At 71.6% G+C, this 902313-nt stretch carries 780 protein-coding genes, 8 tRNA genes, 6 rRNA genes, 36 pseudogenes and 4 riboswitches (1 of these 834 running past the window's edge); of the genes and pseudogenes, 341 read left to right on the top strand and 489 right to left on the bottom strand.

Annotation, left to right across the window (positions count from 1 at the left end):
- The 3 genes from AC0VY3_RS15100 to AC0VY3_RS15090 all read left to right on the top strand — a co-directional run.
- A protein-coding gene (locus tag AC0VY3_RS15100) for an ABC transporter permease (RefSeq protein WP_103508369.1) crosses the window boundary here: on the top strand, window positions 1–540 show its 3' portion. Its footprint begins 132 nt before the window's first position; 540 of the gene's 672 nt are visible here — the last part of the coding sequence; its start codon lies beyond the left edge, outside the window; it ends in the stop codon at window positions 538–540.
- 40 nt (window positions 541–580) lie between these two features.
- Window positions 581–1516, top strand: coding sequence for an ABC transporter substrate-binding protein (locus AC0VY3_RS15095; RefSeq protein WP_475551683.1), 936 nt, complete (start codon window positions 581–583; stop codon window positions 1514–1516).
- Window positions 1517–1742: 226 nt separating this feature from the next.
- Entirely contained in the window at window positions 1743–1937 is a 195-nt protein-coding gene (locus AC0VY3_RS15090; RefSeq protein ID WP_475551682.1) for a hypothetical protein, read from the top strand.
- On the opposite strand, the gene AC0VY3_RS15085 is transcribed toward AC0VY3_RS15090, so the two are convergent.
- The 7 genes from AC0VY3_RS15085 to AC0VY3_RS15055 form a co-directional block, all read right to left on the bottom strand.
- Window positions 1910–2473 carry a hypothetical protein gene (locus tag AC0VY3_RS15085; protein ID WP_475549784.1) on the bottom strand — a complete coding sequence of 188 codons (564 nt, stop codon included), beginning with the start codon at window positions 2471–2473 and terminating at the stop codon, window positions 1910–1912. The two genes, AC0VY3_RS15090 and AC0VY3_RS15085, sit on opposite strands and share 28 nt — an antisense overlap.
- Window positions 2470–3852, bottom strand: coding sequence for a hypothetical protein (locus AC0VY3_RS15080; protein WP_475549783.1), 1383 nt, complete (start codon window positions 3850–3852; stop codon window positions 2470–2472). The genes AC0VY3_RS15085 and AC0VY3_RS15080 overlap by 4 nt, the downstream gene beginning before the upstream one ends.
- A complete protein-coding gene (locus AC0VY3_RS15075; RefSeq protein ID WP_475549782.1) occupies window positions 3849–4658 on the bottom strand; it encodes an ABC transporter ATP-binding protein in 810 nt (269 codons plus the stop codon). Before AC0VY3_RS15075 ends, AC0VY3_RS15080 begins: the two co-directional genes overlap by 4 nt.
- Window positions 4659–4701: 43 nt before the next feature.
- The gene (locus AC0VY3_RS15070) at window positions 4702–5502 is read right to left on the bottom strand and encodes a zf-HC2 domain-containing protein (protein WP_475549781.1); all 801 of its coding nucleotides are present in this window, start codon (window positions 5500–5502) and stop codon (window positions 4702–4704) included.
- A complete protein-coding gene (locus AC0VY3_RS15065) occupies window positions 5499–6059 on the bottom strand; it encodes an RNA polymerase sigma factor (RefSeq protein WP_103507373.1) in 561 nt (186 codons plus the stop codon). The genes AC0VY3_RS15070 and AC0VY3_RS15065 overlap by 4 nt, the downstream gene beginning before the upstream one ends.
- 121 nt (window positions 6060–6180) lie before the next feature.
- Window positions 6181–6879, bottom strand: coding sequence for a hypothetical protein (locus AC0VY3_RS15060; RefSeq protein ID WP_258047035.1), 699 nt, complete (start codon window positions 6877–6879; stop codon window positions 6181–6183).
- 35 nt (window positions 6880–6914) lie between these two features.
- Window positions 6915–8915, bottom strand: coding sequence for a pre-toxin TG domain-containing protein (locus tag AC0VY3_RS15055; RefSeq protein ID WP_258047036.1), 2001 nt, complete (start codon window positions 8913–8915; stop codon window positions 6915–6917).
- A gap of 507 nt (window positions 8916–9422) precedes the next feature.
- On the opposite strand from AC0VY3_RS15055, the gene AC0VY3_RS15050 reads away from it, so the two are divergent.
- From AC0VY3_RS15050 to AC0VY3_RS15040, 3 genes are all read left to right on the top strand, one after another.
- The gene (locus tag AC0VY3_RS15050; protein WP_103507365.1) at window positions 9423–10268 is read left to right on the top strand and encodes an MIP/aquaporin family protein; all 846 of its coding nucleotides are present in this window, start codon (window positions 9423–9425) and stop codon (window positions 10266–10268) included.
- A 27-nt stretch (window positions 10269–10295) separates the two neighbouring features.
- On the top strand, window positions 10296–11813 hold the full coding sequence (glpK, locus tag AC0VY3_RS15045; protein ID WP_103507366.1) for a glycerol kinase GlpK: 1518 nt from the start codon (window positions 10296–10298) through the stop codon (window positions 11811–11813).
- A 112-nt stretch (window positions 11814–11925) separates the two neighbouring features.
- Complete coding sequence (locus tag AC0VY3_RS15040; protein ID WP_103507367.1) at window positions 11926–12453, top strand: GNAT family N-acetyltransferase; 528 nt, start codon at window positions 11926–11928, stop codon at window positions 12451–12453.
- Window positions 12454–12535: 82 nt separating this feature from the next.
- On the opposite strand, the gene AC0VY3_RS15035 is transcribed toward AC0VY3_RS15040, so the two are convergent.
- The 3 genes from AC0VY3_RS15035 to AC0VY3_RS15025 form a co-directional block, all read right to left on the bottom strand.
- Window positions 12536–13570, bottom strand: coding sequence for a FecCD family ABC transporter permease (locus tag AC0VY3_RS15035; RefSeq protein ID WP_103507368.1), 1035 nt, complete (start codon window positions 13568–13570; stop codon window positions 12536–12538).
- Window positions 13567–14625: an iron chelate uptake ABC transporter family permease subunit gene (locus AC0VY3_RS15030; protein WP_103507369.1), complete on the bottom strand. Its 1059-nt coding sequence runs from the start codon at window positions 14623–14625 to the stop codon at window positions 13567–13569. Before AC0VY3_RS15030 ends, AC0VY3_RS15035 begins: the two co-directional genes overlap by 4 nt.
- 103 nt (window positions 14626–14728) lie before the next feature.
- A complete protein-coding gene (locus tag AC0VY3_RS15025) occupies window positions 14729–15475 on the bottom strand; it encodes a helix-turn-helix domain-containing protein (protein WP_103507370.1) in 747 nt (248 codons plus the stop codon).
- A 137-nt stretch (window positions 15476–15612) separates the two neighbouring features.
- Here AC0VY3_RS15025 and AC0VY3_RS15020 point away from each other — a divergent pair, with 137 nt between their 5' ends.
- Window positions 15613–16599, top strand: a complete 987-nt coding sequence (locus AC0VY3_RS15020) for an ABC transporter substrate-binding protein (RefSeq protein WP_475549780.1) — start codon at window positions 15613–15615, stop codon at window positions 16597–16599.
- Window positions 16599–18368 (top strand): siderophore-interacting protein, encoded by a 1770-nt coding sequence (locus tag AC0VY3_RS15015; RefSeq protein WP_475549779.1) that lies wholly within the window; start codon window positions 16599–16601, stop codon window positions 18366–18368. Before AC0VY3_RS15020 ends, AC0VY3_RS15015 begins: the two co-directional genes overlap by 1 nt.
- Before the next feature lie 45 nt (window positions 18369–18413).
- Here the strand turns inward: AC0VY3_RS15015 and AC0VY3_RS15010 are convergent, their stop codons facing one another.
- Window positions 18414–20666: a serine/threonine-protein kinase gene (locus tag AC0VY3_RS15010; RefSeq protein WP_475549778.1), complete on the bottom strand. Its 2253-nt coding sequence runs from the start codon at window positions 20664–20666 to the stop codon at window positions 18414–18416.
- Between the two features lie 253 nt (window positions 20667–20919).
- On the opposite strand from AC0VY3_RS15010, the gene AC0VY3_RS15005 reads away from it, so the two are divergent.
- The gene (locus AC0VY3_RS15005; RefSeq protein ID WP_475549777.1) at window positions 20920–22071 is read left to right on the top strand and encodes a BTAD domain-containing putative transcriptional regulator; all 1152 of its coding nucleotides are present in this window, start codon (window positions 20920–20922) and stop codon (window positions 22069–22071) included.
- A gap of 1 nt (window position 22072) precedes the next feature.
- Here AC0VY3_RS15005 and AC0VY3_RS15000 read toward each other — a convergent pair whose 3' ends face one another.
- Window positions 22073–23170 carry an alpha/beta hydrolase gene (locus AC0VY3_RS15000; protein ID WP_475549776.1) on the bottom strand — a complete coding sequence of 366 codons (1098 nt, stop codon included), beginning with the start codon at window positions 23168–23170 and terminating at the stop codon, window positions 22073–22075.
- 30 nt (window positions 23171–23200) lie between these two features.
- Window positions 23201–25657, bottom strand: coding sequence for a penicillin acylase family protein (locus AC0VY3_RS14995; RefSeq protein WP_475549775.1), 2457 nt, complete (start codon window positions 25655–25657; stop codon window positions 23201–23203).
- A 271-nt stretch (window positions 25658–25928) separates the two neighbouring features.
- Between AC0VY3_RS14995 and AC0VY3_RS14990 the strand changes: the two genes are divergently transcribed.
- Both AC0VY3_RS14990 and AC0VY3_RS14985 read left to right on the top strand, forming a co-directional pair.
- Complete coding sequence (locus AC0VY3_RS14990; RefSeq protein ID WP_475549774.1) at window positions 25929–26738, top strand: FHA domain-containing protein; 810 nt, start codon at window positions 25929–25931, stop codon at window positions 26736–26738.
- Complete coding sequence (locus tag AC0VY3_RS14985) at window positions 26735–28156, top strand: serine/threonine-protein kinase (protein ID WP_475549773.1); 1422 nt, start codon at window positions 26735–26737, stop codon at window positions 28154–28156. The genes AC0VY3_RS14990 and AC0VY3_RS14985 overlap by 4 nt, the downstream gene beginning before the upstream one ends.
- A 21-nt stretch (window positions 28157–28177) precedes the next feature.
- On the opposite strand, the gene AC0VY3_RS14980 is transcribed toward AC0VY3_RS14985, so the two are convergent.
- A complete protein-coding gene (locus AC0VY3_RS14980; RefSeq protein WP_103511277.1) occupies window positions 28178–29140 on the bottom strand; it encodes an oxygenase MpaB family protein in 963 nt (320 codons plus the stop codon).
- Between the two features lie 124 nt (window positions 29141–29264).
- On the opposite strand from AC0VY3_RS14980, the gene AC0VY3_RS14975 reads away from it, so the two are divergent.
- From AC0VY3_RS14975 to AC0VY3_RS14965, 3 genes are all read left to right on the top strand, one after another.
- Window positions 29265–29867, top strand: a complete 603-nt coding sequence (locus AC0VY3_RS14975; protein WP_103511276.1) for a TetR/AcrR family transcriptional regulator — start codon at window positions 29265–29267, stop codon at window positions 29865–29867.
- Window positions 29868–29987: 120 nt separating this feature from the next.
- Complete coding sequence (locus tag AC0VY3_RS14970; RefSeq protein ID WP_103511275.1) at window positions 29988–31334, top strand: OFA family MFS transporter; 1347 nt, start codon at window positions 29988–29990, stop codon at window positions 31332–31334.
- Complete coding sequence (locus AC0VY3_RS14965) at window positions 31303–31455, top strand: MFS transporter small subunit (protein ID WP_181011014.1); 153 nt, start codon at window positions 31303–31305, stop codon at window positions 31453–31455. Before AC0VY3_RS14970 ends, AC0VY3_RS14965 begins: the two co-directional genes overlap by 32 nt.
- 61 nt (window positions 31456–31516) lie before the next feature.
- On the opposite strand, the gene AC0VY3_RS14960 is transcribed toward AC0VY3_RS14965, so the two are convergent.
- The 4 genes from AC0VY3_RS14960 to chvE form a co-directional block, all read right to left on the bottom strand.
- Window positions 31517–33478, bottom strand: coding sequence for an acyl-CoA dehydrogenase family protein (locus AC0VY3_RS14960; RefSeq protein WP_103511274.1), 1962 nt, complete (start codon window positions 33476–33478; stop codon window positions 31517–31519).
- A gap of 121 nt (window positions 33479–33599) precedes the next feature.
- Complete coding sequence (gene mmsB / locus AC0VY3_RS14955; protein ID WP_103511273.1) at window positions 33600–34838, bottom strand: multiple monosaccharide ABC transporter permease; 1239 nt, start codon at window positions 34836–34838, stop codon at window positions 33600–33602.
- Complete coding sequence (mmsA, locus tag AC0VY3_RS14950; protein ID WP_219821364.1) at window positions 34828–36399, bottom strand: multiple monosaccharide ABC transporter ATP-binding protein; 1572 nt, start codon at window positions 36397–36399, stop codon at window positions 34828–34830. The genes mmsB and mmsA overlap by 11 nt, the downstream gene beginning before the upstream one ends.
- 65 nt (window positions 36400–36464) lie before the next feature.
- On the bottom strand, window positions 36465–37574 hold the full coding sequence (gene chvE / locus AC0VY3_RS14945) for a multiple monosaccharide ABC transporter substrate-binding protein (RefSeq protein ID WP_103511271.1): 1110 nt from the start codon (window positions 37572–37574) through the stop codon (window positions 36465–36467).
- A gap of 244 nt (window positions 37575–37818) precedes the next feature.
- On the opposite strand from chvE, the gene AC0VY3_RS14940 reads away from it, so the two are divergent.
- From AC0VY3_RS14940 to AC0VY3_RS14905, 8 genes are all read left to right on the top strand, one after another.
- Window positions 37819–38865: a LacI family DNA-binding transcriptional regulator gene (locus AC0VY3_RS14940; protein WP_475549772.1), complete on the top strand. Its 1047-nt coding sequence runs from the start codon at window positions 37819–37821 to the stop codon at window positions 38863–38865.
- Window positions 38866–39004: 139 nt separating this feature from the next.
- Window positions 39005–40717, top strand: coding sequence for a ribulokinase (gene araB, locus AC0VY3_RS14935; protein ID WP_475549771.1), 1713 nt, complete (start codon window positions 39005–39007; stop codon window positions 40715–40717).
- Between the two features lie 55 nt (window positions 40718–40772).
- The gene (gene araA, locus AC0VY3_RS14930; protein WP_103511268.1) at window positions 40773–42287 is read left to right on the top strand and encodes an L-arabinose isomerase; all 1515 of its coding nucleotides are present in this window, start codon (window positions 40773–40775) and stop codon (window positions 42285–42287) included.
- A 50-nt stretch (window positions 42288–42337) separates the two neighbouring features.
- Window positions 42338–43051, top strand: coding sequence for an L-ribulose-5-phosphate 4-epimerase AraD (araD, locus tag AC0VY3_RS14925; RefSeq protein ID WP_103511267.1), 714 nt, complete (start codon window positions 42338–42340; stop codon window positions 43049–43051).
- Between the two features lie 221 nt (window positions 43052–43272).
- Complete coding sequence (locus tag AC0VY3_RS14920; protein ID WP_103511266.1) at window positions 43273–44025, top strand: (5-formylfuran-3-yl)methyl phosphate synthase; 753 nt, start codon at window positions 43273–43275, stop codon at window positions 44023–44025.
- A gap of 8 nt (window positions 44026–44033) precedes the next feature.
- Window positions 44034–45443: an aldehyde dehydrogenase family protein gene (locus tag AC0VY3_RS14915; RefSeq protein ID WP_475549770.1), complete on the top strand. Its 1410-nt coding sequence runs from the start codon at window positions 44034–44036 to the stop codon at window positions 45441–45443.
- Window positions 45440–46540, top strand: coding sequence for an NAD(P)-dependent alcohol dehydrogenase (locus tag AC0VY3_RS14910; protein ID WP_103511264.1), 1101 nt, complete (start codon window positions 45440–45442; stop codon window positions 46538–46540). Before AC0VY3_RS14915 ends, AC0VY3_RS14910 begins: the two co-directional genes overlap by 4 nt.
- A gap of 25 nt (window positions 46541–46565) precedes the next feature.
- A complete protein-coding gene (locus tag AC0VY3_RS14905) occupies window positions 46566–47474 on the top strand; it encodes a class I SAM-dependent methyltransferase (protein ID WP_103511263.1) in 909 nt (302 codons plus the stop codon).
- Window positions 47475–47510: 36 nt separating this feature from the next.
- Here the strand turns inward: AC0VY3_RS14905 and AC0VY3_RS14900 are convergent, their stop codons facing one another.
- From AC0VY3_RS14900 to AC0VY3_RS14860, 9 genes are all read right to left on the bottom strand, one after another.
- Window positions 47511–48185, bottom strand: coding sequence for a HEAT repeat domain-containing protein (locus AC0VY3_RS14900; protein ID WP_475549769.1), 675 nt, complete (start codon window positions 48183–48185; stop codon window positions 47511–47513).
- A gap of 61 nt (window positions 48186–48246) precedes the next feature.
- On the bottom strand, window positions 48247–48681 hold the full coding sequence (locus AC0VY3_RS14895) for an ester cyclase (protein ID WP_475549768.1): 435 nt from the start codon (window positions 48679–48681) through the stop codon (window positions 48247–48249).
- A 45-nt stretch (window positions 48682–48726) separates the two neighbouring features.
- Window positions 48727–49356, bottom strand: coding sequence for a TetR/AcrR family transcriptional regulator (locus AC0VY3_RS14890; protein ID WP_475549767.1), 630 nt, complete (start codon window positions 49354–49356; stop codon window positions 48727–48729).
- Entirely contained in the window at window positions 49340–50854 is a 1515-nt protein-coding gene (locus tag AC0VY3_RS14885; protein ID WP_475549766.1) for an MFS transporter, read from the bottom strand. The genes AC0VY3_RS14890 and AC0VY3_RS14885 overlap by 17 nt, the downstream gene beginning before the upstream one ends.
- 341 nt (window positions 50855–51195) lie before the next feature.
- Window positions 51196–51396 carry a chorismate-binding protein gene (locus tag AC0VY3_RS14880; protein ID WP_103511258.1) on the bottom strand — a complete coding sequence of 67 codons (201 nt, stop codon included), beginning with the start codon at window positions 51394–51396 and terminating at the stop codon, window positions 51196–51198.
- A gap of 54 nt (window positions 51397–51450) precedes the next feature.
- On the bottom strand, window positions 51451–51972 hold the full coding sequence (locus AC0VY3_RS14875) for a hypothetical protein (RefSeq protein WP_103511257.1): 522 nt from the start codon (window positions 51970–51972) through the stop codon (window positions 51451–51453).
- Between the two features lie 56 nt (window positions 51973–52028).
- Window positions 52029–52838 carry a hypothetical protein gene (locus AC0VY3_RS14870; protein WP_103511256.1) on the bottom strand — a complete coding sequence of 270 codons (810 nt, stop codon included), beginning with the start codon at window positions 52836–52838 and terminating at the stop codon, window positions 52029–52031.
- Window positions 52835–53452: an ABC transporter ATP-binding protein gene (locus tag AC0VY3_RS14865; RefSeq protein ID WP_103511255.1), complete on the bottom strand. Its 618-nt coding sequence runs from the start codon at window positions 53450–53452 to the stop codon at window positions 52835–52837. The genes AC0VY3_RS14870 and AC0VY3_RS14865 overlap by 4 nt, the downstream gene beginning before the upstream one ends.
- 95 nt (window positions 53453–53547) lie before the next feature.
- Window positions 53548–54918 (bottom strand): condensation domain-containing protein, encoded by a 1371-nt coding sequence (locus AC0VY3_RS14860; RefSeq protein ID WP_475549765.1) that lies wholly within the window; start codon window positions 54916–54918, stop codon window positions 53548–53550.
- Window positions 54919–55753: 835 nt separating this feature from the next.
- Between AC0VY3_RS14860 and AC0VY3_RS14855 the strand changes: the two genes are divergently transcribed.
- From AC0VY3_RS14855 to AC0VY3_RS14840, 4 genes are all read left to right on the top strand, one after another.
- Entirely contained in the window at window positions 55754–56920 is a 1167-nt protein-coding gene (locus AC0VY3_RS14855) for an SDR family oxidoreductase (protein ID WP_103511254.1), read from the top strand.
- 41 nt (window positions 56921–56961) lie between these two features.
- The gene (locus tag AC0VY3_RS14850) at window positions 56962–58545 is read left to right on the top strand and encodes a PfaD family polyunsaturated fatty acid/polyketide biosynthesis protein (RefSeq protein ID WP_475549764.1); all 1584 of its coding nucleotides are present in this window, start codon (window positions 56962–56964) and stop codon (window positions 58543–58545) included.
- Window positions 58546–58601: 56 nt separating this feature from the next.
- Entirely contained in the window at window positions 58602–64607 is a 6006-nt protein-coding gene (locus AC0VY3_RS14845) for an SDR family oxidoreductase (RefSeq protein ID WP_475549763.1), read from the top strand.
- A gap of 68 nt (window positions 64608–64675) precedes the next feature.
- The gene (locus AC0VY3_RS14840) at window positions 64676–71293 is read left to right on the top strand and encodes a beta-ketoacyl synthase N-terminal-like domain-containing protein (protein WP_475549762.1); all 6618 of its coding nucleotides are present in this window, start codon (window positions 64676–64678) and stop codon (window positions 71291–71293) included.
- A gap of 22 nt (window positions 71294–71315) precedes the next feature.
- On the opposite strand, the gene AC0VY3_RS14835 is transcribed toward AC0VY3_RS14840, so the two are convergent.
- A complete protein-coding gene (locus AC0VY3_RS14835; protein WP_103511500.1) occupies window positions 71316–71735 on the bottom strand; it encodes a hypothetical protein in 420 nt (139 codons plus the stop codon).
- 107 nt (window positions 71736–71842) lie between these two features.
- Window positions 71843–72253, bottom strand: coding sequence for a Fur family transcriptional regulator (locus AC0VY3_RS14830; RefSeq protein ID WP_103511501.1), 411 nt, complete (start codon window positions 72251–72253; stop codon window positions 71843–71845).
- Between the two features lie 385 nt (window positions 72254–72638).
- Here AC0VY3_RS14830 and katG point away from each other — a divergent pair, with 385 nt between their 5' ends.
- The 4 genes and pseudogenes from katG to AC0VY3_RS14810 all read left to right on the top strand — a co-directional run.
- The gene (katG, locus tag AC0VY3_RS14825) at window positions 72639–74894 is read left to right on the top strand and encodes a catalase/peroxidase HPI (RefSeq protein ID WP_475549761.1); all 2256 of its coding nucleotides are present in this window, start codon (window positions 72639–72641) and stop codon (window positions 74892–74894) included.
- A gap of 125 nt (window positions 74895–75019) precedes the next feature.
- The gene (locus AC0VY3_RS14820) at window positions 75020–75313 is read left to right on the top strand and encodes a hypothetical protein (protein ID WP_475549760.1); all 294 of its coding nucleotides are present in this window, start codon (window positions 75020–75022) and stop codon (window positions 75311–75313) included.
- 104 nt (window positions 75314–75417) lie between these two features.
- On the top strand, window positions 75418–76578 hold the full coding sequence (locus AC0VY3_RS14815) for a winged helix-turn-helix domain-containing protein (protein WP_475549759.1): 1161 nt from the start codon (window positions 75418–75420) through the stop codon (window positions 76576–76578).
- A gap of 86 nt (window positions 76579–76664) precedes the next feature.
- A pseudogene (locus AC0VY3_RS14810) lies at window positions 76665–76775 on the top strand (mannose-binding protein); the annotation flags it as partial.
- A 48-nt stretch (window positions 76776–76823) separates the two neighbouring features.
- On the opposite strand, the gene AC0VY3_RS14805 reads toward AC0VY3_RS14810, so the two are convergent.
- Together AC0VY3_RS14805 and AC0VY3_RS14800 are read right to left on the bottom strand one after the other, a co-directional pair.
- A complete protein-coding gene (locus tag AC0VY3_RS14805) occupies window positions 76824–77243 on the bottom strand; it encodes an FKBP-type peptidyl-prolyl cis-trans isomerase (protein ID WP_475549758.1) in 420 nt (139 codons plus the stop codon).
- A gap of 74 nt (window positions 77244–77317) precedes the next feature.
- The gene (locus AC0VY3_RS14800) at window positions 77318–77758 is read right to left on the bottom strand and encodes an ATP-binding cassette domain-containing protein (RefSeq protein WP_475549757.1); all 441 of its coding nucleotides are present in this window, start codon (window positions 77756–77758) and stop codon (window positions 77318–77320) included.
- Window positions 77759–78369: 611 nt separating this feature from the next.
- On the opposite strand from AC0VY3_RS14800, the gene AC0VY3_RS14795 reads away from it, so the two are divergent.
- From AC0VY3_RS14795 to AC0VY3_RS14785, 3 genes and pseudogenes are all read left to right on the top strand, one after another.
- The gene (locus tag AC0VY3_RS14795) at window positions 78370–80217 is read left to right on the top strand and encodes a DUF6924 domain-containing protein (RefSeq protein ID WP_475549756.1); all 1848 of its coding nucleotides are present in this window, start codon (window positions 78370–78372) and stop codon (window positions 80215–80217) included.
- A 957-nt stretch (window positions 80218–81174) separates the two neighbouring features.
- Window positions 81175–81771: pseudogene (locus tag AC0VY3_RS14790) on the top strand (FUSC family protein); the annotation flags it as partial.
- A 1048-nt stretch (window positions 81772–82819) separates the two neighbouring features.
- The gene (locus AC0VY3_RS14785; RefSeq protein ID WP_475549755.1) at window positions 82820–83311 is read left to right on the top strand and encodes an RNA polymerase sigma factor; all 492 of its coding nucleotides are present in this window, start codon (window positions 82820–82822) and stop codon (window positions 83309–83311) included.
- 7 nt (window positions 83312–83318) lie between these two features.
- Here AC0VY3_RS14785 and AC0VY3_RS14780 read toward each other — a convergent pair whose 3' ends face one another.
- Window positions 83319–84569: a glycosyltransferase gene (locus AC0VY3_RS14780; protein ID WP_475549754.1), complete on the bottom strand. Its 1251-nt coding sequence runs from the start codon at window positions 84567–84569 to the stop codon at window positions 83319–83321.
- A gap of 140 nt (window positions 84570–84709) precedes the next feature.
- Here AC0VY3_RS14780 and AC0VY3_RS14775 point away from each other — a divergent pair, with 140 nt between their 5' ends.
- Window positions 84710–86932 (top strand): glycosyltransferase family 4 protein, encoded by a 2223-nt coding sequence (locus AC0VY3_RS14775; protein ID WP_475551681.1) that lies wholly within the window; start codon window positions 84710–84712, stop codon window positions 86930–86932.
- Between the two features lie 173 nt (window positions 86933–87105).
- Here AC0VY3_RS14775 and AC0VY3_RS14770 read toward each other — a convergent pair whose 3' ends face one another.
- The gene (locus AC0VY3_RS14770) at window positions 87106–87699 is read right to left on the bottom strand and encodes a lipocalin family protein (RefSeq protein ID WP_103511510.1); all 594 of its coding nucleotides are present in this window, start codon (window positions 87697–87699) and stop codon (window positions 87106–87108) included.
- A gap of 557 nt (window positions 87700–88256) precedes the next feature.
- Here AC0VY3_RS14770 and AC0VY3_RS14765 point away from each other — a divergent pair.
- The 4 genes from AC0VY3_RS14765 (at window position 88257) to AC0VY3_RS14750 (ending at window position 93135) form a co-directional block, all read left to right on the top strand.
- Complete coding sequence (locus AC0VY3_RS14765; RefSeq protein ID WP_475551680.1) at window positions 88257–89336, top strand: polyprenyl synthetase family protein; 1080 nt, start codon at window positions 88257–88259, stop codon at window positions 89334–89336.
- Between the two features lie 59 nt (window positions 89337–89395).
- Window positions 89396–90958, top strand: a complete 1563-nt coding sequence (locus AC0VY3_RS14760) for a phytoene desaturase (RefSeq protein WP_475549753.1) — start codon at window positions 89396–89398, stop codon at window positions 90956–90958.
- Window positions 90955–92007 (top strand): phytoene/squalene synthase family protein, encoded by a 1053-nt coding sequence (locus AC0VY3_RS14755; RefSeq protein WP_103511512.1) that lies wholly within the window; start codon window positions 90955–90957, stop codon window positions 92005–92007. Before AC0VY3_RS14760 ends, AC0VY3_RS14755 begins: the two co-directional genes overlap by 4 nt.
- Before the next feature lie 81 nt (window positions 92008–92088).
- Window positions 92089–93135, top strand: coding sequence for a Rieske (2Fe-2S) protein (locus AC0VY3_RS14750; protein ID WP_103511513.1), 1047 nt, complete (start codon window positions 92089–92091; stop codon window positions 93133–93135).
- 105 nt (window positions 93136–93240) lie between these two features.
- Here AC0VY3_RS14750 and AC0VY3_RS14745 read toward each other — a convergent pair whose 3' ends face one another.
- Together AC0VY3_RS14745 and AC0VY3_RS14740 are read right to left on the bottom strand one after the other, a co-directional pair.
- Entirely contained in the window at window positions 93241–94806 is a 1566-nt protein-coding gene (locus AC0VY3_RS14745; protein ID WP_475549752.1) for an FAD-dependent oxidoreductase, read from the bottom strand.
- A gap of 135 nt (window positions 94807–94941) precedes the next feature.
- Complete coding sequence (locus AC0VY3_RS14740) at window positions 94942–96174, bottom strand: lycopene cyclase family protein (RefSeq protein ID WP_103511515.1); 1233 nt, start codon at window positions 96172–96174, stop codon at window positions 94942–94944.
- Window positions 96175–96512: 338 nt separating this feature from the next.
- Here AC0VY3_RS14740 and AC0VY3_RS14735 point away from each other — a divergent pair, with 338 nt between their 5' ends.
- Window positions 96513–97097, top strand: coding sequence for a DUF4383 domain-containing protein (locus tag AC0VY3_RS14735; protein WP_103511516.1), 585 nt, complete (start codon window positions 96513–96515; stop codon window positions 97095–97097).
- Window positions 97098–97165: 68 nt separating this feature from the next.
- On the opposite strand, the gene AC0VY3_RS14730 is transcribed toward AC0VY3_RS14735, so the two are convergent.
- The 6 genes from AC0VY3_RS14730 to AC0VY3_RS14705 all read right to left on the bottom strand — a co-directional run bounded on the left by AC0VY3_RS14730 (window position 97166) and on the right by AC0VY3_RS14705 (window position 102221).
- Window positions 97166–97948, bottom strand: coding sequence for an anti-sigma factor (locus tag AC0VY3_RS14730; protein WP_475549751.1), 783 nt, complete (start codon window positions 97946–97948; stop codon window positions 97166–97168).
- Complete coding sequence (locus tag AC0VY3_RS14725) at window positions 97935–98492, bottom strand: sigma-70 family RNA polymerase sigma factor (protein WP_258047334.1); 558 nt, start codon at window positions 98490–98492, stop codon at window positions 97935–97937. Before AC0VY3_RS14725 ends, AC0VY3_RS14730 begins: the two co-directional genes overlap by 14 nt.
- A gap of 47 nt (window positions 98493–98539) precedes the next feature.
- Window positions 98540–99223, bottom strand: a complete 684-nt coding sequence (locus AC0VY3_RS14720) for a class F sortase (RefSeq protein ID WP_258047335.1) — start codon at window positions 99221–99223, stop codon at window positions 98540–98542.
- A gap of 94 nt (window positions 99224–99317) precedes the next feature.
- Window positions 99318–100154: a DUF4397 domain-containing protein gene (locus tag AC0VY3_RS14715; protein WP_475549750.1), complete on the bottom strand. Its 837-nt coding sequence runs from the start codon at window positions 100152–100154 to the stop codon at window positions 99318–99320.
- 608 nt (window positions 100155–100762) lie between these two features.
- The gene (locus AC0VY3_RS14710; RefSeq protein ID WP_146065930.1) at window positions 100763–101431 is read right to left on the bottom strand and encodes a cation-translocating P-type ATPase C-terminal domain-containing protein; all 669 of its coding nucleotides are present in this window, start codon (window positions 101429–101431) and stop codon (window positions 100763–100765) included.
- Window positions 101340–102221, bottom strand: a complete 882-nt coding sequence (locus AC0VY3_RS14705; protein WP_475551679.1) for a universal stress protein — start codon at window positions 102219–102221, stop codon at window positions 101340–101342. Before AC0VY3_RS14705 ends, AC0VY3_RS14710 begins: the two co-directional genes overlap by 92 nt.
- 559 nt (window positions 102222–102780) lie before the next feature.
- On the opposite strand from AC0VY3_RS14705, the pseudogene AC0VY3_RS14700 reads away from it, so the two are divergent.
- A pseudogene (locus tag AC0VY3_RS14700) lies at window positions 102781–103231 on the top strand (transposase); the annotation flags it as partial.
- Between the two features lie 17 nt (window positions 103232–103248).
- Here the strand turns inward: AC0VY3_RS14700 and AC0VY3_RS14695 are convergent.
- From AC0VY3_RS14695 to AC0VY3_RS14650, 10 genes and pseudogenes are all read right to left on the bottom strand, one after another.
- Window positions 103249–103506, bottom strand: coding sequence for a hypothetical protein (locus AC0VY3_RS14695; RefSeq protein ID WP_258047337.1), 258 nt, complete (start codon window positions 103504–103506; stop codon window positions 103249–103251).
- A gap of 764 nt (window positions 103507–104270) precedes the next feature.
- Window positions 104271–105134, bottom strand: a complete 864-nt coding sequence (locus tag AC0VY3_RS14690; RefSeq protein ID WP_475549749.1) for a universal stress protein — start codon at window positions 105132–105134, stop codon at window positions 104271–104273.
- A gap of 5 nt (window positions 105135–105139) precedes the next feature.
- A complete protein-coding gene (locus tag AC0VY3_RS14685; RefSeq protein ID WP_103511524.1) occupies window positions 105140–106162 on the bottom strand; it encodes a zinc-dependent alcohol dehydrogenase in 1023 nt (340 codons plus the stop codon).
- 32 nt (window positions 106163–106194) lie between these two features.
- The gene (locus AC0VY3_RS14680) at window positions 106195–107094 is read right to left on the bottom strand and encodes a universal stress protein (protein ID WP_103511525.1); all 900 of its coding nucleotides are present in this window, start codon (window positions 107092–107094) and stop codon (window positions 106195–106197) included.
- A gap of 330 nt (window positions 107095–107424) precedes the next feature.
- On the bottom strand, window positions 107425–108300 hold the full coding sequence (locus AC0VY3_RS14675) for a universal stress protein (RefSeq protein ID WP_475549748.1): 876 nt from the start codon (window positions 108298–108300) through the stop codon (window positions 107425–107427).
- A 282-nt stretch (window positions 108301–108582) separates the two neighbouring features.
- Window positions 108583–108780, bottom strand: a pseudogene (locus tag AC0VY3_RS14670) (universal stress protein); the annotation flags it as partial.
- A 484-nt stretch (window positions 108781–109264) separates the two neighbouring features.
- A complete protein-coding gene (locus AC0VY3_RS14665) occupies window positions 109265–111022 on the bottom strand; it encodes a sensor histidine kinase (protein WP_475551678.1) in 1758 nt (585 codons plus the stop codon).
- A gap of 131 nt (window positions 111023–111153) precedes the next feature.
- On the bottom strand, window positions 111154–111849 hold the full coding sequence (locus AC0VY3_RS14660) for a response regulator (RefSeq protein ID WP_103511527.1): 696 nt from the start codon (window positions 111847–111849) through the stop codon (window positions 111154–111156).
- 92 nt (window positions 111850–111941) lie between these two features.
- Window positions 111942–112145, bottom strand: a pseudogene (locus AC0VY3_RS14655) (pyruvate formate-lyase-activating protein); the annotation flags it as partial.
- A gap of 779 nt (window positions 112146–112924) precedes the next feature.
- The gene (locus tag AC0VY3_RS14650; protein WP_103511528.1) at window positions 112925–113347 is read right to left on the bottom strand and encodes a pyridoxamine 5'-phosphate oxidase family protein; all 423 of its coding nucleotides are present in this window, start codon (window positions 113345–113347) and stop codon (window positions 112925–112927) included.
- Window positions 113348–113705: 358 nt separating this feature from the next.
- Here AC0VY3_RS14650 and AC0VY3_RS14645 point away from each other — a divergent pair.
- Window positions 113706–114019: pseudogene (locus AC0VY3_RS14645) on the top strand (MFS transporter); the annotation flags it as partial.
- A gap of 513 nt (window positions 114020–114532) precedes the next feature.
- Window positions 114533–115219, top strand: coding sequence for a response regulator (locus AC0VY3_RS14640; RefSeq protein ID WP_278191893.1), 687 nt, complete (start codon window positions 114533–114535; stop codon window positions 115217–115219).
- A gap of 6 nt (window positions 115220–115225) precedes the next feature.
- Here the strand turns inward: AC0VY3_RS14640 and AC0VY3_RS14635 are convergent, their stop codons facing one another.
- Genes AC0VY3_RS14635 through AC0VY3_RS14625 form a run of 3 tightly spaced genes read right to left on the bottom strand, consistent with a single transcriptional unit; the run spans window position 115226 to window position 120538 of the window.
- Complete coding sequence (locus tag AC0VY3_RS14635) at window positions 115226–116962, bottom strand: sensor histidine kinase (RefSeq protein WP_475549747.1); 1737 nt, start codon at window positions 116960–116962, stop codon at window positions 115226–115228.
- 59 nt (window positions 116963–117021) lie between these two features.
- Window positions 117022–119625, bottom strand: coding sequence for a cation-translocating P-type ATPase (locus AC0VY3_RS14630; RefSeq protein WP_475551677.1), 2604 nt, complete (start codon window positions 119623–119625; stop codon window positions 117022–117024).
- Window positions 119626–119680: 55 nt separating this feature from the next.
- Window positions 119681–120538: a universal stress protein gene (locus AC0VY3_RS14625; RefSeq protein WP_475549746.1), complete on the bottom strand. Its 858-nt coding sequence runs from the start codon at window positions 120536–120538 to the stop codon at window positions 119681–119683.
- A gap of 307 nt (window positions 120539–120845) precedes the next feature.
- Between AC0VY3_RS14625 and AC0VY3_RS14620 the strand changes: the two genes are divergently transcribed.
- Together AC0VY3_RS14620 and AC0VY3_RS14615 are read left to right on the top strand one after the other, a co-directional pair.
- Window positions 120846–121466 (top strand): CBS domain-containing protein, encoded by a 621-nt coding sequence (locus AC0VY3_RS14620; protein ID WP_475551676.1) that lies wholly within the window; start codon window positions 120846–120848, stop codon window positions 121464–121466.
- Window positions 121467–121537: 71 nt separating this feature from the next.
- Window positions 121538–122530, top strand: coding sequence for an Acg family FMN-binding oxidoreductase (locus AC0VY3_RS14615; protein WP_103511534.1), 993 nt, complete (start codon window positions 121538–121540; stop codon window positions 122528–122530).
- 38 nt (window positions 122531–122568) lie between these two features.
- On the opposite strand, the gene AC0VY3_RS14610 is transcribed toward AC0VY3_RS14615, so the two are convergent.
- From AC0VY3_RS14610 to AC0VY3_RS14600, 3 genes are read right to left on the bottom strand one after another with little or no spacing between them, the layout of a single operon-like run.
- The gene (locus tag AC0VY3_RS14610; RefSeq protein ID WP_475549745.1) at window positions 122569–124980 is read right to left on the bottom strand and encodes a glycoside hydrolase family 65 protein; all 2412 of its coding nucleotides are present in this window, start codon (window positions 124978–124980) and stop codon (window positions 122569–122571) included.
- Window positions 124977–125810, bottom strand: a complete 834-nt coding sequence (locus AC0VY3_RS14605) for an HAD family hydrolase (protein ID WP_103511536.1) — start codon at window positions 125808–125810, stop codon at window positions 124977–124979. The genes AC0VY3_RS14610 and AC0VY3_RS14605 overlap by 4 nt, the downstream gene beginning before the upstream one ends.
- Window positions 125797–126840: a zinc-dependent alcohol dehydrogenase family protein gene (locus AC0VY3_RS14600; protein ID WP_103511537.1), complete on the bottom strand. Its 1044-nt coding sequence runs from the start codon at window positions 126838–126840 to the stop codon at window positions 125797–125799. Before AC0VY3_RS14600 ends, AC0VY3_RS14605 begins: the two co-directional genes overlap by 14 nt.
- A gap of 252 nt (window positions 126841–127092) precedes the next feature.
- On the opposite strand from AC0VY3_RS14600, the gene AC0VY3_RS14595 reads away from it, so the two are divergent.
- Genes AC0VY3_RS14595 through AC0VY3_RS14585 form a run of 3 tightly spaced genes read left to right on the top strand, consistent with a single transcriptional unit; the run spans window position 127093 to window position 130589 of the window.
- Window positions 127093–128442, top strand: a complete 1350-nt coding sequence (locus tag AC0VY3_RS14595; RefSeq protein WP_258047339.1) for an MBL fold metallo-hydrolase RNA specificity domain-containing protein — start codon at window positions 127093–127095, stop codon at window positions 128440–128442.
- A 60-nt stretch (window positions 128443–128502) separates the two neighbouring features.
- Entirely contained in the window at window positions 128503–129153 is a 651-nt protein-coding gene (locus tag AC0VY3_RS14590) for a CBS domain-containing protein (protein ID WP_103511539.1), read from the top strand.
- A gap of 53 nt (window positions 129154–129206) precedes the next feature.
- Window positions 129207–130589 (top strand): nicotinate phosphoribosyltransferase, encoded by a 1383-nt coding sequence (locus AC0VY3_RS14585; protein WP_475549744.1) that lies wholly within the window; start codon window positions 129207–129209, stop codon window positions 130587–130589.
- On the opposite strand, the gene AC0VY3_RS14580 is transcribed toward AC0VY3_RS14585, so the two are convergent.
- The 5 genes and pseudogenes from AC0VY3_RS14580 to AC0VY3_RS14560 all read right to left on the bottom strand — a co-directional run.
- Window positions 130529–133267, bottom strand: coding sequence for a cation-translocating P-type ATPase (locus tag AC0VY3_RS14580; RefSeq protein ID WP_475549743.1), 2739 nt, complete (start codon window positions 133265–133267; stop codon window positions 130529–130531). The two genes, AC0VY3_RS14585 and AC0VY3_RS14580, sit on opposite strands and share 61 nt — an antisense overlap.
- A gap of 155 nt (window positions 133268–133422) precedes the next feature.
- The gene (locus tag AC0VY3_RS14575) at window positions 133423–133926 is read right to left on the bottom strand and encodes a flavodoxin domain-containing protein (protein ID WP_475551675.1); all 504 of its coding nucleotides are present in this window, start codon (window positions 133924–133926) and stop codon (window positions 133423–133425) included.
- Window positions 133927–133931: 5 nt separating this feature from the next.
- The gene (gene ppsA / locus AC0VY3_RS14570) at window positions 133932–136337 is read right to left on the bottom strand and encodes a phosphoenolpyruvate synthase (protein WP_475549742.1); all 2406 of its coding nucleotides are present in this window, start codon (window positions 136335–136337) and stop codon (window positions 133932–133934) included.
- Window positions 136338–136431: 94 nt separating this feature from the next.
- The gene (locus AC0VY3_RS14565; protein WP_475549741.1) at window positions 136432–136749 is read right to left on the bottom strand and encodes a universal stress protein; all 318 of its coding nucleotides are present in this window, start codon (window positions 136747–136749) and stop codon (window positions 136432–136434) included.
- A 190-nt stretch (window positions 136750–136939) separates the two neighbouring features.
- Window positions 136940–137068 (bottom strand): annotated as a pseudogene (locus AC0VY3_RS14560) (universal stress protein); the annotation flags it as partial.
- Here AC0VY3_RS14560 and AC0VY3_RS14555 point away from each other — a divergent pair.
- Window positions 137006–138193, top strand: a complete 1188-nt coding sequence (locus AC0VY3_RS14555) for a universal stress protein (protein ID WP_475551674.1) — start codon at window positions 137006–137008, stop codon at window positions 138191–138193. The pseudogene AC0VY3_RS14560 and the gene AC0VY3_RS14555 sit on opposite strands and share 63 nt — an antisense overlap.
- Window positions 138194–138636: 443 nt before the next feature.
- Here AC0VY3_RS14555 and AC0VY3_RS14550 read toward each other — a convergent pair whose 3' ends face one another.
- From AC0VY3_RS14550 to AC0VY3_RS14540, 3 genes and pseudogenes are all read right to left on the bottom strand, one after another.
- Entirely contained in the window at window positions 138637–139545 is a 909-nt protein-coding gene (locus tag AC0VY3_RS14550) for a universal stress protein (RefSeq protein WP_475549740.1), read from the bottom strand.
- A 357-nt stretch (window positions 139546–139902) separates the two neighbouring features.
- A pseudogene (locus AC0VY3_RS14545) lies at window positions 139903–140031 on the bottom strand (sulfite exporter TauE/SafE family protein); the annotation flags it as partial.
- A 52-nt stretch (window positions 140032–140083) separates the two neighbouring features.
- A pseudogene (locus AC0VY3_RS14540) lies at window positions 140084–141169 on the bottom strand (rhodanese-like domain-containing protein); the annotation flags it as partial.
- Between the two features lie 154 nt (window positions 141170–141323).
- Between AC0VY3_RS14540 and AC0VY3_RS14535 the strand changes: the two are divergent.
- Together AC0VY3_RS14535 and AC0VY3_RS14530 are read left to right on the top strand one after the other, a co-directional pair.
- A complete protein-coding gene (locus AC0VY3_RS14535; RefSeq protein ID WP_103511544.1) occupies window positions 141324–141722 on the top strand; it encodes a DUF302 domain-containing protein in 399 nt (132 codons plus the stop codon).
- A 1566-nt stretch (window positions 141723–143288) separates the two neighbouring features.
- Window positions 143289–144419, top strand: coding sequence for an NAD(P)-binding domain-containing protein (locus AC0VY3_RS14530; RefSeq protein WP_475549739.1), 1131 nt, complete (start codon window positions 143289–143291; stop codon window positions 144417–144419).
- A 67-nt stretch (window positions 144420–144486) separates the two neighbouring features.
- Here AC0VY3_RS14530 and mltG (AC0VY3_RS14525) read toward each other — a convergent pair whose 3' ends face one another.
- Window positions 144487–145350: an endolytic transglycosylase MltG gene (gene mltG, locus AC0VY3_RS14525; protein ID WP_475549738.1), complete on the bottom strand. Its 864-nt coding sequence runs from the start codon at window positions 145348–145350 to the stop codon at window positions 144487–144489.
- A 181-nt stretch (window positions 145351–145531) separates the two neighbouring features.
- Here mltG (AC0VY3_RS14525) and AC0VY3_RS14520 point away from each other — a divergent pair, with 181 nt between their 5' ends.
- The gene (locus AC0VY3_RS14520; RefSeq protein WP_181011038.1) at window positions 145532–145669 is read left to right on the top strand and encodes a hypothetical protein; all 138 of its coding nucleotides are present in this window, start codon (window positions 145532–145534) and stop codon (window positions 145667–145669) included.
- An 85-nt stretch (window positions 145670–145754) separates the two neighbouring features.
- On the opposite strand, the gene AC0VY3_RS14515 is transcribed toward AC0VY3_RS14520, so the two are convergent.
- Together AC0VY3_RS14515 and AC0VY3_RS14510 are read right to left on the bottom strand one after the other, a co-directional pair.
- Window positions 145755–146366 (bottom strand): hypothetical protein, encoded by a 612-nt coding sequence (locus AC0VY3_RS14515; protein ID WP_475549737.1) that lies wholly within the window; start codon window positions 146364–146366, stop codon window positions 145755–145757.
- Window positions 146367–146447: 81 nt separating this feature from the next.
- On the bottom strand, window positions 146448–148265 hold the full coding sequence (locus AC0VY3_RS14510; RefSeq protein ID WP_475549736.1) for an ABC transporter ATP-binding protein: 1818 nt from the start codon (window positions 148263–148265) through the stop codon (window positions 146448–146450).
- Window positions 148266–148378: 113 nt separating this feature from the next.
- Here AC0VY3_RS14510 and AC0VY3_RS14505 point away from each other — a divergent pair, with 113 nt between their 5' ends.
- The 5 genes from AC0VY3_RS14505 to AC0VY3_RS14485 all read left to right on the top strand — a co-directional run bounded on the left by AC0VY3_RS14505 (window position 148379) and on the right by AC0VY3_RS14485 (window position 157460).
- On the top strand, window positions 148379–148906 hold the full coding sequence (locus tag AC0VY3_RS14505; RefSeq protein WP_475549735.1) for a MarR family winged helix-turn-helix transcriptional regulator: 528 nt from the start codon (window positions 148379–148381) through the stop codon (window positions 148904–148906).
- Window positions 148907–148939: 33 nt separating this feature from the next.
- Window positions 148940–151891 (top strand): FAD-binding and (Fe-S)-binding domain-containing protein, encoded by a 2952-nt coding sequence (locus AC0VY3_RS14500; protein WP_475549734.1) that lies wholly within the window; start codon window positions 148940–148942, stop codon window positions 151889–151891.
- A 310-nt stretch (window positions 151892–152201) separates the two neighbouring features.
- Window positions 152202–153677, top strand: a complete 1476-nt coding sequence (locus tag AC0VY3_RS14495) for a Gfo/Idh/MocA family protein (RefSeq protein WP_475549733.1) — start codon at window positions 152202–152204, stop codon at window positions 153675–153677.
- Window positions 153678–153834: 157 nt separating this feature from the next.
- Window positions 153835–155682: an ABC transporter transmembrane domain-containing protein gene (locus AC0VY3_RS14490; protein ID WP_475549732.1), complete on the top strand. Its 1848-nt coding sequence runs from the start codon at window positions 153835–153837 to the stop codon at window positions 155680–155682.
- Window positions 155679–157460 carry an ABC transporter ATP-binding protein gene (locus tag AC0VY3_RS14485; protein WP_103511552.1) on the top strand — a complete coding sequence of 594 codons (1782 nt, stop codon included), beginning with the start codon at window positions 155679–155681 and terminating at the stop codon, window positions 157458–157460. Before AC0VY3_RS14490 ends, AC0VY3_RS14485 begins: the two co-directional genes overlap by 4 nt.
- A 21-nt stretch (window positions 157461–157481) precedes the next feature.
- On the opposite strand, the gene AC0VY3_RS14480 is transcribed toward AC0VY3_RS14485, so the two are convergent.
- A complete protein-coding gene (locus AC0VY3_RS14480; RefSeq protein ID WP_475549731.1) occupies window positions 157482–159044 on the bottom strand; it encodes a fused MFS/spermidine synthase in 1563 nt (520 codons plus the stop codon).
- Window positions 159045–159206: 162 nt separating this feature from the next.
- Here AC0VY3_RS14480 and AC0VY3_RS14475 point away from each other — a divergent pair.
- Window positions 159207–160225, top strand: a pseudogene (locus AC0VY3_RS14475) (phosphotransferase).
- Between the two features lie 126 nt (window positions 160226–160351).
- A complete protein-coding gene (locus tag AC0VY3_RS14470; protein ID WP_475549730.1) occupies window positions 160352–161713 on the top strand; it encodes an NAD(P)/FAD-dependent oxidoreductase in 1362 nt (453 codons plus the stop codon).
- A gap of 58 nt (window positions 161714–161771) precedes the next feature.
- Here the strand turns inward: AC0VY3_RS14470 and AC0VY3_RS14465 are convergent, their stop codons facing one another.
- Window positions 161772–163307: an ATP-dependent DNA ligase gene (locus AC0VY3_RS14465; protein WP_475549729.1), complete on the bottom strand. Its 1536-nt coding sequence runs from the start codon at window positions 163305–163307 to the stop codon at window positions 161772–161774.
- Window positions 163308–163486: 179 nt separating this feature from the next.
- Window positions 163487–164278 (bottom strand): metal-dependent hydrolase, encoded by a 792-nt coding sequence (locus AC0VY3_RS14460; protein WP_103511557.1) that lies wholly within the window; start codon window positions 164276–164278, stop codon window positions 163487–163489.
- A 138-nt stretch (window positions 164279–164416) separates the two neighbouring features.
- Here AC0VY3_RS14460 and AC0VY3_RS14455 point away from each other — a divergent pair, with 138 nt between their 5' ends.
- Both AC0VY3_RS14455 and AC0VY3_RS14450 read left to right on the top strand, forming a co-directional pair.
- Window positions 164417–166930 (top strand): DEAD/DEAH box helicase, encoded by a 2514-nt coding sequence (locus tag AC0VY3_RS14455; RefSeq protein WP_242740215.1) that lies wholly within the window; start codon window positions 164417–164419, stop codon window positions 166928–166930.
- Between the two features lie 34 nt (window positions 166931–166964).
- Window positions 166965–167837 (top strand): acyl-CoA thioesterase, encoded by an 873-nt coding sequence (locus AC0VY3_RS14450; RefSeq protein ID WP_475549728.1) that lies wholly within the window; start codon window positions 166965–166967, stop codon window positions 167835–167837.
- A gap of 12 nt (window positions 167838–167849) precedes the next feature.
- On the opposite strand, the gene AC0VY3_RS14445 is transcribed toward AC0VY3_RS14450, so the two are convergent.
- Window positions 167850–168098 (bottom strand): DUF6011 domain-containing protein, encoded by a 249-nt coding sequence (locus AC0VY3_RS14445; protein WP_103511577.1) that lies wholly within the window; start codon window positions 168096–168098, stop codon window positions 167850–167852.
- A gap of 174 nt (window positions 168099–168272) precedes the next feature.
- Here AC0VY3_RS14445 and AC0VY3_RS14440 point away from each other — a divergent pair, with 174 nt between their 5' ends.
- From AC0VY3_RS14440 to AC0VY3_RS14415, 6 genes are all read left to right on the top strand, one after another.
- Window positions 168273–169238 carry a DUF389 domain-containing protein gene (locus AC0VY3_RS14440; RefSeq protein ID WP_103511559.1) on the top strand — a complete coding sequence of 322 codons (966 nt, stop codon included), beginning with the start codon at window positions 168273–168275 and terminating at the stop codon, window positions 169236–169238.
- A gap of 43 nt (window positions 169239–169281) precedes the next feature.
- The gene (locus tag AC0VY3_RS14435; RefSeq protein WP_475549727.1) at window positions 169282–170736 is read left to right on the top strand and encodes a DUF2252 domain-containing protein; all 1455 of its coding nucleotides are present in this window, start codon (window positions 169282–169284) and stop codon (window positions 170734–170736) included.
- Between the two features lie 127 nt (window positions 170737–170863).
- The gene (locus AC0VY3_RS14430) at window positions 170864–172201 is read left to right on the top strand and encodes a chloride channel protein (RefSeq protein WP_103511561.1); all 1338 of its coding nucleotides are present in this window, start codon (window positions 170864–170866) and stop codon (window positions 172199–172201) included.
- 55 nt (window positions 172202–172256) lie between these two features.
- Window positions 172257–172781: a GNAT family N-acetyltransferase gene (locus tag AC0VY3_RS14425; protein WP_103511562.1), complete on the top strand. Its 525-nt coding sequence runs from the start codon at window positions 172257–172259 to the stop codon at window positions 172779–172781.
- A gap of 50 nt (window positions 172782–172831) precedes the next feature.
- Window positions 172832–173320: a glutathione peroxidase gene (locus AC0VY3_RS14420; RefSeq protein WP_103511578.1), complete on the top strand. Its 489-nt coding sequence runs from the start codon at window positions 172832–172834 to the stop codon at window positions 173318–173320.
- Between the two features lie 108 nt (window positions 173321–173428).
- A complete protein-coding gene (locus AC0VY3_RS14415) occupies window positions 173429–173764 on the top strand; it encodes a hypothetical protein (RefSeq protein ID WP_475549726.1) in 336 nt (111 codons plus the stop codon).
- A gap of 55 nt (window positions 173765–173819) precedes the next feature.
- On the opposite strand, the gene AC0VY3_RS14410 is transcribed toward AC0VY3_RS14415, so the two are convergent.
- Window positions 173820–175046: an acyl-CoA dehydrogenase family protein gene (locus tag AC0VY3_RS14410; protein WP_103511563.1), complete on the bottom strand. Its 1227-nt coding sequence runs from the start codon at window positions 175044–175046 to the stop codon at window positions 173820–173822.
- A 185-nt stretch (window positions 175047–175231) separates the two neighbouring features.
- Between AC0VY3_RS14410 and AC0VY3_RS14405 the strand changes: the two genes are divergently transcribed.
- On the top strand, window positions 175232–175900 hold the full coding sequence (locus tag AC0VY3_RS14405) for a TetR/AcrR family transcriptional regulator (protein WP_242740228.1): 669 nt from the start codon (window positions 175232–175234) through the stop codon (window positions 175898–175900).
- Window positions 175901–175921: 21 nt separating this feature from the next.
- Here AC0VY3_RS14405 and def read toward each other — a convergent pair whose 3' ends face one another.
- A complete protein-coding gene (gene def / locus AC0VY3_RS14400) occupies window positions 175922–176467 on the bottom strand; it encodes a peptide deformylase (RefSeq protein ID WP_103511565.1) in 546 nt (181 codons plus the stop codon).
- Window positions 176468–176581: 114 nt separating this feature from the next.
- Here def and AC0VY3_RS14395 point away from each other — a divergent pair, with 114 nt between their 5' ends.
- The 7 genes from AC0VY3_RS14395 to AC0VY3_RS14365 all read left to right on the top strand — a co-directional run bounded on the left by AC0VY3_RS14395 (window position 176582) and on the right by AC0VY3_RS14365 (window position 183135).
- Window positions 176582–177820: a MurT ligase domain-containing protein gene (locus AC0VY3_RS14395; RefSeq protein ID WP_030081346.1), complete on the top strand. Its 1239-nt coding sequence runs from the start codon at window positions 176582–176584 to the stop codon at window positions 177818–177820.
- Between the two features lie 34 nt (window positions 177821–177854).
- On the top strand, window positions 177855–178583 hold the full coding sequence (locus tag AC0VY3_RS14390; RefSeq protein WP_103511566.1) for a type 1 glutamine amidotransferase: 729 nt from the start codon (window positions 177855–177857) through the stop codon (window positions 178581–178583).
- 174 nt (window positions 178584–178757) lie between these two features.
- The gene (locus tag AC0VY3_RS14385) at window positions 178758–179783 is read left to right on the top strand and encodes a 6-phosphofructokinase (RefSeq protein WP_030081342.1); all 1026 of its coding nucleotides are present in this window, start codon (window positions 178758–178760) and stop codon (window positions 179781–179783) included.
- 111 nt (window positions 179784–179894) lie between these two features.
- Window positions 179895–180845 carry a cytochrome c oxidase assembly protein gene (locus AC0VY3_RS14380; RefSeq protein WP_103511567.1) on the top strand — a complete coding sequence of 317 codons (951 nt, stop codon included), beginning with the start codon at window positions 179895–179897 and terminating at the stop codon, window positions 180843–180845.
- A gap of 66 nt (window positions 180846–180911) precedes the next feature.
- Window positions 180912–181070, top strand: a complete 159-nt coding sequence (locus tag AC0VY3_RS14375) for a hypothetical protein (protein WP_032785887.1) — start codon at window positions 180912–180914, stop codon at window positions 181068–181070.
- Between the two features lie 231 nt (window positions 181071–181301).
- The gene (locus AC0VY3_RS14370; RefSeq protein WP_103511568.1) at window positions 181302–182018 is read left to right on the top strand and encodes a lysophospholipid acyltransferase family protein; all 717 of its coding nucleotides are present in this window, start codon (window positions 181302–181304) and stop codon (window positions 182016–182018) included.
- An 85-nt stretch (window positions 182019–182103) separates the two neighbouring features.
- Complete coding sequence (locus AC0VY3_RS14365; protein ID WP_475551673.1) at window positions 182104–183135, top strand: NAD-dependent epimerase/dehydratase family protein; 1032 nt, start codon at window positions 182104–182106, stop codon at window positions 183133–183135.
- A gap of 31 nt (window positions 183136–183166) precedes the next feature.
- On the opposite strand, the pseudogene AC0VY3_RS14360 reads toward AC0VY3_RS14365, so the two are convergent.
- Window positions 183167–183457 (bottom strand): annotated as a pseudogene (locus AC0VY3_RS14360) (alpha/beta hydrolase); the annotation flags it as partial.
- A gap of 99 nt (window positions 183458–183556) precedes the next feature.
- Between AC0VY3_RS14360 and AC0VY3_RS14355 the strand changes: the two are divergent.
- Window positions 183557–184168: a hypothetical protein gene (locus AC0VY3_RS14355; RefSeq protein ID WP_258047343.1), complete on the top strand. Its 612-nt coding sequence runs from the start codon at window positions 183557–183559 to the stop codon at window positions 184166–184168.
- A gap of 727 nt (window positions 184169–184895) precedes the next feature.
- A complete protein-coding gene (locus AC0VY3_RS14350; protein ID WP_258047345.1) occupies window positions 184896–185309 on the top strand; it encodes a DUF5959 family protein in 414 nt (137 codons plus the stop codon).
- Between the two features lie 116 nt (window positions 185310–185425).
- Here the strand turns inward: AC0VY3_RS14350 and AC0VY3_RS14345 are convergent, their stop codons facing one another.
- From AC0VY3_RS14345 to AC0VY3_RS14310, 8 genes and pseudogenes are all read right to left on the bottom strand, one after another.
- Window positions 185426–186199 carry an urease accessory protein UreD gene (locus AC0VY3_RS14345; RefSeq protein ID WP_103511570.1) on the bottom strand — a complete coding sequence of 258 codons (774 nt, stop codon included), beginning with the start codon at window positions 186197–186199 and terminating at the stop codon, window positions 185426–185428.
- A complete protein-coding gene (gene ureG, locus AC0VY3_RS14340) occupies window positions 186196–186873 on the bottom strand; it encodes an urease accessory protein UreG (protein WP_103511571.1) in 678 nt (225 codons plus the stop codon). The genes AC0VY3_RS14345 and ureG overlap by 4 nt, the downstream gene beginning before the upstream one ends.
- A gap of 60 nt (window positions 186874–186933) precedes the next feature.
- The gene (locus tag AC0VY3_RS14335; protein WP_218526880.1) at window positions 186934–187596 is read right to left on the bottom strand and encodes an urease accessory protein UreF; all 663 of its coding nucleotides are present in this window, start codon (window positions 187594–187596) and stop codon (window positions 186934–186936) included.
- A gap of 15 nt (window positions 187597–187611) precedes the next feature.
- The gene (locus tag AC0VY3_RS14330) at window positions 187612–189333 is read right to left on the bottom strand and encodes an urease subunit alpha (RefSeq protein WP_242740241.1); all 1722 of its coding nucleotides are present in this window, start codon (window positions 189331–189333) and stop codon (window positions 187612–187614) included.
- The gene (locus tag AC0VY3_RS14325) at window positions 189326–189637 is read right to left on the bottom strand and encodes an urease subunit beta (RefSeq protein ID WP_044369300.1); all 312 of its coding nucleotides are present in this window, start codon (window positions 189635–189637) and stop codon (window positions 189326–189328) included. The genes AC0VY3_RS14330 and AC0VY3_RS14325 overlap by 8 nt, the downstream gene beginning before the upstream one ends.
- A 14-nt stretch (window positions 189638–189651) precedes the next feature.
- Window positions 189652–189954, bottom strand: a complete 303-nt coding sequence (locus tag AC0VY3_RS14320) for an urease subunit gamma (protein WP_030081323.1) — start codon at window positions 189952–189954, stop codon at window positions 189652–189654.
- Window positions 189955–190091: 137 nt separating this feature from the next.
- Window positions 190092–190568 (bottom strand): annotated as a pseudogene (locus AC0VY3_RS14315) (TetR family transcriptional regulator C-terminal domain-containing protein); the annotation flags it as partial.
- A 162-nt stretch (window positions 190569–190730) separates the two neighbouring features.
- A pseudogene (locus AC0VY3_RS14310) lies at window positions 190731–190829 on the bottom strand (TetR family transcriptional regulator); the annotation flags it as partial.
- A gap of 23 nt (window positions 190830–190852) precedes the next feature.
- Between AC0VY3_RS14310 and AC0VY3_RS14305 the strand changes: the two are divergent.
- Window positions 190853–191293 (top strand): annotated as a pseudogene (locus tag AC0VY3_RS14305) (ABC transporter permease); the annotation flags it as partial.
- A gap of 89 nt (window positions 191294–191382) precedes the next feature.
- Here AC0VY3_RS14305 and AC0VY3_RS14300 read toward each other — a convergent pair.
- Window positions 191383–191667 (bottom strand): type II toxin-antitoxin system Phd/YefM family antitoxin, encoded by a 285-nt coding sequence (locus tag AC0VY3_RS14300; protein ID WP_030081320.1) that lies wholly within the window; start codon window positions 191665–191667, stop codon window positions 191383–191385.
- A gap of 104 nt (window positions 191668–191771) precedes the next feature.
- Here AC0VY3_RS14300 and AC0VY3_RS14295 point away from each other — a divergent pair, with 104 nt between their 5' ends.
- From AC0VY3_RS14295 to AC0VY3_RS14285, 3 genes are all read left to right on the top strand, one after another.
- Window positions 191772–192368 (top strand): ATP-dependent Clp protease proteolytic subunit, encoded by a 597-nt coding sequence (locus AC0VY3_RS14295; RefSeq protein ID WP_475549725.1) that lies wholly within the window; start codon window positions 191772–191774, stop codon window positions 192366–192368.
- A 37-nt stretch (window positions 192369–192405) separates the two neighbouring features.
- The gene (locus AC0VY3_RS14290; RefSeq protein ID WP_103509202.1) at window positions 192406–192720 is read left to right on the top strand and encodes a hypothetical protein; all 315 of its coding nucleotides are present in this window, start codon (window positions 192406–192408) and stop codon (window positions 192718–192720) included.
- Window positions 192721–193100: 380 nt separating this feature from the next.
- Window positions 193101–193265: riboswitch (cyclic di-AMP (ydaO/yuaA leader) on the top strand.
- Between the two features lie 3 nt (window positions 193266–193268).
- Entirely contained in the window at window positions 193269–193739 is a 471-nt protein-coding gene (locus AC0VY3_RS14285) for a C40 family peptidase (RefSeq protein WP_030081314.1), read from the top strand.
- A gap of 60 nt (window positions 193740–193799) precedes the next feature.
- On the opposite strand, the gene AC0VY3_RS14280 is transcribed toward AC0VY3_RS14285, so the two are convergent.
- Window positions 193800–194447: a LysE family translocator gene (locus AC0VY3_RS14280; protein ID WP_103509201.1), complete on the bottom strand. Its 648-nt coding sequence runs from the start codon at window positions 194445–194447 to the stop codon at window positions 193800–193802.
- Between the two features lie 74 nt (window positions 194448–194521).
- Here AC0VY3_RS14280 and AC0VY3_RS14275 point away from each other — a divergent pair, with 74 nt between their 5' ends.
- A complete protein-coding gene (locus AC0VY3_RS14275; protein ID WP_242740249.1) occupies window positions 194522–195463 on the top strand; it encodes a LysR family transcriptional regulator in 942 nt (313 codons plus the stop codon).
- 61 nt (window positions 195464–195524) lie between these two features.
- On the opposite strand, the gene AC0VY3_RS14270 is transcribed toward AC0VY3_RS14275, so the two are convergent.
- Complete coding sequence (locus AC0VY3_RS14270; RefSeq protein ID WP_103513119.1) at window positions 195525–195956, bottom strand: ATP-binding protein; 432 nt, start codon at window positions 195954–195956, stop codon at window positions 195525–195527.
- A gap of 236 nt (window positions 195957–196192) precedes the next feature.
- Here AC0VY3_RS14270 and AC0VY3_RS14265 point away from each other — a divergent pair, with 236 nt between their 5' ends.
- Together AC0VY3_RS14265 and AC0VY3_RS14260 are read left to right on the top strand one after the other, a co-directional pair.
- Window positions 196193–197059: a helix-turn-helix domain-containing protein gene (locus tag AC0VY3_RS14265; RefSeq protein WP_475549724.1), complete on the top strand. Its 867-nt coding sequence runs from the start codon at window positions 196193–196195 to the stop codon at window positions 197057–197059.
- Window positions 197060–197072: 13 nt separating this feature from the next.
- Entirely contained in the window at window positions 197073–197342 is a 270-nt protein-coding gene (locus AC0VY3_RS14260; RefSeq protein ID WP_103513121.1) for a DUF397 domain-containing protein, read from the top strand.
- On the opposite strand, the gene AC0VY3_RS14255 is transcribed toward AC0VY3_RS14260, so the two are convergent.
- Window positions 197335–198495: an 8-amino-7-oxononanoate synthase gene (locus tag AC0VY3_RS14255; protein WP_475549723.1), complete on the bottom strand. Its 1161-nt coding sequence runs from the start codon at window positions 198493–198495 to the stop codon at window positions 197335–197337. The genes AC0VY3_RS14260 and AC0VY3_RS14255 overlap by 8 nt on opposite strands.
- Before the next feature lie 148 nt (window positions 198496–198643).
- Between AC0VY3_RS14255 and bioB the strand changes: the two genes are divergently transcribed.
- The 4 genes from bioB (at window position 198644) to AC0VY3_RS14235 (ending at window position 202767) form a co-directional block, all read left to right on the top strand.
- Entirely contained in the window at window positions 198644–199927 is a 1284-nt protein-coding gene (bioB, locus tag AC0VY3_RS14250) for a biotin synthase BioB (RefSeq protein ID WP_103513123.1), read from the top strand.
- On the top strand, window positions 199920–201266 hold the full coding sequence (locus tag AC0VY3_RS14245) for an adenosylmethionine--8-amino-7-oxononanoate transaminase (protein ID WP_103513124.1): 1347 nt from the start codon (window positions 199920–199922) through the stop codon (window positions 201264–201266). Before bioB ends, AC0VY3_RS14245 begins: the two co-directional genes overlap by 8 nt.
- A 6-nt stretch (window positions 201267–201272) precedes the next feature.
- Entirely contained in the window at window positions 201273–201965 is a 693-nt protein-coding gene (gene bioD / locus AC0VY3_RS14240; RefSeq protein ID WP_475549722.1) for a dethiobiotin synthase, read from the top strand.
- A gap of 124 nt (window positions 201966–202089) precedes the next feature.
- Complete coding sequence (locus AC0VY3_RS14235) at window positions 202090–202767, top strand: class I SAM-dependent methyltransferase (protein WP_103513126.1); 678 nt, start codon at window positions 202090–202092, stop codon at window positions 202765–202767.
- Window positions 202768–202792: 25 nt separating this feature from the next.
- Here AC0VY3_RS14235 and AC0VY3_RS14230 read toward each other — a convergent pair whose 3' ends face one another.
- Together AC0VY3_RS14230 and AC0VY3_RS14225 are read right to left on the bottom strand one after the other, a co-directional pair.
- Window positions 202793–203164 carry a hypothetical protein gene (locus AC0VY3_RS14230; RefSeq protein ID WP_018957883.1) on the bottom strand — a complete coding sequence of 124 codons (372 nt, stop codon included), beginning with the start codon at window positions 203162–203164 and terminating at the stop codon, window positions 202793–202795.
- Entirely contained in the window at window positions 203161–203388 is a 228-nt protein-coding gene (locus tag AC0VY3_RS14225) for an antitoxin (RefSeq protein WP_103513127.1), read from the bottom strand. Before AC0VY3_RS14225 ends, AC0VY3_RS14230 begins: the two co-directional genes overlap by 4 nt.
- Window positions 203389–203483: 95 nt before the next feature.
- Here AC0VY3_RS14225 and AC0VY3_RS14220 point away from each other — a divergent pair, with 95 nt between their 5' ends.
- The 6 genes from AC0VY3_RS14220 to mug all read left to right on the top strand — a co-directional run bounded on the left by AC0VY3_RS14220 (window position 203484) and on the right by mug (window position 209506).
- Entirely contained in the window at window positions 203484–203927 is a 444-nt protein-coding gene (locus AC0VY3_RS14220) for a GNAT family N-acetyltransferase (RefSeq protein WP_475549721.1), read from the top strand.
- A 103-nt stretch (window positions 203928–204030) separates the two neighbouring features.
- On the top strand, window positions 204031–205371 hold the full coding sequence (locus tag AC0VY3_RS14215; protein WP_475549720.1) for a hemolysin family protein: 1341 nt from the start codon (window positions 204031–204033) through the stop codon (window positions 205369–205371).
- Window positions 205368–206387 (top strand): hemolysin family protein, encoded by a 1020-nt coding sequence (locus AC0VY3_RS14210; RefSeq protein WP_103513130.1) that lies wholly within the window; start codon window positions 205368–205370, stop codon window positions 206385–206387. Before AC0VY3_RS14215 ends, AC0VY3_RS14210 begins: the two co-directional genes overlap by 4 nt.
- A 59-nt stretch (window positions 206388–206446) precedes the next feature.
- Window positions 206447–207316 (top strand): SGNH/GDSL hydrolase family protein, encoded by an 870-nt coding sequence (locus tag AC0VY3_RS14205; protein WP_103513131.1) that lies wholly within the window; start codon window positions 206447–206449, stop codon window positions 207314–207316.
- A gap of 143 nt (window positions 207317–207459) precedes the next feature.
- Window positions 207460–208902 carry an adenylosuccinate lyase gene (gene purB, locus AC0VY3_RS14200; RefSeq protein WP_181011148.1) on the top strand — a complete coding sequence of 481 codons (1443 nt, stop codon included), beginning with the start codon at window positions 207460–207462 and terminating at the stop codon, window positions 208900–208902.
- 19 nt (window positions 208903–208921) lie between these two features.
- Window positions 208922–209506 (top strand): G/U mismatch-specific DNA glycosylase, encoded by a 585-nt coding sequence (gene mug / locus AC0VY3_RS14195; RefSeq protein ID WP_103513133.1) that lies wholly within the window; start codon window positions 208922–208924, stop codon window positions 209504–209506.
- A gap of 69 nt (window positions 209507–209575) precedes the next feature.
- Here the strand turns inward: mug and AC0VY3_RS14190 are convergent, their stop codons facing one another.
- Window positions 209576–210313, bottom strand: coding sequence for an ABC transporter permease (locus AC0VY3_RS14190; RefSeq protein ID WP_475549719.1), 738 nt, complete (start codon window positions 210311–210313; stop codon window positions 209576–209578).
- A 2-nt stretch (window positions 210314–210315) separates the two neighbouring features.
- Complete coding sequence (locus AC0VY3_RS14185; protein WP_475549718.1) at window positions 210316–211248, bottom strand: ABC transporter ATP-binding protein; 933 nt, start codon at window positions 211246–211248, stop codon at window positions 210316–210318.
- A gap of 108 nt (window positions 211249–211356) precedes the next feature.
- Here AC0VY3_RS14185 and AC0VY3_RS14180 point away from each other — a divergent pair, with 108 nt between their 5' ends.
- From AC0VY3_RS14180 to AC0VY3_RS14170, 3 genes are all read left to right on the top strand, one after another.
- The gene (locus AC0VY3_RS14180; protein ID WP_475549717.1) at window positions 211357–212550 is read left to right on the top strand and encodes a sensor histidine kinase; all 1194 of its coding nucleotides are present in this window, start codon (window positions 211357–211359) and stop codon (window positions 212548–212550) included.
- A complete protein-coding gene (locus AC0VY3_RS14175) occupies window positions 212522–213172 on the top strand; it encodes a response regulator transcription factor (protein WP_475549716.1) in 651 nt (216 codons plus the stop codon). Before AC0VY3_RS14180 ends, AC0VY3_RS14175 begins: the two co-directional genes overlap by 29 nt.
- A 100-nt stretch (window positions 213173–213272) precedes the next feature.
- Complete coding sequence (locus AC0VY3_RS14170) at window positions 213273–214430, top strand: ROK family transcriptional regulator (protein WP_103513137.1); 1158 nt, start codon at window positions 213273–213275, stop codon at window positions 214428–214430.
- Between the two features lie 109 nt (window positions 214431–214539).
- Here AC0VY3_RS14170 and AC0VY3_RS14165 read toward each other — a convergent pair whose 3' ends face one another.
- Together AC0VY3_RS14165 and sigJ are read right to left on the bottom strand one after the other, a co-directional pair.
- The gene (locus AC0VY3_RS14165) at window positions 214540–215310 is read right to left on the bottom strand and encodes a GntR family transcriptional regulator (RefSeq protein WP_086777065.1); all 771 of its coding nucleotides are present in this window, start codon (window positions 215308–215310) and stop codon (window positions 214540–214542) included.
- Window positions 215311–215586: 276 nt separating this feature from the next.
- Complete coding sequence (gene sigJ, locus AC0VY3_RS14160) at window positions 215587–216471, bottom strand: RNA polymerase sigma factor SigJ (protein WP_103513138.1); 885 nt, start codon at window positions 216469–216471, stop codon at window positions 215587–215589.
- Window positions 216472–216590: 119 nt separating this feature from the next.
- Here sigJ and AC0VY3_RS14155 point away from each other — a divergent pair, with 119 nt between their 5' ends.
- Window positions 216591–217421 carry an alpha/beta fold hydrolase gene (locus tag AC0VY3_RS14155; protein WP_103513139.1) on the top strand — a complete coding sequence of 277 codons (831 nt, stop codon included), beginning with the start codon at window positions 216591–216593 and terminating at the stop codon, window positions 217419–217421.
- A 522-nt stretch (window positions 217422–217943) separates the two neighbouring features.
- Here the strand turns inward: AC0VY3_RS14155 and AC0VY3_RS14150 are convergent.
- Window positions 217944–218357, bottom strand: a pseudogene (locus AC0VY3_RS14150) (EamA family transporter); the annotation flags it as partial.
- Window positions 218358–218404: 47 nt separating this feature from the next.
- Here AC0VY3_RS14150 and pdxR point away from each other — a divergent pair.
- From pdxR to AC0VY3_RS14125, 5 genes are all read left to right on the top strand, one after another.
- Complete coding sequence (gene pdxR, locus AC0VY3_RS14145) at window positions 218405–219901, top strand: MocR-like pyridoxine biosynthesis transcription factor PdxR (protein WP_475549715.1); 1497 nt, start codon at window positions 218405–218407, stop codon at window positions 219899–219901.
- Between the two features lie 163 nt (window positions 219902–220064).
- Entirely contained in the window at window positions 220065–221663 is a 1599-nt protein-coding gene (locus tag AC0VY3_RS14140) for an alkaline phosphatase D family protein (RefSeq protein WP_475549714.1), read from the top strand.
- Window positions 221664–221733: 70 nt separating this feature from the next.
- Window positions 221734–223113, top strand: coding sequence for an SWIM zinc finger family protein (locus tag AC0VY3_RS14135; RefSeq protein ID WP_475549713.1), 1380 nt, complete (start codon window positions 221734–221736; stop codon window positions 223111–223113).
- The gene (locus tag AC0VY3_RS14130; protein WP_475549712.1) at window positions 223110–225965 is read left to right on the top strand and encodes a DUF7825 domain-containing protein; all 2856 of its coding nucleotides are present in this window, start codon (window positions 223110–223112) and stop codon (window positions 225963–225965) included. Before AC0VY3_RS14135 ends, AC0VY3_RS14130 begins: the two co-directional genes overlap by 4 nt.
- A gap of 101 nt (window positions 225966–226066) precedes the next feature.
- Window positions 226067–227461 carry an N-acetyltransferase family protein gene (locus AC0VY3_RS14125; protein ID WP_475551672.1) on the top strand — a complete coding sequence of 465 codons (1395 nt, stop codon included), beginning with the start codon at window positions 226067–226069 and terminating at the stop codon, window positions 227459–227461.
- Here the strand turns inward: AC0VY3_RS14125 and AC0VY3_RS14120 are convergent.
- Window positions 227394–228608 carry a trans-sulfuration enzyme family protein gene (locus AC0VY3_RS14120; protein ID WP_475549711.1) on the bottom strand — a complete coding sequence of 405 codons (1215 nt, stop codon included), beginning with the start codon at window positions 228606–228608 and terminating at the stop codon, window positions 227394–227396. The two genes, AC0VY3_RS14125 and AC0VY3_RS14120, sit on opposite strands and share 68 nt — an antisense overlap.
- Window positions 228609–228667: 59 nt before the next feature.
- Between AC0VY3_RS14120 and AC0VY3_RS14115 the strand changes: the two genes are divergently transcribed.
- The 3 genes from AC0VY3_RS14115 (at window position 228668) to AC0VY3_RS14105 (ending at window position 231904) form a co-directional block, all read left to right on the top strand.
- A complete protein-coding gene (locus tag AC0VY3_RS14115) occupies window positions 228668–229150 on the top strand; it encodes an Lrp/AsnC family transcriptional regulator (RefSeq protein WP_103513146.1) in 483 nt (160 codons plus the stop codon).
- 114 nt (window positions 229151–229264) lie between these two features.
- Complete coding sequence (locus tag AC0VY3_RS14110; RefSeq protein WP_103513147.1) at window positions 229265–230953, top strand: DUF885 domain-containing protein; 1689 nt, start codon at window positions 229265–229267, stop codon at window positions 230951–230953.
- A 24-nt stretch (window positions 230954–230977) separates the two neighbouring features.
- A complete protein-coding gene (locus AC0VY3_RS14105; RefSeq protein ID WP_103513148.1) occupies window positions 230978–231904 on the top strand; it encodes an ATP-grasp domain-containing protein in 927 nt (308 codons plus the stop codon).
- Window positions 231905–231987: 83 nt separating this feature from the next.
- Here AC0VY3_RS14105 and AC0VY3_RS14100 read toward each other — a convergent pair whose 3' ends face one another.
- Window positions 231988–232482 carry a rhodanese-like domain-containing protein gene (locus tag AC0VY3_RS14100; protein WP_103513149.1) on the bottom strand — a complete coding sequence of 165 codons (495 nt, stop codon included), beginning with the start codon at window positions 232480–232482 and terminating at the stop codon, window positions 231988–231990.
- Window positions 232483–232569: 87 nt separating this feature from the next.
- On the opposite strand from AC0VY3_RS14100, the gene AC0VY3_RS14095 reads away from it, so the two are divergent.
- A complete protein-coding gene (locus AC0VY3_RS14095; protein ID WP_103513150.1) occupies window positions 232570–233016 on the top strand; it encodes an Lrp/AsnC family transcriptional regulator in 447 nt (148 codons plus the stop codon).
- A 22-nt stretch (window positions 233017–233038) separates the two neighbouring features.
- Here AC0VY3_RS14095 and AC0VY3_RS14090 read toward each other — a convergent pair whose 3' ends face one another.
- The 3 genes from AC0VY3_RS14090 to AC0VY3_RS14080 form a co-directional block, all read right to left on the bottom strand.
- Window positions 233039–236077: an AAA family ATPase gene (locus AC0VY3_RS14090; protein WP_475549710.1), complete on the bottom strand. Its 3039-nt coding sequence runs from the start codon at window positions 236075–236077 to the stop codon at window positions 233039–233041.
- Window positions 236074–237243 carry an exonuclease SbcCD subunit D gene (locus AC0VY3_RS14085; protein ID WP_475549709.1) on the bottom strand — a complete coding sequence of 390 codons (1170 nt, stop codon included), beginning with the start codon at window positions 237241–237243 and terminating at the stop codon, window positions 236074–236076. Before AC0VY3_RS14085 ends, AC0VY3_RS14090 begins: the two co-directional genes overlap by 4 nt.
- Before the next feature lie 188 nt (window positions 237244–237431).
- Window positions 237432–238058, bottom strand: coding sequence for a YigZ family protein (locus AC0VY3_RS14080; protein ID WP_103512844.1), 627 nt, complete (start codon window positions 238056–238058; stop codon window positions 237432–237434).
- A 91-nt stretch (window positions 238059–238149) separates the two neighbouring features.
- Between AC0VY3_RS14080 and AC0VY3_RS14075 the strand changes: the two genes are divergently transcribed.
- Together AC0VY3_RS14075 and AC0VY3_RS14070 are read left to right on the top strand one after the other, a co-directional pair.
- Window positions 238150–238602 carry a CoA-binding protein gene (locus tag AC0VY3_RS14075; protein WP_242740304.1) on the top strand — a complete coding sequence of 151 codons (453 nt, stop codon included), beginning with the start codon at window positions 238150–238152 and terminating at the stop codon, window positions 238600–238602.
- Window positions 238603–238783: 181 nt separating this feature from the next.
- The gene (locus AC0VY3_RS14070; protein WP_475551671.1) at window positions 238784–239584 is read left to right on the top strand and encodes an AAC(3) family N-acetyltransferase; all 801 of its coding nucleotides are present in this window, start codon (window positions 238784–238786) and stop codon (window positions 239582–239584) included.
- 18 nt (window positions 239585–239602) lie between these two features.
- Here AC0VY3_RS14070 and AC0VY3_RS14065 read toward each other — a convergent pair whose 3' ends face one another.
- From AC0VY3_RS14065 to AC0VY3_RS14055, 3 genes are all read right to left on the bottom strand, one after another.
- Window positions 239603–240157, bottom strand: coding sequence for a YbaK/EbsC family protein (locus tag AC0VY3_RS14065; RefSeq protein WP_475549708.1), 555 nt, complete (start codon window positions 240155–240157; stop codon window positions 239603–239605).
- Between the two features lie 44 nt (window positions 240158–240201).
- Complete coding sequence (locus AC0VY3_RS14060) at window positions 240202–240774, bottom strand: helix-turn-helix domain-containing protein (RefSeq protein WP_103512847.1); 573 nt, start codon at window positions 240772–240774, stop codon at window positions 240202–240204.
- Window positions 240775–240969: 195 nt separating this feature from the next.
- Window positions 240970–241719, bottom strand: coding sequence for an acyltransferase (locus tag AC0VY3_RS14055; protein WP_103512848.1), 750 nt, complete (start codon window positions 241717–241719; stop codon window positions 240970–240972).
- A gap of 133 nt (window positions 241720–241852) precedes the next feature.
- On the opposite strand from AC0VY3_RS14055, the gene AC0VY3_RS14050 reads away from it, so the two are divergent.
- Window positions 241853–242383: a gamma carbonic anhydrase family protein gene (locus tag AC0VY3_RS14050; RefSeq protein ID WP_475549707.1), complete on the top strand. Its 531-nt coding sequence runs from the start codon at window positions 241853–241855 to the stop codon at window positions 242381–242383.
- Window positions 242384–242555: 172 nt separating this feature from the next.
- On the opposite strand, the gene AC0VY3_RS14045 is transcribed toward AC0VY3_RS14050, so the two are convergent.
- Complete coding sequence (locus tag AC0VY3_RS14045; RefSeq protein ID WP_475551670.1) at window positions 242556–242993, bottom strand: DUF4442 domain-containing protein; 438 nt, start codon at window positions 242991–242993, stop codon at window positions 242556–242558.
- A gap of 121 nt (window positions 242994–243114) precedes the next feature.
- On the opposite strand from AC0VY3_RS14045, the gene AC0VY3_RS14040 reads away from it, so the two are divergent.
- Window positions 243115–244212: a DUF8017 domain-containing protein gene (locus AC0VY3_RS14040; RefSeq protein ID WP_475549706.1), complete on the top strand. Its 1098-nt coding sequence runs from the start codon at window positions 243115–243117 to the stop codon at window positions 244210–244212.
- A 70-nt stretch (window positions 244213–244282) separates the two neighbouring features.
- Here AC0VY3_RS14040 and AC0VY3_RS14035 read toward each other — a convergent pair whose 3' ends face one another.
- The 4 genes from AC0VY3_RS14035 to AC0VY3_RS14020 all read right to left on the bottom strand — a co-directional run bounded on the left by AC0VY3_RS14035 (window position 244283) and on the right by AC0VY3_RS14020 (window position 247439).
- Window positions 244283–245128 carry a spermidine synthase gene (locus AC0VY3_RS14035; RefSeq protein WP_103512852.1) on the bottom strand — a complete coding sequence of 282 codons (846 nt, stop codon included), beginning with the start codon at window positions 245126–245128 and terminating at the stop codon, window positions 244283–244285.
- A 70-nt stretch (window positions 245129–245198) separates the two neighbouring features.
- Window positions 245199–246374: an elongation factor Tu gene (gene tuf, locus AC0VY3_RS14030; protein WP_103512853.1), complete on the bottom strand. Its 1176-nt coding sequence runs from the start codon at window positions 246372–246374 to the stop codon at window positions 245199–245201.
- A 101-nt stretch (window positions 246375–246475) separates the two neighbouring features.
- Window positions 246476–246625 (bottom strand): hypothetical protein, encoded by a 150-nt coding sequence (locus AC0VY3_RS14025; RefSeq protein ID WP_218526851.1) that lies wholly within the window; start codon window positions 246623–246625, stop codon window positions 246476–246478.
- 100 nt (window positions 246626–246725) lie between these two features.
- A complete protein-coding gene (locus tag AC0VY3_RS14020; RefSeq protein WP_103512854.1) occupies window positions 246726–247439 on the bottom strand; it encodes a DNA alkylation repair protein in 714 nt (237 codons plus the stop codon).
- Window positions 247440–247488: 49 nt separating this feature from the next.
- Between AC0VY3_RS14020 and AC0VY3_RS14015 the strand changes: the two genes are divergently transcribed.
- Window positions 247489–248208, top strand: coding sequence for a TVP38/TMEM64 family protein (locus tag AC0VY3_RS14015; protein WP_475549705.1), 720 nt, complete (start codon window positions 247489–247491; stop codon window positions 248206–248208).
- Between the two features lie 169 nt (window positions 248209–248377).
- Window positions 248378–249250, top strand: coding sequence for an undecaprenyl-diphosphate phosphatase (locus AC0VY3_RS14010; protein WP_475549704.1), 873 nt, complete (start codon window positions 248378–248380; stop codon window positions 249248–249250).
- A gap of 118 nt (window positions 249251–249368) precedes the next feature.
- Here the strand turns inward: AC0VY3_RS14010 and AC0VY3_RS14005 are convergent, their stop codons facing one another.
- Together AC0VY3_RS14005 and AC0VY3_RS14000 are read right to left on the bottom strand one after the other, a co-directional pair.
- Window positions 249369–249935 carry an AAA family ATPase gene (locus AC0VY3_RS14005; RefSeq protein WP_103512977.1) on the bottom strand — a complete coding sequence of 189 codons (567 nt, stop codon included), beginning with the start codon at window positions 249933–249935 and terminating at the stop codon, window positions 249369–249371.
- A gap of 24 nt (window positions 249936–249959) precedes the next feature.
- Window positions 249960–254384, bottom strand: a complete 4425-nt coding sequence (locus tag AC0VY3_RS14000; RefSeq protein ID WP_475549703.1) for a molybdopterin-dependent oxidoreductase — start codon at window positions 254382–254384, stop codon at window positions 249960–249962.
- 429 nt (window positions 254385–254813) lie between these two features.
- Between AC0VY3_RS14000 and AC0VY3_RS13995 the strand changes: the two genes are divergently transcribed.
- From AC0VY3_RS13995 to AC0VY3_RS13980, 4 genes are read left to right on the top strand one after another with little or no spacing between them, the layout of a single operon-like run.
- Entirely contained in the window at window positions 254814–255554 is a 741-nt protein-coding gene (locus AC0VY3_RS13995; RefSeq protein WP_475549702.1) for a class I SAM-dependent methyltransferase, read from the top strand.
- The gene (locus AC0VY3_RS13990; RefSeq protein WP_475549701.1) at window positions 255551–256732 is read left to right on the top strand and encodes a pyridoxal-phosphate dependent enzyme; all 1182 of its coding nucleotides are present in this window, start codon (window positions 255551–255553) and stop codon (window positions 256730–256732) included. Before AC0VY3_RS13995 ends, AC0VY3_RS13990 begins: the two co-directional genes overlap by 4 nt.
- The gene (locus AC0VY3_RS13985) at window positions 256729–257952 is read left to right on the top strand and encodes an ATP-grasp domain-containing protein (RefSeq protein ID WP_103512981.1); all 1224 of its coding nucleotides are present in this window, start codon (window positions 256729–256731) and stop codon (window positions 257950–257952) included. The genes AC0VY3_RS13990 and AC0VY3_RS13985 overlap by 4 nt, the downstream gene beginning before the upstream one ends.
- 10 nt (window positions 257953–257962) lie before the next feature.
- Complete coding sequence (locus tag AC0VY3_RS13980; protein WP_103512982.1) at window positions 257963–259213, top strand: MFS transporter; 1251 nt, start codon at window positions 257963–257965, stop codon at window positions 259211–259213.
- Window positions 259214–259252: 39 nt separating this feature from the next.
- Here AC0VY3_RS13980 and AC0VY3_RS13975 read toward each other — a convergent pair whose 3' ends face one another.
- Both AC0VY3_RS13975 and AC0VY3_RS13970 read right to left on the bottom strand, forming a co-directional pair.
- The gene (locus AC0VY3_RS13975) at window positions 259253–259885 is read right to left on the bottom strand and encodes a sigma-70 family RNA polymerase sigma factor (RefSeq protein ID WP_475549700.1); all 633 of its coding nucleotides are present in this window, start codon (window positions 259883–259885) and stop codon (window positions 259253–259255) included.
- A 402-nt stretch (window positions 259886–260287) separates the two neighbouring features.
- Entirely contained in the window at window positions 260288–260962 is a 675-nt protein-coding gene (locus AC0VY3_RS13970; RefSeq protein WP_475549699.1) for a hypothetical protein, read from the bottom strand.
- A gap of 248 nt (window positions 260963–261210) precedes the next feature.
- Here AC0VY3_RS13970 and AC0VY3_RS13965 point away from each other — a divergent pair, with 248 nt between their 5' ends.
- From AC0VY3_RS13965 to lnt, 4 genes are all read left to right on the top strand, one after another.
- The gene (locus tag AC0VY3_RS13965) at window positions 261211–262233 is read left to right on the top strand and encodes a ferric reductase-like transmembrane domain-containing protein (RefSeq protein ID WP_475549698.1); all 1023 of its coding nucleotides are present in this window, start codon (window positions 261211–261213) and stop codon (window positions 262231–262233) included.
- Between the two features lie 114 nt (window positions 262234–262347).
- The gene (locus AC0VY3_RS13960; protein ID WP_103512149.1) at window positions 262348–263217 is read left to right on the top strand and encodes a universal stress protein; all 870 of its coding nucleotides are present in this window, start codon (window positions 262348–262350) and stop codon (window positions 263215–263217) included.
- 94 nt (window positions 263218–263311) lie between these two features.
- Window positions 263312–263824 carry a nuclear transport factor 2 family protein gene (locus AC0VY3_RS13955; RefSeq protein WP_475549697.1) on the top strand — a complete coding sequence of 171 codons (513 nt, stop codon included), beginning with the start codon at window positions 263312–263314 and terminating at the stop codon, window positions 263822–263824.
- A 228-nt stretch (window positions 263825–264052) separates the two neighbouring features.
- The gene (gene lnt / locus AC0VY3_RS13950; RefSeq protein ID WP_475549696.1) at window positions 264053–265825 is read left to right on the top strand and encodes an apolipoprotein N-acyltransferase; all 1773 of its coding nucleotides are present in this window, start codon (window positions 264053–264055) and stop codon (window positions 265823–265825) included.
- Here the strand turns inward: lnt and AC0VY3_RS13945 are convergent.
- Window positions 265749–266654 carry a Gfo/Idh/MocA family protein gene (locus AC0VY3_RS13945; RefSeq protein WP_103512152.1) on the bottom strand — a complete coding sequence of 302 codons (906 nt, stop codon included), beginning with the start codon at window positions 266652–266654 and terminating at the stop codon, window positions 265749–265751. The two genes, lnt and AC0VY3_RS13945, sit on opposite strands and share 77 nt — an antisense overlap.
- Before the next feature lie 137 nt (window positions 266655–266791).
- On the opposite strand from AC0VY3_RS13945, the gene AC0VY3_RS13940 reads away from it, so the two are divergent.
- A complete protein-coding gene (locus AC0VY3_RS13940) occupies window positions 266792–267331 on the top strand; it encodes a DinB family protein (RefSeq protein ID WP_475551669.1) in 540 nt (179 codons plus the stop codon).
- A gap of 141 nt (window positions 267332–267472) precedes the next feature.
- Entirely contained in the window at window positions 267473–267946 is a 474-nt protein-coding gene (locus AC0VY3_RS13935) for a hypothetical protein (protein WP_103512154.1), read from the top strand.
- A 57-nt stretch (window positions 267947–268003) separates the two neighbouring features.
- On the opposite strand, the gene AC0VY3_RS13930 is transcribed toward AC0VY3_RS13935, so the two are convergent.
- The 7 genes from AC0VY3_RS13930 to AC0VY3_RS13900 all read right to left on the bottom strand — a co-directional run bounded on the left by AC0VY3_RS13930 (window position 268004) and on the right by AC0VY3_RS13900 (window position 274157).
- Window positions 268004–268534, bottom strand: coding sequence for a hypothetical protein (locus tag AC0VY3_RS13930; protein ID WP_103512179.1), 531 nt, complete (start codon window positions 268532–268534; stop codon window positions 268004–268006).
- An 80-nt stretch (window positions 268535–268614) separates the two neighbouring features.
- Window positions 268615–269358, bottom strand: coding sequence for a uracil-DNA glycosylase (locus AC0VY3_RS13925; protein ID WP_475549695.1), 744 nt, complete (start codon window positions 269356–269358; stop codon window positions 268615–268617).
- A gap of 85 nt (window positions 269359–269443) precedes the next feature.
- Entirely contained in the window at window positions 269444–271024 is a 1581-nt protein-coding gene (locus AC0VY3_RS13920) for an ABC transporter substrate-binding protein (protein WP_475549694.1), read from the bottom strand.
- Window positions 271025–271142: 118 nt separating this feature from the next.
- On the bottom strand, window positions 271143–271898 hold the full coding sequence (locus tag AC0VY3_RS13915; RefSeq protein ID WP_065489216.1) for an SDR family oxidoreductase: 756 nt from the start codon (window positions 271896–271898) through the stop codon (window positions 271143–271145).
- Between the two features lie 20 nt (window positions 271899–271918).
- Entirely contained in the window at window positions 271919–272680 is a 762-nt protein-coding gene (gene fabG / locus AC0VY3_RS13910; protein ID WP_006122981.1) for a 3-oxoacyl-ACP reductase FabG, read from the bottom strand.
- 218 nt (window positions 272681–272898) lie between these two features.
- Window positions 272899–273282, bottom strand: coding sequence for a DUF3037 domain-containing protein (locus AC0VY3_RS13905; protein ID WP_103512156.1), 384 nt, complete (start codon window positions 273280–273282; stop codon window positions 272899–272901).
- Window positions 273279–274157: a HipA family kinase gene (locus tag AC0VY3_RS13900; RefSeq protein WP_181011082.1), complete on the bottom strand. Its 879-nt coding sequence runs from the start codon at window positions 274155–274157 to the stop codon at window positions 273279–273281. Before AC0VY3_RS13900 ends, AC0VY3_RS13905 begins: the two co-directional genes overlap by 4 nt.
- A 248-nt stretch (window positions 274158–274405) precedes the next feature.
- Between AC0VY3_RS13900 and AC0VY3_RS13895 the strand changes: the two are divergent.
- Both AC0VY3_RS13895 and AC0VY3_RS13890 read left to right on the top strand, forming a co-directional pair.
- Window positions 274406–275258, top strand: a pseudogene (locus AC0VY3_RS13895) (transcriptional regulator); the annotation flags it as partial.
- Between the two features lie 85 nt (window positions 275259–275343).
- Window positions 275344–275796, top strand: coding sequence for a Rieske (2Fe-2S) protein (locus tag AC0VY3_RS13890; protein ID WP_103512157.1), 453 nt, complete (start codon window positions 275344–275346; stop codon window positions 275794–275796).
- 9 nt (window positions 275797–275805) lie between these two features.
- Here AC0VY3_RS13890 and AC0VY3_RS13885 read toward each other — a convergent pair whose 3' ends face one another.
- Window positions 275806–276471, bottom strand: a complete 666-nt coding sequence (locus tag AC0VY3_RS13885; protein WP_475549693.1) for a cysteine hydrolase family protein — start codon at window positions 276469–276471, stop codon at window positions 275806–275808.
- Window positions 276472–276625: 154 nt separating this feature from the next.
- Between AC0VY3_RS13885 and AC0VY3_RS13880 the strand changes: the two genes are divergently transcribed.
- Complete coding sequence (locus tag AC0VY3_RS13880; RefSeq protein ID WP_475549692.1) at window positions 276626–277096, top strand: pyridoxamine 5'-phosphate oxidase family protein; 471 nt, start codon at window positions 276626–276628, stop codon at window positions 277094–277096.
- Here the strand turns inward: AC0VY3_RS13880 and AC0VY3_RS13875 are convergent.
- Window positions 277089–278006 (bottom strand): LysR family transcriptional regulator, encoded by a 918-nt coding sequence (locus AC0VY3_RS13875; protein WP_475549691.1) that lies wholly within the window; start codon window positions 278004–278006, stop codon window positions 277089–277091. The two genes, AC0VY3_RS13880 and AC0VY3_RS13875, sit on opposite strands and share 8 nt — an antisense overlap.
- A 74-nt stretch (window positions 278007–278080) precedes the next feature.
- Between AC0VY3_RS13875 and AC0VY3_RS13870 the strand changes: the two genes are divergently transcribed.
- Window positions 278081–279196, top strand: a complete 1116-nt coding sequence (locus tag AC0VY3_RS13870; RefSeq protein WP_475549690.1) for a DMT family transporter — start codon at window positions 278081–278083, stop codon at window positions 279194–279196.
- On the opposite strand, the gene AC0VY3_RS13865 is transcribed toward AC0VY3_RS13870, so the two are convergent.
- Window positions 279183–280514, bottom strand: coding sequence for an aminotransferase class I/II-fold pyridoxal phosphate-dependent enzyme (locus AC0VY3_RS13865; protein WP_475549689.1), 1332 nt, complete (start codon window positions 280512–280514; stop codon window positions 279183–279185). The two genes, AC0VY3_RS13870 and AC0VY3_RS13865, sit on opposite strands and share 14 nt — an antisense overlap.
- 35 nt (window positions 280515–280549) lie before the next feature.
- Here AC0VY3_RS13865 and AC0VY3_RS13860 point away from each other — a divergent pair, with 35 nt between their 5' ends.
- Window positions 280550–281245, top strand: a complete 696-nt coding sequence (locus tag AC0VY3_RS13860; RefSeq protein ID WP_475549688.1) for a pyridoxamine 5'-phosphate oxidase family protein — start codon at window positions 280550–280552, stop codon at window positions 281243–281245.
- A gap of 49 nt (window positions 281246–281294) precedes the next feature.
- On the opposite strand, the gene AC0VY3_RS13855 is transcribed toward AC0VY3_RS13860, so the two are convergent.
- The 3 genes from AC0VY3_RS13855 to AC0VY3_RS13845 all read right to left on the bottom strand — a co-directional run bounded on the left by AC0VY3_RS13855 (window position 281295) and on the right by AC0VY3_RS13845 (window position 284176).
- Window positions 281295–282260 (bottom strand): DMT family transporter, encoded by a 966-nt coding sequence (locus tag AC0VY3_RS13855; protein WP_103512163.1) that lies wholly within the window; start codon window positions 282258–282260, stop codon window positions 281295–281297.
- A gap of 159 nt (window positions 282261–282419) precedes the next feature.
- Window positions 282420–283445, bottom strand: coding sequence for an EamA family transporter (locus AC0VY3_RS13850; protein WP_475549687.1), 1026 nt, complete (start codon window positions 283443–283445; stop codon window positions 282420–282422).
- Between the two features lie 188 nt (window positions 283446–283633).
- Complete coding sequence (locus AC0VY3_RS13845; RefSeq protein ID WP_475549686.1) at window positions 283634–284176, bottom strand: peptidase; 543 nt, start codon at window positions 284174–284176, stop codon at window positions 283634–283636.
- Window positions 284177–284430: 254 nt separating this feature from the next.
- On the opposite strand from AC0VY3_RS13845, the gene AC0VY3_RS13840 reads away from it, so the two are divergent.
- Window positions 284431–284625: a hypothetical protein gene (locus AC0VY3_RS13840; protein ID WP_103512166.1), complete on the top strand. Its 195-nt coding sequence runs from the start codon at window positions 284431–284433 to the stop codon at window positions 284623–284625.
- A 79-nt stretch (window positions 284626–284704) separates the two neighbouring features.
- Complete coding sequence (locus tag AC0VY3_RS13835; protein ID WP_475549685.1) at window positions 284705–285136, top strand: type II toxin-antitoxin system Rv0910 family toxin; 432 nt, start codon at window positions 284705–284707, stop codon at window positions 285134–285136.
- A gap of 108 nt (window positions 285137–285244) precedes the next feature.
- On the opposite strand, the gene AC0VY3_RS13830 is transcribed toward AC0VY3_RS13835, so the two are convergent.
- Both AC0VY3_RS13830 and AC0VY3_RS13825 read right to left on the bottom strand, forming a co-directional pair.
- Window positions 285245–285853 (bottom strand): PadR family transcriptional regulator, encoded by a 609-nt coding sequence (locus tag AC0VY3_RS13830; protein WP_475549684.1) that lies wholly within the window; start codon window positions 285851–285853, stop codon window positions 285245–285247.
- A 133-nt stretch (window positions 285854–285986) separates the two neighbouring features.
- Window positions 285987–286172 carry a LuxR C-terminal-related transcriptional regulator gene (locus AC0VY3_RS13825; RefSeq protein WP_475551668.1) on the bottom strand — a complete coding sequence of 62 codons (186 nt, stop codon included), beginning with the start codon at window positions 286170–286172 and terminating at the stop codon, window positions 285987–285989.
- 187 nt (window positions 286173–286359) lie between these two features.
- On the opposite strand from AC0VY3_RS13825, the gene AC0VY3_RS13820 reads away from it, so the two are divergent.
- A complete protein-coding gene (locus AC0VY3_RS13820) occupies window positions 286360–287025 on the top strand; it encodes a hypothetical protein (protein ID WP_475549683.1) in 666 nt (221 codons plus the stop codon).
- Between the two features lie 78 nt (window positions 287026–287103).
- Here the strand turns inward: AC0VY3_RS13820 and AC0VY3_RS13815 are convergent, their stop codons facing one another.
- Complete coding sequence (locus AC0VY3_RS13815; protein ID WP_475549682.1) at window positions 287104–288102, bottom strand: helix-turn-helix transcriptional regulator; 999 nt, start codon at window positions 288100–288102, stop codon at window positions 287104–287106.
- Between the two features lie 135 nt (window positions 288103–288237).
- Between AC0VY3_RS13815 and AC0VY3_RS13810 the strand changes: the two genes are divergently transcribed.
- From AC0VY3_RS13810 to AC0VY3_RS13800, 3 genes are all read left to right on the top strand, one after another.
- The gene (locus tag AC0VY3_RS13810; protein ID WP_103512183.1) at window positions 288238–288633 is read left to right on the top strand and encodes a RidA family protein; all 396 of its coding nucleotides are present in this window, start codon (window positions 288238–288240) and stop codon (window positions 288631–288633) included.
- Window positions 288634–288915: 282 nt separating this feature from the next.
- Window positions 288916–290202: an MFS transporter gene (locus tag AC0VY3_RS13805; protein WP_475549681.1), complete on the top strand. Its 1287-nt coding sequence runs from the start codon at window positions 288916–288918 to the stop codon at window positions 290200–290202.
- Between the two features lie 433 nt (window positions 290203–290635).
- Complete coding sequence (locus AC0VY3_RS13800) at window positions 290636–291457, top strand: PhzF family phenazine biosynthesis protein (RefSeq protein WP_475549680.1); 822 nt, start codon at window positions 290636–290638, stop codon at window positions 291455–291457.
- A gap of 74 nt (window positions 291458–291531) precedes the next feature.
- Here AC0VY3_RS13800 and AC0VY3_RS13795 read toward each other — a convergent pair whose 3' ends face one another.
- Complete coding sequence (locus AC0VY3_RS13795; protein WP_475551667.1) at window positions 291532–292332, bottom strand: CPBP family intramembrane glutamic endopeptidase; 801 nt, start codon at window positions 292330–292332, stop codon at window positions 291532–291534.
- 163 nt (window positions 292333–292495) lie between these two features.
- Between AC0VY3_RS13795 and AC0VY3_RS13790 the strand changes: the two genes are divergently transcribed.
- Complete coding sequence (locus AC0VY3_RS13790; protein ID WP_475549679.1) at window positions 292496–294289, top strand: substrate-binding and VWA domain-containing protein; 1794 nt, start codon at window positions 292496–292498, stop codon at window positions 294287–294289.
- Between the two features lie 41 nt (window positions 294290–294330).
- Here the strand turns inward: AC0VY3_RS13790 and AC0VY3_RS13785 are convergent, their stop codons facing one another.
- The gene (locus tag AC0VY3_RS13785; protein WP_103512173.1) at window positions 294331–295836 is read right to left on the bottom strand and encodes a glutamate-cysteine ligase family protein; all 1506 of its coding nucleotides are present in this window, start codon (window positions 295834–295836) and stop codon (window positions 294331–294333) included.
- A 484-nt stretch (window positions 295837–296320) separates the two neighbouring features.
- Between AC0VY3_RS13785 and AC0VY3_RS13780 the strand changes: the two genes are divergently transcribed.
- Both AC0VY3_RS13780 and AC0VY3_RS13775 read left to right on the top strand, forming a co-directional pair.
- Window positions 296321–296905 carry a hypothetical protein gene (locus AC0VY3_RS13780; RefSeq protein ID WP_475549678.1) on the top strand — a complete coding sequence of 195 codons (585 nt, stop codon included), beginning with the start codon at window positions 296321–296323 and terminating at the stop codon, window positions 296903–296905.
- A gap of 322 nt (window positions 296906–297227) precedes the next feature.
- Window positions 297228–297434: a DUF5999 family protein gene (locus AC0VY3_RS13775; protein WP_007452228.1), complete on the top strand. Its 207-nt coding sequence runs from the start codon at window positions 297228–297230 to the stop codon at window positions 297432–297434.
- Window positions 297435–297554: 120 nt separating this feature from the next.
- Here the strand turns inward: AC0VY3_RS13775 and gcvP are convergent, their stop codons facing one another.
- Window positions 297555–300440: an aminomethyl-transferring glycine dehydrogenase gene (gene gcvP, locus AC0VY3_RS13770; RefSeq protein WP_475549677.1), complete on the bottom strand. Its 2886-nt coding sequence runs from the start codon at window positions 300438–300440 to the stop codon at window positions 297555–297557.
- 194 nt (window positions 300441–300634) lie between these two features.
- Window positions 300635–300732, bottom strand: a riboswitch (glycine riboswitch).
- Window positions 300733–300864: 132 nt separating this feature from the next.
- Here gcvP and AC0VY3_RS13765 point away from each other — a divergent pair.
- On the top strand, window positions 300865–301245 hold the full coding sequence (locus AC0VY3_RS13765; RefSeq protein ID WP_086778760.1) for a PRC-barrel domain-containing protein: 381 nt from the start codon (window positions 300865–300867) through the stop codon (window positions 301243–301245).
- On the opposite strand, the gene AC0VY3_RS13760 is transcribed toward AC0VY3_RS13765, so the two are convergent.
- From AC0VY3_RS13760 to AC0VY3_RS13700, 13 genes are all read right to left on the bottom strand, one after another.
- Window positions 301158–302624: a DNA polymerase IV gene (locus tag AC0VY3_RS13760; RefSeq protein WP_475549676.1), complete on the bottom strand. Its 1467-nt coding sequence runs from the start codon at window positions 302622–302624 to the stop codon at window positions 301158–301160. The genes AC0VY3_RS13765 and AC0VY3_RS13760 overlap by 88 nt on opposite strands.
- A gap of 107 nt (window positions 302625–302731) precedes the next feature.
- Complete coding sequence (locus tag AC0VY3_RS13755) at window positions 302732–303358, bottom strand: MerR family transcriptional regulator (RefSeq protein ID WP_030081121.1); 627 nt, start codon at window positions 303356–303358, stop codon at window positions 302732–302734.
- 168 nt (window positions 303359–303526) lie between these two features.
- Window positions 303527–304000, bottom strand: coding sequence for a bifunctional nuclease family protein (locus AC0VY3_RS13750; RefSeq protein ID WP_006123076.1), 474 nt, complete (start codon window positions 303998–304000; stop codon window positions 303527–303529).
- Window positions 304001–304053: 53 nt separating this feature from the next.
- Entirely contained in the window at window positions 304054–304797 is a 744-nt protein-coding gene (ftsR, locus tag AC0VY3_RS13745) for a transcriptional regulator FtsR (RefSeq protein WP_475549675.1), read from the bottom strand.
- Between the two features lie 41 nt (window positions 304798–304838).
- On the bottom strand, window positions 304839–305618 hold the full coding sequence (locus AC0VY3_RS13740; protein ID WP_078611144.1) for an FHA domain-containing protein: 780 nt from the start codon (window positions 305616–305618) through the stop codon (window positions 304839–304841).
- A gap of 190 nt (window positions 305619–305808) precedes the next feature.
- A complete protein-coding gene (locus tag AC0VY3_RS13735) occupies window positions 305809–306621 on the bottom strand; it encodes a DUF881 domain-containing protein (RefSeq protein ID WP_103512177.1) in 813 nt (270 codons plus the stop codon).
- Window positions 306622–306626: 5 nt separating this feature from the next.
- On the bottom strand, window positions 306627–306959 hold the full coding sequence (locus tag AC0VY3_RS13730; protein ID WP_003970459.1) for a small basic family protein: 333 nt from the start codon (window positions 306957–306959) through the stop codon (window positions 306627–306629).
- Entirely contained in the window at window positions 306956–307870 is a 915-nt protein-coding gene (locus AC0VY3_RS13725; protein ID WP_030623760.1) for a DUF881 domain-containing protein, read from the bottom strand. Before AC0VY3_RS13725 ends, AC0VY3_RS13730 begins: the two co-directional genes overlap by 4 nt.
- Window positions 307871–307973: 103 nt before the next feature.
- Window positions 307974–310469: a mannose-1-phosphate guanyltransferase gene (locus AC0VY3_RS13720; RefSeq protein ID WP_103512178.1), complete on the bottom strand. Its 2496-nt coding sequence runs from the start codon at window positions 310467–310469 to the stop codon at window positions 307974–307976.
- A 112-nt stretch (window positions 310470–310581) separates the two neighbouring features.
- Complete coding sequence (gene clsA, locus AC0VY3_RS13715) at window positions 310582–311190, bottom strand: cardiolipin synthase ClsA (protein WP_030081108.1); 609 nt, start codon at window positions 311188–311190, stop codon at window positions 310582–310584.
- A 165-nt stretch (window positions 311191–311355) separates the two neighbouring features.
- Window positions 311356–311472 (bottom strand): 5S ribosomal RNA (rrf, locus tag AC0VY3_RS13710).
- A 78-nt stretch (window positions 311473–311550) separates the two neighbouring features.
- Window positions 311551–314675, bottom strand: a 23S ribosomal RNA gene (locus AC0VY3_RS13705).
- Between the two features lie 302 nt (window positions 314676–314977).
- A 16S ribosomal RNA gene (locus AC0VY3_RS13700) occupies window positions 314978–316503 on the bottom strand.
- Together the 16S, 23S and 5S rRNA genes form the textbook arrangement of a ribosomal RNA operon.
- 689 nt (window positions 316504–317192) lie before the next feature.
- On the opposite strand from AC0VY3_RS13700, the gene AC0VY3_RS13695 reads away from it, so the two are divergent.
- Both AC0VY3_RS13695 and ptsP read left to right on the top strand, forming a co-directional pair.
- Window positions 317193–317642 (top strand): PTS sugar transporter subunit IIA, encoded by a 450-nt coding sequence (locus tag AC0VY3_RS13695; RefSeq protein ID WP_103511197.1) that lies wholly within the window; start codon window positions 317193–317195, stop codon window positions 317640–317642.
- Between the two features lie 76 nt (window positions 317643–317718).
- Entirely contained in the window at window positions 317719–319389 is a 1671-nt protein-coding gene (gene ptsP, locus AC0VY3_RS13690) for a phosphoenolpyruvate--protein phosphotransferase (protein ID WP_103511196.1), read from the top strand.
- 84 nt (window positions 319390–319473) lie between these two features.
- Here ptsP and AC0VY3_RS13685 read toward each other — a convergent pair whose 3' ends face one another.
- Together AC0VY3_RS13685 and AC0VY3_RS13680 are read right to left on the bottom strand one after the other, a co-directional pair.
- Window positions 319474–320421 (bottom strand): hypothetical protein, encoded by a 948-nt coding sequence (locus AC0VY3_RS13685; protein WP_242737208.1) that lies wholly within the window; start codon window positions 320419–320421, stop codon window positions 319474–319476.
- Window positions 320422–320484: 63 nt separating this feature from the next.
- Window positions 320485–322467 carry an acetoacetate--CoA ligase gene (locus AC0VY3_RS13680; RefSeq protein WP_103511194.1) on the bottom strand — a complete coding sequence of 661 codons (1983 nt, stop codon included), beginning with the start codon at window positions 322465–322467 and terminating at the stop codon, window positions 320485–320487.
- 219 nt (window positions 322468–322686) lie between these two features.
- On the opposite strand from AC0VY3_RS13680, the gene AC0VY3_RS13675 reads away from it, so the two are divergent.
- On the top strand, window positions 322687–325050 hold the full coding sequence (locus AC0VY3_RS13675; protein ID WP_475549674.1) for a glycoside hydrolase family 31 protein: 2364 nt from the start codon (window positions 322687–322689) through the stop codon (window positions 325048–325050).
- Between the two features lie 86 nt (window positions 325051–325136).
- On the opposite strand, the gene AC0VY3_RS13670 is transcribed toward AC0VY3_RS13675, so the two are convergent.
- Window positions 325137–325700 (bottom strand): NUDIX domain-containing protein, encoded by a 564-nt coding sequence (locus AC0VY3_RS13670; protein ID WP_103511192.1) that lies wholly within the window; start codon window positions 325698–325700, stop codon window positions 325137–325139.
- A gap of 67 nt (window positions 325701–325767) precedes the next feature.
- Here AC0VY3_RS13670 and AC0VY3_RS13665 point away from each other — a divergent pair, with 67 nt between their 5' ends.
- The 4 genes from AC0VY3_RS13665 (at window position 325768) to AC0VY3_RS13650 (ending at window position 328809) form a co-directional block, all read left to right on the top strand.
- On the top strand, window positions 325768–326574 hold the full coding sequence (locus AC0VY3_RS13665) for a M15 family metallopeptidase (RefSeq protein ID WP_475549673.1): 807 nt from the start codon (window positions 325768–325770) through the stop codon (window positions 326572–326574).
- 130 nt (window positions 326575–326704) lie between these two features.
- A complete protein-coding gene (locus AC0VY3_RS13660) occupies window positions 326705–327070 on the top strand; it encodes an Mpo1-like protein (RefSeq protein ID WP_103511190.1) in 366 nt (121 codons plus the stop codon).
- An 84-nt stretch (window positions 327071–327154) separates the two neighbouring features.
- Window positions 327155–327622 carry a Zn-ribbon domain-containing OB-fold protein gene (locus AC0VY3_RS13655; protein WP_258047311.1) on the top strand — a complete coding sequence of 156 codons (468 nt, stop codon included), beginning with the start codon at window positions 327155–327157 and terminating at the stop codon, window positions 327620–327622.
- On the top strand, window positions 327619–328809 hold the full coding sequence (locus AC0VY3_RS13650; protein ID WP_103511189.1) for a lipid-transfer protein: 1191 nt from the start codon (window positions 327619–327621) through the stop codon (window positions 328807–328809). Before AC0VY3_RS13655 ends, AC0VY3_RS13650 begins: the two co-directional genes overlap by 4 nt.
- 168 nt (window positions 328810–328977) lie before the next feature.
- On the opposite strand, the gene AC0VY3_RS13645 is transcribed toward AC0VY3_RS13650, so the two are convergent.
- Genes AC0VY3_RS13645 through AC0VY3_RS13630 form a run of 4 tightly spaced genes read right to left on the bottom strand, consistent with a single transcriptional unit; the run spans window position 328978 to window position 333548 of the window.
- Window positions 328978–329601 carry a GTP-binding protein gene (locus AC0VY3_RS13645; RefSeq protein ID WP_103511188.1) on the bottom strand — a complete coding sequence of 208 codons (624 nt, stop codon included), beginning with the start codon at window positions 329599–329601 and terminating at the stop codon, window positions 328978–328980.
- Entirely contained in the window at window positions 329582–330019 is a 438-nt protein-coding gene (locus AC0VY3_RS13640; protein ID WP_103511198.1) for a DUF742 domain-containing protein, read from the bottom strand. The genes AC0VY3_RS13645 and AC0VY3_RS13640 overlap by 20 nt, the downstream gene beginning before the upstream one ends.
- A gap of 11 nt (window positions 330020–330030) precedes the next feature.
- Window positions 330031–330474: a roadblock/LC7 domain-containing protein gene (locus tag AC0VY3_RS13635; RefSeq protein ID WP_103511187.1), complete on the bottom strand. Its 444-nt coding sequence runs from the start codon at window positions 330472–330474 to the stop codon at window positions 330031–330033.
- On the bottom strand, window positions 330471–333548 hold the full coding sequence (locus AC0VY3_RS13630) for a sensor histidine kinase (protein WP_475549672.1): 3078 nt from the start codon (window positions 333546–333548) through the stop codon (window positions 330471–330473). Before AC0VY3_RS13630 ends, AC0VY3_RS13635 begins: the two co-directional genes overlap by 4 nt.
- A gap of 561 nt (window positions 333549–334109) precedes the next feature.
- On the opposite strand from AC0VY3_RS13630, the gene AC0VY3_RS13625 reads away from it, so the two are divergent.
- The gene (locus AC0VY3_RS13625; protein WP_030080267.1) at window positions 334110–334463 is read left to right on the top strand and encodes a hypothetical protein; all 354 of its coding nucleotides are present in this window, start codon (window positions 334110–334112) and stop codon (window positions 334461–334463) included.
- Between the two features lie 62 nt (window positions 334464–334525).
- Here the strand turns inward: AC0VY3_RS13625 and AC0VY3_RS13620 are convergent, their stop codons facing one another.
- From AC0VY3_RS13620 to AC0VY3_RS13590, 7 genes are all read right to left on the bottom strand, one after another.
- Complete coding sequence (locus tag AC0VY3_RS13620) at window positions 334526–339304, bottom strand: coiled-coil domain-containing protein (protein WP_242737192.1); 4779 nt, start codon at window positions 339302–339304, stop codon at window positions 334526–334528.
- A 78-nt stretch (window positions 339305–339382) separates the two neighbouring features.
- The gene (locus AC0VY3_RS13615) at window positions 339383–340354 is read right to left on the bottom strand and encodes a hypothetical protein (protein ID WP_103510341.1); all 972 of its coding nucleotides are present in this window, start codon (window positions 340352–340354) and stop codon (window positions 339383–339385) included.
- 55 nt (window positions 340355–340409) lie between these two features.
- Complete coding sequence (locus tag AC0VY3_RS13610) at window positions 340410–341939, bottom strand: hypothetical protein (protein ID WP_103510340.1); 1530 nt, start codon at window positions 341937–341939, stop codon at window positions 340410–340412.
- Window positions 341940–341983: 44 nt separating this feature from the next.
- Window positions 341984–345670 (bottom strand): hydantoinase B/oxoprolinase family protein, encoded by a 3687-nt coding sequence (locus tag AC0VY3_RS13605; RefSeq protein WP_475549671.1) that lies wholly within the window; start codon window positions 345668–345670, stop codon window positions 341984–341986.
- Window positions 345671–345758: 88 nt separating this feature from the next.
- A complete protein-coding gene (locus tag AC0VY3_RS13600) occupies window positions 345759–346331 on the bottom strand; it encodes a DUF4240 domain-containing protein (RefSeq protein WP_103510338.1) in 573 nt (190 codons plus the stop codon).
- A 55-nt stretch (window positions 346332–346386) separates the two neighbouring features.
- Window positions 346387–347805 (bottom strand): hypothetical protein, encoded by a 1419-nt coding sequence (locus AC0VY3_RS13595; protein ID WP_103510337.1) that lies wholly within the window; start codon window positions 347803–347805, stop codon window positions 346387–346389.
- 289 nt (window positions 347806–348094) lie between these two features.
- Window positions 348095–348487, bottom strand: coding sequence for an ankyrin repeat domain-containing protein (locus AC0VY3_RS13590; protein ID WP_103510335.1), 393 nt, complete (start codon window positions 348485–348487; stop codon window positions 348095–348097).
- A 327-nt stretch (window positions 348488–348814) separates the two neighbouring features.
- Here AC0VY3_RS13590 and AC0VY3_RS13585 point away from each other — a divergent pair, with 327 nt between their 5' ends.
- Both AC0VY3_RS13585 and AC0VY3_RS13580 read left to right on the top strand, forming a co-directional pair.
- The gene (locus AC0VY3_RS13585; protein WP_006123109.1) at window positions 348815–349009 is read left to right on the top strand and encodes a hypothetical protein; all 195 of its coding nucleotides are present in this window, start codon (window positions 348815–348817) and stop codon (window positions 349007–349009) included.
- Window positions 349010–349046: 37 nt separating this feature from the next.
- On the top strand, window positions 349047–350732 hold the full coding sequence (locus AC0VY3_RS13580; protein WP_103510334.1) for a hypothetical protein: 1686 nt from the start codon (window positions 349047–349049) through the stop codon (window positions 350730–350732).
- Window positions 350733–350842: 110 nt separating this feature from the next.
- Here the strand turns inward: AC0VY3_RS13580 and AC0VY3_RS13575 are convergent, their stop codons facing one another.
- Window positions 350843–352342 carry an SCO1417 family PLP biosynthesis transcription factor gene (locus AC0VY3_RS13575; RefSeq protein ID WP_103510333.1) on the bottom strand — a complete coding sequence of 500 codons (1500 nt, stop codon included), beginning with the start codon at window positions 352340–352342 and terminating at the stop codon, window positions 350843–350845.
- Between the two features lie 102 nt (window positions 352343–352444).
- On the opposite strand from AC0VY3_RS13575, the gene yczE reads away from it, so the two are divergent.
- From yczE to AC0VY3_RS13555, 4 genes are all read left to right on the top strand, one after another.
- A complete protein-coding gene (gene yczE, locus AC0VY3_RS13570; protein ID WP_103510332.1) occupies window positions 352445–353158 on the top strand; it encodes a membrane protein YczE in 714 nt (237 codons plus the stop codon).
- The gene (locus AC0VY3_RS13565) at window positions 353155–353916 is read left to right on the top strand and encodes a glycerophosphodiester phosphodiesterase family protein (protein WP_103510331.1); all 762 of its coding nucleotides are present in this window, start codon (window positions 353155–353157) and stop codon (window positions 353914–353916) included. Before yczE ends, AC0VY3_RS13565 begins: the two co-directional genes overlap by 4 nt.
- 46 nt (window positions 353917–353962) lie before the next feature.
- Window positions 353963–355336, top strand: a complete 1374-nt coding sequence (locus AC0VY3_RS13560) for an MFS transporter (protein ID WP_103510330.1) — start codon at window positions 353963–353965, stop codon at window positions 355334–355336.
- Between the two features lie 265 nt (window positions 355337–355601).
- Window positions 355602–355976, top strand: a complete 375-nt coding sequence (locus tag AC0VY3_RS13555) for an RNA polymerase-binding protein RbpA (protein WP_003959706.1) — start codon at window positions 355602–355604, stop codon at window positions 355974–355976.
- 133 nt (window positions 355977–356109) lie between these two features.
- Here AC0VY3_RS13555 and fxsA read toward each other — a convergent pair whose 3' ends face one another.
- The 4 genes from fxsA to AC0VY3_RS13535 form a co-directional block, all read right to left on the bottom strand.
- Window positions 356110–356718: an FxsA family membrane protein gene (gene fxsA / locus AC0VY3_RS13550; RefSeq protein WP_103510329.1), complete on the bottom strand. Its 609-nt coding sequence runs from the start codon at window positions 356716–356718 to the stop codon at window positions 356110–356112.
- Window positions 356719–356802: 84 nt separating this feature from the next.
- The gene (locus tag AC0VY3_RS13545; RefSeq protein ID WP_103510328.1) at window positions 356803–357570 is read right to left on the bottom strand and encodes a polyprenol monophosphomannose synthase; all 768 of its coding nucleotides are present in this window, start codon (window positions 357568–357570) and stop codon (window positions 356803–356805) included.
- Window positions 357571–358054: 484 nt separating this feature from the next.
- On the bottom strand, window positions 358055–359701 hold the full coding sequence (locus AC0VY3_RS13540) for an amidohydrolase (RefSeq protein WP_103510327.1): 1647 nt from the start codon (window positions 359699–359701) through the stop codon (window positions 358055–358057).
- A 134-nt stretch (window positions 359702–359835) separates the two neighbouring features.
- Window positions 359836–360276: an Lrp/AsnC family transcriptional regulator gene (locus AC0VY3_RS13535; protein WP_103510326.1), complete on the bottom strand. Its 441-nt coding sequence runs from the start codon at window positions 360274–360276 to the stop codon at window positions 359836–359838.
- Window positions 360277–360478: 202 nt separating this feature from the next.
- Here AC0VY3_RS13535 and AC0VY3_RS13530 point away from each other — a divergent pair, with 202 nt between their 5' ends.
- Window positions 360479–360868: a hypothetical protein gene (locus AC0VY3_RS13530; protein ID WP_103510325.1), complete on the top strand. Its 390-nt coding sequence runs from the start codon at window positions 360479–360481 to the stop codon at window positions 360866–360868.
- 427 nt (window positions 360869–361295) lie between these two features.
- Here AC0VY3_RS13530 and AC0VY3_RS13525 read toward each other — a convergent pair whose 3' ends face one another.
- Window positions 361296–362468 (bottom strand): acyl-CoA dehydrogenase family protein, encoded by a 1173-nt coding sequence (locus AC0VY3_RS13525; protein WP_103510323.1) that lies wholly within the window; start codon window positions 362466–362468, stop codon window positions 361296–361298.
- A 384-nt stretch (window positions 362469–362852) separates the two neighbouring features.
- On the opposite strand from AC0VY3_RS13525, the gene AC0VY3_RS13520 reads away from it, so the two are divergent.
- Entirely contained in the window at window positions 362853–364115 is a 1263-nt protein-coding gene (locus AC0VY3_RS13520; protein ID WP_242737166.1) for a glycoside hydrolase family 18 protein, read from the top strand.
- A 122-nt stretch (window positions 364116–364237) separates the two neighbouring features.
- Window positions 364238–365446 (top strand): annotated as a pseudogene (locus tag AC0VY3_RS13515) (IS701 family transposase).
- Window positions 365447–365657: 211 nt separating this feature from the next.
- Here AC0VY3_RS13515 and AC0VY3_RS13510 read toward each other — a convergent pair.
- Window positions 365658–365810 (bottom strand): SCO1431 family membrane protein, encoded by a 153-nt coding sequence (locus AC0VY3_RS13510; RefSeq protein ID WP_103510322.1) that lies wholly within the window; start codon window positions 365808–365810, stop codon window positions 365658–365660.
- Window positions 365811–366290: 480 nt separating this feature from the next.
- Between AC0VY3_RS13510 and AC0VY3_RS13505 the strand changes: the two genes are divergently transcribed.
- Both AC0VY3_RS13505 and AC0VY3_RS13500 read left to right on the top strand, forming a co-directional pair.
- Window positions 366291–366782 (top strand): hypothetical protein, encoded by a 492-nt coding sequence (locus tag AC0VY3_RS13505; protein WP_103510345.1) that lies wholly within the window; start codon window positions 366291–366293, stop codon window positions 366780–366782.
- 109 nt (window positions 366783–366891) lie between these two features.
- Window positions 366892–368343, top strand: coding sequence for a PepSY-associated TM helix domain-containing protein (locus tag AC0VY3_RS13500; RefSeq protein WP_103510321.1), 1452 nt, complete (start codon window positions 366892–366894; stop codon window positions 368341–368343).
- A 123-nt stretch (window positions 368344–368466) separates the two neighbouring features.
- On the opposite strand, the pseudogene AC0VY3_RS13495 reads toward AC0VY3_RS13500, so the two are convergent.
- From AC0VY3_RS13495 to AC0VY3_RS13480, 4 genes and pseudogenes are all read right to left on the bottom strand, one after another.
- Window positions 368467–368553 (bottom strand): annotated as a pseudogene (locus AC0VY3_RS13495) (potassium-transporting ATPase subunit C); the annotation flags it as partial.
- Window positions 368554–368889: pseudogene (locus AC0VY3_RS13490) on the bottom strand (potassium-transporting ATPase subunit KdpA); the annotation flags it as partial.
- An 8-nt stretch (window positions 368890–368897) separates the two neighbouring features.
- Window positions 368898–368984 (bottom strand): annotated as a pseudogene (kdpF, locus tag AC0VY3_RS13485) (K(+)-transporting ATPase subunit F); the annotation flags it as partial.
- A gap of 417 nt (window positions 368985–369401) precedes the next feature.
- Window positions 369402–370781, bottom strand: coding sequence for a peptidase C39 family protein (locus AC0VY3_RS13480; RefSeq protein WP_103510343.1), 1380 nt, complete (start codon window positions 370779–370781; stop codon window positions 369402–369404).
- 197 nt (window positions 370782–370978) lie between these two features.
- On the opposite strand from AC0VY3_RS13480, the gene AC0VY3_RS13475 reads away from it, so the two are divergent.
- The gene (locus AC0VY3_RS13475; protein ID WP_103510320.1) at window positions 370979–371608 is read left to right on the top strand and encodes a uridine kinase family protein; all 630 of its coding nucleotides are present in this window, start codon (window positions 370979–370981) and stop codon (window positions 371606–371608) included.
- 359 nt (window positions 371609–371967) lie between these two features.
- Complete coding sequence (locus AC0VY3_RS13470; protein ID WP_475549670.1) at window positions 371968–373872, top strand: AAA family ATPase; 1905 nt, start codon at window positions 371968–371970, stop codon at window positions 373870–373872.
- Between the two features lie 41 nt (window positions 373873–373913).
- Here the strand turns inward: AC0VY3_RS13470 and AC0VY3_RS13465 are convergent, their stop codons facing one another.
- The 10 genes from AC0VY3_RS13465 to ribD all read right to left on the bottom strand — a co-directional run bounded on the left by AC0VY3_RS13465 (window position 373914) and on the right by ribD (window position 382467).
- The gene (locus tag AC0VY3_RS13465) at window positions 373914–375020 is read right to left on the bottom strand and encodes a hemolysin family protein (protein WP_103510319.1); all 1107 of its coding nucleotides are present in this window, start codon (window positions 375018–375020) and stop codon (window positions 373914–373916) included.
- Complete coding sequence (locus tag AC0VY3_RS13460; RefSeq protein WP_242737159.1) at window positions 375017–376375, bottom strand: hemolysin family protein; 1359 nt, start codon at window positions 376373–376375, stop codon at window positions 375017–375019. Before AC0VY3_RS13460 ends, AC0VY3_RS13465 begins: the two co-directional genes overlap by 4 nt.
- Window positions 376376–376568: 193 nt before the next feature.
- On the bottom strand, window positions 376569–377039 hold the full coding sequence (locus AC0VY3_RS13455) for a PH domain-containing protein (RefSeq protein ID WP_242737158.1): 471 nt from the start codon (window positions 377037–377039) through the stop codon (window positions 376569–376571).
- 37 nt (window positions 377040–377076) lie between these two features.
- Window positions 377077–377925 carry an ATP phosphoribosyltransferase gene (gene hisG, locus AC0VY3_RS13450; RefSeq protein WP_103510316.1) on the bottom strand — a complete coding sequence of 283 codons (849 nt, stop codon included), beginning with the start codon at window positions 377923–377925 and terminating at the stop codon, window positions 377077–377079.
- Window positions 377926–377991: 66 nt separating this feature from the next.
- The gene (locus AC0VY3_RS13445; protein ID WP_475549669.1) at window positions 377992–378264 is read right to left on the bottom strand and encodes a phosphoribosyl-ATP diphosphatase; all 273 of its coding nucleotides are present in this window, start codon (window positions 378262–378264) and stop codon (window positions 377992–377994) included.
- 35 nt (window positions 378265–378299) lie between these two features.
- Window positions 378300–378785, bottom strand: coding sequence for a 6,7-dimethyl-8-ribityllumazine synthase (gene ribH / locus AC0VY3_RS13440; protein WP_007453188.1), 486 nt, complete (start codon window positions 378783–378785; stop codon window positions 378300–378302).
- A gap of 39 nt (window positions 378786–378824) precedes the next feature.
- Window positions 378825–380120 (bottom strand): bifunctional 3,4-dihydroxy-2-butanone-4-phosphate synthase/GTP cyclohydrolase II, encoded by a 1296-nt coding sequence (locus tag AC0VY3_RS13435; RefSeq protein ID WP_103510315.1) that lies wholly within the window; start codon window positions 380118–380120, stop codon window positions 378825–378827.
- Complete coding sequence (locus tag AC0VY3_RS13430) at window positions 380117–380761, bottom strand: nicotinamide mononucleotide transporter family protein (RefSeq protein WP_103510314.1); 645 nt, start codon at window positions 380759–380761, stop codon at window positions 380117–380119. Before AC0VY3_RS13430 ends, AC0VY3_RS13435 begins: the two co-directional genes overlap by 4 nt.
- Window positions 380758–381366, bottom strand: coding sequence for a riboflavin synthase (locus AC0VY3_RS13425; protein WP_103510313.1), 609 nt, complete (start codon window positions 381364–381366; stop codon window positions 380758–380760). The genes AC0VY3_RS13430 and AC0VY3_RS13425 overlap by 4 nt, the downstream gene beginning before the upstream one ends.
- A complete protein-coding gene (gene ribD / locus AC0VY3_RS13420; RefSeq protein WP_475549668.1) occupies window positions 381367–382467 on the bottom strand; it encodes a bifunctional diaminohydroxyphosphoribosylaminopyrimidine deaminase/5-amino-6-(5-phosphoribosylamino)uracil reductase RibD in 1101 nt (366 codons plus the stop codon). It abuts the gene before it with no gap.
- A 174-nt stretch (window positions 382468–382641) separates the two neighbouring features.
- A riboswitch (FMN riboswitch) is annotated at window positions 382642–382772 on the bottom strand.
- 311 nt (window positions 382773–383083) lie between these two features.
- On the opposite strand from ribD, the gene AC0VY3_RS13415 reads away from it, so the two are divergent.
- Window positions 383084–385435, top strand: coding sequence for a chitinase C-terminal domain-containing protein (locus tag AC0VY3_RS13415; RefSeq protein WP_475549667.1), 2352 nt, complete (start codon window positions 383084–383086; stop codon window positions 385433–385435).
- An 82-nt stretch (window positions 385436–385517) separates the two neighbouring features.
- Window positions 385518–386264 (top strand): annotated as a pseudogene (locus AC0VY3_RS13410) (SDR family oxidoreductase).
- Between the two features lie 16 nt (window positions 386265–386280).
- On the opposite strand, the gene AC0VY3_RS13405 reads toward AC0VY3_RS13410, so the two are convergent.
- Window positions 386281–387471, bottom strand: coding sequence for an ROK family protein (locus AC0VY3_RS13405; RefSeq protein WP_475549666.1), 1191 nt, complete (start codon window positions 387469–387471; stop codon window positions 386281–386283).
- Between the two features lie 160 nt (window positions 387472–387631).
- Between AC0VY3_RS13405 and AC0VY3_RS13400 the strand changes: the two genes are divergently transcribed.
- Window positions 387632–388861: an MFS transporter gene (locus AC0VY3_RS13400; RefSeq protein WP_242737145.1), complete on the top strand. Its 1230-nt coding sequence runs from the start codon at window positions 387632–387634 to the stop codon at window positions 388859–388861.
- A 218-nt stretch (window positions 388862–389079) separates the two neighbouring features.
- Entirely contained in the window at window positions 389080–390471 is a 1392-nt protein-coding gene (locus AC0VY3_RS13395) for a uracil-xanthine permease family protein (protein WP_103510307.1), read from the top strand.
- 22 nt (window positions 390472–390493) lie between these two features.
- Here AC0VY3_RS13395 and AC0VY3_RS13390 read toward each other — a convergent pair whose 3' ends face one another.
- Complete coding sequence (locus tag AC0VY3_RS13390) at window positions 390494–391705, bottom strand: glycoside hydrolase family 6 protein (RefSeq protein WP_475549665.1); 1212 nt, start codon at window positions 391703–391705, stop codon at window positions 390494–390496.
- A gap of 96 nt (window positions 391706–391801) precedes the next feature.
- Between AC0VY3_RS13390 and AC0VY3_RS13385 the strand changes: the two genes are divergently transcribed.
- Entirely contained in the window at window positions 391802–392512 is a 711-nt protein-coding gene (locus AC0VY3_RS13385) for a DUF5995 family protein (protein ID WP_475549664.1), read from the top strand.
- A gap of 34 nt (window positions 392513–392546) precedes the next feature.
- Here the strand turns inward: AC0VY3_RS13385 and AC0VY3_RS13380 are convergent, their stop codons facing one another.
- From AC0VY3_RS13380 to AC0VY3_RS13360, 5 genes are all read right to left on the bottom strand, one after another.
- The gene (locus tag AC0VY3_RS13380; protein WP_103507181.1) at window positions 392547–394241 is read right to left on the bottom strand and encodes a flavin monoamine oxidase family protein; all 1695 of its coding nucleotides are present in this window, start codon (window positions 394239–394241) and stop codon (window positions 392547–392549) included.
- A gap of 57 nt (window positions 394242–394298) precedes the next feature.
- Entirely contained in the window at window positions 394299–395096 is a 798-nt protein-coding gene (locus AC0VY3_RS13375; RefSeq protein WP_103507180.1) for a carbon-nitrogen hydrolase family protein, read from the bottom strand.
- A gap of 219 nt (window positions 395097–395315) precedes the next feature.
- Window positions 395316–395774: an Lrp/AsnC family transcriptional regulator gene (locus AC0VY3_RS13370; RefSeq protein ID WP_103507179.1), complete on the bottom strand. Its 459-nt coding sequence runs from the start codon at window positions 395772–395774 to the stop codon at window positions 395316–395318.
- Between the two features lie 115 nt (window positions 395775–395889).
- A complete protein-coding gene (locus AC0VY3_RS13365; RefSeq protein WP_103507178.1) occupies window positions 395890–397347 on the bottom strand; it encodes an aldehyde dehydrogenase family protein in 1458 nt (485 codons plus the stop codon).
- Between the two features lie 164 nt (window positions 397348–397511).
- Window positions 397512–398978 carry a GuaB1 family IMP dehydrogenase-related protein gene (locus AC0VY3_RS13360; protein ID WP_103507177.1) on the bottom strand — a complete coding sequence of 489 codons (1467 nt, stop codon included), beginning with the start codon at window positions 398976–398978 and terminating at the stop codon, window positions 397512–397514.
- Window positions 398979–399288: 310 nt separating this feature from the next.
- Between AC0VY3_RS13360 and AC0VY3_RS13355 the strand changes: the two genes are divergently transcribed.
- A complete protein-coding gene (locus tag AC0VY3_RS13355; protein WP_103507176.1) occupies window positions 399289–400365 on the top strand; it encodes a terpene synthase family protein in 1077 nt (358 codons plus the stop codon).
- Between the two features lie 67 nt (window positions 400366–400432).
- Here AC0VY3_RS13355 and AC0VY3_RS13350 read toward each other — a convergent pair whose 3' ends face one another.
- From AC0VY3_RS13350 to fmt, 4 genes are all read right to left on the bottom strand, one after another.
- Window positions 400433–401428: a sugar-binding transcriptional regulator gene (locus AC0VY3_RS13350; protein ID WP_103507175.1), complete on the bottom strand. Its 996-nt coding sequence runs from the start codon at window positions 401426–401428 to the stop codon at window positions 400433–400435.
- Between the two features lie 133 nt (window positions 401429–401561).
- Window positions 401562–402245 (bottom strand): ribulose-phosphate 3-epimerase, encoded by a 684-nt coding sequence (gene rpe / locus AC0VY3_RS13345; RefSeq protein ID WP_103507174.1) that lies wholly within the window; start codon window positions 402243–402245, stop codon window positions 401562–401564.
- 148 nt (window positions 402246–402393) lie between these two features.
- Window positions 402394–403827 carry an RsmB/NOP family class I SAM-dependent RNA methyltransferase gene (locus AC0VY3_RS13340; RefSeq protein WP_475549663.1) on the bottom strand — a complete coding sequence of 478 codons (1434 nt, stop codon included), beginning with the start codon at window positions 403825–403827 and terminating at the stop codon, window positions 402394–402396.
- A gap of 118 nt (window positions 403828–403945) precedes the next feature.
- Window positions 403946–404878: a methionyl-tRNA formyltransferase gene (gene fmt, locus AC0VY3_RS13335; protein ID WP_103507450.1), complete on the bottom strand. Its 933-nt coding sequence runs from the start codon at window positions 404876–404878 to the stop codon at window positions 403946–403948.
- 268 nt (window positions 404879–405146) lie between these two features.
- On the opposite strand from fmt, the gene AC0VY3_RS13330 reads away from it, so the two are divergent.
- Window positions 405147–405713: a hypothetical protein gene (locus AC0VY3_RS13330; protein ID WP_103507451.1), complete on the top strand. Its 567-nt coding sequence runs from the start codon at window positions 405147–405149 to the stop codon at window positions 405711–405713.
- Between the two features lie 155 nt (window positions 405714–405868).
- Here the strand turns inward: AC0VY3_RS13330 and AC0VY3_RS13325 are convergent, their stop codons facing one another.
- From AC0VY3_RS13325 to pyrR, 14 genes are all read right to left on the bottom strand, one after another.
- On the bottom strand, window positions 405869–408013 hold the full coding sequence (locus AC0VY3_RS13325) for a primosomal protein N' (protein WP_475549662.1): 2145 nt from the start codon (window positions 408011–408013) through the stop codon (window positions 405869–405871).
- Window positions 408014–408153: 140 nt separating this feature from the next.
- Window positions 408154–409362 carry a methionine adenosyltransferase gene (gene metK / locus AC0VY3_RS13320; RefSeq protein ID WP_475549661.1) on the bottom strand — a complete coding sequence of 403 codons (1209 nt, stop codon included), beginning with the start codon at window positions 409360–409362 and terminating at the stop codon, window positions 408154–408156.
- 232 nt (window positions 409363–409594) lie between these two features.
- Window positions 409595–410806, bottom strand: coding sequence for a bifunctional phosphopantothenoylcysteine decarboxylase/phosphopantothenate--cysteine ligase CoaBC (coaBC, locus tag AC0VY3_RS13315; protein ID WP_475549660.1), 1212 nt, complete (start codon window positions 410804–410806; stop codon window positions 409595–409597).
- Between the two features lie 151 nt (window positions 410807–410957).
- The gene (gene rpoZ / locus AC0VY3_RS13310; RefSeq protein WP_003970369.1) at window positions 410958–411230 is read right to left on the bottom strand and encodes a DNA-directed RNA polymerase subunit omega; all 273 of its coding nucleotides are present in this window, start codon (window positions 411228–411230) and stop codon (window positions 410958–410960) included.
- Between the two features lie 61 nt (window positions 411231–411291).
- Window positions 411292–411885 (bottom strand): guanylate kinase, encoded by a 594-nt coding sequence (gene gmk / locus AC0VY3_RS13305; protein ID WP_103508894.1) that lies wholly within the window; start codon window positions 411883–411885, stop codon window positions 411292–411294.
- A gap of 38 nt (window positions 411886–411923) precedes the next feature.
- Window positions 411924–412247 carry an integration host factor gene (locus AC0VY3_RS13300; RefSeq protein ID WP_003970367.1) on the bottom strand — a complete coding sequence of 108 codons (324 nt, stop codon included), beginning with the start codon at window positions 412245–412247 and terminating at the stop codon, window positions 411924–411926.
- Window positions 412248–412493: 246 nt separating this feature from the next.
- Window positions 412494–413333 (bottom strand): orotidine-5'-phosphate decarboxylase, encoded by an 840-nt coding sequence (gene pyrF / locus AC0VY3_RS13295; RefSeq protein WP_030085989.1) that lies wholly within the window; start codon window positions 413331–413333, stop codon window positions 412494–412496.
- A complete protein-coding gene (locus tag AC0VY3_RS13290) occupies window positions 413330–414442 on the bottom strand; it encodes a quinone-dependent dihydroorotate dehydrogenase (RefSeq protein WP_103508895.1) in 1113 nt (370 codons plus the stop codon). The genes pyrF and AC0VY3_RS13290 overlap by 4 nt, the downstream gene beginning before the upstream one ends.
- A gap of 95 nt (window positions 414443–414537) precedes the next feature.
- Window positions 414538–417846, bottom strand: a complete 3309-nt coding sequence (gene carB / locus AC0VY3_RS13285; protein ID WP_475549659.1) for a carbamoyl-phosphate synthase large subunit — start codon at window positions 417844–417846, stop codon at window positions 414538–414540.
- Window positions 417839–418978, bottom strand: a complete 1140-nt coding sequence (gene carA, locus AC0VY3_RS13280) for a glutamine-hydrolyzing carbamoyl-phosphate synthase small subunit (RefSeq protein ID WP_242737116.1) — start codon at window positions 418976–418978, stop codon at window positions 417839–417841. Before carA ends, carB begins: the two co-directional genes overlap by 8 nt.
- Window positions 418975–419556, bottom strand: a complete 582-nt coding sequence (locus AC0VY3_RS13275) for a PH-like domain-containing protein (RefSeq protein ID WP_475549658.1) — start codon at window positions 419554–419556, stop codon at window positions 418975–418977. The genes carA and AC0VY3_RS13275 overlap by 4 nt, the downstream gene beginning before the upstream one ends.
- Window positions 419553–420839, bottom strand: coding sequence for a dihydroorotase (locus AC0VY3_RS13270; RefSeq protein ID WP_242737112.1), 1287 nt, complete (start codon window positions 420837–420839; stop codon window positions 419553–419555). The genes AC0VY3_RS13275 and AC0VY3_RS13270 overlap by 4 nt, the downstream gene beginning before the upstream one ends.
- Before the next feature lie 2 nt (window positions 420840–420841).
- Window positions 420842–421828 (bottom strand): aspartate carbamoyltransferase catalytic subunit, encoded by a 987-nt coding sequence (locus AC0VY3_RS13265; RefSeq protein WP_006123178.1) that lies wholly within the window; start codon window positions 421826–421828, stop codon window positions 420842–420844.
- Window positions 421829–421922: 94 nt separating this feature from the next.
- The gene (gene pyrR / locus AC0VY3_RS13260) at window positions 421923–422507 is read right to left on the bottom strand and encodes a bifunctional pyr operon transcriptional regulator/uracil phosphoribosyltransferase PyrR (RefSeq protein WP_030085979.1); all 585 of its coding nucleotides are present in this window, start codon (window positions 422505–422507) and stop codon (window positions 421923–421925) included.
- 222 nt (window positions 422508–422729) lie between these two features.
- Here pyrR and bldD point away from each other — a divergent pair, with 222 nt between their 5' ends.
- Window positions 422730–423230 (top strand): transcriptional regulator BldD, encoded by a 501-nt coding sequence (gene bldD / locus AC0VY3_RS13255; protein ID WP_014157378.1) that lies wholly within the window; start codon window positions 422730–422732, stop codon window positions 423228–423230.
- Between the two features lie 164 nt (window positions 423231–423394).
- Here the strand turns inward: bldD and nusB are convergent, their stop codons facing one another.
- The 13 genes from nusB to AC0VY3_RS13190 form a co-directional block, all read right to left on the bottom strand.
- Window positions 423395–423826 carry a transcription antitermination factor NusB gene (gene nusB / locus AC0VY3_RS13250; protein WP_010057335.1) on the bottom strand — a complete coding sequence of 144 codons (432 nt, stop codon included), beginning with the start codon at window positions 423824–423826 and terminating at the stop codon, window positions 423395–423397.
- A gap of 2 nt (window positions 423827–423828) precedes the next feature.
- The gene (gene efp / locus AC0VY3_RS13245; RefSeq protein WP_018515205.1) at window positions 423829–424395 is read right to left on the bottom strand and encodes an elongation factor P; all 567 of its coding nucleotides are present in this window, start codon (window positions 424393–424395) and stop codon (window positions 423829–423831) included.
- Between the two features lie 50 nt (window positions 424396–424445).
- Window positions 424446–425552, bottom strand: coding sequence for a M24 family metallopeptidase (locus AC0VY3_RS13240; RefSeq protein ID WP_030085972.1), 1107 nt, complete (start codon window positions 425550–425552; stop codon window positions 424446–424448).
- A gap of 149 nt (window positions 425553–425701) precedes the next feature.
- Complete coding sequence (locus AC0VY3_RS13235; protein ID WP_475549657.1) at window positions 425702–426640, bottom strand: AAA family ATPase; 939 nt, start codon at window positions 426638–426640, stop codon at window positions 425702–425704.
- Between the two features lie 222 nt (window positions 426641–426862).
- Window positions 426863–427303 (bottom strand): type II 3-dehydroquinate dehydratase, encoded by a 441-nt coding sequence (aroQ, locus tag AC0VY3_RS13230; protein WP_003970353.1) that lies wholly within the window; start codon window positions 427301–427303, stop codon window positions 426863–426865.
- A complete protein-coding gene (gene aroB / locus AC0VY3_RS13225) occupies window positions 427300–428937 on the bottom strand; it encodes a 3-dehydroquinate synthase (protein WP_475549656.1) in 1638 nt (545 codons plus the stop codon). Before aroB ends, aroQ begins: the two co-directional genes overlap by 4 nt.
- Window positions 428934–430118, bottom strand: coding sequence for a chorismate synthase (gene aroC / locus AC0VY3_RS13220; protein ID WP_475549655.1), 1185 nt, complete (start codon window positions 430116–430118; stop codon window positions 428934–428936). The genes aroB and aroC overlap by 4 nt, the downstream gene beginning before the upstream one ends.
- A gap of 144 nt (window positions 430119–430262) precedes the next feature.
- The gene (locus tag AC0VY3_RS13215) at window positions 430263–431090 is read right to left on the bottom strand and encodes a shikimate dehydrogenase (RefSeq protein ID WP_475549654.1); all 828 of its coding nucleotides are present in this window, start codon (window positions 431088–431090) and stop codon (window positions 430263–430265) included.
- Window positions 431087–432865 carry an endolytic transglycosylase MltG gene (mltG, locus tag AC0VY3_RS13210; RefSeq protein WP_475549653.1) on the bottom strand — a complete coding sequence of 593 codons (1779 nt, stop codon included), beginning with the start codon at window positions 432863–432865 and terminating at the stop codon, window positions 431087–431089. The genes AC0VY3_RS13215 and mltG (AC0VY3_RS13210) overlap by 4 nt, the downstream gene beginning before the upstream one ends.
- Before the next feature lie 100 nt (window positions 432866–432965).
- On the bottom strand, window positions 432966–433439 hold the full coding sequence (ruvX, locus tag AC0VY3_RS13205; protein ID WP_181011087.1) for a Holliday junction resolvase RuvX: 474 nt from the start codon (window positions 433437–433439) through the stop codon (window positions 432966–432968).
- An 8-nt stretch (window positions 433440–433447) separates the two neighbouring features.
- Window positions 433448–436117, bottom strand: coding sequence for an alanine--tRNA ligase (gene alaS, locus AC0VY3_RS13200; RefSeq protein ID WP_475549652.1), 2670 nt, complete (start codon window positions 436115–436117; stop codon window positions 433448–433450).
- Window positions 436117–436455 (bottom strand): DUF6167 family protein, encoded by a 339-nt coding sequence (locus AC0VY3_RS13195; protein WP_137232302.1) that lies wholly within the window; start codon window positions 436453–436455, stop codon window positions 436117–436119. Before AC0VY3_RS13195 ends, alaS begins: the two co-directional genes overlap by 1 nt.
- A gap of 7 nt (window positions 436456–436462) precedes the next feature.
- Entirely contained in the window at window positions 436463–436918 is a 456-nt protein-coding gene (locus AC0VY3_RS13190) for a DUF948 domain-containing protein (protein ID WP_103512203.1), read from the bottom strand.
- Window positions 436919–437093: 175 nt separating this feature from the next.
- Here AC0VY3_RS13190 and AC0VY3_RS13185 point away from each other — a divergent pair, with 175 nt between their 5' ends.
- Complete coding sequence (locus AC0VY3_RS13185) at window positions 437094–439298, top strand: ATP-binding protein (RefSeq protein ID WP_103512193.1); 2205 nt, start codon at window positions 437094–437096, stop codon at window positions 439296–439298.
- Window positions 439299–439315: 17 nt separating this feature from the next.
- Here the strand turns inward: AC0VY3_RS13185 and rpsD are convergent, their stop codons facing one another.
- Window positions 439316–439930 (bottom strand): 30S ribosomal protein S4, encoded by a 615-nt coding sequence (gene rpsD, locus AC0VY3_RS13180; RefSeq protein ID WP_018960518.1) that lies wholly within the window; start codon window positions 439928–439930, stop codon window positions 439316–439318.
- 191 nt (window positions 439931–440121) lie between these two features.
- Here rpsD and AC0VY3_RS13175 point away from each other — a divergent pair, with 191 nt between their 5' ends.
- Window positions 440122–440823: a DUF2470 domain-containing protein gene (locus tag AC0VY3_RS13175; RefSeq protein ID WP_475549651.1), complete on the top strand. Its 702-nt coding sequence runs from the start codon at window positions 440122–440124 to the stop codon at window positions 440821–440823.
- A gap of 19 nt (window positions 440824–440842) precedes the next feature.
- Here the strand turns inward: AC0VY3_RS13175 and AC0VY3_RS13170 are convergent, their stop codons facing one another.
- Window positions 440843–442210, bottom strand: coding sequence for a replication-associated recombination protein A (locus AC0VY3_RS13170; RefSeq protein ID WP_103512195.1), 1368 nt, complete (start codon window positions 442208–442210; stop codon window positions 440843–440845).
- Between the two features lie 72 nt (window positions 442211–442282).
- Window positions 442283–442921 carry a vitamin K epoxide reductase family protein gene (locus AC0VY3_RS13165; protein WP_103512196.1) on the bottom strand — a complete coding sequence of 213 codons (639 nt, stop codon included), beginning with the start codon at window positions 442919–442921 and terminating at the stop codon, window positions 442283–442285.
- 136 nt (window positions 442922–443057) lie between these two features.
- On the opposite strand from AC0VY3_RS13165, the gene AC0VY3_RS13160 reads away from it, so the two are divergent.
- The 4 genes and pseudogenes from AC0VY3_RS13160 (at window position 443058) to AC0VY3_RS13145 (ending at window position 446050) form a co-directional block, all read left to right on the top strand.
- Window positions 443058–443915: an ABC transporter ATP-binding protein gene (locus AC0VY3_RS13160; protein ID WP_475549650.1), complete on the top strand. Its 858-nt coding sequence runs from the start codon at window positions 443058–443060 to the stop codon at window positions 443913–443915.
- Window positions 443916–444060: 145 nt separating this feature from the next.
- Window positions 444061–444195 (top strand): annotated as a pseudogene (locus AC0VY3_RS13155) (ABC transporter permease); the annotation flags it as partial.
- Window positions 444153–445430, top strand: a complete 1278-nt coding sequence (locus tag AC0VY3_RS13150) for a sensor histidine kinase (protein ID WP_475549649.1) — start codon at window positions 444153–444155, stop codon at window positions 445428–445430. The pseudogene AC0VY3_RS13155 and the gene AC0VY3_RS13150, both read left to right, overlap by 43 nt.
- Window positions 445430–446050, top strand: a complete 621-nt coding sequence (locus AC0VY3_RS13145; RefSeq protein WP_103512199.1) for a response regulator — start codon at window positions 445430–445432, stop codon at window positions 446048–446050. The genes AC0VY3_RS13150 and AC0VY3_RS13145 overlap by 1 nt, the downstream gene beginning before the upstream one ends.
- Before the next feature lie 63 nt (window positions 446051–446113).
- Here the strand turns inward: AC0VY3_RS13145 and hisS are convergent, their stop codons facing one another.
- Both hisS and AC0VY3_RS13135 read right to left on the bottom strand, forming a co-directional pair.
- Window positions 446114–447376 carry a histidine--tRNA ligase gene (hisS, locus tag AC0VY3_RS13140; RefSeq protein ID WP_103512200.1) on the bottom strand — a complete coding sequence of 421 codons (1263 nt, stop codon included), beginning with the start codon at window positions 447374–447376 and terminating at the stop codon, window positions 446114–446116.
- A gap of 17 nt (window positions 447377–447393) precedes the next feature.
- On the bottom strand, window positions 447394–448083 hold the full coding sequence (locus tag AC0VY3_RS13135) for an MBL fold metallo-hydrolase (RefSeq protein ID WP_030712572.1): 690 nt from the start codon (window positions 448081–448083) through the stop codon (window positions 447394–447396).
- 149 nt (window positions 448084–448232) lie between these two features.
- Between AC0VY3_RS13135 and AC0VY3_RS13130 the strand changes: the two genes are divergently transcribed.
- Together AC0VY3_RS13130 and AC0VY3_RS13125 are read left to right on the top strand one after the other, a co-directional pair.
- A complete protein-coding gene (locus AC0VY3_RS13130) occupies window positions 448233–449024 on the top strand; it encodes a peptidylprolyl isomerase (protein ID WP_103512201.1) in 792 nt (263 codons plus the stop codon).
- Between the two features lie 226 nt (window positions 449025–449250).
- Complete coding sequence (locus AC0VY3_RS13125) at window positions 449251–450480, top strand: DUF349 domain-containing protein (RefSeq protein WP_103512202.1); 1230 nt, start codon at window positions 449251–449253, stop codon at window positions 450478–450480.
- A gap of 68 nt (window positions 450481–450548) precedes the next feature.
- Here the strand turns inward: AC0VY3_RS13125 and AC0VY3_RS13120 are convergent, their stop codons facing one another.
- From AC0VY3_RS13120 to pgsA, 16 genes are all read right to left on the bottom strand, one after another.
- Window positions 450549–453230 (bottom strand): RelA/SpoT family protein, encoded by a 2682-nt coding sequence (locus AC0VY3_RS13120; RefSeq protein WP_475549648.1) that lies wholly within the window; start codon window positions 453228–453230, stop codon window positions 450549–450551.
- Window positions 453231–453432: 202 nt separating this feature from the next.
- Complete coding sequence (locus AC0VY3_RS13115) at window positions 453433–453879, bottom strand: hypothetical protein (protein WP_103509844.1); 447 nt, start codon at window positions 453877–453879, stop codon at window positions 453433–453435.
- A 305-nt stretch (window positions 453880–454184) separates the two neighbouring features.
- Window positions 454185–454736: an adenine phosphoribosyltransferase gene (locus tag AC0VY3_RS13110; protein ID WP_475549647.1), complete on the bottom strand. Its 552-nt coding sequence runs from the start codon at window positions 454734–454736 to the stop codon at window positions 454185–454187.
- Window positions 454736–455836 carry a protein translocase subunit SecF gene (gene secF, locus AC0VY3_RS13105; RefSeq protein WP_103509842.1) on the bottom strand — a complete coding sequence of 367 codons (1101 nt, stop codon included), beginning with the start codon at window positions 455834–455836 and terminating at the stop codon, window positions 454736–454738. Before secF ends, AC0VY3_RS13110 begins: the two co-directional genes overlap by 1 nt.
- A 1-nt stretch (window position 455837) precedes the next feature.
- Entirely contained in the window at window positions 455838–457598 is a 1761-nt protein-coding gene (secD, locus tag AC0VY3_RS13100; protein WP_475549646.1) for a protein translocase subunit SecD, read from the bottom strand.
- A 150-nt stretch (window positions 457599–457748) separates the two neighbouring features.
- Window positions 457749–458255, bottom strand: a complete 507-nt coding sequence (yajC, locus tag AC0VY3_RS13095) for a preprotein translocase subunit YajC (protein ID WP_218526753.1) — start codon at window positions 458253–458255, stop codon at window positions 457749–457751.
- Window positions 458256–458421: 166 nt separating this feature from the next.
- Window positions 458422–459510, bottom strand: a complete 1089-nt coding sequence (gene ruvB, locus AC0VY3_RS13090) for a Holliday junction branch migration DNA helicase RuvB (protein WP_103509839.1) — start codon at window positions 459508–459510, stop codon at window positions 458422–458424.
- A 29-nt stretch (window positions 459511–459539) separates the two neighbouring features.
- Entirely contained in the window at window positions 459540–460166 is a 627-nt protein-coding gene (gene ruvA / locus AC0VY3_RS13085) for a Holliday junction branch migration protein RuvA (RefSeq protein WP_103509838.1), read from the bottom strand.
- The gene (gene ruvC / locus AC0VY3_RS13080) at window positions 460163–460759 is read right to left on the bottom strand and encodes a crossover junction endodeoxyribonuclease RuvC (protein WP_103509837.1); all 597 of its coding nucleotides are present in this window, start codon (window positions 460757–460759) and stop codon (window positions 460163–460165) included. Before ruvC ends, ruvA begins: the two co-directional genes overlap by 4 nt.
- A gap of 155 nt (window positions 460760–460914) precedes the next feature.
- Window positions 460915–461667: a YebC/PmpR family DNA-binding transcriptional regulator gene (locus AC0VY3_RS13075; protein ID WP_103509836.1), complete on the bottom strand. Its 753-nt coding sequence runs from the start codon at window positions 461665–461667 to the stop codon at window positions 460915–460917.
- Between the two features lie 61 nt (window positions 461668–461728).
- Window positions 461729–462322: a pyridoxal 5'-phosphate synthase glutaminase subunit PdxT gene (pdxT, locus tag AC0VY3_RS13070; protein ID WP_103509835.1), complete on the bottom strand. Its 594-nt coding sequence runs from the start codon at window positions 462320–462322 to the stop codon at window positions 461729–461731.
- A 6-nt stretch (window positions 462323–462328) separates the two neighbouring features.
- Window positions 462329–463249 carry a pyridoxal 5'-phosphate synthase lyase subunit PdxS gene (gene pdxS, locus AC0VY3_RS13065; protein ID WP_003970325.1) on the bottom strand — a complete coding sequence of 307 codons (921 nt, stop codon included), beginning with the start codon at window positions 463247–463249 and terminating at the stop codon, window positions 462329–462331.
- Between the two features lie 135 nt (window positions 463250–463384).
- Complete coding sequence (locus AC0VY3_RS13060; protein ID WP_103509834.1) at window positions 463385–463933, bottom strand: hypothetical protein; 549 nt, start codon at window positions 463931–463933, stop codon at window positions 463385–463387.
- Window positions 463934–464009: 76 nt separating this feature from the next.
- Entirely contained in the window at window positions 464010–465170 is a 1161-nt protein-coding gene (locus AC0VY3_RS13055; RefSeq protein ID WP_103509833.1) for a glycosyltransferase family 4 protein, read from the bottom strand.
- On the bottom strand, window positions 465167–466090 hold the full coding sequence (locus AC0VY3_RS13050; RefSeq protein ID WP_103509832.1) for a phosphatidylinositol mannoside acyltransferase: 924 nt from the start codon (window positions 466088–466090) through the stop codon (window positions 465167–465169). The genes AC0VY3_RS13055 and AC0VY3_RS13050 overlap by 4 nt, the downstream gene beginning before the upstream one ends.
- Window positions 466087–466782, bottom strand: coding sequence for a phosphatidylinositol phosphate synthase (gene pgsA / locus AC0VY3_RS13045; protein ID WP_098027267.1), 696 nt, complete (start codon window positions 466780–466782; stop codon window positions 466087–466089). The genes AC0VY3_RS13050 and pgsA overlap by 4 nt, the downstream gene beginning before the upstream one ends.
- 297 nt (window positions 466783–467079) lie before the next feature.
- On the opposite strand from pgsA, the gene AC0VY3_RS13040 reads away from it, so the two are divergent.
- Both AC0VY3_RS13040 and AC0VY3_RS13035 read left to right on the top strand, forming a co-directional pair.
- Window positions 467080–469305, top strand: a complete 2226-nt coding sequence (locus tag AC0VY3_RS13040; protein ID WP_475549645.1) for an elongation factor G-like protein EF-G2 — start codon at window positions 467080–467082, stop codon at window positions 469303–469305.
- Window positions 469306–469458: 153 nt separating this feature from the next.
- Window positions 469459–471129, top strand: coding sequence for a hypothetical protein (locus AC0VY3_RS13035; protein WP_103509830.1), 1671 nt, complete (start codon window positions 469459–469461; stop codon window positions 471127–471129).
- 56 nt (window positions 471130–471185) lie between these two features.
- On the opposite strand, the gene AC0VY3_RS13030 is transcribed toward AC0VY3_RS13035, so the two are convergent.
- The gene (locus AC0VY3_RS13030) at window positions 471186–471749 is read right to left on the bottom strand and encodes an HIT family protein (RefSeq protein ID WP_103509829.1); all 564 of its coding nucleotides are present in this window, start codon (window positions 471747–471749) and stop codon (window positions 471186–471188) included.
- 66 nt (window positions 471750–471815) lie between these two features.
- On the opposite strand from AC0VY3_RS13030, the gene AC0VY3_RS13025 reads away from it, so the two are divergent.
- Window positions 471816–472493: a potassium channel family protein gene (locus AC0VY3_RS13025; protein WP_103509828.1), complete on the top strand. Its 678-nt coding sequence runs from the start codon at window positions 471816–471818 to the stop codon at window positions 472491–472493.
- A gap of 29 nt (window positions 472494–472522) precedes the next feature.
- Here the strand turns inward: AC0VY3_RS13025 and thrS are convergent, their stop codons facing one another.
- From thrS to AC0VY3_RS13010, 3 genes are all read right to left on the bottom strand, one after another.
- Window positions 472523–474499 (bottom strand): threonine--tRNA ligase, encoded by a 1977-nt coding sequence (thrS, locus tag AC0VY3_RS13020; RefSeq protein WP_103509827.1) that lies wholly within the window; start codon window positions 474497–474499, stop codon window positions 472523–472525.
- A gap of 99 nt (window positions 474500–474598) precedes the next feature.
- Window positions 474599–475846: a hypothetical protein gene (locus tag AC0VY3_RS13015; RefSeq protein ID WP_475549644.1), complete on the bottom strand. Its 1248-nt coding sequence runs from the start codon at window positions 475844–475846 to the stop codon at window positions 474599–474601.
- Window positions 475846–476442, bottom strand: a complete 597-nt coding sequence (locus AC0VY3_RS13010) for a DUF4365 domain-containing protein (protein ID WP_181010963.1) — start codon at window positions 476440–476442, stop codon at window positions 475846–475848. Before AC0VY3_RS13010 ends, AC0VY3_RS13015 begins: the two co-directional genes overlap by 1 nt.
- A gap of 226 nt (window positions 476443–476668) precedes the next feature.
- Here AC0VY3_RS13010 and AC0VY3_RS13005 point away from each other — a divergent pair, with 226 nt between their 5' ends.
- On the top strand, window positions 476669–477394 hold the full coding sequence (locus AC0VY3_RS13005; RefSeq protein ID WP_242737060.1) for a 3'-5' exonuclease: 726 nt from the start codon (window positions 476669–476671) through the stop codon (window positions 477392–477394).
- 64 nt (window positions 477395–477458) lie between these two features.
- Here AC0VY3_RS13005 and AC0VY3_RS13000 read toward each other — a convergent pair.
- Window positions 477459–477530: transfer RNA gene (locus AC0VY3_RS13000), tRNA-Val, on the bottom strand.
- A 139-nt stretch (window positions 477531–477669) separates the two neighbouring features.
- On the opposite strand from AC0VY3_RS13000, the pseudogene AC0VY3_RS12995 reads away from it, so the two are divergent.
- Window positions 477670–480320, top strand: a pseudogene (locus AC0VY3_RS12995) (SCO7613 C-terminal domain-containing membrane protein).
- A 109-nt stretch (window positions 480321–480429) separates the two neighbouring features.
- Here AC0VY3_RS12995 and AC0VY3_RS12990 read toward each other — a convergent pair.
- A tRNA-Val gene (locus AC0VY3_RS12990) sits at window positions 480430–480501 on the bottom strand.
- Between the two features lie 54 nt (window positions 480502–480555).
- Complete coding sequence (locus AC0VY3_RS12985; RefSeq protein WP_475549643.1) at window positions 480556–481011, bottom strand: TIGR02611 family protein; 456 nt, start codon at window positions 481009–481011, stop codon at window positions 480556–480558.
- 190 nt (window positions 481012–481201) lie between these two features.
- On the opposite strand from AC0VY3_RS12985, the gene AC0VY3_RS12980 reads away from it, so the two are divergent.
- Both AC0VY3_RS12980 and AC0VY3_RS12975 read left to right on the top strand, forming a co-directional pair.
- The gene (locus AC0VY3_RS12980; RefSeq protein WP_003959770.1) at window positions 481202–481615 is read left to right on the top strand and encodes an SsgA family sporulation/cell division regulator; all 414 of its coding nucleotides are present in this window, start codon (window positions 481202–481204) and stop codon (window positions 481613–481615) included.
- Between the two features lie 271 nt (window positions 481616–481886).
- Entirely contained in the window at window positions 481887–482471 is a 585-nt protein-coding gene (locus AC0VY3_RS12975) for a CGNR zinc finger domain-containing protein (protein WP_242737996.1), read from the top strand.
- A 33-nt stretch (window positions 482472–482504) separates the two neighbouring features.
- Here the strand turns inward: AC0VY3_RS12975 and AC0VY3_RS12970 are convergent, their stop codons facing one another.
- On the bottom strand, window positions 482505–482660 hold the full coding sequence (locus AC0VY3_RS12970) for a hypothetical protein (protein WP_170994538.1): 156 nt from the start codon (window positions 482658–482660) through the stop codon (window positions 482505–482507).
- Window positions 482661–482829: 169 nt separating this feature from the next.
- Window positions 482830–483309 (bottom strand): hypothetical protein, encoded by a 480-nt coding sequence (locus AC0VY3_RS12965; protein WP_242737994.1) that lies wholly within the window; start codon window positions 483307–483309, stop codon window positions 482830–482832.
- 167 nt (window positions 483310–483476) lie between these two features.
- On the opposite strand from AC0VY3_RS12965, the gene AC0VY3_RS12960 reads away from it, so the two are divergent.
- Entirely contained in the window at window positions 483477–483992 is a 516-nt protein-coding gene (locus AC0VY3_RS12960) for a DsbA family protein (protein WP_475549642.1), read from the top strand.
- 57 nt (window positions 483993–484049) lie between these two features.
- Here AC0VY3_RS12960 and AC0VY3_RS12955 read toward each other — a convergent pair whose 3' ends face one another.
- The 3 genes from AC0VY3_RS12955 to AC0VY3_RS12945 all read right to left on the bottom strand — a co-directional run bounded on the left by AC0VY3_RS12955 (window position 484050) and on the right by AC0VY3_RS12945 (window position 486839).
- Complete coding sequence (locus AC0VY3_RS12955) at window positions 484050–484886, bottom strand: GNAT family N-acetyltransferase (protein WP_242737992.1); 837 nt, start codon at window positions 484884–484886, stop codon at window positions 484050–484052.
- A gap of 94 nt (window positions 484887–484980) precedes the next feature.
- Window positions 484981–485802 (bottom strand): aminotransferase class IV, encoded by an 822-nt coding sequence (locus AC0VY3_RS12950; RefSeq protein ID WP_475551666.1) that lies wholly within the window; start codon window positions 485800–485802, stop codon window positions 484981–484983.
- On the bottom strand, window positions 485802–486839 hold the full coding sequence (locus tag AC0VY3_RS12945; RefSeq protein WP_475551665.1) for a chorismate-binding protein: 1038 nt from the start codon (window positions 486837–486839) through the stop codon (window positions 485802–485804). Before AC0VY3_RS12945 ends, AC0VY3_RS12950 begins: the two co-directional genes overlap by 1 nt.
- 175 nt (window positions 486840–487014) lie before the next feature.
- Here AC0VY3_RS12945 and AC0VY3_RS12940 point away from each other — a divergent pair.
- The 5 genes from AC0VY3_RS12940 (at window position 487015) to AC0VY3_RS12920 (ending at window position 487478) form a co-directional block, all read left to right on the top strand.
- Window positions 487015–487087 (top strand) — tRNA-Gly (locus AC0VY3_RS12940).
- A 38-nt stretch (window positions 487088–487125) separates the two neighbouring features.
- Window positions 487126–487199 (top strand) — tRNA-Cys (locus AC0VY3_RS12935).
- Window position 487200: 1 nt separating this feature from the next.
- Window positions 487201–487272 (top strand) — tRNA-Val (locus AC0VY3_RS12930).
- 36 nt (window positions 487273–487308) lie between these two features.
- A tRNA-Val gene (locus AC0VY3_RS12925) sits at window positions 487309–487380 on the top strand.
- 23 nt (window positions 487381–487403) lie between these two features.
- Window positions 487404–487478: transfer RNA gene (locus AC0VY3_RS12920), tRNA-Val, on the top strand.
- Between the two features lie 145 nt (window positions 487479–487623).
- Here AC0VY3_RS12920 and AC0VY3_RS12915 read toward each other — a convergent pair.
- The 4 genes from AC0VY3_RS12915 to AC0VY3_RS12900 all read right to left on the bottom strand — a co-directional run bounded on the left by AC0VY3_RS12915 (window position 487624) and on the right by AC0VY3_RS12900 (window position 490097).
- Window positions 487624–487941: a TFIIB-type zinc ribbon-containing protein gene (locus tag AC0VY3_RS12915; protein ID WP_030085879.1), complete on the bottom strand. Its 318-nt coding sequence runs from the start codon at window positions 487939–487941 to the stop codon at window positions 487624–487626.
- A 65-nt stretch (window positions 487942–488006) separates the two neighbouring features.
- Complete coding sequence (locus tag AC0VY3_RS12910; protein WP_475549641.1) at window positions 488007–489014, bottom strand: phosphotransferase family protein; 1008 nt, start codon at window positions 489012–489014, stop codon at window positions 488007–488009.
- 443 nt (window positions 489015–489457) lie between these two features.
- Entirely contained in the window at window positions 489458–489664 is a 207-nt protein-coding gene (locus tag AC0VY3_RS12905; RefSeq protein ID WP_103507020.1) for a hypothetical protein, read from the bottom strand.
- Between the two features lie 307 nt (window positions 489665–489971).
- Window positions 489972–490097, bottom strand: a complete 126-nt coding sequence (locus AC0VY3_RS12900; protein WP_475549640.1) for a hypothetical protein — start codon at window positions 490095–490097, stop codon at window positions 489972–489974.
- Between the two features lie 206 nt (window positions 490098–490303).
- On the opposite strand from AC0VY3_RS12900, the gene AC0VY3_RS12895 reads away from it, so the two are divergent.
- Complete coding sequence (locus AC0VY3_RS12895) at window positions 490304–491710, top strand: serine/threonine-protein kinase (RefSeq protein ID WP_475549639.1); 1407 nt, start codon at window positions 490304–490306, stop codon at window positions 491708–491710.
- 102 nt (window positions 491711–491812) lie between these two features.
- On the opposite strand, the gene AC0VY3_RS12890 is transcribed toward AC0VY3_RS12895, so the two are convergent.
- The 8 genes from AC0VY3_RS12890 to AC0VY3_RS12855 form a co-directional block, all read right to left on the bottom strand.
- Window positions 491813–492631 (bottom strand): TrmH family RNA methyltransferase, encoded by an 819-nt coding sequence (locus AC0VY3_RS12890; protein WP_086780114.1) that lies wholly within the window; start codon window positions 492629–492631, stop codon window positions 491813–491815.
- A gap of 78 nt (window positions 492632–492709) precedes the next feature.
- Window positions 492710–494029, bottom strand: coding sequence for a uroporphyrinogen-III C-methyltransferase (gene cobA, locus AC0VY3_RS12885; protein WP_103507018.1), 1320 nt, complete (start codon window positions 494027–494029; stop codon window positions 492710–492712).
- A gap of 339 nt (window positions 494030–494368) precedes the next feature.
- The gene (cobT, locus tag AC0VY3_RS12880; RefSeq protein WP_475549638.1) at window positions 494369–498025 is read right to left on the bottom strand and encodes a nicotinate-nucleotide--dimethylbenzimidazole phosphoribosyltransferase; all 3657 of its coding nucleotides are present in this window, start codon (window positions 498023–498025) and stop codon (window positions 494369–494371) included.
- Window positions 498026–498358: 333 nt separating this feature from the next.
- Window positions 498359–499597, bottom strand: a complete 1239-nt coding sequence (gene cbiE, locus AC0VY3_RS12875) for a precorrin-6y C5,15-methyltransferase (decarboxylating) subunit CbiE (protein ID WP_103507457.1) — start codon at window positions 499595–499597, stop codon at window positions 498359–498361.
- A 125-nt stretch (window positions 499598–499722) separates the two neighbouring features.
- A complete protein-coding gene (locus tag AC0VY3_RS12870; protein WP_475549637.1) occupies window positions 499723–500409 on the bottom strand; it encodes a GNAT family N-acetyltransferase in 687 nt (228 codons plus the stop codon).
- A gap of 101 nt (window positions 500410–500510) precedes the next feature.
- A complete protein-coding gene (locus tag AC0VY3_RS12865) occupies window positions 500511–501377 on the bottom strand; it encodes a MetQ/NlpA family ABC transporter substrate-binding protein (protein WP_103507459.1) in 867 nt (288 codons plus the stop codon).
- Between the two features lie 104 nt (window positions 501378–501481).
- The gene (locus tag AC0VY3_RS12860) at window positions 501482–502153 is read right to left on the bottom strand and encodes a methionine ABC transporter permease (protein WP_030088464.1); all 672 of its coding nucleotides are present in this window, start codon (window positions 502151–502153) and stop codon (window positions 501482–501484) included.
- A complete protein-coding gene (locus tag AC0VY3_RS12855) occupies window positions 502150–503256 on the bottom strand; it encodes a methionine ABC transporter ATP-binding protein (RefSeq protein WP_103507460.1) in 1107 nt (368 codons plus the stop codon). The genes AC0VY3_RS12860 and AC0VY3_RS12855 overlap by 4 nt, the downstream gene beginning before the upstream one ends.
- Window positions 503257–503922: 666 nt before the next feature.
- On the opposite strand from AC0VY3_RS12855, the gene AC0VY3_RS12850 reads away from it, so the two are divergent.
- Both AC0VY3_RS12850 and AC0VY3_RS12845 read left to right on the top strand, forming a co-directional pair.
- Window positions 503923–504282: a hypothetical protein gene (locus AC0VY3_RS12850; protein ID WP_103507461.1), complete on the top strand. Its 360-nt coding sequence runs from the start codon at window positions 503923–503925 to the stop codon at window positions 504280–504282.
- Between the two features lies 1 nt (window position 504283).
- A complete protein-coding gene (locus AC0VY3_RS12845; RefSeq protein ID WP_103507462.1) occupies window positions 504284–504724 on the top strand; it encodes a hypothetical protein in 441 nt (146 codons plus the stop codon).
- A gap of 37 nt (window positions 504725–504761) precedes the next feature.
- Here the strand turns inward: AC0VY3_RS12845 and AC0VY3_RS12840 are convergent, their stop codons facing one another.
- The 3 genes from AC0VY3_RS12840 to AC0VY3_RS12830 form a co-directional block, all read right to left on the bottom strand.
- A complete protein-coding gene (locus AC0VY3_RS12840; RefSeq protein WP_103507463.1) occupies window positions 504762–505265 on the bottom strand; it encodes a GNAT family N-acetyltransferase in 504 nt (167 codons plus the stop codon).
- Window positions 505266–505311: 46 nt separating this feature from the next.
- Complete coding sequence (locus AC0VY3_RS12835) at window positions 505312–505857, bottom strand: sigma-70 family RNA polymerase sigma factor (RefSeq protein ID WP_103507464.1); 546 nt, start codon at window positions 505855–505857, stop codon at window positions 505312–505314.
- 128 nt (window positions 505858–505985) lie between these two features.
- Entirely contained in the window at window positions 505986–507143 is a 1158-nt protein-coding gene (locus AC0VY3_RS12830) for a glycerophosphodiester phosphodiesterase (protein WP_475549636.1), read from the bottom strand.
- 262 nt (window positions 507144–507405) lie between these two features.
- On the opposite strand from AC0VY3_RS12830, the gene AC0VY3_RS12825 reads away from it, so the two are divergent.
- Complete coding sequence (locus tag AC0VY3_RS12825) at window positions 507406–508077, top strand: lysophospholipid acyltransferase family protein (protein ID WP_073806017.1); 672 nt, start codon at window positions 507406–507408, stop codon at window positions 508075–508077.
- 78 nt (window positions 508078–508155) lie between these two features.
- On the opposite strand, the gene AC0VY3_RS12820 is transcribed toward AC0VY3_RS12825, so the two are convergent.
- Window positions 508156–509700, bottom strand: coding sequence for an MFS transporter (locus AC0VY3_RS12820; RefSeq protein WP_103507466.1), 1545 nt, complete (start codon window positions 509698–509700; stop codon window positions 508156–508158).
- Complete coding sequence (locus AC0VY3_RS12815; protein ID WP_242737412.1) at window positions 509697–510248, bottom strand: TetR/AcrR family transcriptional regulator; 552 nt, start codon at window positions 510246–510248, stop codon at window positions 509697–509699. Before AC0VY3_RS12815 ends, AC0VY3_RS12820 begins: the two co-directional genes overlap by 4 nt.
- Window positions 510249–510488: 240 nt before the next feature.
- Here AC0VY3_RS12815 and rox point away from each other — a divergent pair, with 240 nt between their 5' ends.
- Both rox and helR read left to right on the top strand, forming a co-directional pair.
- A complete protein-coding gene (gene rox / locus AC0VY3_RS12810) occupies window positions 510489–511937 on the top strand; it encodes a rifampin monooxygenase (protein ID WP_475549635.1) in 1449 nt (482 codons plus the stop codon).
- Window positions 511938–512018: 81 nt separating this feature from the next.
- Window positions 512019–514187 carry an RNA polymerase recycling motor ATPase HelR gene (helR, locus tag AC0VY3_RS12805; RefSeq protein WP_103507472.1) on the top strand — a complete coding sequence of 723 codons (2169 nt, stop codon included), beginning with the start codon at window positions 512019–512021 and terminating at the stop codon, window positions 514185–514187.
- A 31-nt stretch (window positions 514188–514218) separates the two neighbouring features.
- Here the strand turns inward: helR and AC0VY3_RS12800 are convergent, their stop codons facing one another.
- The 3 genes from AC0VY3_RS12800 to AC0VY3_RS12790 all read right to left on the bottom strand — a co-directional run bounded on the left by AC0VY3_RS12800 (window position 514219) and on the right by AC0VY3_RS12790 (window position 518034).
- The gene (locus tag AC0VY3_RS12800; RefSeq protein ID WP_103507468.1) at window positions 514219–515190 is read right to left on the bottom strand and encodes an aldo/keto reductase; all 972 of its coding nucleotides are present in this window, start codon (window positions 515188–515190) and stop codon (window positions 514219–514221) included.
- Window positions 515191–515300: 110 nt separating this feature from the next.
- Window positions 515301–516728 carry an argininosuccinate lyase gene (gene argH, locus AC0VY3_RS12795; protein ID WP_103507469.1) on the bottom strand — a complete coding sequence of 476 codons (1428 nt, stop codon included), beginning with the start codon at window positions 516726–516728 and terminating at the stop codon, window positions 515301–515303.
- A 112-nt stretch (window positions 516729–516840) separates the two neighbouring features.
- Entirely contained in the window at window positions 516841–518034 is a 1194-nt protein-coding gene (locus tag AC0VY3_RS12790) for an argininosuccinate synthase (protein ID WP_475549634.1), read from the bottom strand.
- A gap of 151 nt (window positions 518035–518185) precedes the next feature.
- Between AC0VY3_RS12790 and AC0VY3_RS12785 the strand changes: the two genes are divergently transcribed.
- A complete protein-coding gene (locus tag AC0VY3_RS12785) occupies window positions 518186–519553 on the top strand; it encodes a hypothetical protein (RefSeq protein WP_475549633.1) in 1368 nt (455 codons plus the stop codon).
- Between the two features lie 81 nt (window positions 519554–519634).
- Window positions 519635–520345 carry a L,D-transpeptidase family protein gene (locus tag AC0VY3_RS12780; protein ID WP_475549632.1) on the top strand — a complete coding sequence of 237 codons (711 nt, stop codon included), beginning with the start codon at window positions 519635–519637 and terminating at the stop codon, window positions 520343–520345.
- A 10-nt stretch (window positions 520346–520355) separates the two neighbouring features.
- Here the strand turns inward: AC0VY3_RS12780 and AC0VY3_RS12775 are convergent, their stop codons facing one another.
- From AC0VY3_RS12775 to argC, 5 genes are read right to left on the bottom strand one after another with little or no spacing between them, the layout of a single operon-like run.
- Window positions 520356–520892: an arginine repressor gene (locus tag AC0VY3_RS12775; RefSeq protein WP_019764598.1), complete on the bottom strand. Its 537-nt coding sequence runs from the start codon at window positions 520890–520892 to the stop codon at window positions 520356–520358.
- 25 nt (window positions 520893–520917) lie between these two features.
- A complete protein-coding gene (locus tag AC0VY3_RS12770) occupies window positions 520918–522123 on the bottom strand; it encodes an acetylornithine transaminase (protein ID WP_103511140.1) in 1206 nt (401 codons plus the stop codon).
- On the bottom strand, window positions 522120–523049 hold the full coding sequence (gene argB / locus AC0VY3_RS12765) for an acetylglutamate kinase (RefSeq protein ID WP_103511141.1): 930 nt from the start codon (window positions 523047–523049) through the stop codon (window positions 522120–522122). The genes AC0VY3_RS12770 and argB overlap by 4 nt, the downstream gene beginning before the upstream one ends.
- Window positions 523046–524200: a bifunctional glutamate N-acetyltransferase/amino-acid acetyltransferase ArgJ gene (gene argJ, locus AC0VY3_RS12760; RefSeq protein WP_103511142.1), complete on the bottom strand. Its 1155-nt coding sequence runs from the start codon at window positions 524198–524200 to the stop codon at window positions 523046–523048. The genes argB and argJ overlap by 4 nt, the downstream gene beginning before the upstream one ends.
- Window positions 524197–525225 (bottom strand): N-acetyl-gamma-glutamyl-phosphate reductase, encoded by a 1029-nt coding sequence (gene argC, locus AC0VY3_RS12755; RefSeq protein WP_103511143.1) that lies wholly within the window; start codon window positions 525223–525225, stop codon window positions 524197–524199. The genes argJ and argC overlap by 4 nt, the downstream gene beginning before the upstream one ends.
- Window positions 525226–525389: 164 nt before the next feature.
- Here argC and AC0VY3_RS12750 point away from each other — a divergent pair, with 164 nt between their 5' ends.
- Window positions 525390–525812 carry a VOC family protein gene (locus AC0VY3_RS12750; RefSeq protein ID WP_475549631.1) on the top strand — a complete coding sequence of 141 codons (423 nt, stop codon included), beginning with the start codon at window positions 525390–525392 and terminating at the stop codon, window positions 525810–525812.
- 64 nt (window positions 525813–525876) lie between these two features.
- On the opposite strand, the gene AC0VY3_RS12745 is transcribed toward AC0VY3_RS12750, so the two are convergent.
- Complete coding sequence (locus AC0VY3_RS12745) at window positions 525877–527379, bottom strand: SulP family inorganic anion transporter (RefSeq protein ID WP_475549630.1); 1503 nt, start codon at window positions 527377–527379, stop codon at window positions 525877–525879.
- Between the two features lie 398 nt (window positions 527380–527777).
- Here AC0VY3_RS12745 and AC0VY3_RS12740 point away from each other — a divergent pair, with 398 nt between their 5' ends.
- The gene (locus AC0VY3_RS12740) at window positions 527778–528215 is read left to right on the top strand and encodes a MerR family transcriptional regulator (protein ID WP_181010988.1); all 438 of its coding nucleotides are present in this window, start codon (window positions 527778–527780) and stop codon (window positions 528213–528215) included.
- 186 nt (window positions 528216–528401) lie between these two features.
- On the opposite strand, the gene AC0VY3_RS12735 is transcribed toward AC0VY3_RS12740, so the two are convergent.
- A complete protein-coding gene (locus AC0VY3_RS12735; RefSeq protein WP_475549629.1) occupies window positions 528402–529829 on the bottom strand; it encodes a phytoene desaturase family protein in 1428 nt (475 codons plus the stop codon).
- 154 nt (window positions 529830–529983) lie between these two features.
- Here AC0VY3_RS12735 and AC0VY3_RS12730 point away from each other — a divergent pair, with 154 nt between their 5' ends.
- Window positions 529984–530649 (top strand): ArsR/SmtB family transcription factor, encoded by a 666-nt coding sequence (locus AC0VY3_RS12730; RefSeq protein ID WP_103513114.1) that lies wholly within the window; start codon window positions 529984–529986, stop codon window positions 530647–530649.
- A complete protein-coding gene (locus AC0VY3_RS12725) occupies window positions 530646–531995 on the top strand; it encodes an MFS transporter (RefSeq protein ID WP_103513113.1) in 1350 nt (449 codons plus the stop codon). Before AC0VY3_RS12730 ends, AC0VY3_RS12725 begins: the two co-directional genes overlap by 4 nt.
- Window positions 531996–532033: 38 nt before the next feature.
- Here the strand turns inward: AC0VY3_RS12725 and AC0VY3_RS12720 are convergent, their stop codons facing one another.
- A complete protein-coding gene (locus AC0VY3_RS12720) occupies window positions 532034–532363 on the bottom strand; it encodes a deoxyxylulose-5-phosphate synthase (RefSeq protein WP_103513112.1) in 330 nt (109 codons plus the stop codon).
- 187 nt (window positions 532364–532550) lie between these two features.
- Between AC0VY3_RS12720 and AC0VY3_RS12715 the strand changes: the two genes are divergently transcribed.
- The 3 genes and pseudogenes from AC0VY3_RS12715 (at window position 532551) to AC0VY3_RS12705 (ending at window position 535139) form a co-directional block, all read left to right on the top strand.
- Window positions 532551–533159, top strand: a complete 609-nt coding sequence (locus tag AC0VY3_RS12715; RefSeq protein WP_475549628.1) for a GOLPH3/VPS74 family protein — start codon at window positions 532551–532553, stop codon at window positions 533157–533159.
- 75 nt (window positions 533160–533234) lie between these two features.
- Window positions 533235–533969, top strand: a pseudogene (locus tag AC0VY3_RS12710) (HEAT repeat domain-containing protein); the annotation flags it as partial.
- A gap of 171 nt (window positions 533970–534140) precedes the next feature.
- Window positions 534141–535139, top strand: a complete 999-nt coding sequence (locus AC0VY3_RS12705; RefSeq protein WP_475549627.1) for a MerR family transcriptional regulator — start codon at window positions 534141–534143, stop codon at window positions 535137–535139.
- On the opposite strand, the gene AC0VY3_RS12700 is transcribed toward AC0VY3_RS12705, so the two are convergent.
- Both AC0VY3_RS12700 and AC0VY3_RS12695 read right to left on the bottom strand, forming a co-directional pair.
- Complete coding sequence (locus AC0VY3_RS12700; RefSeq protein WP_475549626.1) at window positions 535050–536522, bottom strand: hypothetical protein; 1473 nt, start codon at window positions 536520–536522, stop codon at window positions 535050–535052. The genes AC0VY3_RS12705 and AC0VY3_RS12700 overlap by 90 nt on opposite strands.
- 86 nt (window positions 536523–536608) lie before the next feature.
- Window positions 536609–537412, bottom strand: a complete 804-nt coding sequence (locus tag AC0VY3_RS12695) for a LysR family substrate-binding domain-containing protein (protein WP_475549625.1) — start codon at window positions 537410–537412, stop codon at window positions 536609–536611.
- Between the two features lie 58 nt (window positions 537413–537470).
- On the opposite strand from AC0VY3_RS12695, the gene AC0VY3_RS12690 reads away from it, so the two are divergent.
- Window positions 537471–537869: a DUF5997 family protein gene (locus AC0VY3_RS12690; RefSeq protein ID WP_103513108.1), complete on the top strand. Its 399-nt coding sequence runs from the start codon at window positions 537471–537473 to the stop codon at window positions 537867–537869.
- 469 nt (window positions 537870–538338) lie between these two features.
- On the opposite strand, the gene AC0VY3_RS12685 is transcribed toward AC0VY3_RS12690, so the two are convergent.
- From AC0VY3_RS12685 to AC0VY3_RS12670, 4 genes are all read right to left on the bottom strand, one after another.
- Complete coding sequence (locus AC0VY3_RS12685) at window positions 538339–538836, bottom strand: peptidylprolyl isomerase (RefSeq protein ID WP_475549624.1); 498 nt, start codon at window positions 538834–538836, stop codon at window positions 538339–538341.
- A 74-nt stretch (window positions 538837–538910) separates the two neighbouring features.
- Window positions 538911–540080: a serine hydrolase domain-containing protein gene (locus tag AC0VY3_RS12680; RefSeq protein WP_475549623.1), complete on the bottom strand. Its 1170-nt coding sequence runs from the start codon at window positions 540078–540080 to the stop codon at window positions 538911–538913.
- Between the two features lie 136 nt (window positions 540081–540216).
- On the bottom strand, window positions 540217–540792 hold the full coding sequence (locus tag AC0VY3_RS12675; protein WP_030088384.1) for a histidine phosphatase family protein: 576 nt from the start codon (window positions 540790–540792) through the stop codon (window positions 540217–540219).
- Between the two features lie 61 nt (window positions 540793–540853).
- Window positions 540854–542308: an aminotransferase-like domain-containing protein gene (locus AC0VY3_RS12670; protein ID WP_475549622.1), complete on the bottom strand. Its 1455-nt coding sequence runs from the start codon at window positions 542306–542308 to the stop codon at window positions 540854–540856.
- On the opposite strand from AC0VY3_RS12670, the gene AC0VY3_RS12665 reads away from it, so the two are divergent.
- Window positions 542307–543362 (top strand): DMT family transporter, encoded by a 1056-nt coding sequence (locus AC0VY3_RS12665; RefSeq protein WP_258047051.1) that lies wholly within the window; start codon window positions 542307–542309, stop codon window positions 543360–543362. The genes AC0VY3_RS12670 and AC0VY3_RS12665 overlap by 2 nt on opposite strands.
- A gap of 47 nt (window positions 543363–543409) precedes the next feature.
- Window positions 543410–543619 carry a DUF1918 domain-containing protein gene (locus tag AC0VY3_RS12660; RefSeq protein ID WP_103507610.1) on the top strand — a complete coding sequence of 70 codons (210 nt, stop codon included), beginning with the start codon at window positions 543410–543412 and terminating at the stop codon, window positions 543617–543619.
- Between the two features lie 61 nt (window positions 543620–543680).
- Here AC0VY3_RS12660 and AC0VY3_RS12655 read toward each other — a convergent pair whose 3' ends face one another.
- Window positions 543681–545015: a glycoside hydrolase family 10-like protein gene (locus tag AC0VY3_RS12655; protein WP_475549621.1), complete on the bottom strand. Its 1335-nt coding sequence runs from the start codon at window positions 545013–545015 to the stop codon at window positions 543681–543683.
- Between the two features lie 199 nt (window positions 545016–545214).
- On the opposite strand from AC0VY3_RS12655, the gene AC0VY3_RS12650 reads away from it, so the two are divergent.
- On the top strand, window positions 545215–546072 hold the full coding sequence (locus tag AC0VY3_RS12650) for a 3-hydroxybutyryl-CoA dehydrogenase (RefSeq protein WP_032775571.1): 858 nt from the start codon (window positions 545215–545217) through the stop codon (window positions 546070–546072).
- 480 nt (window positions 546073–546552) lie between these two features.
- Here the strand turns inward: AC0VY3_RS12650 and AC0VY3_RS12645 are convergent, their stop codons facing one another.
- Together AC0VY3_RS12645 and AC0VY3_RS12640 are read right to left on the bottom strand one after the other, a co-directional pair.
- Window positions 546553–547035 (bottom strand): hypothetical protein, encoded by a 483-nt coding sequence (locus tag AC0VY3_RS12645; RefSeq protein WP_103507608.1) that lies wholly within the window; start codon window positions 547033–547035, stop codon window positions 546553–546555.
- Entirely contained in the window at window positions 547023–547160 is a 138-nt protein-coding gene (locus AC0VY3_RS12640; protein ID WP_181010734.1) for a hypothetical protein, read from the bottom strand. The genes AC0VY3_RS12645 and AC0VY3_RS12640 overlap by 13 nt, the downstream gene beginning before the upstream one ends.
- A gap of 64 nt (window positions 547161–547224) precedes the next feature.
- Between AC0VY3_RS12640 and AC0VY3_RS12635 the strand changes: the two genes are divergently transcribed.
- Window positions 547225–547440 (top strand): hypothetical protein, encoded by a 216-nt coding sequence (locus AC0VY3_RS12635; RefSeq protein ID WP_103507607.1) that lies wholly within the window; start codon window positions 547225–547227, stop codon window positions 547438–547440.
- Here the strand turns inward: AC0VY3_RS12635 and AC0VY3_RS12630 are convergent.
- The 4 genes from AC0VY3_RS12630 to AC0VY3_RS12615 all read right to left on the bottom strand — a co-directional run bounded on the left by AC0VY3_RS12630 (window position 547425) and on the right by AC0VY3_RS12615 (window position 550723).
- Window positions 547425–548066: an SDR family oxidoreductase gene (locus AC0VY3_RS12630; RefSeq protein WP_258047050.1), complete on the bottom strand. Its 642-nt coding sequence runs from the start codon at window positions 548064–548066 to the stop codon at window positions 547425–547427. The two genes, AC0VY3_RS12635 and AC0VY3_RS12630, sit on opposite strands and share 16 nt — an antisense overlap.
- A 376-nt stretch (window positions 548067–548442) precedes the next feature.
- Window positions 548443–548586: a hypothetical protein gene (locus AC0VY3_RS12625; RefSeq protein ID WP_181010733.1), complete on the bottom strand. Its 144-nt coding sequence runs from the start codon at window positions 548584–548586 to the stop codon at window positions 548443–548445.
- 353 nt (window positions 548587–548939) lie between these two features.
- On the bottom strand, window positions 548940–549707 hold the full coding sequence (locus AC0VY3_RS12620) for an ABC transporter permease subunit (protein WP_475549620.1): 768 nt from the start codon (window positions 549705–549707) through the stop codon (window positions 548940–548942).
- Between the two features lie 80 nt (window positions 549708–549787).
- Entirely contained in the window at window positions 549788–550723 is a 936-nt protein-coding gene (locus tag AC0VY3_RS12615) for an ABC transporter ATP-binding protein (protein ID WP_475549619.1), read from the bottom strand.
- Between the two features lie 95 nt (window positions 550724–550818).
- Here AC0VY3_RS12615 and AC0VY3_RS12610 point away from each other — a divergent pair, with 95 nt between their 5' ends.
- From AC0VY3_RS12610 to AC0VY3_RS12575, 8 genes are all read left to right on the top strand, one after another.
- Complete coding sequence (locus tag AC0VY3_RS12610) at window positions 550819–551298, top strand: GbsR/MarR family transcriptional regulator (protein ID WP_103507605.1); 480 nt, start codon at window positions 550819–550821, stop codon at window positions 551296–551298.
- 1625 nt (window positions 551299–552923) lie between these two features.
- On the top strand, window positions 552924–553061 hold the full coding sequence (locus tag AC0VY3_RS12605; protein WP_242737359.1) for a hypothetical protein: 138 nt from the start codon (window positions 552924–552926) through the stop codon (window positions 553059–553061).
- Window positions 553058–553147 (top strand): K(+)-transporting ATPase subunit F, encoded by a 90-nt coding sequence (gene kdpF, locus AC0VY3_RS12600; RefSeq protein ID WP_018845955.1) that lies wholly within the window; start codon window positions 553058–553060, stop codon window positions 553145–553147. Before AC0VY3_RS12605 ends, kdpF (AC0VY3_RS12600) begins: the two co-directional genes overlap by 4 nt.
- A gap of 8 nt (window positions 553148–553155) precedes the next feature.
- Window positions 553156–554820 (top strand): potassium-transporting ATPase subunit KdpA, encoded by a 1665-nt coding sequence (gene kdpA, locus AC0VY3_RS12595; protein WP_475549618.1) that lies wholly within the window; start codon window positions 553156–553158, stop codon window positions 554818–554820.
- The gene (gene kdpB, locus AC0VY3_RS12590; RefSeq protein WP_475549617.1) at window positions 554817–556955 is read left to right on the top strand and encodes a potassium-transporting ATPase subunit KdpB; all 2139 of its coding nucleotides are present in this window, start codon (window positions 554817–554819) and stop codon (window positions 556953–556955) included. Before kdpA ends, kdpB (AC0VY3_RS12590) begins: the two co-directional genes overlap by 4 nt.
- A 6-nt stretch (window positions 556956–556961) precedes the next feature.
- Window positions 556962–557597, top strand: coding sequence for a potassium-transporting ATPase subunit KdpC (gene kdpC / locus AC0VY3_RS12585; RefSeq protein WP_242737353.1), 636 nt, complete (start codon window positions 556962–556964; stop codon window positions 557595–557597).
- Window positions 557598–557714: 117 nt separating this feature from the next.
- A complete protein-coding gene (locus AC0VY3_RS12580) occupies window positions 557715–558419 on the top strand; it encodes a response regulator (RefSeq protein ID WP_475549616.1) in 705 nt (234 codons plus the stop codon).
- Window positions 558420–558499: 80 nt separating this feature from the next.
- The gene (locus AC0VY3_RS12575; protein ID WP_475549615.1) at window positions 558500–561046 is read left to right on the top strand and encodes an ATP-binding protein; all 2547 of its coding nucleotides are present in this window, start codon (window positions 558500–558502) and stop codon (window positions 561044–561046) included.
- A 34-nt stretch (window positions 561047–561080) separates the two neighbouring features.
- Here AC0VY3_RS12575 and AC0VY3_RS12570 read toward each other — a convergent pair whose 3' ends face one another.
- The 3 genes from AC0VY3_RS12570 to AC0VY3_RS12560 all read right to left on the bottom strand — a co-directional run bounded on the left by AC0VY3_RS12570 (window position 561081) and on the right by AC0VY3_RS12560 (window position 563393).
- Complete coding sequence (locus tag AC0VY3_RS12570; protein ID WP_475549614.1) at window positions 561081–561800, bottom strand: potassium channel family protein; 720 nt, start codon at window positions 561798–561800, stop codon at window positions 561081–561083.
- A complete protein-coding gene (locus AC0VY3_RS12565; RefSeq protein WP_475549613.1) occupies window positions 561793–562710 on the bottom strand; it encodes a potassium transporter TrkG in 918 nt (305 codons plus the stop codon). The genes AC0VY3_RS12570 and AC0VY3_RS12565 overlap by 8 nt, the downstream gene beginning before the upstream one ends.
- Window positions 562711–563303: 593 nt before the next feature.
- Window positions 563304–563393, bottom strand: a complete 90-nt coding sequence (locus tag AC0VY3_RS12560; RefSeq protein WP_103507597.1) for a potassium-transporting ATPase subunit F — start codon at window positions 563391–563393, stop codon at window positions 563304–563306.
- A gap of 482 nt (window positions 563394–563875) precedes the next feature.
- Between AC0VY3_RS12560 and kdpB (AC0VY3_RS12555) the strand changes: the two genes are divergently transcribed.
- From kdpB (AC0VY3_RS12555) to AC0VY3_RS12505, 11 genes and pseudogenes are all read left to right on the top strand, one after another.
- The gene (gene kdpB, locus AC0VY3_RS12555; RefSeq protein ID WP_103507596.1) at window positions 563876–566029 is read left to right on the top strand and encodes a potassium-transporting ATPase subunit KdpB; all 2154 of its coding nucleotides are present in this window, start codon (window positions 563876–563878) and stop codon (window positions 566027–566029) included.
- Window positions 566030–566329: 300 nt separating this feature from the next.
- The gene (locus AC0VY3_RS12550) at window positions 566330–567136 is read left to right on the top strand and encodes an SDR family NAD(P)-dependent oxidoreductase (protein WP_103507595.1); all 807 of its coding nucleotides are present in this window, start codon (window positions 566330–566332) and stop codon (window positions 567134–567136) included.
- A 14-nt stretch (window positions 567137–567150) separates the two neighbouring features.
- Entirely contained in the window at window positions 567151–567228 is a 78-nt protein-coding gene (locus tag AC0VY3_RS12545) for a 50S ribosomal protein bL37 (RefSeq protein ID WP_475551664.1), read from the top strand.
- Between the two features lie 52 nt (window positions 567229–567280).
- Window positions 567281–568069, top strand: a complete 789-nt coding sequence (locus tag AC0VY3_RS12540) for a GNAT family N-acetyltransferase (RefSeq protein ID WP_475549612.1) — start codon at window positions 567281–567283, stop codon at window positions 568067–568069.
- A gap of 53 nt (window positions 568070–568122) precedes the next feature.
- The gene (locus AC0VY3_RS12535) at window positions 568123–568620 is read left to right on the top strand and encodes a hypothetical protein (protein ID WP_475549611.1); all 498 of its coding nucleotides are present in this window, start codon (window positions 568123–568125) and stop codon (window positions 568618–568620) included.
- 548 nt (window positions 568621–569168) lie between these two features.
- Window positions 569169–569495 carry a PadR family transcriptional regulator gene (locus tag AC0VY3_RS12530; RefSeq protein ID WP_103507592.1) on the top strand — a complete coding sequence of 109 codons (327 nt, stop codon included), beginning with the start codon at window positions 569169–569171 and terminating at the stop codon, window positions 569493–569495.
- Window positions 569492–569848, top strand: coding sequence for a DUF1048 domain-containing protein (locus AC0VY3_RS12525; RefSeq protein WP_475549610.1), 357 nt, complete (start codon window positions 569492–569494; stop codon window positions 569846–569848). The genes AC0VY3_RS12530 and AC0VY3_RS12525 overlap by 4 nt, the downstream gene beginning before the upstream one ends.
- A 1-nt stretch (window position 569849) precedes the next feature.
- Window positions 569850–570176, top strand: coding sequence for a DUF1048 domain-containing protein (locus AC0VY3_RS12520; protein ID WP_103507590.1), 327 nt, complete (start codon window positions 569850–569852; stop codon window positions 570174–570176).
- 310 nt (window positions 570177–570486) lie between these two features.
- On the top strand, window positions 570487–571488 hold the full coding sequence (locus tag AC0VY3_RS12515; protein ID WP_475549609.1) for an ATP-binding cassette domain-containing protein: 1002 nt from the start codon (window positions 570487–570489) through the stop codon (window positions 571486–571488).
- Window positions 571485–572276 (top strand): ABC transporter permease, encoded by a 792-nt coding sequence (locus tag AC0VY3_RS12510; protein WP_103507588.1) that lies wholly within the window; start codon window positions 571485–571487, stop codon window positions 572274–572276. The genes AC0VY3_RS12515 and AC0VY3_RS12510 overlap by 4 nt, the downstream gene beginning before the upstream one ends.
- Before the next feature lie 1316 nt (window positions 572277–573592).
- A pseudogene (locus AC0VY3_RS12505) lies at window positions 573593–573715 on the top strand (3-hydroxyacyl-CoA dehydrogenase family protein); the annotation flags it as partial.
- A 132-nt stretch (window positions 573716–573847) separates the two neighbouring features.
- Here the strand turns inward: AC0VY3_RS12505 and AC0VY3_RS12500 are convergent.
- From AC0VY3_RS12500 to infC, 9 genes are all read right to left on the bottom strand, one after another.
- Window positions 573848–574378, bottom strand: coding sequence for an NUDIX domain-containing protein (locus AC0VY3_RS12500; RefSeq protein WP_030088348.1), 531 nt, complete (start codon window positions 574376–574378; stop codon window positions 573848–573850).
- An 86-nt stretch (window positions 574379–574464) separates the two neighbouring features.
- Complete coding sequence (locus AC0VY3_RS12495; RefSeq protein WP_103507586.1) at window positions 574465–575814, bottom strand: NsdA family TPR-like regulatory protein; 1350 nt, start codon at window positions 575812–575814, stop codon at window positions 574465–574467.
- 422 nt (window positions 575815–576236) lie between these two features.
- Window positions 576237–578750, bottom strand: a complete 2514-nt coding sequence (gene pheT, locus AC0VY3_RS12490; RefSeq protein WP_475549608.1) for a phenylalanine--tRNA ligase subunit beta — start codon at window positions 578748–578750, stop codon at window positions 576237–576239.
- On the bottom strand, window positions 578750–579889 hold the full coding sequence (gene pheS, locus AC0VY3_RS12485) for a phenylalanine--tRNA ligase subunit alpha (RefSeq protein ID WP_030632315.1): 1140 nt from the start codon (window positions 579887–579889) through the stop codon (window positions 578750–578752). Before pheS ends, pheT begins: the two co-directional genes overlap by 1 nt.
- 116 nt (window positions 579890–580005) lie before the next feature.
- Complete coding sequence (locus tag AC0VY3_RS12480) at window positions 580006–581142, bottom strand: sensor histidine kinase (protein WP_103507584.1); 1137 nt, start codon at window positions 581140–581142, stop codon at window positions 580006–580008.
- Between the two features lie 172 nt (window positions 581143–581314).
- Window positions 581315–582160, bottom strand: coding sequence for a TrmH family RNA methyltransferase (locus AC0VY3_RS12475; protein ID WP_103507583.1), 846 nt, complete (start codon window positions 582158–582160; stop codon window positions 581315–581317).
- A 117-nt stretch (window positions 582161–582277) separates the two neighbouring features.
- Window positions 582278–582661, bottom strand: coding sequence for a 50S ribosomal protein L20 (rplT, locus tag AC0VY3_RS12470; protein WP_003970214.1), 384 nt, complete (start codon window positions 582659–582661; stop codon window positions 582278–582280).
- Window positions 582662–582768: 107 nt separating this feature from the next.
- Window positions 582769–582963: a 50S ribosomal protein L35 gene (rpmI, locus tag AC0VY3_RS12465; protein ID WP_003970213.1), complete on the bottom strand. Its 195-nt coding sequence runs from the start codon at window positions 582961–582963 to the stop codon at window positions 582769–582771.
- Between the two features lie 121 nt (window positions 582964–583084).
- Window positions 583085–583801 carry a translation initiation factor IF-3 gene (gene infC, locus AC0VY3_RS12460; RefSeq protein WP_103507614.1) on the bottom strand — a complete coding sequence of 239 codons (717 nt, stop codon included), beginning with the start codon at window positions 583799–583801 and terminating at the stop codon, window positions 583085–583087.
- A 347-nt stretch (window positions 583802–584148) separates the two neighbouring features.
- Between infC and AC0VY3_RS12455 the strand changes: the two genes are divergently transcribed.
- On the top strand, window positions 584149–584511 hold the full coding sequence (locus tag AC0VY3_RS12455; RefSeq protein WP_103507582.1) for a DUF1844 domain-containing protein: 363 nt from the start codon (window positions 584149–584151) through the stop codon (window positions 584509–584511).
- A gap of 85 nt (window positions 584512–584596) precedes the next feature.
- On the opposite strand, the gene AC0VY3_RS12450 is transcribed toward AC0VY3_RS12455, so the two are convergent.
- The 3 genes from AC0VY3_RS12450 to AC0VY3_RS12440 all read right to left on the bottom strand — a co-directional run bounded on the left by AC0VY3_RS12450 (window position 584597) and on the right by AC0VY3_RS12440 (window position 586824).
- Window positions 584597–585319, bottom strand: a complete 723-nt coding sequence (locus AC0VY3_RS12450; RefSeq protein WP_242737324.1) for an MIP family channel protein — start codon at window positions 585317–585319, stop codon at window positions 584597–584599.
- Window positions 585320–585450: 131 nt separating this feature from the next.
- The gene (locus tag AC0VY3_RS12445) at window positions 585451–586179 is read right to left on the bottom strand and encodes an SseB family protein (RefSeq protein ID WP_475549607.1); all 729 of its coding nucleotides are present in this window, start codon (window positions 586177–586179) and stop codon (window positions 585451–585453) included.
- A gap of 69 nt (window positions 586180–586248) precedes the next feature.
- Window positions 586249–586824 (bottom strand): TetR/AcrR family transcriptional regulator, encoded by a 576-nt coding sequence (locus AC0VY3_RS12440; RefSeq protein WP_103507613.1) that lies wholly within the window; start codon window positions 586822–586824, stop codon window positions 586249–586251.
- 126 nt (window positions 586825–586950) lie between these two features.
- Between AC0VY3_RS12440 and AC0VY3_RS12435 the strand changes: the two genes are divergently transcribed.
- A complete protein-coding gene (locus tag AC0VY3_RS12435; RefSeq protein WP_475549606.1) occupies window positions 586951–587895 on the top strand; it encodes a DMT family transporter in 945 nt (314 codons plus the stop codon).
- Between the two features lie 19 nt (window positions 587896–587914).
- Here AC0VY3_RS12435 and mycP read toward each other — a convergent pair whose 3' ends face one another.
- The gene (gene mycP / locus AC0VY3_RS12430) at window positions 587915–589105 is read right to left on the bottom strand and encodes a type VII secretion-associated serine protease mycosin (RefSeq protein ID WP_242737318.1); all 1191 of its coding nucleotides are present in this window, start codon (window positions 589103–589105) and stop codon (window positions 587915–587917) included.
- Complete coding sequence (locus AC0VY3_RS12425) at window positions 589102–590022, bottom strand: hypothetical protein (RefSeq protein ID WP_475549605.1); 921 nt, start codon at window positions 590020–590022, stop codon at window positions 589102–589104. Before AC0VY3_RS12425 ends, mycP begins: the two co-directional genes overlap by 4 nt.
- An 873-nt stretch (window positions 590023–590895) precedes the next feature.
- Here AC0VY3_RS12425 and AC0VY3_RS12420 point away from each other — a divergent pair.
- A complete protein-coding gene (locus AC0VY3_RS12420) occupies window positions 590896–592098 on the top strand; it encodes an amino acid deaminase/aldolase (RefSeq protein WP_103508014.1) in 1203 nt (400 codons plus the stop codon).
- A 28-nt stretch (window positions 592099–592126) separates the two neighbouring features.
- Here the strand turns inward: AC0VY3_RS12420 and AC0VY3_RS12415 are convergent.
- The 3 genes and pseudogenes from AC0VY3_RS12415 to AC0VY3_RS12405 all read right to left on the bottom strand — a co-directional run.
- A pseudogene (locus AC0VY3_RS12415) lies at window positions 592127–592264 on the bottom strand (DUF2510 domain-containing protein); the annotation flags it as partial.
- Between the two features lie 33 nt (window positions 592265–592297).
- Window positions 592298–592360, bottom strand: a pseudogene (locus AC0VY3_RS12410) (hypothetical protein); the annotation flags it as partial.
- Between the two features lie 58 nt (window positions 592361–592418).
- Window positions 592419–593354 (bottom strand): LysR family transcriptional regulator, encoded by a 936-nt coding sequence (locus tag AC0VY3_RS12405; RefSeq protein WP_103508015.1) that lies wholly within the window; start codon window positions 593352–593354, stop codon window positions 592419–592421.
- Between the two features lie 70 nt (window positions 593355–593424).
- On the opposite strand from AC0VY3_RS12405, the gene AC0VY3_RS12400 reads away from it, so the two are divergent.
- On the top strand, window positions 593425–594612 hold the full coding sequence (locus AC0VY3_RS12400; protein ID WP_475549604.1) for a TDT family transporter: 1188 nt from the start codon (window positions 593425–593427) through the stop codon (window positions 594610–594612).
- On the opposite strand, the gene AC0VY3_RS12395 is transcribed toward AC0VY3_RS12400, so the two are convergent.
- The 4 genes from AC0VY3_RS12395 to AC0VY3_RS12380 form a co-directional block, all read right to left on the bottom strand.
- Window positions 594551–595261, bottom strand: coding sequence for a helical backbone metal receptor (locus AC0VY3_RS12395; protein WP_103508017.1), 711 nt, complete (start codon window positions 595259–595261; stop codon window positions 594551–594553). The genes AC0VY3_RS12400 and AC0VY3_RS12395 overlap by 62 nt on opposite strands.
- Window positions 595262–595287: 26 nt before the next feature.
- On the bottom strand, window positions 595288–595833 hold the full coding sequence (locus AC0VY3_RS12390) for a helix-turn-helix domain-containing protein (protein ID WP_103508018.1): 546 nt from the start codon (window positions 595831–595833) through the stop codon (window positions 595288–595290).
- 164 nt (window positions 595834–595997) lie between these two features.
- On the bottom strand, window positions 595998–598622 hold the full coding sequence (locus AC0VY3_RS12385; protein ID WP_103508019.1) for an ABC transporter permease/substrate binding protein: 2625 nt from the start codon (window positions 598620–598622) through the stop codon (window positions 595998–596000).
- A complete protein-coding gene (locus tag AC0VY3_RS12380; protein WP_103508020.1) occupies window positions 598615–599751 on the bottom strand; it encodes a quaternary amine ABC transporter ATP-binding protein in 1137 nt (378 codons plus the stop codon). The genes AC0VY3_RS12385 and AC0VY3_RS12380 overlap by 8 nt, the downstream gene beginning before the upstream one ends.
- Before the next feature lie 260 nt (window positions 599752–600011).
- On the opposite strand from AC0VY3_RS12380, the gene AC0VY3_RS12375 reads away from it, so the two are divergent.
- Both AC0VY3_RS12375 and AC0VY3_RS12370 read left to right on the top strand, forming a co-directional pair.
- The gene (locus AC0VY3_RS12375; protein ID WP_475551663.1) at window positions 600012–600920 is read left to right on the top strand and encodes a 5'-3' exonuclease; all 909 of its coding nucleotides are present in this window, start codon (window positions 600012–600014) and stop codon (window positions 600918–600920) included.
- 106 nt (window positions 600921–601026) lie between these two features.
- A complete protein-coding gene (locus AC0VY3_RS12370; protein ID WP_103508022.1) occupies window positions 601027–601878 on the top strand; it encodes a siderophore-interacting protein in 852 nt (283 codons plus the stop codon).
- Window positions 601879–601986: 108 nt separating this feature from the next.
- On the opposite strand, the gene AC0VY3_RS12365 is transcribed toward AC0VY3_RS12370, so the two are convergent.
- Window positions 601987–602688, bottom strand: coding sequence for a MerR family transcriptional regulator (locus tag AC0VY3_RS12365; RefSeq protein WP_475549603.1), 702 nt, complete (start codon window positions 602686–602688; stop codon window positions 601987–601989).
- A 216-nt stretch (window positions 602689–602904) separates the two neighbouring features.
- Between AC0VY3_RS12365 and AC0VY3_RS12360 the strand changes: the two genes are divergently transcribed.
- From AC0VY3_RS12360 to AC0VY3_RS12340, 5 genes are all read left to right on the top strand, one after another.
- Window positions 602905–603822 carry a hypothetical protein gene (locus AC0VY3_RS12360; protein ID WP_181010770.1) on the top strand — a complete coding sequence of 306 codons (918 nt, stop codon included), beginning with the start codon at window positions 602905–602907 and terminating at the stop codon, window positions 603820–603822.
- Window positions 603819–604256, top strand: coding sequence for an ABA4-like family protein (locus tag AC0VY3_RS12355; RefSeq protein ID WP_103508024.1), 438 nt, complete (start codon window positions 603819–603821; stop codon window positions 604254–604256). The genes AC0VY3_RS12360 and AC0VY3_RS12355 overlap by 4 nt, the downstream gene beginning before the upstream one ends.
- Before the next feature lie 114 nt (window positions 604257–604370).
- Entirely contained in the window at window positions 604371–604955 is a 585-nt protein-coding gene (locus AC0VY3_RS12350; protein WP_103508025.1) for a sigma-70 family RNA polymerase sigma factor, read from the top strand.
- Window positions 604952–605704 (top strand): anti-sigma factor, encoded by a 753-nt coding sequence (locus AC0VY3_RS12345; protein ID WP_103508026.1) that lies wholly within the window; start codon window positions 604952–604954, stop codon window positions 605702–605704. Before AC0VY3_RS12350 ends, AC0VY3_RS12345 begins: the two co-directional genes overlap by 4 nt.
- A gap of 41 nt (window positions 605705–605745) precedes the next feature.
- On the top strand, window positions 605746–607116 hold the full coding sequence (locus AC0VY3_RS12340; protein WP_475549602.1) for a cryptochrome/photolyase family protein: 1371 nt from the start codon (window positions 605746–605748) through the stop codon (window positions 607114–607116).
- 64 nt (window positions 607117–607180) lie between these two features.
- Here AC0VY3_RS12340 and AC0VY3_RS12335 read toward each other — a convergent pair whose 3' ends face one another.
- The 5 genes from AC0VY3_RS12335 to AC0VY3_RS12315 are packed head-to-tail and all read right to left on the bottom strand — an operon-like array spanning window position 607181 to window position 612588.
- The gene (locus AC0VY3_RS12335) at window positions 607181–607984 is read right to left on the bottom strand and encodes a DUF1295 domain-containing protein (protein ID WP_103508028.1); all 804 of its coding nucleotides are present in this window, start codon (window positions 607982–607984) and stop codon (window positions 607181–607183) included.
- Entirely contained in the window at window positions 607981–609333 is a 1353-nt protein-coding gene (locus AC0VY3_RS12330) for a class I SAM-dependent methyltransferase (protein WP_475549601.1), read from the bottom strand. Before AC0VY3_RS12330 ends, AC0VY3_RS12335 begins: the two co-directional genes overlap by 4 nt.
- The gene (locus AC0VY3_RS12325) at window positions 609330–610595 is read right to left on the bottom strand and encodes an SAM-dependent methyltransferase (RefSeq protein WP_103506965.1); all 1266 of its coding nucleotides are present in this window, start codon (window positions 610593–610595) and stop codon (window positions 609330–609332) included. Before AC0VY3_RS12325 ends, AC0VY3_RS12330 begins: the two co-directional genes overlap by 4 nt.
- Window positions 610592–611317: a DUF1365 domain-containing protein gene (locus tag AC0VY3_RS12320; RefSeq protein WP_242737282.1), complete on the bottom strand. Its 726-nt coding sequence runs from the start codon at window positions 611315–611317 to the stop codon at window positions 610592–610594. The genes AC0VY3_RS12325 and AC0VY3_RS12320 overlap by 4 nt, the downstream gene beginning before the upstream one ends.
- Window positions 611314–612588: an NAD(P)/FAD-dependent oxidoreductase gene (locus tag AC0VY3_RS12315; RefSeq protein WP_242737280.1), complete on the bottom strand. Its 1275-nt coding sequence runs from the start codon at window positions 612586–612588 to the stop codon at window positions 611314–611316. The genes AC0VY3_RS12320 and AC0VY3_RS12315 overlap by 4 nt, the downstream gene beginning before the upstream one ends.
- A 343-nt stretch (window positions 612589–612931) precedes the next feature.
- Between AC0VY3_RS12315 and AC0VY3_RS12310 the strand changes: the two genes are divergently transcribed.
- From AC0VY3_RS12310 to AC0VY3_RS12300, 3 genes and pseudogenes are all read left to right on the top strand, one after another.
- The gene (locus tag AC0VY3_RS12310; RefSeq protein WP_475549600.1) at window positions 612932–613579 is read left to right on the top strand and encodes a fasciclin domain-containing protein; all 648 of its coding nucleotides are present in this window, start codon (window positions 612932–612934) and stop codon (window positions 613577–613579) included.
- A 117-nt stretch (window positions 613580–613696) separates the two neighbouring features.
- Window positions 613697–614233: pseudogene (locus tag AC0VY3_RS12305) on the top strand (ADP-ribosylglycohydrolase family protein); the annotation flags it as partial.
- Window positions 614234–614390: 157 nt separating this feature from the next.
- Entirely contained in the window at window positions 614391–614828 is a 438-nt protein-coding gene (locus tag AC0VY3_RS12300) for an SPW repeat protein (protein WP_103506969.1), read from the top strand.
- 325 nt (window positions 614829–615153) lie between these two features.
- Here AC0VY3_RS12300 and AC0VY3_RS12295 read toward each other — a convergent pair whose 3' ends face one another.
- From AC0VY3_RS12295 to AC0VY3_RS12240, 12 genes are all read right to left on the bottom strand, one after another.
- Window positions 615154–617994: a DEAD/DEAH box helicase gene (locus tag AC0VY3_RS12295; RefSeq protein WP_103506970.1), complete on the bottom strand. Its 2841-nt coding sequence runs from the start codon at window positions 617992–617994 to the stop codon at window positions 615154–615156.
- A 96-nt stretch (window positions 617995–618090) separates the two neighbouring features.
- A complete protein-coding gene (locus tag AC0VY3_RS12290; protein ID WP_103506971.1) occupies window positions 618091–618984 on the bottom strand; it encodes a diacylglycerol kinase in 894 nt (297 codons plus the stop codon).
- 18 nt (window positions 618985–619002) lie between these two features.
- Complete coding sequence (gene tatC, locus AC0VY3_RS12285) at window positions 619003–619968, bottom strand: twin-arginine translocase subunit TatC (RefSeq protein ID WP_103506972.1); 966 nt, start codon at window positions 619966–619968, stop codon at window positions 619003–619005.
- 49 nt (window positions 619969–620017) lie between these two features.
- On the bottom strand, window positions 620018–620314 hold the full coding sequence (gene tatA / locus AC0VY3_RS12280; RefSeq protein WP_030088270.1) for a Sec-independent protein translocase subunit TatA: 297 nt from the start codon (window positions 620312–620314) through the stop codon (window positions 620018–620020).
- Between the two features lie 218 nt (window positions 620315–620532).
- Entirely contained in the window at window positions 620533–620730 is a 198-nt protein-coding gene (locus tag AC0VY3_RS12275; protein ID WP_030088268.1) for an SUI1 family translation initiation factor, read from the bottom strand.
- A gap of 65 nt (window positions 620731–620795) precedes the next feature.
- Window positions 620796–621140 carry a hypothetical protein gene (locus AC0VY3_RS12270; protein WP_181010688.1) on the bottom strand — a complete coding sequence of 115 codons (345 nt, stop codon included), beginning with the start codon at window positions 621138–621140 and terminating at the stop codon, window positions 620796–620798.
- A gap of 22 nt (window positions 621141–621162) precedes the next feature.
- Window positions 621163–622119 carry a helix-turn-helix transcriptional regulator gene (locus AC0VY3_RS12265; protein WP_030583605.1) on the bottom strand — a complete coding sequence of 319 codons (957 nt, stop codon included), beginning with the start codon at window positions 622117–622119 and terminating at the stop codon, window positions 621163–621165.
- A 13-nt stretch (window positions 622120–622132) separates the two neighbouring features.
- The gene (locus AC0VY3_RS12260) at window positions 622133–623086 is read right to left on the bottom strand and encodes a helix-turn-helix transcriptional regulator (RefSeq protein WP_103506973.1); all 954 of its coding nucleotides are present in this window, start codon (window positions 623084–623086) and stop codon (window positions 622133–622135) included.
- Window positions 623087–623249: 163 nt separating this feature from the next.
- Window positions 623250–623621 carry an FKBP-type peptidyl-prolyl cis-trans isomerase gene (locus AC0VY3_RS12255; protein ID WP_103506974.1) on the bottom strand — a complete coding sequence of 124 codons (372 nt, stop codon included), beginning with the start codon at window positions 623619–623621 and terminating at the stop codon, window positions 623250–623252.
- 64 nt (window positions 623622–623685) lie between these two features.
- Window positions 623686–624669 carry an FKBP-type peptidyl-prolyl cis-trans isomerase gene (locus tag AC0VY3_RS12250; protein ID WP_475549599.1) on the bottom strand — a complete coding sequence of 328 codons (984 nt, stop codon included), beginning with the start codon at window positions 624667–624669 and terminating at the stop codon, window positions 623686–623688.
- A gap of 178 nt (window positions 624670–624847) precedes the next feature.
- Window positions 624848–626209, bottom strand: a complete 1362-nt coding sequence (pafA, locus tag AC0VY3_RS12245; protein ID WP_475549598.1) for a Pup--protein ligase — start codon at window positions 626207–626209, stop codon at window positions 624848–624850.
- Between the two features lie 9 nt (window positions 626210–626218).
- A complete protein-coding gene (locus tag AC0VY3_RS12240; protein WP_475549597.1) occupies window positions 626219–627478 on the bottom strand; it encodes an MFS transporter in 1260 nt (419 codons plus the stop codon).
- A gap of 135 nt (window positions 627479–627613) precedes the next feature.
- Between AC0VY3_RS12240 and AC0VY3_RS12235 the strand changes: the two genes are divergently transcribed.
- Window positions 627614–628648: a LacI family DNA-binding transcriptional regulator gene (locus tag AC0VY3_RS12235; RefSeq protein ID WP_103506977.1), complete on the top strand. Its 1035-nt coding sequence runs from the start codon at window positions 627614–627616 to the stop codon at window positions 628646–628648.
- A 42-nt stretch (window positions 628649–628690) separates the two neighbouring features.
- Here AC0VY3_RS12235 and prcA read toward each other — a convergent pair whose 3' ends face one another.
- The 6 genes and pseudogenes from prcA to arc form a co-directional block, all read right to left on the bottom strand.
- On the bottom strand, window positions 628691–629497 hold the full coding sequence (prcA, locus tag AC0VY3_RS12230) for a proteasome subunit alpha (RefSeq protein ID WP_103506978.1): 807 nt from the start codon (window positions 629495–629497) through the stop codon (window positions 628691–628693).
- A 58-nt stretch (window positions 629498–629555) separates the two neighbouring features.
- The gene (gene prcB / locus AC0VY3_RS12225) at window positions 629556–630401 is read right to left on the bottom strand and encodes a proteasome subunit beta (RefSeq protein WP_103506979.1); all 846 of its coding nucleotides are present in this window, start codon (window positions 630399–630401) and stop codon (window positions 629556–629558) included.
- Window positions 630353–630545, bottom strand: a pseudogene (locus AC0VY3_RS12220) (endonuclease domain-containing protein); the annotation flags it as partial. The pseudogene AC0VY3_RS12220 and the gene prcB, both read right to left, overlap by 49 nt.
- 122 nt (window positions 630546–630667) lie before the next feature.
- A complete protein-coding gene (locus tag AC0VY3_RS12215) occupies window positions 630668–630886 on the bottom strand; it encodes a ubiquitin-like protein Pup (protein WP_003970166.1) in 219 nt (72 codons plus the stop codon).
- A 129-nt stretch (window positions 630887–631015) separates the two neighbouring features.
- On the bottom strand, window positions 631016–632527 hold the full coding sequence (dop, locus tag AC0VY3_RS12210) for a depupylase/deamidase Dop (protein WP_103506980.1): 1512 nt from the start codon (window positions 632525–632527) through the stop codon (window positions 631016–631018).
- 235 nt (window positions 632528–632762) lie between these two features.
- Complete coding sequence (gene arc / locus AC0VY3_RS12205; protein ID WP_030632382.1) at window positions 632763–634529, bottom strand: proteasome ATPase; 1767 nt, start codon at window positions 634527–634529, stop codon at window positions 632763–632765.
- 241 nt (window positions 634530–634770) lie between these two features.
- Here arc and AC0VY3_RS12200 point away from each other — a divergent pair, with 241 nt between their 5' ends.
- Window positions 634771–635082, top strand: coding sequence for a ferredoxin (locus tag AC0VY3_RS12200; protein ID WP_103506981.1), 312 nt, complete (start codon window positions 634771–634773; stop codon window positions 635080–635082).
- Between the two features lie 51 nt (window positions 635083–635133).
- Here AC0VY3_RS12200 and AC0VY3_RS12195 read toward each other — a convergent pair whose 3' ends face one another.
- The 3 genes from AC0VY3_RS12195 to AC0VY3_RS12185 form a co-directional block, all read right to left on the bottom strand.
- A complete protein-coding gene (locus tag AC0VY3_RS12195; protein ID WP_475549596.1) occupies window positions 635134–635715 on the bottom strand; it encodes a hypothetical protein in 582 nt (193 codons plus the stop codon).
- 199 nt (window positions 635716–635914) lie between these two features.
- Entirely contained in the window at window positions 635915–636832 is a 918-nt protein-coding gene (locus AC0VY3_RS12190) for a tRNA (adenine-N1)-methyltransferase (RefSeq protein ID WP_003970161.1), read from the bottom strand.
- A gap of 72 nt (window positions 636833–636904) precedes the next feature.
- Window positions 636905–638155, bottom strand: coding sequence for a site-2 protease family protein (locus tag AC0VY3_RS12185; protein WP_103506983.1), 1251 nt, complete (start codon window positions 638153–638155; stop codon window positions 636905–636907).
- 177 nt (window positions 638156–638332) lie between these two features.
- Here AC0VY3_RS12185 and AC0VY3_RS12180 point away from each other — a divergent pair, with 177 nt between their 5' ends.
- Both AC0VY3_RS12180 and AC0VY3_RS12175 read left to right on the top strand, forming a co-directional pair.
- Window positions 638333–639178 carry a RecB family exonuclease gene (locus tag AC0VY3_RS12180; protein WP_475549595.1) on the top strand — a complete coding sequence of 282 codons (846 nt, stop codon included), beginning with the start codon at window positions 638333–638335 and terminating at the stop codon, window positions 639176–639178.
- Between the two features lie 9 nt (window positions 639179–639187).
- The gene (locus AC0VY3_RS12175) at window positions 639188–639859 is read left to right on the top strand and encodes a response regulator (protein WP_003970158.1); all 672 of its coding nucleotides are present in this window, start codon (window positions 639188–639190) and stop codon (window positions 639857–639859) included.
- 120 nt (window positions 639860–639979) lie between these two features.
- Here AC0VY3_RS12175 and AC0VY3_RS12170 read toward each other — a convergent pair whose 3' ends face one another.
- The 3 genes from AC0VY3_RS12170 to metH all read right to left on the bottom strand — a co-directional run bounded on the left by AC0VY3_RS12170 (window position 639980) and on the right by metH (window position 646268).
- Window positions 639980–641578 carry an ABC transporter substrate-binding protein gene (locus AC0VY3_RS12170; RefSeq protein WP_103506985.1) on the bottom strand — a complete coding sequence of 533 codons (1599 nt, stop codon included), beginning with the start codon at window positions 641576–641578 and terminating at the stop codon, window positions 639980–639982.
- Between the two features lie 323 nt (window positions 641579–641901).
- A complete protein-coding gene (locus AC0VY3_RS12165; RefSeq protein ID WP_475549594.1) occupies window positions 641902–642612 on the bottom strand; it encodes an HAD family hydrolase in 711 nt (236 codons plus the stop codon).
- A gap of 143 nt (window positions 642613–642755) precedes the next feature.
- Entirely contained in the window at window positions 642756–646268 is a 3513-nt protein-coding gene (gene metH, locus AC0VY3_RS12160) for a methionine synthase (RefSeq protein WP_475549593.1), read from the bottom strand.
- Window positions 646269–646508: 240 nt separating this feature from the next.
- On the opposite strand from metH, the gene AC0VY3_RS12155 reads away from it, so the two are divergent.
- From AC0VY3_RS12155 to AC0VY3_RS12130, 6 genes and pseudogenes are all read left to right on the top strand, one after another.
- Entirely contained in the window at window positions 646509–647273 is a 765-nt protein-coding gene (locus AC0VY3_RS12155; RefSeq protein ID WP_103507000.1) for an IclR family transcriptional regulator, read from the top strand.
- Window positions 647274–647638: 365 nt separating this feature from the next.
- Window positions 647639–648430 (top strand): MIP/aquaporin family protein, encoded by a 792-nt coding sequence (locus AC0VY3_RS12150; protein ID WP_103506988.1) that lies wholly within the window; start codon window positions 647639–647641, stop codon window positions 648428–648430.
- A gap of 39 nt (window positions 648431–648469) precedes the next feature.
- On the top strand, window positions 648470–650014 hold the full coding sequence (gene glpK / locus AC0VY3_RS12145) for a glycerol kinase GlpK (protein WP_103506989.1): 1545 nt from the start codon (window positions 648470–648472) through the stop codon (window positions 650012–650014).
- A gap of 14 nt (window positions 650015–650028) precedes the next feature.
- Window positions 650029–651639 (top strand): glycerol-3-phosphate dehydrogenase/oxidase, encoded by a 1611-nt coding sequence (locus AC0VY3_RS12140; protein ID WP_475549592.1) that lies wholly within the window; start codon window positions 650029–650031, stop codon window positions 651637–651639.
- 220 nt (window positions 651640–651859) lie between these two features.
- Window positions 651860–652033, top strand: a pseudogene (locus AC0VY3_RS12135) (LLM class flavin-dependent oxidoreductase); the annotation flags it as partial.
- Between the two features lie 170 nt (window positions 652034–652203).
- Window positions 652204–653256: a PAC2 family protein gene (locus tag AC0VY3_RS12130; RefSeq protein WP_103506991.1), complete on the top strand. Its 1053-nt coding sequence runs from the start codon at window positions 652204–652206 to the stop codon at window positions 653254–653256.
- A gap of 93 nt (window positions 653257–653349) precedes the next feature.
- Here the strand turns inward: AC0VY3_RS12130 and AC0VY3_RS12125 are convergent, their stop codons facing one another.
- From AC0VY3_RS12125 to AC0VY3_RS12105, 5 genes are all read right to left on the bottom strand, one after another.
- Window positions 653350–656415 carry an NPCBM/NEW2 domain-containing protein gene (locus AC0VY3_RS12125; protein ID WP_475549591.1) on the bottom strand — a complete coding sequence of 1022 codons (3066 nt, stop codon included), beginning with the start codon at window positions 656413–656415 and terminating at the stop codon, window positions 653350–653352.
- A gap of 114 nt (window positions 656416–656529) precedes the next feature.
- Window positions 656530–657759 carry a cysteine--1-D-myo-inosityl 2-amino-2-deoxy-alpha-D-glucopyranoside ligase gene (mshC, locus tag AC0VY3_RS12120; RefSeq protein WP_103506993.1) on the bottom strand — a complete coding sequence of 410 codons (1230 nt, stop codon included), beginning with the start codon at window positions 657757–657759 and terminating at the stop codon, window positions 656530–656532.
- Window positions 657760–657880: 121 nt separating this feature from the next.
- Window positions 657881–658720: an SCO1664 family protein gene (locus AC0VY3_RS12115; RefSeq protein WP_475549590.1), complete on the bottom strand. Its 840-nt coding sequence runs from the start codon at window positions 658718–658720 to the stop codon at window positions 657881–657883.
- Entirely contained in the window at window positions 658684–659274 is a 591-nt protein-coding gene (locus AC0VY3_RS12110; RefSeq protein ID WP_030085580.1) for a DUF3090 domain-containing protein, read from the bottom strand. Before AC0VY3_RS12110 ends, AC0VY3_RS12115 begins: the two co-directional genes overlap by 37 nt.
- A 70-nt stretch (window positions 659275–659344) precedes the next feature.
- Window positions 659345–660067, bottom strand: a complete 723-nt coding sequence (locus AC0VY3_RS12105) for a histidine phosphatase family protein (RefSeq protein WP_103506995.1) — start codon at window positions 660065–660067, stop codon at window positions 659345–659347.
- Between the two features lie 48 nt (window positions 660068–660115).
- On the opposite strand from AC0VY3_RS12105, the gene corA reads away from it, so the two are divergent.
- Window positions 660116–661111, top strand: coding sequence for a magnesium/cobalt transporter CorA (corA, locus tag AC0VY3_RS12100; RefSeq protein ID WP_475549589.1), 996 nt, complete (start codon window positions 660116–660118; stop codon window positions 661109–661111).
- Between the two features lie 28 nt (window positions 661112–661139).
- On the opposite strand, the gene AC0VY3_RS12095 is transcribed toward corA, so the two are convergent.
- Entirely contained in the window at window positions 661140–661928 is a 789-nt protein-coding gene (locus tag AC0VY3_RS12095) for a ferritin-like domain-containing protein (protein ID WP_475549588.1), read from the bottom strand.
- A gap of 255 nt (window positions 661929–662183) precedes the next feature.
- Entirely contained in the window at window positions 662184–663233 is a 1050-nt protein-coding gene (locus tag AC0VY3_RS12090) for an LLM class F420-dependent oxidoreductase (RefSeq protein ID WP_030631168.1), read from the bottom strand.
- Between the two features lie 138 nt (window positions 663234–663371).
- Between AC0VY3_RS12090 and AC0VY3_RS12085 the strand changes: the two genes are divergently transcribed.
- Window positions 663372–664355: an aldo/keto reductase gene (locus tag AC0VY3_RS12085; RefSeq protein ID WP_475549587.1), complete on the top strand. Its 984-nt coding sequence runs from the start codon at window positions 663372–663374 to the stop codon at window positions 664353–664355.
- Window positions 664352–666757 (top strand): helix-hairpin-helix domain-containing protein, encoded by a 2406-nt coding sequence (locus tag AC0VY3_RS12080; protein WP_475549586.1) that lies wholly within the window; start codon window positions 664352–664354, stop codon window positions 666755–666757. Before AC0VY3_RS12085 ends, AC0VY3_RS12080 begins: the two co-directional genes overlap by 4 nt.
- Window positions 666758–666861: 104 nt before the next feature.
- Here AC0VY3_RS12080 and AC0VY3_RS12075 read toward each other — a convergent pair whose 3' ends face one another.
- Window positions 666862–667527 (bottom strand): hypothetical protein, encoded by a 666-nt coding sequence (locus AC0VY3_RS12075; protein ID WP_103511769.1) that lies wholly within the window; start codon window positions 667525–667527, stop codon window positions 666862–666864.
- A gap of 47 nt (window positions 667528–667574) precedes the next feature.
- On the opposite strand from AC0VY3_RS12075, the gene AC0VY3_RS12070 reads away from it, so the two are divergent.
- Window positions 667575–667763 carry a DUF5703 family protein gene (locus AC0VY3_RS12070; protein WP_003970138.1) on the top strand — a complete coding sequence of 63 codons (189 nt, stop codon included), beginning with the start codon at window positions 667575–667577 and terminating at the stop codon, window positions 667761–667763.
- Window positions 667764–667834: 71 nt separating this feature from the next.
- Here AC0VY3_RS12070 and AC0VY3_RS12065 read toward each other — a convergent pair whose 3' ends face one another.
- The 3 genes from AC0VY3_RS12065 to AC0VY3_RS12055 all read right to left on the bottom strand — a co-directional run bounded on the left by AC0VY3_RS12065 (window position 667835) and on the right by AC0VY3_RS12055 (window position 670518).
- On the bottom strand, window positions 667835–668659 hold the full coding sequence (locus AC0VY3_RS12065) for a chaplin (protein WP_475549585.1): 825 nt from the start codon (window positions 668657–668659) through the stop codon (window positions 667835–667837).
- 140 nt (window positions 668660–668799) lie between these two features.
- Window positions 668800–669033: a chaplin ChpH gene (gene chpH / locus AC0VY3_RS12060; protein ID WP_006123411.1), complete on the bottom strand. Its 234-nt coding sequence runs from the start codon at window positions 669031–669033 to the stop codon at window positions 668800–668802.
- 153 nt (window positions 669034–669186) lie between these two features.
- A complete protein-coding gene (locus AC0VY3_RS12055; protein ID WP_103511767.1) occupies window positions 669187–670518 on the bottom strand; it encodes a M20/M25/M40 family metallo-hydrolase in 1332 nt (443 codons plus the stop codon).
- Window positions 670519–670700: 182 nt separating this feature from the next.
- On the opposite strand from AC0VY3_RS12055, the gene AC0VY3_RS12050 reads away from it, so the two are divergent.
- Both AC0VY3_RS12050 and AC0VY3_RS12045 read left to right on the top strand, forming a co-directional pair.
- Window positions 670701–670788, top strand: a tRNA-Leu gene (locus tag AC0VY3_RS12050).
- A gap of 62 nt (window positions 670789–670850) precedes the next feature.
- Window positions 670851–671789, top strand: coding sequence for a pseudouridine synthase (locus tag AC0VY3_RS12045; protein WP_475549584.1), 939 nt, complete (start codon window positions 670851–670853; stop codon window positions 671787–671789).
- Window positions 671790–671801: 12 nt separating this feature from the next.
- Here AC0VY3_RS12045 and AC0VY3_RS12040 read toward each other — a convergent pair whose 3' ends face one another.
- The 3 genes from AC0VY3_RS12040 to AC0VY3_RS12030 form a co-directional block, all read right to left on the bottom strand.
- Window positions 671802–672431, bottom strand: a complete 630-nt coding sequence (locus AC0VY3_RS12040; RefSeq protein WP_242737238.1) for an MBL fold metallo-hydrolase — start codon at window positions 672429–672431, stop codon at window positions 671802–671804.
- Complete coding sequence (locus AC0VY3_RS12035; protein ID WP_103511764.1) at window positions 672431–673516, bottom strand: S-(hydroxymethyl)mycothiol dehydrogenase; 1086 nt, start codon at window positions 673514–673516, stop codon at window positions 672431–672433. The genes AC0VY3_RS12040 and AC0VY3_RS12035 overlap by 1 nt, the downstream gene beginning before the upstream one ends.
- A gap of 70 nt (window positions 673517–673586) precedes the next feature.
- The gene (locus AC0VY3_RS12030) at window positions 673587–674288 is read right to left on the bottom strand and encodes a FadR/GntR family transcriptional regulator (RefSeq protein ID WP_103511763.1); all 702 of its coding nucleotides are present in this window, start codon (window positions 674286–674288) and stop codon (window positions 673587–673589) included.
- A 149-nt stretch (window positions 674289–674437) separates the two neighbouring features.
- Between AC0VY3_RS12030 and AC0VY3_RS12025 the strand changes: the two genes are divergently transcribed.
- Both AC0VY3_RS12025 and AC0VY3_RS12020 read left to right on the top strand, forming a co-directional pair.
- A complete protein-coding gene (locus AC0VY3_RS12025; protein ID WP_103511776.1) occupies window positions 674438–674947 on the top strand; it encodes a gluconokinase in 510 nt (169 codons plus the stop codon).
- Window positions 674948–674958: 11 nt separating this feature from the next.
- Window positions 674959–676356 (top strand): GntP family permease, encoded by a 1398-nt coding sequence (locus tag AC0VY3_RS12020; protein WP_103511762.1) that lies wholly within the window; start codon window positions 674959–674961, stop codon window positions 676354–676356.
- Window positions 676357–676464: 108 nt separating this feature from the next.
- On the opposite strand, the gene AC0VY3_RS12015 is transcribed toward AC0VY3_RS12020, so the two are convergent.
- Window positions 676465–678036, bottom strand: a complete 1572-nt coding sequence (locus AC0VY3_RS12015; protein WP_103511761.1) for an APC family permease — start codon at window positions 678034–678036, stop codon at window positions 676465–676467.
- A gap of 63 nt (window positions 678037–678099) precedes the next feature.
- Window positions 678100–679071, bottom strand: a complete 972-nt coding sequence (locus tag AC0VY3_RS12010) for a hypothetical protein (protein ID WP_475549583.1) — start codon at window positions 679069–679071, stop codon at window positions 678100–678102.
- A 214-nt stretch (window positions 679072–679285) separates the two neighbouring features.
- On the opposite strand from AC0VY3_RS12010, the gene AC0VY3_RS12005 reads away from it, so the two are divergent.
- Window positions 679286–679711, top strand: a complete 426-nt coding sequence (locus tag AC0VY3_RS12005) for an ASCH domain-containing protein (protein ID WP_103511759.1) — start codon at window positions 679286–679288, stop codon at window positions 679709–679711.
- 220 nt (window positions 679712–679931) lie between these two features.
- On the opposite strand, the gene AC0VY3_RS12000 is transcribed toward AC0VY3_RS12005, so the two are convergent.
- On the bottom strand, window positions 679932–681587 hold the full coding sequence (locus AC0VY3_RS12000) for an FAD-binding dehydrogenase (protein WP_103511758.1): 1656 nt from the start codon (window positions 681585–681587) through the stop codon (window positions 679932–679934).
- A 119-nt stretch (window positions 681588–681706) separates the two neighbouring features.
- On the opposite strand from AC0VY3_RS12000, the gene AC0VY3_RS11995 reads away from it, so the two are divergent.
- The 3 genes from AC0VY3_RS11995 to AC0VY3_RS11985 are packed head-to-tail and all read left to right on the top strand — an operon-like array spanning window position 681707 to window position 682956.
- Window positions 681707–682216 carry an NUDIX domain-containing protein gene (locus tag AC0VY3_RS11995; protein WP_242737229.1) on the top strand — a complete coding sequence of 170 codons (510 nt, stop codon included), beginning with the start codon at window positions 681707–681709 and terminating at the stop codon, window positions 682214–682216.
- A gap of 36 nt (window positions 682217–682252) precedes the next feature.
- Window positions 682253–682648 carry a YidH family protein gene (locus AC0VY3_RS11990; RefSeq protein ID WP_103511756.1) on the top strand — a complete coding sequence of 132 codons (396 nt, stop codon included), beginning with the start codon at window positions 682253–682255 and terminating at the stop codon, window positions 682646–682648.
- Window positions 682645–682956: a DUF202 domain-containing protein gene (locus AC0VY3_RS11985; RefSeq protein WP_103511755.1), complete on the top strand. Its 312-nt coding sequence runs from the start codon at window positions 682645–682647 to the stop codon at window positions 682954–682956. The genes AC0VY3_RS11990 and AC0VY3_RS11985 overlap by 4 nt, the downstream gene beginning before the upstream one ends.
- 44 nt (window positions 682957–683000) lie before the next feature.
- Here the strand turns inward: AC0VY3_RS11985 and AC0VY3_RS11980 are convergent, their stop codons facing one another.
- A complete protein-coding gene (locus AC0VY3_RS11980; RefSeq protein ID WP_103511754.1) occupies window positions 683001–683936 on the bottom strand; it encodes an NADP-dependent oxidoreductase in 936 nt (311 codons plus the stop codon).
- 241 nt (window positions 683937–684177) lie between these two features.
- A complete protein-coding gene (locus tag AC0VY3_RS11975; protein ID WP_475549582.1) occupies window positions 684178–685467 on the bottom strand; it encodes an enolase C-terminal domain-like protein in 1290 nt (429 codons plus the stop codon).
- 160 nt (window positions 685468–685627) lie between these two features.
- Between AC0VY3_RS11975 and AC0VY3_RS11970 the strand changes: the two genes are divergently transcribed.
- Window positions 685628–686650, top strand: coding sequence for a phosphotransferase family protein (locus AC0VY3_RS11970; protein ID WP_475549581.1), 1023 nt, complete (start codon window positions 685628–685630; stop codon window positions 686648–686650).
- Between the two features lie 6 nt (window positions 686651–686656).
- Window positions 686657–687871, top strand: a complete 1215-nt coding sequence (locus AC0VY3_RS11965; RefSeq protein WP_475549580.1) for an acyl-CoA dehydrogenase family protein — start codon at window positions 686657–686659, stop codon at window positions 687869–687871.
- Window positions 687872–687939: 68 nt separating this feature from the next.
- Here the strand turns inward: AC0VY3_RS11965 and AC0VY3_RS11960 are convergent, their stop codons facing one another.
- The 4 genes from AC0VY3_RS11960 to AC0VY3_RS11945 all read right to left on the bottom strand — a co-directional run bounded on the left by AC0VY3_RS11960 (window position 687940) and on the right by AC0VY3_RS11945 (window position 692930).
- Window positions 687940–689277 (bottom strand): M28 family metallopeptidase, encoded by a 1338-nt coding sequence (locus tag AC0VY3_RS11960; RefSeq protein ID WP_475549579.1) that lies wholly within the window; start codon window positions 689275–689277, stop codon window positions 687940–687942.
- 440 nt (window positions 689278–689717) lie between these two features.
- Window positions 689718–690311, bottom strand: coding sequence for a TetR/AcrR family transcriptional regulator (locus AC0VY3_RS11955; protein ID WP_103511748.1), 594 nt, complete (start codon window positions 690309–690311; stop codon window positions 689718–689720).
- 49 nt (window positions 690312–690360) lie between these two features.
- A complete protein-coding gene (locus AC0VY3_RS11950; protein WP_258047356.1) occupies window positions 690361–692163 on the bottom strand; it encodes an AMP-binding protein in 1803 nt (600 codons plus the stop codon).
- Window positions 692160–692930: an SDR family oxidoreductase gene (locus tag AC0VY3_RS11945; protein ID WP_475549578.1), complete on the bottom strand. Its 771-nt coding sequence runs from the start codon at window positions 692928–692930 to the stop codon at window positions 692160–692162. Before AC0VY3_RS11945 ends, AC0VY3_RS11950 begins: the two co-directional genes overlap by 4 nt.
- 223 nt (window positions 692931–693153) lie before the next feature.
- Here AC0VY3_RS11945 and AC0VY3_RS11940 point away from each other — a divergent pair, with 223 nt between their 5' ends.
- Window positions 693154–694434: an exo-beta-N-acetylmuramidase NamZ family protein gene (locus AC0VY3_RS11940; protein ID WP_475549577.1), complete on the top strand. Its 1281-nt coding sequence runs from the start codon at window positions 693154–693156 to the stop codon at window positions 694432–694434.
- Window positions 694435–694564: 130 nt separating this feature from the next.
- Here the strand turns inward: AC0VY3_RS11940 and AC0VY3_RS11935 are convergent, their stop codons facing one another.
- Together AC0VY3_RS11935 and AC0VY3_RS11930 are read right to left on the bottom strand one after the other, a co-directional pair.
- Entirely contained in the window at window positions 694565–695686 is a 1122-nt protein-coding gene (locus tag AC0VY3_RS11935) for a sensor histidine kinase (RefSeq protein WP_103511745.1), read from the bottom strand.
- On the bottom strand, window positions 695683–696318 hold the full coding sequence (locus AC0VY3_RS11930) for a response regulator (protein ID WP_258047357.1): 636 nt from the start codon (window positions 696316–696318) through the stop codon (window positions 695683–695685). The genes AC0VY3_RS11935 and AC0VY3_RS11930 overlap by 4 nt, the downstream gene beginning before the upstream one ends.
- Before the next feature lie 375 nt (window positions 696319–696693).
- On the opposite strand from AC0VY3_RS11930, the gene AC0VY3_RS11925 reads away from it, so the two are divergent.
- Both AC0VY3_RS11925 and AC0VY3_RS11920 read left to right on the top strand, forming a co-directional pair.
- A complete protein-coding gene (locus AC0VY3_RS11925) occupies window positions 696694–697089 on the top strand; it encodes a hypothetical protein (RefSeq protein WP_258047355.1) in 396 nt (131 codons plus the stop codon).
- Between the two features lie 358 nt (window positions 697090–697447).
- Entirely contained in the window at window positions 697448–698698 is a 1251-nt protein-coding gene (locus AC0VY3_RS11920; protein WP_475549576.1) for a DUF418 domain-containing protein, read from the top strand.
- A 623-nt stretch (window positions 698699–699321) separates the two neighbouring features.
- Here the strand turns inward: AC0VY3_RS11920 and AC0VY3_RS11915 are convergent.
- The 3 genes and pseudogenes from AC0VY3_RS11915 to AC0VY3_RS11905 all read right to left on the bottom strand — a co-directional run bounded on the left by AC0VY3_RS11915 (window position 699322) and on the right by AC0VY3_RS11905 (window position 702751).
- On the bottom strand, window positions 699322–701124 hold the full coding sequence (locus AC0VY3_RS11915) for an ABC transporter ATP-binding protein (RefSeq protein ID WP_475549575.1): 1803 nt from the start codon (window positions 701122–701124) through the stop codon (window positions 699322–699324).
- A gap of 367 nt (window positions 701125–701491) precedes the next feature.
- Window positions 701492–701938 (bottom strand): annotated as a pseudogene (locus AC0VY3_RS11910) (transposase family protein); the annotation flags it as partial.
- 327 nt (window positions 701939–702265) lie between these two features.
- Window positions 702266–702751, bottom strand: coding sequence for a GNAT family N-acetyltransferase (locus AC0VY3_RS11905; RefSeq protein WP_475549574.1), 486 nt, complete (start codon window positions 702749–702751; stop codon window positions 702266–702268).
- 234 nt (window positions 702752–702985) lie between these two features.
- Here AC0VY3_RS11905 and AC0VY3_RS11900 point away from each other — a divergent pair, with 234 nt between their 5' ends.
- The gene (locus AC0VY3_RS11900) at window positions 702986–703600 is read left to right on the top strand and encodes a hypothetical protein (RefSeq protein ID WP_103511742.1); all 615 of its coding nucleotides are present in this window, start codon (window positions 702986–702988) and stop codon (window positions 703598–703600) included.
- A 76-nt stretch (window positions 703601–703676) separates the two neighbouring features.
- On the opposite strand, the gene soxR is transcribed toward AC0VY3_RS11900, so the two are convergent.
- The gene (gene soxR / locus AC0VY3_RS11895) at window positions 703677–704144 is read right to left on the bottom strand and encodes a redox-sensitive transcriptional activator SoxR (RefSeq protein ID WP_103511741.1); all 468 of its coding nucleotides are present in this window, start codon (window positions 704142–704144) and stop codon (window positions 703677–703679) included.
- Window positions 704145–704256: 112 nt separating this feature from the next.
- Between soxR and AC0VY3_RS11890 the strand changes: the two genes are divergently transcribed.
- Window positions 704257–704718 (top strand): MaoC family dehydratase, encoded by a 462-nt coding sequence (locus AC0VY3_RS11890; RefSeq protein WP_103511740.1) that lies wholly within the window; start codon window positions 704257–704259, stop codon window positions 704716–704718.
- Window positions 704719–704752: 34 nt separating this feature from the next.
- Here AC0VY3_RS11890 and AC0VY3_RS11885 read toward each other — a convergent pair whose 3' ends face one another.
- From AC0VY3_RS11885 to AC0VY3_RS11875, 3 genes are all read right to left on the bottom strand, one after another.
- On the bottom strand, window positions 704753–705382 hold the full coding sequence (locus AC0VY3_RS11885; protein WP_103511739.1) for a TetR/AcrR family transcriptional regulator: 630 nt from the start codon (window positions 705380–705382) through the stop codon (window positions 704753–704755).
- Between the two features lie 88 nt (window positions 705383–705470).
- Entirely contained in the window at window positions 705471–705761 is a 291-nt protein-coding gene (locus AC0VY3_RS11880) for a YiaA/YiaB family inner membrane protein (protein WP_007448725.1), read from the bottom strand.
- A gap of 119 nt (window positions 705762–705880) precedes the next feature.
- The gene (locus AC0VY3_RS11875; protein WP_475549573.1) at window positions 705881–707032 is read right to left on the bottom strand and encodes an acyl-CoA dehydrogenase family protein; all 1152 of its coding nucleotides are present in this window, start codon (window positions 707030–707032) and stop codon (window positions 705881–705883) included.
- Window positions 707033–707124: 92 nt separating this feature from the next.
- Here AC0VY3_RS11875 and AC0VY3_RS11870 point away from each other — a divergent pair, with 92 nt between their 5' ends.
- From AC0VY3_RS11870 to AC0VY3_RS11855, 4 genes and pseudogenes are all read left to right on the top strand, one after another.
- Window positions 707125–707814, top strand: a complete 690-nt coding sequence (locus tag AC0VY3_RS11870; protein ID WP_103511737.1) for a TetR/AcrR family transcriptional regulator — start codon at window positions 707125–707127, stop codon at window positions 707812–707814.
- A 480-nt stretch (window positions 707815–708294) separates the two neighbouring features.
- Window positions 708295–709275, top strand: coding sequence for a DMT family transporter (locus tag AC0VY3_RS11865; protein ID WP_103511736.1), 981 nt, complete (start codon window positions 708295–708297; stop codon window positions 709273–709275).
- Window positions 709244–710260 (top strand): polyphosphate kinase 2, encoded by a 1017-nt coding sequence (gene ppk2, locus AC0VY3_RS11860; RefSeq protein ID WP_475549572.1) that lies wholly within the window; start codon window positions 709244–709246, stop codon window positions 710258–710260. Before AC0VY3_RS11865 ends, ppk2 begins: the two co-directional genes overlap by 32 nt.
- 38 nt (window positions 710261–710298) lie before the next feature.
- Window positions 710299–710403, top strand: a pseudogene (locus AC0VY3_RS11855) (IS5/IS1182 family transposase); the annotation flags it as partial.
- Here AC0VY3_RS11855 and AC0VY3_RS11850 read toward each other — a convergent pair.
- From AC0VY3_RS11850 to AC0VY3_RS11835, 4 genes are all read right to left on the bottom strand, one after another.
- Entirely contained in the window at window positions 710403–711203 is an 801-nt protein-coding gene (locus tag AC0VY3_RS11850) for an alpha/beta fold hydrolase (RefSeq protein ID WP_103511772.1), read from the bottom strand. The pseudogene AC0VY3_RS11855 and the gene AC0VY3_RS11850 sit on opposite strands and share 1 nt — an antisense overlap.
- Window positions 711204–711477: 274 nt before the next feature.
- Window positions 711478–711687: a transposase gene (locus AC0VY3_RS11845; protein ID WP_308462586.1), complete on the bottom strand. Its 210-nt coding sequence runs from the start codon at window positions 711685–711687 to the stop codon at window positions 711478–711480.
- A gap of 3 nt (window positions 711688–711690) precedes the next feature.
- On the bottom strand, window positions 711691–712770 hold the full coding sequence (locus AC0VY3_RS11840; RefSeq protein WP_103511734.1) for a Zn-dependent alcohol dehydrogenase: 1080 nt from the start codon (window positions 712768–712770) through the stop codon (window positions 711691–711693).
- Window positions 712771–712804: 34 nt separating this feature from the next.
- Complete coding sequence (locus AC0VY3_RS11835; RefSeq protein ID WP_103511733.1) at window positions 712805–714199, bottom strand: aldehyde dehydrogenase family protein; 1395 nt, start codon at window positions 714197–714199, stop codon at window positions 712805–712807.
- A gap of 255 nt (window positions 714200–714454) precedes the next feature.
- Between AC0VY3_RS11835 and AC0VY3_RS11830 the strand changes: the two are divergent.
- Window positions 714455–714960 (top strand): annotated as a pseudogene (locus tag AC0VY3_RS11830) (DinB family protein).
- Between the two features lie 183 nt (window positions 714961–715143).
- Here AC0VY3_RS11830 and AC0VY3_RS11825 read toward each other — a convergent pair.
- From AC0VY3_RS11825 to AC0VY3_RS11805, 5 genes are all read right to left on the bottom strand, one after another.
- Complete coding sequence (locus AC0VY3_RS11825) at window positions 715144–716508, bottom strand: ABC transporter ATP-binding protein (protein WP_475549571.1); 1365 nt, start codon at window positions 716506–716508, stop codon at window positions 715144–715146.
- A 116-nt stretch (window positions 716509–716624) separates the two neighbouring features.
- Window positions 716625–717980, bottom strand: a complete 1356-nt coding sequence (locus AC0VY3_RS11820) for an MFS transporter (RefSeq protein ID WP_242736131.1) — start codon at window positions 717978–717980, stop codon at window positions 716625–716627.
- On the bottom strand, window positions 717980–719437 hold the full coding sequence (locus tag AC0VY3_RS11815) for a CitMHS family transporter (protein WP_103511729.1): 1458 nt from the start codon (window positions 719435–719437) through the stop codon (window positions 717980–717982). The genes AC0VY3_RS11820 and AC0VY3_RS11815 overlap by 1 nt, the downstream gene beginning before the upstream one ends.
- 139 nt (window positions 719438–719576) lie before the next feature.
- Entirely contained in the window at window positions 719577–721760 is a 2184-nt protein-coding gene (locus AC0VY3_RS11810; RefSeq protein ID WP_103511728.1) for a molybdopterin oxidoreductase family protein, read from the bottom strand.
- 165 nt (window positions 721761–721925) lie between these two features.
- Window positions 721926–722552, bottom strand: a complete 627-nt coding sequence (locus AC0VY3_RS11805) for a TetR/AcrR family transcriptional regulator (protein ID WP_103511771.1) — start codon at window positions 722550–722552, stop codon at window positions 721926–721928.
- A gap of 193 nt (window positions 722553–722745) precedes the next feature.
- On the opposite strand from AC0VY3_RS11805, the gene hmgA reads away from it, so the two are divergent.
- The 4 genes from hmgA to AC0VY3_RS11785 all read left to right on the top strand — a co-directional run bounded on the left by hmgA (window position 722746) and on the right by AC0VY3_RS11785 (window position 727561).
- The gene (gene hmgA / locus AC0VY3_RS11800; RefSeq protein WP_103511727.1) at window positions 722746–724065 is read left to right on the top strand and encodes a homogentisate 1,2-dioxygenase; all 1320 of its coding nucleotides are present in this window, start codon (window positions 722746–722748) and stop codon (window positions 724063–724065) included.
- A gap of 37 nt (window positions 724066–724102) precedes the next feature.
- Window positions 724103–724909 carry a GntR family transcriptional regulator gene (locus AC0VY3_RS11795; protein ID WP_181011055.1) on the top strand — a complete coding sequence of 269 codons (807 nt, stop codon included), beginning with the start codon at window positions 724103–724105 and terminating at the stop codon, window positions 724907–724909.
- Between the two features lie 83 nt (window positions 724910–724992).
- Window positions 724993–726285 carry a type ISP restriction/modification enzyme gene (locus tag AC0VY3_RS11790; RefSeq protein WP_475549570.1) on the top strand — a complete coding sequence of 431 codons (1293 nt, stop codon included), beginning with the start codon at window positions 724993–724995 and terminating at the stop codon, window positions 726283–726285.
- A gap of 79 nt (window positions 726286–726364) precedes the next feature.
- Window positions 726365–727561 (top strand): CaiB/BaiF CoA transferase family protein, encoded by a 1197-nt coding sequence (locus AC0VY3_RS11785; RefSeq protein WP_475549569.1) that lies wholly within the window; start codon window positions 726365–726367, stop codon window positions 727559–727561.
- A gap of 55 nt (window positions 727562–727616) precedes the next feature.
- Here AC0VY3_RS11785 and AC0VY3_RS11780 read toward each other — a convergent pair whose 3' ends face one another.
- Entirely contained in the window at window positions 727617–727880 is a 264-nt protein-coding gene (locus AC0VY3_RS11780; protein WP_003970092.1) for a hypothetical protein, read from the bottom strand.
- Between the two features lie 271 nt (window positions 727881–728151).
- Window positions 728152–728955: an SGNH/GDSL hydrolase family protein gene (locus tag AC0VY3_RS11775; RefSeq protein ID WP_475549568.1), complete on the bottom strand. Its 804-nt coding sequence runs from the start codon at window positions 728953–728955 to the stop codon at window positions 728152–728154.
- 246 nt (window positions 728956–729201) lie between these two features.
- Between AC0VY3_RS11775 and AC0VY3_RS11770 the strand changes: the two genes are divergently transcribed.
- Entirely contained in the window at window positions 729202–730296 is a 1095-nt protein-coding gene (locus AC0VY3_RS11770; protein WP_242736109.1) for a DUF5925 domain-containing protein, read from the top strand.
- Between the two features lie 73 nt (window positions 730297–730369).
- Here the strand turns inward: AC0VY3_RS11770 and AC0VY3_RS11765 are convergent, their stop codons facing one another.
- A complete protein-coding gene (locus tag AC0VY3_RS11765; protein WP_098024561.1) occupies window positions 730370–730744 on the bottom strand; it encodes a GntR family transcriptional regulator in 375 nt (124 codons plus the stop codon).
- A gap of 71 nt (window positions 730745–730815) precedes the next feature.
- On the opposite strand from AC0VY3_RS11765, the gene AC0VY3_RS11760 reads away from it, so the two are divergent.
- Together AC0VY3_RS11760 and AC0VY3_RS11755 are read left to right on the top strand one after the other, a co-directional pair.
- A complete protein-coding gene (locus tag AC0VY3_RS11760) occupies window positions 730816–731736 on the top strand; it encodes a GNAT family N-acetyltransferase (protein WP_103512782.1) in 921 nt (306 codons plus the stop codon).
- Window positions 731717–732229, top strand: a complete 513-nt coding sequence (locus AC0VY3_RS11755; RefSeq protein ID WP_103512783.1) for a ribonuclease FAU-1 family protein — start codon at window positions 731717–731719, stop codon at window positions 732227–732229. The genes AC0VY3_RS11760 and AC0VY3_RS11755 overlap by 20 nt, the downstream gene beginning before the upstream one ends.
- Before the next feature lie 100 nt (window positions 732230–732329).
- Here AC0VY3_RS11755 and AC0VY3_RS11750 read toward each other — a convergent pair whose 3' ends face one another.
- The 5 genes from AC0VY3_RS11750 to AC0VY3_RS11730 form a co-directional block, all read right to left on the bottom strand.
- Window positions 732330–732713: a hypothetical protein gene (locus AC0VY3_RS11750; RefSeq protein ID WP_146065978.1), complete on the bottom strand. Its 384-nt coding sequence runs from the start codon at window positions 732711–732713 to the stop codon at window positions 732330–732332.
- Between the two features lie 91 nt (window positions 732714–732804).
- Complete coding sequence (locus AC0VY3_RS11745; RefSeq protein ID WP_475549567.1) at window positions 732805–734298, bottom strand: methyltransferase domain-containing protein; 1494 nt, start codon at window positions 734296–734298, stop codon at window positions 732805–732807.
- 13 nt (window positions 734299–734311) lie between these two features.
- Window positions 734312–735841, bottom strand: a complete 1530-nt coding sequence (locus AC0VY3_RS11740) for a tripartite tricarboxylate transporter permease (protein WP_103512785.1) — start codon at window positions 735839–735841, stop codon at window positions 734312–734314.
- Window positions 735842–735844: 3 nt separating this feature from the next.
- Complete coding sequence (locus AC0VY3_RS11735; RefSeq protein WP_475549566.1) at window positions 735845–736384, bottom strand: tripartite tricarboxylate transporter TctB family protein; 540 nt, start codon at window positions 736382–736384, stop codon at window positions 735845–735847.
- Window positions 736381–737364 carry a Bug family tripartite tricarboxylate transporter substrate binding protein gene (locus tag AC0VY3_RS11730; RefSeq protein WP_030085731.1) on the bottom strand — a complete coding sequence of 328 codons (984 nt, stop codon included), beginning with the start codon at window positions 737362–737364 and terminating at the stop codon, window positions 736381–736383. The genes AC0VY3_RS11735 and AC0VY3_RS11730 overlap by 4 nt, the downstream gene beginning before the upstream one ends.
- A gap of 115 nt (window positions 737365–737479) precedes the next feature.
- Between AC0VY3_RS11730 and AC0VY3_RS11725 the strand changes: the two genes are divergently transcribed.
- Window positions 737480–738166, top strand: coding sequence for a response regulator (locus tag AC0VY3_RS11725; RefSeq protein WP_030085733.1), 687 nt, complete (start codon window positions 737480–737482; stop codon window positions 738164–738166).
- Between the two features lie 40 nt (window positions 738167–738206).
- On the opposite strand, the gene AC0VY3_RS11720 is transcribed toward AC0VY3_RS11725, so the two are convergent.
- Window positions 738207–738719 carry a hypothetical protein gene (locus AC0VY3_RS11720; RefSeq protein WP_475549565.1) on the bottom strand — a complete coding sequence of 171 codons (513 nt, stop codon included), beginning with the start codon at window positions 738717–738719 and terminating at the stop codon, window positions 738207–738209.
- 214 nt (window positions 738720–738933) lie between these two features.
- Here AC0VY3_RS11720 and AC0VY3_RS11715 point away from each other — a divergent pair, with 214 nt between their 5' ends.
- Window positions 738934–739992, top strand: a complete 1059-nt coding sequence (locus AC0VY3_RS11715) for a lytic polysaccharide monooxygenase auxiliary activity family 9 protein (RefSeq protein WP_103512790.1) — start codon at window positions 738934–738936, stop codon at window positions 739990–739992.
- Window positions 739993–740122: 130 nt separating this feature from the next.
- Here the strand turns inward: AC0VY3_RS11715 and AC0VY3_RS11710 are convergent, their stop codons facing one another.
- Complete coding sequence (locus AC0VY3_RS11710; protein ID WP_103512791.1) at window positions 740123–741013, bottom strand: esterase/lipase family protein; 891 nt, start codon at window positions 741011–741013, stop codon at window positions 740123–740125.
- A gap of 222 nt (window positions 741014–741235) precedes the next feature.
- Here AC0VY3_RS11710 and AC0VY3_RS11705 point away from each other — a divergent pair, with 222 nt between their 5' ends.
- Window positions 741236–742300: an ABC-2 transporter permease gene (locus AC0VY3_RS11705; protein WP_103512792.1), complete on the top strand. Its 1065-nt coding sequence runs from the start codon at window positions 741236–741238 to the stop codon at window positions 742298–742300.
- A 235-nt stretch (window positions 742301–742535) separates the two neighbouring features.
- Window positions 742536–743033: a phospholipase gene (locus AC0VY3_RS11700; protein ID WP_475549564.1), complete on the top strand. Its 498-nt coding sequence runs from the start codon at window positions 742536–742538 to the stop codon at window positions 743031–743033.
- 85 nt (window positions 743034–743118) lie between these two features.
- Here the strand turns inward: AC0VY3_RS11700 and AC0VY3_RS11695 are convergent, their stop codons facing one another.
- Window positions 743119–744204, bottom strand: a complete 1086-nt coding sequence (locus AC0VY3_RS11695) for a S1 family peptidase (protein ID WP_103512794.1) — start codon at window positions 744202–744204, stop codon at window positions 743119–743121.
- 418 nt (window positions 744205–744622) lie between these two features.
- Between AC0VY3_RS11695 and AC0VY3_RS11690 the strand changes: the two genes are divergently transcribed.
- Window positions 744623–745534, top strand: a complete 912-nt coding sequence (locus AC0VY3_RS11690; RefSeq protein WP_475549563.1) for an alpha/beta fold hydrolase — start codon at window positions 744623–744625, stop codon at window positions 745532–745534.
- A 41-nt stretch (window positions 745535–745575) separates the two neighbouring features.
- Here the strand turns inward: AC0VY3_RS11690 and fxsT are convergent, their stop codons facing one another.
- From fxsT to AC0VY3_RS11665, 5 genes are all read right to left on the bottom strand, one after another.
- The gene (gene fxsT / locus AC0VY3_RS11685; RefSeq protein WP_103512796.1) at window positions 745576–749511 is read right to left on the bottom strand and encodes an FxSxx-COOH system tetratricopeptide repeat protein; all 3936 of its coding nucleotides are present in this window, start codon (window positions 749509–749511) and stop codon (window positions 745576–745578) included.
- The gene (gene fsxC / locus AC0VY3_RS11680; protein WP_181011122.1) at window positions 749508–750848 is read right to left on the bottom strand and encodes an FxsC protein; all 1341 of its coding nucleotides are present in this window, start codon (window positions 750846–750848) and stop codon (window positions 749508–749510) included. Before fsxC ends, fxsT begins: the two co-directional genes overlap by 4 nt.
- Window positions 750849–750922: 74 nt before the next feature.
- Complete coding sequence (fxsBH, locus tag AC0VY3_RS11675; protein WP_475549562.1) at window positions 750923–753283, bottom strand: radical SAM/SPASM protein FxsBH, inactivated beta-hydroxylase extension form; 2361 nt, start codon at window positions 753281–753283, stop codon at window positions 750923–750925.
- 30 nt (window positions 753284–753313) lie between these two features.
- Window positions 753314–753478 (bottom strand): FXSXX-COOH protein, encoded by a 165-nt coding sequence (locus AC0VY3_RS11670; protein ID WP_103512799.1) that lies wholly within the window; start codon window positions 753476–753478, stop codon window positions 753314–753316.
- A gap of 366 nt (window positions 753479–753844) precedes the next feature.
- Complete coding sequence (locus AC0VY3_RS11665) at window positions 753845–754516, bottom strand: hypothetical protein (RefSeq protein ID WP_475549561.1); 672 nt, start codon at window positions 754514–754516, stop codon at window positions 753845–753847.
- 327 nt (window positions 754517–754843) lie between these two features.
- Here AC0VY3_RS11665 and AC0VY3_RS11660 point away from each other — a divergent pair, with 327 nt between their 5' ends.
- Window positions 754844–755770 carry a DUF4231 domain-containing protein gene (locus tag AC0VY3_RS11660; RefSeq protein WP_475549560.1) on the top strand — a complete coding sequence of 309 codons (927 nt, stop codon included), beginning with the start codon at window positions 754844–754846 and terminating at the stop codon, window positions 755768–755770.
- Window positions 755771–755788: 18 nt separating this feature from the next.
- On the opposite strand, the gene AC0VY3_RS11655 is transcribed toward AC0VY3_RS11660, so the two are convergent.
- From AC0VY3_RS11655 to AC0VY3_RS11635, 5 genes and pseudogenes are all read right to left on the bottom strand, one after another.
- Entirely contained in the window at window positions 755789–756268 is a 480-nt protein-coding gene (locus AC0VY3_RS11655; protein ID WP_475549559.1) for a hypothetical protein, read from the bottom strand.
- A 188-nt stretch (window positions 756269–756456) separates the two neighbouring features.
- Complete coding sequence (locus AC0VY3_RS11650) at window positions 756457–757356, bottom strand: S1 family peptidase (protein WP_103512802.1); 900 nt, start codon at window positions 757354–757356, stop codon at window positions 756457–756459.
- Window positions 757357–757586: 230 nt separating this feature from the next.
- Window positions 757587–758408 carry a DUF1684 domain-containing protein gene (locus AC0VY3_RS11645; protein WP_475549558.1) on the bottom strand — a complete coding sequence of 274 codons (822 nt, stop codon included), beginning with the start codon at window positions 758406–758408 and terminating at the stop codon, window positions 757587–757589.
- Window positions 758409–758412: 4 nt separating this feature from the next.
- Window positions 758413–759202, bottom strand: a pseudogene (locus tag AC0VY3_RS11640) (LLM class flavin-dependent oxidoreductase).
- Window positions 759203–759275: 73 nt separating this feature from the next.
- Window positions 759276–760499, bottom strand: coding sequence for a DUF5685 family protein (locus AC0VY3_RS11635; protein ID WP_475549557.1), 1224 nt, complete (start codon window positions 760497–760499; stop codon window positions 759276–759278).
- A 310-nt stretch (window positions 760500–760809) separates the two neighbouring features.
- Here AC0VY3_RS11635 and AC0VY3_RS11630 point away from each other — a divergent pair, with 310 nt between their 5' ends.
- A complete protein-coding gene (locus AC0VY3_RS11630) occupies window positions 760810–761253 on the top strand; it encodes a cell division protein SepF (protein WP_103508194.1) in 444 nt (147 codons plus the stop codon).
- Between the two features lie 67 nt (window positions 761254–761320).
- Here AC0VY3_RS11630 and AC0VY3_RS11625 read toward each other — a convergent pair whose 3' ends face one another.
- Both AC0VY3_RS11625 and AC0VY3_RS11620 read right to left on the bottom strand, forming a co-directional pair.
- Window positions 761321–762541: an acyl-CoA dehydrogenase family protein gene (locus AC0VY3_RS11625; protein WP_103508195.1), complete on the bottom strand. Its 1221-nt coding sequence runs from the start codon at window positions 762539–762541 to the stop codon at window positions 761321–761323.
- Window positions 762542–762643: 102 nt separating this feature from the next.
- Window positions 762644–764389 (bottom strand): MFS transporter, encoded by a 1746-nt coding sequence (locus AC0VY3_RS11620; RefSeq protein ID WP_475549556.1) that lies wholly within the window; start codon window positions 764387–764389, stop codon window positions 762644–762646.
- A gap of 495 nt (window positions 764390–764884) precedes the next feature.
- Between AC0VY3_RS11620 and AC0VY3_RS11615 the strand changes: the two genes are divergently transcribed.
- Complete coding sequence (locus AC0VY3_RS11615; RefSeq protein WP_103512738.1) at window positions 764885–765901, top strand: phosphatase PAP2 family protein; 1017 nt, start codon at window positions 764885–764887, stop codon at window positions 765899–765901.
- A 115-nt stretch (window positions 765902–766016) separates the two neighbouring features.
- Here the strand turns inward: AC0VY3_RS11615 and AC0VY3_RS11610 are convergent, their stop codons facing one another.
- The 3 genes from AC0VY3_RS11610 to AC0VY3_RS11600 form a co-directional block, all read right to left on the bottom strand.
- Window positions 766017–766232, bottom strand: a complete 216-nt coding sequence (locus AC0VY3_RS11610; RefSeq protein WP_103512739.1) for an I78 family peptidase inhibitor — start codon at window positions 766230–766232, stop codon at window positions 766017–766019.
- A gap of 346 nt (window positions 766233–766578) precedes the next feature.
- The gene (locus tag AC0VY3_RS11605; protein ID WP_475549555.1) at window positions 766579–767544 is read right to left on the bottom strand and encodes a helix-turn-helix transcriptional regulator; all 966 of its coding nucleotides are present in this window, start codon (window positions 767542–767544) and stop codon (window positions 766579–766581) included.
- A gap of 119 nt (window positions 767545–767663) precedes the next feature.
- Window positions 767664–768947, bottom strand: a complete 1284-nt coding sequence (locus tag AC0VY3_RS11600) for a glycosyltransferase family 4 protein (protein ID WP_475549554.1) — start codon at window positions 768945–768947, stop codon at window positions 767664–767666.
- 518 nt (window positions 768948–769465) lie between these two features.
- Between AC0VY3_RS11600 and AC0VY3_RS11595 the strand changes: the two genes are divergently transcribed.
- Window positions 769466–770248 carry a hypothetical protein gene (locus AC0VY3_RS11595; protein WP_030085794.1) on the top strand — a complete coding sequence of 261 codons (783 nt, stop codon included), beginning with the start codon at window positions 769466–769468 and terminating at the stop codon, window positions 770246–770248.
- A 137-nt stretch (window positions 770249–770385) separates the two neighbouring features.
- Window positions 770386–770745, top strand: a complete 360-nt coding sequence (locus AC0VY3_RS11590) for a hypothetical protein (protein WP_103512742.1) — start codon at window positions 770386–770388, stop codon at window positions 770743–770745.
- Between the two features lie 97 nt (window positions 770746–770842).
- Here the strand turns inward: AC0VY3_RS11590 and der are convergent, their stop codons facing one another.
- The 7 genes from der to AC0VY3_RS11555 form a co-directional block, all read right to left on the bottom strand.
- The gene (gene der / locus AC0VY3_RS11585) at window positions 770843–772312 is read right to left on the bottom strand and encodes a ribosome biogenesis GTPase Der (protein WP_030631001.1); all 1470 of its coding nucleotides are present in this window, start codon (window positions 772310–772312) and stop codon (window positions 770843–770845) included.
- Window positions 772313–772388: 76 nt separating this feature from the next.
- Window positions 772389–773045: a lysophospholipid acyltransferase family protein gene (locus AC0VY3_RS11580; RefSeq protein ID WP_242736034.1), complete on the bottom strand. Its 657-nt coding sequence runs from the start codon at window positions 773043–773045 to the stop codon at window positions 772389–772391.
- Window positions 773042–773740 carry a (d)CMP kinase gene (cmk, locus tag AC0VY3_RS11575; RefSeq protein ID WP_475549553.1) on the bottom strand — a complete coding sequence of 233 codons (699 nt, stop codon included), beginning with the start codon at window positions 773738–773740 and terminating at the stop codon, window positions 773042–773044. Before cmk ends, AC0VY3_RS11580 begins: the two co-directional genes overlap by 4 nt.
- Window positions 773741–773908: 168 nt before the next feature.
- The gene (locus AC0VY3_RS11570; protein ID WP_475549552.1) at window positions 773909–774994 is read right to left on the bottom strand and encodes a prephenate dehydrogenase; all 1086 of its coding nucleotides are present in this window, start codon (window positions 774992–774994) and stop codon (window positions 773909–773911) included.
- Entirely contained in the window at window positions 774991–775353 is a 363-nt protein-coding gene (gene aroH / locus AC0VY3_RS11565) for a chorismate mutase (protein ID WP_103512746.1), read from the bottom strand. Before aroH ends, AC0VY3_RS11570 begins: the two co-directional genes overlap by 4 nt.
- A 101-nt stretch (window positions 775354–775454) precedes the next feature.
- The gene (locus AC0VY3_RS11560) at window positions 775455–776057 is read right to left on the bottom strand and encodes a TetR/AcrR family transcriptional regulator (protein WP_473171373.1); all 603 of its coding nucleotides are present in this window, start codon (window positions 776055–776057) and stop codon (window positions 775455–775457) included.
- Window positions 776058–776062: 5 nt separating this feature from the next.
- On the bottom strand, window positions 776063–776425 hold the full coding sequence (locus AC0VY3_RS11555) for a DUF1304 domain-containing protein (RefSeq protein ID WP_103512748.1): 363 nt from the start codon (window positions 776423–776425) through the stop codon (window positions 776063–776065).
- Window positions 776426–776630: 205 nt separating this feature from the next.
- Here AC0VY3_RS11555 and AC0VY3_RS11550 point away from each other — a divergent pair, with 205 nt between their 5' ends.
- Window positions 776631–777080 (top strand): Rieske (2Fe-2S) protein, encoded by a 450-nt coding sequence (locus tag AC0VY3_RS11550; RefSeq protein ID WP_103512749.1) that lies wholly within the window; start codon window positions 776631–776633, stop codon window positions 777078–777080.
- 54 nt (window positions 777081–777134) lie between these two features.
- Window positions 777135–777869, top strand: a complete 735-nt coding sequence (locus AC0VY3_RS11545) for a nucleotidyltransferase domain-containing protein (RefSeq protein WP_475549551.1) — start codon at window positions 777135–777137, stop codon at window positions 777867–777869.
- Here AC0VY3_RS11545 and AC0VY3_RS11540 read toward each other — a convergent pair.
- The 14 genes from AC0VY3_RS11540 to AC0VY3_RS11475 all read right to left on the bottom strand — a co-directional run bounded on the left by AC0VY3_RS11540 (window position 777866) and on the right by AC0VY3_RS11475 (window position 793619).
- Window positions 777866–778663, bottom strand: coding sequence for a nucleotidyltransferase domain-containing protein (locus AC0VY3_RS11540; protein WP_475549550.1), 798 nt, complete (start codon window positions 778661–778663; stop codon window positions 777866–777868). The two genes, AC0VY3_RS11545 and AC0VY3_RS11540, sit on opposite strands and share 4 nt — an antisense overlap.
- 3 nt (window positions 778664–778666) lie before the next feature.
- Window positions 778667–779692, bottom strand: coding sequence for an ADP-ribosylglycohydrolase family protein (locus tag AC0VY3_RS11535; RefSeq protein ID WP_475549549.1), 1026 nt, complete (start codon window positions 779690–779692; stop codon window positions 778667–778669).
- Window positions 779689–780453, bottom strand: a complete 765-nt coding sequence (locus AC0VY3_RS11530; protein WP_475549548.1) for an NUDIX hydrolase — start codon at window positions 780451–780453, stop codon at window positions 779689–779691. The genes AC0VY3_RS11535 and AC0VY3_RS11530 overlap by 4 nt, the downstream gene beginning before the upstream one ends.
- Complete coding sequence (locus AC0VY3_RS11525) at window positions 780450–781529, bottom strand: AAA family ATPase (protein ID WP_475549547.1); 1080 nt, start codon at window positions 781527–781529, stop codon at window positions 780450–780452. Before AC0VY3_RS11525 ends, AC0VY3_RS11530 begins: the two co-directional genes overlap by 4 nt.
- Window positions 781526–782182: a nicotinamide riboside transporter PnuC gene (gene pnuC / locus AC0VY3_RS11520; RefSeq protein WP_475549546.1), complete on the bottom strand. Its 657-nt coding sequence runs from the start codon at window positions 782180–782182 to the stop codon at window positions 781526–781528. Before pnuC ends, AC0VY3_RS11525 begins: the two co-directional genes overlap by 4 nt.
- A 124-nt stretch (window positions 782183–782306) precedes the next feature.
- The gene (locus tag AC0VY3_RS11515) at window positions 782307–783623 is read right to left on the bottom strand and encodes a pseudouridine synthase (RefSeq protein ID WP_475549545.1); all 1317 of its coding nucleotides are present in this window, start codon (window positions 783621–783623) and stop codon (window positions 782307–782309) included.
- Window positions 783623–784294: an SMC-Scp complex subunit ScpB gene (scpB, locus tag AC0VY3_RS11510; RefSeq protein WP_103506896.1), complete on the bottom strand. Its 672-nt coding sequence runs from the start codon at window positions 784292–784294 to the stop codon at window positions 783623–783625. Before scpB ends, AC0VY3_RS11515 begins: the two co-directional genes overlap by 1 nt.
- On the bottom strand, window positions 784291–785337 hold the full coding sequence (locus AC0VY3_RS11505) for a segregation and condensation protein A (RefSeq protein WP_103506897.1): 1047 nt from the start codon (window positions 785335–785337) through the stop codon (window positions 784291–784293). The genes scpB and AC0VY3_RS11505 overlap by 4 nt, the downstream gene beginning before the upstream one ends.
- A 279-nt stretch (window positions 785338–785616) precedes the next feature.
- Entirely contained in the window at window positions 785617–786180 is a 564-nt protein-coding gene (locus AC0VY3_RS11500; RefSeq protein ID WP_475551662.1) for a hypothetical protein, read from the bottom strand.
- Window positions 786177–787295 carry a ParA family protein gene (locus tag AC0VY3_RS11495; protein WP_003970030.1) on the bottom strand — a complete coding sequence of 373 codons (1119 nt, stop codon included), beginning with the start codon at window positions 787293–787295 and terminating at the stop codon, window positions 786177–786179. The genes AC0VY3_RS11500 and AC0VY3_RS11495 overlap by 4 nt, the downstream gene beginning before the upstream one ends.
- 368 nt (window positions 787296–787663) lie before the next feature.
- The gene (ald, locus tag AC0VY3_RS11490; protein ID WP_475551661.1) at window positions 787664–788779 is read right to left on the bottom strand and encodes an alanine dehydrogenase; all 1116 of its coding nucleotides are present in this window, start codon (window positions 788777–788779) and stop codon (window positions 787664–787666) included.
- A gap of 143 nt (window positions 788780–788922) precedes the next feature.
- Entirely contained in the window at window positions 788923–791052 is a 2130-nt protein-coding gene (locus AC0VY3_RS11485; protein WP_475549544.1) for a tetratricopeptide repeat protein, read from the bottom strand.
- Window positions 791053–791251: 199 nt separating this feature from the next.
- On the bottom strand, window positions 791252–791878 hold the full coding sequence (locus tag AC0VY3_RS11480) for an NUDIX domain-containing protein (RefSeq protein ID WP_475549543.1): 627 nt from the start codon (window positions 791876–791878) through the stop codon (window positions 791252–791254).
- Between the two features lie 85 nt (window positions 791879–791963).
- A complete protein-coding gene (locus AC0VY3_RS11475) occupies window positions 791964–793619 on the bottom strand; it encodes a CTP synthase (RefSeq protein WP_030085836.1) in 1656 nt (551 codons plus the stop codon).
- A gap of 444 nt (window positions 793620–794063) precedes the next feature.
- Here AC0VY3_RS11475 and AC0VY3_RS11470 point away from each other — a divergent pair, with 444 nt between their 5' ends.
- A complete protein-coding gene (locus tag AC0VY3_RS11470; RefSeq protein WP_103509813.1) occupies window positions 794064–795866 on the top strand; it encodes a glycoside hydrolase family 15 protein in 1803 nt (600 codons plus the stop codon).
- A gap of 28 nt (window positions 795867–795894) precedes the next feature.
- Here AC0VY3_RS11470 and AC0VY3_RS11465 read toward each other — a convergent pair whose 3' ends face one another.
- Window positions 795895–796704, bottom strand: coding sequence for an aminotransferase class IV family protein (locus tag AC0VY3_RS11465; protein WP_103509814.1), 810 nt, complete (start codon window positions 796702–796704; stop codon window positions 795895–795897).
- A gap of 58 nt (window positions 796705–796762) precedes the next feature.
- Here AC0VY3_RS11465 and AC0VY3_RS11460 point away from each other — a divergent pair, with 58 nt between their 5' ends.
- Complete coding sequence (locus AC0VY3_RS11460) at window positions 796763–797107, top strand: MerR family transcriptional regulator (RefSeq protein ID WP_103509815.1); 345 nt, start codon at window positions 796763–796765, stop codon at window positions 797105–797107.
- Window positions 797108–797383: 276 nt separating this feature from the next.
- Window positions 797384–799009: a PucR family transcriptional regulator gene (locus AC0VY3_RS11455; RefSeq protein ID WP_475549542.1), complete on the top strand. Its 1626-nt coding sequence runs from the start codon at window positions 797384–797386 to the stop codon at window positions 799007–799009.
- 21 nt (window positions 799010–799030) lie between these two features.
- Here AC0VY3_RS11455 and AC0VY3_RS11450 read toward each other — a convergent pair whose 3' ends face one another.
- The 5 genes from AC0VY3_RS11450 to AC0VY3_RS11430 all read right to left on the bottom strand — a co-directional run bounded on the left by AC0VY3_RS11450 (window position 799031) and on the right by AC0VY3_RS11430 (window position 804351).
- On the bottom strand, window positions 799031–800137 hold the full coding sequence (locus AC0VY3_RS11450; protein WP_475549541.1) for a glycosyltransferase family 4 protein: 1107 nt from the start codon (window positions 800135–800137) through the stop codon (window positions 799031–799033).
- Window positions 800138–800428: 291 nt separating this feature from the next.
- Entirely contained in the window at window positions 800429–802174 is a 1746-nt protein-coding gene (gene recN / locus AC0VY3_RS11445) for a DNA repair protein RecN (RefSeq protein ID WP_103512677.1), read from the bottom strand.
- A 95-nt stretch (window positions 802175–802269) separates the two neighbouring features.
- The gene (locus AC0VY3_RS11440; RefSeq protein ID WP_103512678.1) at window positions 802270–803175 is read right to left on the bottom strand and encodes an NAD kinase; all 906 of its coding nucleotides are present in this window, start codon (window positions 803173–803175) and stop codon (window positions 802270–802272) included.
- A gap of 8 nt (window positions 803176–803183) precedes the next feature.
- The gene (locus tag AC0VY3_RS11435) at window positions 803184–803999 is read right to left on the bottom strand and encodes a TlyA family RNA methyltransferase (RefSeq protein WP_103512679.1); all 816 of its coding nucleotides are present in this window, start codon (window positions 803997–803999) and stop codon (window positions 803184–803186) included.
- Between the two features lie 7 nt (window positions 804000–804006).
- On the bottom strand, window positions 804007–804351 hold the full coding sequence (locus tag AC0VY3_RS11430; protein WP_103512680.1) for a hypothetical protein: 345 nt from the start codon (window positions 804349–804351) through the stop codon (window positions 804007–804009).
- 42 nt (window positions 804352–804393) lie between these two features.
- Here AC0VY3_RS11430 and AC0VY3_RS11425 point away from each other — a divergent pair, with 42 nt between their 5' ends.
- Window positions 804394–804741, top strand: a complete 348-nt coding sequence (locus tag AC0VY3_RS11425; protein WP_103512681.1) for an SCP2 sterol-binding domain-containing protein — start codon at window positions 804394–804396, stop codon at window positions 804739–804741.
- Between the two features lie 83 nt (window positions 804742–804824).
- On the opposite strand, the gene AC0VY3_RS11420 is transcribed toward AC0VY3_RS11425, so the two are convergent.
- Together AC0VY3_RS11420 and AC0VY3_RS11415 are read right to left on the bottom strand one after the other, a co-directional pair.
- Window positions 804825–805625, bottom strand: coding sequence for an ABC transporter ATP-binding protein (locus tag AC0VY3_RS11420; protein ID WP_103512685.1), 801 nt, complete (start codon window positions 805623–805625; stop codon window positions 804825–804827).
- A 185-nt stretch (window positions 805626–805810) separates the two neighbouring features.
- Window positions 805811–806842, bottom strand: coding sequence for an HAD-IIA family hydrolase (locus tag AC0VY3_RS11415; protein WP_103512682.1), 1032 nt, complete (start codon window positions 806840–806842; stop codon window positions 805811–805813).
- A 72-nt stretch (window positions 806843–806914) separates the two neighbouring features.
- On the opposite strand from AC0VY3_RS11415, the gene AC0VY3_RS11410 reads away from it, so the two are divergent.
- Window positions 806915–808195, top strand: a complete 1281-nt coding sequence (locus tag AC0VY3_RS11410; protein ID WP_475549540.1) for a DUF1015 domain-containing protein — start codon at window positions 806915–806917, stop codon at window positions 808193–808195.
- A 76-nt stretch (window positions 808196–808271) separates the two neighbouring features.
- Here AC0VY3_RS11410 and AC0VY3_RS11405 read toward each other — a convergent pair whose 3' ends face one another.
- The 6 genes and pseudogenes from AC0VY3_RS11405 to AC0VY3_RS11380 form a co-directional block, all read right to left on the bottom strand.
- Window positions 808272–809009 carry a tetratricopeptide repeat protein gene (locus AC0VY3_RS11405; RefSeq protein WP_181011114.1) on the bottom strand — a complete coding sequence of 246 codons (738 nt, stop codon included), beginning with the start codon at window positions 809007–809009 and terminating at the stop codon, window positions 808272–808274.
- 396 nt (window positions 809010–809405) lie between these two features.
- Window positions 809406–810287 (bottom strand): annotated as a pseudogene (locus tag AC0VY3_RS11400) (hypothetical protein); the annotation flags it as partial.
- Between the two features lie 169 nt (window positions 810288–810456).
- Window positions 810457–810573: ribosomal RNA gene (rrf, locus tag AC0VY3_RS11395) — 5S ribosomal RNA — on the bottom strand.
- Between the two features lie 111 nt (window positions 810574–810684).
- Window positions 810685–813809, bottom strand: a 23S ribosomal RNA gene (locus tag AC0VY3_RS11390).
- Between the two features lie 307 nt (window positions 813810–814116).
- Window positions 814117–815642 (bottom strand): 16S ribosomal RNA (locus AC0VY3_RS11385).
- A 670-nt stretch (window positions 815643–816312) separates the two neighbouring features.
- On the bottom strand, window positions 816313–816966 hold the full coding sequence (locus AC0VY3_RS11380; RefSeq protein WP_475549539.1) for a DNA-3-methyladenine glycosylase: 654 nt from the start codon (window positions 816964–816966) through the stop codon (window positions 816313–816315).
- 87 nt (window positions 816967–817053) lie between these two features.
- On the opposite strand from AC0VY3_RS11380, the gene AC0VY3_RS11375 reads away from it, so the two are divergent.
- The 3 genes from AC0VY3_RS11375 to AC0VY3_RS11365 all read left to right on the top strand — a co-directional run bounded on the left by AC0VY3_RS11375 (window position 817054) and on the right by AC0VY3_RS11365 (window position 819085).
- Window positions 817054–817836: a sporulation protein gene (locus AC0VY3_RS11375; protein WP_137233925.1), complete on the top strand. Its 783-nt coding sequence runs from the start codon at window positions 817054–817056 to the stop codon at window positions 817834–817836.
- A 64-nt stretch (window positions 817837–817900) separates the two neighbouring features.
- On the top strand, window positions 817901–818437 hold the full coding sequence (locus AC0VY3_RS11370) for a YbhB/YbcL family Raf kinase inhibitor-like protein (RefSeq protein ID WP_475549538.1): 537 nt from the start codon (window positions 817901–817903) through the stop codon (window positions 818435–818437).
- A 138-nt stretch (window positions 818438–818575) separates the two neighbouring features.
- Window positions 818576–819085: an HNH endonuclease gene (locus AC0VY3_RS11365; RefSeq protein ID WP_069756287.1), complete on the top strand. Its 510-nt coding sequence runs from the start codon at window positions 818576–818578 to the stop codon at window positions 819083–819085.
- 108 nt (window positions 819086–819193) lie between these two features.
- Here the strand turns inward: AC0VY3_RS11365 and AC0VY3_RS11360 are convergent, their stop codons facing one another.
- The 4 genes from AC0VY3_RS11360 to AC0VY3_RS11345 form a co-directional block, all read right to left on the bottom strand.
- Entirely contained in the window at window positions 819194–819961 is a 768-nt protein-coding gene (locus tag AC0VY3_RS11360; RefSeq protein ID WP_103511034.1) for a sulfite exporter TauE/SafE family protein, read from the bottom strand.
- An 84-nt stretch (window positions 819962–820045) separates the two neighbouring features.
- Complete coding sequence (locus AC0VY3_RS11355) at window positions 820046–821029, bottom strand: SPFH domain-containing protein (protein ID WP_103511033.1); 984 nt, start codon at window positions 821027–821029, stop codon at window positions 820046–820048.
- A gap of 165 nt (window positions 821030–821194) precedes the next feature.
- Window positions 821195–821623 carry an NfeD family protein gene (locus AC0VY3_RS11350; RefSeq protein ID WP_103511032.1) on the bottom strand — a complete coding sequence of 143 codons (429 nt, stop codon included), beginning with the start codon at window positions 821621–821623 and terminating at the stop codon, window positions 821195–821197.
- A 105-nt stretch (window positions 821624–821728) separates the two neighbouring features.
- On the bottom strand, window positions 821729–822526 hold the full coding sequence (locus tag AC0VY3_RS11345) for an ABC transporter ATP-binding protein (RefSeq protein ID WP_103511031.1): 798 nt from the start codon (window positions 822524–822526) through the stop codon (window positions 821729–821731).
- A 132-nt stretch (window positions 822527–822658) separates the two neighbouring features.
- Here AC0VY3_RS11345 and AC0VY3_RS11340 point away from each other — a divergent pair, with 132 nt between their 5' ends.
- Window positions 822659–823450: a hypothetical protein gene (locus AC0VY3_RS11340; protein WP_103511030.1), complete on the top strand. Its 792-nt coding sequence runs from the start codon at window positions 822659–822661 to the stop codon at window positions 823448–823450.
- Between the two features lie 230 nt (window positions 823451–823680).
- Here AC0VY3_RS11340 and AC0VY3_RS11335 read toward each other — a convergent pair whose 3' ends face one another.
- From AC0VY3_RS11335 to AC0VY3_RS11325, 3 genes are all read right to left on the bottom strand, one after another.
- Window positions 823681–823932, bottom strand: coding sequence for a chaplin (locus AC0VY3_RS11335; protein WP_030627315.1), 252 nt, complete (start codon window positions 823930–823932; stop codon window positions 823681–823683).
- Window positions 823933–824075: 143 nt separating this feature from the next.
- On the bottom strand, window positions 824076–824720 hold the full coding sequence (locus AC0VY3_RS11330; protein ID WP_103511029.1) for a response regulator: 645 nt from the start codon (window positions 824718–824720) through the stop codon (window positions 824076–824078).
- Window positions 824713–825858: a GAF domain-containing sensor histidine kinase gene (locus AC0VY3_RS11325; protein WP_103511028.1), complete on the bottom strand. Its 1146-nt coding sequence runs from the start codon at window positions 825856–825858 to the stop codon at window positions 824713–824715. The genes AC0VY3_RS11330 and AC0VY3_RS11325 overlap by 8 nt, the downstream gene beginning before the upstream one ends.
- Before the next feature lie 262 nt (window positions 825859–826120).
- Here AC0VY3_RS11325 and AC0VY3_RS11320 point away from each other — a divergent pair.
- Together AC0VY3_RS11320 and AC0VY3_RS11315 are read left to right on the top strand one after the other, a co-directional pair.
- Window positions 826121–826261 (top strand): annotated as a pseudogene (locus AC0VY3_RS11320) (S-adenosylmethionine:tRNA ribosyltransferase-isomerase); the annotation flags it as partial.
- Between the two features lie 272 nt (window positions 826262–826533).
- Window positions 826534–827310: a transglycosylase SLT domain-containing protein gene (locus AC0VY3_RS11315; RefSeq protein WP_103511027.1), complete on the top strand. Its 777-nt coding sequence runs from the start codon at window positions 826534–826536 to the stop codon at window positions 827308–827310.
- Window positions 827311–827419: 109 nt separating this feature from the next.
- Here the strand turns inward: AC0VY3_RS11315 and AC0VY3_RS11310 are convergent, their stop codons facing one another.
- Window positions 827420–830026 carry an ABC transporter ATP-binding protein/permease gene (locus AC0VY3_RS11310; protein ID WP_242740676.1) on the bottom strand — a complete coding sequence of 869 codons (2607 nt, stop codon included), beginning with the start codon at window positions 830024–830026 and terminating at the stop codon, window positions 827420–827422.
- 368 nt (window positions 830027–830394) lie between these two features.
- On the opposite strand from AC0VY3_RS11310, the gene serB reads away from it, so the two are divergent.
- Window positions 830395–831690 (top strand): phosphoserine phosphatase SerB, encoded by a 1296-nt coding sequence (serB, locus tag AC0VY3_RS11305; RefSeq protein WP_137233913.1) that lies wholly within the window; start codon window positions 830395–830397, stop codon window positions 831688–831690.
- Window positions 831691–831797: 107 nt separating this feature from the next.
- On the opposite strand, the gene AC0VY3_RS11300 is transcribed toward serB, so the two are convergent.
- The 4 genes from AC0VY3_RS11300 to AC0VY3_RS11285 all read right to left on the bottom strand — a co-directional run bounded on the left by AC0VY3_RS11300 (window position 831798) and on the right by AC0VY3_RS11285 (window position 834205).
- Window positions 831798–832316, bottom strand: a complete 519-nt coding sequence (locus AC0VY3_RS11300; RefSeq protein ID WP_103511024.1) for a SixA phosphatase family protein — start codon at window positions 832314–832316, stop codon at window positions 831798–831800.
- 92 nt (window positions 832317–832408) lie between these two features.
- Window positions 832409–832615: a hypothetical protein gene (locus AC0VY3_RS11295; RefSeq protein ID WP_103511023.1), complete on the bottom strand. Its 207-nt coding sequence runs from the start codon at window positions 832613–832615 to the stop codon at window positions 832409–832411.
- A gap of 157 nt (window positions 832616–832772) precedes the next feature.
- Entirely contained in the window at window positions 832773–832889 is a 117-nt protein-coding gene (locus tag AC0VY3_RS11290; RefSeq protein ID WP_007446146.1) for an SGM_5486 family transporter-associated protein, read from the bottom strand.
- Between the two features lie 17 nt (window positions 832890–832906).
- A complete protein-coding gene (locus AC0VY3_RS11285; RefSeq protein WP_475549537.1) occupies window positions 832907–834205 on the bottom strand; it encodes a CynX/NimT family MFS transporter in 1299 nt (432 codons plus the stop codon).
- A 126-nt stretch (window positions 834206–834331) separates the two neighbouring features.
- Between AC0VY3_RS11285 and AC0VY3_RS11280 the strand changes: the two genes are divergently transcribed.
- Window positions 834332–835006, top strand: a complete 675-nt coding sequence (locus tag AC0VY3_RS11280) for a FadR/GntR family transcriptional regulator (RefSeq protein WP_030088579.1) — start codon at window positions 834332–834334, stop codon at window positions 835004–835006.
- Window positions 835007–835025: 19 nt separating this feature from the next.
- Here AC0VY3_RS11280 and AC0VY3_RS11275 read toward each other — a convergent pair whose 3' ends face one another.
- From AC0VY3_RS11275 to fabG (AC0VY3_RS11265), 3 genes are all read right to left on the bottom strand, one after another.
- Entirely contained in the window at window positions 835026–835397 is a 372-nt protein-coding gene (locus AC0VY3_RS11275) for a hypothetical protein (RefSeq protein WP_242740674.1), read from the bottom strand.
- A gap of 184 nt (window positions 835398–835581) precedes the next feature.
- Window positions 835582–836349, bottom strand: coding sequence for an enoyl-ACP reductase FabI (gene fabI, locus AC0VY3_RS11270; protein WP_103511020.1), 768 nt, complete (start codon window positions 836347–836349; stop codon window positions 835582–835584).
- A 5-nt stretch (window positions 836350–836354) separates the two neighbouring features.
- On the bottom strand, window positions 836355–837074 hold the full coding sequence (gene fabG / locus AC0VY3_RS11265) for a 3-oxoacyl-[acyl-carrier-protein] reductase (protein WP_475549536.1): 720 nt from the start codon (window positions 837072–837074) through the stop codon (window positions 836355–836357).
- Window positions 837075–837290: 216 nt separating this feature from the next.
- Between fabG (AC0VY3_RS11265) and AC0VY3_RS11260 the strand changes: the two genes are divergently transcribed.
- The 3 genes from AC0VY3_RS11260 to tyrS are packed head-to-tail and all read left to right on the top strand — an operon-like array spanning window position 837291 to window position 841529.
- Window positions 837291–838814: a TldD/PmbA family protein gene (locus AC0VY3_RS11260; RefSeq protein ID WP_475549535.1), complete on the top strand. Its 1524-nt coding sequence runs from the start codon at window positions 837291–837293 to the stop codon at window positions 838812–838814.
- A complete protein-coding gene (locus tag AC0VY3_RS11255) occupies window positions 838811–840205 on the top strand; it encodes a metallopeptidase TldD-related protein (protein WP_475549534.1) in 1395 nt (464 codons plus the stop codon). Before AC0VY3_RS11260 ends, AC0VY3_RS11255 begins: the two co-directional genes overlap by 4 nt.
- A 52-nt stretch (window positions 840206–840257) precedes the next feature.
- On the top strand, window positions 840258–841529 hold the full coding sequence (gene tyrS / locus AC0VY3_RS11250; RefSeq protein ID WP_242740672.1) for a tyrosine--tRNA ligase: 1272 nt from the start codon (window positions 840258–840260) through the stop codon (window positions 841527–841529).
- 147 nt (window positions 841530–841676) lie between these two features.
- Here the strand turns inward: tyrS and AC0VY3_RS11245 are convergent, their stop codons facing one another.
- Both AC0VY3_RS11245 and AC0VY3_RS11240 read right to left on the bottom strand, forming a co-directional pair.
- Complete coding sequence (locus AC0VY3_RS11245; RefSeq protein ID WP_475549533.1) at window positions 841677–842042, bottom strand: cupin domain-containing protein; 366 nt, start codon at window positions 842040–842042, stop codon at window positions 841677–841679.
- Window positions 842043–842263: 221 nt separating this feature from the next.
- The gene (locus AC0VY3_RS11240; RefSeq protein ID WP_030088592.1) at window positions 842264–842542 is read right to left on the bottom strand and encodes a GlsB/YeaQ/YmgE family stress response membrane protein; all 279 of its coding nucleotides are present in this window, start codon (window positions 842540–842542) and stop codon (window positions 842264–842266) included.
- Between the two features lie 200 nt (window positions 842543–842742).
- Between AC0VY3_RS11240 and AC0VY3_RS11235 the strand changes: the two genes are divergently transcribed.
- Window positions 842743–843120: a DUF3099 domain-containing protein gene (locus AC0VY3_RS11235; RefSeq protein WP_475549532.1), complete on the top strand. Its 378-nt coding sequence runs from the start codon at window positions 842743–842745 to the stop codon at window positions 843118–843120.
- A gap of 221 nt (window positions 843121–843341) precedes the next feature.
- On the top strand, window positions 843342–843599 hold the full coding sequence (locus tag AC0VY3_RS11230) for a hypothetical protein (RefSeq protein ID WP_103511013.1): 258 nt from the start codon (window positions 843342–843344) through the stop codon (window positions 843597–843599).
- A gap of 3 nt (window positions 843600–843602) precedes the next feature.
- Here the strand turns inward: AC0VY3_RS11230 and moaA are convergent, their stop codons facing one another.
- The 3 genes from moaA to AC0VY3_RS11215 all read right to left on the bottom strand — a co-directional run bounded on the left by moaA (window position 843603) and on the right by AC0VY3_RS11215 (window position 846793).
- Window positions 843603–844592, bottom strand: a complete 990-nt coding sequence (gene moaA, locus AC0VY3_RS11225; RefSeq protein WP_219821359.1) for a GTP 3',8-cyclase MoaA — start codon at window positions 844590–844592, stop codon at window positions 843603–843605.
- 195 nt (window positions 844593–844787) lie between these two features.
- Window positions 844788–846431, bottom strand: a complete 1644-nt coding sequence (locus AC0VY3_RS11220) for a solute symporter family protein (RefSeq protein WP_103511011.1) — start codon at window positions 846429–846431, stop codon at window positions 844788–844790.
- Entirely contained in the window at window positions 846428–846793 is a 366-nt protein-coding gene (locus AC0VY3_RS11215; RefSeq protein WP_103511010.1) for a DUF485 domain-containing protein, read from the bottom strand. Before AC0VY3_RS11215 ends, AC0VY3_RS11220 begins: the two co-directional genes overlap by 4 nt.
- A gap of 333 nt (window positions 846794–847126) precedes the next feature.
- Between AC0VY3_RS11215 and AC0VY3_RS11210 the strand changes: the two genes are divergently transcribed.
- Entirely contained in the window at window positions 847127–848665 is a 1539-nt protein-coding gene (locus tag AC0VY3_RS11210; protein ID WP_475549531.1) for a S8 family peptidase, read from the top strand.
- An 80-nt stretch (window positions 848666–848745) separates the two neighbouring features.
- Here the strand turns inward: AC0VY3_RS11210 and AC0VY3_RS11205 are convergent, their stop codons facing one another.
- From AC0VY3_RS11205 to AC0VY3_RS11195, 3 genes are read right to left on the bottom strand one after another with little or no spacing between them, the layout of a single operon-like run.
- The gene (locus AC0VY3_RS11205) at window positions 848746–849804 is read right to left on the bottom strand and encodes a zinc-dependent alcohol dehydrogenase family protein (RefSeq protein ID WP_475549530.1); all 1059 of its coding nucleotides are present in this window, start codon (window positions 849802–849804) and stop codon (window positions 848746–848748) included.
- Between the two features lie 22 nt (window positions 849805–849826).
- Entirely contained in the window at window positions 849827–850537 is a 711-nt protein-coding gene (locus tag AC0VY3_RS11200) for a lysoplasmalogenase (RefSeq protein ID WP_103511007.1), read from the bottom strand.
- Entirely contained in the window at window positions 850534–851475 is a 942-nt protein-coding gene (locus tag AC0VY3_RS11195) for a sterol desaturase family protein (protein WP_475549529.1), read from the bottom strand. The genes AC0VY3_RS11200 and AC0VY3_RS11195 overlap by 4 nt, the downstream gene beginning before the upstream one ends.
- 149 nt (window positions 851476–851624) lie before the next feature.
- Between AC0VY3_RS11195 and AC0VY3_RS11190 the strand changes: the two genes are divergently transcribed.
- From AC0VY3_RS11190 to AC0VY3_RS11165, 6 genes are all read left to right on the top strand, one after another.
- Window positions 851625–854774: an NACHT domain-containing protein gene (locus AC0VY3_RS11190; RefSeq protein ID WP_475549528.1), complete on the top strand. Its 3150-nt coding sequence runs from the start codon at window positions 851625–851627 to the stop codon at window positions 854772–854774.
- A 62-nt stretch (window positions 854775–854836) separates the two neighbouring features.
- On the top strand, window positions 854837–855844 hold the full coding sequence (locus AC0VY3_RS11185) for a DEDDh family exonuclease (protein WP_103511005.1): 1008 nt from the start codon (window positions 854837–854839) through the stop codon (window positions 855842–855844).
- A 64-nt stretch (window positions 855845–855908) separates the two neighbouring features.
- Entirely contained in the window at window positions 855909–856142 is a 234-nt protein-coding gene (locus tag AC0VY3_RS11180; protein WP_007459448.1) for a hypothetical protein, read from the top strand.
- A 78-nt stretch (window positions 856143–856220) separates the two neighbouring features.
- Window positions 856221–857024 carry an SURF1 family cytochrome oxidase biogenesis protein gene (locus AC0VY3_RS11175; protein WP_475549527.1) on the top strand — a complete coding sequence of 268 codons (804 nt, stop codon included), beginning with the start codon at window positions 856221–856223 and terminating at the stop codon, window positions 857022–857024.
- Between the two features lie 58 nt (window positions 857025–857082).
- The gene (locus tag AC0VY3_RS11170; RefSeq protein ID WP_103511003.1) at window positions 857083–858876 is read left to right on the top strand and encodes a glycoside hydrolase family 15 protein; all 1794 of its coding nucleotides are present in this window, start codon (window positions 857083–857085) and stop codon (window positions 858874–858876) included.
- 4 nt (window positions 858877–858880) lie between these two features.
- Entirely contained in the window at window positions 858881–859636 is a 756-nt protein-coding gene (locus AC0VY3_RS11165; RefSeq protein WP_103511002.1) for an SDR family oxidoreductase, read from the top strand.
- A 32-nt stretch (window positions 859637–859668) separates the two neighbouring features.
- Here AC0VY3_RS11165 and amaP read toward each other — a convergent pair whose 3' ends face one another.
- Genes amaP through AC0VY3_RS11140 form a run of 5 tightly spaced genes read right to left on the bottom strand, consistent with a single transcriptional unit; the run spans window position 859669 to window position 861994 of the window.
- Complete coding sequence (amaP, locus tag AC0VY3_RS11160; RefSeq protein ID WP_103511001.1) at window positions 859669–860247, bottom strand: alkaline shock response membrane anchor protein AmaP; 579 nt, start codon at window positions 860245–860247, stop codon at window positions 859669–859671.
- Window positions 860248–860252: 5 nt separating this feature from the next.
- Window positions 860253–860936, bottom strand: coding sequence for a DUF6286 domain-containing protein (locus AC0VY3_RS11155; protein ID WP_475549526.1), 684 nt, complete (start codon window positions 860934–860936; stop codon window positions 860253–860255).
- Window positions 860933–861286 carry an Asp23/Gls24 family envelope stress response protein gene (locus AC0VY3_RS11150; protein WP_103510999.1) on the bottom strand — a complete coding sequence of 118 codons (354 nt, stop codon included), beginning with the start codon at window positions 861284–861286 and terminating at the stop codon, window positions 860933–860935. The genes AC0VY3_RS11155 and AC0VY3_RS11150 overlap by 4 nt, the downstream gene beginning before the upstream one ends.
- On the bottom strand, window positions 861283–861474 hold the full coding sequence (locus AC0VY3_RS11145; protein ID WP_006123598.1) for a hypothetical protein: 192 nt from the start codon (window positions 861472–861474) through the stop codon (window positions 861283–861285). Before AC0VY3_RS11145 ends, AC0VY3_RS11150 begins: the two co-directional genes overlap by 4 nt.
- A gap of 43 nt (window positions 861475–861517) precedes the next feature.
- Entirely contained in the window at window positions 861518–861994 is a 477-nt protein-coding gene (locus AC0VY3_RS11140; RefSeq protein WP_103510998.1) for an Asp23/Gls24 family envelope stress response protein, read from the bottom strand.
- A 93-nt stretch (window positions 861995–862087) separates the two neighbouring features.
- Between AC0VY3_RS11140 and AC0VY3_RS11135 the strand changes: the two genes are divergently transcribed.
- Window positions 862088–862819, top strand: a complete 732-nt coding sequence (locus AC0VY3_RS11135) for a hypothetical protein (RefSeq protein WP_475549525.1) — start codon at window positions 862088–862090, stop codon at window positions 862817–862819.
- Here the strand turns inward: AC0VY3_RS11135 and AC0VY3_RS11130 are convergent.
- The 3 genes from AC0VY3_RS11130 to AC0VY3_RS11120 form a co-directional block, all read right to left on the bottom strand.
- Window positions 862809–863600, bottom strand: a complete 792-nt coding sequence (locus tag AC0VY3_RS11130) for an enoyl-CoA hydratase/isomerase family protein (RefSeq protein WP_103507765.1) — start codon at window positions 863598–863600, stop codon at window positions 862809–862811. The genes AC0VY3_RS11135 and AC0VY3_RS11130 overlap by 11 nt on opposite strands.
- Before the next feature lie 156 nt (window positions 863601–863756).
- Window positions 863757–863978, bottom strand: coding sequence for a helix-turn-helix domain-containing protein (locus tag AC0VY3_RS11125; RefSeq protein WP_006123601.1), 222 nt, complete (start codon window positions 863976–863978; stop codon window positions 863757–863759).
- Window positions 863979–864298: 320 nt separating this feature from the next.
- Entirely contained in the window at window positions 864299–865897 is a 1599-nt protein-coding gene (locus AC0VY3_RS11120) for an ABC-F family ATP-binding cassette domain-containing protein (protein WP_030088642.1), read from the bottom strand.
- Window positions 865898–866101: 204 nt separating this feature from the next.
- On the opposite strand from AC0VY3_RS11120, the gene ypfJ reads away from it, so the two are divergent.
- Together ypfJ and AC0VY3_RS11110 are read left to right on the top strand one after the other, a co-directional pair.
- A complete protein-coding gene (gene ypfJ / locus AC0VY3_RS11115) occupies window positions 866102–866992 on the top strand; it encodes a KPN_02809 family neutral zinc metallopeptidase (RefSeq protein WP_475549524.1) in 891 nt (296 codons plus the stop codon).
- 145 nt (window positions 866993–867137) lie between these two features.
- Window positions 867138–867548: a VOC family protein gene (locus AC0VY3_RS11110; protein ID WP_030088646.1), complete on the top strand. Its 411-nt coding sequence runs from the start codon at window positions 867138–867140 to the stop codon at window positions 867546–867548.
- A gap of 22 nt (window positions 867549–867570) precedes the next feature.
- On the opposite strand, the gene AC0VY3_RS11105 is transcribed toward AC0VY3_RS11110, so the two are convergent.
- The 3 genes from AC0VY3_RS11105 to AC0VY3_RS11095 form a co-directional block, all read right to left on the bottom strand.
- On the bottom strand, window positions 867571–868908 hold the full coding sequence (locus AC0VY3_RS11105; RefSeq protein ID WP_475551660.1) for a hypothetical protein: 1338 nt from the start codon (window positions 868906–868908) through the stop codon (window positions 867571–867573).
- A gap of 184 nt (window positions 868909–869092) precedes the next feature.
- The gene (locus AC0VY3_RS11100) at window positions 869093–870220 is read right to left on the bottom strand and encodes an alpha/beta hydrolase (protein ID WP_475549523.1); all 1128 of its coding nucleotides are present in this window, start codon (window positions 870218–870220) and stop codon (window positions 869093–869095) included.
- 66 nt (window positions 870221–870286) lie between these two features.
- Window positions 870287–870946 carry a class II aldolase/adducin family protein gene (locus AC0VY3_RS11095; RefSeq protein WP_103507761.1) on the bottom strand — a complete coding sequence of 220 codons (660 nt, stop codon included), beginning with the start codon at window positions 870944–870946 and terminating at the stop codon, window positions 870287–870289.
- Window positions 870947–871223: 277 nt separating this feature from the next.
- Here AC0VY3_RS11095 and AC0VY3_RS11090 point away from each other — a divergent pair, with 277 nt between their 5' ends.
- The 7 genes from AC0VY3_RS11090 to AC0VY3_RS11060 all read left to right on the top strand — a co-directional run bounded on the left by AC0VY3_RS11090 (window position 871224) and on the right by AC0VY3_RS11060 (window position 879876).
- Entirely contained in the window at window positions 871224–872489 is a 1266-nt protein-coding gene (locus AC0VY3_RS11090; protein ID WP_103507760.1) for an inorganic phosphate transporter, read from the top strand.
- Between the two features lie 12 nt (window positions 872490–872501).
- Window positions 872502–872732, top strand: a complete 231-nt coding sequence (locus AC0VY3_RS11085) for a hypothetical protein (protein ID WP_103507759.1) — start codon at window positions 872502–872504, stop codon at window positions 872730–872732.
- Between the two features lie 162 nt (window positions 872733–872894).
- A riboswitch (cobalamin riboswitch) is annotated at window positions 872895–873026 on the top strand.
- A 137-nt stretch (window positions 873027–873163) separates the two neighbouring features.
- The gene (locus tag AC0VY3_RS11080; RefSeq protein ID WP_475549522.1) at window positions 873164–874159 is read left to right on the top strand and encodes a cobalamin biosynthesis protein; all 996 of its coding nucleotides are present in this window, start codon (window positions 873164–873166) and stop codon (window positions 874157–874159) included.
- Window positions 874156–875862, top strand: a complete 1707-nt coding sequence (locus AC0VY3_RS11075) for a cobyric acid synthase (RefSeq protein WP_103510668.1) — start codon at window positions 874156–874158, stop codon at window positions 875860–875862. The genes AC0VY3_RS11080 and AC0VY3_RS11075 overlap by 4 nt, the downstream gene beginning before the upstream one ends.
- Window positions 875859–877907 (top strand): putative cobaltochelatase, encoded by a 2049-nt coding sequence (locus AC0VY3_RS11070; protein WP_475549521.1) that lies wholly within the window; start codon window positions 875859–875861, stop codon window positions 877905–877907. The genes AC0VY3_RS11075 and AC0VY3_RS11070 overlap by 4 nt, the downstream gene beginning before the upstream one ends.
- Window positions 877907–878506, top strand: coding sequence for a cob(I)yrinic acid a,c-diamide adenosyltransferase (gene cobO, locus AC0VY3_RS11065; protein ID WP_032756693.1), 600 nt, complete (start codon window positions 877907–877909; stop codon window positions 878504–878506). Before AC0VY3_RS11070 ends, cobO begins: the two co-directional genes overlap by 1 nt.
- Window positions 878500–879876, top strand: coding sequence for a cobyrinate a,c-diamide synthase (locus AC0VY3_RS11060; protein ID WP_475549520.1), 1377 nt, complete (start codon window positions 878500–878502; stop codon window positions 879874–879876). The genes cobO and AC0VY3_RS11060 overlap by 7 nt, the downstream gene beginning before the upstream one ends.
- Before the next feature lie 47 nt (window positions 879877–879923).
- On the opposite strand, the gene AC0VY3_RS11055 is transcribed toward AC0VY3_RS11060, so the two are convergent.
- Window positions 879924–880646 (bottom strand): ZIP family metal transporter, encoded by a 723-nt coding sequence (locus AC0VY3_RS11055; protein WP_103510671.1) that lies wholly within the window; start codon window positions 880644–880646, stop codon window positions 879924–879926.
- A gap of 190 nt (window positions 880647–880836) precedes the next feature.
- Between AC0VY3_RS11055 and cobC the strand changes: the two genes are divergently transcribed.
- Window positions 880837–882438 (top strand): Rv2231c family pyridoxal phosphate-dependent protein CobC, encoded by a 1602-nt coding sequence (gene cobC, locus AC0VY3_RS11050; RefSeq protein WP_103510672.1) that lies wholly within the window; start codon window positions 880837–880839, stop codon window positions 882436–882438.
- Window positions 882439–882503: 65 nt separating this feature from the next.
- Here cobC and AC0VY3_RS11045 read toward each other — a convergent pair whose 3' ends face one another.
- Entirely contained in the window at window positions 882504–883514 is a 1011-nt protein-coding gene (locus AC0VY3_RS11045) for an SCO1860 family LAETG-anchored protein (protein ID WP_103510673.1), read from the bottom strand.
- A 322-nt stretch (window positions 883515–883836) separates the two neighbouring features.
- Window positions 883837–884937: an amidohydrolase family protein gene (locus tag AC0VY3_RS11040; RefSeq protein WP_103510674.1), complete on the bottom strand. Its 1101-nt coding sequence runs from the start codon at window positions 884935–884937 to the stop codon at window positions 883837–883839.
- 88 nt (window positions 884938–885025) lie between these two features.
- On the opposite strand from AC0VY3_RS11040, the gene AC0VY3_RS11035 reads away from it, so the two are divergent.
- The 6 genes from AC0VY3_RS11035 (at window position 885026) to AC0VY3_RS11010 (ending at window position 890950) form a co-directional block, all read left to right on the top strand.
- Window positions 885026–886132, top strand: a complete 1107-nt coding sequence (locus tag AC0VY3_RS11035; protein WP_475549519.1) for a pyridoxal-phosphate-dependent aminotransferase family protein — start codon at window positions 885026–885028, stop codon at window positions 886130–886132.
- Window positions 886133–886440: 308 nt separating this feature from the next.
- On the top strand, window positions 886441–886971 hold the full coding sequence (ectA, locus tag AC0VY3_RS11030) for a diaminobutyrate acetyltransferase (protein WP_103510676.1): 531 nt from the start codon (window positions 886441–886443) through the stop codon (window positions 886969–886971).
- 196 nt (window positions 886972–887167) lie between these two features.
- On the top strand, window positions 887168–888430 hold the full coding sequence (ectB, locus tag AC0VY3_RS11025; protein ID WP_103510677.1) for a diaminobutyrate--2-oxoglutarate transaminase: 1263 nt from the start codon (window positions 887168–887170) through the stop codon (window positions 888428–888430).
- Window positions 888431–888519: 89 nt separating this feature from the next.
- Window positions 888520–888918: an ectoine synthase gene (locus tag AC0VY3_RS11020; protein WP_006123624.1), complete on the top strand. Its 399-nt coding sequence runs from the start codon at window positions 888520–888522 to the stop codon at window positions 888916–888918.
- Window positions 888919–888921: 3 nt separating this feature from the next.
- Entirely contained in the window at window positions 888922–889815 is an 894-nt protein-coding gene (gene thpD, locus AC0VY3_RS11015) for an ectoine hydroxylase (RefSeq protein ID WP_103510678.1), read from the top strand.
- A 100-nt stretch (window positions 889816–889915) separates the two neighbouring features.
- Window positions 889916–890950, top strand: coding sequence for a VOC family protein (locus tag AC0VY3_RS11010; protein WP_475549518.1), 1035 nt, complete (start codon window positions 889916–889918; stop codon window positions 890948–890950).
- Here AC0VY3_RS11010 and AC0VY3_RS11005 read toward each other — a convergent pair.
- A complete protein-coding gene (locus AC0VY3_RS11005; protein WP_103510680.1) occupies window positions 890926–891996 on the bottom strand; it encodes an alkene reductase in 1071 nt (356 codons plus the stop codon). The two genes, AC0VY3_RS11010 and AC0VY3_RS11005, sit on opposite strands and share 25 nt — an antisense overlap.
- A gap of 195 nt (window positions 891997–892191) precedes the next feature.
- Between AC0VY3_RS11005 and AC0VY3_RS11000 the strand changes: the two genes are divergently transcribed.
- Window positions 892192–892698, top strand: coding sequence for a MarR family winged helix-turn-helix transcriptional regulator (locus AC0VY3_RS11000; protein ID WP_103510681.1), 507 nt, complete (start codon window positions 892192–892194; stop codon window positions 892696–892698).
- Window positions 892699–892727: 29 nt separating this feature from the next.
- Here the strand turns inward: AC0VY3_RS11000 and AC0VY3_RS10995 are convergent, their stop codons facing one another.
- The 4 genes from AC0VY3_RS10995 to AC0VY3_RS10980 form a co-directional block, all read right to left on the bottom strand.
- Window positions 892728–893786: an aminotransferase class V-fold PLP-dependent enzyme gene (locus AC0VY3_RS10995; RefSeq protein ID WP_103510682.1), complete on the bottom strand. Its 1059-nt coding sequence runs from the start codon at window positions 893784–893786 to the stop codon at window positions 892728–892730.
- 103 nt (window positions 893787–893889) lie between these two features.
- Window positions 893890–894606, bottom strand: a complete 717-nt coding sequence (locus tag AC0VY3_RS10990; protein ID WP_103510683.1) for a DsbA family oxidoreductase — start codon at window positions 894604–894606, stop codon at window positions 893890–893892.
- 130 nt (window positions 894607–894736) lie between these two features.
- Complete coding sequence (locus AC0VY3_RS10985) at window positions 894737–894958, bottom strand: hypothetical protein (protein ID WP_475549517.1); 222 nt, start codon at window positions 894956–894958, stop codon at window positions 894737–894739.
- A gap of 78 nt (window positions 894959–895036) precedes the next feature.
- Entirely contained in the window at window positions 895037–896557 is a 1521-nt protein-coding gene (locus AC0VY3_RS10980; protein ID WP_103510685.1) for an aldehyde dehydrogenase (NADP(+)), read from the bottom strand.
- Window positions 896558–896759: 202 nt separating this feature from the next.
- On the opposite strand from AC0VY3_RS10980, the gene AC0VY3_RS10975 reads away from it, so the two are divergent.
- From AC0VY3_RS10975 to AC0VY3_RS10955, 5 genes are all read left to right on the top strand, one after another.
- Complete coding sequence (locus tag AC0VY3_RS10975; RefSeq protein WP_030088694.1) at window positions 896760–897530, top strand: IclR family transcriptional regulator; 771 nt, start codon at window positions 896760–896762, stop codon at window positions 897528–897530.
- A gap of 101 nt (window positions 897531–897631) precedes the next feature.
- A complete protein-coding gene (locus tag AC0VY3_RS10970) occupies window positions 897632–898747 on the top strand; it encodes a hypothetical protein (protein WP_374935508.1) in 1116 nt (371 codons plus the stop codon).
- Window positions 898744–900051 (top strand): sensor histidine kinase, encoded by a 1308-nt coding sequence (locus AC0VY3_RS10965; protein WP_475549516.1) that lies wholly within the window; start codon window positions 898744–898746, stop codon window positions 900049–900051. Before AC0VY3_RS10970 ends, AC0VY3_RS10965 begins: the two co-directional genes overlap by 4 nt.
- Window positions 900051–900749, top strand: a complete 699-nt coding sequence (locus AC0VY3_RS10960) for a response regulator (protein ID WP_475549515.1) — start codon at window positions 900051–900053, stop codon at window positions 900747–900749. Before AC0VY3_RS10965 ends, AC0VY3_RS10960 begins: the two co-directional genes overlap by 1 nt.
- Before the next feature lie 90 nt (window positions 900750–900839).
- Window positions 900840–902291, top strand: a complete 1452-nt coding sequence (locus AC0VY3_RS10955; protein ID WP_103510688.1) for a peptidoglycan D,D-transpeptidase FtsI family protein — start codon at window positions 900840–900842, stop codon at window positions 902289–902291.
- The last annotated feature ends 22 nt before the right edge of the window (window positions 902292–902313 follow it).

The following is a 902313-nucleotide window of genomic DNA, read 5'->3' as shown; positions in this document are numbered from 1 at the left end:
ATCGCCCTGCCGGTCGGTCTGCTCATCGGTCACACCGGACGCGGCGCGTTCATCGCCATCAACCTGTCGAGCTTCGGGCGGGCGCTGCCCACGGTCGGTCTGGTGGTCCTCGTCTTCCTCGCCAGCGGTCTTTCGATGTGGCCGGTCTACATCGCCCTGGTGGCGCTGGCGGTCCCGTCCATCGTCACCAACACCTACGCCGGAATGACGGCGGTCGACCCCGAGGTGCGGGACGCGGCACGCGGCCAGGGCATGCGCCGGCACCAGGTCCTCCTCCAGGTCGAACTGCCCCTCGCGCTGCCCCTGATCATGACCGGGCTCCGGCTCGCGCTCATCCAGGTCGTCGCGACGGCGACCATCGCCGCGTACGTCTCCTTCGGCGGGCTCGGCCGGTACGTCTTCGACGGGCTGGCCCAGCGCGACCTCGTGCAGGTGCTCGGAGGCGCCGTGCTCGTGGCGGTCGTCGCCGTCGTCCTCGATCTCGCGCTCTCCGCGCTCCAGCGCGTCCTCTTCCGCCACCGCCCCGCCCCGCAGTCCTAGGAGCCAGCCCCTCATGACCCGCATGAATCGCATGAACAGCATGAACCGCAGGGCTCTACTCGGCGGCCTCTTCGCCGCCGCCACCGTCCCCGCGCTCGCCTCGTGCCGCAGCGGCATCACCTCCCTCGACGGGGAGGGGGCCGGTGGCGGGGGCGGCGGCTCCAGCGAGGACGGCGTCACGATCGGCACCGCCAACTTCACCGAGAACCAAGTCCTCGGGTACCTCTACGCCGCCGCCCTCGAAGCGGCCGGGGTGAAGACCAGGGTCCGCCCCAACCTGGGTACCCGCGAGATCCTCATCCCCGCGCTCAAGGGCGGTGACATCGATCTGCTGCCCGAGTACCAGGGCGCGCTGCTGCACTACCTCGACGCCGGGGCCACCGCCACGGAGGAGGGCACGATGCAGAACGCCCTCGCCATGATGCTGCCGCGCGGCCTGCAGATCCTCCCGTACGGCGAGGCGGAGAACGCCGACGCGTTCGCCGTGACCAAGGAGACCGCCGACGAGTACGGGCTGAAATCCCTGGCCGACCTGGCGAAGCACAACGGCAAGCTCGTCATCGGCGCGGCGCCCGAGGTCAAGAAGCGCACGGTGGGCTCGGTGGGTCTCAAGGAGGTCTACGGCGTGGAGTTCAAGGAGTTCAAGTCCCTCGACTCCTCGGGCCCGTTGGTCAAGGGAGCCCTCAAGAAGGGCGATGTGGACGTGGCGAACCTCTTCACCACCGACACCGACATCGCCGCCGAGGGCTGGGTCGTCCTCACCGACCCCAAGAACCTCATCCCCGGCCAGCACGTCGTGCCGCTCATCGCCGACCGCAAGGCCGACTCGACGGTCCGCAAGGCGCTCGCCCGCCTCGGGTCCGTCCTGACGACCGAGGACCTCACCGAGCTCAACCGCCTGGTGGACAAGGACCGCAAGGACCCCGAGGACGTCGCGAACGACTGGGCGGCCAAGCACGGCATCAAGAAGAAGTAGCCGCGCCGGGCCGGGAGCAGCAGATCCGGGCCGGGCCGGGCCGGGAGCAGCAGATCCGGGCGGCAGCACCGGGCCGCGGCACCACCACACCGAGGGGCCAGGAGCCGGGTCACGGCGGCTGAAGACCTGGTGGAGCGCCGCTCCGTCGACGTCGTCCCGGACGACGAACGGCACGGGACGGCGTTCAGTGCACCCCGCACAGGGCCCGAAGCTCGGGCTGCCCCAGATGACCCAGTCCCGGGCCCAGTTCGGGGTGAAGGGCGCGGACGTCTCCTGGATCGTGGGCCTCGTGGGCCCGGCGGCCCGGTACCGGCTGCTGGACCGCCGGGACCCGGAGCATCCCGGAGAAGACGCTCCGCACTCTCGCTTCTCCGCACGAGAACTGACGGCTCATCACGCCCTGGGGCCGGTCGTGGCGTAGGCGGTGACTCCTCCGACCAGCAGTGCGGCGGCGGTCCAGGCGGCGGGCCCCGAGCCGGCCGGGGCCTGCAGCCAGCCCGCGACGCCGCCCGGATCCGGTGGCGCGAAGAGCGTCATGGCCGGCCAGCCGACGACCGGCGTCCAGGCGTACGACGCGCCGAACAGGACGGCCCCGAGTGCGGCCAGTCCGGTCAGTCCGGCGGCGTCCCGGAGCAGGAACGCCGCCGTCACCGGCTCCCGCCCCGCCGACTGCGCCGCCAGGAGTACGAGGGTGACGGTCGCGGCGATCAGCAGGAGGTGGGCCGCCCGGAGCGGAGCCCAGCGGATCGCCGCGGTCCGGTCCAGGGCGGCGTCCTGGCCGCCGAGCCCGGGGGCCGCCCCGGCCACGGCGGCGGCCACGGCCAGGACGGTCAGCCGGGGGTCGGCGGCGCCGTCGCCCGCCGCGGCCGCCCCGAGCAGGGCCGCCGACGCGAGGAGCGCTCCCGTGGCGGCCGGGGCGCGCCGCGACCGCGCGTACAGCAGGAGCCCGTTCGTCACCGCGCTCCCCCGGCCAGTTCCTCGGCCCAGGTGAACTCGCAGCGAAGAGCGGCCTCGCGCACCTCGGCGGCCCGGTTCCGTTGCTGGTGCGGGGACAGCGCCGAGAACTCCTTCCACGTCTTGCGCAGGGAGGCGCGGTGGGCGCCGCGGTCGTACACATCGGCCTCGATCGGCCGGAACGTACCGAGCGCCCAGCTCGCCAGCACGCTCTGCACCACGAGCACCTCGTCGCCGCCGAACTCCCGTGAGCTGAGTGCCCGGCAGCTCGGCGCGAGGCCCTCGCCGACGAGCCGGCGCAGCAGTTGGTCGCCCTCGGCCCCGCCGATCTGCGGGTCCTCGAAGTTCACGAGCACCGATCCGGCGACGAGTCCGCGGTCCGCGCCGACGGCCCGGAGCGCGGTCTCCTCGCGTACCCGGTGCGGTGCCACGTCGCCGAGCACGGTGTCCAGGACGTCCAGTGCCCGGGCGGCGGTCGGGGCCAGCGCTTCCAGTCGCGGGCGCTGCAACTCCGTTACGCACACCCGGCCTTCGCAGACCTGCGCCGCGGCCGCCGGGTCGACGCGGTAGCTGCCGCGCGCGTCGCCGGGCAGCACCAGCAGCGCCAGGGCGGCTCCGGCGAGGACGGGCACGACGGACAGCAGCCTGCCGCGCGTGTTCCGGGCGCCGAGCAGGGCGAAGCCGGTGGCCAGCAGGCCGAGGAACCACAGGCTCTGGCCCAGGTGCACCGATCCGGTGATGGTCAGCAGCGCCTGACGCGGTTCGGCGACGGCCGGTGAGAGCTGCGAGAACAGATGCGATCCGATCCGGGCGGTGGGCAGTTCGCTGTCGCCCTGCTGCATCAGCAGCACGTTCGCCGCGAGGAACAGGACCGCCAGGGCGGGCGGGGTCAGCGGTGACGGCAGGGCTCGTGCCACCCCCATGCCGAACACCGCGGCGGCCACCAGGGCGAGCAGCGCGACCGCCGAGATCGGCAGCCAGCCCAGGTGGGTGTACGAGGTCGGGCCGAGCGCCACCAGGACGCCGCCGCACACCAGCAGGGCGCCGAAGCCGGCCACCAGCGCCAGGGCGATCGCGGTGGCCGGTGTCGCGGCGCGCTGCCAGCCGGGCCTCGGTGTGGTGGCCAGCAGTTCCGGCATCCGGGAGCGGTGGTCGCGCAGGCCGTACAGAGCTCCGATTCCGGCGGCCACGGGCCACAGATAGGCGAGCAGCACCCGGGTCCACAGGGCCAGCGAGGTCCATTGGCCGGTCCATCGGGCCGTGCCGCGCCACCAGTTGCCGTCGATGGCGAACAGGAACAGGAAGCCGGCGACGAGCACGGTGAGGCCGGACCAGAGCGCGGCGGAGCGCAGGAGTTCGGTGCGCAGGACGCGGAGGTTCACCAGCTGCCCTTTCCCTGGTCCGAGCCGGACAGCAGGGCGGAGTAGCCGCGTTCCAGCGGGCTGTCGCCGGGCTGGTCGGCGGTTCCGGCGGCGCCCAGCGCCTCCGGGGTGCCCTGGAAAACGAGGCGGCCGCGGTCGAAGAGCACCACATCGGTGCAGGCCGCGGCGACGTCCTCGACCAGATGGGTGGAGACCAGCACACAGCTCTCCCGGCCGAGTTCCTGGAGCAGGGCGCGGAACTGGAGGCGCTGCGCAGGGTCGAGGCCGACGGTCGGTTCGTCGAGCAGCAGCACCGAGGGGTCGTTGACGATGGCCTGGGCGATGCCGACGCGGCGCACCATGCCTCCGGAGAGCGCCTTCATCCGGCTCTCGGCCCGGTCCGCCAGGCCGACCCGTTCCACGGCGCGCTGCACGGCGCCGGGGATGTCGCGGGCGGGCATCTCCTTCAGCCAGGCCATGTAGGTGACGAACTCGCGGACGGTGAACCGCTTGTAGTAGCCGAACTCCTGGGGCAGGTAGCCGATGCGGCGGCGCAGCTCACGGTGGTGGGCGCGGTCGCGGACGGAGTGGCCGAACAGTTCGAGGTCTCCCCCGGTGGGCCGCAGGACGGTGGCGAGCGTCCGGATCAGGGTGGTCTTGCCGGCGCCGTTGGGCCCGAGCAGACCGTGGGTCCCGGCTCCCAGCGAGAGGTCGAGGCCGTCGACGGCGCGATGGCGGCGGCCCACCTCGACGGTGAGGCCGGTGGTGTGGATCTCGTGGACGTAGGTGCGTGGCGCGGTGTCGAGCGCGCCGGTCGGAACGGTCATCGGTTGCTCCTCGCGGGGGGCGTCGCAGGCTTTCGGGGTGTCATCACAGGCTCTTGGGGGTGGTGTAGGACCGGCGGCGGGCCAGGACGACGCCGACGGCGGCGGCGAGTGCCAGGGCCCAGAGGGGAAGGTGTTCGGGCCGGAGGAGGAAGAGGCGGCCCAGGGCGGCGGCCGGGGCGAGGACCGCCACGGTCCACAGCGCGCCCAGGGCGACGGTGGCGCGGCCGACGCCGATGACGCCGCCCAGCGCCAGGGCCGTCGCGGTGAGGGCGAGGGAGGGCAGCAGCCACTGCGCGAGGGCGACGCCGGTCAGGAGCCCGGCGACCAGGTGCACCGGCAGGACGACGGCGAGCACGGTCGCCGTGCGCCGCAGCAGCAGGGACAGTCCGGCGCGCGGGGTGACGGCGGTCAGTTCGAACGCCGGGTCCAGGCCGTGTGACCAGGCCGCGGCGACTCCGGCGAGCGGCAGGACCGGCGCCAGCAGCAGGACGGGCGGCGCCCCGCGCGTCCAGCCGGCGGTACGGTCCAGCAGCACCGCGACGACGCTCACGCCGATGACCATGGCCAGCCAGGGGCCCATCACCGGGGTGGCCCAGGCCGTGGGGCGGCGACGGCGGCGCGGGGCGGGCGTCGAACGGTCCAGGGCCGGTTCCAGTCCGCTGCGGACGGCGGTCAGCAGGGCGGTGACGGCGGGCACCTCGGCCGCCGCCCCGGCCAGCCTGCCGCGGCAGGGGGCGCAATGTTCCATATGGGCCTCCACGGCCCACAGTTCGTCGGCGGGCAGTTCGGTGTCGCCGTGCGCGTAGCTTCCGACCAGCCGGTCGGACGGATGCTCGACGCTCATGCCAATGCCCTTCTCATCGCGATACGGGCCCGGCGGGCCCGGGTCTTGACGGTGCCTTCGGGAAGATCGAGCAGAACGGAGGCCTCGCGGACCGACAGTCCGTCGAGCACCAGGGCCTGGAGGACCTGGCGCAGTTCCGGGGCGAGGGTCCGCAGGGCGTTCCCGACCTCCCCGCCGACGTCGGCGGCCAGCGCCTCGTCCTCGGCGGCCGGGGCGGTGGCGTGCTCGGCGGCGGCGGCCGGTGGTGCGGCGTGGTGGGCGCGGCGGCGGAAGGCGTCGACCAGGCGGCGGGCCGCGATCGTCCAGAGCCACCCGGCGGCGCTCCCGCCGACCGCACTGCCGGCGAACGCGCCGGCGGCACGCCACACGGCGAGATAGGTCTCCTGCATGACCTCGGCGACGATCTGCTCGTCGGCGCAGCGGCGGCGCAGCCGTACCGCCAGCCAGGGCGAGGTCAGCCGGTACAGCTCGTCGAAGGCGCCGCGGTCTCCGTCGGCGACCAGGCGGAGGAGGTGTTCCTCGGCCGGTTCCGGGGGCCGCTTCTTACGTAGTCTCACACCGGCCAGACGCGGGACGGGGCGCGCGGGTTCTCACCGGGGAGTGGTCTGCGTCACAGTCCGGGGAGTGGTGGTCCACGGCCACGGCGGCCCCGGGTCGATACCGGAGCCGCCGTGTCACTCACTCCACCAGGTGGTGGAGCCGGTCCACCACGTGCGGTCCGTATCCGAACCGCTCGCCGACCCGCTCCAGCCGGCCGTACAGATCGCCGGAGATACGGGCCCCGAACGCCTCGAAGCCGTGCAGCAGGAAACGGAACGCGATCTCGCTGCACACCTCCTCCGCGCAGCGCTTCAGCGCGCCGCGCGCTTGCGACAGGGTGACGCCGACCGCGCCCTGCGTCGGGTCCAGCCGGTCGATCAGCTCCGTGACCTCGTCGGCCAGCAGCCGGTGCTCGTACGTCGGCGGGGGAACACCCGCGTCGGTCTCCGGCCCGCCGGTTCCCGGGGCGCAGGGCGCGATGCCGACAGGCTCCGCTCCGGGGCCCCCGTGGTGCGGCTCGGCCGCCCCGGCCGCAGGTGCGAGCGTCCGTTCCAGCCAGTCACGCTCCTGGCCACCGATCTCCGGGCTGCCGTCGAGAGCGTTGCTGTCGGTCAGTCTCCACAAGGCATTCAGCTCCGCGCCGGTGAGGGAGGACCCCACCAGCCGCCGGACGTCGTCGCCCAGGAGGAGGCGGCGCTTCTCGCTGTCTGCTCCGCCGGGCCCGAACCACTGGGTGATGTGGTCCCACTGGTCTGCCGCGAAGAGCACCCAGTCACCGTGGAACGAGCCGCCCAGGCCGGTGAGTCCGAAGTCGAAGCACAGGTCGTCGCTGCTCATGGTCCGGTCGTGCACGCATACTCCTGTCACCGGGCTCAGACCGGGTAGGCCGTGGAGACGTAGTAGCCACCCGGCTTGTGACCGGGCGCGCGCTGCAGGAGGACCACAAAGCCGTTGCCCGCCTCGCTGTGCTGCCCGGTGTGGGTCATGACGTCACCGAGAGAGTTCTTCGCTCCGAACGTACCCTTGAGTTCGAGCGGCTGCCGGGCACCTTCCCTGAGCCACTTGTCTATGCGCGCCTTGTTTCCGGCGACGGCGTAGTCCACCACCTGCTGGGCGGTCTGCCGGTCGGTCCAGCGGCTGTTGGGCGTGGGCCGGCCCCTCTTCCGCGTCTTCTCGATCGCGAGTTCCTTCATCCGTTCGAGATCGACGTCGACATGCTCGTCCAGGGTGTGCGCCAGACCGGGGAACCGGCCGGCGTCCTTGACGAGGTCGGTGCAGTTGTGGACCAGAGCGCTGCTGTCGCCGACACCGACGTAGTAACTGTCGATGCCGCTGACGTCGAGGTCGTAGGTGATCTGCTCCCGGACGAAGCTGTCCGTCGCCGATAGGGTCGTCTCGCGGCCCGTGGCATCGAGCAGGCGGTTGCCCGGCTTCAGTTCATCAGCCCGCAGCCACCCGCGGAGGTCGGCCGCCCAGTAGAGGTGGTGACCGGTGGAGGTCACCGTTCCGGCGTCGGTGGTGAGACGGGTGAACTCCGTGTCGGATGCGGTGACGACCCTCGACAGGACAGGACGGGCCCTGGTGAAGGGTATGTCGGCCGGGGCGCCTTCCGGGGCCGTCGCCAGCACTTCGTCACCCGGTCGGATGTCCTCGATGCGCTTGCGCGTCCCGTCGGCCATGACCACGGCCGTGCCCCGCGGGAAGCTGTTGCAGGTAACGGCGTCGACGCCCTTGCGGGCGTCACGGATGTCGTTCGCGTCCAGCGCCTTCTTGCCCACCTTGACCCAGCGCATGACAACCAGTGCGCCGAGAGCTCTGTCGAAGCCGCTCAGCTGTTCGCCGGTCATCATGTCCTTTCCGGTGATCGCTTCCACGACGCCCTTGCCGTCGCCGATGCCGGGCAGCAGATCGAGCACCAGCGACATGCGACGCTCCTGTTCGGCGGTGCTGAGGCCGGAGGTTCCGGAGCTCCAGGTGTCGCCGATGTGGGAGAAGTCGAATTCGACACCAGGGAGCCCGCGCAGCTTGGCGGCGGCCTTCTTGATACCGGGAATGTGCTTGTTGACGTCCTTCACGGCCTTGTTGGAATCGGCAAGGCCCTGATTGAGCTTGTCCATTCCGCGGTTGGCCTGAGCGATGCCCCGGTTCATCCGGCCAAGGCCGCTGTTGATCTCGTCGACGGCACCGTTCATGTCGTCGAGGGCGCCGCCCATCGTGGCCAGGCCCGCGTTGATCCTGTCGAGATCCTTGCCGATTCCCTCCAGACCGGTCCTGACGCCGTTCGCCGCCTTCTGGAATCCGGGGTCGCCGACCAGCTGGGCCAGGGTGAGCGTCAGATTCACCATGAGCAGCACGAATTCGACCAGGACCAGAACGGTGCCGATGGTCTCGATGACGTCGGTGAACATCTTGTCGATGTCCTTCTTCGCACCGTTCAGCGCCGCGCGTAGCTGCGCCTCGGCCTGGGCCCGGGTGGCGGGATCGGCGATCTTCGACGGGTCCTGCTTGAGGATGCCCTTGAGTTCGGCGAACCCGGCGGCCCCTTTCTCCAGGTTGCCGAAGTGCTGGACGGTGTCCTTGTGCCCTTCGTGCATGCCGTAGGCGAAGAGTCCGACGCCGACGCCGGCCTTGACGGCCTTCTCGCCGAACTCCCGGTAGCAGGCAGGCTTTTCGAGAAGCGGCCGGTCGGTGCAGCCGGAGTACCTGGCCGCCGCCCGGACCATCTCCGCCAGCTTCTCGGCGCGGCTGTCCGCCGCTTCCTTCGCAGCGGCCTTCGTTTGGATGCCTTGTACGGCTGACGCCGTGTCGTCTCCCATGCCGAGCGAGACGAAGACCGTGAGTACGGTCAGAAACGTGATCAGTCTGAGTGTCAACCGGTGGTACATGTGCGCCCTACGTGAGGGGACTCCACCGCGACGAGTGGTCGACTCGCCCGGCGCGATCCCGCATTCCCCCTGATGGACGAACCATCAGATTACCGAACGGTAGCTTAAGTGATACGGGAAATGGGTGGCGCCCTCGTGGTGGCGCCCCTTCACGGGGAGCACCTACGGCTCACCGAACCGCTACGACGCGTCCCCGGGGTTTCGCAGCGGACGCCGAGCGCAGCCACGAGCCCTACGACGCGCGTGGGGACCGACCACGCGCGTCTCGGCGACGGCTGCGGGTCTCGGCAGCTTCAGGACGGCCCGGCAGCACCTCGACGGACAGACGACGCCACCCTTCCCTTCCCACCCGATCAGCCGAGCGTCGTCGCCGTCGGCACCAGCCCACTCGCCGCATCCATACGCACCGATATGCCCCTTTCGATAAAACGCCTTAGCCTGCTGACACTGCTCGGATAGTCGACAGCCGGCACCGTCGGCGGAGGGCGAGCTTCCATGGCTGAGCTACGCAAGAAATACGGATTGATCGGCGAACTGTCCGCCGAGTTCGCGGGCACGATGATCCTCATCCTCTTCGGATGCGGTGTCGTCGCCCAGGTGGTGGCGGGCGGTGCCCTGACCGATCCGCCCGGCGGGCTCGGGGACCACGACAGCATCGCCTGGGCGTGGGGGCTGGGCGTCACGCTCGGCGTCTATGTGGCGGCGCGGCTGAGCGGGGCGCATATCAACCCCGCGGTGACCCTAGCGCTGGCCGCGTTCAAGGGGTTCCCGTGGAGCAAGGTGGCTCCTTACGCGCTGGCGCAGACGGCCGGTGCGTTCGTGGCCGCGCTCCTCGTGCGCTGGAACTACAGCGAGGCTCTGGCGAAGGCCGACCCCGGGCACACCATCAAGACGCAAGGCGTGTTCTCCACGCTGCCGGCCAACGGCAACCCGGCTCTGCCGGTCCACGAGTGGGGCGCGTTCCGTGACCAGATCATCGGCACCGCCATCCTGCTGCTGCTGGTCATGGCCATCACGGACATGCTCAACACCCCGCCCGGCGCGAACCTGGGCCCGTTCATCATCGGCCTGGTCGTGGTCGCGATCGGTATGGCCTGGGGCACCAACGCGGGGTACGCGATCAACCCGGCCCGTGACTTCGGCCCCCGGCTGGCGAGCTTCCTCACCGGTTACGGCGGGGCATGGCGGGACCAGTACGGGAATCTGTACTTCTGGGTGCCCATCATCGGACCGCTGATCGGCGGTCTGCTGGGGGCGGGCTTCTACAAGGCCTTCGTCGGACGCTTCCTGCCGTCCGCCGAGCCCGAACCGCCGGGACGCATCCCGGCGCCCAAGGACTGACGACACCGGCCGGAGAGGCGGCACATCATGGCGGACTTCATCGGCGCGGTGGACCAGGGGACCACCAGCACCCGATTCATGATCTTCGATCACGGCGGCAACGAGGTCGCCAAGCACCAGCTGGAGCACGAGCAGATCCTGCCGCGCTCCGGCTGGGTGGAGCACGATCCCGTGGAGATCTGGGAACGCACCAACTCGGTGATGCAGAACGCCCTGCGGCACGGCGGCCTCTCGCCGACCGACCTGGTGGCCATCGGGATCACCAACCAGCGCGAGACCACGGTGGTCTGGGACCCGCGCAACGGGCGGCCCTACTACAACGCGATCGTGTGGCAGGACACCCGTACCGACGGCATCGCGGCGAACCTGGAGCGCTCGGGGCAGGGCGAGGTGATCCGCCGCAAGGCCGGGCTGCCGCCGGCGACGTACTTCTCCGGCGGCAAGATCCAGTGGATCCTGGAGAACGTCGACGGCGTACGGGAAGCGGCGGAGGCCGGTCACGCGATCTTCGGCAACACGGACGCCTGGGTCCTGTGGAACCTGACCGGTGGCCCGAACGGCGGTATCCACGCCACCGACGTCACCAACGCGAGCCGCACCATGCTGATGAACCTGGAGACCCTCGACTGGGACGAGGAACTCCTGGGCTTCTTCGGCATCCCCCGCGCGATGCTGCCGAAGATCAACCCCTCCTCGGACGCGGAGGCCTACGGGTCCACCCGCACCTCCCGGCCGCTGAGCGCCGCCATTCCGATCGGCGGTGTCCTCGGCGACCAGCAGGCGGCCACCGTCGGCCAGGTCTGCTTCGAGCCCGGCGAGGCCAAGAACACCTACGGAACCGGCAACTTCCTGGTGCTCAACACCGGTTCCGAGCTGGTCCGCTCGCAGCACGGCCTCCTCACCACGGTGGCCTACCAGTTCGGCGACAGCCCGGTGGTCTACGCGCTGGAGGGCTCCATCGCCGTCACCGGATCCGCGGTGCAGTGGCTGCGCGACCAGATGAAGATCATCAAGTCGGCGCCGGAGAGCGAGGAGCTGGCACGGAGCGTCGAGGACAACGGCGGTATGTACTTCGTCCCCGCGTTCTCCGGCCTGTTCGCGCCGTACTGGCGGTCCGACGCCCGCGGCGCGATCGTCGGCCTGGCCCGGTACAACGACAACGCCCATCTGGCGCGGGCCACGCTGGAGGCCATCTGCTACCAGAGCCGCGATGTGGTCGAGGCCATGGAGCAGGACTCCGGGGTCCATCTCGATGTGCTCAAGGTCGACGGCGGTGTCACCGCCAACGACCTCTGCATGCAGATCCAGTCCGACATCCTCGGCGTCGAGGTCAGCCGGCCCGTGGTCGCCGAGACGACCGCCCTCGGCGCCGCCTACGCGGCGGGGCTCGCCACCGGCTTCTGGCAGAACACCGATGAACTGCGCACCCAGTGGCACGAGTCGAAGCGCTGGTCGCCCCAGTGGTCCGAGAAGCAGCGCGCGGACGGCTACGCGGGCTGGAAGCGGGCGGTGGAGCGCACCCTGGACTGGGTGAAGGTCCCCTGATCCGGGCTTCGCTCCCCCGGTCCTCGCGCCCCCGCCTCCGCCGACATGCGGAGGCGGGGGCGTCCTCGCATAGGTTGGCCGTCCCATCCGACGCACCGCGACGAGGACCGCCATGCCCAGCAGCACCAGGATCCGCCTGATAGAGCCCGCCGACGCCGCCCCGATCGCCGCGCACCGGGTACGGGACGTCGAGGCCTTCCGGCGGTGGGAACCGGCGCAGCCGGCCGACTACTTCACCCCGGAGGGCCAGGCCGAGCGGATCGAGGGCCTGTTGGCCGGTCACCGGGCGGGCACGGTCTGGCCGGGTGTGGTGCTCGCCGACGACCGGGTGATCGGCCAGGTGACCGTCGGCGGCATCCTGCCGCAGCCGCATCTGCGCCGCGGTTCGGTCGGCTACTGGATCGCCTCCGTCGCACAGAACCAGGGACACGCCGGGAACGCCGTCGGGCTGGTGCTCCGGGTGATGGCGGACGAGCTCGGCCTGCACCGCGCCGAGGCCTCCACCAACCTGGAGAACCTGCCCTCCCAACGGGTGCTGCGCCGCAACGGGTTCACCCCGTACGGCGTCGCGCACTCCGCGATCCTTCTCGACGGGGCCTGGCGGGACGGGCTGCTGTGGGAGCGGATCCTCGGCGACTGAGCCGGTCCGCCGGGTTCACGTACTCCCCCAGCTGTCCAGGTGTATTGATCACGAGCGTTGTCAACGGTGGTGATCAATACACCTAGAACCCCCGGCGGGACTCGCGTACCAGCAGCACCAGCAGATACGCCCCGCCGACGCACACGGTGACCGCGCCGGTCGGCAGCACCACGCCCGGAATCGCGTGCTGCGCCGCGATGTCCGCGCCGAGCAGCAGGAGCGCCCCGACGAGCGCCGAACCGGCGAGGTCCACGGAGGTTCCGCGCCCGGTGAGGCGGCGGGCGATCTGCGGTGCCGCCAGGGCGACGAAGACGATCGGGCCCGCGGCGGCGGTCACCGCGGCGGTCGCGGCCACACCGACCACGACCAGCAGCAGCTTCGTGCGCTCGACGTGTACGCCCAGCATCGCCGCCGTGTCGTCGCCCAGTTCGAGCCAGCGCATCCGGCGCTGTGCCAACGGGGCCACCAGGGCGACCGCGGCGATCAGGCCGGAGGACATCAGCACGGCGGACCAGCCGATGGCGCTCAGCGAACCGGCGCCCCACACCGCGGCCCTCAACGCGGTGTCCACATCGGCCTTCACCGAGAACCAGGTGTTGACCGAGGACAGCAGGGCGCCGACCGCGATGCCCACGATGATGAGCCGGAAGCCCCGCACCCCCCGCCGGAACGCCAGCAGATACACGGCGAAGGCGGTGACGAGCCCGCCGGCGAGCGCGCCCGCCGCGAGCGCCGAGTAACTGCTCGCGCCCGCGAGGAGAGTGAGGACGACACCGGTGTAGGAGCCGGTGGTGAAGCCGATGACGTCGGGGCTGCCGAGCGGGTTGCGGGTCAGGGACTGGAAGATCGCGCCGCCCATGGCGAGCGAAGCCCCGAACAGGACGGCGGCCACGATGCGCGGCGCCCGCCACTCCAGGACCACGGTGCGGACGCTGTTCCTGGCGGTGCCGGACAGGACCGCGCCCAGGTCGCCGAGGCTCAGCGGGTAGCTGCCGAGCGTGAAGGCCCACAGCGCCAGTGCGATCAGCGCGACCGACAACAGCCCGCACACCAGGACCGAGCGGCGCGTCGCCCTGAGGCTCAGGGACCCCGCCCTGAGGACGAATGTCCCGCTCACAGCTCCCTCACCCGGCTTCCGCGCACCAGCATGATCAGTACGGGCGCGCCGATGAGCGGCATCATCACACCGACCTGCAGTTCGGAGGGGATCACGATCAGCCGGCCGAGGACATCGGCGATCAGCACGACCACCGGGGCGAGGACGGCGGAGTAGACGAGGATCCAGCGCCAGTCGGGCCCGGTGATCCAGCGCACGGCGTGCGGCACCATGAGACCGACGAACATCAGCGGCCCCGCCGCGGCCGTCGCCGCACCGCACAGCAGGGCCACCCCGATCGCCACACCGCACCGGACCGCGCCGACCCGCAGTCCCACGGCCCGCCCCGCGTCGTCGCCGAGGGCGATGGCGTTGAGCGGGCGGGCGCAGAGGGCGGCGGCCAGCAGCCCGGCCAGGACGAAGGGCAGGATGTCGCCGGCGGTGCCCGTCGGGCGGTCGGTGATGGTGCCCGCTCCCCAGAACCGCATCCGGTCGAAGGTCTCCGTGTCGATCAGGGCGAGGGTCTGGGAGATGCCGACCAGGACCGCCGTGAAGGCGACCCCGACGAGGGTGAGGCGCAGCGGTGTGGGCCCGCCCCGGCCGCCGCTCGCGGCGAGGTGGACGAACGCCGCCCCGACGACGGCGCCGACGAGGGCGAAGGGCAGGTACTGCTCGATGCGGGTGACGCCGAAGACGGCGACGCCCAGGGTGACGGCGAAGCCGGCGCCCGCGTTGACGCCGAGGACTCCCGGGTCGGCGAGCGGATTACGGGTGAGCGCCTGCATGAGCGCTCCCGCCACGCCCAGGGACATGCCGACGACGATGCCGAGCAGCGTACGGTCCACGCGGGCGCCGCTGACCGTGGCGTGCGATGCGGAGCCGTCGGGGGCGGTCAGCGCCTGCCACACCACGTCCAGCGGGAGCAGCGCCGAGCCGATCGCCACGCTGAGCAGCACCGCCACGAGGAGCGCGCCGAGGGCGACGCCCAGGCCGACGAGCCGGCGGGTGCGGCGACGCGCCGACCGCGGCGGTGCGGTCGGTGGTGGCGCGGCCGTCTTCGCGAGCGCCTGTGCCATCTGTCTGTTCTCCCTGAGCAACCCGCCACCCGGACAGGCCGAAGTGCCGTGCGTGATCGACGTCCATGTACTGCTGGGCCCCCGTCGGCCGGGCCTTCCCGGTTCAGTGGCCGCCGAGCGCCTCCGCCGCGTCCGTGGTGAGCGCGCTCACCGGCACCCCGGACTCACGGCTCAGCGCGCGCAGCAGCCCGGCCCGGGTGGCGTAGCCCGCCGCCCTGGCCGCCGCCGTCAGCTCACCTCCGCCACGGAGGTGTTCGACGGCGGCGTTCATCCTGGCCCGGTTGCGCCACCGTGTGAAGGGCAGTCCGGTCTCGTCGAAGAAGACGCGCTGCACCTGGCGAGCGCTCATCCGGTGCCGTTCGGCGAGGCTCTCCAGGGTGGCGGAGGGGGTGCGCAGGGCCTCTCGGGCGAGGGCGCGCACCGCTGGATGGACGGGCAGGACGACCGGGAAGTACTGCCGGGAGATGCCTCTCAGGACGCGTCCGAGCGCCTGCCGGAACGGTTCGACCTGCTCCGGCGTGGTCGGTGCCGCGCCGAGTGCGGTGGTCATGACCTCGGTGAGCGCGGGCACCGCCCCGAGCGGCTGAACCCGGCGTCGTGGCTGGTCAGCGGGGTCGAGGAAGGGGCCGAGCGCCATGCCGCCCGGCTCGATCCGCAGCGCGTGCGGCACCCGGGGAGCGAGCCAGACGGCCTCGTGCCGCCCGAGCCGCCACTCCTGGCCGTCGGCGGTCAGGCGGGCGTTGCCCGTCACCACGTAGACGAGATGGGGTTCGTCGTGCTGGTGCGTGTCGTGACCCAGAAAGCGGATGGCGTTCTCGGCGACCACCGTGCCGAGGGATGTCGTCGGCAAGCGTGCCTCCCGTTGTGCGATACGTCGTGTCCGTCACCGACGATGTCGTACTCGGATCGACGCAGCGGAATCAGCGAGGTTAGCCTCACCTTACCAACAGCTCGAACGTTCGAGCCTACCCAGCCACATGAGGTCCCATGTTTGCTCCTGTCCGTCTTCTCGCCGTCGCGGCCGTCGCCGCGCTGGCCCTCACCGGCTGCTCGGCCTCCGACCCGTCGGGCGACGGGGACAAGGCGTCCGCCGCGAAGACCCGTACCGTCACGACCGACTACGGCAAGGTGAAGGTGCCGACCGAGCCCAAGCGGGTGGTCGTGCTGAACCACGCGCTGGCCGGTTATCTGTACGACCTCGATGTGCCGGTACAGGCCACGATTCCCGAGGACGCCGACGGCAGGGGTGAGTTCTCCCCGTACTGGGAGAAGGAGGCGAAGGAGGACGGCACGACGTTCCTGCCGTGGAGCGTCGACGGCTTCGATCTGGAGGCGATCCTCTCCCTCGATCCCGACCTCATCGTCGGCGGCGGCATCGGCTTCCCGCTGTTCCAGGCGGAGAAGGTGTACGACGACCTCTCCGACATCGCTCCCACCGTGCTCGTCGGCAAGAAGCTCGGCGACTGGCGGGCCCAGTTCTCCTTCCTCGCGGACGACGTGTTCGGCAAGCCCGACGTCTACAAGAAGCACGTGGCCGCCTACGACAAGCGGATCGCCCAGGTGAAGAGCGCGATCAAGCCGCCGGCCGGGCCGGTGTCCTTCCTCACGCTCACCGGCGACGGCACCGCCTTCGGTCTGGTGGAGAGCGTGGGCCTGCCCACCGAGCTGAAGAAGGTCGGCATCGAGCCGGCGCCGATCTTCGCCGACGGCGGCTTCAAGGTGTACGGGCAGGGCGGTGACATGTTCGAGCTGTCGACCGAGAAGGTGGGTCAGACCATCACCCAGCCGTCCGTGTTCGTCATGGGCTTCAACGCCGACACCACCGACGTCGCCACCCTGAAGAAGAACCCGGTCTACGGCGCGCTGCCCGCCTTCAAGGCGAACCAGGCCTACGACCTCCCGCACTGGGTGCTGCGCGGCGACTACGACGAGTCGATGGCGCTGCTCGACATCATCGAGAAGAAGTTCTCCTGATGGCGGCCCGGCGCGCCTACACCACGCACCCCCTCGTGCTGCGCCGGGTCACCGTGCGCCGCGTCGAGGAGGTGACCCCCCGGATGCGGCGGGTCGTCCTCGGCGGCGAGGACCTCGCGGCGTTCACCCGCGACGGGATCGACCACCCCGGCTTCGCCGCGCCCGGGTTCGACGACCACATCAAGCTGATCCTGGCCGCCGACGGGAACGTCCGCGCGGCGCTCCCGGCGCAGTTGCCGCACGGCATCGAGTGGACGCCGGCCGAACACCGGGTGACCCGCGACTACACGCCCCGGCGGGTCGACCTCCGTACGGGAGAGCTCCACCTCGACTTCGTGGTGCACGGCGAAGGGCTCGCGGAGGCCTGGTCGGCGTCGGCGCGGGAGGGCGACGAGCTGTGGTTCGTCGGGCCCAAGTCATCGCTCCGGCTGCCGGAACGGCTGGACTGGATCCTCCTCATCGGGGACGAGACGGCACTGCCCGCGATCGGCCGCTTCCTCGACGAACGCCCGCTCGACGCCACGGCGCATGTCCTGGTGACCGTCTCGGACGACTCGGCACGCCAGGAACTGGCGCTGCGCGACGGCGACACGGTGACCTGGGTCCGCGCGGAGCCGGGCGACGCGGTGGCCCTGGAGACCGCGGTCCGCGCGCTGCCGGTGCCGGCGGGTGAGGGCTATGCCTGGGCGGCGGCGGAGAGCCGGGCGCTGCTTCCGGTACGCCGGTATCTCCAGCGGGAGCGGAAGCTCGCCAAGGACCGGGTGAACATCACGGGTTACTGGCACCGCGAGGAGGCCACCGCACCGGAAGCGGAGAGCACCGCAGAGGCGGGCGAGGCCGCACAGGGCCCCGCCGAGATCCCGTCGCCGCTGCCCTGGCTGGTCGCCCGCGCCGCGTTGCAGCTGGGCGTCGTCGACGCGGTGGCGGACGCGCCGGGGCTTTCCGCCGGGGCGCTCGCGAACCGCCTGGGCGTGCCCGGGCCGGGCATCGACGTCCTGCTTCCGCTGCTTGCCACGTACGGCGTGGTGGCCGGCGGCGACGAGGGGCTGCGGCTCGGTCCGGCGGGCGAGGAACTCCTGGAGGACCACGAGCGCGAGGAGTACACCGGCCACGAGGCCGAACTGCTGCTCGCCCTCGCCCACCTCGCCCCCGCCCTCCGGAGCGGCACATCGTCCTGGCGGCTCGCCTCGGGCGCCACCCTGCACGAGACGGTGACGCACGACGCGGAGCGTTACGGCGAACTGGTCGAGGAATGCGAGCAGTTGGTCTTCCTGCTGAACGGTCTGACGGCCGACTCCCTGTGGGCGGACGTCGAAAGCTGCCTCCTGACCGGTCCTGGCAGCGCCTCGGTGGTCGCCGCCCTCGACGACGCCGGACGGCGGCCGAGGCTGCGGATCGCGGAGGAGGCCACACCGGCCGGGGTCCTGCGCGGGCACATCACGGCGCCGGACCGGATCGACTGGACGGCCGGTCCCGCCGATGTCGCCGTCGCCGCGAAGGCGCTCGCCCACCGCACCGACGAGGAGGCCGTACAGCTCCTCACGCGGCTGGCCGGCTGGACCCGGACGGCGGTCCTCGTCGAGGCCTCCCGCCCCGACGGGCTGAGCCCGCACGCGGCCGAGGCGGGCCTGCACGCCTACACCGCGACCGGCAGCCCGCTGCGCGACTCCGCCGCCGTCGCCGCCCTCGCGAGGCGGTCGGGCTGGGACGTCGGGCGGACCGTCGCGCTCGGCTGGGGCACGGAGGCCACGGTCCTGCGCCGGGCCTGAGCTCCGCCCCCACGGGGAGGGGGCGGTAGTACGGGGCCGCCGGGGTCAGTCCGACCTCGGCGGCCTCTGCGCGTCGAAGGCGAAGAGGGTGTTCTTGGCGGCGGCCACGAACACCGCTCGCCCCGCGACGGTCACCCGGGGGCTCGCGTCCTGTTCGCCCGTCAGACCGTCGGCCTGCGGATCCGTGCTCCACAGCGGGGCGCCGTCCTCCCGCGACAGCGCGACCACCCGGCCGGTGGCCGAGCTGAAGTACACCGCGTCGCCTCCCGTCGCCGGGCCCGACGCCCCCTCCACACCGGTCTGCCGCGACCACTTGCGCTCTCCGGTCGCGGAGTCGAGCGCCGTCACCCGGCCGGTCTGTCCACTCACGTAGACGGTGCCGTCCGCCATGCCTGCCGTGCCCGCGTACACCTGGCCGAACCGGGAGTACGTGACCTTCCGCGTAGCCGGGTCGACCCGCGCCACTCCGTCGTACCCGGCCTGCGCCACGCCCTCGTAGCGCTTCGAGAGGAGGACGAGCCTGCCGTCGGCGGCGCCCACCGGCACGACGGGGCCGTCGACCGCGACGGGTTCGCCGAGCGCACCGGAGGCGAGGTCGAGCGTGGCCAGGGTGGGACGGCTCACCTGTACGGCGTCCACCTCCGCGTCCGTCGCGCACATGGCGAGCAGCCGGGGGCCCGCCGGGACGGGGGCGCACTGGGTGCCGCCGGGGAACGGCGTCGTCCAGGTGATCTCGCCGCTGTGGGCGTCCCGCGCCTCGAAGCGGGAGTTGGAGGCGTCGACCGTCACCACGGCGGAGCCGGTCACGACGGCGTCCATGGACCGGCCCGTGACGGCCGTCGACTGGGCGCCGGACGGCACGGACCACAGCTCCCGGCCGCTGTCCGCGTCGAGGGCCACCACCTCGCTGCGCGGGTCCTGCGGGGCGTCCTGGGCGGCGAAGCGGTAGCCGAGGACGGTGTCGTCGGTGGCGCCCACCAGGTGCATGCCCTGGACGGGTACGCCCGGGCTCTTCGCCGCCCACACCCGCGATCCGTCGCGGGCGTCGATCCGGGTCGCGACCACACCGCCGCCCCCGCAGAACAGCGCGTCGTCCCGCGCGACGCACCGCAGTTCGTCGGGGATGTCCTCGCGGCCGCCCGGCACGGTCCTGTGCCATGGCGCGAAGCCCTTCGGGAGCGCGCCGGCCGGCGCGGCCGCGGTGCTGCGGCGCGTGTCCCCGTCGCCGGGGTCCGCCCCGCCGCCGGACGCCCCGAATCCGCCCGTCGTCAGAGCGGCCACTCCCCCGCCGATCGCGGCCACCGCGACCGCCGCCGCGAGCACCGGCCGCCAACGGCGGCGCAGCCGGCCGCCGATCGCGGTGCCGGTGCTTCCCGTGCCGGAACCGGCCGGGGCGGCGGGCGCCGGGTCGGCCCCGGTCGCGAGGTGGTGCTGCGTGACCATGTCGCGGGTACGCCCGGCGACCGGCCCGCCGGGGTCGGCCCCGCCGAGGTCGGTCGGCAGGTCCCGCAGCAGCACGAGGAGTTCGTCCACCGAGGGGCGGCCCTCGGGCTCCTTGTCCAGGCAGGGCTCGACGACCGCGCGCAGGGCCGTCGGCACGGAGCCCAGCGACGGCTCCTCGTGCACCACCTGGTAGGCCGTTATGTAGGGGCTGTCGGCGTCGAAGGGCCCGTGCCCGGTCGCCGCGTACACCAAGAGCGTCCCGAGCGAGAAGACGTCGGACTGCGGCCCCACGCCGCGCGGCGCCTGCAGCTGTTCGGGCGACATGAAGGGCGGGGTGCCGATGACCCGCCCGGTCATCGTGAGTGTCTGCTGGTCCACGGCGCGCGAGATGCCGAAGTCGATGACGCGCGGGCCCTCGGGCGAGAGCACGACGTTGGAGGGCTTCAGATCGCGGTGGACGACCCCCACCCGGTGGATGTCGCGCAGCGCCTCCGCCAGCCCGATGGCGAGGCGTCTGAGCTCCGCGCCGTTCAGCGGGCCCTGTTCGGTGATGCGCTGGGCGAGCGTGGGCCCTTCGATGTAGGTCGTCGCCATCCACGGCTGATCGGCCTCGGGGGCGGCGTCGACCACGGCGGCGGTGAACGCTCCGCTGACCCGCCGCGCGGCCGCCACCTCCTGCCGGAAGCGGATGCGGAACTCGTCGTCCCCGGCGAACTGCTGGTGGATCAGCTTGATCGCGACGGGCCGCCCCGAACTCGTACGGGCCAGGAAGACCGTGCCCATGCCACCCGAACCGAGCCGGTCCTCCAGCGGATAGCCGCCGATCTCGGCTGGGTCACCTCCGCGCAGCGACACTCTTCCCGACCTCCGTCCCCCGTGCGTCCCCACCACGGGCCTGCTCATCCGTCCTGCACACAAACTAGCCGCAGGGCGGTGCGGCCGAGCGCAGCGGGTACCCGCGCCGGGTGCCGCCGGGCCGCGGATCCGCGTCGGACGCGTGCTCCCGGATGTCACTCCGGATCGTCCCGGATGCCGGGCCCGGCGCCTCCCCGTCTACCGTGTCGACGGCGCCCGCCAGACCGACCCGCCCGGAGCCCGGGGAGCAGCGATGCCGACGACCGTCACCAGCGACGACCGCCCCACCGCCACGGCGTTGCGGCAGCAGGAACGCGAGGTGCTGTCCGCGGTCGGCTGCGGACTCGGGGACGAGGAGATCGCCGCCGCGCTCGCCGTTCCCGAGGACACGGTGGCCGAGCATCTCGCGCGGATCCTGGCGAAGCTGGGGCTGCGCGACCGGGCCGCCGCCATCGTCCACGCCTTCGACTGCGGTCTGGTCGCCCCCGGGCACGGCCCGCGGGCACGGCCGGCGCGAGGCGCCTCCGGCACCGTGGCCGTGCCGGTGGCGGAAGCGACACCGACGTTACGGGTCTCCCTGCTGGGGCCGTTGCGGGCCTGGCGGGACGGGCGTCTTCTCAACCTGGGGCATCAGCGCCAGCAGACCGTTCTGGCGGTCCTGGCGCTGGGCCTGGGGCGGCCCCTCACCCGGCGGGAACTCCTCGACGATGTCTGGGGGCTGGAGCAGCCGGCCGCGAACGTGGTGCCCGTGTACGTCTACCGGCTGCGCAAGGCCCTGGGCGACGGGGGCGGTCAGGCCTCGGTCATCGAGCACGGCCCCCGGGGCTACCGGCTGGCCCCCGGCGCCGTCGATGTGGACGTGGCACGGGTGGAGGAGCTGGTCGCCGGCATCGGGGAGGCCGAGCGGGCGGACGATCCGGCGGAGGCGGTCCGGCTCTGTTCCCGGGTGCTGGAGCTGTTCCGCGGGGAGCCCCTGGCGGGGCTGCCGGGGCCGCTCGCGGAGCTGGAGCGGCTGCGGCTCACCGAGCGCAGGATCGCCGTGGTGCGGCGGAAGGCCCGGTGGCAGCTGCGTCTGGGCCGGGACGCCGAGGCGATCGCCGAGTTGTTCGCGCTGTCGGCGGAGCACCCCCTGAACGAGCCGTCGGCCGCGATGCTGATGCGGGCGCTGCAGCGGTACGGGCGCCAGGCCGAGGCCCTGGCGGTGTTCGAGCGCGCCCGCCGCAGCCTCTCCGACGACCTCGGGGTCGCCCCGAGCAGGGTGCTGCGGCGGGCGCATCAGATGATTCTGCGCGGTGACGAGGCCGGACCGGACCTCGGGGGTGTCTTGCCGATCAGGGCCGGGTCAGCGACGCCTGGCACGGCCCGACCGACCCTGATCGACAAGACACCCCTCGGCCCCGCCTGATCTACGCGGCGGCGAACTCGCTTTCCAGCCGGGGGATCAGGTCCTGGAGGTCCTGCTCCCAGCAGTGGCCGTTGTGGCCGCCGTTGCACTGGCCGCCCCACCCGGCCCCGTCGCCGTAGTTGACGTAGTAGTAGGACATGCCCAGGGCGTCCATGGCGGCCTTGACGTTCTTGGCCGCGCCCGCCACCCAGAACTCGGGATCGGTGATCTCGCCTCTCCCGTCGCCGGTGTAGATGGAGACCCGCACTCCGGCGTCGGCCAGCCTGTCCATGTGCTGCGAGGGGTCGACCTCGTTGAACCGCCGGTCGGCGTTGAACACCGGGTAGGGCGAGCCGAAGGCCGCGTCGCTGTCCACGGCGGGTCTGTACGGGGAGTGGTTCGGGTCGCAACTCCCTGACGCCAGGGCGCAGATGACGCCCTGCCCGTCGATGAGGGAGGCCACGACGGCCAGCCGCAGACCCATGGACTTGACCGAGAGGTCGATGTCGCCGGACAGGGAGGCGGTGTGGCTGAAGAGGTCGGGGCGGACCTGGGCGTAGTGGAAGGCGCCGAAGCCGCCCATGGAGACGCCGGCGACGGCCCTGGCCTTCTTGGTGGCGATGGTCCGCAGGTTCGCGTCGATGAACGGGATGACCTGGTCCAGGTGGAAGTTCTGCCAGTTCTGCGCTCCCGCCGCGGTCTTCTGGTTGAGCCAGTTGGCGTACCAGCCCCGGGCGCCTCCGTCCGGGATGACGGTGATCATCTCGTCCGACCGGTAGAGCGCCGGGTAGTTCTGCTGGACCGGGTCGTCGGGCGAGCCGTGCAGGAAGTACAGGACCGGGTAGCGGCGGTCCGGGGCGTCGTAGTAGCCACCGGGAAGAATGATCTTGATGTGCTGCTCGCCCGCGACCTCGGGCGTGGTCACGGTGAGGTAGAAGTCGGTGGCGCTTCCGACCGGCGCGCCGACCTGGGTCAGGCCGAAGCCGTCGGGCAGCGACGGCGGCGTGCCGGGGTCGGCGGCGCGTACCGCCCCCGCGGGTGCGACCACGGCCACCGCCGCGACGGCCCAGGCCACCGCGAGCCGCCACCAGAGTGCTGTTCTTCGTACGGTACTCGTCACTGCGTTCCCCTCGTGAGGCTGTCGGAAGGCTCAGTTCAGAACGGTGGTGCGCAGGCGCGGTGAGGCCGCGATCTGTTCCTCGGTGAACCGCTCGGTCACCCACCCGCCGGCCGAGAACAACTTGGTCTGGTCGGCGTGGTGCGGCGAGTTCGGGTTGGCCGACTGGGAGTAGGCCATGACGGAGAGCGCCTGCGGCGGGCCGGTGGCGGTGAAGCGCACCTGCTGGATGAAGCTGGAGCCGAAGACGATGTCCGGTGCGCCGTCGACCTGGCCGGGGGTGATCACGTTCAGCACGCCGAGCTGGCCGAGCGAGCCGTGGATCGGGATCTGTTCGCCGCCCCGGGTGACCTTCTGGATGTCCGACAGCGGGGCGTTCAGCGCGATGTTCGCCTTGCGCAGCGCGAGGACGGCCCGGCCAAAGGCGTCACGTACGGCGGAGCTTCCGGAGTCCAGCGAATTGGGCGTGTGCACCGGGTCCTTGGGGTCGAAGGGGACCCGCCACGGCAGTTTCTCCACCCCTTGTCCGTTGAGCAGGAAGGCCCAGTAGTTGGCGAAGAGCCAGGAACCCCGGCTGTCCGTCGTGTAGTCGTGGCTCTTCCAGGAGGCCAGGACCGGGCAGGCCTCTCGCACGTCGACCAGGTTGCCATCGACCAGGATGTGCCCGAAGAGCACGTTCTGACACATCGTCACCGTGGCGTCGAGGGCCAGGTCGGCGGCTCTGCTGTTGTCGGCGAACAGCAACTGCCCCATGGTTTCGGGGGTGAAGCCCTTGCCGGGGAGGCCGTCGGTGCCGGCGATCCGCTTCTGCGCGGTCAGGATGAGTTCCTGGGTGCGCAGCGACCGGGGCGCGGCGGTGTCGCCCATCACCCGGGGGAAGGCGAGCGGTTGCGCGGGGTTGGCCAGCCAGGGGCTGTCGTTGGCGTTGCCCACGAAGTCGGTGCGGATCAGGCGCGGTTGCTTGTGCGGGTCCAGCAGTCCCGGCGCGGCCGCGTTCGGGTCGTCGGGCCAGTCGCAGGCGCTGCGTTTGCCGTCGAGGATGGAGATCGGCGGCACGTTCGGCAGCCGGAGCGACTGGTCGAACAGCAGTCGGCCGGTGGCGGTGAGGCAGGACTCCGCGTGCTGGTCGGTGATGTTCGGGGTGGCCTGGATGTCCGCGTACAACGCGTTGCCCGTGCGGTCGGAGGCGACGGTGTTGAAGAAGGGAACGCCCTGGGTGGTCTCCAGGATGTTCACGACGTCGTGGACGTCCTCGGCCTGGTCGAGGAGGAACCAGCTGTTCAGCGCCCGCAGGTTGTGCAGGTTCACATCGCGTACGGCGTGCGCGCTGACCACCCAGGGCAGCGGGATGCCCTGCATCGATGTGGTGACGGGGCCGTAGCGGGTGGACCACAGCGTCCTGCCGACCTTGGCGAGCGAGCCGTCCGGCCGCAGCACGTCGACCTCGACCCGCTGCGAGGTCATCCGCTCCCAGGCGCCGTCCACCAGATAGCTGGTGGGGTCGAGCGGATCCACCTGTACGTCGAACAGTCCGAACGGGGCCACCGTGGCGACGGTATGGCTCCAGGCCACGTTCTCGTTGTAGCCGATGTTCACCGCGGGGAAGCCCAGCAGGCTGGCCCCGGAGACATTGACCTTGCCCGGGATCGTCAGCTGGCTCTGCCACATCCGGTTCTTGCCCTGCCACGGGAAGTGCGGGTTGGCCAGCAGCATGCCGGTGCCCCCGGACACGCCCTGCGAGCCGACCGCCAGGGCGTTGCTGCCCATGCCCTGTTCGCGGCTCGCCGCCATCGCGTCACGGATCTTCGCGGCGGTCTCCTCGGGCGAGGAGGCTCGTGGCGCGGGCTTGCCGGACGTGGCCTTCGGCTGGGCGGCGGCCGAGGCTCCCGGAGGCGCCGCGTTCACCTGGCCGTCCAGGAGCGCGTCGGCGCTGCCCATGATGATCTCGGCGTGCGCGTGCCGGTAGACGTCCATCTCCGTGATCGGCCGGACCCAGTCCGCGCCGCGGCAGGCCGGGTCGGAGATGCCGTCCACGCCGGTCTCGGCCAGATATCTGTTGTACCCCTGGACATAGCCGCGGATGGCTTCCCGGACCTCGGGTTCGGGCCCGTCGGGGGCGGGCTTGTCGAGGAGCCGTTCCACCACCCGGTCGTCCTTGAGCCGCTGGAAGTACAGATCGCTGTTGAGGTTGCTGGTGGTGTTCTGGTTCTGTCCGGGGCTCGCCCTGCCGTCGGGGCCCAGATGACGGGACCGCCGGGCGTCGACCATCAGATAGGTGTCGGCCAGGGTGCAGATGTTGTCCTCGGCCGCCGCGTATCCGTAACCCGTTCCCAGCCCCTCCCAGTCCGAGGCGATGATGTGCGGAATGCCGTATTCGGTGTAGCGGATCGTCGGCCTGTCCGGCCCCGCTTCGGCGGCCGCCGCCCCCGCGGTCGTCGAACCGGTGGCCGCCAGTGTGCTCATCACCGCCACCGCGGCGACGATCGCCACCGGCAGCCTCGTTCGGTGTCTCCTTCGTGCCATCGCTGTCCCTCCCCTGTCGTACGGGCCGTCGCCCGAACGCGGTCAAGCTAAGGAGCGGCGATGAAATCCCGCTGAAATCCGAACGGTGACTTAGCCCACTGAACCCCGTCCAGAACGGGGCATCCATGGCGTCGGGCAGCGGGTTTCGGCTATGTGGCCGAAGAGCACCGATGAACTCCCCCGCCGGATGAGTATCGTTCCGCTCGTCCGACAAGCGACAAACAGGACGGGGGGCGCAGTGAGCGGTGTAGTCGTTCATCTGCCGCAGGGAAACGGTGGCGCGGTCGGCGGCGGACCGCACGGGGACACGATGACCTTACGGCTGGGCCCCGGCGAGGCGGCCCGCTTCGGGCGGGGCTCCACGGCCCTGCCCGTGGAACTGCGCCTCGACGATCCGGCGATCTCCCGGCTCGCCGGGGAGATCCGGGTCACCGACGACCACTGGCAGTTGACGAACCACAGCACGACCCACAGCTATCTCGTGGAGAACCCGGAGGGCGCGGGGGAATACCTGCGGGTGCCGCCCCGACGGGTGGGGGCGCCGATCCCGTTCGAGTTCGCGCGCGTCGTGCTGCCGACACGTGGTGACGTCACGACCTCCTTCCAGGTGTTCGCGCCCGACCACCTCTATCTGGACCCGGACGCGATGGGCGGCTCCTGGGGGAACAGCACGGTCACCGCGTACTCCCTGAACGAGACGGCCACCTACTTCCTCGTACTGGTCGCGCTCTGCGAACCGCGGCTGCGCGACCAGTCGAGGGTGGCGGTCCCCACCACGCCGCACATCGTCGAGCGGCTCGGTGGGCATCTGCCCGGGGGCGAGCTGACCGCACGGGCGGTCAGCTCGCACATCGACTACCTCGCCGAGCAGAAGCTGCGCATCGGCGGCCCGGACACCCCCGAGCAGGGCAAGGGCGACCGCCGCAACGGCAAACGGGAGGAGATCGTGGCCCTGGCACTGCGGTTCGGGCTCGTGCGGGAGGAGCATCTCGCGCTGCTGCCGCCCCTGACCGGGGCCGGCGGGCGGGAGCGGCAGGCCGCACGGTGAGCGCGCCGCACGGCGTGCGGGACATCGCGGACGGCGACGGCACGGAGCTGCTTCCGCCCGGATACCGGGTCGGGGACTGGGTGGTCACCCGGCCGATCGGCTCCGGGGGCTGGTCCACGGTGTACGCGGCCCGGCCGGCCGAGGGGCGGACCGGCGGGGCCACCGTGCCCCGGGGGCACACCGACGTGGCGCTCAAGATCATGCCGACCGCCGGGCTCGCGCCGCGCCAGGCACAGCGGATCGTGGAGTCCGCCCGCCGCGAGGTCGAACTCGGGCGCGGGGCCGGGCATCCCCGGCTGATCGGCGTCCTGGAGTCCTTCGTTCTCACCACAGCCGACCGCCCCGCGCTGGAGGGCGCGATCGTGCTGGTCATGGAGCGGGCCGTCGGCAGTCTGCGGGAACTGATCGACGCGGGGGTGCCGGAGACCGATCGCGGCCGGCTGATCGCGGGCATCTGCGAGGGGCTCGCCCATCTCCACCGGTCGGGCTGGGTCCACGCGGACCTCAAGCCGGAGAACGTCCTGCTCGGCAGGGACCGGTCGGTGAAGCTCTCGGACTTCGGCCTGGCCACCGAGCTCACCGGCACCCACGGCCATGTGCCTCCGCTGGGCACCCTGGACTACTTCCCGCCCGAGCGCTGGCGGGCGCCGCTGGGCGAACTCGGCGTACGGGTCCGGCCGTCGGCGGACGTCTGGGCGCTGGGCATCGTCATCCACGAGGTGTTCGCGTCGGGCGCGTCGCCGTTCCCCGGGGCCACGCCCATGGCGCGTGGCGCCGCGGTCCAGGAGTACGGCCAGGGGCGGGCGCCGCTGCGCATGGACCAGGCCGTCCCACCGTTCTGGCGGGCGCTGGCGGCCGACTGTCTCGCCCCGACCCACGAGGCCCGCGCGCCGCACTGCGCGGAGCGTCTGCTCGCCCGGATCGCCGCCCACCGGGCGGGAGCCGGGGCGGGTGCGGGGCGGCGGGGCTCCCGGGCCCGCGCTGCCGTCCTGGCGACCGCGCTGTGCGGGATCGCCGGCGCGACCCTGTACTCGGACTCGGTACGAGCGGCCTCTTCCGCACCGCCAGGCCGCGCGGGCGCCACGCCGCCCGGCGCGATCCAGGTGTACAACGCGGAGCGGGACTGCCGGGGACGGGCCGACCGGGATCCGCGATGCAGCCTGGGTCTGGCGATCGACCCCGTACAGCCCTACACCGCGGAGAACGTCGTGCCGACCAGGGTGTGGCACGGGGACGTCCTCATCGCCGACTGCCGGGTGCTCGACGGGGAGACCATCATCGACGAGGAGGACCACCGCTCCACCCACTGGTTCCGCGTCCGCCTGCCGCCCGGCTCCGAACCCCCGACCGCCTGGCTCCCCGCCGTACGCGCCGAGGAACGCCCCGCGCTGCCGGAGTGCTTCTCCGACAGGCCCTAGGCGCGGCCGGACAGACCTGCTTCAACCCGGGCGGTCGGTCTTCGGTACGTAGTGCCGGGGCAGCCCGCGCCGCTCCTCGGGCGGGAGGTTCCGGGCCGGTGTCTCCACCGGGCCGGGAAGCGCCCGGCCCCGCTCGCGGTCCCAGCCCGCACGGGCGCGCGGGTGGTAGCGGTGCCGTTCGGGGACGCGTTGCCAGGTGTGGTGCACCACCAGGCCCAGTGCGCGCAGCAGCCGTTCGTCGTGGGGCGTCCAGCGGAGGCCGAGGCGTTCCCGCACGGCCGGCGGATACATGCCGACCGTGATCCACAGCGTCAGCCGGACGAGCGGGATGCGGGCGAGGGCCCACAGCGGCGACGGCAGCAGCCGCAGGAGGGGCGGTTTGGCGATCCGGCGCATGTTCAGGACGTCCCGGGTCGGCCGGTTGTCCTCCAGGACGTCGGCGCACATGTGGTCCCAGTACCGCTGGAACTCCTCCCAGGTGCGGGGCACGGGTTTCATCGAGAGGCCGTACAGCGCGTACCAGCGGACGTGTTCGTCGAAGAGCGTGTGCCGCTGCTCGTCGGTGAGGCCGCCGCCGAAGCGCTCGGCCACCTGAACCGTCAGCATGAAGAACGTGGCGTGCGCCCAGTAGAACGTGCCCGGGTTGAGGGCGTGGTACGGGCGGCCGTGCTCGTCGACCCCGCTGATCGAGGCGTGGTAGCCACGCACCTCGCGGGCGGTCCGGGCGGCGAGCGGGCCGTCGTAGACGACTCCGCCGATCGGGTACAGCGAGCGGAAGAGGCGCTCCCAGCGCTCCTCGAAGAAGCGCGAGTGCTCGGCGACGCCCGCGCCCAGCTCGGGGTGCATGTTCTGCATCGATCCGGCCCAGGGCGCGAGGAGGAGACCTCGCCAGTCGCCGAACCACCGCCAGGTGAGGGAGTCGGGGCCGAGGGGTTCGGGGGTTGCCGGGCCGGCCGGGCGCGGTCCTTGGTCTGACGCTGTCACGTTTACCTCCGCTGGGGTTTTCCGTTGCGAGGCCGTCGAGAGCAATCTGATGACACCTGTCCTCAGGTTAGAATGTGCGGACACCTGTCGTCAATTGCGTGAACAGAACACGGGGGAACCGGAGTTGGCGGAACGGAGCTGGGGCGGGACCAAGCTCGCCGATCGTCGCGCCGCCCGTCGGCAGACCCTCCTGGACGTCGCCGAGCGACTGGCCGGCGAGGAGGGGTGCGCGGCCGTCACGGTCCGGTCCGTGTGCCGGGAGGCCCGCCTGACGGACCGCTACTTCTACGAGAGCTTCACCGGCCGCGACGATCTGCTCCTCGCCGCCTTCGAGCGGGTCGCCGACGAGGCCAGAAGCGCGCTGGAGGAGGCCGTGGCACTCAGCGATCCGCAGCTCGAAGTCCGGGCCCGGGCCGCCGTCGCCGCCTTCGTCACCCTGGTCCTGGACGCGCCGCACAAGGGCCGTCTGCTGCTCCTGGAGCCCTTCGCCGACCCGGCCCTCGGGGCCCACAGCCACCGTCTCATGCCGGTCTTCACCGACCTCGTCGGCGGCCAGCTCGCCGGTACGGGCGACGACATCGACCGCCGCATGGCCGCACACGCCCTGGTCGGCGGCCTGGCGAACCTCTTCGCCGGATGGCTGCACGGCACGCTCGACGTACCGCGCGAGCGGCTGGAGTCGCACTGCGTGGCACTGGTGCTCGCGGCGACCGCCCCCGGGGAATAGCCCGGCGGCCGGTGCGGGGGTCACGCCACCTGACGCGTCGCCATCACGCGAAGCGAACAAGGTGAAAGTTTAACCAACAGTCTTCTCAACCGGATTCCCCCTCACTACGGTGAGGGACCCATGAGTCCCCCCATCGCCCCCGTGGGCTGGAGTCGCTGGCTGGTCCCGCCCGCCGCCCTCTCGATCCACCTCTCCATCGGCCAGGCCTACGCCTGGTCCGTGTTCAAACCACCGCTGGAGGAAGCGCTCGGCCTCAGCGGCACGCAGAGCGCCCTGCCCTTCCAGCTCGGCATCGTCATGCTCGGCCTCTCCGCGGCCTTCGGCGGCACGCTCGTGGAGCGCCGAGGACCGCGCTGGGCGATGACGGTCGCCCTCGTCTGCTTCTCCTCCGGCTTCCTGATCTCCGCACTCGGCGCCGCGACCGGGCAGTTCTGGCTGATCGTCCTCGGATACGGCTTCGTCGGCGGCATCGGGCTCGGCATCGGCTACATCTCGCCGGTGTCGACGCTCATCAAGTGGTTCCCCGACCGCCCCGGCATGGCCACCGGCATCGCCATCATGGGCTTCGGCGGCGGCGCTCTGATCGCCTCGCCCTGGTCGGCGCAGATGCTGGAGTCCTTCGGCAGCGACACCTCGGGCATCGCGCTGGCCTTCCTCGTCCACGGACTGTCCTACGCCGTCTTCATGCTGCTGGGCGTCCTGCTGGTACGGGTGCCACGGCCGCGGGCCGAGCAGCGGGAGGCCGGTGCCACCACGGCGTCCGACGGGCCCCGGGTGTCGGCGCGGCAGGCGCTGCGCACCCCGCAGTTCTGGCTGTTGTGGGTCGTGCTCTGCATGAACGTCACCGCGGGCATCGGCATCCTGGAGAAGGCCGCGCCGATGATCGCGGACTTCTTCGCGGACACCTCCACGCCGGTGTCGGCGACGGCCGCCGCCGGGTTCGTGGCCCTGCTGTCCGCGGCCAACATGGCGGGCCGGATCGGCTGGTCCTCCACCTCCGACCTGATCGGTCGCAAGAACATCTACCGCCTCTACCTCGGTGCGGGCACGCTCATGTACGCGCTCATCGCCCTGGTGGGAAGCTCCTCCAAGCCGCTGTTCGTGCTGTGCGCGCTGGTGATCCTCTCCTTCTACGGCGGCGGCTTCGCGACGATTCCCGCCTATCTCAAGGATCTCTTCGGCACCTATCAGGTCGGCGCGATCCACGGCCGTCTGCTCACCGCCTGGTCCACCGCCGGTGTGCTGGGGCCGCTGATCGTGAACTGGATCGCCGACCGGCAGGAGGAGGCCGGGAAGGACGGCGCGGAGCTGTACGGGACCTCGCTCTTCATCATGATGGGCCTGCTCATCGTCGGCTTCGTGGCCAATGAGCTGGTCCGCCCGGTTCACCCGTCCCACCACCTCGACGCCGTGACGGCGCAGAAGGGAGCGCCCGATGTCCGACGACAGCAGTCAGAGCCCGCCTGACGCCGCCGCGGTGAAGGACCGGCGGCCGCTGATCGCCTTCACCTGGCTGTGGGTGGGTGTGCCGCTCGCCTACGGGCTGTACGAGCTGATCCGCAAGGCCACCCAGCTCTTCACCGGCTGACCCGATGCGGGCTCCGGGCCCGGTCCGCCGGGCCCGGAGCCCGGGACGGGTACCGCCGGGCTCAGCCCACCAGGTCCGGGGCGCGCAGCAGTTCGGACGGGATGCCCCAGGCGTCGACGAGACCGCCCGCGAGGGGCCGGACCTTGCGGCAGAGGTCGTTCACCTCACGGGTGATCGCCTTGGAACGCTGGACGGTCAGCCGGCCGTGTTCCATGAACCACGCCCGGTCCGCCTCGATCGTCGACAGCGCGAACAGGTCGCACAGCAGGCCCAGCGCGACCTTGTTGCCGCCCTCGGGCAGCGTACGCAGCTTCTCGACGAAGGCCTCCAGCACCAGCCGCTCCACATGGGCGCGGGCCACGGCGATGACATGGTCCTGCACCTGGGAGAAGACGACGCCGGGATCGCGCTTCTGGTCGATCCCGCGCTTGAGCCTGCGGGCCACCCCGGCGAGCAGATGCTCCTCGCGGTAGCGGACCATGGCGAGCTGGTACTCCGAGTCGAGCAGACCGGCCTCCTGGTCCCACTCGTCGCCGCCGGGCAGCAGATCGCGTACGCGCTCCAGCAGTTTGTGGGCCGACGTCTTCTCGATGACCGTCTCGACGGCGAGGTTGGTGACGTAGCGGACCATGCCGAGCTGGTCCAGGTCCTCGAACTCACTGGCGTAGTCGGTGAGCAGGCCCTTGGCGACGAGCTGGAGCAGGACGTGGTTGTCGCCCTCGAAGGTGGTGAAGATGTCGCTGTCGGCCTTGAGGGCGGCGAACCGGTTGACGGCGAGATAGCCGGCGCCGCCGCAGGCCTCCCGGCACTCCTGGATCACCCGGGTGGCGTGCCAGGTGCCGAGCGCCTTGGTTCCGGCGGCCCGTGACTCCAGCCGGCGCCGTTCCTGCGGGTCGTCCTCGATGCCGGAGAAGACGTCGTGCAGCTGTGTACGGACGACGTCCTGCGCGAAGTGCAGCGCGTAGGTACGGGCGATGAGCGGCAGCAGCCGGCGCTGGTGCAGACCATAGTCGAGGAGGAGCTGCTCCTCGTCCCGTGAGCTCGCCGCGAACTGCCGGCGCCGCAGCGCGTACTTGGTGGCGACCGCAAGGGCGACCTTGGCGGCGTTGACCCCGGCGCCGCCGACGCTGACCCGGCCCTGCACCAGGGTGCCGAGCATGGTGAAGAACCGGCGGTCGGGGTTGTCGATCGGGCTCGTGTAGACGCCTTCCGGGGTGACGTCGGCGAACCGGTTGAGCAGCGCCTCGCGGGGCACCCGGACACCGTCGAACCGGATGCGCCCGTTGTCCACACCGTTGAGGCCCATCTTGCGGCCGTCGTCCTCGATGTCGACGCCGGGCGCCACCTCGCCGTCGGCCCGGATCGGCACGACGAACGCGTGCACGCCCTCGGACGTCCCACCCACCTCCAACTGGGCGAAGACGACCGCCAGTTCTCCGTGGCGGGCGGCGTTGCCGATGTAGTCCTTGCGCGCCTGCTCGCCCTCGGTGGTGATGACGAACTCCCGCGTGGCGGCGTCGTACCTGGCGACCGTGCCGAGTGCCTGCACGTTGGAGCCGTGTCCGGTCTCGGTCATCGCGAAGCAGCCCATCAGCTTTCCGGTGACCAGGTCCGGCAGATGGGCGTCGTGGTGACGTTCGGTGCCCAGGTGCAGAATCGCGCCGCCGAAGAGCCCGAACTGCACGCCGACCTTCACCAGCACCGACAGATCGCCGAAGGCGAGCGTCTCGAACGCGGCGATCGAGGCCCCGACGTCGCCGCCGCCGCCGTACCGCTTCGGGAAGCCCATGCCGGTCTGGCCCGTCGCCGCCATCGCGACCACGAGGTCGCGCACCCGTTCGCGGAAGGCGTCGATGCCGAGCTCGTCGGCCTCGTCGAGCACCGAGGCATGCGTCACCAGGTTGGCCCGGACCAGGTCGCGCACCTCGGCGTACTCGCCGTCGAGCACCTCGGTCAGCGCCCGGACGTCGAGCTCCGGCTGCACGTATCCGCCGGAAGCGGTAGCTGTTTTGTCAGTGGTCATACCACTTCGCTACCCCGTCCGGGGACGATCACCTCGCACCTCCGCACGGATTTCGCCGGACCGGGGCACGTACCGGCGCGGAAGGCCTCGGTCCACCGGCCGGCCAGGGCGACATCGGGCCTCAGGAACCGGCCCTGCGTTTGTTCCAGACGTCGAATCCGACCGCGGCGAGGAGCGCCAGGCCCTTGATCACCTGCTGCCAGTCGGTGCCTATGCCGACCAGGTTCATACCGTTGTTGAGGACCCCGAGGACCAGGCCGCCGATGACGGCGCCCAGCACCGTCCCGACACCGCCGCTCATCGACGCCCCTCCGATGAAGGCGGCGGCGATGGCCTCCAGCTCGAAGTTGATGCCCGCCTTGGGCGAGGCCGCGTTGAACCGGGCAGCGAACACCAGTCCCGCCAGGGCCGCCAGCATTCCCATGTTCAGGAAGACCGCGAAGGTCACCTTGCGGTCCTTGACGCCCGACAGCTTGGCCGCGGGCAGGTTGCCGCCGATGGCGTAGACGTGCCGTCCCACCACCACGTTGCGCATCACGTAGCCGAAGCAGACCAGCAGGACGGCCAGGACGATCAGGACGACGGGCGCGCCCTTGTAGCTGGCGAGCAGGAGCGTGGCGACCGTGATGGCGGCGGTCAGGGCGACGAGCTTCAGCACGAACAGGTTCTTCGGCAGGGGTGCCAGGTCGAACTCCCGCTGCCGGGCGCGGTTGCGGATCTCCTGGTTGACCACCAGGGCGATCACTCCGAGCCCGAGCAGCAGGGTCAGGTTGTGGTAGTTGGTGACGGGCCCCACCTCGGGCAGGAAGCCGTTCGCCACCTTCTGCAGGCCTTCGGGGAAGGGACCGAGGGTCTGCCCCGCCAGGAAGATCTCGGTCAGGCCCCGGAAGAGCAGCATGCCGGCCAGGGTGACGATGAACGACGGTATGCCGACGTACGCGATGAAGAAGCCCTGGACCGCCCCCGCGGCCGCGCCGATGAGGAGGGTCACCACCACGGCGAGAGGCCAGGAGAGATGGTGTTCCACCATCAGCACCGCCGCGACCGCGCCGACCAGAGCTGTCAGCGATCCCACGGAGAGGTCGATGTGACCGGAGATGATGACGATCATCATGCCGATGGCGAGGATGAGGATGTAGCTGTTCTGCAGGACGAGATTGGAGACGTTGCGCGGCAGGAGCAGGTCGCCGCCCGTCCAGATCTGGAAGAGCAGCACGATGAGCCCCAGCGCGAACAGCATCCCGTACTGCCTGCTGTTGCGCCGGACGCTGTCCACCAGCAGACGCGCCACCGCCGGGGTGGCCCCGCGTGGCCCGGGGTCCGCGGCGGCCGGAGGGGTGGGACTGAGGTCAGTGCTCATCGGAGAGTCCTTCGTGGGGTGCGGGGTGCCGGGGCGCGGGGACGGCGGGGTCGTGCGTCATGTACCGCATCAGCAGCTCCTGGTCGGCTTCGGACCGGGAGCTCTCACCGGTGATCCGGCCTGCCGCCATCGTGTAGACCCGGTCGCACATGCCCAGGAGTTCGGGCAGCTCGGACGAGATCAGCAGGACCGCCTTGCCTTCGGCGGCGAGCCGGTCGATCACCGTGTAGATCTCGTACTTGGCGCCGACGTCGACGCCTCTGGTGGGTTCGTCCAGGATGAGGACCTCGGGCCCGGCGAGGATCCACTTGCTCAGGACGACCTTCTGCTGGTTCCCGCCGGACAGCCGGCCCACCTGCTCGAAGACGTTGCGGGCCCGGATGCTCATGGTGCGGCGGAAGCCCTCGGCGACGACGCGTTCCTGGTGGCTGTCGACCACCCCGCGCCGGGCCAGCCGGGGAAGCGAGGCGAGGGAGATGTTCCTGCTGACGGTGTCCTGGAGGTTCAGGCCGTAGTGCTTGCGGTCCTCCGTCACATAGGCGATGCCCGCGTCGATGGCCTCCGGCACGGTGCGGGTCCGCGCCTCGGCCCCGTCACGGAGCACCGTTCCGGCGAGGTGTCTCCCGTAGGAACGGCCGAAGACGCTCATGGCGAGTTCGGTGCGGCCCGCGCCCATCAGCCCGGCGATGCCGACGATCTCGCCGCGCTCCACCCGCAGCGACACTCCGTCGACCACGGTTCGCTGGTGGTCGACGGGGTGGCCCACGGTCCAGTCGCGGATCTCCAGGGCCGGCGCGGGAGCGGGCGGGGCCGCACACGGGGTCCGGTCGGGGAAGCGGTTGTCGAGGCTGCGGCCGACCATGCCGCGGATGATGCGCTCCTCCGTGGTCCCGGGAGCGCCGAGGTCGAGGGTCTCCACGGTGTGGCCGTCGCGGAGGATGGTGACGGAGTCGGCGACCTTCGCGATCTCGTTGAGCTTGTGGGAGATGATGATCGAGGTGATGCCCTGGTTCTTCAGGTCGCCGATCAGGCGGAGCAGTTGGGCGCTGTCCTCGTCGTTCAGCGCGGCGGTCGGTTCGTCGAGGATCAGCAGTCCGACGTCCTTGGCCAGCGCCTTGGCGATCTCGACCAGCTGCTGCTTGCTCACACCGATGTCGGCGACCCGGGTCTGCGGGTGCTCGTCCAGCCCCACCCGGCGCAGGAGTTCGGCGGCCCGGCGCAGGGTCCGCGGCCAGGCGATGACTCCGCGCCGGGCGGGCTCGTGACCCAGGAAGATGTTCTCCGCGATCGAGAGCTGGGGCACCAGGGCCAGCTCCTGGTGGATGATCACGATGCCGCGCCGCTCGCTGGCGCGGATGTCGCGGAACCGGCACTCCTCGCCCTCGTAGCGGATCTCGCCCTCGTAGCTGCCGTGCGGATGGACGCCGGAGAGGACCTTCATCAGCGTGGACTTGCCCGCGCCGTTCTCGCCGCACAGCGCGTGGACCTCGCCGCGTGCGACCCGTAGGTTCACCTCGCTCAGCGCCTTCACACCGGGGAACGTCTTGCTGATGGACCGCATGTCGAGCACGAGGTCGCCGGCCCCGCCCTGTTCCGGGACGCCGCCGGCCTTCGGGGCTTCCTCCGTCACCGCAGGTCCTCGGCCTTCAGGTAGCCGGAGTCCACGAGCACGGCCTGGTAGTTGCTCTTGTCGACGCTGACCGGCGGCAGCAGGTGGGCCGGTACGACCTTCTTCCCGTTGTCGTAGGTCGTGGTGTCGTTGGTCTCGGGCTTCTTCCCGTCCAGGACCGCTCCGACCATGTCGGACGCCACCTGGGCGAGGGCGCGGGTGTCCTTGTAGACGGTCTGGGTCTGCTCGCCCGCGATGATCGACTTCACCGAGGCCGCCTCCGCGTCCTGGCCGGTGACCACCGGCAGCGGCTTGGCCGAGCTGCCGTAGTCGTCGGACTTGAGGGCCGACAGGATGCCGATGGAGATGCCGTCGTACGGCGAGAGAACCGCGTCGACCCGGGCGCTGGAGTACGTGGAGGTGAGGAGGTCGTCCATCCGCTTCTGGGCGGTGCCGCCGTCCCAGCGCAGGGTGGTGACCTGGTTGAGGCGGGTCTGCCCGGAACGGACGACGAGGCGTTTGTCGTCGACGTAGGGCTTCAGCACCTTCATGGCGCCGTTGAAGAAGTACTTGGTGTTGTTGTCGTCGTTCGAGCCCGCGAACAGTTCGATGTTGAAGGGACCCTTGTCCGGCTGCTCCTTCAGGCCGAGCTTGTCGACGATGTAGCCCGCCTGGAGCTCTCCGACCTTCTCGTTGTCGAACGAGGCGTAGTAGTCGACGTGGGGAGAGCCGAGGATCAGCCGGTCGTAGGAGATGACGGGGATGTCGGCGTCAGCGGCCTGCTGAAGCACGTTGGAGAGGGCCTCGCCGTTGATCGCGGCGATGACCAGGGCGTCCACCCCCTGGGTGATCATGTTCTCGATCTGGGAGACCTGCTGGTCGGGGTCGTCCTCGCCGTACTGGAGGGTTGTCCGGAAGCCGGCCTTCTTCAGGCTCGCCGTCATGTTCCGGCCGTCGGCTATCCAGCGCTCGGACGATTTGGTCGGCATCGCGATGCCGATGGTCCTGGCGTCATCGCCGGACTTCTCACGGCTTCCGCCCTCGCTGTTCTGGCCGCAGGCGGTCAGCAGCAGGGCGCACGCGGTCGCGGCGGCGAGGAGCGGAAGAGCATGTCGTCGGTTCGTCATGGTCGTTACCTGGCATTCCCGTCGTTGGGGCGGCTCTGGAGGCAGGGGCGACAGCCGGAGGGCGCCCGCTGTCGCGACGCGGGCGCCGTCGACAGGAGAACCGCTCACCAGCCACTGGATTGTTAGCGCTCACACATGTCGGGGGCAAGAGGCGTTAAGCTGTTTCTCGAATTCGAGGCGGGCCCGTCGCCCTCGCGGAGCACCCCGCGGCCGGGCCGCGGCCGTCGTCCGGAGGAAGCAAGGCATGACCCGCCCCACCGAGGCCGTCCGCCCACCGACGATGGCGGATGTCGCCCGGGAGGCCGGGGTCTCCCACCAGACCGTCTCCCGCGTGCTCAGCGGTCACCCCAACGTCCGGGCCACCACCCGGGATCAGGTGACGGCCGCGATCGAACGGCTCGGCTACCGCCGCAACTCCGCGGCCCGCGCCCTGGTCACCCGGCGTTCACGCACCCTCGGCGTCATCGCGGTCGACCCGACGCTCTACGGCCCCGCGAGCACGCTCGCCGGACTCCAGGAAGCCGCGCGCGACGAGGGCTACCTGGTCTCGACCGTCACCCTGCGCAGCGGCGGCGGCCATGCCCTGGAGGACGCCCTGGACCATCTGGCGGCCTGGGGCGTCGAGGGCGCCGTCGTCATCACCCCCCAGCGTTCGAGCGTGGCCGCCCTCGCGCGGCTGACCCCGCCCTTTCCCGTGGTCACCGTGGAGGGCAGCCACGGGCTCGACGTCCCGGGCGTCTCCCTCGACCAGGAGCTGGGCGCCCGGCTCGTCACCGAGCACCTCCTCGCCGCCGGTCACGAGACCGTCTGGCACGTGGCCGGCCCCGAGGACTGGCTGGAGAGCGCCGCGCGCACCGAGGGCTGGCGGGCCGTCCTGGAGGAGCACGGGATCCACCCGCCGCGCGTACTGCGGGGCGACTGGAGCCCCCTGTCCGGCTACCACGCGGGGCAGGAACTGGCGGGACTGACCCTGGCCCGGCGCGGCTCGGCCCCGGTCACGGCGGCCTTCGTCGCCAACGACCAGATGGCGCTCGGAGTGCTGCGCGCCCTGCGGGAGGCGGGGATCCGCACCCCGCGGCAGGTGGCCGTCGCGGGTTTCGACGACATTCCGGAGGCGGGGTTCTTCCCGCCCCCGCTGACCACCGTGCGCCAGGACTTCACGGCCATCGGCCGCCGGAGCATCCAACTGCTGCTGGAGCACATCGAGGGCACCGCGGCGGGCGTCGAGCACATCGTGGTGGAGCCGCAGCTCATCGTCCGCGCGAGCACCCGCTCGCAGGACGGCGCCTGAGCCGGCCACCGGGAGCCCGTCCGGGCACGTCCGCGGTACACGAAACGGCGCACCCTCTTGCCCGAAGTGATTGTTAGCGCTAACAATCAGGGGCGGCGGCGCTCCCCCGCACCCACTCCCGCAGCAGAGAGTCTCGCTCGTGACCCCACAGCCCGATCCTCCCGGCAGCCCTGACGACCGTGGGCCCGACGCCTGCGCGATCGGCGTCGACTTCGGCACCCTCTCGGCACGCGCCGTGGTGGTGCGCGTCCACGACGGTGCGGAACTCGGATCCGCCGTGCACACCTACCGCAACGGCGTCATCGACCGGAGCCTGCCGGGCTCGGACACCCCCCTGCCCCCCGACTGGGCGCTCCAGGATCCGCGTGACTGGCGGGAGGCGCTGCGTACCGCCGTACCGGAAGCGCTCGCGGCGGCGGGTGTCGATCCCGCCCAGGTCATCGGCATCGGCACCGACTTCACCGCCTGCACGGTGCTGCCGACCACGGCGGACGGCGTCCCGCTGGCCGAGCAGCCCGCCTGGGCGGACCGGCCCCACGCGTGGCCGAAGCTCTGGAAGCACCACGCCGCCCAGGACCAGGCCGACCGCATCAACGCCCTGGCGCACCGGCGGGGCGAGCCCTGGATCAGGCGCTACGGCGGCCGGATCTCCGCGGAGTGGCAGTACGCGAAGGCCCTCCAGGTGCTCGAAGAGGATCCGCGGGTGTACGCCGCCTGCGCCCGCTGGATCGAGGCGGCCGACTGGATCGTCTGGCAGCTGACCGGCGCCGAGTCGCGCAACTCCTGCACCGCGGGCTACAAGGGCATCCACCAGGACGGCGCCTACCCCTCGCCCGCGTATCTCGCCGGGCTCCACCCGGACTTCGCCGACTTCCCCGCCACCCGGCTCGAACACCCGCTGCTCCCGCTCGGCTCGTGCGCCGGAACCGTGACCGCCGAAGCGGCCGCCCTGACCGGGCTCAGGCCGGGAACCCCGGTCGCGGTGGGCAACGTCGACGCCCACGTCACGGCCCCCGCGGCCGGGGCGGTGGAGAACGGCCATCTGCTCGCCATCATGGGCACCTCCACCTGCCATGTCGTCAACAGCGACGAGTTGGCCGACGTACCCGGTGTCTGCGGTGTGGTCGACGGAGGCATCGTGGCGGGCGCGTACGGCTACGAGGCGGGGCAGAGCGGGGTGGGCGACATCTTCGCCTGGTGGCTGCGGCAGGGCGTGCCCGACGACTACCGCGCCGCCGCCGAGGCCGCCGGTGAGGACCTGCACGAGCAGCTGTCCCGGCTCAGCGCCGAGCAGCCGGTCGGGGCGCACGGGCTGGTCGCGCTGGACTGGATGAACGGCAACCGCTCCACGCTCGTCGACCACCATCTCTCCGGTGTGCTGGTGGGCCTCACGCTCGACACCCGCCCCGAGGACGTCTACCGCGCCCTCCTGGAGGCGACCGCCTTCGGCACCCGCGTCATCGTCGAGGCCCTGGAGCGGCACGGGGTGCCCGTGACGGAGTTCATCGCGGCGGGCGGGCTCAAGAAGAACCCGCTGCTCATGCGGATCTACGCCGACGTCCTGCGCCGCCCCGTGTCGCTCGCCACCTCCGACCAGGGCCCTGCGCTCGGTTCGGCGATCCATGCGGCGGTGGCGGCCGGGGCGTACCCGGACGTACGGACGGCCGCCACCCGCATGGGCGGCGTCGAGCGGAACGCGTATCTCCCCGACCCGGACAACGCCGACGTCTACGACGAACTGTTCGCCGAATACCGCGCGCTGCACGACCACTTCGGCACCGGCGACGACCTCCTGCTGCACCGGCTGCGCAGGCTCCGCAACCGGGCCAGGGCCCACCGGTCCGCCCCCTGACCCCGGCGCGCCGCGCAGTCCGCCGCACCCGCACCACGACAAAGGAGTACCCGCCATGCCCCTCGTCCCCACCGACAGCGAAGTGTGGTTCCTGACGGGCAGTCAATCGCTCTACGGCGAGGAGACCCTCGCCCAAGTGGCCGCCCAGTCGCAGCAGATATGCGAGACGGTGGCCGCCGATGCCGCTGCCGGAGCGGCCGCGCGGATCGTGTGGAAGCCCGTTCTGACGGAGGCGGACGCGATCCGCCGGATGTGTCTGGACGCCGAGGCGGACGACCGCTGCATCGGCGCCATCGCCTGGATGCACACCTTCTCCCCGGCCAAGATGTGGATCGGCGGCCTCGGCTCCCTGCGGAAGCCCCTCCTGCACCTCCACACCCAGGCCAACCGCGGGCTCCCCTGGTCCACGATCGACATGGACTTCATGAATCTGAACCAAGCGGCCCACGGTGACCGCGAGTTCGGCCACATCCAGTCCCGTCTCGGCGTCGCCCGCAAGACCGTCACGGGACATGTCTCCTCACCGGACGTGGCCCACCGCATCGCCGCCTGGACGCGTGCCGCCGTCGGCCGGGCCGAGTTCGCGCGCCTGCGCCTCGCCCGCTTCGGGGACAACATGCGCGATGTCGCGGTCACCGAAGGGGACAAGGTCGAGGCGCAGTTCAGGTTCGGCACGTCCGTCAACACCTATGCCGTCAACGAGTTGGTGGCAGCCGTGGACGCCGTCGGCGACGACGCCGTCCTGGCGCTCACCGAGGAGTACGCGGACAGCTACGCGCTGGCTCCCGAGCTGCGCCCCGGCGGAGAACGCCACGCGTCGCTGCGGTACGCGGCCCGGATCGAGGCCGGACTGCGCGGCTTTCTCACCGCCGGCGGCTTCAGCGCCTTCACCACCAACTTCGAAGACCTGGGCGGCCTGCGGCAGTTGCCCGGTCTGGCCGTCCAGCGCCTCATGGCCGACGGCTACGGCTTCGGCGGCGAGGGCGACTGGAAGACCTCGGCACTGCTGCGCGCCACGAAGGCCATGGCACACGGGCTGCCGGGAGGCACCTCCTTCATGGAGGACTACACCTACGACCTCGCCCCGGAGCGCGGTCTCGTCCTCGGGGCCCACATGCTGGAGGTGTGCCCGTCCCTCGCCTCGACGACGCCCTCCTGCGAGATCCACCCGCTGAGCATCGGCGGACGCGAGGACCCGGTCCGCCTCGTGTTCGACGCGGCCCCCGCCCCCGGAGTCGTCATCGGGCTGGCCGACATGGGGTCGCGCTTCCGGCTGGTCGCCAACCGCATCGATGTCGTGGGACCGCCCGAACCGCTGCCCCTGCTGCCCGTGGCCCGTGCGGTCTGGCGCCCCGAACCCGACCTGCGCACCTCGACCGAGGCGTGGCTGACCGCGGGCGCGCCGCACCACACGGTCCTCACCACGGCCCTGGGCCGCGAGGAGTTCGAGGACCTGGCCGACATGCTCGCCGTGGAACTCGCCTTCATCGACGCGGACACCACCGTACGCCGCTTCGCCCAGGAGCTCCGCTGGAACCAGGCCTACCACCGGCTGGCCGAAGCCCTGTGAGCAGCCTCGCCCGAACGGCTCCGTCCCCACCCCCGCCAGGAGGCCCCGCCATGTCCCGCTCCGCTTTCGCGTCGCTGCGCGGCGAGGTCCTCTCCGCCAACCTGCGTATCCCCCGGTCGGGCCTGGCGACCCTGACCTGGGGCAATGTGAGCGGGGTGGACCGGGAGGCCGGCGTGTTCGTCATCAAGCCCTCGGGAGTCCCCTACGACCGGCTCGGCGAGGACCATCTCGTCGTCGTCGCGCTGGAGGACGGCCGGGTCGTCGAGGGCGACCTGCGCCCCTCGACGGACACCGAGACGCACCGCAGCCTCTACCGGGCCTTCCCCTCCGTGGGCGGGATCACCCACACCCACTCCCCGCACGCCGTGGCCTTCGCGCAGGCCCGCCGCCCGATCCCGGTGCTCGGCACCACGCACGCGGACACCTTCGACGGCCCGGTACCGGTCACCGAGCCGCTCAGTGCCGAACAGTGCGCGGTGGACTACGAGTTCAACACCGGAGAGGTCATCGTGGAGCTGCTCGGAGGTGACGACGAGCGGGCCAGGACCGTGCCGGCCGCCCTCGTGGCCCACCACGGTCCCTTCACCTGGGGCGCGGACGCCCATGCCTCGCTGGAGCACGCCGTCATCTGCGAGGCCGTCGCGGAGATGGCGCTGCACACGCTGTCCCTGGGGGCCGTGCCACCGCCTCAGCACCTGTTGGACCGCCACTTCACCCGTAAACACGGGGCGGGGGCCTACTACGGCAACCCTGGAGCTGTGTGAGCCCGGCTCCCGGATTCTCCCGGCGGGCCCGGTCAAGGGGAACACAAGGTGAACGGCGCGGCGCGGGGGCGTGAGCGGGCCCGCGCAGTGCCCCGTTCGCCATCCCGCGCGCCCTGCCGGGGGGCCACGTGACGCGGCGAGGATGAGCCGACCGCACAAGATCCCGACGCATCCGCGCACCCGCCGTTCGGTGGGTGGACCCGCGGTGGAAGGAATCCACGTTGCTGCTTCTCATCTCCCCGGACGGTGTCGAGGAGGCCCTCGCGTGCGCGAAGGCGGCGGAACACCTTGACATCGTCGATGTCAAGAAGCCCGACGAGGGCTCGCTCGGCGCGAACTTCCCCTGGGTCATCAGGGAGATCCGCGGAGCGGTCCCCGCCGACAAGCCGGTCTCCGCCACCGTCGGAGACGTGCCGTACAAGCCCGGCACGGTGGCTCAGGCGGCGCTCGGGGCCGCCGTCTCCGGGGCCACGTACATCAAGGTCGGCCTTTACGGATGCACGACGCCCGACCAGGCCATCGAGGTCATGCGCGGAGTCGTGCGGGCCGTGAAGGACTTCCGGCCGGACGCGTTCGTCGTCGCATCGGGCTACGCCGACGCCCATCGGATCGGCTGCGTCAGCCCGCTGGCGCTGCCCGACATCGCCCGCCGCTCGGGCTCCGACGCGGCCATGCTGGACACCGCGATCAAGGACGGCACCCGGCTGTTCGACCATGTGCCGCCGGAAGCGTGCGGGGAATTCGTCCGGCTGGCCCACGAGGCCGGTCTGCTCGCCGCCCTCGCGGGCAGCGTGAAGGCGGAGGATCTCGCCACGCTGACCCGGATCGGGACGGACATCGTGGGCGTGCGCGGGGCGGTCTGCGAGGGCGGCGACCGCAACTCCGGGCGCATCCAGCCCCGGCTGGTGGCCGCCTTCCGGGCGGAGATGGACCGGCACGCCCGGGAGCACGCGGCCGCCCCGGCCGCGAGCTGACCGCCCGCATGGCCCCGCATCGGCCCCGTCCGGGACCGGCGTCCCGCGGTGGGCACTTCACCGTCCTCGATCCGTCGACGGGCGAGGACTTCGACGAGGCTCCCGACCAGCGGGCGGAGGAGCTGGACGCGGTGGTCGGCCGGGCCCACGAGGCCTGGCCGGGCTGGCGGGCCGACCCGGCCGCCCGCTCCACCGCGCTGCTGGCGGCGGCCGACGCCGTGGAGGCGGCCGGGTCCCGGCTCGCTCCCCTGCTCACCCGTGAGCAGGGGAAACCGCTGCAGGAGTCGTACGCGGAGGTCGCCCGCACGGCGGCCCGCCTGCGCCACTTCGCCGCATCGGCCCCCGAGACCCGTACGATCGCGGACGGCCGGCCCGGGCACAGCGAGATCCGCTGGCGGCCGCTCGGGCCCGTCGCCGCCATCGTCCCGTGGAACTTTCCGCTCCAGCTGGCGTCGGCGAAGTTCGCGCCCGCGCTCGCCGCGGGCAACACGGTGGTGCTCAAGCCCTCGCCCTGCACACCGCTGGCCACCCGGCTGCTGGGCTCCGTCCTGTCCGCCGCGCTCCCCGAGGGCGTGCTGAGCATCGTCACCGGTCATGAGCCCCTCGGCGCCCGCCTCGCGGCGCACCCGGGGATCCGTCATGTCACCTTCACCGGTTCGGTCCCCACCGGGCGGGCCGTCGCGGCGGGCGCGGCGCCCGGTCTGGCCCGGGTCACCCTGGAGCTGGGCGGCAACGACGCCGCGATCCTGCTGGACGACGTGGAGGTGGAGCGGATCGCGGACCGGCTGTTCTGGGCGGCGTTCCGCAACTGCGGTCAGGTCTGCATGGCGGTCAAGCGCGTCTACGCCCCGGCCCGGCTCCACTCCCGGGTGGTCGAGGCCCTCGCGGAACGTGCGAAGTCCGTGGTGGTGGGCGCCGGTCTCGACCCGGGTACGGAGCTGGGGCCGCTCAACAACGCCGCCCAGCTGGCCCGGGTGGAGCAGTACACGGCACGTGCGCTGGCGGACGGGGCCCGGGCCGTGGCGGGCGGTCACCGGCTGGACCGGCCGGGCTACTTCCACGCCCCGACCGTGCTGGCCGATGTGCCGCCCGACAGCCCGGTGGTGACGGAGGAGCAGTTCGGTCCGGTCCTGCCGGTGCTGCCGTACGGGAGTCTCGACGAGGCCGTCGGGGCGGCCAACGCCACCCGTTTCGGTCTCGGCGGCTCGGTGTGGGGGACCGACCTGGACCGGGCGGAGGCGGTGGCCGGCCGGCTGGAGTGCGGGACGGCGTGGATCAACCACCACGCCGAACTCTCCCTCGCCCAGCCCTTCGCCGGGATCAAGGAGAGCGGTGTCGGCGTCGCGGGCGGACCGTGGGGGCTGTACGGGAACCTCAGACCGTTCGTCGTGCACGGTGCGAGGGAGGCCGGAGGATGAGATTCGGCGCGGCGGTACTGCGCTCGTACGAGGGTCCGTTCGCCGTCGAGGAGGTGATGCTGGACGCGGGTCCGGCCGCCGGGGAGATCCTGGTCCGGATCGCGGGCTGCGGCATGTGCCGGACCGATCTCGCCGTCCGGCGCTCGGCGGGCCGCTCACCGCTGCCCGCGGTGCTGGGCCACGAAGGCTCCGGCGTGGTGGTGGAGACGGGCGGCCCGGACACCGGTCTGAGCCCGGGCGACCATGTGGTGCTGAGCTTCGACTCCTGCGGACACTGCCGAAGCTGCCTGGGCGCGGCGCCCGCCTACTGCGACCGGTTCGCCGCGCTCAACCTCTTCGGCGGCCGCGCCGAGCACGCGTCCCGGTTCACCGACGCGGCCGGTGGCGCGCTGGCGCCCCGGTGGTTCGGCCAGTCCTCGTTCGCCGAGTACGCGATGGTCCCGGCCCGTAATGCCGTACGGGTCGACGCCTCGCTCCCCCTCGAACTGCTCGGGCCGCTCGGCTGCGGCTTCCTCACCGGCGCGGGGGCGGTCCTCAACTCCTTCGGCGCCGGCCCCGGCGACACCGTCGTGGTGCTCGGCGCCGGAGCGGTGGGGCTGGCGGCGGTGATGGCGGCCACCGCGTCCGGGGCCGCCGCCGTGGCGGTGGACCTCAACGCCGAACGGCTGGCGCTCGCCGAGAAGCTGAACGCCACCGCGCTGCACGCCGCTTCGGCCGATCTGCCCGGCCGGATCCGGCGACTGACCGGCGGCGGCGCGCGCTTCGCCCTCGACACCACGGGGTCCGCCCGGCTGATCAACGACGCGCTCCGGGCGCTGCGTCCGACCGGCCGTCTCGGGCTGGTGGCCCGGCTGCACACCGCGCTGCCGCTCGAACCGGGGACGCTGGACCGGGGCCGGACGATCTTCCACATCTGCGAGGGCGACGCGGTGCCGGCCCTGCTGATCCCCCGGCTGACCGGGCTGTGGGAGGCCGGTCTCTTCCCCTTCGACCAGCTGATCCGTACGTATCCGCTCGCCGACATCAACGAGGCAGAACGCGACTGCGACCTGGGCCGCGTGGTGAAACCGGTCCTCGTTCCGTGGGCGGGCCCATGAATTCACCGACACCGAGGGAGTGCACATGGTCGACACGGCGCACCGGAACACCGGTGTGGAGGGCGTGGCAGGAGGGGTCGGGGTGACCGCTCTGCTGGTCGCCGCGGCGCGGGCCATCGAGACACATCGCCCCGACAGCCTGGCGCGGGACGCCTACGCGGAGCACTTCGTGCGCGCGGCACCGGCGTCCACGGGCTGGCCGGTCCACCCCCGGGAGGTCCCGGACGGGGACACGAATCCGCTGTGGGGAAGGTTCGCGCGGTACTTCGGGCTGCGGACGCGGGTCCTCGACGACTTCCTCCTGCGGTCGGCGCACGCGGGGAACGCCCGCCAGGTGGTCCTGCTCGGGGCGGGGCTGGACTCCCGTGCGTTCCGGCTGGACTGGCCTCCCGGCTGCGTGATCTTCGAGGTCGACCGCGAGGAGGTCCTGGCGTTCAAGCACCAGGTGCTCGACGGCCTTTCGGCCACGTCGAAGGCGGCCCGGGTACCGGTCCCGATGGATCTGCGCGACGACTGGGCCGGCGCCCTGCCCGGCGCGGGCTTCGATCCGGCCGCGCCGAGCATCTGGCTGGTCGAGGGGCTGCTGTTCTATCTGCCGCCCGCCGCAGAGACGTATCTCATCGACACGGTGGACCGGCTGAGCGCCGCGGGCAGCGCGCTGGCCTTCGAGGTCAAGCTGGAGAAGGACCTGTTGGCGTACCGCGACAGCCCGCTCTACACCGCCACGAAACAGCAGATCGGCATCGACCTGCTGGAGCTGTTCGACCTGGAGCCGCGGCCCGACTCGGCGGGGCGGCTGACGGACCACGGCTGGTCCACCTCGGTCCGCACGCCGTTCGACTTCACCCGTCTGCACGGGCGCGGCCCGCTGCCCGAGCCGAACGACGCGCTGGCGGGCAACCGCTGGGTGTTCGCGAGCCGGACCCAGCGGTAGCCGTCGGCGCGTCCTGCACGGCGGGCGGAGCGCCGGTCAGCGCTCCATGGCGCCCTCGGCGGGTGCCGCTACGCGCTTCGCCCGCTCTGCGGCGGCTTCGAGGTCGGCCCGCCTGCTCCGCAGGAGCTGTTGGGTGGCGGCGGCGTGCTCGGCCACCACCGGGTCGGGGCCGGCCGCGGCATTCTCCAGGGCGGGCTCGACCACGTCGCCTAGGTCGACCAGGGCCCGGCTCAGGCTCATCCGCAGAATGCGGTTGCCGCGGCCGAGCTCCTTGACGAGTTCGGCGGTCAGCCACTTCTCCTCGGCTTCGGGTACGAGGGAGACCGCGACGCGCCACGCGGTCCGGGCGGTCTCGTCGTCGGCGTCGTGCAGCATGTCGCGCGTGATCCAGTCCCACGCGGCCTTGTCGCCGATCTTGGAGAGCGTGTGCATCGCCTGGCTGCGGGCCTGGGCGGACGCGGAGTCGAGCTCCCGGCGGATCCGGGGCAGGGTGACCCCGGGCGCGTAACGCATCAGCGCCCAGGACAGGGTGTCCCGTACGAAGAGGTCGGGTTCGACCCCGCACCGCTCGACCAGCGTCTCCAGGAGTGCGGGGTCGGGGGCCGAGCCGATCGCCATGGCGGCCTTGAGCCGGACCGACGGGTCCTCGGCGCTCAGGGCGCCGGCCAGGCGGACGTGGTGCGGGGTTCCGTTCGTGTCGATCGGGACCATCTCCTGCGTGTAGTGAGAAACCTTGTCGATGCGGCAGGGCCGCCGCGGTCCCCGGCCCCGGTCAGAGGCGGGGCAGCAGGCCGAACTGGCCGAGCACACCGGCCAGGTCCCAGTAGAGGGGCTCCTCCTGGATGCGGCCGTCCGCCGAGAACCGGTACACGGTCGCGCCTCGCATCGTGAAGTGCTTGCCCTTGGCCAGGGCGGCGAGTTGCTCGGGCAGCCCGTCGAGGACGCCCTCCAGCGTGCCCGACATGGTCCACTCGCAGACTCCCGACCGGTCGTCGGCGAAGACGGACCGTACCGCCATCCGGGTCTCGGGGATCGCGGCCAGCCAGGAGCGTACCCCCGCTTCCAGTTCGGCCCGGCCGCTCCAGACGGAGTCGAGGGGCACGTCCCGTGAGACGGCGTCGTCGGTGTAGGACGCGAGCCGGCCTTCCGCGTCCGCCTCGCTGATCGCGGCGAGGCAGGCGCGGACGAGCTGTTCGTTGGCGTGCATGGGCTGCTCCGGTTTCGGGACGGGACGCCCCGTCTCTACGGAGCGTCAGGATGATGCGGGCGTCCGCAACATCGACGACAGGGTGCTGTCGAGGATGTCGGGGACGTCCTTGACCTTGAGGTGCCGTGCGTCGGCCTCGGCCGCCGCGGCGTGCAACAGGCTGTAGAAGGTGGTCACCAGCCAGGACAGCGGGAGGTCCGTGCGGAACACGCCCTCCTCCTGGCCACGGACCAGGACCCGCTCCACCCGGGCGAGGACCTTCTCGTGGTGCCTGCGGCGCCGGGCCGGGGCGATGACGCCCTCGGACGCGGCGAGCAGGAACGCATGCTGTTCGAGGATCCGCCAGCTGGACCGGACGAGCAGCGAGAAGGCCTCGTCGGCCGGCCCCTCGTCGAGCACATGGGCCCCCAGCGCGGCGTCGGCCTGCTCGACGGAGTGCTCCAGCACGGCGTCGAGCAGGTCCTCGCGGGACGGGAAGTGCGCGTACAGCGTGACCCGGCTCACCCCGGCCGCGCCGGCGACCGCGGACAGGCTGACGTTGGGGTCCTTGCGGAAGCATTCGAGCGCGGCGGCGACGATGGACGCGATGCTGCGCTCCGCGTCCGCCCGTCGGCGTGGCTCTCCTCCTGGGGTGCGGCCGCCGGGGCGGCGCACCTTCTCATGCGGCGTGGACATGGTGTGAGCGTAGGCCACCCTCTCCGGGGACGGTCCGGGTGCCGGGCCGTGCCCCGGGGCCGGGCCCGTTCCACGTCCTGTCAGGCATGGAGCCGCGGATCATCGGCCCGGTCACGGCCGGGGCGTCGGACTGCTCCGGCAGCTTCGCGGGGCCCGCGTCACCGGCCTTGCCCTTGGGGAAGAGCAGCACCGAGACGACGATGCCGACGGCGGCCACGGCGGCGCCGGTGAACATCGAGGGCGCCATCCCGGAGACGAAGGCGGACCGTGCCAGTTCGGCGAACGCCTCCCCCGCCTCGCCCGGCAGCTCCCGGGCGACGGCGAGGGCGCCGCCGAGGGAGTCGCCCGCGGCGTCCAGGGCCGTGTCCGGGAGACCGGTGGCGACGCCGCTGTCCGTCACCTCACCGCGGTAGGTGCCGGCCAGCAGGCTGCCGAGGACCGCCACCCCGAGAGCCGCGCCCAGTTGCACGGACGCGCTGCTGGTGGCGGAGCCGACGCCGAGGTCGTCCTCGGGGAGGTAACCGACGATCGCGTCGCTGGTCGGGCCGATGATGAACCCGGCCCCGAAGCCGAGGAAGAGCATCGCGGCCAGCGCCCGGCCGTAGCCGTCGCCGTCGCCGGTGGTGGCGAGGATCAGCAGCGAGACCACGGCGAACGCGAGGCCGGTCGCCGCCAGCCAGCGGGTTCCCACCTTCTGGCGGAGTACGGACGCCAGCGGGGCGGCGAGCAGGATGATCAGGGCGGTGGGTGCGATGCGCAGCCCGGTCTCCCCCGCGTCGTAGCCGAGGACGAACTGCAGGTACTGGACGATCACGAACAGCGCCCCGAGCAGGGAGAGCAGTCCGAGGAAGACCAGGATGTTGCCGACGGCCAGCCGCCGGTAGGCGAAGATCCCGAGCGGCAGCATCGGTTCCTTCGCGGTGTGCTCGCGGGTGACGAAGGCGATCAGGAGGAGCACCGCGACGGCGAAGGCGGTCAGTACCGGCGCGCTGGTCCAGCCCTTGGACGGGCCCTCGATGATCGCCCGGAGAAGGATACCGACGCCCAGCACGGACAGCAGGGCGCCCGGCAGGTCCAGCCGTCGGGCGACGGCCGCCCTGGAGTTCGGGACCGTCTTGAGCGCGGCGGCCAGGGCGAGGACGCCGATGGGTACGTTGATCAGGAAGACGGAACCCCACCAGAACTGCCCGAGCAGCCAGCCGCCGACCAGCGGGCCCATGGCCAGGCCGACGCCGATCATCGCGGACCAGAGGCCGATCGCCTTCATCCGCTCCTTGGGGTCGGCGAAGACGACGCCGATGATGGAGAGCGTCGCGGGCATGATCAGCGCTTCGCCGACCCCCATGACCCCGCGGGCGATCATGAGCTCGGTGGTGCTGCCGGCGAACGCGGCGACGGCGGAGGCGCCGGTGAAGAGGACCAGGCCCGAGAGGAAGACCGGCTTGCGGCCGTAGCGGTCGGCGAGGCTGCCGGCGAAGAGCATCAGCCCGGCCGCCATGAGGCTGTAGATGTCGACCAGCTACTGCAACTCGCTGGTGGAAGAGCCGAGTTCGTTGATCAGTGTGGGCAGGGCGACGTTCAGCACGGTGACGTCGAGCCCCACGATCAGCAGGCTCAGGCACAGCACCACCAGGATCGGCCGGCGCAGGGGGGTGACCGGCCGCACCCGGCGGGGCGCCGGTCGGGGGCGGGGGCGACGCTGCAGTCACGACATGCTCCTTAACTTGAACACGACTGTTCAGGTTGAGGGTAGCGCGGAGCGCGACACAAGTCGAACAGCACCGTAAAGGTTGAGTGGATCGGCGCCCCTGACCCCCGTACGGCCGTCACCGCCGCCCCTCAGACACCCTCCTGGCGCCCCCGGGCCCGCACGAGCGTGCGCGAGACGCTCCGCAGCTTCTCGCAGATCTCCTCGAACTCCCGCTCGGGCAACGACTGGTCGACGATTCCCGCGCCCGCCCGCAGCCAGGTCCGCCCGTGCTGCCGGAAGACCGTGCGCAGGACGAGCGCGGCGTCGAGCGACCCGTCGCTGCCGACCATGAGCACCGCCTCGCTGGGCGGGCGGTGCCGCGGCACCGCCCGCCCGCCGTGCCGTTACCAGCCTGCCTTCACCGCGTTGTAGGCCGTGCGGCAGTCGGCGTTGGTGGCCTCCGCCGCCAGCTTCTCCATGGAGGTGCGCCAGACCTTCTTGGCCAGCTTCTCCAACTCGCGGGTCTCGGCGGGGACGTTCGGGGCGTACTTCTTGATCGTCTGCAGCGAGGACCTGGCGAACTTGTTGCACACGGGCCCGGCAGCGTTCCGGTAGCGGGTGTCCAGGTCCGTGGCGACGGCCTGCCCGTTCTGGGTCGCCCAGGTGTTCCAGGCCGCGCACGCCACCTCGGTGAGCGCCTCCTGGTCGGCCTCGCTCAGCCCCAGCACCTGGCCCAGCATGGCGTTCTTGGCCTTGTCGGGGACCGTGAAGTCCACGACGGGGAACTTGTCGAGGGTTTCGAGCAGCGCCTCCTGACACGCGGGAGGCATCGGGGCCGCGTGCGCGGTGGAGGGGACGGTCAGTGCGGAGGCGGCGAGCAGACCCGCGGTGAGGGCCGTGCGCCTGACGGTACGCGAGAGTGTCATGGGGTGGTGCTCCTTGCGGGGGAAACAGGAATGGGGGTGACGTTCCGGGCGCGGCTTCAGCGCCCGACGGCTACAGAACGATCACCGCCTTTCCAGGTCACGGGCGTGTCAAGGGCGTTGCGGGTGCGTCGGCGGAAGACCAGGAATCCGGCGGTCGCGGCGCCGATGAGCCACAGGCACTGGATCGCGATTCCCCGTACGGCCGACGCGTCGGAGAAGGCGGCGGACATGCCGGCCTGCACGGCTCCGTAGGTCGGCAGGTAGCGCACGACCGCGCTGTCCGATCCGGAGCTGGAGAGGGGGTTCTGCAGGGCGACGTCGAGGATGCTGATCATCAGGATGGCGAACATGCCCTCGACCTCGCGGCGGAGCACCGATCCGAGGACGACGCCGAGCGCGCCGTAGGTCAGAGCGGCGCAGAACAGCGCGGCGGCGAGCAGGAGAGGTTGTCGCGGCGGCCAGGAGACCCCGACGGCGACCGTGGCGTACACCGCGATGGCGACACAGACCAGCGTGAGCGCGGAGAGTTTGGCGAGGACGAGGTGATACCGGGGGTAGCCCGCCATCGCGAGGCGGCGGTCGAAGGCGCCTCCCGTGAACGTGGCCGCGAACATCATGAACCCGGCGATCAGGGTGACCGCGTTCAGCGCACCGGTGATCTGGGTGAGGTGGTTGCCGGGCGGGGACAGCACCTCACCGGTGGCCCGCAGCCGGAACGGGGCCGGCTGGTCGGGGATGGTCACATAGGCGAGGGCGATCCATACGGGGATGTACACGACCACCAGGAGCATCGCGAACCGGTTACGGGCGTGCCCGATCAGCGCGTACTTGGACGCCGTGGTGAACAGCTGCCGGTGCCGCCTCATACCGTCGCCGCCTCCGTACGTCGTTCCTGGCGCTCCAGGCACCCGTTCTCCAGCCGCCAGAGCAGGTCCAGCCGGTCGATGTCGTAGGCCAGGTGCGAGATGACCAGCACCGAGCGCCCGGCGTCGCGCAGCCTCTCCGCCAGCTCCCAGAAGCGCAGGTACGTCTCCCAGTCGAACCCCTGGTAGGGCTCGTCGAGCAGGAGCACGTCCGGATCGTGCATGAGCGCCAGGGTCAGGTTGAGCTTCTGCCGGGAGCCCCCGCTGAGCAGTCCGGCCCGCTGGTCGAGGTACTCGGTGAGGGCCAGGGTCTCCATCACCTCCTCGGCCCGTCGCAGGTTCGCGAGACCGAACGCGCTCTTGAAGAGGTCGAGGTGCTGGCGGACGGTGAAGGAGTCGTCCAGGACCACGGACTGCGGGCAGTAGCCGAATCTGCCGCTGTGCCGCACCGAGCCGCGGTCCGGCCTCAGTTCACCGGCGAGGATCTTCAGCAGCGTGGTCTTGCCCGCGCCGTTCTCCCCGACGATCCCGGCGAGGGTGCCGGGCCGCAGCCGTAGGTCGATGCCCCGGAGAACGGCATGCTGCCGGTAGGAGTGGTGCACATCGGTGACGTCCATCGCGTTGCTCCGTCGTACCAGGTGTTGTCGTACCAGGTGTTCCTGATGGCCCGCGGAACCCGTCCGCGTCGTGTGGTGGGCGGCGCCCGCCCGGCTCATACCGGCGTCGAGCTCTCCGCCAGCTCGCCCACGGCCTGCTCCCACAGCAGCGGCAGCGACTCCCCCAGGGGCAGGGCGCGGTCGGCGAGGAAGGACACCTCGGCCCAGCCTCCGAAGAACGACAGCCCCACCGCGAAGAGGTGCCCCGGCACGAGCAGGGGCAGCAGGGCGGTGCCCGTCACCTGCGAACCCCCCAGGCTCCCCTGGTCGGCGAGGGGCATGGAGGTGGCCATGACGTTGGTGACGCGCGGGGAGAGCATCCTGCGCAGATACCACTCGGTGGGGGCGTCCGGCATGAAGCGGACCAGGTCCTGAATGGCCTGCCGCCAGGTATCGCCCCGCAGCTTCCGGGTCGTCGCCATGACGTGATCCAGCCGTCGCAGCGGCGCCTGAGTGTTCCGGGAACCGTCCGGGTGTTCCCGGGCGGTGCGCACGGGCAGCTCGAACGGCAGGGCGAAGCACCGGTTTCCCCAGGTCTGTTCCTCGTCCGCGCGGCGTGCGTCGACGGGCAGCACGGCCGTCACCCGGGGAAGCGGTACGCCGGCCCGCGCCGACCAGGCCGACAACGACCCCGCCAGGGCGGCCAGATGTACGTCGTGGGCGGAGCCGCCCCGGGCGGCGCCGATCCGGCGCAGGGTGTCCGACGGTACGCGGCCGCGCCACAGCCGCCGTTCGCCGGAAGGAGTGAAGGCCGCGTCCGGGCGGTGACCGCGTACGGGGAGCGAGCCGGCGAGGAACCTGGCGGCGAGACCGACGGCCGCACCGGCTCTCCGGGGCGCCCCGGAGAGCCGGCTCCGGCCCGGCACCGGACGGGCGGAGGGCTCGCCTCCGCTCAGCAGGGCCCGGAAGGTCATGGCGGCGGCCGCGCCGTCCTGGCAGGCGTGGTGGAAGCGGTAACAGACGGCGTACGCGTCGGGTTCATGGCCGTGGACCAGCCAGACCCCCCAGTAGGCGCCGGGAGCGAACGGGGCGTTGAGCGCGGTGTCCAGGGCCGGGTCCCAGCCGGCGGGCCCGTCGGCGACCACCTCGTGCACATGCCGGTCGACGGCGAAGTCCCCGTCCGGCTGCCAGCGTGACCGCCGGCCGCCCGCCACCCGGCTCGTGAGCAGGGGCAGTTCACCGAGACGGAAGCCCACGTGCGCGCGCAGGTCCGCCAGGGAAGGCGGCGGTCCGCTGAGGTAGGCGATGCCACCGGCGTCCCAGCGGACGTCCGGCCGACGGCGCTCCAGGCTGAGGAACGCGCGGTCGACCGAGTGGGTGGGGTGGCGGGGTGAGGGAACGAACGCGTCGGACCGGGCCAACGGCACGGATGAGGTGGACGGGGTGTGTGGCGGGGCGGACGGGGTGCGCTGCTCGGAATCGGGCATGAGGCTTCGGGGCTCCCATTCGGGCCGGGGCGATCGCGCTGACGACCGGAGTGCGGTGGGACGTGAGCGCAGGAGGCCACCGGTTCCGGGCGGCCTGTCCGTCCGGAACCGGTCCGGCGCACTGCCCGGACCGGCCGACCATCAGGATGACCATCGCCCGGAGCGGTTCCGTCCGGTGTCCGCACGCCGCCCCGGCCACGGCAGCCGGATTCCGGCCGTCCCCGCGGCCGCCGGCCTCATCCGCCGTCGGCCCCGGCGACCCCCGGTTTCCCTGTCCTGACGGGCTCGGCGGCCCGGCCCACCCACAACCACTGTCGACATGGCGACTCTTCGACGACCGGTTCGGATCCCGGCGACGGGTTCCCCCGAAAGGAGGACAGGGTTCCGACCACCGCCGTACGGCTCCGTCCGCGCACGGCTGCCGCGCAGGTGAGGGGCTGCCCGGCCGCGCACCGGACAGACGGCCCTTCAGACGCCTCGCGGTGGCGTACTTCGTTCGGGTGAGCAGCGGAGATCGAGGCGCGTTCTCCGCTGCTCGTCTGCCATTGTGTGCCGTGCGCCGGAGATCACCGGGTCCGAAAGGCCCGAGAGCCCCCGTCCGGACGGGTGGTCGGAGAACCGGCGAGCAAGCACCAGCCGCACCGGACCGGCCGGACGAACCGGACCGTGCGCGGTGCGATCGCCGGTGACGATCCGCGACGCACGACGGCCGGTGCCGTCGTCCTCCTCCCGCGCCCGGTCTCCGCAACGGCAGCACCGCCCTCTCTCCTCATCCCCCTCTCTCCGCACACGGTCGGCGATCCGCCCCCCTCTCACCGCCCTTGGAGCCACGCTCGTGCACGTCGCACTCACCGGCGCCACCGGATTCCTCGGACTGCGCCTGTTACGTCGCCTGCTCGGCACCCATCGGTCGGTGACGGTCCTGGCCCACGCCGGGTCGGGGGACGCGCTGCACCGCATCACCCGGTACTTCGAAGTGACGGGCGCACCGCAGGCGTTCATCGCCCGGCTCCCCCATCGGCTGCGGGTGGTGGAGAGTGATCTCGCACTGCCCCGGCTGGGGCTGCCCGCCCGGACGTATCAGGAGCTGGCCGACAGCCTCGGCGTGATCTGGCACAGTGCGGGCAGCATCAATCTGGAAGGTGACCTTCCCGAGCTGCGCCGGATCAACGTCGAAGGGACCCGGCGGGTGCTGGAGCTCGCGGCCTCGGGCCGTGGGTCGCCCGTGGTCCATCACGTGAGCACCGCGTTCGTCGCCGGGGCGCGGCGGGACGGGGTGGCGTACGAGGACGAGCTGGACGACACCGGTGGCTTCGAGAACGCCTACGAGCGGTCCAAGTACGAGACGGAGCTGCTGGTTCGCGCCTGGTCCCGGGAGCACGGCCGTCCGGTCCTCGTCCTGCGGCCGAGCATTCTGGTCACCGACCTGCCACCGCACCCCGAGCTGCCCTCGCACCCGCTGCAGGTCGTGGAGCGGATCCTGCGCGACGCGCGAAGCACCGCCCCCGCGAGCCCGGGCCCGCCCAGTGGCGTGGGCACGCCGGGCGGCTTCGCCGGGCCCCGGCCACGCGTCCGCACCGTGGGGCACCCGCACGGCCGGCTGAACCTGTTGCAGGTGGACCACGCGGCCGAGGTCATGGTGCGGCTGGCCGGTCTGAAGCCCTCCGGCGGGGTCGACACGTACCACGTCGTCCATGACCGCGATGTGCCCGTGCCGGTCGTCGTGGCCCTGCTGGAGCGGCTGGTTCCGATCGCGATCGACCTGGTGGCCGCCAAGCCGGAGCGCCCGTCGGCGATGGAGGCGCTGATGGAGTTCTACCCGGGCGTGACGGCCTACCTCGCCCACCGGCGGAGGTTCGACGACACCCGGGTCAGGGCCCGGCTGGGGCCGTCGGCGGTCTCGGCTCCGGTGGGCCTCGACTACCTCTGGTCCGGTCTGGCCCCACGGGACAGGCCCCGCGCCGCCCCCCTGCCGCCGCAGATCCCCACGACCGTCTCCTGACCTGCTGACCTGCTGATCTCCTCTTCCGTTGGAGTCTTCGCGTGTCCGTCCTCACCGTTCCCGGCGCCACCGCCGCGTCCCCGCCGGTCTTCTCGCCCGAGGGGATCGCGGCCTGCGCCCGGCGGATCCGGGAACCCGTCCATGTCGTCGGCGGGCCGGACGGCCGGGAGCTGGGGCTTGCGACCGGCCCGCCGCCCGGCGGCCAGGTGCTGGGCACGCTGCCACCGCTGTACCCCGAGTGGCTCGGCGGTCGCACGTTCTGCGAGGCACACGGCGTCCGCTTCCCCTATGTCGCCGGTGAGATGGCGAACGGCATCGCGACCACCACGATGGTCGCGGCGATGGCCCGGGCCGAGATGCTCGGCTTCTTCGGGGCCGGAGGTCTGTCGTACGCCGAGGTGGAGCGGGCCGTGCACACGCTCGCGCACGAGCTGGCGTCCCGCCCGAACTGGGGTGTCAACCTCATCCACTCACCGGCCGAACCGGCGCTGGAGTTCCGGGTCGCCGAGCTGCTGCTGCGCTGCGGTGTCCCCCGGATCTCCGCGTCGGCGTTCATGGAACTGACCCCGGCGGTCGTGCTGTGCGCGGCCCACGGTCTGCGCCGGGGCGCGGACGGCTCCATCGTCCGGCGTACGCGTCTGTTCGCCAAGGTCTCGCGGCCCGAGGTGGCCGAGAGGTTCCTCTCCCCCGCCCCGTCCGCCCTGCTGGAGCCGCTCGTCGCCCGGGGGAAGCTCACCCGCGAGGAGGCGGAGCTGGCGGCCCGGGTGCCGGTGGCCGAGGACATCACCGTGGAAGCGGACAGCGGTGGGCACACCGACAACCGGCCGTTGTCGGTGCTGCTGCCGAGGATCACCGTCCTGCGCGACGGGTTGTGCCGGCGGTTCGGCTACCGCCGGCCGGTCCGGCTCGGCGCGGCCGGCGGTCTCGGCACACCGGACGCGGTGGCCGCCGCCTTCGCTCTCGGCGCTTCCTATGTGGTCGTCGGGTCGGTGAACCAGACGGCGGTCGAGGCGGGCCTGTCCGACGAGGCCAAGGCGATGCTCTGCGAGGCGGACGTCGCCGATGTGGCCATGGCGCCCTCGGCCGACATGTTCGAACTCGGCGTGAAGCTCCAGGTGCTGTCCCGGGGCACGATGTTCGCGCAGCGGGCCGGCCGGCTGTACGCGGCGTACCGGGACCACGGATCGCTGGAGGAGATCCCGTCCGCGCTGCGCGCTCCGATCGAACGCGATGTGCTGCGCGCCCCGTTCGACGAGACCTGGCGGCATACGCGCGCGTTCTGGGAGCGGCGCGATCCTGCGGAGATCGCCCGCGCGGAGGCCGACCCCAAGCACCGTATGGCCCTGGTCTTCCGCTGGTACCTGGGCAGTTCCAGCCGGTGGGCGATCTCCGGGGAGGAGTCACGTCGGGCCGACTACCAGATCTGGTGCGGACCGGCGATGGGCGCGTTCAACCGGTGGGTGGCGGGCACGTTCCTGGCCGAGCCGGCGCACCGGTCCGTGGTGCAGATCGCGCTCAACCTCCTCGAAGGGGCCGCCGTGCTCACGCGCGCCCATCAACTGCGCACCTACGGCGTTCCGTTGCCGACCGAAGCGTTCGCCTGCACGCCGTGCGAGCTGGCGTGAACGGCCCCGGAGCAACCGACGCCCCGGTACCGACCGTTCGACCCCGAGGAGAGACCGTGCCCGGCTCCACCCCCCGTCGGATCCCCGTCGCCGTGGTCGGCGTGGGCGCACTGGTGCCCGGCGCGACGGACGCGGCCGGCTACTGGCGGATCGTGACCGGCGGCCGCGATCTGCTCACCGAGGTGCCCGCCTCCCGCTGGCGGGTGGAGGACCACTACGACCCGGACCCGGCCGCCCCCGACAAGACGTACGCCCGTCGGGGCGCCTTCCTCCCCGAGGTGGACTTCGACCCGATGGCCTACGGAGTGCTCCCGTCCAACCTGCCCGCGACGGACACCTCCCAGCTGCTCGCCCTGATGGTCGCCGACCAGGTACTGAAGGATGCCGGCGGCTCGGGCAGGGTGGACCGGGACCGGACCGGTGTCGTTCTCGGCGCGGCGGCCCTCGAACTGCTTCCGCACATGTACGGGCGTGCCCAGCGCCCGCTGTGGCTCGCGGGTCTGCGGGAGAGCGGACTCGGCGAGGCCGAGGCGGAAGCGGTGTGCGACCGCATCGCGGCCCGTTTCGAGCCATGGCGGGAGTCGTCCTTCCCGGGGCTGCTCGGCAACGTCGTCGCGGGCCGGATCGCCAACCGGTTCGATCTGCACGGCGTCAACCACACCACCGACGCGGCCTGCGCCAGTTCGCTGGCGGCCCTGTCGACGGCGGTCGGTGAACTGGCACTCGGCCGGGCCGACCTGGTGATCAGCGGTGGCGTGGACACCGGGAACGACATCGGCATGTTCCTGTGCTTCTCCAAGACGCCCGCTCTCTCTCCCAGCGGCGACTGCCGGCCGTTCTCGGCCGCGGCCGACGGCACCATGCTCGGCGAAGCGGTCGTCATGTACGCGCTGAAGCGGTTGTCCGACGCGGAGCGTGACGGCGATCGGATCCACGCGGTGATCCGGGGCATCGGCACCTCGTCCGACGGCAGGAGTACGGCGATCTACGCCCCGCTGCCCGACGGTCAGGCGCGGGCCCTGCGCCGCGCCTACGAGGAGGCCGGTTACGGGCCGGAGACCGTGGAGCTGGTCGAGGCCCACGGGACCGGCACGAAGGCCGGAGACACCGCCGAACTGGCCGCGCTCACCGAGGTGTTCGCCGCCTCGGGGCGTCAGGACGGACAGTGGTGCGCAATCGGCTCGGTCAAGTCGCAGATCGGCCACACCAAATGCGCGGCAGGCGCGGCGGGGCTGCTCAAAGCGGTGCTGGCCCTGCACCACAAGGTGCTGCCGCCGACGGTCAAGGTGGACCGGCCGAACCCGGCGGCCGCCGCCCCGGACGGCCCGTTCTACGTCAACACCGAGACCCGCCCCTGGGTGCGGCCGGCCGGTCATCCGCGCCGCGCGGCGGTGTCGAGCTTCGGCTTCGGCGGCAGCAACTTCCATGTCACGCTGGAGGAGTACACACCCTCGTCCGGCCCGGGGCGTGCGGCCCTGCGCCATCGCACGGCCCCGAGCGAACTCGTCCTGTTCAGCGGCGACTCCCCGTCGAACCTGGTCCCTCCCGTGCCGGACGACGGGCGTCCGCTGGCCGCACTGGCCCGGGAGAGCCACGCCGCCTTCTCGTCCGCCGCCCGGGCACGGCTGGCCGTCGTCGCCACCGATGCCGCGGACCTGCGGAAGAAGTTCGCGCAGGCGGCCGAGTCGATCCGGCAGCGGCCCGACACGGCGTTCTCGGCACCGTCCGGCATCCGGTACGCGTACGGGAAGGGCTCGCCCGGCCGTATCGGCTTCCTGTTCCCGGGGCAGGGTTCCCAGTACGTCGGGATGGGGGCCGGTCTCGCGATGCTGGCGCCGACCGCCCAGACCGTGTGGGACCGGCTGGGGCCGACCCGCTTCGACGGGCGGGCCCTGCACCGGGTCGTGTTCCCGCCGCCCGCCTTCACCGACGAGGAACGCGCCGCGCGGGCGTCCCTGTTGGACGCCACCGAGTGGGCGCAGCCGGCGCTGGCGGTGCACGCGCTGGCGCTGCTGGAGGTGGTACGGGGGCTGGGGCTGCGGCCGGACTGCGTGGCGGGCCACAGCTTCGGCGAGCTGGTGGCGCTGCACTGCGCGGGGGTGCTGGACGCCGATGCGCTGGTGGATCTGGCCCGTCGCCGCGGTGAGCTGATGCGGGACGCGGCGACCGCTTCCGGCGCGATGCTGGCGGTGGCGGCGGACCAGGCACAGGTGGCCGAGGTGCTGGCCCGTGGCGGGTTCGGCGACCTCTGGCCCGCCAACCACAACGCACCGCGCCAGGTGGTGCTTTCAGGTTCGGCAGCGGCGGTCGGGCGTGCCGAGAAGGCGTTCTCGGCGGCGGGGGTCGGCACCCGCCGGCTGGCCACGTCGACCGCCTTCCACAGCCCGCTGGTCGCTCCGGCCGTCGAACCGCTCGCCGCGTATCTGCGCACGGTGCCACTCGCGAAGCCCCGGCTCCAGGTCTACGGCAACGCGGACGCGCAGCCGTATCCGTCGTCGCCGGACGAGGTGCGCCGCCGGATCGCCGGTCACCTCGCCTCACCGGTGCTCTTCGAGGACCAGATCGAGGCGATGTACGCGGCGGGGGTACGCACCTTCGTCGAGGTCGGCGCGGGCGCGGCGCTGACCGGCCTGGTCGGGCAGATCCTCGGCGACCGCGAGCACGCGGCGGTGCCCCTGGACCGGTCGGCACGCCCCGGGGCCGACACCCTGCACACCGCGCTCGGCGAACTGGCCGTACGCGGTGTCCCCCTCGACCTAGACACCCTCTGGGCCCCGTACGCCCCGCCCGAAGCCTCAGCGAAGGAGCCCGAGCCCCGGATGACCGTGAAGATCAGCGGAGGCAACTACGGTCAGTCGCAGCCACCGCGCGCCGCGTCCAGCGTGCCGCCGCCACGGGCCGCGTCCGCCGAACCGCCGCCGCGCACCATGTCCGTCGAGCCGTCGCCACCCGCACCGGCTCCCGTACCCGAACTCGTACCCACCCCCGTATCCGCGTCCCACACCCCGGCGGTTCCCATGCCCGCGCACGCCCCTTCCCCGGTCCACACCCCGCAGCCGTCGGCGTACGGGACGGCTGCCGCCGACGGCGACCGGCTCGCCGCCGTCGAGAGCGTCCACCGGCAGACGGCGGAGGCTCACGCGGCCTGCCAACGCCTGCTGACGGAAAGCCACATGGCGTTTCTGCGCATGACCGAGACGACTCTGTCCGCCATGCTCGGGGCGCCGGACGCGGGCGCAGCCGTGGAGGTGACGACCGCCGCCGCGCCGGCGCTGCCGCTGCCGCTGCCCCGCGCCTCGTCACCGCGCCTCGCACCGGCGGCCGTTGCGCCGCCTTCCGTATCTGCCCCAGCGGCTCCGCCGGTTCCGCCGGTCTCGTCGGTTCCATCGGTTCCATCGGTTCCGTCAGCTTCTGTCGTGGCCGAGGTCCCCGCGCCGGATCCCGCTCCCGCTCCCGTCGGCGACGCGGTGTCCCTGTCGCCGTCGGAGCTGGAGGAGTTGCTGCTGTCGGTGGTGGCCCGACTCACCGGCTACCCGACCGCCATGCTCAACATGGACATGGAGCTGGAGGCGGATCTCGGCGTCGACTCCATCAAGCGCGTCGAGATCCTGTCGGCCGTGCGCCGGCAGGTGGGTGATGTGGCGGCGGGAGACGTCGGGCGGCTCGGCAAGCTCCGTACGCTGCGCGAGATCGTCGAGGCGCTCACCGGCGACGCCCGGCCCGCCGGGCCCCCCGTGGTCGTCGAAGTACCCGCACCGGTGGAAACGACCCACGAGGCTGCCGGACCGACGTCGCCGACACCGCTGACGCGGCTGGTACCGCGCATGGTGGAGGCTCCGGTGTCCGGGCTGGCGACGGCGGGGCTGCTGGACGGTCCGGTCGCGGTGACCGGCGAGGGCGGGGACGGGTGCTCGATCGTCTCTCTCGTGACCCGGAAGCTCACCGAGCACGGCGTGGACGCGACCGCCGTGAAGGAGGTGCCCGGGGGCGCCCGTGGCGTCATCCACCTCGGCGCGCTCACCGCGAGCGGCGATCCGGACGCGGCGCGGGAGGTCCACCGCTCGGCGCTGCGGGCGGCGCGTGCGGTGGCGCCACGGGCGGCGGACGGCGGGGTGTTCGTGAGCGTCCAGGACACCGGGGGCGACTTCGGACTCGGCGGCCACGCGCCCGGCCGGGCGTGGCTGGGCGGGGTCGCCGGGCTGGCCAGGACCGCGGCGAAGGAGTGGCCGGACGCCTCGGTCAGGGTCGTCGACTGCGAGCGGGGCGGCCGGGACGACGAGGAGGTCGCCGAGGCCGTCGTACGGGAACTCCTCCGGGGCGGGGCCGACCCCGAGGTCGGTCTCCGCGCGGACGGCGCCCGCGCCCTCCTGCGGATGGCGCCCGGGCCCGTGACACCCGGCGGCGCGGGCCGGATCACCGCCGACTCGGTGATCGTGGCCACCGGCGGGGCGCGCGGGGTGACCGCCGCCGCCCTGCTCGACCTGGCCAGGACCCGCCGTCCGAGGATCGTGCTGCTGGGCAGGACCGATCCGGCCGCCGAGCCGGCCGGGCTGGCGTCGGCGGCCGACGAGGCGGCCCTCACCCGCCTGCTCGCGGACCGCACGGCCGAGGCCGCGGCGGACTCCTCGCCCGCCCGGATCGCGGAGCGGGCCCGGGAGATCCTGGCCGCGCGCGAAGTACGTTCGACCGTGGCGGAGTTGGAGGCTGCCGGGTCAGCCGTCCGATACGTGCGGGTGGACGTCCGCGACGCCGACGCCCTCGCCGCCGCACTGCGCGAGGTGCGCGAGACCTGGGGGCCGGTCACCGGCATCGTGCACGGTGCGGGGGTGCTGGCCGACAAGCTGATCGCCGACAAGACCGATGAGCAGGCCGAGCTGGTGATGTCCACCAAGGTGGACGCTCTGCGGGCGCTCCTGGCGGCGACGGCGGACGATCCGCTGGACACGATCTGCCTGTTCTCCTCGGTGGCCGCCGTGTTCGGCAACGCGGGGCAGAGCGACTACGCCATGGCCAATGAGGTGCTCCGCCAGGTCGCCTCGGCCGAGCAGGCCCGCCGCCCCGGCTGCCTGGTGCGGTGCGTGGCCTGGGGCCCCTGGCAGGGCGGCATGGTCACCCCGGCCCTGGCCGCGCACTTCGGCAGGTCCGGGGTGCCGCTGATCCCCCTGGCGCAGGGAGCCGCAGCGTTCACCGCCGAGCTGGACGGGGCCGTCGGCGAGGTCTGTGTCGTCCTGGCGGCCGGGGACGATCCGGCCGCCCTGTCCCCGGCCGGAGCCGCGCGCCGCGCCCAGCTGCTGGTGCGCGCGGACACGCTGCCGCAGTTGGCCGACCACGCGCCCGCCGGGACTCCGGTGCTGCCCGTGGCCCTGGTCCTCGACTGGTTCGCGGGCGCGGGCACGGCCTGGCTGCCGCAGGCCGGGCGGCTGGTCCTGCGCGATCTGCGGGTGTACCAGAAGTACGCCCTGCCGGAGCTGTCCGGGGCGGGCCACCGGCTCACCGTGCTCGGTGGCGGGGGCGCGCCCGGTTCGCCGTCGGGTCTGGAGGCGGAGCTGCGGGGCGAGGACGGCCCGGCACACTTCCGGGCCGTGCTGGACACCGGGTTCGAGGAGCCCGATGCGGCCGCCTGGGACACCCCGGACGGTCTGAAGCCGCTCGACCGGACCGATCCGTACGACGGGGACGTCCTCTTCCACGGACCCCGGTTCCACGCTCTGCGCACGGTGCGCGGTGTCTCGGAGCACGGGGCCGAGGCGACCGTCGCGGGCCTGCGGGCCCTGGGCTGGGAAGCGGGTGGGCACGGGCCGCTCGATCCGGCCGCCGTGGACGGCGCGCTCCAGCTCGCGCTGCTCTGGGCCGAGAAGGTGCTCGGCGCGGCGACGCTGCCGATGGCCGTCGCCGAGTGCCGGGTGCACCGGCGCGGCCCGGTGGACGACGCCGTGCGCTGTGTGGTGCGCGGACGAAAGGCGCACGACACGGGGGCGCGCTGCGACGCGGCACTGATCGACGCCGACGGATCCGTCCGGCTCGAACTGCTCGGCGTGGAACTCGTCCGCCGCCCGTCCTGACCGACCCCACTGCCGCCCCTCCCGGCCCCGCCGCCCGGGCCTCGGCCCCGCCGTGAAGCGAGATCCCCATGCATGTCGAACCGATCGCCGTCGTCGGGCGGGGCTGTGTGCTGCCCGGCGCGCTGGACCCGGACACGTTCTGGGAGAACATCGCCGCCGGCCGCGTCAGCCTGTCGGCCGCCCCGGCGGACCGGTGGCGGCTGCCGCGCCGCTGGGCGATGGGCTCGGTGGACGACCATCTCGACCGCACCTGGACCGATGTCGGCGGTTACGTCCACGGGTTCGACTCCGTCTTCGATCCGGGCGGCTTCGACCTCGCCCCGGAGCGGATCGCCTCGCTGGACCCGCTCTTCCACTGGGTGCTGTACGGGGTACGGCAGGCGCTCACCGAGGCGGGCCGCACCGGTGAGCGCCTGCCGCGCGGGGGGCTGGTGCTGGGGAATCTGTCGTACCCCACACCCGCCGGTGCGGCCTTCGCCGAACACGTCTGGCTGTCCGCACAACGGCCCCCGCTCCGCGACGCCCTGCTGACGGGTGGGCGCCGTACGCGCCCGGACGCCCGCAACCGCTTCTCCTCCGGGCTGCCCGCCCGGCTCGCGGCCCGGGCGCTCGGCCTCGGCGCGGGCGCGTGGTCCCTCGACGCCGCCTGCGCGTCCTCGCTGTACGCGATCAAGCTGGCGTGCGACCGGCTGCACGACGGCACGGCCGATCTGATGGTGGCCGGTGCGGTCAGCCGCCCCGACCCCCTCTACCTCCATGTGGGGTTCTGCGGGCTGTCCGCGACGAGCCGCACGGGACGCAGCCGCCCCTTCCACCGGGACGCGGACGGGCTGGTGCACGGCGAGGGCGCCGGGTTCGTCGCTCTGATGCGGCTGTCCGACGCCCGCGCCGCGGAGCTGCCCGTGCTCGGCGTGATCCGTGGCGTGGGGCTGTCCAACGACGGGCGTGGTTCCGGGCTGATCAGCCCGTCGGAGGAGGGGCAGGTGCGAGCCATGCGCCTGGCGTACGACGTGGCGGGCGTCGCTCCGGAGTCGGTGGCGCTCGTCGAGTGCCATGCGACGGGAACGCCGGTCGGGGACGCGGTGGAGGTGCGCGGCATGGCACGGGTCTTCGGGGCGGCCGAGGACGTGCCCATCGGTTCGGCGAAGTCGAACGTCGGGCATCTGCTGGCATCGGCGGGTGTGACGGGGCTGCTGAAGGTGCTCGGCGCGATGCGTGCGGGGGTGCGGCCGGCGACGCTCGGCGCCCAACAGCCCCTGGACGCGCTGGCGGACACACCGTTGCGGGTGCTGGGCGCGCCGGAGGAGTGGGCGGGTCCGCGCAGGGCGGCGGTGAGCGCCTTCGGCTTCGGCGGGACCAACGCCCATCTGATCGTCGACGCCCCGGACCACGCCGCCCCGCCCGTCGGCCCCCGGCCGGCGCGTGCCCCCCTGTCCACCGCACCGGCCGACGGCCCGACGGCCCAAGCCCCGGGCCCGGAACCGGCTCCGCCCCCGCCCCCGGCCCTGGCGGCCGACGCGCCCCACACCCGTACACCGGTGGCGATCGTGGCCATCGGCGCCCGGGTCGGCGAGGGAACGTCCACCGAGGACCTGCGTCGGGCGGTGCTGGGCGGTGAACGGCGGGGCCCCGTGGCGGAGATCGCCGTGGAGTTGACGGACCTGTGCTTCCCGCCACTGGCGCTGGAGCGGACCGTACGCCATCAGCTCCTGGTCCTGGAGGCCGCCCGGGAGGCCGTACGGACGGTGCGTCTGCCCCGCGAGCGGACCATGGTGGTCATCGGTACGGGGGTGGACCCGGAGGTGGCCCGTGCGGGCGCCCGCTGGCGGATTCCGTACTGGCTGGAGCAGTCGGGTGTGCGGATCACGGACGGGGCGGCGGATCTCGCCCGGGAGGCGTTCACTCCGGCGATGACGGCGGAGGGCGTGGTGGGCAGCATGCCGAACCTCGCGGCGAACCGCATCAGCACCCAACTGGACCTGGCCGGGCCCGGGTTCACGGTATCGGCGGAGGAGGCGTCCGGGCTGGTGGCGCTGGAGGTCGCGACTCGGGCCATCCGCTCGGGCGAGGCCGATGCCGCTCTCGTCGGCGCCACCGACCTGTCCTGCGAAGCCGTCCACCGGGCCGCCCTGCGGGAGCTCGGCCGTAGGGACGAGGCCGGGGACGCGGCGGTCGTGCTGGTGCTCAAACCCCTGGACACCGCCCGCAGGGACGGCGACACCGTCGTCGCGCTGCTGGACGAGGAGGCCGCCGGCCCGCCCGACATGGTCATCGGCGACGGCCCGGACGCGGTGTTCGACCCGGCGTCCGCGTTCGGGCGGGCTCATGCGGCGTCCGGGCTGGTCTCCGTCGCGGTCGCGGCACTCTCGCTCCAGCACCGCGCGGTCCCCCGGCCGGGCGGGCCCGCGGACACCGCGGCCGTCGCCCACACCGCGCGGGCCGTGGTCACACCGCTGGAGGGGCCGCCCGCGAGCGTACGGCTGCGCGCGGGGGACGCCCGGCCGTGGCTGCGGGGCCCGGCCCCGCGCCTGCAGGTGTTCTCCGGGGCCGACCGCGCGGAAGTGCTGGCCGCGCTGGAATCCGGTACGGAGTCCTCGGCGGGCCCGGCCCGGCTGGCGCTCGTGGTCGACGGCGGCGCCCCGTCGGCGGACCGCAGGGAAGCGGCCCGCCGTTGGCTGACGGAAGGCGGGATCCGCCCGGCCGATGTCCTGTACCGGGACGGTCCCGTCACCGGGCAGACCGCCTTCGTGTACACGAACGGCTCGGCCGCCTACCCGGGAATGGGCCATGAGCTGGCGCTGGCCCTTCCGTCGCTGGGCGAGACCGTCCGGGAGCAGCACCGGGCGGTGGGGGCGCGGCTGCGGTCGCGTACGGAGCCCGGAGTGCTCGGCCAGATCTGGGCGGTCGCCGAACTGGCCGTCTTCCACACGGTGTTCAGTCGTGATGTCCTCGGGCTGCGGCCGGACGCCGCGATCGGGTACTCCTCGGGCGAGTCGACGGCACTGGTCGCGCTGGGCGCCTGGCCGGACGCCCCGGGGCTGTACGAGGCCACTCGGGACAGCGGTCTGTTCACCACCGAACTCACCGGTGAACTGCGGGCGGTGCGGCGCTACTGGCGGCAGCGTGGCATCCGGGGAGAGAGGTGGTCGAGCTATCTGATCGCCGCACCGGTGGAGACCGTCCGCGCGGAGCTGGCCGGGGAGAGGGCGGTCCATCTGATGGCGGTGAACGCGCCCGGGGTCTGTGTCATCGGCGGCGAGTCCCGGGCGTGCTCGGCCGTCGTGGCGAGGATCGGCGCCGACCTGGCGATCGAGCTGGACTACGACATGGCCGCCCACGCCCCGGAGCTGGCGGAGGTCGGTGAGGTGTGGCGCGAGGCCCACCGCCGCCCCACGGTCGAGGTGCCCGGGGTCCGGTTCTACAGCGGGGCCACCGGCCGGGCGTATCGGCCGACGACCGAGCGGGCCGCCGAGGCGCTCACCGCCCAGGGCCTCGGCACGATCGACTTCGCGGCCACCATCGAGCAGGCGTGGGCGGACGGTGTCCGGATCTTCGTGGAGCACGGGCCGCGGAGGCTGTGCACCGGCTGGATCCAGCGGGTGCTCGGCGACCGGGAGCATGTGGCCGTCGCGCTGGACACCCCGGGCGACACCGGGCTGCGGCAGCTGTGTCTCGCGGTCGCCGAACTCGTCGTCGCCGGCGTACCGGTGGAGGCCGACGCGCTGCTCGCCCGGCTCGCCGGGGCCGCGACGGACCTCCCGCGCCCCGGCCGCGCCGTCACCGTTCCCGTACCCCCCTCTCCGCGCCTACCGCCCCTGGAGCCCGCCGTGACCGTACTGCCCCGGGCCCCCGAACTGGCCCCGGTTCCGGACAGGGCCCCCGGCCCGCCGCCGTCCACCGACCTCGCCGTCGCCGTGCCGCCCTCCGCCCCGGCCCAGCGGTCCCGGCCGCCCGCCGGGGACGAACCGGAGCCGGGGACGGCGGGGGTCGGCGGCATGATCGCCCGGCAGCATCTGCGGGTCGCCGCGTTGCACCGGGAGGTCATGGCCGCACACGCCGAGGCGCACCAGCGGTTCCTGCGCATGTCCGCGCGCACCGTCACGGCGCTGACCACCGCGGGAGCCGCGCCCGCGCCCGTACCTGTACGCCTGCCCAGCCCCGTACGCCCGCCCGGTCCCGCACCCGCACGCCTGCCCGCCACCCCAGCGGCAGCGCAGGGGCCGACCTTCGACCGCGCCCAGCTGGAACATCTCGCATCCCGTGAGATCTCCGCCCTGTTCGGTCCGCGCTTCGCCGAGCAGGACGGCTACGCGGTGCAGACCCGGATGCCCGGGCCGCCCATGCTGTTCGCCGACCGGGTCACCGGCATCGACGCGGTGCCCGCGGCGCTCGTGCTGCCGGGCCCGGTCCGCACGGACGGGAGGATCTGGACGGAGACGGATGTCCTGCCCGACAGCTGGTACCTGGACTCCACGGGGCGGATGCCGGCCGGGGTTCTGATCGAGGCGGGCCAGGCCGATCTGCTGCTGCTCAGCTGGCTGGGGGTCGATCTCCTCAACCGGGGCGAGCGCGCCTACCGGCTGCTCGGCTGCGAGGTGACCTTCCACGGCAGCCCGCCCCAACCCGGCGACACCCTGTGCTTCGAGATCCACGTCGACGGCCACGCGGAGGCGGACGGGGTCCGGCTGGCCTTCTTCCACTACGACTGCTATGTGGACGGTGAGCTGCGGCTCAGTGTCCGCGAGGGCCAGGCCGGCTTCTTCACCCCGGCGGAGTTGGCGGGCAGCGGTGGTGTCCGCTGGGATCCCGCCGAGCACCCGCCCGGGGACGATCTGCCGCTCGACCCGCCGGCCGTGCGCTGCGAACGGACCCGGTTCGGCACGGACCGGCTGCGAGCGCTGGCGCAGGGGCGTCCGGCGGACTGCTTCGGGCCCGGCTGGGAGGCGACGGCGGCCCATGTGCGCTCGCCCGTGCTGGACGAGGAGCGGCTGCGGCTGCTGGACGAGGTCACGGCGTTCGACCCGTCCGGTGGGCCGTGGGGCCGTGGACATCTGCGTGCGGAGACCGCGGTGTCGCCCGATGACTGGTTCTTCTCCGGCCACTTCGTGAACGACCCCTGCATGCCGGGCACGCTGATGCTGCAGGGCGGTCTGCAGGCGATGGCGTTCTATCTGACGGCCATGGGCTTCACCGTCGACCGGGACGGCTGGCGTTTCGAACCGGTCGACGAGCAGCCTGCCAGGGCGATGTGCCGGGGCCAGGCGACCCCGGAGTCCCGGCGGGTCGTCTACGAGGTGTTCGTACGCGGCGTCTCGGCCGGTCCGGTGCCGACCCTCCACGCCGACGTCCTCGGCTCGGTCGACGGGGTGAAGGCGTTCCTGGGCCGTGGCATGGCGCTCCGGCTGGTCCCCGACTGGCCGCTGTCGCACTGGCGGCACACGGGCCCGCCCGCGGTGCAGGCCGACGGGGTTCCGGTGCCGCTGCCGCGGCTCGGCGGGCTGGCGGGGCACCGGGAGGAGAGGCCGGTGGCCGTGGCGGCCGACGGATTCCCCTTCGACCACGCGTCGTTGCTGGCGTGCGCCTGGGGCCGGCCGAGCGAGGCGTTCGGCGCGATGTACGAACCCTTCGACGGCACCCGGCGGGTGGCCCGGCTGCCCGGGCCTCCGTACCACTTCATGAGCCGGATCGTGTCGGTGGACGGGCCGCAGGGCGGGATGCGGGAGGGCAGCGTCGTCGTCGCCGAGTACGACGTACCGGACCGGGCGTGGTTCTTCGAGGAAAGCGCCGGCCGCACCATGCCGTTCGCCGTCCTCATGGAGGTCGCGCTGCAGCCCTGCGGGTGGCTCGCCTCGTACGTGGGCAGCGCGACGACCAGCGAGACGGACCTGCTGTTCCGCAACCTCGACGGGACGGGAACGGTCACCGGCGAGGTCACCCCGGCGACGCGTACGGTCCGCACCAGGGCCGAGCTGACACGCCTCTCGCACAGCGGCGACATGATCATCGAGTCGTTCCGGGTGACGTGCACGGCCGATGACGTGACCGTGTTCGAACTGTCCACGGTCTTCGGCTACTTCCCCCCGTCGGCCTTCGACGACCAGCAGGGCCTGACGGCTTCGGCGGACGACCTGGCCCGTCTGGCCGAGCCCTGCGGCCGTACGGCCGACCTGACCACCCGCCCCGCCCGGTACTGCTCGGGCGAACCGCGCCTGCCGGGGCCGATGTTGCTGATGCTGGACCGGATCACGGGCTACTGGCCGGACGGCGGTAGCGCGGGACTCGGCCGGCTGAGGTCGGAGAAGGACGTCCGCCCGGACGCGTGGTTCTTCCGGGCCCACTTCTTCCAGGACCCGGTGCAGCCCGGCTCGTTGGGGATCGAGGCCATGTGCCAGCTGCTCCAGTACCACCTGCTCGAACAAGGCGCGGCCGACGGGATCACCGCCCCCAGGTTCGAACCGGTGCTGCCCGGCCGCGAGGCGGCCTGGACGTACCGCGGTCAGATCACCCCGGCGAACCGGCTGATCCGGGTGGACATGGACATCGTGGAGAGCGGCACGGACGCGCGGGGCCCCTATGCCGTGGCGGACGCGTCGTTGTGGGGCGACGACACCTGTATCTACCGGGTGCGAGGGCTGGGTATGCGCGTGGTGCCGGGGCCCGCGTACGCACCCGTGCCCGCGCCGTGAGCGGGAGCGGGAGCACTCGTCGCTACAGCTCGTAGTCCTCGGCCAGCTGCTCCCAGCGAAGCCCACGCAGCGCGGGATCGGCGTCCTCGCCCGCCGGTACCTCCGCCGCCGCCTGGAACCAGGCGACGACAAGGCCGGAACCGTCCATGGCCGGGTCGAGCGCCGAGGAGTCGAAGGAGCCGATGCACGCCACGGGAGGAAGCACCTCGACGGGCCCGAAGGCGCCCGCGGTCCCGCCCGGGTACTCGCGGGAGGGTTCGACGAAATGGACCCGCGCGGAGGAATACTCGCGTTCGGCCTGCCGCTGGAGCCACCCGACCTTCAGGTCGTTGACACGCTTGCACGGATAGCCCTCCAGCATGCCCCCGTAGGTCGAGGACATCCGCAGTTCGGTGAGCCGGATCGTACGGCCGGACGAGAGGACTATGCGGCTCAGCGACATGCCGACACCTTAATGCGCTCGCCGTATCGGCCTGTCGGTCCCGGTCGGCTGCGCCCATGAGCGTGGATCCGGGTGGCCGGGAACCCGCCCGGGACGCTGTCGCGCACTCAGGCGCAGGACGGGCACAAGCCGCGGTAGGTGATCTCCACCGAGCCGACGGCGAAGCCGAACCGCTCGGCCTCGGGCAGGTCGCCGATGGCGTTGCCCACCGGGTGGACGTCTCGGACCGTGCCGCAGCCGGAGCACACCAGGTGCTGGTGGGGGCGGCGCGCGTTCGGGTCGTAGCGCTTGGCCCGGCCCACGGTGGAGACCTCCAGCACCTCGCCGAGCGCGACGAGCTCGCCCAGCGTGTTGTAGACGGTCGCGCGGGAGATCTCGGGCAGTCGTGCGGCGGCCCGCAGGTGCACCTCGTCCGCCGTCAGGTGCACGTGGTCGCCGTCGAGGACCTCCGCGACGACACGCCGCTGCGAGGTCAACCGCCAGCCACGGCTCCGCAGCCGCTCAAGGAGGTCACTCATCTCGTCTCACCTGCTCCGGTTCGCGGGGGGCGTACGGCCTCGGAAGATCCGACGACACCCGCCCTGGCCATTATAGTTTTAGCGCACTTCTTGACTTGGACGAAGTCCATCGTAGGATCGATCCTGGCGACATCCAAGAGACAGGAAGACTCCGGTACGGCAGCAGAGACACGCGGCGGGACTCCGCCGGTCGACCGCACAGCGCCGCCAGCCGGCCAGGTGCCGTCCTCGCCACACCGCCCGGGACCGTCCGGTCCGGTGGTCCGTGAGGCGTTCGGCCGACCCGCGGTGAGGTCCCGGCACACAGCGTGCCCCCTTCTGCACGGCCCGAATCCTCCTCCCCCGTTCAGCGCCCCACGACCCGCCGGGTCCGGAAGGATTGCTCATGACCGAGAACCACGAGTCGCACGTCTTCGACCCCGTCACCCCGGATTCGCCCGAGACGGCCGTTCCCGAGGTGCCCGAGGCGCAGGCGAGCGGCTGCCCCGTGGCGCACGGCCGCGCGCCGCACCCCACGCAGGGCGGCGGAAACCGCCAGTGGTGGCCGGACCGCCTCAACCTGAAGATCCTCGCCAAGAACCCCGCCGTGGCGAACCCGCTCGGTGCGGACTTCGACTACGCGGCCGCGTTCGAGGCGCTGGACCTGCCCGCGGTGAAGCGGGACATCGCCGAGGTGCTCTCCACCTCGCAGGACTGGTGGCCCGCCGACTTCGGCAACTACGGACCGCTGATGATCCGGATGGCCTGGCACAGCGCAGGCACGTACCGCATCAGCGACGGCCGCGGTGGCGCGGGCGCCGGTCAGCAGCGGTTCGCCCCGCTGAACAGCTGGCCGGACAACGGCAACCTGGACAAGGCCCGCCGGCTGCTGTGGCCGGTCAAGAAGAAGTACGGCCAGGCGCTGTCCTGGGCCGACCTGCTGATCCTCACCGGCAACGTCGCCCTGGAGACCATGGGCTTCACGACCTTCGGCTTCGCCGGTGGCCGCGAGGACGTCTGGGAGTCGGAGGAGGACGTCTACTGGGGCCCGGAGACCACCTGGCTCGACGACGACCGCTACACCGGCGACCGTGAGCTGGAGAACCCGCTCGGCGCGGTCCAGATGGGTCTGATCTACGTCAACCCCGAGGGCCCCAACGGCAACCCGGACCCGGTCGCGGCCGCCCGCGACATCCGCGAGACCTTCCGCCGGATGGCGATGAACGACGAGGAGACCGTCGCCCTCATCGCCGGTGGCCACACCTTCGGCAAGACGCACGGCGCGGGCCCGGCCGAGAGCGTCGGCGCGGACCCCGAGGGCGCCCCGATGGAGGAGCAGGGTCTCGGCTGGCGCAGCTCGTACAGGTCGGGCAAGGGCGGCGACGCCATCACCAGCGGTCTGGAGGTGACCTGGACCAGCACGCCGACGCAGTGGGGCAACGAGTTCTTCCACAACCTCTTCGCGTACGAGTACGAGCTGACCGAGTCTCCGGCCGGTGCGAAGCAGTGGGTCGCCAAGGACGCGGAGGCGACCGTCCCGGACGCGCACGACGCGTCGAAGAAGCACAGGCCGCAGATGCTCACCACCGACCTGTCGCTGCGCTTCGACCCGGCGTACGAGCAGATCTCGCGCCGCTTCCACGAGAACCCGGAAGAGTTCGCGGACGCCTTCGCGCGCGCCTGGTACAAGCTGACGCACCGTGACATGGGCCCGATCCAGCGCTACCTGGGCCCGGAGGTGCCCTCCGAGGTGTTGCTGTGGCAGGACCCGTTGCCCGCGCGCACCGGTGAGCTGCTGGACGCCGCGGAGATCGCCGCGCTCAAGGAGCAGGTGCTCGCGACGGACCTGACGGTGGCGCAGCTGGTCTCCGCCGCCTGGGCCTCGGCCGCGTCCTTCCGCGGCAGCGACAAGCGCGGCGGCGCCAACGGCGCCCGGGTCCGTCTGGAGCCGCAGCGCGGCTGGGAGGCGAACGACCCGGACGAGCTGGCCCAGGTCCTGCGCGCGCTGGAGAGCATCCAGGAGTCCTTCAACGCCAAGGGCGGCAAGCAGGTCTCGCTGGCGGACCTGATCGTCCTCGCGGGCGGCGCGGCCGTCGAGCAGGCGGCCAAGGACGCCGGTGTCGAGGTGGAGGTGCCGTTCACCCCGGGCCGGGTCGACGCCACGCAGGAGCAGACGGACGTCGAGTCCTTCGCCGCCCTGGAGCCCGCCTACGACGGCTTCCGCAACTACGTCGGCAAGGCGGCCCGGCTGCCCGCCGAGTACCTGCTCCTGGACCGGGCCAACCTGCTGACGCTGAGCGCCCCGGAGACCACCGTCCTGGTCGGCGGTCTGCGGGTGCTGGGCGCCAACAGCGGCGGCTCGAAGCACGGCGTCCTCACCGATCGCCCGGGCACGCTGACCAACGACTTCTTCGTGAACCTGCTCGACCTGGGCATCACCTGGAAGTCCACGTCGTCGGCGCAGGACGAGTTCGAGGCCCGGGACGCGTCCGGCACGGTCAAGTGGACCGGCACCCGTGCCGACCTGGTCTTCGGCTCCAACTCCGAGCTCCGTGCCCTCGCCGAGGTGTACGCGAGCGACGACGCGCGGCAGAAGTTCGTGACGGACTTCGTCGCGGCCTGGACCAGGGTCATGGACCTGGACCGCTTCGACCTGGTCTGACGTCCGTGCCCGAGCCGCATCGGCTCGACCGGTAACGGGCATTCCCCGGCTGTGGGGCCGGTGCGTACGCGCACCGGCCCCACAGCCGTTCATCGGCCCTCCTTCCCACTCGGTCAGGCGAGGTCGTGGACGGCCGGCTTCCCGGTGAGCTGCGCCGCGACGACGGCCGCTGCCGGTCGAACCAGGCCACGGTGCTCGCCAGCCCGTCGTCCAGGGTGGTCCTCGGCCGCCACGCCTTCTCCGGCGAGGCGGACCCGACGTCCGCCCGCCCGCCCCTGATGGCGGCCTGGAAAGGGGAGACGAACGGCGCCTTCACCCAGACCGTTCTTCCCGGCGGCCACTTCTTCATCGACGACACCCTCTCCGACCTCGTTCTGGCCATCCGCCACGACCTGGACCGGCTCTCGGCCGAGAAATAGAGCCATGCGAACGATCGAACTGCGCCCCGAACACGTCCGTCGACTGGCGGTCAGCTGCCAGCACCTGGAGGGCCCTTGCCCACCCCCGGGGGGACAACAGCCGGATGTGGGAAGTCCTTCGGACCCTCCGCTGTCTGCAGCTCGATCCGATCGACGTCGTCGCCCGCAGTCATCTCCTGGTCCTCTGGAGCCGGTTAGGGATCTACGACCAGCAGGAGCTGGACGACCTCCTGTGGAAGGAGCGCCGGCTCTTCGAGTACTGGGCGCACGCGGCCTCGATCGTCCTGACCGAGGACTTCCCACTGCACCAGAGCATGATGCGCGGCTATCTGGTGGATGAGCGTTCGGCATCCCTGCGGAAGGTCGCCGACTGGTTCCGGTCCAACACCGCACTGCGCGACTCCGTACTGGAACGCCTCCGTGCGGCCGGCCCGCAGCGGACGGACGACTTCGACGACCACGCCGGGGTCGCCTGGCAGTCGAGCGGCTGGTCCTCCGGCCGCAACGTCGACCGGATGCTCGACATCCTCTGGACCCAGGGCACGATCATGGTCGCCGGCCGCTCCGGGAAACGCCGCCTGTGGGACCTCTCCGAACGCTGCCTGCCCTCATGGGTGGACCGTACCCAGCTGCTGGAGACGGACATCGTCACCCGCGCCGCGGAACACTCCCTGCGAGCGCTGGGCGCAGGCCGCAAGAGAGACATCGAGCAGTACTTCGTCCGCTCCCGCTACCCGGGCCTCGCCGACGTCATCGCCCGGCTCGTCGACGAGGGCCGCTTCGTCCCCGTCACCCTGGAGGACGCCCCGGCCCGCGAACGCTGGTACGTCCACGCCGACCGCCTGCCGCTGGTCGACCGGATCCTCGGCGGCGACTGGACACCCCGCACCACACTGCTCTCACCGTTCGACAACCTGATCTGCCAGCGCGAACGCACCAACCGTGTCTGGGACTTCGACTTCCGCTCGGAGATCTACGTCCCCAAGGCCAAGCGCCGCTACGGCTACTACGTGCTGCCGATCCTGCACGGGGACGCCCTGATCGGCCGGGTGGCCCCACGTCTGGACCGTACGAGCGGCACGCTCACCCTCGAAGGCGTCTTCGCGGAACCGACCGCGCCCACCGGAAAGGACACGGCGGAAGCGGTCGGCAGGGCCGTCACCGACCTCGCCGCTTTCCTCGGCGCACGCCGGATCGCACCCGAGGGCCCGATTCCCGCGGCTTGGCGCGAGACTCTACTGCCGGTGCTCGCCGCGCACGGCTGAGGTCGAAGGCCCGGGCTGAGGTCGGGCGGGGCCAGGGGGGTCGAGCAGGGTCTGGGCGTGTTCGTCGGGGAAGAGGCCGTCCCGGGCGAGCCATCTGGGCCTTCAAGACCCATGACTTCGGCGGCGCCCAGCTGGTCCTGAGGCCCGACGGCAAGGTGGTCATCGTGCACAACGGCAGGGTGGTCCGGTCGACCTGACCGCCGCGCGGAAGCCCACTGCCCGCCCGGCTCGCGGCAGCGCCGGATTCAGGCCGTCCCGGACGAGCCGGGCCGCGCCCCCACGGGCCCGCCCACCACCGTGAGCAGGTCCACGACGAAGATCAGAGTCGAGTTCGCCGGAATCGACGCGGAGGGCGACTGCTTGCCGTACCCAAAAGGCGGAGGGACGACGATCTCACGCCGACCGCCCACCGCCATCCCCCTGATCCCCCGGTCCAGACCCTTGACGACCCTGCCACCGCCCACGGCGAACTTGAACGGCCGCCCCTGCTCCCAGGAGGAGTCGAACTCCCGCCCCGACGCGAACGTGACCCCCACATAGTGGATCTGGACCACCCTGCCCGCCTGCGCCTCGGGCCCGTCACCGACCACGAGATCCCGGATCGTCAGCTCGTCGGGCGCGACACCCTCCGGAACCTCGACACCGGGCTTCGCCAGTTCACTCATCACGGTCCCATCACTCGCCACCGGAACCCTCGCACGGGCCGACCGGACACATGGACATTCCACCCGGCGAACGATCACGCTACCGGTCGGCCGTCTCGGTCGCTCGGCCGGTGTCGAGGGGGTCGGCCGCGTAGGTGATGCGTACGACTCCGTTCGCGGCGTTCGGTTGCGGCCGCCACCCCGAAGACGTCGGCCATGATCCGTGGGCAGAGCGCGTCGAGAACGTGGCCCGCCGCCATGACCCTCCCCTCGTCGAGGACGATGACGCGGTCGCAGAGGCGGGCGGCCAGGTCGAGGTCGTGCAGGACGGCGAGGGTGCTGACGCCGCAGCGATCGATCGCGTCGGCGACGGCGCGGCGGTCGTCGGATCCCTCCCGGCCTATCAGCCCGTGGTGGGGAGTGCGCCCCAGCTCGACGATCTCCGCCACCGGAAGTCCCCCGGTGCTGCCCACCGGGTCCTGGATGGCGGCGGCGGTGCGACGGGCGGCGGTACGGGCGGCCAGACGCCAGAGCATGTGCAAGCCACACCGTTTCGGGGTACGTGCTGCAGTTCCTGACAGGTCGGTAGGCGCCTCGCACCAGCTCCTGCAGACAGTCGACCAACACGCGCGTGTCACGGACAGCCTTGGGATCGCTGCCATCGCGTGCTGCCGGGCGTACGAACGCATCCCCCAAACGCCCGCCACCGTGGCAAGCCTTCCAGAGTCCATGAGCGCCACGAGTCAGGCAACGCGGCAGACCTCAGCCACGACGCTATTGAGACAGGCATCGGATCATTGCCCGCCCTGATCGGCCACCCCTGAGGTAGCAGGGCGGGCAGCTAATTCAGGAGCACCGCCGAGCACGAACGCGAGAGAAATCACCCCGGCCCCCGGGATCACGTCTTCTCCGGCTCCGGGCCCGTACCCGCATCCGTCCGCAGCCAGCGTCGGCTTCACCTCCGCTTGCGGCGTCTCGGCCGGCTCGGCGGCAAGACATGCCTGACGCCGGACTGCCGGCTGTGCGGCAGGGGTGTCAGGGCGGGAGCCGACGGGCCACGTAGGCCCGTTGTCAGTAGCGTCCGGCAGAATCCGCTTCACCGACGCCACCACGACCTGGCGTCGCCCGGTAGGAGAAGAGGGTTCCTGTGCGCGAACTGCCCATGTTCGAACGTCTTTACCCCGATGTCCAGCTGACATCCCCCTCGGAGAGGTTCGTGCTGCGGTGCGACTCGGAGGGTGCCGCCGTGGTCACGGACACCGACCGCGGTCAGGTCGTCTGGCGGGCGGGCGCAGCTGGACAGCTGCTTCTCGGACACGGGTACGAAGTCGTCGTCGAGGGCGGGGAGGACGACGACACGGTCTGGCGCTCCGGTTTCGCCGCGCCCGGGGCTCAGTACCTCATCCTCACGGACGCCGGAGAGCTGGAACTCCTGGACCGCTCCCACGTCCGCCTGGGCAACATACGCACCGGACTCACCCACCCTGTGCCGCTCGGAGACGCGGCGCCCGCGGCTGCCATCACCCGGGATGCGTATCTGGTCAGGGAGGGGAAGATGCGGCGGACAGTGGCCCGCGAGCAGGACGGATGGCTGCGGGTCTGCGAGTACGGGAAGGGCGGGGGAATGAGCTACGCGCTGACCCGTCCGCTGGTCGACTGGTTCGAACAGGAAGACACCGTGCTCACCTGGCGTCGGCACCTGGCGGGTGGTTCGAAATCCAAAGGCCTGATGCTGTGCCTGGTCGACTCCGCCGGGACCGTCCTGTGGCACGAGGGCACCCAACGCCCTCATGGACCGGTCCCCCCGGGAGAGCCCTACGCGTACGGTGGGCCCGCGCTGGAGGCGGGAGGACGCTTGCGCAACCAGTCCCTGACGTCTCCCGCCGGTACGCACACACTGGCTCACCAGGGCAACGGCGACCTGACTCTGTACTGCCACACCGAGCGCCGTGCCGTGTGGTCGACCGGCACGGGGTGGGTGGACGGAGGGTGGGCGGAGCTCTCCGAGGACGGTGTCCTGTCGGTCCGCAACACCCATGGTGTCCCGGTGTGGAGTTCCGGCCCGTCCGGTTCGGGGGCCCGCCGGCTCGTGGTCGGTGATGACGGCCGTGCCGAACTGCGTGACGCGGACGGCCGGTCGGTGTGGTCCACAGGCACACACACGGCGTGCCACGGCCCCTCGCTCGACGCCCCGCTAGGTGCCGTGCTGCGCCGAGGACAGACGCTCGGACGGCACTCCCTCACCTCCCCCGACGGAAGCACCGTGCTCGGACACTGGGACGAACGCCGCCTCGTGCTGTTCGGGGCCGACCAGACCTGGCTCTGGTACGTGCACCTCGACGAAGCGGCCGAGCCCGGACTGCGGCTCGACGAGGACGGCATGCTGCGCGTTCTCGGCGACGACCGCCCACCGCTGGGCGGACCGGCCGACGAGCTCCGTGTCGAGGAGGGCGGAGTGGTCCTGTGCCGTGCCGACGGCACCGTCGTCTGGCGCGACGGCGAGGCGGTGGCCGAGCCGGCCGCCGCCACGAACCCGCCCCCCGCACGAGGAGGGCTCATGAAGAGTCTGCCGGACACGGACGAGACCCTGCTGATCCGCACCGACTTTTCCGACCCGGCCGCTTGGCAAGCCCTGCTCACGACCGTCATGACACCGAACCAGGACGGCTTCGTCGCGAACGTCCACCTTGTGGATGATCTCGCCTATCACGACCTGACGACCGAACAGATTCTATCGGCTGCACGCGAGATGGACACCGATCTCTTCGTTGTGGCCGACAAGACCGCCCTCACGGCGCCGGAGATGCCGCTGCTGGCCCTCCTGCTCTTCGACGAGAACGACGAACGCGGGGAAGGTGAGGCCAGGCAGGAGTACGGCCAACTCCGAGTCCTCGCCACAGAACTGTGGTCGGTCGAGAACAATATCTCCCTCGCCAACATGGATTGGGAGGACTTCGAGTACGCCGCCGACAACGGTGTCTTCCGGGGCTTCTGACCTTGGCAGGATCGAAGGGGCGTCCCGCAACGCATCAGATGGGTCGAGCACCCTCCGTCAGGCTGCCGAGGTGTGGGGCATCGATCCGTACGAGGCCGTTTCCGGGGCTGCGAGGCCCGTGTGACCGGCGCGGGCCTGACCCTGTCGGAGGCAAACCGGTGGGCCAGTTCTGCGTGAGCACAACGGTGCGCAGCTTCGTGGGGGTGCGGATCGGAAACCATCCCGCTGTCAGCGGCGGTCGAACCGCTGGATCGATGGCGGGCTGCCTGTCGCCCGAGCCGAGAATTCCATCAGGAAGCCTACTCGTGTGGCGGCGACATGCCAGAACGCCGCGGTGAAGGGCGGCGATGCCGTCGTTCACCTGCCGGAGGGCTGCCTCGGGGCAGAACTTCCTTACGATTCGGACCCGTTGAGTTCCCTCCAGGCATCCGGACGCCTTAGTTCCGCAACAAAGCAGGCGGCCGCGGTCGGCCGACCGCCTCATGTCAATCAGGCCATTCATGCCATGGCGACGACACATGGTGGGCGTGCCGTTCACGCGGGCGGTTCGTCGGCGTCATGCCGGGGCGTTGTCCCGCCCTGAGCTCCAGCGGAACGTTCTCAGGCCCCGTTCGGAGTCGGATAGGCATTGGAGCAGCCTATTTCCACCACAAACCGCAGTTGGTACGTGAATCAGATGTTTCGCCTGTTGGCTGCGTTTGCAGGCGGGAGGACACCGGGTGAGGGGTTGAGGGGTCCAGGAATTCCTTGGGGTGCAATCCAACATCTCGGTAAGGGTCCCGGAGGGGACGGGTCCAGCCAGGACCGACATGGCGATGACGTCATTACGGACGGCTCCCTGAGCCGCGCACCGGTGGCTCACACGATGCGACTACGCGAACCGGGCAAGTGGAAGTGAAGGAGACCTCCACGATGGCTACGCAGGTCAGCAAAGCGGTCCTGGTACGGCTTCAGGCTCTTCCCGGCAGGGAGGACGCCAACGGCCGCCACGCGGCGGCAGTGTTCCGCCACTTCGCCGAACCGACCGCGGACCGCCGTGCCGACATGCGCAGCGCCCAACTGGCGAGCAGTAAAGCCCGCGCGGCCTGGCAGAAGGCTTACGACCGGGCACAACAGGAACCGGTCCGCCCCAGGGGCCTGACTGCGCAAGAGGCGAAGGACGCTCAGGAGGCGCTCGAAGGTTTCGACAGAGCAGCAACGCTCATGGAGAGCCGCGTCCCGCACGACGACGACCCTTCCACTCCCGAGGTGGAGGCGTTGGCCGAAGCCCTGGAATCGGACACGGAGCAGGCGGCAGCCGCTATGCGCGAGCACAGGCACCCGGACTGGGCACGCGTGGAGAAGGCCCTCCAGACATGGGAAAGAGCCGGTGGCCGGATCCCAGCGCTACGGAGCGAGGCAGACCTGCAGAAGCACGCCCTGGAAAACCTGGCGACAGCGGTGAGCCGCACCCCCTTGGAGCGCGATGTCGGCTCCCTGCGCGAGGACCAGCGGGTGCGGGAAGCGGTGGAGGCTCAAGGCGATGGTTCGGAACCCCCGCACCGGGGTGGATGACCACCTGTCGCAGCAGGCGTGCGCCCCGCTTCCGAGGTCCGCCTGGTCCGACAGATGGCCAAGATGCGGGAGCTTCACGCTTAGGACGCAGCGATCAGCCGGTGGGTTGCCCGCTCCGCGGTCCAAGCCCTGACGAGTTCCTCTCTCGTAACCCTTCGGGCCGAGGTCTCCTTTGTGGAGACCTGTCGGCCCGCCCCTCCCTTGTGTGCCGACTCGCCAGCGTCACGGGCTGTCAGCCAGGGGCCCACTGTCCTCTGCCCAAGACCCGGGCCATACGCGGCCCAGCCGCCTGCAGTGCGGTCGAATCACGACCGTTTCCGCTGGTCAGTAACCACGCGAGTCGTGTACCACCAGCAGACGCAGAATCTGCTGTCAGATGTGACACGCTCACCTGGCGCCCACTGGGGCTACCCAGTCGGTACGGCCGGAGGATCCCTCTACAGTCACATCGGAGCAGCTCACAGGCCGAGGAAGCTCAGACGGACGCTGCGGTTGGTGTTGCTCGTGTTCGTATCCACCAACCTCCGCTAACACAACTGTCACGTTGCCTGGTCACACACCTCGGATCGGGTGGCCGGAGGGCCTCGCACGAAGGAAGCTGACCACTCGACACGGCCTCCGGCACCGAGTCCCTCCGTCGACAGATCGCGGGCCGCGGCCCGTCTGACCGGGGTGCACGTCCGTGAACCCGGGCTCGGCCTTCGCCACTGGCAGAGAGCACACGACCGCCTTCCGGGCGCTGCCACGGCCTCCGCTGGACTCGCGGGCCGGACTCGACGAACTCGCATCGGCAGAATTCATGACGTCGGCGTCCCCGTGGCACGAACGGACCGGCCGAGATGCGCCCGCCGAGCATTCGTGGTCACCTGACGTTACGGGCACCACTTCGCTGCGGCCTCGTCCCGAGGGACCCACTACGGCCGCCGGCAACGCGACCCTCCCCAAGTCCACCGAGCCCATCCGGAGACGGCTGGTGTCCGAGCGAACTGTTCCGACTTCGTCCGACTGTTGCCCGAACGATTGCGGCGCCCCCAGGCACGGCGACACCGTGCGGGATTCCTTCGAGAGCATCTACACCCACTGGCATCCACAGGTGCTTCGCTGGGCCAGACGCCGCTGCGTCGATCCTCAGGAAGCCGAGGATGTCGCGCAGCAGGTGTTCGCCGACGTCTGGCGCTACTCCGGTAGGTACTGCTCTCGCCGGGGGGAGATCGGCCCCTGGATCTACGGCATCACGGTGCACAAGGCCGCCGACGCGTCTGCCGCCGTCGCCCGCAGGTACGAGGGGTTGCGCGATCTGATACGGAGCCCCGTCGCCGCGAACCCCGACGTCGGTGCCGGAGCCGTCGAGCGGGTGCACATGGCATCCTTTCTGTCGGAATTGCCGGACCGAAAGCGCGAGGTCCTCTTCCTGGCCTATTACCTGGACCTGACTCAGCCGGAGGTCGCGGGGCTTCTCGACCTGCCCTTGGGGACGGTCAAGAGTCACACCAGACGGGGTCTCAGGGCTCTCGCCCACCTCCTCGACGCACATGCGTGAAGGTAGCTCAGTGGTCCTCCACGATGCCGCCCATGGCCTGCATCAGCCGACTGGCCATCCAGTCCGGTCCGCGCCGTCCGACCTCCCGCGTCCAGCGCGACAGACCAGCGGGAGGGTCCGTCAGCAGCTGCCGTACCGCGCTTCCGGCCATGCGCGGACCGAGCCTGGACGGGTCGAGACAGACCGCGAGCTGTGCCCTCTCGGCGTCATGGGCGATCGAGAACTGATCGCTGGAGAACGGCAGGATGAGCGCTGGAGTACCGGATGCCACGCATTCCGTGAAGGAATTGTTCCCACCGTGATGAACCATGGCGTCGGCCCGCCCGAGGAGCCACCGCTGGGGGACCACATCCGCGATGTGCACGTTCGGAGCGGAGAGATGGGCAAGCGCTGCTGCGCGTTCTCCCGCGGCGACGACGACCGCTGCCTCCGGGACCTCGAGAAGCACACCTCGTACGAGCTTTGCCAGTACGTCGTCACGAGCCGACAGGAAGGTGCCGAGAGCCACGAGTACCAACCGGCTGTGCGTCTCTCTCAGCCTGTGCACGAGACCCTCCCACGCCTCGCCGGGGCTCGGCTCCGCGGCCGGTGCGCAGTGGCCCCCGTACAAGAACCTCGTGCCGTTCCGTGGATGCTCCGGAAGCCACTCGAATCGCGGATAGTTGAACAGCACGGCATGCCGGGAGGCGAGAGCGAAGGCTCGTACCGGTGTCCGGACCGTGGGCGCGTGCGTGCGCACGACTTCCGCGAATCGTTCCGTGAACGCCACCTCGTTGGCTCGCGCCGCCCGCCGCAGCTCGGCGACACGGCCCGGGGCGGGTTGGATCGCACGGGGCCAGGCGTAGGGAACGCCGAAGAGGGTGTCCGCCGTTTGGGGCACGTACGTCGGGTGCCCTGGACAGAATGTGGCGTAGCGCAGCCCGAGACAGTGAAGCGCCAGCGTGACCGGGTAGCTCAACTGGTCGACGACGTACCAGTCCGGCGACAGCCGAGCGTCCAGGGTCCGGATCCCGGCGAGCACCCCCGCCGGGTCCGAGAGCATGTCCTCCCCGCGGTGCCGCGACTGGGTGAGCAGTGCCGCGATCGCACCGTCCCGGGTCGACCTGAGGAATTCCTCCAGTCGCTCTGCCTCCCGCGCGCCCTGCCGGGTGCGCTGGGCGATCCCCGTGTTCGCGTTCGGGGTGACGGTGAGGGAGACGAACTCGACATCCGCCGAACGGGCGAGCGGCGCGAAGGAGGGCGCGCTGACGAAATGCACGTCGGCACCGCAACGGGCGAGCGCGCCCGCCAACACGGACAGGGGCTGGGCGTGTGAAAGGAAGGGAGGACTGACGACCGCGATGCGGGGCCGCCGGGCATGACGCAAGGACCTCATGCCAAGACATTCGCCTCGTGTCGATGTCACGGATGCACGGTCCGTCACCCCTTCACACGGCCGTGAGGAAAAAGCCGGTGTTCTCTGCGGCTCGCGCATCCGTTCTCCGGATCGGCGACGAAGCACTACCGGCCGACTGTCGTCGTCGAGGAGTTCCGATGAATCGCTCGCACCCTGCCGCGACCAGCGCTGATCGCACCCCGCGAAGCTGCGCGACGTTCGCGTCCGATCCGTTCGTGGCAGCCAGAGCGGACCACTGGCGACGGTCGACCGGTGACCCTCCACAATGGTGCGCGCCACATCCGAACCTGCTGGCCGAACTGGTTCTGGCCGAGTACCGCCCGGATGGTGGCACGGATGATCCGCCGACGCTCGCCTCCCGCCGGGATGTGGCTCTGGCCCGATTGCGTCACCGGATGCGGTCCGGGAACGTACCGCCGCCGCTGGAATGCGTCCGGCTTCTCGACGGTGGTGCCCTCACCGGGGCGGCCGTCTTCGACGCATGGCCCTACGCCGTGCGGCGCCATGGGCCGAGGAGCGCCAGTGCCGCCTTGGAACACGGCCTGCGAAAAGCCCGCACTCCCGACTCCGTACGGTTCCTGCTCGATCTGGCCGCATCCTCTCACCTGCGGCCACTGCCCGAGGCGGAACTGCTCGCGCTGTCGGTGGGAGGCGACCGAGGAGTGCGCCATGCCGCCTGGCGCCTTCTCGCCGCGTACGACCGCGTCCATCTCCTGCCCACCCGGGCCGAACACCGGGAAGACACCTACGAACGGCTACTCAGAGGCGCCCTGCGCAACGCCCCCTTGGCAGGCGCCGAGGCCGTGACCCTGCCTCCCGGAATCCTCGTGGCGCAGTCCATGCTCGTCGGGCATCTGGACCGTCCGGGCGAAGGCCTCAGCGGCGGTCTCAGCGTTCTTCTGGGCTCACTGGGAGACGCTCTGGCACAGACCGGACGTGTCGCCGGCGTGGTCACCGTGGTGACCGCGAGCCGACCGGAACTGGAAGCGGACCCGGTGCTTCTGCTCCGGAGGGCGAACGGGCACTGGATCCTCAGACTTCCCGTGGACAGCCCCCGCCACGTACGACCCGAGGAGATGGGAAGCCATCGGGAGGCGATGGCATGGTGGGCGGCCAGACTCTTCGGAATGCTGGGCAGGCCGATCGACGTGCTTCACGTCCGCTACGCCGACGACGGCTCGCTCGCGGTTGCCGAAGCCGCACGCAGGGCGGGACTGGGACTGGTCTTCACCGCGACACCGGACCCGCACCGCCAGATCACCGAAAGGCACGACGTGCCCGGGGCGGAACCCGACAGCCTCCGCCATGACCTGCACCGGGTGTTCCTCGCGGACCGGCTGATCCAGCGAGCCGACCGCGTCCTCGGGATCGCAGCCGGGGACGAGGAATCGACCGGACTGCGCTCATACTTCCCGCAACTGAGCGACCGGACCGGGGAGGGGCCGGTCCGTACGACGCCGGAGGGCATCCCTCCCTACCGGCCACCGTCGAACGAGGTTCGCCGCCGCGAGCAGCTCCTCGCCGGGATCGATGCGATCGCCCTTGCCGACCCGTCCCGCATACCAGCAGTTCTGCTCACCGTAGGCAGGTTGCACCCCGTCAAACAGCAGGACGTCCTTGTGCGTTCCTGGGTGGATTCGGGGTGCTACGAGAGGTCGGTTCTCGTACTTGTGGGAGGCAGCCCGCCGGAGGACGAGGATTCCGTGGAACGTTCCATGCGCGACCGCATCGGCGAGGCCGTCGCTTCCTCCCCCGAGGCCAGGAAGCGGCTGCTCCTCCTGCCGGCCCTTTCCAATGCGGAGGTGCGCTTGCTGGAGCGATCACTCGCGGACCCGGCGAAGCGCATTCGCGCCCGGTACGTATGTCCGAGCGCGAAGGAGGAGTTCGGACTCGCGGTACTCGAAGCAATGGAGGCCGGCCTCATGGTGGCGGCTCCGAAGCGCGGGGGCGTCCCGCACTACCTCGTCGACGGAACGAACGGCCTCCTGCTGGACACCTCGAACTCGCGCACTCTCGGCGAAGGGCTGAGTCGCCTGCTCAGCATCGACGACGAGGAAGCCCGTGTGATGGCGCGCCGGGCCCAGAACCTCGTCCGCTCAACGTACTCGTCGACCGCCATGGCCCGAACACTGGCCGATCACTACGCGTCCGTGCCGAAAGAAGCAGGTCGCAGGACGGGAGGCCATCTCGGAACCCCTCAACCGCGTACACACGTCCGCTCATGAGGCGCGAGCGGGGTACAGCGGAAGCGGCGGGCGCACGCTGCCCGAGGTGGTGCCACCTGGTTTCGCGAACGGCGGACCGGACGGCGGCCTCGGCCTCACTTCCGAGGGCGGATCTTGACGGACCCCGATCCGCCCCCGGGTCGGCCGTCAACGGTCAGCAGTCAGCACCGCGGTCAGCGGCACAGCGAAGCCGGCCGGGCGACGCCGCCGTCCTGACGCGTCAGGCGAAGATCGCACGGATCGACGCCGGCATCGGTGAATGCCTCGATCGCCGCAGCCGATGCCTCGGACCTGAGGGCCGGTGTCCGGGACAGGAGGAATCCTGCGGACCGCTCTTCGTTGGTCACGGCTGCCCAGGAGTAGTCCGGGGCCAGTCCCACCACCACGTAGTTGGCATCCTTGCCGTGAACGAAGCCGTCGCCGGGCCGGGGTGTGAAAGAGACGTTGAGGCGCGTGTTCGAATCGTCCAGCGGTCGTGCCGCGCCATTCACCTCGCTGGTGGACCCCCACCACGTGGTACAGGAGTTCCGGACACCGACGCTGCCATCGGACTGCGGCGTGTACTGGGCCCGCACGTTCTTCTTGCACTGAATCTCGAACAGCTTCGGCACTGCGGCAATTTGGTACCAGGTGCCGGCATACCGGCCAAGGTCGACCCGGCTGACCTGCCGCGAGTCGGCGGCGCTGACGTCGGCGGCGCCGGCGAGCGTCAGAACGGAGCTGACAGCAACTACCGCGGCGCGCCGGATCAAAGACGAAACGGACACGATCACTCCTTGCTCAGTGGACTACGACACGCGGTGTTCAGCCGTGGAGGTCTCCTTGGATTCACCCCCGAGATTCCAGCCCCGGGGTCAGCCGGGACGGCACCGAGGCGGCACGTGCGTACGGCGAAGCGAGTCTTCCCGGGCGGCGTGCCCCCTCGCTCAACTGGCAGCGATGCATCGCCCCGAGGAAGATCGTTTCTGGGTTCTTCATCGTTCCTGGGGTCTTCACAGACAGCGCAAGGACTCCATCAGGGCTCTTCCCGTTCCGATCGACACCGCATCGGACTTCCGGCCACTGGGGAGCAACTGCTATTCCGATGAGAGGTGAAGACATGTCACGCCGTCGTGCTGTGCGGGCTCCAGCCTCGCCGTATACGACTCACGACAAACACGCCCAACGGGCGCCGGCGGTCGAAACGTCCCGCTCCGCGTCTCACGAGGATCAAAGTGAGAAGGAGAGGAAGGGCCACGTCCCGAGCGTCGCCGGGCCGCCCGACAGGCAGTCAGCCGAACACGCGCCGGACCATGACACCGACACGGCGAGAGCCGTGGAGCACATGCTGGATGTCTACACCGGGCAGCGCGTACGCGACGCCCGGACTGTCGACCCGTTGTTCTCGCAGGAGGTCGCTGAGCGAGTGCGGCTCTTCGCGCTGCGCGGCGGTAAACGCATGCGGGCACGGTTCGCCTGGTGGGGCTGGCGCGCGGGTGGCGGCTCCCCGATCGGGAAGGGCGCCGAGTCCGCCCTCCGGCTCGGAGCCGCTTTGGAGTTGATCCAGACCTGCGCGCTCATCCACGACGATGTGATGGACGGGTCGTCACTTCGCCGCGGGTCGCCGGCGCTCCACGTCGAGTTCGCCGACAACCACGTACGGTCAGGTATGCGGGGAGACCACAACGCTCACGGGCGGGCAGCGGCGATCCTGGCCGGCGACCTGGCCCTGGCCTGGGCGGACGATCTTGTCGCCGACATCCTGACCGGATCAGCGAACCGCGAGCACGTTCAGAGGCTGTGGCGTGCGATGCGCGGTGAAATGGTCGCAGGCCAGTATCTGGACATGCGCGCCCAGGCGGACGGCTCATCCACTACGGATCGGGCTTTGCGTATCGCCTGTCTCAAAACGGCTCTCTACACGGTCGAACGACCCCTGGCTCTCGGCGCGGCTCTCGCCGGAGCCGACGGCCGGACAACGTCCGCCCTCTGCTCCGCGGGTCGCAGCGCAGGTATCGCCTTTCAGCTGTACGACGACCTGCTGAGCGTCTTCGGCGACTCGTCGGTCACCGGAAAGCCCTCTGGAGAGGACATTCGCGCCGGGAAACTCACCTACCTGACCGCGGTGGCGCGGACGTTGTCGGAAGAGGCCGGGGACACCTCCGCCCGGCACGTGCTGAACCGATCACTTGGCGATCCCTCTCTTTCCGGTGCCGGGCTGGACGAGCTGCGCCGAACCCTGGAACACACGGGAGCACGCAGGGCGACAGAGAGGGAGATCGACCGCCTGGTCTCGGACAGTCAGGAACATCTGTTGAGGGCTGCACTTTCCGCGTCCGTGCACGGACGCCTCTCCGCTCTGATCGGGTCAGTCGTCGGAATGCCCCTCGCCTACCGGATCCCTGACAGTGACGTGGTCCGGTAGCGGCCCTCCAGCACCTGCTGCGAGACAACGAAAGCCCCCTCCCCAGGAAAGGGAATCAGGTGAAATCAGTACCGGGACCGACTGATCATGTGGTCGTCGTCGGAGCAGGTCTGGCGGGTCTCTCCGCCACCCTGCATCTTCTGGGCGCCCAACGGCGTGTCACGGTCATCGAACGCGAGGCGTCACCGGGCGGACGCGCAGGACGCTTCGACATGGGTGGGTTCCTCGTCGACAGCGGACCCACCGTGATGACCATGCCCGAAATCGCGGACGAAGCCTTCGCCGCCGTCGGCGACCGTTTGGCCGACCGGGTCGAGCTGCTGGAACTGCATCCCGCCTACCGGGCCCAGTTCGCAGACGGAGCCCAGCTGGATGTACACACCTCCGCAGAGGCCATGGAAGAGGAGATCCGCCGCTTCGCGGGCGACCGTGAGGCGGCGGGATACCGACGTCTGCGATCCTGGCTCACCGACTTGTACGCCGCGCAGATGCGGCGCTTCATCGATACCAACTTCGACTCGCCCCTGCAGTTGATGCACCCCGACCTGGCACGGCTGGCACGCCTGCGCGCCTTCGGACGGCTGGATCCCCAGATCGGTCGGTTCCTCTCGGACGAGCGCCTGCGACGGGTGTTCTCCTTCCAGGCCCTGTACGCGGGCGTGGCCCCCGAACGCGCACTGGCCGCTTATGCGGTGATCGCCTACATGGACACCGTGGCGGGGGTGTACTTCCCTCGCGGCGGGATGCACGCTCTCCCGCGCGGGATGGCCGAATCGGCTGCGCGGGCGGGAGCGGATTTCCGCTGGAGTACCGAGGTCGAGCGCCTCGAACACAGCGGCGGCCGGATCACCGCCGTGGTGACAGCGCAAGGTGAGCGCATCCCGTGCGACGCCGTGGTCCTCACCCCGGATCTTCCCGTCGTCTACCGGCTGCTGGAGCGAGCTCCCCGACGAGCGGTGAAACTTCAGCATTCCCCGTCCGCCGTGATCCTGCACGCCGGCACGGACCGGACCTGGCCTCAGCTGGCCCACCACACCATCTCCTTCGGCGCGGCCTGGAAGACCACGTTCCGGGAGCTGACCGTCGATGGGCGCGTGATGAGCGACCCCTCGCTCCTGATCACCCGACCCACGACGCACGACTCCTCGCTGGCTCCCGAGGGCAAACACCTCCACTACATCCTGGCTCCGTGCCCCAACACGGACATCGGCCCCGGGGCGCGCGAGTGGCAGGACCTGTCCCCGCGGTACCGCGACAGCCTCGTCACCGAGCTGGAACGCCGAGGCCTGGACGGCCTCGGCGCGTCGATCGAGGAAGAGTGCCTCGTCACTCCGGCCGACTGGACGGCCCAGGGGCATGCGGCGGGTACACCGTTCTCGGCCGCACACACCTTCGCCCAGACCGGCCCCTTCCGGCCACGCAACCTGCTGCGCGGGATCGACAACGCGGTCATCGCGGGCTGCGGCACCACGCCCGGCGTCGGCGTGCCCACCGTACTGATCTCCGGGAAACTCGCAGCGTCCCGCGTCACCGGGCGTGCCGGCGCACCACGCGGGACGTCTGTCGCTCGACGCAGCGGCCCCTCCGCCCGGACAACCTCCACCAAGGCTGTGAACTCATGACGCGACGGGAGCTCGACGCCGCTGGTATCGAGGAGCCCGCACTGCGCGCGGCGTACACGCACTGCCGGCGACTCAACGCGCGGCACGGCAAGACCTACTTCCTTGCCACTCGCCTGCTGCCGATTTCCCGCAGGCCCGCCGTTCACGCCCTCTACGGGTTCGCCCGATGGGCCGACGACATCGTGGACGATCTCAGCGGCAACGCCACGCGAGCCCAGCGTGACACGGCCCTGCACACGCTGCGGGACCGCCTGGACACCGGTCTACGCACCGGCAGGAGCGAGGAACCGGTGGTTCAGGCACTGGTTCACACAGCCGTGCGGTACGACATCGACCACAGCTACTTCGTCGACTTCATGGCCTCGATGCTGAGCGACCTCGACGTCACCGACTACCCCACGTACGAGCATCTCGCCAGGTACATGCACGGCTCGGCCGCGGTGATCGGTCTGCAGATGCTGCCGGTGCTCGGCACCGTGACGCCCAGGGAGGAAGCAGCGCCGCATGCGGCGGCCCTGGGTGTCGCTTTCCAGCTCACCAATTTCCTCAGAGATGTCGGCGAGGATCTCGACCGGGGGCGGGTCTACCTGCCGGCCGACCTTCTGGCAGCCCACGGGGTGGACCGCGAACTTCTGCTGTGGAGTCGCAGAAGCGGACGGGACGACCCACGGATCCGGGCGGCCGTCCTGGACGTCGTGGCACTGACGCAAGATGTCTACCGGCAGGCGGACCCGGGGCTGGACATGCTCGATCCGGTCACTCGGCCCTGCATGCGAACGGCGTTCACGCTGTACCGCGACATCCTGGGGGCGATCGAGGCGGACGGCTTCCAGGTCGTACACCGCCGTTCGGTGGTGCCGCGGCGGCGAAGGGCTGCGGTCGCCCTCGCGGGGGCGATCCGGATGGCAACGGCCGGACGCGCAGGCGGCGGCCGTCCGGGGGGCCTGCGCGACACTGCCCCGGCCGCCCCGGGAGGAGAGCCGTTGCTTCACCAGCAGTCCGCACTGCGGCAGGAGAAGGAACTGCCTCGGCTGCCGCCTCGCCCGTGACGCTTCGGGGTTCGTTCCGACGCCAAGGGGGAACCGGCCTCGCGGGCTATGTACAGCGACCTTATGAGGAGAGATACCGACATGACAGGACCGGACAACGGCGGCGGATCCAGTCGGCCGGAACGCCGCCGCAGCCTGCGCGACCGTGTTCCACTGCGTCTGCGGAAGCCGGTTGCCTGGCACCGGCAAGCAGCCACCTGGCGGGAGGCGAAACCGGCGACCATCGCGGCGGCTCTCAAGCGGGCGACCGCGCTGCCCTCCGGGAACTGGTACGTGATCGGGGCGAGCCGGGAGATCGGAGGGCGGACGCCCTTCGGCCGGAGCGTCGCGGGAACCGATGTCGTCGTCTGGAGAGACACGAAAGGCCGCCTCAAGGCGGGCCCCGGCAGCTGCCCGCACCTGGGCGCTCCGCTGCGGGACAGCCCGGTGGTGTGCGGAACTCTGGTCTGTCACTGGCATGGACTGGCTCTGCAGGGCGATGCGTTCGCCGGGTGGACGCCCTATCCGGTGTACGACGACGGCGTGCTGGTCTGGGTCCGTCTGGACGCCACCGGCGGGGAAGAGCCCCTTGACCGGCCCGTACTGCCGGCGCGACCCGATCTCATGGGTTCCGTCGCCGCCGTCTGCACAACCGTGGGCACCTGTGAGCCGGAGGACATCGTCGCCAACCGGCTGGATCCGTGGCACGGCGCCTGGTTCCACCCGTATTCGTTCGTCGACCTGAAAGTCCTCGACACGTCACATGGATCATCGCCAGACCATGAGGACGGCTTCGCGGTCGATGTCTCCTTCAAAGTCGCCGGCCGTGCCGTGGTGCCCGTGCGGGCGGTCTTCACCACGCCGGAGCCTCGCACCGTGGTCATGCACATCACCGAGGGTGAGGGTGCGGGCTCAGTCGTCGAGACGCACGCCACCCCGCTGGAGCCCGACGCGCTGGGCAACCCTCGCACAGCGGTCATCGAGGCGGTCATCGCTACCTCCGGCCGCCCCGGGTTCGCCATCGCCAGGGCAGCCGCGCCGCTGCTTCGGCCCTTGATGCGCAGCACGGCGGGACGGCTGTGGCGCGACGATCTGGCCTACGCGGAGCGGCGCCGGCACCTGCGCAGCAAGGGACAGTTCCCGGGCTGAGCAACGGTGCGGAGCGGGAAGAGCCGGAGTCTCTCCATCGTCAAGAGACCAGCGGGGACCGTCGGAGCGTACCGACGGCCCCAGCCTCAGGTCAGCGGATGAGGGTCATCCGCTCGCGGCCATCTGGGCAAGCAGACGCATCGCCCGGGACCTGCCGCTGCGCGGCACCGTCCACAACGCCTGCCCCCGCACTCCCCACCTTTCCAGCAGGGCGTTCGCGGCGAGGAATCCGCTGGTCGCGGCGCGCTCCATCAGAGCGACGGGCAGGTCGGTCCGCACCAGGTCACCCGCCAGCACGAGCGTGGGATCCGCGGTGCGCACCTCGGGCCGGTCGGCATAGGAGCCCACGGGGAACAGGGGGCAGTCCGCTCGCCACTCGTGCCGGGCGTCGACGATCTTCGCGTCCCGGGTCTCCGGGTAGACGCGGTACAGCTGGTTCAGCAGCCGTTCCTGTTCGACCTGCCTGTCGGCACCCGGTGCGACTGCGTAGGCGTGGAGCTCCACCACCGAACCTCCCGAGCGGGCGGCCCAGCGGGCGGCCTCCCCTTCCCAGCGCTCCAGGACGCTGATGTTGTCCAGCGACTCGTAGCCGCCCGTGCCGAGGAAGCCCGCTCTGTCGGCTCGTACCGGACGGTCCAGCCACAGTCGGGAGACCAGAAAGGGCGGGGCGCTGCGAAGCCGGGAGATGCCGTCACGCCACTCGGTGTCGACGAGGTCGGGCGATGCCCCGACCAGTCCCCGCAAGCCCGGAACATCCAGGGCGAGAACGGTCGCGTCGAAGTGCTCGGGGGCTCCGCCGGCCGTGATCCGGTAGCCGCCGGAGCGCTGCGGTGCGACCGTCTCCACGAAGCTGCCGGTGCGCAACTGGACGCGGTGACCCTCCAGATAGTCGGCCAGTGGATCCCACAGAGCCTGCGGGAACGGCTCGTCGGGAACATCGAAGAGCAGGCCCTCGCTGGACCCCAGGAAGTAGATGTGGAACATCAGGACCAGTTCCGCGGCGGACAGTTCGCGCGGATCGGCGAAGAAGCTGCGGGAGAAGACCTCGAAGGCCAGATGCTGGGCTGCCTCGGGAAAGCGGATACCGGCCAGAAAGTCATGAGCGCTCATCGAGTCGAGCTGTCCGTAGACCTCCGGCACACGGACGTCCAGCAGCGGAAGCGCGGCACGCGGGTCCATTCGTGCCATGTCGCGCCAGCCGAAGCTGGGACTGAGCGCCGCGAACCCCAGCGCACTCCACGGCGGCGTGCGAGGGACTTTGGCGAAACTGTCGTAGAGACCCGAACTGTGCTGCAGCGGGTAGTCCGGTACGGACGTCAGCATGCCGAGGTTGCCGTCGGCACGACGCAAGAGGCCGCGGAGATTGTAGTACTGCCGGAAGAAAGCGTGGAAGCCGCGGCTCATGGTGGCCCTCGAACCGTCGGCCAGTTCCACCGGCCAGCCCGCGAGCCGGCCGCCGAGCGTCGTCTCGCTCTCGTACAGGGTGACCTGCGCGCCGCGTTCGGCGAGGCCGGTCGCGGCGGCCAGACCGGCGATGCCCCCGCCGACCACCGCCACGCGTGGCGTGTCACCGGCGAACCGGGAGAGCCCCGGCTTCGGACGCAGAACCTCCGCCTGCCTGTCCCTTCCCCGGCGAGGGGCACTGCGGTCAGCGTTCCAGCGTGGTGACATCTGTGTGTTCCTTGTCAGGCGGGCGGACGAGCAGGGGTCATGGGGAGGGCAGTCGCGCGTGCGGAGCACGTAGGCCGGGCGGAGAAGCGCAGGTCTGCGGCCAACTGGCGGACCTGGCCGCGAACGACCCGTTCATCACGGAGCCCCGCGGCGCAGGAACGGCATCTCGGCGACGGTGCGCAGCATCGGCAGCACGGGAGTGGCGAACCCGATGGTGAGATCCTCGCGGACGCTGGTCCGGCCGTCGAGGAAGCGCAGCATCCGCTCCATGGGGACTTGTTCGAAGAGGCGGGTGAAGAAGTCCGCACCGGCCACGCGTCCGCTGTCGAGGGCACGCAGCATGACGGCGTCCAGGGCGAGCGAACGCCGGGAGTGAGCCTGTGGTGGAGCGGGCAGCGCACCACGACGATAGGCGGCAGCGATCGCGAGGCTCTGGCGCTGCACGGAGGCGAAGGTGTAGCCGGTCGCGGGCCTGGTCGCGCCTCCGCTGGTGCCGATGCGAAAGGTGTGGCGCCCGGTCTGCCGCGGGAACCGTGCGTCTGTCATCGGAATGACGCCCTGCTCGGTGTCCCAGACCTCGAACGGCCCGAGACCGAGGATCCGGGTCGTGTAGTGCTCCAGCGCGGCGTCGTAGGACGCCCGCGACAGCGGCGCCGCGGAGAACTCCGTGTACTCCACCAGTGCGCGGTCGGGTCCGAGGGGGAGAAGATAGCCGAACGAGAGCCCGTGCGCCGGTTGCGGGGTGCGGAAGTCCATGAGGCAGGCGGTGTCTTCGGCGAAGGGCGCGGTAGCACCGGCCAGGGGGGCATCGGTACGGACGAACCAGCCGCGGAAGTGCTGCAGCATCGTGGTGCGGCCGGGCGGCAGTTCCCGCCGCGGCCGCGAGTCGTACACCCAGCGTGCGTGCAGCAGCACCTGTTCCCCGTCAGGTGTGGTGGCCGTGACCTGGGCGCCGTCGGGCAGATCCGCCACACGGTCGACGGTGGCGGTCAGCCGCTCCACGAGGGAGGAGCCTGCCAGCCGGAGATCGACGAACTCCTCGAATCCGCGTGAGCGAATCATCTTGTAGCGCCACGGGTGCGGCCGGCTTTCCCACTCCTGTCCGTCCGGCCCGCGGACGCTGAGCCGCTCCCACGATCGGACCACCACATCGTCGAAGTCCCCCTGGCCGCGCTCCCAGAAGCACCACGTGCGCTCCGGAGGCCGCAGAGGGCCCGGCGGAGCATCGATCAGAAGCACACGTGGGGCGGGGCGACCGCCGCGGATCGCCGATGCCTCACCGCGGCGGGCGAGCGGGGACGTGAGCCGGTAGGCGAGCGACAGCCCAGCGGCTCCCGCCCCGACGATGATGATGTCGGCGTCTGTCACAGCTACCCGTCTCTCCTCGCGCAAGGCGACCTCGGCGCGCTGTCCAGGATCAGAGATCACGAATTGTTCCATCACCGCACCCCCGTGAGCAGCGCGGTCGGGGCTCCTGGCTCCGGAAGCACGGCGGCCCGCCCGATCGGACGAATTCTGCGTGTTCAACACCTTCCACCTGCATCCGAATCATGGATCTCCGCGAAGTCACGGATAGTCCGTCCGTCACAGAGGCAAGGGGTGCTGATGCTCACGTTCGAAAGGAAACGCATGGTGTTCATGATGGTCGGGGGGCAACAACACGTATCTGCTTCCTCGTCCGCACTACGTCGATGGGTGGGAACGCGATGAAACTCAGTGACGAACTCCCCACCGATCACCATCTGGTCAAGGTGTACCGGGTGGGAGCCGCTGTGTGCGGGTGCATTCTGCTCGCCTTCGGATGTCTGGGCTTCGCGGACGCTCTGAGCCCGTTCAACACGTCGGGCGACCGCATCGCGGGCATGACGACCAACATCGCTCTCAGTTGGGTCTCCGTCGTCGTCGGCCTGGCCCTGCTCGCCGGGGCCGCAGTGGGCGGAAACTTCGCGTCCACATTGAACATGACAGTCGGAGCGCTCTTCATCCTGAGCGGCTTCTATCATCTGTTCGTTCTGGACAGGTCGGCCAACTTCCTCGACTTCGGTATGACGAACGTCATTTTCAGCTTCGTCATGGGGCTGCTGATTCTGACGTTCGGCATGTACGGGCGGGTTTCCAGCAAGCTGTCGCACGACAATCCCTACTGGCGCAGGCGGCACCCGCGCGAGGCTGCTCGGGAGGCGGCCCTCAGACGCCGTACCGCCATCGCGTCGGCCACGGACTCGGTGGAACAGCCCGGCCCGGAACGCCGACACCCGCTGGTACGAGGGGACGGCACCAGCACTCCCTGAGGCCGGTTGGGGCCCGCGGCGTGGCCGCGGGCCCGAACCGCCCTAGGGCAAGGGTGAGACCTCTGGAGTCAGGTCGAGGCGAAGGCTCCGCGGACCACGCTGTTGCCCGAGTGCTCGGGACTGCCGTTGAACTCCTGTACCGATACGTCGACGATCGGGTATTCGACCAGGTCGACGTTGTCCGGCACGGGCAGGACAGCATGGCCGTCGGAGCCCAGGACACCCATGGAGATGAGTTTCTTGTGGCTGCGATCCATGAGCCAGACCTCGAAGTAGCCTGTGGTCTTCGGCAGACCCTCGACCTTGATGTCCAGCTTCCGCTGCCCCGCCGCGTCCCCCATCCGTGCGGAGCCGAGCGCGCTCGGCAGCAAGGGGTCGAGGGTCCTGCTCGTTCCGGCGACGGTGGACGGCTCCTGGCGATCCACCGCCCACCAAGTGAGACCGCTGCCCGCTGCGGCGCCGAGAAGCGCGGCCGCCGCCGCAAGCGCGAGAGCGGAGCGCCACCGACTGCGTCTGCTTCCGTCGCCCCCCGCCTTACCGTCCGCGACGATGCTGACGTCTTCCCGCGAGCTCGGCCGCGAACCGTACGCCGGGGAATCCTCATCGGGGGTGGGCGAGTCCACTCCCTGGGAAGACAACCCCAGTTCAGCACAGATGCCCGACCACACCTCCGGCGGCGGCTCCACGAGTTCCAGTGGCTCAGCAGCCGATCGGCCGACATCGAGCACCCGGCGCAGGTCGGCCAGCTCCGCCGCACACTCGGTGCAGTCGAGTACATGAGCCGCGACGGAAGGCGGCGGTACGTCGCCCAGGGCGAGCATCGCCAACTCGTCCAGATCACTGTGCGGCACCGTCCACCTCCTCCATCTTGCGCTTCAGCGCGATGAGTCCACGCCGTGCATGCGTCTTCACCGTGCCCAGGGGAAGTCCGGTGCGCTCGGCGATCTGCGTCTGAGTCAGATCGTCGAAAAAGGTCATCTCCAGCACCTGGCGCTGGGCATCGGAGAGATCGGCGAGACACTCCCGCACCAGGAGTTGATCGACGACCGCGTTCGGAGTGGCCTCGGCCACCAGGGTGTCCTCGGCCCTGGCGGCGGACACCGCCTCCAGGTCACGCCGGCGGCGCGACCGCTGATCCAGAGCGTCGGCGATCTTGAAGCGCGTGATACCCATCAGCCAGCCGGGAAGCGTGCCCCGTTCCGGCCGGAACCCCGCCCTCCCGCGCCAGGCTCCGATGAAGACCTGCTGCGCCACGTCCTTCGCCTCCTCCGAGTCCCCCAGCGCGCGGCTGGCCGCGCTGTAGACGAGGGACCCCCATCGGCGATAGGCCGCGGCCAGACATGCTTCATCGCCCAGAGCGAACCCCTTGGCAATATCCTCATCCGTCGTCGGCACGCCGTACAGACTAGTAGCAAGAACCCGAGGTCCACCCCAGGACATCGTCAGCTCGATTCCGGTACGGCAGTGACCACCAGGTTGTCCTGATATCCGCCTCGGTCCTTCAGGTACGGTCCCGTGCAGGTGATCAAGGTGAGGACGGGCGGGCCGTCCCTTCGGAAGACCCCGGAATCCGCGAGTTCTTCTTTGGGCACCGTCTCGCGGGAGGCGATCCGGTACACGCGAGTCGCCCCGTCCGCGGCACGCACCTCGACACGGTCGTTCTGCTCGACGTCGCTGAGCTCGGCCAGCACGCCCAGGCCCTGGGTCTGCGAGTCGACGTGGCCGACGATCACCGAGGACCCTTCGGCGGCGCCGGGGGCCGGACCGAAGCGGTACCAGCCCACTCGGCGGGCGTCGTCGGGGACCTCTGCCTCGCCGTCGGGGGCCACCCCGACGGCGTCGACGGGCGCTTCCACACCCAGGCGCGGGATCACCAGTGAGCGCGGCGAGGCGTTCACCGGCCTCGATGAACTCGAGGACGGTTCGGCACCCGGCGCGGAGGGCTGCGGCGTGGAGCCCGACGGCACCCCGCTCGCCATGGTGGGCCGGGGGGCGAGCGGAGCCCCGAAGTCCGCCGGACCGTCGTCGTCGGTGAGCCGCTCTGTCGCGAAGACGACGAGCATCAACAGGACCGTGAGGGCTGCGGCGAGAAACCCCCAGCGTTTACGTGGGGAACGATGCTTCATCGACGAAGACCTCTGCTTCGGAAAGGGACGAAGAGGGAGGGCAGCGGGACGGAGCAGTCAGGCGCGCGTCCGTCCCGCCGGGTGTCGGCGCTGTTCAGCGCTGCGAGGCGAACAGACGGCGTCCGCCGACGACCGCACCCGCGAGAGCCAGGCCGCCGAGCGCCAAGGACCAGCCGGGGAGTCCGGTGCTGTTCACCGCGTTCTCGCCCGTCTCGCCTGCCGGGACTCCGTGCGGGGCGGAGTGAAGGTCCTTGAACGTCTGCGTCTTGAGCGCGAGGTTCTTGTCGTCGGCGCTGCCCCACGCGTAGACGACGGTGTTGGTTCCCTCGGCCAGGTCGAGGTCGGCGGGGCCGATGGCGACCGTGTCGGTGCCGGCCAGGGTCACGTCGGCCTTGACGGTGCCGGCGTCGACCTCTCCCTTGACCTCCTTGGGGTTCACCAGGCCTTCGAAGACCGGGGTGCCTCCGGCTCGCACGTCGACGGCCGGAGCGGCGGCGACATGGCGGACGGTCAGTCGCGCCTTGCCCGCGGGCACCTTGGACAGGTCGTTGACGAAGGCGTTCAGGGCGGGCTTGCCGTCGGCGGTCAGGTGGGCGACGAGCGTGGCGTTGGCTCCGGCGGGCACATCGACCTTCTTCTCGATGGCGGGCGTGCCGTCGGGGCCCTCGCCGTCCTTGAAGACCTTGATGTCGTAGCTGCCGGCGTCGAGCTTGAGCGGGTCGGTCAGAGTGCCGGGCTCGAAGTCGGGCAGCAGCTCCTTGCCGTTGGCGAAGACGTCGACCTTCAGACCGGGTACGGCGTGGAAGACCGAGACGGTGGCCTGGTCGTCCTTGCCGGCAGCGGGCGCCGCCACTGCGGGGGCGGCCGCGGTCGCCCCGATGACCGTGGCGGTGGCCAGGGCGAGCGCCGCCGCGATGGGCCGAGGAGTCATGAAAGTTCCCTTCTACGGGACTCCTTGACTGGAGTCTGTGCGAGGGTTTCCGCCAAGGCCGCCGTCGCGGTTTCACTTCCGTTGAAGATGTTCTATAAGAGCTTCAACAGACCATCAGTGTGTGCAGACTTCCAGCGAGCGTGATAGTGGCTCGGGCAGGTCGCAGGACGGGGCGCCGGGCCGACTCAGGCCGACGTTCCGCACGGCCTGGGGCAGGGCAGGGGCGTACGCCGTGACGTCACCGGCTGCGTGGGCGGGTGCGGCGGGGCCGAGAGCGGGCAGGAGGCGTCCGCCAGGCCAGGACATAGCCCGCCACAGAGGTCACCGAGCTCTCACGTTGGCTCCCAGGGTGTACGTCACCGCGCAGCTCCGCTCGCCCAGCCCTGCCCGGAGCTGGGCCTCTCACTTGGTGCGGCCGGACAGATCACTTCTACAGTGACGGCAGACGCAGCTTTACCCGAGGAACGACAGACGGACCTGACGGTGGCATTGTCCTTACAGGGCGTTGCGGAGCTGGAAGAGGACAGTCGTGGTGAAGGCCATGGTGGCGGCGGACGCGACGTCACTGAGGTGGCGGGCTCCTGCGAGGAGTGCCAGGGTGCCGGTGGTCATGACGGCGCCGGAGCGCGTGATGGCGGCCAAAGGCGGGCCTCCAGGACGCGTTCCCCGGGTGGCCGTGGCGGACGCTGCATCACGTTGTCCTGCGGAGGGTCGAAGGCGAGAGCCATGGCCGGTGGTCCGTCCATGACGATGTTGACCCACAGCAGCCGGATCGCGGACAGAGGTGCGGGGAGTCCGGCCGGCAGCGCTTCGAGGCTACGCTCGGCACGGCGTTCCCTGAGGTAGCGGACGGTGGCGTCGACGAGCAGGACGACGGTGATGACAAGAGCGTTCTTGACCTCGCCTACGGTTCCGGCGATGACTGCGGTGGCAAGCAGGATGCCGATCAGCCAGCTGCCGAACTGGTCCAGCAGGCGCAGCCACTGCGGCCGGCGGACCGGTTCGGCCGGTTCGTTGGCTCCCCAGGCGTCGGCTCGTCGCCCGGCGTCCTCAGTGGTCAGGCCAAGTGCCGGAACCACTGCGAGCCTGCCGGCCACGTCGGCGGCGTCGCGTCCGTGGGCGTCCGGCCGCGGACCCCCGGTACAGGCAGAGCGCTGCTCTCGGTCGTGGTCTGCTGAGGCCCGGTCATTCCTGGCCGCGGACGACGGTGACGGGGCAGTCGGCGTGATGCAGCAGAGCCTGGCTGACAGATCCGAGCAGCAGGCCGGTGAAGCCACCGCGTCCCCGGGCGCCGACGACGACCAGCTGGGCGTCGCGGCTGGCGTCGAGCAGGGCCGGGCGGATCCGGGCACGCTCCAGCCGCCGCTCCACTGTGACGTGGGAAAAGACCTTCTGCCAGGGCGCGATCGTCTCATCCAGCAGGCGCTGCTCGGCCTCACGGAGCCGTTCGATATCCACCACCATGGCGTTGAGGGGGTCACCGGGGCCTTCATAGGCGCCCTCGCTCCAGGCGTTCCAGACGTGAAGGGCCACCAGCGGCGCCCCGCGCAGAGCGGCCTCGGCGAACGCGAACTCCACCGCGGCCCCAGCGGCGTCGGAGCCGTCTACGGCCAGCAGCACCGCTCCGGACGGATCGGTGCGGCCTCGCACCACCATCAGCGGGCAACCACCGTGCGCGGCCAGATGCACCGCAGTCGAGCCCAGCAGCAACCCCGAGAACCCGCTCAGCCCCCGGCTGCCGACGACGGCCAAGGACGCCGACCTCGATTCGATCTCCATCACCTCCAACGCCTCCCCCGCCACCACCGATCGGGTCACGGCGACACCCGGTGCCGCCGCGTGGGCCCGTTCCTCGGCATCGGCCAGCACTCCCTGCGCCATCGGCTCCAGACCGTGGTCGGCCCGGCTCCACGGCGGCCCGCCGGCCGGTCTGTGTCCGGGCGCATAGCCGAATGCGTGCACGATCCGCAGCGGGGCACCACGCAGGCGCGCCTCACGAGCCGCTACGTCGACCGCCTCAAGGCTGGAAGCGGAACCATCCACCCCTACGATCACCGGATCAGTCATTGCAGTCTCCCGTCCCGGGGCGTCGCCGATGCGCGGCTCCTTGACCTTCATCCTTGTCGCAGCCAACCCGTCGCACCCAGGGACCAACGGGCCCCATTCAAGACCATTCGGTCCTGAAGACCGCCCTGATGCCGTCGCGACCGAGCAGGGCGCCCGCTTCGCGCGCGGTCACCCGCTTCACCGAACCGCGCACCTCCGATGCGACGCGCTCACCACGCGGCAGCACACCAGGATCCTGGTCCGCCGGACGGCACCACGGCCCCCATGGGGCTGACGTCCAGCCTCGAAGGACCACCGTATGAGCCTGCGACAGCACGGGGGCCAGACCGGGCGCCCGTCTGCTTGAGGAGGGCGGGCCCGCAAACCGGTTCCGGGGGATCCGGAGCGGCACCGTCACCCTCGACTCCCAAGCCCCCCTGGCGGCCGGCCCCGGCCATCGATTCTCCGGGTCACGAGGAATTCCTCGGATGGTCCTGGCGCTTTCCGCCCTACCGGCGGCGGCTGGGTGCCCAGGCTTTGATTCAGGTGCGCGCCCGACAAGGGCTGTCCCGTAAGTCGCGTCATGAACGCGCTACCGAAGTCGGCTCAGCCCGGCGCGGAGAAGGCCCTGCAGGAGATATGCAACGCCGAGCACCGCGGCCACGCCGAGAAGGCAATCAAGGACTTCGAGCACACCTATGGAGCGAAGTGGCCGAAAGCGACCAAGAAGGTCACCGCCGAGGCCGACGAGTTCCTCGCATTCCACGACTTCCCCGCCGAGTGCTGGGAGGGGGCACCTGCACACGACGAATCCCGTCGAGAGCACTCTCAGCACCGTGAAGTCGAGGACCAAGGTCACCCGCGGAGCCGGCAGCCCGGCCGCGGCGCCGGTGATGGTGTTCAAGCTCGTCGAGTCCGCACAGGACCGCTGGCGCGCGATCACCGGAGCCCACCTCGTCGCGCTCGTCCGCTCCGGCGCCAGGTTCGAGAACGGTGTCCTCATCGAACGCCAGGAGAACAGTGCCGCGTGATCGCTTCACGGCTGGGCTCACTGATCGCTCAGACAGATGACGAAGCGACCGAAGGCCTCGTCCCCAGCGCGATGACCGGCGAGCTCCGCGCACAACGCAGGGAAATCAGCCCAGGCCTCGCCCTCGACGGCCAACCTGGCAACGATGCCAAGCCCGTTGTGGATGTGTACTTCGTCGACCCACCGGTCGAGGCCGTCGCCCGCCGAGTAGACGAAGAAGTGCGCGTCCTCCATAGCCGGTGCCAGGAGATCGATGAGCTTGTGAAGGTTGCGCATGTCGATGTAGCAGATGTCGGACAGCTGCTCCAGGCAGAGGTAGTCAGCATCAGGTGGGCCAAGGTCGAAGCCCCAGCTTCGCCCATGGACCTTCTGGTTGAGCAGATGGACCGGCCATGCCCCAGTGAGACACCCCCACCCTCACGCACCACCTGACCCACAGCTCCTGACAATTGTTCACATTTCTCAATGAGCACCAGTATGCGCTCGCTCGACGAGCGCCCCGCTTCCGGGCAGCCGGTCTCGACTCTCAGTTGCAGTACGCAGGGGGAAGACGGCCGCCTCTGAGACCGCCACGGCCTGGGCGCCTGCGCGCACGTCCCGGATCACGATCCTCCGTCGCGACGGAAGCACCGCTCACTTCAACGTCACCTCGATGAGGATCTGGGCCGAGGACGGCTTCCCCTCCCACCCCGTCTGCGGCCCGACCATGCCCCCCCCCACACTGACGTTGATCACCTGCGCGACTGGGACAGCGAACGCCGCGCCTACCGTGCCCACCTCATGTTCACGACCGTAGAGCCCGCGCCGTCGGCCGCTGACCGGACCGACCGTGGGGCTTGAGCGCACTGGTGCCTCCCGGCGTCGCCTCTCTGCCACGCCTTGGGGCAGCCGTCAGCGACTCCGTCGCAGCCCGCCGTTCCAGCTGTCCCTTCACCGCGAACTCTCCGGTGGGTGCTCCGTCCGTGTGTCGCGGGTGAACGGGGCACGCGCCACCCGGCAGAAGCCGGTCCGCTCTCCCCGTCGTCCCGCGTGAGCGTTGCTCACTCCGGTTCGGGCACGACGACGACAGGGCAGCCGGAGTGGTGCAGGACCATGTGGGCGACCCGTCCGAGATGAGGTCCCAGATGGCCGGGGCGTCGTCGGCCGACGACGAGGAGGCCGGCGTCTCGCGAGGCGGCCAGGAGGGCCCTGTGAGCGGGACCCTCCACGGTGCGCCGCCGCAGTCGGACCTCCACGGGAGCGTCGATGAGGGCGGCATCCAGTTCCTCGGCTGCCCGCTCCTCGTACAGGCGCTCGGGACCACCGGTGAGCAGAGGGTGGTCGACCGTCTCGTGCACCGGGCACCGCCACGCCCGTACCGCCTCCAAGGGGACACCGCGCCGCTTCGCCTCCTCGTAGGCGAAGCGCACTGCCGCTGTGGGCCCGTCCGCCACTCCGACGACAATGTGATTTCGGCCCCCGCCGACAGCGCGATTGCTGTGGTTACCACGGATCACGACGACCGGGCAGTCGGCTTGCCCGGCAACCGTCAGGCTGACGGAGCCCAGAAGCAGATCGGCGAGACCGCTGCGTCCACGGGTGCCTACGACCACGGCGGACGCGTCGCGGCTTTCGCGCACGAGGGCCTGCTCAGGCGCCTCCAGCATGTCGGCGGTCGTCACGGACAGCTCGGCATGATGGCGCAGCGCCCGCAGGGACGCGGCCGCGAGGATGTCCTCCGCGGTGACACGCCCGGATACGCTGCCCACCTCCGGCGCGAGTGCGGGCCCTTCGTAGCGCTCCCACAGAGAGGCGTACACGATCCGCAGGGGTACCCGGCGCAGGGCGGCCTCGTCGGCCGCCCAGTCGACGGCCCGCAGGCTGGGCTCGGAGCCGTCGACGCCGACGACCAGGGGAAGGTTCATCGCTCTCAGGCTCCCGCGCCGAGATCGAAGACGATGCGGGCCTTGACCTGGCCGTGCAGGACCTCGTCGATCGATTCGTTGACGGCGGTGAGCGGGCGGGTCTCCTGGATGACCTTCGTCCGGCCGTCCGCGTGGAGCTGGAAGACCTCCGCGAGGTCCTGGCGGGTGCCGACGATGGAGCCGATCACCGAAGTGCCGTTGAGCACGGTGTCGAAGATGGGCACCTGGATGGTGCCGTGCGCGGGCAGGGCCACCATGACAAGCTTCCCGCCGCGCCGCAGGCCCGAGTTGACGGCTTCGAAGGCGGCCGGGCTGACAGCGAGGGCGAGGGCGGCGTGGGCGCCGCCGTGCCGCTTCAGCTCCGCCCCGACGTCCTGGGTACGGGCGTCGATGAGGATGTCGGCGCCCAACTCCCGGGCGAGTTCCAGCTTCTCGTCGGTGACGTCGATGGCGGCGACGGTGGCGCCGGCGATCTTCGCGTACTGCACCGCGAGATGGCCGAGACCGCCCACGCCGGAGATGGCGACGAGCTGTGCGGGCCGGACGCCGGCGACCTTCAGGGCCTTGTACGTGGTGACGCCCGCGCAGGTCAGCGGGGCCGCGTCGATGGCGCTGACGCCCTCGGGCACGAGCTGGGCGAAATCGGCCCGGGCCGGCATCTTCTCGGCGTATCCGCCGTCGCAGCCGTAACCGGTGTTGACCTGGCTCTCGCACAGCGTCTCCCAGCCCGACAGACAGTGCTCGCAGCGCCCGCACGCGCTGCCGAGCCACGGCACGGCGACCCGCTGACCGACAGCGAGATGGCTGACTCCCTCGCCGAGCTTCTCGACGAGGCCGACGCCTTCGTGACCGGGCACGAACGGCGGGGTGGGCTTGACGGGCCAGTCACCGTGCGCGGCGTGTATGTCGGTGTGGCACAGCCCGGACGCCTCGACGCGGACGCGGACCTGCCCGGGGCCGGGCTCGGGGTCGGGACGCTCCTCGATGACCAGGGGCTGACCGAATTCCCGTACGACCGCTGCCTTCATGATGTCCTCGTTCTCTTGTGTACGGATGTGTGTCAGTCGTGGGCGACGACGGCGACGGGTGCGGTGGAGTGGTGGAGCACCGCGTGGGTGACGGCGCCGATGTGAGTGCCGAAGGGGTTACGGCGTACACGCCGGCCCACGACGACGAGGGAGGCGTCACGGGAGGCGTCGATCAGGAGCGCGGCGGCGCTGCCCGGGCGGGACACCTCGACGACCTCGACGTCCGGGTACTTCCGCCGCCACGGACGCAGGGTCTCGGCGAGTGCGTCGGCTCGCTGACGGGAGAACTCCTCGTGGTGCTCGAAACCCGACCCGACGGTGTACACGGCGTAGGGCCACGAGTCCCAGGCCCGGACCGCGTACAAGGCGGCCTTCCGACGCTTCGCCTCCTCGAAGGCGAAGGCGATGACGGCGTCGTCGGGGCTGCCGAGGCCGAGGACGACGGGGCGGAAAGCGGTGGCGGCGGACGGGATGCCGACGGGGTCCATGACGTGCTCGTCGGCGGCCTGTTCCCCGGCGCGCACCAGGACCACGGGCACCAGGGTCCTCGCGATCACGGCCTGTCCGACGGAGCCCACGAGGAAACCGCCCAGCCCGCTCAGCGCCCGGGACCCCAGGACCAGCAGCTCAGCGTCGCCGCCCGCTTCCACAAGGGCCTCGGCCGGCGTCCCGCTACGCTCCTCGGTGCTCACCTCGACCCCTGGATGGCGCAGCCTCAGCCCTTCGGCGGCCTCGCGGGGCACCCGCTCGGTCCAGTGCTGCTGGGTCTCGGCTCCCAGGAGGGGTGCCTGGGCCACCGGCTCCGGCACCGGCATCCACACGTGGATCAGCCGCACCGGCAGGTCACGCAGCTCCGCCTCGCGCGCCGCCCATTCCGCGGCGGCACCGCTCTCGGCCGATCCGTCGAGTCCTACGGTGATCGATCGGGCCATGATGGTCTCCTCAGGTTTCGGATGCTCCGGTTCCAGCGTCACGTTCGGCCGGCTCTCGGGACAGGGGCCGCAGGTCCCCCACAGGGGCCGACCGGCCCCATCGGCTCGGGTGTGCGGCGGTCCGAGCACCGGAGACGTTCAGCCTCAGTCATCCGTTGCCGCGGACGACCGGAAGAAGACGGCCACAACCGCGCCCGGTCGAGGGGCACCGGACGGGTACCGCTCGGGCCCGGCGTGAGCTGCCGCTCCGCCCAGGCCGCTCGGCCGGAGCGGGAGAGAAGGCATCGCACGCACCTTCGTCCGCACGGCGAGAGGAAACGGACGGCGGCCCTACCTGGGAGGGCAGTCGTGAGGCACGACCGCCACGGGGGCTGTGGCGTGGTGCAGTACGGCGTGGGTGACCGGACCGAGACGCCGCAGGCCCGCCTCGTGGCTGCGCCGCCCGACGACCACGAGGCCGGCACCGGCGCTGTTGGACAGCAGGACCTCGGAGGCCGAGCCGATCTCGAACTGCTCGACGACCTCGACCTGCGGATACTTGTCACGCCACGGCTTGAGGGTCTCGGCCAGGACCTCCCTGTTGATCTGCTCCACACCGTTCGCCTCTTCGACCAGGTAGACCGAACCCGGACTCCAGGCGAGGGCCGTCGGGACGCTCCAGGCGTGGACAGCACGCAGGGTCGCTCCGCGTTCGGCCGCGGCTGAGAAGGCGAACTCCAGGACCGCGTCACCGATCTGCCCGGGTTCCACGCCGACCACCACTTCCTGAGCCTGCTGGGGCGTGCCGGAATGCGGCTTCCCGACCATGACGACCGGCCCGGCCGCATGGCGCAGCACTTTCATCGAGACGGAACCGATCAGGTAGCCGGTCAGGGTGCCGTAACCGCGCGATCCCAGCACCAGCATGTCGGCGCTTGCGGCTTCGGCCAGGAGGGTGGGCACCGGGTCGGCGACGATCAGCTCGGTCGTGACGTCCAGGGCCGGATGCTCCCTGGCCACGCGGGACCGGGCCTCGTCGAGCATGTTGCGTACCCAGCGCTCCTCGGCCGCCCGGTCTCCGACGTACGCCACGTCGGTGGGGCTCAAGACCCAGGCGTGCACCAGTCGCAGGGCCGATCCCCGGCGCTCCGCCTCCTGCGCCGCCCAGTCCGCCGCCGCCGAGGCGTGGTCGGTCCCGTCCAGTCCTACGGTGATGATGCCGGACATGTTGGCCTCCTGATACTGCCGCTGGGAACGGAAGCCCCCGGCGGACGTGATGACGTACTGGTGTGAGCCTCACACGGGGGCGGCGAACGGCGCTGGGGCCGATCGTCCCTGGTGTGGGCCTGAGCGGCCCTCATCGTGCTGCCCGACGGGGCCTCGAATCGGTGTCGGGCCGGTGGGATGGGCGCGACCGCCGAAAGGGCCGCTCCGGGGGCCGGTGTGCCGTGGAAGCGGCGTTGGCCGGCCCTGTCGGTCTCCCTGTCCGCGTCGGCCGACCGTACGTGCTCACAGGTGAGGGACCACTGCTACTGGTGATGCGGCGTGGTGCAGCACCGCGTGCGTGACCGTCCCGACGTGCGGGACGAACGGAGCGCGACGTATACGCCGCCCCACCACCACCAGCGAGGCGTCCGCGAAGGCGTCCACGAGATGGTGGGCGGCCCTGCCGACGACACACCGTTCCGTGACCTCGACCTGCGGGAACGTGCCGCTCACCCTTCCGCCCCGCGCCACCGCGCACCCGACGCCGAAGGTCCGCAGTGCAGGACCGAACGTCCCCTGGATGAAGGGACGTTCGGGGCAGTCGGGCGAATGGACCGGACCGTTGCCGGGCCGGTCCCGCAAGGGGCTCACGCACGCGTCACCACGGGCCGAGGCCGGACAGCGCCTTCGGCGGCCCTGCCGACTCGGACCTGGACGAGAAGGAGCACCGATGAACCGCGCCACGCTCGCCGCCACGCCTCGGGAACATCCGGTCCGGGCTGCCGGGGCCGTGCCGTCCCTGACCCACGCCCCGCCGTGGTGCTGAGGCCGCCCTCACGGAGGGGCGCACCCCCCTACCAGGACCGCCGGGATCCGACCGGTGCAGCGTGTGCTACGGGCGAAGGGCAGAGCCGCAACGGGACGGACACCGACCGGGCCGCCGAGAAAAGAGGTCGGAAGCACCGCTCAACAGCTGAGCCGCGCGTCACGAGGCGGGCCGGGCGCCCTCCGCAGTGCCCGAGGACAGTCCCAGGGGAGCGTGCCACACGAGCCGCGCCCCCTTTCCTCCCGGGCTCTCCAGCACCATGTCGCCGCCGAGCGTCCGCGCGCGTTCCGCCATGTTGGCCAGGCCGCTGCGGCGGCCTCCGGCCGGGATACCGACGCCGTTGTCCGTGACCGTCAGGCGGACCTGCTTGCCGTCGGTGTCCAGCACCACGTCGGCGCGGTCGGCTCGGGCGTGCCGGGCGATGTTGGTCAGGGACTCGGTGAGGACGGCCATGACATGGTCCGCGGTCTGACCGGGCACGTGCGTGTCGAGCAGGCCCTCCATACGGACACTGGGGGCGAACCCCAGGAGAGGAGCTGCCTCGCCGATCGCGCGTACCGCGCGGGAGCGCAGGCCGGGCGCCGTGTCGTCGTCGCGGGAGCGCAGGCCGAAGATCGTCGACCTGATGATCTTGATGGTTTCGTCGAGGTCGTCCACCGCCCGCAGAATACGCTCGGAAGCCACGTCGTCCTGGACGCGCCGCCCGGCACTCTGCAGCGTCATACCGGTGGCGAAGAGCCGTTGGATGGCCAGGTCGTGCAGGTCGCGGGCGATCCGGTCGCGGTCCTCCAGCAGCGCGATCTGCTCGGCGTCCTGGCGACGTTCCGCAAGCTCCATCGCGACGGCGGCCTGCGCGGCGAAGACCTGGAGCGACTCGATTTCCTTCCCGGTGAACTCCTGGCCGCCCGACTCCCGGACCAGCAGGACGGCTCCCTGGGCCTCGTCGCGCGAGCCGATGGGCACGGCGACGGCCGGTCCCAGCCCGTCGAAGCGCGGCGGGGCGATGGAGAGCGGGGAGTCACGTGAGATGTCCGCGGTGCTGACCGGAGCCCGGCGAACGAACGCCTGCCCGACGAGAGTGCCTTCCACCGGCAGGACGACTCCCCGCCAGACGTCGGCCTCCTGGCCAATCGCGAGTTCCACGGCGAGTGTGCTTGTCCCACTCACCGGCATGGCCACGACGCTCAGCGCCGAAGCGGTGATCTCCCTGGCCCGCTCCGCGATCAGCGGCAGCACCCCGCCCTGGTCGGCACCGGACATCAACGTGTGGGTGATCTCCGCGTTCGCCTGCAGCCAGCGCTCGCGCAGCCGGGACTCCTCGTAGAGACGGGCGTTGTCGATAGCCACGCCGGCCGCCACGGCCAGCGTGGCGAGCACGGACTCGTCGTCCTCGTCGAACTGCTGCCCGCCGCGCTTCTCCGTCAGGTACAGGTTGCCGAAGACGTGGTCACGCACCCGGATGGGGACACCGAGGAAGGTGTTCATGGGCGGGTGGTGGGCCGGGAAGCCGTAGGAGGCCGGGTGCTCGGAGAGCTTGGGCAGACGCAGTGACTCGGGGTGGCGGATCAGCTCGCCCAGGATGCCGTGGCCTTCCGGGTAGGGTCCGATCTTCGCGATCTGCTCCTCGTCCACACCCACCGTGTGGAATGCCGACAGGCGTGTGCCGTTCGGGCCGATCACCCCGAGCGCGGCGTACTCGGCGTCGACCAGGGCCGCCGCGGCCTCCACGATGCTGCGCAGCGCCTGCTCAAGGTCCAGCTCGCGGCCGACCGACAGCACGGCCTCCAGGAGGCTGTGAACCCGGCCCCGGGTCCCGCGCGCCGCGTCCAGCCGGGCCTGGAGCTCCTCCAGCAATTCGTCCAGTCGCAGTTGCGGCAGCCGTACCCGCGCCTCGCCGGGCCCTTCGGCGTTCTTCACCACCGGCTGTTCCTCCAACGCCACACCATCTCTCGGCGACCCGTCCCGTGCATCGCCACAGTAACGGCTCGAACAGGAGCGGCACGAGGGACCGACGCAGCCGTGCGGTGGTGCCGGCCGCGCCTTGGTCTTCAGCGCCCGTCGGGTCGCATACGGTCGCGGGCCCGGGTGGCGATGACCGCGGCCTGGATGCGGCGCTCCACGCCGAGCTTGGCGAGCAGGCGGGAGATGTGGTTCTTCACCGTCTTCTCCGCGAGGTACAGCCGCTGCCCGATCTGCCGGTTGGTCAGCCCGTCCCCGATCAGGTCGAGAATCTCGCGCTCGCGGTCGGTCAGCCCCGGCAGCATGTCCGGCTCCTCGGCCGGCGGCTGCCCGCTCCGCAGCCGCGCCATGAGCTTGGTGGTGGCGCTCGCGTCCAGCAGCGACTGGCCGCGGGCCACCGTCCGCACGGCCGTGACCAGGTCCGATCCCTGGATCTGCTTCAGGACGTAGCCGGCGGCTCCCGCCATGATCGAGTCCAGCAGTGCTTCCTCGTCGTCGAAGGAGGTCAGCATCAGACAGGCCAGGTCCGGCATCGCCGAGCGCAGTTCTCGGCAGACGGTCACCCCGTCGCCGTCCGGCAGACGCACGTCGAGGACGGCCACGTCGGGTCGCAGGGCGGGGGCCCTCACCAATGCCTGCTCCGCCGTCGCCGCCTCTCCGATGACCGCTATATCCGGTTCGTCCTCCAGCAGGTCGTGCACCCCTCGCCGTACCACCTCGTGGTCGTCCAGGAGGAACACCCTGATCGGGCTGCCCGTGCTGCCGTCCTGCTCGCTGTGCGCCATCGACCGCTCCTGGTACGCCTCGTCCTGTGCTGGCATCCTCATCTTGTCGGACAGTCCGGGACCAGGGCCGGTCGGCCCCACTTTCGCCCGTGTCAATGGGCCACGAGTCCATGCTCGCGGAGCTGCCCCCGTACCCGGTCCACCAGTGCCGGTTCGGGAATCGACGTGTCACGCAGAAGGAAAGGGATGCCGCGTGCGGCGTACTTGGCGGCGCCGAGCTTGTGGGACGGAAGGACGTCGACCCGCTCCACGCAGCCCAGGCCGGAGAGGAACGAGGCGAGTTGGTCGACGGCGGACGTCGCCGGTCGGTGCCGCCGCGAACGATCCCGAGCTGCTGGCCATCGTGCACCTGGCCGGAGCCGGCGGGGACGGTCCCCTGTCCTTGCGGTCGCTGTGCGAGGCCGTCGAACGGCGTCACAGCGGGTACGGCATCCCCGTCACCGCGGTGGGGGGGGGCGCTGGACGCGTCCGGCCGGATAGCGATGCGGGACTTCACCGGGCAGCTAGGGCCTTTCGTTTGGATCAGGCCGGATCAGGGAGCGGGGGCCGGTGCGTGCAGCTGCAGGGCGGAGGAGGGAGTCACTGCGGAGCATCGGCGACTGACGACAACGCCGCAGATGTGCGTGCCGGCCCCCGCGAGCCCGGCCTGATCCAAACGAAAGGCCCTAGCCGTGCCGCATCTTCCTGCCCTGCACTTCGAACGCCATGCACAGGTGGCTCTGTTGTGGACCGCGCGGGACCGGCGGGAGGACTGGCTGCGGGCGGGCCAGGCGCTGCGGCACGTGCTGCTCACAGCGACCTCGTACGGGGGTACGCACCTCGATACTGCACCAGGTGATGGAGTGGACGGATCTGCGGGTGGCGGTGAGCGGTTCGCAGCAGCGGTGCCCGCAGCTGCTGATCCGGTTCGGGTACGGCACCGCGGGCGGTCGCACCCCGCGCGCGGCCGCGTATGCCGCATCGTCCGCAACGCCAGGAGCGGCGGCTTCCGGTGAGGGGACCGCCCCATCCGGTCGACCGTGTCCGGTCGGCACTGCCGACCGGAGAGGCATACGGAACGCCCGCAGCAGCTGCCTCATCCGGTGGTGCGTGTACCCGTGATCTCGCGGCCCGTGACCAGCTCGGACTCGATACGCACAAAGACCCCGTCACGTACGGGCATCCAGGAATGCGGGCCGGACCGCGAGAGCCGTTCCTGCTCGGCGGGCTCGGTCACCATGCCGGCCCGACCGGTGACGACCACGCTCCAGCCCGACCGGGTCGCCGCGCTGAACTCGTCCGCCTCGAACGCGACCACGGCACCATCGACGGCGTGCACGAGGTCGGAGACCTCCGAGGTGTACAGCACAACGGAGTCGTCCTCGTCCAGGACGAAGCTGACCGGGAGGACCGCGGGCAGCGCCTGCCGGGTGTACACGACCCGGCCGAGCGGCACTTCGGCCAGCAGACGAAGGCATTCCAGCCGGTCGAGAATGCGGATGGCGTCGTTCTCGAGCATCCCACCATCCTCCGCGCCGCGGTGTGACGCCGGGTAGGGCCGGTCGGCCCTATCCGCGGGTCCTCGCAGCAGACGGCCGCATCCTCCGCTCCGACCGAGTCGTGTGAGCAATGCGGGGCGCACTTTCGCAGAGGGGCCGGCCGGATGCGATGGAGGACCGTCAGTCTCGCGGCAGGGGACCGTCGGCCATGCAGTCCCGGTGCCCCGAGAACACAGTGGCTGAGCAGTCGCAGAACCGCAGGCGGAAGGCCTCCGGATCACCTGCTGCTCATGTCGCAGCAATACAGAAAAGGAAAAGACGGACAGTACGGTCCAGACTTCGACGACCGAGCGCAACAGGACGGCGTCGGGTGCGCCGATGCCCGGCCGGGCCTGGCTGATGCTGGCCCTCGCCACCGTCGGTTTCGCGGTCGACTTCCGGGCCTGGGCGCTCCTCGCCCGCTCGGCCCTCGGCTCAAGGACGGTCTCGACCTGTCGTCGTTCGAGCAGTCGCTGCTGACGGCGGTGCCGGTCGTCCTCGGTTCTCCGGGCCGGATCCAGGTCAGCGCACTGACCGACCGGTTCGGCGGACTGGTGATGTTCCCGATCGTGTCGGCGGCCACCATCGTGAAGGTGCTCCGCCTCGGCCTGGCCGGGCACTCCTCACTCGCCGCCCTGCTCATCGGCGGGTTCTTCCCGGACCGGCGCCCCAGACCGGCGACGGCGAATGGCAGCGACTGCCTGACCAGTTGCGTTCGCCGTGGTGCCGTTCCAACGGGACGCGAGGAGAGCACTGCTGCTCTTCGTGGCATGGCCGTTCATCCGACTTCCGCACATGGTCACCCGCACCCCTGTGCTACACGCCTGCGGCAAGGCGGCCGACGCCGAAGAACTCCTTACCCGCGTTCGCGACGCGGCGAGGAGCTGTACCAGCTACGAGGACGACATGGGCCTCGACCTGACCCATCACCGCTCTCCCCGGCCCAGATCCGGGCCCGGCGGACGATGCCATCGCCGACAAGAGGGGCCAACGCCGTTCGTGCGGTCGAAGGAGTGGTGGACGTAGCGAATGGATCTTGAGCAACCCCATTCCTTGCTCGGCTGTATGAGCTCGAAGGGCCGGTCCACCACATGCACCCGGACCGACACTCCTGGGACAATGCCCAGGAGGGGCGCAGCAGACGCATCCGATAGCAAGGACCGCAGATGGGCGATACACCGACCAACACCGCCGTGACGCGCGTTTTTCTGCTGGACGACCACGAGGTCGTTCGCCGCGGAATACGGGATCTGCTGGCGGCCGAGCAGGACCTCGCCGTCGTCGGCGAGGCATCGACGGCTGATCAAGCCCTGGCCCGCGGGCCGGCGCTGCGACCCGACGTAGCGGTGCTCGATGTCAGGCTGCCCGACGGGAACGGCATCACTGTCTGCCGGGAGCTGCGGTCACGCATGCCCGACCTGGCGTGCCTGATACTCACCTCGTTCGACGACGAGGACGCCCTTCTCGACGCCATCATGGCGGGCGCGGCCGGATACGTGCTCAAACAGATCAACGGTTCGGACCTGGTATCGGCCGTACGGACCGTGGCATCGGGTCGGTCGATGCTCGACCCGTCGACCACGGCCAGGCTCATGCGGTCCCTGCGCGAGTCCGAGGCCGATTCGCCGCCGGAGGACGAGAGGCTCGCGGTCCTCTCCGAGCGCGAGCGTTCCGTTCTCGATCTCATCGGCGAGGGACTGACCAACCGGCAGATCGCCAAGCGGCTCTATCTGTCGGAGAAGACCGTCAAGAACCATATTTCCCGCCTGCTCGGGAAGCTCGGGGTCGAGCGCCGGGTGCAGGCAGCTGTCATTGCGGCCGAGGTCCGGGAGCATCAGCAGCGTGAGCAGTGAGTGCGCTCACTTCGAACGTCGGTCAGGTGCGGCCGGGACAATAGGTACCCGCCATTCCAGCACTGTGCCTCTCCGCGGATGCGGCTTCGCGTGGAGGGACAGGGTGCCTCCCAGCCGTTCGGCCCGTTCTGTGAGGTTGCGGATACCACCGCGCCTACCACTTTCTGGCGCACGCAGGCCGACCCCGTCATCGCTTGTCGTCACGGTGAGCATGCCGTCGTCGGCGATGACCGAGACTTCGGCCCGGCGGGCCCGTGCGTGTCGGGCGACATTGCTGAGAGCTTCGCCGACAACCGCGACCGCGTGATCGGCCGCCACCCGGGGGACATCGGTGTCGATCAGCCCCTCCATACGGAGGGCGGGCGTGAATCCGAGCGCGGGCGTGGCGGCGTCCACCGCCTGAACTACTCGGGAACGGAGTTTCGACCCCTGGCCCGGTGTCTCGTGCTCCCTGAGGCCGAAAATGGTGGTACGGATGATCTTGATGGTGGTGTCCAGATCATCAATGGCACGGCCCAGCCGCTCGGCCGCTTCCGGGTGCTCCACCAAGGGACGGGCGCTCTGCAGCGTCATTCCGGTGGCGAACAGCCGTTGAATGGCCAAGTCGTGCAGATCTCGGGCGATTCGTTCACGATCGGCCAGCAGGCTCATCCGCTCGGAGCCGCTTCGGTGATCGGCCAGTTCGAGCGCCAGGGCTGCCTGCCCGGCGAATCCGGGCAACGCGGTGATCTCCGCGCTCAGGAACGCCGCCCTGTTCCGGACGCGCGCGAGGATCATGACTCCGCTCAGCCGTTCTTTGGTCCCCAGCGTGACAGCCACTGCGGGCCCGAAACCCTCCCACCGCTCGCGCTGCGCCTGCACCCGTGGATCGCTGCTGACATCCTCCACCGTGACCAGGCCGTCTTCAGCGAGCGCTACTGCGGCAAGTGTGCCCCGGCTGCTCGGGAGGACGACGCCCCGATGGCACTCGGCCTTCTCCCCGAGAGCCAGCGAGCCGGTCATCTCCCCGTCCGTGCCGATGAGGTAGAAGACCCCGAGGTCCGCCCCCGCTATGTCGACAACCTGTTCCAGCATGTCTTCGAGAACCTGCGACTCGGCCTCACCCGAGAGCAAAGCGCTGGTGAGATCGGAACTGGCGGTGAGCCATCGCTCTCTGATTCGCCCCTCCTCGTAGAGGCGGGCGTTCTCGATGGCTATCCCGGCTGCGACGGCCAAGGTCGAGACCGCGGCTCCGTCCTCCGCGTCGAAATCATCCGCCCCACGCTTCTCCGCGAGATACAGATTGCCGAACACCTCGTCGCGCACGCGGATGGGCACCCCCAAGAAGGATTGCATCGGCGGATGGTGGGGTGGGAATCCCGCCGAGGCCGGATGATCGTGGAGCTCGGGCAGTCTCAGAGGTTCCGGGTGTCTTGTCACCTCGCCCTGGAGCCCGTGTCCTGTGGGGAGGCCGCCGATCTGTTGCCACGTCTCCTCGTCGATGCCGATCGGAAGGAACTCGGCGTTTTCCTGGTCGCTCCCCACCACTCCGAGGGCTCCGTATTCGGCGTCGACGAGGGAGACTGCGGATTCGACGATGTCGCGCAACACCTCGGGCAGGGTCAGTTCCCGCCCCACCGACATGACAGCGTCGAGCAGGTCGTTCAACCGGTCCCGAGCCCCCCGGGCATGCTCGATGTGCACCTGAAGCTCGTCGAGTCTGAGCCGCGGGAGTCGGTTGTCGTCCTTACCGACACCGCCCATGGAGCACCTCCGACGGCCGCGAGAGCGACGTACGCGCGTGAACCCGATGCGATTCCAATCTAACGCTCGGACTCGATCGCCTCATGTCGGGCAAGGCCGGCTCCGCGCTCATGGAGGTGACGAGGATTCCCGGGACGGAAGGTGGCACGTGCGAGCCTGGCCGCAAGGAATCCGGCCGGGGCGCAGGCAGTGGCCAGGCCCGCGGCCCTCCACCCCAAGGGCTCGGTGTCCAGTACGGCGCCCAGCGGCGGGAAGTAGAGAGCAGCCGCCGCCAGCAGGGCTGAGGCCAGGACGGAGGCCAGGAGGAACGGGTTGTCCAACGTCATCGGCCGATCCCGGAGGCCGAGGACCACTCCCAGTTGAGCGGCGAGCAGGGCCAGGAAGAGCACGCTCTGCCACGGCTCGTCCCATGCCTGAGCTATCAGTCCGGCACTGAGACTGACCGCTGTGACGACAGCTGCTGTCAGCAGCAGCTGTTGCCAGGCGCCACCTCCCAGAATGTGCTGATCCGCGCGACGCGGAGGGCGACGCATCACACCTGGGGAAGCCGGCTCCGCTCCCATGGCCACGCCGGTCAGTCCGTGGGTCAGGAGGTTGATCCAGAGGATCTGTCCGGCGCGCAGGGGCAGAGGGAGGCCCAGCAGCGGGCCGATCAGCATGACGAGAATCTCCGCCGCACCGCCCGCCATCCCGTAGACGAGGAAGCGCCGGATGTTGTCGAAGACCCTGCGTCCCTCTTCGATCGCGGCAACCACGGTCGCCAGTTCGTCGTCCGTGAGCACCAGGTCCGCCGCCTGGCGGGCGACTTCGGTGCCCCGGCCGCCCATGGCGATGCCGATGTCGGCTTGGTGGAGTGCCGGGCCGTCGTTCACACCGTCGCCGGTCATCGCGGTGATCGCGCCGCGGGCGCGCCAGGCGGCCACGATGTCGAGCTTCTGTTGCGGGTCCGTCCTGGCGAACACCCGCACCGCCGTGAGATCGGGAACGCGGCCCGCGGCCACGTCCTTTCCGGTGACGACGTGGTCGGCGGTGGCGTTCGGTCCGAGCAGTTCGACGCGGTCGGCCACCGCGCTCGCGGTGGCGGGATGGTCACCGGTGACGAGTATCGGTGTGATGCCCGCGGCTCTGCACGAAGCCAGCGTGGCAGCCGCGTGTGGTTTGGGTGGGTCGCTCAATGCCACGAGGCCCAGCAGCCTCAGGCCCGACTCCCCGGCTGTGGCCGGTCGGGGTGCCTCCGGGCGCAGGCCCGATGCGACAGCCAGCACGCGGTAGCCGCCCGCCGCGAGCCGTGCCGCTTCCGCACGAGCGAGACGTAGCGTCTCCGGGGAGTCGGTGAGCACCGTCGCAGCAAGGACGGCCTCGGGAGCGCCCTTCAGGCACACCAGGACGCCGCCGGAGGGCAGCGCATGCACGGTGGTCATCCTCCTGCGGAGGCTGTCGAACGGTGCTTCTGCGATTCTGGGGTGGGTGGATGCCAGCTCCGTGAGGTCCCGGCACCCGACCTTGACGGCTGCCGTGAGAAGAGCGCCCTCCATGGGGTCGCCGATGGCCTCCCAGCGGCTGTCGGGTGAGGCGGAAGGCGGGGGCCGCAGGGCGGCGTCATTGCACAGGGCCGCCGCTGTGAGCACTTCCTGTACCTCATGCCGTTCCACGGGGCCCACAGGCCTTCCCTCGGTCAGAACGTCCCCCTGCGGTTCGTAGCCGACCCCCTGGAGTTCGACGGTGGTCAGAGGCGTCCAGACGTGCTGCACGACCATGCGCCCCTCGGTCAGCGTGCCGGTCTTGTCGGTGGCGAGCACAGATACCGAGCCGAGCGTCTCCACTGCGGGTAGCCGACGCACCAGTGCGTGGCGGGCTGCCATACGCCGGGCGCCGAGAGCCAGGGCAAGGGTGACGACGGCGGGAAGTGATTCCGGCACCGCGGCAACAGCGAGACTGATGGCGGTCACTGCCATGGTTCCCAGGGGCAGCCCCCGTACGAGTCCCTGCGCGAGAACCAGTGCACACAGGACCAGCGTGACAGCCGCGAGCACACGCCCCAGGGAGGCGAGCCGCAGCTGAAGAGGCGTGGGCCGACGACGGTCGTCGAGAAGGGCGGCGATCCGGCCGAGGGCGGCGGCTCTCCCGGTGGCGGTGACGGTCGCGACCCCCCTGCCACGGACGACGACCGTTCCGGCGTGCAGCGACGCGGTCGCGTCCTTGTCCACGGGTACGGACTCTCCGGTGAGCATGGATTCGTCGACCAACAGCGCTGCCGCTTCGTCGATCGCGGCGTCGGCAGCGATGATGTCCCCCTCCGCCAGCAGGAGAACATCTCCGGGCACGACGGTGGCGGCCGGGACGTCACGGTCCGCATCTTCTCTGCGGACCCGGGCGTGTGGCGCGGAGAGCGCCGACAGAGCCGCCACGGCGTTGTCGGCTCTGATCTCTTGAGCGACCCCCACGGTGGTGTTGACCACGATGACGAGTCCGATGACCACGGAATCGGCGTGATCACCGATCGCCAGGGTGAGGGCGACGGCTGCGATCAGGACCATCATCAGCGGGTCCCTGAGCTGTGCGAGCACTCTCGAGTACAGCGGGCGCGTCTTCCGGACGGCGACTTCGTTCCGTCCCGTCTCGGCGAGTCGACGGTCAGCCTCGTGCTGGGTGAGCCCCGGCATCCGGCGGCGAAGGCCGGCGCCTGTCTCGTCCTCCGCAGGAAACATCACGGTCGGCTCACAGGGCGGGGACCGTGATGACGGGACAGTGGGCCCGGTGAAGGAGACCGTGCACGACGGATCCGACCCGCATGCCCGTGTATCCACCCTCACTCCGTCGGCCCACCACGATGCCGAGGGTGTGCTCCCCCGCTTCGGCCAGGACTTCGACCGGGAAGCCGATCTGCACCTCATGGTGCAGTTGGACGTCCGGGTACTTCTTCTCCCACTCCGCGACCGTCTCGTGCAGCAAGCGGCGCTGGTGGTGAAACAGGGTGTCGCCGGTGCGGAGCGAGAAGACCGGCGGCTGCCAGACAGCTGTAGCGTGCACCGCGCAGCCTCGGAGATCCGCTTCCTCGAAGGCCAGAGCCAGTGCGGCTTTGGAAGGGTCGCTGCCGTCGACGCCCACGACGAGACAGGGCCGATCCTGACTGCCGCCGTCGGGGCCGCCCACCACGACCACCGGGCAGCGTGCCTGAGCAGTGACGGGAATGACTACCGAGCCGGAACTGAGAATCTCCTCGGCACGGTGCAGGTGTCGCGAGCCCAGCACCACCAGACGCACATGAAGGGACAGAAACGCCAGTTGCCGCCCGGGAAAGCCGTCGAGGAGCGAACCGGTGATCCCGGTTTCGGGCCATCGGGCATGCGCCCACGAGATCGCGGCATCCAGGGTTCGTCGGCCGTCCTGCTCGCTCCGGTGGTGCGGGGCATCGTCGACATGCTGGGTGTCATGCCGGGGAGGGACTGAGAGGGCGAGGCGAAGGCGAAGTCCACGGAGGCGAGCCTCGTCGGCACCCCAGGCGACAGCCGGGTGCCAGTCACCGCGAGGGTCGACACCCACCACGATCTCCTGACGGATCTCTGCGCTGTTCATAGCGTGCTCCGATGCTCGTCTCCCCGGCAATCGGCACCGCCCGGAGCCCCCCGGAGGGCGCTCTGCGCACCGAATGCGGTGGCGCTGTTCCAGGTTGCCACTCGGTCTTCTTCTCGAAAGGGGCCGCAGGGGGCAAGCCGGGGCCCAAAGGGCCCATACCCGCAGTCGCCCCCCAGCGGGGGTCGTACAGGAGGATCCGGTCGGCCTCCGGACGGGACCGTTCGGCCCCTGCTCTTGGTACCCGGTGGTGTCCGAAGGTGATATCGGAAGCGCTCCGCACCGTGGGGAGAAATGGAGGCGCAGCAGGATGCGGCATCTCCGGGTAGGTGACCTGATGACGGACGAAGTGGTCACGGTCGAGCGCGCGACGCCATCAGCGGAGGTGGCCGGGCTGCTCGCCCGGCACGCCATCAACGGCGTCCCGGTGATGGGCGAGGACGATCACGTCGTGGGGATGCTTTCGGCGAGTGACCTGCTCAGCAGGCAAGCCTCCACGGCCGGCAGAACAATGTCGTCACCGGCTGTCACCGTCCACGCGGAGCAGACGGTGGCGGAAGCAGCCCGGCTCATGAACCGTCGTGGCTGCGAGCGGCTCCCCGTCGTCGACGACGAGGAACGCTTGGTCGGCATGGTGACCAGACGTGATCTCCTGGGCTTCTTTATCCGTCCGGACGCCGAGGTGGAGCACCGGATCCGGGACGACATACTCAGCGGTGTTCTGCGCGTTCAGGCCGATGCCGTCCAGGTCCACGTGCTCGACGGTGTTGTCGTCCTGGCCGGCCGGCTGCCGCATCGGAGCCTGATCCGTGCCGCCCTCGCACTCACCTCTCGAACAGAAGGAGTCGTCGCCGTCGTGAACCGCATCTCGATACAGCCCGACGACACGTCTTCGCCGCAGAAACCGGACGCCGCTTCCCGGCCCACCTGAGATGCGCTCCGGCGCCGGCTTCTCAGCGCGAGTGCGGATGAAGGCGATGACCGACAGGAGACAGGAAGACCATGCTGACGATCGAACAACGCATCACCTCAGTCGTCCCTTCGCTCGTCGGGGAGGCCGTGGCCGCGCCGTCCATGCACAACGCGCAACCCTGGAAGTTCGTCCACCGCTCCGGAACACGCCTCCTCTCGCTGTACGGCGATCCGGACCGTGCGCTGCCCGTCGGCGACGCGGACAACCGCGGCCTGCATATCGGATGCGGAGCAGCGCTGTTGAATCTGCGGGTGGCCGCGGCACACCGTGGCTGGAACACCGTTATCCAGCTTCTGCCCGACCATCGCGACCCGTGGCGTCTCGCTGACGTGATGCTGGAGGATTCCGAGACCGCGGACCATCAACTGGCCGACCTGCACCCTGCCGTGCGGCTCCGGCACACCAGCCGCTATCCGTTCGCCGACGAGGCGGTCGCACCCGAGATCCTGGACGAGATGAGCGCGGCCGCGCTCCTGGAAGGGGCTCGGCTGATCGTTCCCGGAGCCTGGCACGCCGGCGCCGTCCTGGACCTGGTGCACGACGCGGAGCTCTACGAATCAGCCAACGACGCCATGAGGGCCGAAATCGTCACCTGGACCCGTACGGGCAAGGCCGGGGAGGGCCCGGACACCGAGGGCATCCCCTCGTACGCCTTCGGCCCGCGTCAGCACGGAGCAACGGCCCCGGTGCGGGACTTCGACGTGCCCCGAGGCTCACGGGACCGGGCGTCCGCCACCTTCGAGGAGCGTCCCCAGATCGCCTTGCTGGGGACGGAGACAGATCTTGCCGCGGACTGGCTCAGGGCGGGTCAGGCCATGGAGCGCGTGCTCCTTCAGGCCACTCGCGACGGACTAGCAACCTCCGTGATCTCGCAGCCGCTGGAATGGCCCGAGCTTCGACACCTCGCACGTGACCCGAACTCGAAGATGGGCTTCGTGCAAATGATCCTTCGGTTCGGATACGGGCCGTCGAGCCCGGTCACGCCCAGACGACCGGTCACGGAGGTTCTGAACATCGCCTGACACCGGCACACAGCCGTGCTGGTCTCGCGGCTGTCCGCTCACTTCTCGGATTCCTGCGGAGGCAGACGGAACCAGTGCTCCCTCCCCGGCGGCACAGCCACCCTTCTGCCCTCCGGAAGCAGCACCACGAGGGCTCCCTGCGGCGAGGGATGGACACTGACGCCGATGCGTCCCGGGAGCAGCCGGAGCCGCACCCCGCTGTGGCCGCGGAAGCACAGCGTGAAGGAGAAGCGGGGTATTTCCCTGAGTGCCACGGGGTCGATACGCAAACCCTCCTCGCAGGGTTCCAGTCCGGTGATGCCTCGCTCGACCAGATCAAGTGTTCCCGCCATGGCGCCCAGGTGGATGCCCTCGCCGGTCGTGCCGCCCTGGATGTCGGCCACATCGCTGAGGAGTGCTTCCTCCACGTACATCCAAGCGTCCGGGCCCTTCTGACGTGCAAGGACCCAGCCGTGCACCAGGCTGCTGAGGGTGGATCCGTGGCTGGTGCGCGGAAGGTAGTAGCCGACTGTCCTGTTCCAGATCTCGTCGTCGATCCGGTAGCCGAGGCGGTCGAAGAGAGCGGTCAGCTCGGCGGGCCGGAAGAGATGGCCGAGCATGAGAGCGTCGGCTTGCTTCGACGCTTGGTAGTTGTTGACCGAGTCGCCCTCCGCCTCCAGGATCCGGTCCAGTCTCCGGATATCGGGGTAGCGGCGCCGATAGCGCTCCCAGTCGAGTTCCTCGAGATCCCCGTACCCCTCGAACTGGCTCAGCACGCCGTCGTGAAAGGGCACGTAGAGGCGGCGTGAGACGTCAACCCAGCGCGCGTGCTCCTCCGCGTCGATCGCCAGCCGCTCCGCGAGCTCCTCGCGCCGGGCATCGGGCAGTGCGTCGAGGACTTCCAGGGCCCGGGCCAGGACCCATGCGGCCATCGCGTTGGTGTAGGCGTTGTCGTCGATGCCTGGCCGGTCCGCGCCCGGATACGCGTCGTGGTACTCGTCGGGACCGACGATCCCCAGCAACCGGTACCGGCCCCGGTCGGGGTCGAAGGCCGCCGCGCTCGCCCAGTACCGGGCCACCTCCAGCAGGATGTCCGCCCCGGCCGCGTGGAGGAACCCCTGATCACCCGCTGCCTGTGCGTACCGCCAGGCATTGAGTGCCACCGCGGATCCCACGTGGCGCTGGAGGTGGGAGTGGTCCGGCAGCCACCGGCCGGAAGCGGGATTGAGGTGCATCGCCTGGGTCTCTTCGCGACCGGAACCGGCGCTCTGCCACGGGTACATGGCTCCACGCGCCCCGGTACGCCGGGCAGCTGCCCGGGCTGCGGGCAGTCGCCGATGCCGGTACATCAGCATCGCTCGGGCAACTTCGGGGAAATGGAGCGTGAGATAGGGCAGGACGAACAGTTCGTCCCAGAACACATGGCCCCGGTACGCCTCGCCGTGCAGCCCACGGGCCGGCACCCCTACGTCGAGCTCCGCCGTATGCGGCGACAGGGTCTGCAACAGGTGGAACAGGTGCAGGCGCAGTACGTGCCCGCTCTCCCCGGGCACGTACAACTCCGCCTGGTTCCACATGCGTTGCCAGGCAGACCTGTGCGAGCGGAGTAGTCGGCCGAAGACGGGGACGTGGGCGAGGCTCTCCACGGCTGCGGCAAGCGGGTCACCGGCGGGGCGGTCGAGTGATGTGTGCAGGGCGACCGTCTTGGTGACCGTCACCGAGTTGCCGGGGGAAACCGGGAGAACGAACCGCTGCACGGCAGCCCGAGCGGCGTGAACGTATTCGGCAGGTCGTGCCGGGCTGGAGGCGGTGCGGACGGCGAGAGCGAGGTGGACAGCCGATTGGACGGTCCGGCAGGTGAGCCAGGCGACTCCCCCGGGCTCCGCTCCTTTGCGGTGCTCGGTGAGGTGCTGTCCGTCAAGGTCTCCGTAGCGTTCCACTCCGGCATTGGTGACAGTACCGTCGAGAATCGACTCGACCTCGAGTCGACCGCTCCAGCCGTAGGCTCTGAACGCGCTGCGTTGAGATGCGAGCCAGGGGATTCCCATATGGACGAACCGCTGGTGGGTGACGCGCAGACCGCGTCCCGCACCGTCCCGGTAGAGCAGGCGACGGGTGAGGACTCCCGCTCGGAGGTCCAGACGCGTGGTGGAGCGTCTCAGTCCGGCGGAGTCGGGCGTGAGCCACTCCCCGGGTGGTCCGTCTTCGGGCAGGCAGCGGTAGCGCAGCAGCGTCCAGTTCGGGAGGTTGACCAGGTCTTCGTTCTCGACCGTCCTCCCGGCGACGGTGGATGTGAGGCGGTCGTAGCAGCCGGCCAGGTAGGTGCCCGGGTAGTGCGCGCCGTCCGCCGCGCATTCCGGAGTGCTGCCTCGCGTGGCGAACCTGCCGTTGCCGACGGTGCACAGAGTTTCGACCAGCCGTTCCGTGTGCGGATCGTAGGCGGAGTAGTTCCAGCTCCAGGCGTCGTTCATGGGCTTCCCACCGGTAGCTCGTCGACGAGAGCGGCAAGGTCGCGCAGCACAAGATCCGCCCCCATGTTGTGCAGCACGGCATCCCTGTCGGCGCTCGGTGTCCGGTCCAGTCCGACGACGAGCCCGAAGCCTCCACGCCGGGCCGCGGCCACCCCGGCTTCCGCGTCCTCGACCACCGCGGCTTCGGCCGGGCGCAGTCCCAGCCGGGAAGCAGCCTCCAGGAACAGCGCGGGGTTCGGTTTGCCAGGAAGTCCGAGTCGTGCCACGTCCCTGCCGTCGACCACGGTGTCGAAGAAGCCGAGAATCCCTGCCGCTTCCAGCAGGGCACCGGCATGCCGTGACGCGGAGGCTGCGACGCACCGAACTCCCCTGGCGCGAAGGGACCGCAGTGCGGGGGCCACATCGTCGAACACGGGAACGGCCCGGGTCGAGAGCATGTGAGTGAAGGCCAGCTCCTTGTCAGCGGCGACCGCCCAGATGCTGGTGCAGCCGGGCTGGTCGTCCGGTGCTCCCAGGGGCAGCACGATGCCGCGGGCCTTCAGGAAAGCGCGGGCTCCGTCAAGCCGTGCTTTGCCGTCCACGAGGCGTCGGTACTCGGCGTTCGCGTCGAAAGGAGGCTGTCGCGGGTCGCCGGGCCTCAGCTTCTCGATGCAGCGGTCGAACGCGACTTTCCAGGCGGCTGCGTGCAGGGACGCCGAATCGAGCAGTACACCGTCGGTGTCGAAGACGACGCCGCGTGTGCCGGGCGCGACTCCAGGTCCGGTTTCTGTGCCCGCCTCCTCGGAGGGGGATGTCGGCAGGGTAGGAACCGGTGGGTCACCGCGGGGCATGGAGTGCGACCTTCAGGGCTCCGGTGTCCGTCGCCCGGGAGAACACGTCGTACGCCTCCTCCATCTGCCCCAGCTCGAACCGGTGTGTGACCAACTCGGACGACGGCAGCCTTCCGTTCGCCAGCATCCGCAGCAGCATGGGGGTCGACGAGGTGTCCACCAGGCCCGTGGTGATGGTGACGTCCTTGATCCAGAGATCTTCGAGGTGGAGGGTGGCAGGTTTGCCGTGCACGCCGATGTTGGCGACCCTGCCGCCGGGCCGGACCATCCGGGTGCACGTCTCGAAGGTCTGCGGTACGCCGACCGCTTCCATGACCACGTCGGCACCCAGACCGTCCGTCAGATCCGCGACGAGCTGCTGCGGCTCCTCGTCGGCACGGACGGTGGCTTCGGCACCGAGAGACCGGGCCGCGTCCAGCCGGGCGTCGACGAGGTCGACGACAATGACCCGCTCCGGCGAGTAGAGGCGGGAGGTGGCGACGGCGGCCAGACCGATCGGCCCTGCGCCGACCACGACGACGGTGTCACCCGGGCTCACCCGGCCGTTGCGGACACCGACCTCGTAAGCAGTCGGAAAGATGTCCGCCAGGAGGACGGCGTCGACGCTGTCGACGGAGTTGGGCAGCGGATAGACCGAAAGGTCGGCGAATGGCACGCGGACGTATTCCGCCTGAGTTCCGTCGATGGTGTGCCCGAGCACCCAGCCACCTCCGCCCCGGCACTGTCCGTAGCGGGCCTCCCGGCAGAAGCGGCACCTCCCGCAGGCCGAGATGCAGGAGACCAGCACCCGGTCCCCCGGCCGTACGGTGCGAACGTCGCCGCCGGCCTCCACGACCGTGCCCACGGCCTCGTGGCCCAGTACCCGCCCCGGGGTCACCTCGGGTACATCACCCTTGACTATGTGCAGGTCCGTGCCACAGATGGTGACCGCGTCGACGCGCACGATGACATCGGAAGCGTCCTCGATGCCCGGGTCGGGAACATCCCGCCATATGGTGCGGCCCGGCTCCTGGAAGACGAGTGCCTTCATGACATGACCTTCTTCCTGTCCGTAATCCCGCGAGATTCGCTACCAGACTGACTCCACTGACCAGTGGTCCGCATGGGCCGGTCGGTCCCCATGAGGGCCCCGGCGGTCCACTGCCGTCCAAGGGCACCGGTGAGAAGGTGGGAGTGCGCCCGCATCGACCGCAAGGGGGTCCTTATGTCCCGGTCGGCACCACCGCCTGTCGTTCCAGCCTCCCGTGCGGCTCTGCTCACGTTCCTCGGCGCCACGGGCACCGTGACCGGCAGCAAGTTCCTGGTCGAGAGCGACCACACCCGCATCCTCGTCGACTGCGGGCTCTTCCAGGGTTTCGCCGATCTGCGGCGCCGCAACTGGGAGAAATTCGCCCGGCCCCCCGCCGACCTCCACGCCGTCGTGATCACCCACGCGCACCTGGATCACTGCGGGTATCTCCCCCGCCTCGTCCGGCAGGGGTTTCGCGGCCCGATCCTCATGAGTGCCGACACGGCGCGGCTCGCCGAGATCGTCCTGCGGGACAGCGCACGGCTGCAGACGGAATCGGCCCAGCACGCGAACACCCACGGCTGGTCCAAGCACCGCCCCGCCAAGCCGCTGTACGACGACGCCGACGTGGAGAAGACGCTGAGCTTCTTCGACCCCGCACCGGTCGGCAGCCAGGTCGAGATCATGGCGGGCACCCGGCTGACACTGCATCGCGCAGGCCACATCCTTGGCTCCGCCTGGGCCCATCTCACCCTGGAGGACGGTCACACACTGGCAGTGTCCGGCGATCTGGGTCGCCCGGGTCACCCGCTGCTGCTGCCCCCGGAGCCGTTTTCGGGCGCCGACGTACTCCTGGTGGAGAGCACCTACGGCGACCGCCGCCACGCCCCGGCCGAGAGCCGCGCCGCCTTCGCCTCCACGATCGGTCGCACCCTCGCGCGAGGCGGCACCGTGGTCATCCCGGCCTTCGCCATCGACCGGACCGAGGTCGTCCTGCACGAACTGGTCGAGCTGCGTACCGCCGGCGCCCTGCCCGCTTCGGTACCCGTGTACGTGGACAGCCCGATGGCCCTCGCAGCCCTGGACGTCTACCGGCAAGCGGTGCGCGACCGATCGCCGGAACTCAGGCCGGACATCCTGGACCAGGGTGCGGGAGCTCTGAGTCCCGACCCGTTCCTGGCGGCCCGGACGGTCCAGGAGTCCATCGCGATCAACAGTGCGCACGGGCCGTGCGTCATCGTCTCCTCAGCCGGGATGGCCACCGGCGGCCGGGTCCTGCACCACCTGCGCCGACTGCTGCCCGACCCGCGCAACACCGTCGTCGTCGTCGGCTTCGCCGCGGCCGGAACACGCGCCAGAGACCTTGTGGACGGTGCCCATGTGCTCAAGATGTTCGGTGAGTACATCCCCGTCCGTGCTGAGGTGGCCGATGTGCCGCACTTCTCGGCGCACGCCGACGAGGATCAGATCCTCGACTGGCTGCGCGGCGCCCCGCCCCCGCGCACGACGTACGTGGTGCACGGCGAGCCGTCTGCGGCTGCGACGCTGCGCACCCGCATCTCCGACGAGCTCGGCTGGACTGCCGTCGTCCCACGCTCGGGAGAAGCCGTGCTGGTCCGATGACCGGCCCCAGCCTCACGAATTCACGCCACAGACCGGCTCGCCGGCGTCGAGGAGAGGATCATGACTCCACATCCCTGCACCGTGGCCGACGTCATGACGAAGAAGGTCGTCGCGGTCGCGCCGAAGGCGTCGTTCAAGGACATCGTGACCGCCATGTCACGGTGGTCCGTCAGTGCCCTCCCGGTGATCGAAGGTGAGGGCCGTGTCGTGGGGGTGGTGTCGGAGGCCGACCTGCTGCCCAAGGAGGAGTTCCGCGAGCGGCGTCCCGGTCTCGTGGAACAGATGCGCCGTCCGGACGCGACGGCCAGGGCAGGCTCCTCGTCCGCCGAGGACCTGATGACGCGGCCGGCCCTGACCATCGGACCGGACGCGCCGCTGCCGCGGGCCGCCCGACTGATGGCCACCCGCGGAGTGAAGCGCCTGCCGGTCGTCGAGGGGGGCGTCCTCAAAGGCATCGTCAGCAGGTCGGACCTGCTCAAAGTCTTCCTCAGGCCTGACGACGAGCTCGCCGAGGAGGTACAGGAGCAGGTGGTCGCGCGGCTCTTCCCCGTGTCGCGGGAGAAGGTGAACGTTCAGGTCGATGCGGGCGTCGTGACGATGTCGGGTGTGGTGAGGGAAGCAGGCCTGCTCCCGGTGGCAACCCGTCTGGCACGGGCTGTCGAAGGAGTGGTCGACGTACAGTGCGAGCTGACCGCTGCCGAAGCCGGGTGAAGGGCATCCCATGCCGCCGTGCATGCGCCCGATCGGCGGCGCATGCTCGAAGTATGTCCCAGGTGACCAGCACGGATCTGTACGAGGTCACGATGGCACTGTCCTATGTGCGTGAAGGCATGCGGGCACCAGCCACTTTCAGCCTCTTCGCGAGACACCTGCCCCCCGGGCGGGGGTTTCTCGTCGCGGCGGGGCTCGAACCCGCACTTGACTACCTCTCCGGGTTCCGGGTCGAGAAGTCGGACACGGATGAGTTCGCTCAGGTGATGCACCTGCCGCCAGAGGACCTCGCACCGCTGCGAGGACTGGCTTTCGACGGCCGGATCCGCGCTGTTCCCGAGGGGCGACTGGTCTTCGCCGGAGAACCCTTGCTGGAGGTCACCGCCCCGCTGCCCCAGGCCCAGTTGGTGGAGACGTACCTCTTGTCATTGGTCTGTCATCAGACTGCGGTCGCTGCCAAGGCCGGACGGTGCGTCCTCGCGGCTGCGGGTCGTCCACTCGTCGATTTCTCCCTGCGCCGGTGCCACGGCCCGGAAGCGGGCTCCCAGGCCGCCCGACTGTGCGCCATGGTGGGCTTCGCGGGCACGAGCAACGTCGCCGCCGCCGCTCGGTACGGCATCGACGCCTCCGGCACGATGGCCCACTCGTACGTCGAGTGCTTCCCCTCCGAGGGAGATGCGTTCCGAGCCTTCGCCCGAACTCACCGAGGGCCCCTGACCTTCCTCGTAGACACGTACGACACCGATCGGGGAGTCGCCATCGCCGCCCGCGTGCTTTCGGACCTGGCGCGCGGCCCGGGGTGCGGGATCCGGCTGGACAGCGGCGATCTCGGGCTCCTGGCCCACCGGGCCCGCGACACGCTCGACGCGGCCGGGCTGAGTGACGTGCGGATCATCGCGAGCGGAGGGCTGGACGAGTACGCGGTCGACGCCCTGGTGCGCGACGGAGCGCCCATCGACGTCTTCGCCCTGGGCACACGCGTCGGCGTCGCCGCCGACGCGCCCTATCTCGATGCGGCGTACAAGCTGGTCGAGTACGACGGCACACCGGTCATGAAGCTCTCCTCGTCCAAGGTCACCGCTCCCGCGCCCAAGCAGGTCTTCCGTGGAGCGGGACTCCGTGACGTGATCGGCCTGGAGACCGAAGAACCACCCGAGGGCACGGAGCCGCTGCTGCGGACGGTCATGCGTGATGGGTTGCGGACCGGCCCGACCGATGATCTCGGCGCGGCTCGTGCACGGTTCGAAGCCGACCTCGGCGAACTGCCGCCGGAAGCCCGGCGCATCGAGGGGCCCGTGCCGCCGGCCCCGCGGTATTCGGCACGGCTGGAGAAGGTCACCGCACCGGTGCGGGAGCGGCTGGCATCACGGGGACATCATGGCCGACCGGAGGAGCGGAACGGGCCGACCTGCTCTGCCGATCCCGCGTCCGGCTGACTGCGACGCCTACGTGCGCGTCGCATCTCGTCCGTGCCCCAGACGAGGATGGGGAAGGTGGCCACGAGCGCAACGACGTCCCACGGCAGCGCAGCGGTGCCGAACAGGTCCTGGAGCGGCGGGAAGTACACGAGGGCGGCGGTGAAGGCCAGTTCGAAGGCGATGCCCGCGAGCAGCAGAGGGTTGGTGAACAGACCGATGTCGCGCAGGGCGGCGTGGTCGGTGCGGGCCGCGACCGCCGTGCCGACCTGGCAGGTGACGATGCCGGCGAAGGTGGCTGTGGTGGCCATGGTGTAGGCGTGGTGGAGAGCCGTGCCTTCGCCGGTGGGTGCTCCGGGACCCCAGCCGGAGCGCCAGAGCACGTAGAAGAACGCTCCCATCACCAGGGCTGCCGATACGAGACCGAGGTAGCCCCAGCTGCGTATCAGCATGTCTCGGGAGATGACCTTCTGGCGGTGCGGCCGGGGTGGTCGTTTCATGGTGCCGGGCTCGGATCGCTCGCGGCCAAGGGCCAGCGCGGGCAGAGTTTCGGTGCCCAGGTCGATGGCGAGGATCTGCAACACGGTGAGCGGGAGGGGGACAGCTCCGGCCGACAGCGCGAACACGAGGAACGGTACGACCTCCGGGGTGGTGTGCGCGAAGATGTAGACGATGAACTTTCGGACGTTGTCGTAGACACGTCGTCCGGATTCGACCGCGGCGACGATGGTGGCGAAGTCGTCGTCGGTCAGGACCATGGTGGCGGCCTCACGCGCCACGTCGGTGCCCGACTTGCCCATGGCCACGCCGATGTGGGCTCGGTGCAGAGCCGGTGCGTCGTTCACGCCGTCGCCGGTCATCGCCACGATCCGGCCGTGGGCACGCAGGGCGTCGGCCACTTTCAGTTTCGTCTCGGGCGAGGACCTCGCGAAGACCACTTCGACGTCGTCCTCCACCAGAAGCCGGTCGAGTTCCTCGTCCGTGATCGATTCGGAGGCGGGTACGACGTGGAGGCGGGGAACTCCTATGCCGACCTCATGAGCGACTGCAGCAGCGGTGGCACCGTTGTCGCCGGTCACGATGAGCACCCGGATACCGGCGTCGTGGCAACGGCGCACGGCCTCGGCAACCTCCGTACGCGGCGGATCGTAGAGCCCGACCAGTCCCAGCAGTGTCAGCTCGGACTCGGCATCGCGTCGTGCGGCCGGGGCCTTGGAGCCCTCGGGCCATTCCCGCCCCGCGACTGCGAGGACACGCATCCCCTTCCCCGCCATGCTCTCCGTGGCCTCGCGTGCCGCCTCCACGTCCGCGGCGGTGCGGAGACGTGGCAGTACGGCCTCCGGGGCGCCTTTCACCACGACGCGAAGAGGGCCCGTCCCCTGGTCGGCCTGAACGATCGACATCAGCCGCAGCCGGGGGTCGAACCGGAACAGCGCCCGCCGATCCGCGTCGCGTTCTGCCAGGTCCAGGGGTGCGCCCCGGTCGGCCGCCCCTTCGATGAGGGCTGTCTCCGTGGGGTCGCCCTGCAGGACCCCCTCGTCCGTGCGGGTGACAGTGGTGCACAGTGAGGCGGTGTGCGCGAGTTCGGCGGCCCACGGGCCGGCCGAGGTGCCGTGACCGGGAGTCCACACGGTCTGCAGTCGCATCCGGTTGAGGGTGAGTGTCCCGGTCTTGTCGGTACAGATGACGTCCGTGGAGCCGAGAGTCTCGACGGCGCTCAGCCGCTTGACCACCGCTCCCCGGCGGGCCAGTGACCGTACGCCCACCGCAAGGGCCAGCGTGATCGTGGGGAGCAGGCCTTCGGGAACGTTGGCGACGAGGAGGCCGATCGCGAACGTCAAGGAATCGGTGAGAGGCAGACCGACGGCCACCCCGAGGACGAGGAAGACCATTCCCATCGCGACAGCTACGGCGGCGATGAACCAGGCCACTTTCTTGACCTGCTGCTCCAGCGGGCTCGGCTCCCGCCTGGAACGCTGGCTGAGCGCCGCGATACGTCCGAGCTCCGTGCGGTCCCCGGTGGCGAACACCGTGGCCCGGGCCTGCCCTCCCAGGCAGGTCGTCCCGCTGAACACGAGGTTGGGTTCCTCGATGAGCGGAGCGCCTGCCCGGCCGGAGGCATCTGTCCTCTCCACGGGCGCGGATTCCCCCGTCAGCATGGAGAGGTCGACCTCGACTCCGCCGTCGGTCACTCGCGCGTCCGCCGGAACCTTGCCCCCTTCTTCCAGGAGGATCACGTCGCCCGGAACGAGGTCCCGGGCTTCGACCTGCCGGGTTCTGCCGTCCCGGACGGCGGAGGCGTGTTCGGGCAGATAGCGGGCGAGGGTCTCGACCGCCCGCTCGGCCTGGCGTTCCTGAAGCAGCGCGAAGGCGGCGTTGACCGCGATCACGGCGAGGATCGCCCAGCCGAGCACCGCGAGTCCCGCCACGAAGGCGAGGGCCGCGGCGGCCCACAGCAGGAGGGCCAAGGGGTGGGCGAGCTGTGCGGACATCTCGCGAAGGAAGGAGGAATGGGCCTTCGACCGCACTTCGTTGGGGCCGTGGACAGCGAGGCGACGGGATGCCTCTCGGGCGGAGAGCCCTTCGGGGCCGGTGGCGAGCTCGCGGCGCAGTCGGGGAAGCGGCTCGCTGGGATCGAATGCCTCGCCCGGCGTCGGGAAGGCGTTGCCCTTGCCTTCGGTCGGAGGTTCCTCAGTCATCGCCGGTCCCGTGGCGCAACCTCATCGGAAGCGCTGCAGAGGTGCGCGGGGTGGTGGGCCACGGAGCAGCGCCCGTCGACGGGCCGCTCATGGTCGTGGTCATTCACCATGCCGCCCTCCTCCTTGCTCGCGACAGCCTTGGAACACTCGACCGGTCAGGAGGGCGAGGCGAGTTGGGCTGCGATGTGGTGGGCCCATTGGCGGATGCGTTCCGGGTTGCGGAAGTCACCGCCCTTCCCGTGTCGGACCAGACTGTGGGCGATGCGGCCCGGAGTCTCCGCCGTGAGAGCTCCGCCGAACGTGATGTGCTCCCGTGCTCCGAGACGCTGCATCCAGCGGGCAACCCCACGTACCGGCGCGATATCCCGCTGTTCAGCCGAATCATCGACCGGCCCGCTGCTGAAGAGCCAGACGGGCAGCTGCCTCAGCTGCCCCGCATGACGTCGGGCGCACCGGCGGGCCTCGACGTGCCAGCGTCCTGCGTAGACAGCGCCACCGAGAATCACGGCGTCATAGCCGCTCACGTCGTCGACACGGTCGGCGGGCATCACCACCGCGTCGAATCCGTCGGAGCGAAGCGCCTCTCCCAACTCCTCAGCGATTCCCTGTGTCGCTCCGTGCTTGCTTCCGTAGGCGATCAGTACACGTGTGTTGTGCATGTCATTCACCTTGCTCCTGGGTGGACATCCCCGTCTTTCCGAAGGCCCTCGGCGCGCGCCACATGTTCCTTCACCACGGCGAAGCTGTCCGGGGCAACAGAGATCGAGTCGATGCCGGTCCGCACGAGGAACTCAGTGAAAGCGGGATCGTCACTGGGCCGCTGACCGCACAGACCGACGGTGCGTCCAGCCTCATGAGCTCCGGCCACCAAGCGCTGGATGCTGCGAGTGACCGCCGGGTCGCTTTCGTCAAACAAGTGGGCGAGTGCTTCCGAGTCCCGGTCGACGCCGAGCGTCAACTGGGTCAGCTCGTTGCTCCCGATGGAGAAGCCGTCGAACCGTTCGCCGAACTCCCGGACAAGGATGATGTTGGAGGGTATCTCCGCCATCGCATAGACCTTCAGCCCGTTCTGACCTCGCCTGAGGCCCTGCTCGCCCATCACATCAAGCACCAGGTCGGCCTCGCCGGGCGTCCGGCAGAACGGAATCATGACGACGACGTTGGTGAGACCCATGTCGTCCCGGACCCGGCGAAGGGCACGGCATTCCAAGGCGAATCCCTCGCGGTAGCCATCGCTGTGATAGCGGCTGGCGCCTCGCCAGCCGATCATCGGGTTCGCCTCATCGGGCTCGAAGGTGCGGCCCCCGAGCAGCCGCGCGTATTCGTTGGTCTTGAAGTCGCTGGTGCGCACCACCACGGGGTCGGGCCAGCGTGATGCGGCGATCCGGGCGATGCCTCGGGAAAGCCGGTCGATGAAATACGCCCCCCGGTCTTGGTATCCCTCGGTGAGTCGCTCAATGCTGCTGCGGTCATCCGCGTCGAGCTTCTCCGGGTGGAGCAGCGCCATGGGGTGGGCTCTCACCTGATGGGCGACGATGAACTCCAGCCGGGCGAGTCCTACCCCGTCGGCCGGCAGGCGCCACCACCGCAGGGCGGCGGACGGATCGGCGAGATTGAGCATGATGCGCGTACGCGTCTTCGGGACGGTCGAGAGATCGGTCTCGCGCTCCTCGTAGGGGATCAGACCGTCGTAGACGCGTCCGCGATCTCCTTCCGCGCAGGACACCGTGACGTCGTGTGCCTGTCGCAGGACGCGCGTCGCGCTGCCGGTGCCGATGACGGCGGGGACTCCGAGTTCCCGGCTGACGATGGCCGCGTGGGACGTGCGTCCGCCGTGATCGGTGACGATCGCCGAGGCACGCTTCATCACGGGCTCCCAGTCCGGGTCGGTGAGGCCGGTGACCAGGACGCCCCCCTCGGGAAATGCCTCCCGGGCGACCGGGGCGGTCAGCGGTACGACCGGTCCCTGTCCGATCGCCTCACCGACGGCCGTCCCTTCGATCAGTGGCTGCCCCGGGTTCACCGTCAGGCGGCATTCCCGAATCGCGGTGATGCGCCGGCGGGACTGAACGGTCTCGGGGCGCGCCTGGACGATCGCGAGCTCTCCGGTGATCCCGTCCTTGGCCCATTCCAGGTCCATCGGGCAGCCGTAGTGCTCCTCGACAGCTCTGGCCCATCCGGCGAGTGTGCGGACGTCGTCGTCGCCGAGCACCCGCTGTATGCGTTCGCCCGGGGGTGTGTCCACGGTGCGGGTGAGTCCGGTCTCCGCGTATACGGTCTTGCGCTGTTTGGCGCCCACCCGCACATCGATCAGCGGGTTCAGGGAGGAATCCTTGAGGCTGGGCTTGAAGACGGTGTACTCGTCGGGGTCCACCTGTCCGCTCACCACGGTCTCGCCGAGTCCCCATGCCGCGCTGACCACGATCACGTCGGCGAATCCGGTCTCGGGGTCCAGGGTGAAGATCACTCCTGCGCCGGCCCGGTCCGCGCGGACCATGACCTGCACACCCACCGACAGCGCGACGGACAGGTGGTCGAAGCCCATGCGTTCCCGGTAGTCGATGGCCCGGTCGGTGAACAGCGAGGCGAAACAGCGATGGCAGGATTCGAGCAGTTGTTCCGGTCCGCGCACATTGAGATACGTATCCTGCTGACCGGCGAAACTGGCCTCGGGCAGGTCCTCGGCGGTGGCGCTGCTGCGCACGGCGACGGGGGGATCCTCGCCGCCCGTGCGGCGAGCGAGATCCTCGTAGGCGGTGACGATTTCGCCCGGGAGCGATGTCGGCAGTGGCTCGCGCAGTATCTGCGCGCGGATGGCCCGACCGACTTCCTCCAGCTGGGCGCCGTCGTGCAGACGCGCGATCTGATCCTCGATGGAGGCACGCAAGCCGTGCGCGGCCAGTAGTTCTTCGTACGCCTGAGCAGTCGTGGCGAATCCCGGCGGGATGCGCACGCCTGCGGCACCGAGGTGTGCGGTCAGCTCACCGAGCGAGGCGTTCTTCCCGCCCACGCTCCCGCTGTCGTGTCGGCCGAGCTCCGTGAACGGAATGACGTGGCGCCGAGATGCCATGGCGGTCTCCGTAGTTTCGCGTAAGCGGTCAGCGAGGCAAGAGCACTCGAAGGGGACGTGCGCGAGCGTCGGTCCTGCCCCCGCGGGTGCACAGTCACGTGTGCTTGCCTGTGTCCGTGTGCTCAGGGGGGATGATCTCGATGGGGCAGTGCCCGTGATGCAGGACGGCATGACTGACCCGGCCGAGCGCCGGCCCGAGTCCGAGCAGGTGTCGTCGGGTTCCCGAAACCATGAGATCTGCGTGCTTCGAGGACTCGACGAGGATTCCCGGGACGCTGGTCCCCGTCTCGACGTGATGGGTGACCGTGAGGTCGCGGACAGGCCTCCCGTATCCGCACGGCCATCGCCCATACCTCGTGCACCCGCTGCTCGGCGGCCGCGACGAGGCTGTCGAGCATGGTGGTGACCGCACCGACCTGAGCCAGTACGTTGCAGACGCCCAGGCCTCTACTGCCCACAACAATGGTCCCGCGCTCACCAGCCGCCGCGCGGAGCCCGCTCACCGGGTCAAGACTGCTCAGTTCCTTCGTCACCGTGAGGCCGGGTTGGCGGTCGCCCACTGCTTCCGCCGTGTCGACCAGCGGGTCACGGCCGGCCTCGCGTATCGCCTGGACAGCTTCCACACCCGCGTAGACCATCCGGTGATCGGTGTCAGCGGCATGGACGACATGGAGGGGCCGACCGCGACGATCCGCTTCGTCCGCAGCCCACAACGCCGCCGTCCGCGCCATGGCCGACGCGTCCGCACCGACAACGACGGCACCGAGTTCGGCAGGGCCGGGGGTGGTACTGGTCATGGCTCCTCCAAGGGATGCTCCAGAGGCCCGCACAAGCCACGGTTCCACCGCAGCGCACGGTCGGCATGGGCCGTTCGGTCCCGATCGAGACCTGTCGGCCCTCCCCCCGCCTGCATCACGGCGGGACGCTGGATGCAGGGGTTCTGCCCCAGAAGCCCCGCACACCGAGGAGGCGCTGTCATGACGCGTCACGTCACTGTCGGCCTGGACGAGTCCCCCGAAGGCTTCGCGGCAGCCCGCTGGGCCGCGCATGAGGCCGCACTGCGCGGTGTCCCGTTGCACCTCGTGCATGTGGAGGAGTGGCCGTTCACCCCGGAGATCCCGCAGACCTTCACACAGTCACTCGTCGAACGGTACGAAGCTCTCCTGCGGGACACCGCGGACAGGGCCCGCCGGGATCACCCCGGTCTGAAGGTGACCACCGAACTGGTTCAGGGCCGGGCCGTCGACGAGTTGACGCGCGCCGCGAACGAAGCCGAGGTCACCGCCCTCGGATCACGGGGACTCGGAAGACTCCTCGGCTTCCTCATCGGCTCGGTGTCACTGGGGGTCGTAGCGAAAACGCGGAGCCCGGTGGTTCTGGTGCGTCCGCAGGAAACCGACGCCGCCTCCCCATCCGAAGAACCCTCAGACGGCCGCCCCGGGATCGTCCTGGGCCTTGATGTTTCGCATCCCTGCGACCCGCTGCTCGCCTTCGCCTTCGAACAAGCGGCCCACAGAAGCGCGGCGCTGCAGGTCGTACACAGCTGGTCACTGCCGGCAACCTACACGTATGCGGCGATCCTCGACCCGGACGTCGGCAGCGGACTCGGCCAGCACGCCGTCCAAGCACTCACCGACATGCTGCGTCCCTGGCGGGCCGAATTCCCCCAGGTCCACGTCACGGAGACGGCAGTCATGGCCCCGCCGGCCAGCGAGCTCGTCCAGGCGTCCCACGGAGCCGATCTCGTCGTCGTAGGCCGACGCAGCAGCAGCCCTGTGGGGCCCCATGTCGGCCACGTCACCCATGCAGTGATCCACCACAGCACCGCACCGGTCGCCGTGGTCCCCTACGAGTGACGTCAGCCGTATACGAGTGACGTCAGCCGTAGCCAGCGCGTTCGTAGCTGCGGGCCCGCATCAGTCGGCGTCGCCCGGGGCATCGGGAACAAGAATCTTCGTTGACCGGCAGCACGACCGGTCAGTCCCCCAGAGACAGGGCAACCCGTCCTACGCCGTGGTCTCCCAGCAGCGTCCAGCACATTGCCTCGTCGAGTTCGGCCATCCGGGCCCTACGGGTTACGCGGCCGAAGCCGGGCGGCAGGTACTTCCCGCCAGTTCCTGAACCGTCGTCTCCCCAGTTCCTGAACCGTGGTCTCCAGCGCATCGGCCAGCCGGAGCAGGAAGCCGATGCCCGGCGGGGCGGATTGCTCCTCGACTTCTCCCGCCGGGGCGGGTCCCGTGGCTCACGCTGGCCAGAACCAGGAGCAGACGCAGCGCGGAGGCCCACCCGGTGTAGGGACTCAGGCATCGATCGTCGCGGCATCGGCAACGTGTAGGGGCACGACGACGACGGGGCACGCGGCGTGGTGCAGCGCTCGGTGGGCCACCCTGCCGAGCTCAAGGCCGATGAAGCTCCCCTGACGTCGTGCTCCGACGACCAGCAGGTCGGCAGCGGCCGACCGCTCGACCAGGATCTTGGCAGCCGCCCCCTCCGGGGTGGCCCTGCTCACCCGGACGTCCGGATACTCCCGGGCCGGACCTTCGAGTGCCTTGTCGAGAACCGCGGCGGCACGCGCTTCCGCCGACTGCGCCGGATCGCCCGTGATGAGCGGGTGCTCGGCAGGCCTCGGGGCCGGGCGGCGCCAGGCGCTGAGAGCACTGAGGGCGCACCCGCGAGCGGCTGCCTCACGGAAGGCGAAGCGCACCGCAGGAGCCTCGACGTCCCTGCCGCCCACCCCCAGGAGGATGCGTTGGTGCCGGGAGGCGAGCGCTACGTCGTCCCCACGTACCACGACCACGGGACACACACTGCGGGCCGCCACGACGAGGCTCACCGAACCCAGCAACACGGACGCCACCTGCCCGCGCCCCCGTGATCCCACGACAACCGCTGTGGCCGAGGCACCCTCTCCCAGTAGGGCGCTGGTCGCGTCCTCGGCGAGCACTTCGGTGGAGACGGCAAGGCCGGGCACACGAAGCCGTGCACGCTCGGCGGCGGCGCCGAGGATGTTCTCGGCGAGTATCCGACCCGCCGGCCGCTCCAGCCCGCCCGACGGTACCGCTCCCTCGTACCGCTCCCAGAGCGAGGCGTACACCAGCCTCAGCGGGGTCGCATGACGCGCGGCCTCGTCAGCGGCCCAGTCCACTGCTTGGAGACTGGGTTCAGAGCCGTCGACCCCTACAACCAGAGGCGCTTGCATCATGCCCACCACCCTTCCTCGAAGGATTGACTGCTCCCAGGCTGGCACCGGGCACGATGCCGGGCCAGGGCCGGTCGGTCCCCACCTCTCTCCGACCGACCCACGAGCGGTACGGCCGGGTGTGCTGTGGGCTGATCGGTACCGGACAGGGCAGCACGGTCCCTCCACGGCCGAGGCATTCACGCCGATGCTGAGAGAAGGGTCGCCACCCCTGGGCAGACCGGGCTGAGCCGACATGACAAGGACGGGCTTTCCGCCGAATCCGGGCGGGCCGCAGGCAAGCGGCATGATCGGTTCCGCATCCCGCAGGGCCGCCAGGGCGGCGATTGCCGCGAACGCCGCGGTGAGAGCCGTTTCGGGCACATGGGCGGCGGTGGTGCCGGCGAGGAACGCCGGCACAACTCCCGCAGCCGCGAACAATGTCCCAGCCTTCCAGGCGACATGGCCGTCTCTCGCGTGCGCGTAGAGGGCGGTGGCCGATGTGGCGGTGACGATGACCAGGCTTGCCGTGGTGGCCGAGGCCGCCGAGCAGGTAGATCAGTGCCGGAACCGCCAGAACGCTGCCACCGCCGCCGAGCGCGCCGTCCAGCAGCGACGCGGCGATGCCCGCACGCATGCCACCGGCGCAGTGCACCCAGACCGTGCCGTCGGGCACGTCGTCGATAGGTGATGGATCTGGTGGACCGGGATGTGCACCGAGCCATCGATCCAGCCCTCCGCCCGCTCGGACGAGCGGCGTACGTCCAGTACGACGATCCGGCCCCTTCCCTGACCGGCCAGTTCGGCGAACATGGCACGAGGGAAGGACGCGGCGCTGTCGCCGGCGCGAAGCCAGTCCGCGGGACCACCGGTCGCGGCGGCCGCCGGGCGGTCGACACCGACGCGGACCAGCTCCCGCTGGGCCGCGGCAAGTTGCTCGGCCGACTCGGCAAGCAGGGTCACCGGCTTGCGCCAGGGGATCACCCAGGCACGGTACGTGGCGAGCTTGCCGTCCGCCTCGAAGTTGAACGACCCCGCGACACGTCCCTCGGCGAAAGCGATGCGGTTGCACAGATCCACCACCCACTCCCCCGCCGTGAGTCGCACTGCGATGTCGTCGGGATCGGCGACGGCCGGAGAGGCCAGGTCCACCGGGGCCGGGCCGGCCGCGTTGGCAGGCCCCATGTGCGCATAGCTCGGCGAGGCGTGGCTCCACGAGATCGGGCCGCCCCACGGTACCGATGAGGAGGGAGCCACCGGTGAACGCGGCGACGGGCCTGCCCGCCTCGCTCAGCACGTACGACGCGTGGTCCGGCGTATGCCCGGGCGTCGCTACCGCCGTCAGGGTCAGCTCCGTGTCAATGGTCACGCTGTCGCCGTCGGACACGTTGGTCCAGGCGAATGACACGTGCGCGTCGGCGGGAACGAGGTAGGCGGCCCCGATGATGCGGGCCGGCTCGGGACCGCCGGTCACGTAGTCGTTGTGGATGCGCGTCTCGACCACATGGGTGATCGCCACACCCACGCCGGGCAGCAGCGGCCAGCACCCGATCGATGTCACGGGGCGGATCCACGACAACCGCCGTCCGACGGCCGCCTACGAGGTAGCTGCGGTTGCCCAAGACTCCAGCTCGATGGCTTCAACGAAGAACAAGGAAAGCCTCCCTCCGACAGAAACATTACCCCGGGGGGTATGTCGTTCACCGTAAAACTCTTACCCCCAGGGGTATATTTCGAAGTGTGGCGACCGCCACGCACGGACCGCGCCCGTCGGGCATTCCGATGACGTCAGAACGAGGTGGAGATCCATGGCCTACGACCGCACCGTGAGCGTCGACGACACGTTCGAGGAGACCGTGCGGGCTGTCCGTCTGGCCCTGGCGGACCAGGGCTTCGGCATCCTCACGGAGATCGACGTACAGGCCACCCTCAAGGCCAAGCTGGGACACGCCATGGAGCCGTACCTGATCCTCGGCGCCTGCAACCCCTCCCTGGCGCACCGGGCACTGGAGCTGGACCGGACGATCGGGCTTCTCCTTCCCTGCAACATCGTGATCCGGAAGGACGGCGACGGCGTGCTCGTGCAGGCTATCGACCCGGCGACCATGGTCACCCTCACGGGGATCGAGGACATGGGCCCTGTGGCCGAAGAAGTGACCCTGCGCTTGGACGCGGCCCTCGCTTCCGTCGCGGCATCCCGCTCATGACCGGACCGCCGCCGACCGGTCACGCGCCCGCCCGGGTCCGGCAGTCGATGCGGCCTCCGGCGGATCACCCGCCGGGGCACGACCAACCCCATCACTGCCAACTGTGTGACGTCCGCTCGCCGCTTCGGCATACAGCCAGGCATGCAGCGGGCAACGGGCGGACGGCCTCGTGCCGCCGGGCTGCGTGACGATCTTGCACTCCGTTCTGGCCGCCATGCGTGCCAGCCGTCACGAAGCCGGACACCGATCACCCCCGTGAGATTCTCGGCGACGAAGCCCGGTAGCAGAAACAGCCGCCAGGACAACGGTCACGACGCGATGCCAAAGGCCGCATGCACGCTGATGGTCCTCGCCGACGGGGACGGACGGCTGTTCCGCAACCCGACCCAACCAGGCAGCTGCGCGGACACACCCACGCCCGGGAGTTAGGGCTGGTCAAGTACCTGACCGACGGTCCTTCGTACACCGTCCAAGCAGTCGCCGGCCTGTTGTCCCGGCAGAAGACCGCAGGCCGGATCCCGGCTTGGCAGGCGTGAGCATCGAGGCTCCACCGAACCCTGCGACGTCCCACCGCTAGGCCGTCTCTTCCGGATCACGCTTGGGCGGCATCCCACTCTGCTTGCAGCCAGCTGAGTTGCGCCTTGCTGAGCGGAGGCTCAAAGCCTTTGGGCAACATGAGCGTGAGCGCCTGCGGCCACATGCTTTCGGGCCCACACTCCTCACAGTGCAGAGCCACCAGATGCGGCCCCTCCTCGCAAGTCTCGCGCTCGTAGAAGCGGAGTGCCGCCAGGTGGATCACGGCGGTCTCGTCATACCGATTGGCCAGGCCGCGCCGCTGGTCTGCTGATGCAGCGCTCGACCGTGTTGCGCTGCTTGTAGGCACCCCGGTCGAAGGCAGGTGGCCTGCCGCCTCGGCCGCCGCGGCATTTACGGCTGGCGGCCTGGTCGGCGGGCTGCGGGAGCACGGACCGGATACCGCGCCGACGGAGGTGAGTCCGGATCGCCCGGGACGAGTAGTCCTTGTCGGCCAGGACCATGACCGGCGTGGTCCTGGGTCGGCCGAGCTGCCGAGCTACCCGTAAGCCGGCCGAGGTTATGGTCGACAGGCTCGCCGGTCGGTGCTCCTCCTGACGAGCCGCAGCGGCGTGCTGGTGGAGTCGACCGCGACGCCCCAGCCGAGATCACCTTCGATGTCGGCCCGAGTGACCAGAGCGGTGAAGACCGTCCCTCAGGTCCCATCGGCAGCCCACTTTCGTAGCCGGCTACGGGCGCCCTTCTACGAGCCGAAGTGCTCGGGCAGGTCCATCCACGGCGTTGGTCGGTCCGGTGCGCCGCGTCGCCGCTGCTGGGTGGCCCCGGCGCCGAGAGCCGGACCGTCCCGGCTCCGGGCGGGGCGCCCCTGCTGCTCGCCGGGGCCGCTGGCTCGATGCCCCCGCCGGGGCCTGTCATCGGAACCTGTCACCGAGACCTGTCGCCGAGACCTGTCGCCGGCGGTGAACCGATTCGGGGCTCCGGGGCCTTCCTCCGTACGGGAAGATCCCGGAACCTCGAACAGTTAGTAGAAGCGTGAACATTTCTGGGGTGCGCGAGCTGGACGTGGTCGTGATCGGCGCGGGTCAGGCGGGGCTGTCCGCCGCCCACCACCTGCGCCGCGTCGGGCTGAAGCCGGACGACGACTTCGTCGTGCTGGACCACGCGCCCCGGCCGGGCGGCGCATGGCAGTTCCGCTGGCCCTCGCTGACGTACGGCAAGGTCCACGGGATGCACGCGCTGCCGGGCATGGAGCTGACCGGCGCCGACCCGGACCGGCCCTCGTCGGAAGTGATCGGCGCGTACTTCGCCGCGTACGAGGAGCGTTTCGACCTGCGGGTCCACCGGCCCGTGGAGGTGAGCGCCGTACGGGAGGGAAGCGGCGGGCGGCTGCTGGTGGAGACGTCCGAGGGGATGTACGCGACACGTGCCCTGATCAACGCGACCGGCACCTGGGACCGGCCGTTCTGGCCGCGCTACCCGGGCCAGGAGACTTTCCGGGGGCGGCAGTTGCACACGGCGAACTACCCGGGGCCCGAGGAGTTCGCGGGGCAGCGCGTCCTCGTGGTCGGGGGCGGCGCCTCCGGTACGCAGCATCTGATGGAGATCGCCGAGTACGCGGCCGACACCTTCTGGGTGACCCGCAGCGAACCGGTCTTCCGCGAAGGTCCGTTCACCGAGGAGTGGGGACGGGCTGCCGTGGCGATGGTGGAGGAGCGGGTACGCAGCGGGCTGCCGCCGAAGAGCGTGGTCAGCGTGACCGGGCTGCCGCTGAACGATGCGGTGCGGCGGGCCCGGGCCGCGGGCGTGCTGGACCGGCTGCCGATGTTCGACCGGATCACGCCGACCGGCGTGGCCTGGGACGACGGCCTTACCGTCGAGGCCGATGTGATCCTGTGGGCGACCGGGTTCCGGCCCGCCGTGGACCACCTGGCACCGCTGAAGCTGCGCGAACCGGGTGGCGGCATCCGGGCCGAGAACACCAAGGCCGTCCGCGACGGGCGCGTCCATCTCGTCGGGTACGGCCCGTCGGCCAGCACCATCGGCGCCAACCGGGCGGGCCGCGCGGCGGTCCGGTCGGTCCTGCGGCTGCTGAAGGAGACCGGTGGCGGGCGGGCGGACGAGGAAGCCGGGGCGGCCGTCGCCGCGCCGGTCCCGGGGGCCTGATTCCCTCCGGCACGACTCCGGTCCCCTCCGTCTTTCTCCGTCGGTCTCTCTCCGTGGGGGGACGCGGTCAGCTCGTGGTGGCGGAGCCTCGGCCTCGGTTGAACTCCTCGACGTTCTTCTGCTGCTCGTCGTAGTCGTCGGTGAACCGGGTGTCGCCCGGGCCGACCGTGACGAAGTACAGCCAGGGTCCGGGCGTCGGGCTGACGGCCGCCCGCAGCGCCTCCTCCCCCGGGTTGCCGATGGGCGTCGGCGGCAGGCCCTTGATCCGATAGCTGTTGTACGGACTGTCCAGCTGGGTGTCGGAGGTCGTCGTGTCCAGGGTGGAGCGCTTGAGGGCGTAGTTGATGGTGGAGTCCATCTGCAACGGCATGTCCTTGAGCAGCCGGTTGTAGACGACGCGGGCCACCTTGCCCATGTCGGAGGCGGTGTCGGCCTCGGCCTGGACGATGCTGGCGATGGTGATCGTGTCGTAGACGGAGACGTTGTTGCGCTGCGCGCCCGCTGTGACGTGGTCCGCGCCGAAGTGCTTGAGGGCGGTGTCAGCCATGTAGCGCAGGAGCCCGGCGGGCTCGGTACCGGCGTCGACCGGATACGTGGCCGGGAAGAGGTACCCCTCGGGGTTTCCGGCGGCCTGGTCGGGCAGCTCCAGGTCCACGGTGGAGGCGGCCTTCTCGGTACTGCCGGGCTTCAGGTCGAGCGCCTTGTCGACGGCCTCGTACACCTGCGAGGCGCGACGGCCCTCGGGGATCATCAGGGTCTTCTGCTGCGGGCGTTCCTTCTCCCGCCCGCCCTCGTCCGATCCGGTCAGGGCCAGCGGGATCAGGACGGCGGCCGATACGACGAGCAGTGCGCCGACGACCAGAACGGCCTTCCCCCGTCGGGTCGGGCGGAGTCTGCGGCGGGGTCGGGCGTCCGGGGACTCGTTCACCATGCGGGCACGTTAACCCGGGGTGCGGGCCACGGCCGGTAGCCCGGCCACGGCGTCGGCTCCGGCGGGACGAACGCGACACGAACGCCGTACCGCACGAACAAGGGATCGAGTGTTCGGGTGTTCGCTGGAACGCGTGATCGTCAGGGGATTCGTTGCTCTTCACCCGTCCGGGGCGTGATGATTGCAGAGCGCAGTCAACGGGCTGCAGACCGCTACTGCGCAGTCCCACAGATGCACCACGTACAAGGAGAACGACCAGATGAACTTCCTGACCAACCTGCTTGCCGGCGTCGTCCACTTCGTGGGTTGGCTCGTCTGACCACTGCTCCACCCGGCGCCGTCGCTCCCCGTCCCACGGGAGCGGCGGCGCCGCCGCGTTGACGTCGTGTACGGAGCCGGGCGGCTCAGCCGCTCGTCGCGGCCGGTCCGGTGAACGGCGGCAGCGCGGTGAACTCGGGTTCGACCGTCACCGCCTCGGCGAGCGCGTCGAGCGTCCGGCGGACCCGGGTGAGCGGGTGGTCCGGGAACTCTGCATCCCACTGGACGTGGTCCGCCGCGTGGAAGGGCAGCCCGCCCTGGACCTCGGGAGCGTAGGGGTGGGGCCGGAAGTACTGGTCGGGGCCGAGCTTGGCCATCACCACGGCTTCCCGCATGCCCGTCATGCCGCGCTCCGCCGCCTGGATCTTCACCACAGTGCTGCACCCGGCACGCGGCACGGTGTAGCTGCCGATGAACGCCTGCCCGCTGGGCTGTCCCGGCAGCGGCAGCTTGAGTATCTGCCGCAGGGCGGGCAGCTCGCCCAGCCGCTTCACCGAGGCCTCGATGAGTCCACCGCCCGCTCGTGCGGTGAAGTGGGTCAGGCCGTGGCGCAGCGCCGGGCCGTCGTCCAGGGCGGCCGGCAGATCCGGCGGCAGGTCGAAGAAGTGCAGCGACAGCACATCGCCGTGGTCGTTCAGCCAGGTGCCGGTGTCGACGGTCCGGTAGCCGGGGAGTTCCACCCCGAGGAGAGCTCTCATGCGCGGCGATCATGCCGTACGCGCGGCGCGCCGGTGACATCAGGGGCCGATGCCGTCAGGGGCCGGCCCCTCCTCTCCCCTTCAGGAGGCGGGCACCGGGACGTGGTGGGAGTCGCGGCGGATCAGCGCGGCGTAGCGGCCGTCGCGGTCGAGCAACTCCTCGTGCGTGCCGCGTTCGGCGGCGCGGCCGTCCTCCAGGACGACGATCTGGTCCGCGTCGCGGACCGTGGAGAGGCGGTGCGCGATGGTGAGCGTGGTCCGTCCGGCGGAAAGGGCGTCGATCGCTTCCTGCACGGCCTGTTCCGTGCGGGTGTCGAGCGCGCTGGTCGCCTCGTCGAGGATCAGCACCGGCGGGTCGCGCAGAATCGTGCGGGCGATGGCGAGGCGCTGCTTCTCGCCGCCCGAGAAGCGGTAGCCACGCTCGCCGACGAGGGTGTCGTAGCCGTCGGGCAGGGAGGCGATGTGGTCGTGGATCTGCGCGGCGCGGGCCGCGGCCTCGAGCTCCTCGTCGGTGGCGTCCGGCTTGGCGAAGCGCAGATTGTCGGCGACCGAGGCGTGGAAGAGGTAGGTCTCCTGGGAGACGACGCCGACCGCTCGGGCGAGGGTGTCGAAGTCCAGGTCACGGACGTCGACCCCGTCGAGCGTGACCCGGCCGCCGGTGACGTCGTACAGCCGGGGCACGAGATAGCTGAGGGTGGACTTGCCGGAACCGGTGGATCCGACGACCGCGAGGCTGCTGCCCGCGGGGACGGTCACATCGATGCCGGTGAGCGTCGGGCCGTTCTTCTCGTCGTAGCTGAAGTCGACGTTCTCGAAGGCGATCTCGCCGCGGATCTTCTCCAGGCGGACCGGCTTCTCCGGTTCGGTGATGTCCACCGTGAGGTCGAGATACTCGAAGATGCGCTGGAAGAGGGCGAGGGAGGTCTGCATCTGCACACCGGTGGAGAGCAGGCTGACCGCCGGGCGGAACAGCCCCTGCTGGAGCGTGACGAAGGCGACCAGCGTCCCGAGGGAGACGGCGGTGGCACCGGACTGGAGGGTAAGTCCGGCCGCCCAGTAGATGACGGCGGGCATGGCGGCCATCACGATGCCGATCGTGGACATCCGCCAGCGGCCGGCCATGCTGGAGCGCACTTCGAGGTCGACCAGGCGCTCGGACTCCTCGGCGAAGCCCTGGGTGAGGGAGTCGGAGCGGCCCATCGTGCGGCCGAGGAGGATGCCGCTGACCGAGAGGGACTCGGTGACCGTGGCGGCCATGGCGGCCATCTGCTTCTGGCGCTGGGTGGTGATCCTCTTGCGCTCGCGGCCGACGCGGCGGCTGATCGCGACGAAGACCGGCAGCAGGAGCAGCGAGACGACGGTGAGCCGCCAGTCGAGGGCGAGCATGGCGACGACGGTGGCGATCACGGCCGTGAGGTTGGAGACCAGCGAGGTCGCGGTGGAGGTGACCGTCGCCTGCATGCCGCCGATGTCGTTGGCGATGCGGGACTGCACCTCGCCCGTGCGGGTGCGGGTGAAGAAGGCGAGCGGCATCCGCTGGAGCTGGGTGTAGACGGCGGTGCGCAGGTCGTGCATGACGCGCTGGCCGACGGTGGTCGAGATCAGCGTCTGGAGCACGCCGAAGACGCTGGTCATCACGGCGGTGAGGACCATGCCGAGGGCCAGCAGGGTCAGCAGGCCGGTGCGGCCCTGCGGGATGGCGGTGTCGAGAATCTCGCGCAGCAGGAACGGGGAGGCGACCCCGACCAGGGAGGATGCGCCGACCAGCAGGCCGACGACGGCCAGGCGGCCGCGGTAGGGGCGGAAGAGGCGGAGGATGCGGCGCACCTCGGCGGGCGGCCGGTCGGCGTCGGTGCGGGCATCGGGCGGGGGCGTCCACGTGGGTTCGTCGGGTTTCATGGGCTCCTTCGTCGGGCGTGAGACGAGGCCGGACAGTCCCGGCCCCGCAGAGTGAGAGCCTAGCTCATTGTTACCTATACTCACAATGAACAAGGTCCTGATATTGTTCCCGTATGGACGCCCCAGATTCCCCCGGTCCGCTCGGCTCCCCCGGTCCGCCCGGCTCATCCGGCTCCGGCACCGGCACCGGCACCGGCACCGGCTCATCCGACGCCGACGGCATACTCGCCGAGCAGCTGCTGCGGCTGACCCGTCGGCTGCACCGCATCCAGAGCCGCCAGCTGGAGCCGATCGACATCACTCCGGCCCAGTTCCGGCTGCTGCGGACGGTCGCGAGCTACGACGCGGCCCCCCGGATGGCGGATCTCGCCCGGCGTCTGGACGTCGTTCCGCGCGCCGTGACGACACTGGTCGACGCGCTGGAGGCGAGCGGCCGGGTGCGCCGCGCCCCGGATCCCGACAGCCGCCGAGTGGTCCGCGTCGAGATCACGGACGAGGGGCGTGCCACGCTGCGGTCCCTGCGCAGCGCGCGCCGGGCGGCCGCAGAGGAGATCCTGGCTCCATTGACCGCCGATCAGCGCGAGGTGCTCGGCGGGCTGCTGTCCGCTCTGGTCGACGGCATGCCGGAACGCCACTGCTGAGCACCGCGCCGAGCCGCCGAGAGGATGGCCGAAATGCCGCTGCTGGAGCCCGACCCGGATGCCCTGCGCCCCGGAACGGCCCGGGAACCCGCCCCCGACCGGGTCACCGACGGCAGCTCCGGGGGCACCCCGGAACCGCTGCGCGGTGAGCTGACGGCCCTGCTGGGCGCGGACAAGGTGCTCTGGAAGATCTCCGACCTCGTGCGGTACGCCTCCGACGCCAGCCCCTACCGCTTCCTCCCCCGGGTCGTGCTGGTCCCCGAGGATCTCGACGACGTCTCCGCGATCCTGTCGTACGCCCACGGCAAGGGCCGTGACGTGGTCTTCCGGGCCGCCGGCACCAGCCTCAACGGCCAGGCGCAGGGCGAGGACATCCTCGTCGACGTACGCCGACACTGGACCGGCGTCGAGGTGCTGGACGACGGGGCGCGGGCCCGGATCGGGCCGGGGACGACGGTCATGCGGGCCAACGCCACCCTCGCCCGGTACGGCAGGCTGCTGGGGCCCGACCCGGCCAGCGCCATCGCCTGCACCGTCGGCGGGGTCGTCGCCAACAACGCCTCGGGCATGACGGCGGGCACCACCCGCAACTCCTACCGGACGCTCGCCTCGCTCACCTTCGTGCTGCCCAGCGGCACCGTCGTCGACACCGCCGACCCCGCCGCCGACGAGGAGCTGGCCCGCGCCGAGCCGGAGCTGTGCGCCGGGCTGATGGAGCTGAAGGCCGAGATCGAGGCGGACGAGGAGCTGACCGCCAGGATCCGTGCCAAGTACACGATCAAGAACACCAACGGCTATCGCCTGGAGGCCTTCCTCGACGGGGCGACCCCGGTGGAGATCCTGCGCGGGCTGATGGTGGGCTCCGAGGGCACGTTCGGCTTCATCTCGGAGGTCGTCTTCGACACGCTGCCGCTGGACCGGCGCGTCTCCAGCGCCCTGCTGTTCTTCCCCTCCCTCACCGCCGCCGCGGCCGCCGTGCCCGGGTTCAACGAGGCGGGAGCCATCGCGGTGGAGCTGATGGACGGCAACACCCTGCGCGCCTCCGTCAGCGTGCCGGGCGTTCCGGCGGACTGGGCGGTGCTGCCCCGGGGGACGACCGCGCTGCTGGTGGAGTTCCGGGCGGCCGACGAGGCCGGCCAGGAGGCGTTCGAGCGGGCGGCCGACGCCGTCGTCGCCGGTCTCGACCTGGTCGTCCCGGCCGCGTCGGTGACCAACGCGTTCACCCGGGACGCCGGGACGATCGCCGGGTACTGGAAGGCCCGCAAGGCGTTCGTCACGGCGGTCGGCGGGTCCCGGCCCTCGGGCACCACCCTGATCACGGAGGACTTCGCGGTGCCGCCCGCCCGGCTGGCGGACGCCTGCGAGGCGCTGCTGGAGCTCCAGGCGCGCCATGGCTTCGACGCCGCCGTGGCCGGTCACGCCGCCCACGGCAATCTGCACTTCCTGCTCGCGTTCGACGCGGCGAAGCCGGCCGACGTCGAGCGGTACGACGCGTTCATGCAGGAGTTCTGCGCCCTGGTGGTGGACCGTTTCGACGGATCGCTCAAGGCGGAGCACGCCACCGGACGCAATATCGCGCCGTTCCTGGAACGGGAGTGGGGGCCACGCGCCACCGAGCTGATGTGGCGGACGAAGCAGGTCATCGACCCCGCCGGGGTGCTCGCTCCGCGCATCGTGCTGGACCGGGATCCGCGGGCCCATCTGCGGGGCCTGAAGACCATTCCGAAGGTGGAGGCGGTCGCCGACCCGTGCATCGAGTGCGGCTTCTGCGAACCGACCTGTCCCAGCGAGGATCTGACGACCACTCCGCGCCAGCGGATCGTGCTGCGCCGGGAGATGATGCGCCAGGCCGACGGCTCGCCGGTGGAGGCCGGACTCCTGGACGCCTACGGATACGACGCCGTGGACACCTGTGCCGGGGATTCCACCTGCAAGCTCGCCTGCCCGGTCGGCATCGACACCGGGGCGATGATGAAGGGCTTCCGGCACCGCAGGCACACCCCGCGCGAGGAGCGGATCGCGGCGCTCACCGCGAAGAACTTCCGGGTCGTGGAGGCCTCTGCGCGCCTCGCCGTGGGAGTGGCCGACACGGTCGGCGAACGGGTGGGCGACGGTCCGCTCCAGGCCGTGACGCGGCTCGCGCGCAGGGCCGTGCGCCCCGATCTCGTACCGGAGTGGCTGCCGCAGCTCCCCGGTGCGGCGGCCCGGCGGCTGCCGCCCACCACGAGGGTCGGGGCGAGCGCGGTCTACTACCCGGCCTGCGTCAACCGCATCTTCGCCGGGCCGGAGGAGAAGGAGACGCCGGGCCTCTCCCTGGCCGAGGCGGTCGTCGCCGTGTCCGGGCGGGCCGGGAGGCCGGTGTGGATCCCCGAGGACGTCGCGGGGACGTGCTGCGCGACGATCTGGCACTCCAAGGGGTACGACGCGGGCAACAGGATCATGGCGAACCGCATCGTGGAGGCCGCCTGGGGCTGGACGGCGGGCGGGACGCTGCCGCTGGTCGTGGACGCGTCCTCCTGCACGCTCGGTATCGCCGAGGAGGTGGTGCCCTACCTCAGCGAGGACAACCGCGCCCTGCACCGCGAACTGACCGTCGTGGACTCGCTGGTGTGGGCGGCCGAGGAACTGCTGCCGCGTCTGACGGTGTTCCGGACGGTCGGCTCGGCGGTCCTGCATCCGACCTGTTCGATGGAACACCTCGGTGACGTTGGGCAGTTGCGGGCGCTGGCCGAGGCCTGTGCGAAGGAGGTGGTGGTGCCGGACGACGCGGGGTGCTGCGCGTTCGCGGGCGATCGGGGCATGCTCCACAAGGAGTTGACCGACTCGGCGACGGCCAAGGAGGCGGCCGAGGTCGACCGCCGCCCCTACGACGCCTATCTGTCGGCGAACCGGATGTGCGAGATCGGCATGGAACGCGCCACCGGGCACCCCTACCGCTCGGCGCTGATCGAGCTGGAGCACGCCACCCGGCCGACCGTCCGGTGAGCCGGTGAGCCGGTGAGCCGGTGAGCCGGTGAGCCGGTGAGCCGGTGAGCCGGTGACGGCAGGTTCGGGCACCCCCGTCGGCCTGCACAACTGAGCGTTTCGGAGCCCCAATTGGTTGCACCAGTTGGGGCTTCGGCGTGCCGTGAAGAAAGTCCAAGGTTTGAGGACGAGAGTCCAAATACTTCCCTTGCGCACCATCAGCCTCACCCTCCAGGGTCCTTACCGAGACCCGGTCCCCGCGCCCGTATCCGTACGGGGGACCGGACGCGCTCGCGCACCGTCTGAACCCCCAACCCCACCTGGAGGCTCGATGAACGACGACGCCCGGACCGCACCGGAACCGCAGGACATACCCCCGCACAGCGGCGCGGCCGACGAGCCGGCCCGGCAGGATCCCAGTCGCCGTTCCGTGCTGTGGACCACGGCGGGCGTGGCGGGGGCCGGACTCGGCCTCGGCGCACTGGGCGGGGGCACCGCGTCGGCGGCCGAGGCGACCGCCGTCTCCACCGCGGAGGCGGTCGCCGCCGCTCCGGCCCGGCAGGGCCGCACCATGGCGGGCGTCCGCTTCGAGGGCCGCTCCACGGTCCGGGTCGGCATCGTGGGCCTCGGCAACCGGGGCGGCAGCATGATCGACCTCTTCCTCGCCGTCCCGGGCGTCCAGGTGAAGGCGGTCTGCGACCCGGTCCGGGACAAGGCCGAGAAGGCCGCCGCGAAGGTGACGGCGGCGGGTCAGCCCGCCCCGACCGTCTACGCCAAGGGCGAGGACGACCACGAGAACCTCTGCAAGCGCGGCGACATCGACTTCGTCTATGTGGCGACGCCCTGGGAGCTGCACTTCCCGATGGCGAAGGCGGCGATGCTGAACGGGAAGCACGTCGGCGTGGAGTGTCCGATCGCCATGCGGCTGGAAGAGCTCTGGCAGCTGGTGGACCTCTCCGAGCGGACCCGGCGGCACTGCATGCAGTTGGAGAACTGTTGTTACGGCAAGAACGAAATGCGGGTGCTGCGCATGGCGCACGCCGGTCTCTTCGGTGATCTGCTGCACGGGGCGGGGGCCTACAACCACGATCTGCGCGGGCTGATGTTCGACCCCGACTACTACGAGGGCCCGTGGCGGCGGCTGTGGCACACCCGGCTGCGCGGTGACCTCTACCCCAACCACGGGTTCGGGCCGGTCGCCAACTACATGGACGTCAACCGGGGCGACCGGGCCGTGAGCATCACGAGCATCGGCACGCCCGCCCTGGGGCTCGCCGAGTACCGCAAGGAGCACATGCCGCCCGGCGACCCCAGCTGGAAGGAGTCGTACATCGGGGCCGACCGGACGATCAGCCTCGTGCAGACGGCCAGGGGCCGGGTGATCCGGCTGGAGCACGATGTGTCGACCCCGCACCCGTACTCCCGGATCAACAGCCTCGGCGGTACGCGGGGCGTGTTCGAGGACTACCCGGAGCGGATCTACCTGGAGCCGGAGAACACCGACCACCAGTGGGCGGACTTCTCGAAGTACGCCGGGTGGGACCACTGGCTGTGGAAGGAGCACGCGAACCCGCCGGGCGGGCACGGCGGCATGGACTACATGATGGTCTTCCGGCTGATGCAGTGCATGCGGCTCGGTCTGGTCCCCGACTTCGACGTGTACGACGCGGCCACCTGGACGGCCCCCGTGCCGCTGAGCCATCTCTCCATCAAGGCCAAGGGCGCGCCGCTGCCGATCCCGGACTTCACCCGGGGCGAGTGGAAGAAGGCCCGGTCCGGCGTGGACTCCGAGAAGCCCGCGGAGTGACGTTCCCGGGGTCCCGGGCCGACCTGGCGCGGGGCCCCGCAGGGCGGTGGCACACCGTAAAACCGGTTGCCCCGGAACGGGACGAACAGGGAACCTTGCACGTCACCCCGTTCTTCGAGGTCCACCCGGATCTCCGTTTCACGAGCCCTGGGACGTCATGCAGATTCGCGACCTTCCGTATTCGGATCCCGGCGACCCCGATGTCCGTTCAGGCCCTCGATTCCTTTACTGGCTCGGGCGCAATCAGCTCGCCGGGCAGCTGAAGTCCCTCTCCTGGGGGCTGCTGCACCAGCTCGGCATCGCCGGTCTTCCGGTCACCGTGGGGCTCGCCGTCCAGGCCGTCATCGACCGCTCCGGCGGGCGGCTCGCGCTGGCCGGTGGCCTCATCCTGGCGCTCGGCGTCATGATCGCCGTCGGCGACACCATGCTCCACCGGACGGCCGTGACCAACTGGATCAGCGCCGCCGCCCGGGTCCAGCAACTGCTCGCCCGCAAGACCGCCGAGCTGGGCTCGGCGCTGACGCGGCGGGTCGCGGCCGGTGAGGTCGTCGCCGTGTCGACCGGCGACGTGGAGAAGATCGGCTGGTTCGTCGAGGCGCTCTCCCGCTTCGCGGCGGCCGCCACCGCCCTCGTGGTGATCTGTGTGGGCCTGGCCTTCTACCTCCCCTCCCTCGGCCTGATGGTGGCGTTCGCCATGCCGGTGCTCGCGCTGGCCGTGCTGCCGTTGCTGCCGCGCGCCACCCGGCGCGCCGACGAGCAGCGCGAGAAGGCGGGCAAGGCCACCGAGCTGGCCTCGGACACGGTCGCCGGACTGCGCGTGCTGCGCGGTATCGGCGGCGAGGAGCTGTTCCTCGGCCGCTACCGCCGCGCCTCCCAGGAGGTCCGCAGGGCGGCTGTGCGCAGTGCCCGGATGTGGGCGCTGATCTCGGCGGTGCAGGTGCTGCTGCCGGGCATCCTGCTGATCTCGCTGGTCTGGTACGGGGCGACGCTGGCCCGGGACGGCCGCATCGACGTCGGCCAGCTGGTCACCGTCTACAGCGCGGCCACGCTGATGCTGTTCCCCTTGCGTCACTTCGAGGAGATCGCGATGGCGTACTCCTTCTCGCGGCCGTCCGCCCAGCGTGCGGTGCGGGTGCTGTCGCTGCACCGCAGCACGCGGGAGGCCACCGTGGAGGGCGTGACGCCGATGGGCGATCTGTACGACCCGGCGACCGGTCTGATGGCCCCGCGGGGGCGGTTCACCGCCGTCGTCTGCGGCGACCCGGACGAGGCGGGCCGGCTGGCCGAACGGCTCGGCGGGCACGCGGAGACCGGCGAGGAGGACGGGGACGAGAAGGCGGCGGCTCCGTCCGTGCTGCTCGGCGCGGTCGCCCTGGACGAGATCCCGCTGGACACCGCACGGGCGGCGGTGCTGGTCCAGGACAAGGACCCGGTGCTGCTGTCCGGCACCCTCCAGGAGCTGCTGGACGTGCCGTCCTCCGGCCTGGTCACGGCGGAGGCGGCGTTGGAGGCGGCCCAGTGCGGTGATGTGCTGAGCGCCCTGGCGCAGGCCTCCCCCGACAACGACGGGGACCCGATGCGGACCCGGATCACCGAGCGCGGCCGGTCCCTGTCCGGCGGTCAGCGCCAGCGCCTGGCGCTGGCCCGGTCGCTGGTCACCGACCCGGAGGCGCTGGTGCTGGACGAGCCGACCTCGGCGGTCGACTCGCACACCGAGGCGCGGGTCGCCGCCGGGATCGCGAAGCTGCGCCAGGGGCGTACGACGGTGGCGTTCGCCTCGTCGCCGCTGCTGCTCGACGCCGCCGACCGGGTGGTCCTCGTCCACGAGGGCACCGTCGTCGCCGTGGGCGTCCACCGCGAACTGCTGCGTACCGAACCGCGCTACCGGGCGGTCGTCACCCGGGAGACCGACGACGAAGCGGCGGCGTGCGCACCGGACGCCGTGCCGGACATCGCGTCCGTACCCGCCGCGAAGAGCATCCAGGAAATCGAGGAGAGGGCATGATCGGCGTCGCACCCCCGGCGTACGACCCCGCGGCCCCGGAGTCGGCGACGACGCTGCCCGTGGGCACACCGACGACCGTGCGGAGTTACGTACGGAGTCTGCTGCGCCGGCACCGCGGGGCGTTCGTCGTCCTGATCGCGGTCAACGCGGTGGCGGTGATCGCCTCGATCACCGGACCGTATCTGCTGGGCGGACTGGTCGAGGACCTGTCGAACGGCGTCGCCGATCTGCATCTGGAGCGCACCGCCGCGATCTTCGCCGTCGCGCTGGTCGTCCAGGTCCTGTTCACCCGCTCCATGCGGCTGCGCGGGGCGATGCTGGGCGAGGAGATGCTCGCGGACCTGCGTGAGGACTTCCTCGTACGGTCCGTCGGGCTGCCGCCGGGCGTCCTGGAGCGGGCCGGGACGGGCGATCTGCTGTCCCGGATCACCACGGACATCGACCGGCTGGCGAACGCGATGCGTGAGGCCGTGCCGCAGCTGGCGATCGGCGTCGTGTGGGCCGGGCTGCTGCTCGGCGCGATGACGGTGACCGCTCCCCCGCTGGCGCTGGCCGTGCTGGTCGCGCTGCCGGTGCTGATCGTGGGCTGCCGCTGGTACTTCCGCCGGGCCCCTTCGGCGTACCGTTCGGAGGCCGCCGGTTACGCCGCCGTCGCCGCGATGCTCGCGGAGACCGTGGACGCCGGGCGGACCGTGGAGGCGCACCGCCTCGGCGACCGCCGGGTGGCGCTGTCGGACCGGCGGATCAAGGAGTGGACGGCCTGGGAGCGGTACACGCTGTTCCTGCGCTCGGTGCTGTTCCCCGTCATCAACGCGACGTACGTGACGATCCTCGGCGCGGTCCTGCTGCTCGGCGGCTGGTTCGTGCTGGAGGGCTGGATCACGGTCGGGCAGCTGACGACGGGTGCGTTGCTGGCCCAGATGATGGTCGACCCGATCGGTCTGATCCTGCGCTGGTACGACGAGCTCCAGGTGGCCCAGGTGTCGCTGGCCCGGCTGGTCGGCGTCCGGGAGATCGAGCCGGACGCGGGCGACGCCGGGGTGGGTCCGGACGGGCGCGACGTACGGGCGGACGAGGTCCGCTTCGGTTACCGGGAGGGCGTCGACGTCCTGCACCGGGTGTCGCTCGACGTGGCTCCGGGCACCCGGCTCGCCCTGGTCGGACCCTCCGGCGCGGGCAAGTCGACCCTGGGCCGGCTGCTGGCGGGGATCTACGCGCCGCGCACCGGTGAGGTGACGCTCGGCGGGGCGGAGCTGTCGCGGATGACGGCGGAGCGGGTCCGTGAGCATGTGGCCCTGGTCAACCAGGAGCACCATGTCTTCGTCGGCTCGCTCCGGGACAACCTGCTGCTGGCCCGCGACGGGGCGAAGGACGCCGAGCTGTGGGCGTCGCTGGCCGCGGTCGACGCGGACGGCTGGGCGAAGGTCCTGGACAAGGGGCTGGACACCGAGGTCGGTTCGGGCGGGTTCGCGCTGACCCCGGCGCAGGCCCAGCAGATCGCGCTGGCCCGTCTCGTCCTGGCCGATCCGCACACGCTGGTCCTGGACGAGGCGACCTCGCTGCTGGACCCGCGGGCCGCCCGTCACCTGGAGCGTTCACTGGCCCGGGTGCTGGAGGGCCGCACGGTGGTGGCCATCGCGCACCGGCTGCACACCGCGCACGACGCGGATGTGATCGCGGTGGTGGAGGACGGCCGGATCAGCGAGCTGGGCAGCCATGACGAACTGGTGGCGGCGGACGGCGCGTACGCCTCCCTGTGGCGGTCCTGGCACGGGTGAGCGGTCCGAACGGCCCGGGGTTCACCGGGCCGTTCGGGTGCGGTTGGGCTGGAGGAGCTGGTCGACGGGCGCGTGGTCGTCGGTGAGCACCCGGGCGTCCCCGGTCCAGGAGGCGAGGGCGTCTCCGGTGGTGATCCTCCAGCCGACGCCCCTGGCGTCCAGGGCCTCCTGGATCGCGGGGGCGTCGACCGGCCGGCCGGAGGCGACCACCACCAGATTGCCGCCGACGGTCGAAGCCGTCGGGTCCAGCCCGATGTCCGCCGGCTTTCCCACCAGCGCGACGTGCGGGAAGACCGAGGCGAGGGTGGCGACCTCGGCGCGGGCGAAGGCCAGTTCGCCGTGGTCGATGAGGTTGGCGACGTACAGTCCGTCCTCGTCGAGCGCCCGGCGTACGTCGCCCAGCGCCTGTGCCGTCGTGAGGTGCCACGGCACGCTGACGCCTCCGAAGGCGTCGCCGACGATCAGATCGCGGCTGCCCGCCGTCAGTCTCCGCAGGCCCAGCCGCCCGTCCTCCACCCGTACGTCGATACCGGTCGTGGCCGAAGGGCCGAGGCCGAACCGGTCGTGGTCGATGCGCACGACTCCGCCGTCGATCTCCGAGACGAGGCTCCGGGTGCCGGGGCGTGCGGCCGCGAGGTAGCGGGGGAAGGTGAGGCCGCCGCCCCCGATGTGGTGGGCGGTCAGCGGCTCGCCGTCGGGGAAGGCGGTGTCGACCACGGACGCGATGGCGCGGACGTAGGCGAACTTCAGATGTGCCGGGTCCTCGATGTCGACGTAGGAGTGGTTCAGGCCGTCCAGGACGAGCGTGCGGCCGCTGCTCCGGTCGGGGTCCGCGACGACCTGGGCGCAGTGGTAGCGGGTCTCCGCGTCGCAGCCGCCGGGGGCGAACGCGGTGGCGAGGGAGCCCGCGACGACGGTGGCGAGGGCCACGGCCGTGGCGCGCCGCCGCCGGGCCTGCCATCCGACGACGGCGGCACCGAGTACCAGCAGCGTTCCGAGACCGATCAGGATGGTGCTGACGGGCAGTCGGGAGACCAGGACGAATCCGGTGAGGACGGTGCCGACGATCGCTCCGAAGGTGCCCACGCCCGAGAGCCGTCCGACGACCGTGCCGGTCTCGGCGAGGCTGGTGAGCCGTAGCTTCGTGACGAACGGGGTCACCGCGGAGAGCAGTGCGCCGGGCACCAGGAGGGTCGCCGACGCGACCGGCAGAAGCAGGGCGGGCGACCACTCGGCGGTGGTGCGGAGCAGGAGCGGGGTGAGCGCGACGACCACACCCGACACCCCGAGCGCCGGGCCGATGAGCCGGTGCGGATCGACCTGGTCCGCGATGCGTCCGCCCAGCCAGGAGCCCAGTGCGATCGCGGTGAGGGCGATGCCGATCACCATCGTGCTGGTTTCCAGCGTGAGGCCGAGGTACGGGGCGAGCAGGCGCAGGGCGACGATCTCGACCACCAGAACCGCGGCCGAGGAGCCGAACACGAGCAACGCCGCGGTCCGGGGTCCCGGGCTCCGGTCGCGGGGCGGATCGTCTTCGCCTTTCCGGGAGTCGTCGGCCACGGGCGAGGAGGGCGTTGTGGTCACCGCAGCATCCTCGCACGCGGGCCGCGGCCGAACTCCCGCTGTGCCGAAGGGCGGAGAGGGCGCGAACACCCGTTCCCGCACCTCGCGAAAGATGCTTCCGGAAGACCGGTGCGGGCGGAAATCGCGGTGCGTTCCCGCCGGGGCCGGTGATCCAATGAGCCGGTGCGCAGCGACGAGAAGATCACGACCGTGGACCGTGGACGCTTTCCGGATGCCGTGACCCCGTGGGAGGACCCGGTCTGGCGGTCCGAGGCGCTCGACTGGGTGGCCGGCGGTCTCGCCGCCCACGGACTCGTGGAGTCGGGCCCCCGGCAGGTGCGCCTGCGCCCCTGGTCGGTGCTGGTGCGGCTGGCCGTCGCGGACCGAGCGCCGGTGTGGTTCAAGGCCGTTCCGCCCGCCGCGGCCTTCGAGGCCGGGCTCGCCGAAGCCCTGGCCCGCTGGGTTCCCGCGCATGTGCTGACACCGCTCGCCGTCGAGGCGGAGCGCGGCTGGATACTCGTCCCGGACGGCGGTCCGGTGCTGTGGGAGCTGCTCGAAGGACAGCCCGTCGACCCTGACCCCCGGTACTGGGAGGAGCCGCTGCGTCAGTACGCCGCGATGCAGCGGGCGCTGATTCCGTACGCGGACGAGATCGGGGCACTCGGGGTGCCGGCCGCCCGGCCGCGCGATCTGCCGACGCTGTTCGACCGGCTGGTCGCAAAGAACGCCGCGCTGACACCGGAGGACCGGGTGGCGCTGGCGGCCCTGCGGCCCCGGGTGGCGGACTGGTGCGAGGAGCTGGCGGCGGCGGGGGGGGGGCGGATTCGCTGGACCACGCCGATCTGCACGAGAAGCAGCTCTTCGCGCCCTCGCCGGGCCGGTTCACCTTCTTCGACTGGGGCGACGCGCTGGTCGGGCATCCGTTCCACAGCCTGCTGGTGCCCGCCCGGGCCGCCCGCGAGCGGTTCGGCCCCGAGGTGCTGCCCCGGCTGCGGGACGCCTATCTGGAGCCGTGGACCGGCGGGGGCGTCACGGCGGCCGGGCTGCGGCGTGCGGTGAGCCTGGCGTGGCGGCTCGCGCCGCTCGGCCGGGCCGCCTCGTGGGGGCGGATGTTCCCCGTACCGCCAGGTCTGTCGGCCACACCCGGGGACGCCGAGGCCGCCTACTGGCTGCGGGAGCTGTCCGTCGCCCCGCCGCTGTGAGCGGGCCCCCGTTCAACCCTGCCAGGAGGCGGATGCCGGGCCGTCCGGTGAGGATGAGGGGTGAATCACCCGGTAAACGGGGCAGGCGAGCGCAGAACCACGCAAGCCCGAGAAGGGACGCAGACCGTGGCACCACCCAGGATTCTCGTCGTCGGCGCCGGCTTCGCAGGCGTCGAGTGCGTACGCCGCCTGGAGCGCAGGCTCGCTCCGGGCGAGGCCCAGATCACGCTCGTCACACCGTTCTCCTACCAGCTGTATCTGCCGCTGCTCCCCCAGGTGGCCTCCGGGGTGCTCACCCCTCAGTCCGTCGCGGTGTCGCTGCGCCGCAGCCGCCGCCACCGGACCAGGATCGTGCCGGGCGGGGCGATCGGCGTGGACACCCGGGCGAAGGTCTGTGTGATCCGGAAGATCACGGACGAGATCGTGAACGAGCCGTACGACTACATCGTGCTGGCGGCGGGCAGCGTCACCCGGACCTTCGACATCCCCGGACTCCTGGACCACGCCCGGGGCATGAAGACGCTGGCCGAGGCGGCGTACGTCCGGGACCACGTGATCGCCCAGCTGGACCTGGCGGACGCCAGTCACGACGAGGCCGAGCGGGCCTCGCGGCTCCAGTTCGTGGTGGTCGGCGGCGGTTACGCGGGCACCGAGACGGCGGCCTGCCTCCAGCGGCTGACCACCAACGCGGTCCGGCACTATCCACGGCTGGACGCCCGGCTGATCAAGTGGCATCTGATCGACATCGCTCCCAAGCTGATGCCGGAGCTGGGCGACAAGCTCGGGCAGGCCGCCCTGGAGGTGCTCCGCAAGCGGAACATCGAGGTGTCGCTCGGGGTCTCGATCGCCAAGGCGGGGCCGGAGGAGGTCACGTTCACCGACGGCCGGGTGCTGCCCTGCCGGACCCTCATCTGGACCGCCGGAGTGGCGGCCAGCCCGCTGATCGCCACCCTCGGCGCGGAGACGGTACGCGGCCGGCTCGCGGTGACGCCGCAGCTGACGCTGCCGGGCTCGGACGGGGTGTTCTCGCTCGGCGACGCAGCTGCGGTGCCCGACCTGGCGAAGGGCGACGGGGCGGTCTGCCCGCCCACCGCGCAGCACGCGATGCGTCAGGGCCGGGTGCTCGCCGACAATCTGATCGCCTCGCTGCGCCGCCAGCCGCTCAAGGACTATGTGCACAAGGACCTGGGGCTCGTCGTGGACCTCGGCGGCAAGGACGCGGTGTCCAAGCCGCTGGGCATCGAGCTGCACGGGCTGCCCGCGCAGGCGGTGGCACGCGGCTACCACTGGTCGGCGCTGCGGACGAATGTCGCCAGGACCCGGGTCATGACGAACTGGATGCTGAACGCGGTCGCCGGCGACGACTTCGTACGGACCGGGTTCCAGTCCCGCAAGCCGGCGACGCTGCGGGACTTCGAGTACACGGACGTCTATCTGACGCCCGAGCAGATCAAGGAGCACATGGCGTCGACGGTCATCAAGCACTGACCGGCCGGACACCGCGGTGAGCGCGCCCCCCGCGTCCTTCGAAGGGCGGGGGGCGCGCTCAGCGCTGCCGGGACAGGACCGTCTCCACGGTGTCCGCCTCCTGTGCGGTCTTGTCCTCCCGGTAGCGCAGGACGCGGGCGAACCGCAGGGTGACGCCCGCCGGGTAGCGGGTGGAACGCTGGAGTCCGTCGTAGGCGATCTCCACGACGAGTTCCGGGCGTACGGTGACGACATGGCCGTCGTCGTCGGTGGCCAGCTCGCCCAGCTTCTCGGTCTGCCACTCCAGCAGGGCGTCCGTGAGCCCCTTGAAGGTCTTGCCGAGCATCGCGAACGTACCGTCGGGCCGCCGGGCGCCCAGGTGCAGGTTGGAGAGCTTGCCGGTGCGCCGGCCGCTGCCCCGCTCGACGGCCAGCACCACCAGGTCCAGGGTGTGCACCGGCTTCACCTTCAGCCAGGACGCGCCGCGGCGGCCCGCGCTGTAGGCGGCGGCCAGGTCCTTGACGACGACGCCCTCGTGGCCGCGGTCCAGGGTGCCGGCGAGGAAGGCGTCGGCGGCCGCGCGGGTGCCGGGGTCGTCCGGGTCGGTGACGAGGGTCCGGCCGACCCGCAGGTGCTCCGGGAGGAGCCGGGACAGGGCCGTGTGGCGGTCCGCGTAGGGCAGGTCGAGCAGGTCCTCGTCGTCGACGAGGAGCGCGTCGAAGAAGACCGGCACGACGGGCACGTGCGCCGCCGCTCCGGCCACGTCCCGCCGCGAGCCCACCCGGGAGGCGGTCTCCTGGAAGGGCCGGGGTCTGCCGTCCTCCCCCAGGGCGATCACCTCGCCGTCCAGGATGAAGCGGCCCGCCGGGAGGGCGGCGACGGCGGCGGTGAGCTCGGGCAGCCGGTCGGTGATGTCGTCGAGGGTCCGGGTGTAGGCGCGGATCCGGTCGCCGTCGCGGTGGACCTGCACCCGGATCCCGTCGAGCTTCTCCTCGACGGCGCACGGGCCCAGCTTGTCGAGGGCGTCCCCGACCGAGCCGGCCGTGTGCGCGAGCATCGGCTGGACGGGCCGCCCGACGGTGAGGCGGAAGGCGGCGAGCGCGTCGGGGCCCTCCGCGAGGAGCACCCCGGCGACCTCCTGGAGCGATCCGGCGAGCATCACGGCGCGGCGGACGTCGGCGGGCGGTGCTTCGGCGGCGCGGGCCAGGGCGTCGGCGGCGACGGCGTCCAGGGCCCCCTGGCGTACCTCGCCGGTGAGCAGGGCCCGCAGGAAGCGCTGTTCGTCCTCGGTTGCGGCGGCGAACAGGCCGCGCAGGCGCTCCTTGCGCCGGGCCTGGGAGCCGGGGCCGGACGTGGCGGCCAGGGCGGTCAGTTCGGCGTCGACACCGGTGACGGTGAGCGTGGGCTCCGGGGCCGGTTCGACGGGGTCCCCAAGGGTCCGCCATCCCACGCCGATACGGCCCTGGGGCAGCCGTCCGGCGAGGTACGGGATGACGACGGGGACGTCCTCGGGTCCGGCGTCCCGGAAGAGACCGGCCAGCAGCGCCACCTTCCGGGACCGGGCGGAGGTGGCGGCGACCTCCAGCGACACCTGGGCGAGCTCGGCGAGCAGCATGCGCCCATGGTGCTACGGGGCGGAGCGCGCCGCCCGCCGGAGAAGCACCGGGCACGCCGCCCGCAGACCGGGCGGGCGAGGCGTCATGCGCCGTGCCGACCGGCCGGGCGAGCCGTCATACGTCGTGCCGACCGGCCGGGCGAGGCGTCATACGTCGTGCCGACCGGCCGGGCGAGCCGTCATATGTAGTTGAGGGCGGCGGCCCCGCCCACTCCCCCGAGCACCATGAAGGCGGGCATCAGCACCTTCATCTCCACCCAGCTGCCGGCCCGGAAGCGCATGGCCTTCGGCGGGCCGATCGGGTACCAGCGCTTGCGGCCGATCGGGATGGGCCACAGGATCGGGCAGCCCGAGACGGTCAGCGCGTCGCCGATGTCGTGGACGAGGGCCCCGAGCACGATGGGCAGACCGAGCCACATGTACTCCTGGCCGGGGGCGTCGAACAGCCAGTCGGCCCCGTGGCCGGGCTGGTCGAGAACGCCGGCCAGGATCCAGGCGCTGGTCGCGCCGAGCAGCCACACCAGGACGTCGCTGGAGACGCGGGCGGCCCGCCAGAGCAGGCCCTCGACGGCCAGCACGAGGTGGACGAAGAGGATCGCGAGAACGGCCCAGCGTCCGCCGAAGATCGCCGCGGCGGAACAGCCGCCGCCGATGAGAACGGCCCAGAGCCAGGTGTGGGTCAGGGTCCGGTGGCCGCCGGTGCGGCGCGGGTCGCCGGCACTCCTGGTGGCCTTGTAGACGGCGAAGGAGAGCTTGTCGACGATCTCGCAGAGGGCCTTGGAGACCGGGCCGAAGGCGCGCGAGATGGTCGCGGACTTGTGGTCGAGGTCGGGGGCGAGCGCGGCGCCCGCGCAGATCAGCGCCCCGACGACGAGGACGGGCCAGGGCATCGTGTGGCCCGCGGCGGCGGCCGCCGCGCCCACCCCCAGCCAGGCCGCCGCCCCTGACAGAGAGTGTGCCGGTCCCATCATGGTCTGTCCCGCCCCCAGTGGTTCGTGCGCCCATCACCGGTACGGCGCGGGCAGGTTGAGACCGCAGCGTATCGTCCGTGATCTTCGTGCCGTCCGCCGGTTCCCTCATCCGGGCGGAAGACAGGCAAGATGGGGGGCGTGACCCTCATCGACCAGCTTCCCCAGACCGCCGACCCGGACGCCCTCTTCGAGGCCTTCTCCTCATGGACCGAGAGCCAGGGCATCACGCTTTATCCGGCTCAGGAGGAGGCGCTGATCGAGGTGGTCTCCGGAGCGAACGTGATCCTGTCCACCCCGACCGGCTCCGGCAAGAGCCTGGTGGCGGCGGCCGCGCACTTCACCGCGCTGGCGCAGGACAAGGTCACCTTCTACACGGCGCCGATCAAGGCGCTGGTGTCGGAGAAGTTCTTCGACCTGTGCAAGCTCTTCGGCACCGAGAACGTCGGCATGCTCACCGGCGACGCCTCGGTCAACGCGGACGCCCCGGTGATCTGCTGTACGGCCGAGGTGCTGGCCTCCATCGCGCTGCGCGACGGCAAGTACGCCGACATCGGCCAGGTCGTGATGGACGAGTTCCACTTCTACGCCGAGCCGGACCGCGGCTGGGCCTGGCAGATTCCGCTGCTGGAGCTGCCGCAGGCGCAGTTCGTGCTGATGTCGGCGACGCTCGGCGACGTCTCGATGTTCGAGAAGGACCTGACCCGGCGCACCGGCCGCCCCACCTCCGTGGTGCGCTCGGCGACCCGCCCGGTGCCGCTGAGCTACGAGTACCGCTTCACGCCGATCACCGAGACGCTGACCGAGCTGCTGGACACCCGGCAGTCGCCGGTCTACATCGTGCACTTCACGCAGGCGGCGGCCGTCGAGCGGGCGCAGTCGCTGATGAGCATCAACATGTGCACGAAGGAGGAGAAGGAGAAGATCGCCGATCTGATCGGCAGCTTCCGCTTCACCACCAAGTTCGGCCAGAACCTCTCCCGTTACGTACGCCACGGCATCGGCGTGCACCACGCGGGCATGCTGCCCAAGTACCGCCGTCTGGTGGAGAAGCTGGCCCAGGCGGGTCTGCTGAAGGTGATCTGCGGGACGGACACGCTCGGCGTCGGCGTCAACGTCCCCATCCGTACGGTGCTGTTCACGGCGCTCACCAAGTACGACGGCACCCGGGTGCGGACCCTGCGCGCGCGGGAGTTCCACCAGATCGCGGGCCGCGCCGGGCGGGCCGGCTTCGACACGGCGGGCTTCGTCGTGGCGCAGGCCCCCGAGCACGTCATCGAGAACGAGAAGGCCGTCAAGAAGGCGGGCGACGACCCGAAGAAGAAGCGCAAGGTCGTCCGCAAGAAGGCCCCGGAGGGCTTCGTCGCCTGGTCGGAGACCACCTTCGACAAGCTGATCCAGTCCGAGCCCGAGCCGCTGAACTCCCGTTTCCGGGTGACGCACACGATGCTGCTCGCGGTCATCGCCCGTCCCGGCAACGCGTTCGAGGCGATGCGGCATCTGCTGGAGGACAACCACGAGCCGCGCCGGGCGCAGTTGCGGCACATCCGGCGTGCCATCGCGATCTACCGTTCGCTGCTGGACGGCGGTGTGGTGGAGCAGTTGGAGACGCCGGACGCCGAGGGCCGGATCGTGCGGCTGACGGTGGATCTCCAGCAGGACTTCGCGCTGAACCAGCCGCTGTCCACGTTCGCGCTGGCCGCGTTCGACCTGCTGGACGCCGAATCGCCGTCGTACGCGCTGGACATGGTCTCGGTCGTCGAGTCGACGCTGGACGATCCCCGGCAGATCCTGGCCGCCCAGCAGAACAAGGCGCGCGGCGAGGCCGTAGGGCAGATGAAGGCGGACGGGGTCGAGTACGAGGAGCGGATGGAGCGGCTGCAGGAGGTCACGTACCCGAAGCCGCTGAGCGAGCTGCTGTGGCACGCCTACGACGTGTACCGCACGAGCCACCCGTGGGTGAACGACCACCCGGTGTCGCCGAAGTCGGTGATCCGGGACATGTACGAGCGCGCCATGACGTTCACGGAGTTCACCTCGCACTACGAGCTGGCCCGGACCGAGGGCATCGTGCTGCGGTATCTGGCGAGCGCGTACAAGGCACTGGAGCACACGATCCCGGACGACGTGAAGTCGGAGGACCTCCAGGACCTGATCTCCTGGCTGGGCGAGATGGTGCGTCAGGTGGACTCCAGTCTGCTGGACGAGTGGGAGCAGCTGGCCAACCCCGAGGTGGAGACCGCCGAGCAGGCCCAGGAGAAGGCGGACGAGGTCAAGCCGGTCACGGCCAACCCCCGCGCCTTCCGGGTGCTGGTGCGCAACGCGATGTTCCGCCGGGTGGAGCTGGCCGCGCTGGACCGGGCCGGCGCGCTGGGCGAGCTGGACGGCGACTCCGGGTGGGACGAGGACGCGTGGGGCGAGGCGCTGGACGCGTACTGGGACGCGCACGAGGAGATCGGGACCGGTCCGGACGCGCGCGGGCCGAAGCTGCTGAAGATCGAGGAGGATCCGGCGCACGGGCTGTGGCGGGTCTGGCAGGCGTTCGCCGACCCGGCGGGCGATCACGACTGGGGCATCAAGGCCGAGGTGGATCTCGCCGCGTCCGACGAGGAGGGCCGGGCGGTCGTCCGGGTCACCGAGGTCGGCCAGCTGTGAGCAGCCCATCGGTACGGGAGTGGAGAGTTACGGCATGACGAATCCGGCCGAGCGTCTGGTCGATCTGCTCGACCTGGAGCGGATCGAGGTCAACATCTTCCGCGGCCGCAGCCCGCAGGAGTCCCTGCAGCGGGTCTTCGGCGGGCAGGTCGCGGGCCAGGCGCTGGTGGCGGCGGGCCGGACGACCGACGGGGAGCGGCCGGTGCACTCGCTGCACGCCTATTTCCTGCGGCCGGGGCGGCCCGGGGTGCCGATCGTCTATCAGGTGGAGCGGGTGCGGGACGGGCGGTCCTTCACCACCCGGCGGGTGACGGCCGTGCAGGAGGGCCGGACGATCTTCAACCTGACGGCGTCCTTCCACCGCCCCGAGGAGGCGGGCTTCGAGCACCAGCTGCCGCCGGCCCGGATCGTCCCGGACCCGGAGGAGCTGCCGACGGTCGCCGAGGAGGTGCGCGAGCACCTGGGCGCGCTGCCGGAGGCGCTGGAGCGGATGGCCCGGCGGCAGCCCTTCGACATCCGTTACGTCGACCGGCTGCGCTGGACGAAGGGCGAGGTCAAGGACGCCGATCCGCGGAGCGCGGTGTGGATGCGGGCGGTGGGCCCGCTGGGCGACGACCCGCTGGTGCACACCTGCGCGCTGACGTACGCGAGCGACATGACGCTGCTGGACGCGGTCCGTATCCCGGTGGAGCCGCTGTGGGGGCCCCGCGGCTTCGACATGGCGTCCCTGGATCACGCCATGTGGTTCCACCGGCCGTTCCGGGCGGACGAGTGGTTCCTGTACGACCAGGAGTCGCCGATCGCGACGGGCGGCCGGGGGCTGGCGCGGGGGCGGATCTACGACCGTTCGGGGCAGCTGCTGGTGTCGGTGGTGCAGGAGGGGCTGTTCCGGCGGCTGGAGCCGTAGCAGCGCTCCGGCTCAGGTGCCGGGCAGCGGGTCCTGGTCGACCTCGTGGCGGCGGGTGCGGATGTCCGGCGGCGCGGGGTGCAGCTTGGCGTCGCAGGACGGTCCGAGGCCGGCCCGGCGCGAGTCGGTCCCGGTGAGGGGGCGGCCGCAGAGCCGGCAGCGGACGAGGCGGCGGCGCCGGGGCTGCTCGTCCGCCGTGTCCCGGGCGACGGTTCCGTCGGCCCCGGGCAGCGGTTCGGGGAAGGTTTCGGGAGTATCCACTCCTTGATCCTCCCAGTACGGCTCCGTGGCGGCGGCACGTGTCTGTTCCGCCGGGTTCATCGCCGGGCGTCCGGTTTGCCGAACGGGGCCGGGGCCGCGTTACTGGAGTGAGCCCCGGGCCGCCGGCCGGGCACAGCTCCGTGCGACGGGGCCGGGAGCCGCGGAGGTGCCGGGATGGACATGATCCACATCCGCGCGGTGAGCCCGCCGGACCTGACCGACGAGGTCGTCGGCCGGCTCTCGGGCGACCCCTGCGTCCTCAATCTCATCGTCCAGCGCGACGCCGCCCGCAATCCCGACGGCGACTCCATCGCCTGCGACGTGCTGACGGGGGCGGCCAACGACGTGCTGCACCGGCTGCGCGCCGTCCACCTCGACCAGCGGGGCTCCCTCGTCATCGAACCGGTCGACATGGCGTTCTCCGGCGCGGCCACCAAAGGCGGGCAGCGCGAGCTGGGGCCGCTGAGCCGGGCGCCGGTCTGGGAGCAGGTCGAGGCACGCATCCGGTCCGGCGGACGGTATCCGCCCAGCTTCTATCTCTATCTGGTCATCGCCGGTCTGATCGGTTCGGTCGGCATCGTCACCAACTCGCAGATCCTGATCGTGGGGGCGATGGTCGTCGGGCCGGAGTACGGCGCCATCGTCAGCGTGGCGCTGGGGATCGACCGGGGCCGCCGGGCCATGGTGCGCGGCGGGCTGGCCGCCCTGGGCGCCGGCTTTCTCCTCACCATCGTGATCACCTTCCTCTTCGCCCTCCTCATCCGCGGTTTCGGGCTGGAGTCGGAGGCCTTCGAGCGGGGGCTGCGGCCCGTCTCCAATCTCATCAACACACCGAACTTCTTCTCGGTGGCCGTCGCCACCCTGGCCGGGATCGTCGGGATCGTGTCGCTCACCGAGGCCAGGACGAGCGCCCTGCTCGGGGTGTTCATCTCCGTGACGACGATCCCGGCCGCCGCGGACATCGCCGTCTCCACCGCGTTCACCAGCTGGTCCGACGTACAGGGCTCGGCCATCCAGCTCGTGGTGAACATCCTGGTGCTGATCGTGGTGGGCACCGCAACGCTCAAGGCCCAGCGGGCGCTCTGGCGGCGGGTCGGCCTGCGGCGCGACCGTGCACGCCGGCTCGCCGCAGAGGTCTGACGCACTGACGAAGACGCCCGACACCCTCCGGAAGGGGCACCTCATGGACCGGGAAGCCGCCACACCGCACGCGACACCGGCCGAACGGGCGGCGCTGGGCAAGGCCGCGCGCCGGTCCGCTCCGCGGTCGAGCCACGCGGAGTTCACGCCGTCGCCGCACCGCCCCGACCCGCTGACCGTCCTCGAAGCGCAGTCCGCCGAACGGGTGCCCGAACTGGTACCGATCCGCTACGCCCGGATGACCGAGTCCCCGTTCCGCTTCTACCGGGGCGCGGCCGCCCTGATGGCAGCCGACCTGGCGGGCAGCCCTGACTCGGGGATCCGGGCGCAGCTGTGCGGCGACGCCCACCTGCTGAACTTCCGGCTGCTGGCATCGCCCGAGCGGAATCTGCTCTTCGACATCAACGACTTCGACGAGACGCTGCCGGGCCCCTGGGAATGGGACGTCAAACGGCTGGCGGCCAGTCTCGTCATCGCGGGGCGGGCGAACGGCTTCACGGACCGGGAGCGGGCCGGGATCGTCCGGGCGGCGGTCGGCTCGTACCGGGAGGCGATGGCCGCGTTCGCCGGGATGCGCAATCTGGATGTGTGGTACGCGCGGACCGACGCCGAGCGGCTGCGTTCGGTGGCCGCGGAGCAGTTGGGCGGCCGGGGGCGCAGGAATGTCGACCGGGCGCTGGGCAAGGCCCGTACCAAGGACAGCCGGCAGGCCTTCGGCAAGCTCGCCGAGGTGGTCGACGGGCGGCTCCGGATCGCCCCGGACCCGCCGATGGTCGTGCCCCTCACCGATCTGATGCCCGGGGTGGGGCGCGCGGAGATCCACCGGCGGTTCGCCGGTCTGGTGGCGGGCTACGCCAGGAGTCTGGTGTCCGACCGGCGCAGTCTGCTGGAGGATTTCACGCTGGTGGACGTGGCCCGGAAGGTCGTCGGTGTGGGCAGTGTCGGCACCCGGTGCTGGATCATCCTGCTGCTCGGCAGGGACGGCGGGGATCCGCTGTTCCTGCAGGCCAAGGAGGCCGGATACTCGGTGCTGGCCGAGCACACCGGGGCGAGCCGGTACGCGAACCAGGGCGAGCGGGTCGTCGCGGGCCAGCGGCTGATGCAGGCCTCCAGCGACATCTTCCTCGGCTGGGAGCGGGCCGATGGCATCGACGGCGAGAGCCGGGACTTCTATGTGCGTCAGTTGCGCGACTGGAAGGGCATCGCGGAGCCGGAGTCGATGGTGCCGAAGGGGATGCGGGCGTTCGGCGAGGTGTGCGGCGCCACGCTGGCCCGTGCCCACGCCAGGTCGGGTGACCGGATCGCCATCGCGGCCTATCTGGGGCGCGGGGACGTCTTCGACCGGGCGCTCGCCACGTTCGCGGAGTCGTACGCGGACCGCAACGAGGTCGATCACCGGGCGCTGGTGGACGCGGTGGCCTCCGGGCGGCTGCCGGCGGACGGCTCGGCGGGGCGCGCGGGCGACAGCGCGAACGGTCTTCCGGGGCCGGGCGGCTGACCTTCCGCACCGGCGGGCGTGTCCCGGCGGCCGGGCGGCGCCCGGCCCGCCGGTGCGTGGTATCCCGACGTGAACCCGTGGGGACGCGTCCCCTTCCCGGGGGTCGTCACGCCGAGGAGTCGAGATCATGCCGGCCACACCTTCGGGCCCACCCGTCGCCGCGCCCGAGGACCCGTACGCGCCGGTCCGTACGCGGAGGTACGCGGGGCTGCTGCTGATGGCGGCGCTCCTCGGGGTGCCCGTCTCGGCGATCGCGTTCGGCTTCCTCGCCCTGGTCTCGGAGCTTCAGTCGCTGACGTACACGGAGCTGCCGAGGGCGCTGGGCTTCGAGGCGACGCCGTCGTGGTGGCCCGTACCGCTGCTCGGGATCGCCGGTCTCCTGGTCGGGCTCACCGTCCGCCGGCTGCCGGGCGGGGGCGGGCACCGGCCGGCGGAGGGGCTGGTGCCCACCGGAGCGCCGGCCGCGGTGGATCTGCCCGGTATCACGCTCGCGGCGCTGCTCTCACTGGGGTTGGGCGCCGTGCTCGGGCCGGAGGCACCCCTGATCGCGCTGGGCGGCGGGCTGGCCGTCTGGGCGGCGGGCCGCGTCAAGCGGGACCTGACGCCGGACGCGCGGGCGCTGGTCGGGGCCTCGGGGAGTTTCGCCGCGGTGAGCGCGCTGCTGGGGTCGCCGCTGCTCGGCGCGTTCCTGCTGATGGAGGTGTCGGGCCTGGCCGGGCCGATGCTGGGCGTGGTCCTGGTGCCGGGGCTGCTCTCCGCGGGGGTCGGGGCGCTGATCTTCACGGGGCTGGGTTCCTGGACGGGGCTCGGCACCTACTCCCTGGCCTTGGGCGAGGTTCCGTCGGCGGCGGGCCCGGGCGTCGCCGGGTTCGGATGGGCGCTGGTCCTCGGTGTGGCGGCGGCCTTCGCGGGTGCGGGCATCCGCCGGCTGTCGCTGGCACTGCAGGAACGCGTGGAGCGGCGGACGGTGGTGGCCACGGCGGTGATGGGGCTGGTCGTCGGCGGGCTCGCGCTGGTGTACGCCGAGATCTCGGGCAAGGACGCGTCCGAGGTGCTGTACTCGGGCGAACACGAGCTGGGCCATCTCCTGACCGGGAGCGCCGCGTACTCGGTGGGCGCGCTGGTGCTGCTCATCGTCTGCAAGTCGCTCGCCTACTGCGCCTCGTTGAGCTGTCTCCGGGGCGGCCCGGTCTTTCCGGCGATGTTCGTGGGCGCGGTCGGCGGTATCGCGCTGTCCCATCTGCCGGGGCTGGATCTCACGGCCGGGTTCGCCATGGGTGTCGGGGCCATGTGTGTGGCGATGCTGCGGCTGCCGATGACCTCGGTGCTCCTGGCGACGCTGCTGCTGGGCAAGGAGGGGCTCACCGTGATGCCGCTGGTGATCGTGGCGGTGGTGGTGGCGTACGTGGTCACGCTCCGGCTGACGCCCGCGCCGGTGGACAGGGCGGGGCCGGAAGCGGTGTGATCTTCCTGTGGGTTACCTCCCGGCTCCTGCTTCTGTTTCGTGAAAGGACCCTCCCATGACCGAGATCGTCCATGTGTCCGCACCCGAGCTGGTCACGTACGCCGACGACCTGGCCGGTCTCCTGGCCGAGACCGTCGATGAGGGGTCCTCGGTGGGTTTCCTGGCCCCGCTGGACCGGGAGGCGGCCGCCGTCTGGTGGCGGGAGCGGGCGGCCGCGGTGGAGGCGGGAAGCATCGGGATCTGGATCGCCCGGGAGGGCGGGAAGGTCTCCGGGACGATCGCCCTGGTCCGCGCTCCGCTGCCGAACGCCCGGCACCGCGCGGAGGTCGCCAAGCTGATGGTCCGCCCCTCCGCCCGTGGTCAGGGGCTCGGCGGGGCGCTGCTGGCCGCCGTCGAGGCGTACGCGGCGACCGAGGGCATCACGCTGCTGATCCTGGACACCGAGAGCGGCAGCCTGGCCGAGCAGGTCTACTGCAAGGCGGGGTGGACGAAGGTCGGGAGCGTGCCGGGATACGCGGCGGATCCGGCGGGCATCCTCAAGCCGACGACCTTCTACTACAAGGAGCTCGCCGCTCCGTGAGCGGCGGGCGGCACAATGTGCACCACCACGCAATGATCAGGGAGAGCTTCATGACGCTGCACGACATTCCGCTGCGCACCCTCACGGGCGAGCCGACCACGCTGGGCGCGTACAGCGGCCGGACCGTCCTGTTGGTGAACGTGGCCTCCAAGTGCGGGCTCACCCCGCAGTACGAGGGCCTGGAGCGGCTGCAGCAGAACTACGGGGACCGGGGCCTGACCGTGCTCGGTGTTCCGTGCAACCAGTTCGCCGGGCAGGAGCCGGGCAGTGCGGAGGAGATCCAGACCTTCTGCTCGACGACGTACGGGGTCACCTTCCCGCTGCTGGAGAAGATCGACGTCAACGGTGCGGACCGGCATCCGCTGTACGCGGAGCTGACGCAGCTGGCCGACGCGGACGGGGAGGCCGGGGACGTCCAGTGGAACTTCGAGAAGTTCGTGATCTCGCCGGCCGGTGAGCCGGTGGCCCGGATCCGGCCGCGCTCGGAGCCGGAGTCCACCGAGGTCGTGGCGGCGATCGAGGCGCAGCTGCCGGGCTGAGTGCGCGCGGGGGCGGTCCGGAGCACACGTTCCGGGCCGCCCCCCTTTTTGGCCCTCACGGCCGGAGACACCCCGCAGGCACTGTTGTGGGGCGGTGCGATCGCGATCGTGAAGGGCAGGGGCCAGGACGCGGCGACCGAGTTCGCGCTGCACACGACGACCGTCCGGGCCACCACTTCCGAGTACTTCGCGGCACGCGCGCCGCCTCCGTCCACCACCGCGGGGCTGTCCGCACCGGAGGTCGCCAAGGACACCTTCACCACGGAGCGGACCGGGAAGATCACCAGGACCGCGACCGGTAGCCCCTTCTGGCAGTTCGCCCAGAGCACGCAGATCGACGAGGCCGCCGCCAAGCACGTACGGGCCGTCCTCGTCGGCAGGGAGAAGCCGAAGGACGCGATGGTGGAGGCCCGCGAGGAGGTCACCGCGCTCATCACGCGCTGAGCCGGGGCCGCCGCTCCCTCCGGAGGAGCGGCGGCCCGGTCTTCCAGGTACGGGGTCAGCGGATCGGCATGCCCGAGAGCGTGCGGGCGATCACCAGGCGCTGGATCTCGCTGGTGCCCTCGAAGATGGTGTAGATGGCCGCGTCGCGGTGCATGCGCTCGACCGGGTACTCGCGGGTGAATCCGTTGCCGCCGAGGATCTGGATGGCCTGCGCGGTGACGTCCCGGGCGGTCTCGCTCGCGTAGAGCTTCGACATGGAGCCCTCGGCGGAGGTGAACGGCTTGCCGGTGGTGGCCATCCAGGAGGCGCGCCAGACCAGCAGCCGGGCCGCGTCGATGCGGGTGCGCATGTCGGCGAGCTGGAAGGCGATGCCCTGGTTGTCGATGATCGGGCGGCCGAACTGGCTGCGGGTCTTCGCGTAGTCGAGGGCGACCTCGTAGGCGGCGCGGGCGGTGCCGACGGCCATCGCGCCGACGGCCGGGCGGGAGGCCTCGAAGGTGGCCATGGCCGCGTTCTTGACCCGCTCGCCGCCGGCCTTGGCGCGCTCCCGGGCTCGGGCGAGGCGCTCGTCGAGCTTCTGCTTGCCGCCGAGCAGGCAGTGGCCGGGGATACGGACGTCCTCCAGGACCACCTCGGCGGTGTGCGAGGCGCGGATGCCGTGCTTCTTGAACTTCTGGCCCTGGGAGAGGCCGGGGGTGTTCGGGGGCACGATGAAGGAGGCGTGCCCCTTGGAGCCGATGTCGGGGTCGACGACGGCGACGACGACGTGGACGTTGGCTATGCCGCCGTTGGTCGCCCAGGTCTTGGTGCCGTTGAGGACCCACTCGTCCTTGGCCTCGTCGTAGACGGCCCGGGTGCGCATCGAGGCGACGTCGGATCCGGCGTCGGGCTCGGAGGAGCAGAAGGCGGCGACCTTCACGTCGTCGGCGTCGCCGTACATCTGCGGGATCCAGGTGCCGATCTGCTCCTCGGTGCCGTTGGCGAGGACGCCGACGGCCGCCAGGCCCGTACCGACGATCGACAGGGCGATGCCCGCGTCGCCCCAGAAGAGCTCTTCCATGGCCATGGGGATGCCGAGCCCCGTAGGGTCGAAGAACTGCTGGGCGTAGAAGTCGAGCGAGTAGATGCCGACCTTGGCCGCTTCCTGGATGACGGGCCAGGGCGTTTCCTCACGCTCGTCCCACTCCGAGGCGGCGGGGCGGATGACATCCGCCGCGAAGCCGTGGAGCCACTCCTTGACCTGCTTCTGGTCGTCGTTGAGCTCAAGCGTGAACTCGGCCATGTTCCCCTCCAGGCACTGCGGCGAGAATGCGTGCGTTACTTGCGGTAACCACAGTCTGTTACTGGCAAGTAGGCACTGTCAACCGCCTCGGAGCCGATCAAGCGCCCGCCCTGAGGAGTGTTACGTTGCGCGGGCGTGCAAGAGCGGTGCGACGGCACCGCGTGGCCAGGGGTGGGAGAGACGACATGGAGACCGCACGAAGCGCCGAGCGACAGCGGACCGCGGCCGAGCGCCGTCGCCGCGAGTTGCTGGAAGCGGCGGACCGGGTGGTGCTCAGGGACGGACCGCAGGCCTCGATGAACGCCATCGCCGCCGAGGCCGGGATCACCAAACCCATCCTCTACCGCCACTTCGGCGACAAGGGCGGCCTCTACCGCGCCCTCGCCAAGCGCCACACCGACGCACTGCTCAGCGCCCTGCGGGCCGCCCTGGACGCGCCCGCCGACCGCCGCAAGCGGGTGGAGTCCACGCTCGACACCTATCTCGCCGCGATCGAGGCCCGCCCGCAGGTCTACCGCTTCCTGATGCATCCCGCCGACGGCGCTGCCGGCGGAGCCGACGCCGCCCCCTCCCCCGAGCAGGGCTTCGACGTCGGCCGGCACTCCGCCCCGCTGCTGCGCCGCCTCGGCGAGGAGCTGGGCCAGGTGATCGTCGAGCGGGTCGACCTGGGCCCGGACAGCGAGCAGATGGCCCGCATCTGGGGCCACGGGATCGTCGGCATGATGCACGCGGCGGGCGACTGGTGGCTCGCCGACCGGCCCTGCTCCCGCGAACGGCTGGTGAGCAGCCTCGCCGATCTGCTGTGGGGCAGGCTCGCGGAGGCGGGCGACCTCCAGGGCGGCCCCGGGTTCTGACCGGCTTCCGGCCGCGGACGCTCAGCCCTTGCGCGCCCAGGGCGCCCGGCGCGCCGCCCGCAGCGCCCGGGTGCGCCGCAGCCCGGTCAGCCGGTCGGTGTAGACCCGGCCCTCCAGGTGGTCGCACTCGTGCTGGAGGCACCGGGCGAACCATCCCGTCCCGGCGATCCGGACCGGCTCACCGGTCATCGTCAGCCCCTCGACGACCGCGTGGTCGAAGCGTTCCGTGCCCGCTTCCAGACCGGGAAGTGACAGACAGCCCTCCGGTCCGCGTACGGTGAGTCCGTCCGCCTCGACCAGTTCGGGATTGACCACGTGTCCCAGATGGCGGACATCGTCGTCGTCCGGGCAGTCGTAGACGAACACCTTGAGCGGGACGCCGATCTGGTTGGCGGCGAGCCCGACCCCCTGTGCGGCGTACATCGTGGCGAACATGTCCTCGACCAGCCGCGCGAGCGACGGGCCAAAATCCGTGACGTCCTCGCAGGCGCGGTGGAGCAACGGGTCGCCGAGCAGACTCATCTCACGGACGAGTCCGGAACTGCCGGGGATCGGGCGGTTTCGCATGGCGGCAAGCGTACGTTCCGCCGGGGCCGGGGAGTTCGCGTGGTGCCGCGGTGCGGTCGCCGCGCCGGACATCGATAGGCTGGGCGCGGACCGATGCAAGGAGGATCTAGGACGATGGCAGGCAACACGGAGCCGTTGTCGCCGCGGGCCAAACTGGCCGTGACGGCGGGCAAGGCCGCGGCGGCGGTGTCACGCGCCGCGGGGCGGGGCAGCGGATCGGTGATCGGCGGCCGGGTGGCGCTCAAACTCGACCCCGACCTGCTGGGGCGACTGGCGCAGCACCTGGACGTGATCCTCGTGTCGGCGACGAACGGCAAGACGACCACCACACGGCTGATCGCCGAGGCGCTGCGGGCCGCTGGGCCCGTCGTGTCGAACGCCCTCGGCGCGAACATGCCCGCGGGCATCACCTCGGCGCTGGCCGGCGGCTCGGACGCGAAGTTCGGGGTGATCGAGGTCGACGAGAAGTATCTGGCGGGGGTGGCCCGGGACACCACGCCCAAGGCCATCGCCCTGCTCAACCTCTCCCGCGACCAGCTGGACCGCGCGGCGGAGACCCGGATGATGGCCGAGCACTGGCGCGAGGGCCTGTCCGGCTCGAAGGCCGTGATCATCGCCAACGCGGACGACCCGCTGGTCGTCTGGGCGGCCTCCTCCTCGGCGAACGTGGTGTGGGTGGCGGCCGGCCAGGCGTGGAAGGACGACGCCTGGTCCTGCCCGTCCTGCGGCGGTGTGATGCAGCGCCCGGGCGACGACTGGTTCTGCGGGCAGTGCGGCTTCCGCCGTCCCGCCCCGAGCTGGGCGCTCAACGGCGACTACGTCCTGGACCCGCACGGTTCGGCCTGGCCGATCCACCTCCAGCTGCCGGGCCGCGCGAACAAGGCGAACGCCGCCAGCTCGGCGGCCGTGGCCGCTGTCTTCGGGGTGCCGCCGCAGGTCGCGCTGGAGCGGATGTACCAGGTGCAGGCGGTGGCCGGACGGTACGACGTCGTCACCTTCCAGAACCGTGAGCTGCGCCTGCTGCTGGCGAAGAACCCGGCCGGCTGGCTGGAGACGTTCTCGCTGATCGACCCGCCGCCGACGCCGGTGATCCTCTCGGTGAACGCGCGCGGCGCGGACGGCACGGACACCTCCTGGCTGTGGGACGTGGACTACACCCAGCTGGCGGGCCACCCGATCTTCGTGCTCGGCGACCGGAAGCTGGACCTCGCGGTCCGCCTCGAAGTGGCCGGTCTCGACTTCCGGGTCTGCGAGACGCTCGACGAGGCCGTGCAGTACGCCCCGCCCGGCCGTATCGAGGTCATCGCCAACTACACCGCCTTCCAGGACCTGCGCCGTCGTGTCGGCAACTGACCCCGGCCCCGGCCACCTCCGGAGAGGACGAAGCATGAGCAACAACGGTCTGCGTCTGGTCTGGGTCTACCCCGACCTGCTCAGCACCTACGGCGACCAGGGCAACGCCCTGGTCGTGGAGCGGCGGGCCCGGCAGCGCGGTCTGGACGTGCAGCGCGTCGACGTGCGCAGCGACCAGCCGGTGCCGACGTCCGGCGACATCTATCTGATCGGCGGCGGTGAGGACCGGCCGCAGCGTCTGGCGGCGGAGCGGCTGCGCCGCGACGGCGGGCTGAGCCGCGCCGCGTCCAACGGCGCGATCATCTTCTCGGTCTGCGCGGGCTACCAGATCCTCGGGCACGAGTTCGTCAACGACCTCGGCGAGCGCGAGCAGGGTCTCGGTCTGCTCGACGTGGTCTCCACCCGGGGCGAGGGCGCGCGGTGCGTCGGCGACGTACTGGCGGACATCGATCCGCAGCTGGCGCTGCCGCCGCTGACCGGGTTCGAGAACCACCAGGGCGTCACCCATCTCGGCCCGACGGCACGGCCGTTCGCGCGGGTCCAGTTCGGCCGGGGCAACGGCACCGGGGACGGCACGGAGGGCGCGTACAACGACACGGTCTTCGGGACGTACATGCACGGTCCGGTGATGGCCCGCAACCCGCAGATCGCCGATCTGCTGCTCAAGCTGGCCCTCGACGTGAACGCGCTGCCGCCCACCGACGACCGCTGGTACGAGGCGCTGCGGGCCGAGCGGATCGCCTCGGCGACCCAGCCCGCCTGAGGCACTTACCGCTCGCCTGAGCGGTGTCCGCCTGAGGAGTTTTCCGCTCGGTTGAGCGGAGTCCAGCAGGCGGACGGCCGGTTCGGTCCCGCCACCCTGCGCCGGTAGGGTGGCGGGGATCCAACCGGACGACGTGGTCCGGTCGTCGACCCACGTTGCAAAGGTTTTCGGGCCATGCGCATTGGCGTACTCACCTCCGGCGGCGACTGCCCCGGCCTCAACGCCGTCATCCGTTCCGTCGTGCACCGCGCGGTGGTGGACCACGGCGACGAGGTCATCGGCTTCCACGACGGCTGGAAGGGCCTGCTGGAGTGCGACTACCGCAAGCTCGACCTTGACGCGGTCGGCGGCATCCTGGCCCGCGGCGGCACGATCCTCGGCTCCTCCCGCGTCCAGCCCGCGCATCTGCGCGACGGGGTGGAGCGGGCCCGTGGCCATGTCGCGGACCTCGGCCTGGACGCCATCATCCCGATCGGCGGCGAGGGCACCCTCAAGGCCGCGAACCTCCTCTCCGAGGCCGGCCTCCCGATCGTCGGCGTACCCAAGACCATCGACAACGACATCGCCTCCACCGACGTCACCTTCGGCTTCGACACCGCCGTCGGCGTCGCCACCGAGGCGCTGGACCGGCTGAAGACGACCGCAGAGTCGCACCAGCGGGTGCTGATCGTCGAGGTCATGGGCCGGCACACCGGCTGGATCGCCCTCCACTCCGGGATGGCCGCCGGCGCCCACGCGATCGTGGTGCCCGAGCGCCCCTTCGACATCGACGAGCTGACCGAACTGGTCGGCAAGCGCTTCTCGGCGGGCAAGAAGTTCGCCATCGTGGTGGTCGCCGAGGGCGCCAAGCCGCGCGCGGGCTCCATGCAGTTCGAGCAGGGCGTCAAGGACATCTACGGCCACGAGCGGTTCGCCGGGGTGGCCACGCAGCTCTCCGGCGAGCTGGAGCAGCGGCTCGGCAAGGAGGCCCGCCCGGTCATCCTCGGCCACGTCCAGCGCGGCGGGACGCCGACCGCGTACGACCGGGTCCTGGCGACCCGGTTCGGCTGGCACGCGGTGGAGGCGGCGCACCGGGGCGAGTTCGGGATGCTGACCGCGCTGCGCGGCACCGACATCGTGATGGTCCCGCTGGCGGAGGCGGTCGAGACGCTGAAGACGGTCCCGGCCGAGCGGTACGCCGAGGCGGAGTGCGTGCTCTAGGAAACGTGCCGTCCAGAACTGCCCCCGGCCGCAGGCGCGGCCGGGGGCAGTTCTACGCTGTACCGGACAACCGGCACGAAACGGGGACGTGTCCCCATCGGGAGTGAACAGATGGATCACAGCGGGCACGGCATGAACATGGATCTGCCGCCGTTCACGCTGGAGCGGGGGCTGGAGCTCTCCGCCGACCCGTTCTTCCTGACCGGCTGCGTCCTGGCGCTCGCCCTGTACGGGTACGGCGTGGTGCGGCTGCGTCGGCGCGGGGACGGCTGGCCGGTGAACCGGACCGTGTTCTTCACGGTGGGCGTGCTGAGCATCGCACTGGTGATGTGCACCAAGCTCAACGACTACGGCATGGTCATGTTCAGCGTGCACATGGTGCAGCACATGGTGATCAGCATGCTGTCGCCGATCCTGCTGCTGCTGGGCGCCCCGGTGACGCTGGCGCTGCGCGCACTGCCCCCGGCCGGCCGGGGGCGGACCGGGCCGCGTGAGCTGCTGCTGAAGCTGCTGCACAGCCGCTACATGAAGATCATCACGCATCCGGTGTTCACGATTCCGCTGTTCATCGCGAGCCTGTACGCGCTGTACTTCACGCCGATCTTCGACTTCCTGATGGGCTCGAAGCCCGGCCACATCGGGATGATGGTGCACTTCCTCGCGGTCGGCCTGGTCTTCTTCTGGCCGATCATGGGCGTGGACCCGGGTCCGCACCGGCCCGGCTATCTGATGCGGATGCTGGAGCTGTTCGCCGGGATGCCGTTCCACGCGTTCTTCGGGATCGCGCTGATGATGGCGTCGACGCCGATGGTGAAAACGTACGAGAATCCGCCCGCCTCGCTCGGCATCGACGCCCTGAGCGACCAGAACTGGGCGGGCGGCATCGCCTGGGCGTTCAGCGAGATCCCCTCCGTGCTGGTGCTGATCGCGCTGGTCTACCAGTGGTACAACTCCGAACAGCGTGCCGCCCGGCGCTCGGACCGGGCCGCCGACCGGGACGGTGACAAGGATCTGGCGGCGTACAACGCCTATCTCGCGTCTTTGCAGGCGCGCGGACAGTAGCGCGGAGGGCGCATACGGGGTGACCATGGGGACAACGGCCGCGCGGCCGACGAGGAGCGTGCGCGCATGTCCGGATCGACGAAAACCATGGGATACATGACCGTCGGGGCGCTGGTCGCGGTGACCGCGTACACCGTGGCGCTGGGAAGCAGCGGCTGGCTCTGGTTCGGCTGGGTGGTGCTGGGCCTGTGCACCCTCGGCATGCTGGCCACCCAGGACACCTGACCGCCGTGAGCGACCACGAGGGCACCTGACCGTCGCGGGTGACCACGAGGAGCCCGACCGTCCCGGCGGGTGACCAGGCCTGACCGGCCCGGGGGCGGGTACGAGCCGAGAGACCGGTTCGCTACGGTCGCACCGTCACGCCGGGGCCTTACGCTGTAGGGCCCCGGCACCCCTGTGACCCGGTAGTACGCAGTCCTGAGTCGGCCCGGCAGAGCGAGGTGCACCCGCAAGGTGTTTTATTACGTCCTGAAGTATGTCGTGCTGGGGCCCGTGCTGCGGCTGCTGTTCCGGCCCCGCATCGAGGGTCTGGAGAACATTCCTACGGGCGGCGCGGCGATCGTCGCGGGCAACCACCTCTCCTTCTCCGACCACTTCCTGATGCCGGCCATCATCAAGCGCCGGATCACCTTCCTGGCGAAGGCGGAGTACTTCACGGGCCCGGGCATCAAGGGCAGGCTCACGGCCGCCTTCTTCCGCAGCGCGGGCCAGATCCCGGTGGACCGGTCCGGCAAGGACGCCGGACAGGCCGCCATCCGCGAGGGGCTCGGCGTCCTGGGCAAGGGCGAGCTGCTGGGGATCTATCCGGAGGGCACCCGCTCGCACGACGGGCGGCTCTACAAGGGCAAGGTCGGGGTCGCGGTGATGGCGATCACCGCGCAGGTGCCGGTGATCCCGTGTGCCATGGTCGGCACCTTCGAGATCCAGCCGCCCGGCCAGGTCGTGCCGAAGATCAAGCGGGTCGCGATCCGCTTCGGCGAACCGCTGGACTTCTCCCGCTACGCGGGCATGGAGAACCAGAAGGCCGCGATCCGGGCGGTGACGGACGAGATCATGTACGCGATCCTCGAACTCTCCGGCCAGGAGTACGTGGACGAGTACGCGGCGAAGGTGAAGGCGGCCGAACAGGAGGCCGCGCCGCCGAGGAAGTTCCCGAAGCTGCGACGCTGAGCGCGCATACGCCACCGGCAGAGCGGTCTCGTCCGGGAGGCCCCGCTCCCCTAGCGTCGGATGCATGAGCAACGGACACGCATGGGTGCTGGGAGCGACGGGGCAGATCGGGCGGGCCACGGTGCGCGCGCTGGCCGCCGACGGCTGGGAGGTCACCGCAGTCTCGCGCGGCGGTGGCCGGGACGAGGGGTGGGACGCCGGGGTCCGGGCGGTGGCGCTCGACCGGGACGAGGAGGGGGCGCTGGAGAAGGCGCTGGGCGACGGCTGTGACGTGCTGGTCGACATGGTCGCGTTCGACGGCGCGCACGCCCGGCAGTTGACCGGGCTGGCCGGCCGGATCGGGTCCGCCGTCGTGATCTCCAGCGGTGCGGTGTACGAGGACGAGCGGGGCCGCAGCTTCGACACCCAGGCCGAGCCGGACGGCTTCCCGCGCTACCCGGTGCCGCTGCCGGAGAGCCAGGCCACGGTGGCGCCGGGGGACGCCACGTACGGGACGCGGAAGGTCCTGCTGGAGCGGGTGTTGCTGGCGGCGGGCGAGGCGCTGCCGGTGACGCTGCTGCGCGCGGGCGCGGTCCACGGCCCGCACTGCCGCACACCGCGCGAGCTGTACGTCGTGAAGCGGCTGCTGGACGGCCGGCGGCGACGGGTGCTCGCGTACGGCGGGGACAGCCGATTCCACCCGGTGCATGTGTCCAACGCGGCGGAGCTGATCCGGCTGGCCGCCCGGAAGCCGGGATCGCGGGTGCTGAACGCGGCGGACCCGGAGGCGCCCACGGTCGCGGAGATCGCTTCGGCGATCGACGCGGTGCTGGGTCGGGAGACGGAGACGGTGCTGATCGACGGCCCGGCGCCCGGGGGGCAGGTGGGCGAGACACCGTGGAGCGGCGCGCACCCGGTGGTCTACGACATGACGGACGCCGGTGAACAGCTCGGCTACCGCCCCGTGACGGAGTACGTGGAGTCGCTGCCGGAGACGGTGGAGTGGCTCGCCGGGGAGCTGGCGGGGCGCGACTGGCGGGAGGCGTTCCCGAAAATGCTGCGCACCTACGGCGAAGGGCTCTTCGACTACGCGGCGGAGGACGCCTGGCTGGCGGCCTACGACCGGGGCCGCCGCTGAGCGGGCCCCGGCCGTACGGCTCCTGAGTGCTTTACGGCTTCGGTGTGGCGTGCGGGGTGCACGTCACATCGTGCCGGTCGGTCTTCCCGGTGAGCAGGTAGGCGTCCACCCGCTCGTTGACGCAGGGGTTGACCAGTCCGGTGACACCGTGGGATCCGGCGTCCTTCTCGGTGATGAGCCGGGAGCCCTTGAACCGCTTGTGCAGCTCGACCGCGCCGGCGTACGGGGGGGCGGCGTCGCGGGTGGACTGCACGATGAGGACGGGCGGCAGGCCCCTGCGGGTCTTCACGTCCAGCGGGGTCCGCTGCTCGGCCGGCCAGGAACCGGAACCCGGATCGGACCTGTTGTTGCGCCACTTCGCCAACGACCGCCGTGCGCGGAAGGCAGCAGCGTCATGACGCGTGGGCGGGCCGAGGAGGGGATGAGCCGCGCGAGGACACCGGAGACCTGGGCGCGGATCCGCCGGTGGTCGCGGGTGGAGGACGTCTCCCGCTGGATCCTGTTGGCCGGTGCGGTGGCGTTCGTCGCGTCGGTCCCGGTCGGCACCGGTCTCGCCGTCCGGTTCTGGATCGCCGGTTTCGGCCGGTTCGACGTCTTCGCCTGGTTGTACGGGTCGGGCGCAGGGGTGATGCTCATCGCGGCCGGCCTCGACGCATGGGCCGGCCACCGGCTCGCGGAGGCCCGGCTCGCCGACGGGCGGTGCACCGTGGGCACCATCGAGAAGGTGGTCGAGGACGGCCCCAGCGAGGTGCAAGGCCCCGACACGCTCATCATCGGCGCCGACGTGCCGGCACACGGGCGGCTCCGCCGGAGGGTGACCTCCCCGCTCCCGGTGCCCGGCGCGGGGCGCGGCCTGGTCGGACGGACCGTCCGCTTCCGGCACCGCACCCACGACCCCGACGACGTGGACGACGTGCGCGTCGTCGGGTGGCCCGACGAGGTCAGGAGGACTCTGGAACCGTTGCGTCCGGAAGGCCCGGCGCGGGGCGTGCGCGGGCATGGAGGTTCCTCGGCCGGTGCGGCGCCGTCGTGACGACAGGAGGCATCCTGCTGACGGCGGTGATGCTCATCGGCGTGGTGTTCACCTCCGGCGAGCTCTTCGCCGGTCTCCCGGAGTGGTTCCGGCCCGGCGCGGCGCTCGCCGCGAGTGCGGGCGCGGCGGTGCTGGGGCCGTTCGCGTTCGCCTTCTGCGAATCCCGCAAGACAGCGGCTCTGGCTCACTCCCGACGCATGAACCCCACCCCTCCGCCAACTACGCGTAAGGGGTAGAACAATGACATCACTGCGGTCAACCATGTCCGAGACGAACCGCAGATCATGTGCGCACTATCGAGGGGCCCTCCGCTCGGCTGTCGGCAACACACCGAGCCCGTTCCAACCTGCCATTTTCGTGCGGCAGTTGGTGTGACAGATGAGCGAAGCCCCTGGTGGACGGGTTCACGACCAGGCTCACCTGTGCCACCAGAGGCTTCACTTGTCTGTCCACCCGTCCGGACAGGCCGTGCTCGCCCTTGCCCAGTGGGGGCGTTCCGCGCACACCATGGCCGATGAGGCCGAGCTGAATGTGGCCTTGATCCCAGGTGCGGACAAATGGTGGGCCAACGCGGAGCGTACGCACTCGTACCTGCTGTCACACGTTGCACGGTCGCCCCCGGCTCATGCCGGGCACGGGGGCTCACGTCCGGGCCGGGGACACCGTTGTGGCATGGGGTACGAGAGAATCGGAGTGTCTTGTTCGCTCACTCGTCCATGAGGTGGTCGTGATCGACGATGCACACGCCCTGGAGCTCTTCCGGTTCGCTGACGGCGTGCAGAGCGTGACCCTCAGGGTTGCGTGTGATGCGCCGATGGCGGCAGGGGAAGAGAGGTACTACGCGGCCGAGATCGTGCTGGAGAGCGGCTTCGTCAGCGGCACCGTTGGACTGCACATTTCAGGCGGGGATCTGGATGCATGGGACCGCTGCCTCGATGCCCTTGACGCGGAGGAGGGAGCCGAGTGGCCGCCTGGCGATCGTCGTGCATGGCTGTCAGTGGTTCCCGAGGATCCGATGGAGGTCACTGTCCACGACTCGCCATCGACGCAGATCGCCGTGCAGGTTCCCGTAGACGTGGCGCCCGGGTGGCTGGAGGAGAACCGGCTGCGGCTTGAGCACGTACGCAAGGCGGTCGCGTAGAGGCGACCTGACGATCTGACGCGATGAAAGAGTACAGAGCTTGCGCGGCATGGGCCGTCGAATGGCCGAAAACTCTCAGGTAGCTGATCTCCACGGATCGATAGGATCGGCCGCCCTCACGCCTTGAGTCCGTCCAGCAGTTCACGCGTCGCCTCGTCCAGGATCCCGCGCAGCAGGCGGGCGTCGGCGGCCACCGCGGTGACCAGGACGGCGGGTCCGGCGAGCGGGGTGAGGGCGGCGGTGGGGCCGAGGAGGCGGGCGGGGAGCGGGGCGTCCTCGAAGGCCGGGTCGGCGAGGAGGAGTTGGCCGACGGCCCGGTGGCCGCCGAGTACGGCGGGGCCGTCCCAGCCTCCGGGGGTGCCGGGCCCGTAGGTCAGTTGCTGGTCGAGGAGGGGGCGGCCCGCGCGGTGGACGGTGAGGCGGGTGGTGAGGGCGCCGGTGGGTTCGCCGTGGCGGCCGAGGATCTGTTCCTCGCGCAGGAGGAGGCGTGCGGTGGCGGCGAGTTGGACGCGGGTGCTCTGGCGCAGGCGGCTGCCGTGGGCGGAGACCAGTTGTTCGGGGAACCAGTGCAGGGCCGCCCCCTCCCCCACGGTCAGGTTCACCGTGTACGTGGACGGGTCGGCGTCCGCGCGGGGGCCCGGGAGGGCGACGGTGGCCGCCGCCGCGTCGACGGTGAGGCGTGCTCCGTCGGCGGCCTCCGCCTCGATGGCGAGGCGGTCGCCGTTCAGCGGGGCGCTCATCGCGCCGACGACGGTGACCCGGGCGTACGTGGCCCGTGGGGAGCGGGTGCGGCGCAGGGCGAGCGGGCCGTCGCTCTCCAGGACGGGCAGCGCGGTGCCGCCGCGGCCGTCGGGCTCGGCGCGCAGCCGGGCCCTCGCGCGGACGCTCACGCCGTCCAGGCGGCGAGCTGTGCGCGCACCCAGTCGGCGACCGGTCCGACGCCCTCGGCCGAGGTCAGCGAGGTGAAGGCGACGGGGAGTTCACCGCGCTGCTTCTTGGCGTCCAGGGCCATCCGCTCCAGGTCGGAGCCGACGTAGGGGGCGAGGTCGGTCTTGTTGACGACCAGGAGGTCGGCGGTGGTGACGCCGGGGCCGCCCTTGCGCGGGATGTCATCGCCGCCCGCGACGTCGATGACGAAGATCTGCGCGTCGACCAGGCCCTTGGAGAAGGTGGCGGTGAGGTTGTCGCCGCCGGACTCGACGAGGATCAGGTCGAGCGGGCCGACCGCGTCCTCCAGGTCCTCGACCGCTTCGAGGTTGGCGGAGATGTCGTCGCGGATCGCGGTGTGCGGGCAGGCGCCGGTCTCGACGGCCTGGATCCGCTCGGGCGGCAGGACGGCGTTGTTCAGGAGGAAGTCGGCGTCCTCGCGGGTGTAGATGTCGTTGGTGACGACGGCGATGGAGATCCGGTCGCGCAGTTCGCGGCAGAGGGCGGCGACGGTGGCTGTCTTGCCGGAGCCGACGGGTCCGCCCAGGCCGATGCGCAGGGCGCGCCGGGTGCCGTCGGGACGGGTGGCGTCGGCGCTGACGACGGCGGGGCCGTCGTGGGTGTGGCCGAGATGCATAGGGACTCCCTGTGGTGGTCGAGCGGGTGGCTACGAGGCTGTGGTGGCCGAGCGGGTCCGTTACGAGGCGAACAGGCGGACCGGCCAGGCGGCGTGGGCCTCGGCGGTGATGTCGAGGAGCGGGGCGGAGGCGGCGGGCAGTGCGTCGATGCCCTGCCGGGCGGCCTCGGCGGCCTGTTCGGCGACCCGGTCCAGCTCGGGGGCGAGCCGGGCCAGGACGGCGGTGGCGTGGAAGGGGTCGAGGGAGAGGAGGCGGACGACGGCGGTGGCGGGCCCGCTGACGGTCTCGTACGCGACACAGTGCGCGGCGTCCACGGGGCCCAGACCCGCCGCCCGTGCGGTGAGTCCCAGGACGACGGGCTGGTGGGCGCCGCGCGGCCGGGCCGTGGCGAGCGCGTCCAGTTCGGGGCTCGGCCAGGTGGCGCGGGCGGCCCGCATCATCTGCCGGCCCAGCTTCCGGGCGGTGGCCCGCAGGGCCGGCGAGGGCGTACGGGCGTCGGCGGCCTCGTCGAGGGCGAGCGGGTCGAGGCCGTGGGCCGCCGCCGCGGCGAGGGCGGCGGCGGTGAGTCCCGCGGTGTGCAGCCGGCCCCGGCAGAAGGCGGCGAGGGAGTCGGCGTCCCGGACGCGGCCTTCGGCGACGGCCGGTTCGGCGCCGCCGGAGTGGGCGTGGCCCCCGGCGGGGAACCGGCCGTCGGCGAGGACGAGGAGAGCTGCGCGTGACATGGCTGCGACCGGCTCTCAGAAGAGGAAGTAGCGCTGGGCCATGGGCAGTTCCGCCGCCGGTGCGGGCTCGACCGGATCACCGTCGATGGTGACGGCGAAGCTGTCCGGGTCGACGTGGACCTGTGGCACGGCGTCGTTCTCCCGCATGTCCGCCTTGGTGACTCCCCGGGTGCTGGTGATCGGCACGAACCGCTTGTCCAGGGCGAGCCGTTCGGGCAGTGCGTCCTCGATCGCGGTGGTGGAGACGAAGTTGAACGAGCCGTGGGCCGCCGCCCGCCCCAGGGCGCCGAACATCGGCCGGGGCATGACCGGCTGGGGCGTCGGGATGGAGGCGTTGGCGTCGCCCATCTGCGCGTACGCGATCTGACCGCCCTTGATGACGGTCTGCGGCTTGACGCCGAAGAACGCCGGGTCCCAGAGGACGAGGTCGGCGAGCTTGCCGGTCTCCACGGAGCCGATCTCGCCGCCCATGCCCTGGGCGACGGCCGGGTTGATGGTGTATTTGGCGACATAGCGACGGACCCGGTGGTTGTCGGCCCTGCCGTCGCCGGGCAGGGCTCCGCGCCGCTTCTTCATCACATGGGCGGTCTGCCAGGTCCGCAGGATCACCTCGCCGATGCGGCCCATGGCCTGGGAGTCGGAGGAGATGATCGAGATGGCGCCGAGATCGTGCAGGATGTCCTCGGCCGCGATGGTGGAGGGCCGGATCCGGGACTCCGCGAAGGCCAGGTCCTCGGGGACGGCGGGGTTCAGGTGGTGGCAGACCATCAGCATGTCGAGGTGTTCCTCGATGGTGTTGACGGTGTGCGGCCGGGTGGGGTTGGTCGAGCTGGGCAGGACGTACGGCTCGGAGACCACGCTGATGATGTCGGGCGCGTGCCCGCCGCCCGCTCCTTCGGTGTGGTACGCGTGGATCGTCCGGCCGGCGATGGCGGCGAGGGTGTCGGCGACGAACCCGGCCTCGTTGAGGGTGTCCGTGTGGATGGCGAGCTGCGCGCCGGTCCGCTCGCAGACGGTGAGGCAGGCGTCGATGACGGCGGGCGTGGCGCCCCAGTCCTCATGGATCTTGAATCCCAGTGCGCCGCCTCGCAGCTGGGAGTGCATGGCGTCCTGCGACATAGTGTTGCCCTTGCCGAGCAGCCCGATGTTGACCGGGAAGGTCTCCAGCGCCGCGAACATCCGGGCGAGGTGCCAGGGCCCGGGGGTGATGGTGGTGGCCTTGGTGCCCTCGGCGGGTCCGGTGCCGCCGCCGACGAGGGTGGTGATGCCGCTGGAGAGCGCCTGGTCGACGAGGGTGGGCGAGATGAAGTGGACATGGGCGTCGACCGCTCCGGCGGTGAGCAGCTTCCCGTTGCCCGCGATGATCTCGGTCTCGGGGCCGATCACCAGGTCGGGGTGGACGCCGTCCATGGTGTCCGGGTTGCCGGCCTTGCCGATGCCGGTGATCCGGCCGTCCCGGATGCCGATGTCGGCCTTGACGATGCCCCAGTGGTCGATGACGACGGCCCCGGTGATGACGGTGTCGGGCGCGCCTTCGGCCCGGGTGGTGCGGGCCTGGCCCATCGACTCCCGGATCACCTTGCCGCCGCCGAAGACCGCCTCGTCGCCCGCGTGTCCGGGGCCGCCGGAGCGGTCCTCCTCGATCTCGACGAGCAGATCGGTGTCGGCGAGCCGGATCCGGTCGCCGGTGGTGGGGCCGAACAGGTCGGCGTACACCGCTCGCTTGAGCTCAGGCATCGAGGGCACCTCCGGTTTCGCCGCGCAGGCCGGGGACGACGCGGCGGCCGGCGAGGGGGACGAGTTCGACGTCGGCGGGGATGCCGGGTTCGAAGCGGACCGCTGTGCCGGCCGCGATGTTCAGTCGCAGACCGTGGGCGGCGGCGCGGTCGAAGCGCAGTCCGGGGTTGGCCTCGGCGAAGTGGTAGTGGGAGCCGACCTGGACGGGGCGGTCGGCGGCGTTGAGGACGGTGAGGCGGGTGACCGCCCGCCCCTCGTTGAGGGGGATGTCCCCGTCGCCGTACAGGATCTCTCCGGGAATCATCGGCGCTCCCCCCGTCAGACGATCGGGTCGTGGACGGTGACGAGCTTCGTGCCGTCGGGGAAGGTGGCCTCGACCTGGACGTCGTGGAGCATCTCGGGGATGCCGTCCATGACTTCGTCGCGGGTGAGCAGTTTGCGGCCGGACGCCATCAGTTCGGCGACGGTGCGGCCGTCCCGGGCGCCTTCCAGGAGATGGGCGGTGATCAGGGCGACGGCCTCGGGGTGATTGAGCTTCAGCCCGCGTGCCCGGCGCTTCTCGGCCACGTCGGCGGCCACATGGATGAGCAGACGTTCCTGCTCGTGCGGGGTCAGTTGCACGCTTCCACCTCATCGTCTTCCGTCCGGCTCCGGCTCCGGACGCAGCGGGACCCTATCCCCTTTCAACAATCCGTTGAACGGGGATGACGGTCTCGCGACCATGCATTGCACGTTAGGGCGGAAGTTTTTCCGTTGCGTTAACTGATCTTTTGCGGGTTCATGGACATGAGCCCGCGCAACCCGTTCTCCAGCACTTCCGGGCGTACGTCCCCGAAGAGAGCCTCCTGCACGATGCAGCCCTGCGCCGTCGCGATCATCGTCCGCGCCACATGGCCGGCGGGCACGTCGCTCTCCAGGATCCCGGCGGAGCGATAGGCGTCGACGAGTTCCGCCCGGGCGACGCGCATGGTGGCGTAACCCTCGTCGAGCAGCGCGGCGAGTCGTCCGTCGCGCAGCGCCTCCGACCAGAGCCGGACGACGAGCGCGGCGAAGATCCGGCGCTCCAGTCCGAGCACCCGCCCCGCGAGCACCCCGCCCAGCACCTTGCCGAGCAGCGCGTCCGGAGTGTGCGGCGGCGCCGTGCGGGCCGCTCCCTCGAAAGCCCCGCGAATGACACCGAAGGTCTCCTCGGTGATGGCCGCGATGATGTCCTCCTTGCCCGGGGAGTAGCGCTAGGGCCTTTCGTTTGGATCAGGCCGGATCAGGGAGCGGGGGCCGGTGCGTACAGCTGCAAGGCGGAAAAGGGAGTCACTGCGAAGCATCGGCGACTGACGACAACGCCGCAGATGTACGCACCGGCCCCCGCGAGCCCGGCCTGATCCAAACGAAAGGCCCTAGACCGCTCCGGCGGACAGGCCCGCCTCCTTGAGGGCGTCCTGCATGGACGTGCCGTGGAAGCCGTTGCGGGCGAAGCGGCGCGCCGCGCCGTCGAGGATCTGGCGACGTCGGGCGTCGAGGTGACCTCCCGGTCGGGGTGGCGGGCGCGGCGCCGGCCGCCCAGCAGCTGGGGCAGCGGTTCCAGCAGCGCGAAGGCGCCTTCGAGGTGCACCGCTTCGACGACGAGGCCGCCGCCCGCGCCGCGATCGAGGACCGGGTCGTATACGGAGCCGTCGTCGCCACCCCGCAGGGTCCGCACCTGCTCGCCGCATCGGCGGCGAGCCCGGTCGTCTCCCAGCTGCTGCGCGAGCCCGTCGGCGCTCGGCCAGTGGCTTCCGCCGGGCGCGGGCGGTTCGCTGCTGCGCTCGGTCGCGCTCTTCGACGGCAGTGCGCCGGGCGGCGCGGCGCTGACGCGCTCTCGCTGTGGTCGCTGGTCGGCCTGGCGGCGGTGCTGCTCGCCCGCCGCGCACCGGCTGCGGCCGAGCCGACCGGGCCCGCCCGGGGGCCGGCCCTGACCGGCTGAGCGCCGGGCCCGCGTCCGTACCGAAGGAGCCGGGTGCCCCTCCCACGGGAGGGGCACCCGGCTCTGTGCTGTCACGGGGCGGTCGGGCGTCAGGTGTCCCGGCCGTCGTGGGGGCGGTGCTCGGCGGCGATGCCGAACCTGCGCCGTTCGCCCTGAGCGGATGGCGCGGAGCCGATCGAGGAGACCGAGCTGATCACCTGCTCCTCGGCAGCGGCCTCATCCGCTTCAAGTCGTTGCAGGTCAGCGGCGGATACCAGCGCGATGAGGGGTTTGCCGTGCCGCGTCACCACAACGCGTTCACCACCGTAGACGACGCGGTTGATCAGTTCGGCTAGCTCCGCCCGTGCTTGCGTCACCGGAATCTCGTAGGCCATAGTCCCCATCATAACCTTCTGTACGTCCTGTACATTTTTTACGTACAGCCGGACGGGCTGACGGACGGACAGACGGATGGTCAGTTCCAGGAGAGAGGCACGCCATGATCCGCCCCGCCGCCCGCTACGTACTGCCCGAGCGCACCGCGACCGGGACCCGGACGCTGGACCCGTACTCCAAGCTGCTGTCCGAGCGGATCGTCTTCCTCGGGACCCCGATCGACGACACGGCGGCGGGCGACCTCATCGCCCAGCTCATGTATCTGGAGCACGCCGATCCGGACCGGCCCCTGTCGCTCTACGTCAACTCCCCCGGCGGCTCGTTCCAGGCGATGGCGGCGGTCTACGACACGATGCGGTTCCTGACCTGTGAGGTGGAGACCTTCTACCTGGGGCAGGCGGGCTCCTACGCGGCGGCCCTGCTGGCGGCCGGGGCGAAGGGGCGGCGACATGCGCTGCCCGGCGCGCGGGTAGTCATTCAGCAGCCCGCACTGGAGGAGCCGATGCGGGGCCAGCCGTCCGACCTGGAGATCCACGCGCGCGAACTGGTGCGCACCCGCGAGATGTTCGCGGCCATGCTGGTCCGGCACACGGAGCAGACCGCGGAGCGCATCACCGCCGACATCGAGCGCGACACCATCCTCGACGCGAAGGCCGCCCTCGCCTACGGGCTGGTCGACCACGTCGTGGAGAACCGCTGACACTCCCGACCGGCGTACGACGCGAGGTGAACCGCCGATGGAACCACCCGAGTTCCCGCCCCTGCCCGCACTGACGCGGGCCGAGGGCGAGTTCGTCGACTGCTATCTGGCCGTGCTCGACCAGGTGGGCCGGATCAATCCGGCGCACGGCGGTGACACCTACAGCGCGCTGCGGGCCGCCCAGGCCCTGGCCTCCCGGGCGGCGGCCCTGCGCGCCGCCCTGGCCGTGATGCACGAGCGCGGCGAGTCGCGGATCCACGCCGCCACCCTGGCGCGGGCCCTGCGCGTCCTGGACGGGGAGCGCAGGGCGGGCCGGGTCGCGATGCCGCCGCCGGTGGACCGACCTCGGTGAACCGACCCGCCCGGCGCACCGGGAGCGCCTTACGGGAGCGGACCGGTCGACCCGCCGCACAACACGCCCGGTCGCGCGATCAATTTTCCTCGCTCGTTCGGCGTAGGCGATCACCCGCGCGAGCGACGGTCCAACTTGCGGTCGGCGCACGACCCGTACTCGAAATGTTCCGTTTCGTCGCTGGTGCGAGGGTGTGCGCCCGGCTCGCGGGCGAGCGCGAATCCGACCTGTCCACCTGAATGGATCAGTGGTGAGGAGACTCACAAACCACCGTTTCAGCTCGGAAATCCGGCACCGGGTGCGTCAAGATCCCTGGGACGACAAGCCCCCGCCACCGCGGCGGGGCGGTCCGGGCGGACGCCGAGTCCTGCCGCCGCCCGGATGACTGGTCGACAGAAGTGGATCGGCAGGAGTGGAGGACCCGAGCACAACGGGCCGACCGGGAGACCGGGAAGCCCTCGGGGTGAAGCCGCGTGGAGCGGCCGGGCAACTTCGCCAGCCCGAACCCGACAGGTCATCCTTCACAGGCGGCTGACGAAGGGTTGCGCATGTCTGCGCAGGTTCATGTCCCGTCCCTGTTCGCCCGGGTCGGCACGGCCTCGGTACTCACTCTGGCCGTGACGTCCACGATGCTGGCGCCCGGCCTGGTGAGCGACGCCGAGGCCGCCACCCACTCGACGAAGGCCCTGAAGGTCGCCGCGTCGAAGAAGGGGGCTCCCTACAAGTACGGAGCATCCGGCCCCAGTCGCTTCGACTGCTCGGGGCTGACGCTGTATTCGTTCAAGAAGGCCGGGAAGAAGCTCCCCCGTACCGCACAGCAGCAGTACAACAAGACCCGCCATATCCCCAAGTCGCAGCGCAAACGCGGCGACCTCGTCTTCTTCCATTCGGGGCGCAGCGTCTACCACGTGGGCATCTACGCCGGGGCCGGGAAGATCTGGCACTCCCCCAAATCGGGGGACGTGGTGCGACTGGCGAAAATCTGGTCCAAGAGCGTCTGGTACGGACGGGTCCGCTGACCCACCGACCGGACGCTCTTTCCGTGCGGGCGCTCCTCCTCGCGGAAACGGCGTCCGGTCTCAGCGCAACAGCGGGCCGGTGACCAGCGCGAGTCCCAGACCGGTGAGCGCCACACCGCTGCCGCCCTCGATGGCGCGGGCGGTACGCGGGCGGCGCAGCCACCGGCCCAGCCGGTCCACGAGCAGGGCGACGGCCGGGAACCAGATCAGCGCCAGCACCACCACGAGGGCCGCGAGCAGCAGGGTCCTGGGCAGCGGCGGCTGACCGTGGGGCACGAACTGCGGCAGCAGGCTGAGGAAGAGGACCGGGGCCTTCGGGTTGAGCGCGTTGGTCAGGAACCCCTGGCGCAGGGCGCGCCCGAACTCCCGGGGCACGGGCCGCCCCGGCGCGCCCTCGGGCGCAGCGTCGCCGCTCGCCGGGCGGCGACGCCGGATCGCGTACAGCGCGCTGATCCCGAGGTAGAGCACGTACGCGCCGCCGAGCAGCTGGACGGTGCGGAAGAGCACCGGCATCGTCACGAGCACCGCGGCGAGTCCGGCGACCGCGAGCGCGGTGTGCACCAGCAGACCTCCGGCGACGCCGAGCGCGGTGGCCAGGCCGGCGGTGCGCGAGGCCAGGGCGTTGCGTACGACGACGGTGAAGTCGGCGCCGGGCAGCGCGACCATACCGGCGGCGACCCCCGTGAAGGCGATCAGTTGTGCGTCCATGAGGTCCACCTTGGACCTGCGGAGCCTTTAGCGTGTACTTGCAATCTTCTGGGTCTGCCTAAAGGAACGCTTTCATGTACGACCCGACACGGCTCGCGGCACTCGTGGCGGTGGCGGAGGCCGGTTCGATCACCCGCGCCGCCGCCCGCCTGGGCTACACCGCGCCCGCGCTCTCCCAGCAGCTCGCCAAGCTGGAGCGGGAGGCCGGGGCGGCTCTGCTGGTGCGCCACCATCGCGGGGCGCGGCTGACGGCGGCGGGCGAGCTGCTGGCGGGCCGGGCCCGGCGGGTCCTGGACGAACTGGACCAGGCGCGGCACGAGCTGGCGCAGCTGGCCGGGCTCTCGGGCGGCAGACTGCGGGTGGGCACGTTCACGACGGCCGGGATCCATCTGCTGCCGCCGGTCCTGAGCGCGTTCCGGCGGGCTCATCCGGAGGTCGAGCTGGCCGTCGCCGACTACGAGCCGCCCGGCGGGATCGCCGCGGTGGTCGCGGGCGAGGTGGACCTCGCCCTGACGCACGCCTACGAACCGGCGACGACGGGTCCCGTGCCGGTGGGCGTTCTCGTCGAACCCCTGCTGGTCGAGGAGCTGGTGCTGGTCACCTCGGTGGGCCACCGGCTCGCCGAGGGCACCGGACGGCTGCCGGTCACCGAACTGGCCGGCCGGCCGCTGATCAGCAGCGCGCCCGCCCATCCGCCGCGGCGCGGCGTCGAGAACGCGCTCGCCGAGGCCGGGGCGACGCCCGCGGTGGTCTGCGAGTCGCCCGGGTACGCGCTGGTGTGCGCGCTGGTCAGCGCGGGGCTCGGGGTGGCGGTGGTGCCGGAGATGGTCGCCTCGATGGCGGCGGCCCCGCTGTCGGTCCGGCGGCTGGAGCCGCCCTCGTTCCGCCGGACCATCTCGGTTGTGCACCGGGGCGAGCGGTCGACCGCCGCGGCCGCGACGCTGCTCGCGCTGCTGCGCAGCGGATTCGGCCGGGGAAGCACGGCCCCGGCGGGGAACCGGCCCCCGCAGGGCTGATCAGCCCGGGGCTGCCCCCGCCACCGGCTCTCTGCGGGGGCGGCCCCGGGCTGATCCGGGGTCAGCCCTGGACCGGGACGGCCCACGGAAGAGCGATCCAGACCGTCTTGCCGCCCTCGGCGGTCGGGGTGACCTGGAGCCGTCCGCCGCGCTCCTTGGCCAGCGCCCGGATGATCACCATGCCCCGGCCGTTGTCCTGCCGTACGGCGGCGGGCAGTCGCTGGGGCCAGCGGGGGTGACTGTCCGTGACGCCGACGTACAGCTCCTCGTCGCGTTCGAGGCGCAGATGCACGGTGAAGGTGGGCGACTGGCCGAACGTGTGCTGGACGGCGTTGGTCGCCAGCTCCGAGATGATCAGCCGGATGGTGTCGGCGAACTCGGTGTCGTCGGGCAGGCCCCATTCGGCCAGGGTCCTGGCGACATATCTACGGGCCGAGGAGACCGAGGCCGGATCGCTCGGCAGAGTGACGGTTGCTTCCTGATGGTCTGCCATGGCGACGCCGTCCCTTTCCCGCCCCGGCCGACCGGCGGTCGGCCAGGATTGTGCTTCGCGCCAGACTGCCATTGATGCAGCTCCCTGTAACGGCGTTCGGCCAAGATATGCATATATCTGTCGCTCGAAGCGGTGAATTCGGGACCCGCACGGCGTGGACGGACGGCACACTGGCCCCTCTGCGGGCCGCTCCGACGACGGACCGGCCCTCCCCGACAGCTGAGAAGGAGACCGGCATGCTGCACGGCCCCGTCGTCCGGCGGCGCAAGCTCGGTGAGGAGCTGCGGAGCCTGCGCCACGCCTCCGGGCTGACCAGCCGGGACGCGGCGCGGCTGCTCGGCTGGCACCAGTCGAAGGTGAGCCGTATCGAAACGGGCGCGAGCGGGGTGACGCCTGCCGATGTGTCGCGGCTGCTGGACGTCTACGCGGTGCGCGACGCCCAGTTGCGCTCGCTGCTCGAAGTCCTCGCGGGCTCGGCCGGCGGCGGAGGTTCGGGGTGGTGGCACGCCTACCGGGGGCTGATCCCACCGCAGTACCGCGACTTCATCAGCCTGGAGTCGCAGGCCAGTACGGTCCGCACGTTGGAGACCTCGGTGGTGCCGGGACTGCTCCAGACCGCCGGGTACGCCCGGGCCGTGACCCGCGCCTCCCTGGACGGGTTACCGGACGGCCGGCTCGACTCCCTGGTCGAGGTCCGGCTGACCCGCCAGCGGGTGCTGCGCGCGAGCCCGCCGCTGCGTTTCACCGCCGTGCTGGACGAGGCGGTGCTCCATCGCGAGGTGGGCGGTCCCGAGGTGATGCGGGATCAGTTGCATCATCTGATCCAGGTGTCCCAACTGCCGCATGTGCAGCTCCAGTTACTGCCGTTCTCGGTCGGCGGTTACATCGGGCTCACCGGTCCTTTCGTTATCTTCTCTTTTCCGAACATTTCTGATCTGGACGTGGTCGTTCTTGACCACTTGACGAGTAGTCTCTATCTGGAGCGGAGAGAAGACCTGGAGGCGTACAGCTCGGCCTTCCGCACCTTGCAGGCTCACGCGTTGTCGCCCGAGCGCTCGCAGGACCTCATCACCGAGATCAGACGCAGCTTCAGACGCAGCTAAGGGGGCCGCCGCCATGTCGGACCGACTCGCACCGCCCGTCGCACCGCCGCCGTCGTCCGTGAATCCGTCCACCGCACAGTGGCGGCGCAGCAGCCGCTCGACCGGGATGAACAACTGCGTGGAGACCGCACGGCTCGGCGGCGCGCTCCTCGCCGTACGGGACTCGAAGGACGTGGACCGGCCGCCGCTGCGTTTCTCGGCGGCGGCCTGGACCACGTTCGTGACCGGACTCGCCCTGGACGGATCCGGGCCGGACGGAACCGGTCCACGGCACGTCAGCTGAGGTCTGCGTCCGCCTGCCGGGGGGCGGTGGCGACGATCGTGGCCACCGCGGTCGTGATCTGCTCCTCGGTCAGGTCGGCGCGCGCGGTCAGCCGCAGCCGGGAGACGCCGTCCGGAACCGACGGCGGGCGGAAACAGCCGACCGCCATCCCGGCCGCACGGCAGTCGGCCGCCCAGCGCACCGCCGCGTCCGCCGAGGGCGCCCGGACGGAGACGACGGCCGCGTCGGGCCGGACCGCGGTCAGGCCTGCGGCGGTGAGCTTTCCGTACAGCGAGGCGGCGACCTCACGGGCGCGGGCCGCCCGTTCGGGCTCCCGGCGCAGCACTCCGAGGGCGCCGAGCGCGCCGCCGGCCGCCGCCGGGGCGAGTCCGGTGTCGAAGATGAACGTACGGGCCGTGTTGACGAGGTGCCCGATGACCCGGGCGGACCCCAGGACCGCTCCGCCCTGGCTGCCCAGGGACTTGGACAGGGTGAGCGTCGCCACGATCCCCTCGCCGCCCGCCAGTCCGGCCGCCGCGAGTGCTCCGCGGCCGCCGTCGCCCAGGACACCCAGGCCATGGGCGTCGTCGACCAGCAGCGCGGCGTTCGCGGAGCGGCAGACCTCGGCCAGTGCGGGAAGCGGGGCGGCGTCGCCGTCGACGGAGAAGACCGAGTCGGTGACGGCGAGGGCCCGCCCGTCGTGCGCCCGCAGCGCCTTGGCGACCGCGTCCGGGTCGGCGTGGGGGACGACGGCGGTCTCGGCGCGGGAGAGCCGGCAGCCGTCCACGATCGAGGCGTGGTTGCCCGCGTCGGAGACGATGAGGGAGCCGCGCCCGGACAGCGCGGTCAGCGCGGCCAGGTTGGCCGCGTACCCGGAGGAGAGCACGAGGGCCGCCTCGAACCCGCAGAACGCGGCCAGCTCCCGTTCGAGTTCGGCGTGCAGGGCGGTGGAGCCGGTGACCAGCCGGGATCCGGTGGCGCCCGCTCCCCAGCGGTGGGCGGCGGAGGCCGCGGCGGCGGTGACCTCCGGGTGCCGGGTGAGTCCGAGGTAGTCGTTGCTCGCGAGGTCCAGCAGCTCCGGCTCTGCCTCGCGTGGACGCAGGGTGCGAACGAGTCCGGCATCGGCCCGCCTGCGGGCCTCGGCGTCGATCCAGTCGAACGGGGCGAAGGACATGGGGCGGGTCCCTCTCTTTGTAGGCAGCCAACAGACCCTAGCCGGGTGCGCAGCAGGTCAGGGTGTGGCAATACACACACCCTCGCCGAGGTCTCCTGTCTGGTTCCTCCTTGGCTGGAGGCGGTGCGGTAAGCAAGGATCATCTTCCATGGACCTGCTGAACACGCTGGTGGACAAGGGGCTGCGGCGCGAACTGCCGACCCGCGAAGAAGCGCTCGCCGTTCTGGCGACCTCCGACGACGAGCTGCTCGACGTGGTGACCGCCGCCGGGAAGGTGCGCCGTCAGTGGTTCGGGCGGCGCGTCAAGCTCAACTATCTGGTCAACCTGAAGTCGGGGCTCTGCCCCGAGGACTGCTCCTACTGCTCGCAGCGGCTCGGTTCGAAGGCCGGGATCCTCAAGTACACCTGGCTGAAGCCGGACGAGGCGTCCAAGGCCGCCGCCGCCGGGGTGGCGGGCGGCGCCAAGCGGGTCTGCCTGGTGGCGAGCGGGCGCGGCCCGACGGACCGGGACGTCGACCGGGTCTCGAAGACCATCGAGGCGATCAAGGAGGAGAACGAGGGCATCGAGGTCTGTGCCTGCCTCGGCCTCCTCACCGACGGACAGGCCGACCGGCTGCGTTCGGCGGGCGCCGACGCGTACAACCACAACCTGAACACGTCCGAGGAGACGTACGGGGCGATCACCACCACCCACACGTACGCGGACCGGGTGGAGACCGTGCAGCAGGCCCAGGCGGCGGGGCTCTCGGCGTGTTCCGGGCTGATCGCCGGGATGGGCGAGAGCGACAAGGACCTGGTCGACGTCGTGTTCGCGCTGCGGGACCTGGACCCGGACTCGGTGCCGGTGAACTTCCTGATCCCGTTCGAGGGAACGCCGCTCGCCAAGGAGTGGAACCTCACCCCGCAGCGCTGCCTGCGCATTCTGGCGATGGTCCGCTTCGTCTGCCCCGACGTCGAGGTGCGGCTCGCGGGCGGCCGTGAGGTGCATCTGCGCTCGATGCAGCCGCTGGCGCTCCACCTGGTCAACTCCATCTTCCTGGGCGACTACCTGACGAGCGAGGGCCAGGCCGGCCAGACCGACCTTGACATGATCGCGGACGCCGGTTTCGAGGTGGAGGGCGCGGGCACGACGACGCTGCCGCGCCACCGGGCCGACGCCCTGGCCGGCGGTTGCGGTACGCAGGACGCCCCGGCGGGATCCGGCTGCGGATCGCACGAGGCCTCCGGAGCCGGCGGCTGCGGTTCGCACGGTGGCGGCGGGGGCTGCGGGCCGTGCGGTGGCCACGGGGAGCAGGAGCCGGCAGCCGTCGCGAACGCCGAGGCCGAGGCCGCCGGGCCGGTCGCGCGTACGGACGCGGGCGGCGTGGCGCGTACGGATCTGGTGGCGGTGCGCCGTCGCGGTGCGGGAACGGATCTCGCGCCCAATGCCTGAGCCGTACGCCGCCGGATCCACCCCGGGGCCCGCCGCGCCGAAGCCGTACACGCCCGACGAACTGCGGGCGCTGGATCGCGCGCACGTCTGGCACCCGTACGGTCCGATGCCCGGCCGGCAGGAACCGCTGATCGTGGAGTCGGCCTCCGGCGTACGGCTCCGGCTCGCCGAACCCGTCGAGGGCCGAAGCGAGTTGGTGGACGGCATGTCCTCCTGGTGGTCGGCGGTGCACGGTTACAACCACCCGGTCCTCAACGAGGCCGCACGCGGCCAGCTAGACCGGATGAGCCATGTGATGTTCGGCGGGCTCACCCATGAGCCCGCCGTCCGGCTGGCGACCCGGCTGGTGGAGATCACCCCCGAGCCGCTCCGGCACGTCTTCCTCGCCGACTCGGGGTCCGTCTCCGTGGAGGTCGCGGTCAAGATGTGCCTGCAGTTCTGGCGTTCGGCCGGGCGTCCGGCCAAGCGGCGGCTGCTGACCTGGCGCGGGGGCTACCACGGGGACACCTGGCAGCCGATGGCCGTGTGCGACCCGGAGGGCGGGATGCACCAGCTGTGGTCGGGCGCCCTGCCCCGGCAGGTCTTCGCCGACGCACCGCCGGACGGCTTCGACGCGGCGCCGGACCCCGCCTACGTACGACATCTGCGGGAGTTGATCGCCGCGCACGCCCACGAGCTCGCGGCGGTCATCGTGGAACCGGTGGTGCAGGGGGCCGGCGGAATGCGGTTCCACTCCCCCGCCTATCTGCGGGTGCTGCGCGAGGCGTGCGACGAGCACGACGTTCTGCTGGTCCTCGACGAGATCGCGACCGGTTTCGGGCGTACGGGCAAGCTGTTCGCCGCCGGGCACGCCGGGATCTCGCCGGATGTCATGTGCCTCGGCAAGGCGCTGACCGGCGGTTATCTCACGCTGGCGGCGACGCTGTGCACCACCCGGGTGGCCGAGGGCATCTCCAGCGGCGAAGTACCGGTACTGGCGCACGGGCCGACGTTCATGGGCAATCCGCTGGCCGCATCGGTGGCCTCGGCCTCCGTGGATCTGCTGCTCGGGCAGGACTGGGAGGGCGAGGTGGCGCGGATCGGCGCGGGCCTGCGCTCCGGGCTCGCCGTCGCCTCCGGCATCACCGGGGTGGTGGACGTGCGCGTCCTGGGCGCGATCGGGGTCGTCCAGCTCGACCACGAGGTGGACATGACGGCGGCGACCCGGGCGGCCGTGCGCGAGGGCGTATGGCTGCGGCCGTTCCGCGACCTCGTCTACACGATGCCGCCGTACGTCACGGGCGACGAGGACGTGGCACGGATCTGCCGGGCCGTGTGCGCCGCGGCACGGGAGGGCTGAGCAGATATGTCGACGATTCTGGTGGTGTCCGGTACGGGCACGGAGATCGGCAAGACGGTGGTGACCGCCGCGGTGGCGGCCGCCGCGCGAGGCCGCCGGGTCGCGGTGCTCAAGCCCGCGCAGACCGGGCTCGCGCCCGGGGAGCCGGGTGACGCGGCCGAGGTGGCGCGCCTGGCGGGCAGCCATGTCACCGCTGTCGAACTGGCGCGGTTCCCCGAGCCGTTGGCCCCGGCCACGGCCGCCCGGCGGGCGGGACTCGTGCCCGTACGGCCGTTCGAGGTGGCCGAGGCGGCGGAGAAGCTGGCCACCGAGCACGACCTGGTGCTGGTGGAGGGTGCGGGCGGGCTCCTCGTACGGTTCGACGACGAGGGCGGCACGCTCGCGGACGCGGCCCGGCTGCTGTCCGCGCCGGTGCTGGTGGTGGCCCCCGCGGGCCTGGGCACGCTGAACGCCACCACGCTGACCGCCGAGGCGCTGCGGAGCCGGGGGCTGAGCTGCCGGGGCGTCGTGATCGGCAGCATGCCCGCGGAGCCGGACCTCGCGGCCCGCTGCAACATCGAGGATCTGCCGGTGGCGGCCGGCGCACCGCTGCTGGGCGCGGTACCGACCGGAGCGGGTTCGCTGTCGGGCGCCGACTTCGCCGAAGGCGCATCGGGTTGGCTGGCTCCGGAGCTCGGCGGGACCTGGGCCGCGCGCTGACGGGGCGTGCGGTGGCGGCGGGCGGTCCTCGGGGATTCCCGCCGGGGCGATCCGGGGGAGAATCGTGGAGGAGCGTCACGTCCACTCCTTGAGCGTCACGTCCACTCCTCGACGGAGGTCCGTCATGCAGCTGCGCAGCAGGAAGCTTCCCCGGGACGCCGTGCACCACCCGGTCTTCGCCCGCTTCTACGCCCGGGTGAGCGTGACCGCCGACCAGAGGGGCGGCATCGCCGCGTACCGCGAGGAACTGCTGGCGGGGCTCTCGGGCCGGGTCATCGAGGTCGGCGCCGGGAACGGGCTGAACTTCGCGCACTACCCCGGTGCCGTCTCGGAGGTCGTGGCGCTGGAGCCGGAGCGCTCGCTGCGGCAGCTCGCCGTCCGCTCCGGGCTGCGCGCCGAGGTGCCGGTGGACGTGGTGCCGGGGGCCGCGGAGGCGCTGCCGGTCAAGAGCGAGGCCTTCGACGGGGCGGTGGCGTCCCTGGTCCTGTGCACCGTACGGGATCTGCCCCGGGCGCTCGCCGAGATCAGGCGGGTCCTGCGCCCGGGCGGTGAACTGCGGTTCTTCGAGCACGGGCTGGCTCCGGGCCGGGCGCTGGCCACGGCGCAGCGAGCGGCCGACCGGACCGTGTGGCCGCTGCTCTTCGGCGGCTGTCACACCGCCCGGGATCCGCTGGCGGCGATCGCGGCGGCGGGCTTCGAGATGGGCACGTACCGCAGGCTGCGCATTCCGGAGTCGGGTCTCCAGATGCCCTCCTCACCCTGTGTCCTGGGCGTGGCCCGCAAGCCGTTCACGGAGGACTGAGCACGCCCGGTGGTGCGGTCCGGTCTCACACGCTCCACTGCCGCAGCTCGTCGGCGATGGCCCGGACGTCCGCCTTGCCCTGCTTCACCAGCAGCGCCAGATCGCGGACCTGCTCGGGCGAGGTGATGACCTTGAGCCCGGAGGCGACGAGATAGCCGTACGCGACGGCCGAGGCGAACATCGCGTTGGAGTGTTCGAGCGCGGGCACGTGCAGCAGCAACTGCAACAGGGCGGCCGCCCGCGCGTGCGGGTCGCTGTAGACGGCGCTGCCGAAGATCTCCGCGTCATGCCGTGCGACGGCGGCGACCAGCGCACCCCAGTCGACGACCTGCGGGTCTCCGGGTGTCTTGTGCTCGGCGACCATCAGCAGCCAGGAGAGGTCGATCCGCAGATTCAACGGGTACCTTCGCGCTCCGGGCCGAACTCCTCGGCGAACACCGACTCGTACTGCTTCATGAAGTCGGCCGCGGCCTCGACGAAGGTGTGTCCGGCCTCGCCCGCGTCCCGCTGGACCAGTTCTTCTATGTAGCGGTTCACGCTCATCCCCCTCTGCAGCGCGCGCTGTCGCGCGGCCTCGGCGGTGGCCTCGTCCACTCGGACGTTCAACTGGGTCTTGGGCACACCATCACGCTAGCGCGGCCGCGCTAGCACCGGCAAGAGGAGGGTGTGTCCGCACGGCGAAACGCAATCGACGCCCCGGCTCGGCGGGTGGTGGGATGGCCGTCATGAACGATCTTTCGATACGGTCCGCGACCCCGGCCGACCTGGACGAGGTCCTCGCCTTCTGGAAAGTGGCCGCCGAGGGCACCAGCATCAGCGACGACGGGGACGGCGTCGCACGCCTGGTGGAACGGGACCCCGAGGCGTTGCTCCTCGCGGAACGGGAGGGGGCGCTGGTGGGCACCGTCATCGTGGGGTTCGACGGCTGGCGCTGTCATCTCTACCGGCTCGCGGTCCATCCGGACCAGCGGCGCCGGGGCGTGGGCGGCGCCCTTCTCGCGGCGGCCGAGGAACGGTTCACCGCACTGGGCGGACGGCGCGCCGACGCCATGGTGCTCGACCGCAACACGTCGGCCCAGCACGCCTGGCGCGCGGCGGGCTACGCGCCCGAGCCGCAGTGGAGCCGCTGGGTGAAGCATCTGACGGACCGACGGCGGTAGGACGGCGCGCGGCCGGGCAGACGCCCAGGATGCCTGGTAGCCGTTTCCGCCGACACCGCGCGGTCTTTCCGTCCCTGCCCGATCATGGGACGGAGGTGAACCGATGACCGAAGTGCTTCTGCTGCTCGTCGCCCTGCTGCTCTGCGTCGCCTGCGGCGCGTTCGTCGCGGCGGAGTTCTCACTGACCACCGTGGAGCGCGGTGAGCTGGAACGGGCCGTCGAGCGGGGCGACCGGGGTGCCGCGAGCGCGTTGAAGGCGGTCCGCAGCCTCACCTTCCAGCTCTCGGGCGCCCAGCTCGGCATCACCGTCACCAACCTGGTGATCGGCATGCTCTCCGAACCGTCCATCGCCAAGCTGATCCGGAGCCCCGTCGAGGCGGCGGGGCTGCCTCCCGCCGCCGCGTCCACCCTGGCGCTCGTCATCGGTACGGCGCTGTCGACGGTGGTCCTGATGGTGGTCGGCGAACTGGTTCCGAAGAACTGGGCGATCTCCTCCCCGCTGGCCGTGGCCAAGGCGGTGGCCACCCCGCAGCGCGCGTTCACCGCGGTGTTCCGGCCCTTCATCAGCCACCTCAACAACACGGCCAACCGGATCCTGCGCCGGTTCGGTCTGGAACCGACCGAGGAGCTGGCCTCCACCCGCAGCCCGCAGGAGCTGGTGGCGCTGGCCCGGCACTCCGCGAAGGCCGGGGCGCTGGAGGCGGACACGGCCGAGCTCTTCGTCCGCACCCTGAACCTCTCGGAGCTGACCGCGGAGAACGTGATGACCCCGCGGGTCCAGGTGACCGCGCTGGACCTGCACGCGACGGCCGAGGACGTCGCCAACGCCACGCGGGCGACCGGTCTGTCCCGCTTCCCCGTCTACCGGGGCAGCCTGGACACGGTGGTCGGCGTGGCCCACATCAAGGACGTGCTGGCGATCCCCGCCGACCGGCGGCCCCGCACCCGGGTCTCGGAACTGCTGCGCGAGCCCCTTCTCGTACCGGAGACGCTCACCGTGGACAAGCTGCTGGACCGGCTGTCCGGACGGCTCGCCATGGCCGTGGTGATCGACGAGTACGGCGGGACGGCCGGGGTCGCGACGCTGGAGGACATCGTGGAGGAAGTCGTCGGCGAGGTCCGGGACGAGCACGATCCGCACGAGACGCCCGATCTCGCCGCCGCCGGTGAGGACGCCGACGGGCGGACCCTGTGGTCGGCCGACGGGGCGGCGCGCACCGACCAGCTCCGCAGGATCGGTCTACGGGTGCCGGACGGGCCCTACGAGACGCTCGCGGGACTGATCGCCGCCGAGCTCGGGCGGATCCCGGCGGTGGGCGACCGTGTCGAGCTGGCCGGATGGCGGATCGACGTGGTGGACGCCGCGGGCCGGCGGGCCGCGCGGGCCCTGCTGCACGCCCCGCTGCCCGGCTCCGAGGACGACCGGACGGAGGGCGCGCGGTGATCGTTCTGCAGCTCTTCATCGGCCTGCTGACCCTCGTGGCCAACGCCTTCTTCGTGGGCGCCGAATTCGCCCTGATCTCCGTACGCCGCAGCCAGATCGAACCGGAGGCCGAGGCCGGGAACCGGAGGGCCCGCAGTGTCATCTGGGGGCTGGAACACGTCTCCGCGCTGCTCGCCGCCGCCCAGCTCGGCATCACGCTCTGCACCCTGGTGCTGGGCATCGTCGCCGAACCGGCCATCGCGCATCTGCTGGAGCCGGTCTTCGACGCGGTGGGGGTGCCGCACGGACTGGTCCACCCGCTGTCGTTCGTCATCGCGCTGGCGGTGGCGACCTATCTGCACATGCTGCTGGGCGAGATGGTCCCGAAGAACATCGCGCTGGCCGAACCGGCGCGGAGCGCCCTGCTGCTGGGCCCGCCGCTGGTCGCGATGGCCCGTGGTCTGCGTCCGGTGATCTTCACGGTCAACGCGTTCGCCAACACCCTGCTGAAGCTGTTGCGGGTGGAGACGAAGGACGAGGTCTCCGCGACGTTCTCGGACGACGAACTGGCCCGGATGGTGCAGGACGCCGGCGACGCCGGGCTGGTCGACGACCGTTCGGCGCAACGGCTCCACCACGCTCTGGAGCTGGGCCGTCGGCCGGTGCGGGATGTGGTGATGCCGGTCGACCGGGTGCTGTACGCCAGGGTCGGCACCACTCCGGAGGAGCTGGAGCGGCTCTCGTCCGAGTCGGGGTTCTCCCGCTTCCCGGTGATGGACAGCGAGCAGCGCATCCTCGGCTACCTCCATGTGAAGGACGCCCTGGACGCGACGCCCCGCGACGTGCCCTTCCCGGTGACGGCGATGCGGCCGATCGCCCGCGTCCGGGCGGCGACCCCGCTGGACGACGTGCTCACCGCTCTGCGGCGCAGCAGGACCCACTTGGCGGCCGTCCTCGACGAGGACGGCCGGCTGGTCGGTATGGTCACGATGGAGGACGTCCTCCGCGAACTCGTCGGACGCCCGCAGTCCCGCTGACCCGCCGACCGGCAGACCCGCTGGTCCACCGCCCTACCGACCGGTAGGATTGTCGGGCCATGGAACTGAATGCCTCCTACACCAGTCTCGTCGCGGTCGGCGACTCGTTCACCGAGGGCATGTCGGACCTGCTCTCCGACGGCAGCTACCGGGGCTGGGCCGATGTCCTCGCCTCCCGGCTGGCCTCGCGGTCCCCCGACTTCCGGTACGCCAATCTCGCCGTACGCGGGAAGCTCATCGGCCAGATCGTCGACGAGCAGGTGGAGGCGGCGGCCGCGCTCCGGGCCGATGTGGTGACGCTCGTCGGCGGGCTCAACGACACGCTGCGCCCGAAGTGCGACATGGGCCTGGTCAAGGGGCGACTGGAAGAGGCCGTGGAACGTCTGGCCCCGTCCTGCAAGCAGCTCGTCCTGATGCGCAGCCCCGCCCGCAACGGACCGGTGCTGGAACGCTTCCGGCCCCGCATGGAGGAGCTGTTCACCCTGATCGACGACCTGGCCGCCCGGCACGGGGCGACGGTGGTCGATCTCTACAGCGCACCTTCACTCAGCGACCCCCGGATGTGGGACGTGGACCGGCTGCACCTCACCGCCGAAGGGCACCGGCGCGTCGCCGAGGCGGTCTGGCAGACCCTGGGGCTTCCGGCCGAGCAGGACTGGTGGACGCCGGTCCCCGCTACCGCACCCCCGCGCTGGGCCTCCCGGCGCACCGAGGACATCCGCTTCGCCCGCCGTCACCTCGCCCCGTGGATCGGGCGACGGCTCACCGGCCGCTCCTCCGGCGACGGCCGCTCGGGCGCACAGTTCGACACCACCACGGGCAGGGCCTTCTGGATCACACCCACGAACACCGAGACCCCCGGCCCGGTGACGGAATGGCACCGCGCCGCCTCCCCCGACGCCACACTGAGCACCCCCGAAGCCGACTGACCCGAGACCACACCGGGCCCGGCCCGCGCCACCACACCCTGGCCTTGTCCACATCCACTCCTCCGCTCCTCCGCGCCTTCGTAGCAAGCCACAAAGCAGGGCGCGTCGCTGGCCTGCACAAACCGCCAGTAGAATCCGTCCACGTGACTGCTGTGTCTGCGAAGCCTCGCATCCCCAATGTCCTGGCCGGCCGCTACGCCTCGGCGGAGCTGGCTGTCCTCTGGTCCCCCGAGCAGAAGGTGAAGCTGGAGCGTCAGCTGTGGCTGGCGGTGCTGCGCGCTCAGAAGGACCTCGGGATCGAGGTGCCCGATGCGGCGCTGGCCGACTATGAGCGCGTGCTGGACCAGGTGGACCTGGCCTCGATCGCCGAGCGCGAGAAGATCACCCGGCACGACGTGAAGGCCCGGATCGAGGAGTTCAACGCCCTCGCCGGTCATGAGCAGGTCCACAAGGGCATGACCTCCCGGGACCTGACGGAGAACGTCGAGCAGCTTCAGATCCGCCTTTCGCTGGAGCTGATGCGCAACCGCACCGTGGCCGTACTGGCCCGGCTCGGCAAGCTCGCGGCGGAGTACCGCGAGCTCGTCATCGCCGGCCGCTCCCACAACGTCGCCGCGCAGGCGACGACGCTGGGCAAGCGCTTCGCGACTGCGGCCGACGAACTGCTGGTCGCCTACGGCCGCCTGGAGGACCTTCTCTCCCGCTACCCGCTGCGCGGGATCAAGGGCCCGGTCGGCACAGCGCAGGACATGCTGGACCTGCTCGGCGGCGACGCGGACAAGCTCGCCGACCTGGAGCAGCGCATCGCCGGGCACCTCGGCTTCGCCGAGGCGTTCACCTCTGTCGGTCAGGTCTACCCCCGATCGCTCGACTACGACGTGGTCACCGCCCTGGTGCAGCTCGCCGCGGCGCCCTCCTCGGTGGCGAAGACCATCCGGCTGATGGCCGGCCACGAGCTGGTGACCGAGGGCTTCAAGCCCGGCCAGGTCGGCTCGTCCGCGATGCCGCACAAGATGAACACGCGCTCCTGCGAGCGGGTGAACGGTCTGATGGTGATCCTGCGCGGCTACGCCTCGATGACGGGTGAGCTGGCGGGCGACCAGTGGAACGAGGGGGACGTGTCCTGTTCCGTGGTGCGCCGGGTGGCGCTCCCGGACGCGTTCTTCGCATTCGACGGCCTCCTGGAGACCTTCCTGACGGTGCTGGACGAGTTCGGCGCGTTCCCCGCCGTCGTGGCACGCGAGCTGGACCGCTACCTTCCGTTCCTGGCCACCACCAAGGTCCTGATGGGCGCCGTCCGGGCCGGGGTGGGCCGCGAGCTGGCACACGAGGCGATCAAGGAGAACGCGGTCGCCTCCGCCCTCGCGATGCGGGAGCAGGGTGCCGAGCGCAACGAACTGCTCGACAAGCTCGCCGCGGACGAGCGGATCCCGCTGGACCGCGCGCAGTTGGATGAGCTGATGGCCGACAAGCTCTCGTTCACGGGTGCCGCCGGCGACCAGGTCTCGTCGCTCGTCGCCCGGATCGAGGAGATCACCAAGCAGCACCCCGAGGCGGCGAACTACACCCCCGGCTCGATCCTCTGACCGGCACCGCCCCCGCCGTATGACCCCCGAAGAGCTGAGCGCCGCCCGTGACCGCATCGTCCCCGATGTGGCCGCGGGCGGTCTGCGCGTGCTCTTCTGCGGCATCAACCCGAGCCTGATGACCGCGGCGACGGGCCACCATTTCGCCCACCCGGGAAACCGGTTCTGGCCAGTCCTGCACCGGTCGGGTTTCACGCCCCGGCAGCTGCGTCCTTCGGAGCAGAGCGAGTTGCTCGGCCTCGGGCTCGGCATCACCAATGTGGTGGCGCGGGCCACGGCCCGGGCGGACGAGCTCCGCGCGGACGAGTTCCGGGAGGGCGGGGCCGCTCTGACGGCGAAGGTCGAACGGTTCGCCCCGCAGTGGCTCGCGGTGGTAGGCATCACCGCCTACCGCACAGCCTTCGGTGAGCCCCGGGCCCACATCGGCCCCCAGGACCGCACGGTCGGCGGCGCCCACGTATGGGCTCTCCCCAACCCCAGCGGCCTCAACGCCCACTGGACGGTCCAGAGCATGGCCGAGGAGTACGCCCGCCTCCGGGACGCCGTGTTCACCCGCCCCTCCCGGCCGGGCCGACCGACCGCCGGCCCGGCGCTGACCGACTGAGCCGAGTCGGCCGCCCGGCCCCGCCTTCACCGACTGAACCGAGCCCGCCGCCCCCTTTCGGTTGGGGCCTCACGCGTCCCGGTTGCGGACCGCCCACCAGCCCGCCAGGAGCGCTGCCGCCGCCCACGCGGCTGCCACCGCCAGGCCCGTCCATGGCCCCAGGCTGTCTCCCGGATTCTGGTGCAGCACCGCCTGCCCGGCGCGATCGGGCAGAAATCGCACCACCGCGGTGGCGACGTCCACGAATACGAAGGGGACGATCAGAAGGAGCGGTATGAGCAGACCGAGCACCGCGACCGCGCTGCGCATGAGTGCCGCGAGACCTGCCGCGAGCAGCGCCATCAGCGCAAGATAGATCCCTCCTCCGATGGCGGCGCGCAGCACACCCGGGTGCCCCAGGCCGATCGCGTGCTCCTCCAGGAAGAGTTGACCGACCAGGAACGCCGCGAAGCTGGTCACCAGCCCGATGACGAGCGCCGCCCCGCCGATCGCCGTCATCTTCGCCGCGTAGAAGAGGGAGCGGCGGGGAACCGCGGCGAGCGACATGCACAGGGCTCCGTTGAGGAACTCCGAGGAGACCGCGGTCGCTCCGAACGCGACGGCCGCGATCTGCCCGAAGTTCAGTGCGAAGAAGGCGTTGAGGACCGCGTCGGATCCGGCCCGCTCCGCCTGCTCCTGGCCGACGGTCCCGAGGACGAGCACGGTGACGATGAGGGTGATGGCGAAGACGGCCATCAGGGAGCCGTAGGTCGACCGTATCGATCTGATCTTGATCCACTCGGAGTGGAGTACTGCCGTCAGGGTCATGTTCACGCCTCCGTGCGGTCGCGGGTGGTCGATGCGGCGAAGGGGGTGTCGCCGGCCGTGAGGTCGAGGTAGGCCTGTTCCAACGTGGCCCGTTCATCGCCCAGTTCGAGCAGGGGAATGCCTTCGTCGGCGGCGATCGCGCCGATCTCCTCCGCTGTGACGCCGTCGATCGTCCAGCGGTCGTCCTCGGCCTGTATCCCGGTCAGCCCCCTGGAGGTCAGTGCCGGGCGGAGCCTGCCGGGTTCGGTCGTGCGCAGGCGTACACGGGGGCGACTGCGGGAGTCGAGGAACTCCTTCATCGGCATGTCGGCGAGCAGGCGGCCTCGGCCGAGCACCACGAGGTGGTCGGCGAAGGAGGCGGTCTCGTTCATGAGGTGGCTGGAGACCAGCACCGTCCGGCCCTCGCGGGCGAGTCGCTTCATGAGTTCGCGGATCCAGATGACGCCTTCGGGGTCCAGCCCGTTCGACGGCTCGTCCAGCATGACCACCCGCGGGTCGCCGAGCAGGGCGGCCGCGATCCCGAGACGCTGACGCATGCCGAGGGAGAAGGACTTGATGCGCCGGTTGCTCACATCGCCGAGTCCGGTCTCCTCCAGCACGGCCGCCACCCTCGACATGGGTATGCCGTTGCTCGCGGCGAGTGCAGCCAAGTGGCTGCGCGGTGTGCGTGAGCCGTGCGCGGCCTGGGCGTCGAGCAGGGCGCCGACGGTGCGCAGCGGTTCGGGGAGCTCCGCGTAGGGCTGCCCACCGATCGTGGCGGAGCCGCCGGTCGGCCGGTCCAGGCCGAGAACGAGACGCATGGTCGTGGACTTGCCGGCGCCGTTGGGGCCGAGGAATCCGGTGACCCTGCCCGGTCGCACGCGGAAGCTGAGGCGGTCCACCGCACGGGTGGTTCCGTACTCCTTGGTGAGTTCGTGGACGTCGATGCTGGTCATGTCTTCGAGACTGGCCGGTGCGGCGGGCGCGCCGCTTCCCCCGCCAGCGGGGTTCGTCTCCCTCTCATGGGGGAGCCGGTGCGCTCGGCCCGCTGGGACGATGAGGACATGCACCGCATTCTCACCCCGCTGACCAGCGCGGTCACTTACAGCCGCTGGTTGCACATGTTCATTCCGGCCGCCGCTGCCAGCGTGTGGTTCTTCATCTCCGACCAACTCTGGATGCCCCTGCTCTTCGCGGTGCCGGTGGGCCTCATACCCGCGATGCGTCTCGAGGAGGGCCTGCAGGCACAGTTGCTGCTGACTCCGTCCGAGCGCGGGCAGCCCGACGCCTCCATCGCGGTGGCTTCCTCGGCCAGTTGGGCCGAGCGGTGGCGGACCGTGCTCTGGCTGGAGCTACGGCTCCTGATATCGGCCGCCGCGATCCTGGCCCTGTGGTTGCCCGTGGCCTCGATCGAGCTCGTCCTGTCGGCAACGGGCAGGCCTCCGGGCGGGCTGGTCGAAGGTTTGAACCCGCACTGGTGGAACGTGCTGCTCGCACCGCTGCCGATCGTTCCGCTGCTCGTTCTCGTGGTGCTCGGGGGCCGGCTCAGTACGGCTGCCGCCCGTTGGCTGCTGGGTCCCTCGCCGACGGACCGGCTGAGTGTGCTGGAGGAGCTGACCGAGCAGTTGCTGGAGCGCAATCGCATGGCTCGCGAGCTGCACGATTCCATCGGCCATGCGCTGACGGTGGCGGTGGTGCAGGCCGGAGCGGCGCGGGCGGCGAACGATCCGGCGTTCACGGAGCGGGCGCTGGCCGCCATCGAGGAGACCGGGCGCGATGCGCTGGAGGACCTGGAGCGGGTGCTGCGGGTGCTGCGCGAATCCGGCACACCCGTGAGCAGGCGGCCGACGCTGGGCGAGGCGGAGCGGCTGCTGGAGTCCGCGAGGAGTTCCGGGGCGACGGTGGATGCACGGGTGTCCGGGGATCTCGGCCTGGTCCCGGCGCCGGTTTCACGGGAGGGGTATCGGATTCTTCAGGAGAGCCTGACCAATGTGCTCCGTCACGCGGGACAGGTTCCCGTCCGGGTGAGCATCACGGTGGCCGACGAGCGGCTGGAGCTGGAGGTGGTCAACCCGCTGTCCGGGACGGCCGGCCTGCCGGGGAGCGGCAGTGGACTGCGCGGTATGCGGGAGCGGGCCGCGTTGCTGGGCGGGAAGGCGCGGACGGAGTCGCGGGAGGGTGAGTGGCGGGTGCGCGTGAGCCTCCCCCTGGACGGCATACGCTGGTCGGATGCCCTTCACCGTTCTTCTGGTCGATGACGAGCCCTTGGTGCGCGCCGGTCTGCGTGCCGTGCTGGAGGCCCAGCTCGATATCGAGGTGGTGGGTGAGGCGGCGGACGGCGCCGCGGTGATCCCCCTGGTGAACCGGTTGCGGCCCGACGTGGTGGCGATGGATGTGCGGATGCCGCTGATGGACGGCATCGAGGCGACCCGGCTGGTGCTGCGTACGGTGCCGGATCCTCCGAAGATCCTGGTGGTGACGACGTTCGAGAACGACGAGTACGTGTACGAGGCGTTGAGGGCGGGGGCGGACGGCTTTCTGCTCAAGCGCGCCAGGCCCGCGGAGATCGTGCACGCCGTGCGGCTGGTGGCCGAGGGTGAATCGCTGCTGTTTCCGGCGGCGGTCCGGCAGCTCGCTGCCGAGTACGGGACGGACAAGGCACGGGCCGCCCTCGATCGGGCGGCACTCACCGACCGGGAGGCAGCGGTGCTCCGGCTGATGGCCCGAGGGCTGTCGAACGCGGAGATCGCGGCCGACCTCGTCGTCGGGATCCAGACGGTGAAGTCCCATGTCAGCTCGGTCCTGGCGAAGTTGGGTGCGCGGGACCGCACGCAGGCGGTCATCGCCGCCTACGAGTCCGGATTCGTCGCTCCGGGGTGACCCAGGTTGCGGCTCGGTACCGGCTTTCCTCGCTGGTCGCAGGGGTCCCGGCCAGCGAGTACGATCCGGCAGACATGCGCACGAGCTGGGAGGACATACCGTGGGCCGGCTGACCGGTGGGGACCCGTCCCTGTTGCGACGGATCAATTCCGCGGTAGTGCTGCACGCGCTCAGGGGGGCCGGCGCGCCGACGCTGACGGACCTGACCCGAATCACCGGGTTGTCCCGGCCGACGGTCGAAGGGGTTGTCGAGGGGCTGTTCGAAGCGGGGCTCGTGGTCGAGGCCGTGCCCGACGAGAGTGAGGCGCGACGCCAGGGGCGCCCTGCCCGCAGGTTCCGTTTCCGGGCCGAGGCGGGTCACCTCCTCGGGGTGGAGATCGGCCCGCACCGGGTGTCCGCGCTCATCTCGGGGCTCGACGGCCGGATCGTCGGGGCCGGCTCCCGCGCGGTGTCGGAGACCGCCTGCGCCGATGACCGGCTCGACCAGGTCCGGGCTGTCATCGCGGATGTGCTGCGGCGCACCGGGGTGGCCCGGAGCAGTCTGCGTGCGGTCGGCGTGGGCAGCCCCGGAATCGTGGAGGCCGACGGCACGGTGCGGCTGGGTACGGCGTTGCCGGACTGGACCGGGCTCGCGCTCGGGGAGCGGCTTCGCCGTTCGTTCCGCTGCCCGGTGCTCGTCGAGAACGATGCCAACGCCGCCGCGGTGGCCGAGCACTGGAAGGGCGCGGCCACCGAGTCCGACGATGTGGTCTTCGTGCTGGCGGGGCTGAGCCCCGGCGCGGGTTCCTTGATCGGCGGGCGTCTGCACCGGGGGTTCGGCGGGGCCGCCGGGGAGATCGGCGCTCTGCACCTGCTGGGCAGGGATGTGACGCCGGAGCATCTGCTGTCGACGACGGACACGCCGCTGGACCCGCTGGACGAGCCCGCGGTGGCCGCGGTGTTCGCCAAGGCCCGGGAGGGCGATGCGGGGGCCGAGGCGGCGGTCGAGCGGTTCCTTCAGCGGCTGGTGCACGATGTGGCGGCACTGGTCCTGGCGCTCGACCCGGAACTGGTCGTGGTCGGCGGCTGGGCCGCCGGGCTTGACGGAGTACTGGAACCCCTCCGCCGGGAGCTGGCCCGCTACTGTCTGCGTCCGCCCCGGGTGACGTTGTCGCTGCTCGGTGAGGCCGCCGTCGCGACAGGCGCGCTGCGGCTCGCCCTGGACCACGTCGAGGAGCAGTTGTTCGCCGTCGAAGGGGCTGTGACCGCCCGCCGCTGACCGCCCGCCGGCCTCCCACGGGGAGATCCCGGGGAAAGCGCGCGCCCGCCGCTTCCGAGGGCCGGAGTCCTCGGAAATCGGCGGGCGTGGGGCGAGCGGGCCGGTGGCGTCAGGATGCCTGGCGCTCCGGCTGTTCGTCGTGGCTGATCTCCAGTGCGCCGGAGTCCCCGAAGGTGAGCCGGCAGGTGTCCGCGCGGTAGGTGGCCACGGACACGGCCGCCGTGCCGTCCGCGGTGAAGTAGCGGGTGGTGACGACGAGGACGGGGGCGCCGGGGAGCCGGTCCAGTTCCTTGGCGTCGTCCGCCCGTGCGGAACCGAGCTCCACGGAGCGGTCCTGGCCCTGCAGGCCGAGCCGGTGCAGCTCGCGCAGCACGCTGCGGGCCCGGACGGGGCCGGACGGGGCCTCGATGGCGGAGAGATCGGGCACCGAGGAGGCGGGGATGTAGAGGAGTTCCGCGGCTACCGCCTGCCCCTGGGTGTCACGGATACGGCGCACCACGTGGACCGGTTCGGCGGGGTCCGTTCCGAGCATGACGGCCACCGCCGCCGGGGCCTTGTCCATGGTGCTGTCGACCGGTTGCCAGGCCTCGCCGCTGACACCGCCCGTCCATTCGTGCTGGGCGGTGGAGACGGCGATGCCCACGCGCGGCGGGGCGACAGTCGTCCCGACTCCACGGCGGCGCTGCAGTCTGCCTTCGAGTTCGAGCTGCTCCAGGGCCTGCCGGAGAGTGGCTCGCGCGACACCGAACCGCGCCGCGAGGTCCCGCTCGTTGGGCAGGATCTCCCCCACCGCAAAGTCCGAGTCGAGTGCCTCACTCAGCACGGTCTTGAGGTGCCAGTACTTCGGCTCCTGAACCGATTCCAGCTGCGTGGTCCCCACCCTGTCCTCCGCAATCGCCCAGCGTCTTTTTCCGCGACGTTATTTATTAAAGGTTCCTGTCTTAAGTGGAGACCCTAGGACGGCATACCCCCTTGGTCAAGACCAATACTTATTCCGTAACGGAACGAAACGGGACTCTGGCGCAGAGCGTTCACACGACGTTCGCGGCGCCGTGAGGCGCACGCAGCACAGAGCCCCGCCATCGCGGCGGACGGCGGGGCTCTGACCAGGAACGGAGCGGACCTGCGGGGCCGAGGCGGCCGGTGGTGCATGTGACTATGCGGCGGACACTCCGGAGAGCTTGTCCGGATTACGAATGATATAGGCGCATTGAATGACACCTTGGCTGACTTCGATCTGAAAGACGGCGTCGGGCTTCCCGCCGACGAAGTAGACGGCGGCGGGTCCACCGTTGATCTCCACGATGCGGATTTCCCCGTCCGGGGCGACGTCGCCCGCCACCGCGAAGAGGAAGCGACCGACCTTGTCGGCGGTCTCGATGATCCGCCGCGGCGCCTTCGCCTTGCCTCCGCTGTCGCTGACGAGCCGGACGTCGGGGGCCAGCAGCGCGAGCAGCTGCTCGATACCGCCTCCGGAGGCGGCGGCCAGGAAGCGTTCGGTGAGGTCGCGCCGCTCGGCGGGGTCCACGTCGTAGCGCGGCTTGCGCTCCTCCACATGCCGCCTGGCACGGCCGGCGAGCTGCCGGACGGCCGCCTCGGTGCGGTCCAGGGCGGTGGCGATCTCGGCGTACGGGAATCCGAAGGCCTCCCGGAGCACGAACACCGCACGCTCCAGCGGCGAGAGCGATTCGAGGACGACCAGCACGGCGAGCGAGACGGAATCGGCGAGGACGGCGCGTTCCGCGGTGTCGGGCAGGGCCGGGCCGAAGTCCGTGACCACCGGCTCCGGCAGCCAGGGCCCCGGATACGACTCCCGCCGCGACTGCAGGTGCCGGAGCCGGTCGATGGCCAGCCGGGTGGTGATCCGCACCAGGAAGGCGCGCGGCTCCCGGATGTCCTCGCGCGCCGCCGCCGACCACCTCAGCCACGCCTCCTGGACCACGTCCTCGGCGTCGGCGATGCGGCCGAGCATGCGATAGGCGACACCGGTGAGAACGGGCCGGTGTTCTTCGAAGAGCTCGGTCGCGGCGTCGGCGGTCATCGCTCCATCCCAGCCCACGGGCCACCCGCTGTCCAGCGGGAATCGCCCGGCCCCTTGAACTCCAAGCTACCCGGCGGTAATTGTTGTTGACGATGTGTCTACCCACTTCAGGGAGCAGCATGACCACCACGGTCTCCTTCACCGTCGCAACGGCCGACGGCCCCCGTCCGGTCTCGGTCGCGTACGAACGGACCGGCTCGGGCGAACCGTTGCTGCTCCTGCACGGCATCGGGCACCATCTGCAGGCCTGGGACCCGGTGACCCGGATCCTGGCCGCCGAACGCGAGGTGATCGCCGTGGACCTGCCCGGCTTCGGCACTTCGCCAGCGCTGCCGGACGGAGTTCCGTATGATCTCGGGACCGTCGGTCCGGTGTACGGGGCCTTCTGTGCCGAACTCGGCCTGGACCGCCCTCATGTGGCCGGGAACTCACTGGGCGGCATGCACGCGCTGGAACTGGGCCGCGCCGGGCTGGCGCGGTCGGTGACCGCGCTGTCCCCTGCGGGCTTCTGGACCGAGGCGGAGCGGCGCTACGCCTTCGGCACCCTGCGGACGATGCGCCGGAGCGCGCTGGCCCTGCCGGTGCCGCTGATAGAGCGCCTGTCGCGCAGCGCGACCGGACGGACGGCTCTCACCAGCACCATCTACGCCCGGCCCGGCAGGCGTTCACCGGAGGCCGTCGTCGCCGAGACGCTCGCCCTGCGCGCGGCGACCGGCTTTCACCGGACGCTGGAGGTCGGCCGGGGCGCCTCCTTCGACGAGGACGTCAAGGGCATACCCGTCACCGTCGCCTGGGGCACCCGCGACCGGATCCTGCTGCGCCGGCAGGGAGTCCGCGCCAGGCGGGTGATCCCCGACGCCCGGCTCGTGCGACTGCCCGGCTGCGGGCACGTCCCGATGAACGACGACCCGGCGCTCGTTGCCCGCGTCATCCTGGACACCAGCCGCTGAGCCGTCCTGCCGGGGCGCCGGCACACTGCCGGAGAGTCGCGCTCCGGCGCCCCCGCGCCGGCCGATGACGCCCGAGCCGTACGCCACACCGGCACCGACCAGGAGGCTTCCCGCGCCCTGGGCGAGGCCGTACGTCCCGGCCCCGACCAGTGGTGCGGTCAGGGCTGCGGAGACCGGGATCAGGCCGGAGAAGAGCGTGGCGCGTTCAGCTCCGATGCGCTGCATCCCGCTGTACCAGCAGACGAATCCGATCACGGTGACGACAGCGGCCTGCCACAGCAGGGCAGCCGTCTCGCCACCCGCCGGGACCCGCAGGAACGAGCCGCCGTCCAGCAGCAGACCGAGCAGCACCGATTCGACGGCGGCGACGGCGCAGACCGTCGCGGAGAGCAGTTTCGGGCCGAGCGGCCGCAGTACCGTAACGGCGAGGACCGCGAAGCCGACCTCGCCCGCGAGCGCACCCACCGAGAACAGCACCCCTGCCAGGTCGGTGCGCCCCCAGCCCTGCACGGTGAACGCCCCGACGGCGACGAGTCCGGCCGCGTACAGCGTGACGCGGGACGGCCGACGACCGTCCAGCAACGGGACGAGTACGCCGACCACGATCGGCGCGCAGCCCACGAAGACGCCCGGAACAGCTGGCTCCGCCGACTGTCCGGCCGCCAGGACCGCCAGGTTGAATCCGACCATGCCCACGGCGGCGAGCAGCCCGATCCGCCCCCACTGGCGGCGGGTGAGACGCCGGAGCATGACCGCCGCGGAGTCGGGGTCACGCCGCAGGAACGGGACGAGCAGGAGCGCGGCGAGACCGTATCGGAGGGCCTGGCCACCCGCGAACGGGTAGTCGCCGAGGACGCTGTTGGCCGTGAAGGATGCCCCCACCAGCACACACGCGAGGGCCGCGAGGAGGGTCCCGCGCAGAGAGGTTGCGTTCATGGGCCCGACGCTAGGGTCGGCGGCGGACCGGTTTAAGGTCCACTTCCATGACGTCTTCGGGGACCAATCCGGACCGGCGGCCCACGCGCGCGGCGGACGGCCACGGCGCAGGAAGCGGGCATGCCGGTTCCCTCTCTCCGGCTTGGGAGTTGCTGCTGCCCGCCGCTGCCGCTCCGGCGCGCGGGCGGGGGCGCGCACTCCGGTCCGCGCTGCGGGAGGCGGTTCGCTCCGGCCGCCTCGCGGCGGGCACGAGGCTGCCCTCCAGCCGTGAACTCGCGGCCGATCTGGGGGTGTCGCGCGGACTGGTCACCGAGGCGTACGAGCAGCTGACCGCGGAGAGCTATCTGCGCAGCGGGCGGGGTGCGGGCACCTGGGTGAGCGAGGGCGTACGCGCGGCGGTGCGTCCCGCACGTGACCATGCGCCGCGCGCGCCGGGCGCGCGGGTGGACTTCCGGCCCGGCACCCCCGATCTGTCGCTTTTCCCGCGCGGTGCGTGGAGTACCGCCCAGCGGACGGCGTTCGGGCGGCTGCCGCACGGCGCGCTGGGCTACCCCGACCCGCGCGGGCTGCCGGAGCTGCGCGAGGCGCTGGCCGGGCTGCTCGCCCGGCGTCGGGGCGTGGTCGCCGATCCGGAGCGTCTGGTGGTCTGTTCGGGGGTCGCCCAGGCGACGACGCTGCTCGGTTTCGTACTCCGGGACGAGGGCGTGGCCTCGGTCGGGGTGGAGGATCCGGGCAGCCCGGAGCACACGTCGCTGTTCGCGGCGACCGGTCTGGGTACGGTCCCGCTGCCCCTCGACGACGACGGCCTGGCCCTCGCCCCCCTGAAGCGCTCCGGCGTACGCGCGGTGGTGACCACGCCCGCGCACCAGTTCCCCACCGGAATCGGATACTCCGCCCGGCGTCGCGGTGAGCTGCTCGGGTGGGCCCGGGACACGGACGCCGTGATCATGGAGGACGACTACGACGGGGACTTCCGGTACGACCGGGCGCCGGTGGGAGCCTTGCAGGGGCTGGATCCCGAACGGGTCGTGTACACCGGATCCGTGAGCAAGTCGCTGGCTCCCGGTCTGCGGCTCGGCTGGCTGGTCGCCCCCGCCGCGCTCACCGAGCGGATCGTCGCCCGCAAACGGACCATGGATCTGGGCAACCCGGTGATCGACCAGGCCGTGCTGGCGGACTTCATCGTGCGCGGCGGCTACGACCGGCAGTTGCGGCGCTGCCAACGGGCCTACCGGGAACGCCGGGACGCGATGGTGGCCGCGCTCGACGAGCACTTCCCGGGCACGGCGGTCAGCGGCATCGCGGCAGGGCTGCACATCATCGCCCGGCTGCCCGCGCGGTACGGCCCCGAGGATGTCCTCCTGGAGCGGGCGGCCGGGGCGGGCATCGCGCTGCGCCCGTTGCGCGACTGCGGAGCGGCCGGTTCCGAGGACGGCACCGTGCCGCTCGTCCTCGGATACGCCCATCTCACCCCCGGCGACATCGCCTGCGGGGTCGCCGCACTGGCGGAGGCGTGGCGTTCCGGCGGGGCCTCCCCCGGTTGACCGTACGGTCCCGGCCGCCCCTGCGGGCGCGGCCGACGGGCGCCGTTCACCCGGGGTTGGGGCCCCGGTCTCCGCAGGGCACTAGGCATGGGCTCAGACCGGCGCCGGTCCACGTACTCTCGCGAACGGCGCACCGCCCGCCCACCTCACCGGAGGCGCTTCGATGCCCGTGCCCTACCGTCCGTACCGTCCGCACATGGCCTCGCCCGGCCGCCGCGCCCTCCTCCGCGGCTCGCTGATCGCCCCGGCGGCGGTCGCTCTGTCGCCCGCCGTCGCTTCGGCGGCACCCGCGCTGCGTCTGGCGGGGCGGCCCGAAGCGACCTGGGGTGTGCAGGTCGGCAGCGTCACCGCCTCGTCGGCGCTCCTGTGGGTGCGCTCGGACCGGCCGGCCCGGATGCTGGTGGAGACCTCGGCGACCGAGTCGTTCCGGCGGGTCCGCAGGTGGTACGGGCCGTCGATCGGCCCCGGAACGGACTTCACCGGCACCACACCGCTGCACGGCCTGCCCGCGGGCGAGCAGGTGCACTACCGCGTGACGCTCGCCGATCCGGGCGATCCGCGCCGTACCGGCAAGCCGGTGTACGGAACGTTCCGTACCGCTCCGGCCCGGCGCCGGGCCGGGGTGCGGTTCCTGTGGTCGGGCGATATCGCGGGGCAGGGCTGGGGCATCAATCCGGACATCGGCGGCTACCGGGTGTACGAGGAGATGCGCCGTCTGGACCCGGACTTCTTCCTGTGCAGCGGCGACAGCATCTACGCGGACGGTCCGCTGGAGCCGAGCGTGACGCTCCCGGACGGCCGGATCTGGCGCAATGTCATGACCGAGGAAAAGGCGAAGGTCGCCGAGACGCTGGACGAGTACCGGGGCAACTTCCGTTACAACCTGCTCGACCGAAACTTCCGCCGCTTCAACGCGCAGGTGCCCTCCGTCGTGCAGTGGGACGACCACGAGGTGCGCAACAACTGGTATCCCGGCCAGATCCTCGACGACACGCGCTACACCGAGAAGAACGTGGACATCCTGGCGGCGCGCTCCGTGCGCGCCTTCCACGAGTACGTGCCGCTCGCCCCCTCGTCCGCCGCCGGGCGCCGTTCACGTATGTACCGGGTCGTCCACCACGGGCCGCTGCTGGACGTGTTCGTGCTCGACATGCGGTCGTACCGCAACGCCAACTCCCCGGGCCGGCAGCCCGACGACACGACGGGGATCCTGGGCGCGGAGCAGTTGCGGTGGCTGAAACGCTCGCTCGCCGCGTCCCGCGCGGAGTGGAAGGTGATCGCCGCCGACATGCCGCTCGGCCTCGTGGTCCCGGACGGTGCGACGGACTTCGAGGCGGTGGCGCAGGGCGATCCCGGGGCGCCGCTCGGGCGCGAGCTCCAGATCGCCGAACTGCTGCGGTTCGTCAAACACCGCAGGATCACCGGCACGGTGTGGCTGACGGCCGATGTGCACTACACCTCGGCCCAGCACTACGCGCCGGAGCGGGCGGCGTTCAAGGACTTCGCGCCGTTCTGGGAGTTCGTGTCGGGCCCGCTGGCGGCGGGCGGCTTCCCGGCCAACGCACTCGACGGCACCTTCGGCCCGGACCGGGTCTTCGTGCGGGCCCCCGAGCGGGCCAATGTCTCGCCGATGGAGACCCCCCAGTATTTCGGCGAGGTGGAGATCGACGGCGACAGTGCGGAGCTGACGGTGCGTCTGCGGGCCGAGGGCGGTTCGGTGTTGTTCACCAAGGTGCTCCGGCCCGGTCGCGTCGGGCAGTGAACGGCGGCCTCCGGGCGGCGGACAGTTGTTCCGAGGGCCGTTGTCAGTGGTGGGTCCTACGCTTTTTTTCATGACCCGATCCGTTCAGGCCTTGGCCTACACACGCCCGTCGACCCTGGAGTCCTCGCGGGTGGGGCCCTCCCTCGGTCTGGAGACCGCAGGAGGGCTCACCCCGCGCGGAGCGGAGGCGCACCCGCGGTTCTTCGCGGGTTTCCTCTCCGGTCCGCGGATAGCGGCACGCGGGCTGCTGGCGGTGGCGGACGTGGCCGCCGCCCGCTACCACCAGCGCACGCTGCCCGCCTCGCTGGACCCGGTGGTGACGGGGAACGGCGACCGGTTGCGCTTCGAGTCGTTCTCCGGCTGCTGCGGGGTGTACGCCCGTCTCGATGTGCTCCAGGAAGGGCTCGACGGGCAGGAGACCGGCCACGGAACGACGAATGTGGACGTGAACGCTCCGCTGCGGGAGGCGCTTTCGCGGATCACGGCGAACGATCCGCTGCATCTGCGGGTGGGTCCCGAGGAGATGGCGGTGACCACGCTCGACGGTCCGGTGGTGGAGAAGAAGGTGCCGTTGCCCGACCGGTGGCTGCGCGGTTTCGCGGAGGCGCAGGTCGCCTCGGCGACGTTCGATCTGCGGGCCGAGCTGACGGCGGCCCAGGCGGTGGGATTCCTGCGGTCGCTGCCCCGCTCCTCGCCCTCGGGCCGTGCGGCCCGTGGGGCGCGGTGGGTGGTGGCCTCGGGCGGGTCCCTGCGCCCGACGACCCGGCCGGTCCCGGGCTCGGTGTGTCTGCCGGGCCCGGAGCGGCTGGTGGCGTTGCAGCGGGTGCTGCGCGACGCGACGGCCTTGAGGGTGTACGGGCCGGTGGCCGACGGTGCGGCGGCGGCGAGTGCCTGGGAGGTGGTGCTGCCGGGGATGCGGCTCACGTTGACGCTCTCCCCGGACTCCGCGCGCGGGTTCTCGGGCGAGGGCGGTGTGCTGGAGGCGCTGGCCACGGATGACGCGGCGGCCGATGCCGAGCTGGTGTCCGTGCTGCTCGCCTGGGAGCCCCGGATCGAACCGGCTTCGCTGGCCGAGCAGGCGGGGCTGAGCGTGGAGCGGGTGCGGGCCGCGCTGACCCGGCTCGGCACGGCGGGCCGCGTCGGCTACGACCTGGCGGACGCGGCCTACTTCCACCGGGAGTTGCCGTACGACGCGGACCGGGCGGAGCGGCACAATCCGCGTCTGGTGGCCGCCCGCAGGCTGGCCGGTGAGGGTGCGGTGTCGCTCGACGGTTCGCGGGCGACGGTCGCTTCGGGGGACCGTCGCTACCAGGTGCGCGAGAGCGGTTCGGCGTTCACCTGCACCTGTCAGTGGTGGGCGGACTACCGGGGACGCCGGGGGCCCTGCACACACGCGCTCGCCGTGCGCATGGTCCGCCGGGGTGCGACGGTCGCGGGAGGCATGCGATGAACGAGCTGCTCAGCGCTGTACGGGCGGGGCGACACCACGAGGTGCCTCCGCTGGTGCTCGCCCTGGACCGGCCCGGCCGCCGGGCCGCTCTCGCCGAGTTGAAGGAGCTGCGCAAGGAGGTGCGGAGCTGGGACTGGCAGCGGCGGGACAGGATCCGCAAGGCGCTGCTGGTGGCCGGCGCGGGCTGTCACACCGGTGCGGCGGGGTGCGCCGCCTGGATCGGGGGCCGGGATCTGCGCGACTGGACCCGTTCTCCGTATCCGTTGATCCTCGCTTCGCTCAAGGACCGTGATCCGGAGTGGCTCGGCGATCTCGCCCACCGGTTCGCGAGGCGCGCGGCCCTCTCCGACGCGGAGTACACCTTCGTCGGTGAGCTGACGCGGATCGCCGGGGTCCCGCTCCCCGTCACGGACAACCTGGTGGTGGGCTGGGCGGAGCTGGTCGGCGCGGCGCGTTGGCGCGGCCGGACGCGCCGTCCGCTGACCGACATCCTGCGGGACGACCCGCACACCGCCGTGCTGGCGTCCCGGCTGTTCGAGATGCCGGAGCTGCCGCCGCAGGTCGACTTCTACGACGCGCCGGACTCGCAGGACCACTGGCCCGGGGCGCTGTGCGCGCTGGCCGACGACGGGGCGCTGGACCGGGCCCATCTGGTGGAGCGGTGCGTGACCCGGCTGATGCGCGGCGGCAAGTCCGTCGATCAGCGGTTCTTCCTGGCCGTTCTGCTGCGCCTGGGCACGACGGAGGAAGAGGAGGACCGGCATCTGCGGGACTGGACGGCGATGGCGGCGGACGGGATCGCACCGGTCGCATCGCACGCCCAGCAGGTGCTCGTACGGCTCGACGCGCGGGGCGTGCTGTCCACCCGGGAGCTGGCGGACGTTTCGGGCGCGGTGCTCTTCCGCCCGGAGAAGAAGCTGGTGCGGGCCCAGCTGACGCTGCTGGGCAAGGCGCTGCGCCGGGACGCCTCGACGGCGGGCGAGCTTCTTCCGGCGGTCGCCGAGGCGTTCGGCCACGAGGCCATCGATGTCCAGGAGCGGGCTCTGAAGCTGGTCGCGCGGTATCTGCCCGGGGCCGGGGACCCGGAGGTTCGGGAGCAGCTGGCCTCCGCCGCCGGACAGTTGGGCCCGCTGCACCGGCAGTCGGTCGCCGCCCTGTTCGGTGATCTCGTGGAGGAGGAGGCGGCCGAGGCGTACGAGGAGTTCCTGCCGCCCGCGCCGGTGCTGCGGCGTCCGGAGCCCGCTCCGGAGACCGTGGCCGAGCTCGTCGAGGAGGTGGCCGCCCGGGTGAAGGCGCATGCGTCGGAGCACTGGATCCCGTCGTCGGCCGTCATGGACACCTCGGACGGGATCACCGGGTTCGAGCGGGCGCTCGACGGCCTCGTCCGGCTGGCCCGGACCGACCGGGAGGAGCTGACGGGGGCCTTGCGGGAGGCGCTGGCCGGCGTGCACTTCGTCGAGCACGGCCTGTCTCCGTACATGATCGATCCCCGGTACATCTCGACCTCGCACGGGCTGTCCGTGGTGGCGGCCTCGCTGTTGGGCCTGGTGTCCGAACGGGACAGGGTCGCATGGCGGGCGAAGACCACCGTGAAGGGTGCGGACGCCTGTGCCCACGGCGCGTTGAACGGGGTGCTGCTCGACCGGGTGTGGGAGGCGGTGGAGGCGATAGCGGCCGGGCGAGCGCCGTTCCTGGTGGCCACGCCGACCTGGCACACCGGGGCGATCGAGGCGGCCGAGCTCGTCGAGCGGCTGCGGGCCTACCGGGAGCTGGGCGCCCGTCCGGGCCCCGCCGACTTCGCCCAGGCCCTGCTGCGGGTCCGCCGGAACAGCGGTCCCGAAGGCGCGGCCGCGGCGGCTGCGGCCGAGGCGCTGGGCACCGGCGAGGGCGACCGGCTGGCCGCCTGGATCCGTGCCGACGAGCCGGTGGCCCCGGTGCTGCGGCATCCGGCGACTGCCGTCTCCCGTCCGTCGGCGGGCAATTGGTGGCAGCGGACGACGACCGGGGCCCGTCAGGTACTGCTGGCGACCCGGGAACGGCTGGTGATCCAGCGTGAGTTCCCGGAAGCGTTCCACTGGCTGGGCCGGGCGCAGCTCCCGCACGCCCGGGAGTGCTACCACTGGGGGCCCGAGCGGTCCTCTCACTGGACGGCCACCCTGCCGGAGGATCCGGAGACGCTGGCCGCCTGGCTGATGCCGGACCTGCTGTTCGCCGCCGACCAGGGGCAGCGGGGAGCCGTGGGGTTCCTGCCGGCGCTGGCCGAGAGTGCGGGCGAGGCGGGCGGGGCGATGCATCTCGCGCTGGCCTACGGGCTCGGCGCCCGGCATCCGGAGGACCGCACGGCGGCGGTGGACGCCCTGCTCGTGCTGGCGGCGCGGGGCCGGCTGGACGGTCCGTCGCTCGGGCGGGAGCTGGCGATCCTGGTCGACCGCGACCTGGTGAAGGTGAACCGTACGGCCGACGCGCTCGGCACGGCGGCGGCCACCGGTGCGTACCGGACGGTGCTGACCGTGCTGGCGGCGATGCTGCCCGGTCTCCTGGCGTACGAGAAGACGCCCCGGGGGCTCGGCGATCTGCTGTCGGTGGCGGCCGGATGCGCCGAGCGCTGCGGTACGGACGGGATCCCGCCGATCACGGGGCTCGCGGCGACGGCGGGGCGCAAGAGCTCCTCGCAGACGGTCCGCCAGGCCGCCCGCCTGCTCGCCGCGTTCCCCGCCGGGGCGGACGAGTCCACGCCGGAGGCCCTCGGCCCGGATGTCCCCGCACCGGAAGCCGTCGGACCGGAGGACGTCGGTCCGCGAGCCTCCGGTGCGGACCGGAAGGATCAAGGAGTGGCCGGTCTCAAAATCTGACCGAAAGACGACGATAGCGACCAGATCCACACTTAACCCATCAGTCACAAGGCGTTCGTGATCAGGCAACACCGTTCGTTCACAGTGAGGATATGACTGATGTGACCTCTGCGAAGAGCGCCCGCCGTCCGCACCACTGGCGGCGGGACCTGATCGAACTGGCCGCCCTGTTCACCGCCGTGGCCGTGGCCGACGCGATCGCCAACCTGATCGGACACCAGCCGGACGGGCCCTATCTGCTCGTGGCGTCGGCGGTGGCGCTGGTGGCCACCGCGGCGTTCCACACCTGGTGGGCGCGACGGCACAGTCACGCTCCCCCGTCCGACGAGGAGGGCGGGGCCGGCGGCGGGGCGGCGGGCGAGGCCGGGAGCAGCGGTGGGGGCGAGATCGCCGGGGCCGAGGAGACCGTGCTGTGGCGGATGCGGACGACGGTGCGCGACGCCCCGGGCAGCCTGGCCGCGCTGTGCGTGGCCCTCTCCGGGCTGCGGGTGGATATCCTCACCCTGCAGACCCACCCGCTCGCGCAGGGGACGGTCGACGAGTTCCTGCTGCGGGCCCCGGTCTCGCTCCCGGCGCAGGACCTCTCCCGGGAGATCGCGACCGCCGGTGGCGCGTCCACCTGGATCGAGCGGGCGGACGCCCACGATCTGGTCGACACCCCGACCCGGGTGCTGTCGCTGGCCACCAGGACGGCGCTCGACGCGGCCGAGCTGCCGCTCGCCCTGCGCCAGTTGCTCGGCCGGTGCACCATCCACTCGCTGCCCGCCGTCTCCGTAACCGGCCGGGCGACCGGTCAGAGCGCCCCGGTCGAGGGCGTGCTGGAGGAGACGGTGATGCGGCTGCGGGACCCGTCCGGCGGGGTGATCGCCGTCGAGCGGCCCTATCTGCCGTTCACGCCGACCGAGTTCGCCCGGGCCCGGGCGCTGGTCGAGCTGGACGCCCGGCTCGGTCCGCGCGTACCGCGCAGCGAGGACGTCCTCACCCTGCCCGAGGGCAACGAGATCACCGTGCGCCGCGCGGGCGGCGGCGATCTCGCCGCCGCCCGCGCCATGCACGACCGCTGCTCGCAGCGCACCCTGGGCCTGCGCTACCACGGTCCCGTCCAGGACGCGGGCCGCTACCTCGACCACCTGCTGAGCCCCCGCTTCGGCCGCACCCTGGCGGTGCAGACGGCGTCCGGCAAGCTGGTGGCACTGGGCCACCTCCTGTGGGACGGCGACGAGACCGAGGTCGCGCTCCTCGTCGAGGACGACTGGCAGCGCCGGGGCATCGGCTCCGAGCTGCTCGGCCGGCTGGTGGCCCTCGCCGTGGAAGCGGGCTGCGACAGCGTGTACGCCGTGACCCAGTCCCACAACACGGGCATGGTGGCGGCGATGCGCGCGCTGGAGCTGCCCCTCGACTACCAGATCGAGGAGGGCACGCTCGTCATCACCGCCCGGCTGACGCCCGAAGGGGCTGCCCGGCCTTCCGCGCCGGCGGAACAGGCCCGTCGCTGAGCGCCTGGCACAGATCCGCCCACAGGTCCTCGACATCCTCCAGGCCGACCGACATCCGCAGCAGCCGGTCGCCGACACCGGACGCCCGCCGGTCTCCCTCGTCCACAATGCGGTGGCTGATGGAGGCCGGGTGCTGGATCAGCGAGTCCACGCTGCCGAGGCTGACCGCGGGCGTGATGAGCCGCACCCCGGAGATCACCCGGTGCGGGTCCCCGTACACCTCGAAGGAGACCATCGCGCCGCCGATCCGCGGGTAGTGCACCCGGGCGATCCGCGGGTCGGCGGTGAGCCTGCGGACCAGTTCGGCGGCGCTCGTCGAGGCCGCCCGGACGCGTACCGGAAGCGTGGACAGCCCGCGCAGCAGCAGAAAGCCGGCCAGCGGGTGCAGCACTCCGCCGGTGGCGAACCGCACCTGGCGCAGCGTCGCGGCGAACTCCTCGTCGCAGGCGACGACGCCGCCCATGACGTCCCCGTGGCCGCCGAGGTACTTGGTGGCGCTGTGCAGGACGATCCGCGCGCCGTGTTCGACCGGGCGCTGCAGGACGGGGGTGGCGAAGGTGTTGTCGACCAGCAGCGGCACGGATCCGCAGGCGTGGGCGACGGCCCGGATGTCGATCTCGGCCAGCGTCGGGTTGGCCGGCGTCTCGATCATCACGAGCCCGGTGTCCGGGCGGATGGCGTCGGCGATGCCCGCCGGGTCGGTCCAGGTCACCTCGGTACCCAGCAGCCCGGCGCCGAGCAGATGGTCGCTGCAGCCGTAGAGCGGGCGGACGGCGACGACATGGCGCAGCCCCTGGCTCGCGCGGGCGAGCAGCACCGCGGTCAGCGCGGCCATCCCGCTGGCGAAAGCGACCGCGCTCTCCGCGCCCTCCAGCCGGGCGAGCGCTGTTTCGAAGCGGCCCGTGGTCGGGTTGTCCAGCCGGGCGTAGACGGGCGGCCCGTCGGGGCGGGCCCCGGTGGTGGCGAAGTCGTCGATCCGCATCGCCTCGGCGCGCGAGTCGTAGGAGGGGTAGGTGGTGGACAGATCGATCGGCGGGGCGTGGACGCCGAGGGAGGCGAGGTCATCGCGTCCGGCGTGCACGGCTTCGGTGGCGAGAGCCCTGGACGGGATGGGAGCAGGGGGCGTCATCGAGACTTCGTTGTCCATGCCGTCACTCTGAACAGTTACCGGCTCGTAGCGACAGAACCCCGTGCTACGTTCGCCGCATGGCTGATTCTGTCGCTCTAGATCCGGTGGATCTGCAGATTCTGCGGCTGTTGCAGAACGATGCGCGGACCACGTACCGCGAGCTCGCGGCCGAGGTCGGTGTGGCCGCTTCGACGTGCCTGGACCGGGTGGCCCGGCTGCGCCGTTCCGGGGTGATCCTCGGGGATCAGCTGCGCCTCGATCCGGCGAAGCTCGGCCGGGGGCTCCAGGCGCTGCTCCTGGTGCAGGTCCGGCCGCACCGCCGGGAGCTCATCGGGCCGTTCGTCGACCGGATCAGGTCATTGCCGGAGTCGCGGGCGCTGTTCCACCTCACCGGCCCCGACGACTATCTCGTGCAGGTCGCGGTGGCCGACGCGGCGGACCTGCAGCGGCTGGTCCTGGACGAGTTCACCTCGCGCCGGGAGGTGGCCCGGGTGGACACCCGGCTGATCTTCCAGCAGTGGGACTGCGGACCGCTGCTGCCTCCCGCCGCCACAAGCTGACGCGCCGGCACCAACACCGGCACCGGCCCAGAAGTACGGGGAAGTGATCGTCTTTTGGACGTCCGGCGGGCCATGGTGATGACGAGGAGGCCACCACCGTACGAGGATGTCCGCATGTCAGACACTTCGAGCAGCGCGCTGCCCCGTCAGGTCGCCGACGCCTACGTCGACGCAATCATCGAACTCGACCCCATCACGGGCACCTATCTGGGTGTGTCCGAAAGCTCGCGCCGGCTGCCCGACTTCTCACCGGCCGGCCAGGCCGCGACCGCCGACCTCATCCGCGCGACCCTGCGGGAGCTGGACGCGGCGGAGCAGCGCCCCGGTGCGGACAGCGATGCCGAGCGACGCTGCGGACGGCTCCTGCGGGAACGCCTGACGGCGGAACTCGCCGTGCACGAGGCCGAGGAAGGCCTGCGGACCGTCTCCAACCTCCAGTCGCCCGCCCACAGCATCACCGAGGTCTTCACCCTCACTCCGACCGAGACGGACGAGGACTGGGCGGCGGTCGTGGAACGGCTGCGGGCCGTGCCCGCCGCGCACGAGGGGTACCGCGCCTCGCTCGCGCTCGGTCTGGAGCGCAAGCTGTACGGCGGCCCGCGCGCGACCGCCACGTTCGTCGGACAGCTCACGGAGTGGGGCGGGGAGGGCGAGGGCACGGCGTTCTTCACGGAGTTCGTCGCCCCGGGCCCCGCGTCACTGCGGGCCGAGCTGGACGAAGCCGCCCGGCTGGCGACGTCCTCGGTGCTCGCGCTGCGCGACTGGGTGCGCGATGTGTACGCCCCGGGCATCGAGGGTGCCCCGGACCCGGTCGGCCGGGAGCGCTACGCCCTCTGGTCGCGGCTGTACAACGGCACCGATCTGGATCTCGACGAGGCGTACGCGTACGGCTGGTCGGAATACCACCGGCTGCTCGCCGAGATGAAGACCGAGGCCGCCAAGATCCTGCCCGGGGCCGGCCCCTGGGAGGCGCTCGCCCACCTCGATGTGCACGGCAAGCACATCGAGGGCGTGGACGAGGTCCGCGAGTGGCTGCAGGGTCTGATGGACGAGGCGATCGAGGCGCTGGACGGCACGCACTTCGATCTCGCCGAGCGGGTACGGAAGGTGGAGTCCCGCATCGCGCCGCCCGGCGGGGCCGCCGCGCCGTACTACACCGGTCCCTCCGAGGACTTCTCCCGTCCCGGGCGCACCTGGCTGCCGACCATGGGCGAGACCCGTTTCCCGGTGTACGACCTGGTCTCCACCTGGTACCACGAGGGCGTTCCCGGCCATCACCTGCAGATCGCCCAGTGGACGCATGTCGCCGACAGCCTCTCCCGCTACCAGGCGTCGGTCGGCATGGTCAGCGCGAACGCGGAGGGCTGGGCGCTGTACGCGGAGCGGCTGATGGACGAGCTGGGCTTCCTGCCCGACCCGGAACGGCGGCTCGGCTACCTCGACGCGCAGATGATGCGCGCCTGCCGGGTGATCGTCGACATCGGCATGCATCTGGAGCTGGAGATCCCGGCGGACTCCCCGTTCCACCCGGGCGAGCACTGGACGCCCGATCTGGCCCAGGAGTTCTTCGGCAACCACAGCGGCCGCCCCGCCGACTTCGTGGAGAGCGAGCTGACCCGCTATCTGTCGATGCCGGGCCAGGCCATCGGCTACAAGCTCGGGGAGCGCGCCTGGCTGCTCGGCCGGGAGAACGCGCGCGCCGCGCACGGCGACGCGTTCGATCTCAAGACCTGGCACATGGCGGCGCTCTCGCAGGGGTCGCTGGGCCTGGACGATCTGGTGGACGAACTGTCCCGTCTCTGAGCGAAGCAGGCGAGGCAGCCCGTCATGAGCGGCACGAGCAGCACGAGCGGTACAAACAGTGCGAGTGAGCGGAACGGATTTCTGTTCTGCGCCGATCCGTTGCGCCTCTCGCGGCCCGATCCGCAGTTCGCCGACGAGCTCGTGGCAGCGCGTGCGGCCGGCGGGCGGATCGCACTGCTCGATCATGACGCGCTCCTCGCGGGCGACGCGGCCGGGGCGGTGGCCCGGGTCGCGCGGGACTCCGGGCCGTACTGGTACCGCGGATGGATGATCCCCTCCGGCCGGTACGCGGAGCTGGAGGCGGTACTCGCCGCCCGGGGCTGCACCCTGCTCACCGGTGCTGCCGGCTATCGGCGAGCGCATGAACTCCCCGGTTGGTACGAGGAGTTCGACGGGCTCACGCCGCGCAGCGTCTGGTGCGCCCTGGCTCCGGGGGCTTCGGCGCCCACGGCCGACGTGCTGGCCGGGCTCGCGGCTCCCCTGGGGCCGGGGCCCGGCATCGTGAAGGACTTCGTGAAGTCCCGCAAACACGAGTGGTTCGAGGCCTGTTACGTGCCGGAGCTCGCGGACCGGGAGCAACTGGCGGCAGTGGTGAGCCGGTTCGTGGAGCTGCAGGACGCTTTCCTCGCGGGCGGCCTGGTGTTGCGGGCGTTCGAGCCGTTCGTCGCGGGCGGCGAGGCGCGGGTGTGGTGGGTGGACGGGGAGGCGGTGCTCACCACCGCCCACCCGGACACCCCGAACACTCCGGATCGCGACCCCGTCCCCGAACTCCCTTCTCTGCGGGAGGCGGTGGGCCGTCTCGGGCTGCGCTGGGTCACCACCGACCTGGCGTTGCGCGAGGACGGGGTGTGGCGGGTGGTGGAGGTCGGCGACGGCCAGGTCAGCGGGCTGCCCGCCGGGGCGGAGGCCGGAGAGCTGTTCGCCACGCTCGCCGCGGCCGAAGCGCGCTGACCTCTGCCGGGTCGGCCGCGGGGGCACATCGGCTGCCCGGGTCGGCCGCCGGGCCGTCCTGGTCTCCGCCCGGACGCGCCGTCTCAGCAGCCGCAGTCGGCCGCTTCGACCGGTGCGGTGAGCGGGTCGACGCCGCGCCGCTCGCCGCCCTCCCAGGTCTCGTAGGCGAACCCTTCACGCGCCCAGTACTCGAATCCGCCGAGCATCTCCTTGACCTGGTAGCCCAGTTGGGCGAGGGCCAGGGCCGCACGGGCAGCGCCGTCGCAGCCTGGGCCCCAGCAGTACGTGACCACCGGGACGGCCGGGTCCAGCCGTGCCGCCGCCTGCTCGGGGATCAGCGCGGTGGGCAGGTGGACCGCCCCGGGAATGTGCCCCTGGTCCCAGGACGCGGTGGAGCGGCTGTCCAGGACGACGAACCCGGGGTCGCCGTCGGCGGCGAGCGCGGAGGCGACGTCGGAGACGTCCGCGTGGAAGGCGAGCGAGGCGCCGAAATAGGCCGCGGCGGCAGCGGGAGAGGCGGGCGCGACGCTCAGGACGGGGTGGTCGGCCGGGGCCGTGGTGTGCGAGGTCATGACCATGAATCTATGACTGCGGAACGGGCCCGAGAAGTGAGATTCCCCGGCACTCCGCTTGATTCACCGGGGCTTCCCCTGTTCCCTCGGAGGGTGACCGACTATTCCCCGGACGCCACCGACTGGCGCATCCTCGATGTCCTCCAGCGCGACGGCCGCGCCACCTTTGCCGAGCTCGCGCGGGCCGTCGCCATGTCCCCGAGTGCCGTGACCGAGCGGGTGCGGCGGCTGGAGGAGCTGGGTGTGATCAGCGGGTACGCGGCGGTGGTGGACGCCGAGCGGCTCGGGCTGCCCATCCTCGCCCTGGTCCGCCTGCGCTACCCGAACGGGAACTACAAGCCCTTCCACGATCTCCTGGGGACCACGCCGGAGATCATCGAGGCCCACCACGTCACCGGCGACGACTGCTTCGTCCTCAAGGTCACGGCCCGTTCGATGAAGCATCTGGAGGAGACCACGGGCCGGATCGGCGCACTGGGCTCCGTCACCACCAGCATCGTGTACTCCTCACCGCTCCCCCGCCGCGCGATCGGCCGCTGAACCGCCCGCCCGGGGGCTCCGCTCACGCGAGGCGGTGCCGCACGGACGAGCCCTGCCGCTCCTTCACCACTTCCAGGCGGACCGGGATCCGGCGGCGCAGGTCGGCGACATGGCTGACGATGCCGACGCTGCGGTCCCGCTCCCGCAGCGAGTCCAGCACGTCGAGCACCTCGTCCAGCGTCTGGTCGTCCAGGCTGCCGAACCCCTCGTCGATGAAGAGGGTGTCCAGGCGTACGCCGCCGGCCTCCTCGGTCACCACGTCGGCGAGGCCCAGCGCGAGGGCCAGCGAGGCGAAGAACGTCTCGCCGCCGGACAGCGTCGCGGTGTCCCGTTCGCTGCCGGTCCAGGCGTCGACCACATGCAGCCCGAGCCCGGCCCGGCGGCCGCCGGTGCGGGCGTCGGAGTGGACCAGGGTGTAGCGGCCGGAGGACATCTGCCGCAGCCGTGCCGTGGCGGCGGCCGCCACCTGTTCGAGGCGGGCTGCCAGGACATACGCCTCCAGGCGCATCTTGCGTTCGTTGTCGGCGGAGGTGCCCGCCGCCAGACCCGCGAGCCGGGCGATCCGCTCGTACTCCTGGCGCACCGGGCCCAGCCGTCGCACCTCGTCGGCGGCCTCCCGGGAGAGCCGGACCAGCTCCGCGCAGCGCTCCTCGGCGGCGGCGCGCGCGGAGGCAGCCTCCCGCAGCAACCGCTCCGCAGTCTCGAACTCGCGCTGTGCTGCGGCTGGTTGGGCAGGAGCCTGTTCGGCGGCCTCGCGGGCGTCGCGTTCACCACGGCGGTCGGCGACCGCGGCGGCCTCGGCCTGCCAGGCGTCGATACGGTGCTGGAGCTCGCGCTGGGCCGCGGCGTCGAGGAGGGTCGCCGCGGCGGCCTCCGGGGTGTCGAAGCCGGCCCGGAACGCCGCGTCGGACAGCCGGCCGTCGGCTTCCTTGCGCCGCCGGTCCGCCTCCTGTTCGGCGCGTACGGCCTCGGCGGCATCGGCGAGCAGCGCCACCCGGCGGGTGAGGCGTTCCGCGTACGCGGCGACGGACCCGGACTCGCCCCGGACCGCGGCGAGTTCGTCGCGCAGCACGGACTGCTCGCGGTCGAGCGCCTCCCGCCGGGAGGTGCGGGCGGCGGCCCGGCGTTCGGCCTCCTGCCGGAGTTCGAGGCGCTGGAGGTGCTCGCGCTCGGCGGCGTCGAGAGCCTCGCGCGCGGCGTGCGTCCCGGCGGCGAGACGGTGCGCCCCGGCGTGCTCGGCGGTCAACCGCTCGACGAGGTCGCGGAGTTCACCGACGGACGGGCCGGCATCCGGCTCGGTCCCGGCGTCGGCCGCCGGAGGCTCCGCGTCCCGTGCCTCGGCGGCCGCGGCCGCGTGGCGTTCGCGGACGAGTCCGAGGGCCTGCTCCGCGCGGGTACGGGCCTCCTCGGCGCGCCGGTGGGCGGTGAGGGCGGCCTCCTCGGTGGCCCGGTCGACATGCCCGTCGCCCTCGGTGGCGGGGGCCGGGTGCTCGGCGGAGCCGCAGACGGTGCAGGGCGCGCCCTCGACGAGTCCGGCGGCCAGCTCCGCCGCGATGTCCCGCAGCCGCCGCTCCCGCAGCCCGAGCCAGGTCTCGTGGGCGCCCAAGGCGCGTTCGCGGGCCTCGGCCAGCGCTTCCCGGGCGGTTTCGGCCTCGGCGGCCAGCGCCTCGCGGCGGCGGGCGGCGTCCAGTCGGCGGCGGGCCGGGGCGAGGAGTCCGGCGAGCTGTTCGGCGCGGGTCGCGGCCTCCTGGGCCGTCGCGATGCGTTCGCGGAGCCCGGCGTGGACGGTGTCCCAGCCCGCCAGCCAGGCGTCCGCATCCCGGACGGTCGCTTCGTCGGCGCGGGACTCGCGCTCCAGCCGGTCCCGCTCCCCGTCGATCTCCGCGCTGCGCGCCTCGGCCCGGCGGGCCGACTCCAGCCCGCCCAGCTCCTGCCGGAACCGGCGCTCCAGCTCGGTGAGCTGATCGGGTCCCGCGTCGGCGAGGTCGGGCGGCAGCTGCGCCCTGGCCCGGTCGAGGTCGTCGGCCGCCCGCCGGTGGGCGCGCTCCGCCTCCTCGCGCAGGTCCAGCGCGGGGGCGACCCGGTCCGCCTTGCGGGCGCGCTCCAACTGCTCTTGGCAACGCCGGTGTTCGGGGCGCCGCTCCTCCAGCGCCGCCGAGCGTCGCCGGGTCTCCTCGTACCGCTGCTGAAGGCGGTCCCGTTCGCGTTCGGCGTCCAGGGCCTGGCGGGCCGTGCGCTGTCGGCCCTCGGCGGCGGTGACGACTCCGTGGGCGATGTCGAGCCGTTCGCGAGCCGTGGACCGGGCGATCGCCGCCCACTCCAGCACCGCTTCGGCGAGGCCCGGTTCGCCGGGCCGGGCGGCGATCGGCGTGGCCTCGGCCCCGACGGGTCCGGCCGCCTGCGCGGTGCGCTGGGCGAGGGCGAGGATCCGCTCGTCGGCGGCGGTGACCTTGGCCTCGGCGCCCCGGCGCAGTTCGGCGAGGCGGTCCTCGACGGCGGCGAAGCGGCGGGTGTCGAAGAGCCGGCCGAGGAGCTTGCCGCGGGCCTCTGCGTCCGCGCGCAGGAAGCGGGCGAAGTCGCCCTGCGGCAACAGTACGACCTGGCAGAACTGGTCCCGGCTCATGCCGATGAGCTGGGTCAGCTCCTCGCCGATCTCCTGGTGCGACTTGCTGAGGGCCTGCCAGCCTCGCTCGGGGTCGTAACCGCGCAGCCTGCTCTGGGCCTTCTCCATGGTGAAGCCGTCGCCCCGCTTCTTGGGGCGGGGCTGGGCGGGGCTGCGGGTGACTTCGAGGCGTCGGCCGCCGACGGTCAGCTCCAGCTGGACCTCGGTGGGCAGACCGGCCGGGGCGTGGTCGCTGCGCAGGGAGGCCCCGGGGCTCTGGCGGGCGCCGGGGACGGCTCCGTACAGGGCGAAGCAGACGGCGTCCAGGACGGAGGTCTTGCCCGCACCGGTGGGTCCGTGGAGCAGGAAGAGCCCGGCGGAGGAGAGGGCGTCGAAGTCGACTTCCTGGGTGGCGCCGAACGGGCCGAAGGCGGTGATGCTCAGGCGGTGCAGTCTCACCGGGGCACCTCACGCACGGTCTCGTCCACCCGTACGTCCTCGAACGCGGCGCGCAGCACGGTGCGTTCGAGGTCGCTCGGGCCGCTGCCGCCGCGCACATGGGCGACGAAGTCCTCGGCGATCTGGTGGTCGTCGCGGCCCTTGAGCCGCTGGGCGTAGGACGCCCCCGGGTCGTCGGGCGGCCGCTCGGGGTCGAAGACGAGGCTGAGGGTGTGCGGGAAGCGCCGGGCGAGGCGGGCCATGGGTTCGGCGGGGCGGACCGGGTCGGTGAGGGTGGCCTCGACCCAGGCGTGCTCGTGGCGGTCCAGGGCGGGGTCCTCCAGGAGGGTGTCGAGCCGCCCGCGGAGCCGGGCGAGGGGCCGCTCCACGGGGCAGTCGATCCGTTCCTCGGCGGCGATGCTCCCGTCGGCGTCGAGGTCGATGAGCCACATGGTCTTGCGGTGGTCGGCCTCGGAGAAGGAGTAGGCGAGCGGCGAGCCGGAGTAGCGGACGCGGTCCGTGACCCGCTGGGAGCCGTGCAGATGGCCGAGGGCCGCGTAGTCGACGCCGTCGAAGACCCCGGCGGGGACGGCGGCGACCCCGCCGACGGTGATGTCGCGTTCGCTGTCGCTGGGCTCGCCGCCCGCTACGAAGGCGTGCGCGAGGACGACGGCACGGGTGCCTCCGGGGCGGGTCGCGAGGTCGGCGCGGACCCGGTCCATGGCGGCGGTGAGGACCGCCTCGTGGCCGGCCTTGGCGGCCCGGAGGGTGTCCTTGACCAGGGCGGGCTCCAGATAGGGCAGCCCGTAGAACGCCACGTCGCCGTGGGCGTCGGCGAGCACGACGGGGGTGGCGCAGCCCTCGGGGTCGGTGCGCAGATGGATGCCGGCCCGGTCGAGGAGCCCGGCCCCGACGCCGAGCCGGCGGGCCGAGTCGTGGTTGCCGGAGATCATGACGGTCGGGACGCCGGCGTCGGCGAGCCGGTGCAGCGCGCGGTCGAACAGCTCGACGGCGGTGAGCGGTGGGACGGCCCGGTCGTAGACGTCGCCCGCGACGAGGACGACGTCCACCTCGCGTTCCCGGACGGTCGCCACGAGGTGGTCCAGGTAGGCGGCCTGGGCCTCCAGCAGAGAGACGCGGTGGAAGGACCGGCCCAGGTGCCAGTCCGAGGTGTGCAGGATCCTCACGCCATCACTCCGCCGGTTCCGGCCTGCATCGTCGTCGTCCTCCACCCCGTGGGCCGCGCACCGGCGGCCCGTGATCCCACTGTCGGCACGGACCACGCTAGCGCCGCCGGGCCGCCGAACCCGCATCGATCATGATTTCGGCCTCCGTGGGATTGCCCTCACCCGCCCCGGCGCCCGCAGGCCGGCGGTCACACGTCGCCGTACGCCTCGCCGCCCAGCTCCAGCGTGGCGGTCCCCGCGGTCGCGTCGGCCAGCCACGCGGTGAACGCCTCGACGTCGGCGTCCGGCAGCCCGATGTCGATCGTGACGGCCTCGGCGTACCGCACCTCGCGGACGTCCCGTCCGGTGGCCCGCAGGTCGTTCTCCAGCTTTCCGGCCCGCTGGTGGTCGACGTGGACCGTGGCGAGCCGGAAGCGTTGCCGGGTGATGGTGCCGAGCGCGTCGAGGGCTTCGCCGACCACTCCCCCGTACGCCCGGATCAGCCCGCCCGCCCCGAGCTTGACCCCGCCGTAGTAGCGGGTGACGACCGCCACGGCGTACCGCACCTCGCGTCGCGTGAGCATCTGGAGCATCGGGACGCCCGCGGTGCCGCCGGGTTCGCCGTCGTCGCTCGCCTTCTGTACGGAGGCGTCGGCGCCGATCACGTACGCGAAGCAGTTGTGGGTGGCGGTCGGGTGCTCCTTGCGGACGCGGGCGATGAAGTCCTGCGCCTCCTGTTCGGTGGCGGCGGGGGCGAGGGAGCAGAGGAAACGCGATCGGTTGATCTCGCTCTCGTGCACACCCGCGCGGGCGACGGTCCGGTACTGCTCCTGCATCCGTCCACCCTATGTCCCGCCCGGGCCGGCACGTTCCGGCGGGAATCGGGGGTGCGGGAATGGCGGGGCGGGGGCCGCCGGTTGTCCCGGCATGAGCGCAGACGAGACCTACACGGACGGCGGCCGCACCTACGCGGACACCGCGACGATCAGGCGGATCCTTCGGGACTCGGGCGACACCTGGGCGGTGGTGGGCCTGTCCGGCAACCGTTCCCGGGCGGCCTACGGGGTGGCGGAGGTCCTTCAGCGGTTCGGCAAGCGGGTGGTGCCGGTGCACCCGAAGGCCGAGACGGTCCACGGGGAGCAGGGGTACGCCTCGCTCGCGGACATTCCCTTCCCGGTCGACGTGGTGGACGTGTTCGTCAACAGCGAGCTGGCGGGCGGGGTCGCGGACGAGGCGGTGGCGGTGGGGGCGAAGGCGGTGTGGTTCCAGCTCGGCGTGGTGGACCCGGACGCGTACGAACGGACGCGCGCGGCGGGGCTGGACATGGTCATGGACCGGTGCCCCGCCATCGAAATCCCGCAGCTGGGCGGGCGCGCCTGAGCGGTCCGGGTGTGGGAGGCGCCCCGGGGCGGGAAGAATCCCCGCCGTGGACGACGTGAACGGCGCGGACGGCGCGGACGGCGTGAACGGCGTGAACGGCGCGGACGGCTGGACTGACGTACCGGGTGTACCGGACGCACCCGGTGCACTCGGCCTACCGGTCGCGCCGGGTGTACCCGGTGTGCTCGACGAGGACCGGGCGACGGCCGCTCTGACCGCGCTCGGCGTACGGTCCGGCGCCGTGCTCCTGGTGCACGCCTCGCTGCGGTCGGTGGGGCCGGTGGCGGGCGGGGCCCGGGGCGCGCTGGGCGCGCTGCGCCGGGCCGTGGGGCCGGAGGGGACGGTGGTGGTGCCCGCCTTCACCACGGAGAACTCCGACACCTCCCCGCACTACCGAGCGCGGGTGCGGGGCCTGGACGCCGACGCCGTCGACGCCGTGCGTGCCGCGATGGAGCCGTACGACCCTGCGGTCACCCCGGCACCGTCGATGGGCGCGCTGGCGGAGACCGTACGGACGGCGGCGGGGGCCGGGCGCAGCGCGCATCCGCAGACCTCGTTCGCCGCGCTCGGGCCCGGGGCCGAGCGGTTGCTCGCCGGGCACCGGGCCGACTGCCATCTCGGGGAGGACTCGCCGCTGGCCCGGCTGTACGAGGCGGATGCCCGGATCCTGCTGCTCGGCACCGGCTACGCCACCTGTACGGCGTTCCACCTCGGCGAGTACCGGATGGACCGCCCGCCGCGCCGGAGCTATCGCTGTGTGGTCGCGGCGCGGGGGGTGCGGCGGTGGTGGGAGTACGAGGATGTCGCCCTGGACGACGGGGACTTCGCCGCCCTGGGCGCGGCGTTCGAGGAGTCCGCCGCCGCCGGTGACGTACGGATCGGACGTGTGGGCGCGGCGGCCTGCCGGCTCGTCCGGCTGCGCCCGGCCGTCGACTTCGCCACGGACTGGCTCACGGAGCGCCGGGCGGCGACGGTGCGTTGAGGCCGCCCGGGGCGGAGCTCAGACGCCGAGGCCCTCGACCACGACGGCGCCCGGGAGCGCGGCGAGCGCCTTGCCGGGGACGATGAGCTTGCCGCGACGGCGGCCGCTGCCGATCAGGACCCATTCCTCGTCCACCACGGCCGGGTCCACCAGGAGGGGCCAGGCGGCGGGCAGGCCGATCGGGGTGATGCCGCCGTACTCCATGCCGCTCTCGCCGACCGCCGTGTCCATCGACGCGAAGGAGGCCTTGCGGGCGCCGAGGTGCTTGCGGACCGCGCCGTTGACGTCGACCCGGGTGCGGGAGAGCACCACGCAGGCGGCGAGCGTGACGTCCTGGCCGCGCTTGCCCGCCACCACGACGCAGTTGGCCGAGGTGTCCAGCAGGTTCGCGCCGTAGTGCTCGACGAAGACCGCGGTGTCGGCGACGGCCGGGTCGCTGTCGACATGGACGACCTGCCCGGCGGTGAACTCGCCCCAGCCCGCGGTCAGGGCCGCGACGACGGGGTCGGGGAGCAGATCGAGCCGTTCCGCAGCGGGAGCGGCGTTCTCGAAGGTGCCGATGGGTGCGCGCATGGCGCTCACGCTAACAGCGGCCGGTGTGAGGGTGGCCGGGCGTCTCAGCGGACGGGCGGGACGGCGACGACCATGGTGAACACGGCAGGTTCGTCGCCCTCGTTGCGGTAGCCGTGCGGCACATGCGCCTCGAAAGTGGCGGAGGTGGTGGCGGGGACGCGATGGGTGCGGCCGTCGACGAGGAGGGTCAGTTCGCCCTCGGTGACATGGAGGAGTTCGACGGTGCCCTCGGGGTGCGGGTCGGAGGTGCTGCCCTCCCCGGGCATCAACCGCCAGGTCCACAGTTCGAGCGGGCCCCGCGCCTCGGTGCCGACGAGCAGGGTGGTGGAGCTGCCCGCGTCGGTGGACCACATGCGCACGGCCTGGCTCTCCGGGACCAGCCGGACCTGGGTGCCCTGCTCGTGGTCGAGGAGGGTGGTGATGCTGACGCCGAGCGCGTCGGCCAGTTTGACCGTGGTGCCGACGCTCGGGTTCGTCCGCGCCTGCTCGATCTGGATGATCATCCCCCGGCTCACTCCGGCGCGGGCCGCGAGGGCGTCGAGGGTGAAGCCGCGCTCCCCGCGCCAGCGCTTGAGGTTGCGGGCCAGCGACTGGGTGAGCTGGTCGAGGTCGGACACGGACCGTCCCTGCGGTGGATGGCGGAGTGCGGGTGGCTGGTGCGGGCGGCCGGTGCGGTGACCGAGTCGCCCACGGCGGATGACGTGGTCAAGAATATTGCACTGCCGTACGGTGCACCGCCGCGTTCAGCCGGTTGTACCGCCGTACGGTGACCGCCGCCGCGTCGAGGCGGTGGTGGTAGCGCCACCACCGCGCTACGAGGTCTCGCCCGCCTCGTCCATGTCGGCGAGGGCCAGCAGTTGCTCGGGGGTGACGCCCTCGGGGATCGGCACGGGCGCGGGCGTACGCAGCGGCGGCTGCCAGCCCTGCTCCGGGTCCCAGCTGCGCACGACCCGGGCGGGGGCCCCGGCGACCACCGCATGGTCGGCGACCTCGCCCCGGACGACCGCGCCCGCCGCGACCACCACGTTCCGGCCGAGCCGGGCCCCGGGCAGGATCACCGCGCCGGTGCCGATCCAGCAGCCGGGGCCGATCGCCACCGGTTCCATCCGGGGCCACTGCTTGCCCACGGGCTCGTGCGGGTCGTCGTAGCTGTGGTTCGTGGAGGTGATGTAGACGTACGGGCCGCAGTACGTGTCCGAGCCGATCGTCACCGTGGTGTCCGCGATCACATGGCTGCCGCGCCCCAGTACCACGCCGTCGCCCAGGGTCAGGATGGGCCCGGGCCCCAGGTCCAGGTCCGGCATCATCCCGGCGGTGAGCGTGACCTGCTCGCCGATGACGCAGTGCGCGCCGAGCTCGATCCACGGCTCCCCGAACACGGTCCCCTGTGGGAAGGCGAGGCGGGTGCCCTCGCCGATCGCGCCGAACCGCAGCCGCCCGGGGTGCTCGGCGGTCACCGCGCCCGCCCGCTGCGCCCAGGCCCAGCCGTGGTGGACCGCACGGGAGGCGGCGCGGCGCGGCCAGCCGGCGAGGAAGGAGAACATGTTTCGGTTCTTCGGCACGCGCTCACGGTAGTCGGCGGCGCGGTGGGCGATCCGTGCGGTGACCTGTGATGTTCACCCCACTGCGCGGTGTGCGCCGGGAGCCGTCGCCTACCGTGGGGCGGAGCACCACACCGGCGCGAAGGAGCAGGCGATGGCGGAGCAGGCGTTGATCACGGGCATGGGCGGCAAGGAGCCGGACATCGACGTGGACGCGTTCGTGGCCCCGACCTCCGTGGTCATCGGCGAGGTGACGCTCGCCCCGGGCTCCAGCGTCTGGTACCAGGCCGTGCTGCGCGCCGACTGCGGCCCCATCACGCTCGGCCCCGACAGCAACATCCAGGACAACTGCAGCGTCCACACCGACCCCGGCTTCCCGCTCACCGTGGGCGCGCGGGTCTCGGTCGGCCACAACGCGGTGCTGCACGGCTGTGTGATCGAGGACGACGTGCTGGTGGGCATGGGCGCCACGGTGCTCAACGGCGCGCACATCGGCGCGGGTTCACTGGTCGCGGCACAGGCCCTCGTACCGCAGGGGATGCAGGTGCCGCCGGGCTCGCTCGTCGCCGGGGTGCCCGCGAAGGTGAAGCGACCGCTGACCGCCGAGGAGCTGGAGGGCATCCGCTTCAACGCGGCCGGTTACGTGGAGCTGGCGAAGGCCCACCGCGAGGCGCACGGCGACTGACGGCCGCACCCGGCACGCAAGGCGAAACGGGCCGCGGCCCCTCCTCGAACGGGGAGGGGCCGCGGCCCGTTTCGCCTTGCGTACACGGCGATGACGCTTGCCTTACGGCAAGGCGCTCGCGTACGGCGTGCGGCTCCTGCCCTAGAGCGATGGCGCCCGCGTAGGACGGCGATCAGCCGTTGGGGCGCAGGGTCCACACGACGGTCATCTCGCCGGTGACCGCACCGTCGGCGCGCCGGATCTCGATGCCGACGGGGAATTCCGGCCGCTGCCCGGCGTCCAGCTCGGCGACGACGTCGGCGATGCGGCGGCCGAGGGTCGCGGTCGCCGTGACCTCGCCCATGGCGAGCTTCTTGTAGCCGATCTCGGCCTTCACGGCGAGCGGCACGGCTCGCGACATCTGGTCGCCGAAGGCGGCGATGACGATCGCGCCACTGGCGGACTCGGCGAGCGTGAACATCGCTCCGGCGTGGGGTCCGCCGACGTGATTGTGGTAATCCGCCTGGTCGGGCAGCCGGACGACGGCGCGCTCCGGGGTGGTCTCCAGAAATTCGAGGTTGAGGGTCCGGGCCATCGGCACCGTCGCGACGAGCATCTCGCCCACGGTCATCTGTTCAGCGCTCATGCCCGAAGGTTACTCACCAGTAGCACCATTTGGCCATCCCCTTGTGACGGCTCTGGGACAGGGCGGCCGTAGAAGTGGGCGCACAGCCCATCTATGGTTACTGGCCATGTGGCCAGGAACGCAGCCGCCCGGGGGCGAGCAGAACCCGCAGGACCAGAATCAGAACCCGTACCAGCAGCCGGGGTACCAGCAGCCGAATCCCTATCAGCAACCGGGATATCCGCCGCAGGGCCAACCGGGGCAGCCCACCGAGCCGGGCTACGGGTACCCGCAGGGCCCGCCGCCCGGCGGGCAGCCGGGCTATCAGCAGCCCAATCCCTATCAGCAGCCGACCGTGCCGCAGTACGCCGTCACGACTCCGCCCGGCGCACCGAAGCCCGGCGACGACAAGAAGAAGACGACGATCGTGGCGATCGTCGCGGCGACCGCGGTCGTGATCGCGGCGGGCGTCACCGGTTTCCTCGTGCTCGGCAAGGACGACGAGGGCGGCAAGAACGTCGCCGAAGGCAAGGAGTCCGCATCGCCGAGCGCCAAGCCCAGCGAATCGGCCACCGGCTCCGCGCCGCCTGCGGAGAACCCGCGTGGCTCCGAAAGTGACCCCAAGCCGGTCATTCCGGGCTGGAAGGTCGTCACCAACCCCAAGTGGGGCACGCAGTTCGACGTTCCCGGTGACTGGGAGGTCGCGAGCTCGGGAATGTTCTCCGGGTTCGAGGACGCCAAGAAGCCCGACGGCCCGCCGGTCGCCGGCTTCTCCGCGCCCGCCTACTACAAGAGCAAGTGGTGCGTCGACGACTCCGACGGCGACGGCAGCGAGGAGGACACCGGGCTCGCCGGCGTCGGGACGAAGGGCGCCCAGGGCGCCAAGAACACCGACGAGGCCGCGACGAACGAGGCCGCCAACTGGGTGTGGGCCGCCTACGCCCAACTCGACCCGAAGTCCAAGGTCAAGATCGGCAAGGCCAAGCCCTTCACCACCGAGTCGGGTCTCTCCGGCAGCGTCGTACAGGCCACCGCCCTGGATCTGGCCAACAAGGAAAAGTGCGACAGCGACGGCAAGTCGATCGCCTTCTCCTTCAAGAACTCCAAGGGCGACTTCTCGACCTGGGTCCTCTACGCCGCCGCCGGCGTGAAGGACGAGCTCCCGGACACGACCATCCAGAAGATCCTGAGCACGGTCCGCCTCGCGGGTGATCCCACGGGCTGACACCCGCTCCGCACGCGTTCCCGCACGGACTCACCCGCCCGCACATCGACCCGCCCGGCCGACGGGGCCCTCAGCCGACGCCGAAGGCCCCGTCGGGCGGTTCGGGCGAGGCGACCGCGTCCGCGTCCGCCACCGGGCGGGCCCCGCCGAGGAACCGGGTCAGCGCCGCGCCGTGGGTGACCCGGGCCGGAAACGCGTCGGCGGCGCAGCCGCGGACGAGCGGGGCCACATCGATCGGCGCGTGCGAGGCGAGAAGCACGACGTTGCCGAAGCGCCGCCCGCGCAGCACCGCCGGTTCCCCGATCAGCGCGAGTTCCGGGAAGACCGCGGCGAAGTTCGCCAGCTGGGAGCGGAGGAAGGCGAAGGGCGCGCTGTCGGCCAGGTTGGCCGCGTAGACGCCGTCCTCGCGCAGCGCCCGGCCGGCGGCCCGCGCGTACTCGACGGAGGTCAGGTGCGCCGGAACCCGCGAGCCGCCGAAGACGTCCGCGATCAGCAGATCGACGGAGGCTGGGGCCGCCGCCTCCAGCCGTTGCCGGGCGTCGGCCGCGTGCAGGGAGATACCGCTCCCGTCGGGCAGCGGCAGATGTTCCCGGACCAGCCGCAGCAGTTCGCGGTCCGCCTCCACGACGTCCTGCCGTGAGCGGGGGCGGGTCGCCGCCACATAGCGGGGCAGGGTCAGCGCCCCGCCGCCGAGGTGCAGGACGTCCAGGGGCGCGCCCGGCTCCGCCGCGCCGTCCACGACGTGGGCGAGCCGGCGTACGTACTCGAACTCCAGGTAGGACGGGTCGTCGAGGTCGACGTAGGACTGGGGCGCGTCGTCGACCGTGAGCAGCCAGGCCCGGTCGCGGTCCACGTCGGGCAGCAGCCGGGCGGTGCCGCAGTCGACCTCGCGGATGACGGGTATCGGCTCGTTCACCTCTCCATTGTCGCCTGCCCCGCCGTGCGGCCCGCCACCCCGGACGAGGGGTGACGGGCCGCGGTGGAGCTCAGAGCAGCGCGGTGACCGTGCCCGCGCCGACCGTGCGACCGCCCTCGCGGATCGCGAAGCCGAGACCGGACTCCAGCGGTACGTCACGGCCCAGCTCCACGGTCATGGTGACCGTGTCGCCGGGGCGCGCGACGGCCGCCTCGCCGAGGTCGACATCGCCGACGACGTCCGCCGTACGGATGTAGAACTGCGGCCGGTAGCCGGTGGCGACCGGGGTCGACCGGCCGCCCTCCTTCGTCGACAGCACGTACACCTGCGCGGTGAACCGGCGGCTGGGCGTGACGCTGCCCGGCGCGGCCACGACATGGCCGCGGCGGACCCGGTCGCGCTCCACCCCGCGCAGCAGCAGCGCCACGTTGTCCCCGGCCTCGGCGGACTCCATCGGCTTGCCGAAGGTCTCCAGGCCGGTGACGACCGTCTCGACGTCCGCGCCCAGCACCGCGACCCGGTCGCCGACGCGGACGGTGCCGCGCTCGACCGCGCCGGTGACGACGGTGCCCCGGCCGGTGATGGTCAGGACGTTCTCGACGGACAGCAGGAACGGCGCGTCGGTGTAACGCACCGGCATCGGTACGTACGTGTCGACGGCGTCCAGCAGCCCTTCGATCGCCGCCGTCCACCGTGGGTCGCCCTCCAGCGCCTTGAGCCCGGAGACCCGGACCACGGGGACGGTGTCGCCGCCGTACCCGTGCGCGGAGAGCAGCTCGCGGACCTCCAGCTCGACCAGGTCGGTCAGCTCGGGGTCGCCCGCGTCGGCCTTGTTGAGGGCGACGACGATGTGGTCGACGCCCACTTGACGGGCCAGCAGGACGTGCTCGGCGGTCTGCGGCATGATCCCGTCGAGCGCGGAGACGACGAGGATCGCCCCGTCGAGCTGCGCCGCGCCCGTGACCATGTTCTTGATGTAGTCGGCGTGTCCGGGCATGTCCACGTGCGCGTAGTGGCGGGTGCCGGTCTCGTACTCGACGTGCGCGATGTTGATGGTGATGCCGCGCTGGGCCTCCTCGGGGGCCCGGTCGATCCGGTCGAAGGACACGTAGGAGGTGGAGCTGCCGCCGCGCTCGCTGAGGACCTTGGTGATGGCGGCGGTAAGGGTGGTCTTGCCGTGGTCGACGTGGCCCATGGTGCCGATGTTGAGGTGCGGCTTGGTGCGCACGTAAGCCGTCTTGGACATGGCTCGTTCCTTCGGAGAACTCGAAGCTGAGATAAGGATTGAAGACCCCAGGGCCCCGCCGACCCTCCCCTTGCGGGGTCCGCCGGACTGTCGGGGGAGGGTCAGCTTCGGGCGCCGCCGATGGGCGCTGCTGCAGCGGTGCACGCTGCGGCTTCCGCGGAGAAGGCGGCCGCGAGGGCCGCGTCGTTCACGGCAGCCTTCGGCGCGTCCGCGACTGCGGACTGCGCTGCGAGGAAGGCGTACCGGAACATGCCCCTGATCATGGCCGGGTGCGGCGGTCGCGTCGAATGGTTTTCCGGGCGGAGCCCAGGAATTGCCGCCCTCAGAGGTCACGGCCTCAGGGGCACGGCCTCAGAGGTTCTTGAGCGCCTCGCGCACCGAGAGCGGCGACAGCCGGGTCCGCGCGCTGTCGACGAAGTCGCGTACGGCGACGGGATCGGTCTTGGCGTACTCGCGCAGCGCCCAGCCGATCGCCTTGCGGATGAAGAAGTCGGGATGGTCCGCGCGGCGCAGGCAGTAGCCGAAGAGCCGGTCGGTGTCGGTGGCTTCCTTGTAGCGCAGCTGGTGGAGGAGCGCGGTCCGGGCGGCCCAGAGGCTGGGGTCGTCGATCCACCGGTCCATGGCCCGGGCGAGCGCCGGGTCGGCGGTGACCAGAGGCCCCGCGACATGCGCGGCGAGCACGTCGACCGTGTCCCACCAGGGGACGGTGGTGACGAGGTGGTGCAGGACGGGCAGGAAGCCGGAGCTGCAGCGGCCCACGTACCGGCGCAGACAGTCGGCGGCGAAGTACTGGTACTCCCGCTCCGGCAGCCGCCAGCAGCGCAGCGCGATCGCCGTGCAGTCCCGCTCGTCCGGCCGCCCGACGCCCGCCAGCACGGTCCGTGACAGGGCCCGGCGCTCGGGCGTCGGGATCCCGAGGAAGGGCGCGACCCGCTTCATGTACGCGGCGGCGCCTTCGGCCCGTACGGGGTCGGCGGCCGGGGCGTAGACGGCGACGAGGCGCTCCAGGACGGTGTCGGCGAGGGCGCTGTCCGGCGGGACGGGGATGTCGGCGGCGGGGTTCACGCGACGCACATTACGGCGATCACATGGCGTTTTCGGTTACTCTCCCCGAATGTTCGACCCCGCCCCCGCCGCCCGGCCCGCCGGTTCGGCTCCGCGTCTCTCCCGGGCGCTGTTGTCTCCGTGGTCCCGGTTCTCGCTGCTCGTGGTGGTCCTGCTCGGGGCCGCGTCGACGATGCTGCTGTTCGAACCACAGCGGCTGCTGGCGTCGGGCTGGCCGCCCCAGCTGACCGGGGGCGCGGCCGCGGTGCTCTTCGGGCTCGGGTACGGGGCGCTGACGGTGGCGTTCGTGCCGCGCCCGCTGCTCAACATCGCCGCGGGTGCGCTGTTCGGCGCGCAGACGGGTCTCGCGGCGGCGCTGGCGGGCACGGTGCTGGGCGCGGGCGTGTCGTTCATGCTGGGCCGGGTGCTGGGCCAGGAGGCGCTGCGGACGCTGCTGCGCGGAAAGCTGCTCACCGCCGCGGACGGGGTGCTGAGCCGGCACGGCTTCCGGTCCGTCCTGGCGCTGCGGCTCTTCCCCGGCGTCCCGTTCGCCGCCGCCAACTACTGTGCGGCGACCTCCCGGATGGGCGCTCCGCCGTTCCTCCTGGCGACCGGGCTCGGGTCGATCCCGAACACGGCGGCGTACGTGATAGCCGGCAGCGAGGCCGCTTCGCCGACCTCGCCGGTGTTCCTGGCCGCCATGGGCTTCATCGTGCTGTCGGGTCTCGGCGGCGCGCTGGTCGCCTGGCGCAAGCGCCACCGGCTGGGCCGGAGCGCTCCGCGGGACTGAGCGTACGGCGGCACGTGGAAGACGGATGCGGTCATCCTGGCGTTCACCTTCAGGAGATACGCTGCCCGCGACCTCGATGTCCTTGACCGCACTCCGCACTTTGCACGCAGCCGGCGGGCCCAGCCGCCCGCGGCCGATGCACGATCACCTCCGGGATGGCCTAAGCCCCATGAGCTGGTTCGAATCATTCGTCCTGGGACTTGTTCAGGGACTGACCGAGTTCCTGCCGATCTCCTCCAGCGCCCACCTGCGGCTGACCGCCGCGTTCGCCGGCTGGCACGACCCGGGGGCGGCGTTCACCGCGATCACCCAGATCGGCACCGAGGCGGCGGTGCTCATCTACTTCCGCAAGGACATCGCGCGCATCCTCTCCGCCTGGTTCCGCTCACTGACGGACCGTGCGATGCGCAGCGACCACGACGCCCAGATGGGCTGGCTGGTCATCGTCGGCTCGATCCCCATCGGGGTGCTGGGCCTCACGCTCAAGGACCAGATCGAGGGCCCGTTCCGCGATCTGCGGCTGATCGCGACGACACTGATCGTCATGGGCATCGTCCTGGGCATCGCGGACCGGCTGGCCGCACGGGACGAGGCTGGCGGCAGGCACCGCGTGGTGAAGGAGCGCAAGACGCTCAAGGACCTGGGGGTCAGGGACGGTCTGATCTACGGCTTCTGCCAGGCGATGGCGCTGATCCCCGGCGTCTCCCGCTCGGGCGCGACGATCAGCGGCGGCCTGCTGATGGGTTACACCCGCGAGTCGGCGGCCCGCTACTCGTTCCTGCTGGCGATCCCCGCGGTGCTCGCGTCGGGTGCCTACGAACTCAAGGACGTCGGCGAGGGCCATGTCTCCTGGGGGCCGACGATCTTCGCCACCCTGGTGGCCTTCTTCGTCGGATACGCCGTCATCGCGTGGTTCATGAAGTTCATCACCACCAAGAGCTTCATGCCGTTCGTGATCTACCGCATCCTGCTCGGCATCGTCATCTTCGCGCTGATCTGGTCCGGCACGCTGAGCCCGCATGCGGGTGAGTCGGCGGGCTGACGCGACAGACGCACGCCCCGCCCGGGAGCAGCCGGGCGGGGCGATCCAGCAGCGCAGCAGCCAGCAGCGCGGATAGATGTCCTCACCGTACGGCGGGGGTCTGACAACGCCTGGGGCGTCAGGGCTGCCGAGGCGTCAGCCCGGTGGCGGACAGGACCGCGTCGACCGTTCCGGCCACCGTCAGCCGCGCGTTGTCGATCCAGATCTTCTCGTCGGCCAGTTCGGTGCGCATCACCGCGTCCAGTGGGGACCAGTCCGTCGTCAGCGTCTTGTCCCGGGCCAGGTTGCGTTCCTGGGCCTTTGCCGCGCCCGGGGCCAGGACGACGCAGTGCAGCGGTCCGCCGGTGAGCGTCGCGCGGTAGAAGTCGAGGTGGGCGCGGCGTACGACGACGTCGTCGATGACCGGGAGGAAGCCCGCGGCGGCGAAACTGTCCGCCAGCAGGCAGGCGTTGCGGGCCCGGAGGAAGATCTGCCGGTCCGCCTCCTCGTCCCGCTCGGGTGAGGGCCGGCGGCCGCCGGAGACGATGAGTTCCTGGAGGGCGTCCACCTCGATGTGGGCGGAGGCGGCGAACCGGGCGGCGAGGGCCGCGGCGACCGTGCTCTTGCCGCTGCCGGGGATGCCGGTCAGCAGGACCGTGCCGGCCGCCGGTGATCCGGTGTCCACCGGTACTTCCGCCCACGCCATCCCCGTACTCCCTCGGTCATTCCGTCAGTACACGTCCCGTACGTACCTGCGGTCCGAGGTTAGTTGTTTCACCTGGGCGGTCGCGGCGTCGGGGTCGAGGCCGCCGTGGGCGACGGCGATGTCGCGCAGGGCCCGGTCGACGTCCTTGGCCATACGGGAGGCGTCGCCGCAGACGTAGAGGTGGGCGCCGTCCCGGAGCCAGGACCAGAGCTGGGCTCCGTGTTCGCGCATCCGGTCCTGGACGTAGACCTTGGCCCGCTGGTCGCGGGAGAAGGCGGTGTCGAGCCGGGTGAGGGTGCCCGAGCGGCTCATCGCGTCGAGTTCCTCGCGGTAGTAGAAGTCCGTGGCGCGGTGCTGCTCACCGAAGAACAGCCAGTTGGAGCCGGAGTGTCCGAGCGCCCGGCGTTCCTCCAGGAAGCCCAGGAACGGGGCGACTCCGGTACCGGGCCCCACCATGATCATCGGGGTGGCCGGGTCGGCGGGCGGCCGGAAGCGGTCGTTGCGCTGGACGAACACCGGGACGGAGCTGTCCGGTTCGGCGTCGGCGAGGAAGGTCGAGGCGACGCCCTTGCGTTTCCGGCCGCGATGGCCCTCGTAACGGATCACGGAGACGGTCAGCCGCATCCGGTGCGGGTCCACTAGCGGGCTGGAGGCGATGGAGTACAGGCGGGGCCGGAGCGGTCCCAGCACCTCCGCCCAGCCCGCGGCGGTGGCCCGTACCGGGTGCTCGGCCAGGACGTCGACGGCCTGCCGCCCCCACGCCCACCGGTCCCTCTCGCCCTTGTTGTCGGGGCGCAGCAGCTTCTTCAGGGACCTGTCCCCCGTGTGGTCGGCGACCAGGCGCAGCAGGTCCGGGGTGATGCGGGCGATGTCGAAGTGGCGGTGGAGGGCTTCGCCGAAGGGGACCGGTCCGTGCCCGGGTACGTCCACCTCGGCGGCGGGGTCGAGCCCGGTGACGGCGAGCCATTCGGCGACCAGATCCGGGGAGTTGAGGGGCTGTACGCCGAGGGCGTCGCCGGCCGTGTACGTCAGGGGGGTGTCGGCGTGCCGCGTGTCGATCGTGAAGGCGCGGACCTCCTTCGTGGCGCCGGGCAGGCTGAGGAGACGGTTCCCGGTCAGGAGGGCGGTGACGGGCGCGGCCCTGGAGGGGCGGGCGGGCGCGGCGGCCTTCTCGCCCGGTGCGCCTGTCACTGTCGCGGGCGGTGTGGCCGGCGGTGTGCCCGTCGCTGTCGCGGACGGTGACGCCGGCGATGTGCCCGTCGCTGTCGCGGGCGGTGTGGCTGCTGCTGTCGCTGTGGCGGGCTGTGTGAAGTCCGGCTGTGCCGTCGCCCCTTCCGGTGTCGTCGTCTCCAGTGCCGCCCGGACCTCCTTGAGCCACTGGCCGAAGGGCTGTTCGTACTCCGGTTCGCAGTCGGTGCGCGGGACCAGCCGCTCCGCGCCGAGTTCGCCGAAGCGTTCGTCCAGGCGGCGGCCGTGGCCGCAGAAGTCGTCGTACGAGGAGTCGCCGAGCGCGAGGACGGCGTAGCGGATGCCCTCCAGGCGCGGGGTCGCGGGGGCGTTCAGCGACTCCCAGAAGCCGGAGCCGTTGTCGGGGGCGTCTCCGTCGCCGAACGTGCTGGTGACGACGAGGAGGTCGGCCGGGCTCGGCAGGGCGTCCGGGGTTCCGTCGTCCATGCCGAGGAGCGTGGTGCGGTACCCCTCGTCCGCCAGCGTCCGGGCGGCCGTCGCCGCGACCTCCTCGGCGTTGCCGGTCTGCGAGGCCCACAGCACGACGACCGGGCGGCCGTCCTGTTCCGCCGGGGTGCTCTCCGGCGGTGCGGGCGCGGTCCCCGGCCCCGAGGACTCGGGGAGCCGGGAGTAGGCGCCGGCCAGCATTCCGTCGACCCACAGCGCGTGGTCCGGGGCGAACGGGGCTCCTGGCGGAAGCACCGGGGTGCCGTCGGGGCGGGCGCCGAGGCCCGCCAGGAAGCCGGCCAGATAGCGGCGTTCCGCGTCGCTGAGGACGGGCGGGGTGGTGTCGGCGAGCCCCAGGGCGTCTGCGAGACCTGAGGTGTCTGCGAGGCCTGCGGTGCCGGTGAGGTCTGCAGTGCCGGTGAGATCCGAAGGGTCAGTGGGTTCCGAGGTGCCGATGAGGCTTGAGGCGCTCGTGAGGCCCGGGGCGTCCGCATGCCCGGGTACGCCTGGGGAACCGGGACCGCCCATGAGCGCCGGCCGTCCTGTCACGGCGGAGTCGCCGCGTACCGTCGGTGCGGCGACCTTCGCCAGCCGGACCGCGCACACCTTGAACTCCGGCTGGAACGAGAGCGGGTCGACCGCGTCGTTGGTCACGGCGTTCACGCCGAGGTACTCGCCGAACAGGTCGTTCCAGTGGAACGGGGCGAAGCACTCCCCCGCCCGGACCCGGTCCGTGATCCGCGCCGGGAGCACCGCGCGGCCGCGCCGCGAGGCGACCTCGACGCCGTCGTTCTCGCCGATGCCCAGGGCCGCCGCGTCGTCCGGGTGGATCTCCACGAACGGGCCGGGGTCCAGCCGGTTCAGTTTGGTGATCTTCGCGGTCTTGGTCAGGGTGTGCCACTGGTGCTGGAGACGGCCGGTGTTGAGGACGAACGGGAAGTCCTCGTCGGGCATTTCGGCCGGAGGCAGGTGCGGGCGCGCGTGGAAGACGGCCCGGCCGTCGGGCAGGGGGAAGGCAAGCCTCGGGACCGTTCCGTCGGGTCGTACGGTCAGCTCCTGGCTGACGCCGTCGTTGAGGTAGCGCACGGGGTTGCGGGCCGGTCCTTCGACGTCCGCGCTCGGCCACTGGACCGGCGTTCCGCGCAGCCGCTCGTACGTCACGCCGCGCAGGTCGTAGCCGGTGCGCGGGTTCCAGGCCCGGGTGATCTCCGCGAAGACCTCCTCGGCGCTCGTGTAGCCGAAGGCGTCCTCGTACCCCATGGCGCAGGCCACCGCCGCGATGATCCGCCAGTCCGGCCAGGCCTCGCCCGGCGGGTCGGTGGCCCGGCGGGAGAGGGTGAGCGTGCGCTCCGAGTTGATCATCACGCCCTCGGACTCGGCCCAGAGTGCGGCGGGCAGGACGATATCGGCGTACGCGTTGGTCTCGGTGTCGGCGAACACGTCCTGGGTGACGACGAATTCGGCGGCTTCCAGCCCCTCGATGACGGTCCGGCGGTTGGCGACCGAGGCGACCGGGTTGGTGCAGATGATCCAGCAGGCCTTGATCTCCCCCTCGGCCATGCGCCGGAACATGTCGACGGTGCCGCTGCCCGAGCCGTCCGCGCGCAGCGTGCCGGGCTCGACGCCCCACAGCTCCTCGGTGAAGGCGCGGTCCTCGTCGACGAGGACCGATCGCTGGCCGGGCAGTCCCGGGCCCATGTAGCCCATCTCACGGCCACCCATGGCGTTGGGCTGGCCGGTGAGCGAGAACGGACCGCTGCCGGGACGGCAGATCGCCCCGGTCGCCAGGTGCAGGTTGACGATCGCGTTGGTGTTCCAGGTGCCGTGGGTGGACTGGTTGAGGCCCATCGTCCAGCAGCTCATCCAGTCACCGGCCTCGCCGATCCAGCGGGCCGCCTGCCGGATGTCGTCCTCCGGAATACCGGTGATCTCCGCGACCGCGGCGGGCGGATAGTCGCGGAGGAAGGCGGGCATCCCCTCCCAGCCCCCGGTGTGCTCGGCGATGAACGCGGGGTCCGTGTGGCCGTTCTCGACGAGGAGGTGCAGCAGCCCGTTGAGGAGGGCCAGATCGGTGCCGGGCCGGATCCGGAGGTACAGATCCGCCTTGGCGGCGGTGGCGTTGCGCCGGGGGTCGACGACGATCAGCTTCGCGCCCCCCTTGACCCGCTCCATCATCCGCAGGAAGAGGATCGGGTGGCAGTCGGCCATGTTGGCGCCGGTGACGAGGAAGACGTCCGCGTGCGCGAAGTCCTCGTAGGAGCCGGGCGGCCCGTCCGCGCCGAGCGACAGCTTGTAGCCGCTGCCCGCGCTCGCCATGCAGAGCCGGGAGTTGGACTCGATGGTGTTGGTCCTGATGAAGCCCTTGGCCAGCTTGTTGGCGAGGTACTGCGCCTCCAGGCTCATCTGACCGGAGACGTAGAGGGCCACCGCGTCCGGGCCGTGGGTGTCCAGCACGGACCGCAGTCGGCGCGCGGTCTCCGCGATGGCGGCGTCCCGGGCCAGCGGGGCGGGCTGCTCGCTGCGGTCGGGGCGGGCCAGGGCGGTGGTCAGCCGGCCGGGGGCGGCGAGAAGGTCGGCGCCGGTGGCGCCCTTGGTGCAGAGCCGGCCGGCGTTCGACGGGTGCTCCTTGTCGCCCGAGGCCTTCACGACGGTGCGGCGGCCGTCGGGGCCGGTGGCGATGTCGAGGACGATCCCGCAGCCGACACCGCAGTACGAGCAGACCGTGCGCACCCGGTCGGTGGCGGGAGCGTCCGGCGGCGGGGTCGGCACGGTCATGGGGGCCCTTCGGGGGCGGGCGTACCTGGAAGGACGCGGGGCGGGCGGCGGTCACCCCCGAATCTAGGAAGGGCCCGTTACCCGGGGATGACACCGGGCGAACAACACCGGTTACGTCGCCTGCACAGCGGCCGGAGGCCGCCGGTGAGGCTTGCCCAGGTGGCGGGCCGTGATCGCGCCGACGGCCTCCGGTGAGACTTCCCGGAGGCAGCCTCGTGACCATGTCCCCGGTCACCGGTGAGGCTTTCGCGCGGACCGCCCCTGATCGTGCGGGAACTTCCCCGCCGGGGCCACCGACTACTGGAGAGACGCCGGGTGCGGGAGGCCCGCCCGGTGACGGAAGCGGCGGCCGGTGACCCGACACGGCTGCCGGGGCGACGGCAGCAGCACACCCACGGGGCCTCCGGGCCCGGGAGGAGGCCGCGAGGCATGCACTGGTACGAGGACGACGCACTCTGGTCCGACTTCGCCCCGACGATGTTCCCCCCGGCCCGGGCCGAGTCCGCCGCCGCCCTGGTCGCCTCCTCCCCGCTGCTGGACTTCCCACCGGGCACCAGAGTCCTGGACCTGTGCTGCGGGCCCGGTCTCTTCGTGGTGCCACTGGCCGGGCGCGGGTACGAGGTGACCGGGGTCGATCTGTCGCCCTCCATGCTGGAGAGCGCCCGTGCCGCCTGCGAGGCGGCGGGCGCCGCCGTCCGGCTGGAGCGCGCCGACATGCTCACGTACCGGGAGCCGGGCGCCTTCGACGTGGTGCTGAACGTCTTCACGTCGTTCGGCTACTTCGACGAGGCCGAGGACAACCTTCGGGTGCTGCGCAACGCGTACGAGAGCCTCGCGCCGGGCGGGCAGCTCCTGGTGGACGTGATGGGCAAGGAGGTGCTGGCGGGCTGGATCGGGCGGCCGAAGGCGGTCGACCTGCCGGACGGCGCGTACGTCGTCCAGCGCGACACCGTCCTCGACAGCTGGCGGCGGCTGCGCACGGACTGGACGCTGGTGCGCGGCACCTCGGCGCGGACCGCGTCCATCACCTCCTGGCTCTACTCGGCGGCCGAGCTGCACGCCCTCTTCGAGAGCGCGGGCTTCACCGACGTGGAGTGCTTCGGCGGGTTCGACGCGTCCGGCTACGACCAGCGCTCGGACCGGCTCATCGTGCGCGGGCGGCGCACGTGAGGGCCGGTGCGGACGCCCGTCCGCGCACCGCCGAGCACGGCACCCGGCCGCCACGTCTCGCCGCCGCGACCGTCCACGAGCACATCACCGACGCGGTGAAGACCCCGGACCTGATCCGGCTGAGCGGCAACGTCGTCCTCGCCCGCTTCGAGACGATGAAGGTGTACGCGGCGCTCGGCGCGGTCCGTTCGCTGCTGCGCCGGGGCCGGGTGGTCCCCGGGCAGACCCTGGTCGACAGCTCCAGCGGGATCTACGCGCTGGCGCTCGCCATGGCCTGCCACCGTTACGGGCTGCGCTGCCACATCGTCGCCTCCACCACCGTGGACGCCACCATGCGGGCCCAGTTGGAGATCCTCGGCGCGACGGTCGACGCGATGCCGCCCTCGCAGAGCCTGCGCCTGGACCAGGAGCTGCGGGTGCGCCACGTGCGCAGGCTGCTGGCCGAGCGGCCGGACTTCCACTGGATGCGGCAGTACCACGACGGGGTTCACCACGAGGGCTACCGGGAGTTCGCGGAGCTCCTGACCGAGACGCTGCCGGAGGGGCCGCTGACCGTGGTCGGCGCGGTCGGTACGGGTGCCTCGACCGGTGGACTGGCCCGCGCACTGCGGGAGTCGGGGCGGTCGGTGCGGCTGGTGGGCATCCAGCCGTTCGGCAGTGTGACCTTCGGGAGCGAGCGGTTCGAGGACCCGGAGGCGATCATCGCGGGCATCGGCAGCTCGATCCCGTTCGGGAACGTCCGCCACGAGCTGTACGACACCGTCCACTGGCTGGACTTCCGCCATGCGATGGCCGGGGCGGTCGGACTGCTGCGGGAACACGCGGTGTTCGCGGGCCTGTCCACCGGAGCGGCACATCTGACGGCGTCCTGGGAGGCGGCCCGTGACCCGGGGCGGCTGCATCTGGTGCTGGGCGCCGACACCGGACACCGGTACGCGGAGCGGGTGTTCGCCCGGCACGCCGAGGCCCTGGATCCGGCCGGTCTGCGGCCCCGCGCCATCGCGTCGACGGCCGAACTGAGGCCGCCGTGGTCGGTTATGGAATGGGCGGGACGCGCAGCTCCGGAGGCCGCCAGGACCGCCGAGGGTGATGTTCCCTCCCCCTCCCCTTCCCCTTCATCTTCCTCTTCCTCATCCCCCTCCGCTTCCCCCGTGACGACCGTGGAGCTGCTGCCATGACGATCGCCGCACTGGAGTCCCTGTCCTTCGGCCTGGGGCGGATGGCGGAGGCCGCCACGCAGGCGGGGCACCGGCTGTGCCTGCTGACCGACGACCGTTCGGTCTACCGGCACGAGTTGGCGGTGCTGCCGCCGGACGCGCTGGACGTCGTGGATGTCGATACGTGGGACCAGCAGGCCGTCCGCCGGGCGCTGGCCGCCGTGCCGGACCTGGCCGGGCTGATCAACACGACGGACACCTGGAGCCTGCCGGCCGCCGAGCTGGCCGCCGATCTCGGGCTTCCGGGGCCGGATCCGGAGGCCGTACGGCTGCTGCGCGACAAGCGCCGGGTCCGGGAGGCACTGCACGCGCACGGGCTGAGCCGAAGCACGGCCGTAGCCGTCCCGCCGGGTCCCGAAGGCGCCGGGGAGGTGCTGCGGGCAGTGGGGCTGCCCGCGGTCCTGAAGGACTCGGCGGGCACCTCCTCCCGCCATGTGTGGATCGTGCACGACGAGGAGGCCCTGCATCGGGCGCTGGCGGAGGCCGGGCAACAGAGCCTGACCGGCGCGCTGTTCGCCGAGGCGTTCCTGGCCGGTCCGCTGTACAGCGCGGAGACCCTCAGCTGGGACGGGACGACCCGGCTGCTCGGGATGCTGAGCCGCCAGACGTCCCGGGCCGCGGTCGTACGGGAGGAGACGGCGTCCTTTCCGGTGGCGCTGCCGGAGGAGGAGCGGGCCGGGATCGAGGCGTGGGTGGGCCGGGTCCTGGCGGCGGCCGGGCATGAACGGGGCTTCGCCCATGTGGAGTTCATCCTGACGGCCGGGGGCCCGGAGCTGGTGGAGATCAACCGCAGGATCGGCGGAGCGCTGGTCGGCGAGGTGCTGTGCCGGACACTGCGGACCAATGTGTACACGGCCATGATGGACGAGGCGCTCGGCCGCCGCCCGGGCCTGCTGGACGCACCGCTCGACGCCGGAGGACCCGCGTACGGCTTCGTGCTGGTGTACGCGGAACGGCCCGGGGTGCTGAAGGGCTGGCTCGGCCTCGACGAACTCGGGGCGTTCCCCGGGGCGGTGGAGTGGTTCCCGGTCCGCGAGCCCGGCGAGAGCGTGGTCCACGTGGGCGACCAGCGGGGCTGTACGGGCATGGTGCTGGCCGAGGCGCCGACGGCGGAGCTGGCCCAGCACCGGGCGTGGAGCGCGGCCGTCCGGGTCCGCCCGGTCGTGGCCGCGGCGCCGTGAGCCCGGGGCGGTGAGGCCGCTGCACGCGGAGGCGTCCCCCGGGTCCCGTGTACGGCAGCCGTTCTCCGGTCCCCAGCGGTTCCTGCTGGCGGGCTCGTTCCTGATCACGCTGGGCAGCTTCGCCGTGCTGCCCTACATGTCGGTGCTGCTGCACCAGCGGCTCGGCCTCGGCCTCGGCACGGTCGGATTCGTGCTGGCCGTCGCCTCGCTGATCCAGTTCGCCGGAGGTGCGGTCGCCGGGCCGGTGACCGCGCGGATCGGGCTGCGGCGCGCGATGCTGCTGGCGCTGGCGCTGCGCACGGCGGGCTTCGCCGCGTTCGTCCCCGGGCTGACCAGTCCGGTCCTGGCCGTCGGGGCGCTGCTGCTGGTGTCGGCGGGCGCGGCGCTGTATCTCCCGGCGAACAAGGCGTACCTGGTGGACGGGGTGTCCGGGACCGCCCGGCCCCGGCTGCTGTCGGCGAGCAGTTCGGCCTTCAACGCGGGGATGGCGCTGGGCCCGCCCGCCGCCGCGCCCCTCGTCATGGGCTCCCCCGGGGTGCTGTTCTCCTGCGTCACCGTGCTGTTCGCGCTCGTCGGGGCCGGGCACGCGCTGCTGCCGCGCGCGGCGGCGGACCGGGGCGGGGAAACGCGGGCCGCCGCCCCGGACCGGGTTCCCGACGCACCGCGCCCGGGGCCTTCCCCGTTCGTGGTGACCGTGCTGAGCGTGTACGCGTTCATGTTCTTCCAGCACTATCTGGCGCTGTACGCGGTCCCCCGGACGTCCGCCGCCTTCTACGGGGCCGTCCTGACGGGGTACGCGGCCCTCCTCGTCGTCGCCCAGCCGTTGCTGGCGGAACGGGTCGCCGCACTGAGCTACCCGGCCGCGCTGCGGTGGGGCTTCGGTGCGATGGCGGCGGGCATGGCGGTGATCGGCGCCGGAGGGCACGCGGGCATCGCGGTGGGCGGGGCGCTGCTGTGTCTCGGCGAGATCGTGCTCTTCCTCAAGAACGACCTGGAGGCGCTGGCCCGTTCGACCGCCGCCCCGGCGAGCGTGTTCGGGCGGCAGCGGCTGGCGGCGGGCGTCGGCGCGTTCGCCAGCGGGGTGGTGGGCGGTCAGCTGTACGGGGCGGCGGAGGCGGCGGGCTCGGCGCGGGGGTTCTGGGCGGCGGTCTGCCTCCAGTGCCTGATGCTGCCGGTGTTCCTGCTCCGCCGCCGGCCGGGGGCGGAGGCCCGACGCCGTACCGCCCGGGACCCCGAGGGGCCCCGGGCGGACGCCGCCTAGTAGGGCTTTGTTAGGTGGTGTCGGACGTCGTGGACACGGTCACGATCCGCAGGACACGCCGTGTGCGGCGCCGGGCGCGGGTTCGGCCGGTTCCGCGCGCCACTGCCCGGCGAGCTCGCGGCGGGCGCGCGCCACACGGGAGCGCACCGTGCCGATCGGGCAGCCGGCGAGGGCCGCCGCCTCCTCGTAGGACACGCCCAGTAGTTGGGTGAGGACGAAGGCCTGGCGGCGCGCCGGGTCCAGCCGCCGGAGGGCGTCCAGCACCGCGGCGGACTCCTCGAATCCGGGCAGATGGCGGGGCTGGGCGCGTTCCGCGGCGGTCTGCCAGTCCGCGGTGTCGGCGGTCCGGGGCCGTACGGCGGCGGCGCGGTGCCGGTCGATGACGACGCGCCGCGCGATCGCCATCAGCCAGGTCCGGGCGCAGGAGCGCCCCGCGAACCGGGCCAGCCCGCTCATCGCCCGGAGGTAGGTCTCCTGGGCCAGGTCGTCGGCCCCGGGGACGTCGGCGCTGAGGTAGGCGACGAACCTGCGGACGTCCTCGTAGGTCGCCCGGACGAAGCGGTCGGCGGCCTCCCGGTCCCCGCCGCCCGCGGCCAGCGCCCAGTCGGTGATCTGCCCGTCGTTCTGCCGGGCGGCCGGCGCCCGGGGGCTGGGCGGACGGGTCACGGACACCCGAATGCCCGGCGGCCTGGTGACGGGCACCCGGACGGACGGCGCGGAGGCCGAAGGTGCTGCGGACGGTGGTACGGAGGCGGTGGGCGGGCGTACGGCGACAGCGTTCGGCGCCGGGGTGGCCGGAGGCGCGGCGGGGCGTACGGGTGCACGCAGCGCGGCCGGTCGAGCGGATGCCGGTAGGGCCGGGGCCGGTGGCGCGGTGGCCGGTCGTGCGGGGGCAGGAAGTGTCACAGCAGTCCTTCGCGTCCTTGCGGAGCCGCGGCAGCGGTCGCCCGGCTCCGGTGACCGGTCCCGGGCGCCACTGGGAGCGGCCCGGAGAACCGGCATGCCTGTCACGGGTGTGCGCGGGCGCACACCCGTACCGCCTCCGGCGCACAGAGGCCGGAGGGCGGATGGAGGTCAGAGGAAGCGGAGGGAGAGCGGTGGCCCGCGCCGGGAGAGGGCGTGCGGGGCCAGCAGGCCTTGGGGGCGGCGGCCGGGCCGGCCGCGGGTGCGTCGCCGGGCGGGCGGCGTCGGGACGGGCGGCGTCGCGGACCACAGGCGCCGGGCCGTCCGCAGCGGGGCCCGCACGAACAGCACCAGGCTGCGGCCCAGCCGGGCGAGGGCGACCTCGCCGCGCCACAGCCACCAGCCGCAGATGAGCCCGGCCATCGCGTGGGCGGCGGCCATCCCGAGGGTGAACACCGTGCCGTCGAAGGCCGCCAGAAGCCCCATCAGGTCCGACGAACCGCCGATCGGGGCCTCGTGCGCGGAGTGGTTCATCGCGCCCGACGCATGATGCCCCGCGCCCGCATGGTGCGCGCCGGAGCCGGACGGCAGCCAGGATCCCACGTCGGCGAAAAAGGCGTGCAACCCCAACTGGCCCAGGACATGGGCCGCGACGGTCACCGGAGCGCTCCGCTCCCGTGCGGCGAGCCACCAGCCCGCCGCGCACACCGGCAGCAGGGCGACGGCCTGGGCGAGCAGGGGCAGGGGCGCGCCGGACATCAGCGCGTGACCGAGTCCGGACACGGCGACGCACACCAGCGCGAACAGCGCGGTGCGTCCGAGTCGGAGTGCGGTTCCGGCTCCCATGGCAGCCATCGTGCCAGCCGCACCCGCCCCGGGGAGAAGAGCACCAGATGCCGAAACAACGGGAGTTCGCCTCGTTTGCCCCACCAGCCTCGCGGTGTGATCCATGTCACAACACAGTGTCGGGAACTTTCCCGCCCTCACGCCCGACTGCTCCAACAACGCGTCTGCGTAAGCCTCGTGGCCCGGGGCCGCCGCATCCGTCCCCGCCAGCCGATGCCCCGCCCGATGCCCCGCACCGAAGAGGCCGCATGACGAACCAGCCCCCCACCCCCGAACCGGAAGCGGCCACCGAGGCTCCCACCGCCGGCGCGGCCGCACCCGACGACGACGGCCGGGTACCCGCACCCCGTTCGCCGGGCGAGCCGAAACGCCCGACGCTCCGCTCCGACCTGCGGGCCTCGTGGCCCGACGGTCTGGTGGCGCTCCTCATCACCGCGGCGATCTTCGTCCTGCTCTACATACGCATCCGCAACAAGACCTCCTCCACCGTCACCGTGATGCCGTTCATGGCCGACGCGGGCGGCTTCTGGATGTACTTCCTCAGCCAGGCGTTCGGCTGGTCCGCCCTGCTCTGGGCGTGGGGGACCGTCATCCTCGGGCTGCTGCTGTCCGGGCCCCGGCCGGGCCGGCTGCCGCTGTCGGGCCCCCGGCTGGAACGGCTGCACCGCACCACCAGCCTCAACACCATCTCCCTGATCGTGGCCCACGCCCTGCTGTTCGGGGCCGAACTGGTCCGGCACGACACGGCGTCCTGGAACTCCGCGGTGGCCACCGCCTTCGTGGAGGCCTTCGTCCCCGGCGGCTACGACTCGGGGACCGGGCGGATCGCCATGCCCATCGGCCAGGCGGCCCTGTATCTCGCGATCCCGCTCGGCCTGCTCTTCTACGTACGCCATCGCATCGGCCCCAAGACCTGGCGGGTACTGCACCGCTGCGTGATCGTCGTCTACGTCCTCAGCGTCTGGCACACCCTGCTGTACGGGACCAATGTCTGGTACGACGGCTGGTTCCGCACCAGCGTCTGGCTGCTCCAGCTGCCGATCGCCGCGCTGCTGCTCCTGCGGCTGACGCGGCCCGCCCGCCGTTCCGAGAAGCTGCCCGCGCGGCCCGGAGCGACCGCCGGGGCCCGCACCGGCTGGGCCCTGCGGCTGGGCGGCCGACTCGCGGTGGCGGCGGTCCTGGCCGTCCTGGTCGCCGTCGTGGCCAGCGGCAGCGACGGCGGGCGCAGCACGCCCCCGGAGGACACCTCCTCCACCCACAACCACGACTGACACGACGACGGCCGACACGGCCGGCACGGCTGACAACGCGACCGGCACGGCTGGGAGGCGACGTCCCGCCACCAGGCCGCGAGGCCGTCCGCCCGGCGACGTACGCTCGGAGACATGACCACCAACGATCTTCCCGTGATCGCCGCCGTCGACGGATCCACGCACAGCCGGCAGGCGCTCGACTGGGCCACCCGCGAAGCCGTGCGGCGCGGGCTGCCTCTCCTGATCGTCCACGTCCGCCCGATCACCCGGCAGGTCGACGAGGAGACCGGGCGGCGCGAGGCGGAGGCGCTCCTCGCCGACTGCGTACGCCGGAGCGCGCTCATCGCCCCGGAGCTGCGGCCCTCGACGCTGGCCCCGCTGGACTTCCCGTCGGCGGCCCTGGTCTCACTGTCCCGGGACGCGTCGATGATCGTGGTCGGATCGCGCGGGCTGGGCGGCTTCCGCTCGCTGATGATCGGTTCCAACAGCCTCGCCACCGCGTCGATGGCGAGCTGTCCCGTCGTCGTCGTGCAGGAGGACCGCCCGGAGGGTGACGAGGACCGGGCCGGGGACGCGGGGGCGTTCACCGACATCGTGGCGGGGGTGGCCGCCGACGAGAGCAGCGAGGCGGTCCTGGAGTTCGCCTTCGCCACCGCGGCCTCCCGGCCCGGCGCCCGGCTGCGGATCGTGCACGGCTGGACGATGTTCTCCTCGATGCTCGCGGGCGGGCCCGTCCTGGACCGGGCGGAGGCGGCGGGCTCGGCGGCCCGGACCCTGGCCGAGCTGACCTCGGGCTGGCACGAGAAGTACCCGCAGGTCGAGATCGTCCGCGAGCCGGTCAACGGTTCCGCCTCGCGCACCCTGGTGACCGCGTCGGCGACGGCGGCCCTGACGGTGATCGGGCGTCGCAGGGGCGGCGAGTCGCTCGGACTCGGGCTGTCCCCGGTGGCGCAGACGACGGTCACGCACGCGCTGGGACCGGTCGCCGTGGTGCCCTGCTGAGCCGCCCCCCCGCGCCCTGCCGAGTCGCCCCACGCCCGCCTCCCGTCGGCGCAGGCCCCTTGGCCTGGCGGGCGGCTTGACCGAGACTTGACCAATGACTCAGCGTGTGGCGCTCGCGACCGTGATGGACCGGCTTGCCATCGATGCGGTGATCACCGGGTACGCGGTGGCCGTCGACGACGGGGCCTGGTCGGACTACGGCGCCCTGTTCACCCCGGACGGCCGCGCGGACTACCGGGGCGCGGGCGGCGTGGAGGGCCCGGCCGACGAGATCGCCCGGTGGCTGGCGGAGACGATGCGGCTCTTCCCCGTACGCCAGCACCTGATCGTCAACCGCCGGATCGACCTGGAGGATCTGGGCGGCTACACGGGCGACCGGGCCGAGGTCCGGGCCGACTACCTCAATCCGATGTGCCTGGACCGGAAGGCGGCGAGCGGCCCGGACGCGGACCCGGCGGGCGAGACGGACTCCGGGCGGGCCGGGATCGCCACGCCCGACTTCGTGACCGGCGGCCGCTACACCTTCGAGCTGCAGCGCGCCGAACCGGGCTGGCTGATCCGTACGGTCACCGTCCACGAGAAGTGGCGCCGGGCACCGGGCGCGTAGGCCCGCCGTCCCCCTCTCATCCGCCTGCCGTCGCCGCCCGGAGGACGGCAGTGCGGCGCGGCCGGGCGCCCGCTCGGCCGCGTCCTGTGTCCGGCGGGGATCACCTCCCCCACACTGGGTATCCAGACGGGCGTCCGGATCGGGTGCGGATCGGGTATCCGGGCCGGTATCCAGGGTTGACGCGGTGACGGCTGCCGCCCGCCCACGTACGACCGAGGAGGGCACGGCATGCGAATCCGGGGCGGGCGTCTCCTGGTCGGCCGGAACGCGGCCGACGCATCCGGCCACGGCGCACCCAGGCACAGCGCCTCCGGGCAGAGGCCCTCCGAGGGCAGCGCCACGGACGACCACGGCTCCGGAGACACCGCCTCCGGCGACAGCGCCTCCGGTGACGGGCCGGCCGCCGGTGGCCGGGGCTCCGCCGGTACGGGGCCGCTCGCGTCCCCCTGGGCGCGGGGCGCGGTGGCGCTGCTCGCCGGGGCGCTGCCCGCGCTCGCCTTTCCCGCGCCCGGTCTCTGGTGGTTCGCCTACGGGGCGCTGGTCCCCTGGCTGTGGCTGATCCGTACGGCGCGCTCACCCCGCCGGGCGGCGCTGGACGGGTGGATCGGCGGCATCGGGTTCGTCATCGCCGTGCACCACTGGCTGATGCCGAGCCTCCACGTGTTCATCGTGCTGCTGGCCGCCCTGCTCGGGCTGCTCTGGGCACCCTGGGGGCTGCTGGTGTCCCGGCTGCTCGGCGGTTCTCCTTCCGTGCCGCGCGCCGTGGCCGCCGTGGCCGTCGTGCCCTCCGGGTGGCTGATGATCGAGCTGGTGCGGTCCTGGGAGGGGCTCGGCGGGCCCTGGGGGCTGCTCGGCGCGAGTCAGTGGGAGGTCTCCCCCGCCCTGCGGGTCGCCTCGGTGGGCGGAGTGTGGCTGGTGAGCCTGCTGGTGCTGGCGGTGAACACCGGCGTGGCCCTGCTGATCGCCGTTCCCGCCGCCCGTACGACCGCCGGGGTGCTGCTGGTGGTGTGCGCCCTGTCCGTCACGGCGATGTGGGCCTGGGCGCCCCGGCCCACGGGCGACGGCACGGTCAGGATCGCCGTCGTGCAGCCGGGCGTCGTGGAGGGGCCGGGGAGTGTCGCGCGCCGCCTCGACCGGGGCGAGGAGCTGACCCGTTCGCTGGCGGGCCGGGGCGTGGACCTGGTGGTGTGGGGCGAGAGCAGTATCGGGGCGGGTGCGTGGCAGAGCCCGGAGACCGCGCGGCGGCTGGCGGAGCTGTCCCGCCGCGTCGGCGCGGATCTGCTGGTCAATGTGGACGCCCGGCAGACGGACGGCTCGGGGCGGTCGGGGATCTTCAAGTCGGCCGTGCTGGTGGGTCCTGACGGGCCGACCGGGGACCGCTACGACAAGATGCGGCTGGTCCCGTTCGGCGAGTACGTCCCGGCCCGCTCCCTGCTGGGCTGGGCGACCTCCGTGGGCAAGGCCGCGGGCGAGGACCGGCTGCGCGGCGACCGCCAGGTGGTGATGACCCTGCCGGACGGGGACCGGGGGCTGCGGGTGGGCCCGTTGGTCTGCTTCGAGTCGGCGTTCCCCGACATGAGCCGCAGGCTGGTGCGCGACGGTGCACAGGTGCTCGTCGCCCAGTCCGCCACCTCGACGTTCCAGGACAGCTGGGCCCCGGCCCAGCACGCGTCGCTGGGTGCGCTGCGGGCCGCCGAGAACGGCCGCCCGATGGTCCATGCGACGCTCACCGGGATCAGTGCCGCGTACGGGCCCCGGGGCGAGCGGGTGGGCCGCCCGCTCGGCACGGACGCGAGCGCGGCCGAGGTGTTCGACCTGCCGCTGGCACGCGGCGAGACGCTCTACGGCCGGCTCGGCGACTGGTCGGTGTACGGGGCCCTCGCGGCGCTGGCCGCGCTGTGCGCCGTGGAGGGGCTGCGGGCGCTCAGGAGGCCTGCTCCAGGGCCTCCCGGACCACCCGCTCGCACAGCTCATGGGTCGCCAGGGCGTCCCGGGCACTGAGCGTCTCGCCCCGGCGTACGGCGTCGAGGAAGGCGTGCACACAGCTCTCGATGCCGCGCTGCCGCGCCACGGGGACCCAGTCGCCGCGCCGCCGCACGCTGGGCTGGCCCTTGTGGTCGATGACGTCCGCGAGGTTGAGGACCTGGCGCTTGGAGTCCTGACCGGAGACTTCGAGGATCTCCTCGGTCGACCCGTTCAGCCGGTTCATCATGCCGATCGCGGTGAATCCGTCGCCGGACAGCTGGAGCACCACGTGGTGCATCAGGCCGTCCACGATCCGGGCCCGCACGGTGGTGTGGTCGACGGTCCCCGGGACCAGGAAGCGAAGGGTGTCGACGACGTGGATGAAGTCGTCGAGGATCATGGACCGGGGGTCCTCGGGCAGACCGACCCGGTTCTTCTGCATGAGGATCAGCTCGCGCGGGTGCTCCGCGCACTGCGAGTAGCCCGGGGCGAAGCGGCGGTTGAAGCCGACGGCGAGGCTGACGCCGCGCTCCTCGGCGAGGTTCACCAGCCGTTCGGACTCGGCGTACTCATAGGCGATCGGCTTGTCGACATAGGTGGCGACGCCTGCTTCGAGGAGACGTTCCACGATCTGCGGGTGCACGGCGGTCGGAGCGTGCACGAAGGCCGCGTCCAGCCCTTCGGCGATGAGGGAGTCGAGAGTGGTGTGACGGTTCCCGGCCGGGATGCGATGGGCGTCGCCGACCGTGTGGAGCGTGGCGGGGGTGCGGGTCTGCAGATGCGGCTCGACCCCCGGTACGGCGGTGAGCACCGGCAGGTACGCCTTCTGCGCGATGTCGCCGAGCCCGATGCAACCGATCTTCACGAGGTCTCCCTGTCGCCGTGCCGTGCCGCGGTGCGCGGCTGTTCGCCCCTCGGCAGCATACGTCGCCCGTCACCGTCGGCCCGATCCGCGGTTCGACCGGTAAAATGCCTGGCCAGGGGCATGATCAAAGGGTGAGGATGGTGTCCATGACTTCTTCCGCAAGCCCTGAACGCCCCGAGCGCTCCGAGCCCGCCTTCGACGCCGCCGAACGCCCCATGCTGGAGGGCTGGCTCGACTACCACCGCGAGACGCTCGCCATGAAGTGCGCCGGTCTCACGGACGCCCAGCTGCGCGAGGCGTCCGTGCCGCCCTCCGCGCTCACCCTGCTCGGTCTCGTCCAGCACCTGGCCGAAGTGGAGCGCTTCTGGTTCCGCGAGATCCTGGCGGGCGCCGAGCTGCCGGACCTCTACTCCACCGAGGAGGACCCGGACGGGGACTTCAGGGTGACGGAGTCCACCACCTGGGCCGGGACCGAAGCCGTCTGGCGGGCGGAGATCGAGGCGGCCCGCGAGAGCGCCGCCGCGTACGGCCTGGACGACCTCTCCAAGGGCGTCAGCTCGTCGGGCAAGCCGTTCAGCCTCCGCTGGATCTATCTGCACATGATCGAGGAGTACGCCCAGCACAACGGCCACGCCGACCTGGTGCGCGAGCGCGTCGACGGGGCCACCGGCAAGTAGCAGCACCGACGCCCGGCCGCTACCTGATTTCAGCGCAGTCGGGTGCCCGGTCCGGTGCACGCCGCTGACCGGGTCACTCGTGCGGGCCATTCCGCGCCCACCCGGCCGCCGGAGGCCGGGCCGCACCGCAGAGTTGGCCGGGTGCAGAGAACCAGAATCACCGCGAAACTCCTGGTCGGGTTAGCGGTCACGACCGTCTCCGGCTGCGTCTCGGTGGAGCCCGGGGCCGCTCCTCCCCCGCGTCCGGGGGTCGCCGGGCCGGTCCAGGACGTGGCCCCGCAGATCGTGCAGCCACCCGCCCGTGAGGCGCTGGAGGTCGTACCGGATCCGGGCCCGCCGACCGCCCGGCCACCCTCCCCCGCGCCCCCGGCTGCCCGCTCCCCCGCCGAATCCCGGCGCACCGGGCCTGCGGGAACCGCACCTCCACGAAAGCGCGCCGACCCGCCGTCGCCCCGGACACCTCACCGGCCCCCGGGCGTCCCGTCCGTCACCGTGCCCGCCCTGCCACGCGCCCCCGGTGGCGGCACGGACGTCTGCGCGCTCGGCCGGGGTTACGGCGGCTGGCCCGCGGGCAGCCCGGAGGCCCGCATCTGCTCGGAGACGTACGGCCGCTGACGCTCCCGACCCCACGGGCTCCGACCTTACGGGCCCGGCCCCCTCGGGCCCGTGAGGTCACTGCTCCCGCATGCGGAGCTCCAGGCGGTCGATGGCGGCGCGGACCCCGCCGCCGTATCCGTCGTCCGCGAGCGACTCGGCCGCAGCGCGAGCCCGCTGGAGATGGATACGGGCCGATTCGGGGCGCTGGAGCTTGAGGTAGTCCGCCGCGAGGTTGAGGTGCAGCGAGGGGTAGAACGCCCGGACGGCCGGGATGTCCGGGTGTTCCGCCACCGGCCCGCCATCCGCCCCTTCAGCACCGCCGGGAACATCAGGGGCCCCTGCCCCCTCAGCCGCACCCGCGCCTCCGGCCTCGGCACCACCTACCTCGGCGGCTCTCAGTCCCTCGGCGGCCGTCAGCGCCCGCAGGTCCCAGGCCAGCTCGTCGCCGGGGTCGTCCTGGGTGTCGGCCATGTAGTGCGCCAGGGTGCAGCGGTGGAGGGCGTCGCCGTCCGCTCCGAGCTCCGACCAGAGCGCGCCGAAGCGGTTGCGGGCCTCCTCCCGGTCACCTCCGTGGAGCAGCATGATCGCCTGGCCGATCCTGGTCATGACGGCGTCGCCGGACGCCTCCTGCTCCACCACTGCGGTCTCCTCGTCGCCCGTCCAGCCCGGTTGCCCTCCGTCCGACGCTAACGCCGGGCTTCCGCATTACCGGTCAGACACGGGCTCCCCGGGGCTGTCCGCCAGCCGAGGTCGGGGATCCGCCAGTCGATCGGCTGGTGCCCCTGGGCGGCCACGGCCTCGTTGATCTGCGTGAACGGGCGGGAGCCGAAGAACTTCTTGGCGGACAGCGGCGAGGGGTGCGCGCCCTTCACCACCACATGGCGCTCCTCGTCGATCAGGGGCAGCTTCTTCTGCGCGTAGTTGCCCCAGAGCACGAAGACCGCCGGGTCGGGCCGGTCGGCGACGGCGCGGATCACGGCGTCGGTGATCTTCTCCCAGCCCTTGTTCTTGTGGGAGTTGGCCTCGCCGCCGCGCACGGTGAGCACGGCGTTGAGCAGGAGGACGCCCTGCTCGGCCCAGGGCATCAGATAGCCGTTGTCCGGGATCGGCAGGCCGAGCTCCTGCTGCATCTCCTTGTAGATGTTGCGCAGCGACGGCGGCGTCCTGACGCCGGGCCGCACGGAGAAGCAGAGCCCGTGCCCCTGGCCCTCGCCGTGATACGGGTCCTGGCCGAGGACCAGGACCTTCACCTTGTCGTACGGCGTGGCGTCCAGGGCTGCGAAGACCTGCTCGCGCGGCGGATGGACCGGGCCCTTGGCCCGCTCCTCCTCGACGAAGTCCGCCAGCTCCTTGACGTACGGCTTCTGCAGTTCTTCGCCGAGGACGCCGCGCCAGGACTCGGGCAGCAGGTCGATATCGGTCACGTCCACAACCTCCGGTGAGCAACAGGTTCTTGATCCCAGAACCTACCGGGCGCCACTGACAACGGACCCCCGCAGCCCTTCCGTACGGCCCCTACCAGCTGGCCTTGCGGTACAGCTCCCACAACTGCATGACGGTCTGCGGGTCGAGCGCGCGCTCGCCGCCGCCGATGTCCTCGCCCGCGGCGACGTACAGCTTGCCCTGCCACAGCGGCAGCAGCCGGACGTCGTCGACGAGGATCTCCTGGGCCCGCTCGAACTGCTTGCTGACCGCGCCCCGGTCGCTCTCCTGCCGCGAGGCGGGGATCAGCTGCTGGGTGATCTCCTTGTTGATGTAGGGGGTGCCGGTGACCGGCTCCTTGCCCACGAACGGAGCGATGAAGTTGTCGGGGTCCGGGAAGTCCGGGAACCAGCCGCGGCCGAAGACCGGGTACTCGCCCTTGTTGAAGTCTTCCTGGAACTCCTTCCAGGGCTTGCCCTCAATCTTGATCTTGAAGAGTCCGGAGGCCTCCAGCTGCCGCTTGAGCTCCTCGAACTCGGGCTCGGTGGCGGAGCCGTAACGGTCCGTGGTGAACCAGAAGTTCATCTTCACGGGCTCGGTGATGCCGGCCCCGGTGAGGATCTCCTTCGCCTTCTTCACGTCCGGGTCCCCGAAGGTGTCGAAGAAACTCGTGGCGTGTCCGGCGATGCCCTTGGGGATCATGGAGTAGAGGGGCTCGGCGGTGCCCCGGTAGACCTTCTCGACCAGGGCGTCGCGGTCCACGACATGCGCGATCGCCTTGCGGACGGCGGGGTTCGCGGCGGCCGGGTCCTTGGGGTTGAAGACCAGGAAGCGGATGTCCGCGCCCGTGCTCTCGACGATCTGGAGGCCCTCGTTGTCGTCCTTGTTGTCCTCCAGGCTGACGACCTCCTCGGCGGTCAGACCCCGGTAGGTGGCGTCGATGTCCTTCGCCTTGAGCGCGCTCACCATGTCGGCGGACTTCTCGAAGTAGCGGATGGTGACCGCGTCGTTCCTCCGGTTGGCGAAGCCCTTGTAGTCCGGGTTCTTCTTCAGCTCGGCGGTCTTCCCGCCCTCGTAGGACTCCAGGAGGTACGGCCCGGAGCCGGTGACCTTGCCGTCGTCGCGGATCTTGTCCTGGCGGTAGTCGCCGGGGGCGACGAGCGACATGGCGGGCGTGGCCAGGATGAACGGGAACGTGGCGTCGGACTTGTTCAGGTGGAAGACGACCGTGTCGTCGCCCTTGGTCTCGATCCGGTCCAGCGAGCCGAGCATGCCGGCCGGGCCGCCCTTGAAGTGAATGTCCACGATGCGGTCGATGGAGTACTTCACGGCCTCGGCGTCGAGCTTCTCGCCGTTGGAGAACTTGAGGTTCTTCTTGAGCGTGCACCGGTACGCCATGCTCGTGACGTCGGTGAACTTGCAGTCTTCCGCCGCGTCCGGCTCCGGGCTCGTGCTGCCGGTGGGGAAGCTCACCAGGGTCTGGTAAACGTTCCGCATCAATTCCCAGGAACCGTCCCAGGCTGCCGCCGGATCGAGCGTCGACGGGGAGCTGGTGGTCCCGACGGTTATCTTCTGGTCCGTTTCCGATCCGCTGTCGGAAAGGAGACCGCAGCCGGCCAGCAGAGAAAGGGAAGCTAGGGCTGCAGCAGCCTGCAGACTGGCCCGGTAGAACACGCGCACGCTCCTCGATCAGCCATGGGTCGGCAGACCATACCGCAGCGCCCCGCCAGGTCAATCCGCTGACTCGACGGGGCACTTGACTCAATCAGGGCCAAATCGGTTCAGGCCGCTCTCAGCCCACACCCGCGTTGAGGAAAATTCCTCCGTCGACCACGAGCGTCTGCCCGGTGATCCAGTCGGACTGCGCGGAGGTCAGGAAGGCCGCCGCGCCCCCGATGTCCTCGGGCACTCCGAGCCGGCCCAGCGGGTAGGCGGCGGCCGCCTCCGCTTCGCGGCCCTCGTAGAGCGCCTCGGCGAACTTCGTCTTGACCACGGCCGGGGCGATGGCGTTGACCCGTACGACCGGGGCGAACTCGTGCGCCAGCTGGGCGGTCAGGTTGATCATGGCCGCCTTGGACATCCCGTACGCGCCGATGAACGGCGAGGGGGCGACGCCGGCGACGGAGGCGATGTTGACGATCGCCCCGCCGTTCTCCTTCTGCCAGGCCTTCCAGGTCTGCTGGGCGAAGCCGAGCGCCGAGATCACATTGGTCTCGTAGACCTTGCGGGCCACGTTGAGGTCGAGCTCGGCCATGGGGCCGAAGACCGGATTCGTCCCGGCGTTGTTGACCAGGTAGTCGACCCGGCCGAACGCCTCCATCGTGCGCTCGACCGCCGCGGCCTGGTGCGCCTCGTCGTGCGCCTTGCCGGGGATGGCGATGACCCGGTCGGCGCCGAGCCGCTCCACTGCCTCCTTCAGGGCGTCCTCGCCCCGCCCGGTGATGGCCACCCGGTCGCCGCGGGCGACGAGCGCCTCGGCGATCCCGTAGCCGATGCCCCGGCTGGCGCCCGTGACGAGGGCGACCTTTCCGCTGTCCTGCACCGTCATGATGTCCGCTGCCCTTCGGATCAGTTGAGGGGTCCGCCGGCCACGTACATGACCTGGCCGGAGACGAAGCCCGCGTCGTCGCCCGCGAAGAAGGCGATGGCGTTCGCGACGTCCTCGGGGCGGCCGACGCGCTGGACGGGGATCTGGGTGGCGGCCGCCGCCTGGAACTCCTCGAAGCCCATGCCGACGCGCTCGGCGGTCTGCGCGGTCATCTCGGTGACGATGAAGCCGGGCGCGACGGCGTTGGCCGTGACGCCGAACTTGCCGAGCTCCTTGGCGAGGGTCTTGGTGAGGCCCTGGAGCCCCGCCTTGACCGCGGAGTAGTTGGCCTGGCCCCGGTTGCCGAGGGCCGAGGAGGAGGAGAGCGAGACGATCCGGCCGAACTTGGCCTCGACCATGTGGGCCTGGACGGCCTTCGCCATCAGGAACGCGCCCTTGAGGTGCACGTTCATCACGATGTCCCAGTCGGACTCGCTCATCTTGAACAGCAGGTTGTCGCGGAGCACGCCCGCGTTGTTCACCAGGATCGTCGGCGCGCCCAGCTCGGCGGCGACCCGCGCGACGGCGGCTTCCACCTGGCCGGCGTCCGACACGTCGCAGCCGACGGCGAGCGCGGTGCCCCCGGCGGCGGTGATCTTCTCGACCGTGTCCTTGCAGGCCGCCTCGTCGAGATCGAGTACGGCGACGGCGCGGCCCTCGGCCGCGAGGCGTACGGCGGTGGCGGCGCCGATGCCCCGCGCTGCTCCCGTCACGATGGCGACGCGCTGCTCGGTGGTGGACATGCTTGGTTCTCCTCGCCCTTGGATAGCGGCTCAGCGGGCGTCGGGGCGTTTCCCTGACAGAAAGACTCCCGATCGCTGAGCAACCGCTTAGTACCTTCAGCAGACGAGACGCTAGAAGCCCTGGCACCCGGTGTCAACGGCGCACGCCCCGGCGGGCCGCACGTCACACCGGGCGGGAGCGCCCGCCGTGGTGCCGTGCCGGTCCGCCGGGGCGTGTCTCAGCGCACCAGCAGGTCGAGCAGCCGTTCCACCTCACCGGCCGGGTCGGTGGTCAGCCCGCTGTGCACGGCGCCGGGCTGGACGACCGTGGAGCGCGGGGCGATCAGCCAGCGGAACCGCCGCCCGGCGTCGTCGTCCGCCGCCTGACCGGCGCCCCGGCCTCCGCCGCAGACCCCTTCGACGGCGCGCAGGGCGGCCCGCACCCCGACGACGTCGGCGTCCGGGGCCAGCGCCTTCAGCTTCGCCTCGTCGAGGTGCGTACGGGCCGCGACGAACGAGTGCGCCCGGCAGTAGACGAGCACCCCCGCGTTGAAGCACTCGCCCCGCTCGACCCGGGGCACGACGCGCAGGATCGCGTACTCGAAGACAACGCGCCGCGTCATCGGCCGCCCTCCTCGCCGGTACGGGCGGCTGCCGCCGCGTGGTCGCCGCCGGCCGGTTTCGGCCGGGGCGGCAGCCGCTCGGTGAGCCAGCCGGGGGCCTGGGAGGGCCGGGTCGCGGTCGGCGCGTCCAGCGTGATCCGCTCGTGGATGCCGGCGGCCCGGGCGAGCAGCGGGGCGATGTAGGCGCGGCGCACCTCGTCGGCGGAGGCGAAGCCGGGCTCGTCGGCCAGCCAGACGTCCGGCACGTCGGCGGTCACCTCGGTGAGCAGTTCCTCGGTGACCAGCGGGGCGAGCTCGGCGGCGGCGGACGCGATGTCCGGCCCGAAGGAGGCCAGCACATGGTCCGAGGCGTTGTACGGCTTGGCGGCGGAGGCCTGGGCTCCCGGCCAGTTGTGGTGCCAGATCATGGTCGCGCCGTGGTCGATGAGCCAGAGATCGCCGTGCCAGACGAGCAGGTTGGGGTTGCGCCAGGAGCGGTCCACGTTGTTGATCAGCGCGTCGAACCAGACGATCCGCCCGGCCTCGGCCGCCCCGACCTCATAGGCCAGCGGGTCGAACCCGAGCGAGCCCGGCAGGTAGTCCATCCCGAGGTTGAGTCCGCCGCTCGCGCGGAGCAGCTCCTGCACCTCCTCGTCGGGCTCGGCGAGTCCGATGACGGGGTCGAGCTCGATGGTCACCAGCTCGGGCACCCGCAGCCCCAGCCGGCGGCCGAGTTCCCCGCAGATGATCTCGGCGACGAGCGTCTTGCGGCCCTGACCCGCCCCCGTGAACTTCATGACGTACGTACCGAGATCGTCGGCCTCGACGATGCCGGGGAGCGAGCCGCCCTCACGCAGGGGCGTGACATAGCGGGTCGCAGTGACCTCTTTCAGCACGTTACCGGGCCACCTATCTCTTCAGCTCTTCCGCTTTGCACTCCACGGTCGCCCGGGGGCCGCGACGGCGGGAATCACCCGTCGACGGCGGTGCAGCCCTCACGTCTGGCTTCCGGCATGGAGTGAGCATAGTAACCGACAGTGATCACGAGTGAGGAGCACACGAACCGCCGGGGCCCGGCCTGTGCTGCCGGCATATCCCGTCGCGGCGGCGGGTATTGGCCTGTTCGCCGTCCGATGGAGCGTCCATGCTGCGGATCCACTTCACCCCCGAGGACATGACGCGGGTCAAGGTGGCCCCGGAGCCGGATCTCCTGTCGGAGATCAGCAACAGCGTGCAGACCCTGCAACGGAACGACGGGGCACGGGTCTTCGGCGACTGGCGGCGCGCTGGGGGCGGCCCCGGCTCCCGGAGAGCCGCCGGCTGCTCGCCGCTGCTGCCTCCCCACGGCTACTCCCCCGGCTTCCTCACCCCCAGCTCCGGGGAGCGCACCACGCTCCGGGCCGCCGTGCACACCCTGCTCGGAACGCCGCGGCCGAGGCTGCGCGCGGTGTTGCCCCGGCTCGCCGGATCCACGTCGCGGCCCGGCCGGGCCGCCGCCCTGGCCGAGGCGACACGGACGCGCTCGCGCGGCGGGGCGACGCCCTCCACGCCTGTCAGGCGCAGGCGCTCCTGCCGCACTGGCGGCAGGTCCGCGCGGACCTGGAGGCCGACCGGGCACTGCGGATGCGGCATCTGATGGACGGTGGCACCGAGGCGCTGCTGACCGGACTCGGGCCGGCGGCCGCCCGTGCTGGAGGTCGCCCGTGCTGGAGGTCGCCCGCCCGGTCGACCAGGACCTGCGGCTGGACGGCCGCGGGCTCGTGCTCCAGGCGTCGTTCTTCTGCCGGCCCACCCCGACCACCCTCGCGGACGGTGAGCTGCCGCCCGTCCTGGTCCATCCCGTCCACCGCACGGCCGACGGGGCCGGACGCCCGGGGGCGACGGGACCGACGACGGACCGCGGTCCCCTCGGCCGTCTCCTCGGGCAGACCCGTGCGGACCTGCTGCGGGCCCCCGTACCGGCTGCCACCCTCTGCGTGAACATCCGCGCGGCGCGACACGTACCCCTGATCGAAGTCATCGAGGACGAGGCCCGGGACACCACCGGGGCCAACCGGGACACCGACGAAGGGAATTGCCGCGATGAGCGCAACACAGGAGCACCGGAGCCTCCTCGGACGCCGCACGGTGGTCGTGGCGGTGGGGGCGGCCGGAGCGGCGGCCGCCCTCACCGCGTGCGGCGGATCGGACGATCCGGGGGGCTCGGACACGGTCGAGCAGCCCGGGAGCGGCGGCGGGGGCAAAGGCGGCGACGTGCTCGCCGCGGCCTCCGACATTCCGGAGGGCGGCGGGGTGGTCTTCGCCGCGCAGAAGGTCGTGGTCACCCAGCCGCGGCCGGGCGAGTTCAAGGCGTTCTCGTCCACGTGCACCCATCAGGGCTGCGCGGTCAAGGACGTCTCGGCCGGCACGATCACCTGCCCCTGCCACAACTCCACCTTCGACGCCGCCACGGGCAGCCCGACCGGCGGGCCCGCCACCCAGCCGTTGCCCGCCCGCGAGATCGTCGTCGAGGGCGATGCGATCAGGCTGGCGTAGGACCGGTCGTCAGACCGCCGTCGCCCCCTGCCTGCGCGGTCGCTTCCAGCTGCCGAGGACGGCGTCGGTGGTGGTGACGGTGGCGACCAGGGCGAGGGTGTTACGGACCAAGGCGGGGGTGTACTCGGCGGGCACCCCCGCAATGGCGTCGGCCGGGACGACGGCCGTGTAGCCGAGGTTGACCGCGTCGAAGACGGCGTTGGGGATGGCGATGTTGGCCGATACGCCGGTGATGACGAGCGTGCGGCAGCCGAGGTTGCGCAGCAGCGGGTCGACGTCGGTGCCGGCCAGAGGCGAGAGGCCGTGCAGCCGGCGGACGACGAGATCCTCGTCGGCCACCTCGATGGGGGGTGCGACCCGGACGGCCGTGGTGCCGGTGTGCTGCTGGACGGGCAGCCTGGCGGCGGCGCGGAAGAGCCGGGCGTTGTGGTTGCCGCCGCGCCCGTCGGGCCGGCTCTCGGCGATCGCGTGCATCACCTGGACACCGTTCTCGTGGGCGGCGGCGACGAGCCGGGCGACATGGGCCAGGGCGCCCGACGAACGGGCTGCGGCGGCGAGTTCGGGCAGGGCGCTGTCCGGCCCCACCACACCCTGCTGGCACTCGACGGTCAGCAGGACGGTGGTGGCGGGGTCGAGCAGCGCGGTGAGCCGCTCCTGTGATTCCCTCGACGGCACGGGCGCTCCTCCCTTTCCTGTTCCTGGCGCGGGTTCCGTGGACGGGACCGGGCGCGCGAGAGTAGCGGCCATTGCGTCATGAAGGAAGAGCGTCCATGATTTCTGACACCTAGTCAGATTCGGGCGGGATTCGGATTCCAGGAGAGGGCGGCACATGACCCACACCCAGCGACGAGGCCGCCGGATCATGATGACGCCCGAGGAGCGGGACGCCTACCTAGGCGAACAGCGCACCTGCCGGGTGGCCACGCTCGGCTCCGACGGCGCTCCGCACATCGGTGCGCTGTGGTTCGTCTGGGACGGCGGCTCGCTCTGGCTGTACTCCATCACCCGCAGCCGCCGCTGGTCCCAGCTGCGCAAGGACACCAGGATCGCCGTGGTCGTGGACGACGGCGAGGGGTACGAGGAGTTGCGCGGCGTGGAGCTCACCGGCCGGGCGGAGTTCATCGGCGAGGCTCCTCGAACGGGCGAGCCCTTCCCCGAACTCGCGGAGCCGGAGCGGCTGTTCCCGGTGAAGTACTTCGGCATCACGGAGATGCCCCATGACGGACGGCACGCCTGGCTGCGGCTCACCCCGGAGACGATCACCTCCTGGGACTTCCGCAAGCTCGCCGGTCTCACCTGACCCCGGCGGCCGCCACCCCCGCGCCCGCCGCCCGCAGCGCGTCCACCGCCGCGCGGACCGACGGCCGGCGGTCCGCGTCGGTGCGCCAGACCACATGGACGTGCCGTCGCATGGTCTGCAGCACCGGCACCAGGCGCACCCCGTCGGGAACCGGGCCGCGCCCCAGCCGGGGAGCCACACAGACGCCGAACCCGGCAGCGATCAGCGCGAGTTGCGTATGGTGCTCACCGGCCAGATGGGCGATGCGCGGCTCGATACCCCGCGAGCGCAGCGTGAACATCAGCCACTCGTAACAGAATTCGCCCTCGGGCCAGGACACCCACGGGTCGTCCGCGAAGTCCTCCAGCTCCACCTCGTCGCGGTCCGCCAGCGGATGCCCGGCCGGCATGGCGATGTCCGGTGCGTCGTCGAGGAGTTCGGCCTTGGCCAGGCCGCCGGGCACGGGCAGCCGCTTGTTGCTCCAGTCGAGCACGACGGCCAGGTCGACGTCACCGCGCAGCACCGCGCGCAGCCCCTGCTCGGGCTCCAACTCCCGCGTACGGACGGTGAGGTCGGGGTGGTCGGCGCGCAGGGAGGTGAGCGTCGCGGGGAACAGCCCGCGCGCCGCGGTCGGGAAGGCGCAGATCCGTACCTCACCGACGACCTCGCCGCGCTGCGCCTCGATGTCGGACTGGGCCAGCTCCACCTGCGACAGGATCCTCGCGGCATGGTCCGCGAGCAGCCGGCCCGCGTCGGTGAGGCGGACGCCCCGGCCGTTCTTGGCGAGCAGCCGCTGCCCGACCTCGCGCTCCAGCTTGGCCATCTGCTGCGAGACTGCCGACGTCGTGACGTGCAGCCCGTCGGCCGCCCCGCTCACCGAGCCGTGCCGGGCGAGGGCGTCCAGGGTGCGCAGCCTCTCCAGGTTCAACATGTAAGCGATGCTACGCGAATACGCACAGAAACTCTCGCTTGTCCTACGAGGTCATCTTCGTCAGGCTGGGCACCATGAGCGCTCCCTGCGAGCCGAGGGCCACGGCCCCGGCGTCAGCACCTCCCCCGCCCGTTCCGTCCGCACCACCGGCCCGGCGCCCGGCTCTCGACTGGCGGATCCGGTTCGCGGCGCTCTCGCTCATCTGGGGGTTCAGCTTTCTGCTGATCAAGGTCGGGACCGAGGGCTACGCCCCGTTCCAGGTCACCTTCGGCCGGTTGCTCGCCGGTACGGCGGTGCTGGTCGCGGCCATGGCGATGCGCCGGGAACGGCTGCCGCGTTCGGCCCGGACCTGGGGGCACCTCGCGGTCGCGGCGTTCCTTCTCAACGCGCTGCCGTTCTCGCTCTTCTCCTACGCCGAGCTGACGATCCCCTCGACGCTGGCCGGTATCTGCAACGCGACCTCGCCGCTGTGGGGCATGGCGCTCTCGGTGGTCGCCCTGTCGGAGGACCGCCCGACCCGCCGCCGGGTGGCCGGTCTCGGTCTCGGCTTCCTCGGCGTTCTCACGGTGCTGGGCGCCTGGCAGGGCTTCTCCGGCCTGGACCTGCCGGGCACGGGCATGGCGTTGCTCGCCTCGTTCTGCTACCCGGTGGGCTGGATCTACGTCCGCCGCACGCTGGCCGGCGCCGGCTCGTCGACGCTGGCGCTGACGGGCAGCCAACTGTTCCTCGGTACAGTCCAACTGGCCGTGGTGACACCACTGTTCACCTCGGCGCCCACTTCCTTCCCGCTGCTCCCGACGCTCAGCGTCCTCGCTCTGGGCGCGCTGGGCACGGGCCTGGCGGTGCTGCTCCAGTACGGTCTGGTCCAGGAGGTCGGTCCGACGACGGCCCAGATGGTCACGTACTTCATTCCGGTGATCGCGACGGCGGCGGGCGTCGCGCTGCTGGGCGAACGGCTGAGCTGGAACACCCCGGTCGGGGCGCTGATCGTCCTGGTCGGGGCGGCCCTCACCCAGAGCCGCGCCCGCCCGGCCGCCACCGCCGTACCGAAGGAGCTTGCGGGGCACCCGGCCGCCACCCCGCCCGAAGCCGCGGAGCACCCGGCCGCCACCGCCGTACCGGACGAGCCGACCGAGCACCCGGCCATCGCCCCGCCGGGCGCGGACACCCCACGTCTCAGCCGTAGTTGACCGGTCGCGCCGGCCCCGCGGCGGCGGCCACCGCGTCCGCCAGGGGGCCGATGTCCGCCGCGGTCAGCGGGGAGACGGTGAGCCGCACCCCGGGGGGCGTGTCCAGCCGGAAGCGCGCGCCCGGGGCCGCCGCCCAGCCCGCGTGGAGCAGCCGGGCGACCGCCCCGGTCTCGTCGCTCACGGGCACCCACACGTTCATCCCGCTGCGCCCCCGGGCCGGCACGCCCCGCTCCGCCAGCGCCTGGATGAGCGCGTCCCGGCGAGCGCCGTAGGACCGTGCGACCGTACGGGTGTCGACGGCGCCCGAGGTCCACAGATGGAGCACGGCGCGCTGGAGCAGCCGACTGACCCAGCCGGGCCCGAGCCGTTGCCGCCCCGCCACCCGGTCGACCGTTAGGGCGTCCCCGGTGAGCGTGGCGACCCGCAGGTCCGGGCCGTACGCCTTGGCCGCAGAGCGGATGAACGCCCAGTGGGCCGTCGCCCCGGCCAGCGGATGCAGCGGCAGGTCGACGATGGCGTGTCCGTGGTCGTCCTCGATCAGCAGCACGTCCGGGTGGCGGGCGAGGACCGCGCGCAGCTCCCGGGCGCGCGGCGCGTCCAGCGACGCGCCGGTCGGGTTCTGCGCCCGGTCGGTGACGACGAGGGCCCGCGCCCCGGCCCGCAGCGCCCGCTCCACATCGGCGGGCAGCGGACCGGAGTCGTCCACGCCGACCGGTACGGCGCGCAGCCCGAGCGCCGGTACGAGGTCGAGCACGCTGCCCCAGCCGGGGTCCTCCACCGCCACCGCGTCGCCCGGCCTGAGGTGCGCCGCGAGGACCCGCTCGATCGCGTCCAGGGCGCCGGAGGTCACGGCGACCGTCCCGGCGGGAACCCCGTCGGCGTCCATCGCGGCGCGGGCGTACGCGGCGAACTCCACGACCACCGGGGCCTGCCCGTACAGACCATGGCTCTCCGCGTCGGCTGCGGCGGCCGCGGCGAGCGCCGGCCCGAGGCCGGGCAGCAGCTCCGGATCGGGATTGCCCTCGCCGAGGTCCCGGACGCCCGGAGGCGCATCGATCCGCAGCGATCCGCGCGACGTGCTCGCCGGAGCGGGACGCACCCGGCTCCCCCGGCGGCCCGCCGTCTCGATCACCCCGCGCTCGCGCAGCGTTCGATAGGCGGCCGCCACCGTATTGGGATTGACCTCCAAACGCGCCGCCAACTCCCGCATGGGGGGCAGCACATGGCCCGGCGGGAGGTCTCCGGAGCCGACCCCGCGCTCGACACTGGCGGCAATCTCCGATGCACGCCGCCCACTGATCCGATACTCTCCTAGCACAAACAACATTATGCACTAGTGCAATGGAGTGAGCAATGCAGCACACCGCAACGCCCGACGGCACGGGCCCCGGCGTCGCCGCCCCCTACCTTCCCACCGATCGCACCGTGCCCACCCGGTCCAGGGAGCGCGCCTCCTACGACCGCGAGCTGGTCCACTCGATCCTCGACGAGGCCTACCTCTGCCACCTGGGCTTCGTGCGCGACGGCGCCCCGGTCGTCCTGCCGACCCTCTTCGGCCGGATAGGAGAGCGGCTGTACGTCCACGGCTCGACGGGCTCGCGACCGCTGCGCTCGGCCAGGAGCGCGGACCCCGGGCTGCCGGTCTGCCTGACGGTCACCCATGTCGACGCCCTCGTGCTGGCCAGGTCAGCCTTCCACCACTCGATGAACTACCGCTCGGTGGTGGTGCACGGCACGGCCGTGACGGTGACCGACCCCGAGGAGCGCAGGCGCGCCCTGGACGCGATCGTGGACCAGGTCGTGCCCGGCCGCTCCCGCGACTCCCGGCCGGCCGACGCCAAGGAGCTGGCCGCGACGGCGGTGATCCGGCTGGACCTCAACGAGGTGTCCGCGAAGGTCCGCACCGGCGGACCCAACGACGAGCCCGAGGACAGCGCCCTGCCCCACTGGACCGGCATCGTGCCGCTCACCCGGGGGTACGCGGCTCCGGTCCCCGCGGACGACCTGGATCCGGCCATCGACGTACCGGACTATCTGACCGCGCTCTGACCGGGGTCGCGGCGGCCAAAGCTGCCGCGACCCGTCGGGCCGGGACCCGTCACACCGCGACGCCCACGGCCTCCTTCCGGCGGGCGGCCGCCGCACCGCGTGCCTCCGCGAGGGCCAGTCCGGCCACGGCGGTCAGCAGGAGCAGCGTGCCGAGAACCGTGGCCGCCGTCAGCCGCTCCCGCAGGACGGTCACCGCGATGACCGCCGCACTCACCGGCTCCAGGAGCATGATCACGGAAACGGTGGCCGACCGGACGGCGGCCGCTCCGGCGAAGTACAGCGCGTAGGCGAGCGCCGTGGGCACCGCCGCCACATAGACCAGCAGCCACAGCACCTGCCCGGTCTCCGCGGTGTACGGCATCAGCCCCTCGGCCAGCGCCATGGGCAGCAGGCCCACCGCTCCGATACCGAACGCCCAGGCGCTGGTGGTCAGCGCGTCGCCGCCGTCGCCGTCCCGCCCGAGCCACCGGGTGAGCAGCGTGATCGCCGCGTACCCGGCGGCGGACAGCAGCGCCAGCAGCACCCCGGCCGGCACGACGTCGCCGCCCTCACCGCCCAGGACCAGCACGACGAGCCCGGTCAGCGCGCCGGTCACGGCGGCCAGTCCGCCGCCGCCGAGGCGTTCGCCCAGCAGCAGACGCGCCCCGACGGCGATCAGTACGGGCCCGGCGCCGAGCGTGACGACGGTGCCGACGGCGAGACCGGTGGCCTCGACCGCCGCGAAATACGCGCTCTGGAACACGGTGAGACCGATGCCGGTACCGAGGATCCGGAGCAGCCGGCGACGCCGGGGCTCGGCCTTGCGGGGTGCACGGCGGGGTCGCAGCGCGAGCGCCCCGGCGAGCAGGACGAGACCGCCCGCGCAGCGCCAGAAGGACAGGGCGAGCGGGCCGAGGTCGCTGACCCGGAAGATCAGCGAGGCGGCCGCGCCGGCGGTGCCCCAGGCGACTCCGGCGACGACGAGATACAGCAGGCCGCGCCCGACGGGCAGCGCGGAAGCAACAGGGGTGCGCATATGACTTCTCCAGAGAAGGACAGGGTGGTGGGTCGCTCGGCTCCGCACGCGGGCAGCGACGAACCGCTCGGGGACTGCCCGAGCCCGGTCTTCGTCAGGAGTGGCCGCGCGCGCTAGGCGGCAGGCGGCGGCAGCACAGTCAGATGCATGGTGGGCACACTAACTCGGGGCCCGGCCGCTGGCCAACTCGCCCTCGACGCCCCCGGCCACCGCACCGGTGCCGGGCCCGGCGGCGACGGGGCCCGACGGGGGCTTCGGCGCGGCGGACTGGGCGATGAATGCTCCGGCCAGGACGACGAACCCGCCGATGAGCTGCGGCGCGGAGAGGTGTTCGCCGAGGAGCACCCAGGCCAGACCGGTCGCGATGACCGCTTCGAGGCAGGCGACGACCCCGGCCACCTGGGGCGAGAGCAGCCGGACCGAGACAACCCCGGTGACGTAGGCGAGCACGGTGGCGATCAGCACGATCCAGCCGAGCAGCAGCCAGGCGGGGACCTCGTTGCCGTTCATGCCCGCGCTGCCGCCGAGCAGTGACCAGTCCATGCCCCAGGGGCGGGCGACGACGGTCAGGACGGCCGCGCCGACGATCAGTCCGTACGCGATGACGCCGACGGGGTGCGGAGGCTCGGCTCGCTCGCCCTCGCTGCCGCTCTGCCCGCCGTGGTCGGAGAGGACGAAGTAGCCGACCTGGCAGCAGGCCGCGCCGAGGGCCAGCAGCAGCCCGAGGAGATCGAAGCTGAGCCCGGCCCAGACCTCGACGACGCACGCGAGCCCGCCGACCGCCAGCACCACACCGACCGCGGCGGCCCGGGTGACGGGCCTGCGCTGCACGAAGCGGACCCAGCCGAGGACCAGCGCTGGCGCCAGATACTCCACCAGGAGCGCCACACCGACCGGGATACGGGAGATCGAGGCGAAGTAGAAGGCCTGGACACCGGCCACCGCGAACAGGCCGAACCCGGCGAGCAGCGCGGGGCGTTCCCGTACGAGGTTCCGGTGGCGCCAGGCGACCGGGAGCATGATGACGGCGGCGCCGGCGACACGCAGCCAGACCACGTGCAACGGGTCGAGACCCGCCTCGATCAGCGGCTTGGCCGCCACTCCCGAACCGCCGAACGCAAAGGCCGAGAGCAGGGCGAGGCCCAGCCCGGCGCTTCTGCCCTGAAACCCCGAAGACGCGTGCATCGGCACATCATGGCAGCAGTCGACAGCACCGTCATCCCCGTGACACCTGTCGAGACGGCACCCGCGCCGCGGCCCCGGAGTGGGCCCCGCACACGGCGGCCACGGGAACCCGCACCGTCTCCGTAGCGCAAGGCCGGTACGTCACCGTCACCGGAGGGATCGCACCGTCGCCACCTCGCGCCGGCGGCTCACCCCTGGCGTGACGCCTCCACCGACAGCGCGGCCACCCGGTCCGTCAGCCACCGCGCTTCCACGCCCCCGCGGGAGAGCACCTCCACCGCCCGGCACTCGGCGTCGGCCGCCAGCGCGGCGAGCAGATCGAGGCCGGCGGCACGCGCTTCCCCGCGCGCCGCCGCACGGTCCAGCGCGCCCTCCATCGCGGCGAGGGCCGAGGGCGACCAGCTGTCGACGGCCGGGTCGCGCACCAGCGGAACGGCGCCGGAGTCCTCGACGGAGCCCTGCCAGCGGAGCCCGTAGCCGATGCTGCGCTGGACGAGATAGCCGAGCACCCTGGCCAGCCGAGGACCGCCGTCGAAGGCCTCTCGGACCTCGGGGTCCATCTCGATCAGCGAGTGGAGCAGGTGGGCGGTGTCGATCTGCCGGTCCCCGTCTCGCAGCGCACGCCTGCGCGCACCCGTCAGCACCGATGCCAGTTCCACGGTGTAGCGGGCATCGAGTTCGGCGTGGTTCGGTGCGGGCTGTTCAGGCATCCGCGGCGTCCGGTTTTGCACACCTCTACCCCATCAGTCCCACGGCCGGAAGACATCCCCGGAGCGACCCATTGGACATCCCACCGAAGTTGGGGACACCGGAGCGGCCCCTCCTCCTTGCGGATGAGATCGTGCCGAGGGGCACAACCATGTCGGCCCGGGGGGCGCGCCGCCTTGCCTTGTACGCCCCCGTGGCAACCGCCGACCCCCGCTCACACGTCCCTCACGCGACAGCGCACGCGGCGCAGAGAACGGGGACGGGAAGGGAGGAACGGGTGTTCTGGATGGTCGCCCTGCTCGCCCAGGACGGGCTGCAGTACGTCTACCGCGTGTACGCACCCGACGACGCCCTGCCCGCCGATCTCTTCTGGACGGCCTTCCACTGCCACGACGAGGGCCCCCACCCCCGCGCGTCGGACCGCTTCGACGCCGCGGTGATCTGGCGGAACCGGCAGGCGCAGCAGATCTGACGGTTCATCAGTATTGAATGTTGGCGCGACTGCCACTACGTTCCGCGACACCGAAACCGGACGAACCAGGGGTGGTCGCATGGCTGAAGTCAGCGCCGAGGCACGCATCGAGGCGCCCGCCGAGAAGGTCTGGGACCGCCTGACGGACTTCTCGTCGTACGGGGAGTGGAACGCCACCCACACCAGCTTCCCCGGGGGCGGCCCGGCCGAACTGGAGCTCGCGGCCACCTACGAGGAGAACATGAAGCTCATGGGCTTCCCGGCCGAGGTGGCCTGGACGGTCGACGGACTGGAGCAGGGCCGTCTGCTGGCGACCCGGGGCAAGGGCCCGATGGGGGTCATCCTGGCCATGCGGTACTCCCTGACCCCGGAGGGCGACGCCACGACGATGCGCATCGACGGGGAGTTCACCGGAGCGGCGGTCTCCCTGATGGGCGGCAAGCTCAAGGACTCCGCGACGGCGGCGCTCCAGGAGTCGCTGCGCAAGCTCGGCGGGCTGGTCGCCCCCTGATCGCACCCGGCCGCACGGTACGCGAAAGGCCCCGCGGAATCCGTCCCGCGGGGCCTTTCGCGCCTGACACCCACTCGCCTCGGGCGCGCAGCCGGCTTCCGGTACGACTCAGTGCTCGTCGGCGAGGATCAGATAGAGCTTCTTGCGCGCGTCGTTGATGACCGTCAGCGCCTTCTGCCGCTGGTCGGCCGAGCCGGTCTTCCAGACCTGCCCGAATGCCTCCATCAGACCGAATCCGGCCTGCCGGATCTCGTTGACGCCTTCCCAGTCCACGCCGCGTCCGGCCTCCTCCCACGGAGCCTCGGGGCCGGTCTCGGCCTCGCTCCGTCCGGATTCGGTGAGCGTGAACAGCTTCTTGCCGCCCTCGCTGGCGCTGACGATCAGACCCTCGTCCTCCAGCAGCTGGAGCGCCGGATAGACGGAGCCGGGACTGGGCCGCCAGGCCCCGCCGCTGCGCTCGCCGATCTCCTGGATCATCTCGTAGCCATGCATCGGGCGGTCCTTCAGCAGAGCCAGGATCGACGCCCGCACGTCACCGCGCCGCGCCCGCCCCCGGCCACCGCCGCCCCGGCCGCGTCCGCCACCGAAGGGCCCGCCGCCGAACGGCGGCCCGAACGGCCCGAAAGCGGCCCGACGACCGTCGCCCTCACCTCGACCGTGATGACCGGGCCCGTAGTGCCCCGGCCCGTGCTCATAACCATGTCCGTGTGAACGCATCGCTACGCTCCCTCCATCGTTGATCTGTCGCGATGCGTCAACGATATATCGGAAACTATCGGATGGCAAGGCCACCGGGTCTCTGTGGATGACGTGCGGCGGGAACCCCGGGCCATGACCGGCAGCGGAGGCGTTACATGCGCAGGCGGCGGTAGCCCTCGGCCACCGCCGAGGCTCGGTCGCGGACGCCGAGCTTGTCGTGGATGTGCTGCAGATGGGTCTCGATGCTCGCCTCGCCGATGAACAGCGCCGTGGCCGCACCGCGATCCGAGTGGCCGTTCGCGACCAGTTGCAGCACCTGCTTCTCCCGATCGGCCAGCGGCCCTCGGTGATCCCGACGTCGGTCACGTCGGGAAGCCCGGCCAGGGCGCTCCTGTCCAGCGGCTGCCTCACCCGGAACCGGACCTGCTGCACCGCGCTCGACCGCGCGATCGGCTCACTTCGCTTCCCTCACCGTCCCTTCGCTTCCCTTTCCCTCGCTTCCGGGGATGGGAATACTTCGCCGGATGATCGTGATGCGGCCCGTTCTGGAGATGAACACCCCTGACGGCTTCGACCTCTGGCCCGTCGTGGAGACCGAACGGTTCGGTTTCCTGCCGCTCGGCGGTGACCTCTCGCCCGCCGAGGTCGGGACAGCCCTCATGCGCATCGCCGCGTGCAATGACGTCGACCCCGCGGACCACGAAGAACTGCCGCCCCGGCCGGCCGACCCTGTCGACGGCTTCCTGCACGGACTGCTGCACCTCGACAACCTCTACGCCGCGGGCGGCCTCCGGGTCACGGACACCTCCACGGGCGTCGTCTTCTCGCCCGGCTGCTGCGACGGACTGGAGGACTGGCGCGACTGGTACGTGGTCGCCGACCGCGGGGGCGGAATCGGGTACGGCCACGATCCTCAGTCGTCGCTGGCCGAACGCCTCGGCGACACCGTCGGCCTGACCGTGGACACCGACCGGACCGACAGCCCGGTGATCGACCTGCCGGTCACCGAGCTCCGCCGTCTGCTCGCCGACGTCGAGCGCGACCTGACCGGGTTCCTCGCGGTGGCGGCCGACTGGGTCTCCGAGCACCTGCCCGGCCACTCCGCTCCTCTGGTGGCCGCCCTCGCCCGTGTTCTCGACGTGCCTCCGCCCGGCACACCGCAGGCGCCGCCCACCAACGAACGGACGTAGGGCGCAGGACAGCGCCCATCGGCCGCCGGTCCAGGTCCGCCGACACGGACCGGCGGGCAGGACCGACCCGGCGGAGTATCAGGTTCCGCCCGGCCGGAAGGGCTCCCGGGATACCTCTCCGTAGCGGGCGGCGACCGTGGCGGCCCGGTCCCGCAGGGCGTTGCGCAACGACTGCGGGGCCAGCGCTTCCGCGTCCGTGCCGAGCTGCCACAGGGCCCATTCGGCGTGCCGTGAGTCCTGGAAGGTGACCTCCAGCCTCGGCCAGCCGTCCGCGTCGGGGGCTTCCGCGCGGACGGCCAGCACGGTGCCGAGCAGTTCCTCCCTCCGCACCGGGTTCACCCGTACCAGCACGGTGAGGTGGTCGTCGGAGAGGAACCGCGCGGAGCGTTCCCGCCAGATCCGGTCCAGATCGACCCGGTCCGGCCGCTGTGCCGGTTCGGGCAGTTCCTCGGCGGCCAGCACCCGCGACAGCCGGTAGGTGCGGTCCTCGCCGGATCTCGTGGCCAGCAGATAGCCCCGGTCCCGTACGGTGACCAGGCCGATCGGGTCCACCGTGCGCCACCGCGGCCCCTGCCCCGTGGCCGCGTAACGGATGCGCAGCTTGTGTCCGGCGAGGACGGCCCGGCGGACCTCGACCATGGTGGCGCCGGGCACCTCGTCGGCGACGGTCCGGCGTGAGAGCAGATCGGTCTCCGGGTCGACGAGAAACCGCCGGGCCGCGTCGCTCGCGGTGGCCTGATGGCTTTCGGGCAACGCGTCGACGACCTTCCGCATCGCCGAGGCCAGTGCCGCCCCGAGGCCGAAACCCTGCTCCCCGCGCCCCGATCCGGCGGCCAGCAGGGCGAGGGCCTCGTCGTGGTTCAGCCCCGTGAGCTCGGTCCGGAAGCCGGGCAGCAACGCGAACCCGCCGTGCCGGCCGCGTTCGGCGTAGACCGGAACGCCTGCCGCGGACAGCGCCTCGATGTCGCGCAGCACGGTACGGGTGGACACCTCCAGCTCGCGGGCCAGTGTGTCCGCGGTCAGCCGGCCGCGCTGACGCAACAGCAGTACCAGGGAGACCAGTCGGTCGGCGCGCATGCGGGAACCGTAGCGAAATACATGACCAAGGGTGTCGTCATTGATGGGGAGACTCCTCGGCACGACGTCGAACCCGCGGTTGCCCGAGCAGGCAGCTACCGCGTATCGAATGAACCGAATGGAGCTGAAGTGGCCGTGGAACGAACAGCCGTCAACCCGGTGACCTGGTCGGTGGACCTGGGGTTCAACCAGGGTGAGGTCGTCTCCGGGCAGACCCGGACCCTGTACATCTCGGGGCAGACCGCGATGAGCGATGCCGGCAAGCCCCTGCACGACGGCGATATGGCGGCGCAGTTGGCGCTGAGCACCGACAATCTGGAGGCCGTGCTCGGCGAGGCCGGCATGTCGCTCGCGAACCTCGTCCGGCTCAACGTGTACACGACCGACGTCGATCTGCTCCTCCGGCACTACGGCGTGCTGGCGGGGCGGTTGGGCGCGGCTGGGGTGGCGCCGGCCAGCACCCTGCTCGGGGTGACGCGACTGGCGGTACCCGGCCAGCTGGTGGAGCTGGAGGGCACCGCCGTCGCGTGATGCGACCTCGTACGCCCGTAGTCGCCTGTGGTCGTCGGTAATCGCCTGTCGCCGCGGCCCGCCGAGCGCTAGCGTTCGGGGCGACGAGTGAGCCACGGAGCGGGGAAGGCGGAGAGACATTGCCCGGTCGTCCGAGCGCGCGTTGACGTCGTAGGCCGAGACCGGCCCGTCATCGCGTGCTGCCTCTGAGGTTGCGGCACAGCGAGCCCTTTTCCGCCCGATGCCCGGCGTGCTTCGCGCGCCGGGCGGTGGTTCTCGTTTCCGGCGACCCCAGAGGCTTCCGTGCAGTCCCCTGCTTCTTCTCCTTCCCCTTCTCCCTCCCCCATCCCTTCCCTGTGGCGGGACGCCGACTTCCGCAGGCTCTGGGTGGGCCAGACGGCCTCTCAGCTCAGCGAACACACCACACTCGTCGTGCTGCCGCTCTTCGCCGTCCTGACGCTCGACGCCGGCGCGGGCCAGTTGGGCGTCCTCCGCGCCGTGGGGCAGGCGCCGGTCCTGCTGCTCTCGCTCCTCGCGGGTGCGTGGGTGGACCGGTGGCGGGCCCGCACCGTGATGGTGCTCACCGACGCCGGCCACGCCGTGGCGCTGGGCGCGGCAGCCGTGGCCGGGCTCCTCGGACTGCTCGGTCTGCCCGCGCTGTTCGTGGTGGCGTTCACCGTCGGGGCCCTGTCCGTGCTCTTCGACGTGGCCTACCAGGCCTCCCTCGTACGGATGGTGCGGCGCGATCAGCTCGTGCGGGGCAACAGCGCGCTGGAAGGCAGCCGGTCCGCCGCGCAGATCGGTGGTCCCGCGCTCGGTGGTGCGCTCGTGTCCCTGCTGTCGGCGCCGGTCGCCACCGCCTCCGGCGCTCTGTTCTTCGCGGTGTCGTTCATGTCCCTGCGGCGGATCCGCCGACACGAAGCGGTGCCTCCGGTACGCGGAGAGCATCCGGAGCGCGACACTCGGATCCGGCACCGGATCCATGAGGGCCTCCGCTTCGTCGCCGGAAACCCCTGGCTGCGGGCCGTGTGCCGCGCCTCGGCCGCCTTCCAGTTCTCCCTCGCGGCCACGATGACCGTCTATCTCCTCTTCCTCCCGCGCGAACTGCATCTGCCGGGCGCCACCGTCGGTCTCGCCCTCGCGGCGACCGGGCCGGGTGCGCTCCTGGGCTCGGTCCTGGCCGCACGGCTGCCGGGGCGGTTCGGCCACGGTGTGGTGCTCGTGTCGGCGGCGGTGCTCGGCAACGGCGCGCTGCTGTGCGTACCGGCACTGCACGGCTCCTCGACCGCGACGGTCCTCGCGCTCCTTGCCGTCAACTTCGTTTTCGGGGCCTTCAACCAGCTGGTGAACGTCACGGTCATGTCGGTACGGCAGGCCGTCACGCCGGACGGGATGCAGGGGCGCGCGGCCGCGACGATCACCTTCGTCGGTATGGGCCTCACCCCGCTCGGCTCGCTGCTCGGCGGCTTCCTCGCGCAGGAGTGGGGGCTGCGCGCCGGGCTCCTCGTGGCGGCCGCGGGCATGATGCTGTCCCCGGCCGTCATGGCCGCCTCCCCGCTCGTACGCCTGGGACGAAGGCTCACGCCATGACGTGCGCCACCAGGCCGCGCGCCGGGCCAGGCCGTCCTGAGCACCCCCGTACGGACAACCCCCCGCCCTCGCCCCCCGGACCGAGGACGCGTCCCCGGGGCTGCGAGACCGAGGCTCCACCGGGCGACCTGGGTCCCCCTATTCCCTGCCGCCGCGGGGGCCTGGTACAGATGGTGAGGTTTCCCCCCAACACACGGGCAGCGCAGCCATGAACGCACCCCTGCATCAGGACGGGACAGCCGAGCTCACCCCCTTCGCCATCGACCTGATCTTCGAGGAAGCCCGGCGACGGGCCGAGGTCGTCGCCACGCCGGGGCCCGGCCCCTCGGCTCCAGGGGTCGCAGGTGAGCGGCGCGCCGACAAGAGCGGGCAGGGGCCAGACACCCCGAATTGGCCTTGGCCGATCTCCGCAGCGCCGCCCTACGGTCGCCCCATGAGGATTCGCATCGTCGACGCGTTCACCGACCGCCCCTTCTCCGGAAACCCCGCCGGCGTGCTGCTGCTGGAGAGCGGCGCGTTCCCGGCCGCCGAACGCCTCTCGGAGATCGCCGCCGAGGTCAACCTCTCCGAGACGGCGTTCGCCCACCCGCTGCCGCCGGGCGGCACGGCCGACTGGGCGCTGCGCTGGTTCACCCCGGCCGCCGAGGTGGACATGTGCGGGCACGCGACGCTCGCCACCGCCCATGTCCTGCACACCACGGGTCTGGCCACGGGCCCGGTACGGTTCGCCGCGCGCTGCGGGATCCTGATCGCGACCGCGCACCCGGACGGCTCCCTGACCCTCGACTTCCCGACCTCCCCACTGGCCGAGGAGCCGGTGCCGTACGGTCTCGCCGACGCCCTCGGGGCCGACCCCGTCTCGGTGCACGACACCGGCGAGCACATCGGGGACCTGCTCGTCGAGCTCCGCGACGAGGCGACCGTACGGGCGCTCGCCCCGGACTTCGCCGCGCTGGTGGCCCACTCCCGGCGCGGCGTCATCGCCACCGCCGAGGCCGAGGACCCCGCCCGGGGCTACGACTACGTCTCGCGCGGCTTCTTCCCGGGCGTCGGCATCGACGAGGACCCGGTCACCGGCAGCGCGCACACCGCGCTTGCCCCCTTCTGGTCGGCCCGCCTCGGCCGCGACGACCTCACCGGACTCCAGGCCTCCGCCCGCTCGGGCGTGGTCCGCACCGCGCTGCGCGGCGAGCGCACCCTGCTGACCGGCAGCGCGGTCACGGTGATCGACGGCGAACTGCTCACCGCGCTCTGACCGACGGCCCCACCGGGGTGCGCCGGCCTCCCGGCGCACCCCTTCGCCTCCTCACCGCACCGCACCGCACCCGCTCAGAGCGTGGGCAGCCAGCCGACCCGGCCCGCGAGCAGTGCGTATCCGACGAACGCCCCGATGTCCAGGAGCGCGTGCGCGACGACCAGCGGGCCCACCCGGCCCCAGCGCCGGTAGAGCAGTACGAAGACGACGCCCATCACCACGTTGCCGATGAAGCCGCCGATCCCCTGGTACAGGTGGTACGAACCGCGCAGCACGGAGCTGGCCACCAGGGCCGCCATCGGGGTCCAGCCCAACTGCCCGAGCCTGCGCAGCAGATACCCGACGACGATGACCTCCTCCACCACGGAGTTCTGGATCGCCGAGAGGATCAGTACGGGGTACTTCCACCAGACGTCGGGCAGGGACTCGGGGACGACCGTCAGGCTGAATCCGGTGGCGTGGGCCACGAGGTAGAAGGCCAGTCCGGCGCTGCCGATGCCGGCCGCGACCAGGGTCCCCCGCCCGAGGTCGAACCAGGGCCTGGCCCGGTCGAAGCCGATGGCCCGCAGGCCCGTTCCCTCCCGGATCAACAGATGCGCGACCAGCGCGACCGGCACCAGAGCCGTTGCGATTCCGAACATTTGCCAGGACAGATCAAGCCATGGGCGGTCCGGAGCGTACGAACCGTTGAGCTTCGCCGCCTGGTCCTTCAAACCTCCCGGTTTCGTCAGGGATCCGACAAAACTGATGAGGGAGGAGAGTGCACTGGCGCCCAGCGAGAGCGCCAGGACCAGCGCCACCTCGGACCGCAAGATCCTTCGTGACACGGCCTCTTGGGGAAAAGAATCAGCCACGCGCCCGGCCTCCACCTGCACACCTGCCTTTTGTTCTGCAATCACGTCTCATCCCGCCAACCGTCCCGCTAGTGTCTCGAATGCACGTACGAAGATCATGCGCGACAGGCCGGGGGACGACCGCCATCGCTGATGGCGCGGTCCCCCTTTCCTTGTTTCATCCTCAAGGAGGGGCACCACCGACATGGGACGTCATAGCTTGCCCGACGACCACGCGGCGGAAGGACGCCGGGACCACCCGAGTCCCCGGCGCCGGCGTCGCACGGTCGCCATCGCCACTCTGCTCGTCCTCGCCGTGGCGGCGGGAGGGGCGGTGGCGGTCGAGGGCGGCCTGTTGTCGTTCTCCGGGTCCTGCGAGGACTCCACCGTCCAGCTGTCCGTGGTCGCCTCCCCGGACATCGCCCCCGCCGTACGCTCCGTGGCCGAGCAGGCCCGCGCGGACGAGGTCAGGGCCGACGGCCGCTGCCTCGCGGTGGAGGTGCTGGCCCGCGATTCGCACAAGGTCGCCGAAGCGCTCGCCGCCGGGGGCGCGGATCCCGACTTCCAGGTCTGGCTGCCCGACTCCGACCTGTGGCTGGAGCGGGCCAAGGGGCTGGGCGAGGGCATCCCCGTCTCCCCGTCCGACTCGGTGGCCTCCTCACCGGTGGCGCTGGCCATGGTGCCGTCCGCCGCACAGAGGCTGGGCTGGCCCGAGAAGACGTACTCCTGGGCCGAGTTGGTCGCGGCGGCACTCGGTTCCGACCGGGTGCGCCTCGGCGCGGCGGACCCGGCGCGCAGCGCCACCGGCCTGCTGGCGCTCACCGGCATCGGCGCCTCGTCCGCGCGGCAGGGCGGGGACAGCGACACCCGGGTCGCCCAGACCGCGAAGGTGCTCGCCGAGCGGATGTCGGACGGCGACGCGCAGGTGCTGGAGACCCTGGCGCGCAGCGCGTCAGGGGCCGAGGAGGGCAACCCGAGGCGCAACCAGGCGGTCCTGATCTCCGAGCAGTCGGCCTTCACGCACAACGCGGACGCCACCGGCGGGGGCAAGCTGGACCTCTTCTACCCCGAGGACGGCACGCCGCTGCTGGACTACCCGTACACGCTGGTGAACGAGGTACGGCTGAGCACCGCGGAGTCCCGTGCGGCCCTGCGCTTCATGAATCTGCTGGGCGACCGGGAGGCGCAGGCCACGTTCGCCGAGCACGGGTTCCGGGCCGGCGACGGGACCGCGGAGGACTTTCTCGTCGCGGCGGCGGGCGGCCGAAAGCCCCAGCCGTACGCCGAACAGGCCGCCGAGGCGCCGTCGGCGAAGGTGCTCCAGGAGACGCTGGGGATGTGGACCATCACCGTGCAGAGCGCCCGGCTGACCACGGTGGTCGACGCCTCCGGCTCCATGGCGACACTCGTACCGGGCCAGGGCCAGTCCAGGATGGACGTCACGAAGGAGTCGCTGATCCAGGCGCTGGGCCAGTTCACGCCGAACGACGAGATCGGGCTGTGGGAGTTCGCCACCACGCTGGACGGCGACAAGGACTACCGGCGGCTCATGCCCACGAAGCGGCTCGGCGACCCGGTGGCGGGCGGCGGGACCCACCGGGAGAAGCTCACGGCCGCGTTCGCGGCCCTGCAGCCGGTGCCGGGCGGTGCGACCGGGCTGTACGACACGACGCTGGCCTCGTACAAGGAGGCCCGGTCGACGTATCGGAAGGGCAAGTTCAACGCCCTGGTGATCCTCACCGACGGCTCCAACCAGGACGAGAACAGCATCTCGCGGACCGGGCTCATCGCCGAGCTCAAGGAACTGGTCGATCCGGAGCGGCCCGTCCCGGTCACCGCCATCGCGGTGGGCCCGGACGCGGACCGCGACGAGGTCGCCGAGATCGCGCGGGTCACCGGCGGCGACGGCTACGAGGTGAGCGACCCGGCGGAGATCCAGGCGGTGATCCTGCAGGCCATCATGGCGGCGGGGCAGAACGGACGCGCCGCACGGGAGTGACCGGCCGACAGGCCCCCGCGCGGCGCGTCCGGCCCCCCGCGTCAGGGTGCCGGGAAGCCCACCGGCCAGGTGTGCACCGGCTCCCCCGCGTGCATCAGCTCCGCGTAGCGGCGGGTGGTCGCCGCGAGCGCCGCGTCCCTTCCGAGCCCGGCGTCCAGGGCCCGGCGGTACGTGGCCACCTGCCAGGAGGCCCCGTTGACGCGCCGTTTGCAGCGCTCCTCGATCACCCCGAGATAGCGGTCCCGGTCCGCGGGCTCGATGTGCCAGGCGTCCAGGCCCGCGGCGGCCAGCGGCAGCAGTTCCTCCAGCACCAGCTGTACGGCGGGGATCCTGGCCAGCCCGCCGGAGCGGCCCGGCCGGGGCCAGAGCAGCTCGGCCTCGATGCCGTGCCGGCAGGCCTCGGTGAAGTTCTCCTCGGCGGCCTCGAACGGCAGCCTGCTCCACACCGGCCGGGACTCCTCGGCGAGCGCCCGTACCAACCCGTAGTAGAAGGCGGCGTTGGCGATCACATCGGTGACCGTCGGCCCGGCGGGCAGCACCCGGTTCTCCACCCGCAGATGCGGGACGCCGTCGGCGATCCCGTACACCGGGCGGTTCCAGCGGTAGACGGTGCCGTTGTGCAGCACCAGCTCGGCCAGCTCGGGCACCCCGCCCTCGGCCAGCACCTTCAGCGGGTCCTCGTCGTCGCAGATCGGCAGCAGCGGCGGGAAGTAGCGCAGGTTCTCCTCGAAGAGCTCATGGGCGGAGCCGATCCAGCGCTCGCCGAACCAGGTCCTGGGGCGCACGCCCTGGTTCACCAGCTCCGGCGGCCGTACGTCGGTGGCCTGCTGGAAGAGCGGCGGCCGGGACTCCCGCCACAGCTCCTTGCCGAAGAGGAAGGGGGCGTTGGCGCCCAGCGCGATCTGGACGCCGGTGATCGCCTGGGCGGCGTTCCACACGTCGGCGAACCGGGCGGGCGTCACCTGGAGGTGCAGCTGGACCGAGGTGCAGGCCGATTCCGGGGCGATCGAGGGCGAGGTGCAGACCAATCGCTCGACGCCTTCGATATCCAGGGCGAAATCCTCCCCCCGGGCGGCCGCCATTTGATCGTTGAGCAGGGTGTAGCGGTCCACGTCCGAGAGATTCGCGGACACCACGTCGTGCTCGCCCAGGGTGGGCAGGATTCCGATCATCACGATCCCCGCGTCCACCTCCCCCGCCTTGCGGTGGGCATAGGCGAGACCGGTCCGCAACTCCTCAGAGAGCTGATCGAATACCCGGCCGCCGAGGCGGTGCGGGACGATATTCACTTCGAGATTGAACATCCCCAGTTCGGTCTGGAAATCCCGGCTCGCGATGCGCTGGAGTACTTGCTGATTCATCATCCGGGGCAACCCGTCGGATCCCGCGAGATTCAGCTCAATCTCCAGCCCCATCAGGTTCCGCGGACGGTCGAACCTCCGCTCCGCCAGGAGTCTGCCCAGAGCCTCCAGGCACTGGTTGAGCTTGGTGCGGTAGGCCTGTCGATCGGACAGGTCAACGGCTTCCGCCACGACCTTCTCCCCCATCTAGGGGTCCCTCCTCCAGTGGGCGGCCCGCGGCCCAGGCCGCCCGCATCACGATCGATAATGCCCAGCGGGAGTGATCCGTAACGCCCCCACGGGCCTCCGATACCCGATAGTCTGGTTGAAGGAGACCGGGGGCACATTCCCGCGGCATGCGGCTCCCCGCATTTTCGGCCGGAGCATGCGTGGCGGAAACACCGACGAGTTTCGGCCGACCGCACCGCCGGAAGGACGCCAGGTAGGCATCGACAACACGGGCTCAAATCACCAGGAATACCGCGATTCGAAGGCCGGATGACGCCTTGTGCGACATATCAGCGGCTGCTAGCGGAAACACTGTGTGAACATGCGTCATATAAACTCCGCTCAACGAGGCAGAGAATCGATACGACTCGCCCGTCACCGGCCGTCTCCGGCCCGCATGCCGACAGCGCCGTCTGCACCCGCCCAAGCTCCACCGTGTCTCCGAAGTGAGAGGCGACCCACTATGCCGCTGCATGTTCCCTCGGCTCCCGCGCCCGCCCTGCGCAGCGTTCTCGCGGCCCTCGGTTCTCCCACCGCCGTCCGCGAGGCCAAAACATCCGCTCTGCGGTCCGTCCAGGGACCGCTGAGCCCCGAACTACCGCTTCCCGTCCATGTGCTGGACCGGATCACTCCCGCCAGGACAGCACCGCTGACACGCCTCGCGGCCTGGCGTTTCCTGATCCGGAGCGAGGGCCGCGCGGTCGCCGCGGCGGACACGGTGCTCACCCCCGACGGCTGGACGTTCTCGCACTTCTTCGAGGGGCCCTACCTCGCCTCGACCGAGCTGGCCGTCCGGCAGGCCGAGGCGTCGGCCCCCGCCTGCCAGGCGCGGCTGCTGTCCATCCCGGAGCTGTACATGCTCACCCTCTGGCTGCACGGCGACACCGAGGCCGATCCCGCCGGCGGGGTGCTCGCGCCGACGGACGTCCTGGTGCCCTTGGCGCCGGCCCCGCCGGGCATCGCCGCCCACCGCCCGCACCGGGTCGCCGATCTGCTGCCCGTCATCTCGCTGCGCGTGGCCCCCGGGCCGCTCCTCAGCCCGGCCTGACCGGTGCCATCCCGGCACGCCGCCCCCGCAGCGACCTCCGTCCGCCCGCACACCGGCGGAGGGGATCACTGCGGGGGCGGTGTGCTGCCCACTCGGACTAGCCCCATCCGGCCACCCCGAACCACCCAAAAGGACAGTGCAGTTGCGGTGAACCGTCCGCGCGGGTGATGCGTCATGGGAGGAGTACGGGTGCTGCAGCGAAATCCCTGCGGATTCTTCCCCGTAGGGCAACACTGGGACCGGACCGACTGATACGGGGGCGGCCATGAACAACTCATCCAGCCGCAGGACACTCGACTCGACGCAGCGAAAGAACCCATCCATGTGCCAGCACCAGCCACCCTGCCCCACCGCCGATTCACCCGACCGGGAGGCCGCCCGCCTGACGGCCCACCATCCCGAACAGGGGTGGAGCCTCCTGTGCAACGGCGTCCTGCTCTTCGAGGACACCGGCGAACTGCTGCCCGACGGGCAGATCATCGCCCCGCACCGGCCGCTGGCAGCCGGCCGCGTGGTGAAGGCCGCCTGAGAGCGGCCGTACGAAACACTCGTACGAAGAAAAGGGGCCGGCCCGGAGAGATCTCCGCACCGGCCCCGACGCATGTCAGGGCGTACGCCGCTCACGGCGCACGCCCTGCGACAGGCGGTCTCAGTCGTCGTACGCGTCCAGCGGCGGGCAGGAGCAGACCAGGTTCCGGTCGCCGAAGGCCCCGTCGATCCGGCGCACCGGCGGCCAGTACTTGTCCGCGGCGGACACCCCGGCCGGGAAGACGGCCTCCTGACGGCTGTAGCCGTGCTCCCAGTCGCCACCGAGCGCGGCCGCGGTGTGCGGGGCATTGGCCAGCGGGTTGTCGTCCTTGCTCCACTGCCCCGAGGCGACCTTCTCGATCTCGGCGCGGATCGCGATCATGGTGTCGCAGAACCGGTCGAGCTCCGCGAGGTCTTCGCTCTCCGTCGGCTCGATCATCAGCGTGCCGGCCACCGGGAACGACATGGTCGGCGAGTGGAAGCCGTAGTCGATCAGGCGCTTGGCCACGTCGTCGATGGAGACGCCGGTCGCCTTGGAGATCGGGCGCAGGTCGACGATGCACTCGTGCGCGACCAGTCCGGCCGGGCCGTTGTACAGGATCGGGAAGTGCGGCTCCAGGCGCTTGGCGATGTAGTTCGCGGCCAGCACGGCGACCTGCGTGGCCCGCTTGAGGCCCTCGCCGCCCATCAGACGGACGTACGCCCACGAGATCGGCAGAATGCCCGCCGAGCCCCACGGGGCGGCCGAGATCGGGCCCACACCGGTCTCCGGGCCCGCGGCGGGCTGGAGGGGGTGGTTGGGGAGGAACGGGGCGAGGTGCGCGCGGACGCCGACCGGGCCGACGCCGGGGCCGCCGCCGCCGTGCGGGATGCAGAAGGTCTTGTGCAGGTTCAGGTGCGAGACGTCGCCGCCGAACTTGCCGGGCTTGGCGAGCCCGACCAGCGCGTTGAGGTTGGCACCGTCGACGTAGACCTGGCCGCCCGCGTCGTGCACCTCACCGCAGATGTCGGCGACGTGCTCCTCGAACACCCCGTGCGTGGACGGGTAGGTGATCATGAGCACGGCCAGTTCGTCGCGGTGCTGCTCGATCTTGGCGCGCAGGTCGGCGATGTCGACCTCGCCGTCGTCGGCGGTCTTCACCACGACGACCTTCATGCCCGCCATGACGGCGCTGGCGGCGTTGGTGCCGTGCGCGGAGGACGGGATGAGACAGACGGTGCGCTGGTCGTCGCCGTTGGCCCGGTGGTACGCACGGACGGCCAGCAGACCCGCGAACTCGCCCTGGGAACCGGCGTTGGGCTGGATGGAGACCGCGTCGTAGCCGGTGACCTCGGCCAGGCGCTCCTCCAGCTCACGGATGAGGGTGAGGAAGCCCTGCGCCTGCTCGGCCGGGGCGAAGGGGTGCAGCGCGCCGAACTCGGGCCAGGTGATCGACTCCATCTCGGCGGTCGCGTTCAGCTTCATGGTGCAGGAGCCGAGCGGGATCATGCCGCGGTCCAGCGCGTAGTCGCGGTCGGCGAGCTTGCGCAGGTAGCGCAGCATCGCGGTCTCGGACCGGTGCTGGTGGAAGACCGGGTGGGTCAGGATGTCGTCCGAGCGCAGCAGCGACTCCGGCAGCGCGTCGGCGACCGTGGCGTCCAGCGCCTCGATGTCGCCCTCGGCACCGAAGGCGGCCCAAACGGCGGAGAGCTGCGCACGGGTGGTGGTCTCGTCGCAGGCGACGGAGACGTGGTCGGCGTCGACGAGGCGGAGGTTGACCCCGCGCTCGCGAGCGTCCGCGACGATGGCCGCGGCCTTGCCGGGGACGCGCACGGTCAGGGTGTCGAAGAACGCGCCGTGCACGACCTCGGCGCTGGCGGTGCGCAGACCGTCGGCCAGGATCGCGGCGAAGCGGTGGGTGCGCCGGGCGATCGTCCGCAGCCCCTCGGGGCCGTGGTAGACCGCGTACATCCCGGCCATGACGGCGAGCAGCACCTGCGCGGTGCAGATGTTGCTGGTGGCCTTCTCGCGGCGGATGTGCTGCTCGCGGGTCTGGAGGGCCAGGCGGTAGGCCTTGTTGCCGTCGGCGTCGACGGAGACGCCGACGAGGCGGCCCGGCAGGGAGCGGGCGAACTTCTCGCGGACCGCCATGAAGCCGGCGTGCGGGCCGCCGAAGCCCATCGGGACGCCGAAGCGCTGGGTGGTGCCGACCGCGATGTCGGCGCCGAGCGCGCCGGGCGAGGTGAGCAGGGTGAGGGCCAGCAGGTCGGCGGCGACGGTGACGATCGCGCCGAGCTCGTGGGCCTGCTCGATGACGGGCTCGATGGCGCGCACGGCCCCGGAGGCGCCCGGGTACTGGAGCAGGACGCCGAAGACGCCGCGCTCGGCGATCTCGGCGGGGATGCCGTCGCTCAGGTCGGCGACGACGACCTCGACACCGGTGGGCTCGGCGCGGGTCTCGATGACCGCGACGGTCTGGGGCAGGGTGTCGGCGTCGACCAGGAAGACGCCCTTCTTGACCTTGCCGACGCGCCGGGACAGGGCCATCGCCTCGGCGGCCGCGGTGCCCTCGTCGAGCAGGGAGGCGCCGGAGGTGGGCAGCCCGGTCAGCTCGGCGACCATCGTCTGGAAGTTCAGCAGGGCTTCGAGCCGGCCCTGGGAGATCTCCGGCTGGTACGGCGTGTAGGCCGTGTACCACGCGGGGTTCTCCATGACGTTGCGCAGGATGACGGGCGGCGTGAAGGTGCCGTAGTAGCCGAGGCCGATCATCGGGGCCAGCACCTGGTTGCGGTCGGCCAGCGAGCGCAGCTCGGCCAGCACCTCCGCCTCGGTGCGCGCCGACGGAAGGTTCAGGGCCTCCGCGCTCTTGATCACGTCGGGCACCGCGGCGGCGGTGAGTTCGTCGAGGGAGCCGTAGCCGACCTGGGCGAGCATCTTCGCCTGGGCTCCGGCGTCGGGCCCTATGTGGCGCTGCTCGAACGGAATGCCCTGCTCCAGCTGGGAGAGCGGAGTGCGACGGGGGGTCATGGTGGAGGCCTCCTGGTCTGTCACGACCTGCGAGGGGCACCACGGCGCGGGTGCCCGAACGGCCTCCCCCTCTGTCATCTCAACCTGAGAGCTTCACCGGCCCGCCGTAGAGGCACGCCGGTTTTCACCGTCGGTGAGGGTCGAATCCGCCCGGGCCTGCGCCCACACGGAACCGCCCTGCTTTCCAGAGTGACCTCAACCGTGCGGTACGGGGGCCTGAGAGATTCCGGGGAGGATTTGCTCCTTCGGCGCCTCCGGATTCTGCACCGGAGGACTCTCCCGCACGGGGTCAGCAGCCACTGCCAGCCTACCAGCGGGCTCCGCGCCGGAGCTCTCGAGTGGCCGACACCACGGATCTGCACTTGTGTGGTCCTGGTGGAGCGACAGAGTCCACCCTGAGCAGTTGCGACCAGTGGGAGGCACCGTGGAGACCGATATCGATCCGCGCCGCCTGATCGGCCGCAAGGCATTCGATCGCAAGGGCGCCAAGATCGGAACGGTGGATGAGGTCTATCTCGACGATGCGACGGGCGTGCCCGAGTGGGCGGCCGTCCGTACCGGCCTGTTCAGCAGGGACGCCTTCGTCCCGCTGGAACCGAGCGAGTTCGTCGACGACGCGCTCCGCGTCCCGTTCGACCGAGCGTTGATCAAGGGCGCGCCGGACTTCGGCGTCGGACGGCACCTCTCGCCCGAGCAGGAACTGCAGCTCTACCGGCACTACGGGCTGGACTCCCCGCCCCCGGAGGACGCGGCGGATCCGGCGTCCGACCGGGACTTCGGCAGGCTGGCCGGCCAGGAGGAGTAGTCGGCCGGCTCGCGGACGAGCGGCAGCGGATCGGCGGGCCGCAGCTGCGGATCATCGACGCGGAACGTGAGCACCCGGCCGGGGGCGCTCCATGGTTCCTCGAACCGGACGGTGACCCGGCCGACGCCGCTGCCCTGCACCCAGCCGTGGCCGTGCTCCTCGTGGCGCACATCGTGTCCGGCGGGCCAGCGCCGGGCGGCGAGCAGCTCAGCGCTGTCCGGCTCGGGCTCCGGGGCGGTCTCCTCGCCGCCGTCCTTCTCGGCCGGAGCCCGGTGCTCCTCGGCCCGCTGCGCGAGCTCCCGGGCGTCGGCGGCCTGGGCGAACAGGTCCTCCTGGGTGTAGTCGGCGAGCCCCGTGACGCCGACCCCGAGCAGCCGTACGCCTCCCGTGGTGTCGACCGACTCCAGCAGCCGCCCCGCCGCCTCACGGACCACCGTGGGGTCGTCCGTGGGGCCTCTGAGGGTCTCGGAGCGGGTCAGCGTGGAGAAGTCGTAGCGGCGCACCTTCAGCACCACCGTGCGGCCCGAGCGGTCGGCGGCGCGGAGCCGTTCCACGCACCGGACGGCCAGCCGCTCCACCTCGGCGCGCACCCGCACCCGGTCGTGCAGGTCCACGTCGAAGGTGTCCTCCACCGATACGGACTTGGCGTCCCGCTCGGCGACCACCGGCCGCTCGTCGAGCCCCAGCGCCATCCGGTAGAGCCCGTGGCCGTGAGCCTTGCCGACCAGCCGTACGAGCTCCGCCTCGCCCGCCTCGGCCAGGTCGCGGACGGTGGTCATGCCCGCGCGTCTGAGATGGTCCCCGGTGGCCGGTCCGACCCCCGGCAGGATGCGGACGGACATCGGGGCGAGCAGCTCGCGTTCGGTGCCCGGTTCGATGACGAGCAGCCCGTCGGGCTTGGCCTCCTCGGAGGCGATCTTGGCGAGCATCTTGGAACCGGCCAGTCCGACCGATCCGCTGAGCCCGGTCACCGCCCGGATGGCCGCCCGAAGCCCCTCCCCCGTCACCCGGGCCGACGCCGTGTCGTCAGCGGTGCCACCGGCCTCCAGGTCCACGAAGGCCTCGTCCAGGCTGAGCGGCTCCACCAGGGGCGACAGCCGCCCGAGCAGCTCCATCACCTGGTCGCTCACGGTCCGGTACAGCGAGAAGCGGGGCATCAGGTAGGCCGCGTTCGGTGCGAGCCGCCGGGCCTGCGCGGTGGGCATCGCCGAGTGCACACCCAGGCGCCGGGCCTCGTACGAAGCGGTGGCGACCACCCCGCGCGGGCCGAGGCCGCCCACCACGACCGCCTTGCCGCGCAGGCTCGGCTTGGCCGCCTGCTCCGCCGACGCGTAGAAGGCGTCCATGTCCAGGTGGAGGATGGTGGGCGCGGGTCTCACACCGTCGATGCTGCCCTACGGCACTGACAACGGGACGGTCCGCCGCTCCTGCGAGCGCCGGACCGTCCCGTTGCGTGCTGTCGGTCGTCCCGATCGTCGACCGGTGCTCAGCCGGCCCGGTTACGCCGCCGTGCCAGCTCGTCCGCGGGGTTGTGGCCGACGAGCGTCTCGCCGGTGTCGACCCGCTCGCCGTGCAGCTGCGAGAGCGCCGCCTCCACATCCCGCCAGACGACGCCGACGGCGATCCCGAAGACCCCCTGCCCGCCCTGGAGCAGGCTGACGACCTCGTCGGGCGAGGAGCATTCGTAGACCGTGGCCCCGTCGCTCATCAGCGTCATGCGTTCGAGGTCCTGGAAGCCACGGGCCCGCAGATGCTGGACCGTGGTGCGGATGTTCTGCAGAGCGACCCCGGTGTCCAGGAACCGCTTGACGATCTTGAGGAGGACCACGTCCCGGAAACTGTAGAGACGCTGCGTCCCCGACCCGTAGGCCGGGCGCACACTGGGCTCGACCAGCCCCGTACGCGCCCAGTAGTCCAGCTGGCGGTAGGTGATCCCCGCCGCCGCGCACGCCGTAGGTCCGCGATAGCCGATGTCGTCGGCATCGCTCGCCGCTGCCACGCCGCCCGCTGCCACCGCTGCCGGTTGAACCGGCTGCCTGATGGCGTGGTCGGCTCCACTGCCGTGCTGCGGATACGGCCCACCCGCCGCCGTACCGTCGCCGCTGCTTCTCACGCCGACCTCCGTCCTTGACCTGCCCACTCGAAGGTAGGCAGTCACTCGGGGTGCGTCAACGATCGCCACACTCGGCACGCCGAGTGATAATCACCCTGAGGGTGGTTTCCCGTGTCTCGCTTTCGGGAAAGGCTTGTCGGATGCGCTGACGGCACCCCCGCAGGACGGTCACTGACTGTTCGTACCGAAGTCCTCCGGAGAGATCTGGTCGAGGAATTCGCGGAACTTCTCCACCTCGTCCTCCTGCTCGTCGGGGATCGCGATGCCCGCATCGTCCAGCACGCCGTCACTGCCGTAGATCGGCGTGCCGGTCCGCAGGGCGAGCGCTATGGCGTCGGAGGGCCGGGCGCTCACCTCGACTCCGCTGGCGAAGACGAGCTCCGCGTAGAAGACCCCTTCGCGTAGGTCCGTGATCCGGACCTCGGTGAGCTCCTGGCCCACGGCCTCGAGCACATCCTTGAACAGGTCATGGGTCAGCGGCCTGGCCGGAGCCATGCCCTGCTGGGCGAAGGCGATCGCGGTCGCCTCCCCAGGACCGATCCAAATGGGGAGGTACCGGTCGCCTCCCACTTCACGCAGGAGAACGATCGGTTGGTTGGAGGGCATTTCCACCCGGACACCGACAACGTCGAGCTCGTTCACACAGCAACCCTAGGACGTGCTCGCCATGTTTGGGTAGTCGGGCTCCGCCGAGCTCAGTGCAGACGGCTGCGCAGAGCGCTCTGCACGAGTGCCGCGTGCAGCCGTACGGACAGCTCGGCGAGCTCGTTCGCGGTGGCCCCGGCATGGGCTCTGGTCTGCGGATTACGGTGCCGGCGCAGGGGCGCGACCAGCTGCTCCACCAGCCCCGCCTCCCGGTCGGCGGAGGCCCGCATGGCGCGAAGATGCCGCGGTTCCAGACCGAAACGCCCCAGATCCGCCACCAGCTTGGCGACGGTCACCATCTCGGCGTCGTAGCCGCCCTCGGGAGCCGGGACGATGAGCCCGTAGGACTCCCATTCGGCCAGCCGGTCCTCGTCGACCTCGGCCGCGGCGAGCAGCTCGGCCCGCCCGATCCGGGCGGCGGTCGCCGCGCCGGGACCGCCCTCCCACACCCCGTCGGCGAGATCCCGCCGGTCGCCGGGGGTGGGCAGGACGGGCTGCTCGCCCCGGGCCAGTGCGTCCAGGTGCTCCCGGATGACCTTCAGCGGCAGGTAGTGGTCCCGCTGCATGCGGAGCACCTGCGCCAGCCGCTCCACATCACGCGGAGCGAACTTCCGGTATCCGGAAGGCGTGCGCTGCGGCTCGATGAGCCCCTCGGCCTCCAGGAACCGGATCTTGGAGATGGTGACTTCGGGAAACTCGTCGCGCAGCTGGATGAGCACCGTTCCGATGCTCATCGGGCGCGCTTCCGCGGTGGCGGTGCCGTGGCCGGCACCGCCTGTCGGTGTTCGCAGCATGGGCCTTCCTGGGGGTCCCCCCGGACGGATTCCGGGGCTGGTCACACGCCCCGCGGGCTCGCATAGAAGACCAGGCGGTACTTTCCGATCTGGACTTCGTCGCCGTTGGACAGCTGGACCGAATCGATGCGCTCACGGTTGACGTAGGTGCCATTGAGGCTGCCGACATCGCCCACGGTGAAGCTACCGTCCGGGCTCCTGCGGAACTCCACATGACGCCGCGACACGGTCACATCATCGAGAAAGATGTCGCTCTGCGGGTGACGGCCGGCCGTGGTCAGGTCGCTGTCGAGCAGGAAGCGGCTGCCGGAATTCGGGCCGCGCCGCACGACCAGTAGGGCCGAGCCTCCGGGCAGCGCGTCGACCGCGGCCTGGGCCTCCGGCGAGAGCGAGGGCAGCGCGGTCTGGCCCGTGGCCTCCGCCTCGTACGCCTCGAGACCGGAGATGGAGATCGTGGACGTCGTCTCCGAGGGGCGCTCGGGAACGCCGCCCCGCAGCGGCGCGCCGCAGTTGGAACAGAACCTGCTGGCCTCCGCGTTGCGGTGACCGCACCTCGTACAGACCGGCATCGACGAGCCCTCCGGGGTGAACCCTCCACCCGCACTCGAGGCTGATGGTTCGCCGAAACCTATGCGTCCGGCACCGGCAGGGTCAACAGACGACACGCCGTCACCACCCGGGGCGCCGGACACCTCGTCGCGGAAGAGCGGGCGCTCCGCCTCCTGCTCCTCGCCCTGACCGTGGCGCGGCGCGCGGTGGCGGGCAGCACTGTTGCTGTCCTCGCGTGCACTCTTCCCGAACAACTTCGCAAACAACTTCACGGGCGATTCCCCTTGACCGACATAGACCCGCCCGTGGGGCAGGACGAACCCTGAATGAACACACCTGCCGACCCGGACATCTTCACAACGTCCGTATCCACCCGACAGTTTCCACCACGCACCACCAATCCGGTGCGCCGACCCCCCGCAACCGTCCGACCCGCTCCACCGGCCCTCACGCTCGCCCGGCTCACGGGGACGACGACCGAGCGTAGTCAGGCCGCTGCGCCGGTCGCAAGGCATCGACGACGATGTCGTCGGACCGCTCCACCAGCACCGTGGCCTGCTCCTTCTCCAGCGTCTGGACCACACCGCCGGGGATGTTGAGGGCGGGCTCCAGATCCTGCGGCTTGCCGATCACCGTGAACTCGTACGGTGCTTCGATCTTCTTCCCGTCCACCCGGACGTCACCCGCTTCACCGGAGAAGTAGGTGTTGGCCACCACCCGCACCCCGTTGACCTCGATCGCCTCGGCGCCCGCCGCCCGCAGTTCCTGGATGGCGTCGAGCAGCATGTCGGGCGCGACCGCCCCCGAGGGGTCGGTGATCGTCAACGTGATGCCGGGGCCCTTGGCCGCCACGGTGCCCGCGAGGATGCCGAGCTGCCGTTCCTTCTCCAGCGTCTGCTTCCGGGCCTCCTCGGCCTGGTCGGAGCTGTTCTCCAGCTCCGTGCGCTGATCGTCCAGGCGCTGCTTCTCGTCCTCCAGCCGCTGGGTCCGGTCGTCGACCTCGTCGAGGATGCGGACCAGGTCCTCCTGCCGGGCGCCTCGCAGCGCACCGTCGTCGCTGGTCGACCGCACCTGGATGGCGAGCCCCAGACCGAGCCCGAACAGCAGCACGGCGACGATGAGTTGCGCCCGGCTCAGCCGGGGCGGCCACAGCCCTGCCTTGAGTCGTTGGCGACCGGACACCTCCTCGGCCGCGGGCGACGGCGCGGGAGCGTCCGGGACGGCGGACGCGCCGCCCTCGGGCTGTTCGCTGCGGGGGTTCTCGTCGTTGTTCATCGGCCTCAAGCCCGGAAGACGTGCCGGCGGATCGCGGCGGCGTTGGAGAAGATCCGGATGCCGAGCACGACCACCACACCCGTGGAGAGCTGAGCGCCGACACCCAGCTTGTCGCCGAGGAAGACGATCAGCGCGGCGACCACCACATTGGAGAGGAAGGAGACCACGAAGACCTTGTCGACGAAGATTCCGTCGAGCATGGCCCGCAGACCGCCGAACACGGCGTCGAGCGCGGCGACCACCGCGATCGGCAGGTAGGGCTCGACCACCGCCGGTACCTCGGGCCGGACCAACAGTCCGACCACGACTCCCACGACGAGGCCCAGTACGGCGATCACGATGTGCCCTTCCCTGTGTCTGCCGCACCACTGCCGGCGGCCTTCGGCTCTGCTGTACGGACGATCAGGCTCGGCGCGGCCGGAAGCTGCACCTTCGCCTGATCGGAGATGCTGGTGCGGATGTCGAAGCTCTCCTTGAGCGCCTGCAGGTACTGGCCGTCGGCGCTGTCCCGGAAGGCGGTCGCGAGCTTCTTCCCGTCCCCCACCGCGAGCACCGTGTACGGCGGTACGAGCGGCCTGTTGTCGACCAGTATGGCGTCGCCGGCGGCCCGGATGGCCGACAGTGCCGTCAACCTTTGCCCATTGATGGCGATGGCCTCGGCCCCGGATTCCCAGAGGCCGTTGACGACCCGCTGCATGTCCCGGTCGCGTACCCGCCCGGTGTCGGCGAAGCCCGACGACTCGCGCGGCCCGCCGCCGCCCTGGTCGGTGTTCTTCGCGTCGTCCACGACCAGCTTCACCCCGGGGCCCTCCACCGGAGTCGCTCCGGCCAGCAGGGCCACCAGCTCGCCCTGGTCCCCGCCGTGCTGTTCCAGGGCCTTGCGCTGACGTTCGCTCACATCGGAGCGGAGCGCGTCGACACTCGACTCCAGCGTGTCCGCGGCCTGTGTCTCCGCGTTGATCCGGTCGATCAGCTCTTCGCGCTCCTTGGCCACGACCGGCGCCGCGATCCGCGCCTCGGCGGCGCCGAGGGTGACCACGAGGGCGGCCACCACCAGTCCGGCGGCCAGGCCGAGCTTCGACTTGAGCGTACGGGGCAGCCCCGCACTCCCGTCGGCCTTGCGCCGCGCCGAGGCCTCCGCGTAACCGTCGTCGAGGCTGTGGTCCATCACGTTGTTCAGCAGCGACATGGAGGCGTCGGGGCGTGCGGGCGGCGAGGCGGTGCTCCGATCGGGGGACTGCTGCGACATGCCGCACATCGTCGCACGTCATCACGGCTGCCGCCGAATGGCCCCACCGGTGCGCCACAACCCCCTGTCCGGGACGTCGCGGCGCACCGTGCGGGTCCGGGCCTCAGTCGCCCGCGCTGTCCACCACCGCGGCCCACTCGTCGAGCAGCGCCTGGGCGGAGGCGTCGTCCGGGCCTTCCGCCCACAGATGGGTGACGGCCTCCGCCCGGTCGGGCAGGACCATGATCCACCGCCCGTCGGCCTCGACCACCCGGACCCCGTCCGTGGTGTCCACGCTGCGGTCACCGGCCGCCTCGACGACCCGCCGCATGACGAGCCCCTTGACGGCCCAGGGCGTCGCCAGGTCGCGGCGCAGGACATGCGCCCGGGGAATGCGGGCGTCGATCTGGCTCAGGGTGAGCTGGGTGCGCGCGACGAGCCCGATCAGCCGGACGAAGGCGGCGCTCCCGTCGAAGACACTGCTGAATTCGGGAACGATGAACCCTCCGCGCCCGTCTCCTCCGAAGATGGTGTCCTCTTCACGGCCCACCCGGGTCAGATCGTCGGGCGAGGTGGTCGTCCACTCCACCTGGGTGCCGTGGTAGGCCGCCACCTGCTCGGCGACGCGCGTGGTCGTCACGGGCAGGGCGACCCGGCCGCTGCGCCGCTCGGCGGCGACGAGATCGAGGAGGACCAGCAGGGCCCGGTCGTCCTCGATGATCCGGCCCAGTTCGTCGACAAGGGAGAGCCGCTCGCCCACCGGGTCGAACCGCACCCCGAAGGCGGCCCGCGCGGAGGACACGATCTCCCCGAGCCGCACCAGACCGGCCCGACGGGTGTCGGCGGACTCGGTGGGCCGCGACTCGTCGAGCCCGGGGTTGATCGTCAGCGCGTCCACGCCGAGCCTGCCTAGCAGGCTGGGCAGAACGAGCCCGGCACTGCCGTTGGAGGCGTCGACGACGACCTTGAGCCCGGATTCGGCGATGCCCTCGACGTCGACGTTCCGCAGGAGGGAGCCGGTGTACGAGTCGAACACGCTGGACGGGAAGTGCAGGTCCCCGATCTCGCCGGGGAACGCCCTGCGGTACTCCTGGCGGGCGTAGACCCGGTCGAGCTTGCGCTGCTGCGCCTGCGAGAGGTCCGCGCCCCGTTCGTCGATGAACATGATGTCCACGGAGTCGGGCACCCCGGGCGACGTACGGATCATGATGCCGCCGGCGCTGCCCCGGGCGGTCTGCTGGCGTGCCACGGGCAGCGGTACGTTCTCGAGGTCCCGCACGTCGATGGCGCTGGCCTGCAGGGCCGAGATGACGGCTCGCTTGAGGGCGCGGGCCCCTCGGGAGTGGTCACGGGCGGTCGTGACCGTCGAGCCCTTCTTGAGGGTCGTGGCGTAGGCGCCGGCCAGCCGTACGGCCAGTTCGGGGGTGATCTCGACGTTCAGGATCCCGGAGACCCCGCGCGCTCCGAAGAGGTGCGCCTGTCCACGGGATTCCCAGATGACCGAGGTGTTGACGAACGCGCCGGCCTCGATGGTCTTGAACGGATACACCCGCACGTTGCCCTGGATGATCGACTCCTCGCCGACCAGGCATTCGTCCCCGATGACGGCGCCGTCCTCGATCCGGGCGGCACGCATGATGTCGGTGTTCTTGCCGACCACGCAGCCCCGGAGATTGCTGTGCTGGCCGATGTAGACGTTGTCGTGGACCACGGCCTTGTGAAGAAAGGCACCGGTCTTGACGACGACGTTCGACCCGACGACCGTATGTTCCCGGATCTCGACGTCGGCCTCGACCTTGGCGTAGTCGCCGATGTAGAGCGGCCCGCGCAGTACGGCGTCTGGGTGGACCTCCGCACCCTCGGCGACCCATACGCCGGGCGAGATCTCGAAACCGTCGAGTTCCACGTCGACCTTGCGCTCCAGGACGTCCGCCTGGGCCTTCACATAGCTCTCGTGGGTGCCGACGTCCTCCCAGTAGCCCTCGGCGATATAGCCGTAGATGGGCTTGCCCTCCTTCATCAGCTGAGGGAAGACATCACCGGACCAGTCGACCGAGGTGTCGGCCTGGACATAGTCGAAGACCTCGGGCTCCATGACATAGATACCCGTGTTGACGGTGTCCGAGAAGACCTGCCCCCAGGTCGGCTTCTCCAGGAACCGCTCGACCTGACCGTTCTCGTCCACGATGGTGATGCCGAATTCCAGCGGGTTGGGAACCCGGGTGAGGCAGACCGTGACAAGGCCGCCCTTTTCCTTGTGGAACGCGATGAGGTCGGTGAGGTCGAAGTCGGTGAGCGCGTCACCGGAAATGACGAGAAACGTGTCGTCCTTCAACGCCTCCTCGGCGTTCTTCACGCTGCCCGCGGTGCCGAGTGGCTTCTCCTCGTTGGCATAGGTGAGCTCCATCCCGAGCTCCTCGCCGTCCCCGAAGTAATTCTTGACGAGGGAGGCGAGGAACTGGACGGTCACTACGGTTTCGCTGAGCCCATGCCGCTTGAGCAGCCGCAGCACGTGCTCCATGATCGGCCTGTTGGCCACGGGCAGGAGCGGCTTGGGCATGCTCGAGGTCATGGGGCGAAGACGTGTGCCTTCGCCGCCAGCCATCACGACGGCCTTCATGTCGGAAACGTCCTCCTAGAAGAGACGACGGTTAGCCGACTTCGCCCGCCGGGGCATCATTCACGCCATATGCCGCGGGCCGGCCACATTGCGCGGCACCGCATCAACGAGCTCAATCGGCTACTGCGTCCGCCTTCACGAGCCGGCGGACCTGAACCACATAGAGGATCCCTGCCCACCAGTAGAGCGTTGTACCCCATCCTGCGAACGCCCATCCGAAAACGGCGGCCAGTGTGGCCAGCCAACCACTCCCGTCGCTGAGCAGCAACAAGGGGAACGCATACATCAGGTTGAAGGTTGCAGCTTTCCCGAGGAAGTTGACCTGCGGGGGCGGGTAGCCGTGGCGTCGCAGAACGGCCACCATCACGAGAAGCATCAGCTCACGGGCGAGAAGCGCCGCGGTGACCCAGAGGGGCAGGATCTCACGCCAGGTGAGGCCGACCAGGGTGGAAAGGATGTAGAGGCGGTCCGCCGCCGGGTCCAGGAGCCGGCCGAGGCTGCTGATCTGGTTCCACTTGCGGGCGAGCTTCCCGTCCAGGTAGTCGCTGATGCCGCTGAGCATCAGCACCAGCAGCGCCCAGTTGTCACTGTTGGGCCCACCGAACACGGGGCGGAGAATCAGCCACAGGAAGAGCGGTACCCCGACAAGGCGAGCCATGCTGAGGATGTTGGGGATGGTGAGGACCCGGTCCGTCTGGACCCGAGTCTCCTGGACCTCCACCCGGGGGCCTCCTGTGAAGAACGTGCCAATGATGCCCCCTGACCCTACCCTCAGCTTCCTCCGTTCGGTGCACGGGGGTGCGGCGAAGACGGTCTGCAGAGCTCAAAGGCCCCGAAACGCAGAAAAGCCCCGTGCCACAAGGCACGGGGCTTTCCCGGAAAAATTGTTCGGCGGCGTCCTACTCTCCCACAGGGTCCCCCCTGCAGTACCATCGGCGCTGAAAGGCTTAGCTTCCGGGTTCGGAATGTAACCGGGCGTTTCCCTAACGCAATGACCACCGAAACACTATGAAAATTTGAACACCGGATGTTTACACGGCTGTTCATTATTTCAGAACTAACACAGTGGACGCGAGCAACTGAGGACAAGCCCTCGGCCTATTAGTACCAGTCAGCTCCACCCGTTACCGGGCTTCCACATCTGGCCTATCAACCCAGTCGTCTACTGGGAGCCTTAACCCTTCAAGAGGGTGGGAATACTCATCTCGAAGCAGGCTTCCCGCTTAGATGCTTTCAGCGGTTATCCTTTCCGAACGTAGCCAACCAGCCATGCCCTTGGCAGGACAACTGGCACACCAGAGGTTCGTCCGTCCCGGTCCTCTCGTACTAGGGACAGCCCTTCTCAATATTCCTACGCGCACAGCGGATAGGGACCGAACTGTCTCACGACGTTCTAAACCCAGCTCGCGTACCGCTTTAATGGGCGAACAGCCCAACCCTTGGGACCGACTCCAGCCCCAGGATGCGACGAGCCGACATCGAGGTGCCAAACCATCCCGTCGATATGGACTCTTGGGGAAGATCAGCCTGTTATCCCCGGGGTACCTTTTATCCGTTGAGCGACAGCGCTTCCACAAGCCACTGCCGGATCACTAGTCCCGACTTTCGTCCCTGCTCGACCCGTCGGTCTCACAGTCAAGCTCCCTTGTGCACTTACACTCAACACCTGATTACCAACCAGGCTGAGGGAACCTTTGGGCGCCTCCGTTACTCTTTAGGAGGCAACCGCCCCAGTTAAACTACCCATCAGACACTGTCCCTGATCCGGATCACGGACCCAGGTTAGACATCCAGCACGACCAGAGTGGTATTTCAACGACGACTCCACAACCACTGGCGTGGCCGCTTCAAAGTCTCCCACCTATCCTACACAAGCCGAACCGAACACCAATATCAAACTATAGTAAAGGTCCCGGGGTCTTTCCGTCCTGCTGCGCGAAACGAGCATCTTTACTCGTAGTGCAATTTCACCGGGCCTATGGTTGAGACAGTCGAGAAGTCGTTACGCCATTCGTGCAGGTCGGAACTTACCCGACAAGGAATTTCGCTACCTTAGGATGGTTATAGTTACCACCGCCGTTTACTGGCGCTTAAGTTCTCAGCTTCGCCGACCCGAAAGTCAGCTAACCGGTCCCCTTAACGTTCCAGCACCGGGCAGGCGTCAGTCCGTATACATCGCCTTACGGCTTCGCACGGACCTGTGTTTTTAGTAAACAGTCGCTTCTCGCTGGTCTCTGCGGCCACCCCCAGCTCACCGAGTAAATCGGATCACCAGTGATGGCCCCCCTTCTCCCGAAGTTACGGGGGCATTTTGCCGAGTTCCTTAACCATAGTTCACCCGAACGCCTCGGTATTCTCTACCTGACCACCTGAGTCGGTTTAGGGTACGGGCCGCCATGAAACTCGCTAGAGGCTTTTCTCGACAGCATAGGATCATCCACTTCACCACAATCGGCTCGGCATCAGGTCTCAGACTATATGCACGACGGATTTACCTACCGTGCGTCCTACACCCTTACCCCGGGACAACCACCGCCCGGGCTGGACTACCTTCCTGCGTCACCCCATCGCTTACCTACTACAAGTCTGGTTCATCGGCTCCACCACTACCCTCAACTCCGAAGAGATCGGGCCGGCTTCACGGACTTAGCATCGCCTGATTCAGTACTGGGCGTTTCAAAGCGGGTACCGGAATATCAACCGGTTGTCCATCGACTACGCCTGTCGGCCTCGCCTTAGGTCCCGACTTACCCTGGGCAGATCAGCTTGACCCAGGAACCCTTAGTCAATCGGCGCACACGTTTCTCACGTGTGTATCGCTACTCATGCCTGCATTCTCACTCGTGAACCGTCCACAACTCGCTTCCGCGGCTGCTTCACCCGGCACACGACGCTCCCCTACCCATCCACACAGGCGTTGGCCCTATATGTGTGAATGACACGACTTCGGCGGTACGCTTGAGCCCCGCTACATTGTCGGCGCGGAATCACTTGACCAGTGAGCTATTACGCACTCTTTCAAGGGTGGCTGCTTCTAAGCCAACCTCCTGGTTGTCTCTGCGACTCCACATCCTTTCCCACTTAGCGTACGCTTAGGGGCCTTAGTCGATGCTCTGGGCTGTTTCCCTCTCGACCATGGAGCTTATCCCCCACAGTCTCACTGCCGCGCTCTCACTTACCGGCATTCGGAGTTTGGCTAAGGTCAGTAACCCGGTAGGGCCCATCGCCTATCCAGTGCTCTACCTCCGGCAAGAAACACACGACGCTGCACCTAAATGCATTTCGGGGAGAACCAGCTATCACGGAGTTTGATTGGCCTTTCACCCCTAACCACAGGTCATCCCCCAGGTTTTCAACCCTGGTGGGTTCGGTCCTCCACGAAGTCTTACCTCCGCTTCAACCTGCCCATGGCTAGATCACTCCGCTTCGGGTCTAGAGCGTGCAACTCAAACGCCCTATTCGGACTCGCTTTCGCTACGGCTTCCCCACACGGGTTAACCTCGCTACACACCGCTAACTCGCAGGCTCATTCTTCAAAAGGCACGCAGTCACGACTGACAGCACAAGTACTGCCAGCGACGCTCCCACGGCTTGTAGGCACACGGTTTCAGGTACTATTTCACTCCGCTCCCGCGGTACTTTTCACCATTCCCTCACGGTACTATCCGCTATCGGTCACCAGGGAATATTTAGGCTTAGCGGGTGGTCCCGCCAGATTCACACGGGATTTCTCGGGCCCCGTGCTACTTGGGTGTCTCTCAAACGAGCCGTTGATGTTTCAGCTACGGGGGTCTTACCCTCTACGCCGGACCTTTCGCATGTCCTTCGCCTACATCAACGGTTTCTGACTCGTCTCACAGCCGGCAGACTATGAAAGAGAGATCCCACAACCCCGAATGCGCAACCCCTGCCGGGTATCACACGCATACGGTTTGGCCTCATCCAGTTTCGCTCGCCACTACTCCCGGAATCACGGTTGTTTTCTCTTCCTGAGGGTACTGAGATGTTTCACTTCCCCTCGTTCCCTCCACACTGCCTATGTGTTCAGCAGCGGGTGACAGCCCATGACGACTGCCGGGTTTCCCCATTCGGAAACCCCCGGATCAAAGCTTGGTTGACAGCTCCCCGGGGACTATCGTGGCCTCCCACGTCCTTCATCGGTTCCTGGTGCCAAGGCATCCACCGTGCGCCCTTAAAAACTTGGCCACAGATGCTCGCGTCCACTGTGCAGTTCTCAAACAACGACCAGCCACCCATCACCCCACCCTTCACAGGCGAGTTCACTGGGGCCGGATCAGAAGGACAGCCATTCCGGCCGCACCCTCAGACACCCAACAACGTGCCCGACACGATCAACCCGTTCCCGTTTTCCACGCCGAAGCAGTACTAACGAAACCGTGCTCACCGTGCCGAATAGTCAACGTTCCACCCATGAGCAACCAGCACCGAACATTCGCCGGTGTACTGGCCTCTGACCAAACCGAAGCCTGGTAAGAAGTGCTCCTTAGAAAGGAGGTGATCCAGCCGCACCTTCCGGTACGGCTACCTTGTTACGACTTCGTCCCAATCGCCAGTCCCACCTTCGACAGCTCCCTCCCACAAGGGGTTGGGCCACCGGCTTCGGGTGTTACCGACTTTCGTGACGTGACGGGCGGTGTGTACAAGGCCCGGGAACGTATTCACCGCAGCAATGCTGATCTGCGATTACTAGCAACTCCGACTTCATGGGGTCGAGTTGCAGACCCCAATCCGAACTGAGACCGGCTTTTTGAGATTCGCTCCGCCTCGCGGCATCGCAGCTCATTGTACCGGCCATTGTAGCACGTGTGCAGCCCAAGACATAAGGGGCATGATGACTTGACGTCGTCCCCACCTTCCTCCGAGTTGACCCCGGCAGTCTCCTGTGAGTCCCCATCACCCCGAAGGGCATGCTGGCAACACAGAACAAGGGTTGCGCTCGTTGCGGGACTTAACCCAACATCTCACGACACGAGCTGACGACAGCCATGCACCACCTGTATACCGACCACAAGGGGGGCACCATCTCTGATGCTTTCCGGTATATGTCAAGCCTTGGTAAGGTTCTTCGCGTTGCGTCGAATTAAGCCACATGCTCCGCTGCTTGTGCGGGCCCCCGTCAATTCCTTTGAGTTTTAGCCTTGCGGCCGTACTCCCCAGGCGGGGAACTTAATGCGTTAGCTGCGGCACCGACGACGTGGAATGTCGCCAACACCTAGTTCCCAACGTTTACGGCGTGGACTACCAGGGTATCTAATCCTGTTCGCTCCCCACGCTTTCGCTCCTCAGCGTCAGTAATGGCCCAGAGATCCGCCTTCGCCACCGGTGTTCCTCCTGATATCTGCGCATTTCACCGCTACACCAGGAATTCCGATCTCCCCTACCACACTCTAGCTAGCCCGTATCGAATGCAGACCCGGGGTTAAGCCCCGGGCTTTCACATCCGACGTGACAAGCCGCCTACGAGCTCTTTACGCCCAATAATTCCGGACAACGCTTGCGCCCTACGTATTACCGCGGCTGCTGGCACGTAGTTAGCCGGCGCTTCTTCTGCAGGTACCGTCACTTTCGCTTCTTCCCTGCTGAAAGAGGTTTACAACCCGAAGGCCGTCATCCCTCACGCGGCGTCGCTGCATCAGGCTTTCGCCCATTGTGCAATATTCCCCACTGCTGCCTCCCGTAGGAGTCTGGGCCGTGTCTCAGTCCCAGTGTGGCCGGTCGCCCTCTCAGGCCGGCTACCCGTCGTCGCCTTGGTAGGCCATTACCCCACCAACAAGCTGATAGGCCGCGGGCTCATCCTTCACCGCCGGAGCTTTTAACCCCGTCCCATGCGGGACAGAGTGTTATCCGGTATTAGACCCCGTTTCCAGGGCTTGTCCCAGAGTGAAGGGCAGATTGCCCACGTGTTACTCACCCGTTCGCCACTAATCCACCCCGAAAGGCTTCATCGTTCGACTTGCATGTGTTAAGCACGCCGCCAGCGTTCGTCCTGAGCCAGGATCAAACTCTCCGTGAATGTTTACCCGTAATCGGGTGCACACATCACGAGAGCGGAACAACCGGTCGGAATAAGACCCGTTGTTCACAGCGTCCTCGCTGTGTCATTGCCTACCCGGTCACCGAAGTGAACCCGGTAGGACTTTCAAAGGAACCACCAACCTGCCGAAGCAGGCCGGGGTATCAACATATCTGGCGTTGACTTTTGGCACGCTGTTGAGTTCTCAAGGAACGGACGCTTCCTTCGGTCCCGTTTCACCGGGGCCCTCCGGGCGCTTCCCTTCGTTCTTGCGTTTCCGACTCTATCAGACTCTTTCGTGTCCGATTCCCGGCCGAAGCGGGTTCTGCATTTCGCTTCCGAGGAATTCGCTTTCGCGCTTTCCCTTTCGGCGGGTCCGACTCTATCAGGCCTTTTCCGTCTCCCTGACCACGGCCTGCGGGCATGCCGAAGGAAGGAGCAAGGTTAGGATCTGGGCTTGAAAGTCGCCGCCGACCCCCGACTCAAAGTCGCGTTGGGGTCAGGCAGGAGTACGACAGTACAGGCCGCCGGGAGTCGAGGCAAATCGTTTCTCGTGCACCCCTAGGTCCGCCAAGCGGTAGGTCTCGGGCGGAACCGGGACTTCATATGACTTACTCTGCTGAGCAGTACGCCGTCCCCCATCAGTCGCGGCGGCGACACCTGAATCTCCACCCCCTGGGAGGCTCCCCATGACCAACGTGACGTCCCCTCTTGCTGGACGCGCCATCGGACTCACCGCGGTTCCCGACCCGGTCTTCTCCGGCGCGATGGTCGGTCCCGGCACCGCCATCGACCCCGTGCGCGAGCCCTCCGAGGCCGTGTCCCCGGTCGACGGCATCGTCGTCTCCCTGCACCCGCACGCGTTCGTCGTCGTCGACGCGGACGGGCACGGGGTCCTGACGCACCTCGGCATCGACACCGTCCAGCTCAACGGCGAGGGCTTCGAGCTTCTCGTGAACAAGGGGGACACGGTGACCCGGGGCCAGAGCATCGTGCGCTGGGACCCGTCCGCGGTCGAGGCCGCCGGCAAGTCACCCATCTGCCCGATCGTGGCCCTGGAAGCCACCGCCGAATCGCTCTCCGACGTCCGTGAGGACGGGGACGTGAAGGTCGGCGACACGCTGTTCGGCTGGCAGTAGCGCCTCGGGCGCAGTGACGAGCCAGTTGCACAACCACCGCGGTGACTCGGTCGCCGCACAACCGGAGACGGGTGAAATGGAGACAACGCTGCGAGGCGTCGGCGTGAGCCACGGTGTGGCCATCGGCGAGGTTCGGCACATGGGTACGGCGGTGCTGGAGCCGCCGGCCAAATCGATTCCCGCCGAGGAGGCCGGCCGCGAACAGGGGCGTGCCCGGCAGGCGGTGGAAGCGGTCGCCGCCGATCTCATCGCGCGCGGCAACCTGGCCGGCGGCGAGGCACAGCACGTGCTCGAGGCGCAGGCCATGATGGCGCAGGACCCCGAGCTGATGTCCGACGTCGACCGGCGCATCGCCGTGGGCAGCACCGCCGAGCGTGGCGTGTACGACGCCTTCGCCGCCTACCGGGCGTTGCTCGCGAATGCCGGGGAGTACCTGGCGGGGCGGGTCGCGGACCTCGACGACGTACGGAACCGGATCGTGGCGCGGCTGCTCGGTGTGCCGATGCCCGGTGTGCCGGACAGCGAGGAGCCGTATGTGCTGATCGCCCGCGATCTGGCGCCGGCCGACACCGCGCTCCTCGACCCGACGCTGGTGCTCGGCTTCGTCACCGAGGAGGGCGGGCCGACCAGCCACAGCGCGATCCTGGCACGGGCGCTCGGCGTTCCGGCCGTGGTGGCGCTGCCCGGCGCGGGTGAGCTGGCCGAGGGTACGGTCGTCGCGGTGGACGGCAGCACGGGTGAGATCTTCGTGAACCCGAGCGCCGAGAAGCGGGAGGAGATGGAGAGCGCCGCTGCCGCCCGTAAGGCTGCGCTGTCCGCATCCACCGGTCCTGGTGCCACCTCCGACGGGCACAAGGTGCCGCTGCTCGCCAACGTCGGCGGTCCGGGCGATGTGCCCGCGGCGGTCGAGGCGGGTGCCGAGGGTGTGGGGCTGTTCCGGACCGAGTTCCTGTTCCTGGACGACAGCAAGCAGGCTCCTTCCGAGGAGAAGCAGATCGCGGCCTACCGCGCGGTGCTGGAGGCGTTCCCCGAGGGGCGTGTCGTCGTGCGTGTGCTGGACGCCGGGGCCGACAAGCCGCTGGACTTCCTGACGCCGGCCGACGAGCCGAACCCTGCGCTCGGCGTGCGCGGGCTGCGGAGTCTGCTGGACCACCCCGAGGTGCTGCGTACCCAGCTGACCGCGCTGGCGAAGGCCGCCGAGGGTCTGCCGGTGTACCTGGAGGTCATGGCCCCCATGGTGGCGGACCGTATCGACGCCAAGGCGTTCGCGGACGCGTGCCGCGAGGCCGGGCTGCGGGCGAAGTTCGGCGCGATGGTCGAGATTCCGTCGGCCGCTCTGCGGGCGCGGTCGATTCTCCAGGAGGTGGAGTTCCTGTCGCTGGGCACCAACGACCTGGCGCAGTACACCTTCGCGGCCGACCGTCAGGTGGGCGCGGTGTCGCGGCTCCAGGACCCGTGGCAGCCGGCGCTGCTGGATCTCGTGGCGCTGTCCGCCGAGGCGGCTCGTGCCGAGGGCAAGAGCTGTGGTGTCTGCGGTGAGGCCGCGGCCGATCCGCTGCTGGCGTGTGTGCTGACCGGGCTGGGTGTCACCTCGCTCTCCATGGGTGCGGCGTCCATTCCTTATGTGCGGGCCACGCTGGCCAAGTACACGCTGGCGCAGTGCGAGCGTGCGGCGAACGCCGCTCGCTCGGCCGACTCGGCCGAGGAGGCGCGCAGCGCCGCTCAGGCTGTGCTGTCCGGCGAGTAGCCGAGGCAGGTGCGTTGAACAGGAGGGGCTTTCCGCCGTGTGGTGGGAAGCCCCTCCTGCTGTGTGGTGGTGTTCCCCGGAGTCTCAGCGGTGGGGTTCCGCGGGGTCGGCTCCGATGTCGAACCCCGCGCAGTACTCCACGCCGGACTCCGGGGAGACGGGCTCTCCGGAGTCCGCGTCGGTGCAGTAGGCGTTGAAGACCTCGCCGGCGGTGAGCGGGGCGAGTGCGCCGTGGGCCAGTCGCCAGCCGTGGACGCGGTCCGGGCTGTCAGGGGCGCTGGTGCGCAGGACGACTCCCCCGCGTGATTCGAGGGCGATCGCGACCGCGAGGACGGTGGCGAACTCCGCGCCCTCCGCGCTGTCGAGGCGGGCCGGTCCCGCGGTGTCGCGGTGGGTGCGGAGCACGGCCAGGAGCTGGTCGTGCTCCGTCGGGGTGCTGCACACCAGGTGGTGGGTGCCCGGTCCCGCCGTTTCCAGCAGGCGCATCAGGAGGTGGGAGGCGCGGTCGAAGGCCGCGCGTCCGATGTCCTGGCCGCAGTCGGCGCAGTTGCCGAGGTCGGCGAGGAGGAGGGTGGCGTACTCCCAGGTGGCCTGGCGGACCGCGCGGGAGACGAGGACGGGGATGAGGTCGCTCAGGCGTTGGCCGGTGTAGGTGACCGTGGCTCCGGCGGCGGCGATCTCCGCGGTGAAGCGGCTGCGGCTGGCGCCGGTGTCGGCGTCGAGTCCGGATTCGGCGCAGAACTCCGCGTAGTCCTCCGGGTCGAAGAGGGCGACGGTGGTGTGCACGCCCTGGGCCGTGAGCGTTTTGAGCAGGCCCTCGACCTGCTGGAGATAGACGGCGTGGTCGTCGAAGGTGAAGGTGCGGTAGTGCCGCATGGCCGCGAAGTCCTGTGCGTCGGCCAGCAGGCCGATGGTACTGGGTGCTTCGCGGCGCAGCGTGCGTCGCATGGTGGTGGCGTGGCTCGTGCCGGGCTTCCGGTCGTGCTTCGGGTCGTGGGTGGAGCTGTGGTCGGTGTGGTCGGTGTGCGCCATGTGTCCCCCTGTGCGCGGTGAATCCTTGCTCACTCAGCGTAACCAGGGGGACTGACAGTGGCGTTACGCGCGGCGACTCGCGGCCAGTTCGGCGTAGAAGCGGAGGAGGTCGAGGTTGTCGACGGAGCCCGGGTTGACCGCCTTGGCCAGGTCGGTTCCCTGGAGCAGGCGCTTGACCGGAACCTCGATGCGCTTGCCGGTGAGGGTGTGCGGGATGCCGGGGACCTCGATGACCTCGTCCGGTACGTGGCGCGGGGAGAGGTTCTCGCGGATGGTCTGCTTGATCGCCGCGCGCAGGTCGTCGTCGAGGGTCGCGCCTTCGGCGAGGTGGACGAAGAGCGGCATCCAGTAGCCGCCGTCGGGCTCTTCGATGCCGATGACGAGGGATTCGCGGATCTCGGGGAGCCGTTCGACGGCTTCGTAGATGTCGGCGGAGCCCATGCGGACGCCCTGGCGGTTCAGGGTGGAGTCGGAGCGGCCGTGGATGATCACCGAGCCGCGGTCGGTGATGGTGATCCAGTCGCCGTGCCGCCAGACGCCGGGGTACATGTCGAAGTAGCTGTCGTGGTAGCGGCTGCCGTCGGGGTCGTTCCAGAAGCGGATCGGCATGGACGGCAGCGGGTTGGTGACGACCAGTTCGCCGACCTCGCCGGTCAGGGGTTCGCCGGCCGGGTCCCAGGACTGGAGGTCGGTGCCGAGACAGGGGGCCTGGAGCTCGCCGATGTGGACGGGGAGGGTGGGGACGGCTCCGGCGAAACAGGAGCAGACGTCGGTGCCGCCGCTGACGGAGGCGATCCAGAGGTCGTCGGCGACCTCGTCGTGGAGCCAGCGGAAGCCGTCGGGCGGGAGCGGGGAGCCGGTGGTGGCGACGCACTGGACGCGGGAGAGGTCGAAGTCCCGGCCGGGGTGGATGTCCGCCTTGCGGCAGGCCATGACGTACGCGGCGGAGGTGCCGAAGAGGGTGGCGCCGGTCTGTTCGGCGACCCGCCACTGGGCGCTGACGTCGGGGTAGCCGGGGCTGCCGTCGTACAGGACGACGGTGGTGCCGGTGAGAAGGCCGGAGACGAGGAAGTTCCACATCATCCAGCCGGTGGAGGTGTACCAGAAGAAACGGTCCTCGGGGCCGAGGTCGCAGTGCAGGCCGATCTGCTTGAAGTGTTCGAGCAGGATGCCGCCCTGGGACTGGACGATGGCCTTGGGCAGGCCGGTGGTGCCGGAGGAGTAGAGGACCCACAGCGGGTGGTCGAAGGGAACCTGTTCGAAGACCGGCTCGGTGTCGGCGGAGGTGAGGGCGGCCCAGGCGAGCGCGCCCTCGGGGGCGTCGGTGCCGAGCAGCGGGATGTGCACGACGGCGCGCAGGGTGGGCAGTTCGCGGCGGAGCTCGGCGACCGTCTCGGTGCGGTCGTGTTCCTTGCCGCCGTAGCGGTAGCCGTCGACGGTGAACAGGACGACGGGCTCGATCTGCTGGAAGCGGTCGAGGACGCTGCGGGCGCCGAAGTCGGGGGCGCAGGAGGTCCAGACGCCGCCGACCGCGGCGGTGGCGAGGAAGGCGACGACGGCCTGCGGGATGTTGGGCAGGTAGCCGCTGACGCGGTCGCCGGGGGTGACGCCGAGGGCGCGGAGTTCGGCGGCGAGTGCGCCGACCTGGCGGCGGAGTTCGGCCCAGCTGACGGGGAACTGGGTGTGGGTCTCGTCGACGTACAGCAGGGCGGGGGTGTCCGCGCGGGACGGGTCCTCGGCGGTGCGCAGGGCGTGTTCGGCGTAGTTGAGGGTGGCTCCGGGGAACCAGGTGGCGCCGGGCATGGCGCGGTCGCCGAGGACGCTCTCGTACGGCGTGGAGAAGCGGATGTCGAACCATTCGGCGACGGCGCGCCAGAAGGTGTCGAGCTCGTCGACGGACCAGCGGTGCAGGGCGGCGTACCCGCCGTCGGCCGGGGCGCCGTACCGGGTCGCGGCCCAGTTCTGGAAGCGGGTGACGGCCGCGGCCTCGATGCGGTCGGGGCCGGGCTGCCAGAGCGGGGCGTCGTCGGGCGTGGCTGCGGTCATGAGGGCTGCTCCCTGGCTGTACGGGTACGCGGGGTGGGCGTGTCGGTGCCGCACGGGCCGGGATGTGCGCGTGAGCGGCTGACACGGACGATGCCATGTGATCGTCTTCGGCACCAGGGTGGCCCCGCCGTGAGGAGCTCCGTCGCTTTCGGGCCGGAGCTGGTGAACGGGAGTTGAACGGAAGGTTCTGCGGGTCGGGCGGGTGGCAGGGTGTGCGCCATGGACGGTCGTGACCTGGTGCGCCGGGTGAGGTTGGTCGGTTCGGTGCGGGGGCTGCGCACCGTGCGTTCGGCGTGGCGGCGCCGGTCGGCGGATGCGCGTGCGTTGCCTCCGCGCGGTGCGGAGCGGGCCCGGGTGCCGGGTGCGCTGACGGGTGCGGAGCCGGGGCCCGGCGGGGGTGTGGTGCGGTTCGCCCGTTCGGAGCTGCGGATCCGGGTGTCGGTGGGCGGTGCGGTGTTCTGGGCGTGGGACGGGGCGGAGCCGTTGCCGTCGTACGCGGTGCCGGGCGAGGCTCCCGCGCCGGATCCGCGGGCGGTGCTGGAGCCGGACAAGGACGGCGGCTGGCAGGTGGTCTCGGAGCGGCTGACGGTGGTGGTGTCGCGGACCGGGGCGGTGGAGCTGCGGACGCCGGGCGGGTTGCTGCTGCGGCGGGAGCTGCCGCCGCGCTGGTGGGAGCCGGTGGGCGGGGGGCCGGTGCGGTGGGTGCAGCGCTCGGAGGTGCCGGCGGACGCGCGGTTCTTCGGGCTGGGCGGCCGGGCGGGCGGGCCCCGGTTGCGGGACGGGGCGTACGGGCTGTGGAACACCGATCCCGGAGGGCGTTTCGGTCCGGAGGACGATCCGCTGTATCTGACGATGCCGGTGCAGGTGGTGGTGTCGGACGCGGGGACTCACCTGGCGTTCCACGACAACAGCTGGGCGGGGCGGGTGGTGCTGCGGGAGGGCGAGGAGGGCGCCGGCTCGGGGCATGACCGGCCGGGTACCTGCGAGGTGCGGATGGAGGGTGGTCCGCTGCGCTGCTGGGTGGTGGCGGGGACGCCGGCCCGGGTGCTCCAGGGGTGGACGGCGCTGACGGGTGCGCCGGCGCTGCCGCCGTCCTGGGCGCTGGGGCCGCAGCACGCCCGGTGGGGGTTCGGCGGTGAGCGGGAGGTGCGGCGGGTTGCCGCCGGGTACCGGGAGCGGGGCCTGCCGCTGTCCGTGCTGCATCTCGACATCGACCATTTCGACGGGCACCGGGTGTTCACGGTGGACCGGGAGCGGTTCCCGGGTCTGCCCGCGCTGGCGAAGGAGTTGCGCGAGGACGGGGTGCGGCTGGTGTCGATCGTGGATCCGGCGGTGAAGGCGGAGCCGGGCGACGCGGTGTTCGACGCGGGGCGGTCGGTCGGTGAGCGGGGTGCGTACGTCCGGGACGCGCGGGGGCGGGTGGTGGTCGGGGAGGTGTGGCCGGGGGCGTCCGTCTATCCGGACTTCACTGATCCGCTTGTGCGGGATTGGTGGGGATCGCTGTACGAGGAGCGGCTTGCGCAGGGCTTCTCGGGGGTCTGGCACGACATGAACGAGCCGGTGTCCTTCGCGGCGTTCGGGGATCCGTCGCTGCCGCGTTCGGCCCGGCATGTGCTGGAGGGCGCCGGTGGTGATCATCGCGAGGCGCACAACGTGTACGCGCTGGCGATGGCGCGGGCGGGCTATGAAGGGCTGCTCCGGTTCCGCCCGGAGGAGCGGCCGTTCCTCTTCTCGCGGTCGGGCTGGGCGGGGATGCAGAGGTACGGGGGCACCTGGTCCGGTGATGTGTCGACGGGGTGGCCGGGGCTGCGGGCGTCGTTGTCGCTGGTGGTGGGGCTCGGGCTGTGCGGGGTGCCGTATTCGGGTCCGGACGTGGGCGGGTTCGACGGGTTCCCGTCGCCGGAGCTGTATCTGCGGTGGTTCCAGCTGGGGGCGTACCTGCCGTTGTTCCGTACGCACTCGGCGACCGGCGCGGGGCGGCGGGAGCCGTGGGAGTTCGGGCCGGAGGTGCTGGAGCACGCGCGGGCGGCGCTGGTGGAGCGGGAGCGGCTGCGCCCGTACTTCGTGACGCTGTCGCACGTGGCGCGGCTGGCCGGTGCGCCCTATGTGCGGCCGCTGTGGTGGGGTGCCCCGGGCGACCGGTCGCTGCGGGAGTGCGAGGACGCGTTCCTGCTGGGCGACGCGCTGCTGGTGGCTCCGGTGCTGGAGCCCGGGGCGCGGCGGCGCGCGGTGCGGCTGCCCCGGGGGCGGTGGTACGACACGGTGACCGGGCGGGCGTACGAGGGTCCGGGCCAGGTCCTGGTCGACGCTCCGCTGTCCCGGGTGCCGGTGCTGGCGCGGGCGGGCGCGGTGATTCCGGTGCGGGGTGCGGACGGCGGGCCGGAGCTGGAGGTGTGGGCGCCCGCGCCGGGGCGTACGGGCGGCGGGCTGGTGGTGCGGGACCCGGGCGACGGGTGGGCGGAGCCGGAGGTCGAGCGGTATGTGACGCGGTGGGAGGGCGACCGCGTGGTGGTGGAGCGGGACGGTGCGGGGGGCGGGGTCGACTGTCCGGTGCGGGTGCGGGGGGTGGCGAACGGGCTCTAGGTGTGGTGCTCCGTGAGGTTGGGGACGCGGAGGAGGGTGGACGCCCCCTCCGCAAGCCCCCCCCCGGCCGGGACGGGGCCGGGACCTCAGCCGTGGCGCCCCGCGAACCAGGCGTCGGCGGCTTCCGTGTGCAGGGGGAACGCCAGGGGGCGCGGGCTGTACAGGATGTCGTAGCCGGACGTCTCGTCGGTGGGGGTCGAGGGCGGGAGGCTCGCGAGGGGGCGGGCCGGGAGGAGGCCGAAGACCAGGAGGTGGCCGTCGGTGTCGCTGAGGGCGTCGGCGAGGCGGACGTCCTGTGCGGCGGCCTCGATGCCGGTCTCCTCGCGCAGCTCGCGGGCGACCGCGTGACGCCAGTCCTCGGCGTGGTCGATGAACCCGCCGGGCAGGGCTGTGCCGCCCTTCTGCGGTTCGATGGTGCGGGTGATGACGACGAGGCCGGTCGAGCGGGGGCCGATGACGGGGAGCAGGGCCACCGCGACGGGAAGCGGGTTGCGGTACGCGGTGGTTCCGCAGTGCGTGCAGGTGCGGGGCCAGGCGTCCGCGGACGGGAGCGCGGTGTACGGGGCTCCGCAGGTGCCGCAGTGGGAGTTCCGTACGTATCGGGGTGGCTGCGGGGCGGTCGGGGAAGGGCTGTTGCCGGGTTCGGACACGGGCGGACTGTATCGGACCGCCCGCGTTCTTTCCCGGAGGGCACCCGAGCTGATAGACGGTGTGCCCATGACAGGAATGCGTACCGCTCTCCGCGCCCTGGCCGCCACGGCCGCCGTCCTCCTCACCGTCACCGCCCTCGCCCCCTCGGCACAGGCACGCCCCGAACCGAAGGCTCCCGAGGAGTTCGTGGCGCTGCGTTCGGTGGATCCGACGATCATCCAGGAGATGCGCTACACCACGGCGCACACCTTCATGGGCGAGCGGGTGGACGGATACCGGCAGCCGGTCTGCATCCTGACCCGGCCCGCCGCCCGCGCCCTGCGCCTGGCGCAGAAAAGGCTGCTGCGCCAGGGGTACTCGCTCAAGGTGTACGACTGCTACCGGCCGCAGCGGGCGGTGGACCACTTCGTGCGATGGGCGAAGGACCTCGACGACCAGGCGATGAAGGAGGAGTTCTATCCGCTGGTCGACAAGAACCGGCTCTTCGAGGACGGTTACATCGCCGAGAAGTCCGGGCACAGCCGGGGCAGCACGGTGGACCTGACCCTGGTGAGGCTGCCGGCCCTGCCGACCAGGCCGTACCGTCCGGGCGAGCGGCTGACCCCCTGCTTCGCACCGAAGGGCGAGCGGTTCCCCGACAACTCGCTGGACATGGGCACGGGTTACGACTGCTTCGACACCCTGTCGCACACGGACGACCCCCGGATCCAGGGTCCTCAGCGCGCCAACCGGCAGTTCCTGAAGCGGACGTTGGCCGAGGTGGGGTTCGTGAATCTGCCGGAGGAATGGTGGCACTTCACGTTCAAGCCGGAGCCGTTCCCGGACACCTTCTTCGACTTCCCGGTGCACCGCCGGTCGGTCGCCGGGCACTGACGGGACGGGCCGCCCCGAGGGGCGGGGAACGGGCGAGCGGGACCACCCCCGTGGGCTCCGGCCGCCCGTTCTTCATTTCGGACGCGAAAGGGGCGTGTTCGGTTGCCGATCGGGCGACTACGGTGCCCGTATGTCACAGCAGACGTTCGATTCGTACGAGGAATTCTGGCCGTACTACGTCGCGATGCACTCCCGTGCCGCCACTCGCTGGGTCCATCTGACCGGCACCCTGACCGGGCTCGCGATCTCCGCCTACGGGCTGGCGCGGGGCCGTAAGCGCTATCTGGCGGCCCTGCCGCTGATCGGATACGGCACCGCGTGGCCCGCGCACTTCCTGATCGAGAAGAACAACCCGGCCACGTTCGGGCATCCGGCCTGGTCGCTGCGCGGCGACGCGCAGATGATCCGGACGATGCTCGCGGGCCGGGACGCGGAGCTGGCGGAGACCGCGGCGAAGTGGCTGGCCGAGCACGGGGAGGACCGGAAGGACGGCTGAGGCCGAGGGGCCGGCCCCCTCGCCGGACGACGGCGCCCGTGGCACACTTCTGACGTTCCGTCAGATCCAGTGCCGGGAGGGGCCTTGTCGCGCACGCGCACACCCGTGGTGGCCGGTTGGTTCACCGAGGACGCCACGGAGGAGGATTTCCGGCTGCTGGGCACCCGCTGCTCCGGCTGCCGGTCGGTCCACTTCCCCCGCGAGGACGACCACTGCCGCAACCCGGCATGCCAGGGCGGCGAGTTGGCGGAGGTGCCGCTGTCGAAGCGGGGCACGGTGTGGTCCTGCACCGACGGGCGCTACCGGCCACCTCACCCGTACGTCAGCGACCCCGAGGAGCCCTGGGTCCCGTACACGCTGGTCGCCGTCGAGCTGGCCGCCGAGCGCATGGTGGTGCTCGGGCAGGCCGCGCCCGGGGTCGGCGTGGGCGATCTGCCCGTCGGCTCGGTGGTGGAGGTGGTGCCGGGCGTCCTGGACGAGGACCGGGCGACGGGCGCCGTGCACACGACCTGGCACTGGCGGCCCGTCCCGGCGGGCGGGGACGCCTCATGAGCGGCGACGTGGCCGTCCTCGGGGCCGGGATGCACCCGTGGGGCAAGTGGGGGCGCGGATTCGTCACGTACGGGCGGATCGCCGCGCACGCCGCGCTCGCGGACGCGGGCATCGGCTGGCCCGAGGTCGGGTCGGTGGTCGGCGCTCAGACGGTGCGCGGGGGCTATCCGGGGTACGTGGCGGGGGCGACGTTCGCCCGGGCGCTCGGGTGGCAGGGGGCGCGGGTGGCGTCCGTGTACGCCGCGTGCGCCTCGGGGGCGCAGGCCATCGACACGGCGCGGGCGCAGATCCTGGCGGGGCTGGCGGACGTGGTCCTGGTGGTGGGGGCCGACGCGGCGCCCAAGGGGTTCTTCGCCCCGGCGGGCGGGGAGCGGCCGGACGATCCGGACTGGCTGCGCTTCCGGGTGCTCGGGGCGACGAACCCGGCGTACTTCGGACTGTACGCCCGCCGTCGCATGGCGCTGTACGGGGACACACCGGAGGACTTCGCGCTGGTCAAGGTGAAGAACGCGGCGGCGGGGGCGCTGAACGAGTTCGCCCGCTACCGCAGGCCGGTGACGGCCGAGGAGGTCGCCGCCTCCGCGATGGTCGCCGATCCGCTGCGGCTGCTGGACATCTGCGCCACGTCCGACGGGGCCGCCGCCCTGGTGCTGAGCAGCCTGGAGTTCGCGCGGCGCCGCGGGGTGCGTGATCCGGTGCGGATCCGGGCCGTCTCCACGGTGACGCCGACCTTCCCGAGGACGGTCCTGGATCTGCCGGACATCGGCACGGACTCGGCGGTGGCCGTGGACCCGTCGCCCGAGAGTTTCCGGGCCTCGATCGCGCGGACCGCGTACGAGGAGGCGGGGATCGGGCCGGAGGATCTTTCGCTGGCCGAGGTCTACGACCTGTCCACCGCGCTGGAGTTGGAGTGGTACGAGGACATCGGGCTGTGCGGTCCGGGCGAGGGGGCGAAGCTGCTGCGTTCGGGGGCGACCGCGCCGGGCGGGCGGGTTCCGGTGAACGCGAGCGGCGGTCTGGCCTCGTTCGGCGAGGCGGTCCCGGCCCAGGCCATCGCGCAAGTATGCGAGTTGACCCGGCAGTTGCGGGGGCGGGCCGGGGAACGGCAGGTGCCGGGGGCGCGGGTCGGCATCACGGCCAACCAGGGACTGTTCGGGCACGGCTCGGCGGTGGTGGCGGTCCGCTGACCGTGGGTTGCCTCAACAGGTTTTCCCTGTCCTTCACTTGACTGGACGTCACCCTCGCAGAACACTCGGGGCCCGGCGCGCCGGACAGCGTGCGGCCCGTACCCCTGTCGGCGGGGGTACGGGCCGTACGCGTGTCCGGACACCTGTGGATCAGGTGACGACGGTGGCTCAGGTGGCGACGGGTTCGCGGGCCCGCGCGGCGCGCTCCACCGCGGCGCGCTCCAGCGCGTGCTCCACGACGGCGACCAGGACATCCCGCACGGAGGAGCGGTCCCGCGCGTCGCAGACGAGCACCGGGACCTCGGAGTCGAGGTCGAGGGCGGCCCGCACGGTCTCCGTGGGAAACCGCTCGGCTCCCTCGAAGGTGTTGACCGCCACCGTGAACGGGATCCGCCTGCGCTCGAAATAGTCGACCGCGGCGAAGCAGTCCTCCAGACGCCGGGTGTCGGCGAGGACGACCGCGCCCAGGGAGCCCTGGGCCAGTTCGTCCCAGAGGAACCAGAAGCGGTCCTGGCCCGGGGTGCCGAACAGATAGAGGACCAGGTCGTCGCGGAGCGTGATCCGGCCGAAGTCCATCGCGACCGTGGTGGTGGTCTTGGACTCGACCCCGTCCAGATCGTCCACCGGGCGGCCCGCCTCGCTGAGGCGTTCCTCCGTGCGCAGGGGCCGGATCTCACTGACCGCGCCGACCGCGGTCGTCTTACCGACGCCGAAACCTCCCGCCACCAGGATCTTCAGGGTGACGGGCTCGACGGGCCGCTGCTTGGCGCGGCTAGAGCGCCCGAAGGCCATTGATCACCTCGCGGAGAATGTTCACGTCCGGCAGCTCGGCCGGCGGAACGGGACGGGTGACGTGCACCAGCTCGTCCTCGACGAGATCGCCGACCAGGACCCGCACCACCCCTACCGGGAGGTCGAGTTCGGCGGCGAGCTCGGCGATCGACTGGGGCATGTCGCTGCAGAGTTCGACGATCACCACATGTTCGGGGGCGAGCGTCTGGTCCCGGCCGGGATCGTCGGCGGCCGGTTCCGGCACGACGAGCGCGATCAGGTCGAGGCGATGGCGGGAGGCGCTGCTCGTACGCCCCCGGGTCATCGCGTACGGGCGGACCACCGGTCCGGCCTCGGCGTCGTACCACCGCGAGGCCTGGGGATCGACGGTCCCGTCCGGGGATCCGGGGCCGGTGCCCCGGGGGGAGTCAGCGCTCATGCCCGCCACACTCACCCTCCGGCGGGCAGACCGGTCGTCCGTGGGGCGTTGGCCAGGTGGGCCCCCACGCGCTTGACCATCAGCGTCATCTCGTAGGCGACCTGGCCCACGTCGGAGTCGGCCTCCGCCAGAACGGCGAGGCAGCTTCCGTCGCCGGCGGCGGTGACGAAGAGGAACGCCTCGTCCAGTTCGACGACGGTCTGGCGCACCCGGCCCGCGTCGAAGTGGAGGCCCACGCCCTTGGCGAGGCTGTGGAACCCGGAGGCGACGGCGGCGAGATGCTCGCTGTCCTCGCGGGTCAGGTCCGCCGACGCGCCGGTGGCGAGCCCGTCGCTGGAGAGGACCAGCGCCTTGCGGATGCTGGCGACGCGCTGGACGAGCTCGTCGAGCAGCCAGTTCAGTTCGCCCGAGCCGTGGCGTGCGGGGTTGTGTGCTGCGGCGTTCGGTGCGGTCATCGACCGTCCCCTCCCGGAGTGGTTCCTGGTGCTGTGTCACCGGGGCCGCCGGTGTTCGCGGTGTCCTCGGCGGTTTCGGTGGTCGTGGTGTTCCCGGTCGTCCCGGTGATCCCGGTCGGCCCGTTCGTCCCGGCGCTCTCGGCGTTCTCGGCAGTTTCGGCGTTCTGCCGGCGGCCGCGCTGCCAGCCGCGCTGGAGCGAGGCCATACGGTCGCGCACCTCGTCCGCGTCGCGCTCGGCGTCGTCGAACGTGTTGACGGGCGCCCGGTGCACAGGGCGCTCCGCGGACTCCTCACGGAGCTGGCGGGCGAGGCTGGCCTGCCGGACCCGCCGGGGCAGGCCGCCGATGGTGTCGGGTGCCGGTGGGGCGGCCGGCGCGGGAGTGCCCTCGGCGCGGGACGCCGCTGCCGGGCGGGGTGCCTCGGTCGTACGGGATGCCCCGGTGTCGTGGGACGCCTCGGTCGTACGGGGCGGCTCCGGCATGCGGCGGGCGGCGGATCGCGCGGTCCAGGGTGCGTCAGCGGTACGGGGCCGGTCGGCCGGGTCGGGGGCGCGGTCGGCGGTGTGCGGGACCGGGCCGGTGGCCTTCGCGGAGGGCGCGACCGGGTCCTCGCCCGGGGTGTCGACCCGGCGGCCCCGGTCGGTGACCAGGGTCGGCGGCGTACGACGGGGCAGCGGGACGGGGCCGGCCGGGCGCATCGGGCGGACCTCCGCCGTGGGCTCGTCGCCGTGGTCGCGGGCCTGCTGGTGCTGGTCCCGGTCGGTGTCCCGGCGCGGGCGGCCGCCGGGCTTCTCACGGCGGGGCTCGCGGTCGCCGTCACGGCGAACGTCCCGGGCGCGGAAGATGCCGCCGCGCTCGCTCTCGGTGTCCTCCAGATCGGAGACGCCGTCCAGGACGGGGCCGAGGGCCGGGTCCAGGGCGGGGTCCGGCGTACGGTCCAGCCGGTCGCCGGCGAAGTCCAGCGGGCCGACCGGGGCCTCCAGCTCGACCGGCCCGTTCAGGACGCCCGGTCCGGTGAGTCCGGTGGGCACCGGCGACAGGACGGCGGACCTGCCGTTGACGCGGCGTTCCCCGCCCGGGGCCGTGTTCTGCGCGCCCTGCGGTGAATCGGAGCTCCGGCCGCTGCCGATCGCCCGCTCGGCCCGGCGGTCGAGGCGGAACCCGGTGCCGTGGGTGTCGGGGGCGTCGGTGAGCAGGGCGGCCGGGATGAACACGACCGCTGTGGTGCCTCCGTACGGCGATTTCTGCAGGGAGACCCGGACGTTCTGGCGCTGGGCGAGCCGACTGACCACGAACAGGCCGAGCCGGTCGGTGTCGGAGAGCTCGAAGTCGGGGGTCTCGGCGAGGCGCAGGTTGGCGTCGAGGAGGACCTCGGGGGCCATGCCGAGGCCGCGGTCGTGGATTTCGAGCGTGAATCCGTTGGAGACGCGTTCACCGTGCACCTGGACCGCGGTGTGCGGAGGCGAGAAGACGGTGGCGTTCTCCAGGAGTTCGGCGATCAGATGGGTGAGGTCGGCGACGGCCGGTCCGCCCACACCGATCCGGGCCAGGCGGCGGACCTCGATGCGTTCGTAGTCCTCGACCTCGGCGACGGCGGCCCGCACCACGTCCATCAGCTGGATGGGCTTGCGCCACTGACGGGAGGGCGCGGCGCCGGAGAGGATCACGAGTCCTTCGGCGTGCCGGCGCATGCGGGTGGTGAGGTGGTCGAGGCGGAACAGGTCGGCGAGTTCGTCGCTGTTCTCGGTGCGGCGCTCCATCGCGTCCAGCAGCGTGAGCTGGCGGTGCAGGAGGACCTGGTTGCGGCGGGCGAGGTTGACGAAGACCTCGGAGACGCCGCGGCGCATGTCCGCCTGCTTGACGGCGGCCTCGACGGCGGCCCGCTGAAGGGTGTTGAGCGCCTGGCCGACCTGGCCGATCTCGTCGGGCTCGTAACTGAGGTGCGGGGCCTCGGTCTCGACGTCCACCTGCTCGCCCGCGGCCAGCCGGCGCATCACGCTCGGCAGCCGTACGCCGGAGACCTCATGGGCGTCCTTGCGGAGCCGGGAGAGGTCGCGGACGAGTTCACGGCCGATGCGGACGGAGACGAAGATCGAGACGATCAGGGCCAGGAAGCCGAGGATTCCGGCGATACCGGCCTGGGCGAGGACCCGGTAGGCGGCCGGTTCGGCGCGGTCCTGGAAGCGGTTGCCCATCTCGGTGGAGTCGTTCGCCAGCCGGTCGAGGACGGGCACGGCCGCCTCCTCCCAGCGGGCCGCGTCGACGGCGCCGGGGCGCTTCGTCGGACCGGCGGCGATCAGGGCGTCCTCGGCGGTGCGCAGCGGCTCGGTGTCGGGGCTGCCCCAGAACTGCTCGACGCGTCGGCGCTCGGCGGCGGGGAGGCTCTCCAGACTGACTTCGTACAGCAGCTCGCGCTGGGCCACGAGGCCGGATATCTGGCGCAGTTCGGAGGTGGTGAAGCGGCCGGCCATGAGGCCCGACGCGATGAGCGCGTCCTCGCGCGAGAGCATCTCCCGGGCCCGGGAGACCCCGACCAGCGCCCGCATCTCCTTGTCCATCGACACGTTCTCCAGGGTGTGGAGTCCGTTGAGGAAGCGGTACGAGGGGTCGACGAGGCCGTTGTAGAAGTCGAGCGCCTTCGCCCGGCCGATGGTGCGCTTCTCGACCGATTCGCGCAGGGCGTCCAGTCCGTCGACGGCGCTGAGGATCGCGTCCAGGCGGCTGCTGTCGGCGGCGCTCAGCGATTCCCGGACGTCCTGCGCCCGGGCGTTCTCCCTGACCTCGCTCACGATGCGGTCGGTGGCGGCGCGTTGGCCCATGAGGACGGGGAGCGCGTCGGAGGCCCGGGGGTCGGCGAGGAAGACCAGGGTCTGCCGTCGCTCGGCCTGTACGGCGCGGACGGCGTCGTCCAGCGGGTGGGCGACCTTCTCCACGATGGATCCGGCGCTCATCAGCTCGTCGGCCTCACGGCCGGTGATGTAGGTGGCGAAGACCCAGAGGCCGGTGAGGGAGACGAGCGGCACCAGCAGCAACGCCACGATCTTCCTGCGGATGGACTTCCCGCGAAAGCGCATGGCCTCCCCCAGATCGGCCCCGCACCGCGGGGGTGGTCTTCTCCTGGCCGTTGCTCGGCCCTGTGTCAATAAACGGCGCGAGCCTACTACTGACACAGAGACAACTCGAAGACACGTCCGGATGATTTTCAGCCGTCCGTACTGGACTTGATCATGAGTTGTCCCGGTATTCCCGGAGATGAAATTCGCGAAAGCGACAGAGGATACCGGCCGGACCTGCCGGTACCGGCAGGTATCAGTTGGCTGGAATTCTTCGGTCCGTGACCTTCTGTGCCCTGCGAGCGCTTTTCAGGGGAATCTTCGGGACGGGTGGTTCGTCCATATGTACGGGGCAGACGCACGGTGGGGTCGTGCGCGGCAAGGCGGACGTGTTCCGCCCGCGTAGAACCGGCGCAAGCCGGGCAGCCACCCTGAAGTCGGACAGTGGTGGGGAGTTGAAGGACCTTGAGCACGCAGGAACGCGGGAGCGCCGGAGCGCCGGCGGCCGCGAGGGCGGAAGCCGCGGACGGGGCACGGATCCCGCGGCAGTTGTGGGTGGAGGAGCCGGCCTCGAAGCGGCGGATGCCCGATGCGGTGCGGACGGCCGCCGTGCGTGCCGTTCTCATCATGTCGCTGACGATCATCCAGGCGATGATCGCCTTTCTGAGTACCTTGACCGGCTCCTGGCTGGCCTTCCCGATGGTGCTCAGCAGTGTGGCCAGCACGGTGGTCGCCACCTGGTCGGTGCTCGACGTCTGGGTGACCCGGCAGGTGTGGAACCAGCGCAACGGCGTGGTGTCCGTGCCGAGCAGTTCGGCCCGGCAGATACGCCGTGAGCGGCGCCGGTCCCGCCGGGCCGAGCGGGCGGCCGAGCGGGACGGCACGGGCGGCGGCATAGGCGGCCGCCGGAACACCGGCGACCTCTCCCGGGCCTGACCTGCTGGGCCTGACCTGCTGCCGAGCCCTGACCTGCGGGTCGGTCCCGCCGCCGGGTGGCGCTACTCGCCCGGTTCGGGGGCCGGGTGGGCGGCGGCCGCGGTCTGTTCGCTCCGCTTGAACATGCGGGTCGCCGTGATCTCGCCGTGGACCGTCTCTCCGTCCGGGTCCTGCTGCGGCAGGCCGGGGCGCAGATGCTCCTCCACGCTGATGTACTTCAGCCCCGCCCTCAGGTCGGCGTCGTTGCGCAGCCGGATGACGAGGGGAAATTCGGCGAGCGCCGTCGTGTCGAACAGGCCCGTCGTGTACAGCAGTTGCACGCCCAGCGCGTCCGAAACGGCCCGCTGGAGCTCCAGCAGATACGTGGCGTTGGCGCGGCCGATCGGGTTGTCGAGGAACAGGGTGCCCGCGTGCCGGTGGCGGTCGCGGCCCCGATCGTTGCTGCGCAGGGCCGCCATCGTGCAGTAGAGGGCGATGGCGGCGGTGAGCAGCTGACCGCCGGAGAAGACGTCGCCCATCTGCCCGACCGGGACGCGCTCGGCGCGCAGCACGGCGTCCGGCTTCAGGATCTCCACCGCGATGCCCTTGGGCCGCAGGGCCGCCTCGACGCCCCGCAGCAGCAGGGACATGCCGTCCCGGCGCAGGTCGGAGTTCTTCTTGAGGGCGGCGTGGGTGGCTTCGTCGATGACCTCGCCGAGGCGTTCGGTGAGGGTGGCCTGGTCGGGTTCCTCGAAGCGGATCCGGAGGAACTCCTGACCCGACCACTCCCCCAGGCCCTCAGGGAGCTGGGACAGCCGCTGGGCGGAACGCAGGGTGGTGAGCGCCGATTCGACCAGGCCGCGCAGCCGGTCGACGATCGAGTCGCGGTTGCGTTCCAGCTGGATGAGCTCGTCGGTGAGGACGCGCAGCCGGGGGGCGAAGGCGTCGGCCCACTTCTGGGCGTGCTCGGGCAGGGCGGAGGCGGGCAGCTCACGGATCTGCTGGCGGGCCGGGGTGCGGACCTGTTCGTAGCGGGTGGAGTTGGCGTGCCGGACGAGGATGTCGCTCGCTTCCCGGACGGCGCTCTCGGCCGCCGACAGATCGGCGTTGCAGCCGCGCAGGGAGCGGCGGGACTCGGCGGCGGACTGCCGGGCCTCCTCCAGACTGCCGGGGTACGGGTCGGGGTCCTCGGTTCCGTCGTCCGTGCCGTGGTCGCGCAGCAGGTCCCGCAGGAGGGCCGCGGTCTCGTCGAAGCCGCCGGCGGAGTCCTCCGCGGTGCGGTGGGCGTGCAGCAGCTCGCTGTGGGCGGCGCGGGCGGTGTCCAGGGCGCCGGTGGCTTCGGCCAGTTCGGCGGTGGCGGTACGCAGCAGGGCCTGGGCGCTCTCGGCGTCGGCCGGGACCAGGTCGTCCGGCAGTTCGGTGTGGTGCTGCCGCTCGTCGTCGGGGGCGAGCCGCTCGGCCTCGCCGCGCAGCCGTCCCAGATGCTCGCTGGCGGTGGAGGCGCGGGTCTCCAGGAGCTGGACGTGCGCCTCGGCGCGGGCGGCGGCGGCCTGGCGGGAGGGCCCGTCCGCGCCGTCGGTGCCTTCCAGGAGCTGGGCGGCGCGGGTGCGGACCTTGTTGGTGAGGCGGTCCAGCTCGGCCAGGGCGGCGCTCTCGTCGCTCTCGGCGCGGGCCTGTTCGGCGCGCAGATCGGCGCCGACGCCGACCTTCTCGTACAGCTGGGAGGCGGCTCGGTAGGCCTCGCGCAGGGTGGGCAGGGCGGTGCGGGGCTTGGACTCGTCCTCCTCGGGGAGGACTTCGGGGACACCGGCGATCTCGGCGCGTTCGGCCCGCAGGGCGCGGGCGGTGCGCCGGGCGTCGTCCCCGGCGCGCTGGGCGGCCCTGCGGTCCTCGTCGGCGGCGCGGGCGAGGTCGAGGCAGACGGCTGCGCGGGCCTCGGACTCGGCGGCCTCGTCGACCAGTTCGCGCAGCCGGACCTGCCAGCCGGCCCGTTCCCGCAGCCGGTGGGCGAGGCCGGCCAGGGCGTCGGCGGCGCGGCGGGCGCGCTGGGCGGCTTCCTGGCGTTCGTCGCGGACCCGGGCGGTGTCGGCGGCGGCCTCGTCGGCCTCGGCGCGGGCGGTGCGGGCCTCGGCGAGGACGGCTTCGGCGCTCTCGGCGGCCGTACGGGCGGTGGCGGCGGCCTCGGCCAGCTCGGCGAGCATGCCGGGCGGGCAGTCGGCGCGCCAGGAGCCGATCCGGGCGGCGAGCGCGCGGTCCCCGGAGAGGCGGGCGGCGAGGGTCCTGATGTCCTCGTCGCGGGCGGCGGCGCGGCTGCGCAGTGCGTGGCGTTCCTCGTCGGCGGCGTGCTCGTCGTGCATGGCCGGGTTCGGCGGGACGAGGAAGACGCCGTCGTTCTGCGCGTCGGAGCCGGTGCCGGGGTCCGGGACGGGGGCCAGGAGGGCGGCGGCGGTGCCGACGGCCACGGTCGAGCGGGGCAGCAGGGCCGCGCCGCCGAGGACCTCGCGGGCGCGGCTGTGGGCGTCGGGGTCGGTGATGACGACGCCGTCGACGAGCTCGGGGCGGGCGGCGAGGACGGCGGCGTGGTCGGCCGGGTCCACGGCCTGGGCGAGGTAGCGCCAGCCGGGCAGGGCGGGGATGCCGTGCTCGCCGAGATACTCGACGGTGGCGAGGACGTCGGGGCCGGGCGGCAGCAGCCCGCCCTCGCCGAGCGCGCCGAGGATGCGGGCGTCGTCGGCGGCGGCGGTGCGCAGGTCGAAGAGGCGGCGCTCGGCGGCGGCGACGGACTGGTCGAGGAGCTCGCGCAGCTCGTCGGCGCTGCGGTCGAACTCCTCGGCGGTCAGCGGCTGCTGGGCGGTGGTGGACGGGTCGGCGAGGGCCACGGCGCGGTCGGCGGCCGGTTCGGCGGCGGTGGCCGCGCCGTCGTCGCCGTTCCCCGGGCCGGTGCGTGCGGTGGTGCCCTGGGCGGATCCTGACGCCTCGTCGGCGGTTTCCCGGCGGGGGCGCGGGACGCCGGTGCCGGAGGGCAGGCCCAGCAGGTCGCCGAGGCGGGGGTCGGCGGCGATGGACGCGGCGGCGCGGTGCTCGTCCTCGTAACTCTGCTCGGCGGCCTTGGCCCCGTCGGCGGCGCGGGCGGCGGCCAGTTCGGCGCGGCTCTCGGCGGCGGCGGCCTCGCGGGCGGTGTCGGCGGCGCTCCGGGCGGCTTCGCGGGCGGTGTCCCAGGCGGCGACGGCGGACTGTTCGGCGTCGCTGGCGGCGAGGGCGGCGCGGGCCGGGTCGGCGTCGGGCGCGGTGTCGTCGAGCCAGCCGGCCCGGACGGCCTCGGCGGTCTCCTGTCCGACCTCGGCGAGGCGCTGGCGCAGGTGTCCGGCCTCGCTGCGGGCGCGCTGGGCCTCGGTGGCGGCGACCGTGGCATCGCGGTGGGCGCGTTCGCCGGTGGCCTGGAGGGTGTCGGAGCGCTCCTCCTCCTCGTTGGCGACGCGCTCGCCCTCCTCGGCGGCCCGGTGCAGGGCGCGGACGAGGTCGGTGGCGGCGGCGCTGCGGGCGGCGAGGGCGGGGGCGGCGTCGCGTTCGGCCTCGCGGATGGCGGCGGCGACCCTGGCGGAGCGGTCGGCGGCGGCGCGGTGGCGCAGGACGGCTTCGGCGGCCTGCCAGGCGGCGTGCAGGGTGCGGGCCTCGACCAGCTCCTTGCGTCCGGCGGCGGCGCTCTTCTCGGCGGCGGTCAGGGCCAGCGAGGCGTGCCGGTAGGCCAGTTCGGCGGCGATCAGGGCGCGGCGGCCCCGGGCGGACTCGGCTTCGGTGACGGTGTGGGCGGCGGCGGTGACCCGCTCGGCCAGCTCGGCGGTGCGGCCGCGCTCCTCGGCGGCGCGGACGCTCAGGCGGCGGGCCAGGGTGCGGGTGCGGCGTTCGGCGCCGGCGTGGATGTCGCGGGCGCGGGCGCGGGTGTCGGTGGCCTCGACGATCCGGCCCAGCAGGTCCACGGAGCCCGCGGTGAAGTCGCGCTCGGCGGTGAGCTCGGCGCGGCGGCCCAGCTTGTTGCCGAAGCCGCTGACCAGGTCGGCGAGTCCGTCGGTGTCGCGGGTGTCGGTGACGGCGCGCAGCAGCAGGTCGGTGAAGTCGGAGTCCTTCTTCACCGCGAAGAGTCCGGCGGCCTCGCCCTCGTCGGCGTTCATCTCGCGCTGGTAGCGGAAGAGTTCGGGGTCGAGGCCGAGGTCGCCGAGGTGTTCGTTCCACCGGTCGTGGATCTCTTCCCAGTGCACGTCGAGGTGTGCGTAGAACTTGCCCGCGTCCATCAGCGCGTCGCGGAAGCCCTTCATGGTGCGCCGCCTGCCGCGCGCCCCGGAGACGCCCTCGACGGGCCGGCCGACGGCGGAGGACTCGGCGACGGGCAGGCTGTCCAGGCTGAGCCCGGGGCCGGGCCGGAACGAATACCAGGCCTCGGCGAACTTACGCGGGTCGTTGGAGACCTGGCGGCCGCGCCACTCGCTGACCTTGCCGACGACGACGCATTCACCGGTGAGAGTGTGCTGCCACTCCAGGGCGACATGGCCGCAGTCGTCGGCGAGGAGGAACTTGCGCAGCACGCCGGAGCTGGCGCCGCCGAGGGTGTTGCGGTGACCGGGGAGCATCACCGAGAAGATCAGCTTGAGCAGGACGGACTTGCCGCCGCCGTTCTCCAGGAAGAGGACGCCCGCCGGGGCGGGGCGGCGGGGCGGGCCGACCGGCTCGTCCTCGAAGAACTCCGCCTGGGCGGGCGCGGGGTTGGGGACGGGTGCGCCGACGCCGCGCAGATCGAGGACGGTGTCGGCGTAGCGCGCACCGGCAGGCCCGATGGAGTAGAGGCGGACCCGGGACAACTCGTACATGGCGGCGGACTCTCGTCGTTCGGTGAGCGGGGGTGGAGCGGCGGGGGTGTGCGGGCTGGTCGGGAACGGTCGGTCGGGTCAGGAGTGGAAGGGCAGGCCAGCGTCGGCGGCCAGCTCCACGCTGTCGGGGTCGGGCGGCGGCAGCAGGGTGGCGCAGCCGTCGGTGACGGGGACGACGCCGAGCTCCAGCAGTTCGGCCATGGCGGCGCTGCCCGCCATGTCGCGGACCTGGAGCTGGTAGCGGGCGGTGGTGCGGTAGGCGCCGCCCGCGTCGTCGCCGGTGCGCTGGAGGAAGCCGGAGTCGGTGAGGAAGGCGACGGCCTTGCCGATGATGCCGGTGGTGGATCCGGCGAGCCGGCGGGCGTCCTTGGTGGCGCCGGTGGCGCTGCGGCGGGCGTAGATCCGCCACCCGGCTTCGAGCCCGGGAGCGTCACTGGCCGGGTCGGTGTTGTCGCCCTGTTCCTCGGCGCGCTCCTCCAGCCGCCGGCAGGCCTGGCGTACGAAGGCGTCGACGCCGTTGACCGTGATGCGGCCGATGTACGCGTCGTCGGCGAGGTCCTCGGGGCGGGGGAAGGCGAGGGCGGCGACGGCGAGGTGGGCGAGGCCGTGGAGGAAGCGGTCGGCGGCGTCGGAGGAGGCGCGGCGGGCGTAGTCGCCCATGCGGACGGCGAAGACGGAGTCCTCGCCCGCCGTCACGGCCATCCCGGCGCGCGGCGAGACCTCCAGGACGATGAGGCCGAGGCCGGTGGCGACGGCGTCGGCGAGCCGGGCGAAGGCGCTCTCCTCGCGGTAGCGCCGCAGCAGGTCGGCGTATTCGGCGTCGCGGGCGGGCAGCAGCTTGGGCTGGAGCCCGAAGGAGACCAGGCGGGCGGCGTCGGCGGCGTCGGCCGGGGTGACGGGGGTCTGTCCGGCGGGCTCGGCGGTGTGCGGAGCGCTGTGCGCAAAGTCGGCGGCGTACGTCGTGGGGGGAGCCCCGTACATCGTGGAAGGGCCGGTGTGCGCGGAGGGCTCGGTCCACGCGTCGGGGTGCTCGGCGTCGTGGTCGCTCACGGCTGGGACTCCTCGGTACGGAAGTGGTGCGGGTGCGGCGGGAGGGCGGGGCCGGTCACGAGGCCTCCTGGCGGTCGGCGGCCATGCCGACGGCGTCCAGCAGGGCGGTGCCCACGATCAGGTCGGCGCCGCCGAACTCCGGGTCGTCCAGCTCGGCCCCGTCGTCCACGGCGAACAGCAGGCGGCGCTCGCCCTGGCGGTAGGCGGTGCCGACCGGCGGGCTGGCGGCGTGGACGGCGAGCAGGGCGACCAGGTACGGCAGGTCGGTGTCGCCGGTGCGGCGGGCCTCGGCGAGCAGTCCGGAGAGCCGGCGCGGGGCGTCGTGCTCCAGGTCGAGCAGGGTCATGGCGCGGGCGAGCTGCTCCTCGCTGAACCGGCTGTCGTCCGGGGTGGCGATCAGGTCGGGCTCGGGCATCTCCGCGCCCAGGTGCTCGCGCTCCAGGGGCGGGGTCAGCAGCATGTCGACCAGGTCCCCGACCCGTACGGCGGTGGGGGTGCGCAGTCCGGTGCCGTGGGCGAAGAAGGCGTCGGTGGCCCGGGTGGACTGCTCGACGGGGAGCGGGAGGAGCGGGGCGAGGAGCTGCCCGTACAGATCGAGGCCCGCGTGGGCGGCGGGCGGGGCGAAGGCCTGCCGGTCCTGCTCCGCGCGGAAGAGGGGGCCCGCCTCCAGGAGCCGGGACTGGAGCTGGGTGTGACGGCGGATGCAGTCCTTGACGATGTCGACGAGCTCGGCGGCCCGGCGCTTGTGCTCGGGGTCCTCGGCCTCGTCGCGCGCCTTGCGGATGTTGGTGAGGATCGCGTTCTCGTGGCGGTAGCGGTCGGCCACGTGGTCCAGGGCCTCGGCGATCATGTCCGGGACGGTGTGGAGCCAGTCGACGGCGCGGACGTTGCGCCGGGTGGCCTCCAGGGTGCGGCGCAGGGTCTCGGCGTACTGCACGGTGCGGTAGCGGGCCTGTTCGGCGGCGAGCTGGGCGTCCGCGAGACGGCCCCGGCTGATGAGGACCTCCAGCTTGACCTCGGCGGCGATCTGGGCGCTGGTGACATCGGTGTCCAGCGCGCCGACCAGGACGTTGACCGCTTCGTCGGTGGCGCGGAGGTAGACCGTGCCGCCGTAGCCGGGGACCTCTTCGATCAGCTTGAAGTCGTAGTCGCGGCGGACGTAGACCCCGTCGGTGTTGAACGTGCCGTAGACCGCGCGGAAGCCGCGGTCGACACTGCCGACGTTGATCAGGTTCTCCAGGACCCAGCGGGCGACGCGTTCGTGCTCGGCGACGGGGCGGTCGGGGGCCTGGGCGCCGACCCGGGGCAGCAGTCTGGCCACTATCTGGTCGTGGTCGGCCCCGGTGTCGAAGTCCATGTTGAGCGTGACGTGGTCGATCGCGGCGAGGGCGACCTCCGCCATGGCGTACACCGTGTACTCGCCGGCCAGATTCGCCTTGCGGACGTCGAGGTCGTGCAGCGGAGCCGTGCACGCGAGCGCGCGCAGCCGCCGCGAGAGCCCCTCGTCGGCGGCGGGGCCCGGGGCAGGCCGCGGCCCCGCGCTGAGCTGCGGCGAGGCGTGGTCCGGGTAGGCAGGCGAAGTCACGTGGGACAGATTAGGTCCTCGCACTGACAACGGTCGAAACGGCGCTAATGCGACCGGCCCCGGGCGGGCGCCACGGGTGCCGCCGGCCCGTATCCCCCGCCGCCCGGCGTGCGCACCACCAGGACGTCACCGGCGTTCAGTTCGGCGGTGTCGCAGCCCTTCAGCGGGACCGTCCCGCCTCCGGCCCGCTCGATGTACTGCGCTCCGAGCGCCCCCGGGTCCCCGCCCTCCGCTCCGTACGGCGGGACGCGGCGGTGGCCGGAGAGGAGCGCCACCGTGACCGGTTCCAGGAAGCGGATGCGGCGCTCGACGCCGTGCCCGCCGTGCCACCGCCCCGCTCCCCCGCTGTCGCCCCGTACGGCGAAGGACTCCAGGCGGACCGGCAGCCGCCACTCCAGGATCTCGGGGTCGGTGAGCCGCGAGTTGGTCATATGGGCCTGTACGGCGTCGGCGCCGTCGAAGCCGTCGCCGGCTCCGGATCCGCTGGCGATCGTCTCGTAGTACTGGACGTTCTCGTTGCCGAAGGTGAGGTTGTTCATGGTGCCGGAGCCCTCGGCCTGGCCGCCGATCGCTCCGTACAGGGCTCCGGTGACGGCCTGGGAGGTCTCCACGTTGCCCGCGACGGTCGCCGCCGGGTAGGTGGGGTCGAGCATGGAGCCGGACGGAATCGTCACCTCCAGGGGCTTGAGGCAGCCGCTGTTGAGCGGGATGTCCTGGCCGACGAGGGTGCGGAAGACATAGAGGACGGCGGCCATGACGACGGACCGGGGCGCGTTGGCGTTGCCGGGCTGCTGGGGCGAGGTCCCGGTGAAGTCGAGGTGGGCGGTGCGGGCGTCGCGGTCCACGGTGAGCCGGACCTGGATCACGGCCCCGCCGTCGGTCTCGTAGCGGCAGCGGCCGTCGTGCAGTCCGGCGACGATGCGGCGTACGGCCTCCTCGGCGTTGTCCTGGACGTGGCCCATGTAGGCGTCCACGACGTCGGCCCCGAACTGGTCGGCCACGCGCCGCAGTTCGGCGATGCCCTTCTCGTTGGCGGCGATCTGGGCGCGCAGGTCCGCGAGATTGGTGTCCGGGTCGCGGGAGGGGTACGGGGCGGCGGCGAGCAGCTCGCGGGTCTCGCCCTCGCGCAGCCGGCCGTCACGGACGAGCAGCCAGTTGTCGAAGAGCACGCCCTCCTCGTGGATCGTCCGGCTGAAGGCGGGCATGGAGCCGGGGGTGATGCCGCCGATCTCGGCGTGGTGACCGCGCGAGGCGACCAGGAAACGCAGCAGGCCGCCGCGGTCCTGGTCGAACACGGGGGTGATCACGGTGACGTCGGGCAGGTGGGTGCCGCCGTGGTACGGGTCGTTGACCGCGTACACGTCGCCGGGGCGCAGCGCGCCCTCGTTGCGCCGCAGGACCTCCTTGATCGACTCGCCCATCGAGCCGAGGTGCACGGGGATGTGCGGGGCGTTGGCGATCAGGTTGCCCTCGGCGTCGAACAGGGCGCAGGAGAAGTCGAGGCGCTCCTTGATGTTGACCGAGTGGGCGGTGTTCTCCAGCCGGACGCCCATCTGCTCGGCGATCGACATGAAGAGGTTGTTGAAGACCTCCAGCATCACCGGGTCCACCCGGGTGCCGACGGCGGTGCGTTCGGGGCGGGGGCGGCTGCGGGTGAGGACGAGGTGTCCGGTGGAAGCCGCTTCGGCCTGCCAGCCGGGGTCGACGACGGTGGTGGCGTCGTCCTCGGCGACGACGGCGGGCCCGGTGACGGTGTCGGCGGGGCGCAGATCCGCCCGGCGGTGCAGCGGGGCCCGCTGCCACCGGCCCTCGGCGTAGAGGTTCACGGTGTCGGCAGGTTCGGGCGGGACGTTACGGAGACCGGCGTCGGGCGCGGCAGCGTCTGCGAGCCCGGGCACGGCAGCGGGCGTGGCATCAACGGTCTCACCGGTGTCATCGGCCTGACCGGTCGCCCCGGTCGCTTCCACCGATACCGTCTCCACGACGACCGGCTTGTCCATCGTGAAGCCGAACCGGGTCCGGTGGGCGGCGGCGAACGCTTCGGCCATGGCGGCCTCCGTGTCCAGGTCCACCGGCAGCGCCGCGTCCGTCCCGGCGTACCGCAGCAGGACGCGGGCCCGTGCGGTGATCGCGGAGTCCGGCACTCCGTCGGCGCGCAGCGCTTCGCGGGTGCGGTCGGCCAGCTCCGCGCAGAGCCTCGCCACGCGCTCCCGGGCGGCCGCGTCCAGCTCTTCCTCCACCGACTGTTCGCGTATCGCGGTGGCGTCGGCCAGGCCGATGCCGTACGCCGAGAGCACCCCGGCCAGCGGGGGGACGAGGACCGTGTCGATGCCGAGAGCGTCGGCGACGGCGCAGACGTGCTGACCGCCCGCGCCGCCGAAGCCGGTCAGCGCGTAGCGGGTGATGTCGTGGCCACGCTGTACGGAGATCTTCTTGACGGCGTTGGCCATGTTGAGCACGGCGATCTCCAAGAATCCCGCCGCCACCTCCGCCTCGTCCGGCCGCCGCCCGGTGGCGCGCCCCACCTCGTCGGCGAGCGCGGTGAACCGCTCGCGTACGTGGTCGGCGTCGAGGGGAAGGGCGCCGTCCGCGCCGAAGACCGCCGGGAAGTGTGCGGGCTGGACGCGGCCGAGCATCACGTTGGCGTCGGTGACGGTGAGGGGGCCGCCCCGGCGGTAGGAGGCGGGGCCGGGGTGGGCGCCGGCCGAGTCGGGGCCGACGCGGTAGCGGCTGCCGTCGAAATGCAGGACGGAGCCGCCGCCGGCCGCGACGGTGTGGATGCTCATCATCGGGGCGCGCATCCGGACCCCGGCGACCTCGGTGCCCAGCTCGCGTTCGAACGCGCCGGCGTAGTGGGAGACGTCGGTGGAGGTGCCGCCCATGTCGAACCCGATGACGCGGTCGTACCCGGCCCGCTGCGAGGTGCGGACCATGCCGACGACGCCTCCGGCCGGTCCGGACAGGACGGCGTCCTTGCCGCGGAACCGGGCGGCTTCGCGCAGGCCGCCGTTGGACTGGAGGAACATCAGCCGGATCCCGTCGAGGCGGGCGGCGACCTCGTCGACGTACCGGCGCAGGACGGGGGAGAGGTAGGCGTCGACGACGGTGGTGTCGCCCCGGGGGACGAGCCTGATCAGCGGGCTGACCTCGTGGGAGCTGCTGACCTGGGTGAAGCCCGCCGCACGGGCAGCCTCGGCGACGGCCCGCTCGTGCTCCGGGTGGCGGTACCCGTGCATCAGGACCACGGCGGCGCTGCGCAGTCCATCGGCGTGGGCGGCCCGCAACTGTTCGCGTACGGGGGCGAGTTCGAGGGGCCGTACGGTGCGGCCGTGGGCGTCGAGGCGTTCGGGGACCTCGATCACGCGCTCGTGGACCGCCTCGGGCAGGACGATGTGCCGGTCGAAGAGCCGGGGCCGGTTCTGGTACGCGATCCGCAGCGCGTCCCGGAAGCCCTCGGTGACCAGCAGGACGGTCGGCTCGCCGCGCCGCTCCAGCAGGGCGTTGGTGGCGACGGTGGTGCCCATCCGGACGGCGGCGACCCGGTCGGCGGGCACCGGTTCGCCGGGGTCCAGGCCGAGGAGCAGCCGGATTCCGGCGACCGCGGCGTCGTCGTAGCGGTCGGGGTCGTGGGAGAGGAGCTTGCGGGTGATCAGCCGGCCGTCGGGGCGGCGGCCCACCACGTCGGTGAAGGTGCCGCCCCGGTCGATCCAGAACTCCCAGCGTCCGGTCATGGCGCCATTCTGTGCCCGTACGCGCGGCCCCGCAGGGGCGGAGCGCGGGCAGGAAGCTCAGTCCAGGACACGGGCAGCGAGGGGCGGCTCAGTCCAGGAAGAGCGCCGCCAGCCGGGGCAGGTGCCTGCGGTTCGCCTCGTCGTCCTCGGCGTCCCAGGCCTCCCCCTCCGGTCCCGCCGGGCGTATCCGCTCGCGCAGGGCCGCCGCCACGGCCGCGTCGAGCGAGTCGGTCCCGCCCCTGACCCTCCGGTAGGCCTCGGCCACGGGCACGTTCAGGGACTCGTACCCGATCCAGCCGCGCTCGCCCCGGCTCATCCGGCTCACCACCGGCAGCCCGGCCAGGGAGTCGGGGTCGGCCACCGCCCGGGTGAAGGTCTCCCGGCCGAGCAGGGCGAGCCCGTCGCGGAAGTCCATGAAGCCGTCGTCGCCGCAGCCGCCCTCGATGAGGTAGGCCGCGTTCCACAGGGGCCACCGGTACGCGGAGCGGGACACCTCCGCCGCCGTGACGGAAAAGGCGGCTATCCGCTCGGGCTCCAGGGCCGCGAGCACATCCGTCAGCGCGCCCGGCAGCGGATCGTCGGGGGCGTCCCGGTCGTCCGCCCGGCCCCCGGCCGCCTCACGTGCCCGTTCGACGAGCCCCCACCACTCGTTGATGTCCATGGGGAAAGCGTAGGAGGAGGGTCTGACAGCGACCCTCCTCCTGGCGGCCGTGCGGTCAGACCGCCGGTGCGTCCGGCCCGATCCGGCTCCGTACCGCCGTCTGGACCTCGGCCTCCTCGGCCGGGTCGGCGGCGAGGCGGCGCAGTCGTTCGGCGACGCGGATGTCTCCGGTCTCGGCGTGCAGGGCGGCCACCTCGCGGGTGGTCTCCTCGCAGTCCCAGAGGCACTCCACCGCGAACCCGGTCGCGAAGGACGGGTCGGTGGCGGCCAGGGCGCGGGCGGCCCTGCCCCGCAGGTGCGAGGAGGACGTCTCGCGGTAGACGTGGCGCAGCACGGGGGCGGCGCAGACGATGCCGAGGCGGCCGGCCCCGTCGACCAGGGTCCACAGCCGGGGGGCGTCGGGTCCGTCGCCGCGTACGGCCTCCCGGAGCGCGCCGAGGACTTGGGGAGCGTCCTGGGCGGCGCCTCGGCAGGCGAGCACTCCGGCGGCCGAGGCGCCGAGGGCGTCGGGGCGGTGGGCCCAGCGGCGGGCCCGCTCCACGGCGTCGGCGCTGGTCATCCGCTCGAAGGCGGCGATGGCCGTGTCGGCGACCGTACGGGCGGGGCTGATGGCGGCGGCCTCGATGAGGTCGAGGACGACGGGGTCGCCGGCCTCCGCGAGATAGTGCAGGGAGGCGCAGCGGGCGCCTTCCGGGCCGCTGCGGGCGGCCTCGACGATCTGGGGCAGGTCGTCGGGTCCGGCGACGGCGGTGAGGCAGCGGGCCGCGGGGACGTGCAGTTCGCTGCCGCGTTCCAGGGCCTGCTGGGCCCAGTCGAAGACGGCCTGGACGCTCCATCCGGGGCGGGGCCCCCCGGGGCGCATCTGGCGCTGCCATCGGTCGAACGAGCCCTGCTCTCCGGCGGCCCTGACCCGGGCGCCGACCGCTTCGCGCGGGTCGTCGGCCCACAGCCGCCAGGGGCGCGGTTCGAAGGAGTCGCGTACGGCGGCGGCGAGGTCGGCCGCGCCCCGGTCGGTGGCCGGGAAGCGGGCGAGGACGGGCAGCGCGAGGGAGCGCAGACCGGCGTCGTCGTCGCGCAGGGCCAGCTCGTCCAGGGCCCAGGCCCAGTTGGCTCCGGTCGCCGCGTAACGGCGGAGCAGGGCCAGGGCGTCGTCGCGTCCGTAGGAGGCGAGGTGGCCGAGGACGGAAAGCGCCAGACCGGTGCGGGAGTCGTCGGTATCGATGTGGTCGTCGGGATCGGCGAGGTGTCGCTCGATCTCCTCGATACCGCCGTCGAGGTCGAGATAGAGGCGCGCGTAGTAGAGGGAGCGGTTCTCCACCTGCCAGTCGTGACGGGGGTCGCTCACGACGCAGTGGTTGAGGGCCGCGAGGGCCTCGGGGCGCGGTGCGGCGAGCGCGTGGAGCGTGCCGTCGCCGCGGCCCCTCTGCAACAGGCCGAGCAGGGTGCCGCTCGGCGCTATGAACGGATCGAACATGGGAGAAAGCCTCACATCAAGCTGTCGACGCAACCGGGACTGTGCAGTGCCCCGTGCCTCTCGGCACGTGGGGGTGTCCGGGGGACACCGTTACGCCGCGCAGTGACATGATCGGCCGACCGCCGTCTTTCGCCTGGTGTAGAGCATCTTCCTCTGCCTCTCGTCGGTGGCCCTGAGCGGGCCCGCGACGTCATGATGACCCAGCCATTTCGCCACCGCGACCACATTTACGACGGACCGGTCAGCGGAGCCCACGGCGGACGCGTCGACGAGCGCGTCCGCCGGCGTCTCACCGGGCACCGAAGCGTTCCAGCAGGTCGGCCTTGCCGAACATCCGGGCCGTGTCCAGCGCGGACGGCGTTCCTGCGGCCGGGTCGGCGCCCGCGGCGAGCAGGGCGTCGATGACGGCGTCCTCGCCCTTGAAGACGGCTCCGGCCAGCGGGGTCTGGCCGCGGTCGTTGGCCCGGTCCGGGTCGGCCTCGCGGGCGACGAGGGCGGCGACCGTGGCGGCGTGCCCGTGGTAGGCGGCGAGCATCAGGAGCGTGTCGCCCCGGTCGTTGGTGAGGTTGGCGGGGACTCCGGCCTCGACGTACGCGGTGAGCGCCTCGGTGTCGCCGGTGCGGGCCAGGTCGAAGACCTTGGTCGCCAGCTCGACCACCTCGGGATCGGGGGTTTCGCTCATCGGACGGACCGCCTTCCTTGACTGCTGCCGCGGCTGTCACCGCCGCGGTTGACCTGGTGGGGAGTACGGCACGGGGCCGTACGAGTGAATCGACAGGGTACTGCTCCCGGGCCGACATGACCCGGCCCGGATGCGGCAAGGGATCACCGCGGCTGATCCTGCCCGGCACGGACGGGGTGATGCCGCTCCCCGGGGGCCGACTTCTGTGGGCCAGTCAAGTGAAAGAGCAGGATATTCACTCGATTGCACCTTTTGTCGTATAGATACTTCCCGTGATCCTGGAAGGACTCATGGTGACTGTCCCCTTCAACCAGGAGAGAACCGCTCATGATCCTTTCCATCTCGGGCGTGGTACTGCTCGCCATCATCGTCTTCCTGTTCTTCAAGAAGGACGGGCTCAAGGCCTCCCACGCCATCGTCTGTGCCCTGTTCGGCTTCTACCTGGCCGGCACCGCCATCGCCCCGAGCATCACGGCGGGCGGGGCGAGCCTCGCCGGCCTGCTGGGCGGGATCAAGTTCTGACGCTCCGCAACCGCTCCCACCCCTTCAGGAGACCGATGTGGCCCGGCGACCACTCCCCCGCATTCTGAGCAGCGGCAGCGCTTCGATCACTCGCAGCAGAGAGATCGCGCGCACGGCCGCCGACAGTGCCACCGATGTTCTCCACCCGCTGATCACGGTGGTCCGCGGGCTGCGGCTGCTGGCCGTGTCCGGCCGGCAGAAGTGGGTCGCGACCCCCAAGGAACGGCGTGGTCCCAAGCTGTTCCTCGGCGCGGCCTGCGTGCTGGTGGTGGCGCTCGTCCCCTACGGGCCGATCCTGGCCCTGATCACGGTGATGGGCGCTGCCGCGTGGAAGGGGCGGGAGCGGACCCCCGTGCGGACCGGGCCCGACGAGACGGAGACCGCGCGTCTGCGGTCGCTGTACGAGGCGCTCGTGCCGTACTTCTCGACGTCCGACGACCCCGATCCGCTGTTCGCCCACGGCGGCGACTGGGCGAAGGCCTTCGACGGGTACGTCTTCGACGACGACGGCCGGCTCACCCGGCTCCAGGTCTCCTACCCCGCGTACTTCACGGACGGCGAGGCCGCCGCCCGCTCCCGGATCGAGCAGCTGCTCCACACCAAGTCAGGCCGGGGCCGCGAGTACCACTTCGGCTGGGACGAGGAGGCCAACCGCCTCGTCATGACCGTGCTGGACGCGCTTCCCACGACGATCGCCGCCCAGCGCTTCGTCACCGCCCCCGGCGAGACGGTCCTCGGCTTCACCGACCCGGACGCCGTCTCGCGCACCGTCCCCGTGCGCGACGGCGACACGACCGTGGACGCCTCGCCGGTGGTCTGGCGGACCGGCGGCCGCTCCACCGAACCGCATCTGCTCGCCGTCGGACACCCCGGCGGCGGCACCACGACCCTGATCCGCTCGATCGCCCTCCAGGCCCTCCAGAACGGCGACGTCATCGTCGTCGACGGCGGCGGGACCGGTGAGTACGGCGCCCTCGCCGGGCGCACCGGCGTCCTCGCCGTGGAGTCCGGCCTCGGCGGGGCGCTGGCCACGCTGGAGTGGGCGGCGCACGAGACGGAGCGCCGGCTGATCACCGCCAACCGGGCCCGGCAGAACGGTCACCCGGTGCCGGACGACATCCGGCGGCCGCTGTGGATCCTGCTGGACCGGCCCGGCGTGCTGGGCCATCTCGCGGCGGCCGACGGCCGGCCCGACCCGCAGGAACTGCTCCGGATCCCGCTGCGGCACGGCCGGGCGGCCCAGGTCACGGTCGTGCTGGCGGAACAGTTCGACGCGCTGGACACCCTCACGGAGACCGTGCGGACCCACACCCGCGCCCGCGCCGTCCTCGGACCGGCCTCCCGTGAGCAGATCGAAGCCGTGCTGGGCGTCGAACCGCACACCACACCGCCGTCCGAGGTGCCCGCGGGCCGCGGCTACGTCCGCCTGGGCGCGGGCCCGGTCCTGCGGCTCCAGGTGCCCGCCACCCCGGATCCGTACGACGACGCCACGAGCGACGCGCACCGGCAGGCGGTCCTCGGCCTCCTGCCCGACCGGCACTCCTCGATGGAGGCGGCGCCCGCGCGGGAGCACGCCGAGGAGGGCCCCGCGACGGAGCAGGTCCCCGTGGCGGTGGACACCGCGGCCTGGCCCGTCGAGGCGGTGCCGGTGGAGGCGATGGTCGCCGAGGCCAGGCCGTCCGAGCCGCTGGCGAAGGCACAGCCGGCGGGCGCCGAGAGCTGAGCCGGGCGGAGCGGAACAGCACGGCGGGCGGGGAGCGGACCCGGTGGTCTGCTCCCCGCCCGCCGCCGTTCCCGTACGCAAGGATTCCCGGAAGGGCTCCCCGCGAGCTCTCAGGCCACGAAGCTGCGCGGGGTGTCCGCCCCGACGCCCGCCCCGGAACGCACCAGGTCCACCGCGGCCGCCAGGCGTACGGCCGCTTCGTCGGCGACCGGGCCGCTCACCGTGAACGGCAGCCGTACGTATCCCTCGAAGGCTCCGTCGACCCCGAAGCGGGGTCCCGAGGGCACCCGGACGCCCACGCGTTCGCCCGCCACGGCCAGCCGCGACCCGGAGAGGCCGCCGGTGCGCACCCACAGCGTCAGACCGCCGCGCGGCACGGCGAACTCCCAGTCCGGCAGCTCCCGGCGCACCGCCGCGACCAGCGCGTCCCGGTTCTCCCGCGCCTGGCTCCGCCGGACCTCGACGGCCTGTTCCCAGCCGCCCGTGCCCATGAGCCAGTTGATCGCGAGCTGTTCCAGGACGGGGGTGCCCATGTCGGCGTAGGCGCGGGCGGCGACCAGGCTGCGGATGACGTCCGGGGCGGCACGCACCCAGCCGATGCGCATGCCGGCCCAGAAGGCCTTGCTGGCCGAGCCGACGGTCAGGACCGTGCTGCCAGCCGGGTCGAAGGCGCAGACCCGGCGCGGCATGTCGATATCGGTGTCCAGGCGGAGTTCGTTCATGGTCTCGTCGACGACCAGGACCGTGCCGGCGGACCGGGCCGCCTCCACCAGGTCCCGGCGCTGCTGCTCGTCGGCAAGCGCACCGGTGGGGTTGTGGAAGTCGGCGACCACGTAGGCGAGCCGGGGGGCGGCGTCCCGCAGCACCTGGCGCCAGCGGTTCATGTCCCAGCCGCCGAGCCCCTCCTCCATCGCGACCGGGACCAGGCGGGCGCCCGTCTCGCGCATCAGCTGGAGGATGTTGGCGTAGCTGGGCGATTCCACCGCGATCCGTTCGCCGCGGCCCGCGAAGAGGTGACAGATCGCGTCGATGGCGCCCATCGCGCCGGTGGTGACCATGATCTGCTCGGGCATGGTCGGAACGCCGAGCGCGGTGTAGCGGTCGGCGATCATCTGGCGCAGTGCGGGCAGTCCGGCCGGGTAGTCGCCGTGGGTGTGGGCGTACGGCGGCAGTTCCTCCAGCGCCCCCTGGACGGCACGGGTCAGCCAGGGCTCGGGCGCGGGCAGCGCCGCGCAGCCCAGGTCGATCATCGAGCCGAGCGACTCCGGCGGCAGCGGTTCGAGGCCGCGGGCGGGCAGCGGGTTGCCGGCCGGGACGGCGGTCCAGCTGCCCGCGCCGCGCCGCGACTCCAGGAAGCCTTCGGCGCGCAGCGCCTCGTAGGCGGCCGCGACGGTCGTCCGGCTGACAGACAGGGCGAGGGCCAGTTCGCGTTCGGCGGGGAGCCGGGCGGCGACCGGGACCCGGCCCTCCAGGACGAGCAGTCGTACACCGTCGGCGAGCGCGCGGTAGGCGGGCGGCTTGCGGCCGCCGGGGCCGGTGGGCCTGGCCTGCTGGGAGCGGAGCTGGCGGGCGAGCTGTGCCGCGCCTACCGTTGATGTCCACTGCGCCATGAAAATCAGTCCACCTTCCGCGAATTGGCCATAGTTGGTGGCCTGTCCCCTGCCACAGAGTGACACGAAGCAGTCCACCACCACTACATCAGGGGGCACAACGTGGCCAGGACCACCGGCCGGAGCACCACTCATCTCACCCGGCGGCTGGTCCAGCTGTATGTCGGACTGACGCTGTACGGGGCCAGCTCCGCGCTCCTGGTGCGGGCCGAGCTCGGCCTGGAGCCGTGGGGCGTGCTGCATCAGGGCCTCGCGGAGCTGACCGGGATCTCGATCGGCGTCGTCTCCATCATCATCGGCGCGGTCGTGCTGCTGCTGTGGATCCCGCTGCGCCAGCGGCCGGGGCTCGGCACGGTCTCCAACGTCTTCGTGGTCGGGCTGGCGATGGACGGGACGCTCGCCCTGGTCGGCGACCTGGAGAGCCTCGGACTCCGGATCCCGGTGATGGTCCTGGGCATCGTGCTCAACGGTGTGGCGACCGGGCTGTACATCGCGGCCCGGTTCGGACCCGGCCCGCGGGACGGGCTGATGACCGGGCTGAACCACATCACCGGCCGTTCGATCCGGCTGGTCCGCACGGCGATCGAGGTGGCCGTCGTCGCCACGGGCTTCGCCCTGGGCGGCTCACTGGGCGCGGGCACGGTGCTGTACGCCCTGGCCATCGGCCCGCTGGCCCAGTTCTTCCTGCGGATGTTCGCGCTGCCCGCACCCGCCGAGGCCGCCCCGGCCTCCGACGGACCGGCCACCGCAGCGCCGCCCGCCGGTTCCGGCCCCGTTGCCGCCCCGGCATCCGGGCAGGCCATACTGCCGCAGTGAAACCGAGCCACCCCTATCTGAACCATCCGGCGCCGATCGCCTTCGCCCATCGTGGCGGGGCGGCGGACGGCGTGGAGAACACCGTGACCGCCTTCCGCCGGGCGTCGGACGCGGGCTACCGCTACTTCGAGACCGATGTGCACACCACGGCGGACGGCCGGCTGGTCGCCTTCCACGACGCGACGCTGGACCGGGTCACCGACGCCCGGGGCCGGATCGCCGAGCTGCCCTGGAGCGAGGTGAGCCGGGCCCGGGTCGGGGGCAGCGAGCCGCTCCCGCTCTTCGAGGAGCTGCTGGAGGAGTTTCCCGAAGCCCGCTGGAACGTGGATCTGAAGGCCGCATCGGCGCTGGAGCCGCTGCTCGGCCTGATCCGCCGCACCGACGCCTGGGACCGGGTCTGCGTCGGCTCGTTCTCGGAGGCCCGGGTGGCCCGCGCCCACCGCCTGGCGGGGCCCCGGCTGGCCACGTCGTACGGGGTGCGCGGCGTCCTGGCGCTGCGCCTGCGTTCGTACGGGATCCCGGCGGCGCTGCGCGCGGGCGCGGTCTGCGCGCAGGTTCCGGAGCGGCAGGGCGGCATTCCGGTGGTGGACGCCCGCTTCGTCCGCACGGCGCACGCGCTGGGGCTCCAGGTGCACGTCTGGACGGTGAACGAACCGGAGCGGATGACGGCTCTCCTGGACCTCGGTGTGGATGGCATCATGACCGATCACATCGAGACGCTGCGTACGGTGCTGAGCGAGCGCGGGACATGGTCCTGACGCCCGGTCCGTCCGCGTCCACAGGGGACGACCGAGGGGGCGCGGGATGAGCACCGGCACCGAAGGCAAGGCCGAACCGTCCGGACAGCCGCCGGGCGACAGAACGGCTGCCGCCCGCAGGCGCGAGCAGCACGGCTGGTACTTCTACGACTTCGCCTGCTCCGTCTACTCCACCAGCGTGCTGACCGTCTTCCTCGGTCCGTATCTGACGTCGGTGGCCAAGGCGGCGGCCGATCCCGACGGGTTCGTGCACCCGCTGGGCATACCCGTGCGCGCGGGCTCGCTGTTCGCGTACTCCGTATCGGCCTCCATCGTGGTGGCCGTGATCCTGATGCCGATCGTGGGCGCGGCGGCGGACCGTACGGGGCGCAAGAAGCCGCTGCTGGCGGCGGCCGCCTACACGGGGGCGGCGGCGACGGCCGGGATGTTCTTCCTGGACGGCCACCGCTATGTGCTGGGCGCGTTCCTGCTGATCGTGGCCAACGCCTCGATCTCCGTGTCGATGGTGCTGTACAACGCCTATCTGCCGCAGATCGCCGGGCCGGAGGAGCGCGACGCGGTCTCCTCGCGCGGCTGGGCCTTCGGCTACACCTCGGGCGCCCTCGTCCTGGTCCTCAATCTGATCCTGTACACCGGTCACGAGTCCTTCGGGCTCTCGGAGTCCGACGCGGTGCGGATCTGCCTCGCCTCGGCCGGTGTGTGGTGGGGCGCGTTCACTCTCGTACCGCTGCGCCGGCTGCGCGACCGCCGGGTGGAGCCCGGCGGCGAGGGAACGGTCGGGTCCGGGTGGAAGCAGCTGCGGGCGACCCTGCGCGACATGCGGCGCCACCCGCTGACGCTCTCCTTCCTGCTCGCCTATCTCGTCTACAACGACGGGATCCAGACGGTGATCTCGCAGGCCTCGCTGTACGGCTCCGAGGAGCTGGGCCTGGACCAGACGACGCTGATCGTCGCCGTGCTGCTGGTCCAGATCCTGGCGGTGGCGGGGGCGCTCGGCATGGGGCGGCTGGCCCGGACGCACGGCGCCAAGCGCACGATTCTGGGGTCGCTGGCCGTCTGGACCCTGATCCTGGGCTCCGCCTATCTGCTGCCGCCCGACGCGCCGGTGTTCTTCTTCGTCCTGGCGGCGGCGATCGGCCTGGTGCTGGGCGGCAGTCAGGCCCTGTCGCGGTCGCTGTTCTCGCATCTGGTGCCGCGCGGCAAGGAGGCGGAGTACTTCTCCGCGTACGAGATGAGCGACCGGGGACTGAGCTGGCTGGGGCCCCTGGTGTTCGGTCTGGCCTACCAGCTGACCGGCAGCTACCGGGAGGCGATCATCTCGCTGATCGTGTTCTTCGCCCTCGGCGCGGTGCTGCTCGCTCGGGTCCCGGTGAGGCGCGCGATCGAGGCCGCGGGCAACCCGGTGCCGGAGCGAATTTAGACGTTGAAGTCAAAGGCCGGTAGTATACGTCTTTGGCCTGCCCGGAGGACCGTTACTGCGAGTGGAAGCGGTTCAACCGTTGGGTGACAACATCCACCAGAGGTGACAAACCGGGCATGTGCGGGTACTCAACCCAGATAAAGCAGCGGCACGACGGGCGACGCATGACCGGCAACGGGAATCTTTGCCGCCGACCGGACGTTGACCGGATGACGACGACAGCGACATTTTGTCCTGTGGGCGACAAGCCCGGGAGGCACGATTCATGAGTGAGCGAGCTCTCCGCGGCACGCGACTTGTGGTTACCAGCTACGAGACGGACCGCGGCATCGATCTGGCCCCGCGCCAGGCGGTGGAGTACGCATGCCAGAACGGACATCGATTCGAGATGCCGTTCTCGGTAGAGGCGGAAATTCCGCCGGAGTGGGAGTGCAAGGCGTGCGGCGCCCAGGCACTCCTGGTGGACGGGGACGGCCCCGAAGAGAAGAAGGGCAAGCCTGCGCGCACGCACTGGGACATGCTCATGGAGCGGCGCACCCGCGAGGAGCTGGAGGAGGTGCTGGCCGAGAGGCTGGCGGTTCTGCGCTCCGGAGCCATGAACATCGCCGTGCACCCGCGGGACAGCAGGAAGTCTGCCTGACCGCGTAGCACCGCACAGCATCACGTAACACCGCAGTACAGCACCGAGAGCCGCGGGCCGTGACACAGCACCTGTGTCACGGCCCGCGGCTCTTGCCATGCCTTCTCCCTCACAGGCCCTCAGGCCCATCAGCTCACGGGGTGAGCGGCGGGCGACGGTCCTGCGGGTCGTCGTCGGGCCCGGAGGGCGCCTGGGAGCCGTCCTCGCGGATGACCTCGCCCTGGACGACCTTTCCGTCCGGCCTGTGCATCCTGGCCTGCTGGAAGGCGTCCGAGAGGCTGCCCGGCGGCGCGGCCCGCATCCGGCGTTCCAGCGAGCGCTCCGCGTAACGGCTGATCATGGTGCGTACCGGCGGCACCAGCAGGATCAGCCCGGCCGCGTCCGAGATCAGGCCCGGGATCGCGAGCAGCAGCCCGCCCAGCATCAGCAGCCCGTTGCCCCGGGAGCCCTTGCCGCCCGCGGGAGCTGCCGGCGGGGTGGCGGGGGCGCCGGGCTGTCCCGGCATCTGCTGGAGCGTCTCGGTGAGGTTCTTGAACGCACGCCGGCCGGCGCTCTTGACGACCACGGCGCCGAGCACGGCGCCGGCCACCAGGATCAGCAGGACGGCGAGGCCGCCCGCGGCCGAGGCGACCAGGGTCAGCAGCCAGATCTCCAGGACCAGCCAGGCGGCCAGGGCCAGCGGCAGGAATCTACGGGCGCGCGAGCGCCGGGGACGGGTCGGGGGCGGAGTGCCGGTCGTCATGCCCCCAGTGTGCCCGTAACGGCGTGCAAGCGGCGTAAGGGGGTGATCATGAAGTGGGGACCGGACAGCGGGCCCCCGGGACGGTCAGAGGGTCTTGCGGCCCATGACCTTGTTCGCGCGGGAGGTGATGCCCCAGCCGGTGACCCGCCAGAGCGCCTCGACGAGGATGTCCCGGCTCATCTTCGAGTCGCCGATCTCCCGGTCGACGAAGGTGATGGGGACCTCGACCACGTGGTAGCCCGCCTCGACCGCGCGGCGGGCGAGGTCCACCTGGAAGCAGTAGCCCTGCGAGGCGACCTCGCCCAGTCCGAGGCCGTCGAGGGTCTCGGTGCGGAAGGCGCGGTAGCCGCCGGTGACGTCGCGGACGGAGAGGCCGAGGGCGAGCCGGGAGTAGAGGCTGCCGCCGCGCGAGATCACCTCGCGGCTCTTGGGCCAGTTGACCACGCGGCCGCCCGGCACCCAGCGGGAACCGAGGACCAGGTCCGCGCCCTTGAGCGCGGTGAGCAGCCGGGGCAGCTCCTCGGGCTGGTGGGAGCCGTCGGCGTCCATCTCGACGAGCACGCCGTAGCCGTGCTCGGAGCCCCAGGCGAAGCCCGCGAGATAGGCGGCGCCGAGCCCTTCCTTGCCCTTGCGGTGCAGGACGTGCACCTGGCCGTCGGCCGCGGCGATCTCGTCGGCCGCCTTGCCGGTGCCGTCGGGGCTGTTGTCGTCGGCCACCAGGATGTCGGCATCCGGGACGGCGGCGCGCACCCGGTCGACGATCGGCCCGATGTTCTCGACCTCGTTGTAGGTCGGAATGATCACCAGAACCTTGCCGAGCGGGCCGAACTGCCTCTGACCGCCGTCGTTCACTACTGCCCCTTAGAGTCCGTACACAGGGGGACACCATATCCAGCACGGCGGCCGGCGGAGCGCGCCCCCACGTCGGAACTTCGGATCGGGGCCCGGCGCCCTTCGGGCCGACCTGGGACCCGCTGGCTGCGGGTCGACCGAAAGCCGTTGTCTACTGAACGTCCGGGCCCCACCCGGATCCCACCCTCCGTCCGGCTGCAACCTTCCCTCGCCCCCGAGGCGCGGGCGCTGAACCTGGCTGTCAGTGGTGGTGCGCCGGTGCGGCACACCACCTCATGACCCAGCGGCGTTCGACGACTGCGTGGAGGTTCAACCGGTCGGACGTCCTGTGGTGGACCCGGCCGAACCTACCGGCCTGTGGGCGCGTTCTGTCAACAGCCGTGCGACCTGCGACTTCTTCCGAAATTGCCTGGTCAGTGCCGAAGGGCCACAGGCCGTGGCCCAGCCATCGGGCCATCGATCGGCGGTACGAAATGTCCCGACGTCACTCGTTCGGTCGCACGTAGACAGTTTGTCCGAGGACCACCGTCCGCAGGCAGACGGGAAGGTCGGCGCCGGGCGTCAGGTCCGGCAGTCCCGGCGTGCCGGACCGGGGGTCGGTGGACCAGCGGGCGACCCGGTCGTCGGGGGCCTGGACCAGGAGTTCGGCGGTGCGCCAGACGGCGTAGTCGGCCGGGGCGCCGGGCACCAGGAGGCCCGCGTCGTCGCGGCCGACGGCCCGCCAGCCGCCCCGGGTGTGGGCGGTGAACCCGGCACGGACCGAGACGCGGTGCTCCGGGGTGCGGTGGTGTGCGGCGGCCCGGACGGTGCCCCAGGGGTCGAGCGGGGTGACCGGGCTGTCGGAGCCGAAGGCGAGCGGCACCCCGGCGCGCAGCAGTGCCGCGTACGGGTTGAGGCCAGCGGCCCGCTCCGCGCCCAGGCGCTCGGCGTACATCCCCTCCGGGCCGCCCCAGGCGGCGTCGAAGGCGGGCTGGACGGAGGCGGTGAGGCCCAGTTCGGCGAAGGCGGCGATGGTCTCGGGGGTGAGCATCTCGGCGTGTTCGACGCGGTGGCGGGCGGCCCGGATCCGGTCGAGGCCGAGCGTCGCGGCGGCGGCCCTGATCCCGTCCACGACGGCGGTGACCGCGGCGTCGCCGATGGCGTGGAAGCCCGCCTGGAGGCCCGCCTCGGTGCAGGCGGTGACATGGGCGGCGATCCGGGCAGCGTCCAGGTGGGCGGTGCCGGTGTGCGGGTCGTCCGCGTAGGGCTCGTGCAGACAGGCGGTGTGCGAGCCGAGGGAGCCGTCGACGAAGAGGTCGCCGGCGGCGCCGATCGCGCCGAGTTCGCGGATGCGCCGGGCGTCCTTCTCGTTCGCGATCTCCTCGGCCCAGAGGCCGAAGACGCGCGGCCCCGGCCGTTCGGCGGCCAGCGCCAGGAGGCCGGTGAAGTCCTCCTCGTCGGAGATCTCGGGCCCGCCGCACTCGTGCACGCTGCCGATGCCGAGCGAGGCCGCGTGGTCGAGGGCGGCGCGCTGGGCGGCGGTCCGCTGGGCGGCGGACAGCGCGCCGTGGGCGGCGGCCCGTACGGCGTGGTGGGCGTCGCCGGTCAGCGGCGCGTCCGGGTGATATCCGGCCATCGCGGTGACGCCGGGGACGAGGTCCAGCAGGGCCGTCGTGACGACCGCGGAGTGCACGTCGATCCGCGGCAGATACAGGGCGCGGCCGTCGGCCGCCTCGTCGAGCTCGGCGCGTGAGGGGTGGCGCCGCTCGGGCCAGCGGGCGGCGTCCCAGCCGTGTCCGAGCAGGACGTCCCCGGCGGCGTGCCGGTTCGCGAACGCACGGACGAGGCCGAGGGCCTCGGCGAGGGTGCGGGCGCCGGAGAGGTCGAGCCCCGTCAGGGCCAGGCCGGTGGCGGTGGTGTGCACATGCGCGTCGGTGAACGCCGGGGTGACCAGGGCGCCTTCGAGGTCGACCACCTCGTCGACGCCGCTCGCGAAGGCGTCGGCGGCACCCTCGGACCCCACCCAGGCGACATGCCCGCGTTCGACGACCATCGCGGTGGCGAACGGGTCGGCAGGGCTGTGGACGTCTCCGCCGCGCAACAGCACGGTGCGGTGTTCGGGGGCGCTCTGGGGGGCGGTGCTCTGGCTCATGGGACCAGTCTCGCGCCTGGCGGCGCCGGCCCGGACCGCGGCCCCCTCCCGGGGGAACGGGCCGGGGCCCGGATCCGCGGGGTCCTGGGCCCGGCCCCGGGGTTCCGGAGGGTCAGCCCCCGGGTTCCGGAGGGTCAGATGCGCGGGGGCCGGGCCTCGTACGGGGTGGAGAGGACGACGGTGGTCCGGGTGGACACGCCGGCGAGCGTACGGATCCGGGTGAGCAGGTGTTCCAGCTCCAGCGGGGTCGCGACCCGCACCTTGAGGATGTAGTTCTCGTCACCGGCGACGCTGTGGCAGGCCTCCAGTTCGGGCACCCCGGCGAGCCGGTCGGCGATGTCGTCGGGTGCGCTCGGGTCGAACGGCTTCACCGAGATGAACGCGGTGAGGGGCAGCCCGACGGCCTCGGGGTCGACGACCGCGGCATAGCCGCGGATCACCCCGCGCTGCTCCAACCGGCGGACGCGCTGATGAACCGCCGAGGTGGACAGGCCCGTGGCCTTGCCCAGGTCGGTGTAGCTCATCCGCCCGTCCTTGACGAGCAACTCAACGATCTGACGGTCCAGCTCCTCCATGCGGATCAACCTATGGCCCAGGGCGCCCCTCGGCACAGTCGCGCGGGTCACGGAACGGCACCTGCGGGCGGCATGTGACGAATGCCACAGGTTTGTGGGTCGGTAGCGGGCCGCCTCGCGGTTATCGGCCATGCGCGACGGGAAGTGCTTGCTGTGGTCGAGGCCGTGGCGCCTTGTCGGCCCACCCGAGGGGGGAATTCCCATGCAGAGCCTGAAGCTCACCGGACGTACCGAACCGGAGCCTGTCGATCCGGACGACGACGGTACCGCCGACGCGTACGACATGTTCGAGATGGTCCGGGTGATCTGCCCGGACTGCGCCCAGCCCATCGCGCTGCTGGCCGACGAGGACGTCCTGCCGGAGCACGCCCGGTGCCCCACGCCGTGGAACCCGTTCGTCCTCACGGTCTGCTCCGGAACCGGGCGCGGTGCGGGCGACGCCCCGCCCGCGGACGAGACGCTGGAGCTCCAGGAACAGGAGACCGGGCTGCTGCTGACACTCCCCCAGGGGCTCGACTGGCGGATGCAGCCCTTCTCGCACGCCGGAGGACCCGGCTCCCGTCCGCTGCGGGTGCGGCGCGAGGCCGCCTGACCCGTACGCCGTACGCGACGCCCAGCACCACGACGGCCCGGCCGCCGTGGTGCCCGCGGTTCCGCGTCCCGGTCACCGGCGCGGGGTACGGGCCCCCGCGAACGGGCGCTCGAATCGGCGGGGCAGTGACCCCGGCCCTTCCTGCCGCGTTGGCCCCGTATGACCACGCTGCATTCACCAGTCGGTTCGGGTCGCCGCCGGCTGGCCGCACCCGCCCCCGAAGAATCGGTTCCGCAGCCGAGTGCGCCCGCACAGCCGCTGCCCCGGTCCACCGGAGCCTCCCCCATGGCCTCCCCCGTCGACCCGCCGATCTACAGCGCGCTGCTCACACAGTGGGAGAGCTCGGGCCGGACCGTGCCGGGGCGCCGCGACCCGGAGTGGACCCAGGCCGCGGCACTGCCCCCGTGGTCCGAGGCGCCCTTGCGGTTCAGCGCGTCTCGGGACCCGCGAGGTGGCGGGCGATGACCATGCGCTGGATCTGATTGGTGCCCTCCACGATCTGGAGCACCTTCGCCTCGCGCATCAGCCGCTCGACCGGGAAGTCGAGCGTGTAGCCGTAGCCGCCGAGCACCTGTACGGCGTCGGTGGTCACCCGCATGGCCGCGTCCGTGCAGAACAGCTTCGCCATGGCGGCCTGCCGGGAGAAGGGCTCCCCCGCGTCGCGCAGCCGGGCAGCCTCCAGATAGAGAGCGCGGCCGGCCTCGATCTGGGTGGCCATGTCGGCGAGCATGAACCGCAGCCCCTGGAAGTCCGCGATGGGGCGGCCGAACTGGTGCCGGTCCGTGGCGTACCGGACGGCCTCGTCCAGGGCCGCCTGGGCGACCCCGACGGCACACGCGGCGATGCCGAGGCGCCCGGAGTCGAGCGCGGACAGGGCGATGGCGAAGCCCTGGCCCTCCTCGCCGATGCGCCGGTCGTCGCCGACCCGTACGCCGTCGAAGTGGAGCTGGGCCGTGGGCGAGCCCTTCATCCCCATCTTCTTCTCGGGGAGCGCCGCGTTCAGGCCCTCGGCGTCGCCGGGGACGAGGAAGGCCGTGATGCCGCGGGGGCCCTCGACGCCGGTACGGGCGAGCACGGTGCAGAAGTCTGCGACGCCGCCGTGGGTGATCCAGGCCTTGGTCCCGGTGATGACCCAGTCGTCCCCGTCCCGTACGGCCTTGGTGCGCAGCGAGGCGGCGTCGGATCCGGAGGCGGGCTCGGAGAGGCAGTAGGCGCCCAGCAGGCCGCCGGTGAGCATCGCCGGGAGGTGCGCGGCGCGCTGCTCGTCGGTGCCGTATCCGGCGAGGGCGTGGCAGGCGAGGGAGTGGACGCTGACGCCGAGCCCGACGGTGAGCCGGGCGGCGGCCAGTTCTTCCAGGACCTGGAGGTAGACCTCGTAGGGCTGGTCACCGCCGCCGTGGGCGGAGTCGTACGGGAGTCCCAGGAGTCCGGACTCGGACAGCAGGGTGAAGACCTCGCGCGGGAAGACGCCGGCTTCCTCCTGCTCGGCCGCCCGGGGAGCGATCTCCTTCGACACGATGTCGCGGACGAGCGCGACGAGCTGCCGGGACTCCTCGGTGGGCAGACGGCGTTCCACCGGCTGCGGGGCACGGTCGGACATGACGGCGCTCTCCTCCCTGTCGGGCGTTGCGACGGTCGCGCGCTCGGGGTGTGAGAGGCGCCGCCGGGTGATCTCCCGGAAGTGACCCGGGAAAAACAGACTGCCCCGCCGATCCTGCCCTCCCGGGTCACGGGTGGCGCGGTCATCGGCTGTGGCGGGTTGAGTATGCCCGATCGGATGTCTCCCGTCACGGGGCAACGGGCAGGTCGGACGGCCTGGAGGGCCGCCGGGAGATCAATGAATTGGTCCGAACCATTGACCCAACTGGTCTAGTCCTTCTACGGTTCCACCGAACGCCTAACGCGTTCATGTCAAACCGGGTGCAGTCGCCCGGTGTTCGGCCGGCACCCCCCACGCACCAGCCCTCCCCCACGAGGAGCCACGATGCTCAAGCTGCACCGCCCCCGCGCCCGGCTCCGGGCGCTCGCCGCGGCCGCCTGTACGGCGGCCCTCGGCGCCACCCTGCTCGGCGTCGCCGGTATGTCCCCGGCCGGCGCGGCCCCCGCCGCACAGCCTGCCGCCGCCGAGGCCGCCCCCACGGCGGCGGGCGACAAGGTGATCGGATACTTCACCAACTGGGGTACGTACGACCGCAATTACCACGTCAAGAACATCGTGACGTCGGGTTCCGCGGACAAGCTGACCCACATCAACTACGCCTTCGGGAACGTGACCGGCGGCAAGTGCCAGATCGGCGACTCCTACGCCGACTACGAGAAGGCCTACACCGCCGAGGAGTCGGTCGACGGGGTCGCGGACACCTGGGACCAGGAACTGCGCGGCAACTTCAACCAGTTGCGCAAGCTCAAGGAGCTCCACCCCGATCTGAAGGTCCTCTGGTCCTTCGGCGGCTGGAGCTGGTCCGGCGGCTTCGGTGAGGCCGCGCAGAACCCGGCCGCGTTCGCGAAGTCCTGCTACGACCTGGTGGAGGACCCCCGCTGGGCCGATGTCTTCGACGGCATCGACATCGACTGGGAGTACCCCAACGCCTGCGGCCTCACCTGTGACACCAGCGGCCGCGACGCCTACGGCAACCTGCTGGGCGAACTGCGCAAGGCCTTCGGGAACGACAACCTGATCACCTCGGCGATCACGGCGGACGGCTCCGACGGCGGCAAGATCGACGCGGTGGACTACGCGGGTGCGGCGAAGCACCTCGACTGGTACCTGCCGATGACCTACGACTTCTTCGGCGCCTTCGCGGCGCAGGGCCCGACGGCCCCGCACTCCCCGCTGACGTCCTACCCGGGCATCCCGTCGGAGGGCTTCAACTCGGACGCCGCGATCTCCAAGCTGAAGTCGCTGGGCATCCCGTCGGAGAAGCTGCTGCTGGGCATCGGCTTCTACGGCCGCGGCTGGACCGGCGTCACACAGTCCGAGCCGGGAGGCAGCGCGACGGGCGCCGCGCCGGGCACCTACGAGGCGGGCATCGAGGACTACAAGGTCCTCAAGGACAGCTGCCCGGCCACGGGCAAGGTCGCGGGCACGGCGTACGCCCACTGCGGGAACAACTGGTGGAGCTACGACACCCCGGAGACCATCGGCACCAAGATGACCTACAAGAACGAGCAGGGCCTCGGCGGCACGTTCTTCTGGGAGCTGAGCGGTGACACCGGGAACGGCGAGCTGATCAAGGCGATCGACTAGTAGGGCTTGGTCATGTGTCGTTTGTGATGGCGTGTCTTCTTGATCGGTCGTGTCGTTGATCGTGTGTGCTGAGTGAGGAGTTGGCTGCGGTCCGGTGTGATCTGGAGGACTTCGCGGCGGAGATGTTCGAGCCGTTCGCGCGGGCGGATCAGCGCCGGTGGGGCGGGGTCTATCTGCGGGGTCTGCTGCTGGACGGCGGGCGTAAGTAGGTGGAGCCGATGGCCGCCCGCCTGGGCGAGGAGGGTAACCGGCAGGCTCTGGCGCACTTCGTCACCTCCAGCCCGTGGGATGCGGCGCATGTCCGGGCCCGGCTGGCCTGGCGGATGCAGCCGGTCATCAAACCCACCGCGCTGGTCATCGATGACACCGGCTTCCTCAAGGACGGGGACGCGTCGGCGTGCGTGACCCGGCAATACACCGGCACGGCGGGCAAGGTCACCAACTGCCAGGCCGGAGTCTCGCTGCACCTGGCTTCCAACGGTGCCTCGGCGGCGGTGAACTGGCGTCTGTTCCTGCCCGGGAGCTGGGATCCCTCCTCGCCCAAGGCCGATCCGGCCAAAGTGGCCCGCCGTGACAAGTGCGCCATCCCTGCCCAGGTGGGCCATGTCGAGAAGTGGCAGCTGGCCCTCGACATGATCGACGAGACGCGGTCCTGGGGCATCGAAGTGCCCCAGGTCATCGCCGACGGCGGCTACGGGGACACCGCCGCCTTCCGGCTCGGCCTGGAGACACGCGGACTCGACTACGTGGTGGGCATCTCGACCACAACCACCGCACAACCCGAGGACGCACGGCCGGCCACCCCGACCTACCTCGGCAGGGGCCGGCGGCCGGTCCCTGCCTATCCCGAGCCGGCACAGCGGGTGAAGGACCTGGTCATCGCGGCCGGCAAATCTTCCGCACGGCCGGTGCAGTGGAGGGAGGGATCACGGCCGGGCAGCGGCCGCAGCGGGGTGAAACGCATGTACTCCCGCTTCGTTGCCCTGCGGATCAGGCCCGCCGGGCGCGAGATCCGCCAGGCCACGACCACCGCCGAGCTTCCGGTCCGCTGGCTGCTGGCGGAGTGGCCCGCCGACCAGGACGAGCCCGTGCAGTTCTGGCTCTCCAACCTGCCCGAGACCACCCCGTTGCCCGTCCTCGTGCGCACCGCGAAGCTCCGCTGGCGCATCGAGAACGACTACCGCGAGATGAAACAGGCCCTCGGCCTGGCCCACTTCGAGGGCCGGACCTGGCCAGGCTGGCACCACCACGTCACCCTCGTCTCGGTCGCCCACGCCTTCTGCACCCTGCAGCGACTGACCCGATCCCCAAAAGAGACGGCGTCGGCCTGAGCCTCTACCGAGTCGTCCGCGAGCTGCAGATACTCCTCGCGACCTGGACCGGCGCCTGCCCCACCTGTCACCGCGACATGCCCGACCCCGCACCAACATGACCAAGCACTACTAGGGCCTTGGACACGGGGCGGGGCGCCGGGCGGGCGCCCCGCCCTTTCGCGTGCGTCGCCTCCCGCGAGGCCTCAGGAGGTACGCGGCGCTCGCGCCGTCACAGCAGACCGATCTGGGTGACCAGCATCGCGAACACGACCACGAAGGCCCAGCCGGCGATGTGCTCCATCAGCTTGGAGCCGTCCTCGGGACCGCCGGTGCGTGCGCGGCGGGCGTGGTGGGCGTTTCCTGCGGCGGTGGTCGCGGTCATGGCGTCTCGCTGTTCGTACGGCGTGGGTGGGATCCCCCGTGACCCGACCAGAGTGCCAGCGCCCCGGGCCGTACAGAACGAGATTCCGGTCACGGCCCGGTGCGGCCGGGGCGTCCACGGACGTCCCGCTCCCCCGCACGGTGCGGAAATACGCCACCGGGGCCGGTGGCGCGGACGGGTCGCGCTGTGGGCGACGCCACACCGGGACCGGGCCGATGCTCGGACCAGGGCCCGTGCGGAAAGAATCAGGACATACGCGGGAACCTTTTCGGCCACTGGGCCGACTACTGCCCCATGGGAAGAGACCGCGGTACCGAGCCCGCCACCGAGCCCCGCCGGGCGGCTGGCTACCTTGTGCCCATGCGTGCACCGGGCGGCCTGCCGAGGCGAGCGGCCAGGGGCCTGCTCTGCGGTTCGGCATGCCTGCTGCTCGGTGCGGTGAGCCACGTCGCGGCGGGCGGACGTCTGCCCGGCGCGGGGGTGCTCGGTCTCCTGCTCCTCGCCCTGACCGTGCAGGGGTCGCTGCTCCTGGGCGGCCGAAAGCGCCGCTTCGATCTCGTGGTGCCGGTGCTCGGGGCGACGCAGTTCGCCCTGCACAACGCGTTCCACCTCTTCCCGGCCCCCGGCGGGGATCCGCACGCCGGAATGCCGGCCGGCCACGCGCACCACATGGCCGGGCCGTCCGCGGGCGGCGGTACGGACGCGGGCGGCGGGCACGCCATGGACGCCGGGATGACCGGGGCCCATGCGGCGGCCACGCTCGGAACGGCCCTGTGCGTGCTGTACGGGGAGCGGGTCCTGCGACGCCTCGCGGCCCTGGTCGCCCCGCTCGTCGTCCTCCGGTGGGCCGCCTCGCTCCCCTGCCCGCCCCGGCCGCGCCCGGCGCCGCCGGTGGTGGCGCGGATCCGGTTCGGGGCGCTTCTCGCCCGCTCCCGGTCCCGACGTGGGCCGCCTTCGGTGGCCCCCGCCTGACCTCACCCGCACCAGCCGTCGACGCCGGAAGTGACCCGGCGTCCCTCAGGCATGCGTACGGGAGGCGTCGGGCGCGCGTCCGCCACCGTCCGCCCTCCGAGGAGCACCCATGTCCAACAGAACCGAACACATAGCGCGACACGACCACGATCCGACCGACACCCCGGCCGGAAGACCGGCCCGACCGGCCCGCTCCTGGGCGGAGGTCCGGCATCTCCTGGTCCGGCTGCACTTCTACGCCGGAGTGCTCGTCGCCCCCTTCCTGCTGGTGGCCGCGCTGACCGGGCTGGCCTACACCCTGACGCCCCAGCTCGACCGGCTCGTCTACGCCGACCAGCTGCGGGTCGATCGGGTCGGCGAGGAGGTACGCCCGCTGTCCGAGCAGATCGCCGCGGCGCGGTCCGCGTACCCCGAGGGCAGCCTGGCATCGGTGATCACACCGCCGGGCCCGGAGGACACCACCCGGGTGGTGCTCGCGGTGCCGGAGCTGGGCGAGAACCAGCGCACGGTCTTCGTCGACCCGTACACCGCCGAGGTGCGGGGCGAGCTGACGACCTGGTTCGGGTCGACGCCGCTCACCACCTGGCTCGACGACCTGCACCGCAACCTGCACCTGGGCGACACCGGCCGCCTGTACTCCGAGGTCGCCGCGAGCTGGCTGTGGGTGGCCGTCGCGGGCGGCCTCGTCCTGTGGCTCGGGCGCGCCCGGGGCCGGCGTGCGAAGTCGGCCCGGGGCATGCTGCTTCCGGACCGTACGGCCAAGGGGGTACGACGGACCCGGAGCTGGCACGCGGCGACCGGGGTGTGGCTGGCGCTGGGCCTGCTGTTCCTGAGCGCCACCGGCCTCACCTGGTCGAACTACGGCGGCGAACGGTTCGGGCGGCTGCTGGACGCGGCCAACGGCAACGCCCCGGCCCTGGACACGGCGCTGCCCGGCACCGAGGCCCCCGCCGAGGACCACTCGGAGCACGCCGGGCACGGCGGTACCGGCAGCACGACGGCCGATGCCGACCCGGCGGACTTCGACGCGGCCCTGGCGGCGGCCCGGGGCGCGGGCCTCGGCGGGATCATGGAGGTGACGCCTCCGGCGGACGCGTCGAGCGCATGGGTCGTGGCGCAGACCGACAACACCTGGCCGGTGCACTACGACCGGGTGGCCGTGGACACCACGAACGGCGAGATCACCTCGCGCACCCGCTGGGCGGACCACCCGGCCCTGAACAAGCTCAGCAAGCTGGGCGTGCAGGGCCACATGGGCGTGCTGTTCGGCGTCGTCAACCAGATCGCGCTGGCGCTCCTGGCGCTCGGCCTGACCGCGGTGATCGTCTGGGGCTACCGCATGTGGTGGCAGCGGCGGCCCACCCGTGGCGACCGGTCCGCGCCGGTCGGCAGGGCCCCGGAGCGCGGGGCGTGGCGGCGGATTCCGCTGCCGGCCCTCGTCCTGGGCATCCCGGCCGTGGCCGCCCTGGGCTGGGCGCTGCCGGTCCTGGGGGTGACGCTGGCCGGGTTCCTGGTGATCGACGCGGTGGTGGGGGCGGTACGCCGACGACGTACCGTCTGACGCGGCGGCGGGGTGGGGCGCCGGCCTCTGCCCCACCCCGCCGGCGGCCCCCGGGCACAGGGCGGGTCCCACCACCGAGAGCACGCGACCGGGACGCGCACCTCGCCGTCGGGCTGTGCGCTCTCAGCCCCGGGGCAGGCTCCTGAGCGCGGTGTTCAGCTCCAGGACGTTCACCCGGGGCTCGCCCATGAAACCGAGGAGGCGGCCGGTGGTGTGGGCGGCGAAGGACGCGGCGGTGTTGAACGCCTGGTCCGGGTCGATGGAGGAGAAGCCGAGCGAACCGGGCAGCGAGCCCTGTACCCGTTGCATCAGGTACAGGAGAAGAACACTCACCGCCGAGAAGGCGAGCACACCGCGCAGATAGGCGGGCCAGCTCATTTCGGCGGCCGGATCGGCGCCGATGACTTTGTCTATCCACTCCTCCGGCGTGCAGTGCTTCTCGGAGGAGTAGACCCTGGCCATGTAATCGCCCAGCGGGCGATAGGCGAGCGCAAGAGCGGATATCAGGGCGAGCAGCTGGAGCACACCAGCGGTCGGGGAACTCATTGCAGCACTCAGAACCTCTCCGGGAAAAGGAGAGCCAGCACGAGATACCCGATCAGGGAGACGGCCACGACGAGTCCGACGACATTCTCGGCGGTCCGGCGGTCACAGCTTGGTCACCCCCCCCGGGTGATGAGAGCCACCAGCGCGAATACCGCGACCGTGGTGACGACGAAGGCCAGATCGGCCATCGCGAGCTCCTGATTGACGTGGGGAAGGGAAGTCGGCCCAGTGGCCGAGAAAAGGAAACCTCGGCTTCATCCCCCTGATAAGCCGTTTTGACGGGCTCCATACGATTACCGGGATCCTTGACGCTGGCCTGACGCGGACGGCCGCGCCACGCCACAAAGCGCTTCGCGGGTTTCCACGGAAAGTGACGGCGGCCGGTCACGGCCGTGCTCCGGAGGTGGCGGTCGCGGCGCCCGGAACGCGCGTTGCCCGGGATGCCGAAGCGTCCCGGGCAACTCTCCTTCTCCGCACGGCCGCGCGCGGAGCTCAAGCGGCTCCGCGCCCGCTCACAGCAGACCGAGCGACCGCAGGACCCGCTGCTGGAAGGGTGTCGGCCGGGCCGGCCAGTAGACGTAGCACACCCCGCCCGTGCCGCTTCTGACCTGGCCGTTCGCGTCGTAGCGCTTGGTGCGGAGCCAGACGTTCTCCCATTCGCGCCGGCGGTAGACCCGGCGTACCGCGTCGTTGTCGGGCGAGGCCGGGTCGTTGGCGATGACATCGCCCTCGGGGGTGAAGCCGATGACCGTCATCAGGTGGCCCGACGTGCCGTATCCGGCGCCGGTCAGCTCTTCCTTCAGGAAGGACTGGGAGGTGATGACCGGGATTCCGGCGCGGATCAGCCGCTCCACGTCGGTGAGCGAGCCGAGCCGGGTGACGGCGGCGTTCATGTCGCGGTACGTGGCGGCGTAGGCAGCGTTGAACGGCCAGTTGCCGCAGCCCTCGTACTGGTAGTCGTAGGTGTTGCGGGCGGCGTGGCAGACCTGGGGGTCGGGCAGGCCGGGCTTGACCCAGGCGAGGTCCTCCGCGGTGGGCTTCCGGCCCCAGTACTCGATGATCATCTGCGAGGAGGTGGGGCTGCACCACGCCTCGCCGCCGTTGTCGTACTCGGGGTACTGCCCGATGTGAATGTTCTGCGAGTAGCGGGGCACGGGCAGTTCGCGGGCGAGCGCGGGGGTGCTCGCGGGCACGGTGAAGCGGTCGGGCACGTCGGAGGCCATCGCGCCGACCCGCCGGACGGTCGGGGTGAGGCGGCTGCCCGGGGTGCGGTACAGCGTCAGCCGCAGCCGGTAGGAGACCAGGCGTACACCGCTCGCCGGGTCGTCCACCGAGAGGGTGTCCGTCCACACGGAGCTGTGTGGGTCGCCCTGGTCGTCGACGGATGTACGGCGGATGTCGCCGTCGCCCGCCGCCCAGCGGCCCATCACGAACCAGGGGGTGGCGGTGCCGTCCGCGTAGGCGCCGCTCAGCTCGACCTGGATCCAGGTGCCGGCCGGGGTACGGGCGTTCCAGGAGGCGATCACCTCGGTGGCGGGGACGGCGGAGCGGTGGACGGGGGAGGTCCAGGTGGCGTAGTCCCAGGCGGCCGTCGTACCGGTGTGCGGGTCGGTGTAGTCGGTGCGGCCGGCCGGGGTGGCGATCACCAGGCCGGAGCGGGCGCCGGGAAGCACCCGGGTGCCGTCGCCCGTGCCGCAGCGCCAGTCGGTGTAGGTGTGCCAGAAACGGTTGTCCACGAGGGCTTTCGGGGCGGCGGAGCCGTCGGGCGAGGACGGGGCGGAGGACGAGGACGCGGCGGCCGTCGCGGACGTGGCGGAGGCCACCGTGCCGGCGCCTGCCGCCGCCGCGAGCGCGGCGGTCAGAACGGTTCTGCGCGAAGTCGGACTGGTCATGGTCGTGACCCCCGGTCGGATGCGGAAGGTGGTCTTCGGGTGCCGTTCGGTGCGCCAACTATCCCGGTTCCGGGCCGGATCGGGCCAGCGGTTCGGCAACCGCCGCCGGACCAACATGGGTCTGGACCACTGGCGTGACCTGCGGTGGTTCGCGGCGCACCTCGGGGCGGCTCCGAGCCGGAACGTACCCTGGAGCCATGGACGACCTGGCCCGCCACGCCGATGACCTGCGCTCACTGCCCCCTTCCTGCGGACCGGTCCGGCTGGTGGCGGTCGACGGGCACGCCGGTTCGGGCAAGAGCACCTTCGCCGCCCGCCTCGCGGCGGCGCTGGGCGGTGCGCCGGTCCTCCATCTGGACGATCTCGCCACGCATGAGGAGCTGTTCGGCTGGACGGGGCGACTGCTGGAGCAGGTGGTCCTGCCGCTCTCGCGCGGGGAGAGGGCCCGCTATGCCCCGTACGACTGGACGGAGCGCCGCTTCGACCCGGCGCGGACTCTGGAGCCGGCCCCGGTGGTGCTGGTGGAGGGGGTCGGCTCGGGACGCCGGGAGGTGCGGCCGTGGCTGGCGGCGCTGTGCTGGATGGAGCTGGAGCGGGAGACGTCCTGGGAGCGTGGCCGTCGCCGGGACGGCGACGGACTCGCCGGGTTCTGGGACGGATGGACGCTCGCCGAGGAGCGGCATTTCGCCGAAGACCCGTCACGTCCGTACGCCGACACTCTGGTACGCCAGGTGCCGGAGGGGTACGTGTGGCTGCCGGGGCCCCGCGCGACAGCGGGAGAGAGCCGTATCGTCACCCACGGTAGCCAGGAGATCCCGCCATACTGAGCAGTCGGAAATCAGCTCAGAAGAGCCTCAACTCCGCTTGACCGGCGGGCCTTACTGGTCTTACGTTCTCATTGTGCGGCTTTTCGGAGCCCCCGCAGGCGCGAAGCCCCCGGTTGTTCCCCCGTGATCGGGGGCTTCGCTCTGTGCTCCCCGCACCGCTCCGGCGACTACGCAGAGCCATGCGCTCACCCTCGGTGACCACCCCTGAGGGTCGGCCGGAGAGCGGCCCCATCCCCTGTGCGCGGGTACGATGCAGCTCGGTGTGGTCAATTCCCTTCCTCCACGCCGTGATTCAGCACGCTCCGGTGGGCATGCTGTGCGGGCGGGACATCCTGGGGGCACGGTTTGTGGGGGACCTGATGGACATCGGCACACAGGGCGCTGGAGCCCCTGCCGACCTCGCCTGGCTGCGTGGCGTGGACGCCTACACGATGGGCGCCTACCCGCAGGCCGAGGAGGAGTTCAGAGCCGCGGTGCGGTTCGATCCCGGCATGGCGGACGGCTGGCTCGGCCTCCACGCGCTGCGCATCGACACCACCACGGCCCTGTTACGCATGTACCGGCACCGCGACCGCTTCGGCGAACAGCGTGCACGCCACCGACGTACGCTCAACTCCTGGTACTGGCTGGGCTGGTGGGTGCAGCCGGTGCTGGAGAGCCCGCGCGATCTGCTGCTGGCGCACGCCTCGCACTGGCTGGACGGACGCCATGTGCCGGAGCTGGACCGGGCGTTGGCCGGTCTGCCGCCGGTGGACGCTGATCCGCAGGTGCGGTTCCTGCACGCCTGTCGCTCGTATCTGGTCAAGGACTGGGAGCAGTTGGTGCGCTGCACCGAGCAGCTCGTCGACGATCCGATGCTGGGCATCGAGGCGGGTCTGTTCGGCGGGATGGCGCGGGTGCGGCTGGAGATGTTCGGGCAGGCGGAGCCGCTGCTGTCGGCCGCGCTGATGCGCTGCCGCAGCGAGCAGCCGCAGCGCAAGGAGCTGCGCTACTGGCTGGCGCGGGCCCACGAGGGCACCGGGCGCAGTGCGGCCGCGCTGCCGCTGTACCGGGCGGTGCACCGGGTCGACCCGGCCTTCATGGACACCTCCGCCCGGCTCGCCGCGCTCGTGGAGGGCGACGGGTACGACGAGTCGGCGGATCTGGCCGCGGTGACCCTGACCGGCTTCGGCGCGGGGGCCCCGGGGGCGGAGGCGCAGCCGGAGGGCGACGCGCTGCTCGGCACCGATCTGGTGGACGGACGCGAGTCCTGGCCGGTGGGCGAGGCGGGGCTGCTCGGCGACGAGCCGGCGCCGGGTCCGGCCGCGCCCGTCGAGGGCGCCCGCCGTACCAGGACCCGCAAGGCGCCGCCCTTCCCGGCCGGGCCCAGCGATCCCGCCCTGCTGGCCGAGGCGCTGGCGCAGCTGGAGCGCATGGTCGGACTCGAACCGGTGAAGCGGCAGGTCAAGGCGCTCTCAGCGCAGTTGAACATGGCCCGTCGGCGGGCCGAGCAGGGCCTGCCCGTCCAGCCGCCGAAGCGCCACTTCGTCTTCTCCGGCCCCTCCGGCACCGGCAAGACCACGGTGGCGCGCATCCTGGGCCGGGTCTTCTACGCCCTCGGGCTGCTCGGCGGCGACCATCTGGTCGAGGCGCAACGGTCCGATCTGGTGGGCGAGTTCCTGGGTCAGACGGCGGTGAAGGCCAATGAGCTGATAGACTCGGCACTCGGCGGGGTGCTGTTCGTCGACGAGGCGTACAGCCTGGCCAACTCCGGTTACAGCAAGGGCGACGCGTACGGCGACGAGGCGCTTCAGGTGCTCCTCAAGCGGGCCGAGGACAACCGGGACCATCTCGTCGTCATCCTCGCGGGCTACCCGGAGGGCATGGACCGGCTGCTGGCCACCAACCCGGGTCTCTCCTCCCGCTTCACCAGCCGGGTCGACTTCCCCAGCTACCGGCCGCTCGAACTCACCGCGATCGGGAGCGTCCTGGCCGCCGAGAACGACGATGTGTGGGACGAGGAGGCGGTGGACGAGCTGCGTTCCATCAGCGGCCATGTGGTGGACCAGGGCTGGATCGACGAGCTGGGCAACGGCCGCTTCCTTCGGACGCTGTACGAGAAGAGCTGCGCCTACCGTGATCTGCGGCTCTCCGGGTATCCGGGCGAGCTGACCCGGGAGGACCTGTCGACGCTGCGGCTCCCGGACCTGATGCAGGCCTACGGCGAGGTGCTGTCGGGGCGCGGTCCGGTGGGCCGGGGCAAGCAGGAGCCGGGCGCGGTGTGACACCGGTGCCGGGAGCGTCGGCTCCCGGCACCGGTGTCACGTCAGTGCGCGAGGGCCCCGGACGCCGGGAGCCCCGGCGTCCTGGGCACGTCCACCGTGCGGCGGGGCACCGACACCGACCGGTGGGCCGGGTCGCGCACCTCCCCCACCAGCGTCTCCAGGACGTCCTCCATGGCGACCAGACCGAGGACCCGGCCCGATCCGTCCGCGACCTGCGCCAGGTGCGTCGCGGCGCGGCGCATCACGGTCAGGGCGTCGTCGAGCGGGAGTTCGGCCCGTACGGTCGCCATCGGGCGCCAGATCTGCTGCGGGACCGCCCGGTCGGCGTCCTCCAGCTCCAGGACGTCCTTGACGTGCAGATAGCCCATGAAGGGGCCGCCGCCCTCCGCGCAGACCGGGAAGCGGGAGAAGCCGGTGCGTACGGTCAGCTCCTCGATCCGGCGCGGGGTCACCGACGGGTCGACCGTGACCAGTGAGGCCCGCTCCAGCAGGACGTCGGCGACGGGCCTGCTGCCCAGTTCGAGGGCGTCCTCCAGTCGTTCGGCGGCCTCCGGTCCGAGGAGACCGGCCTGTCCGGAGTCCTCCACGAGCCGGTTGAGCTGCTCGCTGGTGAAGACGGCCTCCACCTCGTCCTTCGGCTCCACGCCGAACAGCCGCAGCACCAGACCGGCGCAGGCGCCGAGCGCGGTGGTGACCGGGCGGCAGAGCCGGGCGAAGGCGACCAGGCCGGGGCTGAGCCAGAGCGCGGTCCGCTCGGGCGCCGCCATCGCCAGGTTCTTCGGGACCATCTCGCCGATGACCAGGTGCAGGACGACCACGGACAGCAGCGCGAGGGCGAAGCCGAGGGGATGGACGAGTCCGTCGGGGAGGTGCGCCGCGTGGAAGACCGGCTCCAGGAGATGGGCGACGGTCGGCTCGGCGACGGCCCCGAGGGTGAGGGAGCAGACCGTGATGCCGAACTGGGCGGCGGCCATCATCTGCGGCAGGTTCTCCAGGCCGTGCAGGACCGTGCGGGCCCGGCCCGACCCCTGGGCGGCCAGCGGTTCGATCTGGCTGCGGCGGACGGAGACGAGGGCGAACTCGGCGCCGACGAAGAAGCCGTTCGCCAGCACGAGGAGGGCGGCGAGGAGGAGTGGGAACATGCTCATCGCGCGGCCTCCAGCAGGCCGGGTACGGCCGTCTCCGGCAGCGGGCCGGACGTCCGGGTGAAGCGGACCCGTTCGGCGCGGTTGTGGCCGACCTGGCGGACGGAGATCCGCCAGCCGGGGAGTTCGGCCCGGTCGCCGGGGGCGGGGATGCGGCCCAGGAGTTCCGCGACGAGCCCGGCGACGGTCTCGTACGGTCCGTCGGGGACGTCCAGGCCGCTGCGGCGCAGGGTGTGGACCCGGCAGCTGCCCTCGGCGTCCCACACCGGGCGGCCGTCCTCGCCGGTGGCGGTGGTCAGCTCGGGGCGGTCGGAGCCCTCGGCGTCGTGCTCGTCGCGGACCTCGCCGACGAGCTCCTCGATGATGTCCTCCAGGGTGACGACGCCGGCGGTGCCGCCGTACTCGTCGACGACCACGGCTATGGGCTGTTCGTGGCGCAGCCGCCGCAGCAGGTGTTCCACCGGCAGCGTGCCGGGCACCAGGAGCGGCGGGACGGCGATCCGTCCGGCCGGGGTGCGCAGGCGCTCGTGGGCGGGGACGGCGAGGGCGTCCTTGAGGTGGACCATGCCGATGACCTCGTCGATGCGGTCCCGGTAGACCGGGAAGCGGGAGAGGCCGGTGGCGCGGGTGAGGTTGAGGACGTCCTCGGCGGTCGCGGAGGAGTGCAGGGCGCTGACCTTCACCCGGGGGGTCATGACGTGCTGGGCGGTGAGACCGGCCAGCGAGAGGGTCCGGACGAAGAGGTCGGCGGTGTCCTGTTCCAGGGCTCCGGCCTCGGCGGAGTGCCGGGCCAGGGAGACCAGTTCGCCCGGGGTGCGGGCGGAGGCCAGTTCGTCGGTGGGCTCGACGCCCAGGAGGCGCACCAGCCGGTTGGCCAGGGCGTTGAGGAGAGTGATCACCGGTCGCAGGAGCGCGGCGAAGCGGGCCTGCGGTCCGGCGACGAAGCGGGCCACCTGGAGCGGCCGGGAGACCGCCCAGTTCTTGGGCACGAGTTCGCCGACGATCATCTGGACGGCGGAGGCCAGCAGCATGCCGATGACGACGGCGACCCCGGACACGGCCCCCGCGGGCAGTCCGGTGGCGGTGAGGGGTCCGGCGAGCAGCTGGGCCAGGGCCGGTTCGGCGAGCATGCCCACCACCAGGGAGGTGATGGTGATGCCGAGCTGGGTGCCGGAGAGCTGGAAGGAGAGTTCGCGCAGGGCTTCGACGACGGTACGGGCCCGTCGGTCGCCCTCGGCGGCGGCGCGCTCGGCGTCGGGCCGGTCCACGGTGACGAGCCCGAATTCGGCTGCCACGAAGAACCCGTTGGCGAGGATGAGGAGGAAGGCCGCCGCGAGGAGCAGCAGGGGGGTGGTCATGAGGCCGCCGCCTCCGGGGCAGGGGCGGCGCAGGTATTACCGGACGATCCGTCCATTGCTGGAGGGAGTCACTCCTTGGGTCGCAGGAAGAACCCCGCGGGCCCGGGATGGGGCCGTGGTACGGGCGGGGTGGGGCGCACGGGGCGCCGCCGCCCACCAGAGTAGACAAGAAGGCCCCGCGTCGGGCAGGGGCTCAGCCGCTGCCGGGGGTGTCGTCGCTCCCGACGCCGCGCGACTCGGCGAGGTCACGCAGGGCGCGGGCGTCACGGATGGCCTGCTGCTTGGCCAGGCCGGGCTGGATGCCGAGGGCCGGCAGGCTGGTGCCGTCGCTGAGGTCGAGGAAGACCCAGGGGTCGCCGGAGCGCAGGTTGACGCGGAGGATCTCCTCCCACGCCAGCCTGCGGGACCGGGTGAGGTTGACGACGGTGACCCCGGAGTCGTCGGCGGTGACCCGGGGTCTGCTGAGCAGGGCCAGGACGCCGAAGAAGAGTGCCGCGACGAAGATGAAGCTGACCCGCTCCCCCGGGTTGAGCCGCTCCAGCATCAGGGCGATGACCGTGATGACGAGGAACACCGCCAGGCCCACGCTCAGCAGGACCACCCGGGTGAGGATGGGCCGGAAGGTGACCGGCAGGGTGGGGAGTTCGGGCCTGGGCGCGGACATCGGGTCTTCTCTCGGGGGGTGCGGGCGGGCGGGGCCGTCAGAGGCGGCAGGCGTGGATGGCCGTGGTGAGGATGGCGCGGGCGCCGAGCTCGTACAGGTCGTCCATGATCCGCTGGGCCTCCTTGGCGGCGACCATGGAGCGGACGGCGACCCAGCCCTCGTGGTGCAGCGGGGAGATGGTGGGCGACTCCAGGCCCGGGGTGAGGGCGACGGCGCGCTCCAGGTGCTCGACGCGGCAGTCGTAGTCCATCATCACGTAGGACCGGGCGACCAGGACGCCCTGGAGGCGGCGGAGGAACTGCTGCACCTTGGGGTCGTCGGCGGAGGCGCCGTTGCGCCGGATGACGACGGCCTCGGAGGTCATGATCGGCTCGCCGATCACCTCCAGTCCGGCGTTGCGGAGGCTGGTGCCGGTCTCCACCACGTCGGCGATGATCTGGGCGACGCCCAGCTCGATGGCGGTCTCGACCGCTCCGTCGAGGTGGACGACGGAGGCCTTGACGCCCGCCTTGTCGAGGTGGTTGGCGACGATGCCCTCGTAGGAGGTGGCGATCGTCATGCCGTCGAAGTCCTGCGGGCCCGCCGCGGTGCCGGGCTTGGTGGCGTAGCGGAAGGTGGAGCGGGCGAAGCCGAGCTGGAGGATCTCCTCGGAGTCGGCGCCGGAGTCCAGCAGCAGGTCGCGGCCGGTGATGCCGATGTCGAGCTTGCCGGAGCTGACGTAGATCGCGATGTCGCGCGGGCGGAGGTAGAAGAACTCCACCTCGTTCTCCGGGTCGACCAGGACCAGCTCTTTGGACTCCTTGCGCTGCTGGTAGCCGGCCTCATGGAGCATCGCCATCGCAGGCCCGGAGAGTGAACCCTTGTTGGGGACGGCGATGCGCAGCATGAGGTCGGCTTCCTTCGTGCGGAGGGGAGAGATGAAGAGACGGGGCGTGCGGAGCTCGGGACCGGCTCAGAGATGGGCGTAGACGTCGTCGAGCGAGATCCCGCGCGCGACCATCATCACCTGGACGTGGTACAGCAGCTGGGAGATCTCCTCGGCGGCGGCTTCCTTGCCCTCGTACTCGGCGGCCATCCAGACCTCGGCGGCCTCCTCGACGACCTTCTTGCCGATGGCATGGACGCCCTTGTCCACCAGTTCGGCGGTGCGGGAGGTCGCGGGGTCGCCCTCGGCGGCCTTGAGCTGGAGCTCGGTGAAGAGCTCTTCAAAGGTCTTGTTCGGCATGATGGTCCTCAGAATACGGGGTCGCCGGGGCGCACTCAGCGCCAGGGTTCGCTGACGGTCCGCAGCGTGGCGGCGGTGGCCACGGCGGCGGTGACCGCTTCGTGCCCCTTGTCCTCGTTGGACCCTTCGAGGCCGGCCCGGTCGAGCGCCTGCTCCTCGGTGTCGCAGGTCAGTACGCCGAAGCCGACGGGAACACCGGTGTCGACGGTGACCTGGGTGAGGCCGAGGGTGACGCCCTGGGAGACGTACTCGAAGTGGGGGGTGCCGCCGCGGATGACCACGCCGAGGGCGACGATCGCGTCGTAGCCGCGTCCGGCGAGCACCTTGGCGACGACGGGCAGCTCGAAGGAGCCCGGGACGCGGAGCAGGGTGGGCTCGTCGATGCCCAGCTCGCGCAGGGCGCGCAGGGCGCCGTCGACGAGGCCGTCCATGACCTTCTCGTGCCACTGGGCCGCGATCACGGCCACGCGCAGGTCGCCGCAGTTGCGTACGGACAGTTCGGGTGCACCCTTGCCGCTCATGTCTCTCCTGATGCTGGTGATGTGCTGTTCGGTGGTTCGTTACTGGTTGGCGCAGGTCGACGCGGGGGCGTCGAGCCAGGGCAGGTCGTGGCCCATGCGGTCGCGCTTGGTGCGCAGGTAGCGCAGATTGTGCTCGCCGGCCTGGACGGGCATGGGTTCCCGGCCGGTGACGGCGAGACCGTGGCGGACGACGGCCTCGGTCTTGTCGGGGTTGTTGGTCATCAGCCGCAGGCTGGTGACGCCGAGGTCCGCGAGGATCCGGGCGCCGGCCGCGTAGTCGCGGGCGTCGGCGGGCAGGCCGAGCTCCAGGTTGGCGTCGAGGGTGTCGACCCCGCGCTCCTGGAGTTCGTACGCGCGCAGTTTGGAGAGCAGGCCGATGCCGCGCCCCTCGTGGCCGCGCAGATAGACGACGATGCCCCGGCCCTCCTCGGTGATGCGCCGCATGGAGGCGTGCAGCTGGGGGCCGCAGTCGCAGCGCTGGGACTGGAAGATGTCGCCGGTCAGGCACTCGGAGTGGATCCGGACGAGGATGTCCTCGCCGTCGCCGATCTCGCCGTGGACCAGGGCGACGTGCTCGACTCCGTCGACGGTGGAGCGGTAGCCGTACGCGGTGAAGTCGCCGAAGGCGGTGGGCAGCCGGGTCTCGGCCTCGCGGCGGACGGTCGGCTCGTTGCCGCGGCGGTAGGCGATCAGGTCCTCGATGGAGATGATCGTCAGTCCGTGCTTGCGGGCGAAGGGCACCAGCTCGGGCAGCCGGAGCATCACGCCGTCCTCGCCGGCGATCTCGACGATCGCGCCGGCCGGGCGCAGTCCGGCGAGCCGGGCGAGGTCGACGGCGGCCTCGGTGTGACCGTTGCGGACGAGAACGCCGCCGGAGCGGGCGCGCAGCGGGAAGATGTGGCCGGGACGGACGAAGTCGCCGGGGCCGGCGGCGCCGCCCGCGAGCATCCGCAGGGTGGTGGCGCGGTCGGCGGCGGAGATGCCGGTGGTGACGCCGTGCGCGGCGGAGGCGTCGACGGAGACGGTGAAGGCGGTCTGCATCGACTCGGTGTTGTGCTGGACCATCTGCGGGAGGTCGAGGCGTTCCAGCTCGTCGCTCTCCATGGGCGCGCAGATCAGGCCGCGGCACTCGCTCATCATGAAGGCGACGATCTCGGGGGTGGCCTTCTCGGCGGCGATGACGAGGTCGCCCTCGTTCTCGCGGTCCTCGTCGTCCACGACGACGACGGGCCGGCCGGCGGCGATGTCACGGATGGCCTGCTCGACCGGGTCCAGCGAGAGGTCCTCGGCGAGCGGGTCGTGGCCGGGGTGCAGCCAGGTGGGCTGAGCAGTCATGCCGTGGCTCCTTCCAGAGCGGGTGTCCGCGTACGCAGCCACCAGTCGCGCATGCCCCACAGGACGAGCGCGCCGTAGATGATGTAGACGAAGCCGGAGAAGGCGAAGCCGTTGGCGAAGTTCAGCGGGACGCCGACCAGGTCGACCAGCAGCCAGGCGAACCAGAACTCGACCATGCCGCGGGCCTGGGCGTACATCGCGACGACGGTGCCGACGAAGATGTACGCGTCCGGCCACGGGTCCCAGGACAGCGACGGGAAGGCGGTGAACAGGCCGCCGACGGCGAGGGTGCCGATGGCGGCGGCGGCGATCAGCACGCCGCGCTCGCGCCAGGTCGCGAAGCGGACGGCGATGGAGCCGTCCTGGGCCTGCTGCCTGCCGCGGTTCCAGGACCACCAGCCCCACAGGGCGACGACGATGACGACCAGCTGCTTGCCCGCGCTGCCGGAGAGGTGCGCGGAGGCGAAGGCGATCAGGAGGATGGCGCCGGAGAGCAGCTGGGCGGGCCAGGTCCAGATGGAGCGTCGCCAGCCGAGGGCCAGGGCGACCAGGCCGATGATGTTGCCGATCATGTCCGACCACTTGATGTGCTGGCCGAACACGGTGAAGGCCTCGGAGTTGAGCCAGGACGCGGCGTTCATCGCGGGTCCTGTCCGGCCCGGTCGCCGAGCATCCGCTCGACGTACTTGGCGATGACGTCCACTTCCAGGTTGACCGGGTCGCCGGGCTGCTTGTGGCCGAGCGTGGTCAGGTCGAGGGTGGTGGGGATGAGGCTGATGGTGAAGAAGTCGGCCGCCGCCTCGACGACGGTGAGGCTGACGCCGTCGACGGTGATGGAGCCCTTCTCGACGACGTACCGGGTCAGCTCGGGCGGCAGCGAGACCTTGACGATCTCCCAGTGCTCGGAGGGGGTGCGCTCGACGATGGTGCCGGTGCCGTCCACATGGCCCTGGACGAGGTGTCCGCCGAGCCGGCCGCCGAGTTCCATCGGGCGTTCCAGGTTGACCCGGGAGCCGATGGTGAGCGCGCCGAGGCTGGAGCGCTTCAGTGTCTCGGCCATCACGTCGGCGGTGAATTCGCCGTCCTCGGTGTCCACGACGGTGAGGCAGACGCCGTTCACCGCGATGGAGTCGCCGTGCTTCGCGCCCTCGGTGACGACGGGGCCGCGCAGCCGGAAGCGGGAGGCGTCTTCCAGCCGCTCGACGGCGGTGACCTCACCCAGTTCTTCGACAATTCCGGTGAACACTCAGTTTCCCTTCCGAGCAGGGGCGGGGACGGCGGTGATGCGCAGATCGGGGCCGATGGGCACGGTCTCGGTCACATCGAGGCGCAACGCCCCGGAGATGGTGGAGATTCCGGCGTCGGCGAGGGCGGCGGGGCCCGCGCCGAGCAGGACCGGGGCGAGATAGCCGACGACCTTGTCGACCTTCCCGGCGGCGACGAAGGCTCCGGCGAGGGTGGGCCCGCCTTCGAGGAGTACGGAGCGGACGCCGCGCTCGTGCAGGGCGGCGAGGAGGGCGTCGAGGTCCAGGCCGCGTCCGGCGGCGGCGCGGGGCAGTCGCAGGACGGCGGCCTCGGGGAGGTGATCGGCCGGGGTGTCCTCGGCCACGGCGACCAGCGTGGGCGCGGTGTCGTCCAGGACCCGGGCGCCGGGCTTCACGGCGGTGGCGTTCGTGTCGACGACGACCCGCAGCGGCTGGGTGGCGCCGTCGATGCCGCGTACGCCCAGCTGGGGGTCGTCGGTGCGGGCGGTGCCGGAGCCGACGAGCACGGCGTCGGCCTCGGCGCGCAGCCGGTGGACGTCGGCGCGGGCCGCGGGCGAGGTGATCCAGCGGCTGGTGGCGTCGGCGGCGGCGATCCGGCCGTCGAGGGTGGCGGCGTACTTCCACAGGACGTACGGCCGCCCCTGGCGCACCGAGGTCAGCCAGGCGGCGTTGCCCGCCTCGGCCTCGTCGGCGAGGAGGCCCTGCTCCGCCCGGACTCCGGCCGCGCGCAGGGTGTCGCCACCGCCGGTGGCCTGCGGGTTCGGGTCGCCGACCGCGTACACGACACGGCTGATCCCGGCGGCCAGGAGGGCCTGGGCGCAGGGGCCGGTGCGGCCGGTGTGGTTACAGGGTTCGAGGGTGACGTAGGCGGTGCCGCCGCGGGCCCGCTCGCCGGCCGCGCGCAGGGCGTGGACCTCGGCGTGCGGCCCTCCGGCGCGCTGGTGGAAGCCTTCGCCGGCCAGGTCTCCGGCGGCGTCGGTGATCACACAGCCGACGACCGGATTGGGGCTGGTGGAGCCGAGACCGCGCGCCGCGAGCGTGATCGCTCGGCGCATGGCGGTGATGTCGGCTGCGGTGTCCACCGGGTCCTCCTGCCTCTTCGGGCACGGACTCCGGGGCCTGTCGATGACGACAGATGAAGCGGCTCATCAGGGGAAACGCCGAAAACCCGAGAACGGGAAACGCCAGGAACGCACGGAGTCCCGGGAGATTCCCGGCCATGCGTCCGCCGACGGCGGCGTACCGATGACAAACCGCCGCGCACTGCCTCCCATCCGGACTTTCACCGTCGGTCCAGGAATTTCACCTGGTCAACCGGCCGCTGGCTGCGGACGGGTCGCGGACTGTAACCGCCGGTTCGGAATTGCACCGACCCCGGAGTGCGCTGCTATTGGTACGCAACCAGTCTGCCACGGTCGCCTCTCGGCCATGCGGGTGAGGACTGTGGGCTGGGTCACAGCGGACGCGGCGGATCCTGGCGCATTCCCGTCGGCGCGAAGTCGACAACGTAGTCATCGACGCGGCAGCGGAAAAGTTGACCGCTAAAGGTCCAGACCTATTGACGCACTGGTCTAGTCCTCTTAATCTCTGCGTCACCTCCGAGGTTCGGTCCGGCGGTGTGCGCACACCAGGACCCCGACACGACCCACCCCTTTTTGCCAGTTGTGTTCTGCCGACCTCCCCAGGAGGAACGACCACATGCTGTCCCCCACCCGAGCGAGAGCCACCCTGCTCGCCGCCGGCGCCGCCGTCGCCGGACTGCTGTTGAGCTCACTCGCCGCAGGTCCGTCGGCCGCCGCCGACCAGACCTCCTGTCGCCCCGACGGGCTGTATCAGACCCCCGGCGTCGACGTCCCCTACTGTTCCGTCTACGACGCCGACGGCCGCGAGAAGATGGGCGCCGACCACCAGCGGCGCGTCATCGGCTACTTCACCAACTGGCGTACCGGCAAGGACGGCAAGGACGCCTACCTGGTCCCGGACATCCCGTGGGACAAGGTCACGCACCTCAACTACGCCTTCGCGCACGTCGACGGGTCCAACAAGCTCTCGGTCGGCCCCGACAGCGCCGACAACGCCTCCACCGGCATGACCTGGCCCGGCGTCGAGGGCGCGGAGATGGACCCGACGCTCCCCTACAAGGGGCACTTCAACCTGCTGACGAAGTACAAGAAGCAGCACCCGAACGTGAAGACCCTGGTCTCCGTGGGCGGTTGGGCCGAGACGGGCGGCTACTTCGGCCCCGACGGCGAGCGCGTCGACTCGGGCGGCTTCTACTCGATGGCCACCAACGCCGACGGCTCGGTCAACCAGACGGGCATCAACACCTTCGCCGACTCGGCCGTCGACTTCATCAAGAAGTACGGATTCAACGGCGTCGACATCGACTACGAGTACGCGACCACGATGAAGGACGCGGGCAACCCGCTGGACCACGCGCTGTCCAACGGCCGCCGCGCCGGGCTGGTCAAGGGCTACGACGCCCTGATGAAGACGCTGCGCGAGAAGCTCGACCGCGCGGGCGAGGCCGACGGCAAGCACTACCTGCTGACCGTCGCCGCCCCCTCCTCCGGCTATCTGCTGCGGGGCATGGAGACGTACCAGATGCAGAAGTACCTGGACTACGTCAACATCATGTCCTACGACCTGCACGGCGCCTGGAACGAGTACGTCGGCCCGAACGCCTCCCTGTTCGACGACGGCAAGGACGCCGAACTGGCGCAGGCGGGCGTGTACTCCACCTCGCAGTACGGCGGCACCGGCTACCTCAACACCGACTGGGCCTACCACTACTTCCGCGGCTCGATGCCGGCCGGCCGGATCAACATCGGCCTGCCGTACTACACCCGCGGCTTCAAGAACGTGCAGGGCGGCACCGACGGCCTGTGGGGCAAGGCGGCCACGACCGACTGCCCGGCGGGCGCGGGTCTGACCAAGTGCGGTGACGGCGCGGTCGGCATCGACAACCTGTGGCACGACAAGGACACCAACGGCAAGGAATCGCCCGCCGGTTCCAACCCGATGTGGCACGCGAAGAACCTGGAGAAGGGCATCGTCGGCGATTACGTCACCGACTACGGCTTCCCCGCGGACACCCAGCTGACCGGCACGTACGCCCGTAAGTACGACTCCACGCTGGTCGCCCCGTGGCTCTGGAACGCCGAGAAGAAGGTGTTCCTCTCCACCGAGGACGAGCAGTCGGTGAAGGCCAAGGCCGAATACGTCGTGGACAAGGGCATCGGCGGCACGATGATCTGGGAGCTGGCGGGCGACTACCGGTGGAACGCGGCGAAGGGCCAGTACGAGACCGGCTCCACGCTGACGACCGCGATGTACGACGCGTTCAAGTCGGCCACCCCGTACGGCGCGAAGCGCTCCACGATCGACCTGCCGACCGAGGCGCTGGACATCGACGTCTCCTTCGGGCAGTTCCCGCTGGGCGACTCCAACTACCCGATCAGCCCCAAGCTGAAGATCACCAACCGGACCCAGGCCACGCTGCCCGGCGGTACGGAGTTCCAGTTCGACTACTCCACCTCCGCCCCGGCCAACGCCAAGGACCAGTCCGGCTTCGGCACGACGATCATCCGCAGCGACCACACGGCGGCCAACAACATCGGCGGCCTGAAGGGCGACTACAACCGCGTCTCGCTGAAGCTCCCGGCCTGGCAGACGCTGGCCCCGGGCGCCTCGGTGGAGCTGGACTTCGTCTACTACCTGCCCACCTCCACCCCGTCGAACTGGACCGTGACCTTCGGCGGGAAGTCCTACTCCCTCGCCGGCGACCTGGCCCGCGGCACCACGGTGGTCGAGCCCGGCACCGGGACCAACCCCACGCCGACGCCGGACCCGACCGGGCCGACGCCGACCCCGACCCCGACGCAGCCGGGCGGCGAGTGCTCGGCGGCGGCCTGGAACGCGGCCACCGAGTACACCGGCGGCTCCACCGTCAGCCACGGCGGCCACGAGTGGAAGGCCTCGTGGTGGACGAAGGGCGAGACGCCCGGATCCACCGAGTGGGGCGCCTGGAAGGACCTCGGCGCCTGCTGAGCCCCCTGCTGCCCTCCGGCCCGGTGTGAGCGGATCTCCCCGCTCGCACCGGGCCGGACCCCGCTCCCGGCAGACCGGCCCCATGACGACGATTCTGGTCACCGGCGCCACCGGAACACTCGGCCGCCAGGTCGCGGAGCGACTGCGCACCGAAGGGGCCGACGTCCGCGGCCTCAGCAGGCGCTCCCCCTCGTACGCCGTCGATCTGCGCGACGGCAAGGGGCTGGACACGGCGGTCGAGGGGGCGGACGTGATCGTCCACTGCGCCACCGCCCCGCGCGGCGGCGACGACCGGGCGGCGGGGTTCCTCATCGACGCGGCGAAGCGGGCCGGGACACCGCATCTTCTCCACATCTCGATCGTCGGCGTGGACCGGCTGCCGCTGGGCTACTACACGGTCAAGCACCGGGTCGAGCGGATGATCGAGGACTCAGGGGTCGGCGCGACGATCCTGCGGACCACGCAGTTCCACGACCTGGCCCTGCGCATCCTGTCGGGAGCGGCGAAGCTGCCCGTGCTGCCGGTGCCATCCGGGGTGGCGCTCCAGCCGGTGGACAGCGGTGAGGTCGCCGACCGGCTGGCGGCCCTGGCGCTCGGCGGTCCGGCGGGCCGGGTGCCCGACCTGGGCGGCCCCGAGGTCCGTGAGCTGACCGACCTGGCCGGGGCGTTCCTGCGGTCCACCGGCCGCAGCCGGCGGGTGGTACCGGTCCGGCTGGCGGGCAAGGCGTACGCGGGCTAGCGGCGCGGCGACCATCTGGCGCCCGAACACGCCGTGGGGACCGTGACGTTCGAGGAGTTCCCCGACCGCCGCCGTCGCCCTCCGGCCTGAGCGGAACTCCCGGACGTCAGCCGCCCGTGGCGAACAACGCGTCCTGCGCCGCGTCCTGCGCCGTGATCAGCGCCCCGCGCAGCACCGCCCCGTCGCCCAGCGAACCGGCGCGGACCTCGGTGCGCAGCGGAGACATCGTGGCCAGCCGCTCCTCGACCCGGGCGGCCAGCGCGGCCCCGCCCGCATGGCCGACGGCCCCCGCGAGCAGGACGCAGCCGGGGTCGAGCACCGAGACGACGGCGGCGGCGCCGAGGGCGAGGCGGTCCGCCAGCTCCTTCAGGAAGGGCTCGCCCGCCTCCCCCGCCTCCAGGGCCCTGCGCACCACGTCCGCGGCCGCCGCCTCCTCCCGGCCCTCGGCCACCGTGCCGAGGTCCACCAGTCCGTGCCCGGCGGCGAGTTCGCACAGCGCGACCGAACCGGCCAGGGAGTGGAAGCCGCCCTCGCAGTTGACCGCGGAGGGCAGCCCGCTCACCCCGGGAACAGGCAGGAAACCGATCTCGCCCGCGCCGCCGGACGCCCCCTGACGCAGGGTGCCGTCCAGCATCACGGCGGCCCCGATCCCCTGGCCGAGCCAGAGCAGCACGAAGGTCTCCCGGTCGTGGGCGGCGCCCTCCCGGTGTTCCGCGACGGCCGCGAGGTTGGTCTCGTTCTCCACCAGGACGGTGGCGGGCAGCCGTCGCTGGAGCTCCCGCACCAGGCCCCGGTGCCAGGCGGGCAGACCGGAGCTGTCGCGCAGTTCGCCGGTGACGGGGTCGATCAGCCCCGGCGCTCCGACCCCGACGCTGTGCAGGGCGACGGAACCGGCTTCGCGGGCGGTGCGCTCCAGCAGGGCGGCGGCCAACTCGACGGCGGGTTCGGTGCCGGTGTCGCTGCCGATGGGCAGGGAGCCCTCGGCGAGGGTGGCGCCCAGCAGATCGGCGACGACCACGCCGACGCTTCCGAGGCGCACGTCGAGCGCCGCGAGATGGGCCCGGTCGGCGACGATCCCGTACAGCTTGGCGTTGGGTCCGCGGCGCACGGCCCCGGACTCGCCCACGACCTGGATCAGCCCGGCCTCCCGGAGCCGCTCGACCAGGTCGGCGACGGTGGGGCGGGAGAGTCCGGTCAGCGTCTTGAGCTGGGCGGCCGTCAGCGGGCCGTCCTGCTGGAGCAGCCGCAGGGCGAGCCGGTCGTTGATGGCCCGAGCCGTGCTCGGTGATGCGGGCATAACCGGGATCCTTCCAGATCGCCGCCGCGCCGTTTCCCGGGGCCGCGAAGTAATGACTATTTATCAGGCAGGGTTCCTGATAGTTTACGCGACGCATCGTCGCACGGGGAGCGCCGGGACGGCCGGCACCCGAGAATTCCCAGGGGAGGGACACGACGGCATGACGAACGACTCGACCGTCACGGTCTACAGCGCACACCAGGTGAAGCGGGCGCGGATCGCCGTCGCCGCGGTCTTCACCGTGCACGGGGCGGTGACCGGCAGCTTCGCGACCCGGGTGCCGTGGATCCAGGATCACGCCGGGGTGAGCGCGGGCCAGCTCGGTCTGGCGCTGGCCTTCCCGGCGATCGGCGCGTCGATCGCGATGCCGCTGGCCGGCCGGATCAGTCACCGGTTCGGGGCGCGGACCGCCCTGCGGGGGCTGCTGACGCTGTGGACGCTGGCGCTGATCCTGCCCGCCCTCGCACCGAGCCTGGTCACCCTGTGCGCGGCGCTGTTCGTCTACGGGGCGACGGCGGGCATGTCCGATGTCGCGATGAACGCCCTGGGCGTCGAGGTGGAGAACCGTCTCGACAAGTCGATCATGTCGGGGCTGCACGGCATGTGGAGCGTGGGCGCGCTGATCGGTTCGGCGGCGGGCACGGTCGCCGCCCACACCGGGACCGACGCCCGCCTCCACCACCTCGTCGCGGCCCTGGTCCTCACGGCGCTGGGGCTGATCGCCTGCCGGGGCGTCCTCGACCTCCAGAGCGGTCCGGAGGAGGAGCCGCCGCCGCGTTTCACGCTGCCGCCGAAGTCGGCCCTGGTCATCGGGGCGATCGGATTCTGCGCGGTGTTCGCCGAAGGGGCGAGCCTGGACTGGTCCGCGGTCTATCTGCGGGACGTCCTGGACAGCTCCGACGGCCTCGCTGCGGCGTCCACCACGGCGTTCGCGCTGATGATGGCGGTGGCCCGGATCGCCGGGGACCGGATCGTCGACCGGTTCGGCGCGGTCCGCACGGTGCGCACCGGTGGACTGCTGGCCACCGTCGGCGGGCTGCTGGTCGTGTTCTCGCCCAGCCCGGCGGCCGCGATGTGCGGCTTCGGGCTGCTGGGCCTCGGCGTGGCGGTCGTGGTCCCGCTGGCCTTCGCCGCGGCGGGGCGCAGCGGACCGAACCCGAGCCAGGCCATCGCCGGCGTCGCCACCATCACGTACACCTCGGGCCTCATCGCCCCCTCCGCGATTGGCTCGCTGGCCGAGGCGACCTCGCTGGTGGTGTCGTTCGGCGTGGTGACGGCGCTGGCCTTCGGCCTGGTGCTGGGCGCCGGAGTGCTGAAGTCGGCCGATCGCAAGGTCACCGGCTCGGCGGTGGGCGGCGGTACGACGACGAAGAGCGCCACCGGAAGCTGACCGGAGCGGGCGGCGTGCGCGGCGGCGGGAGGAGGCGTACGGCCCCGGAAGACCGGAGGTTCGTGAGCGGTGCGGCGGACGGCGGCGCGCGGCGGGTGACCTCCGCGCGGCCGCCCTCCGCCGCACCACTACCATTGCGCTGATCTTTTCCGCAGGTGAACACCGAAGTCCCGATCGCGGACCGGCCGGCACACCGAGCAGACCTTCAGGGAGCAACCATGAGCCTCGGCGTGCGCTGGACCTTGCACGGCGACGGGAAGACACCCGCGCCCGGGGCGGTGGTGCGCCCCGACGAGCGGCTCTCCTGGCCCCGTACGTTCGGACTCGGCGCCCAGCATGTGGTGGCGATGTTCGGGGCCTCGTTCGTCGCCCCGGTCCTGATGGGCCTCGATCCGAACCTCGCGATCATGATGTCCGGTGTCGCGACCGCGATCTTCCTGCTGGCGACCAAGGGCCGGGTGCCCAGCTATCTGGGCTGCTCGCTCTCCTTCGTCGGTGTCGCGGCCACGATCCGGGCGAGCGGCGGCGACAGCGCGACCGTCACGGGCGCGGTGCTGGTGGTCGGTGCGGCCCTGTTCCTGGTGGGTCTGGCGGTGCAGCGGTTCGGCGCGCGGATCATCCACGCGGCGATGCCGCCGGTGGTGACGGGCGCGGTCGTGATGCTGATCGGCTTCAACCTGGCGCCGGTGACCGCCTCCACGTACTGGCCGCAGGACCAGTGGACGGCGCTCGCGGTGATGCTGTTCACCGGACTCGCCGTGGTCTGTCTGCGCGGGTTCCTCTCCCGGATCGCGATCTTCCTGGGGCTGGTCTTCGGATACGTGCTGTCCTGGATCCTGGACCTGGTGTTCGGCAGGATCCACTCCCCGGCGGGCGGCGCGGAGGCGGTCGACCACTGGCGGCTGGACCTCTCCGCCGTCGGCAAGGCCGACTGGATCGGTCTGCCGGACTTCCACGCCCCGGCCTTCGAGTGGTCCGCGATCCTGGTGGCGCTGCCCGTGGTGATCGCGCTGGTCGCCGAGAACGCCGGGCATGTGAAGGCCGTGGGCGAGATGACCGGCGATTCGCTGGACGACAAGCTCGGCACCGCCATCGCGGCGGACGGCGCGGCGTCGATGCTCTCCACCGCCGTGGGCGGGCCGCCCAACACCACGTACTCCGAGAACATCGGCGTGATGGCCGCGACCCGCGTCTATTCCACGGCCGCCTACTGGGCGGCGGCCTGTTTCGCGCTGCTCTTCGGCCTGTGCCCGAAGTTCGGCGCGGTCGTCGCCGCGATCCCGGGCGGCGTGCTCGGCGGGATCACCGTGATCCTGTACGGGATGATCGGCCTGCTCGGCGCGCAGATCTGGCTCAACGGCCGGGTGGACCTGCGCAATCCGCTCAACCTCGTCCCAGCGGCGGCGGGCATCATCATCGGCGTCGGCGGGGTCAGCCTGAAGATCACCGACAACTTCGAGCTGGGCGGCATCGCGCTCGGCACGATCGTCGTGATCACCGGCTACCACGTGCTGCGGGCCTTCGCCCCGGCGCACCTCAAGACGCAGGAACCGCTGCTGGATTCGGGCACCTCCGCGTACGACGAGGAGTCGGGGCCCGAGAAGGGCTGAGCGGTCGGGGTCCACCCGTGGATCAGCCCGTGGCCAGGGCGTAGGCGTATTCCGGGGTGAAGGAGCCCGCCGCGCCCGAGCAGCCGTCGGACTCCCCCGGCAGCTTCACCCAGAGATACGCGTCGATGCGGGCCTCTCCGGTCCGGGTCGTCGGGGTCTGCCCCAGGGCCCGGCCCGCCGGGTCGCACCACTGGCCGGCGGCGGGCGCTCCGTTGCCGTTGCGGCTGGTGTCGACGACCGCGCCGAGGCCGGGCGGGCCGCCGAGCGCGGCGAGCACCCGGCGGGCGTAGGCCCGCTCGTCGGCGGTGCGGTGGAAGTTGGACACATTGGTGAAGATGCCGTCGCCGCTGGTGGCCGCTCCGGCGGCCCGGAGCGCCGCGGCCTGTTTCGCGGGGGTGTGCCAGCCCGAGTGGCCGCCGTCGAAGTAGACCCTGGCCCGCGGGTTCGCGGTGCGCAGGGTGCGTCCGGCGCGGGCCAGCGAGGCGAAGCGGGCGGCTCGTTCCGGGGCGGTGAGGCAGTCGGAGAGGGCGATGGCGTCCGGTTCCAGGATCACGATCGCCGGACCCGCGCCGAGCCCCTCGGCGAACTCCCGTATCCACGCGTCGTACGCGGCCAGGTCCGGGGCGCCGCCCTGGGACGCGCCGCCGCAGTCCCGGTCGGGTATCGCGTACGGCACGAGCACCGGGGTCCGGCCCGCGGCGGCCGCGCCCCGGGTGACCGCGCGGACCTGCGCCGCTGTCCCGCCCGGGTTGTGGGCGGTGAACCAGACGGCGGCGGGCTGCGCCGCGATGCGGGACTCGATCACCGGGCGGCGCGGGTCGTCGGGGTTGGCCCGCACCCAGTCCAGGACCTGCGACCGCGGGTGCCGGAACAGCAGGGTGCGGGGCGGCGGGGCGGGGGTGGCCGATCGGGAGGGCACGGTCGGCGCGGGGTCGGTGCGCGGGCGGGTCGCGGTGCGCGAGGGGGACGGGGCCGGAGCGGGGGACGCGGAGGACGGGGCCGCGGTGGGCGACGGGGCCGTGGGCGACGGCACGGCGGGGAGGGGCTGGAGGACCGGCGGGGGCGTCGGCCCGGGGCGGGCGGTGTCGCGCCCGTCGTCCCGGCCCGCGTCGATCAGCCCGGCGGTGGCGCCGATCGCCACGACCGCCGAGGCGACGGCCAGCACGGCGTGACGGCGGGTGGCACGCCGGCGTTCCCGGTGTGCGATACGGCGCTGCGCGCGTGAACCCGGCACTCCTCGATCCCCTTTTCCGGCACCGTTGTTCGTCCGTTCCGATGAACCTCGGGCCGGTCGGCGCCGTGGCGAGCCTATGGCTGGGACGCTCCGCGCATGACGCAGATCGAGCAGTCCGCAGTACCGGCCCACGTCGGCGGCGCGCCGACGAGCGGCTCCCCGGTGATCGAACGCATGCGGGAATGGCGTTCCCGGTGGCCGTCCGCGGACGGGGTGGCGGTCTTCAACGAGGCCTATCTGGAGGTCGTCGAGAGGGTCGATCCGGCCCTCGGCAGGGGTGGGCTCGACGACCGGGAGGCCGCCGCTCTGCTGGGCGTGCGCTGCGTGGAGCGCTATCTGTCGGCCGTGGAGACGGCGACGGCGGGCGGGCGGCCGCCGCAGTGCTGGCGCCCGCTGCTCCAGTACCGCCGCCATCCCGGCGTACGCCCGCTGCAGTTCGCGCTGAGCGGTCTGCAGGCGCACATCGGGCACGATCTGGTCCTGGCGGTGGTGGACACCTGTCGTACGCTCGGCTGCGCTCCGCCGGACCTGGAAGGGGAGTTCGAGCGCGTGGGCGATCTCCTCGTGTTGCTGGAGGAGCGGATCCACGACGATCTGATGCCGGGTCCCGATCTGCTGGAGATCGCGGACCCGGTGACGCATCTGGTGAGTTCCTGGAGCCTGGAGCGGGCCCGCGAGGCGGCCTGGTCGGCGGCCCGGGTGCTCTGGCGGCTGCGCGGATTCCCGTCGCTGGCCGAGGAGTTCAGGCAGCGGACCGACGCGAACGCGGGTCTGGTGGGGCGTTTCCTGCTCACGCCCTGCCGCTGACACCCGCGGCCGCGTCGGTGCGCCGTGCCGCCGGTCAGTCCTCCGGGAGTTCCACCGGGGCGATCTCGTCGTAGACGTCGCCGGGGCCCGGGTTGGTCGCGTCGGTCGCCCCGCCGAACTGGTGCATGACGCCCCACACCGCGTTCAGCGCGGTCTGCACGGCGCCCTCGGCCCAGCCGGCCGTCCAGGAGATGTCGTCCCCGGCGAGGAAGATGCCCCGCTTGTCCTCGGGCAGCCGGTCCTGCATGAAGTGGGTGAACAGCCGCCGCTGGTAGCGGTAGTGGCCGGGCAGGTTCGCCTTGAACGCGCCCATGAAGTACGGCTCGTTCTCCCAGGAGACGGTGACCGGGTTGCCGATGATGTGGCTGCGGATGTCGACGTTCGGGTAGATCTCGCCGAGCGACTTGAGCATGACGTCCATGCGCTCCTTCGGGGAGAGCGGCAGCCACTTCAGGCTGTCGTCGCACCACGTGTAGGAGAGGCAGATGACGGCGGGCCGGTCCGGGCCTTCGTCCAGGAGGTACGTCCCCCGGGTCATCCGGTCGGTGAGCGTCATCGACATGGTGTCGCGGCCGGTGGTCTCGTCCTTGTCCAGCCAGAACGGCCGGTCGACCGGCACGAACAGCTTGGACGACTCCATGTAGTGGGTGCGCTCCATCGCCGTCCAGTGGTCGATCGGGAAGAGCGCGTCATCGCAGTCGATCTTGGAGAGCAGCAGCCAGGACTGGCCGGTGAACACCGCGGCCCGGAAGGTGCGGATGTCGCCGGTGGCGTCGGTGACGGTGATGCGGTTGCCCGCGGTGCGGGTCAGCCGGGTCACGGCGCCGCGCGGCTCGCCGTCGTGCAGGGAGGAGAGCGAGGTGCCGAGCGGCCAGTGGACGATCTTCTGCGGCTCGCGGTCCCACAGGCGCAGCGGGAGCTGCTGGCTGCCGCCGACGATGCCGCGGTGGTGGTCGTCGGCCTCGGTGTAGACGACCCGCAGGATCTCCAGGATGGAGTTGGGGAAGTCGGTGTCCCAGCCGCCGGTGCCGAAGCCGACCTGGCCGAAGATCTCACGGTGCCGGAAGGACTTGAAGGCCTCGGACTCACAGAGGAAGCCGTAGAAGGTCTGATTGTCGAGCCGCTCGACGAGCTGCGCCCAGATCTCCCGGATGCGCGGTACGTCGCGCTCGCGCAGCGCCCGGTTCATGTCGGAGAAGTCGGCGCCCTCCTCCAGGCAGGCGTTCCAGGCCTCGGCCACATCGCGGTAGACCTGCGGCAGGTCGTCGATGGTCTCGGCGTAGTGCGACTCGCCCTTGAGGTCCACGACGGTCGAGGGCGTGGCCGGGGAGAGCGGGTTGGGGAAGGGCCGGGTCTCCAGGCCCACCAGGTCGATGTAGTGCTGGAGCGCCGTGGAGGACGGCGGGAAGCGCATCGCGCCCATCTCGGCGGTGAGGTCGCCGTCGCAGCCGTCGAAGCCGACGGTACGCAGCCGGCCACCGATCTGGTCCGCCTCGTACACGACGGGCTTGAGGCCCATCTTCATCAGCTCGTACGCGGCGATGATGCCCGAGAGCCCGCCGCCGATGACGGCGACCTCCTGGCCGTGCTCGGTCGCCGGTATCTGCCCGAGGCCGGCCGGGTGGGCGAGGAAGTCGTCGTACGCGTACGGGAAGTCCGGCCCGAACATGGTGATCGGCGGGGCGGCCGCGTCGGTGTGCTGGACGGCGTTGGGCACCGTGGACGTCATGGGGTACGGACTCCTTGCGCGATGACTCTGGGGAGGGGAAGTCGGGGGGGGGCGGGCTCAGGCGAGGGAGCCGTACAGACCGGGGCGGCGGTCCTGCAGATAGGGGTTGGCGGCACGCGATGCGGCCAGGAACTCCGGGTCCGCCTCGCCGACGACGAGCTCCTCGCCGCGGCCGGCGCGGGTGCGCACGGTGCCGTCGGGTCCGGCCAGGCAGCTGAGCCCGACGAACTCGAACTCGCCTTCCGGGCCGGTGCGGTTGACGTACGCCACGTACATCTGGCTCTCGAAGGCCCGGACGGGGACGACGGATTCGGCGACGAACTGGAACGGGTGCATCTGCGCGGTGGGCACCAGCAGCAGATCGGTACCGGCCAGGGCGTGCGCCCGGACGTTCTCCGGGAACTCGACGTCGTAGCAGATCAGCAGGCCGATGCGGAGGCCGCCGAGGTCGGCCTGGACGACGGTCTGCTCGCCGGGGGTGAACCACTCCTGTTCGAAGCAGCCGAAGAGGTGGGTCTTGCGGTAGTTCGCGAGGCGTGTGCCGTCGGGGCCGATGAGCTGGGAGGCGTTGAAGATCCGCTCCCCGTCGCGCTCCGGATAGCCGTAGAGGACGGCGAGGCCGTGACGTACGGCGATCTCGGCGACGGCCTGAGCGCCGGGGCCGTCGGCCGGCTCGGCGAGTACGGGGACGGCGTCACCGATGGCGTAGCCGGTGAGGAACAGCTCGGGCGAGACCAGCAGCCGGGCTCCGGCACCGGCGGCCCGTGCGGCGGCCTCGTCGAGCACCTTCAGGTTCTCGGCGACGGCGCCCGGACGTCCGGAGCTCTGGAGCAGGGCGGTGCGCAACGACGGCATGGCTGACCTCGGGCGGTGCGGGCGGGGCGGGGAGACGTATCGAAGGTACGTGTCCCGCTTCGGCCCGGACAAGGCGCGAGTGTTGCGCGTCGACCGTTGATTCGTTGCGCGGGAAGGCTCCCTGGCGGCGAAACGTTGCGCCCGACATCGTCGCAGGTCAGAGGCGTGATCTGCGCCACCTGTTTCCGGCCGCGGCGGCCTCGGAACGCCCGGCGCGCCCTAGACGGGCGGCGCCTCCGCCGAGTACCGGCGCAGCAGCGGCGAGAGCACCAGGACGGACTTGGTCCGCTCGACGTACGGCTCCCCCGCGATCCGCTCCAGGACCTGTTCGAAGTGGCGCATGTCGGCGGCGAAGACCTGCACCACCGCGTCCGCTTCGCCCGTGACGGTGGAGGCGGCGGCGATCTCCGGATAGCGGGCGAGGCCCTGCTTGATCGCTTCCGGGGAGGTGTTGCGGCTGCAGTAGATCTCGATGAACCCCTCGGTCTCCCAGCCGAGCGCCGCCGGGTCGACCCGCACGGTGAAGCCGGTGATCGCGCCCTCGGCCCGCAGCCGGTCGACGCGGCGTTTCACGGCGGGGGCGGAGAGGCCGATGAGCGCGCCGATGTCGGCGTAGGAGCGCCGGGCGTCTTCGGCGAGGGCGTGGACGATGCGTTCGTCGAGGTCGTTCAGGCGCACGTCGGGCGGTTCACTTCTCTGCGGTGGGTCGGCTTGCGGGAGGCGGAGGGTGCCGCCTCCCGCAGTAGACCACGGGCCGCCGCCCTGGGCATGCCCGGTGCGGCGGAGCAGGCCGTCAGAAGGGGAACTGCGAGCGGCCGTGCTGGATGGAGATCCACTTCTGGGTGGTGAAGGCCTCGGTCATCGAGTCGCCGTTCAGCCGGCCGAGGCCGGAGCTCTTCTCGCCGCCGAAGGGGACGATCGGCTCGTCGTGGACGGTGCCGTCGTTGATGTGGATCATGCCGGTGTGGATGCGCTGCCCGATCCGCACCCCGCGCTCGATGTTGCCGGTGTGGACGGCGCCGCTGAGGCCGTACGGGGTGTCGTTGGCGATGCGGACGGCCTCGTCCTCGCCGTCGAAGGGGATCAGCAGGGCGACGGGGCCGAAGATCTCCTGGTGCAGGACGGGCGAGTCGGCCGCGAGGCCGGTCAGTACGGAGGGGCTGACCAGGTTGCCGTCGGCGCGGCCGTGCAGGAGGGCCGTCGCCCCGGCCGCCACGGTCTGGTCGACGAGCTTGGAGACGGACTCGGCCTGCGAGGAGTTGATCAGCGGGCCGATCTGGGTGGCCGGGTCGGCGGGGTCGCCGACGGTGAGCGAGGCGACCTTGGCGACGAACTTCTCGGTGAACTCCGCCTCGACGGCGCGGTCGACCAGGATGCGGTTGGCGGCCATGCAGACCTGGCCCTGGTGGACGTACCGGCTGAAGACCGCCGCGTCGACGGCGTAGTCCACATCGGCGTCGTCGAGCACGATCAGGGCGCTGTTGCCGCCGAGTTCGAGGACGGCGCGCTTGAGGTTGCGGGCGCAGACGGTGGCGACGTGGCGGCCGACCTTGTCCGAGCCGGTGAAGGAGATGACCTGCGGCACGGGGTGCTCCAGCAGGGTGTCGCCGATCTCCGCGATGTCGGTGATCACGACGTTCAGCAGCCCGGCGGGCAGTCCGGCGTCCTCGAAGATCTTGGCGAGCAGGGTGCCGCCGCAGATCGGGGTGTTCTGGTGCGGCTTGAGGACGACGGCGTTGCCGAGGGCCAGCGCGGGCGCGACGGACTTGAGGGAGAGCAGGAAGGGGAAGTTGAACGGGCTGATCACGCCGACGACCCCGACGGGCACGCGGTAGACGCGGTTCTCCTTGCCCTCGGTGGGCGAGGGGAGGATCTGTCCGGCGGGGCGCAGGGCCAGCTGGATCGCCTCGCGGAGGAACTCCTTGGCCAGGTGCAGTTCGAAGGCGGCCTTCAGCCGGGTGCCGCCGAGCTCGGCGACGATGGCCTCGCCGATCTCCGGCTCGCGCTCCTCGACGAGGCGCAGCGCCTTCTCCAGGACGGCCCGCCTGCTGTACGGGTTGGTGTCCGCCCACGCCTGCTGGGCGCGCTCCGCTGCGCGGTAGGCCTGGTCGACCTCGTCGGCGGTGGCGACCGGGATCGAGGCGAGCTTCTCCCCGTCGAACGGGTTGAAGTCGATGATGTCCCAGGACCCCTTCCCCGGCCTCCACTCGCCGTCGATGTACTGGTGGGCCAGGTCAGTGAAGAAGGACATGAGATCCCTTACCGCAGAGAGGCAGGCAGCTGAGTGCGCTTCATATTACTTATATTTCAACAGAGTTGAAGCGCGGCTCTGGACACTCCGGAAGGCCGGAAACGGCCCCGCCCCCTCCGGCGCGAAATGGCCGGAAGGGGCGGGGTCGTTGCGGTGATCCGGGATCAACTCCAGCTGGCGTGCAGCGGCTTGCCCTCGGCGTAACCGGCGGCGCTCTGGACGCCGACGACGGCCTTCTCGGCGAACTCCGCGAGGGAGCCGGCACCGGCGTAGGTGCAGGAGGAGCGGACGCCCGCGATGATCGAGTCGATCAGGTCCTCGACGCCCGGGCGGGTCGGGTCCAGGAACATCCGCGAGGTGGAGATGCCCTCCTCGAACAGCGCCTTGCGGGCGCGGTCGTACGCGGACTCGTCCGAGGTGCGGTTCTTGACGGCGCGGGCCGAGGCCATCCCGAAGGACTCCTTGTAGAAGCGGCCGTCGGCGGACTGCTGGAGGTCGCCGGGCGACTCGTACGTGCCCGCGAACCAGGAGCCGATCATCACGTTGGACGCGCCGGCGGCGAGCGCCATCGCGACGTCGCGCGGGTGCCGGACGCCGCCGTCCGCCCAGACGTGCTTGCCGTGCTTCTTCGCCTCGGCGGCGCACTCCAGGACGGCGGAGAACTGCGGGCGGCCGACGCCGGTCATCATCCGGGTGGTGCACATGGCGCCGGGGCCGACGCCGACCTTGATGATGTCCGCGCCCGCCTCGATCAGGTCGCGCACGCCCTCGGCGGCGACGATGTTGCCCGCGACGATCGGCACCTGCGGGTCGAGCGCCCGCACGGCCTTCACCGCGCTGATCATGGATTCCTGGTGGCCGTGGGCGGTGTCCACGACGAGGACGTCGGCGCCCGCGTCCAGGAGCTGCTTGGCCTTGCCGGCCACGTCGCCGTTGATGCCGACGGCGGCCGCGATGCGCAGCTTGCCCTCGGCGTCGGTGGCGGGGGTGTAGAGCGTGGCGCGCAGGGCGGCCTTGCGGGTGAGGATGCCGACGAGGCGGCCGTCGGCGTCGACCGCGGGGGCGAGCTTGCGGTTGGCGCCGTCGAGCTTGTTGAAGGCGTCGCGCGGGTCGATGTCGGCGTCGAGCAGCACCAGGTCCTTGGACATGACCTCGGAGAGCTGGGTGAAGCGGTCGACGCCGGTGAGGTCGTGGTCGGTGACGACGCCCACCGGGCGGCGGTCGGCGTCGACGACGACGCCCGCGCCGTGGGCCCGCTTGGGCAGCAGCGACAGCGCGTCGGCGACGGTCTGGCCGGGGGCCAGCTCGATCGGGGTGTCGAGGACGAGGTGGCGCGTCTTGACCCAGGAGATGACGTCGGTGACGACCTCGATCGGGATGTCCTGGGGGATGACGACGAGCCCGCCGCGGCGGGCGATGGTTTCGGCCATCCGGCGGCCCGCGATGGCGGTCATGTTGGCGACCACGAGCGGAATGGTGGTGCCGGTTCCGTCGGGCGACGAGAGGTCCACACCCTGCCGGGAGCCGACCGCGGAGCGGCCCGGAACCATGAAGACGTCGTCGTACGTGAGGTCGTACGGGACCGCGGGGGACTCTGTGTAGCGACCGGTGCCCGGCTCAAGAAAACGCATAACACTCATTTTTTCATACGAAACGGTGCAGGTCGTTTCCACGAAGACACAGCAAAAGACCCCCGCGTTCGTCCGTTCCTCCAAGGAGTGCTCCGAGAAGGCGGCCGGGGGCCCCGGGCAAGTGGAACCTGCCTTACCCACGGACTCTACCCGAACGGTATTCGAATCATTCGTGATCACCATCCCTGGACCGGGTGACAAGGGCTCAGGTAGCTTCAAACCCGCAGGTCTCGGGGGTGTCCGAAGCGTCGATCCGGCTCGTCGGCACCCCTGGGCACACCGTTTGACCGGAGAGGATCCAGATCCGCCTGTGGACAGCGAACTGCCGGACATCTACTGCCCGTTCCCGCAGCGGACCAACCCGCACGTGGGACACACCCGGGGGCATCTGGACGCCTGGACCAGACGGACGGGTCTGGTCCACCGCGAGTCCGCGAGGCACCGATTCGAACAAGCCGATTTCGGGTCGTTCGTCGGCATGGTCTACCCGACGGCCGACGAGGAACGCCTCGACCTGGTGGCCGACTGGTTCGTCTGGCTCTTCCTGGTCGACGACCAGCTCGACGACGGCCACCTCGGCCGTTCACCCGATCGGGTGAGAGCTGTCGTCGAACGCATGCGCGCGGTGGTCGACGGCTCCGCCCCCGAGCCGCTGCCCGGGGAAAAGGTCCCGGCCGCCGTGACCGCACTGGCCGATCTGTGGAAACGTACGACACCGAACGCCGCGCCCCACTGGCGTACCCGGTTCGCCTGGCATCTGATCACCTACCTCACGACCGCCACGACCTGGGAGGCGGGAAACCGGGCCGACAACGTGGTGCCCTCGGAGGAGACGTACATCGCCAAGCGGCGGCACACCGGGGCCATCCACGTCTGCATGGACCTCATAGAGATCGTGGCGGGCATCGAGGCCCCGGAGTCGCTCCACAACGACCCCCGCTTCATCACCGCACTGGAAGCCGCGTGCAACCACGTGTGCTGGGCCAACGACGTGTACTCCTTCGAGAAGGAGCAGGTGCTCGGCGAGATCCACAACCTCGTCCACCTGGTCCGCCACCACCGGGGTTTCGGGGAGCAGCAGGCGCTGGACCATGTCGCGGAGCGGCTCGCGATGGAGACCGAACGGTTCCTGACCGCCGAGGACGAGCTGCTGGAGCTGTATCCGGAGCTGTCCGGGCTGCTGGTGCCCTATCTCGACGGGATGCGGAGCTGGATGCGCGGCAATCTGGACTGGTCGCGCCAGACGCCCCGCTACAACCCCGCGGACGTGGGCCAGTACGAGGAGCCCGAGGAGTATCTGGAGGAGACCGTGCTGGGCGTCCCGCCCGCGCGCACCGAGGTGGCGGCTCCCGCCCCGTGCGCGGTGAAGGCGCCGCCGACCGGCTGAGGGCGGCCAGGACATGCCGAGGGCCGTGCACCCCGCGGGGTGCACGGCCCTCGGCGTGTCCTGGGTGTCACTCCCCGTCGGGGTCGGCCCGCTCCAGCGCCGGACGGACGCCCGCGGCGGACTCGGTGAGCAGATAGTCGGCCGCGGCGGTGTCCGTGACCAGGCTGGTGACCAGACCGGAGCGGAGCACCGCGCCGATCGCCGCCGCCTTGCGCCGGCCGCCCGCGATGGCGACCACCTCGGGGATCCGGCGCAACCGGTCCGCCTCCACGGTGATGCAGCGCTCCCCGAGGTCGCGGCCGACCCGGCGGCCTTCGGCGTCGAAGAGGTGCGCGGACATCTCGGCGGCGACGCCGAGCGAGGCGTAGTGGGCGCGCTCCTTGTCCGAGAGCATGTCGTGGACCGTGGAGATGCCCGGCTCCCAGGATCCGATGGAGACGGCGGCGACCGTCACCTTGTCGAAGTACTCGAAGGCGCGGGCGATGCCCGTCTGCTCGCGCAGCGCGGCGGCCGTCGCGGGGTCGGGCAGCAGCATCGGGGCGTAGATGGGGTGCGCCTCGCCGCCGGACACCTGGGCGGCCCGGCGGACCGCCTCGACCGAGCCGCGCTCGGCGGTGCCCGCGTCGTACACCCCGGTCAGCTGGACGACCGTGCACGGCGGGAGCCGGTCGAGGGCGGCCGCCATGTGGATGGTGGAGCGGCCCCAGGCCAGGCCGAGCACATCGCCCTCGGCCACCAGTTCGCCGAGGAGGTCGGCCGCGACCTCGCCCAGGTTCTCCGGGTCGGGGGCGTCCTCCGGCTCCTCGGCCGGGGACTCCACGACGACCGCGTGGCGCAGCCCGTAACGGGCCCGGAGCGCGTCGGAGCGTTCGGCGTCGAGCTCGGCCGGTACCCGGATCTCGATCCGTACGAGATCGCGTTCGAGGGCGGTCTCCAGGACCCGGGCCACCTTGAAGCGGCTCACGCCGAACTCCTCGGCGATCTGGATCTTGGACTTGCCCTCCAGGTAGAACCGGCGGGCCATGGCCGCCGCCTGCACCAGCTCCGCGGGTCCCATCCGCATGGCTGACCGACCCGCCGAGATGCCAGACACCGCGATCTCCTCACTGCTGTTCACACGCCCGATACGCCGTTCATCCTGTCAGATCCGGCGATCCTTGATCGGCCCTGTCGGACCACGTTCATCTGCCCTTGGTTCAGTGGCCGCATGCCCAGGGGGCGACGGCCGTGACCGCCTCCGCCTGCGCCCGCAGCCCGCGCACCGCCGCCGCGGGGTCCGCCGCCCCGTAGACCGCGGATCCGGCCACGAAGACGTCGGCCCCGGCCTCGGCGCACCGCTCGATGGTGGTGGCCGAGACCCCGCCGTCGACCTGGAGCCACAGTTCGAGGCCGTGCTTGCTGATCAGCTCCCGGGTGCGGCGGATCTTCGGCAGCATGATGTCCAGGAAGGCCTGCCCGCCGAAGCCCGGCTCGACCGTCATGATCAGCAGCATGTCCAGCTCGGGCAGCAGATCTTCGTACGGCTCGATCGGCGTCGCGGGCTTCAGCGCCATCGAGGCGCGCGCCCCCTTCGCCCGGATCTCCCGCGCCAGCCGCACCGGAGCCGCCGCGGCCTCCACGTGGAAGGTGACGGACCCGGCTCCGGCCTCCACGTACTGCGGGGCCCAGCGGTCCGCGTCCTCGATCATGAGGTGGCAGTCCAGCGGGGTGTCCGTGGCCTTGCCGAGCGCCTCGACGATCGGCACGCCGAGGGTCAGGTTGGGCACGAAGTGGTTGTCCATGACATCGACGTGCAGCCAGTCCGCGCCTTCGACGGCCTTCGCCTCCTCGGCGAGACGCGCGAAATCGGCGGACAGGATGCTGGGGTTGATCTGCGCCATGCCCCAAGCGTGCCACGTCCGCGGCCGGTTCCCCGCCTCGATGCCCTCCGAAGCCTCACACGGCCATCACAGTCCGCACATTCTGGGCATTTTGCCAGCGCTTTACTTTTCTTTTGCCGTACGGGCGGACGCGCTGACGCGGTGATATTCAGCCGGTCCGGCGCAGCAGAGCCAGATACATCGCGTCCGTGCCGTGCAGATGCGGCCAGAGCTGGACGTCGGGCCCCTCCCCCAGCGCGGGCACTCCGGGCATCAGCGGGCGGGCGTCGACCCACTCCGCCTCCACCGGCTCCCCGCCCCGGCCCTTGAGGACGTCCTCGACCACCACCCGGGTCTCCGCGAGATGCGGCGAGCAGGTCGCGTAGCCGACCACGCCGCCGACCCGCACCGCCTTCAACGCCTCGCGCAGCAGGCCGCGTTGGAGCGGGGAGAAGCCCTCCAGATCCTCGGGCCGACGCCGCCAGCGGGACTCCGGGCGGCGGCGCAGCGCGCCGAGGCCGGAGCAGGGCACGTCCATCAGGATGCGGTCGAAGGTGCCGGGCAGCCACGGCGGGCGGGTGCCGTCGGCGGTGATCACCTGGTACGGGCCCGGGTTGCCGGCGAGCGCCCGCTCGACCAGCCGGGCACGGTGCGGCTGCTTCTCGGCGGCGAGCAGCGTCGCGCCGCGTCCGGCGGCCAGCGCCGCGAGCAGGGCGGCCTTGCCGCCGGGGCCCGCGCAGCCGTCCAGCCAGCGGGTGTCGCGGCCCTCGACGGGTACGGCGGCCAGGGCGGCGGCGACGAGCTGGCTGCCCTCGTCCTGGACGCCCGCCCGGCCCTCCTGGACGGCTTCCAGCGCGCCGGGCTCGCCGCCCTCGGCCATCCGGACGGCGTACGGGGACCAGCGGCCCGGCAGGGAGTTGTCCTCGCCCAGGGCCTCGACCAGCTCGTCGGTGGTGGAGCGGCCGGGGCGGGCCGCCAGCGTCACCTCGGGCCGCTCGTTGTCGGCCTCCAGGAGGTCCTCGATGCCCGCCCGGCCGCCGCCCAGCGCGTCCCAGAGGGCGGAGACGATCCAGCGGGGGTGGGAGTGGACGACGGCGAGGTGGTCCTCGGCGTCCTCGTCGTACGGCGGGGCGACCTTCTCCACCCAGCCGTCGAGGTCGTGCGCGGTGACCTTGCGCAGCACCGCGTTGACGAACTTCGCGCGCCCCTCCCCCAGCACCACCCGGGCCAGCTCCACACTGGCGGAGACGGCCGCGTGGGTGGGGATACGGGTGCCGAGCAGCTGGTGGACCCCCATGTTCAGGACGTCCAGGACCGGCGGGTCGACCTCGCGCAGCGGCCGGTCGATACAGGCCGCCACGATCGCGTCGTACGTGCCCTGGCGGCGCAGCGTCCCGTAGACCAGCTCGGTCGCCAGCGCCGCGTCCCGGCCGTCGAAGTCGCCCTTGGCGCGGGCCTTCTTCAGCAGCGGGGGCAGCACCAGGTTGGCGTACGCGTCGCGCTCGTCGACGGCCCGCAGCGCCTCGAAGGCGAGGAAGCGGACCGGGTCCTTCTTGGGACGGCGGTGGGGCTTGGCGGGACGGCGACGCGGCTGGTCGTTCACGTGAAAGGTGCTCCGCTGAGGGTGAGAGGGGCGAACCCTCCCAGCGTACGTCGCCGCCCCCGGGCGCCCGAACGGCAGCCCGGGGCCCGCGAACGCCGCCCCGGGCCCGGGAAGCCCGCTACAGACCCAGCAGCTCTCCGTGCGCGATGCGGACGCCACGCGCCCAGTCGGCGGCCTTCATCGGCTTCTTGCCCTGCGGCTGGACCCAGAGCAGCTCGACCGCGTGCGATCCGGTGCCCACGTACACGTTGTTCTTGGCGGCCGACAGCTCGCCGGGGGCCAGGTCGGTGCGGTCCAGGACCGGCGTGGCCTGGATCAGCTTGAGCCGCTCGCCGCGGAACAGGGTCCAGGCGCCGGGGGCCGGGGTGCAGCCGCGTACGACGCGGTCGACGCGCAGCGCCGGGGCGGACCACTGGATCTGCGCGTCCTCGACGGTGATCTTCGGGGCCAGGGTGACCCCGTCGTGCGGCTGGGGCACTGCGTGCAGCGTGCCGTCCTCGATGCCGTCCATGGTGGCCGCCAGCAGCCCGGCGCCGGCGAAGGCGAGCCGGGTGAGCAGATCGCCGCTGGTGTCGGTGGGGCGGATCTCCTCGGTGAGGACGCCGTAGACCGGCCCGGAGTCCAGGCCCTCCTCGATCAGGAAGGTCGAAGCGCCGGTCACCTCGTCGCCCGCCATCACCGAGTGCTGCACCGGCGCCGCGCCCCGCCAGGCGGGCAGCAGCGAGAAGTGCAGGTTGACCCAGCCCCGGGCGGGCACGTCGAGGGCGACCTTGGGCAGCAGGGCGCCGTAGGCGACGACCGGGCAGCAGTCCGGGGCGATCTCGCGCAGCCGGGCGAGGAACTCCTCGTCGCGAGGCTTCGCCGGCTTGAGCACCTCGATCCCGGCCTCCTCCGCCCGCTCGGCCACCGGGCTCGCGACGAGTCGGCGGCCCCGCCCGGCGGGGGCGTCGGGACGGGTCACCACGGCGGCCACCTCATGGCGGTCGGAGGCGATCAGGGCGTCCAGGGCGGGGACGGCGACCTCGGGGGTGCCGGCGAAGACGAGCTTCATGGTGGCTGACTGCCTCTCGGGCCAAGACGTACGGTGACGAGCAGCGCACCAGTCTAGGGGTGCCCTGCCGACCGGGGCCCGGCCGCACCCTCGTGCGGGGGCGGCTACCAGGGGGCGTACGTGCGCCGCGCACGCCCCGTGCATATGCACATACGCCCCGATAGCGTGACCACATACCCGGCTCGGGCGTTGGTCAAAGGAGATTGACCGAAGCGGGCCGCCCCGATGCGGCCCGATCCCTTTCAACGCCGGTTCGAGAGGCTTCTTCATGGCCGACCACGCAACCCACGACGCCCAAGCGCGGGCCAGTCTGCATCTTCTGGTGCGGGACATCGAGCGGGTCCGGCGGCAGGTGGACGCGCTGCGCACCCTCACCGCCCAGCTGGGCAACGTCTACCGTCCGCGCCGCTCCGGCCCCTCCGCGGGCTTCGTCGTCTACGGCAGGGCCCCGGCCCCCACCGTCCGCCTCGCCCAGGAACTGCGGGACAGCGTCGAGACCCTGGTCACGGCCGCGGTGGACTTCGACCGCTCGCTGGGCTTCTCCTGGGACGCGGTGGGCTCCGCCCTCGGCGTCACCAAGCAGGCCGTGCACCGCCGTTACGGGACACGCCGGGCCGCGCAGCAGCCCGCAGCCGAGACCGCAGGCGAGACGACGGCCGTGCCGCGTCCCGTATCCGTCGGCCCCGGTCTGACCGGGTCCTCCACCGGAGGGTCCGGCTCCCCGGTGCCCTCCGTCCCGGCGGCCCGCTCCATGCCGCCGCAGCCGTCGGCGGCCCAGCAGCCGGCCCGCGAGGAACTGCGCCCCGGCGCCTTCCCCGGCCCCCGCAACGGCTGACCGTACGCCGCCCCTCTGCCCCACCGTGCCGGTCGCACGGCGGGGCAGTCCGCTGTCCGGGCCCGGAGGCCGGGGGCTCCCCCGAGATCTGGAGGCCCGGGGCCCGCGAGCCCCGGAGGCCACGGGCCCCGAAGCCGCAAGCTCTCCCGGTGGCCTCAGCCGATGTCCGGCGGGTCGATCCTGATGCGTATCGGGTCGGTCGCGCCCTTGGCCGTACGGGCCGCGAGCGCCGACTTCAGGGCGCCGGCCAACGCCGCCCCGCGCCCCGGGACCACCCGGACCAGGGCCCGCTCCCAGGTCTCGCCCGGTGGGGCGTCCCCCGGTCGGCGGGGTCGGCCGGGCCCGGCCGACGGGACCGGCACCGGACCCAGGATCTCGGCCTCCGGCGGCAGCCCGGCGGTCCGGAGGAAGGCGGCCAGGGCCTCGGCCGGGCCGGTCACCGATGCCATCCGGGAGACCGGCGGGAAGCCCAGCTCGGCCCGCTCCGCCAGCTCCCGCCGGGCGAATCCCGCCGGGTCCCAGCGGACCAGCGCCTGCACCGCACGCTCCGTCGGCTCGGCCACGATCACCACCGTGCCGCCCTCGTCCTGCCCCCGCACCAGCGCCGACGCCGCCGTCCACCGCCGCAGCGCCTCCTCGCCCGCCCGCAGATCGGGGCGGCCGAGCATGGCCCAGCCGTCCAGCAGCAGGGCCGCCGCATAGCCGCCCTCGGCGACGGGCTCCGCGCCCGGCGTGGAGACGACCAGGGCAGGGGCGTCCGGCACCGCGTCCAGGATGTGGTCACGCCCCGAGGTGCGGACCGGCACGGCGGGGAAGGCCCGGCCCAGCTCCTCCGCGGTGCGGCGGGCGCCGACGATCTGGGCGCGCAGCCGGTTGGCGCCGCACTCCGCGCAGTGCCAGGACCGCTCGGCCCGCCCGCACCAGGCACAGTTCAGATCCTGCTGGTCCGGGGCCTGGAGAGGGCCTGCGCAGTGCCGGCAGCGGGCGGGCGTGCGGCAGCGTTCGCAGGCGAGGCGGGGGGCGTAACCCCGCCGGGGCACCTGGACCAGCACCGGGCCGTTGCGCAGGCCGTCGCGCACGGTCTGCCAGGCCAGGCTGGGCAGCCGGGCGGACCGGGCGGCGCCGTCCCGGGCCAGCTCGCCGTCGCCGACCGTACGGATGAGGGGCGCGGCCCGGCGCAGTCGCTCGCGGTCCGCGAGGAGCGGCAGCGCCCAGCCGCTCTCCACGAGCTGGGCGGCCTCGACCGTGCAGCTGGTGCCGCCGAGCAGGAAGCCGCAGCGGCCCTGTGCCGCCCGTAGCTCCAGGACCTCGCGGACGTGCGGGAAGGGGGCGTTGTCGTCGCTGTGGCTGGAGTCCCCGTCGTCCCAGACGACGACCAGCCCGAGGTCCCGGACGGGGGCGAACATGGCGGCCCGGGTCCCGACGACCGCCCGGACCGAACCCCGGCGCACGGCGAGCCACTGGCGGTAGCGCTTCTCGGGGCCGGATTCGGCGGTCAGCAGGGCGTGCCGGCCCGCGCCGAGCGCCTCGGTCAGGGCCGCGTCGACCCGTCCGGCGGCCCGCCCGTCCGGGACGACGACGAGTGCGCCGCGCCCGGAGGAGAGCGTCGCCGCGACGGCCCCGGCGATCTCGGCGGGCCAGTGCGGGCCGGGCAGGGCGCTCCACACGGCGCGCGGCGCACCGCCCTCGGCCAGTGCGCGCAGGAAGGCCGGGCCCTGGCCGTACCGCTCCCAGCTGCCCGGCTCGGGGGACGGTGGCGGAGGCAGCGGGTCCGGGGAGGGCTTGGACTCGGCGCGGGCGTTGCGCGGCGGCACGGCGAGCTGGAGGACGTCGGCGAGGCTGCCCGCGTACCGGTCGGCGACGGCGCGGCAGAGGGCGAGCAGCTCGGGTCCGAGGACCGGCTCCGGGGAGACCACCGAGGCGATGACGGCCAGCGCTCCCTGGTAGTCGGAGTCGGCTCGGCGCTCGACGATGAAGCCGTCGATGAGGCCGCCGCCCTCGCGCCGCCCGCCCTGGACGTTGCGCCCGCCGGCTCCGAAGCGGACGCGCACCCGGACGCCGGGCCGGGCGTCGGCGTCCAGCTCCTCGGGGACCGCGTAGTCGAAGTACTGGTCGAGGTGGAGAACGCCCTTGTTGACGAGGACGCGGGCGACGGGCAGTTCTCCGGCGAGGGGCGCGCCGCGCCAGGTCCGCGGCTTGGCGCGCGGCACCTTCGCCCGGCGCACGGTCTCCCGGATCAGCGCAAGCTGCTCCGGCGCCCCGGCACCGGGCTCGGCGGACTGCTCGTTCTCGCTGCTCACAGCTGAATTCCTACCAGAGACCACTGACAGCGGCGGGGGCACGGCAGCGGGGCCCGGCCACCGCGTTCGGTGTCCGGGCCCCGCCGTCGTACTCGATGTCGCCCGCTCCGCTGTCGTACGCGGGCGGGTCGGCCGCAGACCTACAGGCCGGCGGCGGCGCGGAGTGCGTCCACGCGGTCCGTGCGCTCCCAGGTGAAGTCCGGCAGCTCACGGCCGAAGTGGCCGTACGCCGCGGTCTGGGCGTAGATCGGACGCAGCAGGTCGAGGTCACGGATGATCGCGGCCGGACGCAGGTCGAAGACCTCGCCGATCGCGTTCTCGATCTTCTCCGTGTCGACCGCTGCGGTGCCGAAGGTCTCCACGAAGAGACCGACGGGCTCAGCCTTGCCGATCGCGTACGCGACCTGGACCTCACAGCGCGCGGCGAGACCCGCGGCCACCACGTTCTTGGCGACCCAGCGCATCGCGTACGCCGCCGAGCGGTCGACCTTGGACGGGTCCTTGCCCGAGAACGCACCGCCACCGTGGCGGGCCATGCCACCGTACGTGTCGATGATGATCTTGCGGCCGGTCAGGCCCGCGTCGCCCATCGGGCCGCCGATCTCGAAACGGCCGGTCGGGTTCACCAGCAGGCGGTAGCCCTCGGTGTCCAGCTTGATGCCGTCCTCCACGAGCTGCGCGAGGACGTGCTCGACGACGAACTCACGGATGTCCGGCGCGAGCAGCGAGTCCAGGTCGATGTCGCTCGCGTGCTGCGAGGAGACCACCACCGTGTCCAGCCGCACCGCCTTGTCACCGTCGTACTCGATGGTGACCTGCGTCTTGCCGTCCGGGCGCAGGTAGGGGATGGTCCCGTTCTTGCGCACCTCGGACAGCCGGCGCGAGAGCCGGTGGGCGACGTGGATCGGGAGCGGCATCAGCTCCGGCGTCTCGTCGCAGGCGTAGCCGAACATCAGACCCTGGTCGCCCGCGCCCTGCTTGTCGAGCTCGTCCTCATCGCCCTCGACCCGCTTCTCGTACGCGGTGTCGACGCCCTGCGCGATGTCCGGCGACTGCGCGCCGATCGACACCGAGACGCCACAGGAAGCACCGTCGAAGCCCTTTTTGGAGGAGTCGTAACCGATCTCCAGAACCCTGTTGCGCACGAGGTTGGGGATGTCGGCGTAGGCCTTGGTGGTGACCTCGCCCGCGACATGCACCAGACCGGTGGTGATCAAGGTCTCGACGGCGACGCGCGAGGAGGGGTCCTCACGCAGGAGCGCGTCGAGAATCGTGTCGCTGATCTGGTCAGCGATCTTGTCGGGGTGACCCTCGGTGACAGATTCCGAGGTGAAGAGACGGCGGGACACATCGCTCCCTGGGGTTGCAGCGGCTGCTGGCTGATCATGGGTGGCACGACCGAGAGCTGCGCTCGGCTCGTACCGACGGCCAGTTTATCGGTCGCATCCGCCGGCCGGGCCAGGTGTCTCGCCCTTTGGGAGATTCGTGACGTGCGCCACGCGGGTCACCAGTAGGACAATCCACCCTTCCCGGCCGCCGCTTTGGGCCTTATAGGACGATTTTGCTCGCCCGGAGGGTTGATTATGAAATCGGCTGGAACCTTCCTGAAACCAGATCCCAGACCGTGTCGGCAAGCGCTTCCTTCGGTCCGTACGGCACCGGAGTCTCCTGGCCGTCGGCGGCGAGGACGACCGCTTCGTTCTCCTCCGAGCCGAAGGTCTTGCGCTCCCCCACCTCGTTGACGACGAGGAGGTCGCAGCCCTTGCGGCGGAGCTTCGCCCGGCCGTTGGCCAGCACGTCGTCGGTCTCGGCGGCGAATCCGACGACGATCTGACCGGGCCGGGCCCGCTCGGCGGAGACCTCGGCGAGGATGTCGGGGTTACGGACCAGGGTGACCGCGGGGGCCTCCTCGCCGTCCGTCTTCTTGATCTTGCCGGTGGCGTATGCGGCAGGGCGGAAGTCAGCCACCGCGGCCGCCATCACCACGACGTCCGCGTCGGAGGCGGCCTTCAGCACGGCCTCGCGCAGCTGGACGGCCGTGCCGACCCGCAGGACATCGGCCCCGGCCGGGTCGGGCAGCCCGGTGTTGGCCTCGATCAGGGTGACCCGGGCCCCCCGGGCCACCGCGGTACGCGCCAGCGCGTAGCCCTGCTTGCCGGAGGAGCGGTTACCCAGGAAGCGCACCGGGTCGAGCGGCTCACGGGTGCCACCCGCGCTGATCACCACATGGCGGCCCGCGAGGTCGCTCTCGGTGACCCCGCGTGCCAGCACCCGGCGGCAGACCTCGAAGATCTCGCCCGGATCGGGCAGCCGGCCCTTGCCGGTGTCGACGCCGGTGAGCCGCCCGACGGCGGGCTCGATGACGACCGCGCCCCGGCGGCGCAGGGTGGCGACGTTCTCCTGGGTGGCCGGGTGCTCCCACATCTCGGTGTGCATGGCGGGGGCGAAGACCACCGGACAGCGAGCGGTCAGGAGCGTGTTGGTGAGCAGGTCGTCGGCGAGCCCGTGGGCGGCCTTGGCCAGCATGTCCGCGGTGGCCGGGGCGACCACGACGAGGTCGGCGCCCTGCCCGATCCGCACGTGCGGTACCTCGTGGACGTCCTGCCAGACCTCGTCGGAGACCGGGTGGCCGGAGAGCGCCGACCAAGTGGCGGCCCCCACGAAGTGCAGCGAGGCGGCGGTCGGGACGACCCGTACGTCATGGCCGGACTCGGTCAGCCGGCGCAACAGCTCGCACGCCTTGTAGGCGGCGATGCCCCCGCTGACCCCCAGGACCACCTTCGGCTTGTCCACTGCGTCTCCCCGCACTCGGCAACGTCACGGCAACGTATGCGTCCCATGCTGCCTCACCGCGTGGAGAACGCGTTCACCCGGCCCCGGACACACCTCAGGCCCGGCGGACGGGCCGCCGGGCCTGGAGTGAAGGTGCCGTGGTGCTGCTGAATTACTGCGCGGGGCCCTCGATGGCCTCGGAGGTCAGCAGGCCCGCGTTGATCTCGCGGAGCGCGATCGACAGCGGCTTCTCGTGCACGTGGGTGTCGACGAGCGGACCGACGTACTCGAGGAGACCCTCGCCGAGCTGCGAGTAGTACGCGTTGATCTGGCGGGCGCGCTTGGCCGCGTAGATCACCAGGCTGTACTTCGAGTCGGTGGCCTCGAGGAGCTCATCAATCGGCGGGTTGATGATGCCCTCGGGCGTGGTGATGGAAGAGGACACTCTCTGCCTTCCGAAGGGGGTGTAGATCAAAGATCCGGGAGATCTGGACGATCTCGGAGATCTAGGCCTGAAGCATCAACGTTAGCAGCTCGCGTGCCACGTCCTCGACGGAGGTGTTGACGAGCGTCGTATCGAACTCGGCCTCGGCGGCCAGTTCGACCTTCGCGGCGGCGAGCCGGCGCTCGATGACCTCGGGCGCCTCGGTGCCCCGGCCGGTGAGCCGGCGCACCAGCTCCTCCCAGCTCGGCGGAGCCAGGAAGACCAGGCGGGCGTCGGACATCGACTGGCGGACCAGCCGGGCGCCCTGGAGGTCGATCTCCAGCAGGACCGGCTCGCCCGCCTCCAGGCGGTCCAGCACGGCGCGGCGAGGTGTGCCGTAGCGGTTGCCCGCGAACTCGGCCCACTCCAGCAGCTCACCGTTGGCGATGAGCTTGTCGAACTCCTCGTCGTCCACGAAGAAGTAGTGGACACCATTGCGCTCCCCGGGGCGCGGCTTGCGTGTCGTCGCCGACACGGAGAGCCAGACCTCGGGGTGCACGGTGCGCATATGAGCGACGACCGTGCTCTTGCCGACGCCCGAAGGGCCGGAGAGCACGGTCAGCCGCGGACGTACGTCCGGGGGTACGGGGGACGTCCCCCGGGATGTTGCAGCCATGGGGCGATTATCCAGGTTCTCAGGAGTGCCTGAGAACGTCAGGCGGGGCTGCCGCCGAACTCACGCTCCAGGGATGCGATCTGGTTGGAGCCAAGACCCCTGACCCGGCGGCTCTCGGAGATGCCGAGACGCTCCATGATCTGCTTGGCGCGGACCTTGCCGACGCCCGGCAGGGATTCCAGCAGTGCGGAGACCTTCATCTTCCCGATGACGTCGTTCTCCTGGCCCTGCTTGATGACCTCGTGGAGGGAGGCGCCGGAGTGCTTGAGTCGATTCTTGACCTCGGCCCGCTCCCGGCGAGCCGCGGCGGCCTTTTCGAGCGCGGCTGCGCGCTGTTCAGGGGTAAGGGGCGGAAGAGCCACGCCTACGTCACCTCGGATGTCGATCTGTCGGATACGGACCGGCGGGGAAGCTGGACGCCACCCCACCAGGTGAGCGACGAACACACTGTGCTCGGCCGCTCTTCGACGGAGACTAGCGGCAAGGGCCGCTGTAGTCAGCGAGAACAGACGAAAAGTCCTGGTCAGCTGTGGCCGACCAGGATTTTCCCGACATATCGACCAGGTTTCCCGTCAGTAATTCGTCAACACGCTGTAAACGTGTCAGGGTCAGCTGCCGGATACGGCACGACGGACCTCGTCCGCGAACCGCTCGGCCGCTTCGCGCAGCCCGGACACGTCCGGGCCGTGGCGCAGCACGCCCCGGCTCACGCTGGGCACCACATTGCCCACCGCGTCGCCGAACACCGTCGGCAGATCCGCGGGGGTCGCGCCCTGGGCGCCGATGCCGGGCGCGAGCAGCGGTCCGTTGATCGCCAGGTTCACTCCCGCGTCGCCGAGCGTCGCGCCGACCACCGCGCCGACCGAGCCGAGCGGAGCCGCCCCCTCGTTCTCCGCCGCCATGTGGTCGAGCATCAGCTGGGCGAGCGAGCGGCCGTCGGCCGCCGTGGCCCGCTGGACCTCGGCGCCCTCCGGGTTGGAGGTGAGGGCGAGGACGAAGACGCCCGCGCCGGAGACGGCGGCGGCGTCCAGCGCCGGGCGCAGCGAGCCGAAGCCCAGGTACGGGGAGACGGTGACCGCGTCCGAGAAGAGCGGCGAGTCCTTGTCCAGGTAGGTCGCCGCGTAGGCGCCCATGGTGGAGCCGATGTCGCCGCGCTTGGCGTCCATCAGGACGAGCGCGCCGGCCGCCCGGGCCTCCTCGACGGCCTTCTCCAGGACGGCGACGCCGCGCGATCCGAAGCGCTCGAAGAACGCGGACTGCGGCTTGAGGACGGCGACCCGGTCGGCCAGCGCCTCCACGACGGTCCGGGTGAAGCGCTCCAGGCCCGCGATGTCGTCGTTCAGGCCCCAGGAGGTGAGCAGCGAGGCGTGCGGGTCGATGCCGACGCAGAGCGGCCCGCGGGTGTCCATGGCGTGGCGCAGGCGGGCGCCGAAGGGTTCGGTGGTCACAGGGCGGCCTTCTTCCGGGTCTCGGCGCCGACGGCTTCGGCGAGGGTGGCGTACGGGGAGGCGGCGAGCCGGGCGGCGAGGCCCTTGTGGATCGCGCGGGCGTAGCAGGGGCCCTCGTAGATGAAGGCGCTGTAGCCCTGGACGAGGGTGGCTCCGGCGAGGATGCGCTGCCAGGCGTCCTCGGCGGTCTCGACGCCCCCGACGCCCACCAGGGTGATCCGGTCCCCCACACGGGCGTACAGGCGGCTCAGGACCTCCAGCGAGCGCTCCTTGAGGGGCGCGCCGGAGAGTCCGCCGGTCTCCCCCACCAGCTCGGGGGCGGACTTCAGGCCCAGGCTCTCGCGGGCGATGGTGGTGTTGGTGGCGATGATGCCGTCCAGGCCCAGCTCCACGGCGAGGTCGGCGACGGCGTCGACGTCCTCGTCCGCGAGGTCCGGGGCGATCTTGACGAGCAGCGGGACGCGCCGGGTGGTGACGGTGCGGTCGGCGGCCTCGCGTACGGCGGTGAGCAGCGGCCGCAGCGACTCGGTGGCCTGGAGGTTGCGCAGGCCGGGGGTGTTGGGCGAGGAAACGTTGACGACCAGGTAGTCGGCGTGGGCGGCCAGCGCCTCGGTGGACTTCACGTAGTCGGCGGCGGCCTCGGCCTCGGGCACGATCTTGGTCTTGCCGATGTTGACGCCGACCGTGGTGCGGAAGACCGGCTTGCGGGCGGCCAGCCGGGCGGCGACGGCGGCGGAGCCCTCGTTGTTGAAGCCCATGCGGTTGATCAGCGCACGGTCGGCGACGAGCCGGAAGAGGCGCTTCTTGGGGTTGCCGGGCTGCGGTTCGCCGGTGACGGTGCCGATCTCGATGTGGTCGAAGCCGAGCATCGCCATGCCGTCGATCGCGACGGCGTTCTTGTCGAAGCCGGCGGCGAGCCCGAAGGGGCCGTGCATCCGCAGGCCGAGGGCCTCGGTGCGCAGCTCCTTGTGGCGGGGGGCGAGCGCGGCGGCGACGAAGGTGCGCAGCACGGGGGTCCGGGCGGCGAGGCGGATCCAGCGGAAGGCGGCGTAGTGGGCCTGCTCGGGGTCCATCCGCTTGAAGACCAGCCGGAAGAAGAGCTTGTACATGAAGAGATGTCCTTGGTGCTCGATGTGCTCGACGTGTGCTCGACAGGGCTCGCAAAGAGGGGGACACCGTTTCCGGTGTCCCCCTCTCCGGGCGGCTAGTCGCGCGCCGCGGTCAAGTGTTCCGCGTGTTCCTGGAGGGAACGGACGCCCACGTCGCCGTGGTTGAGCGCGTCGATGCCCTGGACGGCGGCGGCGAGCGCCTGGACCGTGGTCAGGCACGGTACGGAGCGGGAGACGGCCGCGGTGCGGATCTCGTAACCGTCGAGCCGGCCGCCGGTGCCATACGGCGTGTTGACGATGAGGTCGACCTCGCCGTCGTGGATGAGCTGCACGATGGTCTTCTCGCCGCCCGGGCCGGGGCCCTCGGACTGCTTGCGCACGATGGTGGCGTTGATGCCGTTGCGCTTGAGGACCTCGGCGGTGCCGGAGGTGGCCATCAGCTCGAAGCCGTGGGCGACCAGCTCGCGGGCCGGGAAGATCATCGAGCGCTTGTCCCGGTTGGCGACCGAGATGAACGCGCGGCCCTTGGTGGGCAGCGGTCCGTAGGCGCCGGCCTGCGACTTGGCGTACGCCGTGCCGAAGACCGAGTCGATGCCCATGACCTCGCCGGTGGAGCGCATCTCCGGGCCGAGGACCGTGTCGACACCGCGGCCGTGGATGTCGCGGAAGCGCGACCACGGCATCACGGCCTCCTTGACGGAGATCGGCGCGTCCAGCGGCAGGGTGCCGCCGTCGCCGGTCGCCGGCAGCAGGCCCTCCGCGCGCAGCTCGGCGATGGTCGCGCCCAGCGAGATGCGGGCGGCGGCCTTGGCGAGCGGGACGGCGGTCGCCTTCGAGGTGAAGGGGACCGTGCGGGAGGCGCGCGGGTTGGCTTCGAGGACGTAGAGGATGTCACCGGAGAGCGCGAACTGGATGTTGATCAGTCCGCGGACGCCGACGCCCTTGGCGATGCCCTCGGTGGAGGCGCGCAGCCGCTTGATGTCGAAGCCGCCGAGGGTGATCGGGGGCAGGGCGCAGGCCGAGTCGCCGGAGTGGATGCCGGCCTCCTCGATGTGCTCCATCACGCCGCCGAGGTACAGCTCGGCGCCGTCGTAGAGGGCGTCCACGTCGATCTCGATGGCGTCGTCGAGGAAGCGGTCGACCAGGACCGGCCGGGTGGGGCTGATCTCGGTGGACTCGGAGATGTACGAGGCGAGACGCGTCTCGTCGTACACGATCTCCATGCCGCGCCCGCCGAGGACGTAGGACGGCCGTACGAGGACGGGGTAGCCGATCTCGTCGGCGATGGCCTTGGCCTCGCCGAAGGTGGTGGCGGTGCCGTGCTTGGGCGCGGGCAGTCCGGCCTCGGCCAGGACCCGGCCGAAGGCGCCCCGGTCCTCGGCGGCGTGGATGGCCTCCGGGGAGGTGCCGACGACGGGCACGCCGTTGTCCTTGAGCGCCTGCGAGAGACCGAGCGGGGTCTGGCCGCCGAGCTGCACGATGACACCGGCGATCGGGCCCGCCAGCGATTCGGCGTGCACGATCTCCAGGACGTCCTCCAGGGTGAGCGGCTCGAAGTAGAGCCGGTCGGAGGTGTCGTAGTCGGTGGAGACGGTCTCCGGGTTGCAGTTGACCATGACGGTCTCGTAGCCCGCGTCGCTCAGGGCGAAGGAGGCGTGCACACAGGAGTAGTCGAACTCGATGCCCTGGCCGATGCGGTTGGGGCCCGAGCCGAGGATGATCACGGCCGGCTTGGTGCGGGCCGCGACCTCGCTCTCCTCGTCGTAGGAGGAGTAGAAGTACGGCGTCTTCGCGGCGAACTCGGCGGCGCAGGTGTCGACCGTCTTGTAGACCGGGCGGATGCCGAGCGCGTGCCGGACCTCGCGGACGACATCCTCGCGCAGCCCGCGGATCTCGCCGATCTGGGCGTCGGAGAAGCCGTGCCGCTTGGCCTCGGCGATCAGCTCGGCGTCCAGACGCTCGGCGGAGGCCAGCTCGTCGGCGATCTCCTTGATCAGGAAGAGCTGGTCGACGAACCAGGGGTCGATCTTCGTCGCGTCGAAGACCTCTTCCTGGGTTGCTCCGGCGCGGATCGCCTGCATGACGGTGTTGATGCGGCCGTCGGTCGGTCGGACCGCTTCGGCGAGCAGCTCGGCCTTGTCGCCGACCGGGCCGGTGAAGGCGAACTGCGAGCCCTTCTTCTCCAGCGAGCGCAGGGCCTTCTGGAGGGCCTCGGTGAAGTTCCGGCCGATCGCCATGGCCTCGCCCACCGACTTCATGGTGGTGGTGAGGGTGGAGTCGGCGGAGGGGAACTTCTCGAAGGCGAAGCGCGGGGCCTTGACGACGACGTAGTCGAGGGTCGGCTCGAAGGAGGCCGGCGTCTTCTCGGTGATGTCGTTGGGGATCTCGTCCAGGGTGTAGCCGACGGCCAGCTTGGCGGCGATCTTGGCGATCGGGAAGCCGGTGGCCTTGGAGGCGAGCGCCGAGGAGCGGGAGACGCGCGGGTTCATCTCGATGACGATGACCCGGCCGTCGGTGGGGTCGATGGCGAACTGGATGTTGCAGCCGCCGGTGTCGACGCCGACCTCGCGGATGATCGCGATGCCGATGTCGCGCAGCCGCTGGTACTCGCGGTCGGTGAGCGTCATCGCCGGGGCGACGGTGATCGAGTCGCCGGTGTGGACGCCCATCGGGTCGAAGTTCTCGATGGAGCAGACGACCACGACGTTGTCGTGCCTGTCGCGCATCAGCTCCAGCTCGTACTCCTTCCAGCCGAGGATGGACTCCTCCAGGAGCACCTCGGTGGTCGGGGAGAGCGTGAGGCCCTGTCCGGCGATGCGGCGCAGCTCCTCCTCGTCGTGGGCGAAGCCGGAGCCGGCGCCGCCCATGGTGAAGGAGGGGCGGACGACGACGGGGTAGCCGCCGAGGGTGTCGACGCCGGCGATGACGTCGTCCATCGTGTGGCAGATGACGGAGCGGGCGGACTCGCCGTAGCCGATCTTCTCCTTGACGGCCTCCACGACGCCCTTGAAGAGGTCGCGGTCCTCGCCCTTGTTGATCGCCTCGACGTTGGCGCCGATGAGCTCGACGCCGTACTTCTCCAGGACACCGTTCTCGTGCATGGAGATCGCGGTGTTCAGCGCGGTCTGGCCGCCGAGGGTGGGCAGGAGCGCGTCGGGGCGCTCCTTGGCGATGATCTTCTCGACGAACTCGGGGGTGATCGGCTCGACGTAGGTGGCGTCGGCGATCTCCGGGTCGGTCATGATCGTCGCCGGGTTGGAGTTCACCAGGATGACGCGCAGGCCCTCGGCCTTGAGGACGCGGCAGGCCTGGGTGCCGGAGTAGTCGAACTCGGCGGCCTGGCCGATGACGATCGGGCCGGAGCCGATGACCAGGACGGACTGGATATCGGAGCGCTTAGGCACGCTGGCCCTCCATCAGGGAAACGAAGCGGTCGAAGAGGTACGCGGCGTCGTGCGGGCCCGCGGCGGCCTCGGGGTGGTACTGGACGCTGAAGGCGGGCCGGTCCAGCAGTTGGAGGCCTTCCACCACCTGGTCGTTCAGGCAGACGTGGGAGACCTCGGCGCGGCCGAACTCCGTGTCGGAGACCTGGTCCAGCGGGGCGTCGACGGCGAAGCCGTGGTTGTGCGCGGTGACCTCGACCTTGCCGGTGGTGCGGTCCTGCACCGGCTGGTTGATGCCGCGGTGGCCGTACTTCAGCTTGTAGGTGCCGAAGCCGAGCGCGCGGCCGAGGATCTGGTTGCCGAAGCAGATGCCGAAGAGCGGGGTGGAGCGCTCCAGGACGCCGCGCATCAGGGCGACCGGGTGGTCGGCGGTGGACGGGTCGCCGGGTCCGTTGGAGAAGAAGACGCCGTCGGGCCGGACCGCGTACACCTCTTCCAGGGTGGCGGTGGCGGGCAGCACGTGGACCTCGATGCCGCGCTCGGCCATCCGGTGCGGGGTCATGCCCTTGATGCCGAGGTCGATCGCGGCGACGGTGAACTTCTTCGTGCCGATCGCGGGGACGACGTAGGCCTTCTTGGTGGCGACCTCGGCGGAGAGGTCGGCGCCGGTCATCTCGGGGGCCTGGCGGACCTTGGCGAGGAGGGTGCCCTCGTCGGGAATGGCGTTGCCGGAGAAGATCCCGACGCGCATCGCCCCGCGCTCGCGCAGGTGGCGGGTGAGGGCGCGGGTGTCGACGCCGCTGATGCCGACGACGCCCTGCTGCGCCAGTTCCTCGTCCAGCGAGCGCTGCGAACGCCAGTTGGAGGGCTTGCGGGCGGGGTCGCGGACGACGTAGCCGGAGACCCAGATGCGGCCGGACTCGGGGTCCTCGTCGTTGACGCCGGTGTTGCCGACGTGCGGGGCCGTCATGACGACGACCTGCCGGTGGTACGAGGGGTCCGTCAGCGTTTCCTGGTAGCCGGTCATGCCGGTGGAGAACACCGCTTCGCCGAAGGTCTCCCCCACGGCCCCGTAGGCACGGCCGCGGAAGGCGCGGCCGTCCTCCAGGACGAGAACGGCGGGGGTGTGGGCCCCCCGGGTGGAGATCGTCATCGTGCGGTGCCTTCCGTCGTGGTGCTGGTGAGGTGGTTGACGGCGTCGACCCAGGCCGGGTGCTCGGCGGCGCGGTCGGAGCGGAAGCCGGAGTCGATCATCGTCCCGCCGTGCTCCCAGGTGATGATCAGCAGGCCGCCCTCGGGGAGGACCTTGCCCGCGAGCGCCTTGTCGAGGCGGGCCTCACGCAGGGCGTCGGCCGGGATGAAGAAGTCGGCCGCTCCGGGGCGTACGACGTCCAGGCCGCGGGCGGTGAGCGTGAGCTCGGTACGGCTGCGGGTGCCGAGGCCGTGCGCGACGATCCGGTCGAGCCAGTGCCCGGCGGTGGTGGAGGCGTGGTAGCGCCCCTGGAGGGTCAGCAGCGTCTCGTCGTCGGCGAAGCCCTCGGGGGTGGCCGGGAGCTCGGGCAGGTCCGACTGGAGACTGGCGCGCCACTTCCAGCCCTGGCGCATCAGCCAGTAGACGAGGGCGATGAAGACGAACAGGCCGACCACCCAGGCGATACGGGCGGCCCAGTCCGTCACTTCCGCCGACTTCTGCTCGGCGGCCAGGTGGTACAGGGGGGTCAGAGTTGTCACGCGAGCTTCCCGTCGACGACCGTGGCACGGCCCCGCAGGAAGGTGTGGGTGACGCGGCCCGGCAGCTCACGGCCCTCGTAGGGGGTGTTGCGGCTGCGGGACGCGAAGCCCGCGGGGTCCACGACTCCACGGTATGCCGGATCGACCAGCGTGAGGTTGGCGGGCTCACCCGCCGAGACGGGGCGGCCGTGTCCTTCGAGCCGGCCGATGGCCGCGGGGCGGAAGGACATGCGGTCGGCGACGCCCGCCCAGTCGATCAGGCCGGTGTCCACCATCGTCTGCTGGACGACCGAGAGCGCGGTCTCCAGGCCCACCATGCCCATGGCGGCCGCGGCCCACTCGCAGTCCTTGTCCTCGTGCGGGTGCGGGGCGTGGTCGGTGGCGACGCAGTCGATCGTGCCGTCGGCGAGCGCCTCGCGCAGGGCCAGGACGTCGGCCTCGGTGCGCAGCGGCGGGTTCACCTTGTAGACCGGGTTGTAGCTGCGGACCAGCTCGTCGGTGAGGAGGAGGTGGTGCGGGGTGACCTCGGCGGTGACGTTCCAGCCCTTGGACTTGGCCCAGCGGACGATCTCCACGGAGCCGGCGGTGGAGAGGTGGCAGATGTGGACGCGGGAGTCGACGTGGGCGGCGAGGAGGACGTCGCGGGCGATGATCGACTCCTCGGCGACGGCGGGCCAGCCGCCGAGGCCGAGCTCGGCGGAGACGATGCCCTCGTTCATCTGGGCGCCCTCGGTGAGGCGGGGCTCCTGGGCGTGCTGGGCGACGACGCCGTCGAAGGCCTTCACGTACTCCAGGGCGCGGCGCATGATCACCGCGTCGTCGACGCATTTGCCGTCGTCGGAGAAGACCTTCACCCCGGCGGCGGAGTCGTGCATCGCGCCGAGCTCGGCGAGCTGCTTGCCCTCCAGGCCGACGGTGACGGCGCCGACGGGCTGTACGTCGCAGTAGCCGGACTCCTTGCCGAGCCGCCAGACCTGCTCGACGACGCCGGCGGTGTCGGCGACGGGGAAGGTGTTGGCCATGGCGTGCACGGCGGTGAAGCCGCCGACGGCCGCCGCCTTGGTGCCGGTGAGGACGGTCTCGGAGTCCTCGCGGCCGGGCTCGCGCAGATGGGTGTGCAGGTCGACCAGGCCGGGCAGCAGGATCTGCCCCTCGGCCTCGATCACGGTGGCGTCGGCGGCGTCGAGGCCGGTGCCCACCTCGGCGACGGTCTCGCCGTCGATCAGAACGTCCTGCGGCTCGCCGCCGAGGACCCGCGCACCGCGGATAAGGATCTTGCTCATGGTTACTTGTTCTCCTCGGTACGGGCGGGGGCGGCGGACAGCGCGGTGTCGGAGCCGCCGAGCAGCAGGTAGAGCACGGCCATGCGGATGGAGACGCCGTTGGCGACCTGCTCGACGACCGTGCAGCGGTCGGAGTCGGCGACCTCGGCCGTGATCTCCATGCCGCGGACCATCGGGCCGGGGTGCATGACGACGGCGTGTTCGGGCATCTTCGCCATCCGCTCGCCGTCCAGGCCGTAGCGGCGGGAGTATTCGCGCTCGGTCGGGAAGTACGCGGCGTTCATCCGTTCGCGCTGCACACGCAGCATCATCACCGCATCCGACTTCGCCAGCACGTCGTCGAGGCTGTAGCTGACGTCGCAGGGCCACTGTTCGACGCCCACGGGAACGAGGGTGGGCGGGGCCACCAGGGTGACGTGCGCGCCGAGCGTGGTCAGCAGGTGGACGTTGGAGCGGGCGACGCGGCTGTGCAGGATGTCGCCGACGATCGTGATGCGGCGGCCGTCCAGGTCGCGGCCGAGCCCGGCGTCGGGGCCGACGAGCCGGCGGCGCATGGTGAAGGCGTCCAGCAGGGCCTGGGTGGGGTGCTCGTGGGTGCCGTCCCCGGCGTTGACCACGGCCCCGTCGATCCAGCCGGAGGTGGCGAGCCGGTAGGGGGCGCCGGAGGCGCCGTGCCGGATGACGACGGCGTCGGCGCCCATCGCCTCCAGGGTCAGCGCGGTGTCCTTGAGCGACTCGCCTTTGGAGACGGAGGAGCCCTTGGCGGAGAAGTTGATGACGTCGGCGGACAGCCGCTTGGCGGCCGCCTCGAAGGAGATGCGGGTACGGGTCGAGTCCTCGAAGAAGAGGTTGACGACGGTACGGCCGCGCAGGGTGGGGAGCTTCTTGATCGGCCGGTCCGCGACCCGGGCCATCTCCTCGGCGGTGTCGAGGATCAGGACGGCGTCGTCGCGAGTGAGGTCGGCGGCCGAGATGAGGTGACGCTTCATCTGGGGTTCTCCGGGTGGCTGGAGGGAGTTTCAGACATGCGGGCGCGCAGAAGGGCGCCGTACGCCCCCACAAGGGCGTACGGGAGAGCTCGGGCTACTGCGCGTCCGCGGGGGCGGTCTGCTTGACGCCGAGCAGCACGGCGTCGCGGCCGTCCTCCTCGGCGAGCTGGACCTTGACCGTCTCCCGCAGCGACGTGGGGAGGTTCTTGCCGACGTAGTCCGCGCGGATCGGGAGCTCCCGGTGGCCGCGGTCGACGAGGACCGCGAGCTGCACCGCACGCGGGCGGCCGATGTCGCCGAGCGCGTCGAGGGCGGCGCGGATCGTGCGGCCGGAGAAGAGCACGTCGTCGACCAGGACGACCAGGCTGCCCTCGATCCCCTCGCCGGGGATGTCGGTGCGGGCCAGGGCGCGCGCCGGACGCAGCCGCAGGTCGTCGCGGTACATCGTGATGTCGAGCGACCCGACCGGCGTCTTCCGGCCGGTGATCTGTTCGAGCTTGTCGGCGAGCCGGCGGGCGAGGAACACGCCCCGCGTCGGAATGCCGAGCAGCACCACGTCGTCGGCGCCCTTGGCGCGTTCGACGATCTCGTGGGCGATACGGGTCAGAACACGGGCGATGTCGGGGGCCTCGAGAACGGGGCGCGCCGCGTTGCCGGTGTCGTCGTGCTGTGCGTCCATAAGAAACGGACCTCCTTCTCCGCCTCACGGGACGGATCGTTAAAGGACGTCGAAATTGCGTCATCCACGCTACCAGGGCTTGCGCTCGGCCCTGACCCCGCCCCCGGGAGGTGCCGGTCCGGACCATTCGGCTTGACGCATCCAAGTAACGCTGCGTAACCTCACAGTGAGTTACCAGCCACGCGGCGGAGCCGCACACTGTTCCAGCGTCCGGGGAGCCATATGTCCAGCGAATACGCAAAGCAGCTCGGGGCCAAACTCCGTGCCATCCGCACCCAGCAGGGCCTTTCCCTCCACGGCGTGGAGGAGAAGTCCCAGGGTCGCTGGAAGGCCGTCGTGGTCGGTTCGTACGAGCGCGGCGACCGTGCCGTGACCGTGCAGCGCCTCGCCGAGCTGGCGGACTTCTACGGGGTCCCGGTGCAGGAGCTGCTGCCCGGCACGACGCCGGGCGGAGCCGCCGAGCCGCCGCCGAAGCTCGTTCTGGACCTGGAGCGCCTCGCCCACGTCCCGCCGGAGAAGGCCGGTCCGCTGCAGCGCTACGCGGCGACCATCCAGAGCCAGCGCGGTGACTACAACGGCAAGGTGCTCTCGATCCGCCAGGACGACCTGCGCACGCTCGCCGTGATCTACGACCAGTCGCCTTCCGTGCTCACGGAGCAGCTCATCAGCTGGGGCGTGCTGGACGCGGACGCGCGCCGCGCGGTCGCCCACGACGAGGGCTGAGCAAGCGGACCCCACAGCAGAAACGTGCCGCCGGGCGGGCGGGGACCTTCGGGTTCCCGCCCGCCCGGCGTTTGTGTGCCCGGTGTCGCGGCGGGTACACCGAAGGGCCCACGGCTGACCGTGGGCCCTTCGAGGCGTGTGCGACCGAACCGTCGCGGCCGGGGCTACTGCTCCCGGCGGAGGTTCGGCTTGAGGTCCTTGAAACGGGCCAGCAGGCCGTTCACGAAGGACGGGGAGTCATCGGTGGAGAACTCCTTGGCGAGCTGGACGGCCTCGTCGATCACCACGGCGTCCGGGGTCTCGTCCATCCAGATCAGCTCGTACGCACCGAGCCGCAGGATGCTCCGGTCGACGACCGGCATACGGTCGATCTCCCAGTCCACAGCGTAGGTGACGATGAGGTCGTCGATCCGGTCCGCGTACTGCGCGTACCCCTCGACGAGCTCCATCGTGAATTCGCCGACCGGCGGCTGACGGTCGTCGGTCCGCGAGTGCCGAACCCAGTCCGCGAGGACGCTCTGCACGGACTCACCGCGCTGGTCGGCCTCGAAAAGGATCTGGAAGGCGCGCTTGCGGGCCTTGTTCCGGGCAGCCACGGTTAGCTGTTCACCCGGCCGAGGTAGTCGCCCGAGCGGGTGTCGACCTTGATCTTCTCGCCGGTGCTGATGAAGAGCGGCACGCCGATCTCGTAACCGGTCTCCAGGGTGGCGGGCTTGGTGCCGCCGGTGGAGCGGTCGCCCTGCACGCCCGGGTCGGTGTGCTGGATCGTCAGCTCGACGGCGGCGGGCAGCTCGACGTAGAGCACCTCGCCCTCGTGCTGGGCGACGGAGGCGGTGAAGCCCTCGATCAGGAAGTTGGCGGCGTCGCCGACGGCCTTGCGGTCGACCATGAGCTGGTCGTACGTGTCCATGTCCATGAAGACGAAGTACTCGCCGTCCATGTACGAGAACTGCATGTCACGGCGGTCAATGGTGGCCGTATCGACCTTCACGCCGGCGTTGAACGTCTTGTCGACGACCTTGCCGGAGAGCACGTTCTTGAGCTTGGTGCGCACGAAGGCGGGGCCCTTGCCGGGCTTGACGTGCTGGAACTCGACGACGGACCAGAGCTGGCCTCCGTCGAGCTTGAGCACCAGGCCGTTCTTGAGGTCGTTCGTGGAAGCCACGGTTGCGGAATCTCCTGGACTGAAGCTGGTGGAACGACCGAGGATGCGCGCTAGAGCGCGAGCAGTTCCTTGGTCGTCATGGTGAGTAGCTCGGGTCCGCCGTCCGCCTCGGGGCGCACGACGAGCGTGTCATCGATCCGGACACCGCCCCGGCCCGGGAGGTGGACCCCCGGTTCGACGGTGACCGGCACACAAGCGTCCAGTTTACCCATGGCTGTAGGTGCCAGTTGCGGGTCCTCCTCGATTTCGAGCCCCACACCGTGCCCGGTCCTCGGCTGAAGCCCCTCTCCGTGCCCCGCGGATTCCAGCAGGTGCCGGGCCGCCCGGTCCACGTCCCGGTAGGCGGCCCCCGGTGCCAGAGCTTCCCGGCCGGCCCTCTGAGCGGCGAAAACGAGGTCGTAGAGCTCGATCTGCCACTCGGCGGGCGCGGTGCCGATGACGAAGGTCCGGCCGATCTCGCAGCGGTAGCCGTGGTAGCTCGCGCCCAGCCGGACGGAGAGGAAATCCCCCTCCTCCACCCTGCGGTCGGAGGGCCGGTGGCGGCCCTGGCCGGAGTTGGGGCCGGTGGCCACGGAGGTGGCGAAGGCGGGGCCGTCCGCCCCGTGGTCGACCAGACGGCGCTCCAGTTCGAGGGCGAGGTGGCGCTCGGTGCGGCCGACCAGGATCGATTCGAGGAGTTCGCCGAGGGCCTGGTCGGTGATCTCGGCGGCGATCCGGAGGCAGCCGATCTCCTCCTCGTCCTTGACGATCCGCTGCTGCTCCACGGTGAAACCCAGATCGGCCAGGTCCAGGCGCGGAGCGGCCTTCCCCATGGCACGGTGCCGGGCCACGGTCAGGTCGTGCTCCTCGACGGCGAGCGAACCCGCGCCGGACGCGGCGGCGAGGCCGGCGGCGGCGACCACCGGGTCCGCGTCCGGTACGGGCAGGAGGTCGATCCGGAGCGCCTCGTCGGGCCGCCCGTGGGCGGGTTCACCGGTCGGGGCGCGGGGGCAGAGCAGAACGTCCTCGCCGGGGCCGAGCAGCAGCACGGCGCCGGGCGGCGCTCCGCCCGCGAGATAGCGGACGTTGGCGGGGCGGGAGACCAGGGCGGCCGCGGAGCCCGCGGCGGCGCACCGGTCGCGGAGCAGCCCGCGTCGGACGGCGTGCACCTCTGACATGGTTCGAGCGTACGAGCGGGGGCGGAAGGCCGCCCGGCCAGCGCACCCGACCGGGGGGGGCCGGGCCGCCGGAGCGCGACGGCCGCAGGCCGGTCCCGCGACTGTCACGGGGCGGTCCTGCCCTCCCGGCAACCACCGGCTCCGCGCGGTTACCAGGCGGGCGGGCTCGCGATGGAGCGGGCCAGCACGTCGTCCAGGACGCGGGCGGTGGTCTCGACGTCGTACGTGGAGTTGTCGATGATCGGGAGGCCGGAGCCGTACCAGCCGGCCATCCGGCCGTGGATGCGGGCGACCTCCTCGTCGGAGAGCCTGCGGTTGCCGCTGCGGGCGGCGTTGCGCTCCAGGACGATCTCCAGGCCGGGCAGCAGGACCACGGGCAGCAGGCCGGGGCCCACATGGCGCTTCCAGCCGCCGAGGCCGACGACCGGGCGGTCGGGGAAGACGGCGTCGTCGAGGATGCAGGAGATGCCGTTGGCGAGGAAGTTACGGGCGGCGAAGCCGCAGGTGCGGCGGGCCAGGCGGTACTGCGCCTCGGAGTGGTCGTTCCAGCCGGCCTGCGGGTCGGCGAAGCCGGAGCAGACCCATTCGCGGACGTCGTCGAGGGACACATGGGCGGTGGGCACCCGGCGACGGGCCGCCCAGAGCTTGGCGACGGTGGTCTTGCCCGCCCCGGCCGGGCCGATGAGCAGCACGGCGAGCGTCGCACCGCCGGTGCCGGGCTCGGCGGGGGGCGCGGGCAGCGGTACGGGCCCGCCCGGGGGCAGCTGGACGTGCCCGGTGTGCCCGACGGCCTCCCTGGCGGGGGGCGTGGGGCCGGTGCCGCTCCAGCCGTGCTGCGGGGCCTGGCCGGGAGCCTGCGGAGGCGGTGCCTGGCCCGGAGCCGGAGGGGGCGGGCCCTGCCCCGGAGCGGGCGGCGGCGGGGCCTGACCGGGGCCCTGGAGAGGCGGTGCCTGACCGGGCGCGGGGGGCGGCGGGGGTATCGGGGGCGTGCCGGGGTGACCGGGGTGCTGGGCCTGGTACGGCCGGCCGACGTGCCCGATACCGGGTCCGTGGGGCGGCGGCAGCGGGGCCCCCACTGCGTGCTGCATCCGGTGCCACTCCGTCTCGTAACCGCAACTGACGCTGATGGGACGGCTACCGTACCTTCCCGGGCCGTCTCGGGGTGAACGGCCCGGGAGGGTGCGAAGTGCCCGCCGGCCGTACGGAGGCGGACGGGCATCGCGTCGGTGCCCGTCCGTACACCGGACCTCCGTACGCCGGTCCGGGCATCAACCGGTCGGTGTCAGTCCGTTTCGGTCCATGCCGGTCCGTCAATCCGTCAGTTCGTCGGCCAGGGCGCGCAGGGCGAGCCGGTAGGAGCCGATGCCGAACCCGGCCACCGTGCCCGTGGCCACCGCGGCGACCACGGACGTGTGCCGGAACTCCTCGCGGGTGTACGGGTTGGAGATGTGCACCTCGATCAGCGGGGCGGTGCGCTGGGCCGCCGCGTCCCGCATCCCGTACGAGTAGTGCGTGAAGGCGCCCGGGTTGAGAACGACCGGAATCGATCCGTCCGCCGCCTCGTGGAGCCACCGGATCAGCTCGCCCTCGTCGTTGGTCTCGCGCACCTCGACGTCGAAGCCGAGCTCCTTGCCGAGCGCGGTGCAGGTCTCGACGAGTCCGGCGTAGGAGGTGGCCCCGTAGACGTCGGGCTCGCGCGAGCCGAGCCGGCCGAGGTTGGGGCCGTTCAGGACGAGGACCCTGCGGGTCACGCGGATACCTCCCCGTAGGCGGCGAGCAGCACGGCCGGGTCGGGACCCTCCAGGACGGTGGGCTTGCCGATGCCGTCCAGGACGATGAAGCGCAGCAGGTCGCCGCGGGACTTCTTGTCGACCTTCATGTTCTCCAGCAGCTTGGGCCACTGGTCGCCGCGGTAGGCGAGCGGCAGGCCCACCGACTCCAGGACGCTGCGGTGCCGGTCGGCGGTGGCGTCGTCGAGGCGTCCGGCGAGCCGGCCCAGCTCGGCGGCGAAGACCATGCCGATGGAGACGGCCGCGCCGTGGCGCCACTTGTAGCGCTCGTTCTTCTCGATGGCGTGGGCCAGGGTGTGGCCGTAGTTGAGGATCTCGCGGAGTCCGGACTCCTTGAGGTCGCTGGAGACGACCTCGGCCTTGACCCGGATGGACCGCTCGATCAGTTCGGCGGTGTGCGGACCGGCCGGGGTGCGCGCGCCCTCGGGGTCGGCCTCGACCAGGTCGAGGATGACCGGGTCGGCGATGAATCCGGCCTTGATGATCTCGGCCATGCCGGAGACGTAGTCGTTGACCGGCAGCGATGCGAGCGCGGCGAGGTCGCAGAGGACCCCGGCGGGCGGGTGGAAGGCGCCGACGAGGTTCTTGCCCTCGGCGGTGTTGATGCCGGTCTTGCCGCCGACGGCCGCGTCGACCATGCCGAGCACGGTGGTCGGGATCGCGATCCAGCGGACCCCGCGCAGCCAGCTGGCCGCGACGAACCCGGCGACGTCCGTGGTGGCGCCGCCGCCGATGCCGACGATGACGTCGGTGCGGGTGAAGCCGGTCTGGCCGAGCGCCTTCCAGCAGTAGGCGGCGACCTCGACGGTCTTGGCCTCCTCCGCGTTGGGCAGCTGGATGGCGATGGCCTCGTAGCCCTGGTCGGCGAGGTCCTGGCGGACCGCCTCCCCGGTCTCGGCGAGCGCCTCGGGGTGCAGCACGGCGACCCGCTGGGCGCGGTCGCCGATGAGCTGGGGCAGCTCGCCGAGAAGCTGGTGGCCGACGAGGACCTCGTACGGGTCGGAGCCCGCGGAGCCTGCGACCTGGATGCGGGTGGGGCCCTGCTGCGTCATGCCGGTGTTCTCCACGCCGGGGGCGGCAGCGCCCTCCGGCAGTTCCAGTGCGTCGATGATCGCCTGGGCGACCTCTTCGGGGGTGTGTTCGTCGGTGGCGACGACGGTACGGGCGACCTCTTCGTAGAGGTGGCGGCGGGCGTCCATCAGCTCGCGCCACTGCCGGCGAGGGTTGACCGCGAGGAGCGGGCGGGCGGCGCCGAGGCCGACGCGGCGGACGGCCTCGTCCACGTCCATGGAGAGGTAGACGACCGGTCGGCCGGCCAGCAGCTCCCTGGTCGCCCGGTCCAGGACGGCTCCGCCACCGAGGGAGAGGACGCCCGGGTGCCCGGCGACGGCCGCCTCGACGGCCCGGCGCTCCAGGGCCCGGAAGTGCTCCTCGCCCTCGTCGTAGAAGATCTCCGCGATCGGCTTGCCGGCCTCGGCGACGACGTCCGCGTCGGTGTCCCGGTAGGTGGTGCCGAGCCGGGCGGCGAGCAGTTCGCCGACGGTGGACTTGCCGACGCCCATCGGGCCGACGAGGACGACCAGGGGGCCGCTCATCGGATCTGGAGGTGGTCGAGGTACGACTGGACGTTGCGGCGGGTCTCGGCCACGCTGTCGCCGCCGAACTTCTCCGCGACCGCGTCGGCCAGGACCAGGGCGACCATCGCCTCCGCGACGATGCCCGCCGCCGGGACGGCGCAGACGTCGGAGCGCTGGTGGTGGGCCTTGGTGGCCTCGCCGGTGGTGACGTCCACGGTGGCCAGCGCGCGCGGCACGGTCGCGATGGGCTTCATCGCGGCGCGCACGCGCAGCAGTTCGCCGGTGGTGAGGCCGCCCTCGGTGCCGCCGGAACGCCCGGAGGTGCGCCGGATGCCCTCGTCGGTGGCGACGATCTCGTCGTGCGCCTTCGAGCCGGGGACCCGGGCCAGCTCGAAGCCGTCGCCGACCTCGACGCCCTTGATGGCCTGGATGCCCATGAGCGCGGCGGCGAGCCGGGCGTCCAGACGCCGGTCCCAGTGCACGTGCGAGCCGAGCCCGACGGGCACGCCGTACGCCAGCACCTCGACGACACCGCCGAGGGTGTCGCCGTCCTTGTGGGCCTGGTCGATCTCGGCCACCATCGCCTTGGACGCGTCGGCGTCCAGGCAGCGGACCGGGTCGGCGTCCAGCTTCTCCACGTCGGCGGGGACCGGGAGGACGCCGTACGGCGCCTTCGCGGCGGCCAGCTCGACGACATGGCTGACGATCTCGATGCCCGCGGTCTCCTTGAGGTAGGAGCGGGCGACGGTCCCGAGGGCCACGCGGGCGGCGGTCTCCCGGGCACTGGCGCGCTCCAGGATCGGCCGGGCCTCGTCGAAGCCGTACTTCTGCATCCCCGCGAGGTCGGCGTGGCCGGGCCGGGGCCGGGTCAGCGGGGCGTTACGGGCGAGCTTCGCCAGCTCCTCCGGGTCGACCGGGTCGGCCGACATGACCTGCTCCCACTTGGGCCACTCGGTGTTGCCGACCATGACGGCGACCGGGGAGCCCATGGTGAGGCCGTGGCGTACGCCGCCGAGGAAGGTGACCTCGTCCTTCTCGAACTTCATCCGCGCACCGCGCCCGTAACCGAGCCGTCGCCTGGCCAGCGCCTCCGCCACCATCTCCGTGGTGATCGGGACACCGGCGGGAAGACCCTCCAGCGTCGCCACCAGTGCGGGACCGTGCGACTCGCCTGCGGTCAGCCAGCGCAACCTGCTCAACGGTGCTCCTCATGCTCGCGCCTGAATCCAACGGCGCCACCGGGTGCGCGGCCCTGGCCCGCCGCCTCCGATCCTCCCACGACCCTGGACACGATCCGGCCGCCGGTCCAGCAGACGGACTGGCGGAGCCCGACGAGTGGTCGGTCAGCGGGCGGCGAGCGCCGCTTCCCCGGCCTGCCGCATGGCGGCCAGCGGGGCCGGAACACGGCCGGTCATCTGCTCGACCTGGAGCAGGGCCTGGTGCACGAGGAGGTCGAGTCCGCCGACCACCGCCCCGCCGTGCGCCGACCAGGCGGCGGCGAGCGCGGTGGGCCACGGCTCGTACAGCACGTCGAAGAGGATGCCGGGGGTCTCCGGTACGGATCCGGCCAGCGCGTCGGTGGCTCCGGCCGGGGTGGTGGCGATGACGAGCGGCGCGCTCGACGCCGCCGCCGCGTCCGCCCAGTCGGCGATCACGACGTCGACGCCGAGCCGGTCCCCCCAGGCGCGCATCTCGGCCGCACGCTCGGGGCTGCGTACATAGGCGGTGACCGGTCCGGCGCAGATCGCCGCGAGCGCGGCCAGCGCGGAGGAGGCGGTGGCGCCGGCGCCGAGGACGGCGGCGGTCTCGACCTTGTCGACGCCGCGTTCGCACAGGGCGGCGATCATGCCGGGGATGTCGGTGTTGTCACCGACGCGGCGGCCGTCCTCGGTGAACACGACCGTGTTGACGGCCTCCACGGAGGCGGCCGTCGCGCTGATCTCGTCGAGCAGCGGGATGATCGCGCGCTTGAGCGGCATGGTCAGGGACAGCCCTGCCCAGGAGGCGTCAAGACCCTCGATGAATCCGGGCAGCGCCGCCTCGTCGACCTCGTACCGGTCGTAGGACCAGTGCTCCAGGCCCAGTTCGGCGTAGGCGGCGCGGTGCAGGACCGGGGAGAGGGAGTGGGCGATGGGCGCGCCGAGGACGGCGGCCCGGCGTGGTGCACTCACTGGCCGGCCTTCCCGTCCTCGTACTCCCGCCGGTTCTTCTCGTGCTCCTTGTTGGTCTCGGCGAAGACGGTCTTGTCCTCGTTGATCGAGACGAAGTAGTACCAGGGGCCCGGTGTGGGATTCATCGCCGAGTGCAGGGCATCCGCACCCGGATTGCTGATCGGACCGGACGGCAGGCCGATGATCTTGTACGTGTTGTAGGGGTCGTCGATCTTCCGCAGATCGTCGACGGCACCGATGTCCAGCGTGCTCTGGCCCTTGATGTAGTTGACCGTGGAGTCGAATTCCAGCCGTCCGACGGTCTCCATGTTGCCCGGCTTGAGCCGGTTGTAGACGACGCGGGCAACCTTGTCGAAGTCGTGCTTGTACTTGCCCTCGACCTGCACGAGGCTCGCGACGGTGATGAGCTCCCAAGGGGTCTTCAGGCCGAGCTTCTTCGCGCTGGCCTCCAGGTCGAGTTTGCCGTACTCCTTGTTCGCCCGCGCGACCATCCGCTTCAGCGCGTCCTCGGGCTTGGACCCCTTGGCAACCGGGTAGGCCGCCGGGTAGAGGAAGCCCTCCAGCGGGTCCTTCACATCCGGGTTGTCGTCCGCCCAGTCGGGCAGGCCCAGCGACTCCGCCTTGGTCTTGGCGATCTTCGCCGTGGTGCCCTTCTTCAGCTCCAGCCGCTTGTCGATCTCGGCATAGACCTTGACGTTGCGGGTCCCCTCCGGGATCACGAACGCGTTCTGGCTCTTGGGGTCGAGCATCAGGTCGATCGCGCTGGCGGCGGACATCTCCTTCTTCAGGAGGTAGACGCCCGCCTGGAGCAACTTGCCCTTGGGGTTGTCGTTCTGCGCCGCGACGAAGGCGTCGGAGGACTTGATCACGCCCTTCTTGCGCAGGATGTTGGCGATGTCGTAGCCGAGCGAACCTTCCGGGATCTCGACCTCGACCTCGCCGGTGCCCGCCCCCGCGAAGTCGGCCGGAGCGCCGAACTGCTTCTTCCAGAAGGTGTAGCCGACATAGCTGACTCCGCCGAGGCCACCGAGCAGGACGACGGAGACCACCAGGCAGGCACAGCCGCTGCGGCTCTTCTTCTTGTTCTTGCCACCCCGGCGCGAAGCGCGCGATCCGTCGTCATCCGGGTCGTCGTCGCCGTCACGCGGCTCACGGCCGGCCGGATCGTCCGCACCGGTGAAGAAAGGATGCGTCTCTTCCTGCGGCTCGTCCGGGTCCCAGTCCGTCGACGGCTGCTGCTGGTGCTGTTCCTGGTGTTGCTGGTGCTGTTCCTGGTGCTGTTCCTGGTGTTGCTGCTGGTCAGGCAAGGCCTCGCGGCGGCCCGGGGGCTGCGGCGGCGGGTAGGCCTCGGGGGTGCCGTAGTAGTCCTGCGTCGCGTCGTAGCCGCCGGGCTGCTGCGCGTACGGGTCCTGGGGCTCGGCCCCGTACGGCATGGCGGACTGCTGCCCGGTGTCCCAGCCGCCGTTGTACTGCGGCTGGGCACTCTGCTGCTGGGCGTACGGGTCCTGCTGGGGCGCGCCGTACTGCTGCTGATGGTTCTGCTGCGGCTGCTGCCCGTACTGCTGGTGCTGCTGATGCTGGTCGTACGGCTGCTGCGGGTACTGCTGGTGGCCCTGGTACTGCTGGGCGTACGGGTCCTGCGGATAGGACTGCTGCTGGTCGCCGTACTGACCCTCGCCGTGGGCGGCCTGCGGGCCTCCCCATCCCTGGTCCCCGTACAAGGGGTCCTCGGGATGCCACGGTTCGGAGCCGGGGCCCCGGCCATACTCAGTCATCGATCCCCTAGAGCCGCGAGACGCCGTTCCGTCTCTTCGCTTCGCTGTGCGGTGTTTGTTCGAACACCGCCGCATCGCGCGGAACGTTACCGTATCGCGATCAGACAACCACTTCGACGCCCTCACCGGGGGGATTGCCAGACGCCCGTTCGGACTCCAGAGCGTTCTGAAGGATCACCACAGCGGCAGCCTGGTCGATGACAGACCGGCCCTTCTTGGACTTCACGCCCGAGGCGCGCATCCCCTGAGCGGCCGTCACTGTGGTCATCCTCTCGTCCACCAGTCGCACCGGAACGGGCGCGATCGAACGAGCGAACACCTGCGCGAACTCCCGGACCTTGGCGGCCGCGGGGCCCTCGCCGCCGCCGAGGGAGCGCGGCAGGCCGAGGATGACCTCGATCGGCTCGTACTCCTCGACGAGTCCGCGGAGCCGCCGGTGGGCGGCCGGGACATCACGTCCCGGCACGGTCTCCACAGGCGTGGCCAGGATCCCGTCGGGGTCGCACGAGGCGACCCCGATCCGGGCGTCCCCGACGTCGACGGCGAGCCGTCGGCCGCGGCGCATCGCCGTCATCCCGCTCGTCACGCCGTCTCGGTGACGAGGCGTTCGACCGCGGCGACGGCGTCGCCGATGGCGGCCGGGTCCGTGCCGCCGCCCTGGGCGACGTCCGGCTTGCCGCCGCCACCGCCGCCGAGGGTCTTCGCGGCCGTACGCACGAGGTCACCGGCCTTGAGACCGCGCTCGCGGGCGGCCTCGTTGGTGGCGATCACCGTGAGCGGGCGGCCGTTGGCCGTGGTGAACAGGGCCACGACGGCCGCGCGGCCGCCCTGGATGCGTCCGCGTACGTCCAGGACCAGCTTGCGCAGGTCGTCGGCGGAGGTGCCGTCGGGGACCTGGCCGGTGACCAGGGCGACGCCCCGGACGTCCTTGGCGGACTCGACGAGCCCGGCGGCGGCCGCGAGGACCTTCTCCGCGCGGAACTTCTCGATCTCCTTCTCGGCGTCCTTCAGCTTGCCGAGCATGCCCGCGATCTTCTCCGGAAGCTCCTCGGGACGGCCCTTGACCAGCTCCTGGAGCTGGGCGACGACCGTGTGCTCCTTGGCGAGGAAGTTGTACGCGTCGACGCCGACGAGGGCCTCGATGCGGCGCACGCCGGAGCCGATGGAGGACTCGCCGAGCAGCTTCACCAGACCCAGCTGGGCGGTGTTGTGGACGTGCGTGCCACCGCACAGCTCCTTGGAGAAGTCGCCGATGGTGACGACGCGGACCCGCTCGCCGTACTTCTCGCCGAACTCGGCGATGGCGCCCTGCTTCTTGGCCTCGTCGATGGACATGACCTCGGCCTGGACGTCGAGTTCCCGCGAGAGGACCTCGTTGATCCGCTGCTCGACGTCGGTGAGCACCGTGCCGGGTACGGCGGCGGGCGAACCGAAGTCGAAGCGGAAGCGGCCCGGCGAGTTCTCGGAGCCGGCCTGGGCGGCCGTCGGGCCGAGCGCGTCGCGCAGCGCCTGGTGCGTGAGGTGGGTGGCGCTGTGGGCGCGGGCGATGGCCCGGCGGCGGGTGTTGTCGATGGAGGCGAAGACGGAGGCTCCGACCGTCACCTCGCCGACCTGGACGACGCCCTTGTGGACGTGGACGCCGGGGACCGGCTTCTGCACGTCGCGGACCTCGATCACGGCGCCGGTGTCGAGCCGGATCCGGCCGGTGTCGGCGAGCTGGCCGCCGCCCTCGGCGTAGAAGGGGGTGCGGTCCAGGACGACCTCGACCTCGTCGCCCTCGGTGGCGGCGGGCGAGGGCACGCCGTCGACCAGCAGACCGACGATGGTGGACTCGCCGGCGGTGGAGGTGTAGCCGGTGAACTCGGTGGCGCCGGAGGTGTCGGCGACCTCGCGGTAGGCGGACAGGTCGGCGTGACCGGTCTTCTTGGCGCGGGCGTCGGCCTTGGCCTTGTCGCGCTGCTCCTGCATGAGGCGGCGGAAGCCGTCCTCGTCCACGGAGAGCCCCTGCTCGGCGGCCATCTCCAGGGTCAGGTCGATCGGGAAGCCCCAGGTGTCGTGGAGCAGGAACGCCTTGTCGCCGGCGAGGACCCGGCCGCCGGCGGCCTTGGTCTCGGTGACGGCGGTCTCCAGGATGTTGGTGCCGCCCTTGAGGGCCTTGAGGAAGGCGGCTTCCTCGGCGAGCGCGACCGTCTCGATGCGCTTGCGGTCGGTGATCAGCTCCGGGTACTGCAGACCCATCGTGTTGATCACGACGTCCACCAGCTCGTTGACGACGGAGCCGGTGGCGCCCATGAGGCGCATGTTGCGGATGGCGCGGCGCATGATGCGGCGCAGCACATAGCCGCGGCCCTCGTTGCCGGGGGTGACGCCGTCGCCGATGAGCATCACCGACGTACGGATGTGGTCGGCGACGACGCGGAGCGAGACGTCCGTGCTCTTGTCAGCGCCGTAACGGACGCCGGTCAGCTCGGTGGCCCTGTCCATGACGACGCGCAGGGTGTCGGTCTCGTACATGTTCTGTACGCCCTGCAGGATCATGGCGAGGCGTTCGAGGCCGAGACCGGTGTCGATGTTCTTCGACGGCAGGTCCCCGAGGATCGGGAAGTCCTCCTTGCCGTCGCCGGCGCCGCGCTCGTACTGCATGAAGACCAGGTTCCAGATCTCCACGTAGCGCTCGTCGTTGACGGCCGGGCCGCCCTCGACGCCGAACTCGGGGCCGCGGTCGTAGTTGATCTCGGAGCAGGGGCCGCAGGGTCCGGGGACGCCCATGGACCAGAAGTTGTCCTTCTTGCCCAGGCGCTGGATGCGCTCGGCCGGGACGCCGATCTTGTCGCGCCAGATCTGCTCGGCCTCGTCGTCGTCGAGGTAGACGGTGATCCAGAGCTTCTCGGGGTCGAGGCCGTAGCCGCCGTCCTCGACGGAGTTGGTCAGCGCCTCCCAGGCGAGCTGGATGGCGCCTTCCTTGAAGTAGTCCCCGAAGGAGAAGTTGCCGCACATCTGGAAGAAGGTGCCGTGACGGGTCGTCTTGCCGACCTCTTCGATGTCCGGCGTACGCACGCACTTCTGCACGCTGGTGACGCGCGGGGCGGGCGGCTTGACCTCGCCGAGGAAGTACGGCTTGAAGGGGACCATGCCCGCGGGGACCAGCAGCAGAGTCGGGTCGTCCGCGATGAGCGACGCCGAAGGCACGGCGGTGTGACCGCGCTCCTCGAAGAAGCTCAGCCAGCGGCGGCGGATTTCAGCCGACTCCATCAGTGGTCCTCATTCCGGTTGTTCGTTTTGTAAGGAAGTGTGCGGTACGTGTTCGCGGGCTCGGCCGCTTCGACGGCGAAGTGCCGCTGTACGGGAAGATCGGGGTCGACCGGTGCGTCCAGACCCAGGGCGCCGCCCAGTTCGGCTTCGCGGCGGACCATGCCCTCCCGTACGTCGAGGGCGAAGTCCTTGAGCCGGTGACCGGTCTCGATCGCCTTGTCCGCGGCCTGCGCCGCGAGGCTTTCGGGGGTCAGCTGCTTGAGCTTGCGGTTGACCTTGGTGGTGGCCCACACACCGGCGGCTGCGCCGGCGGTGAACCAGAACGTGCGGCGGAACATCGCTCGATCAGTCCTTCTGTCCGCGGGCGTTTCGGCGTTCGCGCCTGCGTTCGCGCGCCGAGGGTACGGTCCGGCCGACGATCACCGTGCGGCGGGCGGAGCCACGGCCCCGCGCCGGTTCCGGTTCGGGCGTGGTGCGGCGGCCGAGGGCCTGCCGCACGCCGTAGCCGAAGGCGGCGACCTTGACGAGGGGGCCGCCGAACGTGGAGGCGACGGTGGTGGAGAGCGCCGAGGCGTTGGAGGTGACTTCCTGGACGTCGCTCGCGATGGCGTCGACCTTGTCCAGCTGGGTCTGCGCGGAGCGCACCGTCGCCGAGGCGTCGGCCAGCAGCGGAACGGCCTGGTCGGTCACGTCCGCCACGAGTTTGGTGGTCGCCCTGAGCGTCTGGGCGAGCCTCACCAGCACCACGGCGAGAAACGAGACCAGGATCGCCCAGAAGACGGCCACGAGGATCCCGGCCACCTCTCCACCGGACACTGTGCACCGCTCCCTGCTCGTCGCTCGGGCCCTTCCGGGCCATGTCCCACGAGCCTATCGCGCCGCGCATCTGCTCCCCTACCGCATTCCCCGCGGGCGGGGCGGGAGTTGCATGACGAGATTGTACGGAGAGCTTTCAAGCCAGTACTCTGCGTGTTTCATGCGACGCCTGCAGGACCCCTCTCCTCATCCCGATGATCCGGACACCCGCCGCCCGGCCGCTCCCGGCAACCTCCCGGCCGAACTGAACCCGTTCGTGGGGCGTGAGGACGAACTGACCGAGCTGGGTGGACTGCTGGAGGAGTCCCGGCTCGTGACCGTCGCCGGGGTGGCGGGCGTGGGCAAGACCCGGTGCGTGACCCGCGTCGCCGCCCTGCGGGAGAAACGGTACTGCGACGGGGTCCTGCTGGCCGAGCTGTCCGCCGTACGCCACCCCGACCTGCTGGAACACGCCCTGGTCGACGCGTTGGGCCTGACCGACCACACCAGCAGGCCGCCCCGCGCCGTCCTCGTCGACCATCTCTCCGAGCGCCGGACGCTGCTGGTGATCGACGGCTTCGAGCACCTCGTCGACGCCTGTGCCGACCTCGTCACCGAACTGCTGCGCCGGGCACCACGCCTCCAGGTGCTCGCGGCCGGGCGCTGCCCCCTCCGGGTGGACGGGGAGCGGACGTACCCGCTCGCACCGATGTCCGACGAGGACGCGGTGGAGCTCTTCACCGAACGGGCGCGCGGGGTGCGGCCGGGCTGGCGGCCGACGGCGGGCGAGCGGACGACCGTGCTGGAACTCTGCCGCCGCCTCGACGGAATCCCGCTGGCCCTGGAGCTGGCGGCCGGGCGGCTGCGCGCCCTCTCGGTGGAGCAGGTGTTGCTGCGGCTGGACGACCGCTTCCGGCTGCTGACCGGCGGCCGTCGCGGTGCTCCCCCACGCCACCAGACGCTGCGTACGGCGATCGGCTGGAGCCATGAGCTGTGCACGCCGGAGCAGCGGCTGCTGTGGGCGCGGCTGTCGGTGTTCGCCGGGCAGTTCGACCTGGAGGCCGCCGAGTACATCTGCGGCGGGGCGGATCTGCCGGCCGACGCGGTGCTCGATGTGCTGGACGAGCTGATCGCCCAGTCGGTGGTGGAGCGCGAGGACGGGCCGGCCGGCGCCCGCTACCGGCTGCTGGACACGGTCAGCGAGTACGGGGCGCAGTGGCTGGCTGCCACCGGGGACGCCCAGCGGCTGCGGCGGCGGCACCGGGACTGGTTCCTGGGGCTCGCGACCTGGTGCGAGCTGGACTGGTTCAGTCCGCGCCAGGCGGAGGTGGCGGCGCGGATCGACAGCGAGCTGCCCAATCTCCGCCGGGCGATGGAATGTTCGATGGAGAGCCCCGACGAGGTGCATCTCGCGCAGCATCTGGCGGGCACCCTGTGGTTCTACTGGACCGGCTGCGGCCGGCTGTCCGAGGGGCGGCACTGGCTGGACCACGTCCTGGAGGAGCCGACCCCGCACGATGCCGCCCGGCTGAAGGTGCTGTGGGTGCTGGGTTATGTGGCGGTGCTGCAGGGCGACGCGGTCGGCGCGATCTCGGCGCTCCAGGAGTGCCGGGAGGAGGCCGAGCGGGCCGGGGACGCGACGGCGCTGGCGTACGCGGTGCACCGCACGGGGTGTCTGGCGATCGTGACGGACGACATGGAGCGGGCCGAGGAGTTGCTGCGCGACGCGCTCGGCCGGTACCGCGCGGTCGGCGAGCTGAACAGCAATGTGCTGATGGCGCAGGTCGAGCTGGCCATGGCGGTGGCGTTCCTCGGCGATCTGGAAGCGGCGGCGGTGATCTGCGACGAGGTCCGGGAGATCTGCGAGGACCACGGGGAGCGGTGGGCGCTGGCGTACGCGCTGTACGTCCTGGCGTACGCGGCGCTGCGGCGGGGGCGGCCGGCCCGGGCGCGGCAGATGCTCGGCGAGTGCCTGACGATCGGCCGGACCTTCAACGATCTGCTGGGCACGGTGCTGTCGCTGGAGCTGCTGGCCCTGGTGACGGCGGTGGAGGGGGACGCCGGGGAGGCCGCCGTGCTCCAGGGCGCGGCGGAGGGCATCTGGCCGTCGGTGGGTCTGCAGCTTTTCGGCTCGGCGTTCTACGGGCGGCCGCGGGCGGAGTGCGAGGAGCAGGTGCGCCGGGAGCTGGGGAACGCGGCGTACGAGGAGGGGTTGCGGGCGGGCCGGCGGCTGGATCCGGACACCGCGGTGGCCCGGGCGCTGGCGGGCGGGCCGGGCCCGTCGATGGACGCGCCGGGCGTGGGCGGGACGGCCGGCGGGCCCGGGGGAACGCGAAGGCCCGCCGCCTCCCGGATGACAGGGAGGGGCGGGCCGGAGCGCTGGTAAGAGCGGCTACGCCTGGATCAGCGGGCGTAGTACTCGACGACGAGCTGCTCGTCGCAGATCACCGGGATCTCCTTGCGGTTCGGGTCCCGGTCCAGGCGGAAGGCCAGGGCCTTCAGGTTCACCTGGAGGTAGCGCGGGGTCTCACCGTCGGTGTCGTAGCCACCCTCGCGGGCCACCTGGAAGGGGACCTTGGAGCGGCTGCGCTCGCGGACCATCACGACGTCGTCGGGACGGACGCGGAAGGACGGCTTGTCGACCTTGCCACCGTTGACCTCGATGTGGCCGTGGACGACCATCTGGCGGGCCTGGTAGATGGTGCGGGCGATGCCCGAACGCAGCACCAGGGCGTCGAGGCGACGCTCGAGCTCGACGACCAGCGCCTCGCCCGTCTTGCCTTCGGCCTTCTTGGCGCGGTCGTAGGCGCGCGCCATCTGGCGCTCGCTGATGTCGTACTGCGCACGCAGGCGCTGCTTCTCCAGCAGACGGACCTTGTAGTCCGAGTTCTGCTTGCGGCCACGGCCGTGCTCGCCCGGCGGGTACGGACGAGCTTCGAAGTACTTGACAGCCTTCGGCGTCAGGGCGATGCCGAGGGCACGCGACTTCTTGACCTTGGGACGCGACTGGTTAGGCACGTTCTCCAGACCTCCGTTGTAGGTTAGGTTAGGCTTACCTTACTCAAGGAGATCGCATGTCTCGCCCTGGGAACACCACTCACGTCACGGACAGCACAGACAGCGGCAGCACCTCAGAGAAGGATGCTGCTACGACGGAAGGCCGATCTGATCGTGGTCAGCCGCGTCCCAGCGGGCTTGAAAACACTCGGATGCCGTCAGCAGCCGAGCGCACACGAACTCTCGTACAGAGTACCTGCTCCGCGCTGCTCGTCGTACCGGGGCTCGATCCGGCCCGTGCGGAGCCGCTGGTCCCGGACAGCAGGAGCGTGGGACCCGAGGGCGACCTGTTCCTCGAATTCCCCGCGGATTCCCCGGCGGTACGGGCCGCGACGCACGCGCAGGGCGACGAGCTGACCGCCGTGCTGGAGATCACGGACGTCGCTCCGGTCTCCGTGCCGCACCGGATCCGTGGCCGCGCGTGGGTCTCCGGCTGGCTCACCTCCGTGCCCGGCATCGCCGAGCCCGGCCGGATGATGCTGCGCCTGGAATTCGGCGAGGCGTACGTGGACGACCTCTGGGGCGCGGAGGACATCGAGGCGGAGGACTTCCGGGACGCGGCCCCCGACCCGCTGGCCTTCCACGAGGCGGAGCTGCTGCAGCATCTGCACTCCGCCCACGACGAGCAGATGCGCACCCTGTGCGGGCTGCTGGGCGCGCGCACCGCCCGCGCCTGCTCCGCGCACCAGCCCAGGGCCGTACCGGTGGCGCTGGACCGCTTCGGGCTGCGGGTCCGCTTCGTGGAGGGCCAGGGGTCCTGCTTCGACGCACGCTTCGAGTTCCCGGAGGCGGTGCGCGATGTCACCGAGCTGCGCCACGCCATGCACACCCTCTTCGAGGCGGCCGCCTCCTGACCGGGCGGCGCGAGGACCTCTACGTCTGCTCGCCGCTCTCGCCGGAACGGCCCAGGCGTTCGCGGACCCGCTCGACGACGTCCGCGTACCGCGCCTCGGCGCCGTAGCGGGTGGGGGTGTAGTACTGCCGGTCGCGGACCGCGTCCGGGGCGTACTGCTGGGCGGCGATGCCGCCCTGCACGTCGTGCGGATAGACATAGCCCTGGGCATGGCCGAGCTTGGCCGCGCCCTTGTAGTGACCGTCGCGCAGATGGGCCGGGACGGGGCCGGCGAGCCCCTTGCGGACATCCTCCTGCGCCGCGGAGATCGCCAGCGTCGCCGCGTTGGACTTGGGCGCGAGCGCCAGCGCGATGGTGGCGTGGCTGAGGGTGAGCGCCGCCTCCGGGAAACCGATCATGGCCACCGCCTGGGCGGCGGCCACGGCGGTCGGCAGCGCGGTGGGATCGGCCAGGCCGATGTCCTCGCTGGCCGAGATCATCAGCCGCCGGGCGATGAACCGCGGGTCCTCCCCCGCCTCGATCATCCGGGCCAGGTAGTGCAGAGCGGCGTCCACGTCGGAGCCGCGGATCGACTTGATGAGCGCGCTGGCCACGTCGTAGTGCTGGTCGCCGTCACGGTCGTACTTCACGGCGGCCCGGTCGACGGTCGCCTCGACCGTCTCCAGAGTGATCTCCGCCTCCCCCGTGGCGATGGCCGCGCCCGCCGCGGCCTCCAGCGCCGTCAGGGCCCGGCGCGCGTCGCCGCCCGCGATCCGCAGCAGATGCGCCTCGGCGTCCTCGGGCAGGGTGACCGCCCCGCCGAGACCCCGCTCACCGGTCAGCGCCCGGCGCAGCAGAGAGCGCAGATCGTCGTCGGTCAGCGGTTCCAGGGTGAGCAGCAGGGAGCGCGAGAGCAGCGGGGAGATGATGGAGAAGTACGGATTCTCCGTGGTGGCGGCGATGAGCGTCACCCAGCGGTTCTCCACGGCGGGGAGCAGGGAGTCCTGCTGGGCCTTGGAGAAGCGGTGGATCTCGTCCAGGAAGAGGACGGTCTCCTTGCCGAAGCCACCGGTTGCGCGGCGCGCGCTCTCGATGACGGCCCGGACCTCCTTGACGCCCGCGGTGATCGCGGAGAGCTCCACGAAGCGCTTGTTGGTGGCCTTGCTGACCACGTACGCCAGGGTCGTCTTGCCGGTGCCGGGCGGGCCCCAGAGGATCACCGACGACGCACCGGCCGGACCGCCGCTCCCCTCGACGAGCCGGCGCAGCGGCGAGCCCGGCTTCAGCAGATGCTGCTGGCCGACGACCTCGTCGAGGGTGCGCGGACGCATCCGGACAGCGAGGGGGCTGCTGGACGGGTCCTTCTCCTGGCGGTCTTCGGCGGCTGCGGTAAAGAGGTCGGGCTCCACGTCCTGAAGCCTAAGCGACCCCACTGACAGCGCCGCCGGGGCCAAGGCGCCCACCGGCGCGGTAGGTGCTGTTCAGCTGGTCCAGAAGTCCCACCAGCGGGTCAGGATCAGCATGCCGATGATCCCGATCCACATCACCGGAAGCACCCAGGGGAACTCGGTGAGCCCGCTGCGCAGCCAGGCCGGGGCCGGGAGGATGCGGTGCTTGACGTTGTGCGTGGTCACGTAGCAGAACATGACGATGGTGGCGACCCAGGCCAGGCAGCACCAGAGGCAGAGCGAGTTGATGTTGTAGAGCGACTGGTACTGGAGCCAGGTGCAGAAGCCGACGCCGAACAGCGTCCCGGCGTTCAGCCCGAGCCAGAACCAGCTGCGGTAGCGGGCGCCGGCGAGCAGGCCCATGCCGATCGCGATGACCATGCCGTACGTGACCAGGCCCAGCATCGGGTTGGGGAACCCGAAGGCCGAGGCCTGCTCGCTCTTCATGATGTTGCCGCAGGCGACGACGGGGTTGAGGCTGCAGCCGGGGGTGAAGGAGGGGTCCTCCAGCAGCTTGAACTTGTCGATCGTGATGACCCAGGAGGCCAGCAGTCCGGCCGCGCCGGTGATCACCAGGAGCAGGGCGAGACCGCGTCCGGCCCCGAAGGTGCGCTTGCCGCCGCCCTCGTCCTGGTCGGAGGAGAGGTCGTGGTCTACCGCAGCAGTCGTCATATCGCCGTTCCATCACCGAGTGGTCAGCCGGGCAAGGTCATTGTGCCGCACCCCTGTACGGGTCAACCGTTCGATGGACATAAAGGTGTACGTCCGGTGGGCAGCGGAACGCCGGTCCCACGGAATGCTCGGACCCATGACGGAACTCGTGGTGGACGTGCGCGGACTGCGCAAGCGATACGGCGGTGTGACCGCGCTGGACGGCCTGGACCTGGGCATCCGGCGCGGCGAGGTGTGCGGACTGCTCGGCCCGAACGGTGCCGGGAAGAGCACCTGCGTGGGCGTGCTCCAGGGGCAGCGGGGCCGGGACGGCGGCCGTGTGGAGGTCCTCGGCGTCGACCCCGCGACGGCCGACCGCCGTCAACGGTCCCGGGTCGGGATCGTCTGGCAGGATGAATCCGCACCCGCCGAGTTGACGGTACGGGAGACGGTCCGGCACTTCGCCCGCTACTACCCGCACCCGCGCGACCCCGACGAGACCATCGCCCTGGTCGGTCTGGGGGCGAAGGCGGGATCCCGGACCAAGGCCCTCTCGGGTGGTCAGCGCCGCCGCCTCGATGTGGCGCTCGGGGTGATCGGCTCCCCCGAACTCCTCCTGCTCGACGAGCCGACCACCGGTTTCGATCCGGCGGCCCGGCGGCAGTTCTGGGAGCTGATCCGGCTGCTCGCGGACGGCGGCACCACCATCCTCCTGACCACGCACTATCTGGAGGAGGCCGAAGCGCTCGCCGACCGGCTCGTGGTCGTCGCCTCGGGCACCGCGGTCGCCGAGGGAACTCCTGAGGAACTGCGGGCCCGGTACGGCACCCGCGCCACGGTCCGGTGGACGGAGCCCGACGGATCGCCGCGCTCCGAGGAGACCGGGACGCCGACGCGCACGGTCACCGCGCTCGCCGGCCGTTTCGGCGGCGAGGTCCCGGGGCTGCTGGTCACCCGGCTCACGCTCGAAGACGTCTATCTGCGGCTCACCGGACAGTCGGAGGCCGTCCGATGACCGCCCCGGACACCACCGGACTGCCCGGTGCGTGGCGCCTGGGTCTGCTGCGCGGCGGTCTGGAACTGAAGCAGTTCTTCCGCCTGCGCGACCAGGTCGTCTTCTCGCTCGCCTTCCCCGTCGTCCTCCTGGTGCTGCTCGCCTCGAATCGGCCGCCGTGCTGGAGCAGGCGGGCGGCTGGGAGTTCGGACGGATCGCCCTGGTGCTGGGCGCGTGGTGCATCGGAGGATTGCTGCTGTGTCTGCCGACGTTCCGCTGGAAGAGCAGGCGCGACGGCTGACCGGAGCGGGCGGGGCTCGTGACTCCGACGTCTGGGTCCGGTCGCTGCCTCCCTGGGACGGGTATTTCGCCGTCGTCTGGGCGGTCACCCTCGCCGTGGTGCTGGGGGCCGCCGAGCCGTCGTGGCCGGTCCGCGCGACGGCGGGCGCGATCGTGGCGCTGAATCTGCCGTGGTACGTCCTGGTCGGCCGGCCCGCCATGCTGGACGACAGCGGGTCCGAGGGGCCGGCCCGCCGCTATGTGGTGGGAGCGCTGCTGCTCTTCCTGCCCACCGCGATGCTGGTCGGCGAGACGCAGCTGGTCACGTTCGCGCTGGCCCCGCAGTGCTTCATGCTGCTGCGGCTGCGGGACGCGCTGTGGGTGCTGGGCGGTATGGGCGCGGTGCCGTTCGTCGGCTGGACGCTGCTGTGGCATCCGACGGCGGGCGAGAGTGCGTTCCGGCTGCTGCTGGCGGTGGCGACCTTCGCGTTCAGCGCGTTCCTGGGCCGGTGGACGGCGCGGATCATCGCCCAGAGCCGCGGCCGGGCCGCGCTGATCGCCGAGCTGGAGGCGGGCCGTGAGGAGATCGCCCGGCTGTCCACGGCGCACGGGGCGCTGGCGGAGCGGGAGCGGATGTCGCGGGAGATCCACGACACGCTGGCCCAGGGCTTCACCAGCCTGCTGATGCTCTCCCAGGCCGTCGAATCCGAGCTGGAGCACGATCTGCCGCAGGCCCGGCGGCATGTGGAGCTGATGACCCGGACCGCGCGGGAGAACCTCACCGAGGCCCGGGCGCTGGTGGCCGGTGGCTCTCCGGCCGATCTGGCCGGCAACTCGCCGGCGGACGCCCTGAGCCGACTGGCCGACCGGCACACCGCGCAGACCGGCGCCCCGGCCGCGCTGACGGTGACCGGCGGTGTCCGCCCGCTGCCGACCGCGTACGAGGTCGTCGTCCTGCGCGCCTGTCAGGAGGCCCTCGCCAACACCCGTAAACACGCGGGCCCGTCCGTACCGGTGGCCGTCGTGCTGACGTACGCCTCCGACGCCCTGACCCTGTCCGTACGGGACGAGGGGTGCGGCTTCGATCCCCGGGCGCCGCGCGAGGGCTACGGCCTCGACGGTGTACGGGCCAGGGCCGAGGAGGCGGGCGGCGGCGCGGCGGTCCGCAGTGCGCCGGGCGCCGGGACCTCGGTGACCGTGACCCTGCCGCTGCCCCCGTCCGCGGGCGCCACCCGCGCCCATAGAAGGAGTTTGTGATGATCCGAGTCCTGCTGGCCGACGACCATCCCGTCTTACGGGAGGGGCTGCGCGGGATGCTGGATGCCGAGCCGGACCTGGAGGTCGTGGGTGAGGCGTCCAGCGGTCCGCGCGCCGAGGCGCTCTGCGCCGAACTGCTGCCGGACATCGTGCTGATGGACCTGCGGATGCCGGGCGGCGGAGGCGTCGAGTCGATCCGCCGGATCCGTGCGGCCGGGCTGCCGTGCCGGGTCGTCGTGCTCACCACGTACGAGAGCGACAGCGACATCCTGCGCGCGGTGGAGGCCGGCGCGTCCGGTTATCTGCTCAAGGACCTGGGCCGGGCGGAGCTGGCGGACGCGATCCGGGCCGCGGCCCAGGGCGAGACCGTGCTCGCGCCGACGGTGGCGACCCGGCTGGTGGACCAGTTGCGCGAAGCGCCGGAGGTTCCCCGGCTCTCGGAGCGCGAGACGCAGGTGCTGCGGCTGGTGGCGGAGGGGTGCACCAACGCGGAGATCGGGCGGCGGCTGTTCATCGGCGAGTCGACGGTGAAGACCCATCTGCTGCGGGTCTTCGGCAAGCTGGGCGTCGGCGACCGGACCGCCGCGGTGACGGGGGCGATGCGCCACGGGCTGCTGTGAACGCGAGGAGGCGCGGGCGGCGGGACCTGAGGTCCCGCCGCCCGCGCCCCGTTCACGGCGCTGTCAGCCGAGGCGCTTCGCCAGTTCGGCCGCGACCTCGGTCACCGGCACCGCGCTCTGCTCGCCGGACTCCATGTCCTTGAGCTGGACGACGCCCTCGGCGAGATCGCGCTCGCCCGCCACCAGGGCGTAGCGCGCGCCCGAGCGGTTGGCGCTCTTCATCGCGCCCTTCAGCCCGCGGCCGCCGAACGCGAAGTCCGCGGCGATGCCCGCACGGCGCAGCCCGGTGACCACGCCGAACAGCACCCGGCGGGCCTCCTCGCCGAGCGGGACCGCGTACACGCTGGTGGTGTAGGGCAGGTCGAGCTCGATGCCCTCGGCCTCCAGCGCGAGGACCGTGCGGTCCACGCCGAGCGCCCAGCCGACGGACGGCAGCTCGGGGCCGCCGATCATCTCGGACAGTCCGTCGTAGCGTCCGCCGCCGCCCACCGCGGACTGCGAGCCGAGACCGTCGTGGACGAACTCGAAGGTGGTGCGGGTGTAGTAGTCGAGGCCGCGCACCAGCTTCTCGTCGTCCTCGAAGACGACGTCGGCGGCCGTGAGGAGCGCCCGTACCTCCTCGTGGTACGCCTTGCACGCGTCGCAGAGGTAGTCGCGGAGCTTCGGGGCGTCGGTGAGCTGCTTCTGTACGTCGGCCCGCTTGTCGTCCAGGACGCGCAGCGGGTTGATCTCGATGCGGCGGCGGGTCTCCTCGTCGAGGTCGAGGTCGCGCAGGAAGGTCTGCAGCGCCTCGCGGTAGACCGGGCGGCACTCCTTGTCGCCCAGCGAGTTCAGCAGGATGCGGAACTGCCGCAGGCCCAGCGAGCGGTACGCCTGGTCGGCGAGGATGATCAGCTCGGCGTCCAGGACCGGGTCCTCGGTGCCGATGGCCTCGGCGCCGACCTGCGAGAAGTGGCGGTAGCGGCCCGCCTGCGGGCGCTCGTAGCGGTAGTACGAGCCGGAGTACCAGAGCTTGACGGGGAGGTTGCCCGCCTTGTGGAGGTTGGCCTCCAGGGCCGCGCGCAGCACGGAGGCGGTGCCCTCGGGGCGCAGCGCCAGCTGGTCGCCGCCCTTGGTGGTGAGGGTGTACATCTCCTTGGTGACGATGTCGGTGGACTCGCCGACACCGCGGGCGAAGAGCTCGACGTTCTCGAAGCCGGGCGTCTCGATGTAGCCGTAGCCCGAGTCGCGCAGCGGGGCCGCGATGGCCTCGCGCACCGCCAGGAACGTCGCGGAACGGGGCGGGGTCAGGTCGTACGTGCCCTTGGGGGCCTGAAAGGTGCTCACGTGAATACGTCTCTCGTCTACAGTCCTCGGCGCGGCGCCGCGTCCAGACCGTTCAGGAACGGGTTGGAGGCGCGCTCGCGGCCGATGGTCGTCTGGGGGCCGTGGCCGGACAGCACCACGGTCGAGTCGTCGAGCGGCAGGCACACACGGGCCAGCGACTCGAGCAGCTCGGCGTGGTCGCCGCCGGGCAGGTCGGTGCGTCCGACGGAGCCGGCGAAAAGCAGGTCGCCCGAGAAGAGGACCGGCGGAATGTCCGCGGCCTCGGGCATCCCGAACGTCACCGACCCCTTGGTATGGCCGGGCGCGTGCGAGACGCCGAACTCCAGACCGGCCAGGGTCAGCTTCGAGCCGTCGGTCAGCTCCTTGACGTCGTCCGGCTCCCCCACGGTCAGCTCGCCCATGAGCGGCATCCCGATCGAGCGGCCGAGCGCCTTCTCCGGGTCGCTCATCATGTAGCGGTCCTCGGGGTGGATCCAGGCGGGGACGTCGTGGGCGCCGCAGACGGGGACGACCGAGGCGACATGGTCGATATGGCCGTGGGTGAGCACGACGGCGACGGGCTTGAGCCGATGCTTCTTCAGCGCTTCCTCGACGCCCTGGGCGGCCTGGTGGCCCGGGTCGATGATCACGCACTCCTCACCGGCGGCGGGGGCGACCAGGTAGCAATTGGTCCCCCAGGCCCCGGCGGGGAACCCGGCAATGAGCACGATCGTCCTTAATGTTCGTCCGGAGGATGCGGCCGCAGCGGCGGATGCGGCAGATCAGAGCCTACCGGCGCTCCTCATGACACAGGTAACCCATATACGGTACGGGCAACTCAGGCCCTCATTTCACGACGTAACAAGGAGCCCAACCGGTGTCCAGCAGCGAACAGCGGCGGCGGCAGCTCGCCCGGGAGAAGTTCGAGCGCCAGCAGAAGCGCCGGGAGGAGGCCCGCCGCAGGACCAGGCGCATCACCACGATCGTCGCGGCCTCGGTGGCCGTGGTCGCCGTCGTGGGCGTGAGCGCGTTCGTCGTATCGGGCAAGGACGACGACAAGGACAAGAAGACCGAGGCCGCCTCCAGCCAGAGCCCCGCTCCGGAGCCTTCGGAGAGCGAGAGCAAGGCTCCCACGCCTCCGATGAAGATCGACAAGAAGGCGACGTACACGATGTCGCTCAAGACGAGCCAGGGCGACATCGCGTTCTCGATGGACGCGGCGAAGACCCCGGAGACGACGAACTCCTTCAAGGCGCTCGCCGACAAGGGCTACTTCGACGCCACCAAGTGCCACCGGCTGACCACCCAGGGCATCTTCGTGCTCCAGTGCGGCGACCCGAAGGGCGACGGCACCGGCGGCCCGGGCTACAACATCCCGGACGAGAACCTGGACGCGCTCGGCAAGGCCGGCGCCGACGGCACGGTGTCCTTCCCTCCGGGCACGGTGGCGATGGCCAATACCGGCCAGCCCGGCACCGGCGGCAGCCAGTTCTTCCTGGTCTACAAGGAGACGAAGCTCCCGCCCACCTACACCCCGTTCGGCACGATGGACGACGCCTCGCTGAAGGCCGTCCAGAAGGTCGGCGAGGCCGGTGTCGAGGGCGGTGCGGGCGACGGCGCCCCGAAGAAGGCCGTGACGATCGAGAAGGCTTCGGTCGAGAAGGACTGAACCGGCGGGACGGAAGCGGGAGGACGGCGACCGGCCGGGCGGCCACCGGCGGGGCAGCGGGCTGCCCCGGGGCGGAGCGGAGAATTTCAGCCGCGCTGAGTGCGGACAGCCGGGTGGCCGGTCGCCTAGATTGGCGTTGTGCAGGGCGGGCGAGGCCCGCCCCAGGAAACTGTGGACGATGCCCGGGGGGCGAACCCCCTCGCAGGCATCAGGTGGAGGAGGCGCTGTGAGCAGCGACCCGTGGGGCCGCGTCGATGAGACCGGCACCGTGTACGTGCGTACAGCCGACGGCGAGCAGGTCGTCGGATCGTGGCAGGCCGGTTCCCCCGAGGAGGCTCTGGCCTATTTCGAGCGCAAGTACGACGGCATTGTGGTCGAGATCGGCCTCCTCGAACGGCGGGTGAAGACCACCGACCTGTCGGCCAAGGACGCGACGACGGCGATCGACCATCTGCGGCAGCAGGTCGACGAGCACCACGCGGTGGGCGACCTCGACGCGCTGCGCAAGCGGCTGGACGCGCTCGTGACGACGGTCGAGGCGCGTCGCGAGGAGCGCAAGGTCCTCAAGGCCAAGCAGACCGACGAGGCCAAGCAGGCCAAGGAGGCGCTGGTCGCCGAGGCCGAGGAACTGGCGCGGAGCGAGCAGTGGCGGTCGGCAGGTGAGCGGCTGCGGGCGCTGGTGGACACCTGGAAGGGTCTCCCCCGCCTCGACCGCAAGTCGGACGACGAGCTGTGGCACCGCTTCTCGCACGCCCGCTCGGCGTTCTCCAAGCGGCGCAAGGCGCACTTCGCCGCGCTGGACGCCCAGCGCGAGGACGCCCGCAAGGCCAAGGAGAAGCTGGTCACCGAGGCCGAGGCGCTGTCCGGCTCCACGGACTGGGTGGGCACGGCGGCGCGCTACCGGGACCTGATGACCGAGTGGAAGGCGGCGGGCCGCGCCCAGCGCGAGGCCGAGGACGACCTGTGGAACCGCTTCCGCGGCGCCCAGGACGTCTTCTTCGCCGCCCGCGGCGAGGTCTTCGCGGAGCGGGACGCCGAGCAGGGCGAGAACCTCAAGCTCAAGGAGGAGCTCGCCGCCGAGGCCGAGAAGCTGGTGCCGGTGAAGGACCTCAAGGCGGCCCGGGCCGCGTTCCGGTCCATCAACGAGCGCTGGGAGGCCATCGGGCACGTACCGCGTGACGCCCGCCCGAAGGTCGAGGGCCGGATGCAGGCGGTGGAGCGGGCGCTCCAGGAGTCCGAGGAGTCCGAGTGGCGCCGGACGAACCCGGAGGCGCGGGCCCGCGCCGCGGGTCTGACCGGTCAGCTCCAGGCCGCCGTGGACAAGCTGCGCGGCCAGATCGACACGGCCCGTGCCCAGGGCAACAACGCCCGGGCGGACAAGCTGGCCAAGGAGCTGGAGGGTCGGCAGGCGCTGCTGGACCAGGCGCTCAAGGGCCTGGAGGAGTTCGGCGGCTGAGACGACCCGCTGTACGAGGGAGGGGCCCCGGTACGCATCGCGTACCGGGGCCCCTCCCTTATGCGCTGCTACGGCCTGCGGGCCGAGGTGACCCGGTAGACGTCGTAGACGCCTTCCACGCCGCGTACGGCCTTCAGGACGTGGCCCAGGTGCTTGGGGTCGCCCATCTCGAAGGTGAAGCGCGAGGTGGCCACCCGGTCGCGGGAGGTCTGGACGGCCGCCGAGAGGATGTTGACGTGCTGGTCGGAGAGGATCCGGGTGACGTCGGAGAGCAGTCGGGAGCGGTCCAGCGCCTCGACCTGGATGGCGACCAGGAAGACCGATGACTGGGTGGGGGCCCACTCGACTTCCAGGATCCGTTCCGGCTGCTGCGAGAGCGACTCCACGTTGACGCAGTCGGCGCGGTGCACGGAGACGCCGCTGCCCCGGGTGACGAAGCCGATGATCGGGTCGCCGGGAACGGGCGTACAACAGCGGGCCAGCTTGACCCAGACGTCCTCGACGCCCTTGACGACGACGCCGGGGTCCGCGTTGGCGCGGCGCTTGCTGCGGCCGCCGTGCGAGGGCGGGGTGGACTCGGCGATGTCCTCGTTGGCCTCGTCGTGGCCGCCGAGCGCCTGCACCAGCTTCTGCACCACGCCGGCGGCGGCGACATGGCCCTCGCCGATCGCCGCGTACAGCGAGGAGATGTCCGGGTAGCGCATCTCGTGGGCGAGGGTGACCAGCGAGTCGCCGGTGAGGATGCGCTGGATCGGCAGATTCTGCTTGCGCATGGCGCGCGCGATGGCGTCCTTGCCCTGCTCGATGGCCTCGTCGCGGCGCTCCTTGGAGAACCAGGCGCGGATCTTGTTGCGGGCGCGCGGCGACTTGACGAAGCCGAGCCAGTCCCGGGAGGGTCCGGCGCCGGCCGCCTTGGAGGTGAAGACCTCGACCAGATCGCCGTTGTCGAGCGTCGATTCGAGCGGGACGAGCCGCCCGTTGACGCGTGCTCCTATGGTCCGGTGGCCGACCTCGGTGTGGACGGCGTACGCGAAGTCGACGGGGGTCGCGCCGGCGGGCAGCGCTATCACGTCGCCCTTCGGCGTGAAGACGAAGACCTCGTTGCGCGAGAGGTCGAAGCGCAGGGACTCCAGGAACTCTCCGGGGTCCTCGGTCTCCTTCTGCCAGTCCAGGAGCTGGCGCAGCCACGCCATGTCGTTGACGGTGTCCTGGCCGCGGCCGGTGTTCTTGGGGACGTCGGTGCGCACCTTGGAGGCGCCGGCGACGGCTTCCTGCTTGTACTTCCAGTGGGCGGCGATGCCGTACTCGGCGCGGCGGTGCATGTCGAACGTACGGATCTGGAGCTCGACGGGCTTGCCGCTGGGACCGATCACCGTGGTGTGCAGTGACTGGTACATGTTGAACTTCGGCATCGCGATGTAGTCCTTGAACCGCCCGGGCACCGGGTTCCACCGGGCGTGGACGGTGCCGAGCGCCGCGTAGCAGTCGCGGACGGTGTCGACGAGGACGCGGATGCCGACCAGGTCGTAGATCTCGGCGAAGTCGCGGCCTCGCACGATCATCTTCTGGTAGACGCTGTAGTAGTGCTTGGGGCGGCCGGTGACGGTCGCCTTGATGCGGGCGGCGCGCAGGTCGGACTGGACCTCGTCGGTCACTATGGCGAGGTACTCGTCGCGCTTGGGGGCCCGCTCGGCGACGAGGCGGACGATCTCGTCGTACATCTTGGGGTAGAGGATCGCGAAGGCGAGGTCCTCCAGCTCCCACTTGATGGTGTTCATGCCCAGCCGGTGCGCCAGCGGGGCGTAGATCTCCAGCGTCTCGCGGGCCTTCTTCTCCTGCTTCTCCCGCTTGAGGTAGCGCATGGTGCGCATGTTGTGCAGGCGGTCGGCGAGCTTGATGACCAGGACCCGGGGGTCCTTGGCCATGGCGACGACCATCTTGCGTACGGTCTCGGCCTGCGCGGCCTCGCCGAACTTGACCTTGTCCAGCTTGGTGACGCCGTCGACGAGCAGGGCGACCTGGTCGCCGAAGTCGCGCTTGAGGGTGTCCAGGCCGTACTCGGTGTCCTCGACGGTGTCGTGCAGCAGGCCCGCCATCAGCGTCGCCGGGTCCATGCCGAGCTCGGCGAGGATCGTGGTGACGGCCAGCGGGTGGGTGATGTAGGGGTCGCCGCTCTTGCGCTTCTGGCCCCGGTGCCAGCGCTCGGCTACCTGGTAGGCCTTCTCGATCTGGCGGAGCGTGGCCGTCTCGATCTTGGGGTCGTTGCCCCGGACCGTCCGCAGGAGGGGTTCCAGGACCGGGTTGTACGGGCTGGAGCGCTGTACGCCCAGTCGGGCGAGGCGGGCCCGCACCCGGTTGGACGAGCCGCCGCTGCGGGAGGCGGACCCGGTGGAGGCTCCGGCCTTCGCGGGGGGTCCGGGCGGCGGGGGCTTGGGCGCGGCGGCGGCCGGTTTCCTGGCCGACGGCTGCGCCGGGCTGTCGGTCCCGGCCGGTTTCGGGGCCTCGGGGGCCGCGGGCTTGGCCGGAGCGGCGGACTCCGCGGGCTTGGCCGGAGCGGCGGACTCCGCGGGCTTCGCGGGAGCGGCGGCCTTCGCGGGAGCGGCGGGCTCCGAGGGCTTCGCGGCGTCGGCGGCGGGCTCGGGGGGCGCGGGCTTCGGCGCGTTCGAGGGCGCGGCCTTCCGCGGCGTGGCGGGGGCCGCCGCGGGCTTGTCGGGCTGCGGGGCGGCGGCTGACTGGGCCTCGTCTGGCAAGAGCGCTCCTCGTGCGGATCCGGGGTACCCGGAGAGCCCATGGTATCGATCCCCGTGCGTGCTTCGCGCTCCGGTGACGGAGAAGGGGAAAGCGGGCACCGGAACAGGTCCGGTGCCCGCTTCTGCACCTCGTCCGCCGTGCGCCGGGCCGACCCTGGGGCAGACCCGCCCTCATCAGGTCACCGGGACGGCGGGTGGAGTCCTATCGCCATTCGAGAAGCGAGGCACCCTTGATCTTGATGATCTTGTTCGCGGCCACATTGCCCCACGGCACCTTGATGGCGCCCTTCTTGCCACAGCCGGCGTTGTGCCACTTGTCCCGGCCCTTGCTGTCGAAGCCGAGGACCTTGATGCACGGCGTCCCCCGAACCGCACTCCACTGGTACACCGCCTTGTAGCCCGGGCGGCCGAAGATGGAGCACTGCGTGTCCTTGGCGGTGCTCCACTTGCGCGGGACGCCGCCGGCCTTCTTCCACTTGCTGGGGCAGGCTGCCGCGGCGAGCCGGACCGTCGTTTCGGTGGCCTTCGGCGCCGCGCCCTGAGGAGCCTTGGTCTGCGAAACCGCGACCGCCGGGGCGGTCGCTCCCGACAGTGCCGCAGCGGACATGAGAGCCACGGCCCCCGTGGCGATCTTGTGCGTGAACTTCATGAATCTGTCCCTCTGCATAGCTAAACCCCCTATCGGGGGTGGTCACTTCAGATTCAACAGCCGTCACTTCGTTCCCAACAGCAACATGGAAGACAATCGAATACCCATTTCAAGCCATGCCGCACCGCTGCACTCCACGATGGGAAACTGCAGTTCAGGGGGGGGAGGCAGAGAAGAGGGCTGCGGGTCCGTGACCCGCAGCCCTCTCCATTCCCGCTACGTTGCACCTGCTATGGCTCACACCCGCCGGCTTCAGGTCGATGGCCGGGAGAGCCGGGGGCGGCCACGGTGGTCGTGGCCGACCTTCAGAGCGAGATCAGCGCCTCGAGCGGCGCACCCGCGAGCTTCGACTCCACACGGCCCCGGCCGCCGAGGAAGCCCAACTCCATCAGAACCGCCACGCCCGCCGGCTCCGCGCCGGCCCGCCGGATGAGATCCAGCGAGGCCTCCGCGGTGCCGCCGGTGGCGAGGACGTCGTCGATGACCATGACCCGGTCGTCGGCCGCGAGGTCCTCGGCGTGGATCTCGATCTCCGCGCTGCCGTACTCCAGCTCGTACGACTGGGAGAGCGTGGCTCCGGGGAGCTTTCCGGCCTTGCGGACCGGTACGAAGCCGATGCCCGTCCGGACCGCGACGGGCGCGGCCAGGATGAAGCCGCGCGCCTCCAGGCCTACGATCTTCGTGGCGCCGTGCCGTACGCACAGCTCCGCGAGGGCGTCGGTGAGCGCCGTGAAGGCCACCGGGTCCGCCAGCAGCGGGGTGATGTCCTTGAACACCACGCCCGGCTTCGGGTAGTCCGCGACATCGCGGATCCGGCTGAGGAGCAGGTCCCTGGTGGATTCAGTGGTGCTGGTCATCAGCGCTTCCCCGGCGTGCGGCCGTGGCCGCGGGGCTGCTGACGCTGGCCCACGACGGCACCCGCGGTCTCGGTGGCCTCGTCCGTCGGGAACGCGGGGCCGTCGTCCTCCGGGGACTCGCCCCGGGCGGCCGCGGCCGCGCGCTTGGCGAGGACCCGCTTCTTCAGGGCCTTCATCTGCGGGTCACGTTCCTTCAGGTCGGCGACGAGCGGCGTGGCGATGAAGATCGAGGAGTACGCACCGGCGGCGAGGCCGACGAACAGCGACAGCGAGATGTCGTTCAGCATGCCGGCGCCGAGGACACCGCCGCCGATGAAGAGCAGGCCGGCCACCGGCAGCAGCGCCACCACGGTGGTGTTGATGGAGCGGACCAGCGTGCTGTTGATCGACCGGTTGGCGATCTCGCTGTACGTGTAGCGGGTCTGCTTGGTGATGTCCTTCTGGCCCTCCTTGAGGCTGTCGAAGACCACCACCGTGTCGTAGAGCGAGTATCCGAGAATGGTCAGCAGACCGATCACCGTACCCGGGGTGACCTCGAAGCCGACCAGCGCGTAAACACCGACCGTGATGGTGATGTCGTGGATCAGCGCGATGAGGGCGGCGACGGCCATCCGCCACTCGAAGGCGATGGCCAGATAGACCACCACAAGGATCATGAAGATCCCGAGACCCGTCCACGCCTTGTTGGCGATCTGCTCGCCCCAGCTGGGGCCGACCAGGTCGGCGTTGATCTCCTCGGCCGGGATACCGAGCTCGTCGGAGAGGGTCTCCTTGATCTCGTTGGCCTTGGCCGTGTCGACCTCGGTGATCTGGATACGCAGACCGCCGTTGCCGAGCTCCTGGACGATGGCGAGGTGGCCCGAGGCCTCGGTCGCGACGTCCGTCGCCTGGGCGGATGAGATCTTGGCCTTGGTGTCGGTGGTGAAGACCGCCCCACCCTCGAACTCGATCCCCATGCGCAGGCCGCCGACCGCCACGCCGATGATGGCCGTGATGGTGATCAGGATCGAGACGCCGTACCAGATCTTGCGGTTGCGGATGAAGTCGTAGCCGACCTCGCCTCGGTAAAGCCGGGCGCCGAGATTGCCGAGTCGCGACATCTCACGCCTCCTTCGGTTCGGTGGAAGCGCTGACACGACGCGAGCGGCGCAGCGGAGGCTGTGCGCCGAGCCGCTTCGGATCCAGACCGGACCAGGGACCGCCCCGGGAGAAGAACTTCGTCCGGCCCATCAGCGTCATCAAGGGCTTGGTGAAGAGGAACACCACGACGACATCGAGCAGGGTGGTCAGGCCGAGCGTGAACGCGAAGCCCTGGACCTTGCCGACGGTGACGAGGAAGAGCACCGCGGCGGCCAGGAACGACACGAAGTCGGAGACCAGGATGGTGCGCCGGGCACGGGGCCAGGCCCGCTCGATGGCCGGACGCAGAGTGCGGCCCTCACGGATCTCGTCTCTCACGCGTTCGAAGTACACGATGAACGAGTCGGCTGTGATACCGATCGCGACGATGGCGCCGCAGACCGCCGGGAGGTTCAGCGCGAACCCGATGGCCGGACCCAGCAGAGCCATGATCGTGTACGTCAGGATGCCGGAGACCAGAAGGCTCAGCAGGGCGATGAACGCCAGGCCGCGGTAGTAGGCGACCAGGTAGATCACGACCAGTGCCAGACCGATGGCACCGGCGATCAGGCCCGCCTTGAGCTGCTCGCCGCCGAGGGCGGCTGTCACGGTGGTGACGCTCGACTCCTCGAAGGTCAGCGGCAGCGCACCGTAGGACAGGATGTTGCCGAGCTCCTCGGCGGACTGCTGGTCGAAGCTGCCGGAGATCTGGGCGTTCTTGCTGAGCGCCTGGCTCACCGAGGGAGCGGAGACGACCTCGCCGTCCAGGACGATCCCGAACTGGTTCATCGGCGGCTGCTGCTGGCTGAGCCGGCTGGTGATCGTCTGGAACTTCTTGGCGCCCGCGGAGGTGAACTCCATCGACACGATCCACTGACCGGTTCGCTGATCGATGGTGGCCTGGGCCTCGTCGACATCGCCGCCGGAGACCTCGGAGGGGCCGAGCACGTACTTCTCGTAGCTGCCGGGAACGTTCGAGCCGCAGGCGACCACCGAGTCGGTGGGCTTGGCCCCCTGGGCCACCTCCGTACGCTGCTTGGGGTCGGTGCAGTCGAGCTTGGCGAACGCTTCCTGGAGCTTGGCCGTGGCCGGGTCCGCGGAGGGCGAGGCCTCCGGGGTGTCGGACGGCTTGGGCTCGCCGGAGTCCGTGGGGGTCGGGGTGGGGGCCTTCTTCAGGCCCTCCGTGACCGCGCGGCCCTGGGTCGTGGCGCTCGCGGAGGGGGTGGCCTCCGAACCGGTCGCCTCCTCGCTCTTGTCCTCAGCCTTCGAGGAAGGCTCGCCGCTCGGCGTGGCGCCGCCCGACGGCGTCGGGGAGCCGGACGGCGCGGGACCGCTCGCCTGCACCGCCAGAACAGGACGGAAGTAGAGCTGGGCGGTGGTACCGACCTGCTCCCGGGCCTGCTCCGAGTTGGTCCCCTTGGGGATGTTGACGATGATGTTGTCGCTGCCCTGCGTCTGGACCTCGGCCTCGGAGACGCCCAGACCGTTGACACGCCGCTCGATGATCCCGACCGCGGTGTCCATGTTGGTCGGGTTGATCGCGCCCGGCTTGCCGGGCTGGCTCTTCGCCTTGAGCGTGATCGACGTTCCGCCGGCGAGGTCGATGCCCAGCCGCGGCGTGGTGTGCCCGGACAGGAACATCCCGCCGGTGAGCGCGACCATGGCGATGAGGATCATGGCAAGGGAACGCCCCGGCCTGCCCTGACCGCCGGACGGCCCTCGGCCCTTCTTGGGTGCTGCCACCTTCTCGTTTCTCCCTGTCCAACCGCCCCGCGCCGGGTACGCGCCCGAGCGGCCACGAAGTGTAGTGGGGACCCTGCCCCCCGCAGACGACCGCACGGTCCCGGGGACGCCGCGCGCCGGTGGGCGCACGACGTCCCCGGGACCGTGGAACTACTTGGAGTCGGCCTCGCCGTCGGTCTTGCCCTCGCCCTTGGCGTCCTTGACGTCCTTGGCAGCGGCGTCCTTGGCGGGCGCGTCCTCGGTCTCGGCGTCGTCGGCCGCGTCGTCCTTGCCCAGGTCGATCTTGGCGACCTCGGCGGCGTCGGCGTCGGACTCACCGGTCAGCGAGGAGGCGTCGTCGGGAACGACCGTGCCCTCCGCGTCCAGCTCCGGGTCGTCGCCGTGCACGATGCGGTTGTACTCCGCGTCGTCCAGGACGGCGCCGATGGCGTTCTTCGCGTAGATGGCGTGCACGCCGGGGGCGACCTCGAGGAGAACGGTGTCGTCGTGGACTTCCTTGACGGTCGCGTACATGCCCCCGATCGTCCGGACGCCGGTACCGGGCTGCATGTCGTTGCGCATCTGCGCGGCGGCCGCCTGCTTCTTCTTGGCGGAGCGGGTCATCAGGAACATGGCCCCGATGAGCACGATGAAGGGGAGGAGAGTCAAGAGATCCACGGGACGGGAATTCCTTCGCACGACCGCGCTGGAATGCGGCCTGTATCTACGGGGGTGGGTACACCGACCGGTAAGGGCGGCATCGGCGGAGTCTAAGCGAGTCCGCATCGATGGAACAACGCCCAGCATGACACCGGGGTTCCTGTACACGCGAACCTGTGACGCATCACGCCCCGAACAGACCCTGTTGTCCCTTTGCTCCGAGCTGCGGCGGGACCAGGCCCAGATGCGCCCAGGCAGCGGGGGTCGCGACCCGGCCGCGCGGCGTCCTGGCCAGCAGTCCTTCCCGTACGAGGAAGGGCTCGGCGACCTCCTCCACGGTCTCCCGCTCCTCCCCCACGGCGACCGCCAGGGTGGACAGGCCGACCGGGCCGCCGCCGAAGAGCTTCAGCAGCGCGCCGAGGACGGCACGGTCCAGCCGATCGAGTCCGCGTGCGTCAACCTCGTACACCTTGAGGGCGGCCGCGGCGATCTCCCGGTCGATCGCTCCCTCCGCCTTGACCTGGGCGTAGTCGCGGACCCGGCGCAGCAGGCGGTTGGCGATACGGGGGGTGCCGCGGGAGCGTCCGGCGATCTCGGCGGCGCCCTCCGCGTCGATGGCGACGTCGAGGAGGCGGGCGGAGCGGTGGACGACGCGCTCCAGCTCGGCGGGGGCGTAGAACTCCATGTGACCGGTGAAGCCGAAGCGGTCGCGCAGCGGGGGCGGCAGCAGTCCGGCCCGGGTGGTCGCCCCGACCAGGGTGAAGGGGGGCAGCTCCAGCGGGATCGCGGTGGCGCCGGGGCCCTTGCCGACGATGACGTCGACCCGGAAGTCCTCCATCGCCATGTAGAGCATCTCCTCGGCGGGCCGGGACATGCGGTGGATCTCGTCGAGGAAGAGGACCTCGCCCTCCTGGAGGGAGGAGAGGATCGCCGCGAGGTCGCCGGCGTGCTGGATGGCGGGGCCCGAGGTGATGCGGATCGGGGCGTTCATCTCGGCGGCGATGATCATCGAGAGGGTGGTCTTGCCGAGGCCGGGGGCGCCGGAGAGCAGCACGTGGTCGGCGGTGGCGCCGCGGGCGAGGGCGGCCTTGAGGACCAGGTCGAGCTGTTCGCGGACCTTCTCCTGGCCGACGAACTCCTCCAGGTCCTTGGGGCGCAGGGCCGCCTCGACCGCGGTGTCCTCACCGTCGAGATGGCCGGCGTCGACCAGCCGGTCGTCGAGGACCGGGCCGGTCGGCTCGTCGGTCTCGGGTCCGGTCTCGTCCCAGTTCATCAAGGGCCTCTTCGGTGGTTCGGTGCCGGTCAGCGGGCGCGGTTGAGAGTCTGCAGGGCGGCCCGCAGCAGCTGCGGCACGGGGGGTGCGGTGCCTTCGGCGACGGCGGCCTCGGCCTGCGGGGCGACGGCGTTGACGGCTTCGTCGGCCTCGCGGCTCGCGTAGCCGAGGCCGATCAGGGCGGCCTGGAGCTGGTCGCGCCAGCCGGAGGTGACGGGGGCGCCGATGCCCTGCTGGCCGATGTGCGCGCCGACCGGTTCGCCGAGCCGGTCCTTGAGCTCCAGGAGCAGCTTCTGGGCGCCTTTCTTACCGATGCCGGAGACGGCGGTGAGCGCCTTCTCGTCGCCGGTGGAGACCGCGAGGCGCAGGGCGTCGGGGCTGTGGGTGGCGAGCATCGCCTGGGCGAGGCGGGGGCCGACGCCGCTGGCGGTCTGGAGCAGCTCGAACACCTGCCGCTCGTCGTCGTCGGCGAAGCCGTAGAGCGTGAGCGAGTCCTCGCGGACGACCAGGGAGGTAGCGAGCTTGGCCTCCTTGCCGACGCGCAGGTCGGCGAGGGTGTGCGGGGTGCACTGGACGGCCATGCCGATGCCGCCGACCTCGATGACGGCCGTGGTCGGGGCGAGGGCGGCCACCGGGCCGGAGACGAAGGCGATCATGGGGTGCGGCCTTTCAGCGTGCGGGGCGTGCCGGTCGTGCGCGGGGCACCGGGCGTACGGGAGGCGCCGGGCGCGGCCTGGGTGCGGTGCGCGGCGACCGCCTGCTGGAGGCGGTTCTGCGCGGGCGCCCGCCAGATGTGGCAGATGGCGAGCGCGAGGGCGTCGGCGGCGTCGGCGGGCTTGGGCGGTGCGTCCAGCCGCAGCAGCCGGGTCACCATCGCGCCGACCTGGGCCTTGTCGGCGCGGCCGGATCCGGTGACGGCCGCCTTGACCTCGCTGGGGGTGTGCAGGGCGACCGGGATGCCGCGGCGGGCGGCGCAGAGCATGGCGATGGCGCTGGCCTGGGCGGTGCCCATCACCGTACGGACGTTGTGCTGGGCGAAGACGCGCTCGACGGCCACACAGCCCGGGGAGTGTTCGTCGAGCCACTGCTCGATGCCGCGCTCGACGGCGACGAGCCGGTCGCCGAGCTCCGCGTCGGCCGGGGTGCGCACGACGCCGACGCCGAGCATGGTCAGCGGGCGGCCCGCGACCCCTTCGACCACGCCGACACCGCACCGGGTCAGCCCCGGGTCGACACCCAGAACCCGCATGGAGCTCCCCCTGTCCTCGACGCTCGCCGCGCCCGCTCGATCATCTGTTCCCGCAGGCTATCGGCTCGCACTGACAAACCGTCGTAACCACAGGACGACGGGCCGACGGGGAGTGCCCCGTCGGCCCGTCGTGTGAAGCCGTGCCGGCCGTGCCGTCAGGCGTCGACCTTCTCCATGACCTCGTCGGACACGTCGAAGTTGGCGAAGACGTTCTGAACGTCGTCGCTGTCCTCCAGCGCGTCGACGAGCTTGAAGATCTTGCGGGCGCCCTCTTCGTCCAGCTCGACCTGCATGGTCGGCAGGAAGTTGGCCTCGGCGGAGTCGTAGTCGATGCCCGCCTCCTGGAGCGCGGTGCGCACCGCGACCATGTCGGTGGCCTCGCTGACCACCTCGAAGGTCTCGCCGAGGTCGTTGACCTCCTCGGCGCCCGCGTCGAGGACCGCGCCGAGGACGTCGTCCTCGGTCAGCTCGCCCTTGGGCACGATCACGACGCCCTTGCGGTTGAACAGGTACGAGACGGAACCCGGGTCGGCCATCGAGCCGCCGTTGCGGGTCATCGCGACACGTACGTCGGAAGCGGCGCGGTTGCGGTTGTCGGTGAGGCACTCGATGAGCACCGCGACACCGTTGGGGCCGTAACCCTCGTACATGATCGTCTCGTAGTCGGCGCCGCCCGCTTCGAGACCGCCGCCGCGCTTGACGGCGGACTCGATGTTCTTGTTCGGGACGGAGCTCTTCTTCGCCTTCTGGATGGCGTCGACGAGCGTGGGGTTGCCGTCGGGGTCGACGCCGCCGGAGCGGGCCGCGACCTCGATGTTCTTGATCAGCTTCGCGAAGAGCTTGCCGCGCTTGGCGTCAATCACGGCCTTCTTGTGCTTCGTCGTAGCCCATTTAGAGTGGCCGGACATCTGCCTTCTCCTTCGCGTCACCAAAATCGAGTCGAACCCGAGAGATCCTACCGGGGTCCGCTCAGTTCACTGCGCGCACCATGTCCACGAACAGAGCATGTACGCGATGATCGCCGGTCAGTTCGGGGTGGAACGAGGTGGCGAGGGCGTTTTTCTGCCGGACGGCCACGATGTGCCCGCCGTGTTCGGCGATGACCTCGGCCTCGGCCCCGACGGACTCGACCCAGGGCGCGCGGATGAAGACGCCGTCCACCGGGCCGCCTTCGACGCCGTCGACCTCGACCGCGGCCTCGAACGACTCGTTCTGCCGGCCGAAGGCGTTGCGCCGCACGATCATGTCGATGCCGCCGACGGTCTCCTGGCCCGAACGCGGGTCGAGGATCTTCTCGGCCAGCAGGATCATTCCGGCGCAGGTGCCGTAGACCGGCATCCCGGCCCGGACCCGCTCGCGCAGCGGCTCCATCATGCCGAAGAGCACGGCCAGCTTGGACATGGTGGTGGACTCGCCGCCCGGGATGACCAGGCCGTCCACCTCGGCGAGCTCCTCGGGGCGCCGGACCGGCCTGGCCACGGCGTCCGCCGAGGCCAGGGCGATCAGATGCTCCCGTACGTCACCCTGGAGAGCCAGGACGCCGATCAGGGGGGTGTCGCTCATCAGTGGTTACCAGCCGCGGTTGGCGTAGCGCTCGGACTCGGGCAGCGTGTCGCAGTTGATGCCGACCATGGCCTCGCCCAGGTTGCGGGAGGCGTCCGCGATGACCTTCGGGTCGTCGTAGAAGGTGGTGGCCTTCACGATGGCGGCGGCGCGCTTGGCCGGGTCGCCGGACTTGAAGATGCCGGAGCCGACGAAGACGCCCTCGGCGCCGAGCTGGCGCATCAGCGCGGCGTCGGCCGGGGTGGCGACGCCGCCGGCGGAGAACAGCACGACGGGCAGCTTGCCGAGCTCGGCGACCTCCTTGACCAGCTCGTACGGGGCACGGAGGTCCTTGGCGGCGGCGTACAGCTCGTTGTTGTCGAAGCCGCGCAGCCGGGCGATCTCGTTCTTGATCTGGCGCAGGTGGCGGACGGCCTCGACGACGTTGCCGGTGCCGGCCTCGCCCTTCGAGCGGATCATGGCCGCGCCCTCGGCGATGCGGCGCAGGGCCTCGCCCAGGTTGGTGGCGCCGCAGACGAACGGCGTGGTGAAGGCGAACTTGTCGCTGTGGTTGACCTCGTCGGCCGGGGTGAGGACCTCGGACTCGTCGATGTAGTCGACGCCGAGGGACTGGAGCACCTGGGCCTCGACGAAGTGGCCGATGCGGGACTTGGCCATGACGGGGATGGAGACGGCCCCGATGATCTCCTCGATCATGTTGGGGTCGGACATCCGGGCCACGCCGCCGTCCTTGCGGATGTCGGCGGGGACCCGCTCCAGGGCCATGACGGCCACGGCGCCCGCGTCCTCGGCGATCTTCGCCTGCTCGGCGTCGACGACGTCCATGATCACGCCGCCCTTGAGCTGCTCGGCCATGCCGCGCTTGACGCGGGCGGTGCCGGTGGCGGGGGACTCGGCGGACTGCGGGGTGCTGGGAAGCGTGGACACGGGACCTCACTCGGTGAAAAGACGCTGGATGCTGCATCGCCGAGCAAACGCCGCGGGACCGGTCCACAGCAAGGGCCAATGAACAGGCCGTGGATCGTTTTGGCCCCCGGCCCGCCCCCGGCCCCTCCCCCGCACTCAGGTGCCCGGGCGGTCCGCGAGGGCCACCGGCGGCGCGTCGTCCATCTCGAAGGCCAGCGGGAAGGGCGCGTGCCCGGCGAGCCGGAAGAGCCGGACGGTACGGTGCCGGCGCAGCGCGCGGGCGGCGCGCACGGAGTCGTTGTGGAAGCGCCGGGCCATGGGTACGCGGCGTACGGCGGCGGCCAGTTCGGAGGCGGCCTCCTCGCCGCCGGGGATCTCCTTCACGGCGTCGACCTGGGCCGGTTCGCCGAAGACGGCCCGCAGGGCGGTGCTCAGTTCGCTCTCGGCGACCTCGCGGTGGTCCTCCTCGGCCTGCCGGGCGGCGTGCGCGGCCTCGTACAGGACGATCGAGGCGGCCGGGTCCAGGACGCCGGAGGTGGCCAGCTCCTGGGTGACCGAGGCGCGGCGCAGCAGTTGGGCGTCGAGGGCGGCGCGGGCGGCGTCGATCCGGGAATGCAGGCGGTCGAGCCGGCCGGCGGTCCAGCTGAGGTACACGCCGATCGCGACGACGGCGAGGACGATCCAGACGATGAGGGTTACGGTCACGGGCCCACACGCTACCGTCGCGCGGGGCCCGGCCCTCAACCGCCGGGAGCCCCGGCGTCGGCGAGAGTCCGCGCGGTCAGTCCCGGGCGAGCCCGAACCGGGCCCGCAGCCCGGAGCGTTCGTCCGCGGCGACCGAGGCGGCCCCGTCGGTCACCGTCTCGTACACCGCGAGGATGTCGGCCCCCACCGTCGCCCAGTCGAAGCGCCGTACGTGGGCCTCGCCGCGCTCGCGCAGCCCCTTCCGGCGCTCCGGGTCGCCCAGCAGCCGGATCGCGGCGGAGGCCAGCGCGTCGGCGTCCTCGTTGGCGAACAGGTCGCCGGCCGCGCCCTGGTCCAGGACCTGCGCGAAGGCGTCCAGGTCGCTCGCCAGCACCGGCGCTCCGGCCGACAGCGCCTCGACCAGGATGATGCCGAAGCTCTCGCCACCGGTGTTCGGGGCCACGTACACATCGACGCTGCGCAGCAGCCGGGCCTTGTCCTCGTCGCTGACCATGCCGAGGAACTCGACGCGCTCGCGCAGTTCCTTCGGCAGCGAGGCCACCGCCTCCTCCTCGTCGCCGCGCCCGGCGACCAGCAGCCGGGCCTCGGGGCGGGCGGCGAGGATCGCGGGCAGCGCCTTCATCAGGACGGGCAGGCCCTTGCGGGGTTCGTCGATGCGACCGATGAAGCCGAGGGTCTGGCCCTGCCATTCGGCCTTCGGCTCGGCCTTGGCGAAAAAGCCGACGTCGACGCCGTTCGGGATGACGACGGCGTCCCCGCCGAGGTGTTCGACCAGCGTGCGCCGGGCGTACTCGCTGACCGCGATCCGCGCGCTGATCTTCTCCAGCGCGGGCTGGAGGATCGGATACGCGGCGATCATCGCCCGGGAGCGCGGGTTGGAGGTGTGGAAGGTGGCCACGATCGGCCCCTGCGCCGCCCAGCAGGCCAGCAGCCCGAGCGACGGGGAGGTCGGCTCATGGATGTGGATCACGTCGAACGTGCCGTCGTGCAGCCAGCGCCGCACCCGGGCCGCCGACAGGAAGCCGAAGTTCAGCCGGGCGACGGAGCCGTTGTACGGGACCGGGACGGCCCGGCCCGCCGAGACCACGTACGGCGGCAGCGGTGTCTCGTCGTCGGCGGGGGCCAGCACGGAGACCTCGTGGCCGAGCCGGATCAGATGTTCGGCGAGGTCCCGGATGTGGAACTGCACGCCGCCCGGTACGTCCCAGGAGTACGGGCAGACGATGCCGATCTTCACGTGGGTTCCCCCCGGGGGTCCAGGTCGTCCAGCCAGAGCCGCTGGAGCATGTGCCAGTCCTCCGGGTGCTCGGCGATGCCGCCGGCGAAGGCGTCGGCCAGGGCCTGGGTCATGGCGGAGGTCTTCTCGGCGCGGGTGCCCTCCTCCGGCACCTCGACCGGCGGGTGGACGCGTGCGCCCATCACCGGCGTGCCGTCGTACCAGAGGGTCACCGGCAGCAGCAGCGCGCCCGTCTGCTGGGCGAGCAGCGCCGGGCCCGCGGGCATCCGTGCGGTGGCGCCGAAGAACGACACCTCGACGCCGGACGCGGACAGGTCCCGGTCGGCCACCAGGCAGATCAGGCCGCCCGCGCGCAGCCGCCGGGCCAGGGTGCCGAAGGCGGTGCCGCCGCTGTGCGGCAGGACCTCCATGCCCAGGCCCTCGCGGTAGGCGACGAACCGGTCGTAGAGCGTGGCGGGCTCCAGCCGTTCGGCGACGGTGGTGAAGGGGACCTTGAGGTCGGTGGTGACCCAGGCGCCCGCGAGGTCCCAGTTGCCCAGGTGCGGCAGGGCGACGATCACGCCGTTCCCGGCGTCCAGGCCCTCGGTCACATGGTGGGCGTCCTTGACGTCGATGCTCGCCTTGATGCGCTCCGGCGTCCAGGTCGGCAGCCGGAAGGACTCCATCCAGTAGCGCATGTAGGAGCGCATCCCGGCCCGGGACAGCTCGGCCAGCCGCTCCGGGCCCGCGTCGGGGACGACCCGGGCGAGGTTCGACTCCAGGCGCAGCACGCTCTTGCCGCGCCGCTTCCACGTCTGGTCCGCGATGGTGCGGAAGAGGCGGGCGGCGGCCGGTTCGGGGAGCTTCTTGACGGCGCTCCAGCCCAGTCCGTACAGCCCGTCGGTGATCCGGCCCTTCAGGCCGGACGCCCCGGCGCTCACCGGTCGGCCTCGCTCCCCCGGCCGGCGGCGTCCGCTCCCGCCGGACCGGCGGCGGCCTCAGCGGCGTCCGCCTCGGCGGATTCGCGGCGTACGGTCACCACGCGCTGGATCAGCGTCACGAGGCTGCCCGCGGCGACGATCCACAGCGCGATCGGCAGCAGGACGTCGATACCGGGGACGCCGAACTTGTGCAGTCCGGCGAGACCGGCGGCGACCAGCGAGATGACCAGGCGCTCGGCGCGCTCCACGAGGCCGTTGACCGCGACCGGCAGGCCGATCGACTCGCCGCGCGCCTTGGTGTACGAGACCACCTGGCCGCTGGCCAGGCAGAAGATCGCGACGGCGCACAGGATGTTGTCGTCACCGCTGCCCGCGTACCAGAGGGCGAAGCCCGCGAAGATCGCCCCGTCGGCGACCCGGTCCAGCGTCGAGTCGAGGAACGCGCCCCACCGGCTGGAGATCCCGGCCTGCCGCGCCATGTTGCCGTCGACGAGGTCGGAGAAGACGAAGATCGTGATGACGATCGTGCCCCAGAAGAACTCCCCCATCGGGAAAAAGACCAGCGCACCTGCCATCACTCCGGCCGTGCCGATGAGAGTGACCGCGTCGGGGCTGACCCCGAGGCGGAGCAGCAGAGCGGCGAACGGTGTGAGGACACGCGTGAAGAATGCACGCGCGTACTTGTTCAGCATGGCCTTCCCGAGGGTTCGGTTCGCCGGAGGACCCCTACGGCCACCGGCTGGCCCATCGTAGTCACCACCGGTGCCCCGCACCGGACGGGCACCCGCCGCCGGGTGTCACACCGGCCCCCGCCCGTCCCCGCGGCGCCGGTGCGCGACGTATGGACGGGGCCCCGCTCCGGTGCCAAGCTCGAAGGACCGCGGGCGTCGCCGAAGCCGCCGCGGCGGCCTCCCCGTGCCCGTGACCACCGCTGCTCCGCGCGCGGTCGCCCTCCCCCGCACCGCGCCATCGACCGGGAGGCACGCACCATGGGCGACAAGGCACACGCACATTCCGGAGCCGCCGGAGGAGTACCGACGGCCGACCACCCCGCCGCCGTACGGAACGTGGTGCTGGTCGGCCCCAGCGGTTCGGGCAAGACCACGCTGGTCGAGGCGCTGGCCCTGACGGCGGGGGCCGTGAACCGGGCCGGGCAGGTCGAGGACGGGGCGACCGTCTCCGACTACGACGAGATCGAGCAGCGCCGACGGCGTTCCGTACAGCTCTCACTGGTTCCGGTGGCCTGGGACGGCTGCAAGATCAACCTGCTGGACACCCCCGGTTACGCGGACTTCGTCGGCGAGCTGCGGGCCGGTCTGCGCGCGGCGGACGCGGCCCTCTTCGTCGTCTCGGCGGCCCAGGACGCCTCGTCCGTGGCCGCGACCACCCGGGCCGCGTGGGAGGAGTGCGCGCTCGTCGGCATGCCGCGGGCGATCGTCGTGACGCATCTGGACACCGCCCGCACCTCCTACCGGGAGATGAACCGGATCTGCGCCGAGGCCTTCGGGGGCGACGACCCCGACGCCGTACTGCCGCTGTACCTGCCGGTGCTCGGCCCCGAGGGCGCCGACGGGCACGCCCCGCTCACCGGGCTCACCGGGCTGCTGAGCCGGCGGATCCTCGACTACTCCTCGGGCGAGCGCGCCGAGCTGCCGCCCGAGCCCGGCCAGGAGGAGCCGCTGCGGGAGGCCCGGGAGCGGCTGATCGAGGGGATCATCGCCGAGAGCGAGGACGAGTCCCTGATGGACCGCTATCTCGACGGCGAGGACATCGACGTCGCGACGCTGATCGGCGATCTGGAACGAGCCGTGGCCCGGGGCTCCTTCCACCCCGTCCTCACCGCGGCTCCGGCGGCCGAGGGCGCCCGCCAGGGCATCGGCACCGTGGAGCTGCTGGAGCTGATCACCCGCGGCTTCCCGACCCCGCTGGAGCGCACCCCGCCCGCCGTCACCACCCCCTCGGGCACACCGCGGCCCGCGCCGGTCTGCGATCCCGGGGGCCCGCTGGTCGCCGAGGTCGTCAAGACGGCCTCCGACCCGTACGTGGGCCGGGTCTCGCTGGTCCGCGTCTTCTCCGGCACCCTGCGCCCCGACGACGCCGTGCATCTGTGCGGCCACGGTCTGCCCGCGACGGGCCACGCGGCGCGCCCCTGCCACGAGGCGGAGATCCGGGTCGGGGCGCTCACCACGCCGTTCGGCCGCCGCCAGCACGCCCTGGACCGGTGCGTCGCGGGCGATCTGGCGTGTGTGGCCCGGCTCGGCGAGGCGGAGACCGGCGACACGCTCTCCCCGGCCGACGACCCGGTCCTGATCGAGCCCTGGACGACGCCCGACCCGCTGCTCCCGCTGGCCGTACGGGCGCACGGCAAGGCGGACGAGGACAAGCTGTCGCAGGGCCTGGCCCGGCTGGTCGCCGAGGACCCCACGCTGCGCCTGGAACAGAACCCGGACACCGGCCAGGTCGTCCTGTGGTGCCTGGGCGAGGCCCATCAGGAGGTCGCGCTGGAGCGGCTGCGCAGCCGGTACGGCGTCCAGGTCGACGCCGAGCCGCACCGGGTGCCGCTGCGCGAGACGTTCGCGGGCCGGGCGGGCGGGCGCGGGCGGCACGTCAAACAGTCGGGCGGGCACGGGCAGTTCGCGATCTGCGAGATCGAGGTGGAGCCGCTGCCGCCGGGCTCCGGCATCGAGTTCGTCGACAAGGTGGTCGGCGGTTCGGTGCCGCGTCAGTTCATTCCCTCGGTGGAGAAGGGCGTCCGGGCCCAGGCCGCCCGTGGGCTGGCCGCCGGACATCCGCTGGTCGACGTACGGGTCACGCTGCTGGACGGCAAGGCGCACTCGGTGGACTCCTCGGACGCCGCCTTCCAGACCGCCGGGGCGCTCGCGCTGCGGGAGGCCGCCTCCGACACCCGCATCCAGCTCCTGGAGCCCGTCTGCGAGGTGAGCGTCCTGGTTCCGGACGACTATGTGGGCCCGGTGATGAGCGATCTGTCGGGGCGGCGGGGCCGGGTCGTAGGCACCGAACAGAGTCCCGGCGGGCGCACCCTCGTACGGGCCGAGGTGCCGGAGATCGAGGTCGGCCGGTACGCGGTGGACCTGCGCTCCCTGTCGCACGGCACCGGCCGCTTCGACCGTACCTACGCCAGGCACGAGGCGATGCCGCCGCAGCTCGCCGACCGGGTCCGCGCGGAGCGGGCGGGCGGGTCACCCGGCGCGTGACCGGCGCACTGTCGCACACACCGTCCGCGTCCACGCCGGTGACCAGTGGTGGTGTGATCCGGACGATACGCTGTGGTCGCAGCTCAGAAGGTATGCCGCGTACGGTAGTTGGGCACACCGCAGGAGCAGACGTGCGGCGAGTGGGGGCGACAGGTGGCCAACGACGGATTCGACTTCTCACCCGGGGCCCAGATCCCGATCCAGGGCTCGGGCGGCCAGACCGTGGCGACCAACGCCCTGGCCTCGGCGGCGTATCGGGACAGTCCGGTGGAGACGATCCTCGACGCCAACAGCGAGTGGCACAAATCGGAAGTGAAGCCGGGCTCCTCCAAGCTCTTCAAGTCCGACTACTTCAAACCGAATCTCGGTGAGGCGTTCGCCCGTGCCGTCCAGGAACGCATGCTCGGCGGCGCCCGCAAGGCGCTGATCCAGTCCTTCGGCACGGACCCGCAGACCGTGGTGGAGCACTGTCTGTCGGCGAACAACCTGCGTAAGGCCCGGGACACCCGGCTCACCCTGGTGACCGCGGTGTTCGGCATCCTGTTCCTGCCCGGCATGCTGGCCTGGGTGATCGCCTTCCGGATCCGGGACGCGCTCAACAAGTCCAAGGACACGGCGTTCCGCGCGGTCGGCACGGTGCTGCTGGCCGCCTTCGGGATCGGCGCGCTGGTCCTGATGGTCAGCCTCCCGCTGGACGGGCTGCTCGCGCTCTACGTCCGGGGCGCGCTCGTCGCCCCGGTGATCGGCTGGCTGCTCGCCAAGCGGATCGCGGAGACCTCGGCCAAGGACATGCGGGCCCGCTGGGAAGGCCTTCTCTCCGGCACCGGCGTGATCGCGAAGATCCCCGAGGCGGTGCCGAAGAACCCCAACGAGACCGCGCGCGAGGCCCTGCGCCAGGGCCTGGAGAAGCTGTCGGCCGAGCAGCAGTCGAACTCCGTGTTCTACGCCGGCCCCAAGGGCGTCCTCGGCATGGGGACCCGCTGGGGCAGCTGGCAGCTGGCGGAGGAGCTGATCTCCAAGGACCCGACGAAGGAGATCCACCAGTTCCGCAGCTGGGACCTGATCCGGATCATCCACGACCAGCTGAAGATGCTGGAGCGCGGGCCGCTGAACACCGGCGGCTTCCCGAAGCCGTCCGTGAAGCACTGGATCGTCTCGCCCATCGGGGAGAACGCCGACTCGGTCACGCGCCCCGAGGGGGAGGACGTCGCCACCTTCCAGGTGAAGCCGCACGAGATACAGCGGATCTGCAACCACCAGCAGTTCGGCAGCGGTGACCGGCACTATCTGGGCGTCCAGTTCACCCTGTGGGACGGCCAGCTGGTGATCACCATGATGATCACGGTCACCGTGCTCCACGAGACCCTGCGCATCGAGGTCACCGGCCATGCGCTCGGGCCCGTGCACGGTCTGTTCCTCACCAAGCCGGCCGCGAAGACGAAGACGGTCAACAAGACGGTCCGTTTCTGGGAGACCCGGGACATCCAGCTGGCCCTGGTGGACGCCAAGGAGGTCGTCCGGCTCGCCCTGCGGGCCCCGCTCACCTGGTATCCGCCGCTGCTGGACTACCTGGGCGGGAAGATAGTGCTGCCCGAGCCGTTCGGGCTGCGGCACGCGTGGGCGGCCAAGCCGTGGAACCACCGCTTCATGGCGGACGACGCGATGCGGGCAGCCACCCCGGTGCTGCGGGCCGTCCATACGGCGGCGATGCGCGTCCTCGCGGAGAACGGCGTCGACACGGAGCGCTTCGACAGCCGCTCGATGATACTGAGCGGCCTCGTCCAGGATCCGGCCCCGCGCAAGGCCGACGTCTACGACGCGTAGGTACGACGTCGTACGGAGAGGGCCCCCACCGAGGTGGGGCCCCTCGTCTCGACGTACTAGACGGCGGCGGGCCAGGCCTCGGCCAGCATCGCCCGGGTGTCGCCCAGCAGCTGGGGCAGCACCTTGGTGTGTCCGATGACCGGCATGAAGTTGGTGTCGCCGCCCCAGCGCGGCACCAGGTGCTGGTGCAGATGCGCGGCGATCCCGGCGCCGGCCACCGAGCCCTGGTTCATGCCGATGTTGAAGCCGTGCGCCCCGGAGGCCGCCCGCAGCGCGACCATCGCCCGCTTGGTGAAGTCCGCCAGCTCCGTGGTCTCCGGCCCGTCCAGCTCGGTGTAGTCGGCCACATGACGGTAGGGGACGACCATGAGGTGGCCGCCGTTGTACGGGTAGAGGTTCAGCACCGCGTAGACGTGCTCACCGCGGGCCACGACGAGCCCGTCCTCGTCGGATTTCGCGGGAATCGAACAGAACGGACAGCCGTCCTCGGCACCCGGGCCGGTCGGCTTGTCCTGACCCTGGATGTACGCCATCCGATGAGGCGTCCACAGACGCTGAAACGCGTCGGGCGTCCCCACGCCGATCTGCTGCTCCGGCTCACTCGTCATGCCGATCAGCATATTGCGTCACCCCGGCGGAGCGTGTCGCCGGGGCTGCACCGCTCGGCCGCCCGCGATGCTGAGGCGATGAGCGAGCGACCCTCCCCCCAGGCGCCCACCCCACTGACCCGCTGGGAGCAGCGCACGGAGGTTCCGCTCTTCGCCGCGGGACTGCTCTTCCTGACGGGGTACGCGGTCCGGGTGCTGGCCCCGCACGATGCCGAGCCCTGGAACGACATCGCCCTGATCCTCGTCTGGTCGACCTGGCTGCTGTTCCTCGCGGATTACGTGACACGTCTGCGGCTCAGCGGCCTGGGCGCGCGCTTCGTCCGCGCGCACTGGCTGGACACCCTGGTCCTGCTGCTGCCGCTGCTGCGTCCGCTGCGGATGGTGCAGGTGTACCTGGCGGTGCAGCGCCGACGTGACCGGCCGCGGCTCGACCTGTACGCCCGCGTCATGGCGTACGCGGGCCTGACTGCCGTCCTGCTCGGTTTCGCCGCCTCGCTCGCGGTCTACCACCTGGAGCGCACGGCCCCCGACGCCTCCATCCGGACGTTCGGCGACGCGGTGTGGTGGGCGTGCGCGACGCTCACGACGGTCGGTTACGGGGACGCCGCCCCGGTCACGTTCTGGGGGCGCGTAGTAGCGGCGGGGCTGATGGCCGGCGGTCTGGCGCTGCTCGGCGCGGTGACCGGGTCGTTCTCGTCGTGGCTGATCCAGGTGTTCGCCCGGGAGGACGAGAAACGGCCCCCGGAGCGGGGTTAGCGCTCCGGGGGCCGTTCCTGTCGTACGGATCAGACCTGTACGCGGTCCTCGACGGCCTTCGCGATCTTGGCGATGGCCTCGTCGACCGGGATGCCGTTCTCCTGCGAACCGTCGCGGTAGCGGAAGGAGACGGCGCCGTTGGCCATGTCCTCGTCACCAGCGATGATCATGAAGGGCACCTTGGCCTTCTGCTGGTTACGGATCTTCTTCTGCATCCGGTCCGAGGACGCGTCCACGTCCACCCGCAGCCCCTGCTTGCGCGCCTTGGCGGCGAACTCCTGGAGGTACGGGATGTGGGCGTCACCGATCGGGATGCCGACGGCCTGGACCGGGGCGAGCCAGACCGGGAACGCGCCCGCGTAGTGCTCCAGGAGCACGGCGAAGAAGCGCTCGATGGAGCCGAACAGGGCACGGTGGATCATGACCGGGCGCTGCTTGGAGCCGTCCGGGCCGGTGTACTCCAGGTCGAAGCGCTCCGGCAGGTTGAAGTCGAGCTGCACGGTCGACATCTGCCAGGTGCGGCCGATGGCGTCCTTGCACTGCACGGAGATCTTCGGGCCGTAGAACGCGGCGCCGCCCGGGTCCGGGACCAGGGGCAGCCCCTGCTTCTCGGCGACCTGACGGAGCGTCTCGGTCGCCTCTTCCCAGGTCTCGTCGGAGCCGACGTACTTCTCCGGGTCCTTGGTGGAGAGCTCCAGGTAGAAGTCGGTGAGCCCGTAGTCGCGGAGCAGGTTCAGCACGAAGGTGAGCGTGCGGTCGAGCTCCTCCGCCATCTGCTCCTTGGTGCAGTAGATGTGCGCGTCGTCCTGCGTGAAGCCGCGCGAGCGGGTCAGGCCGTGCACGACGCCCGACTTCTCGTAGCGATACACCGTGCCGAACTCGAAGAGGCGCAGAGGCAGTTCGCGGTAGGAGCGGCCGCGCGCGTCGAAGATCAGGTTGTGCATCGGGCAGTTCATCGGCTTGAGGTAGTAGTCCACCCCGTCGTCGATCTGCATGGGCGGGTACATGCCGTCGGCGTACCAGTCCAGGTGGCCGGACTTCTCGAAGAGCTTGCCCTTGGTGGCGTGCGGCGAGTAGACGAACTCGTAGCCCTCCTCCTCGTGACGGCGGCGCGAGTAGTCCTCCATGGCCCGGCGGATGACGCCGCCCTTGGGGTGGAAGACCGCGAGGCCGGGGCCGATCTCGTCGGGGAAGGAGAAGAGGTCCAGCTCGTTGCCGAGCTTGCGGTGGTCGCGCTTGGCGGCCTCCTCCAGGAACTCCAGGTGCGCCTTCAGCTCGTCCTTGGTGGGCCAGGCGGTGCCGTAGATGCGCTGGAGCATCGGGTTCTTCTCGCTGCCGCGCCAGTACGCGGCGGCGTTGCGCATCAGCTTGAACGCCGGGATGAACCGGGTGGTGGGCAGGTGCGGACCGCGGCAGAGGTCCTTCCAGCACAGGTCACCGGTCTTGGGGTCGAGGTTGTCGTAGATGGTCAGCTCGCCGCCGCCCACCTCGACGTCCGCGCCGTCGTCCGAGGAGGCGGAGCCCTTGATGCCGATGAGCTCCAGCTTGTAGGGCTCGTTCGCGAGCTCCTCGCGGGCGTCCTCGTCGGAGACCACGCGGCGGGAGAACTTCTGGCCCCGCTTCTGGATCTCCTGCATCTTCTTCTCGATGGCCTTGAGGTCCTCGGGCGTGAACGGCTTCTCGACGTCGAAGTCGTAGTAGAAGCCGTCCTTGACCGGCGGGCCGATGCCGAGCTTGGCCTCGGGGAAGAGCTCCTGCACGGCCTGGGCCATGACATGCGCGGTGGAGTGGCGCAGGATGTTGAGGCCGTCCTCGGAGGAGATCTCCACCGGCTCGACGCTCTCGCCGTCCTGGAGGACGTAGGACAGGTCCTTCAGCTCGCCGCCGATGCGCGCGGCGACGACGGTGCGCTGACCGGGGAAGAGCTCGCCGGCCGTCGTGCCCGTCGTCACCACGTGCTCTTCCCGCTCGGAATCGCGTTGGATGATCACACGGACGTCTGACACCGGTCTCTCCTGTCTGAGGGGGCGCCTGCCTTCACATGGCTAAGCAATGCGAATCGTACCGAGCCGTACGCCCCCGACGCGAACGCCTTCCGAGACGGTCTACGGCTCCTCCCCCGCGCACGCCTCCTCGAAGAAGTCCACGTTCTCCTGGAGCGCCTTCATCAGCCGGTCCCGCTCCGCCTCGTCGACCTGGACGGGCGCGACCTGCGAGGCCCCGGTGAGCCGCCGGAAGCCGCCCCGGTTCTCCAGCCGCCCCTCCACCCGCAGCGGCAGCCCCACGAGGTGGGCGTGGCCCGCGATGCGGTACGCCTCCTCGTCCAGCTCCACGCGGACGTGCGCGACCTCGGCCCCGGCCAGCACCCGCAGCCGTACGACCCCGGCGCCGCGCGGCCCGGAGCGGCGCAGCCGGACCACCGCGCCGGTCAGCCGCACCTGTACGGCGGGCTCGTCGCGGAGGTAGCGGGCTCCGGCGGCGCGCAGGGCGGGCAGGTCGCCCGGGGAGAACTCGACGGGCGCGGGGCGGGCCGGGCAGCCGTCCGGGGTGCCCGCGGCGGGTGCCCACCGCAGGTCGATCCCGGCCCCCTCGGTGCCGCGCACCAGGGCGATCAGCGCCTCGGTCAGCTCCCGGCCGACGCCCGCCTCGACCGCGCTGTCGAAGGCCTCCATGCCGCCGGTGGCCCGCTGGTAGTCCACCGCCTCCCGGGTGGCGTGCAGGGCGTGGCAGAGCCGGACGGCGACGGCGCGGCCGGAGGCGACGGGGACGTACGCGGTGAGGGTCCGGCCGTCGGCTCCGGGCCCGATCAGGGCGTCGTCCAGGGCGGCCCGCGCCTTCCTGCGGTGCCGGGCCCCGTGGTACCCGGCCCGGCCGCGGGCCGCCAGCGCACCGGCCATGAGGACCTGCCGGGCGGCCGAGCGCAGCTCCTCCGCCTCGGTCCAGCCCGAGGCGCCCGCGGCCGCCGCCACCGACTCGGGGACCTCGCGCCACCAGCGGATCTCGTCGCTGGGCACGGTGAGGGAGACCAGGACGTCGCGGGCGGAGGGGTCGGCGCTGCGGCCGAGGGCGAGCAGGGCCTCCTCGATCAGCTCCCCGCTGTCGGGGAAGGCCGCGCTCTCGGGCACCAGCAGGCTCGTCGCCCCGGCGGCGGACCCGGGCGGGGTCCACCGGCCGTAGCGGCCCGGCGCTCCCCCGCGCCGCTGCCAGCCGTGCCGGCGCAGGAGCGCCCCGAGGACGGCGGGATCGGGCAGCTCCGCCCCGGAGACCGGCGGCGGGCCGGTGCGGGCGGTGGGGTGCGAGCGGGCGGCGGGCAGTCCCGCCCCGCCCGTGGACTCGTCCATCGACCGGTGCATCAGGGTCTCCCTCCGGCCCCGACCCGGGCCATGATGTCGCAGAGTGCGCGGTCGTCGAAGATCCGCGAGGTCGGGATGCGCACAGTGGTCCGGTACCGGCCCGTCACCGCGTGGCCGGCCAGGTTGGTCCAGTAGCAGCAGTGGCGCAGGTCGAGGCCGCCGGGCCCGGCGCGCAGCCAGTCGTCCTGGCTGCGCGGCACGATCATCACGACCAGGATCTTGTGCACCGACACGGGGCTGCGGGCGAGCTTCACGAGGTGGGCGTTGTCGAGCGTGAAGGAGAACGCCCCGCCCGCCGGGTGCGGTGGTATCTGGTAGGTGCACTTGAGCTGCACCTTGATGGTCACTTCGTCGTCGACGGTGTGGGCCGGGGCGCCGTGGCTGACGTGCCAGTCGATGCCGTTGTCGGGGAAGGGCTGGGACAGCGAACATCCGGCCGCCGCCGCGACGGCGTGCAGATAGCCCACCTGAAGGGTCTCCATGCAGGCGGTGGTGGCGAGGGAGCCGCGCAGCGGCGCGTCGGGCTGCTGCGGCAGCCGGGGCCCGAAGGCCTCGGCGCGGGCGGTTCCTCCGGGGTCGGGCTGCGCGAGCGCCATGGCTCCGTGTGCCTTCCGGGCGTGCCGATCGATGGCAGGTGGCCTGCCGGCGGGTGTCGTGGGCTGGGCGGATCGACGGACGCCGGAGATAACTTCCGTACGTCTCAACTGTGTTGTCACCGCATCGGACCGCCCGCAAACGGCGTATCAGGCAAACAGCCCGGGTATCACCGATATCGGGCAGGGGAATCACTCCATCTGCCGCGCAGGTGCGAGGAGTTCGGGGATGATGCACTGGTTCGAGGGGCCACTGGCCGCTTTTGACACGGAGACGACAGGCGTGGACGTCGAGCAGGACCGGATCGTTTCGGCCGCTCTCGTCGCGCAGGACACCGCGGGCGGTCGCGTCCGCGTCACCCGCTGGCTGGTCAATCCGGGGATTCCGGTCCCGCCCGGGGCGACCGAGATCCACGGGCTGACGGACGATCACCTTCAGCGCAACGGGCGTTGGCCCGCGCCGGTGATGGACGAGATAGCCCGTTCGCTGGCGGAGAGCTGTGCGACGGGCCGGCCGCTGGTCGTGATGAACGCTCCCTTCGATCTGACGCTGCTGGACCGGGAGCTGAGGCGGCACCGGGCGTCGTCGCTGGCCGGGTATCTCGACGGCGTGCCGATGCGGGTGGTGGACCCGAGGGTGCTGGACAAACACCTGGACCGCTACCGCAAGGGCCGCCGTACGCTCACGGATCTGTGCGCACGGTACGAGGTGGTGCTCGACGGGGCCCATGACGCGGCGGCCGACGCGACCGCGTCGCTGGAGCTGGTGCGGGCGGTGTGCCGGCGTTTCTCGGCCCGGATGGAGCGGCTGTCGCCGTCCGAGCTGCACACCCTCCAGGCGACCTGGCACGCGGCCCAGGCGCGTGGCCTGGAGGCGTGGTTCGCCAAGAGCGGGACACCGGAGGCGGTGGACCCGTCCTGGCCGCTGCGCCCGGAACTGCCCGCGGCGGCGTGAGGGGTTCGAGGCCCGGACATGCGAAAGCCGGTCCGCGTGATGCGTGCGGACCGGCTTTCCCCGGTGGGCGATACTGGGTTCGAACCAGTGACCTCTTCGGTGTGAACGAAGCGCTCTCCCACTGAGCTAATCGCCCGGGAACGGGTTGAACCATACAGGGCTCCGCGGGCTTCGTTCAAACCGCTTCCGGCGGGGCTCTGCTCAGAGCGTCCCGGCCGGGAAGTGAGTATCCGAGCGCATGTACGGGCCGGGCGGCCGGGGTCACACTCCCGTACATGGAACATGTGCCCCCGCCCGCCGAGGAACTGGCCCGCCTCGACCGAGAACTGGCCGAGCTGGACGCCCGCCGGGCCCAGCTGCTGACCCGGCGCGCCTGGCTGCTCGCGGCGCTGCGGCCGCCCGCGCCGACGGCCGCACCGGGCTGGAACCCGTCGGCCTGGGGCGCGCCTCCCGGCGGCGGGCCGGGCGCTCCGGCCCAGCCGTGGGGCTACGTGCCGCCGAAGCGGCCGTCCGCGCCGCGCAGCGCCCAGAACGTCCTGCTGACCCTGGGCGGTCTGCTGCTGACAGTGGCGGCCGTCGCGTTCACGTTGGTGAGCTGGGGCTCGATGGGGATCGGCGGCCGGTCGGCCGTGCTGGCCGCGGTGACCCTGGGGGCGCTGGCCGCCCCGGCGGTGCTGCTGCGGCGGAATCTGGCCGCCACCGCCGAGGCTCTGGCTGCCCTGGCCCTGGTGCTGACGCTGCTGGACGTCTACGCGTTCCACACGGTGGCCGCGCCGGACACGGACGGGCTCGGTTTCACGGCCGTCGCCTCGGCGGTGCTCGCGGCGCTGTGGACGGCGTACGGGCTGGCGCTGGGCAAGCTGCGTCTGCCGCTGCCGGCGGCCGTGCTGCTGGCCCAGTGGCCACTGCTGTTCTGGGCGTGGGCCGCCGGTGCTCCGGCGCTGGTGGTCGGGTGGGCGCTGCTGGCCACGGCGGTGCTGGACGGGACGATCGCACTGCTGGGCAAGGGCGCCGGGGTGCGGATCACGGCCTGCGTCGGCGGATCGGTGATGGGCTTCTCCGCTCTGCTGGTGGGCCTGACGCTGTCCACGACGGCCTCCGGGCCGCTCGGCGCGGTGGCTCCGGGCGCGCTGCTGCTGACGGCAGCGGCGGCGGCGCTGGCCGGGGCCTGGCGAGCACCGAAGGGCTTCGCTCGCACGGGCGGCGTGGTGGCCGGGCTCGCGGCGGTGGCCGCGGTGGGTGGCGTACCGGCGCATGCGGTGCCGGACGGCTGGCAGGTGCTCGTGTACCTGCTGTGCGGCCTCGCGCTGACGGCGGTCGTACGTTCACGGCTGCCGGGGAACGCGACGCGCGGGGTGCTGGTGGCGTCGGGGGCGGTGCAGGCCGGGGCCCTGGTGTGGGCGCTGCCGCCGGTCGCGGCGGTGCTGCTGGGCCCGGTGACGCTGCTGCCGGACGTGTGGGCGGGCTCGCCGGAGGACTTCCGGTCCGCGCTGGGGTCGACGCTGCGGTGGCCGGAGCTGTCGGCGCCCCGGTGGTGCTCGCCCTGGTGGCCGGGCTGCTGGGGGCGGCGTACCGGTGGTGGCCGTCGCCGGCCCGGATCGCGGCGCCGCTGGGTGAGCCGGGGGCGGCGGGGGCTCGGACGCCGGATGCCGGGACGCCCGGCGCTGGGGCGGCGAGTGCGGGTGCGCCGGGGCCCGGGGCGGCGGCGCCCTGGCCCGGCTGGCCCGGCTGGTCCGGGGCCGGCGCAGGTGCCGGCTCCGGGGCCGGGGTGCGCAGGCCCTCCGGGGCGGCGCTGCGTGGGGCCGCCGGTGCGGGGGCGGTGGCTCTCGGCTGGGGAGCCCTGCTGCTGGCCGGGGCCGTGCTGAACGTGCCCTACGCGCTCGCGCTGGCCGGGGAGACGGTCCTGGTGGCCGGGCTGCTCGCGCTGGCGGTCCGGGGCGTCGGCAGCGGCCGGGGCGCGTCGGCGGTGCCGGTGACCGCGCTGGTGGGGGCGGTGGCCGGGGCGGCGAGCGTCGGGGTGCTGTCGCTGGCGTCCGAGGGTGCGTCCTACGCGGTGGTCGGCGCGCTGGCGGCGCTGTTCGCCGGGGCGGCGGTCCGGGCGGGGTCCGAGGTGCCGCGTGCGGTGTTCGCGGTGGCCTCGACGGTCGGGGCGACCGTGCTGACGGGGTTCGCGGGCCGGTCCCTGGGGCTCGCCCCGCACGAGACCGCACCGCTGGTGCTCGTGGTGCCCGCGCTGACCGTGCTGCTCGGGGCACGGCTGCGGCGGAACCCGGTGGCGTTGCCGGTGGAGCTGACGGGCGCGCTCGGTGCGCTGGTCGCCGTGGGGCTCGCGGTGCCGGACGCGCCGTTCCTGGCCCTGGTGCTGGCGCTGTGCGGGGTGCTGGCGGCGGGCGCGGCGGTACGGCCCGAGCGGCGGCCGGTGGCGGGCTGTCTGGCGGCGGCGCTGTTCGTGCTGGCCACCTGGGTGCGGCTGGCCGCCTCGGAGGTGTCGTTCCCGGAGGCGTACACGCTGCCGGTGACCGTGCCCGCGCTGGTGGTCGGGTTGCTGCGGCGGCGCAGGGACCCGGAGGCCTCCTCGTGGACGGCGTACGGACCGGGGCTCGCGGCGACGCTGCTGCCGAGCCTGGCGGTCGCCTGGACCGACACGGACTGGCTCCGGCCGCTGCTGCTCGGCGTGGCGGCGCTGGTGGTCACGCTGCTGGGCGCGCGCCACCGCCTCCAGGCACTCCTGATGCTCGGCGGGGCGGTGCTGGCGCTGGACGGGCTGCACGAGCTGGCGCCGTACGTGGTGCAGGTGGCCGGCGCGCTCCCCCGCTGGCTGCCGCCGGCCCTGGCCGGGCTGCTGTTGCTGGTGGTGGGCGCGACGTACGAGCAGCGGCTGCGCGACGCCCGCCGACTGAAGGACGCACTGGGGCGGATGCGCTGAGCCGTGCCGGTCCGGGGGCGCGCTGTTCGCGGCGGCTCCCGGACCGGCGGGAGCGGGCAACGCAGAGGGCCCGGGAGACGGATTCCGTCTCCCGGGCCCTCTGTCCGGGTGGGCGATACTGGGTTCGAACCAGTGACCTCTTCGGTGTGAACGAAGCGCTCTCCCACTGAGCTAATCGCCCGGGCGCACCGCAAACATTACCCCATGTCAGCGGTGCTCCTGGACCGTCCCCGGGCTACTCGCTGATCTTCCACGGCAAGGTGAGCCCGAACTTCCAGACGTAGATGCCGACCAGCACCGCCATGATCACGAGCCCCACCGTGGTGAGGATGATGTTGCGTCGCCGGACCTTGGGATCGAGGGCCCGCTGCGCCGCCTCGGTGACCTTGCGTTTGGTCCAGCGCAGCACCAGCTGGGCCCAGACGAACTCGGTCGCCCAGATCGCCATGCCGCCGAAGATCACCAGCCAGCCGGGGCCGGGCAGCACCAGCATGAGCACGCCCGCGATCACGACGCCGAGGCCGACGACGAAGACGCCGACCTGCCAGCTGAGGTGGAGCGCTCTGGATGCCTTGATGAAACCCGGCGCCCGCGAGCCCAGCTCACGTTCCGCCCGGTCCGATTCCCCCGTGCCGGATGCCGCGTCCGCCTGTTCGGCGACCTTGCTCCGCTCGTCACTCTCCGCGTTCATGAAGCTCAACTTACCTGACCCGTCCTCGTCACTGGAATGGACGCATAACTCAAAGTTACACGCCGCTGAGCGAGGGACCCGAAGCATCACAAATGGGTCAGAGGGGTTTACAACGCCACCGTAGGTGGCATGTCGATTTCGCCGACGTGCGAATCCCCGAGCGCACACTGAGCGAAAGGCCCTGGCGCTTATGAACACCACGGTCAGCTGCGAGCTGCACCTGCGCCTCGTTGTGTCGAGCGAGTCCTCACTGCCTGTACCCGCGGGCCTGCGGTATGACACGGCCGATCCCTATGCCGTGCACGCCACCTTCCACACCGGAGCGGAGGAGACGGTCGAATGGGTATTCGCCCGCGACCTCCTTGCCGAGGGGCTGCATCGGCCCACCGGCACCGGAGACGTCCGCGTCTGGCCATCTCGTAGTCACGGTCAAGGCGTCGTATGCATCGCCCTGAGCTCCCCAGAGGGGGAAGCCCTGCTCGAAGCTCCGGCGCGGGCCCTGGAGTCGTTCCTGAAGAGGACCGACGCCGCGGTTCCGCCCGGCACCGAGCATCGTCACTTCGATCTCGACACGGAGCTCTCCCACATCCTGGCCGAGAGCTGAGCCAGGCAGAGAGCCGCTCGACGCCGTCGACTCGGGGAGACGGCGTCGTGCCGACAACCGCATAGGGCAGACACCGGCGCCGTCGTCGCGGAATCCACCGCGACGACGGCGCCGCTGCGCGCCCGGAGAACCCCGCACCGGCCGGAAGGGTTGATTCCGCCCTCCTGCGGGCCGGCACAGGCCTCGCACCGGGCCCGGATCCGGCCGATCGAGCCAGTAGAGTCAGCCGCCATCGGCAGGCGCCCGCCCGCCGGAGGCCAGGGAGCGAAGCGTGCTGATCCCTCACGACACCCGGATCGCCCTCGACACGGTGGTCGATCTGGTGAACACCGCACCGGAGAGCGAGCCGCCGCCGGACGACCCCGCGGACGGACCCGTGGACGGTCTCGCCGATGTCGCCGCGCTGTACGCCTTCGCGGAGCGGCATCTCATCAGCGGGGTCGGCACGCTCGGCGAGAAGGACCTGGCCGCGGTGCGCGACGTACGGGCCCGTTTCGCCGAGGTCTTCGCATCGCCCGACCCCCGCACCGCCGCCGACCTGGTCAACCGGCTCGTCGCCGCGGCCGGGACCACCCCGCAGCTCACCGACCACGACGGCTACGACTGGCATGTGCACTACTTCGCCCCGGACGCCTCGATCGCCGACCACCTCGCGGCCGACTGCGGCATGGCGCTGGCCTTCATCATCGTGGCGGGCGAGCAGGAACGGCTGCGGCGCTGCGAGGCGCCGGACTGCGGGCACGCGTTCGTCGACCTGTCGCGCAACCGCTCCCGCCGCTACTGCTCCAGCCGTACGTGCGGAAACCGGCTCCATGTCGCGGCGTACCGGGCCCGGCGCAAGGAAGCCGCGGGCTGACGCCCGCGCCGCCCCGCACGGTGGCGCGGCCCGTCACAGCACGAAGAGATCGTGCAGGGCGGCCATCAGCAGCAGCACCCCGATCACCGTCAGGAAGATCATCAGGGGCGGCTGGGAGAGCGCGAAGAGACAGCCGCGGGGCTCTTCGGCGGGGGGTGCGGGGGCTTCGCCCCGGGAAGTGTCCACCATCTCAAAGTGATCATGACGCACCCGCGACCGGGTTGGCGATCAACCAGGGTCATTCCCCCGGGAGTTCACCGTCCCGTGGCCATCAATAATCGCTCCGGCGTACGGGTCGCCGTCAGACATTCGGACCGGCGGCCCGGGCGAGAACCCGGAGCCGGACGCCGCGCTTCTCTCAGATGCCGTGCTTCTTGAGGATCGCCTCGATGTCGCTGAAGTCGTCGCCGGGCGCGGCGGCCTCCTGCTTCTTCTTCGCCCTGGGCTGCGGCTGCGACTTCGCGGCGGCCGGTCCGGCCGTGGCGCCGGCGCCGGCGCCGAGCGAGGGAGCGGAGGCCGCCGGTGCGACCGCCTCGTTGCGCTCGGCGGCCCGCGCGGCCTTGCGTTCCGCGCGGGTGGTGCCGCTGCGGCGCTCGATGGCGCGGGTGGTCATGAACAGCAGCCAGGAGAGGCCCAGCACCCCGAATCCGAGCCAGACGCTCGGCTTGAAGGCGATCCCGGCGACCCACTCGACGACCCCGGTCAGCACGAGCCCGATCGGGACGAGGGAGTAGGCGGCGATCCGCGTCGCCGTGAGGAACCGCTTGCGGTACGCGGTCACCGCGGCGATGCCCAGGCCGGCCGCCGACACCGCGGAACAGATGGTCTCGGCAAGCATCAGGGCCTCCAGGCGCAGGGGATACGTCCCTTCCATCCTGCACCGACGACCGCCGCCGGGGCCACGGCGGCGGCTCACTTCAGGGACATTTCAGGGCCGGGCTCCTCCCCAGGGGGGTGTGCCGGTCCCGGTTGGGACGCGCCCGCCCGGCCTGGAAGACTGAGCACATGAGCGATTCCACCCCTGCGGCACCGGTCGTCCTCGACCTCTGGTGCGATCTCGAATGCCCCGACTGCCACCGCGCCCTCGACGATGTGCACGCCCTGCGCGCCCGGTACGGGGACCGTGTCGAGATCCGGCTGCGGCACTTCCCGCTGGAGAAGCACAAGCACGCCTACGCCGCCGCCCAGGCCGCCGAGGAGGCCACGGACCAGGGCAAGGGCTGGCCGTACGTCGAGGCACTCCTCGCCCGCACCGCCGACCTCGGCCGCGCGGGCGAGCCGCTGCTCCTGGACGTGGCACGCGAACTGGGCCTGGACGCCGAGGAGTTCGACACCGCACTGATCGACGGCCGGCATCTGCTGATCGTCGACGCCGACCACGCGGAGGCCAAGGCGATCGGCGTCACCGGCACCCCCACCTATGTGATCGGCGACCAGCGGCTGGACGGCGGCAAGAGCCAGGACGGGCTGCGCGAGCGGATCGAGGAGATCGTCGACCGGACCCTGGCCGCGCAGGGCTGACCGGGACCCGGCCGGGCGCAGGCGGGAACGGCCGGGCGCAGGCGGACCGGGAAGCCGCTACAGCGCCTTGGCCAGGTTGTACCGCGTCGTCGTATAGCCCAGCGACTCGTACAGCCGCAGGGCCGGGGTGTTGGAGGCGAAGACGTGCAGGCCGAGCCGGTCCGCGCCGCAGGCGCGGGTGATGTCCTCGGCGAGCAGCATCAGGGCCCGGCCGTACCCCCGGCCCCGGTGTTCCTCGCGGACCTCGACGTCGAAGACGAATCCGGCAGGGCCGCCCGGCGGCAGCTCCCGCAGCGCCACCCACACATGGCCGACGACCTCCCCCGCGTGCACCAGCACGTCGAAGCGCACGCCCTCGGTCGCCAGCCCGTCCGGCAGATGGGCCGCGTGGTCGGCCTCGGACTTGCGCCGGGCCTGCTCGGGCTCCACGCCGCGGTCGATCCAGTCCTGCGCGTACGCCAGCAGCGCCTCCTGCCGCCAGGCGGCGAACTCCTCCTCGCTCATCGCGCGCGAGGTGAGGCCACCGGGGAGCGGTGCGGTCTCCGGGCCGAGGGCCTTGACCATGTTGCGGCTGCGTTCGGTGTAGCCGAGGGCGGCCGCGAGGCGGCGGGCGGGGTCGTTGCCGGCGGGGACCTCCACCCGGACGCGGGTGCAGCCCCACCCGCGCAGCACCTCCTCGGCGGCGAGCGCGGCGATGGTGCCCCGGCCGCGTCTGCGCCGGGGCTCCTCCACGCTGAGGGGGCCCAGCACCCCGGCGGTCGCGCCGAACGCGTCGTCGGTGCTGATAGCGACGGTGCCGACCGGCCGCCCGTTGTCGCACACGTCGTACTGGCGGGCCCGCGCCCCGTCGGCGCCTTGCTGAAGCGGCCCGGACGGCCGGAGTGTCGTGGTCATCAAAGGTTTGTATCCCCTGCACGACACCCCGTCACGCGCTTTTCCGGGCCTCCGAGGGGCCGCCGGGTCTCCGAGTGGTTCGGTCTCGGGCCTGTTACGGGTCGAGGTCGTCGCCGGCCCGCTCGGCGAAGATCCGCATGGCCTTCGCCGTCACCGGTCCGGTCTCCGGGGTGAGCTCACGGTCGTCGACCCGGTACACCGCCTGGATGTCGCGGAGCGTCGAGGTCAGGAACACCTCGTCGGCCTCGGCGAGCACGTCCATCGGCAGGTCGGTCTCCTCGGCCCCGGTCCACTCCACGGCCAGTGCGCGGGTGATCCCGGCGAGACAGCCCGAGGCCACCGGCGGGGTGTGGATACGGCCGCCCAGGACGACGAACACATTGGAGCCGGTGCCTTCGCAGAGGCGGCCGACGGTGTTGGGGAACAGTGCCTCGGACGCGCCCCGTTCCCGCGCCCGGGCCAGGGCGACGACGTTCTCGGCGTACGAGGTGGTCTTCAGGCCCGCGAGCGCGCCGCGTTCGTTGCGCGTCCAGGGGACGGTGATCACCGCGGTGCTGTCCGGGCGGCGGTTCACCCCGTCGAGGGCGACGACGAGGCTCGTCCCGTGGTCGCCCCGGTCCGAGCCGAGCGGGGAGAGCCCACCGGTGTAGGTGATCCGCAGGCGTCCCAGGGCGACGGGGTTGGCCTCGACGACCGCGGCGACGGCGTGCCGGACCTCGTCGTGGTCCGGTTCGGGCAGGCCGAGGCCCCGGGCGGACCGGGTGAGGCGGTCGAGGTGCCGGGTCAGGGCGAAGGGACGCCCCTCGCTCGTACGCACCGTCTCGAAGATGCCGTCGCCCACGGTCAGCCCGTGGTCGAGCACCGAAAGCCGGGCGTCGTCGGCGTCCCGCAGTCCGCCGTTGACCCAGATCCTCATCATGCGGTCCTTCCTGTCTCCAGATGCGCACCCGACGCTACAGCGAGCAGCCGGGAGGCCTTGAGTTCGGTCTCGTCCCATTCGCGCTCGGGATCGGATCCCCAGGTGATCCCGGCGCCGGTCCCGAAACGCAGCAGCGGCGCGGGCCCGGCCCGGTCGATCCAGAACGTCCGTATGCCCACCGCGAGCGAGGCCGTGCCCCGGTCGGCGTCGACCCAGCCGACCGCACCGCAGTACGGTCCACGCGGGGCCGTCTCCAGCTCGGCGATGATCCGCAGCGCGCTGGACTTCGGCGCGCCGGTGACCGAACCGGGCGGGAAGGCCGCCGCGAACAGCTCGGGCCAGCTCGCGCCGTCGGCCAGCCTGCCCCGGACGGTGGAGACGAGGTGGACGAGACCGGGGTGCTTCTCCACCACGCAGAGATCGGGCACGCCGACGCTTCCGGTGGCACAGACCCGGCCCAGGTCGTTGCGGACGAGGTCCACGATCATCACGTTCTCGGCGTGGTCCTTCTCCAGCAGATCGTCCTCGGTCCGGCCGGTGCCCTTGATCGGCCCGGACTCCACGATCCGCCCGTCGCGCCGGAGGAAGAGCTCCGGGGAGGCGGTGGCGATCTCCACACCGTGGCCGGGCAGCCGGATCGTTCCCGCGTAGGGGGCGGGGTTGCCGCGGGCGAGCAGGGAGGTCAGGGCGTCGACGTCGGCCCCGGACCCGTCGCCGGGGAACGGCGCGGACAGCACCCGGCAGAGGTTGGCCTGGTAGACGTCGCCCGCCGCGATGTGTTCACGGATCCGCCGTACGCCCGCCGTATAGGCGTCACGGTCCAGTGAGGAGGTCCAGTCCCCGGCGGCGGGACCACGCCAGGCTCCTGGCACGGGAGGGGGCACCGCTTCCTTGTGCACGTCGGAGAAGCGGGCGCAGACGATGCGGCCTTCGAAGTCGGCGGATACCGCCCAGAAACCGGACGAGTCGAGTGCCGCGGGATCGTGGGTCACATCCTGCAGACCGGAGGCTATGAGGCCGTCGAAGCGGGCCATGGGGGCGAGATCGGACACGCGAATGAGTCTAGGACCGTGCGCGGTGACCTGCGTCGGGGCGAGGAGCGGGCCGGGGTCGCCGCAGCACGCTGCACAAACGCGTTTTTGTACTGGCCCAGGAATCCGCTAGAGTTCAACACGTCGCCGGGACGCGCAAGCGGAACGGGAAAGACAAGCGGACGTAGCTCAGTTGGTAGAGCGCAACCTTGCCAAGGTTGAGGTCGCCAGTTCGAACCTGGTCGTCCGCTCGCAGAAGGTGGGGGATTCTTCCCGAGCCCCCATCCCTGGTGGAGTGGCCGAGAGGCGAGGCAACGGCCTGCAAAGCCGTCTACACGGGTTCAAATCCCGTCTCCACCTCCAAGGACGATTAGCTCAGCGGGAGAGCGCTTCCCTGACACGGAAGAGGTCACTGGTTCAATCCCAGTATCGTCCACTGATCCGCAAGGATCATCGGTCCGCAAGGATCCCCGCGCGATTAGCTCAGCGGGAGAGCGCTTCCCTGACACGGAAGAGGTCACTGGTTCAATCCCAGTATCGCGCACGCAGTACACGCAGGTTCGCCCTGCGCGATTAGCTCAGCGGGAGAGCGCTTCCCTGACACGGAAGAGGTCACTGGTTCAATCCCAGTATCGCGCACCACCGAGAACCCCCGGTCGTCTCCACGACCGGGGGTTCTTTCGTCGTCGTACGGTCCGCGCCGCTCGCCCGGCCCGTGCGCTCCGCGGCAGGAGGCCCGGCGGCTGCCGGATCGCGGAGCGGACGGACCGGGAGTGATCAGGAACGATCAGGACGAGAAGAGCATCCGGCCGAAGCCCTTCTGGCGGCGGTGGCCGTAGTGCCCGCCGTGCTGCGGCGCACCCCAGGCGGGGGCGTGGGAGGCGGGAGCGGCCGGGTACGCCTGCGGGGCGGGAGGGGCCGGGTAGCCGCCGGGGGCGGGGGGCGCGGGCGGAGCCTGCTGGGACCACTGGGACTCCAGGCGGGTCAGCGACTCCAGCTCGCCGTAGTCGAGGAATATCCCCCGGCAGCCGCTGCACTGCTCGATCTGGACGCCGTTGCGGTTGTACGTGTTCATCTGCGCGTGACACTTCGGACACTGCATCATCGACTCGGCTCCTCGCCCTCGTTGTGCCGTCGCCGGAATGTCTGCCCGGCCACGGTCCGTTCACCCTACGACGCGTGGTCGGTGGTCAACTCGGGCGGCAACGTAGCGATTCGGGCACAGGATTCGATCATCAACTGCTCGGGTTCGTCCGGATCGCGCTTCTCCGCGGCGCACTTGGCCAGGGCGAGCGCCGCCGTCTGCACCGTCAGCGCGCGGGCCGGTACGTCCAGTTCACGCCAGGGGTCCCCGTCGGCGGGGACCGCGGGTCCGCCGGCGGAGCGATAGGCGTCCAGGAAGGCGGACCAGTCCTCGGGGTCCAGAAGTCCGGCCGCGTACCAGGCGGCGGGCCGGGCGAGGTCCCACGCCGGATCGCCCGCCCCCGCGTCGTCCACATCGATGAGCAGCCAGGGCCCGTCCGGCGCGGGATGGCGGACGAGCTGGCCGAGGTGCAGGTCCCCGTGGCACAGGTGGCCGGCCCTCGGTGCGGGCGGCGGCCCCTCGCCCCGGGCCCAGGCGGGCAGGGCGCGCCAGCAGGCCAGCACGGGCAGGACGGCCGGATCACCGGGGCGGGCGGCACGCATCCGGGCGACGGCCCGCGCCGCCTTGGCCGGCCCGCGCATCGGCGGGAGCCGGAACGGGGGCTGCGTCCGGTGGAGCCGGGCGAGCAGCACGGCGGCCTCGGCCCAGGGCGCCGCTTCGGGGTCGGTGGGGTCGACGGGCGCGCCGAACGGCCAGACCGTGACCGGGCGAGGGGCGGGTGCGGGCGGCTCGGGGAGCCCTGGCCGTCGGGAGGTGCCGGAGGGCTCCGGGTGCTCGGGGGCGGTGAGCGGCGCCAGCAGGATTCCGGTCAGCTGCGGGGCGGCGGCCAGGGCGATCCGGGCCGCCAGCGCCTCCCGGTCGGTGTCGGCGGCATGGGCCTTCGCGACGATCGCGCCGCTGCGGACCACGGTGCCGTCGGGCCGGTCCGCGAGAACCTGCGGCGGCTCGCACACGCAACGCGTCCCGGCCGAGTGGGAGAGGCGGTGCGCGAGGGCGCCCAGGTCATGGACGACTGAGGTCTGCGTGGCGGTCAACGGCTCCCCTGGCGGCGGTCGGCCCGGCCGTGGCACCGGTCCCGCCGTGAGCGTAACGCGGCAGCCGGGGCGGCCGGCCCGGCCGGGGCCCGTGCGGCCCGTGCGGCTGGTGTCGGGGCCGGGTCCGGAGCGGTGGTGGGTCAGAGCCAGGGCCGGGTCGGGGCCGGGGCCAAGTCGGAACCGGGGCCAGGGCGAGGGCCAGGCCGGAAGCGGGCCTGGGTCGGGCCTGGCCCTCGCCCGGAACCGGGCCCGGGCCGGGCCCGAAAGCCCGGGGCGGGGCTGTGCGTGGCCTGGTGGGCGAAGTGCAGGGGTCCGGAAAGCGCGATGCCCGGTCAGCTCCCCAGCTGACCGGACAAACGCTGCCGTCCGCCGCACCCCCGTCCCCACGGGGCTGTTGGCCGGATGTGCGGGTCCGGACCGCTCTTCCGGACCCCGGGCGCCGCTCAGCGCCCCAGCATCACCGCCACGGACGACGCCTGTGTGACCACCGCCTCCCAGCCGCCGAAGACGACCACGAGCAGGGCCGCCAGGGGAAGGACCATCGCCGTCGCCACCAAGGGGTGACGGGTGCCGGACGAGCGGCCGCCGAACGCGGCGTACGCCTTGCGTCCCTGCATACGGACCATCGTCCGCGTCGCCGTGTCCGACATGGTTCCTCTCCTGACCTGATGAGGGGCGGCGGGCGTGTGACCTCGGGGGACGAGTGCTGCGCCCGCCGCTTGATCTCAACATTAGGTAAGCGGCGGCAACAGGGCGTCATGCCCGCGTACCGAATCCCGGGCCTCCCGGAGGATGAGCCGTCGTCGATCGGCGTACTCCCCTGGGTGGAGACGGACCACCGCAGGTTGGGGTCATCCCGGAGGGGACATCGGGACCTGGCCGGATGACTGCCCGCCGCCTGTCCTGATCCAGTCCCTTCCCGTCCGCCGGCCTCGCGACAGCGCCCGCCGGGTGACTTCACTCACGCCTCCGCGCCCCGGCGGGCGCCCGCCGGGGCGCGGGGGTCGCCCGGGACACCACCACCCCGTACGCCGGGGCGGCGGTCGCGGCCTGCGTGACGACCGCGTCCCGGCGTTCCCGCACCGATCCAATCCCCCCTGCCCGACTGCCCCTTGAGCAGGCGGGTCGGCCGAGGGGCCCGGATCCGCCGCGTCCTGACCCCTCTTCACCTCTCCCGTACGGCACGGACAATCGAATCTCCGGCGAGGGCGCGGCCTCTGAGCGCGCCGGGCGCGGGGTACGTAAGCTGTGCCTCGTCAGGCGGACCAGGCAGCGGGGATGGGCAGACGATGGCGATGATGCGGCTCCGGCGCGAGGACCCGCGTCTCGTCGGCTCGTTCCGGCTGCACCGGCGGCTCGGCGCGGGCGGCATGGGCGTCGTCTACCTCGGCTCCGACCGGCGCGGCCAGCGCGTCGCGCTCAAGGTGATCCGGCCCGACCTCGCGGAGGATCAGGAGTTCCGTTCGCGGTTCGCGCGCGAGGTGTCGGCGGCCCGGCGGATCCGCGGCGGCTGCACGGCCCGGCTGGTGGCCGCCGATCTGGAGGCGGACCGTCCGTGGTTCGCGACGCAGTACGTGCCCGGCCCCTCGCTGCACGACAAGGTCGCCGAGGAGGGCCCCCTGGCCGCCGCCGAGGTCGCCTCGATCGGGGCGGCGCTCTCCGAGGGTCTGGTGGCGGTGCACGAGGCGGGGGTGGTCCACCGGGATCTGAAGCCGTCGAACATCCTCCTCTCCCCCAAGGGCCCCCGCATCATCGACTTCGGTATCGCCTGGGCGACCGGGGCGAGCACGCTCACCCATGTCGGCACGGCGGTGGGGTCGCCCGGCTTCCTCGCGCCCGAGCAGGTGCGGGGCGCGGCCGTGACGCCCGCGACGGACGTCTTCTCGCTCGGCGCGACACTGGCGTACGCGGCGATGGCCGACTCCCCCTTCGGGCACGGCAGTTCCGAGGTGATGCTGTACCGCGTCGTGCACGAGGAGGCACAGCTTCGCGGAGTGCACGACGCGTTGGCCCCGCTGATCAGCGCCTGTCTGGCGAAGGATCCGGAGGAGCGGCCCAGCACGCTGCAACTGTCCATGCGGCTCAAGGAGATCGCGGCGCGCGAGGCGCAGGGCCTGCACGAGAGCCGGCCGCCCGTCCAGCGCTCCGCCCAGGACGCCGACCGGCCGACCGGGCGGATGGCCGATCCCTACGCCGAGCAGCACACCCGCCGCGCGGAAGGCCCGTCCGCCTCCCGCCCCCAGCCGGGCAGGCGCGGCGCGCCCGCGCGTTCGGGGCCGCCGCGCACCGGTGGCTCGCGCCCGCAGCAGGCGTCGCGCAACACGACGCGTTCGGGTGGGAAGGCCGGGAAGCGGCAGGGGGCTCCGGCCGGGACGAACGGGCGGCCCGGGACCCGTTCCGGGGGTCGCACGACATCGGCGGGACGGCGTCCGGCCAATCCGCGGCTGCTGCGGCAGCGGCTGGTGGTGTTCGTCGTGGTGACGCTGCTGGTGGCGCTGGGCATCGCGGCGGCGCAGGGCTGCCAGGGGCCGGCGCGAGGTCTGGGCGGGAGCGAGCAGCGGGAGCGGGCGCCGCGGGCACTGGTCACGCAGGGCGTGGAGGAAGTGCGGGCCGCGGAGACCGTGCCAGGCGTTCAGGACGCGCAAGGCGTTCAGGACGTTCGGACCGCACCGGCCTCGCGGGACGCGCAGGCTTAGCGGCCGCTCTGCAGGTCGCGCAGGCTCAGCGGCCGGCGCAGAGGGCGACGTGGTCGTTCTGACGCCGGGCCTCCGGGCAGGGTGGGCAGGGGCTGTTCGTGCTCAGTTCTCCGGGCGGCCCGTGGCCACCGCGTAGAAGGCGACCGCCGCCGCCGCGCCCACGTTCAGTGAGTCGACGCCGTGCGCCATCGGGATGCGGACCCATTCGTCGGCGGCCATCAGCGCTCGTGTGGACAGCCCGTCGCCCTCCGCGCCGAGCATCAGCGCCACCCGCTCCAACCGGTGCGGGGCCGCCTCGTCGATGCTGGTGGCCTTGGCGTCCGGGGTGAGGGCGAGGAGCCGGAAACCGGCCTCCCGTACCGTTTCCAGTGACTTCGGCCAGGCCTCGAGCCGGGCGTAGGGAACGGAGAAGACCGCGCCCATGGAGACCTTGACCGAGCGCCGGTAGAGCGGGTCGGCGCAGTCCGGGGAGAGCAGGACGGCGTCCATGCCGAGCGCGGCCGCGCTGCGGAAGATGGCGCCGATGTTGGTGTGGTCGTTCACCGACTCCATGACCACCACCCGGCGTGCGGTGGCGAGCAGTTCGTCGGCGGCCGGCAGCGGCTTGCGCTGCATGGAGGCGAGCGCTCCGCGGTGGACGTGGTAGCCGGTGACGCGTTCGGCGAGCTCGGGGGCGACGGCGTACACCGGGGCCGGGACCTCGTCGATGACGTCGCGCATGACGTCGACCCACTTGGCGGAGAGCAGCATGGACCGCATCTCGTACCCGGTCTGCCGGGCGCGTCGGATCACCTTCTCGCCCTCGGCGATGAAGAGGCCCTCGGCGGGTTCCCGTCGTCGTCGCAGCTCGACGTCGGTCAGACCGATGTAGTCGCTCAGCCGCGGGTCGTCGGGGTCGTCGACGGTGATGATGTCTGCCACAGGGTGATACTGCCTTGTCCGGTGTGTGGTGCCAACGCCTGGGATCGAGATACGTAACCGCGGGTTACTCCACCGCGGTCACTCGGCCTGATCCGGGGCGGTCCTCGGCGCGGAGTCCGGGCCGACCGCGACGACCTCGCCGATCACGATCACCGCGGGCGGGCGCACCTCTTCGGCGGCCGCGCGCTCGCCGACGTCCGCGAGGGTCGCGTCGACCCGGCGCTGGGCGGCGGTGGTGCCCTCCTGGACGAGGGCGACCGGAGTGGCGGGGTCCTTGCCGTGGGCGATCAGGGCGGCGGCGATGGCGCCGATCTTGTCGACGGCCATCAGCAGGACGAGGGTGCCGCGCAGCCGGGCGATGGCCTCCCAGTCGACCAGCGAGCGCGGGTCCTCGGGGGCGACATGGCCGCTGACCACGGTGAACTCATGGGCCACCCCGCGGTGGGTGACCGGGATGCCGGCCGCTCCGGGCACGGAGATGGTGCTGGAGATACCGGGGACGACCGTGCAGGGGATGCCCTCGGCGGCCAGCGCCTGGGCCTCCTCCATGCCCCGGCCGAAGACGAACGGGTCGCCGCCCTTGAGCCGGACCACGGACTTGCCCGCCTTGGCGTGCTCGATGAGCGCCTGGTTGATCGCCTCCTGGGCCATGAACCGCCCGTACGGGATCTTCGCGGCGTCTATCACCTCGACGTGCGGCGGGAGTTCGTCGAGCAGGTCGCGGGGGCCGAGGCGGTCGGCGATGACCACGTCGGCCTCGGCGAGGAGGCGGCGGCCGCGCACGGTGATCAGGTCCGGGTCGCCGGGGCCGCCGCCGACGAGGGCGACGCCGGGGGTACGGGTGCGGTGGTGCGGGGCGGCGAGGGTGCCGTCGCGCAGGCCTTCGACGATGGCGTCGCGGATGGCGGCGGAGTGCCGGGGGTCGCGGCCCTGGGAGGTGGTGGTGAGGACGGCGACGGTCACGTTCTCGCTGCGGCCGGTGGCCGGGGTCCAGGCGGTGGCGGCCTCGGCGTCGTCGGACCGGACGCACCAGGTGCGGGTGCGCTCGGCCTCGGCGGAAGCGGCGTCGTTGGCCGAGGTGTCGGAGGAGGCGATCAGGGCGTACCAGGTGTCGGCGAGGTCGCCGTCCTGGTAGCGGCGGCGCTCCCAGCGGATCTCCCCGGCGTCCGCCATGGCCTCGACGGAGGGCGTCGCGGAGGGGGAGATCAGGGTGATGACGGCACCGGTGGCGATGAGCTGCGGCAGCCTGCGCTGGGCGACCTGGCCGCCGCCGACGACCACGACGCGGCGGCCGTGCAGGCGCAGGCCTACGGGGTACGCGGGGTGGTCGGCGTGGTCGGTGCGACCCGCGCGGTCTGCGTGACCTGAGCGGTCGGCGTGGTCTGCGGGCTCGGCCATGGCGGTACGGCTCCTCGTGCGGTGCTGCGTTGCGTGCCGCTGCGGCGGTGGAGCGGCTGTGACGTGCGGAAAGTGGGGTCCGGGTGGAGGACACCATACGGGGTGGGGGTGGGTGGGGGCCTGGGGCGGGGCGGAATCGGGGGCGCCTGCGGCGGGCCTTCTCCCCTGCCCCGCCCCTTCCCGGAACCGGGGCGCTGCCTCGGGCCCCCCTTGTCCTCGAGCGCCGGACGGGCTGGGCTTCGGGGCTCAGCCCCGGACCCCGCTCCTCAAACGCCGGAAGGGCTGGAAGGAGGACGCCGGACCGGCCGGGGCTCAGCGCCGGACCGGCCGGTGTGTGTTCTACTTTTCCGTTACCCCTGCCGAGTCGAACGTCGCCACCTCGTGCATCGCGCGCGCCGCGCTCTGCACGATCGGAAGCGCCAGCAGCGCGCCGGTGCCCTCGCCCAGGCGGAGGTCGAGGTCGACCAGCGGGCGCAGGCCCAGCTTGTTCAGTGCGGCGACGTGGCCGGGCTCCGCGCTGCGGTGGCCGGCGATGCAGGCAGCCAGGGCCTCGGGGGCGATGGCCCGGGCGACCAGAGCCGCCGCGCCCGCGCTCACGCCGTCCAGGATCACCGGCGTACGCAGGGAGGCTCCGCCGAGGAGGAAGCCGGCCATCGCCGCGTGCTCCAGACCGCCGACCGCCGCGAGCACGCCGATCGGGTCGGACGCGTCCGGCTGGTGGAGGTCGAGCGCACGGCGTACGACGTCGACCTTGCGGGCGTGCATCTCGTCGTTGATACCGGTCCCCCGGCCGGTCACCTCGGAGGCGTCGATCCCTGTGTACACGCAGATCAGCGCGGCGGACGCGGTGGTGTTGGCGATACCCATCTCGCCGGTGAGCAGGGCCTTGTTGCCCGCCGCCACCAGGTCGCGGGCGGTCTCGATGCCGACCTCGATCGCGGCCAGGACCTCCTCGCGGGTGAGCGCGGGGCCCGTCGTGAAGTCCGCCGTACCCGGGCGCACCTTGCGGGGCAGCAGGCCGGGCGTCGCGGGCAGGTCCGTGGCGACGCCGACGTCCACGACGCAGACCTCCGCGCCCACCTGGGCCGCGAACGCGTTGCAGACGGCTCCGCCGCCCAGGAAGTTCGCCACCATCTGGGCGGTGACCTCCTGCGGCCAGGCGGTGACGCCCTGGGCGTGCACCCCGTGGTCACCGGCGAAGATCGCGACGGCCGCGGGCTCCGGGATCGGCGGCGGGCACATCCGGGAGAGCCCGGACAGCTGGGCCGAGATGATCTCCAGCATGCCGAGCGCCCCGGCGGGCTTCGTCATCCGCTTCTGGCGTTCCCACGCCTCGCCCAGCGCCTTCGCGTCCAGCGGGCGGATCGCGGAGATCGTCTCCTGGAGCAGATCGTGCGGCTCGGCGCCGGGCAGCGCGCGACGGCCGTACGTCTCCTCGTGGACGACCCAGGACAGCGGGCGGCGCTTGGACCAGCCCGCCTGCATCAGCTCGGGCTCCTCGGGGAACTCGTCGACGTAACCGACACAGAGGTAGGCCACGACCTCCAGGTGCTCGGGCAGGCCCAGCGCCCGGACCATCTCCCGCTCGTCGAAGAAGCTGACCCAGCCGACGCCGAGGCCCTCGGCGCGGGCCGCCAGCCACAGGTTCTCCACGGCCAGGGCCGAGGAGTAGGGGGCCATCTGCGGCTGCGTGTGGCGGCCCAGGGTGTGCCGGCCGCCGCGGGTCGGATCGGCGGTCACGACGATGTTGACCGGGGTGTCGAGAATGGCCTCGATCTTCAGTTCCTTGAACTGCTTCGCCCGGCCCTTGGGCAGCGACTTGGCGTAGGCGTCGCGCTGGCTCTGGGCCAGTTCGTGCATGGAGCGGCGCGTCTCCGCGGAGCGGATCACGACGAAGTCCCACGGCTGCGAGTGGCCGACGCTCGGCGCGGTGTGCGCCGCCTCCAGCACCCGGAGCAGCACCTCGTGCGGAATCGGGTCGCTGCGGAAGCCGTTGCGGATGTCCCGGCGCTCGCGCATGACCCGGAGCACCGCTTCGCGTTCCGCGTCGTCGTATCCGGGGGCGGGCGGGGAGGATGCCTCGGCGAGCTCCTCGGGCTGCTGTGCCGGCGCGGCCTGCGGCTGCTGCGGCGAGTCGGCGCTGCCCGCCGTCCCGGTGTTCTGCGGTGCGTCGGCCTGCTGCTGCGGTGCCTCGGCCTGCGGATGCGGGGAGGTGACCGCTGTCTGCGGGGCGGTGGCCGGTGTCTGCTCAGCGGGCTCCAGCGGCTCCGGAAGCTCCGGCGTCTCGATGACCTCGGGGCCGGTGCCGTCCTCGGCGTCGGGCGCGGCCACCTGAGCGGCTGCTGTTTCGTTCGCCGCTTCGTCTGCCGCTTCGTCTGCCGTTTCTGCCGTCGTCGCCTCTGCGGGCTCCGGAGCCGTGGCGGCTTCCTGCTCCGCTACGGGGAGCTGCTCGACGGGCTCTGCGGGCAGTTCCGTGACCGGCTGTGGCTGTACGGGCTCGGGGGCGAGCGGCGCGGCCACCGGCTCCGGAGCCGCGACGGGCTCGGGGTTCTCGGTCACTGCCGTGGGTGCCGGGACCGGCTCGGCCTGCAGCTCCTGCTCGGGCTGCGCCACCGGCTCGGCGACCGGCTGTTCCGGTGCCGGGGCCTGGGGTTCGGGGACTGCGGCGTGCACCGGGGCGGCCTGCGCCTCGGCCTCCGGGGCCACCGGCGCCGGTGCCTCGGGGGCGGGCGTCACCTCGTCGGCCAGGGGCTGGACAGGAGCCTCGACCGGGGTCTCCGGCCGGGCCGCCTCGGGCTCCGGGACGACGACCGGACCGGCGGGGGGCAGCTCCACGGCAGCCGGCTCGGGAACGACCGTTTCTGCCGGGACGGCCTGCGGGGCAGGCTCGGACTGCGCGGCCTGCTCAGGCTGCGGGACCGGCTCGGGCTGCGCCACGGCGGCGACCTGCACGGGCTGCTGGTTCAGCTGCTCCGGCTGATCCAGGTGCTCCGCGTGGTTCGACTGCTCCGGCTGGATCGGCTGCTCCGGCTGGTCGGCCGGGACCGCCGGGGCGGACACCGTGACCGGCTCGGCCGCCTGCACCGGCGGAACCACCTCAACCGGCTGCTCCGCCTCGGCCACCGGCAGCTCCGCCTCGGCCACCGGCTGCGCGGCCTCCGCCACCGCGGCCTCCGCCACCGCGGCCTCCGCCACCGCGGCCTCCGCGGCCGCCTCATGCTCCACCACCGGCTGCGCGGTCTCGACAGGCTGCTCCGGCTGCTCCACCGCCTCGGCGGGCAGGGGTACCGGCTCCGGCTGTGCCTGCTGCGGCTGCGCGCCCCACGGGGCGCCGGCCTGCGGCGGGATCTCGCCCAGCTGCGGGCCCGGCAGGGTCGAGGGGTCCTCGGCCGGGACGTCGAAGTACTCGGGGCCCGTCGTCGGCGGGCCCGCGTGGCGGGCGGGGGCGGTCCTGGTGGCTCCGGCGGGGCCGCGGTCGGCCAGCGAGCGCACGACGCCGCCCTGCGTACCGCCGCCGTACGACGGGGGGTCGGCGGCGGCCGGGCCCCGGTGCAGGGGGCGGCGGGCGGGGGCGGCGGCCGCGTGCGCGCCGACCGGTGCCGGTGCGGGCGCCGGAATGCGTACGCCGTTGAGGTCCACGGAACCGGAGTCGCGACCACCGGACTCATGGGTGCCGTGCGGCTCGGCGGGGGCGGGCGCGGGGGCGGCCTGCGCCGGGAACTGCGGCTGGGGCTGCTGTGCACCGTGCTCGGGCCCGGAGGGCTGTGCCGCCACCGCGGTCGGCGCGGCGGGCTGGCCCTGTGCGGGGGCCGGGGCGGCCTGCGGGTCGCTCCAGGCGCCCTGGGAGGTCGGCATCAGGAGAAGGTCGTCGTCCTCGGTGGTGTGCTCGGAGGGGTCGAGGAAGGTGTACGCGTCCGGGGCGGGGATGCCCGGCTGCTCCACCATGCCTGCGTTCTCCGGCAGTCCCTCGCCCGGGATCTGGCCGGTGTCAGTCATGCGTACCCCTCGCCCATCGTCAGTGCTCCTTCGGCCCTTCGCCCGGGACGCCGAACCACGGCACGCCGGTGCTCGTCATCAAGAACGAGCGGGCTCGCCGCGCGGTACGAGACGCCCGCGGGTCTTCCTATTCTCGCGGCCGTTCGCCGCCGCGACAGGCAGTTATGCCACGGCTCACTGTGGACTGCGCCACGTTGCGCGTCCCCCGGGTGGTGCCGTACCACAGTGCGGACCAAAACGGTCCACTTTTCCGGACATTGACGAACGAAGCGACGAACGGCCGGGCGCGGTACAACAATCGGCCAGCCTACCTCGCGTACCGGGCCGAACGGGTCAGGGGGCGAGGTCCGAACGCCGCGCGGACAGCAGGAACACGACCGACCTTTCGCGCTCGGTCCAGACGGTGGTGTCCAGGTCGACGGACTGGAGCAGGGAGCACTCGACCGTGTAGCCGTTGCCGGTGAGGGCCCCGCCGAGGGCCTCGGCCTCGTCCCGGGTCGAGGCGTGGGTGACGATGCGTTCGGGGCGGCGGTCGGCGACCGCGGTGGCCACCGGCACTCCCCCGCCGCCGATCCGTACGACGTCCGGTTCGGGCAGCCGTTCCAGGACGTGCGGGGCCTGGCCGCGGACGACCTGGACGGGGACGCCGAAGGCGCGGGCGGCGGCCTCGGTGCGGGCGCAGGCCGCCGGGTCGGCGTCCACGGCGAGGACTGCCGCGCCGAAGCGGGCCGCCTCGACGGCCAGGGCGCCGCTGCCGGAGCCGATGTCCCAGAGCAGGTCGCCGGTGCGGGGGCCCAGGCGGGCGAGCTGGGCGGCGCGCAGGCCGGGGAACTCGCCCTCGCCGGACTCCTGCATCCGCTCGGCCCCGGCGGCCCGGTAGGCCTCGGCGGGCAGGGCCCAGCCCCGTATGCCCTGGGGGTAGGCGGGCAGACGGCCGGCGATCCAGGCGCCGGCGGTGGTGGTCTCGGGGCCGCTGCCGATGACGATGACGACGTTGGGGTCACGCCAGGCGTGGTCGGCGGCCTTGTCGGAGGTGAGGACGGTGACGCGCTCGCGGTCGGTGCCGAGCTCCTCGCAGATCACGAAGGTGCGGTGCACGCCGTCGAGAAGGAGGGCCAGTTCGGCGGGTCCGGCGCCCGGTGAGGTGAGGACGGCGACCTTGTGGTGGGCCCGGCAGACGTTGACCGCGCGGCGCAGGGTGCGGGGGTGGGCGACGACGATCTGGGCGTCGTCCCAGGGCATGCCGGCCCGGGCGAAGGCGGTGGCCACGGAGGAGACGGCGGGGACGACCTCGACCTCCAGACCGTGTTCACGGGCGCGCAGGGTGCGGACGACGCCGAAGAAGCCGGGGTCGCCGTCGGCGAGGACCACGGCGCTGCCGCGGTGTCCGGCGATCCTGCGGGCGGCCAGGTCGACGCTGCCGAGGCGGATGCGTTCGGCGTTCGGGGGCACTTCCGGCAGGGCGAGGTGGTGGGCGGCGCCGGCGACGAGCGTGGCGGCCGAGAGCGCGGCCGTGGCCGCTCTGGTCAGTGGCGAGCCGTCCCAGCCGATCACCGTGACCCGGTCGGCCATCGTCGTCTGTCTCCTGGGGTGTCGGAGGGTGCGGGGTGCGCGCGTGCGGGGCGTTGCCCGTGCGTGCCGGGCAGGGGTGAGGGTATCCGGTCCGGACCTTTGGCTCTGCAGGGGGCCTCGGGGTTCTACTTCCAGTCGTTGTAGGTGCCGTAGCCGCCGGCGTCGGCGAGCTGTTCGGCGACGCCTTCGAGGTCCTCGGGGAGGAGTCCCCAGACGATCAGGTCGGTGCGGATGTCGGTCCAGCCGCCGTCGGTGCCGTTCTCGGTGCGGGTGCGGGCGATGCGGGCGTTGCGCAGGACGCCCTCGCTGATGCAGCCGAGCTTCTGGGCGACCTGCTGGGAGGCGGTGTTGTCGGCGGGGGTGCGCAGCTCGATGCGTTCGAAGCCCTGGTCGCGGAAGAGCCATTCGGCTATGGCGAGCACGGACTCGGTGGCGTACCCCTCGCCGCGGGCCCAGGGGGCGGTGATGTAGCGGACCTCGGTGGAGCGGGTGCGCCAGTCGGTGTTGAGGAGGCGGACGCTGCCGACGAGCCGCTGGGTGAGGAACTCGGTGACGGCGAGGGCGATGCCCTGGCCGGAGGTGCGCTCGGTGGGAGCGATCCTGCGGACCCAGCGTTCGGCGTCGACCTGTCCGTACGGGTTCGGTCCGTCCATCCACGCGACGACCATCTCGTCGTTCATCATCTCGATGTACGCGGGGATGTCGGCCGTTTCGAAGGGGCGCATCACCAACCTGTCCGTGCTGATGGAGATGGACGGAAAGGTGGTAGTCATGCGCAGCTCCATGCCGAAGACCGGGTAAAGGCACAGCATGCAGCATCGGGTCCGCCTTGTGCATGGGCGGGTCGGCACGACGGAGCCCCGCACCTCCGGGCGGAAGGTGCGGGGCTCCGTCGGCAAGTACCGGTCGGGCGTCAGGACTTGGCGGGTGCGCCGAAGGCCGGGACGATCGAGCCCTGGTAGGTGTCCTCGATGAACTTCTTGACCTCGTCGGAGTTGAGGAGCCCCGCGAGCTTCTCGACGCGCGGGTCGTTCTGGTTGCCGTCCTTGACCGCCAGGAAGTTGGCGTACGGATTGCCCTCGGCCTTCTCCAGCGCGAGGGAGTCCTCGGCCGGGGAGAGCTTGGCCTCGATGGCGTAGTTGCCGTTGATGACCGCGGCGTCCACGTCGTTCAGGGCGCGGGGCACGGTGGCGGCCTCCAGCTCCTTGAACTCCAGGCCCTTCTTGTCGGTGATGTCGCTCAGCTTGGCGCTGGTTCCGACGCCGTCCTTGAGCGTGATCAGGCCGTTCTCGGCGAGCAGTTGGAGGGCGCGGCCGCCGTTGGTGGTGTCGTTGGGTACGGCGATGGTCTGGCCTGCCTTGATGTCCTTGAGGTCCTTGACCGTCTTGGAGTAGAGGCCGAGCGGCTCCAGGTGGACGTCGACCACGGGCACGATGGTGGTCTTCTGCTTCGCGTTGAAGTCGTCCAGGTAGGGCTTGTGCTGGAAGAAGTTGGCGTCGACCTGGCCGTTCTGGGTGGCGGTGTTCGGCAGGACGTAGTCCGTGAACTCCTTGACCTCCAGCTTGAGGCCCTCCTTCTCCGCCAGGTTCTTCTTGACGAAGTTCAGGATGTCGGCGTGCGGCGTCGGGGACGCGGCGACGACCAGGGCCTTGGAGGTGTCTGCGTCGGCGCCGGTCTCGCTCTTGGAGGCCGGGTCGGAGTCCGTACCGCAGGCGCTCAGGCCGAGGGCGAGGGCGGCGGCGGAAGCGACGGCAGCGGTGATCTTGATGTTCTTGCGCACGAAAAGTGCCTCTTTCTTGTGGTGGTGCGCCCGGACAAGGAGTTCGGGCTCGATGGGGAGAGAAAGTCGGGGGCCGGGTGGCTGTCCCAGGAGGCGGAGCGGCCTCAGGAGGCGGTGCGGCCCCGGCGGGCCAGCAGCCGGACGGCGAGGTCGCCGATCAGCTGGATCACGGTGACGATGACGATCAGCAGCGCGACGGTGATCAGCATGAACTGGTTGTCGAAGCGCTGGAATCCGTAGGTGACGGCCTTGGAGCCGAGCCCTTCGCCGCCGACCGCGCCGGCCATCGCGGAGTAGCCGATGAGCACGATGAGGGTGGTGGTGACGCCCGAGACGAGCGAGGGCAGGGCCTGCGGGAGGAGCACCTTGCGGACGATCGTGGGGATGGAGCCGCCCATCGACTGCACCGCTTCGACGAGTCCGTGGTCGACCTCGCGGATCGCCGTCTCGACGAGCCGGGCGAAGAACGGGATGGCTCCGACGGCGAGCGGCACGATCATCGCGGTGGGGCCGATGAAGGTGCCGACGACCCAGGTGGTGAAGGGGATCAGGGCGATCAGCAGGATGATGAACGGCAGCGAGCGGCCGATGTTCACGATCACGCCGATGACCTTGTTCACCACGGTGTTCTGGAGCAGTCCGCCCTTGTCGGTGAGGACCAGCAGAACGCCGAGCGGCAGTCCGCCGACGACGGTGACCAGCGCGGACCACAGCACCATGTAGAGGGTGTCGACGGTGCCCTGGGTCAGCAGGGGCTGCATTTCGGACCAGGTCACTTGACGACCTCCTTGGTGATCGCGGCGGGCGTCCGCTCCGGTACGGCGGCGGCGGGCGCCGTGGTCCCGGCGGCCTCCGCGGCGGCCTTCGGGCCGGTCTCGTCCTCGACGACCTCGGCCTGGAGGCCCTGCTCGCGCAGGAAGCCGATGGGGACGACGTTCTCCTCGAAGCGGCCGGGCAGCTCGATGCGCATCCGGCCGATCTGCTTGCCCGCGACGGTGTCCATCGCGGCGCCGAGGATCGAGATGTCGATGTTGTACGTCCGGGAAAGCTGGGAGATGACCGGCTGGGAGGCCGACTCGCCCTGGAAGGTGACGTCGACGACCGTGCGGTCCGGGCCGGAGGCGGTGCCGCCGACCGGGAACAGCTCGTGGGCCAGTTCGGAGCCGGGGGTGGCGAGGAGTTCGCCGACGGTTCCGGACTCGACGATCCGGCCGCGCCGCATGAGCGCCGCGGAGTCGCAGACGGTCTTGACGACGTCCATCTCGTGTGTGATGAGCAGGACGGTCAGGCCGAGCTGCTGGTTGAGGTCGCGCAGCAGCTGGAGGATGGAGCGGGTGGTCTCGGGGTCGAGTGCGGAGGTCGCCTCGTCCGAGAGCAGCACCTGGGGGTCGCCCGCCAGGGCGCGGGCTATGCCCACCCGCTGCTTCTGGCCGCCGGAGAGCTGTCCGGGGTAGGACTTCGCCTTGTCGGCGAGGCCGACCAGGTCGAGCAGCTCCTTGGCCTTGCGGGTGCGTGCCTGGCCGGAGACGCCGAGGATCTCCAGCGGCAGCTCCACGTTGTCCAGGACGGTGCGGGAGTCCAGCAGGTTGAAGTGCTGGAAGACCATGCCGATACGGGTGCGTGCCCGGCGCAGTTCGGCGCTCGCTCGCCGGCCGCGGCCGGCGAGGGCGGTGAGGTCCTGACCGGCCACCGTCACGGTGCCGGAGGTGGGGCGTTCCAGGAGGTTGACGCAGCGGATGAGGGAGGACTTCCCGGCGCCGCTCTGTCCGATGACGCCGTACACCTCGCCTTCGCGGACATGCAGGTCGACGCCGTCGAGTGCGGTGACCTCACGGTCGCGCGACTGGTAGACCTTCGTGAGGCCCGTCGTGGTGATCACAGGGGTTTCCGTCACTGTCGAGTGCGCGGCGCGGTGTCCGCCGGGCACGGGGCATTCGTCTGAAGAGACTGTTCGGGCTGGTCGGCCGGGGGTCTCGGCATGGCTGTACGCGGCGGTCGGCCGGGGGGCAGCACATGCGCGGGCGCGCTCGTTCCGCGGCGTGCGGACGGCGCTGGCTCGGTCTCGCTTCGGGGCGCGAGGCTCAGGCGGGGGCCCTCAGAAGGCGCGCATTCGACACATACAACGAGCACCGGGCGTGCTGATCGCCTCGGTCGCAAGGGTGCGGCTGCTCGTCGTGGTCATGGGCCCAAGTAAAACAGACGTGAGGTCTCCGCGATCTCGGCTGTCCGGATAGCGGACAGTGCTGGATGGTCGGACGCCACCCTTCCGGTTCCGCCGTCCGCCTTCCCGTGCACGTCTGTGACCTGCAATGACGGTCGTATTACGAGGTTATGTCCGGCGGCGTTCGGGCGGCCGAGGAGCGGAACCTCGGCCGCCGGTTGTGGCCAAGGCCACGATGTCGCCGCAGGAGCGGCGGCCACGGACCTACCGCCTCCGGGCCGCTTCCCGGCGGCTCACCGGCGGCTTCGCGGCCGCTTTCCGGCTGCCCGGGTCATGGCCGGGGCCGCACGCGGGCGGGCGTCCCCTCCGTAATACCCTCGACTCATGCTTGACGCCCTGACGGTCGCGGTCGCCGTGGCCGCGCTCGCCCTCGCCGCCTGGTGCGGACACGCCGCCTACCGGGACCAGCCGACGAAGGACTGGCACTTCATCGGAATGGCGGTCGTCTCCGTGCTGGCGCTGGCCCAGTTGGTGGTGGGCGTCGTACAGCTGGCGCGCGGGGAGCGGCCGGAGCAGGGGATGGCGGTGTTCATCGCCTATCTGATCGGTTCGTTCGCCGCCGTGCCCGCGGCCGGATTCCTGTCGTTGACCGAGCGGACCCGCTGGGGATCGGTCACGGTGGCGGCGGGCGCGGTCGTGCTGGCGGTTCTGGAAGTCCGGCTCTATGACATCTGGGGAAACTGACGTGAGCGACACCGACCGCCCCGAGGTGGACGCGGCCCCGAAGCCGTCCTTCGAACTGGGCGCCGGCCCCGGCCGGGTCCTGGTCTGGTTCTACGGGGTGTTCACGGTCGCGGCGGCCTCGCGCTCGATCGTCCAGATCATCATCGACTTCGACCGGGCGCCGCTGGCGTACGCGCTGTCGGCCGTCGCGGCCGTGGTGTACGGCTTCATCACGTACTCGCTGGTGCGCGGCGGGGAGAAGGCCCGCCGGGCGGCGCTGGTGTGCTGCGCCGCGGAGTTGCTGGGCGTGCTGGTGGTCGGCGCGTGGACGCTGGCCGAGCCGGCCGCCTTCCCGGACGCGACGGTGTGGTCGGACTTCGGGATGGGCTACCTCTTCATCCCGGTGATCCTGCCGGTCACCGGGATGATCTGGCTGCGCCGCGCGAAGACGGTCGCGGTCTGAGCGTCTGTCGCTCCGCTCCGCCGCGCGCGGCGCACGGTCAGGCGCTGGCCACGTAGTCCCGGTCGGCGGCGTCCTTCTCCAGCAGGACCATCTGTACGCCGTCGGCTCCGGTGACGGCCCCGACCTGGGCGTATCCGGCCCGCCGGTAGAGCCGCAGATTACCCTCGCTGCGGTGGCCGCTGTGCAGCCGGAAGCGGGTCGCGGACCGCTCGGCGGAGAGCGCCGACTCGGCGGCCAGCAGCAGTCGGGCGCCGAGGCCGTGGCCCTGGAGCCGGGGGTGGACGCAGAGCTTGCCGATCAGACCTGTGCCGTCGGGGTCGGTGAATCCTCGGACCGCGCCGACGACTTCGTCCCCGAGCCGGGCCACGAACACCAGGTCGTCGGCGACTTCGGCGTGCAGCGAAGCGAGGCTCTGGACGAGCGGATCGATCCGGTAGTTGTCGTACAGCTCCGCCTCGCGCTGGAAGCAGAGGTACTGAAGTCTGAATATCTGCTCGACGTCCTGTGCCGTCGCCGCCGAGATGGTCACGCTCATGCCCATGTGTGCACGCCTCCCGCTCACCTGTCCGCCGGTTGCCTACCGCTCCCTATCCCCGCACGGATGGGGCGACAACCTCCGCAGCCAGCATTCTGCGCAGACATCCAAGGCAACGGGAACGGATCGGGCCCAAGCTCCCCTGTGACATACCCAACTCCCCTGCGATTTCCCGGTAGGTCGGGTCGCTGGGGGCGAGCATCGCCGCCAGCAGCCGGGGGCAGTGTCCGGGCAGCCGGGCCATCGCGGAGCGCAGCGCCCGGCGTTCGGCGGCCCCGATCGCGGCGCGTTCCGGGCAGTCGGCCGGCCCGGCGGCGGGTTCCGTTCCGGCGTACGGGCGTTCCCGCCGGGCCGTGCGGCGGCCTCTGCGGGCCTCCGCCCGTACGGTGTCGCGCACCCAGCGGGCCGGGTCGGCGGGCGGTCCGGCGGCGGCCGGGCGCTCCAGGAGTCGCACCCAGACGCTCTGTTCGAGGTCGGCGGGCTCGACCCCGGCGGCCGGGGCCTCCGCCCTCGCCTCCGCGCGCACCAGGGGCTGTAAGGCGCGGACGACGTGGGCGGTGGCCGCGGCCGCGTCGAGGTCATGATCGAGAAGCGTCATGCCCCGGCGGACGTGCCGGTGGGGGCGGCCGGTTGCTCCGGACGCGCCGCACCACCCGACCGGGGGCATGCGGGAGCGTACGGCTGACGGCGCGCCTCGCGACGAAGGGTGCGCCGCCCCGTACCCCGTCAGCGCCCCGCGTGGTCCGCCGCTGCGAGGAGGGCGGTGTCCGGGTGGTCGGCGAAGATGCCGTCGATGCCGGTGGCGAGGTAGGCCGCGGAGGCGCCGAACACGTCCCCGTAGGCGTTGGGATCGGTGCCGCGCCGGAAGTCGGCGGGCAGGAAGCTGTTCTCGTTGCGCAGCGTGTACGGGTGCAGCAGCAGGCCCTTGGCGTGCGCGTCCCGTACCAGCGTGGTCGGGGTGGTGAGCCGCCCCGAGGCGTCCTTCGGGATGACCAGGTCGAGCGTGGGGCCGATGCCCTGGGCGAAGGAGGCCAGCCACTTCAGCCCGGCGGGCTTCACCAGATCGGCGACCGTGCGCGGGTCGCCCGACTCGACGAAGTCCCAGGGGCGCTCCTTGGGGCCGGAGAGCAGGACGATGCGCGGGGTGTCGACGAGCCGGGCGAGGCGCTGGATCGAGCTGGGCTCGAAGGACTGGAGGATGAGCGGGGAGTTCCGGCGGTCCCGGCCGTACCGGCGCAGCAGCCGGGCGAGCGGCTCCTCCAGGCCGAGGCCGAGGCTCCGGAAGTAGCTGGGGTGCTTGGTCTCCACGTACAGCCAGACGGGCTTGGAGCGCTTGCGGCCCTCCTGCTCGGCCCAGCGCAGGACCTCCTCGAAGGTGGGGATCGTCCAGCGACCGTCGTAGAGGGTGTTGTCCGGGCGGTTGCCCGGGATGCGCTCCTTGGCCCGCAGGGTCTTGAGCTCGGCGAGGGTGAAGTCCTCGGTGAACCAGCCGGTGTAGGAGACGCCGTCGATGCTCTTGGTGGCCTTGCGGCCGGCGAACTCGGGGTGGTCGGCGACGTCGGTGGTGCCGGTGATGTCGTTCTCGTGGCGGCAGACGAGGTGGCCGTCCTTGGTCGGCACGAGGTCCTGCTCGACGATGTGCGCGCCCAGGTCGAGGGCCAGCTGGTAGGAGCCGAGCGTGTGCTCGGGACGGTAGCCGCTGGCACCCCGGTGGCCGATCACCGTCGGCACGGGCAGATCGCGCAGCGATCCGTGGCCGCCGCCGTGACCGCGTCCCCGCTCGGCCGCCTGGGCGGCGGCGGGCAGGCCCAGAGCCGCAGTGCCGAGGACGGCGGCGCCCAGCAGGGTCCGCCGACCGGGGGTCTTCCGCGCACGCTCCGTCATGAATGCTCCTCGCTCGGTGATGTCCGGGACGGTCCAGCGAGGCCCGATCGTAGGCTGGGAGACGTACGAAAGGACGGACCGTCGGCCAACATGGCGGAAACACACGTCAACACTGCGTATCGCTTCGTGAACCCGATGTGCGATCAGCGCATACCCGCGAGTATCGTCCTCACCTGCACCGACCATCATCCGTCGGCACCGGCCACCGCCCGGTGGCCCCAGAACCACCGCGGCCGGCCCGGCCACGACACCGGAGGAACCGTTGTCCCGTCTCACGGTCATCAAGGCAGTGCTCGGACCGATTCTGCGCCTGATGTTCCGCCCCCAGGTGGAGGGCGCCGAGAACATTCCCGGGACCGGGCCGGTGATCCTCGCGGGCAACCACCTCACGTTCATCGACTCGATGATCATGCCGATCTGCTGCGACCGGCCGGTGTTCTACATCGGCAAGGACGAGTACGTCACGGGCAAGGGGCTCAAGGGCCGGCTGATGGCCTGGTTCTTCACCGGCTGCGGCATGATCCCGGTGGACCGGGACGGTGGCCGGGGCGGGGTCGCGGCGCTGATGACCGGGCGCCGGGTGCTGGAGGAGGGGCAGGCCTTCGCGATCTACCCCGAGGGCACCCGCTCCCCCGACGGCCGGCTCTACCGGGGCCGTACGGGCATCGCGCGGCTGACCCTCATGACGGGCGCGCCGGTGATCCCCTTCGCGATGATCGGGACCGACAAGCTCCAGCCGGGCGGTGCGGGTCTGCCCCGGCCGGGCAAGGTCACGGTGCGCTTCGGCGAGCCGATGGAGTTCTCCCGGTACGAGGGCATGGACCGCGACCGCTATGTGCTGCGGGCGGTGACCGACTCGGTGATGGCCGAGGTGATGCGGCTGTCCGGCCAGGAGTACGTGGACATGTACGCGACGAAGGCGAAGGCGGCCTGACGCCGTAGGCCGTACAGGACACGGGAAGGGCCCGCACTCCACGCCGGGGTGCGGGCCCTTCTCCGTGACCGGGTGCGGCTACGGGTGTTCGATGCCGTCCTCCAGCTTCTGGCCCCGCAGCAGGAACCAGGCGGCGACGGCCGCCGCCAGCAGTACCGCCGCGCCGACGCCCGCGGCCGACCGCAGCCCGTCGACGAACGCCTCCTGGGCCGCTGCCACCAGCGGCCCCGCCTGGGCGGCGGGCAGCGTCCCGGCGGCCTCGACCGCCCCGCCCAGCGACTCGTGGGCGGCCGCCTCCGCGCCGGCGGGGATGCCGGACGGGGCCGGGAAGCCCCGGTAGACACCGGTGACGATGGAGCCGAGCAGGGCGATGCCGAGGGCCGCGCCCAGTTCGTACGCGGTCTCCGAGACGGCCGACGCGGAGCCCGCCTGCTCCTTCGGGACGCTGGAGAGGATCACGTCGGCGGTGACGGTGAAGGCGAAGCCCGCGCCGACGCCGACGACCAGCAGCATGGCGCCGAGCAGCGGATAGCCGGTGTGCTGGTCGAGCAGCGTGACACTGCCCAGGGCGAGACCGACCGCGGCCAGGCCGCCCGAGACGACGGAGCGGACCGTGAAGCGGCGGGCGGCGAATCCGGCCAGCAGACCGGCGGTCACCGCGCCGATCGCGGCGGGCAGTTCGGCGAGACCGGCCTCCAGCGGGCCCCGGCCCTGCACCAGTTGCAGGAACTGGGAGAGGAAGAAGACCAGGCCCGACAGACCGAGGATGGTCAGCAGGTCGGCGAGGACCGCGCCGGAGAAGCCCCGGTGGTGGAAGAGCCTCATGTCCAGCAGGGGCGCGGGCAGCCGCAGTTGCCTGCGGACGAACCAGGTGAGCGCGGCGACGCCGAGCACGGCCGCCGCCCCGGCGTCCCAGCTCACCCCGTGCGAGGCCGTCTCCTTGATGGCGTAGACGACACCGATCATGCCGACCAGCGAGAGCCCGACGCTGAGCATGTCCCAGGGGCCCGGGGCCGGGTTCTTGGACTCGGGGATCAGCTTGATGCCGACGACGACGAGGACGGCCATCACGGGCAGGTTGATGAGGAAGACCGAACCCCACCAGAAGTGTTCGAGCAGGAACCCGCCGACGACCGGGCCGACCGCCGCACCCGCCGAGGCCATCGCACCCCAGATCCCGATGGCGAGGCTGCGCTCGCGCGGGTCGTGGAAGAGGTTGCGGATCAGGGCGAGGGTGGACGGCATCAGGGTGGCGCCCGCGACACCGAGGAGCGCCCGGGCCACGATCATCATCTCGGGCGTGGTCGCGTACGCGTTGAGCACGGAGACCGCGCCGAACGCGACGGCGCCGACCAGCAGCAGCTTCTTGCGGCCGATACGGTCGCCGAGGCTGCCCATCGAGACGAGCAGACCGGCGATGACGAAGGAGTAGACGTCACCGATCCAGAGCAGCTGGGTGCCGGTGGGCTCCAGGTCCTCGCTGAGGAACGGGGTGGCGAGACCGAGGACGGTCGCGTCCACCGCCACCAGCAGCACGGCGAGGACGAGGACGGCGAGCGCGATCCACCGCCCCGGGCGGCGTACCGCGTCCGCGGTGTCCGGGTTCTGGTCGATGCTGGTCATTGCTCCACGCTCCGGCGTGCTCCGCCGAGCAGCAACTCGACGATCATGTGTTGGAAATCCTGTGCGGCGACCCGTCCCACCTGGACGGCCCAGGCGCCGGTGCCGATGAGCCCGTAAAGGGCCTCGGTCAGCCAGGCGGGGGTGAGGTCGATACGGAACTCGCCGCGTTCCTGGCCACGGCGGAAGAAGGCGGAGACGCGGGCGTCGGCCCGGTTCCAGCCCTCGTTGACCTCGTCGCCCTCGAAGAGCTGGTTCTCGTTGACGAGGAAGGACAGCAGTCCGGCGCTGGGCTCGACGGCCGCGACGAGGCGGCGGAGCCCCTCCTCGGAGGTGTCCTCGTCGAGCCGGGCGGCGTCCAGGGCCGCCTCGAATTCCTGGATGCCGAGATCCTCCAGCGCCTTCACCAGGGCGTCGCGCCCGGCGAAGTGGCGGTGGAGGGTGGCGCGGCCGATGCCCGCCGCCCTGGCGACCTCGTCCATGGTGGCGGTCGATTTGTGGGACAGCAGCGCGGCGGCGCTGCGCAGCACCTGCTCACGGTCGAGAGTCATGAGACGACCATAACCCATGCGAGACATCATCGTCTCATCGGGGGCGCTGACGATGGACGCGCCGCAGCGCCGGGCGCGAGGAAGATCCACGGGGGAAGTTCGTGGGGAAACAAAAAAAGTGGCCGGAGGTAAAACCACTCCTTGCCACTCTTAATTTATAGCGGATGGGTGGCCTTGCCGCAAGGCCCCCCATATGCCGCAGAATCGTCCGCATTCGACGTCGACGAGAGCGGAATGGTGATGATCGACGTAATGGTCGTCGGCGGCGGGCCCACCGGGCTGATGCTCGCCGCTGAGCTGCGGCTCGCCGGAGTGCACACGGTCGTGCTGGAGAAGCAGGTGGAGCCGGGCCAGGAGTCCCGGGGGCGCGGACTGCATGTGCGCAGCGTCGAGGTGATGGACCAGCGCGGGCTGCTGGACCGGTTCCTGGCGGTCAGTGAGAAATTCCAGGTGGGCGGCTTCTTCGGCGGAATTCAAAAACCGTGGCCGGACCGCCTGGACACCGCTCACCCGTACGGCCTTTCCACCCTGCAGCCGGTGACCGAGCGGCTGCTGCGCGAACGCGCCGTCGAACTGGGCGCCGAGATCCGGCGCGGCTGCGAGGTGGCCCGGCTGAGCCGGTACGCCGAGGACACGAACGGCGACGAGGCCGGGGTGACCGTCGAACTGACGGACGGCACGCGGCTGCGCTCGCGGTACGTCGTCGGGTGCGACGGCGGCCGCAGCACCGTGCGCAAGCAGCTCGGCGTCGACTTCGCCGGGCAGCCCGCCACGGTCGAGACGCTGCTCGGCGACATGGAGCTGGGCGAGGACCCGGCGACGGTCGCCGCCGTCGTCGAGAAGGTCCGCGGGACGCAGCTGCGGTTCGGCGTCATCCCCAACGGCGACGGCACGTTCCGGGTGATCGTGCCCGCCGAAGGGGTGTCCGAGGACCGGGCGACCGCGCCGACCCTGGAGGAGTTCAGGCAGCGACTGCGGGCCGTCGCGGGCACCGACTTCGGCGTCCACTCGCCCCGTCGGCTGTCCCGATTCGGCGACGCCACCCGGCAGGCCGAGCGGTACCGGGTCGGCCGGGTCTTCCTGGCCGGCGACGCGGCGCACATCCACCCGCCGACCGGCGGACAGGGGCTCAACCTCGGGGTACAGGACGCGTTCAACCTCGGCTGGAAGCTGGCAGCGGCGGTCAACGGCTGGGCGCCGGAAGGGCTGTTGGACAGCTACCACGCCGAGCGGCACCCGGTGGGCGCGCGCGTCCTGGACAACACCCGGGCGCAGATCACCCTGCTGGGCACCTCGCCGGGCGCGGTCGCGCTGCGGGAGCTGTTCTCCCGGCTGATGGACTTCGAGGAGGTCAACGCGTATCTGACCGGCATGGTCACCGCGGTCGACGTCCGCTACGACTTCGGCGAGGGCCACGACCTGCTCGGCCGGCGGCTGCGGGACCTGCCGCTGAAGCGCGGCCGGCTCTACGACCTGACGCACGAGGGCCGCGGGCTGCTGCTCGACGGCACCGGCCGGCTGTCCGTGGCGGGCTGGGCCGACCGGGTCGACCATGTCGTCGACGTCGCCGAGGGCCTCGACGCCCCGGCCGTACTGCTGCGGCCGGACGGCCATGTGGCGTGGGCCGGTGAGGAGCAGTCGGACCTGCACGCCGTGACGGCCCGGTGGTTCGGCGCACCCACCGCCTGACCGCACGCCGCGCCTGACTCCACCCGGGGGAACGCCGCCCCCGGTACGTACATGTACGCACCGCAGATCGGAACCGACCACGTGAAACCCCTGACCACCAGCGCGTTCGACCTCCCCGACCGACTCTCCCCCAAGGCCGACCCGGCGCTGATCGCCGATGACGAGCAGCACTTCGCGGCCATCGCCGACTGCCTGGAGCAGTCGATCGCCGAGCTGACCGACCGGCTCGCGGCGATACGCAGGGCGCCCGGCGGGTCGAGCCGGCAGGCGATGGACCGGGACGTGGAGATCCACCGGCTGACCGCCCGGCTGCGCGCGCTGCGCCGGTTCGGGCTGGATCTGTGCCTCGGGCACATGGTCGCCGCGGACGGCTCCGGGCCGCTGTACGTGGGCCGGCTCGGGCTGACCGACAGCACGGGCCGCCGGCTGCTGCTCGACTGGCGCTCCCCGGCGGCCGAACCGTTCTTCGGCGCGACCCACGCCGACCCGATGGGCCTGGCGAGCCGCCGCCGCTACCGCTGGCACGGCGGCCGGATCAACGACTACTGGGACGAGGTGTTCGCCCCGGAGGGGTTCGCCGGGCATGCCGCGCTGGACGACCAGTCGGCGTTCATCGCCAGCCTCGGCGGCCACCGGTCGGCCCGGATGCGCGATGTGCTGGGCACCATCCAGGCCGACCAGGACGCCATCATCCGGGCGGGCTCCCGGGGCACGCTCGTCGTCGACGGCGGGCCCGGCACCGGGAAGACCGTCGTCGCCCTGCACCGCTCCGCCTATCTCCTGTACTCCGACCCGCGCCTGGGCCACCGGCGCGGCGGGGCCCTGTTCGTCGGCCCGCACGAGCCCTACCTCGGGTACGTCTCCGATGTGCTGCCCAGCCTCGGGGAGGAGGGCGTACAGACGTGCACCCTGCGGGACCTGGTCGCGGAGGGGGCCGGGGCGGTGGCCGAGACCGATCCGGAGGTGGCGCGCCTCAAGGCGTCCGCGGACCTCGTGCACGCGATCGAGCCGGCCGTCCGGTTCCACGAGGAGCCGCCCGCCGAGGGCGTACGGGTGGAGACGCACTGGTCCGACATCTGGCTGAGCGCCGCCGACTGGGCCTCGGCGTTCGGTTCGGCGGACCCGGGCACCCCGCACAACGAGGCGCGCGACCAGATCTGGGAGGAACTGCTCACGATTCTCGTGGACAAGCACGAAGGCGACGCCCCGGAGGAGGCGCTGCGCGCCTCGCTGCGGCAGAACCGGGAGCTGTTCGCCCTCTTCGACCGGGCCTGGCCGCTGGTCGAGGCAGCCGACCTGGTCGGCGACCTCTGGTCCGTACCCGCCTATCTGCGCAGGTGCGCGCCCTGGCTGAGCCCCGAGGAGGTCCGGCGGCTCCAGCGCCCGGACGCGCAGGCCTGGACGGAGTCGGACCTGCCGGTCCTGGACGCGGCCCGGCAGCGGCTCGGCGACCCGGAGGCGTCCCGGCGCAGGCGTCGCCACGAGGCGGCGGCCGCCGCCGAACGCGAGCGGATGGACGAGGTCGTCGACAGCCTGCTGGCCGACGAGACGCTGGCTGACGCCGACGCGGACAGTGAGGGTGCGCTGGTGATGCTGCGCGGGGCGGATCTGCGCGAGTCGCTGGCCACCGCCGACCGGCCGAGCGGGGTGGAACCCGACCTGCTGGCCGGGCCCTTCGCGCACATCGTCGTGGACGAGGCCCAGGAACTGACCGACGCCCAGTGGCAGATGCTGCTCCAGCGGTGTCCGTCCCGGAGCTTCACCGTCGTGGGGGACCGTGCGCAGGCCCGGCACGGGTTCACCGAGTCGTGGCGGGAGCGGCTGGAGCGGGTCGGGCTCGACCGGATCACCCTGGCCTCGCTGACCATCAACTACCGGACGCCGGAGGAGATCATGGCGGAGGCGGAGCCGGTCGTCCGGGCCGTGCTCCCCGACGCCAATGTGCCGGTCTCCGTCCGCAGCAGCGGCATTCCCGTCACCCACGGGTCCGTGGCGGACCTGGACACGGTCCTGGCCGACCGGCTCGCCGCGCACGACGACGGGATCGCCTGCGTCATCGGCGCCCCCGCGTTCCGGGCGACGACGCCCCGGGTGCGGTCGCTGACCCCGGAGCTGTCGAAGGGCCTGGAGTTCGACCTGGTCGTCCTCGTCGACCCGCAGGACTTCGGCGAGGGCGTCGAGGGGGCGGTGGACCGCTATGTCGCGATGACCCGGGCGACCCGGGAACTCGTCGTCCTGACGAGCTCCTGAGGCCGACGGGTTCAGGGGCCGGGGGCGGGTTTCAGTGCCAGGGCAGGCCGGCGCGGTGCCGCCAGTACGCCTCCGGCTCCTCGACCAGGGCGTCGAGGCGGACCCGCTGCTCGTCGTCCAGATCGACGACGGCGGCGTGCAGGTTGCCGGAGAGCTGGGCAGCCGTGGCGGCGCCGGAGAGCACGACGCCCGCCCAGGGCTGGTGCAGGACCAGGGCGAGGGCGACCGCGTCGCCGCCCACGCCCGCGTCCGCCGCGATCTCCTGGAACACGGCGGGGGCCTCCTCCCCGGCGAGCCGCCCGTTGGCCATGCCCTCCTTGACGATCACGGTGAGCCCGGCGTCGTGGGCCTCGGCGAGCGCGGGCGCGGCCGAGGTCTCCAGCGCGTTGTAGGTGGCCTGGACCGTACGGAAGAGGGGTTCGCCGTCGACCGTGACGGCGAGGGCGGCCCGGATCGCCTCGGCCTGGGCGGGGCCGCTGGTGGAGAGGCCGACGGTGACGCCGTCGGCGGCCAGGGCGGCGAGGCGGCCGAGCAGTTCCTTGTCGCTGAGCGCCGGGCTGTCCGGGGTGACCGAGTGGACCTGGTAGAGGCTCAGCCGGTCGCCGAGGAGGGCCCGGGTCTCGGCGTACTGGCGCTCGAAGGTGGCGAGCGAGTGGTCCTTGACCTCGTGGGCCTCGGCCTCGACGCCCCAGTCGGCGGTGTAGGTGTAGCCCCATTTGCTTCCGACGACGAGGTCGGTGAACGAGGGCCTGGCGTCCAGCCACTCGGCGAGGAACTCCTCGGCACGGCCGTAGGAACGGGCGGTGTCGATGTACCGGACGCCCTGGGCGTAGGCGGCGTCCAGCAGCTCGTGGGTGCGGGCGCGCAGGGCGTCGACGTCCCGGTCGGCGGGCAGGTCCCGGTCTCGGTGGAGGTTGATGTAGCCGGGCCTCCCCACGGCGGCCAGGCCCAGTCCGATGTGGGCGGTCGGGGTCGTCGCGGCGGCCAGGGCGGCGAAGGGCATCGCGGGCTCCTCGGGTCGGGTTTCGATTACTCCTACCCCGGTGAACGTAGTCCGCGACACCCTTCGTACACCTGCGACGACACCGTACGTACGGGGCGTCGGCGCCGCGGCTACCGGCGGGCGGTCGCCCAGGCGTGCTGGGCGGCCAGGTCCTCCTTCACCTCGGCGAGCTGGACAGCGACGGCGGAGGGCGCTGTTCCGCCCCGGCCGTCGCGGGAGGCGAGGGCGCCCCGCACGTTGAGGACGGTGCGGACCTCGGGGGTGAGGTGCTCGGAGATCTCGGCGAACTGCTCGTCGGTGAGCTGGTCCAGCTCGATGCCGTGCTGCTCGCACTCCTTGACGCAGGCGCCGGCCACCTCGTGCGCCACCCGGAACGGCACGCCCTGCTTGACCAGCCACTCCGCGATGTCGGTCGCGAGCGAGAAGCCCGCCGGGGCCAGCTCCTCCATGCGCTCGCGGTTGACGGTGAGGGTGGCCATCATGCCGGTGAAGGCGGGCAGCAGGACCTCCAGCTGGTCGCAGGAGTCGAAGACGGGCTCCTTGTCCTCCTGGAGGTCCCGGTTGTACGCCAGCGGGAGCGCCTTGAGCGTGGCGAGCAGGCCGGTCAGATTACCGATGAGACGGCCGGACTTGCCCCGGGCCAGCTCCGCGATGTCCGGGTTCTTCTTCTGCGGCATGATCGAGGAGCCGGTGGAGAAGGCGTCGTGGAGGGTGACGAAGGAGAACTCCTTCGTGTTCCAGATGATGACCTCCTCCGCGATCCGGGAGAGGTTCACGCCGATCATCGCGGTGATGAAGGCGAACTCCGCGACGAAGTCCCGCGAGGCGGTGCCGTCGATGGAGTTGGCGACCGAACCGTGCTCGAAGCCCAGGTCGGCGGCGACCGCCTCCGGGTCCAGCCCGAGCGAGGACCCGGCGAGCGCCCCGGAGCCGTACGGCGAGACCGCCGTGCGCTCGTCCCACTGGCGCAGCCGCTCGGCGTCCCGGGAGAGGGACTGGACGTGGGCGAGCACATGGTGGGCGAAGAGGACGGGCTGGGCGTGCTGGAGGTGGGTCCGGCCCGGCATGGCGACGTCGGCGTTGGCCTCGGCGAGGCCGACCAGCGCGCTCTGGAGGTCGGCGATCAGACCGCCGACGATCCGGGCGTGGTCGCGCAGGTACATCCGGAAGAGCGTGGCGATCTGGTCGTTCCGCGACCGGCCGGCCCGCAGCTTGCCGCCGAGGTCCGGGCCGAGGCGCTCCAGGAGTCCCCGCTCCAGGGCTGTGTGGACGTCCTCGTCGGCGATCGTGCCGGTGAAGGAGCCGTCGGCGACGTCGGCTTCGAGCTGGTCGAGCCCGGCGAGCATCCGGGTCAGCTCGTCCTCGGTGAGCAGGCCCGCCTTGTTGAGGACGCGCGCGTGGGCGCGGGAGCCGGCGATGTCGTACGGCGCGAGCCGCCAGTCGAAGTGGACGGACGCCGACAGCTTGGCCAGCGCCTCGGCCGGTCCGTCGGCGAAACGCGCGCCCCAGAGCCGGACGTCACCGTTGTTGCTGCTCACTGCGTGCTCCTCAAAAAGCGAAAGCAAAGGCCAAGGCGTAGGCCCGGATGCGGATATGCGGCCGCCTCCCTGCCGCGTGACGACGGGGAGGCGGCTGTACAACGAGAGGGGGTCAGGCGAGGTCGCGCTTCGCGGCGATCTTCGAGGAGAGGCCGAAGATCTCGATGAAGCCCTGCGCCTTGGACTGGTCGAAGGTGTCGCCCGAGTCGTAGGTGGCGAGGTTGAAGTCGTACAGCGACTCCTCGGACTTCCGGCCGGTGGCGACGGCGCGGCCGCCGTGCAGGGTCATCCGGATGTCGCCGGTGACGTGCTGGTTGGCCTCGTTGATGAAGCCGTCGAGCGCCCGCTTGAGCGGGGAGAACCACAGGCCGTCGTAGACCATCTCGCCCCAGCGCTGCTCGACCTGCCGCTTGTAGCGGGCCAGCTCGCGCTCGACGGTGACGTTCTCCAGCTCCTGGTGGGCGGTGATCAGCGCGATCGCACCGGGCGCCTCGTACACCTCGCGGGACTTGATGCCCACGAGCCGGTCCTCGACCATGTCGATCCGGCCGATGCCCTGGGCGCCGGCCCGCTCGTTGAGCTGCTGGATCGCCTGGAGGACGGTGACGGGACGGCCGTCGATGGCGACGGGCACGCCCTCCTTGAAGGAGATGACGACCTCGTCGGCCTCGCGCTGGGCGGCGGGGTTCTCGGTGTACTCGTAGATGTCCTCGATCGGCGCGTTCCAGATGTCCTCCAGGAAGCCCGTCTCGACGGCGCGCCCGAAGACGTTCTGGTCGATGGAGTACGGGGACTTCTTGGTGGTCGCGATCGGGAGGTTCTTCTCCTCGCAGAAGGCGATCGCCTTGTCCCGGGTCATCGCGTAGTCGCGGACCGGGGCGATGCACTTCAGGTCGGGGCCGAGCGCGGAGATGCCGGCCTCGAAGCGGACCTGGTCGTTGCCCTTGCCGGTGCAGCCGTGGGCGACGATCCCGGCGTTGTGCTTGTGGGCGGCGGCGACGAGGTGCTTGACGATGGTCGGCCGGGAGAGGGCCGAGACCAGCGGGTAGCGGTCCATGTAGAGGGCGTTGGCCTTGATCGCCGGGAGGCAGTACTCCTCGGCGAACTCGTCCTTGGCGTCCGCGACCTCGGCTTCGACGGCACCGCAGGCGAGCGCGCGCTTGCGGATGACGTCCAGGTCCTCGCCGCCCTGGCCGACGTCCACGGCAACGGCGATGACCTCGGCGCCCGTCTCCTCGGCGATCCAGCCGATGGCGACGGAGGTGTCCAGGCCGCCCGAGTAGGCGAGTACGACGCGCTCGGTCACGGGTTTCTCCTTACGGTGCAATCACTGATGGGTATAACTATGCAGTCCTCCGTATTGTTTGTCAAAACAGCAGGTCAGGGCGGTGCACACAGCCGTACGGACGGAAAATGCCGACGTTCCTCGGCCGCAACGCCTCTAGCATCGGCAGCCGATGAAGGGGGCAGCCGTGGAGAGCTGGGACGGCCGGGACGGGGAGACCATGCGAGCCGTGGTGCGGGTGTGCGAGGGCGCTGCGCCGGAGGAGGCGTTCGACATCGCGTCGTCCGGGGCTTGGCCGGCCTTCGACGCCGGCGTGCGGAATCTGGACGACCGCCCCTGGCTGTGGACCCGCCCGCCCGGGGACCCGGAACGGCCGGCCCCGACGCTGCTCGACCGGTTGCGCGGACGTACGGGTTCCCGGGCCGCTCCCCCGGCCTCGCCGCCGCCACCGCCTCCCGCTGTCGCCCTGTGCCACCGGGACGGGCGGGTCAGGGAAGCGGCCCTGGACGCGGTCCGCACCGCCCCGGAGCTGCGCCCGCTGCTGGTGGTGCGGTGCGCGGACTGGGTCGCTCCGGTCCGCGCGAAGGCCCGGACGCTGCTCGCCGGCCTGCCCGGCGGCGCCCTGTTCCCGCTGGCCGGGCTGATCCTGCGGCTGGCACCACGGGAGCGGGGCGACTTCGCCCGCGCTCTGCTGGAGGACGCGCTGCGCGAGGGCCCGGCGGCCGAGGTGCTGGTGCTGACGGCCGATCCGGACCGGGCGACGTACAGGCTCGCGTACCGGATCGCGGTGGAACGCGGGCTGCTGACGCCGATGGAGCTGGCCGCTACGGCGGCGAGCTGCGGTGACGTCACCCTCCAGGACCTCTGCGCGGAAGCCGCCGTCGCGGCCGTGAGGCCGGCCGGGCTCGTGGACCCGGGCGCGGCCGTGGACCCGCACGAGCCCGTGAACCCGGACACGGCTGTGGACCCGGACGCGGCCGCCGTGCTCGACCGGCTGCTGGCGGCCCGCTCGCCCCGGGTGCGTTCGGCCGGGGTGACCGCGCTGCGGCGGGCCGGGCGGCACGGTGACGCGGAGCGGTTCCTCGCCGACCGGTCCGCCCTCGTACGGGCCTGCGCGCGCTACGTGCTGCGGCAGGGCGGCGTCGACCCGCTGCCCCTCTGCCGGGCCCTGTGCACCCATCCCGCCGCGTACCCGGGTGCCGCCGCGGGCCTCGGCGAGTGCGGCGACCGCGCGACGGACGCCGGGACGCTGTGGGCCCTGGTGGAGCACCCGCTGCCCGCCGTGCGCCTGCACGCGATCGGCGGACTGCGTGCGCTGGACGTGGTGGTACGGGAGCGGCTGACCCCGCTGCTGGACGATCCGAGCCCGGCCGTGGTGCGGGCGGCGACCCGGGCCCTGCTGCCGGAGGCCGCCGGGATTCCGGAGCACCTGCTGCGCGAGCGGAGTGCGCCGGACCGGCCGCGCGCGGTGCGGGTGGCGGCGGACCGGCTGTTGCGTGCGGCGGGGCGGCAGCGGCTTCCGGAGCCCGGGTACCGGTGATGCCCCGCCCGGTGTGCGCCGCTGGGCCGTACGGAGCAGGTCCGGTGGGGCGGGCCGGCCGGTCGCCGTACGGTCCGGAGCATGCGCAGATCACTGGTGACCGCCGCCGTACTCCTCGCCCTGGCCGGCACACTCGGGGCCGTGCCCGCCTCCGCCACCGACGTACCGCCCCTGCCGGACCGGCTGGCGGACACCGGCGGCGGCTCCCAGCTGATCACCGCCGAGGCCCCGGACACCGGCTCCACGACCGGCACGGTGACCTGGTGGGAGCGGCGCGGGGGCCGGTGGGCGGAGGCCGGGTCCGCGCCCGCGCGGTTCGGGGCGAACGGGCTCGCCGAAGGGACGACCCGGGAGCAGGGCACGAGCACCACACCGACCGGGCTGTACGACCTGCCGTACGCCTTCGGCATCGCGGACGCCCCGGCCGGCACGACGTATCCGTACCGGAAGGTGAGCGAGGACTCCTGGTGGTGCCAGGACAACGACTCGGGGGCGTACAACCGCTGGGTGGAACCGCGGCCCTCCCACTGCCGGGCGGCGGAGGCCGAGCATCTGGTCTCCTACGGCACGCAGTACGCCCGGGCGCTGGTGATCGGCTTCAACTACGACCGCCCGGTACAGGGTCGGGGCGCGGGCATCTTTCTGCATGTGAACGGGCGTGGGGCGACGGCGGGTTGTGTGTCCGTACCCGCCGATGCCATGGCGGAGATCCTGGCGTGGGCGAAGCCGGAGCGGCGTCCGCACATCGCGGTCGGGACCGCCTCCGGCCCGACCGCGATCACACGCTACTGAACGCGGCGGTTCAGCGGTCGTTCTGAGCGAGCCTCAGCAGATGGTCGGCGAGCGCCTGACCGCCGTTCGGGTCGCGGCTGATGAGCATCAGCGTGTCGTCGCCCGCGATCGTGCCGAGGATGTCGTGCAGTTCGGCCTGGTCGATGGCCGAGGCGAGGAACTGGGCCGCGCCCGGCGGCGTACGGAGCACCACGAGGTTGGCCGAGGCCTCCGCCGAGATGAGCAGTTCGGCCGAGAGCCTGCGCATCCGCTCCTCCTTGGCCGAGCCGCCCAGCGGGGCCTGCGGGGTACGGAATCCGCCCTCGCTCGGCACCGCGTAGATCAGCTCGCCGCCGGTGTTGCGGATCTTCACCGCGCCCAGCTCGTCGAGATCGCGCGAGAGCGTCGCCTGGGTGACGCTCAGTCCGTCGTCGGCGAGGAGCTTGGCCAGCTGGCTCTGCGAGCGGACCGGCTGCCGGTTCAGGATGTCCACGATCCGGCGGTGGCGGGCGGTGCGGGTCTGCGGCACGGACGGCCCGCCGTGCTCGGTTTCCTGCGCCTCGGTCATCGTCGTCGCCTCATTCTCCGGAGGGTCATGCTCCGGATCGTCCGTCCCCGTGTGCCGCGTCGAGAGCGCTCGGCAGGATCTCCAGGAACGCGTCCACCTCCGCGTCACCGATGATCAGCGGCGGCATGAGCCGTACGACATCGGGGGCGGGCGCGTTCACCAGGAGGCCGGCTCCCTGGGCCGCCTGCTGCACCTGCGGTGCGAGGGGTCCGGTGAGCACGATACCCAGCAGCAGGCCACTGCCGCGGACATGGGAGACCAGCGGGTGTCCCAGCGCCTCCACGCCGTCGCGGATCTTCTCGCCGAGCCGCTTGACCTCGTCGAGCACGCCGTCGGCCGCGAGGGTGTCGATGACGGCGAGTCCGGCGGCGCAGGCGACCGGGTTGCCGCCGAAGGTGGTGCCGTGGTGCCCCGGCTTCAGCAGGTCGGCGGCCGGACCGAAGGCGACGGTCGCGCCGATCGGCAGACCGCCGCCGAGGCCCTTGGCGAGGGTGACGATGTCGGGCTCGACGCCTTGGTGGGCCTGGTGCTCGAACCACTGGCCGCAGCGGCCGATACCGGTCTGCACCTCGTCCAGGACGAGGAGGGTACCGGTGGCACGCGTGATCTCGCGGGCTGCTTCCAAGTAGCCCTTGGGCGGGACGACGACACCGTTCTCGCCCTGCACCGGCTCGATGATCACCAGTGCGGTGTCGGTGGTGACGGCCGCGCGCAGGGCGTCCGCGTCTCCGTACGGCACATGCGTGACATCGCCGGGCAGCGGCCGGAACGGCTCCTGCTTCCCCGGCTGTCCGGTCAGCGCGAGCGCGCCCATGGTCCGGCCGTGGAAGCCGCCGTCGGTCGCGACCATGTGGGTGCGCCCGGTGAGCCGGCCGATCTTGAAGGCGGCCTCGTTGGCCTCCGCACCGGAGTTGGCGAAGAAGACCCGGCCGTGACGGCCGAACAGCTGGAGCAGCCGTTCGGCGAGCGCGACGGGCGGCTCGGCGATGAACAGGTTCGACACGTGGCCGAGGGAGGCGATCTGGGTGGAGACGGCCTCGACGACGGCGGGGTGGGCGTGGCCGAGGGCGTTGACCGCGATGCCGCCGACGAAGTCGAGGTAGCGGGTGCCGTCCTCGTCCCGGACGTACGCGCCTTCGCCGCGGACGAGCGGCAGGCGGGGCGTGCCGTAGTTGTCCATCAGCGCGCCCTGCCAGCGCGAGGTGAGTCCGCTGCTGTCGGTGCCGGTCATGATGCCCCCTGTTCAGGTACTCCGTGTACGTCGATGGGGGCGTCCGGCACGACCATGGTGCCGATGCCCTCGTCGGTGAAGATCTCCAGCAGGATCGAGTGCTGGACCCGGCCGTCGATGACCCGGGCGGTCTCGACGCCGTTGCGCACGGCGTGCAGACAGCCCTGCATCTTGGGGACCATGCCGCTGGACAGCTCGGGCAGCAGCTTCTCCAGCTGGCTCGCGGTGAGCCGGCTGATGACGTCGTCGCTGTTGGGCCAGTCCTCGTAGAGGCCCTCGACATCGGTGAGGACCATCAGCGTCTCGGCGTTCAGGGCGGCGGCGAGCGCGGCGGCCGCGGTGTCGGCGTTGACGTTGTAGACGTGGTGGTCGTCGGCGGAGCGGGCGATGGAGGAGACGACCGGGATGCGGCCGTCGTCCAGCAGCGCCTGGATGGCCCCGGTGTCGATGGCGGTGATCTCGCCGACCCGGCCGATGTCGACGGACTCGCCGTCGATGGTGGGCCGGTGCTGGGTGGCGGTGATGGTGTGGGCGTCCTCGCCGGTCATGCCGACGGCGAGGGGGCCGTGCTGGTTGAGGAGGCCGACCAGCTCGCGCTGGACCTGTCCGGCGAGCACCATCCGGACGACGTCCATCGCCTCGGGGGTGGTGACCCGCAGCCCGGCCTTGAACTCGCTGACCAGGCCCTGCTTGTCGAGCTGGGCGCTGATCTGGGGGCCGCCGCCGTGCACGACGACGGGCTTGAGGCCGGCGTGCCGCAGGAAGACGACGTCCTGGGCGAAGGCGGCTTTCAGCTCCTCGTCGATCATGGCGTTGCCGCCGAACTTGATGACGACGGTCTTGCCGTTGTGCCGGGTCAGCCAGGGCAGTGCCTCGATGAGGATCTGCGCCTTCGGGAGTGCGGTGTGCTTCCGCGCGGCGCTCATGAGCTGTACGCGCTGTTCTCGTGGACGTAGTCCGCGGTGAGGTCGTTGGCCCAGATGACGGCCGACTCGACGCCGGCGGCGAGGTCGGCGGTGATCTTGACCTCCCGGTAGCGCATGTCGACGAGGTCGCGGTCCTCGCCCACTCCCCCGTTCTTGCAGACCCACACGTCGTTGATGGCGACGTTGAGCTGGTCCGGCTCGAAGGCGGCCTTCGTGGTGCCGATGGCGGAGAGGACACGGCCCCAGTTGGGGTCCTCGCCGTGGATGGCGCACTTGAGGAGGTTGTTACGGGCGATGGAGCGGCCGACCTCGACGGCGTCGTCCTCGGTGGCCGCGTTGATCACCTCGATCCGGATGTCCTTGGAGGCGCCCTCGGCGTCGCCGATGAGCTGCCGGGCGAGGTCGTCGCAGACGGTCCGTACGGCTTCGGCGAACGCGTCCTGGTCCGGGGTGATGCCGCTGGCGCCGGAGGCGAGGAGCAGCACGGTGTCGTTGGTGGACATGCAGCCGTCGGAGTCGACCCGGTCGAAGGTGGTCCGGGTGGCCTCGCGGAGTGCGGCGTCCAGCTCCGGTGCGGGGACGTCGGCGTCGGTGGTGAGGACGACGAGCATGGTGGCGAGGCCGGGGGCGAGCATGCCCGCGCCCTTGGCCATGCCGCCGACGGTCCAGCCCTCGCCGCCCGCGACGGCCGTCTTGTGCACGGTGTCGGTGGTCTTGATGGCGATGGCGGCCTTCTCGCCGCCGTGCTCGCTGAGCGCGGCGGAGGCCTGCTCGATGCCGGGGAGCAGCTTGTCCATGGGGAGCAGGATGCCGATGAGCCCGGTGGAGGCGACGGCTACTTCTCCCGCACTGTGGCCCTCCAGCACCTCGGCAACCTTCTCGGCGGTGGCGTGGGTGTCCTGGAACCCCTGGGGGCCCGTACAGGCGTTGGCACCACCGGAGTTGAGGACGACGGCGGTGACCTCGCCGCCCTTGAGGACCTGCTCCGACCAGAGCACCGGGGCGGCCTTGACGCGGTTGGAGGTGAAGACGCCCGCGGCGGCGCGGCGCGGCCCGTTGTTGACCACGAGGGCCAGGTCCGGGTTCCCGCTCTCCTTGATTCCCGCGGCGATGCCCGCCGCCGAGAACCCCTGTGCTGCCGTGACGCTCACGGTGCAACTCCGATCGTCGTGAGACCTGTGTCCTCGGGGAGCCCGAGGGCGATGTTCATGCTCTGCAGGGCGCCGCCCGCGGTGCCCTTGGCGAGATTGTCGATGGCGCAGATGACCACGATCCGTCCGGCGGCCGGGTCGTGGGCGACCTGGACCTGTACGGCGTTGGAGCCGTACACCGCGGCGGTGGCGGGCCACTGCCCCTCGGGCAGGAGGTCCACGAACGGCTCGTCCGCGAACGCCTTCGCGTACACCGCGCGCAGGCTCTGGGCGCTCACGCCGGGCTTCGCCTTCGCGCTGCACGTGGCGAGGATGCCGCGCGGCATGGGCGCGAGGGTGGGCGTGAAGGAGACGGTGACCGGCTCACCGGCGGCGGCGCTGAGGTTCTGGATCATCTCGGGCGTGTGGCGGTGCCCGCCGCCGACGCCGTACGGGGTCATGTTGCCCATCACCTCGGAGCCGAGCAGATGCGGCCTGACCGCCTTGCCCGCACCCGAGGTGCCCGACGCGGCGACGATGACGGCCTCCGGCTCGGCGATACCGGCCTCGTACGCCGGGAAGAGCGCGAGGGACACGGCGGTCGGGTAGCACCCGGGCACGGCGATCCGCCGCGACCCGGCGAGCGCGGCCCGCCCGCCCGGCAGCTCGGGCAGCCCGTAGGGCCAGGTCCCGGCGTGCGGGGACCCGTAGAACGTCTCCCAGTCACCGGCGTCCTCGAGCCGGAAGTCGGCCCCCATGTCGACGACGAGGACCTCGTCCCCGAGCTGCTCGGCGACGGCGGCGGACTGCCCGTGCGGAAGCGCCAGGAAGACGACGTCATGACCGGCGAGAACCTCGGCGGTGGTGGGCTCCAGCACCCGGTCGGCCAGCGGCCGCAGGTGCGGCTGGAGCGACCCGAGCGCCTGCCCGGCGTTGGAGTGCCCGGTGAGGGCGCCGATCTCGACCTCGGGGTGCGCCAGCAGAAGACGGAGCAGCTCCCCGCCGGCGTATCCGCTCGCCCCTGCAACTGCTGCTCGTACCACCATCGGTAACCCTCCTGATCGATGGCATGACTATACGCATTGACGCACTTTTATGCAAAGCGCTTGCCGGTGGGAGTGGCCTCCACCATCTCGACGCCCAGGCCGCGCCCGGCAGACTGGCCGCTGCTATCCGCTTCGTGCAGATGCCCACGCCTACGATGGGCGGCATGTCGTCCGATGCTTCTGTGTCCTCGGTGTGGCCGGTCCTGCACTACGACGACACGGAGAGGGCACTGCGTTTTCTGGTTGATGTGCTGGGGTTCACGCAGGTGGTTGCGGCGCGGGACGAGCACGGCGGTGTGGTCCATGCCGAGCTGCGGTGGCCCGGGGGCGGTGCGCTGGTGTTCGGTTCGACCCGGCATACGGACACGGTGCACGGGGTGATGCGGGCGGGTACCGGTGCGGTCTACGTGGTGAGCGATGACGTGGACGCGGTGCACCGGCGGGTCGTCGCGGCTGGGGGCGAGGTCCTCGAACCGCCGCACGAGACCCGGTTCGGTTCGGGTGCTGCGGCGTTCGTGTGCACGGTGCGGGATCCCGAGGGCAACCTGTGGACCTTCGGCACCTACCGCGGTCCTTCGCCGGAGTAGCTCCTTGGGAACACCCAGGGCCCCGGCGCTGATGCCGGGGCCCTGGGCTGTGAGGTTCGCGGGGTCAGTGGCTGGTGAGTTCGCCGGTGAGCTTGCCATGGAGGTCGGCGCTCGGGTCGTTCAGGCCGATGATCTCCACGGTCTTGCCGCGTTGCTTGTACTTGGTCTCGATGGCGTCGAGGGCGGCGACGGAGGAGGCGTCCCAGATGTGGGCGGCGGAGAGGTCGACGATGATCCGGTCGGGGTCGTCGTTGTAGTCGAACTGTCCGACGAGGTCGTTGGAGGAGGCGAAGAACAGTTCGCCGGTCACGGAGTACACGACGCTGCTGCCGTCGGGGTCGGTGACGGCGTGGACGCGGGCGAGGTGGGCGACGCGCTTGGCGAAGATGATCATGGCGGTGACGGAGCCGACGACGACGCCGATGGCGAGGTTGTCGGTGGCGACCACCACGATCACGGTGATGGCCATGACGGCGATCTCGCCGGCGGGCATGCGCTTCAGTGTCTTCGGGGCGATGGAGTGCCAGTCGAAGGTCGCGAAGGCCACCATGACCATGACGGCGACGAGGGCGGCCATGGGGATGTCGGAGACGACGGGCCCGAAGACGATGCACAGCACCATCAGGAACACACCGGCGAGGAAGGTGGAGAGGCGGGTGCGGGCGCCGGACACCTTCACGTTGATCATGGTCTGGCCGATCATGGCGCAGCCGCCCATGCCGCCGAAGAAGCCGGTGACGATGTTGGCGATGCCCTGGCCGATGGACTCGCGGGTCTTGGAGGAGTGGGTGTCGGTGATGTCGTCGACGAGCTTGGCGGTCATCAGCGATTCCATGAGCCCGACGAGGGCCATCGCGAACGCGTAGGGGGCGATCGTGGTCAGGGTGTCCATGGTGAAGGGCACGTCCGGCAGGCCCGGCACCGGCAGCGACGAGGGGAGTTCGCCCTTGTCGCCGACGGTCGGCACGGCGATGCCGGCCGCGATCGTGATGACGGTGAGGATGACGATGGACACCAGGGGGGCCGGGATGACCTTGGTGATCCTCGGGAAGAGCACCATGAGCGCCAGGCCGCCGATGATCAGCGGATACACGGCCCAGGGGACGTCACGCATTTCGGGGACCTGGGCCATGAAGATCAGGATGGCGAGGGCGTTGACGAAGCCGACCATCACCGAGCGCGGGACGAACCGCATCAGCTTCGCCACGCCGAGGGCGCCGAGGGCGATCTGGATGATTCCGGCGAGGATGACGGCGGCGATCAGGTAGCCCAGGCCGTGTTCGCGGTTCAGCGGGGCGATGACGAGGGCGATGGCGCCGGTGGCGGCGGAGATCATCGCGCGGCGGCCGCCGACGATCGAGATGACCACGGCCATGGTGAACGAGGCGAACAGGCCGACCGCCGGGTCGACACCGGCGATGATCGAGAACGAGATCGCCTCGGGGATCAGGGCCAGTGCGACGACCAGGCCGGCCAGGATCTCGGTGCGCCAGACCTTCGGGTTGTTCAGCCAGTCCGGGCGCAGGCCGCGCAGCCGTCCGGCGGGAGTCAGTACGGAAGAAGACAAGGAAGCAGGCACCTGTCGTGCTCGGGCACAGCCCCAAGGCGGGCCGGGGTGTGCGGGGAAGGACACGCAGGGGCCGGAGCGGAGCCCTGCGGACGGCCCGCGGGGCGGGCCGGAAGCCGAATGAGGATGGAGCCCGGCGCGGGTGTGCGGCCGACGGCTCACATCGGGGTGCGAAGGGTCACGGCGGGCAGGCGGCGGCGATCGGCGTCATGGGCTCGCGCACGCTTTCTCTCCTGCAAGAATCGGAATCTTCGCCGGGGGCGTCTTCGGCCCCGGGAACAACAGCAACGGTGCGGATCAGCCGCTCCCGCACCAGCAACTCTACCCTAACGTTAGAGTGGAGATCGGCGGGTCGTACTGATGTGACCGCCGCGACGAGAAGGGTCAGGGCCACAGGCGTGGACGACGAGCACATGCAGATCGGCGAAGTGGCGGCGCGGACCGAGCTGTCCCTGCGCACCATCCGCCACTACGAGGAAGTCGGGCTCGTCATCCCCTCCGCCCGATCCCAGGGCGGCTTCCGTCTCTACACCGAGGCCGACGTCGCCCGGCTCATGGTCATCCGCCGGATGAAGCCCCTCGGTTTCACCCTGGACGAGATGCGCGACCTCCTCGACATCACCGACCGCCTCGACGCCGCCCCGCCGGCCGACAGCACCGAACGTGCAGCGCTCCTGGAGCGTATGGGGGTCTACGAGCAGGCCGCCGCCCGGAAGATCGAGGACCTGCGCACCCAGCTGACCCGCGCGGAAGACTTCGCGACCACCCTCCGCACCCGCCTCGGACACGCTCCCGGCGAGGACACCGCTGCCCGCGCTGCGGCAGCCCCCGCTTGACCGGAAGCTTGCGCCTCAGCGCGGAGACTCCGCGGCCGGGTGCGGCAGGTAGCCGTGGAGGAACGCCCGCACCGCGGCGGTGACGATCGCGGCGCGGGCCGGGGCGGAGAGGGCGGCTGCCCCGCAGTGGATCCGCCCGCACGGGGTGGCTGTACGACCGGATTACCGGTCGCGGTCGGGCGGGGGTTACGCCGGGCGGGCGCGGTGGAGGCGGCGCAGGGCCGTCTCCGCCGCGTTGACGCCGCACATGCCGTGCGCGCCCGGTCCCGGCGGGGTGGCGGCCGAGCAGATGTACATGCCGGGGACACCGGTGTCGTACGGGGAGAGCGTCGACCGCGGTCCGAGGACCAGTTGGCGCGGGTCCTTGGCGCCGGTGACGATGTCGCCGCCCACGTAGTTGGGGTTGTGGGCGTGCATGGCCGTGGTGGATCGCGCCACGTGGCCGACGACGCGGTCCCGGAATCCGGGGGCGAACCGTTCGATCCGGCCGATCACCGCCCCGGTCGCGTCGCCGGTGTAACCGTGGGGCACGTGCGCGTAGCTGTAGACGGGGTGGATGTCGCCGGCGGAGCGCTGGGGGTCGGCGAGGTACTGCTGGCCGACGAGGACGAACGGCCGCTCGGGCATGCGGCCCGCGTGGATGTCCCGTTCGGCGGCGGCGGTCTCCGCGTACGGGCCGCCGAGATGGACCGTGCCGGCCCGACGGGCGTCCGGGTTCGTCCACGGGATGCCGCCCTCGACCGCGAAGTCGACCTTGAAGGCGCCCGGTCCGTGCCGGAAGCGCCGGTAGGCGCGGGCGACGCGGGCGGGCAGCCGGTCGCCGACGATGTCGGCGACGGCGCGTGGCGCGAGGTCGAACATCGTGATGTCGGCGGGTGGCAGGTCCTGTACGCGCCGCACCTCGACGCCGGTCTCGATGGTGCCGCCGTGTTCGGCGAGGGCCGAGGCCAACGCCACCGCGATCGACCGCGATCCGCCGGCGGCGACGGGCCAGCCGTGCCGGTGCCCGGCCGTGATGATGCCCAGGCCGATGGCGGCGGAGAGCGGGTGGTGCAGCGGCCGGAACGCGTGCGCCGCCACCCCGCCGAACAACGCCCGGCCGCGCTCGGTGGTGAACAGGCGCGCGACGGCCGAGGCCGGCAACAGGGCCGGCAGGCCGAACCGCGCCAGGGCGAGCGGGTGCCCGGGCAGGCGCAGCAGCGGCCCCATGATGTCCTCGGCCAGCAGGTCGAAGCGGGCCGCGGGCCCGGCGAACGCCAGCCGCCAGCGGGAACCGTCCCGGCCGAGCCCGGCGGCCGTCTCCTCCACCGAGCGGTGCAGCACGCCGGCCTCGCCGCCGTCGAGCGGGTGGACACAGTCGATCTCCGGCCGACGCCAGACCAACCCGTGCCGCTCCGGATCGAGGCTCCGCAGGAACGCCGAACCGGCTGCCATCGGGTGGATGGCCGAGCAGTGGTCGTGCAGCAGTCCCGGCATGACGTCCTCGCCCGAGCGGGTGCCGCCGCCGATCTCGTCGGCCGCCTCCAGCACGGTGACGCGGGCCCCCGAGCGGGCGAGGACGACAGCGGCGGCGAGCCCGTTGGGCCCACTGCCGACGACGATCGCGGTAGTCACGCGAGCGACCCTAGCGGCCCGGTGTCTCGCGAACGAACCGCAGTGAACGGCGCCGGGCCACAGCACACCTCAGCCCATCACAAAGAGCTCTTCGCGAACATATCTTTGCGAAGAACCCTTTGCGAAGAGTTCTTCGCGGACTAGCGTGTGCCGCATGACGCCTACAGCAGAGAGGCCGGACGGCCCGGACATCTACGCGGACGCGGTGGTTCTGGATGCCAAGGGGCTGCGTGCGCTGGCGCATCCCGTACGCGTGCAGTTGGTCGGGGTGTTGCGGAAGTACGGCCCGTCGACGGCCACCCGCCTCGCGGAGCGGCTGGGGGTGAACTCCGGTACGGCCAGCTACCACCTGCGTCAGCTCGGCGCGGCGGGCTTCGTCGAGGAGGACACGGAACGCGGCAACGCGCGGGAGCGCTGGTGGCGTTCGGTGCACCGGACGATCCGGTTCAGCGATCCGGAACTGGCCGAGCGGGAGCCCGATGCCGCACTGGCCTATCTGCAGTCTGTCGCCGCGATCCACACCCTGCGCACGCAGCAGACCCTGAACGGGCTGCAGACGATGCCCCGCGCCTGGCGCGGCACCTTCGACATGAGCGACTGGGCCCTGCGCCTCACCCCCGAGGAAGCCATCGCCCTGGACCGGGAGTTGAAGGACGTCATCGCGCGCTACCGGCGGGACGACCCGGATTCCGCGGCGAGCGCCCCCGAGGGGGCCGAACGGGTCGCCGTGATCACCCAGGTCATGCCCGAACCGGGCGTGCCCGCCGCGCCGTCACCCTCTTCCGGACCCCAGGAAGCGGAAGAAGGCCCGACACCATGACGGACGAGCCCTCGAAGGCCGACGGCTTATCCGGCAGGAGGTCCTTACGGCCGCTGGCCGGGGTGCTGGCGGCGATGGCCGTGTCGCTGACCGGCACGCGGATCTCCGTGGTGGCCCTGCCCTGGTTCGTGCTCGTCACGACCGGCAGTGCCACCCAGACCGGACTCGTCGCCTTCTGCGAGATGACGCCCTATGCGGTGGTCAAGGCGTTCGCCGGCCCGCTGGTGGACCGGATCGGCCCGCGGGCGGTTTCCTGGACCACCGATCTGGCCAGTGCGACCGCCGCCGCCGCGATTCCGTTGCTCCACGCCCGGGACCTGCTCTCCTTTCCCCTTCTGCTGGCTCTGGTCGCCCTGATCGGCGCGGCCCGGGGGCCCGGCGATTCGGCGAAAGAGGTGATGGTCCCGGAAGCGGCCGAGCGCGGCCGGGTGCCGTTGGAGCGGGCCACCGGTCTGTCGGGCGTGGTCGAGCGGCTCGCCTCCACCGTCGGCCTGGCGGTCGGCGGGTCACTGGTGGCGCTGCTCGGCCCGCTCACCGCACTCGCCGTCAACGCGGGCTGCTTCGCCCTCGGTTCGGTGATCATCGGACTCGCGCTGCCCACCGGCACCGGGCACTCGACCAAGGAGCCCACGTCACCGCCCGGGACATCGGAACCGGGCTACTGGCGGCGCTTCGGTGAAGGCTTCGCCTTCCTGCGCGGCGAACCGTTGCTGCTCACCGTCACCGTCATGGTCGGCATCACCAATCTGCTGGACGCCGCGTTCATCTCGGTGCTCGTGCCCGTCTGGGCCGGGGAGTCCGGCAACGGGCCGGCCGCGATCGGCCTGATGGGCAGCGTGATGGGGGCCGCGGGGGTCGGCGGGAGCCTGATCGCCGCGGCGGTCGCACACCAGCTGCGGCGGCGGGTGGTGGTCCTCACCGGGTTTCTGCTGGCCGGGGCGCCGAGATTCCTGGTCCTCGCCCTCGATGCCCCGTTGGGGGCGGTCCTGGCGGTCTTCGCGCTCAGCGGGTTCGGCGCGGGCTTCGTCAACCCCGTGCTGGGGGCAGCCCTCGTCGAACGGGTGCCACGCCGGTTGCTGGGCCGCGTCAACGCCCTCGGCGACTCGCTGGCCTGGTCCGGGATCCCGCTCGGTGCGCTGATTGCCGGAGCGGCGGTGACCGCCGCCGGACTGGCACCGGTGCTGCTCGCCTGCGGAGCCGTGTACTTCCTCACCACGAATCTGGCCGGACTGCGGCCGGAGTGGCGCGAGATGGACCGTACGCGTGGGCGGGGCGCGCCGAAGCAACGGACCGAGGAAGAACGGGAGGCGGACGCCTCGCAGGACCGGGCGGACGCGGCGTCATGACGCTTACCGGAACGTTCGTCCGCTCCCCCCCTCGCGCGTTACGGCACGTCGTACCGTACGAGCGCCTCGGCGAGCGGCGTACCGCTGCGCTGTGCGTACGTCATCCGCTCGCGCACCTCACGCAGCCCTCGGGGCCGGAAACCCGGCCCGCCGCAGCAGCTCTTGTGAAAACCCACGCCCGCGTTGAGCAGCACGGTGAGGGCCCGCCACTCCGCGACGTCCCGCCGCCGCGGTGCCGCGAACGCCGATCCGGCGTGGATCATAGGCTCCGCGCAGTTCGGGCAGGTCCGCTGCCTGGCCCTGTCGTGGGGCTGCTTGTAGGACACCCGGCAGGAGAGGCAGACGTACGACGTTTTCCCGTGGCTCATCGGCTCAGCCTAGGGATCACTCCAGTCCGTGGCCATCGACTTCTTCGGCTCCGGCTCGGCTGCCGCCGAGGCCGTCGGGCGGGCGGGGGCGATACTGGTCGTAGCGGTCGCCTCGCCGCCGAACCGGCTCCCGGCCGGGGCGGACGGTGGGGCCCCGCCTTGTCGATGCCTCTGAGGGGAGCCGTACATGACCACGGCGAAAGACCTGTTCATCATCGCCATGGACCCGGAGCCGGAGCACGCCGTGGGGCAGGGCGATCTGTCGCTCGCGCTCGCGGGAGCCGAACTCCTCGATCTCATCGGTGCGGGAACCATCACCGTGGACGGCGACCTCATCGTGCCGGGCGGTTCGTCGGCGCCGGACGACCGGCTGCTCGGCGAGGCAGCGGCGGGGCTCACCCGGCAACCGCCCTACGAGCGGATCGAGGACTGGCTGTGGCGCCGCGGCCGGGACCTCTCGGCCGCCTACCAGGACGCTCTGGAACGCGACGGCGAGCTCACGCAGAAGCGGAGCGGTCTGCTGCCCTTCGGCCCGAAGCAGGTGGAGCTGGTGGATACGCCCGCCCGCCGCCGCGCCGTCGCCCGCCGGGAGGAGGGCGACCCCGTTCTGGCCTCCCTCGCGTCGGCCGTGGGTCTCGACGGGGCCGGGTCCGATGACGACGAAACCCGCCTCGACGACGAGACGGTGACCACCGTGGTCGCCACCGTCCATGAAGCGGTGATGGAGCTGGAGGCCGTACGCCAGCGGCGGACCATCGAGAACACGGCCTTCGCCAACGTCTGGCGAGGGCCGTGAGCCGGGGACCGGCCGCTCCGGTTTGACCTTGACACGGTGACAAGCTCTTCACTGCTGGTCGAGGAGGTGGTCTCGATGACGGTCACGGGACACGACAGGGGCATGGGCACGAGTACGGACGTGGACGCGGAAGCGGAAGCGGACGTGGACGTGGACGCCGGCACGGTACGGGCGCTTCGCGGGCTGGAGGACGGTCGTTCGGCCGTACGGCTGCGGGCCGCGCTGGCCGTCGGCACGACGCCGGACCCCCGCTTCGTCGACAAGCTCGTCGAGCGGTGTGCCGTCGAGCCCGACTTCTTCGTCCGGGACATGCTGACCTGGGCGCTCACCCGTCACCCGGTGTCCGTCACGCTTCCCCGGCTGCTCGGGGAGGTCCGCTCGGAGCGGGCGTCGGCGCGGAGCCAGGCGCTGCACACGCTGTCCAAGATCGGGGACAGGCGGGCGTGGCCGGCGATCACCCGGGCGCTCCTGTCCGACGCCGACGACGAGGTGGCGCGGAGCGCCTGGCGGGCGGCGGTCGTGCTCGTACCGGAAGAGGAGGAGGTCGCGTTGGGCGCGCTGCTGGCGACGCAGCTCGGGCGCGGCGGGCCGGCGACGCGGCTGAGTCTCAGCCGGGCGCTGATCGCGCTCGGGGACGCGATGGCGTCGGCTCTGGCCGCCCCGGCGAAGGACCCCGACCCGCGGGTACGCGCGCATGCGCTCGCCACGGATCGGCTGCTGCGCGATCCGGACGCCGGATTCACGTTCGCGCTGGAGGAGGCGAAGCGGGTCGTCGCCCTCGGCTCCGGTTCCGGTTCCGGCGATCCCGGACGTTCCGGCGGTTCCAGCGGCTCCGGCGGGCCCGGGGACTCCGTCGGCTCCGGCGGGCCCGGGGACTCCGGCGGCTCCGGCGAGACCGAGGCCTCCGGCGGTTCGGGCGAGACCGGCGGGTCCGAGGGGGCCCGGGCCGCCATCCGCTCCGGCGAGGAAGGGCCGTGAAGCGTGCTGATCGGTGAGGTCGCGCGGCGGTCCGGGGTCAGTGCCCGGATGCTCCGGCACTACGAGTCGCTCGGTCTGGCGCGGCCCTCGGGCCGCACCGGGTCCGGCTACCGGGAGTACTCCGGGGCGGACATCCAGCGGATCTTCCATGTCGAGAGCCTGCGGGCGATGGGGCTGTCGCTGCGCGAGATCGGGCGCGCTCTCGACGATCCCGGCTTCACCCCGTCCGCGCTCGTCGGCGACCTCATCCGCCGGACGCGTGAACGCATCGCGGCGGAGACCGAGTTGCTCACGCGGCTGCGCCGGGTCCGTGCCACGGATCCGGCCGGCTGGGAGGACGTCCTCCAGGTCGTCACGCTCCTGGGTGCCCTGGGGTCGAAGAACGCCGACGCACGCCAGCGCGCGGCCCTCGCCCCGGTCGCCGAGGTTCCCGTGGAGGCCCTGGCCGAGGCGGCGCTCGGCGAGAGCGACCCGAACGTGGCGGGGGCCCTCCGTTGGGCGCTGGCCCGGGCGGGCGGCGGCGGACCGGCGCTGCTGGCCCGGGGGCTCGGCTCACCGGAGGCCGCGGTGCGGGAGCGTGCCGTACGGTCGCTCGCCGAGATGCCCGGCGGCGAGGCCACCGCGCTGCTGCGGGACGCCCTCGCGCACCCCGATGCGGTGGTCCGCGGCCACGCCGCTCTGGCGCTCGGGACACAGGGCGAGACGGACGCGGTCCCGGAGCTCGTCGACATGGTCGTGGCCGGAAGGAACGACACCGACGCGGCCGACGCGCTGAGCGTGCTGGCCGACGACGACACGGCGGCGGACCGGATCACGGCCGCGCTCGTCGACCGCCTCGCCCACGACACCACCTCCGCGTCGGCGCGCGGGCGGCTGACCCAGGCGCTGGCGGGCGTCCCGGGGGCGGCTGCCTCACATGCCCTCGGGGAGCTGCTGGCCGACGCCGACCGCGCCGTCGCGCTGACCGCCGCGTACGTTCTCCGGCTCCGCGAGGTCGGGTGACGGCCCTCGCCCGGACACGGGGGCGGGTGCGGCCGGCCGGTCCAGGAGCAACGGGACCGCCAGGACGGGCAGCAGCCAGACGAACACGATGAGGCGGTGACCGAGGAGCTGGTCGAGGTTCGGGTGGCCCGCCTGGTTGAGGAGGCCCGCCACCCCCGCCGCCAGGGCCACGGGCAGCACCACGGAGCGCCGCCGCAGCAGCGCCCAGGCCGAGAGCGCGAGCAGAACCGGAAGGACCGGGTAGGTGGCCTGACGCCAGAGCCACGCCGTCCAGAAGACCCGCTCCTGGACGAAGAACTCGGGCCAGGGGTCGGGCAGATCGGGGCGCTGGTAGTGGTGGGTCAGCAGATCCTGGGCGCTGTCCTGGCCCATGGGCCAGGACAGCAGATGCGCCCCGGCGTAGACGAACGCCGCCAGCACACCGCACAGTCCGGCCGCCCGCAGTACGGGAGTGGGCCGCCGCCGCTTCAGGCGCAGCCACCCGGACCAGGCCAGGAAGACACCCGCGAGAGCGGCTGCCAGCAGCAGTGCCTGCGAGTACCGGACGAGGAACATCAGGGCCAGGCCGCCCGCGACGAGCGCCGCGCCGGTGCGTGGCCGGTCCCGCAGCAGCAGGACGCAGCCGAGGAGGACCGCCGTGCCGAGCGCCAGGGAGAGCCCGTCGCTCAGGGGGTTCATCGCGACGGTGCCGGTGGGCAGGGCCAGGTACAGGGCCTGCCCGGCCAGACCGGCGCGCCGGGAGGCGCCCGCGGCACGGAGGGTGAGCAGCACGCAGACGCTTCCGGCCAGCGCGACGACGAGCCCGGCGAGCCAGAGGCCCCAGGTGGCGCCGAACACGGTCACGAAGGGGACCAGGAACAGCGGATAGCCTGGCCGGGCCTCGAAGATGGACATGAACCGCTGGTTGGCGAACGGGGCGGTCATCCCGGATGTGTTGCCGTGGCGGGACCAGTACGCGACCGAGTCGGTCAGCCGGCGCACGCACTGTTCCTCCGACTCGCCCGCGGCCTTCCGGCTGGTCCAGGGGATGGAGTCCAGGGGCCCGTGCTGCCCGCTGGCGCAGGAGTAGCCGATGGCCCGGCGGCCCGCTTCCGCACGACTCTCGCCGCTCAGACTCAGGGCGTAGGAGAGGTAGTTCTTCGTGTCGGGCGAGGCGCGTCCGGTGACCGCCGTCAGCTGGAGTCCGGCGAAGGCCACGGCGATGAGCAGCATCCCGACGAGCCCGAGGTCCCGGGTTCTGCGCGCGCCCGGCAGCGGTCTGCGGGTGCCCGGCAACGACGTGCGGGTGCCCCGCGAAGGTCTGTGGGTGTCCGGCAGCAGGCCGCGGGTGCTCTGCGACGGGCTGCTGCCGGTGTTCGGCATCGGTCGGCGGATGTTCGGCATCGGACGGACGCTCCCCTGCATACGGCGGTTGCCCGGTCAACGAGGCAACCGCCGTGGGGTGGCGTTACGGTGCGGATCCGGACGCGCTACCGGCCCCGCGGCTTTCCGCGCTTGCCGCTCTGGCCGCCGGCCCGGCCGCCCGACTGCGGCTTCCTGCCCGCCGCGGGCTTGTTCCGGGCGCCGCCCGCCCCGCCGCCGGCGGCCCGCTTGCTCCTGGCCTTGGCCTTGTCCTTGGCTTTGTCCTTCGCCTTTTCCTTGGCCTTCGCCGGGGCGGCCGCGCGGCCGCGGGTGCTGTTGACGGTGCGCCCGCGGACGATCCCGATGAACTCCTCCACCAGGTCGGGGGTTTCCTCCGCCTCGGGCCAGGACAGGGCGACGCGCGACTCGGGGGCGTCCGGGACCGGGCGGTAGGTGAGGTCCTTGCGGTGGTGGAGGCGGGCCAGGGACTGCGGGACGAGGATGACGCCCACGCCCGCCGCCACCAGCTCGATCGCGTCCGCCGTGGTCGCCGGACGCTCGACGGCGGGGCGGCCGGGCAGGGTCTCCCAGTCGAGGACGTCGTCCAGCGGGTGCAGCACGATCTCGTCGGCCAGCTCGGCGAGCGCCACCTCGTCGGCGGCGGTCACGACATGGTCCTTGGGGATCACGACGACGGTCGTCTCGGTGTAGAGCGGGATCGCGCTCAGGACGTTCCGGTCGACCGGGAGCCGTACGAGTCCGGCGTCGGCGCCACGGCCCGCCAGCAGGTCCGGCGCCTCGGCGGCGGTGGCCTGGACGAGCTCCAGGGAGGTGTCGGGCAGCCGCTCGTGCCAGACCCTCACCCACTTGGTGGGCGTCACGCCGGGAACGTACGCGAGCCTGAAGGATGAGGGGATGTCCGAGCCTGTCACGGAACCAGGCTACCGGTCGGTGGTCGGAGGTATGTCCCATGGTCGATACCCTGGACCCATGACGTCGCACAAGACCGCCCAGACCATGAAGCCCGCCACGGCGGCGAAGAAGCTGGGTGTGTACCTCCAGGCCACCCCCGCCGATTTCCAGGAGGGTGCCGTCTCCCGCACCGAGCTCAACGCCCTCCAGACCGACCCGCCCGCCTGGCTGGTGGAGCTGCGCCGCACCGGTCCGCACCCCCGCCCGGTCGTCGCGTCGAAGCTCGGCATCTCCATCGCGGGGCTCGCCCGCGGCGGGGTCACCGAGCCGCTCACGACCGAGCAGATCGACGCGCTCAAGGACGAGATGCCCGAGTGGCTCCAGAAGGAGCGCGCCACGCAGGCCGAGGTGCGCAAGGAGGCCGCTCGCATCAAGGAGCGCAACGCCGAGCGGGCCGCGCAGTCCGGCGACCAGTAGTCCGGCGGTCAGCGGTCCGGTGATGGACAACGGTCGTCCGGCGGCCGGGCGCGCCTGGTGGCAGGGCCGGCGGCCCCGGCCCTGCGGAAACTCGCCGAGGCTGACCGCACGGTGAATCGTCTCGGCCAGTTCCCGCGCGTCCTCGGTGAACGTGTCCACCCGGATCTTCCGCGCGCTCCGTAGTTCGATGGCGAAGCCGAAGCCCATCCCCCGGGCCTCGGCCAGCGGGCGCCCGTCCTCGGCCGAGGCGGACCCGATCCCCTCGATGTCCGTCCAGGGAATCAGGGTGGCGGTGCCCGCGACCCGGTGGGTCAGCCCCCGCTCGTGGACATCTCGGATACTGCCCGATCGCGGGGGCGGGCACCGCGGAAACGGCCGGAACATGCCGCGGGCCCGCGGCCGGCCGTTCCGCCGACGCGTACGTCGGGGGGAACGGCCCTGCCACGGGCCCGTCGGGCGACCGGGTCGGTCAGAGAACGCCGGACTCGGCGATGGTGACCTTGGCGCTGGTGCGGCCGCTGCCGGAGCCGACGGCCTCGATCTTGCGGACCAGGGCCATGCTGTCCTCGTCGGCGACCTCGCCGAAGACCACGTGCTTGCCGTCCAGCCACGGGGTGAGCACCGTGGTGATGAAGAACTGCGAACCGTTGGTGTTCGGGCCGGCGTTGGCCATCGAGAGCAGGCCGACCCGGTCGTGCTTGAGCTTGAAGTTCTCGTCGGCGAACTTCTCGCCGTAGATGCTCTTGCCGCCGGTGCCGTCACCGCGGGTGAAGTCACCGCCCTGGAGCATGAAGTCCGTGATGACGCGGTGGAAGGACGAGCCGGCGTAGCCGAAGCCCTTCTCGCCGGTGGCGAGCGCGCGGAAGTTCTCCGTCGTCTTGGGGACGACGTCGTCGAACAGGTTGAACGTGATCCGCCCTGCGGGCGCGTCGTCGATGGTGATGTCGAAGTAGACCTTGGTTGTCATGGTGACATCCTCACATTCCTGGCAACCGCAGGTGAAACCCGGGTTGGGTCAGCACGTCGGATGTCCGGATCCGCTCACCCTCCGGCGGTCCCCCGACGGGCCGCGTACACGGCGTTCACCAGGGCCGTCTTGCGTGGGTCGTCGGCGAGCCGGGAGCCCATCCGGTTCATGACGTAGCCGAGGGCGATTGAGGCATCCGGGTCGGCCAGCCCGCAGGAGCCGCCCGCGCCGTCGTGGCCCAGCGCCCGTGGGTCGGGGCCGTACGAGCGGTTCGCGCCGCTCAGCCAGAGGCCGAGGCCGAGCTCCGTCTCGTGGGCGAAGCCGTCGCCGAGGACGAGGTCGCGGCAGGCCCCCTGTCCTTCGCCGACGCGGGCGGCGGCCTCCTCGGAGAGGATCCGGCGGCCGTCGAGGCTGCCGCGTCCGGCCAGGATCCCGTAGAGAGCGGCGATCGCGCGGGCGGTGCCGTGGCCGTTGGCGGCGGGGATCTCCGCGGCGCGCCAGGCGGGCGTGTTGGCGGCGGCCCGGCCGGTGGGCGGGTTGAGCAGGGAGGCGACGGCGACCGGGGTCATCCGCTCCAGGAGGGCCGCCTGGGCGGCCCGGTCGGGGCGCTCCTGGACGAGTTCGGCGAGCCGGTGGGTCTCGCTCTCCGGGAGGCCGAAGGTGAAGTCGATGCCGAGCGGGCCGGTGATCTCCTGCCGGAGGAACGCCCCGGGCCGCAGCCCGGTGATCCGGCGGACCACTTCGCCGACGAGGAATCCGTAACTGATCGCGTGGTAGCCGGAGCGGGTTCCGGGCTCCCACCAGGGTGCGGTGGCGGCGAGCCGGGCGCAGGCCGTCTCCCAGTCGTACAGCTCCTCCAGGGTGAGCGGGGTGTCGGGCCCGGCCACTCCGGAGCGGTGCGAGAGGAGGTGGCGTACGAGGACGGATTCCTTGCCGTTCGCGGCGAACTCCGGCCAGTAGGCGGCGACCGGGGCGTCCAGGTCGAGCAGGCCCCGGTCGGCCAGGACATGGGCGCAGAGCGCGGTCGGGCCCTTGCCGGTGGACCAGACGTTGACCACGGTGTCCCGCTCCCAGGGGCGGGTGCGGGCGGCGTCGGCCCAGCCGCCCCACAGGTCGACCACCGGTGCGCCGTCGACCAGGACGGTCACCGCCGCGCCCAGTTCGCCGCGGTCGGTGAAGTTCTCCTCGAAGGCGTCCCGGACCCCGGCGAACCGGTCGTCGCAGTGGCCGTGGATCTGCGGCACGGAGCCTCCCTCGTGGTGGACGCGTCTCCGGCGGCGGACACCGGAACCGGACGCCCCCGCAACGTACCGACTGGTCGGACCGGAGGGAAGAGCGGATGGCCGGAGGGAGGCGCGGCGGTGGGCGGTGCCGCGCGGGTCAGCGGATGCCCGCCTCCAGGCTCAGGCTCCAGCGGCCCGGCAGGCCGGTCAGCGTGATAGTGGACAGCGGGCGGACGTCGACGTTCCAGTACGCGGAGGGCGGGGCGTTGAGGGCGTAGACGAGGGCCGCCCGGATCACGGCGGGTTCGGCGACCGCGACGACGAGGCCGTCGTCGGCCGGGCGGGTGTCCAGCCAGCCGCCTACCCGCCCGATGAAGCCGAGCATCGACTCGCCGCCGTGCGGGGCGCTGCGCGGGTCGGCGAGCCAGAGGTCCACGGCGGCCGGTTCCCGGGCGGTGACCTCGCCCAGGGTCAGCCCGCGCCAGCGGCCCATCTCCCAGTCGCGCAGGGCCGGTTGAGCCATCGGCGCGAAGCCGAGGGCATCCCCGGTGGCGCGGCTGCGCGGGGTGGGCGAGCAGTAGCGCAGCTCGGCGGCGGCGAGCGGGACGAGCGTGTGGGCGACGAGCTGCACCTCGTGCCAGCCGGCCTGATCGAGCGGCCGGTCGTCGTCGAAGCGTTCGGCCAGCCGGGAGGAGCTGCGCGCCGCTGCGACCAGGGAGACCCGAAGCGTCATGGCGGGATCGTGAGGCCGAACGCCTGTTTGGTCAAGAGGGCCCGTGCGGCGGGTGCCGCGTTCAGCTGTCCGGGAGGCCGTCGAAAGCGGTACGGAGGCGGCGGACGCCCTCCGCGATCTCGGCCGCTCCGGAGACCCCGGCGAAGCTCAGGCGGATGTGTCCGGCCGGGGGTTCGGCGCAGAAGTAGGGGCGGCCGGGGGCGACGGCGACCGAGGCGCGCAGCGCGGCCGAGACGACGGCCGGCTCGTCGGCGCCCGCTCCCGCGCCGCCGCCCGGGAGCCGGAGCCAGAGGCTGCCGCCGCCCGCCGGGAGGTGCGGCAGCGTGAGTTCCGGCAGCTCGCCGCGGATGGCCGCCGCCATGGCCGTACGGCGGTGCCCCAGCTCGGTGGCGACGGCCGCCAGGTGACGGCCCCAGGAAGGGGAACCGACGAGTTCCAGGGCGGCTTCCTGGAGCGGGCGGGGTACGAAGAAGCTGTCGACGACCTGGATGGCCCGCAGGCGTTCCAGCACCGGGCCCCGGGCGGCCAGGGCGCCGACCCGGAGACTGGGCGAGGTGACCTTGGTCAGCGAGCAGACGTGGACGACGACGCCATCGGGATCGTCGGCGGCCAGCGGCGCGGGGAGCGGTCCGGCGTCGTCGTGGACGAGCCGGCGGGCGAAGTCGTCCTCGACCACGAACGCCCCGGCCGCACGGGCGATGGCCAGGACCTCGGGGCGGCGGGCGGGCGCGAGGGTGGCCCCGGTGGGGTTCTGGAAGAGCGGCTGGGTGACGAAGACCCGGGCGCCGGTCGCCCGGAACGCGTCGGCGAGCAGCTCGGGGCGGACCCCGTCGGCGTCCATCGGCACCGGGACGGGGCGCAGCCCGGTGGCGCGGGCGGCGGCGAGCATCCCGGGGTAGGTGGGCGACTCCACGAGGACCGGGGCGCCCGGCGGGGCGAGCGCGCGCAGCGCGGTGGCCAGGGCGCTCTGGCCACCGGCGGTGATCAGGACGTCGGCGGCGGAGACCGCGGGGCCGATCTCGCGGGCGAACCAGGACCGCAGTTCGGGCAGCCCGTCCGTCGGGGGACGGCCCCAGGCGCCCGGTCTGCGGCCCGCGCGGGCCAAGGCCGCGGAGAGCGCCCGCTCGGGCTGGAGCGAGGTGTGGAGGTAGCCGCCGTTGAACTCGATGACGCCGGGCGGCGGTGCGGCGAGGGTGACCAGGACCCCGGAGGCGTCGACGGTGCGCGGCACCACCTCGGGCCCGCCGTCGCCGCTCAGCGACACCTCCTGCCAGGACGTGTCGCCCGGGGCGGGCAGCTCGGTGCGGGGGTGCGCGCGGAAGGCGCCGGAGCCGGGGCGGGTCGTGACGAGCCCCTCGGCGGCGAGCTGGGCGATGGCGCGGGAGACGGTGACGTGGCTGACCCGGAACCGTTCGACGAGTGCGCGACTGGACGGCAGCTTTCCACCGGGTGAGTAGCGGTTGAGCTCGGCCCGCAGACAAGTGACCAGTTCGGCGACGCTGCTACGCTCTTGCATGAGAGCACAGGATAGCGCTACCCCGCCTTCATCGATAGCGGTCGCCGAGCCGGCCCCCACTCCTCGAACCGCTTCCCCGACCACGGCGAACTCGGCCCGGAGCACCGCCGGGGACGCGGCCGGGAGCGCATCGGCGAGCCGCCGGACCGCACCGGGGCCCTCGGCCGGCCGGGGCGGCACCGTGCTCGCCGGGCTCGGCGTCGTGGCGTTCTCGCTCACCTTCCCGGGCACGGCCTGGGGCCTGGAGAGCTTCGGCCCCTGGTCGCTGGTCGCCCTGCGCAGTGTGCTCGCCGCCCTGATCGCGGGCGGTGTGCTGCTGGCCGGACGGGTGCCGCTGCCCGAGCGGCGGCACCGGGCCGGGCTCGCGGTCGTCGGGGGCGGGGTGGTGGTGGGCTTCCCGCTGCTGACGACGCTGGCCCTGCAGACCTCCACCACCTCGCACGCGGCCGTGGTCGTGGGCCTGCTGCCGCTGACCACGGCGGCGCTCGGGTCGCTGCGTACCGGGGAACGGCCGTCGCGCACGTTCTGGGTCGCGGCCCTCACAGGGGCGGCCGTGGTGATCGCCTTCACCGTGCAGCAGAGCGGCGGGGCGCTCGCCTCCGGCGACCTGTACCTGTTCGGCGCGCTGCTCGTGTGCGCGGCCGGGTACACCGAGGGCGGCCGGCTGGCCCGGGAGATGCCGGGGTGGCAGGTGGTCGGCTGGGCCCTGGTCCTGTGCCTGCCACTCGCGGTGGCGGGCAGCCTGGTCGCCCTGCCGCTCGAACCCGTGCACCTGAACGCCCACGGTGTCATCGGCCTGGTCTGGGTCGCCGCCGGGTCGACCTTCCTCGGGCTGTACGTCTGGTACCGCGGCATGGCGGCGATCGGCGTCGCCCGGGCCAGTCAGCTCCAACTCGCCCAGCCGCTGCTGACGCTCGTGTGGTCCTTCCTCCTGCTCGGCGAGGAGATCTCGGCGGCGGCCCCGGTCGCGGCGGTGGCCGTGCTCGCGTGCATCGCCGCCACCCAGCGGGCCGGCCGCCGCACAGGACGGGAATCCCGGACCGTACGGTCATAGACTTGTCGACACGGAAACCGTCTCCCCCTGTGAGGAGGTCGCTCCCGATGGAGGCACACACGGGCGACCGGCTGCTGGTGCACGGCAGGACCGTGGGACAGCACGACCGGGTCGCCGAGATCATCGAAGTGCTCGGTGACGGGGGCGCTCCCCCGTACCGGATCCGCTTCGACGACGGCCACGAACACCTGATGTCACCCGGTCCCGACAGCGTCGTCCAGCACAGGGACGCGCCGAAGGACGATCAGCCGCAGTAGGAGCGCGCCGGGCCGGGACCCGCACACCGGGCCCCGGCCCCGCAGGCCCCCGCCCCCCTCCTCAGCTCCCGGCCCACCCCGAAGGACGGCCGTGGTGCGGATAGGTGCGGCCCCGGTCCGGGTAGAGCCGGACCCGGTCCGGGTAGTGGTCGGCCACCACGCGCCGCATCGCGCCGATCCGGTCCGCCATCACGCTCTTCCCCGAGAAGAACACATGGCCGCCCACCTCCTCGTACCCCCGGGCGAGGGTGAGGTGGCGGGACAGCTCCGCCGGGTCCTGCCAGGGGGCCGCCTGGGCGGGGTCGCCCGCCTTGTACAGCGCCTCGCCCACGTACAGACCGACGCCCGTGCCCCGCACGGTCCCGCTCCACCAGGCCAGCACCTTCGCGTAGTCGGCGGCGGTCTGGCCGATGTGCCAGTAGATCTGCGGGCAGATGTAGTCGATCCACCCCTCGCGGACCCACTTACGGGTGTCGGCGTGCAGGTCGTCGTAGGTCTGCACGCCCGCCCGGGTGTCCGAACCCAGCGGATCGGTCTCCTTGTTGCGCCAGACCGCGAAGGGACTGATGCCGAAGCGGACGTGCGGCTTGATCCGCCGGATCCGCTGCCCCGTCTCGCGCACGAGCCGGTCGATGTTGTCACGCCGCCAGGCCGCCCGGTCCGCGAAGCCGCCGCCGTACCGCTCGAACGCGGCGTCGTCGTCGAAGGACTGCCCGGCCACCGGGTACGGGTAGAAGTAGTCGTCCCAGTGCACCGCGTCGATGTCGTAGCGGCGCACGGCGTCCAGCATCGCGTCCTGGACGAACCGGCGGACCTCCGGCAGCCCGGGGTTGTAGTAGAGCTTCCCGCCGTACGGCACGGTCCAGCCCGGGTTCAGCCGGGCCGGGTGGGAGGCGACGAGGCGGGTGAGGTCCGTGTGGTTCGCCACCCGGTAGGGGTTGAACCAGGCGTGCACCTCCAGGCTCCGGTCGTGCGCCGCGCGCACCGCCGTGCCGAGCGGGTCCCAGCCCGGGTCCTCGCCCTGCCGCCCGGTGAGACACTCGGCCCACGGCTCGTACGGCGACGGCCACAGGGCGTCGGCGGTCGGCCGGACCTGGAGCATCACCGCGTTGAGCCGCAGCTCGACCGCCCGGTCCAGATATGCGAACAGCTCGGCCTCCTGCCGCACCGCCGTGAGGCCCGGCTTCGAGGGCCAGTCGATGTTGGCGACCGTGGCGATCCACATGCCGCGCAGCTGCCCCGGCGCCGCCCCCAGCCGCCCGCCGCCCCTCCTTCCCCCGGCCGGTGAGGTTCCCCCCGCCGGGGAGGCCACCACGTCACCGGCCGTCGTCATCGCCGCCAGCAGTCCGGCCGCGCTCAGCACGAAGGCTCTCCTGGCCACACCCGTACGCCGCATCCTGGTCCACCTCTCCCACCACGTCCCGCACCCGACTCGATAGCTCTACGTAACCGCATCATGCCCACCCGTAGCGGCGCTGACCCGCGGGACGTCCGCGTCGGCATTCGGAGTAACGTCGTGGGGTCGAGGCGGGCACCGGAATCACACGGGACCCTGCGATACGGAGAACAGCGAAAGGCACGAGGTGACGGACTCTATGGCCGACATTGCACGCGTCGGAGTGGTGGGCTGTGGCCAGATGGGCGCAGGTATCGCGGAGGTGTGCGCGCGCAGCGGCCTCGAAGTGAAGGTCGCCGAGACCACCGGCGAAGCACTGGAGATCGGCCGCACCCGTCTGCACAACTCGCTCTCGAAGGCCGCCGAGCGCGGCAAGATCACGGCGGAGGAGCGGGACGAGACCCTCGGCCGGCTGAGCTTCACGACCGATCTCGGGGAGTTCGCCGACCGCGATCTCGTCATCGAGGCCGTCGTGGAGAACGAGCAGGTCAAGACCGAGATCTTCCAGGTGCTGGACCAGGTGGTGACCCGGCAGGACGCGATCCTGGCCTCCAACACCTCCTCGATCCCGCTGGTGAAGCTGGCCGTCGCCACCTCGCGCCCGGACCGGGTCATCGGCATCCACTTCTTCAACCCGGCCCCGGTGCAGAAGCTCGTCGAGCTGATCCCGGCGCTGACCACCTCGGACGAGACCATCAAGCGCGCCGAGGCCGTCGTGCAGGACGTGCTCGGCAAGCACCCGATCCGCGCCCAGGACCGGTCCGGCTTCGTCGTGAACGCGCTGCTGATCCCGTACCTCCTCTCCGCGATCCGGATGTTCGAGTCGGGCATCGCCAGCCGCGAGGACATCGACAACGGCATGGAGATGGGCTGCGCCCACCCGATGGGGCCGCTGAAGCTCGCGGACCTGATCGGCCTGGACACCGTGGCCTCGGTCGCGGACTCGATGTACGCGGAGTACAAGGAGCCGCTGTACGCCGCTCCCCCGCTGCTCCAGCGCATGGTCGACGCGGGCCGCCTCGGCCGCAAGACGGGGTCGGGGTTCTACGCCTACTGAACGTCCCGGAGGCGGGTCCGGCGCTCACGCAGCCGGGCCCGCCGGCGCACGTTCCCCGACGTCAGGACCGTGTGCGGACCGAAGAGTCTCGTCCCTACTGCCGACCCGCCGCCGTTTCGGAGCGCTACGGAGCGACGCCGCGGATGCGCGGGCCCGAAGCCCTGAGCCTTTCAGCGCTGTCGCAGCCTTCCGTGCTTGTACTGCGAAAACTCCCTCGTCCGTCCCTCCGACAGAGCTGAAAGTCCCTGAAAAGTCCCTGCGACTCGGACCTGGGACCTACGCACTGCGAGTACACGAGCGGTCCTGACACACCGTGCCCGGGAGTGCCGCCAGAAGTTGTTTCGCCTGTTCAGAAGGCACTGGTTGGGTGCGCTCATGTTGTCCCGCGTGTCGGCATGTTCCAGAGGGGTCCGCGCCTCCCCTTCGCCCTCACTGACTGGCATCGCATGGAGACGCGGGCGCCCTGGCGTACGGGCTCAGTCAGGCAGCGCCGGGCTCCTCCAGCACCACCATGACCATCACCGGAAGATCGGTGTCATGCTGGATCACACCGGCGGTCAGAATCCGGCCGCCGAGGGTCCACTTCTTCAGCTTGATGAACTCGCCCCTGTCCGCCTCCGTCACCTCGGCCTCGATGAGGTGGCCGGCAAGCGGGGACTCCTCGATCTCGGGGAGGAAGTCGGCCAGCACCTGGCCCCCCTCCTCGTAGACGGCTTCCACGTCGTCGAAGTAGCCCGACTCGTCGACGTCGCGGATCCAGACGAAGAACGAGACGCTGACCGCCCCACCGCCGAACGTCTGGATCCAGCCCCCGACTTTGCCCTTGTCCCACGACGTCTCCACACCGTCACGGACCTTGCTCCCGGGCGTCCACTCCTGAGCCAAGAACCGCGCCGCTGCAGCCTCGGCGGTCAGCGGGGTGATGTCCCTGAGCTCTTCCAGCATTGCGATCACTTCAGCCATGAACTCATTCCACTCATGCCGTTGCCGGGCACGTGATACGCCTTCAGCTGCCCGCTGGCGTAGGCCTCGGGGAAGGCCTTGGACAGCACTTCGTTCACATGCGCGGCACCCCATTCATCGGACACCCATGGCCCGCCGCCTCACCGGCGCGAACACCCCCACCTGGCGTGAGCCGCAGGCGGTGAGCGCGTGAACCTCCAGCCCCTGCTCGACGCGCTCGGCGTCCAGGAGGAAGCCACCCGGGCCATGGCCGACGACCTCCGCGCCCAGATCGGTGAACTGCAGGCCCGGCTGCGGGAGGCCGAGACCCACCTGGAGCACCACTCGATCACCCGGAAGACCGTCACCGACCTCGCCGGTCGCGCGGCCCGAGCGAGATGGACACTGGGCTACTGGGCGATGTAGCCGCCGTCGACCGGGAGAGCGACGCCGGTGACGTAGCTGGCGCCGTCGTTGCACAGCCACAGGACGGCCTGGGCGATCTCTTCGGCGGTGCCGAGCCGGTCGATGGCTTGGCCTTGGCCTCCTTCGGCCTGGTCGCGGTCGAGTTCTCCGCCCTCGACCATGGCGTCGACCATCGGGGTGCTGATCGTGCCGGGACACACCGCGTTGATCCTCACCCCGCTCGAGCCGTATTCGGTCGTAGCCGTGGCGGTGGCGGTGGCTGCCGGTTCGGCGGCGGTGTCGGTGGTGTGGTGGGCGACGATCCGGGACGGGCCAGTGGTGCCGCGCAGCGCGAGAGCGATCAGGGGCAGCAGGGTGAGCGCGGCGAAGACCGCGCCGACCAGGGCCGGACCGGTCAGGCCTAGCGAGGAGCCCAGGGCCCGCCCGGCGACGAGGGAACCGGCGGCGATGCCGGTGTGGTGGCCGGAGGTGGTCAGCGCCGAGGTGAGGGTGGGGGCGTCGCCGCCGAAGCGGACGGCGAGGGAGTGACGACCGGGTTGACGGTGAACCCGGCCAAGGCCATGCCGAACACCAGGATCACGGCGGCCACGGGGCTGTCGGAGGCGGGGATCAGGGCTGCCGGGCACAGCAGAACTAGAACAGACGCGGCCAGCACCCACAGGGGCAGCTCTCACGGCAGCAGCGAGATCACCGAGCTGCAGACGGCACTCAAGGTGATTGTCCCGTGCTCATGACCGGGGCGTGGGTTGGGTCGACCTGGCCGCTCTGGAGGCAGGCCACTGAACCTGAGCGACCGTTCGGCATCCCTGAGTGCCAGGCCACCGGGAATGATGGCGGTCATGATCCTTGGGGGGCGAAAGGAATACTGCAGGCGGAGCACCGTGGCAGAGGGATTCGGACTGGCCACGGTGCTGTATCCCACGGCCAGAGTGCTGCCCGCGACTCCGAGCAGCACACGGCGGACGTCTCCGATACCCAGGCTTTTGCTCTCCGCCTGTGCGTTCAGCTACATCCGAGCCGCAGCTTCCCGGAGACCAACAGGGCGAGCAATGAGGCCAGTGCCATGATGCCGAAGCCGCCGACCTGGATGAGGGCGAGGATGGCGCCTTCGCCGAAGCCGCTCCAGTACGCCCCGGTATCGACCACCGCGAGCCCCGTGACGCAGACCGCCGAGGTTGCAGTGGACAGGGAGGGGACGATGCCGGTCGCACCGCTCTCCTGGGATGAAGGCGCAGCGACAGGAGGACGGTCCCGGCCAGGATCACCGAGGCGAACGCTGTCACGACCGTACGGGCCGGGTGGACGGTTGCCAGCGACCGCCACAGCCGTGTCGTCCGTCCTGGCACCGCGGCAGCCCTTCCTCGGCTTCGCCTCACTGGCCGCACGACCAGGCACACTGTGTCGACGACACGCGCATGATCCGGCGGCCGTCACCCTATCTTTGTCGTGTTCCGCACGGCGCGTACCTCCGCATCGCGCCGATCACGTCACCCTGTTGGTCAGGTGAGGTCGCGGTGGTTGAAGCGCACGACGCCGATGGTGATCACCGCGGATGTCATGGCGGCGAGGACGGTGCCGTCAGCCCACTGGAAGCCGTGGTTCAGTGGTTCACCGCCGATGTAGTAGTGGAACGGGGAGAGGTAAGCGAGCCAGCCGGCTCCGACCTGCCCGGCGAACGAGTGCGCGGTGTAGGCGAGAACCCCGATGGCCGCGCTGGCGGCCAGGGCGACGGCCCTGCGGCCGACGGCCGCGCCGATCGCGAGGGCGATCGCTCCGAACGTGATGGCGAGCAGAGCGAGGTTCAGGCACTGGGCGAGGAATTCGGTTGGCGTGACACTGGTGAGTTCGGCGCTGTCCCGGATGGCGATCAGTGCAAGCCAGACGAGGAGGGAAATCGCTACCGCTCCGGCGACCAGCGATGCGAATCGCTGCAACGCGAGCCTGGTCCGGGTGACCGGATGGGCCAAAAGCAGGTCGAGCCGCCCGGATTCCTCCTCGCCTGCGAGAGCACGGGTGCCAACGGCGATTCCGTAGGTCACGGCCAGCAGCGGCAGGATCACCCCGAAGACACTGGCGTGCAGGTATCCAGCGGCTGTCGCGTCGATGTGCAGAGCCTCGCGCATCGCCTCAGGAAGGCTGGCGGTGTTGTCGCGCTGCGAAGGATAGGTGCTCGCATAGGCCATGGCGACGGCGGCCGTACCCAGCGCCCAGACGGCGAAGCTGCGGCGGTTGTCGGCGAGGGACTTGGTGAGGACTGCGGTATTCATCGTGTCGGCCTTCCGGGTGTCGAGGCTGCGGTGGTGAAGCGGTGCACGTGGTGCCGGTGGGTGCAGGGCGCCCCAACGGCTCAAGAGGCGCCGGCGGGAGCCGTGGCTGCACGGGGGGCGGCCTCCGCTCCCTCGTAGTAGGAGTGGAATAGCTCTTCGAGTGCGGGTTCACCGGCGCGCAGGCCAGTCACCGGATAGGCCGCGATGGCCTTGACGAGTGCGTCGGGGCTGCCGGTCACCTGCCCGCTCAGGGTCATGCCGTCGCAGTCGAGACGCAGCAGACCGCCGCCGGGCAGACCATCGAAAGCAGCCCGCGGAACAGGGGCCGCGAAGGTGACCTCGACATCCCGGACGGCTCCGGCGCGCAGGGCGGCGACGGTGTCGAGGGCGACCAGGCGTCCGTCGCGGATGATCCCGACCCGGCCTGCAACCGCTTCGACCTCGCTCATGATGTGGCTGGACATGAAGACCGTCCGGCCCTCTGCTGCCACCTCGGCGACCATGGCGAGGAAGGTCTGCTGGACCAGTGGATCCAGCCCGGAGGAGGGCTCGTCCAGCACCAGCAGCTCGGGACGGTGCATGAACGCCTGGACGAGACCGACCTTCTGACGGTTGCCCCGGGACAGCTTCTTGATCATTGCGCTCTGATCCAGGCCGAGCCGCTCGGCGAGGTCGTCGATGCGCTGTTGCGGCACGCCGCCGCGCAGCGCGGCGAGGAAACGCAGATAGCTGCGCACGTTCTGACGTCCGTCGCAGGCGAAGTCCCCGGCCAGGTAGCCGACCCGGCTCCGAAGCGCCAGACCGTCCGCCCGGGGCTCCAGGCCGAGGACGGTGGCCGAGCCGCTCGTGGGGCGGATCAGGTCGAGGAGCAGGCGGATGGTGGTCGATTTGCCCGCGCCGTTGGGCCCCAGGAATCCGAAGACCTCACCGGTGCGCACTTCCAGGTTCAGGCCCGTCAGGCCGCGGCGGGAACCGTATGTCTTGGTGAGCTCACGGAGCTCGATCGCGTTCTCCATACCTCCGAACATATCGAGTGTTCAGAGATCTGTAAATCTTTGGAGTGTTAAGAAATTTAGCTAAGCTGGTTGGCGGCATCGAACGAGGAGGATCCATGGACGAGACGGACGCGCGCCTGCGCGAGGCTGCCGAGAAGCTGGCGCTGACCCTTTCTCAGGGCGGTATGCAGAAGACCACGGCACGCGTGATGACCGCGCTGCTCTTCAGTCAGGAAGACACCATGACCGCCTCCGATCTCTGCGCGGCACTCCAGATCAGCTCCGGTGCAGTCTCCGGTGCGGTCAAGCAGCTCATCCCGACCGGCATGATCGAACGCGTCCCCGCCCCGGGCAGCCGGCGTGACCACTACCGCTTCCGCGAACATGCCTGGGCCACGCTGATGGGCAAGGAGAACGCGATGCTCGCCATCATGGGAGAAGCGGCGACCGAGGGCGTCGAGGCGGCAGGGCCGAACAGCACCGCCGGGCGCCGACTCGGCGAGATGCAGGACTTCTACGCCTTCATGCAGCGCGAGATGGCTACCCTGATCGACAAGTGGCGCGAGCAGTACGATGCCGGGCAGTCGTCCCGCTGAGAAGCGTTCCGGGAGGAAAGCCGAGCGGGCGGCGTACGTCAGACGCTGGTGCTTCGACCACCTCGATGCCTGGCCGATACCCCATGAGCGGTCAACGGTGGAAGCGAAGGGCGAGCAGCCCCATGCAGTCACGGCGGGTTCCGGCAGCGAAGTCGCCTTCATCCCGGGAACCAACTTCGATGCGGCCACGTCCATGCCGCTGGCGACCGCACCGGTGGCGGCCGGGCACAGAGTCACGCTGTGGACGTGCCGGACCAGCCGGTCTGAGTTCCGGCCGACGAGCCCGTTCCAGCAACCGGAGAGCCTGGCCGCTCTCGCCGCGCTCAACTCACTCGGCGCCCCACGCCAGGTGCTAGGTGTATTGATCACGAGCGTTGTCGACACTGGCAGGTCTTGATCATGGCGAAGACCTCCGGTGTGGTGGAGCTGTCTGGGAACGCACCACACGGCGGTCCCTCGGCACCCGGAACGTACGCCAACCCGGCACGAATTCCCCCTGCTCGATCCGCTTCAAACACGTCGATCCGACAGGGAAGACCGCGAGACCGACGAGACGGAGTGGGAGGCGGTCGAGGAGGCCGCGCGCTTCGTTACTCGCCCCGGGTGGTGGACCGACCAGCGCTCCTCCGGCCTCGGAGACCTCGCCGGGCTGCTCCGAGCCGCCACCGAGCCCGACCGGCCGACCGAGAACCCCCACTTCCGACCGCCCGGCGCCCCGCCTCGACACATGCCAGCGACAGCGAGCACACCCGAGCGGGTCGCCTCACATGGCCTCGATGCGTCGGGAGAGGCGGCGGCATCTACCAGCGAACTCCGGCCGGGCCACATCGCGGCTTCTACGGATCCTCTTCGCTTGACGGCCCGAACGCCCTGCTCCTGTCCCCACTCCTTCGGGGTCGACGCCGTGATCGCTCACCTGCAGCGCGCCCCCAGCAACACCGTGGGACTGCTCTCGTACCTGTACGGTCCCGGCGAACGTGGCGACCACGTCAGCCCTCGACCAATCGCGGGCGAAGGTCACGGAGCCCCGATCGAACTACTCGCCGAGCCCGACTCGCCGAGCGGCTTGGCGCACGCCCTCGGCGAATCCGCTCGGGCCCTACGTCGCCGGAGCGGAACTTCTCCGGCTCACCGAAAAGATCAGGTCTGCCGAGAACGGCGCCGATCTGAAGCAGGCTCTCGACCACCTCCTTGATCCCGAGCACGGCGCGCTCGAGCGGATCCGGGAGGCGCTGGAGGCGGGAAGCGAGCAGATCCCGATCTCGACGACTCTGCGCACATCGAGGAGAGTTCGCGCACGAGGCAGCGCAGCGGTAAGTGCCACAGCCGCAGCCACGAGGTTGTTGCTCGTTCTCCTGACGACGGCCTGGGCTGGACCATCGGCACGAACCGTCACCGGCGTCACCGAGACGGGCGTGCACCAGTACCCGTCGACCGCGCCGCTCCTCCCTGACGCACGAGCGAACCCATTCCTGACCTGCAAAACAAGCAATCACGTGTGGTCGAGATACGGCTTCCGACGTCCGTCATGGCCATGACCCAGATCACTGCGCCGTATGGATGCCGTCAGTAAGGCCGTCAGCGACGTATTGGGGTCGTCAACGAGGGGCGCTTTCGCGCCGAGGGTGCGCTTTTCTCGTGGTGTCCGTTCCTCTCCGAACCTCTTCAAGGAGCATGCGATGGCCGACGTGGCCTTCGTCGTCACCACGATCGCGGTGTTCGCGCTGGTGGTCCTCATCGCCAGGGGGGTGGCGAAGCTGTGACCGCCGAGAACATCGTCGGCCTCGTCGTGGCCGTCGCCCTGCTGGGCTATCTCGTCCTCGCCCTCGTCAAGCCGGAGAGGTTCTGAGTACGGATATGAGCCCCGTTCTTGCTGACGTGCTCCAGGTGTCCGCGCTGATCGTCGCGCTCGCCCTTGTGCACCGCCCCCTCGGCGACTACATGGCCGCCGTCTTCTCCTCTCGCAAGCACCTCCGGGTGGAGAAGTGGATCTACCGCGCCGTCGGAGCGAACCCCGACACCGAGATGCGCTGGCCCGCGTACCTGCGCGGCGTCCTGGCGTTCTCCGCGGTCAGCGTGCTGTTCCTCTACCTGATCCTGCGAATACAGGACGATCTGCCGGGCTCGCTGGGTTTCGCGGCGATCACGCCGGACCAGGCGTTCAACACGGCTGCCTCGTTCACCTCGAACACGAACTGGCAGTCGTACTCGGGTGAGGCGGACATGGGTCATGTCGCCCAGACCGCCGGCCTCGCCGTGCAGAACTTCGTCTCGGCCGCCGTCGGCATCGCGGTCGCCGTGGCGCTGGTCCGCGGTTTCGCCCGCTCCCGCACCGGTGAGCTGGGCAACTTCTGGACCGACCTGGTCCGTGGCGTCGTCCGTATCCTGATCCCGATCTCGGTGGTCGCGGCGATCGTGCTGGTCGCGACGGGCGCCGTGCAGAACTTCGCGGGTATTAACGAGATCACCACGGTCACCGGTCAGACGCAGTCGATCAGCCCCGGCGCGGTCGCCTCCCAGGAGGCCATCAAGGACCTGGGCACCAACGGCGGCGGTTACTTCAATGCCAACTCGGCCCACCCCTTCGAGAACCCCAACGGCTTCTCGAACCTCCTGACGATCTTCCTGCTGCTCGTCATCCCGTTCTCTCTGCCGCGCACCTTCGGCAAGATGGTCGGAAGCGTGAGGCAGGGCTACGCGATCGTCGCGGCCATGGCCACGATCTGGTTCGTCGGTGTGGTCCTGGTGACCTGGACCGAGTTCGCCCACCCCGGCACGGCCTCGCAGCTCGCGGGCGGCGCCATGGAGGGCAAGGAGCAGCGGTTCGGCGAGGGGGCCTCGTCCCTGTTCGCGGTCTCCACGACCATGACGTCGACCGGTTCGGTCAACTCGTTCCACGACTCGTACAGCGGTCTGTCCGGCGGTGTGCTGCTGCTCGGCATGATGCTGGGCGAGATCGCGCCCGGCGGCATCGGCTCCGGCCTCTACGGCATGCTGATCATGGCGATCATCGCGGTGTTCATCGCCGGTCTGATGGTCGGCCGTACCCCCGAGTACCTGGGCAAGAAGATCGGCACTCGCCAGATCAAGTACGCGGCCTGCTACATCCTGGTCACCCCTGCCCTCGTCCTGATCGGTACGGCGATCGCGATGGCCACCGGCAACGGTGAGTCGTCGATGACCAACGTCGGAGCGCACGGTTTCTCCGAGGTGCTGTACGCCTACACCTCCGCCTCGAACAACAACGGCTCGGCCTTCGCCGGCTTCGGCGCGAACACCGGGTTCCACAACACGGCACTGGGCCTGTGCATGCTGCTCGGCCGGTTCCTGCCGATGGTGTTCGTCCTCGCGCTCGCAGGCTCGCTGGCGGAGCAGAAGCCCGTCCCCGAGACCGCGGGCACTCTGCGGACCGAGAAGCCGCTGTTCACCGGCCTCCTGGTCGGCACCATCATGATCATCACTGGTCTGACCTTCTTCCCGGCCCTCGCGCTGGGCCCGCTCGCCGAAGGGCTTGCGGCATGACCACCGACGTAGAGAAGCACGAGGACGCCATGTCCACCACGACGACGAGCCCGGCGCCGCACTCGGACGTGCCCACCGGGCGCAAGCCCGAGGGCGGAAGGGTCGGCGGGGGTCTGTTCGACCCGAAGCAGCTCCTGAGGTCCTTCCCGGACGCCCTGCGCAAGCTCGACCCGCGCGTCATGGTCAAGTCACCGGTCATGTTCGTGGTGCTCGTCGGCTCGGTGGTCACCACCGTGCTGGCGGTCAAGGACCCGGACGACTGGTTCGGCTGGGCGATCACCGCCTGGCTCTGGCTCACCACGATCTTCGCCAATCTGGCGGAGGCCGTTGCAGAGGGCCGTGGCAAGGCCCAGGCCGACACCCTGCGCAAGGCCAAGACCGACACCGTCGCCCGCCGGATCATCGGCAAGAACGAGGAGCGAGTTCCGGGTACGGAGCTGAGGATCGGCGACCTCGTCGTCTGCGAGGCGGGCGACATCATCCCCGGCGACGGTGACGTCGTCGAGGGCGTCGCTTCCGTGGACGAGTCCGCCATCACCGGCGAATCGGCCCCGGTCATCCGGGAGTCCGGCGGCGACCGCTCGGCCGTCACCGGCGGTACGAAGGTCCTGTCCGACCGGATCGTCATCAAGATCACGACCAAGCCCGGTGAGACCTTCATCGACCGGATGATCAACCTCGTCGAGGGCGCCGCCCGGCAGAAGACCCCCAACGAGATCGCCCTCAATATCCTCCTGGCGTCCCTCACCATCGTCTTCCTGCTGGCCGTCGTCACCCTGAAGCCCTTCGCGATCTACGCGGGCGCCGACCAGCAGACGTCGATGATCGTTCTGGCCGCTCTGCTGGTCTGCCTGATCCCGACGACCATCGGCGCGCTGCTCTCCGCGATCGGCATCGCGGGCATGGACCGGCTCGTCCAGCGCAACGTCCTCGCGATGTCCGGGCGCGCGGTCGAGGCAGCCGGGGACGTGTCCACGCTGCTGCTCGACAAGACCGGCACCATCACCCTGGGCAATCGCCAGGCGGCCGAGTTCGTGCCCGTACGCGGGACGACCGGCGCCGAGGTCGCCGACGCCGCTCAGCTCTCCTCGCTGGCCGACGAGACCCCCGAGGGCCGCTCCATCGTGGTCCTCGCCAAGGAGAAGTACAGCCTGCGCGAGCGCCACCAGGGCGAACTCGCCCACGCCGAGTGGATCGCCTTCACGGCCCAGACCCGTATGTCGGGTGTGGACGTCGACGGCCGCCAGGTCCGCAAGGGAGCGACCGGCTCGGTCGTCGCCTGGGTCGAGGAGCAGGGCGGCACCGTCGCCTCCGATGCCCGTGAGCTGACCGACCGCATCTCCCAGGCCGGCGGCACCCCGCTGCTCGTCGCCGCCAAGGACGACAAGGGCGCCCGTGTCCTCGGCGTCATCCACCTCAAGGACGTCGTCAAGGACGGCATGCGCGAGCGGTTCGACGAGCTGCGCCGCATGGGCATCAAGACGATCATGATCACGGGCGACAACCCGCTGACGGCCAAGGCCATCGCCGAGGAGGCGGGCGTCGACGACTTCCTCGCCGAGGCCACCCCCGAGGACAAGATGGCCCTCATCAAGCGCGAGCAGGCCGGCGGCAAGCTGGTTGCGATGACCGGCGACGGTACGAACGACGCACCGGCGCTCGCGCAGGCGGATGTGGGCGTGGCCATGAACACCGGTACCTCGGCCGCGAAGGAGGCCGGGAACATGGTGGACCTGGACTCCAACCCGACCAAGCTCATCGAGATCGTCGAGATCGGCAAGCAACTCCTCATCACCCGAGGCGCGCTCACCACGTTCTCGATCGCCAACGACGTGGCCAAGTACTTCGCGATCATCCCCGCGATGTTCGCGGTGGCCTACCCGTCGCTCGACAAGCTGAACATCATGGGCCTGGCCTCGCCGGAGTCCGCGATCCTCTCCGCGGTCATCTTCAACGCGTTGATCATCATCGCGCTGGTCCCGCTCGCCCTCAAGGGCGTCCGCTACCGGCCGACGAGCGCGGACAGAATGCTCCGCCGCAACCTGGGCCTCTACGGCCTGGGCGGCCTGATCGCCCCGTTCGTCGGCATCAAGATCATCGACCTGCTCCTCTCCCTCATCCCCGGAATCGGCTGATCGGCTATGAACAACTCCGTAGCGAACACGGGGCGCCTGGCTTGGGCCGCCCTGCGCATGCTGCTCGTCCTCACGGTCGTCACCGGCATCCTCTACCCCCTCGCGGTCACAGGCGTCGCCCAGGGCCTCTTCCACGACAAGGCCAACGGTTCGATCGTGAAGGTCGAAGGCGAGGAGGTCGGCTCCGAGCTCATCGGCCAGACCTGGGACCTGCCGAAGAAGAACCCGGACGACGAGAGCGAGGTCGCCCGGCCGGACCCGAAGTGGTTCCAGCCACGCCCGTCCAACAGCGGCTACGACCCGCTGTCCACCGGCTCCAGCCAGCTAGGTGCGTCCGACCCGACGCTGACCAAGCTGGTCGGCGACACCAAGAAGGCCGTGGCCGCCTTCAACGGGGTACCGGAGTCCGAGGTCCCCAAGGACGCGGTCACCGGCTCGGCCTCCGCGATCGACCCGCACATCTCCCCGGAGTACGCCGAGATCCAGACCAATCGGGTCGCCCAGGCCAACGGTCTGACCGGGCAGCAGGTCGCGAAGCTGGTCGAGGAGCACACCGAGGGCCGCACCGCCGGGTTCCTCGGCGAACCGCACGTCAACGTCCTCACGCTCAACCTCGCACTGAAGGACCTGGCCGCACGCTGACGATCCCGTCGGCAGACCGCTGGGAGCCGCCGGGCCGGGACTCTCCCGTACCGGCGGTTCCCGTACCCGCCGACGGATTCCGTGAACGACGAGACGACGAGAAAGGTGGCACCCCCGATGACCCGGGTGCTGGTGGTCGAGGACGAACCGCCGATCGTCAGGGCCCTGACGATCAACCTACAAGCACGCGCATTCGAGGTGGACGCGGCCGCCGACGGGACCACCGCTCTACGGCTGGCCGCCGAGCGCAGACCGGACGCCGTCGTCCTCGACCTCGGCCTTCCCGACATGGACGGCATCGACGTGATCAGGGCCCTGCGCGGATGGACCCGCGTGCCGCTCGTCGTCCTGTCGGCCCGGTGCACCGTCCACGAGAAAGTCGAGGCGTTCGAGGCGGGCGCCGACGACTACATGACCAAGCCGTTTGACATGGTCGAGCTGCTGGCCCGGCTCCGGGCCGCGGTACGACGCAGCACCGGGGCCGGTGCGGGCGGTGTGTTACCGGGCGACGAAATGTCGTCACTCACGGTAACTACACCGGACTTCACCGTCGACTTCGCCGCCAAGAAGGTCCGACGTGCCGATGGGCTTGTCCATCTGACCCCTACCGAATGGCACTTACTGGAGCTCCTGGTCGGCACCCCGGGCCGGCTGATCAGCCAGCGCCAGCTCCTCGAAGAGATCTGGGGGCCCACCTTCGGCACCAGGACGAACTACCTCCGCGTCTACATGGCGCAGCTCAGGCGCAAACTGGAGAAGGACCCCTCCCACCCGCGCTACCTGATCACGGAACCGGGGATGGGCTACCGCTTCGAAGTCTGAGTGGCGCTCGCCCCGGGCAGATCGTGGCATCGTCCGCGACGCTCACGGAAACCTTCTGCTTCGACACGAAAGATCTCATCATGAGACGCGGAAAGCTCAGGATCTACCTCGGCTCGGCGCCAGGCGTCGGCAAGACGTACGCGATGCTTTCCGAGGCCCACCGCCGTGTCGAGCGGGGCACAGACTGTGTGGTCGCCTTCGTCGAGCATCACAACAGGCCGCGCACGGAGGTCATGCTGCACGGCCTGGAGCAGATCGCGCGCTGTGAGATCGAGTACCGGGGCAGCACCTTCACGGAGATGGACGTCGATGCGGTCCTGGCCCGTCGTCCGGCGGTCGCCCTGGTGGACGAGCTCCCGCACACCAACATCCCCGGCTCGCGCAACAGCAAGCGCTGGCAGGACATCGAGGAGCTCCTCGCGGCCGGGATCGACGTCATATCGACAGCGAACATCCAGCATCTGGAGTCGCTGGGAGATGTCGTGGAGTCCATAACCGGTGTGCGGCAGAAGGAGACCGTCCCCGACGAGGTCGTCCGCCATGCCGACCAGATAGAGCTGGTCGACATGTCGCCTGAGGCTCTGCGGCGGCGGATGGCCCATGGGAACATCTACAAGCCGGACAAGATCGATGCAGCTCTGTCCAACTACTTCCGGCCCGGCAACCTCACCGCCCTACGCGAGCTGGCCCTGTTGTGGGTGGCCGACCGCGTCGACGAGTACCTGAACCAGTATCGCTCGGACCACGAGGTCTCGGCGATCTGGGGGTCGAGGGAGCGGATCGTCGTCGGCCTGACCGGTGGTCCCGAGGGCCAAACCCTCATCCGGCGGGCCGCCCGGCTTGCCGAGAAGGGCGCGGGCGGCGAGGTGCTGGCCGTCTACATCGCCCGGAGCGACGGGCTCACCTCGGCCTCGCCGAAGGAGCTGGCGGTCCAGCGGACCCTCGTCGAGGACCTCGGCGGAACGTTCCACCACGTCATCGGTGAGGACATCCCCTCCGCGCTGCTGGAGTTCGCCCGTGGGGTGAACGCCACCCAGATCGTCCTGGGCGCGAGCCGGCGCCGTTCCTGGCAGTACGTCTTCGGGCCCGGGGTGAGCGCCACCGTGGCCCGCGAGTCGGGTCCTGATCTGGACGTCCACATCGTCACGCACGGCGCGGTCGGGCGGGGCCGGGGGCTGCCCAAACGGCAGCGCAGCCGCATCGGGGGTCCGCGTCTCGTGGCGGGCTGGCTGGTCAGTGTGGCCGGGCCGCTTCTGCTCACCCTGGTGCTGACGTCGGTGGGCGGCGGGACCGGGCTGGCCAACGAGATGCAGCTCTTCATGGCCGTGACCGTGGGGGCGGCGCTGCTGGGCGGGATGTGGCCGGCGCTCGCCTCGGCCACCGTCGGCTCAGCGCTCCTGAACTGGTATTTCACGCCCCCCGTCCACACGTGGACCATCGCCGACCCCGAGAACGTCTTCGCCTTCTTCGTCTTTCTCGCCGTCGCGACTTCCGTGGCGTCGGTCGTCGGCCTCGCGGCGCGCCGCACCCAGCAGGCCGCCCGGCTGCGGGCGGAGTCCGAGACCCTGTCGCTGCTCGCGGGCAGTGTGCTGCGCGGCGACACCAGCCTGGAGGCGCTGCTCGACCGGGTGCGGGAGACCTTCGCCATGGAGTCCGTCGCCCTGCTGGAGCGGACCAGCGACGTCGGCCCGTGGATCTGCGTTGGCAGTGTCGGCCAAGCCCAGCCGGTCGTTCGCCCCGAGGACGCGGACGTCGACATGCCCGTCGGCGACCACCTGGCCCTGGCCCTGACCGGCCGGGTGCTGCCCGCGGAGGACCGGCGTGTTCTGGGTGCCTTCGCCTCCCAGGCCGCCGTCGTCCTGGACCGTCAACGTCTGGTCGGCGAGGCGGCCGGGGCCCGCAAGCTCGCCGAGGGCAACAAGATCCGTACGGCCCTGCTCGCCGCTGTCAGCCACGACCTGCGCACCCCGCTGGCAGCCATCAAGGCCGCTGTCACCTCCCTGCGCGCCGACGACGTCGAGTGGTCGGAGGACGACCACGCCGAACTGCTCGCCGGCATCGAGGAGGGCACCGACCGCCTCGATCACCTGGTCGGGAACCTGCTCGACATGTCCCGGCTGCAGACCGGGACCGTCACGCCGGTCTTCCGCGAGACCGACGTCGACGAGGTCGTGCCGATGGCGCTGGGCGGCGTACCCGAGGACAGCGTCGTCCTGGACATCCCGGAGACCCTGCCCATGGTCACGGTGGACCGGGGTCTGCTGGAGCGGGCCGTGGCCAACATCGTCGAGAACGCCGTCAAGTACACCCCCGCCGGCACACCGGTCCTGGTGGGCGCCAGCGCGATCGGCGACCGTGTGGAGTTGCGCGTCGTCGACCGCGGGCCCGGTATCCCCGACGAGGCCAAGGACGCCGTCTTCGAGCCCTTCCAGAGGCACGGCGACGCTCCGCGCGGCGACGGTGTCGGGCTCGGACTCGCGGTCGCCCGCGGGTTCGTCGAGGCCATGGGCGGCAGCGTCACCGCCGAGGACACCCCGGGCGGCGGGCTGACCATGGTGATCGCACTGCCTACGACACCGTCCCACCAGCCGGTCCGGCCCGAGCTACCGGCCGCGGCGACCACCTGAGCCGTGGCCGCAGGCCGGTCCTGCCGGCCCGGCGTCAGCTTATTTCGGCGAACGCCTCCACCGCCTGGATCTTGCCGGTGACGATGATGATGTCTCCCTTCGCGATCACGGTCACGGCGGTCGCGTGGGTGAAGCCCTCGCCGGGGCGCTTGATGCCGACGACCGTGACCCCGTGCCTGGATCGCACTCCGCTCTCGCCCAGCGGGACGCCCGTGATGCTGTCGGGCGCGACGGTCTTCACCAGGGCGTAGTCGTCGTCGAACTCGATGAAGTCGAGCATCCGCCCCGTCACGAGGTGGGCCACCCGCTCGCCCATCTCGTGCTCCGGCAGCACGACGTGGTGGACCCCGAGCCGCTCCAGGATCTGACCGTGCTGGCGGCTGATCGCCTTCGCCCAGATGTTGGGGACGTTCTCCTCCAGAAGGTTGGAGGCGATCAGGATGCTGGCCTCCATGTCGGTGCCGATGCCGACGACCGCGCTGGTGAACTCATGGACGCCGAGCTGGCGCAGGACCTCGGGGTCCGTGCAGTCGGCGACCGCGGAGTGCGTGAGGACGTCGCTGTGGCGCTGGACGAGCTGCGGGTCGGTGTCGATCCCGAGCACGTCCCAGCCACGCCGGGTCAGCTCCAGGGCCAGCGAACTGCCGAACCGGCCAAGGCCGATGACGGCGACCCGCTGGTCGCTCATCTCGGGGTGCTGCTGGGCGAGCCGCTTGCGGCGGCGTCGACGCAGGTTGTGCAGGTAGTTACCCAATGACGGGTCGCTCCTCGGGTAGCTGGTAGCGGCGGGTCCGCTCGCGCAGGGCGAGCGCGGAGACCAGGGTGACCGGGCCGAGTCGCCCGACGAACATGAGCAGGATGAGCACGAGCTGTCCGCTGTCCGGGAAGTCGGCCGTGATGCCGGTGGACAGTCCGACGGTGCCGAACGCTGACACCGCCTCGAACAGGACGGCTTCCATCGGGGCCGAGGACACGTTCAGCAGGGCGAGCGTGGCCGTGATCACCAGCCCGACGGCCAGCAGAGCGACGGTCAGGGCCTGACGCAGCACGTGGGGGGCCAGACGCCGGCCCATGACGGTGGAGTTCGGCTCGCCCCGCACCTCCGCCCAGATGGCGGCGGCCAGGACCGCGAACGTGGTGACCTTGATGCCGCCCGCCGTGCCCGCGCTGCCGCCGCCGATGAACATCAGCGTGCAGGTCATCAGCAGGGTGGAGGCATGCATGGCACCGATGTCGACGGCATTGAACCCGGCGGTGCGGCTCATCGCGGAGTGGAAGAAGCCGTTGAGGACCTTCTCGTCCCAGTCGAAGCGCCCCAAGGTACCGGGGTTGGTCCATTCCAGGAGGCAGGTGAGCATCGTGCCGACCAGCAGCAGGACGAGGGTGGTCAGCAGGGTCATGCGGGTGTGCAGCGTCCATGTGCGGCGCCCGGTGAGCCTCCTGCGCGTCCGGTGCCGCAGCAGCTCAAGGAGGACCGGGAAGCCGAGCCCGCCCAGAATGACCGCCAGGGCGATGGGCAGCGTCACCCAGAGGTCCTGCGCGTACGGGGTGATGCTGTCGACGTTGAGCCCGAAGCCCGCATTGTTGAACGCCGAGACCGCGTGGAAAAGCCCGGAGTAGGCCGACTCGGCAATGGGCCGGTCGTAACCGAACCGGAAGCGCAACGCGAGCCAGCCCCCCCACCGCGAGCTCCACCGCCAGAGTGGTCCCGGCGACGCCGATCAGGACACGGCGCACGTCGCCGATACCGAAACTCTTCGTCTCCGCCGCTGCGGTCAGCTGCATGCGCAGCCGCAGCTTGCCCGAGACGAGCAGCGCGAGGAGGGAGGCCATCGTCATGATGCCGAAGCCGCCGACCTGGATCAGCGCAAGGATCACGCCCTCGCCGAACCCGCTCCAGTACGTCCCGGTGTCGACCACGACCAGGCCGGTCACGCATACCGCGGAAGTGGAGGTGAACAGGGCGGTCACGAACCCCGTCGCCCCGCCCTCCTCGGAGGACACCGGCAGCATGAGCAGGAACGCGCCCAGCAGGATCACCGCGCCGAAGGCCATGGCCAGAGTCCGGGCCGGGTGCACGGCGAACAGCGACCGCCGCGCCCTCGTCAGCTGCCCAGCCACCAGTCGGTCCCCCTCGCCTCACCGCTTCACAGCCGGGGGGGGCGTATCGAACCCGTCAACGAACCGGCGGCGATCACCCTACCCGGACACTCCTGACCGGGCAGCGGGCGGCACGAGGTACCTCTCCGAGAGCTGCTCAGAACTTCCCCGGACGCATCACGACCGCCACCAGATAGCCGACCAGTGACAGGGCCACGATGAGTCCGACCCAGTTCTCCTCGCTCATAGCGATCAACTCCCTTGTGCTGCGGGCTGCCCCGCCCGAATTCGACCGGCTCAGAAAAACACGCGGGCCACCGTCGCCAGGGGAGCGTTGACGTCCCTCTTCCTTCGGCCGGAGCAATTCTGACGCCGCTTTGACGCGTTTCGGCATGATCCGTCAGAGCGCCGTCAAAGCCGTACGCGAAAGGCGGACCGCGCGCCCGGAAGCCCGTAGGTTCCTTCTCGGCCGCTCAGTGCCGTGGACGTCGATGGCCTGACCGTGCCCGGGCCACGAGGGCGCGTACGTCCTCCCATCCGGCGTCCGCGCCCTCGTGCAGCGACCACCACCTCTATACCGCCTCTATACCGCCCTGCGGTTGAACGGCCTCTTACCGCAGCCGCAGGCGGCATGCCCGGCCCTCGCCAGGGCCGCTGGGTGGAGTGTCCGTTCGTTCGTCCACCGGCCGCCGCAGCGCGGACGGCCGGGCTACCAGAAGGTCTCCCGCGATGCGCTCCGCCACGCCCCACCAGGCGCCTCCGATTCCCGCGCCGCCCCGTATTCCGGCTCCCCGGCGGCCCGGCCGTCGGCGGACCGGCCAGGGCGGTCTGCTCGACCCCATACAGCTGGTGACGTCCCTCCCGGACGCGCTGCGCAAGCTGCACCCGCGCGCCCTGGTCCGCAACCCGGTGCTGTTCGTGGTGGCCGCCGGCTCGGTCCTGACCACTCTGTCGGCCCTGCTCTCCCCGTCCGTCTTCACCTGGACGATCAGCGTCTGGCTCTGGCTGACCGTGATCTTCGCCAACCTCGCCGAGGCCGTCGCCGAGGGCCGCGGCCGGGCCCAGGCGGAGACGCTGCGCAGGGCGCGGACCGACACCGTCGCGCTGCGCCTCGGTCACTGGCGGTACGGGACGGACGTCGACCGGGCAACGACCGAGGCCGTCGCCGCGACCGACCTCAAACAGTTCGACGTCGTCCTCGTCGAGGCGGGCGAGATGATCCCGGCCGACGGCGACGTCGTCCAGGGAGTGGCGTCGGTCGACGAGTCAGCTGTGACCGGCGAGTCCGCGCCCGTGATCCGGGAGGCGGGCGGTGACCGTTCCTCGGTCACCGGAGGCACCACCGTGCTGTCGGACCGCATCGTCGTCCGGGTCACCTCCCGCCCGGGCCAGTCCTTCATGGACCGGATGATCGCCCTCATCGAGGGCGCCGAGCGGCAGAAGACACCGAACGAGATCGCCCTCAACATCCTCCTCTCGGCGCTGACGATCGTCTTCCTCCTGGTCGTGCTCGCGCTCCAGCCCATGGCCGGGTACGTGGGCGCGGCCCAGTCCACCACCGTCCTCGTCGCCCTGCTGGTCACCCTCATCCCGACAACGATCGGCGCCCTCCTCTCCGCGATCGGCATCGCCGGTATGGACCGCCTCGTCCAGCGCAACGTCGTCGCCCTGTCCGGCCGCGCCGTCGAGGCCGCCGGCGACGTGGACACCCTCCTCCTCGACAAGACCGGCACCATCACTCTCGGCAACCGGGAAGCTGCCGCCTTCATCCCCTTGCCCGGCGTCGACGCGGCCGCCCTCGCCGACGCCGCCCAGCTGGCCTCCCTCGCCGACGAGACCCCCGAAGGCCGCTCCGTCGTCACCCTCGCCCAGCGGCAGCACGGCCTGACCGCCCCTGCCGAAGGCGAACTGGCCGACCCCCGCTTCGTCGAGTTCAGCGCCCAGACCCGGATGAGCGGCATCGACCTCCGCTGGGGCGCCGGCCCCGGCTGCCACATCCGCAAGGGCGCAGCCGCTCAAGTGATCGACTGGGTCCAGATGTACGGCGGTACGGTGCCGGCCGAGGCCCGCACCTGGGCCGAAGCGATCGCCGCCTCCGGCGGCACACCCCTGCTCGTCGCCGTCCACGACGCCGACGGGCCCCGGGTCCTGGGGATCGTCCACCTCAAGGACGTCGTCAAGGACGGCATCCGGGAACGGTTCGCCGAATTGCGCGCCATGGGCATCCGTACGGTCATGGTCACCGGCGACAACCCGCTGACGGCCAAGGCCATCGCAGCCGAAGCCGGAGTGGACGACTACCTCGCCGAGGCGACCCCTGAGGACAAGCTCGCCCTCATCAAGCGGGAGCAGGCGGGCGGGAAGCTGGTGGCGATGACCGGCGACGGTACGAACGACGCACCGGCGCTCGCACAGGCGGATGTCGGCGTGGCGATGAACACGGGCACGTCGGCCGCGAAGGAGGCCGGGAACATGGTCGACCTGGACTCCAACCCGACCAAGCTCATCGAGATCGTCCGGATCGGCAAGCAACTCCTCATCACCCGAGGGGCCCTGACCACCTTCTCGATCACGAACGACGTCGCGAAGTACTTCGCGATCATCCCCGCGATGTTCACCGGCGCCCACCCCGGGCTCGAAGCACTCAACATCATGGGCCTGCACAGCCCCACCTCGGCCATCACCTCCGCCATCATCTTCAACGCCCTCATCATCGTGGCCCTCATCCCGCTGGCCCTGCGCGGCGTCCGCTACACCCCGGCATCCGCGCACGACCTCCTGCGCCGCAACCTCGCCCTGTACGGCCTCGGCGGTCTCGTCCTGCCGTTCCTCGGCATCAAGCTGATCGATCTGATCGTCTCCGCCGTCCCTGGCATCGGCTGAGATGCCGTCAGGGAGGCATCAACAGTCGTCACGAGCCCATCAGAGGGCCGTCAGAAGTGGGCTGTCGCCCTTGTCCCGGGCCACGGCCACGGCTTCGATGGGACCCATGAACAGCGCGTGGCTCCTGCTCGACCGGCCGCCTCATCAGGCGCCGCCGTGTCGCGTGCCCCGCTGCCGTACGGGCGCGTCCGCCCTGCGCTGACGCCCGCCCGGCCGCCTGTCCCGGGGCGCCGTGACCGTATACCGGTGCGGCGCCCCGCCGTCTTCCCAGACCACGTTTCCCAGACCTCAGGACAACTCATGGCTCTTTCCCTATCCGGTCACACCGTGCTCGTCACCGGAGCGACGTCCGGCATCGGCTACCAGACCGCCCGGCTGCTCGCCGAACGCGACGCAATGGTCCTCGTGCACGGCCGTACCGCCGAGGAGGCGCACGCCGCCGTGGACCGGCTCGTCACGCTCTCCGACGCGCCCGCCGACCGCCTGTGCGCCTTCGGGGCCGATTTCTCCCGCCTGGAGGAGGTCGAGCAGCTCGCCGTCCGGGTCCTGACGGAGCACCCGTACCTGGACGTGCTCGTGAACAACGCCGGCATGGCCGCCCCCGAGCGGCACACGCTCACCGCCGACGGCAACGAAGTTGCCTTCCAGGTCAACTTCCTTGCCCACTACCTGCTCACGCACCTGCTTGAGCCTGCCCTGACCAGCGACCCGGGCGGCCGGGTCGTCAACGTCTCCTCCTCCCTGCACCGCACCGGCTCGATCCAGTGGAGCGACCCCAACCGGACCCGCCGCTACTCACGGCTCGCCGCCTACGCCCAGTCCCAACTGGCGCTCACCGTCTTCGCCGCCGACCTCCGCGTCACCGCCGTCTCCGTACACCCCGGCGTCTGCGCCACGAGCCTCTTGCCGCTGTACGCGCACGAGGGCGAGTCGCCGGCCGAGGGCGCCGCCCACGTCGTACGGCTCTGCGACCCTGCCATCGAGATCGTCAACGGCGCGTACTACGACCGCGAACACCGCGTTCCCCCGGCCCCCGTGGCCACGGAGCCCCGCACCGTCAAGCGCGTCACCAAGCTCGCCGACCTCCTCGTCGGCCACACCGCCTGAAGGAGCACTCCGTCATGTCCAAGCGCGCCCGCAGGAAGAGAGCCCGCCGCAAGAAGAAGGCCAACCACGGCCGCAAGGCCGGCCAGCGCTGACCTCCCGGGGGCGGCCCGCCCGGACCGCCCCCACACCCGCACCGGAGACCCCGTGATCCCGTACCCCGCCCAGCAACCACCCTCCCCCGCCCGAGTGTTCCCGACCGGAGAACTCGGCACCGGAGCCCTCGTCGAGCACACCCTCGCTACCGGCCAAGGCCGATGGTGGACCGACCGTCGGGACCGGCCTCGCGCCGTGGCCGTCACCTGCGCCGGACACGCCCTCCTGGCAGGCGACCCCACCGCTCTCGCCCCCGCGGCCCTCGCCCCACTCGCCGGCCCCTGCGTCGAAGCCCCTGACCGCTTCTTGCCCGTCCTCGACGCGGCCTTCACTCACCTCCGCACCTGGGAACGGATGCTCTACCTCAACACCGCCCCCACATCCTTTCCACCGCGCGTGCCGCAGGGGCTGACCGTCAGGCGTCTCAGCGCGCCCGACGCACCGGCATTGTGGGCGATGGACCCGGCCATGGCTTGGATCCACGGCAGTTGGGGCGGGCCCAGCGCTCTCGCCGCCTCCGGACTGGGCTGGGCCGCGTTCCGCAAGGACCAGGTGCTCGCCCTCGCCTGCACCCGCTTCCTCGGCAGCCGCTACGAGGACCTGGCCTGCGCCACCGCGCCGGACGAGCGCCGCCGACACCTCGCACTGGCCTGCGTCACCGGCCTGACCGCCGACGTCGCTGCCCGAGGCCACCGAGCCACCTGGACCTGCTCCCGCGACAACCGCCCGAGCCGCCTCCTCGCCTGGACCGCCGGCTTCCGGCTGGCCAGGGAGTACGTCCACCACGTCACGGGACCTGCCGCCGTCAGCAGCCCGTCAGGATTCGGGGCGGCAGCATAGGACTTCCGTAAGGAAAACGTCCTCATTCGGTCACGAACCCTACCGTCGGCCCTGTGCAGCGATACGACGTCCAATGGCACTCCCAGGCCCGCGCCGCAGCTGGCTACGCGGTCCTCGTCACCCTCCTCGGCCTGTTCGTCGACGCGGTCGGCACCGGACTGACGGCGCCCCGCGCGACGGCCTGGACCGGCCTGGCCGCCACGCTCTTCGTGATCCTGCTGCCCCCGCGCGTCAGCGTGACCCCCGGTCGGCTGACGGTACGGAGCCTCGCCTCCACCAGGACCGTCCACATGGACGAGCTGGTCTCCCTCCGCTGGCCGATCGACGTCTCCGAGCGAGTGGCCGTGCGCGACGAGCACGGTACCCACGCCGAACTCGACCTGCGCCTCCTCCTCGCCAACCCGCCACTCTGGCTCCAGCTGGAAGCCGACGCCCGGACCTCACAGGACCGAGGCACCCTCATTCACGGCTCCCCCTGCCTCGACCGACTCGCGCGCCGGATCGACGCGGAGACGGCGCACACCGTCTTCGGATTCTCCCGGCTGGAGTGAGCACCACCGCGAGCCGACGGCGGTGCGACGGCCGTAGGGCGGGTTGGCAGCCACGCCGTTGCGGGCGTCGACGAGGGCCGAGCCGGCGGCCAGGGCGCGGTCATCGTCAGCTGCCGGCGGCACCGGAGCGGGAGGAGCCTGCGCCTGGGCGCAGTCCGCTCCCCGTGGGCAACTGCGGCATGTCTGGTCACACCGAAACGCGGATCAGCCTCTCACGAAGCTCCTCCGCCGCTGGGACTCCGCTGTACCGGCGCAGGCGGACGCGCATGTCCTGGCGGGGGCAGGCCGCAGTGAGCTCGGCGAAGAGGGACGGCCGTCTTCAAGAAGGGCTCGGACAGCGGGGTGATGTCGCAGGGCGCCTCGTACCCGTCCTGGCTGGAGTCGGCGCCTCGGACCGCCAGCGCCGAAGCCGTTTGTGGGCGGTGGGACGGGAGTTGCCCATCTCCGCGGCGACGTGCGCGACGACCACTGACAGCTCCCACTACTCGGTGATACCGTATAGTGGTACTCGGTGCTACACAGTACCGCTGGGCCGAGGAGGACGCGCGATGGACGACCTGACGGAGATGCTGAAGGGCACGCTCGAAGGGTGCGTGCTCGAGATCATCGACAGCGAGGAAACCTACGGCTACGCCATCACCCGTCAGCTGAACGAGCTCGGCTTCACCGACGTCATCGAGGGGACGGTGTACACCATCTTGCTGCGGCTGGAGAGGAACAAACTCGTCCAGGTGACGAAACGGCCGTCGGGGGTTGGCCCGCCGCGCAAGTTCTACGCGCTCAACGATGCCGGCCGCGAGGAACTGGCGAAGTTCTGGACGAAATGGCAGTACGTCTCATCACGTATCGACAAGCTCAAGGAGGGTGGGAGATGAACTTCTGGGAGACCATCACAGGCAGTGATCTCACCAGGGAATGGAAGGCGTTCGAAGCCCGGGCCGAGGCCCTGCCGGATGACTATCGGGAGGCGTGGGACCAGGTCAAGGCCCACCTCCTTCCCCATGGGGACTTCACCGGCCGCAACCTGATGCCGATCCTCGACGCAGCCCTGGGGCTGCTCGAAGAAACGGCGGCGGACGGGCAGAGCGTCCACGAGGTGCTCGGCGACGACATCCGGGGCTTCTGCACGGCGCTGGCCGGCGGAGAAGGGGCCAGAACCTACCGAGACCGGTGGCGCGAGCAGCTGAACAGGAACGTCGCAAGGAAACTGAACCGGCTGGGAGGCTGACGTGGGCATCCAGGACATCATCGAGGGCAAGAAGCAGTGGCGGGCACATACGGCTCGGGTCAAGGCACTCCCGCCGGACTACCGGATCGTCTACAAGGAGATGCAGAAGTACCTGTTCAAGGTCGGCCCGGTCGACCTGCCTGACGGGCCTCTACTCCCCGGGATCGTCGACTTCTTCGAGGAAGGCGTCGCCGCAGGCAAGGGGGTCCTGGAACTGATCGGCACGGACGTCGCCGCGTTCTGCGACGACCTGGTCAAGGACTCACGCACCTATGCGGACGTCTACCAGGAGTCCATCAGCAGGAAATCCGGCACGGAGAAGAAGTAGCACCCGCCGCCCCCTGGCCGTGGGCGTAGCCCCGCACGCGCGGTTCGTTCGCCTCGGCGCAGCGCAAACCGGCGCGGACCGTCCGGCCGCCGGAAGTCGCCGCGGATCCTGTCCGCCGAGGCGGTCGAGCCGGCTGGTGAGACCTGGCTCAGTCCTGCCCGTGCCCTCGGCGAACAGGTGTCCCACGGCGGGCCGCTCGACACCATTCCCCAAGGCGAAACGACTGACGCGTGGTCACGGGCATTCATGCAATGCGAGTTGCGAAGCAGCCTCCACTCACCCTGCGCTCAGCCTTCGAAAGGAAGTCACCATGCCTCCATCTGTCATGCCCACATCCATTAGGGGTGAGAGTCACCCGCCGCCGGCCGCCGTCTCCGCCGTCGGGCTGCGCAAGTCGTACGGGGAAAAGATCGTCCTCGACGGTATCGATCTGCGCATCCCGGCCGGGTCTGTGTTCGCGCTGCTCGGCCCGAACGGCGCCGGAAAGACGACCGCCGTGAAGATCCTGTCCACGCTCGTCACCGCCGACGCCGGTGACCTGCACGTCGGCGGGCACGACCTGGCCGCCGACCCACAGGCGGTCCGTGCCGCGATCGGTGTCACCGGGCAGTTCTCCGCCGTCGACGGGCTGATCACCGGCGAGGAGAACATGCTCCTCATGGCGGACCTGCAGCACCTGCCCAAGCAGGAGGGACGGCGAGTCGCCGCCAATCTCCTTGAGCGCTTCGACCTCGTGGAGGCCGCGAAGAACCCCGCCTCGGCCTACTCCGGCGGCATGAAGCGCCGCCTCGACCTCGCGATGACCCTGGTCGGCAGTCCGCGGATCATCTTCCTCGACGAGCCGACGACAGGGCTCGACCCGCGCTCCCGCCACAACATGTGGGACATCATCCGCGGCCTCGTCTCCGACGGCGTGACCGTCTTCCTCACCACCCAGTATCTGGAGGAGGCCGACGAACTCGCCGACCGCATCGCGGTGTTGCACGACGGCAGGATCGCCGCCGAGGGCACCGCCGAGGAGCTCAAGCGGCTCATCCCGGGCGGACACATCCGGCTTCGCTTCACCGACCCGGTCACGTACCAGTCCGCCGCTGAAGCCCTGCGCGAGGTCACCCGCGACGACGAGGCACTGTCGCTGACCATCCCCAGCGACGGCAGTCAGCGCGAACTGCGCTCCATCCTCGACTGGCTCGACTCTGCCGGTATCGAAGCGGACGAGCTGACCGTCCATACTCCCGACCTCGACGACGTGTTCTTCGCCCTGACCGGCCCCGCCAACGTACCCCGCCAGCCCGAGGAGACCGTCCGATGAGCTCCCTCTCTCTCGCTGTACGCGACTCAAACACGATGCTGCGCCGCAACCTCCTGCACGCGCGGCGCTACCCGTCGGGGACCCTGAATCTGCTGCTCACGCCGATCATGATGCTGCTGCTCTTCGTCTATATCTTCGGCGACGTGATGAGCGCGGGCATCGGCGGCGGAGGCGCGGACCGGTCCGACTACATCGCCTACATCGTCCCGGGCCTGCTACCGATGACCATCGGCAGCACCGTGATCGGGGCCGCGGTGTACGTCTCCATGGATATGACCGAGGGCCTCATCGCGCGCTTCCGCACGATGGCGGTCTACCGCCCGTCGGTACTCATCGGGCACGTGGTCGGCAGCGTGTTGCAATCCGTCATGAGCGTAGTCCTCGTCGGCGCCGTCGGCGTGGCCATCGGCTTCCGCTCCACGGACGCGACCATCCTGGAGTGGCTGGCGGCGCTCGGGCTCATCGTGCTCTTCGCCCTGGCGCTGACCTGGATCGCGGTCGGCATGGGCCTGGCCAGCCCCAACCCCGAGGCCGCCAGCAACATGGCCATGCCGCTGATCCTCCTCCCCCTCATCTCAAGCGCCTTCATCCCGGCCGGCACCATGCCCGGCTGGTTCCAGCCGATCGCCCAGTACCAGCCCTTCACCCCCGCCATCGAAACCCTCCGCGGCCTCCTCCTAGGCACCGAGATCGGCCACAACGGCTGGATCACGATCGCCTGGTGCGCCGGACTGATCGCGCTCGGCTACCGCTGGTCGACAGCGCAGTTCAACCGCGACCCGAAGTAGCCGCGACGACCACGCCGGCCGCTTCCCGCAACCCGCAACCCGCCCCGCCTGTCCCGTCCGCGTGCAGATCTACAGCCTTTTACCCCGAATAGGAACTGGTTTCGTCAAGGGCGGCACAAGGGCTGCGGACCAGAGCCGCCGAGCCCTGCTCAAGCAGGGAGGGGCGGGGGGCACGTCATCGGACGATCAGTGCCGGGCGCCATGCGCGCCGCCCGGCAGAGCCAGTCACGGCCGGTAGATCATTTCCATCAGGCCGGCGGCGATCAGAGCCCACGCACCGCCGCCGATCAGCCACCACGAGTTACTGGCAACCCCGGCCCCGATCAGGAGCACGGCGCCCAGAAACAAGGCGTATTCGGTGTGCCGCAGGCCCCGAGTGAATTCCGGTGCCTTGTCCCGGCCGCCCGGACGCCTGGTACGGGCCCGGGAGAAGGGGTGCGGACGAGTGCCTCTTCGGGGGCGCATGGCACAAGCCTAGACACGACCGAGGCCACGTGGCAGGGCCTCGTGTCGAGAACGGCGTCAAGATTGTTTATCGGCTTCCCGTGCGAACAATCGTGGTGCCCGCCCGCAGGGCGGACGGCTTGAGGTGGTGACGCCGAGGTGGCCGCGGTCTCGCCATCCGGCGCAGGTGGTCGTGGCCGGCTTCGCCGCGGCGGTCGCGGCCGGGACCGGCCTGCTGATGCTGCCGACGGCCAAGGCCGGGCCCGGTGGTACCGGTCTGCTGGAGGCGCTGTTCACCTCCACATCCGCGGTGTGTGTGACCGGCCTGATCGTGGTGGACACACCCGTCTACTGGACCGGGTTCGGGCAGGCGGTCATCCCGGGGCTCCTCCAGGTGGGTGGCTCAGAACCTCGCCGCGTGGCTCGGGGGCCTACGCCTCACTCCGCACTACCGCACGCGTCTGAGGCGACGCCTCAGCCTGTTCCCGTGATCGCCTGGCGCCAGGCTGGTGTCCTACGCGTCGGCGGCCAGGTCGGCGAGAAAGCGGAGAGCTACGGTTCGCGCGTACACCTCCACCCCGTCTACGAGCGCTCACGGCCGGACATGTTCCACGTCCTGCGCCACACCTTCGCGAGTGTGCAGCTGGAGGCCGGCGACACCATCGTGAGCGTGGCAACCTGCTGGGGCACTCCTCCCCGAAGGTCACGCTCGACTACTACGCTCACTTCATGCCTGGCGCAGGCAAGCGCGGGCTGGCCGCGATGGACACATGGCTCGTCTGATGCAGGATCGAAAGTCCCCGAGAAGTCCCTGGCGCCGCCAAAGCCGCCTCGCAACCGACGAAAGCGCAGGTCACAGGGATGTACGCGGCGCCGACCAGTTGTACGCGGAGTACAAGGAGCCGCTGTACGCCGCTCCCCCGCTGCTCCAGCGCATGGTCGACGCGGGGCGGCTCGGCCGCAAGACGGGGTCGGGGTTCTACCCGTACGCCTGAGGTCCGGTACGCGCGAGCCCCGTACGCTCGCGTCCCGTACGGCTTTCGCTTTCAGGAGCCGGTCCCGGTCACCCCGGGGCCGGCTCCTCGCGCGTGCAAGGCTCACGTACGGGACGCGCACGGGACCAGGGGTCAGCCCAGTCTCAGGTGGTGCAGCATCAGCAGGGCGGCCGCCATGTTCGCGGCGGGCACCTCGCCCCGGGCGATCATGTCCGGGACCACCTTGAGCGGTATCCACTCCCGGCGTGAGGACTCGAAGGCGTCCGTGGGCTGCCCCGTCCAGTGCGCCTCGTCGGACCAGTAGAGGTGGTGCCGGGCGTCGGTGAGGCCGTTCGACGGTTCCACGGTGAGCAGCGGGCGCAGTTCGCCGGGGCGCCAGCCGGTCTCCTCCTCCATCTCGCGGGCCGCCGCCGCCGCGATGTCCTCGCCGTCCTCGACGACGCCCGCGGCCAGCTCCCACCCCCAGCTGTCGGTGATGAACCGGTGCCGCCAGAGCAGCAGCACCTCGTTCGCCTCGTTGACGACGGTGGCGGCAGCGACGGGTCGCAGCCGGATGACGAAGTGGTCGAGACGGCTGCCGTCGGGGAGCTGGACGTCCGCCAGATTCACCCGGAACCACGGGTTCTGATACACATTCTGTTCGCTTAAGTTCGTCCACTGCACGGTTGTGCCACCTTTCGACATGTTGGGGTCAACATGTCAGCAGGCTCGGCCGCAGTGGTGAACGAAGGACGGGGCGTCGGTGGAGCTCACAGAGGCACGCGGAGCGCCTCGTCGATGAGATCGGTGGTTCCCACGGCGTCGGCGCAGCCGCTCGCGGCCAGCTCGCTGCGGACCTGCCGCAGCCGGTCGCGCAGCCGCTGGGACTCCATCCCCCGGGCCCGTGTCGCCATTTCGGCAGCTGTACCGGCCGCGCGGTCGGGTTCGCCCTGAAGCAGCTCGATATGACTCAGCATCGCGAGACGGTGCACGCGCCCCCGGTCGTGCGCCGGGGCGCGCACCGCGGAGGCCGCGTGCTCCCGGGCGGCCGGCAGATCCCCGAGACCGAGGAGCGCCTCCGCCACCTGGACGTCGACCAGGCCCGGCTGGACGTACCCCGTCTCGTCCGGCTCCCGGCCGGTGTGGATCCGGCCGGCCTGGGCCTCGGCCCGCCCGATGCAGGCCCGGGCGCTCGCCGCGTCGCCGAGCCGGGCGTACGCCTTGGCCTGCATGGCGTGCAGATCGGCGGCGAGCGCGGGGGTGATGTGGGCTCCGGCGGCCCGCAGCGCGGCCTCGGCGAAGGCGACGGAACGGCGGTAGTCGCCGAGGAAGAGCGACTGGGTGACCAGCAGGGCGATCACATAGCCGCCGAGCCCCCGGTCCCCGCTGGACTTGGCGAGCCGCAGCGCCTGATGGAAGTAGCGCTGGGCGAGTCCGTGCGCGTCGGAGTCGTAGGCGCAGATGCCGGCCACCGCCACCAGCCCGGCGGTCGCCCGGTGCAGGCTCCGGCCGAGCGCGTCGCTGTAGCCGCCGCGCAGCAGCGGCGCGGCCTCCGCGTTGAGGAAGCGGACGATCCGGGACCTGGTCGCGACGCCGCCCGTCTTGCGGTACATCTGCTCGTAGTGGTCGCGGGCCGCCTTGAGCATCGCTATGTCGGCCGCGCTCACCCGGCCCGGTCCCGGCCGTGAGACATCGGTGTCCTCCGGCGGGTTCTCCCACTCCCAGACCGGCATCACCGCCGGGGTGCCGGTGACGGCGGGCACGGTGGCCAGGTCCGGGCGCCGCTGTTCGTCGGAGCGCCACAGGGCGGTGGCCCGCTCGACGAACCCGGAGAGCGAGGCGCCCTCGGCGCCGGTGTCCGCCCCCGGCGCGGCGCAGGCGCCCATCCCGATGTCGTCGAGCCCGACCGGCCGCCCCAGCCGGCCGGCCAGCACCTCGCAGATCAGATCGGGCACCTGGCCGCGCGGGCGCTGGCCCTTGAGCCAGCGGGAGACCGCCGTGTGTTCGTACCGCAGGCTCAGACCACGGGTCAGGCCCGCCCGGTTGACGTGACCGGCGAGGCCCGCGCGGGACATGCCGGCCTCCTCGATCAGAGCTTCGAGCAGGACATTGGGCTCCATCGTCCCCCCAGGTGCGTGTCGCAATGAGCCTAGTGGAGCACGATTCACACGGGGTGTGAACGGAATGCCCGAACCCTCCTGCTGTGCGCTCTGCCGCACGGATCCCGGGCTCGATTGAATGAACTCCCTCGCAAGAGGCGGCCGGGTCGTCGGCTCCCCCTCGTAAACGGCCCACGACCCGCACCCGCGCCGTCCGCACTGCTGACCTGCCCGACACTCCGAGGCAGCGCGGACGGCGCCCGGACCGCACGGCCCACTGACCGACGACGAAGGAGGGTGGCTGCGGAACGGCGGCCGGAACCGCGTTCCTCCCGGTTCCCGCTCCGGATCCGGCGTGTGGTCCCTCCGTCGATCGGCGGGACGGAGAAGGGGCGTATCCGGTGGCCGGATACGCCCCTTCTCAACGCTGTCGCGCCCGCGGACTACGCCCCGCGCAGCACCGCGCCCGTACGCTCGGCGGCCAGGGCCACCGCGCTGTCGCGGGCGGCCGACGCCTCCTCGACGGTCAGCGTGCGGTCGGCGGCACGGAAGCGCAGCGCGTACGCCAGGGACTTGTTGCCCCCGCCGATCTGCTCGCCGGTGAAGACGTCGAACAGCCGCAGCGATTCGAGGAGTTCACCCGCGCCCTCGCGCAGCGCCCGCTCCACGTCGGCGGCCGGGACGTCCCCGGCGACGACGAGCGCGACGTCCTGGGTCGCCACCGGGAAGGTGGAGATCCGGGGCGCCTGGAGCGCTCCGTCGACGGCCTGTTCCAGGACGTCCAGCTCGACCTCGGCGGCACAGGTCCGCTCGGGCAGGTGGAGCGCCTTGATCACACGCGGGTGCAGTTCGCCCGCGTGTCCGAAGAGGGTCTCCTCGCCGTTCACGGTGACGTACAGCGCGGCGCAGCGGCCCGGGTGCCACGGGGCGTGCTGGTCGGCGCGGACGATGACCTCCACACCGGCCTCCGCGGCGATGGAGCGGGCCGCTTCGACGGCGTCCGCCCACATCGCCGGGGTGCCCTTGCCCCACCAGCCGGACTGCTCGCGGGCGCCCGCGAGGACGACGGCGGCGCGGCGCGGCTGACGCGGCAGGGCCGCGTTCAGAGAGGCGATCTCCTCGTCGGTGGGGCGGCGGTCGACGGGCAGCCGGACGGCCTGCTTCTCCTCGCCGGTGGGCCGGAAGACCAGGCCGGTCTCGAAGAGCGCCAGGTCGTGGCTGCCGCGGCCGTCGTTCCGCCGCAGTGCGCCGAGCAGGCCCGGCAGCAGCGTGGTGCGCAGCGCCGGCTCCTCGTCGGAGATCGGGTTGACCAGCTTGACCGTACGGCGGCGGGCGTCGTCCGCCTCCAGCCCGAGCTGGTCCAGGACCGCGTCGCCGATGAACGGGTAGCTCAGCGCCTCGACGTAACCGGCTCCGGCCAGCACCCGGCCGATGCGGCGGTGCAGCCGCTGGCGGTCGGTGAGACCGCGGCCCGAGGGGGGCGTCGGCAGGGTGGAGGGCAGGTTCTCGTAGCCCTCCAGACGGATGACCTCTTCGGCCAGGTCGTTCGGCTCGTTCAGGTCGGGCCGCCAGGACGGGACGGTGACGATCAGCTCGTCCTGCCCGTAGACGTCGCAGCCGACCTGCTGGAGGCGGCGGACGACGGTCTCGCGGCCGTACTCCACACCGGCCACCTTGTCCGGGTGGTTCGCCGGCACCGCGATGGTGCGCGGCGCCGAGGGCGAGGTGATCTCGGTGACCCCGGCCTCGGCGGTGCCGCCCGCCAGCAGGACCAGCAGGTCGACCGTGCGCTGCGCGGCAGCGGCGGCGGCCTGCGGGTCGACGCCGCGCTCGAAGCGCTTGGACGCCTCGGAGGACAGCTTGTGGCGGCGCGCGGTGCGGGCGATCGAGATCGCGTCGAAGTGCGCGGCCTCGATGACGACCTCGGTGGTGAGCGCGTGCTCGCCGTCCGCGTCGGCGATCTCGGTGTTGGCGCCGCCCATGACGCCCGCGAGGCCGATCGGCCCGCGGTTGTCGGTGATGACCAGATCCTCGGCGTCCAGCACGCGCACGGTGCCGTCCAGGGTGGTGAGCTTCTCGCCCTGGGTGGCGCGGCGCACGCCGATCGGCCCGTCGACCCGGGTGCGGTCGTAGGCGTGCAGCGGCTGGCCGAGCTCCAGCATCACGTAGTTGGTGATGTCGACGGCCAGCGAGATCGGCCGCATCCCGGCCTTCTGGAGGCGCCGCTGCATCCAGATCGGCGAGCGGGCCTCGGGCTGGAGACCGGTGACGGTGCGCGCGGTGAAGCGATCGCAGCCGATCGGGTCGGAGATCTGGACCGGGTAGCCGTACGCGTTCGGCGCGGGCACGTCCAGGAGCGCCGGGTCGCGCAGCGGCAGCCCGTAGGCGGTCGCGGTCTCGCGGGCGACACCGCGCATGGACAGGCAGTAGCCCCGGTCCGGGGTGACGGCGATGTCGAGGACCTCGTCGACGAGCTGGAGCAGCTCGATCGCGTCGGTGCCGACCTCGTGCTCCGGCGGCAGCACGATGATGCCGTGCGTGCCGTCGTCGCCCATGCCCAGCTCGTCGGTGGAGCAGATCATGCCGTGCGAGGTCTTGCCGTACGTCTTGCGGGCGGCGATCGCGAAGTCGCCCGGCAGGACCGCGCCCGGGAGGACCACGACGACCTTGTCGCCGACCGAGAAGTTACGGGCGCCGCAGACGATCTCCTGCGGTTCGCCGGTGCCGTTGGCCGTGCCGACGTCGACCGTGCAGAAGCGGATGGGCTTCTTGAACCCCTCCAGCTCCTCGATGGTCAGGACCTTGCCGACGACCAGGGGGCCCTTGAGGCCCGCACCGATCTGCTCGACGGTCTCGACCTCGAGGCCCACGGAGACGAGCTTGGCCTGTACGTCACGGCCGGTCTCCGTCGCCGGCAGGTCGACGTACTCCCGCAGCCAGGAAAGCGGGACGCGCATCAGATCTCCATCCCGAACGGCCGGGTGAACCGGACGTCACCCTCGACCATGTCTCGCATGTCTTCGACGTTGTGGCGGAACATCAGCATCCGTTCGATGCCGAACCCGAAGGCGAATCCGCTGTACTTCTGGGGGTCGACGCCGCAGGCGGTGAGCACCTTGGGGTTGACCATGCCGCAGCCGCCGAGCTCGATCCAGCCCTCGCTGCCGCAGGTGCGGCAGGGGCGGTCCGGGTTGCCGACGGACTCGCCGCGGCAGACGTAGCAGACCATGTCCATCTCGGCGGACGGCTCGGTGAACGGGAAGAAGTTCGGCCGCAGCCGGGTCTTCATGTCCGGCCCGAAGAGCGCCTGGACCATGTGGTCCAAGGTGCCCTTCAGGTCGGCCATGGTGAGGCCCTCGTCGACGGCGAGCAGCTCGATCTGGTGGAAGACCGGGGTGTGCGTGGCGTCCAGCTCGTCGGTGCGGTAGACCCGGCCGGGGCAGACCACGTAGACGGGGGGCTTGCGCTCAAGGAGCGAGCGGGCCTGGACCGGCGAGGTGTGCGTACGCAGCACGACGCCGGACTCGTCACCCTCGGTGGCCTTGCCGTCGGGCGTGGTGCCCTGGACGAAGAAGGTGTCCTGCATCTGGCGGGCCGGGTGGTCGGGCACGAAGTTCAGGGCGTCGAAGTTGAACCACTCCGCCTCGACCTCGGGGCCCTCGGCGATCTCGTAGCCCATGGCCACGAAGACGTCGGCGACGCGCTCCATGATGGTCGTCAGGGGGTGGCGGGCGCCGGCCGGGGTGCGGTCGTAGGGCAGCGTGACGTCCACGGCCTCCTCGACGAGCACCCGGGCGTCCCGCTCGGCCTCCAGCTCCGCCTGGCGGGCGGCGAGCGCCTTGGAGACGGCGCCGCGGGCCTGGCCCACGCGCTTGCCCGCCTCGGCCTTGGCCTGCGGGGGCAGGGCGCCGATCTCGCGGTTGGCGAGGGACAGCGGCGAGGTACCTCCGGTGTGCGCGGTCTTCGCCTGGGCGAGCGCGTCGAGGTCACCGGCGGCGGCGAAGGCGGCGAACGCCTCGTCCCGCAGGCGCTCGATCTCTTCCGGTTTCAGTGCCTCGACCTCGACTGGGTCGTACGACTTGTTCGGTGCCGACATCTCTTCCCGTGCTTCCGATTGGCTGATGGCGCGACCCCGCTCGACGACCGGAGGACGCAAAGGTGCCAAAGGTCGAGTCTAAAGGCCGCAGGACGGTCGAGGAGCCTGTGGGCTGCTCACACCAGGTAGGCGGGCATGCTCACAGGCAGAATAAATCGGAACTCGGCCCCGCCGCCGGGCCCCCGGTCGACGGTGATCGTGCCGCCGTGGGCCTCGACGATGCCCTTGACGATGTAGAGGCCCAGGCCCGTGCCGCCGCGCTTGCTCCCCCGCCAGAAGCGGGTGAAGACACGGCCCATCGACTCCTCGGGGATGCCGGGGCCTTCGTCGCTCACGGTGACAGCCGTTCCCATCTCGTCGCACGCACCCGGCGCGGGTGCGGGGGCGATCTCAATGGTGACGGTTCCCTCGCCGTGGCGCACCGCGTTTTCGAGGAGGTTCCCGAGGACCTGGTCGACCTTGTCGGGGTCGGCCCACAGGTCGGGCAGCGGTCCACGGGTGCGGACGAGGAAGCGCTCGGGGGCCTGGCCGCCCGTGATGAGCGCCTGGATGTGCCGGGCCACGGCGGCGGAGACGTCGACGGGCTGGCGGCGCAGCTCCAGGCGTCCGGAGTCGATCCGGGAGATGTCGAGCAGTTCGGCGATGAGCCGGGTCACCCGGCCCGCGTCGGCGTCGACCGTCTCCAGCATCAGCCGCTTCTGATCGTCGGTGAACCTCTCCCATTTGGCGAGCAGGGTGGCGGTGAACCCCTTGACGGAGGTCAGCGGGGAGCGCAGCTCGTGGGCGACGGTGGCGATCAGCTCGGCGTGGCTGCGTTCGGTACGACGGCGGGCCTCGGTGCCGCGCAGGGACACGACCACCCGGCGCACCGGGCCGGTCGGCCGCTCGCGTACGTAGCGGGCGGAGACCAGGACCTCACGGCCGCCGGGCAGCAGCAGATTGCGCTCGGGCTGGCCGCCCCGGGTGGCGAGTCCGCCGTACGGGTCGGTCAGCGCCCACCAGCGCTTGCCCTTGAGGTCCTCCAGCGGGAGGGCGGCCTCCAGGGGGCGGCCGATCGCTTCGGCGCGCGGGGTGGCGGTGATGCGGGCGGCGGCGGCGTTGAAGCAGATGACGTGCCCGCTCTCGTCGGCGACGACGAGACCGTCGGGAAGGTCGTCCGGGTCGATGCCGGCGCCGAGGCCGTCCGGCTCCTCGCCCGCAGCGCGTGGTGCGGTGCTGTGCGCCGGTCGCGGCGAGCTCATGCCGACAGCCATCTTCCCGTATCCCCACCTCTCGAACCGGTGCAGTGGGCCCCCGAGTTCGTCACCCTACTAGGCGGTGGTGAACCGGCGACACCCTGTGGGGGCGCGGAGAGGAGTGCGCCGGTGGCAGGGGCGCGGGAATGGCCGGGATCGTGTGCTGACCGGCCGCGGGAACGGCGCGGTGTTACGCGTCGGGGGCGCGCCGCGGCCGCTGCGCGCGGGCGGAGGCGTACAGGCAGACGGCGGCGGCGGTGGCGAGGTTGAGGCTCTCGGCCTTGCCGTGGATGGGGACGCGGACGACGGCGTCGGCGAGCGCCCGGGTCTCCTCGGGGAGCCCCCAGGCCTCGTTGCCGAAGACCCAGGCGGTGGGGGTGCCCATGGTGCCGGCGTCCAGTTCGTCGTCCAGGTCGTCGGCGCCCGCGCCGTCGGCGGCGAGGATGCGCACCCCGGCGTCCCGCAGGCCCTGCACGGCCTGTTCGACGGGGACGCCGACGGCGACGGGCAGGTGGTAGAGCGAACCGACCGAGGCGCGTACGGACTTGGGGTTGTAGAGGTCGACCGAGGCGTCGGTCAGGATCACCGCGTCCGCGCCGGCGGCGTCCGCGCAGCGCAGTACCGTACCGGCGTTCCCGGGGTCGCGGACATTGGCCAGAACGGCCACCAGGGTGGGTTTGGCGGCGAGGATCTCCTGGAACGGGGTGTCCAGGAAGCGGCAGACGCCGATGAGGCCCTGCGGAGTGACGGTCTGCGAGACGTCGGCGAGGACGTCGTCCCCGGCCAGATGCACCCGGGCCCCCGCCGAGTGGGCGGCCTCGACGATGTCGGCGTAGCGGTCGGCGGCCTCGGGGGTGGCGAACAGCTCGATGAGGGTCGGCTCCCCGTCGCCGCCCCGGTGGGCGGCGGCCTCGCGGACGGCCTGGGGCCCCTCGGCGATGAACCTGCGCTCCTTGCCGCGGAAGTTGCGGCGGGCCAGCCGGCGGGCGGCGGCGACACGCGGGGAGCGCGGGGAGATCAGTTCGGGGGTGCCCATGGTCGGCGGGAGGCCTCTCTGCGTACGGCGGTGGGGGTCAGCGGCAACGCACCGGACCCGCAGGCGGCGGGCGCCTGCGGGTCCGGTTCACGTACTGCCTGGAAGGCGGGGCCTGGATCAGGCGGCCTTCGGGGCGTTGACGTCGCTCGGGAGGGCCTTCTGAGCGACCTCGACGAGGGCGGCGAACGCGTTGGCGTCGTTGACCGCGAGCTCGGCCAGGATCTTGCGGTCCACCTCGATGTTGGCGGCCTTCAGACCCTGGATGAGGCGGTTGTACGTCATGCCGTTCTGGCGGGCAGCGGCGTTGATGCGCTGGATCCACAGCTGACGGAAGTCGCCCTTGCGCTTCTTGCGGTCGTTGTAGTTGTAGACCAGGGAGTGGGTGACCTGCTCCTTGGCCTTGCGGTACAGACGCGAGCGCTGACCGCGGTAGCCGCTGGCGGCTTCGAGGATCGCCCGGCGCTTCTTGTGGGCGTTGACTGCCCGCTTGACGCGTGCCACTTGTTAACTCCTTGTAGCGGGGCCGTGGGTGTCTTCACACGGCCCGGAAACGAATTGGTCCCGGTGTGATCGAGGTCGTGCCTCCGGGGCGAGCCGGAGGCCGAGCCTCACTTGCCGAGAAGCTTCTTGATCTTCTTGGCGTCGGCCGGAGCCACGACGACCGTGCCGGTCAGCGAGCGGGTCTTCTTGGACGACTTGTGCTCGAGCAGGTGGCGCTTGCCGGCCCTCTCGCGGAGCACCTTGCCGGAGCCGGTGATCTTGAAGCGCTTGCTGGCACCGCTGTGCGTCTTGTTCTTCGGCATCGCGCCGTTCTCTCCTCGTCAGTGGCGCCCCTCACGGTGCGGGGCACCGGACTGCAGGGGCGTCAGATCTCTATGGGATTCCGGGATGACCCGGGGGCGCCTGGATGGCGGCCCCCGGAGGTCACGCCTCGGAAGGTGTCTCGGCCGGAGCCTCGGCCGCTGCGGCCGGAGCCTCAGCGGTCTCGTCCTCGGACGGTGCGTCGGTCGTGCCCTGACGCTCCGCCTTGCGGGCGGCCTGGGCCTCGCGGGCCTCGGCCATGGCTTCGGTCTTCTTCTTGTGCGGGCCCAGAACCATGATCATGTTCCGGCCGTCCTGCTTCGGGTTGGACTCGATGAAGCCCAGGTCCTCCACGTCCGAAGCGAGACGCTGGAGCAGTCGGAAGCCCAGTTCGGGGCGGGACTGCTCACGACCACGGAACATGATCGTGATCTTGACCTTGTCGCCCTGCTTGAGGAACCGGACGACGTGACCCTTCTTGGTGTCATAGTCGTGCGGGTCGATCTTCGGCCGGAGCTTCATCTCCTTGATGACCGTGTGCGCCTGGTTCTTGCGCGCCTCACGGGCCTTCATGGCCGACTCGTACTTGAACTTCCCGTAGTCCATGAGCTTGCACACGGGCGGACGGGCTGTCGCCGCCACCTCGACCAGGTCGAGGTCGTACTCCTGTGCGAGTTCCAGGGCCTTGGCAAGCGGAACAATCCCGACCTGCTCGCCACTGGGACCGACAAGTCGGACCTCGGGAACGCGAATCCGGTCGTTGATGCGGGGCTCGGCGCTGATGGATCCTCCTCGGTAGCACCACGCGACCGCCTGGCGGACAGCCGCGTAACGTCTTATAACGTCAAGACCAACCGAGCCGGAACGACAAAAATGCCCCGGACGGGACACAGGCGGGGCTCCATGAACTACCGGAGCACCGCCGCGGTCAGCCGCGGGGCGCATCGGGCGGCTCCATCGTCCGTACGGAACGATGGGGACCGCCTGACCGGTGACCCGCCGTCCCGTGAGGACGGCCAGGTGGGAGATCGGAGCCTCCACTTGTGGGCCGGGCACATAGATGTCCGGCCGGTCGTTACACAAGGTTAGCAGCCCGGTCCCGGGTGCGCTAATCCTGCGTCCGCTCCGGCCCCCCGGCCGCCTCCCCGCGCGCGGGAGGGCGGTGGCCTGGCCTTATCGTGTGGGGCATGAGTGACGCGACCCCCAGCAGTGAGAACCCCGGCTTCGACGACATGGCCCGCGACATCGCGGAGGTCCCCGCGGTCGAGGTGATCGTGACGGTCGCCGTCAACCTGATGAGCGCAGCCGCCGTGAAGCTCGGCCTCACGGAGGAGGGCGAGGACCACAAGGACCTCGACGAGGCCCGCAAGCTGGTCCACGCCCTGGCCGGACTGCTGGACGCGAGCACCACGGAGATCAGCACCTTCCACGCCTCGCCGCTGCGCGACGGCCTGAAGTCGCTCCAGCTCGCCTTCCGCGAGGCCTCGCTGGTGCCGGACGAGCCCGGCCAGGGCCCCGGCGAGAAGTACACCGGCCCGGTCTACGGCTAGCCGCCACCCTCCCCCGTACGCCGAGGAGCCCGCCGTCCCCCCGTGGGGCGGCGGGCTCCCGCGCGTGTGCGGGCCGGAAGGTTCCTCAGACCACGGCTCCGGTCTCTTCGGGCTCTTCGGGCAGCACGTTGGGGAAGGGGTGGGTGAGCCGGTGGGCGTAGGCGGCGATCACTCCGCCGACCAGGGGCGCGACGAGGAACAGCCAGAGCTGGGAGAGGGCCGCGCCGCCCGCGAAGAGCGCCGGGCCGAGGCTGCGCGCCGGGTTGACCGAGGTGCCGGTCAGCGGGATGCCCACCAGGTGGATCGCGGCGAGCGCCAGGCCGATGGGCAGTCCGTCGAAGCCGGTGACCGCCACTTTGTGGGTCACCGCGAGGACGACGTAGACGAGCAGGAAGGTGAGCACCACCTCGGCGAGGAACGCGCCGCCGATGTTGATGCCGACGGCCGACCGGTCGCCGTAGCCGTTGGTGCCGAACTCGCCGCTGGTCTCAAGCCCCGGGATCTGCTTGGCCAGCAGGAACAGCAGGGCCGCGCCGACGATCGCGCCGAGGATCTGGGCCACCCAGCGCTCGACGGCCGCACGGAGGTCGATCCGGCCGGCCATCAGCATGCCCAGCGTAACCGCGGGGTTGACATGACAGCCGGAGATCGGGCCGAGCGCGTAGGCGAGCGCGAGGAGGGTGAAGCCGAAGGTGAGGGCGATGCCCACCGTGCCGAGATATTCGACGGCGACCACCGCGGACCCCACGGCGAAGAACACCAGCAGCAGGGTGCCGAGGAACTCTGACGCCACGATCCGCGTCTTCATGCAACCACCTCGCGAGCTCGGTCGATCGGCCGGATCTCTCCGGATTCCCGATCATTCTCACGGCGGTGGGCGCTTCACGCTCGTCGGGCCGGGGCGGCGGGGGCGGGCCGGACCCGGCCGCCCCGGACGCGTCAGCGGACGAAGAGGGGCTCTCCCGGGGTGGCCGTGCCGGCCGGGAGAAGGGCCAGGTCCAGGCCGTTCACCAGCCGGGCCCGCAGCACCTCGCTGACCGCCAGCGCACCGGCGATGCGGCGGGCCGCCTCGGCGGGCACCGCGTCCGGGGCGAGGACCAGGGCGAGGGTGCCGTCCGCACTGCCGGGCCCGAGGTGGGCGCGGACCACGGCGGGGTCGGCGGCCACGGTCTCCCGTACGGCCTCGATGACGGCGGGGTCCTGGAGCGGGTCGGTGGAGGTGCGGTTCTCGGCGAGGGCCAGGAGCGCCTGCCCGCTCAGCTCGAAGGCGACGGGCCCGGCGAGGTCCAGCACGACGGTGTCGGCCTTCTCGTGGGCGGCGGCCTGGAGCGCCTGGTGCAGCGGTACGGCGACGGGGCGGGCCTCCGGGTCCCAGAGCGCCAGCGAGGCGGTCGAGGTGAAGGCGGGCAGCGCGCGCCGGTCGCCGGCCCGGAGGGTGGGCACGGCCATGTCGCTGGTCTTCTCGCGCCTGAGCCCCTTCTCGTCCTCCTCGACCTCGCCGAGGACGGCGACGACGGGGACCAGGAGCCGGGCGCCCTGGAGGGCCGCGAGGACCGGGCCGACGGCGCTCCGGTCCCGGGACCAGGCGTCCAGGGCCCTGGTCAGGGCGGGGGACGCCGAGCCGTCGTCGTCGGAGAAACCGGGGTCCGGAATGTTCTTGAGCTCCACGGGACGAGGGTAGTGCCTGGCTCCTCGCGGCCTGCCCGCAGGTGGCGGGTGACCGGCGGGGTCCAAGCCTCACCGCCCGATGGCGGCCCCGGCCAGCAGGGCGTGCGCCTCGTCGCGGGCGTGGGCGACGGCGTCGGGGAAGACCTTCAGCCCGTGGGCGACCAGGGCCCCTTCGTGCAGCAGCATGAGCGTACGGCCCAGGCGGTCCGCGGCGTCGGGGCCGATGCCGTCGGCATCCTGGACGAGCCCGGTGAACAGCTCCAGCATCCACCGCTTCTGTCCGGTGATGACCGCGTGCGCCGGGTGGGCCGGGTCGCTGATCTCGGCGTGGGCGTTGACCATGCTGCAGCCCTTGGAGCCGTGGTCCGCCATCCAGGCGCGCGAGGCGTCGAAGACCGCCAGGATCCGTGCGGCCGGGGCGGCCGGGGCGGCGTCGAGGCGCTCGGCGAGGAAGGCGCGCCAGCGTTCGTCGCGGCCGGCGAGGTACTCCACGACGATCTGCTCCTTGGAGCCGAAGCGGTCGTAGAGCGTCTTCTTGGTCACCCCGGCCTCGGCGGCGATCAGGTCCACCCCGACGGCATGGATGCCCCGCTCGTAGAACAGCCGCTCGGCCGCCGCCAGGGCCCGCCGCGCGGCAGGCGTCATGGCGATCCGCCGCGGCTCGTTCGAAGCGCCCATGCCCGTTTCTCTGCCCGTACCCATGGCGATGAGTATACCGATCTGTATAGTCGAGAGCGGGTATACCGATCTGTATAGCGAGGTGCGCGCGTCATGAACGTCCTGCTTCCGGTCGCCTTCGTGCTGTGCTGGAGTTCCGGGTTCATCGGGGCGAAGCTCGGCGCCGGGAGCGCGTCCGCGCTCACGATCCTGATGTGGCGGTTCCTGCCGCTGACGGTCGTCCTGGCCGCGGTCGCCGTGACCGTGGCACGGGCCTCCTGGCGGGGCCTGGGCGTACGGGACGTGGCCCGGCAGACCGTGATCGGCGCGCTGTCGCAGAGCGGCTATCTGCTGACCGTCTACTACGCGATCCAGCTCGGGGTCTCGACGGGCACCACGGCCCTGATCGACGGGGTCCAGCCGCTGGTGGCGGGGGCACTGGCCGGACCGCTGCTGCGCCAGTACGTCACCGCCCGGCAGTGGCTCGGCCTGTGCCTGGGGGTGAGCGGGGTCGCCGTGGTCACGCTGGCCGACGCCTCGGCCGCCGCCGGGGTGGCCTGGTGGGCCTACGCCCTGCCGTTCGTCGGCATGCTGGCGCTGGTGGCCGCCACATTCCTGGAGAGCCGTTCGCCCGTCCGGGTGGCCCCTTCGGTCTCCCTGACCGTCCACTGCGCCGCCAGCACCGTGATCTTCACCGCGCTCGCCGTCGGCACCGGGAGCGCGCTGCCGCCCGCCGAGCTCGCGTTCTGGGGTGCGGTCGGCTGGCTCGTGGTGCTGTCCACCTTCGGCGGGTACGGGCTGTACTGGCTGATCCTCAGGCGCTCGGGCGTCACCGCGGTCAACACGCTCATGTTCCTGATGGCCCCGGTCACGGCGGTCTGGGGCGCCCTGATGTTCGGGGAGCCGTTCGGCCTCCGGACCGCGCTCGGCCTGGCGCTGGGTCTGGTGGCGGTGGTCGTGGTGCGGCGCGGGGCCGGTCCGCACGGCGACGGGCCTGCCGGGGAGCCGGAGCCGGGCTCGCGCGACAGGGCGGAAGCCCTGCCCGGGGCGAGGCGGTGAGGCCGCGGTCCGGGCGGGCTCAGCGGCGGCCGGAGGCGTTCCGGCCGCGCCACAGGACGACGGCGGCCGCCAGCAGCACCGCGCCGAGGCCGCCGGCGAGCGGAGCCGCCCAGTTGACCGTTCCGTCAGCGACCGGGGCCGGGTCCGGGCCGTCGCCGAAGTAGCGCCCGCGGTGTCCGGCCGGGGCGGCCTTGGCGTCCAGGTCGCCCACGTCGGCCGGGCGCAGCCGGGAGCCCGCCTCGATGGCCTCCGCCGGGTCGACGATGCCGTAGCCGCGGGCGTCGTCGCGGCCCTGGGCGGGGGCGTCGCGGGCGGTGTCGGCGAGCAGCTTCTTGATCTGGGCCGGGCCGAGACCGGGGTGGGCGGCCCGGACCAGGGCGACCGCGCCGGAGACGAACGCGGCGGCTGCCGAGGTGCCCCACTCGATGTAGTAGTGCCCGTCCGGGTTGGCGACCACGATGTCGACGCCGGGGGCGCTGACCGTGGCGTACCAGCGGCGGGTGGAGAACGAGGCGTGGGTGCCGTACTCGTCGACGGCGGCGACCGCGATCACTCCGGGGTACGCGGCGGGGTAGGAGATCCTGTCCCCCTTCTCGCCGCCGTTGCCCGCCGATGCGACCACGGGGATGCCCTTGGACAGGGCGTACTGGATGGCCTCGTCCTCGCCGGGGTCGGGGTGGGCGGACTTGCTGTCGTCGCCCAGCGAGAGGTTGATGACGTCCGCGCCGTTGTCGGCGGCCCAGCGGATGCCGTCGGCGAGGGCGGTGCCGCGCGACTTGCGGGCCTTGGCGCGGGCCGGGTCCTTGGACTCCAGGATCACCCGGACCGGCAGGATCCGGGCCTCGGGGGCGATGCCGAGGATGCCGTCGGCGCGCCCGGGTCCGTTGCCGCGTCCGGCGATGATGCCGGCCATCGCGGTGCCGTGCAGGGCCCAGGAGGAGTCGCCCCGGGCCGCGCCGAAGCCCACGAGGTCCTTGCCGGGGAGCACCTGGCCCGTCAGGTCGGGGTGGGCGTCGTCGACCCCGGTGTCCAGGACGGCGACGGTGACGCCCTGCCCCCGGGTGGTCTGCCAGGCCCGGTCCGTGTGCAGGGCCTTCAGGGCCCACTGCTGGTCGCGGATGGCGTCCGCCTGGGCCGGTGCGGCGGGCGTGAGGGCCAGGACGGCGGCGGCGCAGACCGCGGCGAGGACGCGGTGGGGTCGTCGGGTCATCCGGGCTGCTCCGTGAGTTCGGCGACGGCTGTGCGCAGTCCGCGCTCCACCCGGTCCGCGACGCCCTTCGCCTCGTGGCCGAGCCCGGCCTGGGCGATGTCCGTCGCCGCGCCCGGTGCCATGGCGTCGGGTGCGGGCTGCGGTTCGGCGACGGGGCGGCCGTCCGCGAAGCCGGAGACGGCGAGGACGACCACCGGGATCTCGGTGAGCGGGTTGACCGTCCAGCTGGCGCGCTGCTTGTCGCCGAAGGAGGCGGCGGCGGTGCCCTCGGGGGCGTACGTACGCGGCATGAGGTCCTTGCGCGCGCCGAGCTTCTGCTCGGTGAACCGGGTGCGCAGGGCCTGCATGCCCGGCGCGTCGGCCTCGGTGAAGACCAGGGACACGGTGGTGACGGCGGAGCGGGTGGCGTCGGTGTAGGTGGCGCGCACCAGCCGTTCGCAGCCGACGGACCGGAGCGTGGTCAGGAGCAGCGGGTCGAGTCCGGCGGTGCAGGTGCTGTCGGCGGCGACGGCGAGCCGGGTCCAGGTGCGGTGGGTGCCGCCTGGGCCCGCGCCCCTGCCTTGCAGGGTGCGCGGGAACAGCGTGTCGACGGGGACGCCGTGCCAGGCGTCACGGGCGGTGGTGTACGGGTTCCGGGTGGTCTCGGCCGAGGAGTCGCCGGTCAGCCAGGCTCCGGTGGCCGCCCCGCCGATCAGCCCGAGCCCGAGCACGACGCAGGCGGCGGCCGCGACGGTACGCCACCGCTGCCGGGGCCGGACGGGCCGCAGCCGGGTGGTGGTCTCGGCGGGTGTCTCCGGGTAGCCGTAGCGGACCGGCGCCCGGTAGCCGCCGGGGGGCGGCGGCACGGCTCCCGGCGCGGGCGTCAGGTCGACGGCCCCGACGGGCCTGCGCCGGGTGACGGGAGACGTCGGACTCACGGTGGGCGCCGCGGGGTGTGCGGGGCTTGCGGATGGCGGTACGGGTGCGGTTGCGGGCACGGGCCGCCGGCCGGGCTGATCCGGCGGGGCCGTCCAGGCGGACGTGGCCGCTGGGGTCTGCGGGGCGGAGGTCGCCGACGGGGCCGGGCGGGCGGGTGAGGCCTGCGGGGCTCGCGGGACCGACGGGGCGGACCTGGCCTGCAGGGTGAAGTGGGCCGGCGGGCCCTGCGGGGCCGGTGCGGCGGAACGGGCCGGAGTGGCCTGCTGGGCCGGGCGGAACGGTGAGGCATGTGGGGCCTGCGCGGCACCCGGGGCGGAGGCAGCCGAAGCTCCCGGACGGGTCGGCGGGCCCTGCGGGGCCGGTGCGGCCGGAGAGGTCTGCCGGGCCGGGGCTGGGGCCGGTGAGGGGGCCGACGGACCGGTCGCTTCCCGTACGGGCCGGGCGGCGGGAGCCGACGGAGCGGTCGCGCCCTGCGGGGCCTGAGCCGCCGGGCGGGCCGGGGGCGCGGTCGCGGGGGCCGGAGGCACAGAGGCGGGCGCTGCCGGTGCCGAAGCGCGCGCCGGAGGTGCGGAAGCGGGAGCCGCGGGCGGAGGAACGGAGACCGTCGGAGGGGCCGCGGGTGGGGCCGTCTCAGGGGTGGTCGGGCGGGGCGGCACAGGGGCGGGCTGCGCTTCGGTACTCATCCGGCCCCCTGCTCACACGTCCTCGTACCGACCACGGATCACCGCCGCTGACAGGCCCGTTGGTGCTCGCGTGCAGGTCACTCTACGGGCTGCGGGCGGGCGGCGGGGAACAGGATGCCCCGGTCGGCGGGGGATCTGTCCTGATCGTCCCCCTACCCAGCCGTAGCGGCTCTCTGGCAAGCTGCGGCCATGACTGCCCGTGCCGCTGACCGGACCCGGTACAACCGGGCCACCGCCCATCTCGACGCCCCGATCGCGATCGTCGATCTGGACGCGTTCGACGCCAACGCCGACGATCTGGTGCGGCGGGCGGGCGGGAAGCCGGTCCGGGTGGCCAGTAAGTCCGTGCGGTGCCGGGCGCTGCTGGAGCGGGTGCTCGCGCGGCCCGGGTTCGCCGGGATCATGTCGTACACGCTGGCGGAGTCGCTGTGGCTGGCCCGGGCCGGGTTCGACGACGTGCTGCTCGCCTATCCGTCGGCGGACCGGGGCGCGTTCGCCGAGCTGGCCGCCGATCCGAAGCTGGCCGGGGCCGTGACCGTGATGGTCGACGACCACGCCCAGCTGGAGCTGATCGACGCCTCCCGGGCGGGCGGTCAGGAGGAGATCCGGGTCTGCCTGGAGCTGGACACCTCGCTGCGGATGCTGGGCGGCCGGGTGCGGATCGGGGCGCTGCGCTCGCCGCTCCGCTCCCCCGCGCAACTCGCCGAGCTGGCCCGTTCGGTGGCCCGCAGGCCGGGCTTCCGGCTGGTGGGGCTGATGGCGTACGAGGGGCATGTCGCCGGGGTCGGCGACGCGCTGGCGGGGCGGCCGCTGCGGTCCCGGGCGATCCGGCTGATGCAGTCGGCCGCCCGCAAGGAGCTGGCGGTGCGCCGGGCCGAGGTGGTGCGGGCCGTCCGGGCGGTCGTGCCGGATCTGGAGTTCGTGAACGGCGGTGGCACCGGCAGTGTGCAGCACACCGCCGCCGAGACCGCGGTGACGGAGATCGCGGCCGGTTCGGGGCTGTACGTGCCCCGGCTGTTCGACAACTACACGTCGTTCACCGGCCGCCCGGCCGCCCTGTTCGCCCAGCCCGTGGTGCGCCGGCCCGGCGTGGGCGTGGTGACGGTGCTCGGGGGCGGCTATCCGGCGTCCGGCGCGGCCGGTGCGGACCGCTCGCCGGTGCCGTATCTGCCGGAGGGGCTGCGCTACGACGCGCAGGAGGGCGCGGGCGAGGTGCAGACGCCGCTGCTGGGCTCCCCCGCCGACGACCTGCTGATCGGCGACAAGGTCTGGTTCCGGCACGCCAAGGCCGGGGAGCTGTGCGAGCGCTTCGACGCGCTGCACCTGATCGAGGGCGACCGGGTCACGGCGAGCGTTCCGACGTACCGGGGCGAGGGGCAGACCTTCCTCTGACCGGCTCCCCCGGCGGCCACGGCAGCGGTCAGGGGCCGACGGAGGCGCCCACGCCGCCGCTCGTCGCGCTGTCGCCGAGCGGGCGGATGCCCTTGGTGATCGTGTCCATCAGCGAGAGCGGCAGGTCGTCGACGCCGGCGTCGAAGGCGAACCGGACGATCACCGGGATCGTGTGCGCGGTCCAGGCCGTGCCGTCCCACCAGCGCTCGGTGCCGGGTGCGCCCGTGTCCGGATACCAGCCGGGCGGCGTCGCGTAGCTCATGCCCACACTCTAGGGTCCGGCTCCGACCCGGTCGCGGGGGTTCCCGGCCTTCTCCGGGTCAGGCGTCCCGGCCGGTCAGGGACAGCAGATCGCGGGCCGGTCCGGTGGGGCGGTGGCCGCCGGGCCAGACGGCGCGCAGCTGGCGGCGCAGCCGTACGCCCGCGACGGGCACCTTGATGAGGCGGCGGGCGGACAGCTCCTCGCCGAGGGCCAGTTCGCTCAGGACGCAGGGGCCCGCGCCGCTCTCCGCCGCGCCCTTGACCGCCGTGGTGGAGGAGAGTTCCAGCAAGGGCTGGGACAGTCCGCCGTGCACGGCGAGCGCGGCGTCCAGGACCTGCCGGGTGCCGGAGCCGTGCTCGCGCAGGATCAGCGGGGTGGCGGCGAGTTCGCCGGGCAGCAGCGGGGTGCGGCGGCGGGCCCAGGGGTGGCTGGGGGCGACCACGACGACGAGGCGGTCGTGGGCGATGACGGTGCCGTCGAGGCCTTCCGGTATCGACAGGCCCTCGACGAAGCCGAGGTCGGCCTCGCCGGTGATCAGTCGGCGGGCGACGGCGGCGGAGTTGCCGACGAGCAGCGAGACCGCGGTGTCCGGCCGCTCCCCGCGCAGGGCGATCAGCCAGCCCGGCAGCAGGTATTCGGCGATCGTCATGCTGGCGGCGACCCGCAGCCGGGAGTCGCGGCGGTCGCGCAGCGCCTGGGTGCCCGCGTCGAAGGCCTCGGCCGCCTCGACGACCCGGCGCGCCCAGTCGGTGACCAGCGCGCCCGCGTCGGTGAGCCGGGACCCGCGCGGGGAGCGGTCCAGCAGGGCGACGCCGAGTTGGCGTTCCATGGACCGGACGCGGCTGGAGGCGGCGGGCTGGGTGATGCCGACGTCCTTGGCGGCCCGGCCGAGGCTGCCGTGCCGGGCGACGGCGAGCAGCAGTTCCATCGCCCCGAGGTCGGGTACCCGGTGGGACAGCGGGATGTGCGGTGCGTGTGCGTCGTCGCCGGTCATCAAGCCAGCTTATGACCTCATAGGAACGGGGTCCCTGGTGGGCGGGGGCGCCGCCGCGAAGAATCGTGGCATGGCCATCTTTTCGCAGACCCGGACCCCCGTACCGCCCTTTCCCGCCGCTCTTCCCCCGCGGGGAGCGGACGACCGGCCGGGCGGACGGCGGCTGCCGTCCCTGCGGCACATCGGCCCGAACTGGTACGCGAGCGTGATGGGCACCGCGATCGTCGCGAGCGCCGGCGCGGTGCTGCCGGTGGACGTTCCGGGTCTGCGCGCCGTGTGCACCCTCGTGTGGGCGCTGTCGGCCGTGATGCTGGTGGCCGTGCTCACCGCGCGGGCCGGGCACTGGCTCTGCCACCGCGACCAGGCCCGCACCCATCTGCTGGACCCGGCCGTCGCCCCGTTCTACGGCTGTCTGTCGATGGCGCTGATGGCCGTCGGCGGGGCCACGCTGACGGTGGGCGTGGACGTGGTGGGTGCGCGGGCGGCGCTCGCGGTGGACGTGGTGCTGTTCGTGGCGGGTACGGCGGTGGGGCTGGTCGCGGCGGTGGTGGTGCCGTATCTGATGGTCGTACGCCACCGTCCCGCGCCCGGGACCGCGTCGCCGGTCTGGCTGCTGCCGCTGGTCGCGCCGATGGTGTCCGCCTCGCAGGGCGCGCTGCTGGTGCCGCACCTCGGGGCCGGGCAGGGGCGTGAGGCGCTGCTGCTGGCCTGCTACGCGATGTTCGGTCTGTCGTTGCTGGCCACGCTGGTGGTGCTGCCGCTGGTCTTCTCGCGGCTGGTCCACCACGGTCCGCTGCCGCTCGCGCTGACCCCGACGCTGTTTCTGGTGCTGGGGCCGCTCGGGCAGTCGACGACCGCCGTGAACCAGCTGGCCGATGTGGCTCCGGGGGCGGTCGGGGCTCCCTACGCCTCCGCGTTCGGCGCGTTCGCCGTGCTGTACGGGGTGCCGGTGATGGGTTTCGCGCTGCTGTGGCTGGCTCTGGCGACCGCGATGGTGGTGCGGGCCGCGCGGCACGGGATGGGGTTCGCGATGACGTGGTGGGCGTTCACCTTCCCCGTCGGTACGTGTGTGACGGGCGCGGCGGGTCTGGCGTGGCACACCGGTCTGGACGCCCTGACGTGGCTGGCGGTGGCGCTGTACGTGTTCCTGGTGGTGGCCTGGGCGGCGGCCGGGACGCGGACGGCGCGCGGGCTGCTCAGCGGAGCGCTGACGGCAGCACCCGTGCCGCCTCGGCCAGCGACGGCCCGTACCAGGTGAGCAGCCGCCCGTCGACGAGTGCGGCGGGCAGGGCGGGGAAGGCTTCCGGCCCGTCGTCCGCGGTGAAGCGGTAGGGCTCGTCGGGCAGCACGATCAGCTCGGCCCCGGAGGCGTTCAGTTCGTCGAGCGGGATGCGCGGGTAGCGCTCGCGGTGGTCGGCGTAGACGTTGCGGATGCCGAGGCGGGCGAGGAGGTCGCCGGCGAAGGTGTCGTGGCCGAGCACCATCCAGGGCCGGCGCCAGATCGGTACGGCGGCGGGGCGCGGGTTCCCGGCGGGCACGGGCAGGGCGGCCCAGGCGGCCTCGGCCTCCTCCAGCCAGCGGGGCCGGGCGAGCCCGCAGCCGTCGACGAGGACGCGGTGGAGTTCGGCGAAGGCCTGGTCCAGCGTGCGGACCTCGGTGACCAGGACGTCGATGCCGGCGGCCCGGAGCGCGTCGAGGTCGGGGGCCCGGTTCTCCTCCTCGTTGGCGATCACGAGGTCGGGGGCGAGGGCGGTGATCGCGGCCACGTCCGGGTTCTTGGTGCCGCCGATCCGGGCGGCGGCGAGGTCTGCCGGGTGGGTGCACCAGTCGGTGACGCCGACGAGCAGTCCGGGCGCGGTGGCGGCGACGGCCTCGGTGAGCGAGGGGACCAGGGAGACGACGCGCACGGAACGCCTTTCGGAAGGGTCGGGGCTCAGCGGCGCGAGTCGAAGGTGGCGTCGATGTGCTCGGCCACCGAGACGACGAGCAGCCGGGTGCCGGGCACGGTGGCGCGCCAGCGGTGGCGGACCCCGCCGGAGAGGAACAGGGTGTCGCCGCTCTCCAGCCGGTGCACCTGGCCCTCGGCCTCGACGTCGACCGCGCCCGCGACGACGTACATCAGTTCGTCGTTGCGGTGCTGGAACTCGCGCCCGAGGTCCGGCTCGCCGGTGAACTCCAGGGCGCTGAGCTGATGCCGGCCGCGCACCAGCCGGCGTACGCCCTCGCCTTCCTCGGCCCGGACGACGTCCACGGCGCGCGCGGAGTCGGCGGCGGCGTGGAGCTTCTCGGTCGTGGTCTCCAGCGCTTCGGCGACCCGGTCGAGGGAGCGGGCACTGGGGCGGGCCCGTTCGTTCTCGATCTGGCTGAGGAAGGGCACGGAGAGCCCGCTGCGCTCGGCGACCGCGGCCAGGGTGAGGCCGAGGCTTCTGCGCCGTCGGCGGACGGCGGCGCCCACCCGTGGTGTGTCCTTGTCGTCCATGTCCCAGCTCCCTCCCGCCCCCGCCATCCTCCCGGTTGTCAGCACCTTACGCACATGGTTGCGCACGACGTCCGGTAAACGACCTCCGGGCAGCCGGAAGGGGTGGCCCCGCCCGACGGCGGGGGCCACCCCTTTCGACCTGTGCTTTCGTGCCCGTGGAGCCCCTACTGGGGTGCCATGGTGTCCGCGATGCCCGGGTTCTCGTCCATCCAGGCCTTCACGGCTTCCTCCTCGTGACCCGCGCCGCGCTTCTGGATCTCGTTCTCCAGTCCGCCGAGCTGCTTCTCGGTGAGCTTGAAGTCCTTGAACCACTTCGTGAGCTGCGGGTACTGCTTCGGGAACTCCTTGGAGGCGATGGTGTGCAGCCGGTCGCCGTCACCGAACGCCTTCTTCGGGTCCTTCAGCTTGGTCATGCCGTACTCGTTGTACGCCCAGTGCGGGGTCCACAGCAGGACCGCGATGGGCTCCTTCTTGGCGTACGCGCGCTTCAGCTCGGCGAGCATGCCGGGCGTGGAGGAGTCGAGGACCTCGTACTCCTTGTCCAGGCCGTACTGCGGCAGGACGTTCGTCTTGAGGTTCTCCATGGTGGCGGTGCCGGGCTCGATGCCGACGATCCGGCCCTTGAAGTCGGAGCCCTTGCCCTTGAGGTCGTCGAGGGTCTTGACGTCCTTGACGTAGTCGGGGACGGCCACCTCGATGGAGGTGGGCCCGTACCAGGAGCCGAGGTCCGTCAGCTTGTCGCCGTACTTGTCCCAGTAATTCTTCTGGGTGTACGGGAGCCAGCCGTCGAACTGCACGTCGATCTGGCCGCGCGACATCGCCGCGTACATCGGGCCGACCTCGAACTGCTTGAGGTTGATCTTGTAGCCGCGCTCCTCCAGGACCGCCTTCCACAGGTACGTGGCGGCGATGTCCTCCTCCCAGGGGAACCAGGCGACCTCCAGCGCGCGGTCACGCTCGTCCTTGCCGCCGGCGGCCTTGGCGTCCTTCGGGACCGGGGACCACTTGTCGGCGACGCCCGGGTTGGCCTTCAGCCAGGTGCGGACGGCTTCCTGCTCCTTGCCCGAGCCGGACTTCTGGATCTCGGCTTCCAGGCTGGTGAGCTGGTCCTCGGTCATCTTGAAGTTCTTCAGCCACGTGCCGACCTCGGGGTTCTCCTGGGAGAAGCCCTTGCGCGCCAGGGTGTGGATGCCGTCGCCCTTGCCCCAGAGACCCTTGGGGTCCTTGAGCTTGGTGAGGTCGTACTGGTTGTAGGCCCAGTGCGGCGACCAGAGCGGAACGACGATCGGTTCCTTCTTGGCGTACGCGCGCTTGAGCTCGGCCAGCATGGACGGCGTGGAGCCGTCGATGAGCTTGTACTCCTTGTCGAGGCCGTAGCCCGGCAGGAGCTTGTCCTTGAGCAGCGCGGTCTCGCCGGCGCTCGGCTCGATGCCGACGATGCGGCCCTTGAACTCGGAGGCCCGGCCCTTCAGGTCCTCCATGGACGTGACGTCCTTCATGTAGGACGGGACGGCCAGCTCCAGCGAGGTGGGGCCGAACCAGGAGCCCATGTCCTCCAGGTCGTCCTGGTACTTCTCCCAGTAGCTGGCGTGGGTGACCGGCAGCCAGGAGTCGGTCTGGAAGTCGATCTGCCCGTTGGCCATACCGGTGTACAGCGCGCCGGCCTCGTACTGCTTGACGTCGACCTCGAAGCCGCGCTGCTCCAGCATCTCCTTCCAGAGGAAGGTGGAGGCGATGCCCTCGTCCCACGGGATGTAGCCGATGCTGATCTTCTTGCCGTCGCCGATCAGCGTGCTCTTGCCCGCGGTGTCGTCCTTGGAACCGCCGCCGAAGAGGCTCATGCTGCCCGCGACGAGCGCGAGGACGACGATGCCGACGGCCGCGACACGGGGCTGCGGGCGGTAGGTCCAGATCTTCCAGCCCTCGGCCATGGCCTGGGCCTTGGCGACCGCGCGGCGGCCCAGCGGGGAGACCTCGGTGCCCAGCGCGCCGGTCATCCGGTCCAGGTACATGGCGAGGATGACGATGGAGATGCCCGCCTCGAAGCCGAGGCCGACGTCGACGTTGCCGATGGCGCGGTAGACGGAGCCGCCGAGGCCGCCGCCGCCGACCATGCCCGCGATGACGACCATGGAGAGGCCGAGCATGATGACCTGGTTGATTCCGGCCATGATCGTGGGCAGGGCGAGCGGCAGCTGGACGCGCAGCAGGGTGTTGCGCGAGGTGGTGCCGAAGGCCTCGGCCGCCTCGACGAGTTCGCCGTCGACCTGGCGGATGCCGAGTTCGGTCATCCGGACGCCCGGGGGCAGCGCGAAGATGATGGTGGCGATGATGCCGGGGACCACGCCGACGCCGAAGAAGATGACGCCGGGGATCAGGTAGACCATGGCGGGCATGGTCTGCATGAAGTCCAGGACCGGCCGGGTGATCGCGCTGACCGTCCGGGACCGGGAGGCCCAGATGCCCAGCGGTACGGCGATGAGCAGGGTGACGAGCGTCGCGACGAGCACCAGGGTGAGGGTGTCCATCGCCTCGTCCCACAGCTCGACGGAGTCGATGAGGGCGAAGCCGACGAAGGTGAGCAGGGCCGCGGGCAGGCCGCGCAGCCACCACGCGATGACGGCGACGATGCCCGCGAAGAGCAGCGGCGCGGGGGCGGACAGGACGGCGGCTATGCCGTCGAACATGCCGCTGACGAGCGAGCTGATGGCGTCGAAGAGCCAGGCGAGATGGGTCTGCAGCCAGTCGACCGCGGAGTCGACCCATTCGCCGAGGGGGAGTCTAAACACCGGCCACCTTCTTCACGTCGGCGCCGGCCGCGGCCGCGGTGTCGCGGGGGGCCTCGGCCGGGGTCATCGGCTCGCCGAGGACGGCGAGCAGCCGGGAGCCGGGGACGACGCCGACGAGCTTGCCCTCGGCGTCGGTCACGGCGACCGGGTTCGTGCTCTGCGAGCAGGGCGTGAACAGGTCGATGATCGGTGTGGCCTCGGAGACCGTGGCGGGGGCCGCGGCGAGCACGTCCTGCGGGGTACGCATCTCCTTGCCGTCCGCGGCCTTGCTGCCCATCACCGTGTGCGGCTCGGCCATGATCGCGCTCGCGGTGAGCACCCGGGAGCGGTCGACGTCCTGGGTGAAGGAGGCGACGTAGTCGCTGGCCGGGGTGACGAGGATGTCCTCGGCGGTGCCGAGCTGGACGATCTCCCCGTCGCGCATCACGGCGATCCGGTCACCCAGGCGCATGGCCTCGTTGAGGTCGTGGGTGATGAAGACGATGGTCTTCTTCAGCCGCTTCTGGAGCTCCAGGAGCTGGTCCTGCATGTCACGGCGGATCAGCGGGTCGAGCGCGCTGAAGGACTCGTCCATGAGCAGCAGGTCGGCGTCGGTGGCCAGGGCGCGGGCGAGGCCCACGCGCTGCTGCATACCGCCGGACAGCTCGTCGGGCCAGGACTTCTCCCAGCCTTCGAGGCCGGTGAGCCGCAGCGCCTCGGCGGCGCGCACCTCGCGCTCCTCGCGCGAGACGCCCTGCACCTCCAGGCCGTACGCGGCGTTCTCCAGGACGCTCCGGTGGGGGAAGAGCGCGAAGTGCTGGAACACCATGCTGATCTTGGTGGAGCGGACGTGCCGCAGGTCGCGGGGGCTCAGGGCGGTGAGGTCCTGGCCGTCGAACAGCACGCGGCCCGCGGTCGGCTCCAGCAGTCCGTTCAGCATGCGGAGCAGGGTGGACTTGCCCGAGCCGGACAACCCCATGACGACGAAGATCTGACCCGGCTCCACGCTGAACGAGGCGTCGATCACCGCGGCAGTCGTTCCGTCGGCACGCAACTCGTCGCGGTCGGAGCCGTTCTCGAGCTTCCGCACGGCTTCATCGGGTCGTCTGCCGAAGACTTTGTACAAGTGTTCGGCTTGCAGCCTGGACACATACACCTCACGCGTTGAACCGAAAAACGGTCTGCCACCCCCTCCGGCAGACCGTGGAGCAATGCGGGTTCTGTCCGCGTGGCACATGCACTAGTTGAAAATGCGACGTGGTCCGCTCCGGTGGCGCGCCTGCCCGCACTTACGCAACCCAAACGCGACCGTGACCCAGGTCACTGACCTGCGACGAAGCGGAAGCAAGCGGTTACCCGGAGCGACTGTGGGTGCGGTGGGGCATCATCGGGTCTGTGACGCGACGCCTGATGCTCCTCGACACCGCCTCCCTGTACTTCCGCGCCTACTTCGGCGTGCCCGACTCGGTCCGCGCACCGGACGGGACGCCCGTGAACGCCGTGCGCGGCCTCCTCGACTTCATCGGCCGCCTGGTGCTCGACCACCGGCCGGACGAGCTGGTCGCCTGCTGGGACAACGACTGGCGTCCGCAGTGGCGGGTCGACCTGATCCCGACGTACAAGGCGCACCGGGTCGCCGAGGAGACGCCCGCCGGACAGACCGACGAGGAGGAGATCCCCGACACGCTGTCCCCGCAGGTCCCGATCATCGAGGACGTGCTGGCGGCGCTCGGCATCGCCCGGGTCGGCGTCACGCCGTACGAGGCGGACGACATCATCGGCACGCTCACCGCGCGCGCGAAGGGCCCGGTGGACATCGTCACCGGCGACCGCGATCTGTATCAGCTGGTCGACGACGCCCGTCGGGTGCGCGTGCTCTACCCGCTCAAGGGCGTCGGCACGCTCCAGGCGACCGACGAGGCGTGGCTGCGCGAGAAGTACGGCGTGGACGGCGCGGGCTACGTCGATCTGGCGCTGCTCCGCGGCGACCCGAGCGACGGACTCCCGGGCGTCCCCGGCATCGGCGAGAAGACGGCGGCGAAGCTGCTGGACGCGTACGGCGACCTCGACGGGATCATGGCGGCGGTGGACGACCCGAAGGCGAAGCTGACCCCGTCGCAGCGCAAGCGGCTGGACGAGTCGCGCGCCTATGTGGCCGTCGCGCCGAAGGTGGTCCGGGTGGCCGGGGACGTACCGCTGCCGGACTTCGACGCGACGCTGCCGCGCGAGCCGCACGACCCGGCCGCGCTGGAGGCGCTGGCTGAGCAGTGGGGGCTGGGCGGAGCGCTTCAGCGACTGCTGACCGTCCTTCAGCACTGAGGCGTCGAACGGGGCGCCGGACGAAGCGCTGGACACGGCGCCGACCAAGACGCCGGACGAGGTGCTAACTTAGGTATACCTAAGTCTTCGAACCAGGGAGTACCTCGTGGCAGAGCGGCCGGCCCGGCAGGGACCCAAGGCCCAGGGGGCGCAGGTCGTGCGCACCGAGCAGATCACCCCGCACATGGTGCGGGTGGTCCTCGGCGGCGAAGGTCTCGCGGACTTCACCCTCTCCGGCTTCACCGACCACTACATCAAGCTGTGCTTCGCGCCCGAGGGCGCGGACTACGCGCACCCGTTCGACATGGCCACCATCCGCGAGGAGTATCCGCGCGAGCTGTGGCCCACCACCCGTACGTACACGGTGCGTTCCTGGGACCCGGTCGCCCGGGAGATGGCCGTCGACTTCGTCGTGCACGGCGACGAGGGCCTCGCGGGACCGTGGGCGCAGCGGGCACAGGTCGGCGAGCAGGTGACCTTCCTCGGCCCCGGCGGCGGTTACGGACCGGACGCCTCGGCGGACTGGCATCTGCTGGTCGGCGACGAGAGCGCGCTGCCGGCCGTCGCCGCGGCGCTGGAGCAGATGCCGACGGGCGCGGTGGTGCACGCCTTCGTCGAGGTGCCGGACGCCTCGGAGGAGCAGAAGATCGTGACGCCCGACGGGGTGGCCGTGACCTGGCTGCACCGCGGTGACCGGCCGGTCGGCGAGCTGCTGACGGCCGCCGTGAAGGGGCTGGACTTCCCCGGGGGCCAGGTCCAGGCCTTCGTACACGGGGAGGCGGGCTTCGTGAAGGAGATCCGCCGGTATCTGCGCGTGGAGCGCGAGATCCCGCTGTCGCAGCTGTCGATCTCGGGCTACTGGCGTCTCGGCCAGAACGACGACGCCTGGCGCGCCGTGAAGCGCGAGTGGAACGAGCAGGTGGAGCGCGAGCAGGAGAGCGGCACGACCGCCGCCTGAGCCCCGCCCGCCCCTCCGCGCGGCCGCACCTGGAGCGACCGCCCGGCGAGCAGACCCACCGGACCCCGTCCGCCGCACACCGCGGCGGGCGGGGTCCGCGCGTCGGCCTCAGCCCGCCGCGGGAGCACCTCCCGCGGCGGGAGCGCCTCCCGCCGCGGGAGCGCCTTCTTCCCGCGGAGCGTCACCCTCCGGGCGAGCCGCCCGGTCACCCGTGAGGTACTCCGGGGACTCGAAGCGCCGGAACGACGCATCGATGTGCGCCAGCCTGCGCAGCGCGCCGAACATCGCCTCGCCGAGGACGGTCCCCACGACGACGCTCTCGACCAGGTCCTCGCGGGCCACCCGCCGCTGTACGTAGTCGAGGTCGGCGTGGGCGACCGGCTCGGCGGCGTCCGCGTAGACGTCCATCAGGTCGATGTATCCGCCGTGCCCGGCCCGGCGCAGCGCGGCCAGCACCTGAGCCAGCGATTCGGCGGCGGGGCTCTGCGCGTCGGCCTGCCAGTCGCGCCGCAGCAGCAGCTCGGCCACCTCCTCGCGCGCCTCCTCCAGTTCGGGACCCGCCTGCTCCTCGCCGGTCGGTGTGACGCCGTCCGCCGCGACACCGAGCACCTTGTGCACCGGCTGCTCGGGGTCGTCCATGGCTCCCAGGACCTCGCCGATGGCGGCGAGCGAGAGGCCTCCGACATCCAGCAGCGCCCGGATCAGCCGCAGTCTGCGCTCGTGCCCGGAGCCGTAATGCGCCTGGTTCGGGCTGGTCAACTCCCCTGCGGCCAGCAGACCTTCACGTAGGTAGTACTTGATCGTCGGCACCGGAACCCCGGACCTGCGACTCAACTCACCGATGCGCACCGCGTGTTCGTCCTTCCGCCCTTGCCAGAAACCACCCCCATCATAGATAGTCCACCTATCGGATAGCGGACAGCGTGGCTATCCATACTGACCGCATCACCACCGCATCACCACAGGGGGTCTCCCATGCCGTCGTGGCGTTCCTGGCATCGCCCATTAGTCGTCCTCTCCGCCGCGATGGCCGCTCTCGCCGTCGTCTCCGCCGTCGGACTCGTGGTCGACGACCGGGTCCTGGTGGGGGCGCCGATCTGGGCGAAGCCGTTCAAGTTCAGCGTGTCCTTCGTCGCGTACTGCCTGACGCTGGCCTGGATGCTGACGCTCCTCACCCGCGGGCGGCGGATCGGCCGGTGGGCGGGGCACGTGGTCGTGCTGACGAGCCTGGTCGAGATGGTGATCATCACCGTGCAGGTCGTCCGGGGGAAGCGCAGCCACTTCAACACCGCGACCGCCTTCGACTCGGCGCTGTGGAACGCGATGGGCATGACCATCGTCGCCCTGTGGACGGCCACTCTGGTGATCGCCGTCCTGTTGCTGCGTACCCGCATCGCCGACCGTGCGGAGGCCCTGGCCGTCCGGGGCGGGCTGCTGATCGCCCTGGCCGGCGCGGCACTCGGCTTCCTGATGTCGCTGCCGAGCGAGAGCCGGCAGGCGGCCGGGAATCTCGACGCCGCCGACACGATGGGCGCGCACTCCGTGGGCGTACCGGACGGCGGCCCGTCCATGCCCCTGACCGGCTGGTCGACGACCGGCGGCGATCTGCGGGCCCCGCACTTCGTGGGCATGCACGCGCTCCAGCTGATACCGCTCCTGCTGATCGCGCTGGTCCTGCTCGCGCCCCGGTTCACCCCGCTGCGCGACGCCGGGGTGCGGCTGCGCCTCGTCCGGGTCGCCGTGGCCGGTTACGCGGCGTTCGTCGCGCTCATCACCTGGCAGGCGCTCCGGGGCCAGCCGCTGATCCACCCGGACGGGGTCACACTGGCCGCCGCCGGAGCGATCCTCGCGGCGGTGGCGGGCGGCGCCCGGGCCGCACTGCGCCCGGCCGCCGGCGAACACCCGGTCCGTACCGCCCACGACGACAAGGAGCCCGTCGTATGACCGGCGCACTCTTCGAGATCACGTTCTATCTGGCCGCACCCTTCTGGCTACTGATGATCTTCGCCCCGACCTGGTCAGGCACCGCCCGCGTCGTCGCCTCGCCGCTGACCGTGCTGCCGGTGCTCGCCGTCTACGTCGTCCTGGTCGTGCCGGTGTTCCCGGAACTCTGGACGGCGGTGAGCAGCCCGGACATCGACACCTTCCGTGATCTGACGGCGCTGGCCGGCGGAGCGGGCGCCATCTGGGCGCAGGTGATCGCCTGGGATCTTCTGCTGGGGCAGTGGATGTATCTGCAGAGCCGGAAGCTGGGGCTCTCGCCGTGGCTGATGGGGCCGCTGCTGGTGCTGACGATCCTGCTGGCGCCGTTCGGGCTGCTGCTCTTCCTCGCCGTCCGCGCCGTCCGGCTGCGGGGGCGGGAACCGATCCCCGGCTGAGTCACGCGTCCTCCCGGGCCCGGTCTGGAAAGATCGCGGACATCCGACCAATCCGCACGGGCGCCGGCTCCGAATCACTTGCGGAAACAACGATCGCCCCGGGAGGAAACCCGCGTGAAGGAAGCCGTACACATCAGTGGGGTGCCCTCGCCCGGTCCCGATCTCCAGGAGCTTCTGGTGCGGGTCGCACGGGGTGACCAGGACGCGTTCGCCTCGGTGTACGACGCGGTGAGCGGCCCCGTGCTCGGCCTGGTGCGCAGCGTTCTGCGGGACCCGGCCCAGTCGGAGGAGGTGGCGCAGGAGGTGCTGGTGGAGGTGTGGCGCACCGCGCCCCGCTTCCAGGCCTCCCGGGGCAGCGCGATGAACTGGGTACTGACCCTGGCCCACCACCGGGCCGTCGACCGGGTCCGCTCCGCCGAGGCCGCAGCCGCCCGGGAGCACAAGGCGGCGCTGCTGGATCGGACACCCGCCTTCGACGAGGTGTCCGAACAGGTCGAGACCCGGCTGGAGAGAGAACAGGTACGGCGCTGTATGCGCACCCTGTCCGAGCTGCAACGGGAGTCGGTGACCCTCGCCTACTACCGGGGCCTGACCTACCGTGAGGTCTCCGAGCTCCTCTCCGTGCCGCTCGGCACCATCAAGACACGACTCCGCGACGGCCTCATCCGGCTGCGCGACTGCCTGGGGGTGAGCGCATGAGCACGGCCGAACTGCACACGCTGACCGGGGCCTACGCCCTGCATGCGCTGCCGGAGTCCGAACAGCGGGCGTTCGAACAGCATCTGGAGGACTGCGAGGCCTGCGCCCAGGAGGTACTGGAGCTGTCGGCCACCGCCGCCCGGCTCGGGCTCGCCGTCGCCGAGACCCCGCCGCGCGAGCTGCGCGAGAGGGTGCTGCGGGAGATCACGACCGTACGCCAGGACGCTCCAGCGCACGGCAGACGTGAACGGACCGGCGGCAGGGGGCGCACCGGACGGTGGTACGCCTACGCGCTGGCCGCCTGCGTCGCGGCGGCCGCCGCGTTCGGCGGGGTCGCGGTATGGCAGAACCAGCTGGCGCAGGACGCGCGGCAGGAGGCGAACCAGGCGCAGCGGCAGAACGAGCAGTTGGCGCGGGTGCTCTCCGCCCCGGACGCGAAGACCTCGTCGGGCGAGCTGACGGGTGGGGCTCGCGGCACCGTCGTCGTCTCGCAGAGCCAGAACCGCGCGGTGTTCCTGGCCTCGGGCATGGCGCCGCCGCCGAGCGGCAAGGTCTACCAGATCTGGTTCAACGACGAGGGCACCATGCGCTCGGCCGGGCTGATGGACCCGAAGGCGAGCGACGACGCGGTCCTGCTGGACGGGTCGGTGGACCAGGCGTCCGGGATGGGCATCACGGTCGAGCCCGCGGGCGGCTCCGCCGAACCGACTTCGGAGCCGGTGGCGCTGATGGACTTCCCGACAGCCTGACGACGCTTCGCCCACGAGTAACGCAAGGGAGCACACGTTCCATGAGTAGTGTCGCGGTGGTGCTGTTCACCTCCGACCTGCGTCTGCACGACCATCCGGTGCTGCGTGGCGCCCTGCGGGACGCGGACGAGGTCGTCCCGCTGTTCGTGCGGGACGACGCCGTCCACCGCGCCGGGTTCGACGCGCCCAACCGGCTGGCGTTCCTCGCGGACTGCCTGGCGGACCTGGACGCCGGACTCCGTGACCGCGGCGGGAGACTGATCGTCCGCCGGGGCGAGAGCGCCCGCGAGGTGAAACGGGTCGTCGAGCAGACCGGGGCAGGCTCCGTGCACATCGCCGCCGGGGTCAGCGGGTACGCGGCACAGCGTGAGGAGCGCATCCGGGAGGCCCTCTCGGGCACCGGCTGCGAGTTGCGCGTCCATGACGCGGTGGTCACCGCGCTCGCCCCGGGCCGGGTGGTCCCGACGGGCGGCAAGGATCACTTCGCGGTGTTCACCCCGTACTTCCGCCGTTGGGAGGCGGAGGGAGTACGGGGCGCACTGGCCGCTCCCCGCACGGTCCGGGTGCCCGACGGCGTGTCCGGCGACGCGCTCCCGGACCGGGACGCCGTCGGGCACGTCTCCCCCGGTCTCGCCCGGGGCGGCGAGGAGGCGGGACGCAAGCTGGTGACGTCCTGGCTCCACGGCCCCATGGCCGACTACGAGGACGGCCACGACGACCTGGCCGGCGACGCGACGTCCCGGCTCTCCCCGCATCTGCACTTCGGTACGGTCTCCGCCGCCGAACTGGCCAACCGCGCACGGGAGAAGGGCGGCGCCGGCGGCGAGGCGTTCGTACGGCAACTGGCCTGGCGCGACTTCCACCACCAGGTCCTCGCCGCCCGGCCCGACGCCTCCTGGTCCGACTACCGGCCGCGCCAGGACCGGTGGCGCTCCGACGCGGACGAGATCGAGGCCTGGAAGTCCGGGCACACGGGCTATCCGCTGGTGGACGCGGCGATGCGGCAGCTCGCGCACGAGGGCTGGATGCACAACCGGGGCCGGATGCTGGCCGCGAGCTTCCTCACGAAGACGCTGTACGTGGACTGGCGGGTGGGCGCCCGGCACTTCCTGGACCTGCTGGTCGACGGCGATGTGGCGAACAACCAGCTCAACTGGCAGTGGGTGGCGGGCACCGGCACGGACACCCGGCCCAACCGGGTGCTCAACCCGGTGATCCAGGGCAAACGCTTCGATCCGCGCGGCGACTACGTACGCCGCTGGGTGCCGGAGCTGGCGGAGCTGGAGGGGCCCGGGATCCACGAACCCTGGAAGCTGGAGGGCCTGGACCGGGCGGGCGTCGACTATCCCGACCCGGTGGTGGACCTGGCCGAGGCGCGGGCCCGCTTCGAACGGGCGCGCGGCCTGGACTGAGCCGTACGACCACCCGGAAGGGGCCTGTTCCGCGCGGCTGCGGAACAGGCCCCTTCCGGGTTTCTCACGCCCGGCGCGGCGGCCGCGGGAAGAAGCCGCTCGTCCGGGCCCGGTACTCGGCGAACCCGGGCCGGTCGGCCATGTGACGCTCCAGCAGGGCAGCGCCGCTGCCCTTGGTGAGCAGGAAGCTCATCAGCAGCGGGGCGACGACGGTGGCGGCAGCGGCGGCCGGGGCCTGGCAGACGAAAAGGAAGAGGCCCCACCAGACGCAGAAGTCCCCGAAGTAGTTCGGATGGCGGGTCCAGGACCACAGCCCCCGGTCCATGATCGTGCCCTTGTTGGCGGGGTCGGCCTTGAACCGGGCGAGCTGGGCGTCGCCGATCGCCTCGAAGGCCAGCCCGACCGCCCACAGCAGCACCCCCGCCCAGGCCCACCAGGCCAGTGGCGCGGTGAGGTACTGGGCGGCCTGCACCGGGAGCGAGACGAGCCAGACCAGCGCGCCCTGGAGCAGATACACCTTGCGCAGGGCGTACAGCTGGGGGTTGCCAGGGGCTTTGGCCAGCATCTTCGCGTAGCGCGGGTCCTCTCCGTGGCCCTTCCCGCGCCGCCCGATATGGACGGCGAGGCGCACCCCCCAGATCACCGTCAGCGCGGTGACCAGGAGCCGGCGGCCGTCGTCGCCGACATCCGCCGAGAGAGCGTAGGAGACCAGGGCGACGACGGCGAAGCCGAGGCCCCAGGCGATGTCGACGATCCGGTGCACGCCCTTGTTCAGGGCGACGGCGAAGGTGACGAGCATGACGCCGAGGGCGGCGACGGCCGCGCCCGCGAGTCCGTTCGCGAACGCGGCCCAGGCGAAGCCGCTCACCGGTCCGCTCCCGGCTTCTCCGGCTCGTACCAGCCCCGCCGGGTGGCCGGCATCGCGGCGGAGCCGACCGGATCGGGCCGTACGGTCAGGATCTGGTCGACGCCCATCCGCCGTTCCTCGAACGCGAGCGCGCCACCGACGAGATAGAGCCGCCACACCCGCGCGGTCTGCTCCCCGACCAGGGCGACGAACTCCGCCCAGCGCTCCTCCAGCGTCCGCCGCCAGGCCTCCACCGTCAGCACGTAGTGCTCGCGCAGCGACTCGACGTCACGCACTTCGAGACCGGCGCCCTCCAGCAGGGCGACGGTCTCACCGAGCGGCCGCATGTGCATGTCGGGGGCGATGTACGACTCGATGAACGCGCCGCCGCCCGGGGCGGTCGTGCCCCGGGACATCTGCTGGACCAGGGCCCGTCCGCGCGGCCGGAGGGAGTCGTGCAGGATCCGGGTGAACGCCGGGTACTCGGCGTCTCCGACGTGCTCGCCCATCTCGACGGTGGACACGGCGTCGTACGCGCCCCGGGTCTCCGGCCGCTCCGCGATGTCCCGGTAGTCGATGTTCAGCACCTCGACGAGGTCGCCGAGCCCGCGTGCCGCGACCTGTTCCCGTACGTACGCGGCCTGTTCGGCGGCGAGGGTGACGGCGGTGACCCGGACGCCGTGGCGTCTCGCCGCGTACAGGGTCAGCGAACCCCAGCCGCAGCCGATGTCCAGCAGCCGTGTGCCGGGCCGCAGTCCGAGCTTGCGGCAGATCAGCTCCAGCTTGTCGCGCTGGGCGTCGGCCGGGCCGTAGTCGGGGGCGTCGCTGGTCCAGTAGCCGCAGGAGTACGCCATCGTCGCGTCGAGGAGCAGGGCGTAGAAGGCGTTGGACAGGTCGTAGTGGTGGCTGATCGCCGCCCGGTCGCGGGCCTTGCTGTGCAGCTCCCCGCGCAGTCCCGCGCGGGCTGCGGGCACCGGTGGCCGGGGGCCGACCGCGCCGAGGCGCAGGGCGAGGCCGGCCGCCCTGACGCGGTCGGCGAGGGCGGGCGCGGGCGCGGCGAGACCGCGTTCGCGCACGGCGCGGCGCATGGCGCGCAGCCCGTCGCCGAGGTCGGCGTCCAGGTCGATGTCGCCGGTGATGTAGGCCTCGGCGAGACCGAGTTCGCCCGGTTCCCACAGCAGACGGCGCAGGGCTCTACGGGTCCGCACGTGGACGGTGGGGGCGTCGCGGGGCCCGGTCTCGCTGCCGTCCCACATCCGTACCCGGACCGGCAGTGCGCCGCCGAGGAAGCGCTCGATCAGCGGTTCGACGCGCTGGGCGGCCCCGGTCGGGGTGCGCCGGGCGGGGGGCTTGGCTGCGGTCGTGGTCACGCGGTCTCCTCGCGGGTCAGCAGCAGTTGCTGCACATCGAGATAGCCGGAGCGGAAACCCGCTTCGGAGTAGGCGAGATAGAAGGTCCACATCCGGCGGAAGACGGCGTCGAAACCGAGGGCGTCGACCTCGGCGGCCCGTTCGGTGAACCTCTCCCGCCACAGCCGGAGCGTCTCGGCGTAGTGCGCGCCGAAGCGGATGCGCCGGGTGGTGCGCAGGCTCGTGCGGCCGGTGGTGATCCGCTCCACGGCCTCGGTGGAGGGCAGCAGTCCGCCGGGGAAGATGTACTTCTGGATCCAGGTGTACGTGGAGCGGCTGGCGCGCAGCCGGTCGTCGGGCATGGTGATGGCCTGGAGGGCGATCCGGCCGCCGGGGGCGAGCAGCCGGTCCAGGGTCTCGAAGTAGACCGGCCAGAACTCCTCGCCGACCGCCTCGACCATCTCGACGCTGACGATGGCGTCGTAGTCGCCGGTGACCTGGCGGTAGTCGCTCAGCCGCACCTCGACACGGTCCTCGAACCCGGCCTCGCGGATGCGGGTACGGGCCAGTTCGCGCTGTTCGGCGGAGAGGGTGACGGTGGTGACCCGGGCGCCGCGGGCGGCCGCGCGGACGGCCAGTTCGCCCCAGCCGGTGCCGATCTCCAGGAGGCGGGTGCCCTCGGTGACCCCGGCGGCGTCGAGCAGCCGGTCGATCTTGCGGTGCTGGGCGGCGGGCAGCAGCTCGTGCTCGGCGGGGAAGCCGCGGAAGACGGCGGAGGAGTAGGAGAGCGTCTCGTCGAGGAAGAGGGCGAAGAGCTCGTTGGACAGGTCGTAGTGGTGGCTGATGTTGTCCCGGGAGCCCTCGGGGGTGTTCAGCTGCGCGGCGGGCCTGCGCAGTGCCCAGATGCCGCGCAGGCGTTGCAGCGGCCGGGGGACGAGGTCGGCCGCGTGGTCGGCGAGCACGGTCAGTACCCCGACCAGGTCCGGCGCGTCCCACTCCCCCGCCATGTACGACTCGCCGAAGCCGATGAGTCCGCTCGCGCCGATCCGCCGGAAGAAGGCGTCGGGGTCGCGGATGACCATGAGCGGCCCGCCGAGACCGATGTCGCCCCGGCCCGCCAGCCGGGCGCGCAGCGGAAGCCGGGCGAGCGCGCGGCGGACGATGCGTTCGGCGACGGCGGTCCGGGCGCGGGAGGCCCGGGGCAGGGTGACGACGTCGGGCCAGCGTTCCGGGTCGGTCCCGGGGGTGTGCTCTGCCGGCGGCGCAGAGGTGGGAACGGTCACTGCATACCTTCCTGAGTGCGGTGCGGGGGACGGGGCTGCACGGGGAGCCCGCGGAGATACAGCCGGATGCCGTGCAGGCGGATCGCGGCGGAGACGAGGACGGTGGAGAGGGGGTGGCGCAGGGCGAGGCGCACCAGCTCGCGAGGGGTCGCCGGGCGGCGTCCTCCGCGTACGGTCGCGGTGAACGGGCGGCCGCCGTCGCGCTCCAGATGGATGCTCAGGTCGAGACGGGCCCCGGGTTCGGGCAGCCGCATGCGGTAGCCGCCGTCCACGGGGAAGAACGGCGAGACGTAGAACTCCTTGCCGGTCACCGCACGGTGGTCCTCATCGGGACGCAGCAGATAGCCGTGCCGTCCGCCGTACGTGTTGTGCACCTCGGCGACGACGCAGAGCAGGCTGCCGTCGGCGCGGTGGCACCAGTAGACGGTGATCGGGTTGAAGACGTACCCGAAGACCCGGGCCTGGGTGAGCATGGTGACCGTGCCGTCGTCGCCCAGCTCCACGCCCCGGGCCCGCAGGAAACGCTCAAGACCCGCGCGGATGGTGGGCGCGGTGCCGCCGAAGTGGTCGCGGGCGTCGAACCGGGCCAGCGGCCGCAGGGCGCGCGGCAGCCGGGGCGGCCGGTCGGGGTCGATCAGCCACAGATAGGTGCGGTGCCGGAACGCGTACGTCGTCGGCCGGGTCCGTACGTGCGTGATGGTGCACGGGTAGAGGGCGTTCACCACCTCACCCCAAGGGCGGCGGCGGCCTCGGCCCCCGAACGGCAGCCGTCCTCGTGGAACCCCCAGCCGTGGTAGGCCCCCGCGTAGGCGGTGACGGGACCGGACAGGGCGGGCAGCCGGGCCTGGGCGGCGACCGACGCCGGGGTGTAGACGGGGTGTTCGTAGACCATGCGGGCGCGCACGGTGTCCGGGTCGACCCGGTCGGCGCCGTTCAGCGTGACGACGAAGGTGTCCGGGGCGTCGAGCCGCTGGAGCAGGTTCATGTCGTAGCTGACGGTGACGCGGTCGGCGTCGGCGGCGCACGAGGGCATCAGGTAGTTCCAGGAGGCCCTGGCTCCCCGGGCGCGCGGCAGCAGGGCGGTGTCCGTGTGCAGCAGGGTCGGGTTGCGGGAGTAGCGGAACGCGCCGAGCGTGTTGCGCTCGGCGTCGGTCGGGTCGGCGAGCAGCCGCAGCGCCTGGTCGGGGTGGGTGGCGATGACGACGGAGTCGTACGGAGTGGTGGTGCCGTCCTCGGTGGTGACCTCGACGCCGTCCGCGTGCCGGGTGATGGCGCGCACCGGGGTCGCGGTGTGCACGGCGGTGAGCTGCTTGACGACGCGGTCGACGTAACTGCGCGAACCGCCGGTGACGGTGCGCCAGACCGGCGAGCCCCCGATGGAGAGCATGCCGTGGTGATCGAGGAAGCGGAACAGATAGCGGGCCGGGTAGCGCAGGGCGGTGACCGGGTCGCAGGACCAGACGGCGGAGACCATGGGGGTGAGGAAGTGGGCGTGGAAGTACGGTGAGAAGCGCCCGCGCCGGGCGAACTCCCCCAGCGTCATCCCGCTCGCACCGCTCTCCGGCAGCGCCAGCAGGGCCCGGGCCGCACGGTGGAAGCGCGGCACCTCGGCGAGCATCCGCAGATAGGGGCCGCGCACGGCGGAACGCGGCTGCGCGAAGAGCCCGGCGGGCCCGCGCGCCCCGGCGTACTCCAGGCCGCACCCCTCGCACCGTACGGACATCGACATCTCGGACTCCTGCGTGGCGACCCCGAGCTCGTCGAAGAGGCGCAACAGATGGGGGTACGTCCGCCGGTTGTGCACGATGAACCCGGAGTCGACGCGGTGCACCCGGCCGTCGGACGCGCCCAGATCATGGGTGTGGGCGTGGCCGCCGACGCGGTCGTCCGCCTCGTACAGCGTCACCTCATGAGCGTCGCGGAGAACGTGGGCGGCGGTCAGTCCCGCCACCCCGGACCCCACCACGGCCGTCCGCCGCCGTTCCCCTGCCATGCCGGCTCCCTCCGGTCCTTCCGCACTGGTCGGAGCGGTGCTGGAACGCTCCTCAACACTCCATTCGTGGCCGGGAGCCGAACGGATTGGTCGATCGCCGACTCTGCTCCGAACGAGTGAATGAGATCCCGGGACCAATCCGCGGCCGGGCCGGCGCCGAACCCCTGGTGTGAGAACAGACCGGAACGATGCGCGGATGGACGGGGCGCTCCTGCCCCGGCGGTCCCGCCCCGCGCGTGGCTGAACGCCGGGCGCCCGACCTCGCGGTCCACCCCTGCGCGCGACCGGCCCACCCCTATCCCACCCCCCGCTTCGCACGACACCTTCGATTCAGGAGAACGCCATGAACACGCTCCTCTTCCGCCGCGCAGCCGTAGCCGTGTCCGCAGCAGCCGTGCTGCCGCTGACGCTGACGGCCTGCTCGTCGGACGACTCCTCCAAGGACTCGGCCGCAGGCTCGACGCCCAGCGCCTCCGCGCCGGCGAGCCCCTCGGCCGATGCCCCGGCGACCATGGACAAGCCGTTCGGCCCGGCCTGTTCGTCGGTGCCGAAGGAAGGCGCGGGCTCGTTCGACGGCATGGCCAAGGACCCGGTCGCCACGGCCGCCTCGAACAACGAGGAGCTGTCGACGCTGGTGGCCGCCGTGAAGCAGGCGGGCCTGGTCGACACGCTCAACAACGCGGAGAACATCACGGTGTTCGCCCCGACCAACGACGCCTTCGCGAAGATCCCGAAGGCCGACCTGGACGCACTCCTGGCGAACAAGGCCGAGCTCACCAAGGTGCTCACGTACCACGTGGTGGGCGAGAAGCTGACGCCGCAGCAGCTGGAGAAGGGCTCCTTCGACACACTGGAGAAGAGCGAGCTGACGACGGCCGGCTCGGGCACCGAGTACACCGTGAACGACTCCTCGAAGGTCGTCTGCGGCAATGTCCCGACCGCCAACGCGACGGTCTACATCGTCGACACGGTCCTGATGCCCCCGAAGTAACCCCCCTGTTTCCCCCCACGGACGAGGGGCGGGAAGCCGCGCACACCGCGGCTCCCCGCCCCTCGTCGTCCTATGCCTTCCCTGACGGCGCCGGAACGCTGTGCGGAGGCGGCGGCCGGGATGCGGGCGACCACATCGGCGGTGTACTTCGCGCACGCCGGGCGCCCGGCGACGATGGCGGCGGCCCGCCGGATCGCGGCGCTGACCCACGGAGACCGGGCGGCCTGGGAGGGCACCGCGGTCTTTCATGAGCTGGTCCGGGTGGCCCTGGCGGGCGGCGACCCGCTCGCCGCCGTACCCGGGGCGCTGGCCCAGGTGCACCCCGGCCATCGGGTCCGCTGGTCGACGGTGCTGGCGCCCGACTGGCACCCGGGCCTGGCGACCGAGTTCAACGGTGCGGTGTGGCCCTGTCTGGGCACCGCGCTCTGGGCGCTGCGCACGACGGACACGTTCGAGCGGGCTCTGGCGTCCGCCGTCGACGTGGGCGGGGACACCGACACGGTGGCGGCCGTGACGGGCGGCCTGGCGAGAGCGGTGTACGGCATCGGCGCGGTCCAGGACCGCTGGACCGAGATCCTGCACGTACCGCTGCCCGGCTACGGCGACCGCCGCCTGAGCACGGAGGACCTCCGCGCCCTGGCCGCCCGGCCGGCTGGACGCCGAGGGCCCCCGGACCGCCTGAGGATTCCCCTCCGAGAACATTGCCCGAAATATACACATAAGCGTCAGATAAGAGCACTATGGAGGAAAGGGCGCCTGCCGCATCCATCCGCACCGCGGCGGGGCCGCAGAACGAAGGAGACGAAATCTCATGAGCAACGTCTCACACGCGAGGAGCGACATATCGGGCCACCCCGATGCCTCCGAAATGCGTGCGCGCTACGACCGCGTGATGGGCGGCCGCGATGTGGCGCTGGTGGACGCGCCGGTGTTCCTCGTCGGTCTCTACTGCGCCGTTTCCCCGTGGGTGCTGCACTTCACGGCCAGCCAGCCGGCCCTGGTGACGCACAACCTGGTGATGGGCATCGCCATCGCGGTCCTGGCCCTCGGCTTCACCATGATGCCCGAGCGTATGTCCGGCCTGAGCTGGGCGCTCTGCGCGATCGGGGCGTGGATCATCGTGTCGACCTGGGTGGTGGGCAGCAGCCCCGACGCCGGGGTCGTGATCAACAACATCATCGTCGGCGGACTGGCGGTCCTGCTGGGCATGGTCTGCGCAGGAGTCGCGGCCAAGAGCCGCAACACCTGACCACGACACCGACGACCAACCCCGACAACCCCCGCCCCTCTTCCAGCCACCGAGCCCCATCCAGCCCCTCCGGCATTCGAGGAGCGGGGCTTGTCCCTCAGCCCCCGGCACTTGAGGAGCGGGGTTCACCCCTCAGCCCTTCCAGCTCGGCGCCAGAGGAGCAGGGTCCGCTTTCCAGCCCCCGGGCCCCATCCAGCCCCTCCGGCGTTCGAGGAGCGGGGGTTGTCTCTCTGCCCCCGGCACTTGAGGAGCGAGGTCCGGGGCGGAGCCCCGAAACCAGCCCGTACGGCGCTTGAGGACGAAGACGCCCAGCCCCACCCCCGGGTCACCCGACCGAGCTGTAAGCCACCACCCCCCGCAACACCGCGTCCACCGCCTTACGCGCATTCCTCGCCACCCCGGAAGCCCCCGCCCCCGCATCCCGAGGAGCCGCCGCTGCCACCTGCCCCAGCACATCGATCACCTGCTTGCACCACCGTACGAAGTCCCCCGCCGGCATCTCCGCCTCGCGCAGCACCTCGTCCAGCGTCCGGCCGGAGGCCCACATGTAGACCGCCCAGGCGAAGCCGAGATCGGGCTCGCGCTGCCCGACCCCCTCCGTCTGGTTGATCTTGAAGTCCTCCTCCAGGGCATCCAGCCGCCCCCAGATCCGCACCATCTCGCCCATGGCGACCTTGGCCGGCCCGGACGGCAGCTTCGGTGCCACCGCGTCATCGGCCTGCCGCGCCTCGTACACCAACGCCGATACGCAAGCCGCCAGTTCGGCGGGGTTGAGCCCTTCCCAGACCCCCTCCCGCAGACACTCGCTGGCGAGCAGATCCAGCTCCCCGTACAACCGGGCCAGCCGCCGCCCGTTCTCCGTGACCTCGTTGCCCCGGAGGTAGTCCATCTCCGTCAGGAGCGCGACGATTCGGTCGAAGGTCCGGGCGATCGTGTTCGTCCGCCCCTCGATCCGCTTCTCCAGCTGCCGGGTGTCCCGCTGCAGCCGGTGGTAGCGCTCGGCCCACCGCGCGTGGTCCTCCCGCTCGTCGCACCCGTGGCACGGGTGGGCGCGCAGCTCGGTCCGCAACCGGGCGATCTCCCGGTCGTCGGCGGCCGGCGCCCGCCCCTTGCGGTGCCGGTCGGGCACGATGTGCCCGGCCTTGGACCGCAGCGCGGAGGCCAGATCGCGCCGGGACTGCGGCGAGCGCGCGTTGAACGACTTCGGGACGCGCATCCGGTCCAGCGCCTCGACCGGCACCGGAAAGTCCATCGAGGCCAGCCGCTTGACCTGCCGCTCGGCGGTCAGCACCAGCGGACGCGGCCCGTCGTGGTGGTCGAACCCCCGGTGCCCGTTGGCCCGCCCGGCGGGCAGGCCCGGGTCCAGCACCAGCGCCAGACCCGCGAACTTCCCCGTCGGCACATGGATGATGTCACCGGGCTTCAGCTTCTCCAGCGAGGAGGCCGCCGCCGCCCGCCGCTGCGCCGCCCCCTGCTTGGCCAGCTCCGTCTCGCGGTCCTTGAGGTCGCGGCGCAGCCGCGCGTACTCCTCGAAGTCGCCGAGGTGGCAGGTCATGCCCTCCTTGTAGCCCTCCAGGCCCTCCTCGTTGCGCTGGACCTGCCGCGAGATCCCGACGACCGACTTGTCGGCCTGGAACTGGGCGAACGAGGTCTCCAGCAGCTCCCGCGAGCGGTGCCGCCCGAACTGCTGCACCAGGTTGACCGCCATGTTGTACGAGGGGCGGAAACTGGAGCGCAGCGGATACGTACGCGTCCCGGCGAGGCCGGCCAGCGCCGTCGGGTCCATACCGCGCTGCCACAGGACCACCGCATGGCCCTCGACGTCGATGCCGCGACGCCCGGCCCGGCCGGTGAGCTGGGTGTACTCGCCGGGGGTGATGTCGGCGTGCTGCTCGCCGTTCCACTTGACGAGCTTCTCCAACACCACGGAGCGCGCGGGCATGTTGATGCCGAGCGCGAGGGTCTCGGTGGCGAAGACGGCCTTCACCAGACCCTTGACGAACAGCTCCTCGACGACCTCCTTGAAGGTCGGGAGCATGCCCGCGTGGTGCGCGGCGATGCCCCGCTCCAGCCCTTCGAGCCACTCGTAGTAGCCCAGGACGTGCAGGTCCTCACCGGGGATGGAGGCGGTGCGCTCCTCGACGATCTCGCGGACCAGCCGGCGCTTGTCCTCGTCGTTGAGGCGGAGTCCGGCGTACAGGCACTGCTGTACGGCGGCCTCACAGCCGGCCCGGCTGAAGATGAAGGTGATGGCCGGCAGCAGGCCCTCGTTGTCCAGCCGGTCGATGACCTCGGGGCGGCCCGGTGTCCAGATCCGGCCGCGCTGCCGCCGCTCACGCTCGCGGTCGGCCTCGCGCACCATCTTGCCCCGGCGGCGGTCGCGCGGGTTGTAGGTGTTCTGGCTCTCCTGCCGGGCGAGGCGGACCAGGTCCGGGTTGACCTCGCGGCGTCCGGCGCCCCGGCCGCCGTGGTCGGTCGCCTCCTCGAAGAGGTCGTACATCTTGCGGCCGGCCATCACGTGCTGCCAGAGCGGCACCGGGCGGTGCTCGGAGACGATCACCTCGGTGTCGCCGCGCACGGTGTCCAGCCAGTCGCCGAACTCCTCCGCGTTGGAGACGGTCGCCGACAGGGAGACCAGCGTCACCGACTCCGGCAGGTGGATGATCACTTCCTCCCACACCGCGCCCCGGAAGCGGTCGGAGAGGTAGTGCACCTCGTCCATGACCACATAGCCGAGCCCGGAGAGCGACTGGGAGCCCGCGTACAGCATGTTCCGCAGGACCTCGGTGGTCATCACGACCACCGGCGCCTCGGAGTTGACGCTGTTGTCGCCGGTCAGCAGGCCGACCTTGTCCGCGCCGTACCGCTTGACGAGATCGGCGAACTTCTGGTTGGAGAGCGCCTTGATCGGCGTGGTGTAGAAGCACTTGCGGCCCTGCTCCAGGGCCAAATGCACGGCGAACTCGCCGACGATCGTCTTGCCCGACCCCGTCGGGGCCGCGACCAGCACCCCCTTGCCCGCCTCAAGGGCCTGGCAGGCCTCGATCTGGAATGGGTCGAGGCCGAACTCGTACATCTCCCGGAAAGGCCCGAGGGCCGTCGCCATCTCGGCCGCGCGGGCCCGGGATGCCTGGTATCGCTCAGCTGGTGAGAAGTCCTCTGTCATCTTGGCTACGAGCCTACCCGTCACCTCTGACACTCAGCGCGATCTTTAAATGCCCTTGGATCCGCCCCTCGCCCGGCACCCGGCCCGGCACCCCGCTCAGCGCCCGGTGAGCACCCGCACGGCACCCGGTACGCAGGTGGCGGTGAGCGGCAGCGCGCCCAGCGGTTCGCCGTCCGCGTACGCCGTGACCCCGGCCGCCGCCAGCCCGATCGAGGAGACCCGGTGCACGGTGACGGCGGGGTGGCTCAGATGCGTGCCCCGGTAGACCTTCGGGAAGACCTTGAGCAGCGTGGTTCGGGTGCACTCCCCCACCACGGTCACGTCGAAGAGCCCGTCGTCCATCTCGGCGTCGGCGCAGATCCGCATGCCCCCGCCGTACGTGGTCCCGTTGCCCACCGCGATGAGCGTGGCCTCGATCTCGCGGGCCTCTCCCCCGTCGAGCCGGATCCGGTACGGGATCGGCCTGAAGGCGGCCAGTTCGGCGAGGATCGCGAGGTCGTACGTGAACCGTCCGCCGACGAAGCGCATCCGGTTGCCCCGGTCGTTGACCCGGGAGTCGAACCCGGAGGCGAGGACGGAGCCGAACCATCGGTCCCCGACCCGGCCGAGGTCGATGTCGCGGTGGCCGCCCTCCTTGAGCGCGCGTGCGGCCAGCCGTCCGGCGGCGGCCGGGTCGCGGATCGGCAGCCCCAGCGCGCGGGCGAAGTCGTTGCCGGTGCCGACGGCGACGACGCCCAGCGGCGTACTCGTCCCCGCGACGGCCTGGAGGGCGAGGGACATCAGCCCGTCCCCGCCCACGGCTATCAGTGCCCCGGTCCCCGCCGCGACGGCCTCGCGGGCCCGGCGCAGGGCGTCGTCGGCATCCTCGCCCAGCACCGTACGGACGGAGAATCCGGCGTCCCGCAACGCGGAAGCGGCCGGCTGCGCGGCGTGCGCGCCCCGGCCGCGTCCTGCGGTGGGATTGACGAAGAGGGTGATCTCGCTGGTCACCCGCCGGACCCTACAAGGTCAGGTGATGTCGTCGTAACCGTTGAGCCGCTGTGATCCGGATCCGTCCGCCTCACCGGATGCCTGCTCCGGAAGCGCCCGGCGCGGGGCCGCGACAGGCTCCACACCTTCGACGGGCTCGGGCGTCAGATCGAGATCCGAAGCCTCGTCGTCGCTGAGCTCGGCGTCGGGGTTGTTGCGGTTGCGGCGCTTGTCGTTCAGCAGGGAGAAGCCGACGGCGATGAAGTAGAGGAGCGCGAGCGGACCGGCCAGCAGCAGCATCGAGATGGGCTCGCCGCCTGGGGTGGCGATGGCCGCGAAGGCGGTGAGGCCGACGATCATGCCGCGCCACCAGGTGAGCATCCGCTTCCCGGAGACGATGCCTGTCATGTTCAGCGCGATGAGCAGCAGGGGCAGCTCGAAGGCGAGCCCGAAAACGATCACCATGCGGACGAGCAGATCCAGATAGCTGTCGAGCCCGATCTGGTTCTGCACATCGTCGGGGCTGAACCCGAGCATGATCTCGGCGGTCTGCGGCAGGATCGCGTAGGCGAGGTACGCGCCGCCGGCGAAGAGCGGTGCGCCGACGACCGCGAAGGCATAGGCATAACGCTTCTCGCCCTTGTGCAGACCCGGAGCGACGAACGCCCAGAGCTGGTAGAGCCAGACCGGGGTCGCCAGCAGGACACCGGACATCAGCGCGACCTTGAGCGCGTTGGTGAACGGTCCGATCAGGGTGTCCGTCTTCAGCAGCGCACAGGACTTGCCGTCGACGGTGGTGACCACGCCGTTCTTGCAGCCGACGGACTCCTGGATGGGAGCCAGAAGGAACTCGTAGATCTCCTTCTGGTAGAACGCCGCCACGATCATCACCACGATGATCGCCAGCACGGCCTTCAGCAGCCGGTTACGCAGCTCACGCAGGTGATCGAGGAGGGGCATCCGCCCTTCGTCGTCCTTCTCCTGCTTGCGGGCAGACTTGAGCAACCCACTTCCCTCGTCTCGTGCGGCGGCTGTCGGCGGAGCGCGTCAGCGGTCAGCTCTGGGTGGTGGGCTTGGCCTCGTTGACCGGGCGGGAGCTGGTGACGTCTCCCGGGGCGGCCTGGATGGTGCGCGCGGTGGTGGACTGCGGGGGGACCGTGTCGTCGACGGTCTCCGTGGTGGGAGTCGCGGTCGCCGCGTCGTCCTTCTTCATGGCCTTGGCCTCGCTCTTGAGGATGCGGGCCGACTTGCCGAGCGAACGCGCCATGTCGGGAAGCTTCTTGGCACCGAAGAGCAGCAGGATGACCGCGATGATCAGAACGATCTCGAGGGGCTTCAGATTGCCGATCATGTGCGACTTCCTTCTCACTGAGGCGGCTGGAGGGTGGGCTCGCTACCCGTTCGACCGGGCATACGTCCGATCGTTGCGCTTGGCAGCGATCGTAACCCGCGGGAGTAAACGCGAGGCAATGCCCGTGCGTACTCCGGCTTGCGGCCCGCACCTCCCTGCCTGGGCCGACCCATGCAGCGTACCCCCCGGTGCTGTCGAACATCAGGCCCCCGGGCCCGCTATCGCAGGCCGTCACCGGTGGCCGCGAGGCGGGTGGCTGCCCGTTCCAGGTCCTCCGACGCCCGGTTGATCCGCTCGGTGGTGACCGTGACCTGGCGGCCGAGACGCCGAGCCTCGACGAAGACCTTGATGCCGAGGACACCGAGCACGGCGATGCCCAGGAATCCGAGGGCGATGGCGAGCATGGGCCAGAACATACGGCGGTGCCTCTTCCTACGGGCTTCCCGCGGGCGCCGTGGTCGGACGCCACAGGGGGCGGGCGCTACAGGGCGGTGTGCAGGCGCAGGGTCCGCACGCCGCCGCCGGTGAGCAGTTCGATGATGCGCTCCCCGGCCGGTTTACGGACCGAGGCGCCGCACTCGGGACAGGTGAAGGTGTAGAAGGTGGTGCGGCGGGTGGCGCCGATCGCCAGGCGCAGTGCGGCGGCGGCCAGCTCGAAGCGCCCGCGGCAGTCGGGGCAGGCGGCCCGGAAGCGTACGGCGGCGGGCACCGGTACGGGTACGGGACCGGTGCTGCTGCCGGGCAGGGGAGCCGGGCGTATCCCGGTGGCGGGCAGAGCCTCCGGGCGGGCTCCGTCGGCGGCCGGAAACAGGGTCGTCCGGTTCATCGTCGTCTCCCTCCCCGGGCCCTCAGACCGCGTCCTCGTAGGCGGCGAGCGCCTCGCGGGCGGCCGCGCGGGCGCTGTCCGCGAGCTCCGGCGGGGTGACGATGCGGCCGTCGCCGCCGAGGCGCAGGGCGAGCCGGCGCAGCGAGGCCGGATCCGGTGTGCGCAGGGTGATCCGCAGGCCGCCGTCGGGGAGTTCCTCGGCGGAGTCGTGCGGGTAGTACTCGGCGACCCAGCGGCCGCCGGTGCCGACCTCGATCACGACCTCCGGGTCCTCGGCGGCGGGCTGGACCAACCCCGCGGACAGGTCGCGCAGCTCCAGCTCGGGCGGGGCGGCGGGGGCGTCGAGGAGGCGGATCTCGGCGACCCGGTCCAGCCGGAAGGTCCGGCGGGCCTCGGAGAGCCGGCACCAGCCCTCCATGTAGGTGTGGCCGACGGCGAAGAGCCGGATCGGGTCGACCTCGCGCTCGGTGAGTTCGTCACGGGCGGGCGAGTAGTAGCGCAGCCAGAGCCGGCGGCGCTCGGAGATGGCCCGGTCGACGTCGGCGAAGACGCCTCCCTCGGCCTCGAAGGTCACCGAGAGCCGGGAGCTGGCCGCGCCGGACTCGCCGGCGGCCGTCTCCAGCTTGGCGGTGGCGCGGACGAGGGCCAGCCGGTCGCTCTCGCGCAGGCCGGGCAGGGTGGCGACGGCGCGGGCGGCGACGAGCAGCGCGGTGGCCTCGTCGGCGGCGAGCCGGAGCGGCTCGGCGACGTCGTCCGGGTTGTGCCACCAGATGCGGTCGCCGTCGGTGTCGATGTCGAGGAGGTCGCCGCCGCGGAAGCTGGTGCCGCACATGGGCAGGACGTCGAGGTCCGAGATCAGCTCGTCCTCGGTGATCCCGAAGGCCCGTGCCACGTCCTGGACGTGGGCGCCGGGGCGCTCGCGCAGATACGTCACCAGGGACAGCATCCGGCGGGTCTGGTCGATCGCGTTCGTGGCCATCGTTTCCCTGTCCCTAGTCCTTGGCCACGGCGCGGAGCCGGTCCACCACGTCGGCCCGCAGATCGGCGGGTTCCTCCACGACGACGTCCGGGCCGAACTCGACGAGCCAGGCGTCGAGGCCGTGTCCGTACGGGATCTCCAGCTCGTCCCAGCCGTCGCCGCGTTCCCGGACGGCGCTCGCGCGCGACCGCAGCGGGTAGCCGGCTCCGACGCGGAGCCTGATCCGGGCGGTCCGGGTCGCGGTCTCCCCGGCCCAGCTCTCGACGGTCTCGCGGACGGTGACCGCGTCGGGCACCTCGGCGCTGAAGGCTCCGGCGCGGGAGCGGACCTTGCCGGTGATGCGGGAGAGCCGGAAGACGCGTTCGGCGCCGCGCTCGCGGTCCCAGCCGGCCAGATACCAGTGGCCGCGCCAGCATTCGAGGGTCCAGGGTTCGACCTGGCGCTGTTCGGCGCGGGCGGAGTTGGCCTTGCGGTAGTCGAAGGTGACGGGGCGGCGGTCGCGGCAGGCCAGCATCAGGGGCTCGAAGGCGGCCTCGTGGACGGGGATGCGGGGTTCGAGGGCGCTGTGCACCTCGTAGGCGTCCTCGGCCTCGGGCATTCCGGCGGCGCGCAGCTTCTGCAGGGCGCCGCTGGCGGCTCCGGCGAGGCGGGCCTGCTGCCAGACCTTGGCGGCGAGACCGAGGGCGGCGGCCTCCTCGGCGTCCAGGGTGATGGGGGGCAGTCGGTTGCTGTCGCGGCGGGCCAGGTAGCCGGTGTCGCCGTCGAGGTTCTCCACGGTCTCGATGACGAGGCCGAGTTCGCGCAGATCGTCCTTGTCGCGCTCGAACATCCGGTTGAAGGAGTCGTCGGAGCCCGCTTCGAGGTAGGCCTCGATGGATCCGCGGAGTTCGCGCTTGCTGAGCGGGCGCCGGGTCCCCAGCAGGCACAGCGCGAGGTTCATCAACCGCTCGGCCTTGGCAATCGCCATCGACGCCCTTTCTCTTGTTGCTCTACGACCGCCGACCGTACCGCCCCCGGGGTGTCGGGACCAAAGCCGGACCGCGGTCCGCCGAGCGGTGGAGGGCGCCGCCGGACAGCGATGAGGGCCCCCGCCGTGCGGCGGGGGCCCTCATGCGCAGAACCGGAACGGATCAGACCGCGACGAGGTCGCAGACGAAGATCAGCGTCTCACCGGGGGCGATCTTGCCGCCGGCGCCGCGGTCGCCGTAGGCGAGGTGCGCGGGGATGGTCAGCTGGCGACGGCCGCCGACCTTCATGCCCTGAACGCCCTTGTCCCAGCCGGCGATGACCTGGCCGCCACCGAGCCGGAACTGCAGCGGGGTGCCGCGGTTCCAGGAGCTGTCGAACTCCTCGCCGGTGGAGAAGGACACGCCCACGTAGTGGACGGAGACGTCCTGGCCGGCCTGGGCCACCGCGCCGTCGCCCTCCCAGATGTCCTTGATCTCCAGATCGGCCGGCGGCTCGCCGCCCGGGAAGTCGACCTCGGGCTTCTCGATGCTCACTGCGCTGCTCCTAAAAGAATCGTGGGGACAAACCCCACAAGTCTTGCACGGGTCGCCCCGTCGCTCAGACAGTACCGAGGATGTCGACGACGAAGACCAGGTTGTTCTTGGCGAGCTGGCTCGACGGGTCGGCGCCGTAGGCCTGGTTCGGCGGGATGGTCAGCAGGACGCGGTCGCCGACGTGCTTGCCGACGAGACCCTTGTCCCAGCCCTGGATGACACCGCCGACACCGATCGGGAAGGCGCTCGCGCCACCGTGGTCCCAGGAGGAGTCGAACTTCTCGCCGTCCTCCCACTTCACGCCGGTGTACTGGACGACCAGGCCCTCACCGGCCTTGACCGCGGCTCCGTCGCCCTTGATCAGCACCTGCTCCTGAAGGTCCTTCGGAGCCTTCTCACCCTTGGGGATGGTGATCGTCGCGGCCTTCTGCGAGGCGGCCTTCACCTCGGGCATCCCGGCCTCGCTCGCGGCCTGGGTCCCCTTCGCCTCGCCCTTCTTGTCGACCTTCTTGGCGTTGACGATGTCGACGACCCAGACCAGCGGGTCGGTGGGCTTGATGCCGGACTGCGGGTTCAGCTGATCGCCGACGATCGCCTGGGCCGTGCCCTCGACCTGGACCCGGCTGCCGACCTTGCGGCCGGCCAGCGCGTCCGCGACCTTGGTCGGCAGCATCTGACCCTGCTGGCCGACCTCCTGCACGACCTGGGCGCGCGGGGCCTTCGGGTCGGCGCCCTGCCGCTGGGCCCAGGTGGAGCCGAGGGCCTCGATGTTGCCGGCGAAGTCCAGACGGACGATGTCGCCCTTCTTCACCTCGGCGCCGTCACCGGTCGAGACGTCGTCCGCGACGACCTCGTCGGCCACCTTGGCGTCCTTGGCGATCTCGATCTTGGGCTCGGCACCGAACTTCCCGGTCACCTCGGCGACGGGTCCCGACTTCTTCGGTGCGGCGTCGTCCTTGGAATCGGAACCGCAGGCGGCGGCAGTGATCAACAGAGCGGGCACGACCAGTACGGCGGTGGCTCGCCGGGCAGTTTTCGTGGGGATCATCAGTCCAACTCGCGTAGGGGGGCTCCGGGCACTCCCGCCACTCTACGACTTCGCCCCAGCGGCATCACGGGTCCCGACACGGCTGTACGCCGGGGCTGGTCCGCCCCGGCGTACAATGTGTCCCTTTTCCCGCGGGCCCCCCGCGAATGCCCCGCGAATGCCCCGCGGGCGGGCCCGGTCACATGCCCGCGATCAGCTTCTCCACCCTCTCGTCCACGGAACGGAACGGGTCCTTGCACAGCACCGTGCGCTGCGCCTGGTCGTTGAGCTTGAGGTGGACCCAGTCGACGGTGAAGTCCCGCCGCTGCTCCTGGGCCCGGCGGATGAAGTCGCCGCGCAGCCGCGCCCGGGTGGTCTGCGGGGGCACCGACTTGCCCTCGAAGATCTTCAGGTCGTTGCAGATGCGGGCGGTCTGCCCCTTGCGCTCCAGGAGGTAGAAGAGCCCTCGGCGGCGGTGGATGTCGTGGTAGGCGAGGTCTATCTGGGCGACCCGTGGGTTCGACATGGTCATGTTGTGCTTGGCCCGGTACCGCTCGATGAGCTTGTACTTCATGACCCAGTCGATCTCGGTGTCGATCCGGTCGAGGTCCTCGGCCTCGATCGCGTCCAGGGTGCGGCCCCACAGCTCCAGGACCTGGTCGACGTGGCCGGTGCGGATGCCCCGGCGCTCGACGAAGTCCACGGCCTTCTCGTAGTACTCCCGCTGCACCTCGATGGCCGAGGCCTCCCGGCCGCTGGCCAGGCGCACCTTGCGCTGCCCTGTGAGGTCGTGGCTGACCTCGCGGATCGCCCGGATCGGGTTCTCCAGGGTCAGGTCGCGCATCACCGTGCCCGCCTCGATCATGCGGAGCACCAGGTCGGTGGCGCCGACCTTGAGCAGCATGGTCGTCTCGGACATGTTGGAGTCACCGACGATGACGTGGAGACGGCGGTACCGCTCGGCGTCGGCGTGGGGTTCGTCGCGGGTGTTGATGATCGGCCGGGAGCGGGTGGTCGCGGAGCTGACGCCCTCCCAGATGTGCTCGGCACGCTGGCTGACGCAGTAGACCGCGCCGCGCGGGGTCTGGAGCACCTTGCCCGCGCCGCAGATCAGCTGCCTGGTGACGAGGAACGGAATGAGGATGTCCGCGAGCCGGGAGAATTCTCCGTGCCGGGCCACGAGGTAGTTCTCGTGGCAGCCGTAGGAGTTTCCCGCCGAGTCGGTGTTGTTCTTGAAGAGATAGACGTCGCCCGCGATTCCCTCCTCGTGCAGGCGGCGTTCGGCGTCGACGAGCAGGCCTTCGAGAATGCGCTCGCCCGCCTTGTCGTGCGTGACCAGTTCGGTCACGTTGTCGCATTCGGGGGTTGCATATTCCGGATGCGATCCCACGTCGAGGTAGAGGCGGGCGCCGTTCCGCAGAAAGACGTTGCTGCTGCGGCCCCATGACACAACACGGCGGAAGAGGTAGCGCGCCACTTCGTCAGGTGACAGTCGGCGCTGTCCCCTGAACGTGCACGTGACGCCGTACTCGTTCTCCAGCCCGAAAATGCGGCGGTCCATGACTGAACATTACGCCTTATGGCCCGAGCTGAAACCGGGTTCGACGGCACCGTTTCGATCATTTTCCGATCCCGTCACGACGGCGGCCGTACGGGCGGGAGCCGCCAGCACCCTCCCGGTGGACAGGAGAACCACCAGGGCCGCCACTCCCCCGGCCCCCGCCACGGCGAAGCTCCAGGCGGTCGAGCCGAGTTCGACGGCCGGTCCGGCGGCGGCCGTGCCGGCCGCCGCGCCTACGCCGAACGTGGTGACGAGCCAGGAGAACGCCTCGGTCACCGTGCCGCGCGGCGCGTGCCGGTCGACCACGATGAAGGAGCAGGCGATGGCCGGTGCGAGGAACACTCCGGCGAGGGCGGCGAAGGCGGTCATGACGGGCACGGAAGGGGTGAGCGTCAGCGGCAGATAGCCCAGCGCCAGCAGCCCGACGATGACCCGCAGCCGCTTCTCCGGCGCACCGGCCCACTGCCGCGCCCCGTACGCCAGACCGCCGATCAGCGCTCCGAGGCCGAGCGCCGCCATCAGCCAGCCGTACACCGACTCCCGGCCGTGGTCGTCGGCGTAGGCCACCCCGGCCACCGTGATGGAACCGAGCGCGAGTCCGACGAAGAAGAACGCGCCGAGCAGGGCGAGGAGTCCGGGCGAGCGCAGGGCGCCGAGCCAGTGCGCCTCGCGAGGTGCGGAGCGCCAGGTGCGCGAGGGCTCGGACAGGACGACCGAGAGCGCGCCGAGGACGCCGATGGCGTTGATGACGAGCAGGGCGGCGGCCGGGGACCAGAGCGAGACGAGCAGCGTCACCAGGAGCGGTCCGACGGTGAACATGATCTCCTGCGCCACGGCGTCCATGGCGTAGGCCCGGTGCACCTGGCCCTCGCCCTTGAGGACGCTGGGCCACAGAGCCCGCAGGCCGCCCTCCAGCGGCGGTGTGGCGACTCCGGCGATGATGACGGCGAGGTAGGCCAGCGGGAGCGAGTCGAGGCCGTTGAGGGCCAGCAGGGCCATGCCGAGCGCGGAGAGCACGGCGGCCGGGAGCTGGACGCGCGGCTGTCCGTAGAGATCCACCGCGCGGCCGAGCAGCGGCTGCCCGACGGCGGTGGCCAGACCGTACGCGGCGGCGAGCGCGCCGGCCAGGGTGTAGCTGCCGCCCTCCGCCCGGGTGAACAGCACGATCGCGATGTGCGCGGTGCCGTTGGGCAGCCGCCCCACCAGGGTGCCCGTCAGCAGCCGGGCGGCATGCCGCGCCCGGAGGATGTCCAGATATCCCGCGGCCATTCCCGCCCCTCTCCGCCCCGGCCGACCGTGCCGCCCACCGAGGTGTTACGTATAACGTCGAGGCTCATACGTACCATGTGCGCAGTTCGCGGGTCCACCTCGCGGCGTTACGGAACATCCCGCACGGAGGCACGAGTGACCAGCGCGCAGCAGCCCGTCCCCGCCCGGCCCACCAGCCGTGACGTGGCCCGTGCGGCGGGCGTCTCCCAGGCGACGGTCTCGCTGGTGCTCGGGGGGAAGTGGCCGGGCAGAGTGTCGGAGGTCACCGCCCAGCGGGTCCGGGACGCGGCGGCGGAGCTCGGCTACCGGCCCAATCTGGCGGCCCGCAGTCTGCGGCTCGGCAGCACCAGGACGGCGCTGCTGGTGGTTCCGGCGCTCACCAACGAGTTCTTCGCGCGGGTGTACGCCGGGGCGGCGGCGCTCGCCGCCGAGCACGACTTCGGCGTGGTGCTCTACCCCTCGCCCGACGGCACGGGACCGGCCCGGGATCCCTTCGCCTCGGCCCGCGCGGCGCTGGACGGGGTCATCGCGTCCTCGATGGCCGCCGACGCGCTGGGCGCGCTGCACGGGGCGGATCTGCCGCTGGTGATGCTGGACAGCGACCCTTCGGACACCGGGCCCGCCGCCCATGTGAACCTCGACATCGCGGACGGGATGCGGCAGGTGACGAACCATCTGCTGGGCCTCGGCCACCGCCGCTTCCTGCATCTGGCGTCCGCCGTGGACACCTGGACGTTCGCGGTGCGTGCCGGGGCGCTGCACGACGCGCTGGGCGCGGCGGGGGACGCGACGGTGCGCACGGTGCGGGCCCCGCTGGACGTACGGGCGGGGCGCGAGGCGGTGGAACAGGCGCTGGCAGCCACCGGGGCCCGGCCCACCGCGATCGTCTGCGACGACGATGTCCTGGCCGCCGGCGCCTGCAAGGCGGCCCGCAGACTCGGGCTGCGGGTGCCGGACGAGCTGTCGGTCACCGGATTCGACGACCTGGCGCTGGCCACCGCGCTGGAACCGGAGCTGACCACGGTGCGGCTGCCGGCCGAGCAGGTCGGCGAGCGGGGCATGGAGGCGCTGCTCGCTGTGCTGGACGGCCGCCCCGCCCGGCCGGGCGGTCTGCCGGTCCGCCTCGTCGTACGCGGCTCCACGGCGCCGCCGCCCGCCGCCCGGACATGACGGTGCCCCCGGGCAGCGGCCCGGGGGCACCCGAGGTGCTGCCTACTTCTCCGTCTCCTCCGCGGAGCCGGACGCGCCGCCGGTGTCCGTATCGGTGGAGTCGCCGTCCTCGGCGTCGGACGGGGCGTCCGTGGGCGTGCTGGCCGCGGCTTCCGTGTCCAGCAGCCGGGCCAGCTGACGGCCGACGATCCGCTTGAACTTGCGCTGCTGGGGGCGGGTGCGGTCCAGGACCGCGACCTCCAGCCGCTCCGCGGGGATCTCCCGCTCGCCACCGCCCGGCTCCCGTGAGAGCGCCTGGACGGCCAGCTTGAGCGCCTCGGCGAGGGTCATGCCGTCGCGGTGGCGCTGGTCGAGGAAGCTGCTGATCTGTTCGGCGTTGCCGCCGACCGCGACCGAGCCGTGCTCGTCCACGATCGAACCGTCGTGCGGCAGCCGGTAGATCTGGTCGCCCTCGGCCTCGCTGCCGACCTCGGCGACCACCAGCTCCACCTCGTACGGCTTCTCGGCCGCACTGGAGAAGATGGTGCCGAGCGTCTGGGCGTAGACGTTGGCCAGCCCACGGGCCGTCACATCGTCGCGGTCGTAGGTGTATCCGCGCAGATCGGCGTAGCGCACACCGCCGATGCGGAGGTTCTCGTACTCGTTGTACTTGCCGGCGGCCGCGAAGCCGATCCGGTCATAGATCTCGCTGAACTTGTGCAGCGCACGGGACGGGTTCTCGCCGACGAACACAATGCCGTCGGCATACTGCAGCACAACGAGGCTGCGACCACGGGCGATGCCCTTGCGGGCGTATTCCGCCCGGTCGGCCATGGCCTGCTGGGGTGAGACATAGAACGGCGTCGACACCGGCTATCCGTCCCTTTCTGTCAGTGACGAGTGCGTCTGGGGAGGCTCGGGGTCCGGATCAGAGCAGCGCGGCGCGCGGGCCGTCGGGCTGCTCGAGTCGGCGTTCCAGGACGGAGCGCGCGATCTCGGCGGACTCCTGGTCGGTCAGCCTCCGGAAACCCTCGTCGGTGATGACGGTGAGGATCGGGTAGATGCGGCGGGCCACGTCCGGGCCGCCGGTCGCCGAGTCGTCGTCCGCCGCGTCGTACAGCGCCTGTACGACCAGGGTGAGGGCCTGATCCTGCGTCAGGTCCTCGCGGTAGAGCTTCTTCATGGCGTTACGGGCGAAGATCGACCCGGAGCCGGTGGCGGCGTAGCCGGTCTCCTCGGAGCGGCCGCCGGTGACGTCGTAGGAGAAGATGCGGCCCTTGTCGCGGTCGACGTCGTAACCCGCGAAGAGGGGCACCACGGCAAGGCCCTGCATGGCCATGGCGAGGTTGCTGCGGATCATGGTGGAGAGCCGGTTGGCCTTGCCCTCCAGGGAGAGCTGGGCGCCCTCGACCTTCTCGAAGTGCTCCAGCTCCAGCTGGAACAGCTTGACCATCTCCACGGCCAGTCCGGCGGTGCCGGCGATGCCCACCGCCGAGTACTCGTCGGCCGGGAAGACCTTCTCGATGTCGCGCTGCGCGATCATGTTGCCCATGGTGGCGCGCCGGTCACCGGCCAGGACCACACCGCCCGGGAAGGACGCCGAGACGATGGTCGTCCCGTGCGGCGCCTCGATGGCCCCCTGGAGCGGCGGAAGGCTCCGGTTGCCCGGGAGCATCTCGGGCGACTGGTCGGACAGGAAGTCCATGAACGAGGACGAACCCGGCGTCAGGAAGGCAGCTGGTAGACGCCCGGTGCTACGAGTGTTGGCTTCCACGCGTTTCCCTCCAGGTATGCGATGGCCCTGCGCAAGAAAGTCAGGATCATCCCCCAACTTGCCGATGGCCGAATTGCAGTTGAAGCAAGTAGCTACGCCACGGACCCTACCCGCCCGGCGGGAGTGATCCACATGTTCGGCGGGGGTTATCCGCACCGATCCGGCGGGGCCGGAAAACGACCCCCGGGTCGGCGGGCAGGGTGACGGCGCACGCCGTGGCGGGCACCGTCACCCCTCCCCCGTTACTCACCGTTCACACTGGTGAACTACTGCCCACCCTTTTGAACAAATGACCTCACGAAATCCTCGGCGTTCTCTTCGAGGACGTCGTCGATCTCGTCCAGAACCGAGTCGACATCGTCGCTCAGCTTCTCCTGGCGTTCCGCGAGGTCCTCGGACGCCTGCGCGTCCTGCGCCTGCTCCTCGACCTCCTCGGTGGAACGCGTCGCCTTCTGCTGTCCGCCGCCGGTGTCCTTGGTCGCCATGTAGCTCACCCCGCTCGGTTCGAAGCAATCGAAGCTCTTGATCAGACCCTACCCACGGGGTCCGACATTTGGCCCGGTAGTTGTTCAACGTCCGGGCCTCGGGTGATTGATTCCCAGCCCGGAGGCCTTTCAGCCGCCCGACAGCGTCCGGACCAGCTCTTCCGCCGTACGGCAGCGGTCCAGCAGGTCCTTGACGTGTTCCTTCGTCCCGCGCAGCGGCTCCAGGGTGGGCACCCGCTGCAGCGAGTCGCGGTCCGGCAGGTCGAAGATCACCGAGTCCCAGGAGGCCGCCGCCACGTCGTCGGCGTACTGCTCCAGGCAGCGGCCCCGGAAGTAGGCCCTGGTGTCCTCCGGAGGCTTTGCACGGGCCCTGGTGACGTCGTCCTCGTCCAGGAGGCGCTTCATCTTCCCGCGGGCCGCCAGACGGTTGTAGAGGCCCTTGTCGGGCCGCACGTCCGCGTACTGGAGGTCCACGAGATGCAGCCGAGGGGCGTCCCAGTCCAGCGAATCGCGGCGGCGGTAGCCCTCCATGAGCTCCCGCTTGGCGATCCAGTCCAGCTCGCCCGACAGGCTCATCGGATCCGTCTCCAGCCGGTTGAGGGTGTCCTCCCAGCGGGTCAGGATGTCCTTGGTCTGCTCGTCGGCGTCCGCGCCGTACCGCTCGTCGACGTACTTGCGGGCCAGCTCGAAGTACTCCATCTGCAGCTGGACCGCGGTGAGTGTCCGGCCGCTGCGGAGCGTGATCAGCTGCCGCAGTTCCGGGTCGTGCGAGACCTGGTGCAGGGTGCGTACGGGCTGGTCGACCGCGAGGTCGACGTTGATGAAGGCGTCTTCGATCATGGACAGCACCAGGGACGTGGTGCCGAGCTTGAGATAGGTGGAGATCTCCGAGAGGTTGGCATCGCCGATGATCACATGGAGCCGGCGGTACTTCTCCGCGTCGGAGTGGGGCTCGTCCCGGGTGTTGATGATGGGTCGCTTGAGCGTGGTCTCCAGACCGACCTCGACCTCGAAGTAGTCGGCGCGCTGACTGATCTGGAAGCCGTGCTCATGGCCGTCCTGGCCGATGCCGACACGGCCCGCGCCCGTGACGACCTGGCGCGAGACGAAGAACGGCGTCAGATGGCGCACGATGTCCGAGAACGGCGTCTCCCGCTGCATGAGGTAGTTCTCGTGCGTGCCGTAGGAGGCGCCCTTGTTGTCGGTGTTGTTCTTGTAGAGGTGGATCGGCTGGGCGCCGGGGATGGCGGCCGCCCGCTCGGCGGCCTCCGCCATGATCCGTTCGCCGGCCTTGTCCCAGAGCACCGCGTCACGCGGATTGGTGATCTCCGGGGAGCTGTATTCGGGGTGCGCGTGGTCGACGTACAGCCGGGCGCCGTTGGTGAGGATGACATTGGCCAGGCCGATGTCCTCGTCGGTGAGCTGGCTGGAGTCGGCGGTCTCACGGGCGAGGTCGAAGCCTCGCGCGTCGCGCAGCGGGTTCTCCTCCTCGAAGTCCCAGCGGGCGCGTCGCGCCCGGTGCATCGCCGCCGCGTAGGCGTTCACGATCTGGGACGAGGTGAGCATGGCATTGGCGTTGGGGTGGCCGGGGACGGAGATCCCGTACTCCGTCTCGATGCCCATTACTCGCCGTACGGTCATGCGGCCCTCCTTGCCCGGCGTCGGTCCCGTCCGGGAGCGACGCTCAAGTACCGCTGCTGTGTCCGGTGCGTGTGCGGTGCCCGTCACCGCACTGCGCGACTCGGCGGTACCGCAGAGCCTAGAGCGCCTCTGCGCCGGTGGGGAGCTCCATTACGACATTGTTCCGGCATGGCCGGAACGGGGGAATGCAACCGGCTGCGGAGGCCCCTGAGGACTTCCGCAGCCGGTCCGCGTATTACAGGTACTGGCCGGTATTGGCCACCGTATCGATGGAGCGTCCGGTGTCCGCGCCCTGCTTTCCGGTGACGAGTGTGCGGATGAAGACGATCCGCTCACCCTTCTTACCGGAAATCCTGGCCCAGTCGTCCGGGTTGGTGGTGTTCGGCAGGTCCTCGTTCTCCTTGAACTCGTCCACGCAGGCCTGCAGGAGATGAGCCACCCGCAGCCCCTTCTGGCCCTGTTCCAGGAATGCCTTGATGGCCATTTTCTTTGCCCGGTCGACGATGTTCTGAATCATCGCGCCGGAGTTGAAGTCCTTGAAGTACAGGACTTCCTTGTCGCCGTTGGCGTACGTGACCTCGAGGAAGCGGTTCTCCTCGGACTCCGTGTACATCCGCTCCACGACCGACTGGATCATGGCGTGGGCGGCGGCCTCCCGCGAGCCGGTGTGCTCGGAGAGGTCGTCCGCGTGCAGCGGGAGCGACGGGGTCAGGTACTTCGCGAAGATGTCCTTCGCCGCCTCGGCGTCCGGACGCTCGATCTTGATCTTCACGTCGAGACGGCCGGGGCGCAGGATGGCGGGGTCGATCATGTCCTCGCGGTTGGAGGCGCCGATGACGATGACGTTCTCCAGGCCCTCCACCCCGTCGATCTCGGCGAGCAGCTGCGGGACGATGGTGTTCTCCACGTCCGAGCTGACGCCGCTGCCGCGGGTGCGGAAGAGGGATTCCATCTCGTCGAAGAAGACGATGACGGGGGTACCCTCGCTCGCCTTCTCCCGCGCACGCTGGAAGACCAGGCGGATGTGCCGCTCGGTCTCGCCGACGTACTTGTTGAGGAGCTCGGGGCCCTTGATATTGAGGAAGTAGCTCTTCCCCGCGGGCTGCCCGGTGACCTCGGCGACCTTCTTGGCGAGCGAATTGGCGACGGCCTTGGCGATGAGGGTCTTGCCACAGCCGGGCGGTCCGTAGAGCAGGATGCCCTTCGGCGGGCGCAGCTCGTGTTCCTTGAAGAGGTCGGGGTGCAGATACGGAAGCTCGACCGCGTCGCGGATCAGCTCGATCTGGTCGCCCAGGCCGCCGATCTTGTCGTAGTCGATGTCCGGGACCTCTTCGAGGACGAGCTCCTCGACCTCGCTCTTGGGCACCACCTCGTAGACGTAACCCGACCTGGAGTCCAGGAGCAGGGCGTCGCCGGCGCGGATGGTGATGTCCAGCAGCGGCTCGGCGAGCCGCACCACCCGCTCCTCGTCGGTGTGCCCGACCACCAGGGCACGCTCGCCGTCCTCGAGGATCTCCTTGAGGGTGACGATGTCCCCGGCCCGCTCGAACTCCATGGCCTCGACCACGTTGAGCGCTTCGTTGAGCATGACCTCCTGGCCACGCCGGAGGTCCTCGAGCTCGACACTGGGGCTGACGTTCACCCGGAGCTTGCGGCCCCCGGTGAAGATGTCGCAGGTGCCGTCCTCGTTGGCCTGCAGGAAGACGCCGAAGCCGGCCGGCGGCTGCGCGAGCCGGTCGACCTCTTCCTTGAGGGCCACGATCTGGTCACGCGCCTCACGGAGCGTGTTGGCGAGCCGCTCGTTCTGTGCGGACACGCCTGCCAGGTTCGTCTGCAACTCGACGATCCGCTCTTCGAGAATCCTCGTATGACGCGGAGAGTCGGCGAGCTTACGTCGCAGGACGGCGATTTCCTGCTCGAGATAGGCAACCTGGCCGGCTGGGTCCTCTGACCCTCGCGCGGGCCGGATGCCGCGGTTGATGTCGTCGTCGTGGGCTGCCACGGTCCTCACCTCCTCCATGGGGAGCTGGACGCTTCCTGACCCTACCTGGGTGGGTGGTGATTGAAACCCCTAGATCACAAAGACTGCGGGGTGTGTCCGATCTTCACCCTTGCGCTCTCCCTCACGTCAAGGGAATACCCACCCTTCGGCACCGGAAAGCCGCCGGTTGTATCGTCGAACTGTTCAACACCCGTCAGGGCTTGGCTCCATTTGGTTCGGATACGCAGGAACGGCAGGACACATGACCGTGCAGCAGGACTCGCCGGGCGACAGTGACACGCAGGACCTGGAGGTCTGGATCGACCAGGACCTCTGTACGGGCGACGGCATCTGTGTGCAGTACGCCCCCGACGTCTTCGAGCTGGACATCGACGGCCTGGCGTATGTGAAGAGCTCCGACGACGAGCTGCTGCAGGACCCGGGGGCGACCACTCCGGTGCCGCTGCCGCTGCTCCAGGACGTCGTGGATTCGGCCAAGGAGTGCCCCGGGGACTGCATCCATGTGCGGCGCGTCAAGGACAACGTCGAGGTGTACGGGCCGGACGCCGACTAGCCGGCCGGGGCCCACCGCCCGGACAGCGGGAGCGGAGCCGTGAAGCGTCGCTCAGACGCTGCGGGCGAGGTCTCCGGAGGTGCGGACGAACGCCTTCCCCTTCCACCGCCAGGAGGCCTGTTCCTCCTGGTCGGGGCAGCAGCGGGGGACGTCGAGCGAGGAGTAGCCGAGGAGGGTCGCCGAGACGACGCCGTCACGTACGGCGAAGTCCCCGACCGTCTTCTTGTCAGCGGGGTCCACCAGGGTCGCCACGACCCGGGGTGCGGCCCCGCTCGCCTGTGTCAGGACGTAGATGCCGCCGGGCGGGGAGCCCGATCCGGCGGCGCAGTGCACCACGGCGACGGTTTCCGGCCGCCCGTCGCCGTCGAGGTCCCCGGGGGCCTGTTCGGCGACCGTCGTCCCGGCGCCGCCGCACTCCAGCGGGAAGTCCACCCCGGCCGGGTCCGGGGCGGGCACCGGAGCGCCGTGCTGCGTGGTGGTCCGCTGCTCGGGGGCCGTGGCGGTCGCGGTGGCCGTACGGGGCTGGAGCAGCCCTGCCAGCGCGACGACGCCCGCCATCGCCGCGGCCGTGGCGAGCCAGTGCACCGGCTTGGCGGCGGTGTGGGCGAGCTCCGGGAGCGCGGGGGTCTGCACGCGGTATGTCTCCTGATGGTTCCTGGAAGCCCGGTGAGGGGGTGGGAACACCCCTGCGGGGTGGCCAGCATCGTGCCACACCTCACACCCGGGTGGAACGGCGGGGTATCGACGAATGAGGGTCTCAACGAAAAGGCGCCGCCGCGCAGTTCCCCGGTCGGTCGGGGAACTGCGCGGCGGCGCCGGTGCGTTGTCCGGGTCAGCCGCGGTCGGCGGCGGAGCCTCCGCGGCTCTGGCTGCCCGGTCCCTCGTAGTCCTCGCCGTAGGCGCCCTTGGAGGGGCGGCGGCGGCGCAGCGGCGGCTCGACGCCGTCCGCGAGGCGGCGGGCGGTGACCAGGAAGCCGGTGTGGCCGATCATCCGGTGGTCGGGGCGGACGGCGAGGCCCTCCACGTGCCAGTTGCGGATCATCGACTCCCAGGGCTGCGGTTCGGCGAAGCAGCCGATCTCGCGGATGGACTCGACGGTGCGCGAGAGCTGGGTGGTGGTGGCCACGTAGGCGCAGAGGATGCCGCCGGGCACCAGGGCCTTGGAGACGGCCTCCAGGCACTCCCAGGGGGCGAGCATGTCCAGCACGACGCGGTCGACGTCGGTGTCGGAGAGGTTGTCCTGGAGGTCGCCGACGGTCAGCTGCCAGGCGGGGTGCGGCGAGCCGAAGTAGCGCTCGACGTTCTGCTGGGCGATCTCGGCGAAGTCCTCGCGGCGCTCGTAGGAGTGCAGCATGCCCTGCTCACCGATGGCGCGCAGCAGGAAGGTGCTGAGCGAGCCGGATCCGACCCCGGCCTCCACGACGCGGGCGCCGGGGAAGATGTCGGCGAAGGCCAGGATCTGCCCCGCGTCCTTGGGGTAGACCACGGCGGCGCCGCGGGGCATGGACAGGACGTAGTCGGGGAGCAGGGGGCGCAGCGCGAGGTAGGCGACGTTTCCCGTGGTTCGGACAACACTGCCCTCGGGAGCACCGATCAGCTCGTCGTGCGGGAAAGAACCCTTGTGGGTGTGGAAGTTCTTTCCGGCTTCGAGCGTGAAGGTGTAGTGGCGGCCCTTGGGGTCGGTGAGCTGTACCTGGTCCCCGACCTTGAAGGGCCCGCGTCGGCGGGCGGCACCGGTCGGTTCAGACATGTGACCAGCCTACCGGTGATTCCGGGCCCGCCGACCGCCCAGGGCCTCGGCGGCGAAGGGCCGGGAGGGCGGTCAGGCTTCGGGGCGGGCCATGGCCTTGACGAAGGCGCGCTCCACGTCGGCGGTGGAGAGGACTCCGTAGATCTGGCCGGTCTCCTCGACCACCAGGTATTCGGTGGCGGGGGTGGCCTTGAGCCGGTCCAGGAGGGCTTCGCCGGCCAGTTCCGCGGGGACCTTCATGCCGTCGGTGAGGTCCTGGGCGAGGCCGCTGACGGCGACCCAGGGGCGGCGGTGTTCGGGGACGCCGGCGATGGCCGCCTCACGGACGACGCCCTTGGGGTCGCCCTGCCCGTCGACGACGACCAGCGCGCGGGCGCCCGCCTCGTTGGCCCGGCGCAGCGCCTCGGAGAGCGGGGTGGCGGACTCGACGGGAACGGCGCGGCGGGTCAGGGTGCGGGCCCGGAGGTCGGGCAGGTGCTCGCGGAGGCGGGCCATCCGCAGGCTGTTCCCGGCGCCGGTCCAGATGATGCCGGCGAGAATCGCGGCGAGCAGCGCGTCCATGACGGTCTCGACGCCGCCGATGTCCTGGGCGGAGCCGCCGAGCGCTCCGGTGTGGGTGAGCAGCGGCAGTCCGACGAGGACGACGACGGCGAGGCCGCGGCCGACCCAGGCGGCGGCGATGGTGCCGCTCATGGGCTTGCCGGTGATCTTCCAGACGACGGCGCGGAGCATCCGGCCGCCGTCGAGGGGCAGGCCGGGCAGCAGGTTGAAGGCGGCCACGATGAGGTTGGAGATCATCAGGCCCGCGAGCAGGACGCCGGGGACCGTGCCGGGCTCGACGAACTGCATCGCACCGTAGAAGACGCCGCCGAGGACCAGCGACAGGAGCGGTCCGACGAAGGCGAGGACGAACTCGCGGCCGGGTGTCTCGCTCTCCTTCTCGATCTCCGAGACGCCGCCGAAGAACTGGAGCTGGATGCGGCGGACCGGGAGCTTGTAGCGCAGGGCGGCGACCGTGTGGGCCAGTTCGTGGACGAGCACGGAGGCGTAGAAGGCGATGGCGAAGAACAGCGCGACGAGATAACGGGCGGCGCCCAGCTCGGGCAGCACGCGGTCGAGCTGGCCGCCGAACACCCAGGTGATCAGTGCGGCGACGACGAACCAGCTGGGGGCGACGTAGACGGGCACGCCGAAGGGACGGCCCATGAGCAGGCCGCCGCCGGGTTCCGCGGGGCGTTTCGGCTTGCCGTTGTCGGGGTCGGTGCCGGGGGCCGTTCCCCCTGCGCCGGGCTGCGGCCGCCCGCTGTCGCCGCTCTCGTCCACGGGGTCCCTTCGGTTCGGTGAGTGGCCTTTGCCACGATCATGCAGTGTGCGAGGGTCTGCCGTCGATGGTATGCCGCTGACTGTCAGTGGCGGGCCGTAGGGTCTGGAGACATGACTTCCGTGCCGCGGCCGCCTCGGCCGCCTTCGTCCCTGTCGCCGTCGCGGGCGAGCGATTTCATGCAGTGCCCCTTGCTCTACCGCTTCCGGGTCATCGACAGGCTGCCGGAGAGGCCCAGCGAGGCGGCTACCCGCGGCACTCTGGTCCATGCGGTGCTGGAGCGGCTCTTCGACGCCCCGGCGGCGGACCGTACGGCGCCGCGGGCGCGGGCGCTGATTCCGGGCCAGTGGGACCGGCTGCTGGAGTCGAGGCCGGAGCTGGGCGAGCTGTTCGCAAAGGACACCGAGGGCGAGCGGCTGACGCGCTGGCTGGGCGAGGCGGAGCAGCTGGTGGAGCGGTGGTTCTCGCTGGAGGACCCGACGCGGCTGGAGCCGGCGGAGCGCGAGCTGTTCGTGGAGACGGAGCTGGAGTCGGGGCTGCGGCTGCGCGGGGTGATCGACCGGGTGGACGTCGCGCCGAGCGGTGAGGTCCGGATCGTCGACTACAAGACGGGCAAGGCGCCGCGGCCGGAGTATTCCGACGGGCCGCTGTTCCAGATGACGTTCTACGCGCTGGTGATCTGGCGGCTGAAGGGCGTCGTGCCGCGCCGGCTCCAGCTGGTCTATCTGGGCAGCGGGGACGTCATGACGTACGACCCGGTGATCGCGGACCTGGAGCGGGTGGAGCGCAAGCTGCTGGCGCTGTGGGACGCGATCGCGCTGGCGACGGAGACCGGTGACTGGCGGCCCCGCCCGACGAAGCTGTGCGGCTGGTGCGACCACCGGGCGGTGTGTCCGGAATTCGGCGGGACTCCCCCGGTCTATCCGCTGTCGGTCCGCCCGGCGGACCCGGGTGAGGATGGCCAGGGCAGAATGGGACCGGTCCGGGCCGAGGCCGGCCGAGCCGTGGCCCTTGAGGGCCCTTAAGGAGTTCCTGTGGCGATCCGCGTCCTTCTGGTCGATGACCAGCCTCTGCTGCGCACCGGTTTCCGGATGATTCTGGAGGCCGAAGGCGATCTGGCGGTGGTCGGTGAGGCCGGTGACGGTCTGCAGGCCATCGATCAGGTGCGGGCGCTGCAGCCCGATGTGGTGCTGATGGACATCCGGATGCCGCGGATGGACGGGGTGGAGGCGACCCGTCAGATCACCGGCCCCGGGAAGGACGGCCCGGCGAAGGTGCTGGTGCTGACCACCTTCGATCTGGACGAGTACGTGGTGGAGGCGCTGCGTGCGGGGGCGAGCGGCTTCCTGCTGAAGGACGCTCCGGCGGCCGAGCTGGTGCAGGCGATCCGGGTGGTGGCGGCGGGCGAGGCGATGCTCGCGCCGAGCATCACGCGCCGGCTGCTCGACAAGTACGCGGACCATCTGCCGTCCGGTGAGGACCCGGTGCCGGACGCCCTGCACACGCTGACGGACCGTGAGGTCGAGGTGTTGAAGCTGGTGGCACGGGGGCTGTCCAACGCGGAGATCGCGGCGGATCTGTTCGTCAGCGAGACGACGGTCAAGACGCATGTGGGCCATGTGCTCACGAAGCTGGGCCTGCGCGACCGGGTGCAGGCCGCGGTGTACGCGTACGAGAGCGGGCTGGTGCGCCCCGGCGCGCAGTAGCGGCCCCCGCTCCGGCATCCGGCACCTCGTCCCCGTACGACGAAGCACCTGTACGACGAAGCCGTCCGGCCCGTCCGTCCTGTTTCCAGGAGGGGGGCCGGACGGCTTTCCGGCCGGGTCTCAGACGCTGGGCCGGTTGAGCTCCCAGAGCTGGAGTTCGGAGGTGGCGCTGACGGAGCGCTCCACCCCGGCGATGCCGTCACGGGAGGCGACGTACTGCTTGCCCTGCCAGATCGGAAGGACCGGCACATCGGTGGCGACGATGTCCTGGAGCTTCTCGTAGGTGATGGCGGCGGCGGTGCGGTCGGCCTCGCGGCGGGACTGCGGGATCAGGACCTTCTGCGCCTCGCGCGAGCGGTAGGGCGAGTTGAGGAAGTTGTTCGCGTCCAGGAAGGGCGCGGTGTAGTTGTCCGGGTCCGGGAAGTCGGGGAACCAGCCCATGCCGTAGGCCGCGTAGTCGCCGCGCTTCTGCTCGGGGCGGTACTTCGACCACTCCTTGCCCTTGACGGAGACGTCGAAGAGGCCGGAGCTGTTCAGCTGCTGCTGGAGCGCCTTGAACTCCTCGGCGGTGGCCGAGCCGTAGTGGTCGTTGGTGTAGTGCAGGGTGAACTTCACCGGCGTCTTGATCCCGGCGTCGCGGAGGATCGTCGCGGCCTTGGCGGTGCTGGGCTCGCCGTACTTGTTGAAGAAGGCGTTGGTGTGCCCGGCGATGCTGGAGGGGATCAGCGAGTAGAGCGGTTCGGCGGTGGTGCCGTACACCTTGCCCGCGATCTCGCCCCGGTCGATGATCTGCGCCATGGCCTGCCGGACGGACTTGTTGACCACGGGGTCCTTGGTGTTGAACCCGAGGTAGCTGATGGCCAGGCCGGGCATCTCGGTGAGCTCGACACCCTCCTTCGGCTCCACGAGCATGTCGTGGGCCTGCTCGGGCGACATCGCCCGGGTCATCATGTGGATCTTCTTCTCGTCGAGCGCCTTGCCCATGGCCTCGGCGTCGGGGAAGAGGTCCATCTCGATCTTGTCGTTGAGCACCTTCAGCTCGCCCTTGTACGAGGGGTTCTTGGTGAAGGCGATCTTGACGACCCGGCCGTCCTCGATCTGCGGCTTCATGGTGTACGGGCCGGAGCCGTCGACCTGGAAGCCGGTGCGCGCCTCCTTCGCCGGGTACTGCGCCTTCGGGACGATGCCGGCGGCGGGGGTGGCGAGCTTGTACGGGAAGGTCGCGTCGGGCGTGTTCAGGTGGAAGATCACCTGGTCGTCGCCCTTCGTCTCGATCATGTCGATGTTGGAGAGCAGGCCGACCGGCCCGCTGTCCGAGTCGATGTCGATGACGCGCTGGATGGAGTGCTTCACGTCCTCGGCGGTGACGGGCGTCCCGTCGGCGAAGGTGAGGCCCGCCCGCAGGGTGCAGCGGTAGCTCTCGTTCGCGGTGTCGGTGAAGGTGCAGCTGCGGGCGGCCTCGGGCACCGGCTCGCCGCCGCCGTTGGGCACCGCGGTCAGGGTCTGCACGGTCTGCCGCAGGACGTTCCAGACGCCCGCTTCGTAGCCGATGGCCGGGTCGAGCGGCGCGGGGTTCTCCTTGGAGGCCACGAGCTGGTCCGTGGTGCCGACGACGATGGCTCCGTTGCCACCGGCGCCGCTGTCCGCGCTGCCGCAGGCGGCGAGCACGGGGGCGAGCAGGCCGACAACGGCCGGCAGCACCAGGGTCTTGCGGTTCATCTGGGCGTTCTCCCTCATCCCGGCAGGTGAGGAATCAAAGTTAGTAGCCGCCGGTGGCCGCCTCCGACCGCGCGGAGGGCGGCTCACGCTCCCCCGGCGGCCGAAGCGGGCGACATACGAACACGATTACGGACAGCTCACCCGATCCCGGCGGGCCCCGGGAGGCTTCCGGGTGAGGAAGGTCACGCGTCCAGCCTCTTCACATATGCGCCTGGTGGCTGATCCTCATCCATGGAATGTTGCCGGAACGCACACGGGCGGAAGCAGAAAATCCGCTGTTCGTTCACAACCGGACGCCGGTTCGCATGGGCGATCGTTGTACGTCAGCCCGTTCCGCCCGCTCCGGTGATGAGCTTGCGGAGGAAGGCGAGGTCGACCTCTTCGAGGGAGCCGACGACCACGCGTCCGGCCGCGGGCGCGATGGGGGCGACGGACGGTACGGCGACGACCCGGCATCCTGCGGCCTCGGCGGCGGCCACGCCGGTCGCGGTGTCCTCGATGACGGCGCAGCGCCAGGGGGCGGCGCCGAAGCCCGCGGCGGCTGCGAGATACGGCTCGGGGTGGGGCTTGGTGCGGGCGACCTCGTCCCCGGCGACCGTGAGCGCGAAGTGGTGACGGCCCACCGATTCCAGCACCCGGTCGATGATCCGGCGGTGCGAGGCCGAGACGAGGGCGGTGGGCACCTCGTAGGCGCCCAGTTCGGCGAGGAGCCGCTCGGCCCCGGGCATCAGGGGCACGCCGCGCGCGATACGGCTCTCGAAGCCGTCGTTGAGCAGCACCGTCAGCTCGTCCAGCCGGATGTCGGCGCCGGTGACGTCGATGAGGTAGCCGGCGCTGCGGGTCATCGGACCGCCGACGACCACGTCCCGCCAGGACTCGTCCAGCCGGTGCCCGAGACCGGCGAAGACCTCTTTCTCGACGTCCCACCAGAAGCCTTCGGTATCGACCAGGGTTCCGTCCATGTCGAGAAGGACCGCCTGCAGGGCGGCGCCTTCGGCCGTGCGGGTCAAGGACGCGGGGACCGTACTGGTCATCCGGCACACCTTCCGTAAGGGACGAGAAGGCCGGCCGCCATTCCCGAAAGTGGGAGGGCGACCGGCCTGCACTGGACCGACCAGTGTACGACGTGTCCCGTCGCGGTGCGCGAAAGGCGCGTGACCACGGGGCGAAGTCGGCCCTACCGGGCGTTGAAGTACTTCGCCTCGGGGTGGTGGATGACGATGGCGTCGGTGGACTGTTCCGGGTGGAGCTGGAACTCCTCGGAGAGGTGGACGCCGATGCGTTCCGGCTGGAGGAGGTCGGCGATCTTGGCCCGGTCCTCCAGGTCCGGGCACGCCCCGTAACCGAGCGAGAACCGTGCGCCGCGGTACTTCAGCGCGAACATGTCCTCGACGTCCGCCGGGTCCTCACCGCCGAAGCCGAGCTCGCTGCGGACCCGGGCGTGCCAGTACTCGGCCAGGGCCTCGGCGAGCTGGACGGACAGGCCGTGCAGCTCCAGGTAGTCGCGGTAGGAGTTGGCGGCGAACAGCTCGGCGGTGGCCTCGCCGATCCGGGAGCCGACGGTGACGATCTGGAGACCGACGACATCGGTCTCGCCGGACTCCTCCGGACGGAAGAAGTCCGCGAGGCAGAGCCGACGGGCACGGCGCTGGCGCGGGAACGTGAAGCGCGTGCGCTCGGATCCGTCCTCGTGCAGGAGGACCAGGTCGTCGCCCTTGGACACGCAGGGGAAGTAGCCGTAGACGACGGCCGCCTCCAGGAGGTTGTTGGACTGGAGGTGGTCGAGCCAGCCGCGCAGATGCGGGCGGCCCTCGGTCTCCACGAGCTCCTCGTACGTCGGCCCGTCACCGGACCGCGCCTGCTTCAGACCCCACTGCCCCTTGAACAGGGCGCCCTCGTCCAGCCAGGACGCGTACTCCTTCAACGGGATGCCCTTGACCACCCGTGTCCCCCAGAACGGCGGGTCCGGCACCGGATGAGTGACCGACACGTCCGAACGCGCGCCCGCCTCCGGCTCTTCGGCCTCGATCACCGGAACGTCCTTCTTGGGCACGCGGCGTTGCTTGAGCTCGGGCAGCACCGCGCCCGGCACGCCGCGCTTGACGCCGATCAGGGCGTCCATGAGGCGCAGGCCCTCGAAGGCGTCGCGGGCGTAGCGGACCTCGCCTTCGTAGATCTCGTGGAGGTCCTGTTCGACGTAGGCGCGGGTGAGGGCTGCGCCGCCGAGGATGACGGGGAAGTCGGCGGCCATCTTGCGCTGGTTGAGCTCCTGAAGGTTCTCCTTCATGATCACGGTCGACTTCACCAGGAGACCCGACATGCCGATCACATCGGCGCGGTGTTCCTCGGCGGCTTCCAGGATCGCGGAGACGGGCTGCTTGATGCCGAGGTTGACGACGTTGTAGCCGTTGTTGGAGAGAATGATGTCGACGAGGTTCTTGCCGATGTCATGGACGTCACCGCGGACGGTGGCCAGCACGATCGTGCCCTTGCCCTCGGCGTCCGACTTCTCCATGTGCGGCTCCAGATGAGCCACCGCACTCTTCATGACCTCGGCGGACTGGAGGACGAACGGCAGCTGCATCTGGCCGGAGCCGAACAGCTCCCCGACCACCTTCATGCCCTCCAGCAGCGTGTTGTTCACGATGTCCAGAGCCGCAGTGTCCTGGAGGGCTTCGTCCAGGTCGGCCTCCAGACCGTTCTTCTCACCGTCGATGATCCGCCGCTGCAGCCGCTCGTCCAGCGGGAGGGCCATCAGCTCCTCGGCCTTGCCCGCCTTCATCGACTTCATGTTGACGCCCTCGAACAGCTCCATGAGCCTCTGAAGGGGGTCATAACCCTCGGCGCGGCGGTCGTAGATCAGGTCGAGGGCGACCTTGACCTGCTCCTCCTCCAGCCGGGCGATCGGCAGGATCTTCGACGCGTGCACGATCGCCGAATCGAGGCCCGCCTTGACGCACTCGTCGAGGAAGACGGAGTTCAGCACGACGCGGGCGGCCGGGTTGAGGCCGAAGGAGATGTTGGACAGGCCCAGCGTGGTCTGGACGTCCGGGTGGCGCTGCTTCAGCTCACGGATCGCCCCGATCGTGGCGATGCCGTCACCGCGCGACTCCTCCTGACCCGTGCAGATGGTGAAGGTCAGGGTGTCGATGAGGATGTCGGACTCGCGGATGCCCCAGTTCGTGGTCAGATCCTCGATCAGCCGCTCCGCGATCGCCACCTTGTGCTCGACCGTGCGCGCCTGGCCCTCCTCATCGATCGTCAACGCGATCAGAGCGGCGCCGTGCTCGGCGGCCAGGGCGCTGACCTGCGCGAACCTCGACTCCGGACCATCACCGTCCTCGTAGTTCACCGAGTTCAGCACCGCCCGGCCGCCCAGCTTCTCCAACCCGGCGCGCAGGACGGGCAGTTCGGTGGAGTCCAGCACGATCGGGAGCGTGGAGGCGGTCGCGAAACGGCCCGCGAGCTCCGCCATGTCCGCAACCCCGTCACGGCCCACGTAGTCGACGCAGAGGTCGAGCATGTGCGCGCCTTCGCGGATCTGGTCGCGGGCCATCTCCACGCAGTCGTCCCAGCGCGCCTCCAGCATCGCCTCACGGAACTTCTTCGAACCGTTGGCGTTCGTCCGCTCCCCGATCGCCAGATAGGCGGTGTCCTGACGGAACGGAATGTGCTGATAGAGGGAAGCCGCGCCGGGCTCGGGGCGCGGGTCGCGCTCGGTGGGCGTCAGCTCGCGGGCACGCTCCACGACGGCCTTCAGGTGCTCCGGAGTCGTACCGCAGCAGCCGCCGATCAACGAAAGGCCGTAGTCCCGGACGAAGTGCTCCTGGGAATCCGCCAGGCCGTCGGGGCCGAGCGGGAAGTGCGCACCGTCCTTGGTGAGGACCGGCAGGCCGGCGTTGGGCATGCACATCAACGGCGTACGGGAATGACGGGCGAGATAGCGCAGGTGCTCGCTCATCTCGTCCGGACCCGTCGAGCAGTTCAGCCCGATCAGATCGATACCCAGCGGCTCCAGAGCGGTCAGCGCCGCACCGATCTCGGAGCCGAGGAGCATGACGCCGGTCGTCTCGAACGCGAGCGAGCAGATCAGGGGCACCTGGAGGCCGAGGGCGTCCATCGCCCGGCGGGCGCCGATGATGCTCGACTTCGTCTGCAGAAGGTCCTGGGTCGTCTCGACGATCAGCGCGTCCGAGCCGCCCGCGAGGAGGCCTTCGGCGTTCTTCTGGTAACCGTCGCGCAGCACGTCGTACGTGATGTGACCCAGCGAGGGCAGTTTGGTGCCGGGGCCGATCGAGCCGAGGACCCAGCGCTGGCGGCCGTCCTTGGCACCGAACTCGTCGGCGACCTCGCGGGCGATCCGCGCACCCGACTCGGAAAGCTCGAAGATCCGGTCGGCGATCTCGTACTCGTTCGCCGCCGAGTGATTCGCACCGAACGTGTTGGTCTCCACGCAGTCGACACCGACCGCGAAGTACTCCTCATGGACCGAGCGCACGATATCGGGCCGCGTGACGTTCAGGATCTCGTTGCAGCCTTCGAGATTCTCGAAGTCCTCCAACGTGGGGTCCTGAGCCTGGAGCATGGTGCCCATCGCACCGTCGGCCACCACCACACGCGTGGCAAGTGCGTCTCGGAGCGCGTCAGCGCGGGTCCGGCTGTCGGCGGCGGGTGTCGGCAACGAGGCCATGGATGATCTCCCAGGGATGCGACGGCTGTCGGCTTTGCGTCCTTCTTGGGGAAGGCGCACCTCGCCAGCGTAGCCCGACGTCGGCCGGCGCTGTCAGTACGTCCATGGGGCGGACTGCATGCTGTGCGGGGAGCGGCGGGTGCGGCCCGGTGGCGGACACTTTCCCCCGGAGTCCGGCGCAGGTCGGCATCGACCGATAGTGTTCAGCATTGTCGAACCGAGGTGGAGGAGTACGGCGCGATGGCCAAGAACATCCAGTCGCTGGAGCGGGCGGCCGCGATGCTGCGTCTGCTGGCGGGCGGCGAGCGTCGGCTCGGGCTCTCCGACATCGCCTCCTCGCTGGGGCTGGCCAAGGGCACCGCGCACGGCATTCTGCGCACCCTGCAGCTGGAGGGCTTCGTCGAGCAGGACGCGGCGTCCGGGCGCTACCAGCTGGGTGCGGAGCTGCTGCGCCTCGGCAACAGCTATCTGGACGTCCACGAGCTGCGGGCGCGCGCCCTGGTCTGGACGGACGACCTGGCCCGCTCCAGCGGCGAGAGCGTCCACCTCGGGGTGCTGCACCAGCACGGCGTGCTGATCGTCCACCACGTCTTCAGGCCCGACGACAGCCGCCAGGTGCTGGAGGTCGGGGCCATGCAGCCGCTGCACTCCACGGCGCTGGGCAAGGTGCTGTCCGCGTACGACCCGGTGGCCCACAGCGAGGTCATGGAGGCGGAGCGCCGCTCCTTCACCGGGCGCACCGTCACCACGGCCGACGAGTTCGAGGCGATGCTCGACCTGATCCGCGCGCAGGGCTGGGCCGCCGACGCGGAGGAGACCTGGGAGGGCGTGGCCGCCGTGGCCGCACCCGTGCACGACCGGCGCAGGATGCCGGTCGGGGCGGTCGCCGTGACCGGGGCGGTGGAGCGGGTGGCCCCGGGCGGCACGCTGCGCCCCGAGCTGATCGCGGCCGTACGCGACTGCGCCCGCGCGGTCTCCCGGGATCTGGGCGCCGGCCGCTTCTGAGGCGCGGGCCGCCCGCACCCTCCGCTCCGGCCCGGCGCACGCCCGGCGCGACCCGCACCCGCCACCTCGACCTGGCACACCCATGCCCGGCACGCCCGGCACCGGCCGGTAACGATCCCGTCGCGCACCGAGTCGTGGACCACAGAACCCTTGACGCTTCCTTCACTCGGGGGAAACACTGCCGTTCAACGGTCGGCATTGTCGAACGCCTAACGGCAATACGCGTTAGGGTGTGACAGTGCCAAGGGCCGGTCAAGCCCTTACAGGTGGGCTGCCCACGCTTCGTGGATACCCACCTGGGGCGCGGAACACCGGAGGGACCCGGTGATCCGCTCTCCCCTGGACGAAGGACGAAGGAGTCGCGGGTGTCCAGCTCCGACATTTTCATCGGCGAGACCATAGGTACCGCCGTACTCATCCTGCTCGGCGGCGGTGTCTGTGCCGCCGTCACGCTGAAGAGCTCGAAGGCCCGGAACGCGGGCTGGCTGGCCATCACCTTCGGGTGGGGCTTCGCCGTGCTGACCGGCGCCTACCTCGCCGGCGGCGTATCGGGCGCCCACCTCAACCCCGCGGTCACGGTCGGCCTGGCCATCCAGGGCGGCACGGAGTGGGGCAAGGTCCCCCTCTACCTCGGCTCGCAGCTGCTCGGCGCGATGATCGGCGCCCTGCTGGTCTGGGCGGTCTACTACGGCCAGTTCCGCGCCCACCTGACCGACCCGGAGATCATCGGCACCAAGTCCACCGACGAGGGCATGGTCGACCAGACCGCCGCCCCGAAGGCCGGCCCGGTGCTCGGGATCTTCTCCACCGGTCCGGAGATCCGCAACGGCGTGCAGAACGTCGTCACCGAGATCATCGCCACCGTCGTGCTGGTCCTGGCGATCCTGACCCAGGGCCTCAACGACGAGGGCAACGGCCTCGGCGCGCTCGGCGCGCTGATCACCGCCCTGGTCGTCGTCGGTATCGGCCTCTCGCTCGGCGGCCCGACCGGCTACGCGATCAACCCGGTCCGCGACCTCGGTCCGCGCATCGTGCACGCCCTGCTGCCGCTGCCGAACAAGGGTGGTTCGGACTGGGGCTACGCGTGGGTACCCATCGTGGGTCCGCTCGTCGGCGGCGCACTCGCCGGCGGGCTCTACAACCTCGCCTTCGCCTAGCCGCCCCTCCACCACCTCACAGACTTCCGGGAGCACACCGTGACCGACGCACACACCACCGGCACCCACGGCACCGGGCCGTTCATCGCGGCCATCGACCAGGGCACCACCTCCAGCCGTTGCATCGTCTTCGACAAGGACGGCCGGATCGTCTCCGTCGACCAGAAGGAGCACGAGCAGATCTTCCCGAAGCCGGGCTGGGTCGAGCACGACGCGACCGAGATCTGGGAGAACGTCCAGGAGGTCGTCGCCGGGGCCATCGTCAAGGCCGGCATCACCTCCGCCGACGTCAAGGCGATCGGCATCACCAACCAGCGCGAGACCACCCTGCTCTGGGACAAGAACACCGGTGAGCCGGTGCACAACGCCCTCGTCTGGCAGGACACCCGCACCGACGCGCTCTGCAAGGAGCTCGGCCGCAACGTGGGCCAGGACCGGTTCCGCCGCGAGACCGGGCTGCCGCTCGCCTCGTACTTCGCCGGGCCCAAGGTCCGCTGGCTGCTGGACAACGTCGAGGGGCTGCGCGAGCGCGCCGAGGCCGGCGACATCCTCTTCGGCACCATGGACTCCTGGGTCATCTGGAACCTCACCGGCGGCACCGACGGCGGCGTCCACGTCACCGACGTCACCAACGCCTCGCGCACCCTCCTGATGAACCTGCACACGATGGCCTGGGACGAGAAGATCCTCGCCTCCATCGGCATCCCGGCCGCGGTCCTCCCCGAGATCCGCTCCTCCGCCGAGGTGTACGGCAGTGCCAAGGGCGGCATCCTCGACGGCGTGCCCGTCGCCTCCGCGCTCGGCGACCAGCAGGCGGCGCTGTTCGGCCAGACCTGTTTCGCCGAGGGCGAGGCCAAGTCCACGTACGGCACCGGCACCTTCATGCTGATGAACACCGGTGGCACCCCGGTGAACTCGTACAACGGGCTGCTCACCACCGTCGGCTACCAGATCGGCGACAAGCCCCCGGTGTACGCGCTGGAGGGTTCCATCGCGGTCACCGGTTCGCTGGTGCAGTGGATGCGCGACCAGATGGGCCTGATCAAGTCGGCCGCCGAGATCGAGACGCTGGCCTCCTCGGTCGAGGACAACGGCGGCGCGTACTTCGTGCCCGCCTTCTCCGGACTGTTCGCCCCCTACTGGCGTCCCGACGCCCGTGGAGTGATCACCGGTCTCACCCGTTACGTCACCAAGGCGCACATCGCGCGTGCCGTCCTGGAGGCCACCGCCTGGCAGACCCGCGAGATCAGCGACGCCATGACGAAGGACTCCGGCGTCGAGCTGACCGCGCTCAAGGTCGACGGCGGCATGACGTCCAACAACCTGCTGATGCAGACGCTCGCCGACTTCCTGGACGCGCCGGTGGTGCGCCCGATGGTCGCCGAGACCACCTGCCTCGGCGCCGCCTACGCCGCCGGTCTCGCCGTCGGCTTCTGGCCGGACACCGACGCGCTGCGCGCCAACTGGCGCCGGGCCGCCGAGTGGACCCCCCGCATGGACGCGGACACCCGTGCCCGCGAGTACAAGAGCTGGCTCAAGGCCGTCGAACGGACCATGGGCTGGGTCGAGGACGAAGAAAGCTGACGAGGAGCATCACCATGACCACCCTGCAGAGCGTTCCCGCCCTCGGAACGCACCCGGCCTCCGGCTCGCTGCCGAGCCGCGCCGAGACCCGGGACCAGCTGTCCCGGGCCACGTACGACCTCCTGGTCATCGGCGGCGGCATCCTGGGCATCTCCACCGCCTGGCATGCCGCGCAGTCCGGGCTGCGGGTGGCTCTGGTGGACGCCGGCGACTTCGCCGGCGCCACCTCCTCCGCCTCCTCCAAGCTCCTCCACGGCGGCCTGCGCTACCTCCAGACCGGCGCGGTCAAGCTGGTCGCGGAGAACCACTTCGAGCGCCGCGCGGTCTCCCGCGAGGTGGCCCCGCACCTGGCCAACCCGCTCACCTTCTACCTGCCCGTCTACAAGGGCGGCCCGCACGGCGCGGCCAAGCTCGGCGCGGGCGTCTTCGCCTACTCCGCGCTCTCCGCGTTCGGCGACGGCGTCGGCCATGTCATCTCCCCGGCCAAGGCCCAGCGCGACGTCCCCGAGCTGCGCACCGACAATCTGAAGGCCGTCGCGGTCTACGGCGACGACCAGATGAACGACGCCCGCATGGCGCTGATGACGGTCCGCGCGGCCGTCGACGCGGGCGCGGTCGTCCTCAACCACGCGGCCGTCACCGGACTGCGCTTCACCCGGGGCCGGGTCACCGGCGCCGACCTGAAGGACAGCACGGACGGCACCGAGTTCGGCGTCACCGCCCGGCTCGTGCTGAACGCGACCGGCCCGTGGGTCGACCACCTGCGGAAGATGGAGGACCCGAACGCGGCGCCCTCCATCCGCCTCTCCAAGGGCGCCCACCTGGTCCTCAAGCGGACCCGGCCGTGGCGGGCGGCGCTGGCCACCCCGATCGACAAGTACCGCATCACGTTCGCGCTGCCGTGGGAGGACATGCTGCTCCTCGGCACGACGGACGAGGAGTACGAGGGCGACCCGGCGGACGTCTCGGTGACCGAGGCCGACACCGCGCAGATCCTCGACGAGGCGGCGTTCTCGATCAAGGACCAGCAGCTGTCGCGCGATCTGATCACGTACTCCTTCGCCGGTCTGCGCGTACTGCCCGGCGGTCCGGGTGACACCTCCAAGGCCAAGCGCGAGACGGTCGTCACCGAGGGCCGTGGCGGGATGCTGTCGGTCGCGGGCGGCAAGTGGACGACCTTCCGTCACATCGGCCGTACGGTGATGAACAAGCTGGCCGCCCTGCCGGGGCACCCGCTGGCCGAGGACATGGAGCCGATGAACCGGCTGCCGCGGAAGCTGCCGCTGCCCGGCATCGCCAACCCGAACGCGGTCGCGCACCGGCTGCTGGTCGACGGCCCGGCTCCCGGCCCGCGCATGGCGCCGGACACAGCCCGGCACCTGGCCACGCACTACGGTTCGCTCGCCTTCGACATCGCCCGGCTGGCCAACGAGAACCCGGAGCTGGCCGAGCGCGTCCACCCGGACGCCCCGGAGATCTGGGCCCAGGTCGCCTACGCCCGCGACCACGAGTGGGCCGAGACGGCGGACGACGTGCTGCGCCGCCGGACCACGCTGACGATCCGGGGTCTGGCGACGGACGACGTGCGCGAGGGCGTCGAGAAGCTGCTGGCCGACCGGGACTGATCACGACCACCCCCCACGGGTACGGGGACGGAGGCGGCTTCCCCGGGGAGGCCGCCTCCGTCGTCGTGCGCGGGCGCCCGTCACACGAGCCACACTCCCGCCATACGCGTGCAATGTGCCGCGAGCACGGTGGAGTTCATGAGATTTCTCCGTGCTCCCTCCGATCGGTCACGACCCGCACCCGCCGACCGGTGGCCTTGCTTCCGCCGCCGACCGGTTCGAAGAGGTGATCGACAAGATCCTCGGCCGGCACGAGGTCTACCGCCACGACCTCCGGTCCATCACCGTGGACGGCTTCGGGCTGAGCCGGCCGGAGCAGTCGGAGACGCTCCAGCGGTTCGCGGAGGAGATCGCCCCGGTGGTGCGGCGGGAGGCGCCGTCCGCCCCGTGGTGAGGACACGGAACCGGCCGGCCGCCGTGACGCGGGGGCCATCATGCACTGATCCCGCCGGTGATCCACTCCTGATGGCAGGGTTCACCCGGCCGTGCAAGAGGGCTGCGGCCGGGGGCCCCGGAAGCCGTAAGGTTGCTCCGTACGTATGGAGACATCGGAAGGAGGCCCGGGTGATCGAGCTCGAGTCGGTGCCCGAGCTGATCGACCCGGTCATGGTGGCCGCGTTCGAAGGCTGGAACGACGCCGGGGACGCCGCCTCCACAGCGGTCGGTCATCTGGACCGTGAGTGGAAGGGCGAGGTGTTCGCGGCGCTGGACGCCGAGGACTACTACGACTTCCAGGTCAACCGGCCCACGGTGTGGCTGGACGGCGGGACGCGGAAGATCACCTGGCCGACGACGCGGCTGTCCGTGGTGCGTATCGGCGGGGAGAAGCCCCGGGACCTGGTCCTGGTGCGAGGCATCGAACCGTCGATGCGCTGGCGGTCGTTCTGCAACGAGATCCTGGGCTTCGCCCATGAGTTGGGCGTCGAGATGGTCGTCATCCTGGGCGCGCTGCTCGGTGACACCCCGCACACCCGGCCGGTGCCGGTGAGCGGGGTCACCTCGGACGCGGACCTGGCGCGGACGATGGACCTGGAGGAGACCCGGTACGAGGGCCCCACGGGCATCGTCGGGGTCCTCCAGGAGGCGTGCACGCATGCCGGGGTGCCCGCGGTCAGCCTGTGGGCGGCGGTCCCGCACTATGTGTCGCAGCCGCCGAACCCGAAGGCGACGCTGGCCCTGCTGAACCGCCTGGAGGACCTGATCGGGCTGCGCATCCCGCTGGGCGAACTGCCCGAGGACGCGCGGGCCTGGCAGCTCGGGGTGGACCAGCTGGCCTCGGAGGACAGCGAGGTCGCGGAGTACGTGCAGACGCTGGAGGAGGCGCGGGACACCGCGGAGCTGCCCGAGGCGTCCGGCGAGGCCATCGCCCGGGAGTTCGAGCGCTATCTGCGGCGGCGGGACGGCGGCCCCGGGCAGGGGCCGGGAGGGCATGCGACGGAGAGCGGGGACGTGCCGTATCTGCGCGATCCCGCCGGTGGCCGCACCCGCCCGCCGAAGCCGCCGCGTCCGGAGTCCGGGCGGGGCAAGGCCTCCGACGACAAAGGCGCCAAGGGGTCCGACGAGGCGTCGGGCAGCGAATCCGACGAGGGCTCCGGGGAGACTCCCGAGGAGGACTGACCGCGCCGCGGTACGGCGGCGTGACGAACGACGGGGCGCCGCGCGGGAGATGATCCCGTGCGGCGCCCCTGTCTCATCGGTCCTGACTACGGCTCAGGCGCAGTGGAACTTCGCGGCCGCCCAGTCGCCGTGGTCCCCGGTCTTGGACCCGTTGGTGTCGGTGACCTTCAGCCGCACCTGCCGTACGCCGTCGAGCTTCACGTCCACCCGCACGGTCGCCGAGGCGCCGGTCAGTTTCGGCGAGGTCCACAGCACCTTGCCGTCGCCCTCCACGGAGAACGCGACCTCTCCGTAGCCGTCGATCTCGTCGTCGATGCCGACGTCGGCGGTGAACGCGGTGCACCGGCCGCCGAGATGGAGCGCGATGTCGGAGTCGGCGTGGGTGCCGATCCCCTTCTCGTACGGCTGTCCCGCGAGGGTCAGTGTCTTCCCGTCGCTCGCGCCCGACTCCCCGTTGGAGCGGTCACGTTCGGCCGGGCCGTAGCCGTTGGTCTCGGAGAGCCAGACGAGATCGCTCGCCCAGGCCTCGCCCTCGGGCGCCGGGGGCAGCACGGAGACGGCGAGCCGCTGCTGACTCGTGCGCGCGCCACCGGCGGTTCGGTAGCGGGCCAGGGCCGTCAGCGTGGTCTCGCGTACCTGGGCGTCCTTCGCCGGCGTGAGGGCCACCTCGACCCGGCGGGTGGCGCCTGCCGGGATGCGGCCCGGAACCTTCGCGGTGGCGGTCCGCCAGCCGTCGGGGACCTGAAGGGTGACCGTGGTGTCGGTGAGGGCGGTGCTGCCCGCGGTCACGTCGACCTGGACCGTGCCGGGCGTCCCGGCTCCGGCCTCCTGGCCCGCGGGGACGGTGAGGGCGGCGGCCGCCGAGGCCTTCTTGCCGCCGACCGCGCTGGTGCCCAGCAGCTTCACCGTGAACTTCTTCGCGGTGCTCAGGGGCGCGGTCTTCACATGCACCACGCCGCCCCGGTCGTCACGGTCGTACCACCAGCCCTGCCGGGCCTTGTCGTACGCGCTCTTCGAGGTCAGCTCGGGCAGGGTCCGGTCCAGCTTCACCGAGCGGGGCTCGGAGCCGGTGTGGACGGTGAACTCGTAGGGGCGGGCGGTCTGCTTGCCGGTGAAGCTGCCCCGGCTCTCGTCGATGGTGACGAAGACGTCGCCCGCGCCGCGCTTCGGGGCCCGGACGTCGGCGCGCTGGGTGGCGTACTTCCCGTCGCGGTGCTGCCGGGTGACGCCGTCGTCCTCGTACAGGGTGAAGGAGGTGTTGCCCTGCGGGTAGACGTCCCAGGCGAGCGGGGAGTCGGCGGTGCGGTCCCGGTAGGAGCGGATGCCGGGCCACATCGGGACGGCCGCGCCGGCCTTCACGAAGAGCGGCAGGGTGTCGAGCGGGGCGGTGTAGGTGTCGATGGTGGTGGGGCCCTCGTAGGTGCGGCCGCTCCAGTAGTCGATCCAGGTGCCCTTGGGGAGGTAGATGTCCTTGCGCTCGGTGGTGTCCTGGTAGACGGGCGCCACGAGGAAGTGCTCGCCGGAGAGGAACTCGTACTTCGCGGCCTCCGTCGACGCCTTGGGGTCGTCCGGGTATTCGAGGACCAGCGGTCGGACCATGCCGACACCGGTCTTGGTGGCCTCGTGCGCGTAGGAGTACTGGTAGGGCAGCAGCGACTCCTTGAGCTTGAGGTAGTCGCGGTTGATCGAGGTGTACGGCTCTCCGTGGCGGAAGGGCTGCTTGTCCATGGCGGCCCAGCCGTCCATGGCCATCGTGGTGCCGAGGAACATCTTCCACTGGAGGTCGCGGGTGTACGTCTTGGCGCTGCCGCCGAAGATCCCGTCGACGTCACCGGTGGTGTAGGCGAGTCCGGACATCGTGGCGCCCGCGTAGGTCGGGATCTGCCAGCGGATGTACTCCCAGGTGCCGGACTGGTCGCCGGACCACTGGACTCCGCAGCGCTGCGCGCCCGCCCAGCTCTCCGGGGCCCAGGTGAAGCCGCGGGCGTCGCTGTTGTCCTCGATGCCCTGGTAGGCGTCCTTGCAGCCGTCGAGGGCGAACTTGTAGCCCTCGCCGACCCAGGCGACGTCCAGCTTGGCGACCCGCTGCCCGGCCTTCACCTGGGCGGCGAGGTTCTCGATGCCGTCCTCGGTCCACAGGCCGAGCTCCATGTTGCGGTCCTTCAGCCCCTGGGCGGTCTCCTCCAGGTCCTCGTAGCCGCAGCCGTAGCCGTCGTTGACGAGCATCCAGCCGTTCGGCATGTCGTTCTCGACGTAGCCGTCGGCGACCTTCAGCGCGTCCAGGGTGCGGCGCTCGCCCCGGTTGGCGTTGTGGAGGTAGCAGTCGGCGTCGCCGATCTCCATGCCGTAGACGGGCGGCAGGAACGGCTTTCCGGTGAGGTCGGTGTACTGCCCGATGACGTCCTTGGCGGCGTCGGCCCCCGTGCCCGCGAAGTAGTAGGCGTCGAAGCGCTGTTCCTTCGCGCCGGTCGTCACCGGGTCGGTGAACGCGTAGGTGTTGGGTGCGTAGGTGTTGCGGAAGACGCCGTAGCCGGCCGATGAGAGGTAGAACGGCACGGAGTTGGGGTGGCCGCCGTCGTCCCAGTTGTAGTCGACGGCGACCTCGACGGTCTTTCCGCGGTGGGAGGTGTTGCCACGGCCGTTCTGCATCCCGGCCCCGTAGAACTGCTCGGCGGCGCCCCGGGCCAGCGTCTGGACGGTCTGCTCGCCGGTCCAGCTCAGGCCCTTCGCCTCGGACCAGATCAGGCTGCCGTCGGCCCGGTGCAGGGCGAAACGCAGCGGCTTCTTGTAGGCCCGCAGGGTGACCTCGTCCGTCGACAGCTCGTAGCGGTCGCCGCGGTCCTTCCAGCGGGTGCGGGGCGGCTCGCCCTGCGGCAGGACGATGTCGTCGCCGGTGGGGTCGGTGAACGTCCCGTCGGGGGCCAGCTCGATCCGGAAGGTCTCCTTCGAGACGAAGCTGACCCGGGCCTCGGCCTGCCCGGCGGTCAGCCGGTACACCGCCCCGTCCGCCCGGAAGCCGGTCACGTCCCCGACCGTGGTGGTCTCCGTGCTCGCCGGCGGGGCCTCGTCGGCGTGGGCCCCGCCGGGCCCGGAGAGGACCGCGAACAGTCCGAGCAGCGCAGCAACTGCTGCCACTCTCATGCGCGTTGATGTTTGCATAGTGAGCTTTTAGCGCAACTTCGAGCACATGACCATGGACAAAAAGGAACCGGCCCCGAACTTCGTAGAGAAGTCCGAGACCGGTTCGAGCCATCGGGCGGGCGGGGAAACCCCTTACAGCGCGACTCCGAGGAGGGCGTCGACCGTACGGGAGACGAGGCCGGGCGCGCCCTCGTCGGTGCCGCCCTCCGCACCCTGGAGCGCGGCCCAGCGGTCCACCGCGGCCAGCGCGGCGGGGCTGTCCAGGTCGTCCGCGAGCGCCTCGCGGACCTCCTCGACGAGCGCGTCGGCGGACGGCCCGTCGGGGCGCGAGACGGCGGCCCGCCAGCGCGCGAGACGCTCGACGGCGTCGGCGAGCACCTGGTCGGTCCACTCCCAGTCGGAGCGGTAGTGGTGGGAGAGCAGGGCGAGCCGGATGGCCGCCGGGTCCACGCCGTCGCGGCGCACGGCCGAGACGAAGACCAGGTTGCCCCGGGACTTGGACATCTTCTCGCCGTCCAGGCCGACCATGCCGGCGTGGACGTACGCCTTGGCGAACGGGTACTCGCCGGTCAGCGCCTGGGCGTGCGAGGCGCCCATCTCGTGGTGCGGGAAGGCGAGGTCGGAGCCGCCGCCCTGGACGTCGAAGCCCATGCCGAGGTGGTCGAGCGCGATGGCGACGCACTCGATGTGCCAGCCGGGGCGGCCCGCGCCGAGCGAGGCCCCGTCCCAGCTCGGCTCGCCCGGGCGGGCGGCCATCCAGAGCATCGGGTCGAGGGGGTTCTTCTTGCCGGGGCGCTCCGGGTCGCCGCCGCGTTCGGCGGAGAGCAGGCGCATCGCCTCGGCGTCGAGGCCGGAGACCTCGCCGAAGTGCGGGTCGGTGTCGACGGAGAAGTAGATGTCGCCGTCCAGGTCGTAGGCGGCGCCCGCGTCCCGGAGGCGTTCGACGAGGGGCACGATGCCCGGTATCGCCTCGACCGCTCCGATGTAGTGCCGCGGGGGCAGCATCCGCAGGGCGGTCATGTCCTCGCGGAAGAGCGCCGTCTCGCGCTCCGCGAGCTCGGTCCAGTCCTGACCGTCGCGCACGGCCCGCTCCAGCAGTGGATCGTCCACGTCCGTCACGTTCTGGACGTAGTGAACCTGCCGCTTGGTGTCGAGCCACACGCGCTGAACGAGGTCGAACGCGTTGTAGGTCGCCGCATGACCCATGTGGGTCGCGTCGTACGGCGTGATGCCGCAGACGTAGATGCGGGCGACGGGACCGGGGTCAAGGGTGATCCGTCCGCCGGTCGCGGTGTCGTGGATCCGAAGGTCGCGGCCCTTGCCAGGCAGGGCGGGGACCTCAGAAGCGGGCCAGGCATGCATGTCATGAGCGTAACCGGACGATGCTTCCGGATACGAACCGGATCCGTGATCCTGTCCGAAGAGGCCTTCTTGCGTGTAACCCCCGGCCGGGGATAACGGGCGGGTCGTCGTGGGGCGCGTGCTACACCGGCGGCCAGGGGATCGGCGGCCACTGGCCGCTCGGCTGCGGGTGCACGGCGCGCTTGACCAGCCCGGCGACCCGCTCCCGCAGGGCCTCCAGCTCGGCCGCCGTGATGAGTTCGGCCATCCGGGTGGCGAGGACGGTGCCCGGCGCCAGCTCCGCGGCGAGCCGCCCCAGCACCGCCAGGGCGTCTTCGGTCAGCGGCTCGCCCGCCCAGCCCCAGAGCAGGGTGCGCAGCTTGTCGTCGGCGTTGAAGGTGACCCCGTGGTCGATGCCGAAGAGCCGTCCGCCGGGAGCGGGCAGCAGGTGGCCGCCCTTGCGGTCACCGTTGTTGATCACCGCGTCCAGTACGGCGAGCCGCCGCAGCCGGGGGTCGTCCGCGTGCACGAGAAGCGCGGTCTTCCCCTCCCCCACGTCCGCGAAGCCCACGGCTTTCCAGCCATCGCCCGGCTCCTCGCCCTCGACGAGCGCCAGCAGCTCGGGGGCGTCCTCACCGTCCTCGGGGCCGTCGATCCAGAGCTGGACCATGCCCTGCCCGTACGGCCCCTCCCGCAGCACGGTCGGCGGCACGAGGTCCCAGCCGGTCGCCCGGGAGATCTCGTACGCGGCGGCCTCCCGCTGGGCGAGGGTGCCGTCGGGGAAGTCCCACAGCGGCTGCTCGCCCGCGACCGGCTTGTACGCGCAGGTGCGCTCCTCGCCCTCGTACGCCACCGTGCAGTGCAGCACCGCGTTGGACGCCCCGCCGACCTGCCCGAGGACGGTGATCGTGCCCTCGGTGAGCAGGGTGAACAGCTCGGTGTCCGTCAGGCTCCGCGACGGTATCCGTTCTGGCGCGGGCATACGTGTCCTTCCGGGTCGAGCGGCAGGCTGCACAGCGGGCACGGCGGGCGGCCGGCGTTGACGACGTCCAGGGCCCGCTTGGCGAACGCGCGGGCCTGGGCGCCGCTGAGCCGGACGCGGAGCATCGGCGGACCGTTCTCCTCGTCCTGGAGGAGCTTCTCCTCGGCCTCCGCGAGGTCGTCCTCGGAGTCCGCGTCGAGTTCGACGAGGGCCTGCGCCTCGACGATCATGCGCTGTTCCTCGCCGTCCCAGGCCAGGGCCATGGTGCCGACCCGGAACTCCTCCTCGACGGGCACGTCGAGCGGCGCGGTGTCGGAGACGTCGGTGGGGGCCACCGCGGGCACCGGCGAATTGCCTCCGGTGCGGCGCACGACCTCGTCGAGCAGTTCGTCGATCCGCTCGGCGAGCGCGGCGACCTGGGTCTTCTCCAGCGCCACGCTGGTGACCCGGCCCTGGGAGGACGCCTGCAGGAAAAACGTACGGCGGCCAGGCAACCCGACCGTACCGGCCACGAATCGGTCCGGTGGGTCGTAGAGGAACACCTGACGGGACACGTCCTGCTCCCTTGAGCTTCGATGGTGGTTGGGCGGCGCTACGGCGCGTCCACCCTACTGCCCGGAGCGATCACGGCGCGCCCGCGCCGCCCCCGACCGCCGCGTCCGACGTGCCGTCACCGGTGGGCGAGGCGGCGGCGTCCGCCCCGACGGACTTTTCGCGGGGTGCCAGGGCGGCGAGATCCCCGGTGTCGCCGAGCCTCAGGAGGAAGGGGCGCAGCCGCGTGTAGCGGATCGCGGTGACCGAGCAGGGATCGACGTGGACGCGCTGGAAGAGGTCCAGATGCATGCCCAGCGCGTCGGCGACGAGGGACTTGATGATGTCGCCGTGCGAGCACATGACGTACGTGGCGTCCTCGCCGTGCTCCGCCTCGACCCGCTCGTTCCAGTCGCGTACGGCGTCGACGGCGCGGGCCTGCATCGCCCGCATGGACTCGCCGCCCGGGAACGCCGCCGCCGAGGGGTGCTGCTGGACGACGGACATCAGGGGCTCGTCGGCGAGTTCGGCCAGCTTCCGTCCCGACCAGTGGCCGTAGTCGCACTCGCTGATCCGGTCCTCGGTGTGCAGGGGCAGACCGGGGCGGGCGTCGAGGAGCGGCTGGAGCGTCTGGCGGCAGCGCTCCAGGGGGCTGCTGACGGCGAGGACCGGGGCCAGGCCGGCGAACCGCGCCGGCAGCGCCTCGGCCTGTGCGGCGCCGCGTTCGTCGAGGAGGACGCCGGGGGTGCGGCCCGCGAGCACTCCGGCGGTGTTGGCGGTGGAGCGTCCGTGGCGTACGAGGATCAGCGTGGGCATACCCGCCAGCGTACGTCCGAGGTGCGCGGGGGCGGTTCACGGGGAAGAATGCCCGCCGTGATCGTGGACTGTGCCATCTACCGGGACGGGCGCCGTACCGAACGGCCCGACGACCTCTCCGACGCGCTGGACGAGGCGCGGGCCTTTCGGGACGCCTTCCTGTGGATCGGGCTGCACGAGCCGACGGAGGAGGAGTTCGACCGCGTACGCGACGAGTTCGGGCTGCATCCGCTGGCCGTGGAGGACGCGCTGCGGGCGCACCAGCGGCCCAAGCTGGAGGTGTACGACAACTCGCTGTTCGCGGTGCTCAAGCCGGTCGTCTACGAGCCGGAGAGCGACACGGTCAGCGCCGACGAGCTGATGGTCTTCATAGGGGACTCGTTCGTGGTGACGGTCCGGCACGGCGAGGGCGCCCCGCTGGCGGCCGTGCGCCGCCGGCTGGAGGCCGAGCCCGAGGTGCTGAAGCACGGCCCGACGGCGGTGCTGTACGCGGTCGGCGACGCGGTCGTGGACCACTACATGGAGGTGGCGGGCGAGCTCCAAGTCGACCTGGAGGAGCTGGAGACGCAGGTCTTCGCGCCGACCGGCTCCGGCGACTCGAAGAACACCGCCGCCCGGATCTACACCTTCAAGCGGCAGGTGCTGGAGTTCCGCCGGGCGGCCGGTCCGCTGACGGCGCCGATGACCCGGCTCGCGGGTGCGGGCGTGCCGTTCGTCCACGAGCACGCGCAGCCGTTCTTCCGGGACGTGGCCGACCATCTGACGCGCGCCAACGAGCAGGTGGAGGGGCTGGACCGGCTGCTCTCGGACATCCTGTCGGCGCATCTGGCACAGATGGGCGTGCGGCAGAACGACGACATGCGCAAGATCTCCGCCTGGGCGGCGATGGTCGCCGTCCCGACGATGGCGGCGGGGGTCTACGGCATGAACTTCGACCACATGCCGGAGCTGCACTGGGTGTGGGCCTATCCGGCGGTGGTGGCTCTGATGGTCTGCGCCGTGTTCGGTCTGCACCGGCTGTTCAAACGGCGCGGCTGGCTCTGAGGCCCGGCGGCCGAGGGCCGCGGAACCCTCAGGCGTACTCGTGTTCCGGTGCGGCGGGGCTGCCGAGTGCGTTGCGGCGCTCCGGCATCTCCAGGGTCACCATGCGCCGCCAGCCGATCAGGCGCTCGTACGCGTACACCGCGTGGATGCCCGCGGCGAGGACGGCGGCCTTGGGGCGCGACCAGCCGAGGATGCGGCCCATGTTGGCCATCACGGCGAGGCTGACGTCGCGGTAGACCCGGATCTCGGCCAGGGCGCACTCGCGCATGATCCGCTGGATGGTCCGGCCGTGTCCCTCGCGCGCGAGGGCGAGCAGTTCCTCGTGGCAGTAGGCGAGGTGGTTGTCCTCGTCGTTGGAGATCATCTTCACCGCGCGGCCGATGCCGGGGTCGTCGGCGAAGTACCGGCGCAGCAGCTGCATCTGCTCGGAGGCGCGCTGCTCGGTGATCCGACTGTGGGCCAGATAGGTGATGATGTCGCGCTCGGTGAGCCGCTCCTCGCCGCGCAGCCGGGAGTGCGCGAGGCCGATGCCCTGCTGTTCCAGGAGCATCGTGTAGTCGGTCTCCGGCGGGACCTCGACGGGCGGCAGTCCGCGCTTCTTCAGGAGGGCGTTGAAGATCCGGCCGTGCTTGTCCTCGTCGGCGCCGTGCCGGACGATCCTGGGGGCCAGTTCGCGGCGGCCCTCCGGGACGAGGGCGGCGATCCGGGCGTTCTCCCAGCCGCCCTGGGACTCCCCGCTCGCGGCGATGGAACAGAAGAGCCGGTAGGACTCGTCGTTGTCCAGAATCTCCTGGAACAGGGTCTGCGCTGAGAGCATGACGGCTACCTCCGTACCCGTTGCCCGCGGAGCTCACGTCCGCGGAGCAGTTGTCCGCAGAAAGAGTCAAATGCGCAGCACGACAGACGGCAACCCGAACGGTCACCGACAGAACACCGCGTCCGTCGCGGACCCCGCCCGCCGGGCCGCGTAACCCTTGGGCGTGCGGCGCGTTGTTCCGGGTGACGGCCGTGGCGGGGAAGACCCCCGAGCCCCCACCACGGCCGTAGTGCTGTCCTCTCGGTCCCTCATCCCTCAGGCGAGGCCGGAACGCTCCAGGGCGTCCGTGCCGGCGCGGAGTGCGGTGAGCCGCTCCTCCAGGGTGAAGCCGGCCGGGGCGAGGTTGAGCGTGGTGACCCCGGCGGCGGCGTACGCCTGCATCCGCTCGGCGATCCGCTCGACGGGGCCGAGCAGCGCGGTCTGGTCGATCAGCTGGTGCGGCACGGCGGCGGCGGCCCCCGCCTTGTCCCCGCCGAGGTACTTGTCCTGGATCTCGGCGGCCTCCTTCTCGTACCCCATGCGCTGGGCGAGCTGGTTGTAGAAGTTCTGCTTCCGGCTGCCCATGCCGCCGACGTACAGGGCTGTGTACGGACGGAACATGTCGGCCAGGCCGTTCACGTCGTCGCCGACGGCGAGCGGCAGCGTAGGGCTGACGTCGAAGCCCTCCATGGTCTTGCCGGCCTTCTCGCGGCCCGCGCGCAGCGGCTGGATCGCGGTCTCCTCCAGGTGCTCGGCGGAGGGGAAGATCAGCAGGGCGCCGTCGGCGATCTCGCCGGTCTGCTCCAGGTTCTTGGGGCCGATCGCGGCGATGTAGAGCGGGATGTGCTCGCGCTGGGGGTGCACGGTGAGCTTGATCGGCTTGCCCGGGCCGCCGGGGAGCGGCAGCGTCCAGTGGGCGCCCTCGTACGACACGCGCTCGCGGGTCATCGCCTTGCGGACGATCTCGACGTACTCGCGGGTGCGGGCCAGCGGCTTGTCGAACTTCACGCCGTACCAGCCCTCGGAGACCTGCGGGCCCGAGACGCCGAGGCCGAGGCGGAAGCGGCCGCCGGAGAGCGAGTCGAGGGTGGCGGCGGTCATCGCCGTCATGGTGGGCTGCCGGGCCGGGATCTGCATGATCGCGGAGCCGACGTCGATCGACTCGGTCTGGGCCGCGACCCAGGTCAGCACGGTCGGGGCGTCGGAGCCGTACGCCTCGGCCGCCCAGCAGACGTCGTAGCCGAGCCGGTCGGCCTCCTGCGCGACGGCGAGGTTGTCGCCGTCCATGCCGGCGCCCCAGTAACCGAGATTGATGCCGAGCCGCATAGCCGCTCCCTTTACTGATCAGTAACGTCCCTTTCTCCGGACTCTAGCGCGGGCGGCGGCGATCCGGCAGGCCCGGCGGACCTCCGGTTGTCCACAGGCCTGCACCCGGTGGGGCCTTGGCCAGTAATCTCAGCGCCCATGGAGCAGAGGCATCTCGGCCGTACCGGCCTTCGCGTGTCCCGGATCGGGCTCGGCACCCTCACCTGGGGCCGGGACACGGACGAGCACGACGCCGCCGACCAGCTCAAGGCGTTCTGGGACGCGGGCGGCACCCTGGTGGACACCGCCGATGTGTACGGCGGCGGCGAGGCCGAATATCTGCTCGGGCGGCTCGTCGGCAGCCTGGTCCCGCGTCAGGATCTGGTCATCGCCACGAAGGCGGGCAACGTCCCGGACCCCTACCGCCGCGTCAACGGCTCGCGCGGGCACCTCCTGGCCGCCCTGGACGCCTCCCTGGAGCGGCTCGGCACGGATTACGTGGATCTGTGGCAGGTCCACGCCTTCGATCCGGCGACCCCGCTGGAGGAGACGCTCCAGGCGGTGGACCTGGCCGTGTCCTCGGGCCGGGTCCGCTACGCGGGCGTGTCGAACTTCTGCGGCTGGCAGCTGGCGAAGGCGGCCACCTGGCAGCTCGCCGCGCCCGGGGGGCGCACCCGGCTGGCCAGTACGCAGATGGAGTACTCGCTGCTCCAGCGGGGCATCGAGCGCGAGGTGCTGCCCGCCGCGCTGGACCTCGGGATCGGGCTGCTGCCGTCCTCGCCGCTGGGGCGCGGTGTGCTCACCGGCAAGTACCGCCAGGGCACTCCGTCCGACTCCCGGGGCGCGTCCGAGCGGCTCGCCCCGTTCGTCGAGCCGTATCTCGACGACGCGGCGGCCCGGATCACCGACGCGGTGTCGACGGCGGCGGACGGTCTGGCGACGAGCCCGCTCCATGTGGCGCTCGCCTGGGTGCGGGACCGGCCCGGAGTGGCGGCGCCGATCGTCGGCGCGCGCAACGCCGGTCAGCTCGCGGAGGCATTGTCGGTGGAGGCGCTTAGTCTTCCCTACGAGATCTGCCAGGCGCTCGACGATGTGTCGGCGCCCGTGCACCGCTATCCCGATCAGGACTGGAGCACGCTGTGACTGCGCTTCCCGGGGAGACCCCCGGCACCGTCGGCACGGACACACCACAGGACACCGTGTCCCCGCCGGACACCGGTGCCGAGGGTTCCGCGCACGCCGACGCGCCCGAAGCGCCTGGAGCCGCCGAGCCGCCGGGCGACGCGGCCGGCGCCGGGGAGCCCGCGGCCGACGTGTCCGGCACCGACGTGGCCGCGGCGGAGGGCCGCCCGGCCGAGGTGTCCGACGCGCAGGCCGGCCAGGCCGACACCGAGGACGGACCCGCCGACGCCGAAAACGCGCCCGCCGCGGTGTCCGCCGGGAGCCCGGACGCCGATGCCGTGACCACCGACGGCGCCGCCGAGGCCCCGGCCGTCGTCCCCGAGCTCTCGGAGGCACAGGCCGAGCTGGCAGCCCAGCGCGAGCTGCGGGAGCGGATCGAGAAGCGCAAGGCGGAGAAGACCGCGCCCCTCGCCGCCGGCACCGGCCTCAGCGGTACGGCCGCCGAGCTGCTCGCGGCCGTCCGGGCAGTGGAGAGCGGTGAGAAGTCGGGCACCGCGTTCTTCGGCTCACCCGCCCCGGCCCCGGCCGCCCGGCGCCCCGCCCCGGCCGCCGCACAGCCGTCCCGGGCTCCCGTGCCCGCCGCCGCCCCCGCCCCGCAGGCCGCCTCGCCGGAGGCCCTGGACGCGGTGCGCGCGGTGCTCCTGGAGGGCGGGGCGCCCGAGACGCTGGCCCGCCCGGCCGTCGGTGTGCTGGGCGAGCGGGCGGCCGAGCTGCTGCGCACCGACCCCTGGCAGCTGCTGGCGGTGCCCGGGGTGCGGCCGGAGCAGGCCGACGGCTTCGCCCGGGCCCTGCTGGGCGCCGGCTGCGGTCCGGACGACGGGCGCAGGACGGCGGCCCTGGTCGGCTGGCTGCTGGAGCGCGCCGCCCTCCAGGGCCATACGGCGCTGGACGCCGGGGCCGTACGGGCGGCGCTCGCCGAGCGCGCGGTCGGCGATCCGGACGCGGCGGTGCGGAACGCGGTCGAGGAAGGTGTCGCCCTGGTCTTCCAGGAAGGCGACGGGACGGCGCCGGACGGCGAAGGGGACGAAGAAGGCGCGGCGGACGGGGCGGGCCTCGCCGAGGACGCCGACGCGGACCGGGAGCAGGCCCAGGTCCTGCTGGGCCTGGACCGCTACGCCCTGGCCGAGGAGAGTCTCGCCGACGGCCTGGCCCGGCTGGTCAACGCCTGTGAGAAGGCCGTCGACTGGGCGGCGGCGGCCGCCGCCGCCCCGAGCCCGTCGGCCGCCGCGCTCATCCGTACGACCGCCTCCGCCGGGCTGGTCGCGCACAGCGGCGGCGAGGCAGCGCGGGCCGAGCCGGCCGCGCTGATCGCGGCGGCGCGCGGCCTGGGCCTGCGGGCCCTGGGCGCGACCCACAGCGAGGACGGCCGCCGGAGGCTCGCGGCGGCCGTCGGCGATCCGGACACGGCGGTCACCCTTGCCGGTCTGCTGTCCGGCGCGCAGGGCCCCGGCCGGGACGAGGACGGGGCGCTCGCCCTGGACCTGCTGGTCGTGCTGGACGCCCCGCAGCTGGATGTGGAGAACGCGGCGGTGCTGGTCGAGGCGCTGGCCGACGGCACCCGGCTGGTGCTGAGCGGCGACCCGGGCGTGCTGGGCTCGGCGGGGGCCGGGCGGGTGTTCGCCGATGTGCTGGCCGCGCACGCCTGTCCGCAGGTCGTCTCCCGCACCCCGGACCCGGGTCCGATCGGCGAGCTGGTCTCCGGCATCGGCATCGGCGAGCTGCATCAGGTGGACGCCCCGGGCAAGGAGGTGGTGATCGTCCCGGTCCGCGACGCGGGCGAGGCGGTCCACCGCACCGTGCAGCTGGTCGCCGACTCGGTGCCCCGGGCGTTCTCCATCCCCGCCGAGGAGACCCAGGTGATCACCGTGGGCCATGGCGGGGCCGCCGGGACCAGGGCGCTGAACGAGGCGCTGAAGCAGCGGCTCAACCCGGGCCCGGGCCGGTTCGGCGGCTTCGACCCGGGCGACCGGGTGGTCCATGTGCCCGCGCCCGGCCGTGCGGTGCCCGGGGTGGTGCGCTCGGCCGACGCCGAGGGGCTGCGGCTGGACTGCGGGGGCGTCCCCGTCGTCGTACCGCAGGAGCGGGTGGAGTCGTCGGTGCGGCACGGCTGGGCCCTCAGCGCCCATCAGGCGGCCGGGATGCGCTGGCCCGCCGCGGTGGTGGTGCTGCCGGGCGATGCCGCGCAGGGGCTGAGCAGGCCGTGGGTGTACACCGCGTTCGGCCGGGGCGAGCGGCATCTGTCCGTGGTGCACGGGGTGGACCAGGCGCTTCCGCACGCGGTGGCGCAGATTCCGGCCCAGGAGCGGACGACCCGGCTGCGCCCGCTGCTGGAGGCGCTTCCGACGCCCGACGCGGCCTCGTAACCGGCCGAGGACAGCGGTGGGGCCCCGGTGCGCGGTGCACCGGGGCCCCACCGTCACGTCCGGTGCGGGAGCGAAGTCGGGTGTCGAAGTCGAGGGAGCGTGGGTCAGCGGCCGCCCACCGCGGGTCCGGCGAAGTCCTCGTCCGTCTCGTCCTCCTCGTCGAAGACCGCGCTGACGTCGAAGCGGCAGACCACCAGTTCGGGGTCGGCGTCCTCGAACGGGGCGCCGAGCCACTCCCCCGGCTCCGGCGGCGCTTCACCGGCCGAGACCCACAGGGTGGAGTCGCCCTCCTCCAGTCCGAACTCCTTGTGGCGGGAGGCGATCTCGTCCGGTTCGTACTCACCGAAGAGCACACCGAGCGCGGCGTGGACGCTGGTGCCGACGACCGGGGCCGCGTCCGGCCCGTCGCCCGGACCCGCGTCGAGGTCGGCGAGGCGCTGAGCCTGTGCGAGCAGCCGCGGGGGTTCCGCGACCACGTAGTCGCGCCGGATCAGGACGCTGAGCGCGCTGGGCTCCGCGGGACCGGCGTAGGGGGGCAGGGAGTCGTCCGCACCGGGGATCTCGAAGGGGGTGACTTCGTCGTAGCGGTCGTAGAGGAGTTCGTCGTAGACCTCGGCGGCAGCGGCAAGGGCGTTGAACGCGTCGTAGACGGCGGGGTCGTCGTCCCCGGTACGGCGTTCGACCGCGTCGAGGTGACGGTCGATCGCGGTTTTGACCGCTTCGGCGGCGGCACGTACCTCGGCAGCGGTGGGCTGCGCAGCATCAGACATAGTGCAGACGCTATCCGTACCAGGGCTCTGCCCGCACAATAGATGCGATGCCGGAATACGAATTCGTCGACGTGTATGTGCCGCGCGGGGTTTCCCGCAAGGAAGCGGCCCGACTCCTGACCGACCACGCCGAGTACGGACACTGGGAACTGGACCGCCTGACGCTCCGCAGGGACGGCAGCCGCAGGGTGCGGCTGCGCAGGCGGATCATCCGTCAGCTACGGGCCACCTGGTGACATGGAGCGGGCCCCGCAGTCGCGGGGCCCGCTCCTCCTTCGTGGGGTGTGCCGTGCTGAGCGCGCCCGGATCAGGCGGCGCTGCGCGAGCGTCGGTAGAGAACCGATCCCGCGCCGGCGAGCAGCAGTCCCGCACTGGCCGGGATGAGCAGTTCGAGCCCGCCCCCACCGGTCTGCGCGAGCTGCTCCTGCGGAATGTTGCGGGTCTCGGGAGCATTCGGCTCGGGCGGCTGGTCGACCGGCGGGGTGACCGGCGTCTCCGGCGTGACCGGGGGAACCTCGGGCTCCTCGGGCGGCGGGGGCGGAACCTCGGCGTCGTTGGAGCAGCTGTTGCCGAAGGCGGGGTTCAGCAGCCCGCCGATGGTGACGCTGTTCCCGCAGAGGTTCACGGGGATGTCGATCGGCGCCTGGATCGAGTTGCCGGAGAGGATGCCGGGCGAGCCCTTGGCGACCCCTTCCGCCGTGGCGCCGCCGCCCGGGGCCCTGTGCCGGCCGGTGCCGGGCTCGGAGGTCCGGTCCGAGGCGCCGGAGGCCTGGTCCGAGGCGGCGGTGTCGCCCGCCTGCGCGCTGTTGCCGGAGCCGCCGGGGCCCGAGCGGGTCTCCGGAGCGGCCGAGTGGTCCCCGGAGCGGTCGGCCGAACGGTCGGATCCTGCTGATCCGTTTCCGCAGTCGTTCCCGCTGGTGGGGTTGAGCAGCCCGCCGACGCTGACGGAGTTGCCGCAGACGTTGACCGGGATGTCGATCGGCGCCTGGATCGAGTTGCCGGACAGCACGCCCGGCGAGCCGGAGGCGGTGCTCGCCGCCCCGGAGTCGGCGTGGGCGTACCCGCCGCTCAGCGCGAGCACTCCGCCCGCAGCCGCCATGGTGATCAGGCCTTTACGAGTGACCTGTCGCATAGGTTCGTTTCCTGCCTTCTGGCTTCCGAAATACCCCCGGACATGACCGTGCGGGAGCCGAATGCCGAACGGTCCCGGAGTGCATGGAGTGCACTCCGGGACCGGTCGAGCTCAAACCCTTACGGGCTGACGTTCAACGATCAGGCGTTGACGCAGGTGTTGCCGAAGGCGGGGTTCAGCAGACCGATCACGGAGACCGTGTTGCCGCACACGTTGACCGGCACGTGGACCGGAACCTGGACGACGTTGCCGGAGAGCACGCCGGGGCTGCCGATGGCCGCACCCTGGGCGCCCGCGTCGGCGGAAGCCATGCCCGCACCCGCGAGAACGAGGCCACCGGTGGCAGCCGCAACTGCGACGACCTTCTTGATCATGATTCCTCCTAGTTGGAAAATGCGGTCCCAGCCGCGGACCGCAAACCTTGTAACGAGGAGGAATTCGCGGGGCTACGTGTGAACGGCTCGTTTCACTCGTTCGGACATGTCCGCACAGGTGGCCGAATCGGCGGCGAACCGGTCAGGCGGCGGTCAGGAGTGGTCGATGAACCGGTCGAGCACCCGCACGCCGAACTGCAGACCGTCGACCGGCACCCGCTCGTCGACGCCGTGGAACATCCCGGCGAAGTCCAGCTCCGGCGGCAGCTTCAGCGGGGCGAAGCCGAAGCCCCGGATGCCTAGGTCGTCGAAGGACTTGGCGTCGGTGCCGGCCGAGAGCATGTACGGCACGGCACGGGCGATCGGGTCCTCGGCGACCAGCGCGGTCTGCATCGCGTCGACCAGGGCGCCGTCGAACGTGGTCTCCAGGGCCTTGTCCGCGTGCACGTCCTCGCGGCGCACGTTGGGGCCGAGGATCCGGTCGAGGTCGGCGAGGAACTCCTCCTCGTACCCCGGCAGATACCGGCCGTCGACGTGGGCGGTCGCCTGGCCCGGGATGACGTTGACCTTGTAGCCGGCGCCGAGCTGGGTGGGGTTGGCGGTGTTCTGGAGGGAGGCGCCGATGAGCTTGGCGATGCCGCCGAGCCTGGCGAGCGTCTCGTCCATGTTCTCCGGGTCCAGCTCGGTGCCGAGCGCGTCCGAGAGCTCGTCCAGGAAGTGCCGCAGCGTCTTGGTGACCCGCACCGGGAACTTGTGCCGGCCCAGCCGCCCGACCGCCTCGGACAGCTCGGTGATGGCGTTGTCCTTGTGGATCATCGAGCCGTGTCCGGCGGTGCCGTCCACGGTCAGTTTCATCCAGTGCATGCCCTTCTGGGCCGTCTCCACCAGATACAGCCGCAGGTTCTCGTTGACGGTGAAGGAGAAGCCGCCGACCTCGCTGATCGCCTCGGTGACGCCCTCGAAGAGACCCGGGTGGTTGTCCACGAGATAGCGGGCCCCGTAGGTGCCGCCCGCCTCCTCGTCCGCGAGGAAGGCGAGCACGATGTCGCGCGGGGGCTTGCGGCCGGTGCGCATCCGCTCCCGGACGACCGCGAGGGTCATCGCGTCCATGTCCTTCATGTCGACCGCGCCCCGGCCCCAGACGCAGCCGTCCGCGATCTCGCCGGAGAACGGGTCGTGCGTCCAGTCCGCCGCGTTGGCCGGCACGACGTCGGTGTGCCCGTGGATGAGGAGCGCCGGGCGGGAGGGGTCCTCGCCCTCGATCCGGGCGACGGTGGAGGCCCGCCCCTTGTGCGACTCGAAGATCTGCGGCTCCAGGCCGACCTCCGCGAGCTTCTCCGCGACGTACTCGGCCGCGAGCCGCTCGCCGGGGCCCGAGTGGTCGCCGTAGTTGCTGGTGTCGATCCGGATCAGGTCACGACAGAGGTCGACGACCTCCTGCTCGGCGTTGCCGGTGACGGCCTTGCCCGTGCTGCTCTCGCTCACGCTGGTTCCTTCCACTGTCGCTGTGGTGCTCCTTCTCATCCTCCCGCGCCCACGGCGTACGCCCAAGGCCGCGCACCCCGTCACGCACCGTTCACAGCCATCGGGGCGTGATCGAGCACCCCTGAATGTTTGCTATGGTTTTCCACGTCGGAACGGGCACGGCCCGCGAAGACAGACACCTTGTCCGGGTGGCGGAATGGCAGACGCGCTAGCTTGAGGTGCTAGTGCCCTTTATCGGGCGTGGGGGTTCAAGTCCCCCCTCGGACACCAGCAGGAGCCCCACTTCGGTGGGGCTCTTTTGCGTCACCGGCCGACCACGGAAAGGGGCGACGATGCGGGGCCGCAGGAAGCCGCCCGCCGCTCCGCTCCCCCAGCGGGACGGGATCGACGCGGTGCGGGTGCGGTTGCCGGAGGATCCGGAGGGCCGGTGGACGTCCGTCGGGGCGCATCTGGCCGACCGGTTCGGCGGGGCGATCGGGGTGGACCGGGTGGCCGGGATGCTGGCGGCCGGGCGGTTCGTGGGGGCCGACGGGGCCGCGGTGCGGGGCGCGGAGCCGTACGCCGCCGGGCGGTGTCTCTGGTTCCACAGGGATTTCGCACCGGAGGAGCCGGTGCCGTTCCCGGTCGGGGTCGTGTACCGGGACGAGCGGATCGTGGTCGCGGACAAGCCGCACTTCCTGGCGACCACGCCCCGGGGGCGGCACATCACCGAGACCGCGGTGGCCCGGCTGCGGCGGGAGCTGAAGCTGCCCGGGCTGCAGCCGGCGCACCGGCTGGACCGGCTGACGGCGGGTCTGGTGCTGTTCGTGGTGCGGCCCGGGGACCGGGGCGCGTACCAGACGCTGTTCCGGGACCGGCTGGTGCGGAAGGAGTACGAGGCGGTGGCTCCGTACGATCCGGAGCTGGCCCTTCCGCGGACCGTACGGAGCCGGATCGTCAAGGAGCGCGGGGTGCTCGCCGCCCGGGAGGAGGCGGGCGAGGCGAACAGTGAGAGCCGAATGGAGCTGGTGGAGCACCTGGGGCCGCTGGGGCGCTACCGGCTGGTGCCCGCCACCGGGCGGACGCATCAGCTGCGGGTCCATATGAACGCGCTGGGGCTGCCGATCGTCCACGATCCGCTGTATCCGGTGGTGGTGGCGGAGGGGGCCGCCGACGATTTCTCGCGGCCGTTGCAGCTGCTGGCGCGGGTGCTGGAGTTCACCGATCCGGTCGGCGGGGAGCCGCGCCGCTTCGAGAGCGGGCTGCGGCTCTCCGCCTGGCCGGAGGGGTGAGGCGGGCGGCGCTCAGTGGCCGCGCTTGATCCAGTCGTCGAGCTGCGGGGCCTCCGCGCCGATGGTGGTCGGGTCGCCGTGGCCGGTACGGACCGTCGTGTCGCCCGGGAGCGTCAGCAGCCGGTCGCGGATCGAGTCGATGATCGTGGGGAACGACGAGAAGGAGCGGCCGGTGGCGCCGGGGCCGCCCTGGAAGAGCGTGTCGCCGGTGAAGACCGTGGAGAGCCCGGGGGCGTACAGGCAGACCGCGCCGGGGGCGTGGCCCGGGGTGTGCAGGACCGTGAGGGTGGTGCCCGCCACCGTCAGCTCCTGGCCGTCGGTGAGGGTGCCGTCGGGGGCGCGGTCCGGGTGGGTCTGCTGCCAGAGCGGCAGGTCGTCCGGGTGGAGCAGGATCGGGGCGCCGGTGGCCCGGGCGAGGGCGGGGGCGGCGTCGATGTGGTCGTTGTGCGCGTGGGTGCAGACGATGGCGCGCAGCGTCCGGCCGCCGAGTGCGGCCTCGATGGCGGCGGCGTCGTGGGCGGCGTCGACGACGATCGCCTCGGTGTCGTCGCCGACGATCCAGACGTTGTTGTCGACGTCCCACTCGCCGCCGTCGAGGGCGAAGGTGCCGGAGGTGACCAGGTGGTCGATGCGGGCGGCCATCAGAAGACCACCACCGAGCGCAGGACGTCGCCGTCGTGCATCCGGGCGAAGGCCTGCTCGATGTCGCCGAGTCCGATGGTCTCGGTGACGAAGGCGGCGAGGTCGAGGCGGCCCTGCTGGTGGAGGTCGACGAGCATCGGGAAGTCGCGGGAGGGCAGGCAGTCGCCGTACCAGGAGGACTTGAGCGAGCCGCCGCGGCCGAAGACGTCCAGGAGCGGCAGTTCCAGCTTCATGTCCGGGGTGGGGACGCCGACGAGGACGACCGTGCCGGCCAGGTCGCGGGCGTAGAAGGCCTGTTCGTAGGTCTCCGGGCGGCCGACGGCCTCGATGACGACGTCGGCGCCGTTGCCGTCGGTGAGGGCGCGGATGGCCTCGACGGCGTCGCTGGAGCGGGAGTTGACGGTGTGGGTGGCGCCCATCTTCTTCGCCGTCTCCAGCTTGCGGTCGTCGATGTCGACCGCGATGATCTTCGCCGCTCCGGCCAGCCGGGCTCCGGCGATGGCCGCGTCGCCGACGCCGCCGCAGCCGATGACGGCGACCGAGTCGCCGCGGCCCACCTGACCGGTGTTGATGGCCGCGCCGATGCCCGCCATGACACCGCAGCCGAGAAGTCCGGCGACCTCGGGGGCGACCTCCGGGTCGACCTTGGTGCACTGGCCGGAGGCGACGAGGGTCTTCTCGGCGAAGGCGCCGATGCCGAGGGCGGGCGACAGCTCCGTGCCGTCCAGCAGCGTCATCCTCTGCTTGGCGTTGTGGGTGTCGAAGCAGTACCAGGGGCGGCCGCGCAGACACGCGCGACACTGGCCGCACACGGCACGCCAGTTGAGGATGACGAAGTCGCCGGGGGCGACGTCCGTGACGCCCTCGCCGACCGACTCCACGACGCCCGCGGCCTCGTGGCCGAGGAGGAAGGGGAACTCGTCGTTGATGCCGCCCTGCTTGTAGTGCAGGTCGGTGTGGCAGACGCCGCACGCCTGGATCTTCACGACGGCCTCGCCGGGACCGGGGTCCGGGATCACGATCGTCTCGACCCTGACCGGCTCGTTCTTGCCCGGTGCGATGACCGCTTGCACCTGCTGTGCCATAACCCTGCTCTCCCTGCTCCCGCGCTGCGCGAAGATCGATCGCGGACCACCGTACGCCTTGGAGGACGTACTACGGAGCGAGCACGTCCAGTTCGTGCAGGGCGCCGACAGCGATCTCCTTGGTGATCCGCTCGGCGGCCTCCGGGTCGCCCTCGCGGACCGCCTCGGCGAGCCGGACGTGCAGGGTGACGGCGGCCGGGTCGGGGTCCTCGAACATCACCTGGTGGTGGGTGCGGCCCGCCAGGACCTCGGCGACGACGTCCCCGAGCCGGGCGAACATCTCGTTTCCGGAGGCGTCGAGGACGATGCGGTGGAAGGCGATGTCGTGTTCGAGGTAGCCCTCCAGCTGCTGGCCGCGCGAGGTGGCGACCATGCCGAGGGCGCGTTCGGTGAGCTCGGCGCACTGCTCGGCGGTGGCGTGGCGGGCGGCGAGTCCGGCGGCGACCGGTTCGATCGCGGAGCGCAGCACGGTGAGGGAGCGCAGCTGGCGCGGGCGGTCGGCGCCTGCCAGGCGCCAGCGGATGACCTGGGGGTCGTAGACGTTCCAGGTCTCGGTGGGGCGGACGGTCACGCCGACGCGGCGGCGGGATTCGACCAGGTGCATCGATTCCAGGACCCGGACCACTTCGCGGACGACCGTACGGGAGACGTCGAAGCGCTGGGCGAGCTCGTCGGTGCGCAGCACACTGCCGGGCGGGCACTGGCCGGAGGAGATCTCCAGACCCAGGGTGTCCAGCACATGTGTATGCAGCCCCTGGCTCTGTGTGGTCATGGGTCAAGCCTACGGGGCGGGCCACGGGAATAATAAGTACGACGTTTACGTCACAGGCTCTTGAATAAGTCGTACCTAATAGGTTTCAGTAGCGCGACGGACCGATGTCGAAGAAGACAGCGAGACACCCCATGAACACCGCACCCCGCATGAGCACCCCCCACGTCGTCGTGGTGATGGGCGTATCAGGAACCGGCAAGACCACGATCGGTCCCCTGCTCGCCGCCGAACTCGGCGTTCCGTACGCCGAGGGCGACGACTTCCATCCCGCGGCGAACATCGCCAAGATGTCGGCCGGCACCCCCCTGGACGACGACGACCGCCGGCCCTGGCTGGACGCCATCGGCACGTGGGCGCACGGGCGGGCGGGGCTCGGCGGGGTCGTCTCCAGCTCCGCGCTCAAGCGGGTCTACCGGGACCGGCTGCGGGACGGGGCGCCGGACGCCGTCTTCCTGCATCTGACCGGTGACCGGTCGCTGATCGAGGAGCGGATGGCGGACCGCAAGGGCCACTTCATGCCCACCGCGCTGCTCGACTCCCAGTTCGCGACGCTGCAGCCGCTCCAGGCCGACGAGGCCGGAGTGAGCGTCGACGTGTCCGGCACTCCCGAGGAAATCACCCAGCGAGCCGTCGCCGCGCTGCGCCGGCTCGAAGACTAAGGACCATCACCGTGACCAGTCTCAGCGTCGAGATGCTGGCAGCGGACGCCGCCGAACCGATCACCTCGGCAGGCAACGCTCAGTTGGGCATCGCCGTCCTGGCGGGCATAGCCGTCATCGTTCTCCTCATCACCAAGCTCAGGATGCACGCGTTCCTGGCGCTGACCATCGGTTCACTGGCGCTCGGCTCCTTCGCCGGAGCCGCCCCGGCCGACACCATCGCCAGCTTCACCACCGGCCTCGGCTCCACCGTCGCGGGCGTGGGCGTCCTGATCGCGCTCGGCGCCATCCTCGGCAAGCTGCTCGCCGACTCGGGCGGGGCCGACCAGGTCGTCGACACCATCCTGGCGAAGGCCAGCGGCAGGGTGATGCCCTGGGCGATGGTCCTGATCGCCTCGATCATCGGGCTGCCGCTGTTCTTCGAGGTCGGGATCGTGCTGATGATCCCGGTCGTGCTGCTCGTCGCCAAGCGCGGCAACTACTCCCTGATGCGGATCGGCATCCCCGCGCTGGCCGGTCTCTCCGTGATGCACGGGCTGATCCCGCCGCACCCCGGCCCGCTGGTCGCGATCGACGCCCTGGACGCCAACCTCGGTGTGACGCTGGCACTCGGCGTGCTGGTCGCCATCCCGACGGTGATCATCGCCGGTCCGGTGTTCTCCCGCTACGCCGCGCGCTGGGTGGACATCAAGCCGCCGGAGAACATGATTCCGCAGCGTCCCTCCGAGGACCTGGAACGCCGTCCGAGCTTCGGCGCGACCCTGGCGACCATCCTGCTGCCGGTCGTCCTGATGCTGCTCAACGCGCTCGTCGAGATCGTCGTCGACAACCCGGAGAACGGCCTCCAGAAGGTCACCACGGTCATCGGTTCGCCGCTGATCGCCCTGCTCGCGGCCGTCCTGGTCGGGATGTTCACGCTCGGCCGGGCCGCCGGGTTCACCAAGGACCGGCTGGCCGGCACCGTGGAGAAGTCCCTCGCCCCGATCGCCGGGATCCTGCTGATCGTCGGCGCGGGCGGTGGCTTCAAGCAGACGCTGATCGACGCCGGGGTGGGCCAGATGATCCTGGAGTTCTCCGAGAACTGGTCGATCCCGGCCCTGCTGCTGGGCTGGCTGATCGCCGTCGCGATCCGCCTCGCCACCGGCTCGGCCACCGTCGCCACCATCTCGGCCGCCGGTCTGGTCGCCCCGCTGGCCGCCGACATGTCGACCTCGCACGCGGCCCTGCTGGTGCTGGCCGTCGGCGCCGGTTCGCTCTTCTTCAGCCATGTGAACGACGCCGGGTTCTGGCTGGTGAAGGAGTACTTCGGCATGAACGTCGGCCAGACGGTGAAGACCTGGTCCGTGATGGAGACGATCATCTCCGTGGTGGCCATGGCCTTCATCCTGCTGCTGTCGCTGTTGCTGTAGCCGGTTCCGTACGGCAGGACGCGAAACGCCCGTCCCGGGGCAGGCCACCGGGGCGGGCGTTTCGCGTACGTACGTGGCGCGTGCTCGCGTTGCGCGTACGGGGGTGTGTCAGCGGCGGGCCGACTCGCTCTCGGCCGCCTTCTCCAGCTGGAACGCCTCGTTGCCGAGGCCGATCCGGGCGTGCACCTCCGGCTTGACCGAGCGCAGGACCGCGCCGTACACCAGGCCACCGACGAGGGCGAGGATGATCACGCCGGGCAGCAGCCAGTTGAGGGCCGAGCCGGGCCCCGATCCGACGAGGACGTCGAAGTCGCGGACGGTGAAGACGGCGATCGCCAGCAGCGCGAGCCCGGCGAGGGCGGAGGCGACCAGGCGCGGGGCCTGCGCGCGGCCCGCACCGCGCTTGACGAAGAAGGCGATGACGGCGAAGGAGGCGGCGGCCATCAGCAGGATGATGCCGAGCGCCCCGACGTTGCCCATCCAGGTGAAGAGCCGCAGGACCGGGGCGGTGGGGTCGCCGACCGGGTTGTCGTCGGTGAAGGCGAAGGCCGCGATGATCACGACGGAGACGGCGGACTGGAGCAGCGAGCCGGTGCCGGGGGCTCCGCTGGCCCGGTTGGTGCGGCCGAAGCGGGCGGGCAGCAGGCCCTCGCGGCCCATCGCGAACGCGTAGCGGGCCACCACGTTGTGGAAGCTGAGGAGCGCCGCGAACATCCCGGTGACGAAGAGGATGTGCAGAACGTCGGTGAAGGTGGAGCCGAGCCGCTCCTCGGTGAGGCCGAACAGCATGCCGGGGCCCTCCTTGAGAGAGGTGTCGGCGATGAAACCGGGTCCGGCGGCGACGGTCAGCGCCCAGGAGCTGATCGCCAGGAACAGCGCGGCGTAGCCCACCGCGAGGAACATCACCCGGGAGACCACGATCTGCGGGCGGCTGGTCTCCTCCGCGTACACCGGGGCCTGCTCGAAGCCGACGAACGCGGCGATGCAGAAGCAGAGCGCGGTGCCGAGCCCGGCGCCGGTGAGGGTCTCGGGGTTGAAGGCGTGCAGCGACAGGCCCTCGGGGCCCGGCTTGCTCACGGCGGCGATGTCGAAGATCACCACGAGGGCGCACTCGATGACCAGCAGGACGCCGAGCACCTTGGCGTTGAGGTCGATCTTCAGCCAGCCGAGGACGCCGACGACGGCGGCCGACACCAGGGCCGGTATCCACCAGGCCAGCTCGATGTCGAGGTACGTGGCGAAGATGCCGGACACCTCGAAGCCGAGGATCCCGTAGATGCCGACCTGCATGGCGCTGTACGCCACCAGCGCCACGAGCGAGGCCCCGGCGCCGGCGGTCGGGCCGAGCCCGCGGGCGATGTACGCGTAGAACGCGCCGGCGTTGTGGACGTGCCGGCTCATCTCCGCGTAACCGACGCTGAACAGCATCAGGACGATGCCCAGGATGATGTAGAGCAGCGGCTGGCCGACGATGCCCATCACGCCGAAGACCGTGGGCATCACCCCGGCGACCACCATCAGGGGGGCACTGGCCGCGACCACCGACAGCAGGAGGCCCGAGGTGCCGAGCCGGTTCGCGCGCAGGGCGCGTTCCTCGCCCTTGTAGGTGTTGATCCCGCCGGTATCGGCCGTTCCCCTCGTGGTGCCGGTCTCACTGGAAAATGAACTGCCGGTCGACATGGCGGGGTTGGTCCCTTCTTCATGGTGAGCGCGGTGGGCGTGGCGGGTGGTGTCCTTCGTGCTTCACGGGGTGCCGAGCGCGTAGGCGCGCGCGGCGGTGAACGCGGCGTGGGGCTCCCGGCCGGAGTACGACCAGGGCGCGGCGGTGGCGTACGGCCCGATGCGGTGGAAGAGGGCGGCCGCCTCGGCGGGCCGGCCCTCGCAGACCTTGGCGTGCGCCAGGAAGTTCAGGTCGAGGCGGTGGCGCGGGTGGTCCTCGCGCTCCCATTCCAGCCACCAGTCGAAGGCGGCCTTCATCACCTGGCGGGCCCGGCGTCCGGACCAGTGCTCGGAGGCCGCCGGGTCGTCGGACTCGATGCCGGCGGCGACCAGGACGCGGTAGCGCTCGGCGTGGGCGACGACAGGGAGCACGGCCAGCGGGGAGTCGGCGGGGGCCAGTTCGGCGGCCCAGGCGGCGAAGTCGTACACCTCGTGAAGCGGGTCGTGGCCGCTGGCGGGGTTGCTTTCGGCCAGCAGCGCGGTCATCACATGGTGGGCGTGGTGGTGGTCCGGGTGGCGGGAGCGCACCTCCTCGAAGAGCCTGCCGGTCTCGTCCGCGCCGTCGTCGCGGGCCCGGTCCAGGAGGAGCAGCGCGAGCCAGGGGGTGGGGTCTTCAGGGGTGAGGCGGGCGGCGGCCAGGCAGGCTTCGCGGGCGCGGGCGGCGTCGTTCGCCTTGACCTTGGGCCGCAGTGCGCGGACGACCCGGGCGCAGCCGAGCAGGATGGCGGCGTCGGCGCTCTCGGGTTCGGCGAGCAGCCAGTCACCGGCCCAGTCCACGGCGGACGAGGTCTCGGCGAGGGCCAGAAAACGATGTCCGCGCCGGTCCCAGTCCCGCCCGGTGTCCACCAGCAGGGTGCGTGCCTCGGACCACCTGCCCTGGGTGAACCGGCCACGTGCGGCGATGAGTTCGTCGTCGTCGAGGGCCGGGTCGAAGACATGGTCCGAGCGGCTGCCCCGACGACGGGAGCGGCCCAGGGGCGGCGGAGGCGGGGGCATGCCGCAGGCTTCTTTCGATGCGGTGTGCGAGCAGATGATCGCGCACAGCAAAGCGGTAGGCAATGCCCCACGTCAAGGGGCGTCGGCAGGCAACTGCTCCGACATACCGGCCAGTTGGCTTGATCTGGTCGAACCCCCGACGGTATCGGCGCAGCGTGCGGGCGGGGAGAGCGGGCCGGGGTGAGGCCCGACACACTGGTGCCACACTGGTCACATGGAGCGACATGAACCTCTGAAGCCCTTCCTTCTCGCCTTTCCCGGGCCGTTGCGCGACCGGCTGGTGGCGGCCGTGCTCTCCGGCGAGAAGGTGTCCACCACCGGCTTGCTCTGCGAGTACGAGCTGGAGCAGGAGGAGTTGCCGCCCGTGGGCGAGCGCTCCGCGCTGATCGACTCGGACGGGCGGGAGGTCGCGGTGGTGGAGGTGACCGGCGTACGGGTGCTGCCGCTGGGGGCCGTGGATCTGCGGCATGCGCTGGACGAGGGTGAGGGGTACACCTCGGTGGCGGAGTGGCGGGCGGGGCACGAGCGGTTCTGGCACAGCGCGGAGATGCGGGAGGCGATGGGGGATCCGGCGTTCACGGTGCATGACGGGACGATGGTCGTGGCTGAGCGGTTCCGGGTGGTCGAGCGGTTGGGGTGACCGTGGGGGCAGGTTCGTCCGCGGGGTGAGGGCGGGCCTGCGGCCGGGTGAACGCCGGAGCTCTGCCCCGGACACCCCGCTCATCGATCGCCGGAGGGGCTTGAGGAACGGCCGGAGGGGCTTGAAGGGCGGGCCCGGTCCTCCACCATGGAGCTGAGAGCGCCCGAAGAGGCCTAGGTGTGTTGATCACCAGCGTTGACAACGCTCGTGATCAATACACCTAGAGCGCCTGCGCCGCTGCCCTGCCCGCCGCTCGGCCCGAGAAGATGCAGCCGCCCAGGAACGTGCCCTCCAGGGAGCGGTAGCCGTGGACTCCGCCGCCGCCGAAGCCGGCCGCCTCGCCCGCCGCGTACAGGCCGGGGAGCGGGGTGCCCTCGGCGGTCAGGACGCGGGAGGACAGGTCGGTCTCCAGGCCGCCCAGGGACTTGCGGGTGAGGATGTTGAGGCGGACGGCGATCAGCGGGCCCGCCGCCGGGTCCAGGATCCGGTGCGGCTTCGCGGTGCGGATCAGGCGGTCGCCCAGGTAGGCGCGGGCGCCGTGGATCGCGGTGACCTGGAGGTCCTTGGTGAACGGGTTGGCGATCTCCCGGTCGCGTGCGGTGATCTCGCGGCGCAGGTCGGCCGCGTCGATCAGGCCGTCGCCCGTCACCGCGTTCATGCCCCGGACGAGTGCGTCGAGGTCCTTCTCCACGACGAAGTCGGCGCCGTGGTCCATGAACGCCTTGACCGGTGCGGGCACGTCCGCTCGGGCCCGGCCGATCACGTCGCGGACCGACTTGCCGGTCAGGTCCGGGTTCTGCTCGGAGCCGGAGAGCGCGAACTCCTTGCCGATGATCCGCTGGTTGAGCACGAACCAGGTGTAGCCGTGGCCGGAGCCCATGATGTGTTCGAGGGTGCCGAGCGTGTCGAAGCCCGGGAAGAGCGGGACCGGCAGCCGCTTGCCGCGCGCGTCCAGCCAGAGCGACGAGGGGCCGGGCAGGATCCGGATGCCGTGCTTGGCCCAGATCGGGTTCCAGTTCTCGATGCCCTCGGTGTAGTGCCACATCCGGTCGCGGTTGATGTGGTGCGCGCCCGCCTTCTCGGCGATGCCGAGCATCAGCCCGTCGACGTGCGCGGGCACCCCGGACAGCATCTTCTCGGGCGGGGTGCCGAGGCGCTCGGGCCACTGGGCACGGACCAGTTCGTGGTTGCCGCCGATGCCGCCGGAGGTGACGATGACCGCCTGGGCCTTCAGCTCGAAGGTGTCGGTGGCCTCCCGGCTGCTCGCGGTGCCGCGTTCGGCCGCGCTGGGCTCCAGGATCTCGCCGGTGACCGTGTCCAGCGCCCCGGCGGTGCGGGCGAGGCCGGTGACCCGGTGGCGGAACCTCAGCTGGACGAGCCCCTTGGCGACGCCCTCGCGGACCCGCCGTTCGAAGGGGGCGACGACACCGGGGCCGGTGCCCCAGGTGATGTGGAAGCGGGGTACGGAGTTGCCGTGGCCCGTCGCGTCGTAGCCGCCGCGTTCGGCCCAGCCGACGACCGGGAAGATCCGCAGCCCCTGCTGGTGCAGCCAGGAGCGCTTCTCACCGGCGGCGAAGTCGACGTACGCCTCGGCCCACCTGCGCGGCCAGTGGTCCTCCTTCTCGCGGTCGAACCCGGCCGTGCCGTACCAGTCCTGCAGGGCCAGTTCCCGGCTGTCCTTGATCCGCAGCCTGCGCTGTTCGGGCGAGTCGACGAGGAAGAGGCCGCCGAAGGACCAGTGCGCCTGGCCGCCGATGGACTGCTCGGGCTCCTGGTCGAGGAGAATCACGGAACGGCCGGCGTCGACCAGTTCGGCGGTGGCCACCAGCCCGGCGAGTCCTGCCCCGATCACGATCACATCAGCGTCGTACGCCATGGGTTCCATCCTGTTCGGGGCGGCTCAGGGGCGGCAGAATCGTTCAAGTTACCCGTGCGTCAGATCTTGGGTACCGGCCGCTGCCACGTCAACCGTCCGGGTGCTGTTGGATGAAACGTATGACGCCCTCTGACGAGATTCTGGACATCGTCGACGAGAACGACGAGGTCATCGGCCGGGCCCCGCGCGGCGAGGCGACCGCACGGGGGCTGCGCCACCGCTGCGTGTTCATCGAGGCGCGCGATGCGCGGGGCCGGGTCTTCGTCCACCGGCGTACGGCGACGAAGCTGGTCTTCCCCTCGCACTACGACATGTTCGTCGGCGGAGTGGTGGGCGCGGGCGAGTCCTACGACGAGGCGGCGCTGCGCGAGGCGGAGGAGGAGCTGGGGGTCTCGGGGCTGCCGAAGCCGGAGCCGTTGTTCCGGTTCCTCTACGCCGACGGCGAGCACACCTGGTGGTCGGCCGTCTACCAGGTGCGGTGCGAGCTGCCGGTGGCCCCGCAGGCCGAGGAGGTCGCCTGGCACACCTTCCTGGACGACGCGGAGCTGGAGCGACGGCTCGGCGAGTGGTCCTGGGTGCCCGACGGGGTGGAGGCGTACCGGCGGCTGCGGGAGCTCCGGGCCGGCTGATCAGGCCCGCGCCGCGCACACCGTAGAGTTTCCCGTGTGAACAGGATCGCGCAGAGCGTACGGCTGTGGTTCGCGCCGCAGCGGGTCCGGGAGGAGGGCGACACCCCCGACTACCGGTTCTCGCTGGCCAACGAGCGGACGTTCCTCGCCTGGATCCGGACGGCTCTGGCCCTGATCGGCGGAGGTTTCGCCGTCGATCAGTTCCTGCCCGAGCTGGTGTGGGGCGTGCGGGCCGGGCTCGCGCTCGGGCTGCTGGCCGCCGGGGTGCTCTGCGCGCTGCGGGCGGTCAACCACTGGGTGCGCTGCGAGCGGGCGATGCGGCGGGGCGAGGATCTGCCGGTGTCCCGGTTCCCGACGCTGCTGAGTCTCGTGGTCGCCGTCGTCGCGGTGGCGATGGTGGTGGTGGTCCTCTTCGGCTGGGAGGGCGTGTGACGGCGGCGGGCCGCGATCCCGGGCTGCAGCCCGAGCGGACCCGGCTGGCCTGGCGGCGTACGACGCTGTCCGCCACGGTCGTCGCGGTGCTGGCGGGGCGGCAGGCGCTGCACAGCGGGGCGACCCCGGCCGCGCTGCTCGCGGTTTCGCTGAGCGCGCTGGCCTGGCTGGGGTTCCTGCTGGTGGCCCACCGCCGGATGCTGCGGATGGCGGCGGCACGTCCCGCGCCGCTCGCGCCGCGCGCCACGCTGACGGCGACGCTGTGCACGGTGGCGCTGGCGGTGTTCGCGGCGGCGATGCTGTTCTGAGCCGCGTTGAGCGGCTCTGAGCGCACCCGCTTCGGCGGGACGGTTCAGGCGGCCCAGTCCACCGTCACCACGATCTTGCCGCGGGTCCGCCCCTCCTGATTGAGCCGGTACGCGTCGGCGGCCCGTTCCAGCGGGAACACCCGGTCCACATGGACGGTGACGATGCCCTGCTCGGCCAGTTCCGCGACCTCGGCCAGGTCGTGGGCGTCGGGGCGCACGAAGGCGTAGCGGCCGCCGTAGGAGAAGACCTCGCTGTCCGCGATGGAGGCGAGCCGGCCGCCCGGGGCGAGGGTGTCGGCGGAGGCGCGCAGGGCGTCGCCGCCCACCGTGTCGAAGGAGGCGTCGAAGCCTCCCGGGACCAGTTCCCGCAGCCGTTCGACGAGGCCTTCGCCGTACTCCACCGGCTCCGCGCCCAGGCTGAGCAGATGCTCGTGGTTGCGCGCGCTCGCGGTGCCGACGACCCGGCAGCCGGCGTGCCGGGCGATCTGGACGGCGAGTGATCCGACGCCGCCGGCCGCCGCGTGGACCAGGACGGTGTCGCCCTCGCGGACCTTCAGCGTGCGGTGCAGCACCTGGTACGCGGTGAGCCCGGCCAGTGGCAGGCCCGCCGCCTCCTCGAAGCTGAGGCGCAGCGGCTTGCGGGCCAGGGTGCGCACGGGGGCGGCGACGTACTCGGCGAACGTACCGCGCGAGAGGAAGTCCTCGCGGACATAGCCGATGACCTCGTCGCCCACCGCGAACTCGTCGACCGCTACGCCGGGTTGCACGACCACCCCGGAGACGTCCCAGCCGGGGATCACCGGGAAGACGGCTTCGAGGCCCGCCTGGAGGTAGCCCTCGCGGGCCTTCCAGTCGACCGGGTTGACGGCGGCGGCCCGCACCTTCACCAGGACGGAGTCGGGGCCGACCTTGGGGTCGGGCCGCTCGCCGTACTCCAGGACGTCCGCGGAGCCGTACGCGTGGTAGCTGATCGCCTTCATCCCTCGACCTTCCGTGCAGGTCAGGGTCGCCGCAACTCAGGGCCGTACCGCCGTGGGCGGCGGCAGCGGGGGGTGGGGGTCGTGGCCGGAGTGCCGGAGGCCGATGAGGAAGGCGGTGGTGGTCTCCAGGCAGGCGGCCCGGTCCAGCCCGCCGACCGTCAGGGGCCGGTGGGCCGGAAGGTGGTCGGACGCCTTGACGAGGAGGAGCCGGCGTGGGCGGTATCAGCCGTTGCCGGATGGCTCACCAGCGCGGGACCGTCGGTGTCTCCCACTCCGGGTCGGCGGCGCGCATCGCCGCGGCGTCGTCCCGCTCGCGGTAGGCGCCGTCGTCCTCCAGCCAGCGGCGGTGCAGGGCGGCGAGGCGGTCGCGGTCCAGTTCGACGCCGAGGCCCGGGGCGTCGGAGACGGTCAGCCGGCCGTCGGTGAAGGTGTGGCGCTCGGTGATGACGTCCTCGGTCTGCCACGGGTAGTGGCTGTCGCAGGCGTGGGCGAGGTCCGGCACCGTGGCGGCGACGTGGGTCATGGCGGCGAGGCTGATGCCGATGTGGGTGTTGGAGTGCATGGAGAGTCCGACGCCGAACGTGCGGCAGATGCCCGCCAGTTCCCGGGTGCGGGTGAGTCCGCCCCAGTAGTGGTGGTCGCTCAGGACGATCCGGACGGCGTCGCGGGCGAAGGCGTCCGGTACCTCGGCGAGGGTGGTGACGCACATGTTGGTGGCGAGCGGGACGTCGGTGGACGCCGCGACGATGGCCATGCCGTCCGTGCCGCTGGTGGGGTCCTCCAGGTATTCGAGGACGTCCTTCAGCCGGTCGGCGACGTACAGCGAGGTGGGTACGGTCCAGGCGCCGTTCGGGTCCAGGCGCAGCGGGCGGCCCGGGAACGCCTCGGCCAGGGCGCGGATCGCGGCGATCTCCCGGTCGGGCTCGAAGACGCCGCCCTTGAGCTTGAAGGAGCCGAAGCCGTGGGTGTCGGCGAAGCGCCGGGCCTGGGCGACGACTCCGGCCGGGTCGAGCGCCGCGCCCCAGTCGTCGGCCTCGCCCGCGCCGGGGTGGGCGGCCCAGCGGTAGAAGAGGTACGCGCTGTACTCGACGGTGTCGCGGACCTTGCCGCCGAGCAGGGCGTGCACCGGCAGGCCCTGGGCCCTGCCGAGGGCGTCGAGGCAGGCGACCTCGAAGGCGGAGACGACGGAGAGCCGGATCTTCTCGGCGTTCCTGACCCCGCGCAGCCCTCCGGCGTCGACCCGGTCGTCGGCGGCCCCCGAGTCCCCGCACACCTCATCGGCCAGGGCGAACAGCCCGTTCAGATCGGTGACCGCCCGGCCGGGCAGCGCCTCGGCGAGGGAACGCGCGGGCTCCAGGTAGACGCTGTCGCCGTACGTCTCTCCCACCCCGGTCGTTCCGTCCCGGGTGACGACCTCCACGATCAGGCGCGGGGTGTAGGGCTGGTGGACGCCCTGGGTGTTCAGCAGGGGCGGGTCGGACACGAGGATCGGGGTGAGCCGGACGTCTTCGATCACCAGAGCTGTATGCATACATGAACTGTATTCAAGGATGCATACCGCCGCCAGGGTCGTGACGGACTTGCCGTCGGCCGGTTCCGGGGAGGCACTGGACGACATACCGACTGGTCGGCATCATGGTTCCGATCGTTCGGACACCTCGTTCCGTCGCCGTCGCCCGGAGGTACGCACCATGAGCCCAGTCCCCCCACCAGGTCTCGACCCGGAGCTGCTGCGCGGCCATCTCGACCGCGAGCGGCCGGGGCTGGTGAGCGGACCCCTCGAAGCGCGGCTGATCGAGGGCGGCCGCTCGAACCTCACGTACGTCGTCGGCGACGGGACGGGACAGTGGGTGGTGCGCAGGCCTCCGCTCGGCCATGTGCTGGCCACCGCGCACGACATGGCGCGCGAGCACCGGGTGATCAGCGGCCTGCACCCCACGGCCGTACCCGTGCCGGAGCCACTGCTGCTCTGCGAGGACGACTCGGTGATCGGCGCCCCGTTCTACGTGATGGAGTACGTCGAGGGCACCCCGTACCGCACCGCCGAGCAGCTCGCCCCGCTGGGCGCCGAGCGCACCCGGGCGGCGGTCCTCGGGCTCGTCGACACCCTGGTCGACCTGCACGCCGTGGACCCCGGGGCGGTCGGGCTCGGCGACTTCGGGCGCCCCGAAGGCTTCCTGGACCGGCAGCTGCGGCGCTGGGGCAAGCAGCTGGACGCCTCCCGCAACCGTGATCTGGCCGGCATCGACGAACTGCACGCCTCCCTCGGCCGCGAGCTGCCCTCCTCCCCCGCGCCCACCGTCGTCCACGGCGACTACCGCCTGGACAACGTGCTCCTCGGCTCCGACGACCGGATCAAGGCCGTCCTCGACTGGGAGATGTCCACGCTCGGCGATCCGCTGACCGACCTCGGGCTGCTCGTGATGTACAGCTCCGACCTCGGACTGCCCAAGTCGCCGGTCTCCACCACCAGCGGCGCGGCCGGGCACCCGTCCCCCGCCGAGCTGATCGAGCGCTACGCGGCCCGTTCGGGCCGGGACACCTCCGCCATCTCCTGGTACACCGCGTTCGCCTGGTTCAAGCTCGCCGTGATCCTGGAGGGCATCCACTACCGCTACACCCTCGGCCAGACGGTCGGCGCCGGTTTCGACCGGATCGGCGATCTGGTCCCCGTCTTCATCGAGCACGGCCTCACCACCCTCCAGGAAGGCTGAACCCCCATGGACTTCGCATTCGACGCCCGTACCGAGGAGCTGCGGAGCAGGCTGCTCGCGTTCATGGACGAGCATGTGTACCCGGCCGAGCAGGTCGCCGAGGAGCAGCGGGCCCGGCTCGCCTCGCCGTGGGACACGCCCGCGGTCGTCGGTGAGCTGAAGGCCGAGGCGCGGCGGCAGGGGCTGTGGAACCTCTTCCTGCCGGACGCGGAGTACGGGGCCGGGCTGACGAACCTCCAGTACGCCCCGCTCGCGGAGATCACCGGACGCTCCCCGCACCTCGCGCCCACCGCGACGAACTGCGCCGCCCCGGACACCGGGAACATGGAAGTGCTCTTCCAGTTCGCCACCGACGAGCAGAAGAAGCAGTGGCTGGAGCCGCTGCTCGCCGGGGAGATCCGCTCGGCGTTCGCGATGACGGAGCCGGACGTGGCGTCCTCGGACGCGACGAACATCGAGACGCGGATCGCACGGGAAGGCGATGACTACGTCATCAACGGGCGTAAGTGGTACATCTCCGGGGCGATGAACCCGGACTGCGCGGTCTTCATCGTGATGGGCAAGACCGACCCGGACGGCGAGGACATCCGCCGCCAGCAGTCGATGATCCTGGTGCCGCGCGACACCCCGGGCGTGGAGGTGCGGCGCGCGATGCAGGTGTACGGGTACGAGGACCACTCGCACGGCGGTCACGCCGAGGTGGTCTTCCACGATGTACGGGTGCCCGCGGCGAACCTGATCGGCGAGGAGGGCGGCGGTTTCGCCATCGCGCAGGCGCGACTGGGTCCGGGCCGGATCCACCACTGCATGCGGCTGATCGGGATGGCGGAGCGGGCCATCGAGCTGATGTGCCGGCGGGCGGTGGCGCGTACGGCGTTCGGCAAACCACTGGCCGCGCAGGGCGTCGTGCAGAACTGGATCGCGGACGCCCGGGTCACGGTGGAGCAGCTGCGGCTGCTGGTGCTGAAGACGGCCTGGCTGATGGACACCGTGGGCAACAAGGGCGCGCACACCGAGATCCAGGCCATCAAGATCGCCACCCCGCGCGCGGTGGTGGACATCCTGGACTCCGCGGTGCAGCTGTACGGCGCGGGCGGGGTGAGCCAGGACTTCCCGCTGGCGGAGCTGTGGGCCTCGGCGCGGACGCTGCGGCTGGCGGACGGGCCGGACGAGGTGCACCAGCGGTCGCTGGCCCGGCGGGAGATCAAGCGGTACGTCTGACGGACGCGGTGCGGCCCCCTCCCGAGGTGCTCGTCGGGAGGGGGCCGCCCCTTACACGCACAGCATGCTCAGAAGGTGAGCTTCCAGCTGTCGATGTAGCCGGTGTCCTGTCGGGCCACGTCCTGGACGCGGAGCTTCCAGGAGCCGTTGGCCACCTCGCTGGAGGCGTTGACCGTGTACGTCGTGATGACGTTGTCGGCCGAGTCGCCGCTGCTGGAGTTCTTCAGCCGGTACGCGCTGCCGTCCGGCGCCAGCAGATCGACGACCAGGTCGCCGCGCCAGGTGTGCTTGATGTCGACACCCACCTGAAGGGCGGCCGGGGCGTTGCCCGTCCGGCCGGTGACCGCGATCGACGAGGTCACCGCGGCTCCCGCGTCCGGGATGGCGACATCGCCGGTGTTGCTGAACACGTCTTCGCCGGTGGGCGGTTCGCCGCTGTCGGAGGACAGGGCCCAGATCGCGTGGGCGGCGGCGTCGCTGTTGCGGTCCAGGGCGGTGTCGTTGATGTTGCTCAGGCTGTCGCAGGACGAGTGGTAGCAGCGGTCGAAGGCCTGGCCCGCGGTCCCGCCCCACTTCTGCGCCTGGGCGGCGGACTTGGTGTAGCCCGCGCCGGTGAAGAGCCCGCCGACGGGCACGCCGACGTTCTTGAACGGGGCGTGGTCGGAGCGGCCGTCGCCCTCGGTCTCGATCTCGGTGGGGACGTTCAGGCCCGCGAAGTAGTCCTTGAAGGTCTTCTCGATGACCGGGTCGTCGTCGTAGACGAAGTAGCCGGCGTTGGGCGAGCCGATCATGTCGAAGTTGAGATAGCCGGAGAGCTTGGAACGCTCGGCGGACGGCAGGTTGTTGACGTAGTACTTCGAGCCGATCAGCCCGAGCTCCTCCGCGCCCCACCAGGCGAACCGCAGGTGCTTGTCGGGCTGGTACCCGGCGCGGGAGACGGCGAGGGCGGTCTCCAGCACGGCGGCCGAGCCGGAGCCGTTGTCGTTGATCCCGGCGCCGGAGGAGACCGAGTCGAGGTGGGCCCCGGCCATCAGGACCTTGTTCGCGTCGCCGCCGGGCCAGTCGGCTATCAGGTTGTAGCCGGTGGCGCCGTTGGAGGTGAACTGCTGGAGCGTGGTGGTGAATCCGGCCGCGTCGAGCTTGGCCTTCACATAGTCGACGGACGCCCTGTAGCCGGGCCGGCCATGGGCGCGGTTGCCGCCGTTGTTCGCGGCGATCGTCGAGAGCTGGGTGAGGTGGGCCTTGACGTTGGCCAGGGGGATGTCGGGCGCCGCCGCTGCGGCTGCCTCCGGGGTCGGCGCCCCGGCGGCCTGAGCGCTGGGCGCGGCGGTCGCGAGGAGGGCTCCGAGGGCTACGGCGGCGACGGCCGCCGGAGATCTGCGCAGGGTGAAACGGTTCGGTCTCATTCACGGGCTCCGGATTCCGTTGGGGACTGACGGAACGTGCGGGGGGTACCCGGCCGCGCGGTGCCCGGTCGGGTCCTGGAGCTGGCTGTGCGCGATGCGTGACCGATGCTGGGGGAAATGACAGTGCTCCGTCAAGAGCGGAAACCGGACAGGTCCGTTCTATTAACGAACAGTGCTCTCCCCGTGGACGCTGACGCCTCCGGTGGAGGCCGGACGAACCTCATACATCCAGACTCGCCCCGTCGCGCGGAGCGGGCCACCGGATCGCCTCTCCGGCGGGCAGTGCCAGGGAGCGTCCGACCATTCCGCGCGGATCAGCGGGCGGCGTCAGGTGCGGTGCATCGCAAGGCGCCGGAGAGTCCTCCCAGCGGAGCTACTGGGTGTACTCCCGCGAGGTGCCGTGCGGGCGTCGCCCGCGCGCGGAATGGATTCAGACACCCCTACGGGCGCAGGGCGCGCAGCAGCAGGTCCGCGAGGTGGTCGGCGACCTCCTGGCGGCTGAGCGGGCCGTCCGGGCGGTACCAGGTGGAGAGGTGGTGGACCGAGCCGAAGTGGTAGTCGACGACCAGGTCGGCGGGGGTGGCCGAGGAGAACACGCCGCCGCGCTGGCCCTCCTCGATCAGGGCCCGGAAGCGCTCGTGGTAGCGGCGGCGCTCGACGCGCACCTGCTTGTTCTTCTCGGGGCTCAGATGGTGCATGGAGCGGAAGAAGATCGCCGCGTCGTCCAGGTTGTCGATGGTCGTGACGACCACGTCGGCCGCCGCGTCGCGCAGCCGCTGCTCGACCGGCGCCTCGGCGTCCGCGAAGGCGTCCAGGCGCTCCTGCTGGAGCCGCAGCACCCGGGCGTAGACCTCCTGGAGCAGGTCCTCCTTGGAGCCGAAGTAGTGGTAGAGCGCCCCCTTGGTGACGCCCGCAGCCTCGACGATCTCCTGGACCGAGGTGCGGTCGTACCCGCGCTCGGCGAAGAGCCGGGTGGCGGCGGCCAGCAGCCTCTGAGGGACGGGAGTGCCGTTCTGATCCGTCGCCTTGGCCATGAGCCGCCACCTTCCTTTCGTACTGTGCATGTGCTGTTTCGACGCCGTTCTAGCGGTGGGAACGCAGTTCCCGCCTGAGGATCTTCCCACTCGCCGTCTTCGGCAGCTCGGTCAGGATCTCCACCTCGCGCGGATACTTGTACGCGGCGAGCCGTTCCCTGCAGTACGCGCCCAGCTCGCCGGGCTCCACGAAGGCCCCCGGGCGCAGGCTCACGTACGCCCGGACCGTCTCCCCCCGGTACGCGTCGGGCACGCCCACGACGGCCGCCTCGCGCACCGCCGGGTGGGTGTAGAGGACATCCTCCACCTCGCGGGGCCACACCTTGAACCCGGAGGCGTTGATCATGTCCTTCTTGCGGTCGACGACGTACAGCCAGCCCGCCGCGTCCATGAATCCGATGTCGCCGGTGCGCAGCTCGCCGTCGGGGAAGGCGGCCGCGGTGGCCTCGGGGAGGTTCCAGTAGCCGGAGACGACCTGGGGGCCGCGCACCGCGATCTCGCCCTGCTCCCCGAAGGGCACCTCCCGCCCCTCCTCGTCGAGGATCCGTACGACGGTGTCGGGTCCGGGCACGCCGACGGAGAGGGTGCCCGAGACCGGGTCGACGGGAGCCTCGCGCTCGGGCGGGACCGAGGCGCAGGGGGCGGTGCACTCGGTGAGTCCGTAGCCGTTGCGGATGTACGGGCCGAAGCCCGCGCGGAACTTCTCCACGAGCGCGGGCGGCAGGGGCGCGCCGCCGGAGGAGATCACCCGGAACGAGGAGAAGTGGTCCGGGGTGGCGTCCGGGTGGGCGGCCAGGGCCATGAAGGCGGTGGAGGGGCCGACGGTGTAGGCGGGGCGGTGGGCGGCGAAGGCCTCCAGGACGACGCCCGCCTCGAAGCGGTAGGCCAGGACGAGGGTGCCCGCGTTGGCGATACAGGCGGAGAGCTGGCAGACCATGCCGGTGATGTGGAAGAGCGGGGCGAGCGCGAAGTAGGCGGAGCCCTCGGCGATCGGATGGCCGGTGCGCTGGCGTTCGGCGTTGACCATGATGTTGCCGTGGGCGTTCATCGCGCCCTTGGGGGTGCCGCTGGTGCCGGAGGTGTAGCTGATCAGCGCCGTGTCGGCGGCGGTGAGCTCGCGGTCCGCCGGGGCCGGGTGCCCGGCGCGGGCGGCGGTCAGCAGATCGTCCGCGAGGTCGTCGGGACCGGGGGCGGGAAGCCGTTCGAAGCCGAGGACGCGGGGGTCGTTCACGCTCTGGAGGTCCAGCTCGCAGGCGGTGAGGGCGATGGTGAGGTCCGGGGCGGCCGCCGCGGTGTCCCGCAGATACGCCTCCCACGCCCGGTCCGCACAGATCAGCGCGGTGACCTGGGCGTCCTTGAGTACGTGGCCGACCTCGCCGGACTTGTACATCGGGTTGAGCGGGACGACGGTGGCCCCCGCCTTCCACGCGCCGAGCAGTGCGAGGACGAAGTGCGGGCTGTTCTGGAGCATGATCGCGACCCGGTCGCCCCGGCGGAGCCCCCGGGCGGCGAGGTGCCCGGCCACCGAGTCGGACAGCGCGTCGGTCTCGCGGTAGCTCAGGCGGCCGTCGAAGTAGGCCAGGGCCGTGCGGTCCGGGGCCCGGTCCACGGCCGCCCGCCAGGCGTGCAGCACGGTCGCGGGCGGGGTGACGGGGGCGCGCTGGGCGTCGCTGAGCAGGGCCAGCCACGGCTGGGCTGCGTAGCTGGACCCGGTGGCGGCCCGGGCCGCGGAGGTCGTGGCGGCGGAGGCCGCAGAGCCGGAGGCCGCAGAGCCGGAGGCCGCGGGCCCTGGGGTCACGGGGCCGGGGGTCACGGGGCCGGGGGTCACGGGGCCGGGGGTCGGGTCGCTCATGCGCCGCTCGCCTCCCACTTCTGCTGGAGGCGGTTCATATTGCCCAGCCACCGGTCCGGATCGGCGGCGCGGGCCTGGTGGTAGCCGGCCACCTCCGGGTGCGGCAGGACCAGGAAGCGGTCGGCGTCCATCGCCTCGAACAGGGCGTCGGCGACGGCGTCCGGCTCGATGGCGCCGGGGGCGAGGACCAGCTCGCCGGCCGAACCGGCGGCGGTGAGCATGTCGGTACGTACACCCTGCGGGCAGATCGCGTGGACCTTGACGCCGCGGTGGCGGTAGGTGAGCGAGAGCCACTCGGCGAAGGCGACCGCCCCGTGCTTGGTGACGCTGTACGGCGCCGCGCCGATCATCGTCAGCAGCCCGGCGGCGGAGGCGGTGGTGACGAACCGGCCGCTGCCGCGCTCCAGCCACTCCGGCAGCAGGGCCCTGGCCGCGCGGACATGGGCCATCACGTTGACGTCCCAGGCGGCGGCCCAGACCTCCTCGTCGGCGAACGCGTCGCCGGGCGAGGCCAGGCCCGCGTTGGCGCAGTAGACGTCCACGGTGCCGTCCAGCGCCTCCCGGGCCGCGTCCACGACGCCCGAGGCGTCCCCGGCGACGGCGGTCCCGCCGATCTCCCTCGCGAGCGGCTCGATCCGGGCGAGATCGAGGTCGTTGACGACGACCCGCGCTCCCCCGGCGGCGAACCTGCGGGCCAGAGCGGCTCCGATGCCGCCTCCGGCCCCTGTGACCACTACGCCGGCGTCCTGCACCGAACCCATCGCCATCCCGCCTTTCCTCATCCGGCCCCGTCCGGTCCCGTCCGACCGCACCGGCAGACTAACCGGTCGGTATGTCATCGGGAAAGGGCCGGGAACGGACCGGGCGGGGGCCCGGGAGGGGTGTGGGGACCGGCTCGGGGAATCGGCGCGGCCCAGGTCGTTCCGCGCGGCCCCGGCCCGCGCTAGCGTGCGTGGCCATGACAGTCGGCGCGATCATGGAGGTAGCGGAATGAGCCTGTCCCGACGTGGTTTGCTGGCCGCGGGAGGCGCCGTGGGAGCGCTCGCGGCGACGGCGGCCGGCACCGGTCCCGCCGCCGCCTCGACCGGGTCCGGGCACGGCTCCGGGCCCGGACGCGGCCGGGTGCGTACCGGTTTCGACCGGCTGGCGGCCGACGGCTACCGGCTGCTGCGGGGCCAGAAGGTCGGCATCGTCACCAACCCGACCGGCGTCACCGCCGACGTCCGGCACATCGTCGATGTGATGCATCCGGACGCACGGGTGAACCTGACCGCCGTGTTCGGCCCCGAGCACGGGTTCCGGGGCACCGCGCAGGCGGGCGGCTCCGAGGGGCGCTACGACGACCCGGCGACCGGGCTGCCGGTCTACGACACGTACCTCAAGAGCGGGCAGGACCTCGCGGACATCTTCACCGCCTCGGGCGTGGACACCGTCGTCTTCGACATCCAGGACGCGGGCGCCCGCTTCTACACGTACATCTGGACGCTGTACGACTGCATGGAGGCGGCCGCGCTCGCGGGCAAACGCCTGGTGGTGCTGGACCGGCCGAACCCGGTGACCGGGCGGGCGGCGCTCGGGCCGGTGCTGGACCCGGCGTTCGCCACGTTCGTCGGCCGCCGGGAGATCGCCCAGGCGCACGGGATGACGGTGGCGGAGCTGGCCCTGTTCTTCAACGCAGAGTTCCTGCACGAGAATCCGGTGCGGCTGGACGTGGTGACGATGTCGGGGTGGCGGCGCTCGGACTTCTTCGACGACACCGGGCTGCCGTGGGTGCCCCCGAGCCCGAACATGCCGACGCCCGAGACGGCGCTCGTCTACTCCGGCACCTGTCTCTTCGAGGGCACGAACCTCTCCGAGGGCCGGGGCACCACGCGCCCCTTCGAACTGCTGGGCGCGGAGGGCATCGACCGTGGCTGGGCGGCCGCCGCGAACGCGCTGGAGCTGCCGGGGGTGGCCTTCCGCGAGGCGTACTTCGCGCCGGTGTTCTCCAAGTTCGAGGGGAAGACGGTGGGCGGGGTGCAGGTACACGTCCAGGACCGGGAGGTGTTCGACCCGGTCCACACCGGAATCGCCCTGCTGGTGACGGCGAAACAGACCTGGAGCGGCTTCGCCTGGCGGCCGGACAACTGGATCGACAAGCTCACCGGGAACACCCGGGTCCGCACGATGATCGACGCGGGCGCGGACACCGACGAGGTCGTACGGGCCTGGCAGCGGGACCTGTCGGCGTTCCGGGCGAAGCGGCGGAGGTATCTGCGGTACGGGGGCTAGGTGTATTGACCCGCAGGGTTGTTCACGCGGCTGATCGTGCACAGCCACGTGCTCAGCAGCGATCGCGTCCGGTTCGTGGTGGTGTGGTTCACGGCGGTTGAGGGTACGGCCGGTGCTCGTGGGGTCGGTTTCAGTCGGGTCGGGCGGGGGCTCGTAGTTCGACCTTGTACCCGCCTTGCGGGGTGGGTTCGGCGGTGAAGGTGCCGTGGAGCAGTTCGGCGCGCTCTCGCAGGCCGATCAGGCCCTGGCGGGAGCTGGGCAGGGCGACGGCCGGGCGGGTGGGTGCTGTGTTGGTGATGGTGACGCCGAAGTGGTGGGCGTCGTGCCACAGGCGTACCTCGGCGCGGGCTCCGGGGGCGTGCTTGCGCACGTTGGTGAGGGCTTCTTGAATCGTGCGGTAGACGGTGCGTTGGGCGGTGGTGCTGATGTCCGGCGGAAGCTTGCCGGTCAGGGTTGTCTCGATGCCGCTGTTGGCGATCAGTTGCTGGAGATCGGCGAGGGTTGGCTGGGGGGCGAGTTCGGTTTCCTTGCCACCGGAGGCGCGGAGCAGGGTGACCATGTGGCGGAGTTCGTCGAGGGTGTTCACGCTCAGAGAGCGGATGGTGCGGGCGGCCTCGCGGGCGTCGGGATCTTTGGAGGCGACCTGCAGGGCTCCGGCCTGCACGGCGATAAGGCTGACCTGGTGGGAGACGACGTCGTGCATCTCGCGGGCCAACTGGGCCCGTTCACGGGCGAGGACGGTCTGGGCGTGCAGGGCGCGTTCGTGCTCCCGGGCCTCTTCGACCTCCTTGAGCTGGCGTGCCACGTCGTGCCTGGCCTGCACGAGCTGGCCGCACAGGACCGGGGCGATGGCTGTGGCCAGCGTGTAGATGAACTGGATGAGCGTCCAGGTCCGGTCGCCGGTGAACGTGTCAGACAGGGGCCAGGCGAGGGTGCCCGCCGCCGCGTGCAGCAGGGCGCAGCCGACCAGCAGCCGGCGGTTGCGGGTCACCGTGGCCAGTGTGTACAGGGCGGTGATCGGGGCGACGGCCACGTCCATGAAGACCGTCATGGGCAGCGTCAGCAGGAAGACGGCCAGCGGAAAGCGCCTGCGCAGGAGCAGCCCTGCGCTGCCGATGGCGACGCAGGCCCACACGAGGGGGGTTCCCTCGTCGAAGAGGTTGATCCAGGCATCGACCACGGCGAGCACGACGAGGCCCGCGTCGACCGCCCAGGCCGGCGTCCTTCGCCACAGTGCCAGGCCCCTGCTCATCGCCCGTGGTCCCGTGTGTTCCGGGCCGCGGCGTCGCCGTCCCTGCTGAGCAGCCCGGCCCGCTCCGCGAGCAGTGCCGCCTGGACACGGCTGGAGACCCGCAGCTTGGTCAGGATCGAGCTGACATGGTCCTTGACGGTGCCCGCGCTCAAGTGGATGCGGGTGCCGATGTCGGCGTTGGAAAGTCCTCCCGCGACCAGGACGAGGACGTCGCGTTCCCGGTCGCTGAGCAGGCCCACGCGCTCCACCTCCGCGTCCTGGGGCGCTCCCGCCCCCAGGTGACCGCGCAGCAGGGCACGTGAGGCTTTCGGGGACATCACCACCCCGCCCGCGGCCAGGGTGCGTACCAGCTGGGCGAGCTGTTCGGGCTCGGTGTCCTTGAGGAGGAAGCCGGCGGCCCCCGAGCGCAGCGCGGTCAGGACGTACTCGTCGGTGTCGAACGTGGTCAGCATGGCCACGTGTGGTGGTTCGGGCAGTGTCTGGATCTGCCGCAGGACGGTCAGGCCGTCCACGTCCGGCATGCGGATGTCGAGGAGTACGACGTCCGGCAACTCGCGGCGGATCACGTCGGCCGCCTGTGCCCCTTCCGCGGTCGCCACGACCTGGATGCCGTCGGACGCGTTCAGGATCATCTGGAAGCCGGATCGCACCAGGGCCTCGTCGTCCACCACCACTACCCGGATCACCGGCGTTCCGCCTCACACTCGTCTGCTTCGTCTCAATTCACGGGCGACCCGTAGGCGGCACAGGGCACTACGGCTCTCGTACGGTGATCGCTTGCTGTCGAGCGTACGTCCGCTCCGGCGCGCCACGGCGCGGTCGTGGGGGGACGCCCGCCACCCGGCAGGCCCGTTCCAGCCGTTCGGGGGGCGCTCCGGCCCTTCGGCGGGCAGGTGGGCGAACCTCGGCGGATGGAACCTGCGGCCCTTCCGCGGTGGGATCGGTGGGTGGCCGGCCCGGGCCCGCGGGCCGCAGCCGTTTCCGTGCCGTGAGAGGACCACCTGCCCATGTCCCGGTCGTCTCTGCGCCTGCGCCAGTCCGCCCGCGTTCTGCGTCACTGGGCGGCGCGGCCCCATGTGCTGTTCGGCGGTGTGTACGGGGCAGTGCTGGCCAGATCCGTGGTGGCCGCCCTGACCGAACAGGGTGCGCCCGAGCCCGCCGACCGGCTCAGCAGCGCGAAGTGGCTTGCGGTCACGGCCATCACGTCTGCCCTGGCGCACCCCGTGGACGGTCTGATCGCCCGGCGCGGCGACCAGACCGTCCACGGGGTGCGCGCCGCGGCACGTCTGCTGCTGTCCGAGCGGCCGTTGGTCCTGGCGACGGCACCGACGCCGGTCTGCCGCTCGGCGCGGCATGGGGCTGGTGGCCCTCGCGAGCCACCGAGGACGTGGCCCTCGCCGTGAACGTGGCGCTGCTGTTCGCCTGGAGCTGCTTGCCGCCCGCGCCGGAGGACGCACCTGGGGCTCCCCTTTGAAGATCGGCACGGCGGACGCGCTCATCGGCCTGGCCGTCGTGGTGGCCAACGCCCTTATCACATAAGGATGTCGGTCGCCGGTAGCTGCGGGCGTCGCTGCTCCGGTGCTGCGAGTGACCCGCTCCGAGGCGGCGGCCGCGGTCCGGCCCCGCCGTTCGGCGGGGCGGTCCCGGCCGACCGGCGGGGCGGTCCCGGCCGACCGGCGGGGCGGTCCCGGCCGACCGGCGGGGCGGTCACCGAAGGCTGCCGGATGGCCCGTCACCCGCCGTCAGCACGAGGTTGTCTCCATGACATATACGCAGCCGCCGCACGAGACATCAGCTCCGCAGGTGCACTCCCCTCCGCAACCCCGGACCTCACCCGAGACCGCTCTGCCTTCCTCGGCCGGTCCGTCGCTGGGGCGCCTCGTCGGGTTGGACGTGGCCCGCGCGCTGGCGGTGTTCGGCATGTACATCGTCCACATCGGGCCCCCGCTGTCGGCCACGGACGGCGTCGGCAGCTGGGTGCGGTACCTGGCCGACGGCCACTCGTCGGTCCTGTTCGCCACCCTCGCCGGGTTCTCGTTGATGCTGATCGGCGGCCGCCGTGAGCCGAAGACCGGCTTGGCCGGACGGCAGGCGAAAGCGCGGATCGCGATCCGCGCCGTGGTCCTGCTGGCGCTGGGCACCGCACTGGCGATGGAGTACGGGGGTGTGATCATCCTCGCCTTCTACGGCGTCTACTTCCTGCTCTCACTGCCCCTGGTGCGACTGCGTGCCGGGATGCTCGCGATGATCGCGGCCGGACTCGCACTGGTCACACCGCAGCTGGCATTCGTCCTGAAGTCGCTGCTGAGCGAGTCCGTCCAGCAGAGCGTCAACACCTACGACCCGCTCAAGGCTCTCAGCGACGTGGGAGTGCTCGATCTGCTGCTCACCGGCTTCTACCCGGCGATTACGTGGATGCCGTTCGTGGTCGCCGGGATGGCGCTGGCCCGCCTCGACCTTTCCGCCGCCGCCGTTCAGTGGCGGCTGGCCGCGCTCGGTGCCGCCCTCACCGTGGCCGCGTACGGCATGTCCCTGCTGCTGGCGGGCAAGGACGCGTTGCGGAGCATGGCGGAGGGCGGGAAGTCGTCCGCCGGCTCCGAGCCGGTGTCCTTCGGCAGCGGATCCTTCGAGGGCCAGGGGGCGGCCTCGGAACTGCTGACCGCCGGGCCGCACAGCGGCACCACATTCGACATCATCGGCAGCGTGGGCGTCGCGATCCTCGTGATCGTGTGCGCGACGGTGCTGATGGACCGTCTGCCGCTCCTGCGCCGCATGGCGAAACCGATCATCGCCGTGGGCACCATGTCCTTGACGGCCTACGTCGGCCACTTTGTCGTGCAGTCCGTGGTGGGCGTGCCGACCGGCGAAAGCAGCCAAGCGTCGTGGCTGCCCGTGCTCGCGTTCATCCTCGGGGCGATCGTGTTCGCCGCGATCTGGTCCCGATTCTTCCGCCGCGGACCGCTGGAGTCGCTGCTCAACGCCGCCACCAAACCGGCGAAGTACGTCCGATAGGAGCGGGGTGGGGGCGGTCGGCCAACGCGCCCCGGGCCTCGACGGCCCTCGCGGCCCGCAAAGGGATCAGCCCTTGCGGGCTTCGGCCGTGCGCCCGGCAACCCGTACCAGATCCTGCTGGCGCGGACCGATCACCCGGGGGCGAGGACTTCTCCGAAGCCCTCGTGTGCTGCGAAGCGGCGACCGGTGTGGCGGGCGCCCCCGGGGCCCCGTGGTGCGGAGACAGGGCGCGCGTCTCAGCCATGGCGCTCGATGGCTCGGAGCAGGTCGGCGAAGATCGTGCAGGTCTCCGGTTGACGATGGCCGTCGTGACCCAGGCGTCGGCTGCGCGGGCCACATCCGCCATGACCGGTGCCGTGTGGGGTTTTCGGCGGGAAGGTGGACCGGGCCGGTCGATTGAAGCCGTGAGGGGCATGCGTGAAGGCTCTTCGGCGGCTGAGGGAGCGGTTGGCGAACTCCGCGCGCGACTCCCGGAGGTGGTGCCCGCAGCCTCAGGAATCGTGCCTTGCGCCGGTACCCGGTGGATCTCCAGCACCACCCCGCCACACAGTTGGGCTGCCCCGCCGCACAGCGGGGGCAGCCCATGGGGACGACGGTGTCGTCGCTCTCCGGTCCGGCCCGTCTCACCCGGCGGAGCGGCCCGCCGGGGTCAGGAGCTGGGTCGCGGCAAGCTGTGCGTACAGCTCGTCCTTGGCCACCAGCTCCACATGGGTACCGATCGCGCGGACCGTGCCGGCGTCCATGACGACGATGCGATCGGCGTCCGTCACCGTCGACAGGCGGTGGGCCACCACCAGCACGGTGGTCTCGCGTGCCGTCTCGGCGATGACGTCCCGCAGCGCCAGCTCGTTGACGGCGTCGAGCTGCGAGGTCGCCTCGTCCAGGAGCAGCAGCCGGGGCTTGCGCAGCAGGGCGCGGGCGATCGCGACGCGCTGGCGCTCGCCGCCGGACAGCTTCGAGCCGCGGTGCCCGACCAGGGTGTCCAGGCCCTGCGGGAGAAGCTCGACGAGGGTGTCGAGCCTGGTCCGGGCGAGGACGGTGCGGATGTCGTCGTCCGTCGCACCGGGCGCGGCGAAGACCAGGTTCTCCCGCAGCGTTCCGGCAAGGACCGGCGCGTCCTGCTCGACGTACCCGATGACGGACCGCAACTCGGGCAGAGCCCACTCGCGCACGTCCTTGCCGTCGACCAGGACCCGGCCGCCGGTCGCCTCGTAGAACCGCTCGATGAGCGTGAAGAGCGTCGACTTGCCCGCTCCCGAGGGACCGACGAAGGCCGTCATCCCGGTACCCGGAACCTCGAAGTCCACCTCCTCGTGGATGTACGGCAAGCCGGGCGCGTAACGGAAGGACACATCCTCGAAGCGGACCGACGCCGGATACTGCACGACGGCCCAGTCCTCGGGCCGCACCGGCCCACGCGCGACCGACGGCTCTACCGGCAGAACATCCAGCTCCGTGATCCGGGAGATCGCGGCTGCGCCCTCCTGGTAACTGGAGACGGCCTCCATCAGCCTGTACACCGGTTCCATCAGGTAGAAGACGTACAGCAGGAAAGCGATGAGCGTGGACACGGGGATCTCTCCGGACGCCACCCGCGCTCCGCCGACGGCGAGCACCGCGAGGAACGCCAGCTGGACGGCGAGGTTGTCCGCCGTACCCACCACGGCCTCCCACTTCGCGCTACGCACCCCATGGCGCCACGCCCGCTGGGCCGCCGCCTCGACACGGGCCGTCTCCCGCTCCTCGGCGCCGGACGCCTTCACGGTACGGAAAGCTCCAAAGACCCGCTCCAGTCCCGTGGACATCTCCCCGACCGCGGCCTGCGAACGCTCGGTGGCCTGACCGATCTTCGGCACCACCAGGGCTACGCCGGCACCGACGGCCACGACCACACCGAGCGTCACGCCGAGCAGTACGGCATCGAGGAAAGCCATCACCACGACCGCCGCGACCAGCGTGACCGCCCCTGTCGCGGCGTTGACCACCGCCTGGGTACTGACCGCCCGCAGCAGCGTAGTGTCGGACGACACCCGCGACATCAGATCGCCCGGCTGTATCCGGTCCACCTCCGCGAGCCGCAGCCGCAGCAGCCGGCCGATGAGACTGCGGCGAGCAGCCAGGACCACGGACTCCGCCGTCCGCTCCAGGACATAGGCACCGAATGCCTCGGCCACCGTGCTCAACAGCACCAGCACCGTCATGGCCAGCAGGATGGTGGCGATCGTGCCCCCGGACGAGAGCCGGTCGACCAGTTCCTTCGTGGCCAAAGGCTGGAGCAGCCCTCCGGCCGCTCCTACCAGCGCCAGCAGCAGGCCGAGTGCGACGGCCCACCGGTGTGGGCGGACGTACCCGTGCAGCGCCTTGAGCGTCTCGCGGGCACGTGGGGAGTCGGCACCCGTCGCCTCGGGGGCGGATGCGGTGTTCACAGGATTCCTTTCCTACGTGGTCTGCCGCTGTGGCAGGGCGCGCACCGTAGCCCGGCGTCTCGACGGTCCGCCGCACCGGCCGATGACCGATGTGAGGCGGCGAGCTCCTGCTCGTGTGCACGGCGTGTCATGCCACCAGCCTGGAAGACCGGACGCTTCTTCGGACATCCGGCGATCGTCGGGTGGACCCCCGCCGAGTGGCTGGAGAAGACCGCCTGTCGGCCCACCATGTTGGGATGCCACGAGGTCCCGTGCTGGATCGCGGGCCGTCTTCTCGCAGCAGGCGTGTCGGAGATCTCGACGTGCCGGCACAGACTTCTGCACGGCGCCGTCGGGCTCTTGTGGAAACCAACCCGCGCGCGCCGGACGGCCGGCCGACCACGACGACCAGGCAGGTGTCGGCGTCGATGACGATCTGGTGGTTGGTGGAGTACCTGTAGTTCTTCGACCGCCCGGCGATGGTGTGGTCCCGGGTGGGGGCCAGGGTGCCGTCCACGATGCGCACGGCGTCCCTGGCGAACTGTTTACGGGGGCTGGAGGGCAGGCATCGGCCCGAGGTGATCGATGATCCGGTCCGCCGTCTACCTGGACACCCCGAACAGCGGGGCGAGATGGCGCATAGTCAGGTTTGTGCGCCACCAGGCCGCGACGAGCAGGGCCCGGTCCTCCAGGGAAGGCTCCACGGCCGGCCCTTGCGGACCGCGTCCGCACCCTGGCGCCGCAGAACCGTCACCAGCTTCCCGAAGGTGCGCGGGCTCAGCCCGGAGAAGAGGGCTGTCCAGGACGGCTCTGACGCCGTGATCACACCAGCCACAGAAAGATCACTTCACCTGGTCCGGCGTATCTCGGACAGTCACGCCCACGACCCCTGGCCGCATGCCGAATCGCTGGACCATGCCTCGCCCTGCACCAGCCACCCCGACTTCCCCGCGCAACCGGAGCCTGAAGCAGCACCTCTCGATCAGCTGCCAGGGCGCCCCAGAGGGCCGGACGGCCACTCCCCGCGAGCCACAACTGGCGAGCCCCGATCAGCCACGTGCGGCCCTACCGGGCCACGCAACAACTTGCGGGGCCCCGATGGGCTGCAGCTGGACCGAGCCCACCCACTGGAGATCATTTACGGGACACTTAGGCCCTGGGATCAGGCTGCCGTGAGGTCCATGTCGCCGAGGTACTCGCCGTCGTCGGTGAGGCCCCGCTTGCGGTAGCCGAGCCCGAGGTAGAACTCCTCGGGACCGCCCTCCCCGGGCTTCCAGGTCACGGTCGAGACCGTCCCGCCGCGCCGGCGGATCTCCTCGTTGACCGCCCCGACGGCGAACCGCCCGTAGCCCCGGCCCTGCTCACCGGCCGCGACGGCGAGCCGCCAGAGCCCGGAGCGGGGCGGGGCGTCCGGCACCCCGGCGTCGAAGTCGAACGGCAGGTCGAAGTGCGCCATCACGAAGCCGACGGCGCGGTCACCGGCACAGATCAGCCGGGGCCAGGCGAGGTCGGGATGCACATAGGCCTCGGCCAGGGACTGCGCGACCGGGGAGACGAACCTGCGCTGGTCAGGTGCTACTTCCAGCCGACAGGCGTCGAGCACATCGTCGGCGGTGATCTTCTCCAGGCGCGGGCGAGCTGGTGTCATGGGGGAAACCAACCGCACGGGACGGTGCCGCCGCCACGGGATTTCGCCACCCGCGCAATGCCCGTACGCCCGCGCACCACCCGCCCGTGCGCCGCTCCGCTTCCGCCCGTGGCACCCCGTCCCACATGGGACGTCTCGGCCAATGGACGGATTTCATCTTTCGATGGAGCCGAAACGGGCAGGCGTACGTCCATTCCTTGACGTCCAAGGACGAGCGGCGGAGGTGGCGGTGTCATGGCCGGTTTCCGGAGTCTTGCGAGACAGGTACGCGATCCGCTGGGTGATCTGGCCCTGCGGCGGTATTCACTGCGCAAGTGTTTGGAGAGGTTCGCCCCGTACGGGCACCGGGCGACCTGGGACCATCTGTGCGCCCGGCACGGGATCGATCCCGAGGACCGGGCGCCCGATCCGATGCGTCTGATGCGCGCGCTGGACGAGTTGGAGGAGGCGCGGGCCGTGTGGCTCGCGTACGAGGCGGGGTTCGCCGAGCGGCGGCGGCGCGAGAAGCACGCGGGTCTGCGGCGGCCGGGTGCGTTCGACGACTGGCACCGCCGTACCTGGGGCGGTCACGGGGTGGCCCGCTGCACCGACCCGGGCGTCCATCCGACCGAGCCGCTCGCCGAGGTCCTGCGCCGGCTGATCGCGGCTCTCGGCGCCGGACCCGGCTCCGCCTGCCCGGTCTGCGCGGGCACCGGCATCGAGTGGCGGCAGGAGCGGGGCGACGAGCCGTGGGCAGGTCCGGTGTGCACGGGCTGCGGGATCGTGGTGCCGCGGCCCGCGCTGACCGACCGCACCCTGGCCAAGGCCCGGCTGCCACGGCACCGGAGGCCGGCCGTACAGGCGGCGTGAGGCCCGGCGCCCCGCGTGGCCGCCCGGCCCCGGTGGACAGGACCGGGAGGCCAGGAGTCCGGTCGCACGACGGCGCTCAGGAGGACTGCTTGCGCTCGGGCATCAGGCGGGAACCGGTGATCCGCTCACCGCTGATGTCGTCGGGGTTGGACAGCACACAGGTCTCCAGCGACAGACAGCCGCATCCGATGCAGTCGGTCAGATGGTCGCGCAAGCGGTGCAACTGCTCGATGCGCTCGTCCAGTTCCTTGCGCCACACCTCGGAGAGGCGGGCCCAGTCCTCGTGGTTGGGCGTGCGCTCCTCGGGCAGTTCGGCGAGTGCGTCCCGGATCGTGGCCAGCGGGATGCCGACGCGCTGTGCCGCCCGGACGAAGGCGACCCGGCGCAGCGCGTCCCTCGTGTAGCGGCGCTGATTGCCGCTGGTGCGGGTGGAGGTGATCAGGCCCTTGGACTCGTAGAAGTGCAGGGCCGAGACGGCTGCGCCGCTGCGCGCCGAGAGCTGGCCGACCGAGAGTTCGTGGAGTGTCTGTGGGATCTGTGGCACCCCTCAAACCTACTGCCATGTCGTTGACAGGAACGCGCCGCCGGACAATGCTGAGCAAGCGCTTAGACATCGCGCGGGCAGCACGTCGAGCCGGAAGGCAGGGACCGGGAACATGGCAGAGCCGAGGATCTTCACGTCCGCGCAGGAGCTGCGGGACGGAGTGGGCGAGCAGCTGGGACACAGCGACTGGCTGGAGGTCGAGCAGAAGAGGATCGACCAATTCGCCGAGGCGACCGGCGACCACCAGTGGATCCATGTGGACCCGGAGCGGGCGAAGGACGGACCCTTCGGCACGACCATCGCGCACGGCTATCTGACGCTCTCACTGCTGCCCGCGCTGGTACCGCAGGTGATGCGGGTCGAGGGCATGAGGATGGGCATCAACTACGGGACCAACAAGGTCCGTTTCCCCTCGACCGTCCCGGTCGGCTCGCGACTGCGGGCCACGGCGGTGCTCCGCGAGGTCGCGGAGGTGGGCGGCGGCGTGCAGGTGACGGCGGTCGTCACGGTCGAGCGCGAGGGCGGCGAGAAGCCGGCCTGTGTCGCCGAGTCGGTGTCCCGCTACTACTTCTGAAACCGCCCGACGGCCTCCGCGCCCCGCCGGGCCACTACTGGACCTGCCGGGCCTTGACCATCCGCAGGACGAGGTCGGCGTACAGCTCGCCGACCTCGTCGGGCGTGCGGCTGCCCTGGGCGTTGAACCAGCGGGCCACGTCGATGCAGAGGGACAGCACCGCGAGCGTGGTGCCGGGGATGTCGGGGACGTCGAACTCGCCGTCCCGCACCCCCTCGCTGATGATCCGGCGCACCACCGCGTCGCTCCTGCGCCGCAGGGCGACGATCTCGGTGCGGTGCTCCTCGCCCAGCGCGTCGAGCTCGTACTGCACGACCCGGGCGGTGGTGTGCCGCTCCGCGTGCCAGCGGACGAAGGAGCGGACGGCCCCGGCGAGCCGTTCGGCGGCCGCGCCGTCCCGGTCGGCCTCGGCTTCGAGGACGTACAGCGCCCGTTCGTGGCCGATCTTGCTGATCCGGTGGAGCAGCTCTTCCTTGGTCTTGTAGTGGATGTAGAGCGCGGCCGGGCTCATCCCGGCCCGGCCGGCGATGTCACGGGTGGTGGTCGCGTGGTACCCGCGCTCGGCGAAGGCGTCCACCGCGGCGACGAGCAGCCGCCTGGCCGCCTCGGGAGTGACCTCGCCCCACGGCGTGTCCTCGCCGCTCGTCTCCTCCACCGCACTCATCGCCCAAGACCCCTCTCCGTCAGCAGGACGCACACCATACCCCGAACCTGAGCAAGCGCTTAGGGGATGTCCTGCCGATCCCGCGGGGTCAGAGCTTCTGGAAGGGATCGTGCTCGGCGAGGATCTTCTCCAGCCGGGCCTGGTCGACCCGGCTGTGGATCTGCCCGGCCTCCTGGCGGTCCCGGATCACCTTGGCGAGCGTGAAGCAGGACGTGACGAGGTAGAGCACGCCGATGGCGAGGAAGCCGCGCACCCAGGCGTCGGCGTCGAGGAAGAAGATACCGAAGGCGACCGCGGCGATCGCCACCATGAAGGAGGCGACGGCCTGCATGTAGAAGGCCGCGGTGCTCTGCTGCTTGACCGATGTCGTGTCACTCATGGGGCCAGCATCCGCCCGACGTGGCGCACACCACATCCGTGCCCGTACTCAGGCCCGTACTCAGACGTCGGACGCCTGTACGAGGCCGAGCGCCGGGCGGGTACGGGCCCGGGGCCGGGTCAGAACGCGGAGACGCCCGTCAGCGCGCGGCCGATGATCAGCTTCTGGATCTGGCTGGTGCCCTCGTAGAGCGTCATCACCCGGGCGTCACGCAGCAGCTTGCCGACCGGGTACTCGTCGATGTAGCCGTAGCCGCCGAAGACCTGGAGGGCGTTGTTGGCGCAGCGGACAGCGGCCTCGGAGGCGTACAGCTTGGCCGTGGAGGCGGCGGTGGCGAACTCCTGGCCCCGGTCGATCAGATCGGCGACCCGCCAGGTGAGCAGCCGGGCGGCGTCCACGTCCACGGCGATGTCGCTGAGCAGTTCCTGGACGAGCTGGTGGCGGGCGATGGGCTTTCCGAACTGCTCGCGCTCGCCGGCGTAGCGCACGGCCGCGTCCAGGGCGGCCTGGGCGATGCCGACGCAGCCCGCCGCGACCGACATCCGCCCCTTGGCGAGGGCGGACATGGCGATGGAGAAGCCCTTGCCCTCGGGCCCGAGAAGGGCGGACACCGGTATCCGGACGTCCTGGAGGACCAGCTCGGCGGTGGCCTGGCCGCGCAGGCCGAGCTTGCCGTGGATGGTGCGGCGGGTGAGTCCCGGAGTGTCGGTGGGGACGAGGAAGGCGGAGACGCCCCGGTGGCCGGGGGTGTCGTTCGTGCGCGCGAAGAGCAGGACGACATCGGCCCAGGTGCCGTTGGTGATGAACATCTTGGTGCCGTTGACGACGTAGTCGCCGCCGTCCCGTACGGCCCTGGTGGCGAGGTTCCCGGCGTCCGAGCCGGTGCCGGGCTCGGTGAGGCCGAAGCAGCCGACCGCCTCGCCGGAGGTGAGCCGGGGCAGCCAGGAGCGCTTCTGCTCCTCGTCGCCCCAGGACGCGATGGTCTTGGCCACCAGGCCGAGCGATACGGAGACGATGCCGCGCACGGAGGAGTCGCCGCGCCCCAGCTCCTCGGTGACCAGGCAGTAGGACAGGTGGTCGCCGCCGGAGCCGCCGTACTCCTCGGGGACGGTGAGACCGAGGAAGCCGAGGGCGCCGAGCTTGCCGACGATCGACCTGTCGACATTCTCGGCCCGGTCCCATGCGACGACATGGGGGACGACCTCGCGGGCGACGAAATCCTCGGCCAGCTTCCGGACGGCTTCCTGCTCCTCGCTCAGCGTCAGGTCCATCGTGCGCCACCCACTGCCTCTCCTGAGCGCCGCTCGGGCGCGCTTTAATTAGCACTGCTAGTTTCTGGTTCGCAGGGCCTACTATGAGCCGCATGGCCCGACCGCGCAAGCCCCTCCTCAGCAGAGACCGCATCGTCGAGGCGGCGAGCGCGCTCGTGGACTCCGAAGGGCTCGACGCCGTCTCCACGCGCCGTCTGGCGGCCGTGCTCGGGGTCAGCGGGCCCTCGCTCTACAACCACTTCCGCAACAAGGAGGAGATCCTCGACGCCGTCGCCGACGCGGTCTCCGTACAGGTCGATCTGTCGATGTTCGAGGAGTCGGACCCGCGCGACTGGCGCGAGGCCCTGCACGACTGGGCGCTGTCCTACCGGGCCGCGCTGGCCGCGCACCCGCATATCGTCCCGGTGCTGGCCCGGGGGCCGGGCCGCCGGCCGGCGGGGCTGCGGGTCGCCGACGCGGTGTTCGGGGCGATGACCGGAGCGGGCTGGCCGCCCGCCCAGGCGACCCGGATCGGGGCGCTGATGCGGTACTTCATCACCGGTTCCGCGCTGGGGTCGTTCGCCGGGGGTTTCGTCGACGACGAGACGGCCTACGACCCCGCCGACTACCCGCACCTCGGCCAGGCCCATCTGCTGGCCGACCACCGCAGCCAGGTCGACGAAGGGGCCTTCGAGACCGGGCTGCGGGCGCTGTTGGACGGGCTGGCGCTCCAGTACGAGCAGTACGCGCGGCCGGTGGGCGACGGCGCGGCGACGGGCCGGCCGGTGCCGAACCGTCCCTGACGCACCCTGGACGCATGGACCGTTTCCCGCGACAGCGCCAACCCAGCCCGTCCGGCGTTCGAGGGCGGGCCGGCGCCCACCCAGCCCGTCCGGCGTTCGAGGACGGGCCGACGCCCACCCAGCCCGTCCGGCGTTCGAGGACGGAACCGGTGCTCGGGATGGGCGGCACCTTTACTTCCGGGCCACGGAGGGGTCGCCCCGTACCACCACCAGGGTTCAGTCCTCAATCGCCGGACGGGCTTGAGTGGGCAGGGCTGCGTCCTGAGCGGCGGGGCGGACGGGCTCAGGCGGGCAGGGGTCCGTCCGTGAGCGGCGCGTGGGAAGCGGGCTTGAGTGGGCAGGGGTCCGTCCCTGAGCGGCGGGGCGGACGGGAGGCGGGCTGAAAGGGGCGGGGCCGCTCGGAGGCGGCGGGTGGGTGTCGATTGACGGGGGTTGACAATTCGGTGGGGGGCGAAGCGTTTCGGCTTTACGGTCGTGGCCATGACGACGACCCCGACACCGCTTCTGGACTCCCCACCGGCCCACCCCTGGCGGGCCACCGCCGCAGCCTGCACCACCGTCGTGCTGTGGGCCTCCGCCTTCGTCTCCATCCGCAGCGCCGGCGAGTCCTACTCCCCCGGAGCGCTCGCCCTGGGCCGGCTCCTGGCGGGCACGCTCGTGCTCGGGGCGATCCTCCTCGTACGGCGGGAGGGGCTGCCCGGGCGCGGCGCCTGGCGCGGAATCGTCACCTCCGGCGTGCTCTGGTTCGGGCTCTACATGGTGGCGCTCAACTGGGGCGAGCAGGAGGTCGACGCCGGGACGGCGGCGATGCTGGTGAACATCGGGCCGATCCTGATGGCCCTGATGGGCGCCCGCATGCTCGGCGAGGGACTGCCGCGCCGCCTGCTGCTGGGCATGGGCATCTCCTTCTCGGGCGCGGTCGTCGTCGGCCTCGCGATGTCCGGGCACGGCAGCTCCTCCGTGCTGGGCGTAGCGCTGTGCCTGCTGGCCGCGGTGGTCTACGCGCTGGGCGTGGTCAGCCAGAAGCCGGCGCTCGCGTACGGTTCCTCGCTGCAGATCAACACCTTCGGCTGCATGATCGGCGCCGTCGCCTGCCTGCCGTTCACCGGGGTGCTGGTCTCCGAGGCGGCCGACGCCCCCATGTCCGCCACGATGAACATGATCTATCTTGGCGTCTTCCCGACCGCGCTGGCCTTCACCACCTGGGGCTACGCACTGGCCCGGACCACCGCGGGCCGGATGGGCGCCACCACGTACGCCGTTCCGGCGCTGGTGGTGCTCATGGCCTGGCTGCTGCTGGACGAGGTGCCGACCCTGCTCGGGGTCCTCGGCGGGCTGCTCTGCCTGGTCGGGGTGGCGGTCTCCCGGAGCCGTCAGCAGACTGGGCCCACACGCGGAAATCCGGACCGACCGGTGGAGGGACCCCGCCATGACGAGGAGCGCCAAGCGGAACGGACGTAACGGAACCGGCGGCAAGGCCGGCCGGGACGCCCCCGAGGCGAGCGAGCAGGCGGCCCGTTACGGCGGGCCGTATCTGGACGGGTTCGGTGTGGTCGACAGCGGGGACGACGATCCGGTCCTCCTGACGCCGAAGGGCCACGCCCGCGACGCCTGGCGCGAGGACTACCCGTACGACCGCAAGCTGCGCCGCCGCGACTACGACAAGGCCAAGCGGGCGCTCCAGATCGAGCTGCTGAAGCTCCAGCACTGGGTGAAGGAGCGCGACGAGCGGCTGGTGATCCTCTTCGAGGGCCGTGACGCGGCGGGCAAGGGCGGCACGATCAAGCGGTTCACCGAGCACCTCAATCCGCGTGGCGCACGCGTGGTGGCGCTGGAGAAGCCGACCGAGCGCGAGCGCACCCAGTGGTACTTCCAGCGCTACACGGCGCATCTGCCGAGCGCCGGGGAGATCGTGCTGTTCGACCGCTCCTGGTACAACCGGGCGGGCGTGGAACGGGTGATGGGGTTCTGCACGACCCGCGAGTACCTGGAGTTCATGCACCAGACTCCGGGGTTCGAGCGGATGCTCGCCCGGGACGGCATCCACCTGGTGAAGTTCTGGTTCTCCGTCTCCCGCAACGAGCAGCGCAACCGGTTCATGATCCGGCAGATCGACCCCGTACGACGGTGGAAGCTGAGCCCGGTCGACCTGGCCTCGCTGGACAAATGGGACGAGTACACGGAGGCCAAGGAGCTGATGCTCTTCCACACCGACACGGCGGACGCGCCGTGGACGGTGGCGAAGAGCAACGACAAGAAGCGGGCCCGGCTGGAGGCGATGCGGCATGTGCTGGACCGCTTCGACTACTCGGGCAAGGACCCGGAGGTGGTCGGGGTGCCGGACCCGTTGATCGTGGGCCCGGCCTCCCGGCTGTTCGAGGAGGGCGAGATGGGCGCCCGGCTGCTGGGCCCGGTCACCTCGACGTCCCGGACCACGGACTACTAAAGGTTGTTGCAGAACGCCTGAGTTGGGCGTTCCTCTTGATGGGTGGAGTGTTGCGGGTTGAGTCGTTCACCGGCTTGCTGCTGGGCCGGTTCGAGAAGTTGGTGAAGGTAGTACGGGAGAGGGGTGGGAACGGTATCGAGGGTCAGGAGTGCCGTTGAAGGAACCGCACGATCGCGAGGTTCACGCCGTCCGGCTCCTGCTCCGCCGGGTAGTGGCCGGATCGCTCGAAGACGAGTGAGGTGACATCGGTGGCAAGGGTGGCCATTCCATCCGCGACTGCGGTCCCCATCGCGTGTCGGCCTCCGACCGCCAGGACAGGCGTGGAAATCGGCTGGGCGGCAAGGGCCTGAATGTCATCGACATCTTCTGATCCGGTGCGGTAGTAGGCCAGCCCGGCGTTCAGTACACCTGGAGAGCTGTACGCCTTGATGTAGGCCGGAAGGGTGTCTGGGTCGAGGCCGCTTGGTCCGGCGCTCTGTTCCAGAAACGTGCCGTAGTAAGCCGCTTCTCGGCCGGGCACGAGCTTCTCCGCGAGGCCGGGCGTACGGTTGAACGGGCCGTGCCAGGATGGGTAGTGGTCCCGGCCGGCCTCGGGAATCTCGACATCGACACCGGGAAGGATCTCTTCCTCGACCACGATTCCACTGACCGATTCAGGCGCTTGGGCCGCGATGAGGTATCCGACCGTCGCACCCCAGTCGTGACCGATGACGGCGAAGCGCGTGACGCCCTCCTGTGCCAGCCGTGCCCGGACACCGTCGGCAAGTGCCGTCTTGCGGAAGTCGGTCACGTCGGAGTCGGGAGCGGTGCCCAGCCCGGGAAGCGTGACCGGGACTGCGGTGATACCGGCGGCATCGAGTGCCGGAATGAGGTACCGCCAGTGGTCGGCCGTGACCGGCCAGCCGTGCAGCAGCACCGCTGTCGGGGTTCGATTCTCGTTCATCGCCCCATGATGCCCCCACTCCGGAACACGCGTTCGCCCGCCTGGCGCTGATGCCGCAGGGCCTGTCGTGGAAGTGCTGGTCACAGCAACTCGTTGATGGCCGCGACCAGCACTGTCGCCTCGTAGCGCACGGCCGGCTTGTCGTATCTGGTGGCAAGTGGATCTTCGAGGTCAGACCGCCGCGGGAGCGCCCGAGCCCGTGGTCGTCCGGCTCGCTGTCGATTCCGCCGGGCGGTTCGCGCTGCCACCGGCGGAACAGGTCCCAGATCCGGTCCTACTGGCCGTACCGCTCAGGTATGTCCCGCCACGGCGTGCCCGCCCGGGTCCGCCGGCGTATCCCGTCGATCAGCTGCCGACGCGTCCACATCCGGGGCCTCCCCGGCTTCTTCCCCACCGGCGGTAACGGCTCCGGCCGAGCCCACTGCCGGCCCGCAACACCCCACCCGTGCAAGAGGAATACCCCAACCCAGACCTTCTGCAACACGCTTTAGAAGACGACGAGCGCGCGGCCGCCCTTGCCCGCGATCATGTTGTCGAAGGCGGCGGGGATGCCGTCCAGGGCGATGCGTTCGGTGACCATCATCGACAGGTCGAAGCGGCCCGCGCGGATGTGGTCGGCGAGGGCGGGCAGATCGCGGGCCGGGTCGCTGTTGCCGTAGACGCAGCCCGTGAGCGACCGGCCCCAGTGGAAGATCTCCAGGGCGTTGAAGGTGACTTCCTGGTCCTTTCCGCCGATGCCGACCACCGTGGTGCGCCCGCCGCGCCGGGTGGACTCCCAGGCGGCCCGGATCGTCGCGGGGCGGCCGACGCACTCGACCGCGACGTCCGTGCCCTGGCCGCCGGTCAGCTTGCGGATCTCGCGCGGGGTGGTGGCGGAGGCGATGACGTAGTCGGTCGCCCCGGCCCGCCGGGCCAGCTCCTCCTTGGCCGGGGAGACGTCGACCGCGATGATCCGGGACGCTCCGGCGATCCGGGCGGCCTGGAGCACGGCGAGGCCGACACCGCCGATACCGAAGACGACGACGCTCTCGCCCTCGCGGACCCGGGCGCTGTGGTGGATCGCGCCGTAGCCGGTCAGGACCGCGCAGCCGAGGAGGGCGGCGTCGGTGAGCGGGATGCCGTCGGGCGCGGGCAGCACGCAGTTGGCGGCGACGACGGTCTCCTCCGCAAAGGCCGCGACGTTGAGGCCGGGGTGGAGGTCGGTGCCGTCCGCGGTGCGGGCGTGGAGGTTGGCGGTGCCCTTCAGGGCGTCGGCGCAGAGCCAGACCTCGCCGATGCCGCAGTGGAAGCAGGAGCCGCAGGAGGGCGCCCAGTTGAGGACCACGCCGTCGCCGGGCGCGACATGGGTGACGCCCTCACCGACCGCCAGGACCGTACCCGCTCCCTCGTGGCCGAGGACGGCGGGCACCGGGACGCGCATGGTGCCGTTGGACAGGGAGAGATCGGAGTGGCAGACCCCTGCGGCGGCGAGCGCGATGCGCACCTGGCCGGGGCCGGGCTCCGGCAGGACGATGTCGGTGATCTCCAGCGGAGCTCCGACGGCGGGCAGTACGGCGGCGCGGACCACGAACAGACTCCTTACGGGAAAAGGGCTACGGGGTTCAGAACTGGAGCGACTTCGTCTGGAGGTACTCCGCCAGACCGTGCGGCCCCAGCTCGCGCCCCACCCCCGACTGCTTGTAACCGCCGAACGGGGCCAGCGGATTGAACCGTCCGCCGTTGATGTCGACCTGCCCGGTGTCCATCCGGCGGGCGAAGGCCACCGCCTCCTCGTCGTCGGCGGCCCACACGGCCCCGGCGAGCCCGTACACGGTGTCGTTGGCGATCCGGAGCGCGTCGTCCACGTCCTCGTACCGCAGGATCGAGACCACCGGGCCGAAGATCTCCTCCTGGGCGATCGTCATGTCCGGGGTGACGTCGGCGAAGACGGTCGGGCTGACGTAGTAGCCGGTCTCCAGCGGCGCGTCCGGGCCGCCCGCGATCAGCCGGGCGCCCTCCTCGACGCCCTTGGCGATGTAACCGCGCACCCGGTCCTGCTGCTTGGCGTTGACGAGCGGGCCGACCCGTTCGCCGGGGACGTACTTGGTGACGGCGTTCGCCGCGAGCTCCACGGCCTCGTCGTACCGCTCGGCGTCCACCAGCATCCGGGTCCAGGCGCTGCACGTCTGGCCGGAGTTGGTCATCACATTGGCGATGCCGACGTTGACCGCCTTGGCGAGATCCGCGCCGGGCAGGATCACATTGGCGGACTTGCCGCCCAGTTCGAGGGCGACACGCTTGATCGCGGCACCGGCGGTGGCGCCGATCCGCCTGCCGACGGCGGTGGAGCCGGTGAAGGAGACCAGGTCGACGCCCTCATGGGCGGCGAGCGCCTGTCCGGCGACCGGTCCGAGGCCGGTGACCAGGTTGAAGACCCCGGGCGGCAGACCGGCCGCCTCGGTGGCCTCCGCGAAGAGCTGGGCGGTCAGCGGGGTGTCCTCGGCGGGCTTGAGGACGACGGTGCAGCCCGCGGCGAGCGCGGGGGCGACCTTGGCGACGATCTGGTGGAGCGGGTAGTTCCAGGGGGTGATCGCGCCGACCACGCCGACCGGCTCCAGCAGCACGGTGGAGTTGCCGATGCGCTCCTCGAAGGTGTGGCGGGCGGCCAGTTCGGCGTACGAGGCGGCCACCAGAACGGGCACGCCCGCGTGGACCATCTGCGACAGCGGCAGCGGTGAGCCCAACTCGGCCGTGATCGTCGCGGCCAGCTCGTCCTTGCGGGCGGCCAGCGCGTCCGCGAGTGCGGTGAGCCGGGCGGCGCGCTCGGCGGGCGGGGTCGCGGCCCAGGCGGGGAAGGCGGCGCGCGCGGCCCGTACCGCCGCGTCGACGTCCTCGGCGGTTCCCGCCGGCACATGGGCGATGACCTGCTCGTCGGCCGGGTTCACGACCGCGATCGTGTCCTGTCCGACGGCGGGCCGCCACGCACCGTCGATGTACATCTGGTCATGGGCCTGCATGGCTGTTTCCTCCCGGACGTGCTGTGCGGAGCTCCGAAGCCGTGCGGCGCGGGCACACGACGCACCCGCCCAAACTAGCGCCGTTAGTTTTCCGGCGCCAGGGAGCCTTCCGAGACACCGGTCACGCCGGGCGCGCACGCCCCGGGCGCGGGCCGTCTTGCCGGAACGGCATGAGGCCTTGCCCGGACGGCGGCCGCCGGGACGAGACTGGGACGAGTCCGCGCACCCGGACCGCCCGACCACCGAGGAGGCACCATGACCGCCGCGCCCCGCCCCAGCCGCCCCAGCCGCCGGGACACCCCGCCGCCACGGACCGGCGGGAGCGAGATCGAGGTGCTGCGCGGTTTCCTCGACTACGTACGCACCTCGGTCGCCGCGAAGGTCGAGGGCGCCCCGGATCCGGAGGTCCGCACCGCCGGAGTGTCCTCGGGCACGAATCTGCTCGGCCTGCTCCACCATCTGACCTCGTCGAGCGGTCCACCTTCCTCGGGGAGTCGGTCGCCGACTGGCCGGCGACCTTCCGTGCCGCTCCCGAGAACGGTGTGGCCGAGGTCGTCGCCCGCTACCGGAAGGCGGTCGCGGAGGCGAACGACGTACTCGACACCTGCACCGACCTCGGCTCACCGGTGCCCCGCGCGCGACCGAACAGCCCTGCTCCCAGCGCCCGTTGGGCCCTCACGCACATGATCGAGGAGACCGGCCGCCATGCCGGTCACGCGGATGTCCTCCGCGAGCTGATCGACGGCTCGACCGGGCGCTGAACAGGGCAGGGCACCTGGGGCCTTTCGTTTGGATCAGGCCGGATCAGGGAGCGGGGGCCGGTGCGTGCAGCTGCAGGGCGGAGGAGGGAGTCACTGCGGAGCATCGGCGACTGACGACAACGCCGCAGATGTGCGTGCCGGCCCCCGCGAGCCCGGCATGATCCAAACGAAAGGCCCTACTAGCTAGGGCCTGTCGTCCAGCCCGGGAACGTCGTGGGGCAGTGGGCAGATGCGGCGGCCGTAGTGGTCGAAGACGTACAGATGGGCCAGGTCCACCAGCAGCGGCACCTGTCCCCCGGTACGCAGCCGCATATCGGGTCCGGTGCGCACGACCAGGTCGCCGGAGGGGGCGGAGGGGTGGTCGGGGCCCTGAATCCCGGTGGGGTCCCCGGCCGGTTCGTCGAGGGTGACGACCGGGCCGCTGATGCGGCCGGCCGCCCGCCCTCTGAGCCGTTCCAGGACGCCGACCCCGCCTCCGCCGCCCGCCGAGGCCCGGCGGCGGCGCGGCATCGCCCGGGGCCGGGCGGATTCGAGGTCCGGCACGACGGCGGGACGCGAACCGGTCCTGAGGTGGACCAACGCCTCGTGCCCCTGGTACTCGACGTGCTCGACGATGCCGCTGAGGGCGACCTCGCCGGGCCGGGCCTGACTGGGCGGGGCGATCCGGACCGCCTCCGAGCGCAGCCCCACGATGATCCGCCGGCCCTGCTGGATCCGGAGCAACTGGTGGTCGGGACTGAGGGGTTCGGGCAGGGCGAGCCGCTGACGGCCGAGGTCGATCGACATCCGGCCCTCCAACGGGGCGTGCACCACGGCCTGGAGGAGATTGATGCGCGGGGTGCCGATGAAGGCGGCCACGAACACGTTGTCCGGCAGGGCGTAGACGTCGCGGGGCGTACCGACCTGCTGGAGGACTCCGCCGCGCAGCACGGCCACCCGGTCGCCGAGTGACATCGCCTCGGCCTGATCGTGCGTCACATAGACGGTGGTGACGCCCAGTTCCTTGGTCAGCAGGGCGATCTCGGCGCGCAGATGGCTGCGCAGCTTCGCGTCGAGGTTGGAGAGCGGTTCGTCCATCAGGAACACGGAGGGGCGGCGGGAGATGGCCCGGCCCATCGCGACCCGCTGGCGTTCGCCGCCGGAGAGCTGGGCCGGGTAGCGGTCGAGGACGTGCTCGATCCCGAGCATCCGGGCGGTGGCCTCGACGCGCGCGGTGGTGTCCTCGCGGGGGTTCTCCAGCTTCAGCGGGAAGCCGATGTTGGCCCGGTTGGTCATGCTCGGGTAGAGCGCGAAGTTCTGGAACACCATCGCCATGCCGCGTTCGCGCGGCGGGGTGTGGTTGGCGTACTCCCCGTCGAGGAGCAGTTCGCCCTCGGTGATCTCCTCCAGGCCCGCGATCATGCGCAGCACGGTGGACTTGCCGCAGCCGGAGGGGCCGAGCAGGACGACGAACTCGCCCGGATCGATGGAGAGCGTGAACCGGTCGACGGCCCGCCGGTCCCGGCCGTAGCTCTTGCTGACTTGGTGCAGGGAGATCGCGCGCGTCATGAGGGTCCGCCCGGAGGGAAGTGGTGGCATCGCGGTGGGGAGCGGCTGTGTGGAAGCTAGCCCACCGGGCGGGGTGTGGGAATGACTCGCGCGAAGGTTGGGGCGTACGGGGTCGGTCACCCGGAGGATTCGGTTGCGTTCCGGACGGCCGGCGGTACGGGGGCCTGCGCCGCCGGGTCCGGTGGTACGAGGGCCGGATCCGACGGTACGGGGGTGGGCGCCGTGTCCGCCTGGACCGGGGCCGGCTCCGTACGGGCCTCGCCGCGCAGTCCGAGTCCGGCCGCGCCGAGCAACAGCACGCCGAGCAGCGCGAACGGGGCCGCAACCCCCACCGCGCCCGCGATCAGGCCCGCCGCGGCGGGGGCGGCGACCTGGCCGAGCCGGTTGCCGGTCAGCCGCAGCGCGAGCGCGGTGGACCGGGCCTGGGCGGGGGCCGCCCGGACCACGGTGGTCATGGACAGCGGCTGGCCGACGCCGAGGCAGAAGCCGAGGACCGCCAGCATGACCGCGAGGACCGGGACGGACACGGGCAGGGCGACGCCCGCGCAGAGGAGCCCGGCGAGCAGGCAGCTGGTGGTCAGCAGGGCCCGGCGGCCCAGCAGCCGCAGCAGCGGTGTCATCACCAGCCGGCAGGCGATCGTGGCGGCGGCCCGCAGGCTGAGCAGCAGCCCGACGGTGGCCGGTGCGATGGAGCGGTGTTCGCCGACGACCGGCAGATAGGCGGTGAGGATGTCGGTGGCGGACAGCACCGCCATGCTGATGAAGATGCCCGCCGGGACGCCGCGCGCGCCCAGGATCGCCCGGACCGGGACCTTGTGGCCGGAGGCCGGCCCGGAGCCGGTGGCCCGGCGGTGCTCGATGCGCCAGAGCGAGGTGAGGGCGACCGCGCAGACCCCCGCCGACACGAGGAGCGCGAGGGCGCTCGTACGGCCCAGCGCACCGCTGTCGGCGGAGATCAGCGCACCGGCCGCGACCGGCCCGATGAGCTGGCCGAGCGAGGCGCCGATGGTGAAGTGCCCGAAGTTGCGGTCCTGTTCGTCGGGCGCGGACTGCCGGGCCACGATCGACTGCGCGCCGATCACGAAGCACAGGTGGCCGAGGCCCATCACCCCGCTCCAGGCGGCCATCGCGGGCAGCGAGGAGACGATGCCGCTGAGCGCGCAGCCGCCGGAGATCAGGAGCACGCCGAGCGGCAGCAGGGGCGCGCACCGGCCGTGGTCGGTGCGGCGGCCGAGCGGCACGGCGACGAACAGCGGAAGCAGGGCGTAGACCCCGGCGATGACGCCGACGGCCGCCTCTTCCCCAAGGATCTCAGCTCCGTTCGACCAGGGGAGGCCCCACTCGCCGAGCGCGAGGGCCCGGTAGGAGACGGCGGGCCGCGCCATCGACACCGCCCCCTGCGCGAAGGCGAAGGCGATGACGAGGCGCAGCAGCCAGCCCCGGCCGGGCCCGGTCCGTGGTCGCGGAGTCATCACATGATGCCGAAGAGGATGCCCGCCGCGAGCACCACGAGCGAGGTGAGGACGGCCCACTTGACGGTGAAGCGGGTGTGGTCGCCGAACTCGACCTTCGCCATGCCGACGAGGACGTACACGGCGGGCACGAGCGGCGAGGACATGTGCAGGGCCTGACCGGCCAGCGAGGCGCGGGCGATCTCCAGCGGCGAGACGCCGTGGGCGGCGCCCGCTTCGGCGAGGACGGGGAGGACGCCGAAGTAGAAGCCGTCGTTGGACATGAAGTAGGTGAGCGGCAGGCTGAGCACGCCGGTGACGACGGCCATGTGCGGGCCCATCGCCTCGGGGACCGCGCCGACCACCCAGTCGGCCATGTGCTCGACCATGCCGGTGCCGGTGAGGACTCCGGTGAAGACGGCGGCGGCGAAGACCATGCCGGAGACGTTGAGGACGTTGTCGGCGTGGGCGGCGATCCGGGCCCGCTGGTCGGGCATGTGGGGGAAGTTGACGGTGAGCGCGAGGGCCGCGCCGAGCAGGAAGAGCACCGGGATCGGCATCAGTTCCATGATCATCGCCGTCAGGAGGGCGGCGGTGAGACCTGCGTTGAACCAGTAGAGCTTCGGGCGGAGCGTGGACCGGTTCGGGTCGAGGCCCTGGAACGCGTCGTCCCCGTCGCCATCGCCGTCGCCATCCGGGGCATCGACGCCGGCGCCCGTACCGGTGTCCGTACCCGTGCCCGTACCGCCTGCCGAGGCCGCAGTGCCCTTGCGGAGGCGGTCCTCGCCACCGGTGGCTCCGACGCCGCCGACGCCGGCGGTCACGGTCTCCGGCTCCCGGGCCAGCGCCTCGTCGAGGGTGAGCATGCCCAGACGCTTGCGCTCCCGGCGGCCGAGGACGTACGCCAGCACGAACACGGCGAGCAGCCCCATGGCCAGCGCCGGGATCATCGGCACGAAGATCTCGGAGGCGTCCAGCTTGAGGGCGGTGGCGGCGCGGGCGGTGGGGCCGCCCCAGGGCAGGGTGTTCATGACGCCGTTGGCGGTGGCCGCGACACCGGTCATCACGACCAGGCTCATTTTCAGGCGCTTGTAGAGGGGATACATCGCCGAGACGGTGATCATGAAGGTGGTGGAGCCGTCGCCGTCCAGCGAGACGATCGCGGCGAGCGCCGCCGTACCGACGACGATGCGCATCGGGTCGGCCTTGCAGAACCGCAGGATGCCCCGCACGATCGGGTCGAAGAGGCCGACGTCGATCATCACGCCGAAGTAGACGATGGCGAACATCAGCATGGCGGCGGTGGGCGCGAGGTTGCCGACGCCTTCGATGACGTAGTCGCCGAGCTGCGCTCCCTGTCCGACGGCGACACAGAACAGTGCGGGGATCAGTACCAGCGCCGCGATCGGCGACATCTTCTTCGTCATGATCAGGACCAGGAAGGTCGCGATCATGGCGAAGCCGAGGATTGTCAGCATGGGGGATACCTAACGTTCATCCTTGAACTCCCACCGGTCTCGGCGGTCGGTCCGGATGACGTTAGGGGCCCTCTCGCAGCGTTAACAAGATGTTGACGTGTGAGCAATACGAGCAAAACCCCAGGTCAACGCGGTGGCGCTAGTGAGCTGGGGTGACGGAGACCGGGATGGCGTTCAGAACCGCTGTACCGGAGAGCGGATCCAGGAGCGTGCCGTCGAGCAGTTGGTTCACGTTCGCCCCGGGGTCGGCGGCGGCGACCGACATCCGGGTGCCGGGGCGGCTGTGGCCCCAGCCGTGCGGGAGGCTCACCACCCCGCTGCGCACGGTGTCGGTGATCTCGGCGGGCGCCTCGATGCCGCCGCCCGACGACTCGATGCGGGCGGTGTCCCCGTCGGCCAGCCCGAGGCGGTCCGCGTCGTCGGGGTGGATCTGGAGGGTGCAGACGTTGGACCCGCCGGTGAGCGAACCGACGTTGTGCATCCAGCTGTTGTTGGAGCGCAGATGGCGGCGGCCGACGAGGACGAGCGGGGCGGGCCGGTCGCCCAGCGCCCGGCGCAGGCGCGGCAGATCGGCGGCGATCGGCTCCGGGAGCAGTTCGATGCGGCCGGAGCGGGTGCGCAGGACCTCGGGGACGCGGGGTTTCAGCGGGCCGAGGTCGATGCCGTGCGGGTGGGCGAGGAGCCGCTCCAGGGTCAGCCCGTACGGGCCGAGGCGCAGCATCAGGTCCAGTCGCCGCTCGGGGCCGTTCTCGCCGGTGAGTTCGGCGGCCAGCTCCTTCGGGGCTCCGGCCCGGGCGAGGGCGGTGTCGACGGCCAGGTCGTCGACGGCGGAGGGCGGCGCGCCGTGCATGCCGCTCACCGCGAGGATCAGCCGGGCGTGGATCTCGCTCTCGTCCATCCGCCCGTCCTCCAAGGGGACGGCGGCGCGGGTGTAGCGGACCTGGTTGTGGACGGCGAAGCTGTTGAACGCGAAGTCGAAGTGGGCGCTCTGCGAGGGCGGCGGCGGGGGCAGGACGACATCGGCGTGCCGGGACGTCTCGTTGAGATACGGGTCGACGCTGACCATGAAGTCGAGCCCGTCGGCGAGTGCCGTGTCGAGCCGGTCGCCGTCGGGTGCGGAGAGCACGGGGTTGGCCGCGATGACCACCAGGGCGCGGATACGGTCCTCGCCCGGGGTGTCGATCTCCTCGGCGAGGGCGGCGATGGGCAGTTCGCCCTTGGCCTCGGGGTGCCCGGAGACCCGGCTCGCCCAGCGGCCGAGCGCGAAGCCCTTGCCGGGGGCGGCGGGGCGCGGGGCGCGGGCCGTGGCGGAGAGCGGGAAGAGGGCGCCGCCGGGCCGGTCGAGGTTGCCGGTGAGGATGTTGAGGACGTCCACCAGCCAGCTGGCGAGGGTGCCGTGCTCGACGGTGCAGCTGCCGATGCGCCCGTAGACGGCGGCGGTGGGCGCGGCGGCGAGTTCGCGGGCGATGGCGGTGATGGTGTCCGCGTCCACGTCGCAGGCGGCGGCGACCGCGTCCGGGGTGAAGTCCGCGAGGGCGGCGGCGAGTTCGTCGAGCCCTTCCAGATGCCCGGCGAGCGGCCCGGGGTCGGCGAGCTTCTCGTCGATGAGGGTGTGCGCGAGGGCGGCCAGCAGCAGGGCGTCCGCACCGGGCCGGATCGCGACGTGCCGGTCGGCGAGCCGGGCGGTACGGGTGCGGCGCGGGTCGATGACGGTGAGGGTGCCGCCGCGCCGGCGCAGGGCCTTGAGCCGGCCGGGGAAGTCGGGGGCGGTGCAGAGGCTGCCGTTGGACTCCAGCGGGTTGGCGCCGATCAGGAGGAGATGGCCGGTGCGGTCGAGGTCCGGTACGGGGATGGCGTGCGCGTCGCCGAAGAGCAGGCCGCTGGAGACGTGCTTGGGCATCTGGTCCAGGGTGCTGGCGGTGAAGACGTTACGGGTGCGCAGGGCGGCGAGCAGCAGGGGCGGGTAGAGGGAGCCCGCCATCGTGTGCACGTTGGGGTTGCCGAGGACCACGCCGACGGCCCCGGGTCCGTACACCTCCGTCAGGGCCGGTATCCGTGCGGCGATCAGGTCGAACGCCTCGCCCCAGTCCGCCTCGCGCAGCTCCCCGTCGTCGCCGCGCACGAGGGGGACGCGCAGCCGGTCGGGGTCGGCGTCGAGCCCGCCGAAGGAGGCGCCCTTGGGGCAGATGAAGCCTTTGCTGAAGATGTCGTCGCGGTCTCCGCGCGCACCGGTGACGGTGGTCCCCTCGATGGTGAGGGTGAGGCCGCAGGTGGCCTCGCAGAGCGGGCAGATACGCGGTGCGGTGCGGGAGTCGTGGGACATGGGCCCTCCCCGGGGCGGCTGCGGCGACGGCACACGGACATGGGCCGGGCGAGCGTGGAAGCCCCGGCACGACCGAGCATACCGACCGGTACGCATGGCGGGGAGGTGTCGTGCGGAGGAGAGCGAAGGAGGGCGAAGGAGAACGGGAGGGCAGAGGGCCGTCGCTCAGTCGAGCGTGTGGGCGAGGTAGGACCTGACCAGGGTCCGGGTCTCGGCGACGATGGCCGCGTCCCCCGTCGGCTCCGTGCGGAAGGCGAGTTGCAGCAGCGCGTCCGCGGCCTCCACGCTCACCAGGATCGCCCGGGACAGCCCCTCGTCGGCCCGGCGGCCGAGGTGACCGGCGAGCAGCACGGCGAGCCGGTCCGCCAGCCGCCGGTTGGCGTCGTCCGCCGCGCCCTCGGCGGGAAACGGCGGCCCGAAGTCGACGAGCGCGAACCCGGGGACGCTCCGCTTCATCGCCAGGTACTCGTCGAGCACCGCGTCGATGGCGGCGCGCCAGTCGGCGGCGGGAAGATCCGCGAGCCGGGCGGTGATGCGGTCGGCGTAGGTGTCCAGGTTGCGCAGCGCGAGGGCGTCGACGAGCGCGCGCTTGTTGGAGAAGAAGCGGTAGACGGAGCCGATGGGCACTTCGGCGCGCTCGGCGACGGCCCGGGTCGTGAGCTGCTCGTAGCCGGTCTCGTCGAGGAGACCGGCGCAGGAGTCGAGTATCCGGGCCAGGCGGTCCGCGCTGCGCTGCTGCACGGGGGCGCGACGGAGGTTCGGGGTGACATGGGGCTGAGGCACGGGCCCCATGATGCCGTGCCCCTGCCGCCCGGCGAACGGCAGCCGCCCGGCAGACGTCCCCGCGACCGCCGTGCAGGACGCCGCACACGCCACGAATGGCGCGTCGTATGCCGTTGACGTGCCCCGCTCCTATTCCTACGGTGGTGCATAGGATTCGTCGTCCGGCGGGTCCGAGGGCTTTCTTGGGCACCGGGAGTGCGGGATGAGCGCGATCGACCAGGCGAGGAAGGCGGCCGACGGGCTGACGTATTCCTCCGGCTTCGGCAACGAGCACAGCTCGGAGGCGGTGCCCGGGGCGCTGCCGCACGGCCGCAACTCCCCCCAGCGCGCCCCGCTCGGGCTGTACGCGGAGCAGCTGAGCGGCTCCGCCTTCACCGAGCCGCGCGCGGACAACCGCCGCTCCTGGCTCTACCGGATCCGCCCCTCGGCCGCCCACCCGGCGTTCACCCGGACCGACAACGGGGGCCTGCGCTCGGCGCCCTTCACCGAGACCGTGCCGGACCCGAACCGGCTGCGCTGGAACCCGCTGCCCGACCCCGCGCCCGGTACGGACTTCCTGAGCGGTCTGTGGACGCTCGGCGGCAACGGCGACACCACCCAGCGCGCCGGGATGGCGATCCACCTCTACAGCGCCAACGCCTCGATGACGGACCGTGTGTTCAGCGACTCGGACGGCGAGCTGCTGATCGTTCCCGAGCGTGGCGGACTGCTGCTGCGCACCGAGCTGGGCCTGCTGCGCGCCGAACCGGGCCATGTCGCGCTGATCCCGCGCGGCGTCCGCTTCCGGGTGGAGCTGCTGGAGGAGACCGCGCGCGGTTACGTCTGCGAGAACTACGGCCGCCCGTTCGCGCTGCCCGACCTCGGCCCGATCGGCGCCAACGGCCTGGCGAACGCCCGGGACTTCCTCGCCCCGGTCGCCGCGTACGAGGACCACGAGGGCCCGGTGGAGGTGGTCAACAAGTTCTGCGGGAACCTCTGGTCGGCGACGTACGACCACTCGCCGCTCGATGTGGTGGCCTGGCACGGCAACCACACCCCGTACGTCTACGACCTGCGCCGGTTCAATGTCATCGGCACGATCAGCTACGACCACCCCGACCCGTCGATCTTCACGGTGCTGACCTCGCCGTCCGACACCCCGGGGCTGGCCGGGGTGGACTTCGTCGTCTTCGCGCCGCGCTGGCTGGTCGGCGAGGACACCTTCCGCCCGCCGTACTTCCACCGCAACGTGATGAGCGAGTACATGGGGCTGATCGACGGGGCGTACGACGCGAAGGCGGACGGCTTCGTGCCCGGCGGCGGCTCCCTGCACAACATGATGTCGGCGCACGGACCGGACCGGGAGACCTTCGACCGGGCGAGTGCGGCGGAGCTGAAGCCGCAGAAGATCGACGACGGTCTGGCCTTCATGTTCGAGACCCGCTGGCCGGTCACGGCGACCGCGCAGGCGGCCGGCGCCGGCCATCTGCAGCGCGGCTACGACGACGTGTGGCAGGGTCTGAGCCGCAACTTCCGGCCGTAGGCGGCGGAAGGCCGGAAGGGTACGGGACGGGGACGACGTGACAGAGAGCCACGGACAGGCCGGGGCGGACAACGGTGTGGAGCAGCCGCGCCAGCCGCCCGCCTTCGCCCCCGACTCGCTCGTCCTGAACCGGAAGCTGCCGCTCTGGTACCAGGTCTCCCAGTCCCTGCGGGCCTCCATACTGGGCCGCCCGCAGGACGCCTCCGCCCGGCTGCCCACCGAGGAGCAGCTCGCCGCGCACTACGGCGTCAGCGTGCTCACGATGCGCCAGGCGCTCAAGGAGCTGGAGACGGAGGGGCTGATCAGCCGGCACCGGCGGCGCGGCACGTTCATCGAGCCGCGCGCCCGGCGGGTCTCCCCGGTGCGGCTGCTGGGCTCGGTCGACGCGATCGTGGCCCAGCAGTCCGGGGAGGCGACGACCGTTCTCGGCCACGGCCCGACGGCGGTGCCGGGTGATCTCGCCGAGTTCTTCCCGGGCTGCTCCGAGGTGACCTGCTACCGGCGGCTGCGTCGCGACGGGGAGAGCGGCGAGCCCACCAACTGGGCGGAGAACGCGGTACGCCCCGACATCGCCGCCCGGATCGACGTGGCCGACCTCGAACGCTGGCCGATGACGAAGGTCCTGCGCGATGTCGTCGGGGTGCGGATCTCCCGGATCACCGACACGGTGGAGGCCCGGCTCGCCGACCCCGTGACCGCCGAGCTGCTCCAGGTCCCGCTGCTCAGCCCGATCCTGCACTACACGGGCGTGACGTACGACGCGGAGGGGCAGGTGGTGGACGTGGCCCGGATCCGCTACCGGGGCGACCGGTTCTCCTTCTCCGTGACGGTGGAGGCCCACTGACCCCGCCCCACGGGGCCGCCGCCCGCCGTTACGATGCGAAAGCGTCACGGCGGACAGGGGAAACGGGACAGGGGGACGGCTCGGTGGCAGCGCGCAGGACGGCGGCGGCCGGATCCGGCGGGGACACGGCGTTCCCGCCGCTCGACGCGTTCGTGCCGCTGGACGACCTGATGCCGTGGTCGGTGCGGCCGCTGCGAACCGGCCGCGCCTGGGTGAGCGGCCCCGACCCGGTGGCGCTCCGGGCCCGCTGGGAGCGGCTGGCCGGTGCCGACGCCGCCGAGCAGGAGCGGCTGTTCGCGCCCACCCGTTCCCGTACGCCCCGCACCTCGGTCGCGGCCCTGCCCGGCCAGTCGACCGGGACGGCCCGCTTCGCCCGGGCTCCGGGCCCCTGCCCCGACCCCGTAAGGATCCTGCACGGCCCCTACGACGAACAGTGGCTGCTGCCCGACCACCGGCTGATCGACGCGGCCCGTCCGGAGCTGTGGCGGGTCGCCGACGGGCAGCAGCTCTTCGCGGTGGAACACAGCTCCGCCCCCGAGGACGCCGGGCCCGCCCTGTCCGTGACCGCGCTGCTGCCCGACGGGCGCTCCCCCGCCGGGCGGCCCGGCCGGATCAGGCCGCTGTACCGCAGGCCCGGCGGCGCGGAACCCAACCTCGCGCCGGGGCTCCCGGAGCTGCTGCGCGGGCGGCTCGGCGGTGGGGCGGACCCGGACGCGTTCACCCCGGAAGCGGTGCTGGCCTGGATTCTGGCCGCCGCCCGGCCCGCCGCCACCGGTCTCCATGTCCCGTTGCCGGCCGACGCGGAGGTGTGGTCGTCGGGGGTGGCGCTCGGCCGGGAGCTGCTGCGGCTCCAGTCGCGCGGGGCCCGGGGCGGGGAGCGGCCCCGGCTGCCGGGCGGGCGCAGGCCCTATGTGCGGGCGGCGCTCCCGGCCCGGCCCGCGGAGCTGTCGTACGACGCCGGGGACGAGGCGCTGGTCGTCGGCGACGGCCGGATCTCGCCGGTGCCCGCGGCGGCCTGGGAGTTCACGGTGGGCGGGGTGCGGGTGCTGGAGCTCTGGTTCGGACGCCGGGCGGCAGCGGCGGCGGGCCGGGTGCCGGAGGGGGCGGCACCGGACGCTCTGGACGCGGTCGGTGCTCGCGGCTGGCCCCGGGAGTGGACCTCGGAGCTGCTCGAACTCATCACCGTTCTCGCCCTGCTGGACGGCGCCGCGGGGCCCCGCGAGGAGCTGCGGGCCGCGCTGGAGGCGGGTCCGCTGATCGGTCCCGCCGAGCTGCGGGCGGCCGGAGTGCTGCCGGTCCCGTCCTCGGCACGGCGTCCGGCCTCCGTCCTCGGACACCAGGAGGAGGGCCCGGAGGGGCAGTTCGCGCTGCTGTAGCGGCGACCGGGCGGGCCGGAGCGGTCCGCAGTGAGGGCGGGAGCTGGCGAAAGGGCCGGTCGGAGGGTAAGCACGGGCCATGAACACATCACCACTCCCCCTCGACGGCATCACGGTGGTGGCCGTCGAGCAGGCGGTCGCCGCCCCCTTCGCCACCCGTCAGCTCGCCGACCTCGGGGCCAGGGTCATCAAGGTGGAGCGCCCGGACGGCGGCGACTTCGCGCGCGGTTACGACACGGCGGCGCGCGGTCTGGCCTCGCACTTCGTCTGGTGCAACCGGGGCAAGGAGTCCCTCGCCGTCGATCTGAAGGACCCGCGCGGCCTGGCGGTGGTCCGTGAACTCGTGGCCGGCGCGGATGTGTTCGTGCAGAACCTGGCCCAGGGGGCGGCGGCCCGGCTCGGGCTCGACGCCGCCTCGCTCTGCGCGGCGCACCCGCGTCTGGTGGCGGTCGACATCTCCGGATACGGGGCGGAGGGGCCGTACGCGCACAAGCGGGCCTACGACATGCTCGTGCAGTGCGAGGCGGGGCTGGTCTCGGTGACCGGGACGGCGGAGCAGCCGGTGAAGGCGGGCGTCCCGGCGGCGGACATCGCGGCGGCGATGTACGCGTTCTCCGGAGTGCTCGCGGCGTTGCTGCGGCGGGCGACCACCGGGCGGGGCGGCCCGGTGGAGGTCTCCATGCTGGACGCGCTGGCCGAGTGGATGGGCCACCCGCTGCACCAGGGGATGCACGGCTCCGCTCCCCCGGCGCGTACCGGTCTCGCGCACTCGGTGATCGCGCCGTACGACGCGTTCCCCACGGCCGACGGCGAGCAGGTGCTGCTCTCCGTGCAGAACGACCGGGAGTGGCGACGGCTGGCGGAACAGGTGCTCGGGCGGCCCGAGTTGGCCGAGGATCCGGACTTCGCGACGAACGCGGCACGCACCGCGAACCGGGCGCGGACCGATGCGGCGGTGGGCCGGGCGCTGGCGGGTCTGACGGGGCGGGAGGCGCTGGCCGGCCTGGAGGCGGCGGGGATCGCCTGCGCGCGGCTGAACACGGTGGCCGATGTGGTGACGCATCCGCAGCTCGCGGCCCGGGACCGGTGGCGGGAAGTGGAGTCACCGGTGGGGCCGTTGCGGGCGCTGCTGCCGCCGATCACACTGCCGGGGAGTGAGGAAGCGCGGATGGGTGCCGTTCCGGCGCTGGGGGAGCACACCGATGCGCTGCTGCGAGCCCTGGGGATGACGGACGAGCAGACATCGGTGCTGCGCCGGGACGGAGTGATCGCCTGACCTGGTCCGTCCCGAGCGGTGGGCCGGTCCGGGGTGGGTGATGCCGTGCCGTGGGTCAGCGGCGGCTGCCGAAGAGCGAGCGCCGCAGTCGCCGCAGCGGCGCGAAGAGCGACACGCGTGCGCTCCTGCTCCGGCGGGTGTGCGCGGCATCACGCGAGGTCAGCTCACGCATCAGCAGCGTCGCTTCCGCCGACTCGCGCTGCGGGACGACGGGGCCGCCGAGCACCGCGAGATGGCGGTCGAGGCGCGTACTGGTCGCACCGCTCCCGCATGTGATGGCAGGCACACGCGGCCTGCTTCGCACCGTTATCTGTTCCATGTCACTCCCCACCCGTACGAGGGCACCCGGTCCGGGCAGGTTAACCCTATCGTCCCGCGGTGACACCCGTGTATCCCGGCCACAGGATTGCGCACACACATACGGAGGTTGACGCCCCGTTACCGAATTCGCGCGATTCCAGGGCGACTTCGGACAGTTCGAGCGGTTCGCGCGGTTCGGAGGGTTTGCCCGACCGCCCTCCCGCACGGACCGTGCGAGGGGGCGACGGGCGAGGGAATCCTCGGACCATGGGACTTCGGAGAGCGGGGTCTCAGAGAGCGGAGTTGAACACGGGGAGATAGCCGCCCGACTGCCCTGCGGCGGTGGGGTGGTAGGACTCGCCGATGTTGAGCCAGTTCACGCTGTGCAGCCAGGAGCTGCCCGAGCAGATCTCGTGCCCGGTGAAGGTCGTCCTGACGTCGCCGAAGGTGAAGCCGTGGTCCGCCGCCCGCTTGGCGGTGGCCGAGTTGAGGTGGTCGGACGCCCCGTTGATGGCGGCGCGTTCCTTCTCGCTCAGTCCGGCGATGCAGCCGCCGCCGAGCTGGTAGAAGCGGGGGTAGCCGAGGACGACGACCTGTGCGGAGGGGGCCTTGGCGCGGATGGCCGAGTACACGGAGTCGAGCCTGCCGGGCAGGGTGGAGTCGACGTAGGCACGGGCGGTGGCGATCCGGTTGAGGCAGGTGGCCTCGGACTGGAGCACACAGGTCGTCATGACGTCGGCGAAGCCGGCGTCGTTGCCGCCGATGGAGATCGAGACGAGGTCGGTCGAGGCGTTCAGCCTGCCGAGCTGACTGCCCGTGACGTCTCCGGTCCTGGCTCCGGAGCAGGCCGCGAAGTCGAAGGTGGTGGGGGAGTTGGCGGCCGCCCAGAGGGCGGGGTAGGCGCGGCTGCTGCGCTTGCAGCTGGAGCCGTCGTAGCTGCCGGCTCCGACGCCGGAGGAGTACGAGTCGCCGAGGGCGACGTAGTCGACGGCCGCGGCGGACGAGTCGGCGTTCGCGATCCCCGCACCGGTGAGGGCGAGGGCGGCACCGAGCAGGAGAGAGGACGAGAACGCCACGAGTCTGGACATTTTCATGGAACCTCCTTGAGCAGGGGGTATCTGCGCTACTCCGTAGTAGCAGCACCCTCACCGCTTCGGAAGTGTTCATGCCAAAAATAGAAGTGCTGTGCTTCCGTCCGCCCCCGGAAGTTCAACGGGCGCGCCTTGTAGTCCTCCTGGCGACCCGTCGGCTCCCGGCACCGCCCGCCGCCCTCCCGCCGCCCCGTCCGAGCCTGCGAAACCCGGGTGCACGGGGTGGCACCGTGCCGGATCATGGGCGCCATGCCTGACTCCCCCGAATCCGCTCTGCCGATCCGGCTCACCGTCGACGACAGCGATGCGCCGTCCGACGTCGTCGACGCGCTCTTCCTCGGCCGCTTCGCGACGGGCGAGCAGCCGTACTCGCACAGTTCGTCCCTCGACCGGGTCAAGGCGGATGCGACGCTGCTGCCGCCGGACGCCACCGTGCTGCGGGCCGCCCGGGACGACGACCGCAGCGCGACGCTCGCGGAGGGCGAGGGCTGGACGCTGCTGGCCTCCCGCTGGAACCGGGGCGCGGACGTCACCGTCACCGCGACCAGCCCGGAGCTGGCGGAGCAGGTCCTCGGCCGGGCCACGGACGGGGCGCAGGACGAGCCGGAGCCCCAGCCCGACAACGTGACCATGGGCTTCTGGTACGTCTCGCCGCGCCGCGGCCCGTACCGCACCACCCGCCGGATCACCGCCGGCAGCTGGGACGAGGTCCGGCCCAACTACACCGCGCCGGTGGCCGATGCCATGGGCCGGCTGATGAAGGTGACGCCGGACGACATCGCGGGCCGGCTGCTCCTGCTGCACGGCCCGCCCGGCACCGGCAAGACGTCCGCGCTGCGCACCCTGGCCCGTTCCTGGCGCGACTGGTGCCAGGTCGACTGTGTGCTGGACCCCGAGCGGCTCTTCAACGACGTCGGCTATCTGATGGACATCGCGATCGGCGAGGACGACGGCACGGCGAAGGGGCGGTGGCGGCTGCTGCTCCTGGAGGACTGTGACGAGCTGATCCGCGGCGAGGCCAGGCACACGGCGGGCCAGGCCCTGTCCCGGCTGCTGAACCTGACCGACGGTCTGCTCGGCCAGGGCCGCAACGTCCTGGTGGGGGTCACCACCAACGAGGACCTGGAGCGGCTGCACCCGGCGGTCGTACGGCCCGGCCGCTGCCTGGCCAGGATCGAGGTCGGCCCGTTGACCCGTCAGGAGTCGGTGGCCTGGCTGGGCACGGACGAAGGGGTCGGCCGGGAGGGCAATTCCCTCGCCGAGCTGTACGCGCTGCGCCGGGGCATCGGCCCCGCGTCGGTGCCGAAGCAGGACGCGGGGGCGGACGCGGGGCTGTACCTCTGAGCCTCTGACGCCGGGTGTCGCGGGTGAGACGTCGAGTGCCACGCGCGTGACGCCGGGTGTCGAGGGTGAGGGCTCAGTCCCCGTACGCGGCCCGCACCGCGTCCTTCGCCAGCGACAGGGCCTGCTGCCGGGTGAGGCCGAGCCGTTCGGCGGTCTCCGCGTACAGCTGCGCGGCGGTGGCGGCCCGCTGCTCGGCCGCTCCCCCGGCCGCCGCGACGAAGGTTCCGTTGCGCCCCCGGGTCTCGATCACCCCGTCCGCCTCCAGGGCCCGATAGGCCTTGGCCACGGTGTTGGCGGCGAGGCCCAGCTCCTCGGCGAAGCCGCGTACCGTCGGGAGCCGGTGGCCGACCGGCAGCGCGCCGGAACGGGCCAGTTCGGAGAGCTGGGTGCGCAGCTGCTCGTACGGGGCGATGCCGGAGTCCGGGTCGAGGACGATCTTGTCAGTCACGGTGCCGATTCTCCCCCACCGGCGGAAAAAGGGGAGGCGTTCGGGGCACGGCTGCGCATACGGTCCACCGCATGACTGTGATCGTGCGCGATTTCCGGCCGTCCGACGCGGAGGCCTGGACCCATGCCCGCCGGGCGTCGGTCCCCTGGATGGTGGCCACCCCCGAACAGGTCGTCCACGACCTCGCCCACGCCCATCCCGACCGGCACTACCGGCTGCTGGTCGCCGAGGAGGACGGCGAGATCATCGCCACGGCACAGGCGGGCATCGCCCACGAGAGTTCCGAGCCGGGGCAGGGCTACTTCACCCCGCAGACGCTTCCCGGCCGCACGAACCGCGGTGCGGGCTCGCTGCTGCTGCGCACGGCGGAGGAGCACCTGGCCGATGTCGGGGCCAGCGTGCTGTACGCGTGGGTGCTGGACAACCCGGAGAGCCTGGAGTTCGCCCGTAAGCGGGGCTATGAGCCCAAGCGCTCGGCCCACTTCCAGCGGCTGGACCTCGCGGGCGGGGCCCTGCCGCCGCGTCAGGAGCTCCCGGCGGGCGTCGAGCTGCGGCCCGGGTCCGACTTCGCGGACGATCCCCGGTCGCTGTTCGAGGCGGACGCCGAGGTGACGGCGGACGAGCCGGGCGACATCACCTCCGAACTGGACGATTACGAGGACTGGCTGACGAACATCTGGCGACACCCGGCCTTCGACCAGGGGCTGACGTCGGTGGCGCTGGTGGACGGGAAGGTGGCGGCGTTCAGCGCGGCGACCACCGACGGCGTACGGACGTACCTGAGCTCCATGACCGGCACCCTGCGGGAGTTTCGCGGGCGGGGCCTGGCGAAGCTGGCGAAGAACGACTCGCTGCACCGGGCGCGGGCGGCCGGCTACACGGACGCCTACACCTCCAACGACACCGGCAACGGCCCGATGCTGGCCGTCAACGCCTGGTTCGGCTACGAGATCTGCGCGACGGAGGTCCGCCATGTCCGCACCCTTCCCTGAGCCCCGGTCGGGCCGTACGAAGGGCCTGGTCGTCGCCCTGTCCAAGGCGGGCCGCACCAAGATCAGGTATCCGGCGGAGCTGGTCCGCGACGACGGCGTCCGCGTCACCGTCCGGGCGCCGTGGGCCGCGCCCGGGGTACGGGACTTCGGCTTCGTCCGGTTCGAGCCGGGCGACGTGTTCACCGAGCACTACTGGCGGGACCGGTGGTTCGCGGTGAAGGAGGTCCGCACCGGCGACGGTGTGCTCAAGGGCTGGTACTGCGACATCACCCGGCCCGCCGTGCTCGCGGACGGAGTGCTGGCGGTCGAGGACCTGGACCTGGACCTGTGGGTGTCGGCGGACGGCTCGTCGGTGCTGCGGCTGGACGAGGACGAGTTCGAGGAGAGCGGTCTGGCCGAGCGCGATCCCGCGGCTGCCGGAGCGGCGGCCTCGGCCCTGGACGAACTGGAGGCCCTGGCCCGGACCGAGGGGCTGGCCGGTCTCCTCTGCTGACCGGCGCGGCGGCGTGCGCCGGTCACGTCGCTCTTCTCGGCTGACCGGCGCCGCAGCGTGCGCCGGACGGTCCGGCAAGACAGAGCGCCGGTGGAGCGGATCAGCCCTGCGGCGGCGCGCCGGGCGCGTCACGGCGGTCCAGCCGGGAGAGAACCTTGGCGTACACCATGGTCGCCGCCGCGATGACGGTCGCCAGGACCGCCAGTGCGAGGATGCCCAGCAGCGCGGGCCACTGCCGCAACTCGCTTTGGCAGAGGGTGCTTTCGGACAACGGGCCGATCAGCGGACCCCGGCACCTCGCTCTGCCGTAGAACTCCGGGCCGTAGTCGGCGAGCATCAGGAACGCGAACCATCCCCAGACCACCAGGGCCAGGAACATCCACGCGATCGACCAGGAGTCCATCCGGCGGGCGTCCCGCCGGCCCTGATCCGGTGCGGCGTCTGTTGCGGCGGGCGTCGGCGGCCCGGTCTCCTCGGCTGTCATCTCTCCCCCGTGACCTCGGTGAACGTACGCCAGTCCATCACGCACGGCACACCGGATGCACGGCGGCCCCCGTAGGGGACGGCCCGGCGGCTCAGGGCCGGGGCCGGGAGCCGGCGACCAACTCGACCTCGTATCCCGCCGGGTCCTCCAGATAGGCGGCGTGGTGGCCGTCGCCGCCCGCGTACGGATGGCGGTCGGGGAACAGCAGCCGCCAGCCGTACGCCGGGGCCTCGGCCACCAGTGCGTCGAGGGCGGCCCGGTCGGCGATGTGGAACGCCAGGTGGTTGAGCCCGGGGCGGCGGCGGTCGTGGCCGCCCGCGACCAGGTCCGGCGACTGTTCGAGCACGACATACGCATCGCCGCGCCGCCAGCTGCGGCCGTGGACCCAGTGCTGGTACGGGACATGGCCGAGCCGGTCCAGCAGCCAGCCCCAGCTGCGCTCCGCCGCCGCGAGATCCGCGACCCACAGCTCGACGTGGTGCACCCGGCCGGTGGTCTCCCCGGCGGCGGGCAGCGGGACGGCCCGGCCGACACCGCCCGGGACGTACGCGATCGGCTCCCCGTCCCGATGCCAGTGGATCATGAAGTGCTCACCCGCCCGATACCCGTCCAGGCCCGCACGGCAGTACGCCACCATGTCGTCCGGGAGCGCGGCCAGCGGGAACCAGTCCAGCTCGGAGCACTTCTCCGGCTCCGCGTTGCGCGGCGGGCGCTCCGGGTCGTACTCCGCGACGAAGAACCAGCCCATGCGCGCCCCGCCGCCGGGGCCCCGGTGCTGCATCACGAGGGCCACCCGCAGGTCGTCGGGGCCCAGTGCGAGGCCGGTCTCCTCGGCGGCCTCCCGGATCATCGCCTCGCGGACGTCCTCGCCGTCCTCCGCATGGCCGGAGGGCAGGTGGAGCAGCCCGTCCGCATACCCGGTGTCGGAGCGGCGGGCCAGCAGGACGTCCGGACCGCGCCGCAGGATCAGATGGACGTCGACCACTTCGGTGTGCCGGTACGCCGGCATCGCGCGGGCGACCAGCGCATAGCGCTCGTCGTCGACCTTCTTGCCCCAGAGCCGGCTGTCGGGGGCCAGGTCCTCGTGGTGGATGCGCTCGGTGCGGTCGGCGAGGAGGGCGGTGAGCGTGGTGGCGGACAGACCGGCGCCGCCCCACACCCCTTCGATCAGCACGAGCCGCCCGCCCGGCTTCAGCAGGCCGAACCAGTGCTCCAGGGCTGCTGCCGGATCGGGGAGCAGCCAGACGACGTGCCGGGCCACGACGACGTCGAACGCCCGCTCGCCGACCGGGGGCCGGGCGGCGTCCCCGACCAGGACCTCCGCGCCGGTCCCGGCGAGCTTGGCCCGGGCCTTTTCGGCCATGCGGGGCGAGCGGTCGACGGCGGTGACGCGGTGGCCCTGGCCCGCGGCGAGCAGGGAGAGACTGCCGGTGCCGCACCCCAGGTCCAGCACATCGCCGCGGGTGGCGGGCAGCCAGCTCTCCAGCCGCCCGGCCCAGGCGTCGCGCACCGCGGGGTCGAGGAGCCCGTGGTCGGGCTCCTCGTCGAAGGATCCGGCCGCCGCGTCCCAGTCGATCGTGGTCATGGCTCCGATGCTCTCAGCCGCCACTGACAGTGCGGGACTCCTCTGCCGTTTTCCGGCCACCGCGCAGCCGTGTGATCAGCCGGCCGATCAGCGGCCAGGCCACGATCAGCGCCACGATCACGTAGACCGTGACCGAGAACGGGGTGTTGACGAGGCCGGTCACACTGCCGTCGCTGATCTGGAGCGCGCGGCGCAGCTGCTGTTCGGCGGCCGGGCCGAGGATGACCCCGATGACGGCGGGCAGCACCGGCAGCCCGTACCGCCGCATCCCGAACCCGATCAGCCCGATGACCAGGAGGATCACCAGGTCGAGGGACTCGCCGCCGACCGCGTACGCACCGACGGCGGCGAAGAAGAGGATGCCCGCGTAGAGATAGGGGCGCGGGATCCGCAGGAGCTTCGCCCAGACGGGGGCGAGCGGCAGGTTGAGGGCGAGCAGCAGCACCATGCCGACGAACAGCGAGGCGATGAGCCCCCAGACCAGCTCCGGTTCGCGTTCGAAGAGAAGCGGGCCCGGCTGGATTCCGTACTGCTGGAAGGCGGCCAGCATCACGGCGGCGACGGCGGTGGTGGGCAGCCCGAGGGTGAGCATCGAGACGAGCGTTCCGGCGGCGGAGGCGGAGGCGGCGGCCTCCGGTCCGGCGACGCCTTCGATGGCGCCCTTGCCGAACTGGTCGCGGTGCTTGGAGAGCCGCTTCTCTGTGACGTAACTGAGGAAGGTGGGGATCTCCGCGCCGCCCGCCGGGATCGCCCCGAAGGGGAAGCCGATGACGGGGCCGCGCAGCCAGGGCTTCCAGGTGCGCTTCAGGTCGGTGCGGCCGAGCCAGGGCCGGCCGACCGGGATGGGTTTTCCGGTGGAGCGGCGCAGATGGGCGGCGACCCAGAGGGCCTCGCCGATCGCGAAGAGCCCGACCGCGACGATCACCACGTCGACGCCGTCGGCGAGTTGGAGCGAGCCGAAGGTCAGGCGCTGCTGGCCGGTCATCCGGTCCAGGCCGACCAGTCCGATGGTGAGGCCGATCAGGAGCGAGGCGATGCCGCGGATGCGGGAGGCGCCGAGGACGGAGGTGACGGCGATGAAGGCCAGCACCATGATGGCGAAGTAGTCCGGCGCGCCGATGCCGATGGCGAGCGACGCGACGGTCGGGGCGAGGACGACCAGCAGGATGGTGCCGATCATGCCGCCCGCGAAGTGACCGATCGCGGCGGCGGCGAGCGCCTGGGCGCCGCGTCCGGCCTTCGCCATCGGGTTGCCCTCGATCGCGGCGACCACGGCGGCGCTCTCACCGGGAGTGTTGAGGAGGATCGAGGTGGTGGAGCCGCCGAACATCGCGCCGTAGTAGATGCCCGCGAACATGATGAACGCGCCGGTCGGGTCGAGTCCGTACGTCACCGGGAGCAGCAGCGCCACGGCCATCGCGGGTCCGATGCCGGGGAGGACGCCGATGGCCGTGCCGAGCAGGACGCCGATGGCGGCCCACAGCAGGTTCATCGGGGTGAGCGCGGTACCGAAGCCGTCGATGAGGGAGTTGAGGGAATCCATCGGTCAGAGCACCCCCATCAGCGGGCCGCCCGGAAGGGGGACACCGAGCAGGTTGTCGAAGACGAAGTAGGTGAAGAGGGAGAGCCCGGCCGCGATGAGCGGGTCACGGTCGTGGTGCCGGCTGCCGAGGGCGTAGGCGGAGCCCCAGAAGAGCAGCGCCCCGGCGATCGGGAAGCCGAGCGGGCCGATCAGGACGGCGGTGGCGAGGAAGACCCCGGCGAGCAGGAGGACCGTGCGCCAGTCGGCCGGTTCGTCGAGGTCGACGTCCTCACCGCCCTCGGCCTCGCCGCGTCCGCCGCGCAGCACGTCGACGGCGAGCAGGGCCCCGACCAGCAGGAGCCCGGCGCCGACGACGAAGGGGACGGTGCGGGGGCCGATGGGACCGCGCTGGGCTATGTCGACGTTCATGGTGAGGGCGTCGGTGAGCACGAGCGCGCCGAGCGCGAACAGCATTACGCAGACGCCGAGTTCGGAGTGCTCGCGCAGCCAGGCGCGGGCACCGCCGCCACTGGACCCGGCGGGTTCTGTCGATTCGGTGGTCACAGTCCCAGCTCCTTGAGAACGGTGGCGACACGCCGGTCCTGCTCGTCGAGGAAGTCGCCGAAGGGTTCACCGGCGAGGAAGGCGTCGTCCCAGCCGTTCTTCTTCATCGACTCCTTCCACTGCTTCGAGGCGTGGAGTTCGCGGATGAGACCGGTGAGCTTGTCGCGTTCGGCGTCCGAGAGACCGGGCGGGGCGACGATGCCGCGCCAGTTGGTGAACTCGGTGTCGAGTCCGGCTTCGCGCAGGGTGGGGGCGTCGAGGCCCGGCACCCGCTTCGGGCCGGTCACGGCGAGCAGCCGCAGCTCGCCCGCCTCGATCTGGTCGCGGTACTCGCCGAGGCCGGAGACCCCGAAGCCGACCTTGTTGCCGAGGATGGAGGCGAGAAGTTCGCCACCGCCGTCGAACGGCACGTAGTTGACCGTCCTCGGGGCGATGCCGGCGGCCTGCGCCATGAGCATCGGGGCGAGGTGGTCCGGGCCGCCGGGCGAGGAACCGCCGCCGACCGGGACGCGGGCCGGGTCCTTCTTCCAGGCGGCGAGCAGGTCGGCGATGGTGCGGTACGGGGAGTTCTTCGCGACGACGACGATGTCCGGCTCCTCGGTGAGCCGGGCGATCGGGGTGGTGTCGGCGAGCGTGCTCGGGGACTTGTTGGTGTGGACGGCCCCGACGACGCCGAGGCCCATGGAGAGCGCGAGCTTGCCGTTGCCGTGTTCGCCGACGAGCCGGGTCAGGCCGACCGTGCCGCCGGCGCCCGGGAGGTTGAACACCTCGATGTTGTGGGTGAGTCCGGCGTCCTCGGCGTTCTTGGCCATGGTGCGCGCCGTGATGTCGTAGCCGCCGCCGGGGGTGTTGGGGACCATGAAGCGGAGCCCGGGAATCTGGGTACCGGTGTCCGAACCGTCACCGGTGGAGAGCAGGGGCGGCCCCACCACCACCAGCAACGCGGCCCCGAGCAGGGCGAGGAGAGTGCGCAGTCGCACGGGTTCCGCCTTTCGCTGTGAAGTGGCCCACATGTTGCCTGCGCGTTAAGAAGCTGTCTCTCTTCCGGTATCAACGGACGTTGTGGTCGTTGCGGTCGGGCCCTAGCGTGTCGGCGTGACAACTGTGCTGGTGGTGGACGACGACTTCATGGTCGCGAAACTGCACAGCCGCTACGTGTCCGCAATGGACGGGTTTACGGTCGCCGGGGTGGCGCACAACGGCGCGGACGCCCTGCGCGCGGCCGAGCGGCTGCGCCCCGATCTGGTACTGCTCGACATCTACCTGCCCGATATGGACGGGATCGACGTCCTGCGGGCGCTGCGTGCGGCGGAGGAGCGGGACGCCTCACGCCCCAGCACGGACGCCCTGTTCATCACGGCGGCCCGCGACGCGGGGGTGATCCGGGCGGCGCTGCGGGCAGGGGCCCTGCACTACCTCATCAAGCCGTTCAGCCGGTCGGCCCTCCAGGAGCAGATGCGCCATGTGGCCTCGCTGCGCACCCGCCTGGACGAGCTGGGCGAGGCCCGCCAGGAGGACGTCGACCAGATTTTCGGCACCCGCCCGCCCGGCTCGCGCGAGCTGCCGAAGGGCCTGGCCGCCCCCACGGCCGAGCTGGTGGAACGCACCCTGCGCGACCACCCGGAGGGCCTGTCGGCCTCGGAGTGCGCCGAGGCGGGCGCCCTGTCCCGGGTCAGCGCGCGCCGCTACCTGGAGTACTTCGCCGGTACGGGCCGGGCCGCGGTGACCCTGCGCTACGGAGGCACGGGCCGCCCGGAACGCCGCTACCGCTGGACGGGCTGAGCCCGCACGCCCGCACCGGCCCCCGGGACTCCCCGCGCTCTCAGGCGGCACCGCCGCCGCATCGCTCCTCCCAGGCGTCGCGCACGATCGCATGGGCCCGCCGGAACCGGTGGTCGGGGTCCTCCGCCAGGTCGACGGGGGCCTGGAGCGTCACGGCACGGCTGTCCTGCCGTACGAGCTGGATGAAGGTACGGGCGCTCGGCCCACTGCCGGTGCGCACCGTGGTGACGGCCCGTATCTCCTCCCAGCGGCACAGCTGCCGGGTGGGCCAGACCCCGGTGGTGACCCCGTCCTCGTCGATACGGGTCCCTCCGGCGGACTTGCGCCACGAGTGCACCGCCGCTGCCACCACCGGCAGACAGACGAGCGCCGCCACCCACAGCGGCAGAGCGGCCCCGCTGCCCGCGCCCATGTACAGGGCGGCGAGCACGTAGGTCGTCAGCCACCCCCCGGCGATCCACCGCCACAGCCGCCGCTGCGCGGGAAGCACGGCGTACTCCAGCGGCAGGCGCTCGTCCCGCACCGCCTCGTCCTCGCCCCATCGGTTGACCATGCCCGTCCGCCTCCCCCGTCGCGCTTCCGCGCCCTTCACCGTCGAGTATCGCGCCCCCCTTCCTGAGCGCCCTCTTAGCCCGTCCTTAAAGCCACCATAAGGATCGCCATCACCCCCTCCCAGCAGGCCTTTTCGGGCTTCCGAGCGGCTAGCTTGCTGATCGCCACCCCCCAACAGCTGTGCCGCAGCAGTGCCGTTCAGAAGGAGTCCATCCATGACCGCTCGTCGCAAGGCCGCCGGGATCCTCGCCCTCGGATTCGCACCGCTCGCACTGGCGGGGCTGACCGCCACCCCGGCCGTCGCGCACGGTTCGCTCACCGACCCGGTGAGCCGGGTGTCCGCCTGCTTCGCGGAGGGTCCGGAGAGCCCGAAGTCGGCGGCGTGCCAGGCGGCGGTCGCGGCGGGCGGGACGCAGGCGCTGTACGACTGGAACGGGGTGAACATCGCCAACGCGGCGGGCAAGCACCGTGACCTGATCCCGGACGGCAAGCTGTGCAGCGCGGCCAACGACAAGTTCAAGGGGCTCGACCTGCCGCGCGCCGACTGGCCGGCCACCGCGCTGTCGGCGGGCGAGCACACCTTCCGGTTCCGCGCGACGGCCCCGCACAAGGGGTCGTTCGAGCTGTACATGACGAAGCCCGGCTATGACGCCACGAAGCCGCTGGCCTGGTCGGACCTGGAGGCGAAGCCCTTCGCCGAGGTCACCGACCCGGTGTTGGAGAACGGTTCGTACGTCTTCGACGGGACGATCCCCGAGCGCTCCGGACGGCAGCTGGTCTACACGATCTGGCAGCGCTCCGACTCCCCCGAGGCGTTCTACGCCTGCTCCGACGTGACGTTCGGCGGCGGCTCGGCGGGCAGCGGCTCGGCGGAGAAGGAGGAGGGGAAGGGGGAGCAGGGTTCCGGCGGTGACGCCGGCGCCGAGGCTCCGGCAGCGGCTCCCTCCGCGCCGTCCGAGGACGCGATCGCCGAGGGCGCCGAGAAGTCCTCCGTCGAGCACAACGGCCACGGCGACGACGACGCGAACACCGGGGCGAAGGTCAACGCCGCCGCTCCGGCCGCCCCGCAGGACAAGGGCACGGACAAGGCCGAGGGCAACGCCCCCGAGGCCAACACCGCGAGCAAGGACGAGGTGCTGGCCGAGACGGGCGGCTCCGGCAGCAGCACGTACCTGGCGATCGGGGGTGCCGGAGTGCTCGCCGCCGGTGCGGCCGTGCTGTTCGCCTCGCAGCGCCGACGGGCCGCCGCCTCGACGGGACGCCACGGCCGCTGACCGCCGCAGCACCCCTCTTCGTACCCCTGCCGCGTCCCTCCGGGACGTCGGGCGCGGCAGGTCATGACGGGCCGGGGTCCGCCGTCCGCACCATCGGACGGCGGGCCCCGGCCCGTTCACGCGCGGTGGGTCAGCCGATGACCGAGGCGCAGGTGGTCGGCGTGGCACGGGCCGGGTCGAGGGCGTTGGCCACTTCGTGGAAGGCGATGCGGTCGATGGTCCCGATCGCCACGTGCTCGGACAGGTCGAGCGGGCACAGGTCCTGGAGGAGGACATTGCGTACGTTCGGCCCGTCCAGGTACTGCGTACGGTACGGCGTCACGACCTGGTCGTACTTGGTCGCGATGACGGTGTAGCGGACCCCGGGGACGGTGTCACCGCCCGCCGTGAGCTTGGTGATGAAGGGCGATCCGGCGACCTGGTCGGCCAGTCCGGGGGTCTTGTCGTTGATGAACTTCTCGACACCGGGGAAGAACGGCAGCAGTCTGGTGAGGCCGAGCAGCGTGGTGCCGTGGTTGTCCGGGGCGATGCCGACGAGGGCGTTGACCTTGTCGGCGCCGCCGAGGAACTTCAGGTAGTAGTTGGGCATCATGCCGCCCTGGGAGTGGCCGACGAGGTCGGCCTTCGGGGCTCCGGTGGCGTCGAGCACCTTGTCGACGAACACGTCGAGCTGTTCGGCGGACTTGTCGATGGGCCCGAGGCCGTGGAAGAACGGCACACCGGGCAGCTGGCCGTAGTCGAGGGAGAAGACGCAGTAGCCCCGGTTGACCAGGTAGGGGGCGAGGACCAGCCAGTTGTCGATCGAGTTCCCGAAGGTTCCGTGGACCAGGACGACCGGGCGGGGATGGGCGGCGGAGGGCTTGCAGGAGTAGTCGTTCCAGCCACGCGATGTGGCCGCTTCGGCGGCGGGGGCCGCGCTCGCGGTCGCCGTGGGGGCGACGAGAACGGTGAGGGCGAGGAGCAGGGCGGCGAGCAGGCTGCGCGCGCGGGGAACGCGCGCAGCACGGAACCAGGGCAGCATCGTGTGGTCTCCTTGCGGCTCAAGGGAGGTGCGATGGCGGTGCGCCCTGTGGCCCGGACCACAAGCTGTACGTGCTCATGCCAAATTACGCACGAGTAAGGCGGGGAGGGAAGTTACGCGTCGGTAAAAACTGGCGCGGCCCCACCGGGGATCGGGTGGAGGCCTACGCCGTTCGGCCCCGCCCCGACTGCGTGAACCCTGCCCCGCCCGGACGGTGGGGGCATGACTTTCGTCGACGAGGTGAAGAACGCCGTCACCCCACGGGCCGCCCTGCTCGTCATCGGTGTGGTCGCGCTGCAACTGCTGTTCATCGCCTCCTACGTCGGAGCGCTGCACAAGCCGAAGCCGACGGACGTCGCCTTCGGGGTGGTGGCCCCGCAGCAGATGTCCCAGCAGCTCGTCGACCAGCTGGACGGGCTGCCCGGCGGACCGCTGGACCCCCGTGCGGTGAGCAGCGCGGCCGAGGCGCGCAGGCAGATCATGAACCGTGACATCGACGGCGCCCTGATCGTCGCGGCGGAGGGCCGCACCGACACCCTGCTGGTCGCCTCCGGCGGCGGGACCGCTCTGGTCACCGCTCTGGAGCGGATCCTCACCGGGGTCGAGGACTCCCAGGGACGGGCGGTGCGGACCGTGGACGTCGCCCCGGCGTCCGGCGAGGACTTCAACGGGCTCTCGTCCTTCTATCTGGTCGTCGGGTGGTGCGTCGGCGGCTATCTCTGTGCCTCGATCCTGGCGATCAGCGCAGGCGCCAAACCCGCCAACCGGCAGCGCGCGGCGATCCGGACCGGAACGATGGCGCTGTACTCCGTCGTCGGCGGCATCGGCGGCGCGCTCGTCGTCGGGCCGGTCCTCGGCGCGCTGCCCGGAAGTTTCTGGGGGCTGGCCGGTCTGGGCGCCCTGGTCGTCTTCGCGGTCGGCATGACCACGCTCGCCCTGCAGGCCCTGACCGGGATCGTCGGCATCGGCCTGGCCGTCCTGATCATCGTCATCGCGGGCAACCCGAGCGCGGGCGGCGCCTTCCCGCTCCCGATGCTCCCGGACTTCTGGCGGGCGATCGGCCCGGCCCTTCCTCCGGGGGCAGGCACCTGGGCGGCCCGTTCGATCGCCTACTTCCGGGGCAACGCGATCACCGGTCCGCTGCTGGTGCTCTCGGCCTGGGCGGCCGTCGGTACGGCGCTGACCCTGTTTCTGTCGCTGCGGAAGCGGACGGACACGGATCCGGTGGACGCCACGGTCATGGCCGCCGCCCCGGCGCCGGGCACCGGCGGGTCGACCCCGGCCTGACGCCGGGCGGGCCCCCTCCGCCACCCCTTCGCCTTCGCCCCTTTCCTCCGTGAAGATCCGCCTGTGGGGCCGCCGTGACGGCGGCCCCATCTGACGTACCGCCCCATTCTTGATGTCCGGTCCGTGCGATGACTAGGCATGACAGGTACATGGCTACATGCTGTTCCTGCCCCTCGTACCACCCGACGAGGAGCACGGTCAGGCCCCCTTCCTTTCACCCCCACGGAGGTCGCTCATGCTGCGTCGATTCACGGTCCCGCTCACCGCGGTCGCGCTGTCGCTCCCGCTCGCCCTGATCACCGCCGGTTCCGCCTCGGCCGCCCCTGCCGACAAGCCACAGGTGCTCAGCTCCTGGACCCAGACGAGCGCCTCCAGCTACCACGCGTGGAACGCCGCCCGCACCAACCAGGGCGCCTGGTCCGCGTACGGCTTCGACTGGTCGACGGACTACTGCAGCAGCTCCCCCGACAACCCCTTCGGCTTCCCGTTCCAGAACTCCTGCGCCCGCCACGACTTCGGCTACCGGAACTACAAGGCCGCGGGCGCGTTCTCCGCCAACAAGGCCCGGATCGACTCCGCCTTCTACGAGGACCTCAAGCGGGTGTGCGCCGGCTACTCGGGCGCGACGAAGACCTCGTGCAACAGCACCGCCTGGACCTACTACCAGGCCGTGAAGATCTTCGGCGTCTCCCCGGCGGACGCGGGCTCCCGCAACCTGCCCCAGGCAGCCTGAGCCCGACCGCGCCAGGGCAACGGGAAGGGCCCCCGGCGAACCGGGGGCCCTTCCTTGCGCCGCCGTGCGGCGGAGCGGTGGCGCGTCAGCCGATCTCGGCGCCGTAGGCGGCCAGCGCCTCCGGAACCGGCTGGAAGAAGGTCGTGCCGCCCGAGGAGCAGTCGCCGCTGCCGCCCGAGGTCAGACCGAGCGCGGTGTCGCCCGCGAAGAGGGCGCCGCCGCTGTCGCCCGGCTCGGCGCAGACCGTCGTCTGGATGAGGCCGTTGACGATGTCGCCGTTGCCGTAGTTGACCGTGGCGTCCAGCGCGGTGACCTCACCGTCGTGCACCTGGGTGGTGGAGCCGCTACGGGTGACCTGCTGACCGACCGTCGCGTCGCCCGCCTGGGTGATCGCCTGGGTGGAGCCGTCGTAGAGGTTCACCTCGCTCGGATGCGCGATGTCCGAGGTGTACTTGACCAGGCCGTAGTCGTTCTCCGGGAAGCTGGAGCCCTCGTTCGCTCCGATCTCCGAGCCGCCCTGGGTGTCCGACCAGCTGGTGACCGACTCGGTGCAGTGGCCCGCGGTCAGGAAGTACGGCTCGCCGTCCTTGACCACGTTGAAGCCGAGCGAGCAGCGGGAGCCGGAGCCCCAGATCGCGTCGCCGCCCGCGATCAGCGGCTTGAACTCTCCTTCGGTCCTGTTGAGTTCGGCCGTGCCGCCGAGACCCTCGACCACGGCCGAGAGCTTCTTCCAGGCAGCGCCGCCGACCGTGCGGTCGGCGGTGACGACCACCTTGTTGCTCACCGGGTCGACCGCCCAGGAGGTGCCCGGGATGGTCGCCCTGTCGGTGAGGGTCTGCCGGGCCGACTTCAGCTCGGCGAGGGAGTTCTCCACGATTCTGGCCTTGCCGCCCGCCTGGCGGACCTGCTCGGCGCCGGCCTCGTCGACGACGTTCACGACGAGGACCTTCGCCGTGCTGTCGTAGTACGAACCCGCCGCGGCCGCGCCCAGGTCACGGTCCAGGACGGTGGCCAGCTTTCCGGCCGCGTTCACGCCAAGGGTCTTGACCGCGAACTCCGGCACATCATCGCTGGCGTTCGCAGACTGGAACGTGAATCCCGCTGCGACCAGAGCGACGACGGCCGAGCCGGCCAGCGTCGCGCGCTTCCTCGATATGCGTCGATGCTTCAACTTCGACCTCCTGTGGGGCCGCGCACGGAGCAAGTGGGGTGCTCGTACACGGAGGATGGGGCGCCCACTATTCCGAGGCCTCGATACGCACACAAGGCCGACTTCCAGACGTGCACACGACACAGACGCTTCGCACGCGAGGCGTTCACCTACCCCGGGTCACGCCTCGTCGGTTCCGTTCGCGAACACCCGGTGCAACCATCGACCGCCCCTGGGTGAGGACTAGGCCTGTCCGGTTTTCGCCCCTGCCGGTCCGGATGGTGTGCCCACCCGTCCGGATGGCGACGGACCTCGTCCACCGGGAGCCTCCCCGTACCTTCGCAGTTCCTGTCGTCGAACAGTCCCCGTTACGCTTCTGATGGGTCATCATCGAAAAGGGGGCACGCGCCCGCCGGATGACCGAGCGGAGGAGGCACGGGTGCGCAATCGGGTGCTCGCGGCGGACGGCCGGCATCTGATGGTGGAGCGGATGGGGGATCCGCGGGGAAGACCGGTCTTTCTCCTGCACGGCACCCCGGGCAGCAGGCTGGGCCCCGCTCCCCGGGGCATGGTGCTGTACCAGCGCCATACGCAGCTGATCACCTACGACCGCCCCGGATACGGCGACAGCGACCGGCACGAGGGCCGCCGGATCAAGGACGTCGTCGAGGACGTCCGGGCCATCGCCGACTCGTTGGGCCTGGAGCGGTTCGCCGTGGTGGGCCGCTCCGGCGGCGCCCCGCACGCCCTGGCCTGCGCGGCGCTGATGCCGGAACGGATCACCCGGACCGCGGCGCTGGTCAGTCTCGCGCCCCCGGACGCCGCCGGTCTCGACTGGTTCGACGGGATGACCGCGTCCAACGTCCTCGCGTACTCCACGGCGGCGGACGACCCGGACAGTCTGGCGGAGTCCTTCATCGTCCGCTCCGCGCAGATCCGGCGGAATCCGGTCCGGCTCCTGGACGATCTGCGCCGGGAGCTGACCGACTCCGACCGGATGGTGGTCAACGACGCGGGGATCCGGTCCATGCTGCTGCGCAACTACAGCGAGGGGCTGCGCCATTCGGCGTACGGCTGGATCGACGACGCCCTCGCGTTCTCCAGCCCCTGGGGGTTCGATCCCTCCCGGATCACCGGCGAGGTGCTGCTCTGGCACGGGGTGCAGGACGTCTTCGCCCCGGTCGGCCACTCCCGCTGGCTGGCCCGGCAGATCCCGGGCGCCACCGCCGTACTCGAACCGTCGGCGGCCCACTTCGACGCGTTCCCCATGCTGCCCCGGGTCCTGGACTGGCTGCTGGACGCGCGGGAGCACCGGCACCGGACGCTGCCGACGGCCGTGCCGGGAGGGTGAGCCCTCCCGGCACGGCCGGTCCACGGCCGGTCCACGGCCGGTCACACCGACATCGGCTCCAGCTCCCGCCGGAACCGCTCCTCGGTCCGGACGACACGGACCAGCGGATGGTCGTCGCCGAGCTGGCGCGTCAGTTCGGGGAAGATCTCCGCGCGCAGCTGCACCGCCTGGTCCTCCCGCCCCATGGCGTCGAGCGTGACCGCCATGTTCGAGGTCATGGCCAGGGTCTCGGGATGGTGCGTCCCGAGCGCCTCGCGCAGCTGCCCGGACAGCCGCTGCTCGGTCTGCAGCACGATGTCCAGCTCGCCCCGGTCCGCGGTCGCGCTGGCCAGGTTCATCACGCAGAACAGGGTGTTGGGGTGCTCCCGGCCGAAGGTCTCCCGCATACCGGCGACGACCAGCTTCAGCACCCGCTCCGCCGCCTCCGGCTCCCCGGCCCCCGTCAGATAGACACCGAGGTTGTTCTGCGCCGCCAGCGTGTACGGGTGCTTCTCCCCCGGCACCTTCATGTACTGGTCGACGACCTCCTGCGCGGTGTCCCTCGCCTCGGCGCTCTCGCCCGCCGCGAACAGGTCGGCGGCGAGGTTGAGGTCGCAGGCCAGCGAATCGGGGTTGGCGATGGTGTACTTCGCCCGGTAGCGGGCCCGGGTCGCCACTGTGAGGCGGCGCGCGTCCTCCAGCCGGCCCGCCCTGCGCAACGACACCGCGAGGCTCTTCGCGGCGCTCAGCGTGGCCGGGAAGCTGCGGCCCATCGTCTCCTTGAAGCTGTTGTACGTCGTGCTGAGCAGCCCCACCGAGTCCTCGTACCGCCCGACCTCCCGCAGGTCACGGGCGAGGTTCATGGCGGAGGAGAGGCTGTAGGGGTGTTGCGCTCCCAGCACCTGGGAGCGCAGGTCGTAGACGTCCTGGTCGATCTCCCGGGCGCGGGCGTACTGGCCGACGCTGCGCAGGTTCAGGGCCAGGTTGTTGGCGGCGGCCAGGGTCCGGGGGTGGGAGTCGTGGAAGATCTGCCCGAACCCCTCGTGGGCCTCGGTCGCCATCTCGATCGCCCGCGCGTAGTCCCCCAGCAGACCGAGGTCGATGGCGAGGCTGCTGGTGGTCATGTACGTGTGCGGGTGCTCGGGTCCCAGCACCGCCCGCTGGCGTTCCAGGGTGAACTCGTCCAGCTCCTTCGCCTCCACGTAACGCCCGCGGGTGCGCAGGATGTTGGAGAGATGGAAGCAGAGGTAGAGGTACTGCAGATCGCGTTCGCCCAGCTTCTCCTTCCAGATCTCCCGCAGTTCGTCGCCCAGCGCCCCGGCGGTCCTGACGTCGCCGCGCTTCCAGAGGTAGCGGACCCGGTCGATCAGGAGCCTGCGGGTCTCCGGCTCCTTGCAGTTGCGGGCGTCGGAGGGGCCGAGGTGCGGCCAGATCGTGGCGAAGCGCGGCCAGGTCTCCGGGTTGTCTATCGGCTCGTCGTCGTCGGGCCGGGCGCCCGCGAGGATGCGGTGGACGACGTGCCGGGCCTCACGCTGCTCCTCCTCGCTGAGCTGCGCCTTGATCACGGCCTGGACGAGGCGGTGCACCTGGATGGAGTTGGAGACCTGGTCGACCTTGGCGAGGGCGAACCGGCCGATCTCCCGGATGACCCGGCCCAGCACCAGCTTCTCCTGGAGCGAGGAGTCGTACGGCTTCAGCGCGTCGATCATCTCCTTGCTGTAGAGGAGGTTCGCGGAGATCGGCTCCGGGGCGAAGAAGGCGCAGAGCTGGAGCAGCCGTACGGCGGCGGGCGAGCGCTCCTTGAGCCGGGCGATGGAGATGTTCCAGGTCGCGGCGACCGGTTCCGGGTAGCCGGCCGGCTGGTTGAGCGCGAGGACCTGGGGCGCCTGCTGGGCGAGCTGTTCGAGATAGGTGTCGATGGGGGTGGCGGTCTCCGCGATCCAGGCGGCCGCCTGCTCCACGGCCAGCGGCAGGTCGCCGACCGCGGTCGCCACCTGGGCGGCGTCCTCGTCGCTGAGCCCCGGAGCCCGGCGCTGGAGGTGCTCGATGGACTCCTCGCGGAGGAAGACGTCCACGGGCAGCGCGTCGCCGTGCTGGGACCAGCTCTGGTTGCGGGAGGTCACCAGGATGTGGCCGGAGCCGCCCTGCGGGAAGTAGCGGCGCAGCTGCTCGGGGTCGTCCGCATTGTCGAAGACCAGCAGCCAGCGGTCCGAGGGCACCCCGCGCCGCAGCAGGTCGACGGCCTCCTGGGAGGCGGCCGCCATGTCGTCGCCGCCCTGGGCGCCGAGCCGGACGGCGAGTTCGGCGAGCGAGGCGACCACGTCGTCGGGCTGCTCGGACGATATCCACCACACCAGGTCGTAGTCGGCCATGAAGCGGTGCACGTACTCCAGGGCGACCTGCGTCTTGCCGACGCCGCCGAGTCCGTACAGCGTCTGCGGCTGCGGCAGGACGACGGCGAGGCCGCCGCCGAGCTGGTCGCGCATCCGCTCCAGGACGAGCGAGCGGCCGGTGAAGCCGGGGTTGCGGGGCGGCGCGTTCCAGATCCTCGGCACGGTGCCGGGGAAGCGGGGTCCGGGCGACACCCCGTCGGCCACCTGCACCGGGCGGTCCAGGGCCCGCATCACGGCGGTGGTGGCGTGCACCTCGTCCAGCCGGAACAGGTCGACGGGGTTGCGGTCGATGTACGGAGAGGTCAGGCGTACGTCCCCGACCCGCAGCGGAACCAGCCGGCGGCGGCCGCTGCCCACGGCCTCGGCGGCGGTGCGTTCCCACAGCTCGACCGCGCGCTGGGACTTCAGATAGGCGCTGGAGAGCAGCACCACGGTGCGGGCGGCGCTCGTAGCGCCGGTGTCGGCCTGCACCTCGGGCGGGCGTTCGGCGGAGACGTCGCGCGGCACGACCCGGAAGCCGGCCCGGGTGAGAATCGATTCGAGCCAGTCGGCCCACATCCGGTTCTCCGCCACATAGCTGAGGTGGAGATCGGCGGGCAGGGCGGGCCTGCGCCGGGTGAAGGCGTCGCGGATCCGCAGCCGGATCTCCTCGCCGATCGGGGGCATCGAGGTGATCTCCCGGTCGGTGATGACCGCGGTGAGCCGTTCGAAGGCGGAGAGCAGCGAGTTGGTGAGACCGGCCTCGTCGCCGAAGGTGGCGAGCGTCTCCTCGTAGGCGTAGTACGGGCGGTAGGGGATCTCCACCGCGCCCCAGTAGGCGGTGAGTTCGTCGCCGGACAGATCGCGGGGCAGCCGGTCGAACTTGAGCCGGGCCAGCGCCCGTCCGGCGTCCGCCTTCTCCTTCTCGCCCTCGTCGATGCGCATCGGGACGGGGTAGAGGGCGATGGGGCGGCCGGTGTTGCGCTCGGCGATCTGGCGGGCGACGGAGGCGGCGCCGTCGATGGACTGGTCGCTGAGGGTGAAGCAGTCGACGAGCACGTCGGGGAGGTGGACGGTGCAGATGTCGGCGATGTCGCTGAGGCCGGTGCGGCTGTCGATGAGGACGTAGTCGTAGTTGGCCTTCATGTCGTCGCGCAGCGCGTCGAAGAAGTGGCCGCCGCCGAAGCGGTCGTAGAAGTTGTCCCAGTCGAAGGTGGAGACCGTCGCGGAGTACTCGCGGTTCTGCCGTCCGGCGGAGACGAAGTCGAGCGTGCCGCCCTGCGGGAACTCCCAGCCGAGCGACTCCGGGGTCAGCGACACGGCGTGCGGCTGGATGCGGGCGTAGTCGCGGTGCCAGTCCTCGGCGCGCTGGGCGGGGCTGGTCGCGGCCCAGGCGTACTCGGTGATCAGGTCGATCACGCCGGTGGTGGCGCCGAGGGTGGCCGGGTCGAGGAAGGGGTGGAAGAACCGGTGCAGCCCGGGGGCCTCCAGGTCCCAGTCGACGGCCAGGACCCGCTTGCCGTTGGCCGCGAGGATCCAGGCGACGTTGGCGAGCGCCATGGTGCGCCCGGTACCGCCCTTGTACGAGTAGAAGGTGACGATGCGCCCGTCACGACCGGCACTCATAGGTCCTCCGCTTCCGTCGCAGGGTCGTGCGGGTCGGGTATGTAGCTCGTGGCGCCCATGGGGCCGGTGAGCCGGGTCCGCTCGCCGGATCCGCCGCCGGGTCCGGGCGGGTAGGCCTTGGCGTGCTTCAGATACTGCTGGGCGGCCACCTCGACGACCTGAGGCAGGAGCTGGCCGAACGCCTCCATCGTGGGCACTCCCTTCGCCGCCGCGCGGCACAGGGCCCGGCCCTGGCCCATCTTGATCGGCATGGTCGCTTCGAGCTTCTCGATGAGCTCGGTCTCGGCCGCTCTGCTCTGGTGGTCGTCGCGGCTCCACGGCACGACCATGGTCACCCAGGGCCGGTTCCCGGCGTCGAAGGCGGCGAGCCTGCGGCGGTGGTCCTCGTCCCTCAGGGCCCAGCGGTCGACGAGCAGGATCTCGGGGGTGCTGGGCGGGGCCTTGCCGTCGTGCCGGTCCTCGTCGAACGAGGTGATGACCGCCTGGTAGTTGAGCGAGCGGACCAGTTCCTCGGCCACATAGGCCAACGGGCGGGCGGCGGCCGGGTAGTAGGGGTTCCAGTCCTGGGGGTGGTCGCCGTAGTGGTCGCTGTTGCGGCCCTCGGGCAGATCGTGGCGGGTGGGCGCCGCGATGGTGATCTGCATCGGCCGGGGTGCGCCGACCCCGCTGCTGGGCGAGCCGAAGGCGCTGGGTGCGAGGCGGTAGTCGACCGGCCGGCCGGTGTCGATACGGACCGAGTCGGCGACGCTGACGATGCGTTTGGCCAGTTCGTAGACGGCCCGTTCGTACTCCTCGGCGAAGAGCCGGAGTTTGATCAGCCCGTAGAGGCCGTCGCTGACGTACCGTTCCCCGAAGTCGCGGTGGTTGAACTGCAACCGCTCGGCGGAGCCGGGTAGTTGACTCGGCGGCACCGGCACCCAGAGGGCCGGCACGATGGCCTCGGCCGGCTGGTTGGAGCGGGCCCGGTGGTGGATGGCCCGCTGTTCGAAGGCGTACCACTCCTTGCCGCACATCTCGCTGGCGAAGTAGCGCGGCGAGAACAGCGGAACGAAGACCCGGCAGGTGGCGAGGACATCACCGAGCCGTTCCGACCATCCCTCGCCGGAACGTATCTCGCGGTCCATGAATCCCGCGGGCGCGCCTGCGGGTAAGTCGGTCATGGCCATCACATGACCGCAGAGATCTTGGAATAGCCGCTCGACCCACATATCGGGGTCCGTGCCGCCGCCGTACCCCGGTGTGTGGGCGTAACTCAGAAAGAAATACGGCCGATGGCCCACCGCTCGCTGTTGCGTCGATGCGTGCACACGACCCCCGTCCTGTGTGAGCACTCGCATCCCAGAAGGAGGAAGGGAGTGCAAGCGAACTCATCATTCCGGAGCGGACCGCTTTCCACCCCCCTGCCGTTCGGTCATTCGAACGTCACTTTCCGGTCAGACGACAGGACGTTCGAAGGATGACCGGACGGCGGGACGGTCCTGCCGCGATTCTTCCCGGCCGCACTCCGTGTTCCGCTGATCTCCTTGCGGACAGCGGCGATCAGCTGTTTTCCGTCGACCGTCACCTCCGCCGCGTTCTCGATCATGTCGAGGGCTTCCGGAACACCCATGAGGAAGCGCGGATCGTAAAGCCCGAGCCCCGCCCGTTCGAATGTCTCCGCCAGCAGTCGGGAGAACGTCACGTGTTCGCTCCCCCAAGGCGTCCGATGTTCCCAGGTACCGTCCAAGGCGTAAAGATCCGTCACTTCACCGAGCGCCCGCAGTTTCGCCCGGCGGAATCCGCTCAGCAGGCCGAGTGCCAGCTCCTTGCCGTCGGCCGCCTCGCCGACGCCGAGCGCACCGTGGCCGTGGCGACCCGGCTCGGCCGTACCGGCGGCCAGCGGGGTCACCGTGGTGAGCGTCCGGGCGGCCTCCGTCGCCTGCTCCGGAACGGCGTCGGCCAGCAGCGCCCAGGCGTCGGCGATCCGGCGCCCCCAGGCGTCGGCCCGCTCGGCGCTGAGCCGGTCGGCCGGGGCGGCGCCGAAGCCGTCGCGGAAGGGGTCGAGGTCGTCCAGCAGGAGGGCCGGAGCGGGCGTGCGCCGCAGGACGCGGACGGGACGCCAGTGCGGGCCCTCCGGTTCCTCGTGCGCGATACGCAGCTCCGGGCCGCGAACGGCGGGAGCGCAGGGCGCTGCGGCCACGGCGTCGGGCCGGCGGACGAGGAAGCCGTCGTCCGTGGCGCGCACCACCGCCACGCCCCGCTCCCCCGGCCCGCCGACGACCGCGGTGCCGAGGGTGGGCAGATGCAGGCTTCCGTCGCGGTACGCCACCGGCACCGGCAGGTCGAGCCCGGCCCGGACGGCGGCGGCGGCCACACAGGCGCCGAGCCGTTCGGCGGCGGGCCCGGTCAGACCGCGGCCGGCGTGGACGTCCTCCAGGGCGCCGACCAGCCAGGTGCGGGTGTAGGGGTGGGCGAGCACCGTGTCGAGAGCTTCCGCGCCCGGAGCGTCGGCCTCCACGCTCGCCGCGAGCCGCCAGGCCTCGTCCCAGAGCTCTCCGCCCTGTCCGTCGAGGGTGTCGTGGAGCGCCGCGAGCAGGGTGCGGGTCAGGTCCAGGTGGGCGGCGAGCAGGGCGTCCGGCGCCCGGACGGCGGGCGACTCGGTGGCGGCGGCGGTCCGTTCCTCGACGCCGCGGATCAGCGCGGCCAGGTCGGCGCAGTAGACCGAGGGGTTGTCGAAGCCGCCATCGGCGCCGGAATCGGAGCGGTACCGGTGGGTGTAGAGCCCGCCGCCGCACGACCGCACGACCGGGCAGCGGCGGCAGGTCTCGCTGACTCCGGCCAGGCCGAGCTGGCGCGCCCGGACGCCGGGGTGGGCCGCGACCTCGTCGAACGTATTGCTGAAGACGTCGAACCCGGTGGCGGCGGCGCCCTCGTAGGCGCTCTTGAGCGAGTCGACCTGTTCCAGCTTTCCGTCGGTCTCGATGACGACGAGGTCGGTGGGGGCGAGGCCGAGTGATTCGGTGAGGCTGGGGCCGCCGTTCAGGCTGGAGAGCACCGAGGCGAACATCCGGACGGGCATGGGGCGGCCCTGTTCCGTCCAGCGGTCGAAGACCGCCAGGAGCCATGCGGCGTACGCGGTGGGTGAGCCGTCCGGGCGTGGCGGCGGGTCGTCCCAGGTGGCGTGCGGCAGCAGGAAGTCGACGAGCGGGGGTTCGAGCTCGGCGAGGGCGTCGTGCACGGCCACCGGGTCGTTGTGGATGTCGACCGTGCAGAGCAGGCCGAGGTCCAGGTGGCGGTAGCGCTCCTCGCGGAGCAGTTCGACCGCCCGCATCACCATCGGGTGGCTGCTGCGTCCGTCGGCGAACCGGCGGTGGCGGTCGTTGGCCGCGCGGTCGCCGTCGAGCGAGATCCCGACCCGGACGTGGAACTCGTCGAAGAGGTCGAGATAACGGGGGCTGAGCTGGACGCCGTTGGTGTGGATCCTGAGGTCCAGCTCAGCGATGCCGTTCAGGGCCGAGCCGAGCTCCTCGCAGACCCGTCGCAATCGCGCGGGCCCTGCCAGGAGCGGTTCCCCGCCGTGCAGGATCACTGTGACGGAGGGAAGCACATGAGTCGTCGCATGCTCGGCCAGGCGCCGGGCGGTCCACGAAATCGCCTCGTCGGAGATGGTCTTGGGGCGGGTCAGCCAGCTCTGATCTGCATGTTCGTAGACATAACAATGGTCGCAGGCAAGATCACACCTGCTGTGCACTTTGAGTACGAATTCACGGAAGGGGACCAGGGGTCCTGTCATTCCGCCATTCTATCCACTTCTGACGCCGGCTCAGAGAGCCGAACTGAAAGTGGAAATCCGGGTGGACCGGGCCGTTGTCGCGCCGATTGCGCGGTCGAGCTTCCTGGCGGCCTCGGCGCTGCGGACGTCGGTCGCCGCGAGGGTCGCGCGGGTCTTCGCAGAGGCGAAGGCGGGGGTGGTTCCGTAGGTCTTCACGGCCGTCCTAGGGGGATCCTGAAGGGTCTGTTTCCGGACATTGAAACGCTGCACGGATTCCGTGTCATCGCACGGCCCGGCACGCGCACTTTACTACCGCTGAGGCCCCCGCACATGCCGGCGGACCAGCCTTCACATCGGGTTTCTCCCGTCGAAACACCTCTTTCGCGCGACCGCTCGGGTGAGCGGCGGACGAGCGGCGGATTCCACGGGCCGGAGCGACGTCCGGACTTTTGCCGGCCCGTGCAGGTGAGAGGCTTTCCGTCGCCGTCGAGGCGGCCGCCACAGGTGGCGGGCGGGCGCATCCCGACGGGCCCGCTCCGGCCCCGGCCGTACCCGCCGGGACGTCTCGACGGGGACGGCAGTTCACTCGTTCACCGGTTCCGCGCCGGGCACGTTGTACTCCGCCCGGGCACCGCGCACCCAGTCCAGGACGCGTTCGTGACTGTCGCCCACGACATCCGTGACCCGCACCCGGACCTGGAGCGCGTCGACCCGCTCGACGAACCGCTCCGAGAACACCCCCACCGGCACGGTCTCGTAGTTCCCGGTGCCGACCAGCGGAAAGCCCTTCCCGAAGGCGATGAGCTGGTAGTCCTGCCCCACCGAGAGACCGTCCGCGGCCAGGGTGGTCACGACGTCCGGGACGGCGACCCAGGGCGCCGTGGCCGCGTCGGGCCCGCCGCGCAGCACCACCCGGCACTCCCAGCTCTCGATCACGGCGATGTGCTGACCACCGTTCAGTATCCCGACGCGCCAGGCGGGTTTCCCCTCGGCGAGCAGCCCCTTGCGCCAGGAGCCGCGCCAGCCGAGGTAGGGCCGGACCGTGCGGGCGTACTGCGCCCTGGCCAGTGCGGCGCCGGCCGCCACGGCCAGCAGGCTTCCGAGCGCCTCCATGTCCAGCAGTTGCAGCCGCCAGGGCCAGTCGTCCCGGGCGCCGGGCGAGACATTGGCCCGGACGGCCTCCCACAGCAGGATCAGGATCAGGACCGCGAGCAGTACCAGTGGAGCGGTGAAGAGCAGCGGGCTGCGGCGCACCCTGCGCTGGCTGTCCCGGAGCGGGATGTCGTCATCCCCTCCGCCGGCTCCGTCCCCCTCGATGGCCCCTCCCCCGCCCGGCGGTGATCGCGGCCGCCGGTGAGGGCGGCAACTCACCTGCTTTTCAGTCCAGTTGGGCAACCCTGCCACAGCGCTGCCGCGCACGGAAGAACACCTGTGCGGAAGTGGCCGAACCCTGCCGCACCGGCCCTCCGCGGAGCCGGTACGGTCTTGCCGGGTCCGGCCCTCCCCCCTACTCTCGTGGCCCCGGGCGGGGCAGGCGCGAGGACCGGCCGGGTCACACGACAACTGCAGACGGAGGCGACCATGACGGCGTTGCCCGAGCCGCTGAGATCCATGGTCTTCAGGAACGAGGACCTGCCGGCCCTGTTCCACCACACGGACGCGGTCGCCGTGGCCCGCCAGCGCGAAGCCGTGAACACCACCCGGGTGCAGCTGGCGCTGCTCGTGGCCGGCACGGTGCCCGCCGCACTGCCCTGGCACGCCGAGGACGGTCCGGCGTCCAGGGCCCTGTACGGGGCCGCGGTGGTGGCGTACCTGGGCGTGCTCTTCGTGACGTTCCTCGCCTCCCAGCGCAAAGCAAAGTCGCACTGGCAACTGAACCGTTCCGCAGCGGAGTTCATCAAGTCCAACTGCTGGCGTTACGCGGTCCACGGCGCGCCGTTCGACAGTGCGTCCGGGCACCCGGAGGCGCTGTTCGCCAATCGGCTGGAGGACGGCCTCCAGGAGCTGCGGAAGGTGGGCTGGGCCGATCCGCGCGAGGAACTGCCGGATTCCGGCGGTCTCATCACGGAGTCCATGCACGCGTTGCGGAACAAGGCCTACACGGTCCGCAAGGAGACCTATGTGCGGGACCGGCTCATCGAACAGAGGCGCTGGTACCGCCGACGTCAGCAGGCCTCCCGGCGCGGGGCGTTGCTGTGGTCGGGCGCCATCGTCGCGCTGACGCTGCCGGCGTTGGCGCTGAGCGTGTTGCAGACCTTCGGGGTGGGCCGGTCGTTCGGTCTGACGGGGGCGCTGTCCGCGGCGGCGGCGGCCTGTCTCGCCTGGAACGAGATGCGCCGGCACCATCCGCTGATCTCGGCGCACTCGCTGGTGGAGAAGGACCTGGAGTCGATGCAGGCCGCCATGGAGACCACCCTCACCGAACGGCACTGGCCGGCGGCGGTGTTCGAGACCGAGCGGATCGTGTCGCCGGAGCACACCGACTGGCTGGTCCGGCACCGCGTGTGAGCTCTCGCCCGGCCCGGGTCAGCCGCGCAGGACTCCGTCGCGCCAGATCACGGTGACCGGGCGGCCCAGGGTGCGGGCATAGGTCACGATGTCGCCCGTGCCGCCGAGGCCGCGGGACGGGAGGCCGTCCCAGACCGCGAGCAGGCGGTCGCAGTGGTCGGCGATGTAGGCGCCCGCGGCGTAGTAGGCCTCGTCGCTGGAGTGCGGGAAGTCCAGCCGGACCTCCCGCACCGCGCGGGCCTTGAGCATCCGGTAGCGGGCGAGGTCGGCGGCGTTCTCGAAGCAGGCCTCGTAGTCGCCGCTGGGGATCACGGCGGTCAATTCGGCGCCGCAGGCGAGGGCGAGGTCGGCGAAGAGCTGGTCGGCGCCGACCGCCAGACTGGAGAGCGCCTGCGTCGCACCGTCGAGGCCGCACAGCGCGGCCCGCAGCCCCGCGAGCACATGCGCCTCGGCCTCGGCGGGGATGGAGCGGTGACCGGTCACTCCGATGCGATTCACGGACCTGCAACCCCCTGATGCCGGCGGAGCACACCTCGGGGGCGGGTCTCTGCCCCCGTCGCCCCGTCACGACGACCCGTCGTGGCGACATCCTCTCAAGAGCCCCCGGCGAGCGGGAGCCCCCGTCCGGAATTCCGGACGGGGGCACGTATGTACGGACAGCTCCGTACCCTGCCGGGCGGGGCCGGTCAGTACACGCTGACGCCGTACGCGCTCAGCGCCTCGGTGACCGGCTGGAAGAAGGTCGTTCCGCCGGAGGAGCAGTTGCCGCTGCCGCCGGAGGTGAGACCGATGGCCCGGGTGCCGGAGTAGAGCGGGCCGCCGGAGTCGCCGGGTTCGGCGCACACGTTGGTGCGGATCATGCCGTAGACGACGTCGCCGCCCCCGTAGTTGACGGTGGCGTTGAGTCCGGTGACCGAACCGCTGTGCGTGCCGGTGGTGGAGCCGCGACGGGTGACGGACATGCCGACCGTGGCGTTGGCGGCGCTGGTGATGTCCTGGTTGCCGACCGTGCCGCTCTTGGTGATGCCGGTGTTGGTGTAGCGCACGATGCCGTAGTCGTTGTTCGGGAAGCTCGACCCGGCGGTCGTGCCGAGCACGGTGGTGCGGGCCGAGTTCGCCCACCAGGTGCTCGCGCCATCGGTGCAGTGGCCGGCGGTGAGGAAGTAATAGGTGCTGCCGCTGCGGACGTTGAAGCCGAGCGAGCAGCGTCCGGTGCTGGAGTAGATCGCGTCGCCGCCGGAGATCAGCTTGGTGAACTTGCCGGGGGTGCGCTCGATGCGCAGGGCGTCGGCGTTGACGCCCGCCGACTTCTTGATCTGGTTGATCTCCGCCTGCGAGACCGTGCTGTCCACGGTGACGACGAGGCGCTTGGACTGCGGGTCGATGTTCCAGGCGGTGCCCGCGATGTCGGCGCCGAGCACGGCGTCGCTCGCCGCGGTCAGCTGGTTGGCGCTGAACGTACGGGGGGTTTCGGCGTTCGCGGTGGGGATGGCCATCGCCGCGACGGCGGCGAGCCCCGCGAGAACGGCCGTGGTACGGACGCGTCTCGCCGCGTTCGAGCGGTTGTTGGTGCGCTTGATCCTCACTTCGGGTTCCTCCGAGGGGAATCGGGGGCCCTCCTGTGGGGTGGCGGGCCCGTGAGGCGCAGTCGGGGGCCTGTCCGGATTCCGGAATTGCCGTGCCCCTGACAATCGCTGACCGGAGTATCGAGGGGGCCGGTCAGGAGGCGCAAGAATGCCTTTCGGCCACCTGGACCTCATACGCATCCGGCCCCGGGAGCCGTGGGGCTGCCGGGGCCGGAGGGGCTTGTCGCGGGTCAGGCGTCGATCCGGTTCCGCTCCCCCGCCGGGACCGCCACGGCGAGCGTGTTGCCCGGGGGCGGGAAGGGGCAGATGAAGTGGTCGGCGAAGGCGCACGGCGGCAGCAGCGCACGGTTGAAGTCGACGCTCACGCTGCCGTCGGCGGTGGGCGCCTCGGGCCGCAGGAAGCGGAAGCGGTAGCTACTGTTCCCGCTGGTCGCGTCGGCGAAGACGGCCCACAGCGACCCGTCCGGTTCGACCGCGACCTGGAGCGTGCGCTCATCGCCGGCCACCGTGAAGGCGATCTCGCCGCCGAGCCCGAGACCGCGCTCGACCCCGTCCGCGTTGGCCACCCGTACGGTCCGGTCGCCGCCGTAGGGACGGAAGGCGCCGGGCAGCACCCAGCGGGGGTCGTACGGAGTGGCCTCGATGGTCGAGAAGGCGTGCCGGGCAGCCGATCCCGGGTCGAAGTCCCGTACCGCCCAGAGCCCTTCGCGGCGGAGCACCACCAGCCGCCGTTCGCCCTGCGCCACCCGGGAGTCGTCGATCGGCCCGCGGTCCGCGCCGAGCCGGATCTCGCCGGTCAGCGGCTTGCCGTCGACGACGATGTTGTCTTCGGCGGCGGCCGTGAGGACCACCTCGTCGCCATCCTCGCGCCAGCGCCCCGGGACGGCCGGAATTCGCCCTTCCGGGTAGTCGGAGAGCCAGTGGGTTCCGGTCAGGGAGAGCGGGCCGTACGGGGCGGCGACAGCGACGACGCGCTCTTCGTGCCACCGCCGCCAGTCCTGTGCGGCGCCCGGCCCGCCGGCCTGCTCCTGCTGCGTTGCGTCCGTGCTCATGCGGTCAACCTTTCCATACCGGCTCCGGAAGGCCGAGGTGCGGCCGCAGCGTGGAGCCGGTGTATTCGGAGCGAAAGGCTCCGCTCTCCTGGGGGAGCGGCACGACCCGGTCGACGAAGTCGTCCAGGCCGCCGGGGGTGAGATGGGGTACGAGGATGAAGCCGTCGGCGGCCCGTTCGTCGACGAACGGGGTCAGCTCCGCCGCGACCGCGGCGGGCGAGCCGGTGAACGACTGACGGGTGGTGGTCTCGATGGCGGTCTGCCGCAGTGGCAGCCCCTCCCTGCCGTACGCCGCGAGCCGGCCCTTGACGTCGGCGTAGAGTTCCCGGCCCGCCTCCAGGGTGCCGTGCCGGGTAAAAACGATGTCGGCGGTGGGCGCGGCGAACTCTCCCGGCCCTCGTCGGAGTCCCGGCCTGGATGACCACCGGGTGGCCCTGCGGCGAGCGCGGCGCGCCCGCGCTGAGGTGGTCGAGGGTGGCGAGCCGGCGGGCCAGTTCGTACGGCTCGTCGAAGGCGGCGTTGACCGTGCGGCCAGGCCGAGCTTCTCGGTGACGGCGGCCGGCGCGTTCAGCACGGTCAGTGGTTCGGGCCGGCCGACCACGTCGAGGTCGTGGACGCGGCCGTTGTGCTCGCGCAGCCGCAGCCCCTCGGCGAGGAAGAAGAAGTCGGACTTCCCGCGCTCCGCCGTCCTGGCCAGGTGCTCGAAGGAGGAGAGGTCGATCTGGCTGCGGGAGCGCGGATCGGACCACACGGTGGCGTTGTTGACGCCGGGGGACATGAGCGGCGAGGTACATCGGACGGGCACGGTCAGGCCTGCTTCGCGAGCTGAGCCGACGTGCCCGGCAGCTGACGTCGGCCCGGCGGGCGTCAGCAGTCGCAGCCGCAGGAATCCCCGCAACAGCAGCAGCCCTCGCCGCAGTCGCCGCAGCAACCGCACGCCTCGCAGCAGTCGCCGCAGTTCTGGCACGGCGCCTGCCGGGGCTCCCTGGTCCAGGGGTCCTCGAAGCTCCCGCAGCACATCTGGCAGGTGCAGGCGAGCCCGACCCACACCAGGCAGCCGGCGATCAGCCCGCGCCGGTCGCGCGGCGGCCGCGGCGGCGGGGGCGGGGAGCCGGGGCCGCCGGGGGCGTACGGGTTGCCGGGCGGCGCTCCGTACGGGTTGCCCGGCGGAGGCCCGAAGGAGGCGTCCGGGACCAGCAGCCCCTGCTGCCCCTGGCCCTCCTGGTGCGAGCAGGAGGAGGTGCCGAACGCCCGGTCGACCGAGCGCCGCAGCTCATGGGCGAGCAGGACGTGGACGAGCTTGCCGTCGGTGAACTCCACCTCGCGCAGGGCGAGCCGTACGCCGTGCAGCGCGTCGTCGCAGAGCCGGCGCGCCTCGGTCAGCGGGGTGCCGGTGGCGGTGAGCGGGTTCCAGGCGCCCGACGCGGCGTCGGCCTCCCGGTCCTCCACGGCGTCCAGCAGGTGCGCGAGCCGCCCGAAGAGCCGGCCGGCCTCCGCGAGCGGTGCGGCGTTCTGCGGCTTCCCGGCGAGCACGGCGGTGTGCGCGAAGGCGGCGGCGGTGGCGGTCTCGGTGGGTTCGGTGACCGTCAGCAGCGGGGTGCCGAGCCCGGCGAGCGTCTCGATGCCGGTCTGCCGGTCGACCGCGTCGACCAGGAGCGCGGTGTCGAAGCCCAGGGCCGCCCCGGTCCGCGCGCCCGCCCGGTCCCAGCCGGCGGCGACCCGGCGTGCGGCGGCGGCGACCGGGCGGCGGGCCAACAGCCCGTCCCGGTCGGCGACGTGGTCGCGGACCTTGGCCGAGGCGAGGACGAGCGAGACGGCGGCGGCGAGCCTGGCCCCCTCGCCCTTGGCGACCGGCGCGGTGCGCATGGCGCGCAGCGGGCAGGGGCCCGCGGTGCGGCGGCCCTCGGGTGTTCGGCCCGCCTGAGCCTCCGTCAGGACGGAGACGATCAGGCCGTCATAGTTCGTGACGATCCGGGCGAACTGTCCGTGATCTGCCCTCAGGGCCAGGCAGAGACCGCAGAGATGGGCCATCCACTCGGCCCTGAGGCCCTCGGAAAGCCGATGGGTGCAGGGCCTGACGATTCCGAACACGACGATCCCCCGGGATCCGCATCGCCGGTGCGCGCCGCTCGCTGCACCGGACCGCCATGCATCGTATCCAGCCATCCGTTCACCCGTCCGTCGGCAGGATCACCCGTACGGCCCGGGGCATCATATTTTCTTTTCGCAACCCCCCTTATGCGGTACCAACCCTGACGAATCGCCACATCCCCTGCACCAGTAGCGTCACGAATCGCCTGCGAGCCGACTATCTACTTGGCGCGGTATCCGCATCATGGACGACCATAGGGATACGAAAGAGATGCGGAACGCCACAGAACCGCGGTGAGAGGAGGCGTCCATGGGATCGGTGCGCAAGGCGAGTGCCTGGCTGGGCCTCGTGGAGGACAACGACGAGCGGTACTACGACGACGAGTACGCCGAGGGTACGGAGACGGGCACGGGCAACCAGGCCTGGGTCACCGACCCGCGGGTGCAGGTGGCCGCGGAGGCGGCCGAGGAGCGGGACCGCCGGATCGCGACGGTGACCCCGGACAGCTTCCGGGACGCGCGGGCCATCGGTGAGCTCTTCCGGGACGGCGTCCCGGTGATCGTCAACCTCACGGCCATGGACCCCGCCGACGCCAAGCGCGTGGTGGACTTCGCCGCCGGGCTGATCTTCGGCCTGCGCGGCTCGATCGACCGGGTGGCCACCCGGGTCTTCCTGCTGTCCCCCGCCGACACCCAGGTGGTGGCGGGCGAAGCCTCCGGCCGCAAGGCCGACGGCTTCTTCAACCAGAGCTGAGCAGGGCGCTCGCCGGAAGGATCCGGTCAACGCATCCGGTCGGCGCGCGCGTACCGGCGCGATCCGCTCACCGGAAGGCGTCGAGACCGGTGAGCGCCTTGCCCAGGACCAGCTGGTGCATCTCCACGGTGCCCTCGTAGGTGAGCACCGACTCCAGGTTCGTGGCGTGCCGCATCACCGGGTACTCCAGCGAGATCCCGTTGGCCCCGAGGATCGTGCGCGAGGTGCGGCAGATCTCGATCGCCTCCCGCACATTGTTCAGCTTGCCGAAACTGACCTGCTCCGGCCGGAGCCTGCCCGCGTCCATCCGGCGGCCCAGGTGGTGGGCGAGCAGGATGCCCTTGTGCAGCTCCAGGGCCATGTCCGCCAGCTTGGCCTGGGTGAGCTGGAAGCCGCCGATCGGCCGGCCGAACTGTTCCCGGCTCCGCGCGTAGTCGAGGGCCGATTCGAAGCTGGCCCGCGCCGCGCCCATGGCGCCCCAGACGATGCCGTAGCGCGCGTGGCTCAGACAGCTGAGCGGGCCGCGCAGCCCCTTCGCGTCCGGCAGCACCGCGTCGGCGGGCAGCCGCACCTCGTCCATGACCAGCTCGCTGGTGACCGAGGCGCGCAGCGACCACTTGTGGTGGATCTCGGGCGCCGAGAAGCCGGGGGTGTCGGTCGGGACGACGAAGCCGCGGATGCCGTGGCCGTCCTCGCCCTCGTCGGTCTGCGCCCACACGACCGCGACCCCGGCGACCGAGCCGTTGGTGATCCACATCTTGCGGCCGGTGAGGATCCAGTCCTCGCCGTCGCGCTTGGCGTACGTCCGCATCCCGGCCGGGTCGGAGCCGTGGTCGGGCTCGGTCAGGCCGAAGCAGCCGATGTTCTCGCCCGCCGCCATGCCGGGCAGCCACCGCTGCTTCTGCTCCTCGGAGCCGAAGCGGTGGATCGCGTACATGGCGAGCGAACCCTGTACGGAGACGAGCGAGCGGATACCGGAGTCGGCGGCCTCCAGTTCCAGGCAGGCCAGCCCGTACTGGACGGCGCTCGCCCCGGCGCAGCCGTACCCGTCGAGCGACATGCCGAGCGCGCCCAGGGCGCCGAGCTCGCGGGCCAGCTCGCGGACGCCGGGCAGCTCGCCCTTCTCGTACCACTCGGCGATGTGCGGCAGGACCCGGTCGGTGGCCCAGGTGCGGACGGTGTCGCGGATCGCGAGGTCGTCCGGGCCGAGCAGGTCGTCGATGCCGAGGGGATCCGAGGCGTCGAACGGCGGGAGCTTCGACGGCTTCGCGGACTCGGTGCTGGACATGAGGGTGCCTCCGGCGGCTCGCACGGTGCTCGGAGGGACCGGGAGACGCCCGCCCTCCGAAAACTAGCAGTGGTAGTCAGGGCGTCGTGCTGACGTTACGGCTCAGTGTGCCGCTCGTCCAGAGCCGGTCGCCTCGGCCGGCTCGCGCCGTGCGGGCAGCAGCCGGCGCGGCGCCGGGCCTTCCCGGCCGGCCGGACGGACGGCTTCGGCGGCCCGGGGGCCGGGGGCGGCGGCCCTCGGGGCCCGGGACCCGGCGGCCTCCGGCTCGGCTGCGTGGCCCTCGGCCCGGCGGCAGGGCTCCTTCGGCGGACAGTCCATGACCTTCGGCAGGCGCAGCGCGGCCAGCGCCCCGAGCAGCAGCAGCCCCGCACTGACGAAGAGCGTGATGTGGAGGCCGCCGACGAAGGCGTGCCGGGCCGTGGAGCGCAGCAGATCGCCCATCGGGCCGCCGAGCTGCGCGGCCACCTGATAGGCCTCGCCCAGCGAGTGGGAGGCCTCGGCCCCGGCGCGGGCGGGGACGCCCTTCTCGTGCAGGGAGGCGAGGCCGGGGGCGTAGGCGGCGTTCATGACACTGCCGAGCAGGGCGATGCCGAGGCCCGCGCCCAGCTGGTAGGAGGTCTCGCCGATCGCCGCCGCGCCGCCGGCCCGCTCCGGCGGGGCGTCGCTGAGCATCGACTCGTACGCCCCGAAGAGCGTGGTCTGCAGCCCGAAGCCGAGCAGGACGAAGGCGAAGGTCAGCAGCGCGGGCCGGTCGTGCTGGCCCATCGAGGTGAGCAGCAGCACCGAGGCCGCGGTGAGGACGAAGCCCCAGCCGACCATGCGGCGGGGACCGATGCGGCGCAGGGTGTACGAGCCGGTGGCGCCCGCGGCCATCGCGGCGAAGGTGAGCGGCAGCAGCCGCAGCCCGGTCTCCAGCGGGCTGAGCCCCAACACCAGCTGGAGGTACTGGACGGCGATCAGCTGGAGGCCGACCAGCGCCAGCATGGCGAGCACGATGCAGCCGACGGCGGTGGAGAAGGCCGGACGGGCGAACATCGAGATGTCGATCAGCGGATGCCTGCGGCGCTTCTGGCGGCGCACGAAGAGGATCAGCAGCGCGAGTCCGAGGGCCAGCGGGCCCAGCGAGACCGGGTCCAGGAGCCCCGCGCCGCCGCCCAGACGCTTGACGCCGAGGACGACGCCGAGGACGCCCGCCGCGGCCATGAGCGCGCCCAGCACGTCCCACGGGCCGTCTTCGCCGCCGCGCGACTCGGGCAGCAGCCAGCGGCCCAGCGGCAGGATCACGGCCATCAGCGGGATGTTGATCAGGAAGACCGAGCCCCACCAGAAGTGCTCGACGAGGAAGCCGCCGACGACCGGTCCGGTGGCGGCGCCGACCGCGGCGACCGCGGTCCACACCCCGATGGCGAGCGCCCGCTCCCGGCGGTCGGGGAAGACCTGGCGCAGGATCGACAGCGTGGCGGGCATGATCATCGCGCCGCCGACGCCGAGGAGGGCGCGGGCCGCTATCAGGACGGTGGAGGTGTCGGCGGTGGCGGCGAGCGCGGAGGCGACGCCGAACAGCGCGTAGCCGATCAGCAGCACGCGCCTTCTGCCGATCCGGTCACCCAGCGTGCCGAAGAGGATGAGCAGCGAGGCGCAGACGAGGGGGTAGGCGTCGACGATCCAGAGTAGGGCCGTACCGCTCGGGCGCAGGTCCTCGGTGAGGGACGGAACGGCGACATGGAGCACGGTCGCGTCGAGGGCGACGACCAGAAGACTGAGACAGAGGACGACGAGGACGACCCAGCGGTTGGCGTCGTCGGCGGCTTTGCGCAGCCGGACCCCGGCCGTGGTCGTCCCGGACATCTACGTACCTCCCGATGAGTCCCTCGCGCTCGGCGGACCGACGGTGACGTGGGGTGCGTCCCTCGGGCCCGGCATCGACGGGCGAGTGAGCCGTCAGCGTACGCGAGTTCGGTGTGGTCACACGTGGTGCACGTCATACCGCGGTCCGCCGCTCAGTGTGGCGTACCCCGTTCCGGGTGCGGTCGGGGGGCTCCCGCCGGAGGGGCCCGGAGCCCTGCGGGGGCGGGGTCCGGGCGGGTGGGGCGGTGCGCGACACGACGGCGTGCGTCTGCCCCGAATGGCGGGATCAAATGCCACGGATTTTGGTGCGACTCTTTTTCCGAGAGATCAAACACGCTTACGAACGGAACCCACGGGCTATTGGCCGCACGCTCACGGAGATTCTTCTCCGCGCCCGGAAAAGACGCCGTTCCGAGACAAAGTCCACATCACATCGTCATCACAAAGAGCCCGGATTGGCCTGCTCGCACACTCACTCGCTGTAACGTCGATTGGGTGCGTACCGACATCTTTGCCCGGCTGGACCGGGAGCCGGAACCGCCGAAGATAGAGGCACCGCGGATGAGCCGTCACCGCATCGCCCTCTTCGGCGGGACGTTGGCGTTCTATCTCGCCATCGTCTGGGCGGTGCTGATCACGTCCTGGCTGGTCGCCCTGGACTGGAAGGTCATGCTGTTCCGGCCCTACCAGCAGTGGCCCGAACTCCACGCCTTCCTTGACTACTACGTCGTGCTCGGCCAGCGCGGCCCCACGGCGGTGATGGTCGCCTGCTGGCTGGGCTGGCGCTCCTGGCGTCAGCACACGCTGCGGCCGCTGCTGGTCCTCGGCACGGCCCTGCTGCTGCTCAATGTGACGGTGGGCGCGGTCAAGCTGGGGCTCGGGCGGCTCGGCCCGCACTACGCGACGCAGATCGGCTCGGCCGAGATGTTCGCCGGCGGCGATATATTTCCTTCCGGGCACACCGCGAACGCCGTCGTGACCTGGGGAATCCTCGCCTATCTGGCCACCACACCGCGGGCCAGGCGCTATCTGTCGGCGGTGTCCGCGACGGTCTCGCTGGGGGTCGGCCTCACCACCGTGTACATCGGTACGCACTGGCTCAGCGATGTCGTGCTGGGCTGGGCGGCCGGCCTGCTCATCCTGCTGGCGCTGCCCTGGTTCGAGCCGCTGATCGCCCGGACCGAGGCCTGGATCTTCGCGATGCGCGAGCGGTGGCGGGAGCGGCGTGGCGGCGTCCGTCCGACGTCCGTGGCCGATGCCGGGCCGCAGCCGGTGCTGCTGCCGATGTCGATGGCCACCGACGGTCTCACCGACGAGGCCGCGACCGCCCCGGTCGAACCGGTGCTGCCCGCCGGGCATCCGGCGGGCGCCAGGCCGCGGGCGCACACCGGACACCCCGCGCGTCCGGGCGGTATGCCGGTCGCCCCGGCGGGGGTACGCCGTCCGCCGCCGCACACGGAACGGGGCCCGCGCGGCACCGGCAGCCCGGCCCGCCCGCTGTCCGGCGGCTGATCCACCGCTCCCCCGAACCCTCGGGGGCGGCACGCACCACCTCACTCCGTACGCCGAAGGCCCCGACCGCGGTCGGGGCCTTCGGCCGTCGGGGGCCCGGGTGCGACGGTGCGGGTCAGCCCACCCAGCAGCGCGTCACGGTGTCACCCTCGACCTGGAAGTTGATCCGGCCGTGGCGGAACTCCATGGTGAGGAACGTGCCCGGAGGTACGGCCCGGACCGTGTCCCAGCCACGGCTTCTGGCCTGCCGCTCGGCGGCGTCGGCGGCGAGGCCGACGTAGGACTCGGCGGCGTCGTCCGGCTGTGCTGGAGGGGGCGGTAGAGATGCCATGCCTTCACCGTAGGCGGCCCCGGACCGTGGCGGAAGGCCGGGCCGCAACGGCGTCCCCCTGCATCTCCACATGCCATGGCGGTCACGCTTGTGTCACAGGATCCCCACACGCGTATACACGGTTCCATTCACCCGAACGGACCGGCCGGAAGCATCGGCGCGCATTAACGAGAACCTCCGTTCACCGGCGGGAAGAGTGCTCCGCCAGCGATCCGGAATCACCGGGGTGACCTGCCCCTTTTCCCATCACGGGGGATCGTCGCCCGAATGGCCGGGGCACCGGAATTTCCCGCCCGCTTAAACCGGTCTTTCCTTTCCGCACGTTTCCCTCACCCCGTCCGGAGTCTCACGGACCGTCGAGCGCGCGCGTGAGCCGGTCCCGCGCTTCCCGCATCAGCCCGGAGAGGCCGGAAGGCTCGACGACCTCGAAATCGATGCCCATCATCAGCACATGGATCACCAGCACGGTGAGGTCCGGCGCCCCCGTGATCAGCCGGCAGGTGTCCTCGTCCACCGCCTCCAGCACCCCGGCCGACGGCGACACCCGGCGGGCGGCCTCCGCGAGCGGGGCCTTGAGCAGGATCACGGCCCGGGCCGCGTACGCCGAGACCGCGACGCCCCGCGAGACGTACGCCGCCAGATCCTCCGCGGGCGGGGTACGCGGGGTGAAACGGGGGCCGTGCGGCGGGGTCGGGGTGATCCGGTCCACCCGGAAGGTGCGCCAGTCCGCCCGCTCCACGTCCCAGGCGACCAGATACCACCGGCGCTCGGTGCAGACGAGCCGGTGCGGTTCGACCGTACGCCGCGATGCCTCCCCGTCATGGGTCCGGTAGGCGAACCGGAGCCGCTCGGCGTCCCGGCAGGCCCCGGCCAGCTCGGTGAGTACCCCGGGATCGACCGCGGAGGCCTCCGGGCCGTGCAGCATCGGCACGGTGAACGCGCCGAGCGCGCCCACCCTGCGGCGCAGCCGGTTCGGCAGCACCTGTTCGAGCTTGGCCAGCGCGCGCACGGAGCTCTCGCCGATGCCCTCGATGCCGTGTCCGGCCGCCGTGCGCAGGCCGACGGCGACCGCGACGGCCTCGTCGTCGTCCAGCAGCAGCGGCGGCAGCTCGGCACCCGCCCCGAGCTGGTAGCCGCCGCCGGTGCCACGGCTGGCGTTCACCGGGTAGCCCAGTTCGCGCAGCTTGTCGACGTCCCGGCGCACGGTGCGCGGGGTGACGCCGAGCCGGTCGGCGAGGTCGGCGCCGGACCAGTCCCGGTGGGCCTGGAGAAGTGAGAGCAGGCGCAGCAGTCGTGCGGAGGTCTCCAACATGCGGCGAGTCTGCCAGGAGCAGCGGACAGCTCCTGTCCGCTGGGCCCGTCCGCTGGGCCCGTCCGCCGCGGCCGTCCGCCACCCGTTGTCCGCTGCCCCCGGCTACGGCGACGGGGCCGTCATGCGGACCTCTTCCCGCGGAGCACGTCGGCCGCCTTGTAGCGCAGGGCGTAGGCCCCGTCGAGGACGCTGCCCCGGGTGCGGTGCAGCGCGGTGCTCAGAGAGCTGTGGCCGCGCCCCTGGGCTCCGCGGGCGAGGAGCTCGGTGTACAGGCTCTCGTGGCGCTCGGCGATCCGCGCCGGGTCGAAGCGGGCCGAGGCGCCGAGTGCGGCCCGGCCCATCCGGCGGCGCAGGTCGTCGTCCTCGATCAGCTGGAGCAGCGCGGCGGCGGTCGCGTCCGGGTCGCCGACCGGCACCAGACGCCCGTCGACCCCGTCGTCGATGATCTCGGCGGGTCCGTGCGGGCAGTCGGTGGCGACGACCGGCAGACCGGCGCGCATCGCCTCGACGATCGTCATGCCGAAGGACTCGCGCTCGGAAGTGACGGCGGCGATCGACGCCTTGGGCCACTCGGCCTCCATCGGGTTGACCGAGCCCATCAGGAACACGTGGCTGTGCAGGCCGAGTTCGTCGACGAGGGTGCGCAGCGACGCCTGTTCGTCGCCGGTCGCGTCACCGCCGCCGTAGATGCGCAGCCGCCAGTCGGGGCGGGCCGCGGAGACCTGGGCGAAGGCCCGCACCAGGAGGTCGTAGCGCTTGACCCGGTGCAGCCGGCCGGCCGCGACGACCCATTTCAGGTCGCCTCCCGCGGGCGGACAGGCGGGCTCGGGAACGGCGTTGGGGATGGTCTCGATCCGCAGGCCCGGCAGCCTCAGCCGGCTGCGGTAGTCGTCCGCGTCGGCACGGGTGACGGTGGTCAGCGCGTCGAGCAGGGTGTACCGGTGGGCGATCTCGCGGCGCAGCCGGTAGCCGTGGCTGTCGAGCGTCAGATGCTCCTGCCCGACGCGCACCGGTCCCCGGCGGGTCTGCCGGCTGATGTGCACATTGAGACCGGGGCGGGTGCCGACGACGACGTCCGCCTCGACCGTCCGGAGATGGGCGGCGATCCGGGCGTCGGTGAGCCTGCTGTACTGCTTGTGCCTGCTGTCCCCGCGCGGGAACACAGCGGCGGGCCGGGCGTGTTCGGCGTCGTCGCCGTCGTACGTGGCGCTCTTCTTCCGCAGATCGACGAGGTGGCGCATGGTCACGCCCTCGGGCGCGCCGAGGACAGGTGCGTCACGGTGCCGGAAGACCGACACGATCTCGACGTCGTGCTGCTCGGCGAGCGTACGGGCGAGGGTGAACGTCGTCCGGATCGTTCCTCCGATTCCGTAGGCATTGTGCAGAAGAAAAGAAATATGCATGGTGTAGCTGTTTCCCCCAGTCGATCCGGCCTGTCAAAGCTGCACTTCCGAGCGCATTCCCGTCCGGAATACACCGGGAATCCCGGAGCGTCCGGAAAGGCGCGCACGGAATCCCCGTCCCGCCGCCGGGACCACCACTGACCTGCGGGTTCCGGAATCTTTCGATCCGGATGGCCGCAGGCCCGGAAGTCACGGGAACGCGCCCTCGGGCCACCGGTGCGGTTGCCCGGTCGCCTGCCCGCCATCCATTGGCCAACGCTTTCCTTCGAGCTTGACGAGGCTCAATGCCGGTAGGTTGCCTGCGCCCGGGTAAAAGATGCGGGGCGGGTGCGACGGGCCGTACGCCGGGCCACGCGACGGGCGCACGAGGGGCCGTGGGTCGACTCCTCGACGTACCGATGTGTCGACCTGTTCCTCACTTCCGTACGCCCCGGTGCGTGACCCCGGCCACGGATCCCGCGTTGTCTCTTCATGAGCCGGGAACCCCCCGGCCCACGCACCGAGTTCGAGGAGCCCCCGTGCCGCGCATGCTCGACGTCAGCCAGGACGTACGCGCCGAGATCGGCGACGACGAAGCCGACCGGCTGCTCGTCGGCGACAACGCCCCGGGCAGTTACGACTGCACCTCCTGCCGCACCCCCGGCGACTCCGACCAGGAACGCACCAGCACGGTGCTGTTCATCGGCGACGAGACCGCCGTCCTCGCGTTCGCCCACGCGACGTGCATCCCCTCGCAGGTCGTCAAGGTCGCGGAGGACCAGCTCCAGGGCGCGGTGCGCAGCATCACCGGCAGCGAGCAGACGAATACGGAGGGGCTCATGCCCGAACAGGCCGTCCTCGGCATCACCAGCGGACTCGTCCTCATCGAGGACGATCTCCGCCCGGCCCTGGTCGTCGAACCGACCGGCCCGGTCGCCCGGCCCGGCACCGACGGCAGCGGGGGCGACGAGTTCCTCCAGCTGCTGCTGGAACAGGGCTTCCGCCCCGCCCCCGACATGAACCGGCTGCCGGAGGTCCTTCCGGGCTGGTCCGTGCTGCTGGCGGTGGGGCAACTGCACGCCGTGCTCCAGCCGAGCGCCGGCGGCGGCAACCCGGTCGCCTGGTGGCAGGCGCACCAGCCGCTCCAGGTGACCGACGGCTGGCGGGCCGCGGTCAACAAGTCGCAGACGGTCCTCGTCTTCGCCGCCCCGGCCGGCACCATCGGCCAGCAGCCGCGCGAGGACCTGCTCCGGGACGCCCTGGAGAAGGCCGCGGTCAACGGGCTCCTGGTCGCCGCGTCGATGCCGCTGGCCGGGACCTGATCATGTCCGCCCAGCTCGGGCACCCCCGCCGAACAGCGATTTCTCCGGCGGGGCCGCATCCGACGGGCGCCGAGGTCGTTGGCACCTACGTGCACTCATACGACTCCTCCCGCCAGTATCAGAGTCAGATCCCTGCCATGCGTCCTTCGCAGGATCCGTCGGGGGGCGTGTCCCCCACCCCGATCTACGACGCGCTGTACTCCGAGTACCGGCGCTCGTTCCGGGCGCTGCCGGGTGACCGCAGCGGCGAGGAGAATCTCGGCTTCCCGGCCTTCGGCGCCGGTCTCTTCGCCTCCCGGACACCGCTGAGCGGTCACTCCACCGCCCCCGGTCACGGCAGCGGCCACGGCGGGCACGACGGCCAGAGCGGAAGCAGCGGCGGTGGCAGCGGTGGCCAGAGCCAGCACACCGGGGCGCTCGGCTCCTGGCAGCGGGTGGGGCGGCACGCCGGGCGGCCCCGGCCCGCGGCGCTGCCGCCGGGGTCACGCGACTCCTGAGGCCGTACGAGGCCGGGCAAGGCCGGGGGACGCAGGCCGCACGACGAAGCCCCGGACGCTCTCGCGAGAGCGTCCGGGGCTTCGTCGTGTGCCGGTGCTACTTGTTGCGGCCGCGCTTCTCGCGGACCCGGACCGAGATGTGGATCGGGGTGCCCTCGAAGCCGAACTCCTCGCGCAGCCGGCGCTCGACGAAGCGGCGGTAGCCGTGCTCCAGGAAGCCGGAGGCGAAGAGCACGAAGCGCGGGGGCTTGGTGCCCGCCTGGGTGCCGAAGAGGATGCGCGGCTGCTTGCCGCCGCGGATCGGGTGCGGGTGGGAGGCGACGATCTCACCGAGGAAGGCGTTGAGCCGGCCGGTGGGGACGCGGGTCTCCCAGCCCTCGATCGCGGTCTCGATGGCCGGGACCAGCTTCTCCATGTGCCGGCCGGTGACGGCCGAGACATTGACGCGGGGCGCCCAGGAGATCTGTGCGAGCTCCGTCTCGATCTCGCGCTCCAGGTAGTAGCGGCGCTCCTCGTCGAGGGTGTCCCACTTGTTGAACGCGACGACCAGTGCGCGCCCGGCCTCCACGGCCATGGTGATGATGCGCTGGTCCTGGACGCTGATGGACTCGCTGGAGTCGATCAGGACGACGGCGACCTCGGCCTTCTCCACGGCGGCGGCCGTACGGAGCGAGGCGTAGTAGTCCGCGCCCTCCTGGAGGTGGACCCGGCGGCGGATACCGGCCGTGTCGATGAACTTCCAGGTGATGCCGCCGAGGTTGATCAGCTCGTCGACCGGGTCGCGGGTGGTGCCGGCCAGTTCGTTGACGACGACCCGGTCCTCGCCCGCGACCTTGTTCAGCAGGGAGGACTTGCCGACGTTCGGGCGGCCGATCAGGGCGATCCGGCGGGGGCCGCCGAGCGCGGTGCCGAACTTCTGGGCCGGGGCGTCCGGCAGGGCCTCCAGGACCGCGTCCAGCATGTCGCCGGTGCCGCGGCCGTGCAGCGAGGAGACCGGGTAGGGCTCGCCGAGGCCCAGCGACCACAGGGCGGTGGCGTCGGCCTCGCCGCTCTGGCCGTCGACCTTGTTGGCGCAGAGGACGACGGGCTTGCCGGCCCGGCGCAGCAGCTTGACGACGGCCTCGTCGGTGTCGGTGGCGCCGACGGTGGAGTCGACGACGAAGACGACCGCGTCGGCCGTCTCGATGGCGTACTCGGCCTGGGCGGCGACGGAGGCGTCGAGGCCCAGGACGTCCTGCTCCCAGCCGCCGGTGTCGACGACCTTGAAGCGGCGTCCGGCCCATTCGGCCTCGTAGCTGACGCGGTCGCGGGTGACGCCGGGCTTGTCCTGCACGACGGCCTCGCGGCGGCCGATGATCCGGTTCACCAGGGTCGACTTGCCGACATTGGGGCGGCCGACGACGGCGAGCACGGGGAGCGGGCCGTGACCGGCCTCGCCGAGGGCGCCCTCGACCTCCTCGGGGTCGAAGCCCTCCTGCGCGGCGAGCTCCATGAACTCCGCGTACTCGGCATCGCCAAGTTCTCCGTGCTCGTGGCCCGAGCCGTCGGAGTGAATCTGGTCGTTCATGAAGTCCGTTCCTCTTTGCATCATCATCGATGGGCCGCGATCAGCGCGGCCCACTACTCAAGTACTCAAGTCTGGCCTATCGCCCGGTGAGGCGCTTGGCACTTTCCAGGTGGGCGGTGAGCCTCGCCCGGATCCGCAGGGTCGCCTCGTCCAGCGCCTTGCGGGTCCGCCGCCCGTCACCGGCGCTCGCGTCGAACGCGTCGCCGAAGACGACGTCGACCCGGCTGCGCAGCGGGGGCAGCCCCCGTATCAACCGTCCGCGGCGCTCGGTGCTTCCCAGGACGGCCACGGGGACGATGGGCGCCCCGCCCCGTACCGCGAAATACGCGAGTCCGGCCCGCAGTGAGGCGAAGTCTCCTTCGCCCCGGGTGCCCTCCGGGAAGATCCCGAGGACTCCGCCGTCCTCCAGTACGCCGAGCGCGTGGCTGATGGCGGTGCGGTCGACGGTCGTACGGTCCACCTCGATCTGGCCGATCCCGTGCAGGAACGGGTCGAGGGGGCCGACGAACGCCTCCTTCTTGATCAGGAAGTGCACCGGCCGGGGTGCGGTGCCCATCAGCATCGGTCCGTCGATGTTGTGGGAGTGGTTCACCGCGAGTATGACGGGTCCGGCGGCGGGCACCCGCCAGGCGCCGAGCACCCGGGGCTTCCACAGCCCGTACATCAGGCCGATGCCGATGGACCGCCCGACGGCCGCTCCGCGCAGCGTGGGCGCGCCTGTGGCATCGCTCACGCGGCGACCCGCTTCCCCTCGACGAGGGTGACGACGCACTCGATGACCTGCTGGAGGGTCAGCTCGGTGGTGTCCACCTCGACGGCGTCGTCCGCCTTGGCGAGCGGGGAGGTCTTGCGGCCGGAGTCGGCGGCGTCGCGCTTGATCAGGGCCTCGCGGGTGGCGGTCAGGTCCGAGCCCTTGACCTCGCCGCTGCGGCGGGCGGCGCGGGCCTCCGGTGAGGCGGTGAGGAAGATCTTGAGGTCGGCGTCGGGCAGCACGGTGGTGCCGATGTCCCGGCCCTCGACGACGATGCCACCGGTCGCGGCCGCGGCGATGGAGCGCTGGAGCGCGGTGATGAGGGTGCGCACCTCGGGGACCGCGCTGACGGCGCTGACCGTGGAGGTGACCTCCTGGGTGCGGATCGGTCCCGAGGCGTCCTCGCCGTCGACGGTGATCGTCGGGGCGGCCGGGTCGGTGCCGGAGACGATCACGGGCTTGGCGGCGGCGGCGGTGGCGATCTCCTCCGGGTTGCCCACGTCGATGCCGTTGTTCAGCATCCACCAGGTGATGGCCCGGTACTGCGCGCCCGTGTCCAGGTAGCTCAGGCCGAGCTTGGCGGCGACGGCCTTGGAGGTGCTCGACTTGCCGGTGCCCGAGGGCCCGTCGATGGCGACGATCACGGAGGGGCGTGCGGTTTCCACGGTGGTGGACACCTTCCTGGTACACGGGGCGGGGCGGACGGGCCTGCGGGCGGCCTCGTACCAGGTTACCGAGTACCGGGCGTGCCCTTGTACCCCGTACGGGGGAGGCGGGCCACCCGCGCGGGGGTGGCGCCGCTCCCTTCGTACGTGACCGGGGTCGGCCGTTCGTACGGGACCGGGTCAGCCGCGGATCGACCAGCCGCGTTCCTGGAGGGCCGCGCCGAGGACCGGGGCGGCGCTGGGCTCGACCATGATCTGGACGAGGCCCGCCTGCTGGCCGGTGGCGTGCTCGATGCGGACGTCCTCGATGTTGACCCCGGCCCGGCCGGCGTCGGCGAAGATCGCGGCCAGCTCGCCCGGCTTGTCGCCGATGAGGACGGCGACGGTCTCGTAGGCGGTGGGGGCCGCGCCGTGCTTGCCGGGGACCCGGACGCGGCCCGCGTTGCCGCGGCGCAGGACGTCCTCGATGGCGTCGGTGCCCGCGCGCCGCTTCTCCTCGTCGGCGGAGTGCAGACCGCGCAGCGCCGTCACGGTCTCCGCCAGGTCGGCGGCGACCCCGGCCAGCACGTCGGCGACCGGCCCGGGGTTGGCGGAGAGGATCTCGACCCACATCCGGGGGTCGGAGGCGGCGATCCGGGTGACGTCGCGGATGCCCTGGCCGCACAGGCGCACGGCGGTCTCGTCGGCCTCCTCCAGCCGGGCGGCGACCATCGAGGAGATCAGCTGCGGGGTGTGCGAGACGAGGGCGACGGCACGGTCGTGGGCGTCGGCGTCCATGACGACGGGGACGGCCCGGCACAGGGCGACCAGCTCCAGCGCGAGGTTGAGCACCTCGGTGTCGGTGTCCCGGGTCGGGGTGAGGACCCAGGGGCGGCCCTCGAAGAGGTCGGCGGTGGCGGCCAGCGGCCCCGAGCGCTCCTTGCCCGCCATCGGGTGCGTACCGATGTACGGGGCGAGGTCGAGGCCGAGCGCCTCCAGCTCGCGGCGCGGGCCGCCCTTGACGCTGGCGACGTCGAGGTAGCCGCGGGCCACGCCGTCGCGCATCGCCCGGGCGAGGACGGCGGCGGTGTGGGCGGGCGGTACGGCGACGATCGCCAGGTCGACGGGGCCTTCCGGCGCCTCGTCCGTACCGGCGCCGAGCGCGGAGGCGGTGCGGGCGGAGGCGGGGTCGTGGTCGACGAGGTGCACCTGGATACCGCGGCCCGCCAGCGCGAGGGCGGCGGAGGTGCCGACGAGCCCGGTTCCGATGACGAGGGCGGTTCTCACTGGGCGATGTCCTTGCGCAGGGTGGCGGTGGCGCCGAGGTAGACGTGGCTGATCTCGGCACGCGAGAGGTAGGTCTCGACGTGCACGAGGATACGGACGACCCGGGGCATGGCCCCGTCGATGTCCAGCTCCTGGGCACAGATCAGGGGGACGTCGACGATGCCGAGGCCGCGGGCGGCGGCGGCCGGGAAGTCGCTGTGCAGATCGGGGGTGGCGGTGAACCAGATGCTGATCAGGTCGTCGGCGACGAGCTCGTTGCGCTCCAGGACGGCCGTCAGCAGCTCACCGACCCGCTGGTCCATGTGCCCGGCCTCGTCCCGGTCCAGCTGGACCGCGCCCCGGACCGCTCGTACCGCCACGTCGTACTCCTCGCTCTTCGCTGCTCCACCGCGTTCTCGGCCCGGCGCCCCTCGGCGCGGCCGCTGCTCCGCTCAGCCTAGAGCGGCCGGGGCGGACGCGATCACGGTGTTCCGTCCGTGAGACGGGCGGTGGCGTGCACGGCCAGGAGCATCCGCCAGATCCGGGCGGCGAGAGCGTCGGGGGCGGCGGCGGTGTGCCCGTGCACCCAGTCGGCGAGCACTCCGGTGAAGAGTCCGGCGACGGCGCTCGCGGTGAGGTCCTGGCCGGGGCCGCCCGGGCGGCGGGCGCGCAGCTCGTCGAGGCTGCGCCGGCGGAGTTCGGCGTGGAGCAGTTCGCCGAGCGGTCCGCCGCCGCCCTCCCGCAGCAGGCTGCGGTAGACGGGCGTACGGGCGCCGACCTCAGCGAGCAGTTCGCCGAGCGGGGCCGGCGGGTCGTCGGGGCCCGGGGGCGCGCCGTCCCAGGCGTGCAGGGCGTCGACCGCCCGGGTGACGATCTCGGCGCAGGCGTCCACGGCGAGGGCGTGGAGATCGTCGTAGTGGAGGTAGAACGTGGCCCGGCCGACCCCGGCGCCGCGGACCACCTGCGAGACGCTGACCCGGTCGAGCGGCCGCTCCTCGCAGGCGGCGAGCAGGGCGGCGCGGAGCCTGGCCCTGGTGCGCGCGGTCCGCGGGTCGCCGCTGCCGTCCGTCACCGCGGGGCCCATCGGCCTCAGCCCGCCAGGAGGACGAGAGCGAGGGCGAGGGCGGCGGGCCCGGCCTGGACGAAGAGGATCTTCCGGCTGACGGTGGCGGCCCCGTAGACACCGGCGACGACCAGGCAGACGAGGAAGAAGATCTGCGTCTGGTGGGCGACCGGATCGCTCGCGAAGAGGCTCCAGATCAGTCCGGCGGCCATGAAGCCGTTGTAGAGGCCCTGGTTGGCGGCGAGCGTGGCGCTCTCACGGGAGAAGGCGGCGGTCGTGCCGAAGGCCTTGCGGCCGCGTTCGGTGTCCCAGAGGAACATCTCCAGGACGAGGAAGTAGAGGTGGATGACCGCGACGAGCGCCACCAGAACCTGAGCTGCGACATGCATGACGAAGGGCCTCCTGGTCGATTTCCTGGACAACTGTACAGGAAATCGGCCGAAGGCCGGACGGTCAGGGCTTCTGCTGTTCGATCAGGTCCTATCTGCCACTCGGGCGGGCGCACGGTCCGCCCGGTTGCTTCACCCGGGGGCCCGCCACGGCGACGATGACTCGCACCTCCCACCGCGTCACCCCTGCCATCGAAGGAGAACCATGAACGCACGGCGAAGGACGGTGCTGGCCGCGGGTGCGGCGGGCGCCGCGGCCCTGGCCACCGGCTGCGGATCCTCCGACGAGGGCGGCGGCGGTGACACGAGCGGTACGCCCACCGCGTCGGACGGCGCTTCGGACGGGGCGTCTCCGGGCGCTTCGGACGGCGTGGAGCTGGCCGGGACCGGGGACATCCCGGTCGGCGGCGGAACCATCTTCAAGGAGCGGAAGGTGGTGGTGACCCAGCCGGAGGAGGGTGAGTTCAAGGCGTTCTCCGCCGTCTGCACCCATGCGAGCTGTCTCGTCTCGACGGTCAGCGACGGCACCATCAACTGCCCCTGCCACGGCAGCCGGTTCAGCATCACGGACGCGGCGGTCGAGGCCGGCCCGGCGACCCGGCCGCTGCCCGCCGAGCGGATCAGCGTCTCGGGCGGAACGATCCGGCTGGGCTGAGGCGGGCCCGAATATCCGGGGCGCGGCGGCCGCCGCGCCCGTACCCTCGCGGGCATGATCACTCCAGCCGAAGACGCCGGGAACGCCGACGGGGCCGGGCAGGCGCTCGTGCACGACCACACGGTCTACGCGTGCGTCATGGGCTCGCGCGCCTTCGGGCTGGCCACCGAGGACAGCGACACGGACCGGCGTGGTGTGTTCCTCGCGCCGACTCCGCTGTTCTGGCGTTTCGAGAAGCCGCCGACGCATGTCGAGGGCCCCGCGCCGGAACAGTTCTCCTGGGAGCTGGAACGCTTCTGCGAACTCGCACTGCGGGCCAATCCGAATGTGCTGGAGTGCCTGCACTCCCCGCTGGTGGAGTCCGTGGACGACACCGGCCGCGCACTGCTGGCCCTGCGCGGAGCGTTCCTCTCGCGGCTCGCGCACGGCACGTTCGTCCGGTACGCGCTGGGCCAGCGCAGGAAGCTGGAGGCGGACGTACGGATCCACGGGGCGCCGCGCTGGAAGCACGCGATGCATCTGCTGCGGCTGCTGGCGAGCAGCCGTGATCTGCTGCGTACGGGCGAGCTGCGCATCGAGGTCGGCGACGCACGCGAGGAGCTGCTGGCGGTGAAGCGCGGCGAGGTGCCGTGGCCGGAGGTGGAGCGCCGGATGAACCGCCTCGGCGAGGAGAACGACGATGCGGCGGCCCGCTCCCCGCTGCCGCCGGAACCCGACCGGGCGGCCGTGGAGGACCTCCTCGTCCGGACCCGGCGGGCCTCGGCGGCACGGGAGACGGCCCGGCCCTAGCGGGTGTGCGGGGCCGCGAGCCTGGCCCGTACGACGAGGTCGTGCAGGTCCTGAAGGACGGTCACCGCGTCCGGCAGCCGGGAACGGGTCCGCGCCTCGTCCAGGACGCGGTGCAGCTCCGTCACGTCCTGGGTGAGGGTCTCCTCGTCCGGGCCCGTCGTCGCCGTACCGTGTTCGGCCTCGGCCTTCGCGGCGATCAGGTCCGGGAGGTACGCGGGGGCGTCGGTCCGGTCGAGCAGGGTGGGCAGATGGGCCAGCACCTCGCCGGTGCGCATCAGATGGATGCCGGTGAGCAGGGCCCGGAAGGTGTAGAGCAGCGGCTTCAGTTCGCCGGTGTTCCCGTACAGCCGCCAATGCGTCACCGCGAAGCCCCGGTAGTGGTGGGCGTGGTTGCGGGTGAGGACGCCCGGGGACAGTGCGGTCAGCTCCGTGTGGAGCGGACCGGTGTGCACCACCAGCGGGGACAGCAGCTGCTCCAGTACGTAGCCGTTCGGCCGGAGCATCAGGCGGACGAACTTGCGCAGGTCGTGGGTGACGAGATCCAGCTCGACCCCGTCGCGCTCCCACATCCGGGTGCGGGTCTCCTCCGGCTCGTGCAGCCCCAGCAGGTCCTCGGCGGGCAGGACGTGGACCCCCCGCAGGTCCACGTCCGAGTCCCGGGAGGGGAAGCCGTACAGATGGGCGCCGGAGACCGTGGCGAAGGCCAGGGGGCCGGGGGCGTGTTCGAGATCGGGGCGCAGGTCGGTGACCGGGAGCCCGGCCCGCGTCAGGAGGTCGTCGATGGCGGTGGTCATGGCTCAAGCGTCCCAGAGCGCCGCGAGGGACAGCAGATCGCTGCGGTACTCGATGCGCTCGGACCACTCCTTGGGCCAGGCCGCCGCGCCCAGGTGTGCCCCGGCCAGCGCCCCGGTCAGGCAGGCGATCGAGTCGGAGTCGCCCCGGGTGCAGGCGGCGCGGCGCAGGGCGGTGACGGGCTCCTCGGGGAAGAGCAGGAAGCAGTGCAGGGCGGTGGCGAGGGCCTCCTCGGCGATCCAGCCGTCGCCGGTCCGCTCGCACGGGTCGGTCTCCGGCGACGGGTCGCGCAGGGCGTCCCGTACGGTCTCCAGGGCCGCCAGGCACTCGTCCCAGCCGCGCTGGATGTACGCCTGCGGGGTGGCGTCGCCCGCGTGGCGCCAGAGGTCGCCGAGCCAGCGGGTGTGGTAGCGGGCCCGGTTGTCCACGGCGTAGCTGCGCAACTGCCCGATCAGGCCGAGGGGTTCGGCGCCCTGGGCGAGCAGGAACACCGCGCGGGCCAGCAGATCGGAGGCGGCCAGGGCGGTGGGGTGGCCATGGGTGAGGGCGGCCTGGAGCTGGGCGGCGCCGGCCCGCTGCTCCTCGCTGAGACCGGGGACCAGGCCGACGGGGGCGACCCGCATGTTGGCGCCGCAGCCCTTGGAGTGCGTCTGACTGGCCTCCTGCCAGACGCGGGTGTGTTCGAGCAGCCGGCAGGCGGTGAGGCAGGTGTTGCCGGGGGCGCGGTTGTTGTCCGGCGAGTGGTACCAGGCGACGAACTCGTCGCGGACCGGGCCGACCAGCCGTTCGGGGGTGAGCAGTCCGCTGTCCATGGCGGTGCGGATGGCGCGGCCGAGCGCGATCGTCATCTGGGTGTCGTCCGAGACGACGGCGGGGTTCAGGAGGGGAATCCGCCGCCAGGGGCCGAACGTGGCGAGGATGGCGGGCACGTCGTTGAACTCGGTGGGGAAGCCGAGCGCGTCGCCGATGGCGAGCCCGGTCAGGACGCCGGTCGCGGCCTGCTTGGTGAGGGGCGGGGTGGCGATGGTCATCTGTCTCGTCCTTCCGGTGCGGAGTGGGGAGCGTCGGGCTGCGGCGGGCGCAGGAGCGGCGGGTGCAGGGCGGTGGCGTCGCCCGCCCGGTAGAGGGCGGCCGGTTTGCCCCGTCCGCCGGTGCGGCGCGGCGGGCCCTCGACGGCTTCGACGAAGCCGGGCGCGTTCAGGACCTTGCGCCGGAAGTTGGGGCGGTCCAGCTCGACGCCCCAGACGGTCTCGTAGACCTGCTGGAGTTCGCCGAGGGTGAACTCGGCGGGGCAGAACGCGGTGGCCAGACAGCTGTACTCGAGCTTGGCGCCGATCCGGTCGTGGGCGTCGGCGAGGATCTTGTCGTGGTCGAAGGCCAGCGGTCCGGTGGCGCCCGCGTCCCACCACCGGGCGCTCGCCGCGTCGCCGCCGCCGCGCGGTTCGGGCAGGTCCGGCAGGAGCGCGGCGTACGCAACGGAGACGACCCGCATCCTCGGGTCGCGGTCCGGGTCGGAGTAGGTGCGCAGCTGCTCGAGGTGGAGGGTGCCGATCGTGCCGGGGCCGAGGCCGGTCTCCTCGGCGAGTTCGCGGCGGGCGGCGTCCTCGGCGGACTCACGGGGCAGCAGGAAGCCGCCGGGCAGAGCCCACCGGCCCCGGAAGGGCTCCTGGCCGCGTTCGACGAGCAGAACGTGCAGCCGGGCCTCGCGGACGGTGAAGACCGCGAGGTCGACGGTGACCGCGAACGGCGCGAAGGCGTAGGGGTCGTAGCCCTCGGGGGCGGGGGTGCTCATCGTTTCTCCGGGAGGGGTGCGGCGAAGTCCCAGCCGGTGGCGAGGAGTTCGTCGACGGCGGTGACGGCGGTGGCGAGCCGCGCCTCGGGCGGTCCGGTGACCTCGATGAACCGCCGTCCGGTGCGGGTGAGTTCGGCGCGGAAACGGTCGGTCATCCAGGGGCGCAGCTCCTCGCCGTCGCGCAGCCCGTCGTCCTCGAAGGCGACGCCCTCGTGGTCGGTGAGCAGCCACAGGTGGCGGGCGGCGCGGTCGGCGATCTCCTCGACGAGGGGGTTGCGGCCGCCGACGTACCGCTCGTGCCAGACGGTGGTGGCGAAGGAGTCGGTGTCGCAGACGAGGACCGGGGATCCGGCGCGGGCGGCCGCCTCCTCGCGCTCGTTCTGGGTCTTCGCGATGAGCGGGAAGTCGTCGGTGGTGAAGGTGACGTCCTCCCAGGCGGCCCCGGGCCACCGCTCGCGCAGGGCGGCCAGCTTGTGTTCGCTGTACTCGCGGCCGTACTCGGCGACGTACCCGGTGCGCGCCCAGACCCCGCCGCGTGCCCGGTAGTGGGTGGCGAGCGCCCGCGCGAGGGTGGTGGTGCCGGTGGACCCCGCACCGAGGACGACGACGCGGCGGGCGAGGGCGGCCCGTACGGGCGGCCGGAGGAAGTCCCAGCAGCCGGCCGGGTCCTGGCGCACGGCGGTGCCGGAGACCGGGAAGAGGGTGCGGTCGGGGTCGACGAGGACGGACGCGGCGCCGAAGCGGCGGCCCAGTTCCTCCCCGTACGCCTCCGAGGTGAAGACCGCGTCCACCCGCTCGGGCACGGCGGCGGTGAAGACGGCCATGTGCGCGTCCCAGACGGCCGGGTCGTGCACGTCCATGTGCGTGTCGTCGACCGCGCCGACCACCGTGACGTCCGGGTGGACCTCGCGCATCCAGGCGACCCGGTCGGCGAGCGGGACGGACTCCACGGAGGCGGCGCAGACCAGCACGGTCAGCCGATCGCAGCGGTCCCGGGCGGTCTCGACGAGGTGGTGGTGGCCGGCGTGCGGCGGGTAGAACTTGCCGAGGACCAGGCCGTGTCCGTAGCGCTTCATACGGCGGCCACCTCCGGGGTCCGTGCGGTGCGTGCGGTCAGGTCGCGGTGCCAGTTGCGCAGGCCGACCAGGCAGAGCGCGAGGAATCCGGCGTACAGCAGCGAGGTCGGATACAGCCCCTTGTGGGCGTAGAGCGGGATGTGGACCACGTCGGCGGCGATCCACAGCCACCAGGACTCCAGCCGCTTGCGGCACTGCCCGTACGTCGCCATCAGCGACAGCGAGGTCGTCAGCGCGTCCCAGAACGGGACGGTGGAGTCGGTGGCCCGGGACAGCAGCAGGGTGATCCCGGCGGTCCCCACCACCCCCGCCGCGAGCAGCCAGGCCCATTCGGTGCGGGTCGTCCTGCGCACCGGCAGGACCGATGTCCCTGATCCACCCCCGTGGGTCCAGGTCCACCAGCCGTACGCGGCGAGGGTGATGAAGACGATCTGGAGGCCGGCGTCGGCGTACAGACCGGACTGGGCGAACAGCAGGATGAAGAAAAGGTTGTTGGCGATGCCGATCGGCCAGTTGGCGAGGTGCTGGCGGGCCACGAGCCAGACGCACAGCGCCCCGCTGCCGAAGCCCAGCACCTCGGTCCAGCTGACCGGGGTGTCCAGGATCGTCACCAGGGGCTGTTGCAGGGGATCGAGTATGTCCGCGAGACTCACGCCCGCCTCCTTCTTAATAGTCATTCTGACTATAAAGGGTGGGCGGGGGCGGCAAAAGGCCCGCGGCCGGTTCCGTCCGAACTTTCCGGACGGCTACCGGCCGCGGGCCCTGGGAGCGTGCTGCCTAGAGGCCGACCTCGCGCATCAGCATGCCGACCTCGGTGTTGGTGAGGCGGCGCAGCCAGCCGGACTTCTGGTCGCCGAGCGGGATCGGCCCGAAGGACGTCCGCACCAGCCGCTCGACCGGGAAGCCCGCCTCGGCGAGCATCCGGCGGACGATGTGCTTGCGGCCCTCGTGGAGGGTGACCTCGACCAGGTAGTTCTTGCCGGTGTTCTCGACGACGCGGAAGTGGTCGGCGCGGGCGTAGCCGTCCTCCAGCTGGATGCCGTCCTTGAGCCGCTTGCCGAGGTCGCGCGGCAGCGGGCCCTGGATGGCGGCCAGGTAGGTCTTCTTCACGCCGTACTTCGGGTGCGTGAGGCGGTGGGCCAGCTCACCGTGGTTGGTGAGCATGATGATGCCCTCCGTCTCGGTGTCCAGCCGGCCGACGTGGAACAGCCGCGTCTCGCGGTTGGTCACGTAGTCGCCGAGGCACTGGCGGCCGTCCGGGTCCTCCATCGAGGAGACGACACCGGCGGGCTTGTTCAGCGCGAAGAAGAGATACGACTGGGCGGCGACGGTCAGGCCGTCGACCTTGATCTCGTCCTTGTGCACGTCGACGCGCATGCCCTGCTCGACGACGATCTCGCCGTTGACCTCGACGCGCGCCTGCTCGATCAGCTCCTCGCACGCGCGGCGCGAGCCCATGCCGGCCCGGGCGAGGACCTTCTGCAGCCGCTCGCCCTCCTGCTCGGCGCCCGGGTGGGTCTTGGGCAGATTGATGTCGGGCTTGTTCGCGTACCGGTCGCGGTTGCGCTGCTCGATCTTGGCGTCCAGCTCGCGGGGGCGCGAGGGGGCGCCGCCGCGCCGGAAGCCGCCGCCGCGGTTGCCGCCCTGCGCGGGCTTCGGGCCGCCCTTGGCGCCGCCGCGGGCCGCCGAGCCACGGCCCTTGCGGGGGCCGTCCTCGCCGGTCCGGGCGCCGGGGGCGTCGTTGCCGACGTCGTAGCGGCGCTCCTCCGGGCGGGGACGGCGGGGGCGCTGCTCCTGCTCGTCGCGTCCGCCCTGGAAGCTCCTGCGCCCGTCCTGAGAGCCCGGACGGCCGCCCTGGCCGCCGGGACGCCCGCCCGGGGCTCCGGGCCGCCCGCCCTGGCTGCCGCCGCGTCCGGCGCCGCCCTGGCCGCCGGAGCGCCCGCCCGGGCCGCCGCCCTGGCCCTGGCGGAAGGACCCGCCGCCGTCACGCCCGCCCTGACCGCGTCCGCCGCCCTGACCGGGACGACCGCCCTGGCCACCGCTCCGGCCGCTGCCGCCGCTGCCGCTTCCGCTGTTCCTGCCACTGCTTCGCATCAAAATTCCGTCTTGTCGTCTGCGTGAGTATCCGGGGTGTCCGGTGCGTCCGGATCGAACGACGGCACACCCTCTAGCGTCTCAGCCTCGATCGCGTCCGCCTCCGGGAGGAAGGGCGCGAGCTCCGGGAGCTCGTCCAGGCCGCGCAGGCCCATTCGCTCCAGAAAGTAGTTCGTCGTCCTGTACAGGATCGCACCTGTTTCGGGTTCCGCGCCCGCCTCGGCCACCAGGCCCCTCTGGAGGAGGGTCCGCATGACCCCGTCGCAGTTCACTCCGCGCACCGCCGAGACCCTGGACCGGCTCACCGGCTGCCGGTACGCGACCACCGCCAGGGTCTCCAGCGCGGCCTGGGTGAGCCGGGCGTGCTGGCCGTCCAGGACGAAGCCCTCCACGGCCGCCGCGTACTCGGGCCGGGTGGAGAAACGCCAGCCGCCCGCGACGAGCCGCAGGTCGAAGCCCCGGCGCTGCACGGTGTACTCGTCGGCCAGCTCCCGCAGCGCGTCCGCCACGGCCCTGCGGGGCCGCTGGAGCACCTTGGCGAGGTGGTCGACGGTGGCGGGCTCGTCGACGACCATGAGGACCGCCTCCAGGGCGGGCTTGAGGTCGAGCGAGGCGACCGCGCTCCCGTCGTCCGGTCCGCCGTCGTCCTGTGCGGTGGGCTGCGCGCTCATTCCCGTACGTCCTCCTCTTCGGGGGTCCCGTTCAGCTCCTGGTCGAACTCGTCCGTCACCACCGGCTCCGCGTCCGCCCCGCCGCACCAGGCCACCAGCAGATCGCCCAGCGCCTCGTCCTGGTCGAGGGTGACGGCCTTCTCGCGGTAGAGCTCCAGCAGGGCCAGGAAGCGGGCGACCACGGTCAAAGTGTCCGGCGCGTCCTCGGTCAGCACCTGGAAGCTCACCGCCGCCCCGGCCTCGCGCAGCCGCTCCACCACCAGGCCCGCCTGCTCCCGGACGCTGACCAGCGGGGCGTGGATGTGGTCGACGTACACCTGGGGCTTCGGCTTCGGCTGCATCGCCTTCACCGCGAGCTTCGCGAAGCCGTCGGGCCCGATGCTGATGACCACCTCGGGCAGCAGCGCGGCGTGGTGGTCCTCCAGGCCGACGGTACGGGGGTGGCGGCGGGCCTCCGACTCCAGGCGGCCCTGGAAGATCTCGGCGATCCGCTTGTACGCGCGGTACTGCAGCAGCCGCGCGAAGAGCAGGTCCCGCGCCTCCAGGAGCGCGAGATCGGCCTCGTCCTCGACCTCGGCGGCGGGCAGCAGCCGGGCGGCCTTGAGGTCGAGCAGCGTGGCGGCGACGACGAGGAACTCGGTGGTCTGGTCGAGGTCCCAGTCGGGGCCCATGGCACGGATGTACGCCATGAACTCGTCGGTCACCTTGGAGAGCGCGACCTCGGTGACGTCCAGCTTGTGCTTGGAGATCAGCTGGAGGAGGAGATCGAAGGGGCCCTCGAAGTTCACCAGGCGGACCGTGAACCGCTTGTCGTCCGGCTCCGGCTCAGGCTCCGGAACCGTCTCCGGTACGGGAACGGCTTCCCGCTCCGGTACGGGCTCGTCCCGTACGGCCTCGGGTGCCGGCCCCGGCCCCGGCTCGGGCTCCGGCGCGGGTACGGGCTCCGGGACCGTCTCCTCCGCGGCCACGGGCGGCGCCGCCACTCCCGGTCCCCGCCCCAGGGCACGGCGGCGCGGGGTGGCGGGGTCGTCGGGCGTGGGCATGGGGGTCCAGGGGTGGGGCGGCGGCGCGGACGGGCCGCGCCGGTCGGCGGGTCCAGGGCCTGTCGTCACCTTCCCGTCGGCCGGGCGGCGTCCGGTGCGTGCGATCGCAAGGCGCCGGGATGACCTCGTAGCAGAGCTACTTGGCCATTTCGGCAACGCAGCGAGCGATGGGGACTCCCCTGCTCGAGCGAAGCCGAGAGCTTGGGGAAGTGCCGGACGCCGTCCGGCAGGCGGGAATGTGACGACATGCCCTAGGGCAGGCTACCCGCGCCGTGCCGCTCAGCGGCCGCGCAGCCGCCGTACGAGGATGCTCGCGTCGCCCCGGGACTCCAGGTCGGCCAGGACCACCGCCACCGCCTCGCGGACGATGCGGCCGCGGTCGACGGCGAGGCCGTGTTCGCCGCGCAGGACGAGCCGGGCGTGTTCGAGGTCCATCAGCTCCTCGGCGGAGACGTAGACCGTGATCTTCTCGTCGTGGCGTTCCCGGCCGCTGGGGCGACGGTTCGCGCCGCGTCCGCCGCCGCGCCTGCGCTGCTGCTGGACTGCCGGGGGCTGCTCGGCCGGGGCCGCGGCGGGCGCGGGGCGCTCACCGGGGGCGGCCTTGGCGGCCGGCGGGCGCTCGGTCTCGGCGCGGCCGCGCGGGTCGCCGCCGTCGGTGTCGGCCGCGGCGTGCTCCTCGTGGTCGGCGGACGGGGTCCGGCCGGAGGGGTCGCTCTCCCCGGCGGGTGCGGGCACCCGGGGTTCGCCGTTCGCCTTGCGCCGCCGCTCCGCCGGGGAGGACGACTGGAGGCCCATCCCGCCTCCGGTGGTGCGGAACAGTTCGTCGGCCCCCGGCAGACTCACTCGGCGTGACACCGGGCGAGCACCTCCCTGGCGAGCTGGCGATAGGCGGCTGCGCCGACCGAGTTGGAGGCGTAGGTGGTGATGGGCTCACCGGCGACCGTGGTCTCCGGGAAGCGGACCGTGCGCCCGATGACCGTGTGGTAGACGTGTTCGTCGAAGGCCTCGACGACGCGCGCCAGGACCTCACGGCTGTGCACCGTACGGGAGTCGTACATGGTGGCGAGGATGCCGTCGAGCTCCAGCTCCGGGTTGAGCCGCTCCTGGACCTTCTCGATGGTCTCGGTGAGCAGCGCCACCCCGCGCAGCGCGAAGAACTCGCACTCCAGCGGCACTATGACCTTGTGAGCGGCCGTCAGGGCGTTCACGGTGAGCAGGCCGAGCGAGGGCTGACAGTCGATCACGATGTAGTCGTAGTCGGCCATCAGCGGCTTCAGGGCGCGCTGGAGCGTGGACTCGCGGGCCACCTCGCTGACGAGCTGCACCTCGGCCGCGGAGAGGTCGATGTTGCTGGGCAGCAGGTCCATGTTGGGGACCGCGGTCTTGAGCAGGACGTCGTCGGCCGCCATGCCCCGCTCCATGAGCAGGTTGTAGACGGTGAGGTCCAGCTCCATCGGGTTGACCCCGAGGCCGACGGAGAGCGCGCCCTGCGGGTCGAAGTCGACGAGCAGGACCCGGCGTCCGTACTCCGCGAGCGCGGCGCCCAGGTTGATGGTCGACGTGGTCTTGCCGACGCCGCCCTTCTGGTTGCACATCGCGATGATCTTCGCGGGGCCGTGGTCGGTCAGGGGGCCCGGGATCGGGAAGTACGGCAGCGGCCGTCCGGTCGGGCCGATGCGCTCGCGGCGCTGACGCGCGGCGTCGGGCGCGAGGGTGGCCGCGTACTCCGGATCGGGCTCGTACTCGGCGTCGGGGTCGTAGAAGTGCCCCTCGGGCACCTCGGCGAAGTCGGCGAAGCGGTCGGTGTCCCGGCTGCTCTCGTTGCCGGCCGTGGCGTTCACGTGTAGGCCGTCCATCATCTGGGGGGCTGTCGTCATGTGCTGTTGGGTGGCGAAGGTGCGGACCGCGACGGAGCCGACAGCTTCGAGCCCGATCGGGCTCAGACCCCGTGCAGGCATCCCTGGTTGACCACCCCCAGGAGTAATTGTCGACTCATTCACAAGTCGTCTTACCTCCTTGGACGTGACCAGGAAACTTATCGATAGGTCAGCGTGGCACCATGCCGACGATTGGCGACTCTATGGCGTGTCACCGGTCCGCAGCAACACAATCCGCCGGACCCGGCCCGATGTGTCGGCAATCGAACGCCTCGCTGTCAAGGGTGCACAGCGGCCAAGCCGCACATTTCACCGCAGCACGAAACGGGTAAAGGGTTACGTTCGGCGCGAGTTGCGCAAGGGCCTCACAGGGCCCGATACACGTCCGGCCGGACCTTGCTCGGCAAGGTCCGGCCGGAGTCCCGATGTTGACGAAAGGAGTTGACCCGTCAGCCGAGGAGCGTGCTCAGTTCGACGTGCGGGAGGTCGTGCGCCTCGGCCACCTCGCGGTAAACGACCTGGCCCTCATGGGTGTTGAGACCCTTGGCGAGCGCGGCGTCGCGGCGCAGCGCGTCGGCCCAGCCGCGGTTCGCGAGCTCCACGATGTACGGCATCGTCGCGTTGGTGAGCGCGTAGGTGGAGGTGTGGGGCACCGCACCGGGCATGTTGGCGACGCAGTAGAAGACCGAGTCGTGGACCTGGAAGGTCGGCTCGGCGTGGGTCGTCGGACGCGAGTCCTCGAAGCAGCCACCCTGGTCGATTGCAATGTCGACAAGTACACTTCCGGGCTTCATCTTGGCGACGAGCTCGTTGGTGACCAGCTTCGGGGCCTTGGCTCCGGGGATCAGCACGGCGCCGATGACGAGGTCGGCCTCGACGACGGCCTTCTCCAGCTCGAAGGAGTTGGAGACGACGGTCTGCACCCTGGTGCCGAAGATCTTGTCGGCCTCGCGCAGCTTGTTGATGTCGCGGTCGAGCAGCGTGACGTGGAAGCCGAGGCCCACGGCGATCTGGGTGGCGTTCCAGCCGGAGACGCCGCCGCCGATGACGACGGCCTTGCCGGCCGCCGTACCGGGCACGCCGCCGGGCAGCACGCCGCGGCCGCCGACCGAGCGCATCAGGTGGTACGCGCCGACCTGCGGGGCGAGGCGGCCCGCGACCTCGGACATCGGGGCGAGCAGCGGGAGCGCGCGGTTCGCGGTCTCGACCGTCTCGTAGGCGATGGCGGTGGTGCCGGAGGCCAGCAGCGCGTCGGTGCACTCACGGGAGGCGGCGAGGTGCAGGTAGGTGAAGAGCGTCTGGTCCTTGCGGAGGCGGTGGTACTCCTCGGCGACCGGCTCCTTGACCTTCAGCAGCAGGTCGGCGGCGGCCCAGACCTCGTCGGCGGTGGCCAGGATCTGCGCCCCGGCGGCGACGTACTCCTCGTCCGGGATGGACGAGCCGACGCCGGCGTCGTGCTCGATGACGACCTGGTGGCCGTGACGGACGAGCTCATGCACTCCGGCGGGGGTGATCGCCACCCGGAACTCGTTGTTCTTGACTTCGCGGGGGATGCCGACCTTCACGTCGATCACGGTCCTTGGCTCGGAGGGTTACCCGGGCACAACGGAGCACACCCGGACATATACATCATAAATGGAGACGCCACGGAGGAACGCGGCAGAGCCAGTCTAATGAAGGACTTCGCGCTGTCTAGCCTTACAAAGCTTTATTTTTCTGTCGAAGCACTACGGATTTCGCAGGCTGAAGCCTCCTCACCCAGCAATCTGTCGGCCGCGCCCCGGTGCAGCCCCGCCGCCGCGGGGTCTCCGAGCCGGTCCAGGGTGTCGGCGAGCCGCAGCTGCAGCGCCGCCTGAAGCCGCACGTCACCGGCGCGCCGGGCCAGCTGGACGGCCTCCCGGCAGGTCTGGAGCGAGTCGTGCGGCCGGCCCGCGTACTCCTGGACCCGGGCGGCCTCGCTGAGCGCCCGCGCCCGGGCCGCCGGATCGCCGAGCCTGCGGTGGCCGGAAGCGGCGGCCCGCCAGTTCCGCAGCGCCTCGCCGTAGCGCCCGGCGTACGTGTGGACGGCCCCGAGCCGACCGTAGAGCCGGGCCTCGTCCGCGCGCTCCCCCTGGGTCAGCCGCTGGGAGAGCGCGCGGCCGTACCAGTCGGCGGCCCGGTGGTAGTCCCCCAGCTCCTCGTACGCGCCGCCTACGGATTCCATCGCGCGGCCGGTGGCGTACAGGTCCTTCGCCGCCTTTCCGGCGTCCAGCGCGGCACGGTAGCGGGTCAGCGCCTCCCGGGTGCGGCCGGTGCGGGCGTCCAGGTCGGCGAGGTTCAGCAGGGCGGCCGCCTGTTCGCGGGGCAGCTCGCGGCGGAGCGCCACGTCCAGGACGAGGCCGTGCAGCCCGTACAGCTCGGGGGCCGCCTCCTCCGTGCCCCGGTGCGCGGCCAGCGCCCGCACCAGGGCGGCCACCAGGCGTCGGGCCAGGGTGTCGAGCTCGCCGTCCGCCACGGCGAGCCGGGCCGAGGCGAGCAGGGCGGGCTGGCGGACCCGCAGCCAGGCGCCCGCCTCCTCGGCGCTCGGGAAGCGCAGCGAGCGGGGCAGTCCGGCGAGCTTGCGGCGGGCGGTGGAGCCCTCCGGCTCGGTGATCGCCCGGCAGGCCTGGAGCCGGCGAACGGTCCGCTCCAGCATCCGGGCGCGGGCCAGCTGGATCTCGCCCGGCCGGTCCCGGTCCTCCAGGAGGGCCGACAGCATCGGGGCGAGGCAGCCGGGCACCGCGTACTGGGGGTGGGCCGCGCCGTCCGTCCGCAACAGCCCGAGCTTCACGAAGTCGTCGAGCGTGGAACGGGCGGCCGAGACCGAGCAGCCGGCCAGCGCGGAGGCCGCGTGGGCGTCGACGAGTCCGGCGGGGGCGAGGGCCAGCAGGCGCAGTATCCGGGCGGCGGCCTGCGGCAGGGAGTCGTGGACCAGCCGGAAGACCCGGGCCAGCGGGCGGGCTCCGGTGGGCTGCTCGCCGGAGTCGGGCAGCTCGTGCAGCTGCCCCGCGACATCGGCGACCGAGGCCATGGGGTGGGCGGCGAGCAGGCCGCCCACCAGGGCGAGCGCGGCGGGCTGTCCCCCGCACTCCTCGGCCAGGGTCTCCGCGGTGCGGGGGTCGACGGTGATGCGGACCTGGCCGATGGTGCGGGCCAGCAGCCGCACCGCCGCGCCCTTCTCCAGTCCGCCGAGGGTGCAGGGCCGCACGTCGGGGATGCCGGTGAGCGGTCCGGTCGCGGTAGCGAGGACCAGGCAGTCCGGGTTCTCCGGGAGCAGCGGGTCGACCTGTTCGGCGTCGGCCGCGTCGTCGAGCACCAGGACGAGTCGGCGTACCGCGAGGGCCTCGCGGACCATCTCGGACAGCTCGTCCTGATCGGCGCCGGGCGGGACCGCCACTCCGAGGAGGCCGAGGATCTCGCCCGCGGTGCGTTCGGTGGGGACGCGTCCGCCGCCGGGATCGGTGAGGCCGACCCGGAGCACTCCGTCGGGGTAGTCGCCGGAGCCCGTACCGGGAACGGCCCAGGGCAGTGCGCCGGTCGCGCTCGCGGCGGCCCCGGCGGCGTCGGTTCCGGTGAGCGCTCCGGCCAGCTCCTCGGCGAGGGCGCTGCGCCCGGATCCGGGGCGTCCGGCGATCAGCAGCACCCGGGCGCGGGGGGCCTTGCGGCCGGCCAGGGTGTCGAGACCGGCGCGCTCGATGTCCGCCCGCAGAGCCTTCAACTCGCGTTCACGGCCGAAGAATCGGGGTGGGGCGGCGCCGGACGGCTCCTCGGTCCCCGGGGCCTTTGCCGGGCCGCTGGTGTCCACCGCCTGATCGGTCACGAGCCACGCTCCACTTCGCTGCACGCGGTGCCCGCCGGAGCTCCGGTCGGGACCTTTCGAGCGTAGTTCAGCGACGGGGACGATCACTGCGGAGCGGGGCGGGACCGGCCCCGACATCCCCCGATCGGATCAGCATTTCTTCATTTAGTCATTTCTTCAGATGGGCCGTCAGGCCGTCGGACCCCAGCCCGTCGGACCGTCAGGCCTCGAAGGGGCGGGCCGGCCAGGGCGCCTCGGCCGGGCGCAGCGAGTCGACGCCGTCGCCCGCGCGTACGGCGGTGAGCGCGAGCACCCCGACGACCAGGCAGTTGTTGTGCACGTCCCCCGCGATCACCGAGCGGACCAGCTCGGCCAGCGGCACCCGGGCGTGCTCCATGTCGGCCTCCTCCTCGGAGACCGCGTACCGCTCGCCCTCCGCCTCGGAGAGATCGCGCGCGAGGAAGATGCGCACGGCCTCGTCGCAGCCGCCGGGCGTGGTGTAGACGTCGGTCAGCACCCGCCAGTCCTCGGCCTTGACGTGCGCCTCTTCGTACAGCTCGCGCTGGGCGGCGTGCAGAGGGTTCTCGCCGGGGATGTCGAGCAGTCCGGCCGGGATCTCCCAGAGCCGGTGGCGTACCGGGTGGCGGTACTGGCGCAGGACGATGACCCGGTCCTGGTCGTCGATGGCGAGGACGGCGACGGAGCCCGGGTGGACCTGGTAGTCACGGCCGTGGACGGATCCGTCGGGCATCACCACCTGGTCGGTGCGGACGCTGGTCTTGTTGCCGGTGAAGGGGGTGACGGTCTCGGTGACCTGCCACTCCTCGGGCGTGTCCTGGATACCCATGTGCGTCCTCCCGCGAACAGAACGAAAAACCGGGGCACGGCATCCGTGAAGGATCCGTACCCCGGTCAACCGTAATGCCTCGGAACTACTCGCCCGCGCCGACCTTGCGTGCGACGGCGGCCTTCACCAGACCCGCGAAGAGCGGGTGCGGGCGGGTCGGGCGGGACCGCAGCTCCGGGTGCGCCTGGGTGGCGACCAGATAGGGGTGCGTCTCGCGCGGGTACTCGACGTACTCGACGAGCTTGTTGTCCGGGGAGGTGCCGGAGAAGACCAGTCCGGCCTTCTTCTCCAGCTCGGAGCGGTAGGCGTTGTTGACCTCGTAGCGGTGGCGGTGGCGCTCCTCCACGTACGGCTCACCGGCGTAGGCCTCGCGCACCAGCGAGCCCTCGGCGAGCTTGGCCGGGTAGAGGCCGAGCCGCATGGTGCCGCCGAGGTCGCCCGCGCCCTCGACGAAGGCGAGCTGCTCCTCCATCGTCGAGATGACCGGGTGGGAGGTGGCGGCGTCGAACTCGGTGGAGTTGGCGTCGGGGATCTCGGCGAGCGAGCGGGCCGCCTCGATCACGATGCACTGGAGGCCGAGACAGAGGCCGAGCAGCGGGACCTTGTTCTCGCGGGCGTAGCGGATGGCGCCGACCTTGCCGTCGACACCGCGCTCGCCGAAGCCGCCCGGGATGCAGATCGCGTCGACGTCGCCCAGGTGCTCGGCGGCGCCGGCGGCGGTCCGGCAGTCGTCGGAGGTGACCCACTTGACCTTGACCCGGGCCTTGTTGGCGAAGCCGCCGGCGCGGATCGCCTCGGTGACCGAGAGATAGGCGTCGGGCAGGTCGATGTACTTGCCGACCAGCGCGACGGTGACCTCGTGGTCGGGGTTGTGGACCCGGTCCAGCAGGTCGTCCCAGGTGGTCCAGTCGACGTCGCGGAACGGCAGGTCGAGCTTGCGCACGACGTAGGCGTCCAGGCCCTCGGTGTGCAGCACCTTGGGGATGTCGTAGATCGACTTGGCGTCGATCGCGGCCACCACGGCGGCCTCGTCGACGTCGCACATCAGCGAGATCTTGCGCTTGATGGCGGTGGGGACCTCGCGGTCGGCGCGCAGCACGATGGCGTCCGGCTGGATACCGATGTTGCGCAGGGCGGCCACCGAGTGCTGGGTGGGCTTGGTCTTCAGCTCGCCGGAGGGGCCGATGTAGGGCAGCAGCGAGATGTGCACGACGAAGACGTTGTCCCGGCCGACCTCGTGGCGGACCTGGCGGACGGTCTCCAGGAACGGCAGCGACTCGATGTCGCCGACCGTGCCGCCGACCTCGGTGATGACGACGTCCACGTCGTCGGTGGCCATGCGGCGGATGCGGTGCTTGATCTCGTTGGTGATGTGCGGGATGACCTGGACGGTGTCGCCCAGATACTCACCGCGCCGCTCCTTGGCGATGACCTGGGAGTAGACCTGGCCGGTCGTCACGTTGGCGGAGCCGTCGAGGTTGACGTCGAGGAAACGCTCATAGTGGCCGATGTCCAGGTCGGTCTCGGCGCCGTCGTCGGTGACGAACACCTCGCCGTGCTGGAAGGGGTTCATCGTGCCGGGGTCGACGTTGAGGTAGGGGTCGAGCTTCTGCATGGTGACCCGCAGGCCCCGTGCCTTGAGCAGGGCACCCAGGCTGGAGGCAGTCAGACCCTTGCCGAGGGAGGAGGCGACACCCCCGGTGACGAAGATGTGCTTGGTCGTCGTGGATGTGGGCTGCATAGCCAAAGGGGGCTCCCGTGGTCGCGGTTCTGAGGTGCGTACCGGCAGCCGAACCGGAGATTCCGGGGGCGCCGTCGCTGCGGTTCGGGGGCCTCGTGCGCTGTCGCGAACGACCACCGGTCCACGGGCTACCAGGGTAACAGCGACGACGGGAGGCTGCTTCCGGCCACACCCTGCACAAGGGCGTCACACCTTCACCTCAGGCACTCCACGTCCCACCCGATCAGCTCAGAGATGTTGCGGGGACCGTCGCGCGGATCTTCGTGGTGCGTCGTATCCTGCTCAAACACTCGCTGCCGAGACGGCCGGGCGGCGGCACCACCCAGACCGCCCACCCGGTACAGGAACTCGTCGGATCTTCCCGGGTGAGAGACCCTACGACCCCCTTGACCCGCAGTAAGCGCCCTTTGACGGGGCGACATGGCCGTTCGACTGGAGACGCACGTGGCCGGGCGCATCGAGGATTACGCACTCATCGGAGACATGCAGACCGCTGCCCTGGTCTGCCGGGACGGCACAGCCGACTGGCTGTGCCTGCCCCGCTTCGACTCGCACGCCGTCTTCGCGGGGCTGCTGGGCACCGAGGAGCACGGCTTCTGGCGCCTGGGCCCCGCGAGAGCGGAAGGAACAGAACCGGCCTTCGCCGACCGGCGGCGCTATCGCGGCGACTCCCTCGTCCTGGAGTCGGAGTGGGACACGCCGCGCGGCACCGTACGCGTGACCGATTTCATGCCCCCGCGTGACGGTGCGCCGCAGCTGATCCGGATCGTGGAGGGCGTCAGCGGCCGGGTGCCGATGCGCTCGGAACTGCGGATGCGTTTCAGCTACGGCCGGGTGACGCCCTGGGTGCACAAGGTGGACAACCGTACGGTCGCCGTCGCCGGGCCGGACTCGGTCTGGCTGGACACCGAGGCGGAGACGTACGGCAAGAACCTGACCACCTACTGCGACTTCACCGTCGGCCCCGGCGACCGGGTGGCGTTCACGATCAGCTGGCAGCCCTCGCACCACGAGCCGCCGGCCCTCCCGGAGCCGGAGAACTCGCTGGAGGCGACGGAGAACTTCTGGCGTGAATGGGTCGATCAGTGTACGTACCACGGGCCCTACCGGGAGGCGGTCGTCCGCTCCCTGATCACGCTGAAGGCCCTGACGTACGCGCCGACCGGCGGCATCGTGGCGGCCCCGACCACCTCTCTCCCGGAGGAGATCGGCGGCGTACGGAACTGGGACTACCGCTACACCTGGCTGCGGGACGCCGCGATCACCCTCTCCTCGCTGCTGCGCACCGGGTACCGGGAAGAGGCCCGGGCCTGGCGCGAGTGGCTGCTGCGGGCGGTGGCGGGCGACCCGGAGAACCTCCAGATCATGTACGGCATCGCCGGTGAGCGCGAGCTCGGCGAGGCGGAGCTGGACTGGCTGCCCGGTTACGAGAACTCCGGCCCGGTCCGCGTCGGCAACGGCGCGGCCAACCAGCTCCAGCTCGATGTCTACGGCGAGGTCACCGAGGCGCTGCACCTGGCGCACATGACGGGTCTCACCCGCAACGACTACGCCATGGGCCTCCAGCTCAAGCTGATCGAGTATCTGGAGAAGCACTGGGAGGAGCCCGACGAGGGCATCTGGGAGGTGCGCGGCCCGCGCCGGCACTTCGTGCACTCCAAGGTGATGGCCTGGGTCGCGGTCGACCGCACGATCAAGCTGGTCGAGTCCGGTGACGTCGAGGGCCCGCTGGAGCGGTGGTACCAGCTGCGCGACGACATCCACCGGGATGTCTGCGAGCGCGGCTACGACAAGGAGCGCAACACCTTCACCCAGTCCTACGGGTCGAAGGAGCTGGACGCCTCGCTGCTGCTCATCCCGCAGATGGGCTTCCTGCCGCCGGACGACAAGCGGGTCATCGGCACGATCGAGGCGATCCAGCGGGAGCTGTCCACGGAGGACGGCTTCATCCTGCGCTATCCGACCGAGGGCGAGGACGCGGGCGTCGACGGTCTGGCGGGCGACGAGGGCGCGTTCCTGGCCTGCTCGTTCTGGATGGCCGACGACCTGGCGATGATCGGCCGGGTCGACGAGGCGCGCCAGCTGTTCGAGAAACTGCTGGCGCTCCGCAACGACCTGGGCCTGCTGGCCGAGGAGTGGGACTCCAACCTCCAGCGCCAGGTCGGCAACTTCCCGCAGGCGTTCAGCCACGTCCCACTGATCGACACGGCCCTGCGGCTGACGGCGAGCGGCGCGTACGTGGGCTGAGCCCTCACCCGACCGCCCATCGCGCCCCTCACGGCGCGGTGGGCGGTTCGGCTGTGTACGCCCGGTGCAGCGCCTGGAGGAACCGGGGCGCGGCGGGCAGGTCGGTGGTGCCGATCCGGTGAACCGCCACGCCCGGGGTCCAGGAATTCATGACGGCCGCGCCGGCGAGGGCGGGCAGGTCGTCGGGGGTGATCGCGGCGGTCCGCTGCTCGACTCCGATCCGGTCCAGCTGTCGGCGGACGACGCCCATCATGGTGCCGGTCAGGACGGGGGCCTCGGGCCACACCACCGCCTCGCCGTCCCAGAAGGCCAGGTTCCAGATGGTCGCCTCGCCGAAGCGGCCCGCGCGGTCCAGGAAGGCGGCGTCGTCGAAGCCGTCGGCGACGGCCTGCCGCAGGAGGTGGGTCTTGGCGACCTCGCCGACATGCTTGATGTGCGGCAGGAACCGCTCGTGCCCGACCGCGGCGAGCGCCAGCGGGCCGCCGGGGCCGGTCGACGGGGGCCCGGTGCGTACCAGCAGCGCCAGGTCCGCTTCGGCCGCGGTGAACTCGCCGGCCGTGGAGAAGACCGTGGCCGTCAGCGAGAGGTCGGCGGCCGGTGCGGCGGCGAGAGCGGTACGGAGGTGGGCGCGGACCAGGTCCTCGGGCAGGGCCCGGCCGAACAGCTCCACCGACGCGGAGCGCAGCCGTTCCAGGTGGAGGTCGAGGCCCCGGGCCCGGCCGTCGCGGATCTGTACGGCGGTGAAGTGGGCGTGGCCGGCGAAGGCGAGCGGGGCAAGGTCCGCGCTGGTCGTCGGCCGGCCGTTCAGGTGCGCGAGGTGCGGGGAAACTTCGTTCATGGTCCGGACGTTAAGGCTTGACACCGGTGACAAGGTCAAGCGGAGGGGCGGGGCGGGCATGCTGATCGGGGAGTTGTCGCGGCGCACGGGTGTCAGTGCGCGATCGTTGCGGTACTACGAGGCGCAGGGTCTGCTGGCGGCCCGGCGCGGGACGAACGGCTATCGCTCCTACGACGAGGACGCGGTCCTCACCGTGGCGAAGATCCGCACGCTGCTGCGGGCCGGTCTGTCCACCGAGGTGATCCGTGAGGTGCTGCCGTGCGCCGGGGGCGAGCGGCCGGAGTTCGACTGGTGTGCGGAACTGCGGGAGATCCTGGACGGGGAGCTGGCGGCGATGGACGCGCAGATCGACGAACTGCGGCGCAGCCGGGGGGCGTTGGTGGGGCTGCTGGGCGAGCGGTGACGGCGGTGGGCCGTCCGGCCCCGGGGCTCCCGGGGCCGGACGGTCCGCTCACTCGAAGGCCGCTGCCGCCTCCTTGAGCGCGGCGGCCACCGCCTCCGGCGCGTCGGGGCCCGGCGTTCGGCATCGCGTCCGGAGCGTCCACGGCGTCCGCGACGGCCTGAGCACGGCATTCGGGCCTCCCCTGCCATGCGCACCCCGGGCCCCGGGCGGTAGCGTCCTGAACAGGACGACCGCCCGGGGTACGGGCGTGGAACAAGGGGAAAGCGGGCCGGGTACGTGGAGAGCCACAGCGGAATCACCGTGCAGCGGGCGCTGGAGCTGCCGGGGCTGCGCGCCGGGCTCCCGGAGGTGGTGGCCGGCGCCGACCGGCTGAACCGTACGGTGCGCTGGGTGCACGCGGGCGAGGTCCCGAACATCGCCTCGCTCCTCAAGGGCGGCGAGCTGCTCCTGACCACCGGTCTGGGCCTGGGCGCCCGCCCCGCCGAACAGCGCGCCTTCGTCCGCCGCCTCGCCGACCGGGGCATCGCCGCCCTGGTGGTGGAGCTGGGCCCGCGCTTCGGCCGGCTGCCGGCATCCATCGTGGACGCCGCCCGCACGGCCGGTCTTCCGCTGGTCCAGCTGCACCGCGAGGTGCCGTTCGTCGCGGTGACCGAGGAGGTGCACACCGAGATCGTCAACGGGCACTACGCGCTGCTCCAGCAGGCGGAGGAGGTGCACCGGCGCGCCACCCGGGCACTGCTGGACGGGGGCGGGGTGCCGCAGGTCCTCGGGATCCTCGCCGACTTCACCGCCAATCCGGTCTTCCTGGAGACGCCCGACGGCCAGCTCCTGTACGCGGCGTCCACCGGGACCGGCCCGGTCGGCGCGGACCCGCTCCAGGTCTGGGAGGGCATGCGCGGAGACCGGGCGGCGCGGGAGAGCCCGCCGACCGGTGCGCTCCTGGTGGACGTGCCCGGCGGCGGGCCCGAGACCGGTTCGGTACGGGCGCGGCTGGTACTGCTCGCGGTGTCCGGGCCGCTGGCGACGGTGCACCGGATGGCGGCGGAGCGTGCGGCGGGGCTCCTCGCCGTCGTCCTGATGCAGGCCCGGCAGGAGGAGGAGCTGGCCGCCCGGGGCCGGGGCGACTTCCTCACCGACCTCGCGGAGGGGCGGATCGCCCCGGAGGACGCCCCCGCCCAGGCCCGGGTGCTCGGTTTCCGGCCCGGCGACACCCCGCTCCTCCCGGTGGTGATGCGGCTGGCCCCCGAGCTGTCGCCGTCGGGCAACTGGGCGCTGCTGGCCCGTGCGGTCCTGGAGGAGCTGGCCTCGGTCGGGGTGCCGGTGCTGCTCGGCGTACGGCCCGTGGAGGGGCGGGTTCCGCTGCTGCTGGGGCTGCGTTCGGAGGGCGAGCGCACGGCGGTCGCGGACCGGGTGGCGGCGGCGCTGCGGGCGGGCGTGGAGCGGGCCGGTCTCGACCGGGCCGGTTCGCAGCCGCCGGTGGTCGTGGTCGGTGTGCCGGGCGGCTGGGCCGCGGCGGGCGCGGGGCTGCGGCACGCGTCGGAGACGGCGACGGCCGCGCAGGGCCTGGACGACCGGCCCTGGTACGACGCCCGGCGGCTCGACATCGACCTGCTGCTGTGGCGGCTGCGCGACCATCCGGACCTGGCGGCGTTCGTGAACCGGGCGATCGGCCCGCTGCGCGAACACGACCGCACCTCGCGCCCGCCGTTGCTGCCGACGCTCCAGGCGTATCTGGCGCACGCGGGCCGCAAGGCGGAGACCGCCCGCGAGCTGCACCTCAACCGCCAGACGCTCTACAACCGCCTCGCCCGGATCGGCGAGCTGCTGGGCACGGACCTGGACGACCCGCAGACGGTGCTGGCGCTGAGCCTGGCGCTGCGGGCCCGCCGCCACACCGCCTGACCGGCCGGGGCACGCAACGACTCAGCGCGCCCGCCCCGTCGCCAGCGGCTGCGCCAACTCGTCGTAGACGCTGAGCACATGGGCGATCGTGTCGTCCTCGGTGGGCCAGCCCGCCGCCTGCACCCGTCCGGCCTCGGCGAGCCGGGCGCGCGCCGCCGGGTCGCCGAGCAGCCGCACGACCGTACGGGCGAGGGCCTCGGCATTGCCGTACGGCACCAGCTCGGCCGCGCCGCCGACCAGTTCGGGCACACCGCCGACCGCGGTGGCGACCAGCGGCACCCCGGCCCGCAGCGCCTCCTGCGCCAGCAGGGAACGGCCCTCCCACCGGCTCGGCAGCAGGGCCAGATCGGCGGCGGCCAGCAACTCCCCCACACCGTCCCGGCGTCCGATGAGGGTAACCGGCAACTCCTCGTCCCTGATCCGCCGTTGCAGGGCGCCCCGGTCGCGCCCCTCCCCCGCGATGACGAGCAGCGGCACGGGGTCCAGACGCCGCAGGACGCGGGCCGCGTCCAGCAGGGTGTCGAAACCGTGATGGGGTACGAGACTGCCGACAGCCATCAGCAACGGCCGGTCCACCGCGCCCAGTTCGGCCCGCACCTTGCCTTCGTCGCCGGCGGCGGAGGCGTCGGCCGGGCGCGGCGGCGGGACGGCGGCCGGGGCGAACCGGGCATCGCGCGCACCGCGCTCGCGCGCCCGGTCCACCAGGTCGGAGGAGGGCGCGAGGACCACGGACGCCGCCCGTGCGGCACGCCGTTCCAGCAGATGCAGGATCTGGCGGCGGGCGCCTTCCGCGTACCGCCGCGTGTGCCAGGTCATCACCAGGGGCACGGCGCGCCCGCTGAGGGCGAGGGCGGTGCGGGCGGCCGCGTGGAGCCCGTGGGCGTGGACGACGTCCGCGCCCGTGCAGGCGGCCCGCAGCGCGGCGACGGCGGCCGGGTCGCTGCGCCGGGGCACCGGAAGGAAGCGGGCCCCGGTCGCCGTGAAGTCGTAGGCGCGGTCCACGGCGGACGGGGCGCAGACGGTCACCTGCACTCCTCGCGCCACCAGCCCGGCGGCCAGCGAACCGACGTGCGCGCTGCTGCCCGCACTTCCGCCGCCCAGGACTTGGACCGTACGCAGCTGTGACACGTTGATTGGCTCCCCGGGGCTCCGGAGTCGGCGGTAAGGACAGCGCCAAGGATGCCAGTCCGTACGCGCGTTCCGGGACCGCCGTAACGTTGCTGCCCCACGCGCGGCGACAACCGACCGCACCGCATCACCCTCACGGGTGAACCCAAAGGCGCAAGGTTGCCGCCCGGTGGCCGCTGCCGAGCTCACCCGACCCGCTTCCCGCGCCCCCGCCGCCACGCCGGTCCGGCGCGGCGGCGCAGGAGCCCGTACACCCCGGCGGCGGCCACACCGAGCCGCCGGCTCACGGCCTCACCCGTCCGCGCGGGCCGTGGCCAGCAGCTCCTCCGCGTGGGCGCGGGCCGTCTCGGAGTCCTCCTGGCCCGCCAGCATCCGGGACAGCTCCCGGACCCGGTCCTCGCCCTCCAGGACGGTGACCCCGCTGCGGGTCACCGAGCCGTCCACGGTCTTCTCGACCAGCAACTGCCGGTCGGCGAAGGCCGCCACCTGCGGCAGATGCGTCACGACCACCACCTGCGCGGACCTGGCGAGCTTGGCCAGGCGCCGCCCGACCTCGACCGCCGCCTTGCCGCCGACGCCCGCGTCGACCTCGTCGAAGAGATACGTCGGTACGGGGTCGGAGCCCGCGAAGACGACCTCGACCGCGAGCATCACCCGGGACAGCTCACCGCCCGACGCGCCCTTGGCGATCGGCCGGGGCTGGGCGCCCGGGTGCGGGGCGAGCAGCAGTTCCACCTCGTCGGCGCCCGAAGGGCCGTAGACGACGCTCCGCCCGCCGATGTCGATCCCGGACGCCTCGTCCGCCGCCTCGGTCTGCCGGATGGCGAAGGAGACCCGGGCGTGCGGCATGGCGAGCGAGGCCAGCTCCTCGGTCACCGCCTCCGCGAACCGGGCGGCGGCCTCCGTACGCGCGTCGGTCAACGCCTGTCCGAGCACGGACAGTTCGGCGCGCAACGCGTCACGCTCGGCGGTCAGCTCGCCGATCCGCTCGTCGTCGCCCTCCAGCTCGGTGAGCCGGCCCGCACCCTCCTGGGCCCAGGCCAGCACGGCCGCGATGTCCTCGCCGTACTTACGGGTCAGGGCGGTCAGCGCGGCCCGGCGCTCCTCCACGGCAGCCAGCCGCAGCGGATCGGCCTCCAGCTGATCGGCGTACCCGGCCAGCTCGCCGGACACATCGGCGATCAGGATGGAGATCTCCCCGATCCGGTCCGCCAGCGCGGCCAGCGCAGGGTCATGGGCCCGGACCCCGTCCAGGGCCTGCCCGGCCGCGGCGACCACGGTGGTGGCGTCGACGCTCTCCGGATCCTCCGGGTTCCCCGCCAGCGCGGTGTGCGCGAGGGAGGCGGCGGAGGCGAGGGACTCCGCGTGCCCGAGCCGCTCCGCCTCGGCGGCCAGCTCGACATCCTCGCCCGGCAACGGCTCCACGGCCGCGACCTCGTTCAGGCCGAACCGCAGCAGATCCGCCTCCTGGGCCCGCTCCCGGGCCCGGGTGGTCAGCTCCTCCAGCTCGGTGGCGACGGCGCGCAGCCGCCGGTAGGCCGCCGCGTACTTGGCGTGCGGAACCTCCACACCGTCCCCGGCGTACCGGTCCAGGGCGCCCCGCTGCCGCGCGGGCTTGAGCAGCCCCTGCTGGTCGGTCTGGCCGTGCACGGCGACGAGTTCGTCCGCGAGCTCGGTCAGGACCCCCACCGGCACGGATCTGCCGCCGAGGTGGGCCCGTGAGCGCCCTTCGGCCGAAACGGTACGGCTGATGAGCAGCGCACCGTCGTCGAGTTCCGCCCCGGCCTCCTCGGCCCGCAGCGCCGCCGCGTCGCCCTCGGACACCGTGATCCGGCCCTCGACGACCGCGGCCTTGGCCCCGACCCGTACGAGAGCGGGGTCCGCGCGCCCGCCGAGCAGCAGCCCGAGGCTCGTGACGACCATGGTCTTGCCCGCGCCGGTCTCACCCGTGACCGCGGTGAAACCGGGTGACAGCTCCACCACCGCGTCGTCGATGACTCCGAGCGACCGTATCCGCATCTCCTCCAACACGGACATGACCTTACGAGGTCCCGGGCCGGACGCGCGACGGCCCCCGCTCCCGGATTCACTCTCCCGGGTAGGACGGGGGCCTCCGGCGCTCCCGGTGACCGTCAGTGGGGCGCGCCCCGCCACCCCGATACGGGCAGCGCGAACTTCGCCACCAGACGGTCGGTGAACGAGGCCTGGTGCAGCCGCGCCAGCCGTACGGGTACCGCACCGCGCCGCACCTCGACCCGGGCACCGGCGGGCAGCTCCACGGTCCGCCGGCCGTCGCACCACAGCACCCCGTGCGGGGTGTGCGGCTGGACCTCGACCGCGAGGACGGACCTGGGCGAGGTCACCAGCGGCTTGGCGAACAACGCGTGGGCGCTGATCGGGACCATCAGCAGCGCCTCGACCTCGGGCCAGACGACGGGCCCGCCCGCCGAGAAGGCGTACGCCGTCGAACCGGTCGGGGTCGCGCAGACGATCCCGTCGCAGCCGAAGCCGGTCACCGGACGGCCGTCGATCTCCAGGACCACTTCGAGCATCCGCTCGGGCGACACCTTCTGCACGGCCGCCTCGTTGAGCGCCCAGTCGGTGTGCACGACGTCGCCGTTGCTGTGCACGAGGACGTCGATCGTCATGCGCTCCTCGACCTCGTAGTCGCGGGTGACGACCCGGGAGACCACCTTGTCGAGGTCGTCGCGCTCCGCCTCGGCGAGGAAGCCGACGCGTCCGAGGTTGACGCCGAGCATCGGCACCCCGGAGGCGCGGGAGAACTCCGCGCCGCGCAGCAGGGTGCCGTCACCGCCGAGGACGATCAGCAGCTCGCAGCCGTCCACGGCGGCGGGGCTGGTGTCCGTGACGGTCTGCACGGTGTCCGGCAGCGGCAGATCGGCCGCCTCGGTCGCCAGGACCCGCACGCCGAGCCCGTTGCGCAGCAGACCCTGCACGACGAGCTCCGCGCTGCGGATCGCGGCCGGACGGCCGGTGTGCGCCAGAAGGAAGACTGTTCGTGCCGTATCGGTCGTCACATTCGTCGTCAACGAGGCCCCTCCGCCACTGCACGGTCGACATCCGCGGGATCCGGCTCAGGTGCGCCGGCCCGCAGCCACAGAAAGTACTCGACGTTGCCCGAGGGTCCGGGCAGCGGACTGGCCGTCACCCCGCGCACGCCGAGCCCGAGCGCCCAGGCCCGGCGCGCCACCTCCCGTACCGCTTCGGCGCGCAGTTCCGGGCTCCGCACCACTCCGCCGCTGCCGAGCCGCTCCTTGCCCACCTCGAACTGCGGCTTGACCATGAGGACCAGGTCCGCGTCGGGCGCGGCGCACCGGGCGAGGGCGGGCAGCACGAGGCCCAGCGGAATGAAGGACAGATCCCCCACCACCAGGTCGACCGCCTCCCCGTCGATGTCCTCCAAGGTCAACTCCCGTACGTTGGTACGGTCCTTGACGACGACCCGTTCATCGGACTGCAGCGACCAGGCGAGCTGCCCGTAGCCGACGTCCACGGCGACGACCTGCCGGGCCCCGGCCCGCAGCAGCACATCGGTGAACCCGCCGGTCGACGCCCCGGCGTCCAGCGCCCGCCGCCCCTCGACGGCCAGCCCGAGCGGCACGAAGGCGGCGAGCGCCCCGGCCAGCTTGTGACCGCCGCGCGAGACGTAGTCGGGGTCGTCGTCGTCCTTCGTGACGACGATCGCGGCGGCCGTCTCGACCTGGGTGGCGGGTTTGGTCGCGGTGGTCCGGCCCACGGTGACCCGCCCCGCGGCGATCAGCTGGCTCGCGTGCTCGCGCGAGCGGGCGAGCTTGCGGCGTACCAGCTCGGCGTCGAGGCGGCGACGTGCCACTCCTGCCACGTTGGGTTCAGCTCCTGTTGTCGTGACGCGTGTCGTGCGTGCGGTGCGAAGGCGTGGGTACGGGCCCGGGTGCGGCCGCCGGACGTTCGTCCAGCGAGGTCAGCTCGGACCGCAGCCCACGGTGTACATCCTCGTACACCTCGACGTGCCCGTCCGCCGGGAGGTGGTCCGCATCGGCCAGCCGCTCCAGCCGGGCGTCCACCGCGGCGTGACCGGTGGGGGTGCGCACGACACCGAGGGGCGTGGGCTCGGCGGGCTCGAAGGAGGGCCCCTCGGCGGCCGGCTCCACGGTCACCGGCTCGTCGGGCGTGCTCGCGGGCGGTGTCCCCGCCTCCGGTGTCCAGTCGCTCATGCCGAAACGCTACATCGACAGGCCGGTGTACCGTCGAGCACGATGGCGACCATGGCGGAGTGCCGCAGCGCACTCGACGAACTCTCCGACAACCTCGCGGCGGCCGAGGGCGATGTGCGCGGCGCCGCCGCCCTCGACCGCTCGCTGAGCTGTCACATCAGGGATCTGGACATCACCTTCACCGGCCGGCTGGCCGACGGCCGGATCACGGTGCGGGACACGGTCGAGGGACCGCCCCGGGAGAAGGCCGAGATCAGACTCGCGATGACGAGCGACGACCTGGTGGCACTGGTGAGCGGCGACCTGAACTTCGCGAAGGCGTGGGCATCGGGCCGCGTACGCCTGGAGGCAGGCTTCAGGGACCTGCTGAAACTGAGATCACTGCTGTAACGACTCCGAGCCCGTGCGCCCGCACTTCAAGCCCGTGCGGCGGCAGAAATCAAGGCCGTCCGGCGACCGAGGACGAAAGCCTCTCAGGCGGCAACCTTCCGAGCCTTGCGCGCGGCCGGCACGACCAGCGGCGTCCCCGTCTCCGGATCATCGATCACCTGGCACCGCATCCCGAACACCCGCTCCACCAGCTCCGCGTCCACGACCTTTGAAGGCGGCCCCTCCGCGACGATCGCCCCGTCCCGCATCGCGATGAGATGCGTGGCGTACCGCGCGGCGTGGTTCAGGTCGTGGAGCACGGCGACCAGCGTCCGCCCCTGCGTCTCGTGCAGCTCCGCGCACAGATCGAGGACGTCGATCTGGTGCTGGATGTCGAGGTACGTCGTCGGCTCGTCGAGCAGCAGCAACGGCGTCTGCTGGGCCAGCGCCATGGCGATCCAGACCCGCTGACGCTGACCGCCGGACAGCTCGTCGACATAGCGGTCGGCCAGCTCGGCGACGCCCGTGGACTCCATGGACTCGTCGACCACCCGCTCGTCCTCCGGCGACCACTGCCGCAGCAGCCCCTGGTGGGGGTACCGGCCGCGGGCGACGAGGTCGGCGACGGTGATCCCGTCCGGGGCTATGGAGGACTGCGGCAGCAGGCCCAGCGTCCGGGCGACCTTCTTCGCCGGCAGCTGGTGGATGGTCTGCCCGTCCAGCAGCACCTGCCCGTGGCTCGGCTTCAGCATCCGGGCGAGCGCCCGCAGCAGGGTCGACTTGCCGCAGGCGTTGGGACCGACGATCACGGTGAAGGAATTGTCGGGAATCTCCACCGAGAGGTTCTCGGTGATGACCCGCTGTTCGTAGCCGAGGGTCACCGATTCTGCGGTGAGGCGCTGCATGGTCGTACTCCCGGAGTCGGTGAGGTGGAGCGGCACGGCGCGGGGCACGGGCAGACCACCGAGCAGCACCAGGTTAGGTTAACCTATCTTCCTCTTGACGCCACGGGTCCCGGTCCGCCGCCCCACGCCTCCAGGACCCTCAACACCCTCGCGGGCCAAGGACGTCGGGCGGCGCCGGGGCCGTCTCAGAGCCCGAGCCCGGCGAGGGCCTTCTCCGCCTTCAGCCCGCACACACCCGCGCCGGCGAAACTCCAGGCGGCCGCGCAGAGCGCCCGCAGCCCGTCGAGCGCGTCGCCCTCGCCCTCCAGGGTCAGCGCGTCCGCGCGTACGGCGGCCGTCCAGCCCCCGCACCGGTGCTCCTCACCGACCGGCACCACCTCGGGCTGCCCGGTCAGCAGCCCCCGCAGATCCCGGTCCACATAGGTCGGCCGGTGCTGCGGCGGAGCGGCGAGGAGCTGGGCCGCGTCGGTCACCCCGGTCAGCACCAGCAGCGAGTCCACGCCGCCGTTGAACGCGCCCTCGATGTCCGTGTCCAGCCGGTCGCCGACGACGATCGGCCGCTTCGACCCGGTCCGCAGCACGGTCTCGCGGTGCATCGGCGGCAACGGCTTCCCGGCGACCTGCGGCTCGGCGCCGGTGGCGATCCGTACGACCTCGACCGCGGCCCCGTTGCCGGGCGCGATGCCCCGGGCGCCGGGGATGGTCAGGTCGGTGTTGGACGCGAACCACGGCAGCCCGCGCCGGATCGCGTAGCTCGCCTCGGCGAACCGCCCCCAGGTCATGTCCGGCCCGCCGTACCCCTGGACCACGGCGGCCGGGTCGTCGTCCGCCGACTCCACGGGCACCAGTCCGCGCTCGCGCAGCGCGACCCGCAGTCCCTCGCCGCCGATCGCCAGCACCCGTGCCCCGGGCGGTAGTTGATCGGACACCAGCCGGGCGACGGCCTGGGCGGAGGTGATCACGTCGGAGGGTTCCGCGGGCACCCCGAGCTCCGTCAGGTGCTCGGCCACCGCGTCCGGCGTCCGCAGCGCGTTGTTGGTGACATAGGCGAGGTGCATGCCCCCGGCCCGTGCCTGGGCCAGCGATTCCACGGCGTGGGCGATGGCCTCGCCGCCCGCGTACACGACCCCGTCGAGGTCGAGGAGAGCCGTGTCGTACGCCTCGCTCAGCGCCGTGCCGCTTCCCGCCGGCCGGACCCTGTCCTGCTGGTGGCTCATATGACTCGCTCCTCTTTGCTCTGCATCTGCCCCGATCATCGCGTATGCCCCCTGCACACATACGATGCCCTGATGAACACTTCAGGTCCCGTCGACCAGGGGCTGCGGCTGATCCCGTTCCGCGGACTGCGCTACGTCCCCGAGCGGGTCGGCAGCCTTGCCGCCGTGACCTCGCCCCCGTACGACGTGGTCGTCCGGCCCGACGGGCTGCACCACCTGGAGTCCGCGGATCCGCACAACATCGTGCGCCTCATCCTCCCTCAGGCCGACAGCGCGCGGGACCGCCACCGGCAGGCGGCCGCCACCCTGGAGCGCTGGCAGGCCGAGGGGATCATCGCCCCGGACCCGGAACCGGTGCTGTACGTCTACGAGCAGCGGAACGACGAGATCCTCCAGCGGGGCCTGATCGGCGCGCTGGCCCTCTCCCCCGCCGCCGAAGGCATCGTGCTGCCCCACGAGGACGTCATGGACGACGTCGTCGCGGACCGCGCGGAGCTGATGCGTACGACGGAGGCCCACCTGGAACCGCTGCTGCTGACCTACCGCGGCGACGAGGGTACGCCGACGGGGGCGGCAGCGGTGATCGAGCGCACGGTTCTGCGGGAGCCGCTGCTCGCCACCACGACGGAGGACGGCTTCCGGCACCGGCTCTGGGCCGTGACGGACCCGGCCGAGCGCAGCGAGATCGAGACAGACCTCGCCCGGCACCAGGCTCTCATCGCGGACGGCCACCACCGCTGGGCCACCTATCTCCGGCTCCAGCGGGAACGGACCGTGCCCGGGCCGTGGGACTACGGCCTCGTCCTCCTCGTCGACACGGCCCGCCACCCGCTCCAGGTCCGCGCCATCCACCGGCTCCTGCGCGGGCTGCCGGTCGCCCGGGCCCTGGAAGCGCTCACCGGCCGCTTCCGCGTCCAGCAGGTCGAGGGGCCGCTCCCCCGGGCACTCGACGCCCTGGCCGAGGCGGCGGCCGGGGGCAACGCGTTCCTCCTCGCCGGCGACGGCGGCTTCCACCTGGTGGACCGCCCCGATCCGGCCCTGCTGGCCCGCACCCTCCGGGCGGACCGCCCCGACGCCTGGCGCACCCTGGACGCGACGGTCCTGCACTCCGCGCTGCTCGACGACGTGTGGAAGATCCCCGACGCGCCCGAGCACATCGGCTACCTCCACGACACCGCGGCCGCCGTCGAACAGGCGGAACGTCTCGACGCCACGGCGGTCCTGATGCATCCCGTGCGCGAAGAGGTCGTCCGGGACCTGGCCCGGCAGGGCGTCACCATGCCCCGCAAGTCGACGTCGTTCGGCCCGAAGCCGGCCACGGGCCTGGTCATGCGGAGCCTCACCCTCGACTGAGCCGTCGGGCGGAAGCCCCGGACACGAAAAAGAGGGGCGGCACTCCGGTTGGAGTGCCGCCCCTCTTCGTCAGCCGCTAGGCCTTGGCGGAACCGTCCGCCGGACCGTCCCGGTCGACGTCGTCCTCGTCGTCACGCACATCGGACCGGTCCCCGGCACGGGGCACGGCCTCGTCGGCCGCGTCCGTGTCGTCGTCACCGAGGACGTCGACGAACTCGACCCCGTCGAGCTCGGCGAGCCGGTCCGACGCGTCGGTGGAACCGTCCTTATCGGCCTCCAGCGCCTTCCCGAACCACTCCCGCGCCTCGTCCTCGCGGCCCGCCTCCAGCAGGGCGTCCGCGTACGCGTAGCGAAGACGCGGCGTCCACGGCTGTACGGAGTTGGAGGCCAGCTCGGAGCTCTGGAGCGTCACGATGGCGGCGTCGATCTGACCCATGTCACGACGTGCCCCGGCGGCCACCAGCCGCATCTCGACCTGCCCGGCCTTGTCCAGCTTCTGCACCTCGGGGTCTCCGGCCATGGCCATAGCCCGCTCGGGCCGCCCGAGCCCGCGCTCGCAGTCCGCCATGACGGGCCACAGGTCCACGGACCCGGTCATCCGCCGGGCCGCCCGGAACTCGGCGAGCGCCTCGGCGTACTTCTGCGTCGCGTACGCCGCGAACCCGGCCGCCTCACGCACGGCGGCGACACGGGACGCGAGCCGAAGGGCGATCCGGGAGTACGCGTACGCCTCCTCGGGGTCCTCGTCGATCAGCCGGGCCACCATGACGAGGTTGCGCGCGACATCCTCGGCAAGGGTCTTCGGCAGGCTCATGAGCTCCTGGCGCACGTCCTTGTCGATCTCGTCGCCCGTGACGTCGTCCGGGATCGGCAGCCGCTTGATCGGCTCACGGTCGCGGTCCCGGTCCCGGTCGTCACGACGGAACCCACCACGGTCCCGGTCGTCACGCTGACCGCCGCGGTATCCACCCCGGTTGTCGTCACGCCGGAAACCGCCGCCGGAGCCACCGCCGCGGTTGTCGTCGCGACGGGGGCCGCGGGGCCGGTCGTCGCGCCGTTCGAAGCCACCACCGGGACGGCCACCGCGGTCGTCCCGCTGCTGACCACCCCGGTACCCACCACGGTCGTCATCACGACGCGGCCCACGATCACGATCCCGATCACGGTCATCGCGTCGGAACCCACCGCCGGAAGGCCGGTCGTCGTCACGACGCGGACCACGCGGCCGGTCGTCACGCCGCTCGAAGCCACCACCGCGGTTGTCGTCACGCCGGAAACCACCGCCGCCACGGTTGTCATCGCGACGGAAGCCACCACCGGAGGGCCGGCTGTCGTCACGACGGAACCCGCCACCGGAGGGCCGGTCGTCGTCGCGACGCGGACCACGGGGCCGGTCGTCGCGCCGTTCGAAGCCACCACCGGGACGGCCACCGCGGTCGTCCCGCTGCTGACCACCCCGGTACCCACCACGGTCGTCATCACGACGCGGCCCACGATCACGATCCCGATCACGGTCATCGCGTCGGAACCCACCGCCGGAAGGCCGGTCGTCGTCACGACGCGGACCACGCGGCCGGTCGTCACGCCGCTCGAAGCCACCACCGCGGTTGTCGTCACGCCGGAAGCCACCGCCGCCACGGTTGTCATCGCGACGGAAGCCACCACCGGAGGGCCGGCTGTCGTCGCGACGGAACCCGCCACCGGAGGGCCGGTCGTCGTCGCGACGCGGACCACGGGGCCGGTCGTCGCGCCGTTCGAAGCCACCACCGGGACGGCCACCACGGTCGTCCCGCTGCTGACCACCCCGGTACCCACCACGGTCGTCATCACGACGCGGCCCACGATCACGATCCCGATCCCGATCACGGTCATCACGACGGAACCCACCACCGGAACCGCCGCCCCGGTTGTCGTCACGCCGGAAACCGCCGCCGGAGCCGCCACCACGGTTGTCGTCACGACGGTTGTCGTCACGACGGTTGTCGTCACGACGGAAGCCGCCACGGTCGTTGTCGCGTCGAGGTGCGCCGGAACCGGACCGGTCGTCACGACCACCGCGGTAACCGCCCCTGTCACCACCGTCCCGGCGACGCGGCTCGCGCTCCGGACGATCGTCGGGAGAGTTGGTGGACATGGGTGTGACTCCTGTCTTCGGGTACCACAGACATTCTCGCGCAGCCGACCATCCGACGCGCTTCGGGAAAAACAAAAGGACCCCTGGTCCCAGCATGAACGCTGGGACCAGGGGTCCTTGAAAGATTGTTCGGCGGCGTCCTACTCTCCCACAGGGTCCCCCCTGCAGTACCATCGGCGCTGAAAGGCTTAGCTTCCGGGTTCGGAATGTAACCGGGCGTTTCCCTAACGCAATGACCACCGAAACCCTATCGGGTTCTAGCGAACAAGCACACTCTTCAATTAAGTAGTGAAACTGTTCAACCGGTGCGATAACTGTTCGCAACCCGGGAACAACACAGTGGACGCGAGCAACTGAGGACAAGCCCTCGGCCTATTAGTACCAGTCAGCTCCACCCGTTACCGGGCTTCCACATCTGGCCTATCAACCCAGTCGTCTACTGGGAGCCTTAACCCTTCAAGAGGGTGGGAATACTCATCTCGAAGCAGGCTTCCCGCTTAGATGCTTTCAGCGGTTATCCTTTCCGAACGTAGCCAACCAGCCATGCCCTTGGCAGGACAACTGGCACACCAGAGGTTCGTCCGTCCCGGTCCTCTCGTACTAGGGACAGCCCTTCTCAATATTCCTACGCGCACAGCGGATAGGGACCGAACTGTCTCACGACGTTCTAAACCCAGCTCGCGTACCGCTTTAATGGGCGAACAGCCCAACCCTTGGGACCGACTCCAGCCCCAGGATGCGACGAGCCGACATCGAGGTGCCAAACCATCCCGTCGATATGGACTCTTGGGGAAGATCAGCCTGTTATCCCCGGGGTACCTTTTATCCGTTGAGCGACAGCGCTTCCACAAGCCACTGCCGGATCACTAGTCCCGACTTTCGTCCCTGCTCGACCCGTCGGTCTCACAGTCAAGCTCCCTTGTGCACTTACACTCAACACCTGATTACCAACCAGGCTGAGGGAACCTTTGGGCGCCTCCGTTACTCTTTAGGAGGCAACCGCCCCAGTTAAACTACCCATCAGACACTGTCCCTGATCCGGATCACGGACCCAGGTTAGACATCCAGCACGACCAGAGTGGTATTTCAACGACGACTCCACAACCACTGGCGTGGCCGCTTCAAAGTCTCCCACCTATCCTACACAAGCCGAACCGAACACCAATATCAAACTATAGTAAAGGTCCCGGGGTCTTTCCGTCCTGCTGCGCGAAACGAGCATCTTTACTCGTAGTGCAATTTCACCGGGCCTATGGTTGAGACAGTCGAGAAGTCGTTACGCCATTCGTGCAGGTCGGAACTTACCCGACAAGGAATTTCGCTACCTTAGGATGGTTATAGTTACCACCGCCGTTTACTGGCGCTTAAGTTCTCAGCTTCGCCGACCCGAAAGTCAGCTAACCGGTCCCCTTAACGTTCCAGCACCGGGCAGGCGTCAGTCCGTATACATCGCCTTACGGCTTCGCACGGACCTGTGTTTTTAGTAAACAGTCGCTTCTCGCTGGTCTCTGCGGCCACCCCCAGCTCACCGAGTAAATCGGATCACCAGTGATGGCCCCCCTTCTCCCGAAGTTACGGGGGCATTTTGCCGAGTTCCTTAACCATAGTTCACCCGAACGCCTCGGTATTCTCTACCTGACCACCTGAGTCGGTTTAGGGTACGGGCCGCCATGAAACTCGCTAGAGGCTTTTCTCGACAGCATAGGATCATCCACTTCACCACAATCGGCTCGGCATCAGGTCTCAGACTATATGCACGACGGATTTACCTACCGTGCGTCCTACACCCTTACCCCGGGACAACCACCGCCCGGGCTGGACTACCTTCCTGCGTCACCCCATCGCTTACCTACTACAAGTCTGGTTCATCGGCTCCACCACTACCCTCAACTCCGAAGAGATCGGGCCGGCTTCACGGACTTAGCATCGCCTGATTCAGTACTGGGCGTTTCAAAGCGGGTACCGGAATATCAACCGGTTGTCCATCGACTACGCCTGTCGGCCTCGCCTTAGGTCCCGACTTACCCTGGGCAGATCAGCTTGACCCAGGAACCCTTAGTCAATCGGCGCACACGTTTCTCACGTGTGTATCGCTACTCATGCCTGCATTCTCACTCGTGAACCGTCCACAACTCGCTTCCGCGGCTGCTTCACCCGGCACACGACGCTCCCCTACCCATCCACACAGGCGTTAGCCCTATATGTGTGAATGACACGACTTCGGCGGTACGCTTGAGCCCCGCTACATTGTCGGCGCGGAATCACTTGACCAGTGAGCTATTACGCACTCTTTCAAGGGTGGCTGCTTCTAAGCCAACCTCCTGGTTGTCTCTGCGACTCCACATCCTTTCCCACTTAGCGTACGCTTAGGGGCCTTAGTCGATGCTCTGGGCTGTTTCCCTCTCGACCATGGAGCTTATCCCCCACAGTCTCACTGCCGCGCTCTCACTTACCGGCATTCGGAGTTTGGCTAAGGTCAGTAACCCGGTAGGGCCCATCGCCTATCCAGTGCTCTACCTCCGGCAAGAAACACACGACGCTGCACCTAAATGCATTTCGGGGAGAACCAGCTATCACGGAGTTTGATTGGCCTTTCACCCCTAACCACAGGTCATCCCCCAGGTTTTCAACCCTGGTGGGTTCGGTCCTCCACGAAGTCTTACCTCCGCTTCAACCTGCCCATGGCTAGATCACTCCGCTTCGGGTCTAGAGCGTGCAACTCAAACGCCCTATTCGGACTCGCTTTCGCTACGGCTTCCCCACACGGGTTAACCTCGCTACACACCGCTAACTCGCAGGCTCATTCTTCAAAAGGCACGCAGTCACGACTGACAGCACAAGTACTGCCAGCGACGCTCCCACGGCTTGTAGGCACACGGTTTCAGGTACTATTTCACTCCGCTCCCGCGGTACTTTTCACCATTCCCTCACGGTACTATCCGCTATCGGTCACCAGGGAATATTTAGGCTTAGCGGGTGGTCCCGCCAGATTCACACGGGATTTCTCGGGCCCCGTGCTACTTGGGTGTCTCTCAAACGAGCCGTTGATGTTTCAGCTACGGGGGTCTTACCCTCTACGCCGGACCTTTCGCATGTCCTTCGCCTACATCAACGGTTTCTGACTCGTCTCACAGCCGGCAGACTATGAAAGAGAGATCCCACAACCCCGAATGCGCAACCCCTGCCGGGTATCACACGCATACGGTTTGGCCTCATCCAGTTTCGCTCGCCACTACTCCCGGAATCACGGTTGTTTTCTCTTCCTGAGGGTACTGAGATGTTTCACTTCCCCTCGTTCCCTCCACACTGCCTATGTGTTCAGCAGCGGGTGACAGCCCATGACGACTGCCGGGTTTCCCCATTCGGAAACCCCCGGATCAAAGCTTGGTTGACAGCTCCCCGGGGACTATCGTGGCCTCCCACGTCCTTCATCGGTTCCTGGTGCCAAGGCATCCACCGTGCGCCCTTAAAAACTTGGCCACAGATGCTCGCGTCCACTGTGCAGTTCTCAAGCAACGACCAGCCACCCATCACCCGGTCCAAGAAGGACGAGTTCACTGGGGCCGGCGTCGAAGGCAGCCTTTCGGCCGTACCTTCAGACACCCAACAGCGCGCCCAGTACCCGGAATTCATTCGGTTCGCTTTCCACGCTCCGAGGAGCAGTACTCACGTCCCGGTTGAACCACCAGGTACTGAATAGTCAACGTTCCACCCATGAGCTGACCACCGTCGAACATTTGCCGACGTAGTGGCTCTGGATTCCTTGCGGAATCTAGATGCTCCTTAGAAAGGAGGTGATCCAGCCGCACCTTCCGGTACGGCTACCTTGTTACGACTTCGTCCCAATCGCCAGTCCCACCTTCGACAGCTCCCTCCCACAAGGGGTTGGGCCACCGGCTTCGGGTGTTACCGACTTTCGTGACGTGACGGGCGGTGTGTACAAGGCCCGGGAACGTATTCACCGCAGCAATGCTGATCTGCGATTACTAGCAACTCCGACTTCATGGGGTCGAGTTGCAGACCCCAATCCGAACTGAGACCGGCTTTTTGAGATTCGCTCCGCCTCGCGGCATCGCAGCTCATTGTACCGGCCATTGTAGCACGTGTGCAGCCCAAGACATAAGGGGCATGATGACTTGACGTCGTCCCCACCTTCCTCCGAGTTGACCCCGGCAGTCTCCTGTGAGTCCCCATCACCCCGAAGGGCATGCTGGCAACACAGAACAAGGGTTGCGCTCGTTGCGGGACTTAACCCAACATCTCACGACACGAGCTGACGACAGCCATGCACCACCTGTATACCGACCACAAGGGGGGCACCATCTCTGATGCTTTCCGGTATATGTCAAGCCTTGGTAAGGTTCTTCGCGTTGCGTCGAATTAAGCCACATGCTCCGCTGCTTGTGCGGGCCCCCGTCAATTCCTTTGAGTTTTAGCCTTGCGGCCGTACTCCCCAGGCGGGGAACTTAATGCGTTAGCTGCGGCACCGACGACGTGGAATGTCGCCAACACCTAGTTCCCAACGTTTACGGCGTGGACTACCAGGGTATCTAATCCTGTTCGCTCCCCACGCTTTCGCTCCTCAGCGTCAGTAATGGCCCAGAGATCCGCCTTCGCCACCGGTGTTCCTCCTGATATCTGCGCATTTCACCGCTACACCAGGAATTCCGATCTCCCCTACCACACTCTAGCTAGCCCGTATCGAATGCAGACCCGGGGTTAAGCCCCGGGCTTTCACATCCGACGTGACAAGCCGCCTACGAGCTCTTTACGCCCAATAATTCCGGACAACGCTTGCGCCCTACGTATTACCGCGGCTGCTGGCACGTAGTTAGCCGGCGCTTCTTCTGCAGGTACCGTCACTTTCGCTTCTTCCCTGCTGAAAGAGGTTTACAACCCGAAGGCCGTCATCCCTCACGCGGCGTCGCTGCATCAGGCTTTCGCCCATTGTGCAATATTCCCCACTGCTGCCTCCCGTAGGAGTCTGGGCCGTGTCTCAGTCCCAGTGTGGCCGGTCGCCCTCTCAGGCCGGCTACCCGTCGTCGCCTTGGTAGGCCATTACCCCACCAACAAGCTGATAGGCCGCGGGCTCATCCTTCACCGCCGGAGCTTTTAACCCCGTCCCATGCGGGACAGAGTGTTATCCGGTATTAGACCCCGTTTCCAGGGCTTGTCCCAGAGTGAAGGGCAGATTGCCCACGTGTTACTCACCCGTTCGCCACTAATCCACCCCGAAAGGCTTCATCGTTCGACTTGCATGTGTTAAGCACGCCGCCAGCGTTCGTCCTGAGCCAGGATCAAACTCTCCGTGAATGTTTACCCGTAATCGGGTGCACACATCACGAGAGCGGAACAACCGGTCGGAATAAGACCCGTTGTTCACAGCGTCCTCGCTGTGTAATTGCCTACCCGGTCACCGAAGTGAACCCGGTAGGACTTTCAAAGGAACCACCAACCTGCCGAAGCAGGCCGGGGTATCAACATATCTGGCGTTGACTTTTGGCACGCTGTTGAGTTCTCAAGGAACGGACGCTTCCTTCGGTCCCGTTTCACCGGGGCCCTCCGGGCGCTTCCCTTCGTTCTTGCGTTTCCGACTCTATCAGACTCTTTCGTGTCCGATTCCCGGCCGAAGCGGGTCAAGCGGTTTTCGCTTTCCAGGTCCTTCGCTTTCGCGTTTTCCCTTTCCGGCGGTTCCAACTTTACCAGACTCTTTTTCGTTCCGTTTCCGGTCCGAATTCGACTTCCGGTGGCCTGTGGAGTGGCCTTGCCTTTCGGCGTGTTCACTACGTTAGCCGATTCCCTTGGCAGCTCATAATCGAGCCGATGGGGCGAATTACGGGCATGCCGAATTCACACCCGCCAGGGTGAGTCGTAGGTAGTGGTTTGGCCACTTCAGGTGGCTCGGTGCGGTCCGATGGACCGTGCCGACAGCGGTACCCGTGTCAAGCGGCTCGGACCACATTAGGCGTCCGCCGAAGGTGCGTCAAGTCGCCTTGCGGCTCGGCCGACGGCGCGGTGCGTGGGCGCGGTACGGGCTGACGGTGGGATCGCCCTCGATCCAGAAGCGCCACGGCTGGTGGGCCCCGTCGCCGCCCACCCCGGTGCGGGGGCCGCTGCGTACGAGGTCACGGGGTGGCGGGGTGCCGTGCAGTACGGACAGCGCCGGGGCGGGGCCGTCGAAGAGGTCGCTGCCGTTCAGTTCGCGATCGACGTCGAGGGCGGTGGCGAGGCGGGCCGGGCCCTTGGCAAGTTCCGTGTCGTTGCGGGCCGAGACGCGTCGGTGGCGGGCCAGGCCGGCGCCGACCTCGATCTCACCGGCCCGGAGCAGGACACCGCTCGCACGGCCTTCCGGGCCGCAGACCAGGTTGAGGCAGTGCCACATCCCGTACGTGAAGTAGACGTACGTGTGACCGGGCGGTCCGAACATCACGCCGTTGCGGGCGGTACGGCCCCGGAAGGCGTGCGAGCCCGGGTCGACCTCGCCCGCGTACGCCTCCACCTCGGTCAGGCGCAGCTCGATCGTGCCCTCCTCGGTGCGCCGTACGAGCGTGCGGCCCAGGAGGTCGGGGGCGACTTCCAGTACGGAGCGGTCGAAGAAGTCGCGTGTCAGTGGGGTGCGGTCCTGGCGGTTGGTCATGGCGCCCGAGGGTACTGGGATCGCCCGGACGGGAACCGGCTACCGTCGTGGCGCGTATGTAGGGGTCAGGACCTAGAAGGAGTGACTATGGGCTTCAAGCGACTGCTCGCGAGCATGGGTGCCGGCGGTGCCTCGGTGGAGACCGAGCTCACCGAGGTGAACGTCGTCCCCGGTGGGGTCGTTCAGGGCGAGGTGCGGATCCAGGGCGGGTCGGTCGCCCAGCAGATCGAGGGGCTGAACGTCGGGCTCCAGGCGCGGGTCGAGGTCGAGAGCGGGGACCAGGAGACCAAGCAGGACATCGAGTTCACCAAGCTGAACCTCGGCGGCGCGTTCGAGGTGCAGGCGGGCGCGGTGCACGTGGTGCCGTTCGGCCTGGAGATTCCGTGGGAGACGCCGATCACGATGTTCGGCGGCCACCAGCTGCGCGGCATGAACATCGGGGTGACCACCGAGCTGGAGATCGCCCGCGCGCTGGACTCCGGTGACCTGGACCCGATCAACGTGCATCCGCTGCCGGCGCAGGAGGCCATCCTGAACGCCTTCGGCCAGCTGGGCTTCGGCTTCCGCAGCGCGGACATGGAGCGCGGTCACATCCGCGGTACGCGTCAGCGGCTGCCGTTCTACCAGGAGATCGAGTTCATCCCGCCGACGCAGTACCGCGGGCTGAACCAGGTGGAGCTGACGTTCGTCGCCGACGACCGCGAGATGGACGTCATCCTGGAGATGGACAAGAAGCCGGGACTGTTCAGCGAGGGCAGCGACTCCTACCGCGCGTTCAAGGTGGGGCTGCACGACTACCAGCAGACCGACTGGGCGGCGTACCTCAACCAGTGGCTCGCGCAGGTCGGCGGGCAGCGCAACTGGCTCTAGCGGGTGGCGCCGGCCCTAGAGTCGGGCGGGAAGGCAGACGAACCGATCAGGAGAGGTGCGAGACGTGACCGAGCCGAAGAGGGCCCCGCTGCCGCACGACTTCCATCCGGAGGTCCCGGCGTTCACGGTGGTGAGCGACGATCTCGCGCCGGGGGCCGTACTGGGCGATGCCCAGGTGCTTGCGGGTGGGAACGTTTCGCCGCAGCTGCGGTGGGAGGGTTTCCCCGAGGGGACCAAGAGCTTCGCCGTGACGTGTTTCGACCCGGACGCCCCTACGGGCAGCGGGTTCTGGCACTGGGTGCTCTTCGACCTCCCGGTGTCGGTGACCGAGCTGCCGGCGGGCGCGGGCAGCGGCGAGTTCAAGGGGCTGCCCGAGAGCGCCGTTCAGGCCCGCAACGACTACGGCTCCAAGGAGTTCGGCGGTGCGGCGCCGCCGGCCGGGGAGCGGCACCGGTATGTGTTCACCGTGTACGCGGTGGACACCGAGAAGCTCGGGATCGACAGCGACGTGTCTCCCGCGGTGGCCGGATTCAATCTCCGGTTCCACACGTTGGGGCGTGCGCAGCTGATCGGTGAGTACCAGGCTCCCGCCGACGATTAGTTCGTTTGCTGTTTGCCCTGCTCTGGTCTTGGAGAGATCAGAGCAGGGCATTTTTTATTGCGTTGTCCATCGCGGCCTGCCCAGCCAGAGTTGATCCGGGCCTGCCAGGGGGCGGGCGGCACACGGGAGGTGGGCAGGATGCGTGACACGCTGGTTCTCAACGCGAGCTTCGAGCCGCTGTCGACAGTGACGCTCAACCGTGCGGTGGTCCTGATCCTCACGGACAAGGCCGTCGTCGAGCAGTCGCATCCCGAGCTCCGTATGCGTGGTGCCGCCGTGGACATTCCCGCGCCCCGGGTGATCAGGCTCTGCCGGTACGTACGGGTGCCGTTCCGAAGACAGGCGCCGTGGTCCAGAAGGGGTGTGCTGATACGGGACCAGCACCGGTGCGCGTACTGCGGGCGGCGGGCGTCCACCGTCGACCACGTGGTGCCGCGTGCCCAGGGCGGGCAGGACACCTGGCTGAACACGGTGGCCTCCTGCGCCGAGGACAACCACCGCAAGGCCGCCCGGACGCCGGAGCAGGCGGGGATGCCGCTGCTGAAGCAGCCGTTCGTCCCCTCCCCCGCCGAGGCGATGCTGCTGGCGATGGGGGCCGGCGACCGCTCGGCGCTGCCCGAGTGGCTGGACCGGGCAGCGGCCGCGTAGGGCGTGGCGGCGGTCCGCGATGCGGCCGCGCGGAGCCGTGACGTAGTCGGCGTACGTCTGGTGATGTGTTCGTGGGCCCGTCCCTGTGAGGGGGCGGGCCCACGTGTGTCAGCGGAGCAGCAGCTGGACGATGGCCATCGTGCCGACGGCCACGATGAGGGCGCGCAGGACGGTGGGGCTGAGGCGGCGGCCGACCTTGGCGCCTATCTGGCCGCCGATGGCCGAGCCGACCGCGATGAGGAGAACGGCCGTCCAGTCGAAGTGGGCGACGAAGAGGAAGAACAGTGCGGCGATGGTGTTGACCACGGCGGCCAGGACGTTCTTGACGGCGTTGAGGCGCTGCATCGTGTCGTCGAGCAGCATGCCCATCAGGGAGAGGTAGATGATTCCCTGGGCGGCGGTGAAGTAGCCGCCGTAGACGCTGGCGAGCATCAGGCCGACGAAGAGGAGCGGGCCGCCGTCGGTGCGGGGCGAGGTGCCGGAGTGTTCACGGCGGCGCTGGACGGCTTTGCTGATGCGTGGTTGCAGGATCACCAGGACGAGCGCCAGGGCGACCAGGACCGGGACGATCGTCTCGAAGGCCGTGGAGGGCAACGCGAGCAGGAGGGTGGCTCCGGTGAGGCCGCCGATGGCGGCTCCGATGCTCAGTTTGACGATGCGGCGGCGCTGGCCGGCCAGTTCCTTGCGGTAGCCGATGGCTCCGCTGATGGAGCCGGGGATGAGGCCCAGGGCGTTCGACACGGTCGCGGTGACCGGGGGGAGGCCGGTGGCGAGCAGGACGGGGAAGGTGATCAGGGTGCCGGAGCCGACGATCGTGTTGATCGTGCCCGCTCCGACTCCGGCCGCGAAGACGGCGAGTATTTCCCAGATGGACAACGCCATCTCCTTCGGTGGTCAGTGATGCCTCCCCGCCATGAAGGTCGAGGGGCCTCACTGATCATGCACGAAGGGGATCGGGGGTCAGTGGACCGGGGGTTCCTCGCGTCGTTCCACCGGGGCCGGGATGCTGCCCTTGCCGCCGCCGTTGCCCCCGTTTCCGCCGTCGCCGCCGGTGTTGAAGCCGGGCATTCCGCCGCCGAGGTTGCCGAAGGCTCCGCTGAGGCCCTTGAGGGCGTCGCCGATCTCGCTGGGCACGATCCAGAGCTTGTTGGCGTCGCCCTCGGCGATCTTCGGGAGCATCTGGAGGTACTGGTACGAGAGAAGCTTCTGGTCCGGGTCTCCGGCGTGGATGGCCTCGAAGACCGTGCGGACGGCCTGGGCTTCACCCTCGGCGCGCAGGGCGGCGGCCTTGGCCTCACCCTCGGCGCGCAGGATCGCGGACTGCTTCTCACCTTCGGCGGTGAGGATCTGGGACTGCCGGATGCCCTCGGCGGTGAGGATCGCGGCGCGCTTGTCCCGGTCGGCGCGCATCTGCTTCTCCATCGAGTCCTGGATGGAGGTCGGCGGCTCGATCGCCTTGAGTTCGACGCGGTTGACTCGGATGCCCCACTTGCCGGTCGCTTCGTCGAGGACGCCGCGCAGGGCCGCGTTGATCTCCTCACGGGAGGTGAGGGTCCGCTCCAGGTCCATGCCGCCGATGATGTTGCGGAGGGTGGTGACGGTGAGCTGCTCGATCGCCTGGATGTAGCTGGCGACTTCGTAGGTCGCGGCGCGGGCGTCGGTCACCTGGTAGTAGATGACGGTGTCGATGTTGACGACCAGGTTGTCCTGGGTGATCACCGGCTGCGGCGGGAAGGGCACCACCTGTTCACGGAGGTCGATCCGGTTGCGGATCGAGTCGATGAACGGGACGACGATGTTCAGGCCCGCGTTCAGGGTGCGGGTGTAGCGGCCGAATCGCTCGACGATGGCGGCGCTGGCCTGCGGGATGACCTGAATCGTCTTGATCAGGGCGATGAAGACGAGCACCACCAGAATGATCAGAACGATGATGATCGGTTGCATCGTGTCTCTCGTGCCCTTCGGTTGGCCGGTGGATCGCGGTGATCGGGGTCGGTCCTCAGATGCGGGCGGTGGCCGGCGGGTTGTGGGCCGGGCCGGGTTCCCCTGATGATCGACATGATCGACTTCGAGTCTGGCAGACCGCGGCCCGCCTCGTGCGCGCTTCGGTCACATGACCACGGCCGTCGCTCCGTCGATGTCCACGACATCGACCTGACTGCCGGGTTCGAAAACCTGGTCGGCGTCGAGCGAGCGGGCCGACCAGACCTCACCGGCGAGCTTGATACGGCCGCTGTCGGCCGATACCCGCTCCAGCACGACCGCTTGACGGCCCTTCAGGGCGTCGATTCCGCTGGCCTGCCCGGTCTGTCCGGCCCGGTGTCTGGCGGCGATCGGGCGCACGACGGCGATCAGCGCGACCGAGACCACGACGAAGACCAGCACCTGGGCGACGATTCCGCCGCCGAGAGCGGCGACGGCCGATGCGGCCACCGCCCCGACGGCGAACATCCCGAACTCGGGCATCGCGGTCAGGACGAGGGGGATGCCCAGTCCCACCGCGCCGATCAGCCACCACACCCATGCGTCGATGTCCACATGGTCATCGTAGGACTGTCGGTGCGTCACCGACAGGGCGCACGGGGGTCAACTGCGGTGAACGGCTTGCGGATCGGGGGGCGACGGCCGGTTTCGGCGGCCCGGTCAGGAGAGCGGGAGGCCGTGGGCGGTGTAGCGGTCGCCGGTGTGCTCGACGATGAGCGGCAGGCCGAAGCAGAGGGAGAGGTTACGCGAGCTGAGCTCGGTCTCCATGGGGCCGGCCGCGAGGATCTTGCCCTGGCGGATCATGAGGACGTGGGTGAACCCGGGCGCGATCTCCTCGACGTGGTGGGTCACCATGATCATGGAGGGGGCGAACGGGTCGCGGGCGAGGCGGCCGAGGCGGCGGACGAGGTCCTCGCGCCCGCCGAGGTCGAGTCCGGCTGCGGGCTCGTCCAGCAGCAGCAGTTCGGGGTCGGTCATCATGGCGCGGGCGATGAGCGTGCGCTTGCGCTCCCCTTCGGAGAGCGTGCCGAACTTGCGGTCCAGGTACTCGGTCATGCCGAGGCGGTCGAGGAAGGCGCGGGCGCGCTCCTCGTCTACGGCCTCGTAGTTCTCGTGCCAGGTGGCGGTCATGCCGTACGCGGCGGTGAGGACGGTCTGCAGCACCGTCTGGCGCTTGGGCAGCTTGTCGGCCATCGCCACGCCGGCCATGCCGATGCGGGGGCGGAGCTCGAAGACGTCGGTGCCGACGCCGCCGAGATGCTCACCGAGGATGGTGGCCGTTCCCTTGCTGGGGAAGAGGTAGCTGGAGGCGAGGTTGAGGAGGGTCGTCTTGCCGGCGCCGTTGGGGCCCAGGATGACCCAGCGCTCCCCCTCCTTGACCGACCAGGAGACATCGTCCACCAGAGCGCGTCCGTCGCGGACCACGGATACGTCCACCAGCTCCAACACATCGCTCATGGCGCGTTGTCTCCCCAAGCAGTCTCGTCGATCTTCGCGTGCCGGTGGGCACGGCTCCCAAGGAAAACCTACGCCACCGCGCGAGTGCTTCAGGCGTGAGGGCCGTTCCCGGCCGTTGCCTAGGCTGTCGGCATGCTTGTCGAACCACGTTCAGGGTTGTTGGCCGCTTGGGGAAACGCGCTTCTGGCGGGACTCGTCTCGCCGGACGAGGCGGCCCTCGCGATTGTCGGACAGGACGCGGTGCACCGCGTCGAGGGGCTGCCGGGTGAGGCCGGGCCGGTCGGGCTCACGCTCGCGCTCGGCCGGCTGAGGAGGCTCGGGGCGAGCGGATTCCGGGTGGCGCTGCCGGTGCCGGGGCATCCGCTGGGGCTGAGCGGCCCGCCCGATTTCAATGCGCGGGCGCTGGAGGCCGAGGAGGCGGTGGTCGCGTACGGGGTGCCGTACGGGCTGGTGCCCGAGGTCAGCGAGGTGGGGCCGGAGAGGGATCTGCACGTCGAGGTGGTGTGGCGGGTGCTGGCGGTACGGGAGGCGCCGCCCGCGGATGTGCCGTCGCTGGGAGAGGCGGAGCGGGAGCTGGCGGAGGCGTTGCGGGATGCGACGGCGGTGCTGTCGCGGCTGGACGTGGCCGGGTCCGGTCCGGTGGCGGAGGCTGCGGTGGACGCGTACCGGGCGCGGGCGGAGCGGAGTCGGGGGCGCGAGGTGCTGGCGCCCGGGTATCCGCCGCGGGCGGTGCGGGTGCTGGAGATGGCGCAGCGGGTGGGTCTGCTGGTCTCGGTGGCGTACGAGAACGGGCACGGCGGTGCGGTGAGCGCGTCGGAGATCGCGGCGCGGGGGGAGGCGTTGCGGCCGGTGGAGCGGGTGGCTCGGCGTGCGTTGGTGGCAGCGTACAACGCGTATGTGGAGGGCGGGGAGGTTCGGCGGTAGGGCCCGCGGGCCTTTGTCCTCAAGCGCCGGACGGGCTGATACCGGGCTGCCCGGGCACGGGGGCTGTTGGGCTCGGGTGCCCGTGGCCCGGGGTTCCGTCCTCAAGCGCCGGACGGGCTGAGGAGTGGCCGGACAGGCTGAGAACGGGGCTGCCCGGACGGGGTGCGCGAAAGCCGGGCGGGGCCTTGGGGAAGGGGAGGCGCCGTCCGGCTTTCGGGGTGGGGCTCGGGTCAGTGGTTGAGGCCGAGGTTGCCGAAGGCCGGGTTGAGCAGGCCCACCACGTTGACCGTGTTGCCGACCACGTTCACCGGGACGGCGACGGGAACCTGCACGAGGTTGCCGCTGGCGACGCCCGGGGAGTGGGTGGCCAGGCCCTCGGCGCCGGCTCCGCTGTGGCCGGTGGCGGAGGCGGCTCCGGCACCGGCGGCGATGAGCCCGCCCGCGATCATGGTGACGGCGGCGGCCTTCTTCAGGTTCTTCACTTCAGGTTCCTCCCAGAGAGGCTGCGGCGAGCCGCCGCAGCACGTCCTGGAGAACGCCGCGCGCTCCGGAAGGATGCGCCGTACGGGTGACATACACCCGACAGTATGAATCTCGGTCCGGACGGGAACCCGCGGCGGCGTGGTCAGCCCGCCGCTCCGTGGCGTACCGCCCAGAGCGCGGCCTGGGTCCGGTCGGACAGGTCGAGCTTCATCAGGATGTTCGAGACGTGCGTCTTGACCGTCTTCTCCGAGAGGACGAGAGCGCGGGCGATCTCGCGGTTGGAACGGCCGTCCGCGATGAGGCCGAGGACTTCGCGTTCCCGTTCGGTGAGCGTGCTCCCCCGGCCCGTGCCGGTGCCCGCGTCGTCCTGGGCGAGGAGTGCGCCGGCGACCTCCGGCTGGAGCAGGACGTGACCGGCGTGGACCGAGCGGATGGCGCCGGCCAGGGCGTCCGGGTCGACGTCCTTGTAGACGTAACCGGAGGCTCCGGCGCGCAGGGCGGGTACCACCGTGCGCTGTTCGGTGAAGCTGGTGACGATGAGGACCTTCGCCGGGTTGTCGAGCTCGCGCAGGCGGCGCAGCGCCTCGATGCCGTCGGTGCCGGGCATCTTGATGTCCATCAGCACGACGTCGGGGTGGAGCTCCTCGGTCCGGGCCACGCCCTCCGCGCCGTCGGACGCCTCGCCGACGACCTCTATGTCCTCCTGGATCTCCAGGAACGTACGCAGTCCTCGGCGGACCACCTGATGGTCGTCGACCAGCAGCACCCTGATGATCTTGTCAGCCACCGGGAACCTCCATCTCGATCGTGGCGCCCTTGCCGGGCTCCGAGGCAACGGTGAGTCGGCCGCCGACGCTGCTCGCCCGGTGGCGCATCGAGACGAGGCCGAGGTGACGGCCCGCCCGCCGGACGGCGGTGGGGTCGAACCCGACGCCGTCGTCGGTGACGCGCAGGACGGTGGCGGCGCCGCGCCGGGCCAGGGTGACGCCCACCCGCTCCGCACGGGAGTGGCGCAGGGCGTTGTGCAGGGCCTCCTGGGCGACGCGGAGCAGCGCTTCCTCCTGCGCGGCGGGCAGCGCGCGTACGCCGCAGCTCTCGAAGGCGACCTCGGCGGTGTGGGCCCGGTCCAGGACCTGGATCTGGGTACGGAGGGTGGCGATCAGCCCGTCCTCGTCGAGGGCGGCCGGGCGCAGCTCCACGACCGCCGCCCGCAGCTCGTCGACCGCCTCGGCGGCGAGGACGGCGACCTGCTGGAGTTCGCCCTTGGCGCGGGCCGGGTCGCGGTCGACGAGGGCGGTGGCGGCCTGCGCGGTGAGGCGGAGCGAGAACAGCTTCTGGCTGACCGCGTCGTGCAGCTCATGGGCCAGCCGGGAGCGTTCCTCGGCGATGGTCAGCTCACGGCTGCGTTCGTAGAGACGGGCGTTGGTGAGGGCGATGGCGGCGTGCTGGGCGAGGATCTGGAGCAGTTCCTCGTCCTCGGCGGTGAAGCCGCAGCCGCCGTCGGGCTTGGGGCACGTCTTGTTGGCGAGGAACAGCGCTCCGATGATCTCGTCTCCGTCCGTGATGGGCAGACCGAGGAAGTCGGACATGTCGGGGTGAGCGTCGGGCCAGCCCTCGAAGCGGGGGTCCTTGCGGACGTCGGCGAGGCGTTCGGGCTTGGCCTGGTGCAGCATCGCCGCGAGGATGCCGTGCTGGCGGGGCAGGGGGCCGATGGCCTTCCACTGTTCGTCGCTGACGCCGTCGACCACGAACTGGGCGAAGCCGCCGTGGTCGTCCGGGACCCCGAGGGCCGCGTACTGGGCGTCGAGCAGCTCGCGGGCGGAGGCGACGATCGTCTTCAGGACGTCGCCCACTTCGAGGTGCCGGCTCATGGCGAGCAGTGCGGCACTCACCGCGGCGAGGCCCGACGGTGGGCGATGACTCATGGGATCACCGTACCGGCGGGGGTCGCGCGGCCGTATCGGGCCGGGGGTGGTGTCGGGCGGGCGGGGGCCTAGGTCCGGGCCTGCGGGCCTCTCGGTCGGAGGTCGTAGGACCGCCGGGACCTGTCGTCGGGCTGCCGTCGTCGCCCGGCGGACGGCAGCCCGGCGACAGGTCCCGGGACCTACGTCGAAGTTCCGGGTACGGGTGCGGCTCGCGGGCGAGGCGCGGTGCGGTCCGGGCTTCCTACGTTGGGGAGTGCCGGGGGTGGCGGGGCGCGAGGCGCTGCGCCTCGGGTACGAGGCGGCGCTCCAGGAGCGGTACCTCTGGCACGAGTTCGGGGACGTCCACCTCGTCCTGCGGGATGAGGAACGTAACGCTCCGGATTACTCCAGCAACGAATGGTGAGACTGTTACGTCGCCGATGTGAGCCCAGGCATAGGGCCTACATCACTTACGAACATCCCTAGTGGGCCCATAAGGGCGATTTGAACAGGCCTGAGCAGGGGTCATTTCGGGCGAACGGGACCCTCTTCCACTACCCGGCTTCGTACGTCACACCTTTGCCACAGGATTTTGCTGCCGCTAAGAATTGCTCTCGTCCCCGACGGAGGTACGCATCACCGCCTCCGGTCCCGTCCTCCGTGAGGACACCTGAGCATTCGAAGAGGTAGCCCTACATGTCTGCGACTCGCATTCCCAGCCGTGTCCGTCGTCTGAACAAGGTCCAGAAGATCACTGTGGCCGGTGTGTCGGCCCTTGGCGTCGCCGCCCTGACCTTCTCTCTCGTCCCGTCGAACACCGAGGCCGAGATAGCCCCGCAGGCCGCGGCGGCCGCCGCGCCCGTGGCCTTCACCAACGCCGCGGGTTCCGCCCAGGCCAAGACCGTGCAGAACAGCATGATCGAGCAGCACTCCACCGCCGAGAAGCTGGTGAAGGCCGCCGACGCCGCCAAGGCGAAGGCCGCCGCCGAGACCAAGGCCAAGGCCGCCAAGGCGAAGGCCGCGGCCGAGGCGAAGGCCAAGGCCGCCGCCGACGCCAAGGACAAGGCCGAGAAGGCCGCCAAGGCCAAGGCCGACGCGAAGAAGCGCGCGACCGAGAAGGCCAACCGCTCCACCGCGCGCAAGCCCGTCTACGCGAACAACCTGGACGGCTGGATCCGCGAGGCCATGTCGATCATGAAGAAGGAAGGCATCCCCGGTTCCTACGAGGGGATCCACCGCAACATCATCCGTGAGTCCAGCGGTAACCGCTGGGCCATCAACAACTGGGACATCAACGCCCGGAACGGCATCCCCTCCAAGGGTCTGCTCCAGGTGATCCAGCCCACCTTCGACCGCTACCACGTGGCGGGCACCAAGAAGGACCTGTACGACCCGGTCGCCAACATCGTCGCCGCCTGCAACTACGCGGCCGACCGCTACGGCTCCATGGACAACGTGAACAGCGCGTACTGAGCACTGATTCGCTGAGCCACTGAGTCACTGCACCACTGAGCCCAGCCGTACACATGCCGGAGGCCGGCACCCCGCGGGGTGCCGGCCTCGGCGTCGTTCCGTGCGTGTCCTACTTGCGCATGACCTCGGGCTCGTGGCGGCGCAGCAGTCGCGCGACCGCGATGCCGCAGATCACGCCGAGCGCGAGCAGGACCGTGATGTTGATGCCCCACTGGCCCGCGGTGTGCTCCCACAGGGGGTCGAGGTCGGTGGGGTTCTCCGGGTCCCACGGCGGCGTCAGACGCCCCAGGTCCAGCGTGGCGCCGGCCGCGGCCATCGCCCAGCGGGACGGCATCAGCCAGGCGAACTGCTCCAGGCCGGGCGACCCGTACACCTGGAAGAGCACGCCGGTGAAGACGACCTGGACGATCGCGAACATCACCAGCAGCGGCATGGTCTTCTCGGCGGTCTTCACCAGCGAGGAGATGACCAGGCCCACCATCATCGACGTGAAGCCCAGCGCGATGATCGAGAGGCAGACCTCGACGGCCGGGGGCATGATCAGGCCCTCGTCCGGCAGCTGGCGGGTGGCGAAGCCGATGCCGCAGATGATCACGCCCTGGAAGGCGGTGATCACGCCGAGGACGATCACCTTGGACATCAGGTACGCGGAGCGGGACAGGCCGGTGGCCCGTTCACGCTCGTAGATGACCCGTTCCTTGATCAGCTCTCGTACGGAGTTCGCGGCGCCGGAGAAGCACATGCCGACCGCGAGGATCAGCATGATCGTTCCGGCCTTGCCGTTGAACCGGGACGGCGGGGTGGGATCGCCCAGACCGAACTCGGCCGGGATGACCACGCTGACCACGCCCAGCACGGCGGGCAGGATCAGCATCAGGCCCATGAAGCCCTTGTCGGACGCGATGACGGAGGCGTACCTCCGGATCAGCGTCCACAGCTGCGCCATCCAGCCCTGCGGCTTCGGCGGGCGCATCTGCTGCGGCGGCGGCATGTTGACCGGCTGGGCCGCGACCGCGTCGATGTCGGCGGCGTACATCTGGTAGTGCTGCGAACCGCGCCAGCGGCCCGCCCAGTCGTAGTCGCGGTAGTTCTCGAAGGCGGAGAAGACGTCGGCCCAGCTGGTGTAGCCGAAGAAGTTCAGCGCTTCCTCCGGCGGACCGAAGTAGGCGACGGAACCGCCGGGCGCCATCACGAGGAGCTTGTCGCAGATCGCCAGCTCGGCGACCGAGTGCGTGACCACGAGCACGGTGCGGCCGTCGTCGGCGAGGCCGCGCAGCAGCTGCATGACATCGCGGTCCATGCCCGGGTCGAGGCCGGAGGTCGGCTCGTCCAGGAAGATCAGCGAGGGCTTGGTGAGCAGCTCCAGGGCGACCGAGACGCGCTTGCGCTGGCCGCCGGAGAGCGAGGTGATCTTCTTGTCCTTGTGGATGTCGAGCTTGAGCTCGGCGAGGACCTCGGTGATCCGGGACTGGCGCTCGGCCTCGGTGGTGTCCGCGGGGAAGCGGAGCTTGGCCGCGTACTTGAGGGCCTTGGTGACGGTCAGTTCCTTGTGCAGGATGTCGTCCTGCGGGACCAGACCGATGCGCTGGCGCAGCTCGGCGAACTGTTTGTACAGGTTTCGGTTGTCGTAGAGGACGTCACCCTGGTTGGCGGGCCGGTAGCCGGTGAGCGCCTTGAGCAGGGTGGACTTTCCGGAACCGGACGGGCCGATGACCGCGATCAGCGACTTCTCGGGTACGCCGAAGGAGACGTCCTTGAGGATCTGCTTCCCGCCGTCGACCGTCACCGTGAGGTGGCGGGCGGAGAAGGAGACCTCACCGGTGTCGACGAACTCTTCCAGCCGGTCGCCGACCAGCCGGAACGTCGAGTGACCGACACCGACGATGTCGTTCGGGCCGATGAGGGCCGAGCCGGACTTGTGGAGCGGCTGGCCGTTGACGTACGTGCCGTTGTGCGAGCCGAGGTCGCGGATCTCGAAGCGGCCGTCGGGCGTCGCGTGGAACTCGGCGTGGTTGCGGGAGACCTGGAGGTCGGAGACGACCAGCTCGTTCTCCAGCGCACGACCGATGCGCATGACCCGGCCGAGGGCCAGCTGGTGGAACGTGGTCGGGCTGCGGTCGCCGTAGACCGGCGGCGCTCCCGCGGCACCGCCCTGCCCCGGGCCGCCCGGCTGCCCGGGGCCCTGCTGGTGCGGCACCTTCTGCTGCGGAGGCTGCTGGTGCGGGGCCTGCTGCTGGGGCGCCTGCGGCTGCTGCCAGGCCTGCTGCGGGGCAGGGGCCTGGTGCTGGGCCGGGGCCTGGTGTGCGGGGGCCTGCTGTCCGTGCCAGCCCGCGCCGGCGCCCTGGGGCTGCTGGTGGGGCTGCTGCACGGGAGCCTGCTGGGCGCCGGCCGCCTGGCCGCCGGCGACACCCGCGCCCGCGCTGAGGCTCACCCGGGGCCCGTCGGTGGCGTTGCCCAGGTGCAGCACCGAGCCGGGGCCGATCTCCACCTGCTGGATCCGCCGGCCCTGCACATAGGTGCCGTTGGTGCTGCCATGGTCCTCGATGAGCCAACTGCGGCCGCTCCAGCTGATCGTGGCATGCCGCCACGAGACCCTGGCGTCGTCGATCGCCAGGTCGCCCTGCGGATCACGTCCCAGGGTGTACGACCTGGACGGATCGAGCGTCCAGGTGCTGCCATTCAATTCCAGTACGAGTTCCGGCACTCCGCGCCCCACTAGTTGTCCCCCGTGTTACCCCCGTCGCAGGGAGTCTAGGGATGCTGAACATCGTGGGGAACTATTCCAGGACCAGTCCCCGATCGGAAAGTCGGGCGGGTGAAGACCGCGCGGAGACCTGCGCGAACACCCCGATACCGGGGGTCGAAACCTGAGCGGAACGGGCGAAGCCCGGATGAAGAGCTGATTACCGCCCAGGGAATGTTCAGCGACGTCATAGCGGGTGATACGGGACAGCCGACATGGCTGTGCGCAAGACCCGTACCGGCCAGATCCGCGCAGTGCCGGAAGCGGTGCCCGGATGATTCCGTCCGGCACTCGGGACGGGCGACCGGAGGAGGTCCCGGGACCGATACGGTGGGAGCACCATGAGCGCATCTCAGCCACCTCAGCCCCTCTCGTCTCCTGAGCCCTCTGAGCCCCCTGAGCCCCGCCGGGTCGACGGGACCGGTGACGCGACCCCTCCGGGCGGCGACGCACCCACCCTCCTCGTCAAGATCTTCGGCAAGGACCGTCCGGGCATCACCGCCGGACTCTTCGACACCCTCGCCGCGTACGCGGTGGACGTCGTGGACATCGAGCAGGTCGTCACCCGGGGCCGCATCGTGCTGTGCGCCCTGGTGACCGCTCCCACCGCGGGCGGCAGCACCGAGGGCGACCTGCGGGCGACCGTGCACAGCTGGGCCGACTCCCTGAAGCTGCAGGCCGAGATCATCTCCGGCATCGGCGACAACCGCCCCCGCGGTGACGGCCGTTCCCATGTGACGGTGCTGGGGCACCCGCTCACCGCGGAGTCGACCGCCGCCATAGCGGCCACCATCACCTCGACCGGCGGAAACATCGACCGGGTCTTCCGGCTGGCGAAGTACCCCGTCACCGCCGTCGAGTTCGCGGTGTCGGGGACCGGGACCGAGGAGCTGCGGACCGCGCTGGCCACGGAGGCCGCGGAGATCGGCGTGGACGTCGCGGTGGTCTCGGCGGGGCTGAGCCGGCGGGCCCAGCGGCTGGTGGTCATGGACGTCGACTCCACGCTGATCCAGGACGAGGTGATCGAGCTCTTCGCGGCGCACGCGGGCTGCGAGGACAAGGTCGCCGAGGTGACCGAGCAGGCGATGCGCGGCGAGCTGGACTTCGAGCAGTCGCTGCACGCCCGGGTCGCGCTGCTGGCCGGTCTGGACGCCTCGGTGGTGGACAAGGTCCGCGCCGAGGTACGGCTCACCCCCGGCGCCCGCACCCTGATCCGTACGCTGAAGCGGCTCGGCTATCAGGTCGGCGTGGTCTCCGGCGGCTTCACCCAGGTCACGGACGACCTGAAGGAGCGGCTCGGCCTCGACTTCGCCTCGGCCAACACCCTGGAGGTGGTGGACGGGAAGTTCACCGGCCGGGTCGTCGGCGAGGTGGTGGACCGGGCGGGCAAGGCGCGGCTGCTGCGGAGCTTCGCCGAGCAGGCGGGGGTGCCGCTGGCCCAGACGGTGGCGATCGGCGACGGGGCGAACGACCTGGACATGCTGAACACCGCCGGGCTCGGCGTCGCTTTCAACGCCAAGCCGGTGGTCCGTGAGGCGGCGCACACCGCGGTGAACGTGCCGTTCCTGGACACCGTGCTCTATCTGCTCGGCATCACCCGCGAAGAGGTCGAGGCGGCGGACGGCCTCGTCGACTGATCAGCACCCCGGGGCCGACGGTCCCGGAGGCGTACGCGGGAGGGCCCCGGCACAGCGGATGTGCCGGGGCCCGGCCCGTTCACAAGGTCGGCGGTACGGGAGGGCGCTCAGTCGTTCGGCGTCCAGTACTCGGTGAGCTTGCCGGCCCCGTGCTCCACGCTCTTCCAGGAGCCGGGGAACTCCACCACGGCGTAGGCGGCGGTGGGGAAGCCGTCCCGGGTCATCCGGGCCAGGCTGTCGCCGTCGGCCGAGCCGGAGAGGGCGTCGGCGGCCCCGTGCATCCCGGGGTTGTGGCCGATGACCAGGAGGTTGCGCACCTCGTCCGGGGTCTCGTTGAACAGGGCGATCAGTTCGCCGAGGGAGGCCTCGTACAGCCTCTCCTCGTAGACGGTGCGGGGGCGCTGGGAGAATTCATGGACCGCCAGCTTCCAGGTCTCCCGTGTCCTGGCGGCACTGGAGCAGAGGGCCAGATCGAAATCGATGCCGGAATCGGCGAGCCTGCGGCCGGCCACGGGCGCGTCCTTTCGGCCGCGCTCGGCCAGTGGGCGCTCATGATCGGAAGCCTGTGACCATTCCGCCTTGGCATGCCGGAGAAGGACGATCCTGCGAGGTGTCTCGACGCTCATACACCTCAGCTTCGCATGAAACGCGGCCTCGGGCGCAGGGTGTTGACGTGCTCGTCCGGGGAGTTGGCGGGCTGGTCCGGGGCGGGTTCGCCTCAGCGTGCCAGCAGCTGGAGGGTGCGCTCGATCAGCTGTCCGAGCGCGGGGTCGCCGGTGGCGGCATGGGCCTGCCCGGGGCTGAGGATCATCAGCAGCAGGGCGGCGAAGGCGACGGCGGGCAGGGCGACGGCCCACCAGGGCAGCCGGATCTCGACACCGTCCGCGGCCGGTCGGTGGGACCTGGTGTGCGTCGGTGCCGGCATGTCCGCCTCCGTCAAGTCATCGGGTCGTCACCCAAGAACCTACGGACCGGAGGCGGCCGGCCCCATCCGGTGATCCACCCACTTCACCCTGACCCTGGCCCCCTAGGGGAAGGTGGGGCTAGCACCACCCCTGTGCGGTCCACCGGGTCCTCGGGCGTCAGGGTGAGGCGATCGTGGCGATCACACCGATGACGACGGTGATGAGGAGCATCGCCCCGAACACGAGGAGTAGCTTCTTCTGGCCGTTCTGGGGATTCGGATCGAGCACTGGCATGACGACAGTGTCGCATCTCAGCATTCGTCCTCGATCGTCCGGTCCCGGCCCGCCAGGATCCCGGCCACCATCTGGGGAATCATCAGGCCCGCCATCAGGGCGATCGGCAGCCCCCAGCCGCCGCTGTGCTGGTAGAGCACGCCGACGAGCAGCGGGCCGGGGATCGAGAGCAGGTAGCCGGTGGACTGGGCGAAGGCGGAGAGCCGGACCACGCCCGCGCCGGACCGGGCCCGCATGCCGATCATGGTGAGGGCGAGCGGGAAGGCGCAGTTGGCCACGCCGAGGAGCACAGCCCAGGCCCAGGCGCCGGCGGCGGGGGCGAGGTAGAGGCCGCCGTAGCCGATCAGGCCGCAGAGGCCGAGAACGACGACGATGGGGCCCTGCTGCTTGAGCCGGGAGGCGACCCGGGGGATGACGAAGGCGAGCGGGACGCCCATCGCCATGGTGACCGCGAGCAGGACTCCGGCCGTGCCGGCGGAGACCCCGGCGTCGCGGAAGATCTGCGGCATCCAGCCCATGGTGATGTACGCGGCGGTGGCCTGGAGCCCGAAGAAGCAGGCGAGGCCCCAGGCGGTGCGGCTGCGGGTGATCCGGAGGGCGGGCGCCTCGGCGGCGTTCGCGGCCGCCGGGCCCGGCTGACCGGGGGCCGGGGTGCGGTCGCGTACGAGGACGATCCAGGGCAGCACGGCGACGGCGGCGAGCACGGCCCAGACGGCGAGGCCGGTCCGCCAGTCGCCGCCCAGCGCCCCGGTGACGGGGACGGTGACGGCGGCGGCCAGGGCGGTGCCGAGGGCCAGGGCCATGGAGTAGAGGCCGGTCATGGTGCCGACGCGGTCGGGGAACCAGCGCTTGACGATCACCGGCATCAGGATGTTGCTGACGGCGATGCCCATCAGGGCCAGGGCGCTGGCGGCCAGGAATCCGGCGGTGGAGCCGATGTACGGGCGGATGATCAGGCCGGCCGCGATGGCGGCCATGCCCGCGCAGACGACGGCGCCCGCGCCGAAGCGGCGGGCCAGCCGCGGCGCCATGACGCCGAAGACGGCGAAGCAGAGCGGCGGCACGGAGGTGAGGACGCCGGCCACGCTGCCGCTCATGTGCAGCCCCTCGCGAACCTCTTCGAGGAGGGCGCCGAGGCTGGTGATGGCGGGGCGGAGGTTCAGGGCGGCCAGGACGAGCCCGACGGCGATGAGGCGCAGCAGCCAGGGCGCGGGCGCCCCGTCCGTACCGGGAAGCCGCTCGGCCCGGGGGTCGTGGGAGGTGCGCGCGGCGGGGCCGCGGTTCAGGGTCGGGGTCTGCGTCTCGTCGTCCGGCATGGAGCCATCATAGAATCATGGGATGATTGATTGTCCAATCCGTTCCGTCCTCCGATCTCCCCTGATCTGCCCGGCTTCCTGAGAGAATCCGGGCCGGACCCGACCAGCTCACGAACTAGGAGCATCATGGCGCTGACGTCTCCGCGGCGTTCGGCACTCGCCGACCAGGTGATCGCCCAGCTGAGGAACCAGATCACCTCGGGCGAGTGGCCGGTCGGCTCACGGATTCCGACCGAACCCGAACTGGTCGAGCAGCTCGGGGTGGCCCGTAACACCGTGCGCGAGGCCGTACGGGCCCTCGCGCACAACGGGCTGCTGGACATCCGGCAGGGCTCCGGCACCTATGTGATCGCCACGAGTGAGCTGGCCGGGGTGATGCACCGCAGGTTCGCGGCCGCCGACCCCCGGCACATCGCGGAGCTGCGCTCGACGCTGGAATCGTCGGCGGCCCGGCTGGCGGCGGCCCGGCGCACCGACCGGGATCTGCGGCAGCTGGACACCTTGATGGCGCGCCGGGAGGAGGCCTGGTCCTCGGGCGACGCGGAGGCGTTCGTGGCGGCGGACGCGACGCTGCACCTGGCGGTGGTCGCGGCCTCGCACAACGACGTACTGACGGAGCTGTACGCGGACCTCGGGGATCTGCTGCGCGACTATCTGCGCGGTGACGTGGGGCCCGAGCTGCGGCCGGAGAACCACATGGACCACGGCCGGCTGGTCGAGGCGATCCGGGCCGGGGACGCGGAGACGGCGGCGGCCGAGGCGGCGAGCCATGCGCTGAACTGCCTGGCGGACCGGGTCTGAGGCCCTCCCCCGGGCCCGTTCACAGGGGCGCGGGGCGGTGGCTGACCCAGGCCGTGGCCACCTCTTTCCAGCAGCGGTCCTCCAGCCGTACGGTCCGGCCGGGCTCCACCGCGACCGTCGCGCCGTCCGCGTCGACGTCCCACCAGCGGTCGCACTCGGTGTGCAGCCGCACGAGGTCGGTGGAGGGGTAGGGGTTGTGGCAGTACGCGACGACCCGGGAGCCCTCTACGGACGTACGGCACTCGGAGCCGGCCGGTTCGGGCTTCGGGGGCTCCTCCCCCGTACCGGAGTCGGCCCCTCTGGCGGCATGGACGCCCAGGGTTACGGCGAGGGCGGCGACGACCACCGGGGCGGCCAGCAGGAGACGGGTTCGGCGGCGCGTGGGACGCACGGCGATCTCCCTCCCGCAGCCTGACAAGAAGTCCGGTTCCTCCCCATTCTGCGGTGGATCGGCCGACTTTTCGACCGGAGCGGCAGCGGGCGGCCACGGGCCGTGAACGGCCCCCGGCCGCGCACCGCATCCGGAGGAACCGGGGGTACGCGGCCGGGGGCCGTCTCGCAGGGGTGGTGCGCGGTCAGGCGCCCATCATGTGCACGCCGCTGTCGACGTGGATGATCTCGCCCGTCGTGCGCGGGAAGAAGTCGGAGAGCAGGGCGACGATGCCGCGGCCGGCCGGCTCCGGGTCGGACATGTCCCAGGCGAGCGGGGCACGGTGGTTCCAGACGTCGGCCAGCTCCGAGAAGCCCGGGATGGACTTGGCGGCCATCGAGCCGATCGGGCCTGCGGAGATCAGGTTGCAGCGCAGCCCGTCCTTGCCCAGGTCACGGGCGAGGTAGCGGGAGGTGGCCTCCAGCGCGGCCTTGGCCGGGCCCATCCAGTCGTACTGCGGCCAGGCGTACTGGGCGTCGAAGGTGAGGCCGACGATCGAGCCGCCCTCGCTCATCAGCGGCTTGCAGGCCATGGCCAGCGACTTCAGCGAGAACGCCGAGACGTGCATCGCGGTGGCGACGGACTCGAACGGGGTGTTGAGGAAGTTGCCGCCGAGCGCGTCCTGCGGCGCGAAGCCGATGGAGTGGACGACGCCGTCCAGCGAGCCGAGCTCCTCGCGGACCAGGTCCGCCAGGCGGTCCAGGTGCTCCTGGTTGGTCACGTCCAGCTCGATGACCTTGGCCGGCTTCGGCAGCTTCCTGGCGATGCGCTCGGTCAGGGTGGGGCGGGGGAAGGCCGTCAGGATGACCTCGGCACCCTGCTCCTGGGCCACCTTCGCGGCGTGGAACGCGATGGACGACTCCATCAGCACCCCGGTGATCAGGATGCGCTTGCCGTCGAGAATTCCGCTCATGGTGATCAGTGACCCATGCCCAATCCGCCGTCAACGGGAATGACGGCTCCAGTGATGTACGACGCGTCGTCGGAGGCGAGGAAGCGCACCGCGGCCGCGATCTCCTCGGGCTGCGCGTAGCGGCCGAGCGGCACCTGGGACACGATGCCCTTGCGCTGCTCCTCGGTGAGCGCCTGGGTCATGTCGGTGTCGACAAAACCGGGGGCGACGACGTTGAAGGTGATGTTCCGCGAGCCGAGTTCACGGGCCAGCGACCGGGCGAAGCCGACCAGCCCGGCCTTGGAGGCGGCGTAGTTGGCCTGGCCGGCCGAGCCGAGGAGGCCGACGACGGAGGAGATCAGGACGACGCGGCCCTTCTTGGCGCGCAGCATGCCGCGGTTGGCGCGCTTGACGACCCGGAAGGTGCCGGTGAGGTTGGTGTCGACGACGGAGGTGAAGTCGTCCTCCGACATCCGCATCAGCAACTGGTCCTTGGTGATGCCGGCGTTGGCGACCAGCACCTCCACGGGACCGTGCTTCTCCTCGATCTCCTTGTAGGCCTGCTCCACCTGCTCGGCGTCCGTGATGTCGCAGCGGACCGCGAGGACACCGGCCTCGGTGAGGGCCTGGGGCGGCTCTCCGGAACGGTAGGTGATCGCGACCTGGTCGCCGTTGTCGGCGAAGGCGCGGGCGATGGCGAGGCCGATGCCCCGGTTTCCTCCGGTGACGAGAACCGAGCGGCTCAACGGATCACCCTTTCCTTGGCTGTGTGGTACCTCGAAAACCTATCGGTACCGTGCTCCGATCGAGGAATCGGGCCCTGACAGTGGCTTGTCCGGGGTGCTGTCGGGTTCCTACAGTCCGCGGGCTTACGTGGTCGACGCACGCGTCCGCGATATCCCCCGGTGCGGTCACCCTCCGGCGTGGTTCACTGCCGTGGTGTATCGAGAAGGGAACTCCCTGTGCCCCACGAGGTAGATCAGTCATTCCTGGCCCTGCCGTCACGAGCGCTCGCCGACGCGGCGCTCGCCCGAGCACGGGCGCTCGGCGCGACGCACGCCGACTTCCGGCTGGAGCGGGTGCGCAGCGCCTCCTGGCGGCTGCGGGACGCGCGGCCGGCCGGGGCGTCGGACAGCACGGACCTCGGCTACGCGGTGCGTGTGGTGCACGGCGGGGCGTGGGGGTTCGCCTCGGGCGTGGACCTGACGATGGACGCGGCCGCGAAGGTGGCCTCGCAGGCCGTCGCGATGGCCAAGCTGTCGGCGAAGGTGATCGCGGCCGCCGGCTCCGACGAGCTGGTGGAGCTGGCGGACGAGCCGTCGCACGGTGAGCGGACCTGGGTCTCGGCGTACGACGTCGACCCCTTCTCCGTACCGGACGAGGAGAAGGCGGCGCTGCTCGCCGAGTGGAGCGGGCGGCTGCTGGGCGCGGAGGGCGTCGCGCATGTGGACGCGTCGCTGATGACCGTGCACGAGAACAAGTTCTACGCGGACACGGCGGGCACCGTCACCACGCAGCAACGGGTGCGGATCCACCCGCAGTTCACCGCCGTCGCGGTGGACGGCACGACCGGCGAGTTCGACTCGATGCGCACGATCGCGCCGCCGGTGGGCCGGGGCTGGGAGTATCTGACCGGCACCGGCTGGGACTGGAACGCCGAGCTGGAGGAGATCCCGGGGCTGCTCGCGGAGAAGATGCGGGCGCCGAGCGTCGAGGCGGGCGCGTACGACCTGGTCGTCGACCCGTCGAACCTGTGGCTGACCATCCACGAGTCGATCGGCCACGCCACCGAGCTGGACCGGGCGCTGGGGTACGAGGCGGCGTACGCCGGGACCTCGTTCGCCACCTTCGACCAGTTGGGCAAGCTGGCGTACGGCTCCCCCGTGATGAACGTGACGGGCGACCGCACCGCCCAGCACGGCCTCGCGACGGTCGGGTACGACGACGAGGGCGTCGAGGCGCAGTCGTGGGACCTGGTGAAGGACGGCACGCTGGTCGGCTACCAGCTGGACCGCCGGATCGCGAAGCTGACGGGCCTCGGCCGTTCCAACGGCTGCGCGTTCGCTGACTCGCCTGGCCATGTGCCCGTACAGCGCATGGCGAACGTGTCGTTGCAGCCGGATCCGGGCGGGCTCTCCACCGAGGACCTGATCGGCGGGGTCGAACGCGGGATCTACGTGGTCGGCGACCGGTCCTGGTCGATCGACATGCAGCGCTACAACTTCCAGTTCACCGGGCAGCGGTTCTTCCGCATCGAGAACGGCCGGCTCGCCGGGCAGCTGCGCGATGTGGCGTACCAGGCGACGACCACGGACTTCTGGGGCTCGATGGAGAAGGTCGGCGGCCCCCAGACGTATGTGCTCGGCGGCGCGTTCAACTGCGGCAAGGCCCAGCCGGGCCAGGTCGCGGCGGTCTCGCACGGCTGCCCCTCCGCCCTCTTCCGGAGCGTCAACATCCTCAACACGACGCAGGAGGCCGGACGATGAGCGGCGTCAGCAAGCCGTACGAGATCGTCGAGCGGGCTCTGGAGCTGTCCACCACGGACGGTCTGGTGGTCATCGCCGACGAGGAGTCCTCCGCCAATCTGCGCTGGGCGGGCAACGCGCTCACCACGAACGGGGTGACCCGGGGGCGGACCCTGACCGTCATCGCGACCGTCGACGGCGCGCAGGGCACGGCGTCCGGCGTCGTCTCCCGGTCCGCCGTGACCACCGACGACCTGGAGCCGCTGGTGCGCGCCGCCGAGGCCGCCGCCCGGGGCGCGGGTCCGGCCGAGGACGCGCAGCCGCTGGTGAGCGGGGTGCCCTCCTCCCTCGATTTCACGGACGCGCCCGACGAGACCGGTTCGGAGGTCTTCGCGGACTTCGCCCCGGCGCTCGGCGACGCCTTCGCCCGCGCCCGCTCCGGGGGCCGCGAGCTGTACGGCTTCGCGAACCACGAGCTGACCTCCACCTACCTGGGTACGTCGACGGGGCTGCGGCTGCGCCACGACCAGCCGAACGGGACGCTGGAGCTGAACGCGAAGTCGCCGGACCGTACGCGCTCGGCGTGGGCGGGCCGGGCGACCCGGGACTTCAAGGACGTCGACCCGGCGGCGATGGACGCGGAGCTGGCGCAGCGGCTGCGCTGGGCGGAGCGGCGCATCGAGCTGCCGGCCGGCCGGTACGAGACGCTGCTGCCGCCGACCGCGGTCGCCGACCTGCTGATCTACCAGCTCTGGTCGTCCACCGCGCGGGACGCGGTCGAGGGCCGGACGGTGTTCTCGACGCCGGGCGGCGGTACGCGCCTGGGCGAGCAGCTCGCTCCGCTCCCCCTCACCCTGCGCAGCGACCCGCACGCCCCGGGTCTGGAGTCGGCGCCGTTCGTGATCGCCCACTCCTCCGGCGACAGCGGTTCCGTCTTCGACAACGGACTGCCGCTGGCGCCGACGGACTGGGTCCGGGAGGGAAGGCTGGAGCGGCTGACGACCACCCGGCACACGGCGGACCTGACCGGCCTGCCGGTCGCCCCGGGCATCGACAACCTGGTGCTGGACGGGGGCGGCGAGCGGTCGCTGGAGGAGATGGTCGCCGCGACGACCGGCCGGGCGCTGCTGCTGACCTGCCTCTGGTACATCCGCGAGGTGGACCCGGCGACGCTGCTGCTGACCGGGCTGACCCGGGACGGCGTCTATCTGGTCGAGGACGGCCAGGTCGTCGGCGAGGTGAACAACTTCCGGTTCAACGAGTCGCCGGTGGACCTGCTGTCGCGGGCCTCCGAGGCGGGGCGTACGGAGAAGACGCTGCCGCGCGAGTGGGGCGACTGGTTCACCCGGGCCGCGATGCCCGCGCTGCGCATCCCGGACTTCAACATGAGCTCGGTCAGTCCGGGGGTGTGACCCGCCTAGACTGACCCGTACATCTCTACCAGGCATAAGGAGCACCGGAACCGTGACGGACATCGTCGACGAGCTGAAGTGGCGCGGGCTGTTCGCCCAGTCCACTGACGAGGACGCATTGCGCAAGGCTCTCGCGGACGGTCCCGTCACCTTCTATTGCGGCTTCGACCCGACCGCCGCGAGCCTCCACGTGGGACACCTCGTCCAGGTGCTCACCATGCGGCGGCTCCAGCAGGCGGGCCTGAAGCCGCTCGCCCTGGTCGGCGGGGCCACGGGGCAGATCGGTGACCCGCGGCCCACCGCCGAGCGGACGCTGAACGACCCGGAGACCATCGCCGCCTGGGTGCAGCGGCTGCGGGGGCAGATCGAGCCCTTCCTCACCTTCGAGGGCCCGAACGCGGCGACGATGGTCAACAACCTGGACTGGACCGCGGGCATGTCCGCGATCGAGTTCCTGCGGGACATCGGCAAGCACTTCCGGGTCAACAAGATGCTCACCAAGGACTCGGTCGCCCGGCGGCTGGAGTCGCAGGAGGGCATCAGCTACACCGAGTTCAGCTACCAGCTGCTCCAGGGCATGGACTTCCTCGAGCTGTACCGCCGGCACGGCTGCACCCTCCAGCAGGGCGGCAGCGACCAGTGGGGCAACCTCACCGCGGGCATCGACCTGATCCACCGGCTGGAGCCGGGCGCCACCGTGCACGCGCTGGCGACGCCGCTGATGACGAAGGCGGACGGGACGAAGTTCGGCAAGTCCGAGAGCGGCGCCGTCTGGCTCGACCCGGAGATGACCACGCCGTACGCGTTCTACCAGTTCTGGCTGAACGTGGACGACCGGGACGTCTCCCGCTACCTGCGCATCCTCAGCTTCAAGAGCCGTGCGGAGCTGGAGGAGCTGGAGAAGCTGACCGAGGAGCGGCCGCAGGCGCGTTCCGCGCAGCGGGCGCTGGCCGAGGAGCTGACGACGCTGGTGCACGGCGGTGCGCAGTGCGCGGCCGTCATCGCGGCGTCGAAGGCGCTGTTCGGGCAGGGCGATCTGGCCGAGCTGGACGAGGCGACGCTGAGCGCGGCCCTGTCCGAGGTGCCGCACGCCACGGTCGCCGAGCTGGGTCCGCTGGTGGACCTGCTGGTGGAGGTCGGTCTGGCACCCAGCAAGTCGGGGGCCCGGCGGACGGTCAAGGAGGGCGGCGCCTACGTGAACAACGTGAAGGTCGCCGACGGTGAGGTCGCGCCGGACGCCGGGGAGCTGCTGCACGGGCGCTGGCTGGTGCTGCGCCGGGGCAAGAAGAACCTGGCGGCCGTGGAGGTCCGTCCGGCGGGCTGACTCCTCCCGCTCAGCACGACGCCGCGGCCGGACACGCGGTCTCTCGCGTGTCCGGCCGCGGCACTGTGGCGTCAGGACCCGGCTCGGCCGTCGTGCGGGGCGGTTTCCCGGCACATGGGTCGCCGCCCGGCACTCACGGGACGTCCGTCATCCTCCCTGCGCCTTGATGTGCTCAATGGCCTCGTTGAAGTCCTTGGTCGGCGAGAAGTCGATGTACTCGCAGTCCTCCAGCGCCACCGGAGCGTGTCCGGGCGGCCAGTAGAACGCCTCACCCGCTTCGTAGAAATCGTCGCCGTGGGGCGTACGCATCTTCAGACGGCCCTTGAAGAGGTAGCCCCAGTGCGGGCACGGGCAGAGGTCGTCGGCCAGTCCCTTGAGAGCCGGACCCATGTCCGTGCCCTCGGGGAACCTCACGAAGGCGACGGACAGGTCTCCACCGACGTCCTGAACACGCAACTCCACTCCGTCGCCTTCGATGACGACAGGTGCGTCCTTTCGTGTCGTCGCTGTCATGGCTCCTCCTTGCTCACCTGTTGAGGAGACAGCAAGAACTTCCTTCTTCCAGTCTGGACCCGGCTCCGGCACACAGCGAGCCCTGAACTCGGCCGGGAACGGCGGCAGAGTGCTTCACCCGCCCTCCGGCGCGCTGCCCCTGCCGCGCATGACGACGCCGCGGCCGGACACGCTGTTTCTCGCGCGTCCGGCCGCGGCGTTCCGGGTGACCTCTGTGCCGGTCAGGTTCTCTGTTTCCGGTTGCCCCGGATCGCCTGCCAGGCCATGTCGCCGACGGCGACGACCGCCACGGCGCCCGCCAGCTGCAGCACATGCCGGATCCAGTCGATGCCCTTGGTGTCCTCGACGCCGATCCAGCCGGCCACGGCGTTGCCGAGGATGCTGCCGAGGATGCCGAACACGGCCGTCAGCCAGAGCGGGATGTCCTGCTTACCGGGCAGGATCGCTCTGGCGATGACACCGAGCACCAATCCCACGATGATTGCCCACAACCAGCTCATTTCGCCTCCTCGTACGGCGCGGAGTGCGCGTCCGCCCAGTCTTGGCCCGCCGTCCGGCCGCCGCATGCCCGGTTGGGCCGTACGGGGGACCGGGCCCGTTGCGCCGAACGCGCCCCGGTCTCCTGCTCGGCGGACGCCGGGCGTACCGTGGATGCGGCCCGGTCCGGGGAGCGTCCGGCGACGAGATCTGGTGGTGGAGCATGCTGCGGAGGAAGGCGGGTCCGGAGGTCATCCGGATCACGGGCGCCCGTCAGGGACTCACGGACGACGTCCGCGGGCGGCAGCGGCGGTATGTGATCTCGATGTCGGTGCGCACGGTGTCGGTGGTGCTGGCCGCGGTGCTGTGGAACGTGGAGCGGCATGTGGCGATCGTGGCGCTCGTGCTGGGCGTGCTGCTGCCGTATGTGGCGGTGGTCATCGCCAACGCGGGCCGGGAGAACGCGACTTCGCTGCCGACGACGTTCGTGCAGATGCCGATGCGGCCCGCTCTGGAGGCCGCTCCGGTGGCCGGTTCCGCGGAGTCCGGGGCCGCCGACGGGGCGTCCGGCCGGGTCCCGCCGCCGCATGAGCACACCTGACCTCGCGGGTACCGCGAAGCTCACGAAAAGCTCAGATCAATCATGACGTTCCGGTGCACCGCACCCCGGTCCCCGTGACATACTTCGAGTGCGCTCCGCATCCCCCGTCGGAGCGACGGACCGACGCCGGGCAGCTCCCCCCGTGGCTGCTCGGCGTCGCCCTTTCTCCGACCGGGGATGCGTCAGGAAGCTCGCCGAGCACCTGACTTAGGCTGGGTGGCGTGATCTTTCCCGAGACGTCCGCCGAGAGTTCCACCGGTGCCCCGCTCTGTTCCGCCAAGGGCTGCCGGGCCGCCGCCGTGTGGGTGCTCGCCTGGAACAACCCGAAACTGCACACGCCCGAGCGGCGCAAGACCTGGCTCGCCTGCGACGAGCACCGGGAGCATCTGTCCTCGTTCCTCGATGTGCGGGGTTTCCTCAAGGACGTCGTGGCGCTGAAGGACTGGGAGTCCGGCCCCGAGGGCTCGCGGGACGCCTGAGCGTCAGCCGCCGATCGCCGACATCGGGCGGTCGGGCTGCAGGAAGGACGGGTCGTCCAGTCCGGAACCCGCCTTCTTGCCCCACATCGCCGTCTTCCAGAGCTGGGCGATCTCCTCGTCGGGTGCGTCGCCGCGCAGCGCCCCGCGCAGATCCGTCTCCTCGCGGGCGAAGAGGCAGGTGCGGACCTGGCCGTCGGCGGTGAGCCGCGTACGGTCGCAGGCGCGGCAGAACGGGCGGGTGACCGAGGCGATCACGCCGACGCGGTGCGGGCCGCCGTCGACGGTCCAGCGCTCGGCGGGGGCGGAGCCGCGGGAGGCGTCGCTCTCGGCGGTGAGGGTGAAGCGGGTGCGCAGCGAGGCGAGGATGTCGCCGGCGGTGATCATGCCGTCGCGCTTCCAGCCGTGCTGGGCGTCGAGCGGCATCTGCTCGATGAAGCGGAGCTCGTAGTCGTTGGCCACGGCCCAGGCGAGCAGCTCGGGGGCCTCGTCGTCGTTGAGTCCCGGCATCAGGACGGAGTTGACCTTCACCGGGGTGAGCCCGGCCTCGCGGGCGGCCTCCAGGCCGTCCAGCACGTCCTGGTGGCGATCACGGCGGGTGAGGGTCTTGAAGACGTCGGGGCGCAGGGTGTCCAGCGAGACGTTGACCCGGTCGAGGCCGGCGGCCTTGAGGGCGGTGGCGGTCCGCTTGAGTCCGATGCCGTTGGTGGTGAGCGACATGCGGGGGCGCGGGGTGAGCGCGGCGCACTGCTCGACGATGGAGACGAGGCCGGGGCGCAGCAGGGGCTCGCCGCCGGTGAAGCGGACCTCGGTGATGCCGAGCGAGGTGACGGCGATACGGATCAGGCGCACGATCTCGTCGTCGGAGAGCAGCTCGCTCTTGCCGAGCCACTGGAGGCCCTCTTCGGGCATGCAGTAGGTGCAGCGCAGGTTGCACTTGTCGGTGAGTGACACGCGCAGGTCGGTGGCGACCCGGTCGTAGGTGTCGATGAGCACGGTGGGTCCCTCCCCCGGGGGTGGTGCGGTCGCTCGTCTGCGGCTACCGGTACCACCGAGCCTACGTGAGACGTGTGACAACGGCGTGGCCCGTTTGCCACGAGGTGCGGCCGGGCCGCGTCGTAGGACTCTACGAAGCGGCCCGGCCGCGGGTGGTGGGTGATGGGCCGAACGGGCCCGCCCGCTCCGGTGTGGTCAGTGGGCTCCGACGCCGGTGAGGGACTTGACCTCAAGTTCGGCGTACTTGTCCGTGTCGGGCTTCTCCTTGGAGATCAGCGAGCCGACCCAGCCGAGCAGGAAGCCGAGCGGGATCGAGATCAGGCCGGGATTCTCCAGCGGGAACCAGGCGAAGTCGACGCCCGGGAACATCGAGCTCGGCTTGGAGGAGACGACCGGCGAGAACAGCACCAGCAGGACGGAGGAGGCGAGACCTCCGTAGATGGACCACAGGGCGCCCTGGGTGGTGAAACGCTTCCAGAAGAGGCTGTAGAGGATCGTCGGCAGGTTGGCGGAAGCGGCGACCGCGAAGGCCAGGGCGACGAGCCCGGCGACGTTCAGGTCGCGGGCGAGCGCGCCGAGTCCGATGGAGACGATGCCGATGGCGACGGTGGCCCAGCGTGCGGCGCGGACCTCCTCCTTCTCGGTGGCCTGTCCCTTGCGGATGACGTTGGCGTAGATGTCGTGCGCGAAGGACGAGGAGGAGGCGAGGGTGAGTCCGGCGACGACGGCCAGGATGGTGGCGAAGGCGACGGCGGAGATCACCGCGAGGAGGATGGCGCCGCCCGTGGATCCGGAGCCGCCGCCGATCTCCAGTGCGGCGAGTGGCGCCGCGGTGTTGCCCGCCTTGTTGGAGGCGATGATGTCGCCCGGCTTGAGGATCGCGGCGGCGCCGAAGCCGAGCACGATCGTCATCAGGTAGAAGGCGCCGATGATCCCGATCGCCCAGTTCACGGACTTACGGGCGGCCTTGGCGGTGGGCACCGTGTAGAAGCGGATCAGGATGTGCGGCAGACCCGCGGTGCCGAGGACCAGGGCGATGCCGAGCGAGATGAAGTCCAGCTTCGAGACGCTGTCGGCGCCGTACTTCAGGCCGGGCTCCAGGAAGGCGGCGCCCTTGCCGCTGTTGCTGGCGGCGGTGCCGAGCAGGTCGGAGATGTTGAAGTTGAACTTCAGCAGGATCAGGAAGGTGATGAGCAGGGTGCCCGCGATGAGCAGGACGGCCTTGACCATCTGCACCCAGGTGGTGCCCTTCATGCCGCCGATGGTGACGTAGAGGATCATGAGCACGCCGACCAGGGCGACGATGAGGATCTTCCCGGCGTCGCTGGTGATGCCGAGCAGCAGCGAGACGAGGACGCCCGCGCCGGCCATCTGGGCCAGCAGGTAGAAGATCGAGACGACGATCGTGGACGTACCGGCGGCGGTGCGGACGGGGCGCTGCCGCATCCGGTAGGCGAGGACGTCGCCCATGGTGTAGCGGCCGGAGTTGCGCAGCGGTTCGGCGACCAGGAGGAGGGCGACGAGCCAGGCGACGAGGAAGCCGATGGAGTACAGGAAGCCGTCGTATCCGAAGAGCGCGATGGCTCCGGCGATGCCGAGGAAGGACGCGGCGGACATGTAGTCGCCGGAGACCGCGAGTCCGTTCTGGAATCCGGTGAACTGGCGGCCGCCCGCGTAGAAGTCGGCGGCGCTCTTGGTCTGCCGGCCCGCCCACACGGTGATGAAGAGGGTCGCCACGACGAAGGCGGCGAACAGCGTGATGATCAGCGGCCGGTGTTCGCTCGCCCCCTCGGCGGCGGCGAGCTGGACGGTGGGATAGAGGGCGTGGGCGGCGCTCATACGTCGGCCTCCATACGGGACTTGATCGCTTCTGCCTTGGGGTCGAGCTTGGTGGCGGCGTGCCGGGAGTAGAGCCAGGCGATGAGGAAGGTGGTGGCGAACTGGGCGAGTCCGAGGACGAGCGCCATGTTGACGTTGCCGACGACCTTGGTGGCCATGAATCCGCCCGCGTAGTTGCAGAGCAGGACGTACAGCAGGTACCAGGTCACGAAGGCGATGGTCAGGGGGAAGGCGAAGGAGCGGTGGGAGCGGCGCAGGTCGGCGAAGTCCGGGCTCGCCTGCATCGCGATGAAGGCCTCGGTGGTGGGCTGGTGGGGTCCGGCGGACGCTGTGTCCTCGGGCGGCGGTGCATCGGTAGCCACGGAATCTCCTCGCGACGCGGGTGCGGTGGTCTGGGGGACGGTGGGTGTCATGGGAGGCCTCGTTACCGGCGGGGACGGTGATGTACCTCCTGGACAACGGCACGGAGGGCGCGACGAAGCGGTTCACCGCGTCTTTCGCCTTCTCGGACGCGTCCTCGCGGGCCGCGTTGCCCGGAAGTCGCCCGTCCACATTCGGCCGCATCGGTCACTCTTCGAACTCACTTGCCCGGAAACGTTGATGCGCCGGGATGATCAGCGATAGCTTCACTCGTCATGTACGCGACCGAACACGCCAGGTGTCCGGTCGTTCGGCACGGATGATGTGGAGAACCCATGGCTCATCTGGCATCGAGACGGACCCGCGCACTCGCGGTGCCCGTCGGACTCGCGCTGACCGCCTCGCTCGGCTTCCTGCCGACCGCGACGGCCACGGCGGCGCCCACCGGCGAGCAGGCCGCCGCGAGCGTCCGGACCGACGGGCCGAAGCTGTCCTACGTGGTCAACACCCGGGGCGGCCACGGCACCGTCAAGAAGGTCAAGAAGGCGATCGCCAAGGCCGGCGGCACCGTCGTCGTCGCCTATGAGCAGATCGGCGTCATCGTCGTCCACTCGCAGAACCCGGCCTTCGGCGAAACGATCCGCCGGGCGCGCGGTGTGGAGTCGGCGGGCGCCACCCGCACCAACCCGATCGTTCCGCAGGCCACCAAGGACGTCGGCTCGATCGCGCAGCCGCTCACCGCCGAGCAGGCGGCGGCCGCCGCCGCGCAGGCGACGGCCGACGAGGACCCGCTGGAGCCCCTCCAGTGGTCGCTGCCCGCCATCAAGGCGGACAAGGCGCACCAGAAGACGCTGGGCTCGAAGAAGGTGACGGTCGCCGTCATCGACACCGGCGTCGACGACACCCACCCGGACCTGGCCCCGAACTTCGACAGCCGCGCCTCGGTCAACTGTGTGTCGGGCGCTCCGGACACCACCGCCGGCTCCTGGCGTCCGGCGGCGGGCGAGAGCGACCACGGCACCCACGTGGCGGGTACCATCGCCGCCGCGAAGAACGGCGTCGGGGTCACCGGTGTCGCCCCGGGCGTGAAGGTGTCGGGCATCAAGGTGTCGAACCCGGACGGGTTCTTCTACACCGAGGCCGTCGTCTGCGGGTTCATCTGGGCCGCCGAGCGCGGCGTCGACGTGACCAACAACAGCTATTACACCGACCCGTGGCTGTTCAACTGCAAGAACGACCCGGACCAGGGCGCCCTGGTCGACGCGCTGACCCGCGCCGTGAAGTACGCGGAGCGCAAGGGCACGGTCAACGTCGCGGCGGCGGGCAACTCCCGCCAGGACCTGGCGCTCGACGCGATCGAGGACACGACCAGCCCGAACGACACCGAGCCGGTCACCCGGACGATCGACCCGAGCGTCTGCCCGGACATCCCGACCATGCTGCCGGGTGTCGTGACGGTCTCCGCGACGGGTGCGAAGGGCCTGAAGTCCTCGTACTCGAACTACGGCAAGGGCATCATCGACGTGGCGGCCCCGGGCGGTGACTCGACGGTCTACCAGACCCCCGAGCCGCCGGCCGTCAACGGACTGATCCTGTCGACCCTGCCGGACGGCAGGTTCGGCTACAAGGCCGGTACGTCGATGGCGTCCCCGCATGTCGCGGGCGTCGTGGCGCTGATCAAGTCCAAGCACCCCTACGCCTCGCCCGCCGCGGTGAAGGCGCTGCTGACGCTGGAGGCGGACGCGAAGGCGTGCGGCGAGCCGTACGACATCAACGGTGACGGTGTCATCGACGCGGTCTGCGAGGGCGGCAAGAGCTACAACGGCTTCTACGGGGCCGGAGTGGTGGACGCCCTGGACGCGGTGCGCTGGTAGGCACCCGACCGAGCGATGAGCGAGGGCCCGGGGAGAACGGTCTCCCCGGGCCCTCGCCCGCGTCGGGGCACGGCGGGGCGCTACGGCCTGATGAGCACCTTCAGCGCGGTCCGCTCGTCCATCTCCTTGTAGCCGACGGGCACCTCGTCCAGGCCGACGGACCGGTTGAAGACGGGCGACGGGTCGATCGTGCCGTCCAGCACGTCGGGAAGCAGCTCCGGTATGTACGCGCGTACGGGGGCGACGCCGCCACGCAGCGCGATGTTCCGGCCGAACATCACACCGAGGTCCACGCCCGTCCCGCTGCCGTGCGGGACGCCGACGTAACCGATGGAGCCGCCGTCGCGGACGATGCCGAGGGCGGTGCGCATCGACTGCTCGGTGCCGACGGCCTCGATGACGCTGTGCGCGCCCTCGCCCCGGGTCAGCTCACGGACGGCGGCGAGGGCGGCCTCGCCCCGTTCGGCGACCACGTCGGTCGCGCCGAAGCGGCGGGCGATGTCGGTCCGCGCGGGGTGGCGGCCGAGCGCGATGACGCGCTCCGCGCCGAGCCGCTTGGCGGCGAGCACCCCGCACAGGCCGACCGCGCCGTCACCGACGACCGCGACGGTGGAGCCCTGGGTCACGCCCGCGCCGACGGCGGCGTGGTGGCCGGTGCCCAGCACGTCGGAGAGCGCCAGCAGGCCGGTGAGGAGGCGGTCGTCGGACGCGGCGGCGGCCGGGAGCTTGACGAGGGTGCCGTCGGCGTGGGGGACGCGGACGGCCTCGCCCTGCCCGCCGTCCGACTGCGCGCCGTCGGAGCCGACCGAGCCCCAGAAGCCGCCTTCGGGGCAGGAGGTGGTGAGGCCCTCGGCGCAGTAGGTACAGGTGCCGTCGGACCAGACGAACGGGGCGACGGCCAGGTCGCCGACCGCGAAGCCTCGGACGCCGGGGCCGGCCTCCTCGACGACGCCGAGGAACTCGTGGCCGATGCGCTGTCCGGGCCGCCGGGCCGACTCGCCCCGGTAGGCCCACAGGTCGCTGCCGCAGATGCAGGCCCGCAGGACCCTCAGCACCACGTCGGTGGGCCGCTGGATCCTCGGGTCCGGCACCTCCTCCACCCGGATGTCGTGGGGGGCGTGGATGACGGTGGCGCGCATACGTTCAAGGTCCTTGCCGGTCTCAGCTGCTGGTACCCCGCTCACGGTACGCCCTCGCCGGGAGCGCCCCGAGCGCCCCGAGGGTCAGCAGGGCCTGTGCGGCGATGTAGGTGAGCATCACCCAGAAGTCGGGGGCGGTCGCCTGCGGCCAGTCGGCGATGCCGGTGGCGATGAGGGCGTCGGAGAGCAGGAAGAGCGCCCCGCCGGCCGCCGCGTACCGCCCGAGCACGCCCGCCCGCCAGGCCATGGCGGTGAGCAGCAGGCTGTAGCCGGTCAGCGGGATCCGCAGGTCCGCCGGGAGGTCCGGCCAGATCAGCACGAGGAAGACGACGAGGACGACGGCGTACCCGGCCCCGGTGACCAGCGGTGCGGGACCACGGCCTCGCCCCTCCCCCCGCCCGAACAGCGTCAGGTAGCAGACGTGGCCGACGGCGAAGGAGCCCATGCCGACGAGGAAGGCCAGGTCGTTGTCGGCGAGCAGGAAGACATCGCCGCCCCACCCGAACAGCAGGGCCGCGAGGAGCAGCCGGGGTCCGCCGCGCAGCGCCGCGTACCCGGCGAGCAACGGCATCAGCAGCGGCTTGGCGACCAGGTGGACGGTCCCGGCCCCGGCGAGGAGCCCGGCCAGGTCGACGGCGGCGGCGAGAAGGAAGGCGAGCAGCACGGGCCGGGCGAAGCGCTCGGCGCGCCCGTGCTGTCCGGTGCCGCCGGGACGGGAGGCGGTGGCGGTCACCGGGTGCCTTCCGGGGCCGGGGCGGAGGAAGGCGCGGCGGGAGAGGACGGCGCGGAGGCGGCGAGCTGGGCGGGTACGGAGGCCCCCGCTCCCCCGGCCGCCTTCGACGCCGGCTGCCAGCCCGGTCCCCGGAAGACCCGCCCGGCCCGCTCGCCCCAGGTGCCGGCGGCCCGGATGTCCCGGGCGATGGCGGCGTACTCGTGGGTCGCGACGCGCAGCGGGTTGTGGGTGGAGATGTTCTTGGTGAGCCCGTAGACGGGCCGCTCGGTCTCGGCCGCGAAGGAGCCGAACATCCGGTCCCAGACGATCAGGATCCCGCCGTAGTTGCGGTCCAGGTAGCTGCCCTGCGAGGCGTGGTGGACGCGGTGGTGCGAGGGCGTGTTGAGGACGTACTCGAAGGGGCGCGGGAGCTTGCCGACGCGCTCGGTGTGCACCCAGAACTGGTAGGCCAGGTTGGCCGACTGGCAGAACGCGAGCGCCGCCGGGTGCACCCCGCAGGCGATCAGCGGCAGGTAGAAGGGCCAGACGGTCGCGGAGGTCCAGGGCTGGCGCAGCGCGGTGGTGAGGTTGAACTTCCGGCTGGAGTGGTGGACCACATGGCAGGCCCACAGGATCCGGATCACATGGTGGCCGCGGTGCGACCAGTAGTAGAAGAAGTCCTGCGCGAGGAGCATCAGCAGGACGGTCCACCACAGCACGGGCACCCGCAGCGGCGTCAGCTCGTAGACCCCCATGTAGATGGCCAGGATGGGGATCTTCCACAGCAGGTCGAAGCCCAGGCTGCCGAGGCCCATGGTGAGGCTGGTGGCGGCGTCCTTGGTCTCGTACCCGGCGGCGCCCTCGTCCGGGTGGAGGCGGTAGCTGACCACCTCGATCACGGTGAGCAGGACGAAGGCCGGTATCGACCACAGCACGACATCGGGCAGGTTCGGCTCCATGCGAGCACCGTAGGGCCGCCGGTCGGCGAGGGCTAGACGTTGTTACCCACAAGTATGCGAGACCTGCTGTCAGCAGTCTTTGGCACCTTCTGCCAAGGGACCGGCCGTAGGATTCGCGGCACGCGTGTCGCCGAGGGGGAGGAACGCTCGTGTCGGGTACGGAAGTTGCGGTGTTACGGCTGGCCACGACGGTGATCGGCGCGGCCGCGAAGGCGCTGCTGACCCCGAAGCCCGGCGCGCGCCTGGTCCCGGCCCCGGTCCGCCCCCTCCCCCGCCCAGCGAAGCCGGACCGGCTGGCCGAGGTGCTCGCGGGCCGTATGGCCGGCTCCTTCGCCGACCTGCCCGAGCACGAGCGGCTGGCCGCGCTCACCTCCGTACAGGACACGTTCGCGGCGGCGGGCGAACCGGACGCCGGGCGGCTGTTCGCGCTGGACCTGGATCCGGACCGGCTGAGCGCCGAGCTCTCGGCTCCGGCCGCCGGACTCTCGGAGCGGGCCGTGGGCCTGTACGAGGACCTGCTCGGCGACTGCTGCGCGCACCTGGTGGAACAGCTCACGGCCCATCCGTCGTTCGCGGCGCGGGCGGCGGTGGAGCAGGTCCGCGCGACGAGCCGGACGCGGGAGCTGGTGGAGGACGTCCGGGCCAGGGTCGGCCCGCGCCCGGACGCGGCGGATCTGGACTTCGAGCGGCGGTACGCGGAGTTCATGGCGACGGCCAACAGCCGGATGGGCCTGTTCGGGCTGACGCTCGGCCGGTCGGCGAGCGAATGGCCGCTGGAGACGGCCTACATCAGTCTCTCGGTGAGCGGTTACGAGGCGGCCGGCCCGCCCGGTCTCGGCGGGCCGGTCCGGACATCGGTCAGCGGTTACGAGGGCAGCCACGCGCACGGACCGGACGAGCCGGTACGGACCACGGCCCGGATCGAGGAGGCGCTCGGCGAGCGGACCCGGCTGCTGTTGCGCGGCCCGGCCGGTTCGGGCAAGACCACGCTGGTGCAGTGGCTGGCGTTGAACGCCGCGCGGCGGACGTTCGGCACCGAGCTGGCGGACTGGAACCGGTGCGTCCCGTTCGTCCTGCGCCTGCGGGCCTTCACCTCCCGCGACGCGCTGCCCGCCCCGGCGGACTTCCTGCGCGCGGCCGGCGTACCGCTGCACGGCTCGGCCCCGGACGGCTGGGCGGACCGGCTGATGCTGGAGGGCCGGGCGCTGGTCCTGGTGGATGGTGTCGACGAGGTGCCGGACCGGCTGCGCAGGCGCACGGAGCGCTGGCTGAAGGACCTGATCACCGCCTACCCCCGGGCCAGGTACGTGGTGACGACCCGCCCTTCGGCGGTCCCGGAGAGCTGGCTGTCCGGCTCCGGCTTCGAACCGCACACGCTGCTGGCCATGCGCCGCGACGACATCCACGCCTTCATCGGCCACTGGCACCGGGCGGCCCGCTCCGAGTGCCGGTCGGACGAGGAGCGCGCCGAACTGGAGACGTACGAGAGCGCGCTCCGCCGCGCGGTCGGCACGCGCCGGGATCTGGCGCGGCTGGCGACGAATCCGCTGATGTGCGCGCTGCTCTGCGCGCTGAACCGGGACCGCCGGATGCAACTGCCGCGAGCGCGCAAGGAGCTGTACGACGCGGCGCTGGACATGCTGCTGGTGCGGCGCGACAACGAGCGTGAGGTCTCCGGCGTGGAGGGCGTCGACCTGACCCGCGAGGAGCAGACGACGCTGCTGCAGCGTCTCGCGTACTGGCTGATCCGCAACGACCTCGTGCAGGCCGCACAGGACGAGGCGGTGTCGCTGATCGCCGACTGGCTGCGCTCCATGTCCCAGGTCCGGGGCACGCCCGAGCAGGTCTTCACCCACCTGCTCAACCGCAGCGGTCTGCTGCGCGAACCCGTGCCCGGTGCGGTGGACTTCGTGCACCGCACCTTCCAGGACTACCTCGGCGCCAAGGCGGCGGTGGAGGTACGCGACTTCGGCGTCCTGGTCCGCCACGCGCACGAGGACCGGTGGGACGACGTGGTCCAGATGGCGGTGGGCCACGCGCGGCCCGACGAACGCGCGGCCCTGCTCACCTCGTTCCTGGAACGGGCCGACGCGGAGCCCGGCCACGAGCACCGGCTGATCCTGCTGGCGGCGGCGAGCCTGGGCCACGCGCCGGAGCTGGATCCGTCGGTGCGGGAGGCGGTGGAGGCGCGGACGGAGCGGCTGCTGCCGCCGGACAGCCAGGAGAGCATCGACCAGCTGGCCGAGGTCGGCGATCTGGCGCTGGAACTGCTGTCGTCGATGCTGGACGGCCTGAGCGAGCGCGAGGCGGCGTCGGTCGTGCGGACGGCGGCCGCGGTGGGCGGCGAGACCGCCTACGAACTGGTCCGGCAGTTCCGGGACGACGAGCGGAGCCTGATCACGCACGAAGTCTCCATGGCCTGGGAGCGGTTCGATCCGGAACGCTACGCGCGCGAGGTGCTGGCGGGCCCCGGCTGGGAGGGCACCTACGTCTACGTGAAGTCCGACCGTCATCTGTCGGCGCTGAAGCACGTACCGCGGGCGCACAGCGTGAATGTGGCGGGCGACCGCCACGATCTGTCGCCGGTGACGTCACGCACCGATGTGCGGCGCGTGTTCGTCTGGCACAACGCGCGGCTCATCGGGGTGCGGCAGCTCGCCGCCATGCCCGGACTGCGCGAACTCGGTCTGAGCAACTGTCCGCGGATCCGGACCATCGAGCCGCTCGCCCGCACCGGACTGGAGTGGCTCTCCCTCGTCCAGCTCCACCCGGAACTCGACCCCGCCCCGCTCGCCGACATGCCCGGCCTCCGCTATCTGGCGCTGGGCCATCCCTTCCTCATGGAGAGCGTCGGTGAACTGCCGGTGTGCCCGCAGGTGACCCGGCTCGACCTGCTGGCGGAGACCCGGTATCTGGACCTGGAGGGCCTGGAGGGCTGGAAGAGCCTGCGGGATCTGACGCTGTACGGCGGAGGCCAGTTCAAGCAGCTGGTACGGACGCCGGCGCTGCACGGCTTGCGGGACCTGGGGCTCATCCGGATTCCGGCCCTGGACCTGAACCTGACGGCGCCTCTGACCGGGCTGCGGGTGCTGACGCTGGCCGAGTGCGCCCTGGCATCCGGGCTGGCCCCGCTCGCGGAGCTGCCCTCGCTGACGACCCTGCGCCTGTCCGGGAAGGCCGGGCGCTACGACCTCGCCCCGCTCGCCGCCTCCGCGCACCTGACCATCCACCTGGCCCACGACACCCACGCCACCGGCACCGAACTCTTTCCGCCGGAACGGATCGTCCGCCTCCCCTGACCGGGTGATCCCCCGACCGGGGCGGCCGAATAGGGGACTGTCAGTCATGGCCCGTATTCTCTGTGACCATGCTCGACGACCGCCAGACAGCCGCAGCGTGGCCGACCGCCTACCCGCAGGGGTACGCGGTCGTCGACGTGGAGACCACCGGCCTCGCCCGCGACGACCGGATAATCTCCGCCGCCGTCTACCGGCTGGACGCCCTGGGCAATGTCGAGGACCACTGGTACACGCTGGTCAACCCGGAGCGGGACCCCGGTCCCGTCTGGATCCACGGGCTGACGAGCGAGGTACTCGAAGGCGCGCCGCTCTTCCCGGAGGTGGCCGCCGAGCTGTCGGAGCGTCTCTCGGACCGGGTGCTCGTCGCGCACAACGCGGCGTTCGACTGGTCGATGATCGCCCGGGAGTACGCACGGGCCTCGGTGATCGCCCCGGTCGAGCACCGCCTGTGCACCATCGCGCTGGCCAAGGAGCTTCGGCTGCCGCTGCCCAACCACAAGCTGGCCACGCTCGCCGCGCACTTCGGGGTCGTACAGCAGCAGGCCCACCACGCCCTGGACGATGCCCGGGTGCTGGCCGAGGCGTTCCGGCCGAGTCTGCACGCGGCGGCCCGGGGCGGGGTGCGGCTGCCGTTGCTGGAGTGCCGTCCGCTGACCGAGTGGTCCGACTCCCCCGTCGCCCCGCGCGTCGGGTATCAGCCCTCGCGGCAGAACAGCTGGCGGCCTTCGCGCAAGCGGCCTGCCTGCCCGTATCCCAACCCGGGGCGGTACGAGAAGGAGAAGCCGCTCCAGCAGGGGATGCGGGTGGCCTTCTCCGGGGACACCTCGATCGACCGGGAGCTGTTGGAGGACCGGGCGGTGGAGGCCGGTCTGCATGTGGCGACCAGCGTGTCCCGGCTGACCAGTCTGCTGGTGACCAACGACCCGGACGCGGCCACCTCCAAGACGCAGAAGGCCAAGTCGTTCGGCACGCCGATCCTGGAGGAGAGCGCCTTCACCCATCTGCTGCGCGATGTGGCCCCCGCCGACGGGGCCGCCCTGCCGCAGCAGGCGCCGCCGTCATCGGAGTGAACCGGGCACGACTCGCCCGGCGGCCGCTCGCCCCGTGGCCGCCGGGCGTCCCACCCTGTGGCGCATGGCACGTTGCGAGGTTTGCGGAAACGACTACGGCATGTCCTTCGAGGTGCACGCACAAGGTGCGGTGCACGTCTTCGACTGCTTCTCCTGCGCCATCCACCGCATGGCGCCGATCTGCGAGCACTGCCGGGTCCAGGTGATCGGGCAGGGCGTCGAGGTCGACGGGCACTGGTACTGCGGCGCCCACTGCGCCCGCGCCGAGGGGAAGGCGGGCATCGTGGACAAAGTGTGAGGAAAAGCCTCATTGCCGGATCGCTCCGGCAGCACCCCTGAGTGCCGCACCCCATGACCCCGGTTGTACGGTCATGGGGTGTACCGCTTCCTGTTGACCCGGCAGTGGGTGATCCTCACCCTGCTCGGCCTCGTCCTGATCCCGACGATGATCGAGCTGGGTTTCTGGCAGTTCCACCGGCACGAACACCGGGTCGAGCAGAACGGGCTGATCTCGCGGAACCTCGCCGCGCAGCCGGTCCCGGTCACCGAACTCACCTCACCCGGCCACACCGTCCCGCGCTCGGACTACTGGCGGACGGTCACCGCGACGGGCACGTTCGACACCGAGCACGAGGTGGTCGTCCGCCGCCGGACCTCGGACGACGACCGCATCGGCGTCCATGTCCTGACCCCGCTGGACCTCAAGGACGGCGGCACCGTCCTGGTCAACCGGGGCTGGGTGCCGGCCGCGCCGAACCAGACCGCCTTCCCCGACGTGCCGCCCGCGCCCCGCGGCGAGGTGACCGTCACCGGCCGCCTCAAGGCGGACGAGACGACCGGCAGCAGCGGCATCAAGGACCTGGCGGGACTGCCGGACCGGCAGGTGATGCTGATCAACAGCGACCAGCAGTCGCAGCTGCTGTCCCGGACGGTCCTCGGCGGCTACATCGAGCAGACCGAGCCCGCCCCTTCCGGTGATCTGCCCGAGCAGATCGCCCGCCCCGACGACAGCTCGATCGGCCCGCACATGGCCTACGCCGTCCAGTGGTGGCTGTTCGTCGCCGCGGTCCCGGTCGGCTGGATCATTCTCGTACGCCGTGAGAAGCGCGACCGCGAGCAGGCCGCGGCCGAGAACACGACGGCCGAGGCCTCCGAGCAGCCGGAGCCGGCGAGCGCCTGAGGCCGGCGGCACACCATCGGGCTGGTTGACATCGGCCCGGTTCGGGAAAACGCCAGGCGTGACCCCACGCATCGAGGACTACGCCCTGATCGGCGATCTCCAGACCGCCGCGCTCGTCGGCAGGAACGGTTCGGTGGACTGGCTCTGCCTGCCCCGCTTCGATTCCGGCGCCTGTTTCGCCGCCCTGCTCGGCACCGAGGAGAACGGCCACTGGCGCATCGCGCCCCAGGGCGCCGGCGCATCGGACACCTGCACCCGACGCGGCTATGTGCGGGACTCCCTGGTTCTGGAGACGTACTGGGAGACGCGGACCGGCACGGTGAAGGTCATCGACTTCATGCCGCAGCGCGACAGGTCGCCGGACCTGATGCGGATCGTCGAGGGCGTCAGCGGCAGCGTCGACATGAGTTCGGTGCTGCGGCTGCGCTTCGACTTCGGTTCGGTGGTGCCCTGGGTGCGGCGTTCGCACGGTCACCGGGTGGCGGTCGCGGGCCCCGACTCCGCATGGCTGCGCAGCGAGCCGCCGGTCAAGACGTGGGGCCAGCAGTTCAGCACCTGCTCCTCGTTCACCGTGGCCGAGGGCGACAGTGTGGCGTTCGTGCTGACCTGGCACCCCTCGCACTCTCCGCGCCCGAAGCTGATCGACCCGCACAAGGCGCTGAAGCACACGCTGCACGACTGGGCGAAGTGGACCGCGCGGTGCACGTACGAGGGGCCCTACCGAGACGCGGTGCTGCGCTCGCTGATCACCCTGAAGGCGCTGACGTACGCCCCGACGGGCGGCATCGTGGCGGCCCCGACCACCTCACTCCCGGAGGAGATCGGCGGCGTACGGAACTGGGACTACCGCTTCTGCTGGCTGCGGGACGCCACGCTGACGCTCGGGGCGATGGTCTCGGCCGGCTATCTGGAGGAGGCGGCGGCCTGGCGGGACTGGCTGCTGCGGGCCGTCGCCGGTGACCCGGCCGACCTGCAGATCATGTACGGGCTGGCGGGCGAGCGCCGGCTGCCCGAGGCGGAGCTGCCCTGGCTCACCGGGTACGAGCACTCCCGGCCGGTGCGCACCGGCAACGCGGCCGTCCGGCAGCGGCAGCTCGATGTGTACGGCGAGGTCATCGACGCGCTCCGGCTCGCCCGTGTCGCCGGTCTCGACGACAAGCCGCACGCCTGGAACCTCCAGCTCAGCCTGCTCGGCTTCCTGGAGTCGACCTGGCGGGAGCCGGACGAGGGGCTGTGGGAGATCCGCGGCGCCCGGCGGCACTTCGTGCACTCCAAGGTGATGGCCTGGGTCGCGGCCGACCGGGCGGTCCGCTCGCTGGAGGAGAACCCGGAGCTGCCCGGCGACGCGGACCGCTGGCGGGCGATGCGGGACGCGGTGCACGCCGAGGTCTGCGAGAAGGGGTACGACCCCGAGCGGAACACCTTCACCCAGTCCTACGGGTCACGGGAACTGGACGCCTCGACGCTGCTCATCGTGCGGACCGGGTTCCTGCCACCCGACGATCCCCGGACGATCGGCACGGTCGAAGCGGTCCGCGACGAGCTGGGCAGCGACGGTCTGGTCCGCCGCTACAGCACCGACGGCGGTTCGGTGGACGGACTGCCGGGCGACGAGGGTGCGTTCCTCGCCTGCTCGTTCTGGCTGGTCGACGCGTTGCGGCGGATCGGCAGGCCGGACGAGGCGCGGGACCTGTTCGAACGGCTGCTGGAACTCCGCAGCGACCTGGGGCTGCTGGCCGAGGAGTACGACGTCGCGGCGGGGCGGCAGCTGGGCAACTACCCCCAGGCGTTCAGCCATATCGGACTGGTGAACTCCGCTGTCGACCTGGCCGGGGAGGAACCGGCAGGATAGGGCCATGGATCTTGGACTGAAGGACCGCGTCTACATCGTCACCGGAGCGACCCGGGGCCTCGGCAACGCCACGGCCCGCGCCCTGGCCGCCGACGGCGCGAAAGTGATCATCAGCGGCCGGGACGAGAAGGCCGTGACGGAGGCCGCCGCCGAACTGGGCCCGGACGCGCTCGGGGTCGCCGCGGACAACGCCGACCCGGGCGCCGCCCAGCGTCTGGTGGACACCGCGCGGGAACGCTTCGGGCGGCTCGACGGCATTCTCATCAGCGTCGGCGGGCCGCCTCCGGGCTTCGTCGCGGACAACACGGACGACCAGTGGCAGACGGCGTTCGAGTCGGTGTTCCTCGGAGCGGTACGGCTCGCCCGGACGACGGCGGCCGCGCTCGGCGAGGGCGGGGTGATCGGCTTCGTGCTCTCCGGGTCGGTGCACGAGCCGATCGCGGGGCTGACCATCTCCAACGGGCTGCGTCCCGGTCTCGCCGGTTTCGCCAAGTCGCTGGCCGACGAGCTGGGCCCGCGCGGTATCCGGGTGGTGGGCGTGCTGCCCGCCCGGATCGACACCGACCGGGTCCGTGAGCTGGACGCCCTGTCCGGCGACGCGGAGGCCGCCCGCACCGCCAACGAGGCGCGGATCCCGCTGCGTCGCTACGGGACGCCCGAGGAGTTCGGCAGGACCGCGGCCTTCCTGCTCTCCCCCGCCGCTTCCTATCTGACAGGGATCATGGTCCCGGTCGACGGCGGGTTCCGGAGCGGCTTCTGACCTCGCGCTCCTGAGCGTACGCCCACGGGCCGTCAGGACACCCGCTCCGCGCGGTGCTTGACGGCCTTGAGGCGTACCTCGGCGGGAAGCGTCTCCAGACCGGCCGATTCCCTGGCATGCGCCAGCGCCCCGTCGCCGACCGCGGTCAGCGTTCCGAGCGGCGCGGCGTGCGGCTCCATCAGCAGCCGGAGCCGGGCCCGGGGCGCGGTGCGGCGGCCGGTCAGCATCGCCTGGGCGCGGGCCACTCCGTCCAGTTCGCCCGCCTCTGCGGCGAGCACGCCCTCCAGGGCGCGGCCCCGCAGCTGTGCCCCTTCGCCGTCGCCGCTGTCGACCAGCACTTCGGCGAGCCGGCCGCGGCGGAGCTGGGCGAGGAACCACCACAGGGCGAGGACCACCAGGACGGCGAGAACCGCGATCACGGTCGGCCACCACCAGCCGTCGTCGCGCCAGCGGTGCCGGTCGGCCACGCTGAGCAGCACATCGTTTCTGCCGTCCCAGGGCCACCAGGACGGCACCGACGCGCCGAGGCCGGTGGCGAACGCGGCTCCGCCGACGACGACCAGCACCAGTCCGGCCAGGGCCAGCAGGACCCGGTTGACGGTGGAGCGCATGCGGCTCATCCCTTCTTCGCCGGTCGGTGCACCTGGACGGAGAGGGCGGGCGGTTTCGCCAGGCCCAGCTCCCGGACGGCCTTCTCCAGTACGTCGTCCAGGTCGGTGCGTACGTCGTCGAGTTCCCGGAAGTGCGAGAGTGCGCGCACCTTCGCCCTGCGCCGTCCCATGCGGACGCGCACGGACTGCACGCCGGACACCTCCACGGCCCTGTCCCGCAGGACCAGTGCGGCGGCGGTGCGGTCGAGCCCGGCCCGGATGTCGGCGCGGTCACGGCGCATCGGCAGCAGGTCGCGCAGTCCGGGGGTGAGGGCCAGCAGGATCAGCCAGAGGCCGATCAACGCCGCGGCGGCCGCACCGATCAGCACCGCGACATCGTCCAGCTGCCGTTCGGCCAGGCCGTCGGCGAGGGAGCGACGCCACTGCATGGCCGGATGGTCGGCCCGTACGGCGGCGATGTCGTAGAGCAGCAGTCCGGCGGCGCCCAGGAGCACCAGGGCCAGCAGGGCGGCCGGAACCCGGCGCGCGGACCAGAAGCGGCCGGCCCGCCCGTCGCCCTGTTCCAGGGTGGGGACCGGTGCGCGGGTGTCGGCCGACGCGTCGAGGACCGGGGTCGGCGTCTCGCTGTCGCCCGGTGCCACGGTGGGCATCCGCCGGGTGGAGCCGGTCGGTTCACCGGGTTCGGTCATCGGATCCTCCCCTGTGCGGCGGCGCTCGTTGCGGAGGGGTGCAGCCGTTCGACCTGTACGGCCACCTCGGGCACCTCCATGCCGGCGAGCGCCTTGACGCGCCGGGCGACCCGGCTGCGTACGGCGCCGCACTGGCGGCCGATGTCACAGGGGTAGCCGAGTTCCAGGACGACCCGGACCCGGGCGGCGTCGCGGTGCACGGTGACCGTGGCTCGCGGCGACGCCCCGTCCTCGGGCGGATCGGCGACCGCTTCCTTCGCCGCCTGGGCGGCGATCTTGGCGACTACGCGGTCGGCGATCCGGGTCTCGCCCCGTTCCGCGGCGGCGACCCGGCCGGTCACCGCCGTCACCGTCGCCGGTCGCCGCGCTCGCGACTCCGGAAGAAGTCGCCGGGCTCCAGGTCACCGTCCAGGAAGCGGCCGGCGATGAAGCCGATCGCGCCCAGGGCGGCCACCAGTACGAAGGCTCCGAACCCGCCGAAGTATCCGGCGAACCCGAGTGCCATGCCGGCCAACAGACCGGCGACAGCCATGCTCATCGTGATGTCTCCTCAACTGCCGTGCGACAGAAACGCGGAAGGGTTACTGGAGACGCTGACTGTCGTTGTCCTCGTCATCGTCGTCCTCGTCGGGCAGCTTGACGTCGCTGACCGCGATGTTGACCTCGACGACCTCGAGGCCGGTCATGCGCTCCACCGCCGCGACGACGTTCTCGCGGACGTCACGGGCCACGTCGGAGATCGACACGCCGTAGTCGACGACGATCTCCAGGTCGAGGGCCGTCTGGGACTCGCCGACCTCGGCCTTGACCCCCCGGGTGACGGACTTGCCGCCGCCCGGGACCCGGTCACGGACGGCGCCGAACGTCCGCGACAGGCCGCTGCCCATCGCGTGGACGCCGACCACGTCGCGGGCCGCCATTCCGGCGATCTTCTCGACGACGCCGTCGGCGATGGTGGTGCGGCCCCGGGTGCCCGGGTCGCCGCCGCCGCGCTTGCTGAGCGGAGTCTTGCCGCCCGAACCGCTGTCGGGGTTGTTGCGCTGGGAGGTGTCAGTCATCGCTGCTCATCCCTTCGGGGCAGGGTTGGACTTCCTTGCCCACGTTAAGTGCGCTTTCCCCATCCCGCGCCGTGGATGCGGCAGGCTGGGGCGATGACAACGGCGCAGGGCCCCCAGAGGGCCGATGGATGGACCGCCGCGGTACGGCAGCGGCTCGGTCTGGGCAGGCTGCTGCCGCTGGGCGGCCCGGCGGACGGCGCGTGGATCGCGGAGACGGCGGCCGCCTCGGTGCTGCGCGGGGCGGCGGCCCGCCCCGGGACGGTGCTGGGGAAGCTGCGGATCGGCCCGACGGAGGAGGCGGTCGCCGGGAGCGGCCAGGATGGTGCGCCGGCGCCGGGCGACCCGGCGCCGCCACCGACTCCGCCGAGCGGGCTGCCGCCGGTGCCGCTGCGGATCCAGGCGGAGTTCTCGGCCACCCCGGACCGGCCGCTGCCGGACACCGCGGCGGCGCTGCGTGCGGCGCTCCTCACGGCCGCCGCCGCCCGGCTGGGGCTGGAGATCGCCGAGGTGGATCTGACGGTGACGGCATTGCTGGAGGACGGTGCACCCGATCAGGTGACGGAGCCGGGGACGGCGGCGGCCCGGGTCGCGGAGCCGGAGGGCCCGGTGGCGACGGCGGCCGCCGGGGCGCCGGGCGTCGTCTCGCTGACCCGGGCCCTGGGCAGCCCCGTGCACACCGACCGGGACCATGTGCGGGTCGAGGTGGCGACGGCCGGTGACCACCGGGCGCTCGATGTCGCCCGGTCGGTACGCACGGCGGTGGCGGCGGCCACGGAGGCGCGGCTGCCGGTGTCGGTGCTGGTCACGGATGTGGTCAGTCGGTGATGCCCGCCAGATCGCGGAGCCGGCGGCCCTGGGCCGCCCGCTCGGCGACGCGCTGCTCCTCGTAGGTACGCGAGAGCGCGCCGCCGAGGAGTGCCTTGGTCTCGACGACGGCGTCGCGGGGTGCTGCCACCAGGGCGGCGGCGAGGTCGCGGGCCGCCGCGTCGAGCTGGTCGGCGGGGACCACGAGGTTGGCGAGGCCGGTGCGCTCTGCCTCCTCGGCGTGCACGAAGCGGCCGGTGGCGCAGATTTCGAGCGCGCGGGCATACCCCACGAGGTGCACCAGGGGGTGGGTGCCCGTGAGGTCGGGAACGAGGCCGAGGCTGGTCTCGCGCATGGCGAACTGCACGTCCTCGGCGACGATCCGCAGATCGCAGGCGAGGGCGAGCTGGAAGCCCGCGCCGATGGCGTGGCCCTGGACCGTCGCGATCGACACGAGGTCGTTGCGGCGCCACCAGGTGAACGCCTCCTGGTACTCGGCGATGGTCGCGTCGAGCTCGGCCTCCGGGCCGCGCGCCATGTCGAGGAACGACGGCTCGCCGTCGAAGCCCTCGGGCGTGAAGGCCTGCCGGTCGAGGCCCGCGGAGAAGGACTTGCCCTCGCCGCGGAGCACCACGACCCGAACCGTGCCGGGCAGCGCCCGTCCGGCCTCGGTCAACGCCCGCCACAGAGCGGGAGACTGAGCGTTGCGCTTGGCCGGGTTGGTGAGCGTCACCGTGGCGACGGCATCGTCGACGGTGAGCCGTACGCCGTCCTTGTCGAGCACAGTGTCGAGCGAGGTCATGGGACGCCTCCGGATCGGGTGCAGTCAGCACTCAAGAACTAAGTGACTGAACAGTAACCACCCGGACGACCTTGCGGTCAGCCGGGTGGCCACCCCTAATTCCGTTGGGCCCGAATGACACCGAATGACGTCGAGGACTCCGAAACCGCGGAGGCCTCAGGCCGAAGCGGCCTTCTTGCCTCGTGTCGCGCCGCCGCGTCCCCGCAGCGTCACTCCGGACTCACTGAGCATCCGGTGGACGAATCCGTAGGAGCGGCCGGTTTCCTCGGCCAGCGCCCGGATGCTCGCACCGGAGTCGTACTTCTTCTTCAGGTCTGCCGCGAGCTTGTCACGCGCGGCGCCGGTTACCCGGCTGCCCTTCTTCAGAGTCTCGGCCACCCGTGCCTCCTCATGGGAAGTGCGCTCTGGACTCTCATGATCACCCCTCCCGCGCTTCCTGGCCACCCATTCGGCAAGGTCGGTGCGAGCGGTTTCCCGGACGAGAAGCGCGTCGACACGAGCGGAATCCCTGATTCCAGCGGGCGCACACAGGCGTACGGCCCTCACCGGCCCGAGAACGGGCAGGTCAGGGCCGTACGAGGAGAGAACGCCGGAAAAGGGGCGCGCGGCGGGTGAGCGCGGGGCGCACCACCGGAGTACGAGACGCCCTCACGCAGATGATGGATCACGCGTAGGCCGAATGATCTATTCCCGGTGGATCAGGCGAGGGCGACGAGGTCGCGGTAGTCCGCTCCCCAGAGGTCCTCGACACCGTCCGGAAGCAGGATGATCCGCTCCGGCTGGAGCGCCTCGACGGCGCCCTCGTCGTGGGTGACGAGGACGACGGCGCCCTTGTAGGTGCGCAGCGCGCCGAGGATCTCCTCGCGGCTGGCGGGGTCGAGGTTGTTCGTCGGCTCGTCGAGCAGGAGCACGTTGGCGGAGGAGACGACCAGGGTCGCCAGCGCGAGCCGGGTCTTCTCGCCGCCGGAGAGCACCCCGGCCGGCTTGTCGACGTCGTCGCCGGAGAAGAGGAAGGAGCCGAGCGTCTTGCGGACCGCGACGAGGTCGAGGTCGGGGGCGGCGGAGCGCATGTTCTCCAGGACCGTGCGCTCCGGGTCGAGGGTCTCGTGCTCCTGGGCGTAGTACCCGAGCTTGAGACCGTGCCCCTCGATGACCTGGCCGGTGTCGGGCTTCTCGGCGCCGCCGAGCAGGCGCAGCAGCGTGGTCTTGCCGGCGCCGTTGAGGCCGAGGATGACGACGCGGGAGCCCTTATCGATGGCGAGGTCGACGTCGGTGAAGATCTCCAGCGAGCCGTACGACTTGGACAGGCCCTCCGCCATCAGCGGAGTCTTGCCGCAGGGCGAGGGGTCGGGGAAGCGCAGCTTGGCGACCTTGTCCGAGACCCGTACGGCCTCCAGGCCCGAGAGCAGCCGGTCGGCGCGCTTGGCCATGTTCTGGGCGGCGACGGTCTTGGTGGCCTTGGCGCGCATCTTGTCGGCCTGCGCGTTGAGGGTCGCGGCCTTCTTCTCGGCGTTCTGGCGCTCGCGCTTGCGGCGCTTCTCGTCGGCCTCGCGCTGCTGCTGGTAGAGCTTCCAGCCCATGTTGTAGATGTCGATCTGGGAGCGGTTGGCGTCGAGGTAGAAGACCTTGTTGACGACCGTCTCGACCAGTTCGACGTCGTGGGAGATCACGACGAAGCCGCCGCGGTAGGACTTGAGGTAGTCGCGCAGCCAGACGATGGAGTCGGCGTCGAGGTGGTTGGTCGGCTCGTCCAGGAGCAGCGTGTCGGCGTCCGAGAAGAGGATGCGGGCCAGCTCGACGCGGCGGCGCTGACCGCCGGAGAGCGTGTGCAGGGGCTGGCCGAGCACCCGGTCGGGCAGGCTGAGCGCGGCGGCGATGGTGGCGGCCTCGGCCTCGGCGGCGTATCCGCCCTTGGTGAGGAACTCCGTCTCCAGGCGCTCGTACTTCTTCATCGCCTTCTCGCGGGTGGCGCCCTGTCCGTTCGCCATCCGGTCCTCGTTCTCGCGCATCTTGCGCAGGATCGTGTCGAGGCCGCGGGCGGAGAGGATGCGGTCGCGGGCGAGGATGTCGAGGTCGCCGGTGCGCGGGTCCTGCGGGAGGTAGCCCACCTCGCCGGAGGTGGTGATGGTGCCGCCCGCAGGGGTGCCTTCGCCCGCGAGGCACTTGGTGAGGGTGGTCTTGCCCGCTCCGTTGCGGCCGACGAGGCCGATGCGGTCGCCCTTGGCGATGCGGAAGGAAGCGGATTCGATGAGGATGCGGGCGCCGGCGCGCAGCTCGATGCCGGAAGCGGTGATCACGGGAAAAACTCCAGGGCAGTATGGACGGCGGAGGGACGAGGGCGGAGGTCTCTCGACGCCGCTAATGCACAAGGAGGAAGGCCATACGGCCCATTCTACCGGCGGAGCGCAACTCCTTTTCCGCGCGCCCGGTGGGACGAACCATCCGATACTCGGCGCAGGGCGTCACCCCGTCGCCCGCCCGAGCCCGAGGGTGGTGCGACCGTGCAGTTCGACGACGACGCCGATCTGGACACGTCCGAGGTCCAGGATGTCCGCGGCAGCCGGATCCCTGGCGGGAAGGCCACCGTGGGCGGCGGCATCGCCGGGGTGATCGCTCTGATCCTGGGCCTGCTCCTCGGCGTCGGACCCGATCAGCTCGGGCTGACCTCCGACGGCGCGGACCCGGCGGCGACCTCGTCGTCGGCCGGGCAGGTGCAGGAGAGCTGCCTGAAGGGGCAGGACGCGAACAGCCGGGAGGACTGCCGGACGGTGGCGGTGGTCAACAGCGTGCAGGACTTCTGGCGTCAGGAGTTCGAACGGCGCGACGCCTCCTACGCGGGCGCGCGAACGGTCCTGTTCAGCCGGCGGGTGGGCACCGCCTGCGGGGCCGCCACCTCGGCGGTCGGGCCGTTCTACTGCCCCGGTGACCGCAAGGTCTATCTGGACCTCGGGTTCTTCGACGACCTGCGGACGAAGTTCGGCTCCAGCGGCGGGCCGTTCGCCCAGGCGTACGTCGTGGCGCACGAGTACGGCCACCATGTGCAGAACCAGACGGGGACGCTGGGCCGGTCGCAGGACGGGCGGCAGGGCGAGAACAGCAACGCGGTGAGGGTGGAGCTGCAGGCCGACTGCTACGCCGGGGTCTGGGCGCACCACGCGACGACGACGCCGGACGAGTCGACCGGCCGACCACTGATCACGGAGCTGACCAGGGCGGACATCAGGGACGGCCTGGACGCGGCGGCGGCGGTCGGCGACGACCGGATCCAGGAGCGGTACCAGGGCCGGGTCACGCCGGAGTCGTGGACGCACGGTTCGGCAGCGCAGCGGCAGCAGTGGTTCTCCACCGGGTTCCGTACGGGCGACATGGCCCGGTGCGACACCTTCACCTGAGCCGGCCGCCCACCCCGACCTGCGGTGAGGCCTTCCGACAGGGCGTTGTCAGTGGCGGATGGAAGACTGAGACGCAGATCACACCGGAGTCGTCGGAGTGGTCCCGACGGCAGCCGCGGACACGGCATCAGGAGAGGTGAGTGCGATGGCAGGCGCGGGGAGCGGCGTTCCCACGATCTATCCGACGATTCTGTACGACGACGCGAAGGCGGCGATCAGAACGCTGACGCAGGGCCTCGGTTTCACCGAGGAGGCGGTCTACGAGGGCGAGAACGGCAGTGTGCTCCATGCCGAGCTGTCCTTGGGCAACGGCAGGGTGATGCTCGGTTCGAAGGGGCGCGAGGGCGTGTTCGCACGGGCGATGGCGGGCGCGGGCCCGGCGGGGGTGTACGTGGTGGTGGACGAGGTGGACGCGCACTGCGCCCGGGCCAAGGAGTTCGGCGTGGAGATCCTCATGGAGCCGACCGATCAGGACTACGGCTCGCGGGACTACATGGCGCGGGACGCCGAGGGCAATGTGTGGAGCTTCGGGACGTACGCCCCGGGGTCCGGCTGAGCGGACCCCGGCGGCGGACGGTTCAGGCTCCTCCGGTGTGCACCTGGAAGGCGGCCCGGCGGACCGCTTTGGCCAGGGCCGGGTCCGGGTGGGCGGCGGCCAGGGCGACCAGGACCTGGACGGTGCGCGGGTGGCCGACGGCCCTGACCTCGTCGAGCAGGGCCGGGACGGTGCCCTGGACGGCGGAGTCGAGGTGGCGCACCAGCAGCGCGGTCTCGCCGTGGTCGGCGACGGCGGCCGCGGTGTCGACCCAGAGCCAGGTGGACTCCTCGCGGCTGAGGACGTCCTGGGCGTCGTCGGGGTCGTTGCCCTCGTACTCGGCGAGCCAGAGCAGCGCGTAGGGCCGCAGCGAGGGTTCGGCGAGCACGGCGCGGACCTCGGGTTCGGCGGGGGCGCCGACGACCCTCAGCGCTTCGAAGGCCAGTCCGCGCAGCAGCGCGTCCTCGCCCCGGGCGACGGCCAGCAGTTCGGCGACGGCGCTGCCGACCGTGCGGGCGGCGAGCCAGGCGCGGTATTCGTCGCGGGCCGGCCCGGGGGTGAGCCGGGCGCAGCCGAGGAGCATGTCGGCGGCGGACTGCTCGATGTTGCCGGCCGGGCTCTGGGCGGCGACGCAGATCTGTTCCAGCTTGACCCAGACCGCCCAGTTGCCGAGCGGGGTGAGGGTGGCCTGCCCTCTGCCGAGGGTCAGCGCCCCGACGGCGGCGAGGCCCTCCAGGGCCCAGTCGAGCAGCAGGGCGTTGAGGTCGGCGCTGCGGGCGGGTCCGGCCGCGCTCAGAGCACTCGCGGCCGTCTCCGGGGCGGCGGGCGCGGTTCTGCCGGGGCCGAGGGGCACTTCGCAGCGCTCCTCCTGGAGTTCGGCGACGCGCTGGCCGAGGAGGTCCAGCAGGGCGGGGACGGTGACGGGGCCCGCGGAGAGCTGGAGGAGCGAGAGCACCTGGGGCACGGCCTCGACGGCTTCGGCGACCGGGCCCGCCTCGATGCCCTCGGGCGCGGCGTGGACGAGCGACCAGGCGTCGAAGAGCGCCACCCAGCCGCGCAGCACGGCGGAGTCGTCCCGGTCCCAGGCGCGCAGCCGCCAGCCGGGGCGGGCGGTGTCACCGTGCAGCTCGATGAGTCCGGCCAGCCGGGCCCGGTCCCAACCCGCGCGGACCTGCGCCGGGGAGAGCTCCAGAGCGGTGGCCGCCCGTTCGAGGGCGTGGGCCGCGAGCGGGGCGGCGGTGCCCGGCCCCGGGGTGTCGGCGGCCCAGTGGGCGATGCGTACGGCGTCGGCGAGCACGGCCCTGGCCTGGCGTGCCAGTTCCGTGCGGGGCGGGGTGCCCTCGGGGGGCCGGGGAGCCGGCCTGGTGCGCCGGGTGGTCACGGCCTTGCGGGCGGTGGCAAGGGGTCGCGGGCGGACAAGTCGCAGCCTGGAGTCGCGCGGAGTACGGGACGTCACGGGAGCAGTCTTGCCCCTGACGGCCCGAAAGCCCAAACGGAAGGCGTTTCACCGGTACGTGAAAGGTTCCCCCGGCGCGATGGCAAGGGGGAGAGTTCACCCCATCGGCTCACATCAGGGGCGTGAGGAAGCGCCGCAGGGTCTCTTCGTAGCGGGCCGGGTCGGCGTTCCACATCGACGCATGCGGAGCCTGCGCCACGGCGTGCAGGCTGACCAGATCCGGGCTGCGGGCGGCGAGCTCCCGGGAGGGCCCCCAGGGGGCGATGGTGTCGTCGGGGCCGTGCAGGATCAGGGTCGGGGTGCGCAGCGAGGCCACCGCCGAGGTCTCCAGCACCGGGGCGGCGCTCATCCCGGTCCGGCCCTGGGCGGCGCGGACGGCGAGCGGCAGCAGGGCGGCCGGGACGCCGCGGGCCGCGGCCAGGGCGCGCAGGGTGACCGGCCAGTCGAGGACCGGCGAGTCGAGGACGAGGCCGCTGATCCGGTCGCGGAGCGGTGACTCGACGGCGGCGTACAGGGCCATGGTGGCGCCGGTGGACCAGCCGTGGACGATGACGTTCCGCGCTCCGTGGCGCAGGGCGTGGCGGATGGCGGCGTCGAGGTCGCGCCATTCGGAGGCGCCGAAGTGGCCGAGGCCGTCGGCGGGGCGCGGGGCTCCGGGGTCGCCCCGGTAGGCGAAGTCGAGGATCGGGAAGCGCTGTGCGTGCAGGAAGCCCATGAGGTTCATGGGATGGGTCCGGGTGGCGCCGAGACCGTGCACGGTGATGATCCAGGTGTCGCGTGCGCCGGGGACGTACCAGGCGGGCAGGATGCCCAGCTCGCCGGGGATCTCGGCCTCCTGGTGGTCCAGGCCGAGGTCGCTGCCCGGGTCGCCGCCGTACAGCGCGGGGGTGAGGCGGACCTTCGCGCCGGGTTCGAGGAGCCCCTGGCCGACGCTCTCCAGTCTCCGCACGACCGTGTCGGCGGCCTGGGAGGCCCCGTCGACGACGGGTCCGACGACCGCGTGGACGCCGGGTCCGGCGAGGCCCCAGGTGCCGGGCCGGAGCGCCGAGAAGGAGCGGGTCAGGGTGACCTGCCCGGCCGCCGTGGCGTGCACGGTGAGCCTGCGGTCGGCGGGGAGGGGACGTCCGGGCGTCGCCTTGAGGGCGACGCCACTGGCGTACCGGCCGGCCGCGACCGCTGCCGCACCGACGCCGATGATCGAGGTGACGGCCGTTGCCGTCGCGGTTACCGGGCGCACCGCTTCAGTGTCGTGGCGCGGGTGACGAACTGCCAGCGGACAGGGGCCGTCCGGGCGGGGCGCGGGTCAGCCGGGCTGGCCGTATCCCTTGAGCGCCTCGGTCACCTCGGCCAGCTGGGCCGTGTCGAGCAGGGCCGGGGTGCGGCCGGGCACGGAGCTCGCGGTGAGCCAGAGGCGGCACAGCCACTCCAGTTGGGCGGTGCGTTCGTAGGCCTGGTCGAGGGTGTCGCCGTAGGTGACGGTGCCGTGGTTGGCGAGCAGACAGCCGGTGCGGTCCCGGAGGGCTTCGAGCATGGCGTCGGCCAGTTCGGGGGTGCCGTAGCGGGCGTAGGCGGCGGCGCGGACCGGGCCGCCGAGGATGGCGGCCGCGTAGTGGATCAGCGGCACCTCGGTGACGAGGGTGGAGACGGCGGTGGCGTGCACGGCGTGGGTGTGGACCACGGCGGCGGCGTCGGTGGAGCGGTAGACCGCCAGGTGGAGAGGGAGTTCGCTGGTCGGCCCGAGCTCCCCGAGGACCTGCCGGCCGTCCAGGTCGACGCCGACCGCGTCGTGGGGTCCGAGCCGGTCGTAGGGCACCCCGCTGGGCGTCACCAGGACCAGATCGCCGACCCGGGCGGACACATTGCCCGAGGTACCCACGACCAGGCCGTCCGCCGCGCTGCGGCGGGCCGTCGCGACGACGTCCCGCCAGGTCTCTGCCACGGATTCCGGGTGCTGCTCGCTCATGGGGCGATCGTAGGCGCGAAGGCGCGCAACCGGAACGTCACGCGGGCAGTGACGGGGATCTCTTCCGGGCGCCGAACAGCCGGTCAAAATGTTCGCCAACGGGCGGCAAAGGGCAGTCCACGCCGCACCCCACAGGCATCCCGCAACCTCTCCCGCACACAAGCGGAAGCGACCCACTCCGTTTGGGGTCACCGCAAAGCCCTGTCCAGTTCATCTTCCGTTCACTCAGGTTGCCTACGGTCCACGAGCCACTGACGTCGAACGATTGCCTGGGTAAATGGAACACATCACGCTGCTGCTTGCGATTGTGGTCGTAACAGCTCTCGTGTTCGATTTCACGAACGGTTTCCACGACACCGCCAACGCGATGGCCACCACCATCTCGACCGGCGCACTGAAGCCCAAGACAGCGGTGGCGATGTCCGCCGTTCTCAACCTGATCGGCGCGTTCCTGTCGGTGGAGGTCGCGAAGACGATCTCCGGCGGGATTGTCAACGAGGACGGCCTCAGAACCGAGGTCATCTTCGCGGCGCTCGTCGGCGCCATCCTGTGGAATCTCCTGACCTGGCTGGTCGGCCTGCCCTCCAGCTCCTCCCACGCCCTGTTCGGCGGTCTGATCGGCGCCGCGGTCATGTCGGCCGGCTGGTCCTCGATCAACGGCGGCACCGTGGTCACCAAGGTGCTGCTCCCGGCGATCGCCGCCCCGCTGGTGGCCGGCCTCGCCGCGATGCTGGCCACGCGGCTGACGTACCGGATCAACCGGAACGTCACCGACCCGAACCAGCTGAAGTCGACGGCCAAGGGCTACCGGGCCGGACAGATCGCCTCCGCCGGTCTCGTCTCGCTCGCCCACGGCACCAACGACGCCCAGAAGACGATGGGCATCATCACCCTGGCCCTGGTCACCGGCGGCGTCCTCGCCCCCGGCTCCAACCCGCCGATGTGGGTCATCGTCTCCGCCGGTGTGGCCATCGCGCTCGGCACCTACCTCGGCGGCTGGCGCATCATCCGCACCATGGGCAGCGGCCTGACGGATCTCAAGCCGCCGCAGGGCTTCGCCGCCCAGACCAGTGCGGCGACCGTCATCCTGGCCTCCTCGCACCTCGGCTTCTCGCTCTCCACCACCCAGTCCTGCTCGGGTGCCGTGATGGGCGCGGGCCTCGGCCGCAAGGGGGGCGTGGTCCGCTGGTCCACCGCCACCCGGATGTTCGTCGCCTGGGGTCTGACCCTGCCGGCCGCGGGTCTGGTCGGCGCGGGCGCCGAGTTCCTGACCAAGCAGGGCACCTGGGGCATCACCGTCACCGCGATCCTGCTCGTCGGCGGCTCCTTCGCGATCTGGCTGGCCTCGCGCCGCCAGCCGGTCGACCACACCAACGTCAACGACGCGGCCGTCGGCGAGGACGAGCCGCAGGGCGTCGTCACCACCGCCATCGCCGCGGTCCAGCCGCCGCCCGTCGGCGGCCCGGCCTCCGACCTCATGACCACCATCCCGGCTCCGGCCACGGCGCCCGACGACCCGGCCCGGCCGCCGGCCACGGTGTAAGGACAGATCCGCATGAAAATCGACTGGGCAGCTCTCGCCTCCGTCTTCGGTGTCAGCCTCGTGGTCACCGTCGCGCTGGTCGGCCTCTTCACCCTGGGCATCGTCGCCCTCTCCAAGCAGTCCGCCACGGCCGGAAGCAGCGTTTCCGGCGGATCGGTGGCGCTGGCGCGCACCGGCGCGTACGCCTGCTTCGGGCTGTGCGTGGCGGCGGTCTCGTACGGGATCTATCTGATCGTCGCCTGACCCCGTTCCACCGCACTTCCTCGGGCCGGACACACCTCGTGTGTCCGGCCCGATGTGCGTCCGTGTGTGCGTCCGCCCACAGGGGAGCCCCGCAGGTCAACAGCGAGTTGACGGCTGTTCTCGGGGCGTGGTGGACTGCCGGAGCCATTTACGGCGACAGCAGAGGAAGCCGGTGCGAATCCGGCGCGGTCCCGCCACTGTCACCGGGGAGCACTCCCCCACACCGGACGTCACGGCTCGCGGTACGCGGGCTGGAAGGCCGGGGGAACTGCGGATCCGGAAGCCAGGAGACTCTCGTCGCCGGTCACGTCGAACCAGGGCGCGGACCCTGAGTGAGGACCTACGCCATGCCCGGCCGCCGTGTGCCGCATCCTGTGCCCCCCAGTGACGGCCCCGGTGCCGGAACGCCTCTGCTCACGGCGGCCTGAGCCGTGCGTGCCGACCGCGTCTTCGCGTACGGCGCCACGGCCGGACTGATCGCCGACGCCCTGCTCGGCGACCCCCGGCGCGGCCACCCCGTCGCCGGATTCGGCCGCGCCGCCGCGCGGGTGGAGTCCCTGCTGTGGCGTGACGACCGGGGCCGGGGCGCGCTGCACACCCTGGTGTGCGCCGGAGGCGCCGTGGGGGTAGCCGCGCTGGCCGCACGCGCCGTGCGGGACCGGCCCGCGCTCGCCGTCGCGCTGACCGCCGCCACCGCCTGGTCCGTCGTCGGCGGTACGTCGCTGGGCCGGGAGGCCCGCGCCGTCGGCGGCGCGCTGGCCGCCGGGGACCTGGAGGTGGCCCGGGAGCGGCTGCCGCATCTGTGCGGGCGCGATCCGCACTCCCTGGACGGTCCGGGCATCGCCCGCGCGGTCGTCGAGTCGGTCGCCGAGAACACCTCGGACGCGGTCGTCGGCGCGCTGGTGTGGGGGGCGATCGGCGGGGTGCCCGGGCTCGTCGGGTTCCGGGCCGTGAACACGCTGGACGCGATGGTCGGCCACAAGTCGCCCCGCCACCGCCGCTACGGCTGGGCCTCGGCCCGCCTGGACGACCTCGCGGGGTGGCCGGGCGCCCGTCTGACGGCCGCGCTGGCCGTCGCGGCGGGCGGACGGCCCTCGGAGGCCGTACGCGCCTGGAAGGCGGACGCGGGCCGGCACCCGAGCCCGAACGCCGGTCCGGTCGAGGCCGCGTTCGCGGGGGCGCTCGGCGTACGGCTGGGCGGGACGCTGGCGTACGCGGGGCGCGTCGAGCACCGGCCGGTGCTCAACGGGGCGGCCGGGCGGGAGGTGCGGGGCGCGGACATCGAACGCGCGGTGCGGCTCTCGCGCCGGGTGGGCGCGCTGGCCCTCGGGGTGTGCGTGGCGGGCCGGCTGGTCGCGGGGCGCGTGGCCGCCGGCCGTGCGGTCGCCGGACGGTCGTCGACAGGACAGAAGCGGGGACGGGCATGAGCGGCGGACTGCTGGTCGCGGGAACCACATCGGACGCGGGCAAGAGCGTCGTCACGGCGGGCATCTGCCGGTGGCTGGTGCGCCGGGGCGTGAAGGTCGCGCCGTTCAAGGCGCAGAACATGTCCCTGAACTCCTTCGTGACCCGCCAGGGCGCGGAGATCGGGCGGGCCCAGGCGATGCAGGCGCAGGCCGCCCGGGTGGAGCCGACGGCCCTGATGAACCCCGTGCTGCTGAAGCCCGGCAGCGATCGGTCCAGCCAGGTGGTCCTGATGGGGAAGCCGGTCGGCGAGATGAGCGCCCGGGGGTACCACGGAGGCCGTCAGGAGGCGCTGCTCGGCACGGTCACGGACTGTCTGGAGCAGCTGCGGGCGAGCCATGACGCGGTGATCTGCGAAGGGGCCGGGTCGCCTGCCGAGATCAATCTGCGGCGGACCGACATCGTGAACATGGGCATCGCGCGGGCCGCGCGGTTCCCTGTGCTGGTGGTCGGGGACATCGACCGGGGCGGGGTCTTCGCCTCGTTCTTCGGCACGACGGCGCTGCTGAGCGCCGAGGACCAGGCGCTGGTCGCGGGCTACCTCGTGAACAAGTTCCGGGGCGACGTCTCACTGCTGGAGCCGGGGCTGGACATGCTCCACGGTCTGACCGGGCGGCGGACGTACGGAGTGCTGCCGTACGCCCACGGGCTCGGCATCGACGAGGAGGACGGCCTGCGGGTGTCCCTGCGCGGCGCGGTCCGCGAGTCGGTGGTGGCGCCGCCCCATGGGGAGGACGTGCTGCGGGTGGCGGTCTGCGCGGTGCCGTTGATGTCCAACTTCACGGACGTGGACGCGCTGGCCGCCGAACCGGGCGTCGTCGTCCGCTTCGTGGACCGGGCCGATGAGCTGGCCGACGCGGACCTGGTGATCGTGCCCGGGACGCGCGGCACGGTGAAGGCGCTGGCCTGGCTGCGCGAGCGGGGGCTCGCGGACGCGTTGGTACGGCGGGCGGCGGAGGGCCGGCCGGTGCTCGGCGTCTGCGGCGGGTTCCAGGTGCTCGGTGAGCGGATCGAGGACGAGGTGGAGTCGCGGGCGGGGGTCGTGGACGGGCTGGGGCTGCTGCCGGTGCGGATCCGCTTCGACCGGGCCAAGACGCTGGCGCGGCCGGTCGGTTCGGCGCTGGGCGAGCCGGTGGAGGGGTACGAGATCCACCACGGGGTGGCCGATGTACGGGGCGGGGAACCGTTCCTGGACGGGTGCCGGGTGGGGGCGGTGTGGGGGACGCACTGGCACGGGTCGCTGGAGAGCGATGCGTTCCGGCGGCGGTTCCTGGTGGAGGTGGCCCGGGCCGCAGGGCGGCGGTTCGTTCCCGCGCCGGACACGAGTTTCGGGGTGCTGCGGGAGGAGCAGCTGGATCGGCTGGGGGATCTGGTGGAGGAGCACGCGGATACGGATGCGTTGTGGCGGTTGATCGAAGGCGGGGCGCCGCCGGGGTTGCCCTTTGTGCCGCCGGGGGCGCCGTCGTCGGGTGCGGGGGCTCCGCAGAGCCGGGGCGCTGCCCCGGACCCCGCTCCTCGATCGCCGGAGGGGCTGGAAACGGCTCACCCGGAGGCGCTGGGAGAAGCCCGCGGGAACAAGGGGCTTGATGGTGCCCGGTCCGCGGAGTCAACGCCCCGCGGGCTCGGGGAAGCAGCTGTTGTTCATGTCGACCAGGAGGCCTTGTGAGTACGCCGTATCCCTTCACCGCGATCGTCGGGCAGGACGACCTGCGGCTCGGGCTGTTGCTGAACGCGGTCAGTCCGGCTGTCGGCGGGGTGCTCGTGCGGGGGGAGAAGGGGACCGCCAAGTCCACCGCCGTGCGTGCGCTGGCCGCCCTCATGCCCGAGGTCGCCATCGTGCCCGGGTGCCGGTTCTCCTGTGATCCGGCCTCGCCCGATCCGGCGTGTCCCGACGGTCCGCACGCGGAGGCGGCCGGTGTGTCGCGGGCCGCGCGGACCGTGGAACTGCCCGTCGGCGCGTCCGAGGACCGGCTCGTGGGGGCGCTGGACATCGAGCGGGCGCTCTCGGAGGGCGTGAAGGCGTTCGAGCCGGGGCTGCTGGCCGACGCGCATCGCGGGATCCTGTACGTCGACGAGGTCAACCTGCTCCACGACCACCTGGTGGACCTGCTGCTGGACGCGGCGGCCATGGGTGCCTCGTACGTGGAGCGCGAGGGCGTCTCCGTACGACATGCGGCGCGGTTCCTGCTGGTCGGGACGATGAACCCGGAAGAGGGCGAGCTGCGGCCACAGTTGCTGGACCGGTTCGGGCTGACCGTCGAGGTGGCCGCTTCCCGGGACACCGACGAGCGGGTCGAGGTCGTGCGGCGCCGGCTCGCGTACGACGACGATCCCGAGGGCTTCGCGGCGCGCTGGGCCGAGGAGGAGAGCGCCCTGCGGCAGCGGATCGCCGATGCGCGCGCCCTGCTGCCCCGCGTCGTGCTCGGCGACGGCGTGTTGCGGCAGATCGCCGCCACCTGCGCCGCGTTCGAGGTGGACGGCATGCGGGCCGACATCGTGATGGCCCGTACCGCCACCGCGCTCGCCGCCTGGGCGGGGCGCGAGGAGGTCACCGCCGACGACGTGCGCCAGGCCGCGCTCCTCGCACTCCCCCACCGGCGTCGCCGCAACCCCTTCGACGCGCCGGGCCTGGACGAGGACAAGCTCGACCAGACCCTGGACGAGGCCGGCCCGCAGGACGACAACAACGACGATGACCAGCCCGACCCCGATCCCGACGGTGGCGGGAACGATGACGGCGGTGGCGGCGGGGGTGTGCCGCCGCAGGCCGACGGCGACCGTACGCCGCCGCAGGGCCAGGGCGGCGAGGACGGCGACACGCCGTCGCAGGCTCCCGAAGGCACCCCCGACGCGCCCGGCCGGTCCACCGGGGCCGAGCAGCAGCCGGTGGCGTCCGCCGAGCCGTTCCGGACGAAGATGCTCAGCGTGCCGGGGCTTGGCGAGGGCGCTGCCGGGCGGCGCTCCCGGGCCCGTACCGAGCACGGGCGTACGACCGGCGCGCGCCGCCCGCAGGGGTCGCTGACCAAGCTTCACCTGGCCGCGACCGTGCAGGCGGCCGCCCCGCACCAGCATGCGCGCGGGCGTGCCGGGCGGGGGCTCGTGGTGCGCCGGGACGATCTGCGGCAGGCGACCCGGGAGGGGCGTGAGGGCAACCTCGTGCTGTTCGTCGTGGACGCCTCCGGGTCGATGGCGGCCCGGCAGCGGATGAGCGCGGTCAAGGGGGCCGTGCTGTCGCTGCTGCTGGACGCCTACCAGCGGCGGGACAAGGTCGGTCTGGTCACCTTCCGGGGCAAGGAGGCGGAGGTGGCGCTGCCGCCGACCTCGTCGGTGGACGCGGCCGCCGCACGGCTGGAGTCGCTGCCGACGGGCGGGCGCACCCCGCTCGCCGCCGGGCTGCTCAAGGCCCACGACGTCCTGCGGGTGGAGCGGCTGCGCGATCCGTCGCGGCGGCCCCTGATCGTCGTCGTCACGGACGGGCGGGCGACCGGCGGGCCCGAGCCGGTGGCGCTCGCGGGGCGGGCGGCACGGCTGCACCGGTCCGAAGGGACGGCCTCGGTCGTCGTGGACTGCGAGTCGGGGTACGTACGCCTCGGTCTCGCCGGGGAGTTGGCCCGGGATCTGGGAGGCACCGCCGTCACGCTCGACGAGCTGCGGGCCGACTCGATCGCCGGACTCGTCAAGGACGTCACCGCAGCCGGGAGGGCCGCTTGATGCCGCAGGGACAGCCGACATCGGTGCCGGACGACGGGCTCACCACCCGGCAGCGGCGCAACCGCCCGCTCCTGTTCGTCCACACGGGCATCGGGAAGGGCAAGTCGACCGCCGCCTTCGGGCTCGCGCTGCGGGCCTGGAACCAGGGCTGGCCGATCGGGGTGTTCCAGTTCGTGAAGTCGGCGAAGTGGAAGGTCGGCGAGGAGAACGCGCTGAAGGTGCTGGGCGCGAGCGGAGAGGGCGGCACCGTCGACTGGCACAAGATGGGCGAGGGCTGGTCCTGGGTCCAGCGCGACGGTCAGCTCGACAACGAGGAGAAGGCCCGTGAGGGCTGGGAGCAGGTCAAGCGCGACCTGGCGGCCGAGACGTACAAGCTGTACGTGCTCGACGAGTTCGCCTATCCGATGCACTGGGGCTGGATCGACACCGACGAGGTCGTCGAGGTGATGCGGAACCGGCCCGGCACCCAGCATGTGGTGATCACCGGCCGCAACGCGCCCGACCAGCTGATCGAGGCCGCCGACCTGGTGACCGACATGTCGAAGGTCAAGCACCCGATGGACGCGGGGCAGAAGGGCCAGAGGGGCATCGAGTGGTGACTGTGCCCCGTCTGGTCATCGCCGCTCCGGCCTCCAACAGCGGCAAGACCACCGTCGCCACCGGTCTGATGGCCGCCTTCGCCGCGCGCGGGCTGGCCGTCTCGCCGCACAAGGTGGGCCCGGACTACATCGATCCGGGCTACCACTCGCTGGCGACGGGCCGCCCGGGCCGCAATCTCGACGCGTACATGTGCGGGCCGGAGCTGATCGCCCCGCTCTTCGCGCACGGTTCGGCGGGGTGCGATCTCGCCGTGGTCGAGGGCGTGATGGGGCTGTACGACGGTGCCTCGGGGCAAGGGGAGCTGGCGTCGACCGCGCAGGTGGCGAAGCTGCTCAAGGCGCCCGTGGTGCTGGTGGTGGACGCCTCGTCGCAGTCCCGGTCGGTGGCGGCCCTGGTGCACGGGTTCGCCTCCTGGGACCCGGAGGTGCGGATCGGCGGCGTGATCCTGAACAAGGTGGCCTCCGACCGGCACGAGGCGCTGCTGCGGGACGCGTTGGACGAGTCGGGCCTGCCGGTGCTGGGCGTGATCCGGCGGGCCCCGCAGGTCGCGACGCCCTCGCGTCACCTGGGTCTGGTGCCGGTGGCCGAGCGGCAGGGCGATGCGGTGGACGCCGTACGGGCCATGGGTGAGCGGGTCCGCGCCGGGTGTGACCTGGACGCGCTGATGGCGCTGGCCAGGACGGCTCCCGCGCTGGCGGACGAGCCGTGGGCGCCCGCGTACGTCCCGGCAGCCTCAGCCTCCTCCGCAGCCGCCGCTCATGGTCCCCGGCCCGTTGTCGCCGTGGCGGGCGGGGCGGCGTTCACCTTCGCGTACGCGGAGCACGCCGAGCTGCTGACGGCGGCCGGTGCGGAGGTCGTGACCTTCGACCCGCTGCGGGACGAGAAGCTGCCGGCGGGTACGGCGGGGCTCGTCATCGGCGGCGGGTTCCCGGAGATGTACGCCCCCGAGCTGTCGGCGAACGAGCCGTTGCGGCGGGCGGTCACGGAGCTGGCCCTGAGCGGCGCGCCGGTGGCGGCCGAGTGCGCGGGGCTGCTGTATCTGGCGCGGGAGCTGGACGGGAAGCCGATGTGCGGGGTGCTGGACGCCGAGGCGCGGATGTCCGAGCGGCTCACGCTCGGGTACCGGCAGGCGGTCGCGGTCTCGGACAGTGCGCTGGCGGTGGCGGGGACCCGGATGCGCGGTCACGAGTTCCACCGCACGGTGCTGGAGCCGGGGGCGGGGGCCACCCCGGCCTGGGGCATGCACCAGCCGGAGCGGCGGGTCGAGGGGTACGTCCGGCGGGGCGTGCACGCCAGCTATCTGCACACCCACTGGGCGGCCGCCCCCGAGGTGGCCCGGCGGTTCGTCGAGCACTGCCGGGCGCGGTGAGCGACCCGCGCGTTCGCCTCGGCGGCGTGTGCGGGCGTACGCGTGGCTCATTCGGCGATGCCGACGACCAGCCAGATGAAGCCCACGCCCCCGATGGTGCAGAGAAGGGTGGAGCGGGCGGGATGGGTGTGGTGCGCCTCGGGAAGAATCTCCGCGGCGGCCAGATAGAGCAGCGCACCGCCGAAGAAGCCGAGATAGCCGCCGAGCAGTTCCTCCGGAAGGGTGAACAGCAGCGTCGTCGCGGCGCCCACGACCGGTGCCAGAGCGGCCGCGAACAGCATCAGGAGCGCCTTGCGGCGGGCGTTCCCGTACAGACTGGTGAGGGTGTACGTGTTGAATCCGTCGGCGAAGTCATGACTGATCACCGCCAGCGCGACGGCCAGGCCCATGGCTCCGCTGACCTGGAAGGCGGCGCCGAGCGCGATGCCGTCCATCAGGCTGTGGCCGACCATCGCGGCCGCCGCCGCCAGCCCCACCTGCGGTACGCGTTCGCCGCTCGCCCCGTGTGCCACCTGGCGTACGGCGAGCAGCCCCTCGACCAGATGGGCCACCAGGAAGCCGCCGACGAACAGCAGCAGGGCGGCGGGCACGCCGAACACCGGGGTGCCCGCGGCCTCCATCGCCTCCGGCAGGAGGTCGAGTCCGACCACACCGAGCATCAGCCCGCCCGCGAAGCCGAGCACCAGATGACGGCGGTCGGTGACGCGTTGGGCGACCCAGCCGCCGGCCAGGGTCATCAGGAACGCGCCGAGCGCGACGAACACCGCCATGGGGCCTTGCTAGCCGATCAAGCCCTCTCTCCGCATCCCAGGGTGTCCTTACCGGCGTGGCTCGCGGCGTCTCTCCTGCCGCCCGTGCCCGTGCTCCGTATACGGAACGGCCGCGCCCGCCGCCTCCGTGCCCCTGACGTACCACCGACGCACCACCGCGACGTTTGACCTGAAAGGCAGGACTCCGCCGATGACCGGAGCATCCGTCGGCCCCGGACCGGAGTCCGGCGCCCGCAGTCTGGTGGTGGGGGTCGGCGCGCGCCGCGGCGCCTCCGGCGATGCGGTGTTCGCCCTGATCGAGGCGGTGTTGAGCGGGGCCGGGCTGGACGCGGCGGACGTGGTGGAGGTGGCGACGGTCGACGCGAAGGGCGACGAGCCGGGGATCGTGGGGGCGGCGGCCCGGCTCGGGGTGCCGCTGCGGACGCATCCGGCCGGGGCGCTGGCCGCGGTCCGCGTGCCGCACCCCTCGGGCGCGGTGGGTGCGGCGGTGGGGACCCCGTCGGTCGCGGAGGCGGCGGCGCTGATCGAGGCGGACGAGCTGGTGGTGCCGAAGACCCGTGCCACGGGCGCGAACGCCGCGTCCGCGGGGGTGGCGACCTGTGCGGTGGCCCGGCGCTTTCGGGCCGTCACCGGGACTTTCGATGTTTCCGGGAGGAAAACTTCCACCTCACCGGTGACGGCGGGCTCCCGCCCGTTCACCATGGCTGCCATGACTCCCCCCACACAGAACATCGAGAGCGCCGGGCCCGACCTGCGCCACCACGGCGACGCGGAGGTGCGCGGCGAGAATCTGACCGATCTCGCCGTGAACGTCCGTACCCACACTCCCCCGGAGTGGCTGCGCGAGCGGATAACCGCGTCGCTCACCTCGCTGGCCGCCTACCCGGACGGGTCCTCCGCCCGGGCCGCGGTCGCCGGCCGGCACGGACTGCCGGTGGAGCGGGTGCTGCTGACGGCGGGCGCGGCCGAGGCGTTCGTCCTGATCGCCCGGGCTCTTCCGGCCCGGTGCCCGGTCGTGGTGCATCCGCAGTTCACCGAGCCGGAGGCGGCGCTCCGGGCGGCCGGGCACGGGGTGGGCCGGGTGCTGCTGCGGGAGGAGGACGGCTTCCGGCTCGATCCGGCGGCCGTGCCCGAGCAGGCGGACCTCGTGGTGATCGGCAATCCGACGAACCCGACGTCCGTGCTGCATCCGGCGGCCCTGCTGGAGCGGCTGGCGCGGCCGGGGCGCACGCTGGTGGTCGACGAGGCGTTCATGGACGTCGTGCCGGGCGAGCGCGAGGCGTTGTGCGGGCGGACGGACATCCCGGGGCTCGTGGTGCTGCGCAGTCTCACCAAGACCTGGGGGCTCGCCGGGCTGCGGATCGGCTATGTCCTGGCCGAGCCGGAGACGGTGGCGCTGCTCGCGGAGGCGCAGCCGCTGTGGCCGGTGTCCACCCCGGCGCTGGCGGCGGCGGAGGCGTGCATGGAGCCGCGGGCGCTGGTGGAGGCGGCCGAGGCGGCGGACCGGATCACCGTGGACCGGGCCCATCTGCTCGCCGGGCTGGCCGAGTTCAGCGAGGTGAAGGCGGTGGAGGCGGCCCGGGGTCCGTTCGTCCTGGTGCGTCTGGAGCGGGCGGCGGAGGTGCGGGAGCGGCTGCGGCTGCTGGGCTTCGCGGCCCGGCGTGGGGATACGTTCCCGGGGCTCGGGCCGCAGTGGCTGCGGCTCGCGGTCCGCGACCGGGCGACGACCAATCGTTTCCTCCAGGCTCTGGACCAGGCCGTGCAGGCGCTGCCCGCGAGATCGGGGCGCTGAGGAGCCGCTCCGATCGGTGTACCGGGGGCGGCGTCCGTCGTGCGGACGCCGCCCCCTCACACGTATCAGCTCTGGCTGCCGCTGCGCCTGCGGGCCATCACCGTGGCGCCCGCGCCGACGGCCAGCAGCAGGGCGGCTCCGCCCGCGATGTACGGGGTGGTGGAGCTGCCGCCGGTCTCGGCGAGGTTGGCCTCGGTGGGGGCGGGGCCGGCGTCGGAGCCGGTCTGCGTCTTCACGTCGCCGCTCTTGCCGCCGTCGCCCTGGTCACCGCCGGTGGAGCCGCCGTCCGTGGAGCCGCCGGAGTCGCCGCCCGTGTCACCGCCGGTGGAGCCGCCGTCCGTGGTGCCCGGCTTCTCGGGGGGCTTCGGCCCCTTCGGGGTCTCGCAGGTCGCCTCGGCGAGGGTGACCTCGCCCTCCACCTCGGCGACGTTGAGCTTCAGCGGGTTGACCGACACCTTGAGCTGGAGCGCCGTCGCGGCCGCCGTGCGCTCGGTGGTGACGGTCTTGGACAGGTGGAGGGAGACCTCGCCGACACCCGGCACCGACACCTGCGTCGGGCCGCCCGCGCTGAGCGTGACCTTCTTGCCGAGCACCGCGACATGGCCGAGCACGTTCGACTCGGCGACGGGCTTCCTGCCGGTCTCGCAGACGGCCTTGGAGGTGACCTTCTCGACCTCGATGAGCGAGAGCGCGGTGAGTCCGGGGACATGGATCCGGGCCTTCGCCAGGTTGGTGTACCCCTCGGCCTTGTGCTCGTCCACCGTGGCGTTCGCGGTGGCCACATCGGCGCGCAGGACGCTCACCGGCCGGCCCTCCACCCCGTCCAGGTCCACCGTCAGCGCGGTCTTCTCGGCGCTGGCCGGCGCCTGCACCTCGTTGAGCGTGACCTTGAGGGGCACCTGGACGGACTTGTTGAGGAGCGAGACGTCGAGCCCGGTACGGAGCACGACCGCGCTCGCCTTGCCCTCGCCGGTGGTGGGCGTCGCCGGGGCTGCGTGCGCGGGGACGGCGGCAAGCAGAGCGACGGGGGCGGCGGCGACCGCCAGGGCGGCGCGACGGAAGGTGTTGCTGTTCAAGATGGTGGAACCCCCACAAGAGACATGGAGCCACCGGCACAGTCCAATGGGGGACATCGCCCGTGCCGGCGGCCTCGACTCCGTGAATCTTTACGCACTGAGGGTGAACTGGCGGATACCTGACGTGAGTTCACCCCAAAGGGGGGTTTCCGCGCGCATATTCGAATCTTTCGGCACGCGCGTTCCCCGGCGTCACTCGTTTCACCCGGCTCCGGTCGTACGGCACCCGAACACACCGGACGACACCGCAACATGCGCGGAGGTGCTTCAACGAGCCGGGGGCGCCCCCGTCACTGCCCGTCAACACGGCACCGCGCCGCCCTCAGCCGATCACACGCCCGTTCAGCACGATGTGCCGAGGAGCCGCCAGCACCCGGACGTCCGCGCGCGGATCCTCCTCGTACACCACCAGGTCCGCCGGGGCGCCCTCCTCCAGCACCGGCCGCCCCAGCCAGCGCCTGGCTCCCCACGCGGTGGCGGAGAGGGCCTCCAGCGGCGGGATGCCCGCCTTGACCAGCTCGGCCACCTCGCCCGCGACCAGGCCGTGCGCCAGCGAGCCGCCCGCGTCGGTGCCGACGTAGACCGGGATGCCCGCGTCGTACGCGGCGCGCACGGTGTCGTAGCGGCGTTCGTACAGCTGCCGCATATGGGCCGACCAGCGCGGGAACTTGGCCTCGCCACCCGCCGCGAGGTCCGGGAAGGTGGCGATGTTGACCAGCGTCGGGACGATCGCGACCCCGCGTTCGGCGAAGAGCGGGATGGTCTCCTCGGTGAGGCCGGTGGCGTGCTCGATGCAGTCGATACCCGCCTCGACCAGGTCGGTGAGCGACTCCTCGGCGAAGCAGTGCGCGGTGACCCGGGCGCCGAGCCGGTGCGCCTCGGCGATGGCCGCCGCCAGCTCGCCGCGCGGCCAGCAGGCGGTCAGGTCCCCGGCGTCGCGGTCGATCCAGTCCCCCACCAGCTTGACCCAGCCGTCCCCGCGCCGGGCCTCCCGGGCCACGTACGCGACGAGGTCGCCGGGCTCGATCTCATGGGCGTAGTTACGGATGTAGCGGCGGGTCCTGGCGATGTGCCGGCCGGCCCTGATGATCTTCGGCAGATCCTCGCGGTCGTCGACCCACCGGGTGTCGGAGGGCGATCCGGCGTCCCGGATCAGCAGTGTTCCGGCCTCCCGGTCGGTGAGCGCCTGCTTCTCGGCGGTGGCCGCGTCGACCGGGCCGTGCGCGTCCAGGCCCACATGGCAGTGCGCGTCGACCAGACCGGGCAGCGCCCAGCCGGTGACCGTCACCGCGCGGTCGGCGCCGGGCGGCCGCTCGTAGGTGATCCGCCCGTCCACGGCCCACAGTTCGTCCCGCACCTCGTCCGGGCCGACGAGCACCCGGCCCTTCACCCGCAGCACCCGCTGTTCCTCCTGATCACTCATAGGCGGCACTGTACGAGGCCGCCGGAAGGCCGTCGGTAGGCTGCCGGTGTCTTTCCGACCGCCGCACGAACCCGAAGAGAGCCCCACCGTGACGCACCCCTTCCTCGACCTCCCGCCGCTGACCGCCGACCGCTTCGCGGCGATCGAGCGGTCCGTGGCCCGGCTCCTCGCCACGGAGCAGGACGTCGTCATCACCCAGGGCGAGGCGCTGCTGCCGCTGGAGGGCTGCATCCGCAGCGGCGCGCGGCCCGGCTCGACCGCGCTGAACGTGGTCACCGGCCCCTACGGGCAGACCTTCGGGAACTGGCTGCGGGACTGCGGCGCACAGGTCGTCGACCTCGCGGTGCCCTTCCACACGGCGGTGACCGCCGGCCAGGTCGCCGAGGCGCTCGCCGCGCACCCGGAGATCGACTTCGTCTCGCTGGTGCACGCGGAGGCGGCGACCGGCAACACCAACCCGGTCGCGGAGATCGGCGAGGTGGTCCGGGCGCACGGCGCGCTGTTCATGCTGGACGCGGTCGCCTCGGTGGGCGCCGAACCGCTGCTGCCGGACGCCTGGGGCGTCGATCTGTGCGTGATCGGCGCGCAGAAGGCCATGGGCGGGCCCGCCGGGGTCTCCGCGGTGTCGGTGAGCGCGCGGGCCTGGGAGCGGATGGCCGCCAACCCGGCCGCCCCGCGCCGCTCCTACCTCTCCCTCCTGGACTGGAAGGAGCGCTGGATCGACGGAGGCCGCAAGGCGCTGCCGCACGCCCCGGCGCAGCTGGAGATGCTGGGCCTGGAGGCCTGTGTGGCACGGATCGAGGACGCCGGCCTGGGCACGGTGATGGCCCGCCACGCCTCGGCGGCCGCGGCGACCAGGGCGGGTGCGGTGGCACTGGGCGGCGGTCTGGAGCCGTACGTCCACGAGGCGCGGGACGCCGCTCCGGTGGCCACGACGCTGCGCACCCCGGCGGGGACCGACGCCGCCGCGCTGGTCGCGCACGCGCTGGCGGCCGATCCCTCGCTCCCGCTCGTCGCGGGCGGCGGGGCGCTGTCCAAGGAGATGATCCGGGTCAATCACTACGGGGCGGATGCGACGCGGGACGCGGTGCTGTCCTCGCTCGCGGCTCTGGGGGCGGCGCTGACCGATGCGGGCCGGCGGGTCGATATCGATGCTGCCCGGGTCGCCGTTTCGGAAACCTGGCCGGGCCGCTGATATTCATAATGCGGGGAGCTGCTTTATCGAAAGCAGCTCCCCGCATTCTTCTGCCCGCTTTCCCGGCACCTAAACGCGGAAGTTTTCCGGGCATCGAATCTTCGTGATTCGGACACGTCTCAGGAGAGTTACAACCCTGTGACCGACTCCACATGAGCGGCGTTATGCCCGAAAAATTCGGGACAAAGAGCCTGAAATTCCACCCGGATCATGGTGAATCTCGCGCACGCCTGATAGCACATGGAGGCGCTTCACCCAACCCTTCACCTCGATGCAATTTCGAAATTTGCTGGGTAAATTCAATTCCCATGACCGCCGCACCAGCAGATTTTGCCCGTGCCCGAAGCGAATTCCTCAGTATCGACACCCCACGAGTGGAGGACGGAGCCGCGATCTGGCGCATCGCCCGCGACTCCCAGGTCCTGGACCTGAACTCCTCGTACAGCTACCTGCTGTGGTGCCGTGACTTCGCCGCGACCTCCGCCGTCGCCCGTGGCGAGAACGGCGAGCCCATCGCCTTCGTGACGGGCTACATCAGGCCCGACCGCCCCCGGACCCTCGTCGTCTGGCAGGTGGCCGTGGACCAGGCCCACCGCGGCAAGGGGCTGGCCGCCACTCTGCTGGACGCGCTGACCGCCCGGGTCGCCGCCGACCAGGGCCTGTCGTCCGTGGAGACGACGATCACCCCGGACAACACCGCCTCCGACCGGCTGTTCACGTCCTACGCCCAGCGCCACGATGTCGCGCTGGAGCAGGAGGTGCTCTTCGAGGGCGCGCTGTTCCCCGAAGGGACGCATCTGCCCGAGGTGCTCTACCGGATAGGCCCGTTCGCCGCCTGACCCGGCACGCTCACCGACCGACCGGCACGTTCGCCGGCCGAGCCCGCCCGGCCACCACCCCGGCGTACCCGACCCGTACGCCCGGCCTCCAAGACTTTTCGCGCCGGCCGATCACCCGGCGCGGTCCCGGCCGCCTCCGAGCGGCGGGGAGCACTCGACCACCGCCCGTCACACCCCCTCACGCAGGAGATCCGCTGTGACCATCACCCCGCCCGCACTGAGCGTCTTCGAGACTCTTGAGTCCGAGGTCCGCAGCTACTGCCGCGGCTGGCCCGCCGTGTTCGACCGCGCCCAGGGCGCCCGGCTGACCGACGAGGACGGCCACTCCTACCTGGACTTCTTCGCCGGGGCCGGTTCGCTGAACTACGGCCACAACAACCCGGTGCTGAAACGAGCGCTGATCGACTACATCGAGCGCGACGGCATCACCCACGGCCTGGACATGGCGACCACCGCCAAGCGCGCGTTCCTGGAGACGTTCCAGAACGTGATCCTGCGGCCGCGCGACCTGCCGTACAAGGTGATGTTCCCCGGCCCGACCGGCACCAACGCCGTCGAGGCGGCGCTGAAGCTCGCCCGCAAGGTCAAGGGCCGCGAGTCCGTCGTCTCGTTCACCAACGCCTTCCACGGCATGTCGCTGGGCTCGCTCGCCGTCACCGGCAACGCGTTCAAGCGGGCCGGGGCCGGTATCCCGCTGGTGCACGGCACGCCGATGCCGTTCGACAACTACTTCGACGGTACGGTTCCCGACTTCCTCTGGTTCGAGCGACTGCTGGAGGACCAGGGCTCCGGGCTCAACAAGCCCGCCGCCGTGATCGTGGAGACGGTCCAGGGCGAGGGCGGCATCAACGTCGCCCGGCCCGAATGGCTGCGCGCGCTGCGCGAGCTGTGCGACCGCCAGGACATGCTGCTGATCGTCGACGACATCCAGATGGGCTGCGGCCGCACCGGCGGCTTCTTCTCCTTCGAGGAGTCCGGCGTCGTCCCGGACATCGTCACGCTGTCGAAGTCCATCAGCGGCTACGGACTGCCGATGGCGCTCTGCCTGTTCAAGCCGGAGCTGGACATCTGGGAGCCCGGCGAGCACAACGGCACCTTCCGCGGCAACAACCCGGCCTTCGTCACGGCCGCCGCCGCGCTGGACGCCTACTGGGCGGACGGCCAGATGGAGAAGCAGACCCTGGCCCGCGGCGAGCAGGTCGAGCAGACGCTGCTGGCCATCTGCGCCGAGGAGCCGACCGCGCAGTTCCGCGGCCGGGGCCTGGTGTGGGGCATGGAGTTCGAGGACCCGGCGCGCGCCTCGGCGGTCTGCGCCCGCGCCTTCGAGCTGGGGCTCCTGCTGGAGACCTCGGGCCCGCAGAGCGAGGTCGTCAAGCTGCTGCCGCCGCTGACCATCACCCCCGAAGAACTGGACGAGGGCCTGCGCACGCTGGCCCGCTGCGTCCGCGAGACGGCCTGACCCGGTACTGCCGGGGCAGGCGCAGAAGAAGAGGCCCCGGGCCGCGAGGCCCGGGGCCCGTGCAGAGAAGAGAAAGGCAACCGCTCACCGTGATCGTCCGATCGTTCAGTGACATCGAGAACACCGACCGGCATGTGAAGGCCGCGTCCGGCACCTGGGAGAGCAAGCGCATCGTGCTCGCCAAGGAGAAGGTGGGCTTCTCGCTCCACGAGACCGTGCTGTACGCGGGCACGGAGACCTCGATGTGGTACGCGAACCACATCGAGGCGGTGCTGTGCACCGAGGGCGAGGCCGAGCTCACCAACGACGAGACCGGCGAGAAGCACTGGATCACGCCCGGCACGATGTATCTGCTGGACGGACATGAGCGGCACACCATGCGGCCCAAGACCGACTTCCGCTGCGTGTGCGTCTTCAATCCCCCCGTCACCGGACGGGAGGACCATGACGAGAACGGTGTCTACCCACTGCTGACCGAGGAGGGCTGAACCATGACCACCGAAGTACGCGCCGATCTCTACCCCTCGCGCGGCGCCGCCGAGATGACCACTCCCCGCCAGGACCCGGTCATCTGGTCCGCGCCGGGCGCACCGGGTCCGATCGCCGCCAAGGACCTCCAGAGCTACGAGCACGACGGCTTCCTCAGCATCGAGCAGCTGATCACGCCGGACGAGGTCGCCGTCTACCAGGCGGAGCTGAACCGGCTGATCTCCGACCCGGCGATCCGCGCCGACGAGCGCTCCATCGTCGAGAAGCAGACGCAGAACGTGCGGTCCGTCTTCGAGGTCCACCGGATCAGTGAGGTCTTCGCCGGGCTGGTCCGCGACGAGCGGGTGGTGGGCCGGGCCCGCCAGATCCTCGGCTCGGACGTGTACGTCCACCAGTCCCGGATCAATGTGAAGCCGGGCTTCGGGGCCTCGGGCTTCTACTGGCACTCGGACTTCGAGACCTGGCACGCGGAGGACGGTCTGCCGAACATGCGGACGGTGTCCGTGTCGATCGCGCTGACCGAGAACTTCGACACCAACGGCGGGCTGATGATCATGCCCGGTTCGCACAAGTCGTTCCTCGGCTGTGCGGGCGAGACGCCGAAGGACAACTACAAGAAGTCGCTCCAGATGCAGGACGCGGGCACCCCGTCCGACGAGGCGCTGACGAAGATGGCCGACCGCCACGGCATCAGGCTCTTCACGGGCAAGGCCGGTTCGGCGACCTGGTTCGACTGCAACGCCATGCACGGTTCGGGCGACAACATCACCCCGTACGCGCGCAGCAATGTCTTCATCGTCTTCAACAGCGTGGAGAACGCGGCCGAGGAGCCCTTCGCGGCTCCGATCCGCCGCCCCGAGTTCATCGGGGCGCGGGACTTCACGCCGGTGAAGTAGCGGTACGCACAGGAGAGTCGGGGCCGGGACGGTACGCCGTCCCGGCCCCGCCTGCGTAACTCGCTGGACCGGGGCCGGGTCAGCGGAGAGGGTGTCCGCCATGAGTTCCCACGTACGCCACATCACGATCGACTGTTCCGACGCCTACGGACTCGGCGCCTTCTGGGCCCAGGTGCTCGATGCGCCGCTCTCCGACGAGGACTCCCCCGGTGATCCGGAGGCACTGGTCGAGGCGCCCGGCGCGGCGATCCTCTTCGTCCGGGTGGACGATCCGAAACAGACCAAGAACCGGGTCCACCTGGACATCCAGCCGCAGGACCGCTCCCGGGACGAGGAGGTCGAGCGGCTGCTCGCGCTCGGGGCCACGCTGGTGGGCGACCACCGCAGACCGAACGGGCGGGGCTGGGTGACGCTCGCCGATCCCGAGGGCAACGAGTTCTGTGTGGAGTGCGGCGCGGCCGAGCGCGCGGCGCTGACCGGCGCCCGGCTGCCGGTGACGGCCGACGACGTGACCTCGGCGGTGCGGCTCGCGGTGGACGTGCTGGCCGGAGCCCCGGCGGACCGCTGGGACGGGCCCGCCGGAAGCCTCACGTGGACCTGCTGGGAGACGGCGGAGCACCTGAGCGACGATCTGTTCGCGTACGCGGTGCAGTTGGGCCCTCGTACGCCCCCGCTGGACGGCGAGGTGCCCTACCGGTGGGCGCCCGACCGGCAGGGGGGACCGCACAACGCGGTCTTCGCCGACCGTGCCGCCGGGCCCGCCGGTCTGCTGGCCACGCTGGAGGCGAGCGGGGCGCTGCTGGCCTCGATGACGCGGACGACGCCGCCCGGGGTCCGCTCGTACCACGGCTACGGGATCTCCGACCCGGAGGGCTTCGCAGCGATGGGTGTGGTGGAGACCCTGGTGCACACCCATGACCTGGCCGAGGGCCTGGGGCTGACGTGGGCGCCGCCCGGCGCGCTCTGCGACCTGGTGCTGGCCCGGCTCTTCCCCGACGCCCCGGCCGGCGGGGACCGGTGGACCGTCCTGCTGTGGGCCACCGGCCGCGCCGAGCTGCCGGACCACCCGCGCCGCACCTCATGGCGGTGGGACGGGCGGCCCCCGGCGGATCAGACGGCGTCGAGCGCCGGGTAGTCGGTGTAGCCCTTGGCGTCGCCGCCGAAGAAGGTCGACGGGTCGGGGGTGTTGAACGGGCCGCCCGCCTTCAGCCGGGCGGGCAGGTCCGGGTTGGCGAGGAAGAGCGCCCCGTAGGAGATCAGGTCGGCGAGGCCGTCGTCGATCACCGTGTGGTCGTCGGGTCCGGTGGCGCCCTCGGTGTGCACGTTGATGACGAACGTCCCGGAGAAGGCCTTGCGCAGGGCGAGGGTCAGCTCGCGGATCGGGACGGCCTCCAGGACGTGCAGGTAGGCGAGGCCGAGCGGCTCGATCTCCCGGACGAGCGCGGTGTACGTGGCTTCCGGCGCGGGCTCGTCGATGTCGTTGTACGGGTTGCCGGGCGAGATCCGCAGTGCGGTGCGCTCCGGGCCGATCTCGGCGGCGACGGCCTTGACGACCTCGACGGCGAAGCGGGTGCGGGCCTCGTCGGAGCCGCCCCACGCGTCGGTGCGCCGGTTGGTGTTGGGGGCGAGGAACTGGTGGATGAGGTAGCCGTTGGCGCCGTGCAGCTCGACCCCGTCGAATCCGGCCTCCACGGCGTTGCGGGCGGCGGTGACGAAGTCGGCGACGGTCGCGCGGACCTCGGCGTCGGTCAGCTCGTGCGGCTCGACGAAGTCCTTCGGGCCGACGTGGGTGTAGACCTGCCCCTCGGCCCTGACCGGGGAGGCGCTGACGGGGACGAGGCCGTCGGGGAGCAGGACCGGGTGGCCGATGCGGCCCGCGTGCATGATCTGGGCGAAGATCCTGCCGCCCTTCGCGTGCACCGCGTCGGTGACCGTACGCCAGGAGGCGACCTGCTCGGCGCTGTGCAGCCCGGGCGTGGAGGGATAGCCCTGGCCCACGACGGACGGCTGGATGCCCTCGGTGATCACCAGGCCGGCCGAGGCGCGCTGGGCGTAGTAGGTGACGGTGAGCTCGGTGGCGGTGCCGCCCTCACCGGCTCGGCTGCGGGTCATCGGGGCCAGGGCGATGCGGTTGGCCAGCGGGGTGCCGGACAGGTCGATCGGGTCGAAAGCGGTGGTCATGAAGGCTCCCAAGAAAGTATGTGGTCGGCCAAGCATCGGCGCCGACGGCCACCATAGCCCATTCATTGGCCGACCAAGGTAAAGTCGTGGGAATCCGTCGGGCGCTCAGTCCGGCATTCGGTCGGGCATCATCGGAAGCCGCCACCGAAAGCCCCCGCCAGGGCCCGTCCGGCCCGAGGACCCCAGGAGCCCGCCATGACCACCGGCCACGCCGCCCCCGCGGAAGAGCCCTGTACCGACGCGCTGCCCACGGCGGCGCTCAGCGGGCCCGTGAGCCACGCCGTCTCCCGGGTGGCCCGGCTGCACCGGATCGCGGCGTCCAAGGCGCTCAAGGGGGCGGAGCTCTACCCGGGGCAGGAGTTGCTGATGATGCACCTGTGGGACCGGGGGGCGGTCCGTCAGACGGAGCTGATCAGGTCGCTGGAGCTGGACCCGTCCACGGTCACGAAGATGCTCCAGCGGCTGGAGCAGACCGGGCATGTGCGCCGCCGCCCCGACCCGGCCGACCGGCGGGCCGTACTGGTCGAGGCGACGGACGAGAGCTGCGCGCTGCACACGGCGGTCGAGGCCGCCTGGGGCAGCCTGGAGGAGCACACGCTCGCGGGCCTGGACGCGGCCGAGCGCGCGGAGCTGGTGCGACTGCTGGCGAAGGTCGAGGAGAACCTCTGCCGGGAGACCGCGGACTGCCCCGACCGGCGCTGAGCCGTACGGCGCCCGGACGCACGGAGCGATCAGGCCAGGAACTCCAGCACCCGGTCCACATCGGCCTCGGTGTTGTAGAGGTGGCAGGAGATCCGCAGATTCCCGGCCGGGGCCGAGACGGCGATCCCGGCCTTCGTCAGATCGTCCCGACGGCCCTGCAGCCCTGGCACGGAGACGATCGCCGACTCCCCCGGAACCACCTCGCGCCCGAGCCTGGTCAGCCCGGCCCGCAGCCGGGCCGCGAGCCCGGTGGCGTGCGCGTACAGGGCGTCGGAGCCGACCTCCGCGAGCAGGTCCAGGGAGTGCCCGGCCCCGTGGTACGAGAGGAAGGCGGGCGGCTCGTCGAAGCCGCGGGCGGTCGGGGCGAGGCGCTCCAGCGGACCGTAGTTGCTCGCCCAGGGCGCACCGGCGGATACCCAGCCGGCGAAGAGCGGCGGCAGGGTTTCCTGCGCCTCCTCGGTGACCGTCAGGAACGACGTACCGCGCGGGCAGAGCAGGAACTTGAAGCCGCCGGTGACGGTGTAGTCGTACGCCCCGGCGTCCAGCGGGAACCAGCCCGCCGCCTGGGTGGCGTCCAGCAGGGTCCGGGCCCCGTGCGCCGCGGCGGCCGCGCGGACGGCGGCGAGGTCGGCGACCCGGCCGTCGGCCGACTGCACCGCGGAGAAGGCGACCAGGGCGGTCGAGGGCCGTACGGCCCCGGCGAGGTCCGCGAGCGGCGCGTACCGCACGCGCAGATCGCCGCGGAGCGCGAACGGACTGACCACGGAGGCGAACTCGCCCTCGGGGCAGAGGACTTCGGCGCCGGGCGGCAGCGAAGCGGCGATCAGGCCGACGTGGACGGTGACGGAACTGCCGGTGGCGACCCGGTCCGGGTGGACCCCGGCGAGCCGGGCGAATCCGACCCGGGCGGCCTCCACCGCGTCGAAGCTGCCCGCCCCCTCCCGCCGGCCGACGGCGTTCTCGTCGGCCAGGGCCTTGACGGCGGCGATCGTCCGGCGGGGCAGCAGGCCCCAGCTGGAGGTGTTGAGGTAGGTGACCTCGGGCGCGAATTCGACGGCTGCGGCTTGGATGGGCGCGAGGATCGTCATACGCCCACCCTGAAGCCCCCTCAACCCAAAGTCAATTACCCAGAGTTAAGGGGTGCACCCAAGGATCGCTTATGCATCACCGATGAACCGCCCCCGCTGGAGCTCAGCTCCCCGGGACCTCGCAGGCCCCGTCCGCGTCGCAGCCCGCCGCGTCCCCGCCGACGGTGGTCGGCGCGGTGGCGGGACGGTCCTTCCAGGCCTGCTCCAGCGCCTGGACGAAGACCTCCGACGGCTGGCCGCCGGAGATCCCGTACCGCCGGTCGAGAACGAAGAACGGCACGGCGTTGGCGCCCAGTTCGGCCGCCTCGCGCTCATCGGTCCGCACGTCGTCCGCGTACGCATCGGGGTCGGCGAGCACGGCACGGGCCTCGTCGCCGTCGAGCCCGGCCTCCACGGCGAGGGCGAGCAGCACCTCGTCGTCGAAGACGGAGCGCTCCTCGGCGAAGTTCGCCCGGTAGGCGAGGGTCAGCAGCTCGTCCTGCCGGCCCCGGGCCTTGGCCAGGTGCAGCAGCCGGTGGATGTCGAAGGTGGAGCCGTGGTCACGGCCCTCGGTGCGGTACCCGAGCCCCTCGGACTGCGCGTTGGCCGCGACGTCGGCCTCCATCGAGGCGGCCTCCTCGCGGGTCCGCCCGTACTTGGCGGCCAGCATGTCGACGACCTGCTCGGTCTCCCCCTTGGCCCGCCCCGGGTCGAGCTCGAAGGACCGGTGCACCACCTCGACCTCGTCCCGGTGGGCGAACTCGGCGAGCCCCTTCTCGAAGCGGGCCTTGCCGATGTAGCACCACGGACAGGCGATGTCGCTCCAGATCTCGACGCGCATGACTCTTCTTCTCTCCAGGGGTCGCGGACGGGGGCGCGGAGGGGCCCTCCGCGGATCGGGTCACCGGTAGCAACATCGAACCTGACCAGGTGATTCCCGTGCCGGGCGGCGGCCCCGTGCCGGCCTCCGGTCATTCCGCCACGGCCGCACCTCCAGCCGGAGCCTCGGACGGGACCCGGCGCTCCGCCAGGCGCCCCCGCTGGCCGCGTGGAGCGGCGCCCACGCCGGAACGCCACCGGGCGGGGGCGACGCGGAGCCGGCTGAGGTGGACGGAGTCCTCGCGCTCGGCGAAGGCGGCCGCCCCCACCGGTTCCTCGCCCGCCTCGGCGCAGAGAACGGCCGCTCCGGTCATGCGGGGAGGGACGCGGCGGGCCCGCCCGGAGGCTCCGCCGCTCCCCCTCACCGCCGCGTCATGCCCGGTCCCCCCGCGTCATGCCCGGCGTCCGTCCACCCGGCGGGGCAGGTCCAGCGGGTTGTCCTCGCGCAGCTCCGGCGGGAGGAGCGACTCGGGGGTGGACTGGTACGTGACCGGGCGCAGCCAGCGTTCGATCGCCGTCGCGCCGACCGAGGTGGAGGTGGACGTGGTGGCGGGGTACGGGCCGCCGTGGTGCTGGGCGGGGGCCACGGCGACGCCGGTCGGCCAGGCGTTGACCAGGATGCGGCCGGCCAGCGGGGTGAGGGCGGGCAGCAGACGGGCCGCGTCGGGGTCGGGGCCCTCGGTGGCGGTGTGGAGGGTGGCGGTGAGGTTCCCGGGCAGCCGGGCCAGGACGGCGGCGATCTCGTCGACGGAGGTGTACCGGGCGATCACGGTGACCGGGCCGAAGCACTCCTCCAGCAGCGCGTCGTGCGGGCCCTCGGCGGTCAGCCGGGCGGCCGGCACGGTGAGGAATCCGGCGGAGACGGTGTGCTCGCCGCCCGCGCCGGGGGTGACGGGCGCGTCGACGTCGGGCAGTTCGGCCCGCTCCTGTACGCCCGTGACGAAGGCGTCCCGCATGCGGTGGTCCAGCAGGACGCCGGAGCCGGTGGAGCTGACCGTCTCGGTGAGGGTCTTCAGGAGCTGGTCGCCCGCCGCGCCCTCGGGGACCAGGACGAAGCCGGGCTTGGTGCAGAACTGGCCGACGCCGAGCGTCATCGAGCCGCCGAGCCCGGTACCGATCTCCCCGGCGCGCTCGGCGGCGGCCGTCCCGGTGACGACGACCGGGTTGAGCGAGCCGAGTTCGCCGTGGAAGGGGATGGGGGCGGGGCGGGCGGCCGCGGCGTCGAACAAGGCGCGTCCGCCGCGTACCGAGCCGGTGAAGCCCGCCGCGCTCACCAGCGGATGGCGGATCAGCTCGACGCCCGCCTCGAAGCCGTGGACCAGGTTCAGCACGTCCTCGGGCAGCCCGGTGCGGGCGGCGGCGCGGCGGAGGACCGAGGCGCAGAGTTCGGAGGTGGCCGGGTGGTCGGGGTGCGCCTTGACGACGACCGGGCAGCCGGCCGCGAGCGCGCTCGCGGTGTCACCGCCGGGCACGGAGAAGGCGAGCGGGAAGTTGCTGGCCGCGTAGACGGCGACGGCCCCGAGCGGGATCTTGTAGCGGCGCAGGTCGGGCCAGGGCGGGGTGCGGGAGCCGTCCTCGTGGTCGATGTGGACGTCGAGATAGGCGCCTTCGTCGACGACCTCCGCGAAGGCCCGCAACTGCGCTGCGGTGCGGGCCAGTTCACCGGTGAGCCGGGCCGGCCCGAGGGCGGTCTCGGCGTCGGCGGCCTCGATGATGTGCTCGCCGGACTCCTCCAGCAGCTCCGCCGCCGTACGCAGGAACGCGGCGCGCGCCGCGCGGTCGGCGAGTGCGTCGCGGGCGGCATGGGCCGCCCGGACCACGCGGTCGACCTCCTCGGCCGTGGCCTCCACGGCAACCTGCTCACGCGGGTTCCCGGTTCGGGGGTCGACACTCCAGACTGGTGCTGCGCTCACCGTGATTCCCTCCCGTCCTGCGGCCGTCGTCCGACCGCCCTCGGCCGCGGATCAGCAAGTGTTCGGTATTCTGAACAGAGTTCCTGATCGTGAATGTGCTGGGACTCTATTTCCGTACGTTCCGTGTTGGCAATCGTGGTGGCGAGCTTTTCGGACGGCGTTCGGCCGGGAAGCGGAGAAGCTGGAGAAGGGGGCGTGGGCGATGTCGGTCGCCGAGTCCGGTGGGGCACAGGTCAAATCCGCGGTACGGACCGTGGAGCTCCTCGAATACTTCGCGGGGCGGCCCGGCATGCACTCGCTGGCCGCCGTCCAGGAGGCGGTCGGCTATCCCAAGTCCAGCCTCTACATGCTGTTGCGCACCCTGGTGGAGCTGGGCTGGGTGGAGACGGACGCGACGGGCACCCGGTACGGGATCGGCGTCCGCGCCCTGCTCGTCGGCACGTCCTACATCGACGGCGACGAGGTCGTGGCCGCCGCCCGGCCCACCCTGGACCGGCTGTCCGACGACACCACGGAGACCATCCACCTGGCCCGTCTCGACGGGACGAACGTGGTCTATCTCGCCACCCGGCAGTCCCAGCACTATCTGCGCCCCTTCACCCGGGTCGGCCGCCGGCTGCCCGCGCACTCCACCTCGCTCGGCAAGGCGCTGCTGGCCACCCACAGCGACGAGCAGGTCCGCAAGATGCTGCCCGAGTCGCTGCCCGCACTGACCGAGCACACCATCACGGACCGCGAGAAGCTCATCGAGGAGCTGCGGCTGGTCCGCGAGCAGGGCTACGCGGTGGACCGCGAGGAGAACACGCTCGGCCTGCGCTGCTTCGGTGTGGCGATCCCCTACCGGACGCCCGCGCGCGACGCGATCAGCTGCTCGGTGCCGGTCGCCCGGCTCACCCCGGCGCACGAACAGATGGTGAAGGACGCCCTGTTCGACGCCCGGGACCGGCTGACCCTCGCGACCCGCAGGCTCTGACCCCCGGGTGACGCCCGGCTCCAGCGCCTCCCCCGTGCGGCGGAGACGGATCGTCGGCGGGCAGGACGTGCGGACGGTGGCCGGCGCGGAATTCTGGGTGCATGACAGCGAACCGGCCCCCCGAGACGTCCCCGTACCCCACCGAACCGCCCGAGGCGTCCCCATACCGCGCCGGCCGGGCGCGGGCCGTGCTCCGGGCGGTCGCCATGGTGTCCTGTCTGCCGTACATCGGGCTCAAGGCGGTCTGGATGGCGGGCGGTCAGGTCGGCATCCCGGACGGCAGCCCGCTGCTCGACGGCGGAACCGCGCTGCGCGTCGCCAACGGGGTCACGGTGCTGATGGACGCCGCCGTCATCGTCCTCGCCCTGCTGCTCACCCGGCCCTGGGGTCGGCGGGTGCCCGCCTGGCTGCTGGTGGTGCCGATGTGGGTGGCGAGCGGGCTGCTGCTGCCGATCATGACGGGCTTCCCGCTCCAACTGCTCGTCAGGCTCCTCGGCGGCGGCGACGGGCGGCCGGTCGGCGAGGGGGCCTCCGAGCCGTTCCTCGACCCGTGGGTCTTCGGCGTGGTCTACGGCGGCTTCATCGTCCAGGGGCTCGCGCTCGGCACCCTCTTCGCGCTGTACGCCAAGGACCGCTGGGGCCGTCTGTGGCAGGGGCGGCTCCGTGATCTGCCGGAGAGCCCGACCACGCCCGCCCTGCGCGCGACCGCCGTCGCCGCCGCTCTGGCGGCCCTGCTGCCCGGCATCACCCATCTGTTGTGGGCCGGCGGTTCGACCGCCGGGCTCAACGCGGGCCGGGCGGCTGACCGCACCAGCGACTTCTACGTCCTGGAGGCCGTCAACCTGCTCTTCGTCGTGGTCACCGTCGTCGGGGTGCTGCTGCTCGCCTTCCGGCGCACCGGCCGGCTCCCGCTGCGTCTGCCGCTCGTCCTGATCTGGGCCGGCTCGGCGGAAATGGCCTGCTGGGGCGGCTGGTTGAGCATCGCCGCACTGATGGGGGCGGGCGAGGCGGCGGACCTGCCGACGGCGGCGATGACGGTGATCTACGCTGTCCAGGTGCTGGCCGGGGCGCTCGTCGCGACGCTGGGCGCGTACTTCTTCGCGGAGCGCGCGGCAGCGGACTCCGCGCTGCCCGCGACCGCCGGTGCCCCGGTGCTCGCGTCCGCCCCTGCCGCCTCAGCTGTCACTGCCCCGTCATCCGGCAGCCGGGTGTCATGAAGCCGCTCGCCGCGCTGTTCGGACGGCGGGCGCGGCTGCGCTGGCTGCATCTGATCATCGGCGGCGCGCTGCTGATGCCGTACTTCCTCGTCGGCACGGTCCTGGTCGGCATGACCAACGGCGGGGAACCGGTCTTCTCCTCCCTGCCCGCCCAGTTCGTCGCGTTCGGCCTCGCTCTGCCGATGGCGGCGGTCACCGGCTTCTTCGCCCTTGTGCGGCCGCTGTCCGTGGCCGCCGCCCGCGCCCTGTGCGGGGTGCCGCCCGTGCTGCTGGCCGACGGGCCCGCCCGGACCCGGCAGGCCCGGGTGCGTACCGCCGGCTGGTACACGCTGCATCTGGCGCTCGGCGGGATCGTCAGCGGGGCGACGCTCACCCTGCCGCCGTTCGCGGTGGCGGTGGCCGCCCTGCCGTTCTTCCGGGGGCTGCGCGGCACCTGGCTGCTCGACGGGCCCCGCGTGCTGCGGGAGCCGTGGGTCCTGGCCCTCGCGCCGTTCGCCGGGCTCGCGATGCTGCTGGCGCTGGCGCTGGTCGCCGCCGTGGCCGGGCAGGCGCTGGCCCGGCGGGCTCCGGTGCTGCTGGGGCCGACACCCGAGGACCGGCTGGCCGCCGCCGAGCGCCGCGCGGCGGATCTGGCGGTGCGCAACCGGCTCGCGCGGGAGCTGCACGACTCGGTGGGCCATGCGCTGAGCGCCGTGACCCTTCAGGCGGGGGCGGCGCGCCGGGTGCTGGACCGGGATCCGGAGTTCGTCCGGGAGGCGCTGACCGCCATCGAGGAGACGACACGGCGGACGGTCGGCGAGCTGGACTCGGTGCTGGGGCTGCTGCGGCAGGACGGGGAGCCGGACGATGCGGCGGACACGGCGTACGGGCCGGGGCTGGACGCGCTCGACGGGCTGCTGGCGTACTCCGGGGTGCCGGTGGCGTACGAGCGGGAGGGCGATCCGGGTGACCCGGGCGTGGTGGACCCGGTGGTCTCGCGGGAGGCGTACCGGATCGTCCAGGAGGGGCTGAGCAACGCCCTGCGGCACGGCGGCGGCGACCCGACCCCGGTGCGGCTGCAGATCGCGGTACGGGAGGGGGAACGGGAGCTGGAGATCGTGATGGAGAATCCGCTGGGCGAACGGCCCGCCGTGGCCCGTCCCGGCGGCGGCCGCGGGCTGCGTGGCATCGCGGAGCGGGCCGTCCTGCTGGGCGGCCGGACCGGGGCGGGGCCGAGCGCGGACGACGGCGTCTGGCGGCTGACCGCCCGGCTGCCGCTGACGGTGCCGGGGACGGCCGGGCGGACGCGGGAGCGGGAGCGGTGATGGCGGGTGGAGCGGCGGTGGCGGGTGGAGCGGCGGTGGGCGGGACTCCGGTGCGGGTGGTGCTCGCGGACGACGAGCGGATGGTGCGTACGGCGCTGCGCGTGATCCTGGACGCCGAGGAGGGCATCGAGGTCGTCGGCGAGGCCGCCACCGGTGCGGAGGCCGTCTCCGTGGTGCGGGAGCTGCGGCCCGACGTGGTGCTGATGGACGTGCGGATGCCGGAGATCGACGGCATCCGGGCCACGGAGCAGATCCTCGCCACGCTGGAGGACCCGCCGAGGATCGTCGTCGTGACGACCTTCGAGAACGACGCGTATGTGTACGAGGCCCTGCACGCCGGGGCGGCCGGGTTCCTGCTGAAGCGGGCGGCGGCGGAGGAACTGGTGCAGGCGGTGCGCCTGGTGGCGTGCGGCGACTCGCTCCTCTATCCGGCGGCGGTGCGCACGCTGGCCGCCGAGCACACAGCCCGGCGGACGGCCGGGGCCCCGGCGTGGGTGGCGCGGCTGACCGGACGGGAGGCGGACGTGCTGCGGCTGATGGCGGCGGAGCTGACCAACGCGGAGATCGCGGGCCGGCTCGCGGTGGGCCCGGCGACGGCGAAGACCCATGTGGCGGCGGTCCTCGCGAAGACGGGCGCCCGGGACCGTACCCAGGCGGTCATCGCGGCGTACGAGTCCGGGTTCATCACCCCGGGCTGAGCGTCACAGGCTGGTGGGCCGCGTGAGAAACCGGTGAGAAGCGGCACAACCGGGAACGGGCGGAACGCCGCCGCTCGTCCCTCCAGCGGGATGAACAAGACAATCAGGCGCGCTTCGGTCTTCTGTCTGCTCATGGTGCTCGCCCTGCTGGTGCGGGCGACGTGGGTGCAGGGCTACGAGGCCAAGGCGCTCGCAGACGACGAGCACAACCGGCGGAACACCATCGCGCGGTACGCGCAGCCGCTCGGGGACATCATCGTGGCCGGTTCGCCGGTCACCGGATCGAAGGGGACCAGTGGCGGCGACCTCCGGTACAAGAGGACCTACCCGCAGGGCGAGCTGTACGCGGCCGTCACCGGCTACAGCTCGCAGGCGTACGGGGCGACCCAGCTGGAGGGCGTCTACGGCGATGTCCTGGACGGCACGGACAACCGGCTGAAGAACCCGGCCGCCCTGATCACCGGCAAGCAGGCCGCGCCGGGCAACGTCCTCACCACCATCGACCCGGGCGTCCAGAAGGCGGCCTACGAGGCGCTCGGCGACGACAAGGGCGCGGCGGTGGCCATCGACCCGAAGACCGGCCGGATCCTCGGCATGGTCTCCACCCCCTCGTACGACCCCTCGAAGATCAGCGGGACGACGGACGGGGACGCCTGGCAGGCCCTGCTGGACGACCCGGACAAGCCGCTGGTCAACCGGGCGCTGCGGCAGGCGCTGGCGCCGGGCTCCACGTTCAAGCTGGTGGTGGCGGCGGCGGCGCTGGAGAACGGTCTCTACGGCTCGGTCGACGAGCGCACCGACAGCCCCGACCCGTACACCCTGCCCGGCACCAGCACGGTGCTCCGCAACGAGAACGCGTCCGCCCCCTGCGAGAACGCGACCCTGCGCACCGCGCTCCGGTACTCCTGCAACAACGTCTTCGCGAAGGCGGCCGCCGACCTCGGCCAGGACAGGGTCAAGAAGATGGCCGACGCCTTCGGGTTCGACACCGAGAAGCTGGACGTCCCGGTGCGGGCGGCGCAGAGCGTGTATCCGACCGGGATGGACAAGGCGCAGACGGCGCTGACCGGGATCGGCCAGTTCGAGGTCACCGCGACCCCGCTCCAGATGGCGATGGTCTCCGCTGCGCTGGCCAACGGCGGTGAGCTGGCCGCGCCGCACATGGTGTCCCAGGTGACCGACGGGGACGGCACGGTGCTGGAGGAGACCCAGGACGGCGACACGAAGCGCGTGGTCGAGGAGGAGACCGCCGAGCAGCTCCGCAGCGCGATGGTGACCGTGGTCGAGGAGGGCACCGGCACCAACGCCAGGATCGCCGGGGCCGAGGTCGGCGGAAAGACGGGTACCGCGCAGAACGGCGTGGACAACAGCAACACCCCGTACGCCTGGTTCACCTCGTACGCGAAGGACGACAGCAGCGGCAAGGAGGTCGCGGTCGCGGTGATCGTCGAGGACTCCGGCTCGGCGCGCTCCGAGGTCAGCGGCAACGGGCTGGCCGCGCCGATCGCGCAGAAGATGATGAAGGCGGCGCTGGAGCGGTGAACGAGCACCCCGGAAAGCTCTG

Source organism: Streptomyces sp. iso_384 (assembly GCF_056172905.1).
Note: the sequence above shows the minus strand (reverse complement) of the source record. Positions and strands in the feature narration are given on the sequence as shown.

What these genes read in the sequence shown, in the direction of transcription:
- AC0VY3_RS12530 (WP_103507592.1), top strand. Translation starts at nt 569,169, where the DNA reads ATGGACGACCTGACGGAGATGCTGAAGGGCACGCTCGAAGGGTGCGTG.
- AC0VY3_RS12450 (WP_242737324.1), bottom strand. Translation starts at nt 585,319, where the DNA reads ATGAAGACGCGGATCGTGGCGTCAGAGTTCCTCGGCACCCTGCTGCTG.
- AC0VY3_RS13965 (WP_475549698.1), top strand. Translation starts at nt 261,211, where the DNA reads ATGACGAACCAGCCCCCCACCCCCGAACCGGAAGCGGCCACCGAGGCT.
- gcvP (WP_475549677.1), bottom strand. Translation starts at nt 300,440, where the DNA reads ATGACCCCCCGTCGCACTCCGCTCTCCCAGCTGGAGCAGGGCATTCCG.
- metH (WP_475549593.1), bottom strand. Translation starts at nt 646,268, where the DNA reads ATGGCCTCGTTGCCGACACCCGCCGCCGACAGCCGGACCCGCGCTGAC.
- AC0VY3_RS11480 (WP_475549543.1), bottom strand. Translation starts at nt 791,878, where the DNA reads ATGGGTATCCAGGACACGCCCGAGGAGTGGCAGGTCACCGAGACCGTC.
- AC0VY3_RS12480 (WP_103507584.1), bottom strand. Translation starts at nt 581,142, where the DNA reads ATGGCTGTCGGCATGAGCTCGCCGCGACCGGCGCACAGCACCGCACCA.
- AC0VY3_RS11505 (WP_103506897.1), bottom strand. Translation starts at nt 785,337, where the DNA reads ATGCCCACGCCCGACGACCCCGCCACCCCGCGCCGCCGTGCCCTGGGG.
- AC0VY3_RS11005 (WP_103510680.1), bottom strand. Translation starts at nt 891,996, where the DNA reads ATGACCACCGCTTTCGACCCGATCGACCTGTCCGGCACCCCGCTGGCC.
- AC0VY3_RS12905 (WP_103507020.1), bottom strand. Translation starts at nt 489,664, where the DNA reads ATGTCGGACACGGCGACGCGGACGATGGTCCGTATGCAGGGACGCAAG.
- AC0VY3_RS12260 (WP_103506973.1), bottom strand. Translation starts at nt 623,086, where the DNA reads ATGGCGATTGCCAAGGCCGAGCGGTTGATGAACCTCGCGCTGTGCCTG.
- AC0VY3_RS12660 (WP_103507610.1), top strand. Translation starts at nt 543,410, where the DNA reads ATGGAGGCACACACGGGCGACCGGCTGCTGGTGCACGGCAGGACCGTG.
- AC0VY3_RS14870 (WP_103511256.1), bottom strand. Translation starts at nt 52,838, where the DNA reads ATGAGGCGGCACCGGCAGCTGTTCACCACGGCGTCCAAGTACGCGCTG.
- AC0VY3_RS13560 (WP_103510330.1), top strand. Translation starts at nt 353,963, where the DNA reads ATGAGCACCGGCACCGAAGGCAAGGCCGAACCGTCCGGACAGCCGCCG.
- AC0VY3_RS14745 (WP_475549752.1), bottom strand. Translation starts at nt 94,806, where the DNA reads ATGTCACCACGCTGGAACGCTGACCGCAGTGCCCCTCGCCGGGGAAGG.
- AC0VY3_RS13470 (WP_475549670.1), top strand. Translation starts at nt 371,968, where the DNA reads ATGGACATCGGCACACAGGGCGCTGGAGCCCCTGCCGACCTCGCCTGG.
- AC0VY3_RS13290 (WP_103508895.1), bottom strand. Translation starts at nt 414,442, where the DNA reads ATGTACAAGCTCTTCTTCCGGCTGGTCTTCAAGCGGATGGACCCCGAG.
- AC0VY3_RS13890 (WP_103512157.1), top strand. Translation starts at nt 275,344, where the DNA reads ATGAGCGCAACACAGGAGCACCGGAGCCTCCTCGGACGCCGCACGGTG.
- alaS (WP_475549652.1), bottom strand. Translation starts at nt 436,117, where the DNA reads ATGGAGTCGGCTGAAATCCGCCGCCGCTGGCTGAGCTTCTTCGAGGAG.
- AC0VY3_RS10970 (WP_374935508.1), top strand. Translation starts at nt 897,632, where the DNA reads ATGACAGCGAACCGGCCCCCCGAGACGTCCCCGTACCCCACCGAACCG.
- AC0VY3_RS11085 (WP_103507759.1), top strand. Translation starts at nt 872,502, where the DNA reads ATGAAAATCGACTGGGCAGCTCTCGCCTCCGTCTTCGGTGTCAGCCTC.
- AC0VY3_RS11315 (WP_103511027.1), top strand. Translation starts at nt 826,534, where the DNA reads ATGTCTGCGACTCGCATTCCCAGCCGTGTCCGTCGTCTGAACAAGGTC.
- AC0VY3_RS13455 (WP_242737158.1), bottom strand. Translation starts at nt 377,039, where the DNA reads ATGTCCGCGCCCAGGCCCGAACTCCCCACCCTGCCGGTCACCTTCCGG.
- AC0VY3_RS13620 (WP_242737192.1), bottom strand. Translation starts at nt 339,304, where the DNA reads ATGTACGAGTTGTCCCGGGTCCGCCTCTACTCCATCGGGCCTGCCGGT.
- AC0VY3_RS12340 (WP_475549602.1), top strand. Translation starts at nt 605,746, where the DNA reads ATGAGTAGTGTCGCGGTGGTGCTGTTCACCTCCGACCTGCGTCTGCAC.
- AC0VY3_RS11660 (WP_475549560.1), top strand. Translation starts at nt 754,844, where the DNA reads ATGACGGCGTTGCCCGAGCCGCTGAGATCCATGGTCTTCAGGAACGAG.
- AC0VY3_RS11780 (WP_003970092.1), bottom strand. Translation starts at nt 727,880, where the DNA reads ATGGAACAGATAACGGTGCGAAGCAGGCCGCGTGTGCCTGCCATCACA.
- araA (WP_103511268.1), top strand. Translation starts at nt 40,773, where the DNA reads ATGCCCCTCGTCCCCACCGACAGCGAAGTGTGGTTCCTGACGGGCAGT.
- AC0VY3_RS13695 (WP_103511197.1), top strand. Translation starts at nt 317,193, where the DNA reads ATGACCAACGTGACGTCCCCTCTTGCTGGACGCGCCATCGGACTCACC.
- AC0VY3_RS13775 (WP_007452228.1), top strand. Translation starts at nt 297,228, where the DNA reads ATGTGCCAGCACCAGCCACCCTGCCCCACCGCCGATTCACCCGACCGG.
- AC0VY3_RS13575 (WP_103510333.1), bottom strand. Translation starts at nt 352,342, where the DNA reads ATGGCGCAGTGGACATCAACGGTAGGCGCGGCACAGCTCGCCCGCCAG.
- AC0VY3_RS11095 (WP_103507761.1), bottom strand. Translation starts at nt 870,946, where the DNA reads ATGAGCGAGCAGCACCCGGAATCCGTGGCAGAGACCTGGCGGGACGTC.
- AC0VY3_RS12475 (WP_103507583.1), bottom strand. Translation starts at nt 582,160, where the DNA reads ATGGGCACCCCCGAACTGATCTCCCCGCGCTCCCCGCGTGTCGCCGCC.
- AC0VY3_RS12250 (WP_475549599.1), bottom strand. Translation starts at nt 624,669, where the DNA reads ATGATCCCCACGAAAACTGCCCGGCGAGCCACCGCCGTACTGGTCGTG.
- AC0VY3_RS14705 (WP_475551679.1), bottom strand. Translation starts at nt 102,221, where the DNA reads ATGACTGATCCGGTGATCGTAGGGGTGGATGGTTCCGCTTCCAGCCTT.
- AC0VY3_RS12515 (WP_475549609.1), top strand. Translation starts at nt 570,487, where the DNA reads ATGCCTCCATCTGTCATGCCCACATCCATTAGGGGTGAGAGTCACCCG.
- AC0VY3_RS13970 (WP_475549699.1), bottom strand. Translation starts at nt 260,962, where the DNA reads ATGGGAGCCGGAACCGCACTCCGACTCGGACGCACCGCGCTGTTCGCG.
- AC0VY3_RS14605 (WP_103511536.1), bottom strand. Translation starts at nt 125,810, where the DNA reads ATGCCCCGCGGTGACCCACCGGTTCCTACCCTGCCGACATCCCCCTCC.
- AC0VY3_RS12575 (WP_475549615.1), top strand. Translation starts at nt 558,500, where the DNA reads ATGAGACGCGGAAAGCTCAGGATCTACCTCGGCTCGGCGCCAGGCGTC.
- AC0VY3_RS13540 (WP_103510327.1), bottom strand. Translation starts at nt 359,701, where the DNA reads ATGAGCCAGAGCACCGCCCCCCAGAGCGCCCCCGAACACCGCACCGTG.
- AC0VY3_RS14680 (WP_103511525.1), bottom strand. Translation starts at nt 107,094, where the DNA reads ATGGCCCGATCGATCACCGTAGGACTCGACGGATCGGCCGAGAGCGGT.
- AC0VY3_RS14880 (WP_103511258.1), bottom strand. Translation starts at nt 51,396, where the DNA reads ATGGTCGGCAGCGACGGGTCGCTCGACGCCGCGCTCGTCCTGCGCACG.
- AC0VY3_RS14000 (WP_475549703.1), bottom strand. Translation starts at nt 254,384, where the DNA reads ATGACCGTGCCGACCCCGCCGCCGGACGCTCCCGCCACCGACCGGGTG.
- AC0VY3_RS11380 (WP_475549539.1), bottom strand. Translation starts at nt 816,966, where the DNA reads ATGACCAACCGCCAGGACCGCACCCCACTGACACGCGACTTCTTCGAC.
- ptsP (WP_103511196.1), top strand. Translation starts at nt 317,719, where the DNA reads ATGGAGACAACGCTGCGAGGCGTCGGCGTGAGCCACGGTGTGGCCATC.
- AC0VY3_RS11775 (WP_475549568.1), bottom strand. Translation starts at nt 728,955, where the DNA reads ATGAAAATGTCCAGACTCGTGGCGTTCTCGTCCTCTCTCCTGCTCGGT.
- AC0VY3_RS13930 (WP_103512179.1), bottom strand. Translation starts at nt 268,534, where the DNA reads ATGACCAGGATCGGCCAGGCGATCATGCTGCTCCACGGAGGTGACCGG.
- kdpB (WP_103507596.1), top strand. Translation starts at nt 563,876, where the DNA reads ATGCGCTCCGCCACGCCCCACCAGGCGCCTCCGATTCCCGCGCCGCCC.
- AC0VY3_RS13835 (WP_475549685.1), top strand. Translation starts at nt 284,705, where the DNA reads ATGGCTGAAGTCAGCGCCGAGGCACGCATCGAGGCGCCCGCCGAGAAG.
- AC0VY3_RS13235 (WP_475549657.1), bottom strand. Translation starts at nt 426,640, where the DNA reads ATGCAGCACGCAGTGGGGGCCCCGCTGCCGCCGCCCCACGGACCCGGT.
- AC0VY3_RS11715 (WP_103512790.1), top strand. Translation starts at nt 738,934, where the DNA reads ATGACCGCTCGTCGCAAGGCCGCCGGGATCCTCGCCCTCGGATTCGCA.
- AC0VY3_RS14355 (WP_258047343.1), top strand. Translation starts at nt 183,557, where the DNA reads ATGAGCCGCGCGAGGACACCGGAGACCTGGGCGCGGATCCGCCGGTGG.
- AC0VY3_RS15040 (WP_103507367.1), top strand. Translation starts at nt 11,926, where the DNA reads ATGCCCAGCAGCACCAGGATCCGCCTGATAGAGCCCGCCGACGCCGCC.
- gmk (WP_103508894.1), bottom strand. Translation starts at nt 411,885, where the DNA reads ATGGCTGCAACATCCCGGGGGACGTCCCCCGTACCCCCGGACGTACGT.
- AC0VY3_RS11555 (WP_103512748.1), bottom strand. Translation starts at nt 776,425, where the DNA reads ATGCATGTCGCAGCTCAGGTTCTGGTGGCGCTCGTCGCGGTCATCCAC.
- ruvA (WP_103509838.1), bottom strand. Translation starts at nt 460,166, where the DNA reads ATGATCGCCTTCGTCTCCGGCCCGGTGGCCGCCCTCGCCCCGACCACG.
- AC0VY3_RS12400 (WP_475549604.1), top strand. Translation starts at nt 593,425, where the DNA reads ATGGCCATCTTTTCGCAGACCCGGACCCCCGTACCGCCCTTTCCCGCC.
- AC0VY3_RS13110 (WP_475549647.1), bottom strand. Translation starts at nt 454,736, where the DNA reads ATGACCAGCACCACTGAATCCACCAGGGACCTGCTCCTCAGCCGGATC.
- AC0VY3_RS13650 (WP_103511189.1), top strand. Translation starts at nt 327,619, where the DNA reads ATGAGCGGCGACGTGGCCGTCCTCGGGGCCGGGATGCACCCGTGGGGC.
- AC0VY3_RS12895 (WP_475549639.1), top strand. Translation starts at nt 490,304, where the DNA reads ATGGCGATGATGCGGCTCCGGCGCGAGGACCCGCGTCTCGTCGGCTCG.
- AC0VY3_RS11255 (WP_475549534.1), top strand. Translation starts at nt 838,811, where the DNA reads ATGAGCGGCGTCAGCAAGCCGTACGAGATCGTCGAGCGGGCTCTGGAG.
- AC0VY3_RS11410 (WP_475549540.1), top strand. Translation starts at nt 806,915, where the DNA reads ATGAACACTTCAGGTCCCGTCGACCAGGGGCTGCGGCTGATCCCGTTC.
- fsxC (WP_181011122.1), bottom strand. Translation starts at nt 750,848, where the DNA reads ATGCGAGTGCTCACACAGGACGGGGGTCGTGTGCACGCATCGACGCAA.
- AC0VY3_RS11420 (WP_103512685.1), bottom strand. Translation starts at nt 805,625, where the DNA reads ATGCAGCGCCTCACCGCAGAATCGGTGACCCTCGGCTACGAACAGCGG.
- AC0VY3_RS11280 (WP_030088579.1), top strand. Translation starts at nt 834,332, where the DNA reads ATGGCGCTGACGTCTCCGCGGCGTTCGGCACTCGCCGACCAGGTGATC.
- AC0VY3_RS14385 (WP_030081342.1), top strand. Translation starts at nt 178,758, where the DNA reads ATGCGCATTGGCGTACTCACCTCCGGCGGCGACTGCCCCGGCCTCAAC.
- AC0VY3_RS14155 (WP_103513139.1), top strand. Translation starts at nt 216,591, where the DNA reads ATGACCACCACGGTCTCCTTCACCGTCGCAACGGCCGACGGCCCCCGT.
- AC0VY3_RS14620 (WP_475551676.1), top strand. Translation starts at nt 120,846, where the DNA reads ATGCGGCATCTCCGGGTAGGTGACCTGATGACGGACGAAGTGGTCACG.
- cobA (WP_103507018.1), bottom strand. Translation starts at nt 494,029, where the DNA reads ATGGCCGAGCCCGCAGACCACGCCGACCGCTCAGGTCACGCAGACCGC.
- fabG (WP_006122981.1), bottom strand. Translation starts at nt 272,680, where the DNA reads ATGTCCACCACCGAGCAGCGCGTCGCCATCGTGACGGGAGCAGCGCGG.
- AC0VY3_RS12945 (WP_475551665.1), bottom strand. Translation starts at nt 486,839, where the DNA reads ATGGCCCGCTTCGACGGCCTCATAGCCTCCGGTCTGCAGGATGTGACC.
- AC0VY3_RS13660 (WP_103511190.1), top strand. Translation starts at nt 326,705, where the DNA reads ATGTCACAGCAGACGTTCGATTCGTACGAGGAATTCTGGCCGTACTAC.
- fmt (WP_103507450.1), bottom strand. Translation starts at nt 404,878, where the DNA reads ATGAAGCTCGTCTTCGCCGGCACCCCCGAGGTCGCCGTCCCCGCCCTG.
- scpB (WP_103506896.1), bottom strand. Translation starts at nt 784,294, where the DNA reads ATGAGCGCGCAGCCCACCGCACAGGACGACGGCGGACCGGACGACGGG.
- AC0VY3_RS14765 (WP_475551680.1), top strand. Translation starts at nt 88,257, where the DNA reads ATGCTGGATGTCTACACCGGGCAGCGCGTACGCGACGCCCGGACTGTC.
- AC0VY3_RS12965 (WP_242737994.1), bottom strand. Translation starts at nt 483,309, where the DNA reads ATGCTTGCCGAGACCATCTGTTCCGCGGTGTCGGCGGCCGGCCTGGGC.
- AC0VY3_RS14965 (WP_181011014.1), top strand. Translation starts at nt 31,303, where the DNA reads ATGTCCGACGACAGCAGTCAGAGCCCGCCTGACGCCGCCGCGGTGAAG.
- AC0VY3_RS12960 (WP_475549642.1), top strand. Translation starts at nt 483,477, where the DNA reads ATGAGCGATTCCACCCCTGCGGCACCGGTCGTCCTCGACCTCTGGTGC.
- mshC (WP_103506993.1), bottom strand. Translation starts at nt 657,759, where the DNA reads ATGCATGCCTGGCCCGCTTCTGAGGTCCCCGCCCTGCCTGGCAAGGGC.
- AC0VY3_RS10990 (WP_103510683.1), bottom strand. Translation starts at nt 894,606, where the DNA reads ATGCGCGTCGAGATCTGGAGCGACATCGCCTGTCCGTGGTGCTACATC.
- AC0VY3_RS14050 (WP_475549707.1), top strand. Translation starts at nt 241,853, where the DNA reads ATGGCGGAGCAGGCGTTGATCACGGGCATGGGCGGCAAGGAGCCGGAC.
- AC0VY3_RS13075 (WP_103509836.1), bottom strand. Translation starts at nt 461,667, where the DNA reads ATGTCCGGCCACTCTAAATGGGCTACGACGAAGCACAAGAAGGCCGTG.
- ppk2 (WP_475549572.1), top strand. Translation starts at nt 709,244, where the DNA reads ATGACGAGGAGCGCCAAGCGGAACGGACGTAACGGAACCGGCGGCAAG.
- AC0VY3_RS13520 (WP_242737166.1), top strand. Translation starts at nt 362,853, where the DNA reads ATGCTCAAGCTGCACCGCCCCCGCGCCCGGCTCCGGGCGCTCGCCGCG.
- AC0VY3_RS14375 (WP_032785887.1), top strand. Translation starts at nt 180,912, where the DNA reads ATGTCCGGATCGACGAAAACCATGGGATACATGACCGTCGGGGCGCTG.
- AC0VY3_RS12980 (WP_003959770.1), top strand. Translation starts at nt 481,202, where the DNA reads ATGAACACCACGGTCAGCTGCGAGCTGCACCTGCGCCTCGTTGTGTCG.
- AC0VY3_RS13195 (WP_137232302.1), bottom strand. Translation starts at nt 436,455, where the DNA reads ATGTTCCGCCGCACGTTCTGGTTCACCGCCGGCGCAGCCGCCGGTGTG.
- ureG (WP_103511571.1), bottom strand. Translation starts at nt 186,873, where the DNA reads ATGCATCTCGGCCACACCCACGACGGCCCCGCCGTCGTCAGCGCCGAC.
- AC0VY3_RS14245 (WP_103513124.1), top strand. Translation starts at nt 199,920, where the DNA reads ATGCCTGAGCCGTACGCCGCCGGATCCACCCCGGGGCCCGCCGCGCCG.
- AC0VY3_RS15070 (WP_475549781.1), bottom strand. Translation starts at nt 5,502, where the DNA reads ATGAGCGTCGAGCATCCGTCCGACCGGCTGGTCGGAAGCTACGCGCAC.
- AC0VY3_RS14110 (WP_103513147.1), top strand. Translation starts at nt 229,265, where the DNA reads ATGTCAGACACTTCGAGCAGCGCGCTGCCCCGTCAGGTCGCCGACGCC.
- AC0VY3_RS14065 (WP_475549708.1), bottom strand. Translation starts at nt 240,157, where the DNA reads ATGCGCGCACCCATCGGCACCTTCGAGAACGCCGCTCCCGCTGCGGAA.
- AC0VY3_RS12830 (WP_475549636.1), bottom strand. Translation starts at nt 507,143, where the DNA reads ATGACGGAGCGTGCGCGGAAGACCCCCGGTCGGCGGACCCTGCTGGGC.
- AC0VY3_RS11625 (WP_103508195.1), bottom strand. Translation starts at nt 762,541, where the DNA reads ATGTCCAGCACCGAGTCCGCGAAGCCGTCGAAGCTCCCGCCGTTCGAC.
- AC0VY3_RS13850 (WP_475549687.1), bottom strand. Translation starts at nt 283,445, where the DNA reads ATGCACGCGTCTTCGGGGTTTCAGGGCAGAAGCGCCGGGCTGGGCCTC.
- AC0VY3_RS11710 (WP_103512791.1), bottom strand. Translation starts at nt 741,013, where the DNA reads ATGCTGCCCTGGTTCCGTGCTGCGCGCGTTCCCCGCGCGCGCAGCCTG.
- fxsBH (WP_475549562.1), bottom strand. Translation starts at nt 753,283, where the DNA reads ATGACAGGACCCCTGGTCCCCTTCCGTGAATTCGTACTCAAAGTGCAC.
- AC0VY3_RS14410 (WP_103511563.1), bottom strand. Translation starts at nt 175,046, where the DNA reads ATGGCCGAGTTCACGCTTGAGCTCAACGACGACCAGAAGCAGGTCAAG.
- AC0VY3_RS14275 (WP_242740249.1), top strand. Translation starts at nt 194,522, where the DNA reads ATGTACGACCCGACACGGCTCGCGGCACTCGTGGCGGTGGCGGAGGCC.
- tuf (WP_103512853.1), bottom strand. Translation starts at nt 246,374, where the DNA reads ATGTCCAAGACGGCTTACGTGCGCACCAAGCCGCACCTCAACATCGGC.
- AC0VY3_RS14190 (WP_475549719.1), bottom strand. Translation starts at nt 210,313, where the DNA reads ATGACCCTGACGGCAGTACTCCACTCCGAGTGGATCAAGATCAGATCG.
- AC0VY3_RS11965 (WP_475549580.1), top strand. Translation starts at nt 686,657, where the DNA reads ATGGACTTCGCATTCGACGCCCGTACCGAGGAGCTGCGGAGCAGGCTG.
- AC0VY3_RS11550 (WP_103512749.1), top strand. Translation starts at nt 776,631, where the DNA reads ATGAACGCACGGCGAAGGACGGTGCTGGCCGCGGGTGCGGCGGGCGCC.
- secF (WP_103509842.1), bottom strand. Translation starts at nt 455,836, where the DNA reads ATGTCGCGACTCGGCAATCTCGGCGCCCGGCTTTACCGAGGCGAGGTC.
- AC0VY3_RS11720 (WP_475549565.1), bottom strand. Translation starts at nt 738,719, where the DNA reads ATGGTCAACCGATGGGGCGAGGACGAGGCGGTGCGGGACGAGCGCCTG.
- AC0VY3_RS14575 (WP_475551675.1), bottom strand. Translation starts at nt 133,926, where the DNA reads ATGCACAACACACGTGTACTGATCGCCTACGGAAGCAAGCACGGAGCG.
- AC0VY3_RS12190 (WP_003970161.1), bottom strand. Translation starts at nt 636,832, where the DNA reads ATGTCTGAACCGACCGGTGCCGCCCGCCGACGCGGGCCCTTCAAGGTC.
- AC0VY3_RS14180 (WP_475549717.1), top strand. Translation starts at nt 211,357, where the DNA reads ATGCACCGCATTCTCACCCCGCTGACCAGCGCGGTCACTTACAGCCGC.
- AC0VY3_RS14185 (WP_475549718.1), bottom strand. Translation starts at nt 211,248, where the DNA reads ATGACCAGCATCGACGTCCACGAACTCACCAAGGAGTACGGAACCACC.
- AC0VY3_RS12700 (WP_475549626.1), bottom strand. Translation starts at nt 536,522, where the DNA reads ATGCCGAACATCCGCCGACCGATGCCGAACACCGGCAGCAGCCCGTCG.
- AC0VY3_RS11405 (WP_181011114.1), bottom strand. Translation starts at nt 809,009, where the DNA reads ATGAGCCTGCCGAAGACCCTTGCCGAGGATGTCGCGCGCAACCTCGTC.
- AC0VY3_RS12525 (WP_475549610.1), top strand. Translation starts at nt 569,492, where the DNA reads ATGAACTTCTGGGAGACCATCACAGGCAGTGATCTCACCAGGGAATGG.
- bldD (WP_014157378.1), top strand. Translation starts at nt 422,730, where the DNA reads ATGTCCAGCGAATACGCAAAGCAGCTCGGGGCCAAACTCCGTGCCATC.
- serB (WP_137233913.1), top strand. Translation starts at nt 830,395, where the DNA reads ATGAGCGCATCTCAGCCACCTCAGCCCCTCTCGTCTCCTGAGCCCTCT.
- AC0VY3_RS12560 (WP_103507597.1), bottom strand. Translation starts at nt 563,393, where the DNA reads ATGAGCGAGGAGAACTGGGTCGGACTCATCGTGGCCCTGTCACTGGTC.
- AC0VY3_RS12440 (WP_103507613.1), bottom strand. Translation starts at nt 586,824, where the DNA reads ATGACGCCTGCCGCGCGGCGGGCCCTGGCGGCGGCCGAGCGGCTGTTC.
- AC0VY3_RS12390 (WP_103508018.1), bottom strand. Translation starts at nt 595,833, where the DNA reads ATGGACGACAAGGACACACCACGGGTGGGCGCCGCCGTCCGCCGACGG.
- AC0VY3_RS14875 (WP_103511257.1), bottom strand. Translation starts at nt 51,972, where the DNA reads ATGACACTCTCGCGTACCGTCAGGCGCACGGCCCTCACCGCGGGTCTG.
- AC0VY3_RS13720 (WP_103512178.1), bottom strand. Translation starts at nt 310,469, where the DNA reads ATGAAGGCCGTCGTGATGGCTGGCGGCGAAGGCACACGTCTTCGCCCC.
- AC0VY3_RS11110 (WP_030088646.1), top strand. Translation starts at nt 867,138, where the DNA reads ATGGCAGGCGCGGGGAGCGGCGTTCCCACGATCTATCCGACGATTCTG.
- AC0VY3_RS12495 (WP_103507586.1), bottom strand. Translation starts at nt 575,814, where the DNA reads ATGGAGCCCAATGTCCTGCTCGAAGCTCTGATCGAGGAGGCCGGCATG.
- ppsA (WP_475549742.1), bottom strand. Translation starts at nt 136,337, where the DNA reads ATGGCATCTCGGCGCCACGTCATTCCGTTCACGGAGCTCGGCCGACAC.
- AC0VY3_RS11955 (WP_103511748.1), bottom strand. Translation starts at nt 690,311, where the DNA reads ATGGCCAAGGCGACGGATCAGAACGGCACTCCCGTCCCTCAGAGGCTG.
- AC0VY3_RS11935 (WP_103511745.1), bottom strand. Translation starts at nt 695,686, where the DNA reads ATGAGCAGGGGCCTGGCACTGTGGCGAAGGACGCCGGCCTGGGCGGTC.
- AC0VY3_RS13675 (WP_475549674.1), top strand. Translation starts at nt 322,687, where the DNA reads ATGGACGGTCGTGACCTGGTGCGCCGGGTGAGGTTGGTCGGTTCGGTG.
- AC0VY3_RS12310 (WP_475549600.1), top strand. Translation starts at nt 612,932, where the DNA reads ATGAACACGCTCCTCTTCCGCCGCGCAGCCGTAGCCGTGTCCGCAGCA.
- AC0VY3_RS15050 (WP_103507365.1), top strand. Translation starts at nt 9,423, where the DNA reads ATGGCTGAGCTACGCAAGAAATACGGATTGATCGGCGAACTGTCCGCC.
- AC0VY3_RS13800 (WP_475549680.1), top strand. Translation starts at nt 290,636, where the DNA reads ATGAGGATTCGCATCGTCGACGCGTTCACCGACCGCCCCTTCTCCGGA.
- AC0VY3_RS11590 (WP_103512742.1), top strand. Translation starts at nt 770,386, where the DNA reads ATGCGTCCTTCGCAGGATCCGTCGGGGGGCGTGTCCCCCACCCCGATC.
- AC0VY3_RS13785 (WP_103512173.1), bottom strand. Translation starts at nt 295,836, where the DNA reads ATGGGGGAGAAGGTCGTGGCGGAAGCCGTTGACCTGTCCGATCGACAG.
- AC0VY3_RS14040 (WP_475549706.1), top strand. Translation starts at nt 243,115, where the DNA reads ATGTGGCCAGGAACGCAGCCGCCCGGGGGCGAGCAGAACCCGCAGGAC.
- AC0VY3_RS13395 (WP_103510307.1), top strand. Translation starts at nt 389,080, where the DNA reads ATGAGCCTCGGCGTGCGCTGGACCTTGCACGGCGACGGGAAGACACCC.
- AC0VY3_RS14255 (WP_475549723.1), bottom strand. Translation starts at nt 198,495, where the DNA reads ATGTCCTTCGCCCCGTTCGACTGGATCGACGCCGAGGCCCGCAGGCGG.
- AC0VY3_RS12775 (WP_019764598.1), bottom strand. Translation starts at nt 520,892, where the DNA reads ATGACCGAGGCGCAGGAAACCGAGCACGGCGGGCCGTCCGTGCCGCAG.
- AC0VY3_RS13415 (WP_475549667.1), top strand. Translation starts at nt 383,084, where the DNA reads ATGCTGTCCCCCACCCGAGCGAGAGCCACCCTGCTCGCCGCCGGCGCC.
- AC0VY3_RS12405 (WP_103508015.1), bottom strand. Translation starts at nt 593,354, where the DNA reads ATGACCGGCGACGACGCACACGCACCGCACATCCCGCTGTCCCACCGG.
- AC0VY3_RS12200 (WP_103506981.1), top strand. Translation starts at nt 634,771, where the DNA reads ATGACCGTGCAGCAGGACTCGCCGGGCGACAGTGACACGCAGGACCTG.
- AC0VY3_RS14635 (WP_475549747.1), bottom strand. Translation starts at nt 116,962, where the DNA reads ATGGGCGGTGTCGGTAAGGACGACAACCGACTCCCGCGGCTCAGACTC.
- AC0VY3_RS12690 (WP_103513108.1), top strand. Translation starts at nt 537,471, where the DNA reads ATGACGTCGCACAAGACCGCCCAGACCATGAAGCCCGCCACGGCGGCG.
- AC0VY3_RS14840 (WP_475549762.1), top strand. Translation starts at nt 64,676, where the DNA reads ATGCATGTCGAACCGATCGCCGTCGTCGGGCGGGGCTGTGTGCTGCCC.
- AC0VY3_RS13465 (WP_103510319.1), bottom strand. Translation starts at nt 375,020, where the DNA reads ATGAGCATGTTCCCACTCCTCCTCGCCGCCCTCCTCGTGCTGGCGAAC.
- AC0VY3_RS12615 (WP_475549619.1), bottom strand. Translation starts at nt 550,723, where the DNA reads ATGGAGAACGCGATCGAGCTCCGTGAGCTCACCAAGACATACGGTTCC.
- AC0VY3_RS14610 (WP_475549745.1), bottom strand. Translation starts at nt 124,980, where the DNA reads ATGAACGACGCCTGGAGCTGGAACTACTCCGCCTACGATCCGCACACG.
- AC0VY3_RS11220 (WP_103511011.1), bottom strand. Translation starts at nt 846,431, where the DNA reads ATGAGCGCCGCCCACGCCCTCTATCCCACCGTCCAGCTCGCCGCCGCC.
- AC0VY3_RS13330 (WP_103507451.1), top strand. Translation starts at nt 405,147, where the DNA reads ATGGCCGACCACGCAACCCACGACGCCCAAGCGCGGGCCAGTCTGCAT.
- AC0VY3_RS14625 (WP_475549746.1), bottom strand. Translation starts at nt 120,538, where the DNA reads ATGAACAGCGCAGAGATCCGTCAGGAGATCGTGGTGGGTGTCGACCCT.
- AC0VY3_RS12115 (WP_475549590.1), bottom strand. Translation starts at nt 658,720, where the DNA reads ATGCCCGCGCCAGAACGGATACCGTCGCGGAGCCTGACGGACACCGAG.
- AC0VY3_RS11010 (WP_475549518.1), top strand. Translation starts at nt 889,916, where the DNA reads ATGAGTTCCCACGTACGCCACATCACGATCGACTGTTCCGACGCCTAC.
- AC0VY3_RS10975 (WP_030088694.1), top strand. Translation starts at nt 896,760, where the DNA reads ATGTCGGTCGCCGAGTCCGGTGGGGCACAGGTCAAATCCGCGGTACGG.
- pafA (WP_475549598.1), bottom strand. Translation starts at nt 626,209, where the DNA reads ATGGACCGCCGCATTTTCGGGCTGGAGAACGAGTACGGCGTCACGTGC.
- AC0VY3_RS11300 (WP_103511024.1), bottom strand. Translation starts at nt 832,316, where the DNA reads ATGAGCGTCGAGACACCTCGCAGGATCGTCCTTCTCCGGCATGCCAAG.
- AC0VY3_RS13375 (WP_103507180.1), bottom strand. Translation starts at nt 395,096, where the DNA reads ATGCCGTCGTTGCGCACCGCCCTGCTCCAGAGCTCCGGACGTCCGGGC.
- AC0VY3_RS11630 (WP_103508194.1), top strand. Translation starts at nt 760,810, where the DNA reads ATGGGATCGGTGCGCAAGGCGAGTGCCTGGCTGGGCCTCGTGGAGGAC.
- AC0VY3_RS11875 (WP_475549573.1), bottom strand. Translation starts at nt 707,032, where the DNA reads ATGGACCTGACGCTGAGCGAGGAGCAGGAAGCCGTCCGGAAGCTGGCC.
- AC0VY3_RS13365 (WP_103507178.1), bottom strand. Translation starts at nt 397,347, where the DNA reads ATGTCCTTCTTCACTGACCTGGCCCACCAGTACATCGACGGCGAGTGG.
- AC0VY3_RS14940 (WP_475549772.1), top strand. Translation starts at nt 37,819, where the DNA reads ATGACCCGCCCCACCGAGGCCGTCCGCCCACCGACGATGGCGGATGTC.
- AC0VY3_RS12610 (WP_103507605.1), top strand. Translation starts at nt 550,819, where the DNA reads ATGGACGAGACGGACGCGCGCCTGCGCGAGGCTGCCGAGAAGCTGGCG.
- AC0VY3_RS13160 (WP_475549650.1), top strand. Translation starts at nt 443,058, where the DNA reads ATGACGGAACTCGTGGTGGACGTGCGCGGACTGCGCAAGCGATACGGC.
- AC0VY3_RS13530 (WP_103510325.1), top strand. Translation starts at nt 360,479, where the DNA reads ATGCAGAGCCTGAAGCTCACCGGACGTACCGAACCGGAGCCTGTCGAT.
- AC0VY3_RS14465 (WP_475549729.1), bottom strand. Translation starts at nt 163,307, where the DNA reads ATGCTGCTCGCCGAGCTCGCCCAGGTGTCGCTGGAGGTCGCCGCCACC.
- AC0VY3_RS10985 (WP_475549517.1), bottom strand. Translation starts at nt 894,958, where the DNA reads ATGACCGGAGCGGCCGTTCTCTGCGCCGAGGCGGGCGAGGAACCGGTG.
- AC0VY3_RS12025 (WP_103511776.1), top strand. Translation starts at nt 674,438, where the DNA reads ATGAGCACCCCCCACGTCGTCGTGGTGATGGGCGTATCAGGAACCGGC.
- mmsA (WP_219821364.1), bottom strand. Translation starts at nt 36,399, where the DNA reads ATGCGGTCCATCAGCAAGACGTTCCCCGGTGTGAAGGCGCTGAGCGAG.
- AC0VY3_RS14330 (WP_242740241.1), bottom strand. Translation starts at nt 189,333, where the DNA reads ATGCCTGAGCTCAAGCGAGCGGTGTACGCCGACCTGTTCGGCCCCACC.
- AC0VY3_RS12030 (WP_103511763.1), bottom strand. Translation starts at nt 674,288, where the DNA reads ATGACCACACAGAGCCAGGGGCTGCATACACATGTGCTGGACACCCTG.
- AC0VY3_RS12275 (WP_030088268.1), bottom strand. Translation starts at nt 620,730, where the DNA reads ATGTTCTGGCCCATGCTCGCCATCGCCCTCGGATTCCTGGGCATCGCC.
- AC0VY3_RS11000 (WP_103510681.1), top strand. Translation starts at nt 892,192, where the DNA reads ATGACCACCGGCCACGCCGCCCCCGCGGAAGAGCCCTGTACCGACGCG.
- AC0VY3_RS13960 (WP_103512149.1), top strand. Translation starts at nt 262,348, where the DNA reads ATGACCACCAACGATCTTCCCGTGATCGCCGCCGTCGACGGATCCACG.
- AC0VY3_RS12620 (WP_475549620.1), bottom strand. Translation starts at nt 549,707, where the DNA reads ATGAATACCGCAGTCCTCACCAAGTCCCTCGCCGACAACCGCCGCAGC.
- chvE (WP_103511271.1), bottom strand. Translation starts at nt 37,574, where the DNA reads ATGACGAACCGACGACATGCTCTTCCGCTCCTCGCCGCCGCGACCGCG.
- mug (WP_103513133.1), top strand. Translation starts at nt 208,922, where the DNA reads ATGACCCCCGAAGAGCTGAGCGCCGCCCGTGACCGCATCGTCCCCGAT.
- AC0VY3_RS11235 (WP_475549532.1), top strand. Translation starts at nt 842,743, where the DNA reads ATGCTGCGGAGGAAGGCGGGTCCGGAGGTCATCCGGATCACGGGCGCC.
- AC0VY3_RS13830 (WP_475549684.1), bottom strand. Translation starts at nt 285,853, where the DNA reads ATGCGTTCACACGGACATGGTTATGAGCACGGGCCGGGGCACTACGGG.
- AC0VY3_RS14685 (WP_103511524.1), bottom strand. Translation starts at nt 106,162, where the DNA reads ATGAAGGCAGCGGTCGTACGGGAATTCGGTCAGCCCCTGGTCATCGAG.
- AC0VY3_RS14335 (WP_218526880.1), bottom strand. Translation starts at nt 187,596, where the DNA reads ATGTCACGCGCAGCTCTCCTCGTCCTCGCCGACGGCCGGTTCCCCGCC.
- AC0VY3_RS13480 (WP_103510343.1), bottom strand. Translation starts at nt 370,781, where the DNA reads ATGACCAGTCCGACTTCGCGCAGAACCGTTCTGACCGCCGCGCTCGCG.
- AC0VY3_RS12125 (WP_475549591.1), bottom strand. Translation starts at nt 656,415, where the DNA reads ATGCAAACATCAACGCGCATGAGAGTGGCAGCAGTTGCTGCGCTGCTC.
- AC0VY3_RS11785 (WP_475549569.1), top strand. Translation starts at nt 726,365, where the DNA reads ATGAACACATCACCACTCCCCCTCGACGGCATCACGGTGGTGGCCGTC.
- AC0VY3_RS13780 (WP_475549678.1), top strand. Translation starts at nt 296,321, where the DNA reads ATGCCGCTGCATGTTCCCTCGGCTCCCGCGCCCGCCCTGCGCAGCGTT.
- AC0VY3_RS11165 (WP_103511002.1), top strand. Translation starts at nt 858,881, where the DNA reads ATGGATCTTGGACTGAAGGACCGCGTCTACATCGTCACCGGAGCGACC.
- AC0VY3_RS11815 (WP_103511729.1), bottom strand. Translation starts at nt 719,437, where the DNA reads ATGCTGACAATCCTCGGCTTCGCCATGATCGCGACCTTCCTGGTCCTG.
- AC0VY3_RS13875 (WP_475549691.1), bottom strand. Translation starts at nt 278,006, where the DNA reads ATGTTGAACCTGGAGAGGCTGCGCACCCTGGACGCCCTCGCCCGGCAC.
- AC0VY3_RS13405 (WP_475549666.1), bottom strand. Translation starts at nt 387,471, where the DNA reads ATGCCCGCATCACCGAGCACGGCTCGGGCCATCAACGACCGGCTCGCC.
- AC0VY3_RS13445 (WP_475549669.1), bottom strand. Translation starts at nt 378,264, where the DNA reads ATGCCGAACAAGACCTTTGAAGAGCTCTTCACCGAGCTCCAGCTCAAG.
- AC0VY3_RS12355 (WP_103508024.1), top strand. Translation starts at nt 603,819, where the DNA reads ATGACCGGCGCACTCTTCGAGATCACGTTCTATCTGGCCGCACCCTTC.
- AC0VY3_RS13015 (WP_475549644.1), bottom strand. Translation starts at nt 475,846, where the DNA reads ATGCACCGGTCGATGGACGAGTCCACGGGCGGGGCGGGACTGCCCGCC.
- AC0VY3_RS13380 (WP_103507181.1), bottom strand. Translation starts at nt 394,241, where the DNA reads ATGACGTCCACGGTGCCCAACGCCGTCCAGCACACCGACGCGGCCGCC.
- carA (WP_242737116.1), bottom strand. Translation starts at nt 418,978, where the DNA reads ATGACGATCTCCACCCGGGGGGCCCACACCCCCGCCGTTCTCGTCCTG.
- AC0VY3_RS13145 (WP_103512199.1), top strand. Translation starts at nt 445,430, where the DNA reads ATGATCCGAGTCCTGCTGGCCGACGACCATCCCGTCTTACGGGAGGGG.
- AC0VY3_RS13165 (WP_103512196.1), bottom strand. Translation starts at nt 442,921, where the DNA reads ATGACGACTGCTGCGGTAGACCACGACCTCTCCTCCGACCAGGACGAG.
- AC0VY3_RS14865 (WP_103511255.1), bottom strand. Translation starts at nt 53,452, where the DNA reads ATGGACGTCACCGATGTGCACCACTCCTACCGGCAGCATGCCGTTCTC.
- AC0VY3_RS13115 (WP_103509844.1), bottom strand. Translation starts at nt 453,879, where the DNA reads ATGAAGTTCACGCACAAGATCGCCACGGGGGCCGTGGCTCTCATGTCC.
- AC0VY3_RS11945 (WP_475549578.1), bottom strand. Translation starts at nt 692,930, where the DNA reads ATGGCGATGGGTTCGGTGCAGGACGCCGGCGTAGTGGTCACAGGGGCC.
- AC0VY3_RS11705 (WP_103512792.1), top strand. Translation starts at nt 741,236, where the DNA reads ATGACTTTCGTCGACGAGGTGAAGAACGCCGTCACCCCACGGGCCGCC.
- AC0VY3_RS14835 (WP_103511500.1), bottom strand. Translation starts at nt 71,735, where the DNA reads ATGTCGCTGAGCCGCATAGTCCTCTCGTCCGGCCGTACGATCCGGCTC.
- AC0VY3_RS11375 (WP_137233925.1), top strand. Translation starts at nt 817,054, where the DNA reads ATGGGCTTCAAGCGACTGCTCGCGAGCATGGGTGCCGGCGGTGCCTCG.
- AC0VY3_RS15015 (WP_475549779.1), top strand. Translation starts at nt 16,599, where the DNA reads ATGGCGGCCCGGCGCGCCTACACCACGCACCCCCTCGTGCTGCGCCGG.
- AC0VY3_RS14720 (WP_258047335.1), bottom strand. Translation starts at nt 99,223, where the DNA reads ATGAAGCATCGTTCCCCACGTAAACGCTGGGGGTTTCTCGCCGCAGCC.
- AC0VY3_RS11810 (WP_103511728.1), bottom strand. Translation starts at nt 721,760, where the DNA reads ATGTCCCACGACTCCCGCACCGCACCGCGTATCTGCCCGCTCTGCGAG.
- pyrR (WP_030085979.1), bottom strand. Translation starts at nt 422,507, where the DNA reads ATGGACGCACAGCACGACGACACCGGCAACGCGGCGCGCCCCGTTCTC.
- AC0VY3_RS12070 (WP_003970138.1), top strand. Translation starts at nt 667,575, where the DNA reads ATGCCGGAATACGAATTCGTCGACGTGTATGTGCCGCGCGGGGTTTCC.
- AC0VY3_RS12360 (WP_181010770.1), top strand. Translation starts at nt 602,905, where the DNA reads ATGGCCGCTCTCGCCGTCGTCTCCGCCGTCGGACTCGTGGTCGACGAC.
- AC0VY3_RS14555 (WP_475551674.1), top strand. Translation starts at nt 137,006, where the DNA reads ATGGAGGGGCCGACCGCGACGATCCGCTTCGTCCGCAGCCCACAACGC.
- AC0VY3_RS14615 (WP_103511534.1), top strand. Translation starts at nt 121,538, where the DNA reads ATGCTGACGATCGAACAACGCATCACCTCAGTCGTCCCTTCGCTCGTC.
- AC0VY3_RS12065 (WP_475549585.1), bottom strand. Translation starts at nt 668,659, where the DNA reads ATGCGACAGGTCACTCGTAAAGGCCTGATCACCATGGCGGCTGCGGGC.
- AC0VY3_RS12240 (WP_475549597.1), bottom strand. Translation starts at nt 627,478, where the DNA reads ATGGCCGCGGGATATCTGGACATCCTCCGGGCGCGGCATGCCGCCCGG.
- AC0VY3_RS13605 (WP_475549671.1), bottom strand. Translation starts at nt 345,670, where the DNA reads ATGACCGGACGCTGGGAGTTCTGGATCGACCGGGGCGGCACCTTCACC.
- AC0VY3_RS14380 (WP_103511567.1), top strand. Translation starts at nt 179,895, where the DNA reads ATGGATCACAGCGGGCACGGCATGAACATGGATCTGCCGCCGTTCACG.
- hmgA (WP_103511727.1), top strand. Translation starts at nt 722,746, where the DNA reads ATGAGCGCGATCGACCAGGCGAGGAAGGCGGCCGACGGGCTGACGTAT.
- AC0VY3_RS14460 (WP_103511557.1), bottom strand. Translation starts at nt 164,278, where the DNA reads ATGATGGGACCGGCACACTCTCTGTCAGGGGCGGCGGCCTGGCTGGGG.
- araD (WP_103511267.1), top strand. Translation starts at nt 42,338, where the DNA reads ATGTCCCGCTCCGCTTTCGCGTCGCTGCGCGGCGAGGTCCTCTCCGCC.
- AC0VY3_RS12170 (WP_103506985.1), bottom strand. Translation starts at nt 641,578, where the DNA reads ATGAACCGCAAGACCCTGGTGCTGCCGGCCGTTGTCGGCCTGCTCGCC.
- AC0VY3_RS14220 (WP_475549721.1), top strand. Translation starts at nt 203,484, where the DNA reads ATGGCCGTCATGAACGATCTTTCGATACGGTCCGCGACCCCGGCCGAC.
- AC0VY3_RS14080 (WP_103512844.1), bottom strand. Translation starts at nt 238,058, where the DNA reads ATGCAGGAGCAGTACCGGACCGTCGCCCGCGCGGGTGTGCACGAGAGC.
- AC0VY3_RS12035 (WP_103511764.1), bottom strand. Translation starts at nt 673,516, where the DNA reads ATGGCACAGCAGGTGCAAGCGGTCATCGCACCGGGCAAGAACGAGCCG.
- AC0VY3_RS14025 (WP_218526851.1), bottom strand. Translation starts at nt 246,625, where the DNA reads ATGTTCCGGTACGCCTTCCTCGCAGCGCAGTCCGCAGTCGCGGACGCG.
- dop (WP_103506980.1), bottom strand. Translation starts at nt 632,527, where the DNA reads ATGACCGTACGGCGAGTAATGGGCATCGAGACGGAGTACGGGATCTCC.
- AC0VY3_RS14100 (WP_103513149.1), bottom strand. Translation starts at nt 232,482, where the DNA reads ATGGTCATGACCTCGCACACCACGGCCCCGGCCGACCACCCCGTCCTG.
- mycP (WP_242737318.1), bottom strand. Translation starts at nt 589,105, where the DNA reads ATGACCCGACGACCCCACCGCGTCCTCGCCGCGGTCTGCGCCGCCGCC.
- AC0VY3_RS11530 (WP_475549548.1), bottom strand. Translation starts at nt 780,453, where the DNA reads ATGAGCACCCCCGCCCCCGAGGGCTACGACCCCTACGCCTTCGCGCCG.
- AC0VY3_RS14045 (WP_475551670.1), bottom strand. Translation starts at nt 242,993, where the DNA reads ATGACCGTGGGCGAGATGCTCGTCGCGACGGTGCCGATGGCCCGGACC.
- AC0VY3_RS14750 (WP_103511513.1), top strand. Translation starts at nt 92,089, where the DNA reads ATGACAGGACCGGACAACGGCGGCGGATCCAGTCGGCCGGAACGCCGC.
- AC0VY3_RS14005 (WP_103512977.1), bottom strand. Translation starts at nt 249,935, where the DNA reads ATGGCGTGGGCGGAAGTACCGGTGGACACCGGATCACCGGCGGCCGGC.
- AC0VY3_RS11605 (WP_475549555.1), bottom strand. Translation starts at nt 767,544, where the DNA reads ATGTTGGAGACCTCCGCACGACTGCTGCGCCTGCTCTCACTTCTCCAG.
- AC0VY3_RS12375 (WP_475551663.1), top strand. Translation starts at nt 600,012, where the DNA reads ATGCTCCTCGACACCGCCTCCCTGTACTTCCGCGCCTACTTCGGCGTG.
- AC0VY3_RS13185 (WP_103512193.1), top strand. Translation starts at nt 437,094, where the DNA reads ATGCGACGCCTGCAGGACCCCTCTCCTCATCCCGATGATCCGGACACC.
- AC0VY3_RS12815 (WP_242737412.1), bottom strand. Translation starts at nt 510,248, where the DNA reads ATGACTCTCGACCGTGAGCAGGTGCTGCGCAGCGCCGCCGCGCTGCTG.
- AC0VY3_RS11950 (WP_258047356.1), bottom strand. Translation starts at nt 692,163, where the DNA reads ATGAGCGACCCGACCCCCGGCCCCGTGACCCCCGGCCCCGTGACCCCC.
- rpe (WP_103507174.1), bottom strand. Translation starts at nt 402,245, where the DNA reads ATGGCGCAGATCAACCCCAGCATCCTGTCCGCCGATTTCGCGCGTCTC.
- AC0VY3_RS11975 (WP_475549582.1), bottom strand. Translation starts at nt 685,467, where the DNA reads ATGCATACAGCTCTGGTGATCGAAGACGTCCGGCTCACCCCGATCCTC.
- AC0VY3_RS10955 (WP_103510688.1), top strand. Translation starts at nt 900,840, where the DNA reads ATGAACAAGACAATCAGGCGCGCTTCGGTCTTCTGTCTGCTCATGGTG.
- pdxT (WP_103509835.1), bottom strand. Translation starts at nt 462,322, where the DNA reads ATGAGCGACACCCCCCTGATCGGCGTCCTGGCTCTCCAGGGTGACGTA.
- AC0VY3_RS14450 (WP_475549728.1), top strand. Translation starts at nt 166,965, where the DNA reads ATGACGAATCCGGCCGAGCGTCTGGTCGATCTGCTCGACCTGGAGCGG.
- AC0VY3_RS12720 (WP_103513112.1), bottom strand. Translation starts at nt 532,363, where the DNA reads ATGAGCCACGGGAAAACGTCGTACGTCTGCCTCTCCTGCCGGGTGTCC.
- AC0VY3_RS13475 (WP_103510320.1), top strand. Translation starts at nt 370,979, where the DNA reads ATGGACGACCTGGCCCGCCACGCCGATGACCTGCGCTCACTGCCCCCT.
- AC0VY3_RS13665 (WP_475549673.1), top strand. Translation starts at nt 325,768, where the DNA reads ATGACAGGAATGCGTACCGCTCTCCGCGCCCTGGCCGCCACGGCCGCC.
- AC0VY3_RS14435 (WP_475549727.1), top strand. Translation starts at nt 169,282, where the DNA reads ATGGACCGGGAAGCCGCCACACCGCACGCGACACCGGCCGAACGGGCG.
- AC0VY3_RS12645 (WP_103507608.1), bottom strand. Translation starts at nt 547,035, where the DNA reads ATGGCTGAAGTGATCGCAATGCTGGAAGAGCTCAGGGACATCACCCCG.
- AC0VY3_RS12435 (WP_475549606.1), top strand. Translation starts at nt 586,951, where the DNA reads ATGAACGTCCTGCTTCCGGTCGCCTTCGTGCTGTGCTGGAGTTCCGGG.
- ruvB (WP_103509839.1), bottom strand. Translation starts at nt 459,510, where the DNA reads ATGAACTGGGACGAGACCGGACCCGAGACCGACGAGCCGACCGGCCCG.
- AC0VY3_RS14970 (WP_103511275.1), top strand. Translation starts at nt 29,988, where the DNA reads ATGAGTCCCCCCATCGCCCCCGTGGGCTGGAGTCGCTGGCTGGTCCCG.
- AC0VY3_RS11140 (WP_103510998.1), bottom strand. Translation starts at nt 861,994, where the DNA reads ATGACTGACACCTCCCAGCGCAACAACCCCGACAGCGGTTCGGGCGGC.
- AC0VY3_RS12675 (WP_030088384.1), bottom strand. Translation starts at nt 540,792, where the DNA reads ATGACGCTTCGGGTCTCCCTGGTCGCAGCGGCGCGCAGCTCCTCCCGG.
- AC0VY3_RS11425 (WP_103512681.1), top strand. Translation starts at nt 804,394, where the DNA reads ATGGCGACCATGGCGGAGTGCCGCAGCGCACTCGACGAACTCTCCGAC.
- AC0VY3_RS11495 (WP_003970030.1), bottom strand. Translation starts at nt 787,295, where the DNA reads ATGCCTGCACGGGGTCTGAGCCCGATCGGGCTCGAAGCTGTCGGCTCC.
- AC0VY3_RS14800 (WP_475549757.1), bottom strand. Translation starts at nt 77,758, where the DNA reads ATGCTCTGGCGTCTGGCCGCCCGTACCGCCGCCCGTCGCACCGCCGCC.
- AC0VY3_RS14495 (WP_475549733.1), top strand. Translation starts at nt 152,202, where the DNA reads ATGAACGACGACGCCCGGACCGCACCGGAACCGCAGGACATACCCCCG.
- AC0VY3_RS15095 (WP_475551683.1), top strand. Translation starts at nt 581, where the DNA reads ATGAACCGCAGGGCTCTACTCGGCGGCCTCTTCGCCGCCGCCACCGTC.
- AC0VY3_RS14075 (WP_242740304.1), top strand. Translation starts at nt 238,150, where the DNA reads ATGAGCGCAGACGAGACCTACACGGACGGCGGCCGCACCTACGCGGAC.
- AC0VY3_RS13640 (WP_103511198.1), bottom strand. Translation starts at nt 330,019, where the DNA reads ATGAGCGCTGACTCCCCCCGGGGCACCGGCCCCGGATCCCCGGACGGG.
- AC0VY3_RS13525 (WP_103510323.1), bottom strand. Translation starts at nt 362,468, where the DNA reads ATGTCCGACCGTGCCCCGCAGCCGGTGGAACGCCGTCTGCCCACCGAG.
- AC0VY3_RS11475 (WP_030085836.1), bottom strand. Translation starts at nt 793,619, where the DNA reads ATGCAGCCCACATCCACGACGACCAAGCACATCTTCGTCACCGGGGGT.
- AC0VY3_RS12295 (WP_103506970.1), bottom strand. Translation starts at nt 617,994, where the DNA reads ATGACAGAGGACTTCTCACCAGCTGAGCGATACCAGGCATCCCGGGCC.
- pheT (WP_475549608.1), bottom strand. Translation starts at nt 578,750, where the DNA reads ATGCGCGTCCCGCTTTCCTGGCTGCGGGAGTACGTCGACCTGCCGGCG.
- AC0VY3_RS11925 (WP_258047355.1), top strand. Translation starts at nt 696,694, where the DNA reads ATGTCCCGGTCGTCTCTGCGCCTGCGCCAGTCCGCCCGCGTTCTGCGT.
- chpH (WP_006123411.1), bottom strand. Translation starts at nt 669,033, where the DNA reads ATGATCAAGAAGGTCGTCGCAGTTGCGGCTGCCACCGGTGGCCTCGTT.
- AC0VY3_RS11365 (WP_069756287.1), top strand. Translation starts at nt 818,576, where the DNA reads ATGCGTGACACGCTGGTTCTCAACGCGAGCTTCGAGCCGCTGTCGACA.
- AC0VY3_RS11805 (WP_103511771.1), bottom strand. Translation starts at nt 722,552, where the DNA reads ATGGGGCCCGTGCCTCAGCCCCATGTCACCCCGAACCTCCGTCGCGCC.
- AC0VY3_RS11460 (WP_103509815.1), top strand. Translation starts at nt 796,763, where the DNA reads ATGCTGATCGGGGAGTTGTCGCGGCGCACGGGTGTCAGTGCGCGATCG.
- AC0VY3_RS14885 (WP_475549766.1), bottom strand. Translation starts at nt 50,854, where the DNA reads ATGGCGGCCGGGCTGATGCTCTTCGCCGGCAGCCTCGCCGACCGCTAC.
- AC0VY3_RS14890 (WP_475549767.1), bottom strand. Translation starts at nt 49,356, where the DNA reads ATGTCCACGCCGCATGAGAAGGTGCGCCGCCCCGGCGGCCGCACCCCA.
- AC0VY3_RS11130 (WP_103507765.1), bottom strand. Translation starts at nt 863,600, where the DNA reads ATGACCTCGCTCGACACTGTGCTCGACAAGGACGGCGTACGGCTCACC.
- AC0VY3_RS11430 (WP_103512680.1), bottom strand. Translation starts at nt 804,351, where the DNA reads ATGAGCGACTGGACACCGGAGGCGGGGACACCGCCCGCGAGCACGCCC.
- AC0VY3_RS14535 (WP_103511544.1), top strand. Translation starts at nt 141,324, where the DNA reads ATGGCCTACGACCGCACCGTGAGCGTCGACGACACGTTCGAGGAGACC.
- AC0VY3_RS11980 (WP_103511754.1), bottom strand. Translation starts at nt 683,936, where the DNA reads ATGAAGGCGATCAGCTACCACGCGTACGGCTCCGCGGACGTCCTGGAG.
- AC0VY3_RS14510 (WP_475549736.1), bottom strand. Translation starts at nt 148,265, where the DNA reads ATGAAACCCGACGAACCCACGTGGACGCCCCCGCCCGATGCCCGCACC.
- AC0VY3_RS12665 (WP_258047051.1), top strand. Translation starts at nt 542,307, where the DNA reads ATGAGAGCACAGGATAGCGCTACCCCGCCTTCATCGATAGCGGTCGCC.
- AC0VY3_RS11195 (WP_475549529.1), bottom strand. Translation starts at nt 851,475, where the DNA reads ATGGAGCCGAACCTGCCCGATGTCGTGCTGTGGTCGATACCGGCCTTC.
- AC0VY3_RS14430 (WP_103511561.1), top strand. Translation starts at nt 170,864, where the DNA reads ATGCCGGCCACACCTTCGGGCCCACCCGTCGCCGCGCCCGAGGACCCG.
- AC0VY3_RS13040 (WP_475549645.1), top strand. Translation starts at nt 467,080, where the DNA reads ATGGGCGACAAGGCACACGCACATTCCGGAGCCGCCGGAGGAGTACCG.
- AC0VY3_RS12970 (WP_170994538.1), bottom strand. Translation starts at nt 482,660, where the DNA reads ATGGTGGACACTTCCCGGGGCGAAGCCCCCGCACCCCCCGCCGAAGAG.
- AC0VY3_RS14515 (WP_475549737.1), bottom strand. Translation starts at nt 146,366, where the DNA reads ATGAGAGCTCTCCTCGGGGTGGAACTCCCCGGCTACCGGACCGTCGAC.
- katG (WP_475549761.1), top strand. Translation starts at nt 72,639, where the DNA reads ATGACCGAGAACCACGAGTCGCACGTCTTCGACCCCGTCACCCCGGAT.
- AC0VY3_RS12780 (WP_475549632.1), top strand. Translation starts at nt 519,635, where the DNA reads ATGCGCAGATCACTGGTGACCGCCGCCGTACTCCTCGCCCTGGCCGGC.
- sigJ (WP_103513138.1), bottom strand. Translation starts at nt 216,471, where the DNA reads ATGACCGCCGACGCCGCGACCGAGCTCTTCGAAGAACACCGGCCCGTT.
- AC0VY3_RS14285 (WP_030081314.1), top strand. Translation starts at nt 193,269, where the DNA reads ATGTCTGCGCAGGTTCATGTCCCGTCCCTGTTCGCCCGGGTCGGCACG.
- AC0VY3_RS13905 (WP_103512156.1), bottom strand. Translation starts at nt 273,282, where the DNA reads ATGACGCGGCGCGTTGTCTTCGAGTACGCGATCCTGCGCGTCGTGCCC.
- AC0VY3_RS12010 (WP_475549583.1), bottom strand. Translation starts at nt 679,071, where the DNA reads ATGCCCCCGCCTCCGCCGCCCCTGGGCCGCTCCCGTCGTCGGGGCAGC.
- AC0VY3_RS11145 (WP_006123598.1), bottom strand. Translation starts at nt 861,474, where the DNA reads ATGAGCATGGCTGTCGCCGGTCTGTTGGCCGGCATGGCACTCGGGTTC.
- AC0VY3_RS12670 (WP_475549622.1), bottom strand. Translation starts at nt 542,308, where the DNA reads ATGCAAGAGCGTAGCAGCGTCGCCGAACTGGTCACTTGTCTGCGGGCC.
- kdpB (WP_475549617.1), top strand. Translation starts at nt 554,817, where the DNA reads ATGACCACCGACGTAGAGAAGCACGAGGACGCCATGTCCACCACGACG.
- AC0VY3_RS15030 (WP_103507369.1), bottom strand. Translation starts at nt 14,625, where the DNA reads ATGGCACAGGCGCTCGCGAAGACGGCCGCGCCACCACCGACCGCACCG.
- AC0VY3_RS13595 (WP_103510337.1), bottom strand. Translation starts at nt 347,805, where the DNA reads ATGTTCGATCCGTTCATAGCGCCGAGCGGCACCCTGCTCGGCCTGTTG.
- AC0VY3_RS13265 (WP_006123178.1), bottom strand. Translation starts at nt 421,828, where the DNA reads ATGAAGCGTCACCTCATCTCGGCCGCCGACCTCACTCGCGACGACGCC.
- glpK (WP_103507366.1), top strand. Translation starts at nt 10,296, where the DNA reads ATGGCGGACTTCATCGGCGCGGTGGACCAGGGGACCACCAGCACCCGA.
- pheS (WP_030632315.1), bottom strand. Translation starts at nt 579,889, where the DNA reads ATGTCGGCACCGAACAAGTCGTACGACCCAGTCGAGGTCGAGGCACTG.
- AC0VY3_RS11465 (WP_103509814.1), bottom strand. Translation starts at nt 796,704, where the DNA reads ATGAACGAAGTTTCCCCGCACCTCGCGCACCTGAACGGCCGGCCGACG.
- AC0VY3_RS12040 (WP_242737238.1), bottom strand. Translation starts at nt 672,431, where the DNA reads ATGGCCGCCCGCATCGACCACCTGGTCACCTCCGGCACCTTCGCCCTC.
- AC0VY3_RS11055 (WP_103510671.1), bottom strand. Translation starts at nt 880,646, where the DNA reads ATGGCGGTGTTCGTCGCGCTCGGCGCGTTCCTGATGACCCTGGCCGGC.
- AC0VY3_RS14130 (WP_475549712.1), top strand. Translation starts at nt 223,110, where the DNA reads ATGAACGAGCTGCTCAGCGCTGTACGGGCGGGGCGACACCACGAGGTG.
- AC0VY3_RS13955 (WP_475549697.1), top strand. Translation starts at nt 263,312, where the DNA reads ATGACTCAGCGTGTGGCGCTCGCGACCGTGATGGACCGGCTTGCCATC.
- AC0VY3_RS11340 (WP_103511030.1), top strand. Translation starts at nt 822,659, where the DNA reads ATGCTTGTCGAACCACGTTCAGGGTTGTTGGCCGCTTGGGGAAACGCG.
- AC0VY3_RS14915 (WP_475549770.1), top strand. Translation starts at nt 44,034, where the DNA reads ATGGCCCCGCATCGGCCCCGTCCGGGACCGGCGTCCCGCGGTGGGCAC.
- AC0VY3_RS11750 (WP_146065978.1), bottom strand. Translation starts at nt 732,713, where the DNA reads ATGACAGCCGAGGAGACCGGGCCGCCGACGCCCGCCGCAACAGACGCC.
- AC0VY3_RS12015 (WP_103511761.1), bottom strand. Translation starts at nt 678,036, where the DNA reads ATGTCGACCGGCAGTTCATTTTCCAGTGAGACCGGCACCACGAGGGGA.
- AC0VY3_RS12105 (WP_103506995.1), bottom strand. Translation starts at nt 660,067, where the DNA reads ATGCCCACGCTGATCCTCGTACGCCACGGACGCTCCACCGCCAACACC.
- AC0VY3_RS14140 (WP_475549714.1), top strand. Translation starts at nt 220,065, where the DNA reads ATGCCCGTGCCCTACCGTCCGTACCGTCCGCACATGGCCTCGCCCGGC.
- AC0VY3_RS12750 (WP_475549631.1), top strand. Translation starts at nt 525,390, where the DNA reads ATGTCGTCCGATGCTTCTGTGTCCTCGGTGTGGCCGGTCCTGCACTAC.
- AC0VY3_RS14715 (WP_475549750.1), bottom strand. Translation starts at nt 100,154, where the DNA reads ATGACTCCTCGGCCCATCGCGGCGGCGCTCGCCCTGGCCACCGCCACG.
- AC0VY3_RS11325 (WP_103511028.1), bottom strand. Translation starts at nt 825,858, where the DNA reads ATGAGTCATCGCCCACCGTCGGGCCTCGCCGCGGTGAGTGCCGCACTG.
- AC0VY3_RS11040 (WP_103510674.1), bottom strand. Translation starts at nt 884,937, where the DNA reads ATGAGTGATCAGGAGGAACAGCGGGTGCTGCGGGTGAAGGGCCGGGTG.
- AC0VY3_RS11865 (WP_103511736.1), top strand. Translation starts at nt 708,295, where the DNA reads ATGACGACGACCCCGACACCGCTTCTGGACTCCCCACCGGCCCACCCC.
- ftsR (WP_475549675.1), bottom strand. Translation starts at nt 304,797, where the DNA reads ATGCTGCGAACACCGACAGGCGGTGCCGGCCACGGCACCGCCACCGCG.
- AC0VY3_RS11210 (WP_475549531.1), top strand. Translation starts at nt 847,127, where the DNA reads ATGGCTCATCTGGCATCGAGACGGACCCGCGCACTCGCGGTGCCCGTC.
- corA (WP_475549589.1), top strand. Translation starts at nt 660,116, where the DNA reads ATGCCCGCCGTGATCGTGGACTGTGCCATCTACCGGGACGGGCGCCGT.
- AC0VY3_RS12095 (WP_475549588.1), bottom strand. Translation starts at nt 661,928, where the DNA reads ATGCTCTCAGCGCAGACCCTGTTCCAGGAGATTCTGGACAACGACGAG.
- AC0VY3_RS11075 (WP_103510668.1), top strand. Translation starts at nt 874,156, where the DNA reads ATGAGCGGCGGACTGCTGGTCGCGGGAACCACATCGGACGCGGGCAAG.
- AC0VY3_RS13860 (WP_475549688.1), top strand. Translation starts at nt 280,550, where the DNA reads ATGCAGCACACCGCAACGCCCGACGGCACGGGCCCCGGCGTCGCCGCC.
- pdxR (WP_475549715.1), top strand. Translation starts at nt 218,405, where the DNA reads ATGACGTCTTCGGGGACCAATCCGGACCGGCGGCCCACGCGCGCGGCG.
- AC0VY3_RS11995 (WP_242737229.1), top strand. Translation starts at nt 681,707, where the DNA reads ATGACGCCCTCTGACGAGATTCTGGACATCGTCGACGAGAACGACGAG.
- AC0VY3_RS13360 (WP_103507177.1), bottom strand. Translation starts at nt 398,978, where the DNA reads ATGCGTTTTCTTGAGCCGGGCACCGGTCGCTACACAGAGTCCCCCGCG.
- AC0VY3_RS14485 (WP_103511552.1), top strand. Translation starts at nt 155,679, where the DNA reads ATGATCGGCGTCGCACCCCCGGCGTACGACCCCGCGGCCCCGGAGTCG.
- AC0VY3_RS13725 (WP_030623760.1), bottom strand. Translation starts at nt 307,870, where the DNA reads ATGTCGCAGCAGTCCCCCGATCGGAGCACCGCCTCGCCGCCCGCACGC.
- AC0VY3_RS11760 (WP_103512782.1), top strand. Translation starts at nt 730,816, where the DNA reads ATGACTGTGATCGTGCGCGATTTCCGGCCGTCCGACGCGGAGGCCTGG.
- cobC (WP_103510672.1), top strand. Translation starts at nt 880,837, where the DNA reads ATGACCGGAGCATCCGTCGGCCCCGGACCGGAGTCCGGCGCCCGCAGT.
- AC0VY3_RS13175 (WP_475549651.1), top strand. Translation starts at nt 440,122, where the DNA reads ATGCCGTCAGCAGCCGAGCGCACACGAACTCTCGTACAGAGTACCTGC.
- AC0VY3_RS13870 (WP_475549690.1), top strand. Translation starts at nt 278,081, where the DNA reads ATGAGCGCTCCCTGCGAGCCGAGGGCCACGGCCCCGGCGTCAGCACCT.
- AC0VY3_RS14505 (WP_475549735.1), top strand. Translation starts at nt 148,379, where the DNA reads ATGGACGCCCCAGATTCCCCCGGTCCGCTCGGCTCCCCCGGTCCGCCC.
- AC0VY3_RS12550 (WP_103507595.1), top strand. Translation starts at nt 566,330, where the DNA reads ATGGCTCTTTCCCTATCCGGTCACACCGTGCTCGTCACCGGAGCGACG.
- AC0VY3_RS14015 (WP_475549705.1), top strand. Translation starts at nt 247,489, where the DNA reads ATGTTCGACCCCGCCCCCGCCGCCCGGCCCGCCGGTTCGGCTCCGCGT.
- argC (WP_103511143.1), bottom strand. Translation starts at nt 525,225, where the DNA reads ATGGTGGTACGAGCAGCAGTTGCAGGGGCGAGCGGATACGCCGGCGGG.
- AC0VY3_RS12580 (WP_475549616.1), top strand. Translation starts at nt 557,715, where the DNA reads ATGACCCGGGTGCTGGTGGTCGAGGACGAACCGCCGATCGTCAGGGCC.
- fxsT (WP_103512796.1), bottom strand. Translation starts at nt 749,511, where the DNA reads ATGAGTGCCGGTCGTGACGGGCGCATCGTCACCTTCTACTCGTACAAG.
- AC0VY3_RS12265 (WP_030583605.1), bottom strand. Translation starts at nt 622,119, where the DNA reads ATGGCCACGAACGCGATCGACCAGACCCGCCGGATGCTGTCCCTGGTG.
- AC0VY3_RS13685 (WP_242737208.1), bottom strand. Translation starts at nt 320,421, where the DNA reads ATGGCGCACACCGACCACACCGACCACAGCTCCACCCACGACCCGAAG.
- AC0VY3_RS13995 (WP_475549702.1), top strand. Translation starts at nt 254,814, where the DNA reads ATGCACTGGTACGAGGACGACGCACTCTGGTCCGACTTCGCCCCGACG.
- AC0VY3_RS14390 (WP_103511566.1), top strand. Translation starts at nt 177,855, where the DNA reads ATGAGCAACAACGGTCTGCGTCTGGTCTGGGTCTACCCCGACCTGCTC.
- AC0VY3_RS14660 (WP_103511527.1), bottom strand. Translation starts at nt 111,849, where the DNA reads ATGGCGCACAGCGAGCAGGACGGCAGCACGGGCAGCCCGATCAGGGTG.
- def (WP_103511565.1), bottom strand. Translation starts at nt 176,467, where the DNA reads ATGCGAAACCGCCCGATCCCCGGCAGTTCCGGACTCGTCCGTGAGATG.
- AC0VY3_RS14590 (WP_103511539.1), top strand. Translation starts at nt 128,503, where the DNA reads ATGACTCCACATCCCTGCACCGTGGCCGACGTCATGACGAAGAAGGTC.
- AC0VY3_RS13585 (WP_006123109.1), top strand. Translation starts at nt 348,815, where the DNA reads ATGATCCTTTCCATCTCGGGCGTGGTACTGCTCGCCATCATCGTCTTC.
- AC0VY3_RS11295 (WP_103511023.1), bottom strand. Translation starts at nt 832,615, where the DNA reads ATGCCGGCACCGACGCACACCAGGTCCCACCGACCGGCCGCGGACGGT.
- fxsA (WP_103510329.1), bottom strand. Translation starts at nt 356,718, where the DNA reads ATGACGACCGGCACTCCGCCCCCGACCCGTCCCCGGCGCTCGCGCGCC.
- AC0VY3_RS14900 (WP_475549769.1), bottom strand. Translation starts at nt 48,185, where the DNA reads ATGGTCCCGATCGACACGAACGGAACCCCGCACCACGTCCGCCTGGCC.
- AC0VY3_RS14675 (WP_475549748.1), bottom strand. Translation starts at nt 108,300, where the DNA reads ATGTCCGGCATCATCACCGTAGGACTGGACGGGACCGACCACGCCTCG.
- AC0VY3_RS14815 (WP_475549759.1), top strand. Translation starts at nt 75,418, where the DNA reads ATGTGGGAAGTCCTTCGGACCCTCCGCTGTCTGCAGCTCGATCCGATC.
- bioD (WP_475549722.1), top strand. Translation starts at nt 201,273, where the DNA reads ATGTCGACGATTCTGGTGGTGTCCGGTACGGGCACGGAGATCGGCAAG.
- AC0VY3_RS11285 (WP_475549537.1), bottom strand. Translation starts at nt 834,205, where the DNA reads ATGCCGGACGACGAGACGCAGACCCCGACCCTGAACCGCGGCCCCGCC.
- mmsB (WP_103511273.1), bottom strand. Translation starts at nt 34,838, where the DNA reads ATGAGCACTGACCTCAGTCCCACCCCTCCGGCCGCCGCGGACCCCGGG.
- fabI (WP_103511020.1), bottom strand. Translation starts at nt 836,349, where the DNA reads ATGAGCGGAATTCTCGACGGCAAGCGCATCCTGATCACCGGGGTGCTG.
- AC0VY3_RS11600 (WP_475549554.1), bottom strand. Translation starts at nt 768,947, where the DNA reads ATGCATATTTCTTTTCTTCTGCACAATGCCTACGGAATCGGAGGAACG.
- AC0VY3_RS14630 (WP_475551677.1), bottom strand. Translation starts at nt 119,625, where the DNA reads ATGCCGGGGCTCACCCAGCACGAGGCTGACCGTCGACTCGCCGAGACG.
- AC0VY3_RS11155 (WP_475549526.1), bottom strand. Translation starts at nt 860,936, where the DNA reads ATGACCGAACCCGGTGAACCGACCGGCTCCACCCGGCGGATGCCCACC.
- AC0VY3_RS13510 (WP_103510322.1), bottom strand. Translation starts at nt 365,810, where the DNA reads ATGACCGCGACCACCGCCGCAGGAAACGCCCACCACGCCCGCCGCGCA.
- AC0VY3_RS14405 (WP_242740228.1), top strand. Translation starts at nt 175,232, where the DNA reads ATGGAGACCGCACGAAGCGCCGAGCGACAGCGGACCGCGGCCGAGCGC.
- AC0VY3_RS14325 (WP_044369300.1), bottom strand. Translation starts at nt 189,637, where the DNA reads ATGATTCCCGGAGAGATCCTGTACGGCGACGGGGACATCCCCCTCAAC.
- AC0VY3_RS11905 (WP_475549574.1), bottom strand. Translation starts at nt 702,751, where the DNA reads ATGACACCAGCTCGCCCGCGCCTGGAGAAGATCACCGCCGACGATGTG.
- AC0VY3_RS14235 (WP_103513126.1), top strand. Translation starts at nt 202,090, where the DNA reads ATGCAGCTGCGCAGCAGGAAGCTTCCCCGGGACGCCGTGCACCACCCG.
- AC0VY3_RS13270 (WP_242737112.1), bottom strand. Translation starts at nt 420,839, where the DNA reads ATGAGCAAGATCCTTATCCGCGGTGCGCGGGTCCTCGGCGGCGAGCCG.
- AC0VY3_RS11740 (WP_103512785.1), bottom strand. Translation starts at nt 735,841, where the DNA reads ATGGATTCCCTCAACTCCCTCATCGACGGCTTCGGTACCGCGCTCACC.
- AC0VY3_RS12850 (WP_103507461.1), top strand. Translation starts at nt 503,923, where the DNA reads ATGCTTGACGCCCTGACGGTCGCGGTCGCCGTGGCCGCGCTCGCCCTC.
- AC0VY3_RS12685 (WP_475549624.1), bottom strand. Translation starts at nt 538,836, where the DNA reads ATGACAACCAAGGTCTACTTCGACATCACCATCGACGACGCGCCCGCA.
- aroB (WP_475549656.1), bottom strand. Translation starts at nt 428,937, where the DNA reads ATGAGCGGCCCCCTGGTCGTCCTCGTCGGCCCGATGGGCGTCGGCAAG.
- AC0VY3_RS11970 (WP_475549581.1), top strand. Translation starts at nt 685,628, where the DNA reads ATGAGCCCAGTCCCCCCACCAGGTCTCGACCCGGAGCTGCTGCGCGGC.
- AC0VY3_RS14580 (WP_475549743.1), bottom strand. Translation starts at nt 133,267, where the DNA reads ATGACTGAGGAACCTCCGACCGAAGGCAAGGGCAACGCCTTCCCGACG.
- AC0VY3_RS13535 (WP_103510326.1), bottom strand. Translation starts at nt 360,276, where the DNA reads ATGGAGGAGCTGGACCGTCAGATCGTTGAGTTGCTCGTCAAGGACGGG.
- AC0VY3_RS12180 (WP_475549595.1), top strand. Translation starts at nt 638,333, where the DNA reads ATGCAGTGCCCCTTGCTCTACCGCTTCCGGGTCATCGACAGGCTGCCG.
- AC0VY3_RS13985 (WP_103512981.1), top strand. Translation starts at nt 256,729, where the DNA reads ATGACGATCGCCGCACTGGAGTCCCTGTCCTTCGGCCTGGGGCGGATG.
- AC0VY3_RS15020 (WP_475549780.1), top strand. Translation starts at nt 15,613, where the DNA reads ATGTTTGCTCCTGTCCGTCTTCTCGCCGTCGCGGCCGTCGCCGCGCTG.
- AC0VY3_RS12420 (WP_103508014.1), top strand. Translation starts at nt 590,896, where the DNA reads ATGACTGCCCGTGCCGCTGACCGGACCCGGTACAACCGGGCCACCGCC.
- AC0VY3_RS11900 (WP_103511742.1), top strand. Translation starts at nt 702,986, where the DNA reads ATGGCCGGTTTCCGGAGTCTTGCGAGACAGGTACGCGATCCGCTGGGT.
- lnt (WP_475549696.1), top strand. Translation starts at nt 264,053, where the DNA reads ATGCGAATCCGGGGCGGGCGTCTCCTGGTCGGCCGGAACGCGGCCGAC.
- AC0VY3_RS12545 (WP_475551664.1), top strand. Translation starts at nt 567,151, where the DNA reads ATGTCCAAGCGCGCCCGCAGGAAGAGAGCCCGCCGCAAGAAGAAGGCC.
- AC0VY3_RS13350 (WP_103507175.1), bottom strand. Translation starts at nt 401,428, where the DNA reads ATGCGGATGGGACCCGCGGAGCTGGTGCAGGCGGCGGCCATGGCCCGC.
- AC0VY3_RS14650 (WP_103511528.1), bottom strand. Translation starts at nt 113,347, where the DNA reads ATGCTCGAGAACGACGCCATCCGCATTCTCGACCGGCTGGAATGCCTT.
- AC0VY3_RS12835 (WP_103507464.1), bottom strand. Translation starts at nt 505,857, where the DNA reads ATGACGCTTCTCGATCATGACCTCGACGCGGCCGCGGCCACCGCCCAC.
- AC0VY3_RS11960 (WP_475549579.1), bottom strand. Translation starts at nt 689,277, where the DNA reads ATGAGACCGAACCGTTTCACCCTGCGCAGATCTCCGGCGGCCGTCGCC.
- pgsA (WP_098027267.1), bottom strand. Translation starts at nt 466,782, where the DNA reads ATGCTGAACAAGTACGCGCGTGCATTCTTCACGCGTGTCCTCACACCG.
- AC0VY3_RS14585 (WP_475549744.1), top strand. Translation starts at nt 129,207, where the DNA reads ATGTCCCAGGTGACCAGCACGGATCTGTACGAGGTCACGATGGCACTG.
- AC0VY3_RS14775 (WP_475551681.1), top strand. Translation starts at nt 84,710, where the DNA reads ATGTCACGGATGCACGGTCCGTCACCCCTTCACACGGCCGTGAGGAAA.
- AC0VY3_RS11135 (WP_475549525.1), top strand. Translation starts at nt 862,088, where the DNA reads ATGACAACGGCGCAGGGCCCCCAGAGGGCCGATGGATGGACCGCCGCG.
- ruvC (WP_103509837.1), bottom strand. Translation starts at nt 460,759, where the DNA reads ATGCGGGTTCTGGGTGTCGACCCGGGGCTGACCCGGTGCGGTGTCGGC.
- tatA (WP_030088270.1), bottom strand. Translation starts at nt 620,314, where the DNA reads ATGATCGGCAATCTGAAGCCCCTCGAGATCGTTCTGATCATCGCGGTC.
- AC0VY3_RS12800 (WP_103507468.1), bottom strand. Translation starts at nt 515,190, where the DNA reads ATGCCCTTCGCCGCCCTGGCCGCCGCGACGACCCCGACCGCCCACATC.
- recN (WP_103512677.1), bottom strand. Translation starts at nt 802,174, where the DNA reads ATGTCCGTGTTGGAGGAGATGCGGATACGGTCGCTCGGAGTCATCGAC.
- AC0VY3_RS12300 (WP_103506969.1), top strand. Translation starts at nt 614,391, where the DNA reads ATGAGCAACGTCTCACACGCGAGGAGCGACATATCGGGCCACCCCGAT.
- AC0VY3_RS13600 (WP_103510338.1), bottom strand. Translation starts at nt 346,331, where the DNA reads ATGGACATCAACGAGTGGTGGGGGCTCGTCGAACGGGCACGTGAGGCG.
- mltG (WP_475549738.1), bottom strand. Translation starts at nt 145,350, where the DNA reads ATGGTGAACGAGTCCCCGGACGCCCGACCCCGCCGCAGACTCCGCCCG.
- AC0VY3_RS10995 (WP_103510682.1), bottom strand. Translation starts at nt 893,786, where the DNA reads ATGACGATCCTCGCGCCCATCCAAGCCGCAGCCGTCGAATTCGCGCCC.
- AC0VY3_RS13915 (WP_065489216.1), bottom strand. Translation starts at nt 271,898, where the DNA reads ATGACGGTGCAGGACAGCGGAAAGGTCGCCCTCGTCACGGGCGCCAGC.
- AC0VY3_RS13880 (WP_475549692.1), top strand. Translation starts at nt 276,626, where the DNA reads ATGACCCACACCCAGCGACGAGGCCGCCGGATCATGATGACGCCCGAG.
- AC0VY3_RS14490 (WP_475549732.1), top strand. Translation starts at nt 153,835, where the DNA reads ATGCAGATTCGCGACCTTCCGTATTCGGATCCCGGCGACCCCGATGTC.
- kdpA (WP_475549618.1), top strand. Translation starts at nt 553,156, where the DNA reads ATGAGCCCCGTTCTTGCTGACGTGCTCCAGGTGTCCGCGCTGATCGTC.
- AC0VY3_RS12655 (WP_475549621.1), bottom strand. Translation starts at nt 545,015, where the DNA reads ATGCGGCGTACGGGTGTGGCCAGGAGAGCCTTCGTGCTGAGCGCGGCC.
- AC0VY3_RS14695 (WP_258047337.1), bottom strand. Translation starts at nt 103,506, where the DNA reads ATGCGCAACCTTCACAAGCTCATCGATCTCCTGGCACCGGCTATGGAG.
- AC0VY3_RS14265 (WP_475549724.1), top strand. Translation starts at nt 196,193, where the DNA reads ATGCTGCACGGCCCCGTCGTCCGGCGGCGCAAGCTCGGTGAGGAGCTG.
- AC0VY3_RS12155 (WP_103507000.1), top strand. Translation starts at nt 646,509, where the DNA reads ATGGCCAAGAACATCCAGTCGCTGGAGCGGGCGGCCGCGATGCTGCGT.
- AC0VY3_RS14895 (WP_475549768.1), bottom strand. Translation starts at nt 48,681, where the DNA reads ATGCACGCCAACGAACAGCTCGTCCGCGCCTGCCTCGCCGCGATCAGC.
- AC0VY3_RS11850 (WP_103511772.1), bottom strand. Translation starts at nt 711,203, where the DNA reads ATGAACGAGAATCGAACCCCGACAGCGGTGCTGCTGCACGGCTGGCCG.
- AC0VY3_RS14860 (WP_475549765.1), bottom strand. Translation starts at nt 54,918, where the DNA reads ATGCCCGATTCCGAGCAGCGCACCCCGTCCGCCCCGCCACACACCCCG.
- AC0VY3_RS12785 (WP_475549633.1), top strand. Translation starts at nt 518,186, where the DNA reads ATGAAGGGGGCAGCCGTGGAGAGCTGGGACGGCCGGGACGGGGAGACC.
- AC0VY3_RS13025 (WP_103509828.1), top strand. Translation starts at nt 471,816, where the DNA reads ATGAGCGAGCGACCCTCCCCCCAGGCGCCCACCCCACTGACCCGCTGG.
- AC0VY3_RS11835 (WP_103511733.1), bottom strand. Translation starts at nt 714,199, where the DNA reads ATGCAGGCCCATGACCAGATGTACATCGACGGTGCGTGGCGGCCCGCC.
- AC0VY3_RS11540 (WP_475549550.1), bottom strand. Translation starts at nt 778,663, where the DNA reads ATGACCACCGCCATCGACGACCTCCTGACGCGGGCCGGGCTCCCGGTC.
- AC0VY3_RS13630 (WP_475549672.1), bottom strand. Translation starts at nt 333,548, where the DNA reads ATGCGCTTTCGCGGGAAGTCCATCCGCAGGAAGATCGTGGCGTTGCTG.
- ruvX (WP_181011087.1), bottom strand. Translation starts at nt 433,439, where the DNA reads ATGACGGCGATGCGCCGCGGCCGACGGCTCGCCGTCGACGTCGGGGAC.
- AC0VY3_RS11090 (WP_103507760.1), top strand. Translation starts at nt 871,224, where the DNA reads ATGGAACACATCACGCTGCTGCTTGCGATTGTGGTCGTAACAGCTCTC.
- AC0VY3_RS14105 (WP_103513148.1), top strand. Translation starts at nt 230,978, where the DNA reads ATGAGCGGCACGAGCAGCACGAGCGGTACAAACAGTGCGAGTGAGCGG.
- AC0VY3_RS14600 (WP_103511537.1), bottom strand. Translation starts at nt 126,840, where the DNA reads ATGAAGGCACTCGTCTTCCAGGAGCCGGGCCGCACCATATGGCGGGAT.
- ribH (WP_007453188.1), bottom strand. Translation starts at nt 378,785, where the DNA reads ATGAGCGGCAAGGGTGCACCCGAACTGTCCGTACGCAACTGCGGCGAC.
- AC0VY3_RS13815 (WP_475549682.1), bottom strand. Translation starts at nt 288,102, where the DNA reads ATGCGCGCCGACCGACTGGTCTCCCTGGTACTGCTGTTGCGTCAGCGC.
- AC0VY3_RS15075 (WP_475549782.1), bottom strand. Translation starts at nt 4,658, where the DNA reads ATGACCGTTCCGACCGGCGCGCTCGACACCGCGCCACGCACCTACGTC.
- AC0VY3_RS12715 (WP_475549628.1), top strand. Translation starts at nt 532,551, where the DNA reads ATGACCACGGCGAAAGACCTGTTCATCATCGCCATGGACCCGGAGCCG.
- AC0VY3_RS12770 (WP_103511140.1), bottom strand. Translation starts at nt 522,123, where the DNA reads ATGACCGGCACCGACAGCAGCGGACTCACCTCGCGCTGGCAGGGCGCG.
- AC0VY3_RS11890 (WP_103511740.1), top strand. Translation starts at nt 704,257, where the DNA reads ATGGCAGAGCCGAGGATCTTCACGTCCGCGCAGGAGCTGCGGGACGGA.
- AC0VY3_RS14290 (WP_103509202.1), top strand. Translation starts at nt 192,406, where the DNA reads ATGGAACCACCCGAGTTCCCGCCCCTGCCCGCACTGACGCGGGCCGAG.
- AC0VY3_RS13820 (WP_475549683.1), top strand. Translation starts at nt 286,360, where the DNA reads ATGATCGTGATGCGGCCCGTTCTGGAGATGAACACCCCTGACGGCTTC.
- AC0VY3_RS12455 (WP_103507582.1), top strand. Translation starts at nt 584,149, where the DNA reads ATGAGTGACGCGACCCCCAGCAGTGAGAACCCCGGCTTCGACGACATG.
- AC0VY3_RS13500 (WP_103510321.1), top strand. Translation starts at nt 366,892, where the DNA reads ATGTCCAACAGAACCGAACACATAGCGCGACACGACCACGATCCGACC.
- AC0VY3_RS11885 (WP_103511739.1), bottom strand. Translation starts at nt 705,382, where the DNA reads ATGAGTGCGGTGGAGGAGACGAGCGGCGAGGACACGCCGTGGGGCGAG.
- AC0VY3_RS14205 (WP_103513131.1), top strand. Translation starts at nt 206,447, where the DNA reads ATGGAACTGAATGCCTCCTACACCAGTCTCGTCGCGGTCGGCGACTCG.
- AC0VY3_RS11525 (WP_475549547.1), bottom strand. Translation starts at nt 781,529, where the DNA reads ATGAAGCGCTACGGACACGGCCTGGTCCTCGGCAAGTTCTACCCGCCG.
- AC0VY3_RS11345 (WP_103511031.1), bottom strand. Translation starts at nt 822,526, where the DNA reads ATGAGCGATGTGTTGGAGCTGGTGGACGTATCCGTGGTCCGCGACGGA.
- AC0VY3_RS13940 (WP_475551669.1), top strand. Translation starts at nt 266,792, where the DNA reads ATGGTGTCCATGACTTCTTCCGCAAGCCCTGAACGCCCCGAGCGCTCC.
- AC0VY3_RS11515 (WP_475549545.1), bottom strand. Translation starts at nt 783,623, where the DNA reads ATGCGAAGCAGTGGCAGGAACAGCGGAAGCGGCAGCGGCGGCAGCGGC.
- AC0VY3_RS11610 (WP_103512739.1), bottom strand. Translation starts at nt 766,232, where the DNA reads ATGGCATCTCTACCGCCCCCTCCAGCACAGCCGGACGACGCCGCCGAG.
- bioB (WP_103513123.1), top strand. Translation starts at nt 198,644, where the DNA reads ATGGACCTGCTGAACACGCTGGTGGACAAGGGGCTGCGGCGCGAACTG.
- AC0VY3_RS11535 (WP_475549549.1), bottom strand. Translation starts at nt 779,692, where the DNA reads ATGACCATCGCCACCCCGCCCCTCACCAAGCAGGCCGCGACCGGCGTC.
- AC0VY3_RS12270 (WP_181010688.1), bottom strand. Translation starts at nt 621,140, where the DNA reads ATGAACCGGACGACCCTGTTTCCGGCCGCCGACGGAGCCCGCCCGGAG.
- AC0VY3_RS12085 (WP_475549587.1), top strand. Translation starts at nt 663,372, where the DNA reads ATGGAGCAGAGGCATCTCGGCCGTACCGGCCTTCGCGTGTCCCGGATC.
- AC0VY3_RS12870 (WP_475549637.1), bottom strand. Translation starts at nt 500,409, where the DNA reads ATGCTGTGCCTTTACCCGGTCTTCGGCATGGAGCTGCGCATGACTACC.
- AC0VY3_RS14690 (WP_475549749.1), bottom strand. Translation starts at nt 105,134, where the DNA reads ATGAACCTTCCCCTGGTCGTCGGCGTCGACGGCTCCGAGCCCAGCCTG.
- AC0VY3_RS13555 (WP_003959706.1), top strand. Translation starts at nt 355,602, where the DNA reads ATGAGTGAGCGAGCTCTCCGCGGCACGCGACTTGTGGTTACCAGCTAC.
- AC0VY3_RS14395 (WP_030081346.1), top strand. Translation starts at nt 176,582, where the DNA reads ATGGCAGGCAACACGGAGCCGTTGTCGCCGCGGGCCAAACTGGCCGTG.
- AC0VY3_RS14270 (WP_103513119.1), bottom strand. Translation starts at nt 195,956, where the DNA reads ATGGCAGACCATCAGGAAGCAACCGTCACTCTGCCGAGCGATCCGGCC.
- AC0VY3_RS13430 (WP_103510314.1), bottom strand. Translation starts at nt 380,761, where the DNA reads ATGAACGCCGCGTCCTGGCTCAACTCCGAGGCCTTCACCGTGTTCGGC.
- amaP (WP_103511001.1), bottom strand. Translation starts at nt 860,247, where the DNA reads ATGCGCTCCACCGTCAACCGGGTCCTGCTGGCCCTGGCCGGACTGGTG.
- AC0VY3_RS12215 (WP_003970166.1), bottom strand. Translation starts at nt 630,886, where the DNA reads ATGGCGACCAAGGACACCGGCGGCGGACAGCAGAAGGCGACGCGTTCC.
- AC0VY3_RS11880 (WP_007448725.1), bottom strand. Translation starts at nt 705,761, where the DNA reads ATGAGTGACACGACATCGGTCAAGCAGCAGAGCACCGCGGCCTTCTAC.
- rox (WP_475549635.1), top strand. Translation starts at nt 510,489, where the DNA reads ATGATCGACGTAATGGTCGTCGGCGGCGGGCCCACCGGGCTGATGCTC.
- AC0VY3_RS14425 (WP_103511562.1), top strand. Translation starts at nt 172,257, where the DNA reads ATGACCGAGATCGTCCATGTGTCCGCACCCGAGCTGGTCACGTACGCC.
- AC0VY3_RS11930 (WP_258047357.1), bottom strand. Translation starts at nt 696,318, where the DNA reads ATGATCCTGAACGCGTCCGACGGCATCCAGGTCGTGGCGACCGCGGAA.
- AC0VY3_RS14735 (WP_103511516.1), top strand. Translation starts at nt 96,513, where the DNA reads ATGAAACTCAGTGACGAACTCCCCACCGATCACCATCTGGTCAAGGTG.
- AC0VY3_RS11825 (WP_475549571.1), bottom strand. Translation starts at nt 716,508, where the DNA reads ATGACGCGCGCGATCTCCCTGCACCAAGTCAGCAAGAGCTACGGCCGG.
- AC0VY3_RS14295 (WP_475549725.1), top strand. Translation starts at nt 191,772, where the DNA reads ATGATCCGCCCCGCCGCCCGCTACGTACTGCCCGAGCGCACCGCGACC.
- AC0VY3_RS13590 (WP_103510335.1), bottom strand. Translation starts at nt 348,487, where the DNA reads ATGAGCGAAACCCCCGATCCCGAGGTGGTCGAGCTGGCGACCAAGGTC.
- AC0VY3_RS12840 (WP_103507463.1), bottom strand. Translation starts at nt 505,265, where the DNA reads ATGGGCATGAGCGTGACCATCTCGGCGGCGACGGCACAGGACGTCGAG.
- AC0VY3_RS12090 (WP_030631168.1), bottom strand. Translation starts at nt 663,233, where the DNA reads ATGCGGCTCGGCATCAATCTCGGTTACTGGGGCGCCGGCATGGACGGC.
- AC0VY3_RS14175 (WP_475549716.1), top strand. Translation starts at nt 212,522, where the DNA reads ATGCCCTTCACCGTTCTTCTGGTCGATGACGAGCCCTTGGTGCGCGCC.
- AC0VY3_RS12725 (WP_103513113.1), top strand. Translation starts at nt 530,646, where the DNA reads ATGACGGACGAGCCCTCGAAGGCCGACGGCTTATCCGGCAGGAGGTCC.
- cbiE (WP_103507457.1), bottom strand. Translation starts at nt 499,597, where the DNA reads ATGGCCGACCGGGTCACGGTGATCGGCTGGGACGGCTCGCCACTGACC.
- AC0VY3_RS11290 (WP_007446146.1), bottom strand. Translation starts at nt 832,889, where the DNA reads ATGCCAGTGCTCGATCCGAATCCCCAGAACGGCCAGAAGAAGCTACTC.
- AC0VY3_RS14440 (WP_103511559.1), top strand. Translation starts at nt 168,273, where the DNA reads ATGGACATGATCCACATCCGCGCGGTGAGCCCGCCGGACCTGACCGAC.
- kdpC (WP_242737353.1), top strand. Translation starts at nt 556,962, where the DNA reads ATGAACAACTCCGTAGCGAACACGGGGCGCCTGGCTTGGGCCGCCCTG.
- AC0VY3_RS12075 (WP_103511769.1), bottom strand. Translation starts at nt 667,527, where the DNA reads ATGTCTGATGCTGCGCAGCCCACCGCTGCCGAGGTACGTGCCGCCGCC.
- AC0VY3_RS13435 (WP_103510315.1), bottom strand. Translation starts at nt 380,120, where the DNA reads ATGACTGCTCAGCCCACCTGGCTGCACCCCGGCCACGACCCGCTCGCC.
- AC0VY3_RS13240 (WP_030085972.1), bottom strand. Translation starts at nt 425,552, where the DNA reads ATGTCAGAGGTGCACGCCGTCCGACGCGGGCTGCTCCGCGACCGGTGC.
- AC0VY3_RS13680 (WP_103511194.1), bottom strand. Translation starts at nt 322,467, where the DNA reads ATGACCGCAGCCACGCCCGACGACGCCCCGCTCTGGCAGCCCGGCCCC.
- AC0VY3_RS14215 (WP_475549720.1), top strand. Translation starts at nt 204,031, where the DNA reads ATGACCGAAGTGCTTCTGCTGCTCGTCGCCCTGCTGCTCTGCGTCGCC.
- AC0VY3_RS13030 (WP_103509829.1), bottom strand. Translation starts at nt 471,749, where the DNA reads ATGCTGATCGGCATGACGAGTGAGCCGGAGCAGCAGATCGGCGTGGGG.
- AC0VY3_RS12005 (WP_103511759.1), top strand. Translation starts at nt 679,286, where the DNA reads ATGGAGCGACATGAACCTCTGAAGCCCTTCCTTCTCGCCTTTCCCGGG.
- der (WP_030631001.1), bottom strand. Translation starts at nt 772,312, where the DNA reads ATGAACGACCAGATTCACTCCGACGGCTCGGGCCACGAGCACGGAGAA.
- AC0VY3_RS11770 (WP_242736109.1), top strand. Translation starts at nt 729,202, where the DNA reads ATGCCTGACTCCCCCGAATCCGCTCTGCCGATCCGGCTCACCGTCGAC.
- AC0VY3_RS11180 (WP_007459448.1), top strand. Translation starts at nt 855,909, where the DNA reads ATGGCACGTTGCGAGGTTTGCGGAAACGACTACGGCATGTCCTTCGAG.
- AC0VY3_RS13625 (WP_030080267.1), top strand. Translation starts at nt 334,110, where the DNA reads ATGCCCGATGCGGTGCGGACGGCCGCCGTGCGTGCCGTTCTCATCATG.
- AC0VY3_RS14905 (WP_103511263.1), top strand. Translation starts at nt 46,566, where the DNA reads ATGGTCGACACGGCGCACCGGAACACCGGTGTGGAGGGCGTGGCAGGA.
- AC0VY3_RS14910 (WP_103511264.1), top strand. Translation starts at nt 45,440, where the DNA reads ATGAGATTCGGCGCGGCGGTACTGCGCTCGTACGAGGGTCCGTTCGCC.
- AC0VY3_RS11820 (WP_242736131.1), bottom strand. Translation starts at nt 717,980, where the DNA reads ATGACTCCGCGACCACGGACCGGGCCCGGCCGGGGCTGGCTGCTGCGC.
- thpD (WP_103510678.1), top strand. Translation starts at nt 888,922, where the DNA reads ATGACCACCGAAGTACGCGCCGATCTCTACCCCTCGCGCGGCGCCGCC.
- AC0VY3_RS12165 (WP_475549594.1), bottom strand. Translation starts at nt 642,612, where the DNA reads ATGACCAGTACGGTCCCCGCGTCCTTGACCCGCACGGCCGAAGGCGCC.
- AC0VY3_RS11620 (WP_475549556.1), bottom strand. Translation starts at nt 764,389, where the DNA reads ATGTCCGGGACGACCACGGCCGGGGTCCGGCTGCGCAAAGCCGCCGAC.
- hisG (WP_103510316.1), bottom strand. Translation starts at nt 377,925, where the DNA reads ATGCTGCGCATCGCCGTCCCCAACAAGGGTTCACTCTCCGGGCCTGCG.
- AC0VY3_RS14960 (WP_103511274.1), bottom strand. Translation starts at nt 33,478, where the DNA reads ATGACCACTGACAAAACAGCTACCGCTTCCGGCGGATACGTGCAGCCG.
- AC0VY3_RS11355 (WP_103511033.1), bottom strand. Translation starts at nt 821,029, where the DNA reads ATGCAACCGATCATCATCGTTCTGATCATTCTGGTGGTGCTCGTCTTC.
- AC0VY3_RS11870 (WP_103511737.1), top strand. Translation starts at nt 707,125, where the DNA reads ATGGCCCGACCGCGCAAGCCCCTCCTCAGCAGAGACCGCATCGTCGAG.
- AC0VY3_RS12820 (WP_103507466.1), bottom strand. Translation starts at nt 509,700, where the DNA reads ATGACCAGCATCGACCAGAACCCGGACACCGCGGACGCGGTACGCCGC.
- AC0VY3_RS14120 (WP_475549711.1), bottom strand. Translation starts at nt 228,608, where the DNA reads ATGGACAACGAAGTCTCGATGACGCCCCCTGCTCCCATCCCGTCCAGG.
- AC0VY3_RS12000 (WP_103511758.1), bottom strand. Translation starts at nt 681,587, where the DNA reads ATGGCGTACGACGCTGATGTGATCGTGATCGGGGCAGGACTCGCCGGG.
- AC0VY3_RS12315 (WP_242737280.1), bottom strand. Translation starts at nt 612,588, where the DNA reads ATGGCAGGGGAACGGCGGCGGACGGCCGTGGTGGGGTCCGGGGTGGCG.
- AC0VY3_RS13010 (WP_181010963.1), bottom strand. Translation starts at nt 476,442, where the DNA reads ATGGCGCTCGCGCAGCCCGACCCCGGAGGAACCGCCCGCGCCGAGGCC.
- AC0VY3_RS13635 (WP_103511187.1), bottom strand. Translation starts at nt 330,474, where the DNA reads ATGACCGCACCGAACGCCGCAGCACACAACCCCGCACGCCACGGCTCG.
- AC0VY3_RS14280 (WP_103509201.1), bottom strand. Translation starts at nt 194,447, where the DNA reads ATGGACGCACAACTGATCGCCTTCACGGGGGTCGCCGCCGGTATGGTC.
- AC0VY3_RS12730 (WP_103513114.1), top strand. Translation starts at nt 529,984, where the DNA reads ATGACGCCTACAGCAGAGAGGCCGGACGGCCCGGACATCTACGCGGAC.
- AC0VY3_RS11545 (WP_475549551.1), top strand. Translation starts at nt 777,135, where the DNA reads ATGATCACTCCAGCCGAAGACGCCGGGAACGCCGACGGGGCCGGGCAG.
- AC0VY3_RS14830 (WP_103511501.1), bottom strand. Translation starts at nt 72,253, where the DNA reads ATGAGTGACCTCCTTGAGCGGCTGCGGAGCCGTGGCTGGCGGTTGACC.
- AC0VY3_RS12955 (WP_242737992.1), bottom strand. Translation starts at nt 484,886, where the DNA reads ATGACCACGACACTCCGGCCGTCCGGGCCGCTTCAGCAAGGCGCCGAC.
- AC0VY3_RS11755 (WP_103512783.1), top strand. Translation starts at nt 731,717, where the DNA reads ATGTCCGCACCCTTCCCTGAGCCCCGGTCGGGCCGTACGAAGGGCCTG.
- AC0VY3_RS13855 (WP_103512163.1), bottom strand. Translation starts at nt 282,260, where the DNA reads ATGCGCACCCCTGTTGCTTCCGCGCTGCCCGTCGGGCGCGGCCTGCTG.
- AC0VY3_RS11920 (WP_475549576.1), top strand. Translation starts at nt 697,448, where the DNA reads ATGACATATACGCAGCCGCCGCACGAGACATCAGCTCCGCAGGTGCAC.
- AC0VY3_RS13790 (WP_475549679.1), top strand. Translation starts at nt 292,496, where the DNA reads ATGGGACGTCATAGCTTGCCCGACGACCACGCGGCGGAAGGACGCCGG.
- AC0VY3_RS11240 (WP_030088592.1), bottom strand. Translation starts at nt 842,542, where the DNA reads ATGAGCTGGTTGTGGGCAATCATCGTGGGATTGGTGCTCGGTGTCATC.
- AC0VY3_RS12140 (WP_475549592.1), top strand. Translation starts at nt 650,029, where the DNA reads ATGACCACCCTGCAGAGCGTTCCCGCCCTCGGAACGCACCCGGCCTCC.
- argB (WP_103511141.1), bottom strand. Translation starts at nt 523,049, where the DNA reads ATGAGCGCCGCGCGGAAGCACACCGCACTCCCGAAGGCGCAGATCCTC.
- AC0VY3_RS11700 (WP_475549564.1), top strand. Translation starts at nt 742,536, where the DNA reads ATGCTGCGTCGATTCACGGTCCCGCTCACCGCGGTCGCGCTGTCGCTC.
- AC0VY3_RS15005 (WP_475549777.1), top strand. Translation starts at nt 20,920, where the DNA reads ATGCCGACGACCGTCACCAGCGACGACCGCCCCACCGCCACGGCGTTG.
- AC0VY3_RS14420 (WP_103511578.1), top strand. Translation starts at nt 172,832, where the DNA reads ATGACGCTGCACGACATTCCGCTGCGCACCCTCACGGGCGAGCCGACC.
- AC0VY3_RS14805 (WP_475549758.1), bottom strand. Translation starts at nt 77,243, where the DNA reads ATGAGTGAACTGGCGAAGCCCGGTGTCGAGGTTCCGGAGGGTGTCGCG.
- AC0VY3_RS13460 (WP_242737159.1), bottom strand. Translation starts at nt 376,375, where the DNA reads ATGACCACCCCCCTGCTGCTCCTCGCGGCGGCCTTCCTCCTCATCCTC.
- AC0VY3_RS14500 (WP_475549734.1), top strand. Translation starts at nt 148,940, where the DNA reads ATGCCGCTGCTGGAGCCCGACCCGGATGCCCTGCGCCCCGGAACGGCC.
- AC0VY3_RS11205 (WP_475549530.1), bottom strand. Translation starts at nt 849,804, where the DNA reads ATGCGCGCCACCGTCATCCACGCCCCCCACGACATCCGGGTGGAGGAG.
- AC0VY3_RS14115 (WP_103513146.1), top strand. Translation starts at nt 228,668, where the DNA reads ATGGCTGATTCTGTCGCTCTAGATCCGGTGGATCTGCAGATTCTGCGG.
- AC0VY3_RS12915 (WP_030085879.1), bottom strand. Translation starts at nt 487,941, where the DNA reads ATGATGCAGTGTCCGAAGTGTCACGCGCAGATGAACACGTACAACCGC.
- AC0VY3_RS13385 (WP_475549664.1), top strand. Translation starts at nt 391,802, where the DNA reads ATGACGCAGATCGAGCAGTCCGCAGTACCGGCCCACGTCGGCGGCGCG.
- AC0VY3_RS13400 (WP_242737145.1), top strand. Translation starts at nt 387,632, where the DNA reads ATGACGAACGACTCGACCGTCACGGTCTACAGCGCACACCAGGTGAAG.
- AC0VY3_RS12985 (WP_475549643.1), bottom strand. Translation starts at nt 481,011, where the DNA reads ATGAACGCGGAGAGTGACGAGCGGAGCAAGGTCGCCGAACAGGCGGAC.
- AC0VY3_RS10960 (WP_475549515.1), top strand. Translation starts at nt 900,051, where the DNA reads ATGGCGGGTGGAGCGGCGGTGGCGGGTGGAGCGGCGGTGGGCGGGACT.
- cobT (WP_475549638.1), bottom strand. Translation starts at nt 498,025, where the DNA reads ATGACTGACACCGGCCAGATCCCGGGCGAGGGACTGCCGGAGAACGCA.
- AC0VY3_RS12345 (WP_103508026.1), top strand. Translation starts at nt 604,952, where the DNA reads ATGAGCACGGCCGAACTGCACACGCTGACCGGGGCCTACGCCCTGCAT.
- AC0VY3_RS15060 (WP_258047035.1), bottom strand. Translation starts at nt 6,879, where the DNA reads ATGAGCAGCGACGACCTGTGCTTCGACTTCGGACTCACCGGCCTGGGC.
- AC0VY3_RS14640 (WP_278191893.1), top strand. Translation starts at nt 114,533, where the DNA reads ATGGGCGATACACCGACCAACACCGCCGTGACGCGCGTTTTTCTGCTG.
- AC0VY3_RS13735 (WP_103512177.1), bottom strand. Translation starts at nt 306,621, where the DNA reads ATGAACAACGACGAGAACCCCCGCAGCGAACAGCCCGAGGGCGGCGCG.
- AC0VY3_RS15090 (WP_475551682.1), top strand. Translation starts at nt 1,743, where the DNA reads ATGACCCAGTCCCGGGCCCAGTTCGGGGTGAAGGGCGCGGACGTCTCC.
- AC0VY3_RS14300 (WP_030081320.1), bottom strand. Translation starts at nt 191,667, where the DNA reads ATGGCCTACGAGATTCCGGTGACGCAAGCACGGGCGGAGCTAGCCGAA.
- AC0VY3_RS11415 (WP_103512682.1), bottom strand. Translation starts at nt 806,842, where the DNA reads ATGAGCCACCAGCAGGACAGGGTCCGGCCGGCGGGAAGCGGCACGGCG.
- AC0VY3_RS10965 (WP_475549516.1), top strand. Translation starts at nt 898,744, where the DNA reads ATGAAGCCGCTCGCCGCGCTGTTCGGACGGCGGGCGCGGCTGCGCTGG.
- AC0VY3_RS13645 (WP_103511188.1), bottom strand. Translation starts at nt 329,601, where the DNA reads ATGGCCTTCGGGCGCTCTAGCCGCGCCAAGCAGCGGCCCGTCGAGCCC.
- AC0VY3_RS13005 (WP_242737060.1), top strand. Translation starts at nt 476,669, where the DNA reads ATGATGCACTGGTTCGAGGGGCCACTGGCCGCTTTTGACACGGAGACG.
- mltG (WP_475549653.1), bottom strand. Translation starts at nt 432,865, where the DNA reads ATGACTGAGTATGGCCGGGGCCCCGGCTCCGAACCGTGGCATCCCGAG.
- cobO (WP_032756693.1), top strand. Translation starts at nt 877,907, where the DNA reads ATGCCGCAGGGACAGCCGACATCGGTGCCGGACGACGGGCTCACCACC.
- AC0VY3_RS12950 (WP_475551666.1), bottom strand. Translation starts at nt 485,802, where the DNA reads ATGAGGATCTGGGTCAACGGCGGACTGCGGGACGCCGACGACGCCCGG.
- AC0VY3_RS11940 (WP_475549577.1), top strand. Translation starts at nt 693,154, where the DNA reads ATGAGCCTGTCCCGACGTGGTTTGCTGGCCGCGGGAGGCGCCGTGGGA.
- AC0VY3_RS11560 (WP_473171373.1), bottom strand. Translation starts at nt 776,057, where the DNA reads ATGGGCCCCGCGGTGACGGACGGCAGCGGCGACCCGCGGACCGCGCGC.
- AC0VY3_RS12045 (WP_475549584.1), top strand. Translation starts at nt 670,851, where the DNA reads ATGCGGGGCCGCAGGAAGCCGCCCGCCGCTCCGCTCCCCCAGCGGGAC.
- AC0VY3_RS14260 (WP_103513121.1), top strand. Translation starts at nt 197,073, where the DNA reads ATGTCGGACCGACTCGCACCGCCCGTCGCACCGCCGCCGTCGTCCGTG.
- AC0VY3_RS12510 (WP_103507588.1), top strand. Translation starts at nt 571,485, where the DNA reads ATGAGCTCCCTCTCTCTCGCTGTACGCGACTCAAACACGATGCTGCGC.
- AC0VY3_RS14755 (WP_103511512.1), top strand. Translation starts at nt 90,955, where the DNA reads ATGACGCGACGGGAGCTCGACGCCGCTGGTATCGAGGAGCCCGCACTG.
- AC0VY3_RS11645 (WP_475549558.1), bottom strand. Translation starts at nt 758,408, where the DNA reads ATGAGCACGGACGCAACGCAGCAGGAGCAGGCCGGCGGGCCGGGCGCC.
- ectA (WP_103510676.1), top strand. Translation starts at nt 886,441, where the DNA reads ATGACCGCCGCACCAGCAGATTTTGCCCGTGCCCGAAGCGAATTCCTC.
- AC0VY3_RS14010 (WP_475549704.1), top strand. Translation starts at nt 248,378, where the DNA reads ATGAGCTGGTTCGAATCATTCGTCCTGGGACTTGTTCAGGGACTGACC.
- AC0VY3_RS11745 (WP_475549567.1), bottom strand. Translation starts at nt 734,298, where the DNA reads ATGACCACGATCGACTGGGACGCGGCGGCCGGATCCTTCGACGAGGAG.
- AC0VY3_RS12650 (WP_032775571.1), top strand. Translation starts at nt 545,215, where the DNA reads ATGGCCGACATTGCACGCGTCGGAGTGGTGGGCTGTGGCCAGATGGGC.
- rpmI (WP_003970213.1), bottom strand. Translation starts at nt 582,963, where the DNA reads ATGCCGAAGAACAAGACGCACAGCGGTGCCAGCAAGCGCTTCAAGATC.
- AC0VY3_RS14135 (WP_475549713.1), top strand. Translation starts at nt 221,734, where the DNA reads ATGACCCGATCCGTTCAGGCCTTGGCCTACACACGCCCGTCGACCCTG.
- AC0VY3_RS11245 (WP_475549533.1), bottom strand. Translation starts at nt 842,042, where the DNA reads ATGACAGCGACGACACGAAAGGACGCACCTGTCGTCATCGAAGGCGAC.